Annotated in this window: 833 protein-coding genes, 13 tRNA genes, 3 rRNA genes, 4 pseudogenes and 2 riboswitches (2 of these 855 cut by a window edge); of the genes and pseudogenes, 399 read left to right on the top strand and 454 right to left on the bottom strand. The window is 62.9% G+C overall.

Annotated features, from left to right (window positions below; all coding sequences use genetic code 11):
* Window positions 1-558 carry the start of a valine--tRNA ligase gene (valS, locus tag N5P29_RS12095; protein ID WP_262275197.1) on the bottom strand. It extends 2,064 nt beyond the left edge of the window, so the window shows 558 of its 2,622 coding nt (coding positions 1-558); its start codon is at window positions 556-558; its stop codon lies beyond the left edge, outside the window.
* A 72-nt stretch (window positions 559-630) separates the two neighbouring features.
* On the opposite strand from valS, the gene N5P29_RS12090 reads away from it, so the two are divergent.
* Complete coding sequence (locus N5P29_RS12090; protein ID WP_262275196.1) at window positions 631-1,410, top strand: SDR family oxidoreductase; 780 nt, start codon at window positions 631-633, stop codon at window positions 1,408-1,410.
* On the opposite strand, the gene N5P29_RS12085 is transcribed toward N5P29_RS12090, so the two are convergent.
* A complete protein-coding gene (locus N5P29_RS12085; RefSeq protein ID WP_262275195.1) occupies window positions 1,407-2,441 on the bottom strand; it encodes an endonuclease/exonuclease/phosphatase family protein in 1,035 nt (344 codons plus the stop codon). The two genes, N5P29_RS12090 and N5P29_RS12085, sit on opposite strands and share 4 nt — an antisense overlap.
* Before the next feature lie 329 nt (window positions 2,442-2,770).
* On the opposite strand from N5P29_RS12085, the gene ileS reads away from it, so the two are divergent.
* From ileS to ndk, 4 genes are read left to right on the top strand one after another with little or no spacing between them, the layout of a single operon-like run.
* Entirely contained in the window at window positions 2,771-6,058 is a 3,288-nt protein-coding gene (gene ileS, locus N5P29_RS12080; protein WP_262275194.1) for an isoleucine--tRNA ligase, read from the top strand.
* Window positions 6,059-6,061: 3 nt separating this feature from the next.
* Window positions 6,062-7,423: a bifunctional folylpolyglutamate synthase/dihydrofolate synthase gene (locus N5P29_RS12075; RefSeq protein WP_262275193.1), complete on the top strand. Its 1,362-nt coding sequence runs from the start codon at window positions 6,062-6,064 to the stop codon at window positions 7,421-7,423.
* Between the two features lies 1 nt (window position 7,424).
* A complete protein-coding gene (locus N5P29_RS12070) occupies window positions 7,425-7,877 on the top strand; it encodes a DUF4233 domain-containing protein (RefSeq protein WP_262275192.1) in 453 nt (150 codons plus the stop codon).
* A 41-nt stretch (window positions 7,878-7,918) separates the two neighbouring features.
* Window positions 7,919-8,335, top strand: a complete 417-nt coding sequence (gene ndk / locus N5P29_RS12065) for a nucleoside-diphosphate kinase (protein WP_144659015.1) — start codon at window positions 7,919-7,921, stop codon at window positions 8,333-8,335.
* 69 nt (window positions 8,336-8,404) lie between these two features.
* Here ndk and N5P29_RS12060 read toward each other — a convergent pair whose 3' ends face one another.
* Window positions 8,405-9,076, bottom strand: coding sequence for a vitamin K epoxide reductase family protein (locus N5P29_RS12060; protein ID WP_262275191.1), 672 nt, complete (start codon window positions 9,074-9,076; stop codon window positions 8,405-8,407).
* Between the two features lie 484 nt (window positions 9,077-9,560).
* Between N5P29_RS12060 and N5P29_RS12055 the strand changes: the two genes are divergently transcribed.
* The 12 genes from N5P29_RS12055 (at window position 9,561) to N5P29_RS12000 (ending at window position 22,558) form a co-directional block, all read left to right on the top strand.
* On the top strand, window positions 9,561-12,710 hold the full coding sequence (locus tag N5P29_RS12055) for an Rne/Rng family ribonuclease (protein WP_262275190.1): 3,150 nt from the start codon (window positions 9,561-9,563) through the stop codon (window positions 12,708-12,710).
* Window positions 12,711-12,795: 85 nt separating this feature from the next.
* A riboswitch (TPP riboswitch) is annotated at window positions 12,796-12,894 on the top strand.
* On the top strand, window positions 12,885-14,423 hold the full coding sequence (gene thiD, locus N5P29_RS12050) for a bifunctional hydroxymethylpyrimidine kinase/phosphomethylpyrimidine kinase (RefSeq protein WP_262275189.1): 1,539 nt from the start codon (window positions 12,885-12,887) through the stop codon (window positions 14,421-14,423). Its footprint overlaps the riboswitch before it by 10 nt.
* A 343-nt stretch (window positions 14,424-14,766) precedes the next feature.
* Complete coding sequence (gene rplU, locus N5P29_RS12045; protein WP_144659108.1) at window positions 14,767-15,075, top strand: 50S ribosomal protein L21; 309 nt, start codon at window positions 14,767-14,769, stop codon at window positions 15,073-15,075.
* A 59-nt stretch (window positions 15,076-15,134) separates the two neighbouring features.
* Window positions 15,135-15,398, top strand: a complete 264-nt coding sequence (gene rpmA, locus N5P29_RS12040; protein WP_003803426.1) for a 50S ribosomal protein L27 — start codon at window positions 15,135-15,137, stop codon at window positions 15,396-15,398.
* 152 nt (window positions 15,399-15,550) lie between these two features.
* Window positions 15,551-17,137: a GTPase ObgE gene (obgE, locus tag N5P29_RS12035; RefSeq protein WP_262275188.1), complete on the top strand. Its 1,587-nt coding sequence runs from the start codon at window positions 15,551-15,553 to the stop codon at window positions 17,135-17,137.
* Complete coding sequence (proB, locus tag N5P29_RS12030; RefSeq protein WP_262275187.1) at window positions 17,127-18,308, top strand: glutamate 5-kinase; 1,182 nt, start codon at window positions 17,127-17,129, stop codon at window positions 18,306-18,308. Before obgE ends, proB begins: the two co-directional genes overlap by 11 nt.
* Window positions 18,305-19,669: a glutamate-5-semialdehyde dehydrogenase gene (locus tag N5P29_RS12025; RefSeq protein ID WP_262275186.1), complete on the top strand. Its 1,365-nt coding sequence runs from the start codon at window positions 18,305-18,307 to the stop codon at window positions 19,667-19,669. Before proB ends, N5P29_RS12025 begins: the two co-directional genes overlap by 4 nt.
* A gap of 82 nt (window positions 19,670-19,751) precedes the next feature.
* Window positions 19,752-19,991 carry a hypothetical protein gene (locus N5P29_RS12020; protein ID WP_262275185.1) on the top strand — a complete coding sequence of 80 codons (240 nt, stop codon included), beginning with the start codon at window positions 19,752-19,754 and terminating at the stop codon, window positions 19,989-19,991.
* Window positions 19,992-20,046: 55 nt separating this feature from the next.
* Entirely contained in the window at window positions 20,047-20,670 is a 624-nt protein-coding gene (nadD, locus tag N5P29_RS12015; protein ID WP_018777813.1) for a nicotinate-nucleotide adenylyltransferase, read from the top strand.
* A 9-nt stretch (window positions 20,671-20,679) separates the two neighbouring features.
* Window positions 20,680-21,903 (top strand): hypothetical protein, encoded by a 1,224-nt coding sequence (locus tag N5P29_RS12010; protein WP_262275184.1) that lies wholly within the window; start codon window positions 20,680-20,682, stop codon window positions 21,901-21,903.
* A gap of 57 nt (window positions 21,904-21,960) precedes the next feature.
* Window positions 21,961-22,365 (top strand): ribosome silencing factor, encoded by a 405-nt coding sequence (gene rsfS / locus N5P29_RS12005; RefSeq protein ID WP_262275183.1) that lies wholly within the window; start codon window positions 21,961-21,963, stop codon window positions 22,363-22,365.
* 117 nt (window positions 22,366-22,482) lie between these two features.
* A tRNA-Ala gene (locus N5P29_RS12000) sits at window positions 22,483-22,558 on the top strand.
* A 104-nt stretch (window positions 22,559-22,662) separates the two neighbouring features.
* On the opposite strand, the gene N5P29_RS11995 is transcribed toward N5P29_RS12000, so the two are convergent.
* From N5P29_RS11995 to N5P29_RS11985, 3 genes are all read right to left on the bottom strand, one after another.
* Window positions 22,663-23,982, bottom strand: coding sequence for an MFS transporter (locus tag N5P29_RS11995; protein WP_262275182.1), 1,320 nt, complete (start codon window positions 23,980-23,982; stop codon window positions 22,663-22,665).
* A gap of 136 nt (window positions 23,983-24,118) precedes the next feature.
* Window positions 24,119-25,120, bottom strand: a complete 1,002-nt coding sequence (locus tag N5P29_RS11990; RefSeq protein ID WP_262275181.1) for a PDR/VanB family oxidoreductase — start codon at window positions 25,118-25,120, stop codon at window positions 24,119-24,121.
* Between the two features lie 27 nt (window positions 25,121-25,147).
* A complete protein-coding gene (locus tag N5P29_RS11985) occupies window positions 25,148-26,245 on the bottom strand; it encodes an aromatic ring-hydroxylating oxygenase subunit alpha (RefSeq protein WP_262275180.1) in 1,098 nt (365 codons plus the stop codon).
* Window positions 26,246-26,362: 117 nt separating this feature from the next.
* Here N5P29_RS11985 and N5P29_RS11980 point away from each other — a divergent pair, with 117 nt between their 5' ends.
* Window positions 26,363-26,974 (top strand): PadR family transcriptional regulator, encoded by a 612-nt coding sequence (locus N5P29_RS11980; protein WP_262275179.1) that lies wholly within the window; start codon window positions 26,363-26,365, stop codon window positions 26,972-26,974.
* 16 nt (window positions 26,975-26,990) lie between these two features.
* Here the strand turns inward: N5P29_RS11980 and N5P29_RS11975 are convergent, their stop codons facing one another.
* Complete coding sequence (locus N5P29_RS11975; protein ID WP_262275178.1) at window positions 26,991-27,581, bottom strand: ScbR family autoregulator-binding transcription factor; 591 nt, start codon at window positions 27,579-27,581, stop codon at window positions 26,991-26,993.
* Between the two features lie 343 nt (window positions 27,582-27,924).
* On the opposite strand from N5P29_RS11975, the gene N5P29_RS11970 reads away from it, so the two are divergent.
* Window positions 27,925-27,997, top strand: a tRNA-Ala gene (locus N5P29_RS11970).
* A gap of 74 nt (window positions 27,998-28,071) precedes the next feature.
* Here the strand turns inward: N5P29_RS11970 and N5P29_RS11965 are convergent.
* A complete protein-coding gene (locus tag N5P29_RS11965; protein ID WP_262275177.1) occupies window positions 28,072-28,449 on the bottom strand; it encodes a cupin domain-containing protein in 378 nt (125 codons plus the stop codon).
* 217 nt (window positions 28,450-28,666) lie between these two features.
* Here N5P29_RS11965 and N5P29_RS11960 point away from each other — a divergent pair, with 217 nt between their 5' ends.
* Together N5P29_RS11960 and N5P29_RS11955 are read left to right on the top strand one after the other, a co-directional pair.
* Window positions 28,667-29,797, top strand: a complete 1,131-nt coding sequence (locus tag N5P29_RS11960; RefSeq protein ID WP_262275176.1) for a class I SAM-dependent methyltransferase — start codon at window positions 28,667-28,669, stop codon at window positions 29,795-29,797.
* 171 nt (window positions 29,798-29,968) lie between these two features.
* Complete coding sequence (locus tag N5P29_RS11955; protein ID WP_262275175.1) at window positions 29,969-31,219, top strand: ROK family transcriptional regulator; 1,251 nt, start codon at window positions 29,969-29,971, stop codon at window positions 31,217-31,219.
* A gap of 24 nt (window positions 31,220-31,243) precedes the next feature.
* Here N5P29_RS11955 and N5P29_RS11950 read toward each other — a convergent pair whose 3' ends face one another.
* The gene (locus tag N5P29_RS11950) at window positions 31,244-31,447 is read right to left on the bottom strand and encodes a hypothetical protein (RefSeq protein ID WP_262275174.1); all 204 of its coding nucleotides are present in this window, start codon (window positions 31,445-31,447) and stop codon (window positions 31,244-31,246) included.
* A 148-nt stretch (window positions 31,448-31,595) separates the two neighbouring features.
* On the opposite strand from N5P29_RS11950, the gene N5P29_RS11945 reads away from it, so the two are divergent.
* From N5P29_RS11945 to N5P29_RS11920, 6 genes are read left to right on the top strand one after another with little or no spacing between them, the layout of a single operon-like run.
* On the top strand, window positions 31,596-32,603 hold the full coding sequence (locus N5P29_RS11945; RefSeq protein ID WP_262275173.1) for an AAA family ATPase: 1,008 nt from the start codon (window positions 31,596-31,598) through the stop codon (window positions 32,601-32,603).
* Window positions 32,604-32,615: 12 nt separating this feature from the next.
* Entirely contained in the window at window positions 32,616-33,578 is a 963-nt protein-coding gene (locus tag N5P29_RS11940; RefSeq protein WP_262275172.1) for a DUF58 domain-containing protein, read from the top strand.
* The gene (locus tag N5P29_RS11935; protein WP_262275171.1) at window positions 33,568-34,023 is read left to right on the top strand and encodes a hypothetical protein; all 456 of its coding nucleotides are present in this window, start codon (window positions 33,568-33,570) and stop codon (window positions 34,021-34,023) included. The genes N5P29_RS11940 and N5P29_RS11935 overlap by 11 nt, the downstream gene beginning before the upstream one ends.
* Window positions 34,014-35,009, top strand: a complete 996-nt coding sequence (locus N5P29_RS11930; protein ID WP_262275170.1) for a vWA domain-containing protein — start codon at window positions 34,014-34,016, stop codon at window positions 35,007-35,009. Before N5P29_RS11935 ends, N5P29_RS11930 begins: the two co-directional genes overlap by 10 nt.
* 2 nt (window positions 35,010-35,011) lie before the next feature.
* On the top strand, window positions 35,012-36,037 hold the full coding sequence (locus N5P29_RS11925) for a vWA domain-containing protein (protein ID WP_262275169.1): 1,026 nt from the start codon (window positions 35,012-35,014) through the stop codon (window positions 36,035-36,037).
* Window positions 36,034-36,729 carry a hypothetical protein gene (locus N5P29_RS11920; RefSeq protein WP_262275168.1) on the top strand — a complete coding sequence of 232 codons (696 nt, stop codon included), beginning with the start codon at window positions 36,034-36,036 and terminating at the stop codon, window positions 36,727-36,729. The genes N5P29_RS11925 and N5P29_RS11920 overlap by 4 nt, the downstream gene beginning before the upstream one ends.
* 49 nt (window positions 36,730-36,778) lie before the next feature.
* Here N5P29_RS11920 and N5P29_RS11915 read toward each other — a convergent pair whose 3' ends face one another.
* Together N5P29_RS11915 and N5P29_RS11910 are read right to left on the bottom strand one after the other, a co-directional pair.
* The gene (locus N5P29_RS11915) at window positions 36,779-37,282 is read right to left on the bottom strand and encodes a DUF2004 domain-containing protein (RefSeq protein WP_262275167.1); all 504 of its coding nucleotides are present in this window, start codon (window positions 37,280-37,282) and stop codon (window positions 36,779-36,781) included.
* Window positions 37,283-37,332: 50 nt separating this feature from the next.
* Entirely contained in the window at window positions 37,333-38,298 is a 966-nt protein-coding gene (locus N5P29_RS11910; RefSeq protein ID WP_262275166.1) for a LysR family transcriptional regulator, read from the bottom strand.
* Between the two features lie 396 nt (window positions 38,299-38,694).
* Between N5P29_RS11910 and nrdH the strand changes: the two genes are divergently transcribed.
* The 7 genes from nrdH to N5P29_RS11875 all read left to right on the top strand — a co-directional run bounded on the left by nrdH (window position 38,695) and on the right by N5P29_RS11875 (window position 46,781).
* The gene (gene nrdH, locus N5P29_RS11905) at window positions 38,695-38,937 is read left to right on the top strand and encodes a glutaredoxin-like protein NrdH (RefSeq protein WP_144658986.1); all 243 of its coding nucleotides are present in this window, start codon (window positions 38,695-38,697) and stop codon (window positions 38,935-38,937) included.
* Between the two features lie 63 nt (window positions 38,938-39,000).
* Complete coding sequence (gene nrdI, locus N5P29_RS11900) at window positions 39,001-39,471, top strand: class Ib ribonucleoside-diphosphate reductase assembly flavoprotein NrdI (protein WP_144658985.1); 471 nt, start codon at window positions 39,001-39,003, stop codon at window positions 39,469-39,471.
* Window positions 39,472-39,545: 74 nt separating this feature from the next.
* Window positions 39,546-41,621 (top strand): class 1b ribonucleoside-diphosphate reductase subunit alpha, encoded by a 2,076-nt coding sequence (nrdE, locus tag N5P29_RS11895; RefSeq protein ID WP_262278566.1) that lies wholly within the window; start codon window positions 39,546-39,548, stop codon window positions 41,619-41,621.
* 94 nt (window positions 41,622-41,715) lie between these two features.
* Window positions 41,716-42,690: a class 1b ribonucleoside-diphosphate reductase subunit beta gene (nrdF, locus tag N5P29_RS11890; RefSeq protein WP_216925513.1), complete on the top strand. Its 975-nt coding sequence runs from the start codon at window positions 41,716-41,718 to the stop codon at window positions 42,688-42,690.
* A gap of 272 nt (window positions 42,691-42,962) precedes the next feature.
* Window positions 42,963-44,015, top strand: a complete 1,053-nt coding sequence (locus N5P29_RS11885; RefSeq protein ID WP_262275165.1) for an iron ABC transporter substrate-binding protein — start codon at window positions 42,963-42,965, stop codon at window positions 44,013-44,015.
* Window positions 44,016-44,019: 4 nt separating this feature from the next.
* Window positions 44,020-45,618 carry an ABC transporter permease gene (locus N5P29_RS11880; protein ID WP_262275164.1) on the top strand — a complete coding sequence of 533 codons (1,599 nt, stop codon included), beginning with the start codon at window positions 44,020-44,022 and terminating at the stop codon, window positions 45,616-45,618.
* Between the two features lie 35 nt (window positions 45,619-45,653).
* Window positions 45,654-46,781: an ABC transporter ATP-binding protein gene (locus N5P29_RS11875; protein ID WP_262275163.1), complete on the top strand. Its 1,128-nt coding sequence runs from the start codon at window positions 45,654-45,656 to the stop codon at window positions 46,779-46,781.
* Window positions 46,782-46,786: 5 nt separating this feature from the next.
* On the opposite strand, the gene N5P29_RS11870 is transcribed toward N5P29_RS11875, so the two are convergent.
* Window positions 46,787-48,154, bottom strand: a complete 1,368-nt coding sequence (locus N5P29_RS11870; protein WP_262275162.1) for an HNH endonuclease — start codon at window positions 48,152-48,154, stop codon at window positions 46,787-46,789.
* A 350-nt stretch (window positions 48,155-48,504) separates the two neighbouring features.
* On the opposite strand from N5P29_RS11870, the gene N5P29_RS11865 reads away from it, so the two are divergent.
* Window positions 48,505-48,702, top strand: a complete 198-nt coding sequence (locus N5P29_RS11865; protein WP_144658981.1) for a hypothetical protein — start codon at window positions 48,505-48,507, stop codon at window positions 48,700-48,702.
* 84 nt (window positions 48,703-48,786) lie between these two features.
* On the opposite strand, the gene N5P29_RS11860 is transcribed toward N5P29_RS11865, so the two are convergent.
* On the bottom strand, window positions 48,787-49,890 hold the full coding sequence (locus tag N5P29_RS11860) for a PDDEXK nuclease domain-containing protein (protein ID WP_262275161.1): 1,104 nt from the start codon (window positions 49,888-49,890) through the stop codon (window positions 48,787-48,789).
* Window positions 49,891-49,950: 60 nt separating this feature from the next.
* On the opposite strand from N5P29_RS11860, the gene N5P29_RS11855 reads away from it, so the two are divergent.
* Complete coding sequence (locus N5P29_RS11855; protein WP_262275160.1) at window positions 49,951-50,442, top strand: DNA alkylation repair protein; 492 nt, start codon at window positions 49,951-49,953, stop codon at window positions 50,440-50,442.
* Window positions 50,443-50,508: 66 nt separating this feature from the next.
* Window positions 50,509-52,017, top strand: a complete 1,509-nt coding sequence (locus tag N5P29_RS11850; RefSeq protein WP_262275159.1) for an FAD-dependent oxidoreductase — start codon at window positions 50,509-50,511, stop codon at window positions 52,015-52,017.
* On the opposite strand, the gene N5P29_RS11845 is transcribed toward N5P29_RS11850, so the two are convergent.
* The gene (locus N5P29_RS11845) at window positions 52,014-53,000 is read right to left on the bottom strand and encodes a hypothetical protein (RefSeq protein ID WP_262275158.1); all 987 of its coding nucleotides are present in this window, start codon (window positions 52,998-53,000) and stop codon (window positions 52,014-52,016) included. The two genes, N5P29_RS11850 and N5P29_RS11845, sit on opposite strands and share 4 nt — an antisense overlap.
* 80 nt (window positions 53,001-53,080) lie before the next feature.
* Between N5P29_RS11845 and N5P29_RS11840 the strand changes: the two genes are divergently transcribed.
* Genes N5P29_RS11840 through N5P29_RS11830 form a run of 3 tightly spaced genes read left to right on the top strand, consistent with a single transcriptional unit; the run spans window position 53,081 to window position 55,153 of the window.
* Window positions 53,081-53,569 carry a DedA family protein gene (locus N5P29_RS11840; RefSeq protein WP_262275157.1) on the top strand — a complete coding sequence of 163 codons (489 nt, stop codon included), beginning with the start codon at window positions 53,081-53,083 and terminating at the stop codon, window positions 53,567-53,569.
* 31 nt (window positions 53,570-53,600) lie between these two features.
* Entirely contained in the window at window positions 53,601-54,404 is an 804-nt protein-coding gene (locus N5P29_RS11835) for a thioesterase family protein (protein WP_262275156.1), read from the top strand.
* Window positions 54,404-55,153: a lipoate--protein ligase family protein gene (locus N5P29_RS11830; RefSeq protein WP_262275155.1), complete on the top strand. Its 750-nt coding sequence runs from the start codon at window positions 54,404-54,406 to the stop codon at window positions 55,151-55,153. The genes N5P29_RS11835 and N5P29_RS11830 overlap by 1 nt, the downstream gene beginning before the upstream one ends.
* Window positions 55,154-55,213: 60 nt before the next feature.
* On the opposite strand, the gene N5P29_RS11825 is transcribed toward N5P29_RS11830, so the two are convergent.
* The 3 genes from N5P29_RS11825 to N5P29_RS11815 form a co-directional block, all read right to left on the bottom strand.
* The gene (locus tag N5P29_RS11825) at window positions 55,214-55,852 is read right to left on the bottom strand and encodes an MBL fold metallo-hydrolase (RefSeq protein WP_262275154.1); all 639 of its coding nucleotides are present in this window, start codon (window positions 55,850-55,852) and stop codon (window positions 55,214-55,216) included.
* Complete coding sequence (locus tag N5P29_RS11820; protein WP_262275153.1) at window positions 55,849-56,934, bottom strand: S-(hydroxymethyl)mycothiol dehydrogenase; 1,086 nt, start codon at window positions 56,932-56,934, stop codon at window positions 55,849-55,851. The genes N5P29_RS11825 and N5P29_RS11820 overlap by 4 nt, the downstream gene beginning before the upstream one ends.
* A gap of 142 nt (window positions 56,935-57,076) precedes the next feature.
* The gene (locus N5P29_RS11815; protein ID WP_018777778.1) at window positions 57,077-57,334 is read right to left on the bottom strand and encodes a mycoredoxin; all 258 of its coding nucleotides are present in this window, start codon (window positions 57,332-57,334) and stop codon (window positions 57,077-57,079) included.
* Between the two features lie 168 nt (window positions 57,335-57,502).
* Between N5P29_RS11815 and N5P29_RS11810 the strand changes: the two genes are divergently transcribed.
* Window positions 57,503-58,249, top strand: coding sequence for an SOS response-associated peptidase (locus N5P29_RS11810; RefSeq protein WP_262278565.1), 747 nt, complete (start codon window positions 57,503-57,505; stop codon window positions 58,247-58,249).
* Window positions 58,250-58,270: 21 nt separating this feature from the next.
* On the opposite strand, the gene N5P29_RS11805 is transcribed toward N5P29_RS11810, so the two are convergent.
* On the bottom strand, window positions 58,271-58,660 hold the full coding sequence (locus N5P29_RS11805; RefSeq protein ID WP_262275152.1) for a hypothetical protein: 390 nt from the start codon (window positions 58,658-58,660) through the stop codon (window positions 58,271-58,273).
* A 56-nt stretch (window positions 58,661-58,716) separates the two neighbouring features.
* Complete coding sequence (locus tag N5P29_RS11800) at window positions 58,717-59,253, bottom strand: TetR/AcrR family transcriptional regulator (RefSeq protein ID WP_262275151.1); 537 nt, start codon at window positions 59,251-59,253, stop codon at window positions 58,717-58,719.
* A gap of 52 nt (window positions 59,254-59,305) precedes the next feature.
* Between N5P29_RS11800 and N5P29_RS11795 the strand changes: the two genes are divergently transcribed.
* The 7 genes from N5P29_RS11795 (at window position 59,306) to pdxS (ending at window position 68,824) form a co-directional block, all read left to right on the top strand.
* Complete coding sequence (locus N5P29_RS11795; protein ID WP_262275150.1) at window positions 59,306-60,367, top strand: FAD-dependent monooxygenase; 1,062 nt, start codon at window positions 59,306-59,308, stop codon at window positions 60,365-60,367.
* 80 nt (window positions 60,368-60,447) lie between these two features.
* Window positions 60,448-60,792 (top strand): DUF6504 family protein, encoded by a 345-nt coding sequence (locus N5P29_RS11790; protein WP_262275149.1) that lies wholly within the window; start codon window positions 60,448-60,450, stop codon window positions 60,790-60,792.
* 4 nt (window positions 60,793-60,796) lie between these two features.
* Entirely contained in the window at window positions 60,797-64,315 is a 3,519-nt protein-coding gene (locus tag N5P29_RS11785; RefSeq protein ID WP_262275148.1) for a DNA polymerase III subunit alpha, read from the top strand.
* A gap of 129 nt (window positions 64,316-64,444) precedes the next feature.
* The gene (gene thrS, locus N5P29_RS11780) at window positions 64,445-66,454 is read left to right on the top strand and encodes a threonine--tRNA ligase (protein WP_262275147.1); all 2,010 of its coding nucleotides are present in this window, start codon (window positions 64,445-64,447) and stop codon (window positions 66,452-66,454) included.
* Between the two features lie 19 nt (window positions 66,455-66,473).
* A complete protein-coding gene (locus N5P29_RS11775; protein ID WP_262275146.1) occupies window positions 66,474-67,067 on the top strand; it encodes an HIT family protein in 594 nt (197 codons plus the stop codon).
* Window positions 67,057-67,683, top strand: a complete 627-nt coding sequence (gene pgsA, locus N5P29_RS11770) for a phosphatidylinositol phosphate synthase (RefSeq protein ID WP_262275145.1) — start codon at window positions 67,057-67,059, stop codon at window positions 67,681-67,683. The genes N5P29_RS11775 and pgsA (N5P29_RS11770) overlap by 11 nt, the downstream gene beginning before the upstream one ends.
* 214 nt (window positions 67,684-67,897) lie before the next feature.
* The gene (gene pdxS / locus N5P29_RS11765) at window positions 67,898-68,824 is read left to right on the top strand and encodes a pyridoxal 5'-phosphate synthase lyase subunit PdxS (protein ID WP_144658962.1); all 927 of its coding nucleotides are present in this window, start codon (window positions 67,898-67,900) and stop codon (window positions 68,822-68,824) included.
* A 61-nt stretch (window positions 68,825-68,885) separates the two neighbouring features.
* Here the strand turns inward: pdxS and N5P29_RS11760 are convergent, their stop codons facing one another.
* Window positions 68,886-70,898, bottom strand: coding sequence for a M3 family metallopeptidase (locus N5P29_RS11760; RefSeq protein WP_262275144.1), 2,013 nt, complete (start codon window positions 70,896-70,898; stop codon window positions 68,886-68,888).
* Between the two features lie 72 nt (window positions 70,899-70,970).
* Here N5P29_RS11760 and N5P29_RS11755 point away from each other — a divergent pair, with 72 nt between their 5' ends.
* Window positions 70,971-72,236: a CapA family protein gene (locus N5P29_RS11755; RefSeq protein WP_262275143.1), complete on the top strand. Its 1,266-nt coding sequence runs from the start codon at window positions 70,971-70,973 to the stop codon at window positions 72,234-72,236.
* A gap of 4 nt (window positions 72,237-72,240) precedes the next feature.
* Here N5P29_RS11755 and N5P29_RS11750 read toward each other — a convergent pair whose 3' ends face one another.
* Together N5P29_RS11750 and N5P29_RS11745 are read right to left on the bottom strand one after the other, a co-directional pair.
* Entirely contained in the window at window positions 72,241-73,011 is a 771-nt protein-coding gene (locus N5P29_RS11750) for a type 1 glutamine amidotransferase (protein ID WP_262275142.1), read from the bottom strand.
* On the bottom strand, window positions 73,008-74,336 hold the full coding sequence (locus N5P29_RS11745) for a Mur ligase family protein (RefSeq protein WP_262275141.1): 1,329 nt from the start codon (window positions 74,334-74,336) through the stop codon (window positions 73,008-73,010). The genes N5P29_RS11750 and N5P29_RS11745 overlap by 4 nt, the downstream gene beginning before the upstream one ends.
* A 101-nt stretch (window positions 74,337-74,437) precedes the next feature.
* Between N5P29_RS11745 and pdxT the strand changes: the two genes are divergently transcribed.
* From pdxT to N5P29_RS11700, 9 genes are all read left to right on the top strand, one after another.
* Window positions 74,438-75,139 (top strand): pyridoxal 5'-phosphate synthase glutaminase subunit PdxT, encoded by a 702-nt coding sequence (gene pdxT / locus N5P29_RS11740; RefSeq protein ID WP_262275140.1) that lies wholly within the window; start codon window positions 74,438-74,440, stop codon window positions 75,137-75,139.
* Between the two features lie 3 nt (window positions 75,140-75,142).
* Window positions 75,143-75,898, top strand: coding sequence for a YebC/PmpR family DNA-binding transcriptional regulator (locus tag N5P29_RS11735; RefSeq protein WP_262275139.1), 756 nt, complete (start codon window positions 75,143-75,145; stop codon window positions 75,896-75,898).
* Between the two features lie 44 nt (window positions 75,899-75,942).
* Window positions 75,943-76,521: a crossover junction endodeoxyribonuclease RuvC gene (gene ruvC / locus N5P29_RS11730; RefSeq protein ID WP_262275138.1), complete on the top strand. Its 579-nt coding sequence runs from the start codon at window positions 75,943-75,945 to the stop codon at window positions 76,519-76,521.
* A 101-nt stretch (window positions 76,522-76,622) separates the two neighbouring features.
* Complete coding sequence (gene ruvA / locus N5P29_RS11725; protein WP_262275137.1) at window positions 76,623-77,267, top strand: Holliday junction branch migration protein RuvA; 645 nt, start codon at window positions 76,623-76,625, stop codon at window positions 77,265-77,267.
* Complete coding sequence (gene ruvB / locus N5P29_RS11720; protein ID WP_262275136.1) at window positions 77,260-78,336, top strand: Holliday junction branch migration DNA helicase RuvB; 1,077 nt, start codon at window positions 77,260-77,262, stop codon at window positions 78,334-78,336. Before ruvA ends, ruvB begins: the two co-directional genes overlap by 8 nt.
* 145 nt (window positions 78,337-78,481) lie before the next feature.
* Window positions 78,482-78,865, top strand: coding sequence for a preprotein translocase subunit YajC (yajC, locus tag N5P29_RS11715; protein ID WP_262275135.1), 384 nt, complete (start codon window positions 78,482-78,484; stop codon window positions 78,863-78,865).
* 114 nt (window positions 78,866-78,979) lie between these two features.
* Window positions 78,980-80,731 carry a protein translocase subunit SecD gene (gene secD, locus N5P29_RS11710; protein ID WP_262275134.1) on the top strand — a complete coding sequence of 584 codons (1,752 nt, stop codon included), beginning with the start codon at window positions 78,980-78,982 and terminating at the stop codon, window positions 80,729-80,731.
* Complete coding sequence (gene secF, locus N5P29_RS11705; protein WP_262275133.1) at window positions 80,731-81,720, top strand: protein translocase subunit SecF; 990 nt, start codon at window positions 80,731-80,733, stop codon at window positions 81,718-81,720. The genes secD and secF overlap by 1 nt, the downstream gene beginning before the upstream one ends.
* 161 nt (window positions 81,721-81,881) lie before the next feature.
* Window positions 81,882-84,275: a RelA/SpoT family protein gene (locus N5P29_RS11700; protein ID WP_315973343.1), complete on the top strand. Its 2,394-nt coding sequence runs from the start codon at window positions 81,882-81,884 to the stop codon at window positions 84,273-84,275.
* Here N5P29_RS11700 and N5P29_RS11695 read toward each other — a convergent pair.
* From N5P29_RS11695 to N5P29_RS11685, 3 genes are all read right to left on the bottom strand, one after another.
* A complete protein-coding gene (locus N5P29_RS11695) occupies window positions 84,272-84,901 on the bottom strand; it encodes a hypothetical protein (protein WP_262275132.1) in 630 nt (209 codons plus the stop codon). The two genes, N5P29_RS11700 and N5P29_RS11695, sit on opposite strands and share 4 nt — an antisense overlap.
* A 94-nt stretch (window positions 84,902-84,995) precedes the next feature.
* Window positions 84,996-86,483 (bottom strand): DUF349 domain-containing protein, encoded by a 1,488-nt coding sequence (locus N5P29_RS11690; protein ID WP_262275131.1) that lies wholly within the window; start codon window positions 86,481-86,483, stop codon window positions 84,996-84,998.
* Between the two features lie 66 nt (window positions 86,484-86,549).
* Window positions 86,550-87,353, bottom strand: coding sequence for a peptidylprolyl isomerase (locus N5P29_RS11685; protein WP_262275130.1), 804 nt, complete (start codon window positions 87,351-87,353; stop codon window positions 86,550-86,552).
* 208 nt (window positions 87,354-87,561) lie between these two features.
* Between N5P29_RS11685 and hisS the strand changes: the two genes are divergently transcribed.
* From hisS to N5P29_RS11670, 3 genes are all read left to right on the top strand, one after another.
* Complete coding sequence (hisS, locus tag N5P29_RS11680; protein ID WP_262275129.1) at window positions 87,562-88,917, top strand: histidine--tRNA ligase; 1,356 nt, start codon at window positions 87,562-87,564, stop codon at window positions 88,915-88,917.
* A gap of 111 nt (window positions 88,918-89,028) precedes the next feature.
* Complete coding sequence (aspS, locus tag N5P29_RS11675) at window positions 89,029-90,822, top strand: aspartate--tRNA ligase (protein ID WP_262275128.1); 1,794 nt, start codon at window positions 89,029-89,031, stop codon at window positions 90,820-90,822.
* A 66-nt stretch (window positions 90,823-90,888) separates the two neighbouring features.
* The gene (locus N5P29_RS11670; RefSeq protein ID WP_262275127.1) at window positions 90,889-91,680 is read left to right on the top strand and encodes a GNAT family N-acetyltransferase; all 792 of its coding nucleotides are present in this window, start codon (window positions 90,889-90,891) and stop codon (window positions 91,678-91,680) included.
* Here the strand turns inward: N5P29_RS11670 and N5P29_RS11665 are convergent.
* Window positions 91,677-92,276, bottom strand: a complete 600-nt coding sequence (locus N5P29_RS11665; RefSeq protein ID WP_262275126.1) for a Vms1/Ankzf1 family peptidyl-tRNA hydrolase — start codon at window positions 92,274-92,276, stop codon at window positions 91,677-91,679. The genes N5P29_RS11670 and N5P29_RS11665 overlap by 4 nt on opposite strands.
* A gap of 41 nt (window positions 92,277-92,317) precedes the next feature.
* On the opposite strand from N5P29_RS11665, the gene N5P29_RS11660 reads away from it, so the two are divergent.
* From N5P29_RS11660 to nusB, 14 genes are all read left to right on the top strand, one after another.
* Window positions 92,318-93,742 (top strand): replication-associated recombination protein A, encoded by a 1,425-nt coding sequence (locus N5P29_RS11660; protein ID WP_262275125.1) that lies wholly within the window; start codon window positions 92,318-92,320, stop codon window positions 93,740-93,742.
* Between the two features lie 190 nt (window positions 93,743-93,932).
* Window positions 93,933-94,553, top strand: a complete 621-nt coding sequence (gene rpsD, locus N5P29_RS11655) for a 30S ribosomal protein S4 (RefSeq protein WP_144658942.1) — start codon at window positions 93,933-93,935, stop codon at window positions 94,551-94,553.
* 158 nt (window positions 94,554-94,711) lie between these two features.
* Window positions 94,712-95,086, top strand: coding sequence for a DUF948 domain-containing protein (locus tag N5P29_RS11650; RefSeq protein ID WP_011774967.1), 375 nt, complete (start codon window positions 94,712-94,714; stop codon window positions 95,084-95,086).
* 22 nt (window positions 95,087-95,108) lie between these two features.
* Window positions 95,109-95,339, top strand: coding sequence for a hypothetical protein (locus N5P29_RS11645; protein WP_208759929.1), 231 nt, complete (start codon window positions 95,109-95,111; stop codon window positions 95,337-95,339).
* A gap of 114 nt (window positions 95,340-95,453) precedes the next feature.
* Window positions 95,454-98,132: an alanine--tRNA ligase gene (gene alaS, locus N5P29_RS11640; protein WP_262275124.1), complete on the top strand. Its 2,679-nt coding sequence runs from the start codon at window positions 95,454-95,456 to the stop codon at window positions 98,130-98,132.
* Window positions 98,133-98,134: 2 nt separating this feature from the next.
* Entirely contained in the window at window positions 98,135-98,725 is a 591-nt protein-coding gene (ruvX, locus tag N5P29_RS11635) for a Holliday junction resolvase RuvX (RefSeq protein ID WP_262275123.1), read from the top strand.
* Window positions 98,722-100,482 (top strand): endolytic transglycosylase MltG, encoded by a 1,761-nt coding sequence (mltG, locus tag N5P29_RS11630; protein WP_262275122.1) that lies wholly within the window; start codon window positions 98,722-98,724, stop codon window positions 100,480-100,482. The genes ruvX and mltG overlap by 4 nt, the downstream gene beginning before the upstream one ends.
* Window positions 100,479-101,333 carry a shikimate dehydrogenase gene (locus N5P29_RS11625; RefSeq protein ID WP_262275121.1) on the top strand — a complete coding sequence of 285 codons (855 nt, stop codon included), beginning with the start codon at window positions 100,479-100,481 and terminating at the stop codon, window positions 101,331-101,333. Before mltG ends, N5P29_RS11625 begins: the two co-directional genes overlap by 4 nt.
* Window positions 101,334-101,359: 26 nt before the next feature.
* Window positions 101,360-102,559 (top strand): chorismate synthase, encoded by a 1,200-nt coding sequence (aroC, locus tag N5P29_RS11620; RefSeq protein WP_262275120.1) that lies wholly within the window; start codon window positions 101,360-101,362, stop codon window positions 102,557-102,559.
* Window positions 102,560-102,615: 56 nt separating this feature from the next.
* Window positions 102,616-103,125, top strand: coding sequence for a shikimate kinase (locus N5P29_RS11615; RefSeq protein ID WP_410007922.1), 510 nt, complete (start codon window positions 102,616-102,618; stop codon window positions 103,123-103,125).
* Entirely contained in the window at window positions 103,122-104,213 is a 1,092-nt protein-coding gene (aroB, locus tag N5P29_RS11610) for a 3-dehydroquinate synthase (RefSeq protein ID WP_262275118.1), read from the top strand. Before N5P29_RS11615 ends, aroB begins: the two co-directional genes overlap by 4 nt.
* A complete protein-coding gene (locus tag N5P29_RS11605) occupies window positions 104,210-104,731 on the top strand; it encodes a tetratricopeptide repeat protein (RefSeq protein ID WP_262275117.1) in 522 nt (173 codons plus the stop codon). The genes aroB and N5P29_RS11605 overlap by 4 nt, the downstream gene beginning before the upstream one ends.
* Before the next feature lie 155 nt (window positions 104,732-104,886).
* A complete protein-coding gene (efp, locus tag N5P29_RS11600; RefSeq protein ID WP_011774957.1) occupies window positions 104,887-105,450 on the top strand; it encodes an elongation factor P in 564 nt (187 codons plus the stop codon).
* On the top strand, window positions 105,450-105,860 hold the full coding sequence (gene nusB / locus N5P29_RS11595) for a transcription antitermination factor NusB (RefSeq protein ID WP_257368001.1): 411 nt from the start codon (window positions 105,450-105,452) through the stop codon (window positions 105,858-105,860). Before efp ends, nusB begins: the two co-directional genes overlap by 1 nt.
* 69 nt (window positions 105,861-105,929) lie before the next feature.
* On the opposite strand, the gene N5P29_RS11590 is transcribed toward nusB, so the two are convergent.
* Window positions 105,930-107,171 carry a PrsW family intramembrane metalloprotease gene (locus tag N5P29_RS11590; RefSeq protein ID WP_410007869.1) on the bottom strand — a complete coding sequence of 414 codons (1,242 nt, stop codon included), beginning with the start codon at window positions 107,169-107,171 and terminating at the stop codon, window positions 105,930-105,932.
* A 155-nt stretch (window positions 107,172-107,326) separates the two neighbouring features.
* On the opposite strand from N5P29_RS11590, the gene pyrR reads away from it, so the two are divergent.
* From pyrR to N5P29_RS11525, 13 genes are all read left to right on the top strand, one after another.
* Window positions 107,327-107,911, top strand: a complete 585-nt coding sequence (gene pyrR / locus N5P29_RS11585) for a bifunctional pyr operon transcriptional regulator/uracil phosphoribosyltransferase PyrR (RefSeq protein ID WP_262275115.1) — start codon at window positions 107,327-107,329, stop codon at window positions 107,909-107,911.
* Window positions 107,908-108,936 (top strand): aspartate carbamoyltransferase catalytic subunit, encoded by a 1,029-nt coding sequence (locus N5P29_RS11580; RefSeq protein WP_262275114.1) that lies wholly within the window; start codon window positions 107,908-107,910, stop codon window positions 108,934-108,936. The genes pyrR and N5P29_RS11580 overlap by 4 nt, the downstream gene beginning before the upstream one ends.
* Window positions 108,936-110,261, top strand: a complete 1,326-nt coding sequence (locus N5P29_RS11575) for a dihydroorotase (RefSeq protein WP_262275113.1) — start codon at window positions 108,936-108,938, stop codon at window positions 110,259-110,261. The genes N5P29_RS11580 and N5P29_RS11575 overlap by 1 nt, the downstream gene beginning before the upstream one ends.
* On the top strand, window positions 110,261-110,782 hold the full coding sequence (locus tag N5P29_RS11570) for a PH-like domain-containing protein (protein ID WP_262275112.1): 522 nt from the start codon (window positions 110,261-110,263) through the stop codon (window positions 110,780-110,782). Before N5P29_RS11575 ends, N5P29_RS11570 begins: the two co-directional genes overlap by 1 nt.
* Window positions 110,763-112,007 (top strand): glutamine-hydrolyzing carbamoyl-phosphate synthase small subunit, encoded by a 1,245-nt coding sequence (gene carA, locus N5P29_RS11565; protein ID WP_262275111.1) that lies wholly within the window; start codon window positions 110,763-110,765, stop codon window positions 112,005-112,007. Before N5P29_RS11570 ends, carA begins: the two co-directional genes overlap by 20 nt.
* Entirely contained in the window at window positions 112,007-115,315 is a 3,309-nt protein-coding gene (gene carB, locus N5P29_RS11560; RefSeq protein WP_262275110.1) for a carbamoyl-phosphate synthase large subunit, read from the top strand. Before carA ends, carB begins: the two co-directional genes overlap by 1 nt.
* Entirely contained in the window at window positions 115,308-116,177 is an 870-nt protein-coding gene (gene pyrF / locus N5P29_RS11555) for an orotidine-5'-phosphate decarboxylase (RefSeq protein ID WP_262275109.1), read from the top strand. The genes carB and pyrF overlap by 8 nt, the downstream gene beginning before the upstream one ends.
* 157 nt (window positions 116,178-116,334) lie before the next feature.
* Entirely contained in the window at window positions 116,335-116,661 is a 327-nt protein-coding gene (gene mihF, locus N5P29_RS11550; protein ID WP_262275108.1) for an integration host factor, actinobacterial type, read from the top strand.
* Window positions 116,662-116,682: 21 nt separating this feature from the next.
* Window positions 116,683-117,255 (top strand): guanylate kinase, encoded by a 573-nt coding sequence (gene gmk, locus N5P29_RS11545; RefSeq protein ID WP_144658923.1) that lies wholly within the window; start codon window positions 116,683-116,685, stop codon window positions 117,253-117,255.
* A 38-nt stretch (window positions 117,256-117,293) separates the two neighbouring features.
* Window positions 117,294-117,554 carry a DNA-directed RNA polymerase subunit omega gene (gene rpoZ / locus N5P29_RS11540; protein WP_017197559.1) on the top strand — a complete coding sequence of 87 codons (261 nt, stop codon included), beginning with the start codon at window positions 117,294-117,296 and terminating at the stop codon, window positions 117,552-117,554.
* 27 nt (window positions 117,555-117,581) lie between these two features.
* Entirely contained in the window at window positions 117,582-118,841 is a 1,260-nt protein-coding gene (coaBC, locus tag N5P29_RS11535) for a bifunctional phosphopantothenoylcysteine decarboxylase/phosphopantothenate--cysteine ligase CoaBC (RefSeq protein WP_262275107.1), read from the top strand.
* Between the two features lie 76 nt (window positions 118,842-118,917).
* Window positions 118,918-120,147, top strand: a complete 1,230-nt coding sequence (gene metK / locus N5P29_RS11530) for a methionine adenosyltransferase (RefSeq protein ID WP_262275106.1) — start codon at window positions 118,918-118,920, stop codon at window positions 120,145-120,147.
* A gap of 160 nt (window positions 120,148-120,307) precedes the next feature.
* Window positions 120,308-122,413, top strand: a complete 2,106-nt coding sequence (locus N5P29_RS11525; RefSeq protein ID WP_262275105.1) for a primosomal protein N' — start codon at window positions 120,308-120,310, stop codon at window positions 122,411-122,413.
* A gap of 11 nt (window positions 122,414-122,424) precedes the next feature.
* Here N5P29_RS11525 and N5P29_RS11520 read toward each other — a convergent pair whose 3' ends face one another.
* The 4 genes from N5P29_RS11520 to N5P29_RS11505 are packed head-to-tail and all read right to left on the bottom strand — an operon-like array spanning window position 122,425 to window position 126,336.
* Window positions 122,425-123,507, bottom strand: coding sequence for a glycosyltransferase family 4 protein (locus tag N5P29_RS11520; RefSeq protein WP_262275104.1), 1,083 nt, complete (start codon window positions 123,505-123,507; stop codon window positions 122,425-122,427).
* The gene (locus N5P29_RS11515) at window positions 123,504-124,448 is read right to left on the bottom strand and encodes an alpha/beta fold hydrolase (protein ID WP_262275103.1); all 945 of its coding nucleotides are present in this window, start codon (window positions 124,446-124,448) and stop codon (window positions 123,504-123,506) included. Before N5P29_RS11515 ends, N5P29_RS11520 begins: the two co-directional genes overlap by 4 nt.
* Window positions 124,449-124,457: 9 nt before the next feature.
* Window positions 124,458-125,339: an aldo/keto reductase gene (locus tag N5P29_RS11510; protein ID WP_262275102.1), complete on the bottom strand. Its 882-nt coding sequence runs from the start codon at window positions 125,337-125,339 to the stop codon at window positions 124,458-124,460.
* Window positions 125,340-125,373: 34 nt separating this feature from the next.
* Entirely contained in the window at window positions 125,374-126,336 is a 963-nt protein-coding gene (locus N5P29_RS11505; protein WP_144658916.1) for a sugar-binding transcriptional regulator, read from the bottom strand.
* 122 nt (window positions 126,337-126,458) lie between these two features.
* On the opposite strand from N5P29_RS11505, the gene N5P29_RS11500 reads away from it, so the two are divergent.
* From N5P29_RS11500 to holA, 8 genes are all read left to right on the top strand, one after another.
* Complete coding sequence (locus N5P29_RS11500; RefSeq protein WP_262275101.1) at window positions 126,459-128,243, top strand: glycerol-3-phosphate dehydrogenase/oxidase; 1,785 nt, start codon at window positions 126,459-126,461, stop codon at window positions 128,241-128,243.
* A gap of 169 nt (window positions 128,244-128,412) precedes the next feature.
* The gene (locus N5P29_RS11495; protein ID WP_262275100.1) at window positions 128,413-129,165 is read left to right on the top strand and encodes an MIP/aquaporin family protein; all 753 of its coding nucleotides are present in this window, start codon (window positions 128,413-128,415) and stop codon (window positions 129,163-129,165) included.
* Between the two features lie 79 nt (window positions 129,166-129,244).
* A complete protein-coding gene (gene glpK, locus N5P29_RS11490) occupies window positions 129,245-130,759 on the top strand; it encodes a glycerol kinase GlpK (protein ID WP_144658913.1) in 1,515 nt (504 codons plus the stop codon).
* 312 nt (window positions 130,760-131,071) lie between these two features.
* On the top strand, window positions 131,072-133,600 hold the full coding sequence (gene leuS / locus N5P29_RS11485) for a leucine--tRNA ligase (protein ID WP_262278562.1): 2,529 nt from the start codon (window positions 131,072-131,074) through the stop codon (window positions 133,598-133,600).
* Between the two features lie 8 nt (window positions 133,601-133,608).
* Entirely contained in the window at window positions 133,609-134,643 is a 1,035-nt protein-coding gene (locus tag N5P29_RS11480) for a DegV family protein (protein WP_262275099.1), read from the top strand.
* 515 nt (window positions 134,644-135,158) lie between these two features.
* Window positions 135,159-135,674: a helix-hairpin-helix domain-containing protein gene (locus tag N5P29_RS11475; protein WP_262275098.1), complete on the top strand. Its 516-nt coding sequence runs from the start codon at window positions 135,159-135,161 to the stop codon at window positions 135,672-135,674.
* Window positions 135,667-137,385 (top strand): ComEC/Rec2 family competence protein, encoded by a 1,719-nt coding sequence (locus N5P29_RS11470; RefSeq protein WP_262275097.1) that lies wholly within the window; start codon window positions 135,667-135,669, stop codon window positions 137,383-137,385. Before N5P29_RS11475 ends, N5P29_RS11470 begins: the two co-directional genes overlap by 8 nt.
* A complete protein-coding gene (gene holA, locus N5P29_RS11465) occupies window positions 137,304-138,320 on the top strand; it encodes a DNA polymerase III subunit delta (RefSeq protein ID WP_262275096.1) in 1,017 nt (338 codons plus the stop codon). The genes N5P29_RS11470 and holA overlap by 82 nt, the downstream gene beginning before the upstream one ends.
* Window positions 138,321-138,424: 104 nt before the next feature.
* Here holA and rpsT read toward each other — a convergent pair whose 3' ends face one another.
* The gene (rpsT, locus tag N5P29_RS11460) at window positions 138,425-138,685 is read right to left on the bottom strand and encodes a 30S ribosomal protein S20 (protein WP_144658908.1); all 261 of its coding nucleotides are present in this window, start codon (window positions 138,683-138,685) and stop codon (window positions 138,425-138,427) included.
* Window positions 138,686-138,854: 169 nt separating this feature from the next.
* Window positions 138,855-139,391, bottom strand: coding sequence for a type II toxin-antitoxin system PemK/MazF family toxin (locus N5P29_RS11455; RefSeq protein WP_262275095.1), 537 nt, complete (start codon window positions 139,389-139,391; stop codon window positions 138,855-138,857).
* A gap of 160 nt (window positions 139,392-139,551) precedes the next feature.
* Between N5P29_RS11455 and lepA the strand changes: the two genes are divergently transcribed.
* Window positions 139,552-141,405 carry a translation elongation factor 4 gene (gene lepA, locus N5P29_RS11450; RefSeq protein WP_144658906.1) on the top strand — a complete coding sequence of 618 codons (1,854 nt, stop codon included), beginning with the start codon at window positions 139,552-139,554 and terminating at the stop codon, window positions 141,403-141,405.
* On the top strand, window positions 141,406-142,635 hold the full coding sequence (gene hemW, locus N5P29_RS11445; RefSeq protein WP_262275094.1) for a radical SAM family heme chaperone HemW: 1,230 nt from the start codon (window positions 141,406-141,408) through the stop codon (window positions 142,633-142,635).
* A 46-nt stretch (window positions 142,636-142,681) separates the two neighbouring features.
* Here hemW and N5P29_RS11440 read toward each other — a convergent pair whose 3' ends face one another.
* Entirely contained in the window at window positions 142,682-143,095 is a 414-nt protein-coding gene (locus N5P29_RS11440) for a DUF4870 domain-containing protein (protein ID WP_018777707.1), read from the bottom strand.
* Between the two features lie 119 nt (window positions 143,096-143,214).
* Window positions 143,215-144,066 (bottom strand): DUF3097 domain-containing protein, encoded by an 852-nt coding sequence (locus N5P29_RS11435; RefSeq protein WP_262275093.1) that lies wholly within the window; start codon window positions 144,064-144,066, stop codon window positions 143,215-143,217.
* Between the two features lie 230 nt (window positions 144,067-144,296).
* Here N5P29_RS11435 and hrcA point away from each other — a divergent pair, with 230 nt between their 5' ends.
* From hrcA to N5P29_RS11420, 3 genes are read left to right on the top strand one after another with little or no spacing between them, the layout of a single operon-like run.
* Window positions 144,297-145,304, top strand: a complete 1,008-nt coding sequence (hrcA, locus tag N5P29_RS11430; protein ID WP_262275092.1) for a heat-inducible transcriptional repressor HrcA — start codon at window positions 144,297-144,299, stop codon at window positions 145,302-145,304.
* Between the two features lie 50 nt (window positions 145,305-145,354).
* Entirely contained in the window at window positions 145,355-146,482 is a 1,128-nt protein-coding gene (gene dnaJ, locus N5P29_RS11425; protein WP_262275091.1) for a molecular chaperone DnaJ, read from the top strand.
* Window positions 146,483-146,484: 2 nt separating this feature from the next.
* Window positions 146,485-147,246 carry a 16S rRNA (uracil(1498)-N(3))-methyltransferase gene (locus tag N5P29_RS11420; protein ID WP_262275090.1) on the top strand — a complete coding sequence of 254 codons (762 nt, stop codon included), beginning with the start codon at window positions 146,485-146,487 and terminating at the stop codon, window positions 147,244-147,246.
* A gap of 36 nt (window positions 147,247-147,282) precedes the next feature.
* On the opposite strand, the gene N5P29_RS11415 is transcribed toward N5P29_RS11420, so the two are convergent.
* Window positions 147,283-148,221: a GerMN domain-containing protein gene (locus tag N5P29_RS11415; protein WP_262275089.1), complete on the bottom strand. Its 939-nt coding sequence runs from the start codon at window positions 148,219-148,221 to the stop codon at window positions 147,283-147,285.
* Between the two features lie 273 nt (window positions 148,222-148,494).
* On the opposite strand from N5P29_RS11415, the gene N5P29_RS11410 reads away from it, so the two are divergent.
* The 5 genes from N5P29_RS11410 to N5P29_RS11390 all read left to right on the top strand — a co-directional run bounded on the left by N5P29_RS11410 (window position 148,495) and on the right by N5P29_RS11390 (window position 153,988).
* Complete coding sequence (locus tag N5P29_RS11410; RefSeq protein ID WP_262275088.1) at window positions 148,495-149,577, top strand: PhoH family protein; 1,083 nt, start codon at window positions 148,495-148,497, stop codon at window positions 149,575-149,577.
* Window positions 149,574-150,047 (top strand): rRNA maturation RNase YbeY, encoded by a 474-nt coding sequence (gene ybeY, locus N5P29_RS11405; protein WP_144658898.1) that lies wholly within the window; start codon window positions 149,574-149,576, stop codon window positions 150,045-150,047. The genes N5P29_RS11410 and ybeY overlap by 4 nt, the downstream gene beginning before the upstream one ends.
* Window positions 150,044-151,375 (top strand): hemolysin family protein, encoded by a 1,332-nt coding sequence (locus N5P29_RS11400; protein WP_262275087.1) that lies wholly within the window; start codon window positions 150,044-150,046, stop codon window positions 151,373-151,375. Before ybeY ends, N5P29_RS11400 begins: the two co-directional genes overlap by 4 nt.
* On the top strand, window positions 151,359-152,321 hold the full coding sequence (gene era, locus N5P29_RS11395; protein ID WP_144658896.1) for a GTPase Era: 963 nt from the start codon (window positions 151,359-151,361) through the stop codon (window positions 152,319-152,321). Before N5P29_RS11400 ends, era begins: the two co-directional genes overlap by 17 nt.
* A gap of 107 nt (window positions 152,322-152,428) precedes the next feature.
* Window positions 152,429-153,988 (top strand): LCP family protein, encoded by a 1,560-nt coding sequence (locus N5P29_RS11390; RefSeq protein ID WP_262275086.1) that lies wholly within the window; start codon window positions 152,429-152,431, stop codon window positions 153,986-153,988.
* Window positions 153,989-154,062: 74 nt separating this feature from the next.
* Here N5P29_RS11390 and N5P29_RS11385 read toward each other — a convergent pair whose 3' ends face one another.
* Window positions 154,063-156,015, bottom strand: coding sequence for a M13 family metallopeptidase (locus N5P29_RS11385; RefSeq protein ID WP_262275085.1), 1,953 nt, complete (start codon window positions 156,013-156,015; stop codon window positions 154,063-154,065).
* A 249-nt stretch (window positions 156,016-156,264) separates the two neighbouring features.
* Here N5P29_RS11385 and leuA point away from each other — a divergent pair, with 249 nt between their 5' ends.
* The 3 genes from leuA to N5P29_RS11370 all read left to right on the top strand — a co-directional run bounded on the left by leuA (window position 156,265) and on the right by N5P29_RS11370 (window position 159,668).
* The gene (leuA, locus tag N5P29_RS11380; RefSeq protein WP_262275084.1) at window positions 156,265-158,004 is read left to right on the top strand and encodes a 2-isopropylmalate synthase; all 1,740 of its coding nucleotides are present in this window, start codon (window positions 156,265-156,267) and stop codon (window positions 158,002-158,004) included.
* Between the two features lie 84 nt (window positions 158,005-158,088).
* Entirely contained in the window at window positions 158,089-158,841 is a 753-nt protein-coding gene (gene recO, locus N5P29_RS11375) for a DNA repair protein RecO (RefSeq protein WP_144658892.1), read from the top strand.
* A gap of 2 nt (window positions 158,842-158,843) precedes the next feature.
* Window positions 158,844-159,668, top strand: a complete 825-nt coding sequence (locus N5P29_RS11370) for an isoprenyl transferase (protein ID WP_262275083.1) — start codon at window positions 158,844-158,846, stop codon at window positions 159,666-159,668.
* Between the two features lie 15 nt (window positions 159,669-159,683).
* Here N5P29_RS11370 and N5P29_RS11365 read toward each other — a convergent pair whose 3' ends face one another.
* The 3 genes from N5P29_RS11365 to N5P29_RS11355 all read right to left on the bottom strand — a co-directional run bounded on the left by N5P29_RS11365 (window position 159,684) and on the right by N5P29_RS11355 (window position 163,465).
* Complete coding sequence (locus N5P29_RS11365; RefSeq protein ID WP_262275082.1) at window positions 159,684-160,688, bottom strand: alpha/beta hydrolase; 1,005 nt, start codon at window positions 160,686-160,688, stop codon at window positions 159,684-159,686.
* Between the two features lie 62 nt (window positions 160,689-160,750).
* Complete coding sequence (locus N5P29_RS11360) at window positions 160,751-161,773, bottom strand: alpha/beta hydrolase (protein WP_262275081.1); 1,023 nt, start codon at window positions 161,771-161,773, stop codon at window positions 160,751-160,753.
* 9 nt (window positions 161,774-161,782) lie between these two features.
* Window positions 161,783-163,465 (bottom strand): FAD-binding dehydrogenase, encoded by a 1,683-nt coding sequence (locus N5P29_RS11355; protein WP_262275080.1) that lies wholly within the window; start codon window positions 163,463-163,465, stop codon window positions 161,783-161,785.
* Between the two features lie 68 nt (window positions 163,466-163,533).
* Between N5P29_RS11355 and N5P29_RS11350 the strand changes: the two genes are divergently transcribed.
* A complete protein-coding gene (locus N5P29_RS11350; RefSeq protein ID WP_262275079.1) occupies window positions 163,534-164,613 on the top strand; it encodes a quinone-dependent dihydroorotate dehydrogenase in 1,080 nt (359 codons plus the stop codon).
* A gap of 59 nt (window positions 164,614-164,672) precedes the next feature.
* Here N5P29_RS11350 and N5P29_RS11345 read toward each other — a convergent pair whose 3' ends face one another.
* Entirely contained in the window at window positions 164,673-165,266 is a 594-nt protein-coding gene (locus N5P29_RS11345; protein WP_262275078.1) for a DUF3043 domain-containing protein, read from the bottom strand.
* A 115-nt stretch (window positions 165,267-165,381) separates the two neighbouring features.
* Between N5P29_RS11345 and N5P29_RS11340 the strand changes: the two genes are divergently transcribed.
* The 5 genes from N5P29_RS11340 (at window position 165,382) to N5P29_RS11320 (ending at window position 170,550) form a co-directional block, all read left to right on the top strand.
* Window positions 165,382-166,815, top strand: a complete 1,434-nt coding sequence (locus N5P29_RS11340) for a dipeptidase (protein WP_262275077.1) — start codon at window positions 165,382-165,384, stop codon at window positions 166,813-166,815.
* A 161-nt stretch (window positions 166,816-166,976) separates the two neighbouring features.
* A complete protein-coding gene (locus tag N5P29_RS11335; RefSeq protein WP_262275076.1) occupies window positions 166,977-167,366 on the top strand; it encodes a HesB/IscA family protein in 390 nt (129 codons plus the stop codon).
* 184 nt (window positions 167,367-167,550) lie between these two features.
* A complete protein-coding gene (gene coxB, locus N5P29_RS11330; protein WP_144658884.1) occupies window positions 167,551-168,420 on the top strand; it encodes an aa3-type cytochrome oxidase subunit II in 870 nt (289 codons plus the stop codon).
* A 10-nt stretch (window positions 168,421-168,430) separates the two neighbouring features.
* Window positions 168,431-170,152: an aa3-type cytochrome oxidase subunit I gene (gene ctaD / locus N5P29_RS11325; protein ID WP_018777684.1), complete on the top strand. Its 1,722-nt coding sequence runs from the start codon at window positions 168,431-168,433 to the stop codon at window positions 170,150-170,152.
* Window positions 170,149-170,550, top strand: a complete 402-nt coding sequence (locus N5P29_RS11320; protein ID WP_144658883.1) for a cytochrome c oxidase subunit 4 — start codon at window positions 170,149-170,151, stop codon at window positions 170,548-170,550. The genes ctaD and N5P29_RS11320 overlap by 4 nt, the downstream gene beginning before the upstream one ends.
* 111 nt (window positions 170,551-170,661) lie before the next feature.
* Here the strand turns inward: N5P29_RS11320 and N5P29_RS11315 are convergent, their stop codons facing one another.
* Entirely contained in the window at window positions 170,662-170,955 is a 294-nt protein-coding gene (locus N5P29_RS11315) for an HPr family phosphocarrier protein (RefSeq protein ID WP_262275075.1), read from the bottom strand.
* Between the two features lie 157 nt (window positions 170,956-171,112).
* Between N5P29_RS11315 and N5P29_RS11310 the strand changes: the two genes are divergently transcribed.
* On the top strand, window positions 171,113-171,901 hold the full coding sequence (locus N5P29_RS11310; protein WP_262275074.1) for a GntR family transcriptional regulator: 789 nt from the start codon (window positions 171,113-171,115) through the stop codon (window positions 171,899-171,901).
* 135 nt (window positions 171,902-172,036) lie between these two features.
* Here the strand turns inward: N5P29_RS11310 and N5P29_RS11305 are convergent, their stop codons facing one another.
* The 4 genes from N5P29_RS11305 to N5P29_RS11290 form a co-directional block, all read right to left on the bottom strand.
* Entirely contained in the window at window positions 172,037-173,710 is a 1,674-nt protein-coding gene (locus N5P29_RS11305) for a cytochrome bc1 complex cytochrome b subunit (protein ID WP_262275073.1), read from the bottom strand.
* Window positions 173,688-174,758 carry a cytochrome bc1 complex Rieske iron-sulfur subunit gene (locus tag N5P29_RS11300; RefSeq protein ID WP_262275072.1) on the bottom strand — a complete coding sequence of 357 codons (1,071 nt, stop codon included), beginning with the start codon at window positions 174,756-174,758 and terminating at the stop codon, window positions 173,688-173,690. The genes N5P29_RS11305 and N5P29_RS11300 overlap by 23 nt, the downstream gene beginning before the upstream one ends.
* A gap of 96 nt (window positions 174,759-174,854) precedes the next feature.
* The gene (locus N5P29_RS11295; RefSeq protein ID WP_144658878.1) at window positions 174,855-175,643 is read right to left on the bottom strand and encodes a cytochrome bc1 complex diheme cytochrome c subunit; all 789 of its coding nucleotides are present in this window, start codon (window positions 175,641-175,643) and stop codon (window positions 174,855-174,857) included.
* 87 nt (window positions 175,644-175,730) lie between these two features.
* Window positions 175,731-176,405, bottom strand: a complete 675-nt coding sequence (locus N5P29_RS11290) for an aa3-type cytochrome oxidase subunit III (protein WP_186313468.1) — start codon at window positions 176,403-176,405, stop codon at window positions 175,731-175,733.
* A 112-nt stretch (window positions 176,406-176,517) separates the two neighbouring features.
* On the opposite strand from N5P29_RS11290, the gene trpD reads away from it, so the two are divergent.
* Window positions 176,518-177,576 carry an anthranilate phosphoribosyltransferase gene (gene trpD / locus N5P29_RS11285; RefSeq protein WP_262275071.1) on the top strand — a complete coding sequence of 353 codons (1,059 nt, stop codon included), beginning with the start codon at window positions 176,518-176,520 and terminating at the stop codon, window positions 177,574-177,576.
* Between the two features lie 52 nt (window positions 177,577-177,628).
* Here the strand turns inward: trpD and N5P29_RS11280 are convergent, their stop codons facing one another.
* Together N5P29_RS11280 and N5P29_RS11275 are read right to left on the bottom strand one after the other, a co-directional pair.
* Complete coding sequence (locus N5P29_RS11280; RefSeq protein ID WP_018777675.1) at window positions 177,629-177,907, bottom strand: Lrp/AsnC family transcriptional regulator; 279 nt, start codon at window positions 177,905-177,907, stop codon at window positions 177,629-177,631.
* Between the two features lie 73 nt (window positions 177,908-177,980).
* Window positions 177,981-178,370: a DUF3054 domain-containing protein gene (locus tag N5P29_RS11275; RefSeq protein ID WP_262275070.1), complete on the bottom strand. Its 390-nt coding sequence runs from the start codon at window positions 178,368-178,370 to the stop codon at window positions 177,981-177,983.
* A 176-nt stretch (window positions 178,371-178,546) separates the two neighbouring features.
* Here N5P29_RS11275 and N5P29_RS11270 point away from each other — a divergent pair, with 176 nt between their 5' ends.
* From N5P29_RS11270 to N5P29_RS11245, 6 genes are all read left to right on the top strand, one after another.
* Entirely contained in the window at window positions 178,547-179,002 is a 456-nt protein-coding gene (locus N5P29_RS11270; protein WP_262275069.1) for a VOC family protein, read from the top strand.
* Window positions 179,003-179,089: 87 nt separating this feature from the next.
* Window positions 179,090-179,518, top strand: a complete 429-nt coding sequence (locus N5P29_RS11265) for a VOC family protein (RefSeq protein ID WP_262275068.1) — start codon at window positions 179,090-179,092, stop codon at window positions 179,516-179,518.
* Between the two features lie 213 nt (window positions 179,519-179,731).
* Window positions 179,732-180,385 carry an RNA polymerase sigma factor gene (locus N5P29_RS11260; RefSeq protein WP_262275067.1) on the top strand — a complete coding sequence of 218 codons (654 nt, stop codon included), beginning with the start codon at window positions 179,732-179,734 and terminating at the stop codon, window positions 180,383-180,385.
* Between the two features lie 235 nt (window positions 180,386-180,620).
* Window positions 180,621-181,751 (top strand): tyrosine-type recombinase/integrase, encoded by a 1,131-nt coding sequence (locus tag N5P29_RS11255; RefSeq protein ID WP_262275066.1) that lies wholly within the window; start codon window positions 180,621-180,623, stop codon window positions 181,749-181,751.
* A complete protein-coding gene (locus N5P29_RS11250; RefSeq protein WP_201433288.1) occupies window positions 181,744-182,097 on the top strand; it encodes a helix-turn-helix domain-containing protein in 354 nt (117 codons plus the stop codon). The genes N5P29_RS11255 and N5P29_RS11250 overlap by 8 nt, the downstream gene beginning before the upstream one ends.
* Window positions 182,098-182,260: 163 nt before the next feature.
* The gene (locus N5P29_RS11245; protein WP_262275065.1) at window positions 182,261-183,598 is read left to right on the top strand and encodes a tyrosine-type recombinase/integrase; all 1,338 of its coding nucleotides are present in this window, start codon (window positions 182,261-182,263) and stop codon (window positions 183,596-183,598) included.
* A 73-nt stretch (window positions 183,599-183,671) separates the two neighbouring features.
* Here N5P29_RS11245 and N5P29_RS11240 read toward each other — a convergent pair whose 3' ends face one another.
* Window positions 183,672-184,103, bottom strand: a complete 432-nt coding sequence (locus N5P29_RS11240) for a hypothetical protein (RefSeq protein WP_262275064.1) — start codon at window positions 184,101-184,103, stop codon at window positions 183,672-183,674.
* Between the two features lie 235 nt (window positions 184,104-184,338).
* On the opposite strand from N5P29_RS11240, the gene N5P29_RS11235 reads away from it, so the two are divergent.
* Entirely contained in the window at window positions 184,339-184,704 is a 366-nt protein-coding gene (locus N5P29_RS11235) for a hypothetical protein (protein WP_262275063.1), read from the top strand.
* A 177-nt stretch (window positions 184,705-184,881) separates the two neighbouring features.
* On the opposite strand, the gene N5P29_RS11230 is transcribed toward N5P29_RS11235, so the two are convergent.
* Window positions 184,882-187,275, bottom strand: a complete 2,394-nt coding sequence (locus N5P29_RS11230; protein WP_262275062.1) for an ATP-binding cassette domain-containing protein — start codon at window positions 187,273-187,275, stop codon at window positions 184,882-184,884.
* Window positions 187,276-187,406: 131 nt separating this feature from the next.
* On the opposite strand from N5P29_RS11230, the gene N5P29_RS11225 reads away from it, so the two are divergent.
* From N5P29_RS11225 to N5P29_RS11215, 3 genes are read left to right on the top strand one after another with little or no spacing between them, the layout of a single operon-like run.
* Window positions 187,407-188,543 carry a type III polyketide synthase gene (locus N5P29_RS11225; RefSeq protein WP_262275061.1) on the top strand — a complete coding sequence of 379 codons (1,137 nt, stop codon included), beginning with the start codon at window positions 187,407-187,409 and terminating at the stop codon, window positions 188,541-188,543.
* A gap of 47 nt (window positions 188,544-188,590) precedes the next feature.
* Window positions 188,591-189,265 carry a class I SAM-dependent methyltransferase gene (locus N5P29_RS11220; RefSeq protein WP_315973342.1) on the top strand — a complete coding sequence of 225 codons (675 nt, stop codon included), beginning with the start codon at window positions 188,591-188,593 and terminating at the stop codon, window positions 189,263-189,265.
* Window positions 189,258-190,388 (top strand): FAD-dependent oxidoreductase, encoded by a 1,131-nt coding sequence (locus tag N5P29_RS11215; RefSeq protein ID WP_262275059.1) that lies wholly within the window; start codon window positions 189,258-189,260, stop codon window positions 190,386-190,388. Before N5P29_RS11220 ends, N5P29_RS11215 begins: the two co-directional genes overlap by 8 nt.
* On the opposite strand, the gene N5P29_RS11210 is transcribed toward N5P29_RS11215, so the two are convergent.
* A complete protein-coding gene (locus N5P29_RS11210) occupies window positions 190,389-190,796 on the bottom strand; it encodes a nuclear transport factor 2 family protein (RefSeq protein ID WP_262275058.1) in 408 nt (135 codons plus the stop codon).
* 51 nt (window positions 190,797-190,847) lie between these two features.
* Here N5P29_RS11210 and N5P29_RS11205 point away from each other — a divergent pair, with 51 nt between their 5' ends.
* On the top strand, window positions 190,848-191,522 hold the full coding sequence (locus N5P29_RS11205) for a peptide deformylase (RefSeq protein ID WP_262275057.1): 675 nt from the start codon (window positions 190,848-190,850) through the stop codon (window positions 191,520-191,522).
* A gap of 22 nt (window positions 191,523-191,544) precedes the next feature.
* On the opposite strand, the gene N5P29_RS11200 is transcribed toward N5P29_RS11205, so the two are convergent.
* The gene (locus N5P29_RS11200; protein WP_262275056.1) at window positions 191,545-193,560 is read right to left on the bottom strand and encodes a S9 family peptidase; all 2,016 of its coding nucleotides are present in this window, start codon (window positions 193,558-193,560) and stop codon (window positions 191,545-191,547) included.
* Window positions 193,561-193,628: 68 nt separating this feature from the next.
* On the opposite strand from N5P29_RS11200, the gene N5P29_RS11195 reads away from it, so the two are divergent.
* The 4 genes from N5P29_RS11195 to N5P29_RS11180 all read left to right on the top strand — a co-directional run bounded on the left by N5P29_RS11195 (window position 193,629) and on the right by N5P29_RS11180 (window position 196,693).
* Window positions 193,629-194,471 (top strand): methyltransferase domain-containing protein, encoded by an 843-nt coding sequence (locus N5P29_RS11195; protein ID WP_262275055.1) that lies wholly within the window; start codon window positions 193,629-193,631, stop codon window positions 194,469-194,471.
* A gap of 79 nt (window positions 194,472-194,550) precedes the next feature.
* Window positions 194,551-195,012 (top strand): NfeD family protein, encoded by a 462-nt coding sequence (locus N5P29_RS11190; protein WP_262275054.1) that lies wholly within the window; start codon window positions 194,551-194,553, stop codon window positions 195,010-195,012.
* 98 nt (window positions 195,013-195,110) lie between these two features.
* Window positions 195,111-196,085: an SPFH domain-containing protein gene (locus N5P29_RS11185; RefSeq protein ID WP_262275053.1), complete on the top strand. Its 975-nt coding sequence runs from the start codon at window positions 195,111-195,113 to the stop codon at window positions 196,083-196,085.
* Between the two features lie 260 nt (window positions 196,086-196,345).
* Window positions 196,346-196,693 carry an RNA polymerase-binding protein RbpA gene (locus N5P29_RS11180; protein WP_011774875.1) on the top strand — a complete coding sequence of 116 codons (348 nt, stop codon included), beginning with the start codon at window positions 196,346-196,348 and terminating at the stop codon, window positions 196,691-196,693.
* Between the two features lie 70 nt (window positions 196,694-196,763).
* On the opposite strand, the gene N5P29_RS11175 is transcribed toward N5P29_RS11180, so the two are convergent.
* From N5P29_RS11175 to N5P29_RS11090, 18 genes are all read right to left on the bottom strand, one after another.
* Complete coding sequence (locus tag N5P29_RS11175) at window positions 196,764-197,507, bottom strand: polyprenol monophosphomannose synthase (RefSeq protein WP_262275052.1); 744 nt, start codon at window positions 197,505-197,507, stop codon at window positions 196,764-196,766.
* A gap of 157 nt (window positions 197,508-197,664) precedes the next feature.
* Window positions 197,665-199,323 (bottom strand): amidohydrolase, encoded by a 1,659-nt coding sequence (locus tag N5P29_RS11170; protein WP_262275051.1) that lies wholly within the window; start codon window positions 199,321-199,323, stop codon window positions 197,665-197,667.
* 57 nt (window positions 199,324-199,380) lie between these two features.
* The gene (locus N5P29_RS11165) at window positions 199,381-202,350 is read right to left on the bottom strand and encodes a DEAD/DEAH box helicase (protein WP_262275050.1); all 2,970 of its coding nucleotides are present in this window, start codon (window positions 202,348-202,350) and stop codon (window positions 199,381-199,383) included.
* Window positions 202,351-202,374: 24 nt separating this feature from the next.
* Window positions 202,375-203,211, bottom strand: a complete 837-nt coding sequence (gene tatC, locus N5P29_RS11160; protein WP_262275049.1) for a twin-arginine translocase subunit TatC — start codon at window positions 203,209-203,211, stop codon at window positions 202,375-202,377.
* A gap of 6 nt (window positions 203,212-203,217) precedes the next feature.
* On the bottom strand, window positions 203,218-203,502 hold the full coding sequence (gene tatA, locus N5P29_RS11155) for a Sec-independent protein translocase subunit TatA (RefSeq protein WP_262275048.1): 285 nt from the start codon (window positions 203,500-203,502) through the stop codon (window positions 203,218-203,220).
* 36 nt (window positions 203,503-203,538) lie between these two features.
* Window positions 203,539-203,889 carry a hypothetical protein gene (locus tag N5P29_RS11150; RefSeq protein WP_262275047.1) on the bottom strand — a complete coding sequence of 117 codons (351 nt, stop codon included), beginning with the start codon at window positions 203,887-203,889 and terminating at the stop codon, window positions 203,539-203,541.
* 9 nt (window positions 203,890-203,898) lie between these two features.
* Window positions 203,899-205,917, bottom strand: a complete 2,019-nt coding sequence (locus N5P29_RS11145) for a helix-turn-helix transcriptional regulator (protein WP_262275046.1) — start codon at window positions 205,915-205,917, stop codon at window positions 203,899-203,901.
* A 96-nt stretch (window positions 205,918-206,013) separates the two neighbouring features.
* A complete protein-coding gene (locus tag N5P29_RS11140) occupies window positions 206,014-206,409 on the bottom strand; it encodes an FKBP-type peptidyl-prolyl cis-trans isomerase (RefSeq protein ID WP_262275045.1) in 396 nt (131 codons plus the stop codon).
* Between the two features lie 74 nt (window positions 206,410-206,483).
* Entirely contained in the window at window positions 206,484-207,407 is a 924-nt protein-coding gene (locus N5P29_RS11135; protein ID WP_262275044.1) for an FKBP-type peptidyl-prolyl cis-trans isomerase, read from the bottom strand.
* A gap of 129 nt (window positions 207,408-207,536) precedes the next feature.
* Window positions 207,537-208,901 carry a Pup--protein ligase gene (gene pafA, locus N5P29_RS11130; protein ID WP_262275043.1) on the bottom strand — a complete coding sequence of 455 codons (1,365 nt, stop codon included), beginning with the start codon at window positions 208,899-208,901 and terminating at the stop codon, window positions 207,537-207,539.
* Window position 208,902: 1 nt separating this feature from the next.
* A complete protein-coding gene (gene prcA, locus N5P29_RS11125; RefSeq protein ID WP_262275042.1) occupies window positions 208,903-209,610 on the bottom strand; it encodes a proteasome subunit alpha in 708 nt (235 codons plus the stop codon).
* 1 nt (window position 209,611) lies between these two features.
* Complete coding sequence (gene prcB / locus N5P29_RS11120) at window positions 209,612-210,421, bottom strand: proteasome subunit beta (protein ID WP_262275041.1); 810 nt, start codon at window positions 210,419-210,421, stop codon at window positions 209,612-209,614.
* A gap of 80 nt (window positions 210,422-210,501) precedes the next feature.
* Window positions 210,502-210,705, bottom strand: a complete 204-nt coding sequence (locus N5P29_RS11115) for a ubiquitin-like protein Pup (protein WP_018777646.1) — start codon at window positions 210,703-210,705, stop codon at window positions 210,502-210,504.
* A gap of 72 nt (window positions 210,706-210,777) precedes the next feature.
* On the bottom strand, window positions 210,778-212,397 hold the full coding sequence (gene dop, locus N5P29_RS11110) for a depupylase/deamidase Dop (RefSeq protein WP_262278561.1): 1,620 nt from the start codon (window positions 212,395-212,397) through the stop codon (window positions 210,778-210,780).
* A 50-nt stretch (window positions 212,398-212,447) separates the two neighbouring features.
* Complete coding sequence (gene arc, locus N5P29_RS11105) at window positions 212,448-214,256, bottom strand: proteasome ATPase (protein ID WP_262275040.1); 1,809 nt, start codon at window positions 214,254-214,256, stop codon at window positions 212,448-212,450.
* A gap of 96 nt (window positions 214,257-214,352) precedes the next feature.
* The gene (locus N5P29_RS11100) at window positions 214,353-215,417 is read right to left on the bottom strand and encodes a tRNA (adenine-N1)-methyltransferase (RefSeq protein WP_262275039.1); all 1,065 of its coding nucleotides are present in this window, start codon (window positions 215,415-215,417) and stop codon (window positions 214,353-214,355) included.
* A 112-nt stretch (window positions 215,418-215,529) separates the two neighbouring features.
* The gene (locus tag N5P29_RS11095) at window positions 215,530-216,693 is read right to left on the bottom strand and encodes a site-2 protease family protein (protein ID WP_262275038.1); all 1,164 of its coding nucleotides are present in this window, start codon (window positions 216,691-216,693) and stop codon (window positions 215,530-215,532) included.
* The gene (locus N5P29_RS11090) at window positions 216,694-217,506 is read right to left on the bottom strand and encodes an HAD family hydrolase (protein WP_262275037.1); all 813 of its coding nucleotides are present in this window, start codon (window positions 217,504-217,506) and stop codon (window positions 216,694-216,696) included.
* Window positions 217,507-217,536: 30 nt separating this feature from the next.
* Here N5P29_RS11090 and N5P29_RS11085 point away from each other — a divergent pair, with 30 nt between their 5' ends.
* Window positions 217,537-218,442, top strand: coding sequence for a PAC2 family protein (locus N5P29_RS11085; RefSeq protein ID WP_262275036.1), 906 nt, complete (start codon window positions 217,537-217,539; stop codon window positions 218,440-218,442).
* Window positions 218,443-218,523: 81 nt separating this feature from the next.
* On the opposite strand, the gene mshC is transcribed toward N5P29_RS11085, so the two are convergent.
* Together mshC and N5P29_RS11075 are read right to left on the bottom strand one after the other, a co-directional pair.
* Window positions 218,524-219,801 (bottom strand): cysteine--1-D-myo-inosityl 2-amino-2-deoxy-alpha-D-glucopyranoside ligase, encoded by a 1,278-nt coding sequence (mshC, locus tag N5P29_RS11080; RefSeq protein WP_262275035.1) that lies wholly within the window; start codon window positions 219,799-219,801, stop codon window positions 218,524-218,526.
* A gap of 15 nt (window positions 219,802-219,816) precedes the next feature.
* Window positions 219,817-220,650 carry an undecaprenyl-diphosphate phosphatase gene (locus N5P29_RS11075; RefSeq protein WP_262275034.1) on the bottom strand — a complete coding sequence of 278 codons (834 nt, stop codon included), beginning with the start codon at window positions 220,648-220,650 and terminating at the stop codon, window positions 219,817-219,819.
* Window positions 220,651-220,702: 52 nt separating this feature from the next.
* Between N5P29_RS11075 and N5P29_RS11070 the strand changes: the two genes are divergently transcribed.
* Window positions 220,703-221,635 (top strand): aldo/keto reductase, encoded by a 933-nt coding sequence (locus N5P29_RS11070; protein WP_262275033.1) that lies wholly within the window; start codon window positions 220,703-220,705, stop codon window positions 221,633-221,635.
* Between the two features lie 3 nt (window positions 221,636-221,638).
* Here the strand turns inward: N5P29_RS11070 and rfbA are convergent, their stop codons facing one another.
* Window positions 221,639-222,505 (bottom strand): glucose-1-phosphate thymidylyltransferase RfbA, encoded by an 867-nt coding sequence (rfbA, locus tag N5P29_RS11065; protein ID WP_262275032.1) that lies wholly within the window; start codon window positions 222,503-222,505, stop codon window positions 221,639-221,641.
* A 53-nt stretch (window positions 222,506-222,558) separates the two neighbouring features.
* Here rfbA and rfbB point away from each other — a divergent pair, with 53 nt between their 5' ends.
* The 5 genes from rfbB (at window position 222,559) to N5P29_RS11040 (ending at window position 229,417) form a co-directional block, all read left to right on the top strand.
* Complete coding sequence (rfbB, locus tag N5P29_RS11060) at window positions 222,559-223,557, top strand: dTDP-glucose 4,6-dehydratase (protein ID WP_262275031.1); 999 nt, start codon at window positions 222,559-222,561, stop codon at window positions 223,555-223,557.
* Window positions 223,558-223,560: 3 nt separating this feature from the next.
* Complete coding sequence (locus tag N5P29_RS11055; RefSeq protein ID WP_262275030.1) at window positions 223,561-224,958, top strand: sugar nucleotide-binding protein; 1,398 nt, start codon at window positions 223,561-223,563, stop codon at window positions 224,956-224,958.
* 117 nt (window positions 224,959-225,075) lie between these two features.
* A complete protein-coding gene (locus tag N5P29_RS11050; RefSeq protein ID WP_262275029.1) occupies window positions 225,076-226,404 on the top strand; it encodes a hypothetical protein in 1,329 nt (442 codons plus the stop codon).
* A gap of 233 nt (window positions 226,405-226,637) precedes the next feature.
* Entirely contained in the window at window positions 226,638-228,584 is a 1,947-nt protein-coding gene (locus tag N5P29_RS11045; protein ID WP_262275028.1) for a WecB/TagA/CpsF family glycosyltransferase, read from the top strand.
* Window positions 228,585-228,640: 56 nt separating this feature from the next.
* Window positions 228,641-229,417 carry a glycosyltransferase gene (locus N5P29_RS11040; protein WP_262275027.1) on the top strand — a complete coding sequence of 259 codons (777 nt, stop codon included), beginning with the start codon at window positions 228,641-228,643 and terminating at the stop codon, window positions 229,415-229,417.
* A gap of 48 nt (window positions 229,418-229,465) precedes the next feature.
* Here N5P29_RS11040 and N5P29_RS11035 read toward each other — a convergent pair whose 3' ends face one another.
* The 13 genes from N5P29_RS11035 to N5P29_RS10975 form a co-directional block, all read right to left on the bottom strand.
* Window positions 229,466-230,725, bottom strand: coding sequence for an O-antigen ligase family protein (locus N5P29_RS11035; protein ID WP_262275026.1), 1,260 nt, complete (start codon window positions 230,723-230,725; stop codon window positions 229,466-229,468).
* Between the two features lie 76 nt (window positions 230,726-230,801).
* Window positions 230,802-231,533, bottom strand: a complete 732-nt coding sequence (locus N5P29_RS11030; protein ID WP_262275025.1) for a hypothetical protein — start codon at window positions 231,531-231,533, stop codon at window positions 230,802-230,804.
* A 2-nt stretch (window positions 231,534-231,535) separates the two neighbouring features.
* Entirely contained in the window at window positions 231,536-232,318 is a 783-nt protein-coding gene (locus N5P29_RS11025) for a YveK family protein (protein WP_262275024.1), read from the bottom strand.
* Window positions 232,319-232,370: 52 nt separating this feature from the next.
* Window positions 232,371-233,273 (bottom strand): glycosyltransferase, encoded by a 903-nt coding sequence (locus N5P29_RS11020; RefSeq protein WP_262275023.1) that lies wholly within the window; start codon window positions 233,271-233,273, stop codon window positions 232,371-232,373.
* The gene (locus N5P29_RS11015) at window positions 233,263-234,450 is read right to left on the bottom strand and encodes a glycosyltransferase (protein ID WP_262275022.1); all 1,188 of its coding nucleotides are present in this window, start codon (window positions 234,448-234,450) and stop codon (window positions 233,263-233,265) included. The genes N5P29_RS11020 and N5P29_RS11015 overlap by 11 nt, the downstream gene beginning before the upstream one ends.
* The gene (locus N5P29_RS11010; protein WP_262275021.1) at window positions 234,450-235,724 is read right to left on the bottom strand and encodes a glycosyltransferase; all 1,275 of its coding nucleotides are present in this window, start codon (window positions 235,722-235,724) and stop codon (window positions 234,450-234,452) included. The genes N5P29_RS11015 and N5P29_RS11010 overlap by 1 nt, the downstream gene beginning before the upstream one ends.
* Entirely contained in the window at window positions 235,721-237,187 is a 1,467-nt protein-coding gene (locus N5P29_RS11005) for an oligosaccharide flippase family protein (RefSeq protein WP_262275020.1), read from the bottom strand. The genes N5P29_RS11010 and N5P29_RS11005 overlap by 4 nt, the downstream gene beginning before the upstream one ends.
* Window positions 237,184-237,846, bottom strand: a complete 663-nt coding sequence (locus N5P29_RS11000; protein WP_262275019.1) for an acetyltransferase — start codon at window positions 237,844-237,846, stop codon at window positions 237,184-237,186. Before N5P29_RS11000 ends, N5P29_RS11005 begins: the two co-directional genes overlap by 4 nt.
* A complete protein-coding gene (locus tag N5P29_RS10995; RefSeq protein ID WP_262275018.1) occupies window positions 237,843-239,009 on the bottom strand; it encodes a DegT/DnrJ/EryC1/StrS family aminotransferase in 1,167 nt (388 codons plus the stop codon). The genes N5P29_RS11000 and N5P29_RS10995 overlap by 4 nt, the downstream gene beginning before the upstream one ends.
* A complete protein-coding gene (locus tag N5P29_RS10990) occupies window positions 239,006-240,025 on the bottom strand; it encodes an NAD-dependent epimerase/dehydratase family protein (RefSeq protein WP_262275017.1) in 1,020 nt (339 codons plus the stop codon). Before N5P29_RS10990 ends, N5P29_RS10995 begins: the two co-directional genes overlap by 4 nt.
* Window positions 240,022-241,131: a Gfo/Idh/MocA family protein gene (locus tag N5P29_RS10985; protein WP_262275016.1), complete on the bottom strand. Its 1,110-nt coding sequence runs from the start codon at window positions 241,129-241,131 to the stop codon at window positions 240,022-240,024. Before N5P29_RS10985 ends, N5P29_RS10990 begins: the two co-directional genes overlap by 4 nt.
* A gap of 60 nt (window positions 241,132-241,191) precedes the next feature.
* Complete coding sequence (locus N5P29_RS10980; RefSeq protein ID WP_262275015.1) at window positions 241,192-242,865, bottom strand: sugar transferase; 1,674 nt, start codon at window positions 242,863-242,865, stop codon at window positions 241,192-241,194.
* 302 nt (window positions 242,866-243,167) lie between these two features.
* On the bottom strand, window positions 243,168-243,416 hold the full coding sequence (locus N5P29_RS10975) for a hypothetical protein (protein ID WP_262275014.1): 249 nt from the start codon (window positions 243,414-243,416) through the stop codon (window positions 243,168-243,170).
* Between the two features lie 39 nt (window positions 243,417-243,455).
* Here N5P29_RS10975 and N5P29_RS10970 point away from each other — a divergent pair, with 39 nt between their 5' ends.
* The gene (locus tag N5P29_RS10970) at window positions 243,456-243,689 is read left to right on the top strand and encodes a DUF5703 family protein (protein ID WP_262275013.1); all 234 of its coding nucleotides are present in this window, start codon (window positions 243,456-243,458) and stop codon (window positions 243,687-243,689) included.
* A gap of 8 nt (window positions 243,690-243,697) precedes the next feature.
* Here the strand turns inward: N5P29_RS10970 and N5P29_RS10965 are convergent, their stop codons facing one another.
* Entirely contained in the window at window positions 243,698-244,858 is a 1,161-nt protein-coding gene (locus N5P29_RS10965) for an acyl-CoA dehydrogenase family protein (protein ID WP_262275012.1), read from the bottom strand.
* Between the two features lie 28 nt (window positions 244,859-244,886).
* Entirely contained in the window at window positions 244,887-246,191 is a 1,305-nt protein-coding gene (locus N5P29_RS10960; protein ID WP_262275011.1) for a M20/M25/M40 family metallo-hydrolase, read from the bottom strand.
* A gap of 263 nt (window positions 246,192-246,454) precedes the next feature.
* Between N5P29_RS10960 and N5P29_RS10955 the strand changes: the two genes are divergently transcribed.
* Window positions 246,455-246,537 (top strand) — tRNA-Leu (locus N5P29_RS10955).
* Window positions 246,538-246,637: 100 nt separating this feature from the next.
* On the opposite strand, the gene N5P29_RS10950 is transcribed toward N5P29_RS10955, so the two are convergent.
* Genes N5P29_RS10950 through N5P29_RS10940 form a run of 3 tightly spaced genes read right to left on the bottom strand, consistent with a single transcriptional unit; the run spans window position 246,638 to window position 250,261 of the window.
* Entirely contained in the window at window positions 246,638-247,561 is a 924-nt protein-coding gene (locus N5P29_RS10950; RefSeq protein WP_262275010.1) for a MaoC/PaaZ C-terminal domain-containing protein, read from the bottom strand.
* On the bottom strand, window positions 247,558-248,898 hold the full coding sequence (locus tag N5P29_RS10945; RefSeq protein ID WP_262275009.1) for a 3-oxoacyl-ACP reductase: 1,341 nt from the start codon (window positions 248,896-248,898) through the stop codon (window positions 247,558-247,560). The genes N5P29_RS10950 and N5P29_RS10945 overlap by 4 nt, the downstream gene beginning before the upstream one ends.
* Window positions 248,899-248,908: 10 nt before the next feature.
* Complete coding sequence (locus N5P29_RS10940; RefSeq protein ID WP_262275008.1) at window positions 248,909-250,261, bottom strand: acetyl-CoA C-acetyltransferase; 1,353 nt, start codon at window positions 250,259-250,261, stop codon at window positions 248,909-248,911.
* Here N5P29_RS10940 and N5P29_RS10935 point away from each other — a divergent pair.
* Complete coding sequence (locus tag N5P29_RS10935; RefSeq protein WP_262275007.1) at window positions 250,260-251,024, top strand: TetR/AcrR family transcriptional regulator; 765 nt, start codon at window positions 250,260-250,262, stop codon at window positions 251,022-251,024. The genes N5P29_RS10940 and N5P29_RS10935 overlap by 2 nt on opposite strands.
* Window positions 251,025-251,071: 47 nt before the next feature.
* Window positions 251,072-253,171: an acyl-CoA dehydrogenase family protein gene (locus tag N5P29_RS10930; protein WP_262275006.1), complete on the top strand. Its 2,100-nt coding sequence runs from the start codon at window positions 251,072-251,074 to the stop codon at window positions 253,169-253,171.
* Window positions 253,172-253,295: 124 nt separating this feature from the next.
* Here N5P29_RS10930 and glgA read toward each other — a convergent pair whose 3' ends face one another.
* Entirely contained in the window at window positions 253,296-254,492 is a 1,197-nt protein-coding gene (glgA, locus tag N5P29_RS10925; protein ID WP_262275005.1) for a glycogen synthase, read from the bottom strand.
* 93 nt (window positions 254,493-254,585) lie between these two features.
* Between glgA and glgC the strand changes: the two genes are divergently transcribed.
* Both glgC and N5P29_RS10915 read left to right on the top strand, forming a co-directional pair.
* Window positions 254,586-255,998: a glucose-1-phosphate adenylyltransferase gene (glgC, locus tag N5P29_RS10920; protein ID WP_262275004.1), complete on the top strand. Its 1,413-nt coding sequence runs from the start codon at window positions 254,586-254,588 to the stop codon at window positions 255,996-255,998.
* 73 nt (window positions 255,999-256,071) lie between these two features.
* Window positions 256,072-257,523 (top strand): SDR family NAD(P)-dependent oxidoreductase, encoded by a 1,452-nt coding sequence (locus tag N5P29_RS10915; protein WP_262275003.1) that lies wholly within the window; start codon window positions 256,072-256,074, stop codon window positions 257,521-257,523.
* Window positions 257,524-257,600: 77 nt separating this feature from the next.
* Here the strand turns inward: N5P29_RS10915 and N5P29_RS10910 are convergent, their stop codons facing one another.
* From N5P29_RS10910 to N5P29_RS10900, 3 genes are read right to left on the bottom strand one after another with little or no spacing between them, the layout of a single operon-like run.
* The gene (locus N5P29_RS10910; protein WP_262275002.1) at window positions 257,601-258,452 is read right to left on the bottom strand and encodes a transglutaminase family protein; all 852 of its coding nucleotides are present in this window, start codon (window positions 258,450-258,452) and stop codon (window positions 257,601-257,603) included.
* Window positions 258,449-259,375: an alpha-E domain-containing protein gene (locus N5P29_RS10905; RefSeq protein ID WP_262275001.1), complete on the bottom strand. Its 927-nt coding sequence runs from the start codon at window positions 259,373-259,375 to the stop codon at window positions 258,449-258,451. The genes N5P29_RS10910 and N5P29_RS10905 overlap by 4 nt, the downstream gene beginning before the upstream one ends.
* A gap of 58 nt (window positions 259,376-259,433) precedes the next feature.
* A complete protein-coding gene (locus tag N5P29_RS10900) occupies window positions 259,434-260,990 on the bottom strand; it encodes a circularly permuted type 2 ATP-grasp protein (protein ID WP_039241274.1) in 1,557 nt (518 codons plus the stop codon).
* A gap of 111 nt (window positions 260,991-261,101) precedes the next feature.
* Between N5P29_RS10900 and N5P29_RS10895 the strand changes: the two genes are divergently transcribed.
* Entirely contained in the window at window positions 261,102-262,148 is a 1,047-nt protein-coding gene (locus tag N5P29_RS10895; RefSeq protein ID WP_262275000.1) for a YeiH family protein, read from the top strand.
* A gap of 4 nt (window positions 262,149-262,152) precedes the next feature.
* The gene (gene pepN, locus N5P29_RS10890) at window positions 262,153-264,777 is read left to right on the top strand and encodes an aminopeptidase N (protein ID WP_262274999.1); all 2,625 of its coding nucleotides are present in this window, start codon (window positions 262,153-262,155) and stop codon (window positions 264,775-264,777) included.
* Between the two features lie 52 nt (window positions 264,778-264,829).
* Here the strand turns inward: pepN and N5P29_RS10885 are convergent, their stop codons facing one another.
* Window positions 264,830-265,570 (bottom strand): alpha/beta fold hydrolase, encoded by a 741-nt coding sequence (locus N5P29_RS10885; protein ID WP_262274998.1) that lies wholly within the window; start codon window positions 265,568-265,570, stop codon window positions 264,830-264,832.
* 109 nt (window positions 265,571-265,679) lie between these two features.
* Here N5P29_RS10885 and N5P29_RS10880 point away from each other — a divergent pair, with 109 nt between their 5' ends.
* Window positions 265,680-266,342, top strand: coding sequence for a helix-turn-helix transcriptional regulator (locus tag N5P29_RS10880; protein WP_262278560.1), 663 nt, complete (start codon window positions 265,680-265,682; stop codon window positions 266,340-266,342).
* Window positions 266,343-266,405: 63 nt separating this feature from the next.
* Here the strand turns inward: N5P29_RS10880 and N5P29_RS10875 are convergent, their stop codons facing one another.
* The 5 genes from N5P29_RS10875 to N5P29_RS10855 all read right to left on the bottom strand — a co-directional run bounded on the left by N5P29_RS10875 (window position 266,406) and on the right by N5P29_RS10855 (window position 270,397).
* On the bottom strand, window positions 266,406-267,506 hold the full coding sequence (locus N5P29_RS10875; protein WP_262274997.1) for a lipoate-protein ligase LplAB: 1,101 nt from the start codon (window positions 267,504-267,506) through the stop codon (window positions 266,406-266,408).
* An 86-nt stretch (window positions 267,507-267,592) separates the two neighbouring features.
* Window positions 267,593-267,850 (bottom strand): type B 50S ribosomal protein L31, encoded by a 258-nt coding sequence (locus tag N5P29_RS10870; protein ID WP_066275740.1) that lies wholly within the window; start codon window positions 267,848-267,850, stop codon window positions 267,593-267,595.
* 141 nt (window positions 267,851-267,991) lie between these two features.
* Window positions 267,992-268,801, bottom strand: coding sequence for a TrmH family RNA methyltransferase (locus tag N5P29_RS10865; protein ID WP_262274996.1), 810 nt, complete (start codon window positions 268,799-268,801; stop codon window positions 267,992-267,994).
* Between the two features lie 7 nt (window positions 268,802-268,808).
* Window positions 268,809-269,594, bottom strand: a complete 786-nt coding sequence (locus tag N5P29_RS10860) for a sulfite exporter TauE/SafE family protein (RefSeq protein ID WP_262274995.1) — start codon at window positions 269,592-269,594, stop codon at window positions 268,809-268,811.
* Between the two features lie 17 nt (window positions 269,595-269,611).
* Window positions 269,612-270,397, bottom strand: coding sequence for an ABC transporter ATP-binding protein (locus tag N5P29_RS10855; protein ID WP_262274994.1), 786 nt, complete (start codon window positions 270,395-270,397; stop codon window positions 269,612-269,614).
* Window positions 270,398-270,508: 111 nt separating this feature from the next.
* On the opposite strand from N5P29_RS10855, the gene serB reads away from it, so the two are divergent.
* Window positions 270,509-271,402, top strand: coding sequence for a phosphoserine phosphatase SerB (serB, locus tag N5P29_RS10850; RefSeq protein WP_262274993.1), 894 nt, complete (start codon window positions 270,509-270,511; stop codon window positions 271,400-271,402).
* Window positions 271,403-271,811: 409 nt separating this feature from the next.
* On the top strand, window positions 271,812-272,180 hold the full coding sequence (locus N5P29_RS10845) for a hypothetical protein (RefSeq protein WP_262274992.1): 369 nt from the start codon (window positions 271,812-271,814) through the stop codon (window positions 272,178-272,180).
* Between the two features lie 68 nt (window positions 272,181-272,248).
* Here N5P29_RS10845 and N5P29_RS10840 read toward each other — a convergent pair whose 3' ends face one another.
* From N5P29_RS10840 to fabG, 3 genes are all read right to left on the bottom strand, one after another.
* Window positions 272,249-273,745 carry an ATP-binding cassette domain-containing protein gene (locus tag N5P29_RS10840; protein WP_262274991.1) on the bottom strand — a complete coding sequence of 499 codons (1,497 nt, stop codon included), beginning with the start codon at window positions 273,743-273,745 and terminating at the stop codon, window positions 272,249-272,251.
* Window positions 273,746-274,011: 266 nt separating this feature from the next.
* On the bottom strand, window positions 274,012-274,764 hold the full coding sequence (locus N5P29_RS10835) for an SDR family oxidoreductase (RefSeq protein ID WP_262274990.1): 753 nt from the start codon (window positions 274,762-274,764) through the stop codon (window positions 274,012-274,014).
* A 116-nt stretch (window positions 274,765-274,880) separates the two neighbouring features.
* On the bottom strand, window positions 274,881-275,606 hold the full coding sequence (gene fabG, locus N5P29_RS10830) for a 3-oxoacyl-ACP reductase FabG (protein ID WP_262274989.1): 726 nt from the start codon (window positions 275,604-275,606) through the stop codon (window positions 274,881-274,883).
* Between the two features lie 153 nt (window positions 275,607-275,759).
* Here fabG and N5P29_RS10825 point away from each other — a divergent pair, with 153 nt between their 5' ends.
* Genes N5P29_RS10825 through N5P29_RS10810 form a run of 4 tightly spaced genes read left to right on the top strand, consistent with a single transcriptional unit; the run spans window position 275,760 to window position 277,868 of the window.
* Window positions 275,760-276,263: a DUF3099 domain-containing protein gene (locus tag N5P29_RS10825; protein WP_262274988.1), complete on the top strand. Its 504-nt coding sequence runs from the start codon at window positions 275,760-275,762 to the stop codon at window positions 276,261-276,263.
* On the top strand, window positions 276,260-276,532 hold the full coding sequence (locus N5P29_RS10820) for a hypothetical protein (RefSeq protein WP_262274987.1): 273 nt from the start codon (window positions 276,260-276,262) through the stop codon (window positions 276,530-276,532). The genes N5P29_RS10825 and N5P29_RS10820 overlap by 4 nt, the downstream gene beginning before the upstream one ends.
* Complete coding sequence (locus N5P29_RS10815) at window positions 276,533-277,399, top strand: SURF1 family cytochrome oxidase biogenesis protein (protein WP_262274986.1); 867 nt, start codon at window positions 276,533-276,535, stop codon at window positions 277,397-277,399.
* On the top strand, window positions 277,383-277,868 hold the full coding sequence (locus N5P29_RS10810) for a YbaK/EbsC family protein (protein ID WP_262274985.1): 486 nt from the start codon (window positions 277,383-277,385) through the stop codon (window positions 277,866-277,868). Before N5P29_RS10815 ends, N5P29_RS10810 begins: the two co-directional genes overlap by 17 nt.
* A gap of 14 nt (window positions 277,869-277,882) precedes the next feature.
* Here N5P29_RS10810 and N5P29_RS10805 read toward each other — a convergent pair whose 3' ends face one another.
* Window positions 277,883-279,481, bottom strand: coding sequence for an ABC-F family ATP-binding cassette domain-containing protein (locus N5P29_RS10805; protein WP_262274984.1), 1,599 nt, complete (start codon window positions 279,479-279,481; stop codon window positions 277,883-277,885).
* Window positions 279,482-279,757: 276 nt separating this feature from the next.
* On the opposite strand from N5P29_RS10805, the gene N5P29_RS10800 reads away from it, so the two are divergent.
* The 3 genes from N5P29_RS10800 to N5P29_RS10790 are packed head-to-tail and all read left to right on the top strand — an operon-like array spanning window position 279,758 to window position 281,758.
* The gene (locus tag N5P29_RS10800) at window positions 279,758-280,390 is read left to right on the top strand and encodes a biotin transporter BioY (RefSeq protein WP_262274983.1); all 633 of its coding nucleotides are present in this window, start codon (window positions 279,758-279,760) and stop codon (window positions 280,388-280,390) included.
* A gap of 4 nt (window positions 280,391-280,394) precedes the next feature.
* A complete protein-coding gene (locus N5P29_RS10795; RefSeq protein WP_262274982.1) occupies window positions 280,395-281,132 on the top strand; it encodes an energy-coupling factor ABC transporter ATP-binding protein in 738 nt (245 codons plus the stop codon).
* Window positions 281,129-281,758: an energy-coupling factor transporter transmembrane component T family protein gene (locus N5P29_RS10790; RefSeq protein ID WP_262274981.1), complete on the top strand. Its 630-nt coding sequence runs from the start codon at window positions 281,129-281,131 to the stop codon at window positions 281,756-281,758. Before N5P29_RS10795 ends, N5P29_RS10790 begins: the two co-directional genes overlap by 4 nt.
* A 20-nt stretch (window positions 281,759-281,778) precedes the next feature.
* On the opposite strand, the gene N5P29_RS10785 is transcribed toward N5P29_RS10790, so the two are convergent.
* Window positions 281,779-282,972 carry a thiolase family protein gene (locus tag N5P29_RS10785; protein ID WP_262274980.1) on the bottom strand — a complete coding sequence of 398 codons (1,194 nt, stop codon included), beginning with the start codon at window positions 282,970-282,972 and terminating at the stop codon, window positions 281,779-281,781.
* Entirely contained in the window at window positions 282,965-284,356 is a 1,392-nt protein-coding gene (locus N5P29_RS10780; protein WP_262274979.1) for a class I adenylate-forming enzyme family protein, read from the bottom strand. The genes N5P29_RS10785 and N5P29_RS10780 overlap by 8 nt, the downstream gene beginning before the upstream one ends.
* Window positions 284,357-284,417: 61 nt before the next feature.
* Between N5P29_RS10780 and N5P29_RS10775 the strand changes: the two genes are divergently transcribed.
* Window positions 284,418-285,323, top strand: a complete 906-nt coding sequence (locus N5P29_RS10775; protein WP_262274978.1) for a KPN_02809 family neutral zinc metallopeptidase — start codon at window positions 284,418-284,420, stop codon at window positions 285,321-285,323.
* An 88-nt stretch (window positions 285,324-285,411) separates the two neighbouring features.
* Here the strand turns inward: N5P29_RS10775 and N5P29_RS10770 are convergent, their stop codons facing one another.
* Genes N5P29_RS10770 through N5P29_RS10745 form a run of 6 tightly spaced genes read right to left on the bottom strand, consistent with a single transcriptional unit; the run spans window position 285,412 to window position 290,581 of the window.
* A complete protein-coding gene (locus N5P29_RS10770; protein ID WP_144658786.1) occupies window positions 285,412-285,744 on the bottom strand; it encodes a metal-sulfur cluster assembly factor in 333 nt (110 codons plus the stop codon).
* A 13-nt stretch (window positions 285,745-285,757) separates the two neighbouring features.
* Window positions 285,758-286,543, bottom strand: a complete 786-nt coding sequence (gene sufC, locus N5P29_RS10765; protein WP_262274977.1) for a Fe-S cluster assembly ATPase SufC — start codon at window positions 286,541-286,543, stop codon at window positions 285,758-285,760.
* Window positions 286,544-286,586: 43 nt separating this feature from the next.
* Window positions 286,587-286,943: a non-heme iron oxygenase ferredoxin subunit gene (locus N5P29_RS10760; RefSeq protein WP_144658784.1), complete on the bottom strand. Its 357-nt coding sequence runs from the start codon at window positions 286,941-286,943 to the stop codon at window positions 286,587-286,589.
* Window positions 286,944-286,980: 37 nt separating this feature from the next.
* Window positions 286,981-288,285 (bottom strand): Fe-S cluster assembly protein SufD, encoded by a 1,305-nt coding sequence (sufD, locus tag N5P29_RS10755; protein ID WP_262274976.1) that lies wholly within the window; start codon window positions 288,283-288,285, stop codon window positions 286,981-286,983.
* Window positions 288,286-288,287: 2 nt separating this feature from the next.
* The gene (gene sufB / locus N5P29_RS10750; RefSeq protein ID WP_144658782.1) at window positions 288,288-289,763 is read right to left on the bottom strand and encodes a Fe-S cluster assembly protein SufB; all 1,476 of its coding nucleotides are present in this window, start codon (window positions 289,761-289,763) and stop codon (window positions 288,288-288,290) included.
* The gene (locus tag N5P29_RS10745; RefSeq protein WP_410007868.1) at window positions 289,763-290,581 is read right to left on the bottom strand and encodes a helix-turn-helix transcriptional regulator; all 819 of its coding nucleotides are present in this window, start codon (window positions 290,579-290,581) and stop codon (window positions 289,763-289,765) included. Before N5P29_RS10745 ends, sufB begins: the two co-directional genes overlap by 1 nt.
* A 110-nt stretch (window positions 290,582-290,691) precedes the next feature.
* Here N5P29_RS10745 and N5P29_RS10740 point away from each other — a divergent pair, with 110 nt between their 5' ends.
* Genes N5P29_RS10740 through N5P29_RS10730 form a run of 3 tightly spaced genes read left to right on the top strand, consistent with a single transcriptional unit; the run spans window position 290,692 to window position 293,397 of the window.
* The gene (locus tag N5P29_RS10740; protein ID WP_262274975.1) at window positions 290,692-291,657 is read left to right on the top strand and encodes an ABC transporter ATP-binding protein; all 966 of its coding nucleotides are present in this window, start codon (window positions 290,692-290,694) and stop codon (window positions 291,655-291,657) included.
* Window positions 291,654-292,418, top strand: a complete 765-nt coding sequence (locus N5P29_RS10735) for an ABC transporter permease (protein WP_262274974.1) — start codon at window positions 291,654-291,656, stop codon at window positions 292,416-292,418. Before N5P29_RS10740 ends, N5P29_RS10735 begins: the two co-directional genes overlap by 4 nt.
* A 34-nt stretch (window positions 292,419-292,452) precedes the next feature.
* A complete protein-coding gene (locus N5P29_RS10730; RefSeq protein ID WP_262274973.1) occupies window positions 292,453-293,397 on the top strand; it encodes a COX15/CtaA family protein in 945 nt (314 codons plus the stop codon).
* Between the two features lie 5 nt (window positions 293,398-293,402).
* On the opposite strand, the gene N5P29_RS10725 is transcribed toward N5P29_RS10730, so the two are convergent.
* The 5 genes from N5P29_RS10725 to N5P29_RS10705 all read right to left on the bottom strand — a co-directional run bounded on the left by N5P29_RS10725 (window position 293,403) and on the right by N5P29_RS10705 (window position 299,035).
* Window positions 293,403-295,349, bottom strand: coding sequence for an ABC transporter ATP-binding protein/permease (locus N5P29_RS10725; protein WP_262274972.1), 1,947 nt, complete (start codon window positions 295,347-295,349; stop codon window positions 293,403-293,405).
* 10 nt (window positions 295,350-295,359) lie between these two features.
* Window positions 295,360-296,508: a hypothetical protein gene (locus N5P29_RS10720; RefSeq protein ID WP_262274971.1), complete on the bottom strand. Its 1,149-nt coding sequence runs from the start codon at window positions 296,506-296,508 to the stop codon at window positions 295,360-295,362.
* A gap of 4 nt (window positions 296,509-296,512) precedes the next feature.
* Window positions 296,513-297,409, bottom strand: coding sequence for a hypothetical protein (locus tag N5P29_RS10715; RefSeq protein WP_262274970.1), 897 nt, complete (start codon window positions 297,407-297,409; stop codon window positions 296,513-296,515).
* A gap of 2 nt (window positions 297,410-297,411) precedes the next feature.
* The gene (locus tag N5P29_RS10710) at window positions 297,412-297,684 is read right to left on the bottom strand and encodes a hypothetical protein (RefSeq protein ID WP_262274969.1); all 273 of its coding nucleotides are present in this window, start codon (window positions 297,682-297,684) and stop codon (window positions 297,412-297,414) included.
* 388 nt (window positions 297,685-298,072) lie between these two features.
* A complete protein-coding gene (locus tag N5P29_RS10705; RefSeq protein WP_262274968.1) occupies window positions 298,073-299,035 on the bottom strand; it encodes a heme o synthase in 963 nt (320 codons plus the stop codon).
* 428 nt (window positions 299,036-299,463) lie between these two features.
* Here N5P29_RS10705 and tkt point away from each other — a divergent pair, with 428 nt between their 5' ends.
* The 6 genes from tkt to pgl are packed head-to-tail and all read left to right on the top strand — an operon-like array spanning window position 299,464 to window position 307,696.
* Window positions 299,464-301,590 (top strand): transketolase, encoded by a 2,127-nt coding sequence (gene tkt, locus N5P29_RS10700; protein ID WP_262274967.1) that lies wholly within the window; start codon window positions 299,464-299,466, stop codon window positions 301,588-301,590.
* Between the two features lie 31 nt (window positions 301,591-301,621).
* Window positions 301,622-302,740, top strand: coding sequence for a transaldolase (tal, locus tag N5P29_RS10695; RefSeq protein WP_262274966.1), 1,119 nt, complete (start codon window positions 301,622-301,624; stop codon window positions 302,738-302,740).
* A 6-nt stretch (window positions 302,741-302,746) separates the two neighbouring features.
* Entirely contained in the window at window positions 302,747-304,378 is a 1,632-nt protein-coding gene (locus N5P29_RS10690; protein WP_262274965.1) for a phosphoglucose isomerase-related protein, read from the top strand.
* Between the two features lie 15 nt (window positions 304,379-304,393).
* Window positions 304,394-305,950, top strand: coding sequence for a glucose-6-phosphate dehydrogenase (zwf, locus tag N5P29_RS10685; protein WP_262274964.1), 1,557 nt, complete (start codon window positions 304,394-304,396; stop codon window positions 305,948-305,950).
* A complete protein-coding gene (locus tag N5P29_RS10680) occupies window positions 305,947-306,888 on the top strand; it encodes a glucose-6-phosphate dehydrogenase assembly protein OpcA (protein WP_262274963.1) in 942 nt (313 codons plus the stop codon). Before zwf ends, N5P29_RS10680 begins: the two co-directional genes overlap by 4 nt.
* Window positions 306,889-306,925: 37 nt before the next feature.
* A complete protein-coding gene (gene pgl / locus N5P29_RS10675) occupies window positions 306,926-307,696 on the top strand; it encodes a 6-phosphogluconolactonase (protein WP_262274962.1) in 771 nt (256 codons plus the stop codon).
* On the opposite strand, the gene N5P29_RS10670 is transcribed toward pgl, so the two are convergent.
* From N5P29_RS10670 to N5P29_RS10600, 15 genes are all read right to left on the bottom strand, one after another.
* Window positions 307,649-308,044 (bottom strand): RNA polymerase-binding protein RbpA, encoded by a 396-nt coding sequence (locus tag N5P29_RS10670; RefSeq protein ID WP_262274961.1) that lies wholly within the window; start codon window positions 308,042-308,044, stop codon window positions 307,649-307,651. The genes pgl and N5P29_RS10670 overlap by 48 nt on opposite strands.
* Before the next feature lie 169 nt (window positions 308,045-308,213).
* Window positions 308,214-308,471 carry a preprotein translocase subunit SecG gene (gene secG, locus N5P29_RS10665; protein WP_262274960.1) on the bottom strand — a complete coding sequence of 86 codons (258 nt, stop codon included), beginning with the start codon at window positions 308,469-308,471 and terminating at the stop codon, window positions 308,214-308,216.
* 36 nt (window positions 308,472-308,507) lie between these two features.
* A complete protein-coding gene (tpiA, locus tag N5P29_RS10660) occupies window positions 308,508-309,323 on the bottom strand; it encodes a triose-phosphate isomerase (RefSeq protein WP_262274959.1) in 816 nt (271 codons plus the stop codon).
* 77 nt (window positions 309,324-309,400) lie between these two features.
* A complete protein-coding gene (locus tag N5P29_RS10655; RefSeq protein WP_262274958.1) occupies window positions 309,401-310,627 on the bottom strand; it encodes a phosphoglycerate kinase in 1,227 nt (408 codons plus the stop codon).
* A 9-nt stretch (window positions 310,628-310,636) separates the two neighbouring features.
* A complete protein-coding gene (gene gap / locus N5P29_RS10650; RefSeq protein ID WP_262274957.1) occupies window positions 310,637-311,647 on the bottom strand; it encodes a type I glyceraldehyde-3-phosphate dehydrogenase in 1,011 nt (336 codons plus the stop codon).
* A 271-nt stretch (window positions 311,648-311,918) separates the two neighbouring features.
* Window positions 311,919-312,542 carry a superoxide dismutase gene (locus tag N5P29_RS10645; RefSeq protein WP_144658766.1) on the bottom strand — a complete coding sequence of 208 codons (624 nt, stop codon included), beginning with the start codon at window positions 312,540-312,542 and terminating at the stop codon, window positions 311,919-311,921.
* A gap of 174 nt (window positions 312,543-312,716) precedes the next feature.
* Entirely contained in the window at window positions 312,717-313,697 is a 981-nt protein-coding gene (gene whiA / locus N5P29_RS10640) for a DNA-binding protein WhiA (RefSeq protein WP_018777554.1), read from the bottom strand.
* Window positions 313,698-313,706: 9 nt separating this feature from the next.
* Complete coding sequence (yvcK, locus tag N5P29_RS10635) at window positions 313,707-314,723, bottom strand: gluconeogenesis factor YvcK family protein (protein WP_262274956.1); 1,017 nt, start codon at window positions 314,721-314,723, stop codon at window positions 313,707-313,709.
* Window positions 314,723-315,646 carry an RNase adapter RapZ gene (gene rapZ / locus N5P29_RS10630; RefSeq protein WP_144658764.1) on the bottom strand — a complete coding sequence of 308 codons (924 nt, stop codon included), beginning with the start codon at window positions 315,644-315,646 and terminating at the stop codon, window positions 314,723-314,725. The genes yvcK and rapZ overlap by 1 nt, the downstream gene beginning before the upstream one ends.
* Window positions 315,647-315,762: 116 nt before the next feature.
* Window positions 315,763-317,778 carry an excinuclease ABC subunit UvrC gene (gene uvrC, locus N5P29_RS10625; RefSeq protein ID WP_262274955.1) on the bottom strand — a complete coding sequence of 672 codons (2,016 nt, stop codon included), beginning with the start codon at window positions 317,776-317,778 and terminating at the stop codon, window positions 315,763-315,765.
* A 59-nt stretch (window positions 317,779-317,837) separates the two neighbouring features.
* On the bottom strand, window positions 317,838-318,506 hold the full coding sequence (locus tag N5P29_RS10620) for a lysophospholipid acyltransferase family protein (RefSeq protein ID WP_262274954.1): 669 nt from the start codon (window positions 318,504-318,506) through the stop codon (window positions 317,838-317,840).
* Window positions 318,493-319,209, bottom strand: coding sequence for an HAD hydrolase-like protein (locus N5P29_RS10615; RefSeq protein WP_262274953.1), 717 nt, complete (start codon window positions 319,207-319,209; stop codon window positions 318,493-318,495). The genes N5P29_RS10620 and N5P29_RS10615 overlap by 14 nt, the downstream gene beginning before the upstream one ends.
* Window positions 319,210-319,271: 62 nt before the next feature.
* Window positions 319,272-322,199: an excinuclease ABC subunit UvrA gene (gene uvrA / locus N5P29_RS10610; RefSeq protein ID WP_262274952.1), complete on the bottom strand. Its 2,928-nt coding sequence runs from the start codon at window positions 322,197-322,199 to the stop codon at window positions 319,272-319,274.
* Window positions 322,200-322,264: 65 nt separating this feature from the next.
* Complete coding sequence (locus tag N5P29_RS10605) at window positions 322,265-322,645, bottom strand: GntR family transcriptional regulator (protein ID WP_144658759.1); 381 nt, start codon at window positions 322,643-322,645, stop codon at window positions 322,265-322,267.
* 148 nt (window positions 322,646-322,793) lie between these two features.
* A complete protein-coding gene (locus tag N5P29_RS10600) occupies window positions 322,794-323,573 on the bottom strand; it encodes a trans-aconitate 2-methyltransferase (RefSeq protein ID WP_262274951.1) in 780 nt (259 codons plus the stop codon).
* A gap of 70 nt (window positions 323,574-323,643) precedes the next feature.
* Here N5P29_RS10600 and N5P29_RS10595 point away from each other — a divergent pair, with 70 nt between their 5' ends.
* The 4 genes from N5P29_RS10595 (at window position 323,644) to N5P29_RS10580 (ending at window position 329,435) form a co-directional block, all read left to right on the top strand.
* A complete protein-coding gene (locus N5P29_RS10595; RefSeq protein ID WP_262274950.1) occupies window positions 323,644-326,178 on the top strand; it encodes a DEAD/DEAH box helicase in 2,535 nt (844 codons plus the stop codon).
* A gap of 80 nt (window positions 326,179-326,258) precedes the next feature.
* Window positions 326,259-327,596, top strand: a complete 1,338-nt coding sequence (locus tag N5P29_RS10590; protein ID WP_262274949.1) for a CoA transferase — start codon at window positions 326,259-326,261, stop codon at window positions 327,594-327,596.
* Window positions 327,593-328,105: a GNAT family N-acetyltransferase gene (locus tag N5P29_RS10585; RefSeq protein ID WP_262274948.1), complete on the top strand. Its 513-nt coding sequence runs from the start codon at window positions 327,593-327,595 to the stop codon at window positions 328,103-328,105. Before N5P29_RS10590 ends, N5P29_RS10585 begins: the two co-directional genes overlap by 4 nt.
* Window positions 328,098-329,435 (top strand): alpha/beta fold hydrolase, encoded by a 1,338-nt coding sequence (locus N5P29_RS10580; RefSeq protein WP_262274947.1) that lies wholly within the window; start codon window positions 328,098-328,100, stop codon window positions 329,433-329,435. Before N5P29_RS10585 ends, N5P29_RS10580 begins: the two co-directional genes overlap by 8 nt.
* A gap of 15 nt (window positions 329,436-329,450) precedes the next feature.
* Here N5P29_RS10580 and N5P29_RS10575 read toward each other — a convergent pair whose 3' ends face one another.
* The 4 genes from N5P29_RS10575 to coaE form a co-directional block, all read right to left on the bottom strand.
* The gene (locus N5P29_RS10575) at window positions 329,451-330,776 is read right to left on the bottom strand and encodes an MFS transporter (RefSeq protein ID WP_262274946.1); all 1,326 of its coding nucleotides are present in this window, start codon (window positions 330,774-330,776) and stop codon (window positions 329,451-329,453) included.
* A 27-nt stretch (window positions 330,777-330,803) separates the two neighbouring features.
* Window positions 330,804-331,832 (bottom strand): TerC family protein, encoded by a 1,029-nt coding sequence (locus tag N5P29_RS10570; RefSeq protein ID WP_144658752.1) that lies wholly within the window; start codon window positions 331,830-331,832, stop codon window positions 330,804-330,806.
* 167 nt (window positions 331,833-331,999) lie between these two features.
* Window positions 332,000-334,099, bottom strand: coding sequence for an excinuclease ABC subunit UvrB (gene uvrB / locus N5P29_RS10565; RefSeq protein ID WP_262274945.1), 2,100 nt, complete (start codon window positions 334,097-334,099; stop codon window positions 332,000-332,002).
* A gap of 29 nt (window positions 334,100-334,128) precedes the next feature.
* Entirely contained in the window at window positions 334,129-335,364 is a 1,236-nt protein-coding gene (gene coaE, locus N5P29_RS10560) for a dephospho-CoA kinase (protein WP_262274944.1), read from the bottom strand.
* A gap of 22 nt (window positions 335,365-335,386) precedes the next feature.
* On the opposite strand from coaE, the gene N5P29_RS10555 reads away from it, so the two are divergent.
* Complete coding sequence (locus N5P29_RS10555; protein WP_262274943.1) at window positions 335,387-336,076, top strand: IMPACT family protein; 690 nt, start codon at window positions 335,387-335,389, stop codon at window positions 336,074-336,076.
* 110 nt (window positions 336,077-336,186) lie between these two features.
* Here the strand turns inward: N5P29_RS10555 and rpsA are convergent, their stop codons facing one another.
* From rpsA to polA, 4 genes are all read right to left on the bottom strand, one after another.
* On the bottom strand, window positions 336,187-337,662 hold the full coding sequence (gene rpsA / locus N5P29_RS10550) for a 30S ribosomal protein S1 (protein WP_144658748.1): 1,476 nt from the start codon (window positions 337,660-337,662) through the stop codon (window positions 336,187-336,189).
* A 189-nt stretch (window positions 337,663-337,851) separates the two neighbouring features.
* Entirely contained in the window at window positions 337,852-338,802 is a 951-nt protein-coding gene (locus N5P29_RS10545; protein WP_262274942.1) for a polysaccharide deacetylase family protein, read from the bottom strand.
* 67 nt (window positions 338,803-338,869) lie between these two features.
* Window positions 338,870-340,183 carry a GNAT family N-acetyltransferase gene (locus tag N5P29_RS10540; protein ID WP_262274941.1) on the bottom strand — a complete coding sequence of 438 codons (1,314 nt, stop codon included), beginning with the start codon at window positions 340,181-340,183 and terminating at the stop codon, window positions 338,870-338,872.
* Between the two features lie 85 nt (window positions 340,184-340,268).
* Window positions 340,269-342,911, bottom strand: coding sequence for a DNA polymerase I (polA, locus tag N5P29_RS10535; protein ID WP_262278558.1), 2,643 nt, complete (start codon window positions 342,909-342,911; stop codon window positions 340,269-340,271).
* Window positions 342,912-343,071: 160 nt separating this feature from the next.
* Between polA and N5P29_RS10530 the strand changes: the two genes are divergently transcribed.
* Window positions 343,072-343,536, top strand: coding sequence for a hotdog fold thioesterase (locus N5P29_RS10530; protein ID WP_262274940.1), 465 nt, complete (start codon window positions 343,072-343,074; stop codon window positions 343,534-343,536).
* Between the two features lie 26 nt (window positions 343,537-343,562).
* Here N5P29_RS10530 and N5P29_RS10525 read toward each other — a convergent pair whose 3' ends face one another.
* From N5P29_RS10525 to N5P29_RS10500, 6 genes are all read right to left on the bottom strand, one after another.
* Window positions 343,563-344,114, bottom strand: coding sequence for a dihydrofolate reductase family protein (locus N5P29_RS10525; protein WP_262274939.1), 552 nt, complete (start codon window positions 344,112-344,114; stop codon window positions 343,563-343,565).
* Between the two features lie 13 nt (window positions 344,115-344,127).
* Window positions 344,128-345,012, bottom strand: coding sequence for a hypothetical protein (locus N5P29_RS10520; RefSeq protein ID WP_262274938.1), 885 nt, complete (start codon window positions 345,010-345,012; stop codon window positions 344,128-344,130).
* Complete coding sequence (locus N5P29_RS10515) at window positions 345,009-345,992, bottom strand: hypothetical protein (protein ID WP_262274937.1); 984 nt, start codon at window positions 345,990-345,992, stop codon at window positions 345,009-345,011. Before N5P29_RS10515 ends, N5P29_RS10520 begins: the two co-directional genes overlap by 4 nt.
* 96 nt (window positions 345,993-346,088) lie before the next feature.
* Window positions 346,089-346,310: a hypothetical protein gene (locus tag N5P29_RS10510; protein WP_262274936.1), complete on the bottom strand. Its 222-nt coding sequence runs from the start codon at window positions 346,308-346,310 to the stop codon at window positions 346,089-346,091.
* Window positions 346,307-347,512 (bottom strand): inorganic phosphate transporter, encoded by a 1,206-nt coding sequence (locus tag N5P29_RS10505; RefSeq protein ID WP_262274935.1) that lies wholly within the window; start codon window positions 347,510-347,512, stop codon window positions 346,307-346,309. The genes N5P29_RS10510 and N5P29_RS10505 overlap by 4 nt, the downstream gene beginning before the upstream one ends.
* A gap of 178 nt (window positions 347,513-347,690) precedes the next feature.
* The gene (locus N5P29_RS10500) at window positions 347,691-348,188 is read right to left on the bottom strand and encodes an HAD domain-containing protein (RefSeq protein ID WP_262278557.1); all 498 of its coding nucleotides are present in this window, start codon (window positions 348,186-348,188) and stop codon (window positions 347,691-347,693) included.
* A 135-nt stretch (window positions 348,189-348,323) separates the two neighbouring features.
* Here N5P29_RS10500 and kynA point away from each other — a divergent pair, with 135 nt between their 5' ends.
* Genes kynA through N5P29_RS10485 form a run of 3 tightly spaced genes read left to right on the top strand, consistent with a single transcriptional unit; the run spans window position 348,324 to window position 351,331 of the window.
* The gene (kynA, locus tag N5P29_RS10495; protein ID WP_262274934.1) at window positions 348,324-349,193 is read left to right on the top strand and encodes a tryptophan 2,3-dioxygenase; all 870 of its coding nucleotides are present in this window, start codon (window positions 348,324-348,326) and stop codon (window positions 349,191-349,193) included.
* 31 nt (window positions 349,194-349,224) lie between these two features.
* Window positions 349,225-350,463, top strand: coding sequence for a kynureninase (kynU, locus tag N5P29_RS10490; RefSeq protein WP_262278556.1), 1,239 nt, complete (start codon window positions 349,225-349,227; stop codon window positions 350,461-350,463).
* A gap of 7 nt (window positions 350,464-350,470) precedes the next feature.
* Window positions 350,471-351,331, top strand: a complete 861-nt coding sequence (locus N5P29_RS10485) for a PaaX family transcriptional regulator (RefSeq protein WP_262274933.1) — start codon at window positions 350,471-350,473, stop codon at window positions 351,329-351,331.
* Between the two features lie 13 nt (window positions 351,332-351,344).
* Here N5P29_RS10485 and N5P29_RS10480 read toward each other — a convergent pair whose 3' ends face one another.
* Window positions 351,345-352,067 carry a GntR family transcriptional regulator gene (locus N5P29_RS10480; protein ID WP_262274932.1) on the bottom strand — a complete coding sequence of 241 codons (723 nt, stop codon included), beginning with the start codon at window positions 352,065-352,067 and terminating at the stop codon, window positions 351,345-351,347.
* Between the two features lie 112 nt (window positions 352,068-352,179).
* Between N5P29_RS10480 and N5P29_RS10475 the strand changes: the two genes are divergently transcribed.
* From N5P29_RS10475 to N5P29_RS10455, 5 genes are all read left to right on the top strand, one after another.
* The gene (locus N5P29_RS10475) at window positions 352,180-353,100 is read left to right on the top strand and encodes an N-acetylglucosamine kinase (RefSeq protein WP_262274931.1); all 921 of its coding nucleotides are present in this window, start codon (window positions 352,180-352,182) and stop codon (window positions 353,098-353,100) included.
* 74 nt (window positions 353,101-353,174) lie between these two features.
* Window positions 353,175-354,281 (top strand): LolA family protein, encoded by a 1,107-nt coding sequence (locus N5P29_RS10470; protein ID WP_262274930.1) that lies wholly within the window; start codon window positions 353,175-353,177, stop codon window positions 354,279-354,281.
* Window positions 354,282-354,311: 30 nt separating this feature from the next.
* Window positions 354,312-355,340: an ABC transporter ATP-binding protein gene (locus tag N5P29_RS10465; RefSeq protein ID WP_262274929.1), complete on the top strand. Its 1,029-nt coding sequence runs from the start codon at window positions 354,312-354,314 to the stop codon at window positions 355,338-355,340.
* Window positions 355,330-356,193 carry an ABC transporter permease gene (locus tag N5P29_RS10460; RefSeq protein WP_262274928.1) on the top strand — a complete coding sequence of 288 codons (864 nt, stop codon included), beginning with the start codon at window positions 355,330-355,332 and terminating at the stop codon, window positions 356,191-356,193. The genes N5P29_RS10465 and N5P29_RS10460 overlap by 11 nt, the downstream gene beginning before the upstream one ends.
* Before the next feature lie 20 nt (window positions 356,194-356,213).
* The gene (locus N5P29_RS10455) at window positions 356,214-356,834 is read left to right on the top strand and encodes an L-threonylcarbamoyladenylate synthase (protein WP_144658731.1); all 621 of its coding nucleotides are present in this window, start codon (window positions 356,214-356,216) and stop codon (window positions 356,832-356,834) included.
* A 24-nt stretch (window positions 356,835-356,858) separates the two neighbouring features.
* Here N5P29_RS10455 and ligD (N5P29_RS10450) read toward each other — a convergent pair whose 3' ends face one another.
* A complete protein-coding gene (ligD, locus tag N5P29_RS10450) occupies window positions 356,859-357,884 on the bottom strand; it encodes a non-homologous end-joining DNA ligase (protein WP_262274927.1) in 1,026 nt (341 codons plus the stop codon).
* A gap of 109 nt (window positions 357,885-357,993) precedes the next feature.
* Between ligD (N5P29_RS10450) and N5P29_RS10445 the strand changes: the two genes are divergently transcribed.
* Window positions 357,994-358,659 carry an alpha/beta hydrolase family protein gene (locus N5P29_RS10445; RefSeq protein ID WP_262274926.1) on the top strand — a complete coding sequence of 222 codons (666 nt, stop codon included), beginning with the start codon at window positions 357,994-357,996 and terminating at the stop codon, window positions 358,657-358,659.
* A gap of 2 nt (window positions 358,660-358,661) precedes the next feature.
* On the opposite strand, the gene N5P29_RS10440 is transcribed toward N5P29_RS10445, so the two are convergent.
* The 3 genes from N5P29_RS10440 to N5P29_RS10430 form a co-directional block, all read right to left on the bottom strand.
* On the bottom strand, window positions 358,662-360,761 hold the full coding sequence (locus N5P29_RS10440) for an elongation factor G-like protein EF-G2 (protein ID WP_262274925.1): 2,100 nt from the start codon (window positions 360,759-360,761) through the stop codon (window positions 358,662-358,664).
* A gap of 120 nt (window positions 360,762-360,881) precedes the next feature.
* Window positions 360,882-361,616: a M50 family metallopeptidase gene (locus N5P29_RS10435; protein WP_262274924.1), complete on the bottom strand. Its 735-nt coding sequence runs from the start codon at window positions 361,614-361,616 to the stop codon at window positions 360,882-360,884.
* On the bottom strand, window positions 361,613-362,251 hold the full coding sequence (locus N5P29_RS10430; RefSeq protein WP_262274923.1) for a TetR/AcrR family transcriptional regulator C-terminal domain-containing protein: 639 nt from the start codon (window positions 362,249-362,251) through the stop codon (window positions 361,613-361,615). Before N5P29_RS10430 ends, N5P29_RS10435 begins: the two co-directional genes overlap by 4 nt.
* A 159-nt stretch (window positions 362,252-362,410) precedes the next feature.
* Between N5P29_RS10430 and N5P29_RS10425 the strand changes: the two genes are divergently transcribed.
* Entirely contained in the window at window positions 362,411-363,868 is a 1,458-nt protein-coding gene (locus N5P29_RS10425; RefSeq protein WP_262274922.1) for an APC family permease, read from the top strand.
* Window positions 363,858-365,492, top strand: a complete 1,635-nt coding sequence (locus N5P29_RS10420) for an amidohydrolase (protein WP_262274921.1) — start codon at window positions 363,858-363,860, stop codon at window positions 365,490-365,492. Before N5P29_RS10425 ends, N5P29_RS10420 begins: the two co-directional genes overlap by 11 nt.
* Before the next feature lie 4 nt (window positions 365,493-365,496).
* On the opposite strand, the gene hrpB is transcribed toward N5P29_RS10420, so the two are convergent.
* The 6 genes from hrpB to N5P29_RS10390 all read right to left on the bottom strand — a co-directional run bounded on the left by hrpB (window position 365,497) and on the right by N5P29_RS10390 (window position 372,873).
* Entirely contained in the window at window positions 365,497-368,100 is a 2,604-nt protein-coding gene (gene hrpB, locus N5P29_RS10415) for an ATP-dependent helicase HrpB (RefSeq protein WP_262274920.1), read from the bottom strand.
* Between the two features lie 92 nt (window positions 368,101-368,192).
* The gene (locus tag N5P29_RS10410) at window positions 368,193-369,236 is read right to left on the bottom strand and encodes an NAD(P)-dependent alcohol dehydrogenase (RefSeq protein ID WP_262274919.1); all 1,044 of its coding nucleotides are present in this window, start codon (window positions 369,234-369,236) and stop codon (window positions 368,193-368,195) included.
* A 106-nt stretch (window positions 369,237-369,342) separates the two neighbouring features.
* Window positions 369,343-370,587, bottom strand: coding sequence for an RNA polymerase sigma factor (locus N5P29_RS10405; RefSeq protein WP_262274918.1), 1,245 nt, complete (start codon window positions 370,585-370,587; stop codon window positions 369,343-369,345).
* A gap of 36 nt (window positions 370,588-370,623) precedes the next feature.
* Entirely contained in the window at window positions 370,624-371,043 is a 420-nt protein-coding gene (locus N5P29_RS10400) for a YciI family protein (protein WP_144658720.1), read from the bottom strand.
* Window positions 371,044-371,218: 175 nt separating this feature from the next.
* Window positions 371,219-371,776 (bottom strand): hypothetical protein, encoded by a 558-nt coding sequence (locus N5P29_RS10395; RefSeq protein ID WP_262278487.1) that lies wholly within the window; start codon window positions 371,774-371,776, stop codon window positions 371,219-371,221.
* 146 nt (window positions 371,777-371,922) lie between these two features.
* Window positions 371,923-372,873 carry a 5'-3' exonuclease gene (locus tag N5P29_RS10390; RefSeq protein ID WP_410007910.1) on the bottom strand — a complete coding sequence of 317 codons (951 nt, stop codon included), beginning with the start codon at window positions 372,871-372,873 and terminating at the stop codon, window positions 371,923-371,925.
* Between the two features lie 167 nt (window positions 372,874-373,040).
* On the opposite strand from N5P29_RS10390, the gene N5P29_RS10385 reads away from it, so the two are divergent.
* The 12 genes from N5P29_RS10385 (at window position 373,041) to N5P29_RS10330 (ending at window position 389,976) form a co-directional block, all read left to right on the top strand.
* The gene (locus N5P29_RS10385; RefSeq protein WP_262278485.1) at window positions 373,041-374,975 is read left to right on the top strand and encodes an FAD-binding monooxygenase; all 1,935 of its coding nucleotides are present in this window, start codon (window positions 373,041-373,043) and stop codon (window positions 374,973-374,975) included.
* Window positions 374,976-375,168: 193 nt separating this feature from the next.
* Complete coding sequence (locus tag N5P29_RS10380; RefSeq protein WP_262278484.1) at window positions 375,169-376,047, top strand: MurR/RpiR family transcriptional regulator; 879 nt, start codon at window positions 375,169-375,171, stop codon at window positions 376,045-376,047.
* Window positions 376,048-376,101: 54 nt separating this feature from the next.
* The gene (locus N5P29_RS10375; protein WP_262278483.1) at window positions 376,102-377,007 is read left to right on the top strand and encodes an NAD(P)-dependent oxidoreductase; all 906 of its coding nucleotides are present in this window, start codon (window positions 376,102-376,104) and stop codon (window positions 377,005-377,007) included.
* A 26-nt stretch (window positions 377,008-377,033) separates the two neighbouring features.
* Window positions 377,034-378,581, top strand: a complete 1,548-nt coding sequence (locus tag N5P29_RS10370; protein WP_262278482.1) for an aldehyde dehydrogenase family protein — start codon at window positions 377,034-377,036, stop codon at window positions 378,579-378,581.
* Window positions 378,582-378,592: 11 nt separating this feature from the next.
* The gene (locus N5P29_RS10365) at window positions 378,593-379,819 is read left to right on the top strand and encodes an amidohydrolase (RefSeq protein WP_262278481.1); all 1,227 of its coding nucleotides are present in this window, start codon (window positions 378,593-378,595) and stop codon (window positions 379,817-379,819) included.
* A complete protein-coding gene (locus N5P29_RS10360; protein ID WP_262278480.1) occupies window positions 379,816-381,186 on the top strand; it encodes a DUF3100 domain-containing protein in 1,371 nt (456 codons plus the stop codon). The genes N5P29_RS10365 and N5P29_RS10360 overlap by 4 nt, the downstream gene beginning before the upstream one ends.
* Before the next feature lie 163 nt (window positions 381,187-381,349).
* The gene (locus N5P29_RS10355) at window positions 381,350-382,648 is read left to right on the top strand and encodes an SWIM zinc finger family protein (RefSeq protein ID WP_262278479.1); all 1,299 of its coding nucleotides are present in this window, start codon (window positions 381,350-381,352) and stop codon (window positions 382,646-382,648) included.
* Window positions 382,645-384,084: a DUF5691 domain-containing protein gene (locus tag N5P29_RS10350; protein ID WP_262278478.1), complete on the top strand. Its 1,440-nt coding sequence runs from the start codon at window positions 382,645-382,647 to the stop codon at window positions 384,082-384,084. Before N5P29_RS10355 ends, N5P29_RS10350 begins: the two co-directional genes overlap by 4 nt.
* Entirely contained in the window at window positions 384,081-385,193 is a 1,113-nt protein-coding gene (locus tag N5P29_RS10345; protein WP_262278477.1) for an ATP-binding protein, read from the top strand. Before N5P29_RS10350 ends, N5P29_RS10345 begins: the two co-directional genes overlap by 4 nt.
* Window positions 385,190-387,436: a DUF5682 family protein gene (locus N5P29_RS10340; protein ID WP_262278476.1), complete on the top strand. Its 2,247-nt coding sequence runs from the start codon at window positions 385,190-385,192 to the stop codon at window positions 387,434-387,436. Before N5P29_RS10345 ends, N5P29_RS10340 begins: the two co-directional genes overlap by 4 nt.
* Window positions 387,433-388,629 (top strand): VWA domain-containing protein, encoded by a 1,197-nt coding sequence (locus N5P29_RS10335; protein WP_262278475.1) that lies wholly within the window; start codon window positions 387,433-387,435, stop codon window positions 388,627-388,629. The genes N5P29_RS10340 and N5P29_RS10335 overlap by 4 nt, the downstream gene beginning before the upstream one ends.
* 87 nt (window positions 388,630-388,716) lie before the next feature.
* On the top strand, window positions 388,717-389,976 hold the full coding sequence (locus N5P29_RS10330; protein ID WP_262278555.1) for an MFS transporter: 1,260 nt from the start codon (window positions 388,717-388,719) through the stop codon (window positions 389,974-389,976).
* A gap of 6 nt (window positions 389,977-389,982) precedes the next feature.
* Here N5P29_RS10330 and N5P29_RS10325 read toward each other — a convergent pair whose 3' ends face one another.
* Window positions 389,983-390,336 carry a TraR/DksA family transcriptional regulator gene (locus N5P29_RS10325; RefSeq protein WP_262278474.1) on the bottom strand — a complete coding sequence of 118 codons (354 nt, stop codon included), beginning with the start codon at window positions 390,334-390,336 and terminating at the stop codon, window positions 389,983-389,985.
* Window positions 390,337-390,342: 6 nt separating this feature from the next.
* Complete coding sequence (locus N5P29_RS10320; protein ID WP_262278473.1) at window positions 390,343-390,825, bottom strand: pyridoxamine 5'-phosphate oxidase family protein; 483 nt, start codon at window positions 390,823-390,825, stop codon at window positions 390,343-390,345.
* Window positions 390,826-391,037: 212 nt separating this feature from the next.
* On the opposite strand from N5P29_RS10320, the gene N5P29_RS10315 reads away from it, so the two are divergent.
* Window positions 391,038-391,457 (top strand): hypothetical protein, encoded by a 420-nt coding sequence (locus tag N5P29_RS10315; protein WP_262278472.1) that lies wholly within the window; start codon window positions 391,038-391,040, stop codon window positions 391,455-391,457.
* Between the two features lie 17 nt (window positions 391,458-391,474).
* On the opposite strand, the gene N5P29_RS10310 is transcribed toward N5P29_RS10315, so the two are convergent.
* The gene (locus N5P29_RS10310; protein WP_262278471.1) at window positions 391,475-392,089 is read right to left on the bottom strand and encodes a dihydrofolate reductase family protein; all 615 of its coding nucleotides are present in this window, start codon (window positions 392,087-392,089) and stop codon (window positions 391,475-391,477) included.
* A 75-nt stretch (window positions 392,090-392,164) separates the two neighbouring features.
* Window positions 392,165-392,560, bottom strand: a complete 396-nt coding sequence (locus N5P29_RS10305) for a hypothetical protein (protein WP_262278470.1) — start codon at window positions 392,558-392,560, stop codon at window positions 392,165-392,167.
* 86 nt (window positions 392,561-392,646) lie between these two features.
* On the opposite strand from N5P29_RS10305, the gene arfB reads away from it, so the two are divergent.
* Window positions 392,647-393,066, top strand: coding sequence for an alternative ribosome rescue aminoacyl-tRNA hydrolase ArfB (gene arfB, locus N5P29_RS10300; RefSeq protein ID WP_262278469.1), 420 nt, complete (start codon window positions 392,647-392,649; stop codon window positions 393,064-393,066).
* Between the two features lie 50 nt (window positions 393,067-393,116).
* Here the strand turns inward: arfB and N5P29_RS10295 are convergent, their stop codons facing one another.
* Window positions 393,117-393,941 (bottom strand): LGFP repeat-containing protein, encoded by an 825-nt coding sequence (locus tag N5P29_RS10295; protein WP_262278468.1) that lies wholly within the window; start codon window positions 393,939-393,941, stop codon window positions 393,117-393,119.
* Between the two features lie 54 nt (window positions 393,942-393,995).
* A complete protein-coding gene (locus tag N5P29_RS10290) occupies window positions 393,996-394,490 on the bottom strand; it encodes a hypothetical protein (protein ID WP_262278467.1) in 495 nt (164 codons plus the stop codon).
* Between the two features lie 140 nt (window positions 394,491-394,630).
* Between N5P29_RS10290 and uvrA (N5P29_RS10285) the strand changes: the two genes are divergently transcribed.
* The gene (gene uvrA, locus N5P29_RS10285) at window positions 394,631-397,147 is read left to right on the top strand and encodes an excinuclease ABC subunit UvrA (protein ID WP_262278466.1); all 2,517 of its coding nucleotides are present in this window, start codon (window positions 394,631-394,633) and stop codon (window positions 397,145-397,147) included.
* A gap of 1 nt (window position 397,148) precedes the next feature.
* On the opposite strand, the gene N5P29_RS10280 is transcribed toward uvrA (N5P29_RS10285), so the two are convergent.
* On the bottom strand, window positions 397,149-398,897 hold the full coding sequence (locus N5P29_RS10280) for a pyruvate dehydrogenase (RefSeq protein ID WP_262278465.1): 1,749 nt from the start codon (window positions 398,895-398,897) through the stop codon (window positions 397,149-397,151).
* 97 nt (window positions 398,898-398,994) lie between these two features.
* On the opposite strand from N5P29_RS10280, the gene ligD (N5P29_RS10275) reads away from it, so the two are divergent.
* Together ligD (N5P29_RS10275) and N5P29_RS10270 are read left to right on the top strand one after the other, a co-directional pair.
* Entirely contained in the window at window positions 398,995-400,233 is a 1,239-nt protein-coding gene (ligD, locus tag N5P29_RS10275; protein ID WP_262278464.1) for a non-homologous end-joining DNA ligase, read from the top strand.
* Window positions 400,234-400,279: 46 nt separating this feature from the next.
* Entirely contained in the window at window positions 400,280-401,458 is a 1,179-nt protein-coding gene (locus N5P29_RS10270) for a cation:proton antiporter (protein WP_262278463.1), read from the top strand.
* On the opposite strand, the gene N5P29_RS10265 is transcribed toward N5P29_RS10270, so the two are convergent.
* Genes N5P29_RS10265 through N5P29_RS10250 form a run of 4 tightly spaced genes read right to left on the bottom strand, consistent with a single transcriptional unit; the run spans window position 401,442 to window position 406,327 of the window.
* Window positions 401,442-401,648, bottom strand: a complete 207-nt coding sequence (locus N5P29_RS10265) for a hypervirulence associated TUDOR domain-containing protein (protein WP_262278462.1) — start codon at window positions 401,646-401,648, stop codon at window positions 401,442-401,444. The two genes, N5P29_RS10270 and N5P29_RS10265, sit on opposite strands and share 17 nt — an antisense overlap.
* 1 nt (window position 401,649) lies before the next feature.
* Window positions 401,650-402,645: an NAD-dependent epimerase/dehydratase family protein gene (locus N5P29_RS10260; RefSeq protein ID WP_262278461.1), complete on the bottom strand. Its 996-nt coding sequence runs from the start codon at window positions 402,643-402,645 to the stop codon at window positions 401,650-401,652.
* Window positions 402,642-405,311, bottom strand: a complete 2,670-nt coding sequence (locus N5P29_RS10255; RefSeq protein WP_262278460.1) for an alpha/beta fold hydrolase — start codon at window positions 405,309-405,311, stop codon at window positions 402,642-402,644. The genes N5P29_RS10260 and N5P29_RS10255 overlap by 4 nt, the downstream gene beginning before the upstream one ends.
* On the bottom strand, window positions 405,305-406,327 hold the full coding sequence (locus N5P29_RS10250; protein WP_262278459.1) for a 3-oxoacyl-ACP synthase III: 1,023 nt from the start codon (window positions 406,325-406,327) through the stop codon (window positions 405,305-405,307). Before N5P29_RS10250 ends, N5P29_RS10255 begins: the two co-directional genes overlap by 7 nt.
* A 199-nt stretch (window positions 406,328-406,526) precedes the next feature.
* Between N5P29_RS10250 and N5P29_RS10245 the strand changes: the two genes are divergently transcribed.
* Window positions 406,527-407,339: an MBL fold metallo-hydrolase gene (locus N5P29_RS10245; RefSeq protein WP_262278458.1), complete on the top strand. Its 813-nt coding sequence runs from the start codon at window positions 406,527-406,529 to the stop codon at window positions 407,337-407,339.
* 37 nt (window positions 407,340-407,376) lie between these two features.
* Here N5P29_RS10245 and N5P29_RS10240 read toward each other — a convergent pair whose 3' ends face one another.
* Window positions 407,377-408,315, bottom strand: a complete 939-nt coding sequence (locus N5P29_RS10240; RefSeq protein ID WP_262278457.1) for a LysR family transcriptional regulator — start codon at window positions 408,313-408,315, stop codon at window positions 407,377-407,379.
* Between the two features lie 233 nt (window positions 408,316-408,548).
* Between N5P29_RS10240 and N5P29_RS10235 the strand changes: the two genes are divergently transcribed.
* Window positions 408,549-409,667 carry a PrpF domain-containing protein gene (locus N5P29_RS10235; RefSeq protein WP_262278456.1) on the top strand — a complete coding sequence of 373 codons (1,119 nt, stop codon included), beginning with the start codon at window positions 408,549-408,551 and terminating at the stop codon, window positions 409,665-409,667.
* Between the two features lie 12 nt (window positions 409,668-409,679).
* Window positions 409,680-411,128 carry an SLC13 family permease gene (locus N5P29_RS10230; protein WP_262278455.1) on the top strand — a complete coding sequence of 483 codons (1,449 nt, stop codon included), beginning with the start codon at window positions 409,680-409,682 and terminating at the stop codon, window positions 411,126-411,128.
* Window positions 411,129-411,331: 203 nt separating this feature from the next.
* Here N5P29_RS10230 and N5P29_RS10225 read toward each other — a convergent pair whose 3' ends face one another.
* The 3 genes from N5P29_RS10225 to ppsA (N5P29_RS10215) all read right to left on the bottom strand — a co-directional run bounded on the left by N5P29_RS10225 (window position 411,332) and on the right by ppsA (N5P29_RS10215) (window position 415,134).
* Window positions 411,332-411,757, bottom strand: coding sequence for a ChaB family protein (locus tag N5P29_RS10225; RefSeq protein WP_262278454.1), 426 nt, complete (start codon window positions 411,755-411,757; stop codon window positions 411,332-411,334).
* Between the two features lie 134 nt (window positions 411,758-411,891).
* Complete coding sequence (locus N5P29_RS10220; RefSeq protein WP_262278453.1) at window positions 411,892-412,734, bottom strand: pyruvate, water dikinase regulatory protein; 843 nt, start codon at window positions 412,732-412,734, stop codon at window positions 411,892-411,894.
* Window positions 412,735-415,134 carry a phosphoenolpyruvate synthase gene (ppsA, locus tag N5P29_RS10215; RefSeq protein WP_262278452.1) on the bottom strand — a complete coding sequence of 800 codons (2,400 nt, stop codon included), beginning with the start codon at window positions 415,132-415,134 and terminating at the stop codon, window positions 412,735-412,737.
* 680 nt (window positions 415,135-415,814) lie between these two features.
* Here ppsA (N5P29_RS10215) and N5P29_RS10210 point away from each other — a divergent pair.
* The 5 genes from N5P29_RS10210 (at window position 415,815) to N5P29_RS10190 (ending at window position 420,440) form a co-directional block, all read left to right on the top strand.
* Window positions 415,815-417,137, top strand: coding sequence for a four-carbon acid sugar kinase family protein (locus tag N5P29_RS10210; protein WP_262278451.1), 1,323 nt, complete (start codon window positions 415,815-415,817; stop codon window positions 417,135-417,137).
* Window positions 417,134-418,171 carry a 4-hydroxythreonine-4-phosphate dehydrogenase PdxA gene (pdxA, locus tag N5P29_RS10205; protein ID WP_262278450.1) on the top strand — a complete coding sequence of 346 codons (1,038 nt, stop codon included), beginning with the start codon at window positions 417,134-417,136 and terminating at the stop codon, window positions 418,169-418,171. The genes N5P29_RS10210 and pdxA overlap by 4 nt, the downstream gene beginning before the upstream one ends.
* 62 nt (window positions 418,172-418,233) lie before the next feature.
* Entirely contained in the window at window positions 418,234-419,004 is a 771-nt protein-coding gene (locus N5P29_RS10200) for a DeoR/GlpR family DNA-binding transcription regulator (RefSeq protein WP_262278449.1), read from the top strand.
* A 48-nt stretch (window positions 419,005-419,052) separates the two neighbouring features.
* Window positions 419,053-419,802 carry a dienelactone hydrolase family protein gene (locus N5P29_RS10195; protein WP_262278448.1) on the top strand — a complete coding sequence of 250 codons (750 nt, stop codon included), beginning with the start codon at window positions 419,053-419,055 and terminating at the stop codon, window positions 419,800-419,802.
* Entirely contained in the window at window positions 419,799-420,440 is a 642-nt protein-coding gene (locus N5P29_RS10190; RefSeq protein WP_262278447.1) for a nucleoside/nucleotide kinase family protein, read from the top strand. The genes N5P29_RS10195 and N5P29_RS10190 overlap by 4 nt, the downstream gene beginning before the upstream one ends.
* Window positions 420,441-420,446: 6 nt before the next feature.
* Here N5P29_RS10190 and N5P29_RS10185 read toward each other — a convergent pair whose 3' ends face one another.
* The 4 genes from N5P29_RS10185 to N5P29_RS10170 all read right to left on the bottom strand — a co-directional run bounded on the left by N5P29_RS10185 (window position 420,447) and on the right by N5P29_RS10170 (window position 423,401).
* Window positions 420,447-421,487, bottom strand: a complete 1,041-nt coding sequence (locus N5P29_RS10185; protein ID WP_262278446.1) for an AAA family ATPase — start codon at window positions 421,485-421,487, stop codon at window positions 420,447-420,449.
* Between the two features lies 1 nt (window position 421,488).
* Window positions 421,489-421,869, bottom strand: a complete 381-nt coding sequence (locus tag N5P29_RS10180; RefSeq protein ID WP_262278445.1) for a hypothetical protein — start codon at window positions 421,867-421,869, stop codon at window positions 421,489-421,491.
* Window positions 421,870-422,004: 135 nt separating this feature from the next.
* Window positions 422,005-422,775, bottom strand: coding sequence for a phosphatase PAP2 family protein (locus tag N5P29_RS10175; protein WP_262278444.1), 771 nt, complete (start codon window positions 422,773-422,775; stop codon window positions 422,005-422,007).
* A 2-nt stretch (window positions 422,776-422,777) separates the two neighbouring features.
* Window positions 422,778-423,401 (bottom strand): DedA family protein, encoded by a 624-nt coding sequence (locus N5P29_RS10170; RefSeq protein WP_262278443.1) that lies wholly within the window; start codon window positions 423,399-423,401, stop codon window positions 422,778-422,780.
* An 88-nt stretch (window positions 423,402-423,489) separates the two neighbouring features.
* Between N5P29_RS10170 and N5P29_RS10165 the strand changes: the two genes are divergently transcribed.
* The 13 genes from N5P29_RS10165 to N5P29_RS10105 all read left to right on the top strand — a co-directional run bounded on the left by N5P29_RS10165 (window position 423,490) and on the right by N5P29_RS10105 (window position 436,383).
* Complete coding sequence (locus N5P29_RS10165; RefSeq protein ID WP_262278442.1) at window positions 423,490-424,221, top strand: phosphatase PAP2 family protein; 732 nt, start codon at window positions 423,490-423,492, stop codon at window positions 424,219-424,221.
* The gene (locus tag N5P29_RS10160; RefSeq protein WP_262278441.1) at window positions 424,221-424,886 is read left to right on the top strand and encodes a DedA family protein; all 666 of its coding nucleotides are present in this window, start codon (window positions 424,221-424,223) and stop codon (window positions 424,884-424,886) included. Before N5P29_RS10165 ends, N5P29_RS10160 begins: the two co-directional genes overlap by 1 nt.
* 4 nt (window positions 424,887-424,890) lie before the next feature.
* Window positions 424,891-425,565, top strand: coding sequence for a response regulator transcription factor (locus N5P29_RS10155; protein WP_262278440.1), 675 nt, complete (start codon window positions 424,891-424,893; stop codon window positions 425,563-425,565).
* Complete coding sequence (locus N5P29_RS10150; RefSeq protein ID WP_262278439.1) at window positions 425,558-426,547, top strand: sensor histidine kinase; 990 nt, start codon at window positions 425,558-425,560, stop codon at window positions 426,545-426,547. The genes N5P29_RS10155 and N5P29_RS10150 overlap by 8 nt, the downstream gene beginning before the upstream one ends.
* Before the next feature lie 193 nt (window positions 426,548-426,740).
* The gene (locus tag N5P29_RS10145) at window positions 426,741-428,921 is read left to right on the top strand and encodes a polysaccharide lyase 8 family protein (protein WP_262278438.1); all 2,181 of its coding nucleotides are present in this window, start codon (window positions 426,741-426,743) and stop codon (window positions 428,919-428,921) included.
* A complete protein-coding gene (locus N5P29_RS10140) occupies window positions 428,918-429,391 on the top strand; it encodes a hypothetical protein (RefSeq protein WP_262278437.1) in 474 nt (157 codons plus the stop codon). Before N5P29_RS10145 ends, N5P29_RS10140 begins: the two co-directional genes overlap by 4 nt.
* Window positions 429,392-429,484: 93 nt before the next feature.
* The gene (locus tag N5P29_RS10135; protein WP_262278436.1) at window positions 429,485-430,639 is read left to right on the top strand and encodes a substrate-binding domain-containing protein; all 1,155 of its coding nucleotides are present in this window, start codon (window positions 429,485-429,487) and stop codon (window positions 430,637-430,639) included.
* Between the two features lie 126 nt (window positions 430,640-430,765).
* Window positions 430,766-432,079, top strand: a complete 1,314-nt coding sequence (locus tag N5P29_RS10130) for an ABC transporter substrate-binding protein (protein ID WP_262278435.1) — start codon at window positions 430,766-430,768, stop codon at window positions 432,077-432,079.
* A 71-nt stretch (window positions 432,080-432,150) separates the two neighbouring features.
* The gene (locus tag N5P29_RS10125) at window positions 432,151-433,089 is read left to right on the top strand and encodes a carbohydrate ABC transporter permease (RefSeq protein WP_262278434.1); all 939 of its coding nucleotides are present in this window, start codon (window positions 432,151-432,153) and stop codon (window positions 433,087-433,089) included.
* Window positions 433,090-433,222: 133 nt separating this feature from the next.
* Entirely contained in the window at window positions 433,223-433,999 is a 777-nt protein-coding gene (locus N5P29_RS10120) for a carbohydrate ABC transporter permease (RefSeq protein WP_262278433.1), read from the top strand.
* Window positions 433,996-435,000: a hydroxyacid dehydrogenase gene (locus N5P29_RS10115; protein WP_262278432.1), complete on the top strand. Its 1,005-nt coding sequence runs from the start codon at window positions 433,996-433,998 to the stop codon at window positions 434,998-435,000. The genes N5P29_RS10120 and N5P29_RS10115 overlap by 4 nt, the downstream gene beginning before the upstream one ends.
* 76 nt (window positions 435,001-435,076) lie before the next feature.
* Window positions 435,077-435,475 (top strand): hypothetical protein, encoded by a 399-nt coding sequence (locus N5P29_RS10110; protein WP_262278636.1) that lies wholly within the window; start codon window positions 435,077-435,079, stop codon window positions 435,473-435,475.
* 161 nt (window positions 435,476-435,636) lie between these two features.
* On the top strand, window positions 435,637-436,383 hold the full coding sequence (locus N5P29_RS10105; protein WP_262278431.1) for a GAF and ANTAR domain-containing protein: 747 nt from the start codon (window positions 435,637-435,639) through the stop codon (window positions 436,381-436,383).
* Between the two features lie 26 nt (window positions 436,384-436,409).
* On the opposite strand, the gene N5P29_RS10100 is transcribed toward N5P29_RS10105, so the two are convergent.
* From N5P29_RS10100 to N5P29_RS10090, 3 genes are read right to left on the bottom strand one after another with little or no spacing between them, the layout of a single operon-like run.
* Window positions 436,410-436,697, bottom strand: coding sequence for a hypothetical protein (locus N5P29_RS10100; protein ID WP_262278430.1), 288 nt, complete (start codon window positions 436,695-436,697; stop codon window positions 436,410-436,412).
* A gap of 12 nt (window positions 436,698-436,709) precedes the next feature.
* Window positions 436,710-437,483 (bottom strand): GAF and ANTAR domain-containing protein, encoded by a 774-nt coding sequence (locus tag N5P29_RS10095; protein ID WP_262278429.1) that lies wholly within the window; start codon window positions 437,481-437,483, stop codon window positions 436,710-436,712.
* A 34-nt stretch (window positions 437,484-437,517) separates the two neighbouring features.
* Window positions 437,518-438,399 carry a GAF and ANTAR domain-containing protein gene (locus tag N5P29_RS10090; protein ID WP_262278428.1) on the bottom strand — a complete coding sequence of 294 codons (882 nt, stop codon included), beginning with the start codon at window positions 438,397-438,399 and terminating at the stop codon, window positions 437,518-437,520.
* 205 nt (window positions 438,400-438,604) lie between these two features.
* Here N5P29_RS10090 and N5P29_RS10085 point away from each other — a divergent pair, with 205 nt between their 5' ends.
* The 7 genes from N5P29_RS10085 (at window position 438,605) to N5P29_RS10055 (ending at window position 446,562) form a co-directional block, all read left to right on the top strand.
* Window positions 438,605-439,297: a histidine phosphatase family protein gene (locus tag N5P29_RS10085; protein WP_262278427.1), complete on the top strand. Its 693-nt coding sequence runs from the start codon at window positions 438,605-438,607 to the stop codon at window positions 439,295-439,297.
* Window positions 439,298-439,321: 24 nt separating this feature from the next.
* Complete coding sequence (locus N5P29_RS10080) at window positions 439,322-439,873, top strand: Rv2134c family protein (protein ID WP_262278426.1); 552 nt, start codon at window positions 439,322-439,324, stop codon at window positions 439,871-439,873.
* Window positions 439,873-440,640 carry an Rv2133c family protein gene (locus tag N5P29_RS10075; RefSeq protein WP_262278425.1) on the top strand — a complete coding sequence of 256 codons (768 nt, stop codon included), beginning with the start codon at window positions 439,873-439,875 and terminating at the stop codon, window positions 440,638-440,640. Before N5P29_RS10080 ends, N5P29_RS10075 begins: the two co-directional genes overlap by 1 nt.
* Before the next feature lie 295 nt (window positions 440,641-440,935).
* On the top strand, window positions 440,936-441,862 hold the full coding sequence (locus N5P29_RS10070) for an EAL domain-containing protein (protein ID WP_262278424.1): 927 nt from the start codon (window positions 440,936-440,938) through the stop codon (window positions 441,860-441,862).
* Between the two features lie 136 nt (window positions 441,863-441,998).
* Window positions 441,999-443,051 carry a helix-turn-helix domain-containing protein gene (locus tag N5P29_RS10065; protein WP_262278423.1) on the top strand — a complete coding sequence of 351 codons (1,053 nt, stop codon included), beginning with the start codon at window positions 441,999-442,001 and terminating at the stop codon, window positions 443,049-443,051.
* A gap of 140 nt (window positions 443,052-443,191) precedes the next feature.
* On the top strand, window positions 443,192-445,411 hold the full coding sequence (locus N5P29_RS10060) for a catalase (protein WP_262278422.1): 2,220 nt from the start codon (window positions 443,192-443,194) through the stop codon (window positions 445,409-445,411).
* Window positions 445,412-445,557: 146 nt separating this feature from the next.
* Window positions 445,558-446,562 carry a hypothetical protein gene (locus N5P29_RS10055; protein WP_262278421.1) on the top strand — a complete coding sequence of 335 codons (1,005 nt, stop codon included), beginning with the start codon at window positions 445,558-445,560 and terminating at the stop codon, window positions 446,560-446,562.
* A 19-nt stretch (window positions 446,563-446,581) separates the two neighbouring features.
* On the opposite strand, the gene N5P29_RS10050 is transcribed toward N5P29_RS10055, so the two are convergent.
* From N5P29_RS10050 to N5P29_RS10025, 6 genes are all read right to left on the bottom strand, one after another.
* On the bottom strand, window positions 446,582-446,914 hold the full coding sequence (locus N5P29_RS10050) for a DUF6510 family protein (protein WP_262278420.1): 333 nt from the start codon (window positions 446,912-446,914) through the stop codon (window positions 446,582-446,584).
* The gene (locus tag N5P29_RS10045) at window positions 446,911-447,648 is read right to left on the bottom strand and encodes a ferredoxin reductase (protein ID WP_262278419.1); all 738 of its coding nucleotides are present in this window, start codon (window positions 447,646-447,648) and stop codon (window positions 446,911-446,913) included. Before N5P29_RS10045 ends, N5P29_RS10050 begins: the two co-directional genes overlap by 4 nt.
* Before the next feature lie 10 nt (window positions 447,649-447,658).
* Window positions 447,659-448,249, bottom strand: coding sequence for a sulfite oxidase-like oxidoreductase (locus N5P29_RS10040; RefSeq protein ID WP_262278418.1), 591 nt, complete (start codon window positions 448,247-448,249; stop codon window positions 447,659-447,661).
* A 107-nt stretch (window positions 448,250-448,356) separates the two neighbouring features.
* The gene (gene lepB / locus N5P29_RS10035; RefSeq protein WP_262278417.1) at window positions 448,357-448,839 is read right to left on the bottom strand and encodes a signal peptidase I; all 483 of its coding nucleotides are present in this window, start codon (window positions 448,837-448,839) and stop codon (window positions 448,357-448,359) included.
* Window positions 448,836-450,446 carry a multicopper oxidase family protein gene (locus tag N5P29_RS10030; RefSeq protein ID WP_262278416.1) on the bottom strand — a complete coding sequence of 537 codons (1,611 nt, stop codon included), beginning with the start codon at window positions 450,444-450,446 and terminating at the stop codon, window positions 448,836-448,838. Before N5P29_RS10030 ends, lepB begins: the two co-directional genes overlap by 4 nt.
* Before the next feature lie 113 nt (window positions 450,447-450,559).
* Entirely contained in the window at window positions 450,560-451,069 is a 510-nt protein-coding gene (locus N5P29_RS10025) for a hypothetical protein (protein ID WP_262278415.1), read from the bottom strand.
* Between the two features lie 189 nt (window positions 451,070-451,258).
* Here N5P29_RS10025 and N5P29_RS10020 point away from each other — a divergent pair, with 189 nt between their 5' ends.
* From N5P29_RS10020 to N5P29_RS10010, 3 genes are all read left to right on the top strand, one after another.
* Window positions 451,259-453,541 (top strand): fibronectin type III domain-containing protein, encoded by a 2,283-nt coding sequence (locus N5P29_RS10020; RefSeq protein ID WP_262278414.1) that lies wholly within the window; start codon window positions 451,259-451,261, stop codon window positions 453,539-453,541.
* 269 nt (window positions 453,542-453,810) lie between these two features.
* The gene (locus N5P29_RS10015; protein ID WP_262278413.1) at window positions 453,811-455,145 is read left to right on the top strand and encodes a response regulator; all 1,335 of its coding nucleotides are present in this window, start codon (window positions 453,811-453,813) and stop codon (window positions 455,143-455,145) included.
* A 78-nt stretch (window positions 455,146-455,223) separates the two neighbouring features.
* Entirely contained in the window at window positions 455,224-456,555 is a 1,332-nt protein-coding gene (locus N5P29_RS10010) for a sensor histidine kinase (protein WP_262278412.1), read from the top strand.
* 112 nt (window positions 456,556-456,667) lie between these two features.
* Here N5P29_RS10010 and trxA read toward each other — a convergent pair whose 3' ends face one another.
* Genes trxA through dnaK form a run of 6 tightly spaced genes read right to left on the bottom strand, consistent with a single transcriptional unit; the run spans window position 456,668 to window position 463,409 of the window.
* Complete coding sequence (gene trxA / locus N5P29_RS10005; RefSeq protein ID WP_262278411.1) at window positions 456,668-457,096, bottom strand: thioredoxin; 429 nt, start codon at window positions 457,094-457,096, stop codon at window positions 456,668-456,670.
* Window positions 457,093-459,729 carry an ATP-dependent chaperone ClpB gene (gene clpB, locus N5P29_RS10000; RefSeq protein ID WP_262278410.1) on the bottom strand — a complete coding sequence of 879 codons (2,637 nt, stop codon included), beginning with the start codon at window positions 459,727-459,729 and terminating at the stop codon, window positions 457,093-457,095. The genes trxA and clpB overlap by 4 nt, the downstream gene beginning before the upstream one ends.
* Window positions 459,730-460,038 carry a chaperone modulator CbpM gene (locus N5P29_RS09995; protein WP_262278409.1) on the bottom strand — a complete coding sequence of 103 codons (309 nt, stop codon included), beginning with the start codon at window positions 460,036-460,038 and terminating at the stop codon, window positions 459,730-459,732.
* Window positions 460,035-460,967, bottom strand: coding sequence for a DnaJ C-terminal domain-containing protein (locus tag N5P29_RS09990; RefSeq protein WP_262278408.1), 933 nt, complete (start codon window positions 460,965-460,967; stop codon window positions 460,035-460,037). The genes N5P29_RS09995 and N5P29_RS09990 overlap by 4 nt, the downstream gene beginning before the upstream one ends.
* Window positions 460,960-461,514: a nucleotide exchange factor GrpE gene (locus N5P29_RS09985; RefSeq protein ID WP_262278407.1), complete on the bottom strand. Its 555-nt coding sequence runs from the start codon at window positions 461,512-461,514 to the stop codon at window positions 460,960-460,962. The genes N5P29_RS09990 and N5P29_RS09985 overlap by 8 nt, the downstream gene beginning before the upstream one ends.
* 8 nt (window positions 461,515-461,522) lie before the next feature.
* Window positions 461,523-463,409 (bottom strand): molecular chaperone DnaK, encoded by a 1,887-nt coding sequence (gene dnaK, locus N5P29_RS09980; protein WP_262278406.1) that lies wholly within the window; start codon window positions 463,407-463,409, stop codon window positions 461,523-461,525.
* A 313-nt stretch (window positions 463,410-463,722) separates the two neighbouring features.
* Here dnaK and N5P29_RS09975 point away from each other — a divergent pair, with 313 nt between their 5' ends.
* From N5P29_RS09975 to N5P29_RS09915, 14 genes and pseudogenes are all read left to right on the top strand, one after another.
* Complete coding sequence (locus N5P29_RS09975; protein WP_262278405.1) at window positions 463,723-465,339, top strand: PucR family transcriptional regulator; 1,617 nt, start codon at window positions 463,723-463,725, stop codon at window positions 465,337-465,339.
* Window positions 465,340-465,510: 171 nt separating this feature from the next.
* Window positions 465,511-465,744, top strand: a pseudogene (locus N5P29_RS21090) (hypothetical protein); the annotation flags it as partial.
* A gap of 77 nt (window positions 465,745-465,821) precedes the next feature.
* Window positions 465,822-465,995 carry a PDZ domain-containing protein gene (locus N5P29_RS21085; RefSeq protein WP_410007921.1) on the top strand — a complete coding sequence of 58 codons (174 nt, stop codon included), beginning with the start codon at window positions 465,822-465,824 and terminating at the stop codon, window positions 465,993-465,995.
* 17 nt (window positions 465,996-466,012) lie between these two features.
* Window positions 466,013-466,276 (top strand): UBP-type zinc finger domain-containing protein, encoded by a 264-nt coding sequence (locus N5P29_RS09965; protein ID WP_262278403.1) that lies wholly within the window; start codon window positions 466,013-466,015, stop codon window positions 466,274-466,276.
* A 23-nt stretch (window positions 466,277-466,299) separates the two neighbouring features.
* Complete coding sequence (locus N5P29_RS09960; RefSeq protein WP_262278402.1) at window positions 466,300-468,042, top strand: FAD-dependent oxidoreductase; 1,743 nt, start codon at window positions 466,300-466,302, stop codon at window positions 468,040-468,042.
* 9 nt (window positions 468,043-468,051) lie between these two features.
* Window positions 468,052-469,161 (top strand): hypothetical protein, encoded by a 1,110-nt coding sequence (locus N5P29_RS09955; protein WP_262278401.1) that lies wholly within the window; start codon window positions 468,052-468,054, stop codon window positions 469,159-469,161.
* Window positions 469,162-469,254: 93 nt separating this feature from the next.
* Window positions 469,255-471,228 carry a helix-turn-helix domain-containing protein gene (locus N5P29_RS09950; RefSeq protein ID WP_262278400.1) on the top strand — a complete coding sequence of 658 codons (1,974 nt, stop codon included), beginning with the start codon at window positions 469,255-469,257 and terminating at the stop codon, window positions 471,226-471,228.
* Between the two features lie 154 nt (window positions 471,229-471,382).
* Window positions 471,383-472,633 (top strand): iron-containing alcohol dehydrogenase, encoded by a 1,251-nt coding sequence (locus N5P29_RS09945; protein ID WP_262278399.1) that lies wholly within the window; start codon window positions 471,383-471,385, stop codon window positions 472,631-472,633.
* Between the two features lie 35 nt (window positions 472,634-472,668).
* Window positions 472,669-474,144, top strand: coding sequence for an NAD-dependent succinate-semialdehyde dehydrogenase (locus tag N5P29_RS09940; RefSeq protein WP_262278398.1), 1,476 nt, complete (start codon window positions 472,669-472,671; stop codon window positions 474,142-474,144).
* Between the two features lie 69 nt (window positions 474,145-474,213).
* Complete coding sequence (locus N5P29_RS09935; protein WP_262278397.1) at window positions 474,214-475,581, top strand: MFS transporter; 1,368 nt, start codon at window positions 474,214-474,216, stop codon at window positions 475,579-475,581.
* A 276-nt stretch (window positions 475,582-475,857) separates the two neighbouring features.
* Window positions 475,858-477,447 (top strand): sensor histidine kinase, encoded by a 1,590-nt coding sequence (locus tag N5P29_RS09930; protein WP_262278396.1) that lies wholly within the window; start codon window positions 475,858-475,860, stop codon window positions 477,445-477,447.
* On the top strand, window positions 477,432-478,118 hold the full coding sequence (locus N5P29_RS09925) for a response regulator transcription factor (protein WP_262278395.1): 687 nt from the start codon (window positions 477,432-477,434) through the stop codon (window positions 478,116-478,118). Before N5P29_RS09930 ends, N5P29_RS09925 begins: the two co-directional genes overlap by 16 nt.
* A 128-nt stretch (window positions 478,119-478,246) precedes the next feature.
* The gene (locus N5P29_RS09920; protein WP_262278394.1) at window positions 478,247-478,639 is read left to right on the top strand and encodes a hypothetical protein; all 393 of its coding nucleotides are present in this window, start codon (window positions 478,247-478,249) and stop codon (window positions 478,637-478,639) included.
* A gap of 95 nt (window positions 478,640-478,734) precedes the next feature.
* Complete coding sequence (locus N5P29_RS09915; RefSeq protein WP_262278393.1) at window positions 478,735-479,337, top strand: hypothetical protein; 603 nt, start codon at window positions 478,735-478,737, stop codon at window positions 479,335-479,337.
* Window positions 479,338-479,397: 60 nt separating this feature from the next.
* Here N5P29_RS09915 and N5P29_RS09910 read toward each other — a convergent pair whose 3' ends face one another.
* A complete protein-coding gene (locus N5P29_RS09910) occupies window positions 479,398-480,231 on the bottom strand; it encodes an aldo/keto reductase (RefSeq protein ID WP_262278392.1) in 834 nt (277 codons plus the stop codon).
* A 263-nt stretch (window positions 480,232-480,494) separates the two neighbouring features.
* On the opposite strand from N5P29_RS09910, the gene N5P29_RS09905 reads away from it, so the two are divergent.
* A complete protein-coding gene (locus N5P29_RS09905) occupies window positions 480,495-481,655 on the top strand; it encodes a low temperature requirement protein A (RefSeq protein ID WP_262278391.1) in 1,161 nt (386 codons plus the stop codon).
* Window positions 481,656-481,699: 44 nt separating this feature from the next.
* On the opposite strand, the gene N5P29_RS09900 is transcribed toward N5P29_RS09905, so the two are convergent.
* Complete coding sequence (locus N5P29_RS09900; protein WP_262278390.1) at window positions 481,700-482,494, bottom strand: IclR family transcriptional regulator; 795 nt, start codon at window positions 482,492-482,494, stop codon at window positions 481,700-481,702.
* A gap of 165 nt (window positions 482,495-482,659) precedes the next feature.
* Here N5P29_RS09900 and N5P29_RS09895 point away from each other — a divergent pair, with 165 nt between their 5' ends.
* Both N5P29_RS09895 and N5P29_RS09890 read left to right on the top strand, forming a co-directional pair.
* On the top strand, window positions 482,660-483,481 hold the full coding sequence (locus tag N5P29_RS09895) for a maleate cis-trans isomerase family protein (protein WP_315973390.1): 822 nt from the start codon (window positions 482,660-482,662) through the stop codon (window positions 483,479-483,481).
* An 11-nt stretch (window positions 483,482-483,492) separates the two neighbouring features.
* On the top strand, window positions 483,493-484,869 hold the full coding sequence (locus N5P29_RS09890; RefSeq protein WP_262278389.1) for an SLC13 family permease: 1,377 nt from the start codon (window positions 483,493-483,495) through the stop codon (window positions 484,867-484,869).
* A gap of 78 nt (window positions 484,870-484,947) precedes the next feature.
* Here the strand turns inward: N5P29_RS09890 and N5P29_RS09885 are convergent, their stop codons facing one another.
* The 3 genes from N5P29_RS09885 to N5P29_RS21080 all read right to left on the bottom strand — a co-directional run bounded on the left by N5P29_RS09885 (window position 484,948) and on the right by N5P29_RS21080 (window position 486,996).
* Complete coding sequence (locus N5P29_RS09885; protein ID WP_262278388.1) at window positions 484,948-485,568, bottom strand: flavin reductase family protein; 621 nt, start codon at window positions 485,566-485,568, stop codon at window positions 484,948-484,950.
* A gap of 54 nt (window positions 485,569-485,622) precedes the next feature.
* The gene (locus tag N5P29_RS09880; protein WP_262278387.1) at window positions 485,623-485,898 is read right to left on the bottom strand and encodes a hypothetical protein; all 276 of its coding nucleotides are present in this window, start codon (window positions 485,896-485,898) and stop codon (window positions 485,623-485,625) included.
* Between the two features lie 534 nt (window positions 485,899-486,432).
* Window positions 486,433-486,996: an MBL fold metallo-hydrolase gene (locus N5P29_RS21080; RefSeq protein WP_410007920.1), complete on the bottom strand. Its 564-nt coding sequence runs from the start codon at window positions 486,994-486,996 to the stop codon at window positions 486,433-486,435.
* A gap of 168 nt (window positions 486,997-487,164) precedes the next feature.
* Here N5P29_RS21080 and N5P29_RS09875 point away from each other — a divergent pair, with 168 nt between their 5' ends.
* The 10 genes from N5P29_RS09875 (at window position 487,165) to N5P29_RS09830 (ending at window position 497,685) form a co-directional block, all read left to right on the top strand.
* Window positions 487,165-487,545 carry a MerR family transcriptional regulator gene (locus tag N5P29_RS09875; protein WP_262278386.1) on the top strand — a complete coding sequence of 127 codons (381 nt, stop codon included), beginning with the start codon at window positions 487,165-487,167 and terminating at the stop codon, window positions 487,543-487,545.
* Between the two features lie 166 nt (window positions 487,546-487,711).
* Window positions 487,712-489,187: an NtaA/DmoA family FMN-dependent monooxygenase gene (locus N5P29_RS09870; RefSeq protein ID WP_262278385.1), complete on the top strand. Its 1,476-nt coding sequence runs from the start codon at window positions 487,712-487,714 to the stop codon at window positions 489,185-489,187.
* Window positions 489,184-490,071 carry a sulfurtransferase gene (locus N5P29_RS09865; RefSeq protein ID WP_262278384.1) on the top strand — a complete coding sequence of 296 codons (888 nt, stop codon included), beginning with the start codon at window positions 489,184-489,186 and terminating at the stop codon, window positions 490,069-490,071. The genes N5P29_RS09870 and N5P29_RS09865 overlap by 4 nt, the downstream gene beginning before the upstream one ends.
* A gap of 190 nt (window positions 490,072-490,261) precedes the next feature.
* Window positions 490,262-491,923, top strand: coding sequence for a TIGR04028 family ABC transporter substrate-binding protein (locus tag N5P29_RS09860; protein WP_262278383.1), 1,662 nt, complete (start codon window positions 490,262-490,264; stop codon window positions 491,921-491,923).
* 1 nt (window position 491,924) lies between these two features.
* On the top strand, window positions 491,925-492,869 hold the full coding sequence (locus N5P29_RS09855) for an ABC transporter permease (protein WP_262278382.1): 945 nt from the start codon (window positions 491,925-491,927) through the stop codon (window positions 492,867-492,869).
* Window positions 492,866-493,735, top strand: a complete 870-nt coding sequence (locus tag N5P29_RS09850; protein ID WP_262278381.1) for an ABC transporter permease — start codon at window positions 492,866-492,868, stop codon at window positions 493,733-493,735. Before N5P29_RS09855 ends, N5P29_RS09850 begins: the two co-directional genes overlap by 4 nt.
* Window positions 493,732-495,390, top strand: a complete 1,659-nt coding sequence (locus N5P29_RS09845; protein WP_262278380.1) for a dipeptide ABC transporter ATP-binding protein — start codon at window positions 493,732-493,734, stop codon at window positions 495,388-495,390. The genes N5P29_RS09850 and N5P29_RS09845 overlap by 4 nt, the downstream gene beginning before the upstream one ends.
* Entirely contained in the window at window positions 495,387-496,436 is a 1,050-nt protein-coding gene (locus N5P29_RS09840; RefSeq protein WP_262278379.1) for a putative FMN-dependent luciferase-like monooxygenase, read from the top strand. Before N5P29_RS09845 ends, N5P29_RS09840 begins: the two co-directional genes overlap by 4 nt.
* Complete coding sequence (locus N5P29_RS09835) at window positions 496,433-497,086, top strand: CMD domain protein (protein ID WP_262278378.1); 654 nt, start codon at window positions 496,433-496,435, stop codon at window positions 497,084-497,086. The genes N5P29_RS09840 and N5P29_RS09835 overlap by 4 nt, the downstream gene beginning before the upstream one ends.
* Entirely contained in the window at window positions 497,083-497,685 is a 603-nt protein-coding gene (locus tag N5P29_RS09830) for an alkylhydroperoxidase domain protein (protein ID WP_262278377.1), read from the top strand. Before N5P29_RS09835 ends, N5P29_RS09830 begins: the two co-directional genes overlap by 4 nt.
* Before the next feature lie 86 nt (window positions 497,686-497,771).
* Here the strand turns inward: N5P29_RS09830 and N5P29_RS09825 are convergent, their stop codons facing one another.
* The 4 genes from N5P29_RS09825 to N5P29_RS09810 all read right to left on the bottom strand — a co-directional run bounded on the left by N5P29_RS09825 (window position 497,772) and on the right by N5P29_RS09810 (window position 502,203).
* Complete coding sequence (locus N5P29_RS09825; protein ID WP_262278376.1) at window positions 497,772-498,803, bottom strand: aldo/keto reductase; 1,032 nt, start codon at window positions 498,801-498,803, stop codon at window positions 497,772-497,774.
* A gap of 135 nt (window positions 498,804-498,938) precedes the next feature.
* A complete protein-coding gene (gene selB, locus N5P29_RS09820) occupies window positions 498,939-500,735 on the bottom strand; it encodes a selenocysteine-specific translation elongation factor (protein ID WP_262278375.1) in 1,797 nt (598 codons plus the stop codon).
* Between the two features lie 3 nt (window positions 500,736-500,738).
* Complete coding sequence (selA, locus tag N5P29_RS09815; RefSeq protein ID WP_262278374.1) at window positions 500,739-502,070, bottom strand: L-seryl-tRNA(Sec) selenium transferase; 1,332 nt, start codon at window positions 502,068-502,070, stop codon at window positions 500,739-500,741.
* 38 nt (window positions 502,071-502,108) lie between these two features.
* A tRNA-Sec gene (locus tag N5P29_RS09810) sits at window positions 502,109-502,203 on the bottom strand.
* A gap of 65 nt (window positions 502,204-502,268) precedes the next feature.
* Between N5P29_RS09810 and selD the strand changes: the two genes are divergently transcribed.
* Entirely contained in the window at window positions 502,269-503,273 is a 1,005-nt protein-coding gene (selD, locus tag N5P29_RS09805; RefSeq protein ID WP_410007919.1) for a selenide, water dikinase SelD, read from the top strand.
* A gap of 14 nt (window positions 503,274-503,287) precedes the next feature.
* On the opposite strand, the gene nrfD is transcribed toward selD, so the two are convergent.
* Genes nrfD through fdh form a run of 3 tightly spaced genes read right to left on the bottom strand, consistent with a single transcriptional unit; the run spans window position 503,288 to window position 508,707 of the window.
* Window positions 503,288-504,379, bottom strand: coding sequence for an NrfD/PsrC family molybdoenzyme membrane anchor subunit (gene nrfD, locus N5P29_RS09800; protein ID WP_262278372.1), 1,092 nt, complete (start codon window positions 504,377-504,379; stop codon window positions 503,288-503,290).
* The gene (locus tag N5P29_RS09795) at window positions 504,376-505,386 is read right to left on the bottom strand and encodes a 4Fe-4S dicluster domain-containing protein (RefSeq protein WP_262278371.1); all 1,011 of its coding nucleotides are present in this window, start codon (window positions 505,384-505,386) and stop codon (window positions 504,376-504,378) included. The genes nrfD and N5P29_RS09795 overlap by 4 nt, the downstream gene beginning before the upstream one ends.
* Window positions 505,387-508,707: a formate dehydrogenase gene (gene fdh / locus N5P29_RS09790; protein WP_262278370.1), complete on the bottom strand. Its 3,321-nt coding sequence runs from the start codon at window positions 508,705-508,707 to the stop codon at window positions 505,387-505,389. It lies immediately after the preceding gene.
* A 224-nt stretch (window positions 508,708-508,931) separates the two neighbouring features.
* Between fdh and N5P29_RS09785 the strand changes: the two genes are divergently transcribed.
* The 4 genes from N5P29_RS09785 to N5P29_RS09770 all read left to right on the top strand — a co-directional run bounded on the left by N5P29_RS09785 (window position 508,932) and on the right by N5P29_RS09770 (window position 512,733).
* Window positions 508,932-509,345: a rhodanese-like domain-containing protein gene (locus N5P29_RS09785; RefSeq protein ID WP_262278369.1), complete on the top strand. Its 414-nt coding sequence runs from the start codon at window positions 508,932-508,934 to the stop codon at window positions 509,343-509,345.
* Window positions 509,346-509,486: 141 nt separating this feature from the next.
* Window positions 509,487-510,611, top strand: coding sequence for a glycerophosphodiester phosphodiesterase (locus N5P29_RS09780; RefSeq protein WP_262278368.1), 1,125 nt, complete (start codon window positions 509,487-509,489; stop codon window positions 510,609-510,611).
* A gap of 120 nt (window positions 510,612-510,731) precedes the next feature.
* Entirely contained in the window at window positions 510,732-510,905 is a 174-nt protein-coding gene (locus N5P29_RS09775; RefSeq protein ID WP_262278367.1) for a CsbD family protein, read from the top strand.
* A gap of 157 nt (window positions 510,906-511,062) precedes the next feature.
* Window positions 511,063-512,733, top strand: a complete 1,671-nt coding sequence (locus N5P29_RS09770; protein WP_262278366.1) for a phosphodiester glycosidase family protein — start codon at window positions 511,063-511,065, stop codon at window positions 512,731-512,733.
* 59 nt (window positions 512,734-512,792) lie between these two features.
* Here N5P29_RS09770 and N5P29_RS09765 read toward each other — a convergent pair whose 3' ends face one another.
* A complete protein-coding gene (locus N5P29_RS09765; protein WP_315973389.1) occupies window positions 512,793-513,548 on the bottom strand; it encodes an ABC transporter permease in 756 nt (251 codons plus the stop codon).
* Window positions 513,545-516,127 (bottom strand): MprF family protein, encoded by a 2,583-nt coding sequence (locus tag N5P29_RS09760; RefSeq protein WP_262278365.1) that lies wholly within the window; start codon window positions 516,125-516,127, stop codon window positions 513,545-513,547. The genes N5P29_RS09765 and N5P29_RS09760 overlap by 4 nt, the downstream gene beginning before the upstream one ends.
* A gap of 603 nt (window positions 516,128-516,730) precedes the next feature.
* On the opposite strand from N5P29_RS09760, the gene N5P29_RS09755 reads away from it, so the two are divergent.
* The 3 genes from N5P29_RS09755 to N5P29_RS09745 all read left to right on the top strand — a co-directional run bounded on the left by N5P29_RS09755 (window position 516,731) and on the right by N5P29_RS09745 (window position 519,767).
* Window positions 516,731-517,315: a neocarzinostatin apoprotein domain-containing protein gene (locus tag N5P29_RS09755; RefSeq protein WP_262278364.1), complete on the top strand. Its 585-nt coding sequence runs from the start codon at window positions 516,731-516,733 to the stop codon at window positions 517,313-517,315.
* 385 nt (window positions 517,316-517,700) lie between these two features.
* Window positions 517,701-518,630: a phosphotransferase gene (locus N5P29_RS09750; protein WP_262278363.1), complete on the top strand. Its 930-nt coding sequence runs from the start codon at window positions 517,701-517,703 to the stop codon at window positions 518,628-518,630.
* A 147-nt stretch (window positions 518,631-518,777) separates the two neighbouring features.
* A complete protein-coding gene (locus N5P29_RS09745; RefSeq protein WP_262278362.1) occupies window positions 518,778-519,767 on the top strand; it encodes a serine hydrolase in 990 nt (329 codons plus the stop codon).
* A gap of 25 nt (window positions 519,768-519,792) precedes the next feature.
* Here the strand turns inward: N5P29_RS09745 and N5P29_RS09740 are convergent, their stop codons facing one another.
* The gene (locus tag N5P29_RS09740) at window positions 519,793-520,218 is read right to left on the bottom strand and encodes an Lrp/AsnC family transcriptional regulator (RefSeq protein WP_262278361.1); all 426 of its coding nucleotides are present in this window, start codon (window positions 520,216-520,218) and stop codon (window positions 519,793-519,795) included.
* A gap of 70 nt (window positions 520,219-520,288) precedes the next feature.
* On the opposite strand from N5P29_RS09740, the gene N5P29_RS09735 reads away from it, so the two are divergent.
* A complete protein-coding gene (locus tag N5P29_RS09735; RefSeq protein WP_262278360.1) occupies window positions 520,289-520,936 on the top strand; it encodes a LysE family transporter in 648 nt (215 codons plus the stop codon).
* Between the two features lie 33 nt (window positions 520,937-520,969).
* On the opposite strand, the gene N5P29_RS09730 is transcribed toward N5P29_RS09735, so the two are convergent.
* Complete coding sequence (locus tag N5P29_RS09730) at window positions 520,970-524,320, bottom strand: galactose oxidase-like domain-containing protein (RefSeq protein ID WP_262278359.1); 3,351 nt, start codon at window positions 524,318-524,320, stop codon at window positions 520,970-520,972.
* Between the two features lie 460 nt (window positions 524,321-524,780).
* Window positions 524,781-525,464: an HAD hydrolase-like protein gene (locus N5P29_RS09725; RefSeq protein WP_262278358.1), complete on the bottom strand. Its 684-nt coding sequence runs from the start codon at window positions 525,462-525,464 to the stop codon at window positions 524,781-524,783.
* A gap of 72 nt (window positions 525,465-525,536) precedes the next feature.
* Here N5P29_RS09725 and N5P29_RS09720 point away from each other — a divergent pair, with 72 nt between their 5' ends.
* Window positions 525,537-525,986: an Lrp/AsnC family transcriptional regulator gene (locus N5P29_RS09720; protein ID WP_144658625.1), complete on the top strand. Its 450-nt coding sequence runs from the start codon at window positions 525,537-525,539 to the stop codon at window positions 525,984-525,986.
* Here the strand turns inward: N5P29_RS09720 and N5P29_RS09715 are convergent.
* Genes N5P29_RS09715 through N5P29_RS09705 form a run of 3 tightly spaced genes read right to left on the bottom strand, consistent with a single transcriptional unit; the run spans window position 525,983 to window position 529,866 of the window.
* Window positions 525,983-527,413 (bottom strand): aspartate ammonia-lyase, encoded by a 1,431-nt coding sequence (locus N5P29_RS09715; RefSeq protein WP_262278357.1) that lies wholly within the window; start codon window positions 527,411-527,413, stop codon window positions 525,983-525,985. The two genes, N5P29_RS09720 and N5P29_RS09715, sit on opposite strands and share 4 nt — an antisense overlap.
* A 4-nt stretch (window positions 527,414-527,417) precedes the next feature.
* Window positions 527,418-528,827: an aldehyde dehydrogenase family protein gene (locus N5P29_RS09710; RefSeq protein WP_262278356.1), complete on the bottom strand. Its 1,410-nt coding sequence runs from the start codon at window positions 528,825-528,827 to the stop codon at window positions 527,418-527,420.
* Window positions 528,820-529,866 (bottom strand): homoserine dehydrogenase, encoded by a 1,047-nt coding sequence (locus N5P29_RS09705; RefSeq protein ID WP_262278355.1) that lies wholly within the window; start codon window positions 529,864-529,866, stop codon window positions 528,820-528,822. Before N5P29_RS09705 ends, N5P29_RS09710 begins: the two co-directional genes overlap by 8 nt.
* Window positions 529,867-530,143: 277 nt before the next feature.
* Here N5P29_RS09705 and N5P29_RS09700 point away from each other — a divergent pair, with 277 nt between their 5' ends.
* The 3 genes from N5P29_RS09700 (at window position 530,144) to N5P29_RS09690 (ending at window position 533,617) form a co-directional block, all read left to right on the top strand.
* Window positions 530,144-531,589: an amino acid permease gene (locus N5P29_RS09700; RefSeq protein WP_262278354.1), complete on the top strand. Its 1,446-nt coding sequence runs from the start codon at window positions 530,144-530,146 to the stop codon at window positions 531,587-531,589.
* A gap of 69 nt (window positions 531,590-531,658) precedes the next feature.
* The gene (gene alr / locus N5P29_RS09695; RefSeq protein WP_262278353.1) at window positions 531,659-532,813 is read left to right on the top strand and encodes an alanine racemase; all 1,155 of its coding nucleotides are present in this window, start codon (window positions 531,659-531,661) and stop codon (window positions 532,811-532,813) included.
* 33 nt (window positions 532,814-532,846) lie between these two features.
* Window positions 532,847-533,617, top strand: coding sequence for an IclR family transcriptional regulator (locus tag N5P29_RS09690; RefSeq protein ID WP_262278352.1), 771 nt, complete (start codon window positions 532,847-532,849; stop codon window positions 533,615-533,617).
* Here the strand turns inward: N5P29_RS09690 and N5P29_RS09685 are convergent.
* The 4 genes from N5P29_RS09685 to N5P29_RS09670 form a co-directional block, all read right to left on the bottom strand.
* Window positions 533,614-534,372 carry an IclR family transcriptional regulator gene (locus N5P29_RS09685; protein WP_262278351.1) on the bottom strand — a complete coding sequence of 253 codons (759 nt, stop codon included), beginning with the start codon at window positions 534,370-534,372 and terminating at the stop codon, window positions 533,614-533,616. The genes N5P29_RS09690 and N5P29_RS09685 overlap by 4 nt on opposite strands.
* A 64-nt stretch (window positions 534,373-534,436) precedes the next feature.
* Window positions 534,437-535,165 carry a cyclase family protein gene (locus N5P29_RS09680; protein WP_262278553.1) on the bottom strand — a complete coding sequence of 243 codons (729 nt, stop codon included), beginning with the start codon at window positions 535,163-535,165 and terminating at the stop codon, window positions 534,437-534,439.
* A gap of 8 nt (window positions 535,166-535,173) precedes the next feature.
* Complete coding sequence (locus N5P29_RS09675; RefSeq protein WP_262278350.1) at window positions 535,174-535,635, bottom strand: hypothetical protein; 462 nt, start codon at window positions 535,633-535,635, stop codon at window positions 535,174-535,176.
* Between the two features lie 129 nt (window positions 535,636-535,764).
* Window positions 535,765-536,706, bottom strand: coding sequence for a LysR family transcriptional regulator (locus N5P29_RS09670; RefSeq protein WP_262278349.1), 942 nt, complete (start codon window positions 536,704-536,706; stop codon window positions 535,765-535,767).
* A gap of 119 nt (window positions 536,707-536,825) precedes the next feature.
* On the opposite strand from N5P29_RS09670, the gene N5P29_RS09665 reads away from it, so the two are divergent.
* The 4 genes from N5P29_RS09665 to N5P29_RS09650 are packed head-to-tail and all read left to right on the top strand — an operon-like array spanning window position 536,826 to window position 539,791.
* Window positions 536,826-537,818 (top strand): DUF1852 domain-containing protein, encoded by a 993-nt coding sequence (locus N5P29_RS09665; RefSeq protein ID WP_262278348.1) that lies wholly within the window; start codon window positions 536,826-536,828, stop codon window positions 537,816-537,818.
* A 20-nt stretch (window positions 537,819-537,838) separates the two neighbouring features.
* Window positions 537,839-538,885 (top strand): methionine synthase, encoded by a 1,047-nt coding sequence (locus N5P29_RS09660; protein ID WP_262278347.1) that lies wholly within the window; start codon window positions 537,839-537,841, stop codon window positions 538,883-538,885.
* 2 nt (window positions 538,886-538,887) lie between these two features.
* Entirely contained in the window at window positions 538,888-539,481 is a 594-nt protein-coding gene (locus N5P29_RS09655) for a flavin reductase family protein (RefSeq protein WP_262278346.1), read from the top strand.
* A gap of 13 nt (window positions 539,482-539,494) precedes the next feature.
* Complete coding sequence (locus N5P29_RS09650) at window positions 539,495-539,791, top strand: hypothetical protein (RefSeq protein ID WP_262278345.1); 297 nt, start codon at window positions 539,495-539,497, stop codon at window positions 539,789-539,791.
* An 82-nt stretch (window positions 539,792-539,873) separates the two neighbouring features.
* Here N5P29_RS09650 and atzF read toward each other — a convergent pair whose 3' ends face one another.
* The 5 genes from atzF to N5P29_RS09625 are packed head-to-tail and all read right to left on the bottom strand — an operon-like array spanning window position 539,874 to window position 548,541.
* Window positions 539,874-541,742, bottom strand: coding sequence for an allophanate hydrolase (gene atzF, locus N5P29_RS09645; protein ID WP_262278344.1), 1,869 nt, complete (start codon window positions 541,740-541,742; stop codon window positions 539,874-539,876).
* The gene (gene uca, locus N5P29_RS09640) at window positions 541,739-545,452 is read right to left on the bottom strand and encodes an urea carboxylase (protein ID WP_262278343.1); all 3,714 of its coding nucleotides are present in this window, start codon (window positions 545,450-545,452) and stop codon (window positions 541,739-541,741) included. Before uca ends, atzF begins: the two co-directional genes overlap by 4 nt.
* Complete coding sequence (locus N5P29_RS09635) at window positions 545,449-546,126, bottom strand: urea amidolyase associated protein UAAP2 (RefSeq protein WP_262278342.1); 678 nt, start codon at window positions 546,124-546,126, stop codon at window positions 545,449-545,451. The genes uca and N5P29_RS09635 overlap by 4 nt, the downstream gene beginning before the upstream one ends.
* A complete protein-coding gene (locus tag N5P29_RS09630) occupies window positions 546,123-546,995 on the bottom strand; it encodes an urea amidolyase associated protein UAAP1 (RefSeq protein WP_262278341.1) in 873 nt (290 codons plus the stop codon). The genes N5P29_RS09635 and N5P29_RS09630 overlap by 4 nt, the downstream gene beginning before the upstream one ends.
* Before the next feature lie 43 nt (window positions 546,996-547,038).
* Window positions 547,039-548,541 carry an amino acid permease gene (locus N5P29_RS09625; RefSeq protein WP_262278340.1) on the bottom strand — a complete coding sequence of 501 codons (1,503 nt, stop codon included), beginning with the start codon at window positions 548,539-548,541 and terminating at the stop codon, window positions 547,039-547,041.
* A 236-nt stretch (window positions 548,542-548,777) separates the two neighbouring features.
* Here N5P29_RS09625 and N5P29_RS09620 point away from each other — a divergent pair, with 236 nt between their 5' ends.
* Complete coding sequence (locus N5P29_RS09620) at window positions 548,778-549,500, top strand: TetR/AcrR family transcriptional regulator (RefSeq protein WP_262278339.1); 723 nt, start codon at window positions 548,778-548,780, stop codon at window positions 549,498-549,500.
* Between the two features lie 165 nt (window positions 549,501-549,665).
* Here N5P29_RS09620 and N5P29_RS09615 read toward each other — a convergent pair whose 3' ends face one another.
* Window positions 549,666-550,241 (bottom strand): MarR family winged helix-turn-helix transcriptional regulator, encoded by a 576-nt coding sequence (locus N5P29_RS09615; protein ID WP_262278338.1) that lies wholly within the window; start codon window positions 550,239-550,241, stop codon window positions 549,666-549,668.
* A 370-nt stretch (window positions 550,242-550,611) separates the two neighbouring features.
* Here N5P29_RS09615 and N5P29_RS09610 point away from each other — a divergent pair, with 370 nt between their 5' ends.
* The gene (locus N5P29_RS09610) at window positions 550,612-551,409 is read left to right on the top strand and encodes an FUSC family protein (protein WP_262278337.1); all 798 of its coding nucleotides are present in this window, start codon (window positions 550,612-550,614) and stop codon (window positions 551,407-551,409) included.
* Window positions 551,410-552,150: 741 nt separating this feature from the next.
* Here N5P29_RS09610 and N5P29_RS09605 read toward each other — a convergent pair.
* A complete protein-coding gene (locus N5P29_RS09605) occupies window positions 552,151-552,600 on the bottom strand; it encodes a DUF1003 domain-containing protein (protein ID WP_262278336.1) in 450 nt (149 codons plus the stop codon).
* Window positions 552,601-552,792: 192 nt separating this feature from the next.
* On the opposite strand from N5P29_RS09605, the gene N5P29_RS09600 reads away from it, so the two are divergent.
* Window positions 552,793-553,563 (top strand): SDR family NAD(P)-dependent oxidoreductase, encoded by a 771-nt coding sequence (locus N5P29_RS09600; RefSeq protein ID WP_262278335.1) that lies wholly within the window; start codon window positions 552,793-552,795, stop codon window positions 553,561-553,563.
* 40 nt (window positions 553,564-553,603) lie between these two features.
* A complete protein-coding gene (locus N5P29_RS09595; protein WP_262278334.1) occupies window positions 553,604-553,870 on the top strand; it encodes an SHOCT domain-containing protein in 267 nt (88 codons plus the stop codon).
* A gap of 13 nt (window positions 553,871-553,883) precedes the next feature.
* Here the strand turns inward: N5P29_RS09595 and N5P29_RS09590 are convergent, their stop codons facing one another.
* Together N5P29_RS09590 and N5P29_RS09585 are read right to left on the bottom strand one after the other, a co-directional pair.
* Entirely contained in the window at window positions 553,884-556,289 is a 2,406-nt protein-coding gene (locus N5P29_RS09590) for a phosphoketolase family protein (protein ID WP_262278333.1), read from the bottom strand.
* Window positions 556,289-557,434, bottom strand: coding sequence for an acetate/propionate family kinase (locus N5P29_RS09585; protein ID WP_262278332.1), 1,146 nt, complete (start codon window positions 557,432-557,434; stop codon window positions 556,289-556,291). Before N5P29_RS09585 ends, N5P29_RS09590 begins: the two co-directional genes overlap by 1 nt.
* A 158-nt stretch (window positions 557,435-557,592) precedes the next feature.
* Here N5P29_RS09585 and N5P29_RS09580 point away from each other — a divergent pair, with 158 nt between their 5' ends.
* Window positions 557,593-558,399 (top strand): universal stress protein, encoded by an 807-nt coding sequence (locus tag N5P29_RS09580; RefSeq protein ID WP_262278331.1) that lies wholly within the window; start codon window positions 557,593-557,595, stop codon window positions 558,397-558,399.
* A 49-nt stretch (window positions 558,400-558,448) separates the two neighbouring features.
* Here N5P29_RS09580 and N5P29_RS09575 read toward each other — a convergent pair whose 3' ends face one another.
* Complete coding sequence (locus N5P29_RS09575; RefSeq protein ID WP_262278330.1) at window positions 558,449-558,985, bottom strand: pyridoxamine 5'-phosphate oxidase family protein; 537 nt, start codon at window positions 558,983-558,985, stop codon at window positions 558,449-558,451.
* A 147-nt stretch (window positions 558,986-559,132) separates the two neighbouring features.
* Here N5P29_RS09575 and N5P29_RS09570 point away from each other — a divergent pair.
* Together N5P29_RS09570 and N5P29_RS09565 are read left to right on the top strand one after the other, a co-directional pair.
* A pseudogene (locus N5P29_RS09570) lies at window positions 559,133-561,734 on the top strand (cation-translocating P-type ATPase).
* A 51-nt stretch (window positions 561,735-561,785) separates the two neighbouring features.
* A complete protein-coding gene (locus tag N5P29_RS09565; protein ID WP_315973388.1) occupies window positions 561,786-562,241 on the top strand; it encodes a universal stress protein in 456 nt (151 codons plus the stop codon).
* Window positions 562,242-562,256: 15 nt separating this feature from the next.
* On the opposite strand, the gene pta is transcribed toward N5P29_RS09565, so the two are convergent.
* Window positions 562,257-564,326: a phosphate acetyltransferase gene (gene pta, locus N5P29_RS09560; RefSeq protein WP_262278329.1), complete on the bottom strand. Its 2,070-nt coding sequence runs from the start codon at window positions 564,324-564,326 to the stop codon at window positions 562,257-562,259.
* 169 nt (window positions 564,327-564,495) lie between these two features.
* Between pta and N5P29_RS09555 the strand changes: the two genes are divergently transcribed.
* Window positions 564,496-564,918, top strand: coding sequence for a pyridoxamine 5'-phosphate oxidase family protein (locus N5P29_RS09555; RefSeq protein ID WP_262278328.1), 423 nt, complete (start codon window positions 564,496-564,498; stop codon window positions 564,916-564,918).
* Here N5P29_RS09555 and N5P29_RS09550 read toward each other — a convergent pair.
* From N5P29_RS09550 to N5P29_RS09535, 4 genes are read right to left on the bottom strand one after another with little or no spacing between them, the layout of a single operon-like run.
* Window positions 564,863-566,800, bottom strand: coding sequence for a heavy metal translocating P-type ATPase (locus N5P29_RS09550; protein ID WP_262278327.1), 1,938 nt, complete (start codon window positions 566,798-566,800; stop codon window positions 564,863-564,865). The two genes, N5P29_RS09555 and N5P29_RS09550, sit on opposite strands and share 56 nt — an antisense overlap.
* Window positions 566,793-567,860 (bottom strand): zinc-dependent alcohol dehydrogenase family protein, encoded by a 1,068-nt coding sequence (locus N5P29_RS09545; RefSeq protein ID WP_262278326.1) that lies wholly within the window; start codon window positions 567,858-567,860, stop codon window positions 566,793-566,795. The genes N5P29_RS09550 and N5P29_RS09545 overlap by 8 nt, the downstream gene beginning before the upstream one ends.
* Window positions 567,861-567,884: 24 nt before the next feature.
* Entirely contained in the window at window positions 567,885-568,349 is a 465-nt protein-coding gene (locus tag N5P29_RS09540; RefSeq protein WP_262278325.1) for a pyridoxamine 5'-phosphate oxidase family protein, read from the bottom strand.
* A 60-nt stretch (window positions 568,350-568,409) separates the two neighbouring features.
* Complete coding sequence (locus tag N5P29_RS09535; RefSeq protein WP_262278324.1) at window positions 568,410-568,877, bottom strand: pyridoxamine 5'-phosphate oxidase family protein; 468 nt, start codon at window positions 568,875-568,877, stop codon at window positions 568,410-568,412.
* A gap of 132 nt (window positions 568,878-569,009) precedes the next feature.
* On the opposite strand from N5P29_RS09535, the gene N5P29_RS09530 reads away from it, so the two are divergent.
* Window positions 569,010-570,722 (top strand): sensor histidine kinase, encoded by a 1,713-nt coding sequence (locus N5P29_RS09530; protein ID WP_315973387.1) that lies wholly within the window; start codon window positions 569,010-569,012, stop codon window positions 570,720-570,722.
* A 1-nt stretch (window position 570,723) separates the two neighbouring features.
* Here the strand turns inward: N5P29_RS09530 and N5P29_RS09525 are convergent, their stop codons facing one another.
* Window positions 570,724-571,419: a response regulator gene (locus N5P29_RS09525; RefSeq protein WP_262278323.1), complete on the bottom strand. Its 696-nt coding sequence runs from the start codon at window positions 571,417-571,419 to the stop codon at window positions 570,724-570,726.
* Window positions 571,420-571,649: 230 nt separating this feature from the next.
* On the opposite strand from N5P29_RS09525, the gene N5P29_RS09520 reads away from it, so the two are divergent.
* The 3 genes from N5P29_RS09520 to N5P29_RS09510 all read left to right on the top strand — a co-directional run bounded on the left by N5P29_RS09520 (window position 571,650) and on the right by N5P29_RS09510 (window position 574,451).
* Window positions 571,650-572,012 (top strand): SPW repeat domain-containing protein, encoded by a 363-nt coding sequence (locus N5P29_RS09520; RefSeq protein WP_262278322.1) that lies wholly within the window; start codon window positions 571,650-571,652, stop codon window positions 572,010-572,012.
* A gap of 81 nt (window positions 572,013-572,093) precedes the next feature.
* Window positions 572,094-573,476 carry an MBL fold metallo-hydrolase RNA specificity domain-containing protein gene (locus N5P29_RS09515; RefSeq protein WP_262278321.1) on the top strand — a complete coding sequence of 461 codons (1,383 nt, stop codon included), beginning with the start codon at window positions 572,094-572,096 and terminating at the stop codon, window positions 573,474-573,476.
* 111 nt (window positions 573,477-573,587) lie between these two features.
* Window positions 573,588-574,451 carry a universal stress protein gene (locus N5P29_RS09510; RefSeq protein ID WP_262278320.1) on the top strand — a complete coding sequence of 288 codons (864 nt, stop codon included), beginning with the start codon at window positions 573,588-573,590 and terminating at the stop codon, window positions 574,449-574,451.
* Window positions 574,452-574,467: 16 nt separating this feature from the next.
* Here the strand turns inward: N5P29_RS09510 and N5P29_RS09505 are convergent, their stop codons facing one another.
* The 4 genes from N5P29_RS09505 to N5P29_RS09490 form a co-directional block, all read right to left on the bottom strand.
* Window positions 574,468-575,322 (bottom strand): universal stress protein, encoded by an 855-nt coding sequence (locus tag N5P29_RS09505; protein ID WP_262278319.1) that lies wholly within the window; start codon window positions 575,320-575,322, stop codon window positions 574,468-574,470.
* 37 nt (window positions 575,323-575,359) lie between these two features.
* Window positions 575,360-575,803 carry a pyridoxamine 5'-phosphate oxidase family protein gene (locus N5P29_RS09500; protein ID WP_262278318.1) on the bottom strand — a complete coding sequence of 148 codons (444 nt, stop codon included), beginning with the start codon at window positions 575,801-575,803 and terminating at the stop codon, window positions 575,360-575,362.
* The gene (locus N5P29_RS09495; protein ID WP_262278317.1) at window positions 575,800-576,339 is read right to left on the bottom strand and encodes a flavodoxin family protein; all 540 of its coding nucleotides are present in this window, start codon (window positions 576,337-576,339) and stop codon (window positions 575,800-575,802) included. Before N5P29_RS09495 ends, N5P29_RS09500 begins: the two co-directional genes overlap by 4 nt.
* A 64-nt stretch (window positions 576,340-576,403) precedes the next feature.
* On the bottom strand, window positions 576,404-577,726 hold the full coding sequence (locus tag N5P29_RS09490) for a GAF domain-containing protein (protein ID WP_262278316.1): 1,323 nt from the start codon (window positions 577,724-577,726) through the stop codon (window positions 576,404-576,406).
* A gap of 504 nt (window positions 577,727-578,230) precedes the next feature.
* Between N5P29_RS09490 and N5P29_RS09485 the strand changes: the two genes are divergently transcribed.
* The 5 genes from N5P29_RS09485 (at window position 578,231) to N5P29_RS09465 (ending at window position 582,893) form a co-directional block, all read left to right on the top strand.
* Window positions 578,231-578,551 (top strand): YegP family protein, encoded by a 321-nt coding sequence (locus tag N5P29_RS09485; protein WP_262278315.1) that lies wholly within the window; start codon window positions 578,231-578,233, stop codon window positions 578,549-578,551.
* A 12-nt stretch (window positions 578,552-578,563) separates the two neighbouring features.
* Window positions 578,564-579,691, top strand: coding sequence for an HAD-IC family P-type ATPase (locus N5P29_RS09480; protein ID WP_262278314.1), 1,128 nt, complete (start codon window positions 578,564-578,566; stop codon window positions 579,689-579,691).
* Entirely contained in the window at window positions 579,688-580,986 is a 1,299-nt protein-coding gene (locus N5P29_RS09475; protein WP_262278313.1) for an HAD-IC family P-type ATPase, read from the top strand. Before N5P29_RS09480 ends, N5P29_RS09475 begins: the two co-directional genes overlap by 4 nt.
* Before the next feature lie 23 nt (window positions 580,987-581,009).
* Window positions 581,010-582,008: a zinc-dependent alcohol dehydrogenase family protein gene (locus tag N5P29_RS09470; protein ID WP_262278312.1), complete on the top strand. Its 999-nt coding sequence runs from the start codon at window positions 581,010-581,012 to the stop codon at window positions 582,006-582,008.
* Window positions 582,009-582,470: 462 nt separating this feature from the next.
* A complete protein-coding gene (locus N5P29_RS09465; RefSeq protein WP_262278311.1) occupies window positions 582,471-582,893 on the top strand; it encodes an Hsp20/alpha crystallin family protein in 423 nt (140 codons plus the stop codon).
* Window positions 582,894-582,957: 64 nt separating this feature from the next.
* Here N5P29_RS09465 and N5P29_RS09460 read toward each other — a convergent pair whose 3' ends face one another.
* The 3 genes from N5P29_RS09460 to ppsA (N5P29_RS09450) are packed head-to-tail and all read right to left on the bottom strand — an operon-like array spanning window position 582,958 to window position 589,568.
* Entirely contained in the window at window positions 582,958-583,983 is a 1,026-nt protein-coding gene (locus tag N5P29_RS09460; RefSeq protein ID WP_262278310.1) for a 6-phosphofructokinase, read from the bottom strand.
* A complete protein-coding gene (locus tag N5P29_RS09455) occupies window positions 583,980-587,147 on the bottom strand; it encodes an HAD-IA family hydrolase (RefSeq protein WP_262278309.1) in 3,168 nt (1,055 codons plus the stop codon). The genes N5P29_RS09460 and N5P29_RS09455 overlap by 4 nt, the downstream gene beginning before the upstream one ends.
* A gap of 12 nt (window positions 587,148-587,159) precedes the next feature.
* Complete coding sequence (gene ppsA, locus N5P29_RS09450) at window positions 587,160-589,568, bottom strand: phosphoenolpyruvate synthase (RefSeq protein WP_262278308.1); 2,409 nt, start codon at window positions 589,566-589,568, stop codon at window positions 587,160-587,162.
* A 127-nt stretch (window positions 589,569-589,695) separates the two neighbouring features.
* On the opposite strand from ppsA (N5P29_RS09450), the gene N5P29_RS09445 reads away from it, so the two are divergent.
* The 10 genes and pseudogenes from N5P29_RS09445 to N5P29_RS09400 all read left to right on the top strand — a co-directional run bounded on the left by N5P29_RS09445 (window position 589,696) and on the right by N5P29_RS09400 (window position 596,549).
* Window positions 589,696-590,025, top strand: coding sequence for a DUF3040 domain-containing protein (locus N5P29_RS09445; protein ID WP_262278307.1), 330 nt, complete (start codon window positions 589,696-589,698; stop codon window positions 590,023-590,025).
* Entirely contained in the window at window positions 590,022-590,336 is a 315-nt protein-coding gene (locus N5P29_RS09440) for a flavodoxin family protein (RefSeq protein WP_262278306.1), read from the top strand. The genes N5P29_RS09445 and N5P29_RS09440 overlap by 4 nt, the downstream gene beginning before the upstream one ends.
* On the top strand, window positions 590,333-590,797 hold the full coding sequence (locus tag N5P29_RS09435; protein WP_262278305.1) for a universal stress protein: 465 nt from the start codon (window positions 590,333-590,335) through the stop codon (window positions 590,795-590,797). The genes N5P29_RS09440 and N5P29_RS09435 overlap by 4 nt, the downstream gene beginning before the upstream one ends.
* A 1-nt stretch (window position 590,798) precedes the next feature.
* Window positions 590,799-591,785, top strand: coding sequence for an ABC transporter ATP-binding protein (locus tag N5P29_RS09430; protein ID WP_262278304.1), 987 nt, complete (start codon window positions 590,799-590,801; stop codon window positions 591,783-591,785).
* Complete coding sequence (locus N5P29_RS09425; RefSeq protein ID WP_262278303.1) at window positions 591,782-592,552, top strand: ABC transporter permease; 771 nt, start codon at window positions 591,782-591,784, stop codon at window positions 592,550-592,552. The genes N5P29_RS09430 and N5P29_RS09425 overlap by 4 nt, the downstream gene beginning before the upstream one ends.
* Entirely contained in the window at window positions 592,549-594,063 is a 1,515-nt protein-coding gene (locus N5P29_RS09420) for a DUF4389 domain-containing protein (protein WP_262278302.1), read from the top strand. Before N5P29_RS09425 ends, N5P29_RS09420 begins: the two co-directional genes overlap by 4 nt.
* Window positions 594,044-594,727, top strand: a pseudogene (locus N5P29_RS21015) (polysaccharide deacetylase family protein); the annotation flags it as partial. The gene N5P29_RS09420 and the pseudogene N5P29_RS21015, both read left to right, overlap by 20 nt.
* A gap of 292 nt (window positions 594,728-595,019) precedes the next feature.
* On the top strand, window positions 595,020-595,595 hold the full coding sequence (locus N5P29_RS09410) for a cation transporting ATPase C-terminal domain-containing protein (protein ID WP_315973386.1): 576 nt from the start codon (window positions 595,020-595,022) through the stop codon (window positions 595,593-595,595).
* Window positions 595,574-596,104: a hypothetical protein gene (locus tag N5P29_RS09405; RefSeq protein ID WP_262278300.1), complete on the top strand. Its 531-nt coding sequence runs from the start codon at window positions 595,574-595,576 to the stop codon at window positions 596,102-596,104. Before N5P29_RS09410 ends, N5P29_RS09405 begins: the two co-directional genes overlap by 22 nt.
* Window positions 596,079-596,549, top strand: a complete 471-nt coding sequence (locus N5P29_RS09400; RefSeq protein WP_262278299.1) for a pyridoxamine 5'-phosphate oxidase family protein — start codon at window positions 596,079-596,081, stop codon at window positions 596,547-596,549. Before N5P29_RS09405 ends, N5P29_RS09400 begins: the two co-directional genes overlap by 26 nt.
* A gap of 175 nt (window positions 596,550-596,724) precedes the next feature.
* Here N5P29_RS09400 and N5P29_RS09395 read toward each other — a convergent pair.
* Window positions 596,725-596,865: pseudogene (locus tag N5P29_RS09395) on the bottom strand (four-helix bundle copper-binding protein); the annotation flags it as partial.
* Between the two features lie 243 nt (window positions 596,866-597,108).
* On the opposite strand from N5P29_RS09395, the gene N5P29_RS09390 reads away from it, so the two are divergent.
* The 3 genes from N5P29_RS09390 (at window position 597,109) to N5P29_RS09380 (ending at window position 598,869) form a co-directional block, all read left to right on the top strand.
* The gene (locus tag N5P29_RS09390) at window positions 597,109-597,534 is read left to right on the top strand and encodes a GyrI-like domain-containing protein (protein ID WP_262278298.1); all 426 of its coding nucleotides are present in this window, start codon (window positions 597,109-597,111) and stop codon (window positions 597,532-597,534) included.
* Window positions 597,535-597,608: 74 nt separating this feature from the next.
* Complete coding sequence (locus N5P29_RS09385) at window positions 597,609-598,469, top strand: universal stress protein (protein ID WP_262278297.1); 861 nt, start codon at window positions 597,609-597,611, stop codon at window positions 598,467-598,469.
* Between the two features lie 43 nt (window positions 598,470-598,512).
* The gene (locus tag N5P29_RS09380) at window positions 598,513-598,869 is read left to right on the top strand and encodes a CU044_2847 family protein (protein ID WP_262278296.1); all 357 of its coding nucleotides are present in this window, start codon (window positions 598,513-598,515) and stop codon (window positions 598,867-598,869) included.
* 50 nt (window positions 598,870-598,919) lie between these two features.
* Here N5P29_RS09380 and N5P29_RS09375 read toward each other — a convergent pair whose 3' ends face one another.
* From N5P29_RS09375 to N5P29_RS09350, 6 genes are all read right to left on the bottom strand, one after another.
* Window positions 598,920-599,381 carry a universal stress protein gene (locus tag N5P29_RS09375; RefSeq protein ID WP_262278295.1) on the bottom strand — a complete coding sequence of 154 codons (462 nt, stop codon included), beginning with the start codon at window positions 599,379-599,381 and terminating at the stop codon, window positions 598,920-598,922.
* A gap of 1,140 nt (window positions 599,382-600,521) precedes the next feature.
* On the bottom strand, window positions 600,522-601,148 hold the full coding sequence (locus N5P29_RS09370; RefSeq protein ID WP_262278294.1) for a TetR/AcrR family transcriptional regulator: 627 nt from the start codon (window positions 601,146-601,148) through the stop codon (window positions 600,522-600,524).
* 196 nt (window positions 601,149-601,344) lie between these two features.
* Window positions 601,345-602,439 carry a 2Fe-2S iron-sulfur cluster-binding protein gene (locus N5P29_RS09365; protein ID WP_262278293.1) on the bottom strand — a complete coding sequence of 365 codons (1,095 nt, stop codon included), beginning with the start codon at window positions 602,437-602,439 and terminating at the stop codon, window positions 601,345-601,347.
* Between the two features lie 43 nt (window positions 602,440-602,482).
* Window positions 602,483-603,634, bottom strand: a complete 1,152-nt coding sequence (locus N5P29_RS09360) for an aromatic ring-hydroxylating oxygenase subunit alpha (RefSeq protein WP_262278292.1) — start codon at window positions 603,632-603,634, stop codon at window positions 602,483-602,485.
* 148 nt (window positions 603,635-603,782) lie between these two features.
* Window positions 603,783-605,216, bottom strand: a complete 1,434-nt coding sequence (locus tag N5P29_RS09355) for a hypothetical protein (protein WP_262278291.1) — start codon at window positions 605,214-605,216, stop codon at window positions 603,783-603,785.
* A 55-nt stretch (window positions 605,217-605,271) separates the two neighbouring features.
* Window positions 605,272-605,619 (bottom strand): RidA family protein, encoded by a 348-nt coding sequence (locus tag N5P29_RS09350; RefSeq protein WP_262278290.1) that lies wholly within the window; start codon window positions 605,617-605,619, stop codon window positions 605,272-605,274.
* A 186-nt stretch (window positions 605,620-605,805) separates the two neighbouring features.
* Between N5P29_RS09350 and N5P29_RS09345 the strand changes: the two genes are divergently transcribed.
* A complete protein-coding gene (locus N5P29_RS09345; RefSeq protein WP_262278289.1) occupies window positions 605,806-606,531 on the top strand; it encodes a helix-turn-helix transcriptional regulator in 726 nt (241 codons plus the stop codon).
* 50 nt (window positions 606,532-606,581) lie between these two features.
* Here N5P29_RS09345 and N5P29_RS09340 read toward each other — a convergent pair whose 3' ends face one another.
* The gene (locus N5P29_RS09340) at window positions 606,582-607,772 is read right to left on the bottom strand and encodes a metal-dependent hydrolase family protein (protein ID WP_262278288.1); all 1,191 of its coding nucleotides are present in this window, start codon (window positions 607,770-607,772) and stop codon (window positions 606,582-606,584) included.
* 12 nt (window positions 607,773-607,784) lie between these two features.
* Complete coding sequence (locus N5P29_RS09335) at window positions 607,785-608,912, bottom strand: mandelate racemase/muconate lactonizing enzyme family protein (protein ID WP_262278287.1); 1,128 nt, start codon at window positions 608,910-608,912, stop codon at window positions 607,785-607,787.
* A 192-nt stretch (window positions 608,913-609,104) separates the two neighbouring features.
* Here N5P29_RS09335 and N5P29_RS09330 point away from each other — a divergent pair, with 192 nt between their 5' ends.
* From N5P29_RS09330 to N5P29_RS09315, 4 genes are read left to right on the top strand one after another with little or no spacing between them, the layout of a single operon-like run.
* Complete coding sequence (locus N5P29_RS09330) at window positions 609,105-610,109, top strand: ABC transporter permease (protein WP_262278286.1); 1,005 nt, start codon at window positions 609,105-609,107, stop codon at window positions 610,107-610,109.
* Between the two features lie 4 nt (window positions 610,110-610,113).
* On the top strand, window positions 610,114-612,006 hold the full coding sequence (locus tag N5P29_RS09325) for a dipeptide/oligopeptide/nickel ABC transporter permease/ATP-binding protein (RefSeq protein ID WP_262278285.1): 1,893 nt from the start codon (window positions 610,114-610,116) through the stop codon (window positions 612,004-612,006).
* Window positions 611,994-612,842 carry an ABC transporter ATP-binding protein gene (locus N5P29_RS09320; protein ID WP_262278284.1) on the top strand — a complete coding sequence of 283 codons (849 nt, stop codon included), beginning with the start codon at window positions 611,994-611,996 and terminating at the stop codon, window positions 612,840-612,842. The genes N5P29_RS09325 and N5P29_RS09320 overlap by 13 nt, the downstream gene beginning before the upstream one ends.
* A gap of 17 nt (window positions 612,843-612,859) precedes the next feature.
* Window positions 612,860-614,425: an ABC transporter substrate-binding protein gene (locus N5P29_RS09315; protein ID WP_262278283.1), complete on the top strand. Its 1,566-nt coding sequence runs from the start codon at window positions 612,860-612,862 to the stop codon at window positions 614,423-614,425.
* 404 nt (window positions 614,426-614,829) lie between these two features.
* Here N5P29_RS09315 and N5P29_RS09310 read toward each other — a convergent pair whose 3' ends face one another.
* Together N5P29_RS09310 and N5P29_RS09305 are read right to left on the bottom strand one after the other, a co-directional pair.
* On the bottom strand, window positions 614,830-616,491 hold the full coding sequence (locus tag N5P29_RS09310; RefSeq protein WP_262278282.1) for a thiamine pyrophosphate-binding protein: 1,662 nt from the start codon (window positions 616,489-616,491) through the stop codon (window positions 614,830-614,832).
* Window positions 616,492-616,616: 125 nt separating this feature from the next.
* The gene (locus tag N5P29_RS09305) at window positions 616,617-617,114 is read right to left on the bottom strand and encodes an Lrp/AsnC family transcriptional regulator (RefSeq protein ID WP_262278281.1); all 498 of its coding nucleotides are present in this window, start codon (window positions 617,112-617,114) and stop codon (window positions 616,617-616,619) included.
* Between the two features lie 92 nt (window positions 617,115-617,206).
* On the opposite strand from N5P29_RS09305, the gene hisC reads away from it, so the two are divergent.
* Complete coding sequence (hisC, locus tag N5P29_RS09300) at window positions 617,207-618,328, top strand: histidinol-phosphate transaminase (RefSeq protein WP_262278280.1); 1,122 nt, start codon at window positions 617,207-617,209, stop codon at window positions 618,326-618,328.
* A gap of 160 nt (window positions 618,329-618,488) precedes the next feature.
* Here hisC and N5P29_RS09295 read toward each other — a convergent pair whose 3' ends face one another.
* The gene (locus N5P29_RS09295; RefSeq protein WP_262278279.1) at window positions 618,489-618,803 is read right to left on the bottom strand and encodes an HAD hydrolase-like protein; all 315 of its coding nucleotides are present in this window, start codon (window positions 618,801-618,803) and stop codon (window positions 618,489-618,491) included.
* Between the two features lie 271 nt (window positions 618,804-619,074).
* Here N5P29_RS09295 and N5P29_RS09290 point away from each other — a divergent pair, with 271 nt between their 5' ends.
* Window positions 619,075-619,605 carry an isocitrate lyase/phosphoenolpyruvate mutase family protein gene (locus N5P29_RS09290; protein ID WP_410007909.1) on the top strand — a complete coding sequence of 177 codons (531 nt, stop codon included), beginning with the start codon at window positions 619,075-619,077 and terminating at the stop codon, window positions 619,603-619,605.
* Between the two features lie 63 nt (window positions 619,606-619,668).
* Here the strand turns inward: N5P29_RS09290 and N5P29_RS09285 are convergent, their stop codons facing one another.
* Window positions 619,669-620,046 (bottom strand): MerR family transcriptional regulator, encoded by a 378-nt coding sequence (locus N5P29_RS09285; protein ID WP_262278278.1) that lies wholly within the window; start codon window positions 620,044-620,046, stop codon window positions 619,669-619,671.
* A gap of 271 nt (window positions 620,047-620,317) precedes the next feature.
* On the opposite strand from N5P29_RS09285, the gene N5P29_RS09280 reads away from it, so the two are divergent.
* Entirely contained in the window at window positions 620,318-621,259 is a 942-nt protein-coding gene (locus N5P29_RS09280; RefSeq protein WP_262278277.1) for an aromatic alcohol reductase, read from the top strand.
* 94 nt (window positions 621,260-621,353) lie between these two features.
* On the opposite strand, the gene N5P29_RS09275 is transcribed toward N5P29_RS09280, so the two are convergent.
* Window positions 621,354-622,181: an alpha/beta fold hydrolase gene (locus N5P29_RS09275; protein WP_262278549.1), complete on the bottom strand. Its 828-nt coding sequence runs from the start codon at window positions 622,179-622,181 to the stop codon at window positions 621,354-621,356.
* Between the two features lie 1,220 nt (window positions 622,182-623,401).
* Window positions 623,402-623,483 (bottom strand) — tRNA-Leu (locus N5P29_RS09270).
* A gap of 198 nt (window positions 623,484-623,681) precedes the next feature.
* Here N5P29_RS09270 and N5P29_RS09265 point away from each other — a divergent pair.
* Window positions 623,682-624,287 (top strand): ANTAR domain-containing response regulator, encoded by a 606-nt coding sequence (locus N5P29_RS09265; RefSeq protein ID WP_262278276.1) that lies wholly within the window; start codon window positions 623,682-623,684, stop codon window positions 624,285-624,287.
* A gap of 145 nt (window positions 624,288-624,432) precedes the next feature.
* Here the strand turns inward: N5P29_RS09265 and pyk are convergent, their stop codons facing one another.
* The 11 genes from pyk to hisI all read right to left on the bottom strand — a co-directional run bounded on the left by pyk (window position 624,433) and on the right by hisI (window position 639,659).
* The gene (pyk, locus tag N5P29_RS09260; RefSeq protein WP_262278275.1) at window positions 624,433-625,926 is read right to left on the bottom strand and encodes a pyruvate kinase; all 1,494 of its coding nucleotides are present in this window, start codon (window positions 625,924-625,926) and stop codon (window positions 624,433-624,435) included.
* Window positions 625,927-625,981: 55 nt separating this feature from the next.
* Window positions 625,982-627,439 carry a glutamate synthase subunit beta gene (locus N5P29_RS09255; protein ID WP_262278274.1) on the bottom strand — a complete coding sequence of 486 codons (1,458 nt, stop codon included), beginning with the start codon at window positions 627,437-627,439 and terminating at the stop codon, window positions 625,982-625,984.
* Window positions 627,432-632,045 carry a glutamate synthase large subunit gene (gene gltB / locus N5P29_RS09250; protein ID WP_262278273.1) on the bottom strand — a complete coding sequence of 1,538 codons (4,614 nt, stop codon included), beginning with the start codon at window positions 632,043-632,045 and terminating at the stop codon, window positions 627,432-627,434. Before gltB ends, N5P29_RS09255 begins: the two co-directional genes overlap by 8 nt.
* A gap of 259 nt (window positions 632,046-632,304) precedes the next feature.
* Window positions 632,305-633,459: a prolipoprotein diacylglyceryl transferase gene (gene lgt / locus N5P29_RS09245; protein ID WP_262278272.1), complete on the bottom strand. Its 1,155-nt coding sequence runs from the start codon at window positions 633,457-633,459 to the stop codon at window positions 632,305-632,307.
* 21 nt (window positions 633,460-633,480) lie between these two features.
* Entirely contained in the window at window positions 633,481-634,293 is an 813-nt protein-coding gene (gene trpA, locus N5P29_RS09240; RefSeq protein ID WP_262278271.1) for a tryptophan synthase subunit alpha, read from the bottom strand.
* Window positions 634,293-635,669 carry a tryptophan synthase subunit beta gene (trpB, locus tag N5P29_RS09235; RefSeq protein ID WP_262278270.1) on the bottom strand — a complete coding sequence of 459 codons (1,377 nt, stop codon included), beginning with the start codon at window positions 635,667-635,669 and terminating at the stop codon, window positions 634,293-634,295. The genes trpA and trpB overlap by 1 nt, the downstream gene beginning before the upstream one ends.
* A 114-nt stretch (window positions 635,670-635,783) precedes the next feature.
* A complete protein-coding gene (trpC, locus tag N5P29_RS09230; protein WP_262278269.1) occupies window positions 635,784-636,602 on the bottom strand; it encodes an indole-3-glycerol phosphate synthase TrpC in 819 nt (272 codons plus the stop codon).
* 2 nt (window positions 636,603-636,604) lie between these two features.
* The gene (locus N5P29_RS09225) at window positions 636,605-636,877 is read right to left on the bottom strand and encodes an HGxxPAAW family protein (protein ID WP_262278268.1); all 273 of its coding nucleotides are present in this window, start codon (window positions 636,875-636,877) and stop codon (window positions 636,605-636,607) included.
* Window positions 636,878-636,999: 122 nt separating this feature from the next.
* Window positions 637,000-637,605, bottom strand: coding sequence for a Trp biosynthesis-associated membrane protein (locus N5P29_RS09220; protein ID WP_262278267.1), 606 nt, complete (start codon window positions 637,603-637,605; stop codon window positions 637,000-637,002).
* Window positions 637,602-639,182 carry an anthranilate synthase component I gene (locus N5P29_RS09215; protein WP_262278266.1) on the bottom strand — a complete coding sequence of 527 codons (1,581 nt, stop codon included), beginning with the start codon at window positions 639,180-639,182 and terminating at the stop codon, window positions 637,602-637,604. Before N5P29_RS09215 ends, N5P29_RS09220 begins: the two co-directional genes overlap by 4 nt.
* Before the next feature lie 60 nt (window positions 639,183-639,242).
* Complete coding sequence (gene hisI / locus N5P29_RS09210) at window positions 639,243-639,659, bottom strand: phosphoribosyl-AMP cyclohydrolase (protein ID WP_262278265.1); 417 nt, start codon at window positions 639,657-639,659, stop codon at window positions 639,243-639,245.
* A 90-nt stretch (window positions 639,660-639,749) separates the two neighbouring features.
* Between hisI and N5P29_RS09205 the strand changes: the two genes are divergently transcribed.
* Window positions 639,750-640,394 carry a TIGR03085 family metal-binding protein gene (locus N5P29_RS09205; protein WP_262278548.1) on the top strand — a complete coding sequence of 215 codons (645 nt, stop codon included), beginning with the start codon at window positions 639,750-639,752 and terminating at the stop codon, window positions 640,392-640,394.
* An 85-nt stretch (window positions 640,395-640,479) separates the two neighbouring features.
* Here N5P29_RS09205 and hisF read toward each other — a convergent pair whose 3' ends face one another.
* The 16 genes from hisF to N5P29_RS09125 form a co-directional block, all read right to left on the bottom strand.
* Window positions 640,480-641,256 (bottom strand): imidazole glycerol phosphate synthase subunit HisF, encoded by a 777-nt coding sequence (gene hisF, locus N5P29_RS09200; protein ID WP_144658591.1) that lies wholly within the window; start codon window positions 641,254-641,256, stop codon window positions 640,480-640,482.
* A 45-nt stretch (window positions 641,257-641,301) separates the two neighbouring features.
* Complete coding sequence (hisG, locus tag N5P29_RS09195; RefSeq protein ID WP_262278264.1) at window positions 641,302-642,162, bottom strand: ATP phosphoribosyltransferase; 861 nt, start codon at window positions 642,160-642,162, stop codon at window positions 641,302-641,304.
* Window positions 642,163-642,248: 86 nt separating this feature from the next.
* Window positions 642,249-642,512, bottom strand: coding sequence for a phosphoribosyl-ATP diphosphatase (locus N5P29_RS09190; protein WP_018778638.1), 264 nt, complete (start codon window positions 642,510-642,512; stop codon window positions 642,249-642,251).
* A 121-nt stretch (window positions 642,513-642,633) separates the two neighbouring features.
* Window positions 642,634-643,119 carry a 6,7-dimethyl-8-ribityllumazine synthase gene (gene ribH / locus N5P29_RS09185; protein WP_262278263.1) on the bottom strand — a complete coding sequence of 162 codons (486 nt, stop codon included), beginning with the start codon at window positions 643,117-643,119 and terminating at the stop codon, window positions 642,634-642,636.
* Window positions 643,120-643,137: 18 nt separating this feature from the next.
* Window positions 643,138-643,845, bottom strand: a complete 708-nt coding sequence (gene ribA, locus N5P29_RS09180) for a GTP cyclohydrolase II (RefSeq protein ID WP_262278262.1) — start codon at window positions 643,843-643,845, stop codon at window positions 643,138-643,140.
* Window positions 643,842-644,531: a 3,4-dihydroxy-2-butanone-4-phosphate synthase gene (gene ribB, locus N5P29_RS09175; RefSeq protein ID WP_262278261.1), complete on the bottom strand. Its 690-nt coding sequence runs from the start codon at window positions 644,529-644,531 to the stop codon at window positions 643,842-643,844. The genes ribA and ribB overlap by 4 nt, the downstream gene beginning before the upstream one ends.
* Complete coding sequence (locus N5P29_RS09170; protein WP_262278260.1) at window positions 644,531-645,157, bottom strand: riboflavin synthase; 627 nt, start codon at window positions 645,155-645,157, stop codon at window positions 644,531-644,533. Before N5P29_RS09170 ends, ribB begins: the two co-directional genes overlap by 1 nt.
* Window positions 645,157-646,293: a bifunctional diaminohydroxyphosphoribosylaminopyrimidine deaminase/5-amino-6-(5-phosphoribosylamino)uracil reductase RibD gene (gene ribD, locus N5P29_RS09165; RefSeq protein WP_262278259.1), complete on the bottom strand. Its 1,137-nt coding sequence runs from the start codon at window positions 646,291-646,293 to the stop codon at window positions 645,157-645,159. Before ribD ends, N5P29_RS09170 begins: the two co-directional genes overlap by 1 nt.
* Complete coding sequence (gene pnuC, locus N5P29_RS09160; protein ID WP_262278258.1) at window positions 646,290-646,982, bottom strand: nicotinamide riboside transporter PnuC; 693 nt, start codon at window positions 646,980-646,982, stop codon at window positions 646,290-646,292. Before pnuC ends, ribD begins: the two co-directional genes overlap by 4 nt.
* An 89-nt stretch (window positions 646,983-647,071) precedes the next feature.
* Window positions 647,072-647,228, bottom strand: a riboswitch (FMN riboswitch).
* 77 nt (window positions 647,229-647,305) lie between these two features.
* Window positions 647,306-647,980 (bottom strand): ribulose-phosphate 3-epimerase, encoded by a 675-nt coding sequence (rpe, locus tag N5P29_RS09155; protein ID WP_262278257.1) that lies wholly within the window; start codon window positions 647,978-647,980, stop codon window positions 647,306-647,308.
* 68 nt (window positions 647,981-648,048) lie between these two features.
* Window positions 648,049-649,599 carry an RsmB/NOP family class I SAM-dependent RNA methyltransferase gene (locus N5P29_RS09150; protein WP_262278256.1) on the bottom strand — a complete coding sequence of 517 codons (1,551 nt, stop codon included), beginning with the start codon at window positions 649,597-649,599 and terminating at the stop codon, window positions 648,049-648,051.
* Window positions 649,596-650,516: a methionyl-tRNA formyltransferase gene (gene fmt, locus N5P29_RS09145; protein ID WP_262278255.1), complete on the bottom strand. Its 921-nt coding sequence runs from the start codon at window positions 650,514-650,516 to the stop codon at window positions 649,596-649,598. The genes N5P29_RS09150 and fmt overlap by 4 nt, the downstream gene beginning before the upstream one ends.
* Entirely contained in the window at window positions 650,513-651,085 is a 573-nt protein-coding gene (gene def / locus N5P29_RS09140; protein WP_262278254.1) for a peptide deformylase, read from the bottom strand. Before def ends, fmt begins: the two co-directional genes overlap by 4 nt.
* Before the next feature lie 50 nt (window positions 651,086-651,135).
* Window positions 651,136-652,056 (bottom strand): PD-(D/E)XK nuclease family protein, encoded by a 921-nt coding sequence (locus tag N5P29_RS09135; protein ID WP_262278253.1) that lies wholly within the window; start codon window positions 652,054-652,056, stop codon window positions 651,136-651,138.
* Window positions 652,057-652,068: 12 nt separating this feature from the next.
* Complete coding sequence (locus tag N5P29_RS09130) at window positions 652,069-652,233, bottom strand: hypothetical protein (protein ID WP_262278252.1); 165 nt, start codon at window positions 652,231-652,233, stop codon at window positions 652,069-652,071.
* A gap of 125 nt (window positions 652,234-652,358) precedes the next feature.
* Window positions 652,359-652,430: transfer RNA gene (locus N5P29_RS09125), tRNA-Val, on the bottom strand.
* A gap of 249 nt (window positions 652,431-652,679) precedes the next feature.
* Between N5P29_RS09125 and N5P29_RS09120 the strand changes: the two genes are divergently transcribed.
* The 9 genes from N5P29_RS09120 (at window position 652,680) to N5P29_RS09080 (ending at window position 656,635) form a co-directional block, all read left to right on the top strand.
* Window positions 652,680-652,752, top strand: a tRNA-Gly gene (locus tag N5P29_RS09120).
* A gap of 46 nt (window positions 652,753-652,798) precedes the next feature.
* Window positions 652,799-652,869: transfer RNA gene (locus tag N5P29_RS09115), tRNA-Cys, on the top strand.
* A 38-nt stretch (window positions 652,870-652,907) separates the two neighbouring features.
* Window positions 652,908-652,982 (top strand) — tRNA-Val (locus N5P29_RS09110).
* A 55-nt stretch (window positions 652,983-653,037) separates the two neighbouring features.
* A tRNA-Gly gene (locus N5P29_RS09105) sits at window positions 653,038-653,110 on the top strand.
* Between the two features lie 24 nt (window positions 653,111-653,134).
* Window positions 653,135-653,209 (top strand) — tRNA-Val (locus tag N5P29_RS09100).
* A 55-nt stretch (window positions 653,210-653,264) separates the two neighbouring features.
* Window positions 653,265-653,340 (top strand) — tRNA-Gly (locus tag N5P29_RS09095).
* A 176-nt stretch (window positions 653,341-653,516) separates the two neighbouring features.
* Window positions 653,517-654,971 carry an amino acid permease gene (locus N5P29_RS09090; protein WP_262278251.1) on the top strand — a complete coding sequence of 485 codons (1,455 nt, stop codon included), beginning with the start codon at window positions 653,517-653,519 and terminating at the stop codon, window positions 654,969-654,971.
* A 94-nt stretch (window positions 654,972-655,065) separates the two neighbouring features.
* Window positions 655,066-655,299: an antitoxin gene (locus N5P29_RS09085; protein ID WP_262278250.1), complete on the top strand. Its 234-nt coding sequence runs from the start codon at window positions 655,066-655,068 to the stop codon at window positions 655,297-655,299.
* A gap of 118 nt (window positions 655,300-655,417) precedes the next feature.
* On the top strand, window positions 655,418-656,635 hold the full coding sequence (locus tag N5P29_RS09080; RefSeq protein ID WP_262278249.1) for a benzoate/H(+) symporter BenE family transporter: 1,218 nt from the start codon (window positions 655,418-655,420) through the stop codon (window positions 656,633-656,635).
* Between the two features lies 1 nt (window position 656,636).
* On the opposite strand, the gene zapE is transcribed toward N5P29_RS09080, so the two are convergent.
* Window positions 656,637-657,677 (bottom strand): cell division protein ZapE, encoded by a 1,041-nt coding sequence (gene zapE, locus N5P29_RS09075; RefSeq protein ID WP_262278248.1) that lies wholly within the window; start codon window positions 657,675-657,677, stop codon window positions 656,637-656,639.
* Window positions 657,678-657,885: 208 nt separating this feature from the next.
* Here zapE and N5P29_RS09070 point away from each other — a divergent pair, with 208 nt between their 5' ends.
* The 3 genes from N5P29_RS09070 to ybaK are packed head-to-tail and all read left to right on the top strand — an operon-like array spanning window position 657,886 to window position 659,824.
* Window positions 657,886-658,812, top strand: coding sequence for a sulfurtransferase (locus N5P29_RS09070; RefSeq protein WP_262278247.1), 927 nt, complete (start codon window positions 657,886-657,888; stop codon window positions 658,810-658,812).
* Window positions 658,813-658,849: 37 nt separating this feature from the next.
* On the top strand, window positions 658,850-659,308 hold the full coding sequence (locus tag N5P29_RS09065) for a SufE family protein (RefSeq protein WP_262278246.1): 459 nt from the start codon (window positions 658,850-658,852) through the stop codon (window positions 659,306-659,308).
* 18 nt (window positions 659,309-659,326) lie between these two features.
* Entirely contained in the window at window positions 659,327-659,824 is a 498-nt protein-coding gene (gene ybaK / locus N5P29_RS09060) for a Cys-tRNA(Pro) deacylase (protein WP_262278245.1), read from the top strand.
* Between the two features lie 2 nt (window positions 659,825-659,826).
* Here ybaK and N5P29_RS09055 read toward each other — a convergent pair whose 3' ends face one another.
* Complete coding sequence (locus tag N5P29_RS09055; protein WP_262278244.1) at window positions 659,827-661,104, bottom strand: alpha/beta hydrolase family protein; 1,278 nt, start codon at window positions 661,102-661,104, stop codon at window positions 659,827-659,829.
* A gap of 120 nt (window positions 661,105-661,224) precedes the next feature.
* Here N5P29_RS09055 and N5P29_RS09050 point away from each other — a divergent pair, with 120 nt between their 5' ends.
* The 9 genes from N5P29_RS09050 (at window position 661,225) to N5P29_RS09010 (ending at window position 671,282) form a co-directional block, all read left to right on the top strand.
* Window positions 661,225-661,716 (top strand): hypothetical protein, encoded by a 492-nt coding sequence (locus N5P29_RS09050; RefSeq protein ID WP_262278243.1) that lies wholly within the window; start codon window positions 661,225-661,227, stop codon window positions 661,714-661,716.
* A 14-nt stretch (window positions 661,717-661,730) separates the two neighbouring features.
* Entirely contained in the window at window positions 661,731-662,171 is a 441-nt protein-coding gene (msrB, locus tag N5P29_RS09045) for a peptide-methionine (R)-S-oxide reductase MsrB (RefSeq protein WP_262278242.1), read from the top strand.
* A 154-nt stretch (window positions 662,172-662,325) separates the two neighbouring features.
* Window positions 662,326-663,693: a DUF6421 family protein gene (locus N5P29_RS09040; RefSeq protein WP_262278241.1), complete on the top strand. Its 1,368-nt coding sequence runs from the start codon at window positions 662,326-662,328 to the stop codon at window positions 663,691-663,693.
* Window positions 663,693-664,418, top strand: a complete 726-nt coding sequence (locus tag N5P29_RS09035; protein WP_262278240.1) for an SDR family oxidoreductase — start codon at window positions 663,693-663,695, stop codon at window positions 664,416-664,418. Before N5P29_RS09040 ends, N5P29_RS09035 begins: the two co-directional genes overlap by 1 nt.
* Before the next feature lie 22 nt (window positions 664,419-664,440).
* Window positions 664,441-665,535, top strand: a complete 1,095-nt coding sequence (locus N5P29_RS09030; RefSeq protein WP_262278239.1) for a threonine aldolase family protein — start codon at window positions 664,441-664,443, stop codon at window positions 665,533-665,535.
* Window positions 665,536-665,606: 71 nt separating this feature from the next.
* The gene (locus N5P29_RS09025) at window positions 665,607-666,263 is read left to right on the top strand and encodes a DUF3000 domain-containing protein (RefSeq protein WP_262278238.1); all 657 of its coding nucleotides are present in this window, start codon (window positions 665,607-665,609) and stop codon (window positions 666,261-666,263) included.
* 80 nt (window positions 666,264-666,343) lie between these two features.
* Entirely contained in the window at window positions 666,344-667,666 is a 1,323-nt protein-coding gene (locus N5P29_RS09020) for an HRDC domain-containing protein (RefSeq protein WP_262278237.1), read from the top strand.
* 197 nt (window positions 667,667-667,863) lie between these two features.
* Window positions 667,864-669,141 (top strand): thiolase family protein, encoded by a 1,278-nt coding sequence (locus N5P29_RS09015; RefSeq protein WP_262278236.1) that lies wholly within the window; start codon window positions 667,864-667,866, stop codon window positions 669,139-669,141.
* Complete coding sequence (locus tag N5P29_RS09010; RefSeq protein ID WP_262278235.1) at window positions 669,138-671,282, top strand: 3-hydroxyacyl-CoA dehydrogenase NAD-binding domain-containing protein; 2,145 nt, start codon at window positions 669,138-669,140, stop codon at window positions 671,280-671,282. Before N5P29_RS09015 ends, N5P29_RS09010 begins: the two co-directional genes overlap by 4 nt.
* A 129-nt stretch (window positions 671,283-671,411) precedes the next feature.
* Here the strand turns inward: N5P29_RS09010 and N5P29_RS09005 are convergent, their stop codons facing one another.
* The 8 genes from N5P29_RS09005 to N5P29_RS08970 all read right to left on the bottom strand — a co-directional run bounded on the left by N5P29_RS09005 (window position 671,412) and on the right by N5P29_RS08970 (window position 682,373).
* Entirely contained in the window at window positions 671,412-672,389 is a 978-nt protein-coding gene (locus N5P29_RS09005) for an aldo/keto reductase (protein WP_262278234.1), read from the bottom strand.
* Between the two features lie 55 nt (window positions 672,390-672,444).
* Window positions 672,445-672,669 carry a helix-hairpin-helix domain-containing protein gene (locus tag N5P29_RS09000; RefSeq protein ID WP_262278233.1) on the bottom strand — a complete coding sequence of 75 codons (225 nt, stop codon included), beginning with the start codon at window positions 672,667-672,669 and terminating at the stop codon, window positions 672,445-672,447.
* Between the two features lie 43 nt (window positions 672,670-672,712).
* Entirely contained in the window at window positions 672,713-673,273 is a 561-nt protein-coding gene (locus N5P29_RS08995; protein WP_262278232.1) for a hypothetical protein, read from the bottom strand.
* On the bottom strand, window positions 673,270-673,839 hold the full coding sequence (locus N5P29_RS08990; protein ID WP_262278231.1) for a DUF402 domain-containing protein: 570 nt from the start codon (window positions 673,837-673,839) through the stop codon (window positions 673,270-673,272). Before N5P29_RS08990 ends, N5P29_RS08995 begins: the two co-directional genes overlap by 4 nt.
* On the bottom strand, window positions 673,836-675,809 hold the full coding sequence (gene dxs / locus N5P29_RS08985; protein ID WP_262278230.1) for a 1-deoxy-D-xylulose-5-phosphate synthase: 1,974 nt from the start codon (window positions 675,807-675,809) through the stop codon (window positions 673,836-673,838). The genes N5P29_RS08990 and dxs overlap by 4 nt, the downstream gene beginning before the upstream one ends.
* Before the next feature lie 175 nt (window positions 675,810-675,984).
* A complete protein-coding gene (gene acnA, locus N5P29_RS08980; RefSeq protein ID WP_262278229.1) occupies window positions 675,985-678,792 on the bottom strand; it encodes an aconitate hydratase AcnA in 2,808 nt (935 codons plus the stop codon).
* Between the two features lie 231 nt (window positions 678,793-679,023).
* On the bottom strand, window positions 679,024-680,400 hold the full coding sequence (locus N5P29_RS08975; protein WP_262278228.1) for a class I SAM-dependent RNA methyltransferase: 1,377 nt from the start codon (window positions 680,398-680,400) through the stop codon (window positions 679,024-679,026).
* Window positions 680,397-682,373, bottom strand: a complete 1,977-nt coding sequence (locus N5P29_RS08970) for an APC family permease (protein ID WP_262278227.1) — start codon at window positions 682,371-682,373, stop codon at window positions 680,397-680,399. The genes N5P29_RS08975 and N5P29_RS08970 overlap by 4 nt, the downstream gene beginning before the upstream one ends.
* Window positions 682,374-682,487: 114 nt before the next feature.
* Between N5P29_RS08970 and N5P29_RS08965 the strand changes: the two genes are divergently transcribed.
* Both N5P29_RS08965 and N5P29_RS08960 read left to right on the top strand, forming a co-directional pair.
* Window positions 682,488-683,159 carry a potassium channel family protein gene (locus tag N5P29_RS08965; RefSeq protein WP_262278547.1) on the top strand — a complete coding sequence of 224 codons (672 nt, stop codon included), beginning with the start codon at window positions 682,488-682,490 and terminating at the stop codon, window positions 683,157-683,159.
* On the top strand, window positions 683,159-683,893 hold the full coding sequence (locus N5P29_RS08960; RefSeq protein WP_262278226.1) for a potassium channel family protein: 735 nt from the start codon (window positions 683,159-683,161) through the stop codon (window positions 683,891-683,893). The genes N5P29_RS08965 and N5P29_RS08960 overlap by 1 nt, the downstream gene beginning before the upstream one ends.
* On the opposite strand, the gene N5P29_RS08955 is transcribed toward N5P29_RS08960, so the two are convergent.
* The 4 genes from N5P29_RS08955 to dut all read right to left on the bottom strand — a co-directional run bounded on the left by N5P29_RS08955 (window position 683,860) and on the right by dut (window position 686,399).
* Window positions 683,860-684,534, bottom strand: coding sequence for a DUF3159 domain-containing protein (locus N5P29_RS08955; protein ID WP_410007918.1), 675 nt, complete (start codon window positions 684,532-684,534; stop codon window positions 683,860-683,862). The two genes, N5P29_RS08960 and N5P29_RS08955, sit on opposite strands and share 34 nt — an antisense overlap.
* 104 nt (window positions 684,535-684,638) lie before the next feature.
* On the bottom strand, window positions 684,639-685,016 hold the full coding sequence (locus N5P29_RS08950; protein ID WP_262278224.1) for a hypothetical protein: 378 nt from the start codon (window positions 685,014-685,016) through the stop codon (window positions 684,639-684,641).
* Window positions 685,009-685,767 carry a DUF3710 domain-containing protein gene (locus N5P29_RS08945; protein WP_262278223.1) on the bottom strand — a complete coding sequence of 253 codons (759 nt, stop codon included), beginning with the start codon at window positions 685,765-685,767 and terminating at the stop codon, window positions 685,009-685,011. The genes N5P29_RS08950 and N5P29_RS08945 overlap by 8 nt, the downstream gene beginning before the upstream one ends.
* A 101-nt stretch (window positions 685,768-685,868) precedes the next feature.
* Window positions 685,869-686,399 carry a dUTP diphosphatase gene (gene dut, locus N5P29_RS08940; protein WP_262278222.1) on the bottom strand — a complete coding sequence of 177 codons (531 nt, stop codon included), beginning with the start codon at window positions 686,397-686,399 and terminating at the stop codon, window positions 685,869-685,871.
* A gap of 92 nt (window positions 686,400-686,491) precedes the next feature.
* On the opposite strand from dut, the gene N5P29_RS08935 reads away from it, so the two are divergent.
* The gene (locus tag N5P29_RS08935) at window positions 686,492-686,989 is read left to right on the top strand and encodes a DUF3093 domain-containing protein (RefSeq protein ID WP_262278221.1); all 498 of its coding nucleotides are present in this window, start codon (window positions 686,492-686,494) and stop codon (window positions 686,987-686,989) included.
* 21 nt (window positions 686,990-687,010) lie between these two features.
* On the opposite strand, the gene N5P29_RS08930 is transcribed toward N5P29_RS08935, so the two are convergent.
* The gene (locus N5P29_RS08930) at window positions 687,011-687,310 is read right to left on the bottom strand and encodes a DUF4193 domain-containing protein (RefSeq protein WP_018778688.1); all 300 of its coding nucleotides are present in this window, start codon (window positions 687,308-687,310) and stop codon (window positions 687,011-687,013) included.
* Between the two features lie 284 nt (window positions 687,311-687,594).
* On the opposite strand from N5P29_RS08930, the gene sepH reads away from it, so the two are divergent.
* Window positions 687,595-688,938: a septation protein SepH gene (gene sepH, locus N5P29_RS08925; protein ID WP_262278220.1), complete on the top strand. Its 1,344-nt coding sequence runs from the start codon at window positions 687,595-687,597 to the stop codon at window positions 688,936-688,938.
* Between the two features lie 13 nt (window positions 688,939-688,951).
* On the opposite strand, the gene N5P29_RS08920 is transcribed toward sepH, so the two are convergent.
* Genes N5P29_RS08920 through N5P29_RS08905 form a run of 4 tightly spaced genes read right to left on the bottom strand, consistent with a single transcriptional unit; the run spans window position 688,952 to window position 694,345 of the window.
* Window positions 688,952-689,671, bottom strand: a complete 720-nt coding sequence (locus N5P29_RS08920; protein WP_262278219.1) for a thymidine kinase — start codon at window positions 689,669-689,671, stop codon at window positions 688,952-688,954.
* Window positions 689,664-690,878: an alkaline phosphatase family protein gene (locus N5P29_RS08915; RefSeq protein ID WP_262278218.1), complete on the bottom strand. Its 1,215-nt coding sequence runs from the start codon at window positions 690,876-690,878 to the stop codon at window positions 689,664-689,666. The genes N5P29_RS08920 and N5P29_RS08915 overlap by 8 nt, the downstream gene beginning before the upstream one ends.
* Window positions 690,875-691,600, bottom strand: a complete 726-nt coding sequence (locus N5P29_RS08910) for a DUF5998 family protein (protein WP_144662524.1) — start codon at window positions 691,598-691,600, stop codon at window positions 690,875-690,877. The genes N5P29_RS08915 and N5P29_RS08910 overlap by 4 nt, the downstream gene beginning before the upstream one ends.
* A 57-nt stretch (window positions 691,601-691,657) precedes the next feature.
* On the bottom strand, window positions 691,658-694,345 hold the full coding sequence (locus tag N5P29_RS08905) for a bifunctional acetate--CoA ligase family protein/GNAT family N-acetyltransferase (protein ID WP_262278217.1): 2,688 nt from the start codon (window positions 694,343-694,345) through the stop codon (window positions 691,658-691,660).
* A gap of 55 nt (window positions 694,346-694,400) precedes the next feature.
* Here N5P29_RS08905 and N5P29_RS08900 point away from each other — a divergent pair, with 55 nt between their 5' ends.
* Window positions 694,401-696,917, top strand: coding sequence for a DNA gyrase/topoisomerase IV subunit A (locus N5P29_RS08900; protein WP_262278216.1), 2,517 nt, complete (start codon window positions 694,401-694,403; stop codon window positions 696,915-696,917).
* Window positions 696,918-696,986: 69 nt separating this feature from the next.
* Here the strand turns inward: N5P29_RS08900 and N5P29_RS08895 are convergent, their stop codons facing one another.
* Entirely contained in the window at window positions 696,987-697,370 is a 384-nt protein-coding gene (locus N5P29_RS08895) for a VOC family protein (RefSeq protein WP_144662527.1), read from the bottom strand.
* A gap of 128 nt (window positions 697,371-697,498) precedes the next feature.
* Here N5P29_RS08895 and N5P29_RS08890 point away from each other — a divergent pair, with 128 nt between their 5' ends.
* Window positions 697,499-698,017 (top strand): DinB family protein, encoded by a 519-nt coding sequence (locus N5P29_RS08890; protein ID WP_262278215.1) that lies wholly within the window; start codon window positions 697,499-697,501, stop codon window positions 698,015-698,017.
* Here N5P29_RS08890 and N5P29_RS08885 read toward each other — a convergent pair.
* Genes N5P29_RS08885 through N5P29_RS08870 form a run of 4 tightly spaced genes read right to left on the bottom strand, consistent with a single transcriptional unit; the run spans window position 698,014 to window position 705,157 of the window.
* Window positions 698,014-699,024 carry a GNAT family N-acetyltransferase gene (locus N5P29_RS08885; RefSeq protein WP_262278214.1) on the bottom strand — a complete coding sequence of 337 codons (1,011 nt, stop codon included), beginning with the start codon at window positions 699,022-699,024 and terminating at the stop codon, window positions 698,014-698,016. The genes N5P29_RS08890 and N5P29_RS08885 overlap by 4 nt on opposite strands.
* A 9-nt stretch (window positions 699,025-699,033) precedes the next feature.
* Complete coding sequence (cydD, locus tag N5P29_RS08880) at window positions 699,034-702,444, bottom strand: thiol reductant ABC exporter subunit CydD (protein ID WP_262278213.1); 3,411 nt, start codon at window positions 702,442-702,444, stop codon at window positions 699,034-699,036.
* Between the two features lie 7 nt (window positions 702,445-702,451).
* Window positions 702,452-703,534: a cytochrome d ubiquinol oxidase subunit II gene (gene cydB, locus N5P29_RS08875; protein WP_262278212.1), complete on the bottom strand. Its 1,083-nt coding sequence runs from the start codon at window positions 703,532-703,534 to the stop codon at window positions 702,452-702,454.
* 18 nt (window positions 703,535-703,552) lie between these two features.
* On the bottom strand, window positions 703,553-705,157 hold the full coding sequence (locus N5P29_RS08870; RefSeq protein ID WP_262278211.1) for a cytochrome ubiquinol oxidase subunit I: 1,605 nt from the start codon (window positions 705,155-705,157) through the stop codon (window positions 703,553-703,555).
* Between the two features lie 281 nt (window positions 705,158-705,438).
* On the opposite strand from N5P29_RS08870, the gene N5P29_RS08865 reads away from it, so the two are divergent.
* Window positions 705,439-705,825, top strand: coding sequence for a BlaI/MecI/CopY family transcriptional regulator (locus N5P29_RS08865; protein WP_262278210.1), 387 nt, complete (start codon window positions 705,439-705,441; stop codon window positions 705,823-705,825).
* 5 nt (window positions 705,826-705,830) lie between these two features.
* Window positions 705,831-706,817, top strand: a complete 987-nt coding sequence (locus N5P29_RS08860) for a M56 family metallopeptidase (RefSeq protein ID WP_262278209.1) — start codon at window positions 705,831-705,833, stop codon at window positions 706,815-706,817.
* A gap of 23 nt (window positions 706,818-706,840) precedes the next feature.
* Here N5P29_RS08860 and N5P29_RS08855 read toward each other — a convergent pair whose 3' ends face one another.
* Window positions 706,841-707,377 (bottom strand): Chromate resistance protein ChrB, encoded by a 537-nt coding sequence (locus N5P29_RS08855; protein WP_262278208.1) that lies wholly within the window; start codon window positions 707,375-707,377, stop codon window positions 706,841-706,843.
* Window positions 707,378-707,410: 33 nt separating this feature from the next.
* Here N5P29_RS08855 and N5P29_RS08850 point away from each other — a divergent pair, with 33 nt between their 5' ends.
* Window positions 707,411-708,613 (top strand): MFS transporter, encoded by a 1,203-nt coding sequence (locus tag N5P29_RS08850; RefSeq protein WP_262278207.1) that lies wholly within the window; start codon window positions 707,411-707,413, stop codon window positions 708,611-708,613.
* A 12-nt stretch (window positions 708,614-708,625) separates the two neighbouring features.
* Here the strand turns inward: N5P29_RS08850 and N5P29_RS08845 are convergent, their stop codons facing one another.
* Window positions 708,626-710,734 (bottom strand): DNA gyrase/topoisomerase IV subunit B, encoded by a 2,109-nt coding sequence (locus N5P29_RS08845; protein ID WP_262278206.1) that lies wholly within the window; start codon window positions 710,732-710,734, stop codon window positions 708,626-708,628.
* 253 nt (window positions 710,735-710,987) lie between these two features.
* Here N5P29_RS08845 and N5P29_RS08840 point away from each other — a divergent pair, with 253 nt between their 5' ends.
* Window positions 710,988-711,209 (top strand): DUF7455 domain-containing protein, encoded by a 222-nt coding sequence (locus N5P29_RS08840; RefSeq protein WP_018778705.1) that lies wholly within the window; start codon window positions 710,988-710,990, stop codon window positions 711,207-711,209.
* A 229-nt stretch (window positions 711,210-711,438) separates the two neighbouring features.
* Here N5P29_RS08840 and N5P29_RS08835 read toward each other — a convergent pair whose 3' ends face one another.
* The 4 genes from N5P29_RS08835 to N5P29_RS08820 all read right to left on the bottom strand — a co-directional run bounded on the left by N5P29_RS08835 (window position 711,439) and on the right by N5P29_RS08820 (window position 716,654).
* The gene (locus N5P29_RS08835) at window positions 711,439-712,749 is read right to left on the bottom strand and encodes an RNA polymerase sigma factor (protein ID WP_144662537.1); all 1,311 of its coding nucleotides are present in this window, start codon (window positions 712,747-712,749) and stop codon (window positions 711,439-711,441) included.
* A gap of 244 nt (window positions 712,750-712,993) precedes the next feature.
* Window positions 712,994-714,247 carry a DUF4192 domain-containing protein gene (locus tag N5P29_RS08830; protein ID WP_262278205.1) on the bottom strand — a complete coding sequence of 418 codons (1,254 nt, stop codon included), beginning with the start codon at window positions 714,245-714,247 and terminating at the stop codon, window positions 712,994-712,996.
* Window positions 714,248-714,325: 78 nt separating this feature from the next.
* Window positions 714,326-715,681 (bottom strand): MFS transporter, encoded by a 1,356-nt coding sequence (locus tag N5P29_RS08825; RefSeq protein WP_262278204.1) that lies wholly within the window; start codon window positions 715,679-715,681, stop codon window positions 714,326-714,328.
* Window positions 715,682-715,715: 34 nt separating this feature from the next.
* Window positions 715,716-716,654 carry a proteasome assembly chaperone family protein gene (locus N5P29_RS08820; RefSeq protein ID WP_262278203.1) on the bottom strand — a complete coding sequence of 313 codons (939 nt, stop codon included), beginning with the start codon at window positions 716,652-716,654 and terminating at the stop codon, window positions 715,716-715,718.
* Window positions 716,655-716,930: 276 nt separating this feature from the next.
* Here N5P29_RS08820 and N5P29_RS08815 point away from each other — a divergent pair, with 276 nt between their 5' ends.
* From N5P29_RS08815 to N5P29_RS08800, 4 genes are all read left to right on the top strand, one after another.
* Window positions 716,931-718,454 (top strand): leucyl aminopeptidase, encoded by a 1,524-nt coding sequence (locus N5P29_RS08815; RefSeq protein WP_262278202.1) that lies wholly within the window; start codon window positions 716,931-716,933, stop codon window positions 718,452-718,454.
* Window positions 718,455-718,746: 292 nt separating this feature from the next.
* Window positions 718,747-720,129 (top strand): dihydrolipoyl dehydrogenase, encoded by a 1,383-nt coding sequence (gene lpdA, locus N5P29_RS08810; protein ID WP_262278201.1) that lies wholly within the window; start codon window positions 718,747-718,749, stop codon window positions 720,127-720,129.
* Between the two features lie 113 nt (window positions 720,130-720,242).
* A complete protein-coding gene (gene sucB / locus N5P29_RS08805; protein WP_262278200.1) occupies window positions 720,243-722,006 on the top strand; it encodes a 2-oxoglutarate dehydrogenase, E2 component, dihydrolipoamide succinyltransferase in 1,764 nt (587 codons plus the stop codon).
* Window positions 722,007-722,144: 138 nt separating this feature from the next.
* Complete coding sequence (locus N5P29_RS08800; RefSeq protein WP_262278199.1) at window positions 722,145-722,498, top strand: hypothetical protein; 354 nt, start codon at window positions 722,145-722,147, stop codon at window positions 722,496-722,498.
* Window positions 722,499-722,610: 112 nt separating this feature from the next.
* Here N5P29_RS08800 and N5P29_RS08795 read toward each other — a convergent pair whose 3' ends face one another.
* Entirely contained in the window at window positions 722,611-722,994 is a 384-nt protein-coding gene (locus N5P29_RS08795) for a VOC family protein (protein WP_262278198.1), read from the bottom strand.
* A gap of 133 nt (window positions 722,995-723,127) precedes the next feature.
* On the opposite strand from N5P29_RS08795, the gene N5P29_RS08790 reads away from it, so the two are divergent.
* Window positions 723,128-723,556: an OsmC family protein gene (locus N5P29_RS08790; RefSeq protein WP_018778715.1), complete on the top strand. Its 429-nt coding sequence runs from the start codon at window positions 723,128-723,130 to the stop codon at window positions 723,554-723,556.
* 102 nt (window positions 723,557-723,658) lie between these two features.
* Here the strand turns inward: N5P29_RS08790 and N5P29_RS08785 are convergent, their stop codons facing one another.
* The gene (locus N5P29_RS08785) at window positions 723,659-727,159 is read right to left on the bottom strand and encodes a S41 family peptidase (RefSeq protein ID WP_262278197.1); all 3,501 of its coding nucleotides are present in this window, start codon (window positions 727,157-727,159) and stop codon (window positions 723,659-723,661) included.
* A gap of 85 nt (window positions 727,160-727,244) precedes the next feature.
* On the opposite strand from N5P29_RS08785, the gene N5P29_RS08780 reads away from it, so the two are divergent.
* The gene (locus N5P29_RS08780; RefSeq protein ID WP_262278196.1) at window positions 727,245-728,150 is read left to right on the top strand and encodes a TIGR01777 family oxidoreductase; all 906 of its coding nucleotides are present in this window, start codon (window positions 727,245-727,247) and stop codon (window positions 728,148-728,150) included.
* A 1-nt stretch (window position 728,151) separates the two neighbouring features.
* On the opposite strand, the gene N5P29_RS08775 is transcribed toward N5P29_RS08780, so the two are convergent.
* Complete coding sequence (locus N5P29_RS08775) at window positions 728,152-729,750, bottom strand: serine/threonine-protein kinase (protein ID WP_262278195.1); 1,599 nt, start codon at window positions 729,748-729,750, stop codon at window positions 728,152-728,154.
* A 153-nt stretch (window positions 729,751-729,903) separates the two neighbouring features.
* On the opposite strand from N5P29_RS08775, the gene lipB reads away from it, so the two are divergent.
* The 3 genes from lipB (at window position 729,904) to N5P29_RS08760 (ending at window position 732,472) form a co-directional block, all read left to right on the top strand.
* Window positions 729,904-730,572 (top strand): lipoyl(octanoyl) transferase LipB, encoded by a 669-nt coding sequence (gene lipB / locus N5P29_RS08770; protein WP_262278194.1) that lies wholly within the window; start codon window positions 729,904-729,906, stop codon window positions 730,570-730,572.
* Complete coding sequence (gene lipA / locus N5P29_RS08765; protein ID WP_262278193.1) at window positions 730,569-731,576, top strand: lipoyl synthase; 1,008 nt, start codon at window positions 730,569-730,571, stop codon at window positions 731,574-731,576. Before lipB ends, lipA begins: the two co-directional genes overlap by 4 nt.
* 134 nt (window positions 731,577-731,710) lie before the next feature.
* A complete protein-coding gene (locus N5P29_RS08760; RefSeq protein WP_262278192.1) occupies window positions 731,711-732,472 on the top strand; it encodes a DUF4191 domain-containing protein in 762 nt (253 codons plus the stop codon).
* Between the two features lie 147 nt (window positions 732,473-732,619).
* Here the strand turns inward: N5P29_RS08760 and N5P29_RS08755 are convergent, their stop codons facing one another.
* Window positions 732,620-733,057 carry an RDD family protein gene (locus tag N5P29_RS08755; protein WP_262278191.1) on the bottom strand — a complete coding sequence of 146 codons (438 nt, stop codon included), beginning with the start codon at window positions 733,055-733,057 and terminating at the stop codon, window positions 732,620-732,622.
* A 311-nt stretch (window positions 733,058-733,368) separates the two neighbouring features.
* On the opposite strand from N5P29_RS08755, the gene glnA (N5P29_RS08750) reads away from it, so the two are divergent.
* Window positions 733,369-734,793, top strand: coding sequence for a type I glutamate--ammonia ligase (glnA, locus tag N5P29_RS08750; RefSeq protein ID WP_262278190.1), 1,425 nt, complete (start codon window positions 733,369-733,371; stop codon window positions 734,791-734,793).
* A 71-nt stretch (window positions 734,794-734,864) separates the two neighbouring features.
* Here glnA (N5P29_RS08750) and N5P29_RS08745 read toward each other — a convergent pair whose 3' ends face one another.
* The 4 genes from N5P29_RS08745 to glnA (N5P29_RS08730) all read right to left on the bottom strand — a co-directional run bounded on the left by N5P29_RS08745 (window position 734,865) and on the right by glnA (N5P29_RS08730) (window position 740,221).
* Window positions 734,865-735,215, bottom strand: coding sequence for an MATH domain-containing protein (locus N5P29_RS08745; protein ID WP_262278189.1), 351 nt, complete (start codon window positions 735,213-735,215; stop codon window positions 734,865-734,867).
* A 75-nt stretch (window positions 735,216-735,290) separates the two neighbouring features.
* The gene (locus N5P29_RS08740; protein WP_410007908.1) at window positions 735,291-735,821 is read right to left on the bottom strand and encodes a GNAT family N-acetyltransferase; all 531 of its coding nucleotides are present in this window, start codon (window positions 735,819-735,821) and stop codon (window positions 735,291-735,293) included.
* A gap of 38 nt (window positions 735,822-735,859) precedes the next feature.
* On the bottom strand, window positions 735,860-738,871 hold the full coding sequence (locus tag N5P29_RS08735; RefSeq protein WP_262278187.1) for a bifunctional [glutamine synthetase] adenylyltransferase/[glutamine synthetase]-adenylyl-L-tyrosine phosphorylase: 3,012 nt from the start codon (window positions 738,869-738,871) through the stop codon (window positions 735,860-735,862).
* A 9-nt stretch (window positions 738,872-738,880) separates the two neighbouring features.
* Window positions 738,881-740,221 (bottom strand): type I glutamate--ammonia ligase, encoded by a 1,341-nt coding sequence (gene glnA / locus N5P29_RS08730; protein WP_262278186.1) that lies wholly within the window; start codon window positions 740,219-740,221, stop codon window positions 738,881-738,883.
* 190 nt (window positions 740,222-740,411) lie between these two features.
* Here glnA (N5P29_RS08730) and panB point away from each other — a divergent pair, with 190 nt between their 5' ends.
* Window positions 740,412-741,317, top strand: coding sequence for a 3-methyl-2-oxobutanoate hydroxymethyltransferase (gene panB, locus N5P29_RS08725; protein ID WP_262278185.1), 906 nt, complete (start codon window positions 740,412-740,414; stop codon window positions 741,315-741,317).
* Window positions 741,318-741,362: 45 nt separating this feature from the next.
* Here panB and N5P29_RS08720 read toward each other — a convergent pair whose 3' ends face one another.
* Window positions 741,363-741,527, bottom strand: coding sequence for an SPOR domain-containing protein (locus N5P29_RS08720; protein WP_262278184.1), 165 nt, complete (start codon window positions 741,525-741,527; stop codon window positions 741,363-741,365).
* A 108-nt stretch (window positions 741,528-741,635) separates the two neighbouring features.
* On the opposite strand from N5P29_RS08720, the gene map reads away from it, so the two are divergent.
* The 3 genes from map to N5P29_RS08705 all read left to right on the top strand — a co-directional run bounded on the left by map (window position 741,636) and on the right by N5P29_RS08705 (window position 744,165).
* Window positions 741,636-742,514: a type I methionyl aminopeptidase gene (gene map / locus N5P29_RS08715; RefSeq protein ID WP_262278183.1), complete on the top strand. Its 879-nt coding sequence runs from the start codon at window positions 741,636-741,638 to the stop codon at window positions 742,512-742,514.
* Between the two features lie 72 nt (window positions 742,515-742,586).
* Complete coding sequence (gene ppgK / locus N5P29_RS08710) at window positions 742,587-743,390, top strand: polyphosphate--glucose phosphotransferase (protein WP_144662628.1); 804 nt, start codon at window positions 742,587-742,589, stop codon at window positions 743,388-743,390.
* A 7-nt stretch (window positions 743,391-743,397) separates the two neighbouring features.
* Entirely contained in the window at window positions 743,398-744,165 is a 768-nt protein-coding gene (locus N5P29_RS08705; RefSeq protein WP_262278182.1) for an SDR family oxidoreductase, read from the top strand.
* Between the two features lie 60 nt (window positions 744,166-744,225).
* Here N5P29_RS08705 and nrdR read toward each other — a convergent pair whose 3' ends face one another.
* The 3 genes from nrdR to N5P29_RS08690 all read right to left on the bottom strand — a co-directional run bounded on the left by nrdR (window position 744,226) and on the right by N5P29_RS08690 (window position 746,799).
* Window positions 744,226-744,729 carry a transcriptional regulator NrdR gene (gene nrdR, locus N5P29_RS08700; RefSeq protein WP_262278181.1) on the bottom strand — a complete coding sequence of 168 codons (504 nt, stop codon included), beginning with the start codon at window positions 744,727-744,729 and terminating at the stop codon, window positions 744,226-744,228.
* A 173-nt stretch (window positions 744,730-744,902) separates the two neighbouring features.
* The gene (gene hisD, locus N5P29_RS08695; RefSeq protein ID WP_262278180.1) at window positions 744,903-746,261 is read right to left on the bottom strand and encodes a histidinol dehydrogenase; all 1,359 of its coding nucleotides are present in this window, start codon (window positions 746,259-746,261) and stop codon (window positions 744,903-744,905) included.
* A gap of 4 nt (window positions 746,262-746,265) precedes the next feature.
* Window positions 746,266-746,799, bottom strand: coding sequence for a hypothetical protein (locus N5P29_RS08690; protein ID WP_262278179.1), 534 nt, complete (start codon window positions 746,797-746,799; stop codon window positions 746,266-746,268).
* Between the two features lie 109 nt (window positions 746,800-746,908).
* Here N5P29_RS08690 and N5P29_RS08685 point away from each other — a divergent pair, with 109 nt between their 5' ends.
* A complete protein-coding gene (locus N5P29_RS08685; protein WP_315973385.1) occupies window positions 746,909-747,409 on the top strand; it encodes a flavin reductase family protein in 501 nt (166 codons plus the stop codon).
* A gap of 49 nt (window positions 747,410-747,458) precedes the next feature.
* Here the strand turns inward: N5P29_RS08685 and dnaE are convergent, their stop codons facing one another.
* The 24 genes from dnaE to N5P29_RS21010 all read right to left on the bottom strand — a co-directional run bounded on the left by dnaE (window position 747,459) and on the right by N5P29_RS21010 (window position 774,989).
* The gene (gene dnaE / locus N5P29_RS08680) at window positions 747,459-751,016 is read right to left on the bottom strand and encodes a DNA polymerase III subunit alpha (protein ID WP_262278178.1); all 3,558 of its coding nucleotides are present in this window, start codon (window positions 751,014-751,016) and stop codon (window positions 747,459-747,461) included.
* Window positions 751,017-751,038: 22 nt separating this feature from the next.
* Window positions 751,039-751,965 carry an RluA family pseudouridine synthase gene (locus N5P29_RS08675; RefSeq protein WP_262278177.1) on the bottom strand — a complete coding sequence of 309 codons (927 nt, stop codon included), beginning with the start codon at window positions 751,963-751,965 and terminating at the stop codon, window positions 751,039-751,041.
* The gene (gene lspA / locus N5P29_RS08670; protein ID WP_262278176.1) at window positions 751,958-752,557 is read right to left on the bottom strand and encodes a signal peptidase II; all 600 of its coding nucleotides are present in this window, start codon (window positions 752,555-752,557) and stop codon (window positions 751,958-751,960) included. The genes N5P29_RS08675 and lspA overlap by 8 nt, the downstream gene beginning before the upstream one ends.
* A 115-nt stretch (window positions 752,558-752,672) precedes the next feature.
* Window positions 752,673-753,362, bottom strand: a complete 690-nt coding sequence (locus tag N5P29_RS08665; RefSeq protein WP_144662565.1) for a DivIVA domain-containing protein — start codon at window positions 753,360-753,362, stop codon at window positions 752,673-752,675.
* Window positions 753,363-753,517: 155 nt separating this feature from the next.
* The gene (locus N5P29_RS08660; RefSeq protein WP_144662566.1) at window positions 753,518-753,805 is read right to left on the bottom strand and encodes a YggT family protein; all 288 of its coding nucleotides are present in this window, start codon (window positions 753,803-753,805) and stop codon (window positions 753,518-753,520) included.
* Window positions 753,806-753,913: 108 nt separating this feature from the next.
* Window positions 753,914-754,450, bottom strand: coding sequence for a cell division protein SepF (locus N5P29_RS08655; protein ID WP_144662567.1), 537 nt, complete (start codon window positions 754,448-754,450; stop codon window positions 753,914-753,916).
* A gap of 85 nt (window positions 754,451-754,535) precedes the next feature.
* Window positions 754,536-755,300, bottom strand: coding sequence for a YggS family pyridoxal phosphate-dependent enzyme (locus N5P29_RS08650; RefSeq protein WP_262278175.1), 765 nt, complete (start codon window positions 755,298-755,300; stop codon window positions 754,536-754,538).
* The gene (locus N5P29_RS08645) at window positions 755,293-756,006 is read right to left on the bottom strand and encodes a purine nucleoside phosphorylase YfiH/LACC1 family protein (protein ID WP_262278174.1); all 714 of its coding nucleotides are present in this window, start codon (window positions 756,004-756,006) and stop codon (window positions 755,293-755,295) included. Before N5P29_RS08645 ends, N5P29_RS08650 begins: the two co-directional genes overlap by 8 nt.
* 26 nt (window positions 756,007-756,032) lie before the next feature.
* Window positions 756,033-757,250, bottom strand: a complete 1,218-nt coding sequence (gene ftsZ, locus N5P29_RS08640; protein ID WP_144662570.1) for a cell division protein FtsZ — start codon at window positions 757,248-757,250, stop codon at window positions 756,033-756,035.
* A 219-nt stretch (window positions 757,251-757,469) separates the two neighbouring features.
* The gene (locus N5P29_RS08635; RefSeq protein WP_262278173.1) at window positions 757,470-758,429 is read right to left on the bottom strand and encodes a cell division protein FtsQ/DivIB; all 960 of its coding nucleotides are present in this window, start codon (window positions 758,427-758,429) and stop codon (window positions 757,470-757,472) included.
* Window positions 758,422-759,792 carry a UDP-N-acetylmuramate--L-alanine ligase gene (gene murC, locus N5P29_RS08630; protein ID WP_262278172.1) on the bottom strand — a complete coding sequence of 457 codons (1,371 nt, stop codon included), beginning with the start codon at window positions 759,790-759,792 and terminating at the stop codon, window positions 758,422-758,424. Before murC ends, N5P29_RS08635 begins: the two co-directional genes overlap by 8 nt.
* Window positions 759,789-760,907 carry an undecaprenyldiphospho-muramoylpentapeptide beta-N-acetylglucosaminyltransferase gene (murG, locus tag N5P29_RS08625; RefSeq protein ID WP_262278171.1) on the bottom strand — a complete coding sequence of 373 codons (1,119 nt, stop codon included), beginning with the start codon at window positions 760,905-760,907 and terminating at the stop codon, window positions 759,789-759,791. The genes murC and murG overlap by 4 nt, the downstream gene beginning before the upstream one ends.
* A 6-nt stretch (window positions 760,908-760,913) precedes the next feature.
* Window positions 760,914-762,215: a putative lipid II flippase FtsW gene (ftsW, locus tag N5P29_RS08620; RefSeq protein ID WP_262278170.1), complete on the bottom strand. Its 1,302-nt coding sequence runs from the start codon at window positions 762,213-762,215 to the stop codon at window positions 760,914-760,916.
* Window positions 762,216-762,217: 2 nt separating this feature from the next.
* On the bottom strand, window positions 762,218-763,807 hold the full coding sequence (gene murD, locus N5P29_RS08615; protein WP_262278169.1) for a UDP-N-acetylmuramoyl-L-alanine--D-glutamate ligase: 1,590 nt from the start codon (window positions 763,805-763,807) through the stop codon (window positions 762,218-762,220).
* Window positions 763,789-764,898: a phospho-N-acetylmuramoyl-pentapeptide-transferase gene (gene mraY / locus N5P29_RS08610; RefSeq protein ID WP_144662576.1), complete on the bottom strand. Its 1,110-nt coding sequence runs from the start codon at window positions 764,896-764,898 to the stop codon at window positions 763,789-763,791. Before mraY ends, murD begins: the two co-directional genes overlap by 19 nt.
* Complete coding sequence (murF, locus tag N5P29_RS08605) at window positions 764,895-766,385, bottom strand: UDP-N-acetylmuramoyl-tripeptide--D-alanyl-D-alanine ligase (RefSeq protein ID WP_262278168.1); 1,491 nt, start codon at window positions 766,383-766,385, stop codon at window positions 764,895-764,897. The genes mraY and murF overlap by 4 nt, the downstream gene beginning before the upstream one ends.
* Window positions 766,386-766,391: 6 nt before the next feature.
* Window positions 766,392-768,029 carry a UDP-N-acetylmuramoyl-L-alanyl-D-glutamate--2,6-diaminopimelate ligase gene (locus N5P29_RS08600; RefSeq protein WP_262278167.1) on the bottom strand — a complete coding sequence of 546 codons (1,638 nt, stop codon included), beginning with the start codon at window positions 768,027-768,029 and terminating at the stop codon, window positions 766,392-766,394.
* 101 nt (window positions 768,030-768,130) lie between these two features.
* On the bottom strand, window positions 768,131-769,927 hold the full coding sequence (locus N5P29_RS08595) for a peptidoglycan D,D-transpeptidase FtsI family protein (RefSeq protein ID WP_262278166.1): 1,797 nt from the start codon (window positions 769,925-769,927) through the stop codon (window positions 768,131-768,133).
* Window positions 769,928-769,969: 42 nt separating this feature from the next.
* Window positions 769,970-770,632: a cell division protein FtsL gene (locus N5P29_RS08590; RefSeq protein ID WP_262278165.1), complete on the bottom strand. Its 663-nt coding sequence runs from the start codon at window positions 770,630-770,632 to the stop codon at window positions 769,970-769,972.
* A complete protein-coding gene (gene rsmH / locus N5P29_RS08585; RefSeq protein WP_262278164.1) occupies window positions 770,629-771,657 on the bottom strand; it encodes a 16S rRNA (cytosine(1402)-N(4))-methyltransferase RsmH in 1,029 nt (342 codons plus the stop codon). Before rsmH ends, N5P29_RS08590 begins: the two co-directional genes overlap by 4 nt.
* Before the next feature lie 134 nt (window positions 771,658-771,791).
* A complete protein-coding gene (gene mraZ, locus N5P29_RS08580) occupies window positions 771,792-772,223 on the bottom strand; it encodes a division/cell wall cluster transcriptional repressor MraZ (protein ID WP_026542500.1) in 432 nt (143 codons plus the stop codon).
* 515 nt (window positions 772,224-772,738) lie between these two features.
* Window positions 772,739-773,107 carry an SCO2097 family morphological protein gene (locus tag N5P29_RS08575; protein WP_144662582.1) on the bottom strand — a complete coding sequence of 123 codons (369 nt, stop codon included), beginning with the start codon at window positions 773,105-773,107 and terminating at the stop codon, window positions 772,739-772,741.
* A 239-nt stretch (window positions 773,108-773,346) separates the two neighbouring features.
* Window positions 773,347-774,609, bottom strand: coding sequence for a DNA polymerase IV (gene dinB / locus N5P29_RS08570; protein WP_315973384.1), 1,263 nt, complete (start codon window positions 774,607-774,609; stop codon window positions 773,347-773,349).
* A gap of 92 nt (window positions 774,610-774,701) precedes the next feature.
* Entirely contained in the window at window positions 774,702-774,989 is a 288-nt protein-coding gene (locus N5P29_RS21010) for a hypothetical protein (RefSeq protein ID WP_315973383.1), read from the bottom strand.
* Here N5P29_RS21010 and N5P29_RS21005 point away from each other — a divergent pair.
* Entirely contained in the window at window positions 774,988-775,278 is a 291-nt protein-coding gene (locus N5P29_RS21005) for a hypothetical protein (protein ID WP_260842505.1), read from the top strand. The two genes, N5P29_RS21010 and N5P29_RS21005, sit on opposite strands and share 2 nt — an antisense overlap.
* Window positions 775,275-776,369: a polyprenyl synthetase family protein gene (locus tag N5P29_RS08560; protein WP_262278162.1), complete on the top strand. Its 1,095-nt coding sequence runs from the start codon at window positions 775,275-775,277 to the stop codon at window positions 776,367-776,369. The genes N5P29_RS21005 and N5P29_RS08560 overlap by 4 nt, the downstream gene beginning before the upstream one ends.
* 122 nt (window positions 776,370-776,491) lie before the next feature.
* Here N5P29_RS08560 and N5P29_RS08555 read toward each other — a convergent pair whose 3' ends face one another.
* Both N5P29_RS08555 and N5P29_RS08550 read right to left on the bottom strand, forming a co-directional pair.
* Window positions 776,492-776,845, bottom strand: coding sequence for an Rv2175c family DNA-binding protein (locus N5P29_RS08555; RefSeq protein ID WP_262278161.1), 354 nt, complete (start codon window positions 776,843-776,845; stop codon window positions 776,492-776,494).
* Complete coding sequence (locus N5P29_RS08550) at window positions 776,838-777,104, bottom strand: hypothetical protein (protein ID WP_262278160.1); 267 nt, start codon at window positions 777,102-777,104, stop codon at window positions 776,838-776,840. The genes N5P29_RS08555 and N5P29_RS08550 overlap by 8 nt, the downstream gene beginning before the upstream one ends.
* Between N5P29_RS08550 and N5P29_RS08545 the strand changes: the two genes are divergently transcribed.
* Together N5P29_RS08545 and pknB are read left to right on the top strand one after the other, a co-directional pair.
* Window positions 777,103-778,440 (top strand): LysM peptidoglycan-binding domain-containing protein, encoded by a 1,338-nt coding sequence (locus N5P29_RS08545; protein WP_262278159.1) that lies wholly within the window; start codon window positions 777,103-777,105, stop codon window positions 778,438-778,440. The genes N5P29_RS08550 and N5P29_RS08545 overlap by 2 nt on opposite strands.
* 76 nt (window positions 778,441-778,516) lie before the next feature.
* On the top strand, window positions 778,517-780,559 hold the full coding sequence (pknB, locus tag N5P29_RS08540) for a Stk1 family PASTA domain-containing Ser/Thr kinase (protein WP_262278158.1): 2,043 nt from the start codon (window positions 778,517-778,519) through the stop codon (window positions 780,557-780,559).
* 83 nt (window positions 780,560-780,642) lie between these two features.
* On the opposite strand, the gene N5P29_RS08535 is transcribed toward pknB, so the two are convergent.
* Together N5P29_RS08535 and N5P29_RS08530 are read right to left on the bottom strand one after the other, a co-directional pair.
* Window positions 780,643-782,046, bottom strand: a complete 1,404-nt coding sequence (locus N5P29_RS08535) for a class II 3-deoxy-7-phosphoheptulonate synthase (RefSeq protein WP_262278157.1) — start codon at window positions 782,044-782,046, stop codon at window positions 780,643-780,645.
* An 83-nt stretch (window positions 782,047-782,129) separates the two neighbouring features.
* On the bottom strand, window positions 782,130-782,903 hold the full coding sequence (locus N5P29_RS08530; protein WP_262278156.1) for a lysophospholipid acyltransferase family protein: 774 nt from the start codon (window positions 782,901-782,903) through the stop codon (window positions 782,130-782,132).
* Window positions 782,904-783,012: 109 nt separating this feature from the next.
* Between N5P29_RS08530 and N5P29_RS08525 the strand changes: the two genes are divergently transcribed.
* From N5P29_RS08525 to N5P29_RS08515, 3 genes are read left to right on the top strand one after another with little or no spacing between them, the layout of a single operon-like run.
* The gene (locus N5P29_RS08525; protein WP_262278544.1) at window positions 783,013-783,798 is read left to right on the top strand and encodes an alpha/beta hydrolase; all 786 of its coding nucleotides are present in this window, start codon (window positions 783,013-783,015) and stop codon (window positions 783,796-783,798) included.
* Complete coding sequence (locus tag N5P29_RS08520; RefSeq protein ID WP_262278155.1) at window positions 783,795-784,598, top strand: alpha/beta hydrolase; 804 nt, start codon at window positions 783,795-783,797, stop codon at window positions 784,596-784,598. The genes N5P29_RS08525 and N5P29_RS08520 overlap by 4 nt, the downstream gene beginning before the upstream one ends.
* Window positions 784,585-785,097, top strand: coding sequence for a hypothetical protein (locus N5P29_RS08515; RefSeq protein ID WP_262278154.1), 513 nt, complete (start codon window positions 784,585-784,587; stop codon window positions 785,095-785,097). Before N5P29_RS08520 ends, N5P29_RS08515 begins: the two co-directional genes overlap by 14 nt.
* 30 nt (window positions 785,098-785,127) lie before the next feature.
* Here the strand turns inward: N5P29_RS08515 and N5P29_RS08510 are convergent, their stop codons facing one another.
* Window positions 785,128-786,186: an ROK family protein gene (locus tag N5P29_RS08510; protein WP_262278153.1), complete on the bottom strand. Its 1,059-nt coding sequence runs from the start codon at window positions 786,184-786,186 to the stop codon at window positions 785,128-785,130.
* 187 nt (window positions 786,187-786,373) lie between these two features.
* Between N5P29_RS08510 and N5P29_RS08505 the strand changes: the two genes are divergently transcribed.
* Window positions 786,374-788,188 (top strand): AMP-dependent synthetase/ligase, encoded by a 1,815-nt coding sequence (locus N5P29_RS08505; RefSeq protein WP_262278152.1) that lies wholly within the window; start codon window positions 786,374-786,376, stop codon window positions 788,186-788,188.
* A gap of 87 nt (window positions 788,189-788,275) precedes the next feature.
* Here N5P29_RS08505 and N5P29_RS08500 read toward each other — a convergent pair whose 3' ends face one another.
* Complete coding sequence (locus N5P29_RS08500; RefSeq protein WP_262278151.1) at window positions 788,276-791,671, bottom strand: pyruvate carboxylase; 3,396 nt, start codon at window positions 791,669-791,671, stop codon at window positions 788,276-788,278.
* A gap of 301 nt (window positions 791,672-791,972) precedes the next feature.
* On the opposite strand from N5P29_RS08500, the gene N5P29_RS08495 reads away from it, so the two are divergent.
* Window positions 791,973-792,782, top strand: coding sequence for a ParA family protein (locus N5P29_RS08495; protein ID WP_262278150.1), 810 nt, complete (start codon window positions 791,973-791,975; stop codon window positions 792,780-792,782).
* Window positions 792,783-792,868: 86 nt separating this feature from the next.
* Here the strand turns inward: N5P29_RS08495 and N5P29_RS08490 are convergent, their stop codons facing one another.
* The 6 genes from N5P29_RS08490 to N5P29_RS08465 form a co-directional block, all read right to left on the bottom strand.
* A complete protein-coding gene (locus N5P29_RS08490; protein ID WP_011774391.1) occupies window positions 792,869-793,462 on the bottom strand; it encodes a MerR family transcriptional regulator in 594 nt (197 codons plus the stop codon).
* 234 nt (window positions 793,463-793,696) lie between these two features.
* Window positions 793,697-794,200, bottom strand: coding sequence for a bifunctional nuclease family protein (locus N5P29_RS08485; RefSeq protein WP_144662596.1), 504 nt, complete (start codon window positions 794,198-794,200; stop codon window positions 793,697-793,699).
* Entirely contained in the window at window positions 794,200-794,916 is a 717-nt protein-coding gene (locus tag N5P29_RS08480) for a transcriptional regulator FtsR (protein ID WP_262278543.1), read from the bottom strand. Before N5P29_RS08480 ends, N5P29_RS08485 begins: the two co-directional genes overlap by 1 nt.
* Before the next feature lie 20 nt (window positions 794,917-794,936).
* Complete coding sequence (locus tag N5P29_RS08475) at window positions 794,937-795,413, bottom strand: FHA domain-containing protein (RefSeq protein WP_144662597.1); 477 nt, start codon at window positions 795,411-795,413, stop codon at window positions 794,937-794,939.
* Window positions 795,414-795,551: 138 nt separating this feature from the next.
* Window positions 795,552-795,938, bottom strand: coding sequence for a glycine cleavage system protein GcvH (gene gcvH, locus N5P29_RS08470; RefSeq protein WP_144662598.1), 387 nt, complete (start codon window positions 795,936-795,938; stop codon window positions 795,552-795,554).
* Window positions 795,939-796,146: 208 nt separating this feature from the next.
* Window positions 796,147-797,355 carry an MFS transporter gene (locus N5P29_RS08465; protein ID WP_262278149.1) on the bottom strand — a complete coding sequence of 403 codons (1,209 nt, stop codon included), beginning with the start codon at window positions 797,353-797,355 and terminating at the stop codon, window positions 796,147-796,149.
* Between the two features lie 172 nt (window positions 797,356-797,527).
* Here N5P29_RS08465 and N5P29_RS08460 point away from each other — a divergent pair, with 172 nt between their 5' ends.
* Both N5P29_RS08460 and N5P29_RS08455 read left to right on the top strand, forming a co-directional pair.
* Complete coding sequence (locus N5P29_RS08460; protein WP_262278148.1) at window positions 797,528-797,974, top strand: MarR family winged helix-turn-helix transcriptional regulator; 447 nt, start codon at window positions 797,528-797,530, stop codon at window positions 797,972-797,974.
* 355 nt (window positions 797,975-798,329) lie between these two features.
* The gene (locus N5P29_RS08455) at window positions 798,330-798,869 is read left to right on the top strand and encodes a hypothetical protein (RefSeq protein ID WP_262278147.1); all 540 of its coding nucleotides are present in this window, start codon (window positions 798,330-798,332) and stop codon (window positions 798,867-798,869) included.
* Window positions 798,870-799,066: 197 nt separating this feature from the next.
* Here N5P29_RS08455 and N5P29_RS08450 read toward each other — a convergent pair whose 3' ends face one another.
* Complete coding sequence (locus tag N5P29_RS08450) at window positions 799,067-799,288, bottom strand: helix-turn-helix domain-containing protein (RefSeq protein ID WP_262278146.1); 222 nt, start codon at window positions 799,286-799,288, stop codon at window positions 799,067-799,069.
* 230 nt (window positions 799,289-799,518) lie between these two features.
* Here N5P29_RS08450 and N5P29_RS08445 point away from each other — a divergent pair, with 230 nt between their 5' ends.
* Window positions 799,519-800,043 carry a hypothetical protein gene (locus N5P29_RS08445; protein WP_262278145.1) on the top strand — a complete coding sequence of 175 codons (525 nt, stop codon included), beginning with the start codon at window positions 799,519-799,521 and terminating at the stop codon, window positions 800,041-800,043.
* 128 nt (window positions 800,044-800,171) lie between these two features.
* Window positions 800,172-800,450, top strand: a complete 279-nt coding sequence (locus tag N5P29_RS08440; protein ID WP_262278144.1) for a hypothetical protein — start codon at window positions 800,172-800,174, stop codon at window positions 800,448-800,450.
* A gap of 269 nt (window positions 800,451-800,719) precedes the next feature.
* Here N5P29_RS08440 and N5P29_RS08435 read toward each other — a convergent pair whose 3' ends face one another.
* The 16 genes from N5P29_RS08435 to N5P29_RS08360 form a co-directional block, all read right to left on the bottom strand.
* Entirely contained in the window at window positions 800,720-801,862 is a 1,143-nt protein-coding gene (locus N5P29_RS08435) for a GDSL-type esterase/lipase family protein (protein ID WP_262278143.1), read from the bottom strand.
* A 198-nt stretch (window positions 801,863-802,060) separates the two neighbouring features.
* A complete protein-coding gene (locus N5P29_RS08430) occupies window positions 802,061-802,426 on the bottom strand; it encodes a hypothetical protein (RefSeq protein ID WP_262278142.1) in 366 nt (121 codons plus the stop codon).
* A gap of 28 nt (window positions 802,427-802,454) precedes the next feature.
* Entirely contained in the window at window positions 802,455-805,103 is a 2,649-nt protein-coding gene (locus N5P29_RS08425) for a hypothetical protein (protein WP_262278141.1), read from the bottom strand.
* Window positions 805,100-805,261, bottom strand: a complete 162-nt coding sequence (locus N5P29_RS08420; RefSeq protein ID WP_262278140.1) for a helix-turn-helix domain-containing protein — start codon at window positions 805,259-805,261, stop codon at window positions 805,100-805,102. The genes N5P29_RS08425 and N5P29_RS08420 overlap by 4 nt, the downstream gene beginning before the upstream one ends.
* Before the next feature lie 151 nt (window positions 805,262-805,412).
* A complete protein-coding gene (locus N5P29_RS08415) occupies window positions 805,413-806,105 on the bottom strand; it encodes a hypothetical protein (protein WP_262278139.1) in 693 nt (230 codons plus the stop codon).
* A gap of 3 nt (window positions 806,106-806,108) precedes the next feature.
* Window positions 806,109-806,486, bottom strand: a complete 378-nt coding sequence (locus tag N5P29_RS08410; protein ID WP_262278138.1) for a helix-turn-helix domain-containing protein — start codon at window positions 806,484-806,486, stop codon at window positions 806,109-806,111.
* Between the two features lie 62 nt (window positions 806,487-806,548).
* Complete coding sequence (locus tag N5P29_RS08405; RefSeq protein WP_262278137.1) at window positions 806,549-808,057, bottom strand: terminase large subunit domain-containing protein; 1,509 nt, start codon at window positions 808,055-808,057, stop codon at window positions 806,549-806,551.
* Complete coding sequence (locus N5P29_RS08400) at window positions 808,054-808,554, bottom strand: hypothetical protein (RefSeq protein WP_262278136.1); 501 nt, start codon at window positions 808,552-808,554, stop codon at window positions 808,054-808,056. Before N5P29_RS08400 ends, N5P29_RS08405 begins: the two co-directional genes overlap by 4 nt.
* Window positions 808,538-808,885 (bottom strand): hypothetical protein, encoded by a 348-nt coding sequence (locus N5P29_RS08395; protein ID WP_262278135.1) that lies wholly within the window; start codon window positions 808,883-808,885, stop codon window positions 808,538-808,540. Before N5P29_RS08395 ends, N5P29_RS08400 begins: the two co-directional genes overlap by 17 nt.
* A complete protein-coding gene (locus N5P29_RS08390) occupies window positions 808,882-809,094 on the bottom strand; it encodes a hypothetical protein (RefSeq protein ID WP_262278134.1) in 213 nt (70 codons plus the stop codon). The genes N5P29_RS08395 and N5P29_RS08390 overlap by 4 nt, the downstream gene beginning before the upstream one ends.
* Window positions 809,095-809,415: 321 nt before the next feature.
* Window positions 809,416-810,519, bottom strand: a complete 1,104-nt coding sequence (locus N5P29_RS08385; protein ID WP_262278133.1) for an AAA family ATPase — start codon at window positions 810,517-810,519, stop codon at window positions 809,416-809,418.
* A gap of 91 nt (window positions 810,520-810,610) precedes the next feature.
* Window positions 810,611-810,955, bottom strand: a complete 345-nt coding sequence (locus tag N5P29_RS08380) for a hypothetical protein (RefSeq protein ID WP_262278132.1) — start codon at window positions 810,953-810,955, stop codon at window positions 810,611-810,613.
* The gene (locus N5P29_RS08375; protein ID WP_262278131.1) at window positions 810,952-811,236 is read right to left on the bottom strand and encodes a hypothetical protein; all 285 of its coding nucleotides are present in this window, start codon (window positions 811,234-811,236) and stop codon (window positions 810,952-810,954) included. The genes N5P29_RS08380 and N5P29_RS08375 overlap by 4 nt, the downstream gene beginning before the upstream one ends.
* A 30-nt stretch (window positions 811,237-811,266) precedes the next feature.
* Entirely contained in the window at window positions 811,267-811,563 is a 297-nt protein-coding gene (locus N5P29_RS08370) for a hypothetical protein (protein WP_262278130.1), read from the bottom strand.
* A complete protein-coding gene (locus N5P29_RS08365; protein WP_262278129.1) occupies window positions 811,564-811,734 on the bottom strand; it encodes a helix-turn-helix domain-containing protein in 171 nt (56 codons plus the stop codon).
* A 38-nt stretch (window positions 811,735-811,772) separates the two neighbouring features.
* Complete coding sequence (locus N5P29_RS08360; protein ID WP_262278128.1) at window positions 811,773-811,967, bottom strand: helix-turn-helix transcriptional regulator; 195 nt, start codon at window positions 811,965-811,967, stop codon at window positions 811,773-811,775.
* A gap of 111 nt (window positions 811,968-812,078) precedes the next feature.
* On the opposite strand from N5P29_RS08360, the gene N5P29_RS08355 reads away from it, so the two are divergent.
* Together N5P29_RS08355 and xerC are read left to right on the top strand one after the other, a co-directional pair.
* Entirely contained in the window at window positions 812,079-812,738 is a 660-nt protein-coding gene (locus tag N5P29_RS08355; protein ID WP_262278127.1) for a helix-turn-helix domain-containing protein, read from the top strand.
* A 4-nt stretch (window positions 812,739-812,742) separates the two neighbouring features.
* Window positions 812,743-813,987, top strand: a complete 1,245-nt coding sequence (xerC, locus tag N5P29_RS08350) for a site-specific integrase (protein ID WP_262278126.1) — start codon at window positions 812,743-812,745, stop codon at window positions 813,985-813,987.
* Between the two features lie 62 nt (window positions 813,988-814,049).
* Here xerC and N5P29_RS08345 read toward each other — a convergent pair.
* From N5P29_RS08345 to N5P29_RS08300, 10 genes are all read right to left on the bottom strand, one after another.
* Window positions 814,050-814,123, bottom strand: a tRNA-Pro gene (locus N5P29_RS08345).
* A gap of 141 nt (window positions 814,124-814,264) precedes the next feature.
* Window positions 814,265-815,815: a ribosome biogenesis GTPase Der gene (gene der / locus N5P29_RS08340; RefSeq protein WP_262278125.1), complete on the bottom strand. Its 1,551-nt coding sequence runs from the start codon at window positions 815,813-815,815 to the stop codon at window positions 814,265-814,267.
* Window positions 815,816-815,825: 10 nt separating this feature from the next.
* Complete coding sequence (locus N5P29_RS08335) at window positions 815,826-816,560, bottom strand: lysophospholipid acyltransferase family protein (RefSeq protein ID WP_262278124.1); 735 nt, start codon at window positions 816,558-816,560, stop codon at window positions 815,826-815,828.
* Window positions 816,550-817,263 (bottom strand): (d)CMP kinase, encoded by a 714-nt coding sequence (cmk, locus tag N5P29_RS08330; RefSeq protein WP_262278123.1) that lies wholly within the window; start codon window positions 817,261-817,263, stop codon window positions 816,550-816,552. Before cmk ends, N5P29_RS08335 begins: the two co-directional genes overlap by 11 nt.
* Window positions 817,263-818,369 (bottom strand): prephenate dehydrogenase, encoded by a 1,107-nt coding sequence (locus N5P29_RS08325; RefSeq protein ID WP_262278122.1) that lies wholly within the window; start codon window positions 818,367-818,369, stop codon window positions 817,263-817,265. The genes cmk and N5P29_RS08325 overlap by 1 nt, the downstream gene beginning before the upstream one ends.
* Window positions 818,370-818,371: 2 nt before the next feature.
* Window positions 818,372-819,577, bottom strand: coding sequence for a pseudouridine synthase (locus N5P29_RS08320; protein ID WP_262278121.1), 1,206 nt, complete (start codon window positions 819,575-819,577; stop codon window positions 818,372-818,374).
* A gap of 152 nt (window positions 819,578-819,729) precedes the next feature.
* Window positions 819,730-820,386, bottom strand: coding sequence for an SMC-Scp complex subunit ScpB (locus N5P29_RS08315; protein ID WP_262278120.1), 657 nt, complete (start codon window positions 820,384-820,386; stop codon window positions 819,730-819,732).
* A complete protein-coding gene (locus N5P29_RS08310; RefSeq protein WP_262278119.1) occupies window positions 820,379-821,263 on the bottom strand; it encodes a segregation and condensation protein A in 885 nt (294 codons plus the stop codon). The genes N5P29_RS08315 and N5P29_RS08310 overlap by 8 nt, the downstream gene beginning before the upstream one ends.
* Window positions 821,264-821,269: 6 nt before the next feature.
* On the bottom strand, window positions 821,270-822,169 hold the full coding sequence (locus N5P29_RS08305; RefSeq protein WP_262278118.1) for a ParA family protein: 900 nt from the start codon (window positions 822,167-822,169) through the stop codon (window positions 821,270-821,272).
* A gap of 255 nt (window positions 822,170-822,424) precedes the next feature.
* Entirely contained in the window at window positions 822,425-823,771 is a 1,347-nt protein-coding gene (locus tag N5P29_RS08300) for a cation:dicarboxylate symporter family transporter (RefSeq protein WP_262278117.1), read from the bottom strand.
* A gap of 138 nt (window positions 823,772-823,909) precedes the next feature.
* Here N5P29_RS08300 and N5P29_RS08295 point away from each other — a divergent pair, with 138 nt between their 5' ends.
* The 6 genes from N5P29_RS08295 to N5P29_RS08270 all read left to right on the top strand — a co-directional run bounded on the left by N5P29_RS08295 (window position 823,910) and on the right by N5P29_RS08270 (window position 830,636).
* Window positions 823,910-825,556 carry a sensor histidine kinase gene (locus tag N5P29_RS08295; protein WP_262278542.1) on the top strand — a complete coding sequence of 549 codons (1,647 nt, stop codon included), beginning with the start codon at window positions 823,910-823,912 and terminating at the stop codon, window positions 825,554-825,556.
* Window positions 825,553-826,266 carry a response regulator gene (locus N5P29_RS08290; protein ID WP_144662607.1) on the top strand — a complete coding sequence of 238 codons (714 nt, stop codon included), beginning with the start codon at window positions 825,553-825,555 and terminating at the stop codon, window positions 826,264-826,266. Before N5P29_RS08295 ends, N5P29_RS08290 begins: the two co-directional genes overlap by 4 nt.
* A gap of 77 nt (window positions 826,267-826,343) precedes the next feature.
* Window positions 826,344-826,982, top strand: coding sequence for a GntR family transcriptional regulator (locus tag N5P29_RS08285; RefSeq protein ID WP_262278116.1), 639 nt, complete (start codon window positions 826,344-826,346; stop codon window positions 826,980-826,982).
* Window positions 826,983-826,992: 10 nt separating this feature from the next.
* Window positions 826,993-828,513, top strand: coding sequence for an MmgE/PrpD family protein (locus tag N5P29_RS08280; protein WP_262278115.1), 1,521 nt, complete (start codon window positions 826,993-826,995; stop codon window positions 828,511-828,513).
* On the top strand, window positions 828,514-829,419 hold the full coding sequence (gene prpB, locus N5P29_RS08275) for a methylisocitrate lyase (protein WP_262278114.1): 906 nt from the start codon (window positions 828,514-828,516) through the stop codon (window positions 829,417-829,419).
* A 77-nt stretch (window positions 829,420-829,496) separates the two neighbouring features.
* Window positions 829,497-830,636: a bifunctional 2-methylcitrate synthase/citrate synthase gene (locus N5P29_RS08270; RefSeq protein ID WP_262278113.1), complete on the top strand. Its 1,140-nt coding sequence runs from the start codon at window positions 829,497-829,499 to the stop codon at window positions 830,634-830,636.
* 69 nt (window positions 830,637-830,705) lie between these two features.
* Here the strand turns inward: N5P29_RS08270 and N5P29_RS08265 are convergent, their stop codons facing one another.
* Window positions 830,706-831,203, bottom strand: coding sequence for an 8-oxo-dGTP diphosphatase (locus N5P29_RS08265; protein WP_262278112.1), 498 nt, complete (start codon window positions 831,201-831,203; stop codon window positions 830,706-830,708).
* A 56-nt stretch (window positions 831,204-831,259) separates the two neighbouring features.
* Here N5P29_RS08265 and N5P29_RS08260 point away from each other — a divergent pair, with 56 nt between their 5' ends.
* On the top strand, window positions 831,260-831,964 hold the full coding sequence (locus N5P29_RS08260) for a hypothetical protein (protein WP_262278111.1): 705 nt from the start codon (window positions 831,260-831,262) through the stop codon (window positions 831,962-831,964).
* 16 nt (window positions 831,965-831,980) lie between these two features.
* On the opposite strand, the gene xerD is transcribed toward N5P29_RS08260, so the two are convergent.
* The 15 genes from xerD to N5P29_RS08185 all read right to left on the bottom strand — a co-directional run bounded on the left by xerD (window position 831,981) and on the right by N5P29_RS08185 (window position 852,995).
* Window positions 831,981-832,940 (bottom strand): site-specific tyrosine recombinase XerD, encoded by a 960-nt coding sequence (xerD, locus tag N5P29_RS08255; RefSeq protein WP_262278541.1) that lies wholly within the window; start codon window positions 832,938-832,940, stop codon window positions 831,981-831,983.
* 2 nt (window positions 832,941-832,942) lie between these two features.
* Window positions 832,943-833,605, bottom strand: a complete 663-nt coding sequence (locus N5P29_RS08250) for an NUDIX domain-containing protein (protein ID WP_262278110.1) — start codon at window positions 833,603-833,605, stop codon at window positions 832,943-832,945.
* Between the two features lie 29 nt (window positions 833,606-833,634).
* On the bottom strand, window positions 833,635-835,380 hold the full coding sequence (locus tag N5P29_RS08245; RefSeq protein WP_262278109.1) for a CTP synthase: 1,746 nt from the start codon (window positions 835,378-835,380) through the stop codon (window positions 833,635-833,637).
* 144 nt (window positions 835,381-835,524) lie between these two features.
* The gene (gene recN / locus N5P29_RS08240) at window positions 835,525-837,264 is read right to left on the bottom strand and encodes a DNA repair protein RecN (protein ID WP_262278108.1); all 1,740 of its coding nucleotides are present in this window, start codon (window positions 837,262-837,264) and stop codon (window positions 835,525-835,527) included.
* Between the two features lie 3 nt (window positions 837,265-837,267).
* Window positions 837,268-838,299, bottom strand: coding sequence for an NAD kinase (locus N5P29_RS08235; RefSeq protein ID WP_262278107.1), 1,032 nt, complete (start codon window positions 838,297-838,299; stop codon window positions 837,268-837,270).
* Between the two features lie 13 nt (window positions 838,300-838,312).
* Window positions 838,313-839,125: a TlyA family RNA methyltransferase gene (locus N5P29_RS08230; RefSeq protein ID WP_262278106.1), complete on the bottom strand. Its 813-nt coding sequence runs from the start codon at window positions 839,123-839,125 to the stop codon at window positions 838,313-838,315.
* Between the two features lie 3 nt (window positions 839,126-839,128).
* Window positions 839,129-839,374, bottom strand: a complete 246-nt coding sequence (locus N5P29_RS08225; RefSeq protein WP_262278105.1) for a hypothetical protein — start codon at window positions 839,372-839,374, stop codon at window positions 839,129-839,131.
* A gap of 9 nt (window positions 839,375-839,383) precedes the next feature.
* Entirely contained in the window at window positions 839,384-840,370 is a 987-nt protein-coding gene (locus N5P29_RS08220) for an HAD-IIA family hydrolase (protein ID WP_262278104.1), read from the bottom strand.
* Entirely contained in the window at window positions 840,363-842,180 is a 1,818-nt protein-coding gene (locus N5P29_RS08215; RefSeq protein WP_262278103.1) for a hypothetical protein, read from the bottom strand. The genes N5P29_RS08220 and N5P29_RS08215 overlap by 8 nt, the downstream gene beginning before the upstream one ends.
* Before the next feature lie 275 nt (window positions 842,181-842,455).
* Window positions 842,456-842,572 (bottom strand): 5S ribosomal RNA (gene rrf, locus N5P29_RS08210).
* A gap of 150 nt (window positions 842,573-842,722) precedes the next feature.
* Window positions 842,723-845,866, bottom strand: a 23S ribosomal RNA gene (locus N5P29_RS08205).
* Between the two features lie 515 nt (window positions 845,867-846,381).
* Window positions 846,382-847,900: ribosomal RNA gene (locus N5P29_RS08200) — 16S ribosomal RNA — on the bottom strand.
* The 16S, 23S and 5S rRNA genes sit together here, the layout of an rRNA operon.
* A 759-nt stretch (window positions 847,901-848,659) precedes the next feature.
* The gene (gene tyrS, locus N5P29_RS08195; RefSeq protein WP_262278102.1) at window positions 848,660-849,970 is read right to left on the bottom strand and encodes a tyrosine--tRNA ligase; all 1,311 of its coding nucleotides are present in this window, start codon (window positions 849,968-849,970) and stop codon (window positions 848,660-848,662) included.
* Between the two features lie 37 nt (window positions 849,971-850,007).
* A complete protein-coding gene (locus N5P29_RS08190) occupies window positions 850,008-852,236 on the bottom strand; it encodes a HelD family protein (protein WP_262278101.1) in 2,229 nt (742 codons plus the stop codon).
* 90 nt (window positions 852,237-852,326) lie between these two features.
* Window positions 852,327-852,995 carry a DNA-3-methyladenine glycosylase gene (locus N5P29_RS08185; RefSeq protein ID WP_262278100.1) on the bottom strand — a complete coding sequence of 223 codons (669 nt, stop codon included), beginning with the start codon at window positions 852,993-852,995 and terminating at the stop codon, window positions 852,327-852,329.
* An 83-nt stretch (window positions 852,996-853,078) separates the two neighbouring features.
* On the opposite strand from N5P29_RS08185, the gene N5P29_RS08180 reads away from it, so the two are divergent.
* Window positions 853,079-854,608 (top strand): AlkA N-terminal domain-containing protein, encoded by a 1,530-nt coding sequence (locus N5P29_RS08180; RefSeq protein ID WP_262278099.1) that lies wholly within the window; start codon window positions 853,079-853,081, stop codon window positions 854,606-854,608.
* 435 nt (window positions 854,609-855,043) lie between these two features.
* On the opposite strand, the gene N5P29_RS08175 is transcribed toward N5P29_RS08180, so the two are convergent.
* The 9 genes from N5P29_RS08175 to argC all read right to left on the bottom strand — a co-directional run bounded on the left by N5P29_RS08175 (window position 855,044) and on the right by argC (window position 864,504).
* Window positions 855,044-855,790: a maleylpyruvate isomerase family mycothiol-dependent enzyme gene (locus tag N5P29_RS08175; RefSeq protein WP_262278098.1), complete on the bottom strand. Its 747-nt coding sequence runs from the start codon at window positions 855,788-855,790 to the stop codon at window positions 855,044-855,046.
* A gap of 77 nt (window positions 855,791-855,867) precedes the next feature.
* Window positions 855,868-857,283, bottom strand: a complete 1,416-nt coding sequence (argH, locus tag N5P29_RS08170; protein WP_262278097.1) for an argininosuccinate lyase — start codon at window positions 857,281-857,283, stop codon at window positions 855,868-855,870.
* A complete protein-coding gene (locus tag N5P29_RS08165; RefSeq protein ID WP_262278096.1) occupies window positions 857,283-858,488 on the bottom strand; it encodes an argininosuccinate synthase in 1,206 nt (401 codons plus the stop codon). Before N5P29_RS08165 ends, argH begins: the two co-directional genes overlap by 1 nt.
* Before the next feature lie 71 nt (window positions 858,489-858,559).
* On the bottom strand, window positions 858,560-859,096 hold the full coding sequence (locus N5P29_RS08160) for an arginine repressor (protein WP_144663086.1): 537 nt from the start codon (window positions 859,094-859,096) through the stop codon (window positions 858,560-858,562).
* A complete protein-coding gene (argF, locus tag N5P29_RS08155; protein ID WP_144663085.1) occupies window positions 859,096-860,097 on the bottom strand; it encodes an ornithine carbamoyltransferase in 1,002 nt (333 codons plus the stop codon). The genes N5P29_RS08160 and argF overlap by 1 nt, the downstream gene beginning before the upstream one ends.
* A complete protein-coding gene (locus N5P29_RS08150; protein ID WP_262278095.1) occupies window positions 860,094-861,362 on the bottom strand; it encodes an acetylornithine transaminase in 1,269 nt (422 codons plus the stop codon). Before N5P29_RS08150 ends, argF begins: the two co-directional genes overlap by 4 nt.
* Window positions 861,359-862,300: an acetylglutamate kinase gene (gene argB, locus N5P29_RS08145; protein ID WP_144663083.1), complete on the bottom strand. Its 942-nt coding sequence runs from the start codon at window positions 862,298-862,300 to the stop codon at window positions 861,359-861,361. The genes N5P29_RS08150 and argB overlap by 4 nt, the downstream gene beginning before the upstream one ends.
* Window positions 862,301-862,309: 9 nt before the next feature.
* A complete protein-coding gene (argJ, locus tag N5P29_RS08140) occupies window positions 862,310-863,476 on the bottom strand; it encodes a bifunctional glutamate N-acetyltransferase/amino-acid acetyltransferase ArgJ (protein ID WP_262278094.1) in 1,167 nt (388 codons plus the stop codon).
* Window positions 863,473-864,504, bottom strand: coding sequence for an N-acetyl-gamma-glutamyl-phosphate reductase (gene argC, locus N5P29_RS08135; protein ID WP_262278093.1), 1,032 nt, complete (start codon window positions 864,502-864,504; stop codon window positions 863,473-863,475). The genes argJ and argC overlap by 4 nt, the downstream gene beginning before the upstream one ends.
* Window positions 864,505-864,673: 169 nt before the next feature.
* Between argC and N5P29_RS08130 the strand changes: the two genes are divergently transcribed.
* The 4 genes from N5P29_RS08130 to N5P29_RS08115 all read left to right on the top strand — a co-directional run bounded on the left by N5P29_RS08130 (window position 864,674) and on the right by N5P29_RS08115 (window position 872,241).
* On the top strand, window positions 864,674-865,762 hold the full coding sequence (locus tag N5P29_RS08130; protein WP_262278092.1) for a fatty acid desaturase family protein: 1,089 nt from the start codon (window positions 864,674-864,676) through the stop codon (window positions 865,760-865,762).
* Between the two features lie 85 nt (window positions 865,763-865,847).
* Window positions 865,848-866,813 carry a quinone oxidoreductase family protein gene (locus N5P29_RS08125; protein WP_262278091.1) on the top strand — a complete coding sequence of 322 codons (966 nt, stop codon included), beginning with the start codon at window positions 865,848-865,850 and terminating at the stop codon, window positions 866,811-866,813.
* 119 nt (window positions 866,814-866,932) lie between these two features.
* A complete protein-coding gene (locus N5P29_RS08120) occupies window positions 866,933-870,889 on the top strand; it encodes a Pls/PosA family non-ribosomal peptide synthetase (protein WP_262278090.1) in 3,957 nt (1,318 codons plus the stop codon).
* Window positions 870,890-870,900: 11 nt separating this feature from the next.
* Window positions 870,901-872,241: a M1 family metallopeptidase gene (locus tag N5P29_RS08115; protein WP_262278089.1), complete on the top strand. Its 1,341-nt coding sequence runs from the start codon at window positions 870,901-870,903 to the stop codon at window positions 872,239-872,241.
* Here the strand turns inward: N5P29_RS08115 and N5P29_RS08110 are convergent.
* Window positions 872,186-872,872 carry a 4'-phosphopantetheinyl transferase family protein gene (locus tag N5P29_RS08110; protein WP_262278088.1) on the bottom strand — a complete coding sequence of 229 codons (687 nt, stop codon included), beginning with the start codon at window positions 872,870-872,872 and terminating at the stop codon, window positions 872,186-872,188. The genes N5P29_RS08115 and N5P29_RS08110 overlap by 56 nt on opposite strands.
* Before the next feature lie 53 nt (window positions 872,873-872,925).
* On the bottom strand, window positions 872,926-873,909 hold the full coding sequence (locus tag N5P29_RS08105; RefSeq protein ID WP_262278087.1) for an Lrp/AsnC family transcriptional regulator: 984 nt from the start codon (window positions 873,907-873,909) through the stop codon (window positions 872,926-872,928).
* Window positions 873,910-874,098: 189 nt separating this feature from the next.
* On the opposite strand from N5P29_RS08105, the gene N5P29_RS08100 reads away from it, so the two are divergent.
* Complete coding sequence (locus N5P29_RS08100) at window positions 874,099-875,022, top strand: hypothetical protein (protein WP_262278086.1); 924 nt, start codon at window positions 874,099-874,101, stop codon at window positions 875,020-875,022.
* A 74-nt stretch (window positions 875,023-875,096) separates the two neighbouring features.
* On the opposite strand, the gene N5P29_RS08095 is transcribed toward N5P29_RS08100, so the two are convergent.
* The 4 genes from N5P29_RS08095 to N5P29_RS08080 all read right to left on the bottom strand — a co-directional run bounded on the left by N5P29_RS08095 (window position 875,097) and on the right by N5P29_RS08080 (window position 880,862).
* A complete protein-coding gene (locus tag N5P29_RS08095; protein ID WP_262278085.1) occupies window positions 875,097-875,963 on the bottom strand; it encodes a trypsin-like serine peptidase in 867 nt (288 codons plus the stop codon).
* A 177-nt stretch (window positions 875,964-876,140) separates the two neighbouring features.
* Window positions 876,141-878,684 carry a phenylalanine--tRNA ligase subunit beta gene (gene pheT, locus N5P29_RS08090; RefSeq protein ID WP_262278084.1) on the bottom strand — a complete coding sequence of 848 codons (2,544 nt, stop codon included), beginning with the start codon at window positions 878,682-878,684 and terminating at the stop codon, window positions 876,141-876,143.
* A gap of 2 nt (window positions 878,685-878,686) precedes the next feature.
* Window positions 878,687-879,748: a phenylalanine--tRNA ligase subunit alpha gene (gene pheS / locus N5P29_RS08085; RefSeq protein WP_144663073.1), complete on the bottom strand. Its 1,062-nt coding sequence runs from the start codon at window positions 879,746-879,748 to the stop codon at window positions 878,687-878,689.
* Between the two features lie 169 nt (window positions 879,749-879,917).
* Window positions 879,918-880,862, bottom strand: a complete 945-nt coding sequence (locus N5P29_RS08080; protein WP_262278083.1) for an LppM family (lipo)protein — start codon at window positions 880,860-880,862, stop codon at window positions 879,918-879,920.
* A 99-nt stretch (window positions 880,863-880,961) separates the two neighbouring features.
* Here N5P29_RS08080 and N5P29_RS08075 point away from each other — a divergent pair, with 99 nt between their 5' ends.
* Together N5P29_RS08075 and N5P29_RS08070 are read left to right on the top strand one after the other, a co-directional pair.
* The gene (locus N5P29_RS08075) at window positions 880,962-881,408 is read left to right on the top strand and encodes a hypothetical protein (RefSeq protein WP_262278082.1); all 447 of its coding nucleotides are present in this window, start codon (window positions 880,962-880,964) and stop codon (window positions 881,406-881,408) included.
* Between the two features lie 2 nt (window positions 881,409-881,410).
* A complete protein-coding gene (locus N5P29_RS08070) occupies window positions 881,411-882,040 on the top strand; it encodes an SIMPL domain-containing protein (protein WP_262278081.1) in 630 nt (209 codons plus the stop codon).
* Here N5P29_RS08070 and pcp read toward each other — a convergent pair.
* Window positions 882,037-882,678, bottom strand: coding sequence for a pyroglutamyl-peptidase I (gene pcp / locus N5P29_RS08065; RefSeq protein WP_262278080.1), 642 nt, complete (start codon window positions 882,676-882,678; stop codon window positions 882,037-882,039). The two genes, N5P29_RS08070 and pcp, sit on opposite strands and share 4 nt — an antisense overlap.
* A gap of 92 nt (window positions 882,679-882,770) precedes the next feature.
* On the opposite strand from pcp, the gene N5P29_RS08060 reads away from it, so the two are divergent.
* Entirely contained in the window at window positions 882,771-883,865 is a 1,095-nt protein-coding gene (locus tag N5P29_RS08060; RefSeq protein WP_262278079.1) for an Rv2578c family radical SAM protein, read from the top strand.
* A 17-nt stretch (window positions 883,866-883,882) separates the two neighbouring features.
* Here N5P29_RS08060 and N5P29_RS08055 read toward each other — a convergent pair whose 3' ends face one another.
* Window positions 883,883-884,317 carry a (deoxy)nucleoside triphosphate pyrophosphohydrolase gene (locus N5P29_RS08055; RefSeq protein ID WP_315973382.1) on the bottom strand — a complete coding sequence of 145 codons (435 nt, stop codon included), beginning with the start codon at window positions 884,315-884,317 and terminating at the stop codon, window positions 883,883-883,885.
* A 129-nt stretch (window positions 884,318-884,446) separates the two neighbouring features.
* Between N5P29_RS08055 and N5P29_RS08050 the strand changes: the two genes are divergently transcribed.
* A complete protein-coding gene (locus tag N5P29_RS08050) occupies window positions 884,447-885,655 on the top strand; it encodes an MFS transporter (RefSeq protein ID WP_262278078.1) in 1,209 nt (402 codons plus the stop codon).
* Between the two features lie 87 nt (window positions 885,656-885,742).
* On the opposite strand, the gene N5P29_RS08045 is transcribed toward N5P29_RS08050, so the two are convergent.
* From N5P29_RS08045 to infC, 5 genes are all read right to left on the bottom strand, one after another.
* Window positions 885,743-886,666: a cation diffusion facilitator family transporter gene (locus N5P29_RS08045; RefSeq protein WP_262278077.1), complete on the bottom strand. Its 924-nt coding sequence runs from the start codon at window positions 886,664-886,666 to the stop codon at window positions 885,743-885,745.
* A 100-nt stretch (window positions 886,667-886,766) separates the two neighbouring features.
* Window positions 886,767-887,678 carry a TrmH family RNA methyltransferase gene (locus N5P29_RS08040; protein ID WP_262278076.1) on the bottom strand — a complete coding sequence of 304 codons (912 nt, stop codon included), beginning with the start codon at window positions 887,676-887,678 and terminating at the stop codon, window positions 886,767-886,769.
* Window positions 887,679-887,704: 26 nt separating this feature from the next.
* Window positions 887,705-888,370: a 50S ribosomal protein L20, sunset domain variant gene (rplT, locus tag N5P29_RS08035; RefSeq protein WP_144663063.1), complete on the bottom strand. Its 666-nt coding sequence runs from the start codon at window positions 888,368-888,370 to the stop codon at window positions 887,705-887,707.
* Between the two features lie 119 nt (window positions 888,371-888,489).
* A complete protein-coding gene (gene rpmI / locus N5P29_RS08030; RefSeq protein WP_262278075.1) occupies window positions 888,490-888,684 on the bottom strand; it encodes a 50S ribosomal protein L35 in 195 nt (64 codons plus the stop codon).
* A gap of 117 nt (window positions 888,685-888,801) precedes the next feature.
* Window positions 888,802-889,746 (bottom strand): translation initiation factor IF-3, encoded by a 945-nt coding sequence (infC, locus tag N5P29_RS08025; RefSeq protein ID WP_262278074.1) that lies wholly within the window; start codon window positions 889,744-889,746, stop codon window positions 888,802-888,804.
* A gap of 417 nt (window positions 889,747-890,163) precedes the next feature.
* On the opposite strand from infC, the gene N5P29_RS08020 reads away from it, so the two are divergent.
* On the top strand, window positions 890,164-890,559 hold the full coding sequence (locus N5P29_RS08020; RefSeq protein ID WP_026267346.1) for a DUF1844 domain-containing protein: 396 nt from the start codon (window positions 890,164-890,166) through the stop codon (window positions 890,557-890,559).
* A gap of 83 nt (window positions 890,560-890,642) precedes the next feature.
* Here N5P29_RS08020 and N5P29_RS08015 read toward each other — a convergent pair whose 3' ends face one another.
* From N5P29_RS08015 to N5P29_RS07980, 8 genes are all read right to left on the bottom strand, one after another.
* The gene (locus N5P29_RS08015; protein ID WP_262278073.1) at window positions 890,643-891,947 is read right to left on the bottom strand and encodes an MFS transporter; all 1,305 of its coding nucleotides are present in this window, start codon (window positions 891,945-891,947) and stop codon (window positions 890,643-890,645) included.
* Between the two features lie 45 nt (window positions 891,948-891,992).
* Complete coding sequence (locus N5P29_RS08010; RefSeq protein ID WP_262278072.1) at window positions 891,993-892,931, bottom strand: SseB family protein; 939 nt, start codon at window positions 892,929-892,931, stop codon at window positions 891,993-891,995.
* Entirely contained in the window at window positions 892,931-893,674 is a 744-nt protein-coding gene (gene priA, locus N5P29_RS08005; protein ID WP_262278071.1) for a bifunctional 1-(5-phosphoribosyl)-5-((5-phosphoribosylamino)methylideneamino)imidazole-4-carboxamide isomerase/phosphoribosylanthranilate isomerase PriA, read from the bottom strand. Before priA ends, N5P29_RS08010 begins: the two co-directional genes overlap by 1 nt.
* A gap of 46 nt (window positions 893,675-893,720) precedes the next feature.
* A complete protein-coding gene (locus N5P29_RS08000; protein WP_262278070.1) occupies window positions 893,721-893,879 on the bottom strand; it encodes a CG2302 family histidine operon protein in 159 nt (52 codons plus the stop codon).
* Entirely contained in the window at window positions 893,880-894,623 is a 744-nt protein-coding gene (gene hisH, locus N5P29_RS07995) for an imidazole glycerol phosphate synthase subunit HisH (RefSeq protein WP_262278069.1), read from the bottom strand.
* Window positions 894,620-895,246 (bottom strand): imidazoleglycerol-phosphate dehydratase HisB, encoded by a 627-nt coding sequence (hisB, locus tag N5P29_RS07990; RefSeq protein ID WP_262278068.1) that lies wholly within the window; start codon window positions 895,244-895,246, stop codon window positions 894,620-894,622. Before hisB ends, hisH begins: the two co-directional genes overlap by 4 nt.
* Window positions 895,247-895,293: 47 nt before the next feature.
* Window positions 895,294-896,412 carry a histidinol-phosphate transaminase gene (locus N5P29_RS07985; RefSeq protein ID WP_262278067.1) on the bottom strand — a complete coding sequence of 373 codons (1,119 nt, stop codon included), beginning with the start codon at window positions 896,410-896,412 and terminating at the stop codon, window positions 895,294-895,296.
* 79 nt (window positions 896,413-896,491) lie between these two features.
* Window positions 896,492-896,851, bottom strand: coding sequence for a LysM peptidoglycan-binding domain-containing protein (locus tag N5P29_RS07980; RefSeq protein ID WP_262278066.1), 360 nt, complete (start codon window positions 896,849-896,851; stop codon window positions 896,492-896,494).
* A gap of 346 nt (window positions 896,852-897,197) precedes the next feature.
* Here N5P29_RS07980 and lexA point away from each other — a divergent pair, with 346 nt between their 5' ends.
* Window positions 897,198-897,941, top strand: a complete 744-nt coding sequence (gene lexA, locus N5P29_RS07975; RefSeq protein ID WP_262278065.1) for a transcriptional repressor LexA — start codon at window positions 897,198-897,200, stop codon at window positions 897,939-897,941.
* Window positions 897,942-897,945: 4 nt separating this feature from the next.
* Here the strand turns inward: lexA and N5P29_RS07970 are convergent, their stop codons facing one another.
* Entirely contained in the window at window positions 897,946-900,006 is a 2,061-nt protein-coding gene (locus N5P29_RS07970; RefSeq protein WP_262278064.1) for an ATP-dependent DNA helicase, read from the bottom strand.
* On the bottom strand, window positions 899,999-901,561 hold the full coding sequence (hflX, locus tag N5P29_RS07965) for a GTPase HflX (protein WP_262278063.1): 1,563 nt from the start codon (window positions 901,559-901,561) through the stop codon (window positions 899,999-900,001). The genes N5P29_RS07970 and hflX overlap by 8 nt, the downstream gene beginning before the upstream one ends.
* Before the next feature lie 510 nt (window positions 901,562-902,071).
* Here hflX and N5P29_RS07960 point away from each other — a divergent pair.
* Complete coding sequence (locus N5P29_RS07960) at window positions 902,072-902,686, top strand: class I SAM-dependent methyltransferase (RefSeq protein ID WP_262278062.1); 615 nt, start codon at window positions 902,072-902,074, stop codon at window positions 902,684-902,686.
* Here the strand turns inward: N5P29_RS07960 and dapF are convergent.
* From dapF to N5P29_RS07930, 6 genes are all read right to left on the bottom strand, one after another.
* Window positions 902,667-903,635 (bottom strand): diaminopimelate epimerase, encoded by a 969-nt coding sequence (gene dapF / locus N5P29_RS07955; protein ID WP_262278061.1) that lies wholly within the window; start codon window positions 903,633-903,635, stop codon window positions 902,667-902,669. The genes N5P29_RS07960 and dapF overlap by 20 nt on opposite strands.
* 46 nt (window positions 903,636-903,681) lie before the next feature.
* Window positions 903,682-904,617, bottom strand: coding sequence for a tRNA (adenosine(37)-N6)-dimethylallyltransferase MiaA (gene miaA / locus N5P29_RS07950; RefSeq protein ID WP_262278060.1), 936 nt, complete (start codon window positions 904,615-904,617; stop codon window positions 903,682-903,684).
* A 15-nt stretch (window positions 904,618-904,632) separates the two neighbouring features.
* Window positions 904,633-906,162, bottom strand: a complete 1,530-nt coding sequence (gene miaB / locus N5P29_RS07945) for a tRNA (N6-isopentenyl adenosine(37)-C2)-methylthiotransferase MiaB (protein WP_262278059.1) — start codon at window positions 906,160-906,162, stop codon at window positions 904,633-904,635.
* On the bottom strand, window positions 906,162-906,602 hold the full coding sequence (locus tag N5P29_RS07940) for a regulatory protein RecX (RefSeq protein WP_262278058.1): 441 nt from the start codon (window positions 906,600-906,602) through the stop codon (window positions 906,162-906,164). The genes miaB and N5P29_RS07940 overlap by 1 nt, the downstream gene beginning before the upstream one ends.
* A gap of 91 nt (window positions 906,603-906,693) precedes the next feature.
* Entirely contained in the window at window positions 906,694-907,734 is a 1,041-nt protein-coding gene (gene recA, locus N5P29_RS07935; RefSeq protein WP_018779075.1) for a recombinase RecA, read from the bottom strand.
* Window positions 907,735-907,990: 256 nt separating this feature from the next.
* Window positions 907,991-908,215, bottom strand: coding sequence for a DUF3046 domain-containing protein (locus N5P29_RS07930; protein WP_410007907.1), 225 nt, complete (start codon window positions 908,213-908,215; stop codon window positions 907,991-907,993).
* A gap of 41 nt (window positions 908,216-908,256) precedes the next feature.
* Here N5P29_RS07930 and N5P29_RS07925 point away from each other — a divergent pair, with 41 nt between their 5' ends.
* Entirely contained in the window at window positions 908,257-908,805 is a 549-nt protein-coding gene (locus N5P29_RS07925; protein ID WP_262278057.1) for a MarR family winged helix-turn-helix transcriptional regulator, read from the top strand.
* 91 nt (window positions 908,806-908,896) lie between these two features.
* Here N5P29_RS07925 and N5P29_RS07920 read toward each other — a convergent pair whose 3' ends face one another.
* The 7 genes from N5P29_RS07920 to N5P29_RS07890 form a co-directional block, all read right to left on the bottom strand.
* On the bottom strand, window positions 908,897-909,331 hold the full coding sequence (locus N5P29_RS07920) for a helix-turn-helix domain-containing protein (protein WP_014921288.1): 435 nt from the start codon (window positions 909,329-909,331) through the stop codon (window positions 908,897-908,899).
* Window positions 909,332-909,468: 137 nt separating this feature from the next.
* Window positions 909,469-909,945: a CinA family protein gene (locus N5P29_RS07915; RefSeq protein ID WP_262278538.1), complete on the bottom strand. Its 477-nt coding sequence runs from the start codon at window positions 909,943-909,945 to the stop codon at window positions 909,469-909,471.
* 23 nt (window positions 909,946-909,968) lie between these two features.
* Window positions 909,969-910,571, bottom strand: a complete 603-nt coding sequence (gene pgsA / locus N5P29_RS07910) for a CDP-diacylglycerol--glycerol-3-phosphate 3-phosphatidyltransferase (RefSeq protein ID WP_262278056.1) — start codon at window positions 910,569-910,571, stop codon at window positions 909,969-909,971.
* 39 nt (window positions 910,572-910,610) lie between these two features.
* Window positions 910,611-913,472, bottom strand: a complete 2,862-nt coding sequence (locus tag N5P29_RS07905; RefSeq protein WP_262278055.1) for an FtsK/SpoIIIE family DNA translocase — start codon at window positions 913,470-913,472, stop codon at window positions 910,611-910,613.
* A gap of 75 nt (window positions 913,473-913,547) precedes the next feature.
* On the bottom strand, window positions 913,548-915,239 hold the full coding sequence (locus N5P29_RS07900; RefSeq protein ID WP_262278054.1) for a ribonuclease J: 1,692 nt from the start codon (window positions 915,237-915,239) through the stop codon (window positions 913,548-913,550).
* A 6-nt stretch (window positions 915,240-915,245) separates the two neighbouring features.
* Window positions 915,246-916,178 (bottom strand): 4-hydroxy-tetrahydrodipicolinate synthase, encoded by a 933-nt coding sequence (gene dapA, locus N5P29_RS07895; RefSeq protein WP_144663039.1) that lies wholly within the window; start codon window positions 916,176-916,178, stop codon window positions 915,246-915,248.
* 98 nt (window positions 916,179-916,276) lie between these two features.
* Entirely contained in the window at window positions 916,277-916,612 is a 336-nt protein-coding gene (locus N5P29_RS07890; RefSeq protein WP_262278053.1) for a hypothetical protein, read from the bottom strand.
* Window positions 916,613-916,716: 104 nt separating this feature from the next.
* On the opposite strand from N5P29_RS07890, the gene N5P29_RS07885 reads away from it, so the two are divergent.
* Window positions 916,717-917,952: a heparan-alpha-glucosaminide N-acetyltransferase domain-containing protein gene (locus tag N5P29_RS07885; protein WP_262278052.1), complete on the top strand. Its 1,236-nt coding sequence runs from the start codon at window positions 916,717-916,719 to the stop codon at window positions 917,950-917,952.
* Here N5P29_RS07885 and N5P29_RS07880 read toward each other — a convergent pair.
* The 7 genes in view from N5P29_RS07880 to N5P29_RS07850 are tightly spaced (at most 55 nt apart) and all read right to left on the bottom strand, a layout consistent with a single transcriptional unit that may run on beyond the window.
* Entirely contained in the window at window positions 917,928-918,416 is a 489-nt protein-coding gene (locus N5P29_RS07880; RefSeq protein WP_262278051.1) for a hypothetical protein, read from the bottom strand. The two genes, N5P29_RS07885 and N5P29_RS07880, sit on opposite strands and share 25 nt — an antisense overlap.
* 3 nt (window positions 918,417-918,419) lie before the next feature.
* The gene (dapB, locus tag N5P29_RS07875) at window positions 918,420-919,178 is read right to left on the bottom strand and encodes a 4-hydroxy-tetrahydrodipicolinate reductase (protein WP_262278050.1); all 759 of its coding nucleotides are present in this window, start codon (window positions 919,176-919,178) and stop codon (window positions 918,420-918,422) included.
* Window positions 919,179-919,229: 51 nt separating this feature from the next.
* On the bottom strand, window positions 919,230-919,685 hold the full coding sequence (locus N5P29_RS07870) for a molybdenum cofactor biosynthesis protein MoaE (protein ID WP_262278049.1): 456 nt from the start codon (window positions 919,683-919,685) through the stop codon (window positions 919,230-919,232).
* Entirely contained in the window at window positions 919,675-920,178 is a 504-nt protein-coding gene (locus tag N5P29_RS07865) for a MogA/MoaB family molybdenum cofactor biosynthesis protein (protein ID WP_262278048.1), read from the bottom strand. The genes N5P29_RS07870 and N5P29_RS07865 overlap by 11 nt, the downstream gene beginning before the upstream one ends.
* Window positions 920,175-920,714 (bottom strand): cyclic pyranopterin monophosphate synthase MoaC, encoded by a 540-nt coding sequence (gene moaC / locus N5P29_RS07860; protein WP_262278047.1) that lies wholly within the window; start codon window positions 920,712-920,714, stop codon window positions 920,175-920,177. The genes N5P29_RS07865 and moaC overlap by 4 nt, the downstream gene beginning before the upstream one ends.
* A complete protein-coding gene (gene glp, locus N5P29_RS07855; RefSeq protein ID WP_262278537.1) occupies window positions 920,702-921,934 on the bottom strand; it encodes a molybdopterin molybdotransferase MoeA in 1,233 nt (410 codons plus the stop codon). Before glp ends, moaC begins: the two co-directional genes overlap by 13 nt.
* A 55-nt stretch (window positions 921,935-921,989) precedes the next feature.
* Window positions 921,990-922,746: the 3' end of a molybdopterin-dependent oxidoreductase gene (locus tag N5P29_RS07850; RefSeq protein WP_262278046.1), read on the bottom strand. The gene runs 857 nt beyond the window's last position; 757 of the gene's 1,614 nt are visible here — the last part of the coding sequence; its start codon lies off the right edge, out of view; its stop codon occupies window positions 921,990-921,992.

Here is a 922,746-nt window from a genome sequence, read left to right as displayed (position 1 = left end):
GGAGGTGTCATCGATGGTGCGGTAGGTCAGGTCCCAGTCGACGGACAGGCCGAGGGTCTGGAAGAGGTTTTCGAAGACTTTCTCGTCCTCAACGGCGAGTTCCTCGCACAGTTCGATGAAGTTCTGGCGCGAAACGACATCGAAATCGCGCTGGTTTTTCGCCGGCTGGGCAGGCGGGCGGTAGTCGGCGTTGTAGGGGATGGCGGGATCGCAGCGGACACCGTAGTAGTTCTGGACACGGCGCTCCGTGGGCAGGCCGTTGTCGTCCCAACCCATGGGGTAGAAGACGTTCTTGCCGGTCATGCGCATGTAGCGGGCCTGGACGTCCGTCTGGGTGAAGGAGAACATGTGACCCACGTGGAGCGAGCCGGACGCCGTCGGCGGGGGAGTGTCGATCGAGTAGACCTGCTCCCGGGTGGTGTCCGGGTTGAACTTGTAGGTTCCCTCTTCGAGCCAGCGCTGCGTCAAAGCGGCCTCAAGGCCCTCAAGGGCCGGCTTGTCGGGGACGTTAATGGGGGCGGTGGCGGGCGTGTCTGTACCCTGCGTTGATTCAGCCATGGACCAATTGTTTCATGGCTTGGCGTTACAACCCGCCCTCGGTCGAAGGCGAACGCCCGATAGGGTGGTGCCATGACTTTGGCAGCGCACAGCACCCCCGCATCAGAGAACAAGACAGCCGTCGTCACGGGAGCCAGCACCGGAATCGGCGAGGCAACCGTGAGGGCCCTGGCATCGAGCGGATGGAAGGTGTTCGCCGTAGCCCGACGCGCCGACAGGATCGAGGCTCTGGGCGCCGAAACGGGTGCGGTGCCGTTCCCGGCGGACATCACCAACGACGACGACGTTGCGGCCTTGCTCGCGGCCGTCACCCAAGCCGGAGGTGCTGACACGCTCATCAATATCGCAGGCGGTGCCAGGGGCGCTGACACCATTGCGAACGCCGATACCGACGACTGGGAGTGGATGTACCAGGTGAACGTCATCGGCACCATGAAAATCACCCGCGCCTTCCTGCCCATGCTGCGAAGCAACGGTGAAGGAACGGTCCTCAACCTCACTTCCACTGCCGGGTTGTCCGCCTACGAAGGCGGTGGAGGCTACAACGCCGCCAAGTTCGCCCAGCACGCGATGACCAACGCTCTTCGGCTGGAAGAGGTGGGCAACAACGTCCGGGTTATCGAAGTGGCACCCGGCTTGGTTTACACGGAGGAATTCGCCCTTAACAGGCTGGGGGACAAGGACGCGGCAGCCAAGGTCTACGCCGGGGTGGAAAAGCCCTTGACGGCCGATGACGTAGCCGACGTCGTCAAGTATGCGGTCTCGCTTCCGCACCACATCAACCTTGACCAGATCGTCGTGCGTCCGGTGGCACAGGCAGCGAACCACAAACTGATCCGCAAGCAGGACTAGCCCGCGGGCATACCAAGAGTGGCGAGCACGGCGGCATGGTCCGAGCCGGGAACCTTGTGAACCATGTAGCCGCTGCTGCCAATCCGCGCTGTGGTGACTATATGGTCCAGGACCGTTCCCGGAAGCGCCCGTCCTTCCATGGGCCACGTGGGGTAGAACCGACCACCGGTTGCCGTTCCCACATCAACCAGCCGTGTTCCATCCCGCCCTGCGTCCAGCATTGCCCGGAATTCCGAATGGTCGTAGGAAGAATTGAAGTCACCCATCAACAGATGGTTGCCGGGACTGGCTGCCTGACGACCGATCTTGGCCAGATCGCTTCGCCATTGTTCGATCCTCTCGTCCACCGGCGGCAGCGCGTGGACGTTGGTCAGGTTCAGTGCCGACCTGCCGCCGGACTTCGGATCCGTCACGAGCACCCTGGTGACGGCCATGTGGAAAGGAGTGTCCGGCAGGAGTCCATCAGGTTCCAGGGGGAAGGCCGAATACACGGCGCCACCTCCGGCGTCGTCACGGGGTTCACTGACCCGGTGCGGGAGGAGCTCCTCCAAGCCTTCAGCACGGAGGCGATCCTGCAAACCCTGCGTATGTTCCTGCAGCGCAAGGAGCTGGACGCCGTTCTCCCGGACCAATTTCACGATGCTGGCGGCATCGGCCTGGCCGTATTCGGTGTTCAAGCTCATGACCTTCACCGAAACGGTGGGGGTGCCTGCGGGCAGCTCAACGGCTTTGCCTGCGTCAAACGGGAAGAGCCAGAAAAGCTGGAGGGCCAGCAGGGCCGTCGTCGTGATGATGACCCAGGGCGGCCGCCCCACCAGGGCGAGGATCAGCGCCGCGGCGGCCGGGATGACAAGCCACGGAGTGAACGACAACAGCTGCACCACAGGCAGTGGCCACTGCGCAGGTATCGCACGGAACAATGACATCCCAGCAGTTGGCAACGCGAAGAGCAGTGCGAATGCGGTCCAGGCCAGGGATGACCGGCGTTTTGCTTTACTGGCAGCCTGCAGGGCAGGAGCGGGGTTGGACATGGACCCGAGTCTATGCAGCGCCCCCGCGCCAGGCCGTCCTCCTCAGGGATGACTCTGCAAGTGGAGCAGAAAGCCCGGCTGCCGCTAGACTAAAGGGACCAGCTTCGACCCGGCCATCACCGGTGAGCTTCCGGAAGAACCGCAATGACTGCCCGCAAGGCATGCAGTGCCCAGTAGAACCGGACGGGTAAGCCCGTCACAGCAGTAATGAGAGGCCGGAACCCAGTGTTCCGGTAAGTGAGGTGGTACCGCGGTACCTGAGCTGCCGACAGGCAGAACAGAAGCCGTCCTCGCATCCTGACAGTCAACCAGCTATCACAGGATATGAGATGACCCACTACCCCAAGGCCTCAGCGTCTTCGTCCGGCGCGCACGGCGTGTCCGCCTCCGTGAAGTTCCCGGAAATCGAAGAACGCATCCTCAAATACTGGGATGAAGACGGCACCTTCCAGGCCAGCATCGACCAGCGCGACGCCGGTCAAGACGGCAGCAACGAGTTCGTGTTCTACGACGGACCGCCCTTCGCCAACGGACTCCCGCACTATGGCCACCTGCTGACCGGTTACGCCAAGGACCTCGTGGGCCGCTACCAGACCCAGCGTGGCAAGCGCGTCGAACGCCGCTTCGGCTGGGACACGCACGGCCTCCCCGCAGAGCTCGAAGCCATGAAGCAACTGGGCATGACGGACAAGACCCAGATCGAAGCCATGGGCATCGACAAGTTCAACGACGCCTGCCGCGCGTCGGTCATGAAGTACGCCAACGAGTGGAAGGCCTACGTCACCCGCCAGGCCCGCTGGGTTGACTTCGAGAACGACTACAAAACACTCAACGTCGAGTACATGGAGTCGGTCCTCTGGGCCTTCAAGCAGCTGCACGAGAAGGGCCTGACCTACAACGGCTACCGCGTCCTCCCGTACTGCTGGAAGGACGAGACGCCCCTGTCCAACCACGAACTGCGCATGGACGACGACGTCTACAAGAACCGCCAGGACCAGACCGTCACGGTCACCTTCCCTCTCAAGGCAGGAGAGTCCGAGGTTTCCCGGGCGCTTGCGGGCGTGCAGGCGCTCGCCTGGACCACCACGCCGTGGACGCTTCCGACCAACCTGGCGCTCGCCGTCGGGCCCGAGATCAATTACGCCGTCCTGCCTGCTGGACCCAACGGCGTCAAGGCCGCTTCCGCTGAGGCGCCGGTGACCGGCAGCTTCCTGCTGGCTGCTGACCTTGTGGGGTCCTACGCCAAGGATCTGGGGTACGACGACGCTGCTGCCGCCACGGCCGCTGTCACAGCCACCTACGCGGGCTCCCAGTTGGAGGGCCTCGAATACGAACCGCTGTGGAACGACTTCGCCGACACGGAGAAGTACGGCACCCAGGACGCCTGGCGCATCCTTGTGGCGGAGTATGTCACCACCACAGACGGTACGGGCATCGTCCACCAGGCTCCCGCCTACGGTGAGGATGACCAGAAGGTCTGTGAAGCAGCGGGAATCCCCGTTGTCCTGTCAGTGGATGAGGGCGCCAAGTTCCTGCCGCTGTTCGCCCATGGTGAGCTCGCCGACATCGTGGGCCTCCAGGTCTTCGAAGCCAACAAGCCCATCACCCAGGTGCTGCGCGCCGATGGCCGCCTGGTCCGCCAGGCCAGCTATGAGCACAGCTACCCGCATTGCTGGCGTTGCCGCAACCCCCTGATCTACCGGGCGGTCTCCTCCTGGTACGTGGAGGTCACAAAGTTCAAGGACCGCATGTCCGAGCTGAACCAGGAGATCAACTGGATCCCCGGCAACGTCAAGGACGGCCAGTTCGGCAAGTGGCTCGACAACGCCCGCGACTGGTCCATCAGCCGCAACCGCTATTGGGGCTCGCCCATCCCGGTGTGGCAGTCCGATGACCCCGAGTACCCGCGCACGGACGTCTACGGCTCCCTGGCCGACCTCGAAGCCGACTTTGGCCGTCTGCCCGTCAACAACGAGGGCCAGGTGGACCTGCACCGGCCCTTCATCGACGAGCTCACCCGTCCGAACCCGGATGACCCCACGGGCAAGTCGACCATGCGCCGCGTCGAGGATGTCCTGGATGTATGGTTCGATTCCGGCTCGATGCCCTACGGCCAGGTGCACTACCCGTTCCAGAACGAAGACTGGTTCGACACCCACAACCCCGCGGACTTCATCGTGGAGTACATCGGCCAGACCCGTGGCTGGTTCTACATGCTGCACATCCTGTCCACGGCCCTGTTCGACCGGCCGGCTTTCCGCAACGTAATCAGCCACGGCATCGTGCTCGGCTCGGACGGCCAGAAGATGTCCAAGAGCCTGCGCAACTACCCGGACGTCTCCGAGGTCCTGGACCGCGATGGCTCCGACGCCATGCGCTGGTTCCTCATGTCCAGCCCCATCCTCCGTGGCGGAAACCTGATCGTCACCGAACAGGGCATCCGCGACGGTGTACGCCAGGTCATCCTGCCGCTTTGGAACGTGTACAGCTTCTTCACCCTCTACACGAACGCCTCCAACGGTGGTTCCGGCTACGACGCGAAGCTTCGTTATGACGGCTACTCGGACACGCTGGACCAGTACCTCCTGGCCAACACCGGTGACCTGGTGCGCAAGGTCACCGAGAACCTGGACACCTACGACATCTCCGGTGCCTGCGATGAACTTCGCAGCTACCTGGACATGCTCACCAACTGGTACGTCCGCCGCAGCCGCCAGCGCTTCTTTGACGAGAACGTCGACGCCTTCGACGCCCTGTACACGGCACTGGAAGCTGTATGCCGCGTGGCAGCGTCCCTGCTGCCACTCGTCTCGGAAGAAATCTGGCGTGGCTTGACCGGTGGCCGTTCGGTACACCTGGCCGACTGGCCGGAGGCGTCGCTGTTCCCGTCCAACCCGGAACTCGTCGAAGCCATGGACCGCGTGCAGCAGATCTGTTCCACAGGTTCGAGCCTCCGCAAGGCCGCGAACCTTCGCGTTCGCCTGCCGCTGCAGGAACTGACGGTCGTGGCACCTGGCGCGGATGCGCTGGAAGGTTTCGCCGCCGTCGTCGCCGATGAGCTCAACCTGCGCGCGGTGCGGCTGCTGGACGCTGCCACGGCCTCACCCGAGGAATTCGGCATCGAGCAGAAGCTCGTGGTCAATGCCCGTGCAGCCGGTCCGCGCTTGGGCAAGAACGTCCAGCAGGCCATCAAGGGTTCCAAGTCCGGCGATTGGTCCGTGAACGACGCCGGTGTGGTCGTTGCCGGCGGCTTGGAACTTGAGCCGCAGGAATACACTCTGGAAACCGTTGTTTCGGACGCCGTCGACGGCGGTTCCGCTTCCGTTGCGGTGCTGCCAGGTGGCGGGTTCGTGGTACTGAACACCGAGGTCACCCCGGAACTCGCGGCCGAGGGCCTCGCCCGTGACATGGTCCGTGCCATCCAGCAGGCACGCAAGGATGCCGGCTTCAATGTGAGCGACCGTATCAAGACCACGGTGGAAGCACAGCAGGACGTCGTGGACGCCCTTAACGCCAACGCAGGGTTGGTCAAGACCGAAACCCTGACCGTGGAACTCGACGTCCAGGTTTCGGGTGCGGGAGAACCGCAGATCACCGTAGAGAAGGCAGGGGCCTGAGCCATGACCGACGAATTCTCCGTTGAGAGCGTCTACGCCGAGCTTTTGGGCCGCGCCCCGGAAAACAAGATGGAACCGCGCCTTGCGCCGCTGTTCCGGGCCATGGATGTGCTGGGGGAGCCGAACAAGGCTTTCCCGATCATCCACATCACGGGCACGAACGGAAAAACCTCGACTGCCCGCATGATCGAGGCCGGGTTGCGCGCGCACGGTCTGAGCACGGGCCGCTACACCAGCCCGCACCTGTCCAAGGTGACCGAACGGATCAGCATCAACGGTGAACCCGTTTCTGATGACACCTTCGTGCGGATCTGGGACGAAATCCGGCCGTATCTCGAGATTGTGGACAACGAACTCGTCGCCGATGGCCAGCCCCGGTTAACCTACTTCGAGTGCGTCACCATCCTCGGCTTCGCTATTTTCGCCGACCAGCCAGTTGACGTGGCCGTGATCGAAGTCGGCCTTGGCGGCATCACCGACGCCACCAACGTCGGCGATGGACAGGTATCGGTCATCACACCGATTTCGCTGGACCACACGGACCTCCTGGGTGACACCACCGAAGACATCGCCTACGAGAAAGCCGGAATCATCAAGCCGGGAGGCTTCCTGGTAAGCGCTGCCCAGCCGGTTGACGCCGCACAGGTCCTGCTGGAAAAGGCCCGCGAAGTCGATGTGCCCTTCCGCTTCGAAGGCGTCGAATTCGGTGTCGAATCGCGCAGCGTTGCCGTGGGTGGCCAGGTTGTGACCATCCAAGGACTCGCTGGACGCTACGAAGACCTGCTGCTCCCGCTCCATGGTGCCCACCAGGCCGAGAATGCAGCTGTTGCCGTGGCTGCCTTGGAAGCCTTTTTCGGAGGCGGCGAGAAGGAACTCGACGCCGAGGTGCTTCGCGAGGCCTTCGGCACCGTGACCTCGCCCGGCCGCCTGGAAGTTGTCCGGACCGCGCCGACCATTGTGGTCGACGCAGCCCACAACCCCGACGGCATCAGGGTTTCGGCTGAGGCCATCCAGGAGGCTTTCAGCTTCAGCAAACTGGTGGTGGTGGTAGGCGTCCTGCGTGAAAAGGACGCCGAGGAAATCCTGAAAACACTCAAGGATTCACTGGGGGATCTCGCCGAGGAGTTCTGTTTCACCCAGTCCACCTCGCCACGGGCCGTTCCTGCCGCCGAACTGGCGGAGCTCGCCGTCGACCTCGGTTTCGGTGAGGAAAACGTGCACATCGCCGAGAAGCTCGATGACGCCATTGAGTGGGCCGTTGAACGTTCCGAATCGAACGACGACCTCGCAGGCGGAGTTTTGGTGACCGGTTCCATCACGGTGGTAGCGGAGGCCCGGATCCTGCTGGGAAAGGCGGGTGCCTAGCATGGCGAAAATGACCAAGGCACAGCGGGAATGGCGCCCCGGCATGCCGAAAAAGCGCCGCTCCACCAAAGTGATGTTCGCATCCACGGTGCTGCTGCTCGAAGCCTTCGTTGCGTTCTTCGGCACGCTGGCCGTGTTCGGGCTCAAGCGCGGCGAGGTCGATCCCGGCATCATCCTGGGTGTGGGCATTGCGTTGAGCGTGGTGCTGGTTCTTGCCTGCGCTGTGTTGTCCAAGCCGTGGGGCGTCGGCCTGGGGTGGGTGCTGCAGATCGTGCTCATTCTGACCGGCCTGGCAGAGCCCATGATGTTCATCGTGGGTGTCCTGTTCGCGATCTGCTGGTGGTACGGGATCCGCGCCGGCATGAGGATTGACCGCGAGGTGGCCCAGCGCGACCGCGAGCAGGCCGAATGGGACGCGGCGCACAGTGACGAAGCCGGCCCTCAAACCCCGTAAACTGGCTGGGAAACCACCTAATACATCACATTGGAGCAACTGTGAGCATTGAACGGACCCTTGTCCTGGTCAAGCCCGACGGCGTCGCCCGCAACCTGGGCGGCAGCATCCTGGCCCGCATCGAAGCCAAGGGCTACACCCTGGCCGAATTGAAGAAGGTCAACGCCACCCGCGAGCTGCTGGAGCAGCACTACGAGGAACACGTGGGCAAGCCCTTCTACGAGCCGCTGGTTGAATTCATGCTGAGCGGCCCGGTCATCGCTGCGGTTTTCGAAGGCCACCGCGTCATTGAAGGCTTCCGCTCCCTCGCCGGGACGACAGACCCGACGACGGCGGCCCCCGGAACCATCCGCGGTGACTTCGGCCGCGACTGGGGCCTGGCAGTCCAGCAGAACCTGGTCCACGGCTCCGACTCCGTTGATTCGGCAGAGCGCGAGATCAAGATCTGGTTCAACTGATCCAGCCATAGATAGCCGAAAGGTCCCGTGTTCGTTTGAACACGGGACCTTTCCTTTGGCGGCGTGGTTTTAGTAGCCCGAGGTTCCCGCGAAGACGTGGAGGAAAGCAAAGAAGATGGTGGCGATGACTGCGACGTACAGCAGCGCCACGATGATCCACCCGGAGTCACCGAGCAACTTGGCCAGTGCGGGCGGTGCCTTAATGACTCCGTGGGTGATGTTGCGGATGGTCACCCAGACGAACATGGGAATCATGACAGCCCATACCACCATGCAGAACGGGCAGAGCACGTTGATGACGTACAGGGCTTGCGACCACAGCCAGACAACGAAGGCGAAGCCCAGTGTCACGCCCGCCTGGAGCCCCAGCCAGTAGCCGCGTGAAAAGCGGGCCCCGGAGAGCAAGCCCACGGCGGTGGTGATGATGACCGCGAAGGCAACAATGCCGATAAACATATTGGGGAACCCGAAGAGCGAACTCTGCCACGTCTTCATCACGGTTCCGCAGGAAACCCACGGGTTCACATCGCACGCAGTGATGTGGTTGGGGTCCTGGAGCACCTGGAGTTTCTCCAGGACCAAGGCGCCGGACGCCAGCCATCCGATGACCCCGGTCACCAGCAGGAGCCAGGCGAAAGGCTTGTCGCGTACGGTCCTCGGCAACGTTTCCTGGTGGGTGGACGGTTGCTCCTCGGCGGTGGAGGCTTTCTTGGCCAGGTTCTCCCTGGCGGTGCTCGGCATCGCGGATCTGATCCTTTTCGACAGTGTGCCCGGCGGCCCGGGAAGTGCTCTTGGGAGGATTGTAACGCCGGAGGCTGGGCGTAGCGCCCAGCTTTTCCTCGACCAGCTTTGGCCGCCCGGTGCGACACAGCGCCCTATCGGGCAAAGTCGTACGGGTGTGAGAGAATGAAAACGGCTGGAAGCCGACCCACATTCGGATTCCGGTCCGGTGACTTGTTCCCAAGACCGCCAGCATGAGCTGGGCATGCAAGGATCACGTCGATCCTCGGTACGCCCGCCATGACAATGGACGGCACCTGGTTGTGGCAGCAGAACAACGGGTTTCAGAGCTGAGCCGCCGGTCTTCCAGGACTGCCGCACCCCAAGGATGGTGCGAACCGGAAGGCATACTATCGACTTCTGTCAACGCCTGCGGGTTTTGACAATATGTGCCCCACTGGGCGCCGGATGTGGCGGCGTCGCTGGGGCAGGAGTGTTGCCATATATGGATAATGACCAGGTTGTAGCCGTTAATGATGAGGCAGCCCCCGCGGAAACCGCGGAAGCGCCCAAGAAAACCACCAGGACCCGGCGCAAGGCTGCGCCGAAGGCAGTCGAAGAAGCAGGGACGCCCGTAGCTGAGGCTCCCGCTGCGGAAGAGGCAGCTGAAGCGACTGAGAAGCCGGTACGCCGGACCCGCGCCCGCAAAAAGGTTGAACCGGCCGAGCCGCTGCCCGGACTCGGTGACGACTCCGCCGTCGAGCAGGAAGCCACTGCCGAAAGCCAGCCCGATGCAATCGTGGAAGCTGCCCCCGAAAAGCCGGTCCGCCGTCGTCGTGCTGCCAAGCCGAAGGTAGAAGCGGAAGAGGCCCCGGTTGCGGCGGAAGTGGTCGAAGAACCTGCCGCGGAAACCACGACGCCGGATGCCGGCTCCCAGCCGGAGTCGCCTGTCGCTGAGGAAGAAGCTGTCGAGGACGCCACGCCCGCTGAAGAAGCCGCCCCTGCTGCGACGTCACTGTTCATGGAGCCCGTTTCCATCACCTCCATGATTTTCCAGGCCCCTGACCTCACCACCGTTCCGCGTGCCGCGACAGCGGAAGAGAAGGACGACGAGGCTGAAGACGACGCCGAAACCGGCGCTGAAGGCGAACTGGACGAAGGTGGCAACCGTCGTCGCCGCCGGAGCCGTGGCCGCCGTGGCCGCCGCGGGACCGAGCGCGAGAATGACAGCGAAGACAGCAGCGACTCCGGGGACGAAGAGGCTCCGGCAGCTGAAGCCCTCGAAGAGGGCGTCACGTCGCGTCGTCGTCGTCGGCGCCGCCGCGGGGATCAGGACCTTGAACTGACCGGCGGCTCGGACGACGACCCGCCCAACACGGTCACCCGTGTCCGCGCACCGCGCCCCATCACGGAAACTGCCCCCTCCAACCGGGTAGCCAGCGTCAAGGGCTCCACGCGGCTTGAGGCGAAGAAGCAGCGTCGCCGCGAGTCCCGCGAGACCGGACGCCGCCGCCAGGTGATCACGGAAGCGGAGTTCCTGGCGCGCCGCGAGTCGGTGGACCGGCAGATGATCGTCCGCCAGCGCGACGACAGAATCCAGATCGGTGTCCTTGAGGACGGCGTGCTGGCTGAGCACTTTGTGTCCAAGACGCAGCAGGACTCCCTGATCGGCAACGTGTACCTGGGCAAGGTCCAGAACGTTCTTCCGTCCATGGAAGCTGCCTTCGTGGACATCGGTCGCGGCCGCAACGCGGTCCTCTACGCCGGCGAAGTGAACTGGGACGCGGTCAACCTCGAAGGCCAGCCGCGCCGGATCGAGAACGCGCTGAAGTCCGGCGACTCCGTCCTGGTCCAGGTCACCAAGGATCCCGTGGGCCACAAGGGTGCCCGCCTCACAAGCCAGATTTCCCTCCCGGGCCGCTACTTGGTGTACGTGCCCGGTGGGTCCATGACCGGCATCTCCCGCAAGCTGCCCGACGTCGAACGCAACCGCCTCAAGCGCATCCTCAAGGACCGACTGCCGGAAAACGCCGGCGTCATTGTCCGCACCGCCGCTGAAGGTGCCTCGGAAGAAGAACTGACCCACGACATCAACCGGCTCCGCGCGCAGTGGGAAGGTATCGAAGGGCAGGCTTCCTCCACCAAGGTGCTGGCGCCGGAGCTGCTCTACGGCGAACCGGACCTTACCATCAAGGTGGTCCGCGACGTCTTCAACGAGGACTTCTCCAAGCTGATCGTCTCCGGTGACGACGCCTGGGACACCATCGAGGCCTACGTCACCTACGTTGCTCCCGACCTGGTGGGCCGGCTCGAAAAGTGGACCAAGGACCAGGACATCTTCTCCGCTTGGCGCATCGACGAGCAGATCCACAAGGCACTCGAACGCAAGGTCTTCCTGCCCTCCGGTGGTTCGCTGGTCATCGACCGCACCGAGGCCATGACCGTGGTGGACGTCAACACCGGTAAATTCACCGGCAGCGGCGGCAACCTGGAAGAGACAGTCACCAAGAACAACCTTGAAGCTGCCGAGGAAGTAGTCCGTCAACTTCGCCTGCGTGACATCGGCGGCATCATTGTCATCGACTTCATCGACATGGTCCTGGAATCCAACCGCGACCTTGTGCTGCGCCGCCTGGTTGAATGCCTGGGCCGCGACCGTACCAAGCACCAGGTTGCCGAAGTGACCTCGCTCGGTTTGGTACAGATGACACGCAAGCGCATGGGTACCGGACTCCTTGAAGTTTTCGGAGAGCAATGCGAGCACTGCGCAGGCCGGGGTGTCGTGACGCACGACGAGCCCGTGGAGCACCGCCGCGCCAACGTTGTGGCCGCCGAGCAACACCGTCCCAACACCGAGGCCCAGCAGCCTGCCGCCCGCACCGAACGCAAGCGCCGCCGCGGCAAGGGCGGAGCGCAGGGCGCTGTCGAGGCACCCGCCCAGGCCCACACGGTACCCGCCGCCCCGGCCGCACCGGTTGCACACCCGGAACCGCAGGATCCTGCGCGCCAGGCGAAAGCTGAAGCGACAAGGGCAGCCTTGGCAACCATCGCGGCGGCCGCGCATGCTGCCCACCTTCACGATGACGAAATCCACAAGGCCGAAGAGCTGGCCCGGGCTGCCGGACAGCACGACGCCGGTGCGGGACCCGTTGGCGCTGTGGCAGTGGACGCTCCGGCGGACCAGGCCGCAGAGGCCCACGAGGCTGCCGTCCGTGAAGCACGCTCCACCCCGGTGCTGCGTTTCGGCGGCGAAGAGGTTGCGTTGCCGTTCGTCGAACACCACGACGAGCCGCAGAGCTCCGAGCCCGCCATGAGCTTGGACCGTTTGGCTGAGGCGTTCTCGCACCTCGGGGCCGCTCCGGCGGCCGAGGAAGAGGGCACCCAGGAAAGTGCAGCGGCTCCGGCCGCCGCAGCCCGGGTTCCCGCGTCAGAGGAAGCTCCTTCGGCTTCGCGTGGCCGCCGGGGCCGCCGGAACCGCAGTGCCAGCAGGGCACAAGGTGCAGCCAACGAGACCAGTGTTGAGCACCACGAGGAAGCTGCTTCGGCTGCCCAGGGTTCAGCCCACGAGTCCAAGGCGCCGGCAGAACCGGTCAGAAAGCCGGCTTCAGAGGGACCCATCATCCTTGGTGTCGGCGTGCCGGCTTCCGAGCTCTGATCGACCCAGCGGTTCCAAGGGCCCTGTAATATCCGCCAAGAGCGGGCATTGCGGGGCCCTTGCCATTACCGGTGCGTTAGGCTGGGGGACTGACACGGGGTGCCAGGCGTTGGGCCGGGCTGAGATCCAGACCCGTTGAACCTGTCCGGTTAGCACCGGCGAAGGGATGTCCTCATGGCTGAGTTGTCGTATTCCTCTGTGTACCCGTTGGTGACTGACCGCAGGCAGACCCCGCGGGTACTGAGCATCGCAGGTTCCGATCCCTCCGGAGGAGCCGGAATCCAGGCAGACCTGAAGAGCATCGCCGCGCACGGCGGCTACGGAATGGCTGCCATCACTGCCCTGACTGCACAGAACACCCAGGGTGTCAGTGCGGTGCACGTACCTCCGGTGGAGTTCCTGCGGCAACAGTTGACCGCGATCAGCAGCGACATCGCCATCGATGCCGTCAAGATCGGGATGCTGGGGGACGCAGAGGTGATCGATGAAGTCCGCAGGTGGCTCGGGGAAGTGCGTCCCGCCGTCGTCGTCCTTGACCCGGTGATGGTAGCCACCAGCGGTGACCGCCTCCTGACGGAGTCGGCAGGGGACGCTCTTCGTTCCCTTCTTCCGTTGGCGGACCTCATCACGCCCAACCTGCCGGAGCTTGCCATCCTGTTGGGCGAGCCTGAGGCGCCCGATTGGGCGTCGGCCCTGGAACAAGGCAAGCGACTGGCCGCAGAGTGCGGCAACACCGTGCTGGTCAAGGGCGGGCACTTGGCGGGATCGGAGTGTCCGGACGCGTTGATCAACACCGGTGGCTTGTTGGAACAGGACATCGTGGAGGTAGCCGGTCCCCGGATTGACACAAAGAACAGCCATGGCACTGGGTGCTCGTTGTCTTCGGCGCTGGCTACGGTCCAGGTACGTACGGGTGACTGGGAAGCTTCGCTGCGAGAGGTGAAACCGTGGCTGCTCCAAGCGCTGAGGGGGTCAGCTGGGTTGGAGGTGGGCGAAGGCAACGGGCCCGTGGACCACTTCCACCACCAGCGCAAGCTCCACACCGGCGGGTTCGCTGCCACGTTGTGGAAAGAGGCCGTCCCTGAACTTGAAAGAATCCATGAGCTGAACTTCATCCAGGAACTGCAGTCCGGGCAGTTGCCTGAGACGGCGTTCAGCTACTACCTGGCACAGGACGCCATCTATTTGAATGGCTATTCCCGCGTGCTGGCCCGGGCAGGTGCCTTGGCGCCGACTGAAGAGGAACAGCTTTTCTGGGCCAAGGGCTCCCAGCAGTGCCTGGAAGTTGAATCCGAACTGCACAGGAACTGGCTGAGCACCCGTGAGGCGTCGGACGTGACCGGGCCGGTGACCAAAGCCTATGTGGACCACCTGCTGGCCGCTTCGACGTCGGGCAGCTACGCAGTGGTCCTGGCCGCGATCCTCCCTTGCTACTGGTTGTACGCGGAGGTGGGGCAAAAGCTCCACGCCGCTTTTGTGGAGGCTGGCGCGTCAGCCGCCCATCCTTACGCGGAGTGGCTGAGGGCGTATGCCGACGAGGCCTTTGCCGCCGCTACCCGCGAGGCCATCACCTTTACCGACGCAGCGGCCGTCGCAGCCTCTGATCGTGAGCGGCTGGACATGCTCGAGGCCTTCCGGCAGTCCTGCCGCTACGAGACCGCGTTCTTCGATGCTCCCCGGCTTTACGCCCTGGGCCATGCGGCAATCGGGTAGCAAGGCCGGTTTGCTCCGCGCGCCGGATCGCGTGAAGCGTTGCCGGACCTGTAGGCTGTATGGGCACGGTGCCGGGAGAGTCCGTTACGACTCGTGACGCAAGTCACGTGGCAGCCTCCGGATCCGGCCTCATTTGCAGCTGAGGGTCAAACTAGCGTAATCTTGATCTTCGGTGCTTACGCCAACACTTGGGTTATGCCCCGTGGAATTGTCCATGGGATGACTCGCGGGCTTCGAACAGGAGTCCACGGCGTTGAGGCACAGCGCGAACCCAGCCTGATTTTTCGGCTCCGGGTTCCGCACGCAAATTTAGTTATAAACGTCGAGAGAAGTGAGTACCCAAGTGGTGTACGCGATTGTCCGCGCAGGCGGCCGCCAAGAAAAAGTTTCCGTTGGAGACTACGTAACGCTGAACCGCGTCCCCGGTGGAGCCGGCAGCACGCTTGAGCTGCCCGCCTTGCTCCTGGTTGACGGCGACAAGGTCACCTCCGCTGCTGCGGAACTGGCCAACGTCAAGGTCACGGCTGAAATCCTCGAAGACCTCCGTGGTCCGAAGATCGTCATCCAGAAGTTCAAGAACAAGACCGGCTACAAGAAGCGTCAGGGTCACCGTCAGGAACTGACCAAGATCAAGATCACCAGCATCGCGTAACTTTCGTTACCGCTGTTCAGATTTTCAGTTTCCCAGAAATTTAGAGGCAGGCATTTCAGATGGCACACAAAAAAGGCGCGAGTTCCACTCGCAACGGTCGTGACTCCAACGCACAGTACCTGGGCGTCAAGCGCTTCGGTGGTCAGGTAGTTTCCGCCGGCGAGATCATCGTCCGCCAGCGTGGAACCCACTTCCACCCCGGTGCAGGCGTTGGCCGCGGTGGCGACGACACCCTGTTCGCCCTGCAGGCCGGTGCGGTTGAGTTTGGTACTCGCCGCGGCCGTCGCGTAGTGAACATCGTTGCTGCTGCAGCTGCAGAGTAACAACAAGTTCTGAACCGGTGGAGCGGGCCAAACGGCCCGCTCCACCGTTCTTTTAACCGCATTACAATCGACTAGGGCGCCCCGGGCGCACTGGTTTTGCAACAGCGCTGGCAACAGCAACAACGCTGGAAACAGCAACTGAGGAGATCCACGTGGCGAGCTTTGTAGACCGGGTAGTACTGCATGTATCCGGCGGAACCGGCGGCCACGGCTGTGTCTCCGTGAAGCGCGAGAAGTTCAAGCCGCTCGGTGGTCCCGACGGAGGCAACGGCGGCAATGGCGGCGACGTCATCCTCCGCGTCTCCGCGCAGACAACCACGTTGCTGGACTACCACCACGCACCCCACCGCCACGCCACCAACGGTGGCCCAGGCATGGGCGACTGGCGCGGTGGCAAGAACGGCGAAACCCTCATTCTTCCCGTGCCTGACGGCACTGTGGTCAAGACCAAGGACGGCGAGGTCCTGGCCGACCTCGTCGGTGAAGGCACCGAGTATGTTGCAGCCGCTGGTGGCCAGGGCGGCCTCGGCAACGCGGCCCTGTCATCGCAGAAGCGCCGGGCCCCTGGTTTCGCGCTGCTCGGCATCGAAGGCGAATCCAGCGACATCGTCCTGGAACTGAAGTCCATTGCCGACATCGCACTCGTCGGTTTCCCGTCCGCCGGCAAGTCGAGCCTGATTGCCGCCATGTCCGCCGCGCGCCCGAAGATTGCGGACTACCCCTTCACCACCCTGATTCCCAACCTCGGCGTGGTGGAAGCGGGCGATGTCCGCTTTACCATCGCCGATGTCCCGGGCCTCATCGAAGGTGCCAGCGAAGGCAAGGGCCTTGGCCACAACTTCCTGCGCCACGTCGAGCGTTGCGCGGCTCTTGTCCACGTCCTTGATTGCGGCACGCTGGAATCGGACCGCGATCCTTTGTCCGACCTCGCCATCATCGAAGCCGAACTTGAGAAGTACGCGGTGGACATGAGTTATGCCGGCGCCGACGGCGAAGTTGTTCCGTTGAACGAGCGCCCCAAGCTGGTCGTTCTCAACAAGGTGGACCTTCCTGACGGCAAGGACATGGCAGAGTTTGTCCGCCCCGACCTCGAAGCACGCGGTTACCGCGTCTTCGAAGTGTCGGCGACCAGCCACGCGGGCCTGCGCCAGCTCGGATTCGCCATGGCTGAGATCGTCAAGGCCGCGCGCGACGCCGTCCGGACCGCTCCGCCGAAGGTGGCTGCGCCGGTCCTGCGGCCGCGTGCCGTCAACGAATCCGGCTTCAAGATCCGCCGTGAGGAAAAGAACCTCGAACCGCTGTTCCGCGTTCTGGGCGAAAAGCCCGTGCGCTGGGTCAAGCAGACCGACTTCACCAACGAGGAAGCCATCGGCTACCTCGCCGACAGGCTCGCGAAGCTTGGCGTTGAGACTGAGCTGTTCAAGGTCGGCGCCAAGCCTGGCGACACCGTGGTCATCGGTGAGGATGATGGCGTCGTCTTCGACTGGGAGCCCACCATGATGGCCGGTGCCGAACTGCTGGCAACGCCGCGAGGCACCGACATCCGTATCGCCGACATCGGCGACCGGCCCACCCGCTCGCAAAAGCGCGAAGAGCAGATCGAGCGCCGCGAAGCCAAGGCTGCCGCACGTGCTGAGCTCGAAGCCGAGCGCAAGGCGGGCATTTGGACTGAATCCGTCAGCGGTCGCCGTGCGCGGACAGTGAGGGAGAGCACCCTGGATTCCGGTGATGACGACTAGGACCGTCGAAGCTCCCGGGGAAGCGGCAGGATTGGAACGCCAAGGGATAGCTGACGCCAAACGGATTGTGGTCAAGGTGGGATCCTCCTCCTTGACCAGCATCAAGGGCGGCATCTCGGAGAAATCCCTGACCCAACTGGTCAATGCCCTCGCCGGTAAGCGAAACGCAGGCACTGAGATCATCCTGGTGTCTTCGGGCGCCATCGCCGCCGGATTGGCACCCTTGGGCCTGGCAAAACGGCCCAAGGACCTCGCCACGCAGCAAGCAGCAGCGAGCGTCGGTCAGGGACTCCTCATGGCGCGCTACACGCAGGCCTTCAACGCCCACGGGGTCACTGTGAGCCAGGTTCTGCTGACAGCCGATGACCTGATGCGCCGAACCCAGCACACCAACGCCTTCCGTGCCTTGGACCGATTGCTGAACCTCGGTGTGGTGCCGGTGGTCAATGAAAATGACACCGTGGCCACCCACGAAATCCGTTTTGGCGACAACGACCGCCTCGCGGCACTCGTGGCGCACCTCGTCCGCGCCGACGCGCTCGTGTTGCTCTCCGACGTCGACGCCGTCTATGACGGTCCTCCCTCCCAGGGTGCCCGTCGCATCCCGCTGGTCCGCGGCCCCCAGGATCTGGAGGACGTGACCATCGGCAAGGCCGGCAAGGCCGGTGTCGGAACCGGTGGCATGATGACTAAAGTCGAGGCCGCCTCCATCGCCGCGGGCTCCGGCATCCACGCATTGGTAACTTCCACGGCCAACGCCGCAGCCGCCCTTGCGGGCGAGGACGTCGGAACCTGGTTCGCGGTGAACGGCAACCGTAAACCTGTCCGCCTTCTGTGGCTGGCCCATCTGGCTACGGTTCACGGCAGGTTGACCCTCGACGACGGCGCCGTGAAGGCCGTGCGCGACCGGCACCGCTCGCTGCTTCCGGCAGGAATCGCGGGGGTCAGCGGTGACTTCGAAGCCGGGGATCCCGTGGAGATGGTGTCACTGGACGGGAGCATCGTGGCCCGTGGCCTGGTGAACTACTCATCCCAGGAGCTTCCCCGCATGCTGGGCCGGACCACGCAGGAGCTTGGCCAGTCCCTGGGGCAGGGCTATGACCGTGAAGTTGTTCATGTTGACGATCTGGTGCTTCTGCAGAGGCCCCGCTCATCTAAACTGGGTGCATGACTGAAGCGCTGACCCCTGACGCCCCCGTGATTTCCGACGTTACCGGTACCACCGGCCACGCACCGGAGAGCCCTGCGGCAGGACGCCTTCCGTTGTCACCGGAAGAGCTTGAGGCTGCCGTCCACGCCATTGCCGACCGTTCACGCAAGGCTGCCCGCCGCCTTGGACAGGCAAACCGTGCGTGGAAGGACCGTGCGCTTCGTGCCATCGGTGCCGCCTTGCTGGAGAACCGTAAGCAAGTACTCGAGGCCAACGCCAAGGATGTCGCCGCGGGCCGCTCCAACGGCACCTCCGCAGCGCTTCTTGACCGCCTCACGCTGACTCCGGAGCGTATTGACGGCCTGGTTGCTGCGTTGGAGAACCTGGCCGGCTTGCCCGATCCCGTGGGCAATGTGGTCAGGGGGCAGACGCTGCCCAACGGCCTTCGCCTTCGCCAGGTCAACGTCCCCATGGGCGTTGTCGCTGCCATCTATGAAGCCCGTCCCAACGTCACGGTCGACATTGCCGGCCTGGCCCTGAAGAGCGGCAATGCGGTGATCCTCCGGGGTGGTTCTGCTGCCGCGAACACGAACGAGGCCTTGGTCCGGATCCTCCGCGACGCGCTGGATTCGGTGGGGCTTCCCGCTGATGCCGTCCAGACAGTCGACCAGTACGGCCGCGAGGGTGCCAACGTCCTGATGCGGGCCCGTGGCCGTGTTGATGTCCTCATTCCCCGGGGCGGACGGGACCTCATCCAGACCGTGGTGAACAACTCTTCGGTTCCCGTCATTGAAACCGGAGAAGGCAACGTCCACATCTTCATCGACGAATCTGCCGGTGAAGAGATGGCCGTGGAGATTCTCCTCAACGCAAAGACCCAGCGTCCCAGTGTTTGCAACACCGTGGAGACGCTGCTGGTGCACTCGGGTTCCACCACGCTGCCGGCGGTTGCGGCCGCCCTGCGGAAAGCCGGAGTGACGCTCCACGTCGACGACCGGATTGCTGCGGCGCTTGGCAACATTGTCGACACCGTTCCCGCTGACGACGACGACTGGGCCACTGAATACATGGACCTTGACCTCGCAGTGGCCATGGTGGACAGCCTGGATGACGCCGTAAAGCACATCCGCAAGTGGACCACCGGACACACTGAAGCAATCTTGACGAACAACCTGGCCAACGCCGAACGGTTCATCGCCGAGATCGACTCCGCTGCCGTGATTGTGAATGCATCGACCCGGTTTACCGACGGCGGCGAACTCGGCCTGGGTGCCGAGGTCGGCATCTCCACGCAAAAGCTTCACGCCCGCGGCCCCATGGGCCTGAGCGAATTGACCACCACAAAGTGGATCGTGCAGGGCGAAGGCCAAGTCCGCGGCTAGCAACGCGGTAACATAGAACAGAAGCCAGGAACGGCGGGGAGTCCCGCCGTCGAAATCCTTTGAGAACCAACTAGGGGAGAAGATGCTGTTTCAGCAGATCGCCACGTCCATTGCCGCCCAGACAGAAGGCGGCCACGAGGAACTCGCCCCGTTGTGGGCCGAGCCGTGGGTCTTCGGCGTCTCCATGTTTGCCCTCCTGCTGGTTCTTATGTTCGTAACCCTGTCCTACACCAACCTGGGCAACCGCCACGAGGCAGTGGAAGAGCACGCTGACCCGCACCGCCAGCACCCGAACAAGCACACCCACGGCCAGGGCCACTAACATTATTGCCGCAACACCTCGCGCGGAGTCGGAGCGCAGGCTTCGGCTGGGCGTGATGGGTGGAACCTTCGATCCCATCCATCACGGCCACCTTGTGGCTGCTAGTGAAGTCGCAGCCAAGTTCGACCTCGACGAAGTCGTTTTCGTGCCTACGGGTCAGCCGTGGCAGAAGTCGCACAAACTGGTCAGCGAACCTGAGCACAGGTACTTGATGACTGTCATCGCCACTGCGTCAAACCCCCGGTTCACCGTCAGCCGTGTCGACGTGGACCGGCCAGGCCCGACGTTCACCATCGACACCTTGCGCGATCTTCGGGCCCAGCGTCCGGATGCGGACCTGTTCTTCATCACGGGCGCGGATGCATTGGCGCAGATCTTGTCCTGGAAAGATGTCGACGAACTCTGGTCCTTGGCCCACTTCGTGGGAGTGACCCGGCCCGGGCACGAGCTGAATGACCTCGGGCGGACTGACGATGTCAGCCTGCTGGAAGTTCCTGCCATGGCGATCTCCTCCACGGATTGCCGTATCCGTGTCGGTGCCGGCAACCCTGTGTGGTACCTGGTGCCGGATGGCGTTGTGCAGTACATCGCCAAGTATGGACTGTATGCGCCGGACGCCGTACCAGGAGAACTGTCACCGGCACTTTCCGGATCAGACGACCAAGCACGTACTGAATGAGTTTCTAATATGAGCAGCCAGGAACAGCGACCTATCCGCAGCAGGCGTGAACTTCGCCGCGCCCGGGAAGAGAACCCTGAGGCCCAGCCGGAGGCCATCGCGCCCCAGCAGGCAGATGCCGCCGTCGGCGCAGAGCGTTCAAATGCCCGGAACCGCCGTGCCGCCGATGCTCCCGTAGATGCATTGGGGGGTGCAGCACAGGAACGCTCGTCCCAGATCCGGGCACGTGACCGTGCAGCCCTGCGGACCATCAAGGAACTCGCCGACAAGGAAGAGCAGCTGTCCGGTGGCGGTCCGCCCACGCGTCGGCAGCTTCGGCTTCAGCAGCTTCAGGCAGAAGTCGCCACGTCAATGAACCCGGTTGTTCCTTTGCCGGGCGCCAAGGGCGAGGCCGCGCTCAAGGATGGCGGCGAGCAGCAAGCCCCTGAAGGGCAGCAAACATCTGAACAGCAGCAGGATGCTGCGCAGCAGCAAGACGCCTCGCAGCCAAAGAAAGCTGCGCCCTCCGACGGTCCCAAGGGACCTGCGGAGTCGGAGATGTCTGTGGAACAGGCGCTGGCCGTCCGCGAACTGATTGCTGCGCAGGTCCAGAACCAGACCTCCAAGCTTGAACATATCGCCGAGCAGGATCCGTTGGCTGTTGATCCTGATGTCCTGGCCCAGCAGATCGCCTTGGCTGAGCGCGCGGCGGTGCTGAACAAGCGCGCTGCAGCAAAGCAGAAGCTTGCCGAGCAGAACCAAGCCGGACCAACCCCAGCCGGGCCAAACCAGGCCGGGCAGGGCAAGGACAAGTCCACATCGGCCGGTCCTTCAACGGCGAACAATTTGGCGATGGTGACTCCGCTGGAGTTCGTCAAGGTCCCCGGCGTCGAACGTCCGGTGATGAAGCGTCCCAGCACGACGTTCGTTCCCGTGGTCACCTCGTCGGGTCCGAAGCTCGATTCCGGTCGGGCTCCGGCCAAGGAACGCGCCCCGCGTGGCCGCGCGGGAGTCCTGGCAAGGGCCGAGGCAGTAGCCAGATCGGCCAGGAACAAGTCCGCGGCAAAGGTTGTCCCCGGTGAAGAATCGCAGAGGCCGCCCGTTTCTGCCAGCACCGCCTACGGCCTGGATCCCTTGGACGCGAACACCGCCGGCCTGGCCAGGGCCCAGCGGAACCGCTTGCTGCAGTACGGCGTCCTGGCACTGGGCCTCGTGGCCCTGATCGTCGGCATCATCATGATTACCAGCGGATAGTTCCGCCCCACACGGCTTACGCCATTTCACGGCCACGCGCCACAACTAGGAGTTCCCTTGTCTGCACACGAACAATCCATCACTCTCGCCCGTCACGCTGCACGTGCTGCAGCCGACAAGCTGGCAGAAGACATCGTCGCCCTGGATGTCAGCGAACGCCTGGCACTGACGGATGTTTTCCTCATCGCCTCCGCTCCCACCGAGCGGCAGGTCAATGCCATTGTGGATGGGATCGAAGAAGAGCTGCTTAAGCAGGACCTTCGCCCGGTCCGCCGTGAAGGCCGTTCGGAGGGCCGGTGGGTCCTCCTTGACTACGCCGACATCGTTATCCACGTACAGCACGCCGAAGACCGCGTGTTTTACGCCCTGGAGCGCCTGTGGAAGGACTGCCCTGTGGTTGACCTTGAGCTCGACGACGCGGTCCAGGCGAAGACCACGGCAGCTGAGGATTCCGAAGCCTAGGAACAGTGCCCATGCCGAATATGCCCGATTTGGAATTTTCGGAAATGCTGTTCTAAGATATTTGAGTTGCTTCGGCGCGGATGGCCCCAAAGGTCAGGCGCCAGGCGGCAAGAATATGGGGCTGTGGCGCAGCTGGTAGCGCACCTGCATGGCATGCAGGGGGTCAGGGGTTCGAGTCCCCTCAGCTCCACCATATTGGTCCAGCGGAAAGCAGGACAAAAAGGAGAGCTACCAATTTGGTAGCTCTCCTTTTTCATGTCCGTCGTTAATCCAAGCGCGCCGACAGGACCATTCCCGTTAGCTCATTGCGGGCTCGTCCTCTTCCGTACGCACGGAGCCCATTGACTCGTGCCGCCGAATTACCCTGCCCAGTGCCACACAGCATAGGGCGGACAGGAACAAAGGGACTGCGAAGAGATAGAAGATGGTAACCGGCGGTATCCCGGCAGCTATCAGATATCCCACCAGAATCGGCGCGACGATCGAGACCAGGCGTCCAACCCCGATCATCCAACCGAACCCTGATGCCCGTGCCTTCGCGGAATATAAAGGGGGCACAATCGTGTAGTAGCCGGCCACGCCTGCGTTGGTGAGCATTCCGACGAGTGTTGCAATGGCCAAGGCCAGGCCTGTGGCGCCGAACGAGCCGGCAAAGGCGATGTAGGCGAAGCCGGCAACCACCAGGCAGAGGGCGTTCAGGAGTCGGCTCTTGACCCAGGTCGAAAGAACGCCGAATCCCAGGGCCCCTACGATGCCGCCAGTGCTGACGAGAATTCCAGCGGTGACGCCGAGCTGGTTGTCACCTGCTGCTTCGGCCATGATTTTGGGAGTCCACGTGTTGGCGAAGTAGAACGCTGCAATGAGGAACGCGTACCCGGTCCACATAAGGAGCGTCTTGCCCAACATTTTGGAACCGAAGACCTCCCTGAAGACATTCTCGGAATTTTCCCGCAAGGAATGGGCAGCTGGAAGCTCTGTCAGCTGCGGGCGGCCCATCCTGCCGAGAATCTTGTTAATCGCCGGGAGCGAGCGGTCGGTACCCTTCTCGGCCAGGTATTCAAGCGATTCGGGCAGGAGGAACCAGCTGGCAACCAACATCGCCACACTGACGACCGCGCCGAAGGCAAATGCTGCCCGCCAGCCGTAGGAGGCAATCAACGACCCGGCGATAACACCGCCGACGGCTCCACCGATCGGGTATCCCGCGGAGAAGATCCCCATGGCCATGCCACGCCGGCGGTCCGAGGAGTATTCGGAAACAAGGACGCTGAGATTGGCAATCATGCCGCCAATGCCCAGTCCGGTGAAAACCCTGAAGGCGATCAGCTGGGGAACATCTGCCGCCGTAACGGACAAGATCATGCCAACGGAAATAATCGACAATGCAACCAGGGTCAGGTTCCTGCGCCCGATCCTGTCCGCCAAGGGCGTCAACAGGATGGAGCCGGCCGACATGCCGAACAGCCCGGCACTGAGGAGGTAGCCCAACTCGATGGGCGGTACTTTCCATTCGGCCGAAAGCGTCGGGGCTGTGAAGGACATGACCAGGACGTCGAAGCCGTCGATCATGATGAGGATAAGGCAGATAGTTACGGTCACTATCTGAAAGCGACTCATGGGTGAGTTCTTGATCTCACTCTTTACGTCCACGGTAAACCTTTCTTGGAGATACTTCGTCGTATCGTGCCGTCCACCGTCGGGGCGTGGAGCGGATAGGGCATCGAGACGGTGCTGATGTCCGGGGTAACAGGGTTCAGGAAACGTCGATCGTCAGGACGGCCGGGAATCCTTGTGTCTTGGAGGGAGGGGGAGAGCTGACGGCGCGGGAAACGCAGCAGCACATCTTTTCGGTCGCATGCTGTTGTCGCTGGCTGTAGAACACGTCACGGTGATCGAGAGTGCCTTGGAGATCCAGGATCCGCACTTCGCACAGCCCGCATTCGCCTTTGCGGCAATCGAACATCATGTCGACGCCTGCTTCTTCGAGTGCCTCGAGCATGGAGCGTCCACGGCCGACGGTGGCTTCGACACCCAGACGCGGGATGTTGACGATGAACTCTTCGGGGTCGTACCACCCCGAGTTGCCAAACGTCTCGTAGCGCAGGTTGGGCAGAGAAAGGCCATGTTCTCCCCACGCGCGGCGCACGGCGTCCATGAGACGGATCGGACCACACATGTAGAGCTCGGTCGTCGCGTCGAGCTCTCCCACCAGGCTGCGGACGTCCAGGCCGTTGCCTTCGTTATCGACATGAAGCCGGAGCCGGTTTCCGTGTGAGTCCCGCAGCTCTTTCAGATACGCCATTGCGGCTTGGCTGCGCCCGACATAAATCACTGTGTAGTCGGCCTTGACGCTGCGAAGCACGGTGGCCATGTTCATGATGGCGGTAATGCCGATACCCCCAGCCAGAAGCACGTATCGCTGCGCCCCGATCCGGAGAGGGAAGTTCTGCAGCGGCTGCGTCATGCGCAGCGTGTCGCCGGCCTGGAGCATATGCATGAACACAGAGCCGCCTCGGGAAGCGGGGGCCTTCAAAACACTGATGACCAGGCGGCCACCATCCTCTGAGCACTCTACGACGGAATAGGAACGCTTCTCCTGCGAGCCGTCAACACTGACCATAACGTCAACGTGGGATCCCGGTTCTGCGGAAATCGGCAGGGATGGCGCGAGTTCAATCCGCCTGATGCCTGCGGCGACATCGACCGCTGCGGTGACTGTCGCGGACTGCCAGACTTCAGTGTTGTTTGCTGCCATTGTCTTTTCTCCTCGAAGCCAGTGTTCTCAGAGCGCGGCGGCGGCCAGTCGGCCCTCGGCGTCGAGCATCCGCTCTATCATCCGGCGCACCCACATTCCTCCAGCGTCGATGTTGAGGCTGTAGAACTCGTAGTCGGGGTTGGCGTCGATGGCTTCCTGCTGTGCGGTCAGCATGGCTTCGTCCTCTGCAAAGACGCCGTCGACTCCGTCGCGCAATTGCGTGGTGATCAGCTGGCTGTCCAGGCAGTAGTTGCGCATGAAGGCCCAGAAGTAGTGGCACGTCTTGTCGGTTTCAGGACTGATCGTGTTCATCACGTAGCCGTTCACGCCTTGGCTGCGGTCGCCGTCAGGGGCACCGGAACCCGCCTTGGCGACGCCGACGTCGATCCGGATTGTCGCTGGTGCCTCGTAGCGGATGATCTGCCACCGGTCGACCCGCCCGGTGAACCCTGGGAACTTGTCCCGCATGTTCTTGAGCCAGAAGGGCGGGGGCTCGATATCGAGCATCCACCGGGTAACGGTGACGGTCCGACCGTCATGGGTGACAACGAAATCCGACTCACTCAATTCCTCCTGGCCGATGCTGGAGGAGTGGACGAATTCCTCATGGGTGAGATCCATCAGGTTATCGAGTACCAGCTGGTAGTTGCACGGAGCGTAGATCAGTTGTCCGTCGCCGGCCCATTCCGGACTGTCCATCTGGTGCATGTCCGGGATGAGGTCAGGGTCCGCTTTTCCGGGATCGCCCAACCAGACCCAAACGAACCGGTACCGTTCGACCACGGGAAAGGAGGGGACAGTGGCGGAGGGATTGATGGTCTCTTGCGCAGGCATGGAAGTACAGCGGCCTGCGGAGTTGTACCGGATGCCGTGGTACGGACACTGGATCTCGTCCCGCCCCACCACCTTCCCCATTGACAAGGGAGCCAGCCGATGCCAGCAAGCATCGGCAAGAGCAACAGCTTTGCCATCCTCGGTGCGATAGAGTGCCAGCGGCCTGTTGGCGATGCGGCGTGCCATGGGTTTACGGGTCACCTCGTGATCCCAAGCGGCGACGTACCAAGCGTTCACAGGATGCCCAAGAACCTTGCTGGTGGTGGAACTGCTGGACTGAAGCACAGTCATCGTTGACCTTTCGCAAAATTTCCAAATGCGCCCAACTATCTATGGCCATAGATGGTGGGGTGCGTCACACACTATCTATAGATATAGTGATTGGCAAGACCTTGAAAGGAACTTCTCATGAGTCTCCGCCACGCCATCCTGGCCTTGCTTTCGGTTGAGCCGATGACCGGATACGACCTCGCCAAACGCTTCGGGTCCTCCGTGGGCTTCGTGTGGCACGCCCCGGATTCCCAGATTTATCCGGAATTGCGCAAGATGGAAAAAGGCGGGCTGCTGACGGCGGAGGAGGTTTCCTGGGGGCCCCGGGGCAAGAAGACGCAATATAGGATCACCGGGGAGGGCAGGGATGTCTTCCGTGAGTGGATGTATTCACCGTTGGAGTACTCGCGTGAGCGGGACCCTGTTCACCTGAAGGCCGCCTACCTTGAATGGGTGGAACCGGAGGCTGCGAGGGACCATATGCGGGCGCATATCGACTATCACGCCATGCGTCGCGACCAGTGGCTGCTCATGATCGGGGAATTGAAGTCCGGCACCAATGAGATGTTGAACAAGCGATTGGCCGTGACTCCCAAGGCCGACCACCAGCGCACCATTGAATACAAGATCTTTACCTATGAAGGCCTGGTCGCTCGAGCCGAGACGGAGATTGAATGGGCGAAGCGAGGGCTCAAGCTCATAGATGACCTGGCGGAACCGGAAAAATCCACACATCCCGGGCAGGAGTAGGGCCGGGCCGGAACGGCTAGCTGACGGGCGCGAGTGCCGGCAGCATGAATTCCCACATGTGTTCTATCCGCATCAGCACGTCCTCGCGCCCGGTGAGCACGTCCGACACCATCTGGACGCCCGTGAAGGACGCCACCAGGTACCGGCTGAAAGCAGCCGGATCCAGATCCGGCCGCACTGTTCCCTCAGCTTTTGCTTCCTCGAGCAGCTGCTGGACCGTACCAATCCAGTCCTCGTACCGGCCCGAGACATCGGCCTGGAATGCCGAGGCTTCGAAGGTCAGTCGGATACCTGCCTGGACGATTGGCTCATCGAGCAATTGCCGTCCGAACATCCTGCAGAGGCTGATGATTTTATCCAGTGCCGGGGTCTCCGAGCCGAGAATGGCCGACCCCGCCGCCAGGACAATGGAGTGCTGTTCCTCGATGACCGCCAATGCGAGATCCCGCTTGGATGAGAAGTGGAAATACAGGGCCCCCTTCGTCACCGCGGCATTCTTGATGATGTCCGAGAGGCTCGCGTTTCCGTAGCCGGTGGCGGCAAAGACGGCGGCGGCGCCCTCAATGACAGCCAGCCGGGTTTCCTTCGCGCGTTGTTGCTGTGGCAAGGGTGGGCCTCTCAACCATAGGGGCGACGGAGGACGGACCGCCGTCGAGACTTCACAACGCTACCACCGTCATCATCGAAAACCGACTGGACGGTTTTGTTTTCCATCGTCTGGATTCTAGACTTCTTACAGCGCATCCAACGGGAGGTTTCCGGGCGGCCGGTTTTGGGGGGAGGTGCGGTGGTTATATCCACGCACCTCGGCCGCGCGGGCCTCCCGGTGGATGGTCGGCCAGCGTGACAGAGGTCACCTTCAGGCGATTTCTCTTCCGCTGGGATTGTGGTTAGTATTGACGAGTTGCTTCGGCCGGAAGGGAAAACTTCCAGCCAAAGTCAGCAAATCCGGGGCTGTGGCGCAGCTGGTAGCGCACCTGCATGGCATGCAGGGGGTCAGGGGTTCGAGTCCCCTCAGCTCCACTCCGGAAAAAAGACCCCGCTCGTAAGAGCGGGGTCTTTTTGCTTCGGTCATCTGGTCGCCTTCGTGGGAACTGCTATGTGAGGGCTTTGGCAAATTCAGCGCCGCTGACGAATTCGATGCCCTGGAACGGCCGGTCGCCCACCACCCGCGCGTTGTGTCCGGGAGGTATGGAGTAGGAGGCGCCCGGGGTAATGCTGATCTTCGCGCCGTCGTTTGTCTCCACTTCCAAGGAACCGGAAACGCAGAATCCAACGTGGCTGAGCTGGCAGGAATCAGTTCCCACAGCCGGCTTGATACAGTCGGCCCACGACCAGCCCGGATCAAAGGTCATGCGGGCGATGGTGTAATCTCCCACAGTGACAAGCTCCACTGCAGTTTTGTCCGCGTGGCGCGTTTCATCGGGGGAGTTGTGGGACTTCACTTCAAGGTTCGTGACAACATTGACACTCATGGCTTCTCGCAAAGGACTGGGAGCCGGATGACATGCAGTCCCGGTGCCCGGCTCCTGGGGTCACCGTGACATATGCCGGCCACCCTCGGAATCAACAGCTGGTTCCCGAGGCAGGTCAGGTGTTTGCGTGATGCACGCTTAAGCTTCCTCCGAAGCACCCATAAAGTCGATACGCCGGCTCCGCCCGGTGACCAAATAAGAAAGCGGGAACCTCAAAGTGACGGAGCTGGATCTGGAGACCGTCTTTGGCGCATTGAGCAGGTTTCCAGATGTTGAAGCTGACAACCTGCAGGCTTTCGACGCCACTGACAGGCTTCTGCTGGAAACCGCCGCGGATTTCAGCTCTTCCGATACCAGGATCGTCGTCATCGGCGACCGTTACGGTGCCTTGACGTTGGGTGCCCGGCTGAGGCTCGGCGTCGACCATGTCCGCGTCCACCAGGACCTCTTCACGGGGAGGCTGGCGCTGAAGCGCAACGCAGATGGGACCGGGGCGGCAGGACACTACAGCTCTCATGAGCTCGGAAAAGAGCTTTTGGAGGGTGCGGACCTGGTGCTCCTGCAGTTGCCAAAGTTCTTGGCTGAGTTGGAGGGAATCGCCGACGCCGTTGCCCGGTTTGCTGCCCCCGGTGCGGTCCTGCTGGCCGGCGGCCGCGTCAAGCACATGTCCGTAGGCATGAACAGCGTGCTGGCGAAGTACTTTTCGACGGTCCAACCCCAGCTGGCCCGGCAGAAGTCCCGGGTGTTGGTGGCGAGGGATTCGATTCCGGTGCTGGCGCAGCCGCCCTTCCCCGTAGTCGAGGCCTTGCCTGAACTGGGCATCACCGTGAGCGCCCACGGTGCTGTTTTTTCCGGGGCGCGGCTGGACATCGGAACCCGCTTCCTACTGACGTTCCTTGACCGCATGCCCCAGGCGCGGCGCATCGTGGATCTGGGGTGCGGTACAGGCATTCTCGCCACTATGGTGGCGAGGCGGCAGGTGCAGGCTGAAGTCATCGCCACCGACCAGTCAGCAGCGGCTGTCGCCTCGGCCCGCGGGACCGCGCTAGAGAATGGCCTCGCGGAACGCATCACAGTCCTCCACGATGATGCAATGTCCTCGCTCCCGCCCGGCAGCGCAGACCTCATCCTCTTGAACCCGCCGTTCCATTTGGGTGCCAGCGTGCACGCAGGTGCTGCGCACAAGATGTTTGAGGCGGCCGCCCGCGTGCTGGCGCCGGGAGGGGAGCTGTGGACGGTGTATAACAGCCACTTGCAATACCGGTCCACGCTCGAACGGGTTATTGGAGCCACTGTGGAAGAAGGCCGGAACCCGAAATTCACGGTGACGCGCAGCCGGAAGTCTTGAAATACCAGCCGTGCCGCGCCGCAGGGGCGTGGTCACATACAATTCAGTGTCATCGTTACCAAGCCCTGACATCGGTGCCAGCGTGTGCTCGTATCCGTGGGACCAGTGGTGCCGTACGATGCAGACACAGATCAAATTCGACGAAGATTTTCCGAATGACTAGGGGCATCAGTGACTGAGATCCGGCAGCCGACACCGAGGCGCGGAACCAACCTACCCCGCATGGGGGACTTCAACCTGACCGTCATTCTGGAGGCGATCCGGCGGTCTCCGGGCGGACTCAGCCGGGTGGAGCTTGCACAGATCGTTGGGCTGTCACCGCAAACGATCTCGAACATTTCCCGGCGGCTCCTGGACCAGCAGCTCATCGTCGAAGCCGGCAAGGAAGGATCGGGTCCGGGGAAGCCGCGGACCATCCTGAGGTTGAACCCGGCGGGAATGTACGCGGTCGGAGTTCACCTGGACCCAGCCGTCATCACTTTTGTCGTCCTGGACCTGCTCGGGGATGTCGTCAAGCATTCCCGCTTGGCTACGCCCGCCGGTGACCCGGCCGAGGTGATCACCAGCATCGCCGGACAGGTCGGAACACTGATTGAAGAGTCCGGCGTTGATGCGGCGAAGATCGCCGGCCTGGGTGTTGCTGTTCCTGGCCCGATCGACCTGGATGAAGGATCCGTGGTGGAACCGCCGCTCCTGACGGGCTGGGACAGGGTGCGGATCCGGGAGGCGTTGGCTGAGGCCACCGGCCTGGAAACGCTGGTGGACAAAGACGTGACCAGCGCGGCCGTGGCCGAGACATGGGCGGGCGGTGCGAGCGGGGCCGGAAGCTTCGTTTTCATGTACATGGGAACCGGTATCGGTTGCGGCATCGTGCTCAACGACGAGGTTGTCCGCGGAACGTCGGGCAACGCCGGCGAAATCGGCCATATCATCGTTGACCCCGAAGGTCCGGCTTGTGATTGTGGCCTGCGCGGATGCGTCAAGTCCTCCTGTATCCCGCAGGTGCTTGTCGCAGAGGCCGAAGCCGCAGGTGTCCTGGATGGGCACGGGCATGGGGCGGATGGCCCCGAGGTTCAGGAGCGCTTCGCCGAGCTGTGCGACAAAGCCGACGCCGGCGACGAACGCGCCATTGCGATTTTGGACAAGTCAGCCACGCTCGTGGCACGCGCGGTGTCCGTGGTGACGAACACGCTGGACGTTGAGCGTGTCGTCTTTGGAGGCCCGTTCTGGGGCCGCATGTCCCCGTATTTCCTGGACCGCGTTCCCGGTCTCCTGGACGATAACAACGCAGCCCGCATGATCCACGGACTTGAAGTCGTGGGTACCGGAGTAGGCGAAGATGTCGGCGCTATTGGCGCGGCCTGCCTGGTCCTGGAGCACATGCTGGCCCCCCGCGCACAACGGCTCCTGTTGGAGGGCTGACGCACAGGCTTTTCCCTGGCCGGTTCAGTCGATATCTTCGATGATTTCGCCGTAAGGGATGGACTCGTCCAAGTGGGCCTGATGTCCGGTTGGACCCCTGTTGAAGGTTATTCGGACGCCGTGACGTTCGTCAGCTGCTGACTGCAGCAGTACTGGGCGTACGGCGTCGATGACGTGCTGATCCTGGGATGCAAGGTAGTTCTGATAGGCGGCTGGTAGCTGATGCATGGCAAAAGGATAGACCTCGGGGCCCTCCATGGGGAGGGGTACCCATTGCGGGCCGGATCTACGCCCGTTTGGATAGAGTGGCCGATGCAGGCGGAAACATCAGCCCACCGCCTGCGGCATGACTCATAACGCCAGCGAGGGGACCCGAGTGCACCAGATCACAGCCATGGCCGGAATCGATGCACCAGACATGGCGCGTGCCCAGCAACTGGTGGGCAGCATCGTCCGCAGCTTCGAGAACAAGGTAGTGGGCCAGGCACGGCTGCGGGAGACGCTGCTGATCGGGCTGCTCACCGGGGGCCATGTGCTGCTGGAAAGTGTTCCAGGACTGGCCAAGACAACGGCGGCCCAAACCATTGCCGAATCCGTCAGTGCCGACTTCCGCCGGATCCAGTGCACCCCCGACCTGCTTCCCAGCGATATTGCCGGCACCCAGATTTTCGACGCCGCCAAAGGCACCTTCGTCACCCAGCTGGGGCCGGTCCATGCCAACATCGTGTTGCTGGATGAGATCAACCGGTCCAGTGCAAAAACCCAAAGCGCCATGCTGGAAGCAATGCAGGAACGCCAAACCTCAATCGGCGGGGAATCGTATCCCTTGCCGCAGCCGTTCCTGGTGCTGGCTACCCAGAACCCCATTGAACAAGAGGGGACATACCGCCTGCCCGAAGCGCAGATGGACAGGTTCATGCTCAAGGATGTCCTGGATTACCCCAGCCCTGCTGAGGAAGCCGAGGTTATCCGGCGGATCGACGCAGGGGTTTTCGGCGCCGGGCAAAAGCCGCCGGCCGCTGCCTCCCTCGATGCCGTGGTGCAGGTCCAGGAACTTGTGCGTCGGGTCTACATCGACCCCGCCATCGTGCGCTACATCGTGGGCCTTGCCTACGTCACCAGGAACGCTGCGCAGTACCTGGAGCCACACCTGGCCAACCTTGTGGAATTCGGGGCGAGCCCGCGGGCCAGCATCGCCTTCAGCCAGGCGGCAAGGGCCTTGGCACTGCTCAACGGCCGCGACCACGTCATCCCGGAAGACGTAAAGAACCTGGCACACCGGGTCCTCCGCCACCGCATCATCCTTGGCTTCGACGCCGTCGTTGAGGGCGTTGCCGTGGAGACCGTCATCGATGCCGTGCTGGCGTCCGTCCAGACGCCGTAGCGGGGCCGGCAGGTGCCCAGCCTTCTGAAACGCGTTAAGTCGAAGATGTTCATCTTCGCCCACCGCAGGACACTGAGCCTGCTCGACGGCGAATACGGCTCCGTCTTCAAGGGCCGCAGCATGGACTTCGACGAACTGCGCAGCTATGTCTCCGGTGATGAAGTCAGAGACATCGACTGGAAGGCCACGGCCCGGCACGGCTCACCGCTCGTCAAACGGTATGTGGCGGTACGTCGACACTCCGTACTCCTGCTGGTGGACTCCGGTCGGAACATGGCAGCAGAGGCGTTCTCAGGCGAAAGCAAGAAGGACCTTGCTGTCAACGCGGCCGGGGTCATCGGCTACCTCGCGTGCCGACACGGGGACGACGTTGGCCTGGTGCACGGGAATGCCGGTGCTTCCATGTACCTGCCTCCCAAAGGCGGTGAGGAACACCTGGAGCGGCTGCTGCGGGAGATTGACTCCACCATCACGTTGCATGGCGAAACAAGTGGGATCGCCCGGCAGCTCGATTACGTCCTGCGGTACCTCAAAGGACGAATGTTGATTGTGGTTATTGCTGACGAATTCCTTCCGGACGCCACCACCGCGGATCTGATGCGCAGGCTGAGGGCGCGGCATGAAGTGCTCTGGTTGACCGTGCGCGATGCCCACCTTGCGCCCGGGATCGAGACACGGGGGACCGAGACACAGGGAGCCGGGGCACAGGGAGTTCTGGACAGCACTGACATCGGCACGGGCACCGCCATACCTTTCCTGCTTGCCGCGGACAGGGAAATCCGTGCCGCGTACGAGCACGCAATGGCTCAGCGCGATGAGCTTCGAGCAGCGCTCTTCCGCCGTTTGGGCATTGCGGAGGAACAGGTCGAGGGCAGCGCGGATGTCGTAGCGAAGGTCTTCGCCGTGCTGGAAAAGCATCGGTCCGGCGCGCCGGGCCCGGGCCGCCGGTCGCAAAGGGGCCAGTGTGCCGGCTGACTTCTACGCACCCCTCCCGTACCAAGGCATCTGGATGTGGCTGGGAGTCCTGCTCACGGTTCTCGTGGCCGGATGGTACGGGTGGCTCCTGCTGCCTCGCCGGGCACGCACCGCCACTGTGCAAACGCCCGGTCTGCCGGAGGTGGAGACTCTACGGTCCCGCTGCCTTGCCGCGATAGAGGACACTGCAGCAGACGCCGACGCCGGCCGCGTACCTGAGCGCGAAGCCCACCAGAGGCTCAGCTTCCTCGTGCGGGAGTTCGCGGGAGCTGCCACAGGCCTTCCCGTCACCTCCATGACCCTGGATGAGTTGCGGGGCGAAGGCCTGGATACCTTGGCTGAAGGCATTGCTGGCATCTACCCCAGCGAATTCTCCGCCCGGCACGTCCAGCCCGTACGGCACTCAGCCGACATTGCCCGTCAGGTGGTCCACGCGTGGAACTGACCAACTGGTGGATCCTTCCCCTGGCTGCCGCCGCGGTGACTGTCGCCGCCTGGCTGTACCTTCGGCGTCGTCGTTCAGTTCAAACCCGGGTGGTCGCCCATGGCGACAGGCTCACGGAACTGCCCGAATACCGGCACGCGCTTCGCCGCTACCGGACGCGGCTGGTCCTCGCTGCCCTGCTGGCAGGGGTGTTCCTGCTTGCCACCGCCATCACCGCTGCCCGGCCAGCGCTGCGCTCCACAGAACAACCTGAGATCCGCAACCGGGACATCGTGCTGTGCCTGGACGTATCCGGTTCCATGGCAAGCACCGACGCCGCGTTGACGGCTGTTTTCAAGGATCTCGCCAAGCAGTTCGACGGCGAGAGGATCGGGATGGTCATTTTCGACAGCAGCAGCGTGCAGCTCTTTCCCCTCACCGATGACTACGACTACGTCGAGGAGCAGCTGAGCCAAGCTGAAAAGGCCTTGACCGACGGAGCGGGATCGTTCTTCGACGGCACCTGGAACGGAGCGGGTTCGTCCCTCATTGGTGACGGCCTGGCCTCCTGTGTCCAGAGCTTCCCCGACACGGATACCAGCGGCAAGGCTACAGGGGACACCGCGCGCTCGCGGTCGGTTGTAGTGGCCACGGACAACTTCGTCTCGGGATCACCCATCTTTACCCTCTCCGAAGCCGCCGCCCTTGCCGGCAGCAAGAACGTGAAAGTCCACGCCCTGAACCCCAGCGACCTGGATTACGGGGACCAACCCGATCAGCCGGGCGCCCAACTCAAGGCCGCCGTCGAGGCGACAGGGGGCACCTACTCCGGCGTGGAGAACCCCGAGGCCGTGCCCCGCATCGTCCGAAAGGTCCAGGAGACCGAAGCGACCACCTACGTCTCAGCTCCGCAGGCAGTCGTTGCCGACGCCCCTGGCTGGCCCTTGGGTGTTGCGTTGCTGGCCGGTCTGGGCATGCTGGTCCTGGGACGGCGGTTGGAGCAATGACCATGACCGTAGCCCCGATCCTGCCGTGGCCGCTCCTTGCTGCCGTGGGTCTTGGAGCCATCGCCTTTACCGTATGGAGCCTGCGTCCTTGGACCCTGGCAACGCAACGGCGGTCACCGCAACGCCGGTCACCGCGAAAGGTACGCCCGGCGCTCAACCGCTGCGTCGTCGTCGTGCTCTTGCTCCTGGCTGCCTTGCGGCCTGGCTGGGCCGGTGGGCACGCCCAGACATCGACAGCCGAACTCGACGTCTTTTTTGTGGTGGACACCAGCACCAGCATGGGCGCAGAAGACTACAACGGGGCCGCAACCCGGTTGTCCGGCGTCCAACGGGACGTTATGGCCATCGCGCAAGAACTCGCCGGCGCCAAGTTCTCCCTTATCACTTTCGATGACAAGGCCACCGTCCGGATGCCTCTGTCCCAGGACGCCACCGCCCTCCAAACCAGCATGGCGACCCTTCAACCGCAGAACCCGCGGTACGCCAAGGGCAGCAGCGTGACCGGAGCCGGGCAGCTGCTGAAAGAAAGACTCGTTGCGGCCCGGGAACAACACCCGGGAAGGCCGGCTTTGGTCCTTTACGCGGGCGACGGCGAAAACACCAGCGCCGCAGCCCCCTCGCCCATGGATGGGTCCATCGTAGCCGGGGGAGCGGTACTCGGTTATGGAACCGAAGCGGGCGGGCGGATGAAGGACTACTCCAGGAACACCACCGCCTATGTGAAAGACCGGAACCAGAGCGGGGGACAGGACGCCATCTCCAGGATTGACGAACAACAGCTCCGCAGCATCGCCGAAGAACTCAACGTCCCCTATGCCCACCGAACAGCCAAGGAACCCGTCTCCGACATGCTCGGCAAAGCCCAACCGGGGACCCTCTCCGCAAGCACAGAGGACGCACCCGGCAGGATCGAACTCTACTGGCTGCTCGCACTGGCGGCCCTTGCCCTCGCCATCCCTGAGCCGCTCAGGCACCTGCGCGCATTGCGCGCCGTGCGCAGTTCAGCACCCAAGGAGCGCAAGGGATGACCGCCTCAAACGCACGACGGCGACGCCGTCGCCTTGCTCTCTGGTCGGCGCCCGTTGCCGTCCTGGCGCTCGCAGCCGCCGCAAAGCTCCTAAGCGTGGGCATTCTCGGAGGGACCGCCGAGGGCGGCTTTGCGGCAGGAAACCGTGAAGCCGTTGCACAGGCGGCGACGTGGCTGGGCGTAGCCAATGTCCTGGAGCCCCACAAAGCCCCGTTCGCGTCCGGGGACGCAGCGGTCCTGGCCGGAGACTTTACCGCGGCGCGCACAGAGTTCGAGGTGGCCCTGAAAAGTGGACCCGGGACGGACGAGTGCAAAGTCCGGGTGAACCTGGCGCTCACCATCGAGAAGCTTGCAGACTCCGCGGAAGAGTCCGAGGCCAAGGACCGGCTGGTCGGGGAGGCGCTCGCCGTCATCGAAGCGGCATCCAGCCAGTGTCATGAGCCTGGTCCGGCGAATGCGGCGGGTGAGGGGGAGACCCTCGATGCTGCCAAGGACCGGCTCAGGGGTAAACAGTCCCGGAACGAGGCGAAGCCGGATAGTTCCCCGCAGTCGCCCACGACCCCGCCTGATACCCAACTCCAGCAGTTGGAAGAGAGTGCGCGGAAGTCCCGAATTGAGCGAGGCGAAGGCCAGGAGCGTGACGAATATCTGCGCGGACCGGATGAGCGCACAGGAGTGGAGAAGCCGTGGTGAACCCGCCCCCGAAGATGACCGGCCGTCGTCGTGCTTTAAGCAGGTGGTGCTACTCCCACAGAATTTCGTCATCCACCACGCCGTCTTCATCGGCGGCTGCCACCAGCAGTTCGTCCGTGAAGTGGGAGCCGAGGGTGAAGTCGAGGACGAAGTAGCGTTCCGGCTGCCCGGGGTAGATGGCTACGTGGCCGAGTTTGAGGGCTTTGAGGAAGACGTCGTTGGTGAGCTGGTCTTTGTCGCGGACACCGAAAACGGATTCGAGCTGTTCTTCCTTGAGCTGCGAGCAGTGGAAATGCAGGAACTGCTGCGGGTTGGTGCCGTCCTGGTCCAGTTCATCGGCGATCATTTCCCGGACCTGGTCCACCAGCTCGGGCAGGAAGCGCAAGCGGTAGTCCACCTTGTGGAGCGCTGCTTCATCAAAGTGGTCGTGCGCGGCGACATTCAAGTCCAGTTCAAGCTGGTTGCCGCCGAGTTCATGTCTTGCGACAAAGCAATGTTCACGCCCGTGATTGAGCTCTATCTCCCCAAAATGTTTGCTCGCTACCTTGCCCATGTGATCAATCTAACCCCTACATCCAGCGGGTTCCAGCAATTCGGGAGATTTCACCTGCGCCGCTGTTGACCTTTGGCAGGGGCGGTTTTCAGCGGGTGGAGGCCACTCTTGTCGGCAGTGCCGCGGAGGGTGTCGGCCAGCAGCTGGGTGAAGAGCTGCACTTGGGCGGTCCGCTTTTCGTTGATCAGCAACGCAAACACGTTCCGCGCCAGCCGGATGTCCGGAACGTCCAGCACCACGACGCCGGGCGGCCGGTTCCGCAGCGCGAGTTCGGGTACCAGCGAGGCACCAAGTCCGGCGGCTGTCATCTCGAGGCTGGCGTGGAAGTCGTCACTGTAGGCCACCACCCTGGGGTGAAGGTTGCAGCTGGCAAACAGGCGTTCGATCACCAGGGCATCACTGGTGCCGGGATGGTGCACGATCCAGGGCATGTCGGACAGATGCGCGGCCTCGATTTCGGCGTCTTCGCGTATTTTCCACGACGCCGGCAAGACCACCCGGAAGTCGTCGTCGCCGATCCATTGCCGCTCCAGCGAGTGCGGCCACGCCAATCCCGATTGCCCTACCTGGTAGACCAGCGCAACGTCCAGTTCTCCACCGCTGCGCAGTCCCTGGATGGTTTGGGCGGGCTCAGCCACCGAGACCCTCAGCTCGATGCCAAGTCCGTTCCACCGTTCATTCCTGAGGATCTCCGGCAGTACGTACGTGGCCAGGCTGGGGAAGATGCCAAGGCGCAGTTCCTGGGCGGGGGAGTCGTTGGTCCTGGAGGCAGCCGCCATGAGGGCTTCGACGTCGGTCAGTACCTTCGAAGCGTGCCGGGTCATGGTCACTGCGGCTTCGGTGGGAACCACGCTTCGTGCCGAGCGCTGGAAGAGTTCGACGCCGGTGTCGCGTTCCAGTGCTGCCATCTGCTGGGAGACTGCCGAGGCTGTGTAGCCCAGTTGGGCGGCGGCCGCAGCGAAGGAACCCAGCCGGGTTACCTCCATCAGCGTCCTGAGGTGGAGAAGGTTGACCATCAGCAGATTTTAGCTGTTCGCCACGCCACATTTTCAAAGTGTCACGACACGCCGTAGGACGGCGACACGCTGAAGATTAAATGTGGCTAAGTAGTCCACAGGGTGTGGATGACATCTCTCAGTTTGGCGTAATCACGGACATTTTGAAGCCCTTGCCCTGTGGACGATCAGTGGATTGAATGACATACTTGTAATACATCATCTTGGGGTTCCGGCGAGGTGCTTGCACTACATGTAGTATCGATTTACGGATTGAGCGGGAAACCAGCGCAAGACTAAATAAGAGCGTGTTGGCTGTCACGGCAGCCTGCGGGCCGGTATCGGATGCAGCAGTTAGTTCCGGTTGAGCCCGCCAGATACGAAGAGAACCAGACTTCAACTTAGGGGACAGGGATCATGACCGTAACGGTTTACACGAAGCCGGCCTGTGTTCAGTGCAACGCAACCTACCGGGCGCTCGACAAGAAGGGCATTGCCTACCAGAGTGTCGACATCTCCCAGGACGCCGAGGCCCTTGAGCGCCTCAAGGCACTGGGCTACATGCAGGCTCCGGTTGTCGTGACCGAGCAGGACCACTGGTCAGGCTTCCGTCCGGACAAGATCGAAGAGCTGGCCCAGGCCGCTTCTTCCGTGGCCTAAGTTTCAATTCGAACTTCGCCACCACAGCACGCAAAGAATCCCTATGTAGTCGAGGTGACTCCCATGGCACCGCTGGCAGCGGCAACCGCACCTGATGTGACGGAAGCTGTCACCACCAGGAGTCACCTCATCTACTTTTCCTCGACATCCGAAAACACCAAAAGATTCGTCCAGAAACTGGGCAGGGACGCAGCGCGCATCCCGCTCTATTCCCAGGAGCCTCCGCTTCAAGCACTTGAGCCCTTCGTCCTGGTACTTCCCACCTATGGAGGTACCAACGGTGAAGGCTCAGTGCCCAAGCAGGTCATCAGGTTTCTGAACGATCCCCGGAACAGGGAACTGATCCGCGGTGTTATTGGGGCCGGGAACACAAACTTCGCGGACAACTACTGCGCAGCCGGAGACATTGTCTCCGTCAAGTGCAAAGTTCCGCACCTCTATCGGTTCGAACTCATGGGAACTCCCGAAGACGTAGACCGAGTGAATCAAGGATTGGAAGAGTTTTGGACACAACTGTCGCAGAAGCAGAAGTAACCGGGGGCGCTGTGGACACCAAGAAGCCATTGCCTGAGGCTTACAAGGGCCTGGGTTATCACGAGCTCAACGCCATGCTCAACCTGTATGGACCCAACGGCGAGATCCAGTTCGAAGCCGACCGCGAAGCTGCGCACCAGTACTTCCTGCAGCACGTGAACAACAACACCGTGTTCTTCCACGATCTCGAAGAGAAGCTCGACTACCTGGTGAAGAACCAGTACTACGAGCGCGAGACCCTCGACCAGTACACGATGAACTTCATCCGCGACCTCTTCAACCGGGCGTACAAGAAGAAGTTCCGCTTCGAGACCTTCCTCGGTGCCTTCAAGTTCTACACCTCCTACACGCTGAAGACCTTCGACGGCAAGCGCTTCCTCGAACGCTACGAGGACCGTGTCTGCATGGTCGCGCTGCACCTTGGCCGTGGCAACGAAGAACTCGCCACCCGCCTGGTTGACGAGATCATCGACGGCCGTTTCCAGCCGGCCACCCCGACGTTCCTTAACGCCGGAAAAGCCCAGCGTGGCGAGCTCGTCTCTTGCTTCCTGCTCCGCATCGAAGACAACATGGAGTCGATCGCCCGTGCCATCAACTCTGCCCTCCAGCTGTCCAAGCGTGGCGGCGGTGTAGCGCTGTCCTTGACCAACATCCGCGAACACGGTGCTCCGATCAAGCAGATCGAGAACCAGTCTTCAGGCGTCATCCCCGTGATGAAGCTCCTCGAAGACAGCTTCTCCTACGCCAACCAGCTCGGTGCCCGCCAGGGTGCAGGAGCTGTGTACCTGCACGCCCACCACCCGGACATCCACCGCTTCCTGGACACCAAGCGCGAGAACGCCGATGAAAAGATCCGCATCAAGACCCTTTCCTTGGGTGTTGTTGTTCCGGACATCACGTTCGAGCTCGCCAAGAAGAACGAGGACATGTACCTCTTCTCCCCGTACGACGTTGAGCGGGTCTACGGAGTGCCGTTCTCCGACATCTCGGTGACGGAGAAGTACTACGAGATGGTCGATGATTCCCGGATCAAGAAGACCAAGATCAGTGCCCGCGAGTTCTTCCAGACCCTCGCGGAGATCCAGTTCGAGTCCGGTTACCCGTACATCATGTTCGAGGACACCGTGAACCGGGCCAACCCGATCGACGGCAAGATCACCATGAGCAACCTCTGCTCGGAGATCCTCCAGGTTTCGTCGCCGTCCATCTACGCTGAGGACCTCAGCTACGAGACCGTGGGCAAGGACATCTCCTGCAACCTGGGATCGATGAACATTGCCAAGACCATGGATTCGCCGGACTTCGGGCTCTCCATCGAGACCTCCATCCGTGCGCTCAGTGCTGTCTCGGACATGTCCTACATCAATTCCGTGCCGTCGATCGCCCAGGGCAACGCCCAGAGCCACGCGATTGGTCTCGGCCAGATGAACCTGCACGGCTACCTTGCCCGTGAGCACGTCCACTACGGTTCCGAAGAGGGTCTGGACTTCACCAACATCTACTTCTACACGGTGCTGTTCCACGCCCTCCGCGCTTCCAACAAGCTGGCCATCGAGACCGGCCAGAAGTTCGGCGGCTTCGAGAAGTCCACCTACGCTTCCGGTGAGTTCTTCGACAAGTACACGGAGCAGGAATGGGTTCCGGCAACGGAGCGCGTCCGCGAACTCTTCGCCGGCCACCACATCCCCACTCAGGATGACTGGCGTGAGCTGAAGGCTTCGGTCATGGAGCACGGTATCTACAACCAGAACCTCCAGGCTGTTCCGCCCACGGGTTCCATCAGCTACATCAACAACTCCACATCGTCGATCCACCCGGTGGCCGCCAAGATCGAAATCCGCAAGGAAGGCAAGATCGGCCGCGTCTACTACCCGGCTCCGTACCTGACCAACGACAACCTGGAGTACTACCAGGATGCCTACGAGATCGGTTACGAGAAGATCATCGACACCTACGCTGCTGCCACGCAGCACGTGGACCAGGGCCTGTCCCTGACGCTGTTCTTCAAGGACACCGCCACCACGCGTGACATCAACAAGGCGCAGATCTACGCATGGCGCAAGGGCATCAAGACCCTCTACTACATCCGTCTCCGCCAGCTCGCGCTGGAGGGCACTGAGGTTGAGGGCTGCGTCAGCTGCATGCTGTAGTCAACCACGCACAAAACTAAAGAGTACGACGGCGGGTCACCACCCGCCGTCGTACGCTTACCTTAAAGAACCACCCATCGCTAAAGGGGATGACATGACCGAGAAGGTCAAGCTGCTGAGCCACGTCGAGGCCATCAACTGGAACAAGATCCAAGATGACAAGGACGTGGAAGTCTGGAACCGCCTGGTCAACAACTTCTGGCTGCCCGAGAAGGTGCCGCTGTCCAACGACGTCCAGTCGTGGCACACGCTGACCCCGGAAGAGCAGCAGCTGACCATGCGCGTCTTCACCGGCCTGACCCTGCTGGACACCATCCAGGGCACCGTTGGCGCCGTCTCCCTGATTCCGGACGCACTTACCCCGCACGAAGAGGCCGTGTACACCAACATCGCCTTCATGGAATCGGTGCACGCCAAGTCGTACTCGTCGATCTTCTCCACCCTGTGCTCCACCAAGGAGATTGACGACGCCTTCCGCTGGTCCCTCGAGAACGAGAACCTGCAGAAAAAGGCGCAGATCGTCATGGACTACTACCAGGGCGACGATCCCCTCAAGCGCAAGGTTGCCTCCACGCTGCTGGAGAGCTTCCTGTTCTACTCCGGCTTCTACCTGCCCATGTACTGGTCATCTCGCGCCAAGCTCACGAACACGGCCGACCTCATCCGCCTCATCATCCGCGACGAGGCCGTGCACGGCTACTACATCGGCTACAAGTTCCAGAAGGGCCTGGAGAAGGTTTCCGAGGCCCGCAAGCAGGAAATCAAGGACTACACCTTCGAGTTGCTCTTCGAGCTGTACGAAAACGAAGTCCAGTACACCCACGACCTCTACGACGGCGTCGGCCTGGCCGAGGACGTCAAGAAGTTCCTGCACTACAACGCCAACAAGGCCCTCATGAACCTCGGCTACGAGGCCATGTTCCCGGCATCGGTCACTGACGTGAACCCGGCCATCCTGTCGGCATTGTCCCCGAACGCCGACGAGAACCACGACTTCTTCTCCGGCTCGGGCTCTTCCTACGTGATCGGCAAGGCCGTGAACACAGAGGATGAGGACTGGGAGTTCTAAGTCCGTCGGATTGATCGGACTCCAGCCCGGGATCGGCTGCGTTATGCAGCTAATCCCGGGTTTTTGCTTTTAAGGGATCCATTCAACTGTCAAGGCTTCGCTATTACGTCACGCACGATTTGCGTAATTATCGTGATCCTTGTCACTATTGGCTGATTGAGCTTTGCGTGTAGGCAAGCCTTACCTACTCTTACAGAAGCAAGCCTTCCCAACACCCAGGCCTGCACGGACGAAGGTCCCCAAGAGTTTTTGTTCGAAGAAAGAAGCCCTCCATGAACATCCCCAAGAAAGCGCTGGCCGGAATCGCCCTCGCGGCGACCGCAGCACTCGGCCTCACCGCATGCGGCTCCAACGCCGGCAGCGCCTCTGATGCCTCCGCTTCCGCAGGTTCGGGTTCCGGTGAAATCACGGTTTACAACGCCCAGCACGACACCCTGACCAAGGAATGGGTGGACGCCTTCACCAAGGAGACCGGCATTAAGGTCACCATCCGCCAGGGCTCGGACACCGAACTGTCCAACCAGATTGTCCAGGAAGGCCAGGCTTCACCGGCTGACGTGTTCCTGACCGAGAACTCTCCAGCAATGGCGCAGGTAGAGAACGCGGGCCTCTTCGCGGACGTTGACAAGGCAACCCTGGACCAGGTCCCCGCCGAGTTCCGCCCGTCCACGGGCAAGTGGACCGGCATCGCGGCACGCTCCACCGTTTTTGTTTACGACAAGAACAAGATCAGCGATGACAAGCTCCCCAAGTCCATGCTGGATCTGGCAAAGCCTGAGTGGAAGGGCAAGTGGGCAGCTTCGCCCTCCGGTGCCGACTTCCAGGCAATCGTTGCAGCGCTTCTTGAACTCAAGGGCGAAGCGGCCGCCGAGGAGTGGCTCAAGGGCATGAAGGAAAACTTCAAGGCCTACAAGGGCAACAGCACCGCCATGAAGGCCGTCAACGCGGGCGAAGTGGATGGCGCGCTGATCTACCACTACTACTACTACGGTGACCAGGCGAAGACCGGCGAGAACTCCAAGAACGTCACGCCGTACTACTTCAAGAACCAGGATCCGGGCGCATTCCTGTCCGTCTCCGGCGGCGGTGTCCTGAAGTCCTCCAAGCACGCAGCAGACGCCCAGGCTTTCCTGAAGTTCATCACGGGCAAGAAGGGCCAGGAAGTACTGAAGAACGGCACGTCCTTCGAGTACGCCATCGCGTCGCAGGTTGATGCCAACGCCAAGCTCGTTCCGATCAAGGAACTGCAGGCTCCCACCGTGGACCCGGCAAAGCTCAACTCCGCCAAGGTCACCGAACTGATGACCAAGGCAGGACTCCTCTAGTTCTGTGAGTACTGACCTATCGGCTTCCCGGCCACAGGGCGCGGAAAGCACGACGACGGCGGGCAGGGGCAAACGCCCCCGCCCGCCTTTCGGCGTTTCCACTGTCTCCCTGCTGGCAGTGCTGATCGCGCTGTTTTCGCTTCTGCCACTGGGCTATGTCATCTACATGACCGTCACGACCGGCTGGGAAACCGCCGTCGAACTCATCGTCCGCCCGCGTGTTGGCGAGCTTCTGCTCAATACTGTTTTGCTGACCGTTATCACCATCCCACTGTGCCTGCTGCTTGGTGTGGGTGGTGCTTGGCTGGTCGAGCGGACAACACTTCGGGGGCGCCGCTGGTGGGCAGTTGCCCTGGCCGCTCCGTTGGCGATCCCGGCCTTCGTCAACAGTTATTCCTGGGTTTCGGCTGTTCCCTCACTTGAGGGCCTCTGGTCCGGTGTCTTGATTTCCACTCTTTCCTACTTCCCGCTTGTTTACATACCGGCAGCGGCAACGCTCGGCCGCTTGGACCCGGCCATTGAGCAGTCCGCTGCTTCCCTTGGCCTGGGTCCGTGGGCAGTCTTCTTCCGGGTCGTATTGCCCCAGCTGCGCATCGCGATGACCGGTGGAGCCTTGCTCGTCGGTCTCCACCTCCTGGCTGAATACGGCGCCTTCGCCATGATCCGCTTCGATACCTTCACGACGGCGATCATGGTCCAATTCCAGTCGACCTTTAACGGCACCGCCGGCAATATGCTGGCCAGCGTCCTCGTTGTTCTTTGCCTTTTCCTGCTCCTTGCCGAAGTGAAAAGCCGCGGTACAGCCCGATATGCCCGTGTCGGATCCGGTGCGCAGGGAAAGACAACCCAGTTGCCGCTGGGACGCTATCAGTTGCCGGCCCAATTGGGTCTTCTGGCCCTGACTGCCTTGGCGTTCGGCTTGCCGCTGTGGTTCGTCCTGAAATGGGTGATCGCAGGTGGGACAGAGATTTGGGCGGCCGAGGAATTCATGCCTGCACTCCTTCAGACCCTCATTTACGGGGCCATTGGAGCGGCAGTAACCATCGTCGTGGCTTTCCCCATGGCTTACCTCGCTGTCCGCCACCCGAGTTGGTTCAGCAAGCTGCTGGAACTGTCCAACTACGTTACGAGTTCCCTGCCCGGCATTGTGGTGGGACTGGCCTTCGTGACGGTCAGTATCCGGGTGGTGCCCGGTGTTTACCAGACCGCCGGAGTCTTGATCGCCGCGTACGTGCTGCTGTTCCTTCCCCGCGCCTTGGTCAACCTCCGTTCCGGCTTGGCCCAGGCTCCCAAGGAACTCGACGAAGCCGCGCAATCTTTAGGAAAGACCCCCTTCGTGTCATTCTTCCGCGTGACTATGCGGCTAACGGCCCCGGCTGCAGCCGGTGGGGCCGCTCTGGTCTTCCTTGCAATCGTCAACGAACTCACAGCCACGTTGCTCCTTTCCCCCAACGGCACCCGCACTTTGGCAACGGAGTTCTGGAGCAAGAGCAGCGAAATCGACTACACCGGGGCGGCGCCTTATGCCCTGTTGATGATCCTGCTCTCGGCGCCGATGACCTACCTGCTTTTCCAACAGTCCAAGAAAGTAGCCGGACAGTGACAGAACAAGCCCCTTCCAGACTCCCGTCTCCGCGCGTGGCCCCTTCCGTCGCGCCGACCACGAACTCGCACCTGGACATTTCCGAGGTCACCAAGAACTTCGGGGCCCAGGCAGTGCTCAAGGGCGTCAACCTCTCGGTCGCCCGGGGCGGCACCACGGCCATCGTCGGGCCGTCGGGTTCCGGCAAGACCACCCTGCTCCGCCTTATCGCCGGTTTTGAACACCCGAATACCGGATCCATCAGCATGAACGGCGTTCCGGTTGCGGGCGACGGTGTCCAGGTCCCCGCGCATAAACGCCAGGTTGGTTACGTTGCCCAGGATGGTGCATTGTTTCCGCACCTGACTGTCGGCCAGAACGTCGCCTTCGGGTTGGACGCCGGAAAGCTCGACGGCGGTCGCCGAGCCGTGAAGGCACGCGTGGAAGAGCTCCTGGAGATGGTCTCCTTGGACCCGGCCATGGCCAAGCGGCGGCCGCACCAGCTTTCGGGCGGGCAGCAGCAGCGCGTTGCTTTGGCCCGTGCGCTTGCCCGCGAACCGGAGCTGATGCTTCTCGATGAACCCTTCTCTGCTCTTGACGCCGGTTTGAGGGTTGCCACCCGTCGGGCCGTAGCAAAGGTCCTCAACGCCGCCGGGGTGACCACCATCCTGGTCACCCACGACCAGGCCGAGGCGTTGTCCTTCGCCGATCAAGTAGCCATCATGCGTGGAGGGAAGCTGGCTCAAATCGGCAACCCGTTCGTCGTATATACCCGGCCGGCCGACCGGGCGACAGCGGAGTTCCTGGGCGAGGCCGTCATTCTTGACGCCTGGATGGAGGGTTCCCTCGCAACGTGTTCCCTCGGAGGCATTGCAGTACGGCGCCCGCCGGCCCAGGGCAGGGTACAGCTGATGCTGCGCCCGGAGCAGATCAGGATCGCGCCGGACGGTCCGATCCGCGGCGTCGTTGTTGACACAGACTACTTCGGCCCTGAAACGACGGTCCGTATCAAGCTCGATGCCTATACGGCCCACGATGGTGCCGGACAGGGCAATGGCCACCGCTACCCGGGTGGTGGCGAGATCATCACCATCCGGCACTGGAATGCCTCGATAACTAAACCCGGAACAGAACTCTGCCTCCGCGTGGTGGGTGAAGGAGTGGCTTTCCCTGTAGGGGAGTAGACAACTCAGGAGCTATCTACCACTGCTGGAATGTGTCCCGGCAGGGCACGAGCCTGTGAGCGGTAGCTGTGCCCGGTGGGGGTCAGGACCTCCAAAGTATGAATGGCCCGGGTGTCGATGCTGCCCGCAGTTGTTCTGCTGGTCCAGCCTGGGTTCTCCTTAGTGTGGTTGCAGGCTTCGCAGAGTCCTGCGGCGTTCTCCAACGAGGTGGGCCCACCGTGGCGCCAGGGGATGATGTGGTCGATGTGACGGATAGGTGCGTCGCAGTACGGTGTGCGGCACAAGTTGTCACGTACTTCGAGGAAGCGTCGCATTCCTGGCGGAAAGAAGCGGGACCGGGAATCCGTAGCGAGGAGTTCTCCGGTTCCGGGTGCCGTATAGAGGCGGCGAAGCCAAACGTTGAAGTCACTCCCGGGATCGCCGTGGGCCTTCGTTCTGGTCACAAGGTTTCTGGCCCACTCGGCCGGGACAACCCCGTAACCGGTCAGTCGCACCGGCTCCGGGTCGCCGGCCAGGAGGGTGCGGTCTGTCATCACCAGTTGCAGGTCTATTCCGGTATAGCCGTCGGAGGAACCAGTGATCCGTTCAACCAGGGTGTCGGCCATCACCTGGCCTCGACCTCGTTTGTCACCTCCGGGACGTGACCGGGCTGAGTCAGCGGCGCGGGTGAGCGCCGCGTAGGCTGCGACGCCTTGGGCAACCGGAAGCAGTGCGGTCAAGATGGTCATGGTGTCCGGTGCCGGGCGGAGGCTTACGGTCCTCTCGTTCGCGGCATGTGCAGCCCTTTGAGTTACCGAACGAGGATCACGGCGGTAGGCGGCGGCTTTCGCGGCGGCGACGATGGACTTGTCCCCGGCGCCGTCGAACGTTCCAGTGTCCGGGGCCAGTTCTTCATCCACCGCCGCCCGGTCTTCCACGGACAGGCACGCTGTTTCCTTGACGATCAGCGTCGCCCGCCACTCATTCAGCAGTCCTGCATCCACAGCGGCCATGGTGTGTGGCATCTCCGTCACCAATGCCTTCGCCAGCCCCAGCAGCCGGGACCCACGGGTGGGGGATTCCCGCCGCGCGAGAGCCACCTGTGCTCCCACGCCCTTGCCGCGTTCGGAAGGCGGCACGCCCGCCTCGGCCTGCTCAGCGCGCTGGGCAAGGTCGAAGGCCACAGTGATCTTGGCCTGCAACCCCGATATGGCTGACTTCATATCTTCCAGTACGCGCAGCTGGTTAATCAGATCGCTGCTTATGGTGCCGGGACTGGCGGAGGCTGGATTGAGATCGGCCACTACGTCCGCGGGCACGGTACTCGCCGGAAGAGTTGGCACCACGGCAGCGCTGGCCCCTGCACCAACTCGTCTCTCCGGCTTGCGTCCCATGTTCCTACTCTGCCAGCAGGCTCCGACATTATTAGACGGTCCCAAACAGGCGCCCAAAGTCGCCGGTGGGCCACAAGCCCACAGCGGTTTAGTGGGGCGAAGCCTGCCTGCTCACGGGAAGACTTTCTGCTCGTATGTTCAGTGTGCCATCCCGTACTAACGGACCGGCTAGGGCATGCTGCTAAGGCTGGAGTCCCTCTGATCCCGAATCAGACGCGTCGTTCTAGACTTGTGTTGTGAAGATCGGGATTGTGCTGGACGCGATGCGCGGCATGAATTGGAAGGCTTACCCGACCGCTCCTTGATCCGCCTGTTCTCCTTCACCCGATTGAGGGAAAGGAGGTGGAGGCATGGACGACCAGTTTCTGGCGGCCGGTGACGTGGTCACCGCGACAGTGACGAAGTCACTGCCGTTCGGAGTTCTCGTGGAGTACGCCGATGTGCCGGGCCTCGCCAAGGGTGTGGAAGGCGCGCCCGGCGATAAGCTGAGCGTGCGTGTTCTCGAGTTTGACTCGACACAATGCCGGTTCTCGGCCGAACTCGCGTAGGCCAAGAGGGCGGGTGCTCAGATGGCGGGCGCCCGTCCTCCTCCCTCACAGCCCACACCTCGGTCGAGATCGAGGGCTGTGCCACTATTCAGTGTTGGAAACTGACCCAAGCCGCGCAGCCTCGGTGGCCAATTCCGCTTCCAGTGTCTCGATGCTCGGCAGGCTCGCAACCAACTCATCAGGCAAAGAATCCGCCAGCGAGGTCCGCCACTCCGCGATTCCCACGGGTGCATTGAAACCCCGCAAGGCGTACTCCGCTACGACACTATTCTTCTCCTTGCACAGCAGCAAGCCGATGGTTGGTTTGTCGTCAGGGTGTGCCATGAGGTCATCGACGGCAGCCATGTACATACCCAGCTGGCCAAGGAAACCTGGCTCGAACTTCACGGCTTTCAGCTCGATGACCATGTAGCAGCGCAACTTCAGGTGGTAGAAGAGCAAGTCGGCGAAAAACTCATCTCCTGCAATCTCAAGCCGGACCTGTTCGCCGACAAAGGCGAAACCCTGGCCCAGTTCCAACAGGAATTTCTCCACGTGTTTCACCAACTGCAGCTCCAGGTCCCGTTCTGTGTGGCGATCGCTCATGGCGAGGAAGTCAAAGACATAGGGGTCCTTGGTGGCCTGCTGGGCAAGGTCAGAGTCCGCGGGAACCATGGTGGACTTGAAATTGGTGATCGCCTGCCCTGAGCGTTCATGCAGGCGGGTGGAGATCTGGTGTGTCAGGACGTTGCGGGACCATCCATGCTGCGCAGCCGCCGCCGCGTACCAAAGCCGCGTGGCGGCGTCGTCGAGCTTTTCGAGAAGGGCGATCTGGTGGTACCAGGGCAATGTTGCAAGAGGCGCTTGCAACATTGGAAAGTCGGGCCAGGCCTGGGCGAAGCTCTTCATGTACCGCAGGTTCCTGGGGGAGAAGCCCTTGGCCTCGGGGAACCGGGTGCGGATGTCAGCCGACAGCCGCGTGACCACTTTGGCACCCCAGCCTTGCTCGGATTCACGCTCGGCCAGTTGCCGTCCGATGCTCCAGTACGAATTCAGCAGCTCCGAGTTGGCCGCTGCCATGGCCCGGGTCCTGCCCGCCCGGACCTCCCGCGCCACGGTGCTGAGCAAAGCGGGATACCAGTCAGGCATGGAGGAAGCCGCCGGAACGCCCGGAAACGAGACCTCGGTGGCGAGCTCTTTGGATGGCATGATGCTCCTGTCGATTGCTGTTGCCATCACGCTACGGGTGGGCACTGACAAAATAGACAGGTGAGTGATGCCGGTGAATTCGTTGACTACACCCTGCAAATGGAATCCACCTGGGAAAAAGCTGCTGAGGCTTCCGAGCGTTTGGGTGGGGGACTAAAGGTCTATGGCGCGTCCGTCGGCGCTGTCCGGGGAACGGTGCGCGATGCCCTGAAGCGTCACAAGAACCTCGACCACGATGACATCACCGCACTGAGTTCGGAACTGTGGGAGGAGCCGGTCTACGAGCGGCGGCTGGCCGCCGTCGTCCTGCTCCAAACCAAAGTCGGTGTCCTGGTCAACACGGACCTCACGCGCATCGAGGGCTTCATCAGGCAGGCCGGAACCAGGGAATTGGTGGATCCCCTCGCCACGGACGTCGTACGACCCCTGCTGAACCGGCTGGAGGGGCGCGCCAGGGAACGTGCTGAACGCGTGCTGGAGCGGTGGTCTACGGACCCTGATGAGGAGCTGCGCCGCGCGGCCGCTTTGGCCACAGGGGCCGCCACCCCTTGATAAGCGCCACAGACCGGCCTAGCGTTTCCATACCGCGTGCCAGTGGACCGGAAGGCAGGTCGATCGATGAAATCGCTGTGGTTGGACAGGGAATCGCGCTTTACCTCTGACGCCATGCCCGAAGAAAAGCACTTCGACACCATCGTGGTCGGTGCCGGGCTGACGGGGATGGTGACGGCGTTGTTGCTGTCCCGGGCCGGTCAGCGCGTGGTGGTCTTCGAAGCACGCACCCTCGGGGCCGTGACCACGGGCAACACCACGGGCAAGCTGAGCCTGCTCCAGGGCGGAGCACTGTCCGCCCTCCGGGGGCAGTACTCCATCAAAGTGGTGCAGGCCTATGTGGAAGCAAACAAGTCCGGCCAGGCGTGGCTCACGCAGTATCTGGAACAGCAGGGCGTTCCATTCCAGCGCCGGACTGCGGTCACCTTCGCCACTTCCGACGACGGCGCCCAGCGGCTCCGCAAGGAGGCTGCGGTGTCGCGGGACGCAGGTTTGGAGGTCCACTTCAGTCGGGACGCGGGACTGCCGTTTCCAGTCACTGAAGCCTTGGAATTGGAGGACCAGGCCCAGATCCATCCGATGGAGGTCCTGGACACACTTGCTGCGGACATCCGGGAACATGGCGGCCTGGTTGTTGAAGGAGTGCAGGTTCAGAACGTGGGATCCGACAATCCCCTGGAAGTGTCCACGCGCAAAGGAACGTTCACTGCCGACACCGTGGTGATAGCCACGGGCACACCCATCCTCGACCGCGGCCTGTACTTCGCCAAGCTGGAACCCAACCGTTCCTACGCTGCCGCCCTGCGCCCGTCGCCAGGGGCACAACTTCCCCAAGCCATGTACTTGTCCATTGACGCTCCTACCAGGTCGCAGCGCACGCACCCCACGGCTGAGGGCGAGCTGCTGCTGGTGGGCGGCTACGGTCATACCGGTGGCCGGGCCGCATCGCCGCAACAGCACCTGAACGACCTCCTGGGGTGGGCCAACAAGCACTATCCAGGCGCGGAAGTGACACACACCTGGTCAGCGCAGGACTACCAGGCAACGAACCTCGTGCCGTTCTTCGGCAAGCTGCCCCGAGGCCACGGCAGGATCTTCTTCGGCACCGGCTACAACAAATGGGGGATGAGCAACGGCGTCGCCGCTGCCTTGTCCATCACCTCGGACATCCTGGGCGGCCAGTCCGACTGGGCCAGAATCATCCATCACAGGGTCACTTCTCCCCAAGGTGCCCTGCAGGCTGTCCGGCTCAACGCCAGTACCACCAAGCGAATGATTGAGGACAAGGCCAAAGTCAGGAGCAACCCGGAGATCACCGATGAAACCCGTCCACCGGAAGGCAGCGGCGTGGTCGGGCTGTACAAGGGCGAACCCGCAGCGGTGTCCACGGTCGATGGCAAAGTCTGCAGGGTCTCGGCCAGCTGCGCGCACTTGGGCGGACTCTTGACATGGAACGATGCCGAAAAGTCATGGGACTGCCCGCTGCATGGCTCAAGGTTCACGCCGGAGGGCAAATATCTTGAAGGGCCGGCAACCCACCACCTCCAGAAAACGGTGGGCAAAAAGAAGGACTAGCGGAGCCTGTCGACGCGGCGTTGTGCTTGGTCAGCACTGCGTCGGAGCTGCGTGGCTGTCCTGACTGCAAGTTTCTTGTCGGATTCGGCGGACTCGGCGTCCCGCGTAATGCCAATGAGATCGGCCTCCAGGGAGGCCAGCTTCTTCTTCACCTCGGAAATTTCAGACTCGACATCCGAGCGACGGCGGGCGAGCTCATTGACGACATCCCAGGCCGAGGATGCCTGATTTTCTGCTTGCCGGGCCTCGCGGTCCGCTGCGTCGAACTCGTCCTGCGCTTCCTGCAACGCAGCCTGCCGCTTTGCGGCACGGCGTTCGGCCAAAGATGTGGCCTCTTGCTTGGGGTCTTTGACTTTTGCTGGGCTGCTGTCCTGTGAGCGAACCTTGGGGTCCGGCGCTTCTTCGGCAGCTGAGGTTGTCGCCCTTCTGGTTCGGGCCGGAGCGGGGCTGCGCTCTTCGGTGCTGGCGGCATATTCGGGTCCGGGCGCCGCAACGGCGTCGGTGATGTCGACAGATTCGAAACCGCTTCCACTGAGCCCGCGGACCAGTCGTCCTGTGGCCACCGCCCGCGCGGCTCCGGCGTCGGCCATGGCGGCACGCAGGGTTTGTTCCGTGTCCGATGCCGCCGCCGCACTCAGGGGCGCGCCCAACTCTTCGGCAAGGTCCTTGGCGGCATGGACGGCCGTCGTCAGCTGCCCTTGCCGTTGTTGGCTCAGTTCCCTGAACGCCCCGGCATCCGATTCTTCCTGGGCGGCCCGGAGCGACGCGCCAAAACGCACGACGCCGTCAATCACCTCGGGCTTGTGGACTGCGAGCATGTTGATGGCCCAGGCCCCTGCGGCTGGCTTGGGGAGGCGGCCGATCTCCTGGGCAAGCTCCTTCTGGCCTGATTCCTTCGCCGCGCGCACCAAGGATGTCCGCTCGGAGGTGAAGTCGCGCGGCAGTACTGCGTACAGCTCCTGGGCGGCCTCGCTGAGATCCATGAACCCATCCTAGGGTCCACCCTCAGCCGTTGCCGGGAGCGAATCTTCGTGGAACGATGGCTTAGGGTAGCCTAAGTCGCGTGGACCAGATCATGAGTTTGCCCTTCGGCGTTGCCCTTGCAACGCTCTTCGCGATTGTCATGATCCGCGTCAATGTCACGTATTGGATCGGCCGTGGAGCTGTCGCCGGATTCGCGCACACCCGTTACGGGACCTCGCTCCAACGCCCCAAAGCAGCCCGGGCCCAAGCCCTCATCCAGCGGTGGGGACCCTACGCCGTCGTTCTTTCCTTCCTCACCATCGGCCTCCAGACCGCGATCAATCTGGCGGCCGGCGCCGCGCGCATGCCCCTTCGGAGATATCTCCCCGCGGCCATTATCGGGTCCATCGTTTGGGCGCTCCTGTACGCCACCATCGGACTTGCGGCCTTGGAGGCCTGGCTGGCGGTTGCCGCGGGGTCGCCGGTTGGGGCCGCGGTGGGCATCGCCGTGGCGGCTGCCTTGGTTGTCTGGATCGTTGTGATCCGCAAGCGTCGGGCGGCAGGCAAATCAGCGGATACAGTGGTCTGAGTTCTACTGCTGCATCGGCGAAAGGCTCGGGTTGACTACTGCATTACCGGAACTGGCGGACGGCGTTTTCTATTACGAATCGTTGGGCGGTGGCCGTTTCCGTTCCACGATTCATGCCCAAGGCGCTTGGAATCCTCACGAACAACACATGGCGCCGGCCTCGGGAATCCTCGCCGATGCCCTTGTGCGGCATGAGCCCAGGGATGATGTCCGGCTTGCCCGGATCAGCTACGAAATCCTTGGCCTGATCCCTGGCGGAGAGTTTCAGATCACCACCTCGACGTTGAGGCCGGGGAAGACCATTGAACTGATCCAGGCCGAGCTTTTCGCCGGAGGGCGCGTAGCCATCCGGGCCGCCGCCTGGCGCATGATCACGAGCGATACCAGCGCTGTGGCCGCGGTCGAGGACGAACCAATGCCCGCACCTGATGAATGCAAGCCCTGGGACGGGGCCAGTGTTTGGCCGGGCGGATACATCCGCTCCCTGGAGATGCGCATCGCCGAAGGGCACCGCCCGGGATCGGGCAGGGTGTGGATCCGGACCTCGCACCCCCTGACGAATCGGGCAGACAGCACTGACCTTGCGCGGTTGATGGGCCTCGTGGACACGGCCAACGGCATCGCTGCGCGTGTCCCTCCTGGCAAAGACAGTTACATCTTCCCGAACGTGGACCTGCAGATCCACATGTACCGCGCACCGGCGGGCGAATGGCTTGGACTGGACAATAAGGTCTCTTTCGGCGCCGATGGCATTGGTTTGACGTCGACAGTGTTGCACGACATTGATGGGCCGTTCGGCAGGGCCGAGCAGATCCTGACGTTGAGGAAGAGCTGATGCACGAAGCCGCCGCCCCAGGCAAACAGCTCACCGTCTACCGGCAACAGGCGTCCCTGGGCGCTGCAGGAGACCTCGACTTTGCCCTGCAGCTGCTCAAGCGTGCCCGCGGCGGTCAGCTCGGGCCCTCGCTTCGTTTGTACCGGCCGCAACCCACGGTTGCTTTCGGCCAGCGGGATGCCAACCTGCCGGGCTTCGCCGCAGCCGAAGAAGCGTGCAGGGAGCGTGGCTTTGAGCCGCTCATCCGGAAGGCCGGTGGCAGGGCGGCCGCCTATCACCAAGGGACGCTGGTGATCGACCACATTGAGCCGCACCCCGACGCCATCGTCCGAGCAAAGGCGCGTTTCTCCGAGTTCGGCGAGCTGTTGGCGGGCGCTCTGCGCAGCGTCGGTGTCCATGCCGCCGTCGGCGAGATCCCCGGGGAGTACTGCCCCGGCGAGTTCAGCGTCCACGGAGAGGACCCTGACTTTCCCGCGCACCGGATCAAACTGATCGGCACCGCCCAACGCGTTGTGGCCGGCGGCTGGTTGTTCAGCTCCGTGGTGGTGGTGGAGAATTCCGGTCCCATCCGTGATGTCCTGGCGGCCAGCTATGAGGTGCTGGGCCTGGATTGGGATCCCGCGACGGCCGGCGCCGCCAACGACTTGCTGCCCCACCTTGACGTAACCACCGTGGAGGCGGCGGTTGTCGAGGCGTACCGCAGCTATGCGGACGTCGTCGACGGCGACTTCCGCACCCTCCTGGGCTGATCACCCCGTTACCCTGGTCTGTGCTCAGCTGCGGATGGGGCAGCTGAGCACAGACCACTCTCAGTGGCCGCGGGCTATCCACTCATCGAGCTGCGGCTTCTCCGCGCCGATCGTGGTGCTGTCTCCGTGGCCGGTGCGGACCACAGTCTCCTCCGGCAGTGTCAGGAGTTTGGTCCTGATGGACTCGATGATGGTGGGGAAGTCGCTGTAGGAACGCCCCGTTGCTCCCGGGCCGCCTTGGAAGAGTGTGTCCCCACTGAAGAGGGTGCTTTCACTGGGCAGGTGGAACGACACCGAGCCAGGTGAATGTCCTGGCGTGTGGACGGCCTTGAGCGTTCCGCCGGCGACATCGAAGGTGTCTCCGTCCGAGATGGAGTTGTCAGGATCGACCCCGGGGAAGACGTCGTGCCAAAGCATCCAGTCTTCCTTGTGCAGGTAGACCGGTGCCTTGACGAGTTCGCGGAACTCGCCTGCGTACCGGATGTGGTCATCGTGCCCGTGGGTGAGCAGGATGGCTTTGACGGTCCGGCCGTTGACGGCGTCCACAATCGCGGCGGGGTTGTGGGCGGGGTCTATGACGATGCATTCGGAATTGTCCCCAATGATCCAGACGTTGTTGTCCACGTCCCAGGTGCCGCCGTCCAGCGAGAACGTCCCGGACGTGACGACATTTTCGATCGTGAGGTTGGCGGCGCTCACAGCTCAACCACCGATCGCAGGACTGCGCCGTGGTGCATCTTGTCGAAAGCTTCTTCCACCTGCTCGATGGAGATCCGTTCGGTGACGAAGGCGTCGAGGTCCAGCTTGCCTTGCTTGTAGAGGTCCACCAGCATGGGGAAATCGCGAGAGGGCAGGCAGTCGCCGTACCAGGACGACTTGAGGGAGCCGCCGCGGCCGAACACGTCCAACAAGGGCAGTTCCAGGGTCATCTCCGGTGTGGGAACGCCAACGAGGACCACGGTTCCTGCGAGGTCGCGCGCGTAGAAGGCCTGCTTGTACGTTTCGGGGCGTCCGACGGCGTCAATCACCACGTCTGCGCCGAAGCCGCCAGTGAGAGCACGGATTTCTTCGACCGGGTCTCCTGCCGATGAATCAACCGTGTGCGTCGCGCCGAGGTCCTTTGCGCGTTCGAGCTTCTTGGCGTCGATGTCGACGGCGATGATGGTGGTTGCGCCTGCGAGCGTCGCGCCCGCGATGGCTGCCACGCCTACGCCGCCGCAGCCGATGACGGCCACTGAGTCGCCGCGCTTGACGCCTCCGGTGTTCAGGGCGGCGCCGAGACCTGCCATGACACCGCAGCCGAGCAGGCCTACGGCAGCAGCATCGGCGTCGGGGTCGACCTTGGTGCACTGTCCGGCGGCGACGAGGGTCTTCTCGATGAAAGCGCCGATGCCCAGTGCCGGGGACAGTTCCGTGCCGTCCTCAAGGGTCATTTTCTGGGTGGCGTTGTGGGTATTGAAGCAGTACTGGGGTTCGCCGCGCTTACAGGCGCGGCAGTTGCCGCAGACGGCGCGCCAGTTCAGGACGACACGGTCGCCCGGTGCGACGTCGGTGACGTCCGGACCCACTGCGCTGACGACGCCGGTAGCCTCGTGGCCGAGCAGGAACGGGAAGTCGTCGCTGATGCCCCCAAGCTTGTAGTGGAGGTCGGTGTGGCAGACGCCGCTGGTGAGGATGTCCACCAGGGCCTCGCCCGGGCCGGGTTCGGGAACAAGGACGGTTTCGAGGGTTGCGGGTGTGCCCTTGGAGCGGACGACGACGCCTTTGACTGCGTGGACCATTGAGGTGGTTCCCTTCGGACTCGCGGAGGGCGGGCCCGGTTAATGCAGCAGGGCCCGCTACGGATTCCCACTCTGTCTATCACAGGTGACAGACACTACGTGGTTTGTTCCGTGCGGGCCCTGCGCCGGTTACGGCCACACCTTAGGCGGCGAGGCGGCTCTCGACCTCGGAGGCTGAGGGGTTGGTGGCAGCCGTGCCATCCGGGAAGAGCACGGTGGGGACGGTGCGGTTGCCTCCGTTGAGCTGCTCGACGAGTTCGGCCGTGCCATCGACTTCTTCGATGTTGATCTCGGTGTAGCCGATGCCCTTGGCATCGAGCTGCTTCTTCAGGCGGTTGCAGTAACCGCACCAGGTGGTCGAGAACATGGTGATGGTGCCGGAGTCGGGAGTGAAGTCCACGGAGCTCTCCTCAATTGTGGTTGTTTGCGCGGGGTGTTTCGTTCCTAACAACGGTAACCCGGCGCAGAATAATTCCCATGTGGCTGCGGATCCGCGCTACGTCACACGGATGCGCTGGTGTCATTTCGGGGTAAAGGGCAGACTGTTGGCATGTGTGGACGTTACGTGATGGCCCGTGCGGTGGGAGATTTGCTCGCCGTCTTCGACGCTGAGCTTGAGAACGAGATTGCCTTGGAGAAGTCGTGGAACGTTGCCCCGACGGACGCGGTCCCGATCGTCCTTGAGCGGTTGGTCGATGACGACGTCAAGAGGCAGCTTCACGTGGCCAAGTGGGGATTGGTGCCCTCCTGGGCCAAGGATCCCAAGGGTGGTGCCCGCTTGATCAACGCGCGCAGTGAAACCCTTTTGGAGAAGCCTTCCTTCAAGAAGGCTGTCGTAGCCCGACGATGCGCGGTGCCGGCGGACGGCTATTACGAGTGGAAGAAGGGCGAGGGCAAGAACAAGCAGCCGTACTACGTCCACCCCGTAGATGGGCACGGCCTGGTGTTCGCCGGTTTGTATGAGTGGTGGCGGGACCAGAGTGCGTCCCCGGACGATCCCGCCCGTTGGTTGTTGTCCATGTCCATCCTGACCGCGGATACTCCGACGGCGGATTCGGCACGAACGCGACGCAGCGCTTCGGTGTTCGATGAACTGACATCCCTGCACGACCGCGTCCCCCTGCCCATGAGCACAGAGACGATGGAAGCGTGGCTCGATCCGCGGGAAAAGGACGCCGCAGGCCTTGTGGACCTGGTCCGCTCCCGGGCGCACGATGCCGCTGCCGATTGGACGCTGGACCCGGTGGGGGCCGCCGTCGGGAATGTCCGTAACAACTCGCCGGAGCTTATCGAACCCGTGGAGGGCCTGTTCTAGGCTTCAGAGGATTTCCAGGCTTCAGAGGGCTTCGTTGACGGGCACGCCTGATTGGAACTCACGGCCATCAGCTTCACTGAACGCCGTCATCACGTGGCTTTTGCCGAGTCCGTGGATGGCGGACATGGGAAAGTTCCCGGTGATGACGTTGCCGGAGTGCTCTACGCCTTTGATGTCGTAGTTTTCCTCCGCGCTGAGGGAATGGTTGAAGGAGTAGAACGAGATAGCCTCGCCGTTCATGAACTCGATGCCGAGCCTTCGCTGCGAGGAGTAGTCTTCACTGGCAGCAACAAGGCCCACGACATAAGCGCCGGAGCCTGGAATGTTGCCGTCAATTTCGAACCTCGCCACCAGGTTGTCATCAGCGGCTGAGATGTTGACCTTCTTCAGGAATGCCTCATTGGTACTCATGGCACAATCCTGCTCTGCGGACCCGCTGCCGTCCACCCCTGCAGGTGATCCTTCGCTCAGGCCTCCAAGAGCCGCTGGATGTTTTCCGCCACCCTTTCCTTGCTGATGCCCTGGCCCTTCCTCGAGGTCAGCAGGTGCAGGACCAGGCCGTCGCTGTAATCGGAAACCGCTTCTGCCCGCGCCCTCGGTTCCGTCACCCCCATGGCCTCGAGCAGCTGTGCCAACGCCGATACCAGCCGCTCGTGTCCGGCCGCCACTACCTCCGGCTGGTCCAGCGCGAAAACGAAGCGTGCCCTCGTCAGTCCTGCGTTTTCCTGCGCGAGTCCCATGACCGCTCCGGCGAGCTGCTGCGCCACTGCCGTGGTCGACGTCGGGCGTTCCTGGGCGCCCTGCTGCAGCAGGAGGGTGTCCAGCTCTTCAACGCGGTCGACGGCGGCACCCACCAGGGCGGCACGGTTGCGGAAGTAGTTCGAGGTTGTCCCGACGGCGACTCCGGCTTGTGCGTCGACGGAACGGTGCGTGAGGCCCTTAAGGCCTTGGGCGGCGACGACGGCGAGCGCGGCATCGGCTAACTGGGTTCGTCGATCGGGCATGGCGAAAGTCTAGCTCCCACCCCTACTGCTACTACAAATGTAGTAGTAGAGTTTGGGCATGAAAAAGGTGGACATCATCGGTGGAGGTATAGCTGGCCTGGCGCTCGCAGCGCGGCTGGACCCGGGCACGTTTGATGTAACGGTGTACGAGCAGAGGCCCGAACTGCCCGCCGTGGGAACAACCCTGGCCATGTGGCCCGGGGCCCAACGCGCTTTGTCTGAAATCGGGATACTCGGCGCTGTTCGAAGCCGGGGATCCATCATTACCGCCGGAGCCCTGCGTGATCCCTCGGGTGCGGCCCTGCTGGCCGTTGAGGGCGAAGGGTTGGTCGGCATAGCCCGGCCCGAACTCCTGAAGCTCCTCGATTCCGCCGTGCCCGCGTCCGTGGAACGTGTTTACCAACGAGCCGAGGTCATTGCCGAGAATGCCTGGCTGACAGTGGGCGCGGACGGGGTCAACAGTATTGTCCGGCGAAAATTCTGGGGCCGACGGAGCGCGGCCCGGCCCACCCCTTTCCTGGCCGTCAGGGGAGTTGTTCCCGGCACGCCCGTTCCCGGGGATGTTGGCGAATACTGGGGCAAGGGAGAGATCTTTGGGCTGGCCCCGGCTGTTGGCGGAACCAACTGGTACGCCTCCTTCCGCTCTGATCTGGGACCGGAGAAGGTGGACGTCCCGGAAGCGCTTGAGCTTACCCGGGACAGGTACGGCAATTACTCGGAAGCTGTCAGGGATGTTCTGCGCCAGGCGACCCCTGGGAACTCCTTGGCGCAGCGCATCTGGACGGCTCCGCCGTTGGCCCGGTATTCAAGAACAAATGTGGTCCTCGTGGGGGATGCCGGCCATGCCATGACACCGAACCTCGGCCGGGGTGCCTGCGAGGCGCTGGTCGACGCCGTCAGCCTGGGAAACCTCCTGAATGAACTGCCGAAGGAGGAAGCGCTCGCCGCCTACGACAGGAAGCGCGTGTTGCGCACCCAGCAGCTCAGGCTCGCCTCGGCCCTCATGGGAAGCGTCGCATTGGCGCAGGGGATGCAACCGTGGCGCGACGGGCTGCTGAAACGGGTCGGAAAGCGTGTAGCCAAGGCTTCTGCACGGAGTGGAACTTCGAAGTAGGTTTTGCCCCGACGTCGGCGTAAACTGGATTTATTCGAACATACTTTCGAATCAATTCAATCGGCGTTATGAGGTGTGAAATGGGGCTGTTCAGCGAGTCCGTAGTGGTCAACTGCACGGAAACAGGCCAGCCGCAGGAAGTCCAGTGGAAGGGGATCCTGTACACCGTCACCAACGAACCGGTCCGGTGGTTCGAACGCCGCCAATGGTGGGCCGAGGAGAACCGCGCACCCATCGGTACAGGGGCAGGCCTTGTCGACCACGAGATCTGGCGCGTCCAGCTTCACCCACTGCAGGCCGGGCAAAAAGAGAACCACACCATCACCCTTGACCTTGTCCGGCACGTAGGCAGCGGCCGTTGGCGACTCCTACGAATCCATGACGCCGCACCAGCCCGCGCGGTGGAACCCGACGAAGCAGCGTGAAACCTTGAGCTTCACCCATCTGCACGTCTCCACCGCATTCAGCGCACACTATGGGGTCTCCTGGCCCGACGAACTCGCCCAGACCGCAGCAGCCGACGGAGCAACAGCGCTCGCCTGCACAGACAGGGACGGACTCTACGGCACAGTTAAACATCTCAAAGCCTGCATGGATGCAGGTATCGATCCCATCGTCGGTGTGGACTTGGCAGTTTTCGACGACGACGGCGACCACCGCACCCAAGTCGCGGGCCGCGTCGTCGTACTGGCCCACGGGCACAACAACGGGGCAGGATACCGCGCACTATGCCGCTTAGTATCCGATGCCCATGCCCGCACCTCTGGCAAAGCCGGGGGAGTTGTCCCCGTTGCAGTAACCCGCGCTGAACTTGCTTCCAGAACCTTGGACCCCACAACACTAAAGCCCGTGTTGACCGTACTGATCGGACCAGACTCGGATGTCGGACGGGCCATGGGTGGGCGCAAATACCTCAGGCCAAGAACCCTCTTCAAACAATGGATCGACGCGTTGCCGGCCGGCACCGTGGTAGCCGAGATCGTTTCCCACCTCAGCGCACCAGGGGAGCCCCTCAGCACGGCACATGCCGTACGCATGCTCAAACTTGCCCTCGAATACAACGTCCCCGCCATTCTCAGCAACGCCGTGCGCTACTGCGCCCAGGACGGGGCAGCAACCGCTGATGTCCTGGACTCGGCACGCACCTTGAAGTCCCTCCCCGAACTCTCCTCAGAGCCAATGCTCCAACCAGCCGGTCACCTCCAACCCACAGGGCAGGGCTGGTTGAAGAGCCCCCGCCACATGCTCCAGCTCGGCAAGGAAATCATGACCGCCGCCGGCCTGGGGCAAGCCGGGCTCAGCAAACTGCTCGCCAACACCGAAGCGCTCGCGGACAAATGCCGCACCGACCCCATCCTGGACATGGGGTGGAAAAAGCCTGTCGTCCCGGAGGCATCCATCATTGGCATCGACAACGATCCCATGCTGGAATTGGCCCAACGCTGTGAAGCCGGAATCAACAGGCGATTCGCGGGTATCAGCGGTGGTGCGGAAAAGCGGCTGCGCTCGCGGCTGGAGCACGAGCTGGGGATCATCGGCAGACTGGGCTTTGGCTCCTACTTCCTCACTGTGGCTGAGGTTTCGCGGATGATCCTTGGTATGGGGGTCAGGGTTGCTGCCCGGGGCTCAGGGGCCTCAAGCCTGGTCAATTACCTGATCGACATCAGCCAGGTCGATCCCATCCGCCACGATCTCATTTTTGAACGTTTTCTCTCCGGACGCCGCTCCACCCTGCCTGATATCGACATCGACGTCGAAAGCGCGGAACGGCACAACGTCTACCGGAAGATCTTCGACCGGTTCGGGGCTGAGCGGGTCACGCTCATGAGCATGCAAAACGGCTACAGGGCCCGCGGCGCTGTCAGGGACGCGGGAATGGCGCTGGGAATGGACGAGGGCGAGGTCGGCGATATCGCCAAGCAGCTCTGGAGGTTCTCAGCTCGAAAATTCCGCGAAGCGCTGGTGGAGAAGCCCGAACTCCGCGACTTTGCCGGCCGTGTAGAACGCGGCGGAATGGAAGAGAACCAGCAACTCGATCTCCTGGTGGATCTGACTGAAAGACTTGACCGTTTGCCCCGGCATATCTCCATGCACCCTTGTGGAGTGATTCTGGGGGATGCAACACTCCTTGACCGGACCCCTGTCCAGCCCAGCGGCCTGGGCCTGCCCATGAGCCAGTTCGACAAACATGACATGGATCCCATGGGCATGCTCAAGCTGGATGTCCTGGGCGTAAGAATGCAAAGTGCCATGGCCTTCGCGGTGCGCGAAGTAATTCGGCTCCATCCTTCCAAAGCTGAGGTGGTTGCAGCAGGAAACCACCCTTTGGGACCTGAAGGCACAGGACCTGACTACATCGGCGAAGACGGCCGGATCGAGCTCAACGACGTCCCGTTCGACGACGAGCCAACCTTCGACCTGATTCGGAGCACCCACACCTTGGGGTGCTTCCAGATCGAGTCGCCGGGTCAACGGGAGCTCATAGGAAAGATGGCTCCACGCGAATTCAATGACCTCATCATCGACATTTCGTTGTTCCGTCCAGGCCCGATGAAATCGGACATGGTGCGCCCCTTCCTTGAACACAGGCATGGTTTCGCGCCGGAGGTCTACCCGCATCCGGACCTCAAACCCGTGCTGCAGGAAACGCATGGAGTGACGGTGTTCCACGAGCAGATACTCAAGACCTTCGATGTCATGACAGGGTGCGGGTTAGCCAGGGCCGATGAATTCCGCAGGGCCCTTGGCGATGAAATCCGGGAACCTGAAGTGGAGAGCTATTTCCGTCGTGAGGCCATCAGAAATTACACGCCTGAGGTCGTGGACAAAGTCTGGGGGACGCTGAAAGCTTTTGGAAGCTTTGGCTTCTGCAAAGCCCATGGGGCGGCCTTTGCAGTGCCTACCTATCAATCGGCATGGCTTAAAGCCCATCATCCAGAAGCCTTCCTTGCCGGGCTCTGGGAGCACGATCCCGGTATGTACCCCAAACGGCTGTTGGTGGCTGAAGCGCGCCGTCTAGGCATTCCCATCCTTCCCTTGGACATCAACCGAAGCCAGGCCGAATACAGGGTGGAAAAGATCCTTGAAGGAGCTGATCGCGGAAAGCTTGGAATCCGGCTGAGCCTTTCAGGGATCTACGGGTTCTCGGGAGCCGAACTGAAGAGAGTTGTGGCTGGCCAACCTTTCGATTCATTGGCTGACCTGCGCACCAGGGCGAGGGTCAGCAAGCCGAACATCAAAAGGCTGGCTCAACTCGGCGCCTTCGATGCCCTTCATAAAGATTCCGGTGGAACTGCCAACCGGGCCGATCTGGTGCAGCATCTCCAGGCTCTGCAAAGCAGTCCCTCCAAGAAGCAGAACGGCGTCATCGATGGGCAATTGTCATTCGCCCTGGGGGATGTTGAGCTGAGGAACATCGCCCCGGAACTTCCCGAGCCAACCATGGTGGAGAACGTCAGGGCAGAACTTGATCTGATGGCCGTTGACGTCAGTGAACACCTGATGGAGAGCCACCGCCCGCTCTTGGATAAATTGGGTGTGACAACCGCCGACAAACTCCTGGGCCTGCGTAACGGAACAGAAGTACTGGTTGCCGGTGTCCGCATTGCAACCCAGACCCCACCCATGCGGGGAGGAAGGCGTGTTGTCTTCATCAGCATCGACGACGGCACTGGATGCGTCGATTCGGTCTTCTTCCATGAAGCCCAGGAAGAATCGGGGCCTTTGCTGTTCGGAACACGCCTCCTGCTGATCCGCGGAACCACCAGGCGGACAGGTCCCAAAGGCATCAGTCTCAGCGCGAGCAAGGCTTGGGACCTTGGCAGGCCCGAAACCTTGCCGTTCCCGGAGATCCTTCGCGGCGATGAACAACCACCGGCCGAATACACGCAGCACGGACCCCTTCACGGCATCTCCAGGAACCTTGCCATCACTGGGTTGGGAAGCTGAACGTCCCTCAATCCCGGCCCGGCGCGCTGCTTTGGCCGCCCTCGCCGAAGCGGATACGATTGACGGTGGCTGGCTGTGGTCCCCGTACGCCACAAGCTATGAAGCCTTCACTATGAATAGGAGACACCCGTGTCAGATGCCCAACAGATCACCCTCATCGTCGATGGCGAAGAGACCAAGGTGACGGAAGGGACTACCGGCGCGGAACTCTTCTTCGAGCGCCGCGACGTTGTTGTAGCCCGTGTTGACGGTGTGCTCAAGGACCTCGACCAGCCCCTTTCCGACGGTGCGAACGTCGAGGGCGTCACCATTGAATCCCCGGACGGACTCAACGTCCTCCGCCACTCCACGGCCCACGTCATGGCCCAGGCAGTGCAGCAGCTGCGCCCGGACGCCAAGCTTGGCATCGGTCCCTACATCACCGACGGTTTCTACTTCGACTTCGACGTCGCTGAGCCGTTCACCCCGGAAGACCTGCGCCAGCTGGAAAAGATGATGCAGAAGATCATCAACCAGAACCAGAAGTTCGTCCGCCGCGTTGTCACCGAAGAAGAAGCCCGCCAGGCCATGGCCAACGAGCCCTACAAGCTTGAGTTGCTCGGCAAGAAAAACGATGCCGCGGACGCCGCGGAAGGTGTCAACGTGGAGGTGGGCGTCGGTGACATCACCATCTATGACAACGTTGACCGCAAGAGCGGAGACTCCGTTTGGTGCGATCTTTGCCGCGGCCCCCACCTGCCCAACACCAAGATCATCTCCAACGCCTTCGCACTGACCCGTTCGTCCTCTGCCTACTGGCTGGGCAACCAGAACAACCAGCAGCTGCAGCGCATCTACGGAACGGCATGGCCTACCAAGGAAGCCCTCAAGGCTTACCAGGAGCGCATCGCCGAAGCCGAACGCCGCGACCACCGCAAGCTTGGCGTCGAGCTGGACCTCTTCTCCTTCCCGGATGAGCTTGGCTCCGGCCTGCCTGTCTTCCACCCCAAGGGCGGCATCATCCGCAAGGAGATGGAGGACTACTCGCGCAAGCGCCACGTGGACGCCGGCTACGAATTCGTCTACACCCCGCACATCACCAAGGGGCACCTTTACGAGGTCTCCGGCCACCTTGACTGGTACAAGGACGGCATGTTCCCGGCGATGCAGGTGGACGCCGAGCTCAACCCGGATGGCACCGTGCGGAAGCCGGCCCAGGATTACTACCTGAAGCCGATGAACTGCCCCATGCACAACCTGATCTTCCGCTCGCGCGGCCGTTCGTACCGCGAACTTCCGTTGCGCCTTTTCGAGTTCGGCTCGGTGTACCGCTATGAGAAGTCCGGCGTCGTGCACGGACTGACCCGCGTACGCGGCATGACACAGGACGATGCCCACATCTACTGCACCCGCGAGCAGATGAAGGACGAGCTCACCACGACGTTGAACTTCGTTCTCGGCCTGCTCAAGGACTACGGTCTGGACGACTTCTACCTGGAGCTCTCCACCAAGAACGAAGAAAAGTTCGTTGGGGACGACGCCACGTGGGAAGAAGCCACGCGGACACTGGCCGAGGTAGCGGAGGCCTCCGGACTGGAGCTCGTGCCGGATCCGGGTGGAGCGGCCTTCTACGGCCCGAAGATCTCGGTGCAGGCTAAGGATGCCCTGGGCCGCACCTGGCAGATGTCCACGATCCAGCTGGACTTCAACCTGCCTGAGCGCTTCGAACTGGAATACCAGGCGGCCGATGGAACGCGCCAGCGTCCCGTCATGATCCACCGTGCCCTCTTCGGTTCGGTTGAACGCTTCATGGGTGTCCTCACGGAGCACTACGCCGGAGCATTCCCGGCCTGGCTCGCCCCGGTCCAGGTAGTGGGCATTCCCGTTGCCGAAGCGTTCAACGACTACATGTTCGACGTCGTGGGGCAGCTCAAGGCTGCAGGTATCCGCGCCGAGGTGGACATTTCCTCGGATCGCTTCCCGAAGAAGATCCGCACTGCCAGCAAGGACAAGATTCCCTTCGTGCTCATTGCCGGCGGTGAGGACGCCGAAGCTGGCGCCGTGTCATTCCGTTTCCGTGACGGCAGCCAAGACAACGGCGTCCCCGTCGAAGAGGCGGTCCGCAGGATCGTTGACGCCGTGAAGAACCGCGAGAGCTGACGGAACGGAAACAGTGACGGTGCAGGAGAACACAGGCGCGGCAGCTGACATCCCGGGCGACGCAGACGTAACCGATGATTTCGGACTCGCAGGCGTTCCGGATGCGTTTCAGCGCCTGTGGACTCCGCACCGCATGGCGTACATCAAGGGCGGGCAGGACCAGTTCAAGAACAAGGATGACTGCCCGTTCTGTGTAGGCCCCACCCGCTCGGACGAGGAATCCTTGATCGTCCACCGGGGAAAGACCTGCTACGTGGTGCTCAACCTTTTCCCTTACAACCCGGGGCATCTGCTGATCTGCCCCTACCGCCATGTGCCGGACTACACGGATATCACGGTGGAAGAGACCGCTGAGTTCGCTGAGTTGACGCAGACCGCCATGAGGGTCCTGCGTAAGGTTTCCAACCCGAGTGGTTTCAACCTCGGAATGAACCAAGGCGTCACCGGTGGGGCAGGCATCGCCGCCCACCTTCACCAGCATGTGGTTCCACGATGGGGCGGAGACGGAAACTTCTTCCCTATCATCGCCCAGACCAAAGCCATCACGCAGACCCTGGACGAGGTCCGCAAACTCGTGGCTGAAGCCTGGCCTGGGGAGTCGAATGCTCAATAGGCATGCGCGCGGCTTCTTCACTTCACTCTTTACCCCCTTGGCGCGTTGGCTCCTGCGGATCGGTGTGTCACCTGACGCCGTCACCATTGCAGGTACCGCTGGTGTCGTCCTTGGCGGCCTCATCCTGTACCCGCTGGGCCACCTATGGTGGGGTTCAGTAGTCGTTGCTGTTTTTGCGTTCTCGGACGTCGTGGATGGCATCATGGCCCGGCTCCAGGGCCGCAGCGGTGGCTGGGGAAACTTCCTTGACTCCACGTTGGACCGGTTGGCCGATGGTGCCATCTTCGCCGGTCTCACCATCTGGTTCTTCACCGGAGGCCGGGATGCGGCGATCGGAACTGCCGCCGTCGTTTGCCTGGTCCTGGGGATGGTGGTTTCCTACGCGCGGGCCAAAGCGGAATCCCTTGGCTATCACGCCAGCGTGGGGATTGCCGAGCGTGCCGAACGGTTGGCCTCGGTCCTCCTGATTACCGGCCTGACCGGCTTGGGACTTCCCCGTGTGGTTCTTTTCGCGACCCTTGTCCTGCTCGCACTGGCCAGCTTTGCCACGATCGTCCAGAGAATGGCGACCGTTCGCCGGCAAGCCATGGCTGAAGCCGAGGGAACTGGCATCTGACCAGAGTCGGCCGCTGCCATTTGTGCAGCTGTCCTACCAGAAGCCTGTTTGTTGCCCTATGAGGCAGTAATGAATGTACTTCCGCCATGCATCCTGCGACTACTATTACTAGTACTTGGTCACCTTGACCTGAAAACCCGGTGTGCGCTGAATGTGGTCGTTGGCTGCGCGTGCCTCCGGCAAGAAGGTCGTTTATCTACCCATAGGGGTTTTTGTGTCTACACCAGATGTAAGCAACGAAGCCGGTTCGTCCGCGAACAGCGTCACGGGCAGCAGCCGCGTTAAGCGCGGCATGGCGGAGATGCTCAAGGGCGGCGTCATCATGGACGTCGTTAACGTCGAGCAGGCCCGCATCGCCGAGGACGCCGGTGCCGTGGCTGTCATGGCGCTGGAGCGTGTTCCGGCTGATATCCGCGCCCAGGGTGGCGTGTCCCGCATGTCCGACCCGGACATGATTGATCAGATCATTGCCGCGGTGTCCATTCCGGTGATGGCCAAGGCCCGTATCGGTCACTTCGTTGAGGCCCAGGTCCTGCAATCGTTGGGTGTGGACTACATCGATGAGTCCGAGGTCCTGACCCCGGCGGATTACATCAACCACATCGACAAGTGGAACTTCACTGTCCCGTTCGTGTGTGGTGCCACCAACCTCGGTGAGGCGCTGCGCCGCATCAACGAAGGTGCTGCGATGATCCGTTCCAAGGGCGAGGCCGGTACCGGCGATGTGTCCAACGCGACCGGTCACATGCGCAAGATCCGCGCTGAGATCGCGAAGCTTTCGGCCCTTCCCGAGGACGAGCTCTACGTTGCGGCGAAGGAGCTGCAGGCCCCGTACGAGCTGGTGAAGGAAGTCGCCGCGACGGGCAAGCTTCCGGTGGTGCTGTTCACCGCCGGTGGCATCGCGACGCCAGCTGATGCTGCGATGATGATGCAGCTCGGCGCGGACGGTGTGTTTGTCGGTTCGGGCATCTTCAAGTCCGGCAACCCGGCAGAGCGCGCCGCCGCCGTCGTCAAGGCAACCACCTTCCACGACGATCCTGACGTGATCGCGAAGGTCTCCCGCGGCCTGGGCGAAGCGATGGTCGGCATCAACGTCGACGAAATCCCCGAGCCCCACCGCCTCGCAGAACGCGGCTGGTAACAAACAAAAGCAGTACGACGCCGGGCCGGTCACCTTCCAAGGTGACCGGCCCGGCGTCGTACTACTCGAGTCCGCGGCGCTTCAGCAGGGGTTCAAGCCGGGCGTCGCGGCCCCGGAACGCACGGAAAGACTCCAACGGCTCCCGGCTGTTGCCCCGTGACAGCAGCTCCGATCGGAACCGGTTGCCGTTCGCACGGTTCAGCCCGCCGTTTTCCTTGAACCACTCCACCGTGTCAGCGTCCAGTACTTCGCTCCAGATATAGGAGTAGTAGCCGGCGGCATAACCGGCGCCGGCGAAGATGTGCTGGAAGTAACCGGTCCGGTAGCGCGGGGGAATCAGGGGGTGGGCGATGGATGCCTGGGCAAGGGCGTTGGCTTCGAAGGCAAGGACATCCTCAGGTATGTCAGCCTCGGACAAGACATGCCATGCAAGGTCCAACAGAGCGGCGCCCAAATACTCCGTCGTGGCAAAGCCTTCACCCCACAACAACGAGGCGTTGAGCTTGTCCACGACGTTTTGGGGAAGTGCCTCACCTGTGACGTGGTGCCGTGCGTAATTGGCCAGTACTTCCGGCCACATGATCCACATCTCGTTGACTTGTGAAGGGTATTCCACGAAATCGCGGGGCACCGAGGTACCGGAGAATCGCGGGTAGGTGACCTGCGAAAAGAGGCCGTGCAAAGCGTGGCCGAATTCATGGAACACAGTCCGGACTTCGTCCAGGGACAGGAGCGCGGGCTCGCCGGGAGCAGGCTTGGTGATGTTGAGGTTGTTGATCACTACCGGTTGGGTGCCAAGGAGGGTGGATTGCTCCACGAGGGAGTTCATCCACGCCCCGCCGCGCTTGGTCTCCCTGGTGTAGTAGTCGCCAAGGAAGAGGCCCAATCCCTTCCCGTCTTCGTCGCGGATTTCCCACACCCGGACATCGGGATGGTAGCCGTCCAGGTCCTTACGTTCATCGAACGTGATCCCGTAGAGCTGGGTGGCGGCATGGAAGACGCCGTCGTGGAGCACTGTCTCCAAGGAAAAGTAGGGACGCAGGGCCTGTTCGTCCACCTCGAACTTATCCTTGCGGACACGGGCCGAGTAGTAAGGCCAGTCCCAAGGATCCAATTCCCTGCCCGCTGCCTCGGCCAGCGCCTTGGCCTCGGCCTCGGCGTTACGGACGGCGGCCGGTGCCAACCGGCGCAACATGGCCTGGACATCGCCAAATCCCGGGGCCGTCTGCTGATCCACCACAAGCTCGGCGAAGTTGGCAAAGCCAAGCAGCGATGCTTTCTCTGCCCGCAGGCGGACAGTGGCCAACACCAGTTCACGGACGTCCAGGGGCCCGCCAGCCGTGCCCCGCGCGAGCGAGGCTTCATATAAACGACGGCGGATGGCCGGCTTTTCGAGGGAGGCGAGGGCAGGCTGGTTACTGGGCTGAATCAGCGTGAGCAGGTACTTCCCGCGATGGCCCGCGGAGTTGGCGGCTTCGGCGGCGCCTGCGATGTCCTCCTCCGGCAGACCGGCGAGGTCCCCGACGTCGTCAAGAAGCAGGGCTGAGGATTTCATCGCCTCTTTGACCCGCTGGCCAAAGTCCGTTCCCAACCGTGAGAGTTTAGCGTTGACCTGGCGCAGGCGGTCCTGCCCGGCGTCATCGAGTTGGATACCGGACTGGCGGAATTCCTTCAGGTATTCCTCCACCAGGCGGGTTGATTCGGCATCGAGGCCCGCCACGTCTATGGCTGAGAAGCGTTCATACAGGCCCCGGTTCATGAACACAGCGTCCTGGTGAGCCGAGAACTTCGGGGACAGTTCGGTCTCCAGCGCTTTGATGTCATCGTCGGCATCGGCGGAGACCAATGTGAAGAAGGCAGCCGCAGCCCTGCTCAGGAGAAGGCCTGACCGCTCCATGGCCACGGCAGTGTTCTCGAACGTGGCAGGCTCCGGATTGGCCACGATGTCGTTGATCTCCTCCAGCTGTGCTGCCAGTCCGGCGTTTACTGCTTCGGCGTAGTGGTCGACCGATATTCCGGCGAACGGCGGGAGTCCGTACGGCAGGGGACTGGGGCTAAGCAGGGGATTGGTCATGAAGTGACTCTTTCACGTAGGGATCGTGTCCTCAAGGGCGGCACGCCTGGTTCCGCCCGTGTTCACCGTAGGATGAAAAGCATGGGGAAGATCACATCTGGTACCGGATGGCAGCGGTCGCAACGGGCAGCGCTGCCGACACTCGCACTGGTCGTGGCCATGACCCTGGGCGCCTGCGGGGTCATCGCTGAGAACAACGATCCCAGGCCAAGCACGGCGGCATCGGCTCCGGCAGGCGGGTCACCTTCACCAACACGTACTCCCGCCCCCAACCCGACCCCAGGGATGGGGCCGGCCTGTCCGGAACTGCGTTGCACTACGGTTACCGTGACTGGCGACATGCTGGTCCACACGCAGTTGTGGCAGCAGGCACGGGCCGATGCAGCTGCGGCCGGCCAGCCCGGCTATACCTTTGTTCCGCTTCTCGAAGGGCAGCGGCGCTACATCAGGAACAGTGACCTGGCCATCTGCCATCAGGAGACTCCGGTGGCGACGCCGGAGGGACCTTTCTCGGCTTACCCCTCCTTCAATGTGCCGCCACAAATCGTCACGGCCTCCAAAGACATCGGCTACCAAGCCTGCACCACCGCGAGCAACCACACTATTGACCGGGGCACCGAGGGGCTCCTCAGAACCTTGGATGCCCTCGATGCCGCCGGCCTGAAGCACACCGGCTCCTACCGGACGGAGGCGGCATCGGAGGAAATCCTGATGCTGCAGACGGACGCCGCAAAGGTGGCAGTCATCGAAGGAACCTACGGGCATAACGGGCAGATCCCGGAATACCCCTGGCTGGTGGACGAATTGGACCCGGCAACAATGATCGCCAAGGCAACCCGCGCCAGGGAACTTGGTGCGGACATTGTCCTGGGAGTGATGCACGCAGGAGATGAATATGCCAGCGAGCCCAATGCCCAGCAGCAGGAGGTCGCCCATGCCCTCGTGGACAGTGGCCAGTTCACCATGATCTACGGACACCACACCCATTCGGTCCTGCCCATCGAAAACTACAAAGGCACCTGGATCGTCTACGGACTGGGAAACGGCATCACGGAACTGTCGCCATGGTACGTGGTCAACAATGAAGGACTGCTGGTCAGGGCGCAGTTCAGCCAAAATGCCGCCGGTACTTGGACTGCCTCGGACCTGGCGTGGGCCCCCTCGGTGATTGTCCGTGATCCCTACCGGTGGTGTTCGGTGGCCAGCGATGCACCGCAGGGCGTGTGTGCCACGCCCGCGGCCGACGCCGAAACCCACCAAAGAACCAAAACCGTGGTTGAGTCCATGGGAGCCGCGACGGCCGGTGCCCACGAACTGCTGATCACCAAGGAGAAGTGAAACCCTACCGTGGGCGGCGCGCGGCGTGTTCGCGCGCGAGGCGGGCGTAGTCGTCGTCGGGCGTTCCCGGCACGAAGGTTCCGAACTTGCGTTCTGCTGCCGTGCGGATCAGGAAGTCCGCGATGGCCGGGTTCTTCGGCAGCAGCGAGCCGTGAAGGTAGCTGGCCACAACATTGTTGTACCGGGCGCCCTCGTGGCCATCTTTGCTGTTGTTGCCCGCGCCCTTGGTGACGGTCCCCAGAGGCTCGACGCCGGGACCCAAGGTGGTCTGTCCGCTGTGGTTCTCGTAACCCATGATGTCGCCGAACTCGGCCGATTTCATGATCACGTTGCCGATCAGGCGTTCGTCAGTGCCCTGGGTTTCAACATCCAGGATTCCAATGCCGGGGATGGTGGGTCCCGAGCTGGTCTTGAAGAACTTGCCGAAGAGTTGGTACAGGCCGCAGATCACCAGCATGGGCGCGCCGTTGTCGGCAAGCTCCCGCAATTGCTCCGCGCGGGCCTGGAGGTCGTCCTGGATGACCAGCTGGCCGCTGTCCTGGCCGCCGCCACCAACGATGATGTCAACGTCCTCCGGGAAATCATCGCCTACGTTGTACTCCAGCAGTTCCGGGGTATAGCCGTGCCATTTGATGCGCTGCTTGAGGACCAGGGCGTTGCCCCAGTCGCCATAGATGTTCATTTCCCGTGGGTACAGCTGGAGCACGCGGATGGTGCCCTTGCCGGGCTGCGAAGCCTGGCCAGGTGCGGCCTGGGGCTGGGTTTCCGAGGTCATGAGACCACCTCAACTATGGTGATTTTGGCGAGTTCGCGGCGAATGGCGAGCATTGATGTGTAGGTGCAGAAAATGCGCTTGGGCTTGCCCCGCGAACCGTCGATGAAGGTACGCAAGGCGGCTGTGATGTCGGGTTCAACCGTGCCGAACGGAACGTCGTCGTACTGGAGGCGCAGGGCCATGTCGTAAGCGCGGACCCCGGTGAGGACTTCGACACCGCCTTCGCGGAGCGACTCGAATTCGACGTCCCACAGCCACGACATGTCCCGGCCGTCAGCGTAGTTGTCATTAATGGCGATCATGGTCGCGTAGCCGCCGGCAGGGAAGGACTTCAAGCCCAGACGGAATCCGCTGGGGTTCTTCACCAGCACCAGTTCGAGCGGTTGGCCGTCCACTGTCAGGCTTTCGCCGCGACCGAAGGCCGGTGCCACGTTACCGAGTGCTTTGACGAGCCTGGGCGTGTCCACGGGGCCGGTCCCCAAAACCGCCCGGGTCAGCGACAAAGCGGCGGCGGCGTTGAAGATGTTGTAGACCCCGCGCAGCTTCATGGTGGTGGTGACGGTCTTGCCGTCGAACTCGAAGTCGGCGTCCTGGGCACCTACCCGGCGAAGTACGACGTCGGCATCCGGCAAGTCGACTGCCTCGCCGGGCGCTGCGGCCACCGACGTTCCTGACGGTGAAGGGCCGCTGCCGGAGCGCATCTCGTCATCGTTGGGAAAGGTGCTGCGAAGTGATTCGTCCAGGCCGAAGTAGCGGACGCTGGGGTGATACACGGCGTCGAGGCTGTTGATGGTGTTGGCGATTCGCGCAACGCGCGGATCCTCGCGGTTCAGGACCACCGTATCCGTCGTCCTGGAGGCGATGTGTTCAAGGAGGCGGGCAGTCTTGTCGATTTCGCCGAAGCGGTCCAACTGGTCGCGCAGGACATTGAGCAGGAGGCTGAACCGGGGAGGAACCTTGTTCACGAAATGCACGGCGTGGGCTTCATCCAGTTCAAGGACTGCGATGTCGGCATCGAGCTTGCCCCGCCAGTCGACCTCGCCCAGCAATGATGCTGCCACCCCCCTGGTGAAGTTGCTGCCGGTGCGGTTGGTGAAGACCTTCAGGCCTTGGCTTTCCAGCAGTTCCACCACCATCTTGGTGGTGGTGGTCTTGCCGTTGGTGCCGCTGACGACGGCTACGCCGTGGGGCAATGACGCCAGCGTGCGCTGCATGAAACGGGGATCAATTTTCTCGACCACCAGGCCGGGGAACGCCGACCCTCCGCCCCGAAGCCGGGACAGTGTGCGGACCAGCTTGCCGAGGGGGACGCTGTAGGAAAGCATGCTCTGTAATATATCCCAGTCGCGGCATGGAACCCGGGTCGCAGCAGTGCCAGGCTGCTTCCCGGCACTGCCCGAAGCGTCGGGGCCACTATGATGGATCAATGACCAACCCCCTTTCCGACGCTTCATCACGCGTGGGCGCAGGCCTCCGGATCGGCGTTCTGGCACTCCAGGGCGATTTCCGTGAGCACATCCACGCCGTCGAGTCCGCGGGAGCAACAGGTGTGGGCATCCGCCGGCCCTCCGAGCTGGATGACATCGACGGCCTGATCATCCCCGGTGGCGAATCCACCACCATTGACAAACTGTCCCGGATCTTCGAAGTCCGCGAACCGATCCAGCAGCGGATCGCGGAGGGACTTCCCGTGTACGGCTCTTGTGCAGGGATGATCCTCCTTGCCAATGAGATTGCCGACCCCGCCACCGACCTCAAGGGAAACCCGCAGCAGACCTTCGGTGGCCTGGATATCACTGTTCGCCGCAACGCCTTCGGCCGCCAGCGCGAGTCCTTCGAAACGGACCTCGATTTCAAGGGGCTGGACTTCAGTGCCGGACAGGACGGCGTGGACCCCGTTCACGCAGTATTCATCCGCGGACCCTGGGTTGAGCGCGTGGGAGAGGGCGTGGACGTACTGGCCCAAGTCGATCCCGACCACGCCAGCCACACCGCCGCTTTGCATGGAGTGGCTAGAATTGTTGCAGTGCGCTCCGGCCGTTTGCTGGCCACCTCCTTCCATCCGGAAGTGACAGGGGAGAAGCGTGTGCATGAACTCTTTATTCGAATGATCAGAGGAGAAGCGTAAAGCATGTCAGGCCACTCCAAATGGGCGACCACCAAGCACAAAAAAGCCATCATTGACAGCAGGCGTGCAAAGTCGTTCGCAAAACTGATCAAGAACATCGAAGTTGCTGCCCGTATGGGTGGACCCGACCTGGCCGGCAACCCGGGCCTGGAACTCGCCGTCACCAAGGCAAAGAAGACTTCTGTCCCCAACGACAACATCGACCGTGCCATCAAGCGCGGCGCCGGCCTCACCGGTGAAGTCGTGGACTACACCGAGATCATGTACGAAGCCCGTGGCCCCCAGGGCTCGGCTTTGCTGATCGAGTGCCTTACCGACAACAAGAACCGGGCGGCCTCCGAAGTCCGCCTGGCCATCTCCCGCAACGGCGGAACCATCGCCGATCCGGGCTCGGTCAGCTACCTGTTCGCCCGCAAGGGGGTCGTGGTTCTGCCGAAGAACGGCCTCAGCGAAGACGACATCCTCATGGCCGTCCTGGACGCAGGTGCTGAGGAAGTCAAGGACAGTGGCGAGAACTGGGAAATCCACTCGGAGCCCTCTGATCTCCAAGCCATCCGGGATGCTCTCAAGGAAGCCGGGATCGAATACGAAACCGACGAAGCCGAATTTGTTCCGTCGATGCAGGTCGACCTCGACATTGACGGCGCGAAGAAGTTCATGAAGCTCGTCGACGCGCTCGAGGACCTGGACGATGTCCAGAACGTCTACAGCAACGCGGACTTCAGCGAGGAAGTGCAGGCTGCCCTCGACGCCGAGTAGGCGCAGCAGCATTCAGTATTGATCATCAACAGGAAGGCCCGGACTTGACTCTTCGTGTATTGGGAGTCGATCCGGGCCTTACCCGTTGCGGCATCGGTGTAGTGGACATCGAGCGGAACCGCCGTGCGACCATGGTTGCCGTTGGGGTAGTGGGTACCTCCGCCGACTTGACCCTGGACAAGCGCTTGCTGGTCATAGCCCAGGCCATCGACGAGTGGCTTGACCTGCACAAGCCGGACGTCGTCGCCGTCGAGCGTGTCTTTTCGCAGATGAACGTCAGCACTGTCATGGGCGTGGCCCAAGCCTCGGGCGTGGTGATCGCCGCCGCGGCGCGCCGGAGCATCCCGGTGGCGCTGCATACGCCCTCGGAAGTGAAAGCCGCGGTGACGGGCAGTGGCTCGGCGAACAAGGACGCCGTCACCAAGCTTGTCACCAAGATCCTGCGCCTTGACGCACCCCCGAAACCCGCGGACGCAGCAGATGCCCTCGCCCTTGCCCTGACGCACGCCTGGCGGGCCGGAAGCGGAATGGGAACAGCAGGCGGAGCTGGTGGCGGAGGCACGCTGACACCTGCCCAGAAGGCGTGGGCGGATGCCGAAGCCAAAGCGCGCCGTGCACGGTGATACCCCGCTGTCCTTGCTAGGGTATTCGTAGATATGTTCGGATAGTCAGTCCAGGCCGCAGATCCAGGTGGCAGGGCAGGCAGTATTTCAGGAGCCGGGTCTTGATCAGTTTTCTTCGTGGAACCGTAGCCCACGTTGGTTTGTCCAGCGCGGTCATCGACCTCAATGGCGTGGGCATGAGCGTGTTCGCGACGCCGCAGACCCTGAGCCACCTGAAGGTAGGGGCAGACGCCAAGCTCTTTACCTCCATGATCGTCCGCGAGGACTCCCTTACACTCTTTGGCTTCGCCGCCGACGACGAGCGGGAAGTTTTCGATGTCCTCCTCAGCGTCAGCGGGGTGGGACCGCGGCTGGCCTTGGCCGTGCTCGCTGTCCACGAACCGGAGGCCATCCGCGTTGCAGCACACACCGGAGACGGGAAGGCCTTCACGAAAGTTCCCGGCATCGGTCCCAAGGTTGCCGGCCGGATAGTCCTTGAGCTCGCTGGCAAGTTGGTTCCGCATGGCACTGGCACCGCATCCACACCGGCAACCGCCGTCAAAGCTGAGTGGAAGCCCCAGGTGGTGGCCGCCATGACCAGCCTTGGCTGGTCGGAGAAGGATGCCAACGGCAGCATCGACAAGGCCATGGCCGACTCGCCGGAATTGGTGGATGCAGGAAATGTCGCACAGATCCTCCGGGCCACGCTGCGGTGGCTGGGCCAGGACGGAGCACGCGCCGGTAACCGTGTAGGCACCCGTGGCTGAGCAGTCACTGGTCAGCGGGGGAGAGGAACCGGAAGAGCGGGTCATCGAGGCGGCCCTTCGTCCGAAGAACCTGCATGACTTTGTGGGCCAGCACCGGGTCCGCAAGCAGCTTGCGCTGGTACTTGAGGCGTCAAAAATGCGTGGCCGCAGTGCCGACCACGTGCTCATGTCCGGTCCTCCCGGTCTCGGCAAGACCACGCTGGCCATGATCATTGCGGCGGAGATGAATGCTCCGCTGAGGATCAGCAGTGGTCCGGCCATCCAGCATGCCGGAGACTTGGCCGCGATTCTGTCCTCCCTCTCCGAAGGAGAGGTTCTTTTCCTCGACGAGATCCACCGCATGTCCCGGCCGGCGGAAGAGATGCTCTACATGGCCATGGAAGACTTCCGCGTGGACATCGTGGTGGGCAAAGGGGCAGGTGCCACGGCCATTCCGCTTGAGCTGCCTCCCTTCACCCTGGTAGGAGCGACCACCCGCGCCGGCCTGCTCCCTGGTCCGCTGCGGGACCGTTTCGGTTTTACCGGCCACCTTGAGTTCTACTCCGTGGCCGAGCTTGAACTTGTCCTGCGCCGTTCCGCCGGCCTGCTGGACCTGAAGGTCAACTCGGCCGGATTCACGGAGATTGCCGGCCGCTCACGCGGAACGCCGCGTATCGCCAACCGGCTGCTTCGCCGTGTCCGTGACTGGGCGCTTGTCCACGGCATTGACCAGATCGACGCGCGGTCAGCCTCAGCTGCTTTGGACATGTACGAAGTGGACCAGCGTGGCCTTGACCGCTTGGACCGCTCTGTCCTTGAAGCGCTCATCACCAAGTTCAACGGCGGTCCGGTGGGGCTGTCCACCCTGGCGATTGCCGTGGGTGAAGAGGCAGAGACCGTCGAGACAGTGGCGGAGCCTTTCCTCGTGCGGGAAGGGCTGCTGGGCCGCACCCCGCGCGGACGCATTGCGATGGCTTCAGCCTGGACCCATCTGGGGTACGCGGTGCCGGCCGGTGTGTTCGGACAAGAGACCCTTGCATTGTTTGACGAGGACGAAAACCACGCCGAGAGCGTAGATACTGCGGGTTAACACGCTGCGTTCAGCTTTTCCCTCTAGACTGGTATGACGCTCGGCACGTTCGAGTCCTTGATCCATGCGCCAGCCTCGCGGATCTGCCAGGGACGTTGCCGTGAACCAAAACGTAAGTACAGAACGGAACTTCCCTGTGGATCCAATGACCATATTGCTGTTCGTCATGCTTGGACTCTTTGTCTTCATGATGTTCCGCCGCAACAAGAAGACCCAGCAGCAGCAGGCTGAGATGCAGTCCAAGTTTGCTCCCGGAGTCGACGTCATGACCAGCTTCGGCCTCTTCGGCCGGATCGTGTCCATCGACGAAGCGGAGAACAAGGTCGTTATCGAGCTCTCCCCGGGCAATGAGGCCACGGTTCACCGCCAGGCCGTTACCAAGGTTGTTGAGGCAACTCCCGAGGAAGCCCCTGTGGTTCCGGATGACGCTTCTTCCTTGACCGCAACAGGTACTGAAACCCCTGCGGCCGGCGAGACGCCGGAAGAGACCATTGCGCGCCTCAACAAAGAGGACAAGAAGGACAACTAGCACCGTCAGTCGCGGCACCACCGCGCAAGGCAACTTCTACGGCAGCGGAAAGCCGCCGGCAGACGCTCACCAGCGTCCGCCGGCGGCTGTCCGGCGATAACAGGAAGATTGAAAATGGCAAGGACCGGCCCCAAAAATTCAGCCCGCAGGGTGCTGACATGGCTTGGAGCAATATTCGTTGTACTCACCGTCGTCCTGGCTGGCGGTGTGATGACCGGCCATGCAAGCTGGGCGCCCAAGCTTGCACTGGACCTCGAAGGTGGAACCCAGATGATCCTGGCACCCCGTGTGGAGGGTGCCTCGGACATCAACGAGGAACAGCTCAACCAGGCGGTGGCGATCATCCGCCAGCGCGTTGACGGTTCCGGCGTCGCCGAGGCCGAAATCAGCACCCAGTCCGGCCGCAACGTGGTTGTAAGCCTCCCGGGCACCCCTTCGAAGGAAACCCGCGACCTCATCCAGGCCTCGGCTGATATGAACTTCCGGCCTGTTATAGCCGCTGGAGACCCAGCTGCTATTCCCGCCGAGCAGCGGACCCCGGATGACAAGTTGAACAAGCCCACCGCCGAGCCGACGAACGCCAGCGACATCAACTGGGTCACCCCGGATGTCCAAAAGGAGTTTGAGGCGCTGGATTGCGTGAACCCGTCCAACGAAAAGCGCGACCGCTCGGACCCCGCCAAGCCTCTGGTGGCTTGCGAGCCCGCCACTGACAAGACCCCTGCCGTCAAGTACATCTTGGGCCCGGTCGAGGTCAAGGGCCAGGACATCAGCGATTCCACGTTCTCCCAGGTCCAGGGTGCCCAGGGTTCGGTGACCAACTCCTGGGGCGTGAACATCGTCTTCAACGGCGATGCCACCGCAAAGTTCAAAGCAGTTACCGAACGCCTGAACCAGTTCTACGTTGCAGCCCAGGCACAGGGCACTCAGGATCCGAAGTCCCAGTTCGCCATTGTCCTTGACGACAAAGTGATTTCGGCACCTCGCTCCCTTGCTGTCATCACCGACGGAAAGCCACAGATCACCGGCAACTTCACGCAGGCCAGCGCCAAGGCGTTGTCCGACCAGCTGCGCTATGGCGCACTGCCCATCAGCTTCGAGATCCAGTCGCAGGAGCAGATCTCGGCAACGCTCGGTGGCGACCAGCTGCGACTCGGTCTACTGGCCGGCATGATCGGCCTGTTGCTGGTTGTGGTGTACTCGCTCTTCCAATACAGGGCCCTGGGATTCGTGACCATCGCCTCCTTGATAGTGGCCGGGTTGCTCACCTACCTTGCCATCGCCATCCTCGGCTGGACCGAAAACTACAGGTTGTCCTTGGCCGGTGTAGCAGGCTTGATCGTGGCCATCGGCCAGACAGCGGACTCCTTCATCGTCTACTTCGAACGCATCCGTGACGAACTGCGCGAGGGGCGCGGGCTGGTGTCCGCCGTCGAAAACGGCTGGAAGCGTGCCAAGCGCACCGTTCTGGCCTCCAAGGCCGTCAACCTTCTTGCCGCGGTGGTCCTGTACTTCGTGGCGGTTGGAAACGTCCGAGGCTTCGCCTTCACCTTGGGCTTGACGGCCCTTGCGGACCTCCTTGTGGTGTTCATGTTCACGCATCCGATGCTGCAGGTTCTCGCCCGGACCAAGTTCTTCGGCGAAGGACACCGCTTCTCCGGACTGTCGCCGGACCGCCTCGGTGCCGTCCCGCTGTACCGCGGAGCCGGCCGGCTCCGGACTCCGGAAGACAAGCCGACTCCGGTCCGCGCCCGGAACGCCGGAGCGGCCGCTGAAGCCGAACGACGCATGACCATCGCCGAACGGCGCCTTGCCGCGAAGGGCCAACTGACCGGCACTTCCAACGGCAGCAAGGAGGAGAAGTAATGACAACGAGCTTCGCAACCTTCGGCCATGAGCTTTACACGGGCAAGCGCTCGTACAACTTCGTCAATTCAAAGAAGATCTGGTTCACCATCGCGGCTGTGGCCGTGGCGCTGTCCATCCTCATCCCGGTGGTCAAGGGTGGCTTCAACCTTGGCATCGAGTTCCGCGGTGGCTCGGAGTTCACTGTCTCCAACGTGAGCACCACCGACGCAGCGCTCGGCGAGCGGGCTGTGCATGACGTCGTTCCGGACGCGATTCCGCGCGTTGCAAACGTTGCGGGAAACACCATGCGGATCCAGACGGATCAGCTGACCGACGACGAGACCAACCGCATCAAGGACGGGCTCACCAGCGCCTATGGAGTCACGGCGAACGAGGTCACCTCCAACTTCGTCGGACCGACCTGGGGCCAGGACGTGACCCGGCAAGCCCTCATCGGCCTGGTGGTCTTCGTCGGCTTGGCTGCGGTCCTCATGGCCCTGTACTTCAGGACCTGGAAAATGTCCCTGTCAGCGCTTGTTGGCATGCTCGTCACGATGTTCACCACCGCGGGTGTCTACGCTTTGAGCGATTTCGAAGTCACGCCGTCGGCCATCATCGGCTTCCTGACTGTCTTGAGCTACTCGCTCTACGACACCGTGGTGGTCTTCGACAAGATCCGCGAGAACACCTCTGACATCTCCACCTCCACGCGACGTACCTTCGGCGAAGAAGTCAACCTCGCGGTGAACCAAACCCTGGTCCGCTCCATCAACACCATGATGGTGGCGGTCCTGCCCGTGGCGGCAATTCTGTTCATTGGTGCAGGCCTGCTGGGTGCCGGAACGCTGCGTGACCTGTCGCTGGCATTGTTCGTGGGTATCCTGCTCGGCACCGCTGCCACGATCTTTATCGCAGCACCGCTCTACGCCTGGCTGCGCCAGGGCGAACCGGAGCTGGTCAAGCAGGCCAAGAAGGTAGCCCACCGCAGGGCGGAAGCCACCGTTTAGGGGCAGATGCCGCGTCAAATCTCCGAAGAGCCGGTCACCGCAAGCCTGCGGTGACCGGCTCTTTGACTTGCCCGGCCGTTCGTCATGTGCTGTCCAGTTGCAGAAGCATTCACTTGCGGGAATAGACTGGAAGAATTAAATCGGTTGTGAGGGGTACTTCTGTGGAAGAACGAGCGACGTCGGCACCACTGGCGGGCGGGGAAGAGGACCGCAATTCAGCTGTGGTCCCTGCAACAAGTGTGTCCGCCCGGGCCGCAGGCGCCGTACCAGTTGACATGCCCGGAGCCCGTCCCACGTTCCCCGGCCGGAGGGAACGCACGCGTTCCCGGCTTGCCCGGTTGACCGGACGCGGCGTAGCGCCGTACTCGCCGATCCTTGAGCCATTGCTGCGGACCGTCAGGGCCAACAATCCGAAAGAGGATTTTGACCTGATCCAACGCGCCTTCGCCGTCGCTGAGCGGAGCCACCAGGGCCAGAAGCGCAAGAGCGGCGATCCTTACATCACCCACCCGGTGGCAGTGGCTACGATTTTGGCCGAGCTCGGCATGACTGGCACCACCTTGGCCGCTGCGCTTCTTCACGACACCGTGGAGGACACTCCCTACACCTTGGCTGACCTGACCCGGGATTTCGGGCCGGAGGTCGCCATGTTGGTCGATGGCGTCACCAAGCTCGACAAAGTCAGCTTCGGCGAGGCCGCCCAGTCGGAGACCGTCCGCAAAATGGTGGTGGCCATGGCCAAGGACATCCGCGTCCTGATGATCAAGCTGGCCGACCGTCTGCATAACGCACGCACCTGGCGGTTCGTGTCCGCGGAATCCTCTTCGCGCAAAGCCCGCGAAACGCTGGAAATTTTCGCGCCCCTGGCCCACCGGCTGGGCATGAATACCATCAAATGGGAGCTTGAGGACCTGTCCTTCGCGGCCCTCTATCCCAAGGTGTACGAGGAAATCGTCCGCATGGTGGGGGACCGGACCCCGGAGCGCGAAAAGAGCCTGAGCGTTATCCGCAACCAGATAGCGGACGATCTCAGGACCGCGCGGATCAAGGCCACCATCACGGGCCGCCCCAAGCACTACTACTCGATCTACCAGAAGATGATCGTCCGGGACAAGGATTTCGACGACATCAACGACCTCATGGGTGTACGGGTCCTGGTGGATTCCGTCCGGGACTGTTACGCAGCCCTTGGGACCCTGCACTCGCGATGGAACCCCCTGCCGGGCAGGTTCAAGGACTACATCGCGATGCCCAAGTTCAACATGTACCAGTCGCTGCACACCACTGTGATCGGCCCGGGTGGCAAACCGGTCGAAATCCAGATCCGCACGCATGAGATGCATCGCCGGGCCGAGTACGGTGTGGCTGCCCACTGGAAGTACAAGGACCAGCCAAACCGGACGGCTCAAGGCCCCGGCAGCCCCCGCGACGGCGACATGGGCTGGTTGCGGTCCCTCGTGGACTGGCAGCAGGAAACGTCGGATCCCGGAGAGTTCCTGGATTCCCTGCGGTACGAGATCAACGCCCGGGAAGTCTTCGTCTTTACCCCCAAGGGTGAAGTCATGGCCCTTCCGGCTGGTTCGACTCCTGTCGACTTTGCCTATGCTGTCCACACCGAAGTCGGCCATCGGACCATCGGTGCACGCGTCAACGGCAAGCTCGTGCCGCTGAACAGCGAACTGAACCACGGCGACTGGGTGGAAATCTTCACCTCCAAGGCTGAAGGGGCCGGACCGAGCCAGGACTGGCAGCACTTCGTCAAGTCGGCACGTGCGCGCAACAAGATCCGGCAATGGTTCACCAAGGAGCGTCGCGAAGAAGCCATCGACCGCGGCAAGGACATGCTCACCCGTGCCATGCGGAAGCAGAACCTCCCGCTGCAGAGGCTGATGACCCACGATGCTTTGTCCGCAGTCGCCGAGGACTTCCATTACGTGGACATCTCCGGCCTATACGCCGGTGTTGGTGATGGGCACACTTCGGCCCAGTCCGTCATGGAAAAGCTCATGGAGCATCTGGGCGGACACGAGACCCCGGATGAGGACCTTGACGAGGTCAGCATTCCCACCCAGGTGGCCAAATCCAAGTTCTCGGATTCAGGCGTCATCGTCAAGGGCGTGGGCGACGTGTGGGTCAAGCTGGCGCGATGCTGCACTCCCGTGCCCCCGGACCCGATCCTCGGCTTTGTGACGCGCGGCTCCGGTGTCTCCGTGCACCGGACGGACTGTACAAACGTCTCCGGCCTGCGTGACCAGCCCGACAGGATTGTCGACGTCGAATGGGCGCCCACGCAGTCAAGCGTCTTCCTCGTGGAGATCCAAGTTGAAGCCCTGGACCGCAAGTCGTTGCTGTCGGACGTGACCCGCATTCTGTCGGAGAACCACGTCAACATCCTGGCTGCATCCGTCCACACCTCCAGTGACAGGGTTGCAATCTCCAAGTTCGCGTTTGAAATGGGCGACCCCAAGTATCTGCACCACGTCCTGAACGCGGTCCGGCGCATCGATGGGGTCTTTGACGTCTACCGCACCACCGGGAACAGCCGCAGGAGCTAATCGGGCACCTTGCCGGGGCCCGGCGACGTTTCCGGAGCCAGTTGGGCCAACGTGGCCAACGCGCGTTTCTTGTGGGGCACACGCGGCGCAGCTTCAACTGCCAGTACCAGCAGGCGCAGCTTGATGCCCAATTCCGGCCGGTCCAGGAGGCGCCTCAGGACGGGCAGGGCTCGATCACTTTCGACGTGGAGTGCGATGTCCGCCGCGGTGCGGAGAGGGCTGCTCACGAGCATCCCTCCGAGGCTGACTACATCCAGTTGGCCGAGCCGTACTTCGTGAAGGCTGCAGCCGAGGGTACCTCGAAGGCTGGAGATACGGTGTTTCGCATCCACCAGGAGGGATAGCTTGCCGGGCGGTTTGGCGCACCCATAGATCCAGGCGGCGGTGAGCCTGCCCGCGACAACCTTGGTGCGGATACGCTCCGGTACGCTCAGGGCTGCTGCGCGGGCCCGGATGCGCTGGGTGATGGCCACACCGGGTGAAGCGTAGTTCTTCCCATACAGGGGCAGCAGGATGCCATCGGCAGCCATTCCCTGGAGCTCGTTCCACGTGAAGATGCGGCCGGCGGAGTAGATCTCGGGGATGACGGGTTCCAGCAGTTGCGGGGCGGTGACAGGAGGGACCATCACTCGATCATTCCGTTGAGCGGCCCAACCAGTACAGGCTCCGTCCCGGCTATGTGGATAACCGGTACGGAGCCTGTGGCAACGTCAGTGGTGACTATGCGAGGTCGCTGGCCGAACGCTGGATCTGGTCGAGCCAGGCCTGGCGGGCTTCGAGGGCTTCACGGGCAGCCTTGATGCGACGCTGGTCGCCTGCCTTTTCCGCCTTGTCGAGATCGTCCTTCAGGCCCGCGATTGCCGCCTCCAGCTGTGTCAGGGCGCTGTTGGTACGGGCCTTCGTTTCGGGGTTGGTCCGGCGCCACTTCTCTTCTTCGGCTTCACGAACGGCGTCTTCAACCTTCCGAAGGCCTGCTTCGATCCTGCCCATGTCAGCGCGCGGTACCTTGCCAGCCTCTTCCCACCGGTCCCGGATGGACTGGAGGGACTTCTTGGCGGCATTGAGGTCCTTGATCGGCAGCAACGCCTGCGCCTCGATGACCAACTGTTCCTTGACGGCCAGATTTGCGGTGTATTCCTGGTCGATCTGGTCATTGGCAGCCTGGCGGTTGCTGAAGAAGACATCCTGTGCGGCCCGGAAACGGCCCCACAATGCGTCGTCGTCCTTGCGGCTTGCGCGGGGAGTTGCCTTCCACTGGTCCATGAGCCTGCGGTATTCACCGGCGGCGTATCCCCAATCGGTCGAGGAGGAAAGCGCCTCGGCCTCTGCGATCAAGGCCTCCTTGGCGGTCTTGGCGGCAGAGTTGTTGCTGTCCAGCTGCGAGAAGTAGGCGCGGCGGTGACGGTCGAATACCGTGCGGGCCGAGCGGAATCTCTTCCACAGCGCATCTTCGTTGCTCCGGCCCAGGCGGATGCCGCTCTTCTGGGCGGCCTTCCAGGACTCGAAGAGCTCGTTCATGCGGGCGCTGGAGGTTTTCCACTGGATCTGTGCCGGGTCCTGTCCCGCGATGGACTCCGCTTCAGCCACGATGGCTTCGCGGGCAGCCAGTTCACTGGCCCGCAGCGCATCGTGGGCAGCCTTTTCGGACTTCTCCAGTTCGACAATCTGAGTCGACAAGGTGTCCAGCCGGGCCTCGGCGGAGCGGATGTCACCGACCATGTTGCGCTCGGCAAGTTGCTCACGCAGGTGTGTGACGGTTTTCTGCATGTCCGTTGCAGGAGCCTTGGACTCCACGCGGTGTTCGAGCAGCACGACCTGGGCGATAACGTCGTCGAACTTCCGGGCAAAGTAGCCCAGTGCTTCGTCGGGGCTGACCCCCGGGTACTGCCCGACGGCGATTTCCTCACCATCCAGCGTCAGGAAGACGTGGCCGTCTCCCTCTGCGCGCCCCCACTTGGCCGCTTCGGCGAGCGAGGCGGCTGATACTGCCGGAGCCGCTGGAACAACAGGGGCCGGCGCCTTCGGGCGGGCCGCAAATGCTGCCGGCGACGGAGCCACGGACGGTGCCGGGCGGGGAGCCGGAGCTTCGCCGGCCGCCGGAGCGGCAACGGCCCCGGAGGATGCCTCGGCCTCGGTTGTTTCGATCACCTCGGCTGCTTCATCGTTGGCCACTGCTGCTGTTTCGTCGGATTTCTGACTGTCTGTCACCGCTAAAAGTCTTTCGCTTGGAGGGACTGCTAAGGCAATGCACGCCGGGCCGGGGTCCGGAGCTGGTTACTTCAGAGAGAACGAGTCTATCGTGACAGGTGCCACAGGAGCGCCGTCGCTGTTGTTTTGACCGGGTTTCAGTCCCGCTGCGGCGATGTTTGTGACCACATCCAGCCCGCTGGTCACCTTGCCCACCACGGTGTACCCGCCCGCGGTATCGGCCGGGATAGTGGTGTCCTTATAGACAATGAAGAACTGGTGGCCGTTGCCGTAGGCGTTATTACCGGTTCGGGCGATGGCGATGGTTCCTGCGGGGTACTTGTTGTCGGCCGGAGTGTTTTCCAGGGGGCCCCAGCGATAGTTGGGATCGTCGGCGCCGTCCTCGGACTTGGCGCCGCACTGCAGGAGTCCAAAGGTCTCCGACGTTGTCAGGCGGTGGCAATTGGCCCCGTTGTAGTAGCCGGAGTCGGTAAGTGACTTCAAGACGGCGGCTGCCTGCGGAGCGGCTGTGCCGTTCAATTCAACGCCGACTGCCCCGCCGTTCAGGGAGAGCTGGCCTGTGAACGTCTTGCCTGCGGCGGTGTCGGCACTGGGAACGTCGGCACTGTTTTGTGAAGGGGCGGCAGAGGGCGACGCCGAGGCAGAGCTGAGCCCGGCTTCGGCGGCAGCAACCTCGGCTTCCGTGGGGTTGGAACTGAAAACGGTCAGCTGCAGGACGACGGCCAGGATGACGGCTGCGGCTCCGGCGCCAATGGCGATCGTGTTGTCGCGTTTCCGGCGCTTTGCCTGTTCCTGCCGCAGGGCGCGCTTGGCTTCCATCTGCCTGATGCGACGTTTCGCTTCGCGGTCATCCCGCGACCTTGTTGCCAAGAGTCCTCCTGAATAAGTCAGCTTCGAATGGCTGCCGACAGGAACCCGGGCATGCTGCATTAGATGTGCACGCGCGGAAAGCATAAACTGGCTGCCGCACATAGTTTATGCATGACCGGCTGGACGCCCGGCCTGTAAACGCCGAACGGGCGTTTAAAGCTGCAGCGCCGAAGCACGTGTCAGCTTTCTTCAAGGAGACAATTCCACCATGGCACGTACCGCCTCCCTGTCCGGATTCCCCGAGTGGCTTCCCCAGGAGCGGTTGGTGGAGCTCCATGTTCTGGACACGCTCCGGAGGACCTTCGAACTGCATGGCTTTTCCTCCATCGAGACACGTGCCGTGGAAACGGTGGGCCAGCTGCTCCGCAAGGGCGAGATCGATAAAGAGGTCTACGGGCTTAGCCGCCTCCAGGACGACGAAGGCGACGCCGCGAAGCCGGGCGGGTCGGACAAGGCGGACCCCAACGCCCTGGCCCTGCACTTCGACCTTACTGTTCCCTTCGCCCGTTATGTCGTGGAGAACGCCGGCTACCTGGCGTTTCCGTTCCGCCGCTACCAGATCCAGAAAGTGTGGCGCGGTGAGCGCCCCCAGGAGGGCCGGGCGCGCGAGTTCACCCAGGCGGATATCGACGTCGTGGGCGACGGAGAACTGCCGTTCCGTTACGACGTCGAAATTGCGCTGGTCATCGCCGAAGCCCTCAGCGCGCTGCCGATTCCGGACTTCCGGCTCAGGATCAACAACAGGAAGCTGGCAGAAGGCTTCTACCGGGGGATTGGCCTGACGGATACAGCCGGCGTGTTGCGGAGCATCGACAAGCTGGAGAAGATCGGCGCCGACAAGGTAGCCGGGCTTCTCAAGTCCGAGCTCGGTGCCACGGATGAGCAGGCGGGTCTTGCACTGCAGCTGGCCACCATCCGAACGGAGGACACCTCGTTCGTGGAGCAGGTGCGCGCACTTGGAGTGAAGGACGACCTCCTTGACGAGGGGCTGAGTGAGTTGCAGCAGGTTATCGAAGCCGCCGTGCAGCGTGCCCCTGGGAAGGTCGTGGCTGACCTGAGCATCGCACGCGGGCTGGACTACTACACGGGAACGGTAGTGGAGACGGTCCTGGTGGGGCATGAGCAGCTGGGGTCGATCTGTTCCGGCGGGCGCTACGATGCCCTGGCCAGCAAGGGCAACCGCAAGTTCCCTGGCGTCGGGCTTTCCATCGGCGTGACGCGACTTGTCTCGCGCATCCTCAGCCAGGAACTGGCTTCGGCCTCCCGCGCTGTGCCGACAGCTGTTTTGGTTGCACTCAACACCGATGAGAGCTGGTCGGCCGCCCAGGACATCGCGGCCCAGTTGCGGGGCCGTGGCATCGCCACCGAGGTGGCCGCCAAGGCCGAAAAGTTCGGCAAGCAGATCAAGTTTGCCGACCGCCGCGGGATTCCCTTTGTCTGGTTCACCGACGACGACGGCAAACACCAGGTCAAGGACATCCGCTCGGGTGAGCAGGTGGATGCGGACCCGGCGAGCTGGACGCCGCCGGAAGAAGATCTCAACGTCCGCGTGACCACTGCCTGAACAGAACAACGTTAGTTCCGCCCTTTGGCGGCAGCCGCGGCCGGGGCGGGTAAACTCGGACGGGACCGCTTTTGCAGCGGTCCCTCTAAATTTCATGCTGAAAGGAATGCTGTGCTGCGCACACATGACCTCGGATCACTTCGTTCCGAGCACATTGGACAAACCGTAACCCTGGCCGGCTGGGTGGGCCGCCGCCGTGATCACGGTGGCGTTGCATTCGTTGACCTGCGCGACGCGTCCGGCGTGGCCCAGGTGGTAGTCCGCGAGGAAGAGGTCTTCCACGGCCTTCGGAACGAGTACGTCCTGCAGGTCACCGGTACGGTCAACAAGCGTCCTGAAGGCAACGAGAACCCCGCCCTTGCTACGGGCGAAATCGAGGTTATCGCAGACAAGGTTGTTGTCCTGAACACCTCCGACCCGCTGCCGTTCCAGATCGATGAGCACGTGGAGGTCGGCGAAGAAGCCCGGCTGAAGCACCGCTACCTGGACCTGCGCCGTCCCGGCCCCGCCCGCAACCTCCGCTTGCGTTCCGAGGCGAACCGCGTGGCCCGCGGCATCCTGCACGACCAGGGTTACGTTGAAATCGAGACGCCCACCCTGACGCGTTCCACGCCCGAGGGCGCACGTGACTTCGTCGTCCCGGCACGCCTGGCTCCCGGCTCCTGGTACGCCTTGCCGCAGTCCCCGCAGTTGTTCAAGCAGCTCCTGCAGGTGGGTGGCTTCGAGAAGTACTACCAGATCGCACGCTGCTACCGCGACGAAGACTTCCGTGCCGACCGCCAGCCCGAGTTCACGCAGCTGGATATCGAAGCCAGCTTCGTTGACCAGGACGACATCATCGCCTTGGGCGAGGCCATCGTGAAGTCGCTGTGGCAGCTGATCGACGTTGAGGTTCCCACGCCCATCCGTCGCATGACCTACTTGGACGCCATGGCCAAGTACGGCTCCGACAAGCCGGACCTTCGCTTCGACCTTGAGCTGACGGAGCTGACCGGGTTCTTCAAGGACACCAACTTCGGCGTGTTCAAAGCCCCCTACGTCGGCGCAGTGGTCATGCCCGGTGGCGCTTCCCAGGCCCGCCGCGCCCTCGATGCCTGGCAGGAATGGGCCAAGCAGCGCGGCGCCAAGGGACTGGCCTATGTCCTTTACAAGGAGGACGGGGAGCTTGCAGGACCCGTCGCCAAGAACCTCACGGAACAAGAACGTGCCGGACTGGCTGACGCCGTCGGCGCCAAGCCCGGTGACTGCATCTTCTTCGCCGCCGGCGAGAAGAGCGCTTCCCGTTCGCTGCTGGGCGCTGCGCGCGTCGAAATCGGCCACCGCACGGGCCTGATCGATCCCAGTGACTGGGCTTTCGTATGGATCGTGGACGCTCCGATGTTCGAACCGGCCGCAGCCGCCGTCGCTTCCGGGGACGTGGCAGTGGGAGCAGGGCAGTGGACCGCCGTCCACCACGCCTTCACCTCGCCCAAGCCGGAATTCATGGACACTTTCGACAAGAATCCCGAGTCGGCGCTGTCCTACGCCTACGACATCGTGTGCAACGGCAACGAGATCGGCGGCGGTTCCATCCGTATCCATGAGCGCGAGGTCCAGGAGAGGGTCTTCCAGCTCATGGGATTGGACAAGGAAGATGCTGAAACCAAGTTCGGCTTCCTGCTGGAGGGCTTCAAGTACGGTGCGCCTCCGCACGGTGGCATTGCCTTCGGCTGGGACCGCGTTGTGGCACTGCTGGCCGGTGTGGAATCGATCCGCGACGTCATCGCCTTCCCGAAGACGGGCAACGGCTTCGACCCCCTGACTGCCGCGCCTGCTCCGATTACGGCGCAGCAGCGCAAGGAGGCCGGGGTGGACTTCAAGCCTGAGGCCAAGCCGGCCGCCAAGGCGGACACCAAGTCCGAGTAAGACCACAATCGGAGGGCTCCCCTTAGGGGGAGCCCTCCGGTGTTTTCTGCCCATCGATTCCCGAGCATGAGAGGCGCCGCTACCGTGGAGCAAGCCGCCCTTGAAGAGCTGATGGACAAGGCCTGGCCGGCGCTTGAGCGCGAGGAAGCGGGACAGTGGGTCCTACGCGCCTCGGAGGGAGTGACGCAGCGGGCGAACTCGGTGTGGCCCAGGGTGCCGGCCCAAGCGGGGCCGGAGGGCATCGCCCACTCTGTTCAGTCCGCCGCGCAGTGGTACCGCTCGCGCAGGCTGCCCCTGATCTTCCAGGTCTTCGACGATCCCCGAAGCGCGGAACTCAACGCTGTTCTTGACGGCCAGCGCTTTACCAGGCAGTCCGAGACGAGGATCATGGTCCGGGATACCGCTGACGTTCCCGGGAAAGCGCCCACTGCCGGCGTGGAAGTCAGCGAAGAACCGTCGCAGGAATGGCTCAATCTGTGGTGGTCGGTGGATGGCCGCGGCGGAGAGGCGGAATTGTCTGTCGCGCGCAGGATTCTCACCGCCTGCCCGTCGCTGTACGCCCTGGTGAGGGACGACGACGGCGTCCCCGCCGCCGTCGGGCGTCTTGCCTTGGTGAACGGCTGGGGCGGTATCTACAGCATGGCGACGTCGGCGGCGCACCGCAGGCGGGGCCACGGCACTAAAGTACTGGAAGCGTTGCTGCAGGCCGGCAGGGAACGCAACCTTGGCGGTTTTTGGCTGCTCGTCACAGCGGCCAACCATGTGGCGCGCGCCCTGTACGGGCAGGCCGGCTTTACGGATTACGGTGGCTACCTCTACCGGCAAGCTCCGCTGAAACGTGCCCCGGGCGGCTGCTAAACCGGCGGGTCGGTGACGCTGATCCGGATAGAGCAGGCGTCGGCGGCGGCTTTTGCAAGGACCGCGGACTTTGGTACCTGTACATCCAGGAAAGGCAGCCTTGTCCTGCCGGACACGGCTTTGAGCGAGGGCTGGGCAAGTACCTGGTCCACCAAAGCGCGGTCGCCGCCTGTCACAAGGTATTCAATCCTGTGGTTGGCGAAGATCCGCGCTGCGTGTTCGGCCGTGGTCCTGGCATCGATGAAACGTGAACCGCTTTTTGTCGTCTGGATTCTCGGACCGCTGGCAGCGGCCAGGGCGTAGCCACCCTTGCGGACCAAGAGCACGCCCAATGCGCGCTCCTGGCTCGCCAGGGATGCCAGGCGGTCCAGTTCCGTCGCGCCCCTGCCAGGCCTCCCGTCGGCCGGCCACGGTGCCCGCAGAAGCGCTTCGGCTCCATCGGCAGCCCTCACCAGCAGGCCGTCGTCGTCGAGGTCTTGCGCGACTGTGCCGTGGCTGGCCGCGAACCGCTCCACCCATCCGTGCAACCGTTGCGCGGGCACCAGGGCGGTCCGGCGTCCGCCGGGGCGGCGCGGTGCTGATGCTGGGCGCTGCACGTCAATGTCTCCTTTGCTGGAACTATGAGTAGCCTATCCATGTGGAAGATCTCTTTGGTGCCGGTGCAGTGAACGACGACGAGTCGGAGGAGCTGCCTGCCGCCGGAGGGCCCTCGGACGCCAACTGGATGGCGTCCCAGCGCAGCCCCCTCGCGGTGCGGATGCGCCCACGGACGTTGGACGATGTCGTGGGGCAGCAGCATCTTTTGGGCCAGGGTTCTCCGCTGAGGCAGCTTGCCGCCGGTGCAGAGGCCGCAGGCCCCGCCGGACCCAGCTCGGTGATCCTCTGGGGACCTCCCGGGACGGGCAAGACCACCTTGGCTCACGTGATCGCACGCGGACCCGGCAGGAAGTTCGTTGAACTCTCCGCCATCACTGCCGGTGTCAAGGACGTGCGCAGGGTCATGGACGAGGCATTGACGGCCCGGGACCTCTACAAAAAGACCACGGTGCTGTTCCTGGACGAGATCCACCGCTTCAACAAGGCACAGCAGGACGCGCTCCTGCCCGGTGTCGAGAACCGCTGGGTGGTGCTGGTCGCGGCTACTACCGAAAACCCGTCCTTCTCGGTGGTGTCGCCGCTCTTGTCCCGGTCCCTGTTGCTGACCCTGAAACCGCTGACCGATGACGATATCTCCGGCTTGCTGCAAAAGGCGGTGACGGATGCCCGCGGCCTTGCCGGACGTGTCGAGTTGGCCCCGGAGGCCCTTGAGCACCTCGTGCGCTTGTCCGGTGGCGACGCCCGGCGTGCCCTCACGGCGCTGGAGGCTGCTGCCGGGGTAGCGTTCGGTGACGCCACCGCCGTCGAGGACGGTGAGTCCGACGCGCCGGTGTTGGTGGAACTGCGCCACACAGAGCGCGCGCTGGATGCCGCCGCGGTCCGCTACGACCGCGCCGGAGACCAGCATTACGACGTCGCCAGCGCGTTCATCAAGTCCATCCGGGGATCCGACGTCGACGCAGCCCTGCACTACCTGGCGCGGATGCTTGAAGCGGGGGAGGATCCCCGCTTCGTGGCCCGCAGGATCGTCATCTCCGCTGCCGAAGACATCGGCATGGCCGACCCCACTGCGTTGCAGACCGCCGTCGCCGCAGCACAGGCCGTGCAGCTGATCGGCATGCCGGAGGGCAGGATCGTGTTGGCCGAAGCCGTGGTGCACTTGGCCACTGCCCCTAAATCCAATGCCGCCTACATGGGCTTGAACAAGGCAGTGGCTGACGTACGCGCCGGCTATGGTGGCGGAATACCCATGCACCTTCGCGACGCCCACTATCCCGGGGCCAAACAGCTGGGGCACGGCAAGAGCTACAAATACGCGCACGACGAACCCCATGGGATCGCCACCCAGCAATACCCGCCGGACGACCTTGTGGGCAGGAATTACTACGAGCCCACCAACAATGGAGCGGAACGCGATATTGCGGCGCGGCTGGAGCGGCTCCGGAAGATCGTCCGGGGCGAGTAGCGCGGGCGTTGGATGCAGCGCCCGTGGTAGGATGGATCCTTGTCTGGCATGACCCGACGCCACATCCCTTGAAGATTTCCTTCAACGGTGCTGCGCGCCCGGGCCAGTAGCAAGAGGCAGCGGTTGGCCGATGCTCTCCCTGATGGAGGCCAGTAACACCGATACACCGCAGTAATTTGGAAGGACACAAGTGGCTAACAACACTCGTGCTCGCCGTACCGCACGCCTTTCGCGTGCACTCGGCATTGCTCTGACCCCCAAGGCCGCCAAGTACATGGAGCGCCGTCCGTACGGCCCCGGTGAGCACGGCCGTGCCCGCAAGAAGCAGGACTCCGACTACGCCGTACGTCTGCGCGAAAAGCAGCGTCTGCGCGCCCAGTACGGCATCCGCGAAGCCCAGATGACCCGTGCCTTCGAAGAAGCACGCCGCACCAAGGGCCTGACCGGTGAGAACCTGGTTGAGCTGCTGGAAATGCGTCTGGACGCCCTCGTGCTCCGTGCAGGCTTCGCCCGCACCATCGCACAGGCCCGCCAGCTGGTTGTGCACCGCCACATCCTGGTTGACGGCGTTCGCGTTGACCGCCCGTCCTTCCGCGTTGGCGAAGGCCAGCTCATCCACGTACACAGCCGCTCCGAGGTTATGGCTCCGTTCCAGGTCGCCGCTGCCGGTGCACACGTCCTGAACAACGTGCCGCCGTACCTGGACGTCAAGATTGACGCCCTGCAGGCACGCCTGGTTCGTCGCCCGAAGCGCTCCGAGGTCCCCGTGATCTGCGAAGAGCAGCTCGTCGTCGAATTCTACGCCCGCTAAATTCAAGCAGCGCAGACAAAGAAGCCCGTGGCAGCCGCCGCGGGCTTCTTTGTCTATAAGGTACCGCTCCTCTATAGGTAAGGTACTGGGGGAGGCCTTGCCCAAAGCCGCGCCGCGGCAGGTACAAGGCAGCGCAACGATCCTAGGAGAAGTGTTCTATGTCTGGTGGCGACATTGCCGGTCTCATCGCAGCGGGAGTCTTCGCGCTCCTGGTTCTGCTGTTGGCTGTGCCCATTCTGAAGTTGGGCGGCGTCTTCGACGAGGTCCGCACCTCCATCCGTTCCATCAGCGACGGCGCCACGCCCCTGATGGACGAAGTGACGGCAACCGTCACAACCACCAACCAGCAGCTGAAGAAAGTTGATGGCATCGCCTCGAACGTTTCTGATGCGTCCGCCAACATCTCCGCGCTGTCCTCGCTCGTGGCGGCGACAGTTGGTTCGCCGCTGATCAAGGTGGCTGCCTTCAGCTACGGAGTCCGCTCCGCTTTCGCCGGACGCCGCGCCCCTTCCTCCGGCCGTCGCAGCCGCTGAACCAACGGGAGACCATAAACCGATGAAGAGAATTGTTTGGATGGGCATCGGCGTCGCAATCGGCGTCATCGCCTTCCGTAAGATCACCGAGGCGCAGGCCAACCTGGGACCCGAGGGTTTGAACCGTGCTGTTGGCCGGATGGCCGACGGACTGTTCGACTTCGCCGATGCCGTGCGCTCAGGCATGCACCAGCGCGAAGAGGATCTCCGGGCAGCCCTGGGAATCGACGACGCCGCGGCAGGCGGGCGCTAACGGAGCGGTTCGCTCCGAAGCCCTCAACAGGGCAGAATGGAAAGCTGCGGAACGGCACCAGCCGGAACCGCGCACATCGTGTGCAGTGAATTGAGAAGGGTAAGTAATCAGCTAATGAAGTCGCAGGAGATCACCAAGCGCTGGGTGGACTTTTTTGTCAGCAAGGGCCACACCGCCGTTCCCTCCGCGTCGCTCGTTTCCAGCGACCCGTCCCTTCTCTTCACTGTGGCCGGAATGGTGCCGTTCATTCCCTACCTGACGGCCCGGGAAGAGCCGCCCTACAGCCGTGCCACCAGCGTCCAGAAGTGCATCCGCACCGGTGACATCGAAGAAGTGGGCAAGACCGCCCGCCACGGCACGTTCTTCCAGATGTGCGGCAACTTCTCTTTTGGCGATTACTTCAAGGAAGACGCCATCAAGTTCGCTTTCGAGCTGCTCACCAAGAGCGTTGACGACGGCGGTTACGGACTCCCTGCCGAGCGCCTCTGGGTGACGGTCTACGAGGAGGACGACGAAGCCAAGGAACTGTGGCTGAAGAACACCGGTATTCCGGCCGAGCGTATCCAGCGGATGGGCAAGGCCGACAACTACTGGTCCACCGGACAGCCCGGCCCTGCAGGGCCCTGCTCGGAAATCTACTATGACCGCGGCCCTGCTTACGGCATTGAGGGTGGCCCCCTCGCTGACGAAACCCGGTACATCGAAATCTGGAACCTCGTGTTCATGCAGTACCAGATCGAGAATGTCCGCTCCAAGGTGGACTTTGACATCGTGGGTGAACTGCCGCAGAAAAACATCGACACCGGCCTGGGCATGGAACGCCTCGCGATGATCCTCCAGGGCGTCGAGAACATGTATGAAACCGACCAGGTCCGTCCTGTCATCGACAAGGCCGCTGAATTGTCCGGCCGGGAATACACCTCTGCCGAGACCGACGAGGACCCGCACCACACCGATGACGTCCGCATGCGCGTCGTCGCCGACCACATCAGGTCCGCCCTGATGCTCATCGCCGACGGCGTGGCACCGTCAAACGAAGGCCGCGGCTATGTGCTGCGCCGCCTGATCCGCCGCGCCGTGCGTGCCATGCGCTTGCTGGGTGTCGAGAAGGCCTGCCTGCCTGACCTTCTTCCCGCGTCCCGCGACGCCATGAAGGGGGTCTACCCCGTGGTGGAGACCGACTTCGCCCGCATCAGCCGCATTGCCTACGCTGAAGAAAAGGCCTTCCTCCGCACCATTGCTTCAGGTACTGCACGCCTGGAGGACGCAGTGGCTGAATCCAAGGCCGCCGGAGTCCCGCTCTCCGGTGCCGACGCGTTTACCCTTCACGACACCTACGGCTTCCCCATCGACCTGACACTGGAGATGGCAGAAGAGGCCGGCCTCAAGGTGGACGAGGCAGGCTTCCGTGCGCTCATGCTTGAGCAGCGCCAACGTGCACAGGCTGATGCCAAGGGCAAAAAAGGCGGCCATGCCGACCTCACCGCCTACCAGGAGCTCCTGGGCAAGGGCGAGACCGTCTTTACCGGCTACGACGAGCTTGAGGGCGAGTCGAAGGTCCGGGGAATTGTCAACGGTGGCCGGGCAGTTTCGCATGCCTCCACGGGCGAGGAGATCGAGCTCGTCCTGAACGAAACCCCGTTCTACGCCGAAGCCGGTGGCCAGTCTGCCGATACCGGCCTCATCACCGGCGATGGTTTCGTTGTGGAGGTCCTGGACGTCCAGCGGCCCATCAAGGGCCTGAGCGTGCACAAAGCGATTGTCCGCGAAGGTGAGATCGCCTCCGACGCGTTGGTGCGCGCCGCCGTCGACCGTGAACGCCGGCATGCAGCTGAGCAGGCGCACACGGGAACGCACATCGTCCACGCTGCCCTGCACCAGATCCTCGGCCCGGAGGCCACCCAGCGTGGTTCCTTCAACAAGGCCGGATACCTGCGCTTCGACTTCGCCTGGGGTGAAGGTCTGAGCCCGGCAACGCGGTCCGAGATTGAAGAGGTCTCCAACATCGCCATTCGGAACAACTACCGGGTGGACACCAAGGTGATGGGCTTGGCAGAAGCCAAGGCGCTCGGGGCCATGGCCCTGTTCGGTGAGAACTACGGCAGCGAAGTCCGGGTCGTGGAGATCGACGGCGCGTGGTCGCGTGAACTCTGCGGTGGCACCCACGTGTCCAACACATCCCTTATTGGCAGCCTGTCGCTGCTCGGTGAACAGTCCGTTGGTTCCGGAAACCGCCGCGTCGAGGCCTTCGTGGGCCTTGATGCCTTCCGCCACCTCGCCGCCGAGCGTGCGCTGGTAACTGAACTGACGGAGATGTTGAAAGTTCCTTCCGGCCAGCTCGCGGACAGGATCTCCAGCACGCTGAACAAGCTCAAGGCGGCCGAGAAGGAACTCGACCGGCTCCGCAAGGAGCAGCTCGCCGCGGCGGCCGCCACCCTCGTTGGGACGGCTAAGGACGCCGGCGGGGTGCGCGTTGTCGCCCACGACGCCGGACAGGTTGGTGGTGCGGATGACCTGCGGAACCTTGCACTGGACCTCCGCAACCGTCTCGGCTCGGAGGCCGCAACGGTGGCTGTCGCGGGTGTCAGCAACGACCGCCCGGTCATTCTGATTGCCACCAATGAAGCTGCGCGTGGTGCCGGTGTCAAGGCTGGAGCGCTCGTGCGCCTGGCCGCAGGTATCCTCGGCGGCGGCGGTGGCGGCAAGGACGACGTCGCCCAAGGCGGCGGCACCGACGCTGCGAAGGTCTCCGAGGCCCTCACAGCCGTGGTGGACGCGATAGCCAAGCGCTGACCGTGTCCACACGTACTAACGATGACGTCTACCCCCGTGGCATCAAGCTGGGGGTAGACGTCGGTACCGTCAGGGTGGGCCTTGCCCAGTGTGATCCCGATGGAATCCTCGCCACGCCGTTCAAGACGGTTGGGCGGGACGCCAAAAAGAACTCCGATGTCCGTTTGGTGGTCAAGCACGCCGCCGAGTTGCCGGCAGTGCAGATTTTCGTGGGGCTTCCGCGCACCATGAAGGGCGAGGAACGCAGCTCCGCCGCCATGGCCGCAGATTATGCTCTGTTGCTGGTTGGGGAGCTTTCCCGTGCCGGGTTGGACATCCCTGTGAACCTTGTTGATGAGCGGCTTTCGAGCGTGACGGCGCACCGCAACCTGCACGAAGCTGGCATGAGCAGCAGGAATCACCGTAAAGTGGTTGATCAGGTTGCTGCTGCTGGAATACTTCAGCACGCGATCGACATGCAAAAAGCCAGAGGAACGGACGTCGGCCGCCGAGTGCAGGCACCGGCGGAACCCGCAACGCCCGGCAGTGCCCCAACGCTGCAGGCTGCCTCCGGCAACGAACCTGATTCTTCTACGAGGGGACTGCAACTGTGAGCCCGGTCAACAACGACCCCTCCAGCGGTACCGGCGGCGGCATGCCGCTGACCCGCAAAGAGCTGCGGGCGCGGGAGAGATTCCTCGCCACGCAGAACCACAACGTCGTACCCGTTCCCGAAGCCACGCCGGGCGAGGATTCCCCGGCAGCCGCAGCCGAGGCAGAACTTCCCCGCCCCGTTCCCGCGGTTCCGGCTTCGCAGGCCCCTGTAGCCCCGCCCGTACCAGTAGCCCCGCCCGTACCAGTGGCTCCTCCTGTCCAGGCTGCGCCTCCTGTCCAGGCGGCCCCTCCGGTTCCGGTCCAGAAGCCGGCGGTCGAGGCTCCGGCCACCGCCGAAGAAGCAGCAGCCCCGGCGCCCTCGAACGATGACGAGGCAGCCGGCGTCGCAGCGGCCCATGCCGGTCATGTTGAGCACGAAGAATCTGGTCAGGCCCACGGCGAAGGTGAACTGGTTTTCGCTGAGACCGGTGGCGCGCCGTTGGAAGCCCACGAATACGCCGGGCAGGATGCCCACCACGGCGTGGACGCCCATGATGAGCTGCACCATGACGGGCTTCATCACGAAGAACTGCACCACGATGATCTCCACCATGACGAGCTCCACCACGACGAGCTCTACCACGACGAGCTCCACCCTGATGACCATGCCCACGAGCTGCTGGCGCCGGTAGCCACCCCCGCTTCCAAGGCTGCCGCGAAAAAGGCGCGCCGCCGTCGTCGTGTCCTTGCCCTCCTGTTGACGCTGGCCGTGTTCGTCACCGCCGTAGCTGTCGGAGCACAATTCCTGAAGCCCCTGCTTGGCATGGACAAGATCACGGACTACCCCGGCCCCGGGACCGGGTCCGTCAGTGTCACGGTTCCCCAGGGCGCCGGCCCCAAGGCGGTAGCGAGCGATCTCGTGCAAAAGCACGTCGTTGCCGATGCTGACGCCTTCGTTAAGGAGTTTGTCAGCCAGGGCGGTGAATTGTCCCCGGGTCAATTTACCTTCAAGACTGAAATGAAGAATTCGGACGCCGTGGCCGTCCTGGTCAACAAAGACTCCTCCAAGGTCATGTACTTCGCCCTGAGCGCCGGGCTGCGGATCAACGAATCCCTGGACGCCATTGCCAAGGGTTCCGGCATCCCGTTGGAGCAGCTCAATGCCCTCAACCAGGCACCCGGACAGTTCGGGGTACCGGCGAAGGCGAAGAACCTCGAGGGCTTCCTGGCTCCGGGGGAGTACCGTTTCGAGCTCGGAACCTCCGCTAAGGACATCATCCAGAAGCTGGTCACCACCACCCTGGATGAGCTCAAGTCCCAAGGCATTACCGATCCAGCCAAACAGTACGACGTCGTCACCATCGCCAGCATCGTTCAGGCCGAAGGTGGGCAGGCGGACTATGGGAACGTGGCAGGGGCCATCTACAACCGGCTCAAGCCCAACAACGTCGAAACCAGCGGTCTCATCCAATCGGACGCGACGGTCACGTACGGGCTCGGCAGGAAGTCCTTCCACGTTACGGAAGAGGAAAAGGCCGACAAGTCGAATCCGTACAACACCTACGCGAACGTGGGCCTGCCCGTGGGTCCGATCGGTTCGCCGGGAAAGACCGCGATCGACGCCGCTGCCAAGCCGACGCCCAACGACTACCTCTACTGGGTGACCATCAACCTGGACACCAAGGAGACCAAGTTCTCCAAGACACTGGCTGAGCACAACACCTATGTTGAGCAATACAACGCCTGGTGCCAGGCCAATGCGGGACGGTGCGTGTGACGCTTCGGGCCGCGGTCCTGGGTCATCCGATCTCCCACTCGAAATCCCCGGCGCTCCACCTGGCCGCCTACGCCAAGCTGGGCCTGGACATTGAGTACTCGGCGATTGACGTCACCGTGGATGGCCTTCCGGCCTTCATGGAGTCGCTCCGCGCAGACCGCTCCTGGTGCGGCTTGTCGGTGACGATGCCGCTGAAGACGGCCATGATCAAGGAAGTCGACGAAGTGCGCGGCGCCGGCGCCCGGTTGGGTGTCATCAACACCGTGGTTTTTGAGCACGACGGCGGAACGGTGCGTCGTGCGGGATACAACACCGACGTCGCGGGCATCGTTGAAGCGGTTCGGCATGCCGGTGTGGCGTCCGCACCTCATGCCGCCATTCTCGGTGGCGGCGGTACCTCGGCCGCGGCAGTCGCCGCGGTCCATGAGCTGGGTGCCGGTCACGTCGACGTTTTCGTCCGGGATGCTTCACGCGCGTCAGACGCAGAAGCCGCGGCGGCCGCCGTCGGGATGTCGCTGGCGGTTCGGCCGCTGACCGAAGCCGCCACCGCCGTGGCGGCAGCTGAGCTTGTCATTTCCACTTTTCCCCCGCGGGCCGCTGATGACCTCGCCGACGAATTGGCGTCTCTGCCGGGAACCGGTGCGGGTGTCCTGCTGGATGTTGCCTACGATCCGTGGCCCAGCCGCATCGCCGAAGTGTGGAGCGGCCACGGGGGAGCAGTGGTCCCCGGGCTGGAGATGCTGATGTATCAGGCGGCGGAGCAGATACGGCTCTTCAGTGGACGTGATGTCGATGCCGCCGTCATAGATGTGATGTGCGACTCAGTCGGGCTTCCCCGACGGGTGTTCTAGAGGCCTTACATGGCAGGATTGGTTATATGTTGCGTTGGTTGACTGCCGGTGAATCCCACGGTCCGGCTCTGATCGGAATTGTTGAAGGCGTGCCCGCCGGTGTTGAACTCACCAGCGGGCAGATTCGTGACGCGTTGGCGCGTCGCCGCCTGGGCTACGGCCGGGGCGCCCGCATGAAGTTTGAGCAGGACGAGGTCACCATCATGGGTGGCGTCCGCCATGGAATTACCCAGGGCGGCCCCGTTGCCATCCAGGTGGGAAACACCGAATGGCCCAAGTGGGAGCAGATCATGTCTGCTGATCCCGTTGACGCCGAACTTCTCGCAGACCAGGCCCGGAACGCTCCGTTGACGCGACCACGTCCTGGGCATGCCGATTTCACGGGCATGCAGAAGTACGGCTTCGACGAGGCCCGCCCGGTACTCGAACGCGCCAGTGCCAGGGAAACCGCCACGCGCGTCGCCCTCGGCACCGTCGCGGCGCAGTTCCTGAAGCAGCTTGGCATCGAGCTCGTCAGCCACACAGTCTCCATTGCCAGCGTGGCTGTTCCCGAAGGCCGTCCGTTGCCGGTGCCCGGTGACGTGATCGCCCTTGACGCCGACCCCTTGCGTTGCTTCGACCGCGAGACTTCCAACGCCATGGTTGCCGAGGTGGACGCTGCCCACAAGGAAGGCGAAACCCTTGGCGGCGTGGTTGAGGTCCTCGCGTACGGGCTTCCCCCGGGACTGGGCAGCTACGTCCACTGGGACCGCAGGCTCGACTCGCGCCTGGCTGCAGCCCTCATGGGCATCCAGGCCATCAAGGGCGTGGAGGTCGGCGATGGTTTCCTGACCGCTGCCCGCCGCGGCTCTGCCGCCCACGATGAGATTGTCAAGGATGAAGACGGCAGGATCGTCCGCCAGACCAACCGCGCCGGCGGCATCGAAGGTGGCATGAGCATCGGTGAGGTCCTGCGCGTCCGTGCCGCCATGAAGCCGATCGCCACGGTCCCGCGCGCCCTGCGCACCATTGACGTGAGCACGGGCGAGCCCGCAAAAGCCCACCACCAGCGTTCGGACGTCTGTGCCGTTCCGGCGGCCGGTGTTGTTGCCGAAGCCATGGTGGCCTTGGTTCTTGCAGAGGCCATCGCCGAGAAGTTCGGTGGCGACTCCGTTGCCGAGACCGCACGCAACCTGCAGAGCTACCTGGACAACATCCCGGCAACCCTGGACACGGTCGGCCGGTAGTGATCCGCTCTGTCCTGGATGGCTTCACTGGCCGTCCCGTCGTTTTGGTGGGTCCCATGGCCGTTGGTAAATCAGCCATAGGCCAGCAGCTTGCCCAACAGCTTGGTCTCCCGTTTGTGGACACCGATGCCGTAGTCGTCGCTGCCCACGGCAGCATCGCCGACATCTTCGCTGGTCGCGGTGAACACGCCTTCCGCGAAATCGAGGCCAGGGCAGTGGCGAAATCGATCGAGTCCGCCAAGACGCAGCCGGCGATCATCTCCTTGGGCGGGGGAGCAGTCCTGGACTCCGGGACCCAGCAACTGTTGGGGGAGTGCACGGTGGTCTACCTGGAATGCGACGCCGAGACGGTGGCGGACCGCATTGCGCGGAACACCGGCAGGCCCTTGCTTCAGGGCGACGCGATGACGCGCTGGGAAGCACTTTTTGCCACCAGGCGTCCTGTCTACGAACGGCTGGCGGACATCGTCATGGACGTCCGTACAGGAACCGTGGCGGACATCGGCCTCCAGTTGGAGGAACGGCTGCGCCAGCATGCAGCCTTGAAAGAGGAAGTTGAAAAGTGAGTAACGAAGCAACTGTCATCAAGGTGACCGGCCAGTCAGTCAACGAAAACTATGACGTCGTGGTGGGCCGCGGTCTGCTCGGGAGCCTTCCGACGAAACTCGGGGAGCGCGTCCGGCGGGTCCTTGTCATCCACCCCCGCGCCCTTCGGCTGACCGGGGATACCGTCCGCGACGAGCTGGAAAGCGCTGGTTTCACCGCGCTCACCGCTGAAATTCCGGACGCTGAAGAAGGCAAGCACATCCAGGTTGCTGCGTTCTGCTGGCAGGTCCTGGGGCAGAACGACTTCACGCGCTCGGACGCCATCGTTGCAGTCGGCGGCGGTGCTGTCACCGACCTCGCCGGCTTCGTCGCAGCCACCTGGCTTCGCGGCGTCAAAGTCATCCACATGCCCACCAGCCTCCTGGGCATGGTGGACGCATCAGTTGGCGGTAAGACCGGCATCAACACGGCTGAAGGAAAGAACCTCGTGGGTTCTTTCCACCCGCCCGCGGCCGTCCTGGCCGATCTTGACACGCTACGGACCCTTCCGAAGAACGAGCTCATCTCCGGCATGGCCGAGGTCATCAAGTGCGGATTCATCGCCGATCCCGCGATCCTCGAGCTCATCGAGAAGAACACCGACGCTGTGATGGACCCGGCTTCCGAGGTTGTCCGGGAACTCATCGAGCGCGCCATCGCGGTCAAGGCCGAGGTCGTTTCCCAGGACCTCAAGGAATCCGGCCTGCGCGAAATCCTGAACTATGGCCACACACTCGGTCACGCCATCGAGCTGGTGGAGCGGTACTCCTGGCGTCACGGTGCCGCCGTGTCCGTGGGAATGATGTTCGCAGCAGAGTTGTCCCGCAGTGTAGGCCGCTTGTCCGACGCCGATGCCGACCGGCACCGTACCATCCTCGAGAGCCTCGGCCTGCCCATCACGTACCGCAGGGACAGGTGGCAGGGCCTGCTGGATGGCATGCGCCGGGACAAGAAGTCCCGTGGTGACCTGCTCCGCTTTGTCGTGCTGGACGGAATCGCCAAGCCCGGAATCCTGGACGTCCCCGACACCTCCCTTCTCTTTGCCGCGTACCAGGAGATCGCATCATGACGATCGCCCTGCGCGAAGGTGTCAGTGACTGGCCTACTGCCGGTTTCCCCGGTGTCCGGATGAACCCCGACACGCTCTTGCCCGTAGTGGTCAACGAGGAAGTCATGGAGACCGCGCTTGCGGCTTCGGAGGATCCCGCAGACCGGATCATGGCCCTCCTGCTGGAGAACCAGCCAAAGGAGGCAGCTGAGCTGTTGGCGGAGGCGCGGTACAAGGATCCCGAGTCCTTCCGGCTGAGGATTTTCGAGGCGGAAGTCCACCGTGCCACCAACCGCCTTGACCGTGCTGTCCAGCTGTTCCGGCATCTATTGCAAGAGGTCCAGGGAACCTCCAAGGAAGCGGTAGTGCGCCAGTACCTTGGCCGTGCCTATTTCGTCAGCGGCAACGCCCTGGCCGCATCTGAGGAGTTCGCAAGGGCCCTGGACCTGAGGGTGGCCATGGCTGCCGACGCCGCGCTGATCTACTCCTCGGCCGTAGCCCTGCAGCGGGCCCGGGATGTCATGGAACTTGCCTCCTGAAGGCTGCCCGGAACGCTGTTTGCAAGGCAGCTCCGTATTTGACGGTAGAATGGTTTTTGGATTTTTGATAAATACGCGCTGGCGCGCCGATTGGCACGCCTGCTTGGCATAGATAGCTGGCAGCTGGAACCAGTGCGATTAACCAGAGGATACGAGTGGCAACCACAAACGACATCAAGAACGGGACCGTACTGAAGCTCGAGGGCCAGCTCTGGAACATCATCGAGTTCCAGCACGTCAAGCCCGGCAAGGGTGGCGCCTTTGTCCGCACCAAGATGCGCAACGTCATGTCCGGCAAGGTGGTCGACAAGACCTTCAACGCCGGCCTGAAGATTGAAACCGCGACCGTCGACCGTCGCGACTACCAGTACCTGTACCAGGATGGCGAAGACTTCGTCTTCATGGACACCCAGGACTATGACCAGATCACCGTGTCCGGTGCAACGGTTGGCGACGCCACCAACTTCATGCTCGAGAACCAGATGGTCAACATTGCCATCCACGAAGGCACGCCGCTCTACATCGAGCTGCCCCCGAGCGTTGTGCTCGAAATCACCTACACCGAGCCGGGCCTGCAGGGCGACCGCTCCTCGGCTGGAACCAAGCCGGCCACAGTTGAGACCGGCTACGAGATCCAGGTGCCGCTGTTCGTGGAGCAGGGCACCAAGGTCAAGGTCGACACCCGCGACGGCAGCTACCTGGGCCGGGTCAACGACTAGTGAGCGCCCGCGGTAAAGCCCGTAGCAGGGCCTTGGAAGTACTTTTCGAAGCGGAGCAGCGCTCGGTTTCGGCTTTTGACGCCCTGAAAGCGCGTCGGGAGAAGACAGATCTGGTCATCAACCCCTACACGGTGGAAATCGTGGAAGGCGTTGTGTCCATGCAAGCAACCATCGACGAGTTCCTCGAGACCTATGCCCAGGGCTGGACCCTTGAGCGTATGCCCTCGGTGGACCTCATCATCCTTCGAATTGGAGCCTGGGAACTTCTCTACAACGACGAAGTTCCCGACGGAGTAGCGGTAAGCGAAGCCGTCGCCCTGGCCAAGACGATGTCCACCGACGAGTCGCCGGCCTTCATCAACGGATTGCTTGGCCGTCTCCAAAAACTCAAGCCGTCCCTGCTGGCGTAGCCGGCCGGACAACAGTTGTGATTGGACCCTTCCCGGGGAAACCGGGAAGGGTCCATCTCTTTAAGTGGCCTACTGGAGGACAGCAGCCCGCAATGCAGGGACTGCGTGAAGGTGTTCGAGTTCGTCGCGTTGGTGCGCGTTGACGTCGCGTCCGCTGAGGATCCGTTGGCGGGTGAAAGCCAGGGCTGTTGCTCCCTTGATGAAGGCTTTCATTTGGTGCCCGCGTCCCCGTGACGCCGCCCAGCGAAGTGCTTGGCGCCTTCCCCTTGTTGTGGCCAGCATTTCCACCTCCGCGGGCGTAAACCACCCCGCGCGGGCGTATTCAAGAAGCCTCTGGCGGGTCAGCTTTCCCTCGGCGAGCCGAAGCAGGATGATGCCCACGGCTGCCGTCAGGAAGATGGGCACCTGGACGACGAAGTATTCGGCCAGGAAGTTCTGGCCCATGCTGTTCCAGCGGTTGTGGAGGAACATCGCGGGCAGCAGGCCGATGAAGAAGGCCAGGACCGCGTATCCGGGGTGCCACTTCCGGGCGGCAAAGCCCATGATCAACCCTGTCGTGCCGGTGAAGACGGCGTGGGCAAAGGGTGACATGACGCCCCGCAGGATGAAGATGCGCACCAGGTCCGTGCCGGGATCATTGGAGGAGGCTATTTCACGACCGAAATAGAGGATGTTCTCCGTGAAGGCGAAGCCGGCGGCGATGGTGAAGGCGAACACCACCCCATCCACGGGCCCGTCGAAGTACTTCCGGGCTGCCAGGATCAGGACCAGAAGACCCAGTGACTTGGTGAATTCCTCCACAATCGGCGCCTGGACTGTGGCCATGAAATAAGCGAAGGCTTCTTCGCTGGAGGTGGGGGCGGCCAGGGCGAAGATCGGCTGGATCAAGAGGGTTCCGGCTATGGAAACGGCGGCGCCCCAGGTAAAGGCGAACCAGAGAAGCCTCGGCGGTTCGGGCTCCCAGCGGTCAATGAGGCGCACGGTCAAAAGGACGATGGACAACGGAACCAGGGACACCAGGAAACCGATGACGAAGCCAGTGACACCGGTATTACCCAGCAGGAACGGAACCACCAGCAGAAGACTTCCCAGGGCCAGGACGGCGCCAACGATCAACAAGGGCAGCGTGCCCCAGCTGCGCCGCACCGGCGGCATGGCCCAGGTCTGCTGCGGAAGCGGAGCCCTGTTGCCCGGTGCCGGCTGGTAATTCCCTGGCTGGACGTGGCCGATCCACGTAGGGTTCGCCCCCGGTTCAAGATAGGGACCCGGGTGGGGCTGTCCGCCGTACTGGCCTGGGTGGTTCATGCTCATGGAAACGAGCCTATTCCACGGGAGGAAGTGTGAGCTTAAACTCACTCTCCTGACAGCCACCCGATCGGCGGGCGCTGGCCCGCTGTGATAGTTTTGAGGAGCAAATATTCCTTTTTTAATTCCGTCCCGTGAGGCGGGGAAAGGGGAGACGAGCGATGACTGAAGTCACTTCTGCGCACCTGCCGTCGCGGGTTGTCCTCAACCCGGCGGATATAGATCGTGCGCTGACTCGTATCGCCCACGAGATCCTCGAAGCCAACAAAGGCTCGCAGGACCTGGTTCTTTTGGGCATTCCCAGCCGCGGCTACCCACTGGCCGTTCGGCTCGCCAACAAGATCGCCGCAGCCGACCCCACGGTAAACGCCGGGTCAATCGTCGGCCAGCTGGATATCACCATGTTCCGTGACGATCTCTCGCACCAGCCCACGCGTCCACCGCACCACACCCGGCTCCCGCTCTCCGGGATCGACAACAAAGTGGTCGTGCTGATTGACGACGTCCTGTACTCCGGACGCACCATCCGCGCCGCCCTGGACGCCCTGGTAGACCTCGGCCGCCCCCGGATTGTCCGTCTCGCCGTGCTGGTGGACAGGGGCCACCGCGAGCTCCCCATCCGCGCCGACCACGTGGGCAAGAACCTTCCCACGTCCTCGGCGGAAAAAGTCCGGGTGCACCTGGAGGAAACCGACTCCGTCGATGGTGTTCCTGTCAACGAGGTAGTTATCGAGGCCGGCAAGTGAAACACCTTCTTTCCACGGAAAACCTGGTCGCAGCAGATGCGATCCGCATCCTGGACACGGCGGAGGAAATGTCCGCGGTGGGGGAGCGCGAGGTCAAAAAGCTGCCGGCCCTTCGCGGCCGCACCGTAGTGAACCTCTTCTTCGAGGACTCCACGCGTACCCGAATTTCCTTTGAAGCCGCAGCCAAGCGACTGTCCGCCGATGTCATCAACTTCGCGGCCAAGGGATCTTCGGTCTCCAAGGGTGAATCCCTCAAGGACACTGCACAAACCCTTGCTGCCATGGGTGCGGATGCCGTCGTCATCCGGCACTGGGCATCAGGGGCGCCGCACCGGCTCGCTGCCACCGATTGGATCGACGCAGCCGTCATCAACGCAGGAGACGGCACGCACGAACACCCCACCCAGGCGCTTCTGGACGCCTTCACCATGCGCAGGCACTGGTCCAAGCTCAACGGCGTCGCTTCAACGGGGGCGGACCTGAAGGGCATGCGCGTGGCCATCGCCGGCGACGTGCTGCACTCGCGCGTGGCCCGCTCCAACGTGTGGCTCCTGAAGACCCTTGGGGCCGAGGTCACCTTGGTGGCGCCGCCCACCCTGCTGCCCATCGGCGTCGAGCACTGGCCCTGCAAGGTCAGCTACAACCTGGACGAAACGCTGGAAGCCGGCATCGACGCGATGATGATGCTTCGCGTCCAGGGCGAGCGGATGAATGCCTCGTTTTTCCCGTCCACGCGTGAATATTCTCGACGTTGGGGTTTCGACGACGCCCGCCTCCGGACCCTGGACGAACTGGGCATGAAAGACACCATCATCATGCACCCGGGACCGATGAACCGCGGCCTGGAGATCTCTTCCGCCGCTGCGGACTCACCACGTTCCACGGTTCTGGCCCAGGTGCGGAACGGTGTTTCCGTGCGCATGGCCGCCCTGTACTTGCTGCTCTCCGGGGACTCCCGCGAGGCAGCCCCGATAACCACCGCCATACCGGCTTTCGCGAGCCCGTCGAGCAAGGAGAGCAACTGATGGCCGAGAACACTTACCTCATCCGCGGGGCCGCGATCCTCGGCGGCGACGTCCAGGACCTGCTGATCCGCGAAGGCGTCATCGCCGCCTTGGGCACCGGCCTCTCCGAGGACGGCGCCACTGTCATCGACGGCAAGGGCCTCATCGCCCTGCCGGGCATGGTGGATGTCCACACCCACCTGCGTGAACCTGGCCGCGAAGATGCCGAGACCGTCGAGACCGGTACCCGCGCCGCTGCCTTGGGTGGCTTTACCGCCGTCCACGCCATGGCCAACAGCAACCCTGTGGCTGACACCGCCGGCGTCGTTGAGCAGGTCCACAGCCTGGGCCGCGCGTCCGGCTGGGTGGATGTCCGTCCCGTAGGGGCGGTCACTGTGGGACTTGCAGGTGAGCAGCTCGCAGAGCTCGGCGCCATGGCAGACTCCCGCGCCCAGGTCCGGATGTTCTCCGACGACGGCATCTGCGTTCATGATCCCGTCCTGATGCGCCGTGCGTTGGAATACGTCAAAGCGTTCGACGGCGTGGTGGCCCAGCACGCGCAGGAACCGCGCCTTACCGCCGGGGCCCAGATGAACGAAGGATCGGTTTCGGCGGTCCTGGGCCTGACCGGTTGGCCGGCTGTTGCCGAGGAAAGCATCATTGCCCGCGATGTCCTGCTCGCCCAGCACGTTGGTTCCCGGTTGCACGTCTGCCATGTCTCCACGGCCGGTTCCGTGGAAATCGTCCGGTGGGCGAAAGCCCGCGGTATCAACGTCACCGCCGAGGTAACCCCGCACCACCTCCTCCTGACGGACGAGCTGGTCCGCAGCTACGACCCCGTGTACAAGGTCAACCCGCCGCTGCGCACGGACTCAGACGTCCAGGCTTTGCGCGAAGGACTGGCCGACGGCACCATCGACGTCGTCGGAACGGACCATGCGCCGCACCCCAGCGAGCACAAGGAATGCGAGTGGGCGCAAGCGGCCATGGGCATGACCGGCCTGGAAACGGCGTTGTCGGTAGTCCAGGAAACCATGATCGAAACCGGACTCATGACGTGGGCAGACTTCGCCAGGGTCACCTCCTTCACTCCCGCCGTCATCGGCCGGGTAGCTGACCAGGGTCGCCCGCTCGAGGTTGGCGAGCCCGCCAACGTCATCCTGGTGGACCCGGCTGCGCGTTGGACCGTCGACCCCCATAAAATGGCAACCATGGGCCGCAATTCACCGTTCAAGGGCAAAGAGCTGCCCGGATCCGTGGTGGCAACCTTCTTCAAGGGCCACCCCACGGTCCTCGAAGGCCGGCTCAACACGCCGTACAAGCACCCGGCAGTCAGCAGCAGCTGATGAACAACCAGACACTGACCGTGCTCATCACGGTGCCGCTGATCGTCGTCGTCCTGGCGATGATCTGGCTGGGGTGGCGGAACCGGCTGAGGCGACAAGCCGACGTCGAACGCCTCCCCGGGGTGCCCGGGCAGCTGACCCCGGCCACCGTCGTCGCAGATGGCCAGTACGTGACCACCACGACGGCGGGGGACTGGCTGGACCGCATCGCAGTCCAGGGCCTGGGTATCCGGACCAACGCGGAACTGAGCATCCATGCTGAAGGCGTGTTGTTCGACCGCAACGGCGCCGCCCCGGTGTTCATCCCCCGCCGCGCCCTGGTCGAAACCCGTGAAGCCAACGGCATGGCCGGGAAGTTCGTCGAAAAGGACGGACTCCTGGTCATCAGCTGGAGACTTGGCGACCGGGAACTCGACACCGGTTTCCGGTCCAGGCACTCGGCCGACAAGACGCTCCTCCTCGAAGCCCTCCAGAATTTGATCTCCGCAGCCCCTCAGGCAGATGCCGATAGTGGAAAGTAATAAAGTGACGGAAAGTAACGCAGCCACCAAAACCACCCCCGCAGCAGCAGTGCTGGTGCTCGAAGACGGCCGCATGTTCCGCGGCCGCAGCTACGGCGCCCAGGGCACCGCGCTCGGTGAGGCCGTCTTCGCCACCGGCATGACCGGCTACCAGGAGACCATCACCGACCCCTCCTACGCCCGCCAGCTGGTCGTCCAGACGGCCCCGCACATCGGCAATACCGGCGTCAACAGCGAAGACGCTGAATCCCGCCGCATCTGGGTGGCCGGGTACATCGTGCGCGATGCCGCCCGCCGCCCCTCCAACTGGCGCTCCGAGCGCAGCCTCGACGAGGAATTGGTGGAGCAGGGAATCGTCGGCATCCAGGGCGTGGACACCCGTGCCATCACCCGCCACCTCCGCGAGCACAAGACCATGCGGGCAGGCATCTTCTCCGGGGAGGCTGCACAGGCATCGGATAAGGAACTGCTGGACATCGTCCTGGCCAGTGCCCCCATGGAAGGCTCGGCCCTGGCCGAGGAAGTCTCCATCGACGAAGCCTACGTCGTGGATCCCAAGGACCACGGCTGGGAAGGCGAGCCCCGCTTCTCCATCGCCGCAGTGGACCTTGGCATCAAGGCCATGACTCCCGTGCGCTTCGCCGAGCGCGGGGTCCGCGTGCACGTCCTGCCTGCCACGTCCACGCTCGAGGACGTCAACGCCGTCAACCCCGACGGATTCTTCATGTCCAACGGCCCCGGTGACCCCGCAACGGCCGACCACCAGGTTTCCCTTCTGCGTTCGGTGCTGGACGAGAAGCTGCCGTACTTCGGCATCTGCTTCGGCAACCAGATCCTGGGCCGTGCACTGGGCTTTGGCACCTACAAGCTCCGCTACGGCCACCGTGGCATCAACCAGCCGGTGATGGACCGCCGCACCGGGAAGGTTGAAATCACCTCCCAAAACCACGGCTTCGCCGTGGATGCACCGCTGAACGGCTCGACTGTGGCGCCGGAGGAGCGCTACGGCCGCGTGGAGGTCAGCCACGTTTCCTTGAACGACGACGTCGTTGAGGGCCTCGCCTGCCTCGACATCCCTGCGTTCTCGGTCCAGTACCACCCGGAGGCCGCAGCCGGCCCGCACGACGCCGCGTACCTCTTCGACCGGTTCATCGACCTCATGGCCGATGCCAAAGCCGCCGCCCCCGCCACGAACAACGAATCCAAGACTGAGGACAAGAAGTAATGCCCAAGCGTACAGATCTCAAGAGCGTCCTTGTCATCGGTTCCGGTCCCATCGTCATCGGCCAGGCGGCTGAGTTCGACTACTCCGGTACCCAGGCCCTGCGCGTCCTGAAGGAGGAGGGCCTTCGGGTCATCCTGGTCAACTCCAACCCGGCCACGATCATGACCGACCCCGAGTTCGCCGATGCCACGTACGTCGAGCCGATCACGCCCGAGGTGGTCGAGAAGATCATCGCCAAGGAGCGTCCGGATGCCGTGCTGCCCACCCTTGGCGGCCAGACCGCACTGAACACTGCGATTGCCCTGGACAAGAACGGCGTCCTGGAGAAGTACAACGTCGAGCTGATCGGTGCGAACATCGCAGCCATCGAACTCGGCGAAGACCGCGAGAAGTTCAAGGGCGTCGTGGAGCGCTGTGGCGCCGAGTCCGCCCGCAGCCACATCATCCACACCATGGATGAGGCCTTCAAGGCCGCTGAGGACCTCGGTTACCCGATGGTTGTCCGCCCATCCTTCACCATGGGTGGCCTCGGTTCGGGCCTGGCCTACAACGAAGACGATCTCCGCCGCATCGTCGGGCAGGGTCTTCAGTACAGTCCCACCACCGAGGTCCTGCTCGAAGAGAGCATCCTTGGCTGGAAGGAATACGAGCTCGAGATGATGCGCGACAAGAACGACAACGTCGTTGTTGTCTGCTCCATCGAGAACTTCGATCCCGTGGGCGTCCACACCGGAGACTCCATCACGGTGGCTCCCGCGCTGACCCTTACCGACCGCGAGTACCAGAAGCTGCGTGACGTTGCCATCGCCGTCATCCGCGAAGTCGGCGTGGACACCGGTGGCTGCAACATCCAGTTCGCCATCGACCCCGCTACGGGCCGCGTGGTGGTCATCGAGATGAACCCCCGCGTTTCGCGTTCCTCCGCGCTGGCATCGAAGGCCACCGGCTTCGCCATCGCCAAGATCGCCACCAAGCTCTCCCTGGGTTACACCCTGGACGAGATCCCCAACGACATCACCCAGAAGACCCCGGCCTCCTTCGAGCCGACCCTGGACTACGTTGTGGTCAAGGTTCCGCGCTTCGCGTTCGAGAAGTTCCCGGCGGCCGACAACACGCTGACCACCACCATGAAGTCCGTGGGCGAAGCGATGGCCATGGGCCGCAACTTCACCGAAGCCCTGCAGAAGGCCTTGCGCTCACTGGAGCAGAAGGGCTCACAGCTGGACTTCAGCTCCGTGCCGGAGTACGAAGTTGCCGAACTCATCGAGAAGGCCAAGCGTCCCACCACCGACCGCCTGCACCAGGTGCAGCGTGCACTCCTCGGTGGCGCAAGCGTGGAAGACCTCTTCGCGGCAACCAAGATCGACCCTTGGTTCCTGGACCAGCTTCAGTTGCTCAATGAGACCGCGCAGGAAATCCGGAAGGCGGGCGTCCTCACCGCGGACATGCTTCGCAACGCCAAGCGCCACGGTTTCTCGGACGAGCAGATCGGTGCCCTGACGCACAACTCCGAAGCCGTTGTCCGTGGTGTCCGCCAGGCCCTTGGCATCCGCCCGGTCTACAAGACGGTGGATACCTGTGCAGCGGAGTTTGCCGCCTACACCCCGTACCACTACTCGGCCTATGACGAGGAAGACGAAGTCGGCCTGCACTCCAAGCCGTCCGTGATCATCCTGGGCTCGGGCCCCAACCGTATCGGCCAGGGCATCGAGTTCGACTACTCCTGCGTCCACGCCTCCATGGCGCTGCGCAAGGCCGGTTACGAGACCGTCATGGTCAACTGCAACCCCGAGACTGTCTCCACCGACTACGACGTCTCCACCCGCCTCTACTTCGAGCCGCTGACCCTTGAGGACGTCCTCGAGGTCATCGCCGCTGAAGAGCGCACCGGTGGAGTCATGGGCGTGTTCGTCCAGCTCGGTGGCCAGACTCCGCTCAAGCTCGCCCAGCAGCTTGCCGACGCCGGTGTGCCGATCCTTGGCACGTCGCCCGAAGCGATCGACCTCGCCGAACACCGGGGTGCCTTCGCCCGGGTCCTGGATGAGGCCGGCCTGACCTCACCGAAGAACGGCACCGCCGTCTCCTTCGAGGACGCCAAGAAGATCGCCGATGAGATCGGCTACCCGGTCCTGGTCCGCCCGTCCTACGTGCTGGGCGGCCGCGGCATGGAGATCGTCTACGACGAAGCCAACCTGTCGCGCTACATCGCCAATGCCACGGAAATCACTCCGGACCACCCGGTGCTGATCGACCGCTTCCTGGAGGACGCCGTCGAAATCGACGTCGATGCCCTCTTTGACGGCACTGACATGTACCTTGGCGGCATCATGGAGCACATCGAAGAAGCCGGTATCCACTCCGGTGACTCCGCCTGCGTGCTGCCCCCGATCACCCTCGGCAACAACGTGATCGAGCGTGTACGTGAAGCCACCCGGGCCATTGCCGAGGGCGTCGGCGTCCGCGGCCTGATCAATATCCAGTTCGCGCTGGCCTCGGATGTCCTGTACGTCCTCGAAGCCAACCCGCGTGCCTCCCGGACGGTTCCGTTCGTCTCCAAGGCAACCGGCGTGCAGATGGCCAAGGCCGCAGCGCTCATCGGTACCGGAGTCACCATAAACCAGCTCCGCAGCGCCTACAAGATGCTGCCCGAGACCGGCGACGGTTCCACCCTTCCGCTGGACGCACCGGTCGCGGTGAAGGAAGCCGTGCTGCCGTTCAGCCGCTTCCGCACACCGGAGGGCAAGGTGGTTGACTCCCTGCTGGGCCCGGAAATGCGCTCGACCGGTGAAGTCATGGGCATTGACAAGCACTTCGACACCGCCTTCGCCAAGAGCCAGTCCGGGGCCAACAACGCACTGCCCACCGGCGGCAAGATCTTCGTCTCGGTGGCAAACCGTGACAAGCGCTCGGTGATCATGGGCGTCAAGCGTCTGTCCGACCTCGGCTTCGAGATCGTCTCCACCGGAGGAACGGCCGACGTCCTGCGCCGCAACGGTATCCAGGCAACCCCGGTCCGCAAGGTCGCCGAGGGCAGCAGTGCCGAAGGCGAAGGCACGATCGCTGATCTGGTCGTCGCCGGCGAGATCGACATGGTGTTCAACACGCCCTCCGGCGGCGAAGCCCGCAGCGACGGCTACGAGCTCCGCGCGGCAGCAACGTCGATTGGAATTCCCTGCATCACCACCGTGGCGGAGTTCAACGCCGCGGTCCAGGCCATCGAAGCACTGCGCACTTACGAGTGGTCGGTCACCAGCTTGCAGGAGCACGCAGCCAACCTGGCAGCGGCAACGGAAGCAGCCAATGCCTGAGTCTGCCGCAACGCAGGAACCGCAGCCGGTCCGGGAGTCATTCGGCTCCCGGCTGGCTGCGGCCATGGTTGACCGTGGTCCGCTCTGCGTCGGAATCGACCCCCACCCCCGGTTGCTGGCGGATTGGGGATTGAACGACGACGTCGCCGGGCTGGAGCGCTTTTCGCTCACCGTCGTGGAGGCTGTGGCTTCCCTCGCTGCCGCGGTCAAGCCGCAGGTTGCCTTGTACGAGCGACATGGCTCTGCCGGTATGGCTGTGCTGGAACGGACCCTTGCCGCGTCGACGGAAGCCGGAGTGCTCAGTATCGCGGACGCAAAGCGTGGCGACATTGGTTCCACGATGGCCGCCTACGCCGATGCCTGGCTCCGCGATGGTTCAGCCCTTGCCGCGGATTCTGTGACATTGAGCCCGTACCTCGGCTTTGAGTCGCTGCGTCCGGCCTTGGACCTTGCCGCCCAGTACGGCAGGGGAGTGTTTGTGCTCGCCCTGACGTCCAACCCGGAGGGCAAGAGCGTCCAGCACGTCGGAGGCGCTGACTCCGTAGCGCGACGGATCGTGGCCGAGGCCGCTGCAGAGAATGAGCGCTACGAAGGTTCCCTGGGATCGGTTGGCTTGGTCGTGGGCGCCACCATCGGCTCCGCGTTGACGGAGCTGGACATCGATCTTGGCCCGGTACGCGGAGCGATCCTGGCTCCCGGGCTTGGTGCGCAGGGTGCCACGCCGGCAGATCTTCGTGCGACTTTCGGGTCCGCGTACCCGGCTGTCCTGGCGACTTCCAGCCGCGGCATCCTCGCGGCCGGCCCCACTGCTGCGGCGTTGCGTTCGGCAGCGGAGAAGACTCTGGCGGGGCTCCGTTCCTAAGGCAACGCGGGGTCACTTATGGCCCATGTTGAGGTGTTCAACGGGCCATAAGTGACCCCGCGTTGGTCCAACTCATTGCGCAACCGGGCCCCTGCAGGTAGGTTCGGGATCAGTCGCCTGACCTGCATCATTAACTCGATCTGACAGGGGTTCTGCAGTGGGCCTTAAAGAGTTGACACCGCAAGAACGTGCCGATGCGTTGGAAAAGGCCGCGAAGGCCCGGGCGGTGCGGGCCGCGGCCAAGGAGAAGCTCAAGCGCGGCCAGGTGAGCATCGCGGAGTTGATCTCCTCGGGAGCCACCGACGAGGCAATCGCACGGATGCGGGTTGTGGAGCTGCTGGAAGCCCTGCCGGGCATCGGTCCGGTCCGCGCGGCCGCGATCATGGCCGATATCGGAATTGCAGGATCCCGGCGCATCCGGGGGTTGGGAATTCATCAGGCTCAAGCGCTGGTAGATTTTATGGATACCCAACAAAGCGTTTGACGCATTTCCCCGAAGGAATCCGTGAGCAAGAATCCTGGACTGACCGTCCTTGCAGGCCCTACTGCCGTTGGCAAGGGAACCGTATCCACCTACATCAGGGACAACTATCCAGAGGTTTGGCTTTCGGTCTCTGCCACCACCAGGGCAGCCCGTCCGGGTGAAAAGGATGGGGTCCACTACTTCTTCAAGTCGGCCGAAGAGTTCGATGCCCTGGTAGCCGACGGTCAGTTGCTGGAGTGGGCCGTGGTCCACGGCCAGAACCGCTATGGCACTCTTCGCAGCACGGTCGAAGCGGCCATCGCCGAGGGAAAGTCCGTCCTGCTTGAGATTGATCTCCAGGGCGCACGCCAGGTCAAGGCTGCCGTTCCGGACGCTAACTTTGTCTTCCTGGCCCCGCCCAGTTGGGACGAAATGGTCCGCCGGTTGGTGGGCCGCGGCACCGAAACTGCCGAAGAACAGCAGCGTCGGCTGGAAACCGCTAAACTGGAACTTGCTGCTGAACCGGAGTTTGACCACACCGTCATCAATGACGACGTTCGCCGGGCAGCGGACGAGCTTGTTTCACTCATGGGGCTTACCCCGCACGGGCGCTGAAGCGCCTGTTTGTTGGCCCGCTAGAATTTGGAGAATTCGTGTCCACGAACCTTGAAGGCATCATCAACCCGCCGATCGATTCGCTGCTTGAGGCTGCCGATTCCAAGTACGGCCTGGTGATCTTCGGCGCCAAGCGTGCCCGCCAGATCAACGCTTACTACGCCCAGCTGCACGAGGGCCTTTTCGAGTACGTCGGTCCCTTGGTCGACACCAAGCTGAACGAGAAGTCGCTCTCTATCGCCCTGCGCGAGATCAACGAAGGCCTTCTGGTTTCCACTCCGATCGAGCCCGCAGAGTAAAGCAGACTGCTTGTTGACGGAGGTCACGTGCGCATAGTCCTCGGAGTCGGGGGAGGGATTGCAGCCTACAAGGTTGCATCGCTCCTCCGGCTTTTTACTGAAGCCGGCCACCAGGTCACGGTGATCCCCACGGAGGCAGCTACCCGTTTTGTCGGGGTCGCCACGTGGGAAGCACTCTCGGGCAATCCGGTGAGCAACAGCGTCTTCGATGACGTGGAGAAGGTCAACCATGTCCGCCTCGGACACCAGGCAGACCTGATCGTCATTGCTCCGGCCACTGCCGATCTCCTGGCGAGGGCTGCCACCGGGCAGGCAAACGATCTCCTGACCAACACTTTGCTGATGGCCCATGGCCCTGTGCTCTTCGCTCCGGCGATGCATACGGAGATGTGGCAGCATGCAGCAACGCAAGCCAACGTGGAAACGTTGCGCAGCCGTGGCGTGACAGTCCTCGAACCGGCATCCGGACGACTTACCGGTGCCGATTCCGGTCCGGGCCGCCTGCCCGAGCCCGAAGCCATCTTTGCTGCGGCCATCGCGTTGGCGGACGCTGCCGGGACCACCGCGGATATGGCAGTGCCTTCGCCCCGGCACGCATCGCTGGCGGGCAGGACGGTCACGATTTCGGCCGGTGGAACCAGGGAAGCCCTGGACCCGGTCCGGTTCCTCGGCAACCGGTCTTCGGGCAAGCAGGGCGCGGCCCTGGCGGCGGCTGCGTTGGCCGCCGGAGCCACCGTGCGGTTCCTGGCAGCGCACATGGATGTTGAGCCACCTGCCGGCGTCGAGCTTGTCCGCGTCGAGTCGGCATTGGAACTGCGCGAGGCAGCGCTGAAAGCAGCGGCCGATTCCGACGTCGTCATTATGGCCGCGGCCGTCGCGGACTTCCGTCCGGCAGAGGTTTCGGATACGAAAATCAAGAAGGTCGACGGCGAGGACGCACCGCTGGTGCGCCTGGTCCGGAACCCGGACATCCTGCATGAGCTGGTGGAACGGCGGAACGCGGCCGGTGGCCAGCAGTTGATCGTTGGTTTCGCAGCCGAAACCGGAGACGCCCAGGGCGATGTCCTGGAGCACGCAACGGCGAAGCTCAAACGCAAGGGCTGTGACCTGCTTGTTGTCAACCAGGTAGGAGTCGGCCAGGTCTTCGGGCAGGACGAGAACTCCGTGGTCATCCTCTCAGGCCACGGCGCTGAACCGCAGTCCGCTGCCGGTTCCAAGGCTGACGTCGCTGCCGCGGTGGTCGATCGCGTGGGTGCAGAACTCGCGCGGGTCTTCCCGGCCATGTGACCGAGCCCATCCCTGAATTCTTAGCAAAGGGACACACGGCGGATGCTGTGATCCCGCAACCCAGTAAGGTGGTCGAGTGACTTTACCGCTGCACCATGAACACCATGGCACCCCGTCCAAGCTCCGGCTCTTCACTTCCGAGTCGGTGACCGAAGGGCACCCGGACAAGATCTGCGACCAAATCAGCGACTCCATTCTTGACGCGCTGCTCGCCGCGGACCCTGAATCGCGCGTGGCCGTTGAGACCATGGCCACCACCGGTTTGGTGCACGTTGCCGGTGAGGTCACCACCGACGCCTACGTCGAAATTCCGCAAATCGTCCGCGAGACGATCCTGGGCATCGGCTATGACTCATCCGCCAACGGATTCGACGGCGCCCGCTGCGGCGTTTCGGTCTCCATCGGCCAGCAATCCAACGACATCGCAGGCGGCGTCTTCAACTCGCTGGAGGCTCGCGAAGGACGCCAGGAAGACGACTACGACCTCCAGGGCGCCGGCGACCAAGGCATCATGTTCGGCTATGCCAGTGATGAAACGGCTTCCTACATGCCCACGCCCATCTGGCTGGCGCACCGGCTTTCAGAACGCCTCACCGAAGTCCGCAAGAACGGCGAACTTGCGTACCTGCGGCCCGACGGCAAGACCCAGGTCACGGTAGGGTACGACGGCGACCGGCCGGTTTCCGTGGAAACGGTTGTCATCTCCAGCCAGCACGCAGAGGAAGCGAGCCTGGAACAGCTCCGCGCCGACCTCGCAAGCCATGTCATCGATCCCGTGCTTGCGGCATCGAACCTTGACCTCTCGCGTACGGCCAACATCCTGAACCCTGCTGGTGCCTTCGTCATCGGAGGACCGGTAGGTGACGCAGGTCTGACCGGCCGCAAGATCATCGTGGACACCTACGGCGGATTCTCCCGCCACGGTGGTGGAGCGTTTTCCGGCAAGGATCCGTCGAAGGTTGACCGCTCCGCGGCGTACGCCATGCGGTGGGTTGCAAAGAACGTAGTGGCAGCAGGCCTTGCCAAGCGCGCCGAAATCCAGATTGCCTACGCCATCGGCCAGGCACGCCCTGTCGGTACGTACGTTGAGACCTTTGGCACGGAGACGGTCGATCCTGCCCGCATCAGCGAGGCCATCGATGAACTCTTCGATCTCCGGCCCCGCGCCATCATCGACGCCCTGGACCTCAAGCGCCCCATTTACGCCAAGACGGCGGCCCATGGGCACTTCGGACGGGACGAGCCCGACTTCACCTGGGAGCGGCTGGACCGGGTGGCGGACCTGAAGGAATACTTCAACGCCTGATTCCACCCGCGATACTCCACGAAGTTGTTTTGTCGGTGGTTCGTGATTGGCTTTAACCAGAGATGCCCGCAGCGGTCAATCCCGCCGCGGGCATCTGCGTTGATGCGGTAGATAGTCCTGTGCACGGCAGTGGGCGTACGAAGAGCTGGAGGTGAAGGTTATGGCAGGCCATGAGGCCCAGCCGTCATTGCTTCAGCCTTCGTTGCTGCAGGGGTTCCCGGACCGCACTCCTGTGCAGGGGCCGCCTTTGGCCCAACACCTTCCTGTAGCCCGCGTGGTCCTGGAGTCACCGCTGCCCCACCTGGACAGGCCCTTTGACTACAGCGTCCCCGCTGAACTGGCTGAGGAAGCGGCTCCCGGCGTCCGCGTGAAAGTGAAATTCAACGGCCAGGAACTTGGCGGGTACATCCTGGACCGGCTCGATGCCTCGGACGCAGCGTCACCGCTGGCGCCCCTGCACAAGGTAGTTTCCCCGGTGGCGGTTCTGACGCCGGACGTTGCCAGGCTTGTCGGCAACGTCGCTGCTCGATACGCGGGAACCTTGAGCGATGTCCTGCGCTCGGCGATCCCTCCACGGGTTGCCAAGGTGGAGAAGGAATTGCTGGGCGGGGATCTTGACCCCAGTGCCCCGGAAGCAGGGGCGGATGGGATGCCGGCTGCTGATGCCCGTGCCTGGGGCCGCTACACCAACGGCACGCCGTTCCTGCAGCACCTGGCCAGCGGCGGTTCGCCCAAGGCTGTTCTGACCGCACTGCAAGGATTCGGGCCTGATGGTTGGCCGGCCATGGTGGCCGCCGCAGTGGCAACTGTCAGATCCTCGGGCCGCGGTGCGATCGTTGTGGTCCCTGATTACCGGGATCTTGACCGTGTGGAGGCGGCGCTGGCAGCGGTCCTGCCGCCGTCCGACGTCGCCCGCCTGACCGCCGATGACGGCCAGACGCCCCGGTACCGCAACTTCCTGCGGCTCTTGAACGGTTCCGCGCGGGTAGCCGTAGGTACCCGTTCCGCAGCTTTTGCGCCGGTCAAGGACCTTGGACTGGTGGTGTGCTGGGATGACGGCGACGATCTCCACATTGAGCAACGGGCGCCCTACGCGCATACCCGCGAGGTCCTGCTCTTGCGGTCGGAGCAGCAGAATGCCGCATGCCTGATGGCCTCGCACAGCCGGAGCACGGAACTCCAGCGGCTGGTGGAGCTGCAATGGGCTGTGGCGGTGGAAGCACCACGAAGCACTGTCCGTGACACCGTGCCCCGCGTCCTGAATACCGCTGACAGTTTCGAACAGGAACGCGATCCCTTGGCACGCATCGCGCGCTTGCCGGGAGCCGCCTGGCGTGCCGCGAAGGAGGGGCTGGAACGTGGCCCGGTACTGGTGCAGGTTGCCCGCGCCGGTTACGCGCCGTCGCTGGTGTGTGAGACGTGCCGGGAGCTTGCCCGGTGCAACACCTGCCAGGGACCGCTGGCCGTTTCCAGCAGCTCTTCGATTCCTGCTTGCCGGTGGTGCTCCACGCCGGCACCCCACTGGCGTTGCACGCACTGCAGCGGCACCAGGCTGCGCAGGGGTGCTGTGGGTGCCATGAGGACGGCGGAGGAGCTTGGCCGGGCGTTTCCAGGCAAGGCTGTCGTGACGTCATCCGGCGAACACGTCAAAGCGAGCGTGCCGGATGCTCCTGCCCTGGTGGTGGCAACGGTCGGGGCTGAACCGGTGGCGCCACAGGGTTACGCGGCTGCTTTGTTGTTGGATGGAAATTCCTTGCTTCGGCGCGAGAACCTCCGGGCCGGCGAGGACACTGTGCGTCGGTGGTTCAACGCCGCTTCCCTGGTGAAGCCCGCCAGCCAGGGTGGCTTGGTGGTCATCACGGCGGACGATACCGCCGCGACGGGCGCCCTCTTGCGGTGGGACGCGGCGGGTTACGCGTCGCGCGAGTTGGATCTCCGGAAAGAGCTTCAGCTGCCCCCGGCGGTCCGTGTCGCCTCGGTGACAGGTACCCGGGCCGACGTCGGGCATTTTGCTGAGGCGTTCGGGGCCAGCGCCCCGCTGGCCAAACGGCTCCGGAAGGCCGGGCCGGCGCCCGTGCAGCTGTTCAGCGGCCCGTCGTCAGCGATACCGGGGCAGGATGAAGCGGACGTCCGCCTGCTCTACTTCATCCCCTACGCTGACGCTGCCGAGGCGACCCGTGCCATGCGTGCAGTCAAGGTGGCAAGCGCGGCCAAACGCACCGCAGGACCTGTCCAGCTCCGCCTTGACGGAGTAGACGTCCTCTAGCGCCGGGTGCCTCAGGCCCTGTGCTGCCGCAGGGCCACGACTTCCTCAGCTGCAGCCAGCAGTTGCCGTGCCGAATCGTCCCAGTTGAACGCGGCGGCACGCTCTACTGAATTCCGTGAGCGCTGCTGCCACAATGCACCGTCGCCGAGGGCGTTCACGGCAGCTGCGAAGTCCGTGGGCGAGCCTGGATCAACGTACCTGACGGCGTCGCCGCCAACTTCCCTGAAGATGGGGATGTCACTGGCAATCACCGGAGTTCCCAACGCCATGGACTCCACCAGGGGCAGGCCGTATCCTTCCGCGCGGGAGAGGCTGATGAGTGCGGTTGCGCGGAGCAGGAGGGCGTCGTACTCGGCGTCAGTGACGCCGTTGTGGAAGATGACCTTGGCACCTTCCGGAACCAGGGCCTGCAGTTCCGCCTTGCGCTCGGGAGTGATACGGCTCAAAAGGTGCAGGGTGTAGTCCTGCAAACCGGCCATGCCGCGGATCATGGTTTCCACGTTCTTGTAGGGCATGAACGAGCCCATATACAGCAACGTCTTATCAGCGCCGGCTGTGGCGTCGCGCGGTGTCTGACCTGGTTGGGGAGCATTGCCCACAATCCGTACGGGCCGTTTGGTCAGCCTGTATTTGGCCATCAGGGCTTCGGTGGTGTGGCTGATGGTCGCCACGATGTCGGCCCGGTTCAACAACAGCCGCTGCGGCCAGTACGCCTTGTGGTAGAGCCGCCACAGGACGCGCACGGGAGCGGGCAGGAACCCCGGCGGAGCCGGGTGCTCGTAGTAGATGAGGTCGTGGAGGGTCAGGATCAGTCCGTACTTGCGCCCGAACGTGCCCATGGTCTGCATGGGGCACACGACGACGTCCGCGCCCAGGGGGTTGACCTTGTGGGCCACGAACAGCTCCAAGGGCGACAGGGGGCTGTTGATCAGCACGTATGGGACGTCCGGCAACAGGGCGAGCTGCCGCTTGTCGCTGATGAGCATCGTGACGTCGGCGATTTTCGACACCGCGGCGATGAGGCTGGAACCGTACCGGCTGATGCCATCGTGGTGGTCCGTTCGGGTAAAGCGGGCGTCGATGACAATTTTCACGCGGGGTGTTCCTCCAGGAAGGCGCGGATCGCCGCTGCTGCGGGGACCGGAGTTTCGTAGTGGATCAAATGCCCGACGCCGGGAATGACTTCCAGCGTTGCATCCGGCAGGCGCTCCATGAGTTTGTGCTGGCTGGGGAGGGTGGCTATCTCGTCTTTCTCGCCGGCGACCAGCAGCACCGGCAGGTGCAGTTGCTCCGCGACGTCAGCTACGTTCCCCGAAACCGAGGCCTTGAAGGACTCGAGCAGGCTTTTCCGGTCAGCGAATGCGCTGAAATAGGCGTCATGCTGGCCGTGGATGAAACGACGAAGTTCCTTGTCCTTGGTCTTGGCCATGGTGACACTCATGATCCGGACTATGGCGCGGTTTCGGAGAACCGCCAGGCCGAGGCGGCGGGGGAGCTTCGCTGATGCCTGGTAGTACAGGACAGCGAGCTTGGTCATGATGCCTTTGGGGCCCTCCAGGGCAGGTGCTGCGATGGGGTTGATCAGGATCAGCGGGTAAACCGCCCCCGGGTGCGCCGCGGCGAAGTGGCTCGCGATGATCGAGCCGAAGGAGTGGCCCAGCAGCACGGTATTGGGTCCAAGGTCCAACGCGGCCATGAAACCGGTGATGAAGTCCCCGTACCGTTCCACTGTGTGTTCATCGCCAACGAAGGGTTCCGAACTTCCGAAGGCGGGCAGGTCCGGCATTATGATCCGCATTTCGGGGAGCTGGTCCGCTACCCGCAACAAGCCGTGGTGGTCACCCCTGAAGCCATGGATGACAAGGATGGTGCGGGTGCCCGGTGTTACGGATACCGGCTCGTAGATCCAGTAGGCCACGGTGCTTCCGTCGACTTCGACTTCGGAGGCCCGGGTCCGGGGCCGCAACTCCTTGCTGAAAAATTGGCTGGGGGCCTGTGCGCCGTCGGGGGAGCGCCCGGTGTCCACTGAGTCCATTCGGTAGTCCTACTTCACGTTGTCCGGGTGCGACCCGGTTCGATGATGGCGTTCGAGTCCGGCGATACCGTCCATGTCAGCCGCGTCGAGTTCGAAATCGAAGACTTCGTGGTTTTCCTTGATCCTGGCTGCCGAGCTGGCCTTGGGAATGACCAGGTTTCCCAGCTGCAGGTGCCAGCGCAGGATGATCTGCGCGGGAGTGCGGTGGTACTTTTCGGCCAGGGTGACGATGGCGGGATCTGCCAGCACCTGGCCCCTGCCGAGCGGACTCCACGCTTCCGTGGCAATGCCCAACTGCTGGTGCAGAAGCCGCAACCGGCTTTGCTGAAGCCAGGGGTGCAGCTCGATCTGGTTGACTGCGGGGACCACTTCGGCCTTCTGCATGAGTTCGTCCAGATGCCCGGGCTGGAAGTTGGACACCCCGATCGCCCGGACCTTGCCCTCCCTGTAAAGGGTCTCCATTGCCTTGTACGTTTCGACAAAGAGTCCCCGCTCGGCGCAAGGCCAGTGGATGAGGTAGAGGTCCACGTAGTCGAGCCCAAGATTGGATATGGAGGAATCGAAGGCGCGGAGCGTGGAATCGTAGCCGTGGTCCTCGTTCCAGACCTTGGTGGTGACGAACACGTCCTCGCGTGCAAGGGTGTGGAGGGATTCGCCGGAACCGCCCGTGCCGCTGTTGTAGCGTGCCGCGTCTCCTATGGCGCCGCCCAGGGCGCGCCCCACTCCTACTTCGTTGCCGTACATGGCCGCAGTGTCGAACCGCCGGTAACCCTCGCCCAATGCGGTGGAGACCAGGACATCGGCATCCTTGGGCGGGACTTTGTAGAGGCCGAATCCCAGACGTTCCATGGTGACGCCGTTGTTCAAGGCCAGCGGGCTGGGGGATCTCATAGCAACGACTCTACCCATTCCTTGCACGAATACTTCAGGAGTGCCCGTTGAAACTCACGAGGCGTCGTGCTGAGGCCTCATCCAAAATCAGGTCCGTGGCCAGGCCGGCAGCCAGCGCGCCCTGAAGTCCATTGATTTTTGACGCGCCGGAGACCACGCAGATGCGTCGGCGGACTTGCCGGAGTTGCTCATGGCTTGGTCCTGTTGAGCGTTCGTTCAAGGTGATGCCGTCCGAGGATCCATCACTGCGGAAAAAGACTGTTGCGACGTCGCCGACGACATCGTCCGCGGCCAGCATGGTGAGATCGTGTTCATCAAGGTAACCGCCGGCATAGACGTGGCTTGGGTAGTCGGAGTCGACTGACCCCACACCGAAAATGGCGATGCTCATGCGGGCCTGCAGGTCAAGGATCCGTTGAACGCTTCGCTCATTCCACATGGCGGTTTTTGTGGCGGCGTGATCAAAAAACGCGGGGACGGGAAACTGTTCCACCCGTGCTCCGTAGGCGCTGCCGAAGCGGCGCATGATGTCGCTGGCATATGTGATGCCCGTGGTTTGCATGTTTCCGGCGCCGTTGAGCTGGACCACGATGCTGTCGTGGGTGACCTTCCTGGTCAGGTGCCGGCTGACAGCGCTGAGGGTGGCGCCCCAAGCGACTCCGATTATGGCGTTCGAGTCTACCAGCGGCCCGATGGTCCGCGCAGCCTGCATGGCGACGCGGTCCAGGGTCTCGGCTTCGTTGAGCGTGTCCAGGACCGGGACCACGTGGACATCTACCCCGTACTGGCTCCGGATCTGGCTTTCCAGCTCCGGTCCGGTATCGAAAGGACTGCGGATCTGGACCTGGACAAGCCCTGTTTCGCGGGCTGAGGAGAGGAGCCTGGAGACTGTGGAGCGGGACGTCCGCAGCTCACGGGCAATTGCATCCATGGTCAGGTCTTGCAAGTAATACATTTGTGCAGCCCGGAGTGCGTCCGAGTGACGTGATCGTGCCATCTCATTTCCTTCCTGCACGTTTGTGCAAATAGCTTGACTCCATTTTCCACTTTCGCAAGATTAGTGGTGAACGGTGCAGCAGCGAGTGGCGCAGCGCACGAACCAAGCCCAAGGGAGCAGTTTTGGGACACAACAGGATTTCCGGTACCTCACAACACTCACAGCAGCGTGACTCCGTTGTCGCACTTCAGGAGCGGCCGACGGCGAAGGTACTCATCATCGGCGGTGGCATCAATGGTGTCGGAACCTTCCGGGACCTCGCACTGCAAGGCGTCGATGTAGCGCTCGTGGAACGCGGCGACTACTGCCAGGGAGCCAGCGGTGCGTCGTCGCACATGATCCACGGCGGCATCCGCTACCTCGAAAACGGCGAATTCCGCCTTGTCCAGGAATCCGTTGTTGAACGCAACAGGCTGCTCCGGATTGCCCCGCACTACGTGAAGCCGCTGCAGACGACGATCCCGATCTTCAGCACTTTCTCGGGAATCCTCTCCGCTCCGACGCGCTTCCTCACCCACAAGCAGGGCAAGCCCAAGGAACGCGGTGCGTTTCTCATCAAGGTGGGCCTGAGCATGTATGACTTCTTCTCCCGCGACGGCGGCAGCGTTCCGCGCCACCAGTTCCGCGGACGGACCCGCGCACTTGCCGAGCTTCCCAAGTTGCACTCCGGCATCAAGTACGCAGCAACCTACTTCGATGCCTCCGTGCACAACCCCGAGCGCCTGACCCTCGACGTCCTGCAGGACGGCGAGAAGGCCGGCCTTGGCGGCGGCCTTCCAGGAGGAAGCGCCCGTGCCAGCAACTACGTCTCCCTCGTCTCCATGGGAACAGACGGAGTCCGCCTGCGCGACGAACTGACCGGCAAGGAATTCGACTTTCAAGCTGACGTCATCGTCAACACCACTGGTGCCTGGGTGGATCTCACCAACCAGGCCATGGGGGCTGCCAGCCGGTTCATGGGCGGGACCAAGGGCTCCCACATTGTCCTGGACCACCCCGAACTGCTTGCCGCCTGCAACGGCCGCGAGATCTTCTTCGAGCACACAGACGGCCGTATCGTGCTGATCTACCCGATGGGCGACCGCGTCCTGGTGGGTACCACCGACGTGGACGCCGATATGTCGGAGGACGCGGTCTGCACCGAAGAGGAAATCGACTACTTCTTCGACCTGGTAGGCCATGTCTTCCCCACCATCAAGGTGGAACGGGACCAGATCGTCTACAGCTTCGCAGGTGTCCGTCCGTTGCCCCGGCACGATGAGACCCAGCCGGGATTCGTCTCCCGCGACTACCGCATCGAGCGCAACGTCCGCACCGGAAAAGACGCCGTGACGACGCCAGGCGGCAAAGACGCCGTCGTACTGAGCCTGGTGGGCGGCAAGTGGACCACCTTCCGCGCTTTGGCGGAACACATGACGAACGACGTCCTGCGCGAACTGGGGATGGAGCGCAAGGTCTCGACGGCGAAACTCGCCATCGGCGGAGGCGCCGGCTTCCCGGATACCGAACAGGGCGAACAGGAATGGATCAAGAAGCACATGGGGCCGGGCCTGGACGCTGACCGCGTTGCCGTGCTGTTGACCCGTTACGGAACCCGGGCTGAAGCGGTCATCGAGTACCTCAACGCCGGCCAGGACCAGCCGCTCCGGTCAACCCGGGAACTCAGTGTCCGTGAACTGGCCTTCATGGCCGAACACGAGCAGATCGGACACCTGATCGATGTCCTCATCCGCAGGACGTCCCTCGCGTTCCGGGGCCTTGTGACCGGTGAGCTGCTCAACGAGATCGCCGCTGCCCTGTCAGAGCCGCTTGGTTGGGACGCAGCAACCCGTGAGGCCGAAATCCGGCACGCACAGGATGTTCTCCAGCGGTTCCACAAGGTAGACGTGCACAGCCTCGTAGCTTAGCCGGCACCGAAAACAGCTTGACCGTCCCACCACGCGGCAGGGGCGGAATGGGGGGTAGGTGGACCTGATAGGGGACCACCACACCGGGACGGTTCCGGAGACAACGGAACCGTCCCAACAGCCTCTTCACCCGCGAGGAGGCTGACAACAGAAAATAGAGGAGTCAAAGATGTCTCTTGGAATAGTTTTCCTTTCCGAAGTATTCGGAACCATGATGCTGACCCTGCTGGGTTGCGGTGTTGTGGCCAACGTTGCGCTCAAAGGCACCAAGGGCAACAACGCTGGATTCTTGATGGTGACGTGGGGCTGGGGTATAGCGGTCTTCGCGGGCGTTTTCGTGGCCGCAAAGTCCGGTGCGCACCTGAACCCGGCTGTCACGTTGGGCTTGTTGGTCAACGGCAAGGGGGAGTACGCGCCGGACGTGGCGGTCACATTCGGCTCGACCCTGACCTATTTTGGTGGTGAACTCCTCGGTGCGTTCCTGGGCGCCGTGGTTTGCTGGCTCGCCTACAAGCAGCACTTCGACGAAGAACCCCTGGCAGCAAACAAGCTGGGTACCTTCTCCACCGGACCGGCCATCCGTTCAACCCCGTGGAACCTGATCACCGAAATCATCGGCACCTTTGTCCTGGTGTTCGTGATCCTGACCTTTGGCGGAACCCCTTCGGGACTCGGCCCCCTGGCCGTAGCGCTGCTCGTCGTCGGTATCGGTGTGTCCCTCGGTGGTCCGACAGGCTACGCCATCAACCCCGCACGTGACCTCGGTCCGCGCATTGCACACGCCATCCTTCCCATCAAGGGCAAGGGCTCCAGCGACTGGGCCTACTCCTGGGTTCCGGTTGTAGGACCCCTGGTTGGTGGCGCCCTGGCCGGACTTGTGGGCCTTTTGGTACCGGGCATCATGCCTGCACTTGCCGGCTGACACCGCCTGCAACAACCGTTCTTATCCGCACGCAACAGATCCCACCGAGTAACCAACAAGAACAGACAAGGACGTCACAATGAACCAATACGTCATCGCCATTGACCAGGGCACCACCAGCTCGCGCGCCATCGTTTTCGACCACTCGGGCAACATTGTCTCCACCGGCCAGATGGAACACGAGCAGATCTTCCCCCAGGCCGGCTGGGTTGAACACAACCCGGCGGAAATCTGGAACAACACCCGGGAGGTCATTGCCTCGGCACTGTCAAAGGCGAACCTGACACGGCACGATATTGCCGCCGTCGGCATTACCAACCAGCGCGAAACGGCCGTGGTGTGGGACAAGAACACCGGCGAGGCTGTCTACAACGCCATTGTGTGGCAGGACACCCGCACGCAGCCGATCGTCGACCAGTTGGCGCAGGATGGAGGCCTTGAGCGCTTCAAGCAGAAGGTAGGCCTTCCCCTGGCCACCTACTTCTCCGGCACCAAGATCAAGTGGATCCTGGACAACGTGGACGGTGCACGCGAGAAAGCCGAAGCGGGCGACCTCCTCTTCGGCAACACCGACGCCTGGGTCCTCTGGAACCTGACCGGCGGTGTCGACGGCGGCGTGCACGTTACCGACGTCACCAACGCTTCGCGCACCCTCTTCATGGACCTTGAAACCCTGCAATGGGACCAGGAAATCCTGGACATCTTCGGTGTCCCGGCGTCCATGATGCCCACCATCAAGTCCTCCTCCGAGGTCTACGGCCAGGTCCACACCTCCCAGCTCCTGCGTGAGACCCCCGTTGCGGGCATCCTCGGTGACCAGCAGGCCGCCACGTTCGGCCAGGCCGCCTTCCAGCCCGGCGAAGCGAAGAACACCTACGGCACCGGCTGCTTCCTGATCTTCAACACCGGCGAGGAAATCGTCCACTCCAAGAACGGCCTCCTCACCACCCTCGGTTACAAGCTGGGGGACGAGAAGCCGCACTACGCCCTTGAAGGCTCCATTGCCGTGACGGGTTCGCTCATCCAGTGGCTGCGCGACAACCTCGGCATGATCAGTTCAGCCCCGGAGGTCGAGCAACTCGCCGCCGCGGTGGAAGACAACGGTGGCGTCTACATCGTCCCCGCCTTCTCCGGCCTCTTCGCCCCGTACTGGCGCGCCGACGCCCGCGGCGCAATCGTGGGCCTTACGCGGTTCGCCAACAAGGGCCACATCGCCCGTGCCGCACTGGAAGCCACCGCGTTCCAGACCCGCGAGGTACTTGACGCCGTCAACGCCGACTCGGGCGTTCCGCTCACCGAGTTGAAGGTCGACGGCGGCATGGTCGCCAATGAGGCACTGATGCAGTTCCAGGCCGACATCCTCGGTGTGCCCGTGGTCCGCCCGAAGGTCGTTGAGACCACGGCGCTCGGTGCTGCCTATGCGGCTGGCCTGGCTGTTGGATTCTGGAAGGACCTGGGCGAGCTCAGCGCCAACTGGAACGAGGACAAGCGCTGGGAGCCGCAGTTGCCGGCTGAAGAGCAGGAACGCCAGCTGCGCCTCTGGAAGAAGGCCGTGACCAAGTCCATGGACTGGGTCGACGAGGACGTTAAGTAAGCATCACTCGACAGACCCGACGCCTTAGCCGTTATGGGGGCCCGCCCGCTTCGCGGACGCCCGAAGCCGTTCCCGGGCCCCCATAACGGCACGGCGTCAGTGAGCTGGCCTTCCCTAAGCCGCTCAATGCGACTGGGCTGGGGGATCGTGCGCTATTGTAGATCTATGCGTGCGATCCTTCTGCTTAGCTAGCCGCCCGGCTTTATCAGCCGTGCGGCCGCCCCTCCATTGTTGAGGGGCTTTTGTGTGTCCGGGGCATTCCGGGCCGCAGCAGGAGGCAATACCGCCATCGAAGAACAGAAGAGGGCAGCAGTGAGCGTTCAGCCGGAGACAGAGACCGGAACAGCACAGACAGCCGCAGCCGAAGCGCCTGAAGAAGGCGTCTACAGCTTCGCTGCGATGGAAGCCAAGTGGCCGCAGGTCTGGGAGGATCTCAAAGTCTTCACGCCTGCCGACGACGGCTCGCGCGAACGCCGCTATGTCCTGGACATGTTCCCCTACCCTTCCGGTGACCTTCACATGGGCCACGCCGAAGCGTTTGCGATGGGTGACGTCGTCGCACGTTACCTGCGCCAGAAGGGCTTCGACGTCCTGCACCCCATCGGCTGGGACTCTTTCGGCCTGCCCGCCGAGAACGCGGCCATCAAGCGCAACGCCCACCCCAGCGAGTGGACCTATGCCAACATCGACACCCAGGCGGCATCGTTCAAGCGCTACGCCATCTCGGCCGACTGGTCGCGCCGCATCCACACCTCGGACCCTGAGTACTACCGGTGGACCCAGTGGCTGTTCAAGCGCTTCTACGAGCGCGGACTGGCCTACCGCAAGGACTCGCCGGTCAACTGGTGCCCCAAGGACCTCACCGTCCTGGCCAACGAGCAGGTAGTCAACGGTGCCTGTGAGCGTTGTGGCACGCCGGTCACCAAGAAGTCCCTGAACCAGTGGTACTTCAAGATCACTGACTACGCCGACCGCCTGCTCGAGGATATGGACCAGCTGCAGGGCCACTGGCCCGAGCGCGTTCTGGCCATGCAGCGCAACTGGATCGGCCGGTCCGAAGGTGCCCACGTGCGCTTCGTCATCGAAGCCACGGAAGACCGGGCCGAGCGCGAAGTCACCGTCTTCACTACCCGTCCCGACACCCTCTACGGCGCAACGTTCTTCGTCGTCGCAGCTGACGCACACCTTGCGCTGGATCTGGTGACCCCTGAGCAGCACGACGAACTGATGGCGTACCGCGAGAAGGTCAAGGCCCTCTCGGAGATCGAACGCCAGTCCACCGAGCGCGAGAAAACCGGCGTCTTCACCGGCCGCTACGCCATCAACCCACTCAACGGTGAAAAGCTGCCGGTGTGGGCCGCGGACTACGTGCTGGCCGACTACGGCACCGGCGCCATCATGGCGGTGCCCGCCCACGACCAGCGCGACCTCGACTTCGCCAAGGCCTTCGACCTGCCCGTACGCCCTGTGCTTGAAACCGGCGACGAGAACCCGGCCGAGACCGGTGTGGCTACCGCTGGCGAAGGCACGCTCATCAACTCCGGCGAGCTGGACGGACTGTCCAAGGCCGAAGCCATCCCGGCAGCCATCCAGATCCTGGAAAAGCTCGGAACCGGCGAAAAGTTCGTCAACTTCCGGCTGCGTGACTGGCTGCTGAGCCGTCAGCGTTTCTGGGGCACCCCCATCCCGATCATCCACTGTGGTGAATGCGGCGAAGTACCCGTGCCCGATGACCAGCTGCCGGTCCGGCTTCCCGACAACCTGCGTGGCGAAGCGCTGGCACCGAAGGGGACCTCCCCGCTGGCCGCCGCCGTCGAATGGGTCAACGTTGAATGCCCCAACTGTGGACGTGCTGCCCAGCGCGACACGGACACCATGGACACCTTCGTGGATTCCTCCTGGTACTTCCTGCGCTTTGTATCGCCCCAGTACACCGAGGGCCCCTTTGATCCTGAGAAGATCAATGACTGGATGCCCGTGGGCCAGTACGTGGGCGGCGTGGAGCACGCCATCCTGCACCTGCTGTATGCCCGCTTCTTCACCAAGGTCATCAAGGACATTGGACTGATCGAGGCCAACGAACCGTTCTCTGCGCTCCTGAACCAGGGGCAGGTGCTCAACGGCGGCAAAGCCATGAGCAAGTCCCTCGGCAACGGCGTGGACCTCGGTGAGCAGCTGGACAAGTTCGGCGTCGACGCCGTCCGCCTCACCATGGTCTTTGCCTCCCCACCGGAAGACGACGTCGACTGGGCGGATGTATCGCCGTCGGGTTCGGCCAAGTTCCTGGCCCGTGCCTGGCGCCTTGGCCAGGACGTCAGCAGCGAGCCCGGTGTCGACCCGGCCACGGGCGACCGTGCTTTGCGCACGGTGACCCACAAGACCATTGCCGACGCTGCCGAGCTCCTGGACAACAACAAGTTCAACGTCGTTGTGGCACGCCTCATGGAGTTGGTCAACGCCACCCGCAAGACCATTGACTCCGGTGCAGGCGCTGCGGACCCCGCCGTCCGCGAGGCAGTCGAAGCTGTTGCCGTCATCCTGAGCCTGTTCGCTCCGTACACTGCTGAGGATCTCTGGAACGCCCTCGGGCATCCGGCATCCGTGGCAAACGCCGGCTGGCCCACCCACGACGAAGCGCTGTTGGTCCAGGACACCGTTACTGCCGTGGTCCAGGTCCAAGGCAAGGTTCGTGATCGTCTGGAAGTGTCTCCTGACGTCGCCGAAGACGAGCTCCGCGAGCTCGCCTTGGCTTCGGAAAACGTGCAGCGCGCACTGGACGGCCGTGGCATCCGCACCGTGATCGTGCGGGCACCTAAACTGGTGAACATCGTTCCTGCCTAGCGGGGACTGTGCGGCCGCCGGCACTGTGCCGGCGGCCGGCCATCATCTTTGGAGGTTGCGTGCCTGAGCGAGAACCACCCGCTTGGATGTGGCTCAAGGAAAGAGTTGCGCGCCTCCGGCAACCAGCGGCGGCGGTTCCTGCCGCGGACGAGCCGCTTGCCGCCGTCGTCAAGACTGCCGTGGTCACCGATTCAGCAGCCGCGCTGCCCGCGGACTGGGTTTCCGCTTTTACGGCCGACGGTCGTCTGGCCGTTGTTCCCATGCCGGTGATGGTGGGGAATGAGATCTATGGCGAAGGTGAAGACGACATCACCCAGACGTTGTCGTTGGCACTCGCTTCGGGCGCCTCGGTAAAAACCTCGCGGCCATCGCCTGGGCAATTTGAGCAGGCGTATCTGGCGGCCCAACGCCGTGGATTTGAGTCAGTGGTCTCCATCCATATTTCTTCCGAGCTCTCAGGAACCGCCGACGCCGCCCGCCTGGCTGCGGCCCGCGTGGCGATTCCCGTGGAAGTCGTTGATTCCCGCACCGTGGGCATGGCCCAGGGGATGGGTGTCCAAAGCGCCGTCGTTGCCGCGGCTGACGGGCGGGAGGCCGCTGAAGTCCGGGACTTCGCCGTGGAACGCATGGAGCGTACCAAGGTGTACTTCTACGTCCCCAGCCTGGAGCAGCTGAGGCGGGGTGGGCGTATTGGCGCCGCGGCGTCACTCCTGGGGACGGTGTTGGCGATAAAGCCCATTTTGGCGGTCGACGGCGGCAAGATCGTGCCGCTCGAGAAGGTGCGTTCCGCTGTGCGCGCCATAGCCCGTCTCGAGGAGATCGTTGCTGCCGACGTTGCCTCCCGCCCGGCAGGCCAACAACGCTTGGCGGTCCACCATTTCGGCAACCAGATCGAGGCCGAAGCCCTGGCTGCGCGGTTGAACGAAAGCTGCCCGGACTGCCCGGCTCCCCAGATCAGTGCTTTGCCGGCTGTCTTGGCCGCGCATGCCGGGCTCGGAGTTCTCGCGGTCATCGTGGGGGAGAGCAGCACGCCGGCGGGATAATATTGCGGCAAAACTTTACGCCGACTCTTCTGCGTGTGGAGTGCTGCGGGAGCCGTGCTGGCGGTGGCAACTTCAATCTGTTCCGGTTATCCACATAGCGCTGAAACCGCGCGCCGGTGCCGCGTAACCGGCCGTAGGCTCGGTTCATGCCACGCTGGAACCGCGACGTATCCCCGGACGCCGCAGCGCGGGCCGCGCGGGAGCGGTTTGCCTCCCGAATGATCCCTGACGGCGGCGGTCGACCGTTGTTGGACCTGGCTGATGCCCCTGATCCCGGGGCAGCCACAGATGATTTGGACTCGCTGTTGGCAGGGGGAGCGGACTCAAGTCAGCCTGGAACTCGGCTGCGGTGGCGCACATCCTGGAGGGTTGCTGCGCTCCTTGCCGTGGTGGGTGCTTCACTCGTTGTTTGGCACTTCTGGCAGCTAGCAGACGGACAAGCAACCTCGGAGCCGTTAATCGAGGCTGGGGCATCGACAGGTCCGACCAGCCCGGGTACCACCGCAAGAGCAGAAGTGACTGACTCCCCGGACTCTTTGCCTGCAGCCCCGGAAGGGGGAGCAGGGGTGGTTGTTGTCCATGTGGCTGGTGCAGTGGGCAAGCCCGGGGTTGTCTCATTGCCGCAGGGGAGCAGGGTGTTCCAGGCCATCAGTGCCGCCGGTGGGGCCGCGCCGAATGCCGAGCTGGCAGCCCTCAACCTCGCCGAAGTGCTCACGGACGGAACCAAGCTGTATGTCCCCGCGATGGGAGAGACACCACCGCCGGCGGCGTCCTCCCAGCCCGGCACCGGGAACGCCAGCGGGACAGCTGGTCCAGCAGCGGCGGCTGGCGCCAAGATTAACATCAACACGGCGTCATTGGAGGAACTTGGGACATTGCCGCGCGTAGGGCCAGTCACAGCACAGCGCATACTGGATTGGCGCAAGGAGCACGGAGCCTTCACTTCCGTGGACGAACTTGATGCGGTGGATGGAATCGGGCCCAAGCTCATGGAGTCACTCAAGGACCTTGTGACGGTGCAAGGTGGCTGAGGCCAGGGCCGAAAAAGAGCCAGCCAAGCGAACGGATCTCAGGCTGGTGCCCGCCGTCGCCACCTCCTGGGGTGCGGCGCTGGTGGGCAGCTTCAATGGCGCCCTTTGGTCTTGGGCAACGGCAGGGATCCTGGCTATCGCCGGAGCAGTCCTGATGATCGGTGGACGCCGCCGGCAACCCGCCGGAACCCGCGCCAGGACACTGCCGGCAACCTTTGCACTGGCGTGTTTCATGGGCGCCTCAGTTGCAGTCCACTGCGCTGCCGTAGCAACCCAGCGTGAGGCCGGACCCCTGGCGGAGGCAGTTGCGGGCAAGGACGGCGTCGTCATCCAGCTCCTGATCAAGGCAAGCCCCAAGGAAGCGAGCGTGCCGGGTCATACAGGTGCCTCCAGATGGACAGTGGAGGCCACCATGAAGGAAGTCACCGCCAAGGGCACAGTGACGCGGGGAGCCGCCGAGGTCGTGGTGACCGGAGGAGATTCTTGGAAGGAGGTGCGACCTGGCCAGCTGGTCAGAACCACCGGGATCCTGAAGGAAGTGCGGGAGGGGCAAACAGCGGCAGCACTTCTATCGGCGTCGTCCGGACCCGTCGTGATCCGCTCACTATTCGATGTCCGTCAATCGGCAGGACAGCTTAAGCAAGCGTTTGGCAGTGCCACGCAATGGTTGCCCCCTGACGCAGCCGGGCTCTTGCCGGGGATGGTTACGGGAGATACCAGCGCGATGCCGGAGAGCCTCGAAACAGACATGAGGACCAGCGGTATGACCCATTTGACTGCAGTTAGCGGCTCTAATTGCAGCCTTGTCCTTGGAGGGTTTATTGTGCTGGCGCGGTCGTTCCGGCTGTCCCGTCCGCTGGCCGGCGCGTTTGCTGCCTGCGGACTGGCGGGCTTTGTTGTCATGGTCGGCCCGGATCCGAGCGTCTTGCGTGCAGCCGTCATGGGGGCCGTGGGGCTGGCCGCCATGGTAGGCGGTCTGCGGGGGCGTTCACTGACTTTCCTTTGCGTGGCAACAGCGCTGCTGTTGCTGCTGGACCCCGCAATGAGCGCAAATGTGGGGTTTCTGCTGTCCGTGCTGGCCACTCTCGGTATCGTGCTCTTGGCCCGCCGGATTGCTTCCTGGATCCCTGCCCGGGTTCCCAGGTGGATCGCTGCAGGAGTGGCAGTTCCCTTGTCCGCCCAGCTGCTGTGCGGTCCGGTCATCGTTGCACTCCAACCGCAATTCACCCCTTACGCCTTCATCGCCAATGTAGTGGCCGGTCCTTTGGTGGCCCCAGTGACCATTCTCGGTACGATCGCTGTTCCACTGGCCGCGTTGGCGCCCTGGTTGGCGATGGTGCCCGTGGCCCTCGCCGGTGGCTGTGCGGCGGCAGTTGCGGGGGTGGCGAGGTATTTCGCGGGCCTGCCCGGGGCGGCACTGCCGTGGGCCGACGGGCCGACCGGAATTGCGTCCATGATGCTCGGCTCAGTGGTTACCATCACTGCAGTCTGGCTGCTGCTGCATCCGCGGCCGTTTGTGGCACGCGTCATGGCCCTGCACACAGCCGTAGTGGTGGCTTTGGAGCGCATCTCATGGCACGGGCATGGCAGACTTGTAAACTGCAGGAAATCGTCCGGAAGGAAACACCAGTGGCTGCTGCCCAAAACACTCGGGCCAAGAACTCCGCGGCGAACACCCTCTCCTGGCGGGACGCGGTTCCGGCCGCCGTAGTGTTGATCACGGGACCGGAAGAATACCTCGGGATCCGCGCCATGGACCGGATCCGCACGCAAGTACGCACCAGCACACCGGATGTGGAGCTCACCCGTCTGAACGCCGGCTCCTACGAGGCCGGGACGCTGGCGATGACTGTCACCCCGTCCCTCTTCGGTGAAGGCAAGCTCATAGAGGTCGAGGGCCTCGAAGCCATGAACGATGCGTTCCTGGCAGACGGTCTGGCCTACCTTCAACATCCTGACCATGACGTTGTCCTGGTTCTTCGGCACGGCGGTGGTGTACGTGGCAAGAAGCTGCTTGATGCCGTGAAGGCCGGCGGGTGGCCCGTCGTCGAATGTCAGCCCCTGAAAAAGGACGCCGACAAAACTGCTTTCGTTGTCGCGGAGTTCAAAGCGGGCGGCCGCCGCATTGAAGGTGAGGCTGTCCAGGCGCTGGTGAATGCCGTCGGAGCCAATCTTTCTGAACTGGCATCGGCGTGCGGCCAGCTCATTGCCGATGCCACAACCGCTGTGACGGCAGAGACGGTGGAGCGCTACTACGGTGGGCGTGTGGAAGCCACAGCCTTCAAAGTCGCGGATGCCGCCATGGCCGGCAACGGCCCGGTGGCGTTGTCCACGCTTCGGCACGCGTTGGCTACCGGCGTCGATCCTGTTCCACTGGTGGCTGCCTTGGCTGCCAAGCTTCGGACATTGGCCAAAGTTGCCGGGGCGAACGGATCATCGGCGAGCATTGCCAAGAATCTTGGAATGCAGCCTTGGTTGGTGGAGCAGGCCCAACGTGACGTGCGTCGGTGGACCCCTGAGGGCCTGATCCGTTCCATCCAGGTCATTGCCGAGGCGGACGCGCAGGTGAAAGGCGAATCCCGCGACCCGGTGTACGCCGTTGAGCACGCTGTGACCGTGATCGCCACCTCTGCCAGCCGACGCTGAAGCTGGTTGATGCACCAGGCGGCAAACGCCGTCTGGTTAAAACCCAAAGGCCGGCACCCAAAGGGGCGCCGGCCTTTTGATCAGCTCAGTCGAACTGGAAAACCTTAGAGTGCGTTGACCTTCTTGGAGATCGCCGACTTGCGGTTCGCAGCGTTGTTCTTGTGAATAACGCCCTTGCTGACAGCCTTGTCCAGCTTACGGCTGGCAGCAACAAGTGCAGTTGCAGCAGCATCCTTGTCAGCAGACTCAACGGCGGTGTTGACGGCGCGGATGGCCGTCTTCAGCTCAGACTTGACGCTGTTGTTACGCAGGCGAGCCTTCTCGTTGGTGAGGATGCGCTTCTTCTGGGACTTGATATTAGCCACGTATGAACTCTCTTTTTAATGCGGAAATTGGTCTAGAGGGTTGTCAGGTTGGCCATCGACTGAGCGGCGTGGGGATGCCTATGGCAGCCAACCATGCGTGGCCGTCGACCTGCACGGACACACAGCTATAAAGGATAGCAGATGAGGCCCGTAAACGGAGACTTGACGCTCAACGCCTGCTTTGCTGCCCTTGGAGGCTCCGCGAAACCTCCTGGAATTGCCGTTTACCCAACACGGCGCCTTCGCGCCGGACGGCCGAAGGATCCAGCCGGATGATGCGCCGTACGTTGACTTCGCTTGGCCTGCCCTGCCTGTCCCACGGCCCGCTGCCGATGTCGACGTAGTCATCGGCGCGCCTGCCGTTGTCATGGTCCTTTGACGTGAGCATCAGTCCCAGCAGCCACTTCCCGTCGCGCCCGATGAGAAGCACAGGGCGGTCTTTGCCTTGCGAATGGTCCTCTTCATAGGGAACCCATCCCCATACGATTTCGCCCGGGTCCGGTTGGCCATCAGGTTTGGGGGAGTAGCTGGGCCTCACGGCTCCGCCGAAGTCGCCCGGGTAGGAGACTGCGGAATGTCCGACGGCGGTAGGCCGGGCCGGCTTCTTGGCGCCAGTTGATGGGGCGGCGGCTTTTGAGCCCGAGCCTCCCAAAACCCGGAGAGAACGCAGCAGGAATTTACCCAAAGGGCGCATATCGAAGGCCATGTGAATACGCTACATCCGTCTGTGGCGGGCAACCCGCTGCGCAATGTACGGCGAAGCGCCGGTTCATGGGAGACTAGAGGATCAGATATGCGGCGCGTTCGGGCTGGCTTGTGCCCAGTTCCATGATTTGCCGTGTGAGTGTCGACAGTAAGGATCCTGCGTGTCTCCCATGGCCCGCACCGCACCGGTGCCCGCCGCAACAGATCCGGCCATCATCCGGAACTTCTGCATCATTGCCCACATTGACCACGGTAAGTCCACCTTGGCCGACCGCATGCTGCAGTTCACCGGCGTCGTTCAGCAACGCGACATGAAGGCCCAGTATCTGGACCGCATGGACATCGAACGTGAGCGCGGCATCACCATCAAGTCCCAGGCTGTTCGCATGCCGTGGGAACTCGATGGCACCAGCTACGCCCTGAACATGATCGACACTCCAGGTCACGTGGACTTCACGTACGAGGTCTCCCGGTCCTTGGCAGCCTGCGAGGGCGCGATCCTGCTGGTGGACGCGGCACAGGGCATCGAAGCCCAAACCTTGGCCAACCTCTACCTGGCGATGGAAAACAACCTCACCATCATTCCAGTGCTGAACAAGATCGACCTCCCTGCGGCGCAACCCGAGAAGTACGCGGCTGAGCTTGCCAACCTTATCGGTGGAGACCCGGAGGATGTCCTCAAGGTTTCCGGTAAAACCGGCGTTGGCGTCGAAGCGCTGCTGGATAAGATCGTCCGCGACCTCCCGGCACCTGTTGGCAATCCCGACGCCCCCGCGCGTGCCATGATCTTTGACTCGGTCTACGACACCTACCGTGGCGTGGTCACCTACGTCCGTGTGGTGGATGGCAAGCTGCATCCACGCGAACGCATCCAAATGATGTCAACCCGCGCGACGCACGAACTCCTTGAAATCGGCGTGAGCTCACCGGAGCCCACCCCGTCCAAGGGCCTGGGCGTTGGCGAGGTGGGATACCTCATCACCGGCGTGAAGGATGTCCGCCAGTCCAAGGTTGGCGATACCGTCACCAACCAAGCCAAGCCGGCCTCTGAATCTCTCAGTGGTTATGCCGACGCGAAGCCCATGGTCTTCTCCGGCCTCTACCCCCTGGACGGCACGGACTATCCGGTGCTCCGTGATGCATTGGAAAAGCTGATGCTCAACGACGCCGCCCTGGTCTATGAGCCTGAAACCTCGGCTGCGCTGGGCTTCGGGTTCCGTGTGGGCTTCCTTGGATTGCTGCACCTTGAAATCACCCGCGAGCGTTTGGAACGCGAGTACAACCTCGACCTCATTTCCACTGCCCCCAACGTGGAGTACGAGGTCACCCTGGAAGACAAGCGGGTTGTCCACGTCACCAACCCCAGTGAGTACCCCACAGGCAAGATCGCCGAAGTCCGCGAGCCCATGGTCTCCGCTACCGTCCTTGCGCCCAACGAGTTCGTCGGTGCCATCATGGAGCTGTGCCAGAGCCGTCGTGGTCAGATGAAGGGCATGGACTACCTGTCCGAGGACCGCGTTGAACTCCGTTACTGGATCCCGCTGGCCGAAATTGTGTTCGACTTCTTCGATCTCCTGAAGTCCAAGACGCGCGGCTACGCCTCGCTGGACTGGAAGGCCGACGGCGAGCAAGTGGCCGACCTCGTCAAGGTCGACATCCTGCTCCAGGGCGAACAGGTGGACGCGTTCAGCGCCATCACGCACCGTGACAAGGCCTACGCCTATGGTGTGATGATGACCGGGAAGCTCCGCGAACTGATTCCACGGCAGCAGTTCGAGGTGCCCATCCAGGCTGCCATCGGCTCCCGCATCATTGCCCGGGAGAGCATCCGGGCCATCCGCAAGGACGTTCTTGCCAAGTGCTACGGCGGTGACATCACCCGTAAGCGCAAGCTGCTCGAAAAGCAGAAAGAAGGCAAGAAGCGCATGAAGATGGTTGGCCGCGTTGAGGTGCCCCAAGAGGCCTTCATCGCAGCGCTGACCACGGACGAGTCAAAGGACAAGGCCAAGAAGTAAATGCCCAGCGTCCTACCTTTGGGCGATCCGGCACCTGCGGACGGCATTTTGCCGCCGCAGGTGCTGGACGGCGTCGAGCAGCGCAAATTCGGCCTCTATGTGCACATCCCGTTCTGTGCCGTGCGCTGTGGTTATTGCGATTTCAACACCTATACCGCGACCGAGCTCGGCGGCGGAGCGTCACAGGATGCCTACGCATCGACGGCGGTCTCCGAACTCGGATTCGCGGCTGCGGCCCTAGATGCCTCGGGCCTCCCGCGTCGGCCCCTCAGCACCGTATTCTTCGGAGGCGGCACGCCAACCCTCCTGCCCGCGGAAGATTTGGCACAGATCCTGCGTGCCGCCGTCGGGCATTGGGGCCTTGAGCCCGGCGCTGAGATAACCACCGAAGCGAATCCTGATTCCGTAACACCCGAATCCCTGAAGATCCTTGCGGATGCAGGTTTCACGAGGGTGTCATTTGGCATGCAGTCGGCGGTTCCCCACGTGTTGAAGGTGCTTGACCGCACACACACGCCCAGCCGGGTTCCCTTGGTGGTTCAATGGGCCCGCGAGGCAGGCCTGGCCGTCAGCTTGGACTTGATCTACGGGACCCCGGGGGAGTCCATGGAGGATTGGGAGCTCTCGCTCAAGACGGCCCTGTCCTACGAGCCCGATCACATCAGCGCTTACGCGCTGATCGTAGAGGACGGCACCAAGCTTGCGGCGCAGATCAGGCGCGGCCAAGTGCCCGGAATCGACGACGACGACCACGCCGCCAAATACGAACTGGCGGATCAAATGATCTCAGCGGCAGGCCTGGACTGGTACGAGGTCAGCAACTGGGCCCGGACCCCGGAACAAGCCTGCAGGCACAATCTGGCCTATTGGCGCGGAGATGATTGGTGGGGGATCGGCCCGGGTGCGCATTCGCATGTTGGCGGCGTCCGTTGGTGGAACGTCAAACACCCCACGGCCTATGCGTCACGATTGGGCGCTGGAACTTCGCCTGCTGCTGGGCGCGAAACCCTGGACCCCGGAACCCGCGAAGTCGAGCGGATCATGCTGGAGGCACGCCTGGGAACGGGTCTTGCCGTAGACGCCCTCGATGCTGTGGGTCGCCATGCCATGGCGGGCCTTATCGCCGACGGCCTGGTTGATCCTGTTCAGGCGTTCAAGGGCCGGCTGATTCTGACGCTGAAGGGCCGTCTTCTGGCCGATGCGGTAGTCCGAAGGATCCTGCCGGACTGAACCGGCTAAGCCAGCAGCGGAACTCCTGCGTCCTGAGCCGGGAGCTTTACTTGATCCAGCGCAGGTTGAAGCGGTAGCGGTGCGGCTGACCGTGGTTGACCCTGATACCGGCTGAGACGGAGAAGCAGGTCAGCGCTACCCAGATGCCCGTGGCGATGACTGCAAAGATATTGCCCACCACCGGCAGCAGCACCAGGATGTTCGCGAGCACGGCGGCAATGGTGGGAGGCAGCGTGAAATTCAGCGCTTCCTTGGATTCCTGTGCTGTGAACGGCCCACGGTCGCGGAAAATCAAGTAGATCAAAAGAGCCGGCAGGCATCCGAGGATGCCGCCGAAGTGTGCCAAAGTGGCCCACTGCCGGTCCTCACTGGCCGTCAGCGGGAGTGCGTTGGCAGGCGCGCCGTGATACTGGGGCCGGCCTGCGGCACTGCCCGGTTCTTCAGGAGCGTTATCTGCCACGGTGTCTTCCCTTTGCTGTAAAGATGCTGCGGTGTTGCTGTCCAAGAATACCGGCCCGCACGTCCTTCCCGGGACCAACGCCCCGCAAACGGTCAGATCGTCGAGTGCTGGGCGGCAGATCAGGGGACGGTCAGGAAGTCGATGACTTCTTCCACTCGGCCGAGCAACGATGGCTCAAGGTCCGCGTAGCTGCGCACCGCACCGAGGAGCCGCTGCCAGCCCAAACCTATGTCCTCGGCGCTCTCATGGGGCCACCCGAAGGCGGTGAGAATACCGGTCTTCCAATCCGTCCCGCGGGCCACGGCCGGCCATTGCTCAATGCCCAGCACCTTGGGCCGGATTGCCTGCCACACGTCCACGTAGGGGTGTCCGACGATCAAGACATTCCCGGCAGCCCCGGGGACTGTCATGGCTTCGGCTGCGATCCGGGATTCCTTGGAGCCCTGAACCAGGTGGTCCACCAGGATACCGAGCCGGCGGTCGGGTCCGGGGCGGAAAGCGGCGATGGCGGATTTAAGGTCGTCCACGCCATGGAGGGGTTCGACCACGATTCCCTCAACCCGGAGATCGTCACCCCAGACTTTCTCGACCAGTTCGGCGTCGTGTTTGCCTTCAACCCAGATCCGGCTGGCCTTGGCTACCTGTGCCCGCTGTCCCTGGACCTTCACCGAGCCAGAGGCTGTCCGTCCCGCCGGAACTGCTGAAGCAGGCGGGCGGGCGGCTGGAGGCATCAACCGGATGGGTTGTCCTTCGAGGAGGAATCCATAGCCGAGTTGGAATGACTTGGTCTTGCCACGCCTGTCCTCCAGGGCCACGATGTGCATGCCACCCGTCTTCTCAACCCGGGTGACTTCGCCCACCCACCCCGACTGGACGTCCTCCAGGACCATTCCTCGTTGTACCGGGACCTCGGGGAGTTGGCGTTTGGCCGGAGCCGATAGATCCTGCGGGCCCCAATTGTCGAAAGCCAAGGAATTCCTACCTCTGTGCTGATATGCGTAAGGACGGGCAACAGCTGCGATCAAGCTGCACTGGCTCGCCGTCCTGGATACTGTCCGCGGACGGTTTCAATGCTAACAACGCGGTAGCTCATACTAGACTTGTTAGCACTTGGGCATGTTGAGTGCTAAGTGTGGTGACCCGTCGGAGGTCACGCGGGGACGGTCCCAAAGGACCATGGCAATTGTCAGGAGGTGGAGCAATGAGTGAGCCACGCAAGCTCGAAGTGCTGCGTGCCATCGTTGAGGATTATGTGCATTCCCGGGAGCCTGTGGGATCCAAGGCCCTCGTCGAGCGGCATCACTTGGGTGTTTCCAGCGCCACCATCCGCAATGACATGGCTGTCCTGGAAGAGGAAGGCCTCATTGCGGCCCCTCATACCAGCGCGGGCCGGATTCCTACCGACAAGGGCTATCGCCTCTTCGTTGACCGCATCTCCCAGGTCAAGCCGTTGTCCGCGGCCGAGCGCCGGGCCATCCATTCACTGCTGGAGGGCCCTGACGACGTCGATGACATCCTTGAGCGCACCGTCAGGCTCCTTTCCCAGCTGACCAATCAGGTCGCCGTCGTCCAGTACCCGCACTCGCACCGCGCATTGGTCCGCCACGCGGAGTTCGTCCTGCTGGCACCCAAGCAGGTGCTTGTTGTCCTGATCGCAGACACCGGGAGTGTCGTGCAGAAGGTCATCGACACAGGCGTGGATGTGAGCAACGAGGCATTGATGTTGTTGAGGTCCCGTTTCCTTGGCAGCATCGCCGGCACCCAGCTGGCCCTCCTGCCGCAGGTACTTCCCTCAGTGGTTGCGCTCTGTCCGCCCGACCTTCGGGCCCTCGCGCAAACGCTCGCCAACGGACTGGAATCGTTGAGCGACACCAGCCGTGAAGAGCGCATCCTTATGGCCGGTACGGCCAACCTCGCACGGTCCAACGTCGATTTCCCGTTGAGCATCGGGCCTGTGCTGGAAGCACTTGAGGAACAAGTTGTCATGCTCCGGTTGTTGTCGGACATGGGAGACGATCCTCGAGGCGTCACGGTCAGCATTGGCCGGGAGAATCCGTACGACGGCCTTGCCGAGGCATCTGTCGTGGCCACGGGCTACGGATCAGGTGCCAAGGTGGGCATTCTGGGACCGACCCGCATGGACTATCCGACCACCATGGCGGCAGTACGCGCCGTGGCCCGTTACCTTTCCCGCATTCTCGGCGGCTGAAAACCGGCCCGAGGAAAAATCCGCAGTACAACCAGGAAGAGATACCGACTTTGAGCAGCCACTATGACGTTTTGGGAGTCTCGCCGGAAGCCACCGGGGAAGAGATCAAAAAGGCGTACCGCAAGCTGGCACGGAAACTCCACCCGGACGTAAACCCCGGTGAAGATGTAGCGGAGCAGTTCAAGGCCGTGACCCACGCTTACGAAGTGTTGTCAGATCCCCAGAAACGCCGCGTCTATGACGCCACGGGCAATGAAAACGGAACGGACAACGGATTCGGTGGCGGGTACGCAGGACAGGGCTTCGCCTTCCAGGACATCTTCGACACGTTCTTTGGCGGTGGGGGAGGCCACGGAGGACCTGCCTCCCGCGTCCGGCGCGGCCAGGACGCCCTCATCAGTGTCCGGATCGACCTCAAGGACGCGGTGTTCGGCGTCAACAAGAAGCTTGAAGTCGATACAGCCGTGGTCTGCCCAACGTGTGATGGCAGCTGCTGCCGTCCAGGCACCCACCCCGAACGCTGCGACATTTGCGGCGGCAGCGGCCAGGTCCAGCGCGCAGTGCGCTCCATCCTCGGCCAGGTCATGACCACCGCGCCCTGCGGAACCTGTGAAGGATTCGGCACCGTTATCAAGGATCCCTGCAACGAGTGCAGCGGCCAGGGCCGCATCCGGAGCCGCCGTTCGTTGACCATCAAGGTTCCGGCAGGCGTCGCCACCGGCACGCGGATCCAGCTGTCCGGACAGGGCGAAGCAGGCCCGGCTGGTGGGCCGGCCGGCGATCTCTACGTGGAGATCCGGGTGAACAACGATTCCATGTTCGTTCGTGAAGGTGATGACCTCCACGCCACCTTGAGCGTGCCCATGACGGCGGCAGCTCTGGGCACGGACCTGGAGCTCGACACCTTCGACGGCGCGCAAGGCATCGAGGTGAAGGCAGGCACGCAGTCCGGAGAGATCATCACCCTGCGCGGTCTCGGCGTCACCCATCTCCGGGGCTACGGCCGGGGCGACCTCAAGGTGCACCTGCACGTCGAGACGCCCACCAAACTTGACCATGCCCAGGAAGAACTGCTGCAGCAGCTCGCCAAGCTTCGGGGTGAGCAATTCACCGAGGGCAAGCTTCTGGCCAGCGGTGGAATGTTCGCAAAGCTCCGGGACAAGCTCGGTAACCTGTAGCGGTGAGCAATCCCGTCTTCTTCGCGCCCGCCGGCAGCCTTGACCAGCTGCACTCCGGTGCCGAATTCATCCTGGAGGGTTCCGAAGCGCGCCACGCCGTAACGGTCAAGCGCCTTGCCGTCGGTGAGTCAGTTGACATCGCCGACGGCGCAGGCGCCCGGCTCACCGGGACCGTTGCCGACGTCGGAGCCGGCACCTTGACGGTGACGGTGGCGGACGTCGTCTTCGAAGAGCAGCCCCATGTGCGTTTGGTTCTGGTGCAGGCCTTGGCCAAGGGCGATCGCGATGAGCTGGCCATCGAGACGGCCACTGAACTCGGAATCGATGCCGTGGTTCCCTGGCAGTCGGAACGTTCGATCGTGCGCTGGAAGGGTGACCGGGCAGCGAAAGCGCATGCCAAGTGGGAGTCCGTGGTTACCGCTGCCGCCAAGCAGGCGCGGAGGTCCTGGATACCTTCGGTCCGCCCGATTGTGGACTCGAACGGACTGGCCAAAGCCGTTGCGGAAGCTGACCTCGCCATTATCCTTCACGAGGACGCAAAGAACCCCCTGCGTGAGGTCCTGGGGAAGTTGGACGTCGACGACGCCTCGCCCCGTGAGGTTCTGTTGATCGTGGGTCCCGAAGGTGGAATCTCGCCGCGGGAAGTAACGCGGCTGAGCGACGCTGGGGCCGTCACCGCACTGTTGGGTCACCATGTGCTGCGGTCGTCGACGGCGGGACCTGCCGCCGTCGTTCTGGCCAGCGACGTCCTCGGACGCTGGTAGCCGGCCACCGACGCTCGCAAGCTACGCACAAGACGCCTAGGAGACGCTGAACAGGCGGGTATCCGTGCTCGATTCGATCGCCTTGCCGGCGTCGTCCACCTCGGAGACGCGGAGCTCGTACTTGCCGGGTTTCAGTGTTGCGCCGAAGCTGAAGAGACCGTACTGACCGGGCTCGCCGGTTGCCTTGGTCTGGCCCGTGAGCAGGCTCGACTTCTCTCCCTTGCCGTTGTCCTGGAGGATCTGCCAGCTGATGGGCCGGGAGTTGTCCGTGATGCGGCCGTTGAACTTGATGAGCCCTGCCGGCAAGGACACGTCCTCCTGGGGATCAATGATCCACAGCGGTGCCACCAAGGAAGCGTCGCGCGTCATGGGTTCGCCAAGTTTTACTTGTCCGAACGCCATGTAGTCCTTGTGGCCGTCCACCAGGATGACCACCTGGATCTGCTGGCCCGAGTTGATGAGTCCGGAGGACGACGCTGCCGCCGTGGCTGTGTACACCAGCTGCTGAATGGCCCTCTGGGCCATCCCGGCGTCCAGGTTCGAGTTGAAGGCGTCGCGGGAGACGTCGACGGTGATCACGTTCTTCCCCGAGATGGAGGTCGCCAGGTTTCCAGGTTCCTGCCACGGCGTGAAGAAATCATGATCCAACGGCTTCTCGGCCATCATGATCTTCAGGGCGGTGGTGACAGGGTTGCCGTCACCGGAAATGTCCCGGAATTCGCGGTAGAGGTAGACCTCGTCCTTGCTTCGCCCAATCCAATAGACCGGAATCTTGGTGGATGCCTGGGTTGTCTCCAAGGGGGCGTTGCTCGCGGGCGCGTCCTGGACGGACAGCGACGGCGGGCTCGACGTCGCCTGGCTGCTCCCGCCGCCGTTGGCAATGCAACCGGTCAGCAGCAGGACAGCAAGCATCGCAGGCGCGGCGATGGCGGACCGTGTCCGCTTTCGTGCGCCTTTCCCGGTGCTCGCTGGCATGGCTATGGTGCTTCCTTTTGGTCAGGGCTGCGGGGGTTCCAACCACCCGGTTAAGCCAGCTTGGCACATCGACGACGGCGTCCGGCCGGGTTTGGGTGGACGGCGGTCAACTGAAACATGATTGATACCGGCTTGATGCCGAGTTGAGACAAAATGTCTTCGGTATCGTTTCGGCCTGGGTTCCGGCACCTTGCCGAGGTTCATCCGGCCCGGGGCTGGCGTAGGATTGCGTCATACCATCAACCGGAGGAGAACAGGCCGCAGGCCAGCACTATGAGTGAATCTTTGAACGGGCGGCTCAGGACCGGAAACGGGAACCAGCCGCTGACCGAGTTCCCGCACACTTTACCGGGCACGCGCACGGAAGTTGTTAGGTTCGACAACTCCGACCAGATGGTTCACTCGCTGGGCAGCCATGATGAAGCGCTGCGGTACATCGAGGAGCAGTTCCCGGACGTGAACTTCCACGTTCGTGGCAACGAGCTCTCCATGACCGGTCCTTCCACGGTGATTCCACGGATTATGCGCCTCCTTGAGGAAGTACGCGGCCTCGTGGCCAAGGGAACCTTGGTCACGCCCGACGTACTTCAGCAACTGGTCTCCCTGCTGCGGACCCAGTCCGTGCAGAATCCCGCGGATGTCCTGACCCACAACATCCTCTCCAGCAGGGGCAAGACCATCAGGCCCAAGACCCTGAACCAGAAGAACTATGTTGACGCCATCGACGACAACACGGTGATCTTCGGAATTGGCCCTGCAGGTACCGGTAAGACGTACCTCGCCATGGCCAAGGCTGTGCAGGCATTGCAGAACAAGGAAGTCAGCCGGATCATCCTGACGCGGCCCGCCGTTGAGGCGGGGGAGAGGCTGGGCTTCCTTCCTGGCACTCTCAGCGACAAGATCGACCCGTACCTGCGTCCCCTGTACGACGCCCTGCACGACATGATGGATCCGGAATCCATCCCTCGCCTGATGGCTGCCGGGACCATCGAAGTAGCGCCTTTGGCCTACATGCGTGGCCGTACCCTGAACGACGCCTTCATCATCCTTGATGAAGCCCAGAACACCACTCCGGAACAGATGAAGATGTTCCTGACGCGCCTCGGGTTCGGGTCGAAGATGGTAGTCACCGGTGACGTCACGCAGATCGACCTTCCCTTTGGCTCGACCTCGGGTCTGAGGATCGTCCGCGAAATCCTCACCGGTATCGACGACGTCAATTTCTCGATCCTGGAGGCGGCTGACGTGGTGCGGCATCGCCTGGTGGCCGATATCGTCTCCGCTTACAGCGCATGGGATGACGCCCACCGACCCGCGGCCGCTGCCAACACCCATAAACGTGGAGAACGTAAATGAGCATTGAAGTCAACAATGAGTCCGGCGTGGCAGTCGATGAAGCACAGCTGGTGACGTTGTCCCGCTTCATTTTCGAGCGCCTCTATATCCACCCCCAGGCGGAGCTGTCGATCCTCTTGGTGGACGAACCCGCCATGGAGAAGCTCCACATTGAGCTGATGGACGAGCCCGGGGCAACGGATGTCCTGTCCGTGCCCATGGATGAACTGACGCCGGGGACGCCGGACAAGCCCACCCCGCAAGGCATGCTCGGGGACATCGCCATCTGCCCGCAGGTGGCTGAAGTCCAAGCACGCAACGCCGGTCACTCCACGCAGGATGAGATGCTGCTGCTGGCCACGCACGGAATCCTGCATCTGCTGGGCTTCGACCACGCAGAACCCGAGGAAAAAGAAGAAATGTTTGGCCTGCAGCGCGAACTGCTGTCTGAATTCCTGGGCAAGGATGCCCCCATGGAGACCATGCAGTGACCTCGCTCATCCTGGTCGGCATGGCGCTGGTTTTCCTCAGCTTTGTAGCCTTGCTGACTGCAGCGGAGGCTGCGTTCAACTTCCTGCCACGGCATGAGGCCGAACAATCCCTTGGCCGAAGCAAGGGCAAAGCCCTGGCCGGCATCCTCGCAAACCCCATTGCCCACATGAGGGCACTGCGCTTCTGGCGTGTTTGGTTTGAAATGGCAGCGGCCGTGGCGGTCGCCGTTGTCCTCCACAGCCTGCTGGACAACGTGTGGCTCGCCGGGCTGGCCGCGACGGGCATCATGGCCGTCATCGGCTTTGTGCTGGTCGGTGTTTCGCCCAGGCAGCTTGGGCGTGCCCACTCGGGACCCGTCGTGCGCTTCACCGCGCCCCTGATCAGGTTCCTGTGCTGGGTCCTCGGTCCCATCCCGGGCTGGCTTGTGGCCCTGGGCCAGGCTGTGGCCCCCGGAGCCCCTGCCGGCGACGACGCGTTCGTCAGCGAAGAAGAGTTCCGCGAGTTCGTGGACCGCGCGGCTGAATCAGACATGATCGAAGACAACGAAGCCGAACTCATCCACTCAGTCTTCGATTTCGGCGACACCTTGGTACGTTCTGTCATGGTTCCCCGCACTGACATCGTCAGTATCGGCACGGGAGCCGACCTTGAGACCGCCATGGGCTTGTTCCTGCGATCCGGTTACTCCCGCATCCCCGTGATTGGTGAAAACACCGACCAAATCCGCGGCATCCTGTACCTCAAGGATGTCGCAGCGGCCATGCACCGCGGTGAACCGGGACTGCAGCCACACGACGTCGATTCGCTGGCCCGGGATGTCCGGTACGTCCCCGAGTCCAAGCCGGTGAGCGATCTCCTGCGCGAGCTCCAGCAGGAGTCCACCCACGTTGCCATCGTCATTGATGAATACGGTGGAACCGCCGGTTTGGTCACGTTGGAAGATCTCATCGAGGAAATCGTCGGCGAGATCGTCGACGAGTACGACGCCGCCGCTGAGGAGGCTGTCGACTTGGGTGACGGACAGTATCGCGTCAGCGCGCGCATGAGCATCGATGACCTGGGCGAACTGTTCGATATCGAACTCGACGACGACGAAGTGGACACCGTGGGCGGTCTACTCGCCAAGGCCCTTGGCCAGGTTCCGATCGTCGGAAGCTCCGTTGAAGTGAACGGTGTGTTCCTAAAGGCAGATAGGCTTGAGGGTCGGCGTAACAGGGTCAGCCATATCATTGCGGCCGCCATGCCAAAGGAAGACACTGACCTTGAAGACCTTCTCGACGACGCCGACTCAACGCAACAGGGAGTTCCACGTGAGCAAGCAAAATAAGAAATTCGACGCCGACAGCGACTTCGGCGGCTTCCACGCGGGCTTCTCGGTGCTGGTCGGTCGGCCAAATGCCGGCAAGTCCACCCTGACCAACGCCCTTGTTGGCCAGAAGGTAGCGATCACTTCAGCCAAGCCGCAGACTACGCGCCACACCATCCGCGGCATTGTCCACCGCGAGGACGCACAATTGATTCTCGTGGACACTCCGGGCCTGCACCGTCCCCGTACCCTTCTCGGTAAGCGGCTGAACGAGCTCGTTGCCGACACTTTGGCTGAAGTCGACGCCATCGGATTCTGCCTCCCCGCCAACGAAAAGATTGGTCCCGGCGACAAGTTCATTGCCGCCCAGCTGGCCGGCGTCGGACGCAAGCCGATCGTCGCGTTGGTGACCAAAACCGACCTCGTGGACCGCCAGGCCCTGACCGAGCAGTTGCTCGCCGTCGCCGAGCTCGGCAGGGAGGTCCTGGGCGAAGCAGGATGGGCTGACATCGTTCCGGTCTCGGCGGCCGACGGTTTCCAGGTTTCCACCGTCGCCGACGTCCTGATCAGCCACATGCCCCCCTCGCCGCCCCTTTATCCGGATGGCGAGCTTACCGATGAGCCCGAAGCAGTGATGATTGCCGAGCTCATCCGGGAAGCGGCATTGGAAGGTGTGCGGGATGAGCTTCCGCATTCGCTGGCCGTAGTGGTGGAGGAGATCGTGCCGCGTGAAGGCCGCACTGAGGACAATCCGCTCCTGGACGTCCGCGTCAATCTCTACGTGGAGCGTCCCTCCCAGAAGGCCATCATTATCGGCAAGGGCGGCAGCCGGCTGCGTGAAGTCGGGACCAATGCCCGAAAGGGCATCGAAACCCTTCTTGGTACCCGGATCTACCTCGATTTGCATGTCAAAGTCGCCAAGGACTGGCAGCGCGATCCGAAGCAGCTGGTCAAACTCGGATTCTAGGCCGGCAAGGCTGGATCCGGCGTGGCTCCCGGCCCGATAAGGAACTTCCCAGAAACGGCAACTATGATTGCGGGGATCAAGCTGTTTAAGGAAAAGGAAACCGAATAGTGCGACGTCGTGACGCCCGCCCGGAGGGCACCGGCACCGCTGGCCCCGTTGCGGCACGCCATGGAGCCGAGGCCGACGGCACTCCGCGCCATATGAATGAGCGCAAGGGACTGCCTCTTTGGGTGAAGATTGTCACCGGTGTGGTGTCCGTCGCGTTGGTCGCCGGCGTCGCGTTTGCTGCTTTCTGGTTTATCCGGCTGCAGACCAACATCACCAAGGCCCCCTTGAGTGCCGATGAAAGCCGCAACGCAGGTGAGGCCACGGCCAATGACAAGACCGACCGCCTTCAGATCCTGATCCTTGGCTCCGATACCCGTGACGGCAAGAATGCCGAATACGGCACCAGCGAAGACTCCACGGGTTATGGTCACTCGGACGTCATGATGCTGCTGGACATCTCTGCCGACAACAAGCGCGTCAATGTCCTCAGCTTCCCCCGCGATCTGTTGGTGAACGTTCCCCAGTGCACCGACCGCACCAACAACCAGACCTTTCCTGCCCGAAGCGGCGTGATGATCAACGAGGCCATGGCAGAGGCCGGCATCGGTTGCGCAGTCGACACCATCAACAAGCTGACGGGCCTCGAGATCGACCACTTTATGATGGCTGACTTCAACGCCGTCAAGGAACTTTCCCACGCCGTTGGCGGTGTGAATGTGTGCGTCAGCGACCCCGTCTTTGATCCGGACTCCCGGCTCCGCCTGCCCAAGGGCGACTCGTTGGTCGAAGGCGAGCAGGCCCTGGCGTTCCTGCGCACCAGGCATGCGTTCGGTGACGGCGGCGATTTGGGCCGCATCAAGGGCCAGCAGGCATTCCTTTCGTCCCTGACTCGAAAGCTCAAGAGTGAAGGCACGTTGGGCAACCCGCAGCGTCTCCTCCAGATCGCAGATGTCGTCACCCAAAACCTGACAGTGGACGAGGGCCTCGCCTCTGTCCCTTCGCTGTTGACCATCGGTGGGCGGCTGAAGGACATTGACGTGTCCAAGGTAGCGTTCGTGGCAGTGCCTACCCAGGCTGCAGCCGTAGATCCGAACCGCCTTGAACTTGTGGAACCCCAAGCGTCCCAGCTCTTCGCAGCACTGCGCGCGGACCTCGACCTCACCACCCCCGGTGCGACGGCTACTCCTTCGCCGTCGGAAAGCCCGGCACCGCAGCCGACGGCCACAACGCCCGCCGCGCCTGCCTACGACAAAGCTATCCAACCTGTTTCAGTGGCAAACGGCAGTGGCGTTGCCACGCGCGGCCAGGAATTGATGGCCGTTCTGACGGGCGGCGGATTCGCGCAGGCTGTGTCCTATCTGGCCAACCCCGTGGACCAGACCGTGCTTTACTACGGAACTGGCTTTGCCGACGTGGCCGCCGACGTCGCCAAGCTCTATGGCATCCCGGCCGCCCAAGTTCAAGAGGCACCCGGCGTGGCTGGTGTGCAGCTCTACGTGGGTACGGACTTCACAACCGGCACGGCCTACGGCGCAGCGTCGGTCCCCTCAGATGTGGTCAACCAAACTGCCAAGGACGCGGTGTGCCAGCAAGTGAACCCGTTCTACATCGATCAGTAGCGGACAACGCAAAGCCACTCATAAGAAAGGCCGGGCCAGTTGAATTACTGGCCCGGCCTTTTTCGTACGTTCATTTACCAGATGCTGACACGTTCCTGCGGCTCAGCCCACATTCCGTCAGCTTCGCCCACGCCAAAGGCCTCATGGAAAGCATCGAGGTTTCGGGCGATGGCGTTGGTGCGGAACTCATTAGGGGAGTGCGGGTCTGTGGCGAGCCTGCGGATGGCTTCCTCTGTGCGGATAACCTGACGCCATCCGGCAGCCCAGGACATGAAGAACCTTTGCTGGCCGGTAAAGCCGTCAATAACTTCCGGTTCTTTACCATCCAGGCTCAGCAGGTACGCCTTGTAGGCAATGGTCAGTCCGCCAAGATCTCCGATGTTCTCGCCGAGAGTGAGTTTGCCGTTCACTTTGTGATCCGGTGCGGCATACGGTGAAAGGGCGTCGAACTGGGCCACGAGTTTCGCAGTGAGCGCTTCGAAGGCCTTTCGGTCGTCCTCGGTCCACCAGTTACGCAGTGCGCCGCTGCCATCGAACTGCGATCCCTGATCGTCGAAGCCGTGGCCAATCTCGTGTCCGATCACTGCGCCGATCCCACCGTAATTCACGGCGTCGTCCGCTTCAGCGGTGAAGAAAGGCGGTTGGAGGATGGCAGCCGGGAACACAATTTCGTTCAACATGGGGTGGTAGTAGGCGTTGACGGTCTGGGGTGTCATCAGCCACTTCGTCAGGTCAACGGGCTTGCCGATCTCATCCAGGTGCCGGTCCACATCGGCGTCATGGGCGCGCTCAACGTTGCCGAGAAGATCATTGGGGTCGATTTCCACGGCAGAGTAGTCAATCCATTTCTCCGGGAAGCCGATCTTGGGACGAAACGCGTCCAACTTCTTCAGGGCTTCCTTCTTGGTCTCTTCGCCCATCCACTCCAATGACGAGATGCTTTCGCGGTAGGCCTCGATCAGATTGGCTACCAAGGTCTCCATCCGGGCCTTGTGACCGGCGGGGAAGTGCCGTTCGACGTAGATCTGGCCAACTGCCTCGCCAAGTGCTGCTTCCACGACCGCGACCCCGCGCTTCCACCGTTCCTTGTTCTGTGGTGTCCCGCTGAGGGTTGTGCCATAGAAATCGAAGTTGGTGTCAACGAAGGCGGACGACAAGTAGGGGGCGGCCGAACTGAGTACCCGAAGTGTCAGCCATTCCTTCCACGTCTGCAGGGGCTCGGATTCCATCAAGCCGGCAGCGCCGGTGAAGAAGTCGGGTGTGCTGACAACGATTTCCCGCCGCTTCTCCGCATCGACGCGCGCCGCATCGAACCAGGTGTCCAGCAAGGGAAACAGCGCCGTTGCCTCTTCCGCCGACTTCAAGTTGTACGTCTTCTGGGGATCCCTGAGCGTGACGTTGTCCCAATGATGCGATGCCAAGGCCGTCTCAAGCGCGACCACGCGCTGGGCAGCCTGCGCAGCGTCGGGGACACCGGCGAGGGTGAACAGTCTTTCGATGTACTCGCTGTACGCCGTAACGATGCCGGCGAACTTGTCCTCGCGGTAGTAGGACTCATCAGGCAAGCCCAAGCCACCTTGACCGATGTACAGCAGGATGCGTTCAGGGTTGCCGGCATCCGGGGCGGGGTAGATCGAAAAGAGCCCTGATACATCCGAACGGAAAAGCCGGCCAATCAGGCCTGCCAGCTCTCCGGCGGACTGCACCGCCCGTACCTCCTCAAGTCGCGGCCGGACAGGGTCGAGTCCCTTTGCCTCGGCCGAGGCCTCATCCATGAAGCTTGCGTAAAGGCCGCCCACTTTTTGCTCGATGCCCGTGGCCGCTTCACCCTTGCCGGCGGCTTCTTCGATGATTGCCTTCACTGCGAGTTCGGCTCCATCGCGTAAGGCGGTGAACGTCCCCTCCAACGGCCTGTCGTCAGGAATCGTGGTGCTGTTCAGCCACGCGCCATTGACGTGTTGATAAAGGTCGTCCTGGGGCCGGACGCTGTGGTCGATATTCGAAAGAGTGATCCCCGACTGTGGCACTGTGCCTCCTTGAAGGGACGCTGCAGTCGGCGTTGCCACCGCTGCGGCGTCTGCATAGTGGACGTTGCATGAGGTGTTGCACTGTCATCATACGCACCGTGCTACTGTAATTTTGTGCGTGCGGAAATGCTTCTTCTTAGCTGCCGCGGCGAGGCCTGATAGCTGTTTGACGCTGGGCCACCCTCGCCGCGGAGTTTCGTTGTGTCCGGCCAAGCTTTCATACAGTTCTTAGAGAAAAGGCCACACGTCATGCGTAATGCACAAAAGCCCTCCGGTATGCCCATTCACCGCTATGTGCCGTTCCAGGACCAGATCACCGTTGAGGTCCCTGACCGTACCTGGCCGGACAAGGTCATCACCAAAGCTCCGCGTTGGTGTGCTGTTGACCTCCGGGATGGCAACCAGGCGTTGATCGATCCCATGAGCCCGGCCCGCAAGCTCAAGATGTTCCAGCTGCTGGTCAAGATGGGCTACAAGGAAATCGAGGTAGGGTTCCCCTCCGCATCACAGACCGACTTCGATTTTGTCCGTCAGCTGATCGAGGGCGGTCACATTCCCGACGACGTCACCATCCAGGTCCTGACCCAGGCGCGGGAACACCTGATCGAGCGGACCTATGAGTCCCTGGTCGGCGCCAAGCAGGCCATCGTCCACCTGTACAACTCCACATCGGTACTCCAGCGGCGTGTCGTCTTCAACCAGGACGAAGACGGAATCCTGGACATCGCACTGCAGGGCGCGCGCCTCTGCAAGAAGTATGAAGAAACGCTGACGGATACGCACATCACCTACGAATACTCGCCCGAGTCCTTCACGGGAACCGAGCTCGAGTACGCCGCGCGTGTATGCAACGCCATTGCCGACGTCTTTGAGGCATCAGCCGACAAGCAGGTCATCATCAATTTGCCGGCCACCGTGGAAATGGCTACCCCGAACGTTTACGCCGATTCCATCGAGTGGATGCACCGCAACCTGCACCCCCGCGACGGCATCATCATATCCCTGCACCCCCACAACGATCGTGGCACCGGAGTTGCAGCCGCTGAACTGGGCTACCTGGCTGGCGCGGACCGCATCGAGGGCTGCCTCTTCGGAAACGGCGAACGCACCGGCAACGTGGACCTGGTGACGCTCGGGCTGAACATGTTTGTCCAGGGCGTGGACCCCATGATCGACTTCTCGGATATTGATGAGATCCGCCGAACGGTGGAGTACTGCAACCAGCTGCCCGTTCCGGAGCGCTCACCCTATGGCGGTGACCTGGTCTTCACGGCATTCTCCGGTTCGCACCAAGACGCCATCAAGAAGGGCTTTGAGGCACTGGAGAAGGACGCCGCCGCTGCCGGGAAGTCCGTGGATGACTTCACCTGGCAGGTGCCTTACCTGCCGATCGACCCGAAGGACCTGGGGCGCAGCTACGAAGCCGTCATCCGGGTCAACTCCCAGTCCGGCAAGGGTGGCGTCGCGTACCTGCTGAAGAATGAGCACAACCTGGACTTGCCACGTCGGGCCCAGATTGAGTTCTCCGGCGTCATCCAGCGGCGGACGGACGCCGTCGGTGGCGAGGTCAGCGGATCCCAGCTGTGGCAGATCTTCCAGGACGAATACCTGCCTTCAGACGAGGAACAGGCCCAATGGGGCCGCTACACGCTGGGCAGCGTGAGCACCGAAACCGATGAAGCCGGTGCCATGACCATGAATGCGAACCTGCGGATTGATGGTGCCGAGGTGCGGCGCACCGGACACGGCAATGGACCGATTGCGGCGTTGCTGGACATTCTGCACCAGGACGGCGTCGACGTCCGGGTCCTCGACTACAGCGAGCACGCATTGTCCGAGGGCGGCAGCGCCAGCGCCGCCGCGTACGTCGAATGTGCCGTCGGAGAGCGTGTCCTGTGGGGAGTAGGGATTGACCCCAGCACCACGACGTCTTCGCTCAAGGCTTTGATTTCGGCTGTGAACCGGGCAGTACGCGACGCCCAAGCCTAGGCTGGAACCGTGTGGTGACAGGAAACTCTGTCACCACACGGTCCGGTGGCCGTCCCGGGTCCAGGCATAGTGCGAAGATTAGATGTGGCCAATCCATCGTTTGCCGCCCGGGCCTATCGGGACGATGCCGTAGTGCTCCGTACCCACAAGCTGGGCGAGGCGGATCGCATCATTACCTTGCTCACGAAACACCATGGGCAAGTGCGTGCCGTCGCCAAAGGCGTCCGAAGGACGAGCAGCCGCTTCGGAGCCAGGCTCGAGCCCTTTATGGTGGCAGATCTGCAACTGGTGTCGGGCCGAACGCTGGACATTGTCACCCAGGCTGTGGCCAAGGGTGCCTATGGGAGCAGCATCGCCGCCGACTATGGCCGGTTCACGGTGGCTGCGGCCATGACCGAGACCGCTGAAAAGCTGACGGACGCCGATTCCGAATCAGGGACGGCGCAGTACAACCTCCTGGTGGGTGCGTTGGCAGCCCTGAGTCGCTCGGACCATCCGCCGGAACTGATCCTTGACTCCTATCTTCTGCGTGCGTTGGCCACAGGAGGATGGGCTCCCAGCTTTACCTCCTGTGCCCGGTGTGGCCGTCCTGGACCGCATACTGCCTTTGCCGCCCCGGTAGGCGGCATGGTTTGTGGGGACTGCAGGCCGCCCGGTTCACCGGCGCCTGCGGCCGAAACCGTCGTCCTGCTTGGAGCCTTGTTGACCGGCGACTGGGCTGTTGCGGACGCATCAGATCCACGGCACCGCCGTGAAGCCGCGGGCTTGGTGGCAAGTTACCTGCAATGGCATTTGGAACGTGCCGTGAAATCCCTCAAACATGTGGAGCGAAGCTGACAGTGGCACTTGGAAAGAAGAGCAAGACGACGGCGACCCGGACTACCCCGGTACAGGCGCCTTATACGCATCCTTCCGGAGCGGTTCCGCCAAATATTCCGAGTGAACTCATCCCGCAACACGTCGCCATTGTCATGGATGGCAACGGACGATGGGCCAATCAGCGCGGATTGCCCCGGATCGAGGGACACAAGGCCGGAGAGCCCGCGCTTCTGGACGTCATGGCGGGAGCCATCGAGCTGGGGATCAAGTACGTCAGCGTCTACGCATTTTCAACCGAAAACTGGCGCCGCTCACCCGAAGAAGTCCGCTTTCTGATGGGATTTAACAAGGATGTGCTTCGTAGGCAGCGAAACCAGCTCGACGATTGGGGTGTCAGAATCCGCTGGGCCGGCCGCCGGCCCCGCCTTTGGGGCTCCGTCATCAAGGAGCTGGAAGAAGCCGAGGAGTACACCCGGGCCAATGACACCTGCACGTTGACCATGTGTGTTAATTACGGTGGGCGGGCTGAGATTGCGGACGCCGTCTCCGCCATTGCCGAAGACGTGGCGGCCGGCAGGCTCAAGCCAGGGTCCGTCAGCGAGAAGACCATCCAGAAGTATCTGGACGAGCCCGACCTCCCGGATGTCGACCTTTTCCTGCGAAGCTCGGGGGAGCAGCGACTCTCCAACTTCCTGCTGTGGCAGTCCGCCTACGCGGAGTTCGTGTTCCTGGATACCCTCTGGCCGGACGTTGACAGGCGCACCCTGTGGGACGCCGTCGAAATTTATGCCAAACGCGACAGGCGCTATGGAGGAGCCGTGGACGCGGCGCCCGTCACGAATTAGCCTGCGTGTGCTAATTCAGTACGGATAAGCCGCGAGCCACACTGCGACGTCCCGGTACGCTTGCTGCCGGACCGTGCGGCGCGACAGGAAGATGTCATGGAGCGCGCCCGGGTAACGGAAGACCGCGGTTCGCCGTGCCAAGCCAAGGGCGCGCCGGGAGGTTTCTTCGACGTCGATGACGGCATCAGCGCGCATCAGGTCGGCCGTCCAGTCGGCTTGGATTCTGGTGCGGCCCGACAACAGAACCAGGACAGGGGCATCAATGTTCAACTTGCGCTCAACGGCGGCGTGCCCGGCAAGGACAGCCTTGGTCCAACCAGCTCGAATGGGAAATGAAGCCCGTGGCCGCCACACTGGGTCCAGCATCCATTCGCCATGCGCTTCATTGCTGACGCTTTCCCAGTAGGCGGGCATTTCCGGAAACCTGAAGGGGCGCTTCGGATCTGTGCGGGCGAACGGTTCCACCAGGTGCATGGCGATGCTGCGGACCAAGCTGCTGCCCTGGAGCTCAAGCCAAGGGGAGTTCAGGACCAGGGTGCCCACTGTGCCTGGGTTGCGGTTGGCCCATAGCGCGGCGATGAGTCCACCCAGGGAATGGGCAATCACATGGATGGTGGGAGGCACATGATTGCTGGTCCGTGCTGCCACGTCCCGTTCGATCTCCCTCAGGGCCGCGGCAAGATCCTCATCATAAACGCTGAGGTCGGACGTGTAGCCCGGTGTTTGTCCTGGGAGAAGGCTTCTGCCGAATTTGCGCAGGTCCACCGCGTAGAAAAGAAAGCCTGAGGCGGTGAGGTATTCGGCGAGTTCCGTTTGCAGGAAGTAATCGGCCCAGCCGTGGAGATAGAGGACGACTTTGGGGGCCCCATCCGGTTCGTGCGGTGTGCGGTGCCTGCGTTTGACGAAGGTCGCCAGGAAATCGAGGATTCCGTGCGGAGCTGTGTCCTCGAGAGCCGGAGCGTGCCTCACAAGCGTTGCTTTGACCGGACCTTCGTCGTCGTCCTTAAGTGGCAGGTCCATGCATTCATAGTTGCGGCCCAGGACGTCGGGCCTCCACTGCTGACCGGAGTTGCCTGTCCCCGTCACGTATTCCTTTCCTCTTGCCCTTCCAGAGCGCCATGGCGCATGAATCCGCTGATCCAGCGGGCGAGCCGTTCATAGGCGTCTTTCCGTACCTCTGGTGCCGAGAGGAAGACATCATGCAGGCCGCCATCAATCCGTTCCAAGGTCACTGTTCTTCCAAGTGCCATGGCGCGCAGGGCGATGATGCCCACATCCAGGACCGCGTCGGAGCGACGCATGGATTCCTGCCACACCAAGCCGTTGGCGCTGGCCGCTGAAGTCAGAACCAACACAGGTATTTCCAGGTTGAGCCCCCGGGACACCTGCGAATGGCCCGCAAAGACGGCGCTCAACCATCCCGCCCGCACAGGGAAGGCAAAAGGAGGCCGGTACTTCTCATCGAGCACCCATTCTCCCTCTGCGCTGCTGCTGATGCTGCGGAAGTAGAAACCTCTCTCCGGCAGCCGCAAGACAGTCTCCGGACGAAACCTGGCAAGAGGTGCGACCATGGCGTGGGCGGCACGACGGACCAGTGAGTTCCCGTGCATTTCGAGCCACGGACTGTCGAGTATCAGGAACTGGACCTGGCCGGGATGGCGGCTGGCCCATAACGCGGCAACCAGGCCCCCGGTTGAATGCCCCATCAAGGTCAGCGTGCCGTCTGGGTAGCCAGAGCGGTCATCCCGAATGAGGTCCATGGCTCTGTCGATTTCGGCGTCGTAGTACCTCAAGTCCGCTACGTAGCCGCCCGGAGTATTGGACTGCAGGCTCCGGCCGTGGTTGTGCATGTCCAAAGCGTAGAAATCGTATCCCTGTTCGGCCCAGAACCGGGCGAGCTCGGTATTGAAGAAGTAGTCGCTCCAACCATGGAGGAAGAGCACGGCTCCGAAGGACGCGCGTCCGGACGCTGGATCCTCCGGGGTGGAAGTCCCTTCAGTCCGATGCCGGACCAGTGTGGCGTGGCGGGTCACCCCGTCGGGCCCCGCCGCCTCGAAGCCGCAGGACTGGAAGTCCTTTCCAAGGATGTCAGGGGTCCACTCCATGGCTTTAGCTTAGACACCGTCCGCGGCGTTCCGCCCTGCAGCCCTACCCGAGAAGAGGCAGCCGCCAAGGAACGTTCCTTCCAACGCCCGATACCCGTGGATGCCTCCTCCGCCGAACCCGGCAGCCTCCCCGGCTGCGTAAAGACCCGGAACCGCTTTCCCCTCCACGCCCAATACCCTTGAGCCCAGGTCTGTTTGAAGGCCGCCGAGGCTCTTCCTGGTCAGGACCGAGAGGCGGATCGCAACCAAGGGACCGTGCTTGGGGTCAGTCAGGCGGTGCGGGGGTGCGACCCGCATCAGTTTGTCGGTGGCGAAGCGCCGGGCTGCCCTGATCGCGGCAAGCTGTGGGTCCTTTCCAAGGCCACTGGTCACCTGCCGGTCCCGGGCGTCCACCAACGCCTCCAGGGTGCCGGCGTCGATCAGGTGGTTTTGAGCCAGACGGTTCATCCCCGCGGCGAGGTCCCGCACTGACGTGGCCTCGATGAAGTCTTCGCCCCTTTGCAGGAAACGTTGGATAGGGGAGTCCGTGCCCGGCTTCAGGCGCGAGGCCAGGAGCCTCACGTCCTTGCCGGTGAGGTCCGGATTCTGTTCAGACCCGGAAAGAGCCAGCTCCTTGAGGGCGATGGTTCTGTCAAGGACGAACCATGAGTAGCCGTGGCCTGTTGCGAGAATATGGCGCAAGGCTCCCAGGGAATCGAAACCCGGGAAGAGCGGGGCGGGCAATTGGCTGCCCTCGGCGTCGAGCCACAGAGACGAAGGTCCCGGGAGGATGCGGATTCCGTGCTTGGGCCACACAGGCTCGTAATTGTGGATGCCCTCGGGGTAGTGCCACATCCGGTCACCGTTGATCAATCTTCCGCCCGCTGCTTGCACTGCCGGAAGGAACCCACCGTCCACCGAGGCGGGCACGCCACTGAGCATGTAGGCCGGCGCTGAGCCACCTGGCCATTGCCGACGCACGAGATCGTGGTTGCCCCCTATCCCTCCCGTGGTCACCACGACCGCTCCGGCGTTCACCTCGAAGTCGCCGACGGCGACCCGCGAGGACTCCTGGCCCCGCGCCGCCGTCGACCATTCCAAGACCTGGCCCGACACGCCGGTGACCCGGCCCGCCGTCGTCGTCAATGAAGCGGCCCTGTGCCGGAAGAACATCCGCACCTTTCCCGCAGCGACGCCTTCCTGCACCTTTGCGAGGAACGGTTGGACAAGCGCCGGTCCCGTTCCCCAAGTGACGTGGAATCGGGGCACCGTGTTTCCGTGACCCTGGGGACCGTACCCACCCCGCTCGGCCCACTGAACCAGCGGAAAAATGCCGACGCCCAGGTTACTGAGCCAGCTCCTTTTCTCACCGGCGGCGAAATGGACGTAGGCCTCCGCCCAGGCCCGTGCGTGCCCATCTGCCGGTCGATCGAAGGCCGCAGAAGCCATCCAGTCGGACAAAGCGAGCTCGGGGCTGTCCTTTACGCCCAGCCTGCGCTGCTCCGGGGTATCGACCATGAAGAGTCCGCCGAACGACCAGTGTGCCTGGCCGCCCACTGATGCTTCCGGCTCTTGGTCCAGCACCACAACGCTCTTGCCTGCGGCATAGGCGGTCGCGGCCGCGACGAGTCCGGACAATCCGGCACCAACCACCGCGATGTCGGCAGAAACGCGCCGGGGTCCATGATGTGCGTCACTATCTTCCAGCGGCATGCGTACATGCTAACGGCTTCTGCGGTCACGGGTTTGGCCAGAGGTCCCGGACCGGCAAAACTAGGAGCATGCGTGTTTACCCCACATTCTTCAAGTTGGCCTTCTCCTGGATGGATGCCGAGAAAGCCCACAAGATCGGTTTCCAGGCGATCCGAACAGCGCACCGTACCGGCGCCGGCCGGATTCTGGCGCGGCTGAGCGCCCCGGATGCCTCGTTGAGGACAGAAGCTTTCGGCCTCACTTTCCCATCGCCGTTCGGGCTGGCGGCCGGCTTTGACAAAGAAGGCCACGGCATTGAGGCTTTGGCCGACCTCGGCTTCGGCCACGTCGAAGTCGGCACCATCACCGGCCAGGCCCAGCCGGGCAACGACAAACCCCGGTTGTTCCGCCTGATCGAAGACCGTGCCGTAGTCAACCGCATGGGATTCAACAACGACGGCGCCGCTGCGGTTGCGCCGCGGCTCAAGTCTGCACGGGCTGCTTTGCAGAGGCTGTACCCGCAGACACGGCCGATCATCGGCGTCAACATTGGCAAGACCAAAAACGTGGACCTTGACGACGCCACGGCAGACTACCTCGTCAGTGCCCGCAGCCTGGCTCCCGCCGCGGACTATTTGGTGGTGAACGTCAGCTCCCCGAACACGCCGGGCCTGCGTTTGCTGCAGAATGTTGAAACACTGCGTCCGCTGCTTCGGGCCGTCGGGGACGCCGCCGACGAGGCTGCCGGACGGCACGTTCCTTTGCTCGTGAAGATTGCGCCGGACTTGTCCGATGAAGACGTTGACGACGTCGCCCGCCTTGCGCTGGATTTGAAGCTTGACGGAATCATCGCGACCAACACCACGATTTCCAGGGCCGGTCTCAGCTCCGACCCTGCCAAGGTGGAGGCTCTTGGGGCCGGTGGCTTGTCGGGTGCTCCGCTCAAGCAGCGATCCCTGGAAGTCCTCCGGCGGCTCAAGGATGCTGTGGGTGATGAGCTTGTGCTGATTGCCGTTGGTGGCGTCGAGTCCGCCCGCGACGTTCAAGATCGCCTCGATGCCGGAGCAACACTGGTGCAGGGGTACACGGCTTTCCTGTATGAGGGTCCGTTCTGGGTATCCCGCATCAACAAAGGCCTGGTCAAGCTGCGGCAGCGGGCGTCCCGCTAAAGCTTCTTAAAGCAGAAGACCCCGGACCACTGGTCCGGGGTCTTCTTGTCAATGGGGCTCTAGGCCGGGTACTGGCCGCGCTTCACCTGTGGCTTGGGGAGGCGAAGCTTGCGGAACTGGAGGGCGCGCATGCAGCCGTACCAGACTGATCCCCGCTCGACCTCGCCGAACTTCGCAGTCAACTGCTTGCGAAGCTTGCGGGAAAGAATGAAAACGTCCACGAAGACAGCGAGGAACATGATCCAGAAGCCCACCAGGACGTAGCTGATACCGGCGCTGGTCGGCGGAATGATCAAGGAAATGACCACGAACAGCAAAGCGCCGAACATCAGATATTCGCCCAGGCTGAAGCGGGCGTCGACGTAGTCGCGTACGTACCGCTTCTGGGGGCCCTTGTCGCGCAAGGGGAGGTACTTCTCATCACCGGTATCCAATGCCTGCCGCATCTTCATGCGCTGATCCTGGATAGCCACCCGTTCTGCCGCTTTCGAGGCCTTGCGGTCGGTGGGCACCAGGGGGCGCTTCCGGGCGGCTTCCTGGTCCTTCCGCTTGGGCGTAGGGGTGCCCTTGCCGGCGCCCGGCGCCGGGGCGGTGGCGTAGGCCTGGTCTACTGTTGACTGAGCGCTGGGCTCTTCCTTTTTACGTCCGAACACCCATACAGAATACCCTCAGCGAGGTGGCGCAGGTTACGTCGTCCCGGTCGATGGCTCTTCGGTGCCCGGTCGGGCATCCCGGGATGGCCGGCCGGCCGGAGGTAAAGTGTGGGCCATGACTTCAGCACATGCGGACACCCCGCAGAACAAGCAACAGTACTCCGGCGACATCCCGGTCGAGGCACTGGCCAGGGCGGTTGAAGAGTCCTTCGACTCCACCATGGATTCCCTGCGCGGGCTCGTCTCGATTCCAGGCATTGCATGGCCGAGCTTCGACCCCAAGGAACTGGATCGAAGCGCCGAGGCCGTGTCGTCGCTGGTCAAGGCTGCCGGCATGACCGACGTCCGGATCCTCAGGTGCGACAAAGCCGACGGGACCCCCGGTGGTCCCGCCGTCGTCGCCCGTCGACCAGCGGCGGGAGGAAAACCCACCATCCTTTTGTACGCCCACCACGATGTACAGCCGCCGGGGGACCGGGCCCTGTGGAAGTCCGAACCGTTCGTGGCAGAGGAGCGGGATGGACGCCTTTACGGTCGCGGAGCCGCTGACGACAAGGCCGGCATCATGGCGCACCTGGCAGCGTACAGTGCTGTCAGCAAGGTCCTCGGCGAGGACCTCGGTCTCGGTGTGACCTTCTTCTTCGAAGGTGAGGAGGAAGCCGGCTCGCCGACGTTCCGCACCTTCCTTGAGGAACACCAGGAGCTGCTGCGGGCAGATGTGATCGTCGTTGCCGACTCGAGCAACTGGAAGGTGGGCGTCCCGGCTCTGACCACCAGCCTGCGTGGCTTGGTGGATGGAACGTTCGAAGTCCGGGTTTTGGACCACGCTGTCCACTCGGGGATGTTTGGCGGACCGGTCCTGGATGCTCCCACGCTCTTGTCGCGCTTGATAGCGACTCTCCACGACGACGACGGCAACGTGGCGGTCGCCGGCTTGGCGGCCCGCGACGACGTTGCGGTCGACCTCACCGAGGCGGACTACCGCGCGGATGCGTCAGTGCTCGACGGCGTGCGGCTCGCCGGGAGCGGCACGATCGGTTCGCGCCTGTGGACCAAGCCGGCCTTGTCCATCATCGGTATGGACGTCCCGGCGGTGGATGTCGCATCCAATACCTTGATTCCCGCGGCCCGGGCGAAGTTCAGCATGCGCCTCGCGCCGGGTCAGGACCCCGAAGCCGCCATGGACGCCCTGAAGCAGCATGTGGAATCGAACGCACCCTTCGGTGCCAGGGTGACCTTTACGCCGGGGGAGCGGGGTAACGCTTTTGCCACCGACACGACTTCCGGGGCCGCGAAGTTGGCTTTGTGGGCCTTGGAGGAGTCGTGGGGCGTCAAGCCCGTCGAGATGGGAATCGGCGGCTCCATCCCGTTCATCGCGGACCTCACGGAAATGTATCCTGACGTGCAGATCCTGGTGACAGGTGTGGAGGACCCTGACTCCCGTGCCCACAGCGCCAACGAATCCCTGCATATCGGAGACTTCCGCCATGCTGTGCTGGCCGAAGCCCTGATGCTTGCGCGTCTGAATGCCGAGGGGCTGGGCGCCTAGGACCCGTTCGGCCGGGAACAAGGAAATGCTGTCCGTGGTTACGTCAGGAGTTATAGCTAAGCGTCTGCGCGACGTAGCATTAGCTGTAACCCGTATGTAATTGGGTAAGGGCAGGCAGCGTCCCGGCGCCGCCGCCAGAAGCTTCATAAGAAGGTAGGCCAATGAGCACTGCAACCAACGAAAACAGCACCGGAACACAGGTCGTCGCCAACGACGAGCTGCCCACGCACGAGGTCAACCTGACCGACGTGGCGGCAGGCAAGGTCCGCAGCCTCCTCGAACAGGAAGGGCGCACCGACCTTCGGCTGCGCGTTGCAGTCCAGCCTGGCGGCTGCTCCGGCTTGATCTACCAGCTCTACTTTGACGAGCGGATACTCGACGGAGATGCTGTGCGGGATTACGACGGTGTTGAGGTCATCGTGGACAAGATGAGTGTCCCTTACCTCAGCGGCGCAAGCATCGACTTCGAGGACACCATTTCGAAGCAAGGCTTCACCATTGACAACCCGAACGCCGGCGGGTCTTGCGCCTGCGGTGATTCGTTTCACTGATGTGAGCCATCGCCGCATGTCGGCGCCACTTGCGGGGTGCTTTAAACGCATCCGGAGCCACGGCGCTGACATGTGCGCGAAAACCGCCTGATAGCGGTAAGCTCTACATCGGGTAGTAAAACTTTTAGTGTGCCCGGTGAGCCTTCGGCCTGCCGGGAGACAGCAACAAGAGGAAGGGCCGTCTGTGAGTTCGCAGAACCGAACCGGCAGCCGACGCATAAAGATCACCTCGATCACTGGCTTGGCACTCGCCGGCGCGTTGGTTTTGACCGGATGTTCACCAGAGGTAGAGAAGGGTTGGCTGCCTACAGAACGCGGCACCACCAACCACACTGACCGGATCATGGACCTCTGGGTCAACTCATGGATCGCCGCCTTGGCAGTCGGTATCATCACGTGGGGCCTCCTGGTCTGGTGCATCATTGCTTACCGTCGCCGCAAGGGCACCACGGGATTCCCCAAGCAGCTCAGCTACAACCTGCCGCTCGAGGTCTTTTACTTGACCATTCCGCTGTTCATGGTTCTGGTGTTCTTCTACTTCACCGACCAGGACCAGCGCGCGATTGATGACCGCTCACAGCCGGCCGACGTCGTCGTTGATGTCCGCGGCAAGCAGTGGGCATGGGACTTCAACTACAAGCAGGGCCAGGTCATCACCGAGGACCTCCACGAGGCCGGCGTCCAGGCGCACCTGACCGGCAACGAGGTCGACAAGGAACTGCTCCCTACGCTGTACTTGCCGGTCAACAAGTCCGTTGACCTGGAACTGAACTCCCGCGATGTCATCCACTCGTTCTGGGTCCCCGCGTTCCTCCAGAAGCGCGACATGATCCCGGGCAAAACCAACTACATCCGGTTCACCCCGACGAAGGAAGGCACCTTCGATGGCAAGTGTGCTGAACTTTGCGGTGAATACCACTCCGAAATGCTTTTCCGCGTCAAGGTTGTCTCCGAGTCTGAGTTCAAGGCCCACATGGACAAGCTCCGCCAGGATGGCAACACGGGCCTGCTCGGTGCGGAATACGACCGCAATCCGAACCTGAACGAAAAGTAAGGGGAGCGACGTGGCTACTTACACTCAATCCGCCGGGACCCTCGAGGCTCCCGTAGTTCCTAAATCCAAGGGGCGCATCGTCGTCAACTGGATCACCTCCACGGACCACAAGACCATCGGGTACATGTACCTGATCGCGTCGTTCGTTTTCTTCTGCCTCGGTGGCGTCATGGCGCTGCTGATCCGTGCAGAACTGTTCGAACCCGGTATGCAGATCCTGCAGACCAAAGAGCAGTACAACCAGATGTTCACGATGCACGGCACCGTGATGCTGCTGATGTTCGCAACGCCTCTGTTCGCCGGCTTCGCCAACGTGATCATGCCGTTGCAGATCGGTGCACCGGATGTTGCGTTCCCCCGCCTGAACGCTTTGGCTTTCTGGTTCTTCTTGTTCGGCTCCACCATTGCAGTCTCCGGCTTCATCACCCCGCAGGGTGCGGCAAGCTTTGGTTGGTTCGCCTACGCGCCGTTGTCGAACACGACATTCAGCCCTGGCGTCGGTGGAGACTTGTGGGTCTTCGGACTTGCGCTCTCCGGTTTCGGAACCATCCTTGGTGCCGTCAACTTCATCACCACCATCATCTGCATGCGTGCCCCGGGCATGACCATGTGGCGTATGCCGATCTTCACCTGGAACACGCTGGTGACGGCAATCCTGGTCCTCATGGCGTTCCCGCCGCTGGCTGCAGCTCTGTTTGCCCTTGGCGCCGACCGCCGCTTCGGTGCGCACATCTTTGATCCCGAAAACGGCGGTGCCGTCCTCTGGCAGCACCTGTTCTGGTTCTTCGGCCACCCCGAGGTGTACATCATCGCCCTGCCGTTCTTCGGCATCGTCTCCGAGATCTTCCCGGTCTTCAGCCGCAAGCCGATCTTCGGTTACAAGGGCCTGGTTTATGCAACCATTGCCATCGCCGCTCTGTCCGTGACGGTGTGGGCCCACCACATGTACGTCACCGGCTCGGTGCTGCTGCCGTTCTTCGCCTTCATGACTATGTTGATCGCAGTTCCGACGGGCGTGAAGTTCTTCAACTGGATCGGTACGCTGTGGCAGGGATCCATCACGTTTGAGACCCCCATGCTGTGGAGCATCGGCTTCCTGGTGACCTTCCTCTTCGGTGGTTTGACCGGCATCATCCTGGCTTCACCGCCGCTGGACTTCCACGTATCCGACTCCTACTTCGTGGTGGCGCACTTCCACTACGTCGTGTTCGGCACGGTCGTGTTCGCAATGTTCGCGGGCTTCTACTTCTGGTGGCCCAAGTGGACCGGCAAGATGCTGAACGAGCGACTCGGAAAGATTCACTTCTGGCTGCTGTTCCTCGGTTTCCACGGCACGTTCCTTATCCAGCACTGGCTCGGTGTTGAGGGTATGCCGCGCCGTTACGCCGACTACATGCCGCAGGATAACTTCACGTGGATGAACCAGTTCTCCACCATCTCCTCCTTCGTCCTGGGTGCCTCACTCCTGCCGTTCTTCTGGAACGTCTACATCACGTGGCGCAGCAACAAGAAGGTTGAAGTGGATGACCCGTGGGGCTTTGGTGCGTCGCTGGAATGGGCAACCTCTTGCCCGCCGCCGCGCCACAACTTCACCTCCTTGCCCCGTATCCGCTCCGAACGCCCGGCCCTGGATCTCCACCACCCGGAGTTGGCCCAGGTGCACACCGCCGAGGCTCCGTCACCCGCAGCAGCAGTCTTGGGTAACGCCGACCAGAGGGACGTCAGCAAATGAAAATTGAATCGTGGCTCTTCGGAGCCGGAGTCTTCTTCTTCGTGCCAGTAGCCATCGCTTATGGCTTCCTCACCGAATGGTCGGAGTGGGTCGGCGTTCTCGGCATCCTCCTGGTCGGTGGCCTCGCAGGCATGATCGGCGCCTACCTTGGCTTCACCGGCAAGCGCATCGGCATGCGCCCGGAGGACCGTCCTGATGCAGAGATCCACGAAGGCGCAGGCGAGCAGGGACACTTCAGCCCCTGGAGCTGGTGGCCCCTGGTACTCGGTCTGTCCTGCGCTGGCGGATTCCTCGGCCTGGCCGTTGGTTTCTGGGTCACCTACGTGGCCGGTGGCCTGGCGCTTGTCGCACTCGTTGGCTGGGTCTTTGAGTACAGCCGCGGCGACCACGCCCACTAGTTAGTCAGTACGAAAAGGATGGGCCCCACCGAAAGGTGGAGCCCATCCTTTTTTGTTCCATTTAGGATCTGATTCGTGAATCCGGCCGACGCCGGATTCGCGGTTGGCCGTTCAGTGGGCCTCTGGGGCCTCCAGGACGGAGGAAAGGGCTGCCAAGGCATTCTTGGCCTCTGAGATGGTTTGCTGGTCCGTCAGGGCCTCAGGAGCGACCTCCAGGAAGACCTCGCAGCCGTGTTCGAAGTCTTCCGTCATGACTTCGAGCAGCGAGCGGGCGTCGACCGGATGTCCGTCAGCTTTTCGGATGGTTACCGGAAGCCCCGTCTCCGTGACGGCGCGTACGAAGACTGCCGCCGCCCGGGCGTGCAGGCCGATCTCTGCGGCGACCGATGCTTTGTGCTGCGGCAAGCCAGCTCCTTTGCTAGGGCGGTTACCCCGCCGAAAAATGATCCTTACAAGCGTAGCGGCCAGCGCCCAACGCCTAACAACTCGGGTCCTCGCTGGTCTAGACCTGAGGTGTTCCTGAATTATCCTAGAACCATGACTTACATGGCGGGCTACTGTCGTGGCTGACGCAGCTGATATTGCCGGCGAGATCGACCGCTCCAGCAGTACGCCCATCTACATCCAGCTCCGTGAGATCCTGCGAACTTTTATTGGACAGTCCTGTCCGCCTGGGTCGGCCCTGCCGTCCGAGCGGGATCTCTCGGAGCGTTTCGGGCTCGCCCGGATGACGGTCCGCCAGGCGATTGATGCCCTGGTTGGAGAGGAAGTCATTGAGCGCGTCGTGGGCTTGGGGACGTTCGTAAAGAAGCCGAAGCTTGATCTGCAGGTGAAGCTGACGTCGTACAGCGAGGAAATGCAGCGTCGAGGCATGGTGCCTGCTGCCAAAGTCCTCAGTTTCGAACAGATTGCGGCCAGTGCCTTTCTGGCACGCGAACTTCAGCTGGACGAAGGAACGCCCTTGGTGCGCTTCCGGAGGCTTCTGTTGGCCGATAACGAGCCAATGAGCGTGGATGAGAACTTCATCCCGGCGCACCGCGTCCCCGGGCTTCTCGACGAGGCGCCTCCCACGTCCCTCTACAACGTCCTGAGCGAGCGGTACGGCCTGGTCATGGAGTGGGGGGAGGACATGATCGAAGCCACCGCAGCGTCTCCATCGACTGCCAGGCTGCTCAACGTCGACGTGGGTTCCCCGCTGCTGAAGATACAGCGGCACGCATTCGTCGCCCGGGCCATGGTGGACTACTCGGTGTCCTACTACCGTGCCGACCGGTACAAGCTCTGGATTCCCCTGCAGCGCCCTGGTGTGCGTCCAACGCGGAACTATGCCTCGGGGTACCGGACGCAGTAGCACGGCTCTCGGAGGGCCTGGGGTTGCCGTGTCCGATTCGCCTCGTTCAGGCAGGCCTTGCGGCTGAACAGCACAAGACAAGAGAGGGGCCCAGTCCATTTGGACTGGGCCCCTCTCTTGTTGAGTTCAGAGCTGTTAGTGGCTCAGGCTCTTCTGCTCGTCGCTTGCTGCGATGGCCTCGTGGTGGCCATGCGAGTGGGCTGCTTCGAGTTCCGCGGGAGTTGCCGGAGCAACGCGGTCTTCGAAGAACCAGCGGGACAGCGCTGCACGGCGCTTTTCCTTACGGGTCACTACGCCATGCTCGTTCGGCTGTGCCGGCAGGGGAGCCGGCGACTCGAAGCCGACAAGCTTGTAGCGCTTGTACTCGTCCAAAGGTGCGTGGACCTCAATGAACTCACCGTGCGGGAGACGTACGATGCGTCCGGTTTCGCGGCCGTGGAGGGCAATCTCTCGGTCCTTGCGCTGGAGGGCCAGTGCGATGCGCTTGGTGACGATGAAGGCGATGACCGGGCCGATGAAGAACAGGGTCCGCAGCCAGTACGTCACGTCGTTCAGGGACACGTGGAAGTGGGTAGCGATGAGGTCCGAACCTGCAGCGGCCCACATGACGCAGTACCAGGTGAAGCCTGCGACGCCGATGGCCGTACGCGTGGGGGCGTTCCGGGGACGGTCGAGAACGTGGTGTTCCCGGTTGTCCTTGGTGACCCAGCGTTCGATCCACGGGTAGGTGAACAGGACGGTGAAGATGATTCCTGCCGGTACCAGGGCCGGAAGAAGCACGTTCAGCGTGAGCGTGTGTCCGAAGACGATCCACTCGAAGTGGAAGTTGTTCACCACGCCAGGCATGAGCCGGAGTGCGCCATCCACGAATCCGATGTACCAGTCAGGCTGGGTGCCTGCCGAAACGGGGGAGGGGTCGTAGGGGCCGTAGTTCCAGATCGGGTTGATGGTGAAGGCTGCCGCCATGAGCGCCAGGACACCGAACACGATGAAGAAGAAGCCGCCGGCCTTGGCTGCATACACCGGACCGAGGGGGTAACCGACGACGTTGCCGTCGTTGCGGCCCGGGCCAGGGTACTGGGTGTGCTTGTGCACAACCACCATGAACAAGTGGATCACGATCATCAGGAGGATCAGTGCAGGTACAAGCAGGATGTGCAGTACGTACAGACGGCCGATGATGGCCGTTCCTGGGAACTCCCCACCAAAGAGGAAGAAGGAGATGTAGGTACCAATGACCGGAATGGACTTGATCACGCCATCGATGATGCGCAGGCCGTTGCCGGAGAGCAGGTCATCGGGGAGGGAGTAACCGGTGAAGCCGGCAGCCATGGCCAGGATCAGCAGCACGCCACCAACAACCCAGTTCATTTCGCGGGGCTTGCGGAAGGCGCCCGTGAAGAAGACGCGCAGCATGTGCACACCGAGGGACGCCACGAACAGCAATGCTGCCCAGTGGTGCACCTGGCGCATGAACAGCCCGCCACGGACATCGAAGGAGATGTTCAGCGACGAGTTGTAGGCAACAGACATTTCGACGTTGTACAGCGGCGTGTAGGAACCCTGGTAGTGGGTTTCTGCCATGGACGGGTCGAAGAAGAAGGTCAGGAAGGTTCCCGACATCAGCAGGATGACGAAGGAGTACAGCGCCACCTCACCGAACATGAACGACCAGTGGTCGGGGAAGACCTTCCGGCCGAACTCACGCAGGATGCCGGAGCCGCCAACACGCTCGTCTACGAAGTTGGTGAAACTACCAACTTTGGTCTTCGGAACGAAGGGGGCTTCAGCTGTTGATGAGGCGCTCATGCTCGTCACGCTCCCAGTAACTCGGTCCTACAGGTTCTCTGAAGTCGCTGGTAGCGACGAGGTAGCCCTCAGCGTCAACTGCGATGGGCAGCTGCGGAAGCGGACGGCTGGCCGGTCCGAAGATGACCTTGCATTCCTGCGTGAGGTCAAAGGTGGACTGGTGGCAGGGGCACAGAAGGTGGTGGGTCTGCTGCTCGTAGAGAGCAACGGGGCAACCGACGTGCGTGCAGATCTTGGAGTAGGCAACGATTCCGTTGTAGCTCCAGTTTTCACGGCCCGCGGAGGGGTTCAGCGAGTTGGGGTCCAGGCGCATGAGGAGAACAACGGCCTTGGCCTTTTCGTTCAGCTTGCCCTCGTGGAGTTCATTGAGGCCTTCGGGGATGACGTGGAAGGCCGATCCGATGGTGACATCCGAGGCCTTGATGGGGGTGCCATCGGGGTCACGGGTCAGGCGCTTGAGCTTGCCACCCTCGGGAGCCCACATCGTGTGTGCAAGTGCCTTGTCCGGGCGCGGACCCAGGTCGCCGAAGATGGCGAGAGCAGGCAGGGGAGCCAAAGCGACAGCACCAAGAAGGGTGTTGCGGATCAGCGGACGGCGCTTGATGCCGGTCTCCTCGACGATGTCGTCGACGATGCGCACTGCAGCCTGACGGTCCTCTTCGGTGCGGATAGCGTGGCGTTCCTCGGACACTTCGTGATCGGGCATCAGGGCCTTGGCCCAGTGCACGATGCCGGTGCCGATACCAAGCATTGCGAAGGCAGTACCGAGACCCAGAAGGAGGTTCTGCGTGCGGATCGTTGCAATGGTGGTGTCGTCGCCAAGGTCGATGGCGAAGTACGCCACCAGGAAGACCAGCGTTCCGATGACGGAGGTGCCAAACAGAATGGCTACCTGACGCTCGGCGCGCTTTGCGGCTACCGGGTCCGTGTCAGCCAGGCGCAAACGATGCGGAGGAAGACCAGGATCCTGGAACTTCTCCACCTCATTCTGACCAGCCGTAGCTACGGTGCCCGAGTGGTTCGGACTGCCGTCACTATGGTTGCCCATAATTCGCCTCATCCTTCTCTCGTTGTCTCGACCGGGGCCGAGTTGTTTTCAGTTTCAAACTGCTGACTGTGCAGCAGAAGTTTTGTTGGTTCCCGATCAGGACGTGCGTGACGTCAGCCAGATCGTGAAGGCGATGATGACACCCAAACCGGCAACCCAAACGAACAGGCCTTCAGAGACCGGGCCGAGGGATCCGAGGTCCGCACCACCCGGTGAACCATTGGCTTCAATGGTCTTCAGGAAGGTGATGATGTCGCGCTTGTCTTCGGGGGTGACATTCGAGTCGTTGAAGACGGGCATGTTCTGGGGACCGGTAGCCATTGCCTCGTAGATGTGCTGCGAGGTGACATCTGCCAGGGCCGGAGCGAACTTACCCCGGGTCAGTGCACCGCCGGCCGCGGCGGCGTTGTGGCACATGGCGCAGTTGACGCGGAAGAGTTCTCCACCCTTCGCGGCGTCACCCTTTCCATCGAGCAGGTGCTCTTCCGGAATGGCCGGACCTGCACCCAGGGATGCGACATAGGCCGAGAGCTGCTTGGTCTGCTCTTCATTGAACTGGACGGGCTTCTTCTGGGCCTGCGGGCCGTTCATCTGCATGGGCATACGACCGGTACCAACCTGGAAGTCAACCGCGGCAGCGCCCACGCCGACCAGCGAGGGGCCGTCCTGGGTTCCGCTGGCCCCCATGCCATGGCAGGTGGCGCAGTTGGCGGCGAAAAGCTTGCCGCCCTGTTCTACGTCACTGGCGCTGTAGCTGGTGGTGTCGGCCTTGGCCTGGTTGACAGATGTGGCGACGGCGTAAAGCCCACCAGTGAGGAGGAGGCCCATCAGCAGCAGCGCAATTGCTGCCAATGGGTGACGTCGCTTCTGCGAGAGTGCCTTCACGTGGTGGTTCCTTTATTCGATCCTGCGTCGGCTCCGTGAGCCGCTTCTTGAAATTCTGCCTCTTGTAGAAAAAGAGTCAAGCCGGGCTTACTTGAGGACGTAGATGACCAGGAAGAGGCCAATCCAAACGACGTCGACGAAGTGCCAGTAGTACGAGGTGACGATTGCCGACGTCGCTTCAAAGTGTCCGAACTTCTTGGCCGCAAACGCACGACCGATGATGAAGAGGAAAGCGATCAGACCGCCGATGACGTGAAGGCCGTGGAAGCCCGTGGTCATGTAGAAGGCGGAGCCGTAGGCGTTGGAGGACAGGGAGACGTGCTCGGAGACGAGCATGGCGTATTCCGTGGTCTGGCCGGCTACGAAGAAGGCACCCATGATGAACGTGAGGGTGAACCATTCGGTCATGCCCCAGCGGGTGAACTGGAAGAGCCCACCGGTGCGGCGGGGTTCGAGCCGCTCGGCGGCAAAGACGCCCATCTGGCAAGTAAAGGAACTTGCCACCAGGACGATGGTGTTGACGAGCGCAAACGGGAAGTTGAGCTTGGCCGTCTCTTCGGCCCACATCAGTCCTGATGTGGAGCGAAGGGTGAAGTACATGGCAAAGAGGCCGGCGAAGAACATCAACTCACTGGACAGCCAAACAACGGTTCCAACAGAAACCAGGTTGGGGCGGTTCAGCGTCGGGTGCGCCGGGGTACTGGGGGCATGGGTCGCAGATGTCACAAGGACATTATGTCTGTAAAAGTCCAGAGTTCCCAATGCAAACCACCGATTCGGGAGACTTTTTCTACAAAGACGCGAAATCGCGCGGAAAAGTTCCCGGCGTGGTTCACATTGGTCATCGGCGTGGCTGGCTCGATAGCATCAGGGAGTGACTTCTCCGGCATCGGCACCTGCAGCCAGCAATACCTGGCCAGGGCTCATTTCAGCACTGATCAACGGCGACGACCTTGCGGTGGGCAACACAGAGTGGGCCATGAACACGATCATGTCCGGTGAAGCAACCCCATCGCAGATCGCCGGTTTCCTTGTAGCCCTCCGTGCCAAGGGCGAAACGGTGGAAGAGCTTGCTGGATTGGTTGAGGCCATGGTCCAGCACGCCAACCCGATTTCCATCTCGGGCGAAAAGCTCGACATTGTCGGAACCGGTGGGGACCGGCTCAACACCGTCAACATCTCGACGATGGCGGCCCTTGTTGCTGCCGGAGCCGGGGCCAAGGTTGTGAAACACGGAAACAGGGCTGCCTCGTCGACGTCCGGTTCGGCGGACGTGCTGGAGGCGCTCGGGGTTCGGCTGGACCTTTCCATCGAGCAAGTGGCGCGCAATGCTGAAGAGGCGGGTATCACGTTCTGCTTCGCCCAGGTTTTCCACCCGTCCTTCAGGCACACGGCTGTTCCCCGTCGCGAGCTTGCCGTTCCTACCGCCTTCAATTTCCTCGGGCCCATGACCAACCCTGCCCACGTGCAGGCATCGGCTGTGGGCGTGGCGAATGCGCGGATGGCGCCGCTTGTTGCAGGAGTCCTGGCCCGGCGGGGGAGCCGTGGCCTCGTATTCCGCGGTGACGACGGACTGGATGAGTTGACGCCTACCGGGCCGTCCACTGTTTGGGAGATCAGGGATGGTTCCGTGACGGAGCAGGTCTTTACTCCTGCGGAACTTGGGATCAAGCCGTCCACCGTGGCGGACCTTCGGGGCGGTGACGCCGCGGTGAATGCCGGCGTCGTTCGTGAAGTACTTGACGGCAAGGGCGGCCCGGTCAGGGACGCCGTGCTGCTTAACGCAGCCGCCGGCTTGGTGGCCTTCGATCTTCAGGCGGAGGGTAGCCTGCTGGAACGAATGCGCTCAGCGTTCGACAGGGCAACGATGTCAATTGAGTCCGGCAAGGCCGCCGAAGTGCTGGCGAAATGGATTGCCCTGAGCCAAAGCTGACGAGGCTTAGGCCTCGCGCCGGTACGACGCCCTGACGCTACGGGTTCAGGGTTTATTCAAAACCCAGTGCAAAGGCGGCATCGAGGTCGTGCTGCGAGTAGGCACGGAAAGCGATGTGCGTGGTGGTGTGGACCACCGAAGGCACCTTGGACAGGCGGTCGGCGATGACGTCGGCAAGATCTTCATGCTTGGAAACCCTGGCGACAGCAATAAGATCCCATTCGCCGGTGACTGAATAGACCTCACTGATGCCTTGGATGGCCGAAATTTGCTCGGCGGTTTCCGGGATGCGTGAGGCATCGGTCTTGATCAGGACAAAAGCGGTGATCACGTGGGGCCTTTCCGAAAAAAGCATCGTTGCGGACGGTTCCCAGCCTAGTGCATCCTCTGGTTCCCGGTCCGGATCACGCCCGGTGTTGCCGCTTGGTCGCGGCTCGACGGATGAGGGTGAACAATGCACGGAATCCGAGCAGGAAGACGCCCAGGCTGATCAACGCAACAATGATGAAGGGCAGCGCCACGGTTTGCCCCGTTGCGGCCCTGAGCAGCATCCCAACAGTCACGGCGCCCAGCCACACTGCCACACCCGAAGGCCAGATGGAGAAGGGTGCGCGCCACACCCTGAGGGCAAGCCAGCCGGCCAACGCGCCGACCAAAAAGGGCCAGGCGGTGATGAAGGCGCCGGAGATGATGTCGCCGCGGGCGTGGGCGTCCCGGCCGATCGCGGCAAAGACAAGAATCAGGACAAGATCCCCGGCGGCGGCCGCCAGCCAGGACTTAGTGGACGAAGACATGCATTTGACCCTATCGGGGACGCCGCGCAGGCGCGAAGTCGGCGCCCAATCCGCAGCGCGGCTTCAGTTATCCCCAAACCATGGGTAATCGATGTTGGCCCGTTGTGTGAGCGAACTCGCGGTACTAGCCTCTGATGGGGGACACGCGGTTCCCGTCGTCCTTCGAGGAGTGGCGCATGCAGAAGATCTCTACTTGTTTGTGGTTCGACGGCCAAGCGGCTGAGGCAGCACAGTTTTACACATCGATATTCGACAACTCTTCGATCGGTCCTGGCGTGCCTGGTCCGGATGGCAGCGCCCTCACGGTCGAGTTTGAGATCGAGGGCCGGCAGTTCATGGGTCTGAATGGAGGCCCACATTTCACGTTCAATGAGGCAGTTTCCTTGGTGGTGAACTGCGAATCCCAACAGGAGGTCGACCGATACTGGGAGGCTCTGCTTGTTGGGGGAGAGGAGAGCCAGTGCGGGTGGCTCAAGGATAAGTTTGGCCTTTCCTGGCAAATTGTTCCCACTGCCATGACCGGACTCCTGAACGGTCCGGACGCCGCGGGCTCGCAACGTGCCATGGAGGCCATGTTAAAAATGCGGAAACTCGACCTCGCCGTCCTGCAAAAGGCGTACGACGGCGACTGAAACTGTGGGGGAGGGCCGGCCGGTTGCCGGTGCCCGCGAGGCACGATGACGTGCATAAACACCAACAATAAAAGGAGAACTGACCACATGACTTCCCGCCTGAATCCCTACATCTCCTTCAGGGACAACGCCCGTGACGCGATCACTTTCTACGAGTCAGTGTTCGGCGGTGAGTTGAACATCAGCACCTTCGGCGATTACCAGGCCAGCCAGGATCCTGCCGAAGCCGACAAGGTGATGCACGCCATGCTTGTCTCGCCCAATGGCCTGACCATCATGGCCGCCGATACGCCGAACGGCATGGAGTACAACCCGGGAAACAACATTTCCGTATCGCTGAGCGGCGAATCTTCGGACGAAGCGGAACTTCGCGGCTACTGGGACAAGCTCGTCGACGGCGGAACGGTCACCATGCCGCTCGAAAGCGCACCGTGGGGGGATGTCTTTGGAATGTGCGTGGATAAGTTCGGCATAGCCTGGCTGGTGAACATCGCCGGAGCCCAGCAGCAAGGCTGAGCTAAGGCAAACTGACGCACAGCTCGAAAGCCCCGCCGGATGCTTCCGGCGGGGCTTTCGTGTGCCGTGAACACTCGGGCCGCTTACGAGCCTGAACCGCAAAAATCCTGCGTCCATCGCTGAAATTTCATCAAAAAGCTGCATTCCGACGTCATCCAGGCTCCTGGCGCCCTAGATTCAAGGACCCCTTGATAGAGCGCCCGAAGAGGAGCCATGCCCGCTGCTGCCTTGTCAGATACCGCAGTCATCCACGCGCAGCAGCCGCAGCGCGCATTGCCGCCTGAGCCGGTTGGCGAACGGCGGGGGAGCGGGCTGGAGGGCCAGGCTGCCGAGGCGGGCGACGATGTCCTGATTGCCCAGGTCCGGGCCAGCCAGCCTGCCGCGTTCGGAGAACTCTTCCACAGGTATGGCGGTATCGCGCTCTACGTCGCCATGAGGGAAGCGGATAATCCATCGGACGCCGAGGACATTGTGGGAGAAGCCTTCGCATCCGTCTTTCAGGCGCTGAAGGAAGGTGGCGGCCCGAGGCAATCGTTCAGGGGCTATCTTTTGAGCATCGTCCGACGGATGGCGCATCGTCGAAACATCCAGGCCCGGCGTGCGTGCCCAATGAGATTTCCCTTGCCCGAGGACATCGGGAACAACCATTCCGGGCTGGAAGTCGATGAGACCGCCGTGCTGATCCAAGTATTGCGTTCCCTGCCGCATCGCTGGCAGTCGGTGCTCTGGTTCAGCGAGGTGGAAGCCATGAAGCCGGCCCAGATCGCCGAGCTGATGGGGATTACCCCGAATGCTGTCTCAGCCTTGTCCGTTCGGGCGCGGAAAGCCTTACGGAGGGCTTACCTCGAAGCCTCTGTGATGCCGTGATGGGGGTGGGCCTCCAAAACGCTAGTTGACATAATGTAGATTATCGGCGTTTGAGTGGGACGAGTAGAAGTAGATGAGAGAACTGGTCCCAATTAGCCTTTTAGTGTTTGCGCAGGTCAGGCGGTTGTAGTGAGACCTCGACGCCGACTGGTATGAACGCGTCTATGCGCGCGATGCTGCGGTGCAGCAACGTAATCTCTCATTAAGTGAGAGATTTTTGCGTATAGTTTGATTAGTGAGTATTGAACCTGGGCGGATTCCGGCCTTTCTGACCAACGTCAATGTCGGGCTGCTGCGTGCCGAGGATCGTGTTTTCGAGGCGATGTTGGATGGCTGGCGTGCGCAGATGCTGGCGCGCGGCCTGTCGACGTCGTACATCAAAAGCTCGTGCGGGACAGTCCAGCGGTTCCAGGAGCACGCCAATGAGTATCCGTGGACGTGGACGGCCCATCATGTGGACGAGTTCCTGGCGGACCGGCGCAGCTCAGAGAAGGGTCTGGCGCTGTCGACGCTGAGGGCTAATTCCGGGGCTATCAGGGCGTTTTGCTCCTACCTGACGGACGGGCGTTACGGCTGGGCGTCGTTCTGCGAACGGGTCTTTTCAGACATTCCGGTGCAGGTGGTCTTCGAGTGGAACTCACCCCGTCATACGACCGATGATGCCGTGCCGGCGCGGCGCCGGGCCTTCACTCGGACCGAACTGCAGACCTTCTTTGACGCCGCAGATGACCTGGTCGACACCGAGTTCGCCAAGGGTTCAAAGCGTTGGCTGCCGGCGCTGAGGGACTCGACGGCGTTCAAGGTCGCTTACGCCTACGGGCTGCGCCGGCGTGAACTGGTGATGCTCGAGTACGTCGATTTCGGCCCGAACCCGCACGTCGAGCAGTTCGGCCGTTTCGGGGCGCTCCAGGTGCGCTGGGCCAAGGGAACCAAGGGCTCAGGGCCCCGGCGCCGGACCGTGCTCACCGTCCCGGAATTCGACTGGGTGGTGGGGCTCCTCGAGTACTGGCTCTCCCCTGACGGCCGCAAGCGATTCCCGACCGCTGACCGGTCCGCCAGTCTCTGGCCGTCGGAGCGCTCAGGCTCGACTGTTTACCGCAACTTCGACCGTTCTTTCCAGCGGGTGCGGAAGATCGCCGGGCTCCCGGAAGAACTGACCCTGCACACGCTGAGGCACTCCTACGTGACGCACCTGATTGAAGCCGGTTACGACCCGCTGTTTATCCAGCAGCAAGTCGGACACAACTACTCCTCCACCACGGCCCTCTATACTTCCGTGTCGGCGGACTTCAAACAGAAGACCATCCAGAAAATGATCGCCCAGCGGCTACGCACGGGCGACGGCGAGGGGAACAGCCATGGCTGAACAGCGACGGATCGGCTACCGCTGGAACCTCCGGCAGCTCATGGCCCAACGAAACCTCTGGAAAACCACCGAGCTGCTCCCCCTGCTCAAGGCCCGGGGCATCAACCTCTCCAACGCCCAGGTCCACCGGCTCGTCACTGGAACACCCGAGCGCATTCCCGCCCAGACCTTCGCCGCCCTCTGCGACATCCTCGAGTGCACGCCCAACGACCTGTTCGAGCCCTTCGTGCAGATGCGCGCCGCCAAGACCGCGAACGCCCCAAAGCGGCCAGAAGACCTGGGCATCACTCCCGGTGCGCCAATTGCCCGCCGGATCCGGGTTCTGCCACCGGACGAAGATGACTAGGCCCCGTAAAGCCGGCGACCCCGCAAAATGGCCTGAAGCCTGCGCCCGCTGCGCCGAACACCATCAAATCGCAGTTCGCTGGCCCGACGGCGGAATCTGCGGCTACTGCTACCAACAGGCCAAAAGAACTCGCGGCAGCTGCGCCTGCGGCCACGAGGGAGTCTTGCCCGGCCGCGTCGACACCCTGCCGGCCTGCCGGAAATGCTCCGGCGTCCACCTCAACGTCGACTGCATCTCATGCGGCAAAGAAGACGAACTACACTCAGGCAACCGATGCTGGTCATGCATCCTTGCCCTGACCGTTGACCGGATCCTCAGCACGCCGGACAACCGGCCGCCCTCCCCCGAACTCCGGGCAGTTGGAACCGCTCTGAAGTCCATGAAACGCGCCAACAGCGGACTCACCTGGATCCAGCAACCACACGTCACCGAATTCCTCCAACAACTCGCCACCGAGCCTGCGATTACCCACGCCCGCCTCGACCAACTCCCGGCATCACGCACCCGCGAATACGTCCGCGGACTCATGGTCGAACACAATGCACTGCCGCGACGAGATGAACTCAGTGCAAAGTTTAGCGACTGGGCCGAGCAGGCCCTCGACCGGATCACCAGCCCCAGCCACCGCGACATCACCCGCCGATACATCCGCTGGCACCACCAGCGCCGCATGAATCAGATGGACGAAGTCACCCGAGGAACGTTCCTGCGGGCCAAACAAGCAGTCACCGTCGCCATCGACCTGCAGAACTGGCTCAGCGAACAAGGCATCGAACTCGCCGAAGTGAACCAGGCACACCTGGACCGATGGCAGGCAGAAGGCCCCACGACGCGAGGCATCGCATCACGATTCCTCGACTGGGCAATCAGGACCAACCTCATCGATCCCTCCCTGAAACTGCAGCCCCACCGCCGCGGCACCAGCCCGCGGCTCGACGCCGCCGCCCAGACTGAACTCGTCACCAATCTCAGCCGCACTGCCGACATGAACCCGAGAGACCGCGCAGCAGCCATTCTCATCCTGGTCTTCGGCCAGCAAGTCTCGGACATCGCCAAACTGACCTGGGACAACGTCACCGTGACAGAGGAACTCGTCACCATTACCCTCGGAACCGTCAAAATCGCACTTACGCCACCGCTCGACGAGCCCTGGCGCGAACTCGCAGCCACCCCAACCCATCACCAAACAGCAGCGCACCCCAAAAGCAACTGGGTATTCCGCGGCGGCTCACCCGGCCAGCACATCCAAGCCTCAACCCTCACCCAACGACTGAGCACGGCCTTCAGCAGTCGCGCAGCCAGGCTCGGAACCCTCCACGAACTCACCAAACTCGCCCCCGTGGCCATCATCGCCGAAGCCCTCGGCTACTCCCCGGCCACAATCGACCGCCACGCCATCGATTCGTCAGCCAACTACGCCCAATACATAAATTCGCTCAGCACGACCAAAGGTCATGTCCACCGGCCGTCTGCCAGATCAGACCAAAAGTCAACGCGGTGAGTCGGAGTCTTCAGATCTGAGTCCCGAAAAAACTCGGCAGCGAAGTATGCAGCTAGATCGCTGCCGTAATAGATCACGTCGGTTTGGTGCACGGAAAAACAGGACTTCCTGCCGGCGCCGGCGCGCCAGGGAGATACCGGTGTGAGTAAATCGGAATCAACGTCGGCACTAGCCGCATCTGCTCGCGCGCTACCTGCAAAGCCGCAGCCGTTTCACTTGGCCTTTCGCCCCATTCATCAGGCCAGAAAGCATTCTGCTCAACGCCAAACAGGGCTCCCTCCAGTGGCCAGTTGAGCCGCTGCCGAATCTCGTCAGGCTCCCCCAACGAATCAACCCATCCAGGGCCCATCGGCGTCGCCAGACTCAACAGCCCCACATGATCAGGGCTGAATCTGAAGCCGAAGTGTTGCTCGACCTCGGCGACCTCGGCATTAGTTAGACCCGGACCCAACGGAATACGCGCCTCGTAAAGCGTTTCAATGGCTGCCTCAACGATAGAAGTCACGCCAGAATCATGTCACCGAATCGTCCCACATCAACACGTCCCGCTGCCAGTGAAACCACGGGAGTAGAAGTAGCTGCTAGGACTCCAATTCCCTGAAGAATTGGGCGTTTCCAAACGTCACCTGCCATGCCTCAGGCGATGTCCTCGCTGCCTGAACTGGTCGCGCACGGAAGCTTACGTAAACTGGTGGCCACGGCGTCAACGAGAAGCAGGTGCAGCATTGAGGGAAAAAGACGTGGTCGAGGCATCCGGCAGCCTCCGGCTGGCCGCTGGTGAGCTCGCCGAACTCAGTGGCCGGCTTGACCGGCCCTCCGGAAGCGGCCAGGTCTTGGGCGCCCTGATGGACACGCAGCGCTCCATTGAGCATGTGCTGCGTGAACTCGCCCAATGGCACCAGGGCGCCATGCCGGGAGTCCACTTCGCGGAACACCACGACGAAAGCGTCTCCGGCGTCTCCCTAGTGGTTGAACAGCTCGACCTTGCGGTCCAGCAGGCGGCAGCGATGCAGGAGACACTCAGTCTGGCTTACGAAGGCAGCGGCGCTGTGCGCTGGTTCGATGAAGAGCAGGAGTCATCAGCCCAACCGGTTCTTCCGAGCTGATTCCGAGCTAGACGTGCACTGATAGTCATCGCCCTGTCCGGACCAGCACCAGTCATGCATCAGACCACTCCGGGGTTCTGTGCATCAGTGCAAAACGGTACTGGTGTTCCTGCCGCGCAACTCGTCCCACACGAACACGTCCCGCTACCAGTTTAGGAGAGTCCGTGGAAGTGGCTCTCAAGCCCCGACATAGGCAGCCAGATGCTTGCCGGTCAGTGTCGCTTTGCCTGCCACCAGCTCGGCCGGAGTTCCAGCGAAAACTATCTTGCCGCCGTCGTGCCCGGCGCCGGGTCCGAGGTCGATGATCCAGTCGGCGTGAGCCATGACCGCCTGATGGTGCTCGATCACAATGACCGACTTTCCGGACTCGACCAGACGATCCAGCATGCCCAGCAGGTTCTGGACGTCAGCCAGGTGCAGGCCCGTTGTGGGCTCGTCCAGGATGTAGATCTCGCCCTTCTCCGACATTTGCGTGGCAAGCTTCAGCCGTTGCCGCTCACCACCGGACAACGTGGTCAACGGCTGGCCCAGTGTCAGATAGCCGAGTCCGACGTCGGCGAGGCGGTCCAGGATTTTGTGGGCGGCAGGCGTGCGCGCGTCGCCGTCGCTGAAGAAAACCTCAGCTTCGTTCACAGACATTGCAAGCACTTCTGCAATATTGCGCCCACCCAGCTTGTATTCAAGAACCGATGCCTGAAAGCGCTTTCCCTCGCATTCTTCGCAGGTGGATTCCACGGTGGCCATGACGCCCAGATCCGTGTAGATAATGCCCGCACCGTTGCAGGTGGGGCACGCGCCTTCGGAGTTCGAACTGAAGAGTGCCGGCTTCACGCCGTTTTCCTTGGCGAATGCCTTCCGGATCGGCTCGAGAAGACCGGTGTAGGTGGCAGGGTTGCTCCTGCGGGAACCCCGGATGGCACCTTGGTCAATCACCAGCACGCCATCACGTTTGGCGACTGAACCGTGAACCAGTGAGCTCTTCCCGGAGCCGGCAACGCCGGTCAGGACGCACAGAACGCCCAAGGGAATGTCCACATCCACATTCTTAAGGTTATTGGTGGCGGCGCCCCGCACTTCCAACTGACCGGTCGCTGTCCGGACCTGGGTCTTGAGTGACGCACGGTCATCAAGGTGGCGCCCGGTGATGGTGCCGCTCCCCCGCAGTCCGTCCAGGTCCCCTTCGAAGCAGACTGCGCCGCCACCGCTTCCAGCGCCCGGGCCGAGGTCGATGATGTGGTCCGCGATGGCGATGGTTTCCGGCTTGTGCTCGACCACAAGAACGGTGTTTCCTTTGTCCCGCAGCTGGAGCAGCAGCTGGTTCATGCGCTCGATGTCGTGCGGGTGCAGCCCGATGGTAGGTTCGTCGAACACATAGGTGATGTCGGTCAAGGACGAGCCGAGATGGCGGATCATCTTGGTGCGCTGGGCCTCTCCCCCGGACAGCGTCCCCGCAGGTCGGTCGAGAGACAGGTAGCCCAGGCCAATGTCGGCAAAGGAGTCCAGAAGATGCTGGAGGCCCTTGAGCAGCGGTGCCACTGAGGGCTCATCCAGTTGGCGGATCCAATCGGTGAGGTCGCTGATCTGCATGGTGCAGACATCGGCAATGCTCTTGCCCTTGATCTTGGAAGACCGGGCCTCCGGACTCAGCCTGGTGCCCTCACACTCGGGACACGTGGTGAACGTGATCGCCCGCTCAACAAAAGCCCGGACGTGGGGTTGCAAGGCATCGACGTCTTTGGAAAGCATCGATTTCTGGATCTTGGGAATGACGCCCTCGTAGGTCAGGTTGATTCCCTCCACCTTGACCTTGGTGGGCTCCCGGTAGAGGAGATCGTGGAGTTCCTTCTTGGTGAACTTGGCGATCGGCTTGTCCATGTTGAAGTAGCCGGTGCCGCTGAAGATGCGTCCGTACCAGCCGTCCATGCTGTAGCCGGGGATGGTAAGGGCGCCTTCGCTGAGCGATTTGCTGTCATCGTAAAGCGCAGTCAGATCGAAGTCGCTGACTGATCCCATGCCTTCGCAGCGCGAGCACATCCCACCCAGCCGGTTGAAGGTGGCCTTCTCGGTCTTGGTCTTCCCCTCGCCGCGCTCCACGGTGATTGCTCCGCTGGCCTTCACCGTGGGGACATTGAAGGAATAAGCGTTCGGGGACCCAATGTGTGGCTGGCCGAGGCGGCTGAACAGAATACGAAGCATGGCGTTTGCGTCCGTGGCGGTCCCTACCGTCGAGCGGGGGTTGGAACCCATCCGCTCCTGGTCGACGATGATCGCCGTCGTGAGTCCTTCCAGCACGTCCACGTCGGGCCGTGACAGGGACGGCATGAATCCTTGGACAAAGGCGCTGTAGGTCTCGTTGATCATCCGCTGCGACTCGGCTGCAATGGTGGCAAAAACAAGCGAACTCTTGCCGGACCCCGACACCCCAGTGAACACGGTGAGCCGACGTTTCGGGATTTCGATGCTGACGTTTTTGAGGTTGTTCTCACGTGCGCCCTGAACCCGGATGAGGTCGTGGGTATCGGCAACGTGCAGCGCAGGAGATTGTGTATCCGAACCGGCAGCAATAGTCATGGTTTCTCCGTCCCTTGGGCGGCGCTGCCCAACAGTCCCCCGTCGGCGTCGCCTGGCTCTGGTTGACCACCCTCGGTCAATACGATTGATTCTGCCATTGTCTTCCCGGCTTTACTCACTAAGAATGAAGCATGCCGGTATACATGAGGTCCCTCGAAACCGCCGTTCCGCCAACCATCCTTGTCCAGCAGCAAGCCCGTGAGGTTTTCGCCTCCCAACCTGGGTTGACGCGCCTGGGAACCCGGCTCGTCACGACGTGTTTTGATTCGGCCGCCATCGATACGCGCTTCACGGCCGTGGAAGAGCTGAGCCTCGACGCGCATCCTGAAAACCCGAAGTTCTTCGACCCACGCACCAACAAGGTCTTGAGCCCGAGCACCAAAGTCCGCAACGAAATTTTTGCCACCGAAGCCACCAAACTGTTCATCGAGGCTGGCAAAACAGCGGTGGCCCATGCTCAAGGCGTGGATCTTGATGACATCACGCATGTGATCACGGTGTCCTGTACGGGATTCTTCAATCCCGGTCCCGACTACAAGGTGGTCAGGGCCTTGGGCCTGAATCCGGCGGTGCAGCGTTACCACCTTGGGTTCATGGGCTGTTATGCGGCCTTCCCGGCCATGAAAGCTGCAAAGCAGTTCTGCGTGGCGGATCCTGCAGCGGTGGTCCTGGTGATTTGTGTGGAACTTTGTTCCCTCCACGTCAGGACATCCAATGATCCGGACACCATCATGGGCTCCGCCATTTTCGGAGACGGCGCGGCCGCGGCAATCATCACCGCCAAGGAACCCGAGGGTGACGAACCGGTGATTCGCCTGGATCACTTCGAAACAGTGCTGACGCCGGTTGGCGAGGAAGCCATGGCATGGAACATCGGCGACGAGGGATTTGAAATGGTCCTCGGCTCTTACGTGCCGCACATTATCGAGGAACACATCACAGGTGCATTGGAGCCCCTGCTGGCCAAGGAGCCCGAGCTCGCAGGCGTGCCCTACCGGGACATCGCCCACTGGGCCATCCATCCCGGCGGACGGAGCATCCTGGACAAGGTTGAGTCAAAGCTGGAACTGACCCAGGAGCAGCTGGTACCGGCCAGGGAGACGCTGCGGGAATTCGGCAACATGAGCAGTGCCACGGTCCTGTTCGTCCTGAAGTACATGCTGGGACAGGCCGCCAGTGAACGGGAAGAGCGGATCTGCTCCATGGCCTTCGGCCCCGGCCTCACGGTGGAGACCGGCCTTTTCACCCTGGTCTCCCCCGCTCTGTGAGTCCTTGGGGGTCCCTGAGCGAGAGGGACCTTGTCAGCATCGAGGACATGGACGACCCCGACTGTGACCCACTGCTGCTCAACAGGACATATGCTCGGTTTCCCGTGGTCAACAGGCTCCTTTCGCGATGGCGGCGGACCTATGAACGCCGCCTCCGTCCGCTCTTGGCCGAAACCGGGCGCGCGACATTGCTGGACATTGGAAGTGGCAGTGGTGACGTGGCCCGCAGCCTGGGCCGGTGGGCGCGGCGGGATGGCTTCGTGTTGGAAGTGACTGCGATAGATCCGGACTCCCGGGCCCATGCTTTTGCGACTGGCTTAAACCCCGTGGAGGGAGTGTCATACCGAAAGGCTCACAGCTCAGAGCTGGTTGCGGAAGGAGCGGCTTTCGACGTCGTAATTTCCAACCATATCCTTCACCACCTGGACTCAGGGCAGTTCGCTGGAGTCCTGCGCGATTCCGAATTGCTCGCCGGGCGTCTAGTTCTTCACAATGACTTGGCACGGAGCAACGTCTCCTACCTTCTGTTCATGGCGGGCTTCTGGCCCTTGGGGTGGGGTTCCTACATTGTGAAAGACGGCCTGCTGTCCATCAGGCGCAGTTACACATTGCCGGAACTAAGATCCGTCATACCGCCCGGCTGGCGGGCTGAGCGAAACGGCCCTTGGCACAACATGCTCATCCACGAGCACCGCGGATCGGGGAAGCAGGATCGTGCTTGACGTCGTCGTTGTTGGAGCGGGTCCAGTAGGCCTCTTCATGGGCTTGCGGCTACTCCAGGGTGGCCACAGGGTCCGTATCCTCGAACGCCGGAACAGCAGAAGCATGCGCTCACGCGCGATCGGAATCCATCCACCGGCCCTTGCGGAGTTGGCATGCGCCGGCGTTGCACACGAGCTTGTTTCCGCCGGAGTCCATATCACGAAGGGTGTCGCCTACAGCCGGCGGCGCAAAGTTGCCGAACTGCCCTTCGCCAGCGATCCCGCCTATCCGTTCATCCTGGCAGTCCCCCAGACCATCACCGAGAAGGTCTTGGAGGACGCCGTGCTCCGACTGGATGGATCCGCGATTGCCCGGGGTATCGAGGTCCTGGAGGTCTGCGACGAAGGCGCCAACGTGCGTGTCGTTGCCCTTTCAAAGGAGGGCAACCAGGAGTTAACCGCGCAGCTGGCGATCGTTGCGGATGGGGCCCACTCTTCCCTCCGATGCCGCTTCGCCCCAAACGTTTCTCCAAGGAGCTACCCGGACGCGTACCTCATGGGCGACTTCCCCGACAGCACCGGCCATGGCGCAGATGCGGTGCTCTATCTGGAACCCGCTGGAATTGTCGAGTCCTTTCCGCTGCCCGGAGGCGTCCGGAGATGGGTGGTACGGCTTGGTGCACCAGCCAGAGGCGCGACGGCGGATGGTCTGGCCAGGTTGGTCGAGTCACGAACGGGTGAGGTACTGGAGCCGGCGGGCAATACGATGCTCAGTGCCTTTGAGGTGCAGTCGCGGTTGCTTCCACGGATGGTCCACGGGCGGGTGGTGATGCTCGGAGACGCCGCCCACGAGATCAGCCCCATCGGCGGGCAGGGCATGAACCTGGGGTGGCTGGACGCAGCGGCCCTGTCGCCGATCATCGACGCCTCCTTGGCAGGAACAGACGTTGGGGCGCTGCTGCAGGACTTTGAGAAGACCCGGAGGAAGGCTGCGGTCCGCGCGTCGCGGCAGGCCGGCCTGAACATGGCCTTGGGCAGACCACTTCCGCCGGCCGCCATGACAGTGAGGAACAGACTCTTCGCCGGCCTGCTGGGGATGCCTGGTGTTACGCAGCTCGTGGAGCGGCGCTTCACCATGCGGTAGCTATTCGGGCACGGTGTAGTAGCAGTCGTAGGTGTCCTGGCTGATGATCAGGCCATCCCGCAGCTGGAAGACTGCTGTGCTCCGTGCGCGGATGGTGTCACCACGGTCCCAATGCGGAAGGTCCAGAAGCAGCGTGGCCGACCAGTTCATCTCCAGCACCACACGGTCATCCTGGCAGGTGGTGCGGACGACCTCAAAGCGTTGGTCGGCCACGATGTCCTGGCTGTCGTCAGCGCCCGACAGGGTTTCGGCAAGATTCCGGGTGGAGCCGGTCTTGGACAGGGCATGGGGCCATTCCGTGAGCTGGAAGTCCTCAGCCAGGAAAGGCCGCAGTTCGGCTGAGCCGCCGCCGGCTTCAACTGCCCGCACGAACGAGAGTACGTGCTCCAGAGGGGTGGGAGTGGTCATCCCATGAGCCTAGCCCACCGCCGTAGACGCTCGTGGCGATAGGCTCGATGCATGACGCATCAAACCCATCCCGGAGCCAAGAGTCCCGCTACGGACTTCAATCCCCTCCAAATCCGGGACGCCGTCCGAAGACTGTTGGACTCCGAAGAACTGCCCGGCATCGTCCAGGCGGGGCACCCGGTGCTGCGCCAGCTCGCCGCGCCGTATGACGGCCAGCTCGACGACGTCGAACTCCTGGCACTGATCGACCGGATGCGCGAGGCCATGCACGCAGCGCCGGGTGTTGGCCTGGCGGCTCCACAACTCGGTATTCCCCTGCAGCTGGCTGTCCTTGAGGACAAGTACGAGATCGATCCTGTCTCCGCTGAGGTGCGGCACAGGGAGCCACTGGACTTTTTCGCCATCGTTAATCCGACATACCGGCCCTTGGGTACGGAAACAGCGTCGTTCTATGAAGGATGCCTCTCAGTGAAGGGGTATCAGGCTGTGGTGGAACGGCACCGGAATGTTGAGTTGTCCTATGCCACGCCTTCCGGTGAGCCGGTAGAGGAATGGTTCTCGGGGTGGCAGGCTCGAATCGTCCAGCATGAAACCGACCATCTCCACGGTGTCCTGTACTTGGATAAGTCCGAGATCCGGTCCTTGGCCAGCAATGCCGAGCACACAGCACGTTGGGCTTCTCCGGACATCGACGGGGCGCGCAGGTCACTCGGTTTCCCCGGCTGAAGCCGTTGAGTGACCTGCCTCCTCAGGCCTCGGTCTGGTTCAAAGCACTTGGAAGATACTTTGCCCACCATCGAAGGATGTGCTCGAAGCGCTGGCGGCGATGGTGCGGCGTGCCGGATCGGGACAATTCGTGGTCCTCACCCGGGAACACCAGCAGGGCTGTGTCGACTTCCTGTGCCTTCAAGTGCGCGTAATAGCGCTGGCCTTGTTCGATGGGGCAGCGCAGATCATTTTCGCTGTGGACCACAAGCGTTGGCGTCCGGACATCCCCGACGACGGCCATCGGACTTTGGGCGTCCATATCCTCCCGGGTGGGTCCTGTGTACTCGTTGCCGAAGAACCAGCCGATGTCCGAGGAACCGGCAAAGCTGACGGGATCAAGGAATCCACGTTCCACGATCGCTGCTTTGAACCTGTGGTGGTGGGCGATGATCCACGCCGTCAAGTAGCCGCCATAGGAACCGCCCATGATGCCCACTTGCTCCGGGTCAAGGGCAGAATGGGCGGCCAGGGCTGCGTCCAGGAAGGAAAGCACATCCTGCATGTCCAGCGTGCCCATCTGGCCCTTGATGGCACGCCCATGGTCCTGTCCATAGCCTGAGGAACCGCGGGGGTTGCACATCACCACCGCGTATCCGGCCGCCGCGTAAACCTGGGCCTCGTCGAAGAAGGCTCCCGTGTATTGGGAGAAAGGGCCGCCGTGGATGGTGAGTAGGACCGGGTGTGGTCCGGGGCCTTCCGGCATCACCAGCCAGCCATGAACAGGGTGGCCGTCGCTTGATTCGGCCTCAAACTCCATCGGCTCAATGACTGTGGAGTTGTTCCGCAGGTTCCCGGAGAAGTCCGTCAGGAGGCGAAGTTCACCACGCTCCAAAGACGCCACATCCCCGACCGTGGAAGCATCGGAGAAGGTCACCGCGGTCTCCCCGTTGGCGGCAACAGAAGCTCCGATGACCACCCGCGCACCGTAGACGAGCGGAGTGATGGTGCCATCAGCAGTAACATCCAGGAGTTCGACACTGCCCAAGACGGTGTTCAGGACAAGGACGCTTGCCGGCCCGCTTGTTTCCAGCGGGCCCGAGACGTCCAGGTGTTCGACGTCGGTCAGTGCCACGGCCTCTCCCCCACCGGCCGGCATCGCGTAAAGTACTGAATTCCGCGCTACAAAATCCCTGCCGGTATCTCCGAGGTCCTGGGCGATGTAGAACAACCACCGGCCATCCTCCGAAGCCCTCACAGTGCTGACGGTCTGCTGCTTTCGGTTGACAGGTTCGACGGCGACCGGCTCGCCTCCCGCGGCTTCCACCCGGTAAACCGAGGTGACCAGATCGTCGTCGTGACCTTCATGAAGCGCAGCCACAAAATATAGGTGGGATCCATCAGCCGAGAAGGCGGGCGAAGTGTGGTCGGATTCGCCGAAAGTGAGCTGCCGTGAGGCGGGGAGACCAAGGCCTTCCGGCACGGGCTGCTCGTGGGCGGACCGGCCCCGGGGAGTCACTGCGGGCTCTCCACCGAGTTCGGGTACATCCACTACGAACAGTTGCTGCCGTTGGTCGGCGGTATAGCCGACGCCGTTCATCATGTACTGGTTGGCAACAACGTAGCGCGGGTCTTCGGCTCCCGGACCTACGCCATCGATCGTTCCATAATGTCCCTGTTCAGGGACCCTGGCCTGGAAGGCGATGCGGTGCGAGTCCGGCGCCCAGACGAAGCTATCGACGCCTGCGCGCTGGTTTGTGATTCTCTGCGGTTCGCCGCCCGCCGACTCCACGACGAACACTTGGGGTTTGCCGCCGGGATCGCTCCTGAGGAAGGCGAGCACCAGCCCGTCAGGTGAGAAGGCCGGAGACGTGTCCCTGAAACCCCGGGTAATGCGACGCGGGTATTTGCTGTTGTCCAAGGGGACCGACCAGAGCTGGCCAACGTAACTGTCGGCGTCGAAATCCGGCCTTGTGACTGATACCACCGCCTTCGTGCCGTCAGGGTGGATTGCCGGGGCGGACACGGAGTTCAACAGGGGCAGCTGCTCTGGTTTCACGATGGTGAGCCTAGCGGGGTGGCCTGCCCGGCGGCACCAGACACTCCGTCCACCGTAGGATTGAAGCCATGTTGTCCGACGCCGTCTCCGCCCTGCGATGCCCTGTTTGCCAAGGACTTTTCGAGTTGCGTCAGGCCCGTCCGGCAACCCTCGCGTGTCGGTCGGGACACCTGTTTGATGCTGCCAAGCAAGGCTATTTCAACTTCCTTACAGGCAAAGGAACGGCTTTCGAAGCGGACACAGCCGAGATGGTGGCCGCCAGGGCCCGGTTCCTGGAAGCAGGGCACTACTCGGAATTGGCTTCAGCGGTGGCAGAGATGGCCGCGGAGGCCATCCGAGGGCCGGAACCACTGGTTCTCGACGCCGGAACCGGCACCGGTCATTACCTCCGCACTGTTATGGAGGCAACGGGGGCTAGCGCCGTTGGGATGGACATTTCCAAGTTCGCCCTTCGGCGTGCGGCACGGCTCAACCCCGGGGCTGCCAACGTGGTCTGGGACATTTGGCGTCCGTTGCCCATGGCGGATAACTCGGCGGACGTCGTGACGGTTGTTTTCGCGCCGCGGAACCCTGCGGAGTTCGCGCGGATTCTGCGCCCCGGAGGATCGTTGCTGGTGGTGACGCCGCGGTCCGGCCACCTCCAGGAGATCGCTGCGAGGACAGGGATGCTCGGGATCGAAGAGGGGAAGGAAGAACGGCTGGCCGAGTCCATGAGCGGCTGGTTCGATTCGCCCACCAGCCGTTCCCTGGATGTGCCGCTGGTGTTGTCGGGAAGCGAAGTAGCCGACCTGGCCTACATGGGGCCCGCTGGACACCATCTCCGTCAGGAGCAGCTGTCCGAACTGGCAGCGTCAGACGAGGACATGGACACGACGGCCAAGTTCCGGATCAGCGTGTTCACCACGTCCTGACGCTTGACCGCGCCGCGGGCTAGGATGGAGGAACAGCGACTGTGATCCCGCTCGCGGGATCCGGGACCAAGGGGGAACGATGTTTGAATGGCTCGGCGAGAACTGGTGGGCCCTATGGCTTACAGTCTTCCTCGCGTTCGCAGTGGTGGAGATGCTGACTCTCGACCTCTTCTTCATCATGCTGGGCGGTGGTGCGCTTGCCGGGCTCGTTGCGGACTTCTCCGGCGCCGATCTTTGGCTGCAGATCGTCATCTTCTGCGTGGTGTCCCTTCTGATGATCGTTTTTGTCCGGCCAGTAGCCTTGAACCACCTGCGCAAGGGCCCCACGGAACAGCTGTCAAACATAGACCGGCTCATAGGCCAGCCTGCCCTCGTCATTGAAGCCGTGAGCAGCACCAGCGGGCTGGTGAAAATTGGTGGCGACGTTTGGAGCGCCCGCAGCGCGGCTGGTGTCATCGATGCCGGCGCCACCGTTCAGGTCACCAAAATTGACGGGGCGACGGCGGTGGTCGCCTCGGCCGCCGACAACAGCCCCCGCTGACGCTTCGGCGCACTCAAGATTTCAGGCTGTTCCCGGACCGGGTTGCCTGCCCGCGAACAGCCGCATCAAACCACGCAATTGGGGAACGAAGGAGATGTATGGACGGCTTAGGAGGAACAGCAGCGGCAATTGTGCTGATTGTTCTCGTCATTTTTGTCATCATCGTGTTGGTCCGCTCGGTAAGGATCATTCCGCAGGCACGTGCCGGCGTCGTTGAACGGCTCGGCAAGTACCAGCGCACGCTTAACCCGGGACTGACCATCCTGATTCCGTTTGTCGACAGGCTCCTGCCACTGCTCGACCTGCGTGAGCAAGTCGTGTCCTTCCCACCGCAGCCGGTCATCACTGAAGACAACCTGGTTGTTTCCATTGACACCGTGGTCTACTTCCAGGTCACTGATCCACGGGCGGCAACGTACGAGATCGCCAACTACATCCAGGCAGTGGAACAGCTGACCACCACCACGCTTCGTAACGTGGTGGGTGGGCTCAACCTGGAAGAAGCGCTGACCTCACGCGACCAGATCAACGGTCAACTGCGTGGTGTGCTGGACGAGGCAACGGGACGCTGGGGAATCCGCGTCTCCCGGGTAGAGCTCAAGGCGATCGACCCGCCCCACTCAATCCAGGACTCGATGGAAAAGCAGATGCGTGCAGAGCGGGACCGCCGTGCGGCGATCCTGACTGCCGAAGGTACCAAGCAGTCCCAGATCCTGACCGCTGAGGGTCAGCGCCAAGCCGCGATCCTCGCGGCCGAAGGTGACGCCAAGGCCGCCATCCTCCGCGCAGATGGTGAAGCGCAGGCCATCCAGAAAGTCTTTGATGCAATCCACAAGGGCAACCCGGACCAGAAGCTGCTGGCCTACCAGTACCTTCAGACACTTCCGAAGATCGCGGAGGGCACCTCGAACAAGCTGTGGATCATTCCCAGCGAAGTAGGCGAGGCCCTCAAGGGTATCGGCGGCGCACTGGGAGGCAATGGCGGGGACTCCCCCGTTGCGGGGCTTTTCGACGGCGGGGCCAAGGAACCTGAGTCGGCGGGCACAGTGGAACCATCACGCACGGCGGAGTAGTTCCAACTCCACAGCAAGGACAAGAGCGGTCAGCCATTTCGGCTGGCCGCTCGCTGCGTCCGCGCGCTTTTGAGTAGTCAGTAAGGATCAGCGTATAATGGGATATTTGTCCGGCTGGTTCAGCGTGGACGGAACATTAAAGCTTTGCCAGGCGTTGCAATTAGTGATGCAAGGTGTGCAGAAGTAGTCCGTAGGGATCGTGAAAACGGCTTACGGCTAGCGCGGAGTTCCTGCTCCGCGAACAGACAGAGGGAGTAATCATGAGCGATCGCAGCCTGCGGGGTATGCGTCTTGGCGCCCAAAGCATGGAAACTGAATCCGGCGTTGAACCGGCACCGCGCCAGCGGGTCGAGTACCGTTGCGAGGATGGCGAGCAGGTCTTCGTAACCTTCTCCTCCGAAGCGGAAATCCCGCCCGTGTGGGTTTCCAAGACGGGTAAGGAAGCGCTCCTGGTCGATGGCGAGCGTCCCGTGGATGCCAACGAAAAAGCCGTCCGCACCCACTGGGACATGCTGCTGGAACGCCGCAGCCTTCCCGAGTTGGAGCAGATCCTTGAGGATCGCCTCAACATCCTTCGTGAGCGCCGCGGGGAACGCCGTTCGGCATAGTTTCCACAACACGCAAAAAGGCCGGGTCAGGTTCTCCCTTGGGAACCAGACCCGGCCTTTGCTGTAAGTACTACTTGGCCATTTCGGTTGACTTGCCGGTGAGCTTGGCCCAGCGTGCTGCCAATCCCCACTTGGTGACGTTGATCATGGCTTCGACCACAATGTTGCCGCTCATCTTCGATGCCCCGAGTTCGCGCTCCACGAAGGTGATGGGGCGCTCCTCGATGCGAAGGCCAAGCTTGGCCACGCGCCAGGCAAGGTCCACCTGGAAGCCGTAACCGACCGACTCGACTTCATCGAGCTTCAATGCCTCCAGCGTGCTGCGGCGGAAGGCGCGGTAGCCGCCGGTCACGTCCTTGATTTTTACACCCAGCATGATGCGGGCGTACGTGCTGCCGATGCGGGAGATGGCCTGACGGTAGAGCGGCCAGTTCACCACGCTGCCGCCGGGAACCCAACGGGAGCCCATGGCCAGATCCGCTCCGTCCTTCACGGCGTCAAGGAGCAGGGGCAGCTGTTCGGGCTTGTGTGATCCATCCGCATCCATTTCGACAAGGACGTCATAACCGGCTGCCAGGCCCCACTTGAAGCCGGCGATGTAGGCAGCGCCCAGGCCTTCCTTGCCCTTGCGGTGCAGGACGTGAACCTGGTTGTCCTCCGCGGCGAAGTCGTCGGCAAGCTTTCCCGTGCCGTCAGGGCTGTTGTCGTCGACCACCAGGACGTCGGATTCGGGAACTGCGGCGCGCAGCCGTCCCAGCGTCACGGGGAGCGATTCCAGCTCGTTGTAGGTGGGAATGATCGTCAGGACACGCAAGAAGAGGCCTTTCCTTGATGGAGCGGTCGGTGTGCCGGACCAGCATGGCAGCTGGCGTTCTGGCGCAACTCTCCATTATAGGACGACGGCGGCCAGGACTTTTGCGTCTGTGGCCCCGGCCACAGTGGTCGGGATGGTGCCCTGTGATGGTCCTCAGCTACACGCGGAGTGACTCGTGGGCAAAGAGCTCACGGCCATGGTGGACCGTCTGCAGGCAACGCGGGTCTGCCCCGGTGTCGAGGGCGGGCAGCAGCGGTGTCCGTGCGCGGGGATCGGTGCTCCATGACTGGACCCGGCTGTCCGCTACCTGGACCATCAGCTCTTCGACTTCCCAGACAGCGAAGCTGGCCGGGGCGCCGGGGACCAGCTGCCCCATGAGGGGGTTCCGGTGTTTGGCGGCGCGCCATCCAGCACGGGTGTGTCCCAGGAAGGCCGCCCGTGCCGAGATGCGTTGATCCGGGTTGCTGTGCTCAAGGCAGGCCCGGACGCTGGACCACGGCCGTAGGGCGGTCACGGGGCTGTCACTGCCGAAGGCGATGGGAACGCCACTGGAATAGAACGAAGCAAAGGGGTTCATGCTGCGGCTGCGATTGCCCAGTCGTTGTTCGTACAACTCCCCGGGAGCGCCCCAGGCAGCGTCAAAGCCGGGCTGGACGCTCACCGTCACCGAGTACTTGGCGAGCCTGTCGATGGCCGACTTGTCAGCCATCTCCACGTGTTCGAGCCGGTGGCCGGCTGCGCGGATACGCTGCTCCCCTACCTCGGCCGCCGCGGAATCCAGCGCGTCCAGGACGGCGCCCAGTCCGGCGTCGCCTATGACATGGAAGCCTGCCTGCAGGCCCAAGGCCGACGTCGCTGCGAGATGTTTTGCGGCCTCGTCCACCGAAAGATAGAGACTGCCCCGGTGTCCGGGGGCATCAGAGTAATCCTCCAGCAGGGCAGCTGTCCGGGAACCGATGGAACCGTCCATGTTGAGATCGCCCGCGAGGCCCAGGACGCCGGTGCCCAAACCATTCAAAATTGTTTGCGCGTGTTCTTCCGAGGACGCCAATTCGCCCCAGTACGGGAGGATCTCCGGGTGGTCACCCTGGTCGTTCCAAGACGCCGCCGTTCGCAGGTCCTCCGGCCCGCAAATATGCGGTGCCGACATTTCAGCCAAAGCAACGTAACCGTGGGAGGCTGCCTCATTCAAGGCCAGCTCCTGGTACGTGCGCCGTTCTGCTTCGGGGAATCGTCGTGCGTGGAGGCGGGCCGCTGTATGCGCAGCCCCTACTACCCGGGCAGTTCCGGCGTACCCGTCGAGGCCATCAAGGCCTGCGGCCACCACCAGGGAGGCAGAGACCAAGGCGGAGTGGACATCGATGCGCGACAGGTAGACCTGGCGGTCCCCCGCTGCTCTCTGGATCTCTTCAAGGTTGGGCAGCGTGGGATCGTTCCACGTTGTTTCGTCCCAGCCGTGACCCAGGATGGTGCCCGAACCGCCTGCGGCTGCAACGGCGTCGAGCAGTTCTGTCGCTGAACGAACGGTGCCGAGCTGGAGGCCCCCAAGGGCCACACCGGTTTCCGTCAGGTGGGCGTGCGAATCCACGAAGCCCGGAGCCAGGAGGGCACCACGGAGATCGATGACCTCCATGGATGAATCAGCAATGGACGTTGCGGCCTGCTCAGACCCCACCCACGCCACGGTGTCCCCATCCACCACCATGGCGGTCGCAAAGGGATCTGCCGCCGTATAGATCGATCCGTTCCGGTACATGGTGACCTTACGGCCGGATCCTTGGTGTTGCTGGCCGACAGGCGTGCCGGGCTGGTTCATGTGGTGAGCTCCTTGAGCATGGGCAACAAATATTTCGTGGGACAGGTGGTCAGCGCGCTAGGCCACTGTGGAGTAGGCCACGACACCCCGGCGGACCAGATCGATGGACTCACGGCAGATCCGGCCCAGCCGCGGGTCAAGCTGGGGAATCTTGGCCAGCTGGTCAAGGAGGTCCACCACCTGCTTGGCCCAACGGACGAAGTCTCCGGCCGCCAGGTCGGTTCCGCTGAGCACGTCCTGGAGATGGCGGCCCTTGGCCCACTTGTACATCGGCCACATCAGGCCAAGCTCGGGTTCGCCCGTCAAGGGCAGACGGTGTTGTTCCTCGGTGTCCTCCAGCCTGGACCATTCCCGGACAACTACATCGACAGCCGTTTCCAGGGACACCGATGGCATCTTCGGCCGAAGACCGCGGTCCTCCCGCTTGGCCTGGTACACCAAGGTGCTGGCGAAGGATGCCAGTTCCGCTGCGTCGAGGTCGTTGATGGCTCCTTGGCGGATGGACTGGGAGATTAACAAGTCCTTCTCACCGTAGATCCTGCGAAGACGCTGTCCGTCGGCACTGATGGTGACCTGTCCGGCGTCGTTCGTTTCAAGGTAACCGTAGGTGGAGAGCACCTCGCATACCCGGTCGAACGTCTTTGCGATCGTGTTGGTGCGGCCTTGGATCTGGCGGACCAGTCCGTCGGTCTCCTTGCGCAGCTTCCACCAGCGCTCGGACCAGCGTGCGTGGTCTTCCCGTTCGCTGCAGCCATGGCAGGGATGCGCCCGCAAAGCACGGCGGAGTTCCGCGATGCGCTGCTCCTGGTCCGGCAGCCGGGCCCCGAGGCCGAAGTCCTCGTGCCTGCTGTTGCGGTGGCGTTGGGGCGCGTCCTCGCTGATTGCATGGCGCATGGACGATGCCAGATCGCGGCGGGCCTTGGGAACCTTGGCGTTGAACGACTTGGGAATACGGATCCGGGTCACCGGTGACACAGGACCTTCGAGGTCGTGGACACCGATCCTGCGGAGTTGGTTGTCCTGGGTCAGCACTGAGGGACGTGGCTCGCGGGCATGTGGATCGACATCCAGTACCACCGCGTGCCCCGCGAGGCGGCCACCGTAAATGCTGATGACATCACCGGGAATCAACCGTGCGAGGGAGTCGGCTACGCGCGATTTGCGGGCTCGCTGATGGTCGCGCGCGGCATTGTTTTCAGCGTCGCTGAGTTCGCGCCGGAGTTTGGCGTACTCGGTGAAATCACCCAGGTGGCATTGCATGGACTTGGCGTATCCGGCCAAGGACTCCTCTCTGCCACGGACCTGCCTGGCCAGGCCAACCACCGAACGGTCCGCTTGGAACTGGGCGAAGGAAGACTCCAGGATTTCGCGGGCCCTCACCCGGCCGAACTGGGCGATCAGGTTGATGCTCATGTTGTACGTGGGCCTGAAACTGGAGTTCAGGGGGTAGGTGCGCCTGGAGGCAAGACCAGCAACAGCCGCGGGATCCGTGCCCGGTTGCCACAGCACAACGGCGTGGCCTTCGACGTCGATACCGCGCCGGCCGGCCCGCCCGGTCAGCTGGGTGTACTCCCCCGCCGTGATGTTGACGTGCGCTTCGCCGTTGAACTTCTCGAGTTTCTCCAGGACCACGCAGCGCGCGGGCATGTTGACTCCCAGGGCCAGGGTTTCCGTGGCAAAGACGGCCTTGACCAGCCCGTCCGCGAAGAGCTTTTCCACCACTTCCTTGAAGGTGGGCAGCATTCCGGCATGGTGGGCGGCGAAGCCCCTGACCAGGCCGTCGCGCCAACCCCAGAAGCCGAGGACGTCCAGATCGTCGGCAGGGATCTCATGGCTGGCCTCATCCACCCTTTGGGCGATGATCTGCTGCTCCCTCTCGGTGGTGAGCCACAGCCCCGATGCAGCGCACTGGGCTACGGCGGCATCGCAGCCGGCCCGGGAGAAGATGAAAGTGATGGCCGGGAGCAGGTCTTGGCGCCTAAGGCTCTCGATCACCTGGGGGCGGCTCGCCTTGCGGACAGGACTTCGCTGCTCGGACTGCTGGCGGTCGTCGCGGTGCCGGTCATGACGACGGCGGCTGCGGCCGCCGTGGCCAAAACGGCTGCCCATGTTCATGCGGCTCTCCGAACGCGCCATGGCCAAGAGGTCGGGGTTCACTTCGAATTCGGGACCGGTGACCGCTTGGCGCACTTTCGGGGCGGATGCTCCCTTGGACGAAACGCGGCGGCTTGTGCTGGGCTCCCGGGACACCTCGGCGCCCTCGGAGAGGTCGGGAGCGTCGGTTTCCTGCGCTCCCGGCGCCACAGGAGCAATCTCGTCAAAACTGGTGTCGCCGGCGAAGAGGTCCACGATCTCCCTGCCCACCATGACGTGCTGCCACAACGGCACGGGGCGGTGTTCGGAGACGATCACGTCTGTATCGCCGCGAACAGTATCCAACCAAGCGCCAAACTCTTCGGCGTTGGAGACTGTGGCGCTCAGGGACGCCACCTGCACTTCGCTGGGCAAGTGGATGATGACTTCTTCCCAGACTGCGCCGCGGAAGCGGTCAGCAAGGTAGTGGACCTCGTCCATGACCACGTAGCCGAGGTCGCTGAGCGTCTCCGAGTCGGCATACAGCATGTTCCGCAGGACTTCGGTGGTCATCACGACGACCGGTGCTTCGCCATTGATGGTGGTGTCGCCCGTCAGCAGACCAACGTTGGCCGCACCGTACTTCTCTGCCAGTTCCGAGAACTTTTGGTTGCTCAATGCCTTGATGGGGGTGGTGTAAAAAGCCTTAAGACCCCGCTGAAGGGCAAGGTAGATGGCGAACTCGCCGACTATTGTCTTGCCGGCGCCGGTGGGGGCTGCCACCAGTACGCCCCGCCCCTCCTGGAGTGACTTGCACGCTTCGCGTTGGAAATCGTCCAGCTCGAAGTCAAGTGAACCGGCGAAGGCGCCGAGGTAGGTTTTTGCCTCCGCTGCCCTTTGCGCTGCCGCCTGGTAACGCTCTGATGGAGATGGAGACCCGGAAAACGAGGACATGCATCAAGCCTAGTGGCCCAACGTCTACAGATTCTCCAGATCCGCGGCCGGGGTCGCGATGTCGGCAGTGGCTTCCGTCTCGGCGGCACGCTTGATGGCGCGACGCTCACGACGACGGTCGTTGAGGAGACACACACCGATAGCCGCGAAAAAGAGCAGCAACATGGGGGCAGCGAGGTAGAACATGCTCATGGCATCCGCGCCTGGCGCCGCCATTGCGGCGAACAGACACACCAGGAAGATGGTGATTCGCCAGCTCTTGACCAGCTGCTTGCCTTTGACGATGCCGGCCAGGTTCAGGCCGACGAGCACAACAGGTACAAGGAAGGCGATGCCGAAGGCCAGCAAGAGTCGAAGGACAAAGGCCAGGTAGATTTCAGCGCTGATGAAGTTTGAGCCACCCATCGGGGTGAAGTCCGTCAGGACGCGGACCGCGTTGGGCAGGACCAGCCAGGCGAGAAGGACGCCTCCGATGAACAGCGGGACAGCCGCAGCCACAAAGGACAACGCCAGGCGGCGTTCCTTCTTGTGCAGGCCGGGAACGATGAACGCCCAGAGCTGGTAGATCCATACGGGACTCGACAGCAACACGCCAAGGAACACGGAGACCTGGACCATGAGGTCGAACGAACTGGCCACGCCGTCAAAGTTCAGCGTGGCGGCGCGACCTTCTTTTTCATTGAGGTCCTTGATCGGTTTGATCAGGGCCTCCAGGAGCGGCTGGTAGACAATGAAGCCCACCACGGTCCCAAGGATGACGCCGATTGCAGCCTTGAAGAGCCGGTTCTTCAGCTCCTTGAGATGGTCAAGGAGCGCCATCCGGGCTTCGGGGTTGGCCTTGCGCCCCTTCGTCTCTACCACTTCTCTTTAGACGCGGTTGGAGGGCGGAACGTCAGTCTCGCCGGTGTTACGGGCCTTCACGTCGGGGGTCGTGGCGTCGGGGTGGCCCACAACCTTGCCTTCGACGGGGTCGGAAGCGTTCTGTGAGTCCTTCGCTTCGGAAGAACCATCCTTCTTCATTTCCCGGACCTCGGACTTGAAAATACGCATCGACTGTCCAATGCTGCGCGCCATGGACGGCAGCTTCGGTGCTGCAAAAAGCACCAGGGCCAGAACGATGATGATGATGAGATGCCAGCCTTCAAGCCTCATGTGGAGAGGTCCTTTCCTTTTGGATACATCCTACGTCTAACTGAATTCAATGTCGTGCAGGGATTGCGGCTGACCCCGCTCCGCTTTGCGCTGGACGCGCTTCTGGCGGCGAACTTCCTGACGGAAGGCTTTGGCCGTCAGGTAATCATGACGCATCTGATCCGGTGAGGCAAAAATTGCTGACCCCGGCGCTGGGCGCTTTTCCGCCACCTCCACATCGGAGGTTTCAACGCCGGGAGAAAGGTTGCTGAAACGTTTCCCTGCGTCGGACAGATCATGAACAGTTGCCATGAATTTCCTGAACAGGCGATACCCCAGGGTCAGGTGCAGGAGCAGGGCAAGAGCTACGAGTGCGATCCACAGCAGGATCCAAAACCACCAAGGCATCTGAGTAGTCTAGCCAGCCTCGGCGCCGGAAGCATCGCCATACTGTGCCAGGGCAGCCTTCAGCCAAGCCACCGCCTCCTCGCGCAAGGAGTCGGGCATCAGGATCCGGACCGTCCCGCCGTGCTGTGAGACGAACATGGGCAGCCAGCCTGCGTCGCCGAACCGCACCTCGGCGAGCAAGCCGCCGTCGGACAGTGGGGCCGTGCGCTCGGCGTAGTAGTCATCTGCCAGCCCGGCGCCCTGGCGGGTCAACTGCAGGACCACCAACACGTCGTCATCGCCGGGTGTGAACAGGCGCGCCGGAAAGTCCTGGTCCGTGGTTGCCTGGTCTGAAGCCGCACGGCCGTTCGGTTCCAGTGCCTCCACCCTGTCCAGCCGGAAGTTCCGGATTCCTGACTTGCTGTGGCAGTACGCCTCGAAGTACCAGGTGTTGTCCATCGAGTAGAGCCGCAGGGGGTCGACGTCGCGTTCTGACACCTCGTCGCGTTGCAGGGACAGATACCGCAGCCGCAACTGCCGGCCATCCCTGATGGCCTGGGTGATGGTGGCGAAGGCTTCGGATTGCTGGGGGGCCACTGACTGCCCGGCCACGGACCCGGCCAAGCGGCCGGCCTGGCCTGCGGCACCGGTCAGTTTTATCGTGACGGACTCCAGCGCACTGCCGGACTCCTCATCCGCCATTCCGGCCAGGGCAGGCAGGTCGCCCAGCATCGCCAGGCCCGTCAGCAACGCGGCGGCTTCGTCTTCGCTGAAGCGCACCGGACGGTTCAGGTCCAGGTGTTCAGAAATGTAGACGTGGTCGTTTTCCCATTGGATGTCCAGCAGGTCATCGGGGTAGCCTTCCGGAAGCCCGGAACAGATCAGGATCTTCAGGTCATCGATCAAGTCCTTGCGCGAGATGCCGAAGCGGTCGGCCACCTCCTGGATGTGCAGGCCCTGGTGGTGGACCAGGAACGGCACCAACTGCAGCATCCTGGCCAGCTGGTCCTCCGACGTGCGTTTGCGGGCGCGCGGGGCGCGGCCGGCCTCGGGGAACTCCACCTCCACCGCCAGTGCGGCGTCGAACTCCAGCGCACCTTTGAGTCGGCGTGCGACAGCGGCGCGCAGCTCCGCAGGTTCTGCCACCTCTACGTGGGGACCGTAGGAGGCAAGCTCTTCGGCGAGGAGTTCAGGATCCCGGAATTCCACAGCGATCCGGTCCCTGTGCGGGTGGACGTCCGATATCTCCGTGACGACCGCCCTTCTGCGCAGTGCCAGCAAACGGTCCTTATCCACGTGCAGGACGGCTTTTTGGAGCGGCAGTTCGTTGAGTGAATCGAGCTCCGTGCGCGCGTTGAAGCCCTCCGGTGGGACAAAGCTGCTTCCGGGCACAACGGTCAGCGCGGTGGTCATCCGCGAGAGCCTGAAGATCCGCTTGGCACCCCTCCCCCTGTCGAACCCCACCAGGTACCACTGGCCAAAGCGGCTGCCCAGGCCCCACGGCTCAACTTCGCGTGTCTCCTCGCGCCCGGTGCTGACGGCAAGGTAGCCGAAGCGGACGGGGTGCCTGCCGTGCATGGCTGCAACGACGTCGTCGAATGCCTGGCCCGCCGGCTTGATGCGGGGCTGAACACCTGCAGGAAGTTCGACGTCGGTGAATCCACCGGCCGCCTGCAGCTTGCGGACGGCGTTTGCGGCGGCGTTGCCCAGGGCGGCCCTCTCCCACAGCTGGGCGGCCAGCAGGAGGACGGTGCACTCGGCCGGGGTCAGCTGGACTTCCGGAAGCCTGTTGGAATCCTTGCCGATCCTGTAGCGGGCTGATGCCGGATCGTCCGCACCGAAACTGCCGGGGTCCATCAAGGTTTCCACCTCGAAGCCAAACTGCTTCAGTTCGGCCTTGTCGCGCTCGAACATGCGCCCAAAGGCGACATCGTTTGCGGCGGTATCGTGGTAAACCTTTTCGCGCAGGACAGAGCGTGGAAGGCCCACTCTTGTATTGAGCAATGCAAGGAGGAGGTTCAGGAGTCGTTCAGTGCGGGATGCGGACACGGTTGCTACGTTACTAAAGTCCAGTGGGAAAACAGCAAGGCGCGTCACCAGCCGGGGTTTACCGGAAAGTGACGCGCCTCGGGGGACGGCTGTTCCTTAGCGGACAGCCACGAGGTCAACCACGAAGATCAAAGCTTCGTTCGGCTTGATGGCCCCGCCGGCGCCGCGTGAGCCGTAAGCAAGCTCCGAGGGGATTTCGAGGCGGCGGCGTCCGCCAACCTTCATACCCAGCAGGCCCTGGTCCCAGCCCTGGATAACCTGGCCAACGCCTACGCGGAAGTCCAGAGGGGCGCCACGGCCCCAGGAAGCGTCGAATTCTTCGCCCGTTGACCAGGCAACCCCAACGTAGTGAGTGGAGACGGTGTCCCCGGCCTGGGCCTCGCGGCCGGTGCCTTCGATGAGGTCCGTGATGACGAGCTCCGTGGGGACATCGCCTTCCGGGAAGTCGATTTCCGGCTTGGTGCGGTCGAAGTCACGCTGACCAAATGACATGGTTACTCCTTGGTGTGGGTGATGGATTGGTGCCAGGAACCAGCCTAAGCCAGTGCCTGCAGATTGCGGTGGGGTTACTTGACGCCCAGGATATCCACGACGAAGACAAGGTCACCCTTGGCCTCGCCCTGGCCGGCGGCGCCGTAGGCGAGGTCCTGCGGAATGACCAACAGGACGCGGGAACCAACGGTCTTGCCCTCGAGGCCTTGCGTCCAGCCCTTGATGACGCCGGTGAGGGGGAAGCTGGCGGGCTTTCCACGGTCGTAGCTGGAATCGAACTTGGTGCCGCCTACGAGGTTCACGCCAACGTAATTCACGGTCAGGGTGTCGGATGCCTTGACAGCGGCGCCATTGCCCTTGATCAGGTCCTGGGCGATGAGCTCCTTGGGGGCTGCGACGCCGTCAACTGAGATCTGGGGAATGCCCTTGTCGTCTTCCTTCACGGTAGGAAGACCGGCGGGAGGAGTAACCGGGTCACCTTCGGGCTTGTCCAGCACCGGAGCCGGGTCCTTGGCGGAGAGCAGCTTGAAGACAACCAACTGGGTGGCGGCCGCCGGCGACGCTTCGGCGTTGCCAGGGGCGGCGAATGCGATCTGTGAACCGATCTTGGCACCCACGATCGCGTTGTAGATCTGCGGGTTGCCGGACTTCAGTTCATCCGTGAGCTCGATTGGCTGGGGACCATTGGCGTAGGCGTCTTCCACCGTCTTGCCGTCATTGCCATCCATGGCTACGTAGACGAGTTCGGCCGTCTGCCCGGCCTTTACGCGCTCTCCGTCACCTTCCTTGACTACCTTGACCGTGGGTTCGGACACGCTGAGCGGCTTGGAGAATTCAACGCCGGGTGCTTTGTCGTTGCCGTTGTCCGTCACTTTCACGGAGTCGAGCTTGGAAATGTCACCCGCGGACTGGCTGCTGGGCTCGGGTGCCGCGTTGCTTCCGCCGCACGCGGTCATGAGCAGCAGGGCAGGAAGAAGAATTGCTAGGAGTCGGCGCACAAAAAAGACACTTTCGTCGGGGCAAAGGACACTCGGATCAGCGAATTACGCCTCCAAGCAGGTTGTCTCCTGAAAAGAGACCATTATCCAGAATAGCCCGTGAAGCTGGGAGCCAGCTTAAAGCGAGGGTCAGCCCATGGAGTCCAGGAGTGCATCCACCCTTTCGTCCTCGCTACGGAAGGGGTCCTTGCAGAGAATGGTCTGGTGCGCGCGGTCGTTCAGTTTCAGGTGGACCCAGTCGACGGTGTAGTCCCGGCCAAGTTCCTGGGCCCGGCGGACGAAGTCACCGCGCAGCTTGGCACGAGTGGTCTGGGGAGGCGCATCCACGGCGTCCTTGACGTCGGTCTCTGTGACGAGGCGGCGGGCCGCTCCCCTGGCCTGGAGCAGGAAGAACAGGCCCCTCTGCCGTGAGATGTCATGGTACGTAAGGTCGAGTTGGGCGATCCGCGGCGAATCGAGGCCAAGCCCGTGCCGTCCCATGTAGCCATCCATGAGCTTTTTCTTGATTGCCCAGTCAACCTCGGTGTCAATGGTGCTCGTGTCGCCGCTTTCGATGGCGTCAAGAGTGCGCTTCCACAGGTCCAGGATCAAGGGGACGTGGGCGTTGTGGGCTCCATTGGTGGCGACGAAGTCCGTGACCTTGGTGAGGTATTCGCGCTGGATATCAAGGGCTGTGAGCTGCCTGCCGTTGGCGAGGCGGACCAAAGCCCGGCCCGTAAGGTCGTGGGAAATTTCCCGGATGCTGCGGATGGGGTTTTCCATGCGCATGTCCCGCATGATGACGCCCGACTCGATCATCCGGAGAATGAGGTCCACGGTACCGACTTTGAGCAAGGCCGTTGTCTCGGACATGTTGGAGTCCCCGACGATGACGTGGAGACGACGGTAGAACTCGGCGTCGGCGTGCGGCTCGTCCCGGGTGTTGATGATGGGACGCGAGCGGGTGGTCGCGGAGGACACGCCTTCCCAGATGTGGTCTGCGCGTTGGGAGAAGGCAAAGGTGGCGCCGTGCGGGGTCTTCAATACCTTGCCGGCACCTGCGATCAACTGCCGGGTCACCAGGAAGGGAATCAGGATTTCGGCCAAGCGCGAGAATTCACCGCGGCGGGGAATCAAGTAGTTCTCATGGCTGCCGTAGGAGTTTCCCGCCGAATCAGTGTTGTTCTTGAAAAGGTAGACGGTTCCGTTGAAGCCTTCGGCGGCCAGCCTGCTCTGGGCCTCATCAACGAGGTCATCGAGAATGAGCTCCCCTGCCCTGTCGTGGGCAATGAGCTGGGCAAGGTCATCGCACTCAGCCGTGGCGTATTCGGGGTGGGAACCCACGTCCAGGTAGAGCCGCGAGCCGTTGGTCAGGAAGACGTTCGAAGACCTCCCCCAGCTGACCACTTTCCTGAAGAGGTAGCGGGCCACTTCCTCAGGTGCCAAAGGACGCGAATCAGGGCTGGAATAGGAGATCCCGAATTCCGTTTCGATGCCGAATATGCGTTTGTCCATCTCAGGCCTCCTCTGTGAGCAACCGGGTCATGTCCTCGGGCAGCAGCCGCCGGAACGCCCGGCGTGATCCGCGGTGGCTCTCCGACGCGCGGTAGAGGACAGCGGCTTCGACGGCGGTAGCCGGCAGGGCTTCGAGTTCCTTATCGGCAGCCAAGGCACGCAACGCCAGACGCATGGCCCCCGGGAGGGTGAGTTCCGGCTCCCAGGCCCCGCTGACGACGTCGGAAATCTGGTCTGCCAGTCCGCCCATGACGACGAAACCGTTCTCGTCAGCGATGGAACCATCGAAGGTCAGGCGGTAAAGGTGGTCCTGCTCCTGCGTCGCGCCTACCTCGGCCACCGCCAGTTCAACCTCGAAAGGCTTCTGTTCAGCGGTGAACACAGCTCCGAGGCTTTGCGCGTACACACTGGCCAGGCCGCGGGCTGTGACGTCTTCGCGGTCGTAGGAGTAGCCGCGGACATCGGCGTAGCGGACGCCTGCCTGGCGCAGGCTCTCGAACTCGTTGTACTTGCCTACGGCCGCAAAGGCGATCTTGTCGTAGATTTCGCCGATTTTGTGCAGGGACGGTGATGGATTCTCGGCGATCAGCGCGATGCCGTCGGCGCAGCTGATGACCACGACGGACCTGCCGCGGGCGATGCCCTTCCGCGCGAAGTCCGCGCGGTCCTTCATCAGTTGTTCAGGAGAAACATAGAACTGCTGCGTCATTTCAGGCCTCCCGTCCGGCGATGGCCCGCGATTCAACGATGTCTCCCGCAATGGCCGCGAGGTCCCGCTCAGGAACCCTGCGGTTTCCGGCGCGGTTCACTGTGTAAACAACTGGCCAGAGTTGGCGTACCGGGTCCGGGCCGCCTGTGGCGGAGTCATCGTCAGCGGCGTCGTAGAGTGCCTCGACAGCTACCGCGACCGCGTCCTCCTCGGTCAGATTAGGCTTCCACAGCTTCTTCAGCGCACCCCTGGCAAAGACCGATCCCGATCCCACCGAGTGGTGTTCCTGCTCTTCATAGCGGCCGCCCGTGACGTCATAGGAGAACAAGCGGCCCACGCCGCTGACGTGGTCGAAGCCGGCGAACAGCGGAATGACCGCCATCCCCTGCATCGCCATGGGCAGGTTCCCCCGGATCATGGCACCGAGGCGGTTTGCCTTGCCCACCAGGCTCAGGAGCGTACCTTCGATCTTTTCGTAGTGTTCGAGCTCCACCTGGAAAAGGCGCGTGATGTCGATTGCCAGGCCGGCTGTCCCGGCGATACCCAGTACCGAAAATTCATCGGCCGGGAACACTTTCTCGATGTGGCGGCTGGCGATGACGTTGCCCATGGTGGCGCGACGATCACCCGCCATCAGCACTCCGCCGGCGTATGTCAGCGCCACGATGGTGGTGGCGTGGGGTGATGCCGGCACGGAGCCGGCGGGCAGCGGTTGATTGAACGGAAGGAGTTCAGGACGCGAGCGTTGGAGATGCTCGGTGAATGAAGACGTTGCCTGGGTGGCCAGGGGGCCGTTTGATGGGTCCTGCATTGCTGCACTCCTTCGACTCTGCGTTCCGGTGCCCGGCGGCCTCACGCCGTCCGGGTGGTAGATCCTGGGTGTGGGGCCGGTTACTGACCGCCTTTTTGGACGAAGGCCCGGACGAACTCTTCGGCGTTCGATTCCAGTACGCCGTCGATTTCGTCGAGGAGATCATCCACGCCCTGTGTTGCCTCCGATGCCTGGGCCTCGGGCGCTGCGGGCGGAGCCTCCGGGACGTCCACTTCAGCTTCGGTTTCCCGCGACTGTGGTTGTTGCTGCTCCTGAGCTGCCATTTCTTTCTCCCTACTGTCAGTCCCCTGTTATCGGAGACTTCCTACTGCCATATTGCCACGCTGCGGGCTGGTTCAGGCCCTTGCCGGTGGTGGATTCTGGCCCAACAATTCGGCCAGGAACGGGCCCGCTTCAGTGTGGCGTTCGAAGAGTGCTCCGGTCAGCGCCTGTGTCCCGCGCAAGGGTTCACGGGTTGGCACGCGCTGTAGTTTCCCGAGTCCCGGCACGTCGAAGATCACCGAGTCCCAGCTGGCGCCCACAACGTCCTTGCCGAACCTCGAAACGCACTTGCCGCGGAAGTACGCGCGGGTATCCGACGGCGGTTCCGTCACCGCCCGGGCGATGTCGGCGTCGTCCACCACCCGCTGCATGCGGTTGTTGGACAGAAGCCTGTAGTAGAGGCCTTTCTCGGGGCGGATGTCGGACCACTGAAGGTCCACCAAACCGAGCCTGGCGTCGTCCCAACCCAGGCCGTCCCTGTTACGGTACCCCTCCAGGATCGACTTTTTCGCCACCCACTCCACGGAGGAAGCGGCAGACATGACATCGGAGCCCAACGCGGTCAACGTGGATTCCCAGCGTGAGAGAACCTCATTGCTGTGGCCGTCTCCGGAGAGGGAATCTGCCACGCCGGTTTCCTGGGCAAGCTTCGCTGCGGCCTCGTAGTACATCCACTGCAGATCGAGCGCTGTCACCCTGCGCCCGTCGAGCAGCCGGACCGTCGCCGTCAGAGTGGTGTCGTGGCTGACGGCCTGAAGGGCCTGCACAGGCTCGTGGACCTCGACTTTGGGAGCCTGTCCGGCCTCAATGAGGCTCAAGACCATGGCCGTGGTACCGAATTTGAGGTAGTTGGAGGCTTGGCTGAGGTTGGCGTCCCCGATGATCACATGCAGGCGGCGGTACTTGTCGGCCGTTGCATGCGGTTCATCCCGGGTGTTGATGATGGGGCGGCGGATGGTTGTCTCCAGCCCGACTTCCGCTTCGAAGAAATCGGCCCGCTGGCTGATCTGGTAACCCGGAGTTGAACTGTCCTGCCCTAACCCCACGCGGCCGGCACCGCAGAGAACCTGACGGGACACGAAGAACGGCGTCAGGCCGCGGATGATGTCGCCAAAGGGCACCGAACGGGGCATGAGGTAGTTCTCATGGGAGCCGTAGGACACCGACTTGTTATCGGTGTTGTTCTTGTACAGGTTGATGGCAGGCAAGCTGGTGTCGGCGGCAACCTTCCGCATTGTGGCAAGCGCCACGAGGTCGCCGGCGGCGTCCCAGGCAACCGCATCCCGGGGATTGGTGACCTCCGGGCTGGAGTACTCCGGATGGGCATGGTCCACGTACAGACGCGCGCCGTTGCCGAGCACCATGTTCATCAGGAGGGAACCGGACTCGTCCGCGCCATCAAGCTCCAGTTCCTGGCGGCCATATGCCAAGGCGACAGCTTCGGCGTCGAGAACCGGTGGCTGGTCGGTGAGCTGGCTTGGATCTGCCGCCGACCTGTCCACCGTCCAGCCGCGCGCGTCGTGGAGCGGCTCTTCGTCCGTGTAGTCCCACCGTGTCTCGGCCCCGCCGGCGGCGCGCTGGCGCGTCACGGCGGCGTAGGCCTGGATGATCCTCGCAGACATCATGGTGGCATTGGCGCCCGGTGCTGACGGCGCATGGATACCGTATTCAGTTTCCGAGCCCATGACGCGCATCGCTCCGCCTGTGGGCAGTTTCTCTGCGGGTGTACCTTCGGGTCTTGCTGTCACAGGTACTGGCCCGTGTTCGCGGTGGTCTCGATGGACTTGCCAGGTTCCTGCCCGGCCTTGCCTTGGACGATGGTCCGGATGTAGGTGATCCGCTCACCCTTCTTGCCCGAAATGCGGGCCCAATCGTCCGGATTGGTGGTGTTCGGCATGTCCTCGTGCTCCCGGAACTCATCCACCACGGCACGCAGCAGATGCTCGATCCGGAGGCCCTTTTGCTGGTTGGTCAAAAGATCCTTGATGGCGTACTTCTTGGCGCGGTCCACCACGTTCTGCACCACAGCTCCGGAATTGAAGTCCTTGAAATACAGCATCTCCGTGTCGCCGTTGGCGTAGGTGACTTCGAGGTACTCGTTGGATTTCTCGGTGGAGTACATGGCTTCCACGGTCCGCTGGACCATGGCGTCCACCGTTGCCTGGACATCGCCGCCGTACTCCGCCAGGTCCTGGGCGTGGAACGGCAGGTCCGTTGTGATGTATTTGGCAAAAATGTCTGCGGCAGCTTCGGCATCAGGCCGTTGGATCTTCACTTTTACATCGAGGCGTCCCGGCCGGAGGATCGCGGGGTCGATCATGTCTTCCCTGTTGGATGCGCCGATGACAATGACGTTGTCCAGGCGCTCCACGCCGTCGATCTCGCTGAGCAGCTGGGGCACGATGGTGGTTTCGACGTCGGATGACACACCGGTACCGCGGGTCCTGAAAAGCGAGTCCATCTCATCGAAGAAGACAACCACGGGGCTGCCGTCCGACGCCTTCTCACGGGCCCGGGCGAAGATCAACCGGATATGCCGCTCAGTTTCGCCGACATACTTGTCCAGGAGCTCTGGACCCTTGATGTTCAGGAAGTAGCTCTTGAGGTCGGTGTTGCCGGCGCGTTCGGCGGCCCTGGCAGCGAGGGAGTTCGCCACGGCTTTTGCGATCAAGGTCTTTCCGCAGCCCGGAGGACCGTACAACAGGATGCCCTTGGGGGCCTTCAATCCGTGTTCGCGGTAGAGGTCCGGATGCAGGAACGGCAATTCAACGGCGTCACGGATTTGTTCAATCTGCGGACCGAGGCCGCCAATGTCCTGGTAGGTGATGTCCGGAACTTCCTCGAGGACCAGGTTTTCCACTTCGGCGCGGGGAACCTTCTCCAGGGCGTACCCGGTCCGGGAATCGAGCGAAAGTGCGTCGCCGACCTTGAGGTGGAGTTCCTGGAGGGCACCGGAGAGCCGGACTACCCGTTCCTCATCGGCGCGGCCCACTACCAGTGCACGGTCTTTGCCGAGCATTTCCTTCAACGTGACCAGCTCACCGGCCCGTTCGTAGCCAAGTCCTGCCACGATGAGGAGCGCTTCATTGAGCAGGACTTCCTGCCCTACAGCGAGTTGGTTGACATTGACCAGGGGGCTCACGCCCACGCGCATCTTCCGGCCGGCGTTGAAGATGTCCACAGACTCTTCCGTCGCAGCTTGCCCCGAACTTCCGGGCGCCGGCTGCCTGCGCGGGTTGACCTGGAGTACGGTGCCGAAGCTGTAGGGCGGCTGGCCCTCCTGCTCCAAGGCCCCCTTGAGGCGAAGGATCTCGGCTTTGGCAGTTTCCAGCATGCTCACGAGCTTGCTGTTGTTCTGGGTAGCGGCGGCCAGCTGGCGGTCAATGTGGCGGAGCTTGTCCCGAAGGATGTTGATCTGCCGTTCGGCAACAGTCAGGTCGGTGGAGGGTTCAGGTGGCTGAACTGGGGCGATACCCCGGCCCGCCCTTTCCTCTGCCGCTGTATTTGCATCCTCCGGCGTCGGCCGTCCAAGGTCGTTGTTTGGCGTATCCACGATTCATCAGCCCCTTCCTGCGCTTAACAAGACCTTAGTCCCGAAAAGCCCAGGGTGCCCGATGACATCCGGAATGCGGACCCTATTGTGACCTTTTCAGTTTGTGACCGTGGGGTCGTCCTGGACGTTGGTTCCGGCGATGGCATCACGGGCGGCGCGGCGCAACTTCTTATCCGAGACAGAACGTTCGCCTACCGCACCGGGGGTCCAGGCGTTGAGGTCCTCTTCGCTGAATTCAGTCTTGGAAGGACGCCGCTTCACGGAAATTCCGGTCACGCCGTCGGCCAGGCGCCGGGTTACCAACAGGAAACCGGTGTGGGCAACCATGCGGTGGTCGGGCCGGACGGCCAGGCCCTCCAGGTGCCAGCCACGGACCATGGACTCCCAGGCATCGGGCTCGGTAAAGCGGCCGTCGGCGCGGATCGCTTCGGCGGTGCGCGACAACTGCGTCACCGTGGCGACGTAGTTGATCCACACGCCACCTGGTGCCAGGACGGTTGCGACGGCGTCGAGGCATTCCCATGGAGCGAGCATGTCCAGGACCACGCGGTCCACGGATCCGGGAGCCTCAGCCTTGACGACTTCCTCCTGGAAGTCGCCCAAGGAGATTTGCCAGGCCGGGTGGGGCCCGCCGAAGATGGTCTCCACGTTTCCCCGGGCGATGTCAGCGAACTCTTCGCGACGCTCGAAGGAGTGCAGGTAACCGCCGTCGCCTACCGCACGGAGCAGCGAAATCGACAGTGCGCCTGATCCGACGCCTGCTTCCACAACGCGGGCACCCGGGAAGATGTCTGCCATGGTAACGATCTGGGCTGCGTCTTTGGGGTAGACAACGGCAGCACCACGGGGCATGGACAACACGAAGTCGGACAACAGGGGGCGCAGCGTCTGGTACTGCTGGCCAACATTGTTGCTCACCACGGAACCATCTACCTTGCCGATGATTTCGTCGTGGTTCAGGAATCCACGGTGCGTGTGGAACGCGCCGCCCGCTTCCAGCATGATCGTGTTCATTCGCCCGCGCTCGTCAGTGAGCTGGACCCGCTCTCCCACACGGAAGGGCCCGCGACGCCGAGCAGCACCCGTTGGCTGCACAGTGGAGCCGGTGGCTGCCTTGTCCGGGCTTGCGCTTGCCTCGGGGGCGGCGGTTTCGCGGTTCATGTGGTGTTCCTCGCTCTTGTACGGCTTGGCCGCGACGTGTTGCTGGCTGCTGGGCGCCGAAGGTTTGGGTTCTTGCTAAGACGGCCGGCATGTAACTCTACCGGTCCTGTGGTCAGGCGCGACCGCTCCTGCGGGGTTCCTTGCCTGTTATGGCTGTCACTACGGCGTCCTGGCGAAGCAATCCGGTGACGACTCCGTTGTGGTCCACCACAGCGTATTCGCCGCCGTCCAGCTGCGCCAAGTACTGGATCAGCTCCTGGCCCTTCGACCATTCGGGGACGTACGCCCCGGCGGCCAGGGCGTGGGCAACCGCGGTGACGGGCGTCGTCGTGGTCGCTTCAAAGGGGACGCTTGCAACGGCGGGACCATCAACAACGCCTTGCGGCTTGCCATCAGGTCCGCAGATCACGACGGCGGGACTTCCCGCAGGTGCTATGGCCAGGACGTCTGCCACTGTGGCCGAGTTCGGCACACCGACAGCGGGCTCTGCCAGGCCGGCGGCAGTCACCATGTACAGGCGGCTGCGCAGTTTTGCGTGGTGGATGGAGCTCGAAGCACTCATCCAGAGGAAGCCGCAGACCAGGACGGTAACAACCGTGTACATGAGGTCGGGCAACTGGCCCCTGAGGAACGGCACGACAATGAACCAGATCACCAAAGCCACCACGATGATCCGGCCGGACCAGCCGGCGGCAATGGTTCCCTTGTCCTGGCTGCCCGTCGCTTTCCAGACAGCTGACTCCACCAGGCGGCCACCATCCAAGGGCATTCCGGGCAGGACGTTGAAGATACCGATCACGAGATTGGCGAGCATCAGGATGTCGGCCAGCATACGGGGTATGCCACTGAGCGTTCCGGTGGACGTTACAGCCCACATGATCCCGGCGATGACGAAGTTCGACGCCGGTCCAGCGAGGGCAACGATGACCGAGCGGCCGGGCGAGGCCGTGAAGTTTTCGAATTGGGTGTGGCCACCCCACAGGTTCAGCACGATCTTCTCTGTGGGCCAACCGAAGGCCCTGGCGCTGAGGGCGTGGGCCATTTCGTGCAGGAGGACAGAGACGGCCAGCAGCAAGGCGACTGCAAGGCCAGCCAGGTATCCCCAGTTGCCAATGCCAGGAAACTTGTCGATGATAACCGGGCCGTAGAAAACCACTGTGATCGCGGCAATCACGAACCAGGAGTACGCCAGGTAGACGGGCACGCCGGCGATCTTCCCCAGCGGGATGCCTTCCTTTTTCGACGCGGCGTGATGGGGTGCGGGGGAACTGCTCACCTAGTTGGCCCCTTCAACGAGGTTCAGAGCCGGGAAGCGGTCCAGGACCAACCGTTGTACGTCTGCCGTCGTCCTGCCTGCAAGGGTGGGCCACATGATCATGCGCGGGTCCTCCGGAAGGGGTACCTGGTGCGGAATTCCCACGGTTACCACACCTGATGCAATGGCGGCCGTGGCTCCCGGGATGGAGTCCTCCAGGGCCACGCAGTGGTCCACCGTGATGGAAGGGTCGTCTAGCTTCAGCCGTTCCACCGCGGTGAGGTAAGCCTCCGGGTGGGGCTTTCCGTGGGTGACGGTGTCGCCGGTGACCATGAACTCGAAATACGGCTTGTGGAGGCTTTCAACCACCACTCCCGCGAGCGGGCCTTCCGACATGGTTACCAGGGCGCAGCGGATGCCTGCCGCGTGGAGTTCATCCAGCAGCTCGCGCGCTCCCGGGCGCCACGGGACTTCCTGTCGGACCCGGGCAATGACCTGTGCGCTCAAAGTATCCACGATTTCGCGGGCCTCGAGTTTGACTCCGGCCCGCTGCAGGACAGCCGCGGAGTGAAGCAAGGACTGGCCCACCAACTGCATGGCCTGCTGGTGGCTCCAGGTGCCGCCATGTGCCTCCACCAGGGCGCGCTCGGCCGCGATCCAATAGGGTTCAGTGTCCACGAGTGTGCCATCCATATCCCAGAGCACGGCTTTGAGGAGGGGCTGGCTGGGTGTTGAATGCATGGTTTCCAGTCTACGTGGAACCTGATGGCCCGCAGTTCCGGCATTGTGCTGTGGGCGAATACGGGACACGCGTTGACGCGAAATGCCATGCATCCATTGGGGTCTTGGACGTAGGGTGAGTGGATGAACAGTGTGGACGGGACCCCCGAAGGGCAGGACATCACCGTGGAGCCCGAGCGTTTCCTCAAGGAACCCGCGGAAGGACAGCGCGTCACCGTAATGATCGCTGCCTTTGAGGGCTGGAACGACGCCGGTGAAGCAGCCAGCGATGCTCTGCACTACCTGAACAAGCTATGGAACGGCAAGAAGATTGCCACCGTGGACGCCGAGGAATATTACGATTTCCAGTTCACCAGGCCCACAGTGCGGCGCACCTCCTCCGGTGCCCGGAAAGTGAAATGGCCCTCCACCCGGATCTACAAGGCCGCCGTTCCGGACAGCAACGTGGACGTGGTTTTCGTCCTCGGCACCGAACCCTCCTACCGCTGGCGTGCCTACACCACCGAGCTGTTGGTGCATGCCGAGGCACTCAAGGTGGATTCGGTCATCCTGGTCGGCGCCTTGCTGGCCGATGTTCCACACAGCCGGCCCATTCCGGTCAGCACCACCTCGGAGGACAACAGCTTGCGGGAACGCCTCAACCTGGAGGCCTCGCAATACGAAGGGCCCGTGGGAATCGTCGGGGTTCTGGCCGAATTCGCCCTTTTGGCTGGTCTGCCCACGGTCTCGCTCTGGGCTGCAGTTCCCCACTATGTGGCGCAGCCGCCCTCCCCCAAAGCCCAGCTCGCCATTTTGCACAAGATCGAGGACCTGCTACAAGTGCCCCTGGACAGCCATGCCCTTGCCGAAGAGTCGGAAGCCTGGGAACGCGGGGTGGATGAGCTCGCAACGGAAGACCCGGAAATTGCTGCCTACGTGCGCCAGCTGGAGGAAGCCAAGGACACCGCAGATCTCCCGGAAGCCTCGGGCGAATCCATTGCGCGGGAGTTCGAGCGTTACCTGAAGCGGCGCGGCAAAGACCGTCCCTAGGACCGCGGGAATCCCCATGACCGCAGGAACAGGAAACGGCCCCGACATTCGTCGGGGCCGTTTCCTGTTCCTGGCGCGATTCTAGAGTTCCACGCCCAGCAAAGCGTTGACGGCGTCGGAAACCAGTGCCGCGTCATGTGCGGACTTCTCCGCACCGTTGCGTACTGCCTCCTGGGCCCAATGGTCGACGGCGGCCAACGCGCCCGGCGCGTTGAGGTCCTCGGCCAGCTCCTTGCGCATGGCTGCGACGAGCCCGGCCGCAGAACCCGCCGGAGCCTGCTGCAAGGCTGCCCGCCAAACGGCGATCCTGTCCTTGGCCGCAGCGAAGTCTTCGTCCGTCCACGACCAGTCGGAGCGGTAGTGGTTTGCAAGGATTGCCAGGCGGATGGCAGCAGGGTCCTCACCGGCCGCACGGAGCTTTGAGACGAGGACCAGGTTTCCCTTGGACTTGCTCATCTTCTCTCCGTCAAGACCAACCATGCCCGCGTGGGCATAGTGACGGGCCAGCGGGACTCCGGCGAGGGAGTAGGCGTGACCGGCACCCATCTCGTGGTGCGGGAAAATCAGGTCGGAACCGCCACCTTGCACGGTGAAGGGCGCCGGAAGGTACTTTTGGGCGATCACCGTACATTCGATGTGCCAGCCTGGGCGTCCGGCCCCAAGGCTGGCGCCTGGCCAACTGGGCTCCCCGTCACGGGCTACGCGCCACAGGAGGGGATCAAGGGCGTTTCGCTTGCCGGGCCGGCCGGGGTCTCCCCCGCGCTCGGCGAACAGCGCGAGCATCTCGCTTTCACCGAGCCCGGACACATCGCCAAGAGTCCAGGCATCGGTAGCACTGGAACTCTTGCCGGCCGCTTCGACGTCATAGTAGACATCGCCGTCGGGTTCTCCGTCGGTGCCTTGAACGCGGTAGGCGACACCATCGGAGATGAGCTGCTCAATGGCCGGCACGATGTCGGGGATTGCCTCGACGGCGCCAACGTAATGCTCCGGCGCGAGGACATTCAGGGCGTCCATGTCCGTGTGGAAGAGCTGGATCTGGCTTTCGGCCAGTTCACGCCAGTCCACGCCAGTAGCGTTGGCGCGTTCAAGAAGGGGATCATCGACGTCCGTGACGTTTTGTACGTAGGAAACACGGATACCCGCATCACGCCAGGCGCGGTTCAGCAGGTCGAACGCTACATAGCTCGCTGCGTGGCCCATATGCGTTGCGTCATAGGGCGTGATGCCGCAGACGTACATCGACTGCTCGGCCTGCCGTTCCACCTCCACGACACGGCCAAGAGCGGTGTCGTACAGCCGTACGGGCGGCATGCTGCCGGGCAGTTCAGGTACAGGGCGGGAGATCCACGATTTCACGACTCAACCTTAGTGCTAGGCACTGATCACACCGAAACCGAGCAGGACATACAAGGCCAACCCAAGGAAGATGCGGTACCAGACGAAGAGCCGGTAACTGCGCGTGGAGACGAACTTCAGGAACCAGCCGATGATGACGTAACCCACAACGAAGGCGATGACCGTGGCCAGGGCGGTCTCCGGCAGTCCGTAAGGGCCGGCCAAACCCTCTTTGGTGACTGTCTTGTAGAGCTGGTAGAGGCCGCTGCCGAACACTGCCGGAATGGCAAGCAGGAAGGAGTAGCGCGCGGCGGCTTCACGGGTATAGCCCATGAGCAGGCCTGCGGTGATGGTGCCGCCCGAGCGCGAAACGCCGGGAATCAACGCCATTGCCTGGGCAAAGCCATACAGGATGCCGTGTTTGTAGCTCAGCTGGCTAAGGTCACGCTCCTGCCGGCCGATGGCGTCGGCGACGGCGAGAATCATGCCAAAAACAATCAGCATGGTGGCAACAATCCACATGCTGCGGAACACTGATTCGATTTGGTCCTGGAACAGCAGGCCCAGGATGACGATGGGAAGGCTGCCCAGGATGACCAGCCAGCCCATCCGGGCATCGGGGTCGTTCCGTTCCACTTTCCCCGTCAAGGAGCCGAACCAGGCCCGCACGATGCGGACGATGTCGCGCCAAAAGTAGACGATGACGGCGGTCTCCGTGCCAAGCTGCGTGATGGCCGTGAAGGCTGCGCCCGGATCGGCTGCATCGGGAAGGAATGAGCCGACAATCCGCAGATGCGCGCTCGAGGAAATCGGGAGGAATTCGGTGAGGCCCTGCACAAGGCCCAGCAAGGCTGCTTCTATCCAGTTCACGTGAATAGACCCTACGTCATGAACACTGGTAACTGCCCGTAAGCTAGCTGCTATGCAGCAGCGTTATGTCGGGAACAGTGGGTTCCGCGTGTCTTCGATGTCCCTTGGAACCATGTCCTGGGCGCAGGAAACCGATGAGCAGGACGCTGCCGAATTGCTTCACGGATTTGTTGCAGCGGGTGGAACGGTGGTCGACACGGCCGCCTCGTACGCGCAGGGCCGGGCCGAGGCAATGCTGGGCTCCATGCTCGGTGACGTCGTCGCCCGGTCAGAAATCGTCATCTCCACCAAGGCCGGCGTGTCGTCGTCGGAAACGCGGCGCAGTGTCAACGCATCCCGGGGCGCCATGCTTTCTGCGCTGGACGCGAGCCTTGCAAGGCTTGGGACCGACTACATCGACATCTGGTTCGCGCAGCAGTGGGATCCGAACGTGCCCTTGGATGAAACGCTCTCAGCCTTGGAACTGGCCCAGCGAAGCGGACGTGCCCGCTACGTTGGCATTTCCAATTACAACAGCTGGCAGACAGCCAAGGTAGCGGCCGTAGCAGGCTTTACCTTGGTGGCCAACCAGTCGGAGTATTCGCTGCTGCACCGCAAACCCGAGGAAGAACTTATCCCCGCCGTCGAGGACGCCGGTCTTGGCCTGATGGCCTGGGCCCCGCTGGGGCGTGGAGTTCTCAGCGGTAAGTACCGGGGGCAGATACCTGCGGATTCGCGGGCAGCACAGGGCCGGCTGGCATCGTATGTGGAGCCCTATCTGGAGCCGCGGGCGTCAAGGGTAGTCGAAGCGGTGGCCATGGCCGCCCGTGGACTGGGCCGGTCACCGCTGGACGTTTCGTTGAGCTGGTTGCTGTCCCGGCCGGGGGTATCCACCGCCGTCATCGGGCCCAGGAACGCCGTCCAGCTCAAGGAATTGCTGGATGCCCAGTTGGCGGTGCTCCCGGCGGAGATTGCTCGTGCGCTTGAGGATGTTTCCGCGGCCTAGCAGTCAGCGACGGTCAAGGATGTCCAGGAGGTAGTTGCCGTAGCCGCTCTTGGCCAGTTTGGCTGCCTGCTGGCGGAGTTGGTCGTCCGTCAGATATCCCATCCGCCAGGCCACTTCTTCCGGTGCGCCGATCTTCAACCCTTGCCGGTTCTCGGTGGTTCGGACGTAATTGGAGGCATCGTTGAGGTCGCCGAATGTTCCGGTGTCCAGCCAGGCGGTCCCCCGCGGGAACTTCTGCACATGCAGGCGCCCAAGCTCCATGTACTTGCGGTTGATGTCGGTGATTTCCAGTTCCCCGCGCGGTGAGGGCTGAAGTTCTTTTGCCATGGCGACAACGTCGTTGTCGTAGAAGTAGAGGCCGGGCACTGCATAGTTGCTTTTGGGGGCAGAGGGCTTCTCTTCGATGGAAACCGCCAGGCCTGCATCATCGAATTCCACCACACCGTAGGCAGAGGGGTCCTTGACCCAGTAACCGAAGATTGCACCGCCGTCGACATCGGCGTAATGCCGAAGCTGGTTGCCCATGCCCGGACCGTTGAAGATGTTGTCCCCGAGGATAAGCGCCACTTTGCCGTTTCCGATGTGGTCCTCCCCGAGAATGAACGCCTGGGCAAGTCCGTCGGGCGTGGGTTGGCGGGCGTACGCCAGATTGAGGCCGAACTGCGAGCCGTCGCCCAGGAGCTTTTCGAATTGGGGTCCATCCGCGGGCGTTGTGATGACGAGGATGTCGCGGATTCCAGCGAGCATCAGAGTGCACAGCGGATAGTAAATCATTGGTTTATCGAAGACAGGAACCAATTGTTTACTTATTCCGAGCGTAATTGGATGAAGCCTCGAACCCGTGCCACCGGCAAGAATAATTCCGCGCATCTAACTGTCCTCTCCCGCTGCACATCACCGTCACTGACGGTTACGCTATGGCCATGCAGAGAATCCTTGTCACCGGCGGGGCCGGATTCATCGGATGCAATTTTGTTCACTTCATCATGGAGCACACCGGCCTCCATGTCACTGTCCTGGATAAGCTGACCTACGCCGGAAAGATGGAGTCGCTGGCGGGACTGCCGGTAAACCGTTTCGAATTCCATCGAGGCGATATTTGCGACGCCGGCCTCGTGGATGCGCTGACAGGCTCCGTGGACGCCGTGGTGCACTTCGCGGCAGAGTCACACAACGACAACTCGCTGGATGATCCCCGTCCGTTCCTGGACACCAACCTGATGGGCACCTTCACCCTGATCGAAGCCGCCCGCAAGCATGGAACCCGCTTCCACCACATTTCCACCGATGAAGTGTACGGTGACCTGGCCCTTGATGAACCCCGGAAATTCACTGAGGACTCGGTGTACCGGCCCACCAGCCCCTACTCCGCCACGAAAGCCGGTTCGGACATGTTGGTCCGGGCCTGGGTGCGTTCTTTTGGCCTCCAAGCGACCATCAGCAATTGCTCGAACAACTACGGTCCATACCAGCACGTTGAGAAGTTCATTCCGCGGCAAATCACCAACATTCTCGACGGAGTGCGTCCCAGGCTGTATGGCCAGGGGCTGAACGTCCGTGACTGGATCCATGTAGAGGACCATTCCTCCGCGGTGTTGACGATCCTGCAACGGGGCCGGATCGGCGAGACCTACCTGATCGGGGCAAACGGGGAGCGGTCCAACCGTGAGGTGGTGGAGAAGCTGCTGATCCTTGGTGGGCAACAGCCTGATGACTATGACCTGGTCAACGACAGGCCGGGACACGATCTGCGCTACGCCATCGACTCCACCAAGCTCCGCAAGGAACTTGGTTGGTTGCCCCGGTTCCCCGACTTCGACTCCGGCCTGGCTGAGACGGTGCAGTGGTACAGAGCCAACGAGGAATGGTGGCGTCCGCAGAAGGCGGCCACCGAGTCAAAATACGCTGGCCAAGGGCACTGAGCCGTGGAGGCCCGGGAGCCAGTCTCCACGCCAACCCCGATTCCCGGGTTGTTGCTGTTCGAACTCCCTGTGCATGCCGACGGTCGCGGGTGGTTCAAGGAAAACTGGCACCGCAGCAAGATGCTGGACGCCGGACTGCCTGATTTTGGCCCCGTCCAGAACAACATCTCCTTCAACGCCCTTCCCGGAACCACCCGGGGCATCCATGCCGAGCCGTGGGACAAATTCATCTCCTTGGCCTCCGGGCGTATTTTCGGGGCCTGGGTGGACCTCCGGGAGGGACCAAGCTTCGGCGTCCTGTTCACGGCGGAGCTGACACCGGGCCAAGCTGTCTTCGTGCCCCGTGGCGTAGGGAATGCCTTCCAGACGCTGGAAGGCGACACTGCCTACACCTATCTGGTCAACGACCATTGGAGCCCGGAGGCCCGGAAGGACTACACCTTCCTGAATCTTGCCGACGAACACGTCTCCGTGCCGTGGCCGATCCCCCTCAGCCGCGCTGTGGTCTCGGAGCAGGACAAGAACCATCCGCGCCTGGACCACGTCGCCCCAATGCAAAAACGCCGGACCCTCGTCCTCGGAGCCGATGGCCAATTGGGCACCGCGCTGCGGCAGGCATTCGACGCCGACCGAACGGTCGACTTCGCCGGTCGCCGGGATTTTGACATCACCAGCGAGGATTCCTTCCGGTCGCTGGCATGGCGCAGCTACTCCACGGTCATCAATGCTGCAGCCTTCACCGCCGTGGACGCCGCCGAAACGCCTGAAGGCCGCACAGCTGCCTGGTCAATCAACGCAGCCGCCGTCGCCCGCTTGGCGCGCACCGCCGTCGAACATTCGCTGACCCTGGTCCATGTCTCCAGCGACTACGTCTTCGACGGTACGGCCGAGGTGCACACGGAAGAGGAGGCTTACGCTCCGTTGGGCGTATACGGGCAGAGCAAGGCCGCCGGTGACACGGCTGTGGCAACCGTGCCGAGGCACTACATCGTCAGGGCCAGCTGGGTAGTGGGTAACGGGAAGAACTTTGTTCGGACCATGGCGGGCCTTGCCGCCAAGGGGGCGGCACCGAGTGTTGTGGACGATCAATACGGCCGGTTGAGCTTTGCCGTGGATTTGGCCGCGGGTATCAGACATCTGCTTGATTCGAGGGCACCGTACGGCACATACAACATCAGCAACGGTGGTCCGCCGCAGAGCTGGGCGGATATCGCTGCGGAAGTCTACCGGCTCTGCGGCGCGGATCCCGGGCTGGTGCATCCGGTCAGCACAGCCGAGTACGCGCAACCGGGAACAGCGCCACGACCGGCCCACAGCGTGCTGGACCTGGCCAAAATCACCGCTACGGGCTTCACTCCCCCCGACGGGTCGCAGCGGATGGCGGAATACCTCCAACGCTAGCGAGGCCTACTGGGGTCGGGCACGTCCGGCTAAAAACACGACGGCGGGTTACGGAATTGCGGAGCGGATGTCATCCTTTGAGGTACTCATCATTGGGTTGCGGAAGAAGATGACGCTATGAGGGCTCGCTACGTCACGACGATGGCCTTGACGCTTGGCTTGCTGTTCTGGGTAAGTACGATTCCCGGCACTGTCCCGCGCGTTGCTTCCCCTCCCCAGCCGGAACCCACAGCGACGTCCGTGGAACCCGCAGCTGCACTCCACGAGCTCCCCCGGATTCCGTGGGAGGGCGGCACGGCGTATTGGCGGCAATTCTCCAAGGCCTTCGCAGCGGGCTGGAGCGACCCGTCCTTTTTCCCGATCGCCATCTGGTACGGATCCCCCGGCAGCGATGAACAACTGAAGTACGACAAAGCACTGGGCATCAATACCTACGTGCAGGGCAATCCGGATGCGTCCAGCGCGGCCATCTCGGCGCACGGAATGTTCACGCTTTACACCCCCACAGATGCCCCAAGCAATTGGGACCGGCAGGTGGGCAGCGTGCTGGACGATGAGGTGGATGGCAGGTACGAACCCGTGGCAGGGCTGGCACACATGAAGCAATTGGCTGCCCAGCACGATCCCGCACAGACGGGCAGGTTCACTTATGCGAACTGGACCTCGGGAATCCTCACCTATGACGTGCCAATGCAGTTCTCCACGGACTACTACAGCACTGCGAACGTGAACTCCGTGGACCAGTACTTCTACTCCGTCCCACAGTGCGACTGGGGTGAAGGCACGCTGCGGTGGCGGACTCCGAACGGACAGAATCCCATCACTGCCTCGAACTGCCGGACCGCCTCCAGCTACGGGAAAATCATGCAGCTTCAGCAGGAAATCAACGCAACGCGTGGTGTTCAGGCGCCGCTCTGGGCGCTCCCGACCGTTGTCAGCACCGGCGGCTCAACTCGTGGCTACAAGCAGCTGGGCCCTGAGCAGGTCAAAGCCCAGGTGTGGGCGTCGGTGATCCATGAGGCCAGGGGAATTGTGTGGTTCAGCCAGTCCCCCGACCAACAGGAAGTCAATGACTGCATCACCGGTGATGCCTTCCAGGATGCCCGGAAGCACAGTGCTGATTGTCTGAAGGACCAGGTCGCCGCAGTCGGTGTCGTAAACCACGCTATCGCTGCCTTGGCGCCTGTTCTTAACACGCAGTCCTACGTCTGGGACTTCGGGGAGGGTACGGACACCATGCTCAAGGCCAAGGACGGAAGCGCCTACGTCTTTGCGATGACCGACGACGGAGCCACCGGCAGCAGAACATTCACCCTCCCTGGCGGGATAACGGCATCCACCGTGGAAGTGCTGGACGAAAACCGTTCCATTCCGATTCAAGGGGGGAAATTCACCGATGATTTCCCTAACGAGTACACGCACCATGTGTACCGCATCGCCCTTTAGGAAACCGTGGCCGCATTCGTCAGGCAAAGGGCCTGGCGAAACCTCTGGCGGACACCGGGGAATCGTCCTAAAGTAGCCCTACGGCAGCCTCTGGCAGGAGGCCGGGAGACAACTCAAGAAAACATGTCGATGTGGCGGCGTTTGTCCGCCACCCACGATCCGGGCAGTGCAGCAGCCAGGGGTCGTGGGCCACATGGTTATGCCTTGAGCTTGACCCGAGCCTGGAGCCAAGAATGCTGCTGCCGAAAGCACTGCCGACCCGGATCGCATCCCACCGGGTAGTCCCCCAACTGACATTCCCCCACCGCGTGGCCCCACGCCGCGGAACAGCGCCACTCACCCTGGCCGCTGCCTCCGGGGAACCGTGGGTGAACCTGGGCGGCGTCGCGGTCAAGCTCATGGAGTTCGATCCGGCGATCGAGGAGATCCTGGACAGGGCCAGCGGTGCCGGCGCGCCGCCGCTGGGCGTGTGCTCTGCCAACCTGGACCACATCCGCCACTTCGGTTCAGGTGGTCGCTGGGCCGGCACGCTTGAACAATCCGGCCCTGAGCAGCCGGGAGGCGTGGAATGGTTGACGCTCATCGACGGCGCCCCGCTGGCCACAGAGGCCCGGCGCCTGACCTCACGAAACTGGCCCCGGCTGGCAGGAAGCGACCTCGTGGGCCCCTTGCTGGATGAGGCAGGGCGCAGGGGGCTCACTGTTGGTTTCCTGGGTGGGTCGACGGAAACCCAGCAACTTATCCGCGCCAAGTTCGAAGTCGAGCGTCCCCACCTCAGGGTCGTCGGGTGGTGGGCTCCCCCGCGCACCACTCTTGGTGACCATGAAGCTTCCCGCCGGCTTGCGGCAAAGATTTCGGAGTCAGCACCGGACATTTTGATCGTGGCACTGGGCAAGCCACGGCAGGAACTCTGGATTTCAGAGCATGGCGCCATGACAGGTGCAAAGGTCCTGATGGCCTTCGGAGCCGTGGTGGACTTCCTGGCGGGGCACATCAGGCGGGCACCCTCCTGGGTGAGCTCCAACAGCCTCGAGTGGGCCTGGCGGCTGGCCTTGGAACCGCGCAGGCTCGCCCGCAGATACCTCGTGGACGGACCGGAAGCCTACCTTCGCCTGCGAAGGGACAGCAGTTTCACGCTTCCCGCCGCCGGGCAGCGGCAGCTTCCCGGCGCGGATACCGCCCCCAAAGGCACAAGTGTCCACCCCGCGGATGTCCCGGAGCGTGAGCCCAGCCGCGCTCCGGGGTCCTTTGCGCCGGCCAGCGCCACTGCGGAAGTCGCCGTCGTCGTCGTCACCTATAACAATGAAGACAGCATTGGCCCCTTGATCCTGAGCCTGCGGAGGGAAGCAAGAGAACAGTCGATGAAAGTCGTGGTGGCCGATAACTCCCCGAACCACCGGACCATCAGCGAACTGGCACGTCATCCGGACGTGATCGCCTTCAGGACAGGAGGAAACCTGGGATACGCCGGTGGCATCAATGCGGCACTCGAAGCCGCGGGAGAGGCCGACGCCTACCTCATCCTCAACCCGGATCTCCGGGTCGGGGAAGGTGCCATCAATGCAATGAGCCGGCGCCTGCAGCAATCCGGCGCAGGCATGGTGGTACCCGTCCTGCTGGATGACGACGGCACCGTCTACCCCTCGCTGCGCCGCGAGCCGGGTGTTCTGCGAGCGCTTGGGGATGCCGCCTTGGGCAGTCATCTCAAAAGGCGGCCGGGGTGGTTGTCGGAGATGGATTTCGATGAAGAGAGCTACCAGCATGGGCATCAGGTGGAGTGGGCTACCGGCGCCGCGCTGTTGCTGGACGGCGGCGCTGCGAGGCTGGTGGGTGCCTGGGATGAGCGTTTCTTCCTGTATTCGGAAGAGACCGACTATTGCCACCGCTTGAGGGAGGCTGGCTTTTCCATCTGGTTTGAGCCTGAGGCGCGCATGTGGCACACGCGCGGTGGATCCGGGGCGTCCCCGCAACTGGTTGCCTTGATGTCCGTGAACCGTGTCCGATATGCGGAGAAGTATCTTGGACCGGCGCGGCTGATGGCCTTTCGTGGGGCCGTGCTGGCCGCAGAGGTGGCCCGGATGGGGAAGCCCGGTCACCGCGACGCAGCGTGGGCCTTGACCAGCCGACGGCGGTGGAATCGCCTTCCGCACGCGGTTCGGGCACTCGAAGCGGAACTCTGATGTCGGCCGTGTTTCCATCAGGGGCTGTCATTATCCCCGCGCATAATGAGGCCGCGGTGATCGCCAGGACTCTTGGGTCGCTGAAGGAAGTTATTGGGTGGGGAACCGTTGATGTAGTGGTGGCCTGCAACGGGTGTACAGATGCGACGGAGGCGATTGCGTCCCGATGGCAGGGCGTTTCCGTCCTCCATGTGGCGGAGGCGTCAAAGACCGCGGCACTTAACGCCGGGGATCGATGCACAGCATTGTGGCCCCGCCTGTACCTCGACGCCGATATTGAGGTCAGCGCCAAGGCCCTTGTTGACGTTTTTGCGGCCTTGCAGGATGAGACCTTGCTGGCTGCCCGGCCTGCGTTCAGTTATGACACGCACGGAGCTTCGGCGCCGGTTCGGGCCTACTACCGTGCCCGCAGCAGAATCCCGGGCAATGCGGAGGGACTGTGGGGCGCCGGTGCTTATGCGTTGAGCCGTTCCGGGCACAGCCGCATGGGTGTCTTTCCGGCCCTGACGGGAGACGACTATTTTGTGGACAGGCTTTTTGGTGCGCAGGAGAAAGCTGTCCTGCCCACGGAGCCGGTGATCGTCCGGACGCCCCGGACGTCCGCTGCATTGTTGGCTGTGTTGCGTCGTACCTATCGGGGTAACGCCGAACAGGACCAGGTGTCAGGCGGGGCCTCCCTGCCGCGGACGGCTCGCCAGCTGCTGGGGTCGGTTCGTGGGCCGCGGACGGCGTTTGACGCCGTCGTCTATGCGGTGTTCGCAGTGGCCGGGCGCCGCCGTCCAAGGTCGCGGGCGTCTTCCCCCGTATGGGAACGGGACGAGAGCCGTCGCTAGCCGCCGTTGGCCGCTGGTTGCCTGCGGTTCTCCTTGCCTGGGTTCCTGTTACGGCTCCCCTGAAGGGACCGCCTTGTCCTTGAGTTGTGCCTCCGCGGCCTCTCGATGCGCGATCCTCCACAGTGCCCCGGATATTCCCAGCATGAGGAACAGGAGGCTGGCGGCCATGGGGAATGCAAAGGCGTCGAAGAATCCGAAGGCAAGAGCAGCTGCAGCCACGCTGGCAAGTACTGATTGGCTCATCTGGCGCAGCTCGTTGTCTTTTGCCGCCCTGCGGGCCTGCCAAGCACAGATGATGCCAGCGACAACCAGCATCAGGAAAGCAAGCAGACCGGCTATGCCAAGTTCCACCAGGAGCCCCAGATATTGGTTGTCGACAATCACATACGCCGGGAGGAAGGTACCGAAACCACGTCCAAGGAACAACTGTTGGCTGGCCATTCCGAATGCCGTTGCGTAGCCGTTGGTCCGGGAACTGATACTGGGGTCATCCGTGCCGATGGTAAAGAGCCCGAACAGGGTGCCGATCATTCCCGGAGTCACCACGTAGATCACTCCGACCAGCAGTGCCGAGACTGCGACAGCCCGCCGTCGCAGTTGCTTGGGCCAGACCGGCAAGAGAATGAGGAAAGCCAATGCCATGCAGATCAGGGCTGCGCGGGAGACCGACAACATTGCGGCCACGGCAATCAGGCCAACAGGGATCCACCATAGGAGCCGGCGCTTGGAGGTGTCGTTCAGGGCCAGGGTTACGGCAATCGGAAGGGAGGTGGAGAGCACCACACCGTATTCGAGGGGATGCAGAGACATGCCTGCCGCCCGGATGAAGCCGCCACGGGAATCGATGTTTGCAAGCTCGGAACTGAGGCTGAGGCCTGGAATCCTGATCCATTCAATGAGCGATGAGCCGGTGGCAAACTGGAGCAAACCAAGTGCTGCTGTCAGGCCGCCCGCCAAGGCGATCCTTCGCAGCAGTGTCCTGACCCCTTCCCGTGTGGTCAGGCCATCGGTGGCTATGAGCAGGATTCCGGCCCAGCCCGCGAGCCGGATGAGCCCGGCATCGGCGGGGCTGGCCTCGGTTTCAGGCAAACCCCTCACCATGGCGAGCGCGTAACTGGATGCCGCAACTATGAGGAACGCTGACAGCGCTGCCCTCAAGGGGTGGAACCGCCTGACCGAGGGGGTGGTGCGGAGCAGTTGGTGCAGGACCCACCATGCCAGCCCGAGGATCGCGAAGAGTGTATTCGGCCGACCGATCGAGCCCAACGACGCGATCACCAGGTTCGATGGCAGGGCGCAGGTGAGCACAAGATAGATGGTTAGGAAGATGGGCGCATCGGATCTCCCGGTGGTCCCGTGGACGCTGTCGCGATGAAGAAGCCCATTAGCCCGGTACACGGGTTGTCACCTCCGCCTGCTTGTTATCTGTCTGCCGTTTGCTGCTTCTTCTGGTTCTTGAGGTTGGCACCTGGGCTGTCCTTCGCCGTCGTTGCCGGGCATCAATGACCACCGCGGACAGGATCGAAAGCGTTGCCGCAATGCCCATCCAGAAAACGGCCCCTTTGACGCGGTTAGTCTGGGTTCCTCCCCCAAACACGATTTCAGGGCTCGAGGGGGAAGTCAGGGTGGTGATCAGGGCTTGTTCAACGCCTGCTTCTTGTTGGAGTTGCGTGGAGGCTGCGTTGATACCCTTCACGACGTCACCCAGCACGTCCTTCACTTTTTGGGCACTGGAGTCCACCACCTGAACTGACAAGACCGGCCACCGGAAGCTCTTTGCCCATTGCCCGCCGCTGTTAAGCAGGGTCACTGAGTAGCCGTGCCGGACACCCGCGCCATAGAGCGTCCCGGTGGACAGCGTGAGGTCCACCGAGGCTGAGCCGTAGTTCACACGTCTTTCCACCATGGCCGCAAAGTCCACCAGCGAGGCATAATCGTCGCCGGGAATCCAGTAGGCCGGTTCACGGTCCGGCGCGACGAAGGTAACCTCGGCCTTGGTCCAGTACACAGGTTCAGACGTCCGGACGGCGCCCAAGGACGCCAGCCCGATGGCAAGGCCGATGGCCACTATGTACCAACGCCTGGCCAGGATGCGTAGAAGGATCGCAGCCGTCATGGTCATCCCGGCCTGTAGGAGCTGGGCACCACGCTGGCGGTCTCACCTGAAAGGTAGGCAGGTTCGTCCGCCTTGGGCCGGCTGCCCGGCAGGCGTTCGGCAGGCGAGGACTTCTTTTGGCGGGCTGAACCAGGTGCAGGTGGATTTGGACCGGAGGCCTTGTGGCTGGACCCGGAATTCCTGCGCTGCTTCCTGGACAGAAGGAGCCCATCGATAAGCACAGTCACCACGACGCTCAAGGCCACGCCTCCGGCAGCAGTAACGAGGAGAAGCTGCGTGCGGGCCTTGACCTCAGGGACTGCCTTGTTGTCTTCCAGCAATTTCATGGTGGAGATGCGGGATGTTGTGGGAACGTTCAAGACGTCCTGCAGCTCCGTCAGGGCCACCGGGGCTTGGTTCATGACAGTGTCCAGCAGCCGCAGTGCTTGGTCTGCGTCGTGTGAAGAAGCCGTGATGAGCAGGATTGCGCCGCTGGTCCCCTTGTCGGCCTCAGCCGTGAACGTGGATGTGCCTGCCTGGTCCCGGATCTTCTCCTTGAATTCTTCGGATGACATCTTGCGGGTGAGGATGTCCAAAGCCTCGCTCATGCCGCCGAGCCCAAGATAAGGGTTACCGGCCTCTCCAACGCTTTTGGTCGAAGGCAGAAGGACAAGGCTCGCCTGGGCCTTGTAGTTGTCAGGAGCACTCTGCTGAAGGAAGAAGCAGGCACCTGCGGTCAGGGCAAGCCCAAGAACGACGATGAACCATCGCCGTAACAGGCTTTTCAGTATCTTTTGTACCTGCATGTCCCGCTCTTACCTTTCGTTGGGTGACTTCTTGTTGGGCCCACCACATGGTTCAGGTCCTCGAGGCCGTGCTTTTCCTGCTGGCGAACGTTGTCTTGATGCGGTCTATGCCACCGGTGCCCAGCAACGCAACGGTTACGGCCTTGGCTGCGGTTCGGGCCAGCTCCTTAAGGGTCCGGACGGGAGCCTGATATAGGCGGTCGGTCATGATGGTCCTCCTGGTGGGGACAGGAACGTCCCGCAGAAGGTCCGGAAAAAGCCCTTGGTACGTTTCCGGGGAAACACGTCGGCCGCGGATCCTGTTGCTTACGTTGTGGTCGTGCACCACTTGCAGCCAGGCAGGCGTGCCACGCAGCGTCCTGACCTCCATGGACTGGCCCAGGCGGTTGTGCCACGCAGCCCAGCACGTCGCGGGAGCGGACCAAGGTGCGCTGACCGAGCAAAAGGCGTTGGTGGGGTCATTCCTAAGGAAAACGGAACCAGGGCCCATGACAAGGCCGGATGCCAGATAGATGGCTGTAACCTGCTGGCCGGCAGCAGCACCCTGGACGCGCTCGACGAAATCGACAGCGAGGCCGTCATCGTTGTCCAGGTTGGTAGTGATGAGAACCTTGCGGTCCCCGGCACCTACTGACCGGATGTCCTCCAGCAGTTCCGACGGGCTGACCTCAGCCCTGAACAGGGGTACGAATGCCCGGTCGCCGCTCAGTTCCCGTACACGTTCCAGCAGCCAGGCAGGGCTTTCGGGATCGAAATAGATGATCCAACGAAAGTTGCGGTTGCTCTGGGCTTTCACCGATGGAAGGCAGTAACGCTCGAACAGGACGATCCGGTCCCGCAGCCAGCCCTCCTGAGCCCGCACAAGGCTTTCAAAGCCACGGGAAGGAAGATTGAACCTCGTCAGCAGAACGTGGTCCACGGTGGGAGGGCTGCTCACTGACCTGTCAATGTTCATTGCTGACTCCTCGAACGGACGGGGCACTGGTGCGATCTGGCCAGAAAGGCCCGCTCGTCGTGGCGGGGTCTTGGCACAGCCCCATGAGGCTGGCCGCCCGGACGTCCCAGGTGTTAGCTTCCGCCACCTGCCTCATCTCCTCCTTTTGTCCTTGATCCGGCCGTTCCCGAAGGGCCTTCCTGACCAGATCGACGAACTCCGCGGGGCTGCTGGCCACCGTCAAGGTGCTGCACGACAGGGATCGCACTGAGGGCAGGTCGGTGGCGACCACGGGCAGTCCCGCCGAAAGGTATTCCAACGTCTTGAGCGGATAGCTGGATCTGTTGAATTCCGTGTCCGCATAAGGGGTGATACCTACGGATGCGGTCCCAAGCAGCCGCTGCAAGTCCTTTGGAGACATGGTTCCCCGCCAATCCACGTTTCCGCGGCCGAGAAAGGCATCAAGCCGGCGCCTGGTTACAGGGTTGGACTCGGTCCTCGGGCCGATCACCAGAATGTCCAGCCCGGCGGTGCCCAGCGTCTCCAAAATGTCCAGGTCCAAGCGTTCATTGAGTTGACCCACGAGGACCGCTACCGGTCGACGTCGGTCGGCTGCCGTTTGGTTCGCCGGTGGCCGGCACCCGTTGGCAACCACTTTCACGGTCCGGCCTGAAAAGGCGGACATTTTGGCGGCCAATCCGGGCGAGACGGCCGTGATGACGTCGGCCGCTTCGATGTTCTGTTCCAGGGATCGGCGAAGGTAATCCGCGCCGAACCCGATCAGATCTGCGGCAGCCAACCAATCGTCGGTCAAGTGAAGCAAACGAACGCCGGTGCCGCCTGCCGGGAAACCCATAACCGGTGAGGCATTGATGATGGCCGTCGGCGGATGGACCGCCGCCCTTATGGCCTTCTCCATACAGTGCCGGGCAATGGCTTTGGTCATGCCGCGGCCCGGGCGGCTGCTGAACATCGGCGGGGCGGGAAGTCGGAGGCGTGTCAGCTGCGAAGTGAGGATCTCGGGGATCCCGAGCAGGCTTGCCACCAAGTGCTTCCGAACATCCGGGAAGCGGAAGACGGGAGCGGGCTGGTCCACCCACATGAGCGGTCCCATCACTGCCAGTGATTCGGCCAGGAGTCGATCAGTTCCGGGCAGGTCATCCCAGCGTCCGCCTGAGATGTACATGGTCGGGCACATTACGCCTCCTTCGCAGTGATCAGGCCTGATGCGGCCGCTTGGACCGCGACAGGACGGGCGTTGAAATCCTCGGAGGGCTGTTGGCCGCGCAACCGGAGGTAACGCCGTCGAACGACGTACGAGCCGTAGCGCCCCGCGGCGGACGCCTCGGCCAACAGGTGGGGCCGCTGTGCGGCAGTGTCCGACATGAAGTGCTGGTACAGCTCCGTTTGGAGTAGCGCTGCGCCAGTGAGGCTGAACCTGCCTTCCACGACCGACCGGCCGAAAACGCCCAGTTCGGTCCGCAGTGTTTTGTCCTCGACGAGCTTCCCAAGGACAGAGACCAAGCCAGCCGCGCCTGGCCCTGCGGAGCCTGGACCGGACCCGTACCACCCCTGCCACAAAAAGAGCGGCAGGGAGTCAGGGGTCAGGAGCTCCCAGAAACCCCGTTCGCCCTGGACTACGAGGGGCTTTCCGAACGACAGTCCTCGAAGGGCGGACCCACCCATGCCCAGAACGACGTCCGCTACGGCGTAGGCCGGTCGGGGGTCGGCAAGTTCGCCGGTAGGAATAATCGTGCGCTCCCCCCGTGCTTCATTGACGCGCGCCGCGTGGGCGTTGACGATGCCTTCAGCCGGGCCGGTCCCGGTGATGACCAAGCGGACCGGTATGTCTGCTGCGAGCTGGTTCACCGCATCAATCGCTGACAGGATGCCCTCAAGCTTGAGTTCCTTGGCCAGCCGGGACACGCAGACCACCGTGAAGTGATGCTGATCCAGACCCCAACGGTTCCGGAAAGCCACCAGGTCCAGATCGGCGTCGGGGCTGTTCATGGGAAGGTCTACAGGCGGTTCCAACAAGTGGACGTTGGATCGTCCGGAAGACGACTCTGCGTGCCGGATCTGCTCCGTACCCACCATCAGGGGCATGGATGTGGGAATGAACGGGGCGACCGCCATGGACATTACCGTTGCAGCGGCAGTGGTGCCGCGAACAATCCTTGCAGCCGCCAGGCACTCCAGCGCCGGCGGCCACTCATACCCATGCACAATGTCTATCCGGCGCTCGCGGACAGTGCGGACCAGGGCGCTGATGACAGAGGGCGACGGACGCTTTCCCGGTGCCGGTGCGGCAATGAACTCCAAACCCAGCCCCATGCCCCTCTCAGCGAGGGGGCCCGGTTGTCCAAAGAGAATGACTTCGTGGCCCAGTTGCTTTACTGCCGCTCCCAGTTCGATGGCGTTCAGTTGACTGCCACCCATGCGGAGGTCGTGAGGATAGACGAGGATTCTCATGACGGAACAACTTCCCGACCGCGGCCCCAGATCCGGACCTCCCGCAGGTCGTTCCGGCGAACGAACATCATCAGCGCCATCGCAACGATGCCAAGGCCCGTCGATGCCGCAACGGCTGCCAGCGGGGATTCAATAGTGCGCGACAACCCGAAACAGCCCACAGCGGTCAGGAGCCCCAAGGCAAAGGGCATCCAAAGCCGCCTTCCCACAGCCCGTAGCGATACCTTCGCCTGGCTCAACGCCCTGAGATAGAGCGGGGAGGTGACGAACAAGGCAACCAGCGCCGGGGCAGCGGCAAGTCCTGTCATCCCTGCGAGCGCGCCGCCGGCCAGTAGCGCCGGAACGAGGGCGATCAGGGCAAAAAGCTGCACACTGAAGATGGACAGGGATGAGCCAAGAACGACGAGGTAGTCGTAGAGGAGCTCGTGGAGGATGCGGAACACTGTGAGGGGCGCCAACCACATCAGTGCCAATCCTGCAGGAGCCCAGTCCTGCCCATAGACCACTGTGACAAGCGGTATGGCACATCCGACCATCACTGCGGTTATCGGCAGGACCACGACGGAAACCGCGCCCACCATGGCCAGCAACGCCGCTGCCATGTCCTCAGGACGATCCTGCAAGCGGGAGAAAGTCGCTGGTGCCACGCTTCGCAAGGGCTGTGACAGCAGGCTCGATGGCCACCCAGCCATGTTGAAGGCCATGACGTAGAAACCCAGGACGACCGGACCAAACAACTTTCCCGCTATCAGCTGGTCAACGTAGCCCACCGCAAAGACCACTGCGCTGGCCCCGGCCAAAGGGAGACCAAACACCAGGAGCTGTCTCGCAGACTGCGGTGAGAAACCAAAGCGGTACGGCAGGGGTGAGTACACCAGGAACAGCACACCGGCCACGACGCTGGCCAGAACCCGGCCAATGGCAAGGCTCATGGCCCCCATCCCTGCAATGACCAGAACCAAAGAGACGCCGGCACCCAGCCAGACGTTGACCTGATCGATGACCATCCGCTGTCCTTGGCGGAAGTTCCGTTGCAGCAAGGCGGCCGGAGTGGCAACCAGGCCGTTGAGCACGATGCAGAAGGCCAGGGCCCTGACGACATCCGTAGCTGCTTCGTTGCCCATCGCCGCCGTAAAAAGGGGTGCAACCGCATAGGACAGGCCGAACAGGAGGACGCTGCACACGACGGAGATGGTGGTGACGGTAGCGGCGATGTCCTTCGGGTCCCCGGGCCAGCGCACGATGGCTAGGCTGACCCCCAACTCGTTGAAACTCAGCACCGCCACCAACGCGATAAATGCCACCGCGTAGGTTCCAAACTCCTCAGGACCCAGCAGGCGCGCCAAGGCGATGCCGATGCCGATGGTGCCCAGCTTGGTGACGAAGGCATTGACCACGCTGATCACGAACGCCCGGGTGGGCGTTGCTTCTCGTCCGGGGGTGGCCGCGCTTCGAAGTGTCACTGCGCCCCCTCCAGCGCCGGGGTATTGCCCCGCCTGATCACCCGTGCCGGAACACCGGCCCAGGTCTCGTCCTCCGGCACGTCGCTCAGGACAGCCGCGCCCATGCCAATCGTCGCCTTGGCCCCGATGGAGCGGCGCTCGCGGACGCTGGCGTTCATGCCGATGTAGGCAGCCCGGCCAATGTGTACGTTCCCACCAAGGGACACCCCTGATGCGAACGTGGCGTAGTCACTGATGACGTCGTCGTGGGTGAAGGTGACTCCGGGCATGGCGACTACGTGGTTGCCGATGGTCACTGAGGCGGTCATGCTCACATGGGCGAGGATGATGCTTCCCCGCCCGATCATGCACCCTTCCGGAACGTTGACGGAGGGATCGATGGCGGTGGCGTAGCGTTCGTCGTCGAGCCCGAGGCTTCGCAGCCGCATCACCACGGCCTCCCGGCCGCTTCCGGTGCCGATGCAGACCAGAAGCAGGGCGTGCGGGAACTTCAGGGCGTCGCGGACAGGTCCCAGCACATGGGCGCCGTCCACCACCCGCCCGAGTTTGTCCTCGTCGTCGTCGAGGATCCCAATGACATCGAACGGTCCGCTGCTGCGGACCATGGCCAGCACTTCCCGGGCGAGGCCACTGGCGGCGATGAGGAGAAGCTCGCTCATCGTGAGCGCCCCGCAGCGCGAAGTACCGAGTCGATGACACGGACCTGGTCGTGGAGTTCGAGCTGGTGGTAGAGGGGCAGGATGAGCGTGTGGTCGGTCAGCCAATTAGTGACCTCCAGTGACGCACTGCCTGTGTCCTTCCCGGCGTAGGCGGGCTGGCGGTGAGCGGCCATGATGCCCCGCCGTGCGGAGATACCGTCGTGGGCCAGATGGGTCATCAGTGCGTCCCTGCTCAACGGAAATGCCGTGCCCGTCTCCAGCCAGCACGATTGGAAGTTGCCGGTGCCGTAGTCCGGGTCGCTGACCAGCCGAAGCCCTTCGATGCCGACAAATGCGTTGGCGTAGTTGGCGGCCAGTTCGCGCCTCCGCTGGATTGCCGCCCGGAGGCGGCCCAGCTGGACAAGGCCGACGGCGGCCTGGAGGTCGGTCATGCGGTAGTTGAAGCCGACTTCGAGGTACTCCTCGGCCGGTGCCAGAATGCTGGCGTGACGCTCTGCGGCCGAGACGCTCATGGCATGTTCCCTGAGGTGCCGCGCCCTGTCCGCGAAGTCCTGCCGGGGAGTGGAGAGCATTCCGCCCTCCCCGGTGGTGAGGATCTTGCGTGGATGGAAAGACCAGGCCGCCAGTTCTGCACCGGCGCCTGCCGGGCGGCCATGGTAGCGGGAACCGATGGCACATGCCGCGTCTTCGACCACGATGATCCCGCGGGGATCGCAGAGTGCGCGGATGGGGTCCAGATCCACCGGCACCCCGCCTTGGTCTACGGCGATGACTGCCTTCGTGCGGGGGGTCAGTGCCCTTTCTACGGTCTCTGCCGTCACGCAACCGGACTGGAGGTCGACGTCGGCAAACACCGGACGTGCGCCCACGTAGCAGGCCGCGTTGGCGGTGGCAATGAAGGAAAACGACGGGACCACCACGTCATCACCGGGTCCGATGCCGGCAACGGCGAGCGCCAGATGCAGGGCCGAGGTGCAACTGGAGGTGGCAACGGCGTAGCCAGCCTGCTGTTCCGCGGCAAAGGCTTCCTCGAACTGGCGCACCTTTGGCCCCTGCGCTACCCACCCGGAGGCGATCACCTCGGCTACGGCCTGGGCTTCTTCTTCGCCCAGCCACGGCTTCATGACGTCGATGCGGGCCATCCGCGTCTCCGAAATGGTCATCGCGCACCTACTGCCGGAGCATCGGGGCGGGCTACCAGGCGGGATGCAGCAATTTCGCCGCGAAGCGGTCGCCACCATGAAACGAGGGTCCGCAGCCCGTCTTCGAGTCCAATGGCTGCTTCGAATCCAAGGTCCGCCCTGGCGGCCGTGGTGTCCGCGAGCCGCCGGGCCACGCCGTTGACGGCACGTTCCGGGCCGTGTTCCAGATGCAACGTAGATCCCATGACCCTGAGCAGGGTCCGGGCCAGCTCGGCCAGACTGGTTTCAGTGCCGCTTGCCACGTTGTAGACACCCTCGCGAACGTCGCTGACTGCCGCGAGGACATTTGCCCTGGCCACATCGTGGGTGTGGATGAAGTCCATGGTTTGCTGTCCGCTGCCGAAGATCATGGGCGGCAGGTCGTCGTCGATGCGTTCCATCCAGCGGACCAGGACCTCAGTGTAGACGCCGTGAACATCCATGCGGGGTCCGTAGACGTTGAAGTAGCGCAGCAGTACGTAGTCCAAGCCCGACATCGCCCTGAAACTCCTGGCCATCCCTTCATTGAAGGACTTTGCCGCTCCGTAGAAGGTGTCGTTGTTGTGATGGTGGTGGGATTCCTTTGTGGGGAAGTGTTCGGCCATGCCGTAGACGGAGGCGCTTGAGGCGGAAATGAGCTTGCCTACTTTGTGCTCCACGGCGGCTTCGTACACGTTGAAGGTGCCGTCCACCAGGACTTCGAGGGCCAGCCGTGGTTCTTCGGCGCATTGGGTGATGCGGATGGCGGCCTGATGGAATACGAGGTCCTTGCCGCGGGTGAGGTCGTGGACGAGGTCCCGGTCCCGCAGGTCCCCTTCGACGAGCTGGACGCGTTCGCTGGCCAGGGCGTCGTCGAGATTGGCGCGCCTGCCGCGCACGAGGTTGTCCAGGACGTCAACGTGGGCCACACCGGCGTCGAGCAGTTGATCCACCAGGGTGGAACCGATGGTTCCGGCGCCTCCGGTAACCAGGACGTTGGCACCAAGGAGCTCTTTCATCGCGCAACCTGGAGGTTGGTCTCGTTACCGGCCACGAGGGTGGACCTTCCATCGGTGCCGAGGCTTTGCGTCACTGCCTCAAGGACCGACAGGACCCGAAGCCCGGATTCGCCGCTGGTGCGCGGCCTGGTGTGGTTCCGGATGGAACTGGCGAGCTCTGCCACAACCTGACCCAGGGGTTCACGTTCCTGGAGGGCTGGTGACCACGTGTCGCCGAGACGGTACGAGATGGCGCTGGCCTTCTTGTCGGCGGCGGAGCGTGGTTGGTGTTCCAGGCTGACGCCACGGTCGTAAACGCTGAGCCGTTGCTGGGGATTCAGGTCATCCCAAACGAGGGTCCGCTTTGACCCACCGATGATCATTTGCCTGATTTTTGTGGGGCTGAGCCAGTTCACGTGGATGTGGACCATGGCGTCGTTGGGCAGGCCGAACGTCAGATGCCCCACGCAGTCGCGACCTGTACCCAGGGGGTCCGCGCCGTGTGCCGAGATCTCCGTGGGGTGCAAGCCCCCTGGCAAAACGAAGTCGAGGATGGACAGGTCATGGGGTGCAAGGTCCCAGAACACGTTGACGTCCGGTTGGACGAGTCCGAGGTTGATCCGGACCGAGTCGACATACAGGATGTCGCCCAGTGCACCGCTGGACACCAGCTCCTGGATCTTGAGCACAGCCGGTGTGAAGCAGTATGTGTGGTCGGCCATCAGCACCAGTCCCCTGGCGTTGGCTTCGTCCACCATCTCCAGCCCCTTGGCCCGGCTGTCGGCCAGCGGTTTTTCCACCAGGACGTGCTTGCCTGCGCGCAGGGCGGTCATCACTACGCCGTGATGCGTATGCGCCGGAGTCGCGACGGCGACGGCGTCCAGGTTGTAGGTGTCCAGCAGCTCGTCCAAGGACTCGACGACGGCCACCCCGCCCACCGCTTCGGCCAGCTTCATCCCGCGCTCGACGTCAAGGTCGCAAATGGCCACCAGTTCCCAGTCCGGGCTGGCTTTGAGGTTCCGCGCGAGGTTCGGTCCCCAATAACCCGCACCGACCACTGCTATGCGCAGCCTGGGCCGCATGGCGTTGCCATTGAGGTGTCCTGATGGAACTGTTCGTATGCTCATTTCCCACTCGGATTCTGTGTTGGTAGCAGGGTTGTTGTTGCCTGGCCTCAATTGCCGTGACTAGTAGGCTCCCGACGGCCGGATCATGGCCCTGAAGGTGCGCCACATGATCATCACGTCCCCCGCGATGGACCAGTTCTCCACGTAGTAAAGATCGAGCCGGACCGCTTCATCCCACGGAAGGTCGGACCGTCCATTGATTTGCCAGAGCCCGGTGATACCGGGCTTGATCAGGAGCCGTCGGTGCGTATGGCGTTCGTAGCCATTGACCTCCCGCGCCAACGGTGGGCGTGGACCCACCAAACTCATGTTTCCCACCAGGACGTTCCAGAACTGCGGCAGTTCATCCAGTGAGTACTTGCGCATCCACCGGCCACACGTGGTGACACGGGGGTCGCTGCGGATTTTGAAGAGGACGCCGGCTCCTTCGTCCTGGTTGTCGAGCTCGTTCAGGCGTGCTTCGGCATCGACCACCATGGACCTGAATTTCAGCATCCGGAATGTGGTGCCTTGCTTGCCGATCCGTTCCTGGCGGAAAAGGACCGGTCCGGGACTGTCTGCGCTGATGATCAGGGCCAGGAGCAGCAAGATGGGCGAAAGGATAATCAACGCAAGGGCGGAAACGGCTATATCCATGAGCCGCTTGAGGGTGTGTTTGCCCCCGGAATAGTGCGGGATGTCCATGTGCATCAGCGGCAGACCTTCCACCGGCCGCCAATGGATCCGCGGGCCCGCCACGTTGGTCAGTGTGGCTGCCAAAACCAGTTCGGCGGCGTCTTCCTCCAGGCGCCATCCGAGTTCCTGGATGAACTGGTTTCCTCCCGGTACGGGTCCGGCCACGATCACAGCGTTTGCCCCGGTCTGGCGGACGGTGTGCGCTATTCCATACAGGGATGCCAAAACGGGTACGCGGACCTGGTCGACGACCAGCACAGCGCCCTTCCTCGCGCCAGGGAGGCAAGCACCCAGGATGTCGTAGGGTGCGCCGGACTTTCGGTTGATCTGTTTGATGACGTAGCGGACGTCCTGCGGCTCCCCCACCACGATGGCACGGGACAGGCACCGCCCCCGGGACTTTTCCCGGGTCAACCACCTGCGGAAGCTCCACCTGCTGCCGGTCAAGGCCACGATGCCCAGCGGCAGGGAAACCAGGACATAGGAGCTGACAGACTCCACCCGGAAAACGACGGCGACGATCGCCAGGAAACCGAACACCCGGAAGCTGGCGGACAGGACCCGCTTGTATTCTTCGGCACCAACGCCAAGCACTTTCGGGTCCCGGGTCCGGTAGACCTCCAGGGCAGCGAGCCAGATGATCCCGAGGATTATCAACAGGGTCAGTTGGCGCAGACCGGGTGGGCTGGCGGCGAAAGGAAGCCCTCCGGTGTTGAGCGCATAGCCGGCTGTGACCGCGGCTGAAACCAAAAGGGTGTCGGCGACGCGAAGGCAGGTGACCAGGACATGTGTCCAGTCCTGGCGGCTCCGGTGTGGGGCCCTGACGCGTGAGCGGCGGTGGGTGACTGGCGGCACGAGGTCCAGGGTGACATCCGGCCTGGGCGCCGCCAGTCCCGCCTTTTCAGTCCGTTGTGCAGCAACGGACTTGTCAATCCAGGGAGACATCGGCGGATTGACGTGGGCAATAAGCTGTTCCGCTGGGAAGGCCGTTCCCACGGCGGCATGGCCTGCACCCTTGGGTGCTGCCGCCTTGCCTAAACGCACGACTGGAACTTTCACCTTGTCAGCCTTCTTCGCAGACCGTCCATTGCCTACATATCAGTGAAGCTTTGGCCGTAGAGGGGCGCACCAGTAGTCGGTACTCAAGTTTGCGCAGCCTTACCCACGGCTGCTACGTGCGAGTACCTAGCTGGCGGCGGGGGCACTACGTGTTTCAGTGCCCTCGTGGGACAGCGAAACGCCCGTGAATCCGGGCCTGCAGTGGGACAATCGCGGCGCGAAAAGGGCACAAAAAACCGGCCGCCGGAGGGCGGCCGGTTGAAAGGATGTTCAGTTCAACGACAGTTCAATGCAAGGACAGTTCAGTCGTCGACGCTCTCAAGCGCCTCGTCGTCATCGTCCTCATCCTCGTCGTCGAATACCTGGAGGGGCGTGACCTCGGAGAATGTCTCGTAGAGGGCGTCTTCGTACACTTCAAAGGCGTCGGCAACGGCGAAAAAAGCGGCTTCGACGGTAGGATCACCCTCACCGCGTCGTGCCGAGGCGGCGGCCAGGTGTTCTTCCAGGGCGGCGGTCAATGATTGAAGCGCGACACGCGGATCGATGCTCATGACTTCACGTTAGCCGGAAAAAGACGAAAATGGAGAGGGATGAGAGAACAATTTCCCGGCAGCTCCGTGGAGCGCCAAAGAGACTACGCCCGCCAGTACGAATACCTCGTATTGACAGTGGGACCCGCCGATTCGCTCCCCGACGCCAGGCAACGGCTGGCCGAACACTCCGAGTACGGCAAGTGGGAACTGGAACGAAGCGTGCTCTACATGGGCGGCGGACGACGTTTCTGGTTGCGCCGCAAGGTGTACTCCGTGCAGCGCACTGTCTAGGACCGCAGCTAGCCCTCGAGGGGTCCCAGCCAGGCGCTGGCAACAGTATTGTGGGCGGATTCGTCATTGGACGGATGAAAAATTCCGGCCAGGACATCCCTGTACAAGCGTTCCATCTCCGAGCCGCGGAAGTAGCTCGATCCCCCGGTCACCCGGATGGCCAGATCCACTACGTGGCGGGCGTTCTCCGTGGCCCGGGATTTGATCCCCACAAGTTTCGGGAACCACTGGGCGCCATGGTCCACGAGGTTGTCGACGTCGCGGGCCACTGACGATATCTGGGGGTAGATGCCGTCCATCGCCAAGGCCGCCTCGGCCACCTTCCACCTGATGTCCGGGTCCTGCGCGTAGCTTCGCCCTCCGTACTTCGCTGAAACACGACGCTTCACGTTGTCCACGGCCAAGGTGAAGGCCCTCTCCGCGACGCCCGTATAAACGGCTGCCAGCAACGTCTCGAAACACGCAAAGATGGAAAAGATCAGCAGATCCCGGTTGGGTCCCACAGGCAGCTTCCGGAAGATGCGCTCAGCGGGAATGACTGCCCCATGCAGCAGCGTCGTGTTCGAAGCACTCGCACGCATGCCCAGGGTGTCCCAGTCGCTCAAGGTCTCGTGTCCGGGCTCGTCACGGTGGATGAAGCCGAAAACCAGCTCCCCTTGGCCGTCCCTGGCGTCCGCGTCCTTGCCGAAGGTGCCAAGCCGGGTCCATCCACGCGAAAGGCTGGTGAAGATCTTCCGCCCCGTAAAGCGGTATCCACCATCTGGCAGCGGCTCCGCGACTGTGCCGGAATCGAAAAGCATGGAATCGTTGCCGGCCTCGGAAATGCCGAAGGCGAAAATTTCGCCTCTCCCGGCTTCCTTGAGGACGAAGTCCAGCGAGTCGTCACCCCGGGCCGCCATGACACGCGCGACGCCGGTCCACACCAAGTGCATGTTGACCGCCAAAGCGGTGGCCGGGGCAGCCGTGGCGAGCCGTTGCTGCAGCGCAGCCACCGCTTCGAGACCGAGTCCCTTGCCGCCGTCGTGCTCCGGGACGAACAAGGTGAGGTAACCGGCCGCTGCAAGTTCCTCCAGGTCCTCATGGAAGAACTGGTTGTTCTGGTCGTATCCTGCGGCCCGGCCGCGCAGGCGTTCGAGGAGGGTATCGGGGAGGATTTCTTCGGGCGTCATAACAGGGCCTCCTTGGATCGCTTGCCGCTTAGTAGTTGGTGAGCAGCGTGTTCAGTACGCGGGCGCCAAACTGCAGGGATTCGGCGGGCACCCGCTCGTCGACGCCGTGGAACATCCCGGTGAAATCGAGTTCGTCCGGCAGCATGAGCGGCGCGAAGCCGTACCCCGTTATGCCGATCTTGCTCAGGGATTTGTTGTCCGTGCCGCCTGAGAGCGTGTAGGGAAGGACCTTGGCTCCCGGGTCCTCCGAGTGCAGGGCATCGATCATCGAATCCACCAGGTTGCCGGCGAAGGGCACTTCGAGGGAAACATCCTTGTTCACGTAGCTGATGTCGATTCCGTCACCGGCCAACTGCTTGATGGTCTCGAACACCAGTTCCTGCTGGCCCGGCAGGGTCCGGCAGTCCACGAACGCCTCGGCGGATTCCGGGATGACATTGTGCTTGTAGCCCGAGCGCAGCAACGTGGGGTTGGAGGTGTTCTGCAAGGTGGCGCCGACGAAGCGGGCCACGGTTCCGAGCTCCTTGAGGAGGATGTCGGGATTGTCGGCATCGAATTCGACGCCGGTCAGTTCAGTAACGCCGTCCAGGAACTGCCGGGTAGTGGGGGTCAGCTCCACGGGCCACTTGTATTCGCCGATGCGGGTAACTGCTGCGGCCAGCCGGGTAACTGCGTTGTCGGTGTTGATCTGGGAGCCATGTCCCGCCCGGCCGTGCGCCACCAACCGCAACCAGGACAGGCCCTTTTCTGCCGTCTGGAGCAGGTAGGTCCGTTGGCCGCCGATGGTGGCGGAGAAGCCGCCGACTTCGGAGATCGCTTCGGTGGCGCCGTCGAAGAGTTCGCGGCGGTGTTCCACGGCATACCGGGCGCCGTACGTGCCGCCGGCCTCTTCGTCGGCGAAGAACGCAAAGATGATGTCGCGCTTGGGTTTGCGTCCGGTCCTGGCGAAGTCGCGCATGACGGAGAGGATCATCGCGTCCATGTCCTTCATGTCGACGGCTCCACGGCCCCACACGAGTCCGTCCTTCAGTTCGCCGCTGAAGGGGTCAACGCTCCACTGGTCCTTCAGTGCCGGTACGACATCCAGGTGTCCATGCACCACCAATGCGTCAGCGCTGGGATCTTCCCCTGCCAGCCGGGTCACGACGTTGGCCCGGCCGGGGGCGGACTCGAAGATCTCTGCCTCAAGGCCGACTTCGGTGATCAGGCCGGCTGTGTACTCTGCGGCTGCACGTTCGCCGGGCCCGGTGTCGTCTCCAAAGTTTGAGGAATCTATCCTGATGAGCTCCTGGCAGATCCTGACAACTTCGTCTTCTGGGCGGATGGCAGACATGGAAACTCTCCTTGCGTGGCTGGGCTGCAGGTTCCGGTGACGCGCGCGGCCTTGCCCGCGGCCCGTCCCGTGTACCTTCAGCCTACTCATCAGTTGGACCCCGGGTGGGGAATCCTCGGTGTCCACGTCTTCCTGGGACACGTCGTCGCCCGGTGTCGGTCCTCGATTTTTCAGGCACCTGAAACCGTGTTAGAGTTTTTCTCGCTGCTTCGGCGGAATATGAAGTACTGAAAGGTACTGGAGTGTCCGATCGAACACCACCTGCGCGGGTGGCGGAATGGCAGACGCGCTAGCTTGAGGTGCTAGTCCTCGAAAGGGGGTGGGGGTTCAAGTCCCCCTCCGCGCACAAGACCAAGGCCTGGAATCCACGGATTCCAGGCCTTGTTTGTTTATGGGAAGCGGCGCCCACCGTGGTGGGCGCCGCTTGTTGGTGATCCCGGGGTTATTTACGGCAATGCCGATACCGCCCCGAAGAAATGGCGCCTTCCGCTGCGAGGATTCCAGGCCACGTAGTCGGAGCGTTCCCATGCACCCGGGCCGGACTGGACGGTGGCAATGTCCAAAGCCACTTTCGCCGGCAGGAAGACGGGTGCTTCGAAAGCCACATCCCAGGTGAATGCTTCCGACTTGACGGCTCCAACGTCGGCCAGGGCGCGGGATGCCAAGTACATTCCATGGGCAATGGACTCCCGCATTCCCAGGGCCTTGGCCGAGAGCACGCTCAGGTGGATGGGGTTGAAATCACCTGAGACCGTGGCATAGGAGCGCCCGGTCTCCAGGCCGAGCTGCCACAGGGCGGTCGGATCCGGCGCCGAAAAATCACCCGGTGTGGATCCTGAAGGTGCGCCCGGCTTGTCGATGCCCGGGAGGAACACGCCTTTTGCCAGGTAGGTCGACACCCCGCGCCAAAGCAGGTCCCCGCCGCCATGTGAACGGACCTCGGCCACCACTTCCAGTTGCGTCCCCGCACGATGACCTGTCATGTTCTCCGCCCACGCCCTGATGTCCAGCGATTCGCTGAAGTGGATACCGGCATGCTGCTCCACGTGGTTCCTGAGGTGGATCATGCCCAGGAGTGGCAAGGGAAAGTCGTCCCGGTTCATCACGCTCATGGCCACAGGGAAAGCCAGTGCATGGACGTAGCCCGCAGGCAGGGTGTCGCTGGCCGTCTCCCCTACCAGGTGCTGGTAGGCGGTGAGGTTTTCGACGTCGGCCCTGACGCCATGTACTTCGTGGCTGACCGCGGGCAGCCGGGTGCCGTCAGTGGTGGCGCCAAGGACACGGCGGCGCGCCGCCATCGTTGCTGCGTTGACGTAGAGCCGGGACAGCGAGGGAAGCTCCCCGAGAACTACGGGTTGCGGAGTGTTCATGCTCCCACCAGCTGTTGCCCACACACCCGGAGCGCTTCTCCGGAGATGCCACCTGCGGCATCACTGGCGAGGAAGGCGATGGCTTCGGCCACATCCTGCGGCTGGCCGCCTTGCTTCAAGGAATTCAGCCTCCGGGCAGCCTCCCTGATGGCAAACGGCATCTTTGCTGTCATCTCTGTTTCAATGAAGCCCGGGGCGACCGCGTTGATGGTTCCGCCATACGGTTCCAGCAAGGCTGCAGTGGACCTGACCATACCGATCACGCCACCCTTTGATGCTCCGTAATTGGTTTGGCCCCTGTTGCCGGCAATGCCACTGGTGGAAGCCACCGACACGATCCGCGGAAACGCCCTGAAGTGCTCGGATGCCAGGAGTGCCTCGTTGATCCGCAGTTGGGCGGCGATGTTGACCGCAATAACGGACTGCCATCTGCCCTCGTCCATGTTGGCAAGGAGCCTGTCCCGGGTGATGCCTGCGTTGTGCACCACGATGTCCAGGCGGCCGTGGCGTTCCACGGCGTGTTCGATGATCCGGTGCCCGGCGTCGGCCCGGCTGATGTCCAGCTGCAGCGCCGTGCCCCTGACTTCGTTGGCCACTGCTGCCAAGTGCTCCCCGGCGGCCGGGATATCGACCACGACCACTGTTGCACCGTCCCGGTGGAGGGTGCGCGCAATGGCCGCCCCGATCCCCCGGGCGGCTCCGGTGACAACCGCGACCTTGCCTGCCAAAGGTTTGTCGGAGTCCGTAGGCAGTGCTCCCGAGGCCGAGGAGACGGTCAGGAACTGTCCGTCCACGTAGGCCGAGCGGCCTGAAAGGAAGAAACGCAAGGCGCCAAGTGCCGACGGGCTGGTGGTGGCGAGGTCGTCGTCGAGGAGGATCCCGTTGGCTGTGGCTCCCGACCGCAACTCCTTGGCCAAGGAACGCAGGAATCCATCGATGCCTTGGCGGGCCGCCGCGGAGGCAGGCGTGGGTGCTGACTGCGGCGTCCGGGACATGGTGATCACCCGGGCATTCGGTGCGAGGTCACGGAGGGAAGCTGCCGCCGCCAGCACTGTCTTGGAAAGGTCCTCCGGATGCTGCACGGCGTCCAGCACCAGGATGATGGCGCCCAGCTTTTCCTTGGGGAGGGCATTCCTTCGAACATCCAGTCCCCAGCCGAGGAGGGTGGTGGCGACGTCGTCGCTTCCTGCGCTGTCACCGCTGACCAGGACCGGCCCGGTCACCAGCGGTGCGCCCGGCTTGTACCGGCGCAGCTCCACGGGCTGAGGCAAGCCCAGCTTCTTCGCAACATTCCTGCCCAGGCCCTGGCTGACGAGCTGTGTGTACTTGTCTGTCATTGAGTTCCCCCTATGCTGCTTCCAGAAGCGCGACTACACCCTGGCCGCCTGCGGCGCAGACTGAGATAAGGCCGCGTGCCGGGCGCCCGTCAACAGTTCCCTTTTCATGGAGCATCTTCGCAAGGGAAGCCACAATCCGCCCGCCGGTCGCCGCAAACGGATGGCCTGCGGCCAGTGATGAACCATTGACGTTGAGCTTTGCCCGGTCGACCTTGCCCAGCGCGCCATCAAGCCCGAGGCGGTTGCGGCCGAATTCTTCGTCTTCCCAGGCTGCCAGCGTGCTCAGGACAGTCCCGGCGAAGGCCTCGTGGATTTCAAAGAAGTCAATGTCCTCAAAGGTCAGGCCGTGGCGTGCCAGCAGGCGGGGAACAGCGAAGACGGGGGCCATCAGCAGTCCGTCCTTGCCGTGGACAAAGTCAACCGCAGCCGCTTCTCCGTCCAGGACCGTGGCAAGCTTTGGCAGCTTGTGGTGGTCCGCCCACTCTTCCGTTGCCAGCAGAACTGTCGATGCGCCGTCGGTCAGGGGTGTGGAGTTTCCCGCGGTCATGGTCGCCTCGGAGCCGAGGTTTTTGCCGAAGACAGGCTTCAGGTTTGCAAGCTTTTCCAGGGTTGTGTCGGGGCGAAGGTTCGAGTCCCGGCTAAGGCCTCGGTACGGGGTGATGAGGTCATCAAAGAACCCGCGCTCATAGGCGGCGGCAAGGTTGCGGTGACTGTTGAAGGCAAGCTCGTCCTGGGCCTCGCGGCTGATGTTCCACTGCGCGGTCGTAAGGGCCTGGTGTTCACCCATCGACAGCCCCGTCCGGGGCTCGCCGGTGTTGGGGGCATCCGGGGCCAGGTCCTTGGGCCGGATGCGGCCGATGATCTTCAACTTCTGCATTGGAGTCTTGGCGCGGTTGAGGTCGAGCAGGATTTCCCTGAGACCCTCGCTGACGGCAATAGGTGCATCTGATGCCGAATCCACGCCTCCGGCAATGGCGGACTCGATTTGGCCCAACTTGATCTTGTTCGACAGGCCGATCACTGTCTCCAAGCCTGTGGCACACGCTTGCTGGAGGTCGTAGGCGGGGGTCTCCGGTGACAGGGCAGAACCCAGGACTGCCTCGCGGGTGAGGTTGAAATCCCTTGAGTGCTTGAGGACGGCCCCGGCAGCCACTTCGCCGATGCGTTCGTCCTGCAGCCCGAACCTGGCAATCAACCCTTCCAATGCTGCCGTGAGCATGTCCTGGTTGGAGGACTTCACATAGGCGCCGCCAGTACGGGCGAAAGGAATGCGGTTGCCGCCCACGACGAAGGCGCGTCGCGTCTGCTGGGGTGTGGTGGTGCGTTCCGGGCTTCGGCCGGTGGTCGCGTCTTCTTCAGCCATGCTTGTCTCCTTCGATCATTGCCAGTTACTGATACCCAGCGTACCTGATACGCTGGGTATCGTGAACAGCCCCCAACAGGAATTCCCTACTGCCGCAGAGGCTCCCCCGGGCGGGGCCTCCGCGGCGATTGACGGCCGTGCCTCCCGCTGGCAGTCCCATCGTGAAGAACGGCGTCGCGAACTCATCAAGGCCGCGCGGAAGGCAGTTCACCGACTCGGAAGTGATGCCTCCATGGAGGACATCGCCGGCGCCGCGGGCACCTCCAAGTCGGTGTTCTACCGGTATTTCGGTGACAAGGCCGGCCTCCAACAGGCCATGGGTGAGGTGGTCCTGGGGCAAATGCAGCGCCGCATGCGGGAAGCTGCCCAGCTCGCTCAAACACCCCGCGAAGGGCTGTTTGCCATGGTGTCCGCATACCTGCAAATGGCCGAGTCGAGTCCCAACGTCTACGCGTTCATCACTAGGCTCACGCCCGGTGAAGCATCCGCGCAGGATGCCATCGCGGCGTCCGGTGCATTGGGGAATTTTTTCGAGCAGATCACCGAGATGATCGCCACGCCCATGCGTGAGCATCTCGGCGGCGAAAAGGAAGCGGTAATCGTCTTTTGGCCCACAGCGGCCATTGGTTTGGTCAGAAACGCCGGCGAGATGTGGCTCGGAAGTCCCGCGGGCGCTGGAAAGCCGGACCAGGCGGCGATGGCCGGACAGATCACCGACTGGTTGTGCCTGGGTATCGCCCCGCAGCTGAAGGCCACCACATGACAGCACCAAATGACTCATCAGTTATCGGAACCAAAGAAGGAATCAACATGACTGAAGTAGTGGACCGGGCCTCATCGGCCAACAAGCCGGCAGGACGCGAGGACGCCGCCACTGCCGCCGAACCGAAAGTCGACGTCGCGGCCCTGGGTGAGCAGCTCCTCGGTAAATGGGCCGCAATCCGGCGCCAGGCGCGGGAGGTGGCCGGCAACCCCGCCGTTCAGAAGATCGAGGGGCTGCAGCACACCGAGCACCGTGCACGCGTGTTCGAACAGCTGAAGTTCCTGGTGGACAACAACGCGGTCCACCGCGCCTTCCCGAAGCGCCTGGGTGGCTCGGATGACCACGGCGGAAACATCGCCGGTTTCGAGGAACTGGTCACGGCAGACCCTTCCCTCCAGATCAAGGCGGGCGTGCAGTGGGGACTGTTCGGCTCCGCCGTCATGCACCTCGGGACCGCCGAACACCACGACAAGTGGCTGCCCGGCATCATGAGCCTGGACATTCCCGGCTGCTTCGCCATGACGGAGACCGGCCACGGCTCAGATGTAGCGAGCATCGCCACGACCGCCACCTACGATGCCGCCAGCCAGGAATTCGTTATCAACACCCCCTTCCGTGCTGCATGGAAGGACTACATCGGCAACGCGGCCAATGATGGTCTCGCGGCGGTGGTGTTCGCCCAGCTGGTTACCAAGAACGTCAACCACGGCGTCCACGCCTTTTACGTGGAACTCCGGAATCCGGCTACCAAGGAGTTCCTGCCGGGCATCGGCGGCGAAGACGATGGCATCAAGGGCGGACTGAACGGTATCGATAACGGCCGCCTCCACTTCACCGATGTCCGGATCCCGCGCACCAACCTCTTGAACCGCTACGGCGACGTCGCTGCCGACGGTACCTACACCTCCAGCATTGCAAGCCCGGGACGCCGCTTCTTCACCATGCTCGGAACCCTCGTCCAGGGGCGGGTTTCCTTGGACGGTGCCGCTGTTGCCGCCAGCAAGGTGGCACTCAAAACGGCCATCCAGTACGCCACCGAGCGCCGGCAGTTCAATGCCTCCTCCGCCACGGATGAAGAAGTCCTCCTGGACTACCAGCGGCACCAACGCCGGCTGTTCACCCGCTTGGCTACCACGTATGCTGCAAGCTTCGCCCACGAACAGTTGCTCCAGAAGTTCGATGACGTGTTCTCCGGCGCGCACGATACCGACGCCGACCGCCAGGACCTTGAAACGCTCGCCGCAGCCCTCAAGCCCCTGAGCACCTGGCACGCCCTGGATACCCTGCAGGAATGCCGCGAAGCGTGCGGTGGCGCAGGCTTCCTGATCGAGAACCGTTTCGCCTCCCTCCGTGCGGACCTCGATGTCTACGTGACGTTCGAAGGTGACAACACCGTCCTGCTGCAATTGGTGGCCAAGCGGCTTCTGGCCGATTACGCCAAGGAATTCCGGAGCGCCGACTTTGGCGTGCTGGCACGCTACGTCGTGGACCAGGCCGCAGGTGTGGCCTTGCACCGGACCGGCTTGCGGCAGGTGGCGCAGTTCGTGGCGGACAACGGTTCGGTTCAGAAGGCGGCCTTGGCCCTGCGCGACGAGGAAGGCCAGCGGACCTTGCTCGCGGACCGTGTCCAGTCGATGGTTGCCGAGGTCGGAGCGGCGCTGAAGGGTGCCAATAAGCTTCCCCAGCACCAGGCCGCGGCACTGTTCAACCAGCACCAGCACGAACTCATCGAAGCAGCCCAGGCCCACGCGGAACTGCTCCAGTGGGAGGCGTTCACCGAATCCCTGGCCCAGGCCGCGGATGAGGGAACCAAGCAGGTGCTGACCTGGCTGCGTGACCTCTTTGGCCTGTCCCTGATTGAGAAGCACCTGTCCTGGTACCTCATGAACGGCCGGCTTTCCATGCAACGAGGCCGGACTGTAGGCACCTACATCAACCGCCTTTTGGTCAAGATCCGACCGCATGCAGTGGATCTGGTGGATGCCTTCGGCTACGGCCCCGAGCACCTCCGCGCGCGGATCGCCACGGGAGCTGAAGCGCAGCGCCAGGACGAGGCACGTCAATTCTTCCGCGAGCAGCGCGCCAGCGGCAGCGCCCCCGCCGACGAGAAAGCCTTGCTGGCACTGAAAGCGGCGAAGTCCCGCTAGCAGCGTTTCTGTACTGTTCGGTGAACAGTCAGGGAATTCTCCGATTTCAGAGGTGTTAAAGCACGACGGGGCCGTCCCCACCAAAGGGGGGGGCGGCGCCGTCGTACTATTCCGCGGAACTTTGTTACCGCAGCACTGAGCGGTACACCTCAAGGGTGGTTTCCGTGATGGATTCCCAGGAGAAGTGTTCCTCTGCCCGGCGCCTTCCGGCGATACCCATTTCCCGGGCCCGCGCGGGGTCCGAAACGACCTCGTTCAACGCCGCAGCGAAATCACCCACGAATTTCTCCGGATCCAGCGGAGTGCCGGTGCCGTCGGTGACCTGTTCCAAGGGCACCAGCAGGCCGGTTTCGCCGTGTTGGACCACTTCGGGGATGCCGCCTGTGGCGCTGGCGACGACCGCCGCGCCGCACGCCATGGCCTCAAGGTTCACAATGCCCAAGGGTTCGTAGATGGACGGACAGGCGAAGGCGGTGGCATGGCTGAGGACCTGGATGAGCTCCCTGCGCGGCAGCATCCGCTCGATCAGGACCACGCCCTCACGCTTGCTCTGGAGCTCTTCGATGAGGCGTGCCGTTTCCGCAGCCAGTTCGGGGGTGTCGGCGGCGCCGAGGCAAAGCACCAGCTGGACATCCGCCGGAAGGCTCGAGGCCGCGCGCAGCAGGTACGGAACCCCCTTCTGGCGGGTGTTGCGTCCAACGAACACCACGCTGGGTTTTGCGGGATCGATACCCAACGCTTTCACGGCGTCGTCTTCCTCATCACGCTCCCACAAGGAGACATCGATGCCGTTGTGGACCACCCTGACCTTGTCCGGATCAACGTTGGGGTAGCTCCGGAGGATGTCTTGGCGCATGCCGTCCGAGACGGCGATGATGGCGGCAGCGGCCTCGTAGGCTGTTTTTTCCACCCAGGAGGACAGCGCGTAGCCGCCGCCCAGCTGCTCGGCTTTCCACGGCCGCAGGGGCTCCAGGCTGTGGGCACTGAGCACGTGGGGAATGCCGTGAAGCAGTGAAGCGAGGTGTCCGGCCATGTTGGCGTACCAGGTGTGCGAGTGGACCAGGTCCGCTCCCGCAATGTCCGGAACGATCCTGAGGTCCACGCCAAGCGTCTGGACTGCAGCGTTGGCTTCGCCAAGATCTTCGGGCGTGGCATACGAGGACACCGCTGCCCCGTGATAGTCGGCGTCGCGGGGCGCACCGAAGGCCCTGACCCGAAGGTCGACCTGCTTCGCCAGCACCCGGCTGAGCTCGGCAACGTGGACACCGGCACCGCCATAAATTTCCGGAGGGAATTCTTTAGTCACAATGTCTATTCGCACGCTAACCAACGTAGTCGTTCCGGCGTATGTGTTCTAGTGTGAAAGGGTCCGGAAAATCGGACTTTTGGGGGATACGAAGACGTACGGGGAGCAGTGACCATGGCGTTGAAGAAAGTTTTGGCAATCGTATTGGCCGGTGGCGAAGGCAACCGACTCATGCCGCTGACGGCGGACAGGGCCAAACCGGCCGTTCCGTTTGCCGGCGGCTACCGGCTAATTGACTTTGCCTTGTCCAATCTTGTTAATTCGGGATATTTGAAAATCGTTGTACTGACGCAGTACAAATCGCACAGCCTTGACCGGCACATCTCGGAAACATGGCGTATGTCCACGCAGCTGGGCCGGTACGTCGCCTCAGTTCCCGCACAGCAACGTGTGGGCAAGAGCTGGTTCCTTGGCAGCGCCAATGCGATCTACCAATCGTTGAACCTGATCCATGATGACTCCCCGGACATCGTGGTTGTGGTCGGCGCGGACCACGTCTACCGGATGGACTTCTCCCAGATGGTGGAGCAGCACATTGCAAGTGGAGCCAAGGCCACCGTCGCGGCCGTACGCCAACCGCTGAACATGGCCAACCAGTTCGGCGTCATCGAAGTGGACCAGAACGATCCCCAGAAGATCGCAGCCTTCGTGGAGAAACCTGCCAGCACCCCCGGACTCGCAGCGGACCCCTCGCAGTTCCTGGCCTCCATGGGCAACTATGTCTTCAATGCCGACGCTTTGGTCGAAGCGCTGCATGTGGATGCTGAACGCCTGGACACCAAGCACGACATGGGTGGCGACATCATCCCCTATTTCGTGGACCAAGGTGAAGCCGGAGTGTACGACTTCACCCTGAACGATATTCCCGGTGCCACCGATCGTGACCGTACTTATTGGCGTGACGTCGGTACAATCGATTCCTTCTATGACGCCCACATGGACCTCATCTCCCCCGTGCCGGTGTTCAACCTGTACAACTCCGAGTGGCCGATCTACACCCGGCAGAGCATCTCCCCGCCTGCCAAGTTCGTCCGCGGTGGGAACAACACGGTGGGCACCGCCTTGGATTCGATCGTTGCCAGCGGTGTGGTGATCTCCGGTGGCATCGTGGAAGGCTCTGTCCTTTCCAACGACGCCTATGTTGCGGCAGGCAGTCGTGTCCAGGACTCCGTCCTGATGGACAAGGTGTACGTCGGTGAAGGGGCAGTGATTAAGCGGGCGATTCTGGATAAGAACGTCAAAGTCCCCGCTGGTGCTGCCATCGGTCTTGACCCGGCTTTGGACAAGGCCCGGGGATACAAAGTCACAGAGTCCGGCATCACGGTCCTTGCCAAGGGCCAGGTGGTTCCGGAGCCCGGTGAAGCTGAGCTCGAGTTGTCCGCCAGGCATCGGGGCGCGTTGCCGGAGGCCGTCAAGGCTGCTACGCACCACGACCCCGACATCCGTGACTCCGCTGAAAAGGTGGCCGCAGGAATACAGTCCCGCGTGACCGGTCCGGCGTCGCAAGGTGCCGCCAACTAGGCCGCCGGCCTTCAACTGAACCGGACAGAACCCGAGGCAGGCCGCGCTCTCCCAAGGCTGTAAAATCAGGTCAATGAGCTCCACCGATCTGACGCCTGAAGAGATCCAGGCCTGCCTCAAGGTTCTGACCACGATCCACGTCTATGACGAAGAGCACCCGGACTACATCGCAGTCCGGCGTGCCACCGGCAAGATGTTCAAGGCCGTCAAACGCCACCGCCGTGTCACCAAGCGCGATTCCATCGCCGAAGCAGACCGCGCCGTCATCGCCCTGACGGCCACTGCCGCCCCTGATCGCATCGACGACGAGACCCGTGGAAACAAGCTCGCTCCTTCCACGACGGGTGAGATTGCCGGACACCTGATCCGTTCGCGGCCTTGCTACATCTGCAAGCAGCACTACACCCAGGTGGATGCGTTCTACCACCAGCTGTGCCCCGAATGCGCAGCCTTCAGCCACAGCAAGCGCGATGCCCGCACGGATCTCACGGGTCGTCGCGCGCTGCTGACTGGTGGTCGCGCGAAGATCGGCATGTACATCGCCCTGCGCCTGCTCCGGGATGGAGCCCACACCACCATCACCACAAGGTTCCCCAAAGACGCCGCGCGCCGGTTTGCCGCCATGGAGGACAGCGGTGATTGGCTGCACCGCCTCCGGATCGTGGGCATCGATCTTCGTGATCCGGCGCAGGTCATGGCCTTGACCGACTCCCTCAACGAGGCCGGCCCGTTGGACATCATCATCAACAACGCCGCCCAAACCGTTCGCCGCTCAGGGAACGCCTACAAGCCCTTGGTCGATGCCGAGGATGAGCCGCTTCCGGCTGCCTTGGAAGCTGCCAACGGTGGCCCGGAGCTCGTGACCTTCGGCCATGCGCACGACAAACACCCGTTGGCCCTGGCCAGCAGCGTGACCGAGCACCCCGTGCTGGCAGGTGACGCCATCACTTCCCTGGCATTGTCCACCGGTTCGGCAACCTTGGAACGGATTGAGTCAGGAACCGCCATCGACGCCGGCGGCTTGGTCCCCGACCTCGCCACCATCAACAGTTGGACACAGGTTGTCGATGAGGTGGACCCGCTGGAGATGCTCGAGGTGCAGCTCTGCAATGTCACTGCACCGTTCCTGCTGGTCAGCCGGCTGCGGGGCGCCATGAAGCGGTCCACGGCGCGCCGGAAATACATCGTCAATGTCTCGGCCATGGAGGGACAGTTCTCCCGCGCCTACAAGGGACCGGGGCACCCGCACACCAACATGGCCAAGGCTGCCTTGAACATGATGACCCGCACCAGTGCCCAGGAGATGCTGGACTCGGACGGCATCCTGATGACCGCCGTCGATACCGGCTGGATTACCGATGAGCGCCCGCACTACACCAAGGTCCGCCTCATGGAAGAAGGGTTCCACGCTCCCCTGGACCTGGTTGACGGTGCTGCCCGCGTGTACAACCCCATAGTGATGGGCGAAAAGGGCGAAGACCAGTACGGGGTGTTCCTCAAGGACTACAAACCCTCCCCCTGGTAAACCCCCCCCGTCGGAGTTTGTGTACAGATAAGGCCCTTAAGAGCGCTTCTTAAGGGCCTTATCTGTACGAAAACTCTTTACGCGAGGCGGGTGATCTCCACCGACACGGCGAGTCCTGAACCACCGCCGCCGGAAAGGATGCCCTTCAAGGGAGGCACGTCCCGGTAGTCGCGGCCCCTGGCTACTGTCACGTGGTAGTCGCCTGCAGGCTTGTGGTTGGTCGGATCCCAGCTGCGCCATTCGCCATCCCACCACTCCAGCCAGGCATGGGACTGGCCGGCGACGGTTTCGCCGATGCCGGCAGAGGACCTGGGATGGATGTAGCCCGAAACATAGCGGGCAGGGATCCCGCTGCAGCGCAGGGCACCGATGGCGAGGTGGGCCAGGTCCTGGCACACCCCTTGGCGCTGCGTCCATGCCTGCTCGGCGTTGGTCGTGACTCCGGTTGTGCCCTTCATGTAGGTCATTTCTCCGGCCATCCATGCAAAAACGGCCAGGGCAGCCTCATGGGGATTCTTGCCCTCGACAATGCCGGGAACTATCCCAAGGACTTCTTCGCCGGGCCCGCTGAGGCGGGACTGCGGCAGCCAATCGCTGAATTCGTCCAGCACCTTGTCGGAGGACATGACATCCCACCCGACGATGTCGTCCTCGACGGCGACCCGCTCCGTGCGGTGCACTTCCACGGTTGCCGTGGCCAGCACCTCGAGGCTCTCGTGCGGCATCTGCATGTCAAAGGCGGTGACGCGGGTTCCCCAGTAGTCCCGGTAGGTGCTGACTGAAGCCTGGTTGGGCGAGACTTTCAGCGAGGACTCCAGCACTACCTGCTGGCCATCAGTGAGCGGGGTCATCCGGGCTTCGTTGTAGGACAACGTCACGCGGCGGTTGTACTTGTAGGCCGTCTTGTGGACGATGCTCAGCCGGGTCATGAAACTTCTCCCACCCAGGCGTGTTCATCTGCCTGATTGAAGTACTTACGGGAAATCGCATCCGATGCCTGCGTAACAGCCTTCTGCACACGCTCCATGTGCTCGGGCAATTCGGACATCAGGTCATCGGTGCGGTGGAACTCAAGGAACGTCCGGGCCTGACCCACGATCCGGCGGGCATCGTTGATGAAGCCAACGCGCTGGGCCGACGGGTCGAGCTTGGCCAAGCACTCATCGGCGTCGCGCAGCGCATACACGATTGAGCGTGGGAACAAGCGGTCCAGCAGCAGAAACTCGGCGGCGTGCTGATCACCGAAAGCTGCACGCCGGGTCCGGATGAAGGACTCGTACGCGCCGGCGCACCGCAGCATGTTTACCCAGGACATTCCCGCGGACTGGACGTCACGGGTGGACAGCATCCGGGCGGTCATGTCGGCACGCTCCAACGAGCGGCCCAGGACCATGAACAGCCAGCTCTCATCGTGGCTGACAGTGGTGTCCGCCAAGCCACGCACCATGGCCGTCCGTTCCAGTACCCAGTTGCAGAAACGGTACGTACCGACCACGTCTTTGCGGTGTTGGTTCAGGCCGTAGTAGGTGGTGTTCAGGCTTTCCCATAGTGACTGTGACACCGTTTCCCTGGCACGGCGCGCATTCTCCCGGGCGGCCCCGAGGGAGCCGGCAATGGAGGACGCGCTTTGTTTGTCGTAGGCCAGGGCATGAAGAAGCTCGGGCAGGCCGAATTCCTCGCTCTGGGGCCGGGCGCCCATGACGGCCAGAAGTTCCCTGGCTACGCTGCGCTGCTCGTCAAGGGGCAGGTGGTTCAGGCGCTCCAGGTGCACGTCGAGAATCCGGGCCGTGCCATCGGCCCGCTCTACGTAGCGGCCGATCCAAAAGAGTGACTCAGCAATGCGGCTCAGCATGCGGCTGTGCCTCCTTCGCGTGGTGCATGTGGAAGTTCAAGTGGTGGTTGGAACGGGTTCACTGCTGTTGCTCCGTTTGCCGGTCGCGCCAGTTGCTTTCAACGGGCCAGACGGAAACCTGTTCACGCAACGTGACGGACTGCCGCGGAATGACTTCGGCCGGCATCTGGGGCGAGTTCGCCAGGACCCAGGTGTCTTTCGAGCCACCGCCCTGGCTGGAGTTCACAATCAGTGAACCCTCCTTGAGCGCCACACGGGTGAGCCCGCCAGGGAGGACCCAGACATCGTCGCCGTCGTTGACCGCAAAGGGCCGCAGGTCAACGTGGCGCGGCCCGAACTTGTCTCCCGAGAGTGTCGGCACCGTGGAGAGCTGCAGCACCGGCTGGGCAATCCAGCCGCGGGGATCGGCAATGACCCTCTTGCGCAAGGCATCCAGTTCTTCCTTGGAAGCGTCCGGCCCAATGACCAGTCCCTTTCCGCCGGAACCGTCGACAGGTTTGACCACCAGTTCCTCAAGGCGGTCAAGGACATGCTCCCTGGCTTCCTTTTCCTCAAGCCGGAAGGTGTCCACGTTGGCGATGATGGGCTCTTCGTGAAGGTAGTAGCGGATCAGGTCAGGCACGTAACTGTAGACGAGCTTGTCGTCGGCTACTCCGTTGCCCACCGCGTTGGCAATGGTCACTCCCCCGGCCCGGGCGGCGTTGACAAGTCCCGGGCAGCCGAGCATGGAATCCGAGCGGAACTGCAGGGGGTCCAGGAAGTCGTCGTCGATGCGCTTGTAGATGACATCCACGCGTTGTTCGCCGGCTGTGGTCCGCATATAGACGCGGTTGCCGCGGCAGATAAGGTCCCGGCCCTCCACAAGTTCAACACCCATGAGACCGGCCAGGAGCGTGTGCTCGAAGTAGGCGCTGTTGAAGACACCCGGGGTCAGGACTACCACTGTGGGATCATCGACGCCGGCAGGTGCGGTCTTGCGGAGGGCGGAGAGAAGCCGCCGTGGGTACTCCTCCACCGGCCTGATGTGCTGCTGCCCGAACGCCTCGGGCAAGCCCTTCGCCATTGCCCTGCGGTTCTCCAGGACGTAGCTGACGCCGGAGGGAACGCGGACGTTGTCCTCCAGGACGCGGAACGTCCCGGCAGCGTCCCGGACGACGTCGATGCCGGAGACGTGGACCCGGACGCCGCCTGAGGGTTCGAATCCGTGGACGGCCCGATGGAAATGCGCGCTGGTGGTGACCAGCTGCCGCGGTATCACGCCATCTGCCACCACGGCCATCCGCCCGTAGACATCGTTGAGGAACGCTTCGAGTGCCTTGACCCGCTGGGCAACGCCGCGTTCGAGCACATCCCACTCATCGGCGGGAATGACCCTCGGGACAATGTCCAACGGGAAGGGCCGCTCCTCTCCGGCATAGTCGAAAGTGACACCACGGTCCAGGAAGGTTCGTGCCATGGAGTCGGCACGGGCGGTGACATCAGCGAGGGAAAGCTCACGTAGGGCACCGGAGACCTGACCGTAGGATTTTCTGGCAACGTGGCCGGGTGCAAACATCTCGTCGTAGGCTCCGCTGCGGGCAGCGGCCTCGGAGTAATCCTGGAATAGGTCAGACATGGGAATCAGACAATCACCTTTTTGAGTCGAGCGCATTACGCACTGATTGTGTCGCGGTTTCCGGGTGCTCCCGGTTTCGCCTTCCGTGCCCCCATCCGGCAGGGTTGAGGCATGCCCTTCAACAGACTTGCGTCCCAGCTGTCACGGTTGGGGCCAGGGCTGGTCCTGAGCGTCGCCGCGACCGGACTTGCCTTCGCCATCCACACAGTGTTGCCCGCGATCCCGGCCATGACGCTCGCTGTTGCTTTGGGGTTGCTCTCAGCAAATATACCGGGCCCTGCGGTGCTGGTTGCGGGGCGCGCCCGGCCGGGCCTGGACTTCGCAGGAAAGCACCTCATGCGCGCGGGCATTGTGCTGTTGGGCCTCAAAGTCAGTGTGTGGGACGTACTCGGTCTTGGCTGGTTGTCCCTGTTGCTGATCGCCGGCGTCGTCCTGATCAGTTTCGCCGGTACCTATGGCTTGGCGCGGTTGCTGCGCCTGCCCGGCGAAGCTTCCTTGCTGATTGCCACGGGGTTCTCGATCTGCGGCGCCTCAGCCATCGGCGCCATGGCCGCCGTGCGCCGCATCAGGCACCAGGACACGGTGCTGCCCGTGGCGCTGGTAACGCTTTGCGGCACGCTGGCTATTGGTGTGCTGCCGCTCCTGATGCATCCGCTGAACCTGAATCCGGCGCAATTCGGGGCGTGGACGGGCGCTTCCGTGCACGACGTCGGCCAAGTGGTGGCGACAGCGCAAACTGCCGGGACAGCGGCGCTGGCCATCGCCGTCGTCGTCAAATTGACCCGGGTGGTCCTCCTGGCCCCAATCGTCGCTGCCGCCGGCCTGCACCAGCGGGTCCAGCACGTGCGGCAACGCGCCAACGGTTCAGCGGATGCGGACGACGTCGATGCCAGGTTCCCGCCCATCGTGCCGCTCTTTGTGGTCGGCTTCATCGCCATGGTGGCCCTGCGCTCCACCGGATGGGCGACGCCGGAAGTACTTGAAGCGGCTGCCGTGGCCCAGGACATTTTGCTCGCCTCGGCCTTGTTCGGCTTGGGCTCCGCCGTGCGGGTCAGGACGCTGATCCACACCGGTGGCCGCGCAGCGCTGGTGGCGCTGGGGTCCTGGGTGATCATCGCATCCCTGGGCCTGATGGCCGCGTGGATCATGATTAGATAGCTGTGTGTCGAATCACAATTTGTCGCGCGAAGAAGCCGCTACCCGCTCAGCCCTGATCACCACCCACAGCTACGATGTCACCCTTGATGTCCGCGACGCGGCAGATCCCGCAGCCGCCGGATATCCGAGCACCAGCACCATCACTTTTTCGGCCCGGGCCGGCTCCTACACCTTCCTTGATTTCATCAGTGGGGGCGTGCAGTCCGTGGTGTTGAACGGACGCGCCTTGGATGTAGGAACAGTGGTGGACCAGGACAGAATCATCTTGGAGGGCCTCGCAACGGAGAACACCGTGACGGTTACAGGGACAGCCCTTTACAGCCGTTCCGGTGAGGGAATGCACCGTTTCGTGGACCCTGCCGACGGGCAGTGCTACCTCTACACCCAGTACGAACCGGCGGACTGCCGGCGTGTTTTCGCCAACTTCGAACAGCCCGACCTCAAAGCGGAATTCACGTTCCACGTCATTGCGCCGTCGGGCTGGGAAGTCGCGTCCAACGGCTCGGAGGCCGCCCGGGTGCCGGTGCCGGGCTCTGAGGACGTTTCCCAGTGGGACTTTGCCACCACTGAACGGATGTCCACCTACATCACCACTGTGCTGGCGGGCCCCTACTTCAAAGCCACCGACCACTGGGATGCAACGCTCGACGACGGCACCCGCCTGGATGTTCCGCTGGCACTTTACTGCCGCGCATCCTTGGCGCCGTCCTTCGATGCCGAGGAACTGTTCCGGCTCACCAAGAGCGGCCTGGCCTTCTTCAACAAGCTTTTCGACTATCCGTACCCCTGGGGCAAATATGATCAGGCCTTCGTGCCCGAGTACAACCTGGGCGCCATGGAAAACCCCGGGTTGGTGACCTTCACCGAAAAGTACGTCTATGCCTCACGTGCCACCGATGCCCAGTACCAGGCCAGGGCAAACACCCTCATGCACGAGATGGCGCACATGTGGTTCGGCGATCTCGTGACCATGACCTGGTGGAACGATCTGTGGCTGAAGGAATCGTTCGCCGATTTCATGGGAACCCTGGGTGTGGACCGGGCCACCGACTGGGACACAGCCTGGATAAACTTCGCCAGCAAACGCAAAGCGTGGGCCTACGTCCAGGACCAACTGCCCACGACGCACCCGATTGTGGCGGATATTCCGGATCTTGAGGCCGCAAAACAGAACTTTGACGGAATCACCTATGCCAAGGGTGCCTCAGTGCTGAAGCAACTGGTGGCTTACGTGGGCTTCGATGCCTTCATCGCCGGATCCCGGCAGTACTTCCGCGAGCATGCCTTCGGTAACACATCCCTCCAGGATCTGCTGAAGGCCCTCAGTGAAGCCTCGGGACGGGACCTCGGCGATTGGGCCAGGCAGTGGCTGCAGACCTCCGGTATCTCGACCATCACGGCCGACATCGTGGAGGACGATGGTGTGATGGGCGCGGTGATGCTGGAGCAGGAAGCCATCGATCCCTTGACCGGCCACCAGGAACTCCGGCCCCACCGTATGCGCCTTGGACTGTATGACGCCGACCAGACCGGCGCTTTGCTCAGGTTGGAAAGCCTGGAAGTGGATGTCGCAGGTCCCAGCACCCTCGTCTCCGGGCTTGCAGGCAAGAAGCGTCCGGCTTTGTTGCTGGTCAATGATGACGACCTGAGCTACGCCAAGGTACGGCTTGATCCTGTCTCCGAGCGCACGGTGCGTACCTCACTGGATAAAATCCAGGACCCCATGGCCCGGGCGTTGTGCTGGACGGCACTGTGGGATTCTGCTCGGGACGGCGTGAGGCCTGCTGCACGGTACGTGAGCGCGGTGGAGCAGTTCGCTCCGGCAGAATCCGGCATCGGAGTCCTCCAAAATGTGCTCGGAAACGCCTCCGGCGCCATTGAACGCTTCGTACCCGGACGGTCCAGGGACAGCGTTCGCACGGATTTCCTGGCTGTCGCGGCTCATCAACTGCGGGCTTCGGCTCCCGGCTCCGACGCGCAGCTGGCGTGGGCCAGAACATTGGCAGAGGTCTCACGCCACGGTGACAGCCAGCTCCCCTTGCTGCGCAACATCCTTGACGGCACCACCGTAGTGGAGGGCTTGACTGTCGACGCAGAGCTGCGATGGAGCTTCTGGCAGGCCCTGGCCGCGCACGGCGAGGCATCCCAGGCCGAGCTGGACAGGCAACTCGAAGCGGATAAGACAGCGTCAGGCAAGGAAGGGCACGCGTTGGCGTCCGCTGCCCGCCCGGATGCTGCCGTGAAGGCGGCGGCCTGGGACCTGGCCGTCAACACCACGGGCCTCTCCAACGAGATCCTCAGCGCCACAATTGCCGGCTTCGCCACTGCGCCCAGTGACATGCTGGCGTCCTATGTCGAGCCCTATTTCGAATGCCTTGAGCGTGTATGGGCCGAGCGGAGCATTGAAATTGCCGGCAGGATCGTCAGGGGCCTCTTCCCGGCTGCCCAGGACCTCGCGGAGGGAATGGAGCCCTCCGGCCATCCGGTCGCGCTCAGGACGGATGAATGGCTCCACCACCACTCTGATGCCCCGCGCGCGTTACGGCGCATCATCATTGAGCAGCGGAGCCACCTCCTGCGGTCCCTCACAGCGCAGTCGGCAAACACAGCACAGTCGGCAAAGGTTTAGCTGTCATTCAGGACCGGACCCAAGCCCGTTCCTGCTCCTGCAGGAATGCTCTTCAGTAGTTCCGGGTAGCTTCTGACTGAATGGCCCTGGCGAGGTCGCGGGGACGGCTCCACATGGGCCAGTGCCCCGTGGGGAGGTCAAGAACGTCGAGGTTCTCGATGTGCGCGACTTCGGCAAACATGCCATGGCCTGAGAGGGCGAGCTCCAACACGGTCGTGCCGGGTATCGAGCAGCACACCAGTGTGGTGGGGACCTTGCGGCGGGCATCGTTCGTGAGCTCGACGGGCTGACGAAGCACGGGGCCGGGTTCCGGGACGGCCCTGGCCTGGAAGCGCTCAAGGTCCCCGGTGTTCAGGCCTTCCAGGCTCGCTTGGCTTGCGAGGACATCGATGGACGGCAACGGAAGCTCCGCCAAGCCGTCCGGAAAGTCCGGGGCGAAGATACTTCCTGGCGCCAGAGGGCCCGAGTCTACCCAGACCATTCGGTGGATGAGCTCTGGGCGTCGGTCCAGGACGAGGCTGGCAGGTGCGTTTGCACCACTGTGGGCGACGAGGACCGCCGGCTGGTCTTCGGATACCCCGAGTCGCGCCATGGCGTCCAGTATCGCTGCTGCCTGATCGTCGAGGGTCCTCGCGGCACGGTCGGGGTCGTCGGGATCGAGGCCGGGCAAGGTCAATGCCGTCGCGCGTGAGTCATGGGACCCCAAGTGTTCCAGGACCTCGTCCCAGGCCCAAGCGCCCAACCAGTGGCCGGCGAGGAGAATGATGGTTGGGCGGTTAGTGGAAGTTGTCATGACACCACCCTCGCAGGCGCCGTGGACAAGGGTATGTCACTATTTGTGTCATGAATTTGGGTAGGTTCGAACAGTGAGAAGAGTCGAACGGCTCCATGCCCTCTCTGAGATGTTGCGCCGCAGCGGTGCCCGGGGGGTCTCCGCCGAAATGCTGGCCAGGGAGTTCGCGGTATCCGTACGCACCGTCAAGAGAGACCTTGATGCCCTGGAGAACAGCGGGGCGCCCATCTGGTCCCGCCCAGGTCCCGGCGGTGGTTACGGACTGGCCGCAGGGTCCTCCCTGCCGCCCGTCACCCTGTCACCGGCGCAGGCCGTGGCCCTCATGGCGGCTGTGTCCGCAGCGCCCGATGCGCCGTACGCAGACCTGGCCGCAGCGGGTATCCACAAAATCCTGGACGTCCTCGATCCCGGAACCAAGGCTAGAGCACACGAACTGGCCGGTCGCATCTGGGTCAATGAGGTTCGCTCCCCGTCGCGCAAAACCAGGTCAGCGCTGGAGGAAGCGATGGCCGCGCAGCGAGTGGTCCGTATCAGTTACACCTCGGCAGACGGGACTACGACCATCCGCGACGTGGAACCTGTGCTTTTCGCCTCCACGAACGGCCGGTGGTACCTGGTGGGGTGGTGCCGGCTGCGCGACGCGATGAGATGGTTTACCGTTTCCCGCGTCGAAGGGGCCAGCGTCACCACAACTGCCTGCAGCGGCCATACCATCGACGAAGTTGGCGAGCCCCCGGTGAACGCCCGGCCGGTGCATGGGCGTGCGCAGTGAACCCGACAGTATCCAGAACCCGGCAGTATCCAACTCCGGTCAATCCAACTCCGGTCATGATGATCAGGGAACCCGGTTCAACCATTCACTGGTACCGAACTTGGAGTCCACGCGTTTCCTGGCTTCTGCAAGCTCTGCTTCAGTGAGCACGGACTCTGAGGCACCGTATCGCTCGGTAAAGACCTCCTGCATGGCCTGCAGGATTGCGGCCCGCGCCATGCCGGTCTGGCGACGCAAGGGGTCTACGCGGTTCTTGGCGCTGCGGGTGCCCTTGTCCGAAAGCTTCTCCTTGCCGATCCGCAGCACTTCGACCATTTTGTCGGCGTCGATGTCGTAGCTCATGGTGACGTGATGGAGCATGCCGCCGTTGGCAAGCCGCTTCTGGGCGGCTCCGCCGATCTTGCCCTGGTCCGTTGCGATGTCATTGAGGGGCACATAAAAAGCGGTGATTCCCAGCTTCTCGAGTGCTGCCATGACCCAGGCATCCAGGAACGCGTATGAGTCGGCGAAGCTGATGCCGTCCACCAGGGTCTGTGGCAGGTACAGGGAATACGTGATGCAGTTGCCGGCCTCCATGAACATGGCTCCGCCGCCGCTGATCCGGCGGACCACGGTGATGCCGTGGCGGGCAACGCCCTCAGGATCAACCTCGTTCTTGACCGACTGGAAGCTGCCGATGACTACTGATGGCTCCTCCCAGTCCCAGAACCTTAGCGTGGGATTACGCAACCCGGCGCCGACCTCTTCGGTCAGTACTTCGTCCAGTGCGACGTTCACATGGGTCGGGAGAACTGACGGCGGGATGACGTCCCACTGGTGGTCGTCCCAGCTGGTGGCTTTGGACAATGCGCGTCGGACTGTAATGGCCACAGCCTCTGCGGAGAAACCGAACAGCGTTGCGCCGGCGGGCAATCCGGCGCTGACCGCCGCGGCAATATCTGCTGCTGTTGAGTTCCCGGGAAGTCCTGTCAGTGCCTCATTGATGTCCTGCAGGGCTTCATCGGGTTCGAGGAAGAAGTCGCCGCTCAGCGAAACGTTGGCAAACAGGCCGTCCACCACATCCAGGTCCACCACCACCAGTTTGCCGCCGGGAACTTTATATTCGCCGTGAAGGCGGGTCCCGGCGTCGTCGTTATCGGTTTCAGGTGTCGGCTGGGAAGTCATGGTTTCCATCTTGCCGGAAAACGCAAAAGCCCGCATTGCCGGAGAATCCGGTAATGCGGGCTTTTGAAAGCCTTGGGGTGAAGTGGTTACTTCTTGCCGCCGAAGCCCTTGAAGCGGGCGTTGAAGCGCTCGACGCGGCCAGCGGAGTCCATGATGCGCTGCTTGCCCGTGTAGAACGGGTGGGACTCCGAGGAGATTTCGACGTCGATAACCGGGTAGGTGTTTCCGTCTTCCCACTCGATGGTCTTCGAGGAAGACACGGTGGACTTGGTCAGGAACTTCGTACCGGAAGCGAGGTCGTTGAAGACAACAGCTTCGTACTTCGGGTGGATATCAGACTTCATAATGGGACCTTTTGTTCGCGCAACTGGATTTTGCCAGCTGCCAGGTATGAATGGAGGTGGACCGTGGCCTGTAATGTAAACATTCCAGCTTCCGGGCCAACAACCAATCATAGCCGAAACGGGCACGGCCTACGAACCGGCTCAATCCCGCGGTCGAAGTTCCCAGAAGGCGACGGCGGAGGCAGCGGCCACATTGAGCGAATCGACACCTTTCCGCATGGGGATTTTGACAGCGACGTCGACGGCGGCCAGCGTCTCCGGGCTCATCCCGGCACCTTCTGTTCCAAGCACCAGTGCCAGTTTTGGAAGCTGCCTGGCCGCGAGATCGTCCAGGTCCACCGCATCATCGGTCAGTTCCATGGCTGCCACAGTGAAACCTTGTTCCTTCAGCTGGACAACGTCACCTGGCCAGCTTTCCAGGCGCGCCCACGGCACCTGGAAAACCGTGCCCATGCTGACTCGGACGCTTCGCCGGTACAAAGGGTCGCCGCAGCGTGGAGAGACCAGCACGGCATCCACCCCCAGTGCGGCGGCCGAACGGAAAATGGCCCCGACGTTGGTGTGGTCCACGATGTCTTCCAGCACGGCGACCCGCTGTGCCGAGGCCAGGAGGTCCTCCAACGGCACAGGATCCGGACGGTGCATTGCAGCCATTGCACCGCGGTGAAGGTGGAAGCCTGTGATCTCCTCCAGCAAAGAAGCTTTGCCTATGAAGACTGGAACATCGGGGTAGGCCTGGAAGACATCGTCGAGGTCCTCCAGCCACTTCTCGGCGAGGAAGAACGAGCGTGGCTGGTGCCCTGCTGCCAAGGCCCTGCGCAGCACCCTGGAGGACTCAGCGATGTACATGCCTTCCCGCGGTTCGCGAAGCTTTCGCAGGTGCACATCGGTAAGCGTGGTGTAGTCGCTCACCCGCGGATCATCGGCGGACTCGAGGTAGTGGAAGGTCACTGGGAGACTATTTCAGGAGGTTGGCGATCATGAAGCCAAGCGCCACAATGCCGAGGGTGAAGATGACGCCGCGGAGCACCTTGGGCGACAATTTCCGGCCAACCTTCGAACCGACCAGCCCGCCGATCGTGGAGCTGACGGCAATGAGCAGGACAACCCACCAATTGATTCTGTCGAAGGCGAAGATGAGATAGGACACAGCCGCCACCATGTTCACCGTCAGGGTGAGGATGTTCTTCATGGCGTTGGCATTTTGCATGGTGCCCGAGAGGAACACGCCGAGGATTCCCACGAGGAGGATTCCTTGAGCGGCGACGAAGTATCCGCCGTACACCCCGGCCAAGTAGATCAGGACCACCAAGAGGATGCCGTGGCTCTTGTCCTTGATGGCATGCTCGGGGTTCTGTTCCCTAGCCCGGATCCATGCCTGGAGCTTGGGCTGGAAAAGCACCATGAGCAGCGCGGCGACCAGCAGGACAGGTGCTACGTAGCCAAAGACCTTTTCCGGCAGGTGGAGCAGCAGCCATGCGCCCGTAATGCCACCCAACAGTGATGCCGGCATCAGTTTGAGCAGCTGCCTGCCACGGCCAGCCAATTCACGGCGATAACCCCAGGCGCCGGCGGCCGTACCGGCTACAAGCCCCATGGCGTTGCTCATGGAAGCTACGACAGGCACGACGCCCAAGGCGATCAGCACGGGGAAGGTCACCAGCGTGCCGGAACCCACCACCGCATTGATGGTGCCGGCCCACAAGCCCGCGATAAAGACCAGGATGCTGCTAAGAATCTCCATTGTGTACCGGGACCGCCCTAGCGGCGCGCCGTGGCGGTGTAGCGCCCGGAATTTTCGGAAACGTCCAGAGCCAGGCCGAAGGTGTTACCCAGGTGCTCGTCGGTCAGGACTTCCTTGATGGGTCCGGCAGCAACGACCCCTCCTTCGCGCAGCAGCATCGCATGGGTGAATCCCGGGGGCACCTCTTCAAGGTGGTGGGTTACAAGGACCATGGCCGGCGCGTCGGGGTCGCTGGCGAGCTCGCCCAGCTTATGGACCAACTCCTCACGCCCGCCAAGGTCCAGGCCTGCGGCGGGTTCGTCCAGCAGGAGCAGCTCGGGGTCGGTCATCAGGGCGCGGGCGATCTGAACGCGCTTGCGCTCCCCCTCTGAAAGGGTTGCGAAGGTCCGGTTGAGGAGGGGGCCCATCCCCCAGTCGTTCAGGAGGCCAAAGGCGCGGCGTTCGTCGTCGCGTTCGTACCCCTCCCTCCAGCGGCCGGTGACGCCGTACGCTGCGGTGACCACCACGTTCAGGACGTTCTCGTGCTCGGGGATCTGCGTGGCAAGCGCTGCCGAGGAGAGGCCGATCCGGGGGCGGAGTTCAAAGACGTCGACCCGCCCCAGAGTCTCGTCGAGGATGCCGGCCTTGCCGCTGCTGGGGTGCAGGCGCGCGGCGGCGATCTGGAGAAGGGTTGTTTTGCCAGCGCCGTTGGGGCCCAGGATGACCCAGCGTTCTCCTTCGTTGACTTGCCAGTCAACCTTGTCCAGCAGGGTCTTTTTGCCTCGGACAACGCTGACGGAAGCCAAATCCAGAACATCACTCATAGCAGTAGACACTAGGACAAAAGTGAACATGACTGATAACCGGCACTTTCCGCTGGTTTAACTGGCGAAACAGTTTCGGGGGCAAGAAGGCCGATCGATAGGATTGAGGCCATGACTTCGAACTTGGCTGCGGTCAGCTATGGCGTGAATTTGTCCCCTGAATCGCTCGATGCCGTGCGCAAGGTGCTGGCAGACGCCGGCGCGGAAGTGTCCGCGGAATCACAGACCGGTGACGAGCGCTTCGCCGTTCACACGGCCGATGTAGACGTGCGGCTTGATTCACCGGACGCGCTGTCCGACCTTCGACGCCGGGTGGCCGGGTCGGCTTTGACCGGCACCGATACTGCCCTGGTCCCCGCAGGGCTCCGGCAGGCAGGGCGCAAGCTTCTCATCATGGACGTGGATTCAACGCTTATCCAACAGGAGGTCATCGAGCTCCTTGCTGCCTACGCCGGCAAGCGCGAAGAGGTTGCGGCCGTCACGGAAGCTGCCATGCGGGGCGAGCTCGACTTCGCCCAGAGCCTGCATGCCCGTGTCGCCGTACTGGCGGGCTTGCCGGCCGCCGTCGTCGATTCCGTGCGTGAGGAAGTGCGCCTCAGCCTCGGTGCGGCAGAACTCGTGGCCGCGTTCAAGAAAGCCGGTCACGTTGTGGCGGTTGTTTCCGGCGGCTTCAACCAAATCCTGGGCCCCATTGCCGGGGAGCTGGGCCTGGACTACTGGATTGCCAATGAGCTTGAGATTGTGGACGGTGCGCTCACGGGCAAAGTCCTGGGTGCTGTCATCGACCGGGCATCCAAGGAGAAGTACCTGCGCCAATGGGCCGCTGCCGAGGGGATCGACCTGGAGCACACCATCGCTGTCGGCGATGGCGCGAACGACCTCGACATGCTGGGGGCGGCCGGCATCGGCGTAGCGTTCAACGCAAAGCCTGCAGTTCGCGCCGTGGCCGATGCGGCAATCAACATGCCTTACCTTGATGCAGTGCGGCATATCGCCAACGTCTGATTCCAGGGCCCGCGCTAAGCATGCAGTCCATGCGGCCACGCTCGGAGAAACACTTATTGTGAATTCGTGACGCGAAAACTGAATCAATTTATTTGATTGTTATCGGCCCCGTACCCTTTACCCACAACAATTCCGCGATTTCGGAATCGTAATGGTGTTTAATCCTGATCTGCGCATACTCTTGTGGTTGTACCGCGAGGTAGGCGGTGACCAGGCATAAGGGAAGTGCGGAATCCGAAGAGTGAAGCATTCGCAGCGAACGTGGAAATGGTGGAAAAGCCGTGAAACCACGAAGTCCGCGGTGCCCAGCGCGTACTCAAGGGATGAGGGTCTCAGCACCTTCCCCGAACTCTTCTCCGGTCACTCTGCCTATTCCTTCGAAGACATTACTGAACAGGAAGAAAGCACCATGAGCACGCTTGACGAAGCTATAAAGCAATTGTTGTCCATTGAAGGCGCTACGGGGGCCGCGGTAGTCGACTACTCCAGCGGCATGGCCCTCGCCCAGGGCGGCAGCCCTGGATTCGATCTGGGCGTGGCCGCAGCGGGTAACTCAAATGTTGTAAGCGCGAAGCTGCGCACCATGGCCGACCTCGGCCTGGACGGCGACATAGAAGACATTCTCATTACTTTGAACGGTCAATACCACTTGATCAACGTCCTGAATTCCAGCGGATCCAAGGGACTGTTCGTGTACTTGGTGCTTGACCGCACCTACGCGAACCTTGCCTTGGCCCGCCATAAGCTCAACAACCTCGCAAAGGGAATCACGATCTAATCCCCTGCAACGACAAGGGACGGCCACTGTCAACGTGGCCGTCCCTTTGTGTTGAACTTCCGGGGCTGTCAGCTCTTCACCCTTCGTGCGGCACTGTTCCCCGAGACGGCCGCGCTTCCCAACATGTGATAGACCAAAACGTCTTCGTTGGTGTTGGAATTGGCTTCGATGGTCACAAGTTCACCATCGCGGACTACTCCGATCCGATGGCACCAGCTGACCAGTTCCGTGAGGTCGGAGGACATCAGAATGATTGCGACGCCGGTCTGCCTCAGCTCGTCAAGCATCTGGTAGACGACGTCTTTCGCCCCAATGTCGATGCCGCGGCTGGGGTGGGACATGATCAGCACGTCACAGCCGGAGGTCATCCATTTGGCGAGCGAGACCTTCTGGCGGTCTCCCCCGGACAAAGTGGTGAGTGTGCCATGGATATTAGTTGTGTTGATCCGCATGCGTCGCACCAGGTCAATAACGCCCCGGAGTCCCGAGATCTCGTCTTTCAGGTCTTCGTCCCCGGTCTGCACGCGCAAGCCCTCGGCAATGCTGGCTTCTTCGTCAACGGCACCGGCGTCCTCGGAAAGGTAGCCGATCCTTAGCCGCAGCGCATCCTCCGGCCCTTGGATGCTCACAGGCTGCCCGTGCAGGAACAGCTGCCCTGACGTAGCCGGCCTGACACCGACGAGGGATTCCAGTATCTGGTGGACGCCCGATTGATGAGTACCGAGCAGCCCGAAGATTTCGCCCTTGGCAACGCTGAATGAGATGTTCCGGACAGAGTCCCCAACACTGAGGTCTGCCACCCGCAGGGCCTCGTCGCTGACGGCAAGCTCCGTAGGGCGGCTGCTGCCTGCAGGCTTCTGTTCAAGCAGCAGGAAGGCCAGCTCTTCGGGATTGGTCCTGCTGGCTTCGAGGACGGTATGGACCTTGCCTTCCCGCAGCACGGCAATCCGGTGCGCGATAGACCGGACTTCATCGAGGCGGTGGGTGATGTAGATGATCGCCCGTCCCTGGTTGACCAGCATCCTCAGTACCTGGTGCAAGGTGGCGACGTCATGATCGGGAAGGGACGCTGCCACCTCGTCCATGATGACCAGTTGGGCTTCCTCGGCCACCATCCTCAAGACTTCCACCAGTGCTTGCTCCGCGCGGATGAGCGAGCCGACCAGGGCATCCGGGTCCAGGGCGATCGCCACGTCGTTAATTAGCTTCAATGCCGGCCCCCGAAGATCATCCTGGGATTTGTCGGCCTGAAACGTTCCCCTGTAGATGGCCTTGGCAACCGTCAGCTGCGGATCGAGCCGGAAGTTCTGCGGAATGATACCCACCCCACATGCTTGGGCTTCATCCCTGGAATCGGGCCCGAATTTCTCTCCAGCCAAAGTGACCAGCCCGGAGTCGTGACGCAGGGACCCGGACAAGACGTCCATCAACGTGGATTTTCCGGCCCCATTGGTACCGATCAGCCCAAGTATTTCGCCGCGATGCAGCGAGAGATCAACGCCTTTGAGGATGCGTCGCTGATCGTAGGAAGCGTGAATACCATCAGCATGCAACAGCAGGTCCAAAGAAGCTCCTAGTTCACGTCTATGCGCTAACAGATGTCGAAATTCCGCAGCGCGCAAGGCACGCCGGCACAAAGCAATGCAATGGAAGTTCCGGGTGCTGTGCCGAGTCAATCAGATCAACTGAATAAAGGCAAAAAAGGACAATAAAACAAGTATTGGCAATTCATGACGCGAAAATCATCAAAATTTATCAGATCGTCACTCTCTGGTTCTTAATCGACTGCGGCCCGGGACAAAGTCCCGGGCCGCAGTCGATAAATCAGAGTCTATTCAGCGCTCTTGCTGAAGTAATCCGAGCCGCCGACATACTCGGTGTGGCCCGACTCAACGTCAGCGGTCACCATTTTGGCGACCTCGGCGGCGAATTCTTCCACCGAGTACAGCTTGCCCGCTTCGGCCCGGCGGGCCTCAATGGCGCCCGGGTTCGACCGGTCAAGAAGCGTCGCCGTCACGGTGCCTTCGATCATGTCGCCGGAAACGACCACCAGCGAGATGCCCTTTTCCGCCAGGCTGGGCAACAGTGCGCGCAGAGCGTCCTCTCCCGCGCGCTTGCTCTTGGCTACGGGCTCGTACTCAGGCATCGTGGGGACAGTCTCCACGAAGTGTGCCTGGTGGCTGGTCACGAAGACCACGCGCGAACCTTCGGGCATCAACGGCACGGCGGCGTTGAGCATGTTGATCTGCGCATCGCGGTTCAGCTTGAGGGCGTAGCCCTCCTCCATGCCGGTTTCCATGCCACCGGAGGCATTGAGCACCAGAACATCAAGGGAGCCGAACTGCTCCATGGCCGTGCTGGCCAAGGCGTGTACGCCCTCGTCAGTGGTGAGGTCGGCTCCTACGGCTGCTGCGTGGCCGCCGGCAGCCTGGATTTCAGCTACAACCTTGTTGGCGCGGGGCGCCTTCTGGCGGTAATTGACGACGACGGCGGCACCCTCGCCAGCGAGGATCTTGGCAACTTCAGCGCCGATTCCGCGGGAAGACCCAGTGACGATCGCGGTCTTGTTTTCCAGCGTTCCCATTCGTGCTCCTTTTGTTCAGTCCATCCAAATTCCGAGGGATCGGATTCCATCATGCCAGCGGCTGCGAAGAAATCCGTTGTAGGCCCCGGACAATAAGTACTGCTTCGGGTAGTGGGTCAGTGGCCCATTCCGAGGCCGCCGTCGACGGGAATGACGGCACCGGAGATGTAGGCGGCTTCTTCACTGGCAACCCAGCGCACCACGTCGGCTACTTCTGACGCCTCTGCGAAGCGCCCCGCGGGAACGCTGGCGAGGTAGGACTTCTGGGTCTCTTCCGGCAGTTCGGCTGTCATGTCCGTGTTGATGAAGCCGGGAGCCACCACGTTGGCTGTGATGCCACGGCTCCCGAGCTCGCGCGTCAATGACCGTGCGATGCCCACCATGCCGGCCTTGGAGGCGGAGTAGTTGATCTGGCCCGGTGCACCATAAAGGCCGGAGACCGAGGAGATCAGGACCACGCGACCCTTGCGGAGCCTGATCATTCCCTTGGAAGCGCGCTTGATCACGCGGAAAGCCCCGGTCAGGTTGGTGTCCAGCACCGAGGTGAAATCGTCCTCGCTCATCCTCAAAAGCAGCGTGTCCTTGGTGATGCCTGCGTTTGCCACGAGGACTTCGACCGGGCCGTGCGCCTCTTCAACGATCTTGAACGCTGCGTCAATCGAAGCCTCATCCGTAACGTCTGCCTTGACCCCCAGGATTCCTTCAGGCAGCTCTGTTTCACTCCGGTAGGTAACTGCCACCTTGTCACCGTTGGCGAGGAAGGATTCGGCAATGGCCAGGCCAATGCCACGGTTGCCGCCGGTAATCAGGACGCTACGACCGGTGGATACTGCTTCAGACATACGTTCGCTCCAGGTTCTGCGGTCATCAAAGACCGTTGTGAAGAGGGATTTTCCTGTTTCGATCTTATCCGCCGCCTGAAGCAACCCGCGGGTAACCGGCTCTCTGCGCGGTTTGGGCCGTCAGGGTGTTGGTGAGAGAATTGGAAGAGGCCTTTGGAGCGTGATGATTCAGTTGTGACACGAGAGAACAGTCCCCTGCAGTGGGTGCCCGGGGAACCGGACGCTGTTTCCGGCGACCCCGAGGTCCACAGCATCACCGACGCCGCTGCTGCCCACTCCGAGGACATGCGCGAACGGATGATCAAGTACGCCGTCGCCATGGGCATCCGCATGGTGTGCATCATCCTGATTTTCGTCGTGGACGGCTGGTTCAAAATCATTGCCATCGCAGGCGCTGTCTTCCTCCCATGGTTCGCCGTGGTCATTGCCAACGGCAACGACAAAGCCGAGGCCCCCAGCGATTCCCTCCTCGACTACGTTGCGGTTCCTGAAATTGAACGTTCGGATGAGCCCGCGGATGACCCGGATGATGGGGCGCCCACAGTGCTTCAGGGCGAGCTGGTTGATGACACGCCAGTTGGCGGTGAGGCGGAACCAAAGATGGAAAACCATGCAGGAGAGGCCGGACACCCCGGCGACGAACGGGCGGCTTCATGAACATCTTCAACCTTGGCGGCACAGGTTTGGCCGGCCAGGAGTCGGCGCGTGCCACCGGCGCGGCCATGTGTTCCAGGAAGGGGTGCCGCCTGGATGCCCAGTGGCAACTCCTGTGGAACAACCCGCGCATCCACACTCCGGAGCGGCGCAAGGTGTGGCTTTCCTGCGGTGACCACAGGGAATGGCTTGAAGAGTATCTGCAAACCCGGGGCCTCTGGAAAGAGACCGTGCCCTTCGCGGATGATTCAACAGCTAACGAGGCTCACTGAATGTATCGGTTCCTTTTCTCCAGCAAATGGCTGGGGTACTTCGTTCTGGCCGTGATCTTCGCTACTGCCTGCGTGTTCCTGGGCCGCTGGCAGATGGACCGCCGGGCTGAAACACTGGCCGAAATCAACCGGGTTGTCAGCAACTATTCGGCGACACCGGTCCCCTACGCCGAAATCAAGGACCAGTTCGACGCGCTGGATCCTGAACGGGAGTGGACCCAGGTCCAGCTGCGAGGCACCTACGACACCGAAGGGCAGCGGGTAGTCCGCAACCGTCCGTTAAATGGCCAGCCAGGTTACGACGTCGTCGTGCCCTTCCGCCTTACTACCGGCCAGGCCGTGGTGATCGACCGCGGTTGGCTGCCGATCGGCAACAACACACCTGGCCGTCCCGACGTCGTCCCCGCGCCGCCCGCAGGCGAGGTCACCGTTATCGCGCGCTTGAAGCCGGCGGAGCCAAAGCTGGACCGTGGAGCGGTGGAGGGCCAGCTCGCGTCCATCGACCTGGCAAGCTTTGCCACGGAACTGCCCTACCCCATCGCCACCGGTGCTTATGGGCAGCTTGCCAGCGAAGACCCTGCCGTGCAGCCCATGCCCACGCCCTTTCCGAAGCCCGCCACCGAAGAGGGCACCCATCTCTCGTACTCCCTGCAGTGGTTCGCGTTCGGGGTTCTGATGTTTATCGGTTTCGGCTACGCCGCACGCCAGCAGGCTCGCAACGCAGCCATCGATGCCGAGGACGAGGAAGACGAGCAGATCATGGCTGCCAGCGCCGTCCCGCGCAAACGTGCTCCGGCACCCCGGAGGGGCAAACGGCCAACGTCCGAAGAAGAGGAAGACGCCATCCTGGATGCCCAAGGCTATTGAGAACATTCCTGCTCCCGTCCTGAACGTGAAGTCGGCGTTGACCACAGCGGGAGTTGAAGACACCGTCCGGATTTTCGAGACGCACGTGCCCACTGCCGCTGCAGCCGCGACGGTCCTGGGATGCGACGTCGCTGCCATTACCAACAGCCTGATCTTCGAGGTCGCCGGCGGTCCGCTGCTCATCCTTGCCAGCGGAGCAGCCAAGGTGGACACGGCGTTAGTGGCGACCCAATTGGGGACGGCAAAGATCCGCCGAGCCACGCCGGACTTTGTCCTGCAGCACACCGGCCAGGAAGTGGGCGGAGTTGCACCTGTGGGCCATCCCAGGCCTCTGAGGACAATTCTGGACGACTCGCTTCAGGAACACCCGTTGCTGTGGGCAGGCGCAGGAGACCACCACTCGATGTTCTCGATCACCTACCGGGAATTGGCCCGGATTACCGGCGCGGAAGAACTCCGCGTCCGATAGCCCCGGTGCTGCGGCTAGGCCAGCGTGATGAGGTCCAGGTAGTCCTCGTTCCAGTGGTCCTCGACTCCATCCGGAAGCAGCACAACGCGCTCCGGGTTCAGCGCTGACACAGCACCTTCATCGTGGCTGACCATGACGACGGCGCCGGTGTAGTTCTTGAGCGCACCAAGAATTTCGGCGCGGCTGGCCGGGTCAAGGTTGTTGGTGGGCTCGTCCAGGAGCAGCACGTTGGCACTCGATGCCACGATCGTGGCCAGGGCCAGGCGCGTCTTCTCGCCACCGGACAGAACGCCTGCAGGCTTGTCGACGTCGTCTCCGGAGAACAGGAACGAGCCCAGGATTCCACGGACTTCGGCATCCTTCATGTCCGGCGCCGAGGACCGCATGTTTTCCAGTACGGTGCGCTCGTGGTCAAGGGTTTCGTGCTCCTGGGCGTAGTAGCCCACCTTGAGACCATGACCCGGGATGATGTCTCCGGTATCGGGTTTGTCGACGCCGGCCAGCATGCGCAGCAGGGTGGTCTTGCCGGCACCGTTTAGTCCGAGGATAACCACCTTGGAACCACGGTCGATGGCCAGGTCCACATCCGTGAAGATTTCCAGGGAACCGTAGGACTTGCTCAGGCCCTCCGCGGTGAGCGGCGTCTTGCCGCACGGTGAAGGATCCGGGAAGCGCAGGGCTGCGACGCGATCGTTTTCGCGAACCGCCTCGAGTCCGCCGAGCAGCCGTTCAGCGCGCTTGGCCATGTTTTGGGCCGCAACGGCCTTGGTGGCCTTGGCGCGCATCTTGTTGGCCTGGTCGATCAGGACCTGGGCCTTCTTCTCTGCGTTGGCACGCTCGCGCTTGCGGGCGCGCTCGTCGGTTTCACGCTGCTGGAGGTAACGCTTCCAGCCCATGTTGTAGTAATCGATCTGTGCCCGGTTGGCATCGAGGTGGTAGACCTTATTGACGGTGGCCTCCAGCAATTCCACGTCGTGGCTGATGACGATGAGGCCGCCTTGGTGGTCCTTCAGGAAGTCGCGAAGCCAGGTGATGGAATCCGCGTCCAAGTGGTTGGTGGGTTCATCGAGAAGCAGTGTCTCAGCGGACGAATAGAGGATGCGGGCAAGCTCTACACGGCGGCGCTGACCACCGGAGAGGGTCTTCAACGGCTGGTTGAGGATGCGCTCAGGGAGCGCAAGGTTGGAGGAGATCGCGGCAGCTTCGGCTTCGGCGGCGTATCCGCCACCGGCCAGGAACTCGGCTTCGAGGCGGTCGTACCGGCTCATGGCTTTGCGCTGGACATTCGCGTCCTCGCTGGCCATCTCCTGCTGGGCCTTCTTGAGTTTGCCCACGACAACATCCAGGCCTCGTGCCGAGAGGATCCGGTCCCGTGCGAGCTGCTCCATGTCAGGGGTCCTGGGATCCTGGGGCAAGTAGCCGATTTCACCGCTGCGGGTCACTTTCCCGCCGGCAGGCAGGCCCTCTCCTGCCAGGACGCGAGTGAGGGTTGTCTTGCCGGCACCGTTGCGTCCGACAAGCCCGATCTTGTCGCCCTTGTCCACCCTGAAGTTGACCTGGTCCATGAGCAGGCGTGCGCCGGCGCGGAGTTCGAGTTCCTGGACGGTAATCAATTCGGGTGATGCCTTTCAATGGGGAACGCCTGCGGGGCCGGTGGGCCCAATGACTGCGGCGGGGTATGGCTGTGAGAACAGCCTGTCCAAGTCTACCGGCACCCTGGACGCGGGCCGACATCGTCCTCCGGCAGCGGAACTTGTGCCAACATCCAAAGAACCACCGAACACCCTTGTAGGGAGGCTCCAAAATCCCCTGCGCCCAGCGTCCGTATTCTCGAAGCCAGGGGAAACATCCACATGTCATCACACCACTTTGATCCGTTAGGACCTGTCATGAGCAAGACCGACTCCGCCACAGCTGCCGACGCCACTGTTCAGCGGCCCGCCGCCTCACGCAAACGCTGGAACGCAACCGATCTCGGCCTTATCGCCGTTTTTGCCGCCCTCGTGGCGGTGTCGTCGATTGTTCCAGGCATTCCGGTAGGGGCACTTGGCGTGCCAATCACGTTGGCGACCCTGACGGTCATGCTGAGCGGACTGGTTCTTGGCGCCGGTCGCGGTTTTGCCGCCGTCGGGCTTTATGTCCTCCTGGGCCTGGCAGGCTTGCCCATCTTCAGCGGCGGCCGCAGTGGATTGGGGATCCTTGCCAGCCCGTCTGCGGGGTACATCATCGCCTTCCCGCTGGCGGCAGCGGCAACCGGTTACCTTGCCGGCGTCGTAATCCGCAGAACCGTCAAGTTCCGCGGACTGTGGCTCTTTGCCGCAGCCATGGCCAGCAGCATCGTGATCGTCCACGGCCTGGGCATCCTGGGCATGATGGTCAACGCCAAGTTGGACTTCGGCAAGGCGCTCCTGGCCGATCTGCCGTTCCTTCCAGGGGATACGCTCAAGAACGTCCTGGCTGTGGTGATCGCTGTGGCCATCCACAAGGCTTTCCCCGACGTCCTGGTACGTCGGGTCAAGTAGGGACATGGGCACCATCAGTTTCAGCGGAGTCGCGGTGCGGGTTGCCGTCGACTCCAGTGACCTTCCAAAAACCCTGCTGCAGGACGTTTCCCTGGAGCTCACCGAGCGCCGGATTGGCGTCATCGGTGCCAACGGCTCGGGCAAGTCCACCTTTCTGCGACTCCTGAACGGCCTGGTGGAGCCCTCTGATGGAAGCGTCGTGGTGCATGGTCACAACACGCGAACAGATGTCCGGCGGGTCCGGGGGAACGTTGGTTTCGTCTTCACCGATCCTTTGTCCCAACTGGTGATGCCCACTGGCCGGGAAGACGTTGAGCTGTCCCTGCGCCGCTCCATCAAGAACTCCAAGGAACGGGCCACGCGTGCTGAAGAGGTCCTGGACCGCTTTGGCCTTCTCCGGGTGGCAGACCAGAGCATCTACGAGCTCTCGGGCGGAGAGCGGCAGTTGTTGGCCCTCGCTGCGGTACTGGCCGTGAATCCTGGGGTTCTGGTCCTCGACGAGCCTTCAACCCTGCTGGATCTGCGCAACCGCGGGCTCTTGCGCCGGACCCTGGCCGGACTTGAACAGCAGGTCATCATGTCCACGCATGACCTCGACCTGGCCCTGGACATGGACCGGGTACTGGTGGTGGAAGACGGCCGCATAGTGTTCGACGGCGGAGCGGCCGAAGGCGTCGACCGTTACCGTGCTTTGTGCGCGGCTTCCGTCGATGGAGTGCCGTACGAAGGGACGCCACAATGAGGGGCCACGGCTTCCTGATGACGAACCACGTTCCGGGAAACTCCCTGCTCCACCGCACTCCCCTGTGGCTGAAGTTCCTGGTGGTGGTGGCCTGCGGGACGGCGTCCTTCCTTATTGTGGACTGGGCGGTCTCCCTGGCCGCCTTTGGGCTCATGTCCTTGTTGTTCCTCCTCAGCGGAGCGGGAATCAAGCGGTTGCTGCGTACCCTCTGGACGGTGGCGCCGATACTGGTGGCCATCGGCCTGTTCCAGTGGTGGCAGCTGGGCGGTCCCACAGCCGCGCGCATCGTGCTCAACATCCTGGTCTGCGTGGTGGCTGCATCGGTACTGACCGCCACCACTGCTGTTCAGGAATTGCTGGACGGAGTGGTATCCCTATCCAAACCCTTCCGGAGATTCGGCGCCGACCCTGAGCGGTTCGCCCTGACCATCGCCGTGATGCTCAGGAGCATTCCCTTCATTGCCGGAGCCTTCGCAGACGTGCGGGACTCAGCCCGTGCCCGCGGCCTTGAGCGGAACCCGCGGGCTTTGGTCCTGCCCGTCTTCATCACCACAGTGGCGTACGCCCGCCAGACCGGCGACGCTTTGGCCGCCCGTGGACTCGGAGAGGCAGACGAGAGGCCGTGACCGAGTACTCCCGGGTGGAACTATAAACGGGTGTACCGCAGCAGGCTGGCGGTGCCCATGCCACCGGCGATACTGATCATCGCCAACGCGAGGACAGCTGTTCCTGTCTCCTGGTGAAGTGCGCGGGCCTGCGACAACAAACGCGTCACCAGTACGGCACCGGACGCACCGTAACCATGTCCCAGGGCCAGCGCACCCCCCTCAAGGTTCGCCGTCGCGGGATCAACGCCTATGTGCTCCAGGCACGCGATGGTCTGCGAGGCGAACGCCTCATTGAACTCAACAAGGTCCAGTTCGTCGGCTGACACTCCTTGGCGGGCGAGCAAGCGCTCGGCTGCGTAGCCGGCACCGATTCCCAGCAGGTTCGGATCAACACCGGCGGTTTCACTGCCGAGCACTTCAAATGCGTCCACCGCACCCAGGGTGCGGGCCCGGGCCAGCGACGTCACGACGACGGCGGAGGCCGCGTCCGCGTCGAAGCAGGAGTTTGCAGCCGTGACGGTTCCGCCGGGGACGAACGCTGCAGGGAACCGTTCCATGAGGGCGGGCCGCAGCGAAGCCTTTGGGCCGTCGTCGGCTGTTACGGACGCGCCCCTGCCGGCCAGCGGGACGATCTCGCCGGAGAACTTGCCCGTTGCCGCGGCCTCCACGGCGCGGCGATGGCTTCGAAGAGCGTATTCATCCTGCTGCCCGCGGGATACGCCAAAGGCCGTGGCGACCTTTTCCGCGGCGACACCCATGTCCGGGTCGCCGAACTCCTGCGGCACGAAGGTGGCCCGTGAATAGAAGTCCAGGCCGCCGTCGTCGTTTCTGTTGGCCCTTGCGGGGGCGGTACTGATGCTTTCGACGCCGCCTGCCAGGAACACCGGATCACCGCCGGCAGCTGCCAACCTGGACGCCAAGGCGATGGCGTCCAGACCAGAGCCGCACTGCCGGTCAACGGTGAGCCCTGGTACGGTGACGGGCAAACCGGCTTCGAGCGCGGCGTACCTGGCGAGGTTCCCGCCTCCACCCACTGCGTTGCCGATGATGACATCGTCAATGGCCGCGGGGTCCAATCCCGTCGCTTCCAGCAGCGCCCGCAGCACCGGCGCCAGCAGTTCAGGTGCGGTGTGTTGTTTGAGTTGTCCGTTGGCCCGGCAAATCGGCGTCCGGAGCGCAGCGATGATAACGGGACGGCGGGACGGGTCGGTTACGGGCGCTGCGTCAGCCAAGGAGCTGGGCCCGGGGGTCGTGGTTCTTGATCCAATCCAGGAGCACCTTCCGGCTGACCTTGCCGCGGTCGGTCATCGGCAGCTCGGACAGCAGGTAATACTGCAGCGGCCACTTGTCCCGCGCCAACAGGCCGTCAAGTCCCGTGCGGAGCTGCATGGGTGTCACGGCACCATAGGCAGGAACGACGCCGGCAATCACTTTCTGGCCGCGGATGTCGTCAGGTGCTCCCGCGGCGACCGCAACCTCGATGCCCGGAACAGAGGCCAGAGCCAGTTCCACTTCATGGGGATATACGTTTTTCCCGGAAGTGACGATCATGTCCGAACGCCGCCCCAGGATGTGGAGAATTCCCTCACGAAGGTAGCCCTGGTCCCCTACGGTGTACCAACCATCAAGGCATCGCAAAGCCTGCCCGTCATCGCCCCACAAGTAGCCGTTGCTGACCATGCCGCTGCGCACGCTGATGTTCCCGTGCTCGCCGTCAGGCAAGGAGCTGCCGGTGTCATCCAGGATGCGCAGCTCCACGCCGGGAAACGGGCTCCCAATACCGGTACCCCCCGCATCCAGCGGTTCGCCTGCGGACAAGCGGGTCCCGGAGACGAAACTGAGCTCCGAGGCGCCGTAGTATTCATAGATTGCGGCGTTCGGCGTCCAACGCCGGGCGGCCTCCAGGGTACGGGCGTCCAATTTGGAACCTGCACAAATGATGCTGCGGACACCTGAGGCGTCCACGTCTCCGGCCAGGCCACGTTCGCTCAGCAAGCGCAGCATGGTCGGTGCCAGCACCAAGCGGGTGATGCCGTCATGGCTGATGGCCGCATGGGCATCCCCGACGTCGAATGATTCGAGAGTGTGGAAGGCGGCGCCTGCGTAGAGGCACTCGGACAAAGCATAGAGATTGAGACTTGCCGAGAGAGGCCCCGGCGCCAAGGTGTGGTCATCCCGGGAAAGCCCGAAGAACTCCATTGAGGCCTCGAAGGAGACCTGCCAGGAGCGCCGGGAACGGGTGAAGGCCTTTGGCACCGAGGTGGTGCCCGACGTCAGGCCTACCAGGAAGGTGCTCGAGGGATCTCCGTCCACAAGGTCTTCCTCGGAGGCAGGCCCTGAGTCCACGATCCGGGCGGCAACTTCCTCAATCATCGGAGCAGGCCAGAGGGGGTCAAGAACAGCGCAGCGCCGCTCCCCCGCGACCGCGGCTGCATAACGCTCAACGAAGCGAACAGAATTGGGCTCGGCAAGGACTGTGGTGGATCCGGTGCCACCCAGCAGCTGCATCGCTGCCTCACGGAGTCCGGCCCAGGTGATCCGGCTGCTGCCCACGACGACGGCGGTGTCGTGCGGGCGCTCATCAGCCCAGAGGTGAAGTTTGTCCAGGAAAGGCATCCAGCCAATTTTACGGCAGTGTCCGGCGCCCGGCAGCAAAAGTGACGTCTATTCTGGCTGTATGAGTTTCAATGATGGCGCGCAGCTTGACCCGTCCCAAGTAGAGGACCGACGTGGCAGTGGTATGGGCAGGGGAACCAAGATCGGAGGTGGCATCGGAGGAGGCATCGTGGTGCTCCTGCTGGCCCTCTTCGGTATCAACCCAAACATCCTGGGGGACCTTGGCGGCGGCGGAGCAGCGCCTCCTGCCATCGAAAACGGCAGCGGCACAGGCGGGGTCCAGGAATGCAAGACCGGTGCGGACGCCGACAAACGCCTCGACTGCCGGATCACAGGCACGGTCAACAGCCTGAACGCCTTCTGGCCCGATTACCTCGCCCAGTACAACGTTAAATACTCCAAGCCCGGAACCGTCATCTTCGACCAGGTGACCAGCACCGGATGCGGCCAGGCCACAACCGCTGTCGGGCCCTTCTACTGCCCGGCCGACGTCAAGGCATACTTCGATCCCGGGTTCTTTGACGAACTGGTGACCCGTTTCGGATCCTCCGGCGGCCCGCTGGCCCAGGAGTACGTCGTGGCGCATGAATTCGGCCACCACATCCAGAACATCCTTGGCAACCTCGACCGCGCACAGCAGGATCCACAGGGTCCCCAGTCCGGTGGAGTCCGGGTGGAGCTGCAGGCAGATTGCTATGCCGGCCTTTGGGTGCGTTACGCCTCGACGCAGGCTGACCCCTCAACCGGCAAGCCCTTCCTGGATCCCATCACACAGCAGGATCTGCAGGACGCGTTGTCTGCTGCTTCCGCGGTGGGCGATGACAGGATCCAGAAGGCCGCCACCGGGAGGGTTTCACCTGAGTCGTGGACCCATGGTTCCAGCGCGCAGCGTCAGAAATGGTTCTCGCAGGGCTACAGCACCGGCGATATCAACAAGTGCGACACCTTCGGAGTCGCCACCCCATAAGGACTACTGTCTCCATAAACAAGGAAGGGTTCCGGGCGCAATGCCCGGAACCCTTCGTGTTGTCCGCATGAGCGGACGAAATTCCTGATCAGATGTTGAAGCCGAGGGCCCGCATCTGGTCCTTGCCGTCGTCGGTGATCCGTTCCGGACCCCATGGCGGCATCCATACCCAGTTCAGGCGCCAGTCATCGACGATGCCGTCCAGGGACTTTCCGACCTGTTCTTCCAACACGTCCGTCAGCGGGCAGGCCGCCGTGGTGAGGGTCATGTCGATCAGGAGGGCGCCGTCGTCGTCGGAGTACTTAAGGCCGTACAAAAGGCCCAAGTCAACGACGTTCACCCCAAGCTCGGGGTCGATGACGTCCTTGAGCGCTTCCTCGACGTCCTCGAGGCTGGTGCGCGCAGCGTTGATTTCGGTCATAAGGTGATCCTAACTAGGCCTGTGCGGCAGGAGCAACAGCGACGCCGGCACCTGCGGCGTAACGGTCGTAGCCTTCTTCTTCGAGGCGGTCTGCAAGCTCCGGTCCGCCCTCTTCAACAACCTTGCCGTCGACGAAGACGTGAACGAAGTCCGGCTTGATGTAGCGGAGGATGCGGGTGTAGTGGGTGATGAGCAGGGTACCCATGTCGCCTTCGGCGTGCGCGCGGTTGACGCCTTCGGAGACAATCTTGAGGGCGTCGACGTCGAGGCCGGAGTCGGTCTCGTCAAGGACAGCAAACTTGGGCTTGAAGAGTTCGAGCTGGAGGATCTCGACGCGCTTCTTCTCGCCACCGGAGAAGCCTTCGTTGACGTTGCGCTGGGCGAAGTCGGCATCGATGCGCAGCTGCTGCATGGCTGCCTTGACGTCCTTGGTCCACGTACGCAGGGCAGGTGCCTCGCCGTCGATCGCGGTCTTGGCGGTCCGCAGGAAGTTGGTCATGGTTACGCCCGGAACCTCTACCGGGTACTGCATGGCCAGGAAGACGCCGGCGCGTGCACGCTCGTCGACGCTCATCTCCAGGACATCTTCACCGTCCAGGGTGATGCTGCCGCTGGTGACCGTGTAGCGCGGGTGGCCGGCGATGGTGGAAGCAAGGGTGGACTTGCCGGAGCCGTTGGGGCCCATGATCGCGTGGGTCTCGCCGGTCCTGATGGTCAGGCTGACGCCCTTCAGGATCTCCTTGGTGCCCTGCTCCGTCTCGATGCTGACGTGCAGGTCCTTGATCTCAAGAGTAGACATGCTCTTCTTTCTTTCCGTTCGTAAGTCTGGCGGTACTTGGCGCTCAGTAATTGTTGACGGGAGCGCCGTTCACAACGTTGGTCACGTCCACGTACACGTCTTCGCCGTCGATGGTGACGGCGAAAACGGGGACGGGGTCGTAGGCAGGCAACTGGAGGGGCTGGCCACTGCGCAGATCGAATTGGGAACCATGCCCCCAACATTCGATTGCGCAGCCCTCGACCTCTCCCTCGGACAAGGAGATGTCAGCGTGCGAGCAGGTGTCTCCGACGGCGTGGATTTCGCCCATCGAGTCCTTGACGATGGCTACCGGGTAGTCATCGATCAGGACGCGCAACGCCTGCTTGACCTTGATGTCATTGGCGTTGCACACCAATTCGCCCTTGATGTGATCACTCATGCTTGTCCTGTTGGCCTGTTCTGGTTGTTGGTGGACGTTAGTTGTCGGTTTCGGCGAGCTCGCGCTCAACGGCGTCGGTCAGTCGTTCTTCGATGGCCGGTACCTTGATCTTCTGGATGATCTCGTTGAGGAAGCCGCGGACTACCAAGCGACGGGCGACATCTTCCGGGATGCCGCGGGCCATCAGGTAGAACAAGTGCTCGTCGTCGAAGCGGCCCGTGGCGCTGGCGTGGCCAGCTCCCTCGATAAGGCCCGTTTCGATTTCCAGGTTGGGAACGGAGTCCGCGCGGCAGCCATCGGTCAGCACCAGGTTCTGGTTCTTCTCGTAGCTGTCGGTGCCTTCGGCGTTCTTCTGGATGAGGACGTCACCAACCCACACGGTGTGCGCGCCTTTGCCCTGGAGTGCGCCCTTGTAGAGCACGTTGGAGACGCAGTTGGGCTGCGCGTGGTCAACGTAGGTGCGGTGCTCAAGGTGCTGGCCGGCGTCGGCGAAGTACAGGCCGAAGAGCTCCACTTCGCCGCCGGGAGCTGCAAAGCGGGCCGTCGGCGTGACGCGGACGAGGTCGCCACCGAGGCTGACCACAATGTGCTTGAACTTGGCGTCACGGCCGATCTTCGCCTGCTGGGATGAAGCGTGGACGGAATCGTCGTTCCACTCCTGCAGCGAGACAACCGTCAGCTCGGCGCCGTCCTCAAGGACGATCTCCACATTCTCGGAAACAACCGCAGAACCTTCATGGCCCAGGACCAGGACGGCCTTGGAGAACTTCTCAGCCACAACCACAACGTGCTGGGCAGCGGCATCCGTACCGGCGCCCGAGAGGGTTACGGTGATCTCCGACTCAAGGGACGTCTCCGAGGGAACCGTGATGACGGTGGCTTCCTTGAAGTTCGCCCAGGCGTTCGCGGAGACGCGGTCCTCGGGAATACCTGCCTGGCCGATGCGCTGGTCATCGCGGCCGACGGTCTCCACCGTCACGCCCTCGGGAGCATTGACGGACACGGCAGGAGCAGCGCCGGTCAGGGCTTCGCTGTGCAGCCCGCGAAGGCGGCGCAGCGGGGTGAACCGCCAGTCCTCTTCCAAGCCGGTCAGTGCCTTGAAGTCCTCAACGTTGTATGAGGTGAGGCGGCCGGCGCGGGAGCTGTCCGGGACGCCAACGCCGCCACCGTGCGAGTGACCCTTCGCCGAAGCACCGGCGAGAGGACCGCTGGAGGGCTGGGCCGCCGTCGGGCTGTCCGCGTTGATGGGAGAGAGGTTCTCGCCTTCTTCGGTGAAGCCGTCGATAAAGGGCTGTGCTGAGGGCGCGCCGATGCGTGCCTTTTCAGTAGTGATATCAGTCATTGTTAACCGACGGATCCTTCCATCTGAAGTTCAATCAAGCGGTTGAGCTCGAGGGCGTATTCCATGGGCAGTTCACGGGCGATCGGCTCGATGAAGCCGCGCACGATCATGGCCATTGCCTCGTCCTCCGGCATGCCGCGGGACATCAGATAGAAGAGCTGTTCTTCGCTGACGCGGGAAACGGTTGCCTCGTGGCCCAGTACGACGTCGTCCTCACGGATGTCGATGTACGGGTAGGTGTCCGAACGCGAGATGGTGTCCACCAGGAGCGCGTCACAACGGACCGTGTTGGCAGAGTGCTTGGCACCTTCGCGGACCTGGACCAGGCCACGGTATGCTGCACGGCCACCACCACGTGCAACCGACTTGGAGATGATGGAGCTCTTGGTGTTCGGTGCGATGTGCACCATCTTGGAGCCGGTGTCCTGGTGCTGGCCTTCGCCGGCGAACGCGATGGACAGCGTCTCGCCCTTGGCGTGCTCACCAACGAGGTAGACAGCCGGGTACTTCATGGTCACCTTGGAACCGATGTTGCCATCGACCCATTCCATGGTGGCGCCCTCTTCGCAGATGGCGCGCTTGGTGACCAGGTTGTACACGTTGTTGGACCAGTTCTGGATGGTGGTGTAGCGGACGCGGGCGCCCTTCTTCACGATGATTTCCACAACTGCGGAGTGCAGCGAGTCCGAGGTGTAGATCGGAGCCGTGCAGCCTTCGATGTAGTGCACGTAGGAGTCTTCGTCAGCGATGATCAGCGTGCGCTCGAACTGGCCCATGTTTTCCGTGTTGATGCGGAAGTAGGCCTGCAGCGGGATATCCACGTGGACACCCTTGGGAACGTACACGAACGAGCCACCGGACCAAACGGCCGTGTTCAGCGAAGCAAACTTGTTATCGCCCACGGGGATGACGGTGCCGAAGTACTCCTGGAAGATTTCCGGGTGTTCCTTCAAAGCGGTGTCGGTGTCCAGGAAGATTACGCCCTGGGCCTCCAGGTCTTCGCGGATCTGGTGGTAGACAACCTCGGACTCGTACTGGGCCGCGACACCGGATACCAGGCGGCTGCGCTCAGCTTCCGGGATACCCAGCTTTTCGTAGGTGTTCCGGATGTCCTCGGGAAGGTCTTCCCACGTCGCTGCCTGCTTCTCGGTGGAGCGCACGAAGTACTTGATGTTGTCGAAGTCGATGCCCGAGAGGTCTGCACCCCAGGTGGGCATGGGCTTGCGGTCGAAGTACTTCAGACCCTTGAGGCGCAGATCGAGCATCCATTCGGGCTCGCTCTTCTTGTCGGAGATGTCACGGACAACCTCCTCGTCGAGGCCACGACGGGCATTGGCGCCAACGTCGTTCTTGTCGGCCCAGCCGTACTCGTAGTTGCCGATACCGTGCAGCTCGGGATTCTTTTCCAGAATCTCCGAGATTACAGTGCCGTCAGCTACCGCCTTCTCTGCTGTTCCTTCAGCTAATTGACCCGTCATCACGGCCTTTCTTGCTGGTTGTTTGATTCCTGGGACAGGTTTCCGGTCTGCGCTTCAGTGCCTGGGAGCACTGTGGCAGCCGGTCGCCCGGTAGGTATGTGGGTGGTGCAGACGTGACCGCCTTGCGCCAAGGTGGACAGCCGGCGGACATCGACGCCGACCAGCCGGGAAAACACTGCGGTTTCGGTATCGCAGAACACCGGAAATTGGGCAGCGAGCTGCTGGATGGGGCAATGTCCTTGGCAAAGCTGGACACTGGACAAAGCCGCGGGCAAGGGAGCTTTGGCTTCGATCGAATGGGCGGAGGCTACGAAGCGGTCGCGGCTCAAGGCTTTGGACAACGCCATGGCACGCGCCGTGATGTCATCACCGGCCGCCTGGACCTCAGGTGCGTAACGGCGTTCCATCTCCGCAAAACGCTCTTCGGCGTACTCCCGGACGGCGTCTTCGCCTGCAAGCTCCTGCAGGCGCTTGAGGGCAGAGCTCGCGATATTCAGGTAATCATCGCCCAACTTGGACTGCCCCTGGGAGCTGAGCACGTAGCGGCGTGCAGGACGTCCGGCGCCTGAACCGGCCTTGGCGACCCTTTTGACCTCGATCACGCCACTGCGCTCCAAGTGGTCCAGGTGCCTGCGGACGGCAGCAGGTGTGAACCCTAGAAGATCCCCCAGCTCGGCAGCGCTGACCGGACCATTCTCGAGGACAGCGCTCAGAACGCGGTCCCGCGTGCGGTCATCCGCGTCCGGCAACGACGGGGCGCTGAAGGCCTCCGCCGTTGCAGCATGCCGCTTTGGAGGCATGGATATAGGACTGCTCATGGAATACACAACACAATCATGTCGTAATTTGTTTCATGCATCCAGTAAGGCAAGACTGACCTTGGCTTCGCCGCAAAGTGTGACCGTACTACTTCACGTAGAATACTTTGGTGCGATCACCCGAATCTCCCGTCCTCATCATAGATGGACTCATCAAGGACGTAGGCCCCTTGGCTTCCCTCGACGGCAAAATGCTTCGGGTGGTCAGTGGACTTTCCCTGGTGGCTGAGCGTGGCCAGATCACCGCCCTTCTTGGTGCCAACGGAGCCGGAAAGACCACCACTCTCGAATGCGCCCAAGGCCTGCAAAAGCGGACGGGCGGCAAGATCTCCCTCCTCGGATCGGATCCCGATACCGCAAGTGCCCAGTTGCGCGCCCGGGTAGGTGTGATGCTCCAGGACGGTGGCCTGCCGCCGTCGGCCCGTCCCATCCCGCTGCTGCGGCACGTCGCCGGCATGTACAACAACCCCATGAACGTCGATGCCTTGGTCGAACGGCTGGGCATCAACCAGTTCAGCAGAACCGGTGTACGGCGGCTTTCGGGCGGCCAGAAACAGCGGCTGGCGTTGGCGGCGGCACTGGTGGGAAACCCCGAGATACTGTTCCTCGATGAGCCCAGCGCCGGTCTGGATCCGCAGTCAAGGCAAATGGTTTTCGACCTCATTGCCGAACTGCGCGATGCAGGCATGGGTATTGTGCTGACTACGCACCTGATGGACGACGCCGAACGGCTGGCGGACTACGTCTACATCATTGATGGCGGCCATAACGTGGCCGAAGGGACCGTGGCCGAGCTCCTCAGGCACGACCACTCGGCCGACCCGGCGTCGTCGGACCGGACCCTGTATTTTGATGCCCCGGCCAGACTGGACTTCACCGGCGTCGTTGACGGCGCGCTCCGCATCACCGAATCCCGTTCCGGAAGCTACTCCATCACGGGCGCCATTACTCCCACCGACCTCGCACGCCTGACGGCCTGGTGGGCAGAACGGAACATTATGCCGGCCTCGCTCCGACTCGAAGCGCGGAGCCTGGAAGACGTCTTCCTCGATATCTCCGGAAGGGATCTGCGATGAGCGGGCTTCTGACTCCCAATGCAGGGCCAGCATCCTTGCCGCGCCGCATCATGCAGCAGGGTCGTTACGAAACAATCACCATGCTTCGCAACGGTGAACAACTGATTCTGGCCATTGTCCTGCCGCTCATGGCCTTGGTGGGCCTGGTGGTCACTCCCCTGCTGGACGGGCTCGGTCCATCGCGCGTCGACACTGCAACGCCTGGCATTCTGGCTCTGTGCGCAATGTCCACGGCGTTCACCGGACAAGGCATCGCCACGGGGTTTGATCGGCGGTATGGGGTTCTTAGGTTCCTTTCCACCACGCCTTTGGGCAGGGGCGGCCTTATCGCCGGGAAGATCCTCGCCGTGCTGGTGGTCCTATTCCTTCAGGTGGTGGTTGTGGGAGGGGTGGCCGGATTCTTCGGATGGCAGCCCCGTCCGGAAGCCTGGCTTCCCGGGTTGGGCCTGCTGATCCTTGGCGCTGCAGCCTTCACTGCCTTGGGATTGCTCGTAGCCGGAACTGTTCGGCCGGAGGCCACCCTCGCCATCACCAACTTGCTCTGGATCCTGCTGGGTGCGCTGGGCGGAATCGTTGTTCCGGCCGACCGTCTCCCGGCCTTGCTGCAGGGCATTGTGCATTTCCTGCCTTCGGGCGCCTTGGGCCAAGGTCTGCGCGATGCGTTCTTGCTTGGCGCCGTATCCCTGCCCGCTGTCCTTGTCCTTCTGCTGTGGACTGTCGTGGCCGGCGCAGCAGCCATCCGCTGGTTTAAGTGGAACTAAGCAAATCCGAGCAGAACAAAGAAGCGAGAAAACTGTGAGCACGGCATCGCGCCTCCCGAAAACCGTCCAGCAATGGACGTCCAAGCTGCCCACCGAAGTCAACGCGGCCGTACGCCGGCTGGCGTTGCTGTCCCTCATCGGGCAGACCATCCTGGTGGTAACAGGAGGTGCAGTGCGGCTCACCGCGTCGGGCCTGGGTTGCCCGACATGGCCCCGCTGCACCAGCGATTCCCTGGTGAATACGCCCGAAATGGGAATGCACGGTTTCATTGAGTTCGGCAACCGCCTTCTGACGTTCGCCCTGGCCGCCGTCGCCGCGTTAATGCTGGTGTACCTGTGGAACCTCCGCAAGCAGCGCCGTGACCTCTTCCTGCTTGCCCTCGGCCTCCTTGCCAGCATCCCCGCGCAGGCCGTCATCGGCGGAATCACCGTCCTCTCCAACCTGAACCCTTGGGTTGTTGGCCTGCACTTCCTGGTCTCCATGGCGCTGGTGGTCTTTGCAACCCTGCTGGTCAACCGGGCTTACGGGCGCACCGGCCGTTTCATGAACCGGACACTGCCCGCACTGCCCGCTGTGACGCGTCCTGTGATGATGGCGGTTGCCGTATTCTCAGCACTTTCGGTGATGCTCGGCGTCGTGGTTACAGGCGCCGGACCGCACGCCGGAGATGCCGATGCTCCGCGGAACGACCTCGACTGGGATCTCTTCTCCCACATCCACGCTATCCCGGCCTACCTCATTACGGCCGGCACGCTCCTCGCGGTGTTCCTGGTGGTACGGCGCAGGATCAGCGGTCCGTTCCGCACTGCTGCCTTCCTCTTGCTGGGTGTGACCTTGCTGCAGGCAGTCATTGGCTTCACCCAGTACTACAACGGGATTCCCGCACTTCTGGTGGGCGCTCACATGCTGGGGGCTGCACTTCTGATGAGCGCTGCTACCAATGCGGCGGACGTGGCCAAGCACAGTCCGGTCGGGTAGGCGTACTAGAGGCGAATCAACTGGGCTGGGTCGGCCCTGGATGCAACGAGGGCAGGGTACGCGGCAGCCATGGTGCCGCTCAGGGTGCCTGCGCCGATTCCCCAGAGTGCGGCAAACCCTGGAATGGCCGGCACCCAGCCCTCACTCGCCGCATAGCTAAGGACAGCGGCCATGCCAATGGCGGCCCCTGCTGCGCCGCCGATCGCCCCGACGATGGCCCCTTCCAGGAGAAACATGCAGCCCAGCGGCCAGCGCCGCATACCGAGGGCCCGCCTCAAGGCGATCTCATTGAACCTCGCTGTCACTCCGAGGTACATCGTCGTGCCTGCGCTGAGGCACGCTATGGCCAACAGGACGACAGAGACTATCGCTACCAGTCGGCCGAGATCCGAATTGATTCCTTGCTTGAGTTCGCGAAGGTCAGCCACCGTCTCAACCTTGACGGCGCCCGTTTCGGTGGGGTTTAGCGCCTTGGGAATTGCCTCCGCAATTGCGGCAGGCATTCCGGGGTCCGTGCGCAAAACCAGGCTGGCCGCCATTCTGTCTGTGACGGAATAGGATCCGACGCCCACCACCACAGCCTCGGTCAGAATGGGATCCCGTCCCGGGTCCGTAATGAGGCCGACCACCGGAACAGGTTGCCCAAAGAGCCAGACGACGGCGCCGGGCCCAGGGGTGCCGATGCCCAGATCCTGCGCTGCTCCTCGACCGACAAATGCCACTGGACCACCAAATGATTGATCGAGCAGGGCCGGGTCACCGAACGAAACCATTGCGCCTTGTATCGCCAGATAGCCGGAGTCCGCCACTCTGACTGCCCCACCAAATACGGGTTGATCAGGAAAAGTACCTGGGCGGAGGGTTGACGGGAGGACAGCCGAAGCCGATAGCTCGGCGACAATTCCGCCTCCCCGGACTCCGTTGAGCTGCTTTGCTCGTCCGAGGTCTGATCGGACCGCATCCCAGGATGGGTATCCGCCGTCGCGGTTTACTCGGACTTCATCGCTGGCGGCGTCGTCAATGCGGTCCGCGACCTTAACGGCGGCGCTTTCGCTAAGACCGATGGCTGCGACCAAGCCACCGCTGCCGATGAGAAAAGCCAGAATCAAGAGCAGTGCCTTCCCGGGTCGTCCGGTAAGGGCGGAGAGTGCCTCGGCAACGAGGTCGGTGAACTCACTTTTGCGCTGACGCTTGAGGGCGGACGCGGATGGGGAAACCTGTGCGTCCGTCGCCGTCGCTTGACGGATCGCCGCTCCCGTATCGCTGATCACCTGGCCGTCCCGCATGGTGATGACTCTGTCTGCGGAGGCGGCAATGCCCGGATCATGGGTAACCATGACGACTGTGGTCCCGCCCTCGTGAAGCTCGCGTAAGTGCTGCAGCACAATCGCGCCGTTGGCTGTGTCGAGGCTTCCAGTGGGCTCGTCAGCGAGGATAACGTCTGGATCACCGACGACAGCGCGGGCGATTGCGAGCCGTTGCCGTTCACCGCCAGAGAGCATCGCCGCCGGTGTGCCCACGCGATGGTCGAGGCCAAAACGATGTAATTGCGGCCAGACCAGCGATTTCTGAAGCGCCGGCTTTATCCCCCGGGCGCGAAGACCTAGCGTCGCGTTGCGTGCTGTTGAGTCGCGTCCCACCACATGAGAGTCCTGAAAGACAAAGCCAAAGGTACGGGCCCTGCTTTCAGCGCGTTGGCCCTCGTTGAATCCGGCCGTATTCGCGCCGCTAAGGAGGTAGGTGCCGCTGGTCGCCGTATCCAGAAGGCCCAGGATGTTGAGGAGCGTCGACTTGCCGGAACCTGAAAGTCCCACGATCGCTACAAATTCCCCCGCATGGATATCCAGGTCGATGCTTCTGAGCGCTTCCGTTCCCGAAAAGGAACGGGTGACCCCACGCAGGCTTAGGAGCGCCTGCCGACCGTTCGGATCGCACTTTGCTGGTTCAGGCACAGTTGCTCGATCATGGGAGTCGGACATGATCCCCTTCCGCAATGGACGGGACATCTGCCAAGGCAGCCCACCCGTCGGCTTGGCCCGTCACAGAGACATCGACGCGTCGGACATCTGGGCCGGCCTCAACCTCAACGAAGGCACTTCCTCGCTCCTGACGGATTGCGATCAGAGGGACCGCCAAGGCTTCAGGGGCCGCGGTAATGGCAGTGACTGTTAGTGTCTGCCCGACCGAAAACCCTGCAGTTCCGGCCGTCAGCGGCAGCGTTATGTCCTTTCCCGGAATGTCGCTGCTGTCCTTTCCTCCTGCGATGAAAGCACTTACTCCGGCAACCTTTGAGTCAAGGGTTGCCGATCCGGCACGGACTGTCACAGCCGCACCCACGGGGAATGACTCCGCTTGCAGCACGTCTGCACGCGCGACGATGGTGTCTGGGGCGATGATTACGTTGGCGACGATGCCGTCCTCCCCGAGGACAGTTCCCGGTTGTGCTATGTTTGCGATCTTTCCAACATCGCCCGGAATCTGGACGAATTCCTGCCAGCGGAAGATGACAGCCGAGGTGTTGGTATCGTCGCCGTGATTATTGGCCGACACCTCCGTGGGCGCCCTTGAGCCAGTAGCCAGGTACCAGTTGGAGAGTGCCAGCTGGGTTCCGTGGTCGAATACACCGCTGGCGGGTACAGGAAATCCAAAATTGGTGAGCGCCTCCTGAAGACCTTCGACGTCAGGCCCGGTCTGACCCGGTGAAATGTCCCGGTAGAGCGGGACGGCGGACGGCATGACAAGGAGAGGGCGGCCGGAGACGACGGCCACAAGTTGCCCCGGTACGAGCTCGTCGCCAGGTGACTTGGCAGCCGACGTCACCACCAGGCGGGCAATTCCGCTGGAGGCGGCAGCCTTGATGGCTGACTGCGTCCCAGGGACGACCTTGCCGGACAAGACGACCTGCTTTACGACGGCGCGCCTCTCCACAGTGGCGGATACAGGAACCGTTTGCTGGGAGGCATGAGGTGACTCAGCACTCTCCGCCGCGCTGGTACCTGCCCAGTAGGCGGCCCCCAGCCCGCCCACTACCAGCACCAATACGCACGGGAGGAGCCACCATCGCGGAATGCGCCGCATTGCGGAGTTGAGCTGGGTTTCAGAGTTCTGCATGGTTTCAGAGCTTGGCATCGGCCACGCCGTGGTCCCTCAGCACCTGCTTGGCCCGTTCGACGGACGCAGCTTTCTCGCTAGCGACTTGATTGAGCTCGGCCTGATGGTCTTTCATTTGCGCGGCCTCGTACTGGGCGAGGATGTCATACGGAAGCTGTGCCCCGCCGCTGGAGTCCTTGCACCCGAGGTCCAGTAAAACTGTTCGGATCTCGTCCTCCTTGGAATCTGAGGTTTTGACAGTCCAGGAGTCTTCCGCAGCAAGTTTTAAACCTTTGGTGGTGATGCAGGTTTCCCAGGCCTTCCGGTAGCTCAGATATTCGGGATCGCGTTCCGTAAGCGCTGCTGCCGTCTGCACCATGCGATTCGAAAGGCCCGCGTCACCTGCAAGCCCGGCAAGGAGTTCCGGAAATCCAGCCCGACCAACGGAGCTTGAACATTTCTCATATGCTTGCTCATCGGTCGGACTGACTTCGGTGACTTTCTTCTCACGGATGCCTTGGACAACACGCGTTTCGGGGACGTTTCCGTTCCGAGCAGCCAGGGGCCGCGACCATTGTCCGTAGCTAAAATCCTGGAGGGCTCTGCCGTTACCGCCCCAGGCAACCATGATGTGGCCGGACGCCCGTACGCAATCCTCGATGAGGTAGGCCACGGCTGAATTCACCAAGACGTTCTCTCGATCCGAGTACCAATAACTGCTCATGGGCAGTACTACTTCCCCGGTGACATCGTTCAAGGAGGCCTTGACGCCAGCAGCGACGCTTCGGTCAATCACTGGAAGATTCTCGGCGGGTGGCGGTGGTGGCGCGGCCTTGGGTCCGCTGCACGCAACCGCTACGGCAGCGATCATCAACGCGAGAATCAGGGTGTTACCTGTTCGCTGCTGGTTCAAGAGCTGCACATTTAGCCCCAAACGCTGGAGATCTCATCATCCCAGTTGCGGCCGGAGTACATGGTTTCAGACCGGAGATCGTTGTTCGCATTGCCAGCCCGATAGATAAGCCTGTATCCGCCGTAGTTGAGATCGTTGTAAAAGTAGACGTAAGGGGAGGCAGGGTCCGCAGCCGCGCCAACCACGATGGAACTCGCCTTGTCATTTGGGGTATCGCCGACGTACGAGGTGACCCAGTTGAAGGTGCGCGGGGTTCCCAGGAACCAATATCGTCGTAAAAGCAAACGCGGGCCGTGGAGCAGGCAGGAGCGGCTTGAGCTGCGCTCACTCCTGTCAGGACCGAGGCTGACGCTACTGCCAAAACACCTGCTGAGCGAAGTACTGCTTTCATGATTTCCCCAATGCTCGAGTTGAATCGGAACAACTTTGTTCCTCCACAAACGGTAGGTCTCCAAAAGCACCACCTAGACGCAAAATGGCTCATCTAGGTGGTTGATTTCATCAAATTTGAGTGGTCAGATCGCCAAAATAGGTGGTGTGAGCACTCCATCTAGGTGCTCAGCGATGGGCCCAAGCGGGAGGGATGTGAGCGAGGGTGGGGAAACGGAACGACGTCGGCACCCGGGTGAGTGCCGACGTCGTCGGATGTTGCTGCGGTCGTGAACGCCTGGGTCAGCCGCCGATAAGCGGCGACCCGATGAACGGATCAACGGCAAGTGCGATGAAGAGCAGCGTCAGGTAGCTGATGGAGCCGTGGAAGACCTTCATGGCGCCCTTGTTGGAGACGTCGCCACCCTGGGCCCGCTTGTAAAGGGCGTGGCTTTCGTAAAGGAACCACGCACCGGCGGCCACGGCGACGATGGTGTAGACCCAACCGGCCCCACCTACGGGGATCATCAGCAAGGAGCAGGCGACCATGGCCCAGGCGTAAAGGACCACCTGCACCGAAACCACCTTGGCGCCCGCAATGGCTCCCAGCATGGGGACGTTGGCGTTGCGATAGTCCTCGCCGTAGCGCATGGACAGCGGCCAATAGTGCGGGGGCGTCCACAGGAAGATCACCATGAACAGGACAATTGCGGGCCACTCAACGGTGTTGGTCACCGCAGCCCATGCAATGAGCACGGGGAAGCAGCCGGCGGCGCCGCCCCACACGATGTTCTGTGCTGTGCGGCGCTTGAGGATCATGGTGTAGATGACCACGTAGAACACGATGGCACCCAGTCCGAGCCACGCAGAGAGCGGGTTGGCGCCGAACCACAGGATGGCGATGGACGCGGCGCCGAGGACCCACGCAAAGACGAGGGCCTCACGCGGGCTTACTTCGCCAGTTACCAAGGGACGCTTTTCGGTGCGGTGCATCAGTTTGTCGATGTCGCGGTCGATGTAGCAATTGAACACGCCGGCGCTGCCTGCTGCAAAGGCGCCGCCCACGAGGGTCGCCAGGATGAGACCGATGGACGGGAAGCCGCGCTGGGCGAAAATCATGGTGGGGAGGGTGCTGACCAGGAGCAGTTCGATCACGCGGGGTTTGGTCAGTGCCAGATACGCCTTTAATTTACGGGAAGTTCCGATGCTCCCCCGGGCCGGGGAAGCGTTCACGGGCGTATCAGTTGTGCTCACGGCGGCAGTCACTCTGTTCTATGCTCTGGGGTTCTCGCAGCGGATGTTCGTCCCGGTCGTTGAAGCAAACGTGGGCGCATGAACCGCTGGTGGCCTCCAAATATCATACCGTGGACGGAAGTGGCCCGATGTCCGCAAAAAACGTCAATGTTTCCGAATCTTCACGGCCGGCGGAGGCAATCGTGATTCATATAAGGGAATTTCTGTCCAGTTAGTGGGATTCCCTGAGTTCCGCGACACGTTTGGGGCTAAGCTGGTCAGCAGAACAGCACACGTTGATCATCCGGGAAACCGTATTCTCGGATATCCGTGGGTCTGGATGAGAGATCAACGTTTCAATGGTGAACGGCTGGTAGACACATTGCAGCGGGCGCCATCCTGTGCTTCCTGCGTGCCGTGTCCATACGCCTGCCGTCAGCACAGAGAGGGGCTCGGTTTTCGTGCCACATTTGGAAGAGCAAGAACTGTCATGGACCGATCTGGACAAGAAGGCTGTTGACACCGTTCGCGTGTTGGCCGCCGACGCCGTGGAGAAGGTCGGCAACGGCCACCCCGGTACGGCAATGAGCTTGGCTCCGGCAGCATACTTGCTGTTCCAGAAGCTGATGCGCCACGATCCCAAGAACCCGGACTGGCTTGGCCGCGACCGGTTCATCCTGTCCCCCGGTCACACCTCGCTGACCCTGTACATCCAGCTGTTCCTCTCCGGCTACGGCCTGGAGCTGAAGGACCTCGAAGCGCTGCGTACTTGGGGTTCGCTGACGCCGGGCCACCCGGAGTACAAGCACACTGCAGGTGTGGAAATCACTACCGGCCCCTTGGGCCAGGGCCTGGCCTCCGCCGTCGGCTTTGCCTACTCGCAGCGCCGCCAGCGTGGCCTGTTCGACGCCGATGCTCCCGCCGGCGAGTCGCCGTTCGACGACACCATCTGGGTCATCGCCTCCGACGGCGACCTTCAGGAAGGCGTCACCTCCGAGGCCTCCTCGCTTGCCGGACACCAGGAACTGGGCAACCTCGTAGTGATCTACGACGAGAACCACATCTCCATCGAAGACGACACCGACATCGCGTTCACCGAGGACGTCCTGAAGCGGTACGAGGCTTACGGCTGGCACACGCAGCGCGTCGACTGGACCAAGACCGGCGACTACGTCGAGGACGTCCAGGAACTGTACTCGGCGCTGCTCGCAGCGAAGGCTGAGACCAACAAGCCGTCGATCATTTCCCTGCGCACCATCATCGGCTACCCGGCCCCGAAGAAGCAGAACACCGGCAAGATCCACGGTTCCGCCCTCGGCGCCGAGGAAGTTGCCGCACTGAAGACGGTGCTCGGTTTCGACCCCGCCAAGTCCTTCGACGTGGACGAAGAAGTTCTGGCCCACGCCCGCAAGGTCCTCGACCGCGGAGCCGAGTCACGCGCCGCCTGGCAGGAGTCCTTCGAGGCCTGGCAGTCCGCCAACCCGGAGGCCGCAGCCCTGCTGGAGCGCGTGGAAGCAAAGAAGTTGCCGGCCGAGCTTGACGCCGCACTTCCGGTCTTCGAGGCAGGCAAGGAAGTCTCCACCCGCGCAGCCTCCGGCAAGGTCCTGAACGCCATCGGCCCCGTCCTTCCCGAACTTTGGGGCGGCTCCGCCGACCTCGCGGAGTCGAACAACACCACCATCGAGGACTCACCGTCGTTCATTCCGACGTCACGTTCCACGGACGCCTGGAAGGGCAACCCCTACGGTCGCGTCCTCCACTTCGGTATCCGTGAGCACGCAGCGGCATCGATCGTGAACGGGATTTCCCTTCACGGCCGTACCCGTGCGTTCTCCGGCACGTTCCTGATCTTCAGCGACTACCAGCGCCCCGCCATCCGCCTTGGCGCACTGATGGGCGTTCCGTCCCTGTACGTCTGGACGCACGACTCCATCGGCCTTGGTGAAGACGGTCCTACCCACCAGCCGGTGGAGCAGCTCGCTTCCTTGCGCGCCATTCCCGGCCTGGACGTTGTCCGCCCGGGCGACGCCAACGAGGTCGCTGCAGCATGGAAGACCATGCTGGAGAACCACGAGAACCCCGCTGGTATCGTGCTGACCCGTCAGAACATTCCCACTTACGCCCGCGGTGAAGGCGACGCCACCGGCGACACCTTCGCATCCACCGCCGGTGTGGCCAAGGGCGGCTACGTCCTGGCCGAGGCCTCCAAGGATGGCGAAACCGTTGACGCGCAGGTCATCCTGATCGGCACCGGCTCCGAAGTCCAGCTCGCTGTTGCAGCCCGCGAAGCACTCCAGGCCGAAGGCATCGCTGCACGCGTTGTCTCCATGCCGTGCGTTGAGTGGTTCAAGAAGCAGGACGAGGCTTACCGCGAATCCGTCCTGCCCGCAGCAGTGAAGGCCCGCGTCTCCGTGGAAGCCGGCCTGGCTCTGGGGTGGCGTGAATTCGTGGGCGACGCCGGTCGTTCCATCTCCCTCGAGCACTTCGGCGCCTCGGCTGACTACAAGCGGCTCTTCAACGAATTCGGCATCACCGCCGAAGCCGTTGCGGCCGCCGCCAAGGACTCCCTCGCAGACGCCTCCGCGTAACAGCCTGATACCTCACAACAGGAGAAATCACATGTCTACAACTCCCACGCAGCAACTCTCCGACGCCGGCGTTTCGATCTGGCTCGACGACCTCTCCCGCACGCGCTTGGAAACGGGCACCCTGCAGAAGCTCATCGACGAGAAGAACGTCGTTGGCGTTACTACCAACCCGTCGATCTTCCACGCCGCCATCACGGCCGGCACGGACTACGACGCAACCATCGCAGCCAAGGCCGCAGCCGGTGCCAGTGTCGAAGAGACGATCTTCGAAATCACCACCACGGACGTTGCCGACGCCTGCGATCTCTTCGCACCGGTTGCCGCAGCCACCAACGGTGTGGATGGCCGCGTTTCCATCGAGGTGGACCCCCGCCTCGCCTGGGACACCGAGGGCACCATCGCTGAGGCCAAGAACCTCTACGCGAAGGTCAACAAGGACAACGTCCACATCAAGATCCCCGCTACCCTTGAGGGCCTCGAAGCCATTACGGCCACCCTGGCCGAAGGCATCAGCGTCAACGTAACGCTGATCTTCTCCCTTGAGCGCTACCGTGCGGTCATCAATGCCTTCCAGTCGGGCTTGGAGCAGGCCAAGGAGAACGGCCACGACCTCTCCAAGATTCACTCCGTAGCCTCGTTCTTCGTATCCCGCGTGGACACCGAAATCGACAAGCGCCTGGATACCATTGGAACCGAAGAAGCCAAGGCACTCAAGGGCAAGGCCGGCGTTGCCAACGCCCGCCTGGCCTACCAGGTCTACGAAGAGCTCTTCTCCACCGAACGCTGGGCAGTGCTGGCTGAGGCAGGCGCGCTCCCCCAGCGTCCGCTGTGGGCCTCCACCGGCGTCAAGGACCCGGCATACCCGGACACGCTCTACGTCACCGAACTCGTTGCCGCCGGCGTGGTCAACACCATGCCGGAGAAGACCCTTGACGCGACCTTCGACCACGGCGTGGTTACCGGTGACACCATCACCGGTACGTACGACGAAGCAAACGAGACCCTCAACGCCCTCGAGGCACTCGGCGTCTCCTACAACGACGTCGTCAAGCTCCTTGAAACCGAAGGCCTTGAGAAGTTCGTTGCTTCCTGGAAGGAACTGCTCGCCGACGTCGAAGGCGCACTGGCCACCGCACGGAAGGCTTCCTAACCCACCATGAGCACACTCAGTTACGACGCCAGCGGTGCTGCGCAGCAAGCCATCGCAAAGCACATCGACAACCTGGTCGAAGACAGAATCGCCACCCGCATCTTCGCGAAGGACCACACATTGTGGGGTCCCGATGCGGAGTCCGAGTCGGCAATCCGTCTCGGCTGGGTAGAAGCCGCTACGGTCTCCCAACCGCTGGTCGGGGACATCCTGGAACTTCGTGATGCCCTTCGCTCCGAAGGCGTCTCACGCATTGTCCTCTGCGGCATGGGTGGGTCCTCCTTGGCCCCCGAGGTCATTGCCGGGACTGCTGGCGTCGAGCTGACTGTGCTGGACAGCACGGACCCCGAGCAAGTCAGTGCCGCTTTGGCCGACCGCTTGGCTGAAACCGCCATCGTTGTTTCCTCCAAGTCAGGATCAACGGTGGAGACCGACTCACAGCGGCGCGTTTTCGAGAAGGCGTTCAATGACGCCGGCATCGATGCCAAGAGCCGCATCATCATCGTCACCGATCCCGGTTCGCCGTTGGACAAGGCCTCCCGCGAGGCCGGATACCGCGCCGTTTTCAACGCGGATCCCAACGTAGGCGGCCGCTTCTCAGCCCTGACGGCCTTTGGCCTGGTTCCCAGCGGGCTGGCCGGAGTGGACATTCAGGCTTTCCTGGACGAGGCAGAAGAAGTTGCGGAAATCCTGAACGACGACTCCACGGACAACATCGGCCTGGCCTTGGGCATCGCCCTCGGCGGTACGAGCCCCCTGCGGAACAAAATCGTCATCGCCGAGGACGGTTCCGGAATTGTTGGTTTCGCTGACTGGGCTGAGCAGCTCATTGCAGAGTCCACGGGCAAGCTCGGCACAGGCGTCCTTCCGGTCGTCGCCGGTCCGGACTCACCTGAAGCCCTTGGCGGGGCTGAGGATGTCCTGGTCGTCCGGCTGGTTGGCGCCGATTCCGACGTCGAACTTCGCGAAAATGAGGTCGCCGTTGCCGGCGGTCTGCCATCGCAGATGTTCCTCTGGGAGTTCGCCACGGCAGTTGCGGGTCGCCTCCTGGGCATCAACCCCTTTGACCAGCCCGACGTCGAGGCCGCCAAGGTTGCGGCCCGTGGCCTGCTGGACGCCCGTCCCGAGCCCACCCCCGCGGCGTTCACGGACGGTGCCGTTGAAGTTCGTGGCGGTGACTGGCTGGGTTCGGCTGCCTCGGTGGCTGAATCCGTCCAGGCCCTGCTGGGACAGCTTGGCAGCGATGGCTACCTCAGCGTCCAGGCATACCTTGACCGCATCTCGCACGCTCCGCTTGAAGGGATCCGTGAGGAACTCGCAGCGGTCAGCGGGCGCCCGGTTACTTTCGGTTGGGGTCCGCGGTTCCTGCACTCCACCGGGCAGTTCCACAAGGGCGGTCCGGCCATCGGCGTGTTCCTGCAGGTCACCGCGGCATCCTCCACCGACCTTGAGATTCCTGAGCGTCCGTTCACCTTCGGGCAGCTCATCGCCGCCCAGGCCTCCGGTGACTCACAGGTCCTCGAAGGCCACGGCCGCCCGGTGCTGCGCCTTCACCTCACCGAGCGCGCCGCAGGCGTGGCTCAGCTTCAGGAAGTCGTCGCTGCGTTGGCCGGCCAGGCCAGCACACTCGAAAGCTAAGGCACTTAGACAAACATGCCAGAAACTGAAAACGGCAGGAAGAACGGGGCCCTGCGGAATCCTTTGAGGGATCCGCGGGACCGCCGCCTGAACCGCATTGCCGGGCCGTCGTCGTTGGTGTTCTTCGGAGTCACCGGCGACCTCGCCCGTAAGAAATTGATGCCCGCGGTCTATGACCTGGCCAACCGTGGCTTGTTGCCGCCGAGCTTCGCCTTGGTCGGTTTCGGGCGGCGCGACTGGGACAACGCCGATTTCGCGGCGGAGGTCAAGGAAAACGTCAAGGCACACGCGCGAACCAAGTTTGATGAAGGCGTCTGGGAGCAGCTCGCTTCAGGGATCCGTTTTGTTCAGGGCGAGTTCGACGACGACGACGCTTTCGAGCGTCTTGGCGACGTGCTCGATGAACTGGATGAAACCCGCGGTACGCGCGGCAATCATGGTTTCTACTTGTCCATCCCGCCGAAGGCCTTCGAGCAGGTGTGCCGGCAGTTGTCCAAGCATGGCTTGGCGCAGGCGCAGCCTGGTCAGTGGCGGCGTGTGGTGATTGAGAAGCCCTTCGGGCATGACCTTGAGTCCGCACGTCAGCTCAACGACATCGTGGAGTCCGTGTTCCCGCCGGATGCTGTGTTCAGGATTGACCACTACTTGGGCAAGGAGACGGTCCAGAACATCCTGGCTCTTCGCTTTGCGAACCAGTTGTTCGAGCCGCTCTGGAACGCCAATTATGTGGACCACGTACAGATCACCATGGCCGAGGACATCGGCACCGGTGGTCGTGCGGGTTATTACGACGGCGTTGGTGCTGCCCGCGACGTCATCCAGAACCACTTGCTGCAGCTTCTTGCCTTGACGGCGATGGAGGAGCCGATCTCCTTCAACGCCGATGACCTGCGAGCTGAGAAGGAGAAGGTCCTCGCCGCGGTCAAGCTGCCCGACGACTTGTCCACGCACTCCGCTCGCGGCCAGTTCACCGGTGGTTGGCAAGGCGGCGAGGAAGTCCTGGGCTATCTGGACGAAGAAGGCATTCCCGCCGATTCAAAGACCGAGACCTACGCTGCCATCCGGGTGGACATCAACACCCGGCGCTGGAACGGGGTTCCGTTCTATCTGCGTGCGGGCAAGCGTTTGGGTCGCCGCGTGACCGAGATTGCCGTGGTGTTCAAGCGTGCACCGAACCTGCTCTTCCGGGACCATGGCGAGGACGATTTCGGCCAGAACGCCGTGGTGATCCGGGTCCAGCCGGATGAAGGTGCCACGATCCGCTTCGGCTCCAAGGTCCCTGGTACGCAGATGGAAGTCCGGGATGTGACCATGGACTTCGGCTACGGGCACTCTTTCACCGAGTCCAGTCCGGAGGCGTACGAACGACTCATCCTTGACGTGCTCCTGGGCGAGCCGCCGCTGTTCCCCCGGCACCAGGAAGTGGAACTGTCCTGGAAGATCCTGGATCCCTTCGAGGACTATTGGGCCAGCCTTGATGAGCAACCGCAACCCTATGCACCCGGCAGCTGGGGACCGGCCTCGGCCGATGCCCTGCTGGCCCGTGACGGACGAACCTGGAGAAGGCCATGATCGTAGATCTTCCCGATACCACTACCTCCAAGATCTCCAAGAAGATCACGTCGCTGCGCGAACAGGGCGGCGTGATCGCCCTGGGCCGGGTCCTGACCCTGGTGGTGGTGACGAAGTCCGGGCTGGAAGAAGAAGCCATCGAAGCGGCCAACGAGGCCAGCCGGGAGCATCCCTGCCGCATCATTGTCCTCGCGGACGCCGGGGTTGAGGGTCCGGACCGCCTTGATGCGCAGATCCGCGTTGGTGGCGACGCCGGTGCGTCCGAGGTCATCGTGCTGCGGGGCCACGGACACATGGCCCACGAAAGCGAATCACTGGTCGCGGCCCTGCTGCTTCCGGACGCTCCGATTGTGGCCTGGTGGCCGCATGGGGCCCCGGAGAGCGCTTGTGAGACCTCGATCGGGCGTATCGCCCACCGGCGAATCACGGACTCGGCGAACGAGCCCGATCCCCGCCTGGCGCTGGAGAACATCCGTGCCACGTACAAGGCCGGCGATACCGACCTGGCGTGGACGCGCCTGACCAACTGGCGCATGCAGCTGGCAGCTGTCTTCGACCAGGTGGATGGCGACCCTGTCTCCGCGATCGCAGTGGAGGGTGCTTCGGACTCCCCGAGCACGCTGTTGCTGGCGGCATGGTTGAGCATGGCTTTGAAGGCGCCGGTCACGATCGTTGCCGATCCAGCAGGTACGGGTATCCGCCGTGTCAGGCTTACCCGTGCAAGTGGCGATGTCCAGTTGTTCCGTCCGGGCTTGTCCGTGGCGGAACTGACCCAACCTGGCCAGCCGGCGCAACGCATCACGCTCCCCCGCCGCAGCCTGAAGGATTGCCTCGCAGAGGAACTTCGGCGGCTGGATCCGGACGAAGTCTTCGGAGAAGTGATTACGATGGGACTGCCACTTACCAGCCAGAGGAGAGTCCAAACCAGTGCACGCTGACCCAAGAGTAAGCATCCACCCCGACTCAAAGGTGTTGATGGCCGCCATTGCGGCCCGACTCATCACCAAGCTAGTGGATGTCCAGGACAAGCACGGCGAGGCCACTGTGGTCCTGACAGGCGGAACGGTGGGCATCGGCACACTCAAAGCCGTGGCCGACTCTGCCGCAGCTCCAGCCGTGGACTGGTCCAGGGTCAACTTCTGGTGGGGTGACGAGCGATTCGTGGCCGCCGACAGCGACGACAGGAATACACGCCAGGCGCACCAGGCGCTGCTGTCCCACCTGCAGGTGGACCCCTCCCGGGTCCACGAACCAGGCTCAGCGGATCAATTCGCCACCGCCGCTGATGCTGCTGCCGCCTACGAAGAAGAGCTCAGGGCGGCTGCTGAGGCCGAACATGCCGCGGACATGTCCGACGACAGGCCCGAAACTCCCGGGAAACTCCCGAGGTTCGACGTGCTGTTGCTCGGTGTGGGACCGGATGCGCATATCGCTTCGCTCTTCCCGGAGCAGGCCGGAATCCGTGAGAAGAGCCGCACTGTGGTCGGCGTCGAGAACTCACCCAAGCCGCCGCCGTCGCGCATTTCCTTGACACTGCCTGCCATTAACACTGCCCAGGAAATCTGGATGGTAGTGGCAGGCGAAGACAAGGCCGGTGCCGTCGGCCTGGCCTTGGCAGGGGCGAATCCGGTTCAGGTTCCTGCTGCCGGCCCTGTGGGTCGCTCCAGGACGTTGTGGCTCATCGACGAGAACGCGGCCTCACGCGTCCTCCAGCAACTGGTCCGAAAGGACCCCGCGGGCGCGTAACCGCTCCAACGCTCCGGCCAGGACAGCTTCGGCGTCCTGGCTGGAGCGTCTTTCTTTAACGTAATCCAGGTGGGATTTGTATAGCTCCTCATCAGTCCGGGGAGCTGCAGGGCGTCCCGGATCCCGTGATGCGGGCATTCCGCATTTGGGGCAGTCCCACGTTTGTGGAATTTGTTCGTCGGGAAGCTTAAGAAAAACAAGCCGCGTTTCGTGTCCCTTTGAACACCAATAGGGAACGCGAATACGCGGCAGCTGATCGCCCTGGCCGTGGTCACTGTGATTTCTGGCCTCGGATCCTTGGGCCACCCCTACGCGGGTACCCCGGTAACCTGGCGTGCCATGAACCATTTTCGAACCCCTCACGACTCGGTGGTCGGCCGTCACGGCCCTGGAGGCTTTGCAGCCAACAGGGTCAGTCTAATGCTGGGGGCCCGACGGCGGCACTGGTAGTTGGGTGCCGATCGGAACATGAAAATGGGGAGGCTCCCGTAAAGGAACCTCCCCCGCCCTGCGGTGACTAGGAGTCGCCGCCGGAGCTGAAGCGCATAATGAGTCCCAATCCGATGATCACAACACCCCACGTGATACCAAGAATGATGGTGAAGCGGTTCAGGTTGCGCTCGGCCACGCCGGAGGAACTCAATCCGGAGCTCATTCCGCCACCGAACATGTCGGACAAACCGCCGCCACGTCCCTTGTGCAGGAGAATGAGCAGCGTCAGCAGAAGGCTGGTGATGGCCAGCAGGATCTGCAGGATGACTTGAAGAACGTCCACGACGGCCTTTCGAAGAAGCGGAAAACGGGAGCCGGACTAGTCCGTGACGAGGTGGCTCTCGAACCTGACAATGTTAGCAAATTCAGCGGGGTCCAGGCTGGCGCCACCCACAAGGAGGCCATCGACGTCGGTTTCTGCCATGATGGCGGCAGCATTTGCGGCCTTGACTGACCCGCCGTAGAGCAGGCGCGTCTTGGCGGCGACGGCGTCGTTGAACAGAACAGCGAGTTCCGCGCGGATGGCGGCACACATTTCCTGCGCGTCTTCCGGGCCTGCGACTTCACCGGTGCCGATGGCCCAAACGGGCTCATAGGCAACGACGAGGTCTGCTGCCTGTTCGCCCGAGAGTCCCTCGACTCCGGCCCGTAACTGGGCAAGCGTGTGCTCCACGTGGGTGCCCGCCTGGCGGATTTCGAGCCCCTCGCCCACGCAGAGAACGGGAGTGAGGTCATGGTGGAAGGCCGCCTTGACCTTGGCGTTCAGGACCTCGTCTGTTTCGTTGTGGATGGTGCGACGCTCGCTGTGGCCCACCAGGACGTAGGAGCATCCCAACTTATTGAGGAACTGGCCGGAGATGTCGCCGGTGTAGGCTCCGGAGTCGAACTGCGAGAGGTCCTGTCCGCCATAGACGACCTCGAGCTCGTCACCCTGGACCAGCGTCTGCACACCGCGGAGGTCGGTGAATGGCGGGAACACGGCAACCTCGACGCGGTTGTAGTCGTGGTTCGCGTCGGACAGGGTCCACGCGAGCTTCTGCAGCAAGGTGATGCCTTGCACGTGGTCCATGTTCATCTTCCAGTTGCCGGCGATGAAAGGCCTGCGGACAAAGTTGCCGTTGGCAGAGGTAGTCACATGTACTCCAAGGGAATGCGTTGGGATGTTGAACGGCCAGCAGGACGCTGTGGCGTCCTGCCGGCCGGGTTGGTGCTTTAGCGGTCCAGGACGCTCAGTCCGGGAAGTTCCTTGCCTTCAAGGTATTCCAGGCTGGCGCCGCCACCGGTGGAGATGTGGCCGAACTGTGAATCGTCGAACCCGAGGGTCCGGACGGCTGCGGCGGAGTCGCCACCGCCGACCACAGTGAAGGCCACCGTGTCCGTCAGTGCCTGCGCGATGGCACGGGTGCCATTGGCGAACGCTTCGAACTCGAATACGCCCATGGGACCGTTCCAGAAGACGGTCTTGGCGCCTTCGATTTGCGCGGCAAAAGCGGACGCTGATTCCGGTCCGATGTCCAGGCCGATGCCGGAAGCGCCGAAAGCGCTGTCCTCGATGGCATCTGCCTTGACGACTTCGTGCTCGGCGTCAGCGGCGAAACGGCTGGCAACAACGACGTCGGTGGGAATGACGAAGGATGTGCCTGCGTCGGCGGCACGCTTGAGGTAGTCCTGGACGACCGGAATCTGGTCTTCCTCGAGCAGGCTGCCAGCCACCTTGTGGCCTGCGGCTGCAAGGAAGGTGAACAACATGCCGCCACCTACGAGAATGGTGTCAGCCTTGCCCAGGAGGTTATCGATGACAGCCAATTTGTCTGAAACCTTGGAACCGCCGAGGACAACCACGTAGGGACGCTGGGTGTCCGTGGTGAGTTTCCGCAGGACCTCTACCTCAGTGTGCACAAGGTCACCAAGGTAGGAGGGAAGCCGCTTGGCGACGTCAAAGACGCTGGCGTGCTTGCGGTGGACCGCTCCGAAGGCGTCGTCCACGTACGCTCCGTTGCTTCCCGTGAGGGCAACCAGCTCGTCAGCGAAGGTGCCGCGCTCGGCGTCGTCCTTGCTGGTCTCTCTGGCATCAAAGCGGACGTTCTCCAGGACGAGTACTTCACCGTCCTGCAAAGCAGCAGCGTGTTCCTTGGCGGAGTCGCCAACAGTGTCCGCAGCAAGCTGGACCTTGAAGTCCGCGAGTTCCGCGAGGCGCTCGACGGCGGGCTTCAGTGAGTACTTTTCTTCGGGTGCGCCCTTGGGGCGTCCGAGGTGGGCTGTTACGAGCACACGGGCACCGGCGTCCGAGAGCTTCTTGAGGACCGGGAGGGAGGCCTTGATGCGGCCGTCGTCGGTCACTGTAGAGCCGTCGAGCGGCACATTCAGGTCACTTCTGACCAGAATGTACCGCCCGCGGACACCTTCAGCGATGAGTTCGTTGAGGGTGTGAGATGTCATGTGTCTACCCTAGCCCAGCTTGGATGCAACGAGCTCCGTGAGGTCTACGAGGCGGTTGGAGTAACCCCACTCGTTGTCATACCAGGAAACAACCTTGACCTGGTTGCCGATGACCTTGGTCAGGCCCGAGTCAAAGATGGAGGACGCGGGATCTCCAACGATGTCGGAGGAGACGATCGGGGCGTCGGTGTAGGTGAGGATGCCGGCCCACTGCTCGGACTCGGCTGCGGCCTTGACGGCTGCGTTGACTTCCTCAACCGTGACCTCGCGGGAAACGGTAACGGTCAGGTCCGTGGCGGAGCCTGTGGGGACGGGAACGCGGATGGCGTAACCGTCGAGCTTGCCCTTGAGCTCCGGAAGGACCAGGCCGATGGCCTTGGCTGCACCGGTGGAGGTGGGAACCATGTTGATGGCTGCGGCGCGTGCACGGCGGAGGTCGCCGTGCGGGCCGTCCTGCAGGTTCTGGTCAGCCGTGTAGGCGTGGACCGTGGTCATGAGGCCACGCTCGATGCCGAAGGCGTCGTTGACTACCTTGGCCAGCGGGCCGAGGCAGTTGGTGGTGCAGGAGGCGTTGGAGATGATGTTGTGCGCTGCGGGATCGTAGAGATCCTGGTTGACGCCCATGACGATGGTGATGTCTTCGTCGCTGGCAGGAGCGGAGATGAGGACCTTCTTGGCGCCCGCGTCGATGTGCTTCTGGGCGGCTGCGGCCTTGGTGAAGAAACCGGTGGATTCGATAACGATGTCAACGCCGAGGTCGCCCCAGGGAAGGTTGGCGGGATCGCGCTCTGCCAGGACCTTGATGGACTTGCCGTCGACTACCAGGTTTCCATCGACAACTTCCACACTCTGGGTGAGGCGTCCACCGACGGAGTCGTACTTCAGGAGGTGGGCGAGGGTCTCAGGGCTGGTGAGGTCGTTGACTGCAACGATCTCAAGGTCAGCGCCCTGGGCCAGCGCTGCGCGGAAGTAGTTACGGCCGATGCGGCCGAAGCCGTTGATACCAATACGGGTGGTCACTATGTGTCAATCTCCTTGGTGCTCTTGCAAGCACGCCTAGTGAGTCGGATCAAATATTTCCAACTAACAGACCCCGCACGTCGTTGGGCAGAGGTGATTATCAGATCGGAGGGCGACCAGCCACGTTGCTGAAGGCTAACCGCCTTCCGTGATCCATCTTACGTTTAACTAAGCCTGCCCCCGCAACTGCGGAGGCAGGCTTTTCAGCATTTCGGCCCAATTCACGCAAAAAGTGACTTTTGTTACATCCGCGTGAACCGGAACTCACCAACTACAGGACAATGAGGCCCGTTGCGTTGGTACGGGCTGCTTCAAAACGCTTGGCGACGTCGGCCCAGTTGGCAATGTTCCAGAACGCCTTGACGTAGTCAGCCTTGACGTTGACGTAGTCCAGGTAGAAAGCGTGCTCCCACATGTCCAGCATGAGCAGCGGGGTGGTGCCGACTGCTACGTTGCCCTGCTGATCGTAGAGCTGCTCGATGACAAGGTTTCCGCCGATGGGCTCGTAGGCCAGGAAGGCCCAGCCGGAACCCTGGAGGCCGAGGGCTGCTGCGGTGAACTGTGCACGGAAGGCATCGAACGAGCCAAAAGCGTCGTCGATGGCGGCAGCGAGTTCGCCTTCGGGCTTGTCGCCGCCATCCGGGGAGATGTTGTTCCAGAACACGGAGTGGTTGATGTGGCCGCCGGTGTGGAACGCGAGGTCCTTGGAGAGGCGGTTGATGTTGGCGAAGTCACCCTTGTCGCGGGCTTCGGCAAGCTGGGCGAGGGCGTTGTTGGCGCCTGCAACGTAGGCAGCGTGGTGCTTGCTGTGGTGCAGCTCCATGATCTTCGCCGAAATGTGCGGCTCAAGTGCTGCGTAGTCGTAGCCGAGCTCGGGCAGAACGTACTCTGTCACGAAATCCTCCAATGTAATGGACTAGCGTCCGGTTTGGTAACTCTCGTTATGTTCATCCGGCCGGCGGGCCAACCGGAAATCCTTGGGGAAGAAGCTGCTCTTGCCTCCCCCGGGAACAACCCGCGGGTGCCTCACAGTATTTCCTCCCTGCTGTCCCGATTCTATGGCTGCTTACTACTCGTCCATCATTTCGGGAGTCACATTTGCCTCAGTCCCGGGAATTCCGAGGTCCAGGGCGCGCTTGTCCGCCATGGCCAGGAGACGGCGGATGCGTCCGGCAATCGCGTCTTTGGTCATGGGCGGGTCCGCAAGACGGCCGAGTTCGTCCAGGCTGGCCTGCTTGTGGGCTACCCGGAGTTCGCCGGCGTATTTGAGGTGGTCCGGAACGTCGTCGCCCAGAATCTCAAGGGCACGGTCCACCCTGGCGCCGGCAGCCACGGCGGCCTGGGCCGAGCGGCGAAGGTTGGCGTCGTCAAAATTGGCCAGCCTGTTGGCCGTAGCCCTGACTTCCTTCCGCATGCGGCGTTCTTCCCAGACCATGAGGGCGTCATGGGCGCCCATCCTTGTCAGGAGGGCAGCGATGGTGTCTCCGTCCCGGATCACCACGCGGTCCACGCCACGGACTTCACGGGCCTTGGCCTGAATGCCAAGACGGCGGGCGGCACCCACCAATGCGAGTGCCGATTCCGGCCCCGGGCAGGTTACCTCGAGCGAGGAGGAACGCCCGGGTTCGGTGAGGGAACCATGGGCCAGGAAAGCGCCACGCCACACGGCTTCGGCGTCGGCTGCGGAGCCGTTGACCACTACTGATGGGAGTCCGCGGACGGGACGGCCGCGGCCATCCAGCAGGCCGGTTTGGCGCGCAAGGGCTTCCCCGTCGCGGACAACGCGGACCACGTAACGGCTTCCGCGGCGCAATCCGCCCCCCGAAACCACAATGATCTCGCTCTGGTGGCCGTAGACCTCGGCAATCGCGGCACGCAGGCGCCGCGCCGTGGAGGCGAGGTCGACTTCGGCCTCAATGACGATCCGGCCGGAAATGATGTGCAGTCCGCCGGCGAAGCGCAACATTGCAGAAACCTCCGCTTTGCGGACCGAAGATTTCTTGATGTCCAGCCGGGACAGTTCGTCCTTGACCGACGCAGTAAGTGCCATCGCGTATTCCTAACTGTTCCCGAAAATATCGTGGTAAGCCGCTGCCAGCAGCAATGGGTCATGGACTGGGCGGCGCCTCGACGCCCCTACTCTACCCAACACCACCTCAGCCCCGATCATCCCGGCAGCCTTTTCGAAGGCCTTGATGTCCTGGACCGCGGCGGGATCGGCAAGGACCACATCCACACTGAATTCGGGAGCGTAGCGCCGCAGTACGTCAAGGTGATCGGCAGCGGTCATCCCTGAGGTCTCTTTGGTTTCAACGTCCAGGTTCATGGTCAGGCAGCGCTTGGCCGCCGTGTCGCCGAGGGCCTGCCGCAGTTCGGGAAGCAACAGATGCGGCAGCACCGAGGTGTACCAGGAGCCCGGACCAAGAATGACCCAGTCAGCAAGTTCTATTGCGGTCAGGGCTTCCGTGCAGGCAGGAGCGTCCTCGGGAAACAGTTTGACCTCTTCAAGTTTGCCCGCGACCGCACACTTGGCCTGCCCCCGCACGGTATGCAGCTCATACCCGCCATCGGGCAGCTCCCTGCGGGCCTTTCCCTCGATGGTCAGCGGGATGCTGGACATCGGCAGAACCTGGCCGCGTGCGCCCAGGAGCGCCCCCGCCCATTTCAGGCCTGCCACGGTGTCCCCCAGGAGTTCCCAGAGGGTGACGATCAGCAGGTTGCCCATGGCGTGGTTGTCCAGGGACCCGCCCTTGGCCGAACCCGGCTTGAAGCGGTGCTGCATGACATCGCGCCACGTGCGGCCCCAGTCGGTGTCGTCACACAGCGCACTGAGCGCCATGCGCAGGTCGCCGGGCGGGAGGACACCGTACTCCTCGCGCAGACGCCCGGAGGACCCGCCGTCGTCCGCTACTGTGACAATCGCGGTCAGCTCCGAAGTGAGCAGCCGCAATGCCGAGAGGGAAGCGGCAAGGCCGTGCCCGCCCCCCAAGGCGACCACGGACGGACTCTTCTTCTGTTGGCTGCCGGGGACGCCCTTTGGCGGTATGAGGGGCAGCGGGCCCGTCAGGACCCCCACTACTCGCGTCCCAGGTCGCGGTGGGCGGTGGTAACGGTCACGCGGGGATACTGGGCAAGCCGTTTGGAAAGCTCGACGGCGACAGCCACCGAACGGTGTTTGCCGCCGGTGCAGCCGACGGCGAGGGTCGCATAGTGCTTGTTCTCCTGGCGGTAGCCATCCAGGACCGGTTCGAGCGCCTTGACGTACCGGTCGACGAATTCCTGGACGCCGTTGGCACCCAGGACGTAATCGCTAACGTCTTCGTCAAGGCCAGTGTGCGGACGCAGTTGCGGGACCCAGTGCGGATTGGGAATGAAGCGGGCGTCAGCCACGAAGTTGGCGTCAACGGGCAGGCCGTACTTGAAACCGAAGCTCATGACATTCAGTCGCAGGGTCACCGGTCCCGTATCACTGAAGAGCTCGGTGATGGCGGTGGCAAGGCCGTGGACGTTGAACTCGGAAGTGTCCAGGACCACGTCGGCGTGCTCGCGGAGTTCCCGCAGGACCTCCCGCTCGATGCCGATGCCATCGAGAATCCGGCCGCCGCCCTGCAGCGGGTGCGGCCGGCGCCCCTGCTCGAAACGGCGGACCAGGACGTCGTCCTTCGCATCGAGGAAGAGCACCCGGAACGTAATGCCGCTGGCGCTCAGGGCGCCCAGCGCCGTCTGGATGTCCGTGAACAGGTCCTTGCTGCGAACGTCCACCACCACTGCAAGCTTGGGAATGGACTTGGGTGCGTGGGAAACGATCTCAGCCAAGGTCCCCAGCATCTGCGGCGGCAGGTTGTCCACGACGTACCAGCCGTGGTCCTCCAGGGCATCGGAGGCAGTACTGCGACCCGCACCGGACATGCCGGTAACGACCAAAAGCTCCGCCTCCGGTGGCTTAACGGGCGTCAGGCCGTCCTGCTCCGTGCCGGACCCAGCCGTTGCCTCATCCATCAGTTGTCCCCGTTTCGTCGCAAAAGTGTCATAGCTGCGTGCGTCCCCCGCCGGACACGACGCAGTACACGTGGTCCCCGGCGCCGGATGCGGCAGCGGCCAAGTTCTTACCCTAGCTAAGATTCGATGATTTCGCCGGTGGTCATGTTCACGGCAGGCGCAGTTTCGCCGTCGTCGGCCGTTGAACCCAAGTGCTGGACTACGGCAGCTGCCAGGGCAGGGCCGATGCCCTTTGCTGATGTCAGCTCCTCCACCGAAGCAGCCTTGATCTTCTTGAGCGAGCCAAAATGCGCCACCAACGCCTTGCGTTTGGCCTCGCCCAGCCCGGGAACGCCGTCCAGGACCGAGACCGTCATGGCCTTGCCACGCTTTTGGCGGTGGAAAGTGATGGCGAAACGGTGGGCTTCGTCGCGGATGCGCTGCAGCAGGTAGAGGCCCTGGGAGGTCCGGGGCAGGATGACCGGGAAGTCGCTGTCCGGAAGCCAGACCTCTTCCAGGCGTTTGGCCAACCCCACGACGTAGACGTCGTCGATCCCCAGATCCGCGAGGGCGCGGGCGGCGGCGTTAACCTGGGGCTGGCCGCCGTCGACCACCACGAGGTTGGGCGGGTACGCGAACTTGGCCTTCGGTGCCGGTGAGGTGCCGTCCGACGGCGGTGCTTCGGTGACGCCGCTGGAGGCGGACCGCGTCGGGTTGACGATCTCGCCGGAAACGACAGGAACCTGGGCCGCCTTGTCCGTCAGGTAATGCCGGAACCTCCGTGTCAGGACGTCGTGCATCGCTGCGGTGTCGTCTGCAGCGGCGGCGCCGGTGATGGAGAACTTTCGGTAGTCGGCCTTTTTCGGGAGACCGTCCTCGACCACCACCATGGAGGCAACCACGTTCGTTCCCTGGACGTGGGAGATGTCGAAACATTCGATGCGCAGCAAAGGAACCGGAATGTCGAGGGCTTCCTGGAGTTCCTGGAGCGCCAACGAACGGACGGTGATGTCTCCTGCACGGCGCGTCTTGTGCAGCTTGAGTGCTTGCTCCGCATTTTCACGCACCGTGGACATCAACGCTGCCTTGTCGCCGCGCTGGGGAACACGGATGTCCACCTTGGCCCCACGCAATCCCCCCAGCCATTGCGTGAGTTCGGCGTGGTTGCTGGGGTTCTCCGGCACCAGGACTTCCCGGGGAATCCGGCCTTGGACCTCGCTGTCTTCCCCGTAAACCTGTTGCAGCAGGTGTTCAATGAGTTCCGGAGTGGTGGCGTCCTCGACCTTCTCCACAACCCAGCCCCGCTGCCCACGGACCCGGCCTCCGCGGACGTGGAAGACCTGGACGGATGCTTCCAGTTCGTCATCGTGGAGGGCGAAGACGTCGGCATCGGTGTCCTCGGCAAGGACCACCGCGTTGCGCTCAAAAACCTTGCGCAAGGCGATGATGTCATCCCTCAGCCCCGCAGCCTTCTCGTAATCAAGCTCAGCCACGGCCGCTGCCATGTCCTTTTCCAGCCGGCTGATGAAACGCTTGGCTTCTCCGCCCATGAAAGAACAGAAGTCTTCCGCCAGAACCCGGTGCTCCTCAGGAGTAACCCGTCCCACGCAGGGTGCCGAGCACTTGTCGATGTAGCCCAGCAGGCAAGGGCGGCCGCTGGCCTGGGCCCGCTTGAACACTCCTGCACTGCAGCTGCGGACCGGGAAGACCCTGAGCAGCGTGTCCATGGTTTCCCTGATGGCACCGGCGGTATAGGGACCGAAGTACCGTGTACCTTTCCGGCGTTCCCCGCGCATGACCTGCACCCGCGGAAATTTCTCGCCCATGGTCACAGCCAGGTACGGATAGGTCTTGTCGTCGCGGAAGACCACGTTGAAGCGCGGCTTGAATTCCTTGATCCACGTGTACTCGAGCTGCAGCGATTCCAGCTCGCTCCCAACCACAGTCCACTCAACGCTGCTGGCTGCATGGACCATGGCATGGGTCTTCGGGAGCAGCCCCGCGGGGTTGGCGAAGTAGGAGTTCAGCCTGGAACGGAGGTTCTTTGCCTTGCCCACATAGATGACCCGGCCATGGGGGTCACGGAAACGATAGACGCCCGGGGTGGTGGGAATTTCACCCGTGCGGGGCCGGTAACTTGATGGATCTGCCACAGATCCAGTCTAGTGAACCGGACCGACTCCCAAGTGCGCGGACAGCTGGCCAGAAGGCCTTAGTCCACCGACTTGCTCTGGTTGTAGCTCCCGGAACGTTCCTGGCCGCTGAGCAAGGCAATCGCATCCATGATCTTGTCCGTGACTTCCCGGCGCGCCGGCAGGGAATGGTCCGGTCCCGTCTTTTCAAAGTACAAGGGCTCGCCCACCTTCATGGTGAAGTGCTGGGGACGCACAGCGTTCTTGTCCGCCGGCTGCAGTTTCTCCGTGCCGATGAGGCCGACAGGGATCACGGGCGCACCTGTGGTCAACGCCAACCACCCGACGCCGGTCCGGCCCCTGTAGAGAATTCCATCCCGGGACCTGGTGCCCTCGGGATAGATGCCGATGCCTTTTCCGGATTCGAGGATATCCAGGAGGGTCTTGAGGGCCTGCACGCTGGCGGCCTGCTCGCCGCGCTCCACGGGAATGGATCCTACTGCTTCAAAAAACGACTTCATCACGGCACCCTTAACGCCTTTGGTGGTGAAGTACTCGGCCTTGGCAAAGAAGGCGACAGGACGCGGCATAAGGGCTTGCACTATCACGCTGTCCAGAAAGGAAAGATGGTTCGGAGCCACAATGAAGGGCCCGTTTTTGGGCACGTTTTCCAGCCCGATGACCGTTGGCCGGCAAGTGGATGAAATCAGTCCACGGGTTGTCCACCGGATCGCATCAAAGACTGCCATCGTTTTGTACCTCGCTAAGGGCCGTCGCGCGGACAGCATCAAGTTCTTCAATTCGCGTACGAAGTTCCAAGGCAGTCTTTACTACCGCCACGGCGCCGGCTTCTTCGAGCTCACCGTCGGGTGCGAAGCCCCAGCTGACACCGATGCAGTCCAAGCCATTGGCCATCGCTCCGGCAACATCCTGGTGGCGGTCCCCCACCATGACTGCCGGCTGGGATTGCAGATCGGCAAGCGCCGCGCCAACTATTTCGACCTTGCCAGGAGCTGTGTTCGCTCCCACGGACTCGTCGTCGGCCGCGCCCCGGATCGAAACAAAGAAACCGGCAATCCGGTGATGCTCAAGAACCAGCCGCGCAATGGACTGCGGTTTCTGCGTCGCTACCGCCACGGGCCGTCCGGTCTCGGCAAAGTGCTCAAGGAGTTCAAAGATGCCCGGGTAGAGCTTGCTTTGCCCAATGCCGGTTTCTTTGTAGTGGCGCCGGTAGCGGTCAATGGTTTCATCCACTAATTCAGCCGGGACGCCCGCCAGGTTCAGCAGGGAATCGCTGAGCTTGGGACCCACCATCGAATTCAGCACGGCTTGTTCCGGAACGGGACGGCCCATTTCCCGGAGGGCGGCCGAAATGCCGCCGGTGATACCGCCTGCAGGATCGACAAGGGTGCCGTCCAGATCGAATATTACGGGCACCTTTGTTTGAGTCACGAGGGTTAGTTTCTCACGAGTAGCGGCATGCCTGAAACTCGCATGCCGCTACCGGAATACTTCTACCCCAGAATTTCCGCGAGGAAAGTCGCAGTGTGGCTCTCGGTGGATTTGGCTACTTGCTCCGGCGTTCCGGTTGCAACAATTCGTCCGCCACCTGAACCACCGTTGGGACCAAGGTCAACAATCCAGTCCGCTGACTTGATGACATCAAGGTTGTGCTCGATGGTGATGACAGTGTTGCCCTTGTCCACCAGGCCCTGGAGCACCATGAGCAACTTCCGGATGTCTTCGAAGTGCAAACCGGTGGTGGGCTCGTCCAGAACGTAGATGCTGCGGCCGTTGGAACGCTTCTGGAGCTCTGCTGCGAGCTTCACGCGCTGTGCCTCGCCACCGGAAAGAGTGGTGGCAGGCTGGCCGAGACGGACATAGCCGAGTCCCACATCCACCAGGGTGTTCAAATGACGTGCGATCGGCGTGAAGGCAGCAAAGAACTCCGCGCCCTCCTCGATGGGCATGTTGAGGACGTCCGCGATGGTCTTGCCCTTGTAATGGACCTCCAGAGTCTCGCGGTTGTAACGGGCACCGTGGCAGACCTCGCACGGAACGTAGACATCCGGCAGGAAGTTCATTTCGATCTTCAGCGTGCCGTCGCCTGAACATGCTTCGCAGCGGCCACCCTTGACGTTGAACGAGAACCGGCCCGGCTGGTAACCGCGTACCTTCGCCTCGGTGGTCTCCGCGAAGAGTTTGCGGATGTTGTCGAACACGCCCGTGTAGGTTGCGGGGTTGGAGCGCGGCGTACGGCCAATGGGACTCTGGTCGACGTGCACCACCTTGTCCAGATGCTCAAGTCCTGCCACTGAACGGTGGCGTCCTGCGACCTGCTTTGCGCCGTTGAGCTTGTTGGCAAGGACTTTATAGAGAATCTCGTTGACGAGGGTGGATTTGCCCGAGCCGCTGACGCCTGTCACGGCAGTAAAGAGCCCCAAGGGGAACGTGGCGTCAACGTTGTTGAGGTTGTTCTCACGGGCGCCAACAACCTTCAGCTCGCGCTTCTTGTCGTACTTGCGGCGCTTTGCGGGAACATCGATCTTTCGACGGCCGGCGAGGTAGTCACCGGTCAGGGACTCAGTGTTGTCGAGGAGTTCCTTGTAGGTACCGGAGTGCACTACCTGGCCGCCATGCTCGCCGGCACCTGGTCCGATGTCGACCACCCAGTCGGCCTCATGAATGGTGTCTTCGTCGTGCTCGACGACGATAAGAGTATTGCCCAGGTCCCGGAGCCGGGTCAGTGTCTCGATAAGCCGGCGGTTATCGCGCTGGTGTAGCCCGATGGAGGGCTCGTCCAAGACGTAGAGTACGCCTACGAGTCCGGACCCGATCTGGGTGGCAAGACGGATACGCTGCGCCTCGCCGCCGGAGAGCGTCCCTGAAGGCCGTTCAAGGTTGAGGTACTCCAAGCCGACATCCAGAAGGAACGTCAGGCGGGCCTGGATTTCCTTCAGAACCTGGTTGGCGATCTGGGCTTCCCTGTTCGTCAGGGTCAGGCTGCCCAGGAAGGCTGCGCACTCCCGCATTGGAAGGGCGGCAACTTCGGCGATCGACTTTCCGTTGATCAGCACAGACAGCGACGCCGGGTTCAGTCGCGCTCCATTGCACTCCGGGCACGGAATTTGGCGCATGTATTCTTCGTACCGGTCGCGGGCCCAATCCGAGTCCGTTTCACCATGCTTGCGGTGAACGTACTGGATGGCGCCTTCGAAACCGGTGCTGTACTTCCGCTCACGCCCAAATCGGTTGCGGTACTGGACAACAACCTTGTGGTCCTTGCCATGCAGCACTGTGTTCCGGACGTCCTTGGGAAGCTTTTCCCATGGCGTCTTCATGGAGAAACCGAGTTCCTGCGCGAGACCTTCCAGCAGACGGTTCCAGTACTCAGTGGTGGCTGTGCCCAGGGACCACGGTGCAATGGCACCTTCACCCAGGGAAAGCTCAGGGTTGGGGACGATCAGTTCTTCATCAACCTCAAGCTTGGTTCCAATGCCGCTGCAGGCGGAGCAGGCACCGAAGGGGTTGTTGAAGGAGAAGGACCGGGGCTCGATTTCATCGATGGCCAAGGGGTGTTCGTTCGGGCAGGCCAGATTTTCTGAGAAGGCCCTGATTCGTGCCGGGTCCTCGGCGTCGAGATCAACGAATTCCACCAGGACGCGGCCTTCGGCCAGTCCGAGGGCGGTCTCTACAGAGTCGGTGAGGCGTTGGCTGATCTCATCCTTCACCACCAGGCGGTCAACTACGACCTCGATGGTGTGCTTGAACTGCTTGCCCAATTTGGGGGGATCGCTCAGCTGGACAAGCTCGCCGTCCACCCGGGCACGGGAGTAGCCCTTGGCTGTCAGCTCCTTGAAGAGGTCGACAAATTCTCCCTTGCGGCCACGAACCACCGGGGCAAGAACCTGGAAGCGGGTACCGGCTTCAAGTTCGAGCAACTGGTCTACGATCTGCTGGGGCGTCTGCCGCGTAATGGGCTCGCCACAAACTGGGCAATGCGGGCGTCCAACGCGCGCCCACAGCAACCGCATGTAGTCGTAGATTTCGGTGATGGTGCCCACTGTGGATCGTGGGTTCTTGCTGGTGGACTTCTGGTCGATCGACACTGCGGGCGAGAGGCCTTCGATGAAGTCGACATCGGGCTTGTCCACCTGGCCCAGGAATTGGCGGGCGTACGCGGACAATGACTCGACGTACCTGCGCTGGCCTTCGGCAAAAATGGTGTCGAACGCAAGGGACGACTTGCCCGAGCCGGAAAGTCCTGTAAAGACGATCATGGCGTCGCGCGGGAGGTCCAGATCCACGTTGCGCAGATTGTGCTCCCGGGCGCCCTTGACTACCAGCCGTGAGAGATCCGGCTTGGCTGGCTTGTTATCAGAAACGACGGAAGCGCTGTTCAGGGAATCGATGGCTGCATCTTCAGCTAAGGCTTTGGGCACCCACCAATGCTAATCGAAAACTTCTTCGAATTTCCATGTCGTGCCTCACATGCTACCGATCGGTATCAATCGGCGTCGTACGCAGCGGCAAAAAGCTGTACGGCTTCCGCGAAGGAAGCGCCCTGGGCCTTGGCGGCGGCCGCGTACTGCGCAGCGACCTCGGCCAGAGCACCCCAACGGTCGTCCCTGGCGCAGACCACAGTTCCGTTGCGGCCGTGCGTCGCAACAACCCCGGCAGCTTCAAGTTCCTTGTAGGCGCGCGCCACCGTGTGCGGGGCCACGTCGAGTATCCCTGCCAGGTTCCGGACCGGCGGAAGCTTCGATCCGACCGCAAGGGACCCTGAGTCAGCGAGTTCGATGATCCGGAGCCTTAACTGCTCAAAAAGCGCCACAGCGCTTCCGGCATTGGGCCGCCAATTTCCCGGGAACTCCCCTGCGGGAGTCACAACGAGCTCCCGGAAGGCGCTGGAGCCACCAATGGTGGTCGATCTGGATTACGTCCTTGGTCCATGCCGAGAATTAGACCAGCGCCATCCCCGCCGAACAAGCCATGCCGGCGTACGAACCCCGTTCGGCGCACAAATGATTGACCACTCACGCGTTTTTCCTCGCAACCGCGAAAATTCGACGGAAGGGGTACACCGTTCCGTGGCCTGTTGGCGGGTACGCCTCGCGAAGCAACGCCGCGTACTCCTTTTCGAAGGCGGCCGCATCGGGAGCCGTCAAGACAGCCAGGACTGGGCGAAGTCCTGTCCCCCTCACCCATTCCAGCACCGGGTCCTCGCCTTGCAGTACCTGCAGGTAGGTGGTCTCCCAAGCGTCAGCCGAGCAACCGGCGTCGAGCATGATGCCCAAGTAGTCCGCAGGAGTGCCGACAACGCCGTCGTGCCGGAGGACTCCTGCCAGTTGCTGCCTCCAACGGGAGCTTTCGGCCAATTCGCGCATCAGCGAGTGGGAGGCTGAGCTGAAATTCCCCGGAACCTGCATGGCGAACCAGGCCCCGGGCTTCAACGCCGAAAGCCAACCGCCAAGCATCTCCTGGTGTCCGGGAACCCATTGAAGGGCCGCGTTGGTGACCACGACGTCGGTATTGCCGTCCGGGCTCCAGTCGGCGATATCACGCTGCGTGAACTCCAGCCCGCCAAACTTTTCTGCCAGCGGGGCGGCCTTGGCAAGCATTTCGCCGGATGAATCGAGGCCCACGACGCGCGCCTCGGGCCAACGTTCTGCCAAGGTTGCTGTCAGGTTTCCGGGACCGCACCCAAGATCCACCACCTGGTGGGGATCCGTTGCCTGGATTCTTCCAACCAGGTCCTGGAACGGCCGGTCCCGATGGTTGCCGAACTCCGCGTACTTGGACGGATCCCACTTCACAAAAGCCTCCTCGAGCCGGGCATCGCTGCTGGGCTGAGCCTAAACCGTCCGGGCACTAAGCTGGAAACCAATGAAACTTCTTGAGCAGCTTCCCGGTTCCACCGCCACAGGTCCCTTGGACCCGGACGAGATCTACAGACGCTTCGTGGAGTGGACTGAGAGCCGCGGGCTGCAGCTGTACCCCGCCCAGGACGAGGCGATCATGGAGCTCGCCTCCGGCGCCAACGTCATCCTTGCCACCCCTACCGGATCCGGTAAGTCACTGGTGGCCATTGCCGCGCATTTCGAGGCCATGGCCCGCGGGCAACGCAGTTACTACACGGCGCCGATCAAGGCACTGGTGTCGGAGAAGTTCTTCGCTTTATGCGAGATCTTCGGTGCCGAAAACGTAGGCATGATCACCGGTGACTCGGGTGTGAACCAGGATGCCCCGATCATCTGCTGCACGGCGGAGATTCTCGCCAACATCGCTTTGCGCGAAGGCTCAACTGCCGAACTCGGCTCAGTGATCATTGACGAGTTCCACTTCTACTCCGATCCGCAGCGCGGCTGGGCGTGGCAGGTGCCGCTCCTGTTACTCCCCCAGGCCCAGTTCCTCCTGATGTCGGCCACCCTGGGCGATGTCACCCGCTTCGAAACCGGCCTGACTGAGCTGACCGGCCGTCCCACGACGACGGTGAGCTCGGCGGAGCGGCCCATTCCGCTCCACTACTACTACCACCTCACCCCGGTTCACGAGAGCCTGGAAGAGTTGCTCGCCACCAAACAGGTTCCTGTCTACGTGGTGCACTTCAGCCAGGCCGAGGCCATCGAGCGTGCCCAGAATCTCATGAGCATCAACATGTGCAGCCGGGACGAAAAGGACCGCATCGCCGAGTTGATCGCAGGATTCCGTTTCGCCGCTGGGTTCGGAAAGACACTGAACAGGCTCGTCCGGCACGGTATCGGCGTCCACCACGCCGGAATGCTCCCCAAATACCGGCGGTTGGTGGAGCAATTGGCCCAAGCAGGCCTGCTGAAAGTCATTTGCGGTACGGACACCTTGGGCGTGGGCATCAATGTTCCGATCAGGACAGTGCTTTTGACCGCGTTGAGCAAATACGACGGCGTACGCACCAGGTCGCTTAACTCCCGTGAGTTCCACCAGATTGCCGGCCGCGCCGGACGTGCCGGATACGACACCGCCGGCACCGTCGTGGTCCAGGCACCCGAGCACGTGGTGGAGAACACCAAGGCCATGGCGAAGGCAACAGCCAAGTTCGGCGATGACCAGAAAAAACTCCGTCAAGTGGTGAAGAAGAAGCCGCCTGAAGGATTCGTTTCCTGGGGCGAGCCGACGTTCAAGAAACTTGTTGAATCCATTCCCGAGCCGTTGACATCCAGTTTCACGGTGACACATGCCATGCTGCTGAACCTCATGGAACGTCCAGGCGACCCCTTCCAGGCAACACGGCGGTTGCTCAGCGAAAACCATGAAAGCCGGCCTTCCCAGCTCAGGCTTATGAAGAAGGCCCTGGGGATCTACCGGGAGCTGCTGGCGGCCGGGGTGGTTGAACGCATTCCGGAGGAAGAGCAGGAAGCTGAAGGACGCTCGGTTCGGCTGACAGTCCATTTGCAACCCAACTTCGCCCTTAACCAGCCGTTGTCTCCCTTTGCCCTTGCCGCCCTGGAACTGCTGGATCCCGAGTCGCCCTCCTACGCCCTGGACGTGGTTTCGGTGATTGAGTCGACCCTCGAGAAGCCAAGGCAGATTCTTTCCGCGCAGCAGAAGAAGGCCCGCGGGGAAGCTGTTGCCGCAATGAAGGCTGACGGCATCGAATACGAGCAGCGCATGGCCATGTTGGATGAAGTGACTTATCCCATGCCGTTGGCGGAGATTCTTGGCGAGGCCTTCGAGGTTTACCGGAAGGCTGCGCCGTGGGTTGGGGACTTCGAACTCGCCCCCAAGTCCATCATCCGGGACATGTACGAACGCGCCATGAATTTCGGTGAGTTCGTCCAGTTCTATGGGCTTGCACGCTCCGAGGGTATCGTCCTGCGGTACCTCGCTGACGGTTTCCGAGCACTGCGGCAGACCGTTCCCCAGGATTTATTGCGGAACGACCTCGAAGACCTGATTGCGTGGCTGGGAGAACTGGTGCGCCAAGTGGACTCCAGCCTCCTGGATGAATGGGAGGAGCTGACCGCCGGGCTGGCCCCCACCCCGCATGACGCACCACCTCCCCCGCCTCCACTGCTGACGTCCAACATCCGGGCCTTCCGGGTGATGGTCCGGAACGAGATGTTCCGCAGGGTGGAACTGTTCGCTGACGAGGATTCAGCCGCCTTGGGCGAACTTGATGCCGACGCCGGCTGGGATGCTGAGCGCTGGGAAGACGTGCTGGACGACTACTTCGACGAACACGACGACATCGGCACAGGACCGGACGCCCGTGGGCCGGGATTGCTGATCATCACCGAGGAGCCGGGGCTGTGGAGGGTCCGGCAGATCTTCGATGACCCGGCCGGAAACCACGACTGGGGCATCTCGGCCGAGGTGGACCTCGCGGCATCCGATGAGAATGGCACGGCCGTGGTGCGCGTGACCGACATCAACAGGCTCTGACCGGACGGGCCATGGAAGTCCCGGAGCTGGCAAGCAGCCTGCGGAGTCTTGAGTCTCCGGGGACGGTAACGCCCGCGGCGGTGACTGGGTTGCGAACCTGGTGGGACGGAGACCTGGACGTAGAGGGCCTGGCTATGGGTTCGGTCCAGGCCGCGGCGACTGCCCTTGGAGCCCTGACAGGATTCGGCGGGCGCTATTGCGTGTCATCCGGGTCTGTTGCTGCCTCCTTCGATTCACTGGGGCACCTGAGGATCAACGGGGCCAAGCCGCACGGGTTCGCTCCGGCGTCGGGCTTCCGGCGGACCTCCGACGGCTGGATCCGCCTGCATGCCAACTATCCCCACCACGCTGTCCGGCTCATGGAAGCGCTTGATGCCTCAACGCCGCAGGATGTGGACGAGGCTCTGCTCGCCATGACGTCGCTTGCGGCGGAGGATGCCATCAACGGCAACCGTGGCGTCGCGGCTGCCGTCCGAACCCGCGCTGAGTGGCTCGCGTCGCCAATGCATGCGGCAATCAGAAACGACCCATGGATCGCCTTCGAGCCCGCTCCGGCTTCGCCCGCCCTTGGCCGGCCCAGTACGTGGCGCCCGTCCACGGACCCGTTCCGGCCTCTCGCCGGACTGAGGGTCCTTGACCTCACGCGCGTCATAGCAGGTCCAACAGCCACAAGGTTCCTGGGAGCCCTGGGGGCCGACGTCCTGCGGATTGACCCGCCGCAGCTTCCGGAATTGGAGGAGGCGTTTGTCGACGGCGGATTCGACAAACGCTCCGCCGTGGCTGATGTCGAAGATCCAGCCCAGCTGGAGGTCATCCGTGCCCTCGTAGGCGCCGCGGATGTCGTGGTGTCGGGCTACCGCAACGGAAGCCTGGACAGATTCGGTCTCGGAGCTGAGGCCCTGTTAGCCGATAAGCCAGATCTGGTGGTCGCAACATTGTCCGCCTGGGGAAGAGAGGGACCCTGGCAACGGCGGCGGGGCTTTGACAGCTTGGTGCAGGCGGCTTGCGGTATCGCTGAGGTTTACGGTCAAGAGGACGACGGCGGGTGGAAGCCTGGAGCGCTGCCGGTCCAGGCCCTTGACCACGCCACGGGCTACGGAGTGGCCGCCGCCGTCCTGGCACTTTTGGCCCACAGGCTCGGGACGGGGACCGGAGGGATCGCCGCGCTCTCGTTGGCGCGGACTGCAGAGGAACTCTTCAGTTTGCCCGCTGCTGATGGAGCAGATGCAGCAGGCGCCCTGCAGCCCCCGGATGAACGGGAGTGCGCGAGCCTTTATGGCCGGCTCCGGTTCGTGGAGCCACCGTTGATGGTAGACGGCGCGCCACTGGAATACCGGCGGCCGCCGGTCCGCTATGGATCTTCTGCCTTGGTTTGGCGCCAGGACGACCAGTTGCTCCTAGTAAGCTCGGATGCATGAGTGTAATCCGCCACGCTACCGTTGAAGACGTCCCTGCGATCCTGCGTATGATCCACGATCTTGCGATCTACGAAAAGGAGCCGGATGCCGTCAAGAACACACCGGAGAAGCTCACTGAAGTGCTCTTTGGCGAGAACCCGCGGGTCTACGCCACGATCGCGGAAAACGCAGCCGGAACCGTGCAGGGATTTGCCCTGTGGTTCCTGAATTACTCCACCTGGGAAGGCGTCCACGGGATCTACCTTGAGGACCTCTACGTCGAACCCGACGCCCGTGGCGAAGGACACGGCAAGGCGCTCCTGCAGCACCTGGCCGCGACCGCCGTCGAACGTGGCTACGCCCGCGTTGAATGGAGCGTCCTGAACTGGAACGAGCCCTCCATCAACTTCTACAAGAAGCTGGGCGCTTTTCCCATGGAGGAATGGTCCACGTTCCGCCTCACCGGAGAGGCCTTGGAATCGTTTGGGGCAACAACCGTCCAGGCTCAGGAGTCGTTTGCCCGTGGCTGAGACGCACTCATCCACCCCGGAGCACACCATCCGGGCCCGCCACGAATTCCGCGGTGTGCGCACGGCAGAGCACTATTTCACGGTGCCCTTGGTGCATTCACCCGCAAACAACTGGGAAAGCGGCGAAACGATCACAGTCTTCGCCCGGGAATACTCCTCCACCGCACACACGGCAGAGGATGCGGCAAAGCTTCCGTGGTTGCTGTTCCTGCAGGGTGGTCCTGGCGGCAGGGGGAACCGGATCACGTCCCTGGCTGGCTGGATGAAAGCGGCGGCAAGGGATTTCCGCATCCTGATGCTCGACCAACGCGGCACGGGTCTTTCCACTCCTGTTGAACAGCGGTCGCTGGAACTCCGCGGAGATGCGGCAGCCCAGGCTGAGTACCTTACGAACTTCCGCGCCGATTCCATCGTTGCCGACGCCGAGTTCATCCGTGGTGTCCTCGGCTCAGGTCCCTGGAGCGTCATGGGCCAGAGCTTTGGCGGGTTCTGCGCATTGACTTATCTGTCCTTCGCCCCTGCCGGCTTGCGCGAAGTCCTCATCACCGGCGGCCTGGCTCCCCTGGAGGGACCAGCAGACCGCGTTTACCAGGCGACCTTCAAACGTGTTGCCGCCCGCAACGCAGAGTACTTCCGGTGGTATCCCGAAGACCGTGAAAAGGTCACAAAGATCGTCCGGCACCTGGAGCGGACACCTGAGTTCCTAGCCAGCGGTGAAAGATTGACCCCGGAACGGTTCCAAATGGTGGGTTCGTTCCTGGGTGGCAACACAAGGGTGGATTCGCTGCATTACCTCCTGGAAGATGCCTTCATCGAAACCCTCGATGGTCAACGGCTCTCAGAAACGTTCCTTGAGCAGGTGCGCAGCCTCGTCAGCCGGGCCGCCAATCCTCTCTACGCCGTGCTGCACGAATCAATCTACGGCCGAGGCGAAGCCACCAACTGGGCTGCCTGGCGGGTGTTGGAGGAATACCCCGAGTTCCAGCCGGGAGCCGAGCAGCCCCTGCTCACCGGAGAGATGGTCTATCCCTGGTACTTCGAGCAGGATCCCGCACTCGTACCCCTGCATGACGTTGCAGAGCTCCTCGCGGCACGCAAGGACTGGGAGTCCCTGTACGACACAGCAATGTTGGCAACGAACACTGTTCCCGTTGCTGCTGCCGTATACAAGGACGATATCTACGTGGACCACGACCTGTCACTTGAAACCGCCGCTGCCGTCCGTGGACTCCAGCCATGGGTCACCGCGGAATTCCACCACGACGGCATCGCCGAAGACGGCGAAGGGATCTTCAACCGGCTCCTTGGCATGGTACGCGGAGGGCAGTGACCGCCGCCGTGCGTCTCAGTTGATGGTTACGCCGGCACGGGCGCGAAGGGCCGCGGCAAGTGCCAGGACAAGGACCGCCGCGACGACGACGCTTGAGGCGACGTTGAGCCCCGTGTAGCCGATCCACGCCAGAAGGAGACCGGAGGTTGCGCCGCCGACGGCTCCCGCGGCACCCATCAAGGTGTCTGAGACTCCCTGGACTGTGACCCGGGAGTCCGGGCTCACGCTCTCGGCAAGCATCGTGGAGCCGGCAATGGTCGCCGCCGACCATCCCAGGCCGAGCAGGACCAATCCCGCAGTAACCAGCGCGGGTTGGTCCTGCCCCAGGCCCGCGATGAGTACTGCCAGCAGAAGCATGCCGTGGCCGATTGCAATCGTCTGGAGGCGTCCTGCCCTGTCCGTCAGCCATCCCCACAGCGGAGACAGAGCGAACATGCCGGCTATGTGCAGCGAGATGGTAAGCCCGATGACCACCAAGGCGTCTGTGTCGTCGGTGCTTCCGCCGTGGTGGCCTTCGTGCGATCCCGCTACCAGCTGCTGAAGGTGAAGGGGCGTCATGGACATGACGGCCACCATCACCCCATGGGCGGCGACCACTGCAGCGAGCGACAACACGGCCCGCCGGGACGCACGGACGGCGCGCAAGCCGGACGCCACCGTTCCCCTTGGAGTGGGACCCCCGGAGTCATTACCGTTCGCAGCCGTCGCCAGCCTCCGGGCAAGCAACAAAGGGTCCGGCCTTAGACCCAGGAACAGAAGGACCGAGGCCAGCAGCAGGCCCCCGGCCGAGAAGACAAAGGGCCCGGCGATGGGAGGCAGGCCCAGGGCCTGCCCCACAACGGCGCCCGGCTGAATGAGGTTTGGCCCGGCAACGGCTCCGATGGTTATTGCCCAGACAACCGTGGACAACGACCTGCCCCGACGTTCCGGCTCTGCGAGGTCCACGGCCGCAAAGCGTGCTTGGAGGTTCGCCGCTGTGCCCAGACCCAGCAACGCGGCACCCAGTATCAGGATGGGGAAGGACCTGGTCATCACGGCCACGATGAAGAGCAGTGCTCCCATCATTGCCGCGACCAGGCCAGTGACCAGACCCACGCGTCGCCCGCGGGCCTCTGCCAGCCGTGCCAGGGGAAGGGCAGCAATGGCTGCCGCCAGCGTCAGCACCGTCGTGATGGAACCGGCCCACGCTTCAGATCCGGAGAGGTCGACGGCGAGCAATGAGCCGATGGACAGGGTGGCGCCGTTTCCGACACCGCTGAGCAATTGGGACGCACTGAGCAGGAAAACAGTACGGCGCTGGACCCTGTGTGGGTCCAGCGCCGTAGTTGGGGAGGTAGTCACGTGATGAGACTACAACTTTCCCTGGGGTTACTCTGCTTCGCTCATGCTCTTTCGTGCGTCTTCTTCCAGCCGGGCGTCCAGCTTGGCCTGGCGGGCCGCCGGGCTGAGCAGGCTTGCCACGACTGCCACGACGATCGTTCCGACGATGACCGCGAGCGACACATAGGTGGGAATCTCCGGCGCCCATTCGATGTGGTGCCCGCCGTTGATGAACGGAAGTTCGTTGACGTGCATGGCGTGCAGGACCAGCTTGACGCCGATGAACGCCAGGATCACCGACAAGGCGTGCTTCAGGTACACCAGGCGGGTCATGAGGCCGCCCAGCAGGAAGTACAGCTGGCGCAGACCCATCAGGGCGAAGATGTTGGCCGTGAAGACGATGAAGGCGCTCTGGGTGAGGCCGAAAATCGCGGGTATCGAGTCGACGGCGAACAGGAGGTCAGTCAGGCCGATGGTCACGAAGACGATCAGCATGGGGGTGAAGACCTTCTTGCCGTCAACGGTGGTCCGCAACTTGCCGCCGTCGAACTTTTCCGACATCGGAAGAACCTTGCGAAGGCGTCCGATCAAGGGGTTTTCGGCACCCTCTTCTTCGTCTTCACCGGAGTCCTTTGCCTGCTTCCAGGCGGTCCACAACAGGAAGGCTCCGAAGATGTAGAACACCCAGCTGAACTGCTCGATGACCACGGCGCCGAGGGCGATGAAAATGCCACGGAGGACCAACGCGATGATGATGCCCACCATCAGCACTTCCTGCTGGTACTTACGGGGCACAGCGAAGCGGGCCATGATGATGATGAAGACGAACAGGTTGTCGATGCTGAGACTGTACTCAGTGACCCAGCCCGCGATGAACTGGCTGCCGTACTCGGGACCCGTGAAGTAGAACATGGCTCCGGCGAACACCATGGCCAAGGCCACGTAGAAGGCGACCCAGAGGCCGGCTTCCTTCATTGAGGGTTCGTGGGGACGCTTGACCACCAAAAGCAGGTCGATCAGCAGGATAATTCCAAGGACGACGAACGAGCCGACCTCGAACCAGACAGGGAGCTCCATTAAAGGGCCTTTCGCAGGGTACGGGAAAACGGTGTAAGTCTCTCCGGGCACCAAGGAGCGTTTGATGCTCTGACAAGGTGACCCGCTAGGCCCGGCGAGGCAACCATGCCTTGCGTGCTGACGAACCTAGCGCTTGGGATACTCCCCTACGTGGCTTAAACCATACCCTAGGCGTGGCCGGCGGTCTGCATCTGGCGTAATTCGCGCTTCAACTCCTTGACTTCGTCGCGGATCCTTGCAGCTACTTCGAACTGCAGTTCGGCAGCGGCACCGTGCATCTGTTCCGTGAGCTGTTCGATGAGCCCCACCAGATCCTCGGCAGGCGCAGCGGCGAGGCCGTCCTGCCGGACAGTTGCCGCTCCCTTGGCTGCGGACTTGCCACGTTTTCCGCCCTTGGCCAGCCGGTTGTTGTTCAGCAGTTCCTGGGTATCGGCGTCTTCCTTGGCCAATTGGTCCGTGATGTCGGCAATCTTCTTGCGCAACGGCTGCGGATCGATGCCGTGGTCGGTGTTGTACTTGACCTGGATGGCACGGCGCCGGTTCGTCTCATCAATGGCGTGTGCCATCGAGTCGGTGATCTTGTCGGCATACATGTGGACCTGGCCTGAGACGTTACGGGCGGCACGGCCGATGGTCTGGATCAGGGAGGTGGAGGAACGCAGGAAGCCTTCCTTGTCGGCGTCGAGGATGCTCACCAGGGAGACTTCGGGCAGGTCCAAACCTTCCCTCAACAAGTTGATGCCCACCAGGACATCGAAGACGCCCATCCGGAGCTCACGGAGCAACTCCACGCGCCTCAAGGTATCAACGTCGGAGTGCAGGTATTCGACCTTGATGCCATGGCCCACCAGGTAATCGGTGAGATCCTCCGCCATCCGCTTGGTCAGCGTGGTCACGAGGACACGCTCGTTCTTCTCCGTGCGGATCCGGATCTCGCCAAGGAGGTCGTCGATCTGGCCCTTGGTGGGTTTGACCACGACCTCGGGATCGATGAGTCCGGTGGGACGGATGATCTGCTGGACGTAGCCGTCGGCCTTGCCGAGTTCGTACTTGCCTGGTGTGGCCGAGAGGTAGACGGTCTGGCCGATACGTTCGAGGAACTCGTCCCATTTCAGCGGCCGGTTGTCCATGGCCGAGGGCAAACGGAAGCCGAAGTCCACAAGGTTGCGCTTGCGGGACATGTCGCCTTCGTACATTGCACCGATCTGGGGAATGGTGACGTGCGACTCGTCGACCACCAGCAGGAAGTCATCCGGGAAGTAATCAAGGAGGCAGTGCGGTGCCGTGCCGGGATCGCGGCCGTCGATGTGCACCGAGTAGTTTTCAATACCGTTGCAGAAGCCCATCTGCTGCATCATTTCGAGGTCATAGGTGGTGCGCATACGCAGGCGCTGTGCCTCCACCAGCTTGTTCTGGGCTTCGAGGACCTTCAAGCGGTCGGCGAGTTCGTCTTCAATCCGCTTGATGGCCCGGGCCATGCGTTCGGGCCCCGCGACATAGTGCGACGCCGGGAAAACGTACATCTCTTCCTCGTCCCGGATGACCTCACCGGTCAGGGGGTGGAGGGTCTGGATGTTCTCGATCTCGTCACCGAAGAACTCGATCCTGATGGCAAGTTCCTCGTACATCGGAATGATCTCGACGGTGTCCCCACGGACCCGGAAGGTTCCCCGGTGGAAGTCCGTGTCGTTGCGCGCGTACTGCATGGAGACGAACTTGCGCAGGAGATGGTCGCGGTTCATCTCCGCACCCTTGCGCAGCGTGACCATGCCGGCAATGTACTCTTCAGGCGTGCCCAGGCCGTAGATGCAGGAGACCGTGGCCACCACCACGACGTCGCGGCGGGTCAACAGGGCGTTGGTTGCGGAGTGGCGCAGGCGTTCGACTTCCTCGTTGATGGAGGAGTCCTTTTCGATGAACGTGTCAGTCTGGGCGACGTAGGCTTCGGGCTGGTAGTAGTCGTAGTAGGACACGAAGTACTCAACCGCGTTGTTTGGCAGGAGCTCCCGGAATTCGTTGGCCAATTGCGCGGCAAGGGTCTTGTTCTGGACCATCACCAGCGTAGGCCGCTGGACCTGCTCGATGAGCCAGGCCGTGGTGGCACTCTTACCCGTTCCGGTGGCACCCAGGAGGACTACGTCCTTCTCACCGTTCTTGATGCGTTCGGTCAGCTCCGCGATGGCGGTTGGCTGGTCACCGGCAGGCTTGTAGTCACTGACAACTTCAAAGGGCGCTACGACACGGTTGATTTCCTGGGCAAGGCTCATGCATCAAATCTACCCCCGCCCCAGGACAGTTACTGTCCGCTTTTGCGCACAGCGGAAGATGAGTACGACGGCGGTGTCCAGCCTGTGCGCGCGGCCCACTCTTCCATGGCGGGCCAGGCCACATTGGTAAACCACGGTTCCTTGGCCTCGGCGTACTCAGCTGTGCCGTTGTCGCTGGAATGGGCGGCCGCCAACTGGCTTTTGAGGGCTTCGTACTGAGCCAGAGCTGAAGGATCCCCGCGCAACCAATCGCGGAACAGCAACGCGTACTGCCAACCGGCTGACCCGACCGCACGGACATGCAGGTTAACAGGCCGGCCTGGATCAGCATTGGCATGGAACCGTTTCTGCCACGACGCCGGATCAGGGTCCGAAGGCTTGGGAGTGTCCTCCGTGATCCCGGGAACTTCCGGAAAGCCGGCCGCAGCCAGCAAGGGCGAGATCCGGTCCGCCGTTGCCAGGTCCGGCACAGCCAACTGGAGGTCCAGGACGTCCTTCGCCGGCAAGCCCGGCACGGAGGTCGAACCGATGTGGTCCACGGCCAAAGCTTCGGGAACGGCCGCCGAGATGCGCTCCGCCAGACGCCGCGCTTGCGCTGCCCAGTCCCCAGCCGGTTCCACCATCACCGGACCAACCGTCCGAGGGGCCCTGACACCGCGCTTGATGTTGGCCGCAAAAGGCACCAATCGTTGCTCCCACAACGCTTCGACCGAAGCCAGCAGCTGGTCAGGGCTTCCTGCGTTGTCAAGAATGATGTCCGCGGCGGCGTTCCGTTCTGCCCGGCCAGCCTGTGCCGCCATACGGGAACGGGCGTCTTCAGGGTCCATGCCCCGGAACTCCACCATGCGCTGGACGCGGACGTCTTCTGGCGCGTCAACTACCACCACCAAGTGGAAATTGCGGCCCTGCCCGGTCTCCACCAGGAGCGGGATGTCCTGGACCACGATGTCGCCGGTGCCGGCGCTGTCCATGATGGCCGCCGCCGCCCTGCGGACCAGCGGATGGACGACGCCGTTCAGGACCTCACGTTGCGCCGGATCCCGAAACACGATGGAGCCCAGCCTCGGCCGGTCCAGCCGTCCATCCGGGTCCAGGATGCCGGTGCCAAATGCTTCGACGAGCTGCTCCAAGCCTGGCGTCCCGGGTTCCACCACCTGACGGGCAAGGACATCAGCGTCGATGAGGACGGCGCCCAGCTCCCGGAACCTTGAGGACACCAACGATTTCCCTGAGGCGATGCCGCCCGTCAGTCCGATTTTCAGCACCCCTCAACACTAGACTGAAGCGGTGGAAATTGAGGACGAAAGCCGGGCTACCAGATACACCACACTCGCCTCAGGACCCGATTTCCGGCATGAACTGGAGATACGCCGGTCGCGTTTCATCACTGTCCTGCGTCGGTCGGGCGATGAGCACACCGCACGGGATCTCGTGGCGGGGCTGCGACGGGAGTTCCATGACGCGCGGCATCACTGCTCTGCGTTCGTGATCGGCCCGGATCGGATGATCCAACGATCCAGCGACGACGGTGAACCGTCAGGCACTGCGGGCATACCAATGCTTGAAGCACTCATCAAGCGGGAGTCATCGCCGGGGGTGACGGACCTCAGCGACGTCGCCGCCGTCGTCGTCCGCTATTTCGGCGGCATTCTGCTGGGTGCCGGTGGCCTGGTCCGGGCCTACTCTGAGTCGGTCTCTGCGGCGCTGGACCTCGCCCCCCTGGTCCAGCGCCGGCGGCTGCGTTTGTGCGCCATTGAGGTTCCCCACGCGGACGCAGGCCGTCTGGACAACGAGCTCCGCAATGCCGGGTACGTTATGGCGGAGACGCGGTACGAGGCCCGGCATGCCGTCCTCCGGATAGCGGTTGCAGATGAGCCGCGGGTTATAGCGGAGGCCCACGCACGGGTGGCGGCATTGACGGCGGGGAACTCGGCCCTCCGGCCTGAAGCCACTGAATGGGTTGATGTTCCCACCTGAACACCTGGCTCAAGGGCCAAAGCATCACAAGGCTTAAAGCGCAAAGGACCCCTGCCCGAAGGCAGGGGTCCTTTGTTGGCTATTCAGCACATCCCGTGAGGGAGGCGGAATTAGTTGCCGGTCAGCTTCTCGCGCAGTGCGGCGAGGGCTTCGTCGGATGCCAGGGTGCCGGCGTTCGACTCAGCTGCAGCCGGCTCCGAGGAGTAGCTGGTTGCGCCGGAATCGCTCTCACCGGACGTTGCAGCTGCAGCGTCGTCGGCAGCGTGCTGGGCAACCTGCTTCTTGTGGGCTTCCCAGCGGGTCTGGGCGTCAGCGTACTGCTGCTCCCAAGCGGCACGCTGTGCTTCGTAGCCTTCGAGCCATTCGTTCGACTCGGGGTCGAAGCCCTCGGGGTACTTGTAGTTGCCCTCTTCGTCGTACTCAGCGGCCATGCCGTACAGAGCGGGATCGAACTCGGTGCTGTCTGCGTCAACGCCCTCGTTGGCCTGCTTGAGGGAGAGGGAGATGCGGCGACGCTCGAGGTCGATGTCGATGACCTTGACGAACAGTTCGTCGCCAACGGAGACAACCTGCTCGGCGAGCTCAACGTGGCGGACAGCCAGCTCGGAGATGTGGACGAGGCCTTCGATGCCGTCTTCGACGCGGACGAACGCACCGAACGGAACCAGCTTGGTGACCTTACCCGGAACAACCTGGCCAAGGGCGTGGGTGCGGGCGAAGGTCTGCCACGGGTCTTCCTGCGTAGCCTTGAGCGACAGGGAGACACGCTCGCGGTCCAGATCCACTTCGAGGACCTCGACGGTGACTTCCTGGCCAACCTCGACAACCTCGGACGGGTGGTCGATGTGCTTCCAGGAGAGCTCGGAAACGTGGACGAGGCCGTCTACGCCGCCAAGGTCCACGAATGCACCGAAGTTGACGATGGAGGAAACAACGCCGGGACGGACCTGGCCCTTTTCCAGCTTGTTGAGGAACGTGGAGCGGACCTCGGACTGGGTCTGCTCGAGCCATGCACGGCGGGACAGAACAACGTTGTTGCGGTTCTTGTCGAGCTCGATGATCTTGGCTTCGATCTGCTGACCGATGTACGGAGCCAGGTCGCGGACGCGACGCATCTCGACGAGGGATGCGGGCAGGAAGCCGCGCAGGCCGATGTCCAGGATGAGGCCACCCTTGACAACCTCGATGACGGTACCGGTAACGACACCGTCTTCTTCCTTGACCTTCTCGATGTCGCCCCAGGCACGCTCGTACTGAGCACGCTTCTTGGAGAGGATCAGACGGCCTTCTTTGTCTTCCTTGGTGAGAACCAGGGCTTCGACCTGGTCGCCAACAGCGACAACTTCGCCGGGGTCGACGTCGTGCTTGATGGAAAGCTCACGGGAAGGGATGACACCTTCGGTCTTGTAACCGATGTCGAGCAGAACTTCGTCGCGGTCGACCTTGACGACGGTACCTTCGACGAGATCTCCGTCGTTGAAGTACTTGATGGTGGCGTCGACAGCTGCGAGGAAGTCCTCAGCGGTACCGATGTCGTTAATGGCGACTACGGGGGTACCGGGCTTCTCGGTGGAGGTGATGGTCATGTAGTAGGGGCTCCGTTGTGGATAGTTAGTCGGTCAGGCAAACCGCTGCCGTCCGGGTCCGGACGGCAGACACGGCACATCGCCGGGTCATCCTGATTTGTGGATTAGTACAAAATGGATGCATGCACGTAGTACACGCCCGTTTATTCTAGTCGCAAGGGCAAAGCAGGGTCAAAAGCACTGTTACGGCTAGAGCACGTCGCCCAGCCGGCCAAAGGTAATGCCCTTGTCCAGCAACCGAGGCAGAATGCGCGCATAGCCTTCCGCTGTCGCGCCCGCCGGCTTGTTGAAGTGGGAAATGACGATATCTCCCGGGCCTGCCCGCCCCACCTCGGTGGCGACAGTTGCGGCCGGAAATGTTGCCCCGCCGTCGCCATTGATCGTGAAGTTCACCGGTATCATCCCGAGCCTGCGCGTCATCGCTGCCGTGACGTCGTCGTAGAACGCAGTGCCGGGCCGGAAGAACTGCGGCGATTTCCCGAAAGTGTCGTGCATCGCTTGTTGGTTGCCGGCGAGTTCGTCAAACGCCGCCGACGCATTCGCCGTTCCGGTGATTCCGTAAGCTGACTTGCCGTTCACGGACAATGGCAGATGCGACGTGCCGTGGTTGGCGAGCTCGAACAGCGGATCTGCCGCCAACTCGGCGGAGAGCGACGGATTGGCACGGATCCAGCGGTTGTTGACGAAGAGGGTCGCCGGCACATTGAGCCTGCGCAGGGTCCGCAGCAGCTCGTGGTCGCACTCGGAGCCGCCCGGTCCGCCGCAGGCATCGAATGTCAGGGCTGCCTGCCTGGAAGGAGCTTCGTTGATGACGCCCGTAACGTGCAGCCCCCATTCCTTGGGCTGCCGGCCCGCGAACTCCGCCAGGATCGTCGTTTTGTTCGGCAAAACCGGGGGCTTGGAGCTCGGCTGTGCCCGGGCCGCAGCGGCCTGCTCGCTGGATTTGCCGGCAATGGATGGAGGCGGCGTGGCCGGTCCCGACGGCCGCAGGTGTTCCCGCGCCACATCCTGTTCAGGAAGGGTTGGGAGCGCTCCTGCGCCCCCGTCGGCGCATCCCGACATAACCGCGGCCGCCAAGCCCGCCATTCCAAGCAGCACTGACCTACGGCCGGCCAAAGGCCGCCGCTTGGAATCCCCCATGGATGTCCTTACTGACGATGTGACTATGTGATCTTGATGTGAGGTGGTACCGGCCGAAAGGGCGCCGTTAGAAGTGTGTCAGACAGTGGGCCGGGCGTTCCACTGTGAACAATTGCTGCGCCCTGAAGGCAGAGCCCGGGGTGTGCTCGTGGAGGCGACCCGCTGCGGCCAGCGTCACCGGCGAAACCGCACCCAGGTAGATCGAAGCGAGGTCGGTGGCGTCCATGCTGAGATCGGGCGCGGTTCCAGTGGCGTCACTGACGACGGCGGCAGCACCGCCGTCGGACTCCAGAACCCAAGTGCCCTCCGCCAGGCCCAGGGAGTCCGTAACCTGCAGAACCAAACGGTCGGACACAGGGAAGCGCCTGGCCTCAAGGGCTGCCCGGGTATCAAGGATCCTGAGCCACAGCATGTCGCGGACGTCGGAGGCCTCGATGCACCGCGGATCTTCAAGCGCCCACGCCAAAGGATCATCCACGGGAGCTTCGACCCACGTCACCTGCTCAATGAGGTCGATGCTGCCCAGGAAACGCCACAGGTCAAGGTAGGCCGCATTGCTTGCTGCCACGAGATCCACGATCTCCATGGTGTACGGCTTGTGGTCCCAGCCCTTGAACCGGTACGACACATAGCCATCCAAGGTCCCGGAAGCGTCGTAGTGCAACGCTGAACGAACGGAGAGGTCGGGCTTGCCGTCATGGCCGATCGACCCTGAGGCAACAAGCCGGTAATACTCCTGCCGGTCCACGGACCCGGGTGAAAGATGGTGGACCTTGGCAAAGACCTGCGGTGCCACGTCCAGGAGGACAGACGGGTCGGCGACTTCAACAGTCCCCGAAGCCTGCCCCTTTAGCTGGAAGCGCGGTCCTGTGTCCACAGTGATGCTGCGTTCAAAGGTGGCGACTCCGAATCCGAAGCGCCCGTAAATGGAACCTTCGGACGCAGTCAGTGCCGCCATGGCAAGGCCGTCATCCTTGGCACCTTCCAGGTCCGCGGTAATCATCCCCCGCAGGATTCCGTTGCGTCGGTGGGTACCGCGGACCGTCACGGACGTAATCAGGTTGGACTCGAGCGTGCGCCCAAAGCCAATGTTCAGCGTCTTGCGCATAGTGGCGTAGGTTGCCACGGGAACGTCGGCAGCCAGCGAATGCTCTGGCACCTGACCTGTGACGTAGACGCCGGTCAGCTCACGCTTGTCTGTTTGGTAAGCCGCCAAGGTCTTGGCGAGGTACTCGTCGTCCCGCCGCTGCTGGTGGAACCCGTGGGAGACTGCCTGCACCCAACGGGTTGAACGGTCATACCCCGCATCATTGCGATCGGCAACAACGGGGAATCTCTCGACGGAATATTTTGCGGTGTTGTGTTCCTTGGAATCAGCCACGCCTTCGAGCCTAGCCAGACGCCTGGGGGCGCGCCACCATCACGGCGGCGCGCCCCCAAGCGATCAAGGAATTGCTTGACGCAGGCTAGTGCCCGGCCTCGTACCAGCTGGAACCGACGCCGATCTGGACATCGAGCGGAACCGACAGGTCCGCTGCCGAACCCATCTGCTCGATGACCAGCTTCTCCACCGCCTCCCGCTCCCCCGGGGCAACTTCGAGCACAAGTTCGTCATGGACCTGAAGCAGCATGCGTGACTTGAGTCCCTGGCTGGCGAGCTCAGCCGACACGCCCAGCATGGCTCGCTTGATGAGGTCGGCGGCGGAGCCCTGGATGGGTGAGTTCAGGGCGATACGTTCGGCTGCTTCACGGGCCTGCCGGTTGGTGCTGGTCAGGTCCGGGAGGTAGCGACGGCGGCCTTCGATGGTTGCGGTGTAGCCATCAGTCCTGGCCTGGTCCACGACGCCCCTCAGATAATCCCGGACGCCGCCGAAGCGATCGAAGTAGTCCTTCATGAGGGTCCTGGCCTCATCCACGGAGATCTCCAGTTGCTTGGAGAGCCCGAAGGACGTGAGGCCGTAAGCCAGGCCGTAGGACATCGCCTTCACCTTCGAGCGCATGGCACTGGTGACTTCCGCAGGCTCGACGTTGAAGATCCGCGACCCAACGAAACGGTGCAGGTCTTCCCCGTCCCGGTACGCCTGGATCAGTGCCTCGTCCCCGGAAAGGTGCGCCATGATGCGCATTTCGATCTGGGAATAGTCAGCGGACAACAAGCACTCATAGCCCTCGCTCACCACGAAGATGCCACGGACGCGTCGGCCTTCTTCACTGCGGACGGGGATGTTTTGCAGGTTGGGGTTGTTCGACGAGATACGGCCCGTCGCCGCGATGTTCTGCGCGTAGGTGGTGTGGATCCGTCCGTCGTCGGCGACCGACTTTTTCAGGGTCTCCACCATTTGTGCCAGCTTCGAAGACTCCCGGTGTGCCATGAGCTGGACGAGGAATTCGTGGCCGGTCTTTTCCAGCAGCGCCTTGAGTGAGGCGGCATCGGTGGTGTAGCCGGACTTGATCTTCTTAGTTTTGGGCAGTCCCAGTTCTTCGAACAGGACAGTCTGCAGCTGTTTGGGCGAGCCCAGGTTCACTTCATGGCCGATGGCCGCGAAGGCCTGCTCCTGGGCGGTTTCGATCACCTTCGTCAGGTCGGCGAGCTGCTCATCCATGCGCTCCTGGGAGACGAAGATGCCGGTCAGTTCCATCTGGGCGAGGACGCGCGCCACCGGAAGCTCCAAAGTGGTCAGGAGGGCATCGGCGTTGCGGTCCGCCAGCTCCTTTTCGAAGTGCTTGCTGAGGGCCTGCACGACGGCGGCATGCTGCACCAACGCTGCAGCCGCGGCCTGGTCCGTTTCACCGGACAGGTCCAGTTCCAGCTGTCCGGACTGGGCGGCCGCAGGTCCCAAGGCGATCTTGAGGTGAACTTGTGCGAGTTCTGCGAGATCGTAGCTGCGGCGGTCGGGCTGGATCAGGTAGCCGGAGATCGACGTGTCATCCACGACGCCTTCAAGGCCAAGGCCGCGGTTGTGCAGCGCCTTAAGCGCCGATTTGAACTCGTGCAGGACCTTGGCTTCTTCGGGGTCGCGGAGCCAGCGGGCCAGCACGTCCTCAGCCGCGGCATCCAGGCCGGTCAGCTCAATGTAGGCCGCGCCGTTGGTGCGGACGACTGCCAGCGCACTGGCATCGTCACCGATGCGGCCCGGGACAAGCTGGACGGCGACGGCGGACCGCACCCCGGAACCGGCGGCGAAAAAGGCCTCCAGTTCCTGGGCACCGGTGAGGGTGGCGAACTCCGGGGCATCGATGGTGTCCGGCGCTGCCCCGGCAGTGTCATCGCCGTAAAGGTCGAACAGCCTCGTACGAAGGGTCCGGAATTCAAGCTCCTCAAAGAGTTCCTCGATGGCCTGGCGATCGGGGCGCGGCTCATGGAGGTCTTCCAGGGTTATGGGCAGGTCCAGGTCGGTGAGCAACTGGTTCAGCCTGCGGTTGCGCTTGACGTTTTCCAGGTTCTCCTTGAGCGCTCCGCCCACCTTGCCCCCGATGGAATCAAGGTTTTCCAGGATTCCCTCAAGGCCTCCGTAGAGGTTGATCCATTTGGCCGCCGTCTTGGGGCCGACGCCGGGCACGCCCGGAAGGTTGTCCGCGGACTCCCCGACCAGCGCGGCGAGGTCCGAGTACAGGCCGGGCTTGACGAAGTACTTTTCCTCAATGGCTGCGGCGTCCATCTTGGGAATGTTGCTGACACCCTGCTTGGGGTAGAGCACAAAAACGTTGTCGTTGATCAGCTGGAAGGCATCCCGGTCGCCGGAAACCAGAAGTACTTCGAAACCGGCAGCGTCGGCCTGCGAAGCCAACGTCGCGAGGACATCGTCAGCCTCGTATCCGGGCATGGCGATGGTCTTGATGCCCCATGCCTCCATCACCCGGGCGATGAGGCCGATCTGCCCGGCGAACTCCGCGGGCGTGGCGTTGCGGCCGCCCTTGTATTCGCTGTACTCCGCCTTCCGGAAGGTCGTGTCGTCCGAGACGTCAAAGGCGACGGCAACGTGGGTCGGCTTTTGGTCCTTGATCAGGTTGATCAGCATGGACGTAAAACCGTGCACGGCGTTGGTGTGCTGACCACGGGCGGTCGAGAAATTCTCGGCAGGAAGGGCGTAGAAGGCCCGGAAAGCCATGGAGTGGCCGTCCAGGACCAGCAACCTGGGCCGGCCCTCCCCCGTGACGCTGCTGGAGGTCGTGGCAGTGGGGGCGGGTGCTGTAGCAATGGCAGCAGCCTGGGCCGTTGGAATCTGGTCCGGTTTGGTTGTTTCACTCACAGGTGCCAGCCTAGTTGGCATGATGGACAATTTCACGCCGAACAGCTTTGTGGACCAACTCAACGAGGCCGGAGTACCGGAAGAGTTCCACGATTGGCTTTCCGCGCACGGAGTGGGGACGCTCGTGGTGAAAATGGGAATCCGTTTCACCGAAATGAGCGCAGAACGCATGGTGGCTACCATGCCGGTCGAGGGAAACACGCAGGTGGCGGGCATCCTCCACGGCGGGGCCCACGTTGTGCTGGCCGAAACCCTGGGCTCTTTCGCAGCATCGTTGCACGCGGGAAGAGGACGCCACGCTGTGGGCATCGAAGTGGGTGCCACACATCACCGCTCCATAGCGACGGGTATCGTGACAGGCACCTGCACGGCAATCCACTTGGGTGGCACCCTGGCCACCCATGAGATTGTGATCACTGACGAGAAGGGCCGCAGGCTTTCAACCGCCCGCATCACCAACATGATCAGGGACAACCGCCACTGAAGTGCGGCCCCGGCTCCAAGCGGGCCCTAACGCGGACGCCGCGGCAGCCTGTAATGCAACTCTGCCGCGGCCCCGCCAAGGATCCTTGACGAGACCAACTCAAGCGGCGCCGTCGGGCCCTTGAGCGGCAGGAGCGGCTTTCCCGCGCCCAAAACGACCGGCACGACGGTGACGATGATGTCATCGAGCAGGCCGGCATCGGCGAACTGCGCCACGAGGTCCCCTCCACCGAGCAACCAGACATTCTTCGGGCCGGCGTCCTTCAGCAGGTCCGGGGCGAACTCCGTGACATCACCCCGGACGAAGGTGATGTCCGCGCCAGCGGGTGCGGAGTACTCGTGATGGGTAAAGACCCAGCATGGGATGTCGGGGTAGGGCCACGTGTCCGGTTGGTGGTCCATGAGCCACCTGTACGTGTCCCCACCCATGGCGATGCAGCCAACGCCGGCCATGAAGGACTCGATGCCCTCGTTCACGCCGTCAACGCTTTCGAACTGCAGGAGCCACCCAAGGTCATCATCGGGGGAAGCAATGAATCCGTCGATGGTGGCAGCTACGTAGTACTGGAAGGTCGGCATGCCCCCAGACTAGTCAGTCCGATGCGGGGTTCCCATACTCCACGCGGACGCTCCCGTTATCCGGCAGCACAACTACGCGGCCCCGCTCCAGCGACCATCCATCGTTCAACAGGAAGATCCGTCCGCCGCTGACAACCAGCAAGCGCAGCCCGGTGTACCGGTACAACGGGGCCGCGTCCGTCCCGGCCGCTTCTTCCTTGACGTTCGGCACCGTAACGGCCAACCGTTCTTTGCTGTACACGACGGCGGTGGGCAGCAGGTGCGCACGTTCCTGGTAGTCGACGGCGGCTCCCCGGCCCAGCGCCTGGGCGTAGTCGGACGTGCCCCAGAACAGAAGCAGCGTCACCAGGACGAACACCAACCACCCTTCGATCCCGCGGCGCCCGGCATACGCACCCGGCACGGTGGACCCGGCGGCCCGGCGTCGCACACCAAGTGCCCAAGACCCCACCACCAGTCCGGCCGCGATCAGAAAGGGCGCATAAAGGACACCCTGTTCCGGGCGTACCGTCACTGCTATCCACATCACGGCGGCAAGGGCGAAACCCAGAAGGAGAATCACGGTGGCGCCGAGCTTCACCAGCTTCCTATGCCGGGAAGACTCGAGGACGCGCGCCACAGCACGGTCGAGCATGAGCCAGAGCAGGCCGATGACAGCCAGCCAGGCCAGAGGCTGGAACAGGGACTGGATGCTCCTCAAGATGAAATCCTGGACGGTATAGCCGAAAAGGCTGACATCCAATCCCATGGCCTTGGCTTGGGCATCGGTGCGCGCCCACCCGAAGTAGACCAGCAAGGCCGTGACCACCGTCAACGGCGGACCGACCACTGAGAGCACCTCCAGGGTTCGCTTCCAGCGGGTGCTGCTGCCGTCGGGGGCCGGGGAGACCTCGCTCACGGTGACGCCGTGGATGAGGATGCAGGAGCCGACGTCGGTGCTTGGCTGGTTGGTGCCGGTTTCGTGCCCGTTGGGGTGCCGGTTCCTGCCGTACCGGAAGACGCTGCGGCGTCGTCGTAGAAGAAGGTGACTGCGCCGGCAACGTCCACTGTGTCCGTCACCGTGATCCTGATGGATGAGCGCCCATTGGCAGGCGGCATGCGCAAATACACGGTCCCGTAGTCGTTCCTGTCACCCACGAATTCGACGTCTGCGGGCACCCCGTCGAACAGGACCTCGCCAATGCGGACGTAATAGCCGTCGAGGCGGACAATGGTGCCGCCAGTACTGGGACCCCACGCCCGGGATGTTCCCGTCACCGGCCTGAGCTGTTCGTCCACTACGGTCAAACCTTGCAGTTGACGGGGGCATGCTTCACCAACTCCCGGTTCGACCTTGAGAGCGGTGTGGGGGCTGCTGCGGTGTTGGGCCACCATCATGGCCGACATGGCGGCAACCCTGAACTCCAGGCACTGGTTTTCCGGGATCCGGGGCGTGGCTGAAACAGCATTCGATGCTCTTTCCCAATCATCGGCCTTGCCGCTTAGTACAGCCCGGCAGACCGCGGCCCCCGCCAGCCACACGGCCTCATCCCCGGCGCCCTCCACGCTGCGGGCCAGCGCATCACACTGGAACTGCTGAAGCAGGAGATACCGCTGGCCGGATGTGGGGTCGTTGGGCCCTACCGGCCCAACTGGAATCCACCGAACCACCGGGGCGTTTTCCTGCGGGGCTCCCGGGCCGGCCGGACCAGCTGGCTGGACTGCGGTGGGGGCGCCGATGGTGGAGGTGTTCCTGCCCGGAGTGCCGGTTGTTTGCGAGCTGGCACCTGGTTGCGGGGACAGTCCTTCAGAAGAGGGCGGCAAGCACGCTGCAAGGGCCAGCACCAGGACCGGGAAGAGCGTCAGTCCGATGACGCGGCTTCGGGAAGGGCACATCATGACAGCCCCATATCTGCCGGATCACAACCACGCAGCCACACGCATGGCTACACAGCTGATTATTCTCCCGAATGTACGTTGCTGCCAGAGACAGTGCTACTTTCCGAAGTACGGAACAATCAGGTAAATGCCGAACAGCACGGCGACGCCGCAAAGGCCAAAGCAAACGTACGCCAGGGAGCGCACCAGGGCAGGTGACTTGTGCTGGATGTCGCCGGCTATCGCGGTGAGCCGGACTCCCAGGGAGTAGAGGACAACGAGCGTCACGGCGGCCACGAGGGTTACGCCGGCTACTTGCAGCAGTTCCAACCATTTCATCGCTGCACGTCCTTGCTCGGAGTGTTCTTTTGGGACTTCTTCTTCTTGCGGAACCGTACGGCGTGGCCGGCTTCTTCAACCTCGACGGCGTTGTGGTGGCCGACGTGGGATTTGCGGGAAACGACAAACATGAACAGGATTGCTGCGGTTCCGACGACGGCGGCGATGATCACACCCACGGTGCCGGCTCCCACGAGCAGGGCGGTCAGCGCACCAACGATCGCCGATGCCGGAAGGGTAAAGAGCCATCCCAGCGCAATCTTGCCGGCTGTGCCCCAGCGGACTGAGGTACCTTTCCGGCCAAGTCCGGAGCCGATCACCGAACCCGAGGCAACCTGGGTGGTCGAGAGGGCAAAGCCGAGGTGGGATGAAGCGAGGATGGCCGAGGCGGTGCTTGTTTCCGCGGAGAACCCCTGCGCAGGTTTGACCTCCGTCAGGCCCGATCCCATGGTGCGTATGATGCGCCAGCCGCCGGCGTAGGTACCGATGGCGATGGCGAAGGCACATGCTGCGATGACCCAGAACTGAGGGCCGCTGCCTGGGGCCTGGGTACCACCTGCGATGAGGACCAGGGTGATGATGCCCATGGTCTTCTGGGCGTCGTTGGTGCCGTGCGCCAGGGCCACGAGGCTGGAGGTGAAGATCTGGCCGGTCCGGAAACCACCACGCTTCTGGGTGAGTTTGTCACCGGTTTCCGGATCATGCCTGGAGGTAAGCGCATAGGCCAGCCGGGTACAGATGTACGCCACGCCACCGGCAATGAGCGGTGCAAAGACTGCGGGAAGGATGACCTTCTGCAGAACTGTTTCAAAGTTGATGGAGTGGAAACCGATACCCACTACCGCGGCGCCGATAAGGCCGCCGAAGAGTGCGTGCGAGGAACTCGATGGCAGGCCCTTGAGCCAGGTGATCATGTTCCACAGGACGGCGCCCATAAGGCCGGCAAAGATAATGTCCGGGGTGATGTGGATTCCGTCGGAACCTTCCCGGATGAGTCCGCCGGAAATGGTCTTGGCCACTTCCGTTGAGAGGAAGGCGCCCACGAGGTTGAGAACCGCAGCCAGGGCAACGGCCGTTTTGGGCTTGATCGCCCCCGTAGCGATAGGCGTGGCCATCGCATTGGCTGTGTCGTGAAAGCCGTTGGTGAAGTCAAAGAATAGGGCCAACGCTATTACCAGCGCGACCATGAAGGTGATATCCACCTGTTGCCCAATCTGCAGAGTCGACGTTCAGCAGTTCCACTTCCCCATACCTGCCATCCACAGCATAGTTCAGCAAGTGTTCAACTGACCCTGCTTGCGGGATTCACTCTGGCGGGCTTGAAACCTTAAGAATCCTACGTGCCATCCCCCGAGGGGCCAAACGAATGCGGTCCCGGATTCAGCCCAGGTAGCTGCGCACGGCCGCAAGTTCGGCGCGGCTCAACCCCTTGCGGGGATCCGGTGAGATGCACAGCACACGGCCCTGCTGGTATTCCGCCCATGAGCGGGCATCGGACTCCTGGCTGAGCTGGTCATCGACCCAGGCAAAGCGTTGGCTCCCGCTGGCCGCCAGATCCTTTTGCAGCGCCACCAGCTTCCACCATTCCGGCCCTTCATCCCAGCCTTGGCTGGACAATACAGGCCAGTTCTGGCCGTTCAGCCCGATGGCCGGGCACAGAAACTCCGGGGCCAGGCGCTCCCACGTCGTCAGCCAAACAAAGCGTGCGGCCGGATGTTCAGCCAGGGCGTTGAGTTCAGCAACGGCTTCGGGCGCGAAGGCCACCTCAAGGATGCCGGCGTCGGCGATGCTCCATTCACTGCCCCAGTCGGTGGTGCCCATCGGACTGAAGGGGTTCACCACGCCGTCGACGTCCAGATAGATGGACACCGGCGTCACGGTGCCCTCCACGGAATCCTCATGCGTCCCCTTCCCCAACGGTTGAAGCCAGCCTACGGGAACGCAGCCCCGCCGACCGTCAGGATCGGAAAATCAGATCCTTGACGTTCGTCATGCAGGTGATATTCTCGATGCATGGAAAAGCCCGCAGTCCATTCCTCACGCAATGTCCGTGACATCGAGGACACCGTTCGCACCGATTTCCGGCACGCCATGTCCTATGGCGGATACCTGGACCTTGACCGCCTGCTCAGTTCGCAGCACCCCTTGAGCAAGCCGGAACATCACGACGAACTGCTTTTCATCATCCAGCACCAGACCAGTGAGCTCTGGCTCAAGCTGGTGCTCCATGAGTTGCTGGAGGCCCGACGGCTTTTCGACGCCGACAACCTGGGCAAGGCGCTCAAATGCATCGCCCGCGTCAAAGCCATCCAACGCACCATGACCGAACAATGGTCGGTCCTGGGCACCCTGACACCCCGCGAGTATGCCCAGTTCCGCGGGTTCCTGGGCAGTTCATCGGGCTTCCAGTCGTATCAGTACCGCGGAGTCGAATTCCTGCTGGGGAACAAGAATCGGGGGATGCTGCGCGTTTTCGAAAGCGAACCCGAGGCCCACGCCTTGCTCAGCACCCTCCTGGAAGAACCGACGCTGTACGACGCTTTCCTGGCCGTGCTGGCCCGGGCAGGCTATGACATTCCCGCCGACATCCTCGAGCGGGACACCAGTGAACCCTGGACCTTCCGTGCGGACCTGGTCCCCGTCTTCCAGAAGATCTACGAGTCCGACGACACTCCGTGGGGGCTCTATGAGGCCTGCGAGGACCTCGTGGACATCGAGGACAACTTCCAGGCCTGGCGCTTCCGCCACCTTCGGACCGTCCAGCGCACCATCGGTTTCAAAGTGGGCACGGGCGGGTCATCCGGCGTCGACTTTCTCAAACGCGCCTTGGACCTGACCTTCTTCCCCGAGCTCTACGCCGTCCGTACCGAGATCGGCAACTAGCAGCCACTCCCACACTTCCGCAGGAGAAATGATGACCACCAAACAGCAGACCCAATGGCCGACGTCGGCAGAACTGGACGCCGCGGATCCACTCGCCGCCCAGCGTGAAGCCTTTTACGCGCCCGACGCCGACCAGCTCACCTCGTACTTGGACGGCAACTCCCTGGGCAGGCCGCTCAAGGTGACGTCCGCCAACCTCGCCTCATTCGTTCATGACGCCTGGGGCAGTCGCCTCATCCGTGGATGGGACGAACAGTGGATGGATGAACCTACGCGGGTGGGCGACCGCATCGGTGAGGTCACTCTGGGAGCTGCGCCAGGACAAGTCACGGTGGGCGACTCGACCTCCGTAATGCTGTACAAAATGATCCGGGCCGCAGTGGATGCCCAGCCCGGCCGGGACGAGATCATCATCGACCGGGACAACTTCCCGACAGACCGCTTCATCATCGAAGGCATCGCCAAGGAACGCGGAGCCACCATCAAGTGGATCGCGGCCAACCCCACCAGCGGCGTCCGCGCCGCTGACCTGGACGACCTGCTGGGTGAGCGGACCGCCGTCGTAGTGCTCAGCCACGTTGCCTACCGCTCGGGGTTCCTTGCCGACGCCGAGGTGATCACGGCCAAGGTGCACGAGGCCGGGGCGCTCATGCTGTGGGACCTGTGCCATTCCGTGGGGTCCGTACCCATGGAGCTGGACGCGTGGGGCGTGGACCTCGCCGTCGGCTGCACCTACAAGTACCTCAACGGCGGCCCGGGCTCCCCCGCCTTCGCGTACGTCAATGCGTCTGCGCAGGATCGCCTGCAGCAGCCCATCTGGGGCTGGATGGGGGCGGACAATCCTTTCGGGATGACGGCTGCATACCGCCCGGCCCAAGGCATCCGACGCTTCATCACGGGCACCCCACCGGTCCTGGCCATGCAGCCACTGAAGGACATGGTGGAACTGATCGCCTCCGTGGGAATGGACGCCGTACGGGACAAGTCGATCAAACTCACGGAGTACGCCATTGCACTCTCCGAAGAACTCCTGGTGCCGCTCGGTGCTGAGATTGTCAGTCCCCGTGATCCCTCCGAACGCGGCTCGCACATCACGGTTGACCACCCGCTCTTCGCCGACGTCACCGCAAGGCTCTGGAAGAAGGGCGTCATTCCCGATTTCCGGCCTCCGCACGGCCTGCGCATTGGCCTTTCACCGCTGAGCACCAGCTATGCCGAGGTGGAGCTGGGAGTTTCAGCCATCCGGGACGTCCTCACCGAACTCCTGTGAGCCGGAAGTGAGTGCCGTCCTCGATGACATGGACTCCCGGCCCGGGAGCACGCCGTCCTTGCTGCGAACAGTCATTGGGTTGTACTTGCGCGATGTCGGCGGCTGGATGTCCACCAAAGATGTCGTGGCGCTGATGGATGCCCTGGGGACATCGGCAACCGTGACGCGGACAGCCTTGGGCCGGCTGCGGAAAAAGGACGTACTGAGCCAGCAGAACCGGGAGGGAAGTCCAGGCTTCACCCTGACGCAAGGTGCTGCGGCCATGTTGGCCCGCGGTGACCGGCGGATCTACAACCCCAGGAGCATGTCCCCCTCCGACCCCTGGTGTTTGATCTCTTTTTCCATCCCGGAGACGGAGCGGGAAAAACGACACCAACTGCGGCGCAGGCTCCACTGGATCGGCTGCGGAACGGTCGCCGCCGGCTTGTGGATCTGCCCGGACTCCCTTCGGGTGGAAGTGGAAGAGATTCTTGCTGACCTCGAACTGCGTGACATGGTGACGATCTTTGTCGCAGGGACACCGCTTGTGGGTGGGAGCCTGCAGGAAGCCGCGTCCGCATGGTGGGACCTGGACGCCGTCGCCGAACTCCACAAGGACTTCATCCGCGAGCATGCCGGCGCAGTCCCGGATGCCGGCCAGGAAGTGGAACCGGGGGCAGCCGCGTTCGCGGCCTACGTCCAATGCATCGACAGATGGCGCATCATCCCGTACCTCGATCCCGGGCTGCCCTCAACCTTTCTCCCTGAGGACTGGCCCGGTTCCGAAGGCGCCCGGCTGTTTGGGCGGATTGTTGCCGCCTACAAGGAGCCCAGTGCCGAGTTCGTCCGACGCACGGTCCAAGGCGTTCGCGTCACCACGGGCCCATGAGAAGTGCAGGCCTTCAGCCGTCCGCCCTCACCCTTGATACGAAGCGGAACCTGTCCCCACGGAAGGTGCTGTGCGTCCATTCAACCGGCACGCCGTCGCTGTCTTTGGCCAGCCGATGCACCACCAGCAGCGGCGCCCCCATTTCAATGCCCAGCAGCTCAACGTCTCCTGGACCGGCCAAGGCCGTTTCGACAGTATCCTCCACCTCTGCGATGGATATCCCGTAAACGTCCTTGAGCGCGGCATACAGGGAGTCGGACTTGGCCAGGTTGGCCTTGAACCGGGGAAGCTTGCCCGGAAGCCAGGCAACTTCATGGGCCAGCGGCGCTCCATCGATCAACCGGATGCGTTCGAGCCGGGTCACGGTGTCTCCCTCACCCAACGCCAGGTGCGCGGCGACGTCCCGGCTTGCCTTGACGACCTCCAGCGCCAACAGCGTGGAGCCCGGGTTGAGGCCCTGGGTCCTCGCGTCATCGGAAAACGATGTTAATTGCCTGACGTGGGTCACTTTGGGAGGCGCCACGAATGTTCCGTGGCCCTGTATTCTGGCGAGCCTGCCCTCCGCGACAAGCTCACTGATGGCCATGCGGACAGTAGTGCGGGATGTGGCATAGCTCTGCGCGAGGGCCCGCTCCGTGGGGATGAGGGTGCCTGGCCGGAGCCCCGCCATGAGGGCGAGAATTCCGGTCTTGACGACGTAGTATTTGGGCGTCGCACGCTTGATGTCAGCAGGCATAGGGAAAACCTACCTGTAGACAAGGGGATTGGTCTATGCCAATGTTGCAGGGGGTCAATCGTGCACGTGGGCGCTGGCCCAAGCGAGCCGATCCGGGACGAAGGGACGTCACATGCAGCAGTCCGGCCATAACGGGGGCGCAGCAGCTGCTCCCGTCGTTCTGGGCCTCCACATCGGTGGATCCAAAACCCACGCCGTCCTCTCCGGGGCGGAAGACGATGCCGGGCTTGAGATCACCGAAGCGCGCGCGAACCTGTCTTCCGTAGGGCACCAGGGAGCCGATGCGGTTCTGCGACGGATTGCCGCAATCGTCGGCGGCGGCGTTGAAGCGGTATGTGCCGGGGCAGCCGGTGCGGACACCCCGGCGAGCCGTGCAGTTTTGTCGGCGCTTCTCGCAGAACACTTCCCCGGCGCCAGGATCGACGTCGTCCATGACACCCGGATCATCCTTGCCGCGGCGGGGCTTGAAGCAGGAGTGGTCCTGGTGGCGGGAACGGGCTCGGTTGCCTGGGGCAGGAACCGGGAAGGCCGCGAAGCCCGCAGCGGTGGTTACGGCTATCTGCTCGGCGATGAAGGCGGCGGATACTCAGTGGTTCGTGACGCCGTCCGCGAGGCGCTGCGCGAGTATTACGCCGGCCTTGAACCGGGGCCGCTGGTCCAATCCTTGATGGCAGCCACAGCCAGCGTCGACGCATTGCAGCTCATGGACTTCTTCTATGCCAAGCCCGAGCCGGACCATTGGGCCGGATTGGCTCCACTAGTCCTCGACATGGCCAACGACGGCGATCCGGCGGCCTTGCGGATTCAGGCCGAGGCAGCGCATTCCCTGGCGTCCCTGGCCCGGCAAGTGCTGGGCGAACTTGGCTTGGACCTCCCACTGGTGATGGCTGGGGCGTTACTGGTCAACCAGAGCCAGCTTGCTGCCGCAGTAGCCAGGAAAATGTCGTTGGAGGATCCCTCGCTGGTTCGGATCCTCTCCCAGTCCCCCGTCTTCGGGGCGGTCAAGCTCGCACGTCAACTGATCGGGCAGTGACGGTCCACAGGTGATCCCCGCCGGCAACGGGAGTAGTCTGGATCCATGCCTTCCATCCGCGGCGGCGGGTAAAAATGTCCAGGGCCAGGCAGCGGTGGCTGCCCGCGTTCTTGATCTGCCTTGCCATGGGCATGGCGGTATTGTTTGGTGCCGTGCAAGCGGGTGCAAGCAGTTCCCTGCCGCCCAAGACCGCGGACGAGGTCCTCGCAATGGTCGCTAACACCCATGTCCGCGCCCTAACCGGCACGGTGGAACAAAACGCTGAGCTGGGACTTCCGGATATTCCCACAACAGGTCCGGGCGTCGCTCCCGGCGCCGCGTCCACCCTGGAATTCCTGACGGGTTCGCACACAGCCCGCGTCTACCTTGATGCGCCCGCCAAAGCGCGCCTGCAGATCCTGGACCGGATGGCTGAGCGTGACCTCGTAGTGAACGGAAGCGATGCGTGGTTCTACAACTCCGCGGACAACAGCGCGACGCACCTGCGCGCTCCCTCGCCGTCGACGGGAACATCCAACTGGTCCTTGCCGCCTGCTGCTGCGCACCTGGAGATGCCAACACCGGCTTCCATGGCATCGCGCTTCCTCGCAGCCATTGACGCCAGCACCGAGGTCACGGTGGACAGTGCCTCAACAGTCGCTGACCGCAGCGCCTACCGCCTCCTGCTGAGCCCCCGCACTTCCGGTACCTTGGTGGATTCGGTGGCGATCGACGTCGATTCGGAAACAGGCATGCCGCTGGGCGTCGAGGTCAGGGCCAAAGGACAAGCTGAGCCTGCCTACTCCCTGGCCTTTACACAGGTGGAGTTGCGCGCCCCGGATGCTGCGATCTTCGAGTTCACGCCACCGCCGGGGGCGACAGTCACCGAGAAGGCGGTTCCCGCGGCGCCTGCGAAGTCCAACCCGCCGCCCTCTCCACAGGCCACCCATGGGCAGCATGGGGCAGCTGCCACCGGAGAGGGTTGGGATGCCGTGGTCTCCCTTCCAGCGGGTACCGCTCCTGCCGGACTCATGGCCGACCCACTCCTTTCCCAGGCACTTCAGCCGGTTCCCGGCGGCCACGCCGTGACGACATCCTTGGTCAGCGTGCTGATTCTCGACGACGGCCGCGTCTTCGCGGGCATGGTCCCGTTGGAGCGGCTCCAGTCGGCAGCCCTCCAAGCGGCAGCCCCAAACCAGTAAGGGCAACTGCCCAGTGACAGAAACCGCCCAGTGACAGAGGCCGCCGACGAGGAAAACCGCACGGAGGCCGGGACAGGGCTTGCCATCGAAACACGCGGCCTCGTGAAGCGCTTCGGGCACAGGGCTGCTGTCAATGGAATTGATCTGGCCGTACCCCGCGGAGCAGTCTTTGGCTTCCTCGGCCCGAACGGTTCAGGAAAGACCACCACCATCCGGGTGCTGTTGGGCCTTGCAACAGCCAACAGCGGAACCATCAGTGTCCTGGGGAGGCCGGTGCCCCAGTCTTTGGCTTCCGTGTTGCCCGACGTGGGCGCCTTGGTGGAAGGCCCTGGCTTCTATCCGTTCCTGACCGGCGCGGGAAACCTCATCCGCCTGGACTCAGCGGACCGCCATGCGCCGGGTTCAACCAGAAGGCAGCGGGTCCATGACGCCCTGGATCGAGTGGGCCTCGGCCACGCTGCCGGCAAGAAGGTCCGTGCCTACTCCTTAGGCATGAAGCAGCGCCTCGGCTTGGCCAACGCGCTCCTTCGGCCCCGTGAACTCCTTGTCCTTGACGAACCCACCAACGGTTTGGACCCCCAGGGCACCCGGGAAGTCCGCAGTCTCGTTCGTTCCCTCGCTGCAGGCGGGACCACGGTTTTCGTTTCCAGCCATCTCCTGGCCGAGGTCGAACAGATGTGCACCCACGCCGGCATCATGAGCGCCGGACGACTCGTGGCGCAGGGCCCGCTGGAGGAGCTGCGCTCCGCCGGTGAGCCGCGCGTCCTCCTTCAAACGCCCGACGTCGGCAAAGCCACGGGTGTTTTGTCGCGCCTGGGCCTTCTCACCGTGGACGCGACCGGGCAAGGCGGTTCGCTGCTGGAGACCCGGCCGCTGCGGGAGCAGACACACGGTGATTGGACGGTGGCGGGCACGGGACTCAACGGAGTGGCCCCGGAAGCGATAGTTGCCGCCCTTGTAGCTGAGGGCGTCCGGGTCCGCGGCTTTACCGTTGAGAACCCGAGCCTGGAAGAACGCTTTGTCTCCCTGACTGGAGAGGGGTTCGACGTTGCCGGCTGAAACCGTTGGTGCGCCGCCAACCCGCGCTGGCCGCGGAGCCGGGTGGGCGCTGCTCGCCTCGGAATTGAGGGTGCTTTTCCGCAGGCTCCGTACGTGGGCCATGCTGATCGCGTTGGCGGCAGTGCCTGTATTGATCGCGGTGGCGGTGAAGTTGTCGTCCCGGCCCGCAACACCGGGCCGCGGTCCACTCTTCCTGGACCGCATCACCCAGAACGGGCTGTTCGTGGCGGTCACCGCACTGGTGGTCTGCGTGCCCCTGTTCCTGCCGCTGACCATAGGGGTGGTGGCCGGAGACACCATCGCGGGGGAAGCGAACCTTGGCACCTTGAGGTACCTGCTCCTGGCCCCATCCGGCCGAGTCCGGCTTCTCCTGGTTAAATACGCCGGTGCCGTCGCTTTCTGTTGCGCCGCGACTGTGACCGTGGCAGCGTCCGGCGCCCTGGCCGGCGTCGTACTTTTTCCCGTGGGCCCCGTGACGCTCCTGTCGGGAGACACCATCAGCGTGGGCGAATCAGCCGTGAGATCGTTGCTGATCGCTGCCTACATCACTGTGTCCCTCTTGGGACTTTCGGCAATCGGGTTGCTGCTCTCCACGTTTACGGATGTGCCGGTCGGCGCCATGGCGGCAACCATCGTCCTGTCTGTCGTCTCCCAAGTGCTGGATAACCTTCCGCAACTGGATTGGCTGCACCCGTGGCTGTTCAGCCACCACTGGTTGGGATTCGCCGACCTGCTCAGGCAACCGATCGACTGGACGTCGTTCGCCGACAACGCGCTGCTGCAGTGTGGCTACGTGGTGGTCTGCGGCGCACTCGCTTATGCGAAATTCTCCAACAAGGACGTCTTGTCCTAGTGATGTCGTAGGCTCTTTCCATGGCCAGATTCTTTGATGTGCATCCGGAGGACCCCCAACCACGTGCCATCGGCCAGGTGGTTAACATGCTGCGGGACGGAGGCTTGATCGCCTACCCCACGGACTCCTGCTACGCCTTGGGCGCGCAAATCGGGAACAGGGAAGCGCTGGACCGCATACGAACCATCCGCCACCTGGACGACAAACACCATTTCACGCTTGTCTGCAAGGACTTCGCCCAGATGGGCCAGTTCGTCATGCTGGACAATGACATCTTCAGGAGCATCAAAGCTGTCACACCGGGCAGCTACACATTCATCCTTCCAGCCACGCGTGAGGTACCCAAGCGGCTGCTGCACCCCAAGAAGAAAACCGTGGGCGTCCGCATCCCGGATCACCGGGTGGTCCAAGCCCTCCTGGCGGAGCTGGGCGAGCCGTTGCTCTCCAGCACCCTCCTGCTCCCGGATGAGGAAGAGCCGCTGACGCAGGGTTGGGAAATCAAGGAGCGCCTGGACAACCAAGTGGACGCGGTCATTGATGCCGGAGACACGGGCTCAGAACCCACGACGGTCGTCGACTTCTCCAGTGGAGTGGCAGAAGTGGTGCGTCGCGGGACTGGCGATCCCTCCCGCTTCGAATAGGCACGGTCTACAGGGCCTGAGGGGCTACTCCTCAGGCTTGCGGGCCCGGCTTGGTTGAACGCGCATGGGCTCGCCGGGCATCTTGGGGAACTCCGGTGGGAAAGGCATCTCGCCCTGGCCATTTTTGACGTCACGGTCCCACCACGCGAGCAGGACATCGATGTCACCAGGGTTCTCGTGCATGACTGCCCACGGATCCCCGATCTTTTTCAAACGGTCAGGGACCGTGGTGATGGTGTACTTGGCGGGATCGGCGTTCTCCAACTCCTCCCAGGACAACGGGCACGACACTTGGGCTGTAGGCACGGCCCGTGGACTGTACGCCCCGGCAATGGTCCGGTCCCTGTTGGCCTGGTTGAAATCGACGAAGATCCTTGTTCCGCGTTCCTCTTTCCACCAAGCGGTGGTGACCTTGTCCGGCATGCGGCGTTCAAGTTCGCGCCCGGCAGCGATCACGGCGTGGCGGACATCAAGGAACTCATGCTTGGGACTTATGGGGGCGTAGACGTGCAGACCCCGGTTGCCGGAAGTCTTGATGAACGCGGTCAGTCCGGCCTCCTCCAGAACAGAACGAAGCTCCAGTGCTGCAGGAATGGCGTCGTCGAAGTCCGTTCCAGGCTGGGGATCCAGGTCGATCCGCAGTTGGTCGGGATTGTCGGGATCGTTGGCCCGTGAAGCCCACGGGTGGAACACCACTGTATTCATCTGTGCGGCCCACACCGCGGCTGCCGGTTCGTCAATGACCAGCTGTGGGTGGGCCCGCGCACTGGGGTAGGTCACCGTGACGGCACGGACGTAGTCGGGCGCTCCCTTGGGTGGGTTCTTCGAGAAGAACATGTCGCCGTCGATGTTTCCCGAATACCTCTGGAGGCTGACGGGACGGTTTCCGTTGGCCGTGACAAATGCCTCGCCGACATCGATCAGGTAGTTTGCGAGATCAAGCTTGGTCAGTCCCACCTTCGGCCACATCACCCTGCTGGGGCTCGAAATCCGGACCTCGCGGGGTCCGTTGGGACCGGGCACGGTAACAGTGGTTGCTTCACTCGCCATGGGCACAAGCTACCCCGGAATTGGCGCGTGCGTCAGCATCCGGGGCGAAATCACCGGGCGTTTCACCGCGGTCTCCTGTGTTTTCGTTCCTGTAGGCAATGATGGGTACATGTCCGCTAACGAAGAATTGCTGTCCATCGCTGTTGGCGAGACCACGGTTTCTGCCCTGTTCCTCCGGCCCGAAAACCCGTGGGCCACACTGGTTGTAGCCCACGGTGCGGGAGCCGGCATGGAACATCCGTTCCTGCAGGGTTTTGCTTCAGCCATGGCCGATGAAGGCGTAGCGACCCTTCGCTTCAACTTTCCCTACCGTGAAGCCGGGCGTCGGTTCCCGGACCGGCCGCCGCTTGCCGTCGCTACGTGGCGAGCCGTGATGGAGGCCGCAGCCGGACTGTCGGACGGCGGGCCGCTGTGGGCGGCAGGCAAATCCTTCGGTGGCCGCATGGCGTCCATGGCTGTGGCCGAAGGCATGCCGGCGCAGGGGCTTGTTTATCTGGGCTATCCGCTGCACGCCCCGGGCAAACCCGAGAAGCTCCGTGATGAGCATCTGTATGGAATCACAGAGCCGATGCTGTTCCTGCAGGGCACCCGGGATACCTTTGCCACCCCCGGGATCCTGGAGAAGGTAGTGGCTGGAATTGGTCCGACGGCGACTCTCCACTGGTGCGAAGGCGGCGACCATTCGTTCGCCGTCAAGGGAGTGAAGCGAAGCGCGGCGGAAACCGGGGCGTCCCTGGCACCTGAGGTGGCGGCGTTTATGAAGGCCAGCGGCTGAGGCTACTTCGGCAGGGGCTCGTGCCGAAGGTACGACCTCCTGAAATGTCCGGTGCCTGCTGTGAGGGCCCGTAGTTCGACGGCGTAGCGAAGCAGCTCCTGGTCGGGCACCTCGGCCAGGATCTCCGTGCCTTCGCCTTCAGCGGCGTTGGTGCCGTTTACCCGGCCCCTTCGGCCGGAGAGGTCGCTCATGACGGCCCCTACGTATTCCTCCGGAACACTGATGACCACTGATGACACCGGTTCAAGGAGCTGGATCTTCGCGGCAGCTGCGGCCTCCCGTAGCGCCAGGGCACCGGCGGCTTGGAAGGCAGCATCCGAGGAATCCACGCTGTGGGTCTTGCCTCCAAGCAACGTGACCTTGATGTCCACCACAGGGAACCCTGCTGAGACGCCTTTGACCATTTGCGCCCGCACCCCCTTTTCCACGGACGTGACAAATGTAGCCGGAATGGCACCGCCGACGATCCTGTCCGTGAACTCGAAGCCTTCGCCCCGCGCCAGCGGCTCCACCTCAATGTCGCAAATGGCGAATTGGCCATGGCCACCGGATTGCTTGACGTGCCGCCCGTGGCCTGTGGCCTTGCTGGCAAACGTCTCTCGCAGAGGAGTGATAATGTCCACCGTCTGCAGTTTGACGCCCTGGTTCCGCAGGCGGTCCAGGATCACCTCGGCATGCGCCTCCCCCATGCACCACAAGATGAGCTGATGGGTGTCCGGGTTGCGTTCGAGCCGGAGCGTTGGATCAGCAGCTGCGACTTTCCCTATGCTCTTGGCCAGGGCGTCCTCATCGCTGCGGGAGACACCCTCGACGGCGATCGGCATCAACGGTTCAGGCATGTTCCACGTCTCGATCAGGAGCGGAGCCTCGCGGTCCGAGACGGTATCGCCTGTCTCGGCGCTTGCCAGCTTGCTGATCGCGCAGATGTCGCCGGCGATGCACTGTGGAACGGCCTTGAGGCTCGAACCCACGGGCGAATAGAGATGCGTGATGCGTTCATCGGCGTCGTGGTCTTCGTGGCCCCGGTCGGCCAGCCCGCGGCCGCCGATATGGATGGATGAGTCCTCCCGCAGGGTTCCGGAGAATACCCGGACGAGGCACACCCTGCCAAGGAAAGGATCCACCGTGGTCCGCACGACTTCGCCGGCCAAGCGCCCGACCGGATCACACTCCAGGCGCTTCAGTGTCGAACCATCAAGGGTCATGGCGGCAGGCGGGATCCGTTCAAGGGGCGAGGGCAGGGCATCGGTCAGCAAGGACATCAACTCCGGCAGGCCGAGGCCCGTCTCGGCAGCTGTTGGCATAACCGGGAAGAAGCTGCCACGCGCCACGGCCTTTTCGAGGTCCGCCACGAGGTCGGTCAACGGCAGTTCTTCGCCGCCGAGGTACCGGTCCATCAGGGTTTCATCTTCACTTTCGGCGATGATGCCCTCCAACAGGGGCTCCCTCGCCTCTTCAACTTCGGAATCCGGGATGAGCCCGTGCGCAGGACCGTGGAGTACGCCGACGAGTCCGGCGTTTCCCGGCACAGGCAGATAGAGCGGCAGTACCGATGCCCCGAAGGCTTGCCGGCAACGCTCGACGGCGGCGCTGAAGTCGGCGCGGGGATGGTCCAGTTTGCTGACAACCACGACGCGGGGAAGGCGGATCTTTTCGCACTCGCCCCAGAGGGCCACGGCGGCGCCGTCGATCCCCTCCACTGCGGAGACAACAAAAAGGGCCGCGTCGGCGGCCCTCAATCCAGCTCGTAATTCGCCGGTGAAGTCGGTGTAACCCGGGGTGTCGATCAGATTGACCTTGGTATCGCCCACGAGGATGGGCGCCACTGACAGTGTCACCGACCGTTGTTGATGGACGGCGGAGGGATCGGAATCACTGACCGTGGTTCCGTCGCTGATGGATCCCATTCTGCTGATGGCTCCGGTTGCGGCGAGCAGTGCTTCCACCAGCATCGATTTGCCGGATCCCGAATGCCCGACCAAAGCGATATTGCGTATCTTCGCGGGGTCCTGGGCCATCAAGGCCGCGCCGTTCTCCCCGCGCCTGTTCTCGTTGGCGGGGCCAGACCCTTTTGCCGCTTCGCGCGTGCCCTTGGCAGACATGGGCGCCTCCTGGTGTCTCCCGGAGTGGAGTCCGAAAGCTCGGGGTTTCGGACCCGGACATCCGAATCGTTAACCAGATTGGACACCCTGGGGCGACCACTGGGCAAGGGCTTGCACCCGCTAAACGCTGAGCATCCCCCACAGCAACCACAGGGATGCCACGGCGCAGGCGGTGATGACAGCGGTGAATCCCGAGAGCCACACAAATGCGGGGACTCCAGTGGTGCGGCCGAGGATGTAGGCGTCGGAGGCCGCCAGGCGATTGCGACGCTTCGTGTGGACGCCTGCGAGTTTGAGGAGGTCACGGACAGCTCCCACGGACAGGGCTACTCCAAGGGCCAACACCACGTAATTGATGGCTGCTGGCGTGGCGAAGAGTAGCAGTGCCTGTGCGATGACGGCGCTGGCCACAGCAACCACTATCCCGGTGAAGTTTCGGAGGAAAACCAAGGACACCAGGAGAACCAGGGCACCCACCGACATGGCAGCACCCGAGCGCCCCGCACTGACTGCGGCAATCAGGCCGAATCCCACCACCGCCGGGGCCGGATAGCCCCAGAAGCCGGACCACGCGGCACCAAAAGAGCTTCGTCCGCTGCTGACCAGCCGCCCGGAGTGGTCAAGCCCAATGCGGAGTCCGTGGACGAACCTTCCCGTCATCAGCGCCGCGTAGGCGTGACCCAGTTCGTGGACAAACGTGACGTACAAACCGAACCATCGCCAGGTGGCGCGGGGAATGCTGAGGATCACTGCGCAGGCAAGGATGCCCAGCAGGACGGGCAAGGGGACCGCCGTGGTGTAACTCTGGGTGAAGCCGCGCACAACCGCGTCCCACCATGTTTGCAGCAGGTTCACTGCGCTGTGGTCCGAAGCGGGGAATCCGTGTTCCGGAGCCTGGAATGCAGGCCGGCGACAAGGATCTCCAAGCCGAGTTCGAAGGCAGCCTCGCCGCGCTCTTCGGCAGGCGCCGCATTGTCCAACGCGCTGCTAAGCGCCGGGAATCCCTGAGCGGGTGGCGCCCAGACGACATCGGGAGCGGCCAGGTCCAAGGCGAAGCCCAGCGCGAAACTGTCGATGGTGGAGATCGCGGACAGGACATCCCGGCCGCGGAAGCCGGCAGCTTGGAGGGCCACCGCAAGGCTTTCATAAAGGGCGAGGACCTGATGGTCCTGCACCGTCTGGAGTACCAGCAGGGGCGCAAGCCTCGGATGCCGCGCAAAGGCGTCCCGGTAGCTGCGCACAATGGTCCGGAGGGCAGCTTCCCAGTCCTGGTCGTCATTGAGCGTGTAGGGGCTCTCGGAGATGATGCGGCCACGCATGAGCTCAAGGATCTCTTCGCGTCCACTGACGTGGTTGTAGATGGACGATTGGCTGACGCCGATCCGCTTGGCCAGTTTGGGCAGGCTGAAGTCTCCTGCCTCATCCACCAGCTCCAGGGCGGCAGTGACGAGGGCGTCGACGGAAATCAGCGGGACCAGCGGGCGTGCCATACGGGGTTACTCCATTCACGGTTGATGTTACGACTCTAGCCAGAAGTTGGAGCCTAGGTATTGTGCCGCCGGTCACAAGGCCCTACGATAAACGAAAGCCTTTCGCTTATCCCTCCTTCTTCCCCTGAAAAACCTCCCCCACTCCCCCATAGGATCCCCATGTCTGATCTGGAAACCCGACCTCCGGCAGCCGAGGCCGGAAATGGGCTGAAACGGAACGCCATCGGCACCGGCGGCATCGCCTTCCTGGTGATTTCCGCAGCAGCCCCTTTGACCGTGATGGCCGGCGTGGCCCCGGTAGCCATCGGTATCGGGGGCATCGGCGCCCCCATGGGCTATGTCATCGCCGGTGCAGTGCTGCTGGTTTTTGCCATTGCCTTCATGGCGATGACCAAGCACGTCAAAGCCGCAGGCGGCTTCTACACCTACATCACGCTGGCCATGGGCAAGACAGTTGGTCTTGCCTCGGCAATCCTCGCGATCGTCTCGTACAACTGCCTGCAGATCGGCGTGTACGGGCTCTTCGCTGTCCAGACCCAAGCCATGCTCCAGACTCTTTTTGGCTTGGACGTTCCCTGGCCCGTGGTAGCACTGGCTGCCATTGCTGCCGTCTGGTTCCTTGGGTACCGCGGAATTGACGTCGGAGCCAAGGTCCTGGGCGTCCTGCTCATCGCTGAAACGGCAATCCTCGCCATCATGGGCGTGGGCATCCTCGCCCGTGGTGGCGCCGAGGGCATCAGCTTCGACTCCTTCTCCCCCGAGCATGCGTTCACGCCGGGCGTACTGGCCATCCTCGCCATCTGTTTCGCAGCGTTCATGGGCTTCGAATCAACGGTGCTCTACCGGCGGGAAGCACGCAACCCGGACACATCAGTCCCCCGGGCCACCTACATCGCAGTGGGATTCATGTCTGTTTTCTACGCCTTCATTGTGTGGACAGTCATCCAGGCGTACGGCAACGGAAATGTCGTAACTGCCGCCGGCGAACTTGCCGACGGAATGTTCTTCGCCACCATCAACCAGTACGTGGGCCCTTGGGCAGAAGTGGTCATGTACCTGCTGATCGTTACCAGCGTGTACGCCTCGCAACTGGCCTTCCATAACGCCATCAACCGTTACGTCTACATGCTCGCCAAGGACGGTATCCTTCCCGCGTTCCTGGGCAGGACCCACCCGAAGTACAAGTCCCCACACCGCGCAGGACAGATCCAGACCGTCCTGGCCGCCGTCGTCATCCTCATCTGTGCCATCGCCAACGCCGACCCGTACAAGCACCTGTTGATCTGGGTCAACACGCCTGGAATCGTGGGCATCGTGGCCCTGCAGGGGCTGGTGTCGGTAGCCGCCTTCATGTACCTTCGCCGGAATCCCGCCGCCGTGACCAACCGCCTGCTTGTTCCCGTCAGCATCGCCTCGGCCGTCCTGCTGTTCGGGGTGGTGGCGTTGATCGCCATCAACATCGAACTCCTCACTTTTGCAGATGCCCTTACCAACACGATCCTCCTGACCGTTACCCCAACCGTTTTCCTTGCGGGCCTGCTGGTCGCCCGCCGCCTTCGGATTGCCCGCCCCAACGACTTTGCCCGGATTGGAAGCTTTGAAACCCATGACTCCTGACCTCATCGTCCTCGCCGAAACCATCCACACCCTCGATGACCAGCACCGGCGTGGGCCCATCCAAGCCGTCGCAGTCACTGACGGAACCATCACCGCCGTCGGGAGCCGTGAGGACGCGCAAGGCTGGCGCGGTTCGGGAACCCGCGTGGTGGACCTGGGCAGCGCGACGTTGACCCCGGGTTTGGTGGATTGCCACATCCACCCGGTGTTCGGCCTGGACCTCACCGTGGGCGTCGACCTCTCCGGCGCTTCAACGCTTGATGACGTCCGCTCGCTTCTCCGCACACAGTCAGGGAACGACGACGACTGGTTGCGTGGGTGGGGTCTGAACCCTAACGCTTTCGGAGCGGTGCCCATGCACCGTAATGTGCTCGATGACGTCAGCGGCGGCAAACCGGCGCTGATCCGCTTGTTCGACGGCCATTCCGCGATCGCCAACAGCCGGGCGTTGGAGCTTGCAGGCGTGCAGGGCAGGCACGAATTCGAGCAGGCTTCGGAAGTGGTGTGTGACGCTGACGGAGTTCCTACCGGCTTGCTGCTTGAAGCCGCTGCCATGGAACTGGTTCAACGCCATATCCCCCAGGAGTCCTTCGAGCGGCGCAAGGCGAGGCTGGGCGTGCTCCTCCGGGACTTCGCCAGGTCCGGACTCACCGGTGGCCACATCATGGACCACAGCGAGGAATCCTCTGAACTCTTCCGGGCACTGGAGGCCGAGGGCGAGCTGCCCCTGCGGCTGCGCTCTGCGCCTTGGTGCATGCCCGGCACCAACGAAGACGATTGGAAAGAACTCGCGCGGAGCATCGGCACCGGCGGACGCCGCTGGTCCGTTGAGGCCATCAAGCTCTTCGTCGACGGAACGGTGGATAGCGGAACCGCCTGGCTCTACGAACCCGACCTCTATGGCGAATCCACCGCGCCTTTCTGGCCGCGGCCTGATGAGTACTCAGCAGCTGTCCACTATTTCGCGGCCCGTGGGATCCCGACGGCGACGCACGCGATCGGCGACGCCGGGGTAAGCCATGTCCTCGATGCCCTGGAGTCCCTCCGCGGCAGCGTGCCGGCAGATGTCCTTCGCCGGACCGTGCACAGGATCGAGCACCTTGAGACGGTGCCGGACGAACTCGTCGACCGCTTCAAGGGTTCGGGCGTCGTTGCGAGCATGCAACCGACACATTGCACCCACTACTCATTGGCAGATCACAGCGATAACTGGTCCACCCGGTTGGGTACCGAGCGTGCCAACCGTGCGTGGAGGTGCCGGGACGTCCGTGAAGCAGGGGTGGTTCTGGGTATTGGCTCGGATTGGCCGATTGCCCCGTTCCAGCCCTTGCCGATCATGGCAGACGCGCGTTTGCGGCGCCGTTCGGGACACCCCGGACAGGAACCGATTGCGCCCTCCCAGGCGCTGACAGCGCTCCAGGCGCTGGAGGGATACACCTCCCACGCAGCCAAAGCCGCAGGATTGTGGGAAGTCTCGGGGTCCATCACAGTAGGCAAGCGGGCTGACTTTACGGCCTTCGAACTGGACCCGCTCAGTGCAGCGCCGGATGACTTCGCTGCGAGCAGCGTGCTGGCAACATTCGTGGACGGGGAAATCCAGTTCCTCCTGGACCGGACGGCCTAGACGCTCACATCCGGTTCTTGGTCCTGGCCGTGGCAAGCGCGGTCCACGGGTCTTCGGGCCAGGGATGCTTGGGGTAGCGTCCACGCATCTCTGCCCGAACCTGGGAATAAGGCCCGGACCAAAATGACGTGAGATCGTCGGTCACGGCCAGCGGCCGTCCGGCTGGCGACAACAAGTGGAAAAGAACGGGCACCCTGCCATCGACCAGCCGCGGCGTGCTGTCCCAGCCAAAACATTCCTGAAGTTTCACCGCCACAACGGGCCGGCCGCCGTCGTCATCGACGTCCGGATAGTCAATGCGTACCAGGGAACCGCTGGGTACTTCGAGCCGTTCGGGCGCAAGCGCTTCCAGGCGCCCGGCTTCCGGCCAGGGAAGGAGGCGGCGCAGCGGTTCGGCAAGACTGATGGCTGACGCAGCAGTTCCAGCAGCCATCGCCTCCAGTTCCGGCGCCAGCCACTCCTCCAACCTGGCCAACAAACCAGCGTCGGTCACATCAGGCCAGGGATCGCCGAGCCCCCGGCGCAGCAAGGCCATGCGACGACGCAGCGCAACAGCGGTGGGCGACCAGCTGAGCATGGAGAGTCCGTTTTTCGCCAAGGCTTCGGCCACCGCCTGGCGTGCGGACGCGATGCCGGCCCGGACCGGTGTGGAGGAAAGCACGATGGCCCCGAGCCTGCGTTCCTGGCGAGCCGTCACGCGCCCGTTGTCAAAGGTTGCGTTGACCTGGCCGGTCAATAGTTGGGGGGCCGCAGCCTCTGCCAATTCCGCCGAGAGCGGCGCAGCAGAACGAATCACCGCTCCTGTGCCGGCAGCGTCGCGGCCTTGGGCGCGCGACACCTCGGCAACTGCCAACCAATCATGCCCGGACAGCGGACTTCCAGCCGGGAGCCCGGCCCGCGTACCCGAGCTCAGCAAGTAGCTGGCCGGGCCGTCACCGCGAACGCGTTTGGCGATACGGTCCGGGAACGCCAGCGCAACCACAAAGCCAGGCGCTTCGCCGGGCGTGATCCGGTGGCGTTCCTCAAGAGGCACGACGGCGGCCGCCTCCTGACTGGCGATTGACTCAAGCCGCTTCACGTCCTCAGCGAAGCGCCGGGCGGCGGGATCAGTTCCGGAACGCAGGGTCGACAGGAGTTTGGTGATATCCGCCCCGGGTGCCCGCTGGTCGCCGGCAACGAGTGCTACCGTTTCAGCCGCAGCCCGCCTGCCAACAGCTGCGGATCCATCGAGCAGGGCCCGGGCCAGACGGGGGTCTGCGGGGACGCGGGCCAACACTTTGCCCAAGGCGGTGGCGCTGCCATCGTCCGCGACGGCACCCAATTCCCTCAGCACTTCCATGGCGTCCGTCATGGCGCCAGCTGGCGGGGCGTCCGGCAAGGCAAGACCACGGCCTCCGGGCGCACCCCAACAAGCAAGTGCCAATGCAGCGCCCGTCAGGTCGGTGGCCAGGATTTCCGGGGTCTGGTGCGCAGGGGCCGCGGCGAGGGACCGTTGGTCATAGCACCGGACCACCACACCCGGTCCTTGGCGGGCCGCACGGCCGGCACGCTGGGCCGCTGAAGCTTGGGAGCACGATACAGTCACCAGGCCGGACATCCCGCGGGCGGCGTCGCGTCGCGGTTCGCGGGACAACCCCGAGTCGATGACCAGCCGGACACCCGGGACGGTCAGCGAGGACTCGGCCAGGGACGTGGAGACGATGATACGAGGTGCCCCTCCAGGCTCGCGTCCGGAAACTGCCCGGTCCTGCGCCGCCGGGCCCACCTGGCCGTGCAGCTCCAGAACCTCAACGTTCCCTGGAACCACTGAACACAGGCGGGAGGCGACGTCGGATACTTCACGGACACCGGGTAGGAAGACCAGGGCATCCACGTCAGGGTTGTCGGATAAGGCCGCCTCGTGCGCCGCCGCAGCGGTCCGGGCGACGTGATCCAGGAAAGAACGCGACACACCCCGGTCGTTCAAGCGTTGTTCGCGGGCGGGCTGCCACCGGACATCCAGGGGGTGCAGGGCGGAAGGGCAGTCGACGACGGGGGCCGGGCCGCCGTCGAGCGTGTTACCCAGCAAAGCGGCGAACCGCTGGGCGTCGAGCGTCGCGGACATGGCAACAAGCGTCAGGTCTCCGCGAAGCTCACGAACCTCCGCGAGAATGCCCACGAGAAGATCGGATTCGAGGCCCCTCTCGTGGACTTCGTCGAGGATCACTGCGTGGACGCCCTCCAGGCCTGGGTCATTGAGCAGCCGGCGAAGGAGAATCCCCGGAGTGACAAACTCGACCATCGTCTGGGCACCGGCCTTGTTCTCGCCCCGGACCGTGTACCCGACCCTGTCCCCGAGGGGGGTCCCGTCCAAGGACGCGAGGCGGCGCGCGGCAGAGCGGGCAGCCACTCGGCGCGGTTGGGTGACGATGACGCGGGGCTGACCGGACTGCCCCTGTTGGACGAGATTAGCCAGCAGCGGCGGTACGAAGGTGGTCTTGCCAGTACCGGGAGGGGCCTGCACGACCACCGCACCGCCGTCGCCCTGCTTCGTCAGTTGCGCCGCGAAGTCTTCGATGGAATGGGCGAAGACCAAGTCCCGGCCGATGGTGTCCAGTCTGAAAGTCACCACACCATTGTCCCTGTTCCGGGATGCGCGAAGTCCGGGGAAACGAAAAGGCCGCGCCCCTTGAAGGGCGCGGCCATTCTGGTTGTTGAGCCTTAGCCGATGGTTGAGGCGTCGATGACGAAACGATAGCGGACGTCCGAGGCCAGGACGCGCTCGTAGGCATCGTTTATCTTGCTGGCCGGGATGAGTTCGATCTCGGCACCCAGGCCGTGCTCGGCGCAGAAGTCCAGCATTTCCTGGGTTTCGCGGATGCCGCCGATCATGGAACCCGCAAAGCGACGGCGGCCACCGATCAAGGCGAAAGCGTTCACCGGCAGCGGTTCTGCAGGAGCGCCGACGTTGACCAGCGTTCCGTCGAGCGTCAGCAACTGAAGGTAAGCGCTGATGTCGATGGATGCGCTGACCGTGTTGATGATCAGGTCAAAAGTACCGGCCAGCCGTTCAAAGGTGGCAGGATCGCTGGTCGCGTAGTAGTGGTCCGCACCAAGCTTGAGGCCATCCTCCATCTTCTTCAGCGACTGCGAGAGGACGGTCACCTCCGCACCCATGGCGTGGGCGATCTTGACGCCCATGTGGCCCAGGCCGCCCAAACCTACGATGGCCACCTTCTTGCCCGGGCCCGCACCCCAGTGGTGCAGAGGGGAAAACGTCGTGATGCCGGCGCAGAGCAGAGGAGCGGCGACGTCGAGGTCCAACCCTTCCGGGATGGTCACTACGAAGTCTTCGTTCACCACCACGTTGCTGGAGTAGCCGCCCTGGGTGATGGTGCCGTCGCGGTCCACCGCACCATACGTTCCGACATTGCCCTTGAGGCAGTACTGTTCCTCGCCGGCCAGGCAGTTCTTGCACTCCTTGCAGGAGTTCACCATGCACCCGACGCCGACGCGGTCGCCGACCTTGTGCTTGGTGACCTCGGTGCCAACCTCCGTGACGATGCCAGCAATCTCATGGCCAGGGACCAGAGGGTACTGCTGGGGACCCCAGTCGCCGCGAACAGTGTGGATATCTGAATGGCAAATGCCGGCGAACTTGATGTCGATGTGGACGTCGTTCGGGCCAACCTCGCGTCGTTCAATGGTGGTCAGGGTCAGGTCGCCCGTGGCCGAGGGTGAAGCAAAAGCGGAAGCGGTAGGCATGTTTCTCCTGCGTGTTGGACTAAATCTGATATTTACATCTAACACTCTCTGGCTGGGCGTTAGGAGTTAACGCTGTTAGGGGTACTGGCAGGGACCCCCTTGGCACTCACAAAAGTGCGATTTTCCGCTCCAGAGCAGTCCGTTCGGCGGCGTTCGAACAAAGATCGAGTGCTGCCTTCAATGCCTCCACGGCCTCCGCGCGACGACCCAGCCTGGCCAGCAATTCGCCCCGTACCGTCGGCAGAAGATGCGATCCTGCCAGCTCGCCCCTGCCCGCCAGCGAATCCACGAGCTCCAGGCCGGCAGCTGGCCCGGAAGCCATAGCCAAAGCCACTGCACGGTTAAGCTCGACGACCGGTGACGGTGCCAGGGAACCCAATGCCTCATACAGAATGGCGATCCGCTCCCAATCCGTCTCCGCTGCCGTCCTTGCCACCGCATGGCATTCTGCAATGGAGGCCTGCAAGCCATAGGCACCCAGTCCCCGCCCAGCCGCGACCGCCGTCGAAAGTGCGGCGCGGCCGCGCCGTATCGCGGACTGGTCCCACCGCCGTCGGTCCTGGTCTTCAAGGAGGACAGGATTCCCGGCAGCGTCGACCCTGGCAGGAAACCGGGCGGCCGTCAATTCCATCAAGCCCAGCAGGCCGAAGACTTCCGGTTCAGGACTCAGCCGGACAAGGACGCGCACAAGCCGCCGGGCTTCGGCAGCAAGCTCCGTCCTCATCCAGGAATCCCCCGCTGAGGCAAATGACCCCTCAGTGAAGATGACGTAGAGCACCTGGAGCACGGATCCCAGCCGCTGGGGAATTTCATGGCACTCCGGAACGGTGAAAGGTATGTGGGCTGCTGCGAGGGTCTTCTTGGCACGCGTGATGCGGGCCTGGACGGTGGGAACAGGAACCAGGAAGGCCTTGGCTATTTCGTCGGTGCCCATGCCCCCTACAACCTTCAACGTCAGGGCAATGCGTGCTTCCTTGGACAGCACCGGATGGCACGAAATGAACATCAGCGCCAGGACGTCGTCATCGATCGCGTCAGGGTTGAACAGTGTGTCCGTGCCCGGTACCTCCTCGGAAAGACCGTGGGCCAGCAGCGCGTTCTTTTCGTCCTGGACCGACCTTCTCCGGAACGTATCGATGGCTCGGCGCTTACCAGCCGTCATCAGCCAGCCTGCAGGCTCGCGGGGAATGCCGTTGACGGACCATGACACGATCGCTTCCGCGAGTGCCTCCTGGGCAAGGTCCTCAGCAAGGGCGAAGTCACCGGTGTAGCGGGCAAGGGCGCCGACGACGCGGGCAGATTCACTGCGCCATACCGCTTCGACGGCGGCCCTTGCCTCGTTACTGCTCACGTCCGTCGCCGTTGCCTAAGCCAAGCGGCCAGATGCTCAGAGTTGTCCGGTCTGCTCACGCCAGGCGCGTTCCTTCTGAATCCACTCGTTGTCCTGCGGGAACTCATCGATGCTGGTGACGCGCCGGATCTCGGTCTTGGTTCCGGCCGTCATGGGCGCCCGTTTGGCCCATTCCACGGCTTCCTGCTTGGAGGCGACGTCGAGGATGTAGAAGCCGCCGAAGAGTTCCTTCGTCTCTCCGTAGGGGCCGTCCGTGACAACCGGGGTTTCACCCGTGAAGTCCACCACCACTGTTTCTTTGGCGTCGTCCAGGCCCTCGGCGGCGAGCAGCACCCCTGCCCGGATCAGTTCGTCGTTGAATTTGCCCATCGCTTCAAGGACGTCGTTGAAGTCGATGTTCTCAAACTTGGCGTAGGAATCGTCATCTGCCCGCATGATCAACATGTACTTTGCCATCTGGATCAATCTCCTGTGTCGTGGAAAGCCGCCCTTCGACCTTCTCACCCATAGGTCGAACAGTGCGAGGACAAATCGACAACGCGTTCGAAAAACTTTTTCACGGCAACGCAAAGGATCCCTTGGATGCTTCCAAGGGATCCTTTATGCCCGCCCACAGAGGGGTCAGAGTCGGCTAGCGGCCGCCGCCTCCAATGACGCCGGCTTCAACGGCCTTGGTCACGGCATCAGCCTCTGCCTGGGTGAGTTTTCCGTCCGTTACGGCCTTGTCGAGCCGGGTCTTGAGTGCGGCGGCACGTTCAGCCTGACCCTCGGAGCGGATTTCCTGCAAAGCGGTGGTGACCTTGGCTTCGTCAACACCCAGTGCTGATGCGAGCGACTTGGCCAATGCAGCCTCGTGTGCCGATGGGTCCGGCTTGGTGCCCTCGGTTCCTTCGGTCGGCGGCGTGGTCGGCTTGTTGGCTTCACGGAAGGCCTTCAGGGCGTCAGAGACCTTGGTCTCGTCGACGCCGAGCTTGGTCGCGAGTTCCTGAGCGATCTTTCCACCGTCGCGCCCGTGCCCGTGACCGCCCGGCTTTCCGGCGTGGTCTGAGGGCGTGGTGGCATCGGCAGAGGATGTGGCGCTCGGTGTTGGCGTTGTGGCCGCTGTAGCCATGCTGGTCACACCCAGTCCGGCGCCCAAGGCCAGCGCTCCGGCTGCGACGCCCAGGGTGATTCTCTTGGTTCTCGACATGTACCTCTCCTCGATCCGTTGCTACGGGTGTTGTCTGCGGGACGGCCCAGTGCACCGTCCTCTTAACACGATGGGGGTCCAACCCCAGACCTTGCTGTCCGAAAGCTATGATCAACCTGTGAATCCCACGGTGCCCTTCGGCTGAGTCAGCCGATACGGTCCAAAGCGTCCAGGAGCCTGGTGACAGAGCCGCCAAGGTTCCATTCGGTGGCCAACCGTTCCAGTTCGGAACGCGCTTCCCCGCTAACGGGACCCAAGCTGGCGCCTGCCTCCTCGAGGGTGGGCACCTCCAGGTCACGGACGACATTGACGACGACGGGCGCCACCTTAAGGTAGTCGGCTGCCGCTGAGAGTTTGGCGCGGATTGAAGCCGACAGGCCGCCGTCGGGATCTTCTGCCGCCTCCAGCAGCCCCTCCAGCGAGCCGTGCTCCCCAAGCAGGGCGGCCGCCGTCTTTTCACCGATACCAGCCACCCCGGGAAGCCCATCCGAGGCGTCTCCGCGGAGGGTGGCGAAGTCCGCGTACTGCTGGGGCAGGACCCTGTATTTGCCAACAACGACGACGTCGGTGACCACTTCGAGATTCTTCATTCCCCGCGCCGTGTAGATCACCCTGACATCACGCTGATCATCCACGAGCTGGAAGAGATCACGGTCGCCTGTCACGACGTCGGTGGGCATCGTGGCAAGACTGGCGTACGTGCCCGCCACGTCATCAGCTTCATGTTCGTCCGCGCCCACCACGGCTATCCCTGCCAGATCCAGGACTTTGCGGATCAGGGGGATTTGCGCCTCGAGCGGGTCGGGGACCTCTTCGACGTCGGGACCGTTCGGCACGATCTCCGCAACGCGATGCGCCTTGTAGCCGGGGATCAGGTCGACACGCCACTGCGGGCGCCAGTCGTTGTCCCAGCAGGCCACAAGGTGCGTGGCCTCATAGTCGGTCACGAGGCGGGCGATCATGTCCATCAAGCCACGTACGGCGTTTACGGGAGTCCCATCGGCGCGCTTGATGGAATCGGGTACACCGTAGAAGGCGCGGAAGTACAGGGAGGCAGTATCGAGGAGCATCAGTCGCGGCATACCTGATCCTGACATGCGATGGATCAAATGCGCAGGAACCACGGGCGATTCGGGGAGAAGCTACCGGGACGGCTTGAACCGGACTGTGAGCCGCATTACGATGTAACGAGCGATAATAGAACATGGTGTTCAATTATCGAACATGATGGTTTCAACAGCCCACAAAGAAGTGAGGAAAGCCCGTGCAGTTCCACCACCACGGTTATGTTTCAGGTGACCCGCGAATAGAGCCGGCAGCCGGCGTTGGTATTGACCGCCCGGAGGCTCTGCCGGACGAGGTCGATGTCCTGATCGTGGGCAGCGGTCCTGCGGGGATGCTGACAGCGGCGCAGCTGGCCCAGTTCCCTGACATCACCACCCGGATCATTGAGCGTCGGCCCGGCCGGTTGGCCATCGGGCAGGCCGACGGGATCCAGGCCAGGAGCGTGGAGACGTTCCAGGCCTTCGGTTTTGCCGAGCGGATTATTGCGGAGGCATACCGGATCACGGAGATGGCGTTTTGGAAGCCGGACCCGGCGGACCACTCCAAGATTGTCCGGGCCGCCCGCGCCGTGGATGACCCTGCGGGTATCAGCGAATTCCCCCACCTGATCGTGAACCAGGCCCGCGTGCTGGACTACTTTGCGGAGTTCGCGGCGAACTCCCCGGCCCGGATCAAGCCGGACTACGGCTACGAGTTCGTGGGCTTGAAGGTCACGGGCGAGGGCGAGTACCCGGTTGAGGTGACCCTCCTTCACACGGCCGGCCCCCTTGAAGGGCAGCAGCAGGTGGTCCGCGCCAAGTACGTCGTCGGCGCCGATGGCGCCCGCAGCAAGGTCCGCGAGTCCATTGGCTGCCATCTGGCCGGGGACCAGGCCAACCATGCGTGGGGCGTCATGGACGTGCTGGCGGTGACGGACTTCCCGGACATCCGCACCAAGTGCGCCATCCAGTCCGGCTCCGGCGGCAGCATCCTCCTGATTCCCCGCGAGGGCGGACACCTGTTCCGGATGTACGTGGACCTGGGTGAGGTCGCTGCAGATGACCACGGCGCGGTCCGCAAGACCACCATCGAGCAGATCATCGCCAAGGCCAACGACATCCTCCACCCCTACACCTTGGATGTGCGCAACGTGGCATGGCACAGCGTGTACGAAGTCGGGCACCGGCTTACGGACAGGTTCGACGACGTCCTGCCGGACGAACGCGGCACGCGCACCCCGCGGGTGTTCATTACCGGCGACGCCTGCCACACCCACTCGGCCAAGGCCGGGCAGGGCATGAACGTCTCCATGCAGGACGGGTTCAACATCGGCTGGAAACTCGGCCACGTCCTCGACGGCCGGTCCCCGGAATCGCTGCTGGACACCTACTCCGCCGAACGCCAAGTGGTGGCCAAGAACCTGATCGACTTCGACAAGGAATGGTCCACCCTCATGGCCAAGAAGCCCGAGGAATTCAAGGACCCCACCGAGCTGGAAACCTTCTACACCAGCACCGCGGAGTTCCCCGCCGGGTTCATGACCCAGTACGCCCCCTCCATGGTCGTCGCCGAAGCCAAGCACCAGAAACTCGCCACCGGCTTCCCCGTAGGCAAACGCTTCAAGTCAGCACCAGTGCAGCGGGTCTGTGACACCAACCCCATGCACCTGGGCCACCACGCCAAAGCCGACGGACGCTGGCGCATCTACGTCTTCGCCGACGCCAACCCCGCAGGCGCCCCCGGTGCCGTCGCGGACCTGGCCCAGTGGCTCGAAACAGCACCCGACTCGCCATTGGCGGCAACGCCGTCGAACCTTGACCGCGACGCCTGGTTCGACATCAAAGTGATCTACCAGCAAGACCACACTGGCGTGGACATCAACGCCGTCCCCGCGGTCTTCAAACCCACCGTCGGCACCTTCAAACTCACCTACCTCGAAAAAGTCTTCGGCACCGACCCCGGCAACGACATCTTCGAGGCCCGCGGCCTCAGTCGCGACGGCGTCATCGTCGTGGTCCGCCCGGACCAGTACGTCGCCAACGTTCTGCCCTTGACAGCAACGACAGAACTCGGCGAATTTTTCGCGCGCCTGCACTCAACGGCGCGGCCGGAAGCCACACCAGCGCAGGCAAGCCTGGTGAGTCACCTAGCGTGAGTTCCTGCTACATGCCGGGGAGCCCTTGAGGGTTCCCCGGCATGTGGCGTTTAAAGCAGACTTGCCCGCAGTTCGCGACGGGCCAAGGTTTTACGTGGATGTAACGCAGGCCACTGGTGGCAAACCGGATTGCAGAGTAAGTTAATTGCAATCCGAATTGCAAAGTGATGCGCGTTACAAGGAGTTGGAGACTGTGCCAAACAAGCACGATGAGGCAGTTGCACGGGACTCCGTGGACCACGCCTGGCTGGGAGACGCACTCCCCGATGTTGCCTTGTCCAAGTCCCAAGCACGGGTGGTGGAGGTTATAGCCCGCAATCCGCAGCTTTCGTCATACGCAGACATCGCCGAGATCGCCCAACGCTCGGATGTCAACAACTCCACCGTGGTCCGCACCGCCCAGCGCTTGGGCTACCGCGGTTGGCCCGACCTCCAACGCGAGCTTCGCTCCCGGTATCTGGTGATGATCTCCACCGAGGACACCCTCCTTGAGCACGGCGAGCACCGAAGCCCCCTTCACGACGCCCTGAACCATGACATCGAAAATCTACGACTCACGCTGGACTCAAACTCTGCCGAGGACGTTGAAGCTGCCATCGCATCCCTGGCTTCGGCCAGGTCCATCATCACCGTCGGCGTCGGATCCTTCGCCGGGCCGGCAAGCGTCATGGCGCACCTCGGATCCACCATGGGATACCCCATCGCGCTGGAAAACCGTGGCGGTGTCCACTTGGCGTCGGCAGCCAACAGTCTCGGCCCCGGCGATGTCCTGGTGGTCGTCAACATGTGGCGGTCAGTCCAGCAGATCATTGTCACCGCCGAAGCCGCCAAACAGTCCGGTGCCACCGTCATCGCCATCAGCGATATGCGGCGTGGACGACTTGCAGCAGCCGCAGACCATTTGCTGATCGTCGCATCGGAAGGAATCTCCTTCTTCCAATCCGTGACGGCGGCCAATTCGATGGTTTACGGCCTGCTCGCAGGCATGGAAGCGGCTCATCCCGATCGTAGCCGGGCGGCCATCCGGCGCACCCAACAACTGTGGAAAGACCTGGATATCTACCTGGACTGACACCCACCTTTCCAGCCACGTCCTTTTCCGCAATATCCCTACCTAGGAGTACTTATGAGCAACAACCGCCGGATAGCCGTTATCGGCCTCGGATCCATGGGTGGTGCAATGGCGTCAACCCTGCACAGCGCGGGCTGGGACGTTACAGGCTTCGACCCTTCGGACGCTGCGCGAAACAATGCCGCCGGAGCAGGAATCTCCACGACGGCAGAACTCCAGGATCTCGCAGGCACTCCGTACGTCGTCCTGTCGCTGCCTTCAGCCAAAATCGTCGAGGCAACAGTGCCGGTGTTGCTTTCTGCAGCCGGCACCATCGCTATTGTTGACACCACCACTTCCGAGCCAGGCACCAGCACATCCATGGCAAGCCTGGCAGATTCGCGCGGGACCGGTTTTGTGGATGCACCTGTCTCAGGGGGACGGGAGGGCGCAGCAACCGGAACACTCAGTGCATTCGTTGGAGCAACGGACACTGCCCTGGCCGCTGCGCAGCCGGTCCTCGAGGCACTCACCGGCGGCAAATACGCCCATATCGGCGGCCCCGGCAGCGGCAACGTCGTCAAACTCCTGAACAACGTGCTCGCCGCAGCCAACCTGGTTTCCGTGGGTGAGGCCCTGGGCGTGGCAAAGGCCTACGGAATCGACCCGGCCGTGGCCACCGCCAGCATCAGCAACGCCTCCGGAGGCAGCAAGGTCTCCGCCGCAATGTACCCGGGCTGGGTGCTGTCCGGCAGCCACGATTCCGGCTTTTCCCTTGGCCTGATGGCACGGGATGCTTCCCTCGCCGTCGACATCGCGCGCCAGATCGGCGAGCAACCAGAGCTCCTGGTGGCCGTGGCCCGCCAGTGGCAGGAAGCATTGTCGGCCCTGGGGCCTGCCGCTGACTTTACCGAGATCGCCAGGATGGTCGCGCCCGCTGTGACTCCAGCCGGCGCCCCCACATCAACGCACGTTGCGTAATTGAGCAACAGAAGGACAACAACAACATGAGCATCACAACAGCCCCGCAGGCATCCTCCACAAAGACAGCCCGTGCCGTCCTTGACGCGGCCTTCCCAGCGGGCATCGGCGCCTTCGTCGATGGAAGAGTACTCCCCGGCTCTGGCAGTACCGTCACCCTGACCTCGGCGGCTACGGGCGAAGCCTTCGCCACGTACGCCGACCCCGGCACGGAAGGTGCCGAAGCCATCCTTGAAAGCTCCGTGCGTGGCGCCGCTGCGTGGGGTTCGCTGAACGGCTTCGAACGCGCCGCCATCCTCCGCAACGTCAGCACGGTGGTGGAAGCTCACACGGAAGAACTGGCAATCCTCGAATCCGCCACCACTGGCAAGCCCATCCGCGACGCCCGGGTGGAAGCAGCCAAGGTGGCTGAAATGTTCGGTTATTACGCAGGCTGGGCGGACAAACTCACGGGCCAGACCATCCCCGTACCCGGACCATGGCACACCTATACAGAGCGGGTCCCGTGGGGCGTGGTTGTGGCGATTACCCCGTGGAATGCCCCGTTGTTCACAGCTGGTTGGAACTCGGCGGCACCACTCGCGGCGGGCAACGCCGTCATTATCAAACCCAGTGAGTTCACACCGGCCACGACACTTCGGCTCGCCCAGCTGGCGCACGAGGCCGGTCTCCCCGACGGTGTCTTCAACGTGGCAACGGGCCTGGGGCAAACGGTTGGAGCCGCGCTGACCTCCGATCGCCGCGTTGGAAAAGTCAGCTTCATCGGCTCGGTGCCCACCGGACGACGCGTAGCTGTCGCAGCCGCCCAGGCAGGAATACCCGCGCTCCTTGAGCTCGGTGGCAAGAGCGCCAACATCGTCTTTGCCGATGCCGATCTGGAGAGGGCGGCAGACGGAGCGATATCTGCCATCTTCTCTGGGGCGGGGCAGTCCTGTGTAGCAGGCTCGCGCCTCCTCGTTGAACGAAGCGTGCACGCCCATTTCGTTGACTTGGTTGCCGAACGGGCTTCCTGGCTGCGGGTCGGGGACCCCCTGGACGGCGCCACCGAGGTGGGCCCGATCATCACTGCTCCGCAGTTTGCCACCGTGACGGCGCTGATCGAGGCAGGAATGGACGACGGCGGCCGCCGGCTAACAGGCGGAGCGTTGCCTGAGGCCCTGGCAGGCTCGCCGCTTGCCGGCGGTCACTGGGTCATGCCGACGTTGCTGGATGGTGTCACGCCAACGAACCGATTGGAGACGACGGAGGTCTTTGGCCCAGTGGTAGGTGCTGACGCGTTCGATAGCGAAGCCGAAGCGATCGCCCGAGCCAACAACACCAGTTTCGGATTGGCTGGGGCAGTGTGGACCTCGGACGTCTCAAGGGCCCACCATGTTGCCCGCGAGGTCAAGGCGGGAACGTTCTGGATAAATGCGTACAAAACCATCCACGTGGCTGTTCCCTTTGGCGGCTTCGGCGATTCCGGACATGGCCGCTCCTCAGGCCCGGGCGTTCTGGACGAGTACACCCAAACAAAGGCGGTTTGGGTGCCCACCAGGGCGGCAGGCTCGCCCTTCCCGTCGCTGTCCTACTAAGAGGAAGAATCATGGAAATCACCAACCCAACGTCCTCCCCTGACGTGCTGCGGCAGGCACTGAAGGACGGCGTCGCAGCCTGGCAACCCAGGGTACAGTCCCTTTCAGAGAACCTGCACGCCCATCCGGAAGTCTCCTTCGAAGAAGTCAGGGCTGCCGGGGCCATTACTTCCCTCTTGTCGGAGGGCGGCTTTGACGTCGCCCTCGGCACGGCCGACTTGGCAACGGCGTTTACCGCGAGTGCGGGGACGGGTGAACTCACGGTCGCCCTGTGCGTTGAATACGACGCGCTGCCGTCGGTAGGGCACGCGTGCGGACACAATCTCATAGCTGGCGCCTCCGTGGCTGCTGCGCTGGCTCTGCTCCCCCATGTGGACGAGCTGGGCATTACGTTGAAGGCGATCGGGACTCCCGCCGAGGAGCATGGCGGCGGCAAGGTACTGATGCTCGAGCGGGGTGCCTTTGACGGTGTTGGGCTGGCGTTGATGGTCCATCCCGTTCAGGACGGCGTGACGTACAACCCCGCTGGTACCACTGCCCAGGCTGTGGGCCGCTATGAGGCCGTCTTTACCGGCAAGGCGGCCCACGCAGCCGCTGCCCCGCACTTGGGGGTCAATGCCGGGGACGCCGCCGTACTGAGCCAGGTCGCCATTGGACTGCTTCGCCAACAGATTCCGGGAGACCACCGCGTTGCCTGTTACGTTGCGGAGGCCGGCCACGTCACCAACATCATTCCCGATCACGCGGTGGTTCCGTTCGAATGCCGTGCTTTTACGCTCCCTGAGTACGAGGCCTTGCTCGAAAGGGTCAAGCACTGCTTTGAGGGCGCGGCTCTTGCCACAGGAACCACCCTCCGGATCACGGCTGCGGAGCCGCTTTATGAGCCGCTGATCCAAGACGGCGAACTCGCTGCACATTGGACCGAAGCCATGCGAGCCTTCGGCAAGGACACTTCGCCGGCTGCGGGCATGGGTGGTGGCTCAACGGACATGGGCAACATTTCCCAGGTCATCCCTTCCCTGCATCCGTGGTTGAGCATTCCCGGCGCCAATGTACCCATCCATTCGCACGGCTTCGCAGCTGTTGCAAACACTCCCGAGGCATACGCCTTGATGTTCGAGGCAGCGGCTGCGCTTGCCTGGACAGTGGCGGGTGCTGCAAACAATCCCCAGCAAAGAGAACGCTTCATCAAGGCCGCCTACCGCCGTGAAGCCCTTACCCAGGAAGCAACATCATGAGCACCAGCACTGAAACCGCGCGGAGGGACGTAGCCGGAACACGGCTTACGCTTCCGATTGCCGCGCTGGCGTTTGTCATCGCCCTTGCAGTCCAGTTCATCGGCCAGGCCAAAATTGATCTTGGCATTGGTGCGATCATCATCTTCCCCATGGTCTGGGGCTTGATTCTCGGACTGCTTGTCTCCATCCAGAAGTTCAAGCCGCTGGGCTTGGACCTCCAGCGCGTGGCGGCCGCCTTGGTCGGCGTCGCCGTTCTGTTGCTCGTTGCCAGGCTCGCCTTCAACATCGGACCGAGCCTGCCGAGCCTCCTTAAGGCCGGTCCCGCGTTGCTTCTGCAAGAGGTCGGCCACCTGTTGGGAACCATTGTGTTGGCACTGCCGCTGGCTGTCCTGCTGCGAATGGGCAAGGCCACCGTGGGCGCCACGTTCTCCCTCGACCGCGAACCGTCGTTTGCGATGGTTTCCGAAAAGTACGGTCCGGATTCCGATCAGTACCGCGGTGTGCTGGCGATGTACGTTTTCGGCACGCTTTTCGGCGCCGTCTTCATCACACTGCTGACGTCCTTGGTGGCCAACTGGAAGATCTTCGATCCCCTGGCTTTGGCAATGGGCGCGGGCGTGGGGTCGGGCTCCATGATGGCAGCCTCGGCAGCCAGCATCATCGCGGCTTACCCGGGAGACCAGGAAGCCATCCTCGGCATGGCTGCAGTCTCCAATCTCATCACCACCATCCTGGGCGTCTACGTTGGGATCTACAGCGCCTTGCCCGTGGCCGACAGGTTCTATAAATTCCTCACCCGCAACAAGGAACCGCAGAGAGTTGCCGCCGGCGCCGCACCCGTGACACGCAGCACTGCTGAGCTCGAGAGGGACGAACTCCAGGCAGAAGAAAACCGACGTTTCAGGGAAGAGGTGGCAAAGTCCTCGGCTGCGATGAAGCTGCCGCTTTGGCTTTCCTTGTCCGTCCTCACGGTATTGGGGATTGGCACTGCTGCCGTGGCCGCGAAGAGCCTGAGCCTGTCGATTGTTGCCGGCTACGGCATCATGCTGGCCCTGGTTCTCGTGAGTATCTTCCTGGCGAAAATCACCAAGAAGATCTCTGCCATCGTTTTCATCACCACCATCGGCGCCTACATCTCCAGCCCATGGTTCTTCGGTTCAGGCGTCTTGAACGAGGCCGTCAAGACCGTTGACTTCCTGTCCATCGCCACGGTCATGCTGACACTGGCAGGACTTTCTCTCGGCAAGGACATCCCCCTCCTGCGCAATATTGGGTGGAAGATCGTCCCGGTTGGCCTTGTCGCGATCACCGCATCCTTCCTGCTGTCGACGGTCATCGCGGAGTTTGCCTTGGGACTCTGGCACTAGCAAGCCCTTGATTGGTTCCGGCCCGGATACCCGCACATGGGGGTATCCGGGCCTTGTCTTTTCCTGACCCGCAGTTCAGAATCCCGGCGGAGCATTCGAGGCGGACCATGGCCCGCAGGGAGCCTGCGCAAAAGTGTCGGAGCCGTCAGGCAGAATGAACATCATGGGGCGTTGGAGCGAAGAGAGAGTCATCAGTGCCGCTCCTGACGCATCATCACTGGCTGCTGCGCGCAAGCTCGCGCACCCCGGGCCGTGGTCGGAGTCGGGCAGCAGTGATGTTTTGGTGTGGGGCAAATGCCAGGGCAGCGGCAAAACGCCCTATCAGGTGAGCGTTGACGTTGTTGCCCCTGCCTACCGGTGTTCATGCCCGAGCCGTAAATTCCCCTGCAAGCACGCCTTGGCGCTGCTTCTGCTGTGGGCCCGCGGCGAGGCAGCCGGGCCCGCAACCGACACCGCCGATTTTGCCCAGGAGTGGGCAGCGCAACGGGCCGACAGGGCATCAGCCAAGGAGCGGCGACAGACCGGTCAAGCTACGGATCCCGAGGCACAAGCGAAACGCCTTGCAGCACGGCTGGAGCTGATGGATGCCGGGATGGCCGACTTCGCCCTTTGGTTGACCGATATCGTGAGAACCGGACTAGCGGCAGCACGGAAGCAACCGTATTCGTGGTGGGACGGCGTGGCGGCACGCCTGGTGGATGCCCAGCTCCCCGGAGTGGCCGAACAAGTGCGGCAGATGGCTTCGGATGTTCATGGGAGAACTGATTGGGCTGATCATCTGCTGACGACCCTCGGGCGCTGGTGGGCCCTGACCAAGGCATGGGCCAAGAAGGACAGTCTTGCCCCCGATGAGTTCGCCGATCTCAGGGCAGCAGTCGGCTGGGCCACCCCATCGTCCGAAATCCAGGAGTCGGAGTCCTTGCCGGGACCGTGGCTCGTCCTGGGTGCGCACAGAAGCGACGACGGCCGACTCCAGCAGCAGCGGACCTGGCTGAGGTCACCCGAGGGAACTGTCGTCGTCGTTCTTGATTTTGCAGCGCAGGGCCAAGGCCTTGCCACCCCGCAACTCTCCGGCGCCCTTCTTGAGGCGACAGTGGCCCGCTACCCGGGTTCGGCACCTCAACGCGCCAGGTTCACCGGCCCCATCAACCCTCAGGGCGTGGCAACAACGCTAGGCGATGGCTGCACCATCGCCCAAGCCCTTGAGAACGAGTCCACCGCGGTGGCAGCTTCGCCTTGGCGGCTCCGCCACCCGGTGCTGTTGGCCGGCGTGAAGGTCAGTCCGGAAGGCAGCGGCTGGATCTACGACTCCCCTGGCCATGCCCTTGCGTTGGTTGACGCCCCACTTGACGCGCTCCTGGCTCTAACGGGGGGCCAAGAAGTGGACCTTTTTGGCGAGCTGGAGGACGGACGGATCCGCCCGTTGGCCGTCGTCGTGAACGGGACGGTGGTGACCTCGTGAGATGGACTGACGAGCTTCGAACAACCGCCCTGGTGGGATCCGGACGCCACGAGGCTCCCGTACTGCCCCCGGAACTCGGTCTCCGCGCCCCCGAGGGTTTGTCACGGGAAGAAGCCCTTCTTGACCAGGCCGCGCTGGCGGACATGGTTGGACGGGCGGCACGGACGCCCGCACCGTTGGCTCCCGGGCTTCAGGTGCTGCCGGCACCACCTGATGCTGAGCCGCAGGCTACAGGCGAAGCGGCACGGCTCCTGGAACTGCTGCTCAATCAGCCTCCTGTGGGACTGGACCTCAGGAACCAGCTGCTGGTGGACTGGCTGGGCTTCGCGGCACAAACACGACGCCGGGTCCCCCACCGCTTGCTTCCGGCGTTGTTCACGATAGCCGGAAACACGTCCTCCGTGTTCAGGGTATTGGAGCCTGCCATTGGGACACGGGGGCGATGGCTCCAAGAGGTCAGCCCATCATGGTCCGCCCGGCCGGAACGGCGAGAACCCGGGCACGTTGACGCCTCAGTGGACCTTGCAGCGGATACCCCAGTGGACCCTGTGGCAGCAGCCCGCGGGCAACTGTCCACGCAGTGGAATGCTCTTAGCGCCCGGACGCGTGCCAACCTTATGAAACTCCTGGGCACCGACCTCCGCGATGAGGACGAGGCACTGTTTGAGAAGGGCCTGGACGACAAAGCCAAAAGCGTGCGCGAAGTTGCAGCCGAGCTGTTGGACCAGCTGCCAGAAAGTGCCCGTGCCCGCCGGATGGCCGACAGGCTGCTGCCATTGCTGCACGTCAAGGGATTGCTTAACAAGCGCTTCGACATCGACCTTCCACCGGATCCGGACGCATCAGCGTTGCGGGACGGAATCGCGCCGCAACCACGCAATGGTGAACCTGACCGTCTGGGAAGGCTCGAGACCATCATTACGGGTGCACCGCTGGAGGTCTGGACCTCGGTTTCGGGCCGCAGTCCGGAAGCGACGGCAGCCCTCCTCAAAGACGAGCCGAGGATCCTGGACGCCCTGACTTCAGCGGCCGCCGGCCGCAACAACCTGGAATGGGTCCGGGCCCTGCTCACCATCAGGACCGATACCCGGCTGCTGCATTGCCTGCCTGCCGGGGAGCGTGAGCGCTGGCTGGTGCGGCATATCCAGACCGGCGGGGAAGAACCCGTCGCCCTGGCCTATTTACTGCGCGGGCTCCCCCAACCATGGGGTACTGCGTTGGCAGAGGCTGTTCTCGCGGTCATCTCCACCAAGGAGGGGGGCCGTTTGGCTTCGATGCTCTCAGATGTCCTTCCCACGGCGTTGCCAGCAGAGGCGACGGCGACGTGCCGGCGCTTGTTGGAGCGGACAGACGACGACGCCGCCCGGCGTCGGGTTCTCCGCGACGCCGTCCAATACCAATCATTCAGACAATCCTTGACGGAGGCCTTCCGATGACAGATCCACAGAACGGAACCGATGTTCTTCGCGCCCACGCAGAGAACGCGTTCGCTGATGAACTCAACGCGTTGGCCGCTGTTGATGACCGCCCGCGGCCGCCCAGCTGGCAGTTGTCGCCATGGGCTGTCACCAAGTACATCCTGGGTGGAACGCTGGCTAATGGAACGCAGATCACCCCGAAATATCTCGGTTCGGAGCGGCTGGTGGAAGTCGCGGTGGCATCCCTGGCTACCGACCGGGCCCTCCTGTTGCTCGGCGTTCCGGGAACGGCCAAGACATGGCTCGGGGAGCATCTGGCGGCAGCCATCTCCGGTTCATCAACGCTGGTGGTACAGGGCACCGCGGGAACACCCGAGGAAGCACTGCGTTATGGATGGAACTACGCGCGATTGCTGGCCGAAGGTCCATCCCGCGCCGCGATGGTAGCGGGACCTGTCATGCGGGCCATGGAAACAGGAAGCCTGGTGCGGGTGGAGGAACTGACGCGCATTCCCTCCGATGTGCAGGACTCCCTGATCACCATCCTCAGCGAGAAGACCCTGCCGATCCCGGAGCTGAATGAAGAGGTACAGGCCCGGAAGGGTTTCAACGTCATCGCCACAGCAAATAACCGGGACAAAGGCGTCAACGACCTCTCCTCGGCGCTTCGACGCCGGTTCAACACTGTGGTCTTGCCGCTGCCGGACAGCATCGACCAGGAAGTGGAGATCGTCACCACCCGGGTCCGCAGCCTGGGCGAGGCACTGGAACTGCCCGCGGATCTGGCTGCATTGTCGGAGATCCGGCGGGTTGTCACTGTGATGCGGGAACTGCGCGCCGGCGTTACACAGGACCAACGGACCACTATCAAGTCACCTTCTGCCACGCTGTCCACGGCCGAAGCGATCTCCGTGATGACCAACGGGCTTTCCCTGGCAGCCCACTTCGGTGATGGCACTGTCAGGGCCGACGACGTCGCGGCCAGCCTTGTAGGCGCCGTCGTCAAGGATCCCGTTCAAGACCGTGTGATCTGGCAGGAGTACCTGGAAACCGTCGTCCGCAACCGGCCCGAATGGAAGGACCTCTACCGGGCCTGCCGCGATCTCGAATCCGCCAGCCAGACATGACAGAGGTCCACGTCCTGGGTATCCGGCACCACGGACCAGGTTCGGCCCACTCGGTGTCCGAGGCCTTGGCAACGCTGCGTCCTGACCTGGTGCTGGTGGAAGGGCCTCCGGAACTCGACCAGATCATTCCCCTTATCAACAACCCCGACATGCTTCCCCCTGTTGCCGGGCTCATCTATGCGGTGGACGAACCCCGGTTGGCTTCGTTTTACCCCATGGCAGCTTTTTCGCCGGAATGGGTGGCCATCCGTTGGGCTCTGTCCACAGGGACGTCTGTCCGCGCGCTGGACCTCCCTGCCGCGAATTCCTTGGCCTTGAGGGCCGCTTCCGAAGCAGAAGCCGTCAGCCCGGCAGAGCAGGGGTACCGCCCCGACGCCATCGGCATTCTGGCAAACGCTGCCGGCTACAGCGATGCGGAGCGTTGGTGGGAAGATGCCGTGGAGCACCGCAGTTCGGACCCTGCCGAACGCTTTGAGTCGCTCATCGAGGCGATAAAAGAGATCCGGGCACGGGATGAGCGCCCGGAAGACCATCCGGACGTCGTCGAAAACAACCGTCGGGAAGCGGCCATGCGGCGTATTCTGCGGGCCGCCATGCGGGAGGACCATGAACGGATCGCCGTCATCTGCGGCGCCTACCATGCCCCTGCCCTGGTACCGGCGGACTTTCCATCCTCCGCAGCAGACAACAAGGTCCTGTCCGGCCTCCCCAAAATCAAGGTGTCTGTCACATGGGTTCCCTGGACCTCGGACCGGCTCAGCCTGGACAGCGGATACGGAGCAGGTGTTGCAGCACCAGGGTGGTACCAGCACCTGTTCTCCCATTGGATGTCGAAGGATCCTGCCAGCGATGTCGCCACCACCTGGCTGGTCCGGGTAGCCCACGCCTTGCGGGAGCAAAACCTGGATGCCTCCACCGCGTCCGTGGTGGAGGCCAGCCGCATGGCCACAGCGTTGGCGGCAGTGCGTGGCAGACCGAGTCCAGGACTTCCCGAACTGGACGACGCCGCCCAGGCTGTCCTCTGCGACGGCTCTGCTCTTCCCCTGGCACTTGTACATCGGGACCTCACCGTTGGATCCGAGCTGGGAAGCGTTCCTGACTCCGTTCCCACGCTTCCCCTGTTTGCCGACCTCACCGCCAACCAGCGCAAGCTGCGCATGAAGCCAAGCGCAATGGAGGAGGTCATGGTCCTCGACCTCCGCAAACCGAACCAACTGGCCCGCTCGGTGCTGCTGCATCGCCTGGCACTGGTTGGAGTGGCGTGGGGCGTGCCGACGGAGACCGGCAGGACCACCGGCACTTTCAAAGAGGCATGGAAGCTTCAGTGGAGGCCCGAGCTGGCCGTTTCACTGGTTGAAGCGAGCAGATACGGCACCACCGTTGCCACCGCCGCGGCGGCTTTCGTATCCGAACAGGCCCAGGCCGCGGAAGGCCTGCCTGCAATGGGTGCCTTGCTGGAAGCGTGCCTCCTGGCCGATCTCCCCGAAGGCATAGCCGGGGTAGTCACCGCTTTGGCCGCCCGAACAGCACTCCAACAGGACGTTCCGCCCCTCCTGGAGACCATCGCTCCCCTGGCCCGCACCTGCAGATACGGAAATGTGCGTGGTGTCGATGTCCGGGACGTCCGGAAGATCCTTGAGGCCACAGTGCTACGTGCCTGCGTGGGCCTGCCGACAGCATGCGCCGGGCTCGACGACGACGCCGCTGCCGCAATGCGCAGAGCCATCGATTCGGCCCAGGACGGCATGACGCTGGTACCGGAACTGCCGATGCTTGATTGGCACACTGCGTTGGGCGGCGTAGCGCACTCAGACAAAATCCACGGCTCCGTAGCGGGCCGCGCCACCCGTCTGCTGTTGGATGCCGGGTTACTGGGCCGGGAGGATGTCGCGGCGGGCCTGAGCCGTCGGCTGTCCGTCGCGACGCCTGCGCCGGAGGCCGCCGCGTGGCTGGACGGGCTCCTGTCCGGCGACGCCACGTTACTGATCCACGACCCGAGGCTCCTGAAACTGGTGGATGAATGGGTGGACGGAGTCCGTGACGACGTCTTCGAGGACGTCCTGCCGCTGCTGCGCAGAACGTTTTCTGCTTTCAGCCGTCCGGAACGCCGCGAGATCGGCGAGCAAATAAGCCGCGGTACTTCCTCAAGGGATGCTGTTGGCGATGCCGGCATGGACTTGGCCGCGGCACGGCCCGCACTGGAAACGATGGCGCGAATCCTGGGTTGGGAGGCCGTAGCGTGAACGATGTTTCGGACCACACTGTTGAGGTCCGCGATCGGTTGGCCCGGTGGCGGTTGGTGCTGGGCGGCGATGACGCGGATGGAATCTCAACGGACGACGGCGGACAGGTCCAGTTATCGGACGATGACACCCGACGCGACCAAGCCTTGGAAGCCCTCTACGGTGATGGCTCCGGCCGGCGGGGCGGCCTGGCTTCTTCGAGTCCGCGGGTAGCCCGCTGGCTCGGCGATATCCGCGGCTATTTCCCGTCCTCGGTGGTCCAGGTGATGCAGGCTGACGCCATGGACCGTCTGGGCCTCAGGCAGCTGCTCCTGGAACCGGAAATGCTCTGTACCGTGCAACCGGACATCAGCCTTGTCAGTACCCTGGTGGGCCTTGGCAGGGTCATCCCGGAAGCGTCCAAGGAGACCGCACGGTCAGTGGTCCGGCAAGTTACCAAGGAACTTGAGGACCAGCTCCGCGCGAAGACCATCCAGGCAGTTTCGGGGGCGTTGAACCGCTCGGCCCGGACCCGCAGGCCACGGCATCGGGACATCGACTGGAACAGGACAATCGCTGCAAACCTCAAGCATTACCAAGCCGAATACCGGACGGTGGTGCCCGAACGGCTGCTCGGTCAGGCCAGGCGCAGCACTGAGATCCAGCGTGAGATCATCCTGTGCATCGACCAATCCGGTTCCATGGCCGAGTCGGTGGTGTACTCCAGCGTATTCGGTGCAGTGCTCAGTTCACTTCCCTCGGTAAACACCCGGTTGGTTGTCTTCGATACCGAGGTTGTTGACCTGACAGATGATCTCGACGATCCCGTCGATGTTCTTTTCGGCGTGCAGTTGGGTGGGGGCACGGACATCAACAGAGCTCTGGCGTACTGTCAGGGGCAGATCACGAAGCCCACAGAAACCATTCTCGTGCTGATCAGTGATCTTTACGAAGGCGGCATAGCCGAGGAGATGCTGCGTCGAGCGGCATCAGTTGTCGGCGGAGGAACCACCATGATCGCCCTGCTGGCCTTGAGCGACAGCGGTCACCCTTCGTTCGACTCCCAGCACGCCGCCGCGCTTGCCGGTATCGGAGTCCCGGCCTTCGCCTGCACGCCGGACCTGTTTCCCGAAATGATGGCAGCCGCCATCGAACGCAGGGATGTCGGCGAGTGGGCCGCCTCCCAGGACATCCCCACAAGCCACGAACCATAAACCGCAAGCACGGATCTGGCGGCGGCAGGCAATCGGCGCGAGAATGGGCACGTGGTCCCTCCACGCGCCCGCGGGACCGGCGACACCATGAACCAGGCCGCCCGCAAGATCCAACGCGTCTACCTGACGTTGACGCTGGGCAATACCGTTGCGGCGTCGTTCATTTGGGGCATCAACACCCTGTTTCTCCTGGACGCGGGCCTCAGCAACCTCGAGGCATTTGCCGCCAACGCTTTCTTCACCGCAGGGATGGTCCTCTTCGAAATCCCTACCGGGGTGGTGGCCGACGGCTGGGGACGGCGTGCTTCCTTCCTTCTGGGTACGGTGACACTTGCGGCATCTACCTACCTGTACTACCTGTTGTGGCAGACTGCGGCGCCCTTCTGGATGTGGGCGGTGGTCTCCGTTCTCCTTGGCCTTGGATTCACGTTCTTCTCCGGGGCCGTGGAGGCGTGGCTCGTTGATGCCCTGCGGTTCTCCGGCTACGAAGGCGGGCTCGAAGCCGTACTTGGCCGCGGACAGATGGTCCAAGGCGTTGCCATGCTGCTGGGTTCGGTGGCTGGCGGTGTCATAGCCCAAGCCACCAACCTGGGCGTGCCCTTCCTCCTGCGGGTCCTGGTGCTGCTGGCCATGTTCGCCGTCGCCTTTGGGCTGATGCACGACGTCGGCTTCTCGCCCGAGCGCTCGACGCACCCACTGCGGGCAACCCATGCCGTGCTCACCGCCTCGATCGAGAACGGTTTGAAAAACCCGCCCGTGCGGTTCGTGATGCTGGCCGCCCCCTTCAGCGCCGGCGTCGGGATTTACGTCTTCTACGCGTTGCAGCCATACCTCCTGGACCTTTTCGGCGATCCCCAGGCCTACTCGGTTGCCGGCCTGGCGGCGGCCATTGTTGCCGGTTCCCAGATCCTGGGAGGCTGGCTGGCTCCGCATGCCCGGAGTCTTTTCCACAAACGCACGTCCGTGCTCATTTTGGGCGGTGTCGGTGGCTCAGTGATCCTGCTTGTCCTCGGTTTCACCCACAGTTTCTTGATTGCCCTGCTGCTGTTGGCATTGTGGGGCGTGGTGGGGTCCGCGGTCATGCCCGTCCGGCAGGCATATGTCAATGACATGATCCCGTCCAAGCAGCGGGCCACTGTGCTGAGCTTTGATTCTCTGATGGGCTCAAGCGGAGGCGTGGTGATTCAACCGCTCCTGGGCCGTGGCGCCGACCTCTATGGCTATCCGGCGTCGCTTGCCATGGCCGGAGTCATCGAGCTCCTTGCGGTGCCCTTCCTGCTGGCTAGCCGCAAGCACGGTGCGGCAGCCGATGGTGCCGCCACAGCCAACGCGGGGCAAAGCAGCTGAACACCGCTATTTGCGCCCGGAGGCATGGACCACGCAGTACGGCGTCCAAGGCCTGGCTTCCAGCCTGCCTTCCGGAATGTCTATCCCACAGATTTCGCAGCGGCCATAGGTGCCCGCTTCGATCCTGACCAGTGCGGCATCGATCTGTTCGAGACCTTCCTTGCTCTGGCCAAGAAGGGCGGAGGCCTGGGACAGCTCAAAAGCTATGGTGCTGCCCTCGGGATCGTGCTCGTCGTCGACATTGGAGTCCAGCCGTGCCTGGCTCACCGAGGTAATGTCGCTTCGAAGCGCCGAGAGCAGCACCAGCCTCCGGTCACGTTCCTGCTCAAGGAGGATCCGGAACCGCTCTGTGTCAACCATGGACGCTCACAATTCCACGGTACCGCTTTCGCCAACACTGAACCGTGAGTTGGTGACCTTGGATTTGACCCATTGCAGCACCGTAGCTGCCGTGCCGCCCGGGCTTGTCCAGAATTCGGCGGAGTCGGAATCCACGTGGATCAGGCAAACTTCCGGGGTGTCCGGGCCGTCAGGGAACCAGGCCTCCACCACCTGGTTCCACATTTCATGGATCTTCGCGCGGTCTGTGACGACTTGGGCGGTACCGGCAACCGAAACCCACTCTGTGTTCTTGCCAAAGGAGACGTTGACGCGGGGATCCCGCCGGATGTGGGCAACCTGGGAGGTTCCCAGTCCCGTAAAGAACCACATGTCGCCGTCGTCCTTCACTTCCTGGACGGCAAGCGGCCGGCTGACCAGGGCGCCTTCTTCGTTGATGGTGGCCAGCATCCCGATCTTGGAATCGTTGATGATGTCGGTGACCTTGCTGATGCCCTGCTCTTCAGTCATGTTTGCTTCACTTCCTGTTGCGCTGGGGACCTTCCCACGCCGACAGCCTAATAGTAAGTTTCCTTATTTACTAGGCGGACGAGGAATTGCCGTATCTTTAACACGCCGCGGGAATCTTGACGGTGTCCCGTCCGTTCTACTGATGCGCGGCCTGCCAAGGGCGGGCCTGCCCAGGTTGGGCAAGCATCGCACGAGGAAGTTTGGGGACTGCCATGATGTTGAATGAGACCATCGCCCACCTCCGGGCCGCCCACTTGATGGTCAGGGATGCCGAAGAGTGGGATGCGCTCTCCGCGGCCCTGGCCGATGCCTATAGCGCGAACGATGACGAGCTCGTGGAGCAGCTGCTGCCACAGTTCCTGCAGTCGTGGCGCACCGTCACCCGCTACGTGCTGCGTGACACCTTCGACAACGCCGGCATCTCCGTGGCCGAAGCCACCGACCCCTGGGGAATTGCCGTCCTGACCGCGCGCGGGATGAGTGCAGAGCCTCTTCTCAGCCTCCCGGCCGTGAACGGTTTTGAGAACCCAGCGGCCTCTGCCCTGGAGGGCCGACGCCTGTTGACCTTCCCGGAAACAATGGACCACTACGCCCTATCGCTTGCGCCTCTGTTCAGCACCCAGGATGCCTGAAGTCCGCCAATTGCCGGCTACCCCCGCCCCAACGGAGCATCGATAACCCGGGGAATGTACTCCAGCAGTTGGAGCCTGCCATCGAAAGTACGGCTCTCGACCATGTCCAAGGCCACGTCCGGGTAACCGTCGTAGATCCGTTCGCTTCCGGTCTTTCCCGTAATGACAGGGAAGATCACTAAACGGTATCTGTCCACCAGACCGGCCGAGAGAAGTGACCTGCACAGGCTCAAGCTTCCAAGGGTGCTCAGCGTCCCGGTCCGGGTTTGCTTCAGCTCCTTGACGGCTTCGACGGCATCCCCGGAAACCAACTCGGAGTTGGGCCAGGCCAGGGGCTCTTGCAGCGTCGAGGAGAAGATGATCTTTGGCACCGCGGCCAAGCCTGCCAAAGAGTCGCCTTCTTCCTTGGAGAACCCGGAATTTTCCTCGGAGGCCTGTCCGGACATGCCGGACATGACTCTGTAGGTGTTCGCTCCCATCAGCATGGTGACGTCCTTCGTGGCCTCATCGTCAAGCCACGCCAGATATTCAGGGCCCTCCAATCCCCACCAGCCCGGCCACCCCTCAGCGGAGGCATAGCCGTCCAGGGAAATGATCAGATCCACCATCAGGGGTGCACTGGTCCCGCTCATTGAAGTCCTCCGCCCCGGCGTCGCATCAGCCCGCGCGCACATGGTAGCCCCGGCATGATCGGGCTTTCAAGGGGCCTACAGCGCTACGAGCACCAGTCCGCCCAGTGTGCTGAGGATGCCGACACCGGTGAGAATCCAGCCAAGTATCAACACTGTGTGATCGTAGCGTGGAGGCTCAAGGGAGCATCGTGACGGATGGCATGCATCGTAGTGGACCACAACACTGCCGGTCGCCGTGCCGCCCTCCGTTGCGGCGATATCGAGCAGGACCTTTCGTTCCTCGTGCTCCAGATCAACCCAGCGAAGTCCCAGGAAGCCGCCCGCCGCGAACTGCTCGCCGTCGGCAGTTACCCATTGGCACCTCCGGCGGGCGATGACCCACGCCCATACCAAGAGGGGCACGCCCGGGACGAACCCCACCCAGGTCATCATTTCCAGGATGGGGCCCAGAAAATCCGCGAATCCGGCCATGAGTCGATCCTAAATGCGCCAAGTGAACATCGGACACCCGGGCATCTGCCGAAGCTGTCCGCTGCATGACGTGCAAGGCTTGTTCCATGGACTTGGACATCCCGCCCTCGCTGAAGATTCCGGCGTCCGAACTCAGTTGGAGATTCTCGCGCTCCTCAGGGCCTGGTGGTCAGCACGTCAACACCACCGACTCCCGGGCAGAGCTGAGCTGGAATGTCGTGGATTCAGCAGTACTGAGCGATGAGCAACGGGAACTGTTGCTCCAACGGCTCGGACGCCGGCTTGTCGCCGGCGCACTGACCGTGACGGCCTCCGAGGAGCGGTCACAGCTACGGAACCGGGAGCTTGCCTTGGCCAAGCTCGCCGGTCTCATCACCGCAGCGCTTACACCGGAAACAGTTCGACGTCCCTCCAAGCCGACCCGCGGTTCCGCGCGCCGTCACCGCGTCGCCAAGGAGCGGCGCTCCCTCACCAAACAACAACGACGCCGGCCTGCCACTGAGTGAAAAGCCCTTGCCTCAGGCGCGGCGTGCTGTCGCTGGGCCTGAATCGGGGGTCAGCCCTTTAACGTCACCTTGCCACTTGCGCCGAACCACGCAATGCTTCCGCCTTGGAAGTCTTGAACCACAGCGCCGTTCGTTCGATATTCGTCCGTCGTAGGGTAGCCGAGGGCGCCCTTCTCGAATCCTTGTTGGCCCCACAGTGAGCGGATGGCACCCATGCTGATATGGGCTCCTGTCGCGGGCGTGAAATAGATCGACCCGCCCTCGTATGCTTGGCCGATGCCGCCCTTGGCCATGCCCCTGATCTCGTCGGTTGTCGGATAACCCAGGAAGCCTTTCTCGTATCCCGTCGAGCCCCAGGCAGCGCGGATCGCACCCATGCTGATGTGGGCACCGGTACTTCCGCCCCAATAGATGGATCCGTTTTGGTAGGCCTGGCCCAAGGCACCCCGGCTCATGGGGATTTCGTCGGATGCCGGATAGCCAAGGATCCCATTTTCATATCCAGTTGATCCCCACTTCCCCCGGATGACACCCGTGCTGAAGAACGTCCCCGAAACCGGCGAATGGTAAATGGAGCCAAACTGGAAGGCCTGGCCCGCGCCGCCGTTCTTCAGGCCATACATCTCGTTGCTGACAGGGTCACCGGCATAGGCCGGCCCGCCAATTGCGGCGAATTTATTGGTGATCGCTCCAAAAGGCGAGCTGCTGTAGGGAGTGAAAATGTCGTCCACCGCGCCCATGATGATGCGGTCGCCGGGCCAATTGGTTTTAAGGAGCTGGACCACCGTGCCGAGGTTCGTGGAGATGCACCCGGCGCTGGGAACGTTCCCGGCGTGGAAAAAGATGGCGAACGAGGCACCTTGCACAGTGGGCATGTCCGGGTAGCGATTCCAATTAATGACGGCCGCTTGCTCGTAGAACCCTTGATTCTAGTAAGTCCAGAGGTTCTCGTCCGATTCGCCACCAGTTCCCTCAAAGTACTGGTTGTAATTGGGGCCGTGTTCACCTCCCCAGCGGGAGTAGGGGTTCAAGGTGTAGTACTTCAGCGCGGTTCCCGGGTTGGACCGTCCCAAGGCTTCAGTGAAACTGAAACTGCCTGTGGGCGACTTCCAGGTATCTTCCCACGCCAGGTTCTGGGCCGAAAACCCCTTGGTCCCGGCAAATCCTGTCGTCTGCCACTCCTGCGCATATCCGCTGCCGGACCTGACACAACCGGTGATAGTCACCGCCGACTGGGAGCGGTCCGCTGCCGTCGCGAAGGTGACCTTGTTGGCCGCATACGACGGATACTTCACCTGGCCGGCGCTGAGCCGTTGGCATGGGTTGTAGACCTGCGCACCCGCTTGCGCGGCAGTCGGTATCCAGACGGAGGCAAGCGCCATCATCATCGCCAGAACCCCGGCTGAAACCATTCTTTTGATCACAAGTCTTCCCCAACCCGACGAACGCCACGAAAACAAGCCAGTAAAGGGTCCGGCCCCTTAGAAGGCTAAGGGACCGAGGGGGCAATCCCGGCAAGGTCTGCCGATACGACCCGCCGCCCAGGCCCGATAGAGTCGTACAAATGGACAGTGACCTGACAATTGCCAGCCGCCCCGGGTCCGGCCACAAGGCCCGGACCTCCGCCGACCTCGACGACGGCATGGTCAAAGTGCGCGGCGCCAAGGAAAACAACCTGCGCAACGTGGATGTGGACGTTCCACGCGACGCCATCGTTGCCTTCACGGGTGTCTCCGGCTCAGGGAAGTCCTCCCTGGCGTTCGGGACCATCTTCGCCGAAGCGCAGCGACGCTACTTCGAGTCCGTGGCGCCGTACGCAAGGCGCCTCATCCAACAAGGCCACAACCCCAAGGTGGAGGCTATCACCGGCCTGCCACCCGCCGTCGCACTTCAACAACGGCGCGGAACCGCCACTGCCCGATCCAGCGTCGGCACGCTCACGACGCTCTCCAACTCCCTCCGAATGCTCTTTTCCCGGGCGGGCAAATACCCGGAAGGGTCCACCCAGCTCGATTCCGATGCATTCTCCCCCAACACCGCAGCCGGCGCGTGCCCCGAATGCCATGGCCTGGGCGTGGCCCATACGGTGACCGAAGACTCGCTGGTTCCCGACCCCTCGCTGACCATCCGCGAGGGTGCCATTGCGGCATGGCCAGGTGCCTGGCAAGGCAAGAATCTCCGTGACATCCTCACGCACCTGGGATACGACGTCGATACTCCGTGGAAAAAGCTTCCCAAAAAGGACCGCGACTGGATCCTTTTCACCGACGAACAACCAGTTGTGGAAGTGACACCACAGAGGGACAGGGTGGCCAAGCCCTATAAGGGACGGTTCTGGAGCGCCAAACGGTACGTCCTGCATACCTTGGCGGATTCCAAGAGCAGTGCCATGCGCGACCGGGTGCTGGGCTTCATGGAAACGGGACGATGCCCTGTGTGCGGAGGCAGTGGTCTTCGGCCCGAGGCACTCGCCGTTACATTCGCGGGAAAAACAATCGCCGAGCTCAACGCTCTGCCCATGACGGACGTGGCAGATCTTCTCCGCCCCACCGCCGGGTTGAAGAGGGCTGGCACTGCCTCCCGTACCCAGACGTCCGTCGAAACCAACGAAGTTGCCATCGCCATCACCCGTGATCTCCTCAGCCGGATCACGGTTCTGCTGGATCTCGGGTTGGGTTACCTCGCCCTGGGCCGACCAACGCCAACCCTGTCCCCCGGTGAGATGCAGCGCCTCCGGATAGCCACCCAGCTGCGGTCCGGGCTTTTTGGCGTTATCTACGTGTTGGATGAGCCTTCTGCCGGTCTTCACCCAGCCGATGCCGAACCTCTCCTGGCTGTGCTGGACACCCTGAAGAACTCCGGTAACTCGGTGTTTGTGGTCGAACACAATATGGATTTGGTTCGTGCCGCCGACTGGCTGGTGGATGTGGGACCCCAGGCCGGAGAAGGAGGCGGCAAGGTGCTCTACAGCGGCCCCGTTGAAGGATTGGCATCCGTGGATGAATCCATCACGAGGCCATTCCTGTTCGCTGACAACGGCAACGACACCCGCTCGGACGAGGCGGCCGACGGCCCACGGGAACCCAAGGGCTGGTTGAACCTTCGCAACGTTACCCAGCACAATTTGCGCGACCTTGACGTCGACTTCCCGCTGGGAGTGCTGACGGCGGTGACGGGCGTGTCGGGCTCGGGCAAATCAACCTTGGTCAGTCGTGTCCTGGCTGCTGTGGTGGAAGCCGGGCTGCACCCGGAGCCCTCCACCGACGCACGGTCGTTGGTATCCGGGCTCGGGGGTCTCGACCGACTCGTGCAGGTGGACCAAAAGCCCATCGGTCGCACTCCGCGTTCTAATCTGGCCACCTACACCGGGCTCTTTGACGGAGTCAGGAAAGAATTTGCCGCCACTGACGGTGCCCGGGCCCGCGGATTTGGAGCAGGGCGGTTTTCCTTCAACGTTCCCGGAGGTCGTTGTGAGACCTGCCAGGGTGAAGGATTCGTGGCTGTGGAACTGCTGTTCCTGCCGGGCAGTTACGGTCCGTGTCCGGAGTGCCACGGCACGCGTTTCAACCCTGAAACCCTTGAGGTGACGTACCGGGGAAAGAATATTGCCGATGTCCTGGGGATGACCGTCAAGGCCGCGTCGGCGTTCCTTGAGGATCTGCCGTCGGTATCCCGCAGCCTTCAAACCCTGCAGGAGGTTGGCCTTGGCTACCTGAGGCTGGGACAGCCCGCGACAGAACTCTCCGGTGGTGAAGCCCAGCGCATCAAACTGGCCACGGAACTCCAACGTGTCCAACGCGGGCACACCCTGTACTTGCTGGACGAACCCACCACAGGACTACACCCTGCGGACGTGCAGCTTCTGATGGCCCAGCTCCACAGGCTGGTGGAGGCGGGGAACACGGTTGTGGTGGTCGAACACGAAATGGACGTGGTCGCGGGAGCGGACTGGGTGATCGATCTTGGCCCCGGAGGCGGCGACGCCGGTGGTACGGTCATGGCGGCCGGCCCGCCGGCCGTCGTCGCGCGGTCGGACGACAGCCGGACGGCCCCTTACCTCTCCGCCGCCCTGGAGCGGTAGCCTAACGCCGGGGGATGTTCCGGAGATTGCTGCGTGCCATGCTCACAGCTTCTCCGGCGCCCCGGTTCAGGACCACCTTGGACATGGCAGTGGCGAATCCGATAACCTGCGAGCCCGAAATCTTCGGCGGGATGGACAATGCGTTGGGGTCCGTGATGAGTTCGACCAATGCAGGGCCGGGGTGGGCGAAGGCTGCCTGGTAGGCTCCCTCGATGTCAGCAGGATCGGTGACGCGTACGGCATGGAAGCCCAACGCCTTCGCGACCTCCGCATAGTTCGCATCAGGCACGTCGACACCAAAGTCCGGAAGTCCGTCCACCAGCATTTCCAGCTTGACCATGCCCAACGTGGAGTTGTTGAACACCACCACCTTGACCGGCAGCTTGTGCGCGGCCACCGTGATGAGTTCTCCCAGCAACATGGAGAGGCCGCCGTCGCCGGAAACGGACACCACTTGGCGCCCTGGATAGGCCACCTGGGCACCGATGGCGTGCGGGAGCGCGTTCGCCATGGACCCATGCAGGAAGGATCCAATGAGACGCCGGGTTCCAAGGGGATTGATGTAGCGCGCCGTCCAGACGTTGCACATGCCGGTGTCCGCGGTGAATACCGCGTCGTCGGCGGCAAGCTGGTCCAGCAACGAGGCCGCGTATTCCGGGTGGATGGGCTGCTTCTTCTCCACCTTGCGGGTGTAGGCGCCCACAGCCTTGTTCATGAGGCGGTCATGCTTCTTCAGCATCTGGTCGAGGAAACGGCGGCTCTTCTTGGGTTTCACCAGCGGCAGCAGGGCAGCCAGCGTCGGAAGCACGTCGCCATGGACTGCGATGTCGACGTCGGTGCGTCGCCCCAGCCGCTCCGAGGCCCGGTCCACTTGCGCGGTGCGGGTATCGGGAAGGAACTGGTCGTAGGGAAAGTCGGTGCCAAGGAGGATCAGCAGGTCCGCGTCCTCGATGCCCTCAGCCGCGGCTCCGTACCCAAGCAGGCCCGTCATGCCGATGTCGAAGGGGTTTTCGTACTGGACAAAGTCCTTGCCCCGCAACGAATGGCCGATGGGCGCGTTAATCAGCCCCGCCAAAGAAATCAGTTCGTCATGGGCGCCCTCAACACCTGCACCGGCGAATATGGCGACCTTTCCGGCGTCGTTAATGGCCGCGGCCAGTTCGCGGACGCTCGCGGCGTCCGGTACCAGGCTCGCGGGACGGAACGCTGCCGGCAAAGGCGTCGGGGCTGCAGCCTCCAGGCCGGCGATATCGCCGGGAAGGGTAACCACCGCGACACCTCGAAGGCCAACGGCATTCTGGATGGCGCTGTGCATGACCCGGGGTGCCTGCTCGGCGGTGCTGATGAGCTCCGAATAGACGGAGCACTCGTTGAAAAGCCTGTCCGGATGGGTTTCCTGGAAGAAGCCGCTGCCGATCTGCCTGCTGGGAATATGTGAAGCGATGGCAAGTACGGGAGCGCCCGTGCGGTTGGCGTCATACAGGCCATTGATCAGGTGCAGATTTCCGGGGCCACACGATCCCGCGCACACCGCCAGCTTTCCGGTCAGTTGCGCATCAGCCGCCGCAGCGAACGCGGCTGCCTCTTCATGACGGACGTGGATCCAGTCAATGCCCCCGTTTTTCGAGCCTCCTGTCTGACGAACGGCGTCAACGATGGGATTGAGGCTGTCGCCCACGATTCCATAAATCCGCTGCACACCGGCAGCCTGGAGTTGTTCGATGAGTTGGGTGGCAAGTTCCTTGGCCATTGTGTGCAGGCTCCCTCAATTGTGGTGGTGGGCTGACATGGCCAATATAGTCGGCCAACCTCTGGTTGGATCCGATGTTCATTGCTAGCGTGACCGCATGAGCCCCTCCAAGACACCGGCGGAAGTACTCGACATAGGCGGCGCCGAAGTCCGTATCTCCAACCCGGACAAAGTTGTTTTTCCGGAACCGGGCGTGAGCAAGCTCGATCTGGTCAACTACTACCTCTCGGTGGCCGACGGCGCCCTCCGTGGGGCGGGCGGCAGGCCGATGGTGCTGAAGCGTTTCCCGAAAGGCATCGACGCCGAACCTTTCTTCCAGAAGCGGGTGCCGGAGAACCACCCCGAATTCATTGATACGGCAACACTTCACTATTCATCCGGAACCTCTGCCGAGGAGACGGTCATCCGGGATGCCGCCGGCCTGGCGTGGGTTGTGAATCTGGGGTGCCTTGACCTCAACCCGCACCCTGTCCGGGCCGAAGACCTGGACCATCCGGACGAACTACGGGTGGACCTGGACCCCATGCCCGGCGTCGACTGGTCCCAAATCGTGGACACCGCTTATGTGGCCCGCGAAGTGCTGGGCGACGTCGGGCTTGCTGGATGGCCCAAGACGAGCGGCTCCCGCGGACTCCACATCCTGGTGCGCATAGCTCCCAGCTGGTCCTACCGCGACGTACGTTTGGCCGCGGAGACGCTGGCCCGCGAAGTGGAGAACCGTGCCCCTGGCCTCGCCACGGCGCGATGGTGGAAGGAAGAACGGGGTGAGAGTGTCTTTGTGGACTTCAACCAGAACGCCAAGGACAGGACAGTAGCTTCCGCCTACTCCGTCCGGTCGCGGCCCGATGCCCGGGTGTCCATGCCCCTTTCGTGGGAGGAGGTGCGTTCCGCCCGGCCCGAGCAATTCACGGTACTCACGGTGCCCGAGCGGTTCGCCGCATCTGGTGATCCCCACTCCGGAATCGACGACGAACCCGGTTCCCTGGATGGGCTGCTTGCTCTGGCCGCCGAGCTTGGCCCCGCTGAGAAGGCCCCGCGATCAGGAGATGGCTCGGGTCGCCGGACATCATCAATGCCGCTCATTGAGGTGGCACGTACCAAGACCAAGCCGGAGGCTCTGGCTGCGTTGGAGGAATGGAAGAATCAGCATCCTGACGTTGTTTCGAAGCTGCATCCAGCAGACGTCCTGATCGATGGAATGCGCGGATCGAGTTCGCTCTGGTATCGCGTCAGGGTCAACCTCCAGCATGTCCCCGAGCAGGAGCGGCCACCGCAGGAGGCGCTGATTGCGGACTACGATCCCTGGGCTGGCAGGGAATGGACCGGGCGTCCCTGACGGGCTATTCCCCTTGGCAGCAAACCCATAGGCGGAGGCGTCGGTGATGGAAAGCCTGTCAGTGTCGCTGGTACTCATCGCAGCCATGGCCGTTGCGGCTCCCCTTGCTGCGCGCTTTGTGGAGCGGATCGCGAAGATTCCCATCGTGGTGTTCGAGATCGTTCTTGGGATGCTGCTCGGTCCCAGCGTCCTCGGCTGGGTCCAGTCGACACAGTTCACCGACACCTTGGCGGATTTCGGGCTCGCCATGCTGTTCTTTGTGGCGGGCAACGAGATTGATTTCGGGGCCATCCGTGGCCGGCCCATCATCCGGGCCTCCGTTGGCTGGATCATCTCCCTGGCTGCTGGCGTGGCGGCCGGATTCGCGTTGGTCTCCGCTGTGGAAGCGGCCGTGATCATCGGCGTCGCGCTCTCCTCCACTGCCCTGGGAACACTGTTGCCCATCCTGCGGGACGCGGGCCAGGTGAAGACCCCCATCGGCATTGGGGTTGCCGCTTTGGGCGCGGTGGGCGAGTTTGGCCCGCTCATTGCCATCTCACTGTTTTTCAGTGGCAAGCAACTGGGGGCGGCCTCGGGGGTACTCCTCGGTTTCGTTTTGTTGACGGTGGTGGCGATTTTGCTGGCATCTCGCTCCCGGCACATCCTGTTTCATTCGCAGGTGACCCGGACGCTGCATACCAGCGGGCAATTCGCGGTGCGATCCATCATGCTGATCCTGAGCTCCCTTGTCGTCCTGAGCATGCTGTTGGGACTGGACATGCTGTTGGGTGCTTTCGCTGCCGGTGTCCTCTGGAAGGTGGCGATTGCGCGGGCGCCTGAAGCGGACCGGGTCGTCATCGACAGGAAAATCGACGCCATCGCTTTCGGCTTCCTCGTTCCGGTCTTCTTCATCGATACGGGGATAGATTTCGAGCTCGGCGCTTTGACATCCAGTCCCCTGGCCCTGGCCATGGTCCCCTTGTTCCTGGTCCTGCTCCTGGTTGTGCGTGGGCTGCCGTCGCTGCTTGCAGCTCCGGCAGGCTCGTCATCCCGGGGAAAGCGGGCAATCGTGCTTTTCGGGGCAACCGGTTTGCCTGTGATTGTGGCCGTCTCGGGCATCGGCCGTGACCATGACCTGATATCCAGTGGGATAGCCTCCGCCCTCGTGGGCGCAGGCATGCTCTCCGTCCTGCTGTTCCCTTTGTTCGCTCTTCGCCAGCTGCAGGGGGCTACTTCTTCTCGGTGAGCGCAGACTCCTTGTGCGCGGCACGGGCTCCCGTTTTCTCTGATTCCACCACGTACTGCGGCTCGTCCTCGCTGGCCCGGTGGGTGTTGCCGTCGAGTTCGAAGTCGCTGGTTTTCTTTTCTATGACCTTGCCGTGCGTTTTGCCCTGCGGGGTGTTCCACTCAACGTGGGTTCCGGCTTTCAGTGCCATGTCAGTCCTTCGGTGTGAGGTCCGTTCTTCTGCCTTCGTAGTACTCTGCCAGGCGGGCAAGGCCCTCATCAAGGGTGACCACCGGCGACCAATCAAGGAGCCGCCGCGTCTGGCGTTGGTCGAACCAGTGCGCGGTGGAGAGCTGCTCGGCGAGGAACCTTGTCATCGGGGGTTCATCGGCGCGGTGTGCCCACGTCCAGGCTTTTTCAACTACGGAGCCGGCCGCCCTCGCCACAACGCCTGGTACGGCCCACGATGGCGCTTGGACTCCTCCGGCCGCACAAATGTCAGCCAGGAGCTCGCCGATGGGCCGCGGCTCGCCATTGGTCACCACCACCGCTTTGCCTCGAACGTGGTCCATCCGATGCAGGGCTGCAACTATTGCCGATGCAGCATTGTCCACATAGGTGGTGTCGATCAGTGCCGCCCCGGCGTCGAGAAGCGGCAGGCGGTGCTGTGCGGCCCGCGCCAGGACCCTTTCCACCAGTTGGGTATCGCCGGGGCCCCACACGATGTGTGGCCGTACCGCGGCGACCCTGAACTCCGGGGCATCGGAGGCCAGGGCCAAAAGTTCTGCTTCAGCCTTGGTGCGCGAATAGTGGCCGTGCGCCCGCACCGGGTCTGCCGGTTCTGCCCCGAGGCCGGCAATCGCCCGGCCGGAGTTCGCAACCGAAGGAGAGGATACAAACACCGTGTCCCCCACTCCGGCAGCCCGGGCCGCTTCGAACAGACGGCGGGTTCCTTCGACATTGACGCTGTGGAAGTCCGCGGCACGGCCCGCGAAGGAAACCTTCGCTGCCAGATGGATGAGTCCTTCCGCTCCGTCCACCGCCCGCCGGACATCGGCGTCGTCGGTCACCGAACCGCAAATGTCCGTAGCCCCCTCGACTCCGGAGGGCCTCCGCTGAAAGGTGGTGACCTCGTGGCCCTGGGACACCAGAACCCGGGCCACCTCACTGCCCAGTAGCCCGCTGGCTCCCGTAACGAGAACCCTCATGGCTTACCCGGGCGGCCACCGGCCAGTACACGGTTGGCCCACCGGGCCAGGCGGGTCCGGTCGATCTTGGCGTTGTGCCGGATATCCGTGGGCTGGGCCGGCACCTCGAGCACTGCCGAGACCTGGACGCCGGCGCCCAACGCTGCCCGCCGGATGCCGGCAGCAAGCTGCGGCGCGGCCGGACCCGCTTTGCGGGCCGCCGGAACGGTTTCGACGACGGCGGCAACGGCTTGCGTGCCGCCCGGCCCCACACCAACAACCGCGGCAAGACGGACGCTCTCGAGTTGCTCAATGGCTTGCTCGGCACCTACCGGCGTGACCACCGCGTCCGGCGCGGTGATGACGTGGACAAGGCGGCCTTCCACCCACAGTCGGCCTTCGGCGTCGAAATGTCCAACGTCACCGGTCCGGTGCCACCCCGGCGGGTCGACGCTGTCCTTCTGGGTGACCCACAGCCGGTCGTAGGCCTGCTTGACGTGCGGTGCGGCCACCAGGATTTCGCCGGTGACGGCGGCGTCGGTGACAGGGCTCGAACCGGATGCCTTGCCGTCAGAGTCCAAGGGTATGACTGCCAGGCTTGCGCCCTGCACAGCGGTCCCCACGCAAACGCCATTTCCTGCACCGGGGCAGTTGCCGGTCGCCGCGTCAGCTGCTGCCGCCTGGATCTGCTCGAGGCTGATGTCGGTAACAGGGAGTGCTTCGGTCATCCCGTATGGGGTCCTCAACGACGCGTGCGGCAACAGTTCCTGGACGCGGACCAGCAATGGCTCCGGCACAGGCGCACCGGCGGACAACAGGAGTCCAACTTTGCCCAGGGCCTCGCGACCGGGCCCAGTCAGGGCGTCGCCGGTAGCCACCACATTGCGCAAGGCGGCAGGCGCGGCGAAAACAACCGTCGCACCAATGGCCGCGACGGCGTCCGCCAGAGCCCCGGCAGTCAAAGTTCCTGGGGCTGTAACGTCCATATCCGGGGTCACAGAAACCGCGCCAAGTGCCGGTCCCAGCAAGGCGAACGGAGCAAAGCCGGCCACCAGCCTGGAACCGGCTTGGATGCCGAAAGTTCCGCCGACTGTGTCGCGCATCGCCGTCAGCTGCCGGTGGGTATAAAGGACACCTTTAGCCGGGCCGGTAGAGCCGGAGGTGAACAGGACCGCAGCCGGCGCGTCTGGTTCGGCGGGGTCCGGTGGTTGTGGTTGGTGCCCACTTGCTGCGCCCTGCCTCGCCAGGGCGTCCAGCGAGGTTTCCGCCCGAAGCATACGACGGCGGCCCGCCGGAAGGTCGCGAACGCTGAACCGACGCCCCGGCCAGCCAAGTAACGAGGCCGCTGCCAGGGCTTTTTCGATGCCGATGATGACATCAGGGGTTGCGCCCTTTACCGCCCTGCTCAGCCCCTTGGCTCCCAGCCCGGCGTCGGCAACCACCACGACGGCACCCAGCCGCAGGCAAGCGTAAAGAGTCACGGTGAGATCCACGCCCGGCGGGACCATCAGGCTCACCCGGGTGCCCCTGCCCACGCCGGCCTGCCGAAGCCCTTCCTGAAGCTCCAGGATGCTCCGGTGCAGCTGTTGCCAACTCAGTGAGCGGCTGATCTTGCCGTCGCTTCCCATCTCGGCGACAGCCGTTTCGACGTTGTCGGTTCCGCTGGCCAGGGCCTCCACGGAATCCCAAAACGGGCGGAAGGGCTCCTCCCGTGTTTGCCTGGGCGGGAGAGTATCAGCCTCCCGCACGCCGGCAGGTTCTTGGCGGCCAGCGAGCCACTGGAAGAGTGGCGTGGCGATGTCCCTGTCCTCTGCCACCAAGTGACCGGCGCCTTCGAAGCGATGGACGTCCGCCTGCGGAAGCCGTTCCATCAAGTCCTTGAGATACCTGTCGGAAAAGACAGGGTCTTTGGGGCCCCACAGCATCAGGGCCGGCACCTTGAGCTCGCGCAGACCCTCTGCGATATCCTGCAATGCCGCGAAGCTGGGGTGGGTTTCATCCACCGGAATGTCAGCGACGAAGTTTCCCACGCCCACGCGGCGCTGCATGCCTCGATAGGGGGCCATATAGGCCTTCCTGACTTCGGGCTGTAACGGCGGGTGGGCCAGGGAATGGGTCACCCTGAGGAAGGCATCAGAGGTGATGGTACCCCAGCGGTGAACCGCAGGGTGCAAGGCCAGCTGCAACGCCGCTGGAATGCCCGAACCCGAAGGCTGGTGGACGGCCGTGTTGGTGAGGACCACACCCGCGAGTTTGTCCTGATGAGCCAGGGCCCAGCCGAGGCTGATGACTCCACCCCAGTCATGGCCAACCGTAATGACTGGACCGTCCAAGCCCAAGGCCTCGCTGAGATCGCCGAGGTCGTTCACCCGGTCTTGCAGGCGACGGAAGGTGCCGGTTCGCTCCGAAAAGCCCATGTCCAATTGGTCCACCGCGACGACGCGCCATGGATGGTCGGCATCGGAGCCCGCGGCCAGCAGTGTCCGCCAAAGGTAGGACCAGGTGGGATTCCCATGGACACAAAGCAGCGTGCCTGCAGGAGTCAGGCCCCGCCGTTGGAGTTGGGGGCCGTTATCCAGGCTGTGCCAGCGGTGCGTTGTGCCAGGCGCGTCAACTGCCGACGTCGAACTGGCGTGAACTATCCGCGACCATTCCGGGTCGACGCCAGGCCAGCTGGTGGCTACCAAACGATCTCCACCATTCCCGCGTTCAAGCCCGAACCGACACCCATGCACAGGACACGGTCTCCGGAGGTCAACGATTGGGCCTCGGCAGCGAGGGTCATGGGCAAGGAGGCCGGGCCAACGTTGCCCCAGTGCGGGAAAGTAATGGGTACCTTGTCAGGGTCCAGGTCGATGGCATTAATGATCGCCTGGGTGTAGGCGTTGCTGACCTGGTGGGTGACATAGCGGTCCATTGCCGCCCAGTCCCACTCCCGCTGGGCCTCATGCCAGGCGTCCACCACCAGTTGAAGGCCGCCATCGAGCAGGCCTTTGGTGTCGGTGTTCATGCCATCGATACCGCCTACGCACAGTTCGTGGTGCTCAGTACCTGCCCTCATCACACCGCCGACGAGCCGATGGCCGCCCGGGTGCTCGTTCGCGGGTCCGAGGACCGCCGCGGCAGCGCCTGATCCCAGCGTGAGCGTGGCAAATTCCCGGTTGAAATCCTCGCGGGTGGTTTCGGGCCGCTGCAGTCGTTCCAAGGTGGCTTCCTGGGTGCTCTGGGCATCTTCGCCGTTCACAATCACCGCATATTTGATTTGGCCGGAATCGATCATGTTGGCCGCCAGGATCATGCCGTTGACGAATCCCAGGCAGGCGTTGGCCAGATCGAAATTCAACGCCGACGAAGGCAAGCCGAGTTCATGGTGGATTTTGACGGCCACGGATGGTTCCAGGTTTCGCCTGGTCACGGAGGTATTGATCAGCAAACCGATTTCGGATGCCTCGACGCCCGCTTCGGCCATGGCTTTTGCCCCCGCATCTACAGCGGCGTCATCAAAGGAAGTCCCTGCCGCCCACCATCTGCGGTGCGTGATGCCGGCCACGCGCTCCAGCAAACGCGGCGGAAACTTCAGGCGCTTCAGGGTGGATGCGAGCCTGTGGTCAAAGTCCCTCGAACTTACAATTCTCGAGGCTTCGACGCTGCTCACCGAGAGCAGTGCGGTGTTGCTGTGCCGGAAGGTTGCATTCCCTGCCAAAGTCGAGCCCCTGTTCATTTCCGTGCTGCATTCTTGCGGTGACTGTACCCATCAATGCAAGCCCAAGACATTAACTATGCAGGGGAAATCCCCCTCATGCCTATTTGGCCCCCGCCCGCACCGGAAGGAACGCCCGGATTTCGCTTCCGGGAGAATTTCTTTTGCCATAGTCTGGGCAAATGCCCGCGAGGAACAACGAATGCTGATCTGTGCAACCTGCGCCGTCGAACGCGATGAACCCGTGCCCGCTTCCTGTCCCATCTGCGCTGATGAACGACAATATGTTCCCCTGGATGGGCAAGCCTGGCTCACACTGGAGGCGCTGGAGCAGGCAGGCCAACAGGCACCATTGAGGGAGAACGAGCCGGGGCTCCTTGGCATCAGCACCGCACCGAAGGTAGGGATCGGCCAGACCACTCAGCTGGTGGTAACGCCTCAAGGTTCACTGCTTTGGGATCCAATTGGCTATGTCGATGACAACCTCGTGCGCTCCGTGCTCGCGCATGGTCCTGTGCTGGCCATCGCTTCGAGCCATCCACACATGTTCGGAGTCCAAGTGGAGTGGTCGCGCCGGCTTGGGGGCGTCCCAGTGTTGGTTGCCGAAGCCGACCGCGACTGGCTTGGGCGCGAGGATCCGATGATTACCTATTGGTCGGGGGGCTTGCAGCTTGCCGAAGGGTTGGCCCTGCACCAGACCGGGGGCCATTTCCCGGGCAGCGCAGTGGCCCACTGGGCAGCGGGAGCACAGGGGCGAGGTGTCCTGCTCACCGGCGACAGCGTCTTTCCCAATCCGGACCGTTGCTCCATAGCGTTCATGCGCAGCTACCCGAACCATCTTCCGCTCTCCGGTGATGTGGCCTTGCGGATCGCCGCCCAGCTGGGAGAACTCACCTTCGACCGGATCTATGGCAACTTCAATAACGTGATCAGTACTGACGCCCGGGAGATTCTGCGCCTATCGGCTGCACGGCACGCTGCGTGGGCACGTGGCGATTTCGACCATCTGACCTGAGCCGGGGATGAGGTTTTGGCCGTCCCGCCACCTGCAGTCAGAGGTAATCGGCGCCGCGTTCGCGCGCGATTTCCAAAAGAGTGGTGTGGAAAGCCACCTCTGCCGGCGCATAAACCTTGTCCTGGCGTTGCGCCAGCAGCACCCGGCGAAGCGGGGCTGCCGAGCCTAGGCTCAGGACCCTGACATCGGGGTGCTGCAACGCCACTGCTGTCTTGGGAACCATTGCGACCCCCATGCCGACACTCACCATGGCCTGCGCTTCCTGGTAGTCGTTGGCCAGGAAGCCGATGGTCGGTTCAAAGCCGGCGTCGTGCGCAGAGCGCTGGAGAACCTCCACTACGGGATGGGCCTCCGCGCGGACGATCCACGATTCCTTGCGGAGCTCGTTCATGGACACTTCGTCGCGCTCCGCCAGAGGATGTCCCTTCGCCACCAGGATGACGGTACTCTCCTGGAAAACCTCAGTGGTCCTGATCGACTCGTCTTCGAAGCGATTCCACGGGTAGTCCCACAGGAGGCACAGACCAGTAACTCCCGACTCCAGGTCCGACACCAACTCATCGAACCGGGCACTTCTAACAGATAGGCCGATGGCCGGGTAGCGCTTTTTGAAGGCCCGGATGACAACCGGGAGAAAAGAGCCCGCCAAGGTGGGAAAGGTGCCGATGGTCAGCGAGCCCCGCCGGAGGCCCGCGATTTGGTCTATATCGGATTGGGCTGCACGGATCTGTCCCAGGATCTTACGCGCGTGGCCCGCCAGTACCTGGCCCGCCTCCGTGGGCACTACTCCCCGCGAGCGTCTGTTCAGGAGCGGCTGGCCTACCTCCTGCTCGAGTTTGCGTAACTGCTGGGACACGGCGGAAGGGGTGTACATCATGGTGTCAGCTGCTGCGGTGATCGAACCTTGCTCCACCACCTCGACCAACAGAGCAAGCCTGCGGATGTCGTATAAATTTTGGGCTTCATCGTTAAGCAATTGTGTACCCTTCTGCGGATTTGGTTAATCCTATACATGGATACCGGGATATCAACCATCCATTAGCCCGCTTAGCCCCTTCAACAGCCAGAAACGGCATGATCCAGTCCCCATTCTGCGATGAATGAAGCATTGCTACACCCTCCTTCATTTATTGCACATTGTCTTCATGTGTGATCCGGCTCATGCTGAATGAAGAGCCCGCCGGGAACGGCAGAAGGAGTGCAGGACTGATGAAGATTGAAGCAGAGTGGATGCGCGGAGGAACCAGCAAGTGCTGGGTCTTCGAGACCGAAAATTTGAACGAAACCAGCATCGACCTCGACCAACTGCTGCCGCGCCTCTTCGGAAGTCCCGATTCCCGGCAAATCGATGGGGTCGGTGGCGCGACCTCCACCACCAGCAAGGCGATGATCCTGCGTCGCCCGTCAGACCCTTCCGTTGACGTGGAGTTCACCTTCGCCCAAGTAGGCATCGAGGAAGCCACCGTCGATTGGGGCAGCAACTGCGGAAACTGCTCAGCTGTAGTGGGTCTTTATGCCATCGAAAAGGGATGGGTCACCCCCCAGGGCGACACGACGCGGATCGTCACCCGCAATACAAATACAGACCAGCTCATCATCCAGCAGGTGGCAACTCCCTCGGGGGCCCTGCCCATCGTCCCGGACGCGCAGATGCCAGGCGTCGCCTTTCCCGGATTCAAGGTGGGCCTCGGCTTCCAGGATCCTGCCGGCAAAACGACCGGACAGCTGCTGCCCACCGGAACCGCAAGCGACACCGTGATGGCCGCCGGAAAGTCCTGGACCGTATCGATGGTCGACGCCGGCGCTCCTGTGGTTATTGTCCGCGCCGAAGATCTTGGACTGGACACTGCCCGTTACGACTCGTGGAAGGAAGGTGTGGAACAGCACCTGGACACCCTGGACACCATCCGCCGCCAGGGAGCAGTCCGGATGGGAATGGCGGCCACGCCCGCCCAAGCGGCCCGGGCCGTACCGAAGCTGGCCATCGTCGGCCCGCCCAGCGGCGCGAATCCTGACTCCGATGTCAACGTCATGATGCTTTCCATGGGCAAGCCGCATCCGGCCCTGGCCATCACCGGAAGCATCGCCTTGACCCTCGCCGCGCGGACACCGGGGACAGTGCTTAACGCCATCACAGGCGAAGCCGCACGCGCAGAACTGAAACTGAAGACACCCGCCGGTGTCATCGAAACATGGAGCGAAGAGCACCACGGCTCCGTTCTTGTCGGCGTTGACCGGACAGCCCGCAGCATCGCCACCAGCATCATCCACCTCCCGGAGACTCTCGGCAACGCCGTCGAAGCCTCACTGGAAACAGCCACTCGATGAGGAGAGAACACCATGGCTAAGACTATTTACCAACCAACTCCCGAGGCAGAGAGCGACATTCGTGACCAGCGTTCCAAGCGCCCCAACACACGCCGCCGTATCCTGCTGGTAACGGTTGCCGCTTCCGTCATCCTGGGTCTGGTCGCCATCCTGTTTGGGGGTGCGGTCTTCAACCCGGCGGCCACCCCGGAATCGGAGCCGACCATGACTGCCACGCAGATCATCCCGCTGGTCATCCTGGTGGTGATGTTCGTCGTCGCCACCAAGTGGCCGCTCAACATCGGCGTGATGGGGCTGGTAGCCTCCTTCGGCGTCGGCTACTTCGTCCTCGGCATGACCGACAAGCAGATTCTTGAAGAGTTCCCCGCCAGCATCGTGCTGACGATCATCGGCGTCACCTACTTCTTCAGCATGGCGCAGCGAAACGGTTCCATCGACATCATCGTCCAAAGCTGCGTCAGGATGGTCAGGGGCAAGACCATGCTCCTGCCGTGGGTCTTTTTCCTCATGGCCGCCGCCCTCACCTCGCTGGGCACCTTCAGCCCCGCCGCCGTCGCGCTGCTGGCACCCGCGGCACTGGGCCTTGCCTACGAATCGCGCATCCACCCCGTCCTCATGGGCGCCTTCGTCATCAACGGAGCCCACGCAGGCGGCTTCTCGCCCCTTTCCGTGGCGGGCGTCCTCGTCCACGACATCGCACACAAGAACGACTTTCCCATCGACCAAGGCGCGTTGTTCCTGGCCAGCTTCGCCCTCAACTTCATTCTGTCGGCCCTGACGATCGTGCTCTTCGCCCTCATGGGCAAGCTGCGCGACAAGCACTCCAACGAGTACGCCGGACTCGACACAGCCCGAATCGAGCGTCCCAGCGGCCAGCAGATCCTCACCTTGGCACTCATCCTGGCGATCCTCGTCTGCACCCTCGGCTTCCGCATGCCGATTGGCTTCGTGGCCCTCTCGGCAGGACTGTTGTTGGCCCTGGTCAACATCAAGGAGCACAAGACCTTCATTGGCGGCATCTCCTGGTCCACTGTCCTGCTGGTGGCCGGCATGATCACCTACGTTTCCTTGCTCCAGCACGTCGGCGTGATTGACACCCTCGCGGAGATGGCATTGGCACTTGGTGCGCCGCTGCTGATTGCACTGGTCCTCTGCTACGTGATCGGAGTCGGTTCGGCCTTCGCGTCCTCCACGGCGCTCCTCACCGCTTTCATCCCCCTGGCAGGCCCGCTGCTGGCGACGAGTTCGCTCAGCGCCTCAGGTACGGTGGCGGCTCTGGCCATCGCGGCAACCGTGGTGGACGTATCGCCCTTCTCCACCGATGGAGCACTGGTAGTGGCCAACGCCCGCGATGATGACCGCCAGCGCGTTTACAAGCAGCTCATGGCATACGCCGGCGGTGTTGTCCTGGTGGCACCGGCCCTGGCATGGGCGCTGTTGGTCCCCACCGGAATCATGTAGGCGGGAGCCGCACTTCAAGAAGTCGCCGGGAGCAGTCTCCCCGGCGGGCGTTTGGGAATCGCATTCTGCACACCATCGCAACAGGTAGCCCGAAGGACGGGCGCAGGAAGGGATGCCAGCGCAGCATGGGCAGGGCCACCACACGGTGGCCCTGCCCACGTCATGTCCGGGGAACGCGACAGGGGGATGCGGAAGAACCGCGATTAGCCTTCGCGTGCCCGCCGGGTGGCGGCGTCATTGGCCTTCTGCAGCGCGTTCACGAGCTCGTCCTTGCTCATTTTCGAACGGCCCTTGATGCCAAGCTGTTGGGCCCTTTCGTAGAGGTGCCCCTTGGATGCATTGGCATCCACTCCCCCAGCTGTCGGCGAGGTTGAGTCCACGCCTTCCACGGCGTGCGCATCGGAAGGACCGCGCTCGTCCTTGGGTTCCCAGTGGTCCCCGACTTTCTCGTAACTGTGCTTCAAGGAAGCAAAGGCAGTGCGTGCCGCCCGGCTGGCATCGTTGTCGTAGGATTCCATGGCCGAATCGTAGGTCTTGGCGAACGTGTCCTGGGCCTTCTGCTCCGAACGTTGCAATGTCGACGGCAGTTCATCTTTGCGGGCGTGATCATTCTTCCCGGTCTTGGGCATGGCCCCCTCCAACTTTCGGGCCCACAGGCGCCGGGCCGTTCCAAATTAGCTAAGCATGCTTAGTACTTTGGGGCAAGGTGCCCAACGAACTGAGCCCTACCGGGTCCTGGGGACAGAGTAGGGCCAGCCCAATCTCAGTGATGCAGCTGCATTCGCTGGAGTACTGTGGCCGAGATTTCCTCAACCGACATGGATGCGGAGTTCACGTACGGGATGTTGTTGGCCCTGTACATGTCCTCGGCGTTCCGGAGTTCGAAGGTGCATTGGTTCAGGGATGCGTAGCTGCTGCCCGGCCGGCGTTCCTGGCGGATCTGGCTCAGCCTGACCGGTTGCGAAGTCAGGCCGAAGCATTTGTCCGCGAAAGGCAACAACGGCTTCGGGAGCGCCAACACCTCGAAATCCTCTTCGACCAAGGGAAAGTTGGCGGCCAGGATGCCATGCTGCAGGGCAAGATACATGGTGGTGGGCGTCTTGCCGCAGCGCGAGGGGGCGATGAGGATCAGCTCAGCACGCTCCAGCGCGCGAAGGGACTGGCCGTCGTCGTGCTCGATCGCATATTCGACGGCGGCCATGCGGGACTGGTAGCGGACTGCATCCCCCACTCCGTGGGCCTGGCCAGGCTTGCCGTTGGCCGCAGAGCCGAGGGTTTGTTCCAGCTGCCCGATGTGCGTACCGAACAAGTCGAAGAACTGCCCGCGGCTTTGCGACAGCACGGCGCGGATGTCCTGCCCCACGGCAGTAGAGAAGATGATCGGCACGGGACCTGAGGCCGCCACTTTGTCGATCACGGCCACCACCTCGCGTGCTTGCTCAATGGTGGTGATGAACGGGATGGTGCGGCGCTCCAGCCGCTGGCCCGGAAATTGGGTCAGCAACGTGTTGCCCAGGGTTTCTGCCGTGATCCCGGTGCTGTCGGAAAGAAAGAACACCGTGGGGGCGGGCGCGGAGCCCGCCCCCACGGTTGCCTGATCTGCCATTTAGACCGGTGTGCTGGTGGTGCGGGCCAGACGCAACCAGGTCTCGGTGACGGCGTCAGGGTTCAGCGAAATCGAGCTGATGCCCTGTGCCAGCAGCCATTCGGCGAAGTCCGGGTGGTCGCTGGGCCCTTGGCCGCAGATTCCCACGTACCGCCCCTTGGCCCGGCACGCCGAGATGGCCAGCTCCAGGAGCTTGGTCACTGCCGGGTTCCGCTCATCGAAGCCGTCAGCGACCAAGGCAGAATCCCGGTCAAGGCCGAGGGTGAGCTGGGTGAGGTCGTTGGAACCGATGGAGAACCCGTCAAAGTACTCCAGGAACTCATCGGCCAGGAGTGCGTTGGCCGGCAGTTCGCACATCATGACAATTTCCAGGCCGTTCTCGCCGCGGCGCAGTCCATTGGCTGCGAGCAGGTCAATGACGCCGCTTGCCTCCTCCAGGGTGCGCACAAACGGGACCATGAGCTTGATGTTTGTCAGGCCCATCTCATTGCGGACGTACTTCAGGGCCTCGCACTCGAGTTCGAAAGCCTGCCGGAAGGACTCGGAGAGGTACCGGGAAGCTCCGCGGTAGCCGATCATCGGGTTCTCTTCCTCCGGTTCGAAGGCAGGGCCGCCGATGAGGTTGGCGTACTCGTTGGACTTGAAGTCCGAGAGCCGGATGATCACCGGTTCAGGGGCGAACGCCGCGGCGATGGTCGAAATGCCCTCGGCCAAACGCCTGACGTAGTAATCGCGCGGGCCCTCGTATGCTGCGGTTTTCTCCTGGATCTGCCGGACGGTGTAGTCATCCAGGGTTGCCGGACGCTCAATCTCCCCGGCGACAGCCAACAGGGCGTTGGGGTGGACACCGATCTGCCGGTTGATGATGAATTCGAGGCGGGCCAGGCCCACGCCGTGGTTCGGGAGCTTGGCGAAACTGAACGCCTGCTCCGGGGTCCCGACGTTCATCATGATCTTCACGGGAGCTTCTGGCATGGTGTCAAGGCTTGTCTCCTGCAGTGAGTACTCCAGCAGCCCTTCGTACACCAGCCCCGCTTCACCTTCGGCGCAGGAGACGGTCACAGGGGTGCCGTCCTTGAGGATCTGGGACGCGTAACCGGTACCGACGACGGCGGGGATGCCCAGTTCGCGGGCGATGATCGCCGCGTGGCAGGTCCGTCCGCCGCGGTCGGTGACGATCGCGGCGGCCTTCTTCATGATCGGTTCCCAGTCAGGGTCGGTCATGTTGGCCACCAGGACATCGCCCTCCTGGAAGGAGGCCATCTGGTCAATCGAGGACAGAACCCGTACCTGGCCGGCGCCGATGCGCTGGCCGATCGCGCGGCCCTCCACCAACACCGTGGAACGCTCGGTGAGCGTGTAGCGGGAGGTAACACCCGCGGCCTTGCGGGACTCCACAGTTTCCGGGCGGGCCTGGAGGATGTACAGCTCCCCGTCCACTCCGTCCTTGCCCCATTCGATGTCCATGGGCCGCCCGTAGTGACGCTCGATCGCCACGGCGTGGCGTGCAAGTTGCTCCACCTCGGCATCACTGAGGCTGAAGCGGCTCCGGGACTCCTGCGGCACGGGGATGAAGTCGACGGTCCTGCCAACCTGGTCGGAATCCGTGTACACCATCTGCACGGCTTTCCCGCCCAAACCGCGCTTGAGCACCGCCGGGCGGCCAGCAGCCAAGGCAGGCTTGTAGACGTAGAACTCATCGGGGTTCACCGCACCCTGGACCACGGCTTCGCCAAGGCCATAAGAGGACGTGATGAATACGGCGTCCGTAAAGCCGGTCTCGGTGTCCATAGTGAACATCACGCCGGAGGCCCCGACGTCGGAGCGCACCATGCGCTGCACACCCGCCGACAACGCGACTTCGGAGTGCGTGAAGCCGTGGTGGACGCGGTAGGCGATGGCCCGGTCGTTGTACAGCGACGCGAAAACGTCCTTGATCGCGAGCAGGATGTTTTCAATCCCCCGGATGTTCAGGAAAGTCTCCTGCTGTCCGGCAAAGGAAGCATCAGGAAGGTCCTCAGCCGTTGCGCTGGAGCGAACCGCCCAGGACACATCCCCGCCGTACTCCTCGGTGAGACGCTGGTACGCCGAACGGATTTCCTCTTCGAACCCGGCCGGGAACGGCGTTTCACGGATCAGGGAGCGGATCTCCCCGCCAACCTTGGCCAGGGCGGCCACATCGCCGCTGTCCAGACCCTCCAAAATGCTTTCAATCCGGGTATCAAGGCCTGACTCCGCCAGGAAACGGCGGTAAGCGTCCGCCGTCGTCGCGAAACCACCCGGAACCTTCACCCCCGCCGAGGCGAGATTTTGAACCATTTCCCCAAGCGATGCATTTTTGCCTCCGACCTGGTCAAGGTCGGACAGGCCAAGCTCAGAAAACCAAAGAACGTTAGTCATAAATTGTGTCCTCCATTGGGCACGCTCTGACAAGCGCTGAAAAAAACTAGGTCTTGCAAGGATCAGGGCCAAAGGGTCTGGATGCAAACAAATGTGATACTTGCAACAGTGATGCGGCGGCCAGGGCCGCTGGAGTGGGTTTGACTTGACGTTGGAGCTTCGGGGTGTGTTGCAGGCAAGGCAAGGTCAACGATTAAGTCCGACGAGTTAATCGTTCAGAGGAATCGCGCCCGCTGGCGTGCCAGACATCATCAAACACCTGAAGTGTCGAGAAATATCGGCCCGCCAATAGGTTCATGGGTAATTTCGATCCCCAGACGAGCCTGTCATATCCGCCGAGAGGCTGGGGCAACTGACGGGCACGAGTCAGTTACCGGAACCGGATGCCTTTCCTGGTCCCGGTGGACAGCCTCGACTTCCCGGACAAGGGCAGCCACAGCGGGTTCACCGGGTGGCCCACGCCCGTTCCTGGCGGGCGTTGTCCAGAGATCACATAAGCGTGTAGGTGGCCCGGCCGTGATGTGCATCGAACTTCGATCGCGGGCCGTACTCCTTTTAGTCGACTTACCGCGCACAACGCGCAGAAACATAAGCGCGTTCCACGCACTCGTGCCATGATGGTAGGGAGCACCCCATGCAGCCATGGGGTGCAGGCCAGCAAACGACACGAGAGGAGCGGCGTGGCTTCCGTATTTGTACAAGCCGACGATTTCTCCGGTGCCGCCGAGGTTGGAGCCTGCTTTGTCCGCCACGGACACACCGCGCAGGTTCTTCTCGGAACGTCCGACGACGACGTCTCCACGCGGGGAGATGTCACCGACGTCGTCATTACAGACACCCACTCACGCGGACTGCCGCGGTCAGCGGCCGCCAATGCAGCCGCGCAAGCCTTCTCCAGCCCCGCCGCAACGAATGCCGGGATGGTGTTCAAGAAGGTCGACTCACTCTGGCGCGGCAACATCAGCGCTGAGATCGCGGCACTGAGCCAGCTTGGCTACAGCGTTGTGGTGGCCGGCGCACTGCCCCAGCTCAGACGCTCGGTCCAGCATGGGAAGCCCTTCGTGGATGAATTTCCCTTGGATCGCACCGACCTCTGGCAAGCAGAGCAGGGAACCCCGCCCTCGAGTGTTGCCGAGCTGATCCGCCCGCAGGCTCCAGGATCCGTGCACGGAATCGGGCTCGACCAGGTTCGCTCCCAGCTGCTGGACGCCATCCTGACCGATGTACTCGACGCCGAGAGCCCCTCAGTAGCAGTGGCGGACGGAATGTCCGTGTCCGATCTCGAAAATGTGGTCGATGCCGTGATCACGCTGGACTTCACGTGCAGTGACCGTCGGATAGCGCTGGTCGGAACCGGCGGCCTAGCCGAAGTGCTGGCCCAGCGGCTGGCAACACGCAATGCGCGAAACGCGCAATCCGTGGCTACGGCTAAGCCGTCCATCCCGAAACGGCAGGAAGCGCCTACACCGGTTCTCGCCGTCGTCGGTTCCGCCTCTCCTACCGCGCAAAGCCAACTGTCGGAGCTTGCCGAGGACGGCTTCATGGTCATCCGGCTCGATCCCCGCGCCACGGGGCGGTACACATCGCAACTGGAGGAAGCCCGGCATGCGCTGCGGGCTACCAGCAACGTGGCCGTGACCCTGCAGCAAGCTGATGTGGACCCGGGCAGGGCGATCGGGATTGTCCGGGCGATCGCCCGGTTTGCTGCCGACGCCGCCCGAGGACTTGGGCCTGACCTCATTCTGACCGGGGGCGAGACAGCCCGTGAGGTGCTGGATGCACTGGGCATCCGCTCCATGGTTCCGCTGGCGGCTGTTCAACACGGCGCAGTCCTTGGCCTCGCCAACGACGGAACCCTGGTGGGAACCAAACCCGGAAGCTTCGGTGACCACCAGGCGCTCAGCCAGCTCCACCACGAGATACAACAGCGCCGCGGCCGGCCCGCGGGCGTTCCTCCCACACCTTTTGCCCTCCGACTTCCACACAACCTGGAGCCAACATGACAACTCCCGCAAGTACCGCAACCGAGCAACAGTCCCTCCCCGTCGTCGCCGTCACCATGGGCGACGGCGCCGGCGTGGGACCCGAGGTGGTGGTGGCTGCCGCGCTTGATCCGCAAAGCAACGCCGAGTGCCGCCCCGTGATCATCGGCGACGCATTGCGGCTACGGCAAGCGTCGGACATCCTGGGAGTGGAGGCGGACATCCAGCCGATCGCCACCGTTGAAGACGCGGTCTTCGCTCCGGGCCGGGTTAACGTGATCGACCTGGCGCTGCTCCCCGAGGACCTCGCCTGGGGCAGGCTCTCCCCCGTCGCCGGACATGCAGCCTACGAATACATCAGGGTAGCCAGCGAGCTCGCCATGGCCGGACGTGTTCAAGCCATCTGCACCGGGCCGCTGAACAAGGAGGCGTTGCACGCCGCCGGGCACATCTTCCCCGGCCATACGGAATTGCTGGCCCAACTGACGGGCACGGAAGAAGTATCGATGATGCTCTCAACGCCCAAGATCCGCGTCATCCACGTCACTACCCACATCGGGCTGGCCGATGCCATCCGCAAGATAGAACCAGGATTGGTGGAGCGCACCATCCGCCGCGGACACGAAGCCCTGGTCCGGGCCGGGGTGCCCGAACCAAAAATCGGCGTATGTGCCATTAATCCGCACGCTGGGGAAAATGGCCTTTTCGGACAGGGCGAGGAAGCCGAGAAGATCGAGCCCGGCGTCAAGGCGGCACAAGCTGACGGAATCAACGCGGTCGGCCCCTTGCCCGCCGACACACTGTTCTTCCTGGCCGGACGCGGAGACTACGACCTCGTCGTAGCGATGTACCACGATCAAGGGCACGGCCCTGTCAAGGTTCTCGGAATCGAGGCCGGCGTCAACATCACAGTGGGCTTGCCTGTAATCCGGACCTCGGTGGACCACGGCACCGCTTTTGATATTGCCGGCAAGGCAATTGCCGATCCCCGCAGCATGGTCGAAGCACTGCATCAGGCCGCCGAGATGGCGACCCGTCCCAGCATGGCTGTGTAACCGATTGTCGCCCTGTAGGGCAGTTAGCATGGTTAGCACTGTCACGGTAAGGAGGCCTGGGAATGCTCTCAGCAAGCGCAAGGCGCGAGGAGATCTATCACCTTGCCGTAACCACCGGCCTGGCGTCGGTGGAAGAACTGTCGGCCCGGTTCGACGTCACCGCCTCAACTATCCGCCGGGACCTGGCGTTGCTGAATTCGCAGGGTCGCCTCGCGCGAACCTACGGCGGGGCCATGGCACTCGGGGCACATCCCGAAGCCTCCCTTCGGCAGCGCACCGGCGAAGCATTTGAACAAAAGCACGCCATAGCGCGCTGGGCTGCGGCTGAAGTCCGGCCCGGGGAAAACATCCTTCTCGACGCCGGCTCAACAGTTGGTGCTTTGGCTCACGAACTGCGGGGGTTCGGCCCGTTGTCCGTGACGACTCCGGGCATCAACACCTTGCAGGAATTGGCCGATTCCGAAGGGATAGAGGTGGACTGCCTGGGTGGCCGGCTACGCACCGTCAGCCAGAGCTTCGTTGGCCCCCTGGCCGAAGTGGCCTTGGAGCGAATGAGTTTTGACCGCGTTTTCCTTGGGGCTGACGCAGTCACCGCTGAGGATGGAATCTGCGAGGCGGACCATTCCCAAACGCGACTCAAGGAACTCATGGCGCGGCGGGGCAACAGTGTCTATGTTCTGGCCGATTCTTCCAAGCTTGGTCTTCGTCCCTTCCATGCGTGGGCCCGGCTCGCCGCACCGTGGACGCTGGTGACCGACGACGGCGCCGACCCCAAGGAAGTCAGCAAGTTCGTCAGCGCAGGTGTGCAGGTGCAGGTCGTGCCTGTCGATTGATGCTGCGGTGGGCGCCTGAGCCGCGCATACTTTCGATACTGTAATCAGATGCTCATCGAAATTGCTGCCGCCGAAGGCACTGCCGAGGCCTTGCTTGTCCGACCATCCTCCGGGGATGGCGAGTTCCCGGGAGTTGTTTTCTATATGGACGCCTTTGGTGTGCGTCCCCGCATTGAAGAGATGGCCCAACGCATTGCGGATTGGGGATATGTCGTGCTGGTTCCGAACGTCTTCTACCGGGAGGGATCCATAGCCGAGCTCGCTCCCGCAGGCGACATGACAACCACCGAGGGCAGGGAAGCCGCGGGCAAGGACGCATTTCCACGGGTCGGTCGCCTTACGTCGGACAAAGCACTGCCCGATATCCAGGCATGGGTTACCGCAATCGCCGGCCTGGACGGTGTAGCACCCGGACCCATCGGGACCACTGGCTACTGCATGGGTGCCCGTTTGGCCGTCCGCACCGCCACTTCACACCCGCAGTTGGTTGCGGCATGTGGCGGTTTCCATGGCGGCGGCCTCGCGACCGACGCTCCGGACAGCCCCCACCTGGGCCTGCCCGACGCCCGTGCCCGGTTCGTCTTCGGGCACGCCGACCATGATCCCAGCATGGCCCCCGAGGCGGTGGCGCGGCTCGGTGCCGCTTTGGATGATGCCGGGCTCAAGGCCTCCAACGAAATCTATGCCGGGGCACCGCATGGCTACTCGATGGCTGACACGTCCGCCTACCATCCGCAAGCCACTGAGCGGCACTTCGAAGAACTGCGGGCCCTGCTCGAGGACACCCTCAAGGGTTGAATCATTTGCAGCCCGTGAACCCTGGCAACACTGCCCAACTTGCGGAGCATCTGCGCCGCAGGGCCCTATCCGGGAACCGCCTGATCGTTGGGTTGGCCGGTCCCCCGGGCGCCGGCAAGTCCACCATTGCCGAAGGCCTCAGGCGGCACCTGGGGCGCGAATGCGCCATTGTGCCCATGGACGGGTTCCATTTGGCGAACGCCATTATTGAGGGTACCGAACTCAGGGAACGGAAAGGCGCCATCGATACGTTCGACGTCGGCGGTTACCTCTCGCTCCTGGCAAGACTTCGGCTCAACGAGGAAGACGTCATTTACGCGCCAACATATCGCCGGGGACTCGAAGAACCCATTGCGGCGTCCATAGCTGTGCCACGGCTGACAGAAATTGTCATCACGGAAGGCAACTATCTGCTTGCGGGCGACGGACCGTGGGCTCGGGTCCGGAGTTACCTCGACGAGGCCTGGTTCGTTGAACTCCCATCGGAAACCCGCATATCACGGCTCATCCAACGGCACGTGGATTCCGGGATGGAGCCTGCCGCGGCCGAAGCCTGGGCAAAGGGACCTGACGAGGCAAACGCAAAGTACGTCGAGTCGACGAAGGCTTCCGCCGACCTCATCATCACGTGTCCGTGAGCAGGATCAGGCCAGCCAGCGCCACCAGCGCGGCTGGGCCGGTTCCGGCGTCGTATCGGGTTCCGGCTCCGGTTCCTCGCCCAGGGCCAGTGCAGCCTCGACGATATCCTCCGCAGTAAGGGTCATCACGGACTCACGGTCGAGCGTGTCCAGGCTTTGGTCCTCATCGCGTGACAATCGCAACGCCTGACGGTTGAGCGCCTGCTCGAACAACGTGCGCGCGAACCGTGCGTTGCCGGAATCCTCCCCGGCGTGCAGGCCGGTGAGGATCCGGCGAAGCATCTGGTCCGCATCCGGCTCCAGTACATACTCGTGCTGGGACAGCATTTGGTGGAAAATCGTGTCGAGCTCATCCACGGTGTAGTCCGGAAACGTGATCTCGCGGGCAAAGCGGGAGCGCAGTCCGGGATTGGAGAGCAAGAAGGCTTCCATGAGGCGGGGATAGCCGGCCACGATCACTACCAGGCGGTGCCGGTGATCTTCCATCCGCTTGAGCAGCACTTCGATTGCCTCGGGGCCGAAGTCCATCCGGCCCTCCTCGGGCGCCAGGGCGTAAGCCTCGTCGATGAAGAGGACCCCGTCCAGCGCACGCCGGATCACCCGGTCCGTCTTGATGGCTGTGGCACCCACATACTGTCCCACCAGGCCGGAGCGGTCCACCTCCACCAAGTGGCCTTTCTGCAGCAAACCAACTGCCCGGTACATCTCTGCCAGAAGCCGGGCCACCGTCGTTTTGCCCGTGCCGGGGTTTCCGAGGAACACCAGATGCTGGGATGTGGCCACCTCCGGCAGGCCGTGCGACTTACGCCGCGCCTGGACCTGCAGGAGGGCGACCAGGGCCCGCACCTGTTCCTTGACGGTTTCAAGTCCGACCAGCGAGTCGAGTTCAGCCTGCACCTCGGACAGCGGGCGTGCAGGACCCGGGCGGGCGCCGATGAAGTCGCCCACCAGGTCGTCCACACGCTCGGAGCCTGGCAGCTTGAGCTGGTTGGCCAGATGACCAATCGTCTCGCGCAGGTCATCGAGCGGATTGCGGCTGGCGGCCATGCTAGCTCGGCAGCTCCAGCTGGAATCCACACTGGCACCGGAGCACCTTGGTTCCTACGTTGACCACCGAGGGGTCTTCATTGGGCTCATCGGTGGACAGGGGCGCGTAAATGCTCTTGATATTCGAACCCATCAGCGACATCGGCTCTCCGCAGTGGAAGTATTCTCCAGCGAAACGGAGCAGTCCATCCAAGGAACGCGTCCTGTTCAGTACCGCTGCGACATCACGGAACCGTGCCGCGTGCAGGTAATTGCCTTGGCACTTCCGGCAGACGTAACCTACCTGGACTTGAAGCTCGCCAGGATGCGGCGGCAGTGACTCGATGGATTCGATGGCAACATTTTCATTGGTCCCGCAGTGCAGGCAACCGAGGGGGCGCATGTCTTGCGTCAGTCGCGGAAGGCTTGGACCACCTATTCCTTGCATGGCATCTCCGAGGAGTCGGCGGGGCTGCCGGTCAGCGCCCGGACAGCGGGACGAAGGATTCATCCCGCTACAAGGACACCACTACTAAGGCTACTTAGCAATACCGTAGTCTTTTTTCGTTACTTCTTCGCCAGGTATCCGGGCGGTCCGCCAGGTGTCCAAGGCAATCACCGCGCCGAGCACCACCAAGGACAGCGACACGGATGCCACAGCATCGGTGAGCCAGTGATAGCCGAGGTAGATGCGGCTGACGGCCGCGAGGAAGACTCCTGCTGTGGCGACAATGAAACTAACGACGGCGGCCCTTGGGTTGCGGTAGCGGGAGAACACCAGGAACGTCGTGACGAGCAGGAAGTCCGAGGCGCCAAGAACATGCCCGGACGGAAATGAGAACGTCGTGTCGACGCCGAACAGCATCTGGCTGACCGGCGGGCGCTGCCGTTGTACCGATCGTCCGATGATCTGCGCCAGGGCCACACCTGTGAGCATCGCTGCGGCCAGCAGCATGGGCCGCCAGGCGTGCTTGGCCAGCAGCCCCCAGACGAGCGTGAAAACCAGGACGATGATGGGCAGCGCTACGGGCCCGAATATGACGGCAACCACGATCATGACCAGCGTAAGCGGTTCGGAGCGCATCGCCAACAGCGCACGCTCAGCCACGGCATCGTCCAAGGCCAGGCCACCCTGCTGCAGGACACCCGCGAGCGTAATGAGGAAAGCAATCAAGCCAGCCGCGGCCAGGACGGCTGAAGTCACATAAAGAGCCTTCCTGGCGCGGGGGTCCATGAAGCGCTCCTCCACCACAAACTTCTCATGGAACATCCGCCCCCAACCCTTTGTCGGCTCAGTTTTTCCTGGCATGTTCAACTCCCCGGTGCATTGCGTCGCTTCCTGCGGACGGACCGGACCCGCCAGATCACCACTGCTGCCAATGCAAGGGCAACGGCGACGGCGGTGATGTCCCTGCCCACGACCTTGGCGACTACTTCGTAGGAATTCCCGGCCAGGTAGCCGAGCAGTACGAAGCCGACGCCCCAGACCAGTCCTCCGGCAGCGTTGAAGGCCAGGAAGCGTGGATAGTGCATCCGGGATGTGCCGGCCAATGCCGGCATCACGGCCCGGAAGAACGCGACGAATCGTCCCAGGAAAACGGCGGCTCCCCCGCGGCGCCGCAGGAAATCCTGCGCCTTGCCAAGTTTCTCGCGGTGCCGCTTGAGAGCACGGCTTTCCAGCAGGCGGGTTCCTGCGTGCCTCCCGACCTCGTAGCCGACGGTGTCGCCGATGATCGCAGCCAGCACCACCAGGGCCACCATCCAGGCCAACTGCACCTCACCGCGGCTGGCGATGACGCCTCCTAGAACCGCCGCTGTTTCTCCCGGGATGACGAAACCGAGGAAGAAGGCGTCTTCGGCGAACACGAGCAGCGCAACGAGGGTGTAGGCGAGCGCCGGGCTGACGCTTAGAAGGCCATCAATGAATCCACCCATAGGCCCCACCACCTTCCTCTTTCTTATGGAGTTCTTAAAGTCCCCGGCCCAGAATCGAATAAAACGATTCGTTCTGCCGAAGGTTCCCATGTTTCTGCAATCCACGCCACGCCCCCAGCCTGTTCAACAGCTGCCGGTACCCAAGCACTGGTTGATTCTGGGGCTGGTTCTCTCGGCGGTGGTGATCTGCGCCGGCTTGACGTTGAGGTTTGTCCCCGGGCTTACTGAGGCCGAATTGGCGGTCGATGAGGACTTCAGCACGCACCACACGGCAGTTCTCACGGGCGTGGCTTTAGCCCTCAACGTTCTGTTCAGCCCGCTGGCCGGCGCACTGATGTTGACGGTCGGCAGTAGTTATCTCCTGCTGGTGCGGCGGTCGCTCCCCAAGGCGGCCCTGTTCACCGCTGCGGTGGCATCCGGCTGGCTGACCTGCCAGGTGTTCAAAGTGGCAATCGGCAGGATCAGGCCTGACCCGGCCCTCTTGTTCGATCCCTTGGTGCCGGAGCCGGTGTCCAACAGCTTCCCCAGCGGTCACACCTCTTTGGCCGTTGCCCTCACTTTGGCGGTGTTCGTCACGCTTCGGGAAACGAAGTGGGCCAAACCGTCCCTTTGGGCAGGCATGTTCGTGGCGGCAGTGGTCGGCTGGTCCCGTGTCTACATAGGGGCCCACTACCCTCTGGATGTCGTGGCATCGTTCCCTGCCACCATTGCAGCGGTCCTCATCGTGGCCGGAATGTGGAACCGATACGCACCGGGCCTGCTGACCAAAATTCAGTACCGGTCCACCTCCCAACGTACTCTCCAGCGGAAGAAGCCCTGATGAACGCCCTCGTCCTGGAGTCTGTAAGTCACACCGAGCTGATACCTGCCTTGGACCCAGCCGCCCTGCTGCAGGGCCTTGGGCCAGCAACCTTGGCCGTAGTGGCACTGATGGTCTTCATCGAATCCGGAGTCCTGTTCCCGTTCTTGCCGGGTGACTCGTTGTTGTTCACCGCAGGCCTCCTTCACCAACAGTTGGACCTTACGTTGCCTGTGCTGATAACTGTGGTGACCGCAGCCGCGATTGCCGGCGACCAAGTCGGATATCTGCTGGGGCGCCGCTTTGGGCGCCGGTGGTTCTCCGACGATGCCCGGGTCCTGAAGACCTCGCATCTGGCAAAGGCCGAAGACTTTTTCCAACGCAGAGGCGGCCCCGCGCTGATCCTTGCCCGTTTCGTACCGGTCGTGCGCACATTCGCTCCCCTGAGTGCCGGCATGGCCCGGTACCACTACAAGTCATTCGCCCTGTGGAATGTCACTGGCGCAATACTTTGGGCCGGCTCCGTCACACTGCTTGGCTCCTGGCTGGGTCATTTCGAGGTTGTCGCAAAGAACATCGACGTCATCGCCGTAGCCATGGTGCTGGTCTCCGTCCTGCCATGGGGCATCGAATGCCTTAAGCGCAGGCGCGCCCGCACGGCAAAGTCTTCCTCCACGCAAGAATAGATCCGTGACCACTGATGCCAAACTGTCGCTCTTGCTGGTGGAGGACGACCCCGCCCTCGGACCATTGATCGCCGAACTCCTCCAGCCCGACTACCACGTGCACGTTGCCGTAGATGGCCGCGAGGGACTGGAGCAAGCAGTGGCACGGAATTGGGATGTCATGGTGATTGACCGTGGACTACCGGTAATGGACGGCATCGCCTTGATCGCGGCCCTGCGTTCCAAGGGGATCGCAACCCCTATCCTCATCCTCACCGCCCTTGGGGCCGTTGACGAAAAGGTCCGGGGCCTCGACGCCGGCGCCAACGACTATATGACCAAACCCTTCGATGCCATGGAGCTCGCCGCCAGGCTCAGGGCGCTGACCCGCAACTACCGCCAGGTTCCCCGGACCATCCCCATCGGAGACTGGGAACTGGACCCGGCAAACAGGTCCATACGCTCGCTTCACGGTTTCCTCGCCTCTCTGACGGCCACTGAGTCAGAGTTGCTTTTGGTCTTGTCCTCCGAGCCGGAACGCGTGTTTACGAGGGAAGAACTCCTGGTTGCCACACACAGCCAAGGCGAACTACCCGGCGTCGTGGACACCCATGTCCATCACCTTCGCCGGAAGACGGCCCGATCAATCATCAGGACCATTCATGGAGTGGGATACCAGATAGGTGAAGCTGATGACTGAGCCTTCATTGCCATCACGCCAGGACCAGGCAACCCTCCGCAAAGCCTCGCAAAAGATCGCTTTGCGGATCAGCGCCGCCTGCGCCCTCCTTGTCCTTTGCCTCCTCGCCGCAGCCACAACCTATGTGCTCAACCAAGCCGGACAACCGGAACCCCTCGAAGCCGGGGCTGTCTACGCCTACCTAGATACCCAGGACCTGATCAAAGCCATGGTCATCGCCGGAATCGCAGGGGTTGCCTTGGCCGGTGGCGTTGGCTGGCTCAGCGCCCGAAGCGCCATCCGTCCCCTTGGCGAGGCCCTGGCCCTCCAACGACGCTTTGTCCAGGACGCAAGCCATGAGATGCGCACCCCTTTGGCCATTCTTGATGCACGCATCCAGCTGGCACAACGCAGTACGACTCCCGATTCTCCGTACGGGCGTCAATTGTCGAGTATCCGGTCCGACACCGCTGCCGTGACGCACATCGTCAACGAACTCCTGGAGTCAGCTACGGGGTCCGCCCACGAACCGCTGGCCGTCCCAACGAACGTCGCCGCTGTTACGCAGGACGTCGTCGAAAGCCTGAGTCACTTGGCCGCGGAGCGCGGCATCCGGCTGGAATACACAAGCAGCGGACAGCCCCAGGCCCTCGTTGCCCCGCAAAGGCTCCACCGTGCAATTCTGGGGTTGGCCGAGAACGCCCTGGCCCACACGCCCGCTGGGGGGCACATCGCCGTCGTTGCAGCCGCCAACAAACACCACGCAACCATCACTGTGACCGATACCGGCCCAGGTATCACTGGCATAAACCCGGACCGGATCTTCGACCGCTTTGCCCGAACATCAGAGGAACGCGCGGGGAACCAGCCACGCAGCTTTGGCATCGGTTTGTCCTTGGTCCGCGAGATCGCCGTCGCCGCGGGCGGCTCCGCCGAAGTCCTCTCCACCGGACCACGAGGTACCTGCATGAGAATCACGTTGCCGGCAGCCACCTCACACTGATACAGCCCGCTGAATCACGGCGGCGCCAACCTGGTCTGTTCATTACTGTTCAGCTCAACATCATTTGCTTGACCCGCTGACTCCCGTGGCCTTTCATGGAACCAACCTGATCCGGGGCTGTCCCAAGCCGTCCGGATCACACCCCCTACACCCCCCCGAAGCACTTCGCTGTGCCCGGATTCAAAGGTGAACCATGGATGCAACTCCCTCGACAGGCCCGGCACTAACCGACAAATCCTTCAGCCGCAGGTCCTTGCTCCTCGCCGGATCGGCTGCAGCCGCTTTGCTCGCGACTCTTCAGGCTGCACCTTCCAAAGCTGCCGCCAACGACGATCCGTTCGCCGTGGCCAGGCAAGCGTGGAAAGCAGGGATCGTCGGCTTTGGTTACAACCCCTCAGATCCTCCGATAGCATCGCGGCTGGCCTCTGTGGCCTCAACGGCCACGAAATGGCAGTCATCGATGATCACTGGAACGACACGGACCGCCCTGTGGGCAGATCTGCCGTTGGGCGCCAAATCCGCCAATGTCGCTTCACATGCCCGCCGACTCCGCGACATGGCCATCGGGTGGGCCGCTGAGGGATCCCCGGCTTACGGCAACAGTGGACTGCGTGCTGCCATTATCGATGGCCTCGACTGGTTCACCTCCCACGCCTACACTGCCAATACCGCGCCCTACGACAACTGGTATGAGTGGATGATTGCCACTCCCCAGGCGTTGAACGACACCGCTGTGCTCATGTTTGAGCAGCTCGCGCCGGCGCAGATCACCGCGTGCGTCGCCGCCCAGAAACAGCAGGTGCCGCAGATGCCGACCACGGGCACCAAAGCCGCTGCCGCCAACCTGGCGCTCATAGCCGATGGCTTCAGCGGGCGAGGGGTCCTCGCTGGGGAGCTGGACACAGTGAAAGCCGCTTTGTCCAGCTTGGCATCGATCCTGGCCTATGCCCAGCCTGTTGGCGGCACCGTAGGCCTGCTGAATGGCGGCAATGTGGGCGCGATCAACGGTGGTTCCGACGAGGCAGCCTTCTTCAGCCACGATGGTTTCTATCCTGACGGTTCCTTCATACAACACGGGCAATTCACGTACGTCGGCGGCTACGGTTCCAGCTTCCTCAGTTCGCTGGTCGCCACCATCACCCGCACGGCTGCCTTGGGCACCCCCATGGACACCTCGATTGTTTACACCTGGATCCACGAGGCTTTCGAGCCATTCCTATGGAACGGCCTGGTCATGGACACAGTCCGGGGACGTAATGTGGCCTTCTCGGCCGGCGGCGACCACGACGCCGGGCATGGCATCCTTTCCGCCTGCCTGCCCCTGCTTGCCAGCGCCTCCGGCGCAGAACGGCAACGTCTGGCTTCCATGCTGAAGCAGGAACTGGCCGCGGACACGGCACACGACCCAACGTCCGCGTTTTCCCTCGCCTCGCTGGTCGCCGCAAGGACGTTACTTGCCGACAATTCCGTTGCAGCCAGGGGCCCGCTGGTGAAGACGCAGGTTTTCGGCGCCATGGACCGCGTACTTCACCGCACGGAAAGCTACGCAGCAGCTGTGGCCATGCACTCCCTGCGGATCTCGAACTACGAGACGGGCAACAACGAAAACCTCGCCGGTTGGTACACCGCAGACGGGGCCCTGTACTTGTACACGAATGACCTCACCCAGTTCGGCAACGGGTACTGGTACACCGTGGACCCCTACCGGATTCCCGGGACGACCGTGGACCGGGTGGAAAGAAGCTACACCAATGTGCCCTGGCGGGCCGAGTACCACAACCCGGACTATTGGGCAGGTGGCGTGACTGCCGGCCAGTGGGGTGCAGCAGGGCTCCGTTTGAGGGCCGAACAGCCCTCATCCCTGAAGTGCCTTAAGTCCTGGTTCTTCTTCGGCGAGCAGGTTCTGTGCATGGGCGACGGCATCAGCGCCGCGGCGGGTCGAACTGTCGAAACAGTTCTGGAGAACAGGCGTTCGACGTCGGTGGCATCGGCCGGCGTCACGGTTGACGGGCGCGCCGTGGCCGCCGTCGAAGAAACAACCGAGGCTCTACCGGGCGCTCGCTGGGCGCATCTGGAGGGGGTTGCCGGCTTTGTATTTCCCACCCCGACCGATGTCCACGCACTGCGCCAGAGCCGAACCGGAAAGCTGGCCGATATCAGCCCCAACCGTTCATCCCCAGCCGCAAGCAACACTTTCTCCACCCTTTGGCTGGACCACACCGCATCCGGAACCGAGTCGTACGCCTACATCGTCCTGCCGGGAGCAAACGCAAGTGCCACAGCCCACGTAGCTGAACAATCTCCGGTTCGTGTCATCGCCCGGACCGCAGTTGTGCCGCAGCCTTCTTCGAGGCCGGAGCCGCGTCCTTCGTGACGGCTTCCCAACCCTGTGCCATAGCCGTGGAGGAACTGGCGGACCAGCTGGTAATTACCCTCAGCGACCCCACCCAGTTGTCTTCTTCCATCGTCCTGGAACTGGACATCCGGCCGAGCGCGGTTTTATCCGCAGACCCCGGCGTTGAGGTGTCCCGCCAGAACGGCAGGACACGGATTACGGCCGACGTCAACGGAACCCTGGGAGCAAGCAAATCGGTCAGGCTGCGTTATGTCCTCACACCGGAGCTGGTGTCGGAACGACTGAAGGACATGAACAAGGCAGGCTTGCTCAGCAAAGAGCCCTACAAGCAGTTGGACGAAGCCGTTGCGGGGATGATCGCTCCGGCACGAAAGGGCTCCGGGGCCTCGTTCCTGGCAATTGTTGAGGGACTCAAGTCCCTGATTGATGCCACGACGTACCGGGAACTGGAGGACCTGGGCTCCCGCCTGCTTGCACGGTTGCCCTGAGTTCCGGCAGGATCCAGCCCGGAATGCTTACACTTGAACACAAAGGAAACATGATGAACACCTTCTAATGCACACCGCGAGAGGCCGGTCCGGATGCTGTCGGAAAACCGCAAACACCTCATACTCAGGGAACTGGCGCTCAAAGGCTCCCTCAATGCCTCGGAGTTCGCAGCCAGCATCGGGACCTCAGGAATGACGGTCCGCCGGGACCTTGCCATCCTCGAGAAACGGGGACTGGTGGAACGGGTGCACGGAGGGGCAGTCGCGGTTCCCGAGGCCTCCGTTGCCCAGCAGCCTTCCCCGGTTCCCGGCAACCGCTCCCCGCAACGCGGGGCGGTTGCCACCATCGGGATGATCGTACCCTCGGCTTCGTACTACTTCAGCGGTGTCATTCGTGGTGCAGAGACCGCGGCAAGGGAAGCGGGCGTTCGTTTGATTCTTGGCGTCTCCAACAACTCAAGCACCGAAGAACAACGGCAGCTTAGGAGAATGCTGGATCTCGGCGTCGACGGGATACTGGTGACGCCCAGCGAGGCCTCTCTCTCGAATACCCAAACGCTGGAGCTGTTGGCGGCTGCGGCGGTTCCGATCGTCGTCGTGGAGCGATCCATTGAAGACACCCTCGATCGCGGCAATTTCGAGTGCGTGCGAAGCGACCACGCGCAGGGTGCCCGGATCGCCGTCGCCCATCTCCAGGAGCTCGGGCACCAAAGGATCGCCTTGTGCCTTCGGGAGAACAGTCCAACTGCTCCGCCGTTGATCGAGGGATTCGGTCAAGCAATGGAAAAAGCCGGACCCCGGACGCACTTGGCATCGAACATGGTCCGCACCATGTCGCGCGCCCGGAACGATCCCCAGGCCCATCATGAGCTCGTTGCCGACATTCTCGATTGGTGCTTGCGGGAGAAGGTCACCGCCGCCATTGTGCACACGGATGAAGACGCTTTGCAGTTCGCCAGCATGTGCCAGGAGCGTGCCATCCAGGTCCCGGAGGATTTCGCGATCATTGCCTACGATGACGAGATAGCGGCGCTGGGGACCACACCCTTGACTGCCGTAGCGCCGCCCAAGTTCGACGTCGGACACCAGGCTCTGACGATGTGCGCGAACCGGGTCATCTCCCGGCGACCTGGCCCCGCTGCGCGGCAACGGGTCAACCTGTCCCCTACCCTCGTAGTCCGCAACTCGACGCTGCCGGAGGGGAGAGAGCTCGAGCCGGCGTTGCGGTCGCAGGATTCACGCAGCTGAGCATCGGCATTCTGTTCATTCCTGTTTACTTCGTAGCTGCTTGTTCATCTCTGTTGATTCAATGAACTTAGTCAAGTGCAGCACGCACTCTCCGACTTCGCATCGTGAACTTCGAAGGAGAACAGAATGAAGCGACGCCAGCTTCTGCTGGGAGCCGCCAGCCTCATGGTCAGCGCGGCCTTGGTATCAGGTTGCGCCAGCACACCAGCTGCCAGCCCCGCCCCCGGTCCCTCCCAGGACCCCAGCGGCACCATTACCTTCTGGTCCTCCCTGGCAGGCATGGACAAAGTGGCCGCAGCCTTCAACGCCAGCCAGGACAAGGTCAAAGTCAATTTCGAAACCGTTCCCAACGGCGCCGGCGGCGGTTACGCCAAACTGTCGACGGCGATCACAGCCGGCAACGGCCCGGACGTTGCAACCATCGAATACCCCCAATTGCCCCAATTCGTCAGCAACGGACAGCTTCAGCCATTGGACGGGTTCATCGACAAATCAGCGACTGTGGACAAGCTCAGCGATGGCACGAAGGCCCTGGTGCAGTTCGGTGACCAGACCTATGCGCTGCCCTACGATGCCGCACCAATGATCATGTGGTACCGCAAGGATATGTTGGACAAGGCAGGCCTGGGCGTCCCGAAAACCTGGGACGACTTTGAGGACGCGGGCAAAAAGCTGAAGGCCGTGGCCCCCGGCGCCCACTTGGCCAGTTTCAATCCCAACGAGGCCTCCTTGACGGCCGCACTCGCCTGGCAGGCAGGCGCCAAGTGGTTCGGCACCGAGGGGGACAGCTGGAAAGTCGGCGTGGATGATGAAGCCACGCAGAAAGTCGCCACGTACTGGCAAAAGCTGATCGACCAGAAAATCGTTAAGGTCCAGCAATCTTTCAGCGATGAGTGGTCGGCAGACTTGGCCAGTGGCGCCGTCGTCGGAGTCCTGGGTGCCAATTGGAGCGCCACCGGCATCCAGAAGCGCACCGAAGCCAGTGGCCAAAAGGGTCAGTGGATCGCCGCGGAAGTGCCTAACTGGGGTACTCCTGCCGATGCCTTCTACGGTGGCTCCAGCTTCAACATCACCAAGAGCAGCAAGAATCCCGCAGCGGCTGCCAAGTTCATCGAGTACTTGTCCACCAACCCCGACGCCATCCAGGCCCGCGGGAACACCGGCTCGGCCTTCCTCGCGTTCCCGGGATTGACGCCCGTGGCCCAGAAGGCCTTCGATGCCAGCTACTTCGGCAACGACATCTACCAGGTCTTCGACAAGGCGTACTCCACCATTACCCCGGGCTGGCAGTGGGGACCCAATTGGGACATCACCAACACCGCCCTGAAGGACGCATACGGCAAGCTGACCACAGGCGGAAAAGTCAAAGACGCCGTTGAGGCAGCCCAGGACGCTACGGTAGCCGGACTCAAGCAGAGCGGCCTCTCCGTCAAGGAGTAGGCCCGCATGGCAGGGAGGCCCGGGACCCAACCCGCCCCGGGCCTGCCTGCCTCGGAGGAGAACACGACATTATGGCTCTGACCAACGCAGACGGCATGACCCGCCCACAGCGCAAAACCCGATCCAAGTCCGGAACCGGCGGCCGCACCGCGGCGTTGTTCCTGACACCATTTTTCGCCGTCTTCGCCCTGGCGATGGTGGCGCCGGTTATCTACTCGATCGTCCTTAGCTTCTTTGCCCAGCAGAAGTCGGGTCTGGGCTTCGGCCAGGCCAAGACCTCATTCGTAGGGGTGGAGAACTACCTCCAGGTCCTGCAGTCCGAGAACTTCATGGCAGGCATCGGGCGGCTCGCCCTGTACTGCGTCATCTACATCCCGTGCATGGTTGGCGGCGCCCTGGCATTTGCCTTCCTGCTGGACGCGACAGTTGCCAGGGCAAAGAAGCTCTTCCAACTGCTCGTTTTTCTTCCACACGCAGTTCCCGGCGTGATCGCAGCCTTGATCTGGGCATATCTCTACACCCCCGGCGTCAGCCCCATCGTCTCGGTCCTGGAGGGTGGGGGCATCTCGCTGAACTTCCTGGACAACCACATGATCCTGCCCTCCATCGTGAACATCGCGGTGTGGGAGTGGACAGGCTACAACGTCATCATTTTGTTCACTGCCCTCCAAGCTGTCTCCAGGGAGGTCTTGGAAGCCGCCCGCGTGGACGGTGCCGGGGAAATCCGGACAGCCTTCAGCATCAAGCTGCCCCTGATCCTCCCGGCCCTCAGCGTCATCATGTTGTTCACCGTTATAGGCACGTTGCAGCTGTTTACCGAGCCGTCCATCATCGGCAAGGCCACAGCCTCCGTGACCAGCACCTGGGTCCCCAACATGTGGGCCTACGATGCCGCCTTCAACCGGCACAACCTGAACCAGGCAGCTGCAGCATCCATCATCATCGCCCTTGTCGCAGCTGTGCTGTCCTGGGTCGTCACCCGCTTGAGCTCAAGGATGAACAAAGCATGAGCACCCCAACACTGACCAGGACCGGGAAGGCCGCCAGGCAGCCCGCTCCCCATCGGAAAATCAGCAACAACCACGCCCGGGGTTTCGCCGTAAGCTCTCCGTCAACGCCCTCCTTGTCCTGGGTTGTGCCTATATGGTCCTTCCGGTCCTGTGGTTGTTCTTCGCCTCTACGAAAAACGCCTCGGACCTTTACGCCACCGGCGCCTATGCCCTTGGAAACCCGGCGTTCTTTGAGAACGTCGCTGCAGTCCTCAACCAGGACGGCGGCATGTTCCTGCGCTGGATGGCCAACTCCATGTTCTACGCAGCTTTCGGCGCCATTTTCGGCGGCCTGATTTCCGTCATGGCGGGCTACGCATTCGATAAGTTCCAGTTCCGCGGCAAGGATTCATTTTTTGGTGTGGTCCTGGTGGGAGTGCTCATTCCTAATACGGCAACAGTCCTGCCGATGTACATGCTGGCCTCGGTGTTCGGAATTACCAACACCGTGTGGGCCATCCTGATCCCAGTACTGTGCAACCCGTTCGGCGTCTACCTCGCCCGGGTACATTCGGCGGCCTACGTCCCCTCGGAAACCTTGGAAGCTGCCCGCGTGGACGGTGCCGGCCCGGTCCGGTCCTTCTTCTCCCTGGGTCTGCCCATGATGCTCCCGGGATATGTCACCATTGCCCTTTTCCAATTCGTCGGAGTGTGGAACAACTTCATGCTGCCCCTGGTGATGCTGCAGGACCAGCAGCTGCTACCGGTCAGCGTGGGAATCTCCATCTGGCAGGGCTACTCCCTCCCCCAACCGGAATTCACTCCCATGGTCATCACGGGTTCGCTGCTGTCGGTGATCCCGCTCCTCGTCGCTTTCATCCTGCTGCAGCGTTTCTGGAAGTCCGGCCTGACTGCAGGGAGCGTCAAATGACATTGAATGTCGCCCTGGCCATGCCCGAAAACACTGCTCGAGGGGTCTTCCCCCCGCGAAGTCTGGACCCCTTGCAACCCAGCCTTAATATCCTGAGCCGCAAACCCATCCAGGATTTCCATTCCCCCGACGGACGTGCCCTGATCAGCAAGGCCGATATACTCCTCACTGGCTGGGGCTGCCCAATGATCGACGAGGCAGTACTGGATGCCGCTCCACGGCTGCGATACGTGCTCCACGCAGCAGGCAGTATCAAGCACCACATCGGTGAGGCATGTTGGGAGCGTGGGATCCAGGTCAGTTCCGCTGCGGATGCGAACGCCATCCCGGTCGCCGAATACACGGTCGCCATGATCATCCTGGCCAACAAGCGCGTCCTCCAGATCGCGCGGGCGCTCCATACAAGCCGCGAGGAGGTTCTCCCTGAGCAGCTCTTCCCGGACATGGGAAACTACCGCAAACGTGTCGGCATCATCGGTGCCTCAAGGATCGGCCGGCATGTGATCCGCCTGCTTGCCCCCTACGAGCTGGACATCGTCGTCGCCGACCCGTACTTGTCACCGCAGGAGGCCTCGGCACTGGGAGTTGGGCTGGTCAGCCTGGAGCAGCTCATAACCGGCAGCGACGTCGTCAGTCTCCACGCGCCGTCGTTACCCTCCACTAAGAACCTCATCGACGCCGGGCTGATTCAGAGCATGCGGCCCGGCGCCACCTTCATCAACACCGCCCGCGGCGAGCTCGTGGACCAAGACGCCCTGCTCGCCAGGGTGGAGCAGGGCGACTTGTACGCGATCCTGGACGTCACAACACCTTGGGTGCTGCCCTCGGACTCGGGGTTTTACACCCACCCAAACGTCCTGCTCACCCCGCATGTGGCAGGTTCGTTGGGAAACGAACTGGAGCGCATGGCGGCATCTGCCGTAGACGAGGCGCTGCGGCTTGCCCGCGGCAAACCCCTTCGGTTTCGCGTGCGCGCAGAGGACCTCGCCTTCACCGCCTGACCGGTTCCCGTTGTCCACTGGGGTCATAGGGCCCCTGCGGATGCGCGTTGGTTAAGGATAGTTAGCGGCTGGAGAAATGCAGTTGCGCCAAAAAAGAGAGCCCCTCTGCCACGATCGCATTCCGGAGTTCGCCGAGGTGCACGGATTCGTTCGCCCCATGGGCGCGTGTATCTGGATCTTCCGCGCCACCGCTTCCACCATAGAGGCAACGTTGTCCCACTCCGACAACGAAGAAACTACCGAACGGCTCCTGACAGCCCTGCGGGACCTCATCGATGCTGCCCGGGAGCTGCCAACGCCACCAAAGGTCCAGGTCCCGGAACCGGAGGATCTGGCGATGCTCCCCGGCGAAAAGATCAACGCGGCGGTGGTCGACTACCTGCGCAGTGGCTCCACGGCCGGAATGGTGCTTCCGGACCCAGCAGACCCATCGGTGGACACCATCCGCGTGGTGGCGCACCAGCGGGACCAATGATCCCAGCCAGCCAGCAATAGAGCCTTCCAAGCCCTCAATTGATTAGTGTGCATCGCCGCGTAGAAGCGTAGCGTTAAGCCAGCGGAGCGTTGTGGGCCGTTCAGGCTGCCGGGTACAACCGAGGGAAGCCTGTCGACCCGCGTGTTTTGAATCGGGGCGACATGGCCGATTATGTGGGACCAACAGCGGAGCAACTGCAGGATTTGCTGTTGGAAAACTCGGGATTTGCAGACTTCCTCCTGGGCCTGACCACCATCTCTGCCTCGTTGCTTGGTGCCCGGGATCCAATGTTGTGCGCCATCACCGTCGAAAGGGATACTTCTCCCGCCACTGTGGCCAGCAGTAGCGACAAGGCCCGGAGACTCGACGAAAAGCAATACGCGCTCGACGACGGACCTTGCCTTACAGCCTTGAGGAACCAACGCACTGTCCTCATAGAGGACCTGCGAATGGATCGCGGATGGCGGGACTACGCCGAACGGGTTGCCGGCGAAGGAGTCCGGTCCGTTCTGGCCGTTCCCATTGAGAGCGAGGGCGCCTCGCGTGCTGCCCTGAACTGCTACGCCTTGACACTGGGGGTCTTCGATAAGCCGACCGTTGCCGCGGTCGAAGCCCACGCCGCTTCAATTTCCAAGACCCTTCGCCTTGCCCTCAGGCTGCACGGTAGCAACGTTCCGGATCACCTCACATCGGTCCTGCAGTCCCGCGCGGTGGTGGACGCCGCGGTGTCGTTGATCATGGTGCAGAACCATTGCAGCCGGCAACAGGCCATGGATCTCCTCCACGTCGCGGCCCTCAACAACAGCCGAAGGATTCGCGATATCGCGACCGAGATCCTCCAAGGTTCGGCATCAGTCCGGCCTCCGTCTCCAAAGCAGCCCACGATACTCGACAATCATGAATCATGACGGACAGCAACAGCGATACGGAGACACTACTCCTGACGGTCGCTTCCGCCACCCAAAGTATCGTGCCCGTAGCTGGCCCGCCTGCCATTTTGGCCGCGCGCGTCCAACGTCTCGTTCAGTGCGTGGGCCAGCAAGTCACGCTCCAGCGGCGGCAAGCTGAGCGCACCGTAGTAGTACGCCTGGATTTCGACGAGGCCTGACGCACCACCAATTCCGAAGTAGGCCATCCAGACCTGTTCCAAGGTCAGGTCGGTATCCTCCAAGGCCAAGCGGAACTGGTGTCTTTGCAACTCCTCACCACTGGCAAAGGTCATAGTTTCCCCCGGTCAATCAGTTGATCCCGGCAGGTTGTCAATGACTTCACGCGCCACCTCATGCAGCCGGCGCTTCTCCTTGTTGGACCGGGCAATAAGATGAAGCACAGCCTCATGCTCGCCCAGCCCCAGCGTGGCCATGGTGATCCCTTTGGCCGTTGCAACCTGTTCGCGCTGCGCCAGGGACGATTTGAGCTGGTCACTGAGCGCCGAGACTCTCTCCTTGGCAAGCGCGTTGACCAGGAAGATCGAGGCCTGTGAAGCAAAGGCTTCCAAGAGGTGGATCAGTCGAGGTGAGGCGGTTCCTGGCGCTTCCCAATAAACCTTGATGGCTCCAAAAGCCAGATCACCGGAGAGCAGCGGCACACTGACGCAAGAACGCACTCCCAGATCCGCCGCGGCCTGCCCCCATCGCATCCACCTTGGATCAGTTCGGATGTCTTCCGAATCCACGGGCTTGCCCGAGGCCCAGGCGGTCAGGCACGGGCCTTCACCCAAGTCGTATTGCAGCGCGTCCGCGGCGGCCACAACCGACGCGGTAGAGGCCGCACTGCTGCGCCGCCCGTCGGATTCCATCAACGACACGCCTGCACCCACGGCATCCTCGACGGCAAGCACGGCCGCTTCCGTAATCAACAAAAGGGCATTCGACACCGTTTCTTCAGTGAGCAGCATGTTCGAGGCCCGCGCGAACATCACAGCCAACTCATCCGTCAGGGGCAGCTCACTCACCCGCACCACCGCATCTTCCGCGTCGCCATCCATCGCGGGGCCGATCCACATCATTCCCAGCCATCATTCTTGACCTTTCCGCGCCGCTTCACAGTCCACAGGAGCCGACGTTGATAAGTATCCTTATTATAGTGAGAACTGAAGGTTCAGGACAGCGCACCACGATAGTCCACCGCACAGATCGTTCGTACGCAACGCGCCCCGCCGGACGCCACGCTTCCGGGGCGCAGCCCTTAGTCCTGAAAGAACGTCTTTGTGGTTCCTGCGGTTCGGAAATCCCCGCGATAATGCCTTCGGCGACATCATGCAGTTTCTGGTTTCTGTTCTGGGATGCCTGCTGCAGAAAAGCGAAAGCTTCGCTCTGGGTGCAGCGGCTTTGGGCCATGATCATGCCGCAGGCAAGGTCGATGGCAGTCCTCCGGGCCATAGCCGCTTTCAGGTCCTCGGCCAAAAGGTCAGCTGTTGAAATACGCAGGGCAAGCCGCAGCGCCTGGGCGGCTATGTCCGCGAATACTTCAGCTTCGCCAATGGCGTCCTGCGTGAAGTTCCCGGCTTCCGACGCGAATAAGTTCAGGGCTGCCGATGAGTCCGTACCCAACGACAACGGAACACCCAAAGCACTCCGGAAACCCGCTGCGGAAAGATCCTTGCAATATTCGGGCCACCTCCGCTCGGTGGAAACGTCTGCGAGCAGAACGTACCTCGATGTTTCCAGGGCCTCCTGCGCAGGACCGCTTCCGATGGCCCGCTCAATACCGTCCAGCAGAAGGGCACTGTCGCTGCTGGCTGCAACGGTGACCGCACGCTTACGCCTCCACAAGGTCACGGCACACTCGACACGCACGCCGGCAGCCCGGCTCAGCGTCGTGGCGGCATACTGCGTCATGCCGTCCAGGAAATTCCTGACGTCTCCAGCAGCGATCAACTGATGGAGGAGCTTGAAGTCTTCGTTTTGTTCCCGGGTTTCCATGTCAATCTCCCGAGAGGAACTGACGGTGGGCAGGCGGGCGCATCAAACCTCCGCGGTAAAGCGAAAAGGGCGCCGGGCTTCTTCAGCGAAATTTTGACTCCACTATGCCGCATTTATGTGGCTTCTTTCAAACCCTCAGTTTCACAAGCCTTCCTTCCGTATAAACGGTTCACAGCACCCCGGATCAGGTGGTTAGGCTGGGTGGATGGCGACAGTTATCCTCGTGCGGCACGGCCGCACCACGGCCAATGCAACCGGACTACTGGCCGGGCGGGCCGCAGGCGTGAGCCTGGATTCGACCGGAAGGGAACAGGCCGCCTCGGCGGCGAACCGGTTGGCAGCGGTGCCCGTTGCAGGAGTAGTTTCCAGCCCGCTTGAGCGGTGCCGGGAAACAGCCCAATTCATTCTTCAGCGCCAAAGCGGCAGGCCGCACGCGCCAATCGACGACGATCTCACCGAGTGCGATTATGGTCAGTGGCAGGGTCGTGCCCTGAGTGAGCTGGCGACCGAGGCATTATGGTCAACAGTCCAAACGCAACCATCCGCCGTCGTCTTTCCCGGTGGTGAATCCATGGCCGGGATGCAGGCGCGGGCGGTAGCCGCCATTCGGCGCCACGATGCCGCATTCGAGGCGGAGTTCGGCCCGGGAGCCGTTTGGGTGGCAGTGAGTCACGGCGATGTCATCAAGTCGGTCCTCGCCGACGCCCTCGGCATGCACCTGGACTTGTTCCAGCGGATCAATGTAAGTCCCGCCTCCGTGTCAATCGTGCACTACGGTGCCGATCGCCCGAGCGTTTATGCCACCAATACAGACGCGGGCGACCTGTCCTGGCTGGCGAAGGGCATGGCTTCCGGCGATGCGCAGGTCGGTGGCGGGGCCGGACAGAAGACGCCGTGAACCGCATGTGCATAAAATACTGACATGCCTACGCGTGTTCACGAATTTGCCTGGCCGGACCGGGTCGTCATTGGCACCATTGGCCGCCCAGGAGCCCGCACTTTCTATTTGCAGGTGCGCGCGGGGACGCAGATCGTGAGTATTGCCCTTGAGAAGCAGCAGTCTGCGCAGCTAGCCGAGAAGATCGACGAACTCCTGGACCAGCTCAGCACCGTTAAGGACAACCCGTTCAGCGTTCCCTCGAGCAGTCCTTCCGAGCTCGATGACAATGAGCCGCTTGAGGCTCCCGTGGAGCAGTTTCGCGCTGGTGCAATGAGCCTGGGCTGGGATCCCACCACGGCGCAGGTTGTCATTGAGGCCTACCCCATCGATGCCGACGTTGACGAGCTCGACGAACCGCTCGAAAGCAACGGACCCGAGAACACGGAGATGCTGCTGGTGCGCATGCCGGTAGGCACTGCCCGCGCGTTCACCAAGCGCACCCTCGAAATCGTCGCCGCAGGCCGCCCCAGCTGCGACATCTGCGGGTACCCCATGGACGCCGAAGGTCACACCTGCACGCTTCCCGAGGTCTGATGGCCGCACCGGACCTGGTCGCCGACGAACTGACGCTTACCGGCCGCATCACGACGGCGTCGAACGCTACGTTTCTTGGCAGCATCGGCGAGGTGACAGTCGTCTACAAGCCGATAGCAGGTGAGAGCCCGCTGTGGGATTTTCCGGATGGGACGCTGGCGCACCGGGAGGTAGCCTCCTATCTGGTATCCCAGCTCCTCGGCTGGAACATCGTGCCGCGAACGTGGCTAAGGGACGGTCCACTGGGGACCGGTATGGTGCAGCTGTGGAAGGAGCAGGACCCCGGGCAAACCCCGGTGGACCTGGTCGCGACGGACCATGTGCCGGATGCGGGTTGGAAAGCCGTTCTTGAAGGCCAGGACGACAACGGGCGAATGGTCGCCCTGATCCACGAAGACTCGCCCGCCCTCCGACGGATGGCCCTGTTCGACGCCGTCGTCAACAACGCTGACCGCAAAGGCAACCACATCCTTGCCATGCCTGACGGGCACCGGCACGGGGTGGACCACGGGCTGACATTCAATAGCGAGCACAAGCTGCGCACAGTTCTTTGGGGCTGGCTGGGAGACTCCCTGACCGACGAGGAACGTGAAGGCGTCGAGCGTGTCCGCGAAGGACTGGACGGCGACCTTGGTCGCGACTTGGCCGGGTTGCTCACCGCCGAGGAAATAGCAGCGCTTCATGGGCGTTGCTTACGATTGTGCGCTGTCGGACGGTTTCCTGCGCCGCAGGGCGGCATGCCGGCCGTCCCATGGCCGCTGTTCTAGCAGGGCGGGAATTCCAACGGTTTCGACGACGGCGGTAAGGTCCCCGTCCCGCCCAGCGACTTGGGGGATGGCCGGGCGGGACAGGAACGTTGACAAGCCTAGCCGCCGATCCCGGATCGAACGGACGGGCCCGATGCCGTTGCGTGCAAAAAATTTCCTCCCGGGCATTCAATTCGTGCAACGAGCCCGAGGTCCTTCACTGCTTTGCACGAAAAGTAACGGACCGGGCCCAAGACTGCACAGATTGATACAGCTGCGCGTCCTTCCCTCCCCAAGGGAACCATAGTGTTTTGCAATGGTGATCTTCACAGCCATCACACAGTCAGTGCGCAGTGGTGCACGCCGCAAAGGTGCCGGGCCGGATGTCTTTTTCGCGGGCGCGGCAGCAGGAATTATTTCGTCAGTGCTGGTTCAGCTCGCCTTCAAAGCCACCGGCCGCAAGGGTGCCGCCGAGCTGACAGCCCCTGGGAGCGGCGCAGGCCCGGCGGATGAAAGGCTGGGCGCCAAGGTGCAGGACATTATCAGCAGCCGGGCCGTGTCAACGGCTTTTCAGCCTATCCATCAATTGGAAACCGGCGAGGTCACCGGCGTCGAAGCCCTGACCCGCTTCTCCGGCTGGCCCATCCAGGCACCTGACGCTTGGTTTGCCGACGCGGCCTCCGCGGGATGTGTACTTGAGCTCGAATTCCTGGCGTTGGAGAGTGCACTCGCGGCCGCCGCAGCACTCCCGCCCCATCTCTACGTTTCCCTGAATGTGTCTCCACAGGCATGTTGTGATCCGCGCATGGACGCCATTCTTCAGGGCTCATCGTTGCCTGCCGAACGAATCGTCCTGGAGCTGACCGAACACAGTCCAGTGACGGACTACCCATCTCTCTGCGCAGCCCTGGCGCGAGCACGCGCGCTCGGTTTACGGATCGCGGTTGACGATGCCGGCGCGGGGTTTGCATCGATGCGCCACATCCTTCACGTGCAGCCCGACGTGATCAAGCTGGATCGGGACCTCGTCTCCGGAATCGAAGGGAACCAGGCCAAAAAGGCCCTCGGAGCGGCCATGGTGACGTTCGCTGCGGGTATTGGAGCGACCTTGGTTGCCGAAGGAATCGAGACCGAGGGAGAACTGGCAGCACTAAGGGAGCTGGGAGTAACCGCAGGGCAGGGATATCTGCTCGGGCATCCCGCCGTCGAACCGGAGGTGTGGTGGACATGGCAGGAGCTGTGATGTCCACCACTGGTGAACACGCATGCCCTGCGCTGTACCTAGACTTGTAACTTCCCATCGCACGAGCGCGCAGCTGAAGTTCAGCAGAACTGCTCAGCAGAACCACGGCTGCCCGACAGCCAAAAGGCCATACCCCATGAAATGCACACCCTCGACCGGCCCCGATCATTTTTCCCGCGATGCCCACGCCCACCGGGGTGAAGGGATCAAGCGCTACACCATCCCGGCGGGGCTGGATTTGGAGGAAAAATTTGAACACTGGCGATGCTGGTATGGCAGCGCCATCGACACCCCTGCGCGATTGGAGAAGACCGAACGACAGATCCGTCCCGGCTTCAACCCGACAGCTCTCAGCCTCGAGGGCCCCGGCTTCAGCCTCGTGGACGTCGTCAACGAACCGGCCATCTGCCACTGGAGGGCCCCGGCTCCCGCCCAAAACTGGTTGGTGTACTTCCGCAGTTCATGCGCGGGATTCAGTTTCTCCGGACGATCCGAGGAAATTTCCCCTGGGACCGTCAGGTTCCTCGACCATTCAGCCGCCGGGAGTTTCCACGCACCCAAGGGTCTCAGCGCAGTCAGAATCCATTTTGACCGGCAACTGCTGGGACTGGGCAGCCAATCAATAAAACGCTTGGAGGGCCTGGCCGACATCAGGGATCACCCCTTGGTCCGCGGATTGATCCTTCCGGCTTTGACCAGCTGGCAAGACGCAAACGTGGACCGCGAAGTTGGCCGCCTTCAGCCGGTCTACCGATCCATGATGACCGGCCTTATCGGCTCACTGCTGGAAACACGCGTCGATGCCGAGGATGTAAAACCGGCACGCATAGCGGCGGTCAAGAAGTTCATGCGGAGGAACTACAGGAACCCGGATTTGGGCGTTGAGCAGGTAGTGGCCTATTCACACCTTTCCCGCCGGGCCCTGTACTACCTTTTCGAGGCCGAAGCCCTGCAGGTGAACAAGTTCATCCGCGCTTTGCGGACTATAGAAGCCTTGGAACTTCTCTCCGACGCAAATTCCTGGATGCGGTCGCTGGCCAACATTGCCGAGGCCAGCGGATTCACAAACCTGCAAGCCATGCGCCGCGCGGTCAAGGACGCCACCGGACCCTCGCTCAGCGACTTGCAGGACCAACCTGGACTCGCACAAATACACGCCGCCGGATTGCGAAAGCTCCTGGGGTCGTAGCGCTTCATTCTCCACGCTTGGGCCGAATTTAATTTGCAGTGTTGAACAACATTCCCTAGGGTACAAAACATGCTAAGCATGCTTAGCATCTCGCCCCATCGGTAGAACACTGCTGGTTTACCCATTCTGAGGAGAATTTCATGGCGGACAAGAAACGCGACATCAACATCCCCGGAGTCCCTGGCAGCGAGCCGGCCAGCTTGGAAGAACCCACCACTCCCCGCGAACCCCTGCCGCCCAAGCCGGACCAGCGCGCGCCCGAGGCTGTCTCGCCAACGGGTACTCCCACTGGGGCGCCGGCCACTGCACGTGCCCAGTCCGGCCAGTACCTGACCACAGCCCAAGGACTTCGCCTGGGCGATACCGACCATTCCTTGAAGGCCGGCCCGCGTGGCCCCATCCTGCTGCAGGACCACCACCTGCGGGAGAAGATCACGCACTTCGACCACGAGCGCATTCCTGAGCGCGTAGTCCACGCCCGCGGAGCAGGCGCCCACGGTGTGTTCCGTTCCTACGGCACCGCAGCCAACCTCACCCGCGCCGGGTTCCTCGCCAAGGATGTGGAGACTCCTGTCTTCGTCCGCTTCTCCACCGTGCTTGGCTCCCGCGGTTCAGCGGATACGGTCCGCGATACCCGTGGCTTCTCAACAAAGTTCTACACGGACGAAGGCACCTACGACCTCGTGGGAAACAACATTCCTGTCTTCTTCATCCACGACGGCATCAAGTTCCCCGATGTCGTGCACGCAGCAAAGCCGCACCCGGATCGCGAGATTCCCCAGGCACAGAGCGCCCACGACACCTTCTGGGACTTCGTCTCCCTCCACACCGAGGCCCAGGCACACACCATGTGGAACATGTCCGACCGTGGCATCCCCCGGTCTTACCGGACCATGGAAGGCTTCGGCGTCCACACCTTCCGGTTCGTGAATGCGGAGGGACGCACCACCTTGGTGAAATTCCACTGGAAGCCCAAGCAGGGTGTCCACTCCCTGATGTGGGAAGAAGCGCAAATCATCAACGGCATGGACCCCGACTTCCACCGCCGGGACCTGGCCGACGCCATTGAAGCAGGCGCCTACCCCCAGTGGGAACTCGGAGTCCAGACGTTCCCGGACACCGAGGACCAGATGTTCGAAGGCATTGACCTCCTGGACCCCACCAAATTCGTGCCCGAGGAACTGGCTCCCGTCCAGCCCATTGGCATCATGACCCTCAACGCCAATCCCACCAACTTCTTCGCCGAGACCGAGCAGGTTGCCTTCCACCCCGGCCATCTGGTTCCCGGCATCGATGTCACCAATGATCCCCTGCTGCAGGTCCGGCTTTTCTCGTACCTGGACACCCAGATTTCACGCCTTGGTGGACCCAACTTCGGCCAGATTCCCATCAACCGGCCGCAGGCGCCTGTCAACGACATGCTCCGCGACGGGATGCACCAGCAGGCGGTCCACGGCGGGGTCGCCCCTTACCGCCCGAACTCCCTGGACGGCGGCTGCCCGTTCCATGCCGGGCAGGACGTGGGAGCGTTCATCGATGTCCCGGAAGAAATCGCTGCGTCACTCAAGGAACGCCGTAACCCGGCGACCTTTGACGACCACTACAGCCAGGCGAGGCTCTTCTTCCGCAGCCTGAGCCCGATCGAGCAGGATCACGTGATCCAGGCCTACACGTTCGAGCTTGGCAAGTGCTACGAGAAGTCCATTCGCGAACGGCAGCTCGCCGCTTTGGCCAACATCGACGCCGATCTGTGCGCCGCGGTGGCCAAGGGTTTGGGCCTTCCAGCACCCTCAGCGACTCTCGAGGTGCCGGACGCCGAACCGAGCCCCGCGCTTTCGCAGATAGGTCAAACCTGGCCCGTCGCCGGCCGGATCGTAGGAATTCTCGCCGACCAGGACAGCGACCTTTCCGCTGTGGAGGCAGCCCGGAAGGCCCTGGATGCCGAGGGCATCGTGCCGCTGGTCATCGCGCCGGAAGGCGGCTTCCTGGGAGCGGAGGACGACGGCGGGATCCCCGTGCAGCGTACTTATCTCACCGCCCGTTCAACAGAGTTTGATGCGGTTATTGTCGCAACGGCTGCCGCCCCCGCAGCTGACGCAGCACCCGGGCTCGATGCCAAGGCGGGCGCTCCCGGTGGCGAGTTGGATCCTCGGGCAGTACTGCTGCTGACCGAAGCCTTCCGGCACGCTAAGGCCATTGCCACCTTGGATGGCGGTTCAGCGGCGCTGGCTGCGGCCGGCATTCCCGAAGGCACGCCGGGCATTGTGACCGGGAAGAACGGTGAATCCCTGGCACAGGACTTGGTCGGGCTGCTGGCAGCCCACCGGGTGTGGGAGCGGTTCGCGCCGGCGTCGGCCTAACAGCCTGCCTGCCCGGAGAACCCGGAAAGTGGGGTCGCCCCCATCGGCATCCAATCAAAGCCTGCCTGCCAAAGAGTTCGGTTGAAGGCAGGACATTGGCCGCCGGTGGGGTCGGCTCCACTGCCGTTTTGTGGTAGGTTGCGGTGGTGAAGCCGCTTCAGGTCGGCCTTATGGCCGACCCCGCCGCGCCCACGCAGCTTGCACACCGACTGTGTGACCTCAAGCCGCCAAGCGGCAAGGGCCATCCGGCGTGGAACATTGAGGTAGTCAGTGAGCCCTTCAGCATGGGTTCCGAGGATGTTGACACCGCCTTGGCGCGACTCCGGGACCATGCCCGCGACCACGAATGGGATGTGGTCATAGGGCTGACCGAGCTTCCCTTCCGCGACGAAGACGACGGCCGGTACCTGCTGGCTGAGACCGACCCTGGACAACGCGCGGCTGTATTGTCTCTGCCGGCCCTCGGCGGAATACACATGCACCAGCGCGGCCGACACGCAGTACGGTCACTCGTCAGCGGATTGGACGGTACTGCGCAAGACGAGCAAAGTGAGCCGCTCCCCCGCTTCACCAGCCGCTTCAGGTTGCTGGTGGGAATGGTCCTGGCGAACCGGCCTTGGCTATTGGTGCCCGGGCTCAAATCCGCTCTCGTCGCGGCACTGGCAACGGGAGCGGTCGCGACGATTAACTCGACGGTTTGGTTGTTGGCTGGCTCTTTGTCGCCCTGGCGCCTCATCGTTGCCATGCTCGCTTCAATTGCCCTGGTGGTTGCCTGGCTCGTCGTCGATGCCGGACTGTGGGATAAGGCTGAGGACAATTCTGAGGCAACCAAGGAACAATCCCGTCTCTACAACACTTCCACCCTGATTACCCTCACCATTGGGGTGGTCATCTGCTATCTGGCGCTCTACGTAGTGAATCTGGCGTGGGCCCTGTTTGTGCTCGACCCTGCCGTTATGGGGGGCTACCTCAAGGTCCCCCTTGATTACGGCGACCTGTTCATACTGACGTGGTTTGTCGCCTCAGCGGCCACCGTCGGCGGGGCCCTTGGCAGCGGACTGGAATCCGAGGAGGCAGTCCGCGCGGCCGCGTATTCCAAACGTGAAGAGGAACGGCGCAATACGCTTGCGGACGAGGGGGACGACACATGAGCGGGCGTATGGCAGCGGGCTACTCCTCGCGGTCAATCTCCAGGTAGCTGAGCCCGCTCAGATCCAACCAGTATCGGGTTGGCGTCTGCACAAGCCGCAGCAGGACGCCCTGGCAATCGCGGCAGCGCACCACGATGCCCGGAGCATCGGTGAAGACCATGGCCGCCCCGAAAGCGCGCACTGAGCCGCAGTGCCGGCAGCGTCCAAGCGCGGCAATGATGTCGATGCGGAAGATTTCAGACAGGGCGCCCGCCGCTGCGTTCCCGTCCACGTAAGGGATCGGGTCATGAGCTGCCGCGGCAATGTCCTGATCCTCGCGTTCGGGGAAAGTGAAGTCATGGGCGCCGCTCACTGAATGCCTCCCGTTCCGCCAAACCGTTCGGTCTTTATGGACTCCGACGAGTAACCGGCCATTACGAGCCAGTCCGCTACAGCCTCCACAAAAACGGTTTGTCCACACACAAAAACGTCCGGGTTCTCATCGGCCGGGAAAATCCTGGCCAAAAGTGTGTCCCGCGTGAGGCGGGCCGGCGTGCTGGGCCAGCCCTCCGGCGTCGAACGCGTATAGACGTAGTCAACCGTCAACTTGTCCGATTCGCGGTCCAAACGATCCAGTTCGTCGCCATAAAGGGACGTCTCGGGCGATTTAAGTGAGTAAAGGAGCCGGAAAGGCGATGTGCTGCCGGACGCCTGATGTGCCCGGATCATGGACATCAAGGGCACCACGCCCGAACCTCCTCCGATCAACTGAACAGGGTTGACGTTGCTGGGCCGCCAGACAAACCAGCCGCCCACGGGTCCCCGGATCTCCAGGCGGTCCCCCACCATCAGGTCCCGGACAAGGTAAGGCGACACTTCGCCGTCGGGCAGCTCGTCAACGGTGATCTCCAGCTGCCCGTCCGTGGCGGCGGAGGCCACAGAGTATGAGCGGATGGCGGCGTAGCCGTCCTCGGCAGTCAGGCGGATGTCGATGTGCTGCCCCGCAAGATGTCCCATCAGGCCGTCCACCCGAAGGCGGATTGTCCTGGCCGAGGCGTTCTCGTCCATCCCGCCGACCACTTCAGCGACCTGCCACACGGAGCTCACGGCAGCTGCCTCATGAGTACCGCTCCTCCCGCCAGGGATTGCCGTGAAGGTGATAGCCGTTCGATTCCCAAAAACCGGGAACGTCCTGCCCCGTCAGCTCAAGGCCATGAATCCATTTGGCACTCTTCCAGAAGTACAAATGCGGCACCAGGAGCCGTGCCGGTCCTCCATGGGCCCGGGCCAGCGGCTCGCCATCGAACTCCCAGGCCACCCACGCCTTTCCACCCAAGAGATCCCACAGTGGAACATTCGTGGTGTAGCCGCCGAACGAGTGTGCCGTGGCGAAGTTGCTGGTTGTCTCAACGTTTTGGAAAAGAGTATCCACCGACACCCCGCGCCACACTGTTCCCAGTTTCGACCAGCTGGTCACGCAGTGGATGTCCTGGGTAATTTCCTCCTGTGGCAAGGCCTTGAAGTCATCCCAGGACCAGGAATGCCGTTGGCCTTCTTCTGCGGCGATGAAGAACTCCCAGGAGTCCAGGGCGATCAGCGGGGCCGGCCCGGCCGTCAGGACGGGAAAGTCCTGCGTTAGGTGCTGCCCAGGAGGCAGTGCAGCGTTCTCCGACCGCCGCCCACGGAATCCGGACGAAATGATACCCATGATGCACCTCCGCGATGGAGCCCCACCCGGCTTATGACCGCTGATGCCCCCACCATAGGTCAAGCGTGGGCCCCGGTCCAGAGATCAACCATACGGTGCGGACGGAATCAGTGAAGGCCAATCATGACAATGCCGCGAACGGCGGCTGAAGGCACGGCACCATAGTCCCGGGAATCGATGGACACGCCCCGGTTGTCGCCCAGCACGAAGATCATCCCCGCCGGAACAGTCATCGGCCCGAAGTATGTCGCATCAATGCGGCTGTGATCGATGGAGGGTTCTCTTATGTGTTGCCCATCCACATAGAGCTCCGCATCGCGGATGGCTACAACCTGACCCTCAAGTGCAATAACCCGTTTGATGGCGGTGTTGCCGTCTTCGGGGTCGGCAAAGGCCACTACAGCGCCCCTGCGTACAAGCCCCGAAGGCGCGGCCAATTTGTAAAGCAGCACCACCGAACCTTCGTCGATAGCTGGTTCCATGCTGTCTGAGGACACCGTGAAGGGTTCAACCAGCCACGCCCTGGCGGCAAGGATGACTATGAGCGGGACGATTGCCGCCGAGAGGCCGCGGAGGGCACGCGTGCTCATTCCTTCACGCCATCCCACTCAGCCTTCGCCGCGGTCATGGGGTCGTTGACATCCACATCCGACTCTTTGAGACCCACCCGGAACTGGACCATCATGTCGTGATCCTCATGGGGAAGGTTATGGCAGTGCATCATGTAGAGGCCAGCGTGGGGTGTGAACTTCATGAGGAGACGGACCTTCTCGTCCTCACCCACATACACCACATCCTTGGGCCCCCTTTCGTGGGCGAACGGTGCCTGACCGTTCCGGCTGAGGATCTGGAAATCGACCAGGTGAATGTGGACCGGGTGGAACCAGCCCCCTGATTTGTTTTCGATCTCCCAGATCTCCACCGAGTTCAGCGCGGGGTCCGCGGCAACCTTCTTGTAGCCGCTCGCTATGACGTCCTGCCAACTGTCATCGTTGATAGTCCACATATTTGTGCTGTCGCTGCGCTTGACACGAAACGCCCGGGTTTTCGCCGCCTGGCTGGCCTTCAACGACATCGCCTCACTGCCTGTCAACGTGGTGGGGATACGGTTCCAGGTGGGGTCGGTCACGTCCACGGCATCGTCGATGACATCGAAGGCCATGATCTTGTTGGTGTAGTCGTAGTCCACGTTGTTCTTGTTGGAAAGGTTTCTTAGTTCAATCCGCTGGCCCGTCTTGTACTTGCGAAAATCGATCAGGACTTCATAACGCTCCGCGCCGCCATGCCGATAGCTTGCCACGCTCTGGGACGTCGGCATCAGGCCGCCGTCGGTTCCCACCACTATCAAGGGATCTCCGGTACTCAAGGTGGGCCGCAGGGAACGGGAGATGGAGGCGTTCAGGATTCTGAAGCGGTAGACACGTTTCTGCACTTTCATGACCGGCCACGGCTTGCCATTGACCAGTATCACGTCACCCCACAGTCCGGAGTGCGAGTTGTCGTCGTAGCCGAGTGAGCCGTCGGAGGCGAACATGACGTCGTTGATGGTCAGGGCCACGTCGTAGCGATTCTGCGGCAGCAACTGGCGTTCGATGGGGTCGTGCATGTGGTACTGCGCTGCGAGGCCGGAGTATGCGTTGAGGGCCGTGAAGTGGACACCGTGGTCGTGATACCAGAGCGTGCGTGCGGGCTGAAAATTGGGGTAGTGGTAATCCTTGTAAAAGCCGGGGTGCGTGATGTCGGACGCGTAGCCGTCATATTGCGGCAACGAGGCCGAGCCGTGCAGATGGGTGGACGTGGACAACGCGTGTCCGTCCAACGCGTGCTGGGCAGGGAGCTGGTTACGAACCCGCAGCACGGCTTTGGTGCCTTGGTCCAGGCTGATGGTAGGGCCGGGAAACACGCCGTTGTACCCCAGGATGGGGGTTGTCAATCGAGGAAGGATGCGGGCTGTTTCGGCCTTTTCGGTCACCCTGTAGTAATTGACCGGCAACCCGTCAGCGGGATCGGTGCCTGTTGCATAGGGCGCGAGCAACGGCGCCTGGACAAAGTCTGCCTGGAAGGGTCGTGGCATCTCGTTATCACTGATGCGGCTGGCGGATTTGGCCTCCACCGAACCGGTCGGGAACATCGCGGCTCCTGCCCCGAGGACTCCCAGTCCTCCGACCAACAGAACCTGGCGGCGTGAAATGGACATCAGGTACCTCCTTTGCTCAATACCCAGACTCTGCCGTGTCCAGCTTGGGGATTCCCTGCCCGCAGTGCTCTGATCTTGGGAAAATCTTGGATGCCTCCCGCGGACCCAGTTGATTATTTGGGCCGGTGATGCCCTCCCCCAAGGGAAAGTCCCGCGCCGCCAGGCACCTCGAGGATCAGGTCCACTGCACGGTCCGGAAGCTCGAAGACCAGCGTGGCGTCGATGCTCTCGCCTTGCTTGACGAGAGCAGGCCCGGGCGCTGCCCAGACAGGTTGCCAGGTGCCGCTGCCCAGGGCCGAGACGGAGTACAGGGATGGGTCAAAGGTGATGCCATCTTTCTCCATGGCGGTGAACTCCACGAGGATGCGGACGCGATGCATTTCCTGGGCCGGCGGGCCGGCGAGCGCCGCCGTGTCTGTTGGGGGCCTCCAGTCGTCGACTTCAAGGGGAATGACGCCATTGATGCGTCCCAGCCCGCCCTCGAGGCTTCCGGAGGCACCCAGCATTGCCGGGGGTTTCCTGGGTGCCGCCGTCACGATGACCGTTAACAGCACCCCTACGAGCATCAGCAGTACGAGCGGAACAAGGACCCTGATGCGCCTGGTGGTTGCAATCCATGCCATGGCGCCCAGTGTCGCCGCCATTTCTAGGGAAACCCTTGGGGTCCTGGCGGACTGACCATTCTGCCGGCACCGACTTGGAATGGCTTTCCTGACAACTCCCAGCAGGACAGCCTTTCCGCAAGGTCGCCTTCCTAGTGTCAGGTCACGCGTGGACAACGCGCTCAAATACCCAGGACCAGTGAGGTTGTCATGAATTCAAAACTGCACGAGCCGGGAGGGCCGCGGTTACGCGTCGGGTACGGGAGGGCCGGTACCATCGCCGGCGTCTCCGCAGTCCTTTGCGCCACGTCCCTGATGGCTATTCCCTCCGCCAGCGCGGCGGTACCCACTTTCCCGGACAACCTGGTGGTTTTTCCCGACCGGGACTTCATCACCATCGAGGGCTACCAGGACCGTGTGGGGCAGACCGCTCTGGTGGAAGTGACCCGGAAAGGAGCAGGGGTTATCGGGTCCGCCCAGGGCGTTGTCACCGCAGGGGACGTGGCCTTCGAAATCAACCACCCCGGTGGGTACTGCTGGGGCGCCGGCACCGGCCTGAATGTCACCCCGGACATACAACCCGGCGACGTCGTCTCCATTAAGTTCAATGGCGCCGATGCGGGGGCTACCACCGTCCAGGACGCCTACGTCACCGAACATTCGTCTCTGTCCGGCACCACGCTGACTGTCAGGGGCCACGCCGGCGCCGGCGTCAACCCCGCCCAAATGGAGCAACGGATCGTCGAACCTGCACTCAAGGACACCAGTGTTGGCCGCCGCGATATCCGAGCGGTTCCCGGTCCGCTCACCGCAGCAGACGGCTACAGCTCAAGCCTTGTCTTCGGCAATGACGGAACATTCACGGCCACCTACGAATTCAATGACGCGGCCACCGCCGGAATCGCCGCCGCGGCATCCGGGGAGCGCGCTATGGCGTGGGAAGTCGAAGATGCTGACGCCAACCGGCAAGGCCTCACCATCGCCGAATTCGGGGAGTTGGGCGGCCCGGGAATGGGCGGCTGTCCCAACGGCCCGCTGCAGTCAGGTCCAGTAGGACCCACCGACGTCAAAGTAGCCAAGGTCAACGGCGACGTGAAGGTCAACTGGATCCCGGCTCAAGCAATACCCGGAACTCCCGCCATCACCGGGTACCGTGTCACCGCCGTCGGCCGCACCGTAACCGGCCATGAACAAAGCGAGGCGGGGGTAAGGATCAGCGATCCCAAGGCCTCCAGCACCACCATCAAGAACCTCCCTTCAGGGGATGATTACGATGTCTACGTAGTGTCGGTAAGCGCAGCCGGTGAAACATTCCCCGCTGTTCCGTTCATCGCTGAAACAGATACGACGCAGCCGACTGTGACGGCATCGCCTGGTGGGGGCACGTTCTCGACGGCCCAGAAATTAACGCTGACCGCGAACGAACAGGGCTGCGACATCTTCTACACGGTGGATGGGAGCGACCCCATCGGCAGCGGCGGCGTAGCCGCTGAGGGAGCCACCCTTTACAAAGACCCGGTTCCTGTAACTGACTCCGGCAAATTCACCTTTGCTGCCATAGATCCTTCGGGTAACGTCTCGGACAAGGGCAGCGTCGAATTCATCATCACCAACGACCCCGTTCCGGATGCTCCGGCCTTCACCGGAGCGCCCGTGGCGGGCAAGGGCAACGCCACGGTGTCATGGTCGCCACCCAACCCTGGCGCCGAAGGGCTGACCATTTCGGGCTACACTGTCCAGGCCTTCACCGAGGAGGGTGTTGCCTTTGGGACCGGGCAGAAGGTGGCAGGGGACGTGACCAGCCTCGTTTACGAGGGACTCGCCGGAGACACCCAATACAGCTTCACGGTAAGGGCGACCAACATCAACGGAGACGGCCCCGAATCCCCCATGAGCGATCCGGTCACTGTCCAGGGTGAAACAGTGGCCAACGCCGGACCCGACCAAAACGTCAACCGAGGCACGACGGCGACCACCGTGACGCTTGACGGTACAGGCTCAACCACCGCGGGTGCCACCTACCAGTGGCGGCAGGTCCTGGCCAGCCCTACGGACCCGGATGCGGTCACATTGGCTGGCAGCACCACGCTGCAGCCCACGTTCAGCCTTCCTGTCTACAAGTACCCCATGACCAACAAACCACTCACGTTCGAACTGACAGTCACCGCTGGCGGTGGCGCGAAGACCGACGTCGTCACTGTAACTCCTGTTGCGGACCGGGTTACCGCAGGCCAAGCGCAGTGGAAGAGCCGCGACTTCCGGGTCACTGGTACCAGCAGCGCCGTGGGTGGGACAATCAGCATCCGCGTTGGCGGGCCCGGGGGCACTGTTATAGGCACGGCGCCAGTTACCGCGGCAGTGGCGCCTGAGACCGGGGGCGTCTTCACTCTTCGGCTGCGGGACGGGAACGCACCGGCGACCAATCCCGGCACCATCTGGGTCGAATCCACGCTCGGCGGTACGGCTGGTCCCATCACCGTTGTGAACAAGTAGCCGCGCCACACCCGCCAAGGGCCCGGCATCCTTCGTTGGGAAAGGAGGATGCCGGGCCCCTGCTCATGCGCGGTGCGGAATCCCGGGACGGAAGCCGAGGATGGCGGCCAGTACGGAGGGTCGGGTAGTGGCCGGAAGTGAATCCGAGTACTTGGCCCCCCGATCCACGTATCCGCGCGATTCAAAGCAAGTATCCACCACTGTTGTTCGGGCCTCCGCCGGTGGATTGAATGGAATGGACGCGTTGCAACTACCCGATGGAATACCTCGTGAGCACTCTCAACCTGGCCAACCTGCTGGTCCCCTCGGCGCCAGAAACGACGACGCCTGCAGGCCGCGGTCCCAAGCTTCAAATAAGGATGTTCGGTCCACTGGCGGTCCATCGCGGCGATACTGAACTGAGCGCCAACGACCTCGGCGGACCGAAACCCCGGCAGGTCCTGGAAATTCTTCTGCTTAATTTCGGAATTGCAGTCTCGAAAGCCCGGCTAATGGATCTGCTGTGGGAGGGCAACCAGCCAGCTGTCGCTCTGCCTACGCTCGAAAGCTACGTCAGTGTCTTGCGCCGTCACCTACAGCCCGGTACTGGAAGGTCGGGACCCATACGCACTGTCACGGGCGGGCACGCCATCGACACAACCATGGTGGACCTGGACTTGGACCGCTTTGGAACCCTGACCAAGCAGGCCGGCAAAGCTCCACCAGTACGGGCCCTGGCCCTGCTCACGGAAGCTCTCGAGATCGCGTCGGCACCTTTACTCGGCGACGAACTCCTGCCTGCTTGGGCGGAGGAGGAACGGGCACTGCACGCTACGCGCGTCGCAGCCGCCAAAGTGAAGGCTTCCGAGCTTGCCCTCGCTCAAGGGGAACTGGGCCAGGCAATAGCTATGAGCGAGTCGGTCACGAGGCTGGATCCACTTAATGAACGGGCCTGGACCACCCTGATCCTCGGACTCGAGCGCAATGGCGATGTGGTCGCGGCCCTGACGGCCTTTGACCGCTGCCGCAAAGTCATGGCCAACGAACTAGGCTGCACGCCGAACAAGGCACTGGCAGAGGCTCAAGCCAGGCTACTGGCACGCACGGCTGCCGGGCACGACCCATCAGGGCCGAATCCGCTTGGCTCCAAGGCCATCAACCAGCCATCGGCCCTGCCCGACACCGAACGCCTGCGGATACTTATCGTCGATGACCACACAACCTTCTCCGACCTTCTGGCCGGCGCGCTGGACAGAGAACCTGATATGCGGAGCGTAGGGGCCGCGAGATCAGCCGCCGCGGCCGTAACGATGTATCAAAAGACGCGGCCTGACGTGGTGCTCATGGATCTCTACCTCACTGACGGTTCAGGGCTGACCGCAGCCGAACGCATCCTCGCCCTCGAGCCTGGAACAAGGATCGTCATGCTGACGGGCAATCCGTCCCAGGAAGCACTACGCCAAGCGGCGGGCATGGGAATCTGTGCCTTTATGCCAAAGGACGGATCCCTTGGAGTAATGCTGGATACCCTGAGGCACGCGCGGGCCGGCAACATGATTGTTCATCCGTCATTGGTAGCCGGATTGGGCAGCAACCCGGCGTCACCCGGGCGCCCGGCACACTGACCGGGATGCCGCAGCGTGGACCGGGCACCAAACAGACAAGAGCCCGGCACCGTTGCGCGCAGGGAAGCCCAGACAGCAGTGGCGCGATTCCTTACCGCGGGGTTCGTGGCGCTCGTACTGCTCGCAACGCCCGTTATCTTCTGGATTCGCGCCGAAGCAGAACAGCACGCGCTCGCCAACGCCCGCGACATGACGCAGCGACTGGCCGACAACGTCGTCGGCCCCCTCCTCACGACCGAACTCCTGGCCCAGGAGCGCCCCGCCCTGGACTTGCTCCATGAGCGTTTGGTCCCATGGCTGAGCACGGGAACGCTCACCAGAATCAAAGTGTGGGACGAACAGGGCAAAGTGGTCTACTCGGATATGGATTCACTGATAGGACAGCGGTTCGAGCAGGAAGAATGGGCCCGCAAGCTCCTGGAGGGCGGCCCGGCAACTGCAACTTTGGAAGCCCAAACCGAACAGGAAAATCTCTACGAATCAGGTGCAGGCGAACTGGTGGAAGTTTACGTCCGGTCCCGTTCCGTCAGCGGCGCGCCTATGATCTTCGAAACCTATTCCTCCGGTGAGAACGTCCGCCGCGAGCAGCACGCGGTACTGATGAGCATGATCCCTCCGATGCTCCTGTCCCTGGCGGCACTTCAGCTCGCTCAACTGTTTCCGGCCGTCCGGCTGGCCCGGAGAATACAAAGACACCAAGCAGCCAAGCACGCCCTCCTGCAATACGCCATCGAAGCTTCCGACCAGGAGCGTCGGCAGGTAGCAAGTGAACTTCACGACGACGTCATCCAAGATCTCTCGGGGTTGGCCTACGCGCTGGAATCCGAAGAGCGCCGGGGACCGGCCGATTTGCGGCCCGTCTTCAGCAACGCTCGGTTGATGCTGCAAAACACCGTACGGACACTGCGGGCAATGACCAACGAACTCTACCCTCCGGACCTGGAGCGTTTGGGCCTCAAGGCGTCGCTCACGCAACTCGCGGCTCCACTGGTGGCCAGGGGCATTACCCTCACGATGGAACTCCCCGAGCAACTGATCGCAGACCGGGACCGTGCGGCCCTCATGTACCGGGTGGTCCGGGAGGCACTGGTAAACGCAACCAAACACTCTTCGGCGACGTTCGTCCATGTCCGGATCAGGCAATCCGACTATTTCACGAAGATCACTGTCAGTGACAACGGTCACGGCTTTGAACCGAACCTGGAGAGCCAGGAAGGCCACTATGGCCTAAGAATTCTCGGCGATACCATCCAGCACGCTGGCGGCGCCCTCGACGTCAGGTCCTCGCCAGGTGCCGGAACGATCATCCGCGTGACTCTGGCCGGACCACAGAAGCCTGGTACCAGCAATGGTCGAGCCTCCCGGTGGAACCGCAGGAACCTGGCCGTAGACGGAGGACCCGGGAGGTGACTCTGCCTGGGGCTTGGCTCCGCTGCCTGGTCGAACATACCGCCGGTCGATTTCCAGCTCGCAGCCCGGCCCGCGGTCACCGACCGCCCGCCGTCGTCAGTTTCCTGGGGTGTCAGCCGGTCAGTGCCCCTTCAAGCCAGGACCTCAGCACGGGGGCCGGAGCTGCGCCGGCCTGCCGCGCGACAATTTTGCCGTCGACGATGACCATCAACGTCGGCACGGCCTGAATGGCGAATCTGGCGGAGAGCTGCGGCGAGCGGTCCACATCGACCTTGACGAGTTTGATCTGCCCCGCGCGTTCGTGCGCCAACTGGTCCAGCACCGGGCTCACCATCCGGCAGGGCCCGCACCACACCGCCCAGAAGTCCACCATCACCGGAACGCCGGACCGCTCGGCGATTTCACCGAAGTCATCGTCCCCGGCTTCCACCACCCAGGGAAGGTCGCGGTGGCAATGTCCGCAACGCGGCCGGCCCTCGGCTACGGCGGGGACGCGGTTCGATTTGCCGCAATGGGGACATTTGATAATGGAGTTTTTCATGGTGTTGCGGCCTCCTCCAGGTCCATGGCGCTGTATTCAACCACCAGCTCTCCGCCGGATGGGGTCACTGTCACCACTCCGCCCTCCGCAATGCTGCCACGGAGCAGGGCACGGCCCACCTGGGTTTCCACCACATGGGAAATATAGCGACGCAGGGGACGCGCTCCGTAGACCGGATCGAAGCCGCGTTCGGCAATGAGAAGGCGCGCTTCCTCGGTCAGGTGGAGCTCTATCTGCTGCTCGGCGAGCCGTTGCCGCAACTGCTGGAACTGGAGGTCGACGATACGCTCGATCTGCGGAAGTCCCAAGGGCGCAAACAGGACAGTATCGTCTACACGGTTGAGGAACTCGGGGCGGAAATGGGCCCGGAGCTCTCCCATCACCATGCGGCGGGCATCCTCTGTGATCGTCCCGCCCTCTGCGGAACCCTCCAAAAGATACTGCGAGCCGATGTTGGAGGTCATGATGATCACTGTATTGCGGAAATCGACCGTCCTGCCCTGCGAATCCGTAATCCGCCCATCGTCGAGGACCTGGAGCAAGGTATTGAAAATGTCCGGGTGGGCTTTTTCCACCTCATCGAACAGCACCACCGAATATGGCTTTCGACGCACGGCTTCGGTGAGCTGTCCGCCTTCGTCGTAACCGACATAGCCGGGAGGCGCCCCCAGCAGGCGGCTCACGGTGTGGCGCTCCTGGTACTCGCTCATGTCCAGGCGGATCATTGCGTTCTCGCTGTCGAAGAGCGCCGCAGCCAGTGCCTTCGCCAGCTCGGTCTTTCCGACGCCGGTGGGACCGAGGAAGATAAAGGAACCTATGGGCCGACGAGGATCCCGAATTCCGGAGCGGGCACGGATGATGGCGTCCGATACCGCGCTGATTGCCTCTTCCTGTCCCACGACTCTGCCGCGCAAAATTTCGTCCAGATGCAGAACTTTTTCACGTTCGCCCTGCTTCAGGCGGGCCACCGGAATGCCCGTCCAGGCGGCGACGATGTCAGAGATCTCGTCCTCAGTAACGACCTCGCGAAGCAGTCGTTTTTCCCCCTGTTTCGCGGTCAGGCGTTCCTCCTCGGCAGCAAGCCGTCGTTCGAGGTCGGCAAGTTTGCCGTAACGCAGCTCCGCCGCGCGGTTCAGGTCGTAGTTCCGCTCCGCTTCCTCAGCCTCCTGCCGCAACCGCTCGAGCTCACTACGGATTTCCTGCAGCTTGTGGATGGCCCGGCGCTCGGCTTCCCATTGAGCCCGCTTCGCGTCGGCCCCGGACCGCAGGTCCGCCAATTCACGCCTCAACTCCTCGAGCCGGGCCTTGCTGGCAGGATCGGACTCCTTCGAGAGTGCCGCCTCTTCAATTTCGAGCCGGGTGACCTTCCGGGTGAGCTCATCCAGTTCCGCAGGCATCGAATCTATTTCCGTCCGCAGCCGGGCACACGCCTCATCCACGAGGTCAATGGCTTTGTCCGGAAGGAACCGGTCTGTGATGTACCGATGGGACAAGGTGGCAGCAGCCACCAAAGCACTGTCCTGGATCCGGACGCCGTGGAACACCTCCAACCGTTCCCGCAGCCCGCGAAGAATTGAAATCGCATCTTCCACGTCCGGTTCCTCAACAATGACCGGCTGAAAGCGGCGTTCCAGGGCCGCGTCCGACTCGATGTGTTTTCGGTATTCGTCGAGGGTGGTCGCCCCGATCATGTGCAGCTCACCGCGGGCCAGCATTGGCTTGAGCATGTTGCCGGCGTCCATGGACCCCTCCGACGCACCTGCACCGACGACGGTATGCAACTCGTCGACAAACAGCAGGATCCTGCCCTCTGCGGCCAATACCTCGGCCAGTACGGCTTTCAAACGCTCTTCGAATTCGCCGCGATACTTGGCGCCGGCCACAAGGGCGCTCAAATCCAGCGAGAAGATGGTCTTGTTCTTCAGTCCCTCAGGAACATCCTGCCGGACGATCCGCTGGGCCAGACCCTCCACGATGGCGGTCTTGCCCACCCCGGGCTCCCCGATGAGCACCGGATTGTTCTTGGTCTTACGCGAAAGTATCTGCACGACCCGCCGGATTTCCGCGTCGCGGCCGATCACCGGATCGAGCTTTCCGGTGCGGGCGTCCGTCACCAGATCACGGCCGTACTTCTCCAAAGCCTCGTAGGTCTGTTCCGGGGTTGCCGAAGTGACGCGCTGATTTCCCCGTACTTGTGTCAGTACCGAAAGGAATGCCTCGCGGGTGACCCCGTGGTCAGCCAGAACCCTGCCGGCCGCAGTGGACCGGCCTTCTTCCGCGAGGGCAACCAACAGGTGTTCCACGGAGACGTACTCATCCTTGAGCCGCTTGGCTTCGCGTTCCGATGCGTCCAGAAGTGCGCCAAGCCTGCGGCTCACATATAACTGCCCAGGCGCTGCCCCCGGGCCGGTGACCTTTGGTTTGCGTCTCAGCTCTGCTTCAGCATCAGCCCTCAACTCATCCACGTCCACCTGCATCCCGGTCAGCAATCGTGGGACAAGGCCATCCTCCTGCTCCAGCAAGGCCAGCAGCAGGTGTTCGCCGTCTGTTTCAGTGTGGCCGTTCCGCTGGGCAATCCGTTGGGCCTCCGCCAAGGCCTCCTGCGACTTCTGCGTCAAGCTCTCCATGTTCATTTAAGCTGTCCCTTCCACCTGCGTGATTTCAACCAGTCGTCGTTCCAGCAAGTCGACCCGCACCAGCAAGTCGAGTACCAGCGGGATTGCCGCGTAATTAAGTGAAAGCTCCGAATGAAGTCTCAAGACGCGGGCAATAAGCCCCGGGACCCCGGGACTGAACCACGGCCCGCCCGGCGCATCGCCCAACGGGCGAATGAGATCAAGCTCTACGAACCGCATGACGACGTCGGGATGGACACCGCTGCTGCGTGCCACAGCCTCGAGATTCAAGCGCCACGGATAGGCGAGTGGAAATTCCCGGCTCATAGCAGCCCCTCCCTCGGGTGGAAATCGGATACCTCGCCAAGCTGCTCGTATAGCTTGCGCACCTTACTGCTAAGCCGCGGCGGCACCATGACGCGGATCTCTGCGTAGAGATTCCCTGGCTGTCCGCCGGGGTCAGGCATGCCCTGGCCCCGAAGCCGGAGCCTGCGACCACTGGAGGAACCCTCCGGGACGGTAATCGTGACCGGTCCCGACGGCGCGTTTACCTTGACCCTGGCCCCCAAGGCGGCCTCGGAGGGAGTGACAGGAAGATCGAAGTGGATGTCCCGTCCCTCAAGCCGGTATGTGGCGTCCGGTTGGATGCGCACAGTCAGTGACAGATCCCCCGGCGGACCGCCTTCCCGTCCCGCAGCGCCCTCCCCCGCAAGCCGAATACGCTGTCCGTCGAGCACGCCGGGGGGCACGTCAATGTCGTAGTCCCGGGTTGCACCATCCTGCTGGGCCAGGCGAACGGTCCGCCGGCCGCCACGGACCGCCTCTCCGAGGGGCAACCAGAGCTCGGCTTCGTGGTCCGCTCCCCGGGCCGCGCCTCCTGCCTGTTGCCGGAACCAGCCACCCAGCAGATCCTCCCAGTCGACGTCGTCTCCAGGATTCACGTGCGCGTTGCCATAGGCGGTGCGCCCGGCCCGCGGACCCGGCCTCGGGCCGGGCCCGGCGCCTCTCGTACCCGGACGCCCGCCGCTGCCGGAGTACTGCCGGTATTCGGCACCGAAGCGGTCATAACGGGCCCTGCTTTCAGGATCCGACAACGTATCGTAGGCCTCACCGATTTCCTTGAACCTGTCCGCGGCACCAGGATCGCGGTTGACATCGGGATGATGCCTTCTTGCGAGTTTCCGGTAAGCGCGCTGGATCTCGTCTGGCTTCGCTGTGCGGGTGACCCCCAGAACCGAATAGTAATCCTCAGCCACGATCCGGGGTCACCGCCCGGCTCACCACAACGGCGGCTGGCCGTAGCGTGTGCTCCGGACTTCCATAGCCAGGACGCAGCACCCTCACCAGCGTCCCAGGGGGAACGTCGTCAGTTTCAACCACGCTGACAACCTCATGGATCCGGGGATCGAAGGGCACGTTCTCAGCATCGATTCGTGGGTAGCCCAGACGCGCCAGGGTATCCACGGCCTGTTGCCGGATTGAAACTATCCCCTCCACAAATGGGTCACTTCCACCCGCAGGCGCGTGCTCCAACGCCAGTTCCAGATTGTCCAACACGGGCAGCCACGCCAAGGACACCGCTGCGCGTTCCTGTGCCCTTAGCTGGGTGCCCTCCCGCGCAGCGCGCTTTCGGAGGTTGTCCGCGTCTGCGAGCGCACGGCGCCACTGATCCTCCATCTTGGCCAAGGCATCCCCCTGTGCCACTGCATCGGTCTCCCTCTCATCAGTTTCATCGGGCGGGCTGCTGTTTGTTTGGGCACTTTCTTGATGGGCCTTTTCTGCGGCCCCTGCCTGGTCTCTCATGGTCGTTCCTAGCCACGATCGAACTCTGCGTCGACGATGTCATCGTCGTCCACCCCGCTGGATTGCTGGTCGGAGACCCCGGGTCCGGCCGCGCCCACGGAAGAGTCTGACGCACTGAGCGCCGCCTGAAGTTGCTGAAGTTCGGAGACGAGTTCCCTCGCAGTGGATGCCTCCGCCTGGTTATTGACCGCGTCGCGCGCCTGCCCGATCAGCAGTTCGGCCCGAGCCTTGTCGTGCGCGGCGACCCTGTCACCGAGTTCGTTCATGGTCCGTTCCACCCGATAGGCCACAGCATCGAGTTCGTTGAGTGCGTCTATCCGCTCCCGGCTCTGCAGGTCCTCGCTTCTGTGGGACTCAGCCTCGGCAATCATGCGCTCGACTTCTTTGGCGTCGAGGTTGGAGCCTTCGCTGATAGTGATGCCCTGCTCCTTGCCCGTGTCCTTGTCACGTGCCGTGACATTCAGGATGCCGTTGGCATCGACGTCGAACGTAACCTCGATCTGCGGCTCGCCGCGGGGCGCAGGCCGGATATCGGTCAGCTGGAAACGGCCCAGCACCCGATTGTCCGCCGCAAGTTCCCGCTCCCCCTGCAAGACCACCACGTCGACGGCGGGCTGGTTATCATCGGCGGTGGAGAACACTTCGCTGCGCCTTGCCGGAATGGTGGTGTTGCGCTCGATGACCTTGGTCATCACACCCCCTCGGGTCTCGACCCCCAGCGAAAGCGGCACCACATCCAGCAGCAGGACGTCCGAGACCTCACCCTTGAGCACACCGGCCTGGATCGCCGCACCGATGGCCACGACTTCATCGGGATTGACGCTCATGTTGGGATCTTTGCCGCCGGTCAGGCGCCGAACGACGTTCTGTACGGCCGGGATGCGGGTAGAACCGCCCACCAGGATCACTTCATCGATGTCGTTGGCCGTGACCTTGGCGTCGGCCATGGCCTGCTTGACCGGCTCCATGGTGCGTTCCACCAAGTCATGGGTAATCTCTTCAAAAACGGAGCGTCGAATAGTGGTCGTAAGATGCTTCGGGCCTGCGGCGTCGGCCGTTATAAAGGGCAGGTTTACCTGGGTCTGGGTCACGGAACTCAGCTCGACTTTGGCCTTCTCGGCCGCCTCAAACAGGCGTTGCAACGCTTGGGCGTCCGACCGAAGGTCGATGCCGTTCTCCTTCTGGAACCCGTCGGCCAGGTAATCGACCAGGCGGCGGTCAAAATCGTCGCCTCCGAGGTGCGTATCACCCGCCGTCGAGCGGACTTCCACAACGCCGTCGCCCACGTCCAGCAGGCTCACATCAAAGGTTCCCCCGCCAAGGTCGAACACCAAGACCGTCTCATGCTGGCGTTTGTCTATACCGTAGGCAAGAGCCGCAGCGGTAGGTTCATTGATGATGCGCAGCACTTCCAGACCGGCAATCCTGCCCGCATCCTTGGTTGCAGTGCGCTGGGCGTCATTGAAGTACGCGGGAACTGTAATGACTGCTTCGGTGACCTTTTCGCCCAACTGCTTCGCAGCGTCGTCCACCAACTTACGAAGGACGAGCGCGCTTACTTCTTCGGGCGCGACTTTCTTGCCCTGGACCGCAAAGCGGGCCACGCCATTGTCATCCGCTACGACGTCGAAGCTCACGGCCTTGGCTTCATCGGTGATTTCGTCGTAGTGCCGGCCGATAAACCGTTTGGCCGAGGTGATGGTTCCCTTGGGGTTGAGGATCGCCTGCCGACGGGCGAGTTGCCCCACCAGCCGTTCCCCGGCGTCCGTATAGGCCACAACCGAGGGCGTGGTCCGGGCCCCTTCTGCATTAGGTACAACACGGGCCTCCCCACCTTCCCAGACGGCGATCACTGAGTTGGTGGTTCCAAGATCGATTCCTACTGCTTTGGCCATGACTCGCTCCGGTCCTAGTGGGCGTGACCTGTTCTGTGGCGACGTCCGCCCGAGATTTCACCTCATGATCACCCGCCCTGACTGACACTGAGGCTCGAAGGGCTTTGTCATGTGGCCTAATAAGGTCGAGTCTGCCCCGTGCAGGGAAACGGCGGCATGACCTCCCGGGTCCAAATCTGCTCCATTGAACTGACCTACCAGAATAGGCTCCGCGAGCGTAGTGTCGAAGTGAGCGGGATCGTTTTTGGGTCTGCTGCCACACACCCCGCCACGGACGGACCCTCACTGCGGACAGAGACGACGGGTCAACTGAATGTTCTATCGACGAGGGGCCGGGGAGGTACTTGGCGTAGCCGTACGATCTGTTTCCGTACTGGAATTCTGCTTTATAGCAGCTGTGTATCTCGTGGTGGACGGCCACTTGGTTCCGAGCCCGGACCGGGCACCGACGGCCCAGGACCATGACGACGGCCACCAACCCGAAGGGACGGATGCTGCGCCGTCGGCAACAGGACCTGCCTGGCGATACGCGCTCTGTGTGCTTGGTGACAGCGGAGAACTGAACGGATGCCTCGTCCTGCATGCCGGCCGTGTTCCAACTCCGTCCCAGATGACCGCGCTCCGTGCAACGGTACGACGGCCAGCCGAGGAGGAGCCGGGAACCTACCTGCAGCGGGACGCCACACTGCAGCCCGCTGCAACTGCGCTTGCCGAGAGATTGCGTGCCCTCTCGGCGACGGTGATGCACCTCGAAGCCCGGACGTCGATACAAAACGCGTTGGATGGCGCCCTCACCGCTCCCTTGGGAAGGATGACGTCGCGGAACTCGCTGTTGGCGGAAGTGCTGTCCGTGGTGACGGGGCGCCCTGTCACCGTCGAGGACGCGTTCGGAAATATCCACGCTGTGGCCGGGACCAAATCCGTGCGCCCATACCCCCGGTCCAGCGCGGCGGACAGGTCCCGGACAGAGCAACTATGGCGCGCGTCCGGTTTGCCAGTGCGGGAACCACAAAGGCTCGTGTCCCTGGTCCTGCCGGACAGGGACCTGCTCGGGGCAATGTGCCTCTTGGAAAACGGCCTGCCCTACACTGCGGATGACGTCTTTGCCCTGCAGTATGCAACACGGCTCTTGCAGGTGGAGATGTCCCACCGCCGCAGCATGGCGCAACTGGAACTGAAGCTGGGCCGCGACCTGGTGCATGAACTGGTCTCTGGAATGGATCAAGAAACGGCCATGGTGCGTGCAGAGGCCTTGGGATACGACATCCGGGGTCCGCAGCACGTGTTCGTCGCTCAGTGGCAACCGCCCAGGACGGACGATACTGTGACGATCGCCCTGCGGAGGACGCTGCGCGAACTGCAAATACCCGCACTCGTTTCAGTTCATGCGGATATTACCGTTGCCGTGGTGACAGGCGAACCGCTTGATACAGAACTCTTCGTTGTTGCGGCAAGGACGCTGCGCAGCGCCACCGGAGCTGTGGGCATCGGGGGCCCGAGCCGCGATCTCACGGAGCTACCCCGCTCGTATGGAGAAGCTCTGCGGGCCCTTCACGTCCGTGTACATTCCACCGAGCCGTACGGGCTCACCCGGTATGACCAACTGGGGATCTACCGCATCCTGGACATGCCCGGCAGCGAAACCGACCTTGCAGGTTACGTTGAGGAGTGGCTGGGCGCACTGCTGAGCAACGATGACCGCCGTGGATCTGACCTGGTGCACACCCTTGCGCAATATCTGGATCATGGCGGCAACTATGACGACACGGCGGACAGCCTGGCCATTCACCGGAGCACACTGCGTTACCGGCTGAGGTCCATCAGCCAGATCACGGGTTTTGAACTGGGCGACCCTGAGACACGCCTCAATTTGCACGTCGCCACGCGTGCCTGGCGCCTGCGGTCCGCCCGGTCGCGGCCGGGACACTAGGGGGCGCCGGCAGACTGTGCAGCCTGCGCCGGCCGGTCCGTGGCTGACCTGGGGGGTTCAATTCCAGGCGGTTTTTGGACGCCCGGGGACCATGCGGGCACGTCGGAGTTGGAGGAAACTCAAAAAGGTACATCTCTCATCCACTCAGCCAGAACAGGCAGCGGGAGTCCAATGAGTACGAGCCAGCCAGTGGCCGCCACGGGTACGGCGTCAGGGAGGACGTGGACCGCCATTTTCGGCGCCGTGTTGCTCATCCTCGTCATAGTCACGGACGCCCACGAGGTGGAGGACCAGGAAAAGAAGCCATTGAAGTCCGTCCAGATCCGCTTCGCGGACGGGTCTGCAGCGTCGGCCACGGTAGTCGGAGTAGACGACGCCACCGATGTGGCAGTGGTCAAGGCTGATCGGGGCGACCTTCCGTCCGCCAAGTTCCCGGCGACCCTCCCCCAGGTTGGGCAGCTTGCCGTAGGGCCTCGGCGGCGATTCAGCCAGGAGACATCATTACCCGGTTCGACGGGCAGAACATCGCCAACGCGACCGACCTCCTTGCCGCCATCCGCAAGAAGGAACCCGGCAAGCAGTCCGTCATAGGGTTTCAGCGCGGGAAGGAGACGAAGTCAACGACAGCCACTCTGGGAAGCACGGCGCAACGATAGCCAGCCAAGGAGGCACAATGATTTCCGAAAGTCATGATCCGCATCTCTCACTGATACGTCCGGTGCGCGTGCGCACACCCCAGGGCTGTGAGGAATGCCTGTACTTGGGCACAGCCTGGGTCCATTTGCGCTTGTGCCTCACCTGTGGCCATGTGGGTTGCTGCGATGCCTCACCCATGAGGCACGCCCGGGCCCACGCCACCGAACTGCATCCCATTGTCCGTTCCTTCGAGCCCGGCGAAAACTGGCGCTGGTGCTATCCCCATGAGACGTTCGTCTAAGGCCCCGGGGGTGCAAGCAGTTGATGGAGCCTGAAGCGAGCCCGCCACTGCTCGAAACGCCCGACGCTTTCGGCGCTTATCCACGGCTTGGTCAGGCCCAGATCGACTTTTTGGCCAGGGTCGGCACCAGGCGCGCCACCGCTGCCGGAGAAGTCCTCATTCAGGAGGGCAGTTTCGACTCCGACTTCTTCGTCATCCTGCAGGGCAACGTACTCGTCGTTGAGGGGTTGAGGGCTGTCGCTGATAAACAGCATGTTGAATCCCGCAGGGGCTCGAGGATCCTCGAAGTTCATGGCCCCGGGCGTTTTCTGGGGGAACTGGGCCTGGTCGAGGGGCAGCCGGCCTTTGTCAGCACTGTAGTCGCCGAGGCGGGTGAAGTGCTCCAAATCAGTGGCAACGATTTACGCCGAGTGGTCCTGACGGAAGCCGCAGTGGGCGAAACCATCCTGCAGGCATACCTTCAGCGCCGGATCCTCCTGATCAGCACGGGCGCGGGCATCCGCATAGTTGGTTCCCGATTCAGCCGCGACACCCTGCGCCTCCTGGAATTTGCCGCCGCCAACCGCCTGCCTCACCGGCTGCTCGATGTGGAGAACGACGCGCAGGCCCAGGCAATTCTGGGCCACACGGAGATCCGTGCCGGTGCCCTTCCCGCAGTGGTGCTCAACGCATCGCAGATCCTCAAGAACCCGTCCACCGCGGACTTGGCAATAGCGTTGGGCCTGCGGGCTGCCAAAGAGCATCCGGCCGCATACGATCTGATGGTCATCGGAGCCGGTCCGGCGGGGCTGGCGGCCGCCGTGTACGCAGCGTCCGACGGCCTGTCCGTTGTCCTCAAGGAAGGCCTTGCGATCGGTGGGCAGGCCGGCACTTCATCGAGGATCGAAAACTTTCTTGGCTTTCCCTCAGGAATCTCCGGTGGTGAACTCACTGAAAGAGCGGTCATCCAGGCCCGAAAGTTCAAGGTCCGGATCAACATCGCCTGCCGGGCTGACTCCATCGCGTTCCGGGACGGTGAGTTCCACGCAGAATTCAGCGACAGCGGTCCCGCGTCCTCCCGCGCGGCGCTTCTGGCAACCGGGGTCCATTACCGCCGCCTGCCAGTGCCCGGGCTGGAGGAATACGAAGGAATAAGCGTCTTCTACGCAGCCACTGTTCATGAGGCCAGGCTCTGCGGATCGCAGCCCGTGGCTGTCGTCGGTGGTGGAAATTCCGCCGGCCAGGCAGCGCTGTTCCTGGCCGGCACAGGTGCAACCGTGCGCCTGGTGGTGCGCGGCTATGACCTCCGCGCAGACATGTCCGCCTACCTCGCGGATCGGATCGAAGAGCACCGCGGCGTAGAGGTCCTGCTCGGCGCCAGGATCGTTGGCTTCGCTGGTTCAGGTGTCCTTGAACGGATCACCGTCGATATGGGGGCCACAGGCGAACAACGTACCTTCGACTCCCGTTACCTCTTCATTTTCATCGGCGCCAGGCCGCACACCGAATGGCTGCAGGGCACGGTGGCCCTGGATGACCACGGCTTTGTTCTCACCGGGGCCGACCTCGGAGATTTTCCTCCGGGGTTCAGCCATCCGGGGAGAAGACGGCTGCCATTGGAAACCAGCATCCCGGGCTTGTTCGCGGCCGGAGATGTACGGCACGGGTCGGTGAAACGTGTAACGGCTGCCGCCGGCGAAGGCTCAACAGCTGTGGCAATGATCCACGAACACCTGCGTCTGCTTCGGGCTGGAACGACCAGCCCAGGTGCTGCCGCCAAACATTAGGAGGCCGGCGTGTCGGAAAGTCCGGGCGATGCGGCCCCAACAACTGCCCGTACGTTAGGCGTACTCGCCGAACCGGAGGTAACTGCCGAGTTTGCCGGGCGCAACGGCCGTGAGGTGGGACGTTTGCTCAATCTCGCCGATGACCGCCACGAATGGTCCGTGGAGATCGAGTACCAGGATTTCACGGCCAGCGATGGCTTGGCAGCGATGCTGGAACCCATGAGGAAGCACCGTGCCCGACGGTCATGGGACGTCATGGTCTGCCTGACGGACCTTCCGGTTCGTTCCGGGGGACGGACGGTAGTAGTGGAAGTCGCACTTGGAGAGCCGATCTCCTTGGTTTCCCTGCCTGCGCTCGGCGCCTTCAACATCGACCGTCGGGTGCGTTCCGCCGTCGCGGACCTCGGCTGGGCCATGCACCGTCACTTTGACCCCGAGGATGACGCCGGGGAATTTGGTCCGCCCTCCCTGCACGGATCGCGCCGCGTCGAAAAGGCTGTTCCCGATGGCGGGCCAATTGAATTCCGCTACCTCTCGGCCACCCGACTCGGCCGGGGACGGCTGCTGGCAGGCATGCTGCGGGCGAACCGTCCTTGGCGGCTGGTCTTCGGATTAAGGAGTGCCATGGCCGCAGCGATTGCTACAGGCGCCTTCGCGCTCGTTACAAACACGATCTGGCAGCTCGCAGACCTGCTGGGGGCCCTGAGGCTGACATTCCTGACAGTCCTTGCCATCAGTTTGATGGTGTTCTGGATCATCACCCAACACGACCTCTGGGAAAGCCCCCGGCGCGACGACCTGCTGGAACGATACAAGGCGTCCCTCTACAACACTTCCACAGTGTGGTCGCTGACGATCGGCGTAGTGATCAGCTACGTCATGCTTTTCCTGGCCGTGCTGCTGGCTGCCGTGTTCGCCATCGACGACGGTCTGCTGGCTTTAACCCTGCAGCACCCCGTTTCAGTCTTGGACTTTATGGAAGTGGCATGGATGACCACCTCGGCGGCGCTCATCGGTGGAGCCCTTGGCTCGGGTTTCGAGTCAAAAGACGACATCCTGCGTGCGGCTTACGGCCAACGGGAACGTCACCGTCGACAGTCGGTGGAGGCAGACGAATAATCCGGATCAAACCACGCGGTTCGCAATGATCCCTCTGCCGTATCCTCTGTCCGCGGGTTCTTTCCTGTAACGGGCACGGCTACCATTGGCGCTATGGATGCACAAGAGGGTCCGGCCTCCGGTGCACGTGCCGCCCGCGTTGACGGGCTGGCCTTGGGGCGGCTTCTCTCCCACCTCGTTGATGGCGTCTCCGCTGAGGAGCTCGAACCACAGCTGGAAAGCATGCAAGCGACCAGTCTGATCGACCCGACGACATCCGCTGCCGTGCGGAGCCTCAACGCCAGGCTTTGGGAAGCAGGCAGGCGAGAGGGCCTGCTTCGCGTCCTGTATGACACAGCCACGGACCTTACGGGTATCCGCGATGTGGAGGCCGTCCTTAAAGCCATCGTGCGCAGGACCCGTTCCCTTATCGGCAGTGACATCGCCTACCTGAGTTTGAATGACTACACGACCGGGGAATCCTACATCCGGGTGACTGACGGAGCCGCGACGGTACAGTTCCGCAACATCCGCATGCCCCTCGGGGAGGGTGTCCTGGGTGCTGTGGCTACCGGTGAGGCACCTGCGCAAAGCGCTGACTACCTCCGCGACGACACCAAGTCACACCTTGAGTCAAGCGATGCTGCCGTCGCGGCCGAAGGCGTCAAAGCCATCATGGGTGTCCCGTTGCGGGTCGAAGGCAAGGTTATCGGTGCGCTCCTCGTCGCCGACCGTCGTGCCCACACCTTCAGCAGTGACGATGTCGCACTGATGGAATCCATCGGGACCCACGCCGCTGTCGCCCTCGAAAACGCCCGCCACTTCACCGAAATGGCAGATGCCCTTGCCCGGCTGGACGAGGCCCAACGACAGAACGTCGCGCATGTCAGGGCACTGGAGGAGCTGGCATCGCTTGACCGGCGGCTGATGGAAACGCTGGCCGCCACGGACAGCCTGCCCGAGCTGCTGCGGCTGCTGGGCGAATCGATGGACAGCGAGGTTTTCGTGGTCTCGCCAACGGGCCAGGCAATGGCAGGGCCCGTCCCGGGTTCAGACTTCGGCAGCCCGGCCGCATTGAGCGCCGCAGAAATGTCCGCGGCGCAGACGCTTCCCGTGCCCTTCATTGCCAATGGACTGGACTACACCGTGATGTCCGCTGTTGCCGGTGATCAGCATCTCGCGTCACTGGTGGTTGCGGGGCATCTGACGCAAGAGAGGACCGCGGTACTTGAACGCAGCGCCCTGGTGCTCAGCGCGGCGCTGCTTTTTGAGCGCACCTACCAGGAAGCGCAATACCGTCTCCAGCTCGAGCTGATCGACGAGCTCCTGAACCCCCGCTCCGGGAACGTGGAGGCCGTGAAAAGGAGGGCAAGCCGGTTCGGGCTTGCCGAGAACCTCCAACTCGTTGTCCGGGTCGTGGGAGTCAGCGACGATCAACGCCAGCGGGCGCTTGCGGTACTTAGGCGGCATACCGAGGGCCGCCCCGGCATTACCGCACTGCACGAATCGCATCTGTGCATCATTGAGCCCCCTGCCCACGGAGGGGAAGGACGTGCTGCCCGGGCGATATCCGGCCGGACAGCAGGTGGCCCAGCAATTGTCGACGCACTCAAGCGGCAGCGCATCGAAGCCAGCGTGGGCTCGTCTGAAGCTGTGACGGGATTCCCGCGTTTGTCGGCGGCCCATGCCGAGGCCCACGCGGTGTTGGGTGCACTGCAGGCGTTGGGACGGAACGGGGAGGCCGCGGACAAAGCCGCGCTCGGCACGGCCGGCATGCTCCTCGGAGCAATGGAGAGCCCGTTTGCCGCCCAACTGCTGGCCGCCCAGCTTGGCCCGCTCCTGGACTACGACACAAGGCGCGGCACCCAGCTGGTTCAGACGGCGTGGACTTTCCTGGAACACGACAGCTCCCTGGCAGCTGCGGCCAATGCCCTGCATATCCATGCCAACACGTTGCGGCAGCGGCTGGCCAGGATCGACAACGTCCTGGGTGAGGACTGGCGCCGCGGCGGACGGTCCCTGGACGTGCACGTGGCATTGCGTCTGTGGCGGCTGCAATCAGCGGGAGTGGGCGGTCGCTCGCCCTGAAGCCGGCCGTGACACCCCACGGTGTCACATAGCCACACGTTGACGGCATCATTATGGCTGGAACATCCATATGCTGCCTCACACGACTCTGGAACGATGAGATCCACGGCACCTGTCAGGTAGCCGAAGACCCCACATCTAGGAGTTAGTCACAATGTCGTGTGCGCATGAAGCGGGCATCCGTCCCACTACTTTCGGCGTCCTGAGGTTGCCGAGGACCGTTGTCGTCGGCGCCGGACAGCGGTTCGCCATCGCCGGAATTGCTGCCGACCTTGGCCGCAATGTCCTGGTTTGCACCGACCCCCGGGTTGCGGCATCGGAAGAACTGCAGCAACTGGTCCGGTCCCTTGAAGACCAAAACCTCACTGTCCGCGTGTTCGGTGGCACGGAGGCGGAACTGCCTGTCCCCGGCATCATCGCCTGCGTAGAAGAACTCAAGGGCCAGGACATCGATGTCATCATTGGTTTTGGCGGGGGAAGCTGTATGGACATGGCCAAGGTCGTGTCGGTGCTGCTGACCTACGGTGGCGTGCCCAGCGACTACTACGGCGAATTCAAGGTCCCGGGACCGGTCAAACCAGTGATCGCACTTCCGACGACGGCGGGCACAGGCTCGGAGGCCACGGCCATCGCCGTCGTGTCCGACCCTGAACTCGGCATGAAAATGGGCATTTCGAGCCCGCACATTATTCCCTTCGCTTCGGTATGCGATCCCGAACTCACCTATTCCTGCCCGCCGTCGCTGACGGCGGCCACGGGTGCGGATACGTTCGTGCACCTCATCGAGTCGTTCACCGCAATCACCCGGGACCCCACCCCGACCCTCGCCAAGGAGCGTGTTTTCGTGGGCAGGAACGTCTTGACGGACTCCCTTGCCCTGGACGGAATCCGCCTTGTAGGCCGCAGCCTGGCCACCGCCTACAAGGATCCGGGCAACGTCGACGCGCGCGGAGACATGATGTTGGCTGCGCTCTACGGCGGCATCGTCCTCAGCAACGCCGGAACTGCTGCCGCCCACGCCATCCAGTACCCGGTCGGCGCGCTGACGCACACCCCGCACGGCGTCGGCGTCGGGCTGCTGCTCCCCTACGTCGTCCGCCACAACTTCAGTGCGATCATCCCCCAACTGGGTCAGATCGCCGAAGCCCTGGGACGCGACACCAAGGGCATGGGCGCACGGGACGCAGCGATCGCCGGCGTCGAAGCCATCGACGAGGTAATCGCCGCCATCGAACTGCCTCCCACGCTGGCGGACCTCGGCGCCACGGAAAACGACCTTGCCAGGATCGCCGAACTGTCACTGAACTCGAAACGGCTCATCGACAACAACCCCCTTCCGCTCGACCTCGCAGCAGTCGGGTCCATTGTGCAGGCCGCCTTTGCAGGCGACCGCACCATCAGTTGAGCCCACACCCCCATCCAAGAAGCAAAGGTTCTACCATGACCCTCCTTTCCACCCTGGAACCGCTTGATCTCGAAGGACTGACGGTTCCCCGCCAACTGCTCATCGCAGGGCTCTGGCGGGACGCCGCGAGCGGCGGAACAGTCGACGTCGTCAACCCCTCCGACGCCACCGCCATTACTGCGATCGCCGACGCCGACGTCGCTGATGGCATTGCCGCCGTCGACGCTGCAGCGGACGCACTGGCCGGCTGGGCCGCTACTGCCCCACGCAAACGCGCCGAAATCCTCAGCCGCTGCTTTGACCTGATGACCGAACGGAGCGAGGAACTCGCCCGGCTCATCTCCCTGGAAAACGGCAAAGCCCTTCCGGACGCCCGCGGAGAGGTGGCCTACGCCGCGGAGTTCTTCCGCTGGTATGCCGAGGAAGCCGTCCGGATCATCGGGGACGTCTCCGTCTCACCCTCCGGAGCCAACCGCATACTGGTCCAGCACCAGCCGATCGGTGTTTGCGTCCTGATCACACCGTGGAACTTTCCGGCTGCCATGGCCACACGCAAACTGGCACCGGCGCTCGCCGCAGGCTGCACGGCCGTGCTCAAGCCAGCGACCCTGACACCCCTGACCTCGCTGGCGATCGCCCAGCTGATGGTCGACGCCGGTGCCCCGGCCGGCGTCGTCAATGTTGTCACCACAAGCAAGACCAGCGACGTCATGACGCCGATCCTCGCCGACCCCAGGGTGCGCAAGCTGTCCTTCACGGGTTCTACCGGTGTGGGGCGGCACCTGCTGCGCCAAGCCGCGGACAACGTCCTCAAGTGCTCGATGGAACTGGGCGGCAACGCGCCCTTCCTGGTGTTCGAGGACGCCGACCTGGACAAGGCCATCGACGGCGTAATGGTCGCCAAGATGCGCAACGGGGGCCAAGCCTGCACGGCAGCCAACCGGATCTACGTCCAACGCGGTATCCAGGCCGAATTTGCCAGCCGCTTGGCGGCCCGCATGTCCGGTCTCGCCGTCGGCCCGGGCACTGACCCCGCAACCGAAGTGGGACCCCTCGTTGACGAAGCGAGCGTCTTGAAGGTCGACGCCCTGGTGCGCGACGCACTGCAACAGGGTGCCCGCCTGCTAACCGGCGGACAGTTGCCCGCAGGGGACGGCTACTACTACCCCCCGACGGTGCTGACCAACGTACCGCTGCACGCACGGATGGTCAGCGAAGAGATTTTCGGCCCCGTTGCTTCAATCATCGGGTTCGACACGGAAGAGGAAGCGGTCGCAGCCGCCAACGACTCCGAGTACGGCCTCGCCGCATATGTGTTCACCGAGGACTTCCGCCGCGGGCTGCGGATCGCCGAACGCATTGAGAGCGGCATGGTTGCTGTGAACCGCGGCCTGGTTTCGGACCCGGCAGCCCCGTTCGGTGGCGTGAAACAAAGCGGACTGGGACGCGAAGGCGCCCACCAGGGCCTGCTGGACTTCACCGAGACAAAGTACATCGCAGTGGATTGGTGAAACTGGCCCCCCTGCCAGTTACCGCCGCCCCATCAACAAACCTGTTTGACCATCGAAAAGAAAAGATCAATGACGCTCCCTTCAACCACTGCCGCCAAGACAAGTCGAGTACCTTGGCGCGTGTCCCTGGCCAGCTTCGCCGGCACCACCATTGAGTGGTACGACTACTACATCTTCGGCCTCCTGGCCGCGACCGGTGTGTTCAGCCGGCTCTACTTTCCCGAGCAGGACCCCGCCACCGGGCTCCTCCTCGCCTTCCTCACCTACGCCGTAGGGTTTGTCGCCCGTCCCTTCGGCGGCATGTTCGCCGGACACTACGGCGACAAGATCGGCCGCAAGCCGATGCTGGTTCTCTCCCTGCTCCTGATGGGCTTCGCCACCCTCGCCATGGGGTTGCTTCCAACCTACGCACAGATCGGCGTCTGGGCCCCAATCCTGCTGACCGTGCTCCGCTTGGTCCAGGGCTTTGGCGCCGGCGCGGAATGGGCAGGCGCGGCCATCATCTCCACCGAACATGCTCCGGAAGGCCGTCGTGGATTCTTCGGCAGCTTCACCCAGATGGGTGTCCCTGCCGGCATGCTCCTGGCCAACTCCTCCGTCCTGGCCGTCAAGGGCAGCGTTCCGGCCGAGGTGTTCGACGCCTGGGCCTGGCGTGTCCCCTTCCTGCTGAGCGTCCTCCTGATCATCGTTGGCCTGGTGGTCCGGGCGAAGCTCGAAGACTCCGAGGACTTCAAAGAACTCATCGCGAAAAAGCAGACCGCACACAACCCGCTCGGTGATGCCCTGAAGAAGGAAAGCAAGGGTGTTTGGCTGGTGGTCGGCATGCGCCTGGCGGAAAACTCAGCCTTCTACCTCTACACCACGTTCTCGGTTGTCTACATCATGCGGACCTTTGGACCCGAGCGCGCCAACCAGGGCTCCATGTCCGTGCTGATCGCCTCCGCCATTGGCGTCATCGCGGTGCCGTTGTGGGCCGCGTTGTCGGACCGCATTGGCCGCAAGCCGCTCTACCTCTTCGGCTCAATCGGCGGCCTGCTGTTCTTCCCGCTCTACTTCGTCATGACGGACACCGGAAGCGCGCTGATGGCCACGCTGGCCATCATCATCGGCCTCGCGGTCTTCCACAACTCGATGTACGGCCCGCAGGCAGCCTTCTTCAGCGAGCTCTTCTCGACGAAGCTCCGCTACAGCGGTGCCTCCATGGGATACCAGTTTGGATCTGTCCTGGCAGGCGGCATCGCACCGCTGGTCGCCGTGGCCCTGCTCAACGCAGGTGACGGCGAACCCGGTTGGGTCATCCTGTACTTCAGCGTCATCGGGGTAATCACCGTGGTTTCGGCGTTCCTTGCGCCCGAAACTGTGAAGCGCGTCCGTGACCGCCTTGATGCGGCCTCTGTCTCCGCTGCCCAGGCTACAGACAAGACCAACGTGCACTAGTTACCCGTTCGGACGACAACGCCGGTGCCACCTGCAATGAGCAGGTGGCACCGGCGTTTCATTTTGGGGCATGCCGTGCTGCTGGAACCGTCCCGTCCGGTGGTGACAAATCTTGGGGGAATATTGGAAAAACCCTGAAGGGCGTCCTGGCACTTCTCAATGCCAGCGCCAAAGGAATCTCCAAGTGCCTACCACTACTTTGGCTGGTAGAAGGCAAAGTGGCACGGCTGTTTCATCTCCCGTCCACCGAACCCAGCCGGAGGAGGATCGGAGCTCATGGACCCGCGCAGAATCACCGCCCCTACCCGCACCGATCCGTCAGGGCACGCTTTCCGCATCCGCGTTCTGAGCAAGGTCCAGACAGGCATGCGGGAAGCAAGGGCCAGATCGCAGAAACTCCGCGCAGCGTTGCGGACCGTCCGAGTCCGGGTTCTGGCCACCGTACTGGCCTTCCTGGCGGTGGGGCTGTTCGTAGCCGGTACCACCACGCTTGCGCTGGACCTTCGTGAACTCAACAGCCGGGTCAGTGAGGACCTGCTCCACCAGTCCGAACGTCTCCGGAACATCGTGGACCAAGGCCTTCCCGACGGCCGGCCCTACAGTTCCCTTGATGATCTCTTCACCGTGTTCCTCCGCGGTGGCACCCTTGGACGCTACGAGTCCGTGATGGCCACCGTTGCCGGAGGCAACACGTTCGTGCCCGCCGGAGTACAGGCACGGAACCTCGGCCACCCCCAGATCCTCGAGACCGTCCTCTCCATGCCCTTGGACGGCACTGCCCTCCGGGACGTGAACCTGGACGGCCGCACGGTGCGCCTTGCCGTCACCCCCGTGTCGTTGGAAGGAAATGCCGCATTGGACGCAAATACCCCCAAGGGCGTTTTGGTGGCGGGAAATGAGATCGGGCAACAACGGGAGCAGATGGTGGGCTCCTTCGGAACCTTCGCGGCGGTATCGGTGGCCATCTTGCTGCTGGCAGGTGGCGTGGGGTACACGGTAACGGGGCACCTGTTCGTTCCCATTCGGCGCCTGCGCCAGGCAACTGAAAACACCACGTTTGAGGACGTGAGCAGTCGTGTTTCGGTACCGCCCGGCGACGACGACGTGTCCCGGCTGGCAGCCGACTTCAACCGCATGCTGGACCGCCTGGAGGCCGGCATTGAGGACCAGCGCCGGTTCGTCGATGACGCCAGCCACGAACTTCGCACGCCTCTGACCATCATCGGCGGCCACCTTCAGCTTCTCCAGCCCTCCGACGCCCTCGACGTCGCTGACACCAGGGTCCTGCTTTTGGAGGAGGTGGACCGGATGCAGTCCCTCGTCAACGAGCTCCTTGTCCTGGCCCGAAGCGGCCGGCCCGGCTTCATCCGCCCGGACTGGGTTGACGTCGATTCTTTCCTCGAGGCGGTTATGGAACGTGTCCGCGTCCTGGGCGACCGGCACTGGCAGATTGAACAACTGCCGGGCGGCTGGTTCCAGGCAGACCTGAACCGCCTTACCCAGGCCATTGAACAACTAGCGGCCAATGCCGTGCAATCCACCGAACCCGGGGACATCATCTCCATCGGCGCGGCATGGGTCGCAAAAGGGGGCGACCCTTCCGGCAGCAAGCACCATGAGCCGACTATCGAAATCTGGGTAGCCGACACCGGTTGCGGTATCAGCGCCGAGGACCAGGAACGGATTTTCGACCGGTTTGCCCGCGCCGGGGTGTCCCGGGGCCCTGACGGCTCCGGCCTGGGACTGCCCATCGTCAAAGCAATCGCTGAAGCGCATGGCGGTTCGGTCCGCCTTTCATCACGTGTCAACGTGGGAAGCAGATTTGTCCTGACCTTGCCGTCGGGGACGTCGTGGCTCGCATCCTGATCGCCGACGACGAACCACGGATCGCCGCCTTCATCGCCAAAGGCCTGAGAGCGGCGGGCCACACCACCACCTCGGTCGGGGACGGCATCCGGGCACTTGACTACGGCAGTTCCGGTGAATTCGACTTGCTGATCCTGGATATCGCGATGCCCCGCATGGACGGATTCACAGTGCTCTCGGCCTTGCGCGCCATGGACTGCGCTGTGCCTGTGATTGTCCTGACGGCGCGGGATTCACTTCCGGACACGCTGGCTGCGCTAGACGGCGGAGCGGATGACTACATGAGCAAGCCGTTCCGTTTCGAGGAGCTGCTGTCGCGTATCCGGCTAAGGTTGCGGGAAACCCCCGCCGTGCGGGAGGCCGCGGCTCCTGCAAGCGGGGACGTCAGCCTTGACGTGGACCTCCGCTGCGCCAGCGTCCGTGGCCGCTCGATCCCATTATCCGCCCGCGAGTTCGCCATGGCACGGGTGTTTGTGGACAACGCGGGAAAACTGCTGAGCCGCGAACAGCTGCTTAGCCGGGTCTGGGGCTACGACTTTGACGGGTCCTCGAACGTAGTGGACGTCTACGTCGGATATCTCCGCGCCAAACTTGGTCCGGAGCATTTCCAGTCCGTCCGGGGGGCCGGTTACCGGTTCATTCCCGTCCTTGTCCGGGACGGCACGAACTGACGCAGCACCGGGAGGCTGGACCCCGCATGGATGACTGTGCCATGGATGAGAGGTCTCTCATGGAAGATTCATTCCCTTTTCACAGCAGCAAGGAAGAGTGATTGAACCAGCAAACGAAAGGAAGACCGATGTCAAAGATGTGGTACCTCCCACTCGCCGCCGTCCTCGGCGCTGCGGGCCTGTCCGTCTGGTCTCAAGTGAATGCCGCGCCGTCGCCCGTTGTCTCCCCCGGAGTCGTAGTCTCCAACGTCGATACCAGCACCACGCCCGCCACTGTTGAGGATTTCCCCAGACCCGACGATTCGCCGTCCGCGGGCCCCGCTCCTACGCCCATGATCACTGCGGTCCCTGAGCACACACCGGGGACCCGAATCGTCCCAGCCGAACCAGTGACACTGCCTCCCGTCCAGGTCGACGACAAAGGCGGACTCCGCGCACCGGGCGTCTCCGACGACGGCGCCACACACGACCTCAGCGACGACAAAGGAGGACTCCGTGACCGCGACGCTTCCGACGACTGAAGACCGTCTCAGCCAACGGAATAGGCACCGCCCGCCACGGGTTGTGCTGATGAACGAATAAAAGCACGTCCTACAGGAAAGCGCCCGCCATCACCATGAACCCGTCACCAGTAACCCTGTCCGAACTTCTGGCCAACGCTGACACCGCAGGACATGACCACGCATCCACCGAGAAGAACAGCGGCCTCCGGCATATCCACAATCACGCAACAGGAGCGATCGTGTGGTTTCCCACGTGGCAGGCGTTCCGGCGGACCAGCGATTGGGAGGACGCCGTCGCGGAGCAGGAGGCTCGGCTCAACGCCACGGCTGAGGGTAAACCTGTCCAGGGTGCGGTCGCAGACTTGCTGAAGGAACGGCTCGGCTCCCTGCTGGAGCGGGCTGCCCAGTCCCACGATGCCAATGTTTTTGTACAGGATAACCTGACTCCCCATCTGACGGAGACCTGGGCCATCGCCGAGGCCGCGGTCCGGTCATCCGGTGCGGACCTCCCCGCAGGGACGCCGCCGGCAGCTTTCTCCGGCTATCCCTATCCCGTCTACGCCGAGGATGGCGGAGCATTTGCCACGGCCCTCTGGAATGACGTCATTGACGCCCGCCGCCACCGTGCCATCGCCGAAGAGGCCGCCCGCAAAGCCCTCAAGCCGGTATCCCGCAAAGCCCTGAAAAATGCTGCAAGAAAGGCTGCGCGGCGCTGACAGCGGCAATTGGTGAATGGACGCCGGGACCTGAAGCGGCAGGCCGCACGAGATAGTCGCCTAGATCATCTCGAGCATGGCTTTGCGGGTAGGCGGAGGATAAGCACTATCCAGGTCAGCCAGATCGTGTGGTGTGAGCTCGATGCTGAGGGAGCGGTGGACTTCGTGGACGTGTTGCGGACTTGAAGCCTTGGGAATGGCGATAACCAGCGGCTGCCTGAGCACCCATGCCAGGGCGATCTGCGCGGGGCTGGTGCCGTGTTCGGCCGCGATGCGGAGCAGCAAAGGATCTTTAAGCATCCGACCTTGTTCAAGCGGCGAATACGCCATCACCGGGATGCCGCTGCTGACACATTGGGGCAACAGGTCGAATTCGATGCCCCGGCGGGTCAGGTTGTAGAGCACTTGGTCGGCCGCGACTCCCTCAGCGCCCGGTAGGGGCTGAAGTTCTTGCAGGTCCGCCACATCGAAGTTGCTGACGCCCCAATGCCGTATCTTTCCGGCCTGCTGCAGGTGTTTGAAGGCTTCGAGTGTTTCGGCCAAGGGCACGCTGCCCCGCCAATGCAATAAGTAGAGATTGATGTTGTCTGTTCCGAGGCGGCGCAGGCTACCTTCGCAAGCAGCGATGGTTCCGCGCAAAGTGGCGTGATGCGGCAGGACTTTGGTGACCAGGAACGCTTCGTTGCGCCGTGAGGCCAGCGCTTTTCCGACGAGTTCCTCGGCGGCGCCGTTGCCGTACATCTCGGCCGTATCAACTACGGACATCCCCAGGTCCAAGGCCGTATGGATCGCCGCTGTTTCGCGAGCGGCGTTGCCGGGTTGCTCACCCATGCCCCACGTTCCGATTCCGAGCGCCGGAACAGTCTCACCGGATGGAAGAAATATCTCGCGCATAGTAGCTCCCGTCAAAAGGTCCAGCTCCAGTGGTGGGATGCACCGCGTCCGGCGTTTTCCATGCCAAATCATGGCCAACACGCCGTGTTACTCCAACCTACGCCCCTGTGGGAAGAACACGATAGGGCGCGGGCTGCCACGCCAACGAACCAGGTGCTTCGACATCCTCGACAGGCTTCCCTTGACTTTGTGACGGACCGTCGCCACTGTTGTCGTCAACAGGAGGCAGCATCCGTTGGTTCCTGGCCCAGTGGAGGATACTGATGGTCCGTGCCACGTCGCTGATGCGCTCAGCGACCTCCGAAGACCAGGTTACCCGCGTGGAGCTGTTCTTCGATCTGGTCTTCGTCTTCGCCCTGTCACAGCTGTCCCATCATTTGCTGGAACATCTTTCCTGGCTGGGTGCCGGGGAGACATTTGTGCTGCTTTTAGCGGTCTACAAGGTATGGGTATACACCACTTGGTCGGCAACACTGCTGGACACTTCGCGGCGTGAGGTGCAGTGGATGCTGCTGATCGTCATGCTGGTCACCCTGTTCATGAACGCCTCAATCGACTCATCCTTTGGCGCTTTTGGTTGCCTTTTTGTTGCCTGCTATCTGGTGGTCCAGCTGGGCCGGGGCGCCTGGATGCTGACTGCAGGACTCGAGAAGACTACGCACGACCATTTCGTGCGAACGCTCATTTGGGGGTGTATGAGTGCGCCGTTTTGGATTACCGGGGTCTTCTTCGACGCGGAACCGCGCCTGATGATCTGGGGTGTTGCTGCCGCGACTGATCTGGCTGGGCATATGCTGGCGCACCGGTTGCCAGGCCGAAAGACCGAAGGGAGCCAGGTACCGCTCCCGGGAGAGCGAATATTTGAACGGTTCGGGTTGTTCTACCTGATCGCGCTCGGGGAAACAATCCTCTCGACCGGGCTGGCCATCGCGGGCAACTTGACGGATCCAATGATTTTTCTGACCGGGACCATAAGTCTGATTGGAAGCGTCGCGATATGGTGGTGCTACTTCCATGGCCTCGAACAGGACATCCAGGAAAAGCTTGCTTCGGTAAATGACCAGTTCCGGCCCGGTATCCTGGCAGGCAACAGCTTGCTCATCTTACTGGCGGGCCTGATCCTGGTGGCGGTTGGTGACCAGCTGGTAATCAGCGATCCTGTCGCCCGCCCCGATCTGCCCACGGTCCTGCTCCTGTTCGGTGGACCCGCCCTCTTCCTTGCCGGCCGGGGCTTTTTTATTCGAAAAGTGCTGGGCCTGCGCCTACCACCTGATCTTGCCGGGATTGCAGCCTTGACGGTGCTGGCAAGTCTGGGTCTTCTGGTTCCCGCCTTCGTTGCCGCTGCGGGCGCTGTCCTTCCGCTTATTGGCGTCGCAGTTTCCGATACTCTCAAGCGGCGTCGAACGCGGCAGCTGGCCCTCTAAAGCTACTGAATGCCGGCAGTGACCAATGGCTACAGCCTGAGGGTCTAAGACGTCTCCTGCAGATCCCCCAGGCCTTGGTAGCCAAGGGCATAACTGGCTTCCCGCCCCGCTTGGGCCACCACCGGCCCCAACCGCTCAACATCAGCCGGCCCAATCCGCTGAGTGGGGAACCCCAGTCCCACGGCACATGCGAGACGGCCGGCATGGTCGAAGACCGGCGCACTGATGGAGCCGACATCCTGGTTGCGTTCCCCAAAGGCTGCGTAGAATCCCTGCCGGCGCGCCACCTCCGCCTGCTCTTTCAGCTGCTGAACGGACACCGGGGTATCCGGAGTGAAGCCCTCAAGCGCCTGCTCGTCCAACGCATCCCAGGCCCCGGGGTCGAACGCCAGGAAGATCTTGCCGGGGGCACCGGCGTGCAGAGGCATGACCATCCCTACCATGAAGGGACGCATCACAACGTGGCGTGTCTCGGCCACCGCGACGACGGTCCGGAACGCACCGTCGCGGACGTACAAACAGGCGCTTTCACCGGTTTCGTCACGCAACCGCTGCAAAACCGGCTTAACCAGCCGAACGACGTCGAGCCCAAAAGTTCCGGGAGTAGCCCAGCGGACCAGGCCTATGCCGATCCGGTACCGATCGCCGTCGCGGTCCAGGAACCCCTCACGGAGCATGTTCTGGACCAATCGCTGGCAGGTGCTCGACGGCAGCCCAGTCTTGCGGATGATCTGCTGCAGTGTCGGCTCCGGCTCATCTACGGAAAAACAGTCCAGGATCTCCGCCACCTTATGCAGGACCAATAGGGGCGAAGCCCCTGCTCCCGGTTCTTTCACCACAGTCCAATACCCCTAACTCTTTACCGCCAGCATGCACCAGCTTAGTGAAGCCTCCGGCGACACAGGATGTGATCCATTTGACACCACCACAGTCTGACCCACATTATGGGATGCGAACCCACTTTATGGGTTTACTCGCCCCTAACACAAAGACGTGGAGATTCCATGAGCACCATCACCGCCAGCACCTGCGAAACCGCCCCCGAGCCCAAGCGCCCTGGTAGCAGCCGCGTGGGACTGATCGTCCCCAGCTCCAACACGACCATGGAGACGGAATTGCCGGAGTTGTTCCGGCGCCAAGCCGATGCGACCGGGCACAAGTACACCTTCCACTCCGCCCGCGCCGGCATGAAAAAGGTCACCAGGGAAGAACTGCTTGCCATGGTGGGCAAGGCAGCCCAGAGCGCCGAAGCGGTTTCCGACGCCGATGTGGATGTCATCGCCTACGCCTGCCTCGTCGCCGTCATGGCTCAAGGCCCCGGAGCGCATGAGGGTTCCGAAAGGGTCATTGCTGACGCTGCCTCCGGCAACGGGCACCCGGCCCCGGTTACGAGCAGCGCAGGCGCCCTGGTCCGAACCCTGCATGAAATCGGCGCCAACAGGGTCGCCATGATTACCCCGTACATGAAGCCACTGACCAAGATGGTGGTGGACTACATCGAAGGATCGGGCATCACGGTGCTGGACGCCATCAGCCTCGAAGTAGCGGACAATCTTGAAGTCGGTTGCCTTGACCCGCAAAACCTGCCCGCACTGGCCCGCAGCCTGCAGCGCGAAGGCGCCGACGCCGTCGTCCTGTCCGCCTGCGTCCAGATGCCCTCCCTCGCCGCCGTCCAGGCAGTCGAGGACGAGCTGGGACTCCCTGTCATCACGGCAGCTACGGCCACTACGTACGAGATTCTCAAGGCACTGGGCCACAAACCGGCCATCAGCGGAGCGGGAAGTCTGCTGTCCGGCGCCGGGGTGCTCACCGCGGCGAAGGCGTAGGCGGCGGGCAAATGTCGCTCTCACTCATCGCCTTCCTGGTGCTCGTAGCGGCTTTCGCCGTCGGCTCGTTCACCAAGATCAACGCCGGACTTCTGGCCACCATAGCTGCGTTCGGCGTGGGTACCCTCCTGGCTGGGATGTCGGTCAAGGATGTCATCGGGCAGTTCCCGGCCGGACTTTTCTTCATCCTGGTGGGCGCCACCTTGCTCTTCGCCATCGTACGGATCAACGGCACTATCGACCTGCTCGCCTACTGGGCTGAACGGCTCGCCGGCAACCGCAAGGTCCTGGTTCCCATCCTCATGTTCCTGCTGACGGCAGCCTTGGCCTCCGCCGGCGCCTTCACGCCCGCCGCCATCGCCATCGTCGCTCCGGTTGGCCTGGCTCTGGGCATGCGGTTCGGCATCAGCACCTTGGCCATGGGCCTGGTGATCGTCCAAGGCGCCAATGCCGGCGCCTTCTCCCCCGTCAACCCCTTCGGCGTCCTTGGCAACAAGATGTTGGACGCAGCCGGGGCCGGTGACGATTCATTGAAGCTGTATGCGTACTGCTTCATCTTCAACGCCATCCTGGCCGTCATCGCCTATGTTCTGGTCCAGGCCATCATGAAGCGCCGGGCCACGAAGACGGCGGCGCGGCTCGGCGGGGACACTGCCATACATTACGACGGCGGACCCGCCTCCCCGGCGACCGATGGCGTGGGAGGATCGGGCACAGCCGTGCTTACGGCCCCGGCGCGGACTTCGGTTGCTGGGCAACATGCCAGCGGATCCGCCCCGGTCAAGGTAGCCGCCACCCCCATGCGGATTCTCACACTTGCGGGCATTGCGTCCCTGCTGGTTCTCACCACTGTCCTGGGCATGGATGTGGGAGTAGCCTCGCTGGTCATCGCCGGGGTCCTGATCATCCTCGACTCCAACGTGCAGAAGCCGGCGCTGGAAAGCATGCCATGGTCAGCCATCATCCTCGTCACCGGCATCGTCACCTACGTGGGCATGCTGGAGAAAATGGGCGCGCTGAAAGAACTTCAGGAAGGCATCGCCGGTCTGGGCAACAGTTCCCTCGCGGCGCTGATCGCCAGCTACGTGGTGGCAATCGTTTCAGCCTTCGCCTCCACCACGGGAACCCTGGGCGTCATCAGCCCCGTGGTTGCCCCCATCGCCATGGACCCTCTGCTCACTCCTGTGGGCGTGGTGACGGCCATCGCCATCAGTTCCTCCGTGGTTGACGTCAGCCCGATGTCCACCAGCGGAGCCCTGCTGATGGCCAGCGCCCAGCCGAAAGACGAGCGGATGTTCTTCCGTGCGCTGTTGCTGTGGGCCATCGCAATGATCGGCGTTGTCCCGCTTCTGGCCTGGTTCTTGTTTGTCCAGCTCGGCATTGGCTAGGAGTTACAGGCTAAAACAAAAGGGACGTCCCGCTTGGGACGTCCCTTTTGTTTTCCTCGGATTGACGGCCAGCCGGCCCTAACCCTTGGGAGCGAAATCTCCCGGCCAGTCCCCTAGCCGGATACGGCTACGGCTCCGGACGGCTCCGAGTGTTCCCCACTCGTCCAGCCCCAACCTGGCCAGTGGCTCAAGCAGGTCGATCCGCGGGTGACTGCCATCGAGCACAGCACTACTCACGGCAGCATGTGTTACCTCGCCAAAAACCACAGTCGAGTCCCCGATCGGCAGCACGGAATGGAGCCGGCATTCAAGCACCGCCGGCGATTCCTTGACGCGCGGCACTGCCACGGTCAGGCTCGGCTCACGAGTCAGCCCTACGGCATCGAACTCACTGACCTGCGGCGGGAAATTGGTTCCAGTGGCATTGACCTCTTCCAACAGTGTCGCCGGAGCGAGGTTGATGACGAATTCTCCCGACCCGGTGATGTTGCGCAGCGAATCCTTCTCACCCACTGACGTGAACTGCACAATCGGCGGTTTGGTTGACGCAACGGTGAAGAAGGAATGGGGTGCAACATTGTCGGTTCCTGCCGGAGAGACGGTCGAAACCCAGGCGATCGGCCGGGGAACCACCACTGCGGTCAAAAGCCGGTAGAAGTCACGGGCGGACGTGGCCGAAGGGCTGAAATCGTTTCGCATACTGCCAGCCTAGCGATCAAACAAGAGTGGGTCAGTTGAGCAGCAGCAAGGGCCCTAGGCTGCCGTCGAAAGCGTGACGTAGCGTCCTTCAACGGCCCGGTTGGCAACGACGGCGGCATTGGCCACCGTCACGTAGCTGCCACGGGCGACAGCCGGCAGGTTTCGGCTGCCCGGGATGGTGACATAGGACCCCTCTGCACCTGGCTGCGGGCTACCCGCGGGCAGAGTCACGTAGCTGCCACCGTGCGATTCGGTGTTGACGGCACCGACCTCGGTAACGCTCTCAGGGGTGGTTTCGATGGTTACGGGGCGTTCGACAAGCAAAGTCATTGATACTCCTTGGGATTCAGGATCATGGCCAGTTAGGGACTCCAGTACCGCTCAAGCGGAAGGGATGCGGATTGTGGCGCTCGCCCTGCCGGCCCGGGAGTGTTCACCGGTGCGGTAGTCAAGGGCTGCTCTGGCCTGTACTCAAGTCTAACTTCTTATTCTGAGCTACTCAAAATAAGGTGGCAAGGCTCACGGTCACTCGCTTGCAAAACAGACTAGGCGCGGTTTAGCGTGCCAGCTTCGCATGATGTCCCGGGTCATGGGCGGGGATGATGAGCACGCGGTCCTTGATCGAGTGCAGCCGATGCAAGGTGTGAAATGCCTCCGTCCGATTCGCGTCGACAAGAAGTCCTGGAAAGGGGGCCTTCTGGCGAAGCCGCTCAATCTGGGTTCCGTGCCACGCCGCGTCCCCCGCCAGGAGGACGAGACCAGTCCGGGTTCGCAGCAGTACGCCCACGCTGCCCGGAGTGTGCCCCGGCAGGCCAACCAGAAGCACAGATCCGTCGCCGAAGAGGTCATGACTATGCTCAAACGTCAACACTGGCGGACCCCCAAGTCGAACCTGTCTATGCGACGCCCCCTCATCACCGATCGCACTCCACCGGCCGGTGCCTGCCTCCCGTGAGTGATCCAATCATGCTCGACGGAATGCACAGCCAGCGGGAGGTCCGGCAGGTCAAGCAGACCGCTCACGTGGTCCCAGTGCAAATGAGTGGCCAGTGCGAAGTCAATGTCGCGCGGCGTGATTCCCGCCCAGTGCAGGGCCGATGTCGTGGACAGCGCAGAGGCCATGGGTCTCACAGCTCCTCGGAGCATCCAAGGCAGCTCCGGCATGATTCGATGGTCAGCGTCGACACAAAGGGCTGGGTCGACAAGCACTGTCGCGTCGCGATGTCGGATCACGTAGCTCGTCAACACACTCTCAAGTGTCCGCGGGCGGTATACCCCTTCGGCGATGGCGAACGCTGGAACTTCTCGCCTCTGCTGGATCAATGGCTGCACGCTCACTGTAACCGTTCCTGAAGGGAGGCCGGCGTCGACCAGTCCGCTGAGCTCGCCGTCGTCGCGCCTGCGCGGCCATACCTGCCGAAATGGCATTGCAAGAAGTCCAGCCATGCCCATCATCGTTTGCCTCACTGGCCGGATCTCCATCCCGCCAATCGATCGTTCCGTCGTCCACAAGGCCATCCCTTTATTGGACTGAAAGTTATACATGCGTGAGACGCTAGAGGCTCAGGTCAACCTGAAGTCAAGACGGGAGCCCATATGCGGATAGGCGATGCGGCCCGGATCATAGGCGTTCCAACCCATGTCCTGCGACATTGGGAAGAAGTCGGAGCAGTCATTCCGAAACGGTTGCCGAACGGGCACCGCGAATACGACGCCCAGTCTGTCGCAGAGGCGCGGCTGCTCCGGCTTTGCCAGTCGGCGGGTATGTCCCTCGCTGAGATCACAATCCTCTCGCGCACCACGGGCACGGCCCGTGCAGTGCTCGTGGCCGACCATCGCGAGCGGCTCGAAACACAGATCTCAAGCCTCGAAGCCACGAAGGCGTTCCTGGACCACGTCCTTGAATGCACGCATTCGGCGGTGAATTCCTGTCCTTCCTGCGCCGCACATGCCTACCCCGACGCACAGCCTGTTTGAGTTTGGGAGATCCTGCGCGTCGATCGTCACTCGGGACAATGCCGGCGCCAGAACTTTGCATCGAATTCGTGAACCGCAGTGAACCACAGTGACCTGACGTGACACCGCACTAACGCATGTGAAGTCTCATTGGGAGCCCTGCCCGGACAGCTCCTAAGTTCGGCGCATGACAAACAACTCCACGCATTCCGAAGCCAACGACACAGGAACCACCAAACGCAAGCACATCATCATCGGGGCCATGTTTCGGGCCGTCGGCGCCTACCCCAGCGGCTGGCGCTACCCGGGAGCCCACCACGATCCCCATGACGATCCGGAGGTAATCCGCGCCACTGCATTGGAAGCCGAGGCAGCCGGCCTCGACTACATCTTCTTCGGCGACTGGCTGGCTACAGGACCCGATCTGGAGTTCAGGGATCCCTATCTGGCCGCCCGCATCGAACCACTGAGCGCGGTCGGTTTCCTGGCCGGGATCACCTCCAGGATCGGCCTGATTGCCACGGTCAACGCCACCTACTCCGATGCCTACACCCTGGCACGCATCAGTGCCTCCATCGACAGACTCAGCGGTGGACGCCTCGGCCTGAACATTGTGACAGGGGCCGAACCACGGGCAGCTGCCAATCACGGCCGGGATGCGCACTGGGGCAACGAACAGCGCTACGACTCCGCCGAAGAACTCATCGATGCTTTGAGGCTGCTATGGGACAGCTGGGGCGACGGCGCCTTGGTCGCCAATCAGGAATCGGGGCACTATCTGGACCCCTCCAAACTGCACCGGGCTGACTTCAGGGGCGCGCACCATCCCGTGGCCGGTCCCTTGAACGTGCTCCGACCCATCCAAGGGCATGTTCCGCTGGTCCACGCCGGCACGTCCCAGCGCTCACGGCACCTTGTCCACACACGCGCTGACTTGGCCTTGCTGGCGCTGCCGGGCATCGCAGAGGCAGCCGCCGTGACGAAGACCCTCCGCACGGAGGCCGCGGCGAACGGCAGGAATCCAGACCACGTCAAGAGTCTCACTCCCGTACTGCCCATCATTGGGTCAACCTTCGAAGAGGCCTGGGAGATTCACGATTTCCTGGCCTCCCGGGTGCCTGTATCACCGGGACCGCACGACGACAGGGAAGGATTCCCTGCCACCCGAAGCTTGGCTGTCCTGGGCGAAGCGATTGGGCTCGAGCTGGCCCAAGCCGAGCTCGAGGCGGAAGTCACCGTTGACGATGCTGCCCGCTTCAACCAACACGGCGAGCACCTGCTTGACCTGACACGGCAGCGCTCAGGGAGGATACCGGGCACGGCCCGGCCCGTGCGATGGCGGGACATACTTGTCAACCACCTGGTGCCTTACAGCGTGGTGGTCGGCACTGCCGCACATATAGCCGATTACCTCCAGGCCTGGCATGAGGAAGGCGGTGTGGACGGCTTCAACATCCTCACGCCTTTCCTCGGGGAGCAATTTGAACACTTCACCCGAGGAGTGATCCCTGAATTGCGCTCGCGTGGTTTGTTCCGGGAGGCATACCAGGGAAGCACGCTGCGCGATCATCTGGGACTCACCGTTCCTGTGAACCTCCACGACGCCACACCGGTTGAAAGCACGACGGTGACAGGTCCGGTCGGAGCCGGAGCCCGGGCATGAGCTCAGAGGCCACATCCATACCCGACACGGAGCTGGATGAACTACGCAATGCTCATTTCATCGAAGCGGCCGAACTGGCCCGTCAGCTCGCCGAAGGAGCGGCGCCGGTCCTGCTGGACATCCGGTTCAGACCCGGCTTCGCCCAACCGGAAGCAGAATACGACGCCGGCCACTTGCCGGGGGCACACTACGTCCACCTGCCCACGGTGCTCGCGGACGCTGGACCGCACAGGTCCGCAGTGGATGGGGCACTCCCCCTTCCGTCAGCAGGTGCTCTGCAGTGCGCCCTGCGCAGCTACGGGATCAACAATGACTCGGCGGTGGTGGTCTACGACAACCGGCACGGACTGTCGGCGGCCAGGGCCTGGTGGGTCCTGAAGTGGGCTGGACTGGTGAATGTAAGGGTCCTCGACGGTGGCTATGGCTATTGGCGGAGCCTGGGCTTGCCGACCACGACACAACGACCGGACACCGGGGCCGGATCAATAACGCTGAAGGCCGGACTGTCCCCGGCGAGCGGCAACCTTGCAACCATCGCGACCGACGAAGCGGCGGCCTTTCCACACGGCGGCATCCTGCTTGACGCCCGGGAAAGAGAACATTTCGTCGGGACTCCCGGGGACCCGCCAGCCCACATTCCCGGAGCGCTCAGCCTTCCCAGCAGCAGCACCTTGGACGAGGACGGGCTGCTGCTTCCCCCTGAGGTGCTGCGTGCGCAGGCCGAGGCGGCCGGACTGACTCCGGGAGCCGCCGTCGGAACTTATTGCGGCGCCGGCGTCCTGGCCGCCCACAAAGTCCTTACCCTCGCCACGCTGGGGATCGAAGCGGCACTGTACGTCGGGTCCTGGTCAGCATGGTCGGCCACCGCGGCAGAAAGGAACTAATCGAGGGCAAAAGCTGCCGGATTGTTGCGGCGCGTGAAGCGCTTTTTCGCCATGCGAACTGGAGTGACCGTTGATGTCGGCCCGGTTCGGACAGGCTTTCGCACCCTCCTACAGTGATGTCCAGACGTCCTTCAATCACCATTTTCCGCGCAGCGCCGCGGGCTCCACTCCATCCGAAAGAGGCATCCCCATGATCTTCCCCAGACCCGTCCGCGCCGTCTCGGCAGGCGTGGCAGCGCTTGCGCTCGCCACGATCCTGGCTGCGTGCGGCGGCGCAGAAACGGCGAAGCAAGCCGACGGCGGCGTGCCGGTTACCGGTGGAACGCTGGTTTACCTGGAGCAACAGGCTCACACCAACCTGTATCCACCATCGGGCGGCTTCTATCCCAACGGCGGCATCCTGAACCAGATTACGGACAAGCTGACATTCCAGGATCCCGAGACGCTCAAGATTGAGCCATGGCTCGCCGAGTCCTGGACCAGCAACCCCGAATTGACCCAGTACACGTTCAAGCTGCGCAGCGGCGTCACCTTCTCCGACGGCACGCCCGTGGACGCAGCAGCAGTAGCACGCAACTTCGACACCTACGGCCTGGGAAACAAAGCCCTGAACCAGCCCGTCTCCGAAGTCATCAACAACTATGACCACAGTGAGGTTGTTGATCCGCTCACCGTCAGATTCCACTTCAAGAAGTCCTCGCCCGGCTTCCTGCAGGGCACGGCCACCATAGGTTCCGGCATCGTCTCCATCAGCACACTGGACCGGAAGTTCGACGAACTTGGCGATGCCCGCAACATCATCGGCAGCGGTCCGTTCACTGTCGCCAGCGAAGTGCTCGGCAAGGAGCTCGTCCTGGAAGCCCGCAAGGACTACAACTGGGGACCAGCCACAGCAAAGCACCAGGGACGGGCCTACCTGGACACCGTAAAGATCGTCGTGACCCCTGAGGACAGCGTGCGCACAGGCTCGCTTCTTGCCGGGCAGGGCGACCTGATCCGCCAGGTCCAGGCCTATGACGAGAAGCAAGTAGAAGGCCAGAACTTTACGATCCATGCTCCGGGCACCCGCGGAGTCAATGACAGCATCGTTTTCCGTCCGGATAATGCGCTCGTCTCAGATGTGCGGGTCCGGCAGGCACTCCTGAAAGCTACGGACACCCATGAAGTGGTAGACACGATCTTCTCGGAGAACTACCCCGTGGCCACCTCCGTCCTGGCCAAGGACGCCCAGGGCTACGTTGACCTTTCGGACAAGCTCCGCCACGACCAGGACAAAGCCAAGCAACTCCTGGACGAGGCCGGCTGGAAGGTCGGAGCCGATGGCATCCGGACCAAGGACGGAGCGCAACTGTCCTTGACCATTTATGAGTCCCTGCCACAGCCGCAGAACAAGGCCGTGTTGCAGCTCGTGGCCCAGCAATGGCAAAAAGTAGGCGTGAAACTCAATGTCCTCGCCGGTGACTCCGGAAGCAAGACCGTTGACAGCCTGGATCCTGAAGAGACCCCTGTTTCCGTTGCCATGGTGGGTCGCGCTGATCCAGATGTGATCAAGAGCCAGTTCTACCCGAAGAACCGCGACGCCCTGCTCCAGTTGGGTGGCAGCAGCCAGAAGGTGAAGAGATTCGTCGATGAAAGGCTCAATGCCCTCCTGGAAGCAGAAACGGCCCGCACTGACCCGCAGCAGCGCCTCAAGGACGTAGCCGACATCCAGAACCACCTCATCGACCAGGCCCTGGTGATCCCGATCTTCGAAGAACCGCAGGTCTTCGCTTCGGCTCCCTACCTGCACGGCCTGTCCTTCGAAGCTGTTGGCCGGCCGAGCCTGTACGGCGTCTGGCTCAACAAGGGCTGACATGCAGCGTTATCTCCTGAACCGTATCGGCCAGGCAGTACTGGTCCTCTGGGCAGCGTTTACGATCGCCTTCGTGCTGTTGCAGGCGCTGCCCGGGGACGCCCTCCTGATCAAGTACCAGAATCCCGACATGGGCCTGAGCCCTGCAGAGATCGCCGACATCCGGAATTCGTACGGGGCAGACACTCCACTGTTCCTGCAATACCTGAATTCCCTCGCCGGCTTCCTCACGGGGAACCTCGGCTATTCAGTGCAGGCCGGGGTGCCCGTTGTGGACCAACTCGCAGCCAACGTACCGTCGACCCTGGCACTTGCCGGGCTGGGATTCCTGGCCGCTGTCATCCTGGCGACAGCCATCGCGTTCCTCGCCAGCCTCGCTCCCTTCGCATGGCTGCGCAACGCCATCGAGTCCCTGCCGTCACTGCTGGTCTCCGTTCCGGTGTTTTGGCTTGGCATCGTACTGATCCAGGTCTTCTCCTTCCGGCTCAAGCTCATTCCCGTGATCAACCCGCCCGAGGCCCTGGGGCTGATCCTTCCGGTGGCGACGCTCGCCGTCCCGATCTCCGCTCCCCTGGCCCAAGTGCTGATCCGCAGCATCGATGACGTGCGCACCCAACCATTTGTCGCCGTCGCCCGTTCCCGCGGCGGCAGCAACGCCTGGGTCCTCAGCCATCACGTGGCCCGAAACGCGGTGTTGCCGGCCTTGACCATCGCCGGCGTTCTCCTCGGCGAACTCATCGGCGGCGCCGTAGTGACGGAGACGGTATTCGGGCGCAACGGCGTCGGACAGTTGACCCAGCAGGCCGTCAACAACCAGGACGCCGCAGTATTGCAGGCCGTTGTGGTTCTTGCCGCGGCTGCCTTTGTGCTGGTCAACCTTGCCGTGGATCTGCTCTACCCCGTCCTGGATCCCCGGCTCAAGCAAAAGACAGGAGCGCTCACATGAGCCAGGCAACCGTGGTCCAAGCCACGCAACCGGACGTCCCGCCCAAGGGCCCGGATCGCCGCTTCGCAATTCCCCGGATCCAGCCAGGGCTCTTGCTGGCTTGGCTGGTCCTGGGAATCGTTGCTCTGTGGACCATCGCGCCGGGACTCTTCACCGGCCACAACCCCACGTCAGGCAAAGCACGGGACAAACTCCTTCCACCAAGCAGCGAGTACCTCCTCGGCACGGACGAACTGGGCCGCGACCTCTTGTCGAGGATGATCCACGGTTCCATCAACTCAGTAACAGGTGCCCTTGTGGCCGTCGGGGTGGGGCTCGTGGTGGGAACCCTCCTGGGACTGCTCGCAGGTTCCCTGGGTGGAGCAACCGACAACGTGGTGATGCGGGTGGTGGATGTGCTGCTGTCCATCCCAAGCCTCCTGCTCTCGCTGAGCATCATCATCATTCTTGGTTTCGGCACGGTGAATGCCGCGATAGCCGTGGGCGTGGGTTCCATTGCCAGCTTCGCCCGGCTGTCTCGATCCGAAGTCCTGAGGGTCCGCCGGAGCGACTTCGTGGAAGCGGCCTTCGGAAGCGGCGGCACTTTCGCTTCAGTATTGCGGCGCCACATCCTGCCGAATTCGGCCGGCCCGGTTCTTGCACTCATTGCCCTGCAATTCGGCAGTGCGATCCTGGCGATCTCCACGCTTGGCTTCCTTGGCTACGGCGCTCCGCCGCCCACTCCTGAATGGGGGCTGTTGATCGCCGAGGGCCGCAACTACGTCGCCACATCCTGGTGGCTGACCACCTACCCGGGCCTGGTTGTGGTGGCCGTGGTCCTGTCAGCCAACCGCATCAGCCACTCGATCCGAAAGGTACAACCGTGAGCGACGTCCTTACAGAGACGGCTGCCGCGGCAGCGGGGCAGAACACACCGTTGCCTGTCTTGGAACTGCGGAACCTGTCGGTGTCCTACTCCGACAAGCACCGAACGCACCGCAGGGTGGTCCACGACGTTTCCCTGCAGATCTCCCCCGGCGAGGTCCTGGCGCTCGTGGGTGAATCAGGCTCCGGAAAGTCCACCACAGCACAGGCGGTCATCGGCCTCCTGGCCGGCAACGGACGCGTGGACGGTGGCAGCATCCTGCTCAACGGCACGGACATTGCCGGTTGGTCGCAAAAGCGCCTCGAATCGATCCGCGGCGCCAAGATCGCCTTGATTCCACAGGATCCGACGAGTTCGCTGAACCCCGTGCTCACTGTGGGAGCCCAGGTCGAGGAGGTGCTCCGGCTTCATACCAAGCTGCCCAAGACCGAACGAAGGCGGCGCGTCCTGGAACTCCTGGAGCGGGTAGGCATACCGGAGCCGGAACGCCGGGCAGGTCAGTACGCCCACGAACTCTCGGGTGGCATGAAACAACGAGTACTCATTGCCGCCGCCATTGCCTTGGAACCGCAACTGATTATCGCCGATGAGGCCACCAGCGCACTCGATGTCACCGTGCAGCGCCGTATCCTGGACCTGATCGACGAACTCCGTGCCGAGACAGGAACGGCGGTCCTTTTCGTCACCCACGACCTCGGAGTTGCCGCTGACCGGGCAGAGCAACTGGTGGTGCTCAAAGACGGAAGGGTCCAGGAACAAGGCCCGACCACACAGGTTTTAGCCAATCCCGCCAGCAGCTACACGAGGCAATTGCTGGCTGATGCTCCGTCCATTTCGCCGGCCGCGGCCCGCCCGGTACCTACCCCTGGCCGCGAGGTCACTGTTGCGGTGTCAAACCTCGTGCAGGAGTTCGAAACCGGGCGCAACCAGCCGTCCTTCCGGGCCGTGGATGACGTGAGCTTCCAGGTGCCCCGCGGCAGCACGCACGCCATTGTGGGTGAGTCCGGATCAGGCAAGACCACCACGGCCCGTGCCCTCGCAGGATTCCAGCGCCCCACTTCAGGCAGCATCACCATCAGCGGGATCGAGTTGGCAGGCCTGGATGCCAAAGGCCTGCGGCAGTTCCGCAAACACGTCCAGTTGGTCTACCAAAACCCCTTCACTTCTTTGGATCCGCGCCAGAGCATCGAACGGATCATCGAGGAGCCCCTCCTGAACTTTGATCCCGTTCCGCGTCCGGAGCGGGAAAGGATCGTCCGCGCCCTGCTTGATCGCGTGCACTTGCCCGCCAATCTGTTGCCCAAGCACCCGCGTGAACTCTCTGGAGGCCAGCGCCAGCGCGTCGCGATTGCCAGGGCGCTTGTGCTCAACCCGGAGGTCCTGATCCTGGACGAGGCCGTCTCGGCGCTCGATGTCACCGTCCAGTCCCAAATCCTCACCCTCCTGGAAGAACTCCAGGCGCAGCTGGATCTGACGTACATCTTCATCACCCATGACCTGGCAGTAGTCCGCCAGATTGCCGACACCGTGTCAGTGATGAGCGCCGGACGGCAGGTCGAGGCCGGAACCGTCACCGACGTGTTCGACCATCCACAGCATGCATACACCCGCGAATTGATAGAAGCGATCCCAGGCAACCGAAAGGCACGGCCATGACCCAGCACCTGCAAGGATCCAAGCGGATCGGCTTCTTTACGCGACTGCTCGACGACGCCGGACCGGCCGAGCGTTACAGGCTCGCCTTTGAGCAGATACAGACTGCCGAGGCAGAAGGCTTCGATACCGCCTGGGTGGCGCAACACCACTTCAACGAAGCCGAGGGCGGCCTGCCTGCACCGTTGGTCTTCCTCGCCTATGCCGCTGCCCGCACTTCCCGGATCCACCTCGGCACCGGAATCATCACGCTGCCACTGGAAGATCCCGTACGCGTTGCCGAAGACACGTCGGTTCTTGACCTGCTGTCCGGGGGCCGCCTCGAAGTCGGTGTTGGGACCGGCGGTACCGCTTCCTCCTTCGCAGCATTCGGCCTGGACAGCGAACAGCGCCGCTCCCTCCACGCTGACAAGCTCCAGATCCTGACCGAAGCCTGGGGAGGAAAGGAGGTACGCTCTTCAGCCAATTCCCTCTATCCTGCAGCTCCGGAGTTGCTGGAACGGCTCTGGCAGGCAACGTTCTCCGCCAGCGGCGGCGAGCGCGCCGGCCGTGCAGGCGATGGGCTCATGCTCTCCCGTACCCAGCCGCGCGACTCATCGCAACCGGATGCTCCACTTGAGGCCCTGCAGAACCCCATCATCGACGCCTACCTCCAGGCACTTCCTACCGGAGCAACACCACGGATCCTGGCTTCCCGGACCCTCTTCGTCGCTGATGACCGGGCAACTGCCCTCCGCTTCGCCGAAACGGGTCTGAGAAGGATCGTCCCGCACTTCGAGCGCCAGGGTCACGTGTTCGCCAGTGACACAGTGGAGGACCTTATTGCGGCCACGGACTCGCATGTGGGCTCGGTTGAGGACGTCATCGAGTCGCTTAGCCGCGACAGTGTCCTGGAGCGGGCCACCGATGTGACTTTCCAGGTCCACTCCATCGACCCACCGCACGAGCACATCCTGCGTTCCATCAAGCTCGCGGCGACAGAGGTCGTTCCGCGACTCGGCTGGAAGCCTGTTCCAACTCCCGTACCCGCCCTGCAAGGAGAGAAATGAGCACCACCTTTACTGACGCCGTCGACGACATACTGGGAGTCATCCCGGGCTCGCCGCTGGACCAGCTGCGCCGCCGCCGTCCGGTCACCCGCGACAACACGCAAGCGAGCTACCTCGCGCTGTTCCACACCGGGCAACTGGACGACGCCGGCGCAAGCGAGAGATACGCCGTCGCCCTGTTCGTGGCGCTTCTTCACGACAACCACGCCGCCGCTGCCTTCTACGCCTCAGGACTCACACAGTCCGGTGCCGGACCCGCCCTGACGGCAGCTGTTCGGGACGCAGCGCAGTCCGGCGACACCGAAGGTCCTTACGGCACGTACCGCGAACCGGGCCTGCAGGGCGAAAGCAAGCCCGGACTCCAGTGGGTTGCCGGGCAGGACCTGCGGGATGCACTGGGTATTCGACTCACGGCAGCGCTGGAGCACGCCCACCTGCTGGTCTTCCGTCCCCGGGAGGCCTCTCCGGCAGCACTTCAGGCCCTGTTGTCCGCCGGCTGGACAACTACGGGAATCGTGACCCTGTCCCAACTTGTCGCGTTCCTTTCGTACCAGCTCCGGATTATTACAGGGCTGGGGCTGCTCAATGCCCAGCCGACTGATGAAGAAGCCGAGCGCACCGAAGCACAGAACGAAAGGATCTACTCATGAGCGATTCGGTTACTACCTACCCTGGGCTGAACCGCCCCGAGGCCTTCACGCAGGACCAGCTGGGCTGGGTGCCCTGGCTTGAGGCCCCGACCGTTGAGGAACTGACTGAACGGCAGTACGAGGGCTTGGTTGACCGATCGCGCGCCTCGAGCGACTACTTCCGACTGCTGGCCCGTGACCCTGACATCCTCGGCGCCAGGACCAGGACAGACAAGGACATCTTCTACAACACCAAGGAAGGTCTCCCCCGGGCCGAACGCGAGCTCGCCGCGACGGCCACGTCACGGGAGAACGGCTGCGTTTTCTGCGCATCGGTCCACTCGCGGTTCGCGTCCCACTATTCAGAACGGCACGACGACGTCCAGCGCCTTCTCGACGACGGCACCTCGGCGGACCTCGGCCCGCGATGGAACGCCATCACTGCTGCCGCCGCCGCTCTCGCCCACACTCCATCGCGGCTCAACGCCGGCCACCTCCAGGCCCTGGAGGATGCCGGACTGGATGCTTTGGAAATCTCGGATGTGATTCATGGCGCAGCCTTCTTCAACTGGGCGAACCGGCTGATGCTGTCCCTCGGCGAGCCGGAGGCGGCCAGCTGAAGCAGTAATACTGCTGGCATTAACAACCGCCTCACGACAGACGGCGCCGGCCTTAAGCCGGCGCCGTCTGCATTCGGCTTGTGAGACTACCTGCCGCCTTCGATCTTGCGGCTGCGTTGTTGAATTGCCATGGGCCCGTAGGGATATACCCCTGCACGAGGCTGGCTGACCTGGGTGAGGAGCTCAGTTTCCCCAGGGCTGAGTTCAAGGTCCGCAGCGGCAAGGTTATCCGCCAGTTGCTCCACACTGCGGGCACCAAGGATCACGGATGTTACCGCCGGCCTGTCCGCCAGCCATGCCAGCGCTACCTGCGAGGCACTCGCGCCATGGTCAGCCGCAATCTTTTCCACGGTTTCAATGATGTCCCACGTACGGGGGTCGTCATTACGGGCTTGCCATGCTTCCATGCCCCGGGTTGGATTCTCACCGAGCCGGGTTGCGCCAACGGGCGGTTCGTCCCGCTTGTACTTGCCGGAGAGCCAGCCGCCGCCCAGGGGCGACCACGGCAGCAGACCCACGCCCGCATCCAGGGACGCCGGGACGACTTCCCACTCGATCTCACGCACCAGCAGGCTGTACTGCGGCTGCAGGGTGACGGGCGCACTCCAACCATGGGCTTTGGCCAAGTAAACTGCCTTGGTCACCTGCCAACCCAGGAAGTTCGAGAATCCGTAGTAGGCGATCTTGCCGCTGCTGACGGAGTCGTGGAGGAAACGGAGCGTCTCCTCCAGTGGCGTAATGGGGTCCCAGGCGTGCATTTGGTAGAGATCAATCTGCTCCACTCCGAGCCGGCGCAGGGAATCGTCCAGGGCCTTGGTCAGGTGGCGGCGTGAGGTGCCCACATCGTTCGGGGCCTGGCCCATGGGGAACCGACCCTTGGTGGCCAGTACAAGCTGGTCCCTTTGACCCGGCCGGTCCGAGAGCCAGCGTCCGATGATTTCCTCCGATACGCCGGCGCTGTAAACATCCGCAGTGTCGATGAAGTTGCCGCCCGCGGCTACATAGTCATCAAGGATCGCGCGGGACGTCTCCTCGGTGGCTTCAGCCCCGAACGTCATGGTTCCGAGCGCATAGTTCGATACGACGGCGCCGCTGTTGCCCAGTGTGCGGTATTGCATAGCTCTCCTCAGTTCTCCCATCGAGGTTGGTCCTGTTGGAGTTGACGATACGCACATCTTGGGGCATGGTCAGCAGGTTTTCCTGCCCCTGTTCTTCCTAGGACGCGGAGTCCTACCCTTTCCGAAGTCCGGAAGTCAACGCACGACTGTCCGGTGGCCGGCATCCAAGCGGTTGGTCCAGCCACGGGAATCGAGATATTCCAGCAACGGAACCGCAACCCGGCGTGTTGTGTTAAGTGCCTGTCGTGCTTGGCTCGTGGTGAATGGCTGGTCAAGGCTGGCGAGGGTTCGCATTGCAAGGGCCGGCGCGGTTGGCAGCAGCACCACCCCGTCGCGCAGCCGCAGTACGCGACCCGCGCGTTCGGCAGCAGCGAGTTCCCGGGCACCGAGTCCCAGTACTGCCAGCTCATCGGCTTCGGGGGCCCGGAATGCCTCAGTTTTCAGCCTTCCCTCCAACGTGGCAATGGACGGCTCGATGGGGCCAAGATTGCCGTGGCTGCCCGGCAGCTGAACATGGCCGCCATCCTGTTCCAAGGCGGCCCCCCGGATGACGTGCGGAAGGAGCTTTCTGTCGGGCAGCTTGAGCAGGTCCTGTGCAGCGCCCATGGAAAGACCGGGGGCCAAGGGATCGCGTTCCTGCAGATCATGGACTGCAGTGTGCAAGCGATGCTGCCATGCCTCGAGGACCGGCACGTGTACCCACCAATCCTCGATGACACTAACGCCGGCCGGAGCGTCCGGGCCGGGCCCTGCCAGGAGTCCAAGCTTGAGCAACTGATCTACGTGGACCGCGCCGCGGGCTGAAACCTCGCCGAGTACGTCGCCGCCGGGATCCATGCCCGTAAGCCGTTTCGCCCAGCGGGCGACATCGCCGCGTCGCCGCAGGGCAGGCGGATCGGCGTCGAGGACGAGCGCACCGCCCAGCACCGAGCGGCTTCCCGGGTCCCGCAGTACCAACCGGTCTCCGGGAACCAGGGGCAGGCTCCTGTCGAGGACGAGGCGGGCATGCTCAACACCGAACGGACGCAAGCGTGCGGGCACCGACGCAGTGCCGACATGCACCGTGAGCTGCTCCGGCACTTCCGTATAGGCCACTCCCGTGGTCCGCCTGATGCCGAGAACTGCGGTGGTGGGCCACGCGCCGGGAGTAACCAGGGCGTCTCCACGCCGGACATCCGCAGCGGCGACGTCGCGAAGGTTCAACGCCACCCGGCTGACAGGCTCCACCGAGGCGCAGGCCGCGTCACGGCTCTGCAGGCCACGTACCTTGACAGGCCGGGAACCATCATGGCCGAGCAGCTCAAGCCGCTCCCCCTGGCTCAGTGTTCCTGCCGCCAGGGTTCCAGTCACCACCGTTCCCGAGCCGGTAATGGTGAACGAGCGGTCCACCCACAACCGAACGCGCCCGGTCATGGCCGGGGCAGGAACCTGCGCGAGGACATCGTCCAAGGTGGCACGAAGCTCCTCCAGCCCTGCCCCGTCGACGGCGGACAAAGCTACTGCAGGCGCGTCCTGCAAACCGGTCCCCGCCAGCTCGGTCCGGGTCCGTGCGAGCACGGCTGCGATCCGCGGGCCCGATGCCCTGTCCGCCCGGCTGAGGACCACCACCCCGTACCCGATTCCCAGGGCGGCCACTGCGTCCCGGTGGTCGCTTGACTGCGCCTGCCAGCCTTCGTCGGCAGCAACGACGAAACAGACCACAGGCGCCGGCCCGATGCCGGCAAGCATGTTCCCCAGGAATCGTTCGTGACCCGGCACGTCCACAAACGCCACATCCTGTCCGGACGGCAAAGTGGTCCACGCATAGCCCAGGTCAATGGTCAGGCCACGGCGGCGTTCCTCTTCCCAGCGGTCCGGCTCCATGCCGGTGAGGGCGCGGACTAAGGTGCTTTTGCCCGAATCGACGTGCCCGGCGGTGGCAACGACGTGCACTGCTTAGCCCGCCCCGGCGGCAAAGCGTCCCGCCCGGAGCGCCAGCGCGTGCTGCACCACAGCGAGGATCCGGTGGTCATCCGCAGCAGGAACGCAGCGAAGGTCAATGAGGCACGAGCCATCGTGGACACGCGGCAGGACAGCCGGATCTCCGGTGCGTAAAAGAACCGCGAGATCCTCGGGAAGTTGCAGCGCCCACCCGGGCAAGGGAACACCGGGAGCACCCCCACCGCCAACCCGGCCGTCGTGGGCTACGACTGGTAGACCGAGTGCTTCTGCCAGTTCGTCCGTGCGTCTACGCAACTGGCCGACGTCGGCATGCAGTGCCTGGACGACCGGTGGCGGTCCGCCCGCAAGAGTCGCCTCAAGGGCAGCCAGGGCGAGTTTATCCGCGCGCACGGCACGGGCCAGGGGGTGGCGGGCCAAGCGTTCGATGATCTCCTTGCGCCCCAAGAGCAAACCGGCCTGGGGGCCGCCCAGCAGTTTGTCACCGCTGGCGATGACGACGTCGGCCCCTCCCGCCAGAGCCGAGGAAACATCGGGTTCGTCGGGCAGGTAGGGGTCGGGAGCGAGCAGCCCGCTGCCGAGGTCGGCCACGAGCGGTACGCCGCTTGCCTTGGTCACAGGACTGAGCTCCTCGAGCGCCACCGACAAGGTGAAGCCCTCTACCCGGAAGTTGCTCGGGTGGACTTTGAGGACACAACCGGTGTCGGGGCCAAGGGCCTTCTGGTAGTCGAGCAGGTGGGTCCTGTTCGTAGTGCCCACCTCGCGAAGCCTTGAGCCGGTGGACTCGATCAGGTCGGACAGACGGAAGCCTGCGCCGATCTCCACAAATTCCCCACGGCTCACCACCACCTCCCGACCCGAGGCGAGGGCTGTGGTGGCCAGGACCAGCGCGGCCGCTCCGTTGTTGACCACCAAGGCGTCCTCGGCTGCAGGGCAGGCATGCAGCAACGCGGCCCTTGCGCCCGCCCCGCGGCGGGAACGGCCGCCACTGGCAAGATCGATCTCCACGTCGACGTAGCCGCTGGCGCCAACAACGGCGTCGACCGCATCAGCGGACAAGGGTGCGCGGCCAAGGTTCGTATGGACGATAACGCCCGTGGCATTCAGGACAGGGCGAAGGCTTGTCGCCCTGTGGTCAGCGACGGCTGCCAGGAGAGCCGGTTCAATTTGGGCGGGGTGGAGGTCGCCGCGCCGGGCCTGGTCCTGGAGGTCCCGGACGAGTCCGCGGATGACGTGTCCGCCCATTCGTGTACGGGCTTCGAGGACGGCCGGCAGGGCCAGGAGGTCATTGGTGCGGGGAATCAGCCGGCGGGGATCTACGTTGTCCACAGCGCCTCCTCGTCTCGCGGCATCTGCACGCCGGTGCCTGGCGGTGGCGGACGGGAATCGAACCCGCCAGGCCGAGATGCTCGGCCTCACCGGTTTTGAAGACCGGGGGGCCCACCAGGACCCGGACGCCACCGCGCCTCAATATAGCAGGTTGTTTTCGGGGGTTAGGCTGAACGGGTGAATGAGACCCAGGCAACAATCACCGAACCCGCTGGTGGCACGGAGACTGCAATCCGTCTGACCGAGTACGCGCACGGTGGGGGCTGCGCCTGCAAGATCCCTCCAGGAGAACTTGAAGATGTGGTTCGCGGCCTGATCGGCCAACCGGGCGCAGAGGTCCTGGTCGGGCTGGACAGTGGCGACGACGCGGCAGCGGTCCTGGTGCGCGAGGACCTGGCAGTTCTCTCCACTGCGGACTTCTTCACCCCGGTGGTCAACGATGCTTTCGACTGGGGCCGGATTGCAGGCGCCAATGCCCTCTCCGATATCTATGCCATGGGAGGCCGACCCGTCACGGCGATCAACCTGGTCGGCTGGCCCCGGGGCGTGCTGCCGATGGAACTGATGACCGAGGTACTCCGCGGGGGCCTGAGTGTCGCTTCCCAGGCGGGGTGTCCAGTGCTGGGCGGGCATTCCATTGACGATCCTGAGCCGAAGTACGGCATGGCCGTGACCGGCGTCGCTCATCCCGACAGGCTGCTCCGTAACGACGCGGCGCAGCCGGGGCTGCCCATTACGCTGACCAAGCCGCTCGGCGTCGGACTCCTGAACAACCGGCACAAAAAGACCGGTGAGGTTTTCGCCGAGGCGGTCGAGACGATGGCGGGCCTGAACCGCGAGGCTTCGGAAGCGGCAGTGGCCGCAGGCGTTCGGGCCGCCACGGACGTGACCGGTTTCGGCCTCCTGGGCCACCTGCACAAAATGGTCCGCGCCTCAGAAGTTGGCGCGGTGATCGACCTCAAGGCCGTACCACTGCTCGATGGCGCCTTGGAAGCACTGCGTGACGGCTTTGTCTCCGGAGGAACCCGCCGGAACCTCGATTGGGTGCGGCCGCATGTGGCGACGGCGGCCGGCATCACCGAGGACGATCTGCTGTTGCTGGCCGATGCCCAGACCTCAGGCGGCCTGTTGGTGGTCGGTGAACTCCCGGGATATCCGGTCATTGGCCACACCACGGCCGGTCAGGGAATCGAGGTCCGTTAGGGCGGACGGCTGTTTCAGCTGCCGGTAGTGATGGCGTCGTTGGTGACGCCGGCAGCACGGCGGGCAGCCAGCCGCTTCTTCTGAGGTTCGATCGTGTAGCGCGGATCCCGTGCCGAGGCCATGCCGGCCTCGAATACCCCGAACCGTGTGAGGGCCGAGGCAGCCAGCAACGCGAGCCCCGAAGCCGCCGCGACCGCGCGGTTGCGACCTGCCAGCAATGCGCCAAGGCCCCCGGCAACCGCCAGCCGCTCGCTCCATCTGAGCATGGTCCCGGCTTTGCCCTGGTGCAGTGGCTCCGCAGCCACCGGGTCCATCCGGCGTTCCATCACCTTCATTGCCGCCACATCACCCAGTACACCCAGTACGGCGAGTTTCCGGGCAGGACCTGCCTCGTGTACTGGTGTGGTGACCATGGCAAGTCCAGCCGAGGCAAGGCAGGCCGAACTCACGAAGACAAACGGCAATTCCTCGTGCGCGGCGTTCCACGTAGGTGTGGCGGTGTCCCCCAGCAGGACGGCCGTGTACGCCGCCAACGGACCTGCAAACACTGCTGCCTCAATTCCGGCAGGTCCCTCGACTGCCTGCAGCACCTTCCGCAACGGACCCAATGGCAGCTTTGACCCCGTCATCCGGTCAAGCTCCGCCACTGCCGTGACTGCCGTTCCGGCGCTGAACGCGCTGAGGATCCAGGAACCAACGCTCATCGGCGAGGTCACTTTGAAGGTCCGCAGCATGTTCAGGAAGCGCTCGGGCCTGCCCAGGTCCCTCACCAGCGCCACTGCGCCCACGCTCACTGCTGCCAAGGAACCCAACCGCGCATTCCGTCGCAGCGTCGGGCGTCCCGTCAATTGCCCACCGAGGCCAAGCAGTGCCGAACCAGCTGCGACGCCGCCAAGGAACAGATAGAGCGCAACATCCTCACCCCAAGGCGCCGGCTTGACCACGGGGCGGCCATAGTAGGAGCCGAACTCTGCTTCGGGAACCATGGGCATTTCCCGTGAGCCGTCCCCTGCGTCCCGGCGGCGGCGAGTGCCTGCTATGCCGTCCGGTCGCCGAAGGCGGACTGGCTCAGCCGGCCGCACATTATCGAACTCCGAGAGCGTCACGCGCGTCCTCCCAGGAAAGCCAGCGCAGCCGCCGCGGCCATACCCGCTACAGCCATTCCGGCCCTGCGGTACATTTTCGGCAGGTCGGCTGTCGGCACCCGGGGGTCCGGCGGAAGTCCATAGACTTCAGGTTCGTCCAGCAGCAGGAAGACCGATCCTGTTCCGCCGACCCCGTCGTTTTCGTTCGCACCATACAGCCTGGCTTCCGTCAGGCCTTTGGCGTGCAGCTCGGCAACGCGAACCTTTCCCGTCTCCACCATGTCGTCGTGGTCGCCGAACTTGATCGACGTCGTCGGGCAGGCCTTTGCGCACGCGGGCGTCTCGTCGTCGACCAGCCGGTCGTAACAGAGGGTGCACTTCTGGGCGATTCCAACATTCGGTATCGCGGGATGTTCGTCGTGCCGGTCATTCCTGCTTGTGGCCACTTTGACCGTGCCGTCGCTTCGGCGCTCGATGACTCCGAAAGGGCACCCCGCCACGCAGGTTCCGCAGCCGTTGCAGACGTCGTCCTGTACCACCACGGTTCCGAATTCGGTACGGAAAAGAGCTCCGGTGGGGCAGACGTCGAGGCAACCGGCGTGCGTGCAGTGCTTGCACACATCGGAGGACATCAGCCATCGGAAATCTGCTGTGTCCGGCGGGGTGGTGTCGGCCTCGGCGAGGTCGCTGTCTTCAGGCGCCACTGGCGTCGGAGGCCCGATGCGCGGCATCCCCAGGTTGACCAGCGCGCGGCCTGAATTCCGCGCTTCGACGATTCGCTCCTGGCCCTGCTCGATGAAGGCGACGTGCCGCCAGGTGCTGGCACCGAGAGATCCAGTGTTGTCATAGGACGAACCGAGCAGCTCTAGGTTTCCGTCCTGCGGATTGTGGTTCCACTCCTTGCAAGCGACTTCACAGGCCTTGCAGCCGATGCAAATCGAGGTATCGGTGAAGAACCCCTTGCGCGGATGGTTGTGCTCCCAGTGGGCATCGGTGGTGGGGTCGGTCGGTCCGGACAACTGGCCCATTCAGTCCTCCAACTTCGGGTCGGTAGCAGGGTCAACGCCTTCGGCAGCCGGGGCTGTGACGGCTGCGTTGCCGGTCTCAACGGTCACCCCGGCCCGCTCCCGATACTCGGCAACAAGGGCAAGTAATTCCTCTCCACGTGGCCGGCGGCCCGGGCGGATGTCGCAGGAAGCGACCTTCGATTCCTGGATCTGGACGTTGGGATCCAGGGTCACACCAAGGAGGTCATTGGCCGCGTCACCGCTGACGACGGCGTTGTTGCCGACACCCCAGTGATAGGGCAGCCCGATCTGGTGCACGGTATGGCCGCCGACTTTCAACGGTGCCATCCGGTCGGTGACCAGCACCTTCGCCTCGATCGCGGAGCGTGGCGAAATGATCGTGGCCCAGCCGTAAGGCTCAAGTCCCCGTTCAGCTGCCAATTCGGGTGAGACCTCGCAGAACATTTCCGGCTGCAGTTCGGACAGGTACGGCAGCCACCGGCTCATTCCGCCCGCCGTGTGGTGCTCGGTAAGCCGGTACGTCGTGAACACGTAAGGGTAGACGTCCGCGCCACTGGTTCCGGCGCTCGGCGCAGTCGGGTTGTCCGCGCGGGGGAAGACCAGCCGGGCCGGGTTTTGCTGCTGCGGGTAGAGCGCATTGGCCACGGGCGATTCCTGGGCCTCGTAGTGGGTGGGCAGAGGGCCGTCCAAGAGGCCCTTGGGCGCGAACAGCCAGCCCTTGCCGTCGGCCTGCATGATGAAGGGATCGTCCCCGCTCAATGCTGCAGCGCCACCGACGGAAGGATCAGGATGGCTGCCCGGCGCACGGTCCACCGGGAAGTCGGGCACGTCCTCGCCGATCCATTTGCCCTGCTCCTGATCCCACCAGACGTATTTCTTCCGTTCGCTCCATGGTTTACCGGCAGGGTCGGCCGAAGCCCGGTTGTAGAGGATCCTGCGGTTCGCCGGCCAGGCCCAACCCCATTCCGGGGCAGCGGGACCCTGCTCTTGGCCCGGTTTGCGGTTGGCGGCATGGTTGACGCCGTCAGCGTATACGCCGGTGTAGATCCAGCAGCCTGCCGCCGTAGAACCGTCGGCACGAAGTTCGGTGTAGGCGGAGAGTGGCTTCCCGGCCTCGGGCCCCTCAAGGTGGCGGCCGTTGATCTCGGCCAGTACTGCCTCCGCGTCCGGTTCGCCGTGTTCGTCCGTGGAATAGTCCCAGGTGAGGTCAAGCAGCGGCCGGTCGCGTTCGTCGTCGGATCCTGCAAGCTTTTCCCGGATCCGCTGGCCAAGCTCGAAGAAGAACTGAAGCTCACTTTGGCACTCCCCTGGCGGCGCCACGGCCTGGTGCCGCCACTGAAGCAGCCGCTGGGTCTGCGTGAAGGACCCGGCCTTCTCCACATGTGTTGCTGCCGGGAGGAAGAACACCTCTGTTTCGATGTCCTCGGTCCGCAGCTCCCCGGATTCGATCTCGGGGCTGTCCTTCCACCAGGTCGCCGACTCAATGAGGTTCAGGTCTCGAACCACCATCCACTTCAGATGCGCCATGGCCAGGCGTTGCATCCGGCCATGGGCAGAGCCAACTGCGGGATTCTGTCCAAGCACGAAGTAGCCTTCCACTTCGTCCTCGAGCATGCCCATCACGGTCTCGTAGGTTCCGTGTGCTCCGGTCAGCCGGGGCAGGTAATCGTAGGCCCAGTCGTTATCAGCGTTCGCGGCCTCTCCCCACCACGCTTTGAGCAGGCTGATGGTGTAGGCGTCCGCGTTGGCCCAGTAGCCCTTCTGTTGTTTCGAGCCGATGGTTGCCAGATATTCATCGAGGGTGTCGTGACGGCCTGCACTGGGCATTGGCAGATAACCGGGAAGCAGGTTGAACAGGGTGGGGATGTCCGTGGAGCCCTGGATGCTGGCATGTCCACGCAGGGCCATGATCCCACCGCCGGGGCGCCCCATATTGCCCAGCAGCAGTTGCAGGATGGCGGCGGCACGGATGAACTGGGCTCCCAGGGAATGCTGTGTCCAACCGACGGCATAGGCGAAGCACGTGGTCCGGTCGCGTCCCGAGTTTTCCGTGATGGCGCGGGCCAAGTACTCGAAGTCCGCAACGCTGATGCCGCACATGTCCTGCACCATGTCGGCCGTGTACCGGGTATAGTGCCGCTTCACGATCTGGAAGACCGTCCGCGGATCCTGCAGGGTGTCATCACGCTCAACCTCTGCGTGCTCCAAGGGCGGGCCGCCACTGCCGTAGGCGTGACCGGCGGCCCGGGCGGTAGCATCGGCGCCGTGCTCGGAACCGGGACCCGGTTCGTCGATGGTGCCCTCGCCCCGTTCGGAATAGGACCACGAGGACGTGTCGTACGCGCCCCTCTCGGGATCGAAGCCCGAGAACAACCCGCCGAGATCCTCGGCGTCGCGGTAATCGTGGTGCACCAACGTGGCGGCATTGGTGTAGGCGCTGACGTACTCCTTGAACCAGAGGTCGTTGGAGATTACGTAGTTGATCAGGGCGCCCAGGAGCACAACATCGGAGCCTGCCCGGATGGGAATGTGCTTGTCCGAGACCGCGGAAGTCCGCGTAAACCTTGGATCAACGTGGATGACCTTGGCGCCACGGGCCTTGGCCTCCGCCACCCACTGGTAGCCGACAGGATGGCACTCGGCCATATTGGAACCCTGGATAACGATGCAGTCAGCGTTGGCCATGTCCTGCAGCGATTGCGTAGCACCGCCGCGTCCAAATGAGGCTCCCAAACTGGGAACCGTGGCGGAGTGTCATATGCGGGCCTGGTTCTCGACCTGCACCGCCCCCGCAGCCGTGAACAGCTTCTTGATGAGGTAGTTTTCCTCGTTGTCCAAGGTCGCGCCGCCCAGCGAAGCTATGCCCATGGTTCGGCGCAGCAGCCGGCCTTGGTCATCGTGTTGTTGCCACGTCCGGCGGCGTGTCTCGATGAACCTGTCTGCGATCATTTCGACGGCGGTATCGAGGTCCAGGTGCTCCCACTCGCTGGACTTCGGTGCACGGTAGAGCACCCTGGTCTGGCGACCGGGAGAGTTGACCAGTTGTTCACTGGCTGAGCCTTTGGGACACAGTCGGCCGCGGGAAATCGGCGAATCCGGATCGCCTTCAATCTGGATGACTTTCTCGTCTTTGACGTACACGCGCTGTCCACACCCGACGGCGCAATACGGACAGATGCTTTGCACCACGCGGTCGGCAGTAGCTGTCCGGGGGGTTATCGCCTTGGTCTTGGCCGACGTCACCGCCGGTCCACGGCCAAAGAGGTCGCCCGTACTCAACTGACGGACGACCGGCCATTGAAGAAAACTTCGCGGCGCCATTTGTGGAGCATAACCCAAACCACTGCGGCAGCAACAGGACCACTGGTTCGTGTCGCCATAGCGGTCGCGGACGGACGACGGCGGGTGCGCGGCCGCCGTCGTCGGCTTCCATTAGGGTGACAGGCGCCAAGTCGCCGCTCCTCCGGCAGTACCCACAGCTACACGCAGTTTTTTCGTTTAATGGTGGAAGGAGCGACGCTCCGGCAGCCATAGGGAGGAACATCATGACGCAGCGGGACAGCACCGATGGTGACCCTGGGTTCCTGACGATCGACCAACTGCTGGCTGAGAGCCGCAGCGGGCTGCAGCGTGTTCAACCGGCAGACCTGGAACGGGAGATGGAAGGCGGTGCCCTGGTTGTCGACACACGGCCAGTGGAGCAACGGGACCGCGACGGTGAGCTTCCCGGAGCCGTCATCATCGACCGGAACGTTCTCGAATGGCGGCTTGACCCCTCCAGCGCCCACCGCATCCCAGCCGCCGGCGACGCATCCCGGCGGATCGTGATCGTCTGCAACGAGGGCTACAGTTCCAGCCTTGCCGCGCACACCCTGCAACGGCTGGGGCTGCCCCATGCGACGGACCTCGTGGGCGGATTCCAGGCCTGGGCGGCACTGAAGCGCACCGAATCCGACTAGCTCCGAAGGGCCGGTTCGGCGGAGCCCGCCTGCTCGTCACTTCGTGTTCACAAAGCAACCCCCCGGCGTTAATTACCAGTCAGTAACACTTGGAGGGCGCTTCACAGCGACCCCCTTCACAGACGAAAGACTGGATCCCCCATGCCTCATTTCCAGGCAAAACACAGAGTCATCCGGAATGGCGATGCATACGCAAGGCTGCTGACCGCGGCTGCCATCACCGCCGGCCTCGCCCTGGGAGCACCCCTCCCGGCCCAGGCTGCGGACACAAACCCCAACGGCACCGACAATCACTTCGACTTGCAGGCACACCGTGGCGGCATCGGACTGACCGTCGAGTCCACCCTGGCCTCCTTCGCCAAGGGCATCGAGACAGGCGTCAGCACCCTGGAGATGGACCTCCAGATCACCAAGGACGGCCGCGAGGTCATTACGCATGACCGGAAGATCAGCGGCCAGAAGTGCAAGGACACCGCACCTGTTGTCCCGGGTGACCCTTCCTACCCCTACGTCGGCAAGTACATCAAGGACCTCACCTTCGCCCAGGTCCGAAGCCTGGACTGCGGGTCCCAAACGCTGCCTCAGTTCCCCGGACAGCAAGCTTCTCCCGGGGCCAAGATGCCAACCCTCGCAGAGGTCTTCGACCTGGCCAACCGATACAGGGCCAGCCAGGTCAAGTTCAATATCGAAACGAAGGTAGAGGCCGGCGCGCCGCAGGAGACGGCTCCGCGTGAACAGTTCGTCGATGTGGCCCTTCGCGAAATCAACGCCGCGCATATGGCTGAACGGGTCTCCATCGAGAGCTTCGACTGGGGTTCGCTGCGCCTGGTGAAGGAACGCCAGCCCGGCATCCGCACTGTGGCCCTGACGAACAAGGACTTCCTCCAGGCCGGACAGCCGGGCAAGTCGCCTTGGCTGGGCGGCATCGACGCTGACGACTTTGGCGGGGACCTGGTGGACGCGGCCGCTTCCCTTGGCTTCGACGCCATCTCCCCCGTCCACGGCGCACCGCAGAACGGAACCGTCACCGATCCCGGCTACGTCCCGTACGTGACAACGGACATGGTCAACCGCGCACATGCCAAGGGCATGCAGGTCATCCCGTGGACCGTCGATGACAAACCGACCATGCGCAAGCTCATGGACGACGGCGTCGACGGCATCATCACCGACTACCCGGACACGCTACGGGAAGTCGTGGCAGAGAGGGGCCTGAAGCTGCCCAAACAGTACAACCTGGAACCGGGCAAATCAGCTGTCAAGTAGTGCGTCAGCGCCGTTCAGTGCCATTGACTTCCGGCTCCCGGACTTGCCAACTGGATACTAAGCATGCTTAGTATGAATGCAAGCCGAATGCGCACGGCTGCCAACCAGAGGAGGAACACTATGGGACTGGGCGACAAGATTGAGAACGCTGCCGAAAAGGCTGGCGGCAAGGGCAAGGAAGCTGCCGGCAACGCCACTAATGATGAGAGCCTGAAGGCCGAAGGCCAGGCCGATCAAGCCAAGGGCGATGTGAAGCAGGCCGGCGAGAAGGTCAAAGACGCTTTCAAGCACTGACCAAGGTTTACGGGAAAGGCGCGCACAGCGAACGGGGCGCGCCTTTTTCGTGCCCTCGAAGCCTCCGCCCAAACACCCGGTGAACAGTTCACGAAAGCGTTCTGAACGACGGCGTGTGCATGCCAACTCCCCTTCCTGAACGTCCTAGCGTGAAACCGTGATCAACCCCAATCTTCGCCACCGCCGCGCGGTTATCGCCGCCTTGGCCGTGTCGCTCCCCTTCTCCTTCCTCGCCCCGGCCGGCCCCTCCAGCGCGGCATCCGCGACCCCGCCCCGGGACCAGCAAGCGGCCGCACCATCACAGTCCGGCCATCTCGACCTTGGCGCACCGGATCAGCCTGAAACCCGCACTGTCACGACTTTGGCGCCCGGCCTGACCCGCACGGCCATCAGCCGCGGCACGCCGAACGCTGACTTCTCCTGGACGGCCGAGGTAGCCCTTCCCTCAGCTTCCCCCGATCCGGACGCCCCAGCCTCCGCACTGTCCACCCAGGCCCAGGCCCAAAAGGTCGCCGACAAGCTCAAAGAAGCAGGTGTCGCCGCCAGGGTCGAGCACGTCCAGTCACCCCAGCTGGCCGACGCCGGAGGAGATCTGGGCTACCGGGTCCGCGCCGGAGCGTTCCCCACCAAAGCTGAAGGCACCGACACGGTCTCACGCATCAAAGCCGCAGGCTACACGTCCTCCGTGATCTACACAGGCTGGGACGGCGACCAAGGTTCAAGCGAAAACAGCCGCGGCCCCTGGAACTTCCAGGTTCTCACCATTGACCCGAAGGACTACCGCGGCCAATTCACTTCGTCCTTCGGCCCGAACCTCGAAGACAGGGAAACGACCAGCCAGCTCAGCGCAGCCGCCGGTGCTTTGGCAGCGGTCAACGGTGGCTTCTTCACCATGGATCCGAAAGCAGGCGCCCCGGGCGACCCCGCCGGAGCATCCGTACATGACGGCAAGCTCCTCAGCGAACCGGTCGGCGACCGCCCTTCTCTGGTCATCGGCGCCAAGAACGGGACCTCCATCCAGCGGCTGCGCTGGCAGGGCTCCGTCAGCGCGCCGGGCAAAGGCGGCGAACTCACCTTGGACGGGATCGACCGGGTTCCCGGGCTCATCCGCAACTGCGGCGGCGTCGGCGACAACCCGACGTCGCTGCCACTGCATGACATCACCTGCACCCACGCCGACGAGATTGTCGAGTTCACCCCCGAGTTCGGGCCCTCCACCCCTGCCGGGGCCGGGACGGAAGTGATCCTCAACGCCGCGGGAACAGTCACAGCCGTAAACGACAGCCGCGGCACCACAGTCCCTGCGGGTGGAAAGACCCTGCAGGCCATCGGTGCGGAGGCGGACAAACTTGCCAGCCTCGCCACGGTCGGGCGCCACCTCAAGGTCACCACGGAACTTCTCGGCAGCAACGGAAAGGCGTTGAAAACCGGTGGGGGCACCGACGTCGTCAACGGCGGTCCGATGCTCGTTGAAAACGGGACCTTGAACGTTACTCCCAAGCGTGACGGCATGGTCCACAGCAACGACAGCAACAGCTTCTATTACGGGTGGGTCCACAAGCGCAACCCCCGCACCATCGTCGGTGAGGATGCCCAGGGCCGCACACTGATCGTCACCGCGGACGGTCGCCAGACCTCCTCGTTGGGACTGAGCATCAAGGAAGCAGCTGATGTTGCACGGTCCCTCGGGATGGTCAACGCCATGAACCTTGACGGTGGCGGATCGACCACGATGGTCCAGGACGGCCAGGTGGTGAATTCGCCGTCCGACGCTACAGGCGAACGCCCCGTCGGGGACGCGCTCCTCCTGCTACCCGCCAGGAACTGAACGACGGCGGGCAAGAGGCCGGCGTTCTGAACGACCTGCATCCATTGTGGTCGGAAGAGTCAGTTCACTGACCCAATGGTGCAGGACGTACCCTCACGCCCGCACGTGAGGAGATCAGGGACACGGCCGTGATGGCGCACGGTCGCCATGATGCCTGCCAAAACGACGATCTGGAAACGCCCGGCCTCCACAGGCGAGATTCCGCCAAAAATAGAGCCGACAAAAGCACCCGGCAGGGTCACCAGCCCCGTAGTTTTGGTCTGGCCTATCGACGGGATCAAAGCGGAAAACACTGCACCGCGGGCCAACTCCAGTGTTGCCCGGCGTGGCGTGGCGCCCAGCGCCAACCACCCTTCCACTTCTTCCCAATGATCAATGACGGCCTCGGTGAAACGGCGACCGGCAAGAACCGTGGTAGTCATGGAGTTGCCTACGATTATCCCGCCGATAGCCAACGCATAACGAGAGGTCAATTCAACAGCTCCCGTGGCGAAAATAATGCCCATGCTGAGGAGAACACCCAAAGCCATGGAACCGGCGACACGTCTCAGGTTTTGCCAACTCCAGCCCAGCCGCCGGGTAGCGGTGGATGCCGCCACTGCGAACATCACCAACAGGGCAAGGGCAACGAAGACCGGACTGTTGATGACACCGCTGAGAATGATGCTGATGGCCGCCAACTGAACTGCCCCGCGCAGTATCGCCAAACCCGGAGACCACCGGCGGGGAACACCGTAGGCGCTCAGCACGATCCACGTCGTGGCCACCAGCAGCAGAACGCCCACAATTGTGGGCCCGAAATCCACAATTGTCATCTTCGGCGCCGCCGCATTCGGGACACCATGGATTGCAGCAGAGTCCGGGCAAGGGAGAGGCCTTGCTCGAAACGAATTTCCGGCAGGTAGGCACGGGTAACGGCCCTGCCGATGGCCGGCAATGCTGCGGGATCGGGATACACCATATAGAGAGGCACGAAACGAGGCTGGAACTTCGACTTGAAGCCGAGCAGTGAACGGAATCCATAGACGGGTTCCAGGGTGGACCCGAGGCCTTCAAGGAAGCGATCCATGGTGGACGAGGACGGATCCGGTTCGCTGCCGCTGCCACTGCCACTGCCAGGCGGCGGCGCCAGCGGGGCGCCCGAGAGACTGATGAATGTACAGCCCTCGTCCCTTAGGCTGACGGCAGCGGAGGCTATGAGGAATTCGGCACTGGCTCGCATTGCGGTGCTGCGTCGTCGTATCAGGTCCAGCGTCCAGCCGATGATCGCCCCGCCCCTATAGACGGGGAGCCACGAGGTCACGGCGTGCACTTTCTTGTCTTTGTCGATGGCCACCAGACAGCGGACTTCGGGATCGTCGAGTTCATCAAGGCTCCCCAGGGTGAAGCCCATTTCCGGGATACTTTTGTCCTCCACCCATTCTTCCGAGATCTCCTGGATTTGTGCTTGGACCGTGCGGGGTGCAGCCGAATAGGTAGTCCATTCAGCCCGGACGCCGGCCTTTGCAGCGTTGTTCATCGCCGTTCGGATGTCTTGGAATTTCTTTCCTTTGAACGTGACATTGTCCAGATCGAGAATCGTTTCCTGGGCGACTTGAACCCCGGCCCAGCCCCTGCCACTTGCATGGTCTTTCACTTCCTGGGGCACGGAGTAGAAGCACGGACTCCAGCCGTTGGCGGTGCAGTGGGCAGTGAATTCGTCAAAAGCCTTTTCCCGGTCCCTGAGGGGACCAACCGCCGGCCCCAGTGTGAGGGCGATGCCGCCGATAACCCGGTAGGCGACGAAACTCTGACCTTCAGGCGCGAACCAGTACCTGTTGCCCGGCCAGGTCGTCATCCAGGACAAGGTACCTCCATCCTGGGTTTTGATAATGGCGCGGGCCCGGTCTTCGTCCAGGCTGTGGCGGTTGTGCGCAGGTTGGAGGAAGGTTCTGAGCAGAGCGGCCCCCGTGACCGCCCAAAAGACGATGCCCACTCCCTCGTACAGGGCCACTGTCACAGGGCTCAGGGGAACGAAGGCGGGCGTCAGATCGAACATGTAAGCCAGTGGCAGGAACCGGTCCGGGACGTCAGCAAGGATTTCGCCCAGCCCGGGCGCTGGATTGAAGTCCTGGGCCAATGCCGAGGCTGCCCCAACATAGACCAATGCCAAGACGGCCGCCAGGACCGCGATGAGGGCTGCAAGACGTCGGTATGTGCCGTGCGGGGCGCGCACGCTGAACAATTTCCGTCGACTCCACAGAAGCACCGCCAGCAGCAGGGGCAGCAGCAGCGGCAGCACCAGGGAGAGCGGATGCCCGTGAGCGGCTGCCTCTCCTGCGGCGAGGCCCTCTGCTGCCGCAGTCTCACCGGCCGTGGGCTGCAGGACAGCAATGATGGTTGCGACGGCGATCGCTGACAGCGCTGCTTGGATGACCAACGTCCCCGCCCAAGCTGCGCGGCGACCGCGGCGCAATCCGTCGGCAAGCAGAAGCAACAGGAATGACGGAAGCACCGCCATGAAGGTGCCTCCTGCCCCTGCCCGCAGCTGCAATCCTGCCGCGGCGCAGTCCCTGGCCAAGGCAGGATAAGAGCAGAGAGTTTTCAAGGTCTCCGGATCCACGGGCTGGATGTTGGTGAGCAGGTAGCGTAGGACCGATAACGGACCTACTGCGTGAGGGGCAAGACCCGCGACCACTGGTCCAATGGCTGTTGCCGCGACCAGCAGAGCGATCAGCACCCGGCGCTCATGCCGGGAACCCACGGGATGCGGTGTCCTGGGTCTACGGCCCGACAGAAGCGGCCCGATGAGGGCGCCCGCTGTGGCGGCGAAGAGCCGGACCAAATCGGCGAATCCACCGTTGTACAGCGCGAGCAACAGGAGCAGGGCAAAAACCCCCAAACGTATCCGGCGTCGCCAAAGCGTCGTCATGGACGCAGTGGACGCCATCAGCGTGGCGCAAACGAAGGCCGTCGGCCCGGCAAAAACGTTCCCGCTTATTTGACCGACCCATTCCCCCACTACCCCGGCCGACACGCTCACGAATCCCATGGCAGCGGCAACTCCCACTACCTGGCCCGCGATCGCCGCCAAGGCGAAGCGACGGCTTCCAATACGTCGTTCAACCTGGACTCCGACACCCAACAACAGCAGAATGCCGATCAGTGCACTAGTAGGATTGCGGGCCACGAAAGCTGAGCTCAGCAGCACCCACCAGTGTTCCGGAAACGAACGCGCCGTTGCAGCCAGCGGCACCCGGGAACCTCCACTCAGGCCGTCAACGACGGAACCAAAAACCCCGACGACAATAATGCACATGACCGTCACAGGAGCTGTGGCGATGATTCCCGGAATTTGGCCCACGCGCCAGCGCTTTTGCGGTACGTTTTCCGCACTGTTCCAGCGCGTACTCATGGGTTTCCTCTCCGGGACCGGGTTCAAGGCTGTGGTGCTCGCCCACCCCAAGGACGCCCCATCCGGGCGTGACGGGATGATGCAGCGCCATCAAGGCTACTCCACCATGGCGCCCCGGAAAGCTTCGACGGAGCCTTGCCTTCTTGCTACGCAGAGCTTCAAACAATCCCCGGCTCGTAGGATCCCGCGCTCCACTCACGTCCCTGTGGGTCGAGAAACCTGCACCTAAGGGTGCCGGGTCCATGGGGCGGATGTTACTCCTACAGGGCTGTTCGGACGACCCAGAAAATGCACGCTGGCAGCTGCTCGAAACTGCTGGGGCTTCGCTGGGCCGCCAGTGACTGATGATCCAGGTGGCATGGATCCGGTGACGAGCTTGTCACGGAAGCTGTTTAGTTTGTCATAAAAATCAGTTGTTACTCGGAATAACTGAGAGAGTCCTGTCACGTGAAGTACAAGTTAACCTTTTATCACCGTTTGCACCGTGCCTTGTCGCCCCCCTCCCCCACTGATACTCTTTCGCTGGCAGGACGCATGGGGGTGCACCTTTTGATTTATGGCAGAACTGGCAGGCAATTTACTTAACTCATCCCGAGGAAGAATATGAAAAAGACCATCGCAGCACTAATGCTTTCGGGAGTTGTTGTTTTCGCTGGCGTTATGCCGGCCGTGGCCAGCACCTATCCCGCACCGGGCAACGAGCAAGGAACCGTTTCCGACGGCAACATTGACCGGGGTGAATCCATCACCTTTTCCGGCACCGGATACTTCCCGGGCGAGACCGTCAACATCACCTTCGAGAAGAAGGGACGCCCGAAGGGCAGCGCTCCAGCCAACTTCAGCGTTGTGGCAGACAGCAAGGGTGCGATATCCACCAGCATCACCTTCGATAACGCCGGCCAATACCAGATCGTTGCCACCGGCGCCGCCTCGGGCAACGTTCGCTCCGCACGGGTCGGTGTCAACAACGGCAACCACGGGCGCGGCAACAACGGCAACGGAAAGGGCGGTTCCAATCTCGTTTCCGTATCCAGCGTCACCGACGCCGGCACGGCGGCAGCACCGGCAAATACGGCAGCCGAACCAGGGCTGGTCGCATGGGGGCTGGTGGGCGTCAGCGTCCTGGCCGCAGGCTCCGCATCCGTGGTAGTCGCACGAAGGCGTGCAGGCACGAGCACCCCCAAGTAGCACCGAGCCATGAGGGCGGGGTGGGTGTTTCCTTGGGGGGACACCCACCCTTCTGCGTGGCGATGCTTTCTATTTTATATCGGCCAGTATTGACTTAAGGCATTAACAATTCGGAAAGCTGTAAATGCAGTCAATTTATTCTCAATTTGTAAAGTGCAGAGTGTAAAGCAGTCCAGCAGTCGCGGTGCAACGCCTGGTCGAACGCGATGCAGGTCCGGTTGTCTATCCGGTTTCGGAAAAAACCTTCGTGAATCAACGTCCATCCCAGCGTCACGCCAGCGCCCGGCACTGCCCTACCAGATAGCGAGCCCCCGAGGGCCGCTACCAAAAGGTTGGCGTTGAGAACCTGAGAGCCGCTCACGCCGCCAGCACCTAGGGTTGGTAAATGGACCTTTCGCATTTGGGTGCGCCGATCGGGCCGATGACCCGCGTCCATGGTGGGTTCGCCAACCGGATGTACCGGCTCGACACGGATCAGGGGTCGTTTGCTGTCAAGGAGCTGAACCTCGACGACCGGGGCGGGACCTATCCCACGGAGGATGTGTTCAGGTTTGAGCGGGCAGCCTTCGCTGCCGGCATTCCAATGCCGGAGCCGATCTCTGCCAGCCACGGAACGATCGTTCACCGCTGGGTCGACGGCGAGAAGGTGCCTGAAGCGCCGGTCCCGGCGGCATATGCTTTTGAGATTGGGGAGATCCTCGCGCGCCTCCATTCGCTCCACATCCCCTGGAACCATCAGCCGATCCCGGAGCACGCACCCAGTGACTGGTCCCGGCTGGCCAAGCGGGCGAAAACAACCGGACAGCCCTGGGCCGAAGAGCTCTCCTCTCACGTCGAGACCTTCCTCGCGATCACCAACTTCGTCGACACCTGCCGACCGCCAGGTCCGCTCGTGCTGACCCACAGGGACATCCAGCCATGGAACTTGCTGGCTCACGACGGGCGGCCGGTGGTGCTCGACTGGGAGCTCTCCGGGATGCTCGACCTCTCCGGAGAGCTTGGCTCAACCGCACTGTCCCTCGCCAAGGGACCCGGCCTGGACGACATCAAGCCCGAAATTTTCCGTTCGGTTCTGGACGGCTACGTCGCGGGCGGCGGTACTCTGCCGCCGCCAGGTCCAAGCTGGTTTGCCTACATGGTCGGCGCGTGGCTGGCGCACACGAGGCGGAACATCCTCAGGTGTCTAGCCGGCGTCGAGACGACCACTGGCCCGGACCTCGCTTTGTCGCATGAGTCCGTGAAGAACGGGGTGCATGGCCTTCCTGAGCTGTTCGAGCGGCTTCCGGAGATCGAGGCGCTGCTCCTGCGGGACTGACCTACGATATGGCTGGATCAGCGACCGCATACGACGCCGGGGCTCACCTTAACGGAAGAGGCACCCGCCTCATATCCAATTCGGTGCTGATAACAAAAACAGTTGACTCAAAGCTGCGGCATAGGTTCCACTCGTAGCGTTACGGACGTGTACGAAAGCAACCCGGAGCAGCCTGAGCCAAAGACCGGCACGAACGGCCGCGCCCGCCGCCGTTCGCCCGTCATTCACCGAAGGCGTGCGCTCTTCATATGGGTTTGCGCCATCCTCCTGGCCATGGCCGTGCCGGTCAGCGTCCACGCTGCGGCCCAGGCCCGCACTACGTCCAACGCCGCGCCGAAGACGACTTCGGAGCAACAACCGCCTCCCCCGGCGGTAGCTCTTTCACTTCCGACGACTGCGCCCTCGGCGCAAGGGGTGACAGCGGCCGACTCGATCGATGACCCGACCCTGGAGCGCGAAATAAACGACGTTATCGACGCCTACCCGGAATATCAGATCGGGGTGGCGCTCCTGGATGTGACAGCCGGGGGCGAGGACAAGGAAGTCCACCAGTACGGTGTGAAGAAACCATTCGAGGCTGCCAGCACCGCCAAGGTGCTGGCAGCAGCAGCGTATTTCCACCTTGTTGAAAGCGGCGCGGCATCACTCGACGAGCCGCTGGGAGCCTATCCGGCATCCTTTCAACTGCAGGCCATGATCCAGCAGAGCGACAACGACTCTTGGTCACTGATCATGGACGCCATCGGCTTCCAGGAACTGAGCGACTACGCGGACTCCTTGGGCGTGCAGTACGACCCGGAAACCAACACCCTCACCCCAGCGGACATGGCCCGCATCCTCGGTCAGCTCTACTCAGGGAGCCTGCTCAACGCCGAGGATACAACGCAGTTATTGTCCACGATGCAGAACACCAACGACGAAACACTCATCCCGGCCGCCGTCCCCGCAGACGTCACGGTCTACCACAAGTACGGGGAGCTTGGCGGGGAGCTGCACGATGCCGCGATACTGGAGAAGGGCGGACACAGCTACGCACTGGTTATCTACACCAAGGGTGAAGACTTAGGCAGCGCTACAGAACGCACCGACATCATCCACAAAGTGACGCAGCTCGTGGTCGACGCCCTGCTCCAGTGAAAGAGCCTGAACACTGTTCGGGCGGTCATCTCGAACGCAGCGCTATCCGGGTCTGCGTTTGTGCCGCCCCGCATTCCTTCTTGAGCCGGCGCAGCAGTGCGTCGAGTGCTGCCGTGTCAGGGCTATAAGCACGCAGGAGGTAGTCGTAGGGCCCAGTCATGTGGATGGCATCGACAATTTGCTTGATGGGTTCGATGCGGGCAAGGAAAGCGTCGTAGTCGGTTTCGGAATCAAGGCGGACGTCAATGAAGACTTCCAAGCCGCCACGAGGTCCGGGGGTATCTTTCCCCGCGATAACGGTGTAGCCGAGAATGATTCCGTCGTCTTCCAGACGCCGCACGCGGGCGGCAGCGGCATTGGTACTCAGCCCAACGTGACGGCCGACATCACTGAACGAACGCCGCGCGTTTTCTTGCAGAAGACCGAGAATTTTCTCGTCAATGTGATCCACACTTCAATAATATCTGCGCCAGACAATAGTTGGGCAGAGCCGGAGGCGCCGGGAAAGCAAACTGATCTGCATGGTGAACGAAATTTGGACCTCGACCTTGGCGGGTGCGCTGGTTGGCCTGGGGGTTGCAATGCCCCTTGGGGCCATCGCCGCGCTGCTGGTGCGGGAGGGAATCGTCAACGGATTCCGGGTGTCAAGTGCAGCTGCAGCCGGGGTTGCAACTGTAGATCTTTTCTACTGTGCGGGCGCGACGGCGGCAGGCACTCTTCTGGTACGGAACATCGAAGAACACCGGGGGATTTTCCTGCTGGCTTCGGGATTGCTGATCACCTCCATTGGGGTCATGCAATTCCTGCAGGGCTTGAAGAAGCCGTCACGCCCGGACTTCGAAGATAGCAAATCATCATCACGTGCCTTTCTCCGTTTTGTTGGCCTGACCGCTGTAAACCCCTTGACTCTGGTGTACTTCGTCGCCCTCGGAGGTTCTGTTGTCGGTCCCGGCGGCTCGTGGGCAGCTCCGGCCGCCTTCACCCTGGCGGCCGGCCTGACGTCATTCGCTTGGCAGCTAGTCCTGGCCTCTCTCGGCTCATTCTTCGGCAAAGCCGTCGGCCCCCGAACGGCACGGACTATTGGTATTGCCGCGTCGCTGCTGGTCCTCACACTGGGCACACTGGTTACGATCAATGGAGCCGCTGCGCTTGGCAATTCAGCCGGCTGACCCTGCGGCCACACCGGGACTGCTGAACCAGGATCAGGGTGCCGCCGGAACTTCAATAATGGCCAGGTTCCACCGGTCCGTTGTTGGGGACGTGTCATTGATGGTCACGGGCGTGCCGTTCGTTGGTGTGGCGGAGTTCTGTCGTTGGACCCAGTAGGTGTCTCCCGCTGGCGCCAGGAACTGGTCAACGAGGGTTTGATTCAGTCCTGGCGTGTGGGATATCGCGTTGGACCAGTCCGTGCCGACGCCCCAAACCCAGGAACCGGCCCTGGTGGTCGTAAGGGTGGCCGTCGGCGCGCCCGAGGAGGCATTGGCACCTAAGGTTACTCCTGATGTGGTGTCTGCACCGCGGAAGGCAACGACCGTCATGGCGGCTTGCCAACTGCCCGAGGCCTGCGTGGCGGTGACGGTCGCATTCGAAAGCGGGCCGGGGGCGACGGCTTGCCAGATCTCCGCAGTGCCTGGTTGCGTGTTGGTTCTTTGTCGAAGCGTCCAGGTCAGCCCTGCGCCGGCAACGCTGGCTATCCGCGCCGAATTCGCGGAGTTGGGTCCGTCCGAACTGATGAAGGCAAGGACGAGTTCGTTGGAGCCGGTGGTTGTCACACCCGGGGCGCTGATCGTCGTCGTGCTGGTGCCTTGGTGGACCGAGACGATCTTGTCGACCGTGACGCCGGGAGGCACTGCGACGGCTTGCGCCGTGGCGTTGTTCGACGGCGGACTGACGTTGCCTGCCGCGTCGAGGGCAGCGACTGTGTAGGTGTAGGTCGTCCCCGCAACCACCGAGGTGTCGGCGTAACTGGTCGATGGCGATGTCCCGATCACGGCTCCGTCACGGGAAACCCGGTACGAAGTGACACCCACGTTGTCTGTACTGGCCGTCCACGTCAAGGAAATCTGGCCGGCAGAGGCAGAGGCAACGAGGCCCGTTGGCGCCGACGGAGGGGTGGTGTCCTGGCCTGGCGCCGGCAACCGGACCATGGCGGCTGTGGACGGAACCCCATTGCCGTCGACGATCGAAAGCAGGTAGTACCCCGGAGGAGCGTAGTTTCCGTTCTCAGGCATTTGGACGTTCAGGCCGCCGGATGTTTGCGAGAAGTTCAGGTTCAGTGCCCTCGCGTTCTCATCGAAGGCATGGGTCACAGATCCCGTCTTGATCAGGGACACCGATTGGATCCGGGCCGCGTCCGGTGTTCCGATGAACGCGGGCGAACCATACTGGACGCTGCCCGGCACGCTGGAGATGGTTGGGCGCGGGCCCTTGAAAAGGTACGGCGGGGAGTAGATCTGGTAGCTTCTCTGGTCCGTGACGCCGTCGTCCCCGCCACTGCCGGAAACGAAGACCCGACCGTCCGGGAGCAGGACGGCCACCGAGTGGTAGAGGCGGGGAACCGACATCGGCGACAGGGTGCTCCACGTTCCCGCGGCCGGTTGCCAGACCTCGGCCTGCATTACGGCTTTGGTGACATCCTGACCCGATTTGTCCGTTCCACCTCCCGTGGCAAGGACTGAGCCGTCGGGCAGGTTCGTCAAGTTCACGAAGCTACGGGGAAACGCCATGGAGGCAGTCGCTTGCCATGCCGGGCTTGGCGCGTTCATATCCAGGATGTAGGCGGTGTTGGTGGACTGTCCCGTGAATCCACTGTCCGAGGCGGATCCGGACTTGATGAATTTGCCCGGCGCGTAATTGGCAATCGAGGCGCCGTCCAGGACACGGGAGTCCACGGTGGTCCATTGCTGCGTGGACACATTCAACGCCAGGGTCGAAGTGGCTTGTTCGGACGCCCCTGACTGGAGGACCCGGCCATCAGGCAGCTGATACATGAAGGGGTAATACGGGATACTCCGGTTCGCGCCCGTCAGGTCCGTCCACGTGTTCGTGGTGGGTGAATAGACTTCCGGAATGGTCACCAGGTCCGTCAAGCTGGTGTTAGAACCCGAGGTCACCAGCACGCGCCCGTCGGCCAACGTCGTCGCCGTCGGGTACCACCGCGGATGGTTCATAGGCGCCAGGGACTGCCAGGTTTCCGTGACGGGGTCGAAGGCCGTCACGTCGCGGATACCCAGCCCGCCGCTTGTTGAGGTCCCGCCGACGACGAGGATACGGCCGTCGGGCAGGACCGCTTGCCCTGCGCAGAAGAGGTCTGCGGCTGCGCTCGGTACCTGAATGTAGTTCCCTGTTGCGGGATCGAGCAGGTACTGCTGGCCGCCTTGGGAGAAGTCGCCCTGCCATGTGAGAACTTTCCCGGTCGGTGTTAGCGCTGCGTGGATGGACACCTCCGGCCAAGCGACGACAGGGCCCCACGAGCCGACTACCGACGGGTCCGTGCCGGACCCGCCGCTCGCGGTAGTGAAGGTCGCATCGCCCGAGACGGCAACATTGCTTACGGCGTCGGCGGATTTCACCCGGTAGTGGTACAAAGTGCTGGCCGAGAGCCCGGACAGTGCCTCTGAATGGGTGGTCTGAAGCGTCGAATTCTGAACCGTGCTCTGGCCGTATGCCGTGGTGGTGCCGTATTCCACCTGCGAAGTGGAAGCTTCGTCTGTGGCCCAGGTGATGGTCGCTCCGCTGGAACTGGGCGTGCCGGCAGACACAGAGGAGATCACGGGGGCAGTGGTATCGCCTGTTGCCGGTGGGGCCGGAAGAATTTCCACGATGGAGAGGTTCCATTGGTCAGTGGTAGGTCCTGTGTCGTTGATCGTCACGACGGTAGGAGGTGCCGCCGTCGTTATTGCGCTCTGGCGCTGGACCCAGAACGTATCGCCCTGGCTTGAAAGGTATTCGTCCACCTTTGTCTGTCCGGCGCCGACGCTGCGCGCGGTGGCCCTGTCCCAGTCATTTCCCACTCCCCACACCCATGAGCCGGCGCGCGTTGTGGTCAGGGAAGCGCTGGGAGCCCCTGTGGCGGCGTTTCCCGTTCCAATAGCACCGTCAATGGCCAAGTCCGCGCCGACAAAGGTCGCCACCGTCATCGACGATTGGTAAGAACCCGAGTTAGTGGCCGTGACAGTGACGTTCGTCAGCACGGCCGGCGCGACGGCCTGCCATATCTCCGCAGTGCCGTATTGGGCGTTGGTCCGTTTGCGCAACCGCCAGGAGAGGCCGCCACCTGCCACCGACGAGAACGATGCTCCACCGCTGGCTTTAGGTCCGTCGGATGTGAGGAAGGCAAGAAGGAGTTCATTCGTCTGACTCGTCGTAAAGGCGGGCGAGACGATTCGTGTGGATGGGGTGCTTTGGTGCGTGCTGACAATCCGATCCGTAGCCAAAGGTACTGCAGCTGCCACGGGTGCGGCTGCCGGGAGCAGGCTCAAGACGGATCCGGCGACTGCAAGAGCGAGGGCCGCAAGCATCGCGAGGGGCCGTGACGAAGAGATGCGTTGCATGGTTGTTCCTTTGATTCGACTGGCCGTGGCTGGCCAGGATCCGCGGGTCCGGCAAAGCAAAGGCGTCAGATTCGACGGAGCGGTCCTGGCTTCATCACTGGGCATCGAAATATGAACGGGGTGCCGCGGGCGTCGTTGACCTTTTCAGACGCCTTGATCACGGACTTTTGCTAACCGGGAGATCTCCTCACGATCCTGAAGAGAAACGCACCACCCATCGGCGGAGGCCATGCGTTCGGTAATTGGTACGGGTGAGACCCTGACGGCGGCAACTATGCCGTCCGAAACGCCAGGCCGGTTACGGCGGCGGATGGAAGACCTTCGGGAAGGTCAGTTCCACAGTCGAAGAATAACTGCCCTTGAGTTGTCGTAGCAATGGAATTTTGTTGGCTATGCCACGGGGCGGCGTCTCGAAAGTGGCTCCATATTGAGGGCTGGCGCAGGCTATGGCGGTAGCGAGCTACCGGCCAAGCACAATGGAAACCACATCCTTCGGATGGGCCGCGACGGCGGCGGCACCTGCCAGCTCTTCGTGAGTGCCGTAGCCCCACAGAGCGAAAACTGTGGGGATCCCAAAGCAGGCGGCTCCCTCGACGTCGTAGATCCTGTCTCCCACCATGACAGGCCTGGCCACGTCCACGCCCTGCGACTGGAGTCGCCGCAGGGACTCGTCGATGACATCCTTCTTGCATGACCGGTCCAGGGCGTCTGAGGCTCCGCAGATGTCAAGGAAGTGCTTTTCGATCCCCAACAAATTGGCCACCCTGAGGGCTTGGTCCTCAATCTTGGAGGTGGCGACAGCCATCGGGAGGCCGTCTGGGATTGCTTGGAGAAGCGCTTGTATGCCGTCATAAAGCCTCGCTTTCCCGGATCCCCATTCGGCGTAGTGGGTCCTGTAGTGCTTGAGGGCCAAGCGGGCCCGCTCTTCGTCCATGCCCGGAAGCGAACGGAACGACTCGATCATTGGCGGACCTACGTAGGCCATCAATTCCTCCCTTCCGGGTGGTTCGGCCCCGACCGCCGTCAGGGCCGCAACTGCGCTCCCAATCACTCCTTCTGCGGAGTCGACCAACGTGCCGTCCATATCGAAAAGGATGCACGTGAATTCCCCCGCAGCTGGCTCGCGCAGCTGTCGACGTATCATTTCTTCTTGGGCCTTTCGGTCAAAGCAGGCGCTGTACCTTTGCGTCTGTGTGTTTATTTGTGGATGGGACTCATGGAACGACCAGGCCTGGACGGTATTGACCAAAGCATCCTCGCGGAATTAACCAGGAACGCCCGGGTCCCCCATGCGGTCCTTGCCAGCAAGGTGATGCTGTCAAGGAACGCGGTTCGGCAGCGGATCGAAAGGATGGAGCGGCACGGCTACATCCAGGGCTACACGGTGGTGGCCGGTGGCGACGGCCAGGACTCCGTCTCGGCGTTCCTCATGGTTTACCGTAAGGACCGCATGCGCGGAGCTGATGTCCTGGCTGCGCTCCGTGCCATCCCCGAAGTAGTCCTTTGTGATGTCCTGAGTGGCGACTTTGACTTGATTGTCCGGGTGGAAGCCCGTTCCCTTGGCCGCGTTCAGGAGATCTGGGAGGAGATCGCCGCCATTCCCGGCGTGGCCGACACCGTGACGGCCATGACGCTCTCCAATGTGATCCGCAGGGGTTCCGTTTAGGGCACCACAGGACCACCCGGCACCCGCGGACTAAGACCAGAGGCGTCGTCCATGATGATCCTGGCGGCCCCCCGGTCCAACACTCCCAGTGACGTGATGGCCTCCAGCACCGGCGTATCGTCTTGAAGTGCGCGCTTGGCCACTGCAGCGGCAGCCGCGTATCCGATCGCCGGGATGAAAGCGGTGGCCAGACCCGCCGAGCTGGCCACCTTCACCCTTAGCAGCTCCCCATTGGCTTCAATGCCCTCGACGCAGTGGGTCCGGAGGATACGCGCTCCGTTGGTCAACCAGGACAATCCCTGAAGCAGTACGTGCCCAATCACCGGTTCGAAGGCATTAAGTTGAAGTTGGCCGTTGTCTGCGGCCATGGTGACGGTTGTGTCCGCGCCTGCGACGGCGAATGCGATCTGGTTGAGGGTTTCCGGTATGACCGGGTTGACTTTGCCGGGCATGATCGACGAGCCCGCCTGCCGCGGCGGCAGCCGCAGCTCACCCAAACCATTTTGTGGTCCGCTGGAAAGCAATCTGAGGTCGCTGCTTATTTTGGAAATCTTGACCGCGGAGCGCTTGAGCATTCCGGACAAGTGCATGAACACGCCCACATCGGAGGTGGCCTCTACCAGGTTGGCGGCCGGCACCAGCCGATAACCGCTGATTTCCGCCAGCGTGTCCACTACCCGCTCCCGGTAACCGGCAGCTGCAGTGATTCCGGTTCCAATGGCCGTAGCTCCCAGGCTGCACTCAAGGAGGAGACCGGCAGACTCTTCGAGCCGCTGCCGGTCCTCGGTGACAGTCGCCGCGAAGGCGTGGAACTCCTGGCCCAACGTCATGGGGACCGCATCCTGCAGCTGCGTGCGCCCCATCTTCACGATGTCAGCGAAGGAGATTCCTTTATCCCCGAACGCCTCTGCCAGCATGGCGAGTTCCTGGCACAGACCCTGCACGGCGCCTGCCAAGGCCAATTTAAGGGCAGTCGGATAGACATCGTTGGTGGACTGGCAGCGGTTAACGTGGTCGATGGGATGGAGCAACTGATAGCTGCCGAGGGGGTGCCCCAGGGTTTCCAGCGCAACGTTGGCGATCACCTCGTTGGCGTTCATATTGGTGCTGGTGCCTGCACCTCCCTGGATGACGTCCACGCAGAACTGGTCAAGGAATCGCCCGGCCTCGATGGCTCCGCAGGCTTCGCCGATGGCTGCCGCCGTGGTGGCATCAATGACGCCGAGCCGTCCGTTGGTAACGGCGGCAGCCCTTTTGACCATGGCCAGGGCCGTGACGAGGCGGGGATGCTGTGCCAGGGTTGTCCCGCTGATGGGAAAGTTCTCCAGTGCCCGGGCCGTGTGGGCTCCCCAGTAAGCGTCGGCCGGCACCTCGATGCGGCCAAGGGAGTCTTCCTCCATCCGATACTGCTTGTGCAAGCTACTCATCCCGTCAGTTCTTGATGCAGATGACCTTGGGCTGGGTCATGTCCTCGTAGGCGAAGCGGACTCCTTCGCGGCCCAGGCTGCCGTATTTGAAGCCGCCGAACGGCATGCCGTCGAAGCGGTAGTCGGAGGAATCGTTGATCATCACGCCACCTGCCTGGATCTGCTTGGCTGCGCCCATGGCATTACCGAGTGAAGATGTGAAGATCCCGGCATGTAGGCTGAAGTCGATCGAGTTGGCAACGTCCACGGCTTCCTGCATGGAATCCACTGGCCGCAGCATCACAAGCGGCCCGAAGGCTTCTTCCTGCCACAGCCGGCTGTCTTCGGGGACCGCCTCGGCCACGGTCGGCTGAACCAGGTTTCCGAAGCACTTTCCGCCGGCCAGCAGGACTGCACCGGCGTCGACGGCCAAGCGAATCCTCTCCATGAGCGTTGCGGCGGCCCCGGCGGTGATCATCGGTCCGACGTCGGTCTTCCCGTCGCTCGGGTCGCCCAACACCAGCGCCGCAGTTTCGGCCAGGAACCTGGACTTGAACTCCTGGTAGACGGAGCTGTGAACCAGAATGCGCTGGACTCCCACGCAGTTCTGCCCAGCTGCCCAGAACGCCCCGGAGACGCAGGACTCGACCGCCTTCTGCAGGTCGGCGTCGTCCATGACGATGACGGGAGCATTTCCACCAAGGTCCATGGCCAGCTTCTTGAGTCCCGCTGTCCTTGCGATGTCCTCCCCAGTTGAGAAGCCGCCGGTGAAAGACACCATGCGTACATCCGGTGCGGCCAGGATCTTCCGGGCAACCTCGCGACCGCCGTGGACGAGCGTCAGTACGGTGCCCGGGAGTCCCGCTTCGAACAAGGTTTCCGCCAGCAGCTGCGCGGACAGCGGAGTCAGTGCCGAAGGTTTAAGAACGACGGCGTTGCCTCCAGCGATTGCAGGCCCCACCTTGTGGGCTACCAGGTTAAGGGGATCGTTGAATGGCGTGATGGCCAGGATGATTCCCAGCGGTTCACGGGAGAACCAGCCCTGCCGGTCCTCGGATCCTTCGTACGCGTCAAAGGGGACGACCTCACCGGCGTTGCGCCGGGCTTCCGCCGCTGACAACCGCAGGGTGTTGACTGCCCTCAGGACCTCCTTGCGCGCCTGACGGATGGTCTTTCCGGCTTCATTGACAATTGTCCGGGCAAAGATTTCGCTGCGTTCTTCGATGGACTGCGCGGCGCGGTCCAGGATTCTGCCCCGGTCGTTGCGGGAGAGCGCTGCCGATGCCTTGGCTCCGGTCCGTGCGGTGGCAAGTACATCTGCCACGTCGTCGAGGTCAGTGAGTTTGATACTGCCCACTGTGCGGTGGTCGAAGGGACTGGTGACGTCCAGGATGCCGGTTTCGGTGGGAAGCACTGAGGTGAGGGTCTCAGACATAGGAATCAACTTTCTTGGCTGCGTGCATGGCGATGATGTCGGAGAGCAGTGCGTAGGCGGTTTCGACTCTTCCTGCGCCGGGGCCGGAGATCGTTACCGGGCCCAACAGGTCCGTCGTGAAAGAGACGGCGTTGGTGGCACCGGAGATGCCCGCCAAGCCGTGATCCAGGGGCAACGCCATAGGTTTGACTGAAGCCGACACGGTGCCGTCGGTGTTCCTGATTGCCGATCCAATCAGCTTCCATCGACGCCCCTCCGCAGCCGCCTTGGCGATGTCTGCAGGGGTCAGGGAAGAGATGCCTTCGCGGCTGACGTCCTCGAGTGTGATTCCGGCTCCCAGCAGTTCATTGGCCAAAATCAGCACCTTGAGTTGGACGTCGAATCCTTCTATATCTGCAGTTGGGTTGGCTTCTGCGTAACCGAGTTCCTGCGCTTCACGAACGGCGGACTCCAGGTCGAGACCTGCTTCCATTCGGCCCAACACGTAGTTACTGGTGCCGTTCAGGATGCCCTCGAAGCCCTGGATGGCGAGCCCGGTGAACATCTGCTTTGCGAGCCTGATGACGGGAGTGCCGCTCATGACAGCACCTTCAAACTCGAACCTGGCTCCGTTTGCCGTGGCCAGGCGGGTCAGCTCCCGTCCCTGAAGCGCCACGGGGCCCTTGTTGGTAGTGCAGACGCTCTTGCCGGATTCCAGCGCCCAGCGGACGTGGGATACGGCTGGTTCCCCGTCTTCCGGGTTGGTGAAGGTGGCTTCACAAATAATGTCGGCCGTGCAGTTGCGGATTACCTCCTCGTTGTTGGTGTCCCGCGATCCCCCGTGGTCTGCGAATGTTTCACCGGCCCGGAGGTGCAACGCCATGTCGAGGTCGATTCCGCCGGGGATCATCAGCGAGCCCAACCGAAGGTCCGTGATGGCAACAATGCGCAAACCGAACCCGAGATCCGCGCGGAGTTCTGCACCGCGTTCGTGGACGATTTCGGCAAGCGTGCGGTTGACGCCGCCGAAGCCAATGAGGGCGAGATCGTAAGTGGTCATGGTGCTCCTTTGGGGTGGTGTGGCTTGATGAGTCAATCCTGCGGTGGCCTGGTGTCAGTGCGGCCATGTCGATATGGCAAAGAGCCTGGTCATTCTGACCATTCGGCGGACATCTTGGGAGAGGCCAGCTCACATTCGTGCGGTATAAACATTCACAGTTGTTTTTAATGACCATTTAACAATGATGTGTGTTACCTTCATCACTACGGACTTCAGCGGGTGATACCCAGCCCGCCCGACTCTTCCCCTTCGCATCCGTCATCGACCGGAGAATCACATGGAATCTTCAACACCCCTCCAATTGGACCAACGGTCCGAAACACCCGGCACCGAACCTGCCCAGAGCGGACTTCGCAGGTCCATGGGCACCAGACACCTGATCATGATTGCGATGGGAGGCGTGATCGGGTCAGGGCTTTTCCTGAGCTCCGGGTACACGATCTCCCAGGCAGGCCCGTTGGGCGCCGTCATTGCTTACCTGGTGGGCGCGTTCGTCGTTTACTTGGTAATGGCCTGCCTTGGCGAACTTGCGATCGCCTATCCGGTCTCCGGGGCGTTCCACATCTACGCCGCGAGATCAATCGGACCGGCAACGGGATTCACGACCGCATGGTTGTACTGGCTCTGCTGGGCCGTTGCCATCGGTTCGGAGTTCACCGCATCAGGATTGTTGATGCAGCGTTGGTTCCCCGATGTCGAGGTTTGGGTCTGGTGTCTTGTCTTCGCGGCAATCCTCTTCGGATTCAACGCGGTCTCTTCACGGTTCTTCGGTGAATCCGAGTTCTGGTTTGCCATCATCAAGGTGGGCGCGATCATTGGCCTCATCATCCTCGGTGGTGCAGCCCTCTTTGGCTTCCACCCGCTATCCGCCTCGGGCAACCATCCGTTCCTCCTTGAGAACTTCAACACTTCCGGCGGCCTCTTTCCCAACGGATTCACCGGTGTCCTGGTGACCGCCCTTGCAGTCTTCTATGCCTTTTCAGGATCCGAACTGATCGGTGTCGCGGCAGGAGAAACGGCTGATCCATCCCGTAGCATCCCCAAGGCCATGCGGAGCACCGTCATTCGTTTGCTGATCTTCTTCGTTGGCGCCATCGCTGTCATCGCGGCAACGGTCCCCTACGACCAAGTAGGCCTGGACGAGAGCCCCTTCGTTACGGTGTTCTCTTCCGTGGGAATTCCTTTTGCCCCGGACATCATGAACTTCGTCATCATCACCGCCCTGCTTTCGGCCGGCAACAGCGGTTTGTTCTCCTGTGCCCGCATGCTCTACTCCCTGGCCGACGAGGGCCACGCCCCGCAGGCATTCAAGAAACTGACCAGCCGGGGCATTCCCCTGATCGCACTCTCCGTCAGCATGCTGGGTGGCCTCGCATCCCTCATCAGCAGCGTCGTGGCCCCTGAATCCGTCTACTTGGCGTTGGTGTCCGTGGCCGGTTTTGCCGTAGTGGGCGTGTGGATGTCCATTGTGGCCTCCCACTTTTTCCACCGGCGTGCGTTTGTCCGCAACGGCGGGAAGGTGGCCGAGCTCGCCTACAAGGCTCCGCTGTATCCGGTGGTGCCGATCCTTGCCTTCGTCCTGTGCCTCGCTTCCCTCATTGGCATTGCCATGGACCCTTCCCAGATCGCGGCCCTGTACTTCGGGATTCCATTCGTGGCCGCCTGCTACCTGTTCTTCCGGCTTCGGTACAGCGGCAGAAGCCGCGAGGACCAGTCGGCCTGACCCCTTACATCCTCCGCGGCCGGGCAACTTGTTGCCCGGCCGCGGAGCCGTCTTCAAAGGAACCCCACCATGTTGCATCCGGCTCCCCCAGTACGCCGCACAGACAATCTCGCCAGCTGGTTGGAGGTGGAAGGAGAAGCTTTCGAAGCCAACGTCCGCGCAGTGCGGGAACTTTTGCGCGACCGTGCCAGGCTCTGCGCTGTCATTAAGTCCGACGCGTACGGGCACGGGGCGGAGCTCCTGATGCCGGGGCTCGTGCGGTCCGGCGTACCTTACATCGGCGTCGGATCCAACAGGGAAGCCGGAATTGCCAGAAGCCACGGATTTACCGGCAAGCTGCTGCGTGTCCGTGCAGCAGCGCCACAAGAGATCGCGGCCGCCGTCGGGTATGGCGTAGAAGAACTGGTTGCCGACCCCCAAAGCGCATGGGAGATCAACCGGATCGCAGCTGCTGCCGGGCGGGTTGTCCGCATCCATCTGGATATCAACTCATCGGGCATCAGCCGTCACAGCCTGGATGTCTCCAGCGCATTGGGGCGGGCAAGCGCAGCGGGAATACTGAGTCACCGTAACCTGGAACTCGCCGGCATCATGACGCATTTCCCGCTGGACGACGTTCGGGACATCGAAGCAGGACTGGACCGCTTCCTGGAGCAGGCGATGTCCATCCTGCAGGCCGCCGGGATCCCACGCGAGCAGGTACTGCTGCATGCAGCAAATTCCTATGCAACCCTCAACGTCCCCTCCGCATGGCTGGATATGGTTCGGACAGGCGCGTTGCTCTACGGAGACTCTGACCTGCGTCACCCCGGATACCGGCGCTGTTTGACGTTCAAGGCGAGGATCGGCTCGGTGAACTGCTATCCCGCTGGAAGCAAAGTGGGGTACGGCCACCTGCACTCGCTGCGCTCCGAAGCGCGGCTGGCCACCGTCACTGCCGGGTACGGCGACGGCTACAGGCGTGCGCTTGCGATGGGAGGCAGTGTGCTTGTCCGGGGACAACGGGTTCCCGTTGTGGATGCGGTCTCCATGAACTCGATGGTGGTGGACGTTTCCGACGTCCCAGGCGTCTGCCCGGGTGACGAAGTGGTTCTCTTCGGCCGTCAAGGCAGCCAGGAGATCACGGTGGATGAGCTGGAGTCTGCCAACGGGAACATCCTGGCCGATCTGTACACCGTATGGGCGGGCGGCTCCCGCGTTCTCGCCTCGGAGGCGGCCATGTGAGAATGGCTTGAGCTTTCTGAAAGGAGCCGATCCGTGGATGTTCCATCCGAAGCCTCGTCTTTGGCCCAGGGCCTGCGCTTGGTGCGGTTGGTGGCGGACCGGGAGAAACAAGGCAGGCAGTTGCTGGGAGTCTCGCAATTGGCCGCCGAACTGGACATGGAACAGAGCCGCGTGTCCCGGCTTGCCCAGGAGCTTTGCGATCTTGAATTGTTGGAGCGGGAAGACCGGGGACCCTTCAGGGTGGGCCGGCGCTTCTTCGCCCTGGCTGGTTCCCTCAACCGGAACTGGGTCCAGGAGTCGAAGGCCGAGTTGGAAGAGCTGGTGGCCGGTTTTGGTCTTCGGGCCCGCCTCTCCGTCCGGGACGAAGTGCGGGTGCAGCTCCTGCGCTCCTCAAGCAACAATGCCGCTTTCGGCGGTTTTGCCAAGCCTGGAATGGTGACACCGGTTTGGTGCACGGGTGCTGGCAGGGCCCTGCTGTGGGATCATGACGCCGGCGCCTTGGACTCGTTGCTTAAGGACGTGAACTTCATTGGTGTGGGTGGACCGGCCGCTGCCCACTCTCGGGCCGAGGTCCAGGAACTGATGGCGCGCGACAAACCGGCAGGATACGTCTTGGCGACCGAAGAATATGAGCACGGTGTGTGGGAACTGGCAGTCCCTGTGCGCTCAGCCCGAGGAGAAATCCTTGCAGCGCTCAGCGTGCTGGGCAGCCGGTCCGGAGCAGAACCGGACATTGCGGTGGTGGCCGATGCCCTGCAAGCCGCGTCCAAACGTTTGGGCTCCGCACACGGGCAGGTTTATTAGACTCCCCCGACCCGGGTTTCGAGCCAGCCGCGCCATGAAGCCAGTACCAGGGCATGCTGATCCCGCTGGGGTTCCAGCCGCGATTTTGGGCCAACTATCTGCAGCGCTGCGGCCACATCACCCTTGAAGTCACGGATGGGCGCAGAGAGCGAATAGAGGCCCGGTTCGGCCTCCTCGTCGACAATTGAGTATCCCCTGCTTCGGGCGCCTTCCAAGCGCTCAAGAAAGTCGTCCACGGACGACGGCGTGTTGGGCCCGTGTCGGACGAACTCCACGTTCTGGAAGATCCTCCGCACCTCCTCTTCGGGTGCGTCCCACAGGAGGGCCTGGCCGGCGTCGCTGCAGTAGGCAGGGTAAGGGCGGCCGAGCCAGGAACCAACAAGGTTGGCAGCGGGAGGTACGTGCTCGGCAATGGTGACGGTGCTGTTTCCGCTGAGGACACCCAGGAAGCAGGCCTCGGTGGTCTCGGCCGCCAAACCTTCCAAGGCTGCGAGGCCATCAGTCCGCAGGCGTTGTTCCGTCACCAGTTGGGCGTCGGTGAGCAACGACCAATCGAGGCAGTATGCCCGGTCCGACGTGCGTGCCAGGAATCCTTCCTGGTGTGCTCCTTTGAGGCTCCGCGAGACTTGGCTGCGGTCTTTGTCCAGGCGGGCCGCGACTTCGGCGACCGTACCGCCGTCGTACCCTTCGGTGTGACGCTCGCCGACGGCGAGGATGGCCATCATGCCGCGGCCCATGCTGGAGGTCTTTGACATTTCTCGATTCTAGCCAGTCCGCGGCCAAGGTCGCCGCAGGCAAGAAGGACGGCGACCTGCCGCCTCAGTGGATCGCGAAGACGCGGGCGGGGAATCCGCTTCCACCCAGCGGCTTGGCCCAGGTGGCTATGACTGCGGCTCCGGACTCCGGCAGTCCGTCCAGGTTGGCGAGGAGTTCGATCTGCCACTTGTCCTTGGCCAGGATGTACGTTTCAAGGCTGAAGTCCTGGCGGGATGTGGCAAGGCCGGGGTCGGTATCGGTCTGTTCATGTCCGATCGCCGCTACATTGCGTTCTTCGACCAAGAACTCCAGGACTTCCCGCGACCATCCCGGCGTGTGGCTGATGCCGCCTGAATCCCGGTTGGCCATCTCTTGGGCATTGGGCCAGCGATGGCTCCAGCCCGTGCGCAGCGCGACGAAGGATCCAGCCGGGATCTTGCCATTGCGCTCCTCCCAGGCGTCAATGTCCGTCAGAGTGGGCGTTGCATCGGTGTCGACAGAGGCGCGGCTGGTGATGTCCAGGACCACCAGCGGCAGCACCATGTCCTGGACCGGCAGTTGGTCCAGGGTGCGGCCGTCCCGGATGAAGTGCGACGGCGGATCGACGTGGGTGCCCCACTGGCCGACGATTGAATACCTGTGTGCGGTGAAACCATCGCCCTTGTCCATGTCGAAGAGAGCTTCGCGTTGTTCATCGGGAAACGCGGCAAAGTGTGGCTGGCCAGGGTGGAAGGCGTGGGTCAGGTCGGTGAAGGTCCTGTTGGCGAGCAGCGGTGCCAGTTGCTGCCACATCGAAGTGCTCACGAGGCGATCCTTTCCTGCAGGATGTTCGCGGCGTTGGAGGTGCCAGCGCTGGTGGAAACGCTGAGTGGCCCGGAGACTTCAATGACGGGAACCTCCCAGGGATGGATGTCCACGACGCGCTGCACCAATCGCTGGACGGTTGGTTCATCCATGGCGGCGTCGAAGTAGGAGGTGAAAACGAATGTGGGCGAGATGGTCCGCTGGCCGACGTGGCCCAGCGTTGGATTCGCGCCCTCCGCTACGGTGAAGCCCTCAAAACCGGCCGAGGATTCGAAGACATGGTGGTAGTTCCCGAAACCGCCGAGTTCAGGGGAAGACTTGAGGGTGTCCAGAAGGCGGGCGATACCAGCGTCCGCTTCGAGGGCGCTGGGCTCCCCCTGACCAAGGCGGGTCATCGTCTCCACCGAAATGGGCCAGTGGATGCGCAGCTTCCGAACACTTTTGAGTTCAATGATCACGGTTGAATTCCTTGCTTGAGAGTAGGTGCCAAGGATCATCGTGACATAGGCAACTGTGCATTACAAGCATTTAGAGATGTTAATAGTGCACGTCTATCGAGGTTGGCGTTTCCGCCTGATCAACTGCACTCAGTCCAGGAGCGCTACGCCGAATTCAGCGACCACGGCCCGCAACTCCTTGAGGTAGCGCTGCGCTTGGTCGGTGAGCGGAATCGCGGCGTGGCCGATCCAGCCGATCTCGATGCGTTCGTCAACGTCGAGCGGGATGGCGACGATCTCCGGGTCGAGTTCGCCGCTGATGATGCCCGTCGAAATCGTGTAGCCGTGGAGCCCGATCATGAGGTTGAAGATCGTCGCACGGTCAGAGACCCTGATCTCCTGCTTACTGGACAAAGTGGAAAGAATTTCTTCGGCGAAGTAGAAAGAGTTGTTCGCACCTTGGTCAAAGGTCAGGCGCGGCAAACCGGCGAGATCGGCAAGAGTCGCACTCTCTTTTGAGGCAAGCGGGTTTTTCCGCGAAACGAAAATATGCGGATCGGCGAGGAAAAGCGGAGTAAACGCGAGCCCGGATTCCCGGAGGAGCTTGTCGATGACCTTCCGGTTGAAATCGTTCCGGTAGAGGATGCCTATCTCACTGCGCAGCGTCCGGACATCCTCGATGATGTCCCAGGTGCGGGACTCACGCAGCGAGAACTCGTAGTCGGCCACCTCGGTGCCCTTGACCATCCGAACGAAGGCGTCCACCGCGAACGAGTAGTGCTGCGTCGACACCCCGAGCAATCGTCGCGTCGGCGGCCTGCCAAGGTAGCGCTGCTCGAGGAGGGCGAACTGTTCCACGACCTGCCTCGCATAACCGAGGAACTCTGCCCCGTCAGCGGTCAAGGTGACCCCGCGGGTGGAGCGAACCAGGAGCGCACGTCCCACCCGGGCCTCAAGGTCCTTCATCGCTGCGGACATTGTCGGTTGCGCTACGTAGAGAAGATCGGCTGCCGCGGAGATGGACCCCTCAGCTGCAACCTCTATGAAGTATCGGAGCTGCTGCAGGGTCAGTCCGCTCGAAAGCTGTGCCATAGGAAAAGTCTATATGAATGCATAGTAACGCCTAGTTACCCGATACCCCCGGGAAGGTTGCACCATGGATACATCATCTTCTGAAGGCCGTCTCCGGCCATCATCAACGGATTGGCATCATGGCAGACGACTTTACCTTCAGCATTAGCACCACCCGCTTCGACGAGGACTACTCGCCGTCGGAAGGCTCCCGGATCACGACGAATTTCGCCAACCTGGCACGGGGCGAGCACCGCCGGGAGAACCTCAGCAACGCCTTGACCATGATTCGGCGCCGCTTCAACGACCTCGCAGACTGGGACAACCCCGACCGGAACCGTTACACGCTCGAGCTTGAGATCGTCTCCGTGCAGATAGAGTTCAATGCCGAAGGCACGGACCGGCAGTTCCCGCTGTTCGAGGTTCTCGACATCCAGATCATCGACCAACTCAACGGGATCCGCCACCAAGGAATCGTGGGGAACAACTTCTCTTCCTACGTCCGCGACTTCGACTTCAGCGTCGTACTGCCAGCGGCCGCAGGGGACTCAGGGAAACCCACTGTCCCCCAGGACTTCGGCGACCTTCACGGCAAGCTGTTCCAGCACTTCCTCGATTCCCCGGCGTGCCAGGAGCGCTTCCCGCAGCCGCCAGTGGTGTGCATCAGCGTCTCGACCAGCAAGACGTACCGGCAAACGGAGAACCGTCACCCGGTCCTGGGTGTCGAGTACCAGCAGGACGAGTTCTCGCTGACGGACGCATATTTCGCAAAGATGGGAATGCAGGTCCGCTACTTCATGCCACGCGGCAGCGTTGCGCCGCTCGCCTTCTATTTCCGCGGCGACCTGCTCAACGACTACTCCAACCTGCAGCTCATCGGCACCATCAGCACCATGGAGACGTTCCAGAAGATCTACCGCCCTGAGATCTACAACGCGAACTCCGCCGCCGCCGCGATCTACCAGCCGAGCCTGGGAGAGCAGGATTACTCGCGGACCCAGATCGCTTACGACCGCGTCGAGCGCAGTCAGCTCGCGGTCACTCAGGCGAAGTACACGGAGGAACACTTCATCACGCCCCACAAGGATCTGTTGGACCGGTGGACCGCCAACTACCCTGCTCTCGTCAACTGACCCACGGAGAATCGCCCATCATGAACACACTTTTGCCCACAACCCTTGTCGGAAGCCTGCCGAAACCGTCGTGGCTCGCCCAGCCGGAGACTCTCTGGTCCCCGTGGAAGCTCGAGGGAGATGCGCTGCTTGAAGGCAAGCAGGATGCGCTGCGCATCGCCATCCAAGAACAGAGCCGGCGCGGCATCGACATCGTCAGCGACGGCGAGCAAACCCGCCAGCACTTCGTCACGACCTTCATCGAGAATCTCAGCGGGGTCGACTTCGAACAGCGCAAGACCGTGCGCATCCGCGATCGTTACGACGCGAGCGTCCCGACCGTCGTCGGAGCCGTACGCCGCGAACGGCCGGTATTCGTCGAAGACGCAAAGTTCCTCCGCACCACCACAGACCAGCCGATCAAGTGGACTCTTCCCGGCCCAATGACGATGGTGGACACGCTCTACGATGACCACTACAAGAGCCGCGAGAAGCTGGCCTGGGAGTTCGCCGCGATCCTGAACGAGGAGGCGAAAGAACTGGAGGCGGCCGGCGTCGACATCATCCAGTTCGACGAGCCCGCGTTCAATGTCTTCCTCGATGAGGTCAAGGACTGGGGCGTGGCTGCGCTTGAGCGAGCGGCAGAAGGACTGCGTGCGGAGACCGCCGTGCATATCTGCTACGGCTACGGGATCAAGGCGAACAATGACTGGAAGGCGACGCTCGGCTCACAGTGGCGGCAGTACGAGGAAACGTTCCCGCTGTTGCAGAACTCCAGCATCGACATCATCTCGCTCGAGTCCCAGAACTCCCACGTGCCCATGGACCTCATCGAGCTGCTCCGCGGCAAGAAGGTCATGCTCGGCGCAATCGACGTCGCGAGCGAGACCATCGAGACCCCCGAGGAGGTCGCCGACACCCTCCGCAAGGCCCTGCAGTTCGTCGATGCGGACAAGCTCATCCCCAGCACCAACTGCGGCATGGCACCGTTCCCCCGGGATGTCTCACTGGCCAAGCTGAGTGCTCTGAGCGCAGGGACGAACATCGTCCGCGAGGAACTCGCCCGCTCTGCCCCCAGGGTGTCATAACGATGTTCCACGCCTACCCCACAGACACGTGGCTCGAGGCTCCGCAGCAAAGCTTTCCGTCCTCCCTCACGGCCGACGAATTCAAAGCACTGTTCCGTGGCCACCCTGGAGGTGTCGCCGTCATCACGGCAGATGCAGGCGAAGGACCGGTGGCACTGACGGTATCGTCGGTCGTGTCAGTGAGTGCAGAACCTCCGTTGCTGATTTTTTCGGTCTCGGCACTGTCCTCTGCGTCCGCAGTGCTTTCGCGGGCCGAAACCGTCGTCGTGCACCTGCTGGACGCTCACGACGTCGACTTGGCCAAGTTTGGGGCGACCCCCGGCGCCGACCGTTTCGACCAGACGCACCGCTGGTCGGCCCTGGAAACCGGCGAAGCCGTGTATGAAGATGTCCGCGCCTGGGTGCGCTGCGCCGTCATCAACCGCATGGAGGTGGGCACCTCCACAATCATCGCCGTTCACGCGCTGGAGTCCCGCGTGATGCGTGATGTCCAAGCGGGCGAAGCCGGCGACGCCTTGGTCTACCACAACCGGTCATGGCACCGCCTGGGCGAGCATTCCCGGCTGGTCGTTGGTCATCGGAGTGGAGAAGCCTGACGGAACATACTGGATGCCACTGTTTGTCGCTCTTGCCGAGGGCGCAACTCTGAATAACGATCTGATCGGCTCGATCAAAGAAATAATCCGCAAAGAGGCATCCCCGCGACACGTACCCGACGAAATCATCGCCGCACCAGGTATCCCTCACACCCGCACAGGCAAGAAGTTGGAGATTCCCATCAAAAGGATGTTCCAGGGCGCTGACCTTAAGACCCTATTTGACGGTCAATCCATCGACGATGCCGGTGTTCTGCAGTGGTACATCGCGCTGGCCAGCTTTGCTGCACGCGATCTACGAAGCCGATAGCCCGGAGCCAGAGGAAGTCAGGCCGCCAGTGGTTGAGTGACCTGGCCTCCCGTCCTGACGGACTGAACGCTTCGCAGATCGGTCAGTTCCGGCTCGGACCGCCGCGGGCAAACCCCGTCAGGACGGCGTCACCCAGGCCCTGCCGTAAACTCCGGGACGACCTCCCGTGGCTATTGGTCGGTTCCCGTAGGTACTCGAGCCAGTCTCCGTAGTGGGTGATGTCTTTTGCGGCCGCTGCTGCGATGGCGTCGCATGCGAAGCCGACCGCAGTCGTCCCGTCGTCGAGTTCGACCGAGCCCAGCAGCATGGGTTCGGGCAAGGCGGCCAGGAACCGTCCCAATCCTGCCTCGGACACGAACCAGCGTTCACCCACCAGTTCTGCCCCTTCGGCCGAGCGATACATTCCGGGCTTGGGCGGATTCGTATCCAGCGCAACCATGCGGTACCGGGGTGCTGTCCGCACGGGCCCGTCCCAGAGGGCCCCCAAGTCCTCAAGTTGGTGGGCCAGGGGCTGGCCGCGGCGATGTGCCCCAATCACCACCAACGGAGCAGCCACCGCACCGGCAGTCACTGGCCAAGGAAGGGACGACGACGGCCTGCCGCCTTCCACGTTGGTCTCCCCTGCGGCTCCCGTAGCAAAAAGCGCGGGCGGAGCGGGTGTCGTTTCGAGGCCACGGGCGAGTTCTGCCACCACGGCATCGTCGAATGCCCTGCCCACCACGGTCAGCCCGAACTGGGCACCGTCCACCTCCCCTGCAGGGACGGCCACGGCGCACAGATCGAACAGATTACAGAAGTTCGTATAGGTGCCCATCAGCGAATTTACGCCGACGGGATCGGCGGCTACTTCAGCAATTGTTGGGTGGAAGGCGGTGGTGGGGATCAGCAGCGCATCGAAGCCGTCGAGGGCCGCCATGGCTTCGCGCTTCAGCGCTTCCAGCCGGGCAGTGTCGGCAACGTACCGATGCGCCGGTACGTTGCCGGCCGCCCCGATGATGGCCGCAACAGTGGGGTCGATGTTCCCGGAAGCCTCGGTTCCGGCGTCGAACTTTTCGAGGAAGCTGCCCACCGCGGCGTAGCGTTCGGCGACCAGGCCGCCGTCGTACAAGAGCCGGGCTGCCTCGAGGAAAGCGCCGAAGCCGATGGGCTCGATATCCACACCGGAAGCATGCAGCCGGTCCACCTGGCGGGCGAACTCGGCCGCCCAGGCTCCCGGAAGGGCCTGAAGGGCCGCCGGGTAAGCCACCCGGGGTCTCTGCGGCGCGGCGAGCCGGATGTCCGACGGCCAGGCCCGCGAATTTCCGGCCATGAAGCCCATGGCCAGTTCGGCGGTGCTCAGGTGCCGGGCGAAGATGGTGACGGCGTCCCAGGAGCGGCAGGCCGGCACAACACCGGCGGTGGAGACGACATCCAGGGTCGGCTTGATACCCACGATGCCCTGCAGGCCCGCGGGAACACGGCCGGAGCCTGCGGTGTCAGTTCCGATCGCGATGTCCACCAGTCCGAGGGCAACGGCAACTGCGGAACCGGAGCTGGAACCACCGGAGATGTACTCGGGACGCCGTGAGTCCCGGACTGCACCGTAGGGGCTGCGGGTGCCCACCAGGCCGGTGGCGAACTGGTCCAGGTTGGTTGCACCGAGCACGAGTGCGCCGGCCGCCCGGAGGCGGGCAACCGCTTCGGCATCCTCCGTCGGTGTATAGGCGAAGCCGGGGCACCCCGCCGTAGTTGGGATTCCGGCAACGTCAACGTTGTTCTTCACCGCCAGCAGGAGACTAGCCAAGGGCAGATCCGCGCCCCCGGCCACCGCGGCGTCAATGCGCGCCGCCTCGGCCAGCAGCTCCTGCGGTGTCCGTAGCGTGATCCAGATTTCGGGGCGGTTTACCGTGTCGATCGCTGCCAGTGCGGCGTGCACACGGGAGGTGGCACTGCCGTTGATAGCCGTGTTCATACTGCTGCCTCTTCCAGTTCGGGCGCTTGCAGGTCGTCGCCGTCGGATTCCAGCTCCGTTCCGCCGAGCACCACAACGGCTTCCCCGGCCACCACTTGGGATCCGGCCTTCGACAAGACACGGAGCACCACGCCATCGCAGGGGGCTTCAAGGATGGTTTCCATTTTCATGGCCTCCAATGACACCAGCGGCTGGCCCTTCGCTACCCGTTCGCCTTCTGCGACGTCCACTTTCCACACGCTGGCGGCGAAGGGCGCCGCGACCAGGGAACCGCCTTCGGGGACCACTGCTTCCTCTGCCGCGGGGGCCGCAATGCCGGCCAATGCCTCCGCACGGTCGAATTCGCCGGCGTCGGCCCATGCCTGCCGTTCCACCGCGAAGGCTGCGCCCTGCTTCAGGCGGAACGCCTCAATGGACTCGCGGTTCTCAGCCAGGAAGGCCTCGTGCTCGGCCAGGGAGAACGTGCCGTCTTCGATTTCCACGCCGCGGCCACGGCCGGCTGCTATGTCGGCCCGGAGGTCCAGGAGTTCCTCGGGGCTCACCGGGTACCAGGAAATGCGGTCGAAGAAGCGAAGCAGCCACGGGGACCCCGGCTCAAAGGGCGGAGAGTCCGCGTACCGGGACCACACTTGGGTGGTGCGGCCAACAAACTGGTAGCCGCCAGGTCCCTCCATGCCATAGATGCACATGTACGCCCCGCCGATTCCCACCGCGTTCTCCGGGGTCCAGGTACGGGCCGGGTTGTACTTGGTGGTCACCAGCCGGTGCCGCGGATCCAAGGGGGTGGCTACCGGGGCGCCTAGGTATACGTCGCCCAGGCCGAGGACCAGGTAGTCGGCGTCGAAGACAGTATCAAAGACATCATTGACTGAGTCGAGGCCGTTGATCCTGCGGATGAACTCGATGTTCCACGGGCACCATGGTGCGTCGTCCCGGACCCCGGCCATGTACCGTTCGATGGCCTCGCGAGTGGCCGGATCGTCCCAGGAGAGCGGAAGCCGCACCGTTCGGCTCGGGACCACCAGTTCGGAGCTCGCGGGCAGCACGGCTTCGACCTCCCGAACCAGATCGAGCAGCCGCTTCGTGGACAAAACAGAAGGGTCAACTTTGATCTGCAGCGACCGGATCCCGGGTGTCAGGTCGACGATCCCGGGAACCCGGAGCCGTTCAAGATGCTGGTGCAGCGCGTGGACCCGGGCGCGGAGCCCAAGGTCCAAGACCATCTCACCGTATTCGACCAGCAGGTTGTCGTCGCCGGATCGGCGGTAGGTGACGGCAGGCCTGCCGTCGCCCTCCGGCACCCTGCCCAATACGCCGTCGTCGCCGTCGCCCCGCGGAGGACGGCTGGTGGCCCCCGTCGATGACGGCCACGCAGCGTCCCCCGGCAGCACTAGCTGGCGGCCGGGTCCCAGGTCCTTGGCAGAGGGGGCTTGGCTGACGGTGACCGGCACAAACCGGACCTTGTCCCCTGGCCGAAGCTGGCCGAGCTTCCATCGGTCCGCGGTGACTACGGTGACCGGGCAAACGAAGCCGCCCAGGCTGGGTCCGTCCGGCCCGAGCAGGATGGGGGTGTCCCCGGTGAAGTCCAGGGCGCCCACTGAGTAGGCGGTGTCGTGGATATTGGAAGGGTGCAGCCCCGCCTCGCCGCCGTCAGTCCGGGCCCAACGCGGCTTGGGTCCGATGAGCCGGACGCCGGTGCGGGCCGAGTTGAAGTGGACCTCGTAATCCGTGGCGTACAGCTCCTCGATGTCTTCGCGCTGGAAGAACTCGGGGGCGCCGTGCGGACCCTCGACCACTGTCAGTTCCCACGTGGAGGTCAGCGCCGGCCGGCTGTCCAGCGGAACAGCTGTCGTCGGTACATGCCCGACGGCGGAGGTCACCGTCCGGAGCACGTCACCGGCACGCAGGACGCGCCCGGCGTGGCCACCAAATTGGCCCAGCGTGAAGGTGGAGGCACTGCCCAGATATTCAGGCACGTCCAGCCCGCCTTGGAACAGGATGTAGCCGCGCAGGCCCCTGCCCTTGGCTGCGCCGACGTCGAGTGTTCCGCCTGCCGGAACTGTTACCGGTGTCCAGGCGGGTACGTCGCGTCCGTCAACAGTGACCGCAACCTCGGCCCCTGTGACACAGACGGTGGTGGCGTGGGTGAAGGTCAGGCTCGGCCCCGTCATCGTGAACTCAAGGCCGGGCGCACCCTCGGCGTTTCCGAGTGCGGCATTCCCCAAACGGAAGGAAAGATCGTCCATCGGTCCGCTCGGCGGCACACCGATCTGCCAAAGCCCCGTCCTTCCGGGCCAGTCCTGGACACTCGTCTGCAACCCGGGGCTGTTCACGGTCATGCGTGGTTCAGGGTCCCCCACCTTGTCCAGGGTGCTGGTGGAGTGACTGACCCCGCGCACCTCATCCAGGCCGGCCGCGGCACGGAGCATACCCAGGTTGGTCTCGATGCCGTCGATTCTTGTGCTGCGAAGGGCCAGGGCCAGCTGGTCGAAGGCAGCCGCGCGGTCTGTGCCGGAGGTGATGATTTTTCCGAGCAAGGGGTCGTAGTTGGTGGAAACCTCGGTTCCGGTCTCGGCCCATGCATCAACGCGTGCTGCTTCCGCCGGCGGGTATGTGGCGTTGGTGATGATGCCGGCGCTCGGTTGGAAGCCCCGCGCCGGGTCCTCGGCATACACGCGCGCCTCAGCGGCGTGGCCGCTGACGGGCAGGGCGTCCGGAACGTCGGAGAGGACGGCGTCGGCTTCCGCGCCGCCTTGGGCGAGGCGCAGCATCCAATCCACCAGGTCGACGCCGGTCACGGTTTCGGTGACCGGGTGCTCCACTTGGAGCCGGGCGTTGACTTCAAGGAAGGACGCTTCCTGGCGCGTGGAGTCGTAGACAAACTCGACGGTGCCGGCGGAACGGTAGGAAAGGGAAGCGCAGAGAGCACGGGAGGTGCGGTGGAGTTCTTCGCGCAGCGCATCCGGAAGGTCGGGCGCAGGGGCTTCCTCGAGGACCTTCTGGTGCCGGCGCTGGAGCGAGCAGTCCCTGTCGCCAAGGCTGACCACGCGTCCCTTGCCGTCGCCAAAGACCTGGACCTCGATGTGCCGGGCGTTTTCCACAAAGCGTTCGGCGAAGACGCCGGCGGTTCCGAAGCTTGCGTCTGCGAGGCGGGCAACGCGGGGAAAACTCTCCGCGAGTTCCGCTTCGGAACGGCACACGGTCATGCCTATGCCGCCGCCACCACCAGTGGCCTTGAGCATCAGCGGGAATCCGATCTCCTGGCCGGCCGCGACGGCGGCGTCCACATCCTCCAGCAGCCCGGACCCGGCGATCATGGGCACCCCGGCCGCGCGTGCGGCGTCGCGGGCGGTATGTTTGGTGCCGAATATCCGCAGCTGCGCGGCCGTGGGGCCGACGAAGACAAGCCCGGCCGCCTCCACTGCTTCTGCGAAGCCTGCGTCCTCCGACAGGAACCCGTAGCCGGGGTGGATCGCGCCGGCCCCGGTGGACCTGGCCGCTTCAAGGATCGCGTCGACGCGCAGGTAGGAGTCTTTGGCGGGTGCCGGCCCGAGGAGGACAGCTTCGTCGGCCAGCCGGACATGCTTGGCGCCCCGGTCTGCTTCCGAGAAGACTGCTACTGTCCGCAGTCCCAGCTTCCTGGCAGACTCGATGATTCGGCAAGCGATTTCGCCGCGGTTGGCGATCAGGAGCGTGTCAAAGGTGTTCATCGTGCTGCCTCCGGTCGGGTGACGATCATGCGGACGGGCGTGGGGTTGAACCCATTGCAGGGGTTGTTGACCTGGGGACAGTTGGAGACAAGGACCAAGGTGTCTACCTCCGCGCGCAGGGCAACCCTCTTGCCAGGTGCAGACAGGCCGTCAACGATTCCGAGGGCGCCGTCGGGGTCCACCGGGACGTTCATGAACCAGTTGATGTTGGACACCAGGTCTCGTTTTCCCAGGCCCCAGCGCGAGCCCTCGATGAGAAAGTTCTCCACGCAGGCGTGTTGTTCGCGGGTGTGCTGGCCGTAGCGGAGGGTGTTGGATTCCTGCGAACAGGCCCCGCCGATGGTGTCGTGGACGCCAACTTCGTCTGCCACCACGGTCATGAGGGGCGCGCCCGTGTCCGCCCGAAGGACCGAACCCGTGGTCAGGACAATCGATTCCTGGGCCGCGACGGTAACTGGAGCGGAGTAGCGGACAGCGGTGTCTCCTGCTGCGTAGAGGAGGCAGTCCACCGCCTGGTTGCCTTCCAGGTCCACGATGGTCAGCACGTCCCCCGCGGCCACGACTGCAGACCAAGGGCCGCGCGCCTGAACAAACTCGTCCAGGATCACGGGGCCGGCGGCGAGGGCGGTCTCGGAGGCTCCGGGAAACATCCCGGTGGTGATTGCTGTTGTCATCGGACGGTCCTTGCGGTGAGGTCGTGTTCAGTGTTGCGGAGGGCCTGCAGGTGCTCCGGAGCGAGCGGGCCAAGCAGGGTGCCGGCTTCCAAGGCGTCAAGGTCCTGTGGCGCCTGCCAGGTGATGATGTCCACGGCCGTGCCGCTGAACGCGTCCCGTGGATCCAGCGGATGGGCGGTGTTCGCGAGGACCAGTACGGCGTCCCCGTGGAGGAGCAGTTCGACGGCGGCACCTGGCCCGGAGCTTCCGGTGAACGTGATGGTGCCGCCGGGGTCCACATCGATGCCCTTGAAGAAGGAGATTGACGGGGCAACATCGCGGACGCCCAAGCCGTTCTTGAGTGCGCCGAGGATGAGCAGTTCGCGCGCGGCCGGCGAAGCACTGTGAGCGCTTCCCGCTCCGTACTTCGCAGTGTTGCCGGCCAGCGTGGTGGCGCCAGTCAAAGCGTCATGATGTGCGGAGTTGTCAGAGACGATCGTGGCCATCAAGCGCCCCGCATCGGAGAGCAACGGGTGCCCGGCAGCGGGATAGGCCTGCCAAGGGACTTTCACGGTGTCCGCCACGTTGAGGCGTTCATGCAGTGCGCCTCCGCGGTAGAAGAGAGTGTGAACGCACGCATCCCCGCCGACGTCGATGAGCTTGACCCTGGTACCCCGCGCCAGGGCCATGGTGGTGTACCGCCCAAAAGCGAGCGATTCCGCCCAGGTGGGGACCACGCCGTCGGGCGCTGCGTCCAGAAGGTGGGCGGGAGCGGACGCTGCCGGCACGTGGCGCATGGTGCCGGCGGTCCTGCCGTGCTGTTCCCTGGCGTGGGCGCGTGCGCCTGCCGTGGTGGCCGTGCCTGCGGGGCGATCGGTTACTTGTGTCATGTCAATCCTGTGCTGGTTTCTTAGGGTCAGGGAGATTCGTGGCTTATGCCTTGGGTGCCAATGTCCGGCGCCGGACCCAGAGGCCGAGGACCAGGACCAGCGCCACCATCAGCGGTGCCGAGTAGAGCAGGACAGGGTTCTCGCCGGTGGGGTCGTATACTTCCGGCCTGGGCCAGGCCAAGTTGACCACCATCACGGCGCCATAGACGACGGCGAGGATGTTCACCGGCAACCCCCAGCGGCCCAGTGAGAAAAGGCCGGCGGGGGTTGTCTGGGCAACGCGGCCCCAGTCCCCGCGGAGCCGGTTCACCAGCTGTGGCACTGTAACCATCAAGTACGCGAGGTAGACCATCACGATGCAGACGCTGCTGAGCGTGGTGAACAGCGCCGCATTGCCGACGTTGATGGCCAGCACGGCAACGGCGAGGGCTCCGATGGCGATCGAGGGCCACATAGGCGTGCCGCGGGTCGGCCGAACTGAGGAGAGAAGCGCGGATGCGGGCAGCTTGCCATCGCGGGCCATGGAGAAGACGAGGCGTGAGCCCGCGGTTTGGATGGCCAGCGTGCAGACGAAGATGGCGATAGCCACATCCACCAGCAGGACCTTGCCCCAGAAGGTGCCAAGGACTGCGGTGAGGACATAGGGCAGGCCTTCGGTGGCGAGGCGGCCGTCGTCGAGGCTCGGTGCGGCCATCAGGGCGGTGATGATCATGAGGGCGCCGCCGATTCCGGAGATCAGGAGCGCTGAGAGTATGGTGCGTGGCGCCGTCCGGCGGGGATCCTTGGTTTCTTCGGACAGTTCACCTGCCGAGTTGAAGCCGACCATGACATAGGCGGCCATCAGGCCGGAAACCAGGAAGGCACCTACAGCACCAAGGTCCGAGGACTGGAGCACGGTGGTGTCCGCCACGACGTCCGGACCGCGTTGGGCCGCGCTGATCAACGCCAGCACGACGGCGGCCACCCCGACGATTTCGCAGGTAACGCCGACGGAGTTCACGTGGGCCATGAGCTTCACGCCGAGGCAATTGATGATGGTGGTGGCCACCAGCAGCACGGCACCGAGGATGACTGCGTTCGAGGCGCCGGTAACCGTGTTGAGCGCCGGAGCGCCCCCGACCACTTGGAAGCCCTCCCAGAGCTGGGGCAGGACCACCTGCAGCGCAATGGCAGCAGCTGCGGCAGTAACGACCTGGGCGATGGCCATGAACCAGCCGGCAAACCAGCCCACGGCTTCACCGCCCATCCGGCGCGCCCACTGGTAGACAGCTCCGGAGAGCGGATAGCGGGCGGCGAGTTCAGCGAAGTTCAAGGCCACCAACAGCTGGCCCACCAGGACCAGGGGCCAGGTCCAAAAGAACGCGGGGCCGGCGAATGAGTAGCCAAAAGCGAACAGCTGGAAGATCGTGGTGAGGATCGATACGAACGAAAAGCCTGCAGCGAACGACGCGTAACGGCCGAGTTTGCGGTGCAGCGTGGGCTCGTAGCCAAGTGACGTGAGGTCCGCATCGTCCACATGGACGGCTGGAACTACGGTTGAGGTCATCGGTTTCTCCGGGGCTGGAACGGGATGAAGGGTAAAACCGTCCGGCACTGCAGCGCTCGGCCGAAGCTGCTGATTACCGGTCACTTGATAGTTTTCCAGCGCGATGTCCCCAAACAGTTTCACCTCTGTAAAAGGCGCATAGACATCCTGTTTCGGTTACATTTCCGCTTCCTCACCACCTTGGAGGCACCGATTTCGCGGCCTCGAAGGCGGGCCGGCGGGTGCAAGAATGAGGGGTGACTTCAGCCGGACCAGGACGCCCACGCAACCAGCAACCATCCCGCCCCGGCGCCACAGCCAGGGAAGAAATCCTCGACGCCGCGGCCGAACTCTTCACCACGCAAGGCTTCGCCAACACCTCCACCCGCTCAATTGCAGATGCCGTAGGAATATGGCAGTCCTCGCTGTACCACCACTTCAAAACCAAGGACGACATCCTCAAGGACCTCCTGGAAAGCACAGTGGCCGCCAGCCTGTCATTCGCGAAGGCTGTGTCCGGCGTTTCCAGCGATTCGGCGTCCGCCGAGGTCGTCTTGCACGCCCTTGCGCTCTACGACGGCACCCAACTCTGCAGCTCCCGCTGGAACCTGGGCATCCTGTACCACCTTCCAGAAGCCCGAGGCGGACAATTCGATCGATTCCTGGCAAGCCGGCGCGAACTTCGTGCAATCTATGGAACCCTGGGAGTCCGCGCCAGCGCATCCCCTACGGACGTGGCCGGAAATCCCGGAGACCTTGTCTTCCGTCTCGTCGAGTCGTTGGTGAACCTGCGCGCGGATGGGCTTGTCCTCCCAAGTTCACCCCTCGAGGCTGCAGACGCCGGACTCATCATCTGCGGACGCGGCAAAGAACTGCAGGTGATCCGGAGACAGAGTGCATTGATTATTGAATCCGCTGAAAGACTCGAGGACTTCCAGGGGTCTGCGCATCCTGGGGACGCTGTTGGCGCCCGGGACTGACCCGGAACCACCGCCCTCGTAGCAGGCGCCAAGCGCGGCATCGGCTTCGCCATGGCCACAGCTCCAGCCGCCCTCGGAGTCAACATCGCCCCTGCCAGAGCCACAATAGAAGGTATTGGCAGTGAGGTGTCGCCGGCCAACCCTGTTCAGCACCTCTTTGGGGGCTCACTCGGAGGATTCGACTGCGCCGTTCCGCCGGTCCCTGCTGGACCCGGCTTGGTGGCCGCGCCCCTGTTCCCACACGGAGGTCATCGCCCGCAGGGGACCGACCAAGCCCTCCACAACCCCGGGCGGGACTTCTGCAAGCAGGGCATCCTCGAGGGCGAGCTGAGCGGGAATCACCTCGTCCACGAGCGCAGTGCCAGCGTCGGTAAGGACGAGCAGGAACGAGCGGCCGTCGGCCGGGTTCGCCGTCCGGCTCAGCAATCCCCGAACCTGGAGGGCCTTCAGCCGCATGGTGATCGCAGAACGCGGGACAAGCAGCGTCCGGGCCAGTGTCGTCGGGCTCAGAGGTTCGCCCGTCCGGCGCAGTGCTGAAAGCACGTCCAGCTCGCCGCGGGTGAGCCCATAATCGGCGAGGAAGGCGTCACTGGCTTCGAGGATGAGCCGGGACGCGCGCAGCACGCGATGGATCACCCCGAGGCTGGCGAAGCTCAGGTCGGGGCGCAGTCGGGCCCACTCGAACTGCATCCGATCCACGACGTCGCCATGGCGTGAAAGTACATCTGGGTTCTGATCCATCCGGCTCCCTCCACCCAGCCACGGTCAACCACAAGAGTAATTCATAAGTGTAGTAACGTTGAAGTACTTCATTCCTGTACTACTTTGGAAGGTTGAAATGACCCAAGCCCCCGCCGCACGGTCCTGGTGGGCGGCAGTCTTCGATCTGGGTCCGCATGCCGGCGCCCATTGGACCGCCCTCCGCGCAAGCCTGGCAATCTTCGTGCCGCTGGTGGCTTGCTTGGCGTCCGGCCGCGGCGATCTGCTGCTGTATGCGGCGATCGGCGCCTTCACCGCCCTATACGGCCGACACGAGCCGGTTCGACCACGCCTGGCCATGCAGGCGCAGGCGGGCGTGGTGCTGGTGGTCGGCGTCGTCGTCGGCGCCCTGGTGGCGAGCGTCCCATTCAGGCTTTGGCTGCTCGTCCCGGTCGCGGCCGCCTGGGCCGGCATCGCGGTAGTGCTGGCCGAGCAGGGCCGATGGCATCCAGCCGGAGCCCTCAACCCGGTCTTCGCCCTCACAGCCTCGGCCACGGTCCCGATCACGCTGAGCACGGTGCCCGCAGCAGCCCTCGCCGCGGCCGGGGCGGCCGTCTTCGCGCTGCTGCTCGCCCTCCCCGGTCGCAGCCTCCGCGACGGCGTCGACCCGGAGCGGCCTGTGCTGTCGTGGCGCGACCTACGCCTGTCCAACCCGGCGGGCAACCACGTCGCCCGGTACCTGCTTGGCATCGCCGCCGCAGGCCTCGCCGTCGCGACCACCGGCATCGGCCACCCATACTGGACCTTCGTCACGGCATCGGTCCCCATGTCCGCACCCGACCTGCACGCCCGCCTCATCCGCGCCGCCCAGCGGGTCATTGGCACCGCCGCCGGCCTCGGCGTCGCAGCCCTCGTCCTGGCCGCCCACCCCAGCGGCTATGCCGCGATCATCTTGATCGCTGCGCTCCAGGCGTGCACCGAGCTGACGACCGGGCGCAACTACAGCCTCGGCCTGGTCTTCTTCACCCCGATGGCCCTCCTGCTCGGCGATCTCATGCTGCCAGCCTCAATCGACACCCTCCTGACCCAGCGCGCCCTCGAGACCCTTATTGGTCTCACCATCGCCCTGGCCGCCACTGTCATCACCCACGAAAGGCGGACTCCTCAGAGCCGGACCCAGCCACGCGATAATCTGCTCGACCACGTGTAAGGGCCGCGCCGCGTTCCAAAATCCACGTGCGGATGAGGTCCTTCAATTTCGCTGACCCTACAGAAGGGTCAGCCGACGGAAGCACCGACGCGGCATTTGTCCGGCCGCCCCCGCCTGCGACTGACCGGCTCGCCAGGGAAACGCTTTTAGTTGCTCCGGGTCCTCGTAGTTGCCAGCACTTCCCGCTTTGCCGGACTGCCCGAGGTTTCGGTGGAACAGGCCGTTGATGAGTCCTTCGCGGCCCGCAAAGCCCCAACCAACCCTCGGAGAGACGCGACCACAAGCTTTAGCCACACTTAAAAGCAAAAGCCCTCCGCAGGGGGTCTTCCTGTTCCCGAGGTGGGACTCGAACGCGATTCCTTCCCTTGTTATTGCTGAGAAGTAGCGAAAACATGCGGAATCCGGGGCAGTCCGGAGGGTGTACGGGCCAGTCCAGGGCGGAAAGTGTGGACATTGTCCATACTTCTTTTCTTGCTCGATCGAACACCGAAAAGAGCCACTTGGCGCACCCAGGAGCTCTGAAAGCCCTGCGTCAGGAGCTCGACGCTGCGGCCTCTGCAGTCTTTCTGTTGGACGTTACCTTTTGGTCCGCGCGCAGCCTCCGGCCGCGACGAGGCCCCGCAGCCTAAAGGCCATGACTCCCGCCAGTCGGTCGAACACCCAAAACGCGGCGGCACTCAGCCCGCCGGAACGACATGCGGCTATCGGCCGGCAGGTCACCTTGTGTAAGGCCTATCGGCTTTACGCGTCGGCAGCCTCGCACTCTAATTCGGCGTCTGGCGTCTGGCTCCTTTCAAGGAGTGTCCGGATGCCCTGCAACATCTCCATCTGCTGGTTGTTGATGGCCATGAGCCGTTCTATCTCAATCTTCGCTTGGACATCGGTTTGATAATCATGCAAGGCCATGGCGGCGGCTATGGCATCCTGCCGTTTAGCGGCGATCAACAGAATGGCGCCCTGAAGTCCCGCCAGCATGGACAGGAAAAGGTTGAGCAGGATGAACGGATACGGGTCCCAAGCCTGCGTACCAAGCAAATAAGTGTTGACTGCTCCCCAACCGATCATGAACAGCACGAACAGCCCCACGAAGGTCCAGCTGCCCATGCCATTCCGGAGGACATCTGCTGCCCGTTCACCTCGGGTAAGGCCCGCCTTGTGCTGTCCGTGCCAGGTCTTGTTCCGGTCAGTCATGCGCACAGCATATGTACCTGGACCCTACGTCTGGTACGGCCGAAAGACCTTGTCTGTGTCAGCCCTGCACCAAGGACTTTCAGCACTTGTCCCTCTCACGCGGGATGCCGAGGCTGGAGGCAAAGCGATGCCGCAGTCCGGTCATGGCACCCCTGCAGGAATCCGGATTGCCCTACGAGGAGGAGCAGTTAGATGCCCACGTGGAATGAAGTTGTCACACCGGGTCGGTTCGACGGACAGACCGTAATCGTCACCGGAGCCGCCTCCGGCATAGGCCGTGCCACAGCCTTGCGTGTAGCCCGCGAAGGTGGACGGGTCATCGCCAGTGATCTCAGCCGGGAGGGACTCAAGCAACTGACCACGGACCATCCGGACTTGGATCTCATATCCGTGACCGGAGACGTCAGCAACGAAGATGCTGTGCAGCAGGTCATAGCAGCGACGGACGGAAAGGTTGATGCTTTGGCCAACGTTGCCGGCATCATGGACAGCTTCCAACCCGTCCATGAAGTCGATGACGCCACGTGGGAACGCGTTCTGGACGTGAACCTCAACTCGATGATGCGCCTCATGCGCGCAGCCCTGCCACTGATGCTGGAGACAGGCAGGGGTTCGATTGTGAATGTGTCTTCAGAAGCAGGCCTGCGGGGTTCAGCCGCCGGAGCCGCCTACACCGTATCGAAACACGCGGTCATCGGACTGACCCGCAGCTCGGCAGTGATGTACGGGAGGCGCGGCATCAGGATAAATGCCGTCTGCCCGGGCGGGACCAGGACAAACATCCACGCGGAGTTCAACTCACAACTGGCCGTGGAAGTCCTGGGGCCACTGATGCAAACAAATGTGACACCCATCGCGGAAGCGGAAGAAGTCGCGGCGGGCATTACATTCCTGCTCAGCCGCGACGGAACGAACATCAACGGTGCCGTGCTGCCCTCGGATAACGGCTGGGCCGCAATATAAACAAGCCATCGCGACGGCATGAGGCGAAAGGGTGCAGGACATGATGTGGGGTTACGGAATGGGTAACGGTTGGATGGTCATATGGACGATAGCCGGACTAATTGCTTTGGCGCTGCTCATCCTCATCACGGTGCGTCTGTTTAACAACGGCGCGTCCATCGCCGGCAACCGACAAGACCAAAAGTTCACGCCACCCGGCAGCGGGCGAAGCGCAGCCCGTTTGATACTCGACGAGCGCTTCGCCCGTGGCGAATTGACCGCGGAGGCTTACCGGGAGAACCTGCGCATCCTGGGGGACGGCAACTGACCTGACCGGCGGTTCAGTCCTCCGGATCAGACCACACCCAGTCCCTTACCTCGGGCATGTCCTCAAAATGTTCGCGGATATAGTTTCCATGCGCCGCAAGCATGGTCCGGCAATGCTCCAGGAGTTCCTGGGTTCCCTCTGGTCGGCGTGCCGACCGACGCAGAGTCTCCATGACCAGGTGGTACCGGCTCACTTCGTTCAGCACCACCATGTCGAACGGCGTCGTGGTGGCCCCCTGTTCGTTGTATCCGCGGACATGGAAGCGTTCAGGACGGGGCCTGCCATGGAGCAGTTGGTGGAGGGCACGGGCGTAGCCATGCCATGCCATCACCACATCCGCATCGGCCGTGAACAGTCGTTCGAACCGGTCTTCGGAAAGGCCATGTGGATGCGATTCAGCCGGCGTAAGGGCCATGGCGTCGATAACGTTAACCACACGGATCCGCAGCGCCGGGACGTGCTTCCGGAGGAGCCAGGCGGCGGCCAGCATCTCTTGGGTGGGTACGTCACCGGCGCAGGCGAGTACGACGTCGGGCAGCGAGCCATCCGAGCCGGCGACGGCTGATTCGTTGCCCGCCCATTCCCATACTGAAGCCCCCACGGCTGCGTGTTCGCGCGCTTCCTCCAGGCTAAGGAATTGCGGGTGTTCCTGCTTGTCGATGACCACAAGGTTGACGTAGTCCTTACTGCCGAGCACGTGCTCGGCTACGGCCAGGAGCGAGTTCGCGTCGGGTGGAAGGTAAACGCGCACCACCGAGCCGGAGAGGGACAGGACAGAATCGATGAGGCCGGGCCCTTGGTGGCTGAAGCCGTTGTGGTCGTTCCGCCAGCAGGTGGAGGTGAGAAGGATGTTCAGGCTCGGCACCGGTTCCCGCCATTGAAGCTCACGGGAATGCTGCAGCCATTTGGCGTGCTGGATGGTCATCGAGGCACTGACCATGGCGAATGCTTCGTAACTGGCGAAGAGCCCGTACCTGCCTGTCAGCAGATAGCCCTCGAGCCACCCTTGGCACAGGTGCTCGGACAGGACTTCCATCACCCTTCCGTCAGGAGACACGTGCTCCAATGCACCGTTTCCTGCCTCGGGAACCACCAGGCAGCGGTCGGTAGCTTCGAAAACGGCACCCAGCCGGTTGCTGTTGGTCTCATCCGGACAGAACAACCGGAACTTCGGTGAATCAGCTGTTTCCACGTAGATGTCCCTGAGCATCTCCCCCAATGGTTTGGTGCTGTTGATCATCGTCCGGCCCCGCTGCGCAGCCGGCACCCCGTAGCGGGTGGCGTCGGGTACCTGAAGTGCACCACGGCCAGCCCCCCGCGATGCCGGCAACGCTCCCATGCGGAAGCCGCCGTCGGGAACCAATGCTTCCAGTTCGGGGACCAACCGGCCGTCGTCGTCGAACAACTCTTCAGGTTGGTAGGAGCGCATCCAGGCCTCCAACTGGACCAAGTGGTCCGGGTTTTCCCTGACGGCGGGCAAAGGCACTTGGTGGGAACGGAAGGTGCCTTCCACCTGGTGGCCGTCCACTTGCCGGGGCCCCGTCCAACCTTTGGGCGTACGGAGGATGATTGCCGGCCATCGCGCCGGGCCAGTGACACCGTGCTCGCGGGCGTGGGACTGAACAGCGCGAATGCTGGCAAAGGCAGAGTCCATGGCCCTGGCCAGGGCCGGATGGACAGTCCCGGGGTTGTTACCGGATACCACCACCGCGTCCCAGCCATGGGCCCGCAGCAGGGCAACGATGTCGCCGTCCGGACGCTGGCCCAGGACGGTGGGGCCGGAGATCTTGTGTCCGTTCAAGTGCAGGATCGGCAGAACCGCGCCGTCCCGGGCCGGGTTCAGGAAGTTCGGTGCTTTCCAGGAGCCCTCCAAGGGCCCGGTCTCCGCTTCGCCATCGCCAACGACGCAGGCCACGATCAGGTCCGGGTTGTCCATGGCAGCGCCCGTGGCGTGCATGAGTGAATAGCCCAGTTCCCCGCCTTCATGGATCGAACCGGGCGTAGCGGGACCCACGTGGCTGGAGATGCCCCCGGGCGTCGAGAACTGCCTTACGAGCCGTCTAAGTCCCTCGAGGTCCTGGCTGACTTCGGGATAGGTCTCTGAGTAGGTGCCTTCCAGGTAGGTATTGGCCACGACGGCTGGTCCGCCGTGACCGGGGCCGGTCACGAACAGCACGTTCGCACTCGTCCGCTGGATCACCCTGTTCAGGTGGGCGTAGATCAGCGACAGACCAGGGCTTGTTCCCCAGTGACCCAGCAGCCGTGGCTTGATGTGCGCGGTCAGAAGCGGTTCACGAAGGAGTGGGTTCTCCTGCAAATAGATCTGGGCGACTGTGAGGTAATTGGCCGCCGCCCAGTATCTGTCGAGCAAGCCGAAATCTTCCGACTGCTCCACAGTGCCCTTGTCGTCAAAGCCCATCACTGTCCTCCTTTCGTCTCGTTCCCGGTCAACAAGGCAACTGTTGAATTGGCAATGGCACGCTCTTCGTCGCTGGGAACTACCAGGACGCGGGCATGTGAAGACTTTGTCCCAATGTCCCGGATACCCCCGGCCACTGTTTGGTTCCTCCCCTCATTCAAGGCGATCCCCAAAGGCCCGAGCCAAGACACTGTGGCCTGGCGGTAAAGAGCCGAGTTCTCGCCAATCCCCCCGGTAAACACCAGCGTGTCTGCACCACCAACAACCATTGAGTAGGCAGCGATGTACTTGGCCAAACGGTAGCCCGCGACCTTGAGGGCCAGAACCGCACTGGGATCTCCGTCTTCCACGCCCTTTTCGATCCGACGCATGTCCGGGGTGCCCGCCAAAGCCATCAGTCCCGAACGGTGGTTCAGGAGTTCGTCGACCTCGTCCACGGTCGCTCCGGCTCTTTGCAGCAACAAAACAATGGAAGGATCCAGGTCACCGGTACGCGTTCCCATGACCAGGCCTTCCAACGGCGTCATACCCATTGATGTATCCATGCTGCGGCCTTGTTCTACAGCGGTCACTGAAGCCCCATTTCCAAGGTGGGCCACCACGGCATTGAGCCTTTCCGTTGGCAGGCCCAGGAACGTGGCTGCGTCCTGGCACGCCATTGCCACGGAGATTCCATGGAACCCGTAACGCCGTACAGGCTGGTCCGGGTAGGCGTCCCGGGCAATGGCGTACCGGGCAGCAAAGTCCGGAATGGTGCTGTGAAAGCCCGTGTCAAAGACGGCGACCTGCGGTATTCCGGGCCAGTGCCGCGCGCAAACGTCGATGCTCTCCACGCTGGCGGGGTTGTGGAGAGGCGCCAGCGTGCTAAGTGTTTTGATGGTCTCAACGACTCCCGCTGTCACCCGGACGGGTCCGTCGAAGTGGACGCCGCCGTGGACCACGCGGTGCCCGACACCATCCGGCCTGGCCGTGATTTCGTCCACTTCGTCCAAGACAGCGGACAGCGTGTTGAGGCGGTCCTGATGCTGATCAGTCCAGCCGACATGGCCTGAAGCGATCACTTCCTGGGTGTCGTTGGCGGAGTTGGTTTCCCGTACCTGATATTTCAAGGACGACGAGCCTGGGTTGAGCACCAGTATGCGCATGCAGTCTTTCCTCCCGCCGGGGCCATGGACAGGACAAGCACTCTTCCTTGGACATTAACGCACCTGACAGCTCAGTGTCAGGGCCTTCGGTCCCTTGCGAACCCGGACCGTCAGGCACAGAGTGATCCGCAGAGGGAGTCAAGGCGGAGGGAAAGTCGATGTCAAACATGCACATACTGGCCGCACTCAATGGCTCCGACGGCAGTGACACTGTGGCAGACTGGGCGGCCGACCGGGGACAGGCCCTGGGCGCGGACGTCACCCTGGTGCATGTCACTCCTCCCGGCTGGGCTTTCCGAAGCCCTGAAGAGAATGCATTGGCCAATAAAGGCGCGGAAGACTTGCTCAACAGCGCAGCAGATCGCCTCGCTGTCTCCTTTCCAGGTTTGGAAATATCCTCGAAGGTTATTTCCGGGGAACCGGGACAGACCCTGGCGGGTCTCTCTGGTAGCGCGGGGTTGCTTGTAGTGGGAACCGATCGGAGGCCCGGAGCGGAGGGGCAGGGCTACGGTTCCGTGAGTTTCCAGATTGCAGTGACCAGCCGTTGCCCGGTAGCGGTCATACCCCACCACTTGAGGAGGCCGTCATTTGGTGTAGTGGTCGGCGTGGACGGGTCGAGGGACTCGGTCAGTGCCTTGGAGCTGGCGGCCGGCGAAGCACAACGAATCCGCGAGGAGCTGGTCATCGTCCATGCCGTCCCCGCAGCCGAGGCGGAGCGCATTCGGAACGATGTTGTTGCAGATTCCGTGGAATGGGTTCGCGCGCACTTTCCCGAAGTCAACATCCGTGTTCGAGTGGATCCCAACCATTCCGCTGCGGACGCTTTGGCTGCAGCATCCTCTGATGCCAAACTGTTGGTCATTGGCCGAAAGGGCAGGGGCGGGCTTCGCGTACTGCTGGGGTCGGTGGCCGAGCGTGCACTCCTGAATGTCCGGTGCCCAACGCTCTTGGCGCTTCCCGCGTGAAGCAAACCAGCCCAGCGATCGATAGGCCGCTGGAACGTCGACGACGTAGTTACCGGACGCCGCCGCCGTCGTGAGCTGTTGCCCTTGGCTCCCTCGCGGGCTCCGTGTCGCCCGCACTGCCGCTATCCTCGGCCGACGACGGTTCCACTGGCGGCCACCATCTGGCCGGCGGCGCGATGACGAATCGGCGTCCGCTGATTTCCGACGGCGTCACCCTCACCAGGATGTCTTTGTGCCCGGCCTGCCAAGGCGACAGACCTGAGTCCACCGCCTCCTGGATTTCCTCAGGTTGTTCAACAAATTCCGGGCGGCCTTTGAGGATGACGCTCCACGCAACCGTGCCGTAGCGGTTGAAGCCATCGGCTTCGATGGCAAGCAGCGGGCGTTCACGCAGCAGTTGGTGTTTGGTTCCTTGCCCGATCCGGAAAAGGACCGTGCCGAAGTTGGGGACGTAGTTCACGGGAAAGATTTCCGGGACGTCCCCGTTGACCAGCGCGATCCTGCACGTGGCGGTTGATTGCAGATACTTCCAGCAGTCATGGATGCTGAGTTCTTTGGTGTCTTGTGCCGCTGCCGTGTTCTCCATGCGGCGAGCGTAGCGCCGGCTGCAGTCGGTGGATAGGGCTGAAAGACCCGACCATGCGAAGTCTCAGAGGCCCTGTGTCCTTTGGCCCTACCCTCTGGTGCCGTGGCGGAGGATTCTGTGCTCGAACAGGCCCGCCGTGGAGGAGTGATGACCGTCCGCAAAATACCCCAAGCCCCGTTGCCTGAGGCTCCCAATATGGAGGGCCTTAGTTCGCGCGCGGTCAGAAACCTGCTGGCGTCGCTCGGTCCGAATACGCTGCCGGCGGCACGTGCAGTTGCGCAGTGGAGGAAACTTCTTGGAGAGCTTACGCACTTCTTCGCCCTGATGCTCTGGGCTGCGGCTGCCTTGGCCTACATTGCCGGGATGCCGCAACTATGCATAGCCATCATTGTGGTGGTCATCGTCAATGGCGTTTTTGCGCACATTCAGCAAGAACGCGCCCAACACGCCGCAGAGCGGCTCCAAAACCTGTTGCCGGCTGATGTGGCCGTGCGGCGCGACGGCCGGCTGCAAACCGTCCATGCCAGTGAGCTTGTTCCGGGCGATGTGCTCGTCCTTAAGTCCGGGGACAAGCTTCCGGCGGATCTGAAGTTTGTTGCTGCGTCCGGTTGTACCGTGGACGAGTCCATGTTGACCGGCGAAAGCATGGCAATCCCCAAGGCCATGAACGATGAAGGCTGGGGCGGCACCTTTCTGGTCAACGGCGATGCCACGGCGTTCGTGACCGCGACGGGTGCCCGCACAAAGCTGGCTGAGATCGCCGCGTTGACGAGCGGCACCAAGTCACCTCCCACTCCCCTGACATTGGAACTTCGAAGAATTGTGCGGGTGGTGGCAACAGTTGCTTTGGCCGTCGCCGGCGTGTTCTTCGTGGTATCGCTTCTGGTGGGGATCCAGTGGCGGGACTCGTTCCTGTTTGCCATCGGAGTAGCGGTGGCCCTGATTCCGGAAGGTTTGCTCCCCACGGTCACACTGTCCCTGGCCATGGGTGCCCAACGGATGGCCGAACGCAAAGCCCTGGTGCGGAACCTGGAGGCGGTGGAGACACTGGGGTCAACAACGTTCATCTGCACCGACAAGACCGGTACCCTGACCCAAAACCGGATGAACGCCGTCGAGGTTTTCACTCCCGCCGGCGTGGTGGGGATCGAGGGAGACGGCTACGGACCCACTGCTGTGATCAGTGGTACGGGGGTCGAGGCCGCCCTGGAGGTGGCCTTGTGTGCCCGAACCGCGTCCCAAGGCCGGGCAGTGCTGCGCGACGACCAATGGTCTGCCGACGGTGATCCCATGGAAGCGGCGTTGGACGCGTTGGCACAGCGGCTCTCGAGCGGTGACCGCGTCGCCGTCGAACCGGTCGGGCGCTTCGCGTTCGACGCCGATCGTCGTCGGGAATCGGCGCTGGCGGGCAACACTCTTCTCGTCAAAGGTGCCCCGGAATCGGTCCTGCCGCTGTGCGGGGACTCGGTGGCAGGCATGGCCTCCGTGGCAGATGGCATGGCGGCCCGTGGGCTGAGGGTGCTGGCTGCGGCCCAGCGAACCCTCCCCGGAACACCTGACGAGTGGTTGCGGGGCGGCCCCGCCGAAGCCGAGCAGAACTTGGAATTCCTGGGGTTGATTGGCCTTCATGACCCGCCTCGACCGGATGTTCGGGAAGTAATCGCAAAAGCGCGGGCAGCCGGTATCCGGATTGGGATGATCACCGGTGATCATCCCGCGACAGCCGGTGCCATTGCTGAGGAAATCGGGCTCGCCGGTCCTGACAAGTGGGTGGTCCAAGGCGCAGACCTCCCCGGGGACGAGCAAATGCTCGGCGCACTCCTGGATCGCGACGGGGTGGTGGTCAGCCGGGTTTCGCCCGAGCAGAAACTTCGGGTGGCAAAGGCGCTGCAGTCCAGGGGCCATGTGGTTGCCATGACCGGAGACGGGGTCAATGACGGTCCTGCAATGCGCCAGGCCGATATTGGTGTGGCCATGGGCCTTAGCGGCACGGATGTGGCACGGGAAGCCGCCGACTTGGTGCTCTTGGATGACCGTTTCGCCACGATCGTGCGGGCCATCGAGCAAGGCCGGGCCACATACGCCAACATCCACCGGTTCCTGACCTACCATTTGACGGACAATGTGGCCGAACTGGCACCATTCGTCATCTGGGCCCTGTCCGGCGGACAGTTCCCGCTGGCCCTTGGCGTCCTTCAGATTCTTGCCTTGGACATTGGTACTGACTTGCTGCCTGCCTTGGCTCTTGGGGCGGAGCAGCCGGGCAAGAAGGTGCTTCAAAGGCCTCCTGAAAAGCGACATCTGATGGACCGTCAATTGATGCTCCGGGCTTTTGTCATTATGGGGCCCACGGAAGCGTTGGTCTCCATGGCTGCCTTCACTGTTGTGCTTTTTTTCCGGTGGGTGGTCCCGTGGCAGGCCTTGGGACATGTCATTACTCATGGACGCATCCGGAGCTGCGTTCGCCACGGTGGTGCTGGGTCAAATGGCCACGGCATTCGCCTGCCGAAGCGCCACGGTACCCCCCTGGCGGCAGGGCTGGTTCAGCAACCGTCTCCTGCTGTGGGCCATTGCCGCCGAACTGACCGCGCTGGCCGTGTTCCTGTATGCCCCTCCGCTGGCACAGATACTGGGCCAGGCTCCCCCAACTGTCCTCGGGTGGAGCGTAGGCGTTTTCGTGATCCCGGCCGTCTTGGCCGCAGACTGGGCCTACAAACACTTGCGGCACCGCCATTCGCACCGATCCTGAAGGTGTCCTTTGGCCCTAGTGAGCCGTGGCCTGTACCGACAAGCTGGTCCCATGAATTCAGAAAACACCGCAGCCCGGGTGATCGTGGGTGTCGATGGCTCGGACTTTTCGTCAACGACGCTGGAAATGGCCGGACGTATGGCACCTGCCTTCGGGGTACCAATAGAGGTGATTACCTGTGTCGGAATGTCCGATTACTACCTGTCCTCGCGCTTGGAACATGAGCTGACGCGTTTCACCTCGGAACTCGAGGACACTGCCAGACGCCTCGTTGATGAGTCGCTGATGAGGGCATTCGGAGATTCACCCCCGGCGGGCTTGAAAGTGACAGTGAAGTTCGGCGAGCCAGCCAAAGTCCTGGTGGAAGAGAGCCGTCATGCCCGGTTGCTTGTTGTCGGCAGGCATGGAGCCGGCGGTTTCCTGGGGCAAGCGATCGGTTCAGTAAGCCGGGCCTGCGCGGCCCACGCCCACTGCCCGGTGCTCCTGGTCGCTGCCGACGACGAATAGCCCGGACCAGAAGCATCATCCCTGGGCCTGGACGGCCGTGATGGCAACGGTGTTGATGATGTCCTCTACGGTGGATCCCCGGGACAGGTCGTTAATGGGCTTGCGGAGTCCTTGAAGAACTGGGCCGACGGCGACCGCACCGGCAGATTGCTCCACCGCCTTGTAGGTGCTGTTGCCTGTGTTGAGGTCGGGGAAGATGAACACGGTAGCCTTTCCCGCCACTGCTGAAGAGGGAAGCTTGGTGCTGGCCACGTCTGCATCCACCGCTGCGTCGTATTGGATGGGTCCTTCTACGGGCAAGTCTGGCCGCGCTGCTTTCACCAGCGCCGTGGCACCCCTTACCTTGTCCACGGATGTGCCGGCGCCGGACTGGCCTGTGGAGTAGGACAGCATCGCAATCCTGGGTTCGACGCCGAACCTCGCTGCGGTATCTGCAGACGCCACCGCGATGCAGGCCAACTGTTCAGCGGTTGGATCGGGAACGACGGCGCAGTCTCCGTAGACAAGGACTTTGTCCGGAAACAGCATGAAGAACACCGAGGAAACGACGTCCCGGGGATTCCGTCCTTTGACGAACTCAAGGGCGGGTCGGATGGTATTCGCGGTGGTATGGGTTGCACCGGAGACCATTCCGTCGGCCAAGCCGAGATGGACCATCATGGTTGCGTAATAGCTCGGCTCGAGCATCACTTCCCTGGCGCGTTCGAGGATCATCCCTTTGTGGGCCCTCAACCTGCAGTACTCACGCGCAAAGCGCTCCTCATCAGGCGATGCCACGGGATCGACAATGGGTACATCGGCGATGTCCAGGCCGTGGGTGGTGGCCAACGCGCGGATTGCGGCAGGGTTTCCGAGCAGTGTCAGCCGGCACACATCACGGCGCCGCAGGATTTCAGTCGCGCGAAGGATACGAAGGTCCTCCCCTTCCGCCAGAACGATGTGCTTTTGGTGTTTGCGCGCCCGCTCAATCAAATCGTTGAAAAAGCGCAGCGGTGTGATGGCGGAGGGGCGGGGCAGGGCAAGTTGTCCCAGGAGTCCGGCCTCATCGACCCTGCGTGACCAGATCCCCATGGCAGCAGCGATCTTGCGGGTCTCTCCGGTATAAATTTCACTGCGGACCGCCAAAGCACGCTGCGCAATTGCAGACAGGTCCCTCCGTGAACTGAAGACCGGGAAGGGTGCGCTCTCCAGCAAATTCATGACCTTGGGCACGGGCCGGAGGCCGTCGGTCAGGATGATGCCGGCCGGGGCCGCCTTATCCGGTGAGAGCGCCGAAGCAACGCACGCCAGAATGACCTCCGTACGGTCCCCGGCAACCACAACCAAGTCTCCACTGTCCAGTACGTCCAAGAAGGCGTCGGCGTTCATTCCGGCCACCCGGACTTTCCGAACGTCCCTGTCCCGTTGCTTGCTGCCTGTAATGGCCCTTAGTCGGAGCGACGTTGCTATGTCGGCGACCGTTGGGGTCGAGATCCCGGGGACCTCTGGGATGATGAAACACGGTATGTCCGGGGCGGCCATCTTTACTGCCGCTTCCACGACGGATTCGGTTCCAGGCTCCACGCGGTTGACTACCACAGCAAGCACGGAACAGTGAGCTGCGCCGAACCGCCGGAGGGCCGAGGCTACTGCTTGTCCGGCCTGGCTGGGGCATTGGCCCCCTCCGCCAACGACGGCCATCACGGGCAACCCCAGATTGCTGGCCAACACCGCGTTAAGTTCAAATTCACGTTGTGGATCAGGTCCCCGCAGGTCCGAGCCATCCACCACTATGGCGTCACACGCCAGTGACATGCGACTGTAAATTTCCAGGGCTCCGGCCACCAACCCGTCCGCGTGCTTCCATTCCATGCCGGTCATGGCGCCGGATAAGGAGGATCCGCCCCTGCACTGCGGGGCGCCCAGCTGGTATAGCTGTCTGAGCAACAACACCACAGGGTCCTTTCGGATGCTCTGGCCGTTGACCAGTGGGCGGAATACACCCAGATGCCCCACGTGGCGATGGAGCATGTCAACAAGGCCCAGGAGCACCAACGATTTGCCGGTTCCGGGGGCCGCGGAGGCTACGTACAGGCCCTGAACCACGGTTTCCTTCTGTCTTTGTGTCCGCGGGTTATCGGGGCCCCGGAAACGTCAAGGGGCCGGGGACCTTGGACCCTGTTTGCCGGCAGTGCCCCGCCCATAGGATCGCAACCAAGAAGGCGAAGGCGAGGACTCCCTCCGCCGCCGATTCCACACCAGGAGGAACACAGTCATGGAAACTGACGAACGGCCCGGCACCGTGCTGACCGATGATGAGTCGTGGAAAGTCCTGCAACGAAACCAACACGGCCGTTTGGCAGTGAGCGTGCTGGGCGAACCTGACATCTATCCGCTGAACTTCATCGCCGACCAAGGCAGGCTGCTGGTTCGGACCAATCCGGGAACAAAGCTCGCAGAATTGACCGTCAATGAACGTGTGGCGTTCGAGGTGGAGGAGATCAGTGAAGGCGAAGCCTGGAGCGTGGTCCTCAAGGGCACTGCCCGCGTCATTGAGTCCCAGACGGAGATCGACGAGGCGGACAAACTGCCGCTCAAACCGTGGATTCCCACCCGCAAGTACACCTACGTCGAAATTCGCCCTACACGGGTCCATGGCCGGCACTTTGAGCTTGGTGATGAGCCGGAGCGGTACTAGGTTCCGGTTTTCCGGACCGTCGCGGCTTGCCGTGCCCTGGCCCTTCCAACGCCCTCAGGGCGTTGAGGATGGTTGCCAGATCCACGAGCTCTTGGAGCAGCGCCCCGGCAACCGGAGGAATAAGGCCCAAGGAAGCAACCACCATCAGGACCAGACTGAGGAGAATTCCCGTCCAAATGCTGGTGCGTGCAACGCGCAAAGTGCGCTGACCGACAGCGACCGCCACCGCAACCTTGGCCAGATCATCAAGCATGATGACCACGTCGGCTGATTCGCTCGCGGCAGTGGCGCCGCGCGCGCCCATGGCGATTCCGACATCGGCCGCGGCAAGGACAGGCGCGTCATTGATGCCGTCGCCCACCATCATCACCGGCCGGGCGGTCAAAGCCGCCACGGCTTTGACTTTGTCTTCAGGCAGGCATTCAGCCAACACGTCTCCCATGCCGGCTTCTGCGGCAATGGACAGGGCTGTGCTCGCGGCATCTCCGGTCAGCAATAACGCCTCGCGGACACCGAGTCTGCGCAGACTTGCCAGCGTGGCTACGGCGTTAGGCCGCAAGGGGTCGCTCATGATCAGGCTGCCCGCGAAGCGGCCGTCCACACCCACGTAGACGGCAACTTGGCCGCCCTTGAGTGAGGAAAGCTCGAAGCCCTTCGCCCGTTCGCGGACGAAAGCGGGCTTGCCCACAATGACTTGGCGTGCCCCGACCAGGGCGGCAACACCGTTTGTTGCCTGTTCGGTGGCATCGTTGGCAGGCAGCAGCGCTAAGCCTCGAACCCGTGCCGCCGCTATCACAGAGGCCGCGAAGACGTGCGAGGAATACTGTTCCGCCGAGGCGGCCAACTGCAGCAGCAGATCCGCCGGCACAGATGCCGGCATGGCCGACCGGACTTCCACGAGCATGGGTGTGCCTTCGGTAAGCGTTCCGGTTTTGTCGAAGACGGCCGTCCTTACCTTGCTGAGTTGTTCCAAGGTGCCCGCGTTCTTGATGATGACCCCCGCCTTCGCCGCCCTGCTGGTGCCGGCAAGGAATGCCACAGGGGCAGCGATAAGCAACGGGCACGGAGTAGCGACCACCAGGACCTCAACGAATCGAACAGGATCCCCGCTGATGAACCACGCAGCACCGGCCAAAGCAAAAGCCGCCAGGGTGAATGGAACAGCGTATCTGTCTGCCAGGCGGACGGTGGGGGCCCTGCTGGCAGCTGCTTCCTCGACCAGTGAAACTATCATGCTGTAATGCGAGTCCTTGGCGGTGGCTGTTGCCCGCATGCGCACGGCTTCGGACCCGTTGACGGAGCCGCTAAGCAGCGAACCGCCCCGCGACCGCTCCACGGGAAGGCTCTCCCCGGTCAAGGCGGACTCGTCGAATGTTCCGGCTTCCGACAACAGTTCACCATCCACCGAGATGGTCTCCGCCGGCTTAACCAAGAGAACGTCGCCTGGGTTTACCGCCTCTACCGGAATGTCCACGATGGCACCTGTTTCGCTTTCGCGGTGCGCAATCCGTGGAGATCGCGCGAGCAGTGCGGTCAGTTCCCGGGCGGCGCGGCCTTGGGCGTAGTCCTCCAGGGCCTCGCCTCCAGTCAACATGAGAACTATCACCAGGCAGGCGATATATTCGCCGACCGCGACCGTCGCGCCAATGGCGGCAATTGCGAGCAGGTCGATGCCCCAGCGTCCGCGGAAAAGACCCTTGACCATGGACCCTGCGCGATACAAGGCAACCGAGAGCGCGTAGATGGATGCCATCGCCTGCGCCGCCCCGCCCTGCCCGCCGAGAGACAAAACGGCGACCACGGCGCCTACCAGGACCGTAGTTCCAACGAGCGGATAGCGCAGGGCCAGACCGATAAACCCCGGTGGGTTGCGGTCAGTCACGGACGTCCCTGGACAAGACCACTTTCAGCGCCTGCGTTTCGCTTGCTTGAGCGAAAGTTTCGTAGGCATCCGTGATCCGGTGCAGCGGGAAGTGATGGGTGGCGAATTTCCCGGCGGGAAGTTTGTGCTGGGCAACGAGGCGCAGCAGCATGGGTGTGGTGTTGGTGTTTACCAGCCCCATGCTGATGTTGATGTTGCGGATCCACAGGTCCTGCAGCGGCAATTCTGCAGATTTGCCGTGCACACCGATGTTGGCCACGTTCCCTCCGGGCCTGACCAGCTGCAGGCACATGGCGAACGTTTCCGGGAGCCCCACCGCTTCCATGACCACGTCCACGCCGGAGCCATCGGTAAGGGAAAGGGCCTCGTTCAACCAGTCGGGATTGCCCGGATTGATGGTGTGGGTGGCTCCGAATTCCGCAGCGCGGGACAAACGGCTTTGGTTGGGATCGATGGCGATGATGATCGAGGCTCCGCTCAGCCCCGCTGTTGCCATGACAGCCAAGCCGATAGGTCCGGCTCCTACGACGGCGATGATGTCGCCCGGGGCTACCCGGCCATCGAGGACTCCGATTTCAAAAGCGGTTGGCAGGATGTCCGAGAGCATGGCGGCCTCGTCATCACTGACGTTTTCGGGAACCTTGTGCAGTGAGTTTTCTGCGTAGGGGACGCGTACGAATTCGGCCTGGGTCCCGTCGATGAGGTGGCCAAAGATCCATCCAGTGCCGGGCTGCCCTTCATCCCCCAGGCAATGGGAGAACAACATTTTCCGGCAGTTGCTGCAGTGTCCGCAGGACTTGATGCAAGAGATGATCACCCGGTCGCCGGGCCGGATACCGCTGACCGAGCTGCCCACCTCGGTGACAGTGCCTACCCCTTCGTGGCCGAGGATCCGCCCGGGCTTTACTGCCGGGACATCTCCTTTCAGGATGTGAAGGTCTGTTCCGCAGATGGTTGTTGTGTCAATGCGCACTATCGCGTCCGTGGGTTGGCTGATCATAGGATCCGGAACGTCCTTCCACGTTTTCGTTCCGGGCCCGTCATACACGAGGGCCTTCACTGCATCGCCTTTCTGCCATGCCCGTCAGCGGAATGACTCCCTGCGGGCGTCGTTGAGTGGTGCATCCCAAACATCGGGACGGGTGGTGGTAAAGCGCCTGCCCGTGATGGATTCCGGAGTCAGCCTGACGTAATGGTTTTTGCTTCCGGGTTGCCATGGATCCAGACCAAGTGCGCCAACTTTTGCGAGTTCGTGACGCTCCAGGATCACCGCCGCCCGCCCCCTGGCCACGACGCTCCAGGCCTGGGATGCGAGGGCTTCATACCCGTCGATTTCAAACGCGCAGGGCGCCGTCATGGCACTCCAGTACTTGGTTCCGGCACCTGTTCGGAACACGATCCCGTCCTGGTCCAGGACGTAGTTCACCGGAAAAACGTCCGGATGTCCCTCGGCGAGGACCGCGAGCCGGCCTACGGTTTGATGACTGAGCAGGTCCCAACATTCTTCGGGCTCAAGTCGTTCGACGGCTTCCCGAGGTGTCTTTTCCATGGCATGACGCTAACGTCGACGGACCGACGTCGTTAGGGCCGTAGGTCCTAAAAACGCCAGCTATTCGAGACCAGCGCGGGTGGCGTCGTCGAGCGGGCTCCACCACGTCAGCGGCTCTGTGACTTTGAAGCGCCGCCCGGTCAGGGAGGTGGGGACGATGCGGATGAAATGGTCTTTGCGGCCAGCTTGCCAGGGGAAGAGCAACAAACCCACGGTATCCAGGACATCCTGCGTGAGTTTGATGCTCTCGGCCTTTCCCTTGAGCACCACGCTCCACGCCACCCCGGAAGCGGCGTCCACGCCGTCGGCCTCTACCGCCACGGGAGTGGCACCCAGGGTTGCGTGGAGCTTGGTGCCTTCTCCGGTCCGGAAGACCAACGTGCCGTGGTCCACCTTGTAGTTGATCGGGAAAATGTCCGGATGGTCGGTGTTCCACACCGCTAGCCGCCCCACCGACACGCTCCGGAGCTGCTCCCAGCACTGCTTGATATCGAGGGTTTCCGTTTCGGGTACTGCCTTGTTGGTCATGGTTTGACCGTAAGGGCGTTCAGGGCAGCAGGACAGGGTAGAAAGACCCGTGTCCAGGTGTCGCCAGCCTCCGGGAGTCCAGAGTAGTCTGTCCACGAAGACGCCCAGCATCCAGCCCGCCTTGGGAGGGCAATGATGAACCACCCGTCCGGCCCATCAGCGGAGGAACACCAGCCCTCCAAGGTCCCCCTGGAGGAACTCCTCCGGAATTTCATGTCTCGGGCCGGGGAATTGCTCATGGCCGAGGAACGAACCCGTGGGTTGCTGGAAGCCGTGGTGGCGGTGGCCGGCGACTTGAGCCTCGAAGCAGTACTTCAACGCGTTGTGGAGTGCGCGCGCCAGATGCTCCAGGCACGGTACGCGGCCCTGGGCGTAATTGGCGAGGACAATGCACTGAGCCACTTCATCACCGTGGGCATGGACCAGGATCGCGCCCGGCGCATCGGTCCCCTTCCCACGGGGCACGGAGTCCTGGGCCTGCTGATCACCGAACCGGCCCCCCTCCGTCTCCATGACCTGCGGGAGCATCCCCGGGCCTATGGTTTTCCCGAAGACCATCCCCCGATGAAGTCGTTCCTGGGCGTCCCAATCAGGGTCCGGGACGTGGTCTTTGGCAATCTGTACCTTACGGAAAAGGAAGATGGTGGTGACTTCACGCCCGAAGACGAGGACCTCGCCGTGGCCCTTGCCGCCGCAGCCGGCGTCGCCATTGAAAACGCGAGGCTCTATGAGGACGGGCGCCGTCGCACGGCGTGGCTTGAGGCCTGCATGGCCGTGACCGACCAACTGCTGGACCGCGATCGGGAGGACAAGCCGGCGGAAGCCATCTTGGACATCGTCACGGAAAGTGCAGCGGCAGAGACCGGCAGTTCCCTGGCAATAGCCTTGGTTCCCGCCGGCAGTGGCGCCTACTCTGTGGCGGCGGCCAACAACCGGAGCGGCCCGGATCCCGTAGGCATGCTGTTTTCCGTGGATGCGCCGGCAGTGGGGAACATCATCCTTACCGGGTGCAGCATCGTCGTTGAAGATACCTGGAACCTGCCCGGCATAAGCGAAGGCTTCATCCAACCCAAGGTGCTGGTGGTGGATCTCAGCGCCCAGGGAACACATTATGGCTTGTTGGTCCTGGCCCGGAACATCGAAGCGGGAGAGTTCACCTCGACTGACACTGAAATGGCGTCCGTGTTCGGTTCCCACGTGGCCATGGCACTGGCGCTGGAGAAGATCCGCCGTCTCCGTGAGCAGTCGCTGGTCTTTACCGACAGGGACCGGATAGCCCGGGACCTACACGACCTTGTCATCCAACGGCTTTTCGCGGCCGGACTGAGCATCCAGAGCCTCCGGCGCTTCACGGCCGACCCGTCCGCGCCGGAGCGGATAGATGGAATCACCGATGAGTTGGACACCAGTATCAGGGACTTGCGCGATACGATCTATTCGCTCGGTGCCCTTTCTCCTGGCCGCGGCCCGCTGAGCAGTCGAATCCTTGAGAAGGTGCGTTCAGGCGCGGCGGCCCTCCCCTATACACCGCATCTGACGCTGACGGGCAGGGTTGACGCGTTGGAAGACGAAGTCGTCATCGAGCACCTGCTGGCGGTCATTTCGGAGGGGCTTAGCAACGCCGTCCGGCATTCGGAGGCACAAACGATCGCTGTTTCCGTTGTCGTCGCACCGGACTCACTCACCGTCGAAGTGAGCGACGACGGCCGCGGCTTCGACAACGCCGTTCCCGGCAACGGCCTTGCCAACATGGTCGAGCGGGCGGTTGGACTCCACGGCTCCTGCACCATCACCAGCAGGCCGGGCGAGGGAACCACTGTGACGTGGTCCGTCCCCTTGGCGTGACTCAGCCCAAGGTTCCTCTTTCCCCCTCCGGAGCGTGGGCCATGAAAACGGCAGCCTGTGTTCGGCGCTCGAATCCCAATTTTGCCAGCAGGGACGATACGTAGTTCTTGACTGTCTTTTCAGCCAGCACCATCTCCTCCCCGATCTGCCTGTTGGTCAAGCCCTTCCCCACGAATTCCAAAACCCTGCGTTCCTGTGGAGTCAATGCCGCTACCCGCGGATCCGGCCGCTCAGGTTCGGTGAGCCCTTGGATGATACGCTCGCGCACGGTGTCGTCGAAAAGGGATTCGCCATGGGCTGCCCGGCGCAGCGCACCCAAAAGGTCAGTGCCGCCGATTTCCTTAAGGATGTAGCCGGCCGCGCCGGCTATGACTGCACCCCGCAAGGCCTGCTCATCGTCGTAGCTGGTGAGGATCACGCAGTTCAGCGCAGGGTCCACCGAGCGCACGTTACGGCAGACCTCGATCCCGGTGCCATCCGGCAACCTTGCGTCCAGAACAGCTATGTCAGGATGCAAGGCCGGAATGCGCCGCGTTGCTTCCTCAGCCGACCCGGACATCCCCACCACCAGGAAACCTTCGTTTTCGAGCAACTCCTGGAGGCCCCGACGGACCAACTCATGGTCGTCGAGAATGTAGACCCTGAGAACCTGCCCGGCGTTGCCGGTGTTGGCAACGGGCACCTCCTGGACATTCATGACGCGCTCCTGTCCGGCGCATGGTGGCGCCTGTGAACTCCGTCTGCGTTGCGGACTGTGTCGATTCTGAACCACTCGCGCCTACCTTACAAGGGACCAAGGGCCCGACCACGCGCGGTGACTTTAGGCCCTGTTGCTGCGGGGGCCGGGCGGGGAATGTGGAAGTACGGGATACCGGAAACCAAGCGCAAAGGGCGCGTCCGGGCATCCACAGAAGGAGCACGATTTCCATGAAGCGATGGACGCGATGGCAGGACTGGGTTGTTGCCGCCGCAGGTGCCTACACGGCATTGTCGGTCCTCTGGACTTCCCAGACAGGATCGTCGACGGCGATCATGGTCACCTTGGGCATCCTGCTGATCGCAGGCGCAGCAATCAACCTGGCCATGCCGGGCATGCCGGCTGTTGAATGGGCGCAGGCCGTTATTGCCGTGGCACTGCTGCTGGCCCCTTGGGTGGGCGCCTTCACTTCGGCTACGGGGGCCGCGTGGACCGCCTGGATCGCCGGCGCTGTAGCTTTGGTGGTCACGGCCCTGGCCATCAGGCCCAGCACCGAGGAATACCGGCATCACCACGTTGCGCCGGCACCTTGACAGGCGGCAATCCGATCCGGCGCCGCTGCCGCTGCGGCGTCGGATCGCCCTGTGCCAGTGGCCGGCCCGGAAGGAGTTGTGATGGTTGGAAACAAGGCCGTTCTTCGATTCCTCGGTGCAACTGACACGGTAACGGGATCCCGCTACCTCGTCGAGTACCAGGGCACCCGCCTGTTGGTGGACTGCGGCCTCTTCCAAGGCTACAAACGTCTCCGGGAACGCAACCGCAGACCGTTCCCCGTCCCACCCTCGGAAATCGATGCGGTCCTGCTGACACATGCCCACCTGGACCACACAGGCTACCTTCCCCTCCTGGTCAGGGACGGCTTCCGCGGCCCCGTCTACAGCACCGAAGGCACGAGGGAGCTTTGCAGGCTCCTGCTGCCGGACAGCGGGCACCTGCAGGAAGAGGAAGCCCGCCATGCAGAACACACAGGCTCCTCCATCCATGATCCCGTCCTGCCGCTCTACACTGCCTTGGACGCCACTCGATCCCTGCAGAGTTTCCGGCCCGTGGATTTCGATTCCCCTGTGCACGTAGGGGATGCCTTCGAGGCGGTCTTCGTGCCGGCCGGGCACATACTTGGCGCAGCCCAGATCCACCTGCGCGCCGGCCAGCAGTCGATTCACTTCACCGGAGACCTGGGCCGTGCCGACGACCCCCTCATGAACCCGCCCCGGCCTCTGGAAGCCGTCGAGGTGCTTGTCACGGAGTCAACGTATGGCAACCGCAAACACCCTACGGGCGACGCCGGAAAGGAATTGGCGGACGTGGTGTCCCGGACAGCCAAACGCGGCGGGGTGGTCCTCATTGCCGCCTTCGCGGTAGGCAGGGCTGAAAGCCTCCTCCTTCAACTGGCCAGGCTTATGCGAAAACGTGCCATTCCGGAGATTCCCATCTACCTCAACAGCCCCATGGCCATTGACGCGAGCTACATATACCAGCAGCACCCTGAAGAGCATCGGCTCAAACCAGAAGAGTTCAAAGCCATGTACCAACTGGCCAGGATGACCAGAAGCGTTGACGACTCCAAGCTCCTCAGCCTCAGAGGAGGTCCCATGATCATCATTTCAGCGAGCGGCATGCTCACTGGTGGTCGGATCCTGCACCACATTGAAGCCTACGGCGGAGATGCCAACAATGCCGTGGTCCTCAGCGGCTACCAGGCCGGGGGAACCAGGGGCGCGGCCCTCGCCGCAGGAGCCCGCGAGATGCGGATCTACGGACACGATGTTCGCATTCGGGCCGAAGTGGTGCAGCTGGAGGGGCTTAGCGCCCACGCAGATGCGGACGCCATCATCAGCTGGATGCGCACGGCGCCACAAGCGCCCCGCATGACTTATGTGACGCATGGCGAAGCTGAAGCCTCCGAGGCCCTGCGCCTTCGCATCAAGCATGAACTGGGATGGAAGGCCCGGGTTCCGGAGTATCTGGAAAAGGTATTGCTCGACAACCCCCACTGACGCGCCATTGCGGGACTTAGGGCCCTAACCTTCCGATTACGGCCAGTCAACACTGGAGGAACACAACCCCGGCGACAAGTTCGGGGAAACTTCGAAGAATCAGGAGCAGTCATGAGAGAGGCCATTGTCGTCGGTGTCGGCGATTCTCCGAGCAGTGAAGCTGCGATGCGTTGGGCCATGCACCGGGGGGCTGCCCTCAAGGTGCCCGTCCTGCTCGTGCACGCAGTGGATGACAGGTGGGCGTACGATGCCGTGGGCTACAACGATTGGATCCGCAACTCGGGCGCGGCCCTTCTGGCAGACGCCAAAGACCGGGCGGCAAAAATGGAGCCTACAGTGACCCTAAGCACTGACCTGGTTTCGGGAGCACCCGGGTACTCACTGAGGAAGAAGTCCAAGAAGGCTTCCATGGTGGTTATCGGATCAGGACACAGCTGGGTGGGGGGTTCTCTCACCGACCGTGCCCTGCAAGTTGCTGCGGTGGCCCAATGCCCTGTCGCCGTCATCGGTGAACATGACCTGGGCAGCCGGAGAGGTGTGCTGGTTGGGGTGGACGGGTCCGAGGAGTCCGTCCAGGCCGTGGCTTTCGCTGCCGCCGAGGCAGACCGGACGGGACAGAAACTTACCGTCCTGCACGCATTCCACCTCCCGGACCCTTGGCTGAGCCGGGGCATGCCCGGGGGCAACTTCAATGGTCTCATCGAGCAGGAGGAACGTGTCGTACTGGCCGAAACAGTCGCCGGCCTGGCCGACACTTACCCGGACCTGACGGTCCATCAAGTCCTGCAGACGGACAGGAGCCCTGCCGAGGCCCTCCTGACTGCTGCGAAGACCGCCGCCCTCCTGGTTGTCGGGAGCCGTGGACGTGGCAGCTTCAAGCGCCTGATGCTGGGATCCACCGCCCACGCCGTACTGGCCAAACTTCCATGTCCCACCGTCATCACCCGGGTAAAGCCAGTCAAGCATTCGGGATAATCCGCCTCCAAGGCGATCAACTTCCCAAGGTCTGCCCCGTGACCTGGCGTATTACCAGCACGGGGCAGCCCGCGTGGTGGAGCACAGCATGCGCTGACGAGCCGATACTTGCAAGTAACGTGCCACGGGCGCTGGAACCCACAACAACCATCTGAGCATGGTCCGCCGCAGCCAGGAGTGTCCCGGCTACCGAGACTCCCGTCAGCAATAGCTCCTCAATCCTCAGCTCGGGCCAAGTGTTGCCAACGCTCCGGACTGCGGAGGCAAGGGTCTCCCGAGCGGCTGCCACATGTTTTGGCGACTGGCTTTCGGCGCGTCCGATGACGTGAACGATGCGCAGGGCAGCACCCATCACGGAAGCGAAGAGTGCTGCCTGCCCTACGACGCCTTCCCAGTACTCATTGCTGATGCCGACCATTACCGGGCCGCCCGGCTGCCCGGGCTGTCGTATCACCGCCACCGGGCACACCGCGGTAGCTGCCAGCTCGAGACTGACTGATCCAACCAGCAAGCCCATGAACCCGCCCATGCCGCGGCTTCCCACCACCAGCAACGCAGCCCGGGAGGACAGCTTTCGGAGGTTCTCGGCAGGCCAACCGTATACAAGGCTCGTTGTCAGTTCGAGACCAGGGGCAACTTCGCGGATAGTTGCAACTCCCTCGGCGACGATGGTCTCGGCCGAGTGTTTTGTTGCGGGATCCGCCCCGCCGGTGACCGGGGTGGCCGCGTCGGCAACCTCCGGCCACAATGAGCAGTGCACCAGATGGAGCCCGCACCGCCGGGCCTGCGCATGATAGGCCGCCCAACGAACGGCCTGCCCGGCCTCACGGGAGCCGTCATAGCCCACTACCACCCGGCCGTTGGTGTCCATTGATGTTCCTTGCTGGATGAGGCCTTGAGAACGGGCTTCAGCTCAGGTGCACATGGCGGCCTGAAATGATGTCCGGCTGAACGCGGATGAAGAGGTTTCGTTCACCTCCGGCCCAGGGCTCGGGCATCGCTTTGCCAAAAAGCTGCTTCACCAAACCGGGCTCGGTGACATGGGAGGAAGGCCCACTGACCAGCACCGACCAGCCTTCGCTGCGGTCCGGCCACGTTTGATCAACCTCAAAAGAGGTCTGCATGCGCGCCGATGGTTCGCCAACAAAGCCGGTGGCAGCGGTCCTGAAGTAAATCGCGTGGTCACGTACCAGGTAGTGGACAGGAAGAATCATGACGCGTCCGTGATGAACAAAGCCGAACCTGCCGGTCTCCCGGGACCGCAGCAAGTCCCAGCAACGTTCGGGAGTAAGGTCCTCGCTGACGTGCCGTGCTCCGTCAACCCTTGCCGGTTCCATGCTTGGAATGCTCATTTCCGGGCTCCGCGATCCTGTAGGAGTCGTGCCAATTCGCCACCCCAGCGTCTGGCCCGTTCGAGCTCTTCAGGCGCCATGGAGGGTCCTGGAGCAACTTCGAAGCTTTCAGCCGTGGCCAGAACGCTGAATCCAGCGCGCCGCAGCCGTTCGCTGATGCTTTTGGATGCCCTGCCCGTGAGGAAAGATGGACCGTGGTTGCGGGTATCGAAGGCAACGGCGAATTGGCCCGGCGATGCGGGTTCCATCGCATCCAACCATTCCCGGACACCAACACTCGTCAGGGCACCGATATCCACTTCTCCCGTGGCCGACGCGACATCACGTGCTGAGCGGCGTGTCGAGGGCCTGCTCATGCCGTGGACGTGTGTAGGGCCGCCCACTATCAGCAGCTCGCAATCAGCGACCCTGTCCGCAGTGACCCCGCTCACAGGTACCGCCAGCGCGGACACGGCACCATCCAGTCCGTTCGCGATCGCTTCGGCAACCTTCCTGGTATTGCCGTACATCGACTCGTAAACCACCAAAGCTTTCATGACTGTCCGCCTTCCTCCCACGTCAGGATGGCTCATCCAGGGCGGCAATCAACAGGGCCAAAAGTCACAGGGGATCTGCCTGGTCGGACATCCCCTCGGACCGCAACTCTTCGATGGTCGCACGCAGGGTGCGGATGGTTTGGTTAAGTTCGTCGGAAATAGCCCCCATCCGATCAAGACCGGCGGGGTCTTCAACGAACCGCTTGAGGTTCTGGATTCCGAGGCCTGCCGCGAACACGCGTTGAATGACCAGGTCATGCAAGTCCCTTGCTATACGTTCGCGGTCGGAGAGAACCATTTCCTGCTGCCGGCGGGCGCTGACCCGTGCGAGGTCCAGGGCGAGACCGATCCGGCTGCTGAAGAGTGCACTCGATTCGAGATCCGTGCGGGTAAAGCTGGCGCTTCCCGGCGAACGCGCCAACATGAGGACACCGTTTACGGTTCCACGCTGGCCCAAGGCCGAGACCAGGACGGTTCCGAGCTTCTCGGACATTCCGGCTCCAAAGACCTGGGACGCATCCTGAACAAGGCCCGACTGACCGGTTTCGATTACTGTTGCCACCACGTCCGGGCAAGGCAGTTCCTGCCCCGCATGGACGCCCTGCACTCCAACAGCAGAGCGGCAACGCAGTATCCCGTCGGGTCCCGGGACGGCGATCACCCCAAGAATGGAATCCGAGGCATGGACAGCTGCGTCCGCCACGCGGTCGAGGTTCCCTTTGCCGTCGTCGGGCTCGTCTGCGATCAGCTGGCTGGCGAGTTCCATGCCCGCTTCAAGCCAACGCCGCCTGCGGACGCTCTCATCGAACAAACGTGCGTTCTGGATGGCGACACCCGCAGCCGCTGCAAGCGCTACCGCCAAGTCCTCGTCAGCGCGCGTGAAGTCCTGGGAGTCCTTCTTTTCGGTAAGGTACAAGTTTCCGAACACTGTGTCCCGTACCCGGATCGGCACTCCCAGGAAAGTCTTCATGGGCGGGTGGTTGGCAGGGAATCCGACAGCCTTTGGATGCTTGCTCAGGTCGTGGAGACGCAGCGGTTTGGGTTCCCTGATGAGGTGGCCAAGAACGCCGTGGCCCGTAGGGAGGTCACCGATCGACCTGATACCGTCCTCGTCGATCCCCACGGTGATGAAATGGCTGAGACGTTGGTCCTCGCCAATGACGCCCAAGGCCCCGTAGGCGGCATCCACCAGGACGCATGCAGACTTCACCACCCGGTCAAGCACTGTTTCGAGGCTCAGGTCCTCGGCAAGGGACACCACCGCTGCCAACAACCCGTTCATTTGCTCTTGGGCGTGCAGAAGCTCGTCGGCGCGCTCCACGAATTCGCGCAGGAGTACGTCGACGCGGCCCTTCATTGGAGAAGTCCATCCCTGCTCGCTGTCCATGTTCCAGCCTCCTCTAGCCGGTGCAGGGGTACCGTGCCTCAGGACGGTGAAAGGGTGCTCGTCCGGTGAATTTTATGGAATTGTGAGACCCTACGCCCATGATAGCCACGGCCAGCTGCCGCCGGAAGCGGCTGACCGTCCTGCCGGCATTCACGTGTCCGTCTTACCCGCGTGCGCCCACAAACTGGGACATCGCTTTCAACCGCCGTTTCATGGTGCTCTTCGGGCCCCGCGGGCCGGTGCCAACCCGCCGTCGTCGAGCCACACACCACATCGGCAGACGCGCTTCCCGCTTCAGTTCGCCGACGAAAATTGCCGGCCGAAGCGCCCACCGGACAAGGGCCGACGGCGAAAACAGGGCCGTTCGTCCCTTATCGAGTCAGCGGGAACCGTTAAGAATAAGTGACACGAAACCTTTGGGACCCGGATGCCCACGACTTCCGGCCCTCACCGCGACCACGCCACCAGGGCCGGGGCGCTGAAATTCCAGTTGAAAGTTTCACCATGTCCGGACATTTCGAAGTTTTCATCGATGCCTATTCCCACTTTCGGTTCCGCCTTATTGGCCCCAGGGGAAACACCTTGCTCGAGTCCGGCCCGTACGAGGACAAACAGGCAGTAGCCGTCGCAATCTTCGACGTGCGCGAGTGTGCAGGCACCGGCTTGGTCGAAGACCACAGCACCAAGCCGCTTCCACGGTCGCCCTCGGTGTCAGGGCCCGCACCACGCCCCGCGTCGGCGGTCAGCACCGGTGGCCGCACCGCATTGAAACGTGTCTCCATGGCGGGCACCATGCATCCAGACGCCATGACGCACAGAACCTAAAGGCCAGGGGCCATGGAAGGTCTAACCCATTCGGAAGTCGCACTCCGCATCGACCGTGGCCTCAACAGTGATGCGCAAATACCAGCCAGTCGCAGCCTGCGTGCCATCATCCAGGCGAATGTCTTGACGCTCTTCAACGGCTTGGTTTTTACGGCCTTTGCGATGCTGCTCGTTCTGGGCCATTGGCAGGATGCACTATTTGGACTCGCCGCGGTTGGAAACATCATCATCGGAGTGGCCCAGGAGTGCCGGGCCAAACGGACTCTGGACAGCTTGGCGATCCTGCATGCTGCACCGGCGACCGTGATTCGGGACGGGTCAGAGCAGGTGATCCCCGGCCGCGACATTGTGCAAGATGACCTGGTGGTCCTGGGCTCCGGCGACCAGCTGTGGGCGGACGCCGTCCTCCTTGGCCATGGAAGCCTGGAAGTGGATGAATCGCTGCTGACGGGAGAATCGGAACCCGTGCACAAGCGCAGCGGCGAGCCCCTGCTGTCGGGGTCCTTGGTGGTTTCCGGTTCGGGGTTCGCCCGGGTTACGACGGTGGGTCTGGGGACCTTTGCCCAACGTATCGCAGCGGAAGCCAAACGCTTCTCACTTGTCAACTCCGACATACGCGCCGGAATCAACAAGGTCTTGAAAGTCATTGCATGGCTTGTCCTTCCCCTTTCAGGGTTGGTTCTCAATTCACAGATGGTGCAGCACGGCGGCTGGAATCCGGCTTTTGCGTCCGGCGACTGGAAGCAAGGCGTGGTGCCTGCCGTCGCCAGCACCATCGCGATGATCCCCTTGGGATTGGTCCTGTTGACGAGCGTGGCGTTCGCCGTGGGGGCCATCCGGCTCGCGGGCCTGCGAGTCCTTGTCCAAGAGCTCGCCGCTGTAGAAGTCCTGGCGAGGGTTGACGTCCTATGCCTTGATAAGACCGGGACGTTGACCGACGGCCGTATGGTTTTTGACGCGGTTCATATGCTGGCCCCGGAGGAAGAATATCCGGATTGGCGCGACGCCTTGGAATCCTTTGGCACAACCGAACGCACAAATGCCACAACCCAAGCCTTGGGCAAGGCCTTTCCATCGCGAAGCGTGCAACACCTTTCACCTCAGTACCTTTTGATCCTGCGCGGCGCTGGAGCTCCGTGACGCTTTCCGGCAGTTCGGGCCTACCCCGGACATGGCTGCTGGGCGCTCCCGAGGTTGTTCTTGGCATGGCGGAAGAGGCGCCGGTATACCGTGAGCTCGCCAACAGGTTGGCATCATCCGGTTTCCGGACTCTGGCTTTGGCACTGGCCGGAGGGAAGGACGTAGACGTTGCCGCCGGGGTTCCGTCTCCCCCCGGCGCATCGCCGGTCCTGCTGGTTACGTTCCGGGAATCGGTGCGGTCAGATGCCGCTTCAACGCTGGACTACTTCCGCCAGCAAGGCGTACAGATCAAGATCTTCTCCGGCGACGATCCCCGCACAGTGGGACTCCTTGCCGGAAGGCTTGGACTCGCCGGGCTCCCTGCCTGTGACGCCACCAACCTCCCTGAGGCTCCGGAAGCCTTGGCATCCTGCGTCCAGGACAATGCCGTCTTCGGCCGCGTCGGTCCGCAACAGAAGAAGGAGCTGGTCCAGGCCCTTCAAAGGAAGGGGCATACCGTTGCCATGACGGGAGACGGCGTCAATGACATCCCCGCGCTCAAGATCGCTGATCTGGGCATCGCGATGGACAGTGCCGCCCCGGCAACGAAGGCGGTAGCACGCATGGTTCTACTTGATGGCCGGTTCAGCCGCCTGCCGGGGATCGTGGCCGAGGGCCGGAGGGCCATCAACAACATGGAACGGGTCTCGATGCTTTTCCTCAGCAAGACGGCCTACGCCACTGTCCTGGCCTTGGCCTGCGGTATTTTGCTGCAGCCCTACCCATTCCTCCCCCGCCAGCTGTCTGCAGTGGATGGCCTCACCATCGGGTTGCCGGCATTCTTCCTGGCGCTCCTTCCCAGCAGCCGCCGTTACCTCCCGGGCTTTCTCGGACGCTCCCTGTCTTTCGCTGTCCCCGCAGGAATCATCACGGCCACAGCCATTCTTGGGGTCAACACCTATGCGTCCCTCAGCGGCGGGTACAGCCTTCTGACAATCCGCTCGGCCACCACCATTGCCCTGACCATCATTGGATCGTGGATCCTGGCTGTGACCGCCCGGCCCCTGAACGCAGCGAAGGTGCTGGTCCTGGCAGGAAGTTATGCGGGAATGGCGGCGGTGATGGGACTTGGGTTTCTGCGTGACTTCTTCCTGCTCGAGTGGCCTCCACCTGACCTGCTGTTGGTTTCAGTCCTGACAGCGCTGGTGGCAGTTGCCGCCGTCGAACTTCTGGGACGCCGCGTGGCCTTTGGAAGACACGGCGCGGACGTGACTTTCGCCTCTGGAAGACCGGCAGGGTCCGTGGAAGCCTCCTGATATCCGACGACGGAGGAAGAGTCATGCGCGCATGGTGGGTCAGTGAGCCGGGGAAGATTGAAGGCAGGCCCTTGAAGATGGGCCGACGGGAGGACCCGAAACCCGGTCCCGGGGAGGTGCTTCTTCGGGTTGACGTATGTGGCGTCTGCCGCACGGACCTCCACCTTGCCGAGGGCGATCTTCCCCCTCGGCACGCGAACGTGGTCCCCGGCCACGAAGCCGTCGGGACAGTGATTGAAAGTTTCAACGGAGGCCGTTTCTCTCCCGGAGACAGAATCGGCGTCGCGTGGCTCGGAGAAACCTGCGAGAGATGTCCATATTGCCGGCGCGGCCAGGAAAACCTCTGCATAGCGCCAACATTCACCGGGTGGGACCGGGACGGCGGCTTCGCTGAACTTATGACGGTGAATGAGGATTTCGCCTACGCTTTGCCGGACAGGTTCACCGATGAACAGGCTGCGCCGCTTCTGTGTTCAGGGATCATCGGGTACAGGGCGTTGGAAAGGGCTGCCCTGCCGTCTGGAGGTCGGCTGGGCATCTATGGTTTTGGCGGGTCCGCGCACCTGACCGCTCAAGTCGCCATCAGCCAAGGTGCATCCGTCTATGTCATGACACGTTCCGGACCTGCCCGGGAACTGGCATTGAGCCTCGGAGCGGTGTACGCAGGCGACGCCTACGACATGCCGCCCGTTTACCTGGACTCAGCCATCCTCTTTGCTCCCGTGGGCGATCTGGTCCCGGTCGCGCTCCGGGCCTTGGATCGCGGAGGAACGCTGGCCATTGCCGGCATTCACCTCACCGACATCCCGTCCCTCAACTATGAAAATGAACTGTTCCATGAGCGGCAGATCCGCAGCGTCACTGCCAACACCCGGGCCGACGGCACTGCTTTCCTGGCGCTGGCAGCAGTGATCGGCCTGGCTCCAACCGTCACTGCCTATGACTTCACGGAAGCGGACCGGGCGCTGGAGGACCTGGCCAAGGACAGAGTCACAGGAGCTGCTGTGCTGAAGATCCACTGACCGGCTCCCCTGCCCACGCCGAAGCGGCACGGGCCATGGCCTGAGGCCTCGTTGAACAGGGGCAATTTCAGCTTTGAGGCCCGGGATCATCCTTACCCAAACGGCGCTCCAACTCCTCCTCGGCGGCCTCGCGGCGTTGGCCCAAGCGAAGCATCCTTTGCACTAAAGGACTCCCCTGCAGGGGGAGGCCTGTTCCCCGCTTCCGGGCTCGTCTTCTCCCCTCACCGTCGTTCGGACGTTGAGCCTCCGGCTCCGGGTTGACCCGTCCACTCATGACTGACTCCTCCCTGCACCAAGCAGTTCCCGCGGGCATATCCCCATCCTGTTGCACTCCTCCATGCCGTGTAAGGGCCGGAAGACCCCGCAAGGGCGGGGACTTTGGACTCTGGAAGCGCCGGTGCCAAAGCGAAAAGCTGTGACTGCCGGGAAAGGTTCCGCGGCGAACAAGAAATGGAGGCCGGCATGACAGAGCTGACAAAGTGGCTTGATTCGCGTCGCTCACCGATGGAGCTGATCGAGAGATTGTTCGACGGCGACAGCAGTGTCGGGGGGATCAAAGTTGAGGAAATGGTTGACGGTAATACGCTGGTGGTCCGTGCTGAACTGCCCGGCATCGACCCGGAAAAAGATGCGGAAATCACCATTTCCGACGGCGGTCTGACCATCCGGGCCGAGCGACAGGAAAAGACCGAGCACAAGGAGAAGGACAGCTACCGCTCGGAATTCCGGTACGGCTCCTTCGCCCGCCGGATACCTTTGCCCGACGGGGTGAAGGAAGGAGATGTGACCGCTTCCTACAAGGATGGTGTCCTCGAGGTTCGGGCACCTATCCCGGAAAAGGCGGCGGCAGCCTCCCCCTCAAAGGTCCAGATCACCAGGAGTTGAGTATTTGCCGCGGGGCAGGTGCCGATGAAGGGGCGCCTGCCCGCGTTATCTTGCGGCTGCCGGGTCAGCCGAACAGCGCTTCAGCCTCCAGATACCGGTCCTCCGGGACGGTGTGCAGTTCACCAATTGCGGCGGCAAGGTCAACAGTGGTGATATCCGTGCCCCGCAAGGAAACCATGACACCCCACTCCCCGGCGGCTGCTGCACGGACAGCCGCCATCCCCAACCGGGTTGCCAAGACCCTGTCGAATGCTGTGGGTGCTCCACCACGCTGGATGTGTCCCAGGACTGTGGCTCTGCATTCGATGCCCGTCAGTTCGTGAAGCTGCTCCTCCAGGAGGAAACCAATGCCGCCCAAACGCTGACGGCCAAACGTATCGAGTCCGCGCGGGGAGTACGGGGCATCTTGGCCAGAGGGAACGTAGGCCTCTGCCACCACGACCAAGGGCGCCCTTCCCCGGTCCCTGGCTGACAGGACCCAAGCCGCCGCCTGCGCCAGGCTCGCCCGGCGTTCGGGAATCAAAATGGCATGCGCTCCAGCGGCCATGCCTGCGTGCAAGGCGATCCAGCCGGCATTGCGCCCCATGACCTCGGCAATCATGCACCTGTGGTGGGACTCTCCGGTGGTCCGCAGCCGATCGATCGCTTCGGTTGCCGTCTGCACAGCAGTATCAAACCCGAAGGTGTAGTCCGTTGCACTGAGATCGTTATCGATGGTCTTAGGGACGCCCACAATCTTGCCGCCGGCCTCTCCCAGGATCCAGGCAGCAGCAAGGGTGCCTTCTCCGCCCACCGCAATCAGACCATCCACGTGCCGGCGTTCCAGGGACGCGATCACCGCCGGCACTCCCCCTGGCGTGATGGGATTAGTCCGTGATGTTCCCAACATTGTTCCGCCCAGGCGCGACATACCCCTGACCGATTCAATCGTTAGGGGAACGGCGTTGTTGTTGAGCACGCCGCTCCAACCGTCAAGGAAACCCACAAAGCCATAATGCCCGGCGCGAACCCCGGCCAGGACTGCTCCCCGGATCACGGCATTAACGCCGGGACAGTCGCCGCCGCTGGTCAGAATGCCCAAGGTCTTCACGGCGAACCTGCCTGCGAGCGCGGGCGCAGCTTGAAACTTCGGCTCTCACCGGCCGGCAGCATCAGCGTCTGGTCATGGACTTGGATACGGAGCGGAGGAGCGCTGCCCGGCGATGAGGTGACCCGGATCCTGTCCGTCCCCAGAGTGACGTCCAGCCAATGTCCCTTCGCCTTCACAGAAAAGGACAGTGCGTTGAGTCCGTGCGGCAGGTTGGGTGTAAAGGTGATGCCGGAACGGTCCATTCGCAGCCCGGCGAAAGTTCTCTGTATGACGTCCACCGTCCCCGCCATTGCACCGAGATGAATACCGGATTTGGTAGTACCGTGCTGGGTATCGTCCAGGTCCGCGTCCAGTGCCTCGCGGTAGCTTTCCCAGGCCCGGTCCGGGTCCACGGCGGCCAGGACGGAGGCGTGCGCCACCCTGCTGAGTGTTGAGCCGTGGGCTGTCCTGGCGAGGTAGTACTCAACGGTCCGCGCAAGCTGTGCCTCTGTCATTCGGTAACCCAATTGGTCAAGCACCGTGATGAGGCCTGAACAACCAAACAGATAGGGCAACATGAGAACGTCCGCCTGCTTGGCGAGCTTATAGCGGTTTACGTCATCGCCTTCCGCCCCCAGGATGAGGTCCAGGCGTTCTATGTTGTCGTACTCTTGCCGGTAGCCATCCCAGTCCAGCTCCTGCAACCGTTCATAGCCCTCGAACTGGCTGATCAATCCGTCGTTATTGAACGGGACATACATGGCCCGTGACAGCCTGCGCCAGTGTGCCCGCTCGCGTTTGCTGACGCCAGTTCTGTCCAGAAGCTCGTTCACTTCATGGCCGGAGAACATTGCAGTGGTTTCCGCGGCCTTGCCACATACCCACGCTGCCATGACGTTCGTGTACGCGTTGTCGTCCAGGCCAGGCCCATCCTGTCCGGGCAACCAGGTGTGGTATTCATCCGGTCCCACTACGCCCCGGATGTGATAACGGCGATGGCTGGGGTCATAGACGGCCAGGGAGGCAAAGCAGCGGGCGATCTCGACCAGGAGTTCAGCACCATGGCACAGAAACCAGGAGACATCGTTCGTGGCTTCGAAGTATTGCCATGCGTTGAACGCCACTGCGAGTCCGGCGTGGACTTGTAGGTGTGAATAATCGGGAACCCATTGCCCTGAGCGCGGGTTATAGAGCCAATTCGGTGTCTCTTCCGTACCGTCACTGCCGCTCTGCCAAGGGAACAGCGCACCGGCCAAGCCCTTTGCGACGGCGGCCCGGCGCGCGGCAGGCAGCCGCCGCCAACGGTAGTCCAGGAGGGCCTTGGAGATTTCCGGTATGCGCGTGTTCAGGACCGGGAGGACAAACAGCTCATCCCAAAATACGTGCCCGCGATATCCCTCGCCGTGCAGCCCTCGCGCCGGAACCCCGACGTCGAGTTCGGTTGTGTGTGGAGTCAGGGTCTGCAGGAGATGGAACAAATGCAGGTTCAACACGAGCTGAACCTGCACAGGCGCGTCAAGCTCCACCCTGAAGGGCAGGAGGACCCGCCGCCAGGAAGCTTTGTGAAGGCGCAGCAGCTCCTCGAAGTCACCTCCGGATCCGCTCAAGGCAGCGGCAGCGGAACTGCTGGCCGAGGAGGTCGCACGGTCCTTGGAAGTCGCCACCGCGATGATCCGATCCACCGTGACCGGGCTTTCCTCCGAGGACCGGGCCTGGAAGCTACGGAAGTGCAAACCCTCCCGGCTTTCCATTACGCCAACGGATCCTGGCACATCAACCGTAGCCGCCATGGCCACGCGAACCTGGCTCTGGGTAGTCTCCACCTCTACAGCCAGGACCGGGGCGGTTGCCTGCGATCCAGGGACGGTCCTGTCGATCAAATGGACCTGGGAATCAAGAGGGGGTTCGGGCAGGTTGCTGTTGCGTACGAGGCAATTGATACCAGCGGTGATATGGATGTCCCCGCTCCAATCACGGGGTGTCAATCGCGTTCTGATAGCAAGGATGTGCGGGGATTCCATGGATACGAACCTGGTTTCTTCAAGTTGCAGGTGTCTCCCGTCGGGTGCTTGAAGCAGCAGATGCCGGCTCAGGACGGCCTTTTCCATGTTGAGGACCCGCCGTTCGTGCAATATCTCCAGACCGCCCCCGGACCACCAGGGTGCCCCATCCAAGCGCAGGTCCAAGGGAAGGCAGTCCGGAAGGTTGACCAGGTGCTCTTCCACCACTGCTTCCTCGCCGATCGTGGATTGGACCCTGTTATACAGTCCGGCAAGGTACATTCCGGCGTATCGGGTGGTCCTGTTGGTTTCGCTCGCTGCCCCCCGAACCCCCATGTATCCATTCCCAAGCGTGGTCAGGGCTTCGCGGTGGCCTTCATGTTCAGGGTCCATTCCTTCATAGATCAACAACCATGGATCCCGCATCACGAGGCCCAGGTCGAGCTCAGCGAGGTCGTTGACAACAACGTCGGCGCCGGCAGCTTCCAGTTCGGCCCGGTCCCCGTGCCGGTCAATGCCTACAACAAGTCCGAATCCTCCCCGGCTCGCCGCCAGTACACCCGCCACTGCGTCTTCAACCACTACCGCGCGTCGGACACTCACGTCCAACCTGCGGGCTGCTTCCAGAAATGTATCGGGGGCCGGTTTGCCTGGCAGAGCCAGCGATGCGGAGATACGGCCGTCAATGACCACCGAGAAGGATTCCGACAGGTTGGCCGCGGCAAGGACAGGCGTGGCGTTGCGGCTGGAAGTCACCAATGCGGTGGCAACACCTGCCGCTTTCAAGTTCTCCAGGAACCGGCCGGTGCCTGGGAAAATCTGCACACCGGAAACCTGCAGCCGTTTCAGGAAGGCCTTGTTCTTCCAGGCCCCAAGCCCGACGGCGGTCCACTCACCTCCGGCATCCTGTGGGGTTCCTCTGGGAAGCCGGACTCCTCTTGACGCCATCAGCTCGATCAGCCCTTGTTCCCGGGGCCTGCCGTCAACCAGGGCGTAATAGTCGTTGGGCGTGAAAGGGGCCCGGCTTCCATCCGGCGGGTAGCGAGGATCATGGATAATCGCCTCGTATGCCTCCTGCCAGGCTGCGAAGTGGACGACCGCGGTGTTTGTCACCACGCCGTCCAGGTCCAGGATCACTGCGTCGTAGGGTGGGGCGGCTGCTGCCGCCGTGGGTGACTTCCGCATGGGCATCTCCCGTTACAGCCAACGGAATTCAGCGTCAGCGATCAACGGCAGGGTTCGGAGGAAGGTGTCAGGGTTGAGCGAAATCGAATCAATCTCTTCACCGACCAGGAACTCAGCGAAGTCCGGGTGATTGCTCGGTCCTTGGCCGCACAGGCCGATCTTGATGCCCGCTTTATGGGCTTCGCGGATCGCTTGGGAAATCATCGCGGTCACGGCCGGGTCCCGTTCATCAAAGAGGTCGCTGAGTTGTTCCGAGTCCCGGTCGATGCCAAGGACCAACTGGGTGAGGTCGTTGGAACCTATGGAGAATCCGTCAAAGAGCCTGGCGAACTCAGCAGCGCGGACCACGTTGGACGGGATCTCGCACATCATGTAGATTTCCAAGCCGTTCTGGCCGCGCACCAAACCGTTCTTCGCCATGACTTCCAGGACCATTTCCCCTTCTTGTACCGTCCGGCAGAACGGCACCATGACTATGACATTGTTGAAGCCCGCTGTCTCACGGACCCGTTTCAATGCCCGGCATTCCAAGGCGAAGGCTTCCCGATACGCAGTGCTGTAATAACGGGACGCTCCGCGGAAGCCCAGCATGGGATTCTCCTCCGGGCGTTCAAAGAACCGTCCGCCGATCAGATGGCCGTATTCGTTGCTCTTGAAGTCGCTGAGCCTCACCACCACGGGTTTGGGATGGAACGTTGCCGCGATTTTGGCAATGCCCGTAGCAAGGACGTCAATGAAATAGTCGTGCGGCGTCCGGTGGTTTGACCACAGGGACGCGATGGCAGCCGCTTCACCGTCGTCGGTCACTCGCTCCGGATGTACCAGCGCCATGGGATGGACACGAATGAGATTGTTGATAATGAACTCCATGCGGGCAAGCCCGACGCCCGCTGCCGGAAGCCGCCACCACCGCAACGCCGCTGCCGGGCTGCCGATGTTAACCATCAGCTGGGTCTGTGTTGCCGGGAGCGTGCCGGTGTCCACCTCCTCGGCATCGTAGTCCAAAGCGCCTTCGTATACACGCCCCTGTTCGCCTTCGGAACAGGACACCGTGACAGGCGAACCCGGCTTTAGAACCTGGGTTGCGTTTCCCGTCCCAACGATGGCCGGAACACCCAGTTCCCTGCTGATGATGGCCGCATGGCTGGTTGGTCCGCCATGATCGGTGACTATGGCGGCCGCCCGTTTCATGACAGGCACCCAGTCGGGGTCTGTCATGCGGGTCACCAGGATGGAACCGTCAACGAAGGAATCGATATCCGCCGTTTCGAGGACGCGGGACACTGTTCCTGCTGCAATCGCATCCCCCACGGCCGCGCCCACCGTTAGGACGCGGCCCTGGCCATGCAGGTGGTACATATTGAACGTTGTCCCTTGGCGTTGGGTTTGAACGGTTTCGGGGCGGGCCTGCACCATGAACAGTTCACCGGTGGTCCCGTCTTTGGCCCATTCCATGTCCATGGGGCGTCCATAGTGTTCCTCCACTGCTACGGCCCAGCGGGCGAGCGTCAGCACTTCGGCATCACTGAGGACCAAGGCTTTCTGCTCATGGCGGGTCGTTTTCACCATCAGGGTCCCGGAGTTGCCGTCCTGGCTGTAAATCAGCTTCTGCTCCTTGCTGCCCACTTCCCGCTGAATGATCGGAACCAGACCCCGGTCGACGAGAAACGGCTTAAAGACCTGGTATTTATCGGGGTTGACTGTGCCCTGCACTACTGTCTCTCCAAGCCCCCACGTGGCGCTTATCACCACACAGCGCGGGAAACCTGATTCCGTGTCGATGGAAAACATGACCCCGGACGCGCCCGCATCGGAACGAACCATTCGCTGTATGCCAACCGAAAGAGCCACATCGAGGTGCCCGAAGTTCTTGATCTCGCGGTAGCTGATGGCACGGTCTGTAAACAAAGACGCATAGCACTTCCTGCACGCCTCGAGGACCGCATCGATACCGCTGACGTTGAGGTAGGTTTCCTGCTGGCCGGCAAAGCTGGCATCCGGGAGGTCCTCTGCCGTGGCACTGCTCCGGACAGCCACCGCCACGTTGGCTTCTCCTGTCCGTCGGCACAGTTGGATATAGCTTTCCCTGATCGACGCAGCAGTCCCGGGTGGGATCTCCGCTGCCAGGATGGCCTGCCGTATGGCGTCGCCGGCCTCGCGAAGCGTGGAGTCCCCGGAACGGTAAGCGTCGAGGCACCCGCTGATCACTTTTTCCAAGCCGTTCAGGGCCAGGAACTGCCGGTATGCATCCACAGTAGTGGCAAACCCGTCGGGTACTTTGACCCCTCTGGTGCGGAGAGCTTGAGTCAATTCACCCAGCGACGCATTCTTGCCGCCTACCCTAAAGATGTCTCCTATCCCGGTTTTCTCAAACCAAAGAACGTGGGCGCTGGCCAACGAAGCTTCATGTGCCGAATCCATGTCTGGATTCTGGACCTGCGGCTAAAGGTACGGGAGGGTCTTTGGGCCCGGCGGGCGCTGTGACTTTTGGCCCTGTTTCGGCATTTGCGCAGTGATCATGCTGGAGGCAGAAGCAGGAGGCAAGACAATGGAACTTTCACCTTTCGAGAAACAGGAACTGCACAACATCGCGCGCGCTCTGGAAGAGGACGATCCACGGCTTGCCGCGCTCATGAGCATCAAAGACCTCAGGGGACAGCGCTGGAAGCGGACCGAAAGAGGAGTTTTGGTTGCCCTGGGCGGCCTCGGGATCTTGTTGGTCAGCCTCCCCTTGGGCAGCCTTCCGCTCGGGACACTGGGTTTCATGATGATGGGCGGCGGCGCCTACTGGGCCACGCTGTTCTTGGACAACAGCACTGTTCCACGGGCACGGAAGAAGGCGGGGAACCGCCATGCCACCCATGAGGAAATGCCATGAAAGCTGTGATCATGTACGACTCCGCCTACGGGAACACCAAGTCTGTGGCTGAAGCAATAGCAGCCGGATTGGAGAAGAGCCGGACGGTGCCGGTTTCGCAGTTCCACAGCAGCGACCTCTCGATCGGCGACCTGCTGGTGGTGGGCAGCCCGATCAACGGGTGGCGCCCCACCGAAACCCAGCCCATGCCCTTCTACGTCAAAGGCACAGAAGGCCCCCTGTTGGAAGGTGAAATCAAGCGGGCATCTTCCTGGAGCTACGAACTGTCGGCTTCAGTGAAAGCATTCGCGTCCAGGAAGGGTACGCCATGAGCAGCCGACTTGATCCCAGCAAAATCATCGTCGGCGTCGACGGGTCCGCCGCGTCAATGGAAGCCCTCCGCGAGGGCCAACGCTTGGCGCTCGCACTCAACGCCCCGCTTGAAGCCTGGGGTTGTTGGGAACTTCCCGCGGGCTACGAAGGCTACCTAGCCATGGGCATCGATGGATTTGCCCATACGGCAGAAGAAAACGTCAAAGAGGCACTAAAAGAAGTTTTTGGTCCGCAGGTACCCAAAAACGTCAGCACCAGGCTGGTCCAAGGGTCCGCCCGTTCGGCCCTGGTGGAGGGCAGCAAGCACGCCTCCCTTCTGGTAGTCGGACGGCGGGGCCACGGCGGGTTCGGAGGGCTGCTTTTGGGTTCGGTCAGCTCGGCGGTGGTAGCGCATGCCCACTGCCCCGTGGTTGTTGTTCACACACAACAAACATCGTCCCGGAACGAATCAAACCCTTGAGATGGAAGCACAACAAATCCTCCCCCCGCATTCAAAAGCGTCCGCGGAGTCGAAGAACGCTCCCGCCGCCGTCGAATGTTCCACCCTCAGCAAAGCGTTCGGCCACCACCTTGCGCTGAACGCGATCGACCTGCATGTCCCGCAGGGTTCTGTTTTCGGACTTGTCGGCCCCAACGGCGCCGGGAAAACAACGCTTCTGCGCATCCTGACAGGGCTGTCGCGGGCGACGGCCGGATCCGTACGCCTGCTGGGCCGGGACCTTCGCGCGGATGACCCGGACGTGCGCAGGGATATCGGGTACCTCCCGGACGTCCCTGCGTTCTACGACTGGATGACTTCCACTCAGGCGCTCGGATTGGCCGGCCGCTTGTCCGGCCTCGACGGGCCGGAACTCAGAGGGCGGATCCACGAAGTCCTGAAACTTGTCCGGCTTGCAGAAAGCAAACAGCGCATCGGGAACTACTCGCGCGGCATGCGTCAGCGGTTGGGCGTCGCGCAGGCCTTGATCAACGCACCGAAGCTGCTCTTGTTGGATGAACCCACCAGTGCGCTTGACCCTGCGGGCAGAAAGGAGTTGCTCGACTTCGTGGTGACTTTGCGGGGCCAAACCACCGTCTTTTTCTCCACGCACATACTCAGTGATGTGGAACGGGTTTGTGACCACGTTGCTGTCCTCGACAAAGGGACGGTCCTCTCCCAATCCACCATGGAGGAACTCCGCGCCAGGCACGGTCAGCAAACCATTGCGGTGGAAGTCACGGAGCGGGCGGAGCAGCTGGCGCATGAGATCGCCGATTCCCCTTGGGCGCTGTCAGTGAGACCCGGCCCACGCGGGGAAATCCTGGTCCGGGCTACTGACCCGGCTGCCGCGCAACACGGCATCCCTTCCCTCGTGGCAACGGCCGGCGTTGGCTTGGTCCGACTGGAGAGCGCCGAACTCAGCTTGGAGGACGTGTTCCTGGAGCTGACGGGAGAACCGGTGCAGTGAAGGCGTTTCCCGCTGTCGCCGCTAAAGAGGCACAGGAGATCGTCCACACGTGGCGGATATGGGTGCTTCCGGCGATCGTCCTCGTTTTTGCCGTGACCGGGCCACCCCTGGCGAAGATCACCCCCGAACTCCTCGCTTCCCTCACACCGTCTGGCCAACAATCCGTGGTGCTGCCGCCTGCCACGTTCGCCGACGCCTATGGCCAATGGGCCAAAAACCTGTCGCAACTGGTTCTGTTTGCCATCATCATCATCTACAGCGGCATCGTCTCCACAGAGGTCCGCGAGGGAACCGCGGCTTTCGTGCTCACCAAGCCTGTGCGGCGCAGTACCTTCATCACTGCCAAAGCCACTGTCCATGCACTCTTCATCGCGGCCGTATTCGCGGCAGGAACCATCATTACGTGGATCACCACTAGCGTCATCTTCCGCTCCGCACCACCTGCGCAACTGTGGGGGTCAGCCTCCATGCTCTGCCTGTTCGCGCTGCTGCTGCTGGCGTTCATGGAGCTCTTCTCGGTGGTCATTCCCGCGCCTGCCGGTGCCGCCGGGGCAGGCCTCGGAGTTTATGCCCTGCTGGCGGTGGGCGGGGCATGGGACCCCCTCTTCAAGTTTTCGCCTGCAGGTGTGCCCGGCATCGCGGCGAGCGTGGCTGCCGGCCAAAGCCATCCAACACCGGCCTGGCCGGTATTCACGACGCTGATTGCAGCCGGGCTGGCCATTGCGTTGGCCGTATTCGTTTTCCAGAGAAAAGAGCTAGAGCCGTGAAACGTCCCGGCGCCATTGTCATGCTCGTCGTCGGAATCGTGCTGTCCCTTGTCGGGTTTGCCCTGGCTTCAGCAGGAGCAGCGGCCGCCTTGCTCGGCACTGCCCAGCGCGACGGCGGCTACTTCACCTCCCGCACTGAGCGCTTCACCGTCCCGTCCTTCGCCCTTGTTTCTCCGCATCTGGACGCTGTCGGTGAGGGAACAGCTGAAAGGCTTCCCTTCGACGTCGGCACCCTGCGATTGAGGGCGACGGCAGTGGACCCGGCTCAAAGCATCTTCATCGGTATCGCACCACAGGAGGCCGTGAACCGCTACCTGTCCGGTGTGCATTACACCGAGTTGCAGGAAGTGAAGTTCAATCCGTTCCGCCCCGTTTACAGGGACTTTTCCGGCCTTTCGAACCCGGCTCTTCCGACCAGCCAGAACTTCTGGGTTGCGTCAGCGGAGGGCCAAGGTCCGCAGGAACTAACCTGGAACGTTGCAGCCGGCAGCTGGACAGTGGTTGTCATGAATAGCGACGCGGACCAAGGTGTTTCCGCAGACCTGCAGGCAGGTTTCAGGTCCGAGCTCATCAGGCCAGCGGCTACAGGCCTGCTGGTTGCCGGCGGACTCGCCCTGGTGATCGGCGTGCCGCTCCTTGTCCTCGGCGCCGTAGCACTGGGGCGCAGAGGCCCAGCAGGCCCGCCATCACCGGCGGGGCAAGCGGCCCACGGCCCCGCACCGGCCTACCCACCAAGCGGATCGCCACCGGCCAACAACTGGGATCAAGCCCATCCCGTCAGGCTCACCGGCCACCTTGACGCCGGCCTCTCCCGCGGATTGTGGCTCGTCAAATGGCTACTGGCCATTCCACACTTCTTCGTGCTGTTCTTCCTGTGGTTCGCTTTCGCCGTAACAACAGTCGTGGCCTGGTTCGCCATCCTCTTCACCGGCCGGTACCCGGTGTCACTCTTCCATTTCAACGTAGGCGTGCTGCGGTGGACCTGGCGTGTTGCTTTCTATGCCTATGCTGCAGGTGGAACTGACAAGTATCCGCCTTTCACGCTCGAGCAAGCCGATTATCCTGCCACTTTGGAGATCCACTACCCGCAGCGGCTTTCACGCGCTCTGGTGCTGGTCAAATCGTGGCTACTGCTGGTTCCCCACTGGCTCGTCATCGGAGCTTTCACAGGTACGGCAACGTGGGCTTGGCGCACCCAGGACGGCCCGGCCGGCGTGGTCACCGATCGTGGCGGTGGTTTGTCCCTGCTGGCCCTTCTGGTGCTGGTTGCCTTGGTCATCCTGCTCTTTTCCGGACACTACCCGGGCCCCCTTTTCGCCTTCATCATGGGGATCAACCGTTGGGTCTACCGCGTCTTCGCCTACGGAGCACTCATGAGGGACGAGTATCCACCCTTCCGCCTGGATCAAGGAGCCGAGGAACCCGTTCAAACGGACGCTCCCGGCATCGACCTTCCAGGCATTCCGACCGAGTGGCCCGGAAGGTCGGACAGTGGCGGGGACCGGAGCTGAGTCACCCGGCCGCGAGCCGGGACGCAGGGCACGACGGCGGGTAATCGCCGTCGCGCTCGCAGCGACCGTCGTTCTCCTGACGGCCGCCGTGACGCTCGCGATCCTGGTTGCGGGGCCTGGCGGTCGACCGTCGGCGACCACCCCGGCGGGAGCTCCGACCCCGACAACAAGCGCTGCCGGCATCGTGTCGCCCTCGCCCACCGCCGTCGCCGGACCGGGCACCGTGACGGCCGGCGGCCCAGTAACGCTCACTCCGAGCGTACCCGGGCCCATCACGGACAGCCCCGCCCCGCCCGCTACTCCCACCGCGCCCTCTGCCCCGCCCGTTCCGCCGGGACTGCTCGGGCAGGACCTGACAACCATTCCGGGCGCAGGCAACAACATCGCCCTCACCTTCGATGCCGGGGCAAACGCCGCAGGACTGGACAGCATCCTGTCAACGCTGGCCAACAAGCAGGTGCCAGGCACGTTCTTTCTCACGGGAGCATGGGCCGCTTCCAACCCTGACGGAGTGGCGAGGATCGTAGCGTCCGGGCACCGGGTGGGAAACCACTCCATGACCCATCCGGAATTCACCAAGCTCCCGGATACGGCCATTGCCAAGGAAATACGGGATACCGAAGCGGCCATAACCGCTGCCGGCGGTGAGGCCCGGCCTTTGTTCCGTTTCCCGTTCGGGGACCGGGATGCGCGCACCATCAACGCGGTAAATACCCTGGGTTGCGTCCCGGTCCGCTGGACCGTGGACACCCTGGGGTGGAAAGGAACCATCGGCGGAATGTCACGAAGCGGCGTGTTGGACCGGGTTCTGGGCACCTTGCAACCCGGTGGAATCATCCTCATGCATCTCGGCTCGAACCCCGATGACGGCAGCACTCTTGATGCCGAGGCACTGCCGGCGGTCATTGACAGCACCCGGGCGGCCGGGTACGGTTTCGTGACCTTTAGCAGTCGTCATGGGCTGGACCCTGCCGATCCTCCCCACCCAAATCCTGTGGATCAACATGACTACGGCCGTAGCCCTGGGCCTCATGCTGGCATTCGAACCCAAAGAACCCGGTCTAATGTCCAGGCCGCCCCGGAACCCCGGCCAACCGCTTTTCACGTGGCAGCTGACCGTCCGGATCATGCTCGTCTCCGCTCTCCTGTTGGGCGGAACCTGGTGGATCTTCCAAACTGAACTGGGACGGGGCGCCAGTCTTCCCGAAGCCAGGACTGCGGCGCTGAACCTCTTCGTTGTGTTCGAGATCTTCTACGTCTTCAGCTGCCGCTCGATGGTCCGGCCTGTCTGGAGCATCAAGCCCTTCAGCAACTACTGGCTTGTGGCAGGAGTGTTCCTGCAGGTCCTGGGCCAAGCCGCAGTCACGTACTTTCCCGGCATGAACACGCTGTTCCACACCGCTCCACTGCCACTCCAATCCTGGCTTATGGTTCTCCTGGTTGCCGGCCTGGCTTGGCTCGTCGTGGCGCTGGATAAACACTCCGCACCTCCCTCGCCTAGGAGAATGTCATGCTCTTCATCCTGCTCCTGATCATTCTTGGCCTTGTGGCCCTGACATCCATTGCCGGTGGACTCGTCATGGTACTCGGCTCCTGGCTGGGACCCGAAAAGCTGGGACTACCTGCCGAAGCCCAAGTTCCGGTTGAATATCTGAACGGCTCCCCCTTCAGCTCGTTCATGGTCCCGGGGCTCCTTTTGGCCCTCATCGTTGGCGGCCTGCACACGGCCGCATTTGTGTTTCTGCTCCGTCACCACCGCTTGGCTGGGCTGTTTACGGCAGCAGGGGGCTACTCGATCCTTGTCTGGATTTTTGTGCAGATGACACTGATTCCTTTCAGCGTGCTGCAAGTGATCTATTTTGGCGCCGGGCTTGCAGAGATCGGGCTGCTGCTCTTATTGCTGGGCGTCGGAGATTCCGTCCGCAGGACCTCCCGGGCAAGACAACAGCATCCAGCGGCCGTCAACGGGACTTTGGGCCCTGTCGAACGCACATGGCGGCCCCTAGGATCGCGGCATGAACGAGAAGAACCTGGAACCTGATCCCGAAGTGCTGGAACCTGAGGATTGTTGGCGACTCCTTGGCCAGGCAAACATCGGCCGTTTGTCCGTGATCTCCAACGGTCACCCGGACATCTTCCCCATAAATTTTGCCGTGGCAGACCGGACGCTGGTGTTCCGTACCGGAATGGGGACCAAACAACACGCCATCGAAAGCGATGCCACCGTTGCCATTGAGGCAGATTCTGTCAGCGCCGAATTTGGTTTGGCATGGAGCGTTGTGGTCAAAGGCCCCGCAACCGAGGCCGGACCGGAGGATCAGGCAGTCAACAAAATCACCCGTGCACTGTTCCCCTGGCAAGGTGTCGGCCAGGACCTTCTTTACCGGATAGTTCCGGACTCCATCACGGGACGACGCTTCGACCTCAGCGCAGCCGACTCGTCCGATACTCCGCTTAACGACGCCACCAGGGCGGGCCTGGAATAGGTCTCCGTGGCCAGCCACCTCGTCAAGAGATTTGCTGGGCTGACCGCCGTCGACGACGTGTCCTTCATAATCCACCCCAGCGAGACCTGCCCCCTCTTAGGACCGAACAGTGCCGGTAAAACAGCCATCACTTCCATGGTTGCCGGGGCGGTGACCTGATCAGCTAATGAATGTCTTAGTGCAGACTGGCCAGGAGTTGGCTGCAGGCTTCTTCGCAGCGTCGGCAGGTTTCGGCGCAGATGCGGCAGTGATCGTGCATACTGGCGTGGCGGGAGCACTCGTCGGCACAGCTCGCGCATGCGGCTGCGCAGGCCGTCATGGTGGTCTCGCTTCGGTCATTGATTGTTTATCAGCATCGCCGGAACTGTCCACGGCAGATTCAGCGGATGCGAAGGTGCGGGACTGGCTCTTGCTGGCTTTCAATGCCGCGTAGGGTCCTTTGGCCCTGCCCCGGATAAACCTGTGACGCGATTCTGGCCTTATGGTCACCATTGAACCTCAGCCCCGGCTGATCACGTCCCCTGAACAGCGCACTGCAGTAATCCGCGAGCGTGTGGCAATGACTGGACTCACCGACTTCTTTGCTCGTGCGTTCGGGGCCGTGATCGCAGCTGCCCAAGCTCAGCATGCCTACCCCACAGGGCCTCCGTTCGCGCTCTACCACGGCATGCCCACTGACACGGTCGATGTCGAGGCCGGGTTTCCCATAACCCCGAATTTCAGTGACGAGGGAGACGTGGTGGCCCATATCTTGCCGGAGTCGGAAGCCTTCGAAGCCATGCACAGGGGCCCATACGACTCGCTTCAGCAGACTTATGCGCTCATCCTGGAGCGAATGAGCGCAGAGGGCAAGACTCCCTCTGACACAATGTGGGAGTTTTACCTGAGCGACCCCGAGAAACAACCGAACCCTGCAACCTGGCAGACCCGGGTGGTCTGGCCCATTGTCGGTGACGGTATGGGCTTGCGGGAGCAGCCGAAGTGAAGCCTCCACGAATGCAAACCAAAACAAAGGGCAGATGAGAAAGCCCCATTCCCCTCCACGGAAAGGAACCCGTCATGAACACCGCGCGCGCCATCGCCGTGGGTTACAAGGACTCGCCACAAAGCGAAGCAGCACTCCTGTGGGCCGCGAGACGTGCCTCAGAGCAGAAAGTGCCCTTAATGATCCTGCATGTGGTCGATGACCGCTGGTCACTGAATCCTGGTGCCTGGAATGGTCAACTCAGGCAGACCGGGAAGGACTTGCTGGAGGCTGCCGCTGCCAAGGTCGGCGGGCAGGACCACCTGCACATTACCTCCGAGTTGCTGAGTGGAAGCGTGGCTGGCGCACTTGGCGACTACGGCCCAAAGTGCTCCCTTCTCGTGGTCGGCTCCGGCAGCCCACACCTTGGGGGCGCTTTGACCGACAGAGCACTACAGATAGCCGGCGCGAGCGTGGTCCCGGTAGCGGTAGTTGGGACGAACGACGTCGATGGAAAAAGCGGTGTAGTCGTGGGCGCCGATGGATCGGACCTTTCACAACGCGCGGTCGACTTCGCCGCCGCCGAGGCAGACAGGGAAGGGCAGGAACTGACCGTAGTCCACGCATACACGGCTCCAGACCCGGTGACTGACGCAGGCCTTGCACCGGCTGATCTCGGAAAGTTGATGGACGAACAGGAACACATCATCCTTGCCGAAACTGTCGCCGGTCTGAACAGCAGCTACCCGGACTTGGTCATCAACAAGATACTCGAACCCAGCAAGGAGCCGGTCAGGGCACTGATAGACGCAGCCGCGGGCGCAAGGCTCTTGGTCTTGGGTAGCCGCGGACGGGGCGGCTTTGCCCGCCTGGTCCTGGGTTCCACTGCCCATGGTGTCCTCACGCACCTGGTGTGCCCAACCGTCGTCGTTCCTCCACAGGAGAACGGGGACTAAGCCATGGTCACAGACAGCTTCGATTCAGCCCAGGAAGGGAACCATGACAGACGTACTGAGATATGAAGTTGGCTCCGGAACAGTGCTGGTGGAAGTTGCAGACGGCAGTTTCGGAGTGGACCATCCTGGTCGCAATGAACAGGGCATCCTGGACGTCGGACGGCGCCTCGAAGATGCCCTCGCCAGTGTTCGTCCCGCAGCCGTTGCTGCCATGGAGTCCATGCAGGAACTCGCTCCGGAGAACCTCGAGATTGAATTCGGCATCAAGCTCGCAGGTGACGCGGGCGCCCTGGTCTCCAGATCAGCTGCGGAGGGCCACTTCGTCGTACGGATGTCCTGGCAGCCAAGCGGACACTACCTTGAGGAAACAACACACGAGACGGCGCTGGACATTCACTGATCCGAGCAGTGCCCGCCATCTGGGCCCGGAACATCGCTCGTCTGGTCCGCTCACTTACCGGTGCTACCCTCGTGCGCTTCGGGTGCATGGACCACCAGTACGGGGCAATGGGCGTGAGCTACACATGCCGAACTGACAGATCCAAGAAGTAGACCGCCGAAGCCCCCGTGGCCTCGACGGCCCACCACCAGCAGGTCGGCGCTGCGGCTCGCTTCGATCAAGCCCTCCCGCGGATGGCCCCGCTCCAACCGTGAAACCACGTTGGAGGGCCGGCCCGGCCCGAAAGCTTGCCCGACGGTTTGCTTGAGGACGTCACCGGCGGCTTCCTCGAAGCGGTCAATGCCCATGGCCACGTAGCCGTCGTACACCCGCGGAAACTCCCAGAACGCCGTCGCCACCACATCTGCCCCGAGCGGAAGCGCAAGCCGCTGCGCCTCACGCAGTGCTGCAACTGAGGCCTCCGAACCGTCAACGCCGACCACGATCCTGCCCAACGGTGCTGCATCGTTCATGAGTTGTCTCCTGCCGTGTGCGTGCTTGTCAGGAAATGCTCCCTCTGTGTGGCAGCCCGCAACAGGGCCATTAGTCACGACGGCGCACGGAAGGGTTGTGCGTTTTTTTTGGAAACAACACACCAGCGCCAGCCCGCGGAGCACAGTCGCCGACCACATAGCACGACGACCGTCAGGGGACTGGCGCTGAGGACTGTTATGTGGTTCAGAGCACCCAAGTCATGTCCTTGTGGACGACGTGCACAAATGAAGCTGCGTGAGCAAGAAATCGGGAACGGCCATTCCCAACTAGAGGCATACACCGGTGCGCATAATGTGCACCCTCTTTGGCTGGACAAACGGGTACACAACCGCGACCCCAACGACACACAACGAGAGCGGATACGCGAAAGGTTCGGCAGGATTCCCGAACAAGTCAAGCTTTTGTTCACGCGTTAAAGCAAAAATCCCCTCCGAAGAGGGGATATGCCGTGCCCGAGGTGGGACTCGAACGGGATTCCAGGCCTTGGTAGCACGGGGAAGTGGTGGAAACATGCGGAATCCGAGGCAATTCGGCGGCTGTACGAGGCAGTCCGGGGTCGAAAGTGTGGACATTGTCCACACTTCCTTTTTGCTCGATCGAACACCGAAAAAGGGGCACTTGACGCGTCCCTCGCACTCATAGCCTGCGCCAGGAAATCGGCGCTGCCGCCTCCGCAGTTTTCCTGCTGGACGGTACCTCTTGGTCCGCGTGAAGTCTCCGGTAGGATGAGGCCCCGACGCCCAAGGCATGACTCGCTCCGGTCGATAGAACAACCCAGAACGCGACGGCAGCCAACCCGCCAGAACGATGAATAGCTCGACACAGTAGCTACACCTCCTTCATCTATTTCATGGCGGAGACGACACAGAGCATCATGACAAGGCCTCCCGTCCGGGGCCGACGACAGAACGTCCATTATCGGCGTTCAAAGTACAGGAGTGTGGAAGTGAGGACGAAAACTGCGGGACGACGTGGCCTGTCAGTTGAGACCTTGTTTGGAAGCGTAGGACTGCCTGCAGAGGTCTGCATGTAGTCGAAGGGGCATTCAGGTTGACCCGCACTCCCCACGTTACGTCGAAGGCAGCACTTCCGGCGTCAAGGCCGCACCGGAAGCGGTATCAAGGCGTGTCAGGTTTGGTGAGCGCGGCTGCTTCTCGTGGCGTTCTCAAGCCACTGAAGGTGAGACGGAATATTTCACGGGCCAGCTTCTGCGGTGTCGGTCCGTCGGCTGGATCGTACCATTCAACAGTTGAGTACACCATTCCGATCAAGAGGCGTGCCACCAATCGGGGGTCTGGGCCGTGCCGAATGAAGCCTTCATCCTTCACTTGGCACATCAGGGCTGATAGCTCCTTTTCCCATACACAGCGACGTTGTATCGCCTTGCGTTCGACGTCCGTATTGCCCCTGAGGCGCAATAGCAGTGAGGCCGATGGCAGATCCCCGGTGAAAATCGTAACCACCTGTTGAACTACGAGTATGATCCGGTCTTCAGCCGAAACGGTTCTCGCATTGGTGGGGTATGTGATGTCCTCAAGCGCTTTGAGGATCGGCTCCAGAGCACGTCTTAACAACTCGACTTTTGAAGGAACATGGTAATAGAGCGCGGGTCTTGATATGGCAAGAACTTCAGCCACGTCGTCCATGGATGTGGCGTCATAGCCGTGCTGACTAAAAACTTCAATGGCTGCCCGCAATACCGACCGGGGGTCGTTAGCGGGTGTGATTCTTTTCAGTTCTCGCACAACGTTGGCCTCATGTCCGACTCCGTGTCATCCCAGCCCTGCTCTGTAGGGTTCTTGCATAAGTGACGGCCGCACGCCTCCTGTCATGAATGCGGCGAGCAATCAAACGTTTGCGTGTAAACGACCGAGCCGTCGCGGGAACGAATGATTTACGAAAGGGTCAACCCAGGAGTCCTTTCCTGCATGAGGATCGGTGTCAGCTGTCAAAGTCCAGCTCGATAGCTCCACCCAGCGGATAGGACTGACATGCAAGAACGTAGCCGTCCTCAACTTCGTCTGGATCCAAGGCGTAGTTCTCTCGCATTTCGACGCTTCCCTTCTGAACGAGTACGCGGCATGTCCCGCACACCCCACTTCGGCAGGAGAAAGGAGCGTCATCCCGAGCCGCTTCGAGACCTTGCAGGAGCGTGATATCAGTCCCTTGAACGTAGGTACTGCTTTGACCGCTCAACACTGCAATAACGGTGGTCTCGTCGGGGCTTTGTGCATCCTTGGGCGGGGAAGCGTCAACGGCGGCACCGTCGGCGCTGAAGAGCTCGACGCGCACATGTGAAGCGGGGACGCCGTCACCGACTATCTGTTCCCTTGCGCCCAGAGCCATCTCGAAGGGGCCGCAGATCCAAACGTGATCGAATTCGGTCACGTGCGGTAGTCCACTCAAGACCCTTCGGAGGCCGGAGGCATCGAGCCGCAAGAGCGCCTCACTCTGGGTCATGCCCTGACGTGAGAACGTCCGCAGTTGCGAGAAGCGGTCCGGGTATCGTGCCGACAGACTCTCTAGTTGTCCGGCAAACATGATTGAGTCTGGACTCCGGTTGCCATAGATGAGGGTGACTTCTCCGTCGTTGGATTCCAGCACTGAGGATGTGATCGCCAGCATAGGCGTGATGCCGGAGCCTGCGGCGATGCACAGGTGCCGCCCTCGGTCCTCGGGGCGGATATGGAAACGTCCTTGTGGTGGGAACACATCAATGGCGTCTCCCGGACGCACTTCACGCACCAGCCAAGGCGAGAAGTGCCCTCCAGTTACTTCCCGGACTCCTATGCGGAAGCCTTGGCCGGTGGCCTCCGCGATGGAGTAGCTTCGGCGGTGCTCTTCGCCTTGGATGATTCTACGAAGGGCAACGGACTGACCCGGAGCGAACTCATAGGTCTTACGCAGCGACTCAGGCACGAAGAATTCAACAGAGACTGAGTCACTGGTAAGCCGCTGCACATCAGAAACCACGAGGGAGTGGAAGAGGACTGAGGTGGGGGCCAGCAAGTGGCCGTTGTTCATATCTGTCGTCACTGTGGGTTCACCTCCATTGACCATCGGGTAGAGATTGCTTGGCCTAGAGTCCCGCGGCTTGGAGCCATCCCTCGTACGCCCTATGGAAATCCACGACTGACGTTTCCTCGTAAGAGAGCGGTCCGGCAACGAACGCGCGGGACTGTACGCCTTTTTGGGTTCGCTCGCAGAGAGCCCAGTCCTGCTTGTTTGTCTCGTCCCACACGCGAATTAGATTGGCCAGGTCGTAGTCGACGGATTCTTCGGCATCTTTGTGGACGAGCCATGACGCAGTGACGCGCGTCTTGTCGAGGCTGATCGGCTCGTCCCGGAGGACCATCGCGTAGTCAGGGCAGGCGACCAGCGCAAACGTCGGTTTAATGTGGACCGAGGCCGTGTAGGGCTCAAGACCTTCGGCGAATTGGCCCAGCATCCTTGCTGATGCTGGCTGCCCGCCGACCGTAAGGGAGGTGGCGCCGGCCTTGAGCGGGAAACGTGCGGTCTTGACCACGGGATCATATCCGGGGGGAATCTCGCACACTACGGGTCCATCGCTGGTGATCTCGCGGATATCGACCGCGCTCAGGAACTCGGGATGGTTCGCTCCACAGTGGTAGCACTCTTGGGCGTTTTCCCAGACGAGCTTCCAGTTCGCTGAGATTTCGTAAGTGATGGTGTGGGCAACCCGCGCGGAGGCGAGGTCGAAGGGGGCCAGCCCTTCCTCTCCGATACTGAGCATGTCTTCCAGGTCGCGGGTGGGGCTTTCGGCAAGGTTCACGAAGATGAAGCCTTGCCATGTCTTTACGTGAACGGATGTTAGTCCGTACTGGCTCCGGTCAAAGGTTTCGGGCATCTTCGGGGCACCCTTCAATGAGCCGTCAAGGTCATAGCCCCATTGGTGGTAAGGGCAGACGAATCGCCTGGTAACTCCGCAGCCCTCGTCGACAAGCCGCGCTCCGCGGTGTCGGCATACATTGAAGTTCGCTGCCAGCGACCCTTCACGCGTACGGGCTACGATCACACTTTCCTTCCCGGACTCCACCGTCAAGTAGGAGCCGGGCTCGGCCAATTGTGAGACGTGTCCGGCGTAGATCCAAGAGGTTCCGAAGATGGCTTCCATCTCCTGATTGAAGACTTCCTCGGACAGGTAAAGGTCCCGGGGGATTCCGAGGCCTTCGGCAACTTGGTGACGCATGAGCTCGCTTGCGTTCGTCACGGGTTCTTCAACTCCTTATTGAGGCCCCAGCCAGTGTTGTGCTGGAAAGTATGGGATGCCCGGCGGTCCGATTACGGATGATCAGCCGATCTAGGGCGATACAGAAATTTTTACACCAAATGTTGCAAGAAACAAGTATTTGTTGAAATTAGCTGTTGGCTGGTGCGGGTCCCCCCGTGGTCACGAAGGCTCGGACGCTTTGCGTCAGAGCCTTGCGGGCCTCGTCACCCACGTATGGCATGTGGCCTGCCACAAACGGGGTGACGGTCACACGGCTGGCATCCGGCTCTACCTGAGCTGCGACATATTCCGCAGAGCCGAGAGGCGTGACCAGGTCAAAGTAGCCGTTGGCAAAGAGCACGCGGAGTTCCGGGTCCCGGTCCAGTGCGGTTGACAGCCGAGAGACATGGTCTGGTGGCGCGACGATGCCGGGCCCGCTCCCCCAGTCCCAGGGTGTGCCGACGGAAGCAAAATCAATGAGTTTGTAGTCGGCGGCCTTGGCGACGTTAAGGTCCCGGAGCCGCGTCCGAGTGGCGTGCGCGAAGGCAGCTGAGAACTGCCCCATTCCCGCGTCGTCAGCAACGACATCGGCTCCGATGGCTTGGCGGCTGGCTGTGTATCGGGCATCGAAGGGCCCGATGCGTCCGGAGGGCAGCAGTTCTTTGGAGAACTCCTCGGCAGTGATCCTGAGATTGTTGCGCAGCAGGAGTCCAGTTGGCAGCCCTATGGCCTCGGAGAGTCGATCTGTGATGGAGCGCCTATGTGCTCCCCCAAGCCTTAGCCCTTCGTGCATGGCCACGACGAGTTCCCGGTTTGCAAACGTGCGGGCTTGGGCAACGTGCGCTTCCAGGGATGCGCCCGCGCCGGCTATTCCGTGATACCAGGCACTCGCGGCGTAGGCAGTGGTGCGTTGAACAAATCCGAGGTCTCCATGCATCGTCCGCGCCAGATCCAGGACCGACCCTACGAGGATGGCACCGTTAAAACTCATGCCGGGAAGCCACCCACCTTCAGTTGGTCCTCCGAGGGAGCGTCCAAGCACTTCGACCGCTCGAACACTGCCGTAGCTTTCGCCCAGCAGGTACCGCGGTGAATTCTCCCTATCGTTTCGATCGCACCAGTCCATAATGACGGCCAGCGTTGCTGAGGCGTCCTGGATGGATCCGTAAAAATCCTTGGGGTCCGTCTCGGGATTCAGCCTCGCCAAACCCGTTCCGGGGGGATCTATCAGAACCACATCGGCGGTATCGAGAATTGTGTCTGCAGCAACATTGATCCTGAACGGCGGGTGCGTGCCCGGGCGCACACCGTCGGCGAACTCCAGGCCGTACGGCCCAAGGAATCCGATATCAAGAAACCCTGCCGCCGCGCCCGGACCGCCATTGAAAGCGAAGATGATCGGACGACCATCTCGCTTGTCGGCCACCTCCAGGCAATGGCTTGTGGTCACGAACGTGGCCGTGGAACCGCTGGGGGTCATCACCGTCGCCGAGGAAACTATTGTTTCAACGGGTGACGTCATTCCGGCAACGCCTTCAACGCGCCCCCCACCGAGCCGGGTGGTCGCCTGGACTGTGTACATAGTTTTTCCTCTTATTGCTGTTCGGGCCTGCGGCACGACGACGACGGGTGGTGAACTAATTGCCGTTGACGGTGATTTCCAGTTCCACGAGGAATGGGCCGACGAGGCCGGCCTGAACAGTCGTGCGAGCCGGAGGACTCACCGTGAACATCTCATCAAACAGGGCACTGTACTCCTTGTAGTGGGTGATATCGGCCAAAAACGCGCGCACAAAGGCCACATCTTCCCACCGTCGCCCCGCCTCGTCGACTACACGCTTAGCGTTTGCGAAGGCTTGCCGTGCCTGGGTGGAAAAATCATCGCCGGAGCATTCCCACTCATCGGTAACACCGACTATTCCAGACAGCAGAACAGGCTCTTTGAGTGTGACGAAGTCCGCGCAATTGGGTTTCGAAAACGCCATGGGTCAACCTTCCTTAGGTGGTGTCAACGGGAGATAGTCCCTCATCAACTGAATCAACAAAGTGTTGCAGGCTTAAGTCCATTCATCAACCATGTCAATCATTTGTTGACTGTCTGGCGGAGAAGGCGCGATGCTAGAACCGACCGACGGTCATCCGGCACCGTCCTTCGAGGAATGGTTAAAAAGATGGTTTCTAAGAAGCTCGTGGACCCGCCGCGTCATGCCGCCCGCCGCATTCCGTTCACGGCGGAGCAGGTAAAGCACGCCGACGCGGTTGTCTCCATAGTTGCTCCGGTGGTTCCGGTCCTGGGCCTTGCCCTTGGTGAGAGCACGGAAGTGGTACTGCACAACCTCTGTGAAGTGCCCACCAGTATCGTCGCCATAGCCAACCCCGTGAGCGGCCGCGCGGTTGGTGGTCCGATCACCGATGTCGGTCTCCGGTTTGTCGAAGCGAACGAGCTGGATGACATGATCGGTTACCGAACCCAGACGACCAGCGGAATGAGCATGCGCTGCTCGAATATTTTCTTCAGATCACCGGACGGACGTGCAGTGGCATGCCTGTCCCTGAACAGCGACGTCACAGACCTTGAACGGGCACAGGTTGCACTGTCGGCCCTGACGGCAATGCCCCTCCATCCTTCACCCCAGGTGGTTGACACCTTCCCGGTCTCGGTCGATGGCCTGGCGCAGGGCATACTGAGAGACTCGACGAGCACGGTCGGCGTTCCGGTTGAGCTCATGAAAAAGTCGCACAAAATGCAAGTAGTCCAGGAACTGGATGATCGTGGATTTTTTAACATCCGTGAAGCGGTGGAACTCGCCGCCGAACATCTGGATGTCAGCCGATTCACGATATACAACTATTTGAACGAGCTTGGCTTGCGCGTCAAGAACAACGGGACGGAATAGCGCTGAAGCGTGCGCTGAAGCGCTGCAGACGGAAGATGTCGCGAAGCCAGCTACCGCCCCAGACCAGCGAGCACACCCTTGGCGAACACCATCTGTGGAGCTGCCACCATGACGTCAATGTCTTCGAGTGGGTTCCTTTCAACAACGATGAGATCGGCGAGCTTCCCAACAGCGATCGACCCAACGTCATCCTGGATCCCCAGGATCTGTGCACTATCTATAGTGGCTTGCCTCAGCAACTCTTCGGGCGTGAATCCGAACGCTTTACGGAGCGTGAATTCGACGTTGCCGAACTTCCGCAACCCGGACAAGCCGAAATCGGTTCCCCAGGCCACAGGCACTCCGGCCTCGTAAGCGTTCTTCACACCTTCGCGGCATGCGTCGAAGAATGATTTGATCTGCTCATCGTCGATGCCGTGTGCGCCCTCGTTCGCGGCAGCCCGGGCCAAGGCCGAGTGCGCCACCGACATGGTCGGGACAATAGCGGTCCCATAGTCCAAAAGTACTTTGATGGCCTCGTCGTCAAGGAAGGACGCATGTTCGATGGTTCGCACACCGGCCCGGGCAGCGGCGATGATGCCTTCTTTTCCGTGGCAGTGAGCAGCGACATAGCTGTTCTGCAACCTGGCTGACTCCACCAAGGCAACGAGCTCAGCCTCAGTGGTGATCATCATCCCGGGTTCTCCTCCAGGGTTGGCAATGGAACCGGTGGCCATGTACTTAATGAAGTCCGCCCCGTGTGCGATCTCCTCCCGACAGGCCCTCACGACCGCGTCGACACCGTCGGCCTCTACATAGACCGACTGGGTGATGCTGTTACCTCTGGTTGTTGGACTGATGATCCGGCCGGAGCTGAAGATTGTCGGACCCATCACGACTCCACGCTTTACCGCGTCCCTGACTGCCGAGTTGGCAAAGCCGGATGCTCCGCAATCCCGAACCGTAGTGTACCCGTACATGAGGCGTGCCTGAGCATGTTCGATGACGTCAATGATCACGTCTGCATGCGAACGCCGCTCCAGAGTGTCAAAATTTCCGTTCGGCAGGTAAAGATGTACATGCAGATCGATGAGTCCTGGCAGCAGCCAGCGACCATCAAGGTCGAGATCATCCGCAGCGGCCGGACGATCCCCGGTGGGCGTAATACCGATAATTCTTCCTTCTTCGATCACGACATCTGCCGTGCTTTCACTGAAATCGTCAACCAGGGCAGGCACGAGCCGACAGTTCCTGAGAATCATAGGGAGCTCCTTCTAGCGTTGGCCGGACTTGCCGGCAGAAATAGTGTGGGTTGGTAATCCATTGACGGTTGACTCTCCCGACACCCCGCAACCCAAGCCCTGGGGAGCGAAGAGGCGGTAGCGGTCAACTCGTGGCATGGAGACTTGGGCATCGGGGGCGAGCCAGTGATTCCAAGCAGACGTATGCATTCGCATTTCCACCGGTGTCGACATCGACAGATGCGCCATCACCGCGGTATCGATGGCCGCACCGCCGGTGTCCTCGATTGACACCAGCAAACCCAGGTCATTTGCCAAATCTCTTAGGTGAGCCGCGCGAGACGGCCCACCTACCCTGGATATCTTTATCGTGATGCCGTCCGCAGCCGAGCTATTAGCCGCCTCGAGGACATCCCGGACGCCCATAATCGATTCGTCCAGCACGATTGGCTGAGTCGCGGCCATCCGCAAGGCTGCGCACTCGCGCACGGTCGCGCAAGGCTGCTCGAGGACGTACTCCAGACCCCGCGTGAGTTGGAGAAATCGAAGTGCTTCGAACTGCGTCCACCTGCCGTTGGCATCACAGTAGATAGTGATTCCAGGCGGACAGGCAGCAAGCACGGCGCGCAAGCGGTCGGCGGCAACGTGGGCGTCGACGTCGCCGACCTTAATCTGTAGACGTTGAGCGCCCGCGTCCGTCATCGCTGCCGCTGCGGCGGCCATTTGATCAATAGCGCTGCCGATGACAACGCCGTAGACGTCGATGTGATCGCCGTAAGATCCGCCGAACCACGTTGACATCGAGCATCCGGCCACTCGAGCGGCCAGATCGCAACTTGCCATGTCCAGAGCGGATTTCACATATGGATGTCCGCGGAACCTGAGGTCGACTTCCCGGATGTTTTGCCGCACGGCGTGGGCGTCGCGACCGATTAAGTGCTGAGCGGCCTGGGCTACGCCGGCGTGAGCACCCTCAGCGAAAGCTTCAGAGTAGAACGAGCCCAAGGGGGCAAACTCTCCCCATCCCTTGGTGCCGTCCTCGGCAATGAGTTCCACAATGGTTGCGTCAAACCCGGCGAGCTCGGGATGCAGATTCGACGCCGGCAGTGGTTCTGCAAAAGGGTATACGGAGCGGTAGACGTTGATGGTATCGATTCTCATGGAGCGCACACCTCCACCGCGTCGTTCCACGGCGAAGGAGGCGGATATGGCTCCACGAGTAGTTGAGGTTCTGAACAGATCGTCACAGGACCAGCGTGGCGCCAATCACAAAATTTTGCAACTTTCTGTTGACTTGATCTACATAGCGAAGTAAATATTGATCCAACAACAACTATCAGTTGACGGAGCCCCATGAAGGTCACAGAGCACAATCGCATTACCGTTTCTGCCAGGCGTTGGCCTTTGCTGAGTTCACCCTGGCCGGGTTTCATCGCCCGCCGTGTCGGATCGTTCTTCGTCGCAACGTGGATCATCCTCACCCTCGTATTTTTCCTGGCCCGCCTCCTGGGCGGAGATGCAGTTGTAGCTTCGGCCGGTCTTAACGCCAGTCCTGAATTCATCCAAGCCCGACGGGCTGAACTTGGACTTGATGCACCCCTGCTTGAGCAGTACGGACGGTATCTTGGCGGGTTGTTGACTATGAATCTGGGCGAGTCGATCTCACTTCGAACGGATGTTGTGGATCTCATAGCAGCTCGACTGCCCTTCACCATTCAGTTGGCTCTCATCTCCTTCGTTATCTCAGTGATCATCGCGATTCCCGTGGGAATGCTGATCGCGCTGCGCACTGAAGGAAGCCGTAGCCGCGGAACCGACGCAGCGTTCAATGGCGTCACCGGCTTGATCGCCGCCACCCCCGATTTCGTTATCGGAGTGACACTGATCGTTATCTTCGCCGTAACCCTAAGGGCTCTGCCGGCCGCCGGGGGCAATGGACCGCTCGCCTACATCCTGCCCGTGACCACGATATGCGTCGGTCTGATCGCCTTCATATCCCGTGTGGTGAAGACAGAAGCAAACAGGGTACTCAAGGAAGAGTACGTTCGAACCGCCAGGTCCATGCAGCTTCCGACGTTCATGGTGCTGTCCCGATACGTTCTCCCCAATGTCCTCACGGCCACCATTACGTACGCAGGCTTGATCATTGCCGGCCTGCTCGGGGGAAGCATCGTAACCGAAACGGTCTTCGGCTGGCCAGGCATCGGCAACCTCCTCATCAAGTCGATGTTGTCCTTCGACTACCCCCTTCTCGTAGGCATCGTCCTTGTGGTGTCAATGATGGCGCTCTTGGTCACTTTCGCCGTCGACGTTCTGCTTGCCATCGTCGATCCCAAATCTCTGATCGTAAAGAGCTGACACTATGTCTACTAGTAAGAAGCGGACCCGTAGCTGGGTTGTCGCCGCGCTGCAAACCCCTGGCGGAATGATCGGTGGCGCAATCGTCGCGTTCTACGCCGTCATGGCCGTCGTCGCACCCCCGCTTTGGGGGGAGCAGGCCAGCACCATCAACGCCAGCCAAGCACGTCTGGCGCCCACGTTGAGCCATCTTCTGGGAACGGATGAACTGGGCCGGGATGTTCTTCTGAGGGTCCTGGTAGGAACCCGCCTCACCCTGTCCCTTTCCCTGGGCGCCCTTGCCATTGCAACTATTGGCGGCATCGTGCTTGGCACGACGGCTGCGGCGCTGGGAGCACGGGCCCGTCAGCTTCTCTTTCAGCTGACAGCAACAGCCATGGCCTTTCCAGCAATCATGCTCGCGTTGTTGCTGGCAGCCGTTATGGGTCGATCCGGCGTTGCAACCATGGTTGGGCTCGGCATCGCAGGGATCCCTTCTGTGGCCCGGCTGACAATGAGCCTTGCCGTAGCGGCGTCTGGTTCGGACTATGTGAACGCATCCCGTGTCATTGGGGTCCGCGGCCCACGCCTGCTGCGCCGCTACATTCTTCCGAACGTCCTCGAGCCGATCGCCACGATGACCATCTTGTCGATGTCCTCGTACCTGCTCGTCATTTCGTCGTTGAGCTTCCTCGGGCTTGGCGTTCAGCCCCCGGATTGGGACTGGGGGCAATTGATCGGCGCTGCCATGAAGACCATATATGCGAATCCCACATCGATCATCGGTCCCGGCGTAGCGATAGTCATGGCGGGCGTCTCCTTCAGCCTCCTGGGCGAGGCATTGGCAGAAGGGATCGATCCTCGATCCCGACAGCGTTTGCGGAACTCGAGAAAGGGCCGTCCAGCCACGACCGCACATTCCCACAGGGTGGAGTCCACTACCCCGACAATCTCTCGTGTGCCCGAAGGTGCCGTCTTGACCATCGAGGACCTCAGAGTCACAACGATTCATGACGGTGACGAGGTCGACCTCGTCAAGGGCGTTACCTTGTCAGTCGCACCCGGTGAACGCGTAGGCCTCGTCGGCGAATCGGGTTCAGGCAAGAGCGTGACGCTCGCAGCAGCAGCCAAATTGCTTCCCCCGGCACTGGAAGCGACGGCCACGACGCATCAGTTTGACGGGGTCGACCTGCTGGACATCTCACCCAAGAAGCGCAGAGCCGCCCTTGGCTCGGGGCTCGCAATGGTTTTCCAGGACCCCATGTCCAGTCTCAATCCTGCCCTTCGAATCGGTTCCCAGCTGGGCGACAAACTGTTGACTCATACCTCACTCTCGCCGGTGGACCGTAAGACGCGGATCATAGGTGCGCTTACCGAGGTCGGGCTCCCCTATCCTGAACTGATTTACCGGCGATTTCCGCACCAGCTCTCCGGCGGTCAGCGGCAGCGCGTCATGATCGCGTTGGCGCTCCTGACGGAAACAAAGGTGATTCTTGCCGACGAACCAACCACCGCACTCGACGTCTCCGTCCAGGCCCAGATCATCGAGCTTCTGGCCCGCGTCAGCCGCCAGCACAACACAGCCATCGTCATGGTCTCGCATGATCTCGCCCTGGTTAGTCAGCTCTGCGACCGGATCGTGGTGATGTACGGGGGGAAGATCGTCGAAGAAGGCACCACAGAGCAAATCCTCAGCGCGCCCCGGCACCCCTACACACGGCTCCTGCTGGGCGCAGTGCCCGATCCCTCACGTGATGTTTCCCTGCCATTGCTGACAATTACCGATTACTCCTGGCTGGAAACCCTGGAGGGTGGCTTTGTGTCACCCGTAGGCGAAGACCACCCACCCGCCGTTCTCCTTGGAGACCCGGCGAAAACATATACCTCCGGAGAGGAATCCAAGGCATGGAAGGCCTAGTAGCTACAAATGTGCGTGCAAGCTACGGCCAGGGGCGTCGGAAGGTAGACGCCGTCCGTGGAGTAAGCATCAGGCTCTCCCCCCACGGATCGATTGGAATTGCCGGTGAATCCGGCTGTGGAAAATCAACCCTGGCTCGGATACTCATAGGACTGCTTGCCCCGGATGAAGGCGAGATTACGTGGAACGGGACCCGCCTTGCTGACTTGCCTCGCGGGGGCGCCCAATCCCGTCCGCGGACAGTGCAGATGGTCTTTCAAGATCCGACCTCGTCCTTGAACCCTCGCATGACGGTCGGCGCCACGATTTCCGAAGCATTGAGCGTCAACGAAATTCCAGTCGATATCCACGCAGAAACCGAACGCTTGCTGGAATTGGTAGGCCTTCACCCAGCAGACGCAGGAAAGTATCCTTTCCAGTTTTCCGGCGGGCAAAAGCAGCGCATCGCCATCGCACGCGCTCTGGCGCCTCGCCCCAAAGTCCTGGTCTGTGATGAGATGACCAGCGCCCTGGATGTCAGTGTCCAGGCAGCCATCCTCAATCTGCTGCGTACTGTACGTCAGGAAATGCAGACAGCTCTCCTGGTCATCACCCACAACCTGGAGGTAGTCCGATACCTCTGCGACGACGTCGTCGTCATGCAAAGTGGCAATGTCATCGAAAGCGGCCCCACCGCAGAGGTGTTCGAAAATCCCCAATCGCCCTACACCCGACAGCTTCTTGATGCAGTGCCTCGATTCCGGTTCCCGCCGTTCCGAGGGCTGGATTCACAAAGCGATGCAACTGCACAAGAAGTTGCGGGCCCAAAAAGCGCTGACTACACAGCACAGCTATGATCCCAGCAAAGGAAACAATGATGTTCAAAGCTCGCCATCGCAACACCGTGGTCATTGGGCTCACGGCGGCTTTCGCGCTCTCCCTCACCTCCTGCACAGCTTCATCAGAGCCGGCAAAGAGCCGACCCGAAAAGGCAACATTCGTCCTTTCCGTACTTCCCTCAACCTTGGACCCCGCACTCCTGGCAGATCACACCAGATCAGCGGCCAGGTTCCTTTACGATCCGCTTATCAACCGCGTGGATGGGAAAACAGTCTCAGGGCTCGCCTCCAAGTGGGAGATCACGAGCACCTCCGCAACCTTCACCATTAGGGACGGTATTACCTGCAGCGACGGGACACCGTTGACGGCCAAAACCGTAGCCCGCAACCTCGAGCACATCAAACTGCCAGAGACAGCGGCACCGCTGACGTCAAGTTACATCGGTACAACCAATTACACCGTCAGCACAGATGACGGCACCAAAACGGTCAAGCTCACATTGAACCGCCCAACTTCGTTCTTGGAACAGACCATCGTCAATGGTCCGCTTATCGTTTGTGATTCGGGCCTGGACAACCCCGCGTCCCTCAAGACCGGTTCTGCGGGAACCGGCCCGTACAAGGTGAAAAGCGCCGGCGGCGGCGGTCCCTTGGTGATGGAGAAACGAGACGGATACGATTGGGGCGCCGACGGTTCTACGAACAATGACCTCCCTCCCACCGTTGAGTTCAGGGCCGTGGAAGATTCCGACTCCGCCGCAAACCTCTTGGTTACTGGCGAAGCAGACGCCGGTCTGCTGACCGGGGCGCCATTGAACCGGGTCATCTCTTCCTCGAACGCCACCGAACACGTGGCGACAGAACTGTCAGTTGGGCTGATGTTCAATGAACGGCCCGGCTTTCCGGGAGCAGATAAGGACATCCGGGCTGCTGTTGCACAAGCCTTGAACCGCGATGAATACGCCACCGTGGCCTCTGACGGGCTAGGGAAGCGAGCCGACTCCATCTCCCAGTCCAAGACAATGTGCTTCACTCCCGACCTTGCCTCATCGGTTCCTACCGGCGGCACCAAGGCCGCCGAGTCGTCGCTCCAAAAGAGTGGATGGACGCGCAACGCCAACGGCATTTTCGAAAAGAACGGGAAGAAGCTGTCGCTGAGAGTGCTCCTCTACGGAACTTCCCAAGCGGGCGGTGAGCTTGTCAGGTCTCAGCTGGCAACCTTTGGCATCGACGCCGTGATCGACTCGCGGCCAGAAGGCGACGCGGCCACCGTGCTGTTCGCCGGCAGCGAGTGGGACGCAGCGTTTATTGGTTTGGGCCGGGACGTACCCTACACGTCACTTTTCACCGGCGCCGCCCCGGAAGCTGGTGGCTTGAACTTCAGTGCCATCAGCAACGCTGAGTACGACTCCCTTCTCGCAGAGGCCAACCAGAAAACAGGGCAAGATTCCTGCCCCTCTTACCAGTCAGCAGAAAAGATCATGCTTAAGGAAGTCCACTGGGTGCCGCTCGTAACGCAGAACCTCAGCTGGGTGAGCTCAAAATTCGACTTCAACAACAACAGCATTCTCATCAACCCAACATCGGTTTCCCCCCGATAGGCAACAACGGTGGACTCCCATCGACGGCTGAACCGTTGATACAACCGGATTCCTCCTGCTCCAGGAGTGCTAAGACTCAGGACAGCTGGTTGCTCCGCTTCAGGAGCTTGAACAAGCCGACTGAGCTGTGAAGGGCCTGGGTCCGGTACTTAGCCGGGCCCAGGCCCCTTCGCGCTGGTTGCGGGGTCCCACCTCTGCCCTACGCTGAACCTGACCCCTAACGAGGGCGGACCAGGTCCGGGGACGCGGCCGCACCCTTGAACCAAGCCGATATTGCCCACGACTTCAAAAAATCGTGATCCCTAGCCTCTGCAACTACACGAATTTGGAACACAAGAGACCGGGCTGAAGAACCTCAGTTCCTCAGCCCGGTCTCTATACACCAAGCAGTTTGAGCCGCAGTCCTATCTTTGTCCGGCCAATTCCTTCGCCGCCTGGGTTGCCTTCATCCATTCGCTCAACCAGGGAGCGCGGACGGTGGCCGTGATACGGCAGTCGGCCACAAAAGTTCCCTCCGCGCCAGCATCTATCCACTCGCTAAGGGCGGACAAGTCTGCCACCGAACGGATAACTGCAGATTCGGCGCCCAAAGCCCGGGCGATGCCGGCGAAATCGACCTCAGGAATGAGCATCGGTTTTTCAGTCAGCCCCTGTGAGCCATACTGATGAATTTCAGCCCCGTAAGCAGCATCATTGTAGATAACAACGATTGCACTGCTCGCAACGCTCACGAGAGACTCAAGGTCGGACAGGCCCATCAGAAAACCGCCGTCGCCTGCTGTGAGAACCAAGGTCCGCCCGTCCTCCAAAGCCCTGGCAGCGCCTACTGCGCTGGCAAGGCCAAGCCCAATCGACTGGTATGCCGTCCCGACCATGATCAAGTCCTGCGGCCGGGGAATACGCCAGTACATGGGCGCCCAACCCATGAAATGCCCGCCATCCTGCACAACGGTGCGCCGCTCCGGCAGGATGGAATCCAAAGCGCAAGCCAGTGAACGAGGATCCATCCGGCCATCCAATGATTCTTCCAAGCCCGGGTCGTGGCTACCGCCGGAATCCATGCGATTGCAAGCCTCCGCTCGCCATGCTCCGGAAGGGGAAGCACCATTCAGCAGGTGGAGTAAATACCGTGCCGCTGCCATTGCGTCCGCACTGATAAAGGTATCTACCCGCGGGTGAGTCGGCTGCATGGCGGTGTCGATTTGAACAACTGTGCTGTCAGGGCCGATCAGGTGTCCAAACCGCATGGTGAACGGACTGAGGCTTGCTCCAACCACCAGGACCACATCGGCCTCGCTCATCAGCCCGGCCGCGGTGTCCGTGCCGAAGCCACCGGCGACGCCCAGGTAGCCGTCGCCTTGCAGCAGATTCATGGCCAAGGCGCTCCCTGCGGTCAATGCACCAATCCGGTCAGCTATCTCCCGAAGAGCAAGCCCCGCTCCTGACAGATGCGCACCCCGCCCGGCGAGAATCAGCGGCCGTTTGGCTTCCCGGAGGATCCTGGCGACCTGATCAAGGCCGATGCCGATAACTGCTGCCGTAGACTCTGCCGCTGGGACGGGAAGCTCCTCCTCCGCAGCGTCAAGGCTGGCGAGATCATAGGGAATGGCGACAACTACCGCTGTGCGTTTGGTAAGGGCGTAGTCCACAGCCTGCTGAGTGACGGCACCCGCAGTCTCACGGGTAACCGTGAAGGTCGATGCGCCCAATCCTGCGGCGATTGAACTTTGGTCCACATCCCACGGCCGGGCCCCGGTGCTTGGAGCGTCCCCCGTGACCAGCACCACCGGAATCTGCGCTTGCACTGCTTCAGCCAGGGCTGTGAGGGCATTGGTATAGCCAGGACCGTAGGTTGTGGTGCCTGCGGCGAGACGCCCGGATGACCTGTAGTAGGCATCTGCCGCTGCTACTGCAGCGCCCTCATGACGAACAGGGGAGAAACGAAGGCCAAGCTTTTCGGCGGCGTCAAGGAAGTGGACATTTCCGTTTCCCATGACGCCGAAGACGTCGGTTACATGGTTGCCGAGAACCTGCGCCACGCGGCCAGAGACAGTAAGTAGGGTCATGGAGGAATAGTCCGCGATGCCCGAGCGCAAGTGCAAGAGAAGCGGAATTCACCAGGCAATTTGGCAGTATGAACGGCACTTGCTGAAAGTATGACCACTAACGGCTCTGTGATCAGAGGGGTTTCTCAGGATCGCGATTCGCGCTGAAGAAGTCCCTTGAGGAGTCCGTCGTACCGCGGCGGAAGGAGCTCAAGTACCGAAATGGCCGTGCTGGTCCTTTGTATGCCGTCGATTTCCAGAATCTGGTTGGTAATGCGGTAGAGGTCCGCCGTTCCCCGGGCGACCACCTTGGCCATAAGGTCCGCATCTCCTGTGGTGGCGTGGACCTCGATGATCTCCGGAATCGCCTCCAGCCCGCTTTCCACCGAGCCGGCCCGGGTCTGACTGATCGACAGTGAGAGGAAAGCCATCAGGGAGTATCCAAGAGCAGCAGGATCCAACCGTCGGCTGAAGGATCGCAGGGCGCCGCTGCCCTGAAGTTTTGTCAATCGGGCATGAACTGTATTTCGTGCAACACCCAGCGTCCGGGACAGGGCGAGTGCGCTGGCCTCCGGGTCCTTATCCAAGGCGAGAATGATCCTGGCGTCCAAGGAATCAAGTAGAGAGGAGTTGGCTATGGGCATATTGTCACCAAACGAGATAGAAGTTGAGCAGAAATCCTTATGCTTTCACTGTATCTTGCCAACGGGAGGAGTCACTCCCATGATCAGTGATTATGAATCCCGATCAGCTCCTAAGCCCACCCGTCAATGCGCTCCCCCGTCTCCGCTCCGCAGTGTCCGGCCTTCCCCCTTATGTTCCCGGCCGGCGAGGTGCCGGCGTAGACATCGCGGCCCTCGCCAGCAATGAAAGCCACTACTCGCCGCTGCCCGCTGCCGCGGCAGCAGTAACGGACGCAGCGAGAACCATGAATCGCTATCCCGACATGGGCGCTGTTGATCTTCGTGACCGGATAGCCCGGCACCTGGGGGTAACACCCGCAGAGATCGCGGTAGGTCCTGGCAGTGTTGGGGTTCTGCAGCAGATCATTACCGGCTTATGCGACGCGGGCGACGAGGTGATCTTCGCCTGGCGTTCCTTCGAGGCGTATCCCATACTGACTGAGCTGGCGGGAGCGAAGGCAGTCCGGGTACCGCTGGACGCCGAGGAGGGACACGACCTCGCAAGCATGGCGGCGGCCGTCACTGAGCGGACACGCGTGATACTGCTCTGCACACCAAACAACCCCACCGGCGTGCCGATCCGGCATGAGCTCATTGATGCATTCCTGTCGCGCGTACCTTCCAACGTCCTGGTGGTCATTGATGAGGCCTACATTGAATACGCCGAGGCGGGCAGTGGCCCGGATTCCCTTGCGCTCTACCGCAAGTATCCGAACGTTTCGATTCTGCGGACTTTCTCCAAGGCATACGGACTCGCTGGCCTGAGAGTGGGTTACGCTGTCGCCGCGCCTGACATCGCGGATGGTTTGCGGCGAACCGCCATTCCGTTCTCAGTGAGTGCTTTGGCGCAAAGGGCCGCCATCGTTTCGCTGGATGCCGCGGAAGAGCTGGAAGCACGAGTTAGTGGTGTCAAGGAAGAGCGGGACCGGATATCCACCCAGCTGGACGCTATGGGCTGGGAGCTGCGCCCGAGCCAAGGAAACTTCATCTGGATCCGAGCCGACAACGAGCTTCTCGCAACTCTTACCGATGCCTTCACCTCGGCCGGGATCCTCGTTCGCGCTTACGCAGGAGACGGCATCCGGATCACTGTTGCAAACCCCTCATCCAGCGATCGGGTGCTTCGGGTACTCACGCGCTTTGCGCCAGGTGAACTCCGCCGATCTGCTGAGTAGGGACTCCGACCAGCCGGAGCCAACTGACGCCACCGTCAACTTTGGATGCCGATGGTTGAGTCCGCACCGACTTCTCCAGCGGGCCCAACCCCCTTGCAGATGAGTGAACTTCCTACTGGCTGAGTTGAGCGAGCGGATGCGGAACAGATGTGTCTGCACTTCAGACGGCGCCGCCCTTGCGACCTGCTTGGTAGCGCACCATGGACATAACATCTTCCGAGTGGTCTGCGACTGCTGCGGCACCGACCAGCTCTTCCTGGCTGCCGTAGCCCCACTGGGCGAAAACTGTGGGGATCCCAAACACCGCAGCTCCTTCGACGTCGTGCATCCGGTCTCCGACCATGATAGGTCTGGCCACGTCAACGCCTTGGGACTGGAGTCGTCGTAAGGATTCTTCGATGACGTCCTTCGTGCGTGAGAGGTCCAGGGCGTCGGCGGCTCCGCAGATGTCTACAAACTGCAGGTCGATCCCCAACAGGCCAGCCAACCTAAGGGCCGGTGTTCAATCTTGGAGGTGGCAACGGCCACGGGAAGGCTGCCTTGGAGTTGTCGGAGGAGCTCGCCTACGCCGTCGAACAGGCGGCTCTGCCCTGCTCCCTGCCGGGCCATTGGCAGATGCGTCGTGGGCGCCACCGTCGAAGACTGTTTGCGTCCCCTCGACGATGTCGTCGGCCGAGTGAAAGCGATCATCAACACTGCCAACGACGAGGGCATCGCGTTCCAACTGAACGCACGCAGGGACGCCATTGCCAAAGGGCGGCGACCGCCCGATCAAGGACCGCTTCGGGGACGCCCGCGCCCGTGCTCGTGCCTTCCTCGCCGCCGGAGCAGCGTTGGTGTTCGCCCCTGGCGCCCTTGCACGCGACGTCAACGAGCCGCTCGTAGAAGGCCTCGGACACGGCAAATTCTCAGTGATCGGCGCCGCCGGAGCACTTCCCGCAGCCGATCTCCAGAAACACGGAGTCGCCCGCGTTTCCTACGGCCCCTTCACACAGCAGGCCGCCTTAGGTGCCCTCCAGAATCTCGCCGCCGATCTGTACGCTTCCGGCGTCGTTCCCGAGGACACCCCTTCCCGGACTAGACCCAAAGATCCGGTCCCACCTCACCGGCGGAACCGGAACACGTCTCGAAGGCGTCCGCTTCCTCATTCAAGAGACAGACGTCTGCCACAATTCCCGCCCACGACTGACAGCTCAGGAAGGCAGCCTTTCACAACTGGGTTGGCGGCATTGCGCTGCGATCGAGCAACCCCATACAGAACATGTTCAGAATGTTGAACGAACGTGGCCGCGAATGGGTGTGATCCAACAACCAAACTAAACTATGTGGCACAGGGAAGGTCACGTCGACGTCAGCAGATCCGCATGATCAGAACGCTTGAGGTAGTCAATAACAGCATCACGGCTCCTTTCCAGGCACACGATTCTGTCCTCCACAACGCGTAGTTCCTGAGCAAGCTCCTCCGCTAGAGCCCGGTTGCTTACGGCCGATTGATCTTCCGTTGCGGGAGTTTCGATGTTCAGCACGATCTTGATCATCCTCGTCGACAGGCCGGCCGCTACCAGAGCCCGGACGTGACGGGCATGCTCGATCTGCTCGTCGGAGTATTCGCGGTACCCGTTCTGAGAACGGGATGCCTTGATAAGCCCCTGTTGCTCGTAGTAGCGGAGCATTCGAGTCTGGGCACCTAGTTCCTTGGCGACTTCACCAATCTTCAACGTGAGCACCTCTCTTTGCTTCGACCATCGACTTGACCTTGACACTAATGTCAAAGTTTACGCTGGCATTTGTGCCCGCCAATCGATCCGCTCTTTGTGCGGGTGCTGTGTGTCACATCGGCAAGAGACAACCAGGCTTTCGCATTGGGGGTGCAGAGTTCGGGGCTTTCCGCTCGAAAGCGGCGTCGATGCGTTAACGGCCCCCAGCGGCCCGTCTCCGCCATGTCTGCAATAGCTGCATAAAGCACGAATACAAGTAAGGAATCTGACAATGACGAACGAAATACCGGCCTCAACTTCCCGGGACATCCTTATCATCGGGGCCGGGGAGCTTGGTATGCCCGTCCTGCGTAATGTCGCACGCCGGGCGCGAGTCGTGGAGAGCGCGTCGGTGAGTGTGCTGCTGCGGCCGAGTGCCGTTGAATCCACGGCGACGGATAAGCAGCGCGATATCGCCGAGATCCGAAATCTAGGGGTGACGATCGTGCAAGGAGATCTTGTGAGGAACTCGGTCGACGAACTTGCGGCGATCTTCGCGGACTACGACACCGTGATCGGTTGCACAGGCATCACTGCCGGACTTGAGACGCCTATGAAAGTTGCACAAGCCGCTCTTCAAGCAAAACTTCCGCGATACTTCCCGTGGCAGTTCGGTGTCGACTTCGATGTGATCGGACGGGGAAGCCCCCAGGACATCTTCGACTCGCAGCTGGATGTGCGGGATCTACTCAGGTCCCAGAATGACACCGAATGGGTCATCATCTCAACCGGCATGTTCATGAACTATCTCTTCGAGCCCGGGTCCGGAATGGTCGATCTGCCCAACAACACCGTCAACGCACTGGGGAGCCTGGATACGGCCGTGACGGTGACCACCCCCGAAGACATCGGCGTCCTCACCGCGCACATTCTCTTCGCCGAACCTCGCATCCGCAACGAGATCGTCTACCTCGCCGGCGACACCATCACCTACCGCAAGTTGGCCGAGACCCTGGAAGCCGTTCTTCAACGCCCCTTCGAAACCGTGGAATGGACAGTGCCCCTCCTGCAGGACCAGCTGGCAAACGATCCGGACAACATGACACGAAAATACCGTGCCGTTTTTGCCCAGGGCCGGGGTGTGGCATGGGCAAAGGAAGACACCTTCAACTCACGGCACTCGATCCCGGTCACCAGCCTGCCCGAGTGGATCAAGGACAACATCGCCGCCTGACAGGATAGACGGACTCATAGAGCCGCCCCCTTCCTGTTGCCGGGTTCTCTCTGCTTGCCGCTCCCCAGCGGCAAGCAGAGAGAACATGAGATGGCTAAGGGGTTACCGGCGTAACGAAGTCGTGAAGCACTTTCGCGAAGCGCGCAGGCCCCTCAAACGGGGTAGCGTGCCCGCTCTCATGGAAGATGGCAAGTTGTCCTTCCGGTGCAGTGTCAGCGATCCATTGGCCCAGCTCCAGGGGGTAGAAAGGGTCCGAGTCCGAGTAGGCGGCCAGCGTGGGGACTGTGAGGCTGGCTATGGCCTCCCTGTGATCGAGTTTTGCCTGCTGTCGGGCGACCTCCAGGGCAATGTCCAGCGGTGTCTGCATCGCAATAGAGAAATGCCATGCCATCAGGGCCGGATGGCTCTCTGAGTCCTCCAAGCCTCCCCATTCCGGCAGCGGCCACTCCTCGGTGAGTCTTTTGATGTATCCCTCAAACTGCTCGGCTGGCATGGCAAAAGGAAAATCGCCGCGGCGCACGAGCATCACCGGTCCGTTGTTGAGCACAATCCGGGCAGTCCGGTCCCCGTGCCGTTGCATGTACTCCAGGATCACGCTGCAGCCCATGGAAGAACCGACAAGGGTGACGTCCTGAAGGTCGAGTTCCTGTAATACGTCAAACAGATCTTCCGCCATGACTTTGAAGTCATAGGTCGACCGTGGCTTGCCTGAGAGACCCATGCCCGGCAGGTCGTATGACACGACCCGGTAATGGGGTGCCAAGTGCGGAAGCAATTTATCCCAGTTGCGCAGTGATCCCTTCCACTCATGGATCAGCACCAGAACGGGGCCGTCCTCCCTGCCACGGTCGCTGTAGTGTAGCTCGGTGCCATCCCGGACTGTCAGTTGGGTTGTTGTTCTTGCTTGCTGCAGTTCCTCCATCACAGGCCGGGGAATTCTGTGAGACTGTATTTGCGCGAGCGTGGGTCTGACTGTTCCGCTACGTTTGAGCTGTCGATGAGCAGGGCCGGGACGACGATGTCTTGTGTCTCCTTGCCATCCAGCTGCAGCTGGATCTGGTGAACGATCGCGTAGCCTGTGGCGATGTTATTCGGGTCCCAGGTGGCTGTGAGTCAGTGGTCCTTGATGGCATCCAGGGCGGTTTTGTCCGCGTTTGAGCCGACCACGATTGTGGTGGCCCGGCGGAGCCCTCCACCGGCTCGGCGACGAAAGTCACTGCCGGCGTCATTCCCATCGTGGACTCGGCACCCATCTGGCTTGGAAATCGAAAGGCTTCTTCGAAGAAGAGGGTCTGGACCTGGACATCAAAACCGGATCCGGCGGCGGCGCCATCCTTCCCGACCCTTCTTCACTTTCTTCATGCTGGGTCAATTGTCAAGCACGACCTATGGGTGCTTATCGGCCACTTCATTACGACACCAACCTTGTCGACGCCTGCGGCCGAGGGAACCCCAGCAGCAATCTGTGCATAGCCGGTTGCGTCTTTCAGTAGCCACCCACCCGGCATCTACCCGCACCCGATAAACGGTTTTGCACGAGAACGGCAAGCAGCCGGTCTTCAGCGGCTCTTACCCGCATCGCGTCCACGACCCGGCCGTGGCCTGGCGCGCCTTCAATCACCGGACAAGGGTAGAGGCCCGATCCTACAGGCCCTGGACCCACATGCGGCAATGGCCCCCTTTGGGAACGAAGTCATGTTGCCACGAGCGAGGGACCCAATGAAGAGGTGAATACTCCGAATACCAAGCCAGGAGGGCCCCAAGTGTTATCTGCTTTAAGTGTGGACAGTGTCAACACCTCCTTTGGCAGGACAAACAGGGACGCCACCCCTACGGCAGGCTGCACAGACGGGTCGATTCGGAAAAAAAGTTCAGCAGGATTCCCGAAAAGTCATGTCGACACCACAACCACTGGCCATGAAGAAGTGAGCATCCAACAGGGGCCACCGGAACACTACAGGAAAGGACGCCAAATGACCACACAACCCAGTAAGCGGTGCGTCCCATCGCCAGGACGCTGACCTCGCTCCCCTACCCAAACTGAACAGCCGAACCCGGCGGCCGGGCACGATGACGCAGAGGCACATGTCAAGCTTTGTCCACACTTAAATGCAAAAACCCCTCTGACGAGGGGTTATGCCGTGCCCGAGGTGGGACTCGAACCCACACACCTTTCGATACCGCATTTTGAGTGCGGCGCGTCTGCCAATTCCGCCACTCGGGCGCGGATTACCGGGACGTTAATTCTCGCTGACTGCTCTCATTTCTGTGAGCAACGCGATCCGTTCCCAGCACGCGAAACTACTCTACATGCAGATAGGCTGATTCAAAGAACCGGACGCGCTGGTGCAACAAAAACATGCTCCACGACCGTCCCCACTAAGATGGACTTGAACCCGCCGAACCTTTCCAAGGAGATCCCGTGACCGAACAGACGGAGTCCGCACCCACAAGCCAGCCGGCCCGACGCGTTGTCGTAGCCGAGGATGAGACCCTCATCCGATTGGACATTATCGAGATCCTGAAGGGCGAAGGGTACGACGTCGTAGGCGAGGCGGACAACGGCGAAAAGGCCGTGGAGCTGGCCGAAGGACTTAAGCCTGACCTCGTGCTGATGGATGTCAAGATGCCCGTCATGGATGGCATCTCGGCAGCTGAGAAGATCGTCAAGGCCCGTATCGCCCCCGTAGTCCTCCTGACCGCGTTCAGCCAGAAGGAACTCGTGGAGCGGGCACGCGACGCCGGTGCCATGGCGTACGTCGTCAAGCCGTTCACCCCCGCCGACCTCATCCCGGCCATCGAGATTGCCCTCTCCCGCCACGAGGAGATCAAGGCACTCGAGAACGAGGTTTCCGACCTCCAGGAGCAGTTCGCAACGCGCAAGCTTGTAGAGCGCGCCAAGAGCCTCTTGACCACCAAGATGGGCCTTACGGAGCCGGAAGCCTTCCGCTGGATCCAGAAGACCTCCATGGACCGCCGCCTCAGCATGCGTGAGGTTGCCGAGACCATCATCAACCAGGTCAACTAACAAAAAAGCAACGCAAGACGGCGGCCGCGCACCTCACACGAGGTGGGCGGCCGCCGTCGTACTCACTGCCCACTGAACAAAAACCCAACGGTTAAGCGACAACAGGCCCCGCCAAACGGCGGGGCCTGTTACGCAAAACCAGGGACTACGCCTTGGTCTTGGACTTCTTTTCGGGCCACGGGCCAACGGGTTCCTTGCGGGAACCGTCGTCAACCTTGGAGGTGTCGGCGAGGTCGCCTACCTTGTGAACCTTCAGAGAGTTCGTGGAACCGGCCTGCCCTGGAGGCGAACCGGCGGCGATGACCACGAGGTCACCTTCGTCCACGAGCTTCATGTCGAGCAGGCTGCGGTCCACCTGGGCGGTCATCTCGTCGGTGTGGCCAACGGAGGGCACCAGTACCGGCTGGATGCCCCAGGTGAGGGCCAGCTGGTTCCACACGTGCTCAACCGGCGTGAATGCGAAGACCGGCTTGACCGGGCGCAGACGCGACAGACGTCGTGCGGAGTCACCGGACTGGGTGAACGTACAGATGTACTTCGCATCCAGCTGGTCGGCGATTTCGACGGCGGCACGGGTGATGGCGCCACCGCGGGTCTTGGGCTTGGTACCCAGCGGAGGGACGCGCTCGAGTCCGTGGACCTCGGTGGATTCGATGATCCGTGCCATGGTCTTGACGGTTTCGATCGGGTACTGGCCCACGGAGGTCTCGCCCGAGAGCATGACTGCGTCGGCGCCGTCGAGAACTGCGTTGGCGCAGTCGGAGGCCTCGGCGCGCGTCGGACGCGGGTTGTCGATCATGGACTCGAGGACCTGGGTCGCCACGATGACCGGCTTGGCCCAACGGCGTGCCAGTTCGATCGCGCGCTTCTGGACAATCGGCACCTCTTCGAGCGGCAGTTCAACGCCAAGGTCGCCACGGGCAACCATGATGGCGTCGAACGCGTCGATGATCTCGTGGAGCTGGTCCACGGCCTGCGGCTTTTCGATCTTGGCGATCACCGGCACGCGGCGGCCTTCTTCGTCCATGATCTCGTGGACGCGGGTGATGTCCGAAGCATCGCGCACGAACGACAATGCGATCAGGTCAGCACCGCGCTTGAGCGCCCAGCGCAGATCGTCCTCATCCTTTTCGCTCAACGCGGGAACGTTGACGGCAACGCCGGGCAGGTTGATGCCCTTGTTGTTGGAGACCTTGCCGCCAACCGTCACAGTGGCAACAACCTTGACATCGTCAACCTCGACGGCGCGCAGCGCCACCTTGCCGTCGTCGATCAGCAGCGCGTCGCCGACGTTGACATCTTCGGTGAGGCTCTTGAGCGTGGTGGAGCAGATGTCCTTGGTGCCCGGGACGTCCTCGGTGGTGATGGTGAAGATGTCGCCAACGGCCAACTCGTGGGGACCGTCAACAAAGCGGCCAAGACGGATCTTGGGGCCCTGGAGGTCGGCCATGATGGCTACGGGCTTGCCCAGTTGCGCCGCAGCCTTGCGGACGTTCTCGTAGGTGTTGTCGTGCACGGAGTAGTCTCCGTGGCTCATATTCATGCGAGCAACGTCGACGCCGGCCTCCAGCACCGCGAGGGTGTTGTCGAAGCTGGAGATAGCCGGGCCGAAAGTTGCCACAATTTTCGCGCGTCTCATATACCTACCCTAAGTAGTTCATGCTGATTGAGTAAAAGATCAGTTCCTGCCGGCGCTATAAGACCGCTATCGCACGGTCGGTGGGGGCGACCGGTGCCGGGAGAATAGTGCTTCCCATCAGGAACTTGTCCACTGCGGCCGCACATGCACGGCCTTCCGCAATGGCCCACACAATCAGAGACTGGCCACGTCCGGCATCGCCGGCGACAAACACTCCCTCAGTGTTTGTCATGTAGTAGCCGTCGCGGGCCACGTTGCCCCGACCGTCGAATTCTGCGCTGACCTGTTCCGTGATCCCCGCCGGCTCAGCGCCGGTAAAGCCGAGGCTCAGGAAGACCAGGTCAGCCGGAATAATCCGCTCCGTACCCGCCTTGGGCAGGCGCTTGCCATCCACAAACTCTGTTTCAGCAACTTTGACGCCGGTGAGCTTGCCGTTCTCCCCCACGAACTCGACAGTGGACGCAAGGTAGGTGCGTTCGCCGCCTTCTTCGTGGGCACTGGCCATTTCGAACAACGTGGGGAAGGTCGGCCACGGCTGGTGCGCGGCACGTTCCGACGGCGGCTGCTTGCCGATCGCGAGAGTTGTCACCGAGGCTGCCTGGTGGCGGTGGGCGGTGCCGATGCAGTCAGCACCGGTATCGCCACCACCGAGGATGACGACGTGCTTGCCGCGGGCGTCGATGTGGTTCTCGGGGCTCTCCCCCGCGACGACGCGGTTTGCCGGGACCAGGTACTCCATGGCGAAGTGCACGCCGTCAAGATCGCGGCCCGGGATCGGCAGGTCGCGCGGGACGGTGGCCCCGGTGGCGACAACAACGGCGTCGTAACGGCGGCGAAGCTGCTCCCACGTGACGTCGGTTCCCACGGCGACACCGGTCCGGAAGCGGGTGCCTTCGGTCTTCATCTGCTCAAGGCGGCGGTCAACCTGTTCCTTCTCCATTTTGAAGTCGGGAATGCCGTAACGGAGCAGGCCACCGATCTTGTCGTCGCGCTCGTACACCGCGACGGTGTGCCCAACGCGGGTCAGCTGCTGCGCGACGGCCAGGCCGGCGGGACCGGAACCAACCACGGCAACTGTCTTGCCGGTGAGGCGCGTCGGCGGAAGGGGCTGGACCCAGTCGTTGTCGAACGCCTGGTCGATGATGGAGACCTCGACCTGCTTGATGGTCACGGCAGGCTGGTTGATGCCCAGCACACAGGATGCTTCACAAGGGGCCGGGCACAGACGACCGGTCCACTCAGGGAAGTTGTTCGTCGCGTGAAGACGCTCGATCGCTTCTTCACCCTTGTCCCGCCATACGAGGTCGTTCCACTCAGGAATGAGGTTGCCCAGCGGACAGCCCTGGTGACAGAACGGAACGCCACAGTCCATGCAGCGGCCGGCCTGGCTTTTCAGGACACCCTTTTCCTGTGCTTCGTACACTTCCTTCCAGTCCATGATGCGGACGGGAACGGGACGGCGTGGCTGCGTCTCGCGCTGCCGGACTTTCAGAAATCCGCGTGGATCAGCCACCGGTTACCTCCAGGATTCGAGACCATACTTCTTCGCCATCGGGGTCAAGGCCCTCTTCGATGGCGTCGAGGCGGGTTTGCAGGACTGCGGCGTAATCGCGCGGCAGTACCTTGGTGATGCGGGCGGCGGTGTCGTCGAAGTTTTCGAGCAGACGGCCGGCCAGGACGGATTCGGTTTCCTCAAGGTGCTTGGTGAGGAGGCCGTGGACAATGTCGCGGTCCTCGGCGTCGAGCTCCAGGAGCTGGAGTTCGCCGGAATCGAGGGCGAGCTTGTTGACGCGCTCAGGCTGCAGGTCCAGAACGTAGGCGGTACCACCGGACATGCCGGCGCCGAAGTTACGGCCGGTACGGCCGATGATCAGCGTCTGGCCACCGGTCATGTACTCGCAACCGTGATCGCCAATGCCTTCGACGACGGCGGTCGCACCGGAGTTGCGGACAAGGAAGCGTTCGCCAACCTGGCCTCGCAGGAACATCTCGCCGCTGGTGGCACCGTAGCCGATGACGTTGCCGGCGATGACGTTGCGTTCTGCCTGGAACACGTTGGTACGGTCCGGACGGACGATGATGCGCCCGCCGGACAGGCCCTTGCCCACGTAGTCGTTGGAGTCACCGAACATGCGCAGCGTGATGCCCGCAGGCAGGAAGGCGCCAAGGGACTGGCCGGCGGTTCCGTTCAGGGTCACATCAATCGTGTCCGTGGCCAGTACGTCGGTACCGAAGGTCTTGGTCACCACGTGGCCGAGCATCGTGCCCACGGAACGGTCCGTGTTGATGACGTCCAGGGTGATCTTGACGGGCATACGGTCGCTGAGCGCTTCCTGGGCCATGGTGATCAGTCGCTGGTCAAAGTGCTTGTCCAGCTCGTGGTTCTGGCCGGTCATGTTGCGCAGCGGCACGTCGTCGTCGAACTCCAGCCCGTGCAGGATGGGATCGAGATCTAGGCCTTCGGCCTTCCAGTGATTGATGGCGTCCCGGGTGTCCAACACCTCGGCGTGGCCGATAGCCTCTTCGATGCTGCGGAATCCAAGCTCTGCGAGGATTTCGCGGACTTCCTCTGCGAGGAACTCGAAGAAGTTGACCACGAACTCGGGCTTGCCGGTGAAGCGTGCACGCAGCTCGGGGTTCTGCGTGGCCACGCCAACCGGGCAGGTGTCCAGGTGACAAACGCGCATCATGATGCAGCCCTCAACCACCAGCGGAGCTGTCGCGAAGCCAAACTCCTCGCCGCCGAGCAAGGCAGCGATGACAACGTCACGTCCGGTCTTGAGCTGGCCATCGACCTGGACCACCACGCGGTCGCGGAGGCCGTTGAGCATCAGGGTCTGCTGGGTCTCGGCCAGGCCGAGCTCCCACGGCACACCCGCGTGCTTGAGCGAGTTCAGCGGCGAGGCGCCGGTACCGCCGTCGTGACCTGAAACCAGCACGACGTCGGCCTTCGCCTTGGTCACGCCGGAGGCCACGGTGCCGATCCCGACTTCCGAAACCAGCTTCACGTGCACCCGGGCCGAAGGGTTGGCGCGCTTGGCATCGTAGATGAGCTGCGCGAGGTCTTCGATCGAGTAGATGTCGTGGTGCGGCGGCGGGGAAATCAGACCGACACCGGGGGTCGAGTGACGGGTCCGGGCCACCCAGGGGTAGACCTTCTGCGCCATCAACTGGCCACCTTCACCGGGCTTGGCGCCCTGTGCCATCTTGATCTGGATGTCGTCGGCATTGGTGAGGTAGAGGCTCGTGACACCAAAACGGCCGGAAGCGATCTGCTTGATGGCAGAGCGGCGCTCGGGATCCAGGAGGCGGTCGACGTCCTCGCCGCCTTCGCCGGTGTTGGACTTGGCGCCCAAACGGTTCATGGCGATGGCGAGGGTTTCGTGCGCTTCCTTGGAGATGGAGCCGTAGCTCATGGCTCCGGTGGAGAAACGCTTCACGATGCTGGAAACGGGTTCGACTTCTTCCAGCGGAACAGCCGGGCGGACGCCGTCTTTGAACTTGAGGAGCCCACGCAGGGTCATCAGGTTCTCGGACTGGTCATCGACGCCCTTTGTGTAGGCCTTGAAGATGTCGTAACGGCGTTCGCGTGTCGCGTGCTGCAAACGGAATACCGTCTCCGGGTTGAAGAGGTGCGGTTCACCGTCGCGGCGCCACTGGTACTCACCGCCGCCGAGCAGCGGCTGGTGCGGGTGCTCGATGCCACCCTCGGGGTAAGCCATCTGGTGACGGGCCGAAACTTCGGCGGCGATGACGTCGAGGCCGACGCCACCGAGCTGGGAGTGCGTGCCGGAGAAGAATTCATCCACGAGTTCCTGGGACAGGCCCAGAGCCTCGAACGTTTGGGCACCCGTGTAGGAAGCCACGGTGGAGATGCCCATTTTGGACATGATCTTCAGGACACCCTTGCCCAGGCCCTTGATGAGGTTGTAGACGCCGTCTTCGGCAGTCACTCCCGTGACATCGCCGTTGGAGATCAGCTGTTCCACCGATTCCATGGCCAGGTACGGGTTGACCGCCGAAGCGCCGTAGCCGATGAGCACGGCAACATGGTGCGTCTCACGGACGTCGCCGGCTTCGACCACCAACGCAGTCTTGGTGCGGTTGGCACTGCGAAGCAGGTGGTGGTGAACAGCGCTGACCAGCAGGAGCGAAGGAATCGGTGCCCACTGGGCATTGGAGTCACGGTCCGACAGCACGACGTACTGCACGCCACGGTTGATCGCACCGGAAACCTGCTCGCAGATCTCCGTCAAGCGGGCGCGCAGCGCCGCTTCTCCGCCCTCAGGGCGGTAAAGGCCGCGGACCTTCATGGCGATGCGGTCGCCGTCGGGGCTTTCAATGTTCGCGATCTTTGCGAGCTGGTCGTTGTTGATCACGGGGAACGGCAGGGAGATCTGCGGCTGGCGGACCTGCTTGCCATCCAGGAGGTTGCCGTTAGGGCCAATGGCGCACTTCAGGGAGGTGACCAACTCTTCGCGGATGGCATCCAGCGGCGGGTTGGTGACCTGGGCGAAGGACTGCACGAAGTAGTCGAACAGCAACCGCGGGCGCTTGGAGAGCACGGCGACGGGAGTGTCCGAACCCATGGCGCCCAGCGGCTCAGCGCCGGTACGGGCCATCGGTCCAAGCAGGATCTTCAACTCTTCGGTGGTGTAGCCGAAGGTCCGCTGGCGGATGTTCACCGAGGCTGCCGTGTGGAGCACGTGCTCACGCTCGGGAAGCTCGTTGATGTCGATCAGGTTGTCCTTGAGCCATTCGGCCCACGGGTTGGCCGCTGCGACCTCGGCCTTGACCTCGGCGTCGTCGATGATGCGGCCGGCCTCGGTGTCCACCAGGAACATCTTGCCGGGGGCAACGCGGCCCTTCTTGACCACGTTGGAGGGCTCGACCTCGATCACGCCAACCTCGGAGGCAAAGATGATCAGGCCGTCTTCAGTGATCCAGTAGCGTCCCGGGCGCAGGCCGTTGCGGTCCAGCGTGGCGCCAACGAGGCTGCCGTCGGTGAAGGACACGGCTGCAGGACCGTCCCAGGGCTCCATGAGGAGGGAGTGGTACTCGTAGAAGGCACGGCGTGCCGGATCCATGGTGGCGTGGTTCTCCCACGCCTCCGGGATCATCATCATGATGGAGTGCGTGATGGGGCGGCCCGAGAGCCACAGGAGCTCGGCCACCTCATCGAAGGAAGCGGAGTCAGAGGCACCCGGGGTGCAGATGGGGTACAGCTCTTCCGGGGTGTCACCCAGGAGGGGGCTTGCCAGCTGGGACTGGCGTGCGCGCATCCAGTTGCGGTTGCCCTTGACCGTGTTGATTTCACCGTTGTGCGCGATGGTGCGGAACGGCTGGGCCAGCGGCCAGGACGGGAAGGTGTTGGTGGAGAAGCGCGAGTGGACAATAGCGAGCTTGGTCTTGAAGCGCTTGTCCGAAAGGTCCGGGTAGAACGGCTCCAGCTGGGCCGTGGTGAGCATGCCCTTGTACACGATGGTGCGGGAGGACAGCGACGGGAAGTAGACGCCGAACTTGTTCTGGGCGCGCTTGCGGATCCGCCAGGCGCGGGAGTCCAGTTCGTTGTGCTCAAGCTGCTCGCCGTTGGCGGCAGCGAAGAACGGCTGCGAGAAGTAGGGCATGCACGCACGCGCCATGGCACCGACGAGGTCTGCCACTACGGGAACCTCGCGCCAGCCAAGGACCGTCAGGCCTTCATCGGCAGCCAGTGCCTCAATGCCGGCCTTCGCCGTTGCCGCTTCACGGGCTTCAGCAGGCAGGAAGGCGGTACCGACGACGTACTGGCCGGGTGCGGGCAGTTCGAATTCGGTGACGGCCCGGAAAAACTCGTCGGGGACCTGCATGAGCAGACCCGCGCCGTCGCCGGTTCCTTCGTCGGCGCCTACGGCGCCGCGGTGTTCGAGATTGCGGAGGGCGGTCAGGGCCGCCTCCACGATGTCGTATCCCGGTTCCCCGCGGAGCGTGGCAATAATGGCCAGGCCGCAGGCGTCCTTCTCCTTATCAGGGTTGTAAAGACCCTGGGCCTCCGGGAGCGCAGCGAAACGCTTGAACGGAGACATGGCACCCTGCGGTTCGATATTTTCGGACCAGCCGGGGTTATGAAGATGGGTCATGGGAGACGTCCTTCCTCGAGATCGTGCGTATGGAAGGGACAACGTTGGCCCCACCTTGCCTGCCCTGTGACGGGCACAACAAAGCGCTAGTTATTGGAATTGTAGGCCAGCCGATCCAGCGCAACTAACAGTTACGCAGACCTCTGGCCCCGGCTTGACCAGTGAACATCGGTATGCTGCGATCCGGTTTCCGGGGTGCCACGACGCTGTGGACTGGGCCCTACGAGCGGTGACTCTGTTGCCCCTTTACCTACGGCGACTACTTGGTGTCGTCTGCCCTAGGCGAGGATCCGGGTGCTTTCCGTGCGGCGGTGGCAGCAGCTGATGTGTCCATGGCAGACGTGGTGTCTTGAACGGTCTTCTCTGATGCGTCCCGCGGCCCGTCAACGTTGTCCGGATCACTGTGGTTATCAGGGAGATTATCACGTGAACCACTATCTGAGACAGATGCGTCCACATCATGACTGGTGACGCTCGTCACCGCTGAAGGCTCGCCGGAAACGTCCTTATCCGGCTTCCGCCCCGCCAAATAAGGGGTATCCGGCACAGGCCGGCCTCGCAGACCCAACACCAGGAAGATGACCAGGGCTGCCACGAAGACGAAGATGCTGGTCCACACGTTGAGGCGGGTGGTGATGCCAAAGATTGTGATCTGCTCGGCGTCGTCGATGCGCAGTGCCTCGATCCAGACCCGACCCAGTGTGTAGTACATGGCGTAGAGCCAGAACAGGCGGCCACGACGGAACGAGAACTTCTTATCCAGCAGCAAGAGGATGGCCACGCCCGCTAGGTTCCACAGCATTTCGTAGAGGAACGTCGGGTGGAACAGCGTGTCCGCTGCCATCCCTGGTGGAAAGTTTGCGTTGGACGGATCAATCTCAAGGCCCCACGGCAACGTTGTGGGAGCGCCAAAGAGTTCCTGGTTGAACCAGTTCCCCAGCCGGCCGATGGCCTGGGCCAGGAGCAGGCCGGGAGCAGCTGCGTCCAGGAATGCCGTCAGCTTGACTCCGGCACGGCGGCACCCGATCCAGGCGCCCACCGCACCAAGGACCACGGCGCCCCAGATGCCGAGTCCGCCGCGCTGGATCTGTGGGATCAGCGAGAGGTCTCCCGTGCCGTCAAAGCCGGGCCCGAAGTAAGCGTCGGGCGATGAAATGACGTGGTAAAGACGGCCGCCTATGATGCCGAACGGAATGGCCCAGATGGCGATGTCCCACAGGCTACCTTCCGGAGCGCCGCGCCGCTTCCATCGCGCCGAGGTCAGCCACAGGCCAACAATGATGCCTGCCAGGATGCAGAGGGCATAGGCGTGGATACGCAAAGTCCCCCACGGCAGCGGAATGTCGAAACCCGACCAGGACGGGCTCGGAATACTCAGTGGGACCATGGCCGCTGCGTGGAGGACTGTCTGCATGCGCTTCGCTGTTTCCTTTTCCTAGGCTTCTGCAGCGGCGCGGCCCAGGCCGGCGCTGAGGTTCTTGGTCAGTTGCCCGACGGCGTCCACACCGCCATCGCGGAGGGCCGCCACCAGGGCGGTGCCCACGATGACTCCATCGGCGTACACAGCGATCTCACGGACGTGGTCCGGGTTGGAGACGCCAAGGCCTACACAGACCCGGTCAGCACCGGCCGCGTGGGCACGGGCCACGACTTCCTCGGCAGCGCTGCTGACCGAAGTCCGAGTGCCGGTAACACCCATGATGGACACGGCGTAAACGAACCCCCGGCTCGCCTTGACGGTCATGTCGAGCCGCTCAGGCGTGGACGAGGGTGCCACCAGGAACACGCGGTCCAGTCCGTACTTGTCTGAAGCTTCGAACCACTCACCGGCTTCGTCAGGAACGAGGTCCGGCGTAATGAGCCCCGCTCCCCCGGCTTCCGCCAGGCGACGGGAGAATTCATCGACGCCCATGCGCATGACCGGGTTCCAGTACGTCATCACCAGCACCGCAGCATCGGTGGTTGCCGTGATCCCCGCAACCACGTCAAAAACGTCTGCTACGCGGAATCCGTTGGAGATGGCCTCCGTGGTAGCTGCCTGGATGACCGGGCCGTCCATGACGGGGTCGGAGTACGGGATGCCGATCTCGATCAGGTCGGCGCCGTTACGGGCCAAAGCGATACCTGCTTCGATGCTTTCCTTGACCGTCGGGTACCCGGCGGGAAGGTAGCCCACCAAGGCGGCGCGGCCTTCTGCGCGGGCCTTATCGATGGCGGCAGCGGACTTGCTGGCGGTTTGCTCGTTCATCAGTTCTGGTCCTCGTTCTCGTCCGCCGATGCTTCAGCCCCGCGCTCGGACGGCCCCTTGGGCTTGCGGGTGGACAGGGTGGTGCCCTTGACGTGCCCCTCATCATCGAGCATGTTGAACCAGGCCGCGGCGGTTTCCACGTCCTTGTCACCACGCCCAGACAGGTTCACGATCACCGTGACCTCGGACGGGTCGTCCTTGCCAACAGTTAGGCGGTGGCCAATCTTGATGGCACCTGCCAGCGCGTGCGAGGACTCGATGGCGGGAATGATGCCTTCGGTCCGGCACAGGAGGCTGAACGCATCCATCGCTTCGGTGTCCGTGACGGCCTCGTAGCTTACGCGCCCGATGTCAGCGAGGTAGGAGTGCTCAGGTCCAACGCTGGGGTAGTCCAGGCCAGCGGAAATGGAGTGGGACTCAATGGTCTGTCCGTCTTCGTCCTGCATGAGGTACGAACGCGCGCCATGAAGCACACCGGGGCGGCCCAAGGAAATGGCCGCTGCGTGCCGGCCGGTTTCCACACCTTCTCCGCCGGCCTCAAAACCGTAGATCTTCACCGAAGCGTCGTCCAGGAACGCGTGGAACAGGCCGATCGCGTTGGATCCGCCGCCGATGCACGCGCAGATGGCATCCGGGAGCTTTCCGGTCTGCTCGAGGATCTGGCTCCGCGCTTCTTCGCCGATGACTTCGTGGAAGTAGCGGACCATTGCCGGGAACGGGTGCGCTCCTGCAGCAGTGCCCAGAAGGTAGTGGGTGTTCTCCACGTTGGAGACCCAGTCGCGAAGGGCGTCGTTGATGGCGTCCTTCAGCGTCTGGGAGCCGTTGGTGACCGGAACGACAGTTGCACCAAGCAACTGCATCCGCGCGACGTTCAAGGCCTGGCGACGGCAATCCTCGGCCCCCATGTAAACCACGCACTCGAGCCCCAGCAGTGCCGCGGCCGTTGCGCTGGCAACACCATGCTGCCCGGCACCGGTCTCGGCAATAACGCGGGTCTTGCCCATGCGCTTGGCCAGCAGTGCCTGTCCCAGCACGTTGTTGATCTTGTGCGAACCGGTGTGGTTGAGGTCCTCCCGCTTGAGGAAGATGCGTGCTCCACCGGCGTGCGCCGAGAAGCGCTTGGCCTCCGTCAGCAGGGACGGCCGGCCGGAGTAGTTCTTGTTGAGGTCCTTCAGCTCGGCGATGAAATCGGGATCGGCCTTGGCTTTTTCGAAGGTATCCTGCACTTCGTCCAACGCGGCGATGAGAGACTCGGGCATCCAGCGTCCGCCGTAGCTTCCGAAGTAGGGCCCCGATGCGTTGCGCAGCGAAGGGCCGCCTTGCAGGAATGCATCTGCAGCATTCTCTTCCGAGCCGGCTGTTGGCGCGTCGACCATCAGTCTCACCATCCTGTTCCAGTTAGTTCTTTGGGTAGTTCCACGTGCCACAAGGCAGCCACGGGCTCGAGCCCGGGCTGCCTTATGACTGCTCGCCGTGATTCAGTAACTGCCTCAGTTCCTGACGGCGATGGCGGCAGCTCCAGCTGCCTTGAATTCGGTAATCCGCTCGCGCGGGGTGGAATCGCTGACCAGCGCTTCGCCCACCAGGATGGCGTTGGCGCCACCTGCGGCGTAGTGCGCCACGTCATCGGCACCCCTGACCCCCGACTCGGCCACCACGACTGCCCCAGCGGGAATCAGGCCTGCCAGCGAACCGAAAACGGAGCGGTCGACGTCGAGCGTTTTGAGGTTCCGCACGTTGATGCCGACAATCCTGGCCTTCGCAGCGACAGCCCGCTCAATCTCTTCCTCGGTGTGCGTTTCCACCAGGACGTTCATGCCGAGCTCGTGGCTCAATGCGCTGAACCGGACCAACTCTTCGTCGGTCAAGGCCGCGACAATGAGCAGGATGAGGTCCGCGCCGTGGGCCCGGGCTTCCCAGATCTGGTACTCGTCAACCGTGAAATCCTTGCGGAGCAAAGGCGTTTCGACGGCGGCACGTACGGCGTCGAGGTCCGCCAGCGATCCCCCGAAGCGGCGCTGCTCGGTGAGCACGCTGATGACGGAAGCTCCGCCGTCCGCGTACTGCACTGCCAGCGATGCGGGATCGGCGATGGAGGCGAGGTCACCCTTGGAGGGGCTCTTCCGCTTGATTTCGGCGATGACTTTGAGTTCGCTGCGATCGGTCGAAGAACCGCCCAGGGCTGCCCAGGCATCACGTGCAGGTGCAGCTGCGGCGGCGCGTTCCTTCAGCTCGTCGAGCGACACAAGGGCGCGCCGTGCCTCCAGGTCCTCCTTGACGCCAACGATGATGTCATCAAGAACGGTCACGATTAGTGGCCGTTGTTCTGCAGCTTGCTGCCGCCCACTCCGTAGCCCGCCTTGCGCATTACCAGGCCAACGATGAGGCCGATAATCATGACAACCAGGCCGCCAACGAAAATCGGGGTGCTGGCAATGACGAAAGCAATGGAGGAAATCAAGGCGCCAACCAGCATCACAATCACGCAGGTCCAGGCAGCCGGGCTGTTTCCGTGACCGATGGCGTCAGCGTGGCTGGCCATGGTGGATTCAGCTTGGTGTGCGGACACTGTTGTTTTGCTCATGTGAAATCTCCTCAGGATGAATACTGCTTACATTCTGCCATTTATTGGCGTCGGCCGGGGACATCGCCGACGCGAGGGGCAACGCTTGCGCAACGTCGCACCGAAACTTTGCTCTCGCCCGCCTACGTAGGGTCCTCGCCCCGTGAGAGGCTGTCCCAACTGTCGATCTCGTCCACTGGCTGACCGTCCTGCCTGCCCCTGGAACCGGCGTCGTACTTGGTCCTGGTTTTCCAGTACCGTCCGGCCAACGGCAGCACCACGGCGCACAAGGCCAGCAGCGCGCCAGCGACTATGGCCACCACCGGGAATGCCGTGCCTGCTACGCCCGCCTGTCCACCGGCGACTCCCGTCGCCGCTGCGATGGAACCTTGGGCGGCACCGAGCGGATCGGCGAGCACCGTGGCGGCGGCCAGGATAATTCCGGCGGCGGAGAAGGCAATGATGACGGCAATGATCCAGCGCGCCACCCGCCCTGCGATGGACGCCGCCAAGCCACCGGCCAAAGCCACCAATGCCAATGCGGTGACAGCGGTGGCAGCTTTGTTGCCCGGCACGTGGAGATTACTGTCAGGCACACCTGCGGGATCCAGCTGCACCTCGATCCAGGTCTGCGTAGTGGTCCCGAAGACTGCCAGGGCAAGCACTACGGCCGCGAGGACCAAGGTGGACTTGCGGGCCCAGCGGGGTGAGGCCTTCACGGGAGATGATGCGGCTGCGTCGGCGCTCACGGGGCGGGCGTCCCGCCGTCGGGCGTTCCGTCCTGGTCCGAATCCACCGCAATGTTCTGCAGCGAGCCGGCGGTGTGCACGGCGCGCAGCGGAGCAGCCGCCTTGTTCACTGTCTCCAGAGCCTCGGAAGGGTTGTGCGAGTCCGCGACGATTCCGCCGCCGGCCTGGACGTAGGCACGGCCTTCGCGGAGCAGCGCTGAACGGATGGCGATCGCCATGTCCATGTCGCCTGCGAAGTCCAGGTAGCCCACCACGCCGCCATAAATGCCGCGGCGGTGGGGTTCGAGTTCATCCAGGAGCCTGAGCGCACGGGGCTTGGGGGCGCCGGACAGCGTGCCGGCCGGGAAGGTGGCCTTCAGGACGTCGTAGGCCTTCGCGTGCGGAGCGAGCTCGCCCACCACCGTGGAGACCAAGTGCATGATGTGGCTGAAGCGTTCCACTTCCATGAACTGGGTGACATCGACCGTCCCGGCCACACACACCTTGGAGAGGTCGTTGCGGGACAGGTCCACGAGCATCAGGTGTTCGGCCCGTTCCTTCTGGTCCGCCAGCAGCTCCGTCGCCAGGGCCTTGTCGGCCTCGACAGTCTTGCCTCGCGGACGTGACCCGGCGATCGGGTGGGTAATGACTTCATCACCGGTCACCGTCACCAGCGCTTCGGGCGAAGAGCCAACGATCGAGTACTCCCGGCCGTCCGCATCCTCCAGGCTGAAGAGGTACATGTACGGGCTGGGGTTGGTGTTGCGCAGCACGCGGTAGACGTCCAAGGGATCAGCGGCGCATTCCATCTCGAAGCGTCGCGAGATCACCACCTGGAAAACCTCGCCGTCCACGATGGCTTCTTTCCCGCGGTCGATGGCTTCCAGGTACTTGGCCTCCTCCCAGCGTTCCTGCACGCTGGAGGCGAAGTCCAACGCTGCGGTGTCCAGCACGGAAACAGGCTGGGGCACGGGCGTGCTGATCTGCTCCAGAAGCCCCTTCACACGGGCCACGGCGTCGTGCCAGGCCTCGTCCACCCGTTCGGTGCTGTCGTCAAAATTGATGGCGTTGGCAATCAGGAGGACCGTACCGTCGACGTTGTCGTGGACGGCCATGTCTGTGACCAGGTTCAGCGCCATCTCCGGCAGTTGCAGGTCATCCTCGGGCGGGGAGGTCAAGCGCTCCCAGTGACGGACGGATTCCCAGCCAAGGAAGCCCACCAGGCCGGAGGTGAAAGGCGGCAGGCCCTCGAAGCGGTCGGTCTGCAGCGCGGCAATCGTGTCGCGGACGGCTTCGACGGGGTTGCCGGAAACGGGCACTCCTACCGGCGGCTCACCGATCCAGTGCGCCTGACCGTCCTTGGTAGTCAGTGTGGCGCGGGACTTTGAACCGATGAAGGAGTAGCGCGACCAGGCGCCCCCAACGGCCGCTGACTCCAGGAGGAAGGTACCCGGTTGTCCCTTGGCCAGTTTCCGATAAAGCCCGATCGGGGTCTCGGCGTCGGCCAGGACTTTCAGGCGTACAGGGATGACACGGCTGTGGACGGCGAGTTCCCGGAACTCTTCCAGGCCCGGGCTGATGATTCCAAGGTCCTGCATGGCTATTGTTCTCCGCCTTTTGGTCTGAGGTGGTGCGTCAGTGGAAAGTGCTGGGTGCCTTTAGTCGCGGTGACCCGTAACGACCGTGAAGTCGCGACCATCGAAGCAGGTCCGGGTTCCGGTGTGGCAGGCTGCGCCGATCTGGTCCACGCGGATCAGGAGGGCGTCGCCGTCGCAGTCCAGGGCGACTGACTTCACGAACTGTACGTGTCCGGAAGTGTCGCCCTTGCGCCAGTACTCCTGGCGGGAGCGGGAGTAGAACGTGACGCGCCCGGTGGTCATGGTGCGGTGGAGTGCCTCGTCATCCATCCACCCGAGCATCAGGACCTCGTTGGTGTCATGCTGTTGGACAATTGCGGCTACAAGGCCCGCGGAATCGCGCTTGAGGGCGTCCGCGATCTCCTGCGGCAACGGACCCGTGGGGTCACTGGAAGGCTCCACGGCGGGAGAGGGGCTGGGGGCGGACTGCTCTGACATCAGATCAAGTCTAGTGCCTTTGCCGGGACTGGCTGTTCTGCGGCGGTTCCACTGCGCAAGAGCGCGCCGATCGTGCTAGTTTCACAAGTGATGCATTTCGTCGATCCCTCCCGAGAAGTACTGGCCGAAACCCTGCTGGCGGCCGGACCTGACTCCCCCACGCTCTGTGAAGGGTGGCGGACACGGGACCTTGCCGCGCACTTGTTCCTGCGCGAGCGGAAATTCGCCGTAGGTGTCGGATTGTTGATCCCCCGCCTTGCCAAGGCGTCAGAGAAAGCCACCTCCAAACTGGCCTCCCAACTGAAGACCACCGACGACTACGCAGACCTCGTCAAGACCTTCCGCTCGGGCCCGCCGGCTTTCTCTCCGTTGAAGATCAAGGCGCTGGACGAGACCTCCAACCTCATCGAGTTCTTCGTACACACCGAAGACATCCGCCGAGCCGGCGACCGCTGGGCGCCCCGGGCACTGGATGAGGCCTATTCGGATGCTCTTTGGAACGACCTCATCAAGCGCGCAGCGTTCCTGTACCGCGGCGTGGACCTTGGCATCGTTCTGGTCAGGCCCACCGGCCCGCGGCACGTTGCCAAGCGCGCACCCGTTTCCGTAGCCATCGTTGGCGAGCCGGGCGAATTGCTGATGCACGCCCACGGCCGCACCAACCAAGCCTTGGTCACCTTCGAGGGCCAGCCGGACGCCGTCGCGCTTTTGCAGTCAGCGGACATCGGACTTTAACTCCCAACGCGGGGTCACTTATGGCCCATCCCTGAGGGGATGATGGGCCATAAGTGACCCCGCGTTGGACGTTTGCGGCGCGAAATCAGCGGACTTCGAAGCCCGCCTCACGGATGGCGGTCTTGACCTGGGAAATCATGTCGTCAGGACCAAAGTGGAACACCGAGGCCGCAAGCACGGCGTCGGCCCCTGCCTGGACGGCCGGCGGGAAGTGCTCGGGCGCTCCCGCTCCGCCGGAGGCGATGATCGGGATATTGACCGCTGCACGGACCAGGCGGATAAGTTCAAGGTCGAAGCCATCCTTGGTGCCGTCGGCGTCAATGGAGTTCAGCAGGATCTCCCCGACTCCCCTGTCAGCGGCTTCCTTCGCCCAGGCAATGGCGTCGATTCCGGTACCGGTGCGGCCGCCGTGCGTAGTGACTTCAAAACCGGACGACGTCGGAACGTCACCTTCCCGGGTACGGCGTGCGTCGACTGAGAGCACCAGCACCTGGGAGCCGAAGTGCCGGGTGATCTCGTCGATCACCTCGGGCCGGGCAACTGCGGCCGTGTTGATGGATGCCTTGTCTGCACCGAAGCGCAGGAGCTTGTCGACCTCGGCCACGCCACGGACGCCTCCACCCACCGTGAGGGGAATGAACACTTCTTCCGCGGTGCGGCGAACGACGTCGAACGTGGTTTCACGGTTTCCGGATGAGGCAGTGACGTCCAGGAACGTCAGTTCGTCTGCCCCGCCGTTGTCATATCGGTGGGCAAGTTCCACCGGGTCCCCGGCGTCCCGAAGGCCTTCAAAGTTGACGCCCTTGACGACGCGACCGGCGTCCACATCCAGGCATGGGATGACGCGTACGGCTACAGCCATGTGCTGCTCCTCAGTTCTGCTGGCTCCAGTTGATCAGTGCGTGGGTCAGATCCGGCAGGCGTGGATGCTGCTGACCAGGATGGCACGGGCGCCGAGGTCGTACAGTTCGTCCATGATGCGGTTCGTTTCCTTCTTGGGAACCATGGAACGCACGGCCACCCAGTCGGAATCACGCAGCGGGGAAACCGTGGGCGACTCGAGGCCGGGAGTCAGTGCTGCGGCGTCTTCGACCAGGTCCTTGCGGATGTCATAGTCCATCAAAACGTACTGCCGCGCCACCAGGACACCCTGGAGGCGGCGGATGAGGATATCGATTTCCTTGGCCGTCCCGTTTGCGGCGCCACCGGAGCCCGACCGGCGGATCAAGACGGCCTCGGACTTCAGGATGGGGTCACCGAAAATTTCCATGCCGGCGGCCTTGAGGGTGTTGCCGGTTTCCACCACGTCCGCGATGGCATCCGCTACGCCGAGGCGGACGGAGGACTCCACGGCGCCGTCCAGTCGGACCACCTTGGCGTTGACGCCACGCTCGGCCAGGTAGTCGCGCAGGAGGCCGTCGTAGCTGGTGGCCAGGCGCTTGCCTTCAAGCTGCTCGACGCCGGTGAAGTCGCCAACAGGGCCGGCGAAGCGGAAGGTCGAGGGCGCAAAACCAAGGGGAAGCAGTTCTTCGGCTTCGACCTTCGCATCAAGCAGGAGGTCCCTGCCGGTGATGCCGACATCCAGGGTTCCCTGGCCTACATACACGGCGATGTCACGGGGACGGAGGAAGAAGAATTCGATGTCGTTGTCGGGATCAACCATCACCAGTTCGCGGGAGTCGCGGCGCTGGCGGTATCCGGCCTCGGACAGCATTGCGGAGGCGGCTTCGGACAGGGATCCCTTGTTGGGGACTGCTACACGGAGCATTTGGGGAGACTTTCTGTTTGGAATGGAGGTTTCAGGCACTTCGGCCACGCGGCTGGCTCCGCCTGGGGGCAGGCGGAGTGGCGTGGCTAGAGATGCTTGTAAACGTCTTCCAGGCTGAGGCCCTTGGCAAGCATGAGGACCTGCAAGTGGTACAGGAGCTGGGAGATTTCCTCAGCAGCAGCCTCGTCCGATTCATACTCCGCGGCCATCCAGACTTCAGCGGCCTCTTCGACCACCTTTTTGCCGATGCCGTGGATTCCGGAGTCCAGCTCGGCTACCGTGCGCGAGCCTGCCGGGCGGGTCGCTGCTTTCTCACTCAGTTCTGCGAACAGCGTCTCGAAATTCTTCACGCCCTCCAGACTACTTGCTCCTGGGCCGACGCCGCTCGTTGGGGCGTTGCATGACGAAGGGGATGTGAGTGAACACACACCCACATCCCCTTCGTACACGCTTAGCTGAAGCAGTGAACCCTTAGCTGAAGTGCTTGAGCGTCACGGCAGTGGCCAAGGCGGCTGTGACTGCCTCGTGGCCTTTGTCTTCCTGGGATCCGGGAAGGCCGGCCCGGTCCAGGCCCTGCTGTTCGGTGTCGCAGGTGAGTACGCCGAAGCCCACCGGCACGCCGGTGCGGACACTGACATCGGTAAGTCCCGACGTCGCGGCCTGGCAGACGTAGTCAAAGTGCGGGGTTCCGCCGCGGATAACGACGCCCAGGGCCACGACGGCATCAAAGTGCGGTGCCAGCCTGGCAGCGGCGACCGGGAGTTCGAAGCTGCCCGGAACCCGCAACAGCGTGGGTTCCGTGATGCCCGCTTCCTTGGCTGCACGCAGGGCACCGTCCACCAGGCCGTCCATGATCTGGGTGTGCCAGCTTGCCGCCACGATGGCGAGCTTGAGCTGCGAGGTCTCCTCGGGGTTGAGGGTAGTGAGGTCAATAGTGGGCGCGCCGTGTCCGCTCATGGTGTGCTGTGGATCCGTTCAGTCTTGGTTGCTGTTGAAAATCTTGGGTGAAGCTGGTTTCTTGCCGTTGCTGACCGGCTCGACTTCGAGGGTCAGCAGGTGGTCCATCCGGTCCTTCTTGGTCTGCAGGTACCGGAGGTTCTGCTCCCGGGACGGCACCTCGGTGGGCACCATCTCCACGACAGTCACCCCTGCCTTGGCAAGACGGTGCTGCTTGTCCGGGTTGTTGCTCAACAAACGGACTTCGTGGAGCCCCATCTCGGAAAGGATCTGCCCGGCCGCGTCATAGGAGCGCGCGTCGACCGGCAGGCCCAGTTGTTCATTGGCCTCAACGGTATCGAACCCGGCTTCCTGCAGCGCGTAGGCCTTGATCTTGTTGGCCAGGCCGATCCCGCGGCCTTCCTGTCCCCGCAGGTAAAGCAGCGTCCCGCCTTCCTTGTGGATGAGTTCCAGCGCGAAGGCAAGCTGCTCACCGCAATCGCAGCGGTAGGAACCGAAGACATCGCCCGTGAGGCATTCCGAGTGCAGGCGGACCAGAGGAGCCTGGCCTCCCTTGGGCGCGTTGGGTGAACTGACAGCGAGATGTTCAACTCCCGTGACATGGTCCGTCCACGCCTGCGCCACGAAATCGCCATAGGCCGTGGGCAGCTGGACGATGGGTCCACCGCTCACCGGGTGCGGCCCGGAGTCCGTGTGCTCACTGCTGTGTGCTGTCGATGCGGTCATCGCTTCTCCTCGTCTACCCGATGCGCTCCCTGGGAATCCACCGCCTCAACATAAGACACCAGGTCCTCGATGGAGATGAGGGGGCATCCATGTTCGGCGGCGAACCCGCGCAGGCTGTCCAAGCGCATCATTTCACCGTCGTCATGTACCAACTCTGCGATAACACCCACCGGGGCGAGCCCGGCCAGGCGACACAAGTCCACGGCAGCTTCCGTGTGTCCCGGACGTTCTCGCACTCCCCCCTTAACGGCCCGCAGCGGAAAAATATGCCCAGGACGGGTGAGTGACGCCGGAGTACTGGCGGGATCTGCCAGGATTCGAGCCGTCAAGGCCCGGTCCGTGGCGGAAATTCCCGTGCTGACTCCTATCGCAGCGTCACAGGAAACAGTATAGGCAGTACCCTTAGCATCTTGGTTTATTTCGACCATGGGAGGCAGAATCAGGGCATCAGCCCTCTCCCCTTCCAAAGGGACGCAGATGACGCCGGAGGAATACCGGATGGTCCAACCCATCAGGGCGGGAGTGGCGTGTTCGGCGGCAAAAATGATGTCGCCTTCGTTTTCCCTGTCCTCGTTGTCTACCACGATCACGGCCTTACCGGCTGCCATCGCGGCGATGGCTGATTCCACGGGATCAAGGCCGGGACGCTGTGCCGTAGCTGGCTGCGGCTTGGTGGGCGCGCTCATCAGTTGCCTCCATGCTGCGGAGCGAACGACAAAAGGCGCTCGGTGTATTTCGCCAGGACATCCACTTCCAGGTTGACGCGGCCACCTACTGCCTTCGCCCCCAGTCCGGTCTCTTCCAGTGTGGTGGGAATAAGGCCGACCTCGAACCACGGTTCCGCTTCGGACGCCGCGCTGACGGCCGTCACGGTCAGCGAAACACCGTCGACGGCGATCGATCCCTTCTCGGCGATGTACCGAGCCAGCGGGGCCGGTACGCCGAACCGCAGGCGGTCCCAGTTGCCCAACGCTTCGCGTTCGAGGAGTTCTCCTACGCCATCCACGTGCCCCTGGACGACGTGGCCGTCCAGCCGACCGCCAGCAGGAACACAGCGTTCGAGGTTCACGGTGTCCCCCGCCGCCAACTCCCCGATCGTGGTGCGGACCAGGGTTTCGCCCATGACGTCCACGCTGAACTCCTGGCCATCGATGCCGGTGGCCGTGAGGCAGACCCCGTTGACGGCAATGGAGCCGCCCAAGGGCAGGTCACCCGAGGTGGTGGGTGCCTTCAACCGCAAGGTCGCGCTGGCATCGCCGTCGTGCTCAATGCCAAGGACTGTGCCTTGTTCTGCAACGATTCCGGTAAACATCAGTGTCCTCCTGTGACATATTCCGCAGCTTCACTGTGTGAGGCCACACGCGTCTGCGGAATCGAATTCTGTGGTGTGTTGGAAGTGCGTCCGGCGGGGCGAAGATGCAGCCGAAGGTCATTGCCCAGAGTGCGGACCGATCCCCCGGAGGCTGCGTCCCATTCCCAATGCTGGGCATCGGCGAGTGTGCCTATGCCGAGGTCGTTCAGGGCCGGAGTCCCTGACCCCAGCAAGGTCGGCGCCAGATAGACGATCAGCTCGTCCACCAGCCCGGCGGCAAGGAAAGTACTCAAAATGCTCGAGCCCCCTTCGACCATCACGTGCCGGACACCTTCATCGAAAAGCATGCCGAGCGCCTCGCCTGGATCCCTGGTTGGCAGGTGCCGGAAACGGCCGTCCGTCCCGCGAACCGCCGCTTGTTCCGGAACATTCCTCAGGCCCATGACGGCCCTGATGGGCTGACGCTGCGCAAGTTCACCATCCGGTGTTCGGGCCGTCAACCGCGGGTTGTCTATGAGGACTGTTCCGGTCCCCACGAGGATCGCGTCGATAAGGCGTCGCAGTGAGTGGTTGTCTTCCAGCGATTCGGCACTGGAGATCCACTGGCTGGTGCCGTCGACGGCAGCGATGCGGCTGTCCAGGGTCTGGGCTATGTGCAAGGTGACGAAGGGGCGTTTGGCGGCAACGGCGTCGAACCATTCCCGGTTCAGCTCGAGTGATTCTTCGAAGCCGAGTCCGGACGTGACATCTATGCCCGCCGCGCGCAGGGTCCTGGCCCCGCCGGCGGCCGGGTCATGTGGATCGTCGACGGCGTAAATCACCTTCGCGATGCCGGCCGCGATGATTGCCTGGGCGCAGGGTCCTGTCCGGCCCACGTGGTTGCAGGGCTCCAGAGTGACCACCATGGTGGTGCCTTTGGTGTCGAGTCCTTGGCGCCGAGCTTCGGAAATCGCGTCGGCCTCCGCATGCGCAGTTCCTGCACCCCGGTGGTATCCAGTGGCCAGTTGCTCGCCTTCCGGGCTAAGAATGACAGCTCCGACCAGCGGGTTGGCTCCCCGGGGACCAGCCAGCGCGGCCGCCAGGGCGGCATCCATCGCTGCCTCTTCAGTCGGCGCAAAGGCGCCCTGCTGCGTCATCGCGCAACTCCTGCGGCAACGGGAACAGATTGAACGGCGCCGCGCTCACGCTTTTCGGCCCACCACCAGACAAAGAATCCTGCCAGCGTAAAGAAACCATAGAAGAGGTACATGACAGCACTGGCGTAGTAACCGGCACTGAACAGCAAAGGCACTCCGACGATGTCCACCGCGACCCAGATCAGCCAGAATTCGGTCCACCCGCGCGCCATGCCGTAGGTCGCCAGGAGCGAGCCCATGAAGGTCCAGGCGTCGGCCCAGACGGGCGGGTAGGAACCCAAAGTGTCAAACAGGGGTGTGAGGGCTGCGGTCCCGGCGATCATTGCGCCGATCAGTGCCAAACGCACTTTGTTCGAGGCCCAGCCGGGGATCACTGCACGGCCCTGGCTGCTCGTTTCACGGCCTTGCTGCCACCGGTACCAGCCGTAGACCGCAACTGCGATGAACATTACTTGCCGTCCGGCCTGCCCCCAGAGGGTGGCGGGCGCGGCGGCACCGAATATATTGCCGAGGAAAACGGTCAGCAAGAGGATGTTGCCGACGATGCCGATGGGCCAGGCCCAGACTTTCCGGCGCATTCCGCCGAGGGCGCTGAGCAACCCAAAGATGTTTCCAAGCACTTCGCGTAAGACAAGGGCAGATCCCCCAACGGGAATCTGTGCTTCGAAGAGCCATCGCAGAAAGTCCATGCCGTTCCTTCCCAGTAAGCCGCGATGACTCCGGGGGTGTACGACAGCGCAATACCGGGCGTCGCAGAAGGAACGCCCATGGCATGACTGTACGTGCTTCTCCCATCCAGACTTTAACTGTCGGTACCGGAATTCCACCGGTTCAACCGTCTGCCACCGGCGTCCTGATCACCCAGGAAATCAGTGGCTCGCGGGTCGCGGACTATGACCGCCGGTTCGGACTTACACCGACCCCGGAGCACGTATGTGTGTTGTTATTGTGCCACAACTACGAAGATGGCCAGGCTATTCCCGGCCATCTTCGTAACATCCAGTGGGCACCCTCAGGCCTTTGCCACTGCAGCGGCTTGCCCTGCAGTACGCAGGCGCTCGATCGCCGCAGCCGGGTCCTCGTGGCCATAGACCGCCGAGCCCGCTACGAAGACGTTGGCGCCCGCTTCTGCAGCCCTGACGATGGTTTCCTCCGTGATCCCCCCATCGACCTGGATCGCCACGCCAATGCCGGAGCCTTCAACTGCCGCCCGGGCCCGCCGGATCTTGGGCAAGGTGATGTCCAGGAAGGATTGGCCGCCGAAGCCGGGTTCAACGGTCATGATCAAGAGCATGTCCAGTTCGCTGAGCATGTCCAGGTACGGCTCCACCGGCGTGGCCGGCCGCAAAGCCATACCAGCCTTGGATCCCCGCGCGCGCAATTCGCGGGCCAGCTTGACCGGTGCCATCGCCGCTTCAGCGTGGAACGTCACTGACGCGACGCCGGCGTCCGCGTAGGCAGGTGCCCAGCGGTCGGCGTCGGAAATCATCAGATGCGCATCAAGCGGAACCGGGCTGACCGCCTGAATTCGTTGTACTACCGGCAAACCGAGCGTCAGGTTGGGCACGAAGTGGTTATCCATGACATCCACGTGGACGGCATCGGCGTTGCCGATGCGCTGCAGTTCTGCCTCAAGGTTGACGAAGTCCGCAGACAGGATGCTCGGGTTGATAAAGCACTGAGACAAGGCAGCCCCTTCGGGTCGGTTTGGTGGTGTGGCCGCAGCGGGGTTCCGCTGCGGCCCGGAACGTGCAGCTACGGCTTCTTGCGGATGATGGCCATGAACATGGCATCCGTTTGGTGAATGTGCGGCCACAGCTGGGCAGTGTGCTCATGTCCTGCGCCAAGGTTGCCGGTGAGGCTGACATGGTCCAGCGCCTGCCCGGAGTCGAGCAGTTCGAGGTCAGCCCGCTTGCCCAGGACATCGCTGACGACTGCGGTGGTCTCCGCCGGGTGGGGTGAACACGTCACGTAGGCCACGACGCCACCGGGCTTGACGGCGTCAATCGCGGAATTCAGGAGTTCGCGCTGGAGTGGCCCGAGGTCTCCGATGTCCTTGGGCGAACGCCGCCAGCGCGACTCGGGCCGCCTGCGCAGCGCGCCCAGGCCACTGCACGGAACGTCCACGAGGACGCGGTCGAACGATTCGCGGTGCTCGTTGCCCACTTCGCGCCCGTCGCCTGTACGGACGGTCCAGGCCTCTTCCGGGACAGCCGAGAGCGCCTGTTGAACCAGCTTGGCACGGTGTGGTGCAGGCTCGTTGGCCAGGAGCGTTGCGCCATCGCGGTGAGCCAAGGCGGCCAGGAGCGCTGCTTTGCCGCCAGGACCGGCACAAAGGTCCAGCCACTTCTCGCCTTGGGAGGGACGCTCCCCCAACTCGACGCCGGCCAATGCGCGCGCGACAAGCTGGGACCCGACGTCCTGGACACGGGTGGTGCCGCGCCGGACGGATTCGAAGCGGCCAAGGTCACCCCCGGCGGAGAGGGCCGATCCTTCCACCAGCTCACCGGGGGTGGCACCGTTGTCGAACGCCTCGTCGAGGTCGCCCAGTCCAGGCAAAGCCACAAGGTTCACAACGGGGGCGGCATTATCGGCTTCCAGCAGGGCGTCGATCTCGCTCTTGGGACGCCCGTGGTTCACCAGTGATTGCCGCAGGGCACGAACAATCCATTCCGGGTGGGCATGGCGCAGGGCGGCGATTTTGGTCTCATCCGTCTCCTGGTCCAGAAGGATGTCGAGCCACTCATCCAGGGTGTGGGCAGTGACCTTACGGAGGACAGCGTTAATGAGGGCTGACGGGCCGGCCCCGATCACTGCCCTGGCCAAACCGACAGTCTGGTCCAAGGCAGCATGCGCAGGAACACGCATGGACAACAGCTGGTGCGCGCCGATCCGGAGGGCGTCGAGGATCGCGGGATCCAGTTGGTTCAGGGGCCGGTCCACGCATCGGGCCAGGATGGCATCGTAGGTGCCTTGGCCCCGGAGGGCCCCATAGCTCAGTTCAGTGGCGAACCCGGCATCACGACGGTCCAGGCGGTGCTCCCGGATCCGGGCGGGAAGAACGAGGTTGGCGTAGGCGTCCTCGGAAGCGACAGCGCGGAGCACCTCGAAAGCGACCAAACGGGCCGGGTCCGCCCGGCGGGTGCGCTGCGACGGAGCGTTGTTGGTGAAGCCCCGCTGGGGTCCCCGGTTCCGCTCCCTGCCTTGGGCGTTGCGGCGGCTTCCGCCCTGCGACCCTCGGTTGCCCTGCCCGCCGCCGTCCCGGCTGCCGCTGTTGTTCGGGCCTCGGCGGCCGGACTCACTCATTCGAATACCACTCTCTCAGGTGCTGCCAGGCCGCGGGCCCAATCAGCCGACGACATCATCTTCTTGCCGGCCGGCTGGATGCGGCCAAGTTCAATTGCATGGGAGCCGGTTCCGACCAGGACCGATTTGCCCTCCACGCGGATGGTTCCCGGTGAAAGGTCCTTGACCTCCGGCCTCAGCGCCACTGCCTCCAGTTTGACCCGTTGCCCGTCCAAGGTAGTCCAAGCACCCGGCTCGGGGGTGACGCCGCGGGCCTGCCGGCTCAGCGCCAGCGCGGGCTTTTGCCAGTCCAGGCGTCCGTCATCAAGGGTGAGTTTCGGTGCGAGCGACACTTTGCCGCTTTGGGGCCGGGGCGAGGCTTGCCCGGTGTCAATGGCGGAAAGCGTCTGGCTCAGAAGCACTGCCCCGCTGATCGAAAGCCGCTCCAGCAGATCCCCGGCGGTGTCTTCCGGCCGGACGGTCTCAGTCAGGGTTCCGAAAACGGGCCCCGTATCCAGGCCTTCCTCCAGCTGGAACGTGGCGGCCCCTGTGATGTCATCGCCGGCCATGAGCGATCGTTGGACTGGTGCAGCCCCGCGCCAGGCCGGAAGCAGGGAGAAGTGCAGGTTGACCCAACCGTGCTTGGGAACGTCCAAGGCCGCCCGGGGCACTATTCCTCCGTAGGCCACTATCGCGGCCACATCGGGTGCGTAGTGCGCAATGCGTGCGGTGGTGTCGGCGTCGACCTTGGCTGCCCGGATGATGTCGATGCCCAACTCTTCTGCCCACGCCGCTACCGGCGATGGCGTCATGACGCGCTTGCGTCCCAGGGGCGCGTCGGGTCGGGTCAGGACGGCGACGACGTCGAAACCGGCGGTCACCAGGGCGTCCAACGACGGGACTGCCACGGCGGGGGTGCCGGCAAAGAGCACCCTCACTCGGGAACTCCAAAGCTGCCGCCGCCGAAGCTTGATCCGACGGAGTTGGCACGCTTGGATGTGGTTTGTTCCGTGATGGCGTGGTAGTTGGCGTTGCGGATGGCACGCAAGGCGGCCTTGCGGTCCTCGCCTTCCAGCCTGTCGGTGTACAGCACACCGTCAAGGTGATCTGTTTCATGCTGGAAGCAACGGGCCAACATGCCTTCGGCTTCGACGGAGACGGGGTTCCCGTTGAGGTCCACCCCGGTTGCCCGGGTGGTGCGGTAGCGGCGCACGGGGAAACCGAGACCGGGGATGGAGAGGCAGCCCTCTACTTCGTCGGGTTGGAAATCCTCGCTGTTTTCCAGAACGGGATTGATGATGTGGCCTTCCACTCCCCCGATGCGGTAAGTAAAGACGCGCTGGCTGACTCCCACCTGGGGCGCGGCAAGGCCTGCGCCCTCCACATCCTCCATGGTTTCTGTCATGTCGGCGACCAGCTTGGCGAGCTCCGGACCGAAGTCGGTTACGGGGTCGGCCACGGTGCGCAGCACCGGATCCCCGATGATTCGGATACTCAAAATTGCCATGCGTTGCCTGTCCTCACGATCGTAAAATCAAGCTCCGCGTGTTGCGGGGCCTAAGCCAGTTTAGTTGAGGCCATGGCGTTGGGTGAGGCCATGGCTGCGTCCCTTCCGGCCGACACAGGTGCTGCGGCAGCGAACACTGGCGGCGCGACAGGAAGCAGCGCTGGTCCCGCCGCGGCGACGTCCGCCGACATTTCCCACACCCGTCGAAGGGCACAGAACTTCCACCAGTGGTGCTTGAGGATCTCCGGGTTGGCGCGCATCGGCCTCACTTCCGTCTCGCCGATGGCGACGGCAAGGAGCATGGGGTTCTCCCCATACCTCCACGGTTCCCACTCACCCGAGACGGGATCCACCAGGCTTTCTTCTGCCTTCATCCCGGCTGTGAGTTGCATGACCACCTTGTCATCAAGGGCTTTCACCGTTCCGTCCCGCGTGGTGCCCTTCGTTTTGTAGTCAATAAGGCAGATCCGACCATTGATTTTTGCGACGAGGTCCAGTGTCCCCGCGTAGCCCACCGTATTGTTCCACACGGTGATTTCCGGCGCCAGGGGCTCCACCCGGTACAGCTCCCACCATTCATCGAAGCGTGCAGCAAACGCCTGCTCACCGTTGGCGGCGAGTTCTTCCCTGCATTCCTGCATGCGGTGCGGGCGTCCCAGGGCCCGCAAGGCAAACTGCTCGCAATATGTGTGGACACGGTCGCCGCGGGCAGCCGCCGTGTCCCGGAATAGCTCAGCTGCCTTGGAAGCCTTGTTGACGGCCTGCCTTACTCTTGCGGGGCTTCCAAGAATCGCGGGAAGCTCAGGATCCGCGGCCAGGCTGCTGGCGCCCATGTAGCTGAACCAACCGTCCAAGGCATGCGCCTGCTGACCGATCACTGTAGTGATGGAGGGCACAGAGAATTGCTCTGTAGTGGAGCGGGCGTACATCCGGCCGTAGTCAGTAGCGTGGGCAAGCAGTGGAGCAGTCATATAAAGACTGTGTCATACAGGGCCGACAGAATTCTCCGGCGGGAAGATCATTGCGAGTTGCTCCGGCGCCAGGCGGGCCAGTTTGGCGGCAAGGACCGGCGCCGTCAGTGCCAATCCAGCCCACGGCAAAGACGGCTCCGGCGGAATACAGGGCTCTGCTTCTTCTTCTACGGGCACGTAGGAAAGGTGCCTCCTGGCCGGGATTCGTGACGGGGAAATCGGCGCCAGCCCTGGCCAGAGGTTCAGGCGGCATGAAAAAACCCCGCTTGGACTGACTTGAACAGTCCAAACGGGGTTCCCGGTGGGCGATACTGGGTTCGAACCAGTGACCTCTTCGGTGTGAACGAAGCGCGCTACCACTGCGCCAATCGCCCGAGTGCATAGAAAACACTAACTGACCCCGGCCGGATTGCAAAACGGAAAGACGGCACCCGGAAGCAGAGGAACTGCATCTGTGGAATTACAGCCGTGAAACTCCCCAGAATCCGCGTAAATACAAGGATCCAGGGGTCACGGGACGTAAGGCCAGGCAACCGATTTGGAGAATGCAGGAACCTCCTATAGAGTTTTTACTCGTCGGAAAGCGACGGAATGCCTGCCGGGCAGGCCGTCGGAACCGCACTGCGGACGTAGCTCAGCTGGTAGAGCACCACCTTGCCAAGGTGGATGTCGCGAGTTCGAATCTCGTCGTCCGCTCGCAAGGCACTGTCAAGGCAAGAATTCCCCGGAATACTGCTTACACGGTGGGTTGGCCGAGAGGCGAGGCAGCGGCCTGCAAAGCCGTATACACGGGTTCGAATCCCGTACCCACCTCGGTGAAAACCATGTTTTCCAGCTTTGGCTGGATGCATGGGCGATTGGCGCAGCGGTAGCGCGCTTCCCTGACACGGAAGAGGTCACTGGTTCGATCCCAGTATCGCCCACCAGAACAAGGAAACTTGTTTGTTGTTGAACGTCGGAACCATCCGGCAGGCAACATGTGCGGACGTAGCTCAGCTGGTAGAGCACCACCTTGCCAAGGTGGATGTCGCGAGTTCGAATCTCGTCGTCCGCTCTCCTCATTGAAGGACCCGGTAACGGGCGATTGGCGCAGCGGTAGCGCGCTTCCCTGACACGGAAGAGGTCACTGGTTCGATCCCAGTATCGCCCACCAGAACAAGGAAACTTGTTTGTTGTTGGACGTCGGAACCATCCGGCAGGCAACATGTGCGGACGTAGCTCAGCTGGTAGAGCACCACCTTGCCAAGGTGGATGTCGCGAGTTCGAATCTCGTCGTCCGCTCCAAAAAGAAAGCAGCTCCCAGGAGCTGCTTTTTTTATGCCCATTTTCGAGTGTGACCCAAATCATCAGGAGAAGTAACTGATACCCCTCAGAAGAAGTCGCTTTATCTAATGTGATTCCCCTCGCATAATGTACTGCGAGCTCATCACCGTTCCACGCCCACCGGCAGGAGTACCCCCATGAATGTACAGACGGCTTCACAGTCCGTCCTGAGGCGCAAGCCCATCGACGATATCGAGGAAGAAAGCAAACACAGCGGACTATTCAAGAGTCTCGGTCTTTGGCAGCTGACAGCCATCGGCGTCGGCGGAATTATCGGCGTCGGCATCTTTTCGCTGGCCGGCCTGGTTGCCCACGGCAGCGAAGGCAGCCCGGGCGTTGGCCCCGCGGTCCTTATTTCCTTCCTGATCGCCGGTCTGGCATCGGGAGCGGCCGCGTTGTCGTACGCCGAATTTGCCGGCATGATCCCCCGGGCCGGATCGGCCTACACCTACGGCTACGTTGCCCTGGGTGAAATCATCGGCTGGTTCATTGGCTGGGACCTGCTGCTCGAATACATCGCCATCGTCGCCGTCGTCGCGATCGGCATCTCCGGCTACTTCGACGCCTTCCTCTCCGGCCTCGGCATCCATATGCCGACGTGGATGACGTCCACCGTCGATGAGGGCAAGGGCGGCATCATCAACCTCCCCGCAATCCTCGTGTGCCTCCTGGTCACATGGATTCTGAGCCGTGGGACAAAGGCGTTCGGCCGGTTCGAACTGGTGGCCGTCGCCATCAAGGTCATCCTGATCCTGTTCATCATCGGGCTTGGCATCTTCTACGTGAACACCGAGAACTACAACCCGTTCATGCCCAGCGGTTTCGGTCCCGTGGTCGCTGGTGCCGCGACGGTCTTCTTCGCCGTCTTTGGCTATGACGCCATGAGCACGGCAGCGGAGGAGGCCAAGGAGGGCAAGAAGCACATGCCCAAGGCCATCATCTTGTCGCTGATCATCGCCATGTTGCTCTACGTTGCCGCCACGCTCGTGTTGACCGGCATGCAGAACTACAAGGACATCAACCCGACTGCCGGTTTTGCCTCCGCGTTCACTGGTGTCGGACTGCCCGTCATTGCCACCATCATCTCGGTGTTCGCCGTGCTGTCCATCCTGACTGTCATGCTGACGTTCCTTCTAGGTGTCACCCGGGTGTGGTTCTCCATGAGCCGCGACGGGCTGCTGCCTGGCTGGTTCGCCAAGACCGACCGCCACGGCACGCCCCAACGCGTCACCTGGATCGCCGGCATCGCCTCAGCCTTCCTAGCCGGCGTCTTCCCCATCAAGGAGGTCGCGGACCTCACCAACATCGGAATCCTGGCAGCGTTCGTCGTGGTCTGTGTCTCGGTGATTGTGTTCCGTTACACCAAACCCAATGCGCCCCGGACATTCCGCCTCCCGCTGATGCCGCTGGTTCCCGCCTTCGGCGTACTGGCATCGGCTTTCCTGATGTTCCAGCTGCACTGGGAAACCTGGCTCCGGTTCGGAGTCTGGCTTGTCATCGGCCTGGTGATCTATTTCGCCTATGGCCGCAGGCACTCCCTGATGAACCCCGACAGCCCACGGCACAAAACAGCCAGTAAGCCATTGGCGTAGTTATCCACAGGCCGCACTTACGACCTTGGCACCTCGGGGAACTGGTGTTATCGTCGGACGCGGAGGAGCGAACTGGCTCCGCGATGGAAGGGAGGTGCCCGTGGGTTTAATTGACGACCTGAAGGGCAAGGCTCAGGGTCTCATTCAAGGCAACGAAGAAGCCATCAAGAATGGCATCGAAAAGGCCGGAGACTTCGTTGACGAAAAGACTGGCGGCAAGTTCGCAAGTCAGGTCGACGCAGTGCAGAACGCCGCTTCCGATTTCGTGGCCAAGAACGATGGCGAGCCTGACCAGGCTCCCGCCGCAGGTGAGCCTACGCAGCCGTAGCTGCCTGAGCCGCCGTACCAGATACGTCAAGGGGGCACCGGTCCCGCCGAGAGGCGCCACCGGTGCCCTTGGCGTTTAACGGAAGGGTATTCCGCACAGGTCCGGTAATTTGGACAGTATGCCTTCCGCCACTTCCCCGACCATTCGAAGCAAAGCGACGAAACAGACGTTGGGCCCCCAGCTCAGTGCCGGCGTAGTCACCGCGTTGGTGGGATTCACGTCATCCTTCGCGGTTGTGTTGGCCGGGCTCCAGGCCGTGGGTGCCAACCAGGCCCAAGCATCCAGCGGCCTGCTGGCACTGACCCTCACTTTTGGCCTCGGCATCCTGTGGTTGTCCTGGCGCAGCAAAATGCCCGTGACGCTCGCATGGTCCACCCCTGGCGCCGCGCTGCTGGCCACCGCTGGAACGGTCGACGGCGGCTGGCCGGCCGCCGTCGGAGCCTTCCTGATCGTGGGGGTGCTCATTGTCCTCACGGGGTTGCTTCCCGCACTGGGAAGGTTGATGGCAAAGATCCCGACCGCCCTGGCCCAGGCCATGCTCGCCGGTGTCCTGCTCCCCTTGTGCCTGGCACCCTTCAAATCACTGGGATCGGCACCACTGCTGGTTGCACCGGTCATCCTGTGCTGGATCGTGCTCATGAAATTCGCCCCGCGCTGGTCCGTTCCGGCCTCGCTGCTGGTGGCACTTGCCGTCATCGGCGTCCACATTGTCTCCTCAGGTGTCCAGATCCCGGGAGAGAACCTTGTGCCGCGCCTCGAGTGGACCACCCCGGCATTCTCCTTTGAAGCTGCGATCGGTTTGGCGCTTCCTTTGTTCATCGTCACCATGGCGTCGCAAAACATCCCCGGCGTGGCGGTCCTGAAGTCCTTTGGCTACACCACCCCATGGCGGCCATCGATGCTGGTCACCGGGGCTGGAACAATCGTCGGTGCGCCGTTTGGCGGGCACGCCATCAACCTGGCTGCGTTGAGCGCCGCCCTCGCTGCGGGTGAGGAAGCCGGCAAGGACCATGACCGGCGCTGGATCGCTGCTTTCGTATCTGGCGTGGCCTATCTGCTGCTGGCAGCAGCTTCAGCGGCCCTGGTGACCATAGTGGCGGCAGCACCGGCAGGACTTCTGGAAGCCGTCGCCGGTCTCGCCCTGCTGGGGACCTTGGCGTCCTCGATCTCCTCCGCGCTTGCCGTGGCCGAAGAACGGATTCCGGCCTGCGTCACGTTCCTGCTCGCCGCCTCCGGAATCGCTTTTGCAGGCATCGGCGCCGCATTCTGGGCGCTGGCCGGAGGGATTGCCATCCGTTGGGCGCTGAAGAGCCGCGAGCCCCTCACCCGGGCCTGATTCAGGCAGGCTCGTGGTTTTGCGCCTCGCGGGCCAATGCCGTCAAGCGCGAAACGGCACGGAAATACTTCTTCATGTAGCCGCCCGTCATCATCTCTTCGGTGAACAGCTTGTCGAAGGGAACACCGCTGGCCAGGATGGGCACGTCTTTGTCATAGAGCCGGTCGGCCAGCACCACGAACCGCAGCGCAACGGCCTGTTCCGTAATGGTTTCGACGTCGCTCCACACCACGGCTTCGATGCCGGAGATGAGCTGGCGGTACCGGCTGGGGTGCACCGCTGCAAGGTGGTTTACAAGGGTGCGGAAATCGTCCACCGCAACGGTCTTTCCGTCGAACTCCGTGCGCATCCGGTGCTTCAGTTCTTCGGTCTTCAGCGGCGCGGGCGCCGCGGGCAGGCCACGGTGGCGGAAGTCCTCGCCGTCGATCCTGACGACATCGAACTGGTCAGCCAGCACCTGGATTTCCCGCTGGAAGTCGACGGCGGCGAAGCGGCCTTCGCCCAACGAACCGGGCAGGGTGTTGGAGGTGGCAGCAAGCTTGACACCGGCGTCGGCGAGTTCGCGCATCAGGCGGGACATCAGCACGGTGTCGCCTGGATCATCCAGTTCGAACTCATCGATGCACACCAGTTTGTAGCTGCTGAGTGCTTCAACGGTCTTGCGGAACGACAAAGCGCCCACCAGGTTGGTGTACTCCACGAAGGTTCCGAAGGCCTTGGGGCCCGGGGACCTGTGCCAAAGGGATGCCAAAAGGTGGGTTTTGCCCACGCCGAAGCCGCCGTCGAGGTAGATTCCGGCCCGTGTTGCCGGTGCTTTCTTTGCAAAGAGCTTCTTGAACAGACCCGCACCATCGCCGTTGCCCACGCCATCGGCGAATGCTGAGAGCAGTTTCACGGCGTTGGCCTGGCTCGGTTGGGAAGGATCGGGCCGGTAGCTGTCGAACGACACCTCTCCGAATCGGGGAGAGGGGTAGAAACCCTTGAGGAGTTCCTCCACGGAGACTGCCGGTGTGCGGGCAGCCAGTTGTTCGATCTTTACCACGGTGGTCCGTTCCTTCGGCGTTGGGTCCCCAGCAAGGATACCGGCAACGGGCGCCATCCCCACGGACACGTGACCAAGCCCATGTTTCACCGTATGACCACGCCGGAAGCAATCCGTGCGGCCCGTGGTTAGTGTTGAGGCAAGCCGGGCCCGCACCTGCACCATCTTCGACCGGCCTGGCTCCGTCCGTTGTCAGTGAAAGGCCATCATGTCCTACCCCGTTGAACAAAACGAAAAGTTCGCTTCCTACGCGAACCCTGAACGACTCGTCTCCACCGAGTGGCTCGCGGCAGCACTTGCTGACGGCGCAGTAGCCGACGGCAAGTTGGTGCTGGTCGAGTCCGACGAAGACGTCCTCCTCTACGAGACCGGGCACATCCCGGGTGCCGTCAAGATCGACTGGCACACCGACCTGAACGACGAAGTCACCCGCGACTACGTAGATGGCGCAGCCTTCGCGGCCCTCGCCGCTTCCAAGGGCATCTCGCGCGACAGCACCGTGGTGATCTACGGTGACAAGTCCAACTGGTGGGCCGCCTACGCACTGTGGGTCTTCACCTTGTTCGGCCACGAGGACGTACGTCTCCTCGACGGCGGCCGGGACAAGTGGATCGCTGAAGGCCGCGAACTCACCACCGACGTTTCCCAGCCCGCTGCAGGCAACTACCCGGAGGTCGAGCGTAACGACTCCCCTATCCGGGCCTTCAAGGAGGACGTCCTGGCGCACCTGGGCAACCCCTTGATCGATGTCCGCTCCCCGGAGGAATACACGGGCCAGCGCACCCACATGCCGGCGTATCCCGAAGAGGGCGCCCTCCGCGGCGGCCACATTCCGACAGCCGCCTCCGTTCCGTGGGCACGCGCTGCCGCGGAAGACGGAACGTACCGCAGCCGCGAAGAGCTCGAAGCCCTCTACCTGGGTGAAGCAGGCCTGGCCCCGGGCGACGACGTCGTGGCGTACTGCCGCATCGGCGAGCGTTCCAGCCACACCTGGTTCGCGCTGAAGTACCTGCTGGGCTTCGACACCGTACGCAACTACGACGGCTCCTGGACCGAGTGGGGCAACGCCGTCCGCGTTCCCATCGTCAAGGGTGCCGAGCGGGGTTCCGTGCCTTCGTCACTGGTCCGCAACTAATAGCACTGTAACCAACGCCTTGCGTAAGCTGGAAGTAATGAGTACGAACACTTTGCCTACCGCCTTGGCGGAAATCGTTGACGACTTCCAGGCGTTGACCGAACCTGAGCGCCTTCAGCTCCTTTTGGAGTTCTCCAGGGGCCTTCCGGAGCTTCCGGAGCGTTTGACTGACCACCCGGAACTGCTGGAGCAGGTGGTCGAGTGCCAGTCACCGCTTTTCCTGACCATCGAGTCCGAGAAGAACGCCGACGGCGACCGCGCCTACCGGCTCTTCTTCAAGGCACCGCCGGAAGCTCCCACGACGCGGGGCTTCGCAGGGGTTCTGCATGAGGGGCTGGACGGCTTGACCGCCAGCGAAATCCTTGCAGTACCGGACGACATGCCGGAATTGCTCGGGCTGACCAGGGCCATCACTCCCTTGCGGATGCGGGGAATGACGGCGATGCTTGGCCGGATCAAGCGAAAGGTTGCGGCCGCGAGCCGTTTGGAACACTGAGAGGCACTGCCACACGGTATGGCAAAGAAGATGGCTTCCCAGGGAACGCCGGCCACAGCAGCACTTGCTGCGGCCGGCGTTCCCTTCACGCTGCACCCCTATGCCCACGATCCCGCCGCATCCAGCTACGGCCTGGAAGCGGCGGAGGTCCTTGGTATCGCGCCGGATCGCGTCTTCAAGACGCTCATGGTGGAGGTGGAAGGAAAATTGGCCGTTGCCGTCGTTCCCGTGTCAGGCAACCTGGATCTCAAGGCCGCGGCCGCTGCCTTGGGATCCAAGAAAGCGGTTATGGCAGATCCGAAGGCCGCTGAACGCCGTACGGGCTATGTGCTCGGCGGGATATCCCCCTTGGGTCAACGCCAGCCCTCCCCCACAGTCCTCGACGAATCGGCACTTGGCTTCGAAACCATCCTGGTATCAGGGGGTCGACGCGGCTTGGACATAGAACTCGCTCCGGCGGACCTGCTTCGGCTCACCAACGGAACCACCGGGCCGATCGGCACAGGAAGCGGCTGACCTCAGCCCTTAGGCATCCCCGCAACGGCCTCGCCGGATTGTCCTGGATTCTTCCGTGGCGCGAGTTGACCTTGGAGCCACGAACGCACCAATCGTTCCCAGCGCTCCGGATCAACGTTCCATTCCTTGGTATGGCGTGCACCGTGGAAAGGCTCGAACGTCACCATCTCAGGGTTCTTCTCCGCGAGGCTCGCCGAGGGGCCGAAAGGGACATAGTCGTCGTCCAGGCTATGGATCAGCAGAGTGGGCGTGCGCAATTCAACTGCGCGGCTCTCCCAATCCATGGCCTTGAAGTCCACGGGCGCCGCGAGCCCGGTCAGCCTGCGCCCCAAGGGATGGCCCAGCATCAGCTGTCCGTAGCGGCCTACGTTGTAGGGGATCCTGTTCATTTCCGCGTGGTGTGCCATGACATTGACCCAATTGATCACCGGCGCGTCCAGAACGAGGGCACGGATGACATGTCGGTATTTGGACAGGTCCGCCGCCTGGAGGCTGATGGCGCCGCCCATGGACCAACCGAAGAGCACTACCTCTCGCGCTCCGTGGTCCAGCGCGTAACCGATCGCGGCCTCCACGTCCCGCCATTCCGTCGATCCCAGACCATAACGGCCATCCAGCGCAGAGGGCGCCAGTCCATCGTTCCGGTAGGAGATCAGCAAGCTGTCCAGCCCCAGGTCGCGGGCGGTGCGGACGGCCCTGAGTCCCTCAAGCCGCGTGGCTCCCCTTCCGTGCACCATGATCGCCCAGGTCAGTGCCGGAGTGGACGCCTCGGCGCGGATCAACCAGGCAGGTGCCTTCCCGCCGTCGACATCTATGTCAATGTCCTCGGCCGCGACGCCGAGCGCGGACGGATTCGGATAGACCGCCCCACTCCACCAAGCCCGCCGGGCTTCGGTCAGGTCGCCGCTGTAGACCTCCTCCACTTCCCGGAGGACGGTTTGTTCCGCGGGCGAGTAGGACACGATCCGCCCTATCCGGGCGTGTCCCTTGCCGCCGGAGAAGAAGAGGCTGAAGACGCCGTCGATGGTCGAGTCGGGGGTGGCAGCAAGGATGACCTGCGGGCCGTTGTCGCCTTTGATCACGGCCAGGACTTCCTGGTCCTCGTGGCGTGCCGCCGGCGTGATGACCCGACGGGCAAAGTAGACCGCCAGCGCGGAGGATCCGGCGCCAACAAGGCCTGCAACCGTGCTGCCGGCGAGGAAGCCTGCGATGGCCCACTTGGTGCGGGGGGACAGCTTTTTCCCGGGAGCGTCGGCCGCCGGCCTTGTCATCGATGCCATGGTTCCATTCTGCCGTTAGCCGGCGGGACCCGGCGCAGGCGGTGCCGCGTGCCGCATCGCAGGGCCGAATCGTGCCCGGAAACCCTGCGGACAGCGGTTCCCCGGGACTACGCTGTAGCCATGAGTGATCCCATAGTCATCCTGACTGAAGAGCCCCTTGGCCCCGACGACCGCGTGAACATCGCCAAACTGATCGACGGCGGGGACGCACCGTTGTACCTGTTGGTCCCCTCCAATACCGAACGCCACTTGCTGGTGGACTTTTTGGAAAACCTCTCGCTGCTCGATGTGGCGAAGGCCTTCAGGGAACTGGCTGCACAGTCCCCTGATCCGGCAGCGGAGCGGGCGGAAGCCGCCGAGGCGTTGGCAACCTCCCTGGCGGCCCTGGACGGCTTGGGTGCCGGCGTGACCGGTGAAATCGTCGACGGCGGTGCCGTGGCCGGCTTGGTGGCCAAGGTCCGGGAAGTGGATGCTGCTCAGGCAGTGGTCATCACCCGGCCGCACGCCATCGCAGACACGTTCCACACCGATTGGGCGAACAAAGCCCAGGACCAGTTGGGACTTCCGGTGCTGCACCTGTATGCCGGTTCGGGATTTATCGGCGACTCGTGAGCGTTGCATAAGACATGAACACTCCTGAGAACACCAGCAAGACATCTTCTGTGCCCGTGGAGAAGAGCGACGCCCAGTGGCGCGAGGAGTTGACTCCCGAGGAATACCGCGTGTTGCGCCAGGCCGGCACTGAGCGCCCTTACACGGGCGAGTATTGGGACACGCACACCGAAGGCGTGTACGAATGCCGCGCCTGTGGCAGCCAGTTGTTCACCAGCAAGGAAAAGTTTGATTCCCATTGCGGGTGGCCTTCCTTCTGGGCACCGCTGGCCGAGGGTACTGTCCGATACCTCCATGACCGCACCATGGGCATGGACCGCATCGAGGTGCGGTGCGCCAACTGCGACTCCCATCTTGGGCATGTTTTCGAAGGCGAAGGCTATGACACGCCTACGGATCAGCGCTTCTGCATCAACTCAATCTCGCTCCGACTGGTGAACCCCGCCGACAGCTAAGGGCGTCTGTGTCTCCCGAACTGGATCTCAAGGTCCGAGTTCGGGGGGCATGAACAAGAGTTTCTTATGCTCACTCCAATTTTGAATTAGCGATGCTATTCGCTTGCTACGCTCGGCCCAGAAGCAAGAACAACTTCGGAAAGGGCCGAGCACCATGACCACCATCGCAACCGCCACCCCGCCGCGTGTCACCGCCGACAACGCCGAGTGGGTAGCCCTCAAGGCCGCTGCCACCACCCTCCAGGGATACCAGGAGCAGGATGGATCCATCGCCGATCCCGCTGTCCACGCCGACGCAGCAGGGCTTGTAGCCACTATCACCAACGCCATCACCGCCCTCGCACCGGCATTCGAGCACGACGCCCAGTACCTCTCCCTCCTGGTGGAAGACTTCAACCGCTGGGTCGAGGGTGGCTTCGGAGTACCGGACTTCCTCGATTCCCTGCAGGCGTTCCAGCCGCAGAAGCAGCGCATCGACGGCCTCCAGCACTTGGTTGTCTTCCCCATGTACACCCAGAACGGCAGCACAAACCGCTTGGTCGAAGCCGTACTGATCGAGGTCATCTGGCCGGAGTTCATCGACGGACTCGAAGCCGGCGAGTACTCGAACAAACTCTTCGTTCCCATCCGGTTCATCGATTTCACGCCCGGGTATGACACCAACTCCGCCGTACTCTTCCCGGAAACCGTCGCCGTACGCGAGACCCCCACTTTCACATGGGGCGCCATCTTCGCCGACCGTGAAGCTGCCCGCTTCCGCCGGGTCCTGAAGGCCGCCGCCGAAACAACTTCCTTGGAATTGCCCGAGGACGCCGCCCAGCTGATCGACGACCAGGAGCTCACGCAGCGTACCTTCGTCATGTGGGACCTGATCCACGACCGCACCCACATGCGCGGAGACCTTCCCTTCGACCCGTTCATGATCAAGCAGCGGATGCCCTTCTTCCTCTACTCCCTGGAGGAACTGCGCTGCGATCTGACCGCCTTCCGCGAATCCGTCCTCATCGAGAAGGACGAGAATGCCGACCCCGATGCCCGCAAGCACGCAAAGCTTGTCCAGTACGCCGTGATCTTCGATCGCATCTTCCGCTTCGCCATCACGGGCAACCGGGTCCGCAACTACGACGGCCTGGGCGGCCAACTGCTGTTCGCCTGGATGCACCAGCACCACGTACTCCACTGGACCGACAGCAAACTCTCGATCGACTGGGACGATGCCGCCGCCGTCGTGGTTGAACTCGGCGCCAAAATCGAGGAACTATACTGGCGTTCCATTGATCGTCCCAAGGCCGCGCACTGGCTGGCTGCCTACGAGCTGATCTCGGGCACCGTGACTCCGCACCCGGCTTCGGTCTGGGCCAAGGGTCCGGACGCGCTGCCCCTGGACGGCGCTCCCCGCGGGCTCACCGACCAGGTCCTGGACGACGAGTTCCCCCTGTCCATGTTCTACGAAGCCCTGGAGAAGAAGATGCGTCCTGTCATCGAATCCACCACGGGCATCACGGGCGCCACGGCGGCCTGATGTCCCCACTGACAGTTCTGGTTACGGGCGGCAGCAGCGCTTCAGGCGTGGCTGTCGCCCGGGCCTTGTCCACCGCCGGCCACCGGGTCCTGACAGTGGGTTCAGACCAGGCCCGGATTGAGGCGGCAGCCAGGAAAGCAGGCGAGGCCGTCACTCCCCTGGTGTGCGATCTCGGCAGCCTGGATTCCGTGCGCGGCCTCGCCTCGATGATGACGGACCACGGCGTTGGGGGCGTCGACGGAGTGATCCACCTCGTCGGCGGCTGGCGTGGGGCCACTGGCATCGAGGACCAAACCGATGGGGACTGGGAGGCACTGGAGCGCAACGCTGTGACGACGCTGCGCAACGTATCCAGGGTCTTCTACAGCCAACTTGAAGTGTCCGGCCATGGCCGGTTCGCCATGGTGTCCTCCACCGCCGTTGCCAGTCCCACGGCGGCTGCGGCCAACTACGCTGCCGCGAAAGCCGCTGCCGAGGCATGGACGCTGGCGGTGGCCGATGGCTTCCGGCGGGCGCAATCCCCCGACGGCGACTCCGGCGGACAGCACAGCGCAGCTGTCGTCCTGGTGGTCAAGGCACTCGTGGATGAGTCCATGAGACGCGCCCACCCCGAACGGCGGTTCCCCGGACATACAGACGTCGAAGAACTGGCCGCGGCCGTCGTCGACCTTTTCGATCAACCCGCCTCCACCCTGAACGGCCAGCGGATCCTGCTGGCCAAATAGACTTGAAAGCGTGAATGAACAAGTGACGAGCACAACAGAGGCAACGACCAGCCGGATCCAGGCATCCGGGGCCGGCCAGCTGCACGACCCCGCGATCCGGGGTTTCGCTTCGGACAACTATTCGGGCGTACACCCGGAGATCCTTGCGGCTCTGGCCGCTGCCAATGGCGGCCACCAGGTTTCCTACGGCGAGGACGTGTACACAGCCAGGTTGCAGGCCATCCTGGAGCAGCAGTTCGGCGAAGGCATCGAATCCTTCCCGGTATTCAACGGCACCGGTGCCAACGTCCTGGCGCTCCAGTCGCTCCTGCCCCGTTGGGGTGCAGTGATCTGCGCGTCCACCGCACACATCAACATGGACGAAAACGGCGCCCCGGAACGCGTCGGCGGGATCAAACTCCTCCAAGTCCCCACCGAAGACGGAAAACTGACCCCCGAGCTCATTGACCGCGAGGCTTGGGGCTGGGGAGACGAACACCGCGCGCAGCCCTTGGTTGTCTCCATCACGCAGACAACCGAGCTGGGCACCTGCTACACGCCCGAAGAAGTACGTGCCATTGCCGACCACGCCCACTCCAGGGGCATGAAACTCCACATGGACGGCGCGCGGCTGGCCAATGCCGCTGCCCACCTCGACGTACCGCTGCGGGCATTCACGCGTGACGCCGGCGTCGATATCCTCTCGTTCGGCGGGACCAAGAACGGCCTGCTTTTCGGCGAAGTGGTGGTAGCCCTCAACCCCGAAGCAGCAGACGGCTTGAAGTTCCTCCGCAAAATGAACATGCAACTGGCATCCAAGATGCGCTTCATTTCCGCACAGTTCATTGCCTTGCTCGAAGATGGGCTGTGGCTTCGTTCAGCCGCCCACGCCAACGCCATGGCCGCCCGGCTGCGGAGCGCCGTCGAGGCGATCGACGGCGTCGAGCCCACCCAGGCGACCCAGTCAAACGGCGTCTTCGCCATCTTGCCCGAAGGCGCTGCCGACCGCCTCAGGAAGTCCTTCGCCTTCTACGATTGGGATGCCGCACGGCGCGAAGTCCGCTGGATGTGCTCCTTCGACACCACCGAAGAGGACATCGACGCCTTCGTCGCGGCCATCAAGCAGGAGCTCGCGTAACACCTGCGCCCCAACTGTCCGGGGCGGCGAGCCTTCACGGGATCGCCGCCCCGGACACATACTCTGCCAATGTGAACGCCCTCGCACAGGTTCCCCCGGACTTTCTTTTCGCCTTGGGAACGCTTCGAAAAGCACAGTGCCGCAGCGAATTGCGGCTTGATGAAATCCCCGCCCCCGCACGTTTGGCACCCTATGCAGTGGCCCTGGGTGCCGAAGTCTTCAGCCCCACCGCCGCGACCCGTCAGGTACCCGTCCACGGGCCGGCCGCCAAGGCCTTCGCCAAAAGCCAAGGCAACAGCCCGTCCAGTGAAGAAGAGGACGAACTGGCCACCGGGCGGTTCATCCTCCTCTACGATCCCGAAGGATCGGCGGTCTGGGAGGGCGAGTTCAGGATTGTCACCTACATCCGGGCCCAAATGGATGCCGAGATGGGCAACGATTCCATGCTCGGTTCAGTGGCCTGGACGTGGCTCGTTGAAGCCCTGGAACACCGCTCAGCGTCCTACCGGGCTGCCGGTGGAACAGCCACAAGGATCCTCTCCGAAAGCTTCGGCACTTTGGCCGAGCGGCCCGACACCATCGACATCGAGCTCCGCGCTTCCTGGACACCTGCCAGCTCCAATGTCCAGTCCCACCTGGAGGCCTGGTCCGACATGGTGTGCACCTTCGCCGGGCTGCCGCCCCTGCCGCCCGGGGTCACGGGTTTGCCCAACAGGAGGCTCAATTGACTACCCGGCAGGTGCCGATGACTGCTTTCCGGAACGCAAAAGCGTCCCGGAAGGGGACGAATCGGTAAGCTTAAGCCACCATGACCCCTGAAAACCTGGAAAACACCACAGCCGGCGATCCGGCTGCTGATACCACCACCCATATCAAGGTAGACGGCTTCGACAGCCACGTCCCTGAAGTAATCGACCTCGACACCCCACGTGAAGGTGTCCCCCTGGTGATCGACACCATGGCCGGCCTGGAACGATGCGCCGCCGCCATCGCCGCCGGCACAGGACCCGCCGGAGTGGACGCGGAGCGGGCTTCCGGATTCCGCTATGGCCAGCGGGCCTTCCTGGTGCAGATCCGGCGGGAAGGCGCCGGAACCTGGTTGATCGACCCCGAACCCTTCGACAACCTGGACATCATCAATGATGCCCTCCGGGGGGTCGAATGGATCCTGCACGCCGCCACCCAGGATTTGCCGTGCCTTTCGGAGCTTGGCATGTGGCCGGACAAGCTTTTCGACACCGAACTTGCCGCCAGGCTCGCCGGACTCCCCCGCGTCGGTCTGGCGGCAGTCATCGAGCAGCTGCTGGGCTTCGGCCTGGCCAAGGAACACTCTGCCGCTGACTGGTCGACGCGTCCGCTCCCGGAGCCTTGGCTGCGCTACGCAGCGCTCGACGTCGAGGTCCTTGCCGAGCTGCGCGAGGAACTCATCGAGTTGCTGGAAGCCGATGGCAAACTGGAGTACGCCGAACAGGAGTTCGCGGGCATCCTTGCCGCAGGCATTCCGGCACCGAGGGTGGATCCATGGCGGAAGACCTCGGGCCTCCACCAGATCCGGGACCGCAGGCAGCTGGCCGCCGTCAGGGAACTGTGGCTGGAACGCGACCAGCTGGCCCGCAAACGGGATGTCGCCCCCGGCCGGCTCATCCCCGATTCGGCACTCGTTGCCGCCGCCAAAGCCATGCCCACCACCGTCCCCCAACTCCTGGCAACCAAGGGATTCCATGGGAGGTCCGCCCAGCGCGAAGCTCCCCGCTGGCTGCGGTGCATCACGACGGCCAGGACCATGACGGACCTGCCGCCCCTCCACCTGCCTACGAATGCCCCGCCACCACCGCGCGTTTGGGCGGACCGCGATCCTGAAGCAGCGGCACGCCTGGCCACGGCACGGCCTGCCCTCCAGGCGAAAGCGGACGAACTGAACTTGCCCGTGGAAAACCTCCTCACCCCGGACTACCTCCGGAGAGTTGTCTGGCGGCCGCCGGCGGATGTGTCGCTGGCTTCGATCTCCGATGAACTGCGCACCCTCGGTGCAAGGGAATGGCAGATCTCCCTCGCCGCGCCGATACTGACCGAGGCCTGCTTGAACCCCAAACCGCTGCCGGCCAAGGAATCCAAAGCCAAGGATCAGTAATCAGGGAACAGCTTTCGCCCCAAGGCCCGCCGCACGAACACGCGTTCGAGCGGCGGGCCTTTCGCATACCTCCAGTCGGCCAAACCCGAGCCTCCATGGCCCTTGCACGCTAAGTTACCCATGAGTAACATTGCATTAATGCCAACCTGAACCCGCTCCGCGGGCAACGGTGCCATGTCTCAACGAGGAGTTACTACATGAGTCCATCACGCAATGCCCAACGGAACGTCCGTGACGTCGTCTTCGTGGACGGAGTCCGCACACCCTTCGGCAAAGCCGGCGACAAGGGCATCTACGCGGGCACCCGTGCCGATGACCTGGTGGTGAAATGCATCCGCGAGCTCATGAGGCGCAACCCTTCGCTTCCTGCCGGGCGCGTCGACGAAGTAGCCATTGCGGCTACCACCCAGACCGGAGACCAGGGCCTGACCATCGGCCGTACAGCAGCCCTGTTGGCCGGACTCCCCCGCACAGTTCCCGGATTTGCCATCGACCGCATGTGCGCGGGTGCCATGACGGCAGTAACGACGACGGCGAGCGGCATCGGCTTCGGCGCCTACGACGTCGTCATTGCCGGCGGCGTGGAGCACATGGGAAACCACCCCATGGGAGCTGGCGCCGACCCGAATCCGCGCTTCATGTCCGAGCGGCTGGTGGACCCCGCAGCCCTGAACATGGGTAACACTGCCGAGAACCTGCACGACCGCTTCCCCGCGATCACCAAGGACCGCACGGACGCCTACGCAGCAGCTTCCCAGGCCAAGCTGGCCGCCGCCTACGCGAACGAGCAGATCCAGCACGACCTCGTGCCCGTGGCCACAATGAAGCCGGGCCAGGGCTGGGCGCTGCACACCACCGATGAACCCCCACGCCCCGGCACCACGGTGGAGGACCTTGCCGGACTGCGCACCCCTTTCCGCGCGCACGGCCGCGTCACCGCAGGCAATGCAGCAGGATTGAACGACGGCGCCACCGCCGCAGTTCTGGCATCCGCGGAGGCGGCCGAAGAACTTGGGCTGTCGGTCAAGATGCGCCTGGTCTCCTACGCTTTCGCCGGCGTCGAGCCTGAAGTCATGGGTATCGGCCCCGTACCGGCAACGGAGAAAGCACTGAAGAACGCCGGGCTTGGCATCGAAGACATCGGACTGTTCGAGATCAACGAGGCCTTCGCTGTCCAGGTGCTCAGCTTCCTGGACCACTTCGGCATTTCCGACGACGACCCCCGCGTCAACCGCTATGGCGGGGCGATCGCCGTCGGACACCCGCTTGCTTCCTCCGGCGTGAGGCTGATGAACCAGCTTGCGCGGCAGTTCGAAGAGGATCCGTCCGTCCGCTACGGCATCACCACCATGTGCATCGGCCTCGGCATGGGCGCCACCGTCATCTGGGAAAACCCCCACCATGCCGACTACGAATCCTCACTCCCCGAGCCGGCCAATACCACCACCGACCCCACCGAAGGAGCCGCCGCATGAGCGCCGCAGATTTCCACAAGCTCGCCGCACTGTTCCCCGACGAAGTTGTTACGCACTCCTACGTCCAGGACATCGAGCTCCCCAGCAGTGTGGGTACTTTTGCCCTCATCACCCTGGACAACGGACTGGACCACTCCAAGCCCACCACGCTGGGCCCGAACACCCTGGTTGAGCTGGGCAACGTCCTGGAGGGCCTCAAGGAGCGGGCCGCGCGCGGCGAAATTGTCGGCGTCGGTGTCACCGGCAAGCCCTACTTCCTTGTCGCAGGTGCCGACCTTTCCGCCGTGAAGACGCTCAAGGAGCGCGAGCACGGGCTCTGGATGGCCCAGCTCGGCCACGCCGTCTACAGCACGTTGGCCAACCTCGGGGTACCCAGCTTCGCCTTCATCAATGGCTTGGCGCTCGGCGGCGGGCTGGAGATCGCCCTTCAATCCACCTACAGGACCGTTTCGACTGGTGCGGGCGCCCTGGCCCTCCCCGAAGCCTTCATCGGCCTGGTGCCGGGTTGGGGCGGGGTCTACATCCTTCCCCGTCTCATTGGCCCCGAGAATGCGGTCAAGGTGATGATCGAGAACCCGCTCAGCAACAACCGGACACTCACCGGACCCCAGGCCTACGAGCTCGGAGTGGCCGACGCCATGTTCGAGCCCGCGGACTTCGTGGAACAGTCCCTGGCATGGGCGGCTCGCGTGATTTCAGGCGATGTCACACCCGGGCGCAGGAACGCGGTGGATGCTTCCGATGACGCCGTGGCCGCCCGCTGGGCAGTTGCGGTTGCCGCAGGCCGGGAGTTTGTTGAAGCCAAGACCTCCAACGCCTCACCCGCGCCGGCGAAGGTGCTGGACGTCATGGAAGCCAACCGGACCATGACGCAGCAGGAATCGGCGGAACTCGAATGCCAAACACTCGCCGGGCTCATGCAGACCGACGAATTCCGCTCCACCGTGTACGCCTTCCTGGACCTCGTACAGAAGCGCTCCAAGCGTCCTGCCGGAGCTCCGGACCGTAAACTGGCACGTCCGGTGACCAAGATCGGCGTCGTCGGCGCCGGGCTGATGGCCAGCCAGTTGGCATTGCTGTTCGCCCGGCAGCTCAAGGTGCCCGTGGTCATGACCGACATCGACCAAGCACGCGTGGACAAGGGCGTTGCGTACGTCCACGCCGAAGTGGACAAGATGCTGGCCAAGAAGCGGATGAAGCCTGACGCCGCCAACAGGACCAAGGCGCTGGTCACGGGTTCTGTCTCCAAGGCTGCCTTTGCCGACGCTGATTTCGTCATCGAGGCTGTGTTCGAAGAGCTGCACATCAAGAAGCAGGTCTTCGCCGAAGTGGAGGAAATCGTCTCTTCCGAGTGCATTCTGGCTACCAACACCTCCTCGCTCTCCGTTACTGCCATGGCCGAGGACTTGAAGCACCCCGAACGCCTTGTGGGCTTCCACTTCTTCAACCCGGTGGCTGTCATGCCACTGCTGGAGATCGTGAAGGCGCCAAAGACCGACGACGCCGTCCTGGCTACCGCGTTCGAGCTCGCCAGGGGGCTGAAGAAGACTGCCGTGTTGGTCAAGGATGCGGCCGCGTTCGTGGTCAACCGCATCCTCCTGCGCCTCATGGGAGAGGTCATCGCAGCCTTCGACGAAGGAACCCCGGCGGAAGTCGCCGATACTGCCCTGCGTCCCATGGGCCTGCCCATGTCCCCCTTCACGCTCAGTGCCATGGTGGGCCTACCGGTGGCGCAGCACGTTCAGGAGTCCCTGCATGCAGCCTTCGGTGACCGGTTCCCGGTATCGCAGAACCTGCAGAAGATGATCGACAACGGAGTGAAATCCCTCTGGGCCCCGGGGCCCGACGGAAAGCCCGTCATTCCTGCGGAGACCCTGGCGATCATGTCCTTCGGGAACACTCCGTCCACCGGCGCCGAAGTCCTGCGACGAACCCAGGATGCCCTGGCCGAGGAAATCGGGCTCATGCTCGAAGAAGGCGTCGTTGCCGGCCCGGAAGACATCGACCTCTGCGTCATCATGGGTGCCGGCTGGCCGATGTTCCTGGGCGGAATCACCCCGTACCTGGACCGTGTTGGCGCCTCCGAGCGTGTGAACGGCAAGCGGTTCCTGGCTCCCGGGATAGCGTCCGCACCGGCCTAGATCACACGCTCTCCCACGTTCCGGCGGCATAAACCGGATCGCTCTGTCACCTTGGTGAGAGAGCGATCCGGCTTTAGTTCTTTTACGTGAGAGAGGGACGCTTGAGAATGCGCGGGATGTGAGAGAGGGCTAGAAAAGTGCCACCTTGGGTGACCTTGGGAAGATCCCGTCCAGCTCCTCGCGGTCGTCCTGCGTGGGAACCCAGCACACGGCTTCGGCATTCTCGCGGATCTGCTCCGGCTTGGTCGCACCGGCAATGACGCTGCTGACACCGGGTTGGGCTGCCAGCCAGGAGAACGCCAGTTGCAGTTCGGTGATGCCACGCTCCTTGGCGAACTGGCCAAAACGGCCCAACTGGTCCCAATCGGCGTCGTGAACCAGGTTTGTGCGGGTGTGGCTCAAGCGCGAGCCTTCCGGAGCCTTGCCGGCGGAATACTTGCCGGTCAGCAGGCCATTGGCCAGGGGGAAATAGGGAAGCACTCCCAGGGAGAAGGCTTCTGCTGCCGGGAGCACTTCGAGCTCGGCACGGCGATCGAGCAGGTTGTAGTGGTTCTGGGTGGAGATGAACCGGACGCCACCAGTCTGTCGTCCCACGTACTCGGCCTGCGCGATCTGCCAGCCGGCAAAGTTGGAGTGCCCTACATACCGGACCTTGCCGCTTGAGACCAGGTCATCCAGGGCGCCAAGGGTTTCGTCAATAGGAGTCCGCGGATCCGGTGTGTGGAACTGGTAGAGGTCGATCCAGTCCGTGTCCAGGCGGCGCAGGGATGCCTCAACGGCTTTCACGATGTAGCGGCGTGAACCACGGGCATCGAAGTCGTTTCCGTTCACCCCGCGCATGTCCATGCCGAACTTGGTGCCGATAACGACGTCGTCCCGGTGCCCCTTCAGCGCTTTGCCGAGCATCGTTTCGCTGAGTCCCGGCTCACGTCCGTAGACATCGGCGACGTCGAAGAAGGTCACCCCGGCTTCGATGGCGGCATGAACAACCGCGTTGGTGCCTTCCTGGGACTCCGTGGGTGTGTTGGCGCGCCCGAGGTTGTTGCAGCCCAGCCCTACAGCTGAGACAGTCAGTCCGGAATTGCCAAGGCGTCGGTATTCAGTCATGAGGCCAGCCTATCCCGCACTTCCGATGGGATAGTCACCCTGGGCAACAAAAGGCTTAGCTGCCCGCACTTCCGTAGGAAATCCCTGATTCCTCCATGGCATCCTCAAGCTGGGCAATGGCCACAGGGCCCATCCCGTGGAGCTTGGACATCTGGCCTTCCCCGTACTCGGCCAGCTGCTCCAGTGTCTCGATGCCCTGGTGGGCCAGGGCCCGCCTGGCCGGCGCAGCCAATCCCTTGGGCAGTGGCGTATGTCCGGGCCAATTGCTCTTTGACGGCATGGGGAACCTCCTGATGCGTTGGAACCAGTGCTGAGGGTGCTACTTAGAGACTAAAGCCAAGACCCTGCTTGGGCGAGTGCTTGACCTTGAATGCGGTGGGATCGCTGTGGGGCGCGGCAGCCACGGTGAGCTTGGTGAAGTCCAGGTCTTCCCCGCGAACACAGATCTTAATGGCGTTGACGGCTTTGTTGACGTCCGGGCAGAGGCAGAAGATGTTGAGGTGGCCGTTGCCGATTTCAGAGCGGTCCACCACGCCCAGGCCACGCCATGCCAGCTCGCCGGTCAGCGCCGTCCTGGCCTTTCTTTCAAGGTGGCGGTCACGTTCGGTGCCGTCCTTGGTCTTCAGTGCGATCTGCGCCACCACCCAGAACTGCTCCGACTCGGGAATCTCCGCGTAGCCGTCTTCCGCACACTGGGCAGCGAAGGCGGCCATCAATCCCTCAACGGACGAATCGTCACTGACTTCGGTTTCGTTGGTCTTGCTTTGATGCCCCACGACGCCGTGGTTGACCACGAACTGCTTGTCTTCGTCGTCGTACCAGGCCTCCCGAAAGTGGAGGACGCCCTCGTCGTCCGTCTTGTACGTCCGGATGATGCCGCTCATGCGCGTCCCTTCCTGAACCATTCTGCGCTCGGACTGTACGGGTCCTGGACGTTGAACGGTGCTTGCATGGTGTGGACAGCTTCGAAAAGCGCTGCGCATTCGGTACGCATGGCGTCCACAGTTTCTTCCGGGTAGCCCATGGCCACCCGGTGTTGTTCAAATTCGTCTTCGTCATCAATGAACACTCCATGCACTGTGGAGCGGATGACGTCCAAATCCATGTCGATCATATGGAACTCGGTCACGCCCGGCTTGATGGGGTTCCAACCGTGGGCTGTGGCGATATCCACGTAGATCCGGAAATCCCCCGGGTAGCTGTCGTCGTAGAACGTCACCACGAATTCGCCTGTCCGCGGAACCAACAACAAGCAATCGGAGGCGGTGTAGAAGGCCGCTCCCGGGCGGGAGCAGAACTCCCCGGCCCCTTGGAAAATCCACCAACCATGGATGTCTTCGCCAAGGTAACGGCCGGGAACAACCCAGTGTGCCGTACCGTCGAATTTCCTGTTCCGCGACACGACGAGGTCGCCGGGCAGCAGCGCGCCCGGTCCGCGATCGTTCCTCACAGAGTGGGCAAGCTGCCGGTGGTGGGGTGCTCCTGGCCGGGGAGGGGCCGCGCAAAGGGGACCTTCGTCCCCAAAACCTGGGCAACGACGTCGTGCGTGATCTTTTGGGCGGTGAGCCCAACGCGCTCCAGCACCTGTCCGCGGGAGCCGTGGACCAGGAACTCGACAGGCAGGCCGACCTCGTTCAGAGCGGTATCCACGCCCGCTGCGCGCATTTCCTGCCGGATGCGTGAGCCCACGCCACCAGCGCGCACGCCGTCCTCGATGCAGATCACCAACCTGTGCCGGGCGGCCAAGGCAATGATTGATTTCCTGACGGGAAGCACCCACCGCGGATCAACCACAGTCGAGCTGATGCCTTGCGCGCCAAGGCGGCCGGCCACATCAAGGGCCAGCTCCGACATGGCACCAACACTGACGATCAGGACGTCGTTCTCGGTGGAGCCCTCCGGCCTGCGGGCGAGGATGTCCACGCCGTCGTGGAGCCGTTCAATGGCCTCGACTTCGGAGCCGACACTGCCCTTGGAGAAGCGCACCACGGTCGGAGCATCATTGATGGCAACGGCCTCGCGCAGTTCCTCCCGTAGCCGGGTGGCGTCGCGCGGGGCAGCCAAATGCAGGCCCGGCACGATTTGGACCATGGCCATATCCCACATGCCGTGATGGCTGGGTCCATCGGGACCGGTCACACCGGCACGGTCCAGGACAATCGTGACGCCGGCCTTGTGCAGGGCGACGTCCATGAGGAGTTGGTCGAAGGCCCGGTTCAGGAAGGTCGCGTACACGGCAACCACGGGGTGCAGGCCACCGAAAGCCATTCCAGCGGCGGAGGTCAGGGCATGCTGCTCGGCGATACCGACGTCGATAACGCGCTCCGGGTGGCGCTCTGCGAACTTGTGCAGCCCCACCGGAATCAGCATGGCGCCGGTAATGCCGACGATGTCCTCACGCTCGTCGGCAATGTCGGCGATTTCCTCGGCGAACACCGAGGTCCAGGACCTGGCTCCGGGAGTTTCCGTGGACTCCCCCGTCTCGGGGTCGATGATGCCCACGGCGTGGAACTGGTCTGCCTCATTGGCCAGCGCCGGCGCGTAGCCGTGGCCTTTCTCGGTCATCGCGTGCACGATCACCGGTCCGCCGTAGGCCTTGGCGGTGTTCAGCGCGTGCTCCATGGCCTGGAGGTTGTGTCCGTCCACAGGCCCGATGTACTTCATGCCCAGGTCCTCGAACATGCCCTGCGGAGCCCACCAGTCCTTGATGCCCTTCTTCATGGCATGCAGGCTCTTGTAGGTGAACTGCCCGGCGGGGCCGCCGTTCTGCAGCTTCTTCTTCCACCAATCGAGCATGCGCTCGTAGGCCGGAGCCGTGCGGAGGGAGTCGATGGTGGGGCGCAGCGAGGCAAGGTAGTCGGCCAAACCGCCGACGGTGGGGGCATAGGAACGCCCATTGTCATTGACTACGATCACGACGCGACGCCGCTTGTCCGCGGCAATGTTGTTGATCGCTTCCCAGGTCATGCCGCCGGTCAGCGCACCGTCGCCGACAATGGCGACGACGAACCGGTCACCTTCGCCGGTCAGCTGGCGGGCACGGGAAATTCCGTCCGCCCAGGACAGCGAGGACGACGCGTGGGAGCTCTCCACAATGTCGTGCTCGGACTCGGCACGCTCGGGGTAACCGGACAGCCCGCCCTGCTGGCGCAGCGTGCTGAAGTCCTGCCGTCCGGTCAGGAGCTTGTGCACGTACGACTGGTGCCCGGTGTCGAAGATGATGCTGTCGCGCGGGGAATCGAACATCCGATGGACGGCGAGGGTAAGTTCAACCACACCCAGGTTCGGACCAAGATGCCCGCCTGTCGCGGCGACGTTGGTGATCAGGAATGCCCTGATTTCGCCGGCCAGTTCTTCCAGCTCTTTGCCGGACAGTTTGGCCAGGTCCTGTGGATCCTTGACGGTTTCCAAAAGTCCCAACGGCCCTCCTTAGGGTGAATGACGTGCTCGTTAACTTTAGCGCGTGCCCGGAGTCCACGCGTTTCCGGCGGCATCACCACTGGGCCGGATTTGTCCCGGACGCCAGCAGCCCCGGCCGGTCGGATGACCAGCCGGGGCTGCATGGCGCGGAATCAGCTGTGACCAGCCGGATTCGCTATGCGGAGATCTGCCGCAGGACGTACTGCAGGATGCCACCGTTGCGGTAGTAGTCTGCTTCGCCCGGGGTGTCGATGCGCAGCACGGCGTCGAAGGACTTGGACGAGCCATCCTCAGCCGTTGCCGTGACCTTGAGGGTCTTCGGCGTGGTGCCGTTGTTCAGCTCGGTAACGCCTTCCACAGAGAAGGTTTCCGTGCCGGTGAGGCCGATGGTCGCAGCGGATTCACCTGCGGGGAACTGCAGCGGAAGAACACCCATGCCGATGAGGTTGGAGCGGTGGATACGCTCGTAGCTTTCGGCGATGACTGCCTTGACGCCCAGGAGGGCGGTACCCTTGGCTGCCCAGTCGCGGGATGAGCCCGAACCGTACTCCTTGCCGGCGAGGACAACGAGCGGCGTTCCTGCGGCCTGGTAGTTCTGCGCAGCGTCGTAGACGTAGGCCTGCGGGGCGCCTTCCTGGGTGAAGTCGCGGGTGAAGCCACCCTCGACGCCGTCCAGGAGCTGGTTCTTGATGCGGATGTTGGCGAACGTGCCGCGGATCATGACTTCGTGGTTGCCACGGCGCGAACCGTAGGAGTTGAAGTCCTTGCGCTCCACACCGTTGGCCAGCAGGTACTGGCCCGCAGGGGTGTCCGACTTGAAGGAACCGGCCGGAGAGATGTGGTCCGTGGTGACGGAGTCGCCGAGCTTCAGGAGCACGCGGGCACCGGAGATGTCCTTGACGGGATCCGGCTGTGCTTTCATGCCCTCGAAGTATGGGGGCTTCCGCACGTAGGTGGAGTCCTCGGCCCAAGCGAAGGTGTCACCGGCGGGGGTGTCGAGTGCCTTCCAGCGCTCGTCGCCGTCGAAGACGCCTTCGTAGCCCTTGGCAAACATGCCCTCGTCAATGGAGGAGTCGATGACTTCCTGGACTTCGGTGGGGTTCGGCCAGATGTCTTTCAGGAAGACCTCGTTGCCTTCGGAGTCCGTGCCCAGGGCATCGGTGTCAAAGTCGAAGTCCATGGAACCGGCGAGGGCGTAGGCGATGACCAGCGGCGGGGAAGCCAGGTAGTTCATCTTAACGTCCGGGTTGATGCGGCCTTCGAAGTTACGGTTACCGGAAAGGACAGCCGTGACGGAGAGGTCGTTCGCCTGGATCGCTTCGGAGATTTCCGGCTCAAGCGGGCCGGAGTTACCGATGCAGGTGGCGCAGCCGTAACCGACGATGTAGAAGCCGAGCTTCTCCAGGTACGGGGTCAGTCCGGACTTCTCGTAGTAGTCGGTGACTACCTTGGAACCGGGAGCAACGGAAGTCTTGACCCACGGCTTGGAGGTGAGGCCCTTGTCAACGGCATTCCGGGCAAGCAGAGCTGCAGCAAGCATCACCGAGGGGTTGGACGTGTTGGTGCAGGACGTGATCGAAGCGATCGATACCGCGCCGTGGTCCAGTTCGAATTCGCGGCCATCAGCTGTGGTGACCTTGACCGGCGAGGACGGGCGGCCGTTCGCACCGTTGGCGGCCGAGAAAACGCGGCTCGTCTCCGTAGTGTGTGAGTCAGCGTGCGTGAAGGACGGCGCATCCGAAGCCGGGAACGATTCGTCCAGGGACTCGTCCACGCTGCCGTCTTCGATGGCGACGTAGTTGTGGATGTCCTTGCGGAACTGCTCCTTGGCGTCCGTGAGCTCGATGCGGTCCTGGGGACGCTTGGGGCCGGAGATGGACGGAACGACCGTGGACAGGTCCAGCTCGAGGAACTCGGAGAAGCGCAGTTCGCGGGAAGGATCGTGCCAGAGGCCCTGTTCCTTCGCGTAAGCCTCAACGAGGGAGACGTTCTCTTCGGAGCGGCCCGTCAGGCGCAGGTAGTCAAGCGTGACGTCGTCGATCGGGAACATGGCAGCCGTGGAACCGAATTCCGGGCTCATGTTGCCGATGGTTGCACGGTTGGCCAGCGGCACAGCCGCAACGCCTTCGCCGTAGAATTCGACGAACTTGCCAACGACACCGTGTTTGCGCAGCATTTCGGTGATGGTCAGCACGACGTCGGTGGCGGTGGCGCCTGCGGGGATGCTGCCGTTGAGCTTGAAGCCGACAACGCGGGGAATCAGCATGGAAACGGGCTGGCCGAGCATCGCTGCCTCGGCTTCGATGCCGCCAACGCCCCAGCCCAGGACACCGAGGCCGTTGACCATGGTGGTGTGGGAGTCGGTGCCGACGCAGGTGTCGGGGTAGGCGCGCAGTACGCCGTCGACCTCGCGGGTCATGACGGTGCGTGCCAGGAATTCGATGTTGACCTGGTGGACGATACCGGTTCCCGGAGGAACAACCTTGAAGTCGTCGAACGCGGTCTGGCCCCAGCGAAGGAATTGGTAGCGCTCACCATTGCGCTGGTATTCGATCTCCATGTTGCGCTCCAGTGCGCCGGAGTTACCGAAGGCGTCGATCTGGACGGAGTGGTCGATGACCATTTCGGCCGGTGCCAGCGGGTTGACGCGCTTGGGGTCACCGCCAAGCTCCTTGACGGCTTCACGCATGGTGGCGAGGTCGACGACGCAGGGAACACCAGTGAAGTCCTGCATGATGACACGTGCCGGGGTGAACTGGATTTCCGTGTCGGGCTCCGCATTGGGGTCCCAACCGGCAAGGGCGCGGACATGGTCAGCCGTTATATTGGCGCCATCCTCAGTCCGCAGGAGGTTTTCAAGCAATACCTTAAGGCTGAACGGAAGGCTGTCTGCGCCCTCTACGGAGTTCAACCGGAAAATTTCATAGTCGGTGCCGGCTACATTCAGTACGCCTTTGGAACCGAAGCTGTCCACAGTGCTCATGGCAGGACTCCTCTCGCAACAGTTTCATCTTTGTCGCGTGGTTGGCCGCTAGCCAGTTAGGTGCACCTTACTTAGCCGGGCGGCATCTTTGTTGGTCACCCCGCCCCGGAGGCCTTCACATCCAGCGGAACGGGACTACTAGGCCCATCGTAGTGGCTTTATCTCCCTTGGGGGCAGGAGCCGCCAAAGCCGCCGCGCCCGCAGTGTCCCGCGGACCGGCGGCCGGGCCTGCTAGGCGGCAGGAACTACCAACCCCACAGTTTCCAGATGGTGCGTGTGGGGATAAAGATCGAAGGCACGCAGGGACTCAAGCCGCCAGCCGCCCTGATGGAAGTAACCCAGATCACGCGCAAAGGACGCGGGATCGCAGGACACATAGGCGATGGCGCGGGGACCGGAGGCCATCAGTTGCTTGACCACTGCCTTGCCTGCGCCGGCACGCGGAGGATCCAGCACAAGGGAATCGAAACTGCGGGCACGCTGATGCAACACCCGCTCCACCCGTCCCTGGATGATCTCTACCTGGGGTGCTCCATGCAGGTTTTTCCGTGCGTCCCGGCTGGTACCCGGGGAGCCCTCGATCGACAGCACCGAACCGGTAACTCCTACGACGTCTGCCAGGAGGGCGGTGAACAGTCCCGCACCCGCGTACAGATCCGCCACAGCAGCGCCGGGGTGCAAATACCCGCCGCCGGAAAGATAGTCGGTCACGGAGCCCGCCAGCGTGTTCGGCGCTTCTTTGTGGATTTGCCAGAAACCCTCACCGGTAACCCGGTACTCGTGGCCGGCAGCACTCTCCTGGACCCAGGTCCTCCCCCGGAGTTGCCGGACTTCACCCGTGCCCGGCTCGAAGGCCGCCACGGAGACATCGTGCGGCAATTGGGAGACGATGCTGTGCAGCCTCTTGGGACTGGTGGCCTCTTCCGGTGCCAGCAGCACCAGCGGCCTTGACCCGTTGGATGGAACGGCGACCTCCACCCTGGCAATGCCGGAAAGGTCGACCTCCCACAGGCGGAGGTCATTGATTCCTTGAAGTGCCAGCGGCATCTCCTTGATGGGCAGCACCACGTCAGATCGATGAGCGTGCATTCCCAAGCGCCCGTTGGGGGTTACCGCGAAGCTGGCGCGCGTGCGCCAGCCGAGTCCGCCGTCGTCGGGAACTCCTACTGCCTCCACCTCGGTGGCGAGTTCCAGACCGGCGAGCCGCTTCAGCTGCTCTGCGAGGACATCTGCTTTCAACTCCCGCTGCCTGGCCAGCGAGATGTGGCCCAGCTCGGCGCCGCCGACTGGAGGGGTGCCGCGCTTCCAGGAGGCCATGGAGTCGGCCTGCTTCCAGAAGTGCGGAACACGGTCGGGTGAGGGCTCAAGGACCTCGACGACGTCGGCACGCCAGAAGCGCGACGACTCACCGGCATCGGTCAACCTGATCCGGACCTTCTCACCGGGGATGGCGTGCCGGACGAAGATGACGCGGCCTTCGTGACGCGCCACGAAATGCCCGCCATGGGCGATGGGCCCGATCGTGACGACCGCTTCATTGCCTTCCACTGCTTGGTTTCCAGGGGTATCGCTGTGCCCGGTGGGGGCGGAATTGCTGTGGGAGGTCATTGGGTATCCTGCAGTGCCTTTGCTTCTTCGGACGATTTCAGTTGCCACGGAACGCTGGCAACCATGACTCCGGGTTCAAAGTGGAGCCTCGTCTTGATTCTGAGTGCTGTCTGGTTGTGGACCAGCTGTTCCCACCATTTACCCACCACATATTCGGGAATGTAGACGACGATGAGGTCGCGTGGCGAGTCGCGGCGCATGTTCTTGATGTAGTCCATGATGGGTGTCACGGTCTCGCGGTAGGGGCTGGCCAATACTGTGAGCGGAACGGGAATTTCCAGTTTTTCCCAGTCCCTGACAGTGTGTTCGGTTTCCTCGGAGTTGATGTCAACGGTTACGGCGTCCAGGCGGGATGGCCGCGATGCCCGGGCATAGGCAAGGGCCCGCAGGACGGGCTTGCGGACATGCGAAACCAGGAGCACGGCATGGACCCGGGTGGGCAGGGCCCGTGGCGAGGAATCTTCGTCCACCGCGAGCTCCTTGGCCACGTTGTCATAGTGGGCACGTATGCTCCACATGATCAGGAAAAGGATGAACATGGCGAGCAGGGCAATCCAGGCTCCCTGTTCAAACTTGGTGATCAGGACAATGACCAGCACCAGTGCCGTCATGCCGAAGCCCATCATGTTGATGGTGCGGGATTTGATGATCCTGCGCCGGACAGCTTTGTCCTTCGCCAGCTTGAGCTCGCGGCCCCAGTGGCGGATCATCCCGAGTTGGCTGGCCGTAAAGGAAATGAAGACACCCACGATGTACAGCTGAATCAGCTTGGTGACATCTGCATTGAACGCCAGGATCAGCACCAGAGCACCCGCTGCCAGGGCCAGGACACCGTTGCTGAACGCGAGCCTGTCGCCACGGGTACGCAACTGGCGCGGAAGGTAGCCGTCCTGGGCCAGGATGGAGCCCAGGACCGGGAATCCGTTGAAGGCCGTGTTGGAGGCAAACACCAGGATGATGCCAGTGGCTGCAACCACCACGTAGAAAGGTATGGATCCGGCGCCAAAGATCGTGTCCGCAATCTGGCTGATGGCCGGTGTCTGGATGTACCCCTCGTCCAGAGGCTTGCCGTCGACCAGGAACTCCTGGGCCGGATCCAGCACGATGTGTACTTTGGTGGCATTGGCCAGGTACAGGATTCCGGCCAGCATCGAGGCAGCTATCACACCAAGCAGCAGCAAGGTGCTTGCGGCGTTCTTGCTCTTGGGCTTCTTGAAGTTCGGCACGCCATTGCTGATGGCTTCGACACCTGTCAGTGCGGCGGCACCTGAGGAGAAGGCACGAAGCAGCAGGAAGGCACCGGCCAGCCCAACCAGGCCTTCATCGAATCCAGGGGCGGGAACGATGGTGAAGTGTGCTGACGGCGCCTCCCCCAGCTGGCCTGTCGCGGCCTGGAAGATACCCACCGCGGTCATGCCAAGGATGGACGCCATGAAGATATAGGTGGGAACGGCGAACACGGTGCCGGCCTCTTTGATGCCCCTCAGGTTGACCAGCGCGAGGATGATGACACCGATGGTGGCGATGAGGGCTTGCTGTCCATGAAGGGACGGGATGGCTGTGGTCAGATAGGTGGCTGCCGAGGACATCGAGACCGCAACGGTGAGGACGTAATCCACCAGCAAGGCGGAGGCAACGGTCAGCCCCGCGTACTTGCCAAGGTTGACGTTCGCGATCTCGTAATCGCCGCCACCGGAAGGGTAGGCGTGGACATTCTGGCGATAGGACGCCACGACTGTGAGCAATACCACCATCACTGCCAGGCCAACCAGCGGCGAGAACGCCACTGCGCTGACACCGGCAAGGGCCAGCGTGAGCAGGATTTCATCCGGGGCGTACGCCACCGAGGACAGTGCGTCCGAGGCGAAGATCGGCAAGGCGATGCGTTTGGGCAGCAGCGTGTGGGACAGCCGGTCGTTCCGGAAGGGCCGGCCCACCAGCACCCGCTTCGCGGCATTCAAAATTGTCAGCACTCCGCAAAGCTACTCTGAATACCCTGCGATGTCATGACGGCGAAGACGTGCTTAGCCACCTGGCAACGGTAAAGTCATACCGAGCGGCAGGGACGACACACATTAGGAGACATGGTGGCTCACTTCGTGATCATGGGTTGCGGGCGTGTTGGCGCAACCCTGGCACACACTTTGGAGGATGCGGGCCATTCGGTGGCCATCATCGATCAGGACGAGCGGGCCTTCCGCCGTTTGCGCAAGTCCTTCACCGGGCGGAAAGTCACTGGTGTCGGCTTCGACCGGGACACCCTAAAGCAAGCAGGCGTACAGGAGGCCTACGCATTCGCGGCGGTCTCAAGCGGTGACAACTCCAACATCCTGGCCACCCGTGTAGCCCGTGAGACCTTCCACGTCGCCCACGTGGTGGCACGCATCTACGATCCCGGACGCGCAGAAATCTACCAGCGCCTGGGAATCCCCACGGTTGCCGCGGTGCGCTGGAGCGCAGACCAGGTCCTCCGCCGGATCCTGCCCGAACAGCATTTGGCAGGCGATTACCGCGAACCGTCAGGACGCCTGGTCCTGGCCGAAGTGGACCTTCACCCGGAGTGGATCGGCCACAGGATCAGCTCCATCGAAGAAGCCGCGGGCATCCGCATCGCCTTCCTCACCCGCTTCGGCGAGGGCCTGCTCCCCCAAGCCGGCACCGCCTACCAGGAAGGCGACACTGTCCACGCCATGCTGAACCTGGACCGAACATCCGAGATCAGCCGGATCCTCGCCAAAGCACCTGCCAAGGAGTCTTAGTGAAAGTTGTCATTGTCGGCGCAGGCAGCGTTGGCTCGTCCATTGCGCGTGAGCTCCTGGCCCATCAACACCAGATCCTGCTGATCGACCTCAAGCCCGAGGTCATTGGACGAAGCGGACTCCGCGGCGCCCGCTGGCTGGTGGGGGACGCCTGCGAATTGAGCACCCTGCAGGACGCCAAACTTGACGATGCCGACGTCGTGGTCTCGGCCACCGGCGATGACAAAGTCAACTTGGTGGTCTCGCTGCTGGCCAAAACCGAATTCGGCGTCGGACGCACTGTAGGGCGCGTTAACAACCCGAAGAACGACTGGATGTTCAACGACTCCTGGGGCGTCGACGTCGCAGTCAATACACCGCAGTTGATGACGGCCCTCGTTGAGGAAGCGGTGGAGATCGGCGACATCGTGCGCCTGCTGACCCTGCAAACCGGAGTGGCTTCGATTGTCGAGTTCACCGTTCCGCACGACTCCCATGTCATTGGAAGTACGGTAGGGGACATTGAATGGCCCGAAGATGCCACGCTTGTAGCGATCCTGCGCGACCAGGCTCCCATAACCCCTACCCGCGACGACGTGCTGGACGGTGGTGACGAACTCTTCTTCGTCACCACCATCGCAGCAGAGGACGGCCTCCGGGCATTGTTGTCCAGGAACTCACGGGAAGGCCACGCACGTGGCGAGCACGCCGAAGAAGTGGATCAGGCCTCGGACGACGACGGCTTCGACGGCTGAACCGCCGGCTTGGTCACCAGCCAGGCAACCCACAAGCCCAGGATGTAGAGCGGGGCACCCATCAGGAGCCGCGTGGTGGCGAGGGCTGTCAGTCCGGCCTCGCCCATGAAATACAGCGGAACCTGGACCACGAGGCGCAGGGCCAGAACGGCCACCACGATCCACGTGCCCAGCCTGTAGGCGCGGAGCCGTTCGGGGTCCTTCCGCCATTCAAGTCCCTCGTTGCGCACAAAGCCGAAGAGCAGACCGGCAACGGGCCACTTGAGCACGATCGAAAGCACCATGGCGGCGATGTAGGCCAGGTTGGTAAAGAAGCCCAGGACGTAGAAGTCCTCAGCCTTGCCGGTAGTGTTCGCCAACCAGGCTGAAATGCCGACGCCGACCACGCCTGCCAGCGCCTGCGTCAAGGGGCGCCGCTGGACCAGGCGGACGACGGTGAAGACTGCAGCTGTCGCCAGTGCCGCGATGAGCGACGGCGTCAGGTCCCGCGTGATGGTGAAGGTCACCAGAAAGACAAGCCCCGGGAGGATGCTTTCGGCAATGCCCTGTACGCCGCCCGCGGACTTCAGCATGTCAACGTGGCCGGCGCTGTTGCGGTGAAGACCGGCTTTCTCGGCGTACCCGGCGGCGATGTCGGACATGCGGGGACCCTCGCTGGCGGGCTTGGGCGCATCCGCGTGACGGGCTTGGCCCTGCTGGGACGAAGACGCCCCGGCGTCTTTGGACTCTGATCCGTTGGCCGCGGTCATAGGTGCTCCTGACGGGAAAGTATTTCGTAGCGCGGGTTGAACATGGCGGGGAAGCCGTCGAGTTGGGCCACCATGCCGTCCAGGCGAAGTTCAACGCCTGCTTCGATGCCCGGCACCCGTGTACGCCCCAGCCAGATGACGCGCAGGCGATCGTACTGTTTCCTGGCGCCCCCAGCCGTTTGCGGCGTGGGGACTCCGGGCCGCAGCGCGTCCACCACGATGGCGGAAAAGAACGGTTGCGTGCTGGGCGGCTGGTGGGTCACCGACTCGATGAAACCGGCGCACACAGCCCTTCCCCGTTCGGGGAGATCGCGGATCCCCACTTCCCCGGGAGGTTGGGCAGCCACAGCACCGTGGCCGGGCGCGTCAGCCAATCTGGGTGGTCTCCGGGCCTCGCTCAGGCTGTTGCAAAGCAGAGCCCGACGGCGGGACGGCACCTTGGGGAGCACCGCCCTGGCCCGGTACGGCGGCATCCTTGGGCAAGCGCAGCTGCAGCAGTTCGCGTGGAGGCATCGGGTTGTCACCACGGACCACCACCACGCGGCGGAAGAGTTCCTCAAGACCGGCGGCAGCCTCACGTTCCAAGGCCGCCTGTCCACCCAGGACGCCCCGGAGGAACCAGCGCGGTCCATCCACGCCCATGAAGCGTGCCGCGCGGAAGCCCTTGCTTCCATCGGCAGCTTCGGCGGGCAGCTTGGCCACGAGCTCTGTTCCGAAGTCGCCTTGGATTTCTTCGGTCTCGCCGCCCTGGCTGGCGACGGACTGGGTGATCTGCTCCCGGATCTCGTCCCACAGCCCTTCGGAGCGGGGGGCAGCAAACGCCTGAAGCTGCAGGCTTGAGCCGCCAAGGTCCAAGGTCACGGCGACTACGCGCTGCGTGGCTTCTTCCACCTCCAAACGGAGCTGGAGGCCTTCGGAGGGGGCGATCAGGAGCGCGCCGAGATCCACATAACCATCGCGGCTTTCGATCTCATCAACGTCCAGCGGCCCCTTGCCGAGGCGGAAGTCACCGGGAACGCGGTCCCCGTCGACCGGAGTCTCCTCCAGACCTGCACCGGATTCCTCGACAGTGCCGGCAGTGTCAGCCCGCTCGGCCTTGGACTTTTTACCGCGCCCAAAAAGCATTGGGTTTTCTCCTTAGTAGTGGTCTATCCCCAAGTAAACCGCAAGCATGTTGGTGCACGTTAACCAGGCCTCGGCGTCAATCGTCGGTGGAAGCGGCCGGTTCAGGCCTTGGGTGCGTTGAATCCACCGGTAGAGCCGAATCCTCCGGTGCCACGGACCGATTCGGACAACTGGTCAACGGTGACAAACCGCGCATACTCGACGCGCTGGATCACCATCTGGGCAATCCTGTCGCCGCGCTTGAGGCTGATGGCGTTGCTCTGGTCGGTGTTCAGCAGGGTCACCGCAATCTCGCCACGGTATCCCGCGTCCACGGTTCCCGGCGCGTTCACCACCGTGAGCCCGTGTTTGGTAGCGAGCCCTGAACGGGGATGGATGAGGGCAACGAAGCCGTCCGGCAGGGCAATGGAGACTCCCGTCGGAACCAACTTGCGCTCCCCGGGAGCCAGGTGCACATCCTCGCGGGCCCGGAGATCAGCTCCAGCATCGCCAGGGTGGGCATAGGACGGGGCTTCCAGGCCGTCGTCGAGCATTTTCAGCTGAACGTCCAAGGTCGGGGCTCCATAACTTGCGGTTGCCTCTACCTCGGGGCTTACGGCGTCTTCACTGAATACTGCAGTCTCATTGCTCACAGTGGTCCATTCTACTGTCAGTGGCATCCTGCTTTCCCGTGGTCGCCGCCTGACCGGACTCCCGGGCCCTGGTGGGCGGATAAACTGGGTGCATGCCTACGCCTGACCAGTCCTCGTCCGTGCCTGCCCGGAACACTCCCTCCCCCTCAGGAGTCCTGTACACGGAGAAACTGTGGCCCTCGTTGTGGATCTGGATCGTCGTTGTCGGACTCTCAAGCGCCGGGCTGCTGATGTTCGGTCCCATCAGCCCTGCCGCTGCCATCATCGCCGCCCTGGCGTTGCTGGCCATCATGACCACCATGCTGGTCCTGTCCACCCCCACCATCACGGTCACCCCGGACACCGTACGAGTGGGGCGCGCCAGCATCGACCGTGCTTACGTGGGGTCCGTCCAGGCGTTCAGGAAAGCCGAAGCAACCGCTGAGCGCGGGCCTCGCCTGAATGGCCTGGCCTACATGTGCTTCCGGGGCTGGATCGATCCCGTGGTCAAAATCGAGATCACGGATCCGGCCGACCGCACCCCTTATTGGCTGGCGTCCTCGCGCAGGCCGGACGAGCTCGTCGCTGCCTTGTCAACACCCCGCGCCTGAAGCAGGCCCGGGGCGTCCGGGTCAGCTTTCACATTCGGTGCAATACAGGTGACCGCCCCGTTCGGCAGCAATCTGCGACCTGTGCTTGACCAGGAAACAGTTGAAACAGGTGAACTCATCAGGCTGCGGAGGCATGACCTGAATCAGCAGTTCCTCTCCGGAGAGGTCGGCTCCCGGAAGTTCGAACCCGTCAGCAAGATCGGTCTCATCCACATCAACCGCTGAGGACTGTTTCCCCGACTGGCGCGTCTTGAGTTCCTCCAGGGAATCCTCGCTGACGTCTTCCTCTGTCTTCCGGGGAGCATCATAATCCGTAGCCATGGTCTTTCTTCGTCCTCCGTCCCTGCTTTGGGTGGGATCCCGGCAACACCCTTTCGTGCCGCCAGGTGTATGCAACACCAAGCACGTCGGATTTGTGCCCGATATCGGCCAGATTGTCCTCCGTCGCCCATCGAAAGTCCATAGCGCTCCCCTGGACCAGCCGGTGCGCCCGATCCGCCCGGGTTTCTGCGGAAAATCACGGCACGCCCTCCCTCCTAGTAGGAAATGCTCCCGGCTGGTGGCAGAGTTTCGAATGTCAGTTATGCCATGTGGTGGAGGGTGTTATGCAGGATCTACGGCTGGTAGGCGTCCACGACGACGGCGGGCACCTGCTCTTAAGCGGCCCGGGCGGTGCGATGTTCCAGCTTCCGATCGACGAGGCTTTGAGGGCGGCAGCGATCCGGACACCGGCACAAGTGGCCGCCCGCGCCTCCGAGACGCCCATTGCCATGTCCCCCAGGGACATCCAGGCACGGATCCGCAGCGGTGCGACCGCAGCAGAAGTAGCCGAACTCTCCGGCCTCCCGCTGGCAAACGTCCAGCGCTATGAAGGTCCCGTCCTTGCCGAGCGCGAGTACGTTGCCCGGCAAGCCCGCGGCATTGAAGTTGCCGCCCCGGCCCCGGGCCATGACGCCTACCGCTCCGCTTTCGGAGATGCACCAGCCACGCTTGGCGAAATGGTGGAGCACAGGCTGTCCGCACACGGCATCGACCCATCGACCGTCGAGTGGGATTCGTGGCGCCGCCCCGATGGTTCCTGGACCGTCGTTGCCAGGTTCGAAGCCGTCCCCGGCACACATGGCAGCATCGGCGAGGAGCCGCCGGCGATGTGGACTTTCAGTCCCCAACGCAAGTCACTGCAGAACGCAAACCGCTGGGCCCAGCAGCTCAGCGAACTTGAGCCACTCGACGGCCCCGTACCTGCCCGACGCCTCGCCGCGGTCTCCGACCGCCCTTTCGATTTTGAGACCGACGCCGAATCAGCTGCCCGTGCATCGGCCAAGGAATCGGACAGCCTCCTGGAGATGCTCCGCTCACGCCGCGGCCAGCGCCTTGGTGTCGACGAGGACGGCGACGACGCCTTGGCTGTCCTGTTGAGCAACGTGCCGGCGGCCCATCCACGTCCGGGCGAGGACGAGGCCGAAGTGCCGGCAGAAAGCGATGTTGCGAACCGCGGCTCCGAGGTTTCCGTGGAAGAGGAACTTGCACGCAGGGACGGCCGGCCCTCGATGATCTCCCGTTTGAGCCTTGCCCCGCGGCATTTCGACGCCGATGACGACGACGATTCGCTGAAGCTCCACAATGGCGTCAGCACCGATACCCGTGAGATCACCGTCATCGCCGGCCCCATCCGGCCTGTCACGCCCTTGGCGGGCCGCAAACCGGCAGGCCTGGACGAGCTGCTGGGCGGCGGCCCGGCAGCAGAAGCGCCTGTAAACGACCACGGCGGCCACACTGAGGACGTCATAGGGGATGCTGCAGCCGCAGACGAAGCGCCTGCGGAAGAGGCCAGCGAACCGGACACCCGGCAACACGTCGAAACACCGGCGGAACGCCAACCGACACGCCCCAAGAGGTCCAGCATCCCGAGCTGGGATGAGATCGTCTTCGGAGCGCGCGGAGACTGACCCTGGTACCGGGCTAAGCCTGGGTGCCCGGTTGTCCCGCTCCAGGCCAAAGGCACGCATCGATGTCGAAGGGCAAAGGCTGATCGGCGCCGGCCATCAGGTTGGCGCCGTGGGCGGTGACCCTCCGCATGTAGTGACGGCGGCACAAGGTTTCATAGCCGACGACACCCGCATCGGATCGGCCTTCGTTGTCTCCTGAGGTGGGAGCCACATCGCCCACCATGACCTGTTCGCCTTCCACCACCATGATGCCGTTGAGCGTCCGGGCGTTCTGGGTTGCCCTTCGGCCGCACCAGCACAGGGCCTCGACCTGCAGGACCTGGACCCTGTCGGCCAGTTCGATGAGCCGCTGTGAACCCGGGAACAAGCGCGTGCGGAAATCGGACGTGATCCCAAAAGCGAAGACATCCACGTCCATCTCGTCCACCACGCGTGCCAGCTGTTCGACCTGGCCCGGGGAATAGAACTGGGCCTCGTCACAAATCAGGTAGTCCACCCGGAGTCCGCTGGTCCGGCGGATCACGACCTCGTCCCAGAAATCGGTTGCGTCTTCCACTTCCACGGCGTCGGTTGTCAGGCCCAGCCGGCTCGAAATCATGGAATCGCCGGCACGGTCATTTCGGCTGAAGCGGACACCGCCCCGTCCCCGGGCACGGTGGTTGTGGTCCATTTGGAGCGCCAGCGTGGACTTTCCGCAGTCCATGGTCCCGGAGAAAAAGACCAGTTCAGCCACGTTTGCCTTTCCTGCCGGCTGCACTGAAGCACACAAGCGGTACTTCGCGCTCAGCCCGGGTCAATGAACCGTGCTGTCCCACGACCTCCAATGAGGACGGACGCACTCGGCGGGTGTCGTAGAGGGCCAGGGTGTCCCGGGCCGCAATCATGACATCGCCGATCCTTGGAGCAACCGAAGGAAGAACGTCGCCGAACAGCCCGGCTGCCACGGCCTGTTCGCGCGTGAAGACCCAGATCCTCTCGCCAAAGCGCCGTCTCCAGGCATCCACCAGCGAAGTGCGGTGGGCGTCAGTGGCATCAGGCTCCAGGTAAAGGTGCACCATGCGGGGTTCCCCCGCGGTGTGCCGGACACCGGCCACCAACGACTCATCGGCCGAGTAGTCGATCCGTTGGGATTCCGGGACGTCCAGCATGCCGTGGTCGCCGGTCAACAGGATGGTGGTGCCCGCGGGAAGTGTCGCGGAGAGCCGCTTCACCGTGGAGTCGAGCTCCTCGATCTGGTGCTCCCAGCGGTCGGACTGGCATCCGTAGCGGTGACCGGCCTTGTCCAATTCGTTGGCGTAGAAGTACATCAGCGACCGGCCACCGCCGGACATGGCTTCGGCCGCGGCAGCTGTGCGGGCGTGCAGGGACGTCCCGCCGACGAAGCGGCTCCCCCGGAGCGCTGCCTGGGTCATGGGCGAGTTGCCGAACTGGGGCAGGCTCACGGTGACAACGTCCAGCTCCTGGGCTACGCGTTCAAAGACCGTTGGATGGGGCTGCCACGTCGCCGGATCCACCTGGGCGTCCCAGTTGCCCAGGAGGTTGACCACCTTGTCCTGGGCAGGGTCCAGCACGTCATAGCCGACCATTCCGTGGTGCCCGGCGGGCAGTCCTGTGCCAAGGCTTGCCAGGGAAGCCGCCGTGGTGCTGGGAAAGGCCGAATCCAGCCACGCCGGAACGTTCCCTTGGCCTGCGGCAACAACCGAGCGCAGGAACGGCGTATGGGAAGCCTTCTGCTTGAGCAGGTTCCGTCCCAGCCCGTCGGCGAGGACAACGCAGACACGCTGGGTGGGCGGCAGTTGGAGCTGGTTGGTAAAACCGGGGACGCCAAGGGCGGCCGCGGAACTCGTCAAAACCTCAGCGATCGATTTCGTCCCGAAAAGCGGTGGTGCCGGAAGCTCAGCTGTCGTCGTCGACGCAGGGGTCTGCGCGGTGTCGCTCAACGCTGGTGTCCGCGGCTCAGGCGGTTGCTGAAAACGCCCGAACGAGGCCTGGGGGCCGGAATGCTGGAGTGCTGGACCGGGGCAGGGTTTCCCGTGTTGACTGCGCGCAGGGCGCGGGCAAAGAGTTTGGCGTCCTGGACAGCCTGCAGTCCGTCAGCTTCGGCACTGATGCGCAGCACAATATCTTCCTGGGCGATGGTCCCGGTGTAGCCGTGATCGGCCTCGCATTGGGGATCCCCGCAGCTTGCCGGCCCCATGTCGAGCCGCTGCCCACCCGACCACGCGATGGATACGGTCAGCTCCCGGACGGGATCGGAGGACTTGTAGTTCTGCGGCTGCGAGTACATGTAGCTGAGGACCACCGAGCGGATCTGGGCAACGGGCACTGACTCCGTGGAGATCTGGGCAACGATCTGCTCGCCTGCCTCGTCCAACTGCTGGTCATCGACATGGGTGATCACCAGCATGTCCTCCGTCAGGACCAGCACGGTGATGTGGCGCCGGACCTCCGCGCGGTCGAAGTGCGTCTCGAGGTGGACCAGGTGTGACAAGCACTCGCGGCCATCCAGGGCGTCATCGACGACGTCGGCCACCAACCGCGGGTAGAAACCGGCCTGCTGCAGGGCCTGCTCCAGGCTTTGTCCCTGCGAGCTGTGGTTGTGCGCGGCATGGTTCCCATTGTTGGACGGGCGGGATTGAGGCGTCGGAGACTGGGTGCTCATTCCCCCATTTTCACAGATCGCATGGTGACTTCCTAACCGCCCACCGCTCCCCTGTGGCTAACTTCGCATCGCCCGGCGAGCGCTGTCCGTGCGCTGGGCCGCATTGCCGATCCACACTTCGGCCCCCAGGATCGTGGCCCCTGCGGGCCCCGCAAGAACCGGGTTGAACTCCACCAACGCGATTCCCGGGTGGTCATCCTTGAGCTTGGCAAGCCTGGCGGCAATGTCCTCAAGGGCTGCCACGTCCACGGCCGGGAGCCCCTGGTACCCAAAGAGCTTCCTCGAGGCCCGTGGCGACCGGATGACATCGTGCAGGTCGGCAGCCGAGAGCGGCGGCACCCTGTGCGCCCAGTCATCCAGGAGGTTCACGGCGTCGCCGGCCAAACCGAACGAGACCACGGGACCCAGGAGCGGATCCTCCATGGCACGGAAAGTGCAGGCCTGCCCCACCGGCGCCATGGCCTGGATTTCCAGCGACGGCGAGCCGTACGGTTCCAGTGCCCGGCGCATCTGCGCGATGTTCTGCCGCAGGGACTGGGCGTCCTGGATGTCCAGGCGCACTCCACCCAGGTCCAGCCTGTGCCGGAGGGCTGGATCGGTGGTCTTCAACACCACCGGCCACCCCACGGCCTCAGCTGCTTCAATGGCTTCCTCATCACTGCCGAACCCGATGCTCGGCAGTACCGCGATGCCGTAGCCTGCAAGCAATGCCGCAGCTGCACCGGCGTCGAGCTTTCTGATCTTTTCGCCGGTGACACCGGCCAGCATGGCCGCCAGCCTCTCCCGGGTGCCCTCCAGGTCGCAGCCCTCAGGCTCGACGAAAAGTCCGTGGTCGCGGTCCCGCCACTGCGCATAACGGACAATGGCGGCCAGTGCCGCTACGGCCGCCCCGGCGTTGGAGTAGCAAGGCAGCGGCGGCTTCCCTGCAGCGCCCACCATGCCCTCCACCTGGACAGAAGGATCGAGGATGCCCGTGAAGGCCGCGATAACGGGCTTCCCGGCCTCCGCGGCGCATTCGGCAAGGACGCCTGCCAGAGCCTCCACGGTCAGGCCGCGGGCCGGGAGAAGGGCGGCGACCACGGCGTGGACGGAGTCGTCGGCAAGGCTTTCCTGCAGGCTGGCCCGCAGCGCCGGCAGCGCCAGTGACATTCCGGCGTCGAGGTCCACCTCCGTGACCAGGCGGGTGACGTCCAGGCCAAGCGGAACCGCACTGTCGGCCACCACTTTGGCCAAGGCAACCGAGTTGGAGTACACCGCCAGTCCCGGGCCTTGGGGCAACGCCTGGGAAGCGGCGATCTGGGCGATGTCCATGAGCTGTTCGATGGTGTCGACCCGGATAACACCGGCCTGGCGCATCATGGCGTCCAGGGCAGCGGACGGCGCCTGGGTGGTCCGGACCTCGTGACCGGGCGGCAGCGTGAGGCCGGTAACGTCCGACTTGGCAACAATGACCGGCTTGTTGCGCGAGAGCCGGCGCGCCAGCCGCGAGAACTTGCGCGGGTTGCCGATGGACTCCAGATAGAGCCCGACGGCGGACGTGTCGGCGTCGTCCTCCCAGTACTGCATGACGTCGTTGCCGGAGACATCAGCGCGGTTGCCTGCGGACAGGAAGGAGGACAACCCCAGCCGGCGGCGGCTTGCGGCGGCATATACCGCCACACCTACGGCGGCGGACTGGCTGAACAGGCCCAGGCTCCCGCGCGGCGGCATGGTCGGTGCCATGGAAGCATTCAAGGAGACCGCGGGGTGCGTGTTCAGGATCCCGAGCGACTCCGGACCGATCACGCGCATACCGTTGGCCCGTGCCCGCCGCACCAGTTCGTGCTGGCGCGCCAAACCGCGCTCACCGTCGTCGGCGAATCCCGCAGTAGCCACCACGATGCCTTTGACCCCGGCCGCCGCGCAATCGTCCACCACCTTGGGCACCTCTTCATAGGGCACCGCGATGATCGCCAACTGGACCGGGCCGGGGATCTCGGACAATTTTGAGAACGAGATCATGCCGGCGAGCTCAAAGGCTTCAGGGTTGACGGCGTAGACGGGCCCCTTGAAACCACCTTCGATGATGTGCTCAAGCAGTTGGTAGCCGACCGTTCCCCAGTTGCGGCTGGCACCAATGACAGCCACCGACGACGGCGACAGGAGGTCGCGTACGCTGCGCGCCTCCGCACGGTGCTCCCGGGACTCCATGACCGCCCGCGATTTTTCGGTGGGGTCAATGTTGAACTCGACACTCACAACGCCGTCGTCGAATTGCCGTTTGAGGTCGTACCCGGCGTCCGCGAAGACCATCAGCATCTTGCGGTTGTCCGGCAGGACCTCGGCGGTGAAGCGCCGGATGCCGTTCTCCCGTGCGGCGACCGCCAGGTGTTCCAGGAGGATCGAACCGATACCCCGGCCTTGGTGGGCGTCGGAAATGTTGAAGGCAACCTCGGCTTCGCTGGGGTCATCGAGGCGGTCGTAGCGGCCAATGCCCATGATTTCGCCGCCGATGGTGATCACGAAGGCTACGCGGTTGATGTGGTCCACTTCCGTGAAGCGGCGCACTTCCTTCCCGGACAGCCTCGGTTTGAACGAGAAGAACCGCATGTAGATGGAGGCCTGCGACTGGCCCGCATGGAAGGCCTGCAGGGCATCGGCGTCCTCGGGCCGAATGGGACGCAGGTGGGCGGTTCCGCCGTCGCGCAGGACGACATCGGCCTCCCAATATTCCGGATAAATGCCGACGCCGGGCTGATCCACCATAGGCTTAGCCTAGCTAAAACATCCGCAGTACAACTTTCGAGGATCCACCTGCCCCATGGCCCGCAGCCAAACTTCCGCACGCAAAGCCGAACCGCTTGGCGATTTCACTGAGAACATCGTCGACATTGACGTCACTTCCGAGATGGAAGGCTCCTTCCTGGAGTACGCCTACTCGGTGATCTATTCCCGCGCCCTCCCGGACGCACGCGACGGCCTCAAGCCTGTTCAACGCCGCATCCTGTACATGATGTCGGACATGGGCCTGCGGCCGGACCGCGGGCACGTCAAGAGTGCCCGCGTGGTGGGCGAGGTCATGGGTAAACTCCACCCCCACGGCGATGCCGCGATCTACGACGCCATGGTGCGCATGGCGCAGGACTTCTCGCTGCGCCTGCCGCTCATTGATGGCCATGGCAACTTTGGCTCGCTCGACGACGGCCCTGCCGCTCCGCGTTATACCGAGGCGCGCCTGGCCGCCCCGGCGTTGACGATGACCGACCACCTCGACGAAGACGTGGTGGACTTCGTCCCCAACTACGACAACCAGCTCACCCAGCCGGACGTTCTCCCGGCAGCCTTCCCGAACCTGCTGGTCAATGGCACCACGGGCATCGCGGTCGGCATGGCAACGAACATGGCCCCGCACAACCTGGTTGAGGTCATCGCGGCGGCCAGGCATTTGATCGCCAATCCGGAGGCAACCCTGGATGAGATCATGCGCTTCATTCCGGGGCCCGACCTTCCGACCGGTGGCCGGATCGTGGGCCTGGATGGAATCCGCGACGCGTACGCAACCGGCCGTGGCTCCTTCAAGACACGGGCCAAGGTGGAGGTGGAGCAGTTGTCGGCCCGCCGCACGGGCCTGGTGGTTACGGAGCTTCCGTACATGGTGGGCCCTGAAAAGGTCATCGAGAAGATCAAGGACGCCGTCAACGCCAAGAAGCTGACCGGCATCAGCGACGTCGTCGACCTGACCGACCGCAACCACGGCCTGCGGCTGGTCATCGAGCTCAAGAACGGCTTCAACCCGAACGCCGTACTGCAGCAGCTCTACCGCTACTCCCCCATGGAAGACTCCTTCGGGATCAACAACGTCACCCTGGTGGACGGCCAACCCCAGACCCTGGGGCTCCTGGATCTGTTGCGGGTCTACGTTGAGCACCGCCTCAACGTGGTGCGCAGGCGCACCTCATTCCGCCTGGGCAAGAAGAAGGACCGTCTCCACCTGGTGGAGGGCCTGTTGATCGCGATCGTGGACATCGACGAGGTCATCCAGATCATCCGCTCCTCCGACGAGGCGTCGGCGGCCCGCGAACGGCTCATGTCCATCTACGACCTCACCGAAATCCAGGCCAACTACATCCTGGAGCTGCGGCTGCGTCAGCTGACCAAGTATTCCCGCCTTGAACTGGAAAAAGAGCAGGACGAGCTCCGCCGGGAGATCGAGGCACTCGAAGCCATCCTGGCTTCCGACGAATTGCTCCGGGACCTCGTCTCAGGAGAGCTCGGAGAGATTGCCGAAAAGTACGGCACGCCCCGACGGACCGTGCTGCTGGAATCCGAAGCCGTTTCACCGACTGTTGCCGCCGCCCTCGCGGCCGCTCCGGGTCCGAAGGGCAAGGCGGCCGCCCTGCCACTGGAGATTCCGGACGACCCCTGCTGGGCGTTGCTGAGCACCTCCGGCCAGATTGCCAGGACCTCGAACCAGGAGCCGTTGGCCGAGGCCGGTCCCCGCGCCAAGCACGACGTCTTCCGGTCCGTCGTCAAGACCACGGCCCGGGGCGAAATCGGCGCAGTAACCTCGCAGGGCCGCATGCTGCGGCTGCAGGTCATGGACATGCCGGTCCTGCCACCGGTTTCGGGACTGCCCAACCTGGCAGGAGGCGTACCCGCCAAGGACTTCATCACCTTGCTCAAGGGCGAGACCTTGGTGGCCTTCGTACCCTTGGACACCATTCTCGCGCTGGGCACCGTCCAGGGCGTCGTGAAGCGCGTGCAGCCGGACTACCCGCTGAACCGTGAGGATTGGGAGATTATCGCCCTCAAGGACAAGGACTCGGTTTTGGCCGTGGAACCCGCGCAAGAGGACGACGTCGATCTCGTCTTCGTGACCAGGCAAGCCCAATTGCTGCGGTTCAGTGCCTCCAACGTCCGTCCGCAGGGACGCACAGCCGGCGGCATGGCCGGCATCAAGCTGGCCGCCGGGGACGAAGTGATCCACTTCGGTACCGTGCGCGCCAACGACCCCGCCGCCGTCGTCGTAACCATCGCCGGAACCAATGGCGCCCTGCCGGGCACGGCACCCGGAACGGCCAAGGTGACAGCCTTCGAAGAGTACCCGGCAAAGGGCCGCGCCACGGGCGGTGTCCGGGTCCACCGTTTCCTCAAGGGCGAAGACACGCTGCTGCTCGCCTGGGCGGGGCATGGACCGGCCAAGGCTGCATCCGCGGCCGGCGTGGCGAGGGCACTTCCCCATGAGCATGGGCGGCGGGACGGCTCCGGTGTGCCGTTGTCCCAGCCCGTGGAAGCAATCGGGCCGAGCATGGCGTGGCCTGACACTCCGTCAGAGTAGGGCACGGCGAGGGCCGGCGGTTCAACCGCCGGCCCTCGTTGTTGGGGTGGCCACGCGCCGCTTGCCGCGTCAGCCGTTTTGGTTGATGCTCAGTATGTTTCCTTCGCTGTCAAGGAACCACGCTGCCTTCTCCCCGTCCGGCATGGTGGCAATGCCGTTCTCGGTTTTCAGTCCCGGGAAATCGTAGTCCTCAAACTTCACCCCTTTGTCCCGCAGCTCAGCGACTGTGGCTTCGACATCATCGACCATCCAGCCTATTTGGGTGTTCTTTGCCGTGCCCGCGTTGGAGGTTTGGTAGATGAGGAATCCGGTCCCGCCGCCGCACCTGTACTGGAGGTTGTCATCGGCGTCCGGATTGTCGGGTTCAAGTCCGAGCTTTTCGCTGTAGTAAGCGCGTGCCCGGGCGATGTCGTGTGCCGGTAGGACGGCACCAACCTGCTGATCCTTGAGCATTGTTTTCTCTTTCCGGCTCTCCTCCCGGAACGAACTTTACTCCTGGGCCGCACCGGAAGTAATCGCTAACGGCAGCGGAATTTACGGTCCTGCAGGGTAGGCGGACGCCGGGAGCTTAGACTGGCGGCATGCCGATCATCCCTGATGAAAAAGACTGGACCTGGGTGCTCTCAAAGCCCTGCCCCGAATGTGGTTTCGACCCCGCTTCCGTAACCCCCGCCACTGTGCCCGGTACGGTGCTGAACATGCTTCCCAGGTGGCGTGCGGTCCTGCGCCGCGACGACGTCGCCGTGCGCCCGAACGACCACACGTGGTCTGCCTTGGAATACGCCTGCCACGTCCGCGATGTCTTCAGCCTCTTCGACCAGCGCCTGAACCTGATGCTCACCGAGGACGACGCCCGCTTTGCCAATTGGGACCAGGACCAGGCTGCGATCGACGGCGATTATGGCTCGGCGGATCCGGCAACCGTGGCTGAAGAGCTGGAAACCGAGGGCACTGTCATCGCGGAATCCTTTGCCCGCGTCGTGGAGGATGACTGGCAGCGCACCGGAACCCGCAGCAACGGTTCTTCATTTACCGTGCTGACGTTTTCCCGGTACTTCCTGCATGATGTCGTCCACCACCTGCACGACGTGGACGGCTAGAGCATCTTTTCCCACGTCATGCTGCGGTTCACAGCGCTATATCCCATGCCCAGATAGAGCTGCAGCGCTCCCGTTGGGTTGGCCGAGTCGACGTCGAGCGACGCTATGTCCATTCCGGCCTTGGCGTAGCGGCGCATCGCGTCGGCAAGCAGGGCCTGGGCAACGCCTCGGCCGCGGTAGGCACGGCGTACACCAAGGAGCTCCGTGTAGCCTTCCTTGAAACCGCGCTCCGAGGCAGACTGGGGATCGTGGCTGGTCAGTTGGTACCCGGCCACTGAGCCAGTGGAAGCATCGATCACCACGGCGCTGAGGTCGTGCCTTCCCGTGGGTTCTTCAATCGTGAAGCGCCACGATTCCTCGTCCCGTGGCTCACTCCCCCAGTGGTCCCTGAAGGCATCATTGTGGGCCAGGCGCACGGACTCGAAGAGCGAGTCCTCAAGGGTCCGGAGCTCAAGCCCGTCCGGCAAGGGCCCATCGGGAAGTTGGCCCGCCAGCGGCCTGTGCATTTCATTGAACCAGCGAACGGCACCATAGCCGTGCCCCATCAGGAGTTTCGCCTGGTGCCCGTGCTGCTCCTCGGTCTGGATGCGGAGCCTGGGCGGGCTTGCAGGGTGCCCGGCCGCGGCGTCGGCTTCGAAGCGTCGGCGGGCCTGCCCTTCCTGCCACCTAAGGACGGCCGAACCGATGCCACGTTGCTGCCACTGCGGGTCGACGCATGCCATTCCGGTGGCTTTGTCCCCGTCGGGATTCTTGGCGATACGGCCGTAGGCGCGTGGCACCCCCGTCGCGTCGATACCCAGCAGCGTGTTCGTTTGCGGCGGGTTCTTGGTGGACTCCAGGATGTGGACCAGGTCGGCACGCTTCTCGTACCAGACGGGATGTTCGACGGCGGCCGTCCGGGCAATCAATCCGGCCCACCCGTCCAGGTCCTCCGTGGTGGCAGGCCGCCACCGGAGTCCGGTGGTTCCTTCATCGGGGAGGTAGCGGCTTGCGGCGTCGAAAGTCATGTCCTCAGGCTACTGAGACCCTGGCCCCGCCACCAGTTCCTCCCTGCCCTGGGCAACCGTCGGTGTCCCCCTGCCCGGCAGCTCCAGACGGGCGTCCGAAGGGTCGATGTCCTCGGGATTGTGGGTCACAAGAACCACCGTCACATCCTTCAGGCCCGCACGCAGGATCGTCATCATTTCCCGCGCTGAGGCTGCATCCAAGTGGGCGGTGGGCTCATCGAGCAACAAGACGGAGGCACCGGTCAGCAACGTACGGGCCATCGCGAGCCGCTGCCGTTCGCCCCCGCTAAGGAAGGAGCCGCCGGGACCAATACGGGCGTCCAAGCCACCTGGAAGGGCCCTCACAGCGGCATCAAGCCCGACGGCAGCCAGCGCCTTGTACATCTCCTCGTCGTCTGGCTTCCGGCCGGCAGGCCGGCTGAGCAGGAGGTTTCCCCGGACCGTGGAGTCGAAGAGATGGGCTTCCTGGGGGCACCACGCGGCGCTGCCGGTCAGCTTGGCCGTTCCCCCGGTGAGCGGAAGGAAGCCGAGGAGCACAGAGAGCAGCGTTGACTTCCCGGCCCCGGAAGGACCCGTGACAGCCAGCCAGCGGCCCGGTTCCGCGACGGCGTCGAGCCCGGCGAAGACGGTGGGCCCGCCAGGCCAGGCCGCGGCGGCACCGCTGAGCTCCAGTCCTTGCCTGCCGGGCCGGTCAGGCAGGTGCTTCGTTCCGCAGTCGTCGTTTTCCTGCGTGCCGGGATCCCGGGAAGCGTCCAAAGCGCCCGATGCTGCCACCTTGCCAAGGACGTCGGCGAGCGCCGGCGCCTGGCGCACGGCGGAGACCATGCCTGCGAAGGGTTCCACCAGGGCCAGATGCATCAGGACAATGACGGCCACCAGTTCAGGAGCCACAGCGCCGTCCAGCACGGACGGGGCACCCAGGGTGCCGGCCCAAAGCGCGGACACTGAGCAGCCGAGGACGACCACTGCCTGGCCGAGGCCTTCGGCCCATGCCGAGCGCTTGGCAGAGAGTGTTGCGGCCCTGTCTTTGGCACCGAGGTTGCTGATCACCGGTTGGCCCACGTTGTTGGCGTGCAGTTCGGCACGGGCATCCAGGGCAGCGGCAACTCCCCGCAGCACTGTAGAGCGCAGGAGCTGACCGGCCTTCGCGGCATTGCGGTCTGCCAGCACGGCGAGCAGCGGCGCCACTGCCAGGCCCAGAACGAACGTGAGCAGCACGGCAGGCAGCGCGGGCGGCAGGACGATGCCGGTGGCCAGGATCGCGGCCCCGCCTACGGCTACAGCGGTGACCGGAGGAAGGGCGACCCTCGGCAGGAGGTCCCGGAGGGTGTCGACATCGTCCACGATCGAACCCAGGACGTTGCCGCCTTGGAGGAGGCGCCGCAGGGACAAGGCCCGGCGGCTCAGGGATGCCCAGAGAACCCCGCGAAGCCGGGTCATGGCGGCGAACACAGCGTCGTGGGTCAGCAGACGTTCGCAGTACCGGAGGACCGCACGACCAATGCCGAAGAACCTGACGCCCACAATCGCGCCCAGCAGGTAAAGGATGGGAGGTTGCTCGCTGGCCCTGATGATGAGCCAGCCCGAGAGTCCGGACAATGCCACAGCAAACAGCGCCGCGAGGACTGCGACAATGCCGGCCGCCACGAACTTCCACCTGACGGGTTTCAGGACGCCAACCAGCCGCTTCAGGCTCCCGGCGCTGGCGGCGGCCCCATCGTCCACTGCTTGTACGCCCGCACCCGCCGGGAATGCATCCCCGGCTCCGACTGCCGATTGTTCCGCAGCGCCGGTGCCGCGCCCGGCAAGGGCTGTATCCGTTCCGGTTGCTTGCCCCGGCCGCCCCAGCTGGACGACGTGGTCGGCGAGGGCGCGGGTTGCGGCGTCGTGGGCCACCAGGATGATGGTGGCTGTGCCGCGCAGCGACTCGATGGCACGGCGGACAGCCTCGGCCGACATGTCGTCCAGGTGTGCTGTGGGCTCGTCGAGCAACAGCAGCGTGGCGCCGGCTTCCGCGCGGGCAAGGCCTCGGGCAAGGGCTACACGTCGGAGCTCCCCCGGGCTGAGCTCGGCCGGGTGCTTTCCTGCGAGGTGGCCTGCCGAGGCATTCCGGAGAACCCTTGCCGCCGCCGGTTCCACGCCTTCGCCGTAGCCTTCGAGGTAGAGCTCGATCTCCTGCTGAACGGTTTCACAGACCATGACCGGATGTTGCGGAACCCACGCGACGGTCCCGGGTTCCGCCCCTGCAACACGTCCTTCCACGGTGGCTGCCGGACCTTGCCCGATGAGTCCGGCAAGAACGCCCAGGACAGTGCTCTTGCCGGCGCCGCTGTGACCGTCGAGGGCAGTGATCCGCCCCTTGGGGGCAATGAATGAGACAGGTCCGACGGCGGGCGCCGGCCTTCCGCGGTAGGTCACGGTCAGGCCGGTCACCACGATGTCCCCATCACCTGTGCCTCCGGCATCCGGCAGTGGTCGCTGCGGTGGTGCCTTCAGCACTGTGTTGGTGGTTTCAAGGGCAGCCCGGCCGTCGTCGCTGGCGTGATGGGCGGTGCCCAGTTCCCGCAATGGGAGGTAGCAGTCGGGAGCAAGGATCAGCGCAAGCAGGCCGGCTTCGAGTGCCATGTCCCCCGCTACCAGCCGCACTCCGATGAAAACGGCCACCACGGCAACGGAAATGGTGGCAATGAGCTCCAGGGCAAGGGCGGACAAGAAGGCCGTGCGGAGTGTGCCCATGGTCTTTGTGCGGTATTGCTCGGAGATGTCCTCCAAGGCGGCGCGCTGTTCGCTGGCGCGTCCGAGTCCCACCAGGACCGGCAGGCCCTTGGCCAGTTCCAGGATGTGGCCGGAGAGTTTGCGCAGGGTTGTCTGCGCTTCTCTGACCTGGTCTTCCGTGTGCCGGCCGATCAGCACCATGAACAACGGCACCAGGGGCACCGTAAGGACGATGACCACTGCGCTGACCCAGTCGGCGAAGAGGATCCGCGCTCCGATCAGCAAGGGCACCGTGGCGCAGTTGACCAGGGCCGGCAGGTACTGGGTGTAGTAGTCGTCCAGGGCATCCAGGCCGCGGGTGGCCAATATGGCCAGCCCGCCGTCGTTCATCCCCTCAACGGAAGACGGGCCGCCGTCGTCCAAGGACCGCCTCAACAGCCTCGCGCGCAGTTCTTCCTTGACGCCCAGGGCGGCGTGCCGTGCCGCGATGCCCTGGCCCCAGACCGTCAGGGACCTGAGCACCGCTCCCACGGCGCCCCACAGCAGGCTGTTGTTCCATTCGGACGAGCCTGTTGCGAGACCGGCAAGCATCACCGCCACGGCCTGCGCCATGAGGACCAGGGACAGCGCCTTGAGCGCTGACATCAGTCCCAGGGCGTACAGCGCCGGGCGGGTGGTTTGTCCGGAAGGAAAGACGGGTTTCATGGGGCGGCTAGTTTCCAGGTTGCGCGGGCTTGCCGGAGGCGCCGTCCTTGGAAATGAGCACCTTCGATGCGATGGCCGGCAGGAAACCGTGCGCTTCGGGAATATGTGCTGCGCTGACACGCCTCCTGAAGACCCAGTAGGTCCATGACTGGTAGGCGATCACCAGCGGCAGTCCTACCGCGGCAACGATGCTCATCAGGCCCAGTGTGTAGTCCGACGAGGAAGCGTTGGAAATGGTCAGGTTGAAAGCCGGGTCAATGGTGGAGGGAATGACAACCGGGAACGCCGCTCCGAAGATCGAGCCCGTGGCGCACACGATGAAAGCACCCAAGGCCCCGAACGCCCTTCCCTCGGAACCGGCGCGGGCCAGAGTCCAGGCGAGGACGACAGCTACCACTGCGGCGGCTACCAGCGCCCACGTCCAGGGTTTGCCGCTGAGGAACTGGACAGCCACCATCCAGCCCAGCATCGGCAGGACCGCAGCCGGGACCAGCCGCACGAACCAGCGGCGGGCGCGGTGCCGCACCTCGCCGTCGGTCTTCAAGGCAAGGAACGCCAGGGCATGCACCAACGCGAAGGCGACCACACCGAAACCGCCCAGGAGCGCATAGCCACTGAACCATGACATCGGCCCGCCGTCGCGGTCTCCGTTGGCGTTCAGGGGAAGGCCCGTGGTGGTGAGCGCAAGCGCTGCGCCAATGCCGAAAGCCGCAATGAAGGACCCGACGGCGATCGCCCAGTCCCAGCGGTTGCGCCAGCGTTCCGAGTCCACCTTGCCCCGGTACTCGAACGCAACGGCACGGAAGATCAGGGCAACCAGTACGGCAAGCAGCGGCAGGTAGAGAGCCGAAAACAGGGACGCGTACCAGAGCGGGAAGGCGGCGAAGGTCGCCCCGGCTGCGGTCAGCAGCCAGACCTCGTTGCCGTCCCAGACGGGGCCGATGGTGTTCAGCAGGACACGGCGGTCAGTGTTGTTGCGTGCGAACAGCTTCATCAGCATGCCGACGCCAAGGTCGAAGCCCTCAAGGAAGAGATAGCCGGTCCACAACACAGCGATGGCCACGAACCAGATGGTTGGCAACAGTTCCATTGTCAGTTTCCCCTGCTCCTAGTAGGCGAATGCCAGGACGTCGTCCCCGGACTTGTCCGGAGTGTCGTTGTCTTTGTCGTGCCCGTTCCCTGCGTCGTCGCCGTCCTTGGCGTGCGCCAGTTCCGGCATGGCGGAGGCAACCCCGCCACGGACGTACTTGACCAGCAGCTTCACTTCCACCACCAGCAACACCGCATAGATGGCTGTGAGAACCACCAGCGAGGTCATGATTTCGCCGGCGCTGACCCCGGGTGAGACTGCTGCGGCGGTAAACATGAACACTTGGTCGATGCCGTTCATGTCCGGGTTGGGGGCCACCACGAAGGGCTGCCGGCCCATTTCGGTGAAGATCCAACCGGCTGCGTTGGCACCGAACGGTGCCAGGATTCCGAACACCGCGAGCCGCATGAGCCACTTGGACCCGGGCACAACACCCTTGCGTGTCACCCACAGTGCCAGCAGGGCTGCGAGGGCCGCGACGCCGCCGAATCCGATCATCATCCGGAAGCCCCAGTAGGTCACTTCCATGACGGGAACGTACTGGATTTCCTGGCCTGCGCGGTCTCCGTAGAGCGGGTTGTCCGGCAGGTGCGTTCCGTACTTCTCCTTGTACTCGCCCAGCAGGCTGTTCACGCCCTTGACCTCGGTGGTGAAGTCGCCCTTGGCCAGGAAGGAGAGGATGCCGGGCACTTCGATGACGGCCACGATGTCGTCACAGTTCTTTGCCCCGAGGTTGCCCACGCTGAGGACCGAAAAGCCCGTGCCGTCGTGGCACGCGGCTTCGGCTGCTGCCATTTTCATGGGTTGCTGTTCGAACATGAGCTTGCCCTGCAGGTCACCGGTGATGGCCGTTCCTGCGAAGGAGATCATGGCAACAACGGCGCCGATCCTCAGGGACTTCATCCAGACCGTGTAATCGGCCTTGTCGCGTCCCGGGATGTCCTTCGCGGCACCGGGAATGATGCGGCCGTCCTTTCCCACGGTGTCGATGCCGTCGTGCCGGCGCCGCCACAAGTGGTACCAGGCGATGCCCAACAGGAAGGCGCCGGCTACCGCCAGTGCACCGAACAGTGTGTGGGGAACGGCAACGAGTGCAGTGTTGTTGGTGAAGACGGCCCATGCGTCGGTCATGACGGGGCGTCCGTCCACCATCTCCACACCCACGGGGTGCTGCATCCAAGAGTTGGCCACGATGATGAAGTAGGCCGAGAAAACGGAACCGATCACCGCAATCCACAAGCAGGCGAGGTGGACGCCGCGTTTGAGTTGCTTCCAGCCGAAGATCCACAGTCCCAGGAAGGTGGACTCCACAAAGAACGCCAACAGTGCCTCAAGGGCCAAGGGCGCTCCGAAGACGTCTCCGACGAAGCGGCTGTACTCACTCCAAGCCATGCCGAACTGGAATTCCTGGACGATGCCCGTGGCCACGCCCATGATGAAGTTGATGAGGAACAGCTTTCCCCAGAACTTGGTCATGCGCAGGTACTCGGGCTTTCCCGTGCGGTACCACATGGTCTGGATGATGGCCACGACCAGACCAAGGCCGATGGTCAGGGGCACCATCATGAAGTGGTAGACGGTAGTGATACCGAATTGCCAGCGTGCGATTTCCAAAGCGTCCATGGCTGTCCTTTGTGCGGTGGACCGAAGTACGATGACGTTACTTCTACGTAGCGTAGAAAACTTCTCTTCTACACAGTGTAGAACAAATGCCCGGCAACGAATCCCATTCTTCAAGTGGCATCCACCACGCACAAGAGGCTGAGCCCGGGGCTCGCCACGCCGATTGTTCTACCTCACGTAGAATGAACGCTGGAAAAGCGGTAGATTTATGGTGGAATGTTGGATCATCGCTCCCGACCGCAGACACGCTGCGCCGGGATGCGGAAGGTAGGGAAGTATCGATGGCAAGTCTTGGGGAACTCGAGCGGGCAGTGATGGATCTGCTCTGGGCAGGCCAGGAAGCTGCAACCGCCAATACATTGCGTGACCTCCTGGCGCAGGATTCCGACGCCGGAGACGGCACTGCCGGCCATCAAGGCAAAGACCTGGCAGTGACCACTGTCCTGACCGTGCTCTCACGGCTGGAGAAGAAGGGCCTGGTGGAACGTGAACGCGGAACGCGACCGCACCGCTATCAGGCAGTTTCCAGCCGCGCCGACCACACCGCCGAACTGATGCACGAGGTACTCGGATCAGCTCCGGACCGCGAGGCTGTCCTTGCCCGCTTCATTGGCTCCGTCACCGAAAGTGAAGCCGCTACCCTGCGCAAACTGCTCGGCTACAATTAGCCACTATGTTTTGGACCTCATACCTGCTTGCGGTCCTGGCATTGATTCTGGCGTGGCCGGTTCCCGTCCTGCTGTCGCGGGCACAATGGCCGGCACGCTCCCCCTTCACGGCCATGATTCTCTGGCAGGCCATAGCCCTTGCCGGTGGACTGTCCATGATCGGCGCCATGCTCGTCTATGGCCTTGAACCCATTGGCGACAACCTTCTGGCAGGGCTCCGGAGCCTGGCCGGGATGGTCTTCAACAACGAACCAACCACCGCACTGGGCTTCTGGCACCTGTTCGCGCTCTCTGCTGCCGCGCTGCTGACCGCACACCTGGTCTTCACGCTGCTGCTGACGTACTACAAGATCGAACGCCAGCGCCGAAGGCACCGTGAGCTGCTTGCCCTTCTCGCCTCGCCATCCGACGACGGCCCAGGGACCGTGGTGATCAACCACGAATCCCCTGTGGCCTACTGCCTCCCCGGCGGCGCCCGCTCCGTCACGGTCCTCTCCGACGGCCTGATGGCCGCACTGGAGCCTGCTGAGCTCCGGGCCGTCCTCATCCACGAGAATGCCCACCTTTCCCAGCGCCACGACCTCCTGCTGTGGGCGTTCGCCGCCTGGCGCCAGACCCTGCCCTGGTTTCCTACGACCCGCCTGGCCCAGACTGCCGTGAACTCGCTGATCGAGATGCTCGCCGACGACGTCGCGCTTCGAACCGAGAGCAAGGGAACGCTCATCAAGGCCATTGCCATCGTCGCCAGCGGCAGCTCACAGCCGGCCGTAAGCGCCGCAGCCCTCAAAGGCGGCGGGGCCGTCGTCGAGGGCAGCGGAGTAAGCGCCACCGGAGGTGCCGATTCACCGCGCACGACGGCGTCGCGCGTCAGCCGCCTGCTCTCACCGCAGCCGCCACTCACCACGGGACTGAGGGCTTTGGTCCTTGCCGCGTCGGTTCTGCTTTTGGCAGCACCGACAGCGCTGTTGATCGTGCCGGGACTGCTCGGTTAGACCGCCGACTCTCCCGCCCTGGGCTATTCGGGGAGCATGACCTCATAGACCATGGACGAGAAGCCCTCCAGGGCTGTGCCGCACCGCGCCAGCTGCTCCGCCGCCTCCTCCGCCTGCGGCAGGTGCAGGACATTGCGTGATTTCAACTCACGGAACCAGCGCCTCAACCGCTCCAGGCTCTGCTCTTCTTCCTCCAGTTCAGCGAAAGTGAACTTTTTCCGGGCAATCTCCTTGGCAATCTCGGCCTCGAACTTCCGGCAATCGGCCATGAACTCGGCCCACTCTTCCTGCCGGGCCGCTTCATAGGCGGCCCTGAAGGTGTCTACACCCTGCTGCCGCGGCGAGGCATCCACCAAGGTCCAGCTCCCGCCACCCTTGGCCACCAGCTCCCCTGCCCGGACCAACCCCTCGTCGAAGGTCGGGTGGGCAGGAAGAAGCCAGGTGCCCGGGCTCAACGGGACGGCACCGATCCGTCGCAGTTCCCGCCAGACGGCCACGCGGTGCCTGGACGGCTGGGATGGCATCTGGACCAGGATCAACAACCAACGTTCATCAATCACATATTAGAATGTAGCAGGTGTTACATTAGGCGTGTGAATCCCCAAAAGGCAGCCAGCGCTGCACGAACGACGCCCTATCACCGGTGGCCCTTGTATGCGGCCGGTTTCACAACCGCTTTTGGAGCCCATGCCGTGGCCGCGGGGCTCGGCGCCGAAAGCGAGGACATCGGGCTCAGCCTCCTGGGCCTGGGGATTCTGCTCGCCCTCTACGACATCGCCGAGGTCTTCCTCAAGCCTGTCTTCGGCGCCCTGAGCGACCGCATCGGACCCAAACCCGTCATCGTCGGTGGCCTGCTCGCCTTTGCTGCCGGCTCGTTGATCGGCCTGTGGGCTGACCAACCCGCAATGCTTGCCGCCGCCAGGCTGGGACAGGGCATGGCGGCATCGGCTTTTTCGCCTGCATCCTCCGCCAGCGTCGCGCGGCTCGCCGGCACCAAGACCGGCCGCTATTTCGGGCGATACGGCTCCTGGAAAGGCCTCGGGTACGCGATAGGACCGCTTCTTGGCGCCCTGGCCATCCTCGCAGGGGGCTTCGCGCTCCTCTTTGCCATCCTGTCGGGCCTTGCCCTGGTGATAGCCGCATGGACAGTGATCGCCATGCCGCGCCTTGAGCCGCTGCCCAGGACCCGCTACACAATAGTTGACGTCTGGCGGCAAAGCACCGAAAAGTCCTTCCTGGGACCCACCGTGGTCCTCGCCGCCTCTACGGGAGCCCTCGGAGCTGCTGTCGGCTTCCTTCCCGCCCTCGCTGCCAGGGAGGGACTCGGCACCACCGGGAGTATCGCCGTCGTTACTGCCCTGGCGGTTGCCTCCTCTGCCGTACAACCGCGTATCGGTGCCCGGCGGGACCGCGGGAAGGTAGCGGACCGGCCCGGGATGATCGTGGGCCTTGCGTGCATTGCCGCAGGAACAGCCCTCGCCGCTGTCCTGCCTGGAGCGTTGTGGGTTTACGCCGCCGCTGTCCTGATTGGCCTGGGCATTGGAATCGCTACACCCCTGGCCTTTGCCCACCTGGCCGATTCCACGCCAAAGGAGAGACTCGGCAGAACCATGGGCTCGGCGGAACTTGGACGTGAGCTCGGGGATGCGGGAGGTCCACTGCTGGTGGGCGGTATGGCCGTTGCAGCGGGCCTGCCTTGGGGTCTCGGGGCCCTGGCGGTACTGGTCGGAGCGGCCGCGCTTGCCGCACCGTCAGCTCCGGCAACCCGGGCCCCGTCCGCCAAGGATCCTGGCTGAGGCCGGCCTCGGCTAGGCGTCGATGCGTTCCCGGTCCAACGTGGCGGCACCGGCGATGATGAACTCCTTGCGCGGTGCCACGTCAGAGCCCATCAGGAGGTCAAACACTTCCTCCGCGCGCTGGGCACTGTCGATGCCCACCTTCCGCAAAGTCCTGTGCCGGGGGTCCATGGTGGTCTCCGCCAGCTGCTGGGCGTCCATTTCGCCCAGGCCCTTGTAACGCTGGATCGGCTCTTTGTACCGCTTGCCCTCCTTGACCAGCCTGGCGAGGAGCACGTGGAGCTCGGCTTCGGAGTACGTGTAGATCATCTCGTTGGCCTTCTGGCCCGGGTTGATCACTTCCACCCGGTGAAGGGGAGGCACAGCGGCAAACACGCGGCCGGCTTCCACCATGGGGCGCATGTAGCGGAAGAAGAGCGTCAAGAGAAGAGTACGGATGTGGGCGCCGTCGACGTCGGCATCGGTCATGAGGATGACTTTGCCGTAGCGGGCCGCGTCCAGGTCGAAGCTGCGGCCGGAGCCGGCACCCACCACCTGGATCAGCGCCGCGCACTCGGCGTTGGATAACATGTCACCCACCGAAGCCTTCTGCACGTTCAGGATCTTTCCGCGGATGGGAAGAAGAGCCTGGAAATCCGAGGACCTGGCAAGCTTTGCCGTTCCAAGCGCGGAATCACCTTCGACGATGAACAGTTCCGAGCGTTCCACGTCATCGGTGCGGCAATCGGCCAGCTTGGTGGGCATGGAAGAGGTCTCCAGGGCATTCTTCCGGCGCTGGGTCTCCTTATGGACGCGGGCCGAGATGCGCGATTTCATTTCGCTGACCATCTTCTCCAGCAGCAGCGCCGACTGGGCCTTGTCATTGCGGTTGGCCGAGTTCAGCCGTGCGGTGATTTCCTTCTCAACCACCTTGGCCACGATCGCCCGTACGGCCGAGGTGCCAAGGATTTCCTTGGTCTGCCCCTCGAACTGCGGCTCAGCCAGACGAACCGTCAGGACAGCCGTCAGCCCGGCAAGGATGTCGTCCTTCTCGATTTTGTCATTGCCGGCTTTGAGCTTGCGCGCGTTTGTTTCCACAGCCTTGCGGAAGGTCTTCAGAAGGGCTGCTTCAAAGCCCGACTGGTGGGTGCCTCCCTTGGGCGTGGCGATGATGTTGACGAAACTCCGGACGGTGGTTTCGTAACCGATCCCCCAGCGCAGGGCGATGTCGACTTCACAGTCCCGTTCCACTTCGGCGATCTTGCTGTGCCCGTTTTCATCCAGCACGGGCACGGTTTCCTTGAACTTGCCCGACCCGTGGAGCCGCCAGATGTCCGTGACGCCGGAATCCGCAGCAAGGAATTCCACGAATTCGCTGATGCCACCGTCGTGGTGGAACACTTCCTCGTGGACGCCGTTCTCGCCCGGGGTCCCGGCCAGCTTGCGCTCATCGCGTACGGTGATCCGCAATCCCGGGACAAGGAACGACGTCTGACGGGCACGGGCCACGAGGTCGTCGTAGGAGAACTTGGCGTCAGGGGTGAAAATCTGGCGGTCCGCCCAGTAGCGGACCCTGGTTCCCGTGACACCGCGCTTTGCCTTCCCCACGACATCCAGTACGGAGTTCTCAACAAAGGGCTCAAAGGGGGACGTGGGGCCGGGCTTCGATCCGGCATCGAGGAACCGGCCGGGCTCACCGCGACGGAAGGACATCTGGTAGGTCTTGCTGCCACGGTCCACCTGGACATCGAGGCGGCTGGACAATGCGTTGACTACTGAGGCACCAACGCCGTGGAGGCCGCCTGAAGCGGTATAGGAGCCGCCGCCGAACTTTCCGCCCGCGTGCAGCTTGGTGAAGACGACCTCGACGCCGGACAGTCCGGTCTTCGGCTCGACGTCTACGGGGATGCCACGGCCGTCGTCGTGGATCTCGACTGAATTGTCCGCGTGCAAAATGACTTTGATGTCGTGGCCGAAACCGGCCAATGCCTCGTCCACGGCGTTGTCGATGATTTCCCACAGGCAGTGCATGAGGCCACGTGAGTCTGTGGATCCGATGTACATGCCCGGGCGTTTGCGGACCGCTTCGAGGCCCTCGAGGACAGAGAGGTGCCGGGCGTTGTATTCAGAACTCGGTGCCACGTGGGGGTGTGCTCCTTCAGGTATATCTCAGAGTGCTTCCCAGCAATATTCCGCTGGTAAATCAGGCAAACACTGCCCATACTAGGTTAGCCGCGACGGACTCCGCGTACCGGCTGCCACTCCCGGCTTCGGGCAAAAGGCCCTCTTGCGTTATGCACATGTGATACGCGGACAGCGAAAGTGACCCATCCTTGCCATGGATCTGCATCGAATGCTGGTTATATGGATGTACAGAACTACTAAGGAGGCCGACATGACAACAGCAGTTGCAGACCGCACACTGAACGCCGCTGACCGGTGCGATCGTTGCGGAGCCCAGGCGTATGTCCGCGTTGTACTCGAGTCCTCCGGCGGTGAGCTGCTTTTCTGCGGCCACCACGCACGTGCAGTTGAAGCCACGCTCCGGCCTATGACTTCCGACTGGCACGATGAGACCGAGCGCCTCAACGAGAAGGCACCAGTCCCCGTCGACTAAGAGGTGCAGCCGGCAAAAGACCGGAACCACCTTTGCGCAGAAGGGCCCTTCCCCATCGGAAGGGCCCTTCTTGCTGTGCAGCCCGGTTTCCGTGGGCCCCCGGTCTCACTGGGCGGCCCGGGACCGGTGGGGTCCGCGGCGGAGAACAATCCACGGCAAAGAATAAGAAGGCGGCCCAGCCGGAATTCCGACTGGGCCGCCTTCTTGCGTCCTGGTTTGCGCGGACCGTTTAGTCCAGGTAGTCCCGCAGTACCTGGGAGCGGGACGGGTGCCGCAGCTTGGACATGGTCTTGGATTCGATCTGGCGGATACGCTCGCGCGTCACTCCGTAGACCTTGCCGATTTCGTCTAAAGTCTTCGGCTGTCCATCGGTGAGGCCGAAGCGCATGGCCACAACCCCTGCCTCGCGCTCGGACAGCGTGTCCAGCACGGAGTGCAGCTGCTCCTGCAGCAGCGTGAAGCTCACCGCGTCAGCCGGGACAACAGCTTCGGAGTCTTCGATCAGGTCGCCGAATTCCGAGTCACCGTCCTCACCAAGGGGGGTGTGGAGCGAAATGGGTTCGCGACCGTACTTCTGGACCTCGACAACCTTTTCGGGGGTCATATCCAGTTCCAGGGCCAGCTCTTCAGGCGTGGGCTCACGGCCCAGGTCCTGGAGCATCTGGCGCTGTACGCGGGCCAGCTTGTTGATGACTTCAACCATGTGGACCGGGATACGGATCGTGCGGGCCTGGTCTGCCATGGCACGGGTAATTGCCTGGCGGATCCACCAGGTGGCGTACGTGGAGAACTTGAACCCCTTGGTGTAGTCGAACTTCTCCACTGCGCGGATGAGGCCCAGGTTGCCTTCCTGGATCAGGTCCAGGAACAGCATGCCTCGACCGGTGTAACGCTTGGCCAGCGAAACGACGAGGCGAAGGTTGGCCTCGAGCAGGTGGTTCTTGGCGCGCTTACCATCGTGGATGACGAATTCGAGCTCACGCTTGAGCTTGGGATCCATGGATCCGTCATCTGCGTTGATCTTTTCCTCGGCGAAGAGGCCGGCCTCGATGCGGAGGGCCAGATCGACTTCCTGCTCGGCATTCAGCAGGGCAACCTTGCCGATTTGCTTCAGGTAGTCCTTGACGGGGTCTGCTGTTGCACCGGCCGACATGACCTGCTGGACAGGTGCGTCGTCGTCATCGGCGTCCGAGTAGACGAAGCCGGAGCCGGACGGGGCAGCCTTGTCCTTGGCGGCAGTTGCGCCGTCCTCGGTGTCGTCGTCTCCGACTTCGACTTCCTCCGCTGCTGCGGGGTCAAAGTCTTCGTCCTCGACGCCGGGCTCTTCAGGATCGACGGCGGAGTCGCTCGCTGCTTCAGCAGCGGCCTTGGCGCCAGGCTTGGGTCCCCGCTTCTTGGGGGCAGGCTTGTCAGAGTCGCCCTCTGAAGCCTTGTTGGCAGCACGTGTCGCGGCGCGCTTTGCCGATGTGGCCGCCTTCTTTTCCTCAGCGGACAATTCGGCCAGGGCGGCGGGTTCCTTCTCGACGGAAGACGGGGTCACAGAAAACCTTTCTAGCGGCGGTCTGTGGAATCACCATACGGGCAACACCACTATGACCCTGTCAAGTCCGCGATCAATTTCAAATGCGATCGCCGCCTGCAGAGTCTTTGATTACAACTACAGACGCCCGTGGATTGTTCCCGACAGGCGGGGCAATCCAAGCATTTAAACGCGGACCCAACCGGGTCTCGGCATCCATTGTCTCACGGTTTTGCCAAACGCACGCCTGTTGGACGGCTTGGAACTAAACCGGGGCATTCCTTGGCCCCTTCCAGGCGGAGCCAGGGCGGCGCGCCCACCCACAGATGGCCCCTTGACCAAGGATCCCCATCAGCAGTTCCGCCAACCGGTAGCCGGGATGGGCTTCTTCTGCCCGGGTTAGGCAGGCGTGGGCGAAAGTACCCATGCCCTTGCACCAAAATATCCATCCTTGAAGCGTCAGGGCCGAGGCCGCCACTTCACCTAGCTCATTATCGACGCTGAGCCCCGCGAGGACCTGCTGCAGGGCATCAAGGTCCTTCCAGCATGGCAACTCGGGATGCATGCCCAGTAAGACATCCCCGTAGGTGTACACGTCGCGGGGTTCGTCGCCACCGGCTGCCACTTGGTCAATGGTTTCAAAAGGATCCACGCCCACTTCGCTGGGGTCGAAGAGCTCCCCGTCAGCAACGTCGTCCGTAAAGAAGCCGAACCCGGAAGCTCCGGACTTGGCAGCTCCGATGCCTGCTGCCGCCATCACCACGACAGCATCCCGCCACGCCGGAATCTTCAGGGTGGTCCTCAGAAAGCCCATGAGCCCTGCATCATCTGCAGGATTCAACGGATCCCCTTGACGGTGTCTGTCCACCACGTGGCGCCACACAGCAAGTACCGCATCGAAGCAGGCCTCGCTGCGCCACTGGGGAAGGACACGCTCGCCGAACATGTCTTCCGCCTCCAGAACCCGCGGTTCGTGCGCCCCGGGGCGGGCCAAACACAATCCTTCTACTCCCTTGGCCGGGGACGGCCCAACAGCGCTCCCGCGGTACACGAGCTCGGTACTGAGCCGGCTCTCCTTGATCCGTTCCACCGGGAATCCCGGAACCGGGCAGCAGCCGGCGTCCTCGCAGTAGGCCCCGCGCCAGTACTCGGCGCCCACCAACCATGCGTCGCGGACGATGAGGCCCGCACGGTCAAGGCTGGCCCGCAGGGCATTGAGCAGCGGGGCGGTTCGCTGGACGACTGCACCGTCATTCCAGCCGTCCGCGGTGTAGACCGCGAGAATCACGCCGTTGGCGGCCTCGTCGGCGACGAGATAACTGAGAATTTGTTCGGCAAAACAGGCGAGTCCATCCGATGGGGACAACGCTGGCAAGTCCACACGAAGCGTTGCCCCAATGAGTTTTCCCTGCATGGTAATGGCCACGAGGCTGTCCTCGGGCCAGTAGCCCAGCATGTGGGGAATGTAGCCAAGGATGTCTTCGGGCTGGTGAATGCTGAGCGTTCTGTTGGTAGTCATGCTTCCAGCCTGCGCATCGGCGGAAGCAAGAAACAGGGAGCACCTTCCGTATGTGGAAAAGCGTTGAATAAAGGGACGCTACTGCTCCCCCGCCACCTTCGAACGTGCCTCACGTCGGCGTTCAAGGCGCTCACGCCGTTGCCTTGCGAGCGCTGTTGCCAGTGGCGGCACGTGGATCCCTTGCGCAGCCATTTGCCGGCGGACCTTGCGCCGGGTCACGACAATGAGCAGGGTTCCGATCGCGAGCAGCAGGAACTGGACGCTAAGGGCTATCCGGAACGGCGCCAGCCCATACAGCTCTCCGCCGGAAAAGCCGCTGGCATTGAGGAGATCGAGCACCAAGCCAATGAGGTAGATCGCGATCAACGCCGCGATGAAGCCGCCCACGTTGACGATCCCGGTAGCCGTCCCAATGCGATGGGAGGGATTGAAGGTCCGGGCGAAGTCAAAGCCGATCATGGAGCCTGGTCCACCAATGGCAAGGACCACTACCAGAATGACCAGGAGCCACAGCGGGGCTCGCTCAGGCAGAAGAAGAACGGCCGCCCAGGCGACGGCCGTTGCGATGGTGATCAACAGGACCATGGCGGAACGGCGCATCGGATGCCGGGCCACGAACCGGCCGAAACCAGGCCCCGCAACAATGGCCGTGGCAACGAACAGGGCCATCAAAGCAGAGACTGTTCCGGCGTCGAGTCCTTGGGCCGAGAGCAGGAACGGGTAGCCCCAGGTCATCGCGAAGAGGTTGCCGCTGAACTGCACGGTGAAATGGCTCCACAGCCCGAGCCGGGTTCCGGGCTGCTTCCAGGCGCGGGACAGGGAGACACCCGTGGCCCTCAGGCCCTGGGCCGTAACCGTGGCCGGATGCCCGGGAGGCGCGTCCCTCAACAGGCTGAGGACCAGGACCACCGCCAGCACGGACATGGCCGCCAGGGTCAGGAAGGCCGGCGTCCACCCCGCCGAATGCAGCAGCAATGCGAAGGGAACCACACTGAACAGCTGGCCCAGCTGCCCGCACATGCCGGTCAGCTGGGTGACCAACGGAACCCGGGACGGTGCGAACCACAGAGGAACCAACCGGATGACGGAGATGAACGTCATGGCGTCGCCGGCGCCCACCAGGACCCGGCCAAGGACACCTCCGGGGATGCTGTCGGCGAAAGCCAGTTGCAGTTGTCCCCCGGCCATGAGGATGGCACCCCCTGCCACCATGACCCGGGAGCCAAAGCGGTCCACCAGCACGCCGACCGGTATCTGGAGGCCGGCATAGACCAACAGCTGCAACACGGTGAAGAAGGAAATCGCCGAGGCACTGGCATGGAACCGTTCAGTGGCCTCCAGGCCCGCGACCCCGAAGGAGGTGCGCTGCGCCACTGCCACGAGGTAGGCAAAGATGCCTATGGTCCAGATCAGCCAGGCGCGGGGAGAAGTCACACCTCAATTATGCCGCTCAACCGTTAAAGCTGATTTATTGAGGCGTGTCTTTACGCGCCAGGTAGGCCTCAACAGCAGCACCGATGTCCTCGGCGTCGGGCAGTTCGTCATTCTCGTAGGCAAGCAGCGAGCGCCGAACCACTCCCTCCGACTTCTCGTCATAGCGGGTCTCGAGGTTGGCCACGACGGCCTGGACTTCTTCGGAAGCCTCGATCTGCTCGGCGATCTGCCGGCCTACCTCCCGGCCGGCTTCCCGGAGGCGGTCGGTAGGAAGCATCAGGGACGTTGCTGCCCCAAGGTATTCCAACCCGGCGACGGCCGCCGTCGGGTACTCCGCTTCCGCAAGGTAATGCGGAACGTGGATCACGTAACCGGCAACGTTCCGTTCGGCCTCGGTGAGTCGAAGCTCAAGAATGTGACCGATGGCGGCAGGCACCTCAACCGTAGGCTTCCAGCTGGAAATGCCCTCGATCAGTTCGGGCCGGTTGCCATGCACCGTCACCCCAACGGGCCGCGTGTGCGGCACGGGCATGGGAATGGAATGGATCCACGTAACAAGGTTTACGTCCAGCTTCTCCACGATCCCTACGACGGCGCGGGCGAAACGCTCCCACTGCAGGTCCGGTTCAAAACCTGCCAGCAGCAGGAACGGCTGCCCCAGCCCATCCGTGAGCTTGTACAAGCCAAGCTTGGGCGCCTTGTAGTCCTGAAGATGGTCCTCCACGAAGCTGATGTGGGGCCGCCGCGAGCGGTAGTCGATGAGCTGGTCGGCATCGAACATGGCCACGACCTCGGCGTCGAGCTCCTCCAGCAGTTCGGCATTGATTTGCCGGACCACGTGACCGGCGTCGGCAAATCCCGTGAATCCCATGACCATGTTCAAGCCATGGAGCTCAGGGCTGTGGAAGGTCTCGATGTTGCTCGCGTAGAGCGCTTCTGGGTCCAGGAGGGTGCCGGATATCCGTTCAAACACGGCGTATTCCTTTCACGGGGCAGGATTGGATGTTCTATATGGCTACAACGCAGCACAGGAAGCGGACATTCCTGCCAACGGATGTGCGGCAGATCTCATTTAATTGCTGTCCCCAGGCACCGAGAGACTACGATCGAAACAGGCCGACGTCCGCTTGCGACGCTGGGCCTTCAGACCAAGGCCGCCGTCGAATGAGGACGTCGGGCGCGTACCGGGGCAGGCCGCCAAACATGCGGCCCCGCCATGCACTGCAGAGAGAAGTGAGGACACATCCTCGTGGTCAAGACTACTGACATCATCCTGGGCATCATCGCCAAGGACCTGAAAAAGTCCCCCAGCGACGCACTTGTGATCGGCGTTGCGCAAGGCACTGACGGGCCGGTGCTGCTCGCCAATCCCCTCAGCGCCAAGGCTGCCGAATCCATTGCCGGGTCCTTGAAGTCCCTGGGCATCAGCGGCGCAGCCGACCAGGTACACCGGCTTCCCGGACTGCCGGAAACAGGCGCCGGGATCCTGGTCCTGGCCGGTGTCGGCAAACTGCAGCAAGGCGGCACCCTCAGCGAAGAGGCGCTGCGCCGCGCGGCCGGGTCCGCTGTACGCCAGCTCGCCGGACTTTCTTCAGTGACGTTGGCATTCCCGACGCCGGCACTGGCCGATGTTGCCGCCGTCGCCGAAGGTGCCGCACTGGGCGCCTACTCCTACACCGAGCACCGCTCTACCACGGACGGGCTGAAAGCCCCGGTGGCCAAGGTCCAGATCTTCTCCGACGTGGACGCCAAGGACGCGCAGCCTGCGCTGGACCGCGCCATTGTCCTGGCCAGGGCCGTCAACGCCACGCGCACGCTGGTCAACCAGCCTCCCAGCCACCTCTACCCCGAGTCTTTCGCAGAGTCCGCCAAGGAACTCGCCAAAGGCCTTCCTGTGAAGGTCACCGTCTGGGACGAGAAGCGCCTCGAAAAGGAAGGATTCGGAGGCATTCTCGGCGTCGGCAAGGGTTCCACCCGCCAGCCGCGCCTGGTCAAGGTCGAGTACGCTCCGGCCAAGGCCACCAGGAAGATTGCCCTCGTGGGCAAGGGCATCACCTTCGACACCGGCGGCATTTCCATCAAGCCGGCCCTCGGCATGGGTGACATGAAGAGCGATATGGCCGGAGCCGCCGTCGTACTTAATACGGTCCTGGCGCTTGCGTCGATGGGTCTGCCCATTAAGGCGACCGCCTGGCTCTGCATCGCAGAGAACATGCCCTCGGGGGCCGCAGCGCGGCCCGCGGATGTCTTCACCATCCACGGCGGCAAGACCGTGGAGGTCCTGAACACCGACGCCGAAGGCCGCCTGGTGATGGCGGACGGACTTGTAGCTGCCAGCCTCGAGAAGCCCGACGTCATCATCGACGTCGCCACCCTGACCGGCGCGCAGTTGATCGCCCTGGGCCTGCGCACGGCCGGCATCATGGGATCCGATTCCGTCACAGCGGCTCTTAAGTCTGCAGCCGACCGCGCCGGCGAGCTGGTGTGGCCCATGCCCCTGCCCGAGGAACTCCGCCCCAGCCTTGACTCGCAGGTGGCCGACATCGCGAACATCGGTGAGCGCAACGGCGGCATGATGACCGCCGCAGTCTTCCTCCGTGAATTCGTGGGCAAGGACGGCAACGGCCAACAGATCCCGTGGGCCCACGTCGACATCGCAGGGCCCTCGTTCAACAACGGCAGCCCCTACGGCTACACACCCAAGCAGGGCACGGGCTGCACGGTCCGCACCCTGGTTGCCTACGCCGAGGACCTTCTGGCGGTTTCCGCCTAGCGCACTCCCCCGCTCCCTTCCGGGTTGCGTGGTCCGTCCGGCATCCTGCCAGGGCCGCGCAACCCCGGAATTATGCGGCGTGTAGCGCTGTGTCACAAGTGAACGTGAGTCTCGACACAAGCGCTCCACAAACACCCGCAGAGGGTGGAGCATGGGTAGGTGGTTCGCTAAGGTGAACTCGATAGTCACAAATGCAAGAGAACTTAGGTGCTGGCATAATCACGGCAGAACAAGTTCCAAAGACCAGATGGCACGCAGTCCCGTGTCATCCTTCACGCGAGGGAGCGTTTTAGTGGCCGATCAGGCAACTGCGCAAGAATTCGACATCCTGGTACTCGGTGGCGGCAGCGGCGGCTACGCCACTGCCCTGCGGGCCGTGCAGCTTGGGTTCACCGTTGGCCTTGTGGAAAAGGCAAAGCTCGGCGGAACCTGCCTGCACAACGGCTGTATCCCCACCAAGGCCCTCCTGCACTCGGCCGAACTGGCCGACCACGCACGCGATTCCGCCAAGTACGGCGTTAACGTCACGCTCGACAGCATCGACATGTCGGCAGTGAACGCCTACAAGGACGGCATCATCGCCGGCAAGTTCAAGGGCCTCCAGGGACTCATCAAGTCCAAGGGCATCACCGTCATCGAGGGTGAAGGAAAGCTCCAGGGCAACAACACCGTCGTCGTGAACGGTACGGCCTACACGGGCAAGAACATTGTCCTGGCCACCGGTTCCTACTCACGGTCGCTTCCGGGTCTTGAAATCGGCGGCAAGGTCATCACCTCCGACCAGGCGCTCACCATGGACTACATCCCCAAGAGCGCCATCGTCCTCGGCGGCGGCGTCATCGGCGTCGAATTCGCTTCCGTCTGGAAGTCCTTCGGCGTGGACGTCACCATCATCGAAGGCCTGCCCTCCCTGGTTCCCAACGAGGACGCCTCGATCGTCAAGAACCTCGAGCGTGCGTTCAAGAAGCGCGGCATCAAGTTCACCACGGGTATCTTCTTCCAGGGCGTCGAACAGAACGACGACGGCGTGAAGGTCACCTTGGTTGACGGCCAGACCTTCGAAGCAGACCTGCTGCTCGTTGCTGTTGGACGCGGTCCTGTCACCGCCAACCTCGGCTACGAAGAAGCAGGCATCACCATCGACCGCGGCTTCGTCATCACCAACGAGCGCCTCCACACCGGCGTTGGCAACATCTACGCCGTCGGCGACATCGTCCCGGGTGTGCAGCTCGCACACCGCGGCTACCAGCAGGGCATCTTCGTTGCCGAGGAGATCGCCGGCCTGAACCCGGCCATCGTTGAAGACATCAACATCCCCAAGGTCACCTACTGTGAGCCGGAAATCGCCACCGTGGGTTACACCGAAAAGGCGGCAAAGGCCAAGTTCGGCGACGACCAGGTGCAGACCCAGGAATACAACCTTGCAGGCAACGGCAAGAGCTCCATCCTCGGCACCGGCGGCATCGTCAAGCTCGTCCGCCAGAAGGATGGACCCGTAGTTGGCATCCACATGATTGGTTCACGCATGGGTGAGCAGATCGGTGAAGCCCAGCTGATCGTGAACTGGGAAGCTTACCCGGAGGACGTGGCACAGCTGGTCCACGCCCACCCCACCCAGAACGAAGCTTTGGGCGAAGCCCACCTCGCCCTCGCGGGCAAGCCGCTCCACGGCTAAGTCTTTACCCAAGACAAACGGGTCGGGTGCATGCAGCGGAATCTGCCGGATGCACCCGGCCCGGACCAGCAGAATTCATCCGCACAAAGATCAATAAGGAGAACGGGGACGACATGTCTGAATCCGTTAACTTGCCCGCCCTCGGTGAGAGTGTCACCGAAGGAACCGTCACCCGCTGGCTCAAGCAGGTTGGTGACCGGGTGGAGATCGACGAGCCGTTGCTCGAGGTTTCAACCGACAAAGTAGACACTGAAATCCCTTCTCCGATCTCTGGCGTCATCGAAGAAATCCTCGTCGCTGAAGACGAGACGGCTGAGGTTGGCGCACCGTTGGTCCGCATCGGCGATGGCTCCGGCTCCGCCGCTGAGGCCGCACCGGCCGCCGAAGCTCCTGCGGCTCCCGCAGAAGAGGCAGCACCGGCCGCCGCTGAAGCTCCCGCCGCCGAGGAAGCTCCGGCTGCTGAAGCTCCCGCCGCCGCAGCCGGCGAAGGGCACGAAGTGACCCTCCCCGCACTGGGCGAGAGCGTCACCGAAGGCACCGTTACCCGCTGGCTCAAGGCCGTCGGTGACACCGTCGAAGTTGACGAACCGCTCCTTGAGGTCTCCACCGACAAGGTCGACACCGAGATTCCCTCCCCGGTTGCCGGTACCCTCCAGGAAATCCGGGTCAACGAGGACGAAACCGCTGAAGTCGGTTCCGTCCTGGCCATCATCGGCTCGGGCGCTGCGGCTCCTGCTGCCGCGCCGGCACCGGCCGCACCGGCAGAAGCCCCGGCCGCACCGGCTGCTGCTCCTGCACCGGCTGCTGCTCCTGCTCCTGCTCCGGCTGCAGCTCCGGCTGCAGAGGCTCCGGCTGCACCGGCACCTGCCGCCGCACCCGCTCCTGCCGCTCCGGCTCCTTCTGCTGCGCCGGCCGCCCCGGCCGAGGCAGCCGGCTCCTCCGAGTCCGGCTATGTCACTCCCCTGGTGCGCAAGCTTGCCAACCAGCACGGCGTAGACATTGCATCGGTCTCCGGCACCGGCGTTGGTGGCCGCATCCGCAAGCAGGATGTCCTGGCTGCCGCCGAAGCCAAGCAGGCTGCGGCCGCTCCTGCAGCACCGGCTCCGGCTGCTGCTCCCGCAGCCAAGGCTGCAGCCCCTGTTGTTGCTTCGTCCCTGCGCGGCACCACGGAGAAGGCTCCCCGTATCCGCCAGGTCATTGCACGCCGCATGCGCGAGTCCCTTGAGGTCTCCACCCAGCTGACCCAGGTGCACGAGGTCGACATGACCAAGATCGCCAAGCTCCGTCTCAAGGCCAAGAACTCCTTCCAGGCCCAGAACGGCGTCAAGCTGACCTTCCTGCCCTTCATCGCCAAGGCTGTAGCCGAGGCACTGAAGCAGCACCCCAAGCTGAACGCTGCATACGATGAATCCAAGCAGGAAATCACGTACCACAACGCCGAACACCTGGCGATCGCCGTCGACACCGACAAGGGCCTGCTGGTTCCGGTCATCTCCGACGCCGGCAACCTGAACCTCGCCGGACTTGCCGGCAAGATCGCTGATGTCGCTGGCCGTACCCGCGACGGAAAGATCGGCCCGGACGAGCTCTCCGGCGGTACGTTCAGCATCACCAACATCGGTTCTGTCGGTGCGCTGTTCGACACCCCGATCATCAACCAGCCGCAGGTAGGTATCCTCGGCACCGGTGCCATCGTCAAGCGCGCTGTCGTGGTCGCCGACGAAAACGGTGACGACTCCATCGCCATCCGGTCCATGATGTACCTGTCCCTGACGTACGACCACCGCCTGGTGGACGGCGCGGACGCCGGACGGTTCCTGCAGACTCTGAAGGCACGCCTTGAAGAGGGTGCGTTCGAAGCAGACCTCGGTCTCTAAGTCACTCCACCTGCAGGCACCGCTTGCAGTGTAAGACGGGCAGGTTGCCGGGGAAACCCGGGAACCTGCCCGTTACGCTTTTAGCGCCTTCGCGTGGCTTTGCTACAGGACGTAGAACCGACTGGATAAGCTAAGGCCATGAGTATTCTCTTCAACATTCTGGTGTTCTTGCACATCGTCGGCGCAGCCATGATCGTGGGCTACTGGATCGCCACCCTCAGGGCGCCGACCGTCCACCCCCGCCAGCGCGACGGTGCGTTCCTCCAGCTCCTCACAGGCATCGCTATGATGGGCGTCCTGCCCATGCTGCCGGATACTGATCCCAACTACTTCAAGCTTGGCGTGAAGTTTGCCATCGGCGTGGCTGTCGCTGTCCTGGCCGTCATCGGCTCGCGCAAGGTCAAGAAGGGCGAGGCAGTCTCCACCGGCCTTGCTCACGGCGTCGGCGGACTTGCCTTGGTTAACATCGCCATCGCCACCCTCTGGCACTGACCCGACGCAGTCTTATCCAGACGGACAGCATTGCAGGGTCTTCCCTGATGCGTAGAGGCCGTTCCCACCGTAGCAGCATGGTGGGAACGGCCTCTTTTGCCGTCTCGGTTGGCTACTCCTGGGCAATGCAGAACTCGTTGCCCTCTGGATCCTGCATCACATCCCAGTGAAAATCCGCAATGTCGTGGCCTTCGACGAAAGTAGCGCCCAAAGACTCAGCTTTTCGCCTTAGAGCAGCAGCGTCAGCGTCGTGAAGATCCAGGTGCAGCCGGCGTCGGCCCTCGGTCGGTTCGAGGACCTGCTGGAAGGCCAACTGCGGTGCACCAGCTTCAGCTGGCCGCAGCCATATGAAGCCTTCATGCTCCGCACTGACGGGCATGTCCAGGAGTTCAGACCAGAAGGCCGAAAGCCGGGCAGCATCAACGGAGTTGATCATGATCGACGCTATCCTCGGCCTCCGGCGGTGGTCCTGCAACGCATTTTCTTCAGTTCCCATGTCGTCAGTCTAGGGGTCACAATCCACTGACAGCAGAATGGCCGTGCAGTCCGGAAGTTCAATACCTAGGATTGAAACCGGTGGCACCTGCCAAAGGCCGGTTGCCGACTCACAACGACCCTAAGGAGTGGACATGGCAGCAACACGCACCGCACACACGGTTTGGAACGGCAATCTTATTGAGGGCGCCGGAAACACCACGCTGGACAGCTCCGGCCTGGGAACGTTCGATGTCACCTGGAAGGCCCGCACCGAGCAGTCCGGTGGCAAGACCAGCCCCGAGGAACTTATCGCTGCAGCCCACTCCGCCTGCTTCTCCATGGCTTTCAGCCACGCCCTGGCCGGTGAAGGCTTCACCGCAGAGGAAGTCAACACCAAGGCCGACGTCACCTTCGTTCCGGGCACCGGCATCACCGGCAGCCACCTGACCATGACCGCGAAGGTTCCGGGCCTCTCCCAGGAGGACTTCCGTCGTATCTCCGAGGACGCGAAGACCGGTTGCCCCGTCTCCGGCGCCCTCGCCAGCATCGAGATCACCCTCGATGCCACGCTCGCTGAGTAGCCTCACAGTCGCTGACGACTCTGAAAAGCAAGAGCCCCTGTCACTCCACCCGGAGTGACAGGGGCTCTTCCCGTTCCATGGACCTGAGTCTCCTAAGTACCGCTACTTCTTGAGCTGCGGACGTGCGGGCAACGGCGCCGGACGCACCTTCCTGTAACCTTCACGCAGCGGAGGACGATCGGTGGGAAGCTCCTGGATCATTTCCTTGAGCGCGCCGATACCGTACTCCAGTTGTGGATCCGTGCCGGCCGCGTAGGCATGGGGCGGGAACAGGACCTCAATATCCGGGTCAACACCGTAGTTCTCAACGTCCCAGCCAATCCCGCCGCTGAACCATGTGGCGTAGCGCGGTTGGGTGACGCCAGTGCCGTCCGCCAAGGTAAAGCGGTTGTCAATGCCCACTACACCGCCCCAGGTCCGCGTTCCAATGACCGGCCCGATGCCCCTGAGCTTGGAAACCTGGGTGATGATGTCGCCGTCGGACCCGGCAAATTCGTCGGCCAGGATGATCACGGGACCGCGTGGAGCGTGGTGCGGATAGGTCCGGGGCTTCTCGCCACGCGGCATGCTCCATCCAGTCACTTTTCGGCCGATCAATTCCGCGACAAGCTGGGAGGTGTGCCCACCGCGGTTGCGGCGAACATCGACAATCAGCCCGTCAAGGGCCGTCTCGGTGTCCAGGTCGCGGTGCAGCTGGGCCCAGCCGTTTGCCATCATGTCCGGAACGTGAAGATAACCGAATTTGCCGCCGGAAGCCTCCCGGACAGTCCGGCGGTTGGCCCGCACCCAGTCCTGGTAGCGGAGCCGTTCCTCGTCGCGGATGGGAACCACGGCTACACGCCGCTGCGACCCGGCAGCTTCCCCGTGTCCCTTGCCGTTGAGCAGGGTCAACTCAACCGTCCGGCCGGCTGCCCCCACCAGCTGCATCGCCGGGGTCAGGGCCGGCGAAAGCTCGACGCCGTCAATCGCCAGGAGCACATCGCCCACCTTTGCGTCCACGCCTGGTCGCGTCAATGGCGAAGTAGCAAGGGGATCCGAGGACTCGCCAGCGAGAATCCGGGTGATTTCCCACCCGTTTGCGCCGAGCTGCAGCTCGGCTCCCAATCGCCCTTGTCCATTGCGGCCCGGTTCAGTGACAGCTGCCGGACGAACGTAGGCATGTGAGGTCCCCAACTCGCCGTGGAGTTCCCAGAGCAGATCCACCAGGTCATCGTGCGAGCCGAGGCGGTCCACGATCGGGCGGTACCGCTTGTACACGGAGTCCCAGTCCTGGCCTGCCATGTCAGCGGTCCAGAAGAAGTCGCGCTGCAACCGCCAGGCCTCATCGAACGCTTGTCCCCAGGCAGCTACGGGGTCCAGGATGACGCGGATCCGGTTCAGATCCACTTTCACGTGGTCCGCCGAGTCCTCTTCCACTTTGCTGTCCGCGGGTACGGAAATGACGTTCTTGTCCAGGACGTAGACGATCCGGCCGAGGTCACCGGACACGCGGTAGTTCTCTACTGCGGGGACGATCGTTGTCGGCTTGCGCTTGGCGATGTCGTAACGCACAAGAGACGGTGCGGTCTTCTTGTCCTGGAGGGTGCCTTTGCCCTCCCCTGTGACACCGGAGAGTTCGGTATCCAACCACAACAGTGCTCCATCGCCAACAGCGAGGTCCGAGTAGTTTCCCTGGGGCACCGGCACAGCGATGACGCGGTGGGCAAGTCCCTCCGCATCAACCCGCACGGCGGGGACGTCGCCGTCGTCGGACTTCTCCGCAGCCTGCGGCGCGTCCTCCAAGGTGTCCACCGAAGGCCCGAAGGGCGAGGGCGTGTCTGCTGCGAGCGCCACCATGTACGGCTTGATGGGGCTGGGGAACGAAAGATCGAAGGAGTGGCCGTCATAGACGGGGTCGAAGCTTCGGTTTGAAAGGAAGGCGAGGAACTTGCCATCGGGTGTGAACCGTGGCCACTCGTCGCGGAACCGGCCATCAGTAATGTCAATGATCGCGGCATCGCCCTTTTCGGGACGGGCGATCCTCAGTTTGCTGCGCGAACCGAAGGACGTCACGGGTTCGGACCAGGCGAGCCACTGCGAATCACCGGACCACGAGAGTTGCTCGATGCTTCCTTCGCCCACACTAACGAGCTTGCTCAGCGTCCCGGTGGAAGTGTCGGCGACGAAGACGTCCCCGAAGGACGTGCCGACGGCGACCCAGCGGCCATCCGGGCTGGCTTCCAAGGTGCTGGTGCGCGTGGGCTTGGGGAAATCGATGCGGAGCTGGGCCGCATCCTCCGGAGCAGGCTGTACTTCAGGAGCGGAAATGCCACCGGCAGTGTCGGCCGAAGGCTCCACCGGGACCTCAACGCCGGTGCCCGAGGCAGGCACTGTCGCCGGCGACGCGGTCTGTACCGGCGCGGCCGTCTGTCCCACCACGTTGGAGACGGATACCGGCTTCGGCAAGGAATCGTCTTCCTTCGCCGGAGCGGGTGCTTCCACTGCCTTCAACAATTCCGCCGCCGCCAGCCGGGAGGCGATGCGCTTGATGTAGAGCGCTTCGACTCCCCCGTGGTCCGCCACGTAGGCGATCCTGCCGTCTGTAAGCGGGCGGGGCAGTCGGGCACGGACTCCCGGCGTGGCTTCCACGACGCGCGACGGTCCGTCCTTGTGCCGAAGCCAATGGATGGTGCCGTGCGATTCCACGGCGCTGGCCGTCCCTGCAGCGTTCGGGAACACGTCACCGAGGTGGGCTGAAGCTTTCAGGGGCGCAGGACGGCGTGCCGGCGAAGCCGAGCCGAGGGAGATTTCCAGCTTGGCCGGCTGGGCGTCAGCGTCGAGGGAGGGAAGGATCCACAGCTCGCCGGCAGATTCGAAGATGATCCGCTTGCCATCCGTGCTGGCGTGCCGCACATAGAAGTCCTCGTGGTCAGTGTGCCGGAGCAATCCGGAACCATCGGGGAGGACCGAGTACAGATTGCCAAAGCCTTCGTGGTCCGAGAGGAAAGCAATCCTGCCCTCCACCCACAGGGGGTCCGTGAGGTTGCCGTCAATCTCCGGAACCAGCCGTTCAAACTCGCCGTTGCCGTCAGTATCGATCCACAGCTTGCCCGCCGTGCCTCCGCGGTAGCGCTTCCACCAGGCAGGTTCACGAGAGAGGACACTGGCCAGCACCACAGGCTTCTCATCGCCGACCACCGGCCCGAACGCCACGGCCTCCACCGGACCAAAGGGAAGTTCGACGGCGGCACCACCGTCGAGCGGGAGGCTGTAGGCATGCGTGTGGCGGCTTTCGGCCTGCTGGAAGGCACTGGTGACAACCACGTGGCCTGCCGGAGTGAAACCCTTGACCTTCGTGGTGCTGTGGCCGAAATAACTCAACTGACGGTAGCCACCGCCGTCGACGTTCGCCGTCACGACTTCCGGGGACGTTCCCACCACCACTGTCCACACCAGCTGCTTTCCGTCCGGCGTAAACCGGGGGTTCCTGGCAGGAAGCTGCTGCGAGGAAACGCGCCAAGCGCGGCCTCCTTCGAGCGGCGCGACCCAAACGTCGTCTTCGGCCACGAAAGTGACCAGATCGCCGTGAACATGCGGGAAACGGAGGTAGCTGGAGGAGGTCATTGTTCGATCATAGTCAAGAGGCGGCTACCGTCGGCGGCACCGACAGGCGTTTCCGCCAGACGTTGGCCTTATGGTGAGATGGGTCATGCGCATCGTGATGTCCGGAGCTTCAGGAATGATTGGGACCGCACTGGCCGAGCATTTGGCCGGCCGGGGTGACGAGGTGGTGCGGCTCGTGCGGCGACCCGCTGCCGCGCCCGGAGAATTCACCTGGGATCCGGCCAAGGGCGAGCTGGATGAAAGCATTCTGGACGGCGCGGATGCCGTGGTGAACCTTTCCGGCGCTGGGATCGGGGACCGTCCTTGGACTAAGAAACGGCTTAAGGTGCTGCGCGATTCCCGCCTCCAACCCACACTGACTCTGGCAGGTGCCATGGAGCGGCTTGAAAATCCACCTGCATCCTTCATCAGCCAGTCCGCTTCCGGTTATTACGGGGCGGACAGTGCAGGGGTTCTGCGTGAGGATTCGGCTCCGGGCGGCGGAGTGCTCGGTCCGTTGTGCGTCGAGTGGGAACAGGCCGCCAGGACCGCACCGGCCAGTGTCCGTGTTGTCACCCCCCGCACCGGTGTGGTGTTGAGCACCTCAGGCGGTGCCTTGGGCCCACTGCTCCCCCTCTTGAAACTTGGACTGGGAGGGCCCTTCGGTAACGGCCGCCAATACTGGCCGTGGGTCACCCTCGCCGACGAGGCCTCCGCACTCGCTTTCCTGCTCACGTCCGGGCTGGAGGGCCCGGTCAACGTCTGCGCTCCGCAGAGCGCGGACGTGAACACGATCGTCGATGCCCTGGCAAAGGCCTACCACCGGCCGGCGTTCTGCCGGGTGCCCCGCCCTGCCCTGCGGCTCGTTCTGGGCAAGCTCGCGGATGAACTGGTCCTGGCGAACCAACGCATGGATCCAGTCAGACTCTCCAAAGCGGGCTTCCTGTGGCAGCATGCGTCCCTTGCCGAGGCCACGGCCTGGTTGCGCGGCGACGAACACCGGGAACAATAGTTCAATGACCCGGCGCTGTGATTTCCGAAAGCCACCAGCGTCCATCCGCGCGGACCAAGGACAAACGAAGCTCCCTGGCAGCTCCCGCCGGCGCCGTCCTGACAACGGTGCCATCTGCATCGCGTTCCTCATAGGCGGAGGTGGTTGCGGTAACGTCCACGTTAACGTGGTCCAAGGTTGTGAACGGCCCCACCTCCAGCCCTGACAACCGCGTGGTGAGCCCGTCAAACCGGGTGCCGGATTCGCGCAACTGGGCGCTCAACTTCCGGTCCGACTCCGCAGCCGGCGATCCTTGCGCATTAACGGCCTCAAGTAGTTCCAGGCGGCCTTCCCGCAAAGCGGTGTCCCGCACAGCCGAGAGTGCCTCCACAGCGAGTGCTGGATCCTCGGTTTGCAGGGCGTCGGCCATGGGAACGGGAAGGACAGCTGTTTGGGTGGCTTGCGCAGTGGTGTCCGAGGCGGCCAAGCGGCTGACCGGAGGGTCCGCCGGAGTGCTGCGCTCCTGGATCCATCCTGACGAGCGGTTCAAGGCCAGGCCGCCGATCACCGCACCGACCACCACCACCGAAAGCAACAGGGCCAGTCGGGTGAAGGTGGACTTTCTGAGCATCTTCGAGGCTGGACGGGCCCGCTTTTGGCGGGCGCCGTGGAGCGCACCTCGCACCCGGCCCCTCCCCCTCCACCGGATCCCGAAGCCTGCCCGGCGGGGTGGACGCCCGTGAGCCTCGCGACGCGTCAGCAGCTCAGGAATGACGGAACGGTGCACGGCTCCGGACAAGTCCACGGTTTGGGGTGCGGCACTCCTGAATATCGCGCTGCCGAACTCCCTGGCCGTCGGCCGCACAAGGGGATCCGGATCCAAGGCGGCCTCGAGGGCCGCCGCCAGGCTCTTGGGTACCTCGGGCACCAGCAGGGACAGCGGTGGCCTCAGTTGGGTTGCTTCAGGCACGACGCCGGTCAAGCAGTACCAGCCGATCGCCGCCAACGAAAATACATCGCGTTGCGGACGGAGCTCCCGGCCGCCGTCGCCTGTTGCTGCCGGGATGAATGGATCCCTGAACCCGGCGGTTCCCACATCATGGCCTTGTTCCGGATCACCCACCCGCGCGGCGAGGCCCAAATCGGCCAGCAGCGGCATACCGACCGCGGTGAACAGGATGTTTCCCGGCGAAACGTCACCGTGCACAATGCCGTGGGAATGCAAATAGGCCAAAGCCTGCGCGATGGGTGTCAGCACTGTCACTGTTTCCCCGATGCTCAGCCTCTGCCTTCCGGAGACCAGGTTCGCCACGGATCCACCTGCCGCGTAGTCCATCACGATCCCCAGCGTCCCCGCGGGACCATCAGCTGGCTGGAGGACTTCGTGGACACGGACAATGTGCTGATGTTTGAGATGGGACAGGAGCATGACTTCGCGGGCGGCACTCCCCAGGAGCTCCGCTTGTGCTTCGCGGCGGGGACATTTGACCGCAAACCGGGTCCCGTCGCCCACCCGGGTGCCGAGCCATACTGTCGAGCTGCTCCCATGTCCAAGCTGCCGGGTAATTTCGTAGCCCGGAAAAAGGGGTGCCACGGCGTCAGTAGTTGCCAGAGTTTCCATGGATAAGGTCTACCGGAGACCGAGAATATCTGCAGACGTTATCCACAGATCATGGCTGGACATCTCCTCCACAAGCGCCAACACGGCATGATGCGACTGAGAGGTTCACCACAAAACCATGGCCAATCTCCTGCTGGGTCTAAGCTTGAACGCATGACTCTTGAGTTTTCACAACTGGGTCTTGCCCCGGACTTCGTTGATTACATGCAGGGCTGGGACCTGCAGCGCGAGATCCACAACAAGGTTGTTGCGGGCGAGCAGAACAGCACCGTCTTGCTTCTGGAGCACGCCGCCGTCTACACGGCTGGCAAGCTCACCGAAGATCACGAGCGGCCCTTCGACGGAACCCCCGTTGTTCCCGTGGACCGAGGCGGAAAACTGACCTGGCACGGTCCCGGTCAGCTGATTGCCTACCCGATCCTCAAATTGAAAAACCGGGCTGGAATCCGCGATTACGTGGAGCGCCTGGAAGCCACCATGATCGCCGTCATGGTGGATTACGGCATCAAGGCCGTCACGGTCAAAGGCCGCGCCGGCGTCTGGGTACTGGCCGACGAAAAGGGCCCGGACCGGAAGATTGCCGCGATCGGCATCCGCGTTCTGGACGGCGTCACCATGCACGGTGTCGCCATCAACTGCAGCAACGACCTGGCACCCTATGCCCAGATCATTGCCTGCGGCATCACTGACGCCAGCGTCACCACAATGTCGCTGGAAACCGGCCGGACCATCAACCCCGCCGACATCGTTGACCGCTTCGTGGAAGAATTCCGCAAGCATGAAGAAGCACTCGTTTCCACCCCCGAAGGAGCACTCCAGTGACCCTGGCACCTGAAGGCCGCAAGTTGCTGCGTGTTGAGCAGCGTAACTCGGCGGTTCCTGTTGAGCGTAAGCCTGAGTGGATCAAGGCCAAGGTCCAGATGGGTCCGGAGTTCGTCGGGTTGAAGAACCTGGTGAAGAAGGAAGGCCTGCACACCGTGTGTGAGGAGGCCGGGTGCCCGAACATTTTCGAGTGCTGGGAAGACAAGGAAGCGACGTTCCTGATCGGCGGGTCCGAATGCACCCGGCGCTGTGATTTCTGCCAGATCGACACCGGCAAACCCTCCCCGCTGGACCGGTTCGAACCCACCAAGGTCGCCCGGTCCGTGCAGGCCATGCAGCTGCGCTACGCGACCGTGACCGGGGTGGCCCGTGACGACCTCGAAGACGAAGGCGTCTGGTTGTACGCCGAAACGGTCCGCAAAATCCATGAACTGAACCCCGGCACCGGGGTGGAGCTGCTGATCCCGGACTTCTCCGGCAAACCCGAACACATCGCCGCGATCTGCGACTCCAAACCCGAAGTGTTCGCCCACAACGTCGAGACCGTGCCGCGGATCTTCAAGCGCATCCGCCCGGCGTTCCGGTACGAACGCTCCCTGGATGTCATCACCCAAGGCAGGGACCTGGGCATGGTGACCAAGTCCAACCTGATCCTGGGCATGGGCGAGACCCGCGAGGAAATCTCCGAAGCCCTGCGCGACCTGCACGCCGCCGGATGTGACCTGATCACGATCACCCAGTACCTGCGCCCCTCCGAACGGCACCTGCCCGTGGACCGCTGGGTCAAACCCCAGGAATTCGTGGACCTCCAGCACGAAGCCGAAGAAATCGGCTTCCTCGGCGTCATGTCCGGGCCCCTGGTCCGTTCCTCCTACCGCGCCGGCCGCCTCTGGGCCACCGCCATGCGCAAAAAGGGCTGGGACATCCCCGAAGCCCTCGCCCACATCGAGTCCTCCGGCACCACCCGCCAGGAAGCCTCCACCATCCTCGCCGCCCACGGTTAAAGCCAGCACGGCTGAACCAGCCTACGTCTGAACAGGCGCGGAAGCAGCAGTACCAGTAAGCAGTTCCGAAGGACCGGATGCCTCACGTAACGGCGTCCGGTCCTTCGGCGTACATCACGTAGAATTAAGGCACTATGGCGAAATCCCCTGATTCCAGCAATTCGACACCCTCGGCCGACGCACCCAAGCGTGGGCTGTTCCAGCGCAAGCCCAAGGAAGCCAAGGCCAAGAAGCCGAGCCAGCTGAAGCAGATCGCTGAAGTCTTCAAGATGACCCGGCGAAATGATCCGCAGGTTGTCTGGATCATGCTGCTGGCGTTCCTCGCCGTGGTTGCCGTGGCCTTCCTGATTGGCTTCCTTCTGGAGAATTGGGTCACCGGCCTCATCATCGGCATTCCGCTGGGCCTCCTGGCAGCCGTTTTCATTCTTTCCCGCCGGGCAGAAAAAGCCGCGTTCGCGCAGATCGAAAACCAGCCCGGCGCCTCCGGCGCCGCACTGGGAACCCTTCGGCGCGGCTGGGTGACTCAAGACCAGCCTGTCGCTGTCAACCCTCGCACCCAGGACGCCGTGTTCATGGCGATCGGCCGTCCCGGCGTCGTACTGGTCAGCGAAGGACCCACCCACCGGGTCAAGCCGCTGGTGGACGCAGAACGCAAGCGCCTCGCGCGCATCCTGCCCAACGTCACCATCCACGTCCTGGAATCGGGCCGCGGCGAGGGACAGGTCCCGCTCAATAAGCTGGCCAAGACCATGGGCAAGCTGAAGAACGAGCTCACCAAGGTCGAGGTCAATGCGGTGTCCAAGCGCATCAACTCACTGGGCAACCGCCTGCCGATCCCCAAGGGCATCGACCCCTACAAGGCACGTCCTGATCGCAAAGCCGCCCGCGGCCGCTGATTTCCACGGACGCTGATTTCTGAACCAAAGAAACCGCCCCCGCCTCTCTGGATAGGAGAAGCGGGGGCGGTTTCTTGTTGGGATATTTTTCAGCGGCACCCAGTTGGCGCGCTGCGCGTCTGCCGTTGTCTGCCGTGGACGAGGCCTTTACATACGGATAAGGATGGTGTTCATTGCCTTGTCGTGAAGACCGCGCTGGTCCGGGTCGAAAACGACGGCGGGGATGACCAGGCACAGCAGGAGGGTGCGGACTACGGCCGCCAGTGGACCTGCCGGGCCTCCACCGAGACGGACCACGTGGATGCCGGCAATTCTGTGTCCCACGCTGTAACCAAGCGTGCCGATCAGCAGAATCTGTTCCGCGGCGAATATGGCGAGGGTCGCCCACTGATTTCCACCGAACGCAAAGTTGCTGATGACCAAAGCGATGGTCCAGTCGATCACGATGCCCAGAATGCGGCGGCCCGCGCGCGCCATGGAGCCCGGACCGGACTCGGGCAGGCCGAGCCTTTCACCAGGATACTTGGAGATGCCGGAGGTGTCCGGACCGCTCAACCAGGAGCCAATATCTTTTCGATCTACCACCCTCCAAGCGTAGCCGCTGGACGGGGCACGGGCATGACGGGCGGCGCACGGCCGTGAGCGCGAGGGGCGGGATGTTCGACCAGCGGACCGTCGTGGACCCGACACCGGAAAGCAGACTACCGTTTACATGACAGATGATTCTGTAACCTGCCGGAAACAATACTGACACCCCCGGGAAATCCCATCTCCCTATGGTGGTATGAGTTGCCAGCCACCATGGCAGCGGGACCTTTTTGTGTTTCCCGCGCCTCGGTCTGGGCTGCACCACGCGGCCTTCCGGGCCTGTTACTTGATATGCATAAGGAGCATAGATGTTCAAGACTGCGGACGAAGTCCTCAAGTTCATCAAAGACGAAGACGTCAAATTCGTCGATATCCGCTTCACCGACCTTCCTGGTGTCCAGCAGCACTTCAACGTGCCGGCCAAGAGCGTTGACCTGGACTTCTTCGTCCACGGCCAGCTCTTCGACGGATCTTCCATCCGCGGCTTCCAGGGCATCGCCGAGTCGGACATGCAGCTCATCCCGGATGTAACCTCGGCCTTCATCGACACGTTCCGCATCGAGAAGACGCTTGCCCTGAACTTCTCCATCGTGAACCCGCGTACCGGTGACCCGTACCACCGTGACCCCCGTGGTGTGGCAGAGAAGGCAGAAGCCTACCTGGCATCCACCGGCATCGCCGACACCGCCTTCTTCGCTCCGGAAGCAGAGTTCTTCGTCTTCGACAACATCCAGTACGAGTCCTCCCCGCAGGGCAGCTTCTACAAGATCGACTCCGAAGAAGCCCACTGGAACACCGGCCGCAAGGAAGAAGGCGGCAACCTCGGCTACAAGACCCCCGTCAAGGGCGGCTACTTCCCGGTGTCCCCCACCGACAAGCAGGCTGACCTCCGCGATGCCATGTGCGTCGAGCTGGACAAGGCAGGCCTTGAGGTCGAGCGCTCCCACCACGAAGTTGGCTCCGCCGGCCAGGCCGAGATCAACTACAAGTTCACCACGCTGACCGCAGCTGCTGATGACCTGCAGAAGTTCAAGTACGTCATCAAGAACACCGCTGATGCCTGGGGCAAGTCCGTCACGTTCATGCCGAAGCCGGTCTTCGGTGACAACGGCTCGGGCATGCACTGCCACCAGTCACTGTGGAGCAACGGCGATCCCCTGTTCTACGACGAGAAGGGCTACGCCGGCCTTTCCGACACCGCCCGCTGGTACATCGGCGGTCTGCTGAAGCACGCTTCGGCAGTCCTGGCATTCACCAACCCGACGGTCAACTCCTACCGTCGCCTGGTCAAGGGCTTCGAGGCTCCCGTGAACATGGTGTACTCGCAGGGCAACCGCTCCGCCGGTATCCGCATTCCGATCACGGGCACCAACCCGAAGGCCAAGCGCATCGAGTTCCGCGCTCCGGACCCCTCGTCCAACCCGTACCTTGCCTTCGCTGCACAGCTGATGGCCGGCATCGACGGCATCCGCAACCGCATCGAACCCCCGGCACCGATCGACAAGGACCTCTACGAGCTCCCGGCCGAGGAAGCCAAGGACATCCCCAAGGCTCCGGGTTCCCTGGAAGAGGCTTTGGAGGCCCTGCGCGAGGACAACGAGTTCCTGCAGGCCGGCGGCGTCTTCACCCAGGACCTGATCGACACCTGGATCGAGTACAAGTACGAGAACGAGATCCGCCCGCTGTCGCTGCGCCCGAACCCCTACGAGTTCGAGCTCTACTACGGCGTCTAAGCCCCAGGCTCATACACAAGAAGGCCAGCCCCTCCGCGAGGACGGGGCTGGCCTTCTTTTATGAGCAGGGATTATTCAGACTTGCCTTGCTCACGATCCCTGAGGTTCTTGGTGATGTCATCCAGTTTCTCTTTGACGAAGCTGGCCGCCTCGGAGAGTCCCTTTTCTGCACTGCCCAGGGGATCGAGCTGCAGGTAGACCTTGTGGTCGATCGGCAGGTCGTACTCGTCCTTCAGATGGGTGCCGCCGCCGACGCCGTCGAGGGACAAATAGACGAGGGCTTCGGTCCGCGCAATGCCGGCAATGGTGCCAAAGACCACCGTGAAGTCATTGGGCTGAAAGCTGACCGATTGACCCACGTGGCGCCGGTCCAGTTCCCCGGCGTTGATAGCTTTTTCAGTCGGGCTTCCGTTGTATTCCATGGACTTTCCCTCCGATTCGAGATCAGTGACAGCTAAAGTCTATAAGGATCCTTAGTGTTTGAGGCAAAGTATGTGTCAGTGGAAGGCTTTATACATTGTCCTCTGCGGCCCTGAGTTACCGCCCAAGTACCGCCCGGAGTCCACGAAGCCGGCTTTTGTGTAAGCGGCCAGCCCCGCCGGATTGCGTTCGTTGACGGACAGTACGACGCCGGTCTGCCCACCGGGGTGCCGGGCGGTCAGCTTCCGGGCTTCCTCCACCGCGGCCTCCGCCCCAAGTTTGCCCAGTCCTTGCCCCTGTTTCAGCGAGTCGATGAGGAATCCCCGAAGCAGCCAGACTGAATGATCGTCCGGCCAGCCAGCGAGCGTGGCTGCCCCGGATTGCAGGGTCAGCACACCGACGGCGGTTCCCTGGGATTCGATGACGTAGGGCAAACGCGACTCTTCTTCCAACGCGATCAGCATCATGCGCAGGGGCTCTCCCACGAAAGCGCGTTGACTCTCCTTAATTGCCAACTCCGCGACAGCGCCCAGCTGGATGGCGCGGGCGTCGTCGTCGAGCATTTTGAGGGGAATCAACCACACATCAGCAGCAGGCATTTTCCACATCCTTTCATGGGAGTGGGCACAACAAACGCGGACCGGGCCTAGTTGGCGTAGAACATCTTCTCGAAGACCGCCCGTGCCCGGCGGCTCAGCCGCAGGTAGTGCTCTTCGAAATGTCCGGCGTTACCGGGCGGGTAACCGCACCAGCGCGCAACGGCTTCAAGATCCTTGCGGGATGAAGGCAGGACATCGGAGGCGCGTCCGGTCACGATGACGTTGGCCGAGCGGATACGGCTGGCCAGGCGCCACGCCTCCCGGAGCAATGCGGCGTCGCCCTTGCCAATGAATTCCAGTTCCTCGGCGGCAGCAAGGGCTTCCAACGTCGAACTCGTCCGCAGCTCCGGATGCTTGCCCGCATGCTGCAGCTGGATCAGTTGCACCAACCATTCGACATCGCTCAGTCCACCGCGGCCAAGCTTGACATGACGGGCAGGATCCGCGCCCCGTGGAAGGCGTTCGGACTCCACCCGGGCCTTGATCCGCCTGATCTCGCGGACATCCTGTTCCTTGAGCTCGTCGGGATACCGGATGGGATCAATCAGTGCGACAAAGTCCGCTGCCAGCTCATCCGAGCCGGCCATCGGCCGGGCACGCAGCAGGGCCTGGGACTCCCAGATCAGGGACCAGCGGCGGTAGTACTCCGCATAGGAATCCAAGGACCGCACCATGGCGCCGTTCTTGCCCTCCGGCCGGAGGTCGGCGTCGACCATGAGTACCCGCTCAGCCATGATGGCGGGCTTGAGCGGCTGGGTGAGGAAGCTGGAGATCTTGGCGACGATCGCCGTCGCCTGTTCCTGTGCCTCGGCGTCACTGAAGCCGGGACGGGCACGGTGAACGTACATGACGTCGGCGTCCGAGCCGTAGCCGATCTCACGGCCGCCCTGCCTTCCCATCGCCACTACCAGGACGTCTGTCTTCAGCGGTCCGGAGCCGGCAACAACAGCCTCAGCCACATGCAGCGCTCCCAGCACGGCAGCCCGGTCCGTCTCAGCCAGGGCTACGCCCACCGCATCCTGGTCGAGGAGCCCTGCGCTGTCGGCAATGGCGGTCCGCAGGATCTCCCGACGCCGGATCAACCGGATGAGCCGCATGGCGTTCTCGGGGTCGGGGTGGCGGGACAGCTTGGACTGGATTTCCTGCCATTGTGCCTCGAACGGGACAGGGGCCAACTCTTTGTCGCTGCCCAGCCACGCAACGGACTCGGGCGAGACTTCCAGCAGGTCCGAGATCAAGCGGGAGTTCGCCAGAACTTGGCACAATCGCTCTGCCGCAGCTTGGGAATCCCGCAGCAGACCAAGGTACCAGTGCGTGGTGCCAAGGGCTTCGCTGACCCGTCGGAAGGCCAGCAGCCCGGCATCGGGGTCAACGCCCTCGGCAAGCCAGCCGAGCAGGATCGGCAGCAACTGTCGCTGCAGCGCCGCCCGACGACTGACGCCGGACGTCAGGGCCTCAATGTGCCGCAAAGCGCCTTGGGGATCGAGGTAGCCCAGGGCAGCAAGGCGCCCTTGGGCTGCTTCCGGGGTGAGCTTCGCTTCTTCGCTGCTCAGCTTGGCCGCGGTGTTGAGGAGCGGGCGGTAGAAAATCCGCTCATGCAGCTCACGCACGGACTTTTTGGTCTTTTGCCAGGCGCCCATCAGTTGGTCGGGATGGGGGCGTTCCTGGGAAAAGGGCCCCAACACGGCTTTCGCCAGGAAACGCTGGGCATCCTCAGCCACCGGCATCAGGTGCGTGCGCCGCAGCTGGAACAACTGGATCCTGTGCTCAAGCAAGCGGAGGTAGCGGTAGGCGTTGTCGAAGGCGGCGGCGTCGGAACGACCGATGTAGCCGCCGGCCGACAACGCGGCGATGGCCGACGTCGTGTCCTTGCAGCGGAGAGACTCATCGGACTTGCCGTGAACCAGCTGCAACAGCTGGACAGTGAACTCTACGTCGCGCAGCCCGCCGCGACCAAGTTTGATCTGGCGCTGCTCCTCGGACGCGGGTATGTAGTCCGTGACCCTCCGGCGCATGGCCTGGACGGACTCGACAAAGCCCTCCCGGCCCGCCGAAGACCACACCAGGGGCTCCACGGCTTTTTCATACCGCTGGCCCAGGTCCCGGTCGCCGGCGATGGTCCGGGCTTTCAGCAGTGCCTGGAATTCCCAGCTTTCGGCCCAGCGGGCGTAGTAGCTCAGGTGGGAAGCCAGCGTCCGCACCAGCGGACCGGACTTACCCTCGGGTCGCAGATTGGCATCCACTTCCCACAGCCCAGGTTCGGGGGCGGAAGAAGAAATTGCCCGGGAAATGCCCGACGCCAGCGCCGTACCTATGGTCGAGGCCCTGGCGTCCTCCAACCCCTCGGACTCGATGACATGGATAACGTCGACGTCGGAGATGTAGTTGAGCTCGCGGGCACCGCACTTGCCCATGCCGATGACTGCCAGTCCGACGTCGGCAATTTCGTCGGCGTCGTAGTGACCGGCCGCTTCGGCCCGGGATACGGCGAGGGCTGCTTCGATGGCCGCTCCTGCGAGGTCGGCCAGCTCAGCTCCAGCCGCGGGCATGAAGTCCTGGGGCGAAGCCGCACACAGGTCCTTGATGGCCAGTTCCGTAAGGCCCCGCCGATACGCGGTCCGCAAAGCTGCATAGGCAGGTTGCCCGGTGATGCCGGCCACCGGCCTGTGGGCGCCGGGCTCGGCCTTCACCGAGCGAAGCAGCATGGCGCGAAGATCGTCACTGGAGGCCTGCATCGGCTCCGGGCTGACACGGGTGTCAAAGACATCGAGGTGTTCGGGCCGCCGCATCAGGAACTCCCCCAGCGCTTCGGAGGCTCCCAGCAAACGGTACAGTGGCTCACTGGTGTCCGGGTCCGCCGCGGCCAGCCTACCCAGACCGGGGTTCTTCTCGATCAACCTGACCAGTGACTGCAGGGCCGTATCGGGGCTCGCCGCCATGGAAAGCCCCGCGAACAGCGCGTCCTCGTCGATGCCCTCAAGCTCGGGGGCCGCAAGGAAGCGCTCCCCCTTCTCAAGGTCGCTGAACCCGGCCGAAATGAGCCGTCGTGCAAGGCTCACTGGCCCCGCCTAGAGAATGCCGAGATTGCGCTGCAACTCATACGGAGTGACCTGAAGCCTGTAGTCCTGCCACTCTGCCCGCTTGTTGCGGAGGAAGTGCTCAAAGACCTGTTCGCCCAGGATTTCCGCCACGAGCTCGGACTCCTCCATGGCACGGATTGCGTCGTGCAGGCTGGCTGGCAATGGCGCGTGGCCCATCGCTTTGCGCTCAGCGGTGGTCAGCGACCAGACATCGTCCTCTGCGGCGGCGGGAAGTTCATAGCCTTCTTCGATGCCCTTCAGACCCGCTCCAAGCAACACGGCATATGCGAGGTATGGGTTGGTGGCCGAGTCGATACCGCGGTATTCGATGCGTGCCGACTGGCCCTTGCCGGGCTTGTACAGCGGAACGCGTACCAGTGCAGAACGGTTGTTGTGTCCCCAGCTCAGGTAGCTCGGCGCCTCGCCGCCGCCCCAGAGCCGCTTGTAGGAGTTCACGAATTGGTTGGTGACAGCGGTGAACTCGGGAGCATGCTTGAGAATGCCTGCGATGAACTGGCGGGCAGTCTTGGATAGCTGGAATTCAGCGCCTGCTTCGAAGAACGCGTTGGTGTCGCCTTCGAACAGCGAAAAGTGCGTGTGCATGCCCGAGCCCGGGTGGTCCGTGAACGGCTTGGGCATGAAGGTGGCGTAAGTGCCCTGCTGGAGCGCGACTTCCTTGATGACGGTACGGAACGTCATGATGTTGTCCGCCGTCTGGAGGGCGTCCGCGTAGCGCAGGTCGATCTCGTTCTGGCCCGGTCCGCCCTCATGGTGGCTGAACTCAACGGAGATGCCCACGGATTCGAGCATGGTCACTGCCGTACGGCGGAAGTCCTGGGCAACGCCACCGGGGACGTGGTCGAAATAGCCGCCCTCATCCACGGGAACCGGGGCGCCATCCGGGCCCAGGTCCTTGGATTTGAGCAGGTAGAACTCGATCTCGGGGTGCGTGTAACAGGTGAACCCCATGTCCGCAGCTTTGGCCAAGGTCCGTTTGAGGACGTTGCGGGGGTCCGCGGCGGAAGGTTCGCCGTCGGGCGTCAGGATGTCACAGAACATCCTTGAGGTCTGTTCGGTTTCGCCACGCCAGGGCAGGATCTGGAAAGTGGAGGGATCCGGTTGCGCCAGCATGTCGGATTCGAACACGCGCGCAAGGCCTTCGATGGCTGAGCCGTCAAAGCCAAGGCCCTCTTCAAAAGCACCTTCAACTTCAGCCGGCGCCAGCGCCACCGATTTGAGCGAACCCACGACGTCGGTGAACCACAAGCGTACGAAGCGCACGTCACGCTCTTCGATTGTCCGCAGAACGAACTCTTGCTGGCGGTCCATAGGGCCTCATTTCCGATTCGGTGTCCATGCCGCTGGTTTCAAGGGATAGAAGCCACGGCAGCTCAGCCTTCACTCTACTAAGAGATCACTGCTAATGCCGCAGCAGTAGCTGCGCGTAACACACCGTTTACATAAGGTGACGCCGGGCACACTGGTGGCAGCCGCCGTCGGCACCGCTTAAGCTCTATCCATGGCCCCGAGCAACCTCCCTGAGTCCACTACGCCCGCCGAAGTTCCCGCCCCCTACGGGAGCGGCCCCGGAACCGGTGCGCAAACGCCGCCAGCGGCCGGCAGGAAGCCGGCCAGCCGTATACGCATCCACCACCTTCAGCAGGCCAAGGACAACGGTGAACGCTTCGCCATGCTGACCGCCTATGAGCAGTACACGGCGGAAATTTTTGACCAGGCCGGCATCGAAGTCCTGCTGGTTGGCGATTCCGCTTCCAACAATGTCTTCGGCAATGAGACCAGCCTTCCCGTCACTGTGGACGAGCTGCTTCCCCTGACGCGTGCCGTAAGCCGGGCCGCCAAACGGGCGCTGGTGATTGCAGACCTGCCCTTTGGCAGCTATGAGGTCTCTCCCGGCCAGGCCGTAGCGACCGGTGTGCGCTTCCTGAAAGAGGGATTGGCGCATGCAGTGAAAATCGAGGGCACCGCGTACTACGCCGAGACCGTCAAAGCCATGGTCCAAGCCGGCATCCCGGTCATGGCCCACATCGGCTTCACGCCACAAAGCGAGCATTCCCTGGGCGGCTACCGCGTCCAGGGCCGGGGGGACGACGCACAGCGGCTTGTGGACGATGCCCTGGCCCTTCAGGACGCTGGAGCCTTCAGCGTGCTGATGGAAATGGTCCCCGCCGAAACCGCTGCGGCCATCGACGCCGCACTGAGGGTGCCAACGGTGGGCATCGGCGCAGGAAAAGAAACCACCGGCCAGGTCCTCGTCTGGCAGGACATGGCGGGACTCCGAGGCGGGAAGATGGCGAAATTCGTCAAGCAATACGCCGACCTGCGGACTACGCTGAGCGACGCCGCCGCCGCTTATGGAGAGGACGTCCGGTCCGGGCAGTTCCCCGGACCGGAACACTCCTTCTAGCCGGACCGGGTGCCAGAGCCGGGCCGGCTGCCGGTCGAGGCCGGGCTAGTCGTCGTCCTGGGCATCCCAGGCGTCGTTGCGCGCCTTCACCTTTTCCAAGGCGTGCTCAGCTTCTTGCCGGGTTTTATACGGGCCAATCAGCTGGCTCCAATCGGACATGGCGTCCTCTTCGATCTCGTGCGTCTTGACGTTGTACCAGTACTCCGTCACGTCTCCTCCTCCTGGCTCGGGCCGCCCATCGCGTAACGTTGGCGCAGTCACAGGAACCTTGCCGCATATTGTTACTTACGTCTCTTGCGTGCCTTATATGATCAATCTATGCCTTCTCTTGCTTCGACCGCACCCATTGGCGCCCTCACCCCGGGAACCATCAGCCCTGAACTCCCCGTCCCCGCGTCGATCCCCCGTCCCGAGTACGTTGGGAAGAAGGCGCCGGCAAAGTTCACCGGGTCCGAGGTCAAGTCACCTGAGACGGTTGAGAAGATCCGCAGGGCCAGCAAGATCGCCGCTCAGGCGATCGTCGAAGTAGGCAAACACATCAAGCCAGGCGTCACAACTGACCAACTGGACAAGGTGGGCCACGAGTTCCTCCTCGATCACCAGGCCTACCCGTCCACCCTGGGCTACCGGGGCTTCCCCAAGTCCCTGTGTTCCTCCCTCAATGAGGTCATTTGCCACGGCATTCCCGACTCCACGGTGGTCCAGGACGGGGACATCCTGAACATCGACATCACCGCGTTCATTGGCGGTGTCCATGGGGACACCAACTACACTTTCCTGGTTGGCGACGTGGACGAAGAGTCCCGTTTGCTGGTTGAGCGTACGCAGGAGTCGCTCAACCGGGCCATCAAGGCCGTGGCCCCGGGCCGCGAAATCAACGTAATCGGTCGGGCGATCCAGTCCTACGCCAAGCGCTTCGGCTACGGCGTGGTGCGGGACTTTACCGGCCACGGCGTGGGCGAGGCCTTCCACACAGGCCTCATCATTCCGCATTACGACGCAGCCCCGGCGTACAACACCGTGATCGAGGCTGGCATGGTCTTCACCATCGAACCCATGCTTACCCTCGGCACCATCGAATGGGACATGTGGGCTGACGACTGGACAGTTGTCACCCGCGACCACAAACGAACCGCCCAATTCGAGCACACGCTGCTGGTCACCGAGACCGGCGCGGAAATCCTGACCCTTCCCTGAGCTCTCCGGAAGGTCCACGCAGCCCGGCTGGCTGTGCCTTGCCCATCCCCTCCTGCCATGATCGGAAATGCATTGTCCAAGAAGGATGAGAAAACCCACAAGAACGCGCCACTGATCGGTATCGACATCGGCGGTACCGGAATCAAGGGCGGCATCGTCGACCTGAAGAAGGGCAAGCTGATTGGTGACCGTTTCCGGGTTCCCACCCCTCAGCCGGCTACGCCCGAGGCCGTGGCAGATGTCGTTGCCGAGATCGTTGAGGAACTGTCCAAGCGCCCCGACGCGCCGGCAGCGGATTCCCCCGTGGGCGTTACTTTTCCCGGCATCATCCAGCACGGCGTAGTCCATTCCGCGGCAAACGTGGACAAGTCCTGGCTGGAAACAGACATCGACAAGAAGTTCACCCACCGCCTCGGCCGCCCCGTTGAGGTCATCAACGACGCCGACGCCGCCGGCCTCGCCGAGGCACGCTACGGCGCGGGCGAAGGTGTCGACGGCACGGTCCTGGTGATCACTCTCGGAACGGGCATCGGATCGGCGTTCATCTTCAACGGGCAGCTGGTCCCCAACGCCGAGCTCGGCCACCTCGAGGTGGACGGCCACGACGCCGAGACGAAGGCTTCCGCCGTCGCCCGCGAACGCGACGGCCTCAGCTGGGACGAGTACGGCGTGCTGCTCAACAGGTACCTCCAGCACGTGGAGTTCCTGTTCTCCCCCGAGCTCTTCATTGTGGGCGGCGGCATCTCCAAGCGTTCGGACGAGTACTTCCCGCACCTGGATCTCCGCACCAAGATCGTCACTGCGAAGCTGAAGAACGACGCCGGGATCGTTGGTGCGGCGCTGGAAGTCGCCCTGCACCACAAGCTCGCCAAGTAGACAGTCCATGGCCGGGGACCAGACCACCCAGGCGGGTATTGCAATTGTCACCGGGGCGAGCCGTGGGATCGGCGCAGCCGTAGCCCGTGCAGCCGCATTGGCCGGATACGAGGTTGTCGTCAACTATTCCTCGGACGTCACAGGGGCCGAGAACGTCGTTCGAAGCATCCGCGACGAAGGCGGCCGGGCACACGCTGTCCAAGCCGACGTCAGCCGTCCCGCCGACGTCGAACGTTTGTTTGATGAAGCGGGAAGGCTGGGAACCGTGAGGGCCGTTATCAACAATGCGGCCATCACGGGCAACCTGATTGGCCCCTTGGTGGACGTGCCCGCGGAAACAGTCCAGCGTGTATGCGACGTCAACGTGGCCGGCATGATCTACATGTGCCAGGAAGCCGTCCGGAGGCTCTCGGTGGATTCAGGCGGCAGAGGCGGTTCGATCGTCAACATCTCCTCCACCGCCACCAAGGCCGGTTCGCCGGGAACCTGGGTCCACTATGCGGCCACGAAGGGTGCCGTGGATGTCTTGACCGTGGGGCTGGCCGCCGAGGTTGCCAAGCAGGGCATCAGGGTCAACGCCGTGGCGCCCGGAAGCACCAATACCGGACTGCATGCGGCGGCCGGAATGCCGGACCGCGTGGAGCGGCTGAACCCGACAATTCCCATGGGCCGCGGAGCCGAGCCCGAAGAGGTGGCGGCAGCGGTGATGTGGCTGATGTCCAGTGACGCCGGCTATATCACCGGCGCGGTGCTCCCGGTCTCCGGCGGACGCTGATCAGCCCTGTACTTGGTGCCGGTGGCGGCTGCGGCTTCCCCTCCGCTGCCGCCACCGGAGCTAGAGTTGGCTCGCCTCGGTGCCCTTGGGCTGCTTGCTCCCGGCTTTCGCCTGCCCCTCGTGCTCGTGGCGGAGCAAGGAAATAGCGGACTCAAAGTCTTCCAACGATTCAAAGGCCTGGTAGACGCTGGCGAAGCGGAGGTAGGCCACCTCGTCGAGCTTGCGGAGCGGACCAAGAATGGCGAGCCCCACCTCATGGGCATCGATCTCGGCGGCCCCGGAGGAACGGATGTTCTCTTCCACTTCCTGTGCAAGCATGGCGAGATCGTCCTCGGTGACGGGCCGGCCCTGGCAGGCCTTGCGCACACCACTGATGACCTTGATGCGGCTGAACGGTTCACCGACGCCTGAGCGTTTGATGACGGAAAGGCTGGTTGTTTCCACCGTCGTGAAGCGGCGGCCGCATTCCGGGCATTGCCTGCGGCGGCGGATGGAAGAGCCGTCGTCCGCCATCCGGCTGTCGACGACGCGGGAATCAGGATTCCGGCAGAACGGACAATACACGCTGGGCCTCCCCTGACAACTCCGGCACGAGGGCCGGCCGGCAAGTCGCCGGAGACGCAAAAGGTGCCGGAAGATTCACTTCCGGCACCAGTTTACGTAGGTACCCACGATAATGACAAGCTTGTAATTACTACATGTTGTGGTGGGCACCCTTATATGTAGTGGTTGGCCCTCTACTGAAAGCGGATCCGGACAGCATCTCCGTGGCCCGGGAGGTCTTCTGCCCCGGACAAGCTGACGATGTGGCCGCTGACCTGTTCCAGGGCCTCGCGGTTGTAATTGATGACCTGCACCGCACGCAGGAAAGTGGTCACGTTCAGCCCTGAAGAGAACGCCGCCGTGCCGCTGGTGGGCAGCACGTGGTTGGAACCGGCGCAGTAGTCGCCCAGGCTGACCGGACTGTAATCCCCGACGAAGATGGCTCCGGCGTTGTGGATCCGGGCAGCTACCGCGGCAGCATCCGCCGTCATGATTTCCAGGTGCTCCGCCGCGTACGCGTTGCAGACCGCGATCCCCTGCTCAAGATCATCCACCAGCACCATGCCCGACTGCGGACCGGACAAAGCCTCAAGAACGCGGGCACTGTGCTTGGTCTTGAAGGCTTGGCGTTCAAGCTCAACGACGACGGCGCCAGCCAACTCCGCGGAATCGGTCACCAGGACTGAAGCTGCTTTGGGATCATGCTCTGCCTGGCTGATGAGATCGGCGGCCACGAGTGGGGCCTGCGCTGTGGAGTCGGCCAGGATGGCGATCTCCGTGGTTCCCGCCTCCGAGTCGATCCCCACCACACCCTTGACCAGGCGCTTTGCCGTGGCCACGAAGATGTTGCCCGGACCCGTGACGACGTCCACGGGCTCGATGGGCAGTTCCTCACCCGAGCCCGGGATGCCGTAGGCGAATGACACAATGGCCTGCGCGCCGCCGATGGCGTAGACCTCGTCAATGCCCAGAAGCTTGGCTGCCGCGAGAATCGTGGGGTGCGGCAGTCCGCCAAAGTCCTTTTGCGGTGGGGATGCCAGGGCGATCGATTCGACGCCGGCAGCCACCGCGGGAACAACGTTCATGATGACGGAGGAGGCCAAGGGAGCCAGCCCGCCGGGAACATACAGACCCACCCGGCCCACTGGGATCCAGTTCTGGCTGACGACGGCGCCGTCCCCGAGGGAGACGTCCACATTGGCGGGGCGCTGGCGGTCGGCGAACTGCCGGGCCCTGCTGATCGACTCTTCCAGGGCTGCCCGTACAGCCGGATCAAGCCCGGCCAGGGCCTGGTCCAGCGCCTCCGGGGAGACCCGGGGGTGGGACTGTTCCACGCCGTCGAACTTACTGGCCAACTCGGCCAGGGCGCTGAAGCCGCGGCTGCGGACAGCGGAAATAATGTCCTGGACCTTCTGTTCCGCGTCCGCCATGGTCTGATGGCGCGCCCTGGGAACAGCTGCACGGAGCTCGGCCAGGGACAGGCGGCGGCCCCGGAAGTCTATGCTCCGGAAGTTGAGGGCGGTTGGGGCGGAAGTATCGGAGGAAGTGGTCACCCGGCTATTTTACGGGCTTCTTGGAAAGAACCCCGAACAGGGACAGGACGAAGGTGACAAAGGACGTCGCGCCAGTCCATAGCAGCAGCACGGCATAGGACCGGAGGGTAAAGCCGTACCCTGGGCCAAGGTTCGGGTTGGGCGGAGGACCCCACAGCTGTGCCGCGAGCAAGCCGGCAAGCCAGGCGGTGAGCGCACCCGCTACGCCTCCCAGCAGTGCGTACACCAACCGGCGTCGCGCAGCTGATCCTTCGAGCTTTCCGTCGAGCAGGAGTCCGACGACGCAGCCCGACACCAGCATCAGCGCTGCCAGGACAAGGTCCCGGGGAAGCCATGAGCCGGGGTTGTCCGGATTCGACAGATCGGGATTTCCGGAAATGAGGTTGAGACCACCCGGAGCCAGCAGCCACCACAAAATGCCCACGACGACGCCGGAAACCGCGGGCAGAACCAGCCATAGGATGTCCCGTCCCCCACGGGATCCGGAGGCCTGAGCCGGTTGGGAAACAGTCGGATGGTTCACAAGGGGCTCGGTCATGCAACCCAGATTAACAAAGGTTCACGCTTGCAAAGCAAAAAGAGGGAACCGCGGCCCCGGAGGAATACTCTGGGAGCAGAGTACGAGCCCACCCCAGGAGAACACCACCGTGGCAAGCGAACCATCCGGTTTTGAAGAGACATTCAGGGAAATGTTCCGCAGGCACGCCGCCGGAGTTGCCATCATCACGGCCAACCTCAACGGCAAACCCTTCGGATTCACCGCGACGTCGGTGGCGTCGTTGTCTGCCGAGCCGCCCCGGTTCACCTTCAACATGGCCAGGAGCTCCAGCTCGTGGCCGGCAGTGGCCAACGCGGAGTACATCGGCGTCCACATGCTCGGACTTGAAAACCAGGCCCTGGCCAACAGGTTCGCCCGCACCCGCGACCGGTTCGAAGGCGATCACTGGGAACCAGGCCCACACGACGTACCCATCCTCAAGGACGTCAGCGGCTGGCTGGTCGGCAAGATCCAGATGCGCCTGTCCTTTGAGAACAATGCAGTGGTTGTGGTGGAGGTCGTTGACGGGCAGGTGGGCGGAGACGGAGCCCCGCTGCTCTACCACAGCGGCGCATACAGCCAGCCGGCCCCGCTGGACTACGAAATCTAGCGGGACCCGGCTCAGTTGCAGCCGAGCGCGAACCCGGATTGCCCAGCTGTCAGTTGTCCAGGCAGGCCGGGCCAAGCAGGACCTTGAGGTCTCCAAAGAGCGAAGGGCTGGGGTTCACCCGGAGGTGCACGGGCAATCCCATGACCTCCACTTTGGTATCGCCCATCAACTTCAGCCTGACCTCGGAATTCCCGCGGTGCGTGCGGAGGACATCCCTCAGGTCGGTGACCACTGCCTCAGTGGCCTTGAACGTGGGGATCGTGATCACCACGGGGCCGTTGACGCTTTCGCTCAGATCGGGAACCGAGAGTTCCATGCAGTTCAGGGTCACGGCGCCATCGTCCCGCCGCTGCAGCCGGCCCTTGACCACCACGATCAAGTCTTCGGCCAGCACGGAGGCGATGGGCCCATAGACCTGGCCAAAGAACATGACCTCCATCGAAGCCCCGAGATCCTCGATCTCCGCCCGGGCATAGGCGTTGCCGCTGGCCTTCGCGATCCTGCGGCTCAAGGAGGTGATCATGCCCGCAATGGTGACAATGGCGCCGTCGTGCGGTCCGTCCTCGGCGATGATCGAGGCGATCGACTGTTCCGCGTGCTGGCTCAGCACCCCCTCAAGCCCCTGCAAGGGGTGGTCCGAAACGTACAGGCCCAACATGTCGCGCTCGAAGGAGAGCTTGTCCTTCTTTTCCCACTCGGGCAGATCCGGAATCTCCGTGGTGAGCGAAGCTTCCGGTTCCTGGTCTTCAAACCCGGCGAAGAGATCGAACTGGCCAATGGCCTCATTGCGCTTGAGGGTAATGACAGAATCGATGGCTTCTTCGTGGACCATCGCAAGCGCCCTGCGGTGGTGGCCGAGGGAATCGAAGGCGCCGGCCTTGATCAGCGATTCGATGGTGCGCTTGTTGCAGACCACGGCAGGGACCTTCAGGAGGAAGTCCTTGAAGGACGTGTACTTGCCCTCGGTTGAGCGGGTGGAGACCATCGCGTCGACGACGTTCACGCCGACATTTCGGATGGCGCCCATGCCGAAGCGGATGTCCTGGCCCACCGGGGTGAAGTTCAACGACGATTCGTTGACGTCCGGCGGCAGCACGGTGATGCCCATGCGGCGGCACTCGTTGAGGTAGATCGCGGACTTGTCCTTGTCATCGCCAACCGATGTCAACAGGGCTGCCATGTACTCCGGCGCGTAGTGCGCCTTCAGGTAAGCCGTCCAGTAGGAGATCACCCCGTACGCGGCCGAGTGCGCCTTGTTGAAGGCGTAGTCGGAGAACGGAAGGAGAATGTCCCACAGGGTCTTGACGGCCTCCATGGAGTAACCGTTGTCCTGCATGCCTTGGGAGAAGCCCGCAAACTGCTTGTCCAGTTCGGACTTCTTCTTCTTACCCATGGCACGCCGCAGGATGTCTGCCTGACCCAGCGAGTAGCCTGCCAGTTTCTGCGCAACGGCCATGACTTGCTCTTGGTACACGATCAGACCGAAGGTTCCGCCGAGGATCTCCTTGAGCGGTTCCTCGAGCTCCGGGTGGATCGGAATGACCTCCTGGATGCCGTTCTTGCGCAAGGCGTAGTCCGTGTGGGCGTTGGCACCCATGGGCCCGGGCCGGTACAAGGCAAGGACTGCGGAGATGTCTTCGAAGTTGTCAGGCTTCATGAGCTTGAGCAGCGACCGCATGGGACCGCCGTCGAGCTGGAACACGCCCAGGGTGTCGCCGCGGGCCAGAAGCTCGTAGGACGCGGCGTCGTCCAGCTCCAGGGTTTCGAGGTCGAGCTCAACCCCCCGGTTCATCTTGATGTTTTCCAGGGCGTCCGAAATGATCGTGAGGTTTCGCAGGCCCAGGAAGTCCATCTTGATCAGGCCAAGGCCTTCGGACGTGGGGTAATCGAACTGGGTGATGACCTGGCCGTCCTGGAAACGGCGCATGATCGGAATGACGTCGATGATGGGGTCCGAGGACATGATCACACCGGCCGCGTGCACACCCCATTGGCGCTTCAGGCCCTCGATGCCCAGCGCAGTCTCGAAGACCTTGGCGGCCTCAGGGTCGGTGGCAATGAGTTGCCGGAAGTCCCCAGCCTCGCTGTAACGCTTGGCCTCAGGGTTCTGGATGTCCGCGAGCGGGATGTCCTTGGCCATGACGGCCGGCGGAAGGGCCTTGGTCAGCGTCTCACCCATGCTGAACGGATAGCCAAGCACACGGGAAGAGTCCTTGAGCGCCTGCTTGGTCTTGATCGTTCCATAGGTCACGATCATCGCGACGCGTTCGTCACCGTATTTCTTGGTGACGTAGTCGATCACTTCCGAACGGCGGCGATCATCGAAGTCGACGTCGAAGTCGGGCATGGAAACGCGGTCCGGGTTAAGGAAGCGTTCGAAGATCAGGCCGTGCTGGAGCGGGTCGAGGTCGGTAATGCGCATGGCGTAGGCCACCATGGAGCCTGCACCGGAACCACGGCCCGGGCCCACGCGGATGCCGTTGTTCTTGGCCCAGTTGATGAAGTCGGCCACCACCAGGAAGTACCCGGGGAAGCCCATGGACGTAATGACGCCAAGCTCGTAGTCGGCCTGCTTGCGCACCTTGTCCGGGATTCCGCCGGGATACCGGTACTTGAGTCCGGCATCAACTTCCTTGACCAGCCAGGAGGTCTCATCTTCTCCGGGCGGGCAAGGGAAGCGGGGCATGTAGTTGGCGCCGGTGTTGAAGGACACTTCGCAGCGCTCCGCGATCAGGAGCGTGTTGTCGCAGGCTTCCGGATGGTCCCGGAACAACTCCCGCATTTCCTGCGGAGACTTCAGGTAGTAGCCGCTGCCTGAGAAGGCGAAGCGCGAACCGCCGTTGTCGTATGTCGGCTCAAGCAGCGTGGAGCCGGACTGGATGGCCAGCAAGGCTTCGTGCGCCTTGGCGTCGTGTTCGTGCGTGTAGTGGAGGTCGTTGGTGGCCACCAGCGGGAGATTGAGTTCCTTCGCCAGGCGGAGCAGGTCTCCGGTGACGCGCCTTTCAATATCCAGGCCGTGGTCCATCAACTCACAGAAGTAGTTTTCCGCGCCGAAGATGTCTCGGAACTCGGCGGCGGCTTCCACAGCCTCCCGGTAGAGCCCAAGGCGCAGTTTGGTCTGCACCTCACCCGACGGGCACCCAGTGGTGGCAATAAGGCCCTCTGAATAGGTGTTGAGCAGTTCCCGGTCCAGGCGCGGCCACTTGCCGAACACCGAATCCAGGGAGGCAATGGAGGAGGCGCGGAACAGGTTACGCATACCCACGTTGTTGTAGCTCAGCAACGTCATGTGCGTGTACGAACCACCACCGGAGACATCGTCTTTGCGCTGGCTTTCGTCGCCCCACCTGACGCGTTCTTTGTCACCACGCGCCGTCCCGGGAGTCACATAGGCTTCGACGCCGATGATCGGCTTGATGCCCTTGTCCGTTGCCTTGCGCCAGAAGTCGAAGGCACCAAAGAGATAGCCATGGTCCGTGGTGGCCAACGCGGGCATGCCGAGGCGCTCAGTCTCGTCGAACAGCTCCCCCAGCCTGGCCGCCCCATCCAGCATGGAGTATTCGGTGTGGGTGTGGAGATGGACGAACGAATCATTGCTGGAAGTCACCACGACAGTCTACCGTCCCGGGCTAGGCAGATCCTGTTGCGAGAAGGTCCAAAGCGTATTGGAGGTCGGCCGGATAATCGCTGACAACCTCCACCCAATCGCCGGTCCGGGGGTGGGTGAAGCCAAGCTTGCGGGCATGCAGCCATTGCCGGGTCAGGCCAAGGGTCGCGGCGAGGCGGGGGTCGGCCCCGTACGTGAGATCTCCGGCACAGGGATGCCTCAAAGCGGAGAAGTGAACCCGGATCTGGTGCGTACGTCCTGTCTCCAGGTGCACTTCAACCAGGGTCGCCTTTCCGAAAGCTTCCAGAACCTCATAGTGCGTGACGGAGGGACGGCCGTCCTCGATGACGGCGAAACGCCAGTCGTGGCCGGGGTGGCGGCCGATGGGCGCATCGATGGTGCCTTCCAGGGGGTCGGGCAGGCCTTGGACGACGGCGTGATAAACCTTGTCGACGGTGCGTTCCTTGAAGGCCTTCTTCAGCACCGTGTAGGCGCGCTCTGTCTTCGCCACCACCATGACACCGGACGTCCCGACGTCGAGCCTGTGGACAATACCCGCCCGCTCAGGTGCTCCCGACGTCGAGATGCGGTATCCCGCCCCGGCGAGTCCGCCAACCACCGTCGGACCGACCCAGCCGGGCGAGGGATGCGCTGCAACTCCTACAGGTTTGTCGATGACAACAAAGTCCTCGTCGTCCAGCAGGATCTTCAGGCCTTCCACAACTTCCTCCACCACTTCCAGGGGGTCACGACGCTCGGGGACCGTGATGTCCAAAACAGCGCCGGCCGCAAGCTTTGCCGATTTGCCCAGGGCCGCGCCGCCACTGGTGACGTTGCCTTCTGCAATGAGCAGTGCCGCGGCAGACCTCGAGATATCCAGCAAACGGGCAAGGCCGGCATCGGCACGGACGCCGGCGAGCTCATCGGGTACTACGACGGAATCACTCACCGGCAGCGCTCCCGCCGGCCGGCTTCTTGTCCGCGGCAGGCTTCGCGGCTGCTACGTGGCGGCTGCCGTCCATGCCGATCCCCCGCAGGGTCAGCAGACAGATGATAACGACGCCGGATACCACCGCGGAGTCGGCGATGTTGAAGATGGCGAAATTGGGCAACTGGATGAAGTCGACGACGTGTCCCATGGCGAAGGAGGGTTCGCGGAACAAACGGTCGGTCAGATTGCCGAGGGCACCGCCCAGGAGCAGGCCGAGCGACAGCGCCCACCAGGCGGAGCCAAGCCGGCGAAGCTGGAAGAGAATCGCCACAGAAACAGCTGCCATGACGATGGTGAAAATCCACGTCACATTCTCGCCAATGGAAAACGCGGCGCCGGAATTCCTGATGTAGTACCAATGCAGCAGAGGGGGCAGGACCGGTATGCGCTCCCCCTCGGTCATGGTGCTGGTCACCCAGAGCTTCGTGAGCTGGTCAAACGTGTACGCGAACGCGGCGAAGCCGGCAAAGAGCCAGAGCATGGCCGGACGCCACTTCCGCCGCGCGGTGGGCGCAGCCTGCGGGGCGTCATCGCTAAGGTCGTCTGTCATAGTGCTTTCATTCCGGAGGCGTGGCGGGCTTCTTGGTGCGTTGTCCGCTTTTGGGCTTTAACAAGCAAAGGCCGGTGGCCGAGGAGTCCTCAGCCACCGGCTTTCAGAATACTTGCTAAACGTCTGCGGTTGCTTCGCCGACCTCGGGGGCAGCCACGGAACCACGGGCATCCAGGTCGCGCAACTGGCCTTCGATGTAGGCCTTCAGGCGTGAACGGTAGTCGCGCTCGAAGCCGCGGAGCTGCTCAACCTTGCGCTCCAGGACCGAACGCTGCTGCTCGAGGGCGCCAAGGATCTTGCGGGACTTCTCCTGGGCGTCGTTGACGAGGCTGGAGGCCTCGATCTGAGCCTCGGCAATGATCTTTTCCTTCTGCTGCGCACCATCGGCGACGTGCTTGTCGTGCATCTGCTGCGCCATGGCAAGCAGGCCGGCAGCGGATTCAGCGGAGGGAGTCACACTGTTGCTTGCGGCCGGGGCCTTCGCAGCTGCGGCAGCCTGCTCGGCTTCCTTCTTCTTGGCAGCTTCGGCAGCCTTGGCTTCGGCTTCTGCCTTCGCCTCAGCTTCCTTGTCGACCTTGACGGGAGCCGGAACCTTTTCGACGACCGGAGCCGCAGCGGTTGCAGCAGGCACAGCCGAACCAGCTTCGCCAAGCTTCTTGCGAAGCTCGTCATTCTCCTGGTTCAAGCGGCGCAGTTCCACGACGATCTCGTCGAGGAAGTCATCTACCTCGTCCTGGTCGTAGCCTTCGCGGAACTTGGTCGGCTGAAAGCGCTTGTTGACAACGTCTTCTGGCGTCAAAGCCATCTGGTCACCTCGTTGGTCTAGTTAGTCAGTAGGCCTTCCGGCCGTTCAAAACTACGGTACCTAAATATCATCTGTTTCCTCCAATTCAACACCATCGTGTTGAATTGGCGAATTTGCGGCCTGTGGACCATCGGTGGCCCTGGTTCCGCGGGCGGCTACGCCAGGTTGTTGGTTATGGCCATGGCGATGCTCACGGCGATTATCAGGATCAGGAAGCCCAAATCCAAGGATATTCCGCCCAGCTGGAGTGGCGGTATCAGCCGACGGAGCCTTGCCAGGGGCGGGTCCGTGACGGAGTACACCACGTGCGCTGTTACCAATGCCACACCGCGCGGCCGCCACTGGCGGGCAAACATCTGAACCCACTCGAACACGAGGCGGATGATCAGGGCGATGAAGAACAGGAACAGCACAATATAGATAAGGCCGAAAACAATGCCCACGAGTTAGCTCAGATCTCCCACTTGTTCCGGAATGCCGATCGGTCCCTACTATTGCAACACAGATGCCAGGCAGGGTGACCCGCCTGGCATCGGCTTAACAGCTTGTTGTCAGCTCTGGTTGAAGAAGCTGGCCTGCGTTTCGCTGGCCTTCTTGTCATCTCCGATGACTTCAACATACGACGGCGACAACAGGAAGACCTTGTTGGTGACCCGCTCGATGCTGCCATGCAGGCCAAAGACCAAGCCGGCGGAGAAGTCCACCAGGCGCTTGGCATCCGCCTCGCCCATGTCGGTGACATTCATGATGACCGGGATACCGTCCCTGAAACTCTCACCGATGACCTTGGCGTCGTTGTAGGAGCGGGGATGGACGGTGGTGATCTGCCTCAAGCCAGAGGCATCTTCGCGGCTCGACGCCGCACGCTTAATGGGTGTCACGGGTGCGCGGTATTCCTCTTCGACCTCAACTGGGGGCATTTCACGGACAACTTCCCGGACGGGAGCCGGCGCGCGTCGCTCTTCCCGTTCCTGTGCCTGGGGGCGTTCTTCGTCGTGGTGCGCGGCGACGGACTGCTCAGATTCGTAGTGTTCATCGCCGTCGGCGAGCCCAAGATAGATCATTGTCTTGCGCAGAGCGCCAGCCATGGTGCACTCCTATCGTTTCTGCAGTAGGCGGGCCGCCATGACTTGACATATTGGAACCCCGGCCCGTCATTCCAATACTTTGACGCTACCCCACGGCCGGACGGGAACCGAGAATATCGGAGCCAATTCTCAGGTGTGTCGCCCCGAACTTCACGGCGGCCTCCAGGTCCTGGCTCATGCCTGCGGAAATGCCCGTTGCGTCAGGGTGGTCACCACGCAGGGCCTCGGAAATGCCTGCCAGTCTGGCGAAAGCTTCCTCCGGATCGGCGCCCAGCGGGGCAACCGCCATCAGGCCGGACAACCGCAGGCCGGCAGCAGACTCAATCCGTTCGGCAAGTTCCCCCACGGCCTCCGGGGCGGCACCGCCACGGTGCGCACCGGCGTCGTCATCCAGGCTGACCTGGATGAAGCAATCGAGATCATTCCTGCCGGTGGCGTCCTGCTCCCGTGCGATGGCTTTAGCCAACGCATCAACCAGCTGGAGCCTGTCGATCGACTGGACGGAGGACGCATACTTGGCCACGGACTTTGCCTTGTTGCTTTGCAGCTGTCCGATGAAATGCCAGCGAAGGTCCATCCCGGCAAGTTCGGCGGCCTTCGCCGCGGCTTCCTGGTCGCGGTTTTCACCGACATCGGTGATCCCCAAGGCGGAGAGCCTGCGGACGTCGTCGGCGGGATGGAACTTGGTGACGACGATCAACCGGGGAGCATCCGTCCGGCCGGCGGCTGCAGTGGCTGCCTCAATCCGGTGCTTGACGACGGCAAGGCGCTGCGTCAGTTGCGCGGAGCGGGTGTCCGCCTCCCCGGAAGTACCGGCCAGTCGGGCCTCGTTGTTGCCGGGCTCAGCCATGCGTCCACACCAATCCTGCAAAGCGGCCAGTGCGCGCGTCCCGGCGGTAGGAAAACAGGGAATCACTCTCCAAGGTGCACTCCCCCAGGTACTCCACCGCCACACCGGCCTTGTCCAATTGGGCGCGCACTCCGGCCGGCAAGTCCAGGGAGGGCGTGCCCCAGGACGTGGAGGACCACGTAGCGGGCACTTTGGCGGCAACTTCGGAGCGGAGCTGTTCCGGAACTTCGTAGCAGGCTCCGCAGATGGAGGGGCCCACCCAGGCACGGATGTCCAAGGCCCCGCGGCTGCGCATGCCGGCAACCGTGGAGGTCACTATTCCCGATGCGACTCCCGGACGTCCGGCGTGGGCAACGGCAATGACCGGGTTGTCGCTGGAATCAGTCCCCACCAGGACCACCGGCACACAGTCAGCCACCATCACCGCCAACGGCTGGGGCGAGCCGTCGGGAATGACTGCCGCAGAGACCATGGCGTCGGCAGTCGGCCCGGCGCCGTGGGAGGCGATGAACTCGACGTGATTGCCATGTACCTGGTCCATGAATTGAAACTTCCTGGAGCCCAGGCCCGCTGCTTCTTCCAGCCGGACACGCCGGAGGTTCACGTTATCGGGCTTATCCCCCACATGGAGGGCCAGGTTCCCGGCGCCCGTATCCGTGAAGGCTACAGAGACGCCGGGCCGGACTTCAGCTCGCCACAAAAACACCAAGTACTGACTCTTCCGGACGCGGCTTACTTCAGGAAGTCAGGAACGTCGAGGTCGTCCGAGCGGCTGCCCGAAAGGTCCGGTTCAACCACAGCGGGAAGATCGACGTCGAAGCCCGAGTCGGCGGGCAAGGCGGAGGGACGCTGCTGGCCCCAGTTGCTCAGTCCGGAGGCACCGATACCTGCCGTGGCGTGCTGCGGAGCGGCGTTCGACGGCGCACTGGACGGCGCTGCCGGTCGGTCGGCCGGAACGGGGTTCTGGGCGGGACGGGACTGGTCCATCGACGGCGAGGTGGCCTTGACGTCGTCGAACCCTGCGGCGATGACGGTGACGCGTGCTTCGTCACCGAGGGCATCGTCGATGACGGCACCGAAGATGATGTTGGCTTCGGGGTGGGCGACTTCCTGGACAAGGCGGGCTGCTTCGTTGATTTCGAAGAGGCCAAGGTCCGAGCCACCCTGGATGGAGAGCAGCACACCGTGGGCGCCATCAATGGAGGCTTCCAGGAGCGGGGAGGCAATGGCGAGTTCCGCTGCCTTGACGGCGCGGTCTTCGCCCCGGGCGGAGCCGATACCCATCAGCGCTGAACCGGCGCCCTGCATGACGGACTTGACGTCGGCGAAGTCCAGGTTGATCAGGCCCGGCGTGGTGATGAGGTCGGTGATGCCCTGGACACCGGAAAGGAGCACCTGGTCCGCTGAGCGGAAGGCGTCCAGGACGGAGACGTTGCGGTCGCTGATGGACAGGAGGCGGTCGTTGGGGATGACGATCAGGGTGTCGACTTCATCGCGGAGCGCGTCGATGCCTGCCTCGGCGGAACCTGCGCGACGACGGCCCTCGAACGTGAACGGACGGGTCACCACGCCAATGGTGAGCGCACCGAGGGAGCGCGCGATGCGCGCAACCACGGGAGCGCCACCGGTGCCGGTGCCACCGCCTTCTCCAGCGGTAACGAAGACCATGTCAGCGCCACGGAGAACTTCTTCGATCTCGTCAGCGTGGTCCTCTGCGGCCTGCTTGCCAACCTCGGGGTTGGCGCCGGCGCCAAGGCCGCGCGTCAGCTCGCGGCCGACGTCAAGCTTGACGTCGGCGTCGCTCATAAGCAGCGCCTGCGCGTCAGTATTGATGGCGATGAACTCGACTCCCCGAAGGCCGACCTCGATCATGCGGTTGACTGCGTTCACGCCACCGCCGCCGATGCCGACGACCTTGATGACGGCCAGGTAATTCTGCGGTGCTGCCACGTTTCGTGCCCCTTGCTTGTGTCCTATAGCGAAACTGGTCGAGTCCAACGTGTGAATCCTTGGACCTTAACCCTCTAGTTGAAGGTTATAGTTATGTCAAGTAACTCTACTGCGACGGTATTTCCTATGGTTCGCACATGCAATGACCGCTTGCGCGTGTCGTGTGAATGTCGCGATTTAAGGCTACCGGCGCCTGCAGCGTCACTTTGTCGAAGCTGTTTATTTGGTGAATGGATGCCGGGGAACGCTGACGTCATAGACGCTGACGGGAACCTTGGGATCGGCCGGCATCTTCAGCAACGCTTCCAGTGCCTTCGCCTTCAGCTCCCTGTCCTCGGCATTGCCCCACACTACCGTCTTTCCGTCCACCAGTTTGAGTTCTACCGCATCGGGCGAGGCAGCGGACGCTGTGGACATCCTGGCCCGGACGTCGGCCGGCAAGGTGTCCAGGACCGCGGCGATGGCCTTGAACAACTCCGTGTTGGTGGACGCTGCGCCCGCGTCGATGAGAGGGAGCGCCACGGCCGAAAGATCCTTTGTAGCCCCGAGCTGAACTCCGTCGACATCGACCATGATGTAGGAGTCACCCTGTTTGAGCAGGGCCACCGGGACACGCTCGTTGACGTGCACCAGGAGCCCTGAAGGTGGCCGTGCCTCCATAGTCGCCGAGCGGACCTGCACCAGCGGTTTGAGGAGCTCGTTGATCTCCTGTTCGCTGACCTGCGGCAGGGGCTTTCCGTCAAGGGGTGACAACGCCTTCTGCACGGCGTCGGGCGTCAGCAACGTGGTGCCGTCAACAGTGATGGACCGTACTGCCAGCACCGGGGAAAAGATTGCCCCGGCGATCAGTACGGCCACAAGTGCGGTCACCACTGAAATGGTCCACCACATGACACGCCGGTGGCGCCGGCGCTTGGGCTCCGGAAAGGCGATGACGTTGTCCCCGGATGGCCCGGAGGACGTGGACGCTTTCGCGGCCGGTTTCGAACCGGTTCCCTTCCCCGAAGGTTTGCCGGCGGACTTGCCCGGTGTTATGCCGGGTGATGCGGCCTCGGGTTTGAGGTCCCGCTGCGCGCTGATGACGCCGCCGGCCTCACCACCGCCCGTCCTGGGAGGACGGGCATCGTGGCCGCCCGGGCTACCGGCCGGCTTGAATGTTGGCTTCCGGGTGCTAGCCACCCAGCGCCTCCACGATCATGGGCCCGTATGCCGTGACATCGCCGGCTCCCACGGTCAGCACCACGTCACCCTCGCCGGCGGCAGCCACGATGGCGTCCACGGCCTCAGCGGATGCGACAAGGCGGCCCGTGGACAACTGCTCGGTGATCAACGTGCTGGTAACCCCTGGGATGGGGTCCTCCCGGGCAGGGTAGATATCCAGGACCAGGGCCGTGTCCGCGGCATCCAATGCGGAGGCAAATTCGCCGGCGAATTCGCGGGTCCGGGAAAACAGGTGCGGCTGGAAGAGAACGTGCACTTTGTGCTCCCCCGCGACCGAGCGTGCCGCCGAAAGGGCAGCCCGGACCTCCGTGGGATGGTGGGCGTAATCGTCGTAAACACGGACCCCGCTCCCCTGTCCCTTCAGTTCGAACCTCCGCGAGGCCCCGGTGAAGTGACCCAACGCTGACGCGGCAGCAGCTGGAGCTACCCCAAGTTCAAGGGCGACGGCGAAGGCCGCTGCCGCGTTCAGCGCATTGTGGCGTCCCGGTACTTTGAGGTCGAGGCGGTGGACGTCATCGCCAACCCCCACCGACACCTCTCCCGGTCCGCCGTCGTGGAGCTTGATGTCAGCTTCGCCCGATGTGCCATAGGTGCGGACACGGGTAGTTCCGGCCGCAGCGGTGCGTTGGGCGAGGGCAAGCGCGCCCGGGTCGTCGGCGCAGGCGAGCAGGAGCCCCTGTGCGGGCAGCAGCGCGGCGAAAGCGTCGAAGGACGCAAAGACGGCTTCGGGTGTCCCGTAGTGGTCCAGGTGGTCGGCTTCGACGTTCGTCACTACCGAGATCAGCGGCTGGTAGTTCAGGAAGGAGCCGTCGGATTCGTCGGCTTCGGCCACGAAGATGTCCGAGGAACCGTGGGCTGCGTTGACGCCCAGTGAGGGAACATTCGCCCCGATCGCGAAGGAGGGATCCAGGCCCGCTTCCTTCAGGAGCACGGCAATCATGGACGTGGTGGTGGACTTCCCGTGCGTGCCTGCGACGGTGACCACCCGGTGGCCGGCCATGGTGGCGGCCAGGCCTTCGGAACGGTGGAGGACAGGCAATCCAGCACTGCGTGCCGCCACGAGTTCCGGATTATCGGCCCGGATGGCCGAGCCTGCAACCACCGTCTGGGCATCGCCAAGATTGGCGGCATCGTATCCAACGGCGATGCGTGCGCCGGCTGCTTCGAGGTCCCGCATTACTGGAAGGTCCTTTGCGTCGCTGCCGCTCACCGGGACCCCACGGGCCACCATGATCCGTGCGACGGCGGACATGCCTACGCCGCCGATGCCAATGAAGTGGACCCGGCCGAGGTTATCGAGGGGGGCAATGCTGGTGGTCATGCGGATACCGCTTCCAGGACAAGATCAGCCATGCGCTGATCTGCGTTTCGTATACCAAGGGCTTCGGACTTGCGGGCCATGTCGTCCAACCGGCTCCGGTCCGAGAGCAGGGGAATCAGCTCCTGCTCCAGCCACTGCGGGCCCAGGTCCTGGTCTTCGACGAGCAGCGCGCCGCCGGCTTCCACCAGTGGGGCTGCGTTCAAGGCCTGCTCCCCGTTGCCAATCGGCAAGGGCACGAAGACCGCAGGAACGCCTACCGCAGCGACCTCGCTGACGGTACCCGCCCCGGCGCGGGCCAGCAGAACATCAGCGGCAGCGTAGACGTTCTCCATCCCGTCCACATACTCAACCTGGCGGTAGCCGTCACCGGCCAGCAGGCCGCCGTCGTCGTCGTTCCTGACAGCTTTACCGACGCCGGTGATGTGGAGAGTCTGGATGCCGGCTGCGGCGAAGGCAGGCAGAGCGGCAGCGATCGCCCGGTTGATGCTGAGTGCGCCGGACGATCCGCCGGTCACGATCAAGGCCGGACGGTCAGGGTCCAGGCCGAGCAGCGCCTTGGCAGCCGGAGCGGCCGAGCCCCGGTCGAGCGTGGAGATGGCGCGCCGCATCGGCATGCCCACGTGGCGGGCGCCCTTCAGGCGTGTGCCTGCGAACGCCACGGCGACGTGGCGGCTGAACCTGGCACCGACGCGGTTGGCAAGCCCTGCCTTCATGTTGGCCTCGTGGACGACGATCGGAATACCGAGTCGCCGGGCCGCGAGGTACATGGGCGTGCACACATAACCACCCACGCCCACCAGGACGTCCGCCTGGGAATCCTCGAGGATGCCCGTTGCTTGCTTGACGGCTCCGGCGAGGCGCCCCGGAAGTTTGAACAGGTCGACCGATGGCCGGCGCGGGAAGGGAACCCTGTCGATGGTAGCCAGTCGGTACCCGGCTGCGGGGATCAGCCTGTTTTCCATTCCCGACGGCGTTCCTACAGTCAGGATGGACGCATCAGGCCGCTTTTCCCTGATGGCATCAGCAATGGCCAGCAACGGGCTGATGTGCCCGGCCGTTCCTCCGCCTGCAAGGACGACCGATATTGGCTTGGACGCGTGGGAATCAGAAGTCATGAAGTACTAGGTACGCTTTCGTGCGGGTTTGGGTGAACGGCGCGGCAGGAATCGTGGACGTTGCTGGGGTGGCAGCTGGCCGCGGGCCAAGGACAACACTACGCCCACACCACACAAGGACATGATCAGTGCCGAACCGCCATAGGAGATGAAGGGCAACGGCACTCCCACGACGGGAAGCAACTGCGTGACCACAGCCATGTTCATGCTCGCCTGGCCCAGCAGCCACACCATGATTCCGCCGGCGAGGGTCCGCTGGAAGGGATCGGTCTGGCGGACAACCACCCGGAAGATCGCGATGCCCAGGATGGCGAAGAGCACGAGGACCACGATGGTTCCCACCAGTCCCAGTTCCTCGCCGATGATGGCAAAGATGAAGTCGTTGTGGGCTTCGGGGAGCCAGTTGTACTTCTGCCGGCTCTGGCCCAGTCCCAGGCCCGTCCAACTCCCCTGGGCCAGGCCGTACATGCCGTTGGTTGACTGGAAGTCGAAGTCGAACTGTTCGGTGCACGATGCCGATGCCGTACCCAGCCAGGACGTAATGCGGCACATGCGGTTGGAACTGCTGACTGTGGCAAGGATGGCCCCGACCACGCCGACGATGCCCGCGATGCCCAGCATCCGTCCGGGAACCCCGGCGAAGTAGAGGCCGGCGGCTGCGATGGCCGCAATGACAATGACAGTTCCGAGGTCGTTGCCGAGCATCACCAAACCGATGACCAGGCCAGCTCCCGGGACCACCGGGATGATGACATGCATCCAGCGGTTAAGGAGCTTCTGTTTGCGGGCAAGTACCGCGGCAATCCAGACGCAGAGAACAAGTTTGGACATTTCGGAGGGCTGGAGGGTGATGCCCCCGAGGTCGATCCAGTTCTTGTTTCCGTTGACGCTGTTGCCCATGACCTGCACCAAGGCCAGCAGCACCACCACTGCGCCCAGGGCCCACCAGGACAACTTCTTCATCCAGTCCACGTTGGTCCGCGAAATGATGTACATCGCGATGAGTCCAACGACACCGAACGCGGCCTGCTTCATGGCGTCGGCGTAGGGCGATTTTCCTTCGGAAATGGCCTCGACGCTCGAAGCGGACAGTACCATCATGATGCCAATGGCCGTCAGGGCCAGGGCACAACCCAAAATGAGGTAGTACGTGGAGCTGTTGGGAGCCTTGCTTTTGCCTTCAAGGCTTTCCCAGAAGCTGCGCCAGTGCCTGCGGAGTCCTTTGGGCTGCCTGCTGCCCGGGGGCGTGGCCTTGTTCTTCCCGTCCCCTGGCTCTTTGCCGCGGGTGCGGGTGGGCGTGCTGACCATTGTTACTCCTCGGTGGTCTGTGCCTGCCCTTCCACAAGCTCGCGAACTGCCTGGACGAATGCGTCGCCACGGTGAGCGTAGGAAGAGAACTGATCCATGGATGCAGCCGCCGGCGCCATGAGGACGGTATCACCGGAGGTGGCTACGCCCGCCGCGGACGCCACAGCCTGGGCCATGACGGTCTCGCCGAAAATTGGCGAAGCTGCGTTACCGGCTGCGGTCTGCACACTCTCAGTGTCACCCTTGGCTTGGGATATCACGGGGACATCCGGCGCGTGTCGCTGGAGCGAGGCCTCAAGCTGGCCGGTGTCCGTTCCGATGAGGACCACGGCCTTGAGCCGGGGTGCGTGTTCCTTGACCAGATCGTCATAGTTGACGCCCTTGGACAAGCCTCCGGCAATCCAGACCACGTTCTGGAAGGCCGAAAGGGCCGCCGAGGCAGCGTGCGGATTGGTCGCCTTGGAGTCGTTGATCCACAGGATGTCGTTGTGCTTTGCCACCAACTGGATGCGGTGGGCGCCGGGCAGGTAGTTCACGAGGCCCTGCTTCACAGCTGATGGTTCAACACCGTAGGCCCTGACCAGTGCTGCAGCTGCCAGTGCATTGGCCACCATGTGGCGTGGGGCGACCGGACCCAGGTCTGCCATGGCCGCGAGCTCTGCCGCGGAGTCCTTGCGCTCGGCGATGAAGGCGCGGTCCACGAGGAGGCCTTCCACCACGCCCACCATGCTGATGGCCGGAGTGTTGGTGGTGAAGCCGATGGCACGGCAGCCCTCCACGACGTCCGCATTCTCCACCATGCGTTCTGTTTCGATCTGCTCGGCATTGTAGATCGCGGCCTTTTGGGTGTTCTCATACACCTTGGCCTTGTCGGCCAGATAGGACGCATAGGAACCATGCCAGTCCACGTGGTCCTCGGCGACGTTGAGGCATACGCTTGCCACCGGTGACAGGGAGTGGCTCCAGTGCAGCTGGAAGCTGGACAGCTCCACGGCGAAAACATCGTAGTCAACAGGGTCCCGGAGCGCGTCCAGGATCGGCGTTCCCACGTTCCCCACCGCGATTGCCTTCAAACCGGCGGCCTGCAGCATGGATTCGGTCATTCCCACTGTGGTGGTCTTGCCGTTGGTTCCGGTGATTGCCAGCCACTCGGTCGTCTTGCGTCCTTCACGGACGCGCAGGCGCCAGGCCAGTTCGACGTCGCCCCAAACAGGAATGTGCTTACGCTTGGCTGCCGCGAGCAGGGCTTGGTCCGGGCGCCAGCCGGGCGAGGTCACCACCAGGTCAGGCAGCGCGTCATCGATCAGGGGAAGTGCGTTGACGGCATCTTCCCCGAGGAGGACATCGACGGCACCCACGATCTTCAGGGTGTCCGCCTGGGCCTTGGCTTTGTCGGTGGTTGCGGCGTCCACCACCACCACCTTGGCTCCAAGCTCGATCAGTGTGTCCGCGGCAGAGAAGCCGGACAGGCCGATGCCTGTCACGACAACCCGCAGCCCGCTCCAGTCGGCATCCCAGCTGGTGAGGTCCTTGAGACGGTCGGAGGTGGAAGTCGTTGTCTCGGAGCTTTCGTTCACAGCAGCACCACCCATTCAGCGTAGAAGATTCCCAGGCCCGCGGCCACGAAAAGCCCGGCGAGGATCCAGAACCGGACCACCACGGTGACTTCCGCCCAGCCCTTGAGTTCGAAGTGGTGCTGGAGCGGGGCCATCTTGAAGACCCGCTTGCCGCCGGAGAGCTTGAAGAAACCGACTTGGATGATGACCGAGAGGGTTATGAGGACAAACAGGCCGCCAATGAAGGCCAGCAGCAACTCAGTGCGGGAGAGGATGGCGAAGGCTGCCACTGCTCCGCCGATGGCCAGCGAGCCGGTGTCTCCCATGAAGATCTTGGCCGGTGAAGTATTCCACCAGAGGAATCCCACGAGGGCGGCGCTGAGGATCGCGGCGAGCAGGGCGAGGTCCATGGGGTCACGTACTTGGTAACAGCCGCTGCCGAATTCCCGGGGAGAGCCGCAGGCCTGGTTGTTCTGCCAGATGCCCATGATCGTGTATGCGCCGAAGACCATGATGGAGGCTCCGGCGGCCAGGCCGTCCAGGCCATCAGTAAGGTTTACGCCATTGGTGGCCGCCGTGATGATCAGGTTGGACCACACGATGAACAAGATGGCACCCAGGACAGTCCCGCCGAACGCGAGGTCCAGCCAGGGGATGTCCCGGACCAGCGAAATCTGCGTTGAGGCGGGACGAAGTCCGTCCTCGTTGGGGAACTGCAGGACCAGCACGGCGAAAATGATGCCGACAGCGGCCTGCAGGATGAGCTTGGCTCGGGCGTTCAGGCCCAGGCTGCGTTTGTTGGAGATCTTGATGTAGTCATCCAGGAACCCGACGAAGCCCATGCCGACCATGAGGAACAACAGCAGCAGCCCGGACGCCGAAGGTCCGGCTGACCGTGGATTCATCATCCACATGATCAGGTGGGTCACGAAGTAGCTGATGAGCACTGCCGCCACCACGACGGTTCCACCCATGGTGGGGGTGCCGCGCTTGGTGTGGTGTGAGGTGGGCCCATCATCACGGATGAATTGACCGTAACTTTTGGCTACCAGGAACCTGATGAACAGGGGTGTGCCAATCAGGGCCACCAGAAGGGCGACGCCGGCGCCGATCAAAAGTGCAATCACAGCAGCTCGTTCCCTTCGCTTGCGGCAGGTTCTGCCGCGCTTTCTCCGGTGGGCTCGGCCCGTGGAGGTAATGCTATCCGATCACCCAAGTGCCTCAGTCCGACCCCGTTGGAGGACTTGAACAACACGAGGTCGCCCGGCCTGAGTTCGTTCTGCAGGAGCTCGTATGCTTCTTCCACGGTTTCGGTGAAGGAGCATTCATCACCCCAGGAGCCTTCCTGGATCGCCGAAACGTACAGGGCACGTGCTTCACGCCCAACAACCACCAGGCGGGAGATGTTCAGCCGCACTACCTGCGTGCCCACCGCGGTGTGCTCGCGGATGGAATCGTCTCCCAGCTCAAGCATGGCTCCGAGGACAGCCCAGGTCCTGCGGCCCTGTCCAATGTCCGCCAGGGTGCGCAGTGCCGCGCGCATGGATTCAGGGTTGGCGTTGTAGGCGTCGTTGATGATGGTGACGCCGTCCTCGCGTTCGGTCCGTTCCATCCGCCACCTGCTCGCAGCCTGCTGTGAGCTCAAGGACGCGGCGATGTCTGCGGCAGGAATGCCCGCAGCGAACGCAGCGGCAGCGGCTGCCAGCAGGTTCGTCACATGGTGCGCGCCGATAAGGCGGCTGTGGACAGGTACGGACGGTCCGCCGTCGGGAAGCACGAGATCAAAGGCGGGACAGCCGTCGGCGTCCACCACCACGTTGCGGGCCTCGACCTCTTCGCTGGTTGCCGGCTGGGCCGAGAATCCCAGCACCTTGGCGTTGGTTCGTGAGCGCATCGCAGCGACCCGGCCGTCGTCAAGATTGAGCACAGCCGTGCCGTTTTCGCTGAGGGCTTCGACCAGCTCACCCTTGGTTTTGGCGATGTTCTCCACGCCACCGAACTCGCCGGCGTGCGCCGTACCAACCATCAGGACCACCCCGATGTCGGGTTTGACCATGCCGGCCAGGTACTTGATGTGCCCCAGGCCCGTGGCACCCATTTCGATGACCAGGAAGCGCGTCCGGGCGTCAGCTGCGAAAACTGTCAGCGGGACGCCGACCTCGCCGTTGTAGGAGCCCTGCGGAGCCACTGTGGCCCCGGCCGTGGACAGAACTCCGGCCAGGAGGTCCTTGGTGGTGGTCTTTCCGGCAGAACCGGTAATGCCAACCACCGTGAACTTCTCGCCGCGCTGTTCGCGCTCAGCCCGGATACGGCGTACGGCTTCAGCGGCCAGGGCGCCCATGGCCAGGACGGCGTCATCCACCACGACGGCGGGATACGGGTTGCCGTTGGAGTCGGCCACTTCGCGTTCGGCCAGTGCGAGGACGGCGCCACGGGCGAAAGCGGCGTCGACGAAGCTGTGGCCGTCGGCGTGCTCGCCGGGCTTTGCCACATACAGCGAGCCGGGCGTGGCCTCCCGTGAGTCAGTGACCACAGAGGAGGGCACGATGCCCGGATCTCCGGTCAAGCGGCCATGGGTGATGTCGGCGATCTCCGCCGCAGTAAATGCAATCATCTCGGTTTAGGACTCTATCCGCTGGTCCGATGAAACGCTGAATCCCCTGGATGTCAAGGCAGCCTTCAGCTCCACCCTGTCGTCCAGGGCAAGGTTCACGCCCTTCACTTCCTGCCAGACCTCGTGGCCACGTCCTGCAATGAGGATGGTGTCCTTTGTCGTCGCTGCCTCCACGGCACGACGGATGGCAGCGTCGCGCGGGTAGGATTCGACGATTTCGCAATCCAGGTTTTCTTCCTCGCGGGCCGCGTAGGCGCCCGCCAGGACTTCCGCGCGGATCGCCGCTGCGTCCTCGTCGTGGGGGTCGTCATCGCTGATGATGACCACGTCCGCGAGCCGGGCGGCAATGGCTCCCATGGTGGGCCTCTTGCCCTGGTCTCGTTGTCCGGTCGCACCGAAGACAACGATGACCCGCGAACCAGGCTCAGGCGATCGGACGGCCGTCAGGGCACGGGCCAGGGCGTCTGGATTGTGGGCAAAATCAACCACGGATGCAGGTTCGGTGGAGACCAGCTGCATGCGCCCTGGAACCGCTACGGTGAAGGGATCATGGGCATCAAGGGCTTCCTGGAGTAGAGCTTCCTCCACGCCGGACTCAAGGACCATGATGGTGGCCAACGCGGCGTTGGCCACGTTGAAGTCCCCCGGCAAGCCCGTGTGGACCCGCAAGCTCCGGCCGTCCCTGTGCTTGAGTTCGAATTCCGATCCGAGACCGCGCGGGTTGACAGAAGACACGTGCCAGTCGGCGTCAGCCGCGGCGTTGGCGGCCGCAAGGGTAGTCACCGGGATGTCGGCCTGTCCGGCAAGCCTGCGGCCCCATTCGTCGTCCACGGTCACGACAGCGCGGCGTGCGCGGCCGGGAGTAAAAAGCCGGGCCTTGGTATTGAAATACTCCTCCATGCTGCCGTGGAGGTCCAGGTGGTCCTGGGTGAGGTTGGTGAATCCGGCGACTTCGAACATGACCGCATCCACCCGGCGGTATGAGATCGCGTGCGAGGACACCTCCATGGAGGCAGCATCCAGCCCGCGCTCACGCATCAAGGCAAGGAGCGCGTGAACGTCAGTGGACTCAGGCGTGGTCAGCAGGCTTGGAATGGGCTCTCCCCCGGCCACGATCTCAATGGTCCCGATCAATCCGGGACGCCGACCCAAGGCGCGCAAAAGCGAGTTGATGAAGTAGGTGGTGGTGGTCTTCCCGTTGGTTCCGGTGACACCGAAGAGCGGCGGGAAGGCTGCGTCCGACGGTTGGCTGCGGTAGATCAGCGCGGCCAGGGGCCCGACGGCGGCGCGCGGCTCCCCGACGATGATGACCGGGACGGGTTGTTCGGTTGCCAGCGCAAGCTGGCGCGCACCGGAGTCGTCCGTCACCACGGCGACGGCACCGGCGTCGATGGCCTGTGGAACGAAGTCGGCACCGTGGCGTGTCGCGCCCGGCAGTGCCAGGTAGAGGTCGCCCGCTTCCACTGCGCGGGAGTTCAAGGTGATGCCCGTGACGCCGATGTCCTGGCTGCCGTCCGGAGCGGTTACACCCAGCGCACCGGCTATGGCGGCCAGGGGCACCGCCGCCACGGAGGCAGGACGGAAGCCCGACCTTCCGGCGTCCGGCGTCGCGGTATTGGAAGCTGGCTCGTTGTGCTCTGACACGTGGTTCTCCGTTGGTGCTCGTGGAACGACCGGCCGGGGGCCAGCGGCGCCCGGGCCGTAGTTGTGGATCGAATGGTGCCCGAAACAGACGCCCAAAAAGCTTACTTGACGAACTGGGGCAGCCGCGCGGGAGTCCCTGTGGAAGGTGCCACGTTGTTGGTCCGCAGGACCTGTGACATCACCGAGCGGAATACCGGTCCGTTGGTGATTCCGTAGATATTTCCCTTGGGGCGCTGCAGGACTACTTCCACGATGAACCTGGGGTCGTCCATGGGAGCCATACCCACCATCGATGCCGTGTAGCCGTCGAATCCGGGCAATCCGTCCTCCCGGGGTGCCTGCGAGGTACCAGTCTTGGCCCCGACGCGGTAACCGTCGATGGCGGCGTCCTTGATCTGCCCCTCGGTCACCGCGCTTTCAAGGATGTCGCGAACCTGCTGGGCTGTCTCCTTGGAGACCACCTGGCGGGAATCCTTGGCAGGGGCTTTCTGCTCCTGGCCGTCAGGAGTGATATACCCGTCAATCAAACGGGGCTGCAGCATCACACCGTTGTTGGCGATGCTTTGGAAGGCCCGGACGGTCTGGAGCGTCGACTGCGAGACTCCTTGTCCGAACAGCACCGTGTACTGCTGGCGTTCATCCCACTGGTCGGGCGTGGCGAGGATACCCGTTGCTTCGCCGGGCAGACCGATATCCGGCTTCTCACCGATGCCGAATTTCTTGAGCCAGTCATAGCGCTGCTCTTTGCTCAAGCGGCTTCCGACCATCACCGTGCCGGTGTTCATGGACCAGCCCAGGATTCCCGCAAGCGTGCGTTCCTCGGTACCGTGCTCGAAAGCGTCCGTGAATGTCTGGCCGTCAATGGTGTAGGCCGGCGGGATGGTGAAGTGGTCCAGCGGGAAGGACTTGCCTTCCTCGATGGCCGCTGCGGCCGTGATCATTTTCTGCACCGAGCCGGGCTCGTAGGCGGCGGTCACCGAACGCACGCCGCGGTCCTTCGCATCGACCTTGCCGGGGTCATTGGGGTCCGGGGCATTGGTATCTGCCAGCGCGATGAGGTTGCCGGTCTTGACGTCCATTACGACGATGGAACCCCACTCGGCGTTCATCTTGTTGACCTGGCTCTGGATGGCCTGTTGCGCGAAGTATTGGATGTCCGTATTGATGGTCAACTTGACGTCGCTGCCATCGACGGCCGGCGTCAGCTCGTCAGTGGCCACTGGGATGCGCAGGCCGTCTGCGCCGATCTCGAAAACACGCTTGCCTTCAGTGCCGCGAAGAACTTCGTCCTGGGTTTGCTCAATACCGGCCTGGCCCGTGGTGCCATCCTTCAGGAAGCCAACCACACCGCCGGCCACGCTGCCGTTCGGGTACACACGCTTGCTGATGCCTTCGGCCCTGAGCCCGGGGATGTACAGCTTGGTGATACGGTCTTCCAGCTCAGGCTTGATGTCCTTGGCCACGACGAAGTACCGCTTATCCCCCGTGAGGGACTCGCGAACCTTGGCAACGTCGGTTCCCAGAAGCGTGGCAAGATCCGAGATTCCCTGGTCCCTGGTGATTTCGTCGAGCTTTTCCGTTTTCTCGTTGTACCGGTGGAATGTCGCGGTGTTGGTGTTGACCGTCTGGTCCACCACGATGTTGTACCGGATGACGCTGCTTGCCAGGACCGTGCCGTTCGCGTCCAGGATCTGGCCGCGCTCGGCCGGGAGGACCTGGGGGGTCAGCCGTTTGGCGAGAGCAGCCTCAGCCATGCCGCCCATGTCCAGGCCCTGCACCATGAACAACTTGCCACCGACTACCAGCAGCAGGCTCAACATGATGCCGAGCCCAACGCGCAGCCGCCTACGTGCCACCGGCGTCTTCGTTTTTTTCGATGTGCCGGGGTTCTGAGCCACGTTTCTTCCTTGCTGCTGGCCTTGGTTCAGTGGACGGATGGACTATTGCCCGGGTGTCTTCTGCTGGGGGGCCGGGACCGACCCTCCATGAAGATCCACCGGCGGTGCCGCTGCCGGGGAAGCCGGTGCAGCGGGCGGGGTTGCCTGTGCTGCCGGCGCTGCGGGTGTAACTGGCTTGAGGTTCTCCAACGGATCCTTGGTGGTCACCGAGGGAACAACGTCAAGGACGCCTCCCACCGCGGGTGGAGCCAGGACAGCACCAGGGTTCTCACCCTTGACTGCGGGAGTCGCCTTGCCGGTCACAGTCATCGTGTTCAGGTCAATCTGGCCTTTGACGGTGGACGGTACCATTCCTAATTCTGTAGCCTTGGCCGCCAGATTCTGGGGAGCTTCGTAGTTCTGCTTCTTCTGTGTCAGATCCTGGTTTTCCTTGTTGAGCGTCGCAGCCTGGGCTTTGAGCTGCACCAACTGGTACTGCGCCGTGGACACAGAAATGTTCAGGACCAGGACGGTCAGGAGAGCCGCGGCCATCGCGACGAAGCACAGGACCACAAAGGGTGTCCTGCGCCGGCCGGGGGCGCTGCGTACCAAGGAGAGCGGCGTGCGGGTCCTGCGGGCACCATCGGGTTTGCCAGCGGGCGCCGGAAGGGCGCGGGCAGTATTGCCCACCACGGAGGGCAAAGTCCTCGCTGCGGCGTTGCTCATGCGTCTCTCCTCGGTTTAATGCGTTCGACGGCCCTCAGTCGCGCGGAGGCCGCCCGGGGGTTCTCGGCGATTTCGGCCGCTGTGGGCACTTCCGTGCCTTTGGTGATGGTCTTCAGTTCGGGCTTGTGTTCTTCGAGCTCCACGGGGAACCCGAGTGGTGCCGAGGACTTTGAGCCTTTTTGGAACACGGATTTCACGATCTTGTCTTCCAGGGAGTGGTAGGACATGACCACGACGCGTCCACCCAAGGCCGTGGAGGCGACGGCGGCCGGGACGGCCCGCTCAAGGACATCGAGTTCCTCGTTGACCTCGATGCGCAAAGCCTGGAACGTGCGCTTGGCCGGGTGTCCACCGCTCTTTGCCGCGGCCGCCGGAACCACACTGCGGATTTGTTCCACCAGCTCACCGGTTGTGGCGAACGGTTTTTCGGCCCTGGCATTGACGATCCTGTTGGCGATCCGTCCGGCAAACTTTTCCTCGCCCCATTTGCGGATGATGCGGACCAGCTCTTCCTCGCTGTACGTGTTCACGACGTCGGCGGCGGTCTGCCCGCGGCTCGTGTCCATTCGCATGTCCAGAGGAGCGTCGTAGGAATAGGCGAAACCGCGTTCGCGTTCGTCCAGCTGTAAGGAAGAAACGCCAAGGTCCATCAGGATGCCATGGACTTCCGGGATGCCGAGGTCAGCCAGAACGTCCTCGATCTCGTCGTACACGGCGTGAACCAGGTCCGTGCGCTGGGAAAAGGGTTCCAGGCGGGCGCCGGCCAGCGACAACGCTTCCTCATCCCGGTCGATGCCGACCAGGTGAAGATCGGGGAAACGCTGCAGCATCGCTTCGGAGTGCCCACCCATGCCGAGGGTCGCGTCAATGGCAACGGGAGTCTCTCCACGACTCCTTGCAGCTTCGAAACCGGGAGCGAGCAGATTGATGCAGCGGTCTTTCAGGACGGGCACGTGACGCTCAGATGTGGGCTTTGCCGCGTCCTGCTCTTCCACGCTGCCTCCTCTTTCCTCAGTTACGTTCATGGTGATTCTTGAATCGGATCCCCATCCGCGCCTATCGTCCGGCCGGCCTGGCTCAGGGGAAGTTGAGCCAGGAAGACTGTTCGATGGGCGGCTGGAGATCCCATTCAAGAAGCGGTACTTCTTCAACCGACCGGTTAGATGAACCCGGGCAGGTTGTCGTCATCCGTTTCCGAGAAGGCTGCTTCCTTCTCGTTGAGGTACTCATTCCAAGCTTCGGCATCCCAGATCTCGGCCCGGGTTCCGGCACCAATCACGGCCAGTTCCCGCCCCAAGCCTGCATATGCGCGGAGCGCCGGCGGAATCGTCACGCGCCCCTGCTTGTCAGGTACTTCATCCGAGGCCCCGGACAGAAAGACCCGGATGTAGTCGCGTGCCTGCTTGGAGGACAATGGCGCCTCCCGCATCGACTCGTGGATACGTTCGAATTCCTTCTGGCTGAAGACGTAGATGCAGCGCTCCTGGCCCCTTGTGAGAACCAGCCCCTCTGCCAGCTCCTCGCGGAACTTGGCGGGAAGTATGATCCGGCCCTTTTCATCCAGACGAGGCGAGTGAGTGCCCAGAAACACTGGCCCCACCGCCCCTCAGTCAAGGTGCCCGCACATACCCAACACTGCCACTACCCTCTTATGCGCTCCACTTTACTCCACAACGCCCCACAGTCAACGCAGACATGGGCGTTTCTCCACCACATTTACATTCGGCTGGGGCGGTTTGGCGCGGATCTGCCGGGGTGGAGCGATGTGGAGGCCTCCGAGGGCCGATGGCCGGGCCGGCGTCGGGTCTTGGCGCGAAAGGGGCTCCGGGAGCGACCCAGGGCCACAATCGCCCACCTATCGGGGAGGGAAGTGGGGCAGGTGGTGGGAAATGGAGGGACGGGCGGCATAACCGTTAACAGCAAAAGGAACCGTTAACAGCAAAAGGACCCGCTAAACGGGTCCTTTATAAGAAACGCGGTCCTGTGCTGGAGGAGGTCGGTATTCAGTCGGTATTCAGGTGTTCAAGAGGAAGTCAGGGCATGCCGGATTGTGGCTGACAATACACGCACCATGCCGCTCCCCTTGGCCAGGGGCCTTCCCGTCCGTCAGTGGTCGTCGCGGCGCCGTTCGTCCCAGCGCTCTTCGAGGCTGCTCATGAACGTGCTCTTGGGCTTGGACTTGGCAGGTTTTCCCTTGCCGGCTTTTCCGAAAGCTGATCCACGCAACGTTGCGAAGTACACACCAGCACCCATGACAATGAAGCCGAGGACACCCACTGGAATCGCCTGCAGTGAAACGCCAACGAGCAGGAGAAGAATGCCGGCAATCGCACCAAGGACGCCAATGATGACATGCCGGGTTGACCAGCTGCGGATGGGATCCGAACCCATGGTGTTGGCAAACTTCGGATCGTCCTCGTGAAGTTGCTTTTCAAGTTGCTCAAGCAGCTTCTGTTCGTGCTCCGAGAGGGGCATCGCGACCTCCTTTAGTCAGCCAGCGTCTGGACACAACGCGTTCTGTGCGTCTGTTTACCCCAACGATCGGACCAAGAATTTCGTTCCCAAAATACCCTCTTGGTTCAGCGGGCATCCCAGGGCCGACTGTTCAGGAAACAGTTTGTCCAGACGATCTAAATCTCTGTAATAAATAGGATAGTTTGTCGCGGGCTGTTCTGAAAGACGCCCGGGACCATGCGGGACCAAGGTCACAGCCATCAGTGATCGGAGGCTGGCTTGCCCGGTTCCAGGAGCCGGGCGGGAAGCAGTGTCTTGGAGCCAAACCGCTGCGAAACCCTGTCCAAAGCCTGCTCCGCGGCACGCCAGTTGTCATCACGGCGGTCCAGGCTCAATTGCATCGACGTCTGGCCGGCAGGTTCCAGTTGCTCGGCCCTGACACCGACCAGCCTGACGCTCATGGCGCGCGGGCCAAGTGACTCAAGGAGTTGCACTGCCACCTGGTAGATCAGCTGGGCGCTGTCAACGGGAGTGTGCAATGTGCGGCTGCGGGAGACGGTGGAGAAATCGGCGTAGCGCAGTTTCAAGGCAACCGTCCGGGCAAGCATGCCGGAGCTCCGAAGCCGGCTGGCGGTGCGGTGGGACAACCGCAACAGTTCCCTGTGCAGCAAGGCATCGTCGGCTGTGTCAACAGAAAAAGTCTCTTCAGCGCCAATGCTCTTTTCCAGCCGCGTGGGTGTCACCGGACGGGTGTCGATACCCATGGAAAGCCTGTGCACGTGTTCGCCGCTTGCACCAAGGACTTTCTTCAGGGAGGACAAAGGAGTGGCAGCGACGTCGGCAACCGTCCGGATCCCCATGCGTGCCAGGACCTCACCGGTCTTGCCGCCCACGCCCCACAGCGCACTGACGGGAAGGCTGTGAAGATAGGCAAGGGTGTCGTCGGCATCGATCTGCAGGATGCCGTCAGGCTTGCATCGGGTGGAAGCGATCTTGGCCACGAATTTACTGCCGGCAATCCCTACCGAAGCGGTGATTCCCAGCTCTGACTGGACCCGTCGCCTGATCAGCTGGCCGATGTCCAACGGCGAACCCAACCGGCGGATAGCCCCACCGACATCCAGGAACGCTTCATCCACGCTGAGGGGCTCCACCAGGTCCGTGATGGAGGCGAAGATCTCCATGAGCTGCCCCGAGACCTCGTAGTACACGCTGTGCCGGGGATTGATGACTACGGCAGCGGGGCACCGCCGCATCGCCATCGACATGGGCATGGCGGACTTGACTCCGGTGGCACGGGCTTCATAGGAAGCGGAGAGAACCACGGACCGCTCCGCCGGGAATCCCACGATCACAGGCTTGCCGCGCAATTCGGGCCTGCTCCGAAGTTCCACGGAAACGAAGAAAGCGTCCATATCCACATGCAGGATGCTGGTTCGCCGCAATTCCCGCAGGGCGTCTCCAGCACTGCGGGCTGGTCTGTGGCCGGCGCTGGAGTCGCCGCCGGATGCTTCCTGACTCACAACGGCAATACTATGCCCGGGCACTGACTAAACTGGAGGCAATGTCCGGCTCAGCCCCAGGAAGGATACCCTGTGAAGCTCTTTGGAACTCCTCAGTCGCGAGGGTTTGCCCTGCTCGCAGTCAGTGTCGCAGTGGCGGCCTCCGCATGCACCCCATCGACGGGTGGCTCGGCTGCGCCGTCGTCGTCCGGCGCATCCTCGTCGACCTCGACGCCGTCGCCGTCCGGCAGCGTGTCGCCCACCGGCAGCGCCTCGTCGCCCAGCAGCGATCCTTCTCCTGAGACCACAGGCTTCACCGAGTCCACTACGCCGGACCCGAATGCCACGGCCACTGTCAACGCACTCGTTCCCGGGTTCCCCGAAAAGCTGATTCCCGTCATGCCCAAGACCTCGGTGCGCTCCAGCAGCTTCGACAAGAACGCCTCCCTCGCAACCGTGGCGCTTGTCGGGACGATCAAAGCGCCCCCGCAGGGAGTCGTGGACTACTACAAGACCTCGCTCGAAGCCCAGGGCTTCAAGCTTGTCCCTGGACCCGAAGCAGTTGGAAATGTCACGTCCTTGGACTTCATCCGCGGTGACGGAGAGACAGTAAACGTCTCCATCACGCAAAAGGAAGGCGTCTCCACGTTCACCATCGGGGCCAACGTGGCGGCCGGGTCCATCAAGTGACGCTTAATTCCCCCGTAGCCTCCGAGCAGGCCCGCTTCATCGATGGCGTCGCCGCCAAGCTCAACGGATTCCTTTCGGAGCAGCGGGACGTCATGGCCACGGTTTCGCCGGATGTCGACTCACTCATCGGCTCCATATCCACCCTGGTCACAGGGGGCAAACGGCTGAGGGCCCTGATGTGTTACTGGGGCTGGCGCGGTGCCGGTGGGCTGGCTGACGATCCCGACATCGTGACCGCCGGCTGCGCCCTGGAGCTCTTCCAGGCAGCAGCCCTGATCCACGACGACATCATCGACCGCTCCGATACCCGCCGGGGCGGCCCAAGCGTGCACAAGCGCTTCAGCCAACTCCATGAAACCAACGGCTGGGCGCTGGACAGCGAACATTTCGGGGACGCCGCAGCCCTCCTGACCGGTGACCTTTGCCTCTCGTTCAGCGAAGAGGCGTTCACCGACATCGGTTCCCGCGCCGCCTCAGGCAGCCCGGCCCGCCGGATTTTCAACGTCATGCGGGCAGAGGTCATGGCCGGCCAGTACCTCGACATCCTCGAAGAGGTCGCGGGCCCGGTTCGTGACCACGCCGGTTCCGTGGACCGGGCCAGGTCCATCATCCGCTACAAGTCGGCCAAGTACTCCACCGAGCATCCGCTCGCGCTGGGCGGCGCGCTGGCAGGCGCTCCCAACGATCTGCTCAAGGCTTACTCAAGCTTTTCGCTGCCGCTCGGTGAGGCCTTCCAGATGAGGGACGACGTCCTGGGTGTCTTCGGCGACCCCGCAACAACCGGCAAGCCTGCGGGCGATGACCTGCGGGAAGGCAAACGCACAGTGCTTGTGGGCTTCGCCCTGAACCAGGCCAAGGCGACTGAGGCGGCCCTTCTTGACCGCATGCTGGGGAACCCGGATCTGGCAGAGGACGACGTCGAACGGATCCGCCACCTTATGGTCGAGTGCGGCGCACTGGACGCTACCGAAGCCCTTATTGCGCAGCTGAGCACAGATGCCTTCGAGGCACTGGAACGGTTGCCCTTGGATGAAGTTCCGCTATTGGCACTGGGACAGCTTGCTGAAGCGGCAGTCAGCCGCGCGGCCTGATACGGAAACCGACTTACGCCGGGCGGTCCCGGCATAAGTCAAGGACATGACGACGACGGCGGTTGGGGACCGCCGTCGTCGTCGTTTTATGTCCTTGTTTTTCCTGAAATGTGCAGACGCAATTACCAGGCCAGAGACTGGGCGCGGCGCCTGATCTCCGTTTTGCGTCCCTCACGCAGGGCGTCGATGGGACGGCCGCGCAGCGATTCATCGGGAGTAAAGAGCCAGATGATCAATTCTTCGTCGCTATAGCCGGCGTCGCTGAGCACCGCGATGGTGCCCTTAAGACTGTCGACAACGTGCCCGTCTTGTATAAACAGGGCGGGGATGGAGCGGATATTCCGTTCCCCCTGCCTGATGGCGACAATCGCACGCTCATCCAACAGTCCGTGGACTTTGGTGATGGAAACGTCCAGCAGCTCGGCAACATCCGGAAGCGGCAACCACTCGGAAACAAGGCTTTCTACATTACTCACGGATCAAGGTTGCCACGCCGCCCCGGCCCTCGCCTAGCCGGGCATCCAAAGGCCCGATCCGAACGCGGCCGGATCCCCCAATTCCGGCAGCAATAAATGCCTTCAGCAATCTTCCTTGACGTGATTTGTTGTGCCCGGTCAATAAGTGTGAGAGATTCACACTGATCACACTTGCACCATTGATAACATCAGTAACATTGGCAACACTGACAACAGCGTTAACAATCAACCCCGCTGTTTGAGATGAGGACTCTTTCATGACGACGCCCCGCTCGCCGAAACGAACCATGAGCATGCCCGTTATCGCGGCAACCACGGCTGCGCTTCCCGCCGTGGTTTTGTCGTCGCTCGCGCTTGCCCAGCCGTCCGTCGCAGCACCCGCAGCCCAACCCCGCAAACTTCCGGCAACATTGGTTGCTGCCATGAAGGCCCATGCTGCCACGACGGGGACGGTCATCCCGGCGCAGGCGGTTCCCGCAACCCTTCCGGCGGCGCTGCGTCCCATGGCGCCCGCGGTACCGGACAGCTACACGGTGGTCCGCGGCGACACCATCAGTGCGATCGCCCGGCGGTTCAACCTGGATACGTCCGCCGTACTCCGTCTGAACAACCTGACTCCCACGACGCTCATCTACCCCGGGCAAAGCATCAAGCTCAGCGGTACGGCGCCGGCGGCTCCTGCACCCACTGCCCCGGCTGCATCCGGCACCACCAGCACCGCCACCGTGTACACAGTGGTCTCCGGCGATACCCTCGGCGGCATTGCAGCCAAGCACGGGGTTCCCTTGTCGAGCATTTTCAGCTGGAACAACCTCAACGGAAGCTCCATCATCTACCCGGGCCAAAAGATCAAGGTCAGCGGCGGATCCGCACCGTCAGCACCCGCAGCTCCTGCCCCGGCGCCGGCACCGGCACCTGCTCCCCTGGCAAGCACGGGCTCCTACACCATCAAGGCCGGCGACACCCTCAGTTCCATCGCCGCGCGGTTGGGCGTTTCCCTGTCCGCGCTCATGTCGGCCAACAGCGTGACCGCAAGCACGGTAATCTACCCGGGCCAGAAACTGAGCATCCCGGGTAACAGCCTGCAGCCAGCAGGCGACACAACGCCCCTGGTCCCCAGCACCTTCCTTGGCTTCACCTATCCTCCGGCCGTTGTCAGCTCGGCAAACGAAAACAAGGCTCTCCTCAACGCGTCCCCCGTACCGAGCCGCGCCGAAATGAAGGGCATCGTGGCAGATACGGCCCGACGGATGGGAGTCAGTCCCTCCCTGGCACTGGCCTTCGCCGAACAGGAATCCGGATTCGACCAGCGGGCCGTTTCCCCTGCCAATGCAATTGGCACCATGCAGGTCATTCCGTCATCGGGCCAGTGGGCCTCCGATTTGGTCGGGCGCAAGCTGAACCTCCTGGATCCTTATGACAACGCCACCGCAGGCGTCGCGATCATTCGCGCACTGGTAGCCACCAGCAAGGATCTGGATACCGCCATTGCCGGTTACTACCAAGGCCAGTACTCGGTGAGCAAGTACGGAATGTACGAGGACACCAAGCGCTACGTTGAGTCCATCAAGGCACGTCAGCGCACGTTCGGCTAAGTCAACCCTGTACTTCGGAAGGGCCCGCATCCCGTGGGGATTCGGGCCCTTTCCTTGTCTCGATTAGGATCGTAGGGTGCAAGAACCAACGCAGGACCACCTCATCGGGACCACCGTGGACAGGCGCTACGTGGTCCGCTCCCGTTTGGCAAAAGGCGGGATGTCCACCGTGTATCTGGCCACGGACAGGCGTCTGGAACGCGATGTGGCCCTCAAGGTCCTGCACCCGCATTTGGCAAACGACCAAACGTTCCTGGAACGGCTCAGACGCGAAGCAAAAGCCGCAGCGAGCCTCTCCCACCCCCACATTGTGGGCGTCCTCGACCAGGGCGAGGACGGCCACATCGCCTACCTCGTCATGGAGTACGTAAAAGGACACACCCTCCGGGATGTTCTGACCGAGCAAGGAGCGCTTCCGCCACGCCTTGCTCTGGCCTTGATTGACCCGGTGATCGAAGGCCTCGCCGCAGCCCACGCGTCAGGCTTGATTCACCGCGACATCAAACCTGAAAACGTCCTTATCGCCGACGATGGCCGGATCAAGGTAGGCGACTTCGGCTTGGCAAGGGCAATCTCGGCTAACACCAGCACCGGCGCGCTGATAGGCACTGTGGCCTACCTTGCTCCCGAACTCGTCCTGGGACAGCCGGCCGATGCCCGCAGCGACATCTATTCGGCCGGAATCATGCTCTACGAAATGCTGACAGGCAAGCAACCGTACGGTGGCGAGTCCCCCATCCAGGTGGCTTACCAGCATGTGAATTCAGCCGTTGGCCGCCCCTCGGAAGCCGTCCCGGGCCTTGCCGAAGACCTGGACGAACTCGTGCAGTGGTGTACCGCCGTCGACGCCGAAAAGCGGCCAGTTGATGGCTCAGCCTTGCTGACGGAACTGCGCCACATCCGCACAACGCTCACCGACGAGCAACTTGACCACCGGCAACAGCCAGCCACCACGAACTTCTCCCAGGCACCCGCGGCAGCCGTCGTTTCGTCGGGTCCGGACAGTAATGCCACCGAGGCAATCAGCACCACCGCTTCACCGACGGAGTTCATTTCCCACCAGCGCAATCCGACCACCATCATGGCTGCCGGCAGGCCGTCCTTCCCGGCGCCGGCAGGTGCGGACACGCGTTCACCCGGCAAAAGGGACCTGAAGCGGCTCGAACGGCAGCAGGCCAAGGACCGGGCCCGGGCGGCGGCAACTCCCGTGCGGCCACTCAGGGAAGGCAACCCCCGCCGTCGTGGACTGATCTGGACGGTGGTGATCGTTATCCTGGCGTTGCTGGCGGCAAGCGCGGGCTGGTTCTTCGGCATGGGTCCAGGAGCGCCGGGAACCGTCCCTGACGTCAAGAACAAGACGGTCGCCGAAGCGCAGCAGCTGCTCCGCACCGCCGGTTTCCAGTCCGAGCCCCAGGACGTTTTCGACGACGACATTCTGGCCGGTCTCGCAGTGGGCACCAAACCGGAATCAGGCGCAGAAGTACGGAAGTTCCAGCCCATCACGCTTTTTGTCTCCAAGGGAGCCCAGCTGTTCCCCCTCCCGGACCTCACCGGAGGCACCCTCGATCAAGCCAAGACGGCCCTGAATGGAGCCCAAATGGCGCTGGGCAATGTCACCCAGGCATTCGATGAGAAGGTGCCTGCAGGCGTCGTCATCGCCCAGGACCCTGCCAAAGGCAAGGAAGTCCGCCACGGCACACCCGTTGCCCTGGTGGTTTCCAAGGGTCCCCAGCCCATACCGGTGCCCGATGTGCGGGGCCTCGCACAGGACGCAGCCGTCAAGGCCATCCAGGATGCCGGGCTGAAGGCGGTCATCGCTCCGGAGACTGTCAATGACAAGAGCGTCCCCAAGGGATCGGTTGTCGCACAGGTCCCCGCCAACGGCACGCTCATCAAGGGCGAGACTGTGACGTTGACGGTCTCGAAGGGGCCAAAGATGGTCAAGGTTCCAAGCTTCATCGGCAAACAGGCTGCTGAAGCAGAGAAGGAACTCAAGAAGCTGGGCTTCAAGGTGGAGACCAACAAGATCCTGGGCGGATTCTTCGGAACAGTCCGGGACCAGAGCCCGGTCAATGTCGAGGTTCCGGAAGACTCCGTGGTGACGCTCACCGTGGTCTGACCGTCCATCAAGTACGCCACAAACAAAGGCGCGGCCCGGGGAAACCCGGGCCGCGCCTTTGTGTTGTGTGTTGGGAGGACCGCCTACCGCTTCGAAAGGGCTCCGGCCACGAGGAAGGCCATCTCCAGCGACTGCATGTGGTTCAGGCGCGGATCGCACACGGACTCGTAGCGGTCCAGGAAGGCGTCCTGGTCGATCGGGTCCGCACCACCCAGGCATTCGGCGACGTCGTCGCCGGTCATCTCCACGTGCAGGCCACCGGGGACAGTACCCAGGGAGTGGTGCACTTCAAAGAAGCCACGGACTTCATCAATGACGTCATCGAAGTTGCGGGTCTTGTAGCCGTTCGGCGAGGTCACCGTGTTCCCGTGCATGGGGTCCGTCACCCACAGGACTTGGGCGCCGGAGGCCGTGACGCGCTCGACGACGGCGGGCAGCTTCTCGCGGATGTTCTTCGCGCCCATACGGGTAATGAAGGTCAGGCGGCCGGGTTCGCGGTTCGGGTCCAGCTTGTCGATCAGGCGCAAGGCGTCGTCGCCGCTGGTAGTCGGGCCCAGCTTAACGCCGATGGGGTTGCGCACACGGGAGAGGAAGTCGACGTGGGCGTGGTCGAGCTCCCGGGTCCGCTCGCCGATCCACAGGAAGTGGGCCGAGGTGTCGTACGGCAGGCCGGTGCGGGAGTCGATGCGGGTCAGGGCACGCTCGTAATCCAGCAGCAGCGCTTCGTGGCTGGCAAAGAACTCGACGCGCTTGAGAGCCTCAAAATCGGCGCCACATGAGTCCATGAACTTGATGGCACGGTCGATGTCACGGGCCAAGGACTCGTAACGAGCGTGGGCCGGGTTCTCCGTGAAGCCTTTGTTCCACTGGTGGACCAGGCGGAGGTCGGCGAAGCCACCCTGGGTGAAAGCGCGGATCAGGTTCAACGTGGAGGCAGAGGTGTGGTACGCCTGCAGCATCCGGCCGGCATCGTGGGCGCGGGATTCAGGGGTGAAGTCGTATCCGTTGACGATGTCGCCACGGTAGGCCGGCAACGTGACGCCATCTCGGGTCTCATCATTGGACGAACGCGGCTTGGCGAACTGTCCGGCCATGCGGCCCATCTTGATCACGGGCATTGCTGCACCGTACGTGAGGACCACTGCCATCTGCAGGATGGTCTTTACGCGGGCGCTGATCTTGTCCGCCGTGGCAGCCTCGAACGTTTCCGCGCAGTCACCACCCTGGAGCAGGAACGCTTTGCCTTGGGCCGCAGCCGCCAGACGCTCCCTGAGGACATCCACTTCTCCGGCAAAAACCAGCGGCGGAACGACCGAAAGTTCCTTGACCGAGGCCTTGAATACCTCGGCATCGGACCACGTTGGCTGCTGGGAGATCGGCAGGTCGCGCCATGCGTCGAGCCCGGGATAGTTCGCCGCTCCGCTCTGTGCGGTGCTGGCGAGTGGATCTGCGGTGGGGAGTGCGGTGTTTGCGGTAAGCTCAGTCACCCTTCAAGAGTAGTGGCCCGGGGCAGGGTTGAGGCACTGGAGGCGTAACTGATGCTGCCGTTTGCGTCACAGTCTCCGTGTGCTCACTGGCCTTCGGCGCGGGGTTCGTCCCTGTCCTCTGCGATGTCGTTCGCAGTATCTTCCTTACCCTCGAGCTTGTGGAGGGGCTCCGGGCCCTTGCCGGCCAACCTGGCTTTGACCACGGCAGCATATTCGTCCACGTATTCCTGCCCGGAGAGACGCATCAGTTCATACATGATTTCGTCTGTGACCGCCCTCTGCACGGCGCGGTCCTCTTCCATTCCGTAGTATCGGCTGAAGTCGAGCGGTTGTCCGAAGATGATGCCGATCCGGCGGATGTTAGGGAGTCTCTTGCCGATGGGTTGGACTTTTTCGGTTCCGATCATGGCGACCGGGACCACCGGGACGCGTGTCTGCAGGGCCAGCCTTGCAACCCCCACCTTGCCCCGGTAGAGCTTTGCGTCCGGGCTTCGGGTGCCCTCGGGGTAGATGCCAAGGAGACCACCGGAGGTGAGCACATCCCTGCCCGCCTGCAACGACATTTCCGAGGCCGCCCCTCCGGAACGGTCCATGGGGAGCTGGTTGCTCAGTCTGAAGAACATCGCAGTGAGCCGGCCCTTAAGCCCCTTGCCGGTGAAGTACTCCGACTTGGCGAGAAAGATCACGGGGCGACGGACCATCAGGGGAAGGAAGATGGAGTCCGAAAAGGACAGATGGTTCGAGGCCAGGATTGCTGCCCCGTTCTGGGGAACATTGTCCAGGCCTTTGACCCAGGGACGGAACAGGAGCTTGAGGATTGGACCCAGAAAGATCCTCTTCATGACCCAATAGAACACGCTTGTCCTCTCACGGCCGTTGGCTGGCATGCTTCCGGCAACCCGGCCGGCACTCAACTGCAACCCTACTCCAGTGAGAAATATCCGGAACAGTGACACGATGGAACGCATGACGGAACGCAACCCACCAGCAGCGACCGCTTTCCACTACGCCGGACACGGCCCGAACGCCTCAACGGGCGTAGCGATCTGCCACGGCTTCACGGGCAGCCCTTTGAGCATGCTTCCCTGGGCTGAGTACCTGGCGTCGCAAGGCTTTGCCGTGACGGTCCCCCTCCTTCCGGGCCATGGCACCAGCTGGCAGGATCTGGCCACCACGCGGTGGCAGGACTGGTATGAGGCGTTCGAAGGAAGCTATCTGGAGCTGGCGGCCACGACGGAGACCTGCTTCGTTGCCGGACTCTCGATGGGTGGGGCCGTTGTCCTCCGGCTGGCGTCCATACACGACGTTCCTGGTGTGGTGTTGGTCAATCCTGGCCTGAGCTTCTACGACCGGCGCGTGAAGTACGTCGGTGCTCTGAAGTACATCATGCGGACCACCGAACCCATCGTGGAAGACGATGCAGCGCCGGTGCTGACCGAAGACGGTGACTACTCGAAGACACCCCTCAAGGCCGTACATGAGCTCAAGAAGCTGTTCCGTTCCGCCACCCGGGGACTGCCCCACGTAAAGGCACCGACCCTGGTCTTCAAGTCCACGGTCGATGGCGTCATTCCTCCCTCATCGGTGGATACCATCCGCAAGCACATAGACGCCACGCGCCTGAAAGTGGTCACCCTTCCGCACAGCGGGCACGTGGCCACCCTGGATGTCGATGCACCCACAATTTTCGAAGAATCCGAGACGTTTTTCCGCCAACATGCCCATCACAGAGTAGCCTCGGAGTCATCATGAAAATGCTCCCGGATTTCTCACCGTTCCTTAGCAACTGGAGCGGAACAGGCCCTCGCGTTGGTGTGGTCATGTCGCATGGATTCACCGGAAGCCCCCACAGCGTGAGGCCTTGGGCTGAGCACCTGGCCGCTGCCGGTTACGCCGTCAGGCTTCCGTTGCTGCCCGGACACGGAACTACCTGGCAGGACATGGCCAAGCGGTCGTGGCAGGAATGGCACCGCGCGGTCGATGACGCCTATCTCGAACTCGCTGCCGAATGCGATTACGTCTTCGCCGCAGGGCTGTCGATGGGCGGCACGCTGGCGTTGCGGATAGCGGCCACCCGGCCCGTTGCCGGAACGGTTGTGGTCAATCCCGGGCTTGTTTTGGATGATCCGCGCGCCGTCATTGTTGCTGCGCTCAAGTACGTGGTGAAGACTACTCCGGCCATTGCCAACGACATCCTCAAACCGGACCAGGACGAAGGCGCCTACGCACGGACGCCAGTCGCGGCGGCCCACCAGCTCAAGAAGATGTACAAAAACACCGCCGCGATCCTGCCGCGCATCACTGCTCCCGTGCGCGTCTACAAGTCGACCGTGGACAACGTCATCTCAAACGCCAGCCTGGAATTCCTGCGCTCCCGCGTGCAGGCCCCGGTGGAAGTCAGCTACCTCCACAACAGCCACCACGTAGCCACCCTGGACAATGACGCACCGGAAATCTTCACCGGTACCGTCGATTTCATCCATCAGACCGTAGCGGCTTTGGCCGGACACGGGCCCTCCCCCGATAAGGATGCAGCCCATGAACAGGCCTGATCCCAACTCAGCTGACCAGAGTGCCAACAAGGACGACGACGCCGTCTGGCAGGATCTGGTAGCCCGACTGGAAGCGACGCAATCCACTCCCGACAAGCCGGAACCGGAGAGCGGCCAGCCAAAGGCAGGGGCCGGGAAGAGCTTCAGCGATTTCGACCCCCTGGGCCTCTCGACGCCTGCTCCCGCGCCCTCACCTGATTCCGCCGTCGAAGAACAGGGCCGCGCGCTGGGCCCGCGTGACTTCGAGGTGGACGACGACGAAGAACCGTTTGTCCCCGAGGAGCCCCCGAGCCTGGCCGGCACCGAACCCCTGACGATGTTGGCGTGGGTTGGCGCTGTGGGTGGTCCCGTCGCTTTGCTCTTCACCGCAATGTTCTGGCGGTCGGCGCCGCTGGCAGCCATCCTGGGAATCGTTGCCGCCTTTGTGGCGTCGGTGGTCTTCCTCATCATGAGGCTTCCGCAGGAAAAGAATGAGGACGACGACGGCGCCCGCATCTGAGGTCCGACGTCCAGTTCGCCGTGGCTGACCTTAGCTGTGCGTCCTCCCGCTGACCCGCGACAGGTCGGCGGCACCGATCATGCCGGCCCGCGGGCCCAAAGCAGCGAGCTCAATCCGCGCCATGGGTCGGAACCCACGACCTGTCAGGTTTTTGGCGAACGAGTCGCGGGCAGGTCCCGCCAGCAGGTCCCCGGCGTCGCATAACCCGCCGCCGATCACGAACATCCCCGGGTCCAGGGCAGCAGCGAGGTTGGCCAGGCCGAGGCCCAGCCATTCGCCCTGGTCCGCCAGCAGCTCCCGGGACGTGACATCGCCGGCAAGCGCGAGGGCTGTGACTGCCGCCCCCGTAATGTTCTCCGCGGTCCCACCGGCACGTTCCAGCAGCGCCCGGCCTTCGGGGGAATTGGTCCTGACCAGCTGCCGGGCTTCACGGCCCAGCGCGTTTCCGGAAGCGTACTGTTCCCAGCATCCACGGTTGCCGCATTCGCAGCGGTGACCGCCAGGGAAGATGATCTGGTGACCGAATTCGCCGGCCACACCGTAACGGCCACGCTCAACGCGGCCATCCATCACCATGGCCCCGCCAATGCCCGTACCCAGGGTGATGCACACGAGGCGGCTCTCTCCGTGTCCGGCCCCGAAGCGCCATTCAGCCCACGCCGCGGCATCGGCGTCGTTCGTGAGAAGGACCGGACGCCTGAGCAGTTTCTGCAAGCTGGCCCTCAGGGGCTCATTGCGCCAGGCGAGGTGCGGACTGAACAGGACCGTACCGCCGTCGAGGTCCATCCAACCGGCGGCGCCGATTCCCACCGAGGCGACCCGGTGACCGGCGCTGAGTTCGTCCACGAGCTCCACGATGGTCTGTTCCACGGCCCGAGGATCGGCCCCGGGGGTGGACCTGCGGGCTTCGGCAAGTACGCGGCCCTCGGCATCGACCACACCGGCGGCCACTTTGGTGCCACCGATGTCGATCCCGATGGCCAGTCCCCTGCGGCCAAGATGGCTCCGCCGGGCAGCCCACGGAACGTCCTTCCAGGCGGCGGCCGGAGGCCTGGAGGTTATGCGGGTGCTGGACCGGAATGCGGGCATCCCCTCATCCTATTCCGCCAGCCACTGCGGTCCGGCATCGAGGGCGCCGGAAGTCCCCGAGTTGCTTGAAATGAGGCTGAATCCGTAAAGTTACTCGCGAGTAGGTGAAATAGAACACACCTCCGCGAGCGGGCATACTAGAGTGAACAGAAGCCTCTCGTGGCCCGTGGATACCAAAGGAGCTACCGTGCGTGAAATCAGTGTTCCTCCCCTCGTGAACATCTCCCCTGAAACCAACATCACTGACTTCGTGCTTCGGGAGGCGGAAAAGGCTTCCAACCCGCCGCTGTTCTCCAAGCTGGACAGCAGCGGCCAGTGGAAGGACATCCGCGCCACCGAGTTCCTCGACGACGTCAGGGCGCTGGCCAAGGGCCTCATCGCCAGCGGCGTAGGCCAGGGCGACCGGGTGGGCATCATGTCCAGGACCCGCTACGAATGGTCCCTGGTGGACTTCGCGATCTGGTTTGCCGGAGCTGTGTCCGTCCCCATCTACGAAACGTCATCGCCGTCGCAGGTTGCCTGGAACCTTGGAGACTCGGGGGCTGTAGCCGCATTCGGCGAGTCCGCCCACCATGAGGACATCATCCGCCAGGCCGTGGTCGCCGAAGACATCACCTCCGTCGCCAACGTGTGGCAGCTCGAAGGCGCCGGCCTCGATGCCCTGCGCGCCGCCGGCGCAGGGGTTCCCGACGACGAACTTGAGTCCCGCCGCTCCGCCGCCGGCCTGCGGGATGTGGCCACCATCATCTACACCTCCGGCACCACGGGCAGGCCCAAGGGTTGCGAGCTGACGCACGGCAACTTCGTGGAACTCTCCGAGAATGCGCGGGCCTCCCTGCCGGAGATCATCAACGAGTCCGGCAAGACCATCATGTTCCTGCCGCTGGCCCACGTTTTTGCCCGCTTCATCTCCGTCCTGGCCGTGGCCGGTGGCGTCCAGGTGGCCCACACGCCGGATATCAAGAACCTGCTGGGCGATCTCCAAAGCTTCCAGCCCACGTTCATCCTCGCTGTCCCGCGTGTTTTCGAGAAGGTGTACAACTCAGCACTGACCAAGGCCGAAGACGGTGGCAAGGGTGCCATCTTCCACCGGGCCGTGGACACTGCGATCGCGTACTCCAAGGCACGCCAGGACGGACGCCTCGGCCTCGGCCTGAAGATCAAGCACGCCGTGTTCGACAAACTGGTCTATGGAAAGCTCCGGGCGGCCATGGGTGGGCACGTCGCCCACGCGGTGTCCGGCGGCGGCCCCTTGGGCGAACGCCTGGGCCACTTCTTCCAGGGCATCGGGCTGCAGATCCTTGAGGGTTACGGACTGACCGAAACCACGGCTCCCATCTCCGTCAACACCCCTTCCATGATCAGGATCGGAACCGTAGGGGCTCCCCTGCCGGGGAACTCAGTGAAGATAGCCGACGACGGCGAAATCCTCGCCAAGGGTGTCTGCGTCATGCGCGGCTACTACAAGCGCCCGGACCTCACCGAAGAGACGTTCACGGAGGATGGCTGGTTCCGCACCGGCGATATCGGCGAACTGGACAGCAACGGCTTCCTGAAGATTACCGGCCGCAAGAAGGAAATCATCGTCACTGCCGGCGGCAAGAATGTGGTGCCGGCCCTCCTGGAGGACCAGATCCGCTCCGACGCACTGGTGTCGCAGGTCCTGGTGGTTGGTGACAACCGTCCGTTCATCGGCGCCCTGGTCACCCTGGATGAAGAAGCCTTGCCTGGCTGGCTGGAACGCCACGGCCTGCCTTCGACCACGACCTTGGAAGAGGCCGCCGGGAACGCCGTTGTGAAGGCTGCTGTGCAGGAACTGATCAGCAAGGCAAACCAGTCGGTGTCCCAGGCCGAGGCCATCAAGTCCTTCCGCGTGGTCCCGGCGGACTTCACAGAAGCCTCCGGCCACCTCACCCCCTCCCTCAAGGTCAAGCGCGCCCAGGTCATGAAGGACTTTGACGCAGTGATCGAGGAAATGTATTCCGCTCCCCGCGCGTCGTAGCCGGCAGCGCCTGCGCCAAGGCACGAAAGCAAAAAGGAACCCCTCCCGGACTGGTCCGGGAGGGGTTCCTTTTTGCGGTGCGGGCCGTTAGCTGACTACCAGCAACAAGTCGCCGCCCTGCACCTGCTCCACCGCCGAGATGGCCAGGCGCGAAACGGTACCGGCTACCGGCGTCGTAATGGAAGCTTCCATCTTCATCGCCTCGATGGTGGCCACGGTGTCGCCGACCTTGACAGTGTCACCTGCCTTGACGGTGACGGTCACGGCACCGGCGAAGGGTGCTGCGACCTGCCCGGGCTGGGCGGGGTCGGCCTTCTCTGCCGCCTTGACGTTGCTCACCACGGAACGGTCACGGACAACCACCGGGCGGGACTGGCCGTTGAGCGTACACATGACTGTGCGCATGCCCTTCTCGTCGGCTTCTGACACGGCCTCGAGCTGAGCAATAAGGCGAACACCCTTTTCCAGCTCAATGACGTGCTCTTCACCGTGCTGGAAGCCGTAGAGGTAGTCGCGGGTGTCAAGGACGGAGACGTTCCCGTAGGTTTCCACGCTCTTCAGGTAGTCCTTGGTGGGACCTGCAAAGAGGAGGCGGTTCAGCGTCTGCTGGCGCGTCTTCGAATCGCCCTTGAGGGCCTCGCTGTCCTCGGGGCTGATCTCCACATCGCGTACCTTCACACTGCGGCCTTGGAGGGCCTTGGTACGGAAGGGCTCAGGCCAACCACCGGGAGGATCGCCGAGCTCACCGGAGAGGAAGCCGATGACAGAGTCCGGAATGTCGTAGTTCTGCGGGTTCTCGTTGAAGTCCGCGGGATCCGCGTTCAGGCCAACAAGGTGCAGGGCAAGATCGCCCACCACCTTGGAGGATGGCGTGACCTTCACAAGGCGTCCGAGGATGCGGTCCGCGGCCGTGTACATGTCCTCGATGGCCTCGAACTGCTCCCCCAGCCCCAGCGCAATGGCCTGCTGGCGGAGGTTGGAAAGCTGGCCGCCGGGGATCTCGTGCTGGTAGACGCGGCCCGTGGGACCCGGAAGGCCGGACTCGAACGGCGCGTAGACGCGTCGGACGGCTTCCCAGTAGGGCTCCATGGCACCCACGTTTTCCAGGCTGAGACCCGTGTCCCGCGGAGTGTTCGCGAGGGCCGCCACCAGTGCTGAGGCCGCCGGCTGGCTGGTGGTTCCGGCCAGGGAGGCAGCAGCAACGTCCACGGCGTCAACGCCTGCGTCCACTGCAGCCAGAAGAGTGGCCAGCTGGCCACCGGCGGTATCGTGCGTGTGGAGGTGCACGGGCAGGTCGAAGCGTTCACGCAGTGCGGTCACCAGTTTGGCCGCAGCGGCCGGGCGCAGGAGGCCGGCCATGTCCTTGATCGCGAGGATATGTGCACCGGCGTCGACGATCTTCTGGGCCAGGTCCAGGTAGTAGTCCAGCGTGTAGAGGTCCTCGTTGGGATCCAGGAGATTGCCGGTGTAGCACAGGGCCACCTCCGCCACGGCGGTTCCCGTTGCCCGCACGGCGCGGATGGCGGGGGCCATCTGGTTGACGTCGTTGAGGGCGTCAAAGATACGGAAGATATCGATACCGGTGGCGGCGGCCTCGTTGACGAAGGCTTCGGTCACCTCTTCCGGGTACGGCGTGTACCCGACGGTGTTGCGGCCACGCAGGAGCATCTGGATACAGGTGTTCGGCAGGGCCTTGCGCAGGGCAGCGAGGCGGTCCCAGGGATCTTCGCCGAGGAAACGCAGGGCGACGTCGTACGTGGCACCGCCCCAGGCTTCGACGGAAAGCAGCTCGGGCAGGAGCGCCGTCACGGCCGGTCCGGCAGCGACGAGGTCGCGGGTTCGGACACGGGTGGCCAGGAGCGACTGGTGGGCATCGCGGAAAGTGGTGTCAGTGACTGCCAGTGCGTTCTGCTCACGCAATGCCTTGGCGAAGCCCTCCGGTCCGAGCTCCTGCAGACGCTGGCGCGAACCCGAAGCAGGAACCGGCCCCTCGATCACCGGCAGCTTGCTGGCCGGGTCCGTGCGGACGGGCAGCTCGCCGTTTGGCTTGTTCACCGTGACGTCGGCGAGCCAGGTGAGGAGCTTCGTGCCACGGTCTGCGGAGATGTGGGACTTCAGCAGTTCAGGACGCTTGTCGATGAAGTCCGTGGCCACATTGCCGGCGTTGAAGTCCGGGTCGGCCAGGACAGCCTGCAGGAAGGGGATGTTGGTGGAGACGCCACGGATGCGGAATTCGGCGAGGCCACGACGTGCCCGGGCAACGGCAGCGGGGTAATCCCGGCCACGGCAGGTCAGCTTCACCAGCATCGAGTCGAAGTGGGGGCTGATCTCGGCGCCCGAGTACACGGTACCGCCGTCGAGCCTTACGCCTGCGCCGCCGGCAGAACGGTAACCGGTTATCTTGCCAACGTCGGGACGGAAGCCGTTGGCGGGGTCCTCGGTGGTGATACGGCATTGGAGGGCAGCGCCCTTGATGGACACGGACTCCTGGCTCAGGCCCAGATCTGCCAGGGTCTCCCCCGATGCAATACGCATCTGGGCCTGGACCAAGTCGACGTCGGTGATTTCCTCCGTGACAGTGTGCTCCACCTGGATGCGGGGGTTCATCTCGATGAAGACGTGCTGGCCTGCACGCTCGCCTTCAGTGTCGACCAGGAACTCGACCGTACCGGCATTGACGTAGTTCAGTGCTTTGGCAAATGCCACGGCGTCACGGTAGAGAGCCTGGCGGATGTTCTCGTCCAGGTTCGGCGCCGGGGCAATTTCGACGACTTTCTGGTGGCGGCGCTGTAGCGAACAGTCACGCTCGAAAAGGTGCATGACGTTGCCTTCGGCATCGGCCAGGATCTGCACTTCGATGTGGCGCGGACGAAGAACGGCTTGCTCAAGGAACATCGTGGGATCGCCGAAGGCCGCATCGGCTTCGCGCATGGCTGACTGCAGTGCTTCGGGCAGTGCCTCGCGCGTCTCCACGCGCCGCATGCCGCGACCACCGCCGCCGGCTACTGCTTTGGCAAAGATGGGGAACCCGATCTCGTCCGCCGCGGCAATAAGTTCATCCAGGTCCTTGGACGGCTTGCTGGACTTCAGGACGGGAACGCCCGCTTTACGCGCAGCTTCCAGGGCGGCAACCTTGTTGCCGGCCAGCTCCAGCACTTCCGCCGGAGGGCCGACGAAGGTGATGCCCTGCGCCTTTGCGGCGCGGGCGAGGTCCGGGTTCTCGGACAGGAACCCGTAGCCGGGGTAAATGGCGTCTGCGCCGGCTTCCTTGGCGACGCGGACAACCTCCTCGACGTCCAGGTAGGCACGGACGGGGTGGCCCACCTCGCCGATCAGGTAAGCTTCGTCGGCTTTCTGCCGGTGGATCGAGTTACGGTCCTCGTGCGGAAAGACGGCTACGGTCTTGGCGCCCAGTTCATAACCAGCGCGAAACGCCCTGATCGCGATTTCTCCGCGATTGGCCACCAGAATTTTCGAAAACATACTTCTCCTGCATCATTGCGGGTGGATCGGTCGGTGGTCACAGTGTGTAGTGCCGCCAGCATCAAACACAAATCTTTGTGGCAACCATCACAATGGATTCGTCATGTGGGCGGTATATGCGTGCGCGCGAAGCGACCCCGTGCTATTGCCACCGCTATTCCCGGGGCCGGGCGCGTAGAAAGCGGGATTCGGCGCCGAAGCACCATATGATGTTGAGGGGGCTTCGGCAAGCCCCGGCTCCAGGCATTCCGGAGCCGAAGGAGCGCGATACGGCAACCGGCGTTAGGTTTTGGGTTTTCAAGTGCAAGTAGTCAGCATCAGCAGCCTTAAAGGTGGAGTGGGAAAGACGTCCGTGACCACCGGTCTGGCGTCAGCGGCCCTCGCAGCCGGCATCCCTACTTTGGTGGTGGACCTCGATCCCCATGCCGACGCCACGACGGCGCTTGGTGTCCAACCAGGTTCGCAGCAAGACATCGGCCGAATGCTGAAAAGCCCCCGACGAGCGAAGCTTCAGGACAACGTGGCCGGCAGCAGCTGGGTTTCCAACGGCTCCAGCGACGGCACTTTGGACGTCGCCGTCGGTTCGGCCTTCACAGGCATCTACGACCGGCCCGACCTTGGACGCCGGGACCTCCGCAGGCTCTCAGCAGTGCTGGCCGGGGCAAGCAACTACGAGTTGGTCCTCGTTGACTGCCCGCCCTCCCTCAATGGCCTGACCCGCATGGCCTGGAGCGCCAGTGACCGCGTAGTACTCGTGGCAGAGCCCGGCCTGTTCTCCGTGGCCGGCACCGAACGGACCATGAGGGCCATTCAATTGTTCCGCCAGGAATTCGCCCCCAACCTGGCCCCGGCAGGGATCGTCGCCAACCGCGTCCGCAGCGGATCGGCAGAGCACACGTTCCGCTTGGCCGAAATGGAATCCATGTTCGGAGAACTGTTGCTTACCCCGCACATCCCGGAACAAGCCAACTGGCAGCAGATCCAGGGTGCGGCCCACTCGGTCCACCACTGGCCGGGAGATTCGGCCAAGAGCGCTGCCAAACTGTTCGACGCCCTCCTTGAGAGCCTCCTTGAGGGCCAAGGCTCCATCAGGGACCGCCGCCAACGCTGAGCGGGACCAGGCGTTCACCCCACACCACTACAAAAGAAAGCCTCGTCCTGACAGGGACGAGGCTTTCCTGGTGCTGGTGGGGATTCCTAACCGATGCGGCGCGCGACGCGGCGCTTGCTCAGCTCGTCGTCGGGAAAGGACTGCTCAGCAGCGTGCTCACTCGGCAGAGCGGCCAAGCTGCCCTCCACTTCGCGCCATACGCGGCCGACGGCAATGCCAAAGACTCCTTGGCCGCCTTGCACAAGGTCAATGACCTCGTCCGCGGAAGTACATTCGTAAACACTGGCTCCGTCGCTCATCAATGTGATCTGCGCGAGGTCCTCCACTCCACGCTCGCGGAGGTGTTCAACGGCGGTTCGAATCTGTTGGAGGGAGACACCGGTATCAAGGAGGCGCTTGACCACTTTCAGGACCAGGATGTCGCGGAAGCCATAAAGCCGTTGTGATCCGGAGCCGGCCGCGCCACGGACAGCGGGCTCAACGAGACCCGTTCGTGCCCAGTAGTCCAGCTGGCGGTAGGTGATGCCTGCTGCTTTGCACGCGGTCGGGCCGCGGTAGCCCGCGTCCTCGTCCAGCACGGGAAGATCCTCTGTGAAGAGTAGACCCTGGGCGCCGGATGCGGGCGCAGCAATGCCGGCAGAGGACTGCTTCAGCTCGCCTGCTTCGCCTTTCGGACTCACGTGACCTCCTTGTTGTCAGCTCCCTTGGGGACGGTGCACACTCTGATACAACGGCAAAATGCAGCAGTGTAATTCCCGCAAGTCGGCACCTTCCAGTGTGACTTGCGCGGGCAGTGTATGCAACGGGAACTTGATACTTCGACGTTAGGCCTGTGAAGGGCCGAGGTCAAAGACCCCGGCCTCAAAATCCTGTCGTGTCGAAAGTTTCACCCTCAACTTTAGGTTGAGGGTGTCTCAACCTTCAAAATCTTCGGGCTCGACGTCATCAAGGAACTCGCGGAACCGGCGCATCTCACGCTCTTCCTCCACCGTGGGATCGGGTTCGGAGTCTTCACCTTCATCATGTTCGGTGATCCGGACGCCAGCCTCTTCCATTACGGCATCGGCGCACCAAATACGGCACTTGGCCCGCAAAGCCAAGGCAAGAGCGTCCGAAGCGCGCGAGCTGACTACCGTGCCGTCGTCGAACTGGAGCTGCCCGTAAAAGATGTTGTCCTCCACGGCCACGATGTTCACGCTGATGATCGTGTGGCCCAAGGATTCCACGACGTCGATCAGGAGATCATGCGTCATGGGCCTCGGCGGGACCACACCCTGCTGGGCAAGGGCTATGGCACTGGCTTCGGGCGTGCCGATCCAGATGGGCACGTGCCGCTCACCGTTAAGCTCGCGCAGAAGCACCAGGGGCTGGTTCGACGGCAGTTCAATCCGTACTCCGACGATTTCGACTTCTATCATCAGCTGTCCATCCGGGAGATTCGGTCGTGGACCAGGGCCCGGTGCAGGGTGAGGCAGAGATCGCTGATCTCGCGTGCAGCCTCCGCAGCCCGGGCCTGCGATGCTGCATCACGCCTGGACGTCAAAGGCGCTACCGCCCTTTCCACCAGGCCGAACTCGCGCTCGGCCGCAGCCTGGAAAGGACGAAGGTGCCGTGGCTCCAGGCCGTGGCCTTCCAATTGGACACAAGCCCTTGCCACTTGCAGGGCATGCTCATCGAACTTGCCACCGACATGGGAAATCAGTCCGAAACTCAGGAGCGATTCCAGCAGCGGCACACTGGCCCCGGACTCTGCGCGGAGCTGCTCCTCAGTGAGGGCACGGGCACGCCCCTGCATTTCTGCCGCCATCTCGGCCGAAACCACCCGCGGGGAGACGGTGACACCCGGCGGAAGGTTCTCCGGCCGTTCGCCCCGGTCAATTGCGTCCAGGTAGTCCTTGATCACTTTAAGGGGCAGGTACTGGTCTCGCTGGAGGGCAAGCACAAACCGGAGGCGCTCAACATCGCTGTCCGAGTACTGCCGATAGCCGGCAGGGGTCCGTTTCGGATTGATGAGTCCTTTTTCCTCAAGGAAACGGATCTTGGACGCGGTCATCCCCGGGAAGTCGTCGCTGAGCTGCGCGAGGACTTCCCCGATGTTCAGGACCTGCGGTCCGCGACGGTCCGGCTGGGCAATAGCCACAGGCAGGTTCCCCGTCAGACTTGGCCTGCAGGGCGGACAGGGCTGATGTAGTAGGTCAACCGGAACTTGCCGATCTGGACCTCGTTGCCGCTCTTGAGCTGCACCCGGTCTACGCGGTCGTGGTTGACGTAGGTGCCGTTGAGGCTGCCCATGTCAACGAGTTCGAAACCCGACGCCGTGCGGATGAACTGCACGTGCTTGCGGGAAACCGTGACATCGTCAAGGAAAATGTCCGCGTCAGGATGCCGGCCCGCAGTCGTGGTGTCGGCGTCGAGCAGGAAGCGGGCTCCGGCGTTGGGTCCGCTGTGCGCAATGAGCAGAGCCGAGTTCGGCGGGAGTGCGTCCACGGATGCACGCTCTTCAGGAGCCAACTTGGGGGCAATGCTTGGCTCGTCCCATGTTGGCGTGATGCTGATCGAGGTGGTCTCCGACGTCGGCTGTTCCTCCGCGCCGTTCCCGACATTGGCTTGGTTCTTGTCGCCGCCAACCATGGAATTTCCTCCTCATCCGCTGGCAGTCCCAGACCCTGCCAGCCACTTCCGCATCCCGGTACCGCCGGGCAAATCGGTTGCTGGCCCGTCCGCCCACTTTCCCTGAGATGGGAAAACAGCCGGGCGGGCCAGATAACTTTAGCCTACCTGTTGTTCGTACTCCGATGCACTGAGCAGGGAATCCACGGCGTCAGGTTCTGCAAGCTTTACTTCAATAAGCCAGCCTTCGCCGTACGGGTCCGAGTTGATCAGTGCGGGATCCGTGTCCAGGGCATCATTGCGATTGATGACCTCACCGGTAACCGGAGCGTAGATATCACTGACGCTCTTGGTGGATTCGACCTCTCCGACAACCTCGTTGCCGGTGACTTTGGTGCCCGGTTCCGGCATCTGTGCGTACACCACATCACCCAACGCGTCCTGCGCGAAATCGGTGATGCCAATCCGCACAACGCCATCGGCATCCGGAGCGGTGACCCACTCGTGCTCTGCAGTGTAGGAAAGTTCTTCTGGAATATTGCTCACGGGTGGCCTTTCATCGGGACAATGACGAACCTCGACGGCGGCCTGCACAGCTGGCCACCGCTGAAAGTATATGCACATTTCCCCTGCGTCCGATGGGTCTTTTCCATGATCGCGCTGAACACTCCGCGCAGACCCCATGCCTGGCCCCTAAGACGCGAAGAAGCCCGCCACGGATGATCCGTGACGGGCGTCTTGCGCAATCCGCGCTTTAGGCGACCGTGGCCCCGTGGGGTTCGCGTTCGACGTCGGACGTTGCCTCGGGTGCCGCCACTCCCCCGCGCTTGGCTGCTGCAGCTGCTGCCAGCATGACCAGAAGCGCCGCAACGGTGATCGCAGCACCGGCCCAAATGGGCGAGGTGTAACCGAGACCGGCGGAGATTGTGACACCGCCAAGCCAGGCGCCCAACGCATTGCCAAGGTTGAATGCGCCGATGTTCGCACCCGATGCCAGCGTGGGCGCAGAGGCAGCAAAATGCATGACACGCATTTGGAGACCCGGAACGGTCGCGAACCCGAAGCCGCCCATCAGAGCCAGGGAGACCAACGTGGCAATGCTGCTGGAGGCCGTCAGGGCGAAGAAGACCAGGACCACTGCAAGTCCGGCAAGGATGACAATGAGCGACTTGTCCAAGGCCTTGTCAGCGGCTTTGCCACCCAGGAAGTTACCTGCGAAGAGGCCTCCACCAAAGAGCACCAGAAGCCAAGGCACCGCGCTGGATTCAAATCCGGAAACCTCGGTGAGCGTGAAGGCAATGTAGGTGAACGCGCCAAACATGCCACCAAAGCCGAGGATGGTCACGACGATGGAGAGCCACACCTGGCCGGACGCGAACGCACCCAGTTCGCTGCGGAGGCCCTTGGTGGGTTCGGTGCTGGCCTTCGGGACCATGAGTGCGATACCAAGCAGCGCAACGACGCCGATGGCGGTAATGGCCCAGAACGTCGACCGCCAGCCGAAGTTCTGCCCCAGCAGGGTCCCGAAGGGAACACCCAGGACGTTGGCGGCCGTCAGGCCAGTGAACATGATCGCGATGGCGCCTGCCTTTTTATGCGCAGGCACAAGGCTTGCTGCCACCACAGAGCCGATGCCGAAGAAGGCGCCGTGGCACAGTGCGGCGACGATGCGACCGATCAGCATGGCTGTGTAGGAGTCGGCTATGGCCGAGAGGAAATTGCCGGCGATGAACAAAACGAGCAAGCCCATGAGTACGGGCTTGCGTGGAAGCCGCGTCACGGCGGCGGTCACCAGGAGGGCGCCAACCGTCACGCTGAGGGCGTAGCCGGAGATGAACCAACCGGCCGAAGCCTCGCTGACCTGGAAGTCGGCGGCAACTTCCGGCAAGAGGCCCATGATCACGAATTCAGTCAGTCCGATACCGAATCCGCCGAGGGCAAGGGCGATCAACCCTGCGGGCATGTGGAACTCCTTCATAGGGTGGTTCCCCTGGGGAAGTGGAAGTGCGCCGCCGGGAACCGTAGAATAATAGTTGCAGACGCTCCATATATAGTTGCACACGCTAGGTATTTGCGCAAGCAACTACTTTTGGATGCGTCGCGATCGACTCAATCAAGGCAGGAGCACAGCAGACATGGGCATCAAGGATGACGCCGTAGAAGTACGGGCACAGGGCTGGCGTACCCTTGCCGCCCTGCACGGGAGCATCGAGGCGGAACTGGAGAGGGCACTCCAGTCCTCCAATGAGCTCTCGGTTGTGGAGTACACAGTCCTGGATGCCCTGAGCCGCCAGGACGGGTGGCACATGCGGATGCAGCAACTGGCCCGGGCCACCGCGCTCTCCAGCAGTGCAACCACCCGTCTGGTCAACCGACTGGAAGACCGTGGGCTGCTGACCCGCATTTTGTGCGCCGATGACCGGCGCGGGATCTACACGGAGCTGACGTCGGCCGGCCAAAAGCTCCTGGAGGCCGCCAAGCCCGTCCATGATGAAACGCTGGCTTCTGCCTTGGAAGCCGCGGAGGCCGTGCCGGAACTGGAGCCGCTGGTGAGGGCACTCGGGGCGCTCCAGAAGGCCTAAGCCACTCCCCCGGCCCTGTTCGCGTGAGTACCGCCCTGAACGGCGGGCTCGCCGGATAGGCCCCGGGGCTTTAACGACCAAAGGCCGGAATCACGTGTTTCCACGTAATTCCGGCCTTTTTGGTCGGGCTGACAGGATTTGAACCTGCGACCCCTTGACCCCCAGTAATGAGGCCACTGTACGTTCCAGTATTTGCGAGGAACGTACAGTGATCTCTCCCCCTATATATAAGGGAAGGAGCACCGGGCCGTATCGGCCTGTTTCTTCCTCTATCCGGCAGTGTGCACACACAACCGCACACACCTTCGAACTTCGCTGCTACGTACTAACTCGGGTGTAGCAGTACCATCGGGGCATGAAACGAATATTGGGGGTAGCTGGCGCCGTTCTGCTGGCAATTTCGTTAGCATCCTGCGGTTCTGCCGGCACTGTTGCAAACCAAGCTGAGTCCACTTCGCCGAGTGCATCGCCAAGGCCGACAACGTACTACGGCGAGACCGCCTCGGCGGTGGCCGCTCTCATCCCAGGATGTACCGATGTAAAGTCGGGAGACATCGCTAAAGGCGGGCCGGATCTTGCGTCTACGGCCTCATGCGTTCTGGATGGGCGGACGATCGACGTCAACAGTTGGCGGGACAGCAAAGCTATAGACAGCATGAAGAAGGTCATCGACGCAAACGAAGCCGAGGTCTTTTACGCCAGTGGCACGGGTTGGACGGCGCATCCTCGACGCGACATGACGTTCCAGTACCAAATCACGAATCAAGCGGGCGAGCTCCTAAAGCTCGGAATGAGTGGTCAGACGGCGCCTGCGCCGGATCTAAGGGGAGAGATGGAAGTCTCTCAAAAGATCGCTGACGCCCTTGGCGGCAAAGTGGAGCACTACAAGCCATAGTGCACAGAACGTAAGCTGCCCCAGCGGCTAGCCTGATCCTCTCAGCGCCGGCCCTGGGGCAGAACGTTCAAAACCGCCTCTGGGGGTGAACAGGTCCCTCGGGCCTCGCTAGTCAACCACCACAGAGGCTAGCAAGATGTAGAAAGCATACATCATGTGGTGACAATAGTTAAGTAATCACTTACGCATGGTGCGTCTCAGCCTTCGTATGCCTCAGGGTCGATGAGCTTCGGAGGAATACCGAAGACAGCCGCGAGCGCATCCACCCTCGAGGCTGGGAGGCGCCGCCGCCCGACCTCGTACCCCGTAAGGGTGGTGTGGTGACAGCCCACTAGGCTACCGAGTTCGTCCAGAGTCAGCCGCTTCTTCTGGCGCTCCAATTTGATGATGTGCCCGATTCGAACATCCAAGAGATTCATGGCGGCAAGCTTGCCAGAGGTGGTGACCTGACCCGAATGAAGGACGGGATATAGACGAAATATGCAACTTAATTCACCCTGTTGCATGGTTCTGCAAGAACTGAGCCCGTCCCTAGCTGTCCGCGAGGCCGCGGCTGCGCTCCGCAGGTCACCACCCAGCCCGAAAGCTCAATCCTCGCTGGCTCGCGTCAATTCCCTCACCGATGCTCGACGCAGGTACTGTCTGACTCATGCCTTTCCCCGTTGAGACCGTCCAGGTTGAGCTAGTCAATTCATGGTGGGAGCAGATACTCCCCGTGGCCGCGCTTCTTATCTCTGTGTTCTCGGTAGGCCTGACGCTCGCGTTCCGTTACTTTGACCGCCTGGTCCTCAAGGTACAGGCAGTCTGGATCCCGGTAGAGACGTCTTCTATGCAGATGTTCACTGGTCAAGATGTGGTTCTTGTGGAGGTGACCAACCGCAGCCGAACGGCGACGACCGAGGTGTCCTTCCTGCTGCTTCAAACCAACGAGAAGAGAACATTCGGAGCCGGCATCCGGCCCAATCCGAACGACTCTAAGTTGCCGGCGATAATCGGCCCTGGGCAGACAGCCTCGATTTCTTACTCGGCGCAGCGGATGGGGCAGCTACTGAACACCTCACCGGAAGTCTCTTGGATCCGGGCAATGGCAGTGAGTGGCCACAAAACGATCCGCGGTAAGAAGCACCGGGACATCGTTGGAAGGCTGCGACAGTACGCCAACGATAACCCGTAGGTAGTACTTCATCGTTGTCCTAGGTGGATGCCTTTGCCTTGAGGGCAGAACGCCATTTGTGTCAGCCCTCACCTATAGCGTTGCGGGTGTCGGCAATGCGCGACGACAACCAATGACGGGAGAAGACTATGAGTAATGACTATTCGACGGCCTGGGATGCCCTCGCCGAGACTATCGGGGCAGCCAAGGGGCAAAGTTCCGGAAGCATCACGGACCTTGAACATCTTGACACCGACCAACGACTGAAAGTTGTGGAGATCACCGCACTACTGTCCATCGCTCAGGAGCTTTCTGCACTGAACCCACAGAACACGAGCTCCCGCGACGAAGAAGGCAACGAGGTCAATGGCTGGGGCATCGTAACGAAGAAGGCCAAGAAGAAGCCGGGCCGTCTCACATCATCCTAACGACGAAGCCCCCATCTTCGAGGATGGGGGCTTCGCTGCTCATATCTGAAAGATCCTCTGACCATCGTGGTACTCCTCGAACAATGGACTCATCCATGAGCAACCGAATTCTTCACATCCGAAGTAGTTGGTGCGCTCCCGGTTGGCAACCATATTGGATGAAGGAGACCATCTCGAGGGGTTGGCGCCAATCGCTTCGGATCCGCATTCAGGGCAATTGTCAGGTTTCGTCACAGCCATGGTCAGAGCCTATTTGTTTCCCTTGTGATCTATGCAAGACCAAGGGCCGTCAAGTTGACGGGCGTGACCTGACCCCACGAGACGACGCCGGTGCCGGGGTGGGCGATGAGATCCACCATCACCGATGTGGTGCCCGTTGGAATGGTGTACTCCTGATGGAAAAGGCCTCGCGTTACAGGAACGGTGAAGTCAGCTGCGTTCGCGGTTCCGCCATTACCCGTGAAGGTGACCTTGACCTGAGCGCGGATTCCGCCGTCCGTGGTGATCACTCCACAGAGCGCGACCTTGTCCCCGACCGAAAACGCTGTAAACCCTCGCTGCATGGCGCGTAGGGAAGCATTCGCGGTCTGGGTGATCTGCATGAGTTTGCCGGGGACAGCGGCGTCGGTCACGAGAGCATGCGCGTAGCCTGTAGACCCACCGTAGGCAAACCACCCATCTGGAACACCGTCACCGTTCGTGTCCGTGAGAAGCACTGGGTTGCTTGAATAGAGCTGCGCGGTGTTCCCGTTATCCACCGCCAGCGGCGGCCCCCACGCCGGCAGCAAGGGGGCCAGCTTGTCGGCGCAGAGCTGCCCCATGGCCACGTATCCAGAGTGACTGGGGTGAGTGCCGTCAGTGTTGTAAGCGGCAGCGTAAGAGCCCGTGGCAGGGTCCACCAAAAGCGTGTAGAAGTCGAGCACGATGATGCCGCTTGCTGCCGCGTAGTAGCGCAGCCAAGTGTTCCACTTTACGGTGGTCGGCTTGTCCGCGGGTGTGTTGACAGGTGGAATCAGCCCAATAACTGGGATTGCGCCAATTGCCCTAATCTTCGAAAAGATGGCGAGCATGTTGGCTTGGAACGTCGCAAGACCAACACTTTGGTTGATGTCGTTCCTGCCAGCCATTACAACAACGGCATTGGGTTTGTAGGGGGTGACATCCGAATCGAAGCGAGCAAGCATCTGGTCTGAACGCTCCCCCGAGATGCCAGCATTTCGAACGGTAAGGATCCTGCCGGCTGACAGCATCTGGGCATAGAGCGGAAAGGATGACCCCTGCGTCTGCGTCGAGTTCTGCCAGGATGCCTGAGTGATTGAGTCTCCAAGGAATGCCACCCGATTACCAGGCCGGGCGTGCACCATACTGGCTACGTTGAAGGTGTCGAGCCTGCGCCCGGTGGCGTCTTTCATGTACGCCATGATCAGGCCTCCGCAATAATGTCAGCTATTTCCCACGTAGATGTGTCCACCTTGATGGTCACATGGCGGGCTGTGATGGGGTTACCGGCAAGATCCACAAATCGGACAAAAGTGGCATTCATTGCCGCTAATTGAAGGCGCGCGGGGAGACCTTTGTCTGTAACGCTGGTGAAGTCCAGGATCCCCATACTAGCCCTCTGTGATCGTGATGGCCGGGCGGGTGGTGATCTTGCCTGACTCGTTGCGAGTGACCGTCGGCTGCGTGTAAGTCCTGACCGGGGTTCCGGTCTTGGTGATGGTGTAGGACTCCACGGCGCCGGGCCAGTCCTCGGAGGTGGTTCCGGCGAAGACTCCGGTGGACCCGTCAGGCCACACGACCTGAGCCGAAGTAGCGGCACCATCAGCATTGCGAACCACCGACCCGCTGAACAGCGCGTCAGGGTCACGCGCGAGCTGCAACAGGGCAGCCGCCAGATCATCCTCCAACGAGTTCAACCGTTCAGCGCTCAACGGGGTGTTCCCGATGACGCCGTTAGTCCAGTTTCTGCGTGTCATTTTGGGTGGGTTCCTTCTGGTCTGAGTTCTACACGGAGCGTGCAGCGAGGACACGGGCGGTGGTGTACGCGGTTGATACCGGGTTCCCGGACGTGTCGTTGATGATGAATGTGTTGCCGCCCTCGGGCAGCTTCCCCGTCTCGTTCGCGTGCAGAAGCTTCCCGGCCCCGATCGAATCCACAGACGATTTCTTGATCACGATTTCGCCGGGGGTCAGCATCGCCGGCACCGTGTCAGTGCCAACAGGTTTGAACTGCGGGAACCCGCCAGTAGCGAGGTAGTTCACCATGCCGCCACCGGCCCGGTAGATCATCCCGCCATTGGCTCGGTACGCGTTTCCCGTTGCGTACTGGTTCGCGGTGTTCATCGCGTTGGCCGTGGCAGTGTCCCCGCCATCTCGGACTTGCTGGATGTGTTCCACCGAGTAGATGTGCACCGTTTTGCCAGTCAATGAGTTGATGGCATTCTGGAAGCCTTGCAGTTTCAGCTCTGCTTCGGCTTTGTCAACATCCACTTTCGTCGGGGGGACGCTCGCCGGGATCTTCAAGATTGAATCGATGTAACGAGTGACGGCGTCGCGGTTCTGCCCGTTCGCCACGGCGTTATCGATGATTACTTGCCGCTGATCGATAAGTTTCTTACGGGCGTCCTCAGCGGAGCCTGTCATTGTCCCGTAAGCCTCGGCAGACTGCTGCGCGGAAGTCACAAGGTTCAGCAAGCTGCCGCGGTTCGTTACCGCTGCCTCACTGTTACCCTCAATCGCCCCGCCGTTTGTCTTGATTGCTTGCGTGGAGTTGATAAGTTGCCGCTCGAATGAGTTCTGAGCCTGCTCGAACGAGATGGACTTACCGGCCAACAAATCAAGCTGCTGCTTGAGCAGCCCACCAGCGTCGTTCTGGAACTGCATCTGCAATGTTGTCGCCGCCAACTGGTCCGCGGTCTTCTTCTCCGCGTCCTGAGCGTTAGTAAGAGCAGTCACGTTGGTGCCGTACATGCTAGCCAGCGCGGACAGCTTCCCGGACTGCGCGTCGAGGGTTGTGCCCGTCTGGCCCTTCGCCTCGTTGAACCGGCGCTCAAACTCAACAGCCTGATTCAAGGCACTGTTCTGGTTGCCGATTTCCTCACGCACGGACTTGACCGACGCCTGCACATCCCAGTTGATTTTCATCTGGTCGCGGTTGATGCCACCCATTTCCAACTGGGTGCTGTTCACATCCTTCGACTTCGCCTCAAGCGCATCCAAGGTGCGGGTTAGTTCGCCTTGCGCGTCCTTGTTCCCCAATGCTGCGGAGGTCAAGATTTGGAGGCTGATGCCGAGCTTCTTCGCGGACTCAGCGGCTTTGGATTTTGCGATTTCCTCGGCGGTGTGGGCGCGGACGTTCTCCGCAATAACGCCGTTGTCCCGTTGCAGGGCAGCGGTGTAACCCATGGTCGCGGCGGCTGCGTCCTTCGTGGAAGCAGCGGACCCGACCATCACACCGATCAGGGCACCAACCCCGGCGACCACAAGGCCGATAGGGCCAAGGGACATGTTGAGCATGAGCCCGAACGACTGGATGATGGGGATGAGCGCGGACCACGTCGCGAACGCGGCGTAAGCGCCGAGCGCACCAGATACGAGCATGGTCAGGACTTCGGTGGGTATATCAGAGAGGATGTCGCCGATAACCTTGAGGGTCGTCATACCCAGCCCACCAAGAGGCGCGAGAGCAGCGAGCAGGTTACTCACGCCTCGGACCAAGGATTCGATGGTTGCCATGACCTGGGGCATGACCGCGAGGGCGTAGTCCCCAAACGCGCGGAGCCCGTTGCTTTGCCCGATGGTCGAGAACCGTTGGGACAGTTCCCCGAGGTACCCGGCGAAGCCGCGCATGACCGGGTCAAGGGTGGTGAACATGCCCAGCAACCCGCTGAGCCCGTTCGCTGCGACGTTGCCGGTGACGCGGGAGAAGTCACCCATCTGCCGGTTCAGCGACGGCATGTAAATGTTCAGGGTATTCGCGGAACGGTTGAACCCGTCAAGGGTTCCTGTGGCGCTGGTCGCTGCGAGGCCGTTGAACTGGTCTTTGATCTGCTTGACGCCCGCGGCGTACCGGTCCCCGACTGGTCCGCCTTGGTCCATGGCGTTCTTCACGCCAACGATGGCGAGGACACCAGCGACGCCCATGGCACCGAGGGCTGCGGCACCTGCTGCTGCTGCGCCGGCGATCGGCACTGCGGCGGGGGCTAGCAGCGCGAGTGTGGAGTACAGGAGGTGGATGGATCCGCCAGCTTGCTTCGCGGTGTTGTCTACCTTGCGGTTCGAGTCCGCGTTTTTTTCTTTCGCGGAGGTGTCGCTTTTCGTGGCTTCGGTGGAACGCTGCGTCCACTCAGTGAAGTCCATCTTCGGTTTGATGGATTCCTTCTCAGCCAATGCCTGCCCGATGATGACAGCACGCGCCTGCTCCCGCATACGGGCGAGGGCCGCAGATGATGCGGTGATCTTCCGCTCAGCCACCTCAACAGCGCCGAGCTCCGCAACAGCCTGCTGGGTGCCTGTCGTCTCAACACGGACCCGAGGGTTAGCCCTGCCCAAGGAGCGGGCCTGGGCTTCTGCACGTGCGAGTTCCCGGTCCCAGTCTGACATGTCAATCTTGAGCTTGGCGACGATCGTGCCAACGTTTGCCGGCCCGGTCATGCGGCCTCACCAGCGTCGAACTGATCGAGGTCCACGCGTACGGTGTGCCCGATGCGAACAGCTTTGATCGCGCCTGAGTTGATCCAGTTGTAGATCGTCCTGAGGCTGACGGAGTAGAACGTCGCTGCCTCCGCTGGGCTGGCGTAGCGCGCTGCCATGGCATGTCTCCTGAACTTTTAACGGGGAAAGCCGAGCGCAACCACCACATGAGCAGTGGAGATGCGCCCGGCTAGCACCCGGCTTGTGTACCTATTTCAGTTTAGCGCGAATTGCAAGAATATGCAATAGTTTGCATAAATATTCATTCGACTACGCGCGGTCGAAGCGTACAGAGTTGCACGGAAGAAGGCCCTCAATGTACTCCCGCTTCAATCCGCCCACGAACCCACCCTTGCCGACGAGCTCAGCGCCTTCAAGCAGTTCCTGCACGGCGTTCTTCAACGCATAGTCCCCCAGCACCACAAACGACTTTTCGCCGTTGCGCGACTCCACAACGATCCGTTCGGGCTCCACGATGATCCCCAGATCCACTGGGGTCGGCAGTCCAAGCTCTTCGGCCCTGGGGCCGGCGTCACCAATCGCGAGGGCAACTTCGCGGGCCTCGTCATGGAACTTGGCGGCGGCGTCAAGGTAGGAGCGCACAGCCGACACGGCACCGTCCAGAAGGCCGTCCAAGGCTGGCTCATTTCCAGGGAGGTTGCGCGCCCGCCTCACTGCCTCATCGACGGCCAACCGCTGCTGCGCGAGCTCCTTCTCACGCGCTACGTTTGCGGCCTTCCGTTCAGCAGCCTCTTGGCGGAGCCGGGCGAACTGGAGAAGGCCGCGGGATTTGTTGAGGTCGTCAGGCGTGACCGTCTCATCGCCCTGCCGAATACTTTCCTCTACCGCGTCATGTGCTGTTTGGGCTTGCTCTGCGAGCGCCTTCGCATCCTCCGCGGCGGTTAGTGCCTCTGCATCCGCGGCCACTGCGGCGGACAGATCGTTTTTGAAGTTCGGTGCCATTGTTCAGGTGGTCTTTCTGGTTGTCGTACCGAATCGGTGTCGGTCGAGGTCTTGAGCGTCTATGAGCCATGTCTTGCCGAACTTCACAGCTCGGAGCCGGCCCTCTGTGCAGGCCTTGCGTATGGCCCTGTCCGTGCAACCCAGGAGGTCAGCTGCTTCGAGCGCTGTCAGCTTGCGTGCATCGGATCTACTACCGATGATCCCGGATTCGACAGTCTCGGTTCCGGCTGCGGAACTTGGCCGTTCCTCTTCACGCGCCGCGGCGGCATTCAACGCTGACAGCACACCGATAGTGTCCGCGTTGAGCCGCCCTCCACCCCCATTTCCCGACACCGACTGAGACAGCCCCCGGACGATAAGGCGGAGAATGGGCTCAGCCACGGAACCTGGGACAACGACTGTTCCGTCGGATCTGATGAGATGCGCATACTGTGCCCCGACGCTCACCAGCCGTCGCCTTTCTCTTTGCCTTCGGGCTGGAATATCCAACGAGCGGAATTCTTCACCGGCAAAGGATGCTGGGGCACCCAGATCCCGCTGGGAGTCATGACAGGCTCCCCTACTTGGGCAGATGCCTGCTCCATTGCCCACCTCGACGTCGTATCCTGTTCCCGTGTTGCCCACGGGGGATGCACGCAAGAAACGGCCTGCATGAGCGCCATTACGGCGTCATCGTGGCCTGTTCGCTCTGGTACCGAAATTTTCATTCCCCCGGAGGCTGTTTGCTCGAACTCAAGGCCCCGAAGCTGCTTTAGAAGCTCAGGATGCCTTGGCAACACGAGCCGGTCCCGCTGCAAGAGGCCCTTGATCTTCGAGAATCCAGACTGCTTCCGCCGCATGTCGGTCCAGACTGGCGCTACCCATCCGTAATTTCCCGACCTGTGCAGCTTGTCTACCAAGTCATCAGTTGGATATTGACCGGGTCCGTTCAGTTCCGACGCGATCATCTGCATGCGGTACGAACCTGCAATCTCCACTACCCGGTCGATGAACTGGGCATAGGCCCAGTTGTGTTTGACTTCCAACCACGGCACAAAGAACACGAGGTCATCTCCGTGTCGGTTTCGGTTGTTGCCGAAGTCCTCCAAGACGGAAACCATGGCAAGCGCGTTTGCATCCTTCGCGAAGCCCCAGTCCACGCCGGCTGCCACAGCGTACGGCAGGCTGGAATCCAAGGGCAGTTCCTCCGGGCCGGTCATGGAGTAGTCAGCAACAGCGCGCATAATCTCAGCTTCAGTGAAGTAGGCGCCTGCCTCATCCGTCCATTCAGCAAGGAACTCACGACGGAAGTACTCAGCAGATTCCCGCTGGCGAATCTGCTCCAACAACACAGCGTCAACGAGCGGGCTCACAGTGGAGGGCCAATGCCACGACTCAACCTGCTCGTTGGGGTGGTCCATCCCCTGCTGCCAGAGCTTCCGAAAGAAGTGGTCAAGCCCGCCCCAAGGCGTCGAAACCATGATCACCCGCGAACCAGGCCGCGCAATGATAGCCGGCTCCGCAGCCCGCCAAATCTCCGTATCAATGAAGCCCGCTTCGTCAAGGATCAGCACGTCTACCGGCCAACCACGAATCTGTCGAGACGACGCAGGCACACTGATGATGCGGGAACCTGTGGACAACGTCAGCATCGACTTAGAGTCATCCAACACCGAGCCCGCAAGCATCGGAGAATTCAAAGCCAGGGATGTGCACTCTTCCAGCAAACGCCGTGACGCCACCTCCCCCGCAGACACCAAAAGCACCGTGACATTGTTGCGGGTCGTTGCTTCAAACAAGGCCACGGCTGAGAGAGTTGTGGACTTACCCACCTGCCTCCCCGCACAAACGCATTTGTAACGCGCCTTGGACCGGGCAAACTCAAGCTGATGCGGCCACAACTCCCGCCCCAGAATCTGCGCCGAGAACGCCCCCGGATCCGTAGCCGGGTGATAATCAACAACCTCGGTCATTCAGGCACCACCTCTCCATGCACCGAGGCCTCCATCTGAGCCCTCATCTTCGTCAATTCCGTCGCAGCATCGGCCTGCCGCCCCTGGGCCACGTCCTTACCCAGCCGCGCCGCCGACATAGGATCCAGCCCCAGCCGCGAGCGGTGATTTTGAGCCGTCGTCTCCCACTTCCGCAACAGCTCCAACGGCGAGGTCTGCCCCTGCTTCGAGGCGGCAGCCGCCTCGATCGGCATGCCATCCACCCAATTCGAAATCAACGCGCACTTGGCTTCCGCCTGCGCCCACGCCTGGACCGCTGCGGCGTACCGGGGCGCCCGGAGGTATGCCACCGTCTCATCCAAAAGCAGCTCAGAGGCTAGGGCGTCAGCAATGGGGTCAACCTTCCGGGGTGACTTCGCCCCATGTTTCACAGCCATCTCATTACCAGGAGTGAATGGGGGACGCTGCCCCTCGAAGGCGGGCTCCCAATGGGTGGGGTTGTCAGGATCGGTCATCATGTTCATCCTCGGTCGGTTCAGGCGGGACGGTGCCCATGGGGTATACGGGAGCCCATGGTGTGGCCTGGGTGGCGGTGCCCCACTCGTCGGGGTGGCCCAGTCGAACCCACCTCACGGATTGCTCGGGGACGTTCAGCACACCCGTGAGCGCTGCTTGAGCAGCCAGGAGGTTGGCTGCATAGTCTCCCTCCACCGCGATCGTGTAGCGGCGTCCCGTGCCTTCGGTGCAGGCCACCAGCCCCCAGCCTGCCGGGGTGTCGGGTAGCCCGATGGTGGTGGGGTCCATGTCGGTGATGATCTGCGAACCCATGTGGTCGAACAGCCGTGTCACGGCTCTGCCCTCCACACGTCAGCGGCAACCGGTGCGCGGCTCGTGTTCAGGTCCAGTGCTTCGAGGGCTTCGGCTAGGGCTAGGCCGGCCTCTCGCACCTCGCCGGGGATGTTGTCTGCGTCTGCCTTCTGTATCTCGTCCAAGGCGTTGATGGCGCCACCTAGTCCCCATGCTGCTGCCCAGTTGGTGAGGGCTTCACGGGTGCTCATGCTCCCACTCCCCTACGGCAGGCCTCTTGATTGGGCATCAAAGGCTGAGGGTAAAACCGCAGGTCAGAGGCGGGTTGTGAGCACGTGAGTGCAGTTGTGTGTGCAGCTACCTTGAGCACTGAAAGCCTGGAATCAATGGCTGCCTCGCGCGCGGGGTTTGATGCATCCGCAACCGAGGCGCGGACTGACCGCTGAGCCCTCGCTTTGGTGTCTGGTTTGGTTGTGTATGGGGTGTTCATTGGGCTTCCTTGTGGTGTGTATCCCTGTGTATCCGTTCCGTATCCCGGATACGGTTTGAGTGTGTGTATCCCCCCTCTCTTCTTAAGAGGGGATACACTCACACTGCTTTAGCTCTGGTTGTGTATCCCGCTGGTTTGGGATCCGGTGGAGTGTGGAGTTCCTTGGGCCTGGGTAGGTTTCGAGTTGGCCCGTGTTTACGAGTTCTTGGATTGCGGCGCGTTTGGCGTCTTGTTTCCCTCGGACTACTGTGTCGAGGGCGCGGAAGCTGAGTGCTTCTGGTGAGTCGCGCACTGCTTGGAGGATGTCCTCGCTGAGTTTGGCGTGTTTGTCCGGGGTGCCAGCGTCTATAAAGTCCCTGGGTGGCATGAGGGCGTATTTGATGCGTCCGCGGTCCTGGGAGTCGATGAGTGCGACTGCTACTTCTTGGGTGCGGTCGCTTTTGCGCCAGTCACCGCCGTAGGGGCGCACGAGTCCGGGGCGGTCTTTGCCGATGCGGATGGCGAGTTTGCCGGTCATGCCGACGCCGATGGGTGCGATGACTTCGACGGAGTATGAGGCGCCGGTGAGGTAGCTCATTTTGGCTTGCGCGCCTATCGCGAAACGGCTGCGGTTCTCTGCCGACTTGGTGACGTGGTCGATGAGAACGACGGCAGCGCCGGTGCGTTGGGCGATTTGGCGGGGCACGTTGCGGCCCCACGTGCTGACCTCGTCGTTGTCCATGGATCCGACGCCGTAGACGGAGAATGCTTCGGTTACGCCGTCTATGACTGCTAGTGAGTATCTGGTTTGCATAAGGCGTTCCCATGCTTGCCGTTCCTGGGCGAGAGCGATCGGGTTGCATTCGGGCCGGATGTAGTGGAGGTTGGCGCTGATTTGTTCCGGCGTGGCGCCGAGCATGAGTATGCGGGTGACGACGGTTGCTTGGTCGGATTCGAAGTCAATGAATAAGACGCGCCTGCCGGCTGCGAGCTCTTCGGCGGTGACGGCGTGCATGAGCAGTGATTTGCCGGATTCGGATTCGCCGTGGACCCCGTTGACTTTGCCGGGGTAGAGCAGTGCGACGCCGTCTGTGCGTTTCATGTAGGTGGGCGGCTGCACTTTATATGTGCCGTTGAGCACGGCTGTGAGGTCGATGGGCGACCATGATGTCGCTTCGTTGAGCGCTGGTGGTTCTTGTGCGGTCAAGGTTGGGTCCTTGGTGTGAGGTTGGCCGGGTGCTTGGGGTGCGGGCCAGCCGGCGCTCATCTCGGCTGGCCCGCGGTCGGTGCGTGTATAGTTATGCGGCTTTCGCCACCGCTGGTTTGGGCGGGTTCTGGAAGTGGTCCATGAAGAGGGCTTCCCACTCCCCCGCGATGTCATTGGAGTCCGCGGTGATGATCAGGTGGAAGTCAGGACGCATCATCGCGTGAGGATCCGGGAACCGTTCATGCCCGCCGTATTCGCGGGGGAACCGGAATGGCCGGTAGCTGTGGACCAGGAGTTCCACGACAGCACCTCGGGGGAGGTTAGAGACATCCCATGCATGGATTCGGTCGAGTTCGGACGGGTCGTAGGTGATGGAACCGCGCGTACTGCGGTCGAACTTGGCAACATCGATGGTGATTTTGCGGGATATCGTCATGCGGCCACCTCGCTTGGAATCGGAAGGGCTCCCATGTTGGTCAGCACGCCGGTGAGTTGACGGTGCAGTTCTATGGCTTGGGCTAAGGGGAGGTCCGTGACGCTCTTGCCGTCGTAGGCCCAGACAGTGAAGCCGGTGAAGTCCCAAGAGGCCCATGAGTCGTCAAAATCGGAGCCGAGCCAGCAGGGCTCTGTCGAGTTGACATCCAGTTGGTAGCCCTCCGGGGCGGCTTTGAAGTTTGCAGCGTTGATAGCGGCGGGGATGGGGGTGGTGGTTTCCATGGTTGAGACCGTTTCTTGCGGGGCGGCTGGTTAGGCGCGCCGGGGTTTGGGTTTGATTGCCTTCTGGAGTTCATCCCAGGCGGCAAGTGGCATTTCTGCCGTGGGTGTGGCGTCAGGCCACGTGCGTTCCACCTGTGTTCGCAGGACGGTTTTGAGGATGTTCTTTGAACGGTGGAGCGTGAGCAGGACGTTGGCGTAGTGACTTGGGCCTACGTCCTGCTTGCAAATGAGCAGGTTTTTGGGTGTCTGGTGTTCGCGTGATTCAGCAAGGTACTGTGCCCACTGTTCGGCCCGCTGATCAGTGCTGCCAACGATGGAGCGGGGCACCTATGCGACCTGCTCCGGGATCGAGCCTTCTGCCAGGATGTTGCGGATGACTTGGGTGCTGATGAGGATCCTTCTGCCCAAACGGATAGCGGGTATGTCTCCGCGGCTCACAGCCTCGTAGGCCTGCTGGCGTCCGATACAAAGGACCGTCGCCAACTGTTCAACTGTCATCGTGGGCTGACTCAGAATTTCAGTAGCGTTCGGAGGTTTCATGCGACCGCCCGCTCGACTAGCTGGGCCTCCCAAGCAAGCACATCTTCAATGCGATAGCGCACATGCTTGCCGACGCGCATGCCAAGCGGGCCTGTGTGTCGCGCCCGCCAACCATAGACAGAGCTAAGCGGAACGCTCAGTCGGTCCGCCAGCTCCTGCGGCGTCAGATGCCGCTGCGGTTCGATGTCCATTGCCTTACTCACTGGCGCATCTCCATTCCTTGTTTTGCGGTATCGATACCTCAATAGTAAGTAACGCAAAACAAGGTGTCAACTACCGAAAATATCGGTAGACTACCCGGCATGAGCGAAATGAATCCCGACAAGCTTGTCGGAGCCGTAATTCAGAACAGGCGTTTGGAGCAAGGTATTAGCCAAGGCGAGCTCGCCGACCGACTTCGTAGAGCGGGCGTTCCTTGGTCCCAGGGAACTCTTTCACGCGTTGAACTTGGGGAACGTCCCGTGCGCCTTGTTGAAGCAGCGATATTGGCGGAAGTACTCGACACGGAGCTACTGCGCCTGATTGAGGGCGAAAAGTCTCCCGAAGAGCGGGCGATTGAGGGCCATCAGGACACGATCGAAGCCGTCAAGGATCTTATGGGGTCGATTCACCGCGTGTACGGCACAGCACATGAAGTGAAGGACCTGCTGGAAACTGCCCCCCACCTATGGGCGGCACTCGAGGAAGCAACCCAGATTCCTCAGCCGGCCAAACCAAGTGACTACGAAACCTGGTTGGCACACGTGGTTTCGAAGATGCCCGTCACTTGGCCGGGGGGACGCGCCACTGAAGTCAATGAGTTCGGGGCTCCCTACACCGTGGAAACCCGCGCAATGGCTGAAAGCTTCATGCAGATACCGCAGGCCGTCATCGCCAGCTCCATCGCCTACCTAGACGGGCGCGGAGACGGCAATGGCATCTACAAGCTCCCCTCAGGGGCAACCCTTCCCACCAGGAGATAAAACAATGGCAAACGACATCTACCGGCGCTGCGGCTGCCGGGACGAAAACAAGAAGCAGTACGGGGCAAAGTGCCCCCAGCTCGCGAAAGATCCCAAGCACGGCTCATGGGGCTTCTATGTGGCCGCAGGAGTGGATCCGGCGACTGGTAAGCGCCGGCAGGTTCGGCAGGCGGGATTCCCAACGCAGAAGGCAGCCCGCGAGGCCCGGAACAAGGCAGCCCGCGACCTAGACCAAGGGACCTTTGTAAAGCGGAACACCGAACGATATGGCGACTACCTTGACGGGTGGCTTGAGCGGCACAGGGACACCGGCAAGGGTATCCGGGCAACCACCTACGACAACTATGCCCGGTACATCCGTAACGACATCAAGGGTTCAGAGCTGGGCCGAATGATGCTCTCGGACATTCGGCGCTATCACCTCAATGATTTCCTACAAGGCCTCTCCGCAGCGGGTAGGGGCGCCGTGACGGTGAGACGCATCGCCGCGGTGCTCCAAGCGTCACTCCGAGCTGCGGCCCGGTCACAGCGGATCGACACCAACCCCGCGACGGAGCTTGAACTCCCCAAAGTGGAGAAGAAGCGCATACAGGCATGGCAGCCCGAGCAGGTCGGGCACTTCCTCGATATCGCTTCCCACCATAGGCTGGGAGCCTTGTTCGAGCTCGCGACCTTTACAGGGCTGCGGCGCGGTGAACTCGTGGGCTTGCGGTGGATTGACGTTGACCTCACACGCCGGCAACTGAGCATCCGCAACAACCGGGTTCAGGCGGACGGTCGAGTTCTGGACAACGACACCAAAACCGATGACAGTTACGCGACGATCGACCTCAGCGAACGGGCCATAGGTGCGCTAGTCGCTTGGAAGATCCAGCAAGATCAGGAACGCGATGCGGGGCAGGAAGCCTACTCCCCCAGCGGCTACGTGTTCACGATGGAGGATGGGCGCCCTCTAAAGCCCCAGTACGCCACCAGGCTGTTCGAAAAACTCAGGACTGAAGCTGGGCTCCCAAAGCTCACCTTCCACGGCCAGAGGCACGAATACGCTTCCCTCCTGATTTCATCGGGCGAAGATATTGCGATCGTGCAAAAGCTGCTCAGACACTCGTCCATCACGATCACGTCCGATATCTATGGACACCTCGTTGGTTCCGCGGCTTCCAACGCTGCTGAGAAAGCCGCGGCCTTGGTACCCGTAAAATCACGTGGTGCACACACACTGCCCTCACAACCCTCGATCCCCGCCTGAGGGCAAAAGAAAAACCGCCCCACCACCGGGATACTTCCCAGTGATAGAGCGGTTTTCGCTAGTCGGGCTGACAGGATTTGAACCTGCGACCCCTTGACCCCCAGTCAAGTGCGCTACCAAGCTGCGCTACAGCCCGCTGGTTCCACCGTTCTCCGCCCAGGTTTTCCTCCGAAGAGTCCCACCTAAGCAGTCCGGCCGAACCACCTCCAAAAGCTTACACGAAGTTGGAGGTCGAAGACGCCATCACAGCCAAAGTGGGCTGTGATGCGCGTCTCACTTAGCGCTTCTTGCCCCGCTTCTCGCGTACGCGCATGCTGACTTCGATGGGCGTGCCCTCAAAGCCGAACGTTTCGCGCAGGCGGCGGGTGATGAAGCGACGGTATCCCGGGTCCAGGAATCCGGTGGTGAACAGCACGAACTTCGGCGGACGGCTCGACGCCTGGGTGCCGAAGAGGATGCGCGGCTGCTTTCCACCACGTACGGGGTGCGGGTGGGCTGCCACCAGTTCACCCAAGAACGCGTTGAGACGTCCCGTGGGGATGCGGCGGTCCCAGCTTTCCAGGGCCGTGTCCAGGGCAGGGACCAGGCGGTCCTTGTGCCAGCCGGTCTTGGCCGAGATGTTCACCCGCGGTGCCCACTCGACGTGTGCCAGGTCCTGCTCGATTTCGCGCTCGAGGTACCGGCGGCGTTCGTCGTCCAGCAGGTCCCACTTGTTGAATGCGAGCACGAGTGCCCGGCCGGACTCAATGGCCAACTGGAGGATGCGGACATCCTGCTCGCTGAGGACTTCGTCGACAGCAAGAAGTACGACGGCGACCTCCGCCTTTTCGAGCGCGGCCTGCGTGCGCAGGGATGCGTAGAAGTCGGCACCCTGGGCCATGTGCTGGCGGCGGCGGATACCGGCGGTGTCCACGAAGCGCCAGGTGCGCCCGCCGAGCTCGATGAACTCGTCTACGGGATCGCGCGTGGTGCCGGCCAGCGGGTCCACGACAACACGTTCGGATCCGGCGAGCTTGTTCAGCAACGAGGACTTGCCAACGTTCGGTCGTCCGATCAGGGCGATCCTGCGGGGACCGCCTGAGCGCTCCACGCCTTCAACGAGGGAGTACTCGGGAAGGGTGTCCATGACGTGGTCGAGGAGGTCGGCAACGCCACGGCCGTGGAGCGCCGACACCGGGTACGGTTCGCCGAAGCCCAGGCCCCACAGCACGGCGGAATCTGCTTCCTGCGCGAAGTCGTCCACCTTGTTGGCGACCATGATGACCGGCTTCTTGCTCTTGCGCAGCATCTTCATGACGCCTTCGTCCGTGGCAGTAGCACCAACGGCAGAGTCCACCACGAAGAGAACGGCGTCAGCGAGCTCAACGGCCATCTCGGCCTGTTCTGCTACCCGGGCGTGGATGCCCTTGGCGTCGTGTTCCCATCCACCGGTGTCCACCAGGGTGAAGTTACGGCCGTTCCAGCGTGCCGAGTACATGACGCGGTCGCGGGTAACGCCCGGGGTATCTTCCACGACGGCTTCGCGGCGGCCCAGGATGCGGTTGACCAAGGTGGACTTGCCCACGTTCGGACGTCCGATAATGGCCAGGACGGGGTCCAGCTTGAGGGGACCTTCCTCGCCTTCGTCGCCGTACTCACCGCTGAGGAGGGCGGCGTCTTCGTCGTCGAGTTCGTAGTCATCCAGGCCGGCCCGAAGGGTGGCAGCACGCAGCTCCGCCTCGTCGTCGTCCAAGGCAGCCAGGTTTTCAGCCACCTGGTCGGTGCCGGTGGGCGTGTATTCGTCGTCGCCGGCTCCGTGGAGGCCGGATTTTTGAGTCGTATCGCTCATTGCACTTTCCTTAGTGGTGGTCTGCCGGCGTCCCGGCTACTTCTGATGGGCGGTGCTGCCGGGCGGGTGTCGCGGGCACAGGCTCCGCGGGTAGGCCCTGGCCCGTGGCCCGGATGGCGTCCTGGACGTGTCCGGCGAGGGCTTCGCGGATTTCCGCGGCCGCCCTGTCCATTGAAACACGCCCCGGTTCGCCCTTCCGGCGCTTCACCGTGATGGGTTCACCGAAGCTGACATGGAGCTTGCGGCGAAGTTTGGGGATATGGTCGCGGTGCTCGTTACCCTGGCGGGTTCCGAGGATGGCGACCGGAATGACCGTGGCTCCGGAGTTGATGGCGAGCCAGGCAACCCCGTTGCTGATGTTTTCGGCGGCACCGAGGCCCCGGGTTCCTTCAGGAAGAATCCCGACGCAACGGCCGTCGTCGAGCAGTTGCTTGCCGATGTGCAGTGCGGTGCGGTCACCGGTCCGGTCCACCGGAATCTGGCCCGGGCCCGTGAGGACCTTGCCCAGGAAGCCTGTGAACATCTCCTTCTTGACCAGTATGTGCATGGGCCGTGGCGCGGCACCGAACATCACCGGCCCGTCCAGGAAACTGATGTGGTTCGCGGCGAAAACAACGGGCCCGGCGGCGGGAACGTTGCTCCTGCCCGACACCACGGTCCGGTAGAGGACGTGGTCCAGGATCCACCCCACCGGGCGGCTCCACAGGCGCGTCCATGCGGCCGGCAGCTGGGTCTCAGTCGCCATAGATGACCTTGCTGACAATCGCCAGTGCGGTGTCCACGGTTTCCTCGAAATCGAGGTCCGAGGAATCAAGGGTCACCACGCCGTCGGCGGCCTGGGTGAAGTTCACCACCGTGGAGTCCTTGGCGTCGCGCTGGATCACCTGGGCAGCAAGCTGTTCCTTGCTCTGCGTGCCGCCCAACTGGATACCACGACGCCGGATCCTGGCTTCCTCACTGGCGGTCAGGAGCATGCGGACCTCGGCATTGGGCGCGACGACGGTGGTGATGTCGCGTCCTTCGACCACCATGCGGTGGTGGTGCTGGTCAATCAGCTCGCGCTGGCGGCGGATCAGTTCGGTGCGTGCTCCAAGCGTGGTGGCCACGGCACTGACGGACGAGGAGATCAGGGGCTCCCGGATCTCGTCAGTGATGTCCGTTCCGTCCACGGCCACGTATTCCTTGGCAGCGCTGGTGCTGACCTCCAAGGGTATGGTCTTGGAGGCGTGCTCCACAGCAGCGCCGTCGTGGAGGTCCACTCCGGTCTTCAGGCAGTACCACGTCAGGGCCCGGTACATTGCTCCCGTGTCCAAGTAGGCCAGCTTCAAGCGCCGGGCAACTTCCTTGCTGACACTCGATTTTCCAGAGCCTGAAGGGCCGTCGATCGCGATCACCAAGGGCTTGCCGGGGCGTGCGACCGTCTCGGGGCCGAAGAATTCACGTGTCATTACTGGAGTACCCGCCATCCACGGTCAGTCAAAGCTTCAACAAGGAGGTCATGCTTGCTGGGAAGCACGGAAAGCTCCACCATGCCCACGTTCTGTCCCGACGAATGGTCCAGCCGCAGGTCTTCGAGGTTAACGCCGATCTCGCCGATCTCCGTGAGCAGCTGCGCGATCTGCCCGGGCTTGTCGTCCACCAGGATGGTGAGCCACGAGTACGCTTGCGGCGGCCCGCCGTGTTTGCCCGGGATTCTGGCCTGGCCTGCATTGCCTTCACTGATCAGCTGGGCAAGGTCCAGCCGTGCGCCCGGCGCCGACGGCGCCTCCAAGGTGCCGATCAAACGGTTCAGGTCCTCACGGACACCGTGCAGGATGGACACCACCTTGCCGGCATTGCCACCGAGGATCTGAACCCAAAGGGTCGGATCACTGGCGGCGATACGGGTGGTGTCCCGCAGACCGTTGCCTGCCAGCGAAAGAGCATGCAAGGGCGTACCCTGCAGGCGGCTGGCCAGCAACGATGACATGATCTGCGGCAAGTGCGAAACCAGGGCAACAGCTTCGTCGTGTTCGTCGGCGGTGAACTGGGAGACTATCGCTCCGAGGTCCCCAGCCAGCGAACGGGCCACCTGGACAGCGGCATCGGAAGTCTCCTCCGAGGGGCAGATCACCCACGGCATGGAGGTGAAGAGTTCACCCCTGGCCGCGACCGGCCCGGACTTTTCCCGCCCGGCCATGGGGTGTGTCCCCACGTAGCGGGCGAGGTCCACTCCACGCTCGCGCAACTGTTCCAGGATTGTCGCCTTGACGCTGGCAATGTCCACCACGACGGCTGCCGGGTAGTCGGACAAAGCCTTCTGCACGACGTCGGCCGTCACGTCAGGCGGTGCAGCAACGACTACCAGCTGGGGTTCTTCGCCCAGCTCCGCCACAGGACGGCCCGCTCCGATGTCCACCGCGACCGCCTGGTTGGTGGGCGAGGGATCAAAAAGAAAGACCGGAACTCCGCGGCCGCGCAGGCCAAGCCCGATGCTGGCGCCCAGCAGCCCTGTACCGAGAACGACGACCGGGCCATCAAGGTGGCCCCGGCCGTGCGTACCGAATGCAGACATGCTTAGAGCCCCACGGATGCCAGGAGGTGTCCAACTTCCTGCCTGCCGAGGTTGCGGATGCTTCCCTGGCGCTGGTCACCCAGGCCAATGGGGCCAACCTTGACGCGGACAAGCCGTTCAACGGGGAACCCGACGGCGTCGAACATGCGGCGCACGATGCGGTTCTTGCCGGAGTGGAGGACAACCTCGATCAGCACATGGCCCGGGGTGGAATCGACCAGGCGGAAGGAGTCGACGGCTGCCACGCCGTCTTCGAGCTCAACGCCGCTCTTCAGCTTGGCGCCGACACCCTGGGGGAACGGTCCACGGACCTGGACCAGGTACGTCTTGGGTACCTCGTAGGAAGGGTGCGTCAAACGGTTGGCCAGTTCGCCGTCGTTCGTCAGCAGCAGCAGTCCCTCGGTGGCGACGTCAAGGCGGCCGACGTGGAACAGGCGTTCGCCCTTGTTTTTGTTGTTCTTGAGGAAGTCGCTGATGCACGGGCGGCCCTCGGGGTCCTCCATGGTGGAGACAACGCCCTTGGGCTTGTTGAACACCATGTAGACCAGGGTCTCGTCCAGCTGGATCCGGATGCCATCGACGTGGATCACGGCAGAGGTGGGATCCACCCGCATGCCGAGCTCTGTGGTGACAACACCGTCCACCTCAACGCGGCCTTCGAGGATCATTTCCTCGCACACGCGGCGGGAAGCGACACCGGCCTGCGCCATGACCTTCTGCAGGCGCACACCGTCGGCGTCGTGAAGTTCCGACTGCGGGACTTCCTGGCGGGGCCCGCGGTTGCGGCCCGGCTTCCGGACGGGCCCGAGGTTCTGCCCGAAACGCTCGCTGCCGAAGGCCTTCGAGCCGAACTGCTTGGCTTGCTTCGGCTTGGGCTTCAAGGCACCCGGAGTACCCGGGGCCTTGCCGAAGCCGGGCTTGTTGGAGCCGGGCTTGCGGAATGGCTTGGAAGAACGTGCCGCCTGTCCGCGGTTGTAGTCCTCGGCCGTTGTGGGGTTGTCGGCATCGAAGGGCGCGGCTTCGCGGGGCTTCGAAGCTTTGAAGGGGCGGCCCTCCCCCTGGGTGAAGTTGCGCTTGCCGGCGCCGGCGCCGCGGCCGGAAAAACCGCCGCCGCTGGAGCGGCCTGTGCCGCCCTGGCCTGCATTGCGTCCGGAGCTGTTGCGTCCCGAACCGTTACGTGGTGAACTCTGGCGTCCCGCCTGTGTCATGACCCGTCCTTGTGTAGTGATGGCCGGCATTGAGTGCTGCAATCAACACTAGCCAGCCGGGCAGACGTCGTCTGCCCCTTGTTGCTGCGCACCTTGCTAAGGTGCCCTGAATCAGTATGAAGTTGTCCCGCACAGCCGGCAGGAGCACGCGGCTACATCCGGCTTGCGTCGTAGTACTCGTCAATTCCTTCCAGGCCTGGAAGGTGCGGCGAGAGCTGTGGCAGTTCAGCCACCGATCCAATGCCCATCCGTTCCAGGAAGTACGAGGTGGTCCGGTACAAGAGAGCCCCGGATTCGGGATCCGTTCCGGACTCCTCGATCAAACCTCTCTGGGTGAGGGTCCTGACCACAGAATCGACATTGACGCCGCGAATGGCGGACACCCGGGCCCTGGAGACCGGTTGCCGGTAGGCAATGACCGCCAGGGTTTCAAGCGCTGCCTGAGTAAGCCTGGTGGTCTGCCCTTCGAGGACGAACCTTCCCACGATGTCGGCAAAATCCGACCGTGAATAGATCCGCCACCCGCCGGCGACGTTCCGCAATTCAAAACCCCGGGGTGCAGTGCTGGAACCGGCAAAGCCGACAGCATCCACGTCCGGGGCTTTAACAGTATAGCCGCTATACTCCCGCTGCAGGTCCTCCAGCAAATCCTCAACGACGGCGACCGTTACGTTGAGGCCGGCGGCCAGCTCTTCGGAGGTTGCAGGCTGGTCGATGACCATGAGCACCGCTTCCAACGCAGCCCGGGCACCGCCAGGCAGCTCTTCCAGTTCCGCAAGCCCGTCCCGGGATCCTGCTTCTTCACTCATTGTTGCCAGCCTCATATTCTTCACTCAAGCTTGAGCTGTCCCATTCGGCATCGTCGCCTGTCCAGCGCACCATCAACTCACCCAACGGTTCGGGCTGCTCAAAGGCCACTACCCGGTCACGGAACATTTCCAACAGGGCCAGGAAACGCGCCACTACCACCAAGGTGGTACCGGCGTCCCCGATCAACGCCTGGAAGGACAGTGGCGCTCCCAGCTTCAGCCTGTGACCCATGATTCCTGCCTGCTCCTTGACGCTGACAGGCGGGGCGTGAAGGTGGCCCAGGCCCACTTCGGCGGGAGCCTCGTCCTTGGGCTTGAGCGCTTTGGCCGCCAACTCGCCGAATTGCTCCGGCGTGTGCCGCCATACGAGTTCGGGAAGCATCGCTGCGAAGTGTGCCTCCAGGGCCACCTGCCTGGGGTACCTCCGGCCTTCCTGCTCCAGGGTTTCGCCCATGATTGCGGCGATCTGCTTGAAGGCTTTGTACTGCAGGAGGCGGGCAAACAAGAGATCTCTTGCTTCCAGGAGCGCGATGTCCTCGGCGTCCTCCACCTCTCCCGCGGGCAGGAGACGCGCTGCCTTCAGGTCAAGCAACGTCGCGGCAATCACCAGGAATTCACTGGCCTCATCGAGCGCCCAGTCCTCCCCCAGTTCCTGGAGACGGCGGATGTACTTGATGAACTCATCGGTGACAGTAGCCAACGCCACTTCGGTGATGTCCAGCTTGTGCTTGGAAATCAGGCCCAGCAGGAGGTCGAACGGGCCGGTAAAGTTGGCCAGCCGGACCTCAAAGCCCGCCTTGGGCGCATCGGAGGTTCCGGCGTCGGGCGTTTCCCCATCGGCCGCTGTTTCCGGAGCCGGGGCGAAAGACAGTCCCACTGTCCGTTAGGGCGCGCCGCCGCGCGAGATAAGTTCCTTGGCCAGGCGGCGGTAGGCGTCAGCACCGATGTGGTTGCCGGCGTAACTGGTGATCGGCTCGGCGGCCACTGTGGCATCTGCGAACTTGATGGAGCGCTTGATGACTGTCTCGAAGACTTTGTCGCCGAAAGCCTCCACCAGGCGGGAGATCACTTCGCGGCTGTGGAGGGTGCGGGCGTCGTACATGGTGGCCAGGACGCCGTCGACCTGCAGGCGCGGGTTGAGGCGGTCCTGGACTTTCTCGATGGTTTCCACCAGCAGGGCCACGGCGCGAAGTGCGAAGAACTCACAGATCAACGGGATGATGACCCCATGGGCTGCCGTGAGCGCATTGACGGTCAGCAGGCCCAGCGATGGCTGGCAGTCAATCAGTACGACGTCATAGTCGTCTTCAACGTTCTTGAGGGCACGGTCCAGGACCTGCTCCCGGGCGACCTCATTAACGAGTTGCACTTCAGCCGCGGAGAGGTCGATGTTGGCCGGAAGGAGGTCAACGCCTTCCACCCCGGTCTGCTGGATGGCGTCGCGGATGTTCACCTTGCGGTCCATCAGGACGTTGTAGACGGTGAGGTCAAGTTCATGCGGATTGGCCCCGAGGCCCGCCGACAAAGCACCCTGCGGGTCGAAGTCCACCAGCAGGACACGCCGGCCGTACTCTGCGAGCGCAGCCGCGAGGTTGATAGTGGACGTTGTTTTACCAACCCCACCTTTTTGGTTGACCATGGCGATGACCCGCGCCGGGCCATGGGAGGCAAGCGGGGCAGGTTCCGGGAATTCGCGGTGAGGGCGGCCCGTGGGCCCCATGACGGCGTCTACCAGATCGAGCCCGGCGCCTTCCAGCGTAGCTGTTCCCCGTTCGATGCTCACGTATCTAACCACTCTTTCGACGACGATCTTCCCTGCCGCTGTGCCCCCGGGCTACAGCATTACTACTCCTTCAGGCTACAGCCCCCGACACGGTTATTCGGGGAACTTGACTTTGCCCCATGTTTGAGCCTTGACCCTCTAGTTGAGGTCGAAGGTTCGGATAAAGTTCCCATCCCCCGGGAAGGGAAACGACGAAGGCCGGCACTTGGGAAGTGCCGGCCTTCGTCGTCTGCGAGCGCCTTGGGGCAGGGACCGCTAGACGGTTGCCTTCGCCCGGGCTTCGGCCTCGGAGTCGGTCTCTGATTCGCTGCCGTGGGCGATCATCGTCTGCTCGTCGAATGGCTCGCTTCCGGACAGGACACGCTCGACCTGGCCGTTGTCGATCTCCTTGACCCAGGTGCCGATGAGCACCGTGGCAACAGCGTTGCCGGTGAAGTTGGTCAGGGCGCGGGCTTCGGACATGAAGCGGTCGATTCCCACGATCATGCCTACTCCGCCAAGGAGTTCGGGCTTGTGTGCCTGCAGACCTGCGGCGAGGGTGGCCAGACCTGCACCCGTGACACCTGCGGCTCCCTTGGAGGCGATGATCATGAACACCAGCAGGGAGATCTGCGCACCCAGGTCCAGCGGGGTGCCCATGGCGTTGGCCACGAACAGGGATGCCATGGTCAGGTAGATGGCCGTGCCGTCCAGGTTGAAGGAGTAGCCCGTGGGAACGGTAACGCCTACGACCGGCTTGGAGACGCCCAGGTGTTCCATCTTGGCGATCAGGCGCGGAAGTGCTGCCTCAGAGGAGGAGGTGGAGAAGATCAACAGGTATTCGCGTGCAAGGTACTTCATGAGGCGGAAGATGTTGACGCCGGCCACTGCGCGGAGCAGGGTTCCGAGGATGACCACGATGAAGAGGGCACAGGTGATGTAGAAGGCCACCATCAGGGTGAACATGCTCAGGATTGCCTGGGCGCCGGTTGCACCCACGACGGCGGCGATGGCACCGAAGGCACCGACCGGGGCAAGCCACATGATCATGATCAGAATGCGGAAGACCAGGCGCTGGCCGTGGCCGATGGCGTTCAGGATGGGCTGGCCCTGCTTGCCCATCTTCTGGAGGGCGAATCCAACCAGGATGGCTGCGAGCAGCGTGGGCAGGACGGGGATGTCACCGGGGATGATGCCGAGGAGGAAGTCCACGGTGCTGTCCGTGGCCGCCTTCTTGTTGGGATCGTACGGGGTCAGCTTCAGGCCTTCACCGGGGTGGATAAGGTTACCGACCACCAGTCCGATGGCGAGCGCGAAGGTGGACATGGCCACGAAGTAGCCCAGGGCCAGGCCTCCGACCTTGCCAACCGTGGCGGCCTTGGCGATTGAACCGATGCCCAGCACGATCGTGCAGAAGATCACCGGGGCAATCATCATCTTGATGAGCTTGATGAAACCGTCCCCCAATGGCTTGAGTGACTTTCCGACCTCCGGGAACAAGAGTCCGACGACAGCGCCTAGCACGACGGCCAGGATGACCGCGATGTACAGGTAATGCGACTTGTCGAGTCCCTTGCGTCCACTTTTGGCAGCTACTGCCGACTCTCCTCGTTGAGAGGTCATGGGATTCTCCTTCTGGATACTGTGTAAGGCGCTGCGGTCCTGCACTGATGTCCAATCCGCTGCCCTTGTGTGATATCCATCATTGAGCCGTGGGTGACATACATCACCGTTGCGGTCATATTGGTCATGGAGGTCCTTGTGTTTCACAGCTGGAGCATTGCCCGACGTTTGTTTGTGGCAAACCTGCTGTTCGTCCTGGTGATGACGGCGGTCTTCGGGACCTTTTCCGTGGTTGAGGCCAGGGACAGGGCCTACGACAACGCGGGCGGGAGAATGCTGGCCCTTGCCACGTCCATCGCGAACAACCCTTTGGTGCTCGACGCGGCTTCCACCGTCAACCCCTCGGAAGTCCTTCAGCCCTATGCATTGAAGGTCATGCACGACGCCGATGCCGACTTCATCACGATCATGGCAACGGACCGCACCCGCTGGACCCACCCCCGGACCGAGGAACTGGGCAAGCCCTACATCGGAACCATCGATCCTGCGTTGCGGGGTGAGACGTTCACGGAAGTCACGGCCGGGACGCTGGGCCCTTCGGTCCGCACCATCGCACCCGTCAGGGCTGCGGATGGTTCCATCAAAGCTTTGGTCGCCGCCGGAGTCACGGTCCGTACGGTCGATACCGACGTGGCTGACCGGCTGGGTGTCATTGGTGGCATCGCCTTGGTGGTGTTGGCTTTTGGGTCTTTTGCTGCCTGGCTCCTGGGACGCTACCTGCGTTCGGTCACCCGCGGTTGGGGGCCGGAGCAACTGGCGCAACTCTTCGCCTACTACGAATCGGTGCTGCACTCGGTGCGTGAAGGCGTGATCCTCTTCGACACCCGCGGCAAAGCCGTGATGTACAACGACCAAGCTGCGGAATTGCTGGGATTGGAACCCTCCGACGCCGACCGCTCACCTGAGGCCGCCCCGAAGCTGGCGGAGCTTCCCTTCGACGGCAGCCTGCGGACACTCTTTGAATCCGGCAGGCCCGCGCACGACGAGATCCACCTCACCGGATCCCGTATTTTGGTGGTTAACCAGGCCCCGGCCGTCGGCCCGGTTCCGGCCCGCGGCCGGCAGAGACCGGCGGTCTACGGCACCGTGGCGACCATCAGGGACCGCACGGAAATCGAGTCCCTCGGCACCGAACTGCAGACAATGAAAACACTCTCGGATGCCCTGCGTGCCCAGACCCATGAACATGCCAACCGGCTGCACATGATTGTTTCTTTGCTGGAACTGGGCCGCACCCCGCAGGCCCTGGACTTTGCCACCAAGGACCTGGAGCTGAGCCAACAACTCACCGATGACATGGTGGCGTCGGTGGACGAACCCGTGATGAGCGCGTTGGTGATGGGCAAGGCAGCCGAAGCGCACGAGCGTGGCGTGGAACTGGTGGTCCGAACCTCGGGCAGCGGCGGTGTCCGGGGGCTGGAGATCCAGGATCTGGTCACCATTCTGGGAAACCTGCTGGACAACGCGATCGACGCCGCGGCCGCCGGCGATTTCCCGAGGCAGGTTGAGTTGGAGGTCGACGCCGGTGCTGCCGCCGTCGAATTCACGATCCGCGATTCGGGCGGCGGCATCGATCCGGCGTCGATCGACGACGTACTGCAGTACGGATTCAGCACCAAGTCCCCCGATGGTACCGGCGGCGGCGCCCATGGCCGGGGCGTTGGCCTGGCCTTGGTGCGGCAGGCCGTCCAGCGACTCAACGGTACGATGACCATCAGCAATCCCGGCGGCGCGCAGTTCCATGTTGTGCTGCCCGCGCCCGTTCCGGAGGAAGAGAAAGCATGACAGAGATCCGCGTCCTGGTTGTCGAAGACGAGCCCATAGCATCGGATGCACATTCGGTCTACGTGGGCCGTTTGGACGGGTTCACCCTGGTGGGAACAGCGCCGGATGGACAATCGGCGCTGCGGATCCTCGGCGAGTTCGCGGCCTCAGGCTCCCCTGTTGACCTGGTCCTGTTGGACATGAACCTTCCGGACCTGCACGGCCTTGATGTCGCACGCCGGATGCGCTCTGCGGGCGTCTTTGCCGACATCATCGCCATCACCGCTGTGCGCGAACTGAACATCGTCCGCAGCGCCGTCTCCATCGGCGTCGTGCAGTACCTCATCAAGCCCTTCACGTACGCAACGTTTGCCGACAAGCTCCGCAGCTACAGGACGTTCCGGGAACAGCTGGCAGGTTCACTGTCCGGGATCTCCAAGGCCGGCGCGTCGCAAAGCGATGTGGACCAGGCGTTCGCCAGCCTCCGCGCTCCCACCGAACTGCCGCTGCCCAAAGGCCTTTCCGGTTCGACGCTGGAAGCGGTGAAGGACCTCGTGCGGGCGCGGCAGGATGCTGTCTCCGCCAGCGAAGTCATGGACGCGCTGGGCATGTCCAGGGTGACGGCCCGACGGTACCTGGAGTACCTTGCCGACGCCGGAACAGTAACCAGGGCGCCTCGCTACGGCACTCCCGGGCGGCCGGAGAACGAGTACGGCTGGAACCGGAACTGATGCGGCGAATGTATACACAAACCCGCAAGAATTGAAAAACACTGGCCTCAAGCAGGCTCTGTGTATACACTGAAGGCATGCGCGCCAGTGATCGGGCTTACACGGCCCTTCGTGAGGACATCCTTGAATGGCGCCTGCCACCGGGTACGGTCCTCGCCGAAGTGGAACAATCCGAACGGCTTGGAGTCTCACGAACCCCGGTCCGGGAGGCGTTGGGCCGACTCACCGCTGAAGGCCTGACGGCGGCGGGCGGCCGGGGCGTCGTCGTCACCGATATCTCACTGGACAGCATCGACGAACTGTTCGAACTGCGCGAAACCCTCGAAGTCAGGGCCGCTTCCCTCGCGGCACAGCGCGGCGAACCGGGCATCTTTGCCCGCTTGCAGGCGCAACTTCTGCAGGCCCCCGGACTGATCAGCGACGACGACCCCGCCCGCCATGAGTACTACGACCTCGTGGGACGGCTGGACGAGGCCATCGACGCCGCCGTCTCCAATACTTACCTCGCCAACGCCATGCGTGGCCTGCGGGTCCACTTGGTCCGCGTCCGCCGTATGGCCGCCGACGATTCAGCAAGGCTCCACGCTGCCGCCGCTGAGCATGCCGCCATCGCCGAGGCCATCGCCGCGGGCAATCCGCGACTCGCCGAAGCCGCCACGATGGTTCACCTGCACCGCAGCCTCACCCACCTCAAAGCCACCCACACCCCTGCCTAGAAGGAGCACCATGGTCAAGAACAACCACGTCCGTGTCTACAAGAGCGAAGAGAACCTGCCCCGCGAGGAGCAGTTGGCCCACAAGATCGCCGAGGTCGCCGCCGACCCCGTAGCAGTGACGGCAGAGGTCACTGACATGGTGATCAACCGGATCATCGACAACGCCTCCGTGGCAATCGCTTCCCTCAACAGGGCACCGATCGTTGCAGCCCGGGCGCAGGCCCTCACCCACGCACCGAGCGCCAACGGCAAGGGCGCCTCGGTGTTCGGTATCAGCGAGCAGGTTTCCCCGGAATGGGCCGCGTGGGCAAACGGTGTGGCCGTGCGCGAACTGGATTACCACGACACCTTCCTGGCTGCGGACTACTCCCACCCGGGCGACAACATCCCGCCGATCCTGGCCGTCGCCCAGCACGTCGGTTCCAACGGTGCCGACCTCGTCCGGGCCATCGCTACCGGCTACGAAATCCAGGTGAACCTGGTCAAGGCCATCTGCCTGCACAAGCACAAGATCGACCACGTGGCCCACCTTGGCCCCTCGGCCGCTGCCGGCATCGGAACCCTCCTTGGCCTGGACGTCGAAACGATCTTCCAGTCCGTCGGCCAGGCCCTGCACACCACCACCGCCACACGGCAGTCCCGCAAGGGCGAGATCTCCACCTGGAAGGCCCACGCCCCGGCGTTCGCAGGCAAGATGGCCGTCGAAGCCGTGGACCGTGCCATGCGCGGACAGACTTCCCCCGTGCCGATCTATGAAGGTGAGGACGGTGTCATCGCCTGGATGCTGGACGGTCCCGAGGCTTCCTACGAGGTGCCGCTGCCGCTTCCCGGTGAGGCCAAGCGCGCGATCCTGGACACCTACACCAAGGAGCACTCCGCCGAATACCAGGCGCAGGCGTGGATCGACCTCGCCCGCAAACTGCACCGCGAGCACCCCGAAACCACGGACCCGGCCAACGTGGCCTCGGTGCTGATCAAGACCAGCCACCACACGCACTACGTCATCGGCGCCGGCGCCAACGATCCCCAGAAGTACTCACCCACCGCCTCCCGGGAAACCCTGGACCACTCCATCCCCTACATCTTCACCGTCGCCCTGCAGGACGGCGCCTGGCACCACGTGGACTCCTACGCTCCCGAACGCGCTGCCCGCCCGGACACCGTGGCACTCTGGCACAAGGTCACCACGGTCGAAGACCCTGAATGGACCCGCCGCTACCACTCGCTGGACATCGCGGAGAAGGCCTTCGGTGGTTCCGTGGAGATCACGCTCACGGACGGCACTGTCATCACCGATGAGATCGCAGTAGCAGACGCGCACCCCCTCGGTGCCCGGCCCTTCGCCCGCGAGCAATACATCAACAAGTTCCGTACGCTGGCCGCCGGTCTGGTTGAGGAAGCGGAAATCGAAAGGTTCCTCGCCGCCGTCGAGCGCGTCACTGAACTCGGAGCCGGTGAACTGGACCAGCTCAACATCACCGCGGCTCCGGGTGTCATCGACCTTCAGGCAGCTCCGAAGGGATTGTTCTAAATGCTGTACTCCGCAACCACGCCCGAGCAGAAAAGGCTGCGCCTGAGGGAGCTGCTCAGCTCCGGAACCGTGCAGCAGTTTCCCGGTGCGTTCAACCCGCTCTCGGCCCGGCTGATTGAGGAGAAGGGCTTCGCCGGCGTCTACATCTCCGGCGCAGTCCTGGCCAACGATCTCGGCCTGCCCGACATCGGCCTGACCACGCTCACCGAGGTGGCCACCCGCGCCGGACAGATCGCCCGCATGACCGAGCTGCCCTCGATCGTGGACGCCGACACCGGATTCGGCGAGCCAATGAACGTCGCCCGCACCATCCAGGAACTCGAGAACGCGGGCCTGGCCGGCTGCCATATCGAGGACCAGTTCAACCCCAAGCGCTGCGGGCACCTGGACGGCAAGAACGTTGTGGACGTCGACACCGCGGCTAAGCGCATCCGCGCGGCAGCCGACGCGCGGCGGGACCCGAACTTCCTCATCATGGCCCGCACCGACATCCGTGCCGTCGATGGACTGCAGGCTGCCCAGGAGCGCGCCAAAGCACTGGTGGACGCCGGCGCGGACGCGATCTTCCCGGAAGCCATGCGTGACTTGAGCGAGTTCCAAGCCATCCGCGACGCCGTGGACGTACCGATCCTGGCCAACATGACCGAGTTCGGCAAAAGCGACCTCTTCACGGTGGACCAGCTCCAGAGTGTTGGCGTGAACATGGTGATCTACCCTGTCACGCTCCTCCGCATTGCCATGGGCGCTGCAGAGCGTACTCTGGAATCGATCAAGGCTGAGGGGACCCAGGAAGCGCACGTGGCCAAGATGCTCACGCGTGCGCGCCTCTACGAACTCGTCGACTACGAGGCATACAACCAATTCGATACCGGCGTTTTCAACTTCCAGGTTCCTGGCGTCCGCTAGGTTCCGGATTCATCAAGGGGAACGCGGGTCCGCCGAAAATTCAAGGCGCGCCCGCACTACGAACAAAGGAGTTCAACATGGCAGATGTTGACATCAAAAAAGGCCTTGCCGGAGTCGTGGTGGACTACACCGCCGTCTCGAAGGTCAATCCGGAGACCAACTCCCTGCTGTACCGCGGGTACCCGGTCCAGGAACTGGCCGCCAAATGCAGTTTCGAAGAGGTGGCCTACCTGCTGTGGAACGGGGAGCTGCCGGACGGGAAGCAGCTGGAAGAATTCACTGCCCGCGAGCGCGCGGGCCGCGCCCTGGACCCGGTCGTGAAGCAAGTGGTTGACGCCCTGCCCACCACCGCCCACCCCATGGATGTTTGCCGGACCGCCGCTTCCGTGCTCGGTGCCCGGCATGAATTGGCAGAGGACTCCTCGCCTGAGGCCAACATGAAAAAGGCCATCGACCTCTGGGCGGCCATGCCCGCGGTAGTGGCGTACGACCAGCGCCGCCGTCGTGGACAGGAGCCTGTGGAACCCCGCGATGACCTTGGCTACTCGGCCAACTTCCTCTGGATGACGTTCGGCGAAGAGCCCGTGGACGAGGTCGTGGAGGCTTTCAACGTTTCGATGATCCTCTACGCAGAGCACTCGTTCAACGCCTCAACGTTCACCGCCCGGGTTGTCACCTCCACCCTTGCGGACCTCCATTCAGCCGTTACCGCCGCCATCGGAGCGCTGAAGGGTCCCTTGCACGGTGGTGCCAACGAGGCCGTCATGCACACGTTCGACGAGATTGGCATCCGCACCGAGGAAGCACTTGAAGAAGCGGCTTCCAGGGCCAAGACGTGGATGGAAGATGCCCTGGCCCACAAGAAGAAGGTCATGGGCTTCGGGCACCGTGTCTACAAGCACGGCGATTCGCGCGTCCCCACCATGAAGGCCGCCCTGGACAAGATGATCGCCCACTACGGGCGGCCGGAACTCCTGGGCCTCTACAACGGTTTGGAACAGGCCATGGACGAGGCCAAGGCCATCAAGCCGAACCTTGACTATCCGGCAGGGCCCACCTACCATCTCATGGGCTTCGACACGCAGACGTTCACCCCGCTGTTCGTGGCCAGCCGCATCACCGGCTGGACAGCCCACGTCATGGAGCAGCTCGCCTCGAACTCGTTGATCCGCCCGCTGAGCGAATACAACGGTCCGGAAGAGCGGCACGTGCCCTAAGGCTTCGTCCACCTAAAAACCACGACGGCGGGCCGGCCACCGAGAGGCGACCAGCCCGCCGTCGTTGTTTCAGCGCCCGGGTTCCACCCACTCCACTGTGTGCACGTCCGCCACGTTCTCGTTGTCCGCGGCCAGGTCCACCCGCACGGCAATACGCCTGCCGGAGATCATGGCCGGCAACCAATGCTCGGCATCTGCCCACATCCGCTCCACCGGCAGCTGGTGGACGGGGAACCAAGCGGGCGCGATCTCCTCGCTTTCGGACGGTTCCCCGACCCACGAACGCGTCAGGAACACCGTGGTGGCCATATTCCATTCGGGCCTGGCCGGAAACACGAAGTCGACGGTGCCCGCGGGGACCAGGTCAGCGGCTTCCACTACGACGTTGATTTCCTCCATCACCTCGCGGCACGCCGCTTCAAGGGCGGTCTCCCCCGCCTCCACATGTCCACCGACGCCCACCACTTTGCCTCGTCCGAACCCGGTCTTCTTGGTTCCGAGAAGGACGTGCTCGCCGTCGGATCCTGTCCGGAGCAGGAAGCACAAGGTCACATGGGCTGCTGTCATGCTGCCTACCTTAACCTGATCTCCCTTGCCGCAGCGGCCATTGCTACAGTGACCCCATGAGTGAAGCTGGGGGTGACGCGGGCGCCAGTGTGGCAACTCCCGCCAAGAGCACGACTGATCCGGACAGTTGGCTGCCACGATGGCTTGTTGCGCATCCGCTCTACGCGGGATGGGCGTGGACCCTGCTGTGGGCCGGGCTCATCGTCCTGGACGAAGTGCTCGATGTGGCCGGTTGGACCTGGTACCTGCTGGTCCTATTGGCGGCGCTGCCCACCTTGGTTTCGACCCTGGTGGTGTTGCATGCGACGCCGCGAAGCCACCTGCGTGCGGTTGACGCGACGGTATTGGGCCACTTTTTTGTTCGGTTCCTGGCCCTTGTGGCCGCATTCATGGTGTGGGCGGCTTCGGTTGTGATGAGTGCGTCCATCTCCACCACGGTCCAGACGGTGGTCGGTGATTCGGAAAAGGAAGTCACCGCCCTGGGGTTCAACCTCATGGTGGCGGCCGTGCCCTTGGTTCTCTCCGTTTTGTGGATGGCCTTCATTGTGCGTTGTGCGTGGTTCCTGCGCCGATTGCGGGGCTGGCGCCAAGTGCCGGTCAAAACGCGCGTCCCGAAAAGGTTCCTGCGTCGTCGGCCACGGCTCAAACGCGTAGTGGTGGGCCTGGCGCACCCTGGCCTCTTGCTGGTGGCTGGCCTGGGAACGTCGCTGCTGGCGGTGTCCGTGGACGCGGTCGAATTGACCCTGAACGTTCTGGAATAGCCCTGAGAAGCGGCGACTAGCCCAACGCCCGGGGATGGGCTGCCGCATAAACCTCACGCAGGGTGTCGGCGGTTACCAGCGTATACACCTGTGTGGTGGTCACAGAGGCGTGACCAAGCAGTTCCTGCACTACTCTGACGTCCGCTCCACCTTCGAGCAAGTGAGTGGCGAAGGAATGCCTCAGGGTGTGTGGTGAGACATCCTTGGTGATATTCGCCCGCTCCGCGGCCGTCTTCAGGATGGTCCAGGCGCTCTGCCTGCTGATGCGGCCGCCGCGGGCGTTGAGGAACAGCGCCGGCGTTCCCTTCCCTTTGGACGCCAACAGGGGGCGGCCCCGCACCACATAAGACCCGACGGCGCGTGCACCATAGGAGCCCAGCGGCACCAACCGTTCCTTGGACCCTTTTCCGAACAGCCTGACGATCGCCGGTCCGGATCCTGGATCAGCCAAGGAAACGTCGTCCACATCCAAGCCCACGGCCTCGCTGATGCGGGCGCCGGTGGAATAGAGGAACTCAAGCAGGGCCCGGTCCCGCAGTCCCGTGGCAGTATCCGAGCCTGCAGCTTCCAGGATGCGTGTCACTTCACCTACGCTGATGGCTTTCGGAAGCCGCTTGCCCGGCATTGGCGGGTGGACATCGCTGGCGGGGTCCGCCGTCGTCGTCCCTTCCAACGCCCAAAACTTGTGGAGGCCACGGACGGCCACCACAGTGCGTGCGGCCGAACGGACGCCCAGGGCCGCTCCGCCGTCGGACCCGTCCGACAACGCCTGGACAAAGGCTGTCACGTGGTGTCGTGTGATGTCCCCCGGCTGTCCGGCACCTTGGGCGGCGAGGAAGTTGGCATAGCGTGCCAGGTCGCGGCGGTACGCGGCCAGGGTGTTTGCCGCGAGGCCCCGCTCCACCCCGACGTGCTGCAGGTAGTCCGTGACCGCACGGTCAATCCCGTTGAGCGGCCGGGTCGCCGCCTCTGCCATGCTCAGCGCTGGCTCGGATGTGCCGGCCACGGCGCATTGGCAGGACGGAGGCTGGTGAATCCATCGGCCTTCGCAGCTGCGGCCGCCAGGATGCCCAGGACGGCTGAGGGGTTGTGCAGACGGCCTTCAAGAACTGCCTTGACAGCTTCTTCGAGCGGGACCCAGTGAAGTTCGATCTCCGCCTCTTCGTCCGTGCGGACATGGCGGTCAGCTTCCGGAACGTCCTTCAGGCCACGGGCAAGGTAAATGCGGACAGCTTCGCTGGAGGAGCCGGGCGAATTGAAGAAGTCCACCAGCACATTCCACGTTGCCGCCGTGAGGTCGGCTTCCTCCGCGAGTTCCCGGGCCGCGCCGACGACGAAATCCTCGCCTTCGACATCCAACAAACCAGCAGGAATTTCCCACAGGTCCATGCCAACGGGGTGACGGTACTGCTTCAGCAGCAGGATTTCCCCGTCGACGTTCATGGGCAGCACAGCTACTGCGCCAGGGTGGTCGATGTAATCACGCACCAGCGTGTCCGTGCCTTCGCTGAGCTGGAACGAGTCACTGACAACGTCCCAGATCCGGCCTTCGTAGACCTTGCTGGTAGACAAAAGACGGCGCGGGCTCGGCATGTCCGAAACCTGCCTTGATGTGCGGGGGGTTTCAGAAATACCGGGCATCGCGCCGTCCTTCGTTAGTGCTTGCGTAGTTACTTCGCTGCTACCGTGCGGGCGCCGGTCTTGGTAGCCACAGGGCTGCCTTCACGACGTTCCAGGGCAGCCTTGACCAAACCTGCGAACAGCGGGTGCGGGCGCGTGGGGCGGGAGCTGAGCTCCGGGTGCGCCTGAGTTGCCACGTAGTACGGGTGGACTTCACGGGGAAGCTCCACGTACTCCACCAGCTTGCCGTCAGGTGAGGTACCGGAGAAGACCAGGCCCTCGGCGGCAATCTGCTCGCGGTACTTGTTGTTCACCTCGTAGCGGTGGCGGTGACGCTCGCTGACCGTGGTGGTGCCATAGGTTTCGGCAATGACCGAGCCTTCGTCGAGCTTGGCTTCGTAGAGGCCCAGGCGCATGGTGCCGCCCAGGTCTCCCTTGCCCTCAACGATATCCAGCTGCTCTTCCATGGTGGCGATGACCGGGTACTTGGAGTCCGGCTCGAACTCGCTGGAGGAAGCACCTTCCAAGCCAACGACGTTGCGTGCGTACTCGATCACCATGCACTGCAGGCCAAGGCACAGGCCAAGGACGGGGAGCTTGGATTCACGGGCAAACTTCAAAGCGCCCAGCTTGCCTTCGAGGCCGCGGATACCGAAGCCACCGGGAACACAGATGGCGTCGACGCCGGCCAGGGACTTCTTGGCCCCTTCCAGGGTTTCGCACTCATCCGAGGGGACCCAGCGGATCTTGACCTTGGCCTCGTTGGCGAAGCCGCCTGCACGAAGGGCCTCAGTCACGGAGAGGTATGCGTCCGGAAGGTCGATGTACTTGCCCACCAGGGCAATCTCAACATGGTGCTTCGGGTTGTGGACGGCTTCAAGCAGCTTGTCCCACTTGGTCCAGTCGACATCCTTGAACGGCAGATCCAATGCACGCACGATGTAGGAGTCCAGGCCCTGGGAATGCAGGGTCTTGGGAATGTCGTAGATGCTGGGTGCGTCGGCTGCGTTGACCACGGCGTCGATGTCGACGTCGCACATGCGGCCGATCTTCTCGCGCATGGCATCAGGGACTTCGCGGTCCGAACGGATCACGATGGCCTCAGGCTGGATACCGATCGAGCGCAGTGCAGCCACGGAGTGCTGGGTCGGCTTGGTCTTCAGTTCCTGGGAAGGACCGATGTACGGAACCAAGGAAACGTGCAGGAAGAAGACGTTGTTGCGGCCGACATCCTGACGGACCTGGCGAGCCGATTCGAGGAACGGCTGGGACTCGATGTCACCTACGGTGCCGCCGATTTCAGTGATGATGACGTCCGGCGCGTTCTTGCCTTCGGCGGGCAGACGCATGCGGCGCTTGATTTCATCGGTGATGTGCGGGATGACCTGCACGGTGTCACCGAGGTATTCGCCGCGACGTTCCTTGGCGATGACGGTGGAGTACACCTGGCCCGTTGTCACGTTGGCCGAACCTTCAAGGTTCTCATCGAGGAAGCGTTCGTAGTGTCCGATGTCGAGGTCGGTTTCGGCGCCGTCATCCGTCACGAATACTTCACCGTGCTGGAAGGGGTTCATCGTGCCCGGATCCACGTTCAGATATGGATCGAGCTTCTGCATAGTTACAGACAAACCGCGTGCCCGCAGGAGATGGCCGAGGCTGGAAGCCGTCAGACCCTTACCGAGCGAGGACGCCACACCACCGGTGACGAAGATGTGTTTGGTCGTCTTGGACGAGCCCGGGAACCGGGAATTTACACGGGAATTTGATCGCTGCACCACGGAATTCGAGCTTATCATCAATTACGCCTTCCAAGCGTCCTGTTCGGATTCCCCAAATGGTCAATAGTTGCCCAGGACCGCGATTCGATCAAGAGCATGGCGGCCAAAAAGCATTGATGTGATGGTGCTCCCATTTTCACCTTCCGCCTCACAGCGCCAGGTTCAGGCCCGCTGGGGCAGGAGCTTTGCGTCGTCCAGCAACTCCTGTGCGTGGGCCTGGGCGGATTCCGAGTCCTCCTGCCCTGCCAGCATGCGGGCCAGTTCCCTGACGCGTTCGTCGTCGCTGAGCAGCTGCACATCGCTGGAGGTGAAACCTGTGGCCGTCTTCCCGTCCGAACCACGTACAGAAGTCTTGGTGACCCGGATGTGCTGATCGGCGAAGGCGGCCACCTGGGGCAAGTGGGTGACCACCAGCACCTGGACGTGGCGTGCCAGCATGGCCAGGCGACGTCCGATTTCGACGGCGGCACGCCCGCCCACACCTGCGTCCACCTCGTCAAAGACAAACGTTGGAACGGGATCCACCGCTGCGAGGACAACCTCGATGGCAAGCATGACCCTGGACAGTTCACCTCCCGAAGCTCCCTTGCCCAGGGGGCGCGCGGGAGCGCCGGAGTGCGGCTGGAGGAGGAAGGCGATCTCGTCGGTCCCCCACGGCCCCAGGACATCGCTGCTTTCCACCTCAATCACCAAGGTGGCATCGGCCATGGCCAAGGCCTTCAGCTCAGCACTGACGCGCCCTGACAGGTCCTTGGCCGCCTTTGAACGCGCCTTGCTGATGGCCGCGGCCAGTTTGCGCAGCGTCACCTCCGTAGAGGCCACCTCGGCGTCCAAGGATTCGATCCGGCTCGAATCGTCCTGCAGTTCATCCAGCCTTTTCCGCGCCGTGGCCGCCCACTCCAGCACCTCGTCAATGCTGGGAGCGTACTTGCGGATGAGCTTGGCGAGGGCAGCCCTGCGCTCCTCGATTTCGGACAGCCGTTCCGGGCCCTCGGTGTCCAGCGCGGCCTGGTAGCTGGAGAGCTCAGCAGCAATGTCATTGAGGAGGAACCCCACTTCAGCCAACCTGGCCGCAGCGGCTCCGAGGGTTTCATCGTGCTCTGCCACATGCTCAAGCGTCCTCTTCGCTGCGTCCACCATGGACGTGGCATCGCCGGATTCACCGAACTCCTCGGCGATCAGGGACTCATGCGCCGACGCCGCGGCAATCCGCAGTTCCTCGACATTGGCGAGTTTGACCGCCTCCGCCTTGAGGGTCTCGTCCTCGCCTGGCTGGGGATCAATCTCATCGATCTCCGTCAAGGCGGCGTCCAGCGACTCTGCCTCACGCAGCCGCTCGCGTGCCTCAGTCCGCAGGGTCTCAAGTTCGGTTTGGATCGCCTTCCAATGCCGGTAAAGATCCTGGTACTCCCCCAGCGACTTGGCCAAGGTTCCCCCTGCGAAGCGATCCAGTGCGTGACGCTGTGCAGCGGCGCCTTTCAAACGGATCTGGTCCGTCTGTCCGTGCACCACCACCAGGCTCTCGCCCAGTTCGGCAAGGACGCCTACCGGTGCGGTTCTACCACCGACGTAAGCACGGCTGCGGCCATCCGCGCCGACGGTGCGGGCCAGCAGGAGCTCGGCCACGCCGTCGTACTCTTCCGCGTCGCCGCCCGCTTCGCGGGTGCGTTCCACGGCGCTGTGGGCGGGATCGAGCTTCAGGACCGCTTCGGCTGAGGCGGACTTGGCGCCGTTGCGAACCGCGCCGGCGTCCGAACGTGCACCCAGGAGAAGCCCGACGGCGGTGACCACCATGGTCTTGCCGGCGCCGGTTTCGCCGGTGACGACGCTAAGGCCCGGGCCCAAGGGAAGGGCGGCGTCGGTGATGACGCCGAGATCACGGATTCGGAGTTCTTCAAGCATGCTTCACTTCGCATTCGTGGGGTCGGAGGGGTCACCGTCCCGGGGAGCATTGACATCCCGCGGGCTCGGCAAAGGCGCCGGTGACAGGGTTCTGATGACCGGGATGGGACCCGTGTGGACTTCGCCGCTGCGTGGGGCCGGGCCGCGCCATCCGTGGATGGGAAGTTCAAACTTCCGGACCAACCTGGCCGAGAACGGGGTCTTGTGGGTCCGTGCGAGCCGAACAGGCGTTGCGGAGCGGGTTACCTCCACCCGTGCCCCGGGAGGCAGGTCCACTGACCGCCGCCCGTCGCACCAAAGAACGCCCTGGGCATCGGTCCGGTTCATGATTTCGACCGCGAGCTTGGATCGCGGGGAGACCACCAAAGGCTTGGCGAAGAGCGCGTGTGCACTGATGGGGACTATCACCAGGGCCTCAACCTCAGGCCACACCACGGGTCCGCCCGACGAAAAAGCGTAGGCCGTGGACCCCGTAGGCGTAGCCATCACCACGCCATCGCAGCCGAAGGAGGTCAACGGACGTTCATCGACTTCGGTGACGACCTCCAGCATCCGCTCCCGGTTGGCCTTCTCGATGGCGGCCTCGTTCAGCGCCCACGTGTGCCAGATCTTCTGGCCCTTGATCCACACCTGGACGTCGATGGTCATGCGTTCTTCCACCGTGTATTGGCGGCTCGCGATCCACTCCACCGTCTGGGCGAGGTCGGCCCGCTCGCTCTCGGCCAGAAAGCCAACGTGGCCCAAATTGACTCCGAGCAGCGGTACATCAACCTCGCGGACCAGTTCCGCAGCACGCAGGATGGTGCCGTCACCACCAAGGACCATGACCAGCTCCACGTCCTCAAGGCTGACGTGGTCGTTCAAAATCTCAATGGGAGTGTCCAAAGCGCCGAAAAAGCGTTCAATATCGGCAAGTTCAGATTTCTGCAGCACAGGAACCAAACCTGACGAGTGCAATTGCGTGCAGGCATCCCATGCAGCGCGGAGCGATTCCTCCCGCCCAGTGTGGGCAAGGACAAGTACACGCCTGCTCATCGGGTTCTGCTTTCTAGTGGTTCGGCCAGAGGTTCTTCAACAAGGCAGCTACGTGCTGGTCCCGCTCTTCGATCTTAGGCAACGAGGCCGACATCCTGCGCGTCATCCACAGGAAGTATTCAACATTTCCGTCCTGGCCCGGCAATGGACTGGCCGTCAGGCCCCGAAGATCCAGCCCCGATTCAACCGCAGCGTGGGCCACCTGGGCAACCGCCCGGCGTCGTTCATTCTCGGAGGAAACCACGCCGGTGCGGCTCAGCCGCTCCTTGCCGACTTCGAACTGTGGCTTGACCATCAGCAGCAGATCCCCGCCGGGTTCCGTGCAGGCAGCCAAGGGTGCAAGCACCAAAGTCAGGGAGATAAAGGACAAGTCGGCCACCGTGAGCCGGGCCGGGCCGCCGATCTGCTCCGGAGTCATATACCGGACGTTGAGCCCTTCATGGACGTCAACCCTGGGATCCTCACGCAGCTGTGAAACCAGCTGGCCGTGACCCACATCCACCGCCACCACGCTCGAGGCGCCCTGCCGGAGCAGCACGTCGGTAAACCCACCCGTGGAGGCACCGGCGTCGAGGCACCGCTTCCCGGAAACCACGACGGCGGGAAAGGCCTCAAGCGCGCCAGCCAGCTTATGGCCGGCGCGGCTGACGTAGATATCCTCCAGGTGCGCCTGAACGGTCAGCTCGGTGCCGGCATCGACCTGGAGCGCCGATTTTGCCAGGACCGATCCGCCGGAGGAAACCTTGCCGTCGCTGATCAATTTCGCGGCATGGGTCCGGGACCTCGCCAACCCTCGGGTGACCAGTTCCTGATCGAGTCGTGCCATGGATCAGTTGTTGCCTTCCGGAGGTTGATGGCTGGCTTGGATTGTTGGAAGGCCTGGTTCGGAATCCAAGGCCTCCAACAACGAATCGTGGATCCGGGTGTAAAGCTCCCCGTGCTCCTTCAAGGGAACATCGGGAACACTGTCCAGGACGCCGAGCGCCTTATCCACCAGGGCATCCCCTGTGGCGTTTGCCGGCTCAGGCCATTGCACCTTGCTGTCAGCCGGCTCCGGCACAGGAATTTCGGTCATCACACCAGTCTAGTGAGTACGCCATTCCACCTGCGGCGCTGTCGCTTCCGCGGCGTCGGGAACGGCCGCCCACCACGCAGCGCAGGCCGCGCGCCAGGCGTCGAGGTCGTCCTCATGCCCGATCACAGTCACTGTGCCGTCCACAGCGGCAGCCGAAGCTGCACCGCAATGGAACGTGCCGCCGTCGTCCGTAATGGCGGGATAGGGGGCGTAGAGTCCCTCCAGGTCCGCAAGCAGGAAGTCGGGGCGTTCATCCGTACGGGCTGCCAGGATGGTACCGGTGGTATCAACGCCTGTGAGCACTGCGGCCGTCGCGAATCCCGCGCGGTTGCCTCCGAGGATGTCCGTGTCAAGGCGGTCACCGACCACCAGCGGCCGTTGGGCCTTAAGCCGTTTGGCGGCAGCGTGGAAGAGGGGCGCCTCCGGCTTCCCTGCGACGAGGGGGGTCTTGCCGGTAGCTGCAGCGACGGCTGCCACCAGCGTCCCGTTGCCCGGAGCGATGCCGCGTGCTTGCGGAATGGACATGTCCGTGTTGGTGGCGAACCACATGGCACCTCCTGCGACCACATACGACGCTTCGGCCAGATCCTTCCAGCCGATCTCGGGATTGAATCCCTGAACGACTGCAACAGGGGCCTCAGCCGCGCTGTGGACGGGCTTGAGTCCCACAAGTTCGATCTCGTGGGCCAAGGCCGCGCTGCCCGTGATCAGCACATGCGCACCCGCAGGCAGCATGGACGCAAGGAGCTCCCCTGCCGCCTGCGATGAACTCACCACTTGATGGTCCTCCGCCGGAGCGCCCAACTCTCGCAGGTGCGCTGCGACCTGGGCCGGGGTCCTGGAGGCGTTGTTGGTCACGTACCCGAGGCCCACCCCCACCGAGTCCAGCCGTTGCAAGGCTTCGACTGCGCCGGGGATGGCGTGCGGTCCCGCGTAGACCACGCCATCCAGATCGGAGAGGACAGCATCAAAGGATGAGATCAGTGAATCAGCCATGCCGGGTGTCAGTGCCCTCGTTGTCTGCTTCTTCTGCTTCTTCGTCGTCTTCGGCAGAGTCAATGTCCGATTCGGCGTCATCGGACTCAAAGTAGTCCGACTCGGCGTCATCGAGTTCAACGTCATCGTGGGCTACGTCAGCCGCGGCAGCTTCCGCGATGACCGTTTCGGCTTCAGGCTGCACGACGTCGGTCTCCTGGGCCGCTTTCTGGAAGCGCGGCTTACGCGCGGCTTCTTCTTCCTGCTCGTCCCAACCAAGGTCAAGAATTTCAGGCTCGGCAAATTCTCCGACGCCCAAAGCGTTCTCGGCGACCACGGCCTGGCGGGCCCACTTGTCCGCCTCCTCCGCACGGCCCACAGCGTTCAACGCTTCAGCGTAAGCGCGGAAGAGCCGGGGGCTGTAGGAGAAAGCCCGATTGATATCCAGCTGCGGGATCTCGAGCTCGCTGACAGCTGCTTCAAGCTGGTTAAGGTCGGCCCGGGCACCGGAAGCCACAATCGCCAACTCCACCTTGCCCGGGGCATCCAGATCCTGGGCTTCAGGAGAGCGCACCATGTCCAATGCACGGTCAGGACGGCCAAGGCCACGCTCGCAGTCGGCCATCACCGGCAGGTGGACGTTGGATCCACTGATGCGGCGGTAGGTCCGGAATTCGCGCAGGGCCTCGCCGTAGTGTCCGGCAGCGTAGGCGGTGAGACCTACTGCCTCACGGACAGCGGAGAGACGGCCTCCACGACGACTGGCGGCCAAGGCGTGCTGGAAGGCCAGCTCCGGTTCAACGTCGATCAAGCGGCCGGCCATGACCAGGTGCTTGGCGACCCAGCCGGCACTCTGCTCTTCGAGGGTCTTGATCTGGTGGCCTGTGGCACGGTCCAGTTCCTTACCCGTGACATCCTCGTCGATCTCGGGAGAACGTTCGCGGTCGGGACGGTTCGAGCTGCGGATGTCCTTGGCGTTGGGAACACGGGCGGGGCGTTCTTCCCAGGAGTTGCCGCGGTCATTGCCGAAGGAACGGCGGTCACCGTCACGGGCCGGACGATCACCACGGTCGCCGAAGGGTTTCCGGTCGTTATTGAAGGGCCTGCGGTCGTTGTCGCGGCGGGGACCATCGAAGTTCCGGGGACCACGCTCAGGACGGTCACCGTATGGCTTACGGTCACCGCGGTCGTTGCGGTCACCGCCGAACGAACGGCGGTCACCATCACGGGCCGAACGATCCGCGCGGTCGCCGAAAGGCTTGCGGTCGTTACTGAAGGGCCTGCGGTCATTGCTGTCGCGGCGGGGACCATCGAAGTTCCGCGGACCACGCTCAGGACGGTCACCGAACGGCTTACGGTCACCGCGATCGCTGCCAAACGAACGACGCTCACCATCACGGGCCGGACGATCCGCGCGGTCTCCGCGATCACCGAAGGGCTTGCGGTCGTTGCTGAAAGGCCTGCGGTCACCGCGGTCGCCGCGGTCACTGCCAAACGAACGACGCTCACCGTCACGGGCCGGACGATCCGCGCGGTCTCCGCGATCACCGAAGGGCTTGCGGTCGTTGCTGTCGCGGCGGGGACCATCGAAGTTCCGGGCACCTCGCTCGGGACGGTCGCCGAACGGCTTGCGATCGCCACGGTCATTACCGAACGACCGGCGCTCACCGTCACGGGAAGGACGATCATTGCCATCCCGGTTTTCCCTGGAACGGAAGCCCCTGGGGTCCCCTCCGGAATTGTTGTTGGCGCGGAACGACCCGCGGCCGTCCTTGTTACCGCCGAAGTTTCCGCGATTGCCGCCGCGATTGCCGCCGTTGTGCTCAGCCATGGTGGATTCCTCCTGTTGCGAGCCGACCACTGGCGCGTGCGTAGTCGCTCATAACCCTTATTTCGTTGTCACGCCGCCGGTGGCTCTGAACCGCCGACTCGTATGTCTTATGCAATTCTATTCGAAGACGCCACAGCCCCGAACCTCAGAGAGCCCTTTGGGGCGCCCCGTGGCAAGTCTCACAAGGGCTTGGGCGCCTTGCCTGGCTGCTTCCAGAACTGGTTGTTAATGTCGAAAGGCCCCAACCGTCGTGGTTGGGGCCTTTCTGAATGTGTGTCCGGCGGTGTCCTACTCTCCCACACCCTCCCGGGTGCAGTACCATCGGCGCTGTGGGTCTTAGCTTCCGGGTTCGGAATGGGACCGGGCGTTTCCCCCACGCTATGACCGCCGTAACCTTGTTACCCGTTCCCCCGCTCTTGTGTGGTGGGGGTGGGAAGACTGTTGGTTACAACTGTGGTGTTGTTATTTAGTTGTTGGTTCCTGTTTCAACTGGTGGGTTGTTGGTTGGGAACCACATAGTGGACGCGTGCAGTGTGTTGTGTGTGGTGTAAGTTGTTGGCCTATTAGTACCGGTCAGCTTCACGAGTCGTTAGTCCTCGCTTCCACATCCGGCCTATCAACCCAGTGGTCTGGCTGGGGGCCTCTCACACAAATTGTGTATGGAAATCTCATCTTGAAGCGAGCTTCCCGCTTAGATGCTTTCAGCGGTTATCCCATCCGAACGTAGCTAATCAGCGGTGCACTTGGCAGTACAACTGACACACCAGAGGTTCGTCCGTCCCGGTCCTCTCGTACTAAGGACAGCCCTTCTCAAATTTCCTGCGCGCGCAGCGGATAGGGACCGAACTGTCTCACGACGTTCTAAACCCAGCTCGCGTACCGCTTTAATGGGCGAACAGCCCAACCCTTGGGACCTACTCCAGCCCCAGGATGCGACGAGCCGACATCGAGGTGCCAAACCATGCCGTCGATATGGACTCTTGGGCAAGATCAGCCTGTTATCCCCGAGGTACCTTTTATCCGTTGAGCGACGGCCATTCCACAATGTACCGCCGGATCACTAGTCCCGACTTTCGTCCCTGCTCGAGATGTCTCTCTCACAGTCAAGCTCCCTTGTGCACTTACACTCGACACCTGATTGCCAACCAGGCTGAGGGAACCTTTGGGCGCCTCCGTTACTTTTTAGGAGGCAACCGCCCCAGTTAAACTACCCATCAGGCACTGTCCCTGACCCGGATCACGGGCCGAAGTTAGATGTCCAAAGTGACCAGAGTGGTATTTCAACGATGACTCCACCCGAACTGGCGTCCGGGCTTCAACGTCTCCCACCTATCCTACACAAGCCACTCCGAACACCAATACCAAACTATAGTAAAGGTCTCGGGGTCTTTCCGTCCTGCTGCGCGTAACGAGCATCTTTACTCGTACTGCAATTTCGCCGAGTTTATGGTTGAGACAGCGGGGAAGTCGTTACTCCATTCGTGCAGGTCGGAACTTACCCGACAAGGAATTTCGCTACCTTAGGATGGTTATAGTTACCACCGCCGTTTACTGGGGCTTAAATTCTCAGCTTCGCTCCGAAGAGCTAACCGGTCCTCTTAACCTTCCAGCACCGGGCAGGAGTCAGTCCGTATACATCGTCTTGCGACTTCGCACGGACCTGTGTTTTTAGTAAACAGTCGCTTCCCCCTGGTCTCTGCGGCCCACACCCGCTCACGGAGAGCAAGTCTCCATCACGGGGCAGGCCCCCCTTCTCCCGAAGTTACGGGGGCATTTTGCCGAGTTCCTTAACCATAATTCTCTCGATCGCCTTGGTATTCTCTACCTGATCACCTGTGTCGGTTTGGGGTACGGGCGGCTAAAACCTCGCGTCGATGCTTTTCTAGGCAGCATAGGATCACCGGATCCCCCCGAACGGGGGTCCCATCAGATCTCAGGATCGTGCTCGAAACACACAGGAACGGATTTGCCTATCCCTGACCCTACATCCTTAGACCGGGGCAACCATCGCCCGGCCCGGCTACCTTCCTGCGTCACACCTGTTAATACGCTTACCTCCCGGGATCAGGTCCCGCGCTCGGCCAAAACCCACAACACCACAAGGGTGAGCGGGCAGGCTCCGGGCGGTTAGTATCCCCCGCTTGGCATGGGCGGTTTTTCGCCGGTACGGGAATATCAACCCGTTGTCCATCGACTACGCCTGTCGGCCTCGCCTTAGGTCCCGACTTACCCAGGGCAGATTAGCTTGACCCTGGAACCCTTGATCATTCGGCGGACGGGTTTCTCACCCGTCTTTCGCTACTCATGCCTGCATTCTCACTCGTGTAGGCTCCACCGCTGGTTTCCACCGCGACTTCACTGCCCACACGACGCTCCCCTACCACTCCACACCCCTGAACCACGAAGGCTAGGGTACTGTGTGAAATCCACAACTTCGGCGGTGTACTTGAGCCCCGCTACATTGTCGGCGCGGAATCACTTGACCAGTGAGCTATTACGCACTCTTTCAAGGATGGCTGCTTCTAAGCCAACCTCCTGGTTGTCTTCGCAACTCCACATCCTTTCCCACTTAGCACACGCTTAGGGGCCTTAGTTGGTGGTCTGGGCTGTTTCCCTCTCGACTATGAAGCTTATCCCCCACAGTCTCACTGCTGCGCTCTGACTTACCGGCATTCGGAGTTTGGCTGACGTCAGTAACCTTGTAGGGCCCATCGGCCATCCAGTAGCTCTACCTCCGGCAAGAAACACGCAACGCTGCACCTAAATGCATTTCGGGGAGAACCAGCTATCACGGAGTTTGATTGGCCTTTCACCCCTACCCACAGCTCATCCCCTCCATTTTCAACTGAAGTGGGTTCGGTCCTCCACGACGTCTTACCGTCGCTTCAACCTGGCCATGGGTAGATCACTCCGCTTCGGGTCTAGATCACGCCACTACACTCGCCCTGTTCAGACTCGCTTTCGCTACGGCTACCCCACACGGGTTAACCTCGCGACGTAACACTAACTCGCAGGCTCATTCTTCAAAAGGCACGCCGTCACAACTACAAAGGCTGCTCCGACGGATTGTAAGCACACGGTTTCAGGTACTGTTTCACTCCCCTCCCGGGGTACTTTTCACCTTTCCCTCACGGTACTGGTCCGCTATCGGTCATTAGGAAGTATTTAGGCTTATCAGGTGGTCCTGACAGATTCGCACGGGATTTCTCGGGCCCCGTGCTACTTGGGATACTCTCCAGGCGGCACACAACATTACGGTTACGGGGCTCACACCCTCTCTGGCCGGCCTTTCAAGACCGTTCACCTATGCACGCACTCTCACCTCACTGGCCCGGCAGAACCAGAACGGAAAGTCCCACAACCCCGCCCATGCAACGCCCGCCGGCTATCACACATGGAAACGGTTTAGCCTGATCCGCGTTCGCTCGCCACTACTAACGGAATCACTCTTGTTTTCTCTTCCTGCGGGTACTGAGATGTTTCACTTCCCCGCGTTCCCCCCACGCACCCTATGTGTTCAGATGCGGGTCACACAATCACCTTGCAGCGTTGTGCGGGGTTTCCCCATTCGGACATCCTGGGATCAACGCTCGGTTATCAACTCCCCCAGGCTTATCGCAGATTCCTACGTCCTTCTTCGGCTCCTAATGCCAAGGCATCCACCGTGTGCCCTTAAAAACTTGACCACACACATCGAACAAAACGCCCGATCATGATGCATCAACTACTCGAGAGAACCACGACCACAAAAGGCCAGGTTCATCAAAAAGAAATTGCTGTAGAAACACACACACAAGTGCGTGTGTCTCAGATGCTCGCGTCCACTATGTAGTTCTCAAACAACAACCCCATCAACCAGACCACCACACCCCCAACAAGGGAACACGGCAGTACCGGAAGCAGGAACAAAAGAAACACCAGTCTCCAATGCATTGCTGCAAAAAGGTCCTGTTGCCTCAGGACCCAACAGTGCGCCAAACACAACCCCCACAACCAACACCCCGGACACGTTCCCAACAACCCCGAAGGACCGCCGTACTAGCACCAGGACACCACCGCAAAGGCCATGCCAAAAAAATGATTCGTTGATATTCCACCCATGAGCACCCACCGCAGAACAAACGCCTGCGCAATGGGCAACACTGACAACCACACCCCCACCCATGCAGGCAGGGACAACAGATTGTAAGCAGCTCCTTAGAAAGGAGGTGATCCAGCCGCACCTTCCGGTACGGCTACCTTGTTACGACTTAGTCCCAATCGCCGGTCCCACCTTCGACGGCTCCCCCCACAAGGGTTAGGCCACCGGCTTCGGGTGTTACCAACTTTCGTGACTTGACGGGCGGTGTGTACAAGGCCCGGGAACGTATTCACCGCAGCGTTGCTGATCTGCGATTACTAGCGACTCCGACTTCATGGGGTCGAGTTGCAGACCCCAATCCGAACTGAGACCGGCTTTTTGGGATTAGCTCCACCTCACAGTATCGCAACCCTTTGTACCGGCCATTGTAGCATGCGTGAAGCCCAAGACATAAGGGGCATGATGATTTGACGTCGTCCCCACCTTCCTCCGAGTTGACCCCGGCAGTCTCCTATGAGTCCCCGGCCGAACCGCTGGCAACATAGAACGAGGGTTGCGCTCGTTGCGGGACTTAACCCAACATCTCACGACACGAGCTGACGACAACCATGCACCACCTGTAAACCGACCGCAAGCGGGGCACCTGTTTCCAGGTATTACCGGTTCATGTCAAGCCTTGGTAAGGTTCTTCGCGTTGCATCGAATTAATCCGCATGCTCCGCCGCTTGTGCGGGCCCCCGTCAATTCCTTTGAGTTTTAGCCTTGCGGCCGTACTCCCCAGGCGGGGCACTTAATGCGTTAGCTACGGCGCGGAAAACGTGGAATGTCCCCCACACCTAGTGCCCAACGTTTACGGCATGGACTACCAGGGTATCTAATCCTGTTCGCTCCCCATGCTTTCGCTCCTCAGCGTCAGTTACAGCCCAGAGACCTGCCTTCGCCATCGGTGTTCCTCCTGATATCTGCGCATTTCACCGCTACACCAGGAATTCCAGTCTCCCCTACTGCACTCTAGTCTGCCCGTACCCACTGCAGAACCGGAGTTGAGCCCCGGTCTTTCACAGCAGACGCGACAAACCGCCTACGAGCTCTTTACGCCCAATAATTCCGGATAACGCTTGCGCCCTACGTATTACCGCGGCTGCTGGCACGTAGTTAGCCGGCGCTTCTTCTGCAGGTACCGTCACTTACGCTTCTTCCCTACTGAAAGAGGTTTACAACCCGAAGGCCGTCATCCCTCACGCGGCGTCGCTGCATCAGGCTTTCGCCCATTGTGCAATATTCCCCACTGCTGCCTCCCGTAGGAGTCTGGGCCGTGTCTCAGTCCCAGTGTGGCCGGTCACCCTCTCAGGCCGGCTACCCGTCGTCGCCTTGGTAGGCCATTACCCCACCAACAAGCTGATAGGCCGCGAGTCCATCCAAAACCACAAAAGCTTTCCACCCCCCACCATGCGATGAGGAGTCATATCCGGTATTAGACCCAGTTTCCCAGGCTTATCCCAGAGTCAAGGGCAGGTTACTCACGTGTTACTCACCCGTTCGCCACTAATCCCCCAGCAAGCTGGGATCATCGTTCGACTTGCATGTGTTAAGCACGCCGCCAGCGTTCATCCTGAGCCAGGATCAAACTCTCCGTTGAAGTAAAACAAATCAAACAGACACAACCACACCCACCGGAAATAACGGCAAGAACGCGGCTGCACAAAATTCGAAACCAGCTGAAAACCAGACCACCACACACGGGGGTGCGCGACAGTACTGGCATAAATTTCAACCAATCAAAAAACAATCGGTATCAACAAACTTGGCACACTATTGAGTTCTCAAACAACAGACACTACCGGCACCACCACCAACCCCACAGGGCCACTGGATCGCTCCGAAGCAACTTTTCAAACTTACCCGAACAACCAGATCTTGGCAAATCAGCGCTACCGCGACTCCAGATCAAATCCTCGGCCCCCACCCGGCACCAGTACACTCAAAAGCGCACCATTTTCAGGCTGTCATCAAGGGGGTTGGCCTCCGCAGTTCCCAGCTCCAAGCTGTCTCACTCGCGGCGACTCAGAAGACATTACACGCCCCCAACACCCAACACAAATCCACCCCCACGCCACTCAAAAACCCCGCAAACACAAGCCAAACCAGCCCACACCACCCCAAAATCACCCGAAACCCAGCCAAAACACGGCCCGTGAACCCCATCACACCAACCGACCAAGCAACCCAACCACCCGCCGTCGAACACCCACGTGAGCGAGCATCAGCACCGAATCCGGGGGAACATGAGCGAGCGTCCGTACCAAACCCCGGGAACGTGAGAGAGGGTCCTGAAACGCAAAAAGGGCCGGCAACCATAGCGGTTGCCGGCCCCTTCAGGGCTTCACATCGGGGTGCCCTAGGCGGAAACCTCGATAGTGGCCAGGTTCTTCTTGCCCCTGCGAAGCAGCAAGTAGCGGCCGTGAAGCAGTTGGTCCTGGTCAATGACGGCGTCGGGGTCTGAAATCTTGGCGTTGTTGACGTACGCGCCCCCCTCACCGACGGTGCGGCGTGCGGCGGACTTGCTGTCGGAAAGACCGGAGGCGACGAGGAGGTCGATGATCCCCAACGAATCGCTGCCAATCTTGGCCGACGGAAGCTCTGCGGTGGCCGCGGCGAGTGTCGGCTCATCGAGCACGGACAGGTCACCGTTACCGAAGACAGCCGCGGAGGCAGCAATCACCTTCTCGGTTGCCTCGACTCCGTGGACCAGCGAGGTCACTTCGTACGCAAGCTTCTTCTGGCCTTCACGGGCAAACGGGCGCTCAGCCACGGACTCCCCCAAAGCTTCGATCTCAGCACGGGAAAGGAACGTGAACACCTTGAGCCGGTCCACCACGTCAGCATCGGCCGTGTTCAACCAGAACTGGTAGAACGTGTACGGGCTGCACATTTCGGGGTCCAACCAGATGGCGTTGCCCTCGGACTTGCCGAACTTGGTGCCGTCGGAGTTGGTGATCAGCGGCGTTCCCAGGGCATGAACGCTCTTGCCCTCGACCTTGCGGATGAGCTCGGTTCCGCTGGTGAGGTTGCCCCATTGGTCTGAACCGCCGGTCTGCAGGGCGCAACCGTAGTCGCGGAAAAGCTGGAGGTAGTCCATCCCCTGCAGGATCTGGTAGCTGAACTCGGTGTAGCTGATGCCCTCGTCCGAGTTCAGGCGCGACGCCACGGCATCCTTGCGCAACATGGTGCCCACGCGGAAGTGCTTGCCGATCTCCCGGAGGAAGTCAATGGCACTCAGCGGAGCAGTCCAGTCAAGGTTGTTCACCATGCGCGCTGCGTTCCCGCCCTCAAAGCTGAGAAAACGACGCACCTGGCCCTGCAGGTAACCCACCCACTCCGTCACGGTTTCCTTGGTGTTCAAGGTGCGTTCCGCCGTCGGACGCGGGTCGCCGATGAGGCCGGTGGAGCCGCCCACCAAGCCGAGTGGCTTGTGGCCGGCCAACTGGAGGCGACGCATCAGCAACAATTGCACGAGGTTGCCCAGGTGCAGCGACGGCGCAGTGGGATCGAAGCCACAGTAATAGGTGATCGGGTCCCCGGCGAGCAGTTTTTCCAGTTCAGTTTCATCAGTGGAAACGTGGACCAGGCCGCGCCATTTGAGCTCCTGCCAGATGTTGGCAAAGGCTGGATCGTTGTGCTGGGACTCGATGTTGTTTACGTGTGACACGAGATCTAAGTTAGCAGGATTGCGGATACCGGTTTGCCTAGCGCTCAATGCCGGCGGGCACGGGTGCCGCCGCAATCAGGCGCAGCCGCTGCGTGGCACGCGTCATGGCAACGTACAGGTCCCCTACCTTGCCGTGCTCGTGGTTGAGCATGGCAGCCGGTTCCAGGACCACAACGCCGTCGAATTCCAGCCCCTTCGCTTCCTTGGGACTGATCACCACGATGTCCTGCTCGTAGCTGCCTGCACCGGCGCCGATACGGTGTCCGTAGACCTCCTTGAGCGCAGCGGTTGCCTGGGGCAGCAAGGGACCGTCGGCAATGACGGCCAGCAGGCCGCCGTCGATCGCTTCCAGTTCCTCCGGCAGGACTTCAACCAGGCGCTGCACTATGCCCCCAGCGTCCACGCGGTCGATGATGGGCGACCATTTGCCTTCACGCACGGCCTTAGGTGCCGAGACCACGAGCCCTGCCCGGTTGGCCATGCGGACTGCGGCCTCAGCAATCTGGCTGGGCGTGCGGTAGTTGACCGTCAGCTCCTCCAGCGTCCAGCGGTCACCGAACGACGGCGCCAGCGCACTCTGCCACGAATTGGCACCAGCTGCTGCACTCGTTTGCGCGATGTCGCCGACGATGGTGAAGGACTTCAGCGGGCAGCGGCGCACCAAGAGCCGCCATTGCATGGGCGAAAGTTCCTGGGCCTCGTCAACCACGATGTGTCCGAACGCCCACGACCGGTCGCTCGTAGCGCGCTCGGCGGCCGTGAGGCGACTTTCGCGTTCCTGGTTCTGCTCTGCGAGTTCTTCGGCCGTGACCAGGACATCGACGCCCATGGAAGCCATGTTGACCAGCGTCTGCTTGGCGTTGGCGAGGTCGCGCGCCCGGTCAGCTTCCTGCTGGGCCAGTCCCCTGCCGGCTGCCGGATCCAGCTCACCGAGGAGTTCGGCAGCCTCGTCCAGAAGCGGAACGTCCGCCTCGGTCCAGGGCGCGTCAACAGGCCGCTGGAGCAACGATCGCTGTTCCGGAGTCAGGTGCGGCGTGCAGGCTTCAAGGATGGCGGGCTTGCTGAAGAGCTCCGAGATGAGCTTCTCCGGCGTCATCGGCATCCAGCACAGGTTCAGCGCGATGCGGACATCCCGGGCAGAGCGGACGTCCTCGGCGAGGTAGGCGCGGTCGGCATTGTTGCCGATGTTCGATTCCTCAACCAGGTCCGTGAGTTGTTCCGTGAGTTCGCGAAGCAGGATCTTCACGAAGGTAAGCCGTGCCTCGTTGTGCGGCTTGCCCGTGGCGCGGGCCTTTTCACGGGCCCGGCGGACCTGGCGCACAGTGAGCGTCAGCTTCCGCGAGTCGACTTCCAGGATGCGGTCTTCGGCCGGCGTACGCTGCCGGTTGGCTACAGCGTTGGCCACGACCTTTGCCATGTCCAGTTTGCCCTTGAGCGCCGCGACGTCGGCGTTTTCTTCTGGCACGGCGTGGATACCTGGCATAAGGCGGCCCAGGCTGGCCATGACCACACCTGTCTCGCCCAGGGACGGCAGCACACGTTCGATGTAGTGCATGAAGGACGACGACGGGCCTACCAGCAGCACACCCGCGCTCTTGAGCCGTTCGCGGTGGGTATACAGCAGGTAGGCGGCACGGTGCAGGGCAACAGCGGTCTTGCCGGTGCCCGGACCACCCTGGACAACGAGGGCCCCGGAGATGGACGAGCGGATGATCCGGTCCTGTTCGGACTGGATGGTGCCGACAATGTCCGACATGCGGCCGGTGCGCTTGGAGTTCAATGCCGCCAGCAGGGCGCCCTCACCCTGCAAGGAGTCGTTGTCCGCGAGCATTCCTGCATCCAGGACGTCGTCCTCGATGGCCTTGACGTCACGACCTTGAAGGATCAGATGGCGACGACGACGCACGCCCTGCCGGTCAAAGGCGGTCGCCTGGTAGAAATGGCCCGCTTCGGGAGCGCGCCAGTCCACCATGAGGCGCTGGAGATCGGCCGTGGACAGCCCAATGCGGCCGATGTATTGCGCCTCACCCGAATCAAGGTCCAAGCGGCCAAAGACCAAGCGGTCGTCGACGGCGTCGAGCTGGGCCAGCCGGTCCTCGTACAGAGCCGCGAACGCATCCCGCTCTGAGACGTTCTGCATGGTTCCTACCGCGCCGGCCTTGCGCACCTGCGCCAGCTGGGCGCGCTTTTCGGCGCGCAGCTCATCGAGCCGGGCGTAGAGCCCGGCAACGTATTCCTGCTCGTGGACCAAATCAGCGTCGTGCATCGAACCGTAACCCCTATCGCAAAAGACAGACCTACCATTCTACAGCGATTTTGGTAAACGTGCGGGGTACAACCTCCCCGACGGATCACATTAGGGGGCAACGGAGCTTTTCCGGGGCCGGGCCGCCTTGTACCTGGACACCGTGGGGTCGTCCTCGATCCAGAAACGCCACGGATATTCGGTGCTTCCTCCGGGCCCGGCCACTCCTACGCGGGGGCCACTGACGACGGCAGGTGCCGGGGACCCTGGCAACCAGAGGCCGAACGGTTCGGCGAGCGCGTCACGGCCTGTGTCCGCCGTCGTCAACCCGAGCGCGGAAGCGAGCCGTGCCGGGCCGCTGGCCAGATCCTTGGGTGCTTTGGAGGCCGGCCGCCGTAACGTGGCGAGGCCTTCGCCGTCGACAATCTCACCGGCCCTCAGAAGCAGGGCGGACGCTTTGCCGTCCGGGCCGCACACAATGTTCGCGCAGTAGTGCATGCCGTAGGTGAAGTAGACATAGAGGAACCCTGCCGGCCCGAACATCGGCGCGTTCCTCGCCGTCGGGCCTCCGAAAGTGTGTGAGCCGGGGTCCGGGTGCTCGGAGTCCCGCGGGCCCATGTAGGCTTCCACCTCCGTCAGCCGCACCGAAACCGGGCCGGCGTCCGAGTGGTGCGTCAGGACGGCCCCGAGGATGAGCGGTGCAACGACGCGTGGGTCTCCCTCAAGAAACGTGCGCACTGCCGCGGGATCGCTGATCCCTTCCTCCGATGACCAACCCATGTCCTCGACCCTAGCAAAATGCCGGGAACGGCCATGTCCGATTTCCGCTAGATGTCTCCTCCTGCGGCTGGAAGGATGAAGCCATGGACTTCTGGCAGCGCTACAAGGCGATCGACGCCCGCGACACCCGCTTCGATGGCCAATTCTTCACGGCGGTCAGTTCCACGGGCATCTACTGCCGGCCATCGTGCCCGGCCCGCACGCCAAAAGCCGCGAACGTCACCTTCTACGAAACCTCGGCCGCCGCCCACGAGGCAGGGTACCGCGCGTGCAAGCGTTGCCTGCCCGAAGCCGTACCGGGGACCCCTGCCTGGAACCTGCGCTCGGACGTCGCCGGGCGCGCCATGCGGTTGATCAACGACGGCGTCATCACCCGCGAAGGGGTCGACGGCCTGGCACGTCGGTTGGGCTACTCGGCACGGCAGCTCAACCGCATCCTCGGGCACGAGCTGGGCGCCGGCCCGCTTTCCCTGGCGCGGGCCAGCAGGGCCCAGACAGCCAGGACACTGCTGGTCTCCACCGACATGCCACTTGCGGACGTGGCCTTCGCATCGGGGTTCAACAGCATCCGGCAATTCAACGACACCATCGGCGAGGTCTTCGCCATGACCCCGACGGCGGTTCGGGGCACGGCGGCTCGGGTCACGGCGGCTCGGGGCACGGCGGCTCGGGGCACGGCCGTCCGGGCCGCGGGGGCACCGTCCGCCTCGGGGGCGGCACCCGCCACGCTGACACTTAACCTGCCGTATCGGAAACCGTTCGACCCAGGGATCTTCGACTTCCTGGCCGTGCGTGCGGTTCCGGGCATCGAAGCGGCTGAAGATGGAACCGCCGGAACTGCCCCCGGCACACGGAGCTACGGCCGCACCCTGCGGCTCCCGCGTGGTACGGCGTCGTTCACCGTCACCTACAGCCCTTCATTGCCCGGCAAACCATTGCGTTTGACCGCCTCAGCTGTGGACCTGCATGACCTTCCTGCCCTGTTGAGCCGGGTGCGGAGGCTCTTCGACCTGGATGCGGATCCGGAGGCCATCGATGATGCCCTGGCCCTGGACCCCCGGCTCGCGAATACGGTGAGGGCCACCGCCGGGATCAGGGTTCCCGGAGCAGTCGATCCGCAAGAGCTGCTGATCCGGGCGATGATCGGGCAACAGATCACGGTCGCTGCGGCCCGGACTGCCCTGACGCAGTTGTCAGTAGCGGGCTCACGCGCAGAAGGCACCGTGTCCGGTCCGGACCGGCTGTTTCCGACGGCGGCAGAAATCGCCGAACATGGTCGCGCCCTGCTGCGGGGACCGCAGCGCCGCATCGACTCCATCATTGCCGTGGCCGAGGCGATGGCCGCAGGCACTCTTGATTTCGGTTACGGCGACGACCTCGAAAGCCTGGGACGCAAACTTCTTCCGCTGCCCGGAGTGGGTCCATGGACAGTAGGCTACGTTGCCATGCGGGTACTGGGCGCGCCCGATGTCTTCCTCGCCAACGACGCCGCTGCACGTAACGGCCTCAAGGCGCTGCCTGCCGGCTTCGGGCTCAGCACCGATTTCCGGGACGTGAGTCCCTGGCGCTCGTACGCCACGATGCACTTGTGGCGGGCTGCCGCGAAGCGCTGACGCTCACTCACATCCCCCCATCTTCCGCCCAACGCTCGCTCACATCCCCCCACCTTCCACCCAACCCTCACTCACATCCCGAGGCCTTCCACCCAACCCTCGCTCACATACCGAGGCGGCCCCCGGCGTCGAACGGCTACCGCGCAACGGCGGGAACGTGGGCGAGGGTACGCACCAAACCCCGGGAACATGAGCGAGCGTGCCCACCAAACCCCCGAGAACGTGGGCGAGGGTACGCACCAAACCCCGGGAACATGAGCGAGCGTGCCCACGAAACCCCGGGAACATGAGCGAGGGTACGCACCAAACCCCCGGGAACATGAGCGAGGGTGCGCACCAAACCCCCGGGAACATGAGCGAGGGTGCGGACCAAACCCCCGGGAACATGAGCGAGGGTGCGGATCAAACCGGGGGAATGTGAGAGAGGGTGCGGGATTACCGGGTGGTTGGCTCTGCGGGGACTCCGGCGGGCCAGGGAAGGAGCTCGGGGAGGTCCACGCCGTCGGCCGCTGCAGTGGCGCGGAGTGAACCCAGGCTCGGTTCCCTGCCCGCCAGCCATGCGGCGATATCCGTGATCATGCCTGTGATCGCAATGGACGTTCCTCCGCTGCCAAGTGTCCGTGGCGGCAGGCCGGCTGGTTGGAGCACGAACTTGTACTCCCCCGGGACCCTTGCCGAGAGGAAATCGAACAGGTGCTCGCAGAATGACCGGCTCCACGTCTCCGGACCGAAACCCAATCCAAGATCCGACGCATGGATGGTCAGTTCGCGCCACAGCGCCAGGCCGCCGTCGAGCACTGTTCCGTCACGGTAGCTGATGCGCGCCTGCCAGCCGTCCGGACCCACAGCGTCGAACGCTGCAAGCGCCGAATCAACCGCCGTGGTGACGGACGCCGTGTGCTCGCCCAAGCTGTGTCCCGCGGCGAGGTTGATCGCCTTCGTGCGGCCTTCCATGCCGCCGTCGTACAGTTCGATCTTTTCGCCGCGCCGCGCGTACTCCAGCTGCCGCGCCATGGCGTTGGCAATACCGGTCAGGTGCGCCAGCACGTGCCCCCGCGTCCAGCCGGGAAGTTCCGACGGTTCAGTGACGGATGCTTCGTCCATCTTGGCCAGGAGGCGGGTGAGGTTGCCGGCGGCTTTGTGAAGCTCTGCGGGCAGCGTTTCAGCTGTGATCACGGTCATAGGGCCATGCTAATGCACCCTTAAACGCGGAGCGGGATGACGCCCATAGGCATCATCCCGCTCTGCTGGTACGAAAGCTACGATGCGTAAGAGCGCGCCGCGTCCAGTTCCGCTTCAAGTGCCGCAAGCTGGCGTTCGACGGCGGCCGGTGCTGTTCCGCCCTGCGAGTTGCGGCTGTTGAGCGAACCTTCGGTGCTGAGCACAGTGCGGACTTCGGGGGTCAGGTGCTCCGAAATCGCTGCATACTCGTCGTCAGTCAGATCCCACAGCTCCACCCCGCGGCTCTCGGCCTGCTTGACGGCAGCACCGGAGAGCTCGTGGGCCTCGCGGAAGGGGACGCCCTGGCGGACGAGCCATTCGGCAATGTCGGTGGCCAACGCGAAGCCCTGGGGTGCCAAGGACTCCATACGCTCGGTGTTGAATGTCAGCGTGGCGATCATGCCGGACACGGCGGGGAGCAGGAGCTCCAGGGTGTCCGCGGCATCGAACACGGGTTCCTTGTCTTCCTGCAGGTCGCGGTTGTACGCGAGCGGCAGGCCCTTGAGGGTGGCGAGCAGCCCGGTCAGGTTGCCGATGAGGCGTCCTGCCTTGCCGCGCGCCAACTCTGCAACGTCCGGGTTCTTCTTTTGCGGCATGATCGAGGACCCGGTGGAATACGAGTCATGCAGGGTGACGAAGGAGAACTCCTTGGTGGCCCAGAAGATGACTTCCTCGGAGATCCGGGAAAGGTCGACGCCGATCATCGAGCACACCCAGGCGAACTCGGCGAAGACGTCGCGGGAGGCAGTGCCATCGATCGAGTTGTGGACGGCCGAGTAGAAGCCGAGGTCCGCGGCGACTGCCTCCGGGTCGAGGCCCAGCGAGGATCCCGCCAACGCACCGGAGCCGTACGGCGAAACACCGGCACGCTTGTCCCAGTCCTGGAGCCGCTGCACATCGCGCAACAGCGCCCAGGCGTGCGCCAGCAAGTGGTGGCTCAGCAGCACAGGCTGGGCGTGCTGCAGGTGCGTGCGGCCGGGCATTGCCACACCATGATGCGCTTTGGCTTGCTCCACCAACGCGTCAACCGTGGCGAGGACACCCTGGGCAATGATCCGCGCGTGGTCCCGCAGGAACATGCGGCCAAGGGTGGCCACCTGGTCGTTGCGGGAACGGCCTGCACGGAGTTTGCCGCCCAACTGGGTACCGGCACGCTCGATCAGTCCACGTTCCAGGGAACCATGGACGTCCTCGTCGCTCTCGGCGGGAAGGTAGGCGCCGCTGGCGACATCCTCATCCAGCTGCGTGAGCGCTGCCAGCATGCCTTCAAGTTCGGCGTCATCGAGCAGTCCGGCCTTGTGCAGCACGCGCGCGTGCGCCTTGGAACCGGCGATGTCGTAACGGGCCAGCCGCCAGTCGAAGTGCGTGGACTTGCTCAGCGCGGCCAGCGCATCCGCGGGGCCGCCGGCGAACCGGCCACCCCACAGAGCACCCTCATTTGTTGCCGACGTCATTACTGTCCTGCAACCCGCAGGTCGCGGCCCGAGGCAACCTTGGAGGACATGCCCCACAGCTCGATGAAGCCGCGGGCCATGGACTGGTCGAAGGTGTCGCCGGTGTCGTAGGTGGCGAGGTCGAAGTCGTACAGCGAGGTGTCGGAACGGCGGCCGTTGACGATGGCCTGGCCACCGTGGAGGACCATGCGGATGTCACCGGAAACGTACTTCTGGGTGTCCTCAATGAAGGCGTCCAGGGAACGCTTGAGCGGGGAGAACCACTGTCCGTCGTACACGAGTTCGGCCCAGCGCTGGCCAACGGTGGCCTTGAAACGGGCCTGCTCACGCTCGATCGTGATGTCCTCGAGGTGCTTGTGCGCGGTGATCAGCGCCATGGCGCCCGGAGCTTCGTAGATTTCGCGGGACTTGATGCCCACCAGGCGGTCTTCGACGACGTCGATCCGGCCAACACCCTGGTCACCTGCGCGACGGTTCAGTTCCTGGATGGCCTGCAGCGGGGTGACCTTGACGCCGTCGATCGCTACCGGCACGCCGGCCTGGAAGGAAATGATGACCTCATCCGGCGCCGGCGGGAATTCCGGGGTGGCGGTATAGTCGTAGATGTCCTTGGTGGGCGCGTTCCAGATGTCCTCGAGGTAGCCGGTCTCGACGGCGCGTCCCCAGACGTTCTGGTCGATCGAGTACGGGTTCTTCTTGGTGGTCTCGATCGGCAGTCCCTTTTCCTCGGCGAAGGCGATGGCCTTGTCGCGGGTCAGGGCGAGGTCGCGGACAGGTGCGATGCACTTCAGGTCCGGGCCGAGGGTCTGGATGCCGACTTCAAAGCGGACCTGGTCGTTGCCCTTGCCCGTACAGCCGTGGGCAACTGTCGTGGCGCCGAATTCGCGGGCGGCCTTGACAAGGTGCTTGACGATGACCGGGCGGGAGATGGCCGAGACCAGCGGGTAGTGGCCCTGGTAGAGGGCGTTGGCCTTCAAGGTGGGCATCGCGTATTCGTTGGCAAACTCGTCACGGGCATCGGCGACGTAAGCCTCGACGGCGCCGCAACCGAGGGCGCGCTGGCGGATGGTCTCCAGGGACTCGCCGCCCTGTCCGACGTCGACCGCCACGGCGATGACCTCGGCGCCGGTGGCTTCACCGATCCAGCCGATGGCTACGGACGTATCAAGGCCACCGGAGTAGGCCAGAACAATGCGCTCAGTCACGAGAGTGCTCCTTTGTTGTTGCTTGGTTCATTCGAATCTAATGCTGTGTGAATCAGTGCCGTGGAAATCAGTCAGTTGCCGGGGCCGGCTTCCTCGGCCATCTGCAGAAAGCGGGCCGCCAGTTCCGCCCCACCGTCAGCGTCTCTGGACACCAACATCACAGTGTCGTCGCCTGCGATCGTACCCAATACCGACGGCATCACGGAGTGGTCGATCGCAAGTGCCAGGAAGTTGGCGGCTCCCGGAGGCGTACGGAGCACAGCGATGTTGCCCGAAGCCTCCGCCGTAACCAGCAGTTCCCCGCACAGCCGTGTGAGCCGGGCATCGAGAATTTCCTGGGTAACGCCGCTCTTGGCGTTCCGGTCCCCGCCCTCCCCCGGGACCGCGTAGACCAATGCTCCATCCTTGCCACGGACCCGCACCGCGCCAAGTTCCACAAGGTCGCGGGAGAGCGTGGCTTGGGTGACCTGGACGCCGTCGTCAGCCAGCAGGGCTGCAAGCTCTGCCTGGGAACGCACGGACTCACCCGTCAGGATCGCTGTGATGCGTGCCTGTCGGGCGGTCTTGGTGGCCGGGCTGGCGCCCGGAACGGACGGGTTGGTGGACACTAGAACGTGCTCTCGCCGGTTCCTTCGACGGGGGCGAGGCCCTCGACGAACGCAAGACCGGAACGGTGCATCAGCCAGGCCATGAGCGCCTTCTGGGCGTGGAGGCGGTTCTCGGCCTCGTCCCAAACGATGGACTGCGGACCGTCGATGACACCCGCCGAAATCTCGTAGCCGCGGTAGGCCGGGAGGCAGTGGAGCACGACGGCGTCCGGCGCAGCCTGTGCCATGGCTGCCTCGTCCACGGAGTATTCGCGGAACAACTGAAGGCGGGCTTCTTTCTCCGCCTCCTGGCCCATGGACACCCACGTGTCGGTGGCCACGACGTCGGCACCCTTGAGGGCCTCGGCAGCGTCGCTCGTGATCAGCACGGACCCACCGGTTTCGGCAGCCCGTTCTTCCGCTGCGGCCACGATGTCAGCGGCCGGAAGGTAGCCCTCCGGACCGGAAATCCGGACGTGCATTCCCGCCGTGACGCCGGCCAGCAGGTATGAGTTCGCCATGTTGTTGGCGGCATCGCCCAGGTAGGCCATGGTCAGTCCGGCCAACTCCCCCTTGTGTTCCTTGACGGTCAGGAGGTCGGCCAGGAGTTGGCACGGGTGGTAGTCGTCGCACAGCGCGTTGATGACGGGGACCTTGGAGTTCTCCGCCATTGCCACCAGACCCGAGTGGGCGCCGGTGCGCCACACGATGGTGGACACCATGCGCTCCAGGACCTTCGCGGTGTCCTCTACGGACTCCTTGTGGCCGATCTGGGCTTCACCTGGGTTGATGATGAGGGCGTTGCCGCCCATGTCGGCAATACCGGTCGCGAAAGAGACACGCGTGCGGGTGGAGGTCTTGTCGAAGATCACGGCGACCGTCTTGCGGCCGTTGCCTTCGCCCGCGAAAGGTTGCACGCTGTACGGCGCTGCCTTCATCCGAGCGGCCAACTCAAGCACTTCGGCTTGTTCGGCCGGGCTGAGGTCAGTGTCCTTGAGGAAGTGACGGGTGGAAATGCTCACTGTGCGTCCTTAGCGGTGGTGGCGGTGGCCGTAGCAATCAAGGCAGGCAGGGCTGCCAGGAAACGGTCAGCCTGTTCGGTGGTCAGGATGAGCGGCGGCGCCAGGCGGATGGTCCGGGGACCGGGACTGTTGATGATGAAGCCCGCGTCAAGGCCGGCAGTCACCATGGCGGAGGCGATGTCCGAGTCGACGTCGAAGCCGATCAGCAGACCTTCGCCACGGACTTGGGTAACGCCCTCGACGGCGGCAATCCCCTCGCGAAGGTACTCGCCAACCGAGGTGACGTGCTGCAGCACGCCCTGGGTTTCAATGGCATGCAGGGTGGCCAGGGCGGCGGCAGTGGCCACCGGATTTCCACCGAAGGTGGTGCCGTGTTGCCCGGCGGTGAGCAGGGCCGACGTCGTACTTCCGTACGTGAGCAGGGCGCCGATCGGGAAGCCGCCGCCAAGGCCCTTGGCGAGCGTGACGGCGTCGGGAACGATGCCTGCGTCTTCGCTTGCCAGCCACTTGCCGGTCCGGCCGATGCCTGTCTGGACTTCGTCAAGGATGAGGAGTGCTCCGGCCGCGGTGGTGGCCTCGCGTGCCGCCTGCAGGTATTCGGCGCTGAGGGGCCGGACGCCCGCTTCACCCTGGATCGGTTCCAGGAACACGGCCGCGGTGGAATCGTCGACGGCGGCACGCAGGGCCTCGATGTCACCGAACGGAACGTGGACCACGCCACCGGGCAGAGGCTCGAAAGGCGCACGGTAGGCCTCTTTTGCCGTGAGCGCCAGGGCACCCATGGTCCGTCCGTGGAACGCGCCTTCAAGGGCGATGATCTTTGTGCGCTTGCCATCGCCGTTGTTCCGGCGGGCCAGTTTGAAAGCGGCTTCGTTGGCCTCCGTGCCGGAGTTGGCGAAGAAGACCTTGGAGCCTGTCGGAGCCTTGGCCAGTTCCAGCAGCTTTTCAGCGAGCGCGATCTGCGTTGGGCTCGTGAAGAAATTGGATACGTGCCCCAGTATGGCCAGTTGGCTGGAAATGACCGAGGTGACGAACGGGTGGGCATGGCCCAGTGCGTTCACTGCGATGCCGCCGAGGAGGTCCAGGTACTCCTTGCCGTCAGCGTCCCACACCAGGCAGCCCGCGCCACGGACCAGGACCCGCTGCGGGGTGCCGAAGACGCCCATCAGGGACGTCGAGTACCGGGCCAGCCAGTCGGCACCGGTGCTGTGGCCGGTGATGGCATCGGCCGGGGTTTCGACCACTGCTGCTTCATTGGTGCTCATGCGTTCACGTCCTCGTCGGGTACTACTTGGGTGCCTATGCCCGCTGTCGTAAAGGTCTCCAACAGCATCGAGTGCGCCAGGCGGCCGTCGACAATATGGGCGCGCTCCACGCCTTCGTCGATGGCTTTCAGGCAGGCGGCCATCTTGGGGATCATGCCGGATTCGAGTTTGGGGAGCATGTCGCGGAGCTCTGAAGCGGTCAGCGAGGAAATCAGCGAGGATTTGTCCGGCCAGTTGGCGTAGAGGCCTTCGACGTCGGTCAGGATGACCAGCTTGGAGGCCCCCAAGGCTGACGCGACGGCAGCCGCGGCGGTATCGGCGTTGACGTTGAGGACCTGGCCGGTGGTCTGGAAGCCGTTGCCGTCCTCAGTGATTTCCGGGGCGACGGTGGAGATCACGGGGATGCGACCGGCGTCTAGGATGTCCTTGATACCTGCTGGATCCACGCCCACGACTTCGCCAACCAGGCCAAGGTCCACTTCCTCGCCGTCCACCACGGTGCCGGTGCGCACGGCACGCAGGAGCCCGCCGTCTTCGCCGGACATGCCGACGGCGTACGGGCCATGGGAGTTGATGAGGCCAACGAGTTCGCGTCCCACCTGGCCCGTGAGGACCATGCGGACAACATCCATGGCTTCGGGGGTAGTGACCCGCAGGCCGCCCTTGAACTCGGACTCGATACCGAGCCTGCCGAGCATGGAGTTGATCTGCGGGCCGCCACCGTGGACAACCACCGGGTGGATGCCGACGTGGTGGAGGAACACAATGTCTTCGGCGAAGGCGCGGCGAAGGTCATCGTTCACCATCGCGTTGCCACCGTACTTGATCACCATGGTGGTTCCGGCGAAACGCTGGATCCATGGCAAGGCCTCGATCAGTGTTGCCGCTTTGTCCTGGGCTGCACTCATGGACGTGTTCTCGCGGGTATGCGCAGTCATCGTCATCCCTTAGCTCGAGTACGCGCTGTTCTCATGCACGTAGTCGTGCGTGAGGTCGTTGGTCCAGATGGTCGCCTCGGCGTCTCCGGCTTGCAAATCGATTTCCACGAGAACTTCGCGTGGCTCCAAGTCCACCAGGTTACGGTCATCGCCGATGGCACCGTTGCGGCAGATCTGGATGCCGTTCATGGCAACGTTGAGCTGGTCGGCTTCGAACACGGCGTCCGTGGTTCCTACTGCGGACAGCACCCGGCCCCAGTTTGGGTCCTTGCCGAAGATCGCGGCCTTGAAGAGGTTGGAGCGGGCCACCGAGCGTCCGACGATTTCGGCGTCGCGTTCACTGGCAGCATTGAAGGTCCGGATGGCGATGTCGTGGCTGGCACCTTCTGCGTCGCCAATGAGCTTGCGGGCCAGTTCGGCGCACACGGCGGTCACCGCTTCGGTCAACTGCTCTGCCGACGGCAGTGCTTCGGAGGCGCCGGAGGCCAACAGCACCACCGTGTCGTTCGTGGACATGCAGCCGTCCGAATCGGCCCGGTCGAACGTGACGCGTGTGGCGTCGCGAAGCACAACATCGAGCTCATTGGCCGGTACTTCAGCGTCCGTCGTCAGCACCACCAGCATGGTGGCCAGCCCCGGGGCGAGCATGCCCGCGCCCTTGGCAATCCCGCCTACTGTGTACGGTTTGCCCTCAGCGTCCTTGCCGGTGAAGACGGCTTCCTTGGAGACGCTGTCGGTGGTCATGATGGCGGTTGCGGCAGCGGCACCGCCGTCCTCGCTGAGCTCCTTGGCGGCTGCCTCGACGCCCGGAAGGATCTTGTCCATGGGCAGCTGCTCGCCGATCAGCCCGGTTGAGCACACGACGACGTCGGAAGCTGAGACTCCCAGCACTTCTGCCACTTTCTCGGCCGTGGCATGGGTGTTCTGGAAGCCCTGCGGGCCTGTGCAGGCATTGGCTCCACCGGAGTTCAGCACAACGGCGTCTACGCGGCCGTCGCTGACCACTTGGCGGGACCAGTGCACGGGCGCTGCTGCCACCCGGTTGGAGGTGAAGACTGCAGCGGCGGCCTTGGAGGGGCCATCGTTGATGACGAGTGCCAGATCGGGTTTGCCGGAGGCCTTGATGCCGGCCTTGATGCCAGCGGCACGGAATCCCTTGGGGGCGGTAATGGTCACGGTGCAACTCCCTGCAGGTTCAGGCCGGCTGTTTCATCCAGGCCGAGGGCAATGTTCATGGACTGCACGGCTCCGCCGCCGGTCCCTTTGGTCAGGTTGTCTATGGCGCAAGTGACAATCACACGGCCCGCGTGGGCATCGAACGCAAGCTGCATGACCGCGTGGTTTGACCCCTGCACCGACTTGGTGGTGGGCCACTGGCCTTCGGGCAGCAGGTGGACAAACGGCTCGTCGTCGTAAGCATCTGCCCACGCCTGGCGCAACTCGGCTTCGGTGACGCCGTGACCAACCTTGGCCGTGGCCGTCGTGAGGATGCCTCGGCTCATGGGGGCGAGGGTCGGGGTAAAGGACACCGTGACGGGTTCGCCGGCGACGTTGCTGAGCCCTTGTTCGATTTCCGGCGTGTGGCGATGACCGCCACCCACGCCGTAGGGGCTCATGGAACCCATGACCTCCGAACCGATCAGGTTGACCTTGGCCGCCTTGCCGGCGCCCGAGGTACCGGAGGCGGAAACGATGACGACGTCGTCCGTCAGGAGAAGGTTGTTGGCGAACCCGGGCGTCAAAGCGAGCAGAGCCGACGTCGGGTAGCAGCCAGGGACGGCGATCCGCTTGGCGCCCTTGAGCGCCTCACGCTGGCCCGGAAGTTCCGGCAGCCCGTAGGGCCAGGTGCCCGCGTGCTCGGAGCCGTAGAACTTTTCCCAGGCTGCCGCGTCCTGCAAACGGTGGTCCGCCCCGGCGTCGATGACTACCGTGCCTTCGGGCAACTGCGCCGCGATCCCGGCGGAGGTTCCGTGCGGCAGGGCAAGGAACACGACGTCGTGACCGGACAGGTTCTCCACCGTGGTCTCTTCCAGGATCCGGCTTGCCAAACCATGGAGATGCGGCTGCAACTCCCCTAGTCTGGAACCGGCGTTGCTGTGCGCGGTGATCGCACCGATGGTGACGTTGGGATGGTTCGCCAACAGGCGCAGCACTTCTCCCCCGGCGTAGCCGCTGGCACCGGAGACGGCAACAGAAATAGTCATGACACCACTGTACAGCAAGATTATTCACGCTGCCCGATATTTATGCATGCCCTCGTGTGCGCTGTCACAGTTGTCAGGACATTGCGCGTATGCTTAGTGGAGGGTGATCCAGACCGTGCAGTCCGAACGTCGGCTGCAGCGTTGCCCGTTAGCGATACGGGGCACATTTATGGCACCCACGTCCACCGCTGAGCGCCCCAAAGCACGCGCAATTCAGCCAAATCCGGTTGTCCAGAGCTACTCAGAGCTCCTCAAGTCCGTCAAAGCAGCAGGGCTTCTTGAACGTCGCAGCGGCTTCTACATCTGGGTCTTCGTGGCCCTCATGCTTCTCATGGCCGGAACATGGCTCGGCTTCGCCCTGATCGGCGAGTCCTGGTATCAACTCCTGATTGCTGCCGCCGTCGGCATCCTGTGCACGCAGCTGAGCTTCCTGGCCCATGAGGCCGGGCACAAGCAGATCTTCGCCTCGCGCCGCGCAAACGACTGGTCGGCCCGGCTCCTTGCCACTGGAGTAGCCGGCATCAGCTACTCCTGGTGGGAACAGAAGCACGGCGCACACCACAACCATCCCAACGTCATCTCCAAGGACCCCGACATCCGGAACAACGCCTTGGTCTTCCACGAAGATGCCGCGGCTGAACGCAAGGGCCGCCTGGCGTTCCTGACGAAGAAGCAGGGCTGGTTCTTCTTCCCGCTCCTGACGTTGCTTGGACTTAGCCTCCAGTTCGACTCACTGCGCTTTGTCTTCGGCAAGCAAAACGTTCGCCACCGCTGGGTTGAGACTCCCATCCTCGTGGCGCGGCTAAGCGCTCTCCCTGTCCTGGCCTTCACTTTCCTGCCCATAGGAATGGCCTTTGCCTTCCTTGGCGTCCAAATCATGGTCTATGGCTTCTACATGGGGGCCTCGTTCGCGCCCAACCACAAGGGCATGCCCGTCCTGCCCAAGGACAGCCGCGTGGATTTCCTCAACCGCCAGATCCTGACTTCACGCAACATTTCCGGCGGACGCTTCATGGATTTCCTTCTTGGCGGTCTCAACCGCCAGGTGGAGCACCACCTGTTCCCGGATATGGCGCGGCCCCAGCTGCACAAAGCATCAGCGATTGTGCGCGAATTCTGCGCCAAGCATGCCATCCCGTACACCGAAACAACCCTGGTGCAGTCTTACGGCATCGTGGTCCGGTACCTCAATGACGTTGGCCTGGCAGCCGGCCGCGGCTTCGACTGCCCCGTAGCCTCGACGCACGGACGCTTCTAGGCGTTCGACACGGAAGGTCCCAACCTCCCTAGGATGGATTCTGGAACCGGGCACCGGAAGGACCGCCCCGGAGTAAGGAGCCACCATGACGCACGCAATCGTTGCACAGCAAGCCGGAGGACCCGAGGTCCTTGAGTACGCTTCCGTCGAATTACCGGCCCCGGGCCCCGGACAGCTGCTGATCAAAGTCGCAGCCACCGGAGTCAACTTCATCGAAACCTACCAGCGCAACGGCACCTACAAAGTGGACTACCCCTTCACTCCCGGCGCCGAAGCAGCAGGCGTCGTGGAGGCGGTCGGTGAAGGTGTTGAAGAATTCGCCGTGGGAGACCGCGTTGCCACGGCTGAAGGGACCAAGACGTACGCGGAGTACGCCTTCGTGGAGGCGGCCAAAGCGCTTCCGGTACCTGCCGGCGTCGACGACCACACAGCAGCCGCCCTGCCACTGCAGGGAATCACGGCGCACTACCTGATGAATTCCTCGTTCCGGGTGGAGCCCGGCCACACAGTACTTCTGCACGCTGGAGCCGGCGGTGTGGGCCTGCTGTTGACCCAACTGCTGAAGGCACGCGGAGCCCGCGTCATCACCACTGTCTCCAGTGATGAGAAAGCCGATCTGTCCACCCTGGCAGGCGCCGATGAGGTCCTGCGCTATGAAGGCTTCGCGGACAAAGTCCGCGAACTTACCGACGGCGAGGGCGTCAACGTGGTGTACGACGGCGTCGGAAAGGACACGTTCGATGAGTCCTTGAAGAGCCTGCGGATCCGCGGCGCCATGGTGCTTTTCGGCGCCGCTTCGGGGCCCGTACCGCCCTTTGACCCGCAGCGGCTGAACGCAGCCGGATCGCTGACCCTGACCCGGCCGACCATGGCGCACTTCGTTCAGAACGCCCAGGAACGCCGGTGGCGCTCCACCGAAATTTTCGACGCCGCGGCAAACGGCACCCTTTCAGTAAGGGTGGGCGCCACGTACCCCTTGGCTGAGGCTGCCCAAGCACACCGTGATCTGGAGGGCCGGCGCACCACCGGCAAAGTCCTGCTGGTGCCCTAAGATCAGCGCCCGGCTCCCCAAACTCGTGGTGACTCAAAGGCCAACAGCAGAACAAGGGACCATGACGGGAAGGAAACCACCGACACCTTTTGTTCACCTTCCTGGGAAAAGCTGACCCTGTGAGCACAGAACATCCCGTGGGGGCCGGGCAGCCGCCTGCCCTGACTACCTACCGCCCGCAGTTGCCGGGCGGCACTGCAGCACCTGCCGAACGTACCCTCGTGGACATCCTGGAAGCCACTGCGGCGTCCTTCCCGGAGTCCTCAGCCCTGGACGATGGGCACAAGTCACTGAGTTACACCGAATTGCTCGCCTCGGTGAAGTCCTTCGCGCGCACGCTGAACGCGGCCGGGCTGGGACGCGGCGCGAAAATCGGTGTCCGCATTCCGTCCGGAACCAACGAGCTCTACATCGCCATCCTGGGCATCCTCATGGCAGGAGCCGCCTATGTACCTGTGGACGCTGACGATCCCGACGAACGGGCCCGTCTGGTCTTTGGCGAAGCCAAGGTGGCAGTTGTCATTGGTGCAGGACTCGACGTCCGCCTTTCCGAAACTGCGCAGGAACCCGTTGCCGGGTCCAGCAAGCCGGGCCTGGATGACGATTCGTGGATCATCTTCACCTCTGGCTCCACCGGTACGCCCAAGGGCGTGGCCGTCAAGCATCGGTCCTCAGCCGCCTTCGTCGACGCAGAAGCCCGGATTTTCCTGCAGGCCGAACCCATTGGGCCACAGGACCGGGTGCTCGCGGGCCTGTCGGTGGCTTTTGACGCCTCCTGCGAAGAAATGTGGCTCGCCTGGCGCCACGGCGCATGCCTCGTGCCCGCTCCCCGTGCGCTGGTGCGGACCGGCATGGACCTCGGACCGTGGCTCATCAACCACGGCATCACAGTGGTGTCCACTGTGCCCACCCTTGCGGCCCTGTGGCCGGCCGAGGCGTTGGAAAACGTCCGCCTGCTCATCTTCGGCGGCGAAGCCTGCCCGCCCGAGCTGGCCGAGCGGCTCGCCGTCGATGGTCGCGAAGTGTGGAACACGTACGGACCAACAGAAGCCACCGTTGTGGCTTGTGCCGCTCCCCTGGGCGGACCCGGCCCCGTCCGGATCGGCCTGCCGCTTGATGGTTGGGACCTCGCCGTCGTCGATTCCGACGGCGTCCCGGTGGAAGAAGGCGAAGTCGGCGAACTGATCATCGGCGGCGTCGGCCTCGCCCGCTACCTGGATCCGGCCAAGGACGCTGAGAAGTACGCTCCCATGCCCACGCTGGCCTGGGACCGCGCTTATCGGTCCGGAGACTTGGTACGTTACGAAGCTGAGGGCCTGATCTTCATGGGCCGGGCCGATGAACAGGTGAAGCTCGGTGGACGCCGGATTGAGCTGGGCGAGGTTGATGCAGCGCTCCAATCCTTGCCGGGGGTGGCGGGCGCTGCCGCTGCCGTTCAGACCACAGCTGCCGGCAACCAGATCCTGGTGGGTTACCTGGCCCCCGCCGAGGGTGTGGAGCTCAATTTGGATGATGCTCGAACGATGCTCGCCGACAGTCTGCCTGCAGCCCTGATTCCCCTGCTGACGGTGGTGGATTCGTTGCCTACCAAGACCAGCGGCAAGGTAGACCGCCACGCGCTCCCCTGGCCGCTGCCGGGGTCCGCGGCCGCCGATGCCGGCAAGGCTCCGTTGAACCTGCCCGATGACGCCCGCTGGATAGTTGAGCAGTGGGAGGCCGTCCTGGGCAGTCCTGTTTCGTCCCTCGATGCCGACTTCTTCGCCTATGGCGGCGGCTCCCTGGCCGCGGCCCAGCTCGTCTCGGCTCTTCGTCTTCGTTATCCCACGATTACGGTGGCGGACATCTACGCGACACCGCGCGTCGGCGCCCTGATCGACGCCGCCCGGCAATCACTGCCCGACGGCGGAGCGCCGGGTCCCGCTGCCGAGCGCACCGTCCGCCCCACGGCCTTGAAGTCGCAGGTCTTCCAGATACTCATGGGAGTGCCGTTGCACATCCTCGTGGGGATGCGGTGGCTCACCTATCTCATGGCGGCCAACAACTTGCTCGCCGCCTTTGCCGGGTTCTCTGCGGCCCCTGTGGTGCCCTGGTGGTGGATCGGGCTCTCCTGGCTGGTCTTCGTCAGTCCCTTGGGCCGAATGGCAATCTCCGTGCTGGCAGCCCGGATCCTGCTCGGAAGAATCCAGCCGGGAACCTACCCCCGTTCCGGCAAGACCCACCTTCGGCTGTGGCTTGCCGAACAGATCCAGGATCTTTCAGGTGCCATTGGCCTGGCCAGCGCCCCGTTCGTCCCCTACTACGCCCGGGCACTCGGCGCACGGATCGGAAAGGATGTGCACCTGCACTCCTTGCCGCCCGTCACCGGCCTCCTGTCCTTGGGAAACGGGGCCAACATTGAGCCGGAAGTGGACCTTTCCGGCTGGTGGGTGGACGGCGATTGGGTCCATATCGGCCATGTCCACGTGGGAGCGGGCGCGGTGGTGGGATCGCGAAGCACGCTCATGCCCGGGGCAACCATCGGCGCCGGGGCCCACGTAGAGCCCGGCTCCGCTGTTTTCGGCAAGGTCAAAGCGGGACATTTGGTAGCGGGTTCACCTGCCCAAAGGAGGGGCAAGGCGAAGCACGACTGGCCCGGGACCCCGGCGCGCCGTTCCGCAGTCGATCGATTGTGGCTGTTCGCTTTTGCGGCTGCCTCGGCCATGCTGTCCCTGATCCCCTATGTCTCAGCCTTCGCAGGCGCCCTGGTGATCCTGGCTTTCATCCGGGGGCATGATTCCCTGGAAACTGCAGTCCCGCAGATTGCCCTGTCCGTGCCTTTGGCGGCACTGGCCTGGTTCCTGGGCAACCTCCTGCTGGTCCTTCTTGTGGCGCGGCTCCTGGGCTTGGGCCTGAAGGAGGGCTACTACCGGGTCCGCAGCAGGGTCGGCTGGCAGGTATGGGCTACCGAGCGGTTGCTGGACATGGCACGTGACCTCCTGTTTCCGATCTACGCCAGCCTGTTCACGCCGGTTTGGCTCCGTCTGCTGGGTGCCAAAGTGGGCAAGAACGTCGAGGCCTCAACCGTTCTCCTGGTCCCCCGGATGACCACCATTGGAGAAGGTGCCTTCCTTGCCGACGACACCATGGTGGCCTCATACGAACTCGGCGGCGGCTGGATGAAGATCGCACCTGCCAAGATCGGTAAGCGCTCGTTCCTGGGGAACTCCGGCATGACAGCCGCAGGCCGCAACGTTCCAAAGAATTCCCTCGTGGCGGTGCTCTCTGCCACGCCAGCCAAGGCAAAGTCCGGAACGTCCTGGCTGGGCAGTCCACCGGTCCGTCTGCGCCGCACCGCCGTCGACGCCGACCAGAGCCGCACTTTCCAGCCGCCCTTGAAACTGAAGCTGGCCCGTGCGCTCTGGGAGCTTTGCCGTTTGGTACCGGTCATCCTTACGGTGGCCATTGCGGTGGCTGTGATGGTGGTCCTGGACTGGATCGCACGTGGATGGGGTTATTGGATCGCTGCCCTCCTGGGCGGCGTGGTGATGCTGGCCGCAGGCGGCGTGGCAGCACTGAGTTCGGTGGTGGCCAAGTGGGTGTTGGTGGGAACCATTCGATCCGGCGAACACCCCTTGTGGAGCTCCTTCATCTGGCGCAACGAGGTGGTGGACACCTTCATCGAAATGGTCAGTGCGCCGTGGTTTGCCCGCTCTGCCGCCGGGACACCAGCCTTGGTGTGGTGGCTGCGGGGGCTCGGCGCCAAGATTGGACGCGGGACCTGGTGCGAGAGCTACTGGCTCCCCGAAGCCGACCTCGTAACGCTCGGCGAGAACTCCACCGTCAACCGGGGTTGTGTCGTCCAAACCCACCTGTTCCACGACCGCGTCATGAGCCTGGACACGGTGACGCTAGGCAACGGGGCAACGATGGGCCCGCACGGCGTCATCCTTCCTGCCGCCAGCATCGGCGACGGCGGAACTGTTGGACCGGCGTCGTTGGTGATGCGCGGCGAGACCGTCCCGGCGGGGACGTACTGGATGGGCAACCCGGTGAGCCCTTGGGTGGGTCCGACAGCAGAAGCACCCCGCCTCAAGTAGATTGGGAGCTAATGACTGCACCCACCAGCACCCCCAGTACCGACCCCTACACCCTGGATCACGGCAGCACGGGCTACCGGGTGGACCGGTATGAGCTGGACCTCGACGTCAGGCTTGGCAGCAACAAGCTGATCGGCAGGGCTGTCCTGCACTGCACGGCTCTTGAGGCGACCAACCAGGTGGTCCTGGACCTCGTGGGATTGCGGGCATCCAAGATCCAGCTGGACGGCAGGAAACTGCAGAAATTCAGCCACAGGGCCGAGCATTTGGTACTCACCCCGACGTCCTCGATCAAACCCGGACAACAGTTCACGCTGGAGATCCGCTATGAGGGAAATCCGCAACCGCGCCGCGGGCTGTGGGGAGATGTTGGCTGGGAAGAACTGAACGACGGCGTGCTGGTCGCCGGCCAGCCGAACGGCGCGGCATCCTGGTTTCCCTGCAATGACCACCCACGTTACAAGTCCACCTTCCTCATCTCCGTAACTACCGACGATAACTACCGGCCGGTCTGCAACGGCAAGCTCGTCTCCCACAGCCGCAAGTCCAGCCGTGAAACCTGGGTCTACGAGCAGGTTGAGCCCATGGCAACGTACCTTGCCACGGTTCAAATCGGCCGGTACATCAAGATTCCACTCCGGGCAGAGGATAACCATCACCGGGTTCCCCAGTTTGTCGCTGTCACAGCCGAGATGGCGGGGGATGCCTTGGAAGGCCTGCGACGCCAGCCGGACATGATGAAGACCTTCGAAGATTGCTTCGGTCCGTACCCGTTCACCGACTACACGTCAGTGGTGACGGAGGACGAGCTGGAAATTCCACTGGAAGCCCAGACGGTCTCCATTTTCGGGCGGAACCACATGAAGGAGGCCTGGGAATCGCAGCGGCTCATCGCCCATGAGCTTTCCCATCAGTGGTTCGGGAATTCGCTGACGGCCAGCAACTGGAAAGACATCTGGCTGCACGAGGGATTCGCCTGCTACGCCGAATGGCTGTGGTCCGAGGAATCCGGGACCATGACTGTTGCCGCGCGCGCTACGGCTGCATGGAAGAAGCTCGACGCCGGGGCCCAGGACCTTCTGGTCGGGGACCCGGGGCCTGAACTCATGTTCGATGACAGGGTCTACAAGCGGGGGGCTCTGGCTGTTCATGCCCTACGCATGGCTGCCGGGGATGAGGCGTTCTTCGCTTTCCTGCAGCATTGGACAGCCGGGAACCGGCACGGGTCGGTGTCCACGGAGTCGTTCATTGCAGCAGCGGACGCGTTCATTCCCGGCCTCGACGCCGCCGGAATCCTCAACCCGTGGTTGTACGAGGGTCCGCTGCCTGCAATGCCCCCGTCCAACCGGTAGCGATCGCCCCCACCAGGTCCATCTCGTCGTGGGCTGACAAGTCCAAATCCGATAATCCGTCTCTCTCCAGCACATCCACATCCGTGGGGTTTCGACGCAGGCCCTCCCCTGTCATCTTCAGCCAGGCCTCCTTGCGTGCCCAGAGACTGGCGCGTTGCCGACTCTGCTGGGCGCCGGGGATTGCGCCCAGGAATTCTTTCTCCTGTTCCGTCAGGGCGACGTCGTTGAAGCCCGCGAAATCCGTGGCACCGACCACTTCAAGGTCCACTCCCAGCAGGAAACCTTGCGGAGGATGTACGACGCCGGCCAGCAGCACCCAGCCCGACGCCCGGGAGGCGCTGAGAGCCAAAGGTGCGGGACCGCCGTCGAGCATGAAACCGGGCCTGCCGTGGTCCTGGCCAGGACCGCACTGGGGGCAGCGGTAATCGGGTGTGAGCCGAATGGAGTCGACATCAAGGAGCGAGGCCGCGAACTGCTGGAGCGCGATCCTGCCGGCGACGAAACCGTCCCGGGCTGCCGGGTTGGCGAAATGCAGGGCTCGCTGGCGGGCGGGTTCGCCCAGCTCCGCGGGAATGATTGCCGGAAGGGGCACGTCGCTGAGCTTGCGCAACTCCAGCACGGGGTTTCCCACGGAGCTCCTTTGCAGCTCTCCTCCACGCCGGACGCTTCTGGACTGGACCGGCTTCAGACTATCCTCCTGCCATCCGGATACAAGCGCTTGCCCATGTGCTTGGGCGTACGGAGAACTATGGACCGGTCCCCGATCTCAACGGAGGGCAAGCGCTCGCCCAATTGCCGCTCCAGTGCGGCCATGTCCTCGACGCGCCTGAGCCACACCGACAACAGCAAGGAATACTGACCGCCTGTCGTCGCAACGAGCCGCGCCGCGTCGAGGCCTGCCAGGGCCGCCGCCACAGCAGCGATTTTTGCAGGGGGCACCCGCAGGAAATACCAGACGCTGACCGGCCACGGCGAGAAAGTGCGCGCTATATCAAGCCGCACCACCACCCGCTGGGCGCCCAGGATGTTCGACAATGCACCCTTGGCCCGCGCTGGGCTGATGCGGAGCCACTGCGCCAGGTCAGAAACCGGGGCGCGCCCGTCGATGAGGAGAATGCGCGTAAGGTCGTCCTCCACGGAGTCCGGAACCAAGGACTTACCGGCGTGCGGCGGAGGCACAGCCCGTTCCAAGGCCCTGACTTCGTTCTCGTGCAGCGACTTCAGCCGCCAATTCTGCGCATCCGTGAGAATCCGGATAATCCGGTGGGTCCGGGTGCTCGTGATACCTGCAAAGTTGGGCAGTCTTTCCAGGAGAAACGCTGTCAGCTCGGCTTCCGAGGCACACAACACGCACAACACCAGGTCCCGGCTTCCGGCCGTCTGGTCGATGGTGATGACCACCCGCTCCCGGGCCAAGTCATTGACAATGCCCGCCAACGTCGAGGGGATGCAGCTGATCTCGACCACCGCTCCTACGGACCTGGCCCCCTCGCCCCGATAGGACGTCATCCACGCCAGGCCGGTGTCCTGGAGAACAGCCCATCGTCGGGCCAAGGTGACTGCATCCGCTCCGACGATGGAGGACAACGCGGTCCACGGGGCGCGCGGCCGTACTTGCAGGGCGTGCAGCAACCGCAGATCACGCTCATCGAATTCGATGTCCCGCACCGCTTGCCACCTGCCTCAGCTTCCCCGTAGTGGGGCACACCAATTATGACTCTCCCTTGTTTGGGCCCCAAACCCTTGAGATCGGCCATCACGCGTCACGAACGTCGAACTGGCACACATGTATAGATGGTGTGCGTTCTGCGCACCACTTGGTTGACGCACCACTTGGTTGAACAGAAGGCATGCGAATTGCTCGAAACAGACAGGCTACTCAACGCGGTTGTTCTTGAAGCTGCCAACACCGGGACCACATTAAGGCTCAGTGATGTCACGGATTTCGCGTGGGACCACGTGGGCTTTGTCACCGGGGCTGGAACTGACGACGCAATAGAGCAAGCCTTCGGTCAGGCACCCGAAAGCCGGGAAGTCCATACGACCTCACCGGCTTTGTTTGTCTTCTTCAATGAGGACAAGATCGTTAGGACCGTACGCGTGACTACAGATGCCTTCTTCGTCGCCGACGCCCAGCGGAAGTACGACCACACCGTACAACTTGAACCCACGATCGGCCCCACCGGATTCCTGAACTGGCGTGAAAACCAAGCTGAGGTGGCGGCTGCATCGGAGGTACGGTACAAGAGGCAACCAGCGTTCAACCCCTTGTTGCCTGCACTCCTTTGCTCCTTGGCCTGGACCGACTCCCTATTGGTTGGCTACACCTTTGACTTCGGTCCCGATATTCAGCGCATCGGTCTCGCCGTGCATATTCTGTCGCTGGTGGCGGCCTTCGGAGCCATCCTGGTGGTCGACTGGCTTGGTCTCCTTTGGCTCCTCGGAAAAACCCCGCTGCAGGCGGCGGCCACACTGGAGTCAGCGGCCAAACCGCTGATTTGGGGAGGACTGGCACTACTGCTGTTATCCGGGGCATTGATCAGGCCCGATCCCGGCAGCCCGCTCACCTGGGTCAAGCTTGTGTGCGTCCTTGTCCTGATGCTAAATGGCGTGTTCATGCACCCCGTGCTCCGCCAACTGTTCACCCAGGCCCCGGGAACGAGATATGTGGGCCTCGGCAGGCGACTGAAGATCCGGCTCATGGTGACGGCGGGGATCTCACAGGCCTGCTGGTGGACTGCGGTGCTCATCGGCCTGGTCAACAGCACACTGCGCAGATGACCGTCGTAATGCCAGTGTTCCCCGCAGCATTTCGAATGCGGGGAACACTGCGCACGCGGATTAACCCAGCCGGGCTACTTCACTGATGTCAGGTAGTTCGCCAAGGTCGGCGTGATGCGGGTTCCCGAATTCGAGCTGCCGCCGTTGGTGTGGATGGCCACGATGGTGTTGCTGCTGTTGTAGACGGGCGCACCGCTCTGGCCACCGTACGTGTCCATCTTGTAGAACACCTTCTCGGTCTGCGTGCTGTCGATGGTTCCGGTCATCGACCACATGGTGCCGAAGGCCTTGTCGCCGGGATATCCCCTGACCGTGGCGCTTGTTCCGTTCAGGCTGGCGGTGGTGCCAGCGTAGGTCAACCAACCGGTGGTGTTGCCCACCGTGCAGTCGAGTTTGATGACGCCCCAGTCCGCGTTGGTGTTGGCCGAATCGATCCAGCGCTGGTCGGTGTAGATCTTGCTGGCCCCACAGCTGCCGTAGGGGTCTGTTGCCCCGTTGCGTCCGGGCGCGACCTTGACGCCCCAGGAGTAGTCGGCCGTCGAGCCGGTGCCGCCTTCATGCACGCAGTGGCCAGCGGTCAACACCGTGTCAGCCGAGATGAGCGCCCCGGAACAGATGTATCCACCATTGAATTCGATCTGCACGATGGAGCGGTTTGGTGCAGCCGTGGTGTCAGTGATCCGGACCCTGCCATCAGCGCCGATGACTGAGTCCGTGGACGCGCCGCCAATCTTGGAGGGCATTGCAAGGCTGTACCTGTCGGCCAGTGGAGAGGCCGCGGAACCGGACGTCTGTGTCTTGTCCACGGCATGCGACACCGGCTGGAAACCGGAGTTGGCCACTGTAGTCGTCGGCTCTGACGCTACGGCTGCCCCGGTCAGCGAGGATGTCAGGGCCACAACCGCAGCCCCGACAAGCACAGCAAGCTTCTGCTTTTTCATGGGTACCTTTCAAAGAGCAGCTCTCGTGGAGCCGCGCGAGGGATGTGATACACATGTTTCACATGTGTATGACAAAACTGTCATACAGCCGTGAATAGTCTGTCAAGATGTTGGGAGTCGAATCTCGTTAAAAAGAAAACCCCGGGACCGAAGTCCCGGGGTCTTACAGGAAGGATACTAGCGCTGGACGGCGCCAAAGCGGTCAGCCGCCACGGCCACGGCGGCGGCGCGGGCTTCGGATGCCTCGTCAGCCGTCAGCGTCCGGTCGTTCGCACGGAAGCGCAGGCCGAAGGCCAACGACTTCTGACCGTCGTCGATGCCCGGACCAACGTAGACATCGAACAACGCAACGTCCTCGAGCAGCTCCCCGGCGCCTTCCCGGAGCGCAGACAGAACCTGGTCAGCAGGCACGTCCTGCGGAACCACCAAGGCAACGTCCTGGGTTGCCACCGGGAACCCGGAGATGTGCTTGGCGACAATCACATCGGCGGCAGCTTCGAACAACGCCTCAACGTTGACCTCGACAGCCACGGAACGGGCCGGCATGTCATGCGAAGCCAGGAGCTTGGGGTGGAGTTCTCCTGCATAACCAACGACGTCGCCATTGCGCAGCGCGAGCCGGGCGGCACGCCCGGGGTGGAACGCCTGGTGGCTGCCTTGGCTGACAACCAGTTCGACACCAAGGACGTCGGCGATCAGCCTGGCGACATCAACAGCGTCCGCCCAATCCCAGGCGCGCGGCTTGTGCGTGGCCGCAGCCGGAGAGTCATGGCCGGTGAGGACAGCGCCGATGTGCAGCGGCTGGTGAGGAACGCCGTCGTACAGCGCATCCAGAACCTCATCGCTGGGCTTGACGCCCAGCGGCGGGATGGATTCGGTTCCGAGCTTGTCACCAGGAAGGAACACCGAACCGGCTTCATAGAGCGCCAGATCGCGGAATCCGCGCGAGTGGTTCCGGCGGGCGACCTCAATAAGGCCCGGCAGGATGGACGTGCGGAGGTAGCCGTGTTCCTCGCTGATCGGGTTGGCGAGCTTCAGCGCAGGACGCGGCGCGCCTTCCTCCGCCACGCCAAATGTGTCATTGGCAGCCTTGGTGACGAACGGGTAGGACAGCACCTCGGTCAGACCGGCATCAGCAAGCGCCTGCACTACGCGACGCTTCTGCTGCTGCGTGCGGCTCAAGCCACGCCCCGGAGGAGCCACCGGCAAGGTCGCCGGAATGTTGTCATAACCGACGAGGCGCGCGATTTCCTCGGAGAGGTCTTCCTTGGTTTCAAGGTCGTTGCGCCAGCTGGGGGCGGTGACGCGGTATCCGGTAGCGGTCTTCTCCACGACGGCCCCCAGGTCCTCCAGGGAGGTGGTGATCTGCTCTTCAGTGAAGTCGATACCGATCCGCGCTGAGGCGAAACCTGCAGGCAGGTCGATGACGACGGCGTCAGGCGCGGTCCCGACGTCGGTTCCGGCCTGGTCCGCTGTTCCACCGGCGAGCTCCACCAGGAGATCGACCACGCGCTGCGCGGCAATGTTGGCAACGTGCCAGTCAACGCCACGCTCGAATCGCTTGGACGCTTCGGACGGCAGCTTGTGTCGACGGCGGGAGCGGGCAATGGACACTTCATCAAAGTGCGCCGCTTCCACCAGGATGTTCGTAGTGGCATCGGACACCTCCGTGTGCGCACCGCCCATGACACCGGCAATGCCGATGGCACCGGAGTCATCTGTGATCAGCAGGTCCTCGACGTCGAGCGTACGTTCCTTGTCGTCGAGGGTAGTGATCTTCTCCCCTGCGACAGCGCGGCGGACCACGATGTCGCCCGACAGCTTGTCGAGGTCGTAACAGTGGTTCGGCTGGCCGAGTTCCAACATGACGTAGTTGGAGATATCCACGGGCAGCGAGATGCTCCGCACGCCCGCGAGGCGAAGGCGCGAGGACATCCACGGCGGGGTCGGACGGGAAGCATCCACGCCCCGCACGGTGCGGGCAACAAAGCGGTCGCAGCCAGGCTTGCCGTAGATGGGCGCGTCGTCGTTGAGCTTCACTCCGTAGCCACCCTGGAGGGAGGCAGGGGCGTTCACCTTCGACGCGGGGTCCACGAAGGACGTTCCAGTGGCGTGGGCGTACTCACGGGCAACGCCGCGGATGGAGAACGCGTAGCCTCGGTCCGGGGTGACGTTGATTTCGGCCGCTTGGTCGTAGAGACCCAGCAGTTCCATCGCGTCAGTCCCGACTTCCGGGTCAAGTCCGATGCGGGAAAGGACGAGGATACCGTCGTGGTCATCGCCGATGCCCAGCTCGCGGACGGAAGCGATCATTCCCGCGGACAGGTGTCCATAGGTCTTCCGGGCGGAGATCTGGAAGTTTCCGGGCAGGACAGCACCAGGGAGGGTAACTACTACCTTGTCGCCTTCAACGAAGTTGTGGGCACCACAAATAATGCCCTGCACACCCGAGGGGTCGATTCCCTTGCCGGTGAGGGTCTGCTCCTGTCCTTCCGGAACAACGCGGACCTGGCACCAGTTGATGGTCTTGCCGTTGCTTTGCGGTTCCTTGACCAGGCTCAGGACCTGGCCAACAACGATCGGACCCTTGAGCTCGTCCGTGGGACGGTGAACGTCTTCCTCTTCGAACCCGACCTTGACCAGGTCCGCCATGACGTCTTCGGCCGTTGCTTCGGCCGGTACCTGCGCAAATTCACGCAGCCAGGAAAGTGGGATACGCACTGTTAGATCTCCATCCCGAAGTGCTCGCTGAAACGTACATCGCCTTCGATCATGTCGCGCATGTCGCCAACTTCGTTGCGGAACATGAGCGTGCGCTCAATGCCCATGCCGAAGGCAAATCCTGAATAGACGTCCGGGTCAATGCCGGCAGCACGGAGGACGTTGGGGTTGACCATGCCGCAGCCACCCCACTCGATCCACCGCGGACCGCCCTTGGCACCGGGGTGCCAGATGTCCAGCTCAGCAGAGGGCTCCGTGAATGGGAAGTAGTTGGGCCGCAGGCGGATGGACGCTTCATCACCGAACATCTGGCGGGCGAAGTGTTCCAGGGTGCCGCGGAGGTCGGCCATGCTGAGGTTCTTGTCGATGGCCAGGCCCTCGAACTGGTGGAAGACCGGCGTGTGGGTGGCATCGAGCTCGTCGGTGCGGAACACCTTGCCCGGGCACAGCACGTAGATGGGCACCTCGCGCTCCAGCATCGAACGGACCTGCACCGGGGAGGTGTGGGTGCGCATGAGCAGGTGCGCCTCCGGGGGCTCCACGAAGAAAGTGTCCTGCATTTCACGTGCCGGGTGGTCCGGCTTGAAGTTCAAGGCATCGAAGTTGAACCACTCGGATTCGACTTCCGGGCCCTCGGCGATTTCCCAGCCCATGCCGACGAAGATGTCCGACACCCGGTCCTGCAGGGTGGACAGCGGGTGGCGCGCACCGGCACGACGCCGACGCGGGGCCGCGGTGACATCAACCGTTTCCTCGATCAGGATGCGGGCGTCATTCTCTGCTTCAAGCACCTGGGTCCTGGCGGCGAGCGCCTGGTTAACCCTGCCGCGCGAGGAGCCCATGAGCTTACCGGCGGCCGCCTTGTGCTCCTTGGCCAGGCCACCGATTTCGCGGTTGGCAAGGCTCAGGGGCGACTTCTCGCCCGTGTGGGCAAGGCGGACAGCCTTGAGTTCATCAAGGGAGGAAGCTGCCCCAATAGCGGCGATGGCGTCCTCGACGGCGGCGTTGATGGCGGCCTCATCCAGCGGATTCGGGATGGCGGCGCCTGGCAAAGTGTCAGTCATCTACTGTTCTTAGCTACGAGTTGGGAGCGGCCGGCAAGGCAGGCCTGCAAAACGAAAGGGTAGTGCTCACCGCGGACGGCTGGCACTACCCTTCAGTCTAGTTGAAGCGCACCGGCGTGTTTTAACCGCCGAACGACAGGAGTTCGACGGCGGCAACACGCCTGCGCTCCTAGGCCCCCGATGCCGGTGGCGCGGCGGGCGGCGGAGGTACGTGGCCGTCGTCGTGCGCAGCGCCTGCCTGGGGCGCCTGCTGTGTTCCTGGCCTGTAGCCCTGGCCTGCCCAGTCCTGCTGCGGCGGTTGGGCTGAAGGCCCGACCGGCGGCTGGGACGCGGCGTAACCCTGCTGCTGAGCAGGGTAAGCCGGCTGGCCTGCATAGCCCTGCTGGGGCTGGCCGTTCCAGACCTGGCCGTTGGGTGCGGCACCTGCGAGCGCCGGCGACTTGCGGGAGGAATTCCTCCGCAACAGCACGAACAGCAGGACCAACGCCGCGGCGACCACCAGGACAGCCACCAGGGGCCAGATGATCCACATGGGAATGCCGGGGTTGGCCTCGGCCTTCACCTGCACTGCCGTTTCGTTGATCGAGAGCATGTCAAAAGTCGCCGTGTTGCCGTCGACAACTGCGCCCTTGGCCTCCACTACCTTCCCGGGGAAGGTGAACTTGACGGAGGCTTCGTCGAACATTGACTTGGCCATGCTGGCGGCCTGGGGATCACTGGCATCGGTGCCTGTGACGCTTCCCATCGACATGATGTAGAAGTCGCCGTCTCTTTTCAGGTCAAAAGGGTTCTCCGAGCTGGACGACTCGGCCAGCTTGGCCGGGTCGAGGTTCACTGCCGTGATCCGTTTGCCCTTGTACTTGTCGTCTTCGTAGTCCACAACAGTGGCACCCTCAGGAATATCCATTTCCTGGCTGCCGCTGCCGTTGGACTTCATGAATTCGTCGAAGGACTTGTCGCCCAGAACGGACTTCTGGATAGCGTAGACGACCTCATAGTCGACACTTTTTTCGTTGTTGACCTTCACCGACATGTTGAGCTTGACGCATCCGGTCAAGGCCACCATCACGGCTATCAGCACACCGATCACGCCCACGGCGCGTTTGACGTTCATTTCTTCTTTCCCCCATCCATCACCTGCACGAGTGAGTGCTGCAACAGCGTATCCCCGTCTGCCGGCCCCCGCCACACGCAACGGGGCTAGCATGGCTTCATGACACCCGGTCAACGCCTGCGGCAGGCAGCCAACGTGCTGAATCTGACCACACCTCTGGGCCTGGCGGTGGCCCTCGCCTCCCGCTCCACGCTCTCGAAGGGACCGCGAGGCCTCCTGATAGCAGCCGGGTACAGCTGGAAGCTTCCTTTCGCCGGCGCTTTTACAGTGGGGAACGTCATCCTGTACCGGGCACCGCACGGTATTGCGGGAAGCGACCCAGTGCTCCTGGGACACGAAGAACGCCACAGCACCCAGTACGCGTACTGCCTGGGCCTGCCCTTCTTCGCCCTCTATGGAGCAGCGGCCTGCTGGTCCATGGTCCGCACCGGGAACCCTGGAAGGGCGAACTTCTTCGAGCGCCAGGCCGGGCTGGAGGCAGGCGGATACGTTGAGTCGCCCAACCGCGGGCAGCATTGGCAGACCGACCATCGAATGGAGGCTTAGGCATGGAACGAACCATCACAGTGACCGGAACCGGAACCGCAACGGCGGTTCCGGACCTGGTGACGTTGACTCTCGGCGTCGAAACCCGTCGAGAGACCGCAGCGAAAGCATATGACGACGCCGGCAAGTCCGCCGCCGCCGTCGCCTCAGCTTTACGCGGTGCGGGGGTCGCAGACGCCGAACTGCGAACGAGTGGCTTGAACCTGCGCGCCGACCTCGTGTGGGCAGAAGGGCAGGGCCAGAAGGTGACGGCTTATGTTGCCTCCACCACCTTGCACGTCGGAATACGTACCCACGCTGAGGCGCCGGCCGCCATCGCAGCGGCGGTAGCCGCCGGTGGCGATGACATACGGATCACTGGGCTGGAGCAGGGCATGGCCGACCCTTCGGCTGTCACAGCACAGGCGCAGGAAGCGGCATGGCGGGACGCCGTGGCCCGTGCCGAACAGTACGCGCGTCTTGCCTCTGCCCGGCTGGGTTCCGTGGTCTCCATCTCCCAGCAACCGGTTCAAGGCGCCCACATTCCCATGGGCGGAATGGTCCGCGCCTCTTTCGCCGCCGAGGCGCTGCCGGTTGAGGCGGGTGAGTCTGCTGTCTCGGCCAGTGTCACCGTGCAATGGGAACTGATCTAGTGGATGGCCCCTGCCCCCAGCTTGGAATCGACCTGTGTGTTAAGCGAAGTCCTGACAACCACCGCAATCCCTTGGGCGGTGACGTCAAGCGGCATTGAAGGGGCCGAGCCGCCAGGGGGTACCTGCTCCGGAGCATAGGGAACGTGAATGAAGCCACCCCGGACGCCGGACCGGTTCGCCAACGAATGCATCAGGCCGTAGAAGAGGTGGTTGCAGACGTAGGTACCGGCCGTCTGGGAGATTTCGCCCCTGATACCGGCAATCTGGAGATTCCTGAGCGCGGCCTTGATGGGCAGACTGGAGAAGTATGCCGCCGGTCCCCCGGGGATGACTTCTTCGTCTATGGGCCGCTGGCCCTTGTTATCCGGAATCCTCGCGTCATCGCAGTTGATGGCCACGCGTTCAAGCGATATCCGGTCCCGGCCCCCTGCCAAGCCCACGGACACCACTACATCCGGGTTGAAACGGGATAGGGCGTCATCGAGAACCGATACCGATTCGCCAAATACGCATGGCAGCTCCAGGGCTTCAACGGCGAGCCCCTCAGCGAGTAGCATCTGGCGGGCGCGCTGGACGGCGAGCCAGGAGGGGTTGACGGTTTCCCGGCCGAACGGTTCGAAGCCCGTGAGCAGAATCATGGGCCAACCATAGCAACGCCTTACCCTCAACCCCGGGGCATGCGGATTCGGAGGCCTTGACATTGATTCGAACATACATTCGAATAGAGGGCATGAGATGGGACGCACAAGCAATTGCACCGACCCGGGAACCGGCCCCTGAAACGGCTGGCAGCCCGGCTCCAGGCCCTGCCCCGGCAATGGACGCCTTGCTGCCCCTGGCCGGGCTTGTGCGTTCCGTCTCTACACCCGAATTCTCCGGAGTCACCTTCCATGAGGTCACCGCAAAGTCAGTGCTCAACAAGGTGCCTTCCGGTTCAAACATGCCGTTCGAGTGGACGGTCAATCCCTATCGCGGATGCAGCCATGCCTGCGTCTACTGCTTCGCACGCAAAAGCCACACTTATCTGGAATTCGACGCCGGCCGGGACTTCGACTCGCAGGTGGTCGTCAAGATCAACGCAGCCGAGGTACTCCGCAAGGAACTTGCCAAGCCCTCCTGGGGACGCCACCAGGTAGCCCTCGGCACCAACACGGACCCTTATCAACGGGCCGAAGGCCGCTACGCCTTGATGCCAGACATCATCCGGGCCCTTGCAGATTCGGGCACACCGTTCTCCATCTTGACCAAAGGCACGTTGTTGGCCAGGGACATCCCCCTGCTGAAGCATGCCGCCACCATGGTTCCGGTGGATCTCGGGATTTCGCTGGCCATGACCAACCAGGACCTCGCTGCCCTGATCGAGCCGGGAACGCCCTCCCCCAAGGCGCGCCTGAAGCTCATTGCCCGCCTCCGGGAGGCGGGCCTGGGGTGCGGCGTCATGGCGATGCCCGTCCTCCCCTGGCTCACTGATTCAGACGAAGCCCTCGACTCCCTTTTCGCAGGGTTGGCCCAGGCTGGAGCTACCGGAGTCTCTGCCGGCGCCCTGTACCTGAAGCCCGGCACCCGCGAGTGGTACATGAAGTGGCTTGCTGCCGAACACCCGGAGCTGGTGGGCAAGTACCGGCGCCTCTACGGCAATGGCTGGTATGCCTCCAAGGAATACCGTGCGTGGTTGTCGGGCAGGACCAATTACTTCAAGGCCAAGTACGGCTTCACGGGTAGTTCCGGATTCAGCCACCGCAATGCGCGGTACACAGCGGCACAGGCAGCGTCACCGGCCGGGGCAGCAGCCGCTCCCCTGCCCGGACAAGAGTCTCTTTTCTAGGTTCCGCCGTCCGGCTCTCAGGCCGGCGCGGATACCCGCTCCAGCAATGCCCGGACGATGGGAAGGTCCGCAGGAATCCACGGAAGAGCCAGGGACTCCTCGTCGTCGACCAGTGTGACCCAGCGCAGTTCGTCGTGGTCTTCGAGCGCCACAGGCCGGCCGGCTGTTATTTCAGCGAACCACACGCGCATGCAGGCGCGCTTATTGAGGACCCAGCCTGCCACGCTCCCCGATTCCAGCTCCGGGCCGAGCTGAACCTCGATTCCCAGCTCCTCCGCGAGTTCGCGGTGCAGCGCCGCTTCCGGCGTTTCACCTGGTTCAACCTTGCCGCCTGGGAATTCCCACATGCCCGCAAATTGGGGTGGGGCCGTACGACGGGCAACCAGCAATCTTCCTGGCGCGTCCAACGAGTCGACAATAGCCGCACCAACGACGTTTATCACTGCAGTCACCGGAACAGTCTATGGGGCGACCACAGAGGCATGGTTACAGGGGTAACCCCTGGTCCAAGCAGCGAACTAGACTTGTTATCGGATTTTCTCCATTTTTCCCAGCTCAAACGTCGCCCCAGAAGCAGGTTTATGTCTACCACCGTGTCCCAGCCCGTCGCCGTCAAGAAGTCGGGGCGCCACCTTGGCTTGGCCATCCTGGCCCTGGCCATGGGCGGGTTTGCCATCGGCACCACAGAGTTCGCCATGATGGGCCTGTTGAAGGAGGTCGAGACGGGCCTGGGGATCAGCACCCCGCAAGCGGGCAGCCTTATCTCGGCCTACGCCCTGGGAGTAGTGATAGGCGCCCCCGTCTTTGCCGCCCTGGGAGCCAAGCTGCCCCGCAAGCATCTGGCGCTCGGCCTCATGCTGTTCCTTGCAGTGGCCAACCTGACGTCGTTCATTGCTCCGGACTACGGGTTAATGCTGTTGTCCCGCTTCGCCTCGGGCCTTCCGCATGGAGCGTTCTTCGGGGTGGCAGCCGTCATCGCTGCGGGCCTCGTGGCCCCCACCAAGCGCGGCTGGGCAATCTCCATGGTCATGGCCGGCCTGACGGTCTCCAACGTCATCGGAGTCCCCTTGGCCACCTGGGTGGGCCAGACTTTTGGGTGGCGCCTTCTCTTCGTCATTGTCGGCGCCATCGGTCTGCTCACGGTTGCCATGATGTGGAAGTTTGTCCCCTTCGAAGCCGCGCACCCGGACGCCAGCATCCGCCGGGAACTTGGAGCGCTGAAGAGGCTTCAGGTATGGCTGGCCCTCCTGATCGGCATCATCGGTTTCGGCGGCTTCTTCGCCGTGTACACCTACATCGCACACACCATGACGTCCGTGGCCGGTATCCCCGAGTACCTCATTCCCGCCGTCGTTGCCCTTTATGGTCTTGGCATGGTTGTCGGAAACATCATCGGTGGCCGGCTGGCGGACAAGTCCGTAATGGGTACCATCTACTGGGTCATGCCCGGTATCGCCGCCGCCCTGGTGGTCTACGCCATCGCAGCCCACTGGGCTTGGTCTGCCTTCCTGATGGCCTTCGTGGTCGGTGGCATCGGTTCGATGCTGACACCGGCACTGCAGACCAGGCTCCTCGATTCAGCCCCGGGGGCTGCCTCGCTGGCCTCCTCGCTGAACCACTCAGCCCTCAACATCGCCAATGCCCTGGGCGCCTTCCTGGGTGGCACGGTGATTGCCTGGGGCTGGGGTTACGTCGCCCCCGCCCTGGTAGGTGCCGTCCTCGCCCTCCTGGGCCTGGGCGTTGCTGTCATCAGTGGCATGGTGGAACGCAGGACCACCCCGACTTCCTGATCGGCAGCGGCATTAAACGACGAATGGCTCCGCATCCGCGGAGCCCTTCGTCGTTAATCACCTGGATTCACACGCTTACTGAAGTCACTAGGCCTGGGCCTGGACCCGCTCAATGTCGGGTTCGAGGTAGATGACCCGCGCGATCGGAACCGCCGCACGGATCCGTTGCTCGGCGTCGTCAATTCCCTTCGCGATCTCCTCGCCGGTTTCAGAAGCGCCCATGGAGATTTTGGCGGCCACCAGCAGCTCTTCCGGTCCGAGGTGCATGGTCTTGAGGTGGATGATCCGCGTTCCGTCGGCCTGCAGGGCTTCGGAGATGCGCTGGACGTCCTCCTTCGTGGCAGACTCCCCCAACAGCAGCGATTTGGTTTCCATGGCCAGAACCACGGCAATGGCGACCAACAGCAAGCCAATCATCGCGGTACCGAGGGCGTCCCACACTCCGTCTCCGGTGACCAGGGTCATGCTGACGCCGAAGAGCGCAAAGACCAAACCAAGCAGGGCGCCGAAATCTTCGAGCAAGATAACGGGAAGTTCCGGCTGCTTGGCGTTGCGGACAAACTTGACCCAGCTCTGCTTGCCGCGGATGTGGTTCGATTCGATGATTGCCGTGCGGAAGGAGAAACCTTCAGCGATGATCGCCCCTACCAGGACAGCCAAGGGAACCCACCAGAAGCCGCCTTCGATGCCGTGCGGGTGCTGGAACTTCTCCCAGGCCTCATAGAGGGCAAACAGGCCACCGACGCTGAACAGCACAATGGACACAATGAAGGCGTAAATGTAGCGTTCGCGGCCATAGCCGAACGGATGCTCCGGACTGGCAGCCCGCTTGGAACGCTTGCCCCCGACCAACAGGAGGACCTGGTTACCGGAATCGGCCACCGAGTGGATTGCTTCTGCGAGCATTGACGATGACGCCGTCAGGAAAAACGCAATGAACTTCAGAACAGCGATGGTCAAGTTAGCGGCCAGAGCCGCCACAATCGCTTTGGTACCGCCACCAGCAGCCACGAAAGCTTCACCTCTTCGGGTATGGGAAAGAATGGGAAAGGCCAAGAAGAGTCGTCATCGTCTGATCTTGCAAGCATTACCGTACCCGGCAGGGCGGTTTTTACACATTCTCCACTCTGGCGACCTGCTGCGAACGCGCACTGGCGTAGAGACACACGGTGGCCGCGGTTCCCAGGTTCAGGCTTTCGGCCGCCCCGTACACGGGTACGGCGACACGGTGGTCCGCCAGTGCCAGCTCTTCGTCCGACAAGCCTTGGGCCTCGTTGCCAAAGAGCCACGCGGTAGGGGCTTCCAGGGCGTAGTCGGACGCCACGGAGTCATTGCCCAGCCGCCGTGCGGCATTTTCGTCCTGAAGCTTGTCAAGGTTGAGGGTTCCATAGCCGTCAGCGGCCAGGATTCCGATCCCGCGTTCCCGGCACCGGGCCACCAGTTCTTCGACGTCCACGCCCAGGACGACTGGAAGGTGAAAAAGTGAACCGGCAGTGGAACGGACAGCCTTCGGGTTGTAGATGTCCACACTGGAACCGGTCAGGACGACAGCATCCGCCCCCGCCGCATCAGCGGCACGAAGCACCGTGCCGGCATTGCCGGGGTCACGCACCTGGCACATGACCGCGAGAAGCCGGGGACCGGCGTCGAGCACTGAGTCGAGGGTGACGTCCACAAAACTGCAGACAGCGACGATCCCCTGGGGGTTGACTGTGTCCGCCATGGCGGACAGAACGTCATCGCTCGCCAGCCGGAGCAACGTACCCTGCGCCAGGTCGGCGAGCTCGGGCAGGCGGTCAAGACACGCCTCGCTGGCAAAGACTTCATGCACGACGGCGGCCCCACCGGCCGCCGTGCGCTCACGGTGCAGGGTCAACGCCTCACGCACCGCCTGCGGACCTTCAGCAAGGAACCGTCCGCGTTTTAAACGCGCCGGGCGCCCGGCAAGCTTGGCGACATCCCTCACCCGATCTGCTCGGGGGTTGGTCATCGTAAAGTCTTGCGGGCGCCCGGTTTCGTTCATATATAGAACTTTAGTGGCAGTTGCGACTAGTTCTTGATCTGCTGGCGGGCTTCGCCGCCGGCCGGCTCGAAACCGGCAGCCTTTGCAGCTTCGACCGTGGAGAACCAGTACTCAGCAGCGGTGGTGTTGTACCAGGTGGAACCCGGCACGTGGTACTTCTTGGACTCGGCGTTGCCCTTGATGGCGTAGCCTTCCGGAGCCTCGTCACCATCAGCGGCAACTGCGCCGTCGATGGCCGGCTTCTCGGAAACGACAGCCTTGACAGCCGGCGCGGTAGCAACAGCCGGAGCAACCTTGGCCTTCGGGGCAGCCTTGGCAGCCGGAGCAGAGGTGTCGGCCGGGAGGGCACCCTTGGCAACGTTCACCAGAGCGGCGAAAGCATTGGCGTCGGAGACAGCCAGTTCGGCCAGCATACGGCGGTCAACCTCAACCTCAGCAGCCTTCAGGCCCTGGATGAGACGGTTGTAGGTAAGGCCGTTGGCGCGGGATGCAGCGTTGATACGCTGGATCCAGAGGCGACGGAAGTCGCCCTTCTTCTTGCGGCGGTCGCCGTAGCTGTACACAAACGAGTGCAGCAGCTGCTCTTTTGCCTTGCGGTACAGGCGCGAACGCTGACCGCGGTAACCCTTGGCGCGTTCGAGGACAACCCGGCGCTTCTTGTGGGCGTTTACCGCCCGCTTCACACGTGCCACGTGCGTACTCCTTCAGAAATCTTTATCCCAAGCTGCTACTGCCGGAATTCCGGCCGGCCTGAGAAGGCTTTTGGTGTAGTCGGTTCCTGCCGGATGGCAGTAACCAAAGAACTTGGAACTTAGAGGCCGAGCATCTTCTTGATGACCTTGGCGTCACCCTTGAAGACGAGCTTGTCGCCGGCAAGGCGACGGGTCAGCCTGGAGGACTTGTGCTCCAGGTAGTGACGGCGGTTGGCCTGCTGACGCTTCAGCTTGCCCGTACCGGTCAGCTTGAAGCGCTTCTTAGCACCGCTGTGGGTCTTCATCTTCGGCATGGGAACCGATCTCCTTACGTATCCACGGACAAGTCCGCGATTCTTTCGCGCAGCCGGCCAACGGGGGCCGACGTGCTGGTTGCTTGCCGGTGGAGGCGAGGCCTCCGCGGCGTTGAACTAGGTGGTCTTGCGTGCTGCAGGCTTCGGAGCGGCCTTGGGGGCCGCAGGCCGGGCTGCGGGCTTGGGAGCCGCCGGCTTGGCGACGGGCTTGGGCGCCGAAGGAACAGCAGGCTTGGGAGCCGGCGCTTCCTCAGCAGGGGCTTCTTCAGCCACAGGGGCTTCTTCGGCCACAGCCGGTGCTTCTTCCACCGCCGGTGCTTCTTCGGCCACCGGAGCTTCAGCAGCAGCGGGGGCTTCGGAAACCTGGGCTTCAGCGGCTGCGGGAGCTTCAGTTGTTGCTTCGGCAGCCGCCGGAGCGTCCTCCGTGGTTTCCGCTTCGGCAACCTTAAAGCCTTCGGGCAGAAGGTCCGCGATGCTCTGCGTCAGCGGAGCCTGCTCCCCCGTGGTGTCCACGCGGGCTGCGGCCTTGGCTTCGTTCTGGGCCTTGGCTTCTGCGCGCTGGCTGGCACGGCGGGCTTCGGCCTTGGCTTCTGCCTTGTTCTTCAGCGGTCCGATCACCATGACCATGTTGCGGCCATCGATGCGCGGGCTGGACTCGATGACGCCAACCTCGGCCACATCTTCAGCGAAACGCTGCAGCAGGCGGATGCCCATTTCAGGACGCTGCTGCTCGCGGCCACGGAACTGGATCATGGCCTTGACCTTGTCACCGGCTCCGAGGAAGCGAAGAGCGTGCCCACGCTTGGTTTCGTAGTCGTGCTTGTCGATCTTGAGGCGGAAACGGATTTCCTTGAGAACCGTGTTGGTCTGGTTCTTGCGGGCTTCGCGCGCCTTGACTGCAGCTTCGTACTTGTACTTGCCGAAGTCCATCAACTTGCAAACAGGAGGCTTAGCCTGCGGCGCAACTTCAACGAGATCGAGATCGGATTCGGCAGCCAGACGCAGTGCGTCCTCGATGCGGACAATTCCTACCTGTTCGCCGGCAGGACCGACCAGCCGCACCTCGGGGACGCGGATACGCTCATTGATTCTTGGCTCGCTAATGTTAAAGCTCCTGTGGTTGTGGTGGTGTCACCGGCAAAAAGAGAAGGCCCCCAATTGCTGGTGCAATCGAAAGCCTCGAGGATCGGCTGCACTTCCCCAACGGGAAAGTACACACAGCCGGGGATAACCCCGGAGTGTCCGACCAGGTACCCGGCAACCTCTTGTCCCGTAAGGGAATCCTGTCCCCGGAGGGAAACGGCTGACGCGGGTGGGAGAGAACTCCGCTTGCAAACTGAAAGACAATTCTACAGAAACAACCCGCCAAGCGCACATTGCGGTGGCGGGACTGTTGGCTACAGATCTTCACCGCGGATATACATGGTGAAAATCCTGGTGAATAACGACTTCCAGTCGGTCTGTGACAAGCTTACCAGTATGAGCACTGAAGACAGCAATTCCCGCAACTCCTTCGGCGGAGACGCCCCCGCCGCTGATGCCGGGGTCTCCCAGCAGATCCGCGACATCGCCGAGGTTCCGGCCGTGGAAGTCATCACCACCGGCGCCGTTCACCTGATGAGCGCCGCAGCCGTCAAGGTTGGTCTTGCCGACGACCCCAACGCCGAAGACCTCAAAGACCTTGACGAGGCCCGCAAGCTGATCACCGCACTTGCCGGACTCGTATCGGCCGCGGCCCCCGAAATTGGCTCCCAGCATGCCGGACCGTTGCGCGATGGCCTGCGCTCCTTGCAGCTGGCCTTCCGCGAAGCCTCCATCATCCCGGACGCCCCCGGCAAGGGCCCGGGCGAAAAGTTCACCGGACCGGTTAACTAGCCGCGGACTGCCTGGATAACCACCGACGGCGGGTCGACCACATTGGTCGGCCCGCCGTCGTCGTCTGATGGCTTTGTTGCGCCTCAGACCCGGGCGGCACGACGACGGATGGACGTCAGGACCAAACCCGTCGCGCACAGCGCGACGCCGGCAATCCCCACCGCCGCGAATCCCCCGGACGGGCCGACATTGTCGATGAAGACCCCGGCCAAGGGGGCACCCAAAGCGACACCGGCGGTGAGGGCAGAGCCGTACCAACCCATGGCCTCGCCGCGCCGCTCCTCATCCACCAGGTCCGCTACCTTCTCGGAGGACGCGGACAGGACCGGGGCACACAACAGGCCCGGAAGGAGCGAGAGGAACGCAAGGGTCCAGGTGTCATGGGCGAAGCCCATCGGAATGGTCAAAGCGGCCATGCCCAGCAGGAGGATCATGGGCGAAACGGACCGCTTCATCGAGCCGTAGATCAGGCCGCCGACCACCGAGGCCGCACACCAGAAGAAGAAGACGATGCCGATTTCATTTTGGTGCCCGCCCCGCTCCAGCAGCCCCACAATGCTGACGTCGGAGCCGCTGAGCACCATGCCGGAACCGGCCGCTACTGCGAAGAGCGCAGCAACGGAAACCGTAAACCAGGTGAAGTTCCTGGCCACCCGGTTCTTCAGAGCCGAAGTACGCGAGTTCGCGGATGCCATCTCGGAGGCCGCTTCCTGGACGTGCGCAGGAGCCGAAGCGACCATAGCGGCCTCCGCCGCGGCCAAATCGGCAGACTCCCGATCAGCGGACTCCTCCGGCGTGCACGCAACCTCGCTCCGGGTCGGAGGGTTGAACCACATCAGGAAAAGTCCGGCCACGGAAACGGAGACACCAACGGCTGTGAGACCGAGGGCCGAGTAGCCGCTGGTCGCCACCACGGCGCCCACAGCCGGACCAATCATGAAAACCAGCTCGGTGGCAATGGAGTCCAGGGCGAACGCCGACCGGCGCTGTTCCCCATCCACGAGGACACCCAGCGACTGCCGGACAACGCTGAAGATCGGCAAGGTAAAGAGGCCGCCGACAAACACCAGCGGCAGAAGCCACTGGTAGGAAACATGCGGCACAACCGACCAAATCACGGTCTCGAAAATGACTGAAGGGATCAGGGCTTTCCGCAGCCCCACCATATCCACCCTGCGGCCACGCCAAGGTGCCCCCAAAGCGATGCCGATGGTCATGACGGCGGCCGCCGCACCCGCAGCGGCATACCCTTGCCCAAGTGTCAGGACGATGTGAAGTGTCAGGAGCACCCCGGCAGCGGAATGCGGGATGCGGGCAATCATGCCCACCACCAGCAAGCGCCGGACAGGCCGGATGGACAGCATCTCTTTGTAGAGAGCGAAGTTCACTCAATCCTCATTTCCCCGGGCAACCCCGGGGAACCGGAACTGCCATTAGTGCGGCGCGGGCTCCTGTGCTGCACGCTGCAGTTTGATCTCCATGGAATCGACACCCTCGGCAAAGGAATCCATGCTTGCCCATGCTTCGTTCAACTGGCCGACAAGCGTCTGCACCGCCGCGGCATCCAGCCCGTCCTCAAGGAAGAGCACCACACGCAGCTCCGGACCGGCACCGCCGCCTTGCACCTGACGTCCGTCGGACGTGAGGGATGCGACGCCACCACCAGCCTGCGTCTCAAGGCGCCGGACCGCGGTGAAGCCTGAAATTGTCGAAACGAGAGCAGTCTCCAGTTGATCATCCAGGTATGACGGCGTCCAGTCCTTCTGCTGGGCCAGAGCCCACAGCGCCGGGCGCCTGACCACGAAGGCGAACTCGGAACCGGGATCCACAACCAACAGCTGGGCGCCTTCCGATACCGCCGAAAGCGCCGCCCGCGCGGCGTAAACAGCTACCGGGCGCGCCTGCGGGTGCCACAACTCCAAGGCAGCCGCGGAGGTGAACACCGGCATTGCCGTCCGGCCGTCGGGAGCCTTGAGTGTGACCAATGCCATATCGGCCTGTTTGTCGGCATGCAGTCCGTCGACACCTTCGGCTTCCTCGGCCAGTTGGGCCACCACCGGAACAAAGACCCGGGCAGTCGCAAGGGAGGCTACTACTTCGGCCTCGCCGCCGGTGCCGTTGAGCAACTCCCCTATGGCGGCGACGTAACCGGCGGCCGCGCTTCCATCGTCGTCGTCGAAGTTGTGGATCCTGGCGTCGTCACCGGCCAGGCTGCGTCCGGCCCACGGCTGACCCGCCGAGTCCGTCGCCCCGCCCGCGCCGGCCAACGCGGCCGCAATGTGACCGGGCAGTTCACGCTTTTCCGGCCGGCTGGATTCCGGCTGGTTTGATTCCCGCTGGTTGGATTCCGATTCAGCTGAATGGCGGCCCATCAGCGGCGGCCGGCCACGTCCAGGGCTTCGGGCAAGGTGAAGGCGCCGGCATACAGAGCCTTGCCAACAATCGCACCCTCAACACCGAGCGGCACCAGTTCGCGCAGGACCCGGAGGTCCTCCAGGCTGGAGATACCGCCCGAAGCCACAACCGGCTTGCCGGTCTTCTCCACCATCTGGCGCAGCAGATCCACGTTGGGGCCCTGCAAGGTGCCGTCCTTGGTCACATCCGTCACAACGTAACGGGCACACCCTGCGTCCTCGAGCCGGGCCAGCACCTCCCACAGGTCCCCGCCCTCCTTCGTCCAGCCGCGGCCGGCAAGGGTGGTACCCCGGACATCAAGCCCGACGGCGATCTGGTCACCAAAACGCTCGATCGCCCGCTTGGTCCAGTCCGGGTTCTCCAATGCAGCCGTACCGAGGTTCACCCGCGCAACGCCCAGTTCGAGGGCACGCTCAAGGGATGCGTCATCCCGCAGGCCGCCGGACAGCTCAACTTTGACGTTGAGCTGCGAGACAACCTCGCTGATGAGCGCGGCGTTGTTTCCCCGGCCGAAAGCAGCGTCCAAGTCAACCATGTGAACCCACTCCGCCCCGGCATTCTGCCAGTTGAGGGCTGCCTCGAGGGGAGTTCCATAGCTGGTTTCCGAGCCTGCCTCTCCTTGCAGGAGGCGCACCGCCTGGCCGTCGACAATATCGACGGCAGGCAGGAGTTCCAGGACGGACTGGGAGGAGGTGGTCATGAGGGTCCTTGCAGTGTGAGGGTTCGCCGGCGTACCACGCCGCGATTCAGTTGGCGGGAAGTGTCAGGAGGTAGGCAGCCAGCAGGGACATCCCGGCCAGCATGTAAAAAGAAATGGAAACCCAGCGGGGCTTCTTCTGTTGATGGAAGGAGACTCCCCCACCCACCAACAGTCCCGCCAGGCCCATAAGGACTACAGACCACATTCAGGCAGCACCGCTCCCGGACGATTCCGGAGCGGGCTTCCGCAGGCCCTCGACCCAGTTGCGCAGGAGCCTTGCTCCGGCATCCCCTGATTTCTCGGGGTGGAACTGGGTAGCGCAGAGTGGACCATTCTCGACGGCGGCAATGAACCGTGCGCCGTGCTCGGACCAGGTAACCATCGGAGGCGCCATGCGGGGCTGGACAACGTCGAAGTTCCACTCCTGCACCCCATACGAGTGCACGAAGTAGAAACGTTCCTGCTCGACCCCTGCGAAGAGTTTGGAACCTTCTGGGACGTCCACAGTGTTCCAGCCCATGTGCGGCACCACGGGAGCCGGAAGCAGCTCCACCTTGCCGGGCCATTCAGCCATGCCTTCGGACTCGGTGCCGTGCTCGACACCGGCTTCGAAGAGAACCTGCAAACCCACGCAGATAGCCAGCACCGGACGCCCACCGGCAACACGGCGGCCAATCATCCGAATGGCATCAACGGCTTTGAGCTCCTTCATCACGGTCTCGTAGGCACCGACTCCGGGAACAACCAGCCCGTCGGCGTTGAGCACGTCCTCCGGCTTGGAGCTGAGCAGTACGTGCGCCCCTGCCCTTTCGAGGGCGCGGACGGCGGAACGGACGTTGCCGGATCCGTAATCCAAAACCGTCACCGTCGGCTTGCCCTCCGGTGACTCAGGCTTCACCGAAGCGGTGGCGTCGGCCACTGCTCCGTCTTTCAAAAACTGGCCGCTCACAGGGCCCCCTTGGTGGACGGGATACCCTCAACACGGGGATCGGACTCAACAGCCGCGCGGAGTGCACGCGCGAACGCCTTGAACTGGGCTTCGACAATGTGGTGCGGATCGCGGCCCGCGATAACGTTCATGTGCAGGCAAATCCCAGCGTGCAAAGTAATCGCCTCGAAAACGTGCCGTGTCAGTGAACCTGTGAAGTGCCCGCCGATGAGGTGGTACTCCTGCCCGGCGGGCTCACCGCCGTGGACCAGGTAGGGGCGGCCGGAAACATCCACGACGGCGTGCGCCAAGGCCTCATCCAGCGGCACGGTGGCTTCGCCGAAGCGACGGATGCCGGCCTTGTTGCCCAAAGCCGTACGCAGGACCTCGCCAAAGGTAATAGCGACGTCTTCCACGGTGTGGTGGGCATCGATGTGGGTGTCACCGGTAGCCTTGACGGTCATGTCGATCAGCGAGTGCTTGCACAGGGCGGTCAGCATGTGGTCGTAGAAGGGTACTGAGGTGCTGATGTCCGAAATGCCGGAGCCATCCAGGTTGATTTCCACTAGCACGGAGGACTCGCTGGTGGTGCGCTCCATGCGGGCAGTGCGGGCAGCGGACGGCGTAGCGCCGGTTTCGCTCATTGGGGAACGTCCTTCTACAGGGAGGATGGATTGGTCTATTGACAAGTTTAGACGCGCTGGGAAACCGCGCCGCCCAGGAGGGCTTCCAGCGCCTCCAGGAAGGCAGTGGTTTCCGGCTCGGTTCCGGCCGTGACGCGCAAGTGCCCGGGGATGCCGACATCGCGGATCAGCACGCCGGCATCGAGCAGGCCCTGCCAAATCGTGTGGGGATCCTCCAGCCCGCCGAAAAAGACGTAGTTGGAGTCCGACGCCGCGGGCTTGAGTCCCATGCGGATAAGTTCGGTCACGATGCGATCCCGCTGGACCTTGATGTCTTCGACGTCGGCCATAAGGGCTTCGCGGTGCGTCAACGCCGCGAGGGCGGTGGCCTGGGTGATGGCCGAGAGGTGGTACGGGAGTCGTACCAGCCGGATCGCGTCTGTCACCTCCGGGGCCGCAGCCATGTAGCCAAGCCGTGCTCCAGCCAAGGCGAACGCCTTGCTCATGGTGCGGGAGACGATCAAACGCTCGCGCCCGGGCAGGAGGGTCAGGGCACTGGGAGTGTTGTCGTGGGCGAACTCGTGGTAGGCCTCATCCACGATCACGATGGCCTGGCTTGCTTCGCCGGCTTCGTACACAGCCTCAACCACATCCAGGGTCAAACCTGTGCCCGTTGGATTGTTCGGCGAGCACAGGAAGACGATGTTGGCCTCGGTCTCACGGACCTGTTGGGCTGCCGACTGCGCATCCAGTCCGTAGTCGTCGGCACGAACGCCACGGACGTACTCAGTGTCCGTTCCGCTGGCGAGCAGCGGGTACATGGAGTACGTGGGAGGGAAACCAAGGGCTTTGCGCCCCGGGCCGCCGAATGCCTGGAGAATTTGTTGCAGGACTTCGTTGGAGCCGTTGGCAGCCCAGATGTTGTCCGCAGAAAGGCCGTGGCCGAGATACTCCGCCAGGGCTACCCGAAGGTCGGTGAACTCGCGGTCGGGGTAGCGGTTCAAGCCAGTGGCGGCGGCTGCTACTGCCTCTGTAATGGCCGCCTGCACATCGGCAGGGACCCCATGGGTGTTTTCGTTGACATTGAGCAGTACGGGGACATCGAGCTGCGGTGCGCCGTAGGGGCTCAATCCACGCAGGTTGGTCCGGAGGGGAAGTCGGTCAAGTCGCTCAAGCTGCTCACTCACTACAACAGTTTAAGGGGCCACTGCGACTGCCGAGTAACTGTGACGTACGGGCGGAGCAAAGACACAAGTATTGCGGGCATCAGTGGGCCGGTACGAACAACTGCTGCCCCGGCAGGATCCGGCCACCGCGGAGGTCGTTCAGCTGGATGATTTCGGCAATGACTTCGCGTGGGTCCCGCTCCGGAGCGGCAGCACCGGCAATACCCCACAGCGACTGGCCGGGCTGCACTGTCACGGACACTGCAACGGGCGGCTGCAACTGCACCTGGGAGTCCGATGCCTTGGCTGGCGAGGTGATAACCCCGGCGAGGCTAAGGAGCGCAGCCACCAGGAGCATGGCAGGGATTCCGAAGAAGACCATGCGGCCCCGGCGGGTGAGGCGAAGACGTGCGGGCGCCGGTGCGGTACGGAAATCAGCGAACGAAGTGATTGCGGACATGAGCTGAGCCCTTCTGAGCTATTGCGCCGCTCCGGAGGCCCCGGAGCAGCGCTGCCAATTCTTTGTGTTCCTCCCGGCGACGCCGGATGTTCGAACGGCTTGTTCGAACATCCACCATCAGCGCGAGGTTTATAGAACACATATTCGAACCTTGCTATGACATTTTTAGCACTTATCAACGAACGGTGTCGAGACTCGCTAGAACAAATGTTTGATAAACGCCTGTGCCTGCCCTACGTTTGAGTGAAGAAACAGCACTGTTTCAGTGGAACAGGAGGGTCTGACATTTTTTCCAGGCCCTGCATCCCCGGCTCTCTTCGGGGCGGAAGGAAAGGCATTGGCGAACATGGCAGCAAAAGCCACAGGCGGCGGGGCACCCCTGCGAAGCCAACAGCCCCAAAAGACTCCCAAGAGCCTGACCGTACGTCAGAAGAAGATCCTGGAGACCATCCAGCGCTCAGTCAATGACAACGGCTATCCGCCCAGCATGCGCGAAATTGGGGACACCGTGGGACTGGCCAGCCTGTCCAGCGTGACTCACCAACTGTCACAGCTGGAAAAACTTGGCTACCTCCGCAGGGACCCCAAACGACCCCGCGCCATGGAGGTGCTGATGCCCCTGACCCTCGACGGCGGCCCGATCCCGGGCGTCGAGGCTCCGGCAACGCTGCGAAGCGCCGGCGGGATGGCCGTCACCGAACTGGCAAGCGCCAGCGACACCGCCATGGTTCCGCTGGTCGGCCGCATTGCAGCAGGTGGGCCGATCCTAGCCGACCAGACCGTTGAGGACGTGCTCCCGCTGCCCAGGCAGCTCGTGGGACACGGTGAGCTCTTCATGCTCAAGGTCGCCGGAGACTCCATGATCGATGCCGCCATCTGCGACGGTGACTGGGTGGTTGTCCGCCGTCAGAACGACGCCATCAACGGCGACATCGTGGCGGCGCTGCTCGATGATGAAGCCACCGTGAAAACGTTCCGTCAGCGGGACGGACACACCTGGCTGCTGCCCCAGAACACCCAGTACGAACCCATCCTCGGCGACCAGGCAACCATCATGGGCAAGGTCGTGTCCGTACTTCGCTCCATCTAGCCTCTCAGGCCTTCCGGGCGGATCCCAGGCGCTCCAGGACGCCGCGTACCACCGAACGGTCCGTCGTGGCCCAGAAGGGCGGCAGAGCGGCCCGCAGGAACCCTCCATAGCGTTCTGTCGAGAGCCGTGAATCCAGGACGGCCACTACCCCCTTGTCCCCCGTTGAACGGATCAGGCGCCCCGCGCCCTGCGCCAGCCGGGTGGCAGCGTGGGTGGCCGAAACCGCCATGAATCCGTTGCCGCCGGACTGCGCCACCGCACGGGAGCGGGCAGTCATGAGGGGGTCATCGGGCCGCGGGAACGGAATCCGGTCGATGACCACCAGGCGGCATGAACCGCCTGGCACGTCCACTCCCTGCCACAGGGACATGGTTCCGAAGAGGCATGTGTCCGGCTCATCGGCGAACTGCTTGACCAGGGCCGCCATGGTGGACTCGCCCTGGCAGAGGATGTCCACATCAAGGCGCAGCCGCATGGCTTCTGCTGCCTCTTCGGATGCCCGCCGTGATGAGAACAGGCACAGCGCTCCACCGCCCGATGCCCGGATCAGGTCTTCCAGCTCATCCAGGGCCTCAGGGGATGTTCCGCGGCCGGGTTTGGGAAGATGCTTCGCTACGTACAGCACCCCTTGCTTGGGGTAATCGAACGGCGAACCGACGTCGATACCTGTCCAGCTGGGGGCGCCGTCACCAATCAGGCCAAGACCCCCGGCGGCGGGTTCAAAAGCCGAGCCAATGGCCAGCGTGGCCGAAGTCAGCACCACCGTGTGGTCGGCGAACAAGCCTTCGCGCAACCGGCCGGCGACGCTCAGCGGGGCGATGTTGATCAGCGCCGGCGCGGTCTCGTCAGGCTGCGAGTATCCCTGTTGGGGATCAAAGGTGCTGTTACGGGAAAACCAAACTACTTCCCGGTTCTCCTTGGCCGCGAGCATCCGCTCGCACAGCTCGAGGATGAGCATGAGCCGGGACCGCGCCAGCTGCCTGCCGCCGTCTGCGGCATTCGAGGAATCTGTCTTCGAATCGGACAGAGCAGCACGTGTGGCATCGCGCAGTTGGTCCAGGCAGTCGAGCTGTTCGTCGTTCAGTCCGTTGGGCAACAGGCCGTTCGGGACCCCGGCGATGGCCATATCAAGGCGATCGGCAGCTGCGTTGAGGGCATCGACCGTAATGGCCGTGTGTTTCCGTGCACTGGAGGCAGCCGCATGGACCATGGCCACTGACAACTGCCCTGACACCGCACCGGTCACGCGGTCCTGCAGTTCGTGGGCTTCGTCAACCACCACGACATCGTATTCAGGCAGGACGGCCAAGCCCTCGAAGGCGCTGACGGCAAGCATGGCGTGGTTGGTGACAACGACGTCGGCCTCAGCGGCCCGGGCCCGGGCCAGCTCGCTGAAGCACTCCTCCGCGAGTGGGCATTTCTGGGCCCCCAGGCACTCCATGGACGTCACAGACACCTGTCGCCAGGCCCGGTCCGTGACGCCGGGCATCAGTTCATCGCGGTCGCCCGTGGCAGTCTTCTCAGCCCATTCACGAAGGCGGACTACTTCCTTGCCAAGCTGTGATTGCGGTCCTCCCATGGACGCCGCGAAGTGCGGAACACTGGTGTCCTCGCCCAGGGAGAACAGTTGGCCTTCCGACGGCTCTTCACTGGGAAAGCCACCCTCGAGCTTCTGCAGGCAGACGTAGTTGGCACGGCCCTTCACGAGCGCCACGTTGACCGGCCGCTCGAGTGCGGGGTTGATGGTCTCCAGCAACCGCGGCAGGTCCCTGCCGACAATCTGGGTCTGGAGAGCCAAGGTGGCGGTGGACACGAGCGTCGGTTTGTCGCTGTCCATGGAATGTGCGATCAACGGAATCAGGTAAGCCAGAGACTTACCTGTTCCCGTTCCCGCCTGGACCAGCAGATGCTCCCCGTTTTCGATGGCCCGGGTTACGTGCTTGGCCATTTCGTGCTGGCCGGCACGGCTTTGCCCGCCCATGCCGGCCACAGCCCGGTCCAACAGTTCGAGGGTGGTCTTCTCCCCCACCGACTCGACGGCGTCCGCCGCCACCTTCTCAACCATTGCTGACGAATGACTCCAGTTCGGCTGCCAGTCCTTCACGGACCATGACCACGATGCGTGTGCCGTGTTCCTCGTGGTCAATGCTTAGGATTTCCGAATCGGAGCTGTGCAGCTTGCTGATCAGCTCGCCGCGATCGTAGGGAATCAGCAGCTCAAGCCGCACACCCGGGCGCGGAATGGACTGGCTGATGTCCTCCAGCAGTTCAGCGATTCCCTCGCCCGTACGGGTGGAAACCACGGCGTGACGGGGTTCTTTCTGCTTGAGGCGCTCAACCACGAAGGGGTCTGCCACATCAACCTTGTTCAGGACGATGATTTCGGGAACCTTGCGTGCATCCACCTCGGAAAAGACAGCGCGCACTGCGGCGATCTGCCCCTCGGGGTCCGGGTGTGAAGCGTCCACGACATGAAGAATGAGGTCCGCGTCAGCCACTTCCTCCAGTGTCGACCGGAAGGCCTCTACCAGTTGGGTGGGCAGGGAACGCACGAAACCCACGGTGTCGGCCAAGGTGTAGCCGATGCCGTCGGGGGTTTGCGCTTTGCGGACGGTCGGATCCAACGTGGCGAACAGGGCGTTCTCCACCAGGACACCGGCGTCGGTCAGGCGGTTCAACAACGAGGACTTACCGGCGTTGGTGTACCCGGCGATCGCGACGGACGGAACAGCATTACGACGGCGGTTGGCACGTTTGGTCTCGCGGGCCGGCTTCATCGCGGCGATCTCACGCCGCAGTTTGGCCATGCGCGTACGGATTCGGCGACGGTCCAGTTCGATTTTCGTTTCACCGGGACCACGTGAGCCCATGCCGGCACCGGCACCACCGACCTGGCCACCGGCCTGTCGGGACATGGATTCACCCCAACCACGAAGGCGTGGAAGCAGGTATTCCAACTGGGCGAGCTCCACCTGGGCCTTGCCTTCGCGACTCTTGGCGTGCTGGGCGAAGATGTCCAGGATGAGCGTGGTCCGGTCGACGACCTTGACCTTGACAATGTCCTCCAGCCCGCGTCGCTGGGACGGGGCCAGTTCGGTGTCTACGACGACGGTATCGGCACCCGTGGCGGCGACGATGTCTTTGAGTTCCTGTGCCTTGCCGGAGCCGAGGAACGTTCCGGGGTCAGGCTTCGTGCGGCGTTGAACCAGACCGTCGAGGACTTCCGAGCCTGCGGTTTCTGCCAGGGCCGCCAGTTCACGCAGGGAGTTCTCCGCGTCGGCCAACGTGCCTTCTGTCCAAAGGCCGGCCAGGACGACGCGCTCAAGGCGCAGCTGCCGGTATTCAACTTCGGTGACGTCTTCGAGTTCGGTGGACAGTCCTGCGGTACGGCGCAGGGCGCGGCGTTCGGCGAGGTCTTCCTGGTCGCCGTCGAAAATGCTGTGCTCTTGGTCCAGGGTTGAAATGGCCTGTGCCTTGCCGAACACGCCATTGGCGTCGTTGTCGTCGGATGCGTGCGCGGGGACATCCTTGGAAAGAATCCGGTCGATGACGGCCTGGATTTGTTCAGGACTCATGTCCTGGGCGTCGGAATCGGATCCGGAATGATTCTGGGTGGTCATGGTCTCCTTAGACTGTTCGGCAATTCCAGAATAGTGCTGTTTGTTGCTGGATGGGGCGCTCTTCGCGCTGGGCTGACCGGCTTGGGCCAAAATGGTCTCCTGTGTGCTGGACGCCGATGGCTCACTGGGCTCTGGCGTCGGTGATCTGGTGGATCCGCGGGAAGGCCTCGGCGTGTCGGAAGTCCTGGTACTGCCCCACGGATCTGCCGTCAGGCGATGTGATCCTGGAAACAGGGCGGGGAGCGATCTTCTGAGCGTCCGGCGCCACGGAGTCGTGGAGGCGGACTGTTGCCGGTGGGACCTGCCTGGCGGAAAGGCCGTGAGCCGGGCATTGGAGCCAAGCCGGGCCTGCATCGCGGGCGGTGCCGTCGAACGCCTGCAGTCCAGGCGTGGATTCGGCGAATTACTCAAAGATCAAGAACATGGACTAAATACTATCAGCCCTGTCAAACCGGGCCCCGGTCGAAGGCAGTTTCCCAAGGCGCCGATAGCCAACTAATCTGGCAAATTATGGAGTCTGCACACTATTTCACCGCCCAACCGGCTGGACCGTTCACCCGCAAGCCGCTCACGGTGGAGCTCGCCGGTGCTACGCGCCACCTGCAGACCTCCTCAGGAATCTTCAGTCCCGACGGTATCGACAAGGGTACGGCGATCCTCCTGTCGGATGTCCCGCCCCCGTCGCCCCGTGGCAACCTTTTGGACATCGGCTGCGGTTGGGGTCCTATTGCCCTGACGCTCGGGCTGAAGGCAGCCAATGCCCGTGTCTACGCCGTGGATGTCAACGAGCGCTGCGTGGTGCTGACCAACGAGAATGCGGCCGCACTGGGCCTGGACAACGTAACGGCAAGCTTGCCGCAGGAGGTGGACCCCGCCGTCGAGTTCGACACTATCTGGTCCAATCCCCCGATCCGCATCGGCAAGGACGAGCTGCACTCCCTGCTGCTCACCTGGCTGCCCCGGCTCGCTCCCGGCGGGAACGCGTGGCTGGTGGTTCAAAAGAACCTGGGTTCGGACTCCCTGCAGCGTTGGCTGGCAGCTGAATTGGACGAGTCGTTCACGGTGTCCCGTGAGAGCACCTCCAAGTCCTTTAGGATCCTTCGCGTCAGGAAAGCGTCCCGCTAGCCACAATGACGGCAGGGCCACTGAGCTCTACGTGCTCGCGGCCGCCTGCGCCGGGGAAGAATTTCACATCGACGACGCCGCCAGGCACGTTTACATGCCAATCGTTGGGAGCGGTGCTGCCCGCCCAGTGGCGGATCGCCACTGCCGCTGCACAGGCTCCGGTGCCGCAGGATTGGGTCTCCCCCACGCCGCGCTCATGCACGCGCATGGTGATGGTTCCCACTCCGTCCTCCACCAGCGGTTCGGCGGGGACGACGAATTCAACATTCGTGCCATTGGCCGGTTTGGGATCGACCACGGGTGCTTTGAACAGCTGTGTAGCCGAGAGCTCGCTGAGTTCAGCCAAGGCAACAACCGTGTGCGGGTTGCCCATGCTGACTGAGAGGCCGGGACGGGCCACTTCGAGGCCGTCGGCGCTGACCAGGGCGTCCATCGCCTTGCTCGTTGCCTCGTCAGGGAAGATGAACTCCCAGGGACCCATGTCCACGGCGTACCCGTTGGCCGTTCGAACCACCTTCTTGACACCTCCACGGGTGCCGATCGTCAGGATTTCACCCGGGCCAAGGTCCACCAGGCCCTGTTCGCTGAGGAAGTGGACAAAGACCCGCACGCCATTGCCACACATCTCTGACAGGGAGCCATCGCCGTTGCGGTAGTCCATGAACCACTCTGCTGCGGAATCCACCTCCAACAACGCCCGGCCTTCCGGGAGGAACCGGGAAGGAACGGCTCGGATGAGGCCGTCGCCGCCGATGCCGGTGTGGCGGTTGCACAGTTGGGCAACCTGCTCGGCAGTGATTTCGTGTGCGTCCCCGGGATCGGCAATCAGGACAAAGTCATTGCCGGTTCCATGCCCCTTGGAAAACGCCAATCCGGCCAGGCTTGATGTGGCATTGGTGGTCTCGGCAGCAGCGGGCTGGCGGGTGGGAACTGCGGCGTTTGCATCCATGGAATCAAGGCTACCTTCCACGCCTGTTCGGCCAGAAATTGCCAAGCTAGCCGTGGGCGCCAACCAACGACACTGCCTTGGAGACGATGTCCGGGTCCGTCCAGTCCAGCCAGGAAATCCGCGGATCAGCGCGGAACCAGGTGAGCTGGCGGCGGGCAAACTGCCTGGTCGAGACGATGGTTTCCTCTACTGCCTCCGGCACGTCCATGTCGCCATCCAGGACCCGGAGGAACTGCGCATAGCCCAAGGCCCGCGACGCCGTCTTTCCCTTTCGCAACCCCTGGGCGTCGAGGCGCTGAACCTCTTCGGCAAGGCCTGCCTCCACCATCCGGTGCACGCGGCGGGCAAGGCGCTCCCTGAGTTCTTCACGGTCCACGGACAAGCCGATCTGGACGGCGGGCTGGTAATACTCGCGCTGGGGCATGAAGGAGCTGAACGGGCGACCCGTGAGTCCGAAAACCTCAAGGGCGCGGATTACCCTTCGCGCGTCGCCAAGACGTGCGGCCGATACGGGATCCGTTTCCTCCAGCCGGGCCCTCAATGGAGCAAGTCCCTGTGTTTCGTACTCCTGCTCGAGGCTCTGCCTCAAAGCGGGATCCGTGCCCGGAAACTCGAGGATATCCAGTGCAGCGCGCACATAAAGCCCCGATCCGCCCACCACGATGGCACGCTTCCCGCGGGAGTGGACATCGCCAATGGCTGCGCGGCATTCGGCCTGGAAGTCAGCCACGCTGGCCTCCTCAGTCACGTCGAGGGTATCCAGGAGATGATGTGGAATGCCCTTGCGCTCCTCCATGCTGATCTTCGCGGTTCCGATGTCCATGCCCCTGTAGAACTGCAGGGCATCGGCGTTGATCACTTCTCCGTCGAGGGCCGCGGCAAGATTGACGCCAAGATCCGACTTGCCTGAACCTGTGGGCCCCACGACGGCGATGACCGGCCGGGCATGCTTGGAGTTCCGGGCGTCCCGGGAATGCGACATGGATTCCAGACCCGGTCAGGCGCGGCGGGCAGGCAGCGCCGGCATGCCCAAGGACACTCCGGTCTTGCCGCTGGAAGCGCCGGGGGTGGGGACGCCGCAGGAGTCGGCTTGGGACCGGTCCCAGGCATCTCCAGCGCGCGAACGCCGCAGGACATAATCATTGGCTGTTGCGGGGTCGGCCACCAAGTGGAACGCCGCAGCCTCCGTGATGGTCACGGTGACAAAGTCACCGGGGCGCGGAGCCTCCGCACCGTTCGGCACGGAAAAGTGCACGAGCCTCTGGTCTTTCGACCGCCCGGAAAGACGATGGGTCTCCCCGGCTTTCCTGCCCGCCTGGGCTGTCACCAATACCTCGACCTGGCGTCCAAGCTGTGCCGCATTCTCCTCGGCAGCGATGCGGTCCTGCAAAGCCGTGAGCCGTTCGAAACGCTCCTGGACCACCGCTTTGGGCAGCTGGTCCGGCAGTTCAGCTGCCGGTGTACCGGGACGCTTGGAGTACTGGAAGGTGAAGGCCGAGGAGAACCGGGATTTCTCCACGACGTCCAACGTTGCCTGGAAGTCTTCCTCGGTCTCACCCGGGAAGCCCACGATGATGTCTGTTGTAATGGCGGCGTGCGGTATCTGCTCCCGCACTTTGTCCAGGATGCCCAGGAAACGGCTGGAGCGGTACGAACGGCGCATGTCCTTGAGTACCCTGTCAGATCCAGACTGCAGGGGCATGTGAAGCTGGGGCATAACGTTGGGGGTCTCAGCCATGGCCTCAATGACGTCGTCCGTGAACGCCGCGGGGTGGGGACTCGTGAAACGCACCCGCTCGAGGCCTTCAATGTCGCCACAGGCACGCAGGAGTTTGGAGAACGCCTGCCGGTCGCCGAATTCGACACCGTACGAGTTGACGTTCTGTCCGAGAAGGGTGACTTCAACTACTCCGTCGTCAACGAGGGCCTGGATCTCGGCAAGGATTTCGCCGGGACGCCGGTCCTTCTCCTTGCCGCGGAGGGAAGGCACGATGCAGAACGTGCACGTGTTGTTACATCCCACGGAAATGGAAACCCACCCCGAATACACGGATTCGCGCTTGGTAGGAAGCGTGGACGGAAAGACATCCAGGGATTCCAGAATCTCGAGCTGGGCCTCATTGTTGTGCCGCGCGCGGTTGAGGAGGGCCGGGAGCGCTCCAACGTTGTGGGTGCCAAAAACAGCGTCAACCCATGGCGCCTTCCGGACGATGGTTTCGCGGTCCTTCTGGGCCAGGCATCCCCCAACAGCGATCTGCATACCGGGGTTGGCTTCTTTGACCTGCCGTAGCTGGCCCAGGTTCCCGTAGAGCTTGTTGTCCGCATTCTCGCGGACGGCGCAGGTGTTGAAGACCACGACGTCGGCGAGGTCGCCCTCGGCAGGCACGTAGCCGGCGTCCTCAAGCAGGCCCGCCATGCGCTCTGAATCATGGACATTCATCTGGCAGCCGAAGGTCCGGACCTGGTAGGTCCTGGGCTCAGCAGAAGGACTAGGGGCTGCTGTTGGGGAAGGAATGGTCAAACTCACTACTCAAGGGTACCGGCTTCTGCAAGCACCTCACCGACGATCCTGAACGCCAAAGAGGGGGCGTAGCCCTTGCGCGCCAACATGGAAGCCAGCCTGCGCGTGTACTTGTCCCGCTCAGCCCGATCCGAGAGGTTCATGCCCGGGCGAAGCTTGCGTTCCACGAGGTCGCGGGCTGCCGATTCTTCGTCCTGGTCACTAAGCTGCGAGAGCGCATCTTCTGCCGACTCGAGGTCGATGCCCTTGTCCGACAGTTCGCGCCGAAGCGCACTCTTGGCAAGCTTCTTGCTCTGCGAACGGCTTCGAACCCACATTCTGGCGAACTCAGCGTCATCAATGAGCTGAACTTCTTCGAAGCGGTCCAGCACTGCCTCTGCGACATCTTCGGGAACGTTGCGCTCGGCCAGTTTGCGGGAGAGCTGCAGCCGGCTCCGTGGCGCCATCGTTAACTGTCGAAGGACGATGGCGCGTGCCACGGATTCGGGGTCGGGCTCGGAATCTGCAGCTATTGCAGATTCCGGGCCCGGCCCGGTTCTAGCCGTCAACGGCCTTCAGCTTCGGGGAGTCTTCCTCCGGCTTGACGCCGACGCCGAGCTTCTCCTTGATCAGGCGCTCCAGCTCCTGGGCAAGCTCGGGGTTGTCCCGCAGGAATCGCCGCGAGTTTTCCATGCCTTGGCCAAGCTGATCGCCGTCATAGGTGAACCATGAACCCGACTTCTTGATGATGCCGTGCTCAACGCCCATGTCGATGATGCCGCCCTCGCGGGAGATGCCCTGACCGTAAATGATGTCGAACTCGGCGATCTTGAAGGGCGGAGCCATCTTGTTTTTGACGATCTTGGCCTTGGTGCGGTTACCAACGGAATCCGCGCCCTCTTTAAGGGTCTGGATGCGGCGGACGTCGATGCGGACTGATGCGTAGAACTTCAAAGCCTTACCACCGGTGGTGGTCTCCGGCGATCCGAAGAAGACGCCGATCTTCTCGCGCAGCTGGTTGATGAAGATCGCGGTGGTCTTGGTCTGGCTCAGACGACCGGTGATCTTACGCAATGCCTGGCTCATGAGGCGGGCCTGGAGGCCAACGTGGGAGTCGCCCATCTCGCCTTCGATTTCGGCCCGGGGAACAAGGGCGGCCACGGAGTCGATGACGATGATGTCCAGCGAACCGGAACCCACCAGCATGTCCATGATTTCCAATGCCTGCTCACCGGTATCCGGCTGTGAGACAAGGAGGGCGTCGGTGTCTACGCCGAGCTTGGCGGCGTAGTCCGGGTCAAGCGCGTGCTCGGCGTCAATGAACGCCGCAATGCCGCCGGCGCGCTGTGCGTTGGCAACGGCGTGCAGCGCAACGGTGGTCTTACCCGAGGATTCCGGGCCGTAGATTTCCACGACGCGGCCACGGGGCAGGCCGCCAATGCCAAGGGCCACGTCCAGCGCAATGGAACCGGTGGGAATGACTTCGATGGGCGCTCGGGTGTCATCACCCAGGCGCATGATGGAGCCTTTGCCGAACTGCTTGTCGATCTGGGCAAGCGCTGCTTCGAGCGCCTTCTCACGATCCGGGGTTGCCGCCATGGTTCACACCTCTGATGCTTTCTCGCTGTGGAGTGGCCCGATAGGCCGCTTTCCTGTCACGTCAGACGCTATTACGGCGGCCTGACATTTTTAGTTGCCGACTACGGCTATGTGGATAACCTGGCTGCCGGAAGCTGGGGAATGCGTCCTACGGAAACAATTTTCCTCTCACAGGAGCATATCCCGATCCGAACAGATATTCGAACAACGCTGCGGCGTGTCCGCCGCCCCCGTTACTGTCCGCGCCAGTAGCCGTTCAGTTCGACGCAGGCTTGATATCCCTTCCCAACCTGCGCTCGGGAGGCACGTCCTGTACCTCGCACACGGCCAGCCATACCTCGCGGGGATGGTAACCGGCGGCCAGAGCCTCGACGGCCGTGCGGCCCCCAACGCCGGCCAGAACCAACGAACCGGCCAGGACACGGGAGTAGCCGGCACCGAATTCGTCGTCCATCAGTCGCCAAAAGTCACTTGCCCTCACGGATAGAGTCTCTCATGGCAGTGGACTCTAGAATGGTTGCCATGAGCAATCCTCTCCAGAGCACGCCAGGTTCTGCCGTGCCAGGCGACGACGTCGACGACGCCCTCCAGCAGGTGGAACACCAGCTGAGCCTGCTCTGGCGCCGCGCCCGTTCGATCTCCCATCAGTTGTCCCGCCAGGTTCATCCGGACATGGAACCGGCTGCCTACGGCCTGCTGACGGTCATCCGCAGGGAAGGTCCGATCCGGCTGACGGATCTGGCCACCTGCATCGGCGTGGGCAAGCCCTCCGTGAGCCGCCAGATAGCCTTCCTGGAAAGCATCGGCCTGGTCTACAAAGAAGCGGATCCCCAGGATGGCCGCGCGCAGTCCATCCGCCTGACGGACAAGGGCGAGGAAAAGATGCACCTTGTCCAGGATGCCCGCCGGCAGGTCTTCAGGGAGCGGCTCGGCGAATGGCCCTTGGAGGATGTCCAGACCTTGGCCGATTACATGGGACGCCTCAACGCCATCTACGGTGACGGCGCCCTGAAGGACCTCGGCCCCAAGGAAGCCGGAGTCGACGCCTCCGACACAGCAGCCAACGACTGACCAGCGATCAGCCACTCAAAGCGGTCTGCGCCAAGAAAAAAGGTCCCCAGCCTGAGGCTGGGGACCTTCTTCGTTGCCTGAAAAGGGCGTTCTACCGGGCTCCGGAGAGCATTCCCTGGGGGAAGTCGTCCGTGAGGTCCAGATCGCGGCCGTAGCGCTGCGAGAATTCCTGGGGGACGGTGTCCGGAACGGCAACACCTTCTGCGACCGCCACTCGGTCGCTGACTTCGCGAAGCATGTGGGACAACGGAACGTCCAAGGCTGTGCAGATTGAAGACAGGAGCTCGGAAGAAGCCTCCTTCTGGCCACGTTCCACTTCACTCAAGTAGCCAAGTGAGACGCGGGCGCTGTGCGAAACCTCGCGGAGGGTACGGCCCTGACGCTGGCGGACATCGCGCAGTACATCACCGATCTCGTGGCGTAGTACAACCATTTTGCGCTCCTTCTGTTCGCTCTGTGCCTGATCAGCCAAGCCCACATCCTTCCAGCGGACAACGCCGTTTACGGATACGGGCTGCTTTACCATCTGTATCGCCATGCTCCCTCGTTGGTCCGGTTCGCTGGGTGGCGGACCGGGTATGTTTTTACATCCTAGGCGCCCCGGCTCTTCCGAAGCGACACAATGACACAACTATTGGCAATGAGTTTTTGTTCCCGACTACTTTACGAACGGTAACCAACCTCACCCAGCGCGGCAAGCAGACGCGCCAAGGCGGCCTCGCAGGCCTGTTCGCGGATGGACTGCCGGTCGCCGGCGAAGCTGTACTCGAAGGACTCCGCACCCTGTGACGAGGCGACGCCTACGAAGACGGTGCCTACTGCCTTGCCGTCGTGCGGGTCGGGTCCGGCGACACCAGTGGTCGATATTCCGATGTCGGCAGCGCAAGCCCGGCGCGCGCCGTCGGCCATCGCCTCGGCGACGCCACCGTCAACTGAACCAACCTCCGCGAGAAGACTTTCCGGAACGCCCAGAACCCCCGCCTTGACGGAGTTCTGGTAGGCGATGACGCCGCCTTGCAACATGCCGGAGGCACCGGGAGTGTTGGCGAGCGTTGCCGCAACGAGCCCGGCGGTCAACGACTCGGCCGTGGCAACTGTCATTCCGTTGCGGACAGCGATCCCTACGGCCGTCGTCGCCATGCCGGAGGCGGCGTCACCGGGCCTCACCGGCGACGCCCGGCAGCACGCAGCCTCATGGCCTGGATGACATATTCGACGCCGGTCCAGAGCGTGATGGCCAGGGCCACCATCATGACCCAAAACGCAACGTCACCGAGCCAGGGAGCAATGGCCTTGAGGGGAAGCACGTACAGGAAGATTGCGACGGTTTGAACCACGGTCTTGAGCTTGCCGCCCCGCGATGCAGGCATGACGCCGTAGCGGATCACCACGAAACGCAGTGCCGTGATGCCCCATTCGCGAACCAGGATAAGGATGGTGGCCCACCATGGCAGCTCCCCCAGGATGGACAGCAGTACCAGCGCAGAGCCGATGAGCAGCTTGTCCGCTATCGGATCGGCGATCTTGCCGAAGTTCGTGATAAGGCCGCGCGCCCGGGCGATGTCGCCGTCGAGCTTGTCCGTATAGATCGCCACCGCGAAGGCCAGCACAGCGGCCCACCGCCAGATCCCGTACTCGCCGTTATCGGCCAGCAGGAACCAGACAAAGAAGGGCACCAGGACGATGCGCAGCATCGTCAGGATGTTGGGCAGGTTCCAGACATCGGAACTGCCGGAAGTAGCGTTGTCGCCCTCGGCTGTAGTCACCCCTCTAGGCTACCGTCTTCGGCGCGGCCCACTTGGGCGCTAGCGGCCCGTGAGCGACCAGGCGTCCTCGCCGCCCTCGTCGTCATCATCGGAGGTGTCCGCACCGTCGAAGTAGTCAATGGCTTGCGACCTGTTGTCCAGGTCGGCCTGCACCAGGTCCTCTGCGTAACCGCCGACGGCGATGTTCGAGTTCGCGTTATCGCTCAAGGCCGCGGTGTGCGCGTCAGGAGCAGCGGGTGACTCCTGGCCCTTCATCGCAGCGAGAACGGCGGCAAGGTCATCGGGCTTGACCAGGACGTCACGTGCTTTGGAGCCCTCCGACGGACCCACCACGCCGCGGGACTCCAACAGGTCCATGAGGCGGCCGGCTTTCGCGAAGCCAACACGCAGCTTGCGTTGCAGCATCGAGGTCGAGCCGAACTGGGTGGTCACCACAAGCTCGGTGGCCTGCAGGAGGACTTCGAGATCGTCTCCGATGTCGTCGTCGATCTGCTTCTTGGGGGCTTCGGCCGCGACGTCATCACGGTAGACAGCCTGCAACTGGCCCTTGACGTGCTCCACGACCTTGTGGATTTCCGATTCCGAAACCCAGGCGCCCTGGACACGCATGGCCTTGGAAGCACCCATCGGCAGGAACAATGCGTCACCCTGGCCGATGAGCTTCTCGGCGCCCGGCTGGTCCAGGACAACCCGCGAGTCCGTGACCGACGACGTGGCGAAAGCCATGCGGGAGGGCACGTTCGCCTTGATGAGGCCGGTGACGACGTCCACGGACGGTCGCTGGGTAGCCAGGACCAGGTGGATACCAGCGGCACGGGCCAACTGGGTGATGCGGACAATCGAATCTTCAACATCGCGCGGTGCCACCATCATGAGGTCGGCAAGTTCGTCCACGATCACCAGCAGGTACGGGTAGGGCTTGATGACCCGCTTCGAGTCCACCGGAGGCGTTACTTTCCCGGCCCGGACGGCCTTGTTGAAGTCATCGATGTGTTTGTAGCCGTAGTTGGCGAGGTCGTCGTAGCGGGCGTCCATCTCCCGGACCACCCACTGCAGCGCCTCAGCGGCCTTCTTCGGGTTGGTGATGATGGGCGTGATGAGGTGTGGAACGCCCTCATAGGCCGTCAGTTCCACACGTTTGGGGTCCACCATGACCATGCGCACTTCATCCGGAGTGGCCCGCATGAGGATGGAGGTGATCATCGAGTTCACAAAGCTCGACTTACCTGCACCGGTAGCACCTGCAACCAGGAGGTGGGGCATCTTGGCAAGGTTGGCCACGACGTAGCCACCCTCGACGTCCTTGCCCACGCCCATGACCATGGGGTGGTCCGTGCGGCGAGCGTTCTGGCTCCGGAGGACGTCGCCGAGGGAGACAGTCTCACGGTCGGTGTTGGGGATCTCGATACCGATCGCGGACTTACCCGGGATGGGGCTGAGGATGCGGACATCGCTGGACGCCACGGCGTAGGAAATGTTCTTCGACAACGCCGTGACGCGTTCGACCTTGGTGCCGGGCGAAAGCTCGATCTCGTACCGGGTCACGGTGGGACCACGGCTGAAGCCGGTGACTTGCGCGTCGACGTTGAACTGCGTGAGGGTGTCGGTCAGCGCGGCGACGACGGCGTCATTGGCTTCCGTGCGCTCCTTCGGAATGGAGCCCGGCGTCAGGTAGTCCGAGGCCGGGAGGGTGTAGGTGACATCGCCGGCCAGTGACAATTGCTCGGTGCGCTGCGGAATCGGCGTGGGTGGCGGCGGCGGGGTGGCCGGGCGTGCCGGGACCTGGGCCGCCACAGGCGCGGTCATCTCCGGCGTCAGGACGGGGATGGCCTCGGTGGGGTTGTCGATGCCGGGGTTTGCTCCGGCCAGGCCTTGGGCGGCCTTGATCTTCTCCACCGCGATTTCGGCTTGCGTCGGGCGCCGCACGCCGGGCGGAACGCGCGGTGCCGACGCAGCCGGAGTTTCGTCGTCGTCGACAATGGCGTGCTCGAACGCCTCGTCACCGACGTAACCCTCCAGGCCGGCGTCGGGTTCTTCGTCCTTGCCGAAGATGCGCATGCGCTTCTTCTTTTTCGGCGTGGAAGCGTCGTTGCCATAAAGGTAGCTGCGGTCGTGCTGGTCTTTTCCGGTCTCCTCCATGAGGTCCACGCCCATGAGGTGTTCGTAGGCGCCCCGGATCCGGGCAGGAATCGCACCGAACGGGGTCGCAGTGACAATCAGCAGGGAAACAAAGGCCAGGAGGCTGTAAATGATGACCGGAACAGCCACATGGATGGCTGCGAGGGGGGCCGCTGCGAGGAAGCCCAGCATGCCGCCTGCCCGGCGGAGTCCGTCAAAACCGTCGGCGACGGTGGGTTGCCCGCCAATAACCTGGGCCAGTCCGGAACCGGCCAGGGTCATGATCATGAAGCCGATGCCCACACGATTGTTGCCACGGCCGTCCTGCGGCTTCCGGAACAAGCGGAAAGCGCAGACAAAAAGCATGAAGGGCAGGATCAACGACATCCAGCCAAAGGTGCCGTTGACCACGCTGTAGACGATGTCGGGGAGCCATCCGGTGAGGCCCCACCAGGCGAAGGTGGCGATGGCGATGCCCAGCACCAGATTGAACAGGGCCGCGCCGTCCCGGCGGTCCGCGGGGTCGAGATCGCTGACGTCGTGTCCAATGCGCCGGACGCCGGCGCCCACCACATGCCCTATCCCCTGCCAGGCACCTGACAGCACGCGAAGCGGCAGCGGAGCCTGGGGCTCGACGGCGGCCGCTTGCTTGGTGCGGGCAGTGCTGCCCCTGCCGCTTTTGCTCGCCGCGGCGCTGGATTTGGATGCGGCTCCGCCCCGGCCGTTGCCGCCGGATTTACTGCTGGAGCTGCCTCGTGGCGTGGAGGTAGTACGGGTCGCCATACGTGCCACGCTACCCCAAGGGGGTCTGAAATCCGCGGATTTCAGACCCCCTTGGGTATTCATGTTGCCGGCAGCCTACGCCTCGAGGACCACCGGAATGATCATCGGACGGCGGCGGAGCTTGCGGTTCACCCAGGTACCAATGACCCTGCGCACCACTTGCTGAAGCTGGTGGTTGGTGTGGTCTGTGTGATTGAGCACAGCTTCTTCGAGGGCAGCATTGATCTTGGGGATGATCTCGTCGAAAACGGAGTCATCTTCAGCCACGCCACGGGCATGGATCTCCGGACCGGACACGATTTTCCCGGTGGCCCGGTTGATGACCGTGATGACGGAGATGAAGCCTTCGTCCCCCAGGACGCGGCGGTCCTTCAGGTCGGCGTCGGTGATTTCGCCAACGCTGGAACCATCCACGTACACGAATCCGACTTCCACCTGGCCCACAATGTTGGCCACGTGGTCCTTGAGGTCGATCACCGTGCCGTTGTCGCTGAGGATGATGCCTTCGGAGGGCACGCCCGATTCCAGTGCGATGTTGCCGTTGGCGATCAGATGCCGTGTTTCGCCGTGGACTGGCATGGCGTTCAGCGGTTCAAGGATGTTGTAGCAATAGAGCAATTCGCCGGCTGCAGCGTGCCCGGAAACGTGCACTTTGGCGGTGCCCTTGTGGATGACGTCGGCGCCGAGTTTGAGCAGGCCGTTGATGATGCGGAACACGGCATTCTCGTTGCCCGGGATCAGGCTGGAGGCCAGGATCACGGTGTCGCCCTTGCCAACGATGACCCTGTGGTCGCCGTTGGCCATCCGCGACAGAGCCGCCATCGGCTCACCCTGGGAGCCGGTGGACATGAGGACCACGCGGTCATCGGGCATGTTGTCGATGTTCTTGATGTCCACCAGGATGTTGTCCGGCACTTCCAGGTAACCCAGCTTGGCCGCGATGGCCATGTTCCGGACCATGGAGCGGCCGACGAAGGCCACCTGGCGGCCGTGCTTGGCCGCAGCGTCGAGTACCTGCTGGACACGGTGAACGTGGGAAGAGAAGGAAGCAACGATGATGCGCTTCTTCGCCTGCGCGAACAATCGGTCCAGCGTGGGGCCGATTTCCTTCTCTGCGGTGGTAAACCCGGGGACATCGGCGTTGGTGGAGTCGGCCATGAAGAGGTCCACGCCTTCTTCACCCAGGCGGGCGAAGTGGCGGAGGTCCGTAATGCGGCCGTCCAACGGCAACTGGTCCATCTTGAAGTCACCGGTGTGCAGGACAGTACCGCCCTCAGTGCGGATGAACACTGCCAAGGCATCCGGGATGGAGTGGTTGACGGCAACGAACTCGCACTCGAAGGGACCGAACTGCTCCACCTGCCCCTCGGTGACGGTGAGGGTGTAGGGCTTGATGCGGTGTTCCTGGAGCTTCGCTTCCACCAGGGCGAGGGTGAGCTGTGAACCGATCAGCGGAATATCAGCCTTGAGGCGCAGCAGATAGGGAACTGCGCCGATGTGGTCCTCGTGGCCGTGGGTGAGGACCACGCCCACGACGTCGTCCAGCCGGTTCTCGATGTACGAGAAATCGGGCAGGATCAAATCGACGCCAGGCTGCGTTTCCTCGGGGAACAGCACCCCGCAGTCCACAATGAGCAACTTGCCGTTGATCTCGAAGACCGCCATGTTGCGGCCGATCTCTCCCAGTCCACCGAGCGGAACGATCCGCAGCGTGCCTTTGGGCAGTTTCGGCGGCGTAACCAGTCCGGGAAGGGCGGTTTGGGTCATATTGTGCTACTTTCCGGCGGAACCATCCTGGACGCTGAAGTCCATTCCAGCTTCCGCCAAGTCCCCGCGGATGATTGCGATCTCGGCCGCGTCCGGCTCCACGAGGGGCAAACGGACAACCGAGTTGGGCAGGACTCCCTGCCACTTGAGAATCTGCTTGGCGGCTACTGCGCCCTGGACCCGGGTCATGGTTCCACGGACCACGGGTTCCAATTCAAAGTTGATGGACCGCGCCGTGGCGAGGTCGTTGTTGTTGACGGCGTCGATCAGCTCACGGAAGCGACGCGTGGCCACGTGGGTGGTGACGCCAACAAGGCCGACGGCGCCAAGCGCCATCCACTGCAGGGTCAGTCCGTCATCACCGGAGTAGAAGAGGAGGTCGGTCTCGGCCATGACCCGCGTCGCGGCTGCGAAATCAGCCTTCGCGTCCTTGACGGCCACGATGTTCTGGTGCTTGGCCAGTTCGATCATGGTCTCCGGCGCGATGGCGATGGAGGAACGCCCCGGGATGTCATAGAGCATGACGGGCAAATCGGTGGACGAGGCGATGGTTTCGAAGTGCGCGCGCACGCCGGCCTGGCTCGGCTTGTTGTAATAAGGGGTGACGATCAGGAGACCATCGACACCGAGCTCCGCAGCGCGCTGGGAAAGGTGGACCGAGTGGGCGGTGTCATTGGTGCCGGTACCGGCGATGATGGCGGCCTTGCCACCCACCGCTTCCTTGACCGCTCGGAACATGCCCAGGTTTTCATCGTCCGTCAGCGTGGACGTTTCGCCGGTGGTGCCCGTGACTACAAGTCCGTCGCAGCCGTCCTGGACAAGCTTTTCCGCCAGTGCAGCGGCTTGGTCGTAATCAACCTTGCCGTCCTCGGTGAACGGGGTGACCATGGCGGTCAGCAGGGTACCAAGGGCAGGAATGGGCGTACGAACGTCAGACATAGGAAAAACGTTACCCTGTCACGGCCATGTTGGAAGAATGAAGACCGCGTGACGGTCCTCATTCACTCCCCCAACGCCGAAGCTGCAGGCCACCACGGCTAGGCCGCTCCCGGCGCCTTGGCCGGCTGGCCCGTACAGTACTGGCCCACGGCACGCTCTTTGAGCTGCTCCGCCCAGGCAACCAACCGCTGGGAGGCCCGGACATATTCGAACAATTCCAACGGCGTCAGTGATTCCACATCGGTCTCCGACAACCTGCGGGCCAGCTCCGCACCGGGAGCCTGCTCAGCCAACACCGTGCCCTCCCTGCGCCATTGCGTGTCCTCCGGAGGTTCGCCGGTCACAAGTTGCCTGAAAAGGAAGTCGACAACTCCGGGGCTCATCGCTTTCATCGGGCCGCCCGGACCGCCCGGCTGCAGTGGAACGTCATTCATGCCGCTATGTTATTCGAACACATATTCGAATACAAGGGGACTGCTGGCTGCGGGGGGCCCCGACTCCAACCAGGCGGGCAAGCGGGCTGTGAGACGATCGCTGCATGACTTCGCAAGAGACGGCGCCTCCGCGCAGGGCACCAGGTAGCGGTTCGACGACTGCCCGGCTGACCGGCGTTGACGCAGCCCGCGGAGCGGCCCTGCTTGGCATGATGGCCACTCACCTGATGCCGACGTTCGGCCCCTCTCCCCACTGGGAGCCAACGATGGTAGGCCTGCTGTTCTCAGGCCGCTCGGCAGCACTGTTTGCAGTACTGGCCGGAATGGGCTTGGCCCTCTCCACAGGCAAGCTGGAGCCACGCAGCGGAGCGGAGCTGTGGTCCGCCCGGAGCGGCGTGGCCATGCGCGCTTTGGTGATTGCCGCCGTCGGGCTGACGCTCGGCGGCCTGGACGTCAACGTCGCGGTGATCCTTGTGCACTACGCGGTGTTGTTCCTGTGCATCCTGCCGTTCCTCGGCTTGCAGCTGAAATCCTTGTGTTTCTGGGCCGCGGGATGGATCGTCGGCTCACCGGTCCTTGCCTACCTGGTCCGCCCCATGCTGCTTGACGCGGAGCCTCCACTGCAATTGGGGCACAATCCCGGCTGGGAGGACCTGGAAACGCCCGGCCGCCTCCTCGCGGACCTGTTCTTCACTGGCTACTACCCCGTGTGCCAGTGGATCTCCTACCTTCTGGTCGGCCTGGTGATCGGGCGGCTGGCCCTGACGACGGCGAAAGTGCAACTCATGTTGCTGACGTACGGAATTGTCGCAGCGAGTGTCGCAAAAGTGCTGGGAACCCTGGCCATGGAAGCGTGGGGTGGCCGCGCCGCCCTGTCCGTGTTGCCCGGAACCAGGGGTTACCCCCTGGAAAGCATGCTCCAGGTCAATCTCACAGGGCTGCAGCAATTGGATTCGTGGTGGTGGCTGGCCACAGCATCACCCCACGCGGGTACCACCCTGGACTTGGTGCACACCTGTGGCGTGGCTGCCGCTGTTGTGGGCTTCTTCCTGCTTCTGGGAAGGGTGGCCGACCGTGTCAGGGTCAACTTCCTGTTGGTGCTCAGCGGCCCGGGCGCGATGACCCTGAGCCTGTATTCGGCACATGTATGGGTGGTTTCCAGCTTTACCAACCAACCACTGCCGGCCGGGTGGACCAACGAGGGCATGTACTGGGCCCAAGCGCTATGCGCCATCAGCATCGGGGTTTGCTTTGCGGTGCTCCGGCGGCGCGGGCCGCTCGAATGGTTGGCCCACCTCGCCTCGAGGCTGGGCAGCTACCGTCCCGCCACGGTGGGCTGAGAGCGGAAGAGCTTCACGGCATCCCGCATGGACGCCCTGGCACGTTTGCGGTCGCCCGAGGCGTCATAGGCGCAGCTGAGCCGGAACCACGAACGCCAATCATCGGGGGCCGCTTCAGCTTCAGCGCGGTACTTCTCAAACTCGGCATCGGCAGCCGCCCGCACAATCCTGCCACCTGGTGTCCGTGGCAAGGTGTCCTCGGGCAGTCCGCCTTCGGCCTCCAGGACCTTGGCCATCTGCTCGGTGCGGGCACCGAAGAGCAGTTCGCGGATCAATGCCCACGCACCAATGACCGGAAGCACCAAGTATGCTGCTCCGATCCCCTTCGCTACCAAATTCGGGTCACCGAGCAGAAGGAAAGAGCGCTGCACGGAGACCACCAAGTACAACACCAAGAGCAAGGTGATGGCCCCCACCCAGATCTTGGTGCGGTTCTTCTTCAGGGTTGCCACGAAGTTCGCCACTCTCTAGAGCCCCAGGTCCAAGTAGCCGTCCAGGCCGACCGTCAGACCGGGGTTTGCTGCCACTTTCCGCAGTCCCAGCAGGACGCCGGGCATAAAGGACGCACGGTCAAAGGAGTCGTGACGCAGTGTCAGTTGTTCGCCAGGACCACCAAAGAGCACCTCCTGGTGGGCCACCAGGCCGCGGAGACGGACGCTGTGCACACGCACACCGTCAACGTCGCAGCCCCGTGCACCGTCCAGCGATGTTTCGGTGGCGTCCGGGCTCGCCGGGACCCCTGCCTCCTGCCGGGCCTCGGCAATCAGCTGCGCAGTACGCACGGCCGTGCCCGAAGGCGCATCCACCTTGTTGGGGTGGTGAAGCTCGATGATTTCCACGGACTCGAAATACTGCGATGCCTTGGCCGCGAAAGCACTGGCAAGCACCGATCCAAGGGCAAAGTTCGGAGCGATCAAGACACCGGTGTCCGGCTTCTGCCCCAAGAGGGTCCGCAAGGATTCCAGCCGCTGCGCATCCCAGCCGGTGGTGCCCACAACAGCGTGGATCCCGTGCTCAACGGCAAACCGCACATTGGCCTCGGTGACGTCCGGAACGGTGAGGTCGACAACGTACTGTGCACCGGCGTCGAGCAGTTTCTCCAGGGAATCACCACGGCCGAGGGCAGCCACCAGAGTCATGTCCCCGGCTGCTTCAACGGCCTTCACGGCTTCGATTCCCATGCGCCCATGGGCGCCCAGCACTGCAACAGCAAGTTGTTCGGTCATGCCTTTAACCCTACCGCCGGGCCGGGCACCTCAAGGAACCGTGACGACGCCCTACTCCCCCGCGCCGACCCACTCAACGGTGCCATCGGAGAAGAACTGTTCCTTCCAAATGGGAACCTGCTCCTTGACGCGGTCCACGAGTTCGGAGCACACGGCGAACGCCTGTCCACGGTGGGCAGCGGCCACGGCACACACCAATGCGGGATCACCAATCTCCAGCATGCCGATCCTGTGGGCGGCCCAGATGCGGACGGGCTGGTCAGCTTCGCCCGAGTGTTCTGCGACCAGCTGCGCCACGACGTCGGACATGACTTGGTGAGCCGTGGGGTGGGCGCTGTAGCTCAGCCTGTCCACTGCCTTGCCGCCGTCGTGGTTCCGTACCACGCCACTGAAGCTGACCACGGCGCCGGCAGTGTCAGATTCCACTGCCTTGATGGCTTGGTCCACCGAGATCGGCTCGGAGCTCAAGACAGCGCTGACAACCTCGAAGTCCGTTTCAGTGTCCATGGTTTCCTTCCAGTTGCTCGCAGAGATGGCCAATGACGGGGTCAAGGACGGCGAGCCCGTCCATGACTCCCTTGGGCGATCCCGGCAGGTTGATGATGAATGTCTTCCCGGCAGCGCCTGCGTGGCCGCGGCTCAGCATGGCCATGGGGGTCTTGGCGGCGCCCGCGCGTCGGATGCCTTCCATGATTCCCGGGATTTCCCGGTCCAGCAGTGGCAGCGTCATTTCAGGTGTCTGGTCGTCCGGACTGAGGCCCGTTCCTCCGCTTGTGATGACGACGGCCGGTTCCTGGGTCAGGAGTGCCCTGAGCGCGGCACCCACAGGTTCGCCGTCAGGAACCACCATGGTGGGGAAGGTGTCGAAACCGTGCTCCTTGAGCCAGTCGAGGATTACCGGCCCGGTTTCGTCGGTGTAAAGGCCGGCGGCCGCCCGGGTGGAGGCAATCACGACGCCGGCCTTCCGGGACCCGTGCGCGTTGGGCTCGCACGCGCTCATGCGCCCGCCTCCCCGTCACGGGAATCCCCGGTGACGTCCCAGCTTCCGCTCTTACCGCCACTTTTGGACAGGACGCGTATGTCGCTCAGCACCGCGTGCTTGTCCACAGCCTTGATCATGTCGTAGACGCTCAATGCAGCCACGGAGGCCGCCGTCAAGGCTTCCATCTCGACGCCGGTCACACCCCGGGTCTTGACGGTGGCCAGGATTCCCACCGAATCGGTGGACAGTTCGAAGTCCACAGTGACCTTGGAAATGGGCAAGGGATGGCACAGCGGGATCAATTCAGGGGTCTTCTTTGCCGCCATGATTCCGGCGACCCGGGCCACGGCCAGGGCATCGCCCTTGGGCAGTTCGCCCGCGCCCAACAGGGCCAGGACTTCAGAAGTGGAGCGGACCGTGGCCGTAGCTGTGGCTTCGCGGGTGGTCACGGCTTTGTCGGAGACATCCACCATCTGGGCAGTGCCGTCCTGCCGTAGATGGGTCAGGCCCGTGGTGCCTGCCGGGTTTTCGGGAGTGTGGTTCACAGCATCCATACTTCCACTTCGTCACCTTCGGCGAGTTCCGTGACGTCTTCGGGGATCTGCACCAAAGCATTGGCACGGGCCAAGGCATGGAGCAGGTGTGACCCTGCACCGCCCTCCATGCGTACGACACCGTCCACTGCGGTTCCCCGGCGCACCTGGTGTTTGCCAAGCGGGGATGTGAGTGCTTCAGCGAGACGGGCCTTCAACACCGGCCGGGGTGCGGGGGCCCCGGTCACCTGGGAAAGGGCGGGGCGGAGGAACATCTCAAAAGAGACCAAACAGCTGACGGGATTTCCCGGGAAGCCAATGAACGGTACCCCGTTGAAGGTCCCCAATCCCTGGGGCCCGCCCGGTTGCATGGCGACATGGAGGAAGTCCACCGGTTGCCCTGCCATGGCAAGACGTACGACTTCATAGGCACCTTTGCTGACTCCCCCGGTGGTGACGATGACGTCAACCGGAGTGCCGCCGTCGTCGTTCCCTCCAAGGTGACGGTCCAGAACCGTCAGCAGGCCCTCCGGTTTGTCATCCGAGATAGCTGTGCGGACTACCTCCAGTCCGGCCTGCCGCATTGAGGTTTCCAGCAAAGTGCCGTTGGAGTCGTAGATCTTGCCCTGTGTCAGTTCCGCACCCGGCTCGAGGACCTCGTCTCCGGTAGTGAGCAGCAGGACCCGCAAGGGCTCACGGACCTCCACCTTTACCATCCCGAGCGCTGCCAGCAAACCCAGCTGTCCGGGCCCCAGCAAAGTGCCGGCAGCCAGCGCCAGCGCGCCCTTGTCGATGTCACTGCCGCTTGGGCGCACGAACGTCCCCGGTGCGACCACCGGCAGCACCACTTCCGCGTCCTGCACGCTTGGTTCCGGGAAGCTGCTGGGCGTCGCCTTCTCAACCGGCACGACGGCGTCAGCCCCTTCAGGCATCATGGCCCCGGTCATGATGGGGGCGGCATGGCCCGGCATCAGGGGCCCCGGCGCAGCACCGGCCGGAACGGGCGCGGACACCGGGAGCTTCGCACCGCCGTCGGGAATATCAGCGGAACGGACGGCAAAGCCGTCCATTTGGGAGTTGTCGAACGGCGGCAGGGACAGCGGTGCATGGAGGTCGACGGCGAGCGCCTTTCCGAGCGCGTCCACCAGCGGAAGCCGCAATGTGCCCTTCCTGGCGGTCGCTGCCGTCAGCAGTTCCACCACTGCCTGGCGATGGGCTGCAACAGATCGGGGCACGGGAATCCTCCTGGGGCACGTGGGCTTCCGGCAAACATCCGGACGTTCCCAGAGTAGATGCTCAGGCCACTTTGACGCTGATGGTGTGGTAACCCGTTGCGCCGTCCGGGGCAACGGGAGCCTTGTCTTCGGTTTGCGGCTGGCCGCTTGCATCGGTGGCCCGGACCTGGACTTTGTGATCGCCGGCGGTGAGGTCGATCCCGATCTGCCACTGGTACCAGGTGTCGGTGGAGATGGCGCCCGCCAACTGTGCTTTCTGCCATGGACCACGGTTGACGCGCACTTCAACCCGTTCCACGCCGCGATGCTGCGCCCAGGCAACTCCGCCGAACTGCACCTTTCCCGCTTGGACAGTCCGTCCATTGCGTGGCACGTCGATGCGGGACTGGGTCTTGATGGGCCCGTGGTCGCTCCAACCCCGGGTGGTCCAGTACCCGGTGTCGTCGGCAAAGCGGGTCACTTTGAGTTCAGTCAACCACTTTGTGGCGGAAACGAAGCCGTAAAGTCCGGGCACGATCATGCGGACGGGGAAGCCGTGCTCCAACGGCAGCGGTTCTCCGTTCATGCCGACCACCAACAGTGCGTCGCGATCGTCGGTCAGCGCTTCAAGGGGTGTGCTGGCGGTCCAGCCGTCGTTGCTGGTGGAGAGCACCATGTCCGCACCGGCCTTGGGCCCGGCCATGGCCAGCAGCTCACGCACCGGCCACCCCAGCCACAGTGCGTTGCCGATGAGGTCACCACCGACGTTGTTCGACACACAGGCGATGGTGATGTGGCGCTCCGTCATGGGTTTTGCCAGGAGCTCGGCGAAATCCAGT

This window comes from Paenarthrobacter sp. JL.01a (genome assembly GCF_025452095.1).
Classification (GTDB): Bacteria; Actinomycetota; Actinomycetes; order Actinomycetales; family Micrococcaceae; genus Arthrobacter.
The sequence above is the reverse complement of the archived record's forward strand: the minus strand, read 5'-3'. Positions and strand labels throughout refer to the sequence as shown.

What these genes read in the sequence shown, in the direction of transcription:
- N5P29_RS12090 (WP_262275196.1), top strand. Translation starts at nt 631, where the DNA reads ATGACTTTGGCAGCGCACAGCACCCCCGCATCAGAGAACAAGACAGCC.
- N5P29_RS12085 (WP_262275195.1), bottom strand. Translation starts at nt 2,441, where the DNA reads ATGTCCAACCCCGCTCCTGCCCTGCAGGCTGCCAGTAAAGCAAAACGC.
- ileS (WP_262275194.1), top strand. Translation starts at nt 2,771, where the DNA reads ATGACCCACTACCCCAAGGCCTCAGCGTCTTCGTCCGGCGCGCACGGC.
- N5P29_RS12075 (WP_262275193.1), top strand. Translation starts at nt 6,062, where the DNA reads ATGACCGACGAATTCTCCGTTGAGAGCGTCTACGCCGAGCTTTTGGGC.
- N5P29_RS12070 (WP_262275192.1), top strand. Translation starts at nt 7,425, where the DNA reads ATGGCGAAAATGACCAAGGCACAGCGGGAATGGCGCCCCGGCATGCCG.
- N5P29_RS12060 (WP_262275191.1), bottom strand. Translation starts at nt 9,076, where the DNA reads ATGCCGAGCACCGCCAGGGAGAACCTGGCCAAGAAAGCCTCCACCGCC.
- N5P29_RS12055 (WP_262275190.1), top strand. Translation starts at nt 9,561, where the DNA reads ATGGATAATGACCAGGTTGTAGCCGTTAATGATGAGGCAGCCCCCGCG.
- thiD (WP_262275189.1), top strand. Translation starts at nt 12,885, where the DNA reads ATGGCTGAGTTGTCGTATTCCTCTGTGTACCCGTTGGTGACTGACCGC.
- rpmA (WP_003803426.1), top strand. Translation starts at nt 15,135, where the DNA reads ATGGCACACAAAAAAGGCGCGAGTTCCACTCGCAACGGTCGTGACTCC.
- proB (WP_262275187.1), top strand. Translation starts at nt 17,127, where the DNA reads ATGACGACTAGGACCGTCGAAGCTCCCGGGGAAGCGGCAGGATTGGAA.
- N5P29_RS12025 (WP_262275186.1), top strand. Translation starts at nt 18,305, where the DNA reads ATGACTGAAGCGCTGACCCCTGACGCCCCCGTGATTTCCGACGTTACC.
- N5P29_RS12020 (WP_262275185.1), top strand. Translation starts at nt 19,752, where the DNA reads ATGCTGTTTCAGCAGATCGCCACGTCCATTGCCGCCCAGACAGAAGGC.
- nadD (WP_018777813.1), top strand. Translation starts at nt 20,047, where the DNA reads ATGGGTGGAACCTTCGATCCCATCCATCACGGCCACCTTGTGGCTGCT.
- N5P29_RS12010 (WP_262275184.1), top strand. Translation starts at nt 20,680, where the DNA reads ATGAGCAGCCAGGAACAGCGACCTATCCGCAGCAGGCGTGAACTTCGC.
- N5P29_RS11995 (WP_262275182.1), bottom strand. Translation starts at nt 23,982, where the DNA reads ATGAGTCGCTTTCAGATAGTGACCGTAACTATCTGCCTTATCCTCATC.
- N5P29_RS11990 (WP_262275181.1), bottom strand. Translation starts at nt 25,120, where the DNA reads ATGGCAGCAAACAACACTGAAGTCTGGCAGTCCGCGACAGTCACCGCA.
- N5P29_RS11985 (WP_262275180.1), bottom strand. Translation starts at nt 26,245, where the DNA reads ATGACTGTGCTTCAGTCCAGCAGTTCCACCACCAGCAAGGTTCTTGGG.
- N5P29_RS11980 (WP_262275179.1), top strand. Translation starts at nt 26,363, where the DNA reads ATGAGTCTCCGCCACGCCATCCTGGCCTTGCTTTCGGTTGAGCCGATG.
- N5P29_RS11965 (WP_262275177.1), bottom strand. Translation starts at nt 28,449, where the DNA reads ATGAGTGTCAATGTTGTCACGAACCTTGAAGTGAAGTCCCACAACTCC.
- N5P29_RS11950 (WP_262275174.1), bottom strand. Translation starts at nt 31,447, where the DNA reads ATGCATCAGCTACCAGCCGCCTATCAGAACTACCTTGCATCCCAGGAT.
- N5P29_RS11925 (WP_262275169.1), top strand. Translation starts at nt 35,012, where the DNA reads ATGACCGTAGCCCCGATCCTGCCGTGGCCGCTCCTTGCTGCCGTGGGT.
- N5P29_RS11920 (WP_262275168.1), top strand. Translation starts at nt 36,034, where the DNA reads ATGACCGCCTCAAACGCACGACGGCGACGCCGTCGCCTTGCTCTCTGG.
- N5P29_RS11915 (WP_262275167.1), bottom strand. Translation starts at nt 37,282, where the DNA reads ATGGGCAAGGTAGCGAGCAAACATTTTGGGGAGATAGAGCTCAATCAC.
- N5P29_RS11910 (WP_262275166.1), bottom strand. Translation starts at nt 38,298, where the DNA reads ATGGTCAACCTTCTCCACCTCAGGACGCTGATGGAGGTAACCCGGCTG.
- nrdH (WP_144658986.1), top strand. Translation starts at nt 38,695, where the DNA reads ATGACCGTAACGGTTTACACGAAGCCGGCCTGTGTTCAGTGCAACGCA.
- nrdI (WP_144658985.1), top strand. Translation starts at nt 39,001, where the DNA reads ATGGCACCGCTGGCAGCGGCAACCGCACCTGATGTGACGGAAGCTGTC.
- nrdE (WP_262278566.1), top strand. Translation starts at nt 39,546, where the DNA reads ATGCTCAACCTGTATGGACCCAACGGCGAGATCCAGTTCGAAGCCGAC.
- nrdF (WP_216925513.1), top strand. Translation starts at nt 41,716, where the DNA reads ATGACCGAGAAGGTCAAGCTGCTGAGCCACGTCGAGGCCATCAACTGG.
- N5P29_RS11885 (WP_262275165.1), top strand. Translation starts at nt 42,963, where the DNA reads ATGAACATCCCCAAGAAAGCGCTGGCCGGAATCGCCCTCGCGGCGACC.
- N5P29_RS11870 (WP_262275162.1), bottom strand. Translation starts at nt 48,154, where the DNA reads ATGGGACGCAAGCCGGAGAGACGAGTTGGTGCAGGGGCCAGCGCTGCC.
- N5P29_RS11865 (WP_144658981.1), top strand. Translation starts at nt 48,505, where the DNA reads ATGGACGACCAGTTTCTGGCGGCCGGTGACGTGGTCACCGCGACAGTG.
- N5P29_RS11860 (WP_262275161.1), bottom strand. Translation starts at nt 49,890, where the DNA reads ATGCCATCCAAAGAGCTCGCCACCGAGGTCTCGTTTCCGGGCGTTCCG.
- N5P29_RS11850 (WP_262275159.1), top strand. Translation starts at nt 50,509, where the DNA reads ATGAAATCGCTGTGGTTGGACAGGGAATCGCGCTTTACCTCTGACGCC.
- N5P29_RS11845 (WP_262275158.1), bottom strand. Translation starts at nt 53,000, where the DNA reads ATGGATCTCAGCGAGGCCGCCCAGGAGCTGTACGCAGTACTGCCGCGC.
- N5P29_RS11830 (WP_262275155.1), top strand. Translation starts at nt 54,404, where the DNA reads ATGCACGAAGCCGCCGCCCCAGGCAAACAGCTCACCGTCTACCGGCAA.
- N5P29_RS11820 (WP_262275153.1), bottom strand. Translation starts at nt 56,934, where the DNA reads ATGGTCCACGCAGTCAAAGGCGTCGTCGTCCGCTCCAAGGGCACACCC.
- N5P29_RS11810 (WP_262278565.1), top strand. Translation starts at nt 57,503, where the DNA reads ATGGCCCGTGCGGTGGGAGATTTGCTCGCCGTCTTCGACGCTGAGCTT.
- N5P29_RS11805 (WP_262275152.1), bottom strand. Translation starts at nt 58,660, where the DNA reads ATGAGTACCAATGAGGCATTCCTGAAGAAGGTCAACATCTCAGCCGCT.
- N5P29_RS11800 (WP_262275151.1), bottom strand. Translation starts at nt 59,253, where the DNA reads ATGCCCGATCGACGAACCCAGTTAGCCGATGCCGCGCTCGCCGTCGTC.
- N5P29_RS11790 (WP_262275149.1), top strand. Translation starts at nt 60,448, where the DNA reads ATGGGGCTGTTCAGCGAGTCCGTAGTGGTCAACTGCACGGAAACAGGC.
- pgsA (WP_262275145.1), top strand. Translation starts at nt 67,057, where the DNA reads ATGCTCAATAGGCATGCGCGCGGCTTCTTCACTTCACTCTTTACCCCC.
- N5P29_RS11760 (WP_262275144.1), bottom strand. Translation starts at nt 70,898, where the DNA reads ATGACCAATCCCCTGCTTAGCCCCAGTCCCCTGCCGTACGGACTCCCG.
- N5P29_RS11755 (WP_262275143.1), top strand. Translation starts at nt 70,971, where the DNA reads ATGAAAAGCATGGGGAAGATCACATCTGGTACCGGATGGCAGCGGTCG.
- N5P29_RS11750 (WP_262275142.1), bottom strand. Translation starts at nt 73,011, where the DNA reads ATGACCTCGGAAACCCAGCCCCAGGCCGCACCTGGCCAGGCTTCGCAG.
- N5P29_RS11745 (WP_262275141.1), bottom strand. Translation starts at nt 74,336, where the DNA reads ATGCTTTCCTACAGCGTCCCCCTCGGCAAGCTGGTCCGCACACTGTCC.
- pdxT (WP_262275140.1), top strand. Translation starts at nt 74,438, where the DNA reads ATGACCAACCCCCTTTCCGACGCTTCATCACGCGTGGGCGCAGGCCTC.
- N5P29_RS11735 (WP_262275139.1), top strand. Translation starts at nt 75,143, where the DNA reads ATGTCAGGCCACTCCAAATGGGCGACCACCAAGCACAAAAAAGCCATC.
- yajC (WP_262275135.1), top strand. Translation starts at nt 78,482, where the DNA reads ATGACCATATTGCTGTTCGTCATGCTTGGACTCTTTGTCTTCATGATG.
- secD (WP_262275134.1), top strand. Translation starts at nt 78,980, where the DNA reads ATGGCAAGGACCGGCCCCAAAAATTCAGCCCGCAGGGTGCTGACATGG.
- secF (WP_262275133.1), top strand. Translation starts at nt 80,731, where the DNA reads ATGACAACGAGCTTCGCAACCTTCGGCCATGAGCTTTACACGGGCAAG.
- N5P29_RS11695 (WP_262275132.1), bottom strand. Translation starts at nt 84,901, where the DNA reads ATGGTCCCTCCTGTCACCGCCCCGCAACTGCTGGAACCCGTCATCCCC.
- hisS (WP_262275129.1), top strand. Translation starts at nt 87,562, where the DNA reads ATGGCACGTACCGCCTCCCTGTCCGGATTCCCCGAGTGGCTTCCCCAG.
- N5P29_RS11670 (WP_262275127.1), top strand. Translation starts at nt 90,889, where the DNA reads ATGAGAGGCGCCGCTACCGTGGAGCAAGCCGCCCTTGAAGAGCTGATG.
- N5P29_RS11650 (WP_011774967.1), top strand. Translation starts at nt 94,712, where the DNA reads ATGTCTGGTGGCGACATTGCCGGTCTCATCGCAGCGGGAGTCTTCGCG.
- N5P29_RS11645 (WP_208759929.1), top strand. Translation starts at nt 95,109, where the DNA reads ATGAAGAGAATTGTTTGGATGGGCATCGGCGTCGCAATCGGCGTCATC.
- alaS (WP_262275124.1), top strand. Translation starts at nt 95,454, where the DNA reads ATGAAGTCGCAGGAGATCACCAAGCGCTGGGTGGACTTTTTTGTCAGC.
- aroC (WP_262275120.1), top strand. Translation starts at nt 101,360, where the DNA reads ATGTTGCGTTGGTTGACTGCCGGTGAATCCCACGGTCCGGCTCTGATC.
- N5P29_RS11615 (WP_410007922.1), top strand. Translation starts at nt 102,616, where the DNA reads ATGGCCGTTGGTAAATCAGCCATAGGCCAGCAGCTTGCCCAACAGCTT.
- N5P29_RS11605 (WP_262275117.1), top strand. Translation starts at nt 104,210, where the DNA reads ATGACGATCGCCCTGCGCGAAGGTGTCAGTGACTGGCCTACTGCCGGT.
- N5P29_RS11590 (WP_410007869.1), bottom strand. Translation starts at nt 107,171, where the DNA reads ATGAGCATGAACCACCCAGGCCAGTACGGCGGACAGCCCCACCCGGGT.
- pyrR (WP_262275115.1), top strand. Translation starts at nt 107,327, where the DNA reads ATGACTGAAGTCACTTCTGCGCACCTGCCGTCGCGGGTTGTCCTCAAC.
- N5P29_RS11575 (WP_262275113.1), top strand. Translation starts at nt 108,936, where the DNA reads ATGGCCGAGAACACTTACCTCATCCGCGGGGCCGCGATCCTCGGCGGC.
- N5P29_RS11570 (WP_262275112.1), top strand. Translation starts at nt 110,261, where the DNA reads ATGAACAACCAGACACTGACCGTGCTCATCACGGTGCCGCTGATCGTC.
- carA (WP_262275111.1), top strand. Translation starts at nt 110,763, where the DNA reads ATGCCGATAGTGGAAAGTAATAAAGTGACGGAAAGTAACGCAGCCACC.
- carB (WP_262275110.1), top strand. Translation starts at nt 112,007, where the DNA reads ATGCCCAAGCGTACAGATCTCAAGAGCGTCCTTGTCATCGGTTCCGGT.
- pyrF (WP_262275109.1), top strand. Translation starts at nt 115,308, where the DNA reads ATGCCTGAGTCTGCCGCAACGCAGGAACCGCAGCCGGTCCGGGAGTCA.
- N5P29_RS11525 (WP_262275105.1), top strand. Translation starts at nt 120,308, where the DNA reads ATGGCAGGCCATGAGGCCCAGCCGTCATTGCTTCAGCCTTCGTTGCTG.
- N5P29_RS11515 (WP_262275103.1), bottom strand. Translation starts at nt 124,448, where the DNA reads ATGGACTCAGTGGACACCGGGCGCTCCCCCGACGGCGCACAGGCCCCC.
- N5P29_RS11510 (WP_262275102.1), bottom strand. Translation starts at nt 125,339, where the DNA reads ATGAGATCCCCCAGCCCGCTGGCCTTGAACAACGGCGTCACCATGGAA.
- N5P29_RS11505 (WP_144658916.1), bottom strand. Translation starts at nt 126,336, where the DNA reads ATGGCACGATCACGTCACTCGGACGCACTCCGGGCTGCACAAATGTAT.
- N5P29_RS11495 (WP_262275100.1), top strand. Translation starts at nt 128,413, where the DNA reads ATGTCTCTTGGAATAGTTTTCCTTTCCGAAGTATTCGGAACCATGATG.
- glpK (WP_144658913.1), top strand. Translation starts at nt 129,245, where the DNA reads ATGAACCAATACGTCATCGCCATTGACCAGGGCACCACCAGCTCGCGC.
- N5P29_RS11455 (WP_262275095.1), bottom strand. Translation starts at nt 139,391, where the DNA reads ATGGCCTTCGATATGCGCCCTTTGGGTAAATTCCTGCTGCGTTCTCTC.
- hemW (WP_262275094.1), top strand. Translation starts at nt 141,406, where the DNA reads ATGCCCAGCGTCCTACCTTTGGGCGATCCGGCACCTGCGGACGGCATT.
- hrcA (WP_262275092.1), top strand. Translation starts at nt 144,297, where the DNA reads ATGAGTGAGCCACGCAAGCTCGAAGTGCTGCGTGCCATCGTTGAGGAT.
- N5P29_RS11415 (WP_262275089.1), bottom strand. Translation starts at nt 148,221, where the DNA reads ATGCCAGCGAGCACCGGGAAAGGCGCACGAAAGCGGACACGGTCCGCC.
- N5P29_RS11410 (WP_262275088.1), top strand. Translation starts at nt 148,495, where the DNA reads ATGAGTGAATCTTTGAACGGGCGGCTCAGGACCGGAAACGGGAACCAG.
- ybeY (WP_144658898.1), top strand. Translation starts at nt 149,574, where the DNA reads ATGAGCATTGAAGTCAACAATGAGTCCGGCGTGGCAGTCGATGAAGCA.
- leuA (WP_262275084.1), top strand. Translation starts at nt 156,265, where the DNA reads ATGCGTAATGCACAAAAGCCCTCCGGTATGCCCATTCACCGCTATGTG.
- N5P29_RS11365 (WP_262275082.1), bottom strand. Translation starts at nt 160,688, where the DNA reads ATGGACCTGCCACTTAAGGACGACGACGAAGGTCCGGTCAAAGCAACG.
- N5P29_RS11360 (WP_262275081.1), bottom strand. Translation starts at nt 161,773, where the DNA reads ATGGAGTGGACCCCTGACATCCTTGGAAAGGACTTCCAGTCCTGCGGC.
- N5P29_RS11355 (WP_262275080.1), bottom strand. Translation starts at nt 163,465, where the DNA reads ATGCCGCTGGAAGATAGTGACGCACATCATGGACCCCGGCGCGTTTCT.
- N5P29_RS11350 (WP_262275079.1), top strand. Translation starts at nt 163,534, where the DNA reads ATGCGTGTTTACCCCACATTCTTCAAGTTGGCCTTCTCCTGGATGGAT.
- N5P29_RS11340 (WP_262275077.1), top strand. Translation starts at nt 165,382, where the DNA reads ATGACTTCAGCACATGCGGACACCCCGCAGAACAAGCAACAGTACTCC.
- N5P29_RS11335 (WP_262275076.1), top strand. Translation starts at nt 166,977, where the DNA reads ATGAGCACTGCAACCAACGAAAACAGCACCGGAACACAGGTCGTCGCC.
- N5P29_RS11320 (WP_144658883.1), top strand. Translation starts at nt 170,149, where the DNA reads ATGAAAATTGAATCGTGGCTCTTCGGAGCCGGAGTCTTCTTCTTCGTG.
- N5P29_RS11305 (WP_262275073.1), bottom strand. Translation starts at nt 173,710, where the DNA reads ATGAGCGCCTCATCAACAGCTGAAGCCCCCTTCGTTCCGAAGACCAAA.
- N5P29_RS11300 (WP_262275072.1), bottom strand. Translation starts at nt 174,758, where the DNA reads ATGGGCAACCATAGTGACGGCAGTCCGAACCACTCGGGCACCGTAGCT.
- N5P29_RS11275 (WP_262275070.1), bottom strand. Translation starts at nt 178,370, where the DNA reads ATGTCTTCGTCCACTAAGTCCTGGCTGGCGGCCGCCGCCGGGGATCTT.
- N5P29_RS11270 (WP_262275069.1), top strand. Translation starts at nt 178,547, where the DNA reads ATGCAGAAGATCTCTACTTGTTTGTGGTTCGACGGCCAAGCGGCTGAG.
- N5P29_RS11265 (WP_262275068.1), top strand. Translation starts at nt 179,090, where the DNA reads ATGACTTCCCGCCTGAATCCCTACATCTCCTTCAGGGACAACGCCCGT.
- N5P29_RS11260 (WP_262275067.1), top strand. Translation starts at nt 179,732, where the DNA reads ATGCCCGCTGCTGCCTTGTCAGATACCGCAGTCATCCACGCGCAGCAG.
- N5P29_RS11250 (WP_201433288.1), top strand. Translation starts at nt 181,744, where the DNA reads ATGGCTGAACAGCGACGGATCGGCTACCGCTGGAACCTCCGGCAGCTC.
- N5P29_RS11230 (WP_262275062.1), bottom strand. Translation starts at nt 187,275, where the DNA reads ATGACTATTGCTGCCGGTTCGGATACACAATCTCCTGCGCTGCACGTT.
- N5P29_RS11225 (WP_262275061.1), top strand. Translation starts at nt 187,407, where the DNA reads ATGCCGGTATACATGAGGTCCCTCGAAACCGCCGTTCCGCCAACCATC.
- N5P29_RS11220 (WP_315973342.1), top strand. Translation starts at nt 188,591, where the DNA reads ATGGACGACCCCGACTGTGACCCACTGCTGCTCAACAGGACATATGCT.
- N5P29_RS11210 (WP_262275058.1), bottom strand. Translation starts at nt 190,796, where the DNA reads ATGACCACTCCCACCCCTCTGGAGCACGTACTCTCGTTCGTGCGGGCA.
- N5P29_RS11205 (WP_262275057.1), top strand. Translation starts at nt 190,848, where the DNA reads ATGACGCATCAAACCCATCCCGGAGCCAAGAGTCCCGCTACGGACTTC.
- N5P29_RS11195 (WP_262275055.1), top strand. Translation starts at nt 193,629, where the DNA reads ATGTTGTCCGACGCCGTCTCCGCCCTGCGATGCCCTGTTTGCCAAGGA.
- N5P29_RS11190 (WP_262275054.1), top strand. Translation starts at nt 194,551, where the DNA reads ATGTTTGAATGGCTCGGCGAGAACTGGTGGGCCCTATGGCTTACAGTC.
- N5P29_RS11185 (WP_262275053.1), top strand. Translation starts at nt 195,111, where the DNA reads ATGGACGGCTTAGGAGGAACAGCAGCGGCAATTGTGCTGATTGTTCTC.
- N5P29_RS11180 (WP_011774875.1), top strand. Translation starts at nt 196,346, where the DNA reads ATGAGCGATCGCAGCCTGCGGGGTATGCGTCTTGGCGCCCAAAGCATG.
- N5P29_RS11170 (WP_262275051.1), bottom strand. Translation starts at nt 199,323, where the DNA reads ATGAACCAGCCCGGCACGCCTGTCGGCCAGCAACACCAAGGATCCGGC.
- N5P29_RS11165 (WP_262275050.1), bottom strand. Translation starts at nt 202,350, where the DNA reads ATGTCCTCGTTTTCCGGGTCTCCATCTCCATCAGAGCGTTACCAGGCG.
- tatA (WP_262275048.1), bottom strand. Translation starts at nt 203,502, where the DNA reads ATGAGGCTTGAAGGCTGGCATCTCATCATCATCATCGTTCTGGCCCTG.
- N5P29_RS11150 (WP_262275047.1), bottom strand. Translation starts at nt 203,889, where the DNA reads ATGCCTTGGTGGTTTTGGATCCTGCTGTGGATCGCACTCGTAGCTCTT.
- N5P29_RS11140 (WP_262275045.1), bottom strand. Translation starts at nt 206,409, where the DNA reads ATGTCATTTGGTCAGCGTGACTTCGACCGCACCAAGCCGGAAATCGAC.
- pafA (WP_262275043.1), bottom strand. Translation starts at nt 208,901, where the DNA reads ATGGACAAACGCATATTCGGCATCGAAACGGAATTCGGGATCTCCTAT.
- prcA (WP_262275042.1), bottom strand. Translation starts at nt 209,610, where the DNA reads ATGACGCAGCAGTTCTATGTTTCTCCTGAACAACTGATGAAGGACCGC.
- prcB (WP_262275041.1), bottom strand. Translation starts at nt 210,421, where the DNA reads ATGCAGGACCCATCAAACGGCCCCCTGGCCACCCAGGCAACGTCTTCA.
- N5P29_RS11115 (WP_018777646.1), bottom strand. Translation starts at nt 210,705, where the DNA reads ATGGCAGCTCAGGAGCAGCAACAACCACAGTCGCGGGAAACCGAAGCT.
- dop (WP_262278561.1), bottom strand. Translation starts at nt 212,397, where the DNA reads ATGCGCGTCATGGGCTCGGAAACTGAATACGGTATCCATGCGCCGTCA.
- N5P29_RS11100 (WP_262275039.1), bottom strand. Translation starts at nt 215,417, where the DNA reads ATGAACCGCGAAACCGCCGCCCCCGAGGCAAGCGCAAGCCCGGACAAG.
- N5P29_RS11090 (WP_262275037.1), bottom strand. Translation starts at nt 217,506, where the DNA reads ATGCATGGCATTTCGCGTCAACGCGTGTCCCGTATTCGCCCACAGCAC.
- N5P29_RS11085 (WP_262275036.1), top strand. Translation starts at nt 217,537, where the DNA reads ATGAACAGTGTGGACGGGACCCCCGAAGGGCAGGACATCACCGTGGAG.
- N5P29_RS11070 (WP_262275033.1), top strand. Translation starts at nt 220,703, where the DNA reads ATGCAGCAGCGTTATGTCGGGAACAGTGGGTTCCGCGTGTCTTCGATG.
- rfbA (WP_262275032.1), bottom strand. Translation starts at nt 222,505, where the DNA reads ATGCGCGGAATTATTCTTGCCGGTGGCACGGGTTCGAGGCTTCATCCA.
- rfbB (WP_262275031.1), top strand. Translation starts at nt 222,559, where the DNA reads ATGCAGAGAATCCTTGTCACCGGCGGGGCCGGATTCATCGGATGCAAT.
- N5P29_RS11050 (WP_262275029.1), top strand. Translation starts at nt 225,076, where the DNA reads ATGAGGGCTCGCTACGTCACGACGATGGCCTTGACGCTTGGCTTGCTG.
- N5P29_RS11045 (WP_262275028.1), top strand. Translation starts at nt 226,638, where the DNA reads ATGCTGCTGCCGAAAGCACTGCCGACCCGGATCGCATCCCACCGGGTA.
- N5P29_RS11030 (WP_262275025.1), bottom strand. Translation starts at nt 231,533, where the DNA reads ATGACGGCTGCGATCCTTCTACGCATCCTGGCCAGGCGTTGGTACATA.
- N5P29_RS11025 (WP_262275024.1), bottom strand. Translation starts at nt 232,318, where the DNA reads ATGCAGGTACAAAAGATACTGAAAAGCCTGTTACGGCGATGGTTCATC.
- N5P29_RS11020 (WP_262275023.1), bottom strand. Translation starts at nt 233,273, where the DNA reads ATGAACATTGACAGGTCAGTGAGCAGCCCTCCCACCGTGGACCACGTT.
- N5P29_RS11015 (WP_262275022.1), bottom strand. Translation starts at nt 234,450, where the DNA reads ATGTGCCCGACCATGTACATCTCAGGCGGACGCTGGGATGACCTGCCC.
- N5P29_RS11010 (WP_262275021.1), bottom strand. Translation starts at nt 235,724, where the DNA reads ATGAGAATCCTCGTCTATCCTCACGACCTCCGCATGGGTGGCAGTCAA.
- N5P29_RS11000 (WP_262275019.1), bottom strand. Translation starts at nt 237,846, where the DNA reads ATGAGCGAGCTTCTCCTCATCGCCGCCAGTGGCCTCGCCCGGGAAGTG.
- N5P29_RS10995 (WP_262275018.1), bottom strand. Translation starts at nt 239,009, where the DNA reads ATGACCATTTCGGAGACGCGGATGGCCCGCATCGACGTCATGAAGCCG.
- N5P29_RS10990 (WP_262275017.1), bottom strand. Translation starts at nt 240,025, where the DNA reads ATGAAAGAGCTCCTTGGTGCCAACGTCCTGGTTACCGGAGGCGCCGGA.
- N5P29_RS10985 (WP_262275016.1), bottom strand. Translation starts at nt 241,131, where the DNA reads ATGAGCATACGAACAGTTCCATCAGGACACCTCAATGGCAACGCCATG.
- N5P29_RS10975 (WP_262275014.1), bottom strand. Translation starts at nt 243,416, where the DNA reads ATGAGCATCGATCCGCGTGTCGCGCTTCAATCATTGACCGCCGCCCTG.
- N5P29_RS10970 (WP_262275013.1), top strand. Translation starts at nt 243,456, where the DNA reads ATGAGAGAACAATTTCCCGGCAGCTCCGTGGAGCGCCAAAGAGACTAC.
- N5P29_RS10965 (WP_262275012.1), bottom strand. Translation starts at nt 244,858, where the DNA reads ATGACGCCCGAAGAAATCCTCCCCGATACCCTCCTCGAACGCCTGCGC.
- N5P29_RS10960 (WP_262275011.1), bottom strand. Translation starts at nt 246,191, where the DNA reads ATGTCTGCCATCCGCCCAGAAGACGAAGTTGTCAGGATCTGCCAGGAG.
- N5P29_RS10950 (WP_262275010.1), bottom strand. Translation starts at nt 247,561, where the DNA reads ATGAACACTCCGCAACCCGTAGTTCTCGGGGAGCTTCCCTCGCTGTCC.
- N5P29_RS10945 (WP_262275009.1), bottom strand. Translation starts at nt 248,898, where the DNA reads ATGACAGACAAGTACACACAGCTCGTCAGCCAGGGCCTGGGCAGGAAT.
- N5P29_RS10935 (WP_262275007.1), top strand. Translation starts at nt 250,260, where the DNA reads ATGCTTGTCTCCTTCGATCATTGCCAGTTACTGATACCCAGCGTACCT.
- N5P29_RS10940 (WP_262275008.1), bottom strand. Translation starts at nt 250,261, where the DNA reads ATGGCTGAAGAAGACGCGACCACCGGCCGAAGCCCGGAACGCACCACC.
- N5P29_RS10930 (WP_262275006.1), top strand. Translation starts at nt 251,072, where the DNA reads ATGACTGAAGTAGTGGACCGGGCCTCATCGGCCAACAAGCCGGCAGGA.
- N5P29_RS10915 (WP_262275003.1), top strand. Translation starts at nt 256,072, where the DNA reads ATGAGCTCCACCGATCTGACGCCTGAAGAGATCCAGGCCTGCCTCAAG.
- N5P29_RS10910 (WP_262275002.1), bottom strand. Translation starts at nt 258,452, where the DNA reads ATGACCCGGCTGAGCATCGTCCACAAGACGGCCTACAAGTACAACCGC.
- N5P29_RS10905 (WP_262275001.1), bottom strand. Translation starts at nt 259,375, where the DNA reads ATGCTGAGCCGCATTGCTGAGTCACTCTTTTGGATCGGCCGCTACGTA.
- N5P29_RS10900 (WP_039241274.1), bottom strand. Translation starts at nt 260,990, where the DNA reads ATGTCTGACCTATTCCAGGATTACTCCGAGGCCGCTGCCCGCAGCGGA.
- N5P29_RS10895 (WP_262275000.1), top strand. Translation starts at nt 261,102, where the DNA reads ATGCCCTTCAACAGACTTGCGTCCCAGCTGTCACGGTTGGGGCCAGGG.
- N5P29_RS10885 (WP_262274998.1), bottom strand. Translation starts at nt 265,570, where the DNA reads ATGACAACTTCCACTAACCGCCCAACCATCATTCTCCTCGCCGGCCAC.
- N5P29_RS10880 (WP_262278560.1), top strand. Translation starts at nt 265,680, where the DNA reads ATGTTGCGCCGCAGCGGTGCCCGGGGGGTCTCCGCCGAAATGCTGGCC.
- N5P29_RS10875 (WP_262274997.1), bottom strand. Translation starts at nt 267,506, where the DNA reads ATGACTTCCCAGCCGACACCTGAAACCGATAACGACGACGCCGGGACC.
- N5P29_RS10870 (WP_066275740.1), bottom strand. Translation starts at nt 267,850, where the DNA reads ATGAAGTCTGATATCCACCCGAAGTACGAAGCTGTTGTCTTCAACGAC.
- N5P29_RS10860 (WP_262274995.1), bottom strand. Translation starts at nt 269,594, where the DNA reads ATGGAGATTCTTAGCAGCATCCTGGTCTTTATCGCGGGCTTGTGGGCC.
- N5P29_RS10855 (WP_262274994.1), bottom strand. Translation starts at nt 270,397, where the DNA reads ATGAGTGATGTTCTGGATTTGGCTTCCGTCAGCGTTGTCCGAGGCAAA.
- serB (WP_262274993.1), top strand. Translation starts at nt 270,509, where the DNA reads ATGACTTCGAACTTGGCTGCGGTCAGCTATGGCGTGAATTTGTCCCCT.
- N5P29_RS10845 (WP_262274992.1), top strand. Translation starts at nt 271,812, where the DNA reads ATGAGCACGCTTGACGAAGCTATAAAGCAATTGTTGTCCATTGAAGGC.
- N5P29_RS10835 (WP_262274990.1), bottom strand. Translation starts at nt 274,764, where the DNA reads ATGGGAACGCTGGAAAACAAGACCGCGATCGTCACTGGGTCTTCCCGC.
- fabG (WP_262274989.1), bottom strand. Translation starts at nt 275,606, where the DNA reads ATGTCTGAAGCAGTATCCACCGGTCGTAGCGTCCTGATTACCGGCGGC.
- N5P29_RS10820 (WP_262274987.1), top strand. Translation starts at nt 276,260, where the DNA reads ATGAACATCTTCAACCTTGGCGGCACAGGTTTGGCCGGCCAGGAGTCG.
- N5P29_RS10815 (WP_262274986.1), top strand. Translation starts at nt 276,533, where the DNA reads ATGTATCGGTTCCTTTTCTCCAGCAAATGGCTGGGGTACTTCGTTCTG.
- N5P29_RS10810 (WP_262274985.1), top strand. Translation starts at nt 277,383, where the DNA reads ATGCCCAAGGCTATTGAGAACATTCCTGCTCCCGTCCTGAACGTGAAG.
- N5P29_RS10800 (WP_262274983.1), top strand. Translation starts at nt 279,758, where the DNA reads ATGAGCAAGACCGACTCCGCCACAGCTGCCGACGCCACTGTTCAGCGG.
- N5P29_RS10795 (WP_262274982.1), top strand. Translation starts at nt 280,395, where the DNA reads ATGGGCACCATCAGTTTCAGCGGAGTCGCGGTGCGGGTTGCCGTCGAC.
- N5P29_RS10790 (WP_262274981.1), top strand. Translation starts at nt 281,129, where the DNA reads ATGAGGGGCCACGGCTTCCTGATGACGAACCACGTTCCGGGAAACTCC.
- N5P29_RS10780 (WP_262274979.1), bottom strand. Translation starts at nt 284,356, where the DNA reads ATGCCTTTCCTGGACAAACTTCACCTCTGGGCTGATGAGCGCCCGCAC.
- N5P29_RS10775 (WP_262274978.1), top strand. Translation starts at nt 284,418, where the DNA reads ATGAGTTTCAATGATGGCGCGCAGCTTGACCCGTCCCAAGTAGAGGAC.
- N5P29_RS10770 (WP_144658786.1), bottom strand. Translation starts at nt 285,744, where the DNA reads ATGACCGAAATCAACGCTGCGCGCACCAGCCTCGAGGACGTCGAGGAA.
- sufC (WP_262274977.1), bottom strand. Translation starts at nt 286,543, where the DNA reads ATGTCTACTCTTGAGATCAAGGACCTGCACGTCAGCATCGAGACGGAG.
- N5P29_RS10760 (WP_144658784.1), bottom strand. Translation starts at nt 286,943, where the DNA reads ATGAGTGATCACATCAAGGGCGAATTGGTGTGCAACGCCAATGACATC.
- sufD (WP_262274976.1), bottom strand. Translation starts at nt 288,285, where the DNA reads ATGACTGATATCACTACTGAAAAGGCACGCATCGGCGCGCCCTCAGCA.
- sufB (WP_144658782.1), bottom strand. Translation starts at nt 289,763, where the DNA reads ATGACGGGTCAATTAGCTGAAGGAACAGCAGAGAAGGCGGTAGCTGAC.
- N5P29_RS10745 (WP_410007868.1), bottom strand. Translation starts at nt 290,581, where the DNA reads ATGAGCAGTCCTATATCCATGCCTCCAAAGCGGCATGCTGCAACGGCG.
- N5P29_RS10735 (WP_262274974.1), top strand. Translation starts at nt 291,654, where the DNA reads ATGAGCGGGCTTCTGACTCCCAATGCAGGGCCAGCATCCTTGCCGCGC.
- N5P29_RS10720 (WP_262274971.1), bottom strand. Translation starts at nt 296,508, where the DNA reads ATGCAGAACTCTGAAACCCAGCTCAACTCCGCAATGCGGCGCATTCCG.
- tal (WP_262274966.1), top strand. Translation starts at nt 301,622, where the DNA reads ATGTCTACAACTCCCACGCAGCAACTCTCCGACGCCGGCGTTTCGATC.
- N5P29_RS10690 (WP_262274965.1), top strand. Translation starts at nt 302,747, where the DNA reads ATGAGCACACTCAGTTACGACGCCAGCGGTGCTGCGCAGCAAGCCATC.
- zwf (WP_262274964.1), top strand. Translation starts at nt 304,394, where the DNA reads ATGCCAGAAACTGAAAACGGCAGGAAGAACGGGGCCCTGCGGAATCCT.
- N5P29_RS10680 (WP_262274963.1), top strand. Translation starts at nt 305,947, where the DNA reads ATGATCGTAGATCTTCCCGATACCACTACCTCCAAGATCTCCAAGAAG.
- pgl (WP_262274962.1), top strand. Translation starts at nt 306,926, where the DNA reads ATGGCCGCCATTGCGGCCCGACTCATCACCAAGCTAGTGGATGTCCAG.
- N5P29_RS10670 (WP_262274961.1), bottom strand. Translation starts at nt 308,044, where the DNA reads ATGGTTCATGGCACGCCAGGTTACCGGGGTACCCGCGTAGGGGTGGCC.
- N5P29_RS10655 (WP_262274958.1), bottom strand. Translation starts at nt 310,627, where the DNA reads ATGACATCTCACACCCTCAACGAACTCATCGCTGAAGGTGTCCGCGGG.
- whiA (WP_018777554.1), bottom strand. Translation starts at nt 313,697, where the DNA reads ATGGCACTTACTGCGTCGGTCAAGGACGAACTGTCCCGGCTGGACATC.
- rapZ (WP_144658764.1), bottom strand. Translation starts at nt 315,646, where the DNA reads ATGGATGAGGCAACGGCTGGGTCCGGCACGGAGCAGGACGGCCTGACG.
- N5P29_RS10620 (WP_262274954.1), bottom strand. Translation starts at nt 318,506, where the DNA reads ATGGCAGTCTTTGATGCGATCCGGTGGACAACCCGTGGACTGATTTCA.
- N5P29_RS10595 (WP_262274950.1), top strand. Translation starts at nt 323,644, where the DNA reads ATGAAACTTCTTGAGCAGCTTCCCGGTTCCACCGCCACAGGTCCCTTG.
- N5P29_RS10585 (WP_262274948.1), top strand. Translation starts at nt 327,593, where the DNA reads ATGAGTGTAATCCGCCACGCTACCGTTGAAGACGTCCCTGCGATCCTG.
- N5P29_RS10570 (WP_144658752.1), bottom strand. Translation starts at nt 331,832, where the DNA reads ATGGAGCTCCCTGTCTGGTTCGAGGTCGGCTCGTTCGTCGTCCTTGGA.
- uvrB (WP_262274945.1), bottom strand. Translation starts at nt 334,099, where the DNA reads ATGAGCCTTGCCCAGGAAATCAACCGTGTCGTAGCGCCCTTTGAAGTT.
- rpsA (WP_144658748.1), bottom strand. Translation starts at nt 337,662, where the DNA reads ATGACCATCACCTCCACCGAGAAGCCCGGTACCCCCGTAGTCGCCATT.
- N5P29_RS10545 (WP_262274942.1), bottom strand. Translation starts at nt 338,802, where the DNA reads ATGGGGGATTCCAAGCGGCGGCCTTTGGCCGGCCGTAGGTCAGTGCTG.
- polA (WP_262278558.1), bottom strand. Translation starts at nt 342,911, where the DNA reads ATGGCTTTCCGGGCCTTCTACGCCCTTCCTGCCGAGAATTTCTCGACC.
- N5P29_RS10530 (WP_262274940.1), top strand. Translation starts at nt 343,072, where the DNA reads ATGATGGACAATTTCACGCCGAACAGCTTTGTGGACCAACTCAACGAG.
- N5P29_RS10525 (WP_262274939.1), bottom strand. Translation starts at nt 344,114, where the DNA reads ATGCCGACCTTCCAGTACTACGTAGCTGCCACCATCGACGGATTCATT.
- N5P29_RS10515 (WP_262274937.1), bottom strand. Translation starts at nt 345,992, where the DNA reads ATGATGTGCCCTTCCCGAAGCCGCGTCATCGGACTGACGCTCTTCCCG.
- N5P29_RS10510 (WP_262274936.1), bottom strand. Translation starts at nt 346,310, where the DNA reads ATGAAATGGTTGGAACTGCTGCAAGTAGCCGGCGTAACCCTCGTGGCC.
- kynA (WP_262274934.1), top strand. Translation starts at nt 348,324, where the DNA reads ATGGAAAAGCCCGCAGTCCATTCCTCACGCAATGTCCGTGACATCGAG.
- kynU (WP_262278556.1), top strand. Translation starts at nt 349,225, where the DNA reads ATGACCACCAAACAGCAGACCCAATGGCCGACGTCGGCAGAACTGGAC.
- N5P29_RS10480 (WP_262274932.1), bottom strand. Translation starts at nt 352,067, where the DNA reads ATGCCTGCTGACATCAAGCGTGCGACGCCCAAATACTACGTCGTCAAG.
- N5P29_RS10475 (WP_262274931.1), top strand. Translation starts at nt 352,180, where the DNA reads ATGCAGCAGTCCGGCCATAACGGGGGCGCAGCAGCTGCTCCCGTCGTT.
- N5P29_RS10470 (WP_262274930.1), top strand. Translation starts at nt 353,175, where the DNA reads ATGTCCAGGGCCAGGCAGCGGTGGCTGCCCGCGTTCTTGATCTGCCTT.
- N5P29_RS10455 (WP_144658731.1), top strand. Translation starts at nt 356,214, where the DNA reads ATGGCCAGATTCTTTGATGTGCATCCGGAGGACCCCCAACCACGTGCC.
- ligD (WP_262274927.1), bottom strand. Translation starts at nt 357,884, where the DNA reads ATGGCGAGTGAAGCAACCACTGTTACCGTGCCCGGTCCCAACGGACCC.
- N5P29_RS10445 (WP_262274926.1), top strand. Translation starts at nt 357,994, where the DNA reads ATGTCCGCTAACGAAGAATTGCTGTCCATCGCTGTTGGCGAGACCACG.
- N5P29_RS10440 (WP_262274925.1), bottom strand. Translation starts at nt 360,761, where the DNA reads ATGTCTGCCAAGGGCACGCGCGAAGCGGCAAAAGGGTCTGGCCCCGCC.
- N5P29_RS10430 (WP_262274923.1), bottom strand. Translation starts at nt 362,251, where the DNA reads ATGGCACGCCCGCTGGTCCCGCTGATTTCCGTCGACGCCCTCGTCACT.
- N5P29_RS10425 (WP_262274922.1), top strand. Translation starts at nt 362,411, where the DNA reads ATGTCTGATCTGGAAACCCGACCTCCGGCAGCCGAGGCCGGAAATGGG.
- N5P29_RS10420 (WP_262274921.1), top strand. Translation starts at nt 363,858, where the DNA reads ATGACTCCTGACCTCATCGTCCTCGCCGAAACCATCCACACCCTCGAT.
- N5P29_RS10410 (WP_262274919.1), bottom strand. Translation starts at nt 369,236, where the DNA reads ATGCCTACCGCTTCCGCTTTTGCTTCACCCTCGGCCACGGGCGACCTG.
- N5P29_RS10400 (WP_144658720.1), bottom strand. Translation starts at nt 371,043, where the DNA reads ATGGCAAAGTACATGTTGATCATGCGGGCAGATGACGATTCCTACGCC.
- N5P29_RS10395 (WP_262278487.1), bottom strand. Translation starts at nt 371,776, where the DNA reads ATGTCGAGAACCAAGAGAATCACCCTGGGCGTCGCAGCCGGAGCGCTG.
- N5P29_RS10390 (WP_410007910.1), bottom strand. Translation starts at nt 372,873, where the DNA reads ATGTCAGGATCAGGTATGCCGCGACTGATGCTCCTCGATACTGCCTCC.
- N5P29_RS10375 (WP_262278483.1), top strand. Translation starts at nt 376,102, where the DNA reads ATGAGCAACAACCGCCGGATAGCCGTTATCGGCCTCGGATCCATGGGT.
- N5P29_RS10370 (WP_262278482.1), top strand. Translation starts at nt 377,034, where the DNA reads ATGAGCATCACAACAGCCCCGCAGGCATCCTCCACAAAGACAGCCCGT.
- N5P29_RS10365 (WP_262278481.1), top strand. Translation starts at nt 378,593, where the DNA reads ATGGAAATCACCAACCCAACGTCCTCCCCTGACGTGCTGCGGCAGGCA.
- N5P29_RS10360 (WP_262278480.1), top strand. Translation starts at nt 379,816, where the DNA reads ATGAGCACCAGCACTGAAACCGCGCGGAGGGACGTAGCCGGAACACGG.
- N5P29_RS10355 (WP_262278479.1), top strand. Translation starts at nt 381,350, where the DNA reads ATGGGGCGTTGGAGCGAAGAGAGAGTCATCAGTGCCGCTCCTGACGCA.
- N5P29_RS10345 (WP_262278477.1), top strand. Translation starts at nt 384,081, where the DNA reads ATGACAGATCCACAGAACGGAACCGATGTTCTTCGCGCCCACGCAGAG.
- N5P29_RS10340 (WP_262278476.1), top strand. Translation starts at nt 385,190, where the DNA reads ATGACAGAGGTCCACGTCCTGGGTATCCGGCACCACGGACCAGGTTCG.
- N5P29_RS10330 (WP_262278555.1), top strand. Translation starts at nt 388,717, where the DNA reads ATGAACCAGGCCGCCCGCAAGATCCAACGCGTCTACCTGACGTTGACG.
- N5P29_RS10325 (WP_262278474.1), bottom strand. Translation starts at nt 390,336, where the DNA reads ATGGTTGACACAGAGCGGTTCCGGATCCTCCTTGAGCAGGAACGTGAC.
- N5P29_RS10320 (WP_262278473.1), bottom strand. Translation starts at nt 390,825, where the DNA reads ATGACTGAAGAGCAGGGCATCAGCAAGGTCACCGACATCATCAACGAT.
- N5P29_RS10315 (WP_262278472.1), top strand. Translation starts at nt 391,038, where the DNA reads ATGATGTTGAATGAGACCATCGCCCACCTCCGGGCCGCCCACTTGATG.
- N5P29_RS10310 (WP_262278471.1), bottom strand. Translation starts at nt 392,089, where the DNA reads ATGAGCGGGACCAGTGCACCCCTGATGGTGGATCTGATCATTTCCCTG.
- N5P29_RS10305 (WP_262278470.1), bottom strand. Translation starts at nt 392,560, where the DNA reads ATGGCCGGATTCGCGGATTTTCTGGGCCCCATCCTGGAAATGATGACC.
- arfB (WP_262278469.1), top strand. Translation starts at nt 392,647, where the DNA reads ATGGACTTGGACATCCCGCCCTCGCTGAAGATTCCGGCGTCCGAACTC.
- N5P29_RS10295 (WP_262278468.1), bottom strand. Translation starts at nt 393,941, where the DNA reads ATGCCCACTGTGCAAGGTGCCTCGTTCGCCATCTTTTTCCACGCCGGG.
- uvrA (WP_262278466.1), top strand. Translation starts at nt 394,631, where the DNA reads ATGGACAGTGACCTGACAATTGCCAGCCGCCCCGGGTCCGGCCACAAG.
- N5P29_RS10280 (WP_262278465.1), bottom strand. Translation starts at nt 398,897, where the DNA reads ATGGCCAAGGAACTTGCCACCCAACTCATCGAACAACTCCAGGCTGCC.
- ligD (WP_262278464.1), top strand. Translation starts at nt 398,995, where the DNA reads ATGAGCCCCTCCAAGACACCGGCGGAAGTACTCGACATAGGCGGCGCC.
- N5P29_RS10270 (WP_262278463.1), top strand. Translation starts at nt 400,280, where the DNA reads ATGGAAAGCCTGTCAGTGTCGCTGGTACTCATCGCAGCCATGGCCGTT.
- N5P29_RS10265 (WP_262278462.1), bottom strand. Translation starts at nt 401,648, where the DNA reads ATGGCACTGAAAGCCGGAACCCACGTTGAGTGGAACACCCCGCAGGGC.
- N5P29_RS10260 (WP_262278461.1), bottom strand. Translation starts at nt 402,645, where the DNA reads ATGAGGGTTCTCGTTACGGGAGCCAGCGGGCTACTGGGCAGTGAGGTG.
- N5P29_RS10245 (WP_262278458.1), top strand. Translation starts at nt 406,527, where the DNA reads ATGCTGATCTGTGCAACCTGCGCCGTCGAACGCGATGAACCCGTGCCC.
- N5P29_RS10235 (WP_262278456.1), top strand. Translation starts at nt 408,549, where the DNA reads ATGAAGATTGAAGCAGAGTGGATGCGCGGAGGAACCAGCAAGTGCTGG.
- N5P29_RS10230 (WP_262278455.1), top strand. Translation starts at nt 409,680, where the DNA reads ATGGCTAAGACTATTTACCAACCAACTCCCGAGGCAGAGAGCGACATT.
- N5P29_RS10225 (WP_262278454.1), bottom strand. Translation starts at nt 411,757, where the DNA reads ATGCCCAAGACCGGGAAGAATGATCACGCCCGCAAAGATGAACTGCCG.
- N5P29_RS10220 (WP_262278453.1), bottom strand. Translation starts at nt 412,734, where the DNA reads ATGGCAGATCAGGCAACCGTGGGGGCGGGCTCCGCGCCCGCCCCCACG.
- ppsA (WP_262278452.1), bottom strand. Translation starts at nt 415,134, where the DNA reads ATGACTAACGTTCTTTGGTTTTCTGAGCTTGGCCTGTCCGACCTTGAC.
- pdxA (WP_262278450.1), top strand. Translation starts at nt 417,134, where the DNA reads ATGACAACTCCCGCAAGTACCGCAACCGAGCAACAGTCCCTCCCCGTC.
- N5P29_RS10200 (WP_262278449.1), top strand. Translation starts at nt 418,234, where the DNA reads ATGCTCTCAGCAAGCGCAAGGCGCGAGGAGATCTATCACCTTGCCGTA.
- N5P29_RS10195 (WP_262278448.1), top strand. Translation starts at nt 419,053, where the DNA reads ATGCTCATCGAAATTGCTGCCGCCGAAGGCACTGCCGAGGCCTTGCTT.
- N5P29_RS10185 (WP_262278446.1), bottom strand. Translation starts at nt 421,487, where the DNA reads ATGGCCGCCAGCCGCAATCCGCTCGATGACCTGCGCGAGACGATTGGT.
- N5P29_RS10180 (WP_262278445.1), bottom strand. Translation starts at nt 421,869, where the DNA reads ATGCGCCCCCTCGGTTGCCTGCACTGCGGGACCAATGAAAATGTTGCC.
- N5P29_RS10175 (WP_262278444.1), bottom strand. Translation starts at nt 422,775, where the DNA reads ATGCCAGGAAAAACTGAGCCGACAAAGGGTTGGGGGCGGATGTTCCAT.
- N5P29_RS10170 (WP_262278443.1), bottom strand. Translation starts at nt 423,401, where the DNA reads ATGGGTGGATTCATTGATGGCCTTCTAAGCGTCAGCCCGGCGCTCGCC.
- N5P29_RS10165 (WP_262278442.1), top strand. Translation starts at nt 423,490, where the DNA reads ATGTTTCTGCAATCCACGCCACGCCCCCAGCCTGTTCAACAGCTGCCG.
- N5P29_RS10160 (WP_262278441.1), top strand. Translation starts at nt 424,221, where the DNA reads ATGAACGCCCTCGTCCTGGAGTCTGTAAGTCACACCGAGCTGATACCT.
- N5P29_RS10150 (WP_262278439.1), top strand. Translation starts at nt 425,558, where the DNA reads ATGACTGAGCCTTCATTGCCATCACGCCAGGACCAGGCAACCCTCCGC.
- N5P29_RS10145 (WP_262278438.1), top strand. Translation starts at nt 426,741, where the DNA reads ATGGATGCAACTCCCTCGACAGGCCCGGCACTAACCGACAAATCCTTC.
- N5P29_RS10135 (WP_262278436.1), top strand. Translation starts at nt 429,485, where the DNA reads ATGCTGTCGGAAAACCGCAAACACCTCATACTCAGGGAACTGGCGCTC.
- N5P29_RS10130 (WP_262278435.1), top strand. Translation starts at nt 430,766, where the DNA reads ATGAAGCGACGCCAGCTTCTGCTGGGAGCCGCCAGCCTCATGGTCAGC.
- N5P29_RS10125 (WP_262278434.1), top strand. Translation starts at nt 432,151, where the DNA reads ATGGCTCTGACCAACGCAGACGGCATGACCCGCCCACAGCGCAAAACC.
- N5P29_RS10120 (WP_262278433.1), top strand. Translation starts at nt 433,223, where the DNA reads ATGGTCCTTCCGGTCCTGTGGTTGTTCTTCGCCTCTACGAAAAACGCC.
- N5P29_RS10115 (WP_262278432.1), top strand. Translation starts at nt 433,996, where the DNA reads ATGACATTGAATGTCGCCCTGGCCATGCCCGAAAACACTGCTCGAGGG.
- N5P29_RS10110 (WP_262278636.1), top strand. Translation starts at nt 435,077, where the DNA reads ATGCAGTTGCGCCAAAAAAGAGAGCCCCTCTGCCACGATCGCATTCCG.
- N5P29_RS10105 (WP_262278431.1), top strand. Translation starts at nt 435,637, where the DNA reads ATGGCCGATTATGTGGGACCAACAGCGGAGCAACTGCAGGATTTGCTG.
- N5P29_RS10100 (WP_262278430.1), bottom strand. Translation starts at nt 436,697, where the DNA reads ATGACCTTTGCCAGTGGTGAGGAGTTGCAAAGACACCAGTTCCGCTTG.
- N5P29_RS10095 (WP_262278429.1), bottom strand. Translation starts at nt 437,483, where the DNA reads ATGATGTGGATCGGCCCCGCGATGGATGGCGACGCGGAAGATGCGGTG.
- N5P29_RS10090 (WP_262278428.1), bottom strand. Translation starts at nt 438,399, where the DNA reads ATGGAAACCCGGGAACAAAACGAAGACTTCAAGCTCCTCCATCAGTTG.
- N5P29_RS10085 (WP_262278427.1), top strand. Translation starts at nt 438,605, where the DNA reads ATGGCGACAGTTATCCTCGTGCGGCACGGCCGCACCACGGCCAATGCA.
- N5P29_RS10080 (WP_262278426.1), top strand. Translation starts at nt 439,322, where the DNA reads ATGCCTACGCGTGTTCACGAATTTGCCTGGCCGGACCGGGTCGTCATT.
- N5P29_RS10075 (WP_262278425.1), top strand. Translation starts at nt 439,873, where the DNA reads ATGGCCGCACCGGACCTGGTCGCCGACGAACTGACGCTTACCGGCCGC.
- N5P29_RS10070 (WP_262278424.1), top strand. Translation starts at nt 440,936, where the DNA reads ATGGTGATCTTCACAGCCATCACACAGTCAGTGCGCAGTGGTGCACGC.
- N5P29_RS10065 (WP_262278423.1), top strand. Translation starts at nt 441,999, where the DNA reads ATGAAATGCACACCCTCGACCGGCCCCGATCATTTTTCCCGCGATGCC.
- N5P29_RS10060 (WP_262278422.1), top strand. Translation starts at nt 443,192, where the DNA reads ATGGCGGACAAGAAACGCGACATCAACATCCCCGGAGTCCCTGGCAGC.
- N5P29_RS10040 (WP_262278418.1), bottom strand. Translation starts at nt 448,249, where the DNA reads ATGGGTATCATTTCGTCCGGATTCCGTGGGCGGCGGTCGGAGAACGCT.
- lepB (WP_262278417.1), bottom strand. Translation starts at nt 448,839, where the DNA reads ATGAGCACGCGTGCCCTCCGCGGCCTCTCGGCGGCAATCGTCCCGCTC.
- N5P29_RS10030 (WP_262278416.1), bottom strand. Translation starts at nt 450,446, where the DNA reads ATGTCCATTTCACGCCGCCAGGTTCTGTTGGTCGGAGGACTGGGAGTC.
- N5P29_RS10025 (WP_262278415.1), bottom strand. Translation starts at nt 451,069, where the DNA reads ATGGCATGGATTGCAACCACCAGGCGCATCAGGGTCCTTGTTCCGCTC.
- N5P29_RS10020 (WP_262278414.1), top strand. Translation starts at nt 451,259, where the DNA reads ATGAATTCAAAACTGCACGAGCCGGGAGGGCCGCGGTTACGCGTCGGG.
- trxA (WP_262278411.1), bottom strand. Translation starts at nt 457,096, where the DNA reads ATGAAAAACTCCATTATCAAATGTCCCCATTGCGGCAAATCGAACCGC.
- clpB (WP_262278410.1), bottom strand. Translation starts at nt 459,729, where the DNA reads ATGAACATGGAGAGCTTGACGCAGAAGTCGCAGGAGGCCTTGGCGGAG.
- N5P29_RS09995 (WP_262278409.1), bottom strand. Translation starts at nt 460,038, where the DNA reads ATGAGCCGGGAATTTCCACTCGCCTATCCGTGGCGCTTGAATCTCGAG.
- N5P29_RS09985 (WP_262278407.1), bottom strand. Translation starts at nt 461,514, where the DNA reads ATGAGAGACCAGGCAGGGGCCGCAGAAAAGGCCCATCAAGAAAGTGCC.
- dnaK (WP_262278406.1), bottom strand. Translation starts at nt 463,409, where the DNA reads ATGGCCAAAGCAGTAGGAATCGATCTTGGAACCACCAACTCAGTGATC.
- N5P29_RS09975 (WP_262278405.1), top strand. Translation starts at nt 463,723, where the DNA reads ATGTTCTATCGACGAGGGGCCGGGGAGGTACTTGGCGTAGCCGTACGA.
- N5P29_RS09965 (WP_262278403.1), top strand. Translation starts at nt 466,013, where the DNA reads ATGATTTCCGAAAGTCATGATCCGCATCTCTCACTGATACGTCCGGTG.
- N5P29_RS09960 (WP_262278402.1), top strand. Translation starts at nt 466,300, where the DNA reads ATGGAGCCTGAAGCGAGCCCGCCACTGCTCGAAACGCCCGACGCTTTC.
- N5P29_RS09950 (WP_262278400.1), top strand. Translation starts at nt 469,255, where the DNA reads ATGGATGCACAAGAGGGTCCGGCCTCCGGTGCACGTGCCGCCCGCGTT.
- N5P29_RS09945 (WP_262278399.1), top strand. Translation starts at nt 471,383, where the DNA reads ATGTCGTGTGCGCATGAAGCGGGCATCCGTCCCACTACTTTCGGCGTC.
- N5P29_RS09940 (WP_262278398.1), top strand. Translation starts at nt 472,669, where the DNA reads ATGACCCTCCTTTCCACCCTGGAACCGCTTGATCTCGAAGGACTGACG.
- N5P29_RS09935 (WP_262278397.1), top strand. Translation starts at nt 474,214, where the DNA reads ATGACGCTCCCTTCAACCACTGCCGCCAAGACAAGTCGAGTACCTTGG.
- N5P29_RS09930 (WP_262278396.1), top strand. Translation starts at nt 475,858, where the DNA reads ATGGACCCGCGCAGAATCACCGCCCCTACCCGCACCGATCCGTCAGGG.
- N5P29_RS09920 (WP_262278394.1), top strand. Translation starts at nt 478,247, where the DNA reads ATGTCAAAGATGTGGTACCTCCCACTCGCCGCCGTCCTCGGCGCTGCG.
- N5P29_RS09915 (WP_262278393.1), top strand. Translation starts at nt 478,735, where the DNA reads ATGAACCCGTCACCAGTAACCCTGTCCGAACTTCTGGCCAACGCTGAC.
- N5P29_RS09910 (WP_262278392.1), bottom strand. Translation starts at nt 480,231, where the DNA reads ATGCGCGAGATATTTCTTCCATCCGGTGAGACTGTTCCGGCGCTCGGA.
- N5P29_RS09905 (WP_262278391.1), top strand. Translation starts at nt 480,495, where the DNA reads ATGGTCCGTGCCACGTCGCTGATGCGCTCAGCGACCTCCGAAGACCAG.
- N5P29_RS09895 (WP_315973390.1), top strand. Translation starts at nt 482,660, where the DNA reads ATGAGCACCATCACCGCCAGCACCTGCGAAACCGCCCCCGAGCCCAAG.
- N5P29_RS09890 (WP_262278389.1), top strand. Translation starts at nt 483,493, where the DNA reads ATGTCGCTCTCACTCATCGCCTTCCTGGTGCTCGTAGCGGCTTTCGCC.
- N5P29_RS09885 (WP_262278388.1), bottom strand. Translation starts at nt 485,568, where the DNA reads ATGCGAAACGATTTCAGCCCTTCGGCCACGTCCGCCCGTGACTTCTAC.
- N5P29_RS09880 (WP_262278387.1), bottom strand. Translation starts at nt 485,898, where the DNA reads ATGACTTTGCTTGTCGAACGCCCCGTAACCATCGAAACCACCCCTGAG.
- N5P29_RS21080 (WP_410007920.1), bottom strand. Translation starts at nt 486,996, where the DNA reads ATGCCATTTCGGCAGGTATGGCCGCGCAGGCGCGACGACGGCGAGCTC.
- N5P29_RS09875 (WP_262278386.1), top strand. Translation starts at nt 487,165, where the DNA reads ATGCGGATAGGCGATGCGGCCCGGATCATAGGCGTTCCAACCCATGTC.
- N5P29_RS09870 (WP_262278385.1), top strand. Translation starts at nt 487,712, where the DNA reads ATGACAAACAACTCCACGCATTCCGAAGCCAACGACACAGGAACCACC.
- N5P29_RS09865 (WP_262278384.1), top strand. Translation starts at nt 489,184, where the DNA reads ATGAGCTCAGAGGCCACATCCATACCCGACACGGAGCTGGATGAACTA.
- N5P29_RS09860 (WP_262278383.1), top strand. Translation starts at nt 490,262, where the DNA reads ATGATCTTCCCCAGACCCGTCCGCGCCGTCTCGGCAGGCGTGGCAGCG.
- N5P29_RS09855 (WP_262278382.1), top strand. Translation starts at nt 491,925, where the DNA reads ATGCAGCGTTATCTCCTGAACCGTATCGGCCAGGCAGTACTGGTCCTC.
- N5P29_RS09850 (WP_262278381.1), top strand. Translation starts at nt 492,866, where the DNA reads ATGAGCCAGGCAACCGTGGTCCAAGCCACGCAACCGGACGTCCCGCCC.
- N5P29_RS09840 (WP_262278379.1), top strand. Translation starts at nt 495,387, where the DNA reads ATGACCCAGCACCTGCAAGGATCCAAGCGGATCGGCTTCTTTACGCGA.
- N5P29_RS09835 (WP_262278378.1), top strand. Translation starts at nt 496,433, where the DNA reads ATGAGCACCACCTTTACTGACGCCGTCGACGACATACTGGGAGTCATC.
- N5P29_RS09830 (WP_262278377.1), top strand. Translation starts at nt 497,083, where the DNA reads ATGAGCGATTCGGTTACTACCTACCCTGGGCTGAACCGCCCCGAGGCC.
- N5P29_RS09825 (WP_262278376.1), bottom strand. Translation starts at nt 498,803, where the DNA reads ATGCAATACCGCACACTGGGCAACAGCGGCGCCGTCGTATCGAACTAT.
- N5P29_RS09795 (WP_262278371.1), bottom strand. Translation starts at nt 505,386, where the DNA reads ATGGGCCAGTTGTCCGGACCGACCGACCCCACCACCGATGCCCACTGG.
- N5P29_RS09785 (WP_262278369.1), top strand. Translation starts at nt 508,932, where the DNA reads ATGACGCAGCGGGACAGCACCGATGGTGACCCTGGGTTCCTGACGATC.
- N5P29_RS09780 (WP_262278368.1), top strand. Translation starts at nt 509,487, where the DNA reads ATGCCTCATTTCCAGGCAAAACACAGAGTCATCCGGAATGGCGATGCA.
- N5P29_RS09775 (WP_262278367.1), top strand. Translation starts at nt 510,732, where the DNA reads ATGGGACTGGGCGACAAGATTGAGAACGCTGCCGAAAAGGCTGGCGGC.
- N5P29_RS09765 (WP_315973389.1), bottom strand. Translation starts at nt 513,548, where the DNA reads ATGACAATTGTGGATTTCGGGCCCACAATTGTGGGCGTTCTGCTGCTG.
- N5P29_RS09760 (WP_262278365.1), bottom strand. Translation starts at nt 516,127, where the DNA reads ATGAGTACGCGCTGGAACAGTGCGGAAAACGTACCGCAAAAGCGCTGG.
- N5P29_RS09755 (WP_262278364.1), top strand. Translation starts at nt 516,731, where the DNA reads ATGAAAAAGACCATCGCAGCACTAATGCTTTCGGGAGTTGTTGTTTTC.
- N5P29_RS09750 (WP_262278363.1), top strand. Translation starts at nt 517,701, where the DNA reads ATGGACCTTTCGCATTTGGGTGCGCCGATCGGGCCGATGACCCGCGTC.
- N5P29_RS09735 (WP_262278360.1), top strand. Translation starts at nt 520,289, where the DNA reads ATGGTGAACGAAATTTGGACCTCGACCTTGGCGGGTGCGCTGGTTGGC.
- N5P29_RS09730 (WP_262278359.1), bottom strand. Translation starts at nt 524,320, where the DNA reads ATGCAACGCATCTCTTCGTCACGGCCCCTCGCGATGCTTGCGGCCCTC.
- N5P29_RS09725 (WP_262278358.1), bottom strand. Translation starts at nt 525,464, where the DNA reads ATGATACGTCGACAGCTGCGCGAGCCAGCTGCGGGGGAATTCACGTGC.
- N5P29_RS09720 (WP_144658625.1), top strand. Translation starts at nt 525,537, where the DNA reads ATGGAACGACCAGGCCTGGACGGTATTGACCAAAGCATCCTCGCGGAA.
- N5P29_RS09715 (WP_262278357.1), bottom strand. Translation starts at nt 527,413, where the DNA reads ATGAGTAGCTTGCACAAGCAGTATCGGATGGAGGAAGACTCCCTTGGC.
- N5P29_RS09710 (WP_262278356.1), bottom strand. Translation starts at nt 528,827, where the DNA reads ATGTCTGAGACCCTCACCTCAGTGCTTCCCACCGAAACCGGCATCCTG.
- N5P29_RS09705 (WP_262278355.1), bottom strand. Translation starts at nt 529,866, where the DNA reads ATGACCACTTACGATCTCGCCCTCATTGGCTTCGGCGGCGTCAACCGC.
- N5P29_RS09700 (WP_262278354.1), top strand. Translation starts at nt 530,144, where the DNA reads ATGGAATCTTCAACACCCCTCCAATTGGACCAACGGTCCGAAACACCC.
- alr (WP_262278353.1), top strand. Translation starts at nt 531,659, where the DNA reads ATGTTGCATCCGGCTCCCCCAGTACGCCGCACAGACAATCTCGCCAGC.
- N5P29_RS09685 (WP_262278351.1), bottom strand. Translation starts at nt 534,372, where the DNA reads ATGTCAAAGACCTCCAGCATGGGCCGCGGCATGATGGCCATCCTCGCC.
- N5P29_RS09680 (WP_262278553.1), bottom strand. Translation starts at nt 535,165, where the DNA reads ATGTGGCAGCAACTGGCACCGCTGCTCGCCAACAGGACCTTCACCGAC.
- N5P29_RS09670 (WP_262278349.1), bottom strand. Translation starts at nt 536,706, where the DNA reads ATGGCACAGCTTTCGAGCGGACTGACCCTGCAGCAGCTCCGATACTTC.
- N5P29_RS09665 (WP_262278348.1), top strand. Translation starts at nt 536,826, where the DNA reads ATGGCAGACGACTTTACCTTCAGCATTAGCACCACCCGCTTCGACGAG.
- N5P29_RS09660 (WP_262278347.1), top strand. Translation starts at nt 537,839, where the DNA reads ATGAACACACTTTTGCCCACAACCCTTGTCGGAAGCCTGCCGAAACCG.
- N5P29_RS09655 (WP_262278346.1), top strand. Translation starts at nt 538,888, where the DNA reads ATGTTCCACGCCTACCCCACAGACACGTGGCTCGAGGCTCCGCAGCAA.
- N5P29_RS09650 (WP_262278345.1), top strand. Translation starts at nt 539,495, where the DNA reads ATGCCACTGTTTGTCGCTCTTGCCGAGGGCGCAACTCTGAATAACGAT.
- atzF (WP_262278344.1), bottom strand. Translation starts at nt 541,742, where the DNA reads ATGAACACGGCTATCAACGGCAGTGCCACCTCCCGTGTGCACGCCGCA.
- uca (WP_262278343.1), bottom strand. Translation starts at nt 545,452, where the DNA reads ATGAACACCTTTGACACGCTCCTGATCGCCAACCGCGGCGAAATCGCT.
- N5P29_RS09635 (WP_262278342.1), bottom strand. Translation starts at nt 546,126, where the DNA reads ATGACAACAGCAATCACCACCGGGATGTTTCCCGGAGCCTCCGAGACC.
- N5P29_RS09630 (WP_262278341.1), bottom strand. Translation starts at nt 546,995, where the DNA reads ATGACACAAGTAACCGATCGCCCCGCAGGCACGGCCACCACGGCAGGC.
- N5P29_RS09625 (WP_262278340.1), bottom strand. Translation starts at nt 548,541, where the DNA reads ATGACCTCAACCGTAGTTCCAGCCGTCCATGTGGACGATGCGGACCTC.
- N5P29_RS09615 (WP_262278338.1), bottom strand. Translation starts at nt 550,241, where the DNA reads ATGGATCAGAACCCAGATGTACTTTCACGCCATGGCGACGTCGTGGAT.
- N5P29_RS09605 (WP_262278336.1), bottom strand. Translation starts at nt 552,600, where the DNA reads ATGACTGACCGGAACAAGACCTGGCACGGACAGCACAAGGCGGGCCTT.
- N5P29_RS09600 (WP_262278335.1), top strand. Translation starts at nt 552,793, where the DNA reads ATGCCCACGTGGAATGAAGTTGTCACACCGGGTCGGTTCGACGGACAG.
- N5P29_RS09595 (WP_262278334.1), top strand. Translation starts at nt 553,604, where the DNA reads ATGATGTGGGGTTACGGAATGGGTAACGGTTGGATGGTCATATGGACG.
- N5P29_RS09590 (WP_262278333.1), bottom strand. Translation starts at nt 556,289, where the DNA reads ATGGGCTTTGACGACAAGGGCACTGTGGAGCAGTCGGAAGATTTCGGC.
- N5P29_RS09585 (WP_262278332.1), bottom strand. Translation starts at nt 557,434, where the DNA reads ATGCGCATACTGGTGCTCAACCCAGGCTCGTCGTCCTTGAAATATCAG.
- N5P29_RS09580 (WP_262278331.1), top strand. Translation starts at nt 557,593, where the DNA reads ATGTCAAACATGCACATACTGGCCGCACTCAATGGCTCCGACGGCAGT.
- N5P29_RS09575 (WP_262278330.1), bottom strand. Translation starts at nt 558,985, where the DNA reads ATGGAGAACACGGCAGCGGCACAAGACACCAAAGAACTCAGCATCCAT.
- N5P29_RS09565 (WP_315973388.1), top strand. Translation starts at nt 561,786, where the DNA reads ATGAATTCAGAAAACACCGCAGCCCGGGTGATCGTGGGTGTCGATGGC.
- N5P29_RS09555 (WP_262278328.1), top strand. Translation starts at nt 564,496, where the DNA reads ATGGAAACTGACGAACGGCCCGGCACCGTGCTGACCGATGATGAGTCG.
- N5P29_RS09540 (WP_262278325.1), bottom strand. Translation starts at nt 568,349, where the DNA reads ATGGAAAAGACACCTCGGGAAGCCGTCGAACGACTTGAGCCCGAAGAA.
- N5P29_RS09535 (WP_262278324.1), bottom strand. Translation starts at nt 568,877, where the DNA reads ATGACCAACAAGGCAGTACCCGAAACGGAAACCCTCGATATCAAGCAG.
- N5P29_RS09530 (WP_315973387.1), top strand. Translation starts at nt 569,010, where the DNA reads ATGATGAACCACCCGTCCGGCCCATCAGCGGAGGAACACCAGCCCTCC.
- N5P29_RS09525 (WP_262278323.1), bottom strand. Translation starts at nt 571,419, where the DNA reads ATGAATGTCCAGGAGGTGCCCGTTGCCAACACCGGCAACGCCGGGCAG.
- N5P29_RS09520 (WP_262278322.1), top strand. Translation starts at nt 571,650, where the DNA reads ATGAAGCGATGGACGCGATGGCAGGACTGGGTTGTTGCCGCCGCAGGT.
- N5P29_RS09515 (WP_262278321.1), top strand. Translation starts at nt 572,094, where the DNA reads ATGGTTGGAAACAAGGCCGTTCTTCGATTCCTCGGTGCAACTGACACG.
- N5P29_RS09510 (WP_262278320.1), top strand. Translation starts at nt 573,588, where the DNA reads ATGAGAGAGGCCATTGTCGTCGGTGTCGGCGATTCTCCGAGCAGTGAA.
- N5P29_RS09505 (WP_262278319.1), bottom strand. Translation starts at nt 575,322, where the DNA reads ATGGACACCAACGGCCGGGTGGTAGTGGGCTATGACGGCTCCCGTGAG.
- N5P29_RS09500 (WP_262278318.1), bottom strand. Translation starts at nt 575,803, where the DNA reads ATGAGCATTCCAAGCATGGAACCGGCAAGGGTTGACGGAGCACGGCAC.
- N5P29_RS09495 (WP_262278317.1), bottom strand. Translation starts at nt 576,339, where the DNA reads ATGAAAGCTTTGGTGGTTTACGAGTCGATGTACGGCAATACCAGGAAG.
- N5P29_RS09490 (WP_262278316.1), bottom strand. Translation starts at nt 577,726, where the DNA reads ATGGACAGCGAGCAGGGATGGACTTCTCCAATGAAGGGCCGCGTCGAC.
- N5P29_RS09485 (WP_262278315.1), top strand. Translation starts at nt 578,231, where the DNA reads ATGTCCGGACATTTCGAAGTTTTCATCGATGCCTATTCCCACTTTCGG.
- N5P29_RS09480 (WP_262278314.1), top strand. Translation starts at nt 578,564, where the DNA reads ATGGAAGGTCTAACCCATTCGGAAGTCGCACTCCGCATCGACCGTGGC.
- N5P29_RS09470 (WP_262278312.1), top strand. Translation starts at nt 581,010, where the DNA reads ATGCGCGCATGGTGGGTCAGTGAGCCGGGGAAGATTGAAGGCAGGCCC.
- N5P29_RS09465 (WP_262278311.1), top strand. Translation starts at nt 582,471, where the DNA reads ATGACAGAGCTGACAAAGTGGCTTGATTCGCGTCGCTCACCGATGGAG.
- N5P29_RS09455 (WP_262278309.1), bottom strand. Translation starts at nt 587,147, where the DNA reads ATGCGGAAGTCACCCACGGCGGCAGCAGCCGCCCCACCCTACGACGCA.
- ppsA (WP_262278308.1), bottom strand. Translation starts at nt 589,568, where the DNA reads ATGGATTCGGCACATGAAGCTTCGTTGGCCAGCGCCCACGTTCTTTGG.
- N5P29_RS09445 (WP_262278307.1), top strand. Translation starts at nt 589,696, where the DNA reads ATGGAACTTTCACCTTTCGAGAAACAGGAACTGCACAACATCGCGCGC.
- N5P29_RS09440 (WP_262278306.1), top strand. Translation starts at nt 590,022, where the DNA reads ATGAAAGCTGTGATCATGTACGACTCCGCCTACGGGAACACCAAGTCT.
- N5P29_RS09435 (WP_262278305.1), top strand. Translation starts at nt 590,333, where the DNA reads ATGAGCAGCCGACTTGATCCCAGCAAAATCATCGTCGGCGTCGACGGG.
- N5P29_RS09430 (WP_262278304.1), top strand. Translation starts at nt 590,799, where the DNA reads ATGGAAGCACAACAAATCCTCCCCCCGCATTCAAAAGCGTCCGCGGAG.
- N5P29_RS09410 (WP_315973386.1), top strand. Translation starts at nt 595,020, where the DNA reads ATGGGCTGGACCCTGCCGATCCTCCCCACCCAAATCCTGTGGATCAAC.
- N5P29_RS09405 (WP_262278300.1), top strand. Translation starts at nt 595,574, where the DNA reads ATGCTCTTCATCCTGCTCCTGATCATTCTTGGCCTTGTGGCCCTGACA.
- N5P29_RS09400 (WP_262278299.1), top strand. Translation starts at nt 596,079, where the DNA reads ATGAACGAGAAGAACCTGGAACCTGATCCCGAAGTGCTGGAACCTGAG.
- N5P29_RS09390 (WP_262278298.1), top strand. Translation starts at nt 597,109, where the DNA reads ATGACTGGACTCACCGACTTCTTTGCTCGTGCGTTCGGGGCCGTGATC.
- N5P29_RS09385 (WP_262278297.1), top strand. Translation starts at nt 597,609, where the DNA reads ATGAACACCGCGCGCGCCATCGCCGTGGGTTACAAGGACTCGCCACAA.
- N5P29_RS09380 (WP_262278296.1), top strand. Translation starts at nt 598,513, where the DNA reads ATGACAGACGTACTGAGATATGAAGTTGGCTCCGGAACAGTGCTGGTG.
- N5P29_RS09375 (WP_262278295.1), bottom strand. Translation starts at nt 599,381, where the DNA reads ATGAACGATGCAGCACCGTTGGGCAGGATCGTGGTCGGCGTTGACGGT.
- N5P29_RS09355 (WP_262278291.1), bottom strand. Translation starts at nt 605,216, where the DNA reads ATGTACACAGTCCAGGCGACCACCCGGCTCGGTGGGGGGCGCGTTGAA.
- N5P29_RS09350 (WP_262278290.1), bottom strand. Translation starts at nt 605,619, where the DNA reads ATGGCGTTTTCGAAACCCAATTGCGCGGACTTCGTCACACTCAAAGAG.
- N5P29_RS09345 (WP_262278289.1), top strand. Translation starts at nt 605,806, where the DNA reads ATGGTTTCTAAGAAGCTCGTGGACCCGCCGCGTCATGCCGCCCGCCGC.
- N5P29_RS09340 (WP_262278288.1), bottom strand. Translation starts at nt 607,772, where the DNA reads ATGATTCTCAGGAACTGTCGGCTCGTGCCTGCCCTGGTTGACGATTTC.
- N5P29_RS09335 (WP_262278287.1), bottom strand. Translation starts at nt 608,912, where the DNA reads ATGAGAATCGATACCATCAACGTCTACCGCTCCGTATACCCTTTTGCA.
- N5P29_RS09330 (WP_262278286.1), top strand. Translation starts at nt 609,105, where the DNA reads ATGAAGGTCACAGAGCACAATCGCATTACCGTTTCTGCCAGGCGTTGG.
- N5P29_RS09325 (WP_262278285.1), top strand. Translation starts at nt 610,114, where the DNA reads ATGTCTACTAGTAAGAAGCGGACCCGTAGCTGGGTTGTCGCCGCGCTG.
- N5P29_RS09320 (WP_262278284.1), top strand. Translation starts at nt 611,994, where the DNA reads ATGGAAGGCCTAGTAGCTACAAATGTGCGTGCAAGCTACGGCCAGGGG.
- N5P29_RS09315 (WP_262278283.1), top strand. Translation starts at nt 612,860, where the DNA reads ATGATGTTCAAAGCTCGCCATCGCAACACCGTGGTCATTGGGCTCACG.
- N5P29_RS09310 (WP_262278282.1), bottom strand. Translation starts at nt 616,491, where the DNA reads ATGACCCTACTTACTGTCTCTGGCCGCGTGGCGCAGGTTCTCGGCAAC.
- N5P29_RS09305 (WP_262278281.1), bottom strand. Translation starts at nt 617,114, where the DNA reads ATGCCCATAGCCAACTCCTCTCTACTTGATTCCTTGGACGCCAGGATC.
- hisC (WP_262278280.1), top strand. Translation starts at nt 617,207, where the DNA reads ATGAATCCCGATCAGCTCCTAAGCCCACCCGTCAATGCGCTCCCCCGT.
- N5P29_RS09280 (WP_262278277.1), top strand. Translation starts at nt 620,318, where the DNA reads ATGACGAACGAAATACCGGCCTCAACTTCCCGGGACATCCTTATCATC.
- N5P29_RS09275 (WP_262278549.1), bottom strand. Translation starts at nt 622,181, where the DNA reads ATGGAGGAACTGCAGCAAGCAAGAACAACAACCCAACTGACAGTCCGG.
- pyk (WP_262278275.1), bottom strand. Translation starts at nt 625,926, where the DNA reads ATGAGACGCGCGAAAATTGTGGCAACTTTCGGCCCGGCTATCTCCAGC.
- gltB (WP_262278273.1), bottom strand. Translation starts at nt 632,045, where the DNA reads ATGACCCATCTTCATAACCCCGGCTGGTCCGAAAATATCGAACCGCAG.
- lgt (WP_262278272.1), bottom strand. Translation starts at nt 633,459, where the DNA reads ATGCAGACAGTCCTCCACGCAGCGGCCATGGTCCCACTGAGTATTCCG.
- trpA (WP_262278271.1), bottom strand. Translation starts at nt 634,293, where the DNA reads ATGAACGAGCAAACCGCCAGCAAGTCCGCTGCCGCCATCGATAAGGCC.
- trpB (WP_262278270.1), bottom strand. Translation starts at nt 635,669, where the DNA reads ATGGTCGACGCGCCAACAGCCGGCTCGGAAGAGAATGCTGCAGATGCA.
- N5P29_RS09225 (WP_262278268.1), bottom strand. Translation starts at nt 636,877, where the DNA reads ATGAGCAAAACAACAGTGTCCGCACACCAAGCTGAATCCACCATGGCC.
- N5P29_RS09215 (WP_262278266.1), bottom strand. Translation starts at nt 639,182, where the DNA reads ATGCAGGACCTTGGAATCATCAGCCCGGGCCTGGAAGAGTTCCGGGAA.
- hisI (WP_262278265.1), bottom strand. Translation starts at nt 639,659, where the DNA reads ATGTCAGAGCAGTCCGCCCCCAGCCCCTCTCCCGCCGTGGAGCCTTCC.
- N5P29_RS09205 (WP_262278548.1), top strand. Translation starts at nt 639,750, where the DNA reads ATGCATTTCGTCGATCCCTCCCGAGAAGTACTGGCCGAAACCCTGCTG.
- hisF (WP_144658591.1), bottom strand. Translation starts at nt 641,256, where the DNA reads ATGGCTGTAGCCGTACGCGTCATCCCATGCCTGGATGTGGACGCCGGT.
- hisG (WP_262278264.1), bottom strand. Translation starts at nt 642,162, where the DNA reads ATGCTCCGTGTAGCAGTCCCCAACAAGGGATCCCTGTCCGAAGCCGCC.
- ribH (WP_262278263.1), bottom strand. Translation starts at nt 643,119, where the DNA reads ATGAGCGGACACGGCGCGCCCACTATTGACCTCACTACCCTCAACCCC.
- ribA (WP_262278262.1), bottom strand. Translation starts at nt 643,845, where the DNA reads ATGACCGCATCGACAGCACACAGCAGTGAGCACACGGACTCCGGGCCG.
- ribB (WP_262278261.1), bottom strand. Translation starts at nt 644,531, where the DNA reads ATGAGCGCGCCCACCAAGCCGCAGCCAGCTACGGCACAGCGTCCCGGC.
- N5P29_RS09170 (WP_262278260.1), bottom strand. Translation starts at nt 645,157, where the DNA reads ATGTTTACCGGAATCGTTGCAGAACAAGGCACAGTCCTTGGCATTGAG.
- ribD (WP_262278259.1), bottom strand. Translation starts at nt 646,293, where the DNA reads ATGACGCAGCAGGGCGCCTTTGCGCCGACTGAAGAGGCAGCGATGGAT.
- pnuC (WP_262278258.1), bottom strand. Translation starts at nt 646,982, where the DNA reads ATGGACTTTCTGCGATGGCTCTTCGAAGCACAGATTCCCGTTGGGGGA.
- N5P29_RS09150 (WP_262278256.1), bottom strand. Translation starts at nt 649,599, where the DNA reads ATGAGTGAGTCCGGCCGCCGAGGCCCGAACAACAGCGGCAGCCGGGAC.
- def (WP_262278254.1), bottom strand. Translation starts at nt 651,085, where the DNA reads ATGGCAATTTTGAGTATCCGAATCATCGGGGATCCGGTGCTGCGCACC.
- N5P29_RS09135 (WP_262278253.1), bottom strand. Translation starts at nt 652,056, where the DNA reads ATGACTGCTCCACTGCTTGCCCACGCTACTGACTACGGCCGGATGTAC.
- N5P29_RS09090 (WP_262278251.1), top strand. Translation starts at nt 653,517, where the DNA reads ATGAATGTACAGACGGCTTCACAGTCCGTCCTGAGGCGCAAGCCCATC.
- N5P29_RS09080 (WP_262278249.1), top strand. Translation starts at nt 655,418, where the DNA reads ATGCCTTCCGCCACTTCCCCGACCATTCGAAGCAAAGCGACGAAACAG.
- N5P29_RS09070 (WP_262278247.1), top strand. Translation starts at nt 657,886, where the DNA reads ATGTCCTACCCCGTTGAACAAAACGAAAAGTTCGCTTCCTACGCGAAC.
- N5P29_RS09065 (WP_262278246.1), top strand. Translation starts at nt 658,850, where the DNA reads ATGAGTACGAACACTTTGCCTACCGCCTTGGCGGAAATCGTTGACGAC.
- ybaK (WP_262278245.1), top strand. Translation starts at nt 659,327, where the DNA reads ATGGCAAAGAAGATGGCTTCCCAGGGAACGCCGGCCACAGCAGCACTT.
- N5P29_RS09055 (WP_262278244.1), bottom strand. Translation starts at nt 661,104, where the DNA reads ATGGCATCGATGACAAGGCCGGCGGCCGACGCTCCCGGGAAAAAGCTG.
- N5P29_RS09050 (WP_262278243.1), top strand. Translation starts at nt 661,225, where the DNA reads ATGAGTGATCCCATAGTCATCCTGACTGAAGAGCCCCTTGGCCCCGAC.
- msrB (WP_262278242.1), top strand. Translation starts at nt 661,731, where the DNA reads ATGAACACTCCTGAGAACACCAGCAAGACATCTTCTGTGCCCGTGGAG.
- N5P29_RS09040 (WP_262278241.1), top strand. Translation starts at nt 662,326, where the DNA reads ATGACCACCATCGCAACCGCCACCCCGCCGCGTGTCACCGCCGACAAC.
- N5P29_RS09035 (WP_262278240.1), top strand. Translation starts at nt 663,693, where the DNA reads ATGTCCCCACTGACAGTTCTGGTTACGGGCGGCAGCAGCGCTTCAGGC.
- N5P29_RS09020 (WP_262278237.1), top strand. Translation starts at nt 666,344, where the DNA reads ATGACCCCTGAAAACCTGGAAAACACCACAGCCGGCGATCCGGCTGCT.
- N5P29_RS09015 (WP_262278236.1), top strand. Translation starts at nt 667,864, where the DNA reads ATGAGTCCATCACGCAATGCCCAACGGAACGTCCGTGACGTCGTCTTC.
- N5P29_RS09010 (WP_262278235.1), top strand. Translation starts at nt 669,138, where the DNA reads ATGAGCGCCGCAGATTTCCACAAGCTCGCCGCACTGTTCCCCGACGAA.
- N5P29_RS09005 (WP_262278234.1), bottom strand. Translation starts at nt 672,389, where the DNA reads ATGACTGAATACCGACGCCTTGGCAATTCCGGACTGACTGTCTCAGCT.
- N5P29_RS09000 (WP_262278233.1), bottom strand. Translation starts at nt 672,669, where the DNA reads ATGCCGTCAAAGAGCAATTGGCCCGGACATACGCCACTGCCCAAGGGA.
- N5P29_RS08995 (WP_262278232.1), bottom strand. Translation starts at nt 673,273, where the DNA reads ATGAGCGGCATCATCCGGACGTACAAGACGGACGACGAGGGCGTCCTC.
- acnA (WP_262278229.1), bottom strand. Translation starts at nt 678,792, where the DNA reads ATGAGCACTGTGGACAGCTTCGGTTCCAAAGGCGTACTGAATGTAGCC.
- N5P29_RS08975 (WP_262278228.1), bottom strand. Translation starts at nt 680,400, where the DNA reads ATGACCTCCCACAGCAATTCCGCCCCCACCGGGCACAGCGATACCCCT.
- N5P29_RS08955 (WP_410007918.1), bottom strand. Translation starts at nt 684,534, where the DNA reads ATGTCCGACATCGCCGCCGGGTACGCCGAGAAAGCCGGTCTTCACCGC.
- N5P29_RS08945 (WP_262278223.1), bottom strand. Translation starts at nt 685,767, where the DNA reads ATGCTTTTTGGGCGCGGTAAAAAGTCCAAGGCCGAGCGGGCTGACACT.
- N5P29_RS08935 (WP_262278221.1), top strand. Translation starts at nt 686,492, where the DNA reads ATGCCTACGCCTGACCAGTCCTCGTCCGTGCCTGCCCGGAACACTCCC.
- N5P29_RS08930 (WP_018778688.1), bottom strand. Translation starts at nt 687,310, where the DNA reads ATGGCTACGGATTATGATGCTCCCCGGAAGACAGAGGAAGACGTCAGC.
- sepH (WP_262278220.1), top strand. Translation starts at nt 687,595, where the DNA reads ATGCAGGATCTACGGCTGGTAGGCGTCCACGACGACGGCGGGCACCTG.
- N5P29_RS08910 (WP_144662524.1), bottom strand. Translation starts at nt 691,600, where the DNA reads ATGAGCACCCAGTCTCCGACGCCTCAATCCCGCCCGTCCAACAATGGG.
- N5P29_RS08905 (WP_262278217.1), bottom strand. Translation starts at nt 694,345, where the DNA reads ATGGTGGATCAGCCCGGCGTCGGCATTTATCCGGAATATTGGGAGGCC.
- N5P29_RS08900 (WP_262278216.1), top strand. Translation starts at nt 694,401, where the DNA reads ATGGCCCGCAGCCAAACTTCCGCACGCAAAGCCGAACCGCTTGGCGAT.
- N5P29_RS08895 (WP_144662527.1), bottom strand. Translation starts at nt 697,370, where the DNA reads ATGCTCAAGGATCAGCAGGTTGGTGCCGTCCTACCGGCACACGACATC.
- N5P29_RS08890 (WP_262278215.1), top strand. Translation starts at nt 697,499, where the DNA reads ATGCCGATCATCCCTGATGAAAAAGACTGGACCTGGGTGCTCTCAAAG.
- N5P29_RS08885 (WP_262278214.1), bottom strand. Translation starts at nt 699,024, where the DNA reads ATGACTTTCGACGCCGCAAGCCGCTACCTCCCCGATGAAGGAACCACC.
- cydD (WP_262278213.1), bottom strand. Translation starts at nt 702,444, where the DNA reads ATGAAACCCGTCTTTCCTTCCGGACAAACCACCCGCCCGGCGCTGTAC.
- cydB (WP_262278212.1), bottom strand. Translation starts at nt 703,534, where the DNA reads ATGGAACTGTTGCCAACCATCTGGTTCGTGGCCATCGCTGTGTTGTGG.
- N5P29_RS08870 (WP_262278211.1), bottom strand. Translation starts at nt 705,157, where the DNA reads ATGGACGCTTTGGAAATCGCACGCTGGCAATTCGGTATCACTACCGTC.
- N5P29_RS08865 (WP_262278210.1), top strand. Translation starts at nt 705,439, where the DNA reads ATGGCAAGTCTTGGGGAACTCGAGCGGGCAGTGATGGATCTGCTCTGG.
- N5P29_RS08860 (WP_262278209.1), top strand. Translation starts at nt 705,831, where the DNA reads ATGTTTTGGACCTCATACCTGCTTGCGGTCCTGGCATTGATTCTGGCG.
- N5P29_RS08840 (WP_018778705.1), top strand. Translation starts at nt 710,988, where the DNA reads ATGACAACAGCAGTTGCAGACCGCACACTGAACGCCGCTGACCGGTGC.
- N5P29_RS08830 (WP_262278205.1), bottom strand. Translation starts at nt 714,247, where the DNA reads ATGACTACCAACAGAACGCTCAGCATTCACCAGCCCGAAGACATCCTT.
- sucB (WP_262278200.1), top strand. Translation starts at nt 720,243, where the DNA reads ATGTCTGAATCCGTTAACTTGCCCGCCCTCGGTGAGAGTGTCACCGAA.
- N5P29_RS08800 (WP_262278199.1), top strand. Translation starts at nt 722,145, where the DNA reads ATGAGTATTCTCTTCAACATTCTGGTGTTCTTGCACATCGTCGGCGCA.
- N5P29_RS08795 (WP_262278198.1), bottom strand. Translation starts at nt 722,994, where the DNA reads ATGGGAACTGAAGAAAATGCGTTGCAGGACCACCGCCGGAGGCCGAGG.
- N5P29_RS08790 (WP_018778715.1), top strand. Translation starts at nt 723,128, where the DNA reads ATGGCAGCAACACGCACCGCACACACGGTTTGGAACGGCAATCTTATT.
- N5P29_RS08785 (WP_262278197.1), bottom strand. Translation starts at nt 727,159, where the DNA reads ATGACCTCCTCCAGCTACCTCCGTTTCCCGCATGTTCACGGCGATCTG.
- N5P29_RS08780 (WP_262278196.1), top strand. Translation starts at nt 727,245, where the DNA reads ATGCGCATCGTGATGTCCGGAGCTTCAGGAATGATTGGGACCGCACTG.
- N5P29_RS08775 (WP_262278195.1), bottom strand. Translation starts at nt 729,750, where the DNA reads ATGGAAACTCTGGCAACTACTGACGCCGTGGCACCCCTTTTTCCGGGC.
- lipB (WP_262278194.1), top strand. Translation starts at nt 729,904, where the DNA reads ATGACTCTTGAGTTTTCACAACTGGGTCTTGCCCCGGACTTCGTTGAT.
- N5P29_RS08760 (WP_262278192.1), top strand. Translation starts at nt 731,711, where the DNA reads ATGGCGAAATCCCCTGATTCCAGCAATTCGACACCCTCGGCCGACGCA.
- glnA (WP_262278190.1), top strand. Translation starts at nt 733,369, where the DNA reads ATGTTCAAGACTGCGGACGAAGTCCTCAAGTTCATCAAAGACGAAGAC.
- N5P29_RS08745 (WP_262278189.1), bottom strand. Translation starts at nt 735,215, where the DNA reads ATGGAATACAACGGAAGCCCGACTGAAAAAGCTATCAACGCCGGGGAA.
- N5P29_RS08740 (WP_410007908.1), bottom strand. Translation starts at nt 735,821, where the DNA reads ATGTGGAAAATGCCTGCTGCTGATGTGTGGTTGATTCCCCTCAAAATG.
- glnA (WP_262278186.1), bottom strand. Translation starts at nt 740,221, where the DNA reads ATGGACCGCCAGCAAGAGTTCGTTCTGCGGACAATCGAAGAGCGTGAC.
- panB (WP_262278185.1), top strand. Translation starts at nt 740,412, where the DNA reads ATGGCCCCGAGCAACCTCCCTGAGTCCACTACGCCCGCCGAAGTTCCC.
- map (WP_262278183.1), top strand. Translation starts at nt 741,636, where the DNA reads ATGCCTTCTCTTGCTTCGACCGCACCCATTGGCGCCCTCACCCCGGGA.
- N5P29_RS08705 (WP_262278182.1), top strand. Translation starts at nt 743,398, where the DNA reads ATGGCCGGGGACCAGACCACCCAGGCGGGTATTGCAATTGTCACCGGG.
- N5P29_RS08690 (WP_262278179.1), bottom strand. Translation starts at nt 746,799, where the DNA reads ATGACCGAGCCCCTTGTGAACCATCCGACTGTTTCCCAACCGGCTCAG.
- lspA (WP_262278176.1), bottom strand. Translation starts at nt 752,557, where the DNA reads ATGACAGACGACCTTAGCGATGACGCCCCGCAGGCTGCGCCCACCGCG.
- N5P29_RS08665 (WP_144662565.1), bottom strand. Translation starts at nt 753,362, where the DNA reads ATGGCTTTGACGCCAGAAGACGTTGTCAACAAGCGCTTTCAGCCGACC.
- N5P29_RS08655 (WP_144662567.1), bottom strand. Translation starts at nt 754,450, where the DNA reads ATGGCTGGCGCTCTGCGCAAGACAATGATCTATCTTGGGCTCGCCGAC.
- N5P29_RS08650 (WP_262278175.1), bottom strand. Translation starts at nt 755,300, where the DNA reads ATGGCTGAGCCCGGCAACAACGAGGCCCGACTGGCCGGTACTTCCGGG.
- murC (WP_262278172.1), bottom strand. Translation starts at nt 759,792, where the DNA reads ATGACCACCAGCATTGCCCCCCTCGATAACCTCGGCCGGGTCCACTTC.
- murG (WP_262278171.1), bottom strand. Translation starts at nt 760,907, where the DNA reads ATGACTTCTGATTCCCACGCGTCCAAGCCAATATCGGTCGTCCTTGCA.
- ftsW (WP_262278170.1), bottom strand. Translation starts at nt 762,215, where the DNA reads ATGGTCAGCACGCCCACCCGCACCCGCGGCAAAGAGCCAGGGGACGGG.
- murD (WP_262278169.1), bottom strand. Translation starts at nt 763,807, where the DNA reads ATGGGTGGTGCTGCTGTGAACGAAAGCTCCGAGACAACGACTTCCACC.
- murF (WP_262278168.1), bottom strand. Translation starts at nt 766,385, where the DNA reads ATGATTGCATTTACTGCGGCGGAGATCGCCGACATCACCCATGGCCGC.
- N5P29_RS08590 (WP_262278165.1), bottom strand. Translation starts at nt 770,632, where the DNA reads ATGAGCAACGCCGCAGCGAGGACTTTGCCCTCCGTGGTGGGCAATACT.
- rsmH (WP_262278164.1), bottom strand. Translation starts at nt 771,657, where the DNA reads ATGAACGTAACTGAGGAAAGAGGAGGCAGCGTGGAAGAGCAGGACGCG.
- N5P29_RS08575 (WP_144662582.1), bottom strand. Translation starts at nt 773,107, where the DNA reads ATGCCCCTCTCGGAGCACGAACAGAAGCTGCTTGAGCAACTTGAAAAG.
- N5P29_RS21005 (WP_260842505.1), top strand. Translation starts at nt 774,988, where the DNA reads ATGCCCAAGACCTCGGTGCGCTCCAGCAGCTTCGACAAGAACGCCTCC.
- N5P29_RS21010 (WP_315973383.1), bottom strand. Translation starts at nt 774,989, where the DNA reads ATGACGGGAATCAGCTTTTCGGGGAACCCGGGAACGAGTGCGTTGACA.
- N5P29_RS08545 (WP_262278159.1), top strand. Translation starts at nt 777,103, where the DNA reads ATGACGACGCCCCGCTCGCCGAAACGAACCATGAGCATGCCCGTTATC.
- N5P29_RS08550 (WP_262278160.1), bottom strand. Translation starts at nt 777,104, where the DNA reads ATGAAAGAGTCCTCATCTCAAACAGCGGGGTTGATTGTTAACGCTGTT.
- N5P29_RS08525 (WP_262278544.1), top strand. Translation starts at nt 783,013, where the DNA reads ATGACGGAACGCAACCCACCAGCAGCGACCGCTTTCCACTACGCCGGA.
- N5P29_RS08520 (WP_262278155.1), top strand. Translation starts at nt 783,795, where the DNA reads ATGAAAATGCTCCCGGATTTCTCACCGTTCCTTAGCAACTGGAGCGGA.
- N5P29_RS08515 (WP_262278154.1), top strand. Translation starts at nt 784,585, where the DNA reads ATGAACAGGCCTGATCCCAACTCAGCTGACCAGAGTGCCAACAAGGAC.
- N5P29_RS08510 (WP_262278153.1), bottom strand. Translation starts at nt 786,186, where the DNA reads ATGCCCGCATTCCGGTCCAGCACCCGCATAACCTCCAGGCCTCCGGCC.
- N5P29_RS08500 (WP_262278151.1), bottom strand. Translation starts at nt 791,671, where the DNA reads ATGTTTTCGAAAATTCTGGTGGCCAATCGCGGAGAAATCGCGATCAGG.
- N5P29_RS08485 (WP_144662596.1), bottom strand. Translation starts at nt 794,200, where the DNA reads ATGATAGAAGTCGAAATCGTCGGAGTACGGATTGAACTGCCGTCGAAC.
- N5P29_RS08475 (WP_144662597.1), bottom strand. Translation starts at nt 795,413, where the DNA reads ATGGTTGGCGGCGACAAGAACCAAGCCAATGTCGGGAACGGCGCGGAG.
- N5P29_RS08465 (WP_262278149.1), bottom strand. Translation starts at nt 797,355, where the DNA reads ATGCCCGCAGGGTTGATCGCCCTTGCCCTCGGCGGATTCGGTATCGGA.
- N5P29_RS08460 (WP_262278148.1), top strand. Translation starts at nt 797,528, where the DNA reads ATGGGCATCAAGGATGACGCCGTAGAAGTACGGGCACAGGGCTGGCGT.
- N5P29_RS08455 (WP_262278147.1), top strand. Translation starts at nt 798,330, where the DNA reads ATGAAACGAATATTGGGGGTAGCTGGCGCCGTTCTGCTGGCAATTTCG.
- N5P29_RS08450 (WP_262278146.1), bottom strand. Translation starts at nt 799,288, where the DNA reads ATGAATCTCTTGGATGTTCGAATCGGGCACATCATCAAATTGGAGCGC.
- N5P29_RS08445 (WP_262278145.1), top strand. Translation starts at nt 799,519, where the DNA reads ATGCCTTTCCCCGTTGAGACCGTCCAGGTTGAGCTAGTCAATTCATGG.
- N5P29_RS08440 (WP_262278144.1), top strand. Translation starts at nt 800,172, where the DNA reads ATGAGTAATGACTATTCGACGGCCTGGGATGCCCTCGCCGAGACTATC.
- N5P29_RS08435 (WP_262278143.1), bottom strand. Translation starts at nt 801,862, where the DNA reads ATGAAAGACGCCACCGGGCGCAGGCTCGACACCTTCAACGTAGCCAGT.
- N5P29_RS08430 (WP_262278142.1), bottom strand. Translation starts at nt 802,426, where the DNA reads ATGACACGCAGAAACTGGACTAACGGCGTCATCGGGAACACCCCGTTG.
- N5P29_RS08425 (WP_262278141.1), bottom strand. Translation starts at nt 805,103, where the DNA reads ATGACCGGGCCGGCAAACGTTGGCACGATCGTCGCCAAGCTCAAGATT.
- N5P29_RS08420 (WP_262278140.1), bottom strand. Translation starts at nt 805,261, where the DNA reads ATGGCAGCGCGCTACGCCAGCCCAGCGGAGGCAGCGACGTTCTACTCC.
- N5P29_RS08415 (WP_262278139.1), bottom strand. Translation starts at nt 806,105, where the DNA reads ATGGCACCGAACTTCAAAAACGATCTGTCCGCCGCAGTGGCCGCGGAT.
- N5P29_RS08405 (WP_262278137.1), bottom strand. Translation starts at nt 808,057, where the DNA reads ATGACCGAGGTTGTTGATTATCACCCGGCTACGGATCCGGGGGCGTTC.
- N5P29_RS08400 (WP_262278136.1), bottom strand. Translation starts at nt 808,554, where the DNA reads ATGATGACCGATCCTGACAACCCCACCCATTGGGAGCCCGCCTTCGAG.
- N5P29_RS08390 (WP_262278134.1), bottom strand. Translation starts at nt 809,094, where the DNA reads ATGAGCACCCGTGAAGCCCTCACCAACTGGGCAGCAGCATGGGGACTA.
- N5P29_RS08380 (WP_262278132.1), bottom strand. Translation starts at nt 810,955, where the DNA reads ATGACGATATCCCGCAAAATCACCATCGATGTTGCCAAGTTCGACCGC.
- N5P29_RS08375 (WP_262278131.1), bottom strand. Translation starts at nt 811,236, where the DNA reads ATGGAAACCACCACCCCCATCCCCGCCGCTATCAACGCTGCAAACTTC.
- N5P29_RS08365 (WP_262278129.1), bottom strand. Translation starts at nt 811,734, where the DNA reads ATGACAGTTGAACAGTTGGCGACGGTCCTTTGTATCGGACGCCAGCAG.
- N5P29_RS08360 (WP_262278128.1), bottom strand. Translation starts at nt 811,967, where the DNA reads ATGGACATCGAACCGCAGCGGCATCTGACGCCGCAGGAGCTGGCGGAC.
- N5P29_RS08355 (WP_262278127.1), top strand. Translation starts at nt 812,079, where the DNA reads ATGAGCGAAATGAATCCCGACAAGCTTGTCGGAGCCGTAATTCAGAAC.
- xerC (WP_262278126.1), top strand. Translation starts at nt 812,743, where the DNA reads ATGGCAAACGACATCTACCGGCGCTGCGGCTGCCGGGACGAAAACAAG.
- der (WP_262278125.1), bottom strand. Translation starts at nt 815,815, where the DNA reads ATGAGCGATACGACTCAAAAATCCGGCCTCCACGGAGCCGGCGACGAC.
- N5P29_RS08335 (WP_262278124.1), bottom strand. Translation starts at nt 816,560, where the DNA reads ATGGCGACTGAGACCCAGCTGCCGGCCGCATGGACGCGCCTGTGGAGC.
- cmk (WP_262278123.1), bottom strand. Translation starts at nt 817,263, where the DNA reads ATGACACGTGAATTCTTCGGCCCCGAGACGGTCGCACGCCCCGGCAAG.
- N5P29_RS08325 (WP_262278122.1), bottom strand. Translation starts at nt 818,369, where the DNA reads ATGTCTGCATTCGGTACGCACGGCCGGGGCCACCTTGATGGCCCGGTC.
- N5P29_RS08320 (WP_262278121.1), bottom strand. Translation starts at nt 819,577, where the DNA reads ATGACACAGGCGGGACGCCAGAGTTCACCACGTAACGGTTCGGGACGC.
- N5P29_RS08315 (WP_262278120.1), bottom strand. Translation starts at nt 820,386, where the DNA reads ATGAGTGAAGAAGCAGGATCCCGGGACGGGCTTGCGGAACTGGAAGAG.
- N5P29_RS08300 (WP_262278117.1), bottom strand. Translation starts at nt 823,771, where the DNA reads ATGACCTCTCAACGAGGAGAGTCGGCAGTAGCTGCCAAAAGTGGACGC.
- N5P29_RS08290 (WP_144662607.1), top strand. Translation starts at nt 825,553, where the DNA reads ATGACAGAGATCCGCGTCCTGGTTGTCGAAGACGAGCCCATAGCATCG.
- N5P29_RS08285 (WP_262278116.1), top strand. Translation starts at nt 826,344, where the DNA reads ATGCGCGCCAGTGATCGGGCTTACACGGCCCTTCGTGAGGACATCCTT.
- N5P29_RS08280 (WP_262278115.1), top strand. Translation starts at nt 826,993, where the DNA reads ATGGTCAAGAACAACCACGTCCGTGTCTACAAGAGCGAAGAGAACCTG.
- prpB (WP_262278114.1), top strand. Translation starts at nt 828,514, where the DNA reads ATGCTGTACTCCGCAACCACGCCCGAGCAGAAAAGGCTGCGCCTGAGG.
- N5P29_RS08270 (WP_262278113.1), top strand. Translation starts at nt 829,497, where the DNA reads ATGGCAGATGTTGACATCAAAAAAGGCCTTGCCGGAGTCGTGGTGGAC.
- N5P29_RS08265 (WP_262278112.1), bottom strand. Translation starts at nt 831,203, where the DNA reads ATGACAGCAGCCCATGTGACCTTGTGCTTCCTGCTCCGGACAGGATCC.
- N5P29_RS08260 (WP_262278111.1), top strand. Translation starts at nt 831,260, where the DNA reads ATGAGTGAAGCTGGGGGTGACGCGGGCGCCAGTGTGGCAACTCCCGCC.
- xerD (WP_262278541.1), bottom strand. Translation starts at nt 832,940, where the DNA reads ATGGCAGAGGCGGCGACCCGGCCGCTCAACGGGATTGACCGTGCGGTC.
- N5P29_RS08250 (WP_262278110.1), bottom strand. Translation starts at nt 833,605, where the DNA reads ATGCCCGGTATTTCTGAAACCCCCCGCACATCAAGGCAGGTTTCGGAC.
- N5P29_RS08245 (WP_262278109.1), bottom strand. Translation starts at nt 835,380, where the DNA reads ATGATAAGCTCGAATTCCGTGGTGCAGCGATCAAATTCCCGTGTAAAT.
- recN (WP_262278108.1), bottom strand. Translation starts at nt 837,264, where the DNA reads ATGCTTGAAGAACTCCGAATCCGTGATCTCGGCGTCATCACCGACGCC.
- N5P29_RS08235 (WP_262278107.1), bottom strand. Translation starts at nt 838,299, where the DNA reads ATGAGCAGGCGTGTACTTGTCCTTGCCCACACTGGGCGGGAGGAATCG.
- N5P29_RS08230 (WP_262278106.1), bottom strand. Translation starts at nt 839,125, where the DNA reads ATGGCACGACTCGATCAGGAACTGGTCACCCGAGGGTTGGCGAGGTCC.
- N5P29_RS08225 (WP_262278105.1), bottom strand. Translation starts at nt 839,374, where the DNA reads ATGACCGAAATTCCTGTGCCGGAGCCGGCTGACAGCAAGGTGCAATGG.
- N5P29_RS08220 (WP_262278104.1), bottom strand. Translation starts at nt 840,370, where the DNA reads ATGGCTGATTCACTGATCTCATCCTTTGATGCTGTCCTCTCCGATCTG.
- N5P29_RS08215 (WP_262278103.1), bottom strand. Translation starts at nt 842,180, where the DNA reads ATGGCTGAGCACAACGGCGGCAATCGCGGCGGCAATCGCGGAAACTTC.
- N5P29_RS08190 (WP_262278101.1), bottom strand. Translation starts at nt 852,236, where the DNA reads ATGCACGACGCTGATTTGGTCCACGAGCAGGAATACGTTGCCGGGCTC.
- N5P29_RS08185 (WP_262278100.1), bottom strand. Translation starts at nt 852,995, where the DNA reads ATGGGTTGGTCATCGGAGGAAGGGATCAGCGATCCCGCGGCAGTGCGC.
- N5P29_RS08180 (WP_262278099.1), top strand. Translation starts at nt 853,079, where the DNA reads ATGGACTTCTGGCAGCGCTACAAGGCGATCGACGCCCGCGACACCCGC.
- N5P29_RS08175 (WP_262278098.1), bottom strand. Translation starts at nt 855,790, where the DNA reads ATGACCGTGATCACAGCTGAAACGCTGCCCGCAGAGCTTCACAAAGCC.
- argH (WP_262278097.1), bottom strand. Translation starts at nt 857,283, where the DNA reads ATGACGTCGGCAACAAATGAGGGTGCTCTGTGGGGTGGCCGGTTCGCC.
- N5P29_RS08150 (WP_262278095.1), bottom strand. Translation starts at nt 861,362, where the DNA reads ATGAGCACCAATGAAGCAGCAGTGGTCGAAACCCCGGCCGATGCCATC.
- argB (WP_144663083.1), bottom strand. Translation starts at nt 862,300, where the DNA reads ATGACTGCGCATACCCGCGAGAACACGTCCATGAGTGCAGCCCAGGAC.
- argC (WP_262278093.1), bottom strand. Translation starts at nt 864,504, where the DNA reads ATGACTATTTCTGTTGCCGTCTCCGGTGCCAGCGGCTACGCCGGGGGA.
- N5P29_RS08130 (WP_262278092.1), top strand. Translation starts at nt 864,674, where the DNA reads ATGGCACCCACGTCCACCGCTGAGCGCCCCAAAGCACGCGCAATTCAG.
- N5P29_RS08125 (WP_262278091.1), top strand. Translation starts at nt 865,848, where the DNA reads ATGACGCACGCAATCGTTGCACAGCAAGCCGGAGGACCCGAGGTCCTT.
- N5P29_RS08115 (WP_262278089.1), top strand. Translation starts at nt 870,901, where the DNA reads ATGACTGCACCCACCAGCACCCCCAGTACCGACCCCTACACCCTGGAT.
- N5P29_RS08095 (WP_262278085.1), bottom strand. Translation starts at nt 875,963, where the DNA reads ATGAAAAAGCAGAAGCTTGCTGTGCTTGTCGGGGCTGCGGTTGTGGCC.
- pheS (WP_144663073.1), bottom strand. Translation starts at nt 879,748, where the DNA reads ATGACTGACACTTTGCCAGGCGCCGCCATCCCGAATCCGCTGGATGAG.
- N5P29_RS08080 (WP_262278083.1), bottom strand. Translation starts at nt 880,862, where the DNA reads ATGAACGTCAAACGCGCCGTGGGCGTGATCGGTGTGCTGATAGCCGTG.
- N5P29_RS08075 (WP_262278082.1), top strand. Translation starts at nt 880,962, where the DNA reads ATGACACCCGGTCAACGCCTGCGGCAGGCAGCCAACGTGCTGAATCTG.
- N5P29_RS08070 (WP_262278081.1), top strand. Translation starts at nt 881,411, where the DNA reads ATGGAACGAACCATCACAGTGACCGGAACCGGAACCGCAACGGCGGTT.
- pcp (WP_262278080.1), bottom strand. Translation starts at nt 882,678, where the DNA reads ATGATTCTGCTCACGGGCTTCGAACCGTTCGGCCGGGAAACCGTCAAC.
- N5P29_RS08060 (WP_262278079.1), top strand. Translation starts at nt 882,771, where the DNA reads ATGAGATGGGACGCACAAGCAATTGCACCGACCCGGGAACCGGCCCCT.
- N5P29_RS08050 (WP_262278078.1), top strand. Translation starts at nt 884,447, where the DNA reads ATGTCTACCACCGTGTCCCAGCCCGTCGCCGTCAAGAAGTCGGGGCGC.
- N5P29_RS08040 (WP_262278076.1), bottom strand. Translation starts at nt 887,678, where the DNA reads ATGAACGAAACCGGGCGCCCGCAAGACTTTACGATGACCAACCCCCGA.
- rpmI (WP_262278075.1), bottom strand. Translation starts at nt 888,684, where the DNA reads ATGCCGAAGATGAAGACCCACAGCGGTGCTAAGAAGCGCTTCAAGCTG.
- N5P29_RS08020 (WP_026267346.1), top strand. Translation starts at nt 890,164, where the DNA reads ATGAGCACTGAAGACAGCAATTCCCGCAACTCCTTCGGCGGAGACGCC.
- N5P29_RS08010 (WP_262278072.1), bottom strand. Translation starts at nt 892,931, where the DNA reads ATGGGCCGCCATTCAGCTGAATCGGAATCCAACCAGCGGGAATCAAAC.
- priA (WP_262278071.1), bottom strand. Translation starts at nt 893,674, where the DNA reads ATGACCACCTCCTCCCAGTCCGTCCTGGAACTCCTGCCTGCCGTCGAT.
- N5P29_RS08000 (WP_262278070.1), bottom strand. Translation starts at nt 893,879, where the DNA reads ATGTGGTCTGTAGTCCTTATGGGCCTGGCGGGACTGTTGGTGGGTGGG.
- hisB (WP_262278068.1), bottom strand. Translation starts at nt 895,246, where the DNA reads ATGAGCGAAACCGGCGCTACGCCGTCCGCTGCCCGCACTGCCCGCATG.
- N5P29_RS07980 (WP_262278066.1), bottom strand. Translation starts at nt 896,851, where the DNA reads ATGTCCGCAATCACTTCGTTCGCTGATTTCCGTACCGCACCGGCGCCC.
- lexA (WP_262278065.1), top strand. Translation starts at nt 897,198, where the DNA reads ATGGCAGCAAAAGCCACAGGCGGCGGGGCACCCCTGCGAAGCCAACAG.
- N5P29_RS07970 (WP_262278064.1), bottom strand. Translation starts at nt 900,006, where the DNA reads ATGGTTGAGAAGGTGGCGGCGGACGCCGTCGAGTCGGTGGGGGAGAAG.
- hflX (WP_262278063.1), bottom strand. Translation starts at nt 901,561, where the DNA reads ATGACCACCCAGAATCATTCCGGATCCGATTCCGACGCCCAGGACATG.
- N5P29_RS07960 (WP_262278062.1), top strand. Translation starts at nt 902,072, where the DNA reads ATGGAGTCTGCACACTATTTCACCGCCCAACCGGCTGGACCGTTCACC.
- dapF (WP_262278061.1), bottom strand. Translation starts at nt 903,635, where the DNA reads ATGGATGCAAACGCCGCAGTTCCCACCCGCCAGCCCGCTGCTGCCGAG.
- miaA (WP_262278060.1), bottom strand. Translation starts at nt 904,617, where the DNA reads ATGTCGCATTCCCGGGACGCCCGGAACTCCAAGCATGCCCGGCCGGTC.
- N5P29_RS07940 (WP_262278058.1), bottom strand. Translation starts at nt 906,602, where the DNA reads ATGGCGCCACGGAGCCGGCTGCAGCTCTCCCGCAAACTGGCCGAGCGC.
- recA (WP_018779075.1), bottom strand. Translation starts at nt 907,734, where the DNA reads ATGGCGGCAACCCCGGATCGTGAGAAGGCGCTCGAAGCAGCGCTTGCC.
- N5P29_RS07925 (WP_262278057.1), top strand. Translation starts at nt 908,257, where the DNA reads ATGAGCAATCCTCTCCAGAGCACGCCAGGTTCTGCCGTGCCAGGCGAC.
- N5P29_RS07920 (WP_014921288.1), bottom strand. Translation starts at nt 909,331, where the DNA reads ATGGTAAAGCAGCCCGTATCCGTAAACGGCGTTGTCCGCTGGAAGGAT.
- N5P29_RS07915 (WP_262278538.1), bottom strand. Translation starts at nt 909,945, where the DNA reads ATGGCGACGACGGCCGTAGGGATCGCTGTCCGCAACGGAATGACAGTT.
- N5P29_RS07905 (WP_262278055.1), bottom strand. Translation starts at nt 913,472, where the DNA reads ATGGCGACCCGTACTACCTCCACGCCACGAGGCAGCTCCAGCAGTAAA.
- N5P29_RS07900 (WP_262278054.1), bottom strand. Translation starts at nt 915,239, where the DNA reads ATGACCCAAACCGCCCTTCCCGGACTGGTTACGCCGCCGAAACTGCCC.
- dapA (WP_144663039.1), bottom strand. Translation starts at nt 916,178, where the DNA reads ATGTCTGACGTTCGTACGCCCATTCCTGCCCTTGGTACCCTGCTGACC.
- N5P29_RS07890 (WP_262278053.1), bottom strand. Translation starts at nt 916,612, where the DNA reads ATGAATGACGTTCCACTGCAGCCGGGCGGTCCGGGCGGCCCGATGAAA.
- N5P29_RS07885 (WP_262278052.1), top strand. Translation starts at nt 916,717, where the DNA reads ATGACTTCGCAAGAGACGGCGCCTCCGCGCAGGGCACCAGGTAGCGGT.
- dapB (WP_262278050.1), bottom strand. Translation starts at nt 919,178, where the DNA reads ATGACCGAACAACTTGCTGTTGCAGTGCTGGGCGCCCATGGGCGCATG.
- N5P29_RS07870 (WP_262278049.1), bottom strand. Translation starts at nt 919,685, where the DNA reads ATGGACACTGAAACGGACTTCGAGGTTGTCAGCGCTGTCTTGAGCTCC.
- N5P29_RS07865 (WP_262278048.1), bottom strand. Translation starts at nt 920,178, where the DNA reads ATGAGCGCGTGCGAGCCCAACGCGCACGGGTCCCGGAAGGCCGGCGTC.
- moaC (WP_262278047.1), bottom strand. Translation starts at nt 920,714, where the DNA reads ATGGATGCTGTGAACCACACTCCCGAAAACCCGGCAGGCACCACGGGC.